Origin of the sequence: Kribbella speibonae (assembly GCF_004331375.1) — a bacterium.
Classification (GTDB): Bacteria; Actinomycetota; Actinomycetes; order Propionibacteriales; family Kribbellaceae; genus Kribbella; species Kribbella sindirgiensis.
In genome coordinates this window covers 56,218-973,131 of sequence record NZ_SJKC01000002.1, presented here as the reverse complement: position 1 = coordinate 973,131, position 916,914 = coordinate 56,218, and the positions used below count along the sequence as shown (strand labels likewise).

Genomic DNA, 916,914 nt, shown 5'->3' with positions numbered 1-916,914 from the left:
GGGCCGCCGAGGCCGTACGACCGGTTGCTGTCGAGGTGGATCGTGGCCGGCAGGTCCTTCGCGATCAGCTTGATCGCGGTGGCCGCGCCGTACCTCCGGACCGGGTTCGACCGCGGCGGGGCAAGGCTGGGCCAGGTCTCGGTCGCCGGCTGATGCACAACCGCCGGTAGGAGATCCGTCATGGTCGTCAACCTCGTGTCCTCGATCCGTCCTGGTCGCACCTTACGGCTCGACCTCCACCCCAAGACGCGACACGGAGGCACTCTCGTGCCACGTCACGACTGATCAACTGCTGAGCGGCGTAGGAGTTACCGCCATCTCACGCAGAGAGAACTACTCGTCGCCCCCCGGCAACGCCAATCCCGGCAACACCTACCGGCCGCGCATCGCCTGACGCGCGCCCTTGAGGCTCGTCGGCACCGGGCCCTTCGGCATCGGCACCTGCGGCCGGACGGCGTCCAGCGCCTTCAGCCGCTGCAGCAGGTCGGTGATCTCGCTCGGCTGCATCACGGCCGGCAGCTTCATCACGTACTTGGTCAGCTTCCGGATGTCGATCTCGCCCTCGCCCTTACCGGCCACGATCTGGGTGACCGGCGCGCCGCCCGCGACCCGGTTGTGCTTCTTGGCCTCGGCCGCGAGCAGGTTCTTCACCCGGCTCGCCTGCCCCTCGCCGACCAGGATGATGCCGGGCTTGCCGACCACCCGGTGGACGATGTCGGAGTTCTTGGTGACCGCGACCGCGGGGTCGACGCTCCAGCCGCGGCGCAGCGTCTGCAGCGCGGACGCCGCCGCACCGGCCTGGCCCTCGATCTGGCTGTACGCCGCCTTCTCGACCTTGCGGCCGAAGACGATCGTGGCGGCCAGGAAGCCGAGCGCGACGCCGAGCGGGATCCACACCAGCAGCGGACCCAGCAGGAATCCGCCGAGCACGGCGAGACCGACGATGCCGAGGAAGATCCCGGCCAGCACCAGGCCGACCAGTGGCTCGGACTTCCTGGTGAGCTGGTACGCCGACCGGATCTGCTTCAGCCGGCTGGTCTTCTCTTCGGGCGCGTCGTTCTTGGCCATCTCTACCTGTCCTGGTTGTTCATACGTGACTCAACGGCCTGACGGTACAGCCGTCCGGCGCGGTACGAGGACCGTACCAGCGGACCGGACATGACTCCGGCGAATCCGATCTCCTGCGCTTCGGCGTCCAGTTCGACGAACTCCTCGGGCTTCACCCAGCGCTCGACCGGGTGGTGCCGCACCGAGGGCCGCAGGTACTGCGTGATCGTGATGATCTCGCAGCCCGCCGCGTGCAGGTCCTTCAGCGCCAGGCTGACCTCGTCGCGGGTCTCGCCCATGCCGAGGATCAGGTTCGACTTGGTGACCAGCCCGTAGTCACGGGCCTGGGTGATGACGTCCAGCGAGCGCTCGTACCGGAATCCCGGCCGGATCCGGCGGAAGATCCTCGGCACCGTCTCGACGTTGTGCGCGAACACCTCCGGCCGCGACGAGAACACCTCGGCCAACTGCTCGGGGACGGCGTTGAAGTCCGGCGCGAGCATCTCCACACCGGTGCCCGGGTTCAGCTCGTGGATCTGGCGGATCGTCTCGGCGTACAGCCAGGCGCCGCCGTCGTCCAGGTCGTCACGGGCCACACCGGTCACGGTCGCGTACCGCAGGCCCATGGTGCGCACCGACTCGGCGACGCGGCGCGGCTCGTCGCGGTCCAGCGCCTCCGGCTTGCCGGTGTCGATCTGGCAGAAGTCACAGCGCCGGGTGCACTGGTCGCCGCCGATCAGGAAGGTCGCCTCGCGGTCCTCCCAGCACTCGAAGATGTTCGGGCAGCCGGCTTCCTGGCACACCGTGTGCAGCTGCTCGGACTTCACGAGCTTCTGCAGCGCCTGGTACTCCGGGCCCATCTTGGCGCGGGTCTTGATCCACTCGGGTTTGCGCTCGATCGGGGTCTCCGCGTTGCGCACCTCGAGCCTGAGCAGTTTCCGTCCTTCTGGGGCGATGGTCACGCCCTCAAGGGTACGCGTCCCCGGTCAGGCGTGATTCACCCGTAGGCTGATGAGCTATGTCCACCGTTGAGCTGCGTACGGATGCCGAACCCGTGATGCCATCGGCGTCCGGTACGGCGGTGCGCGGCTGGACCCGTCCCGCGCCGACGGCCCGTGAGCAGCGGTACGACGTACTTCTCGGTCTCGCGATGGCGCTCGCGGCGGTGTTCGGGACCGAACTCGCCCGCGGCGGCTCGCCGACCCCGGTGGATCTCGGGATCGGCGGTGTGGAGCCGTACGTGCTCAGCGCGGCCGTGGCGCTGCCGTTGTGTTTCCGCCGCCGCTGGCCGATCCCGGTCGTGCTGGTGGTCGCGGCGCTGTTCGTCGTGAACGGGGAGCGGGTCCTGTTCGCCTTCGGCGGCAACCTGATCACGCAGGCGACCATGTTCATGGCGATCTACGCCGCGGTGGCGTGGGCGCGCGACCGGCGGCTGATGAAAGCGGCGATCGCGGTCGTCTTCGTGGTGATGTTCGGCTGGCTGACGCTCAACTTCGTGCACGCGCTGCGGAACAACGCGATCGAGGGGCCGAACCAGGCCCTGTTCTCGCCGTACGTCTCGAACGTGATCATCGCCGTCGCGCTCAACGCTCTGTACTTCTTCGGCGCGTACTTCTGGGGCCGGACCGCGTGGGCGACCGCGCGGCAGCGGTTCGAGCTCGAGCAGCAGGCGACCGAGCTGGCGGCGCAGCAGGACGCGAACTCGCGGCGCGCGGTGCTCGACGAGCGGCTGCGGATCTCCCGCGAGCTGCACGATGTCGTCGCCCACCACATCAGCAGCATCGGGATCCAGGCCGGCGGCGCCCGGCGGGTGATGGACACCGACCCGGACGCCGCGAAGAACGCGCTGAACGTGATCGAGGAATCCAGCCGGAGCGCGGTGAACGAGATGCGCCAGCTGCTCGGCATGCTCCGCTCGGCCGATCCGGACCTCGACGTCGGGACTCCGGATCCGAAGGAGCCGCAGGCCGGTGCGGACCGGCTGCCGGCGCTGATCGCGGAGGCGAACAGCCTCGGCCTGGAGGTCGGCTTCCACCAGATCGGGTCGCCGGCCGAGCTGCCGAAGACCGTCTCGGTGTCGGTGTACCGGATCGCGCAGGAGGCGCTCGCGAACGTCCGCAAGCACTCGACGGCCCGCAGCGCCCACGTCACGCTGCGTTATCTCGGGGACGCGGTCGAGCTCGAGGTCCTCGACGACGGCCGCCCGAAACACGCCCCGGTCGGCAGCCGGCTCGGCCATGTCGGGATCCGCGAACGGGTCGGCCTGCTCGGCGGCGAGAGCGAGATCGGCCCGCGACCCGTGGGAGGATTCCGCGTCCGGGTGCGGATCCCGCTGGATCCGCAGAACCGTCCGTTGGCTGGGGGATCTTGAGATGACTGAAGCGATGCGCGTGCTCCTGGTCGACGATCAGGACCTGGTGCGGGCAGGGTTCCGGATGATCCTGTCGGTCGAGCCGGAGATCGAGGTGGTCGGCGAGGCCGCGGACGGCGAGAAGGCGATCGAACTCGCGCTGGCGTTGCGGCCGGACGTCGTACTGATGGACGTCCAGATGCCCGGGATGGACGGGATCTCCGCGACGCAGCGGATCGTCGCCGAGGACGCCGGCAAGGTCGTCATCCTCACCACCTTCGACCGTGACGACTACCTCTTCGAGTCGCTCGGCGCCGGCGCGAGCGGGTTCCTGCTCAAGAACACCGCGCCCGAGGACCTGGTGGAGGCGATCCAGGTCGTGCACTCCGGCCATGCGCTGCTCGCGCCCGAGGTGACCCGGCGGGTGATCAAACGATTCACCGGCGGCGGGGAACGCGTCTACCGCCCAGACCTGCTCGCGGACCTCACCGACCGCGAACGCGAGGTCCTCGGCCTGATCGCCCGCGGCCTGACCAACACCGAGATCGCCAGCCAGTTGTACGTCGGCGAAGCCACCGTGAAGACCCACGTCTCCCGGGTCCTTCTCAAGCTCGGCCTGCGCGACCGCGTCCAGGCCGTCGTCTTCGCCTACGAATGCGGCCTCGTCACCCCGGGCGACGACCCGACCGGGTGATGCGTCCGTCGTACGGATGACGTCGTTGATCACCCTCACGGGCGACGTGCCGGCGTACCTCGGCTGACTAGCTTTGGCAGCGTTGGAAGTTTTGGCTAGCTGATGGGAACGGTGACACATGCTCAGGGTGGCAGGCCTCACCCGGCGGTTCGGTGATCATCTGGCGCTGGACGACGTGACCTTCGACGTCGTTCCGGGACGGATGACCGGATTCGTCGGGGCCAACGGCGCCGGGAAGACGACGACGATGCGGATCATCCTCGGGGTCCTGGCCGCGACGGCCGGCGAGGTGCGGTGGCAGGACAAGCTGCTGACCGGGGATGTACGCCGGGACTTCGGCTACATGCCCGAGGAACGCGGGCTGTACCCGAAGATGAAGATCCGCGACCAGCTGGTGTTCTTCGGCCGGCTGCACGGACTCGACCCGGAGCGCGCCGGGACGCGGACCGACAAGATCCTCGGGCGGCTCGGGCTCGCCGAGCGCGCGTCCGACGTACTCGAGACGCTGTCGCTGGGCAACCAGCAGCGGGTGCAGATCGCGGCCGCGCTGGTCCACGAGCCGATCGCGCTGGTGCTGGACGAGCCGTTCAGCGGCCTCGACCCGCTCGCCGTCGACGCGATGGTTGACCTGCTCCGCGAGGAGGTGACGCCGGAGGTACCGGTGCTGTTCTCCAGCCATCAGCTCGACCTGGTCGAGCGGCTGTGCGACGACCTCGTCGTCCTATCCCGCGGCAAGGTCGTCGCGGCGGGCGCAGTGTCCGAGCTGGCGTCCAGCGCCACATCGACGTACCGCCTGGTGGTGGATGGCGACGCCGGGTGGCTGCGGGACGTGCGCGGGATCCAGGTGCGTGATGTGGCCGGCGGTACGGCGTTGTTCGACGTACTCGATGAAGCGGTGGAGCAGAAGATCCTTTCCGAGGCGATCAGTCGCGGGCCGGTGCTCGAGTTCGGGCCGGAGCGGGTGGCGCTCAGCGACGTCTTCCGGGAGGCGACCCGATGAAGACCCTGGACAAGCCGTGGGTGCTGATCGCGGAACGCGAGATCACCACGAAACTGCGGGACAAGACGTTCATCGGCTCGACGCTGGTGATGCTGCTGATCGTGATGGTCGCGGTCATCCTGCCCGCGATCCTCGCCGGCAAGGGCGGCGCGGACAAGATCGGCGTGATCGACGACGCGGGCCAGAAGGTCGTGCAGACGGCGTCGGCGACCGCGGGCGGCGACGGCTACGAAGCGACCCGCTTCGCAGACCGGCCGGCCGCTGAGAAGGCCGTCACCGACGGCAAGGTGAAGGCCGCGCTGCTGCCGGACGCGGACGGGTACGTCGTCCTCGGAAAGGACCGCGTCGACTCGGGCATCGAAGGCGCCCTGCGGGAGGCAGCCGCCGCCGTCGGGATGGAAGCGAACGCCGGGAAGGTGGGACTGAGCCCGGCGGAGTTGCACGCCGGCACCAAGGTCTCGCTGCAACTGCTCAAACCGGGCCCGTTGCCGGACATCGTCTCCGACTTCGTGAACATCGGGCTGGCGCTGGTGTTCTACATGACCGCGCTCGGCTTCGGGATGATGATCGCGCAGAGCGTCGTGCAGGAGAAGGAGAGCCGGGTCGTCGAGATCCTCGCCGCCGCGGTGCCGATCCGGTCGCTGCTGTGGGGCAAGGTGCTGGGCAACACGGTGCTGGCGCTCAGCCAGATCGTCGTGATCGCGGGTGCGTCGCTGATCGGGCTGCTCGCCACCGACCAGGCCGACATCCTCGAGGTCGTCGCGCCGGTCGCCGGGTGGTTCGTGGTGTTCTTCGTGCTCGGGTTCGTCGCCCTGGCCGGGCTCTGGGCGGTCGCCGGTTCGCTGGCGACGCGGCAGGAGGATCTCGGGTCGACCACGCTGCCGGGGCAGATGATCCTGATGATCCCGTTCTTCTTCTCGGTGTTCGCGGGATCGTCGGCCAAGACCGTGGCGTCGTTCGTCCCGATCGCGTCGTCGATGTCGATGCCGGGCCGGATGCTCACCGAGGACGTGCCGGTCTGGCAGCCGCTGGCCGCGATCGCGCTGCTGCTGGTCGCGACCGTGCTGATCGTCCGGGTGGGTGCGCGGCTGTACGAGCGCACGCTGCTGCAGACCGGCCGCCGGCTCGGTTACCGCGAGGCGCTGGCGCTCGAATCGAAGTAGCACATCGTCACGACCGGGCCCGGCGTTACAGCTCCGGGCCCGGCTGTGACGAAACCGCAATGTAGGGTCGCTGTGTGCTGTGTCCAGACCTCGACTACGGTCTCAACGCATGAACGTTGAGCTGCGCCACCTGCGGGTGGTGGTCCTGGTGGCAGAAGCGGGGTCCGTCGGACGGGCCGCCCGCTGGCTCAAGGTCAGCCAGCCGAGCCTGACCGCGCAGCTGAAACGGATCGAGGCCGCGTTCGGCGGTGAGCTGTTCGAACGCTCCCGCACCGGCGTGAAGCCGACGCCGCTCGGCCGGTACGCCGTCGATCGCGCGCGGGCCATCCTGGTCGACGTCGACCACCTGTCGGCGACCGTGTCCGCGATGACCGCGGTCGAGTCGTCGGCGGTCCGGCTCGGCGGGTTCCCGACCGCGCCGATGTCCGGGATCGCGTCCCGGCTGCGTGCCCACGGCGAGATCGAGCAGGTCAGCATCGAGGTCGAGTGGTCCACCAGCGTGCTCCTGCAGCAGCTGGAGAGCGGGCGGCTGGACTTCGCGCTGCTCCGGGAGTTCCCCGGGTTCGAGCTGCGGCTGCCGACCGGGGTCGAGTCCACCACGGTCGTCGAGTCCGAGTCGGCGTACGTCGCCTTGTCGGCGGACCACCCGGTGGCTGAGGCGTCGCGGACGCGGGGCGAGGTCGATCTCGCGTCGCTGTCGGGCGAGGAGTGGATCGGTGAGCCGCCGGACGACAGCGGGTTCCACGTACTGTTCCGGGCGGCGTGCGAGGCGGCTGGGTTCCAGCCTCGGGTGGAGCATCACTCGGTGGATACGTCGGTGCTGATGGGGTTCGTGACCAGTGGTCAGGGCGTGGCGCTGATCTCGCCCACGTCGTACCGGATGCTTTCGGCCGATGTCACCACGCGCACGCTGGTCGGTGACCCGATTCACCGGAAGCTGGTGCTCGCGTGGAGCACCGACTCACCGCGGGCCCAGATGGCGGGCGACGTGCTGCAGATGGCGAGCGCGGCGTACGACGAGGCCATCACCGAGCACGCGCGCCGGGACCAGCACCAGCAGCGCATGCACGTCGCCTGAGTCCCTCTCAGGCTAGGCGGGCTTCACCACGGGGTTCTCGAACGCGAGGTGGAACTCCCCGGTGTCCTCCGGGTCCTCCATCCGCTCCCGATACTGAGACCCCATCTTCTCCCCCCGCTCCATCTTCTTCTCCTCAACCGGCTCAGCCTTCTCACTCACCTGCGGCTTGACCTCAACCGGCTGAGTCTCCTCAACCGCTTGCGGCTTGGCCTCGACCGGCTGGGTGTCCTCGGCGGGCTCGGTTGCGTCGGGCTTGGCCTCCGTCGGCTGAGCCTCTTCCACCGCCGCGTCCATCGGCTGGGTCTCCTCAACCGGCGCGGCCGCCTGCGGCTCCGTCTTCACCGGCTGAGTTTCCTCGGCCGGGGTGACTGCCTCGGGCTTCGGCTCGACCGCTTGCTTGGTTTCCACCGGCTGGGTTTCCTCGGCCGGCTCGTTCACCTCAGCTGCGGGCGGGGTCTGCGCGACCGGCTCCTGCTGTGCGACCGGCTCCTCCGGCGCGGGGGGAGGTGCGATGACCGTGTCCTCGCCGGTGTAGTTGCTCTCGGCATCTGGCTCCGGGAACTGGCGGGTGTGCTCGAACTCCTCCGCCTCGCCGACCGGGAACTGCCGCGTCTGATCGTCGGCCTGGTTCCGCGGCTGCGCCGCCGCCGGCTCGTCGAACAGGTCGTCGTACCGCGTGTGACTCTCGTACGCCGCCGGCGCCTGATAGGTGCCCCCGGCAACCGGATACACCGCGGCGACGTCCGCCTCCTGCTGCGCTTGCGCGGCTTCCTGCTCGCGCTGCAGCCGGTCGGCCTCGACCCGCTCCCGCCGCCGGCGCTGGACGCCCTGGACGATCAGCTGGATCGCGTACACCAGCGAGATCACCCCGAGGATCGGCACCACGCCGTTCAGCGTGTACTGCTTCGATCCGTCGATCATCCCGTTGGTGACGCCCGGGACGTCGTTGAGGAAGTTCGTGGTCCGGTTCGGGATCCACAGCCAGCAGTAGATCAGGACGCCGAAGGCGATGAACGCCCCCAGCGCACCGGCCCCGGAGAAGTACGACACCACGGCCCAGAAGACCAGCGCGCCGATGCCGAAGGCAAGCGCCATCCCCTTCGCGTTCAGCTCGATACCACCCGGCGCCGCGAGGACCCCGAACACGGCCGGTCCGGCCAGAGCAACAGCTACGCCGAGCAAGAACCCAAGAAATTTGGACACACCCCCAAGGTAGCGACGAACAGCGGTTACACCCCGCAGACACTTCGGCGCACCCTTGGGCTGACCCACACAGGCAACCGCTTGCCTAGGGTAGGAGCCATGCGCCCACCGAACATCGTCGTGGTCCTGTCCGACGAACACACCGCCGCGGCGGCCGGCTGGGCGGGTCATCCGCACGTCCGGACGCCACACCTGGATCGCCTGGCCGCGCAGGGCGTCGCGTTCGACCGCGCGTACACCAACAGCCCGATGTGCGTGCCGTCCCGCCTCTCGCTCATGGCCGGCCAGTACGTGCACCAGATCGGGGCCTGGGACAACGGCGTCATCCCGGACGCGGCGTACCGCACCTGGGGCCATCACCTGCGCGAAGCCGGCTACACCTCGGTCATCGCGGGCCGAACGCACTTCAACGGACCAGACCGCGTGCTCGGCTTCGACCGCCGTCTCACCGACGACCTGGACTTCTGGCTCGACCACAGCGGCCGTCCACCCCGTCGTACGGCGGACTGGCGACGCCCGACCAACTCTCATGTCACTGAACAAGGGTCGGGCGACCACGTCCATACCCAGCACGACGTAGCCGCGACGGATGCCGCTGTGGAGTTCCTGCGCGACCCAGGCGAGGACCCGTTCCTGCTGTACGTCGGCTACATGCACCCGCACTTCCCGTTGGTTGCACCACCGGAGCACCGCGCGTTGTACGACACGGCCGACGTCGAGCTACCTGCCGTCGCAGACGAACAGCACCCGGTGATCTCTCTGCTACGGCACGGGTTCCGTAACGACGAGCCGCTGACGGAGGAGCAGATCCGGGAGGCGACAGTCTGCTACTGGGCGCTGATCAGTCACCTTGACCACCAGATCGGCCGGCTGCTGGCCGCCGTACCGGACGACACAGTGGTCCTCTACACCAGCGACCACGGCGAGATGGCCGGTCACCAGGGCATCTGGCAGAAACAGTGCTTCTACGAACCCGCCGTACGTATCCCGCTGCTCCTGCGCCACCCGTCGTTGCAGCCAGGCCGGAGCGCCGCACACGTCGGTCTGATCGATGTGCTCCCCACCCTCCGAGACGCGGCCGGTCTGGCACCCGACACCGCTTTGCCCGGTAGGACGTTGCTGGAGGCTCAGGACAGACCTGTGCTGTCGGAGTACCACGCACAGGGCATGGTCGATGGTGGCTTCATGCTGAAGTCCGGGCCGTGGAAGTACTGCTACTACGGGTCCGCACACGCGCCACAGGTCTTCAACGTCGACGACGACCCTCTGGAGCTCCACGACCTGTCCGGTGAGACGGCTCTGGTGCAGCGACTGGATGCTGAGCTGAGATTGCTGCTGGACCCTGACGCGACCGATGCCCGTGCAAAGTCAGACCAGGCTGCGCGGCTTGCGAGAGGATGAGCTGTTGCCCGCTCCGAACATTCTGCTGATCGTTTCCGACGACCACGGGTACGCCGACCGCAGCGCGCTCGGGGTGCAGCCCGACGTCCGCACTCCGGCGCTGGACCGGCTGGCCGCGGAGGGAGTGAGTTGCACGGACGCCTACGTGACGGCGCCGATCTGCAGCCCGTCGCGGGCGTCGATCATCTCCGGGCGGTACCAGCAGCGGTGGGGCGGCCAATGGTTCGACTCGGCCGCGTTCCCGCCGGACGACGTACCGACGCTCGCGGAGATCCTGCGCGACCAGGGGTACCGGACGGGGTACTTCGGCAAGGTGCACTACGGGAAAGAGGATGTGGGGGACAGGGCGTGTCCGCCGCACCACGGGTTCGAGGAGACGCTGTACGGGCTGGCAGGGCAGTCGTTCGGGCGGCTGAACTACATGCATCACTCCGACGAGTCGGTCGAGTCGTACGGTCAGCCGGCCGCACACCACATGGCCGTGCAGCCGCTGCTGTCGGGGGACGAGCCAGTTGAGCACGAGGGGTTCCTGACCGCGGAGTTCGGTCGCCGCGCGGCGGAGTTCATGGATGCGGACGACGAGCGGCCGTATTTCTGCATGGTGGCGTTCAACGCCGTCCACAATTTCTGCTGGCAGCTGCCCGACTCCGAGCTGGAGGCACGGGGTCTGCCGGCGTTCCGCGACTGGTCACCGGATGCGGACGGACCGTTCATGGAGTGGTACGACGACGTGATCGTGCCGAACCTGCCGCACGGTCGCGAGTACTACCTCGCCCAGCTGGAGCTGATGGACGCCGAGATCGGGCGGCTGCTCGACCTGGCAGGCGACGACACGATCGTCGTGTACGTGACGGACAACGGCGGATCGACCTGCAACTTCGGCGACAACGCGCCGCTGCGCGGGACGAAGTACACGCTGTGGGACGGCGGCATCCGCGTCCCGATGCTCTGGCGCTGGCCGGACCGGTTGCCGGCGGGACGCCGTACGGACGCACTCGTCAGCACGATGGACCTGGTCCCAACACTGGCCGCCGCAGCGGGCGCGACCGTGCAAGGCGCCGACGGTGTCGACCTCCTGCCCGTGCTGACCGGGACCGCTGCGGCCGCGCACGAGAATCTGCACTGGGACTGCGGGTTCCAGTGGGCGGTGCGGTCGGGGGAGTGGAAGCTCAGCTGGGTGGCGGACGACGCCAACACGCGGCACCTGCGCGACTACGAGCACGCGCCGATGGGGGAGGGCTGGTTCCTCGCGAACCTGGCCGACGACATCGGCGAGCAGACCAACCAGCTGTCAGCGCAACCCGAGATCGCCGATCGGTTGCGCTCGTTGCACGGCGACTGGCGCGCGGAGGTCGGGCTCGAGGCTCAGACTGTCAACCCGTAGGTGATCGCGGTCGGCGGCTCCTCGTGGTGGTCGATGTCCGGGCTGCGCTCGTACTCGTCCCAGGCGAGGAGCTCGTCGAGGTGCCGGCGTACCGAGGCGAGGACCTCGGTGGTCGTGACCTCACGGCCGAGTTCCTTGGAGAGCGTGGTGACGTCGGCGTCCGAGATGCCGCACGGGACGATCCGGTCGAACCAGGTGAGGTCGTTGTTGCAGTTCAGCGCGAACCCGTGCATGGTCACGCCCTGCGCGACCCGGATGCCGATCGCGGCGATCTTCCGCTCCCGGCCGCGGTCGTCGGCCGCGACCCAGACGCCGCTGCGGCCCTTGACCCGGCCGGTCTTCACCCCGAGGTCTGCGCAGACGGCGATCAGCGCCTCCTCGAGCCGCCGGACGTAGTCCACGACGTACACGTGGGAGGCGAGCTTGACGATCGGGTACCCGACCAGTTGCCCGGGGCCGTGCCAGGTGATCTTGCCGCCCCGGTCCACGTCGACCACCGGCGTACCGTCCAGCGGCCGCTCGTGCGGCTCGGTGCGCTTGCCCGCCGTGTAGACCGGCGGGTGCTCGAGCAGGATCACCGTGTCCGAGCCGGTGCCCTCGGCAACCTCCGAGTGCAGTCGTCGCTGCTCGGCCCACGCGGTCTCGTAGCCCACCGCGTCGGCGCCGAATCCGGCTTCCACGTACCTGATCGCCCTCACGCCTTCGAGTGTAGGCGGCGGCCGATCGGGCCCGGCGCCCTGGGCTGTGGATAACTTCGACGGGCGTCGTCGCGATCGGTGCATCCTCTTGGACATGGACCTCGCAGATCTCACCGGCTACAGCCTGCGCCGCGAGCTCGGGTCCGGACCGGCCGGCACCGTCTGGCAGGTCCGGGACCGCGCCTCGGGCCGCAACGCCGTGCTCAAACACCTCCCACACAGCGCCTATCCCGACCGCGGGCGGCTCCGCGAGAACCTGAGCATGCTGTCCCGCTTCCGGCACCCGCATGTCGCGCAGCTCCACGAGTTCCGCGAGACCACTACCGGCTGGATCCTGATCACCCAGCACCTGGCCGCCGGCAGCCTGGCCGCCCTGCTCACCCGCCGCGGTCCACTGTCCCGCGGCGAACTAGTCACCCTCCTGGCCCCGCTGGCCGAGGCCCTGGCCCACCTCCACGCCTCCAACCTCACTCACGGCTCCATAACCCCCGAAAACATCCTCTTCGACGCCGACGGCCGCCCAATCCTTACCGACGCCACCCTCCGCCCCACCACCCCCACCACCGACCACCACTCCCTAGCCACCCTCACCCATCAGGTCAGCGCCCACCCCACCCCCTTCCCACCCACCCTCATCACCAACACCCCCCTCCCCGCCCTCCCACACCACCTCCTAACCCAAACCCCCGCCACCCCCATAGACCTAGCCCCCCTCACAGACACCAAGCCCCCAACCCCGACCGGCTCCGCCTCGACCGCCCCCGCCCCGAGCACTCCCGCCCCGAGCACTCCCGCCCCGAGCGCGTCAGCCCCGACCGGCCCTGCCTCGACGGGCTCCGCCTCGACCGCCCCCGCCCCGAGCACTCCCGCCCCGAGCACTCCCACCCCGAGCGCGTCAGCCCCGACCGGCCCTGCCTCGACGGGCTCCGCCTCGACCGTCCCCGCCCCGACCGGCCGGTCCAGCGCTCGACCTCCTGCGTCGTCGGACGGGTCGACAGACGACGACGCGCCAGCTGCCTCCCGTACGCCGCTCGCTCCACCTCCGGCCGACCCGCCGCCCCCACCTCTGACGGAGCCAAAGCGACCTCGCCCCACCGCACCGTCGGCCAAAGCCCGCTCCAAGCGCATCCGCTCCAACCGCCGCTCCAGACCCCGCCGCACCCGATTCGCAGCGACCTTCGCAGTCAGCCGCCTCCCACACCCCGCGTACGGCGTACTCGCCGCAGCCGCCCTCGCCGCGATGATCGTGCTAGCGATCGCCATCGCCACCCTCCGCACCCTCAACACCCCAGCAACCGCCCAACCAGACCCCAGCGACGCCCAACCCGCAGCCCAACAGACCACCGCATCCCCGCAGCCACCAACCACGACTCACCAAACGACGCCCAACCGACCCGAGACGTCACCAACCCAGACCCGCACCACGACCTCGACGCAACCCCCGAAGCCCGCGTCCTCAACAGAACTGGCCACCTGGACACAAACACTGCAAGCACTAGATGCTCAACGCGCCCAAGCCTTCTGGACCCTCGACCTAACTGCCCTCGACCAGATCTACGTCCCAGGCAGCACCCCCTGGCGCGCCGACCGCGCGCTCCTATCCACCTACCGCCAACAAAACATCCGCGTCCAAGGCCTCCGAATCACGATCGAAAGCACCGAAATCACCCACCGCACCCCAACCACCGTCACCCTCAAAACCACCGACCACCTCACCGCAGGCCAAGCAATCGACCCCACCGGCACCAAAACCCAACTCCCACCCAGCCCCCCAACCACCAGACTGATCACCCTCACGACCACCCCGCACACCACCCCCCGCACCACCGCCCCCTCACGCAGCGCCCCCCGTCAACCAACCCCCACCTGGCGCATCACAACAATCACCCCGTCGAACTAGATATTCCCGGGCAATTAGGCCGACCAATTCCGGCAGACCGCAGCAGCTTTAGACCAGACCGCCTGAATGCGCCTCATAATTCCCGCATTCTGCCGTGATCTGAGCCGTAGCTTGCGCCGCGGCAAAGAAGTCGTCAGCCAGCGGCGAGGTGCGCGACGCCGCCATCGCAACGAAAACCTGCTCGGGCGGCAGATCCGGGACGGGCACGTAACTGATGTCGGGACGTGAGTAGAACACGGTCTCCGAACGCCCCACGAACGAGATACCACGGCCGGCCGCGACGTGCTCGAGTTTCTCCTCCACCCCGCGTACCCGGAGCCCGGAGTCGGGGTGCGGGCGCCTGGTGGGCTGCGTGCTCGCGTCGGCGTGCCACACGAGAGGCTCACCGATCAGGTCGGCCTCGGTGACCGCCTCCTTTCCGGCGAGCCGGTGGCCGACGGGCAGCACCACCATGAGCGGCTCGGTGTAGAGCGGAGTCAGGCGCAGGCCGGTCTCATCGATGGGCAGCCGCACATAGCCGACGTCGACGCGACCGTCGAGCAGCATCAGCGCCTGGTCGTCCCATTCCATGCGCTGCACATCCACGACCACGTCCGGATGCTGGGTCTCGAACTCCCGCGTCGCGGGGATGACGGGGATGCCGGCCCGAAAACCGACCACCAGCCGCTGGCTGCCGCGGGCGGCCACGGACAGCCGGCGGCGGACCGCGTGCGCGGAGGCGAGCAGCGGACCGGCATCGTCCAGCAGTTGCCGGCCGGCGTCGGTCAGCGCGACGCCGTGGCTGTCCCTGATGAACAGCGCGGCGCCGAGATCTTGTTCCAGAGCACGGATCTGGCGGCTGAGCACCGGTTGCGCGATGTGCAGTTCGTCGGCGGCGCGGCCGAAGTGCAGCGTGCGGGCGACCGTGGCGAAGTAGCGCAGCTTGCGCAGGTCCAGATCCATGGAGCCTCCCGGTCCGGCGATGCCTTCAAGGTATCACCACGGCCGAAAAGGGTCTTGGACAACCACTTCAAGCCGGTGACATCGTTCATCGGGCGGAACTACGAATTCGGTCCAAGAATGCAGACCTTGAGTTCCGCCTATTACTGGTCAATTCAACGGAGTGATCGTGGGAAAGCTCGATGGCAAAGTAGCGGTGATCACCGGCGGATCCACCGGCATGGCGCTGGCCGGCGCCAAACTGTTCGTCGAGGAGGGCGCGCACGTCTTCATCCAGGCCCGGCGGCAGGAAGCGCTGGACGCCGCCGTCGAGCTGATCGGCCGCAATGTCACCGCCGTCCAGGGCGACGCGGCCGAACTGGACGACCTGGACCGCTTGTACGACACCATCAAGCGGGAGAAGGGATCGATCGACGTGCTGTGGGCCAGTGCCGGGATGGGGGAGCCCGCTGCCCTCGGCGAGATCACCGAGGAGCAGTTCCACCGCGCGTTCTGGCTCAATGCGCGCGGCACCCTGTTCACCGTTCAGAAGGCACTGCCGCTGATCAACGACAACGGCTCGATCTTCATGACCGGATCCAACGCCTCCCTCGGCGCGTTCCCCGGCTGGAGCCTGTACGCGGGAAGCAAAGCCGTCCAGCAGGCCTGGGCCCGCGTCTGGCTCAACGAACTGCGCGACCGCAAGATCCGGGTCAACGTCCTGACGCCCGGCCAGGTCGCCACGGCCAAACAGGAAGAACTGTTCGACGAGGCCACCAAGGCCGCCTTCGAGTCCCTCATCCCGCGCGGATCGATGGGCCGTCCCGAGGAGATCGCCACCGTCGCCCTGTTCCTCGCCTCCGACGACTCCAGCTACGTCAACGGCCTGGAACTGGTCGCCGACGGCGGCACCACCGCCCTCTGAACCACACACCAGCAAGAGGAAGGGTCCACATCTCATGAGCAGCATCACCCTCATCGGCACGGGGAACATGGCCCGTACGATCGGCACGCTCGCAGTGGTGGGCGGCAACTCCGTCGAGGTCATGGGGCGCGATCAGTCCAAGGCCGATGACGTGGCCAAGGCCCTGGGCGGCGATACGACGACGGGCAACTGGGGCGCGGTCCCGGCCGGGAACATCGTCATCACGGCGCTCTTGTCCGACCGCATCGTTCCGGTCGTCGCCGAGTATGGAGACGCCCTCGCGGAGAAGGTCATCGTCGACATCAGCAATCCCTTCAACGCCACGCTCGACGGACTGGCCCACAGCGGCGAGACCTCGATCGCGCAGGAAGTCGCCAAGGTGGCCCCGGCCGGCGCGAGCGTGGTGAAGGCGTTCAACACCATCTTCCGCAATGTCCTGGAGAACGGCCGCCCCGACGTCTTCATCGCCGGCGACGATGCGCAGGCGAAGGCGGGCGTGGCGGAATTCATCGAGAGCCTCGGACTGCGCCCGCTGGATGCCGGGCGCCTGAAAATGGCGCACTGGCTGGAAGGAATGGGCGTGGTCACGATGGGCCTCGCCGGCAACGGGGTTGGCCACTGGGACTTCGCCCTCGGCGTCAACGAATTCACCGGTTGAGCTCCCGGGGCCGAGCAGGCGGTGAACAGGGCGCCGCGCGCGGAGTGCATTCTCACAGCCATTTCTTCCGCTACATCGCTCACAAGGAGCAGGAACTTGCGCGTTTTCGTCACTGGCGGGACCGGCCATACCGGTTCGTACATCGTCCCCGAGCTCATCGCGGCCGGGCACGAGGTCACCGGCCTGGCCCGGTCGGACACGGCCGCGGCGGCGTTGTCCGCGCTTGGCGCGAAGGTACGTCGCGGCGACCTCGAGGATCTCGATGGGCTCAAGGAGGCGGCAGCGGATTCCGACGGGGTCGTCCATGTCGCGCACAGGCAAGACCTGCTTCCGTCCGGCGGGATCGATGCCGTGGCCGCCGCGGAGCTCCCGGTCGTGCTCGCGTACGGCGAAGCGCTGGCGGGAACCGGAAAGCCGCTGGTCGCGGCGGGGAGTATCGGCTCACCCGGGAACGGACCGATCCTCGGTAGGCCGGCCACCGAGGATGACCCGGCGCTTCCCGTCGGCGATGAGCACAAAGGCACCCTCCGGGTTCGCAATGTCGTGGAAACCGCCGTCGTCGGCCTCGCCGAGCGGGGAGTGCGGTCCTCGGTCGTGCGGATCGCCAACATCGCGCACAGTACGACCGATCGCGCCGGTTTCCTCCCCACGCTGATCGCGCTCGCACAGGAGAAAGGCTTCGCCGGCTACCCCGGAGACGGCACGAACCTGTGGAACGCCGTACACGTCCGCGATGTTGCGTCCCTGTTCCGGCTGGCGCTGGAGAAGGGCCCGGCCGGCAAGTACTGGCACGCGGTTGCGGACGGGGGCATCCGGCTCCGCGAGATCGCCGAGGCGTTAGGCGGCCGTCTGCACCTGCCCGCGGTGAGCATTCCCGCTGACGAACTGATGGTGCCGGGATACTTCGGGTTCCTCGCGAACATCGTCACCCAGGACTACCCGGCGTCCAATCTCATCACCCGCCGGACGCTCGGCTGGGAACCCACTCAGCCCGGCCTGCTCGCAGGTCTGGAGAACGGCCATTACTTCCCGCGCGGCTGATGGCGTGCTCTTGGGCGAGGTGATGCGTTCGATGCTGGTTGGGTTAGTGGGGTTGGAGGCCGTCGAGGATGAGGGCCAGTATGTGGGGGGCTCGGTCTTCGGGGTGGGTGGCGGCGCGCCAGAGGGCGCCGGTGAGTTGGAGGAAGTCGCGGGGGTCGGCGTCCTCGCGGATGCTGCCGTCCTTCTTGCCGGCGTCGAGTAGGTCGGTGATCGCCGCGACGACCGGCCCGTAGGTCTGCTCGGTGATCTCCTTGTGCGCGGCCGGGCTGAGCGCGTCACCGAGGCCGTGCTTCCTGCGCATCGCCTCAACCAGTCCGGTCGTCCACTGCCGGAGGGCTTCGACCGGCGGCAGCTCGGCGAGCAGTTCCGGCACGGCGCCGGTGATGCGGTCGACCTCGTCCTGGTAGACGGCGAGTACGAGCGCCTCCCGGGTCGGGAAGTTCCGGTACAGAGTGCCGGCGCCTACCCCGGCACGCTGAGCCACCTGGTTCATCGATGTGCGGTCGTCCTCGGCGAACGCGTCGCGGGCGGCGGCGACGATGCGAGCCCGATTCTCCCGGGCGTCCGAACGAACCATGAGCTCCTCGCTTGCTAAGTGGAGAGCTCTCCACTACGGTAAGCGGAGAGTTCTCCAATTAGCTTAGAGGAGCATCATGAAGTACATCAAGCTCGGCACCACCGGCCTCGACGTGTCGCCGATCGCGATCGGCGCGATGACGTACGGCGAACCCGACCGCGGGCATCCCGTCTGGTCGAAGGGCGAGGACGCGGCGCGGCCGCTGATCCGGCACGCGCTGGATGCGGGCATCAACTTCTTCGACACCGCGAACATGTACTCGAACGGGTCCAGTGAGGAGATCCTCGGCCGCGCGCTCCGGGACTACGCCGACCGCGACGGCGTAGTGATCGCGACCAAGCTCCGGCACCCGATGCGGCTCGGTCCGAACGGCCGCGGCCTGTCGCGCAAGGCGGTGCTGACCGAGGTCGACCACTCGCTGCGCCGACTCGGCACCGACTACATCGACCTCTACCAGATCCACCGCAACGATCACGCGACGCCGTGGGAGGAGACGCTCGAGGCACTGAGCGATCTCGTCAGGGCCGGCAAAGTCCGGTACCTCGGCGCCTCGTCGATGCATGCCTGGGAGTTCGCCAAGGCGCTCAACCTGCAGAAGCAGAACGGCTGGGCGCGCTTCGTGTCGATGCAGGACCACTACAACCTGCTCGCCCGGGAGGAAGAGCGGGAGATGATCCCGCTGTGCCTGGACGAAGGTGTCGGCACGATCATCTGGTCACCACTGGCTCGCGGCAGGCTCGGTCGGAGCTGGGGCGACGCCCGGTCGACGGCTCGGTCGGAGACCGACGGCGCCTACGCGGACGTGCTGTACTCGCCGGAGCAGGAGGCTTCCAACCGCGCGATCATCGAGGCGGTCGGACAGGTCGCGCAAGAGCACGGCGTCAGCCGCGCGCAGATCGCGCTCGCCTGGCTGCGCCGCCAGCCGGTGGTCACCGCACCGTTGGTCGGCGCCGGCTCGATTCAGCAGATCGACGACGCCGTGGCCTCGCTGGAGGTCGAGCTCACCGACGACGACGTGCGTGCATTGGAGGCTCCGTACACGCCGCGGTACGACTGGCAGGGCATCTCCGACGAGGCCGAGATGGAGGCGATCCGCAAGAGAGTCCCTGGAATGGCGCTGGTGTAGTCAGGCGAGGGCCGCCGAGATCGCGGTGGTGACTGTGGGGTGGTGGAAGGTGAAGCCGGTGGATTGGAGGCGGGTTGGGAGGGCTCGTTTGCTGCCGAGGAGTTCCCAGGCGAACTCACCCAGGGCGGTCTTCATGAGGACTGCCGGCACGGGCACGGTGCAGGGGCGGTGCAGGGCGGTAGCCAGCGCTTCGGTGAGTTCGAGGTTGGTGGCCGGTGTCGGCAGGGTGATGTTGACCGGGCCGCTCACGCTGTCGTTCTCGGCGACGTGCCGGACGGCGCGGATCCAGTCGGTCAGCGAGACCACCGGGAAGTACTGGGTTCCCGGGCCGAGGCGGCCGCCGAGACCGAGGCGGAAGGGGAGGGACAGGAGCTGGAACGCCGGCGCCTTGCTGCCGAGCACGACGCCCGTGCGCAGCGCGGCCACCCGGCTGCCTGCGTCACGGGCCGGTTCGAGCGCGCCCTCCCACAGCCGGACGACGTCGGAGAGGAAGCCTTCGCCGAGGTCGGAGTCCTCGGTCAGGATGCGGTCGCCGAGGTCGGTGCCGTAGCCGCCGATCCCGCTCTGCGTGAGCAGCGCCGGCCGACGGTCGAGCTGGGTCGCCACGGCGGCCAGGGTCGCTGTGGTCGAGACGCGGCTCTCCCGGATCTTCAGGCGGTACGTCGGTGTCCACGGGCGGCCGATGTTCGCGCCGGCCAGGTTGACCAGGACATCGGGATCGTCCAGGGCGCCCGCGTCGAGATCACCTCGAGCCGGGTCCCAGCGCACCTCGTCCGGCGTCGACGGCGGACGGCGTACCAGCCGGACGACCTGGTGGCCGTTGGCAACCAAGTCGCGGGCGAGCGCCTTACCGAGAAAGCCGGACGCCCCGGCCAGTACGTACTTCATCCCGCTCTGCTCCTTGCCGGTTCACGAGAGAAAGAACGGCGCCGGTGTCCGTCTCCGGGGAGACAGGCACCGGCGCCGGGTGTCCGATCGGATCAGACGTCGAACTGAGCCTCTTCGAGGCGCTGCTTGACGGCCGTCAGGTAGCGGGCCGCGTCGGCGCCGTCGACCAGGCGGTGGTCGTAGGTCAGCGCCAGGTACACCATCTGCCGGATCGCGATCGTCTCGCCGAGCTCCGGGTGGGTGATGACCACCGGGCGCTTCACCACGGCGCCGGTCCCGAGCATGCCGACCTGCGGCTGGTTCAGGATCGGGGTGTCGAACAGCGCACCCCGGCTACCGGTGTTGGTGATGGTGAACGTGCCGCCTGCCATCTCGTCCGGCAGCACCTTGTTGTTCCGGGTGCGGTCGGCGAGGTCGGCGATCTTCTTCGCCAGGCCGGCGATGTTCAGGTCGCCGGCGTTGTGCACGACCGGGACCATCAGGCCGCGCTCCACGTCCACCGCGATGCCGAGGTGCTCGGCGGCGTGGTACGTGATCTCGCCCTTCTCCTCGTCGATCGACGCGTTCAGCTTCGGGTACTGCTTGAGCGCGTCCACCGCGGCGAGTGCGAAGAACGGGAGGAAGGACAGCTTGACGCCCTCGCGGGCCTCGAACTCCGCCTTCTTCTTGTTCCGCAGCTTGGCGATCTCGGTGACGTCGACCTCGACGACCGTGGTCAGCTGGGCCGAGACCTTCAGGCTGTTGACCATGTGGGCCGCGATCGCCTTGCGGATCCGGCTCATCTTCTCGGTGGTGCCGCGCAGCGGGCTGACCGCCGGGGCCTTCGCGGCTGCGGCGGGCGCTGCGGCCTGGGCTGCCGGAGCGGGTGCTGCGGCGGCGGCCTTCTTCGCCTCGGCGGCGGCGATCACGTCCTGCTTGCGGATGCGGCCGCCGACGCCGGTGCCCTGTACGGCGTTCAGGTCGACCTCGTGCTCCGCGGCGAGCTTGCGGACGAGCGGGGTGACGTAGTTCGCGCCGTCGGCAGCGCCGTTCGGCGACACCGCGGGAGCCGGAGCTGCCGCCGGGGCCGGCGCGGCCGCGGCCGGAGCCGCCTGCGGAGCAGGAGCCTGAGCCGCCGGAGCGGGAGCAGCCGCCGGAGCAGGAGCGGGAGCCGGAGCAGCAGCCGGGGCCGGAGCGGGAGCCGGGGCCGGGGCAGGAGCAGCAGCCGGGGCCGCGGCGGGAGCCTGCTCGGCCGGGGCGGCGGGGGCGGAGGCGGACGGAGCGGCGGCGGGGGCGCCGGAGCCGACGATGGCCAGTTCGGCGCCGACCTCGACGGTTTCGTCCTCGGCGACCTTGATCTCCAGGAGCTTGCCGGCGATCGGGCTCGGGATCTCGGTGTCGACCTTGTCGGTGGAGACCTCGAGGAGCGGCTCGTCCACGGCTACGTCGTCGCCGACCTGCTTGAGCCAGCGGGTGACGGTGCCCTCGGTCACGCTCTCACCCAGGGCCGGCAGCGTCACCGACGTACCGGCCGCCTGGGGTGCGTTTGCCTCGGCGGCCGGGGACTCTGCTTGGGTCGAGTCGGCGGCGGCCGCGGAAGGAGTGGAAGGAGCGTCGGTGGAGGGTTCGGGTGCGGCCTGGGCAGCCGGGGCGGCGGCAGGAGCCTCAGCAGCCGGGGCGGGAGCGGACTCGGCGGCCGGGGCGGGAGCGGACTCGGCGGCAGGCGCGGGCTCGGCGGCGGCGGGCTCGGCGGGGGCTGCGGGGGCGGAGCCGGCCTCGCCGGCGTCGCCGATCACGGCCAGTTCGGCGCCGACCTCGACGGTCTCGTCCTCGGCGGCCTTGATCTCCAGAAGGGTGCCGGCGACGGGGCTCGGGATTTCGGTGTCGACCTTGTCGGTCGAGACCTCCAGCAGGGGTTCGTCCACGGCAACCGTGTCACCGACCTGCTTGAGCCAGCGGGTGACGGTTCCTTCGGTGACGCTCTCCCCGAGGGCCGGCAGGGATACAGAGGTCGGCATGACGGTCGTTGCTCCTTCGTCTGATCGGTCGAGTGTCAGCCTACGGTGCCGCCGGAGCGCCCGGGATCCGGGTCACGGCCGTCCTTGACGCTCCTGCGGTTCCAACCTACTGGGGCGGTCCAGCAGGGTCAGTCATGGAAGTGCAAAGGTTTCCCGGCGAGGGCGAGGTGGGCCTCTCCGAGGGCTTCGTTCTGGGTCGGGTGCGCGTGCACCAGCGGCGCGACGTCGGCCGGGTACGCCTCCCAGTTGTAGATCAGCTGCGCCTCGCCGATCAGCTCGCCGACACGCGAACCGACCATGTGCAGCCCCACGACCGCGCCGTCCCGCGCGCGGACCAGCTTCACGAAGCCGGCCGTCTTCAGGATCTGCGACTTGCCGTTGCCGCCGAGGTTGTAGTTGAGGATCTCGACGTCGCCGTACTTCTCCCGGGCCTGCTCCTCGGTCAGCCCGACGGACGCGACCTCCGGCTCGGAGTACGTGACGCGCGGAATGCCGGCCTCGTCGATCGGCGTCGGGGCGAGGCCCGCGAGGAGCTCGGCCACGAAGATGCCCTGCTGGAACCCGCGGTGCGCGAGCTGCAGACCGGGCACGATGTCGCCGACCGCGTAGACGCCCGGCACGCTGGTCTGCAGCGTCGCGTCGACGGTCACGAACCCGCGGTCGAGCGCGACACCGACCTCTTCGTACCCGAGTCCCGTGGTGTTGGGGCCCCGGCCGACGGCGACCAGCAGGAGCTCGGCCTCGATCACCTCGCCGCCCGCGACGGTCACCCGGACGCCGGAATCGGTCACCGCGACCGACTCGAACGGCGTACCGGTCTTGAACGCGATCTTCCGCTTCCGGAAGGCGCGCTCCAAGGTCTTCGAACAGTCGGCGTCCTCGGCCGGGACCAGCCGCGGCAGTGCCTCGACGATCGTCACCTTGGTGCCGAACGACGTCCACGCGGACGCGAACTCGACGCCGATCACGCCGCCGCCGAGGATCACCGCGGACTCCGGGACCCGGTCGAGCGTCAGTGCGTGCTCACTCGCGATCACCCGGTGCCCGTCGATTTCGAGACCGGGCAGCGACTTGGAGTACGAGCCGGAGGCGAGGAGGACGTTGCGGCCGCTGTACGTCGTGTCGCCGACCTGGACCGTGGTGGGCGAGGTCAGCCGGCCCTCACCTTCGATCACCGTGATGCCGCGGGCCTTCAACTGGCCCTGCAGACCCTTGAACAGCCGGTCGACGACGCCGTCCTTGTACTTGTTCACGCCGCCCATGTCGACGCCCTCGAGCGTCGTCCGGACCCCGAACTGCTCGCCTTCGCGCGCCGAGTCCGCGACCTCGGCCGCGTGCAGCAGCGCCTTGGTCGGGATGCACCCACGGTGCAGACAGGTCCCGCCGACCTTGTCCTTCTCGACCAGCGCCACGGACAGGCCGAGCGTCGCCGCGCGCAGTCCGGCGGCGTAACCACCGCTGCCGCCGCCGAGAATCACCAGGTCGTACGTCGTGCCACTGTCAGTCACAGGTTCCTCCGTGGGGTCCAACAGGCTGTGGGTCTGGGCGGGCGGTCCCGGATCGCGGTTCCGGCCCGGCGTCATCTTGTCACCGATCAGGCCCGGATCCATCCCCGGGCCGGTCGTGGCGGGCAGGCCGCGATCGGCCGCAACCGTTATCCAGGATTTCGGCCCGGACTTGCACAGATAGTGGACACTTACTCCCATGAAGTGGTTCGGTCGCCGGCAGAAGGCCGGAACGATGCGCCGGTCGGACACTCCCGACCAGGCGCACCTGCGCGAGTTCGCCCAGACCCGTCAGGGCGTCGAGGGGTTCGTCGAGCCGCGGACGGCGGTGACGGAGTACACCCTGCTGCTGGTCGCTGTGGACGGCGAGTGGACCCGCCGCCGGGTCCCGTCGGTGAAATGGGCCCACGACTTCGCGAACCGCCTCGGCATCCCGTCGTACGACGCCGCCGTCGTGGGCTACCCGCCACGGATGCGCGAGTACAACGCCCGCATGAAGAAGAACGGCCTCGCCTAAAGAATCGGCACCCGGGCGCGGACAGCGGCGACGACGGCGGTGTCGACAGCAGCGTGCAGGGTTTCAGCTCCGGCGCCGAGTCTCGTGTGGCTCTGACCCAGGGGAGTGGTGAGGCTGCTGCGCCCGATCCCCAGCGGATCCGTGCCGACGGGCGGTACATACGCCTGATCGCAGGCCAGCAGCCAGGCCTGGGCGTCCGCGGCGCGAGCGCGTGTCAGCAGATCCCACTGCTCTTCCTTGCCCGGTCCCGCGCCCCACGACGCCGGTACGACGATCAGTTCCGCACCGAGCCGTCCGAGCGCGGTGAACTGGTCGGCGAACCGCAGGTCGTAACAGGTCGCCAGCCCGATCGTCATGTCCCGCAGGGCGAACGTCACGAGTTCTTTGCCCGGAGCAACAGTGTCCGACTCGCGCGACCCGAAGGCGTCGTACAGGTGGATCTTGCGGTACGACGCTTCGACGCCGGGTCCCGTGACGAGCAAGGTGTTGTGCACCCGTCCGTCCTCGGACGGTTCGAACATCCCGGCGACCACGACGACCCCGGCGTCCGCGGCGGCCTTCCGCAGACCGGTGGCGAACGGTCCGTCCAGCGGCTCGGCGATCGAACGCAGGTCGGTCCCGAAGCAGGCCGACGTGGCTTCGGGGAGGATGATCAGCTCGGTGCCGCCGGCGGCCGCGTTCCGGACCGCGCCGGTCGCCGTGGCCAGGTTGGCGACCGGGTCGGGTCCGCTGCTGATCTGGGCCGCGGCCACGTGCAGGACTGTCATCAGAACCTCCGAAGCTGTATACATTGAGTATGCAATTGAGTGGGGACTCCGGCCGTGATCGTGCCTATCACTACCTGCGGGGGACAGTGCTGAGCGACCCGGCCGTGTCGGGGACGTTCATCAACGAGCAGGTCGTCGCGACCGAGGTCGGCATCTCCCGTACGCCGGTCCGCGAGGCGTTGCTGATGCTCGCGGCTGAGGACCTGGTGCAGCTCGTGCCGCATCGCGGTGCGTTCGTGGCGCCGCTGCCCGGCCGCGAGATCGCCGAGCTGATGCAGGCCCGCGGTGTGATCGAGTGCTGGGCCGCGTCGACTTCTCTTGCGGCGGATGCGGCTCCTGTCGAGGCGATGAACGGCGTCCTCGAGCAACAGCGGGCGATCGTCGCGCAGGGCGACGCGAAGGCGTTCATCGAGCTGGACAGCCAGTTCCACGCGCTCCTGGTCGAGGCCGGCGGCAACTCGGTGCTCGGTCGCCTGTACGACAACCTGCGGTCCAAGCATGTGCTCCTCGGCGTCGTGGCCCTGCAGCGCAGCGCCACTCGCCGGCAGGACGTCCTCGCCGAGCACCAGGCCATCGTCGACGGCCTGGCGGCCGGCGATCCGGCGGCGGCCGAGAAGGCGATCCTCAGCCATCTCGGCACCACCGGGTCGGTTCTCATGCAGGGCTGACGGCAAGGGACTCCTCCTGCACGGCGCGGCCGAGGCGCAGGCCGACGAGGGTGATCGAGCACGCCACGATGATGTACGCCGCGATCACGTAGCCGGTGCCCGCCTTGGCGAGGAAGTACGTGAACGCCAGCGGCGCAAGCGCACCGCCGATCACGCCGGCGAACGTGTAGGCGAGTGAGCTGCCGGTGTACCGCAGCCTCGCGGTGAACTGCTCCGACACGAACGCCGCCTGCGGCCCGTACATCAGCGAGTGGAACACCAACCCGATCACCACACCCGGCAGCACGGTCGCCAGCGACGACGCCATCGCGAAGAAGACCACGCTCCACACGGCTCCTCCGACCGCACCGATCGCATAGACCGTACGACGCCCGTACCGGTCCGAAAGCCAGCCGGACCAGGGGATCATCACGACCTGCAGAGCTGAGCCGACCAGTACGGCGGTCACCGCCTCGCCGCGACTCATGCCCAACTCCTTGGTCGCGTACGTCAGAACGAAGACCGCGAACATCGCGTACAACACGTCCGGACCCACTCGGGCCAGGATCGCCGCAACCAGCGGCCGGGTCTGCGTCCGCAGTACCTCGGACACCGGAGCCGTCGGCCGATCGCCCCGCGCCTCGAGTTCGCGGAACACCGGCGTCTCCTCCAGCCTGGAACGGATCAGCAGACCGAACGCGACCAGTACGGCGGACAGCAGGAAGGCGACCCGCCAACCCCAGCTGAGGAACGCGTCCTCGGACAGCGCCCCGGCCAGGACAGCCAGTACGCCGTTGGCCAGCAACGTCCCGAGTGGCGGCCCGACCTGGGCGGCCGACGCCCAGAAGCCGCGCTGCCCAGCCTCGCTGAACTCACTGCTGAGCAGAACGGCTCCACCCCACTCGCCACCCACACCCACACCTTGTGCGAAGCGGAGTACGACCAGCAGCGTGGGCGCCAGGGCGCCGGCCTGGGCGTGTGTCGGCAGCAGTCCGATGCAGAACGTGGCGACGCCGATCAGCAGCAGAGTGGCGACCAGCACGCGTTTGCGGCCGATCACATCTCCGAGCCGGCCGAAGAAGATGCCGCCGAGCGGGCGCGCGACGTACCCGACGGCGTACGTCGCGAAGGCCTGCAGCGTCCCGGTCAGCGGCTCGCTGCCGGGGAAGAAGAGGTCGCCGAAGACGAGGGCGGCGGCGGAGCTGTAGACGGCGAAGTCGTACCACTCCAGCGAGGTGCCGGACAGGCTCGCGGCGAAGGCCTTGTGCAGACCGCGGCGATCGGGAGGGGAGGGCGGAGCGCTGGACATCGGGTGGACCTCCTTGAGGGGATGCTCCATACTCGTTGTATACGACGTGTTCACGCAAGCGCTGATTCAAGAAAATCTGGAGGAGCCCGATGACGATGCGGTTCACCTTGCCCGACGGGAGCGAGCGGGCGGTCACCGTCCGCTATGCGCTGAACGCGGGCTACGCCGGCCGTGACACCGCGCAGGTTCAGCACCACGTGGACGAGCTGGCCGAGCTCGGCGTACCGGCTCCGCGCCGCATCCCGACGCTTTACCCGCTGTCCGCGTCACTCGTCGGGCGGCCGGAGGTCGTGCAGGTCGCCCACGCCAAGACGTCCGGTGAGGCGGAGTGGGCGCTGGTGGTCGGCGAGGACGACGTCCTGCTCACGGCAGCGTGCGATCACACGGACCGGGCGCTCGAGGTCCATGGCGTTGCCTGGAGCAAGCAATCCGCGCCGGACCTGCTCGGTGACGTCGCCTGGCCGCTCAGCGAGATCGAGGACGAACTCGACCGGTTCACCTTGAAGGCGTGGGTCCGGCACGGGGATGTCGAGACGCTGATCCAGGACGGGACACTGGCGCAGTTGCTGCCGCCGTCGTACTGGATCGAGGAGCTGGGGGAGCGGATCGTTCCGGGCACCGTGCTGCTCAGCGGGACGATCCCGATGATCCCGGGCGTCGACCAGTTCGCCGACGCGTGGCGGGTGGAGCTGACCGACCCGCGCGGTCTGACCAGCCGCGTCGTGTACTCGATCGAGCAGCTCGCGCCGGCCTGGGACTGACCGATGAAGGACGAGCGGGAGTTCTTCGCCACTGGTGAGGTCCAGTGGGCCGACGCGGGCAGCGGAATCTCGGAGCGTGTGCTGAGCCGGGATCCCGACGGCACGTTGACACGGGTGGCGCGGTGGGCGCCCGGCACGGTGTCAGGGGACGCGGTGATCCGGCACGAGTACGTCGAAGAGGTCTACCTGCTCGAGGGTGAGCTGACCGATCTCACCCTCGACCAGACGTTCCGCCCCGGCGACTACGCCTGCCGGCCGCCGGGGATGCCGCACGGTCCCTATCGCACCGGGACCGGCTGCACCATGCTGGAGATTCGGTACTCAGCTCGCTGACGCGGCGAGCTCGACCAGGGTGCGGACGGCGTAGCCGGTGCCGCCGGTCGGGATGTAGCCGGAGGGGCCGCCGTCGTTGAAGGCGGGGCCGGCGACGTCCAGGTGCACCCAGTCGATGCCGTCAGCAACGAAGTCGCCGAGGAAGGCGGCCGCCGCCAGGGCGCCGCCCCAGGGCTCGCCGGTGATGTTCGCCAGGTCGGCGACCTTCGAGTGCGACTTCAGCTTGTCGAGCATCTCGGCCGGGATCGGCAGCGGCCACATCGACTCGCCCGCCGCGACCGCCGCGTCCACCACCCGGTCGCGGGCCGTGTCGGTGTTCCCGAACGCGCCCGCCACCTTGGTGCCGAGGGCAACGACACAGGCGCCGGTCAGGGTGGCCACGTCGATGATCAGGTCGGGCTGGTCCGCGGATGCCCGGACCAGGGCGTCACCGAGCACCAGGCGGCCCTCGGCGTCGGTGTTCAGCACCTCGACGGTCTTGCCGCCGTACATCGTCAGCACGTCGGACGGCCGGGCCGCCGAACCCGACGGCATGTTCTCGGCCATCGCGGCGTACGACGTCACCTGGACCGGCAGGCCGAGCCGGGCGATGGCGATCGTCGCGCCGATCACCGCGGCGGCGCCGGCCATGTCGGACTTCATGCTCACCATGCCGGTCGACGTCTTCAGCGACAGGCCGCCGGAGTCGAAAGTGATGCCCTTGCCGACGAATGCGAGGTGCGTAACCGGCTTCCGAGGGGTGTAGGTCAGCCGGACCAGCCGCGGCGGGTTGCTCGAGCCCTGGCCGACGCCGAGGATGCCGCCGTACCCGCCCTTGGCGAGTGCCTTCTCGTCGAGCACCTCGACCTTGACGCCGTACTCCTTGCCGAGCTTCACCGCGTCGGCCGCGAACTCGGCCGGGTGCAGGTCCGACGGCGGCGTGTTGACCCAGTCGCGGACCTGCGCGACGGCCTCCGCGGTCACCTGGGCGCGCTCGAGGGCGGCCTTGGCGTCCTTGTTCCGGGCCAGGTCGGTGAGCACGGTCAGGTTGCCGGGCGCGTCGTTCGCGCCGTCCGACGACTTGTACGCCGTGAACGCGTAGCGACCCATCAACGCGCCCTCGGCCACCGCGCGCACGCACTCGGCGTCCGGAGTCGGCAACGCGAACGCGACGGACTGAGAGATCTTGGCGGCCCGCACACCCGTGCCGGCCGCGGTCCGCAGGTCCTCGGTCTTCAGCTCGCCGTCCGGGGCGGCGCCGAGACCGACCGCGATCAGGGTGGCCGACTTGCCGGGGTTGGGACCGGGCACCTTCGTCACCTCGCCGGCCTTGCCGGTGGCGCCGAGACCGGACAGCACCTCCACCAGCTTCCCGCCGTACGCGGCGTTCAGCGATTCGGTGCCGGCCGGCAGGGTGACACCGCCGCCGCTCTTGACCACGCCGATGACCACGGCGTCGCTCTTGACGCCGGCGGCATCTGACTTGCTCAGGGTGATGGTGGTCACGAAATCCTCAGTCCTCCTTGACCGGCGGGCAGACAGCCGGTCGTCACGGTACGTGCGAGCTGCCTCCGCATGCTACGCGTCCGGTAGTTTGCGCTCCATGACCCCGTCATCTTCGCAGTCGCCTGTTCTGAAGAAGTCCCCGTTGCACGAGCGCCATGTCGCGCTCGGCGCCAAGTTCGCCGAGTTCGGCGGCTGGGAGATGCCCCTGGAGTATTCCGGCGTCGTGGCCGAGCACACCGCGGTGCGTACGTCGGTCGGCGTCTTCGACGTCAGCCATCTCGGCAAGGCGACCGTCAAGGGTCCGGGCGCCGCGGCGTACGTGAACGCGTGCCTGACCAACGATCTCGGCAAGATCGCTCCCGGCCAGGCGCAGTACACGCTGTGCTGCAACGAGAACGGGGGAGTGGTCGACGACCTGATCGCCTACCTGCACGCCGACGACGACGTGTTCCTGATCCCGAACGCCGCCAACACCGCCGAGGTGGTGCGCCTGCTCCAGGCCGGCGCACCCGAGGGCGTCGAGGTGACGAACGTCCACGACGACTACGCGATCCTCGCGGTGCAGGGCGCGAACAGCGACGAGGTGGTGTCCGCGATCGGCCTGCCGACGGGTCACGACTACATGTCCTTCGCGACGGCCGACTTCGGCGGTACGCCGGTGGTCGTGTGCCGCACCGGCTACACGGGTGAGCGCGGCTTCGAGCTCGTCGTACCGAACGCCGCCGCGGTGGCGGTGTTCGACGCGCTGCTGACGGCCGGCGAGCAGTACGGCATCGTCCCGGCCGGACTGGGCGCGCGGGACACGCTGCGGACCGAGATGGGGTACCCGCTGCACGGTCAGGACATCGCGCCGGACATCACGCCCGTCCAGGCACGGTCGGGCTGGGCCGTCGGCTGGAAGAAGGAGCACTTCTGGGGCGACGCGGCCCTGCGCGCCGAGAAGGAGCGCGGACCGGCCCGGATCCTGCGCGGCCTGCGGGCCGCCGGACGGGGTATTCCGCGGCCGCATATGGCGGTTCTGGATCAATCCGGTGCGGCGCTGGGTGAAGTCACCTCCGGGACGTTCTCGCCGACGCTCAAGAAAGGTATTGCGTTGGCACTGCTGGACGCGTCGGTGAAAGAAGGCGATCAGGTAACCGTCGACATCCGGGGGCGCGGGGAAACCTTCGACGTCGTCAAACCGCCCTTCGTGACGGTTCACGTGCGCTGACCCCGTTCCGCGACCGAACGTCGAGAATCGTTACCGTCCGTAATATCCTGGCACAAAATGGCCACTGTCGGTACTGTGCCGACGCGTTTCGCAAGGACTCAACTGCGGACGGTGACCAAACGGGGTAATTATCCCGTTCGAGTACCGGTTCCGGTAACGATTTGTTTACCGCTGCCGGGCACTGCTGGTTTGGTGTCACCGCGTCGGGCAGGCTAGCGCCCGGCTCGGACGGAATCGCTTGTCAAGGCGATTTGACCAGGGCCCTCAAGAGAGCAAAGGTCGGCACGCCATCCACCGATGTGTGCCGGATCCGCGGACCGAAATCCGGCCGACTGAACTGACGGAGTGCGAATGAGTATTGGGTCGCCCGACTCGACCGTAGGGGTCGAAGATCACCCGGCCTCTGCGGAGCCGGCCCGCACGGCCGCCACTCCGCACGGCAAGTCGCCGAGCCGGATCGCCTTCGACCGGCTCCGCAAGGACAGGGTCGCGGTGATCTGCGCGTCGATCGTGCTGTTCTTCGTCCTGGTCGCGATCTTCGCGCCGCTGCTGTCCAAGCTCGAGGGCCAGGACATCAGCACCTTCAACACCCAGCAGATCGACGAGTTCGGCTACCCGACGATCGGCATCACCGCGGACCACTGGTTCGGCATCGAGCCGAAGACCGGCCGGGACAACTTCGCCCGCTGGGTGTACGGCGCCCGCCCGTCGCTGATCATCGCGTTCCTGGCGACCGTGGTCGGCACCGCGATCGGCGTCGTGATGGGTCTGCTGGCCGGCTTCCTCGGCGGCTGGGTGGACCGGATCATCTCCTGGCTGATCGACTTCGTGCTCAGCCTGCCGTTCCTGCTGTTCGCGATCGCGCTGGTCCCGATCGTCGAGTCGCTGCGCGGCGGGTCGTTCAACCTGTCGCCGGAGGACCAGGCGAACATCCGGTTCTACGTGCTGATCTTCGTCCTCGCGTTCTTCGGCTGGGCGGGCCTGGCCCGGATCATCCGCGGCGAGGTGCTCTCGCTGCGCGAGCGTGAGTTCGTGCTCGCCGCGAAGGCGATCGGTGTGCCGACCTGGCAGGTCCTGTTCAAGGAGCTGCTGCCCAACCTGGTGGCCCCGATCGTGATCTCGGCCTCGCTGGCCGTCCCGGCGTACGTGACCGCGGAGGCCGGGCTCTCGTTCCTCGGCGTCGGACTGGTCGAGCCGAAGCCCTCGTGGGGCCAGACGATCGCCGTCGCCACCAACTGGTACAAGGCCGACCCGCTCTACCTGTGGCTGCCGGTCATCGGGATCACCGCTCTGGTGCTCGCGCTGGCCCTGCTCGGAGACGCGATCCGGGACGCCTTCGACCCCAAGACTCGCCGGTAGTACGGCGATTGCCCCAGCGGCAGAAAAGGAGAAACCCGACCATGCAGTGGAAACGGATAACCGCGGTCGCGGCGACGGTCATGCTGACCGCCGTGGCCTGTGGCAGCCCGTCCTCGAACAGCGGCAGCAAGGGCGGCACCGACGCGGTGGGAGGCGCCCAGGTCAAGGCGACGGACCCCACTGCGAAAGGCCCGGCCCCTGACGTCGAGGGCGCGAAGAAGGGCGGGACGATCACCGTCCTGTCCGACGTGACGCCCTCCGGCTTCGACCCGACCGACACGTACTACGTGGACGGCAACGCGATCGAGAAGCTGTACTTCCGCGCGCTGACCCAGTTCCGCCTCGACGGCCCGGACAAGAAGCCGGTGCTGGTACCGGACCTGGCCGAGGACCTCGGCACCAAGTCCGACGACGGCCTGACCTGGACCTTCAAGCTCAAGCAGGGCATCAAGTACCAGGACGGTACGCCGGTCAAGGCCGAGGACTACGCGTACGCGATCAAGCGGTCCTTCGCGCACACGCTGTACGAGAACGGCCCGACGTACCAGATGGACTACTTCCTGGACGGACAGACCTACAAGGGTCCGTACGTCGCCGGGGGCGACGTCTACAAGGGCGTCGAGACGCCGGACGACCACACCCTGGTCATCAAGCTGGCGAAGAAGTTCGACGACCTGCCGTTCTACGCGGCGTTCCCGCTCTTCGCGCCGATGCCGAAGGCGAAGGACACCCAGAAGAACTACGAGCAGCACCCGATGTCGACCGGCCCGTACATGGTCCAGTCCTACAACCCGGGCAGCGAGCTCAAGCTGGTGAAGAACCCGAGCTGGGACCCGAACACCGACCCGGTGCGGCACCAGTACGTCGACGGCTGGGACTTCAAGTTCGGTCAGGACACCATCAAGGCGCAGCGCCAGGTGCTGGTCAGCTCCGGCCCGGACGCCAACGCGGTGAACTACTCGAACCTGGACACCACGCTGCTGCCCGAGGTCAAGGACCAGGCGCAGCTGATCACCGGTCAGTCGCCGTGCACGAACATGTACACGATGGACACCCAGAAGATCCCGCTGGACGTCCGCAAGCTGATCGCCAAGGCGTACCCGTACAACTCGTGGCGCAAGGTCGCCGGTCTGAACCCGACCACCGACCCGCCCGCGTCGACGATCCTGCCGCCGGCCGTCCCGGGCTACGAGAAGTACGAGCTGCCGGGCCTGAACGGCACCGGTAACGGCGCCGAGGACGACGCGGTCGCCAAGGAGGTCAAGGACGAGCTGGCCAAGATCGGCAAGTCGAACTTCGAGCTCAGCTGGTACTACTCGATCGACGACAAGATCTCGACCCAGGCCAACCAGCTGCGCAAGCAGGTCTTCGAGAAGGCCGGCTTCAAGGTCAAGGCGATCGGTGTCCCGAAGGCCAACATCCGTAAGTTCACGGGTGCGCCGGACGCTCCGGTCAACATCGGCCGTACCCCGGCCGGCTGGTGCTCCGACTGGCCGAGCGCCACGAGCTGGTTCCCGGTGCTGTTCACGTCCGCAGCGGTCGCGGCGGGTAACAGCGTCGGTCAGCTGAAGGACCCGGAGCTGGACAAGCAGATCGAGGCGATCCAGGCCAAGACTCCGGACGAGCAGCTGAAGGAGTGGCCGAAGATCGACAAGGAGATCATGGAGAAGTACCTCCCGGTCCTGCCGCTCTACTACAGCTCGAGCAACATGCCGGTCGGCAAGAACATCGGCGGTGCGGTGAACGACCCGACCCAGGGTGTGTTCGAGTTCACCTCGATGTTCCTGAAGCAGCCCTGACCGACGTCCGTTCTGAAGCAGTACTGATCCACTGAGGGTGGCGTGGTGCCCGGACCACAAGTCCGGGCATCACGCCGATCGGTGAGGAGATAATCCCGTGCTCTATTTCGTGGCGCGCCGCTTGGTCAGCGCGCTCAGTGTGGTGCTGGCAACGTTGATCGCGACGTTCGCGCTGTTCTTCATCGCGCCGACCGATCCGGCCGCCGCCATCTGCGGTGAGCGCAACTGCACGCAGCAGCGCTATGAGGAGATCACGAAGAACCTGAACCTCGACCGGCCGAAGGTCGAGCAGTTCGCTGACTACACGATCGGGATCTTCGCCGGCCGCGACTTCACCACGTCCGGTGTCACGCAGCACTGCGCGGCGCCCTGCCTCGGCTTCTCGTTCAAGAACGACCGGCCGGTCACGGAGCTGATCGGCTCCAGGTTCCCGGTGACGCTGTCGCTGGTGCTCGGGTACGCCGTCCTGGTCCTGACGATCGGTGTGTTCGTCGGATCGATGGCCGCGAAGAGACGCGGGAGCCTCGGCGACCGGGCGTTGATGACCAGCACGCTGGTGGTCAGCTCGGTGCCCTACTACATCGTGGCGCTGATGGTCGCGCTGTACCTGACCATCGTCTACCCGATCCTGCCGCGGGGTGAGTGGACACCGCCCTCGGAGAACTTCGGGAAGTTCATCGCCGGCCTGCTGACTCCCTGGCTGGTGCTGGGCATCTACAACTGCACGTCCTACGCGCGGTACTCCCGCGGCTCCATGGTCGAGACGCTGAGCGAGGACTACATCCGGACCGCACGGGCCAAGGGCCTGTCCGACCGGGTGGTCACCTACAAGCACGCACTCCGCTCCGGGCTGATCCCGGTCGTGACGATCTTCGGTCTGGACATCGCCGGCAGCCTCGGCGGCGCGATCTTCACCGAGCGGATCTTCGACCTCCCCGGGCTCGGGCAGCTGGTGCTGGACAGCCTGAACAACTACGACCTGCCCGTGATCATGGGCACCGTGCTGGTCGCCTCGGTGATCATCGTCGCGATGAACTTCCTGGTGGACATCGGCTACAGCCTGATCGACCCGCGAGTGAGGCTGTCGTGAGCACTCCCGCCCCCGAAGACCGCGCCGAAGACCGCGCCCCCGAAGACAAGAAGGACAGCATGGCCGAGAGTGCAGCTGGTCCTGTGGACGCCAAGCGCGGCCCGTCGGTCGCCACCCGGGAACGCCGGCAGGGTTCGATCAACCCCAGCGGCGAGACGCCGTACCTGGTGGTCGAGGACCTGGCCGTGAAGTTTCCCACCGCCGACGGTCTGGTGAGCGCCGTGAACGGACTGAGCTACTCGGTCCCGCTCGGCCGCACGCTGGCCATCGTCGGCGAGTCCGGCTCCGGCAAGTCGGTGTCGAGTATGGCCGTGATGGGCCTGCACGACCGCAAGCGGACCCGGATCACCGGCTCGATCCGGCTGGGCGGCGACGAACTCGTCGGCCTGTCCGAGAACGACCTGATGAAGATCCGCGGCGACGCGATGTCGATGGTGTTCCAGGACCCGCAGTCCTCGCTGCACCCGCTGTACACGATCGGCAACCAGCTGGTCGAGGCGTACCGGGTGCACCACAAGGTCTCCAAGGACGTGGCGAAGAAGCGGGCGCTGGAGATGCTCGACCTGGTCGGGATCCCGAACCCGCCGCGCCGGTTCTCGCAGTACCCGCACGAGTTCTCCGGCGGTATGCGGCAGCGCGCGATGATCGCGATGAGCCTGATCAACGACCCGAAGCTGGTGATCGCCGACGAGCCGACCACCGCGCTGGACGTGACCGTGCAGGCGCAGATCCTGGACCTGCTGAACAACCTGCAGAAGGAGTTCGGCTCCGCGATCGTGCTGATCACCCACGACCTCGGGGTGGTCGCCGAGATGGCCGACGACGTCCTGGTGATGTACGCCGGGCGCTGTGTCGAGTACGGCACCGCCGAGGACGTCCTGGCGAACCCGCGGATGCCGTACACCTGGGGTCTGCTCGAGTCGATCCCGACCGTTTCCGCGGCCAACGAGCGGCTGCGCCCGATCAAGGGCCTGCCGCCGAGCCTGCTGAACCTGCCGGACGGCTGCTCGTTCAGCGCTCGCTGCCCGTACGTCGAGCGCGTCAAGGGTGAGCTCTGCACCACCCAGCTGCCGGACCTGCTGCCGGTGGACGGCGCCGGTGCCCATACGTCCCGTTGTCACTTGCACGACAAGGCCTCGATCTATGAGGCCGAGGTCGCGCCGAGACTGGGCTGACGAGGGGACTGAGGAGCTATGAGCGAAACCAAGAACGACACCCCGCGCGACACACTGTTGCAGGTCCGCGACCTGAAGATGCACTTCCCGATCAAGGAGGCCGCCGGTCTCGGCCGCACCAAGAAGGTCGTGCAGGCCGTCGACGGCGTCTCCTTCGAGCTGAAGGCCGGCGCCAGTCTCGGTCTGGTCGGCGAGTCCGGTTGCGGTAAGTCGACCACCGGCCGGATGATCACCCGGCTGCTGACCCCGACGTCCGGCGAGATCGTGTTCAAGGGCACGGACATCGCGCAGCTGAAGGAGCGGGACCTGCGGCCGTTCCGCCGCCAGTTGCAGATCGTCTTCCAGGACCCGTACAGCTCGCTGAACCCGCGGCAGACGGTCAGCAACATCATCAGCACGCCGCTGCGCGTGCACAACCTGGTCAAGAAGGGGCAGGAGCTCGCGCGGGTCCAGGAACTGCTGGAGCGCGTCGGCCTGAATCCGGAGCACCACAACCGGTACCCGAACGAGTTCTCCGGCGGTCAGCGGCAGCGGATCGGGATCGCCCGGGCGCTCGCGGTGGAGCCCGAGGTGATCATCGCCGACGAGCCGGTGTCCGCGCTCGACGTGTCGATCCAGGCCCAGGTGATGAACCTGCTCGAGGACCTGCGCAAGGACCTCGGGATCGCGTTCGTGTTCATCGCGCACGACCTCGGCGTGGTCCGGCACTTCTGTGACGAGGTCGCGGTGATGTACCTCGGCAAGATCGTCGAGCAGGGCAGCCGGGACCAGATCTACAACGCGCCGCAGCACCCGTACACGCAGGCGCTGCTGTCGGCGGCGCCGGACCTGGGCACCATCCGGGGCGTCCCGCCGAAGGAGCGGATCCGGCTGGTCGGCGACGTACCTTCGCCGATCGACCCGCCGAGCGGCTGCCGGTTCCGGACCCGCTGCTGGAAGGCGGAGGACATCTGCGCCACCCAGGAGCCGCTGCTGGAGATCAAGCCGCAGTCGACGCCGGGCCACACGGCCGCCTGCCACTTCGCGGAGCCGAAGGTCGACCTGATCGCCGAAACCGCGTAAGAGCCGAGAAAGCCCCCGTCAACGGCGACGGGGGCTTTCTTGCGTCTGGCAACGGTTCAGGCGCGGCCGTGGGCCTGGCGGCTGCGGCGGCTGAGCGAGTCGATCGTGACCGCGATCAGCAGCACGCCCGCGGTGACGATGTAGCGGACGTTGGAGTCCAGGCTGAGCAGCGCGAGACCGTTGGAGATCGAGGTGATCACCAATGCGCCGAGCAGCGCCGAGTACGCCGAACCGCGGCCGCCGAACAGGCTGGTGCCGCCGATCACGGCGGACGCGATCGCGTTCAGGTTGACGTCCGTGCCGCCGCTGGCCTGCCCGACCGCGACCAGCCGCGCCGCCGCGAGGATGCCGCCCACCGCGGCGAACGTGGTGCAGGCCGCGAACACCGACAGGTAGATCATCCGGACGTTGATACCGGCCCGGCGCGCCGCCTCGACGTTGCCGCCGACGGCGAAGACCGAGCGGCCCCAGCGCGTCCGGCGTACGGCGAGGTCCGTGATCACGACCAGTGCGAGGAAGAGCAGGAACATCGACGAGACGCCCCGGTCGCCGTTGAGGACCGCGACCGGGATCAGCAGCACGATCGCGAGACCGCCGGCCTTGATCGCGATCACCGAGTTCGGCGCCGCGGAGAGACCGGCCGCGGCGCGGGCGGTCCGGCCCTGCCAACGGCTCAGCGCATAGGCGGCGACGACCAGGGCGACCAGCGCGTAGGCCATCGCGGGGGAGAGGAAGCTCCGCGTGGCGAAGCCGACCAGTGCGGAATCGTACGGCAGGTTGATCGTGCCGTCCTTGCCGAGCACCAGCAGCTGCAGCCCGAGGAACCCGAGCAGACCGGCGAGCGTGATGACGAAGCTCGGTACGCCGAAGCGGGTGTAGAGCAGGCCGTAGAACAGGCCGATCAGTACGCCGAGGGCGATGGCGGCGACGAGCGACAGCACGATCGGCCAGCCCTGGTTGACGAACGTGACGCCGACGACCGCAGCCGCCACGCCGCTGACCGAGCCGACCGAGAGGTCGATCTCACCGAGCAGCAGGACCAGGACGATGCCGAGGGCAATCACTCCGACGGACGTGGTCTGCAGTGTCAGGTTCACCAGGTTGCGGCTGGACAGGAACGAGCTGTTCGCGACCTGGAAGACCGCCCAGATGATGACCAGGCCGACGACCACCGGGACCGAGCCGAGGTCGCCGGACCGGAGCCGGGCGGTGAAGGCGCCGACCGCGCCGCTGATCCCGTGCCCGGCGATCAGCCGTTCGTCCTGGAGATCGGCCGGCAGCTGGGCCGCACCGTTCTCCTCGGGCGTCGCCGTCGTACTGATGTCCTGGGGTCGGGTCCCCGATCCTTGGAGACTCATGTGGCCGGTCCCTCTTCCTTGCTCCGGCGCGCGGCGCGCTCGGAGACCGCGTTGTCGGTGGCGCCGGTGATGGCGGCGATGATGTCCTGCGTCCGGGTCTCGCTGACCACGAAGACGCCGTTGTTGCGGCCGAGACGGAGTACGGCGACCCGGTCGGCGACCGCCATCACGTCGGCCATGTTGTGGCTGATCAGGATCACCGCGAGACCGCGTTCGCGGAGCCGCTCGACCAGGTTGAGGACCTCGGCGGTCTGAGCTACGCCGAGGGCCGCGGTCGGCTCGTCCAGCATCACGACCTTGGGCCGGCCGAGCAGGCTGCGCGCGATCGCGACGGTCTGCCGCTGGCCGCCGGACAGGCTGGCGACCGGGATCCGGACCGACGGGATCTTCGCGGACAGCTGCCGGAGCAGCTCCCAGGACGAGCGTTCCATCTCGACCTCGTCGAGCGCGCCGTTCTTGTGCAGTTCGCGGCCGAGGTACAGGTTCGCGACCACGTCCAGGTTGTCGCACAGCGCCAGGTCCTGGAACACGGTGGCGATGCCGAGCTGCTGCGCCTCGGCCGGGCTGCCGACCCGGACCGGCTTGCCGTCGAACACCATCGACCCGTCGTCGGCGGTGTAGACGCCGGCGATCGTCTTGACCAGCGTCGACTTGCCGGCGCCGTTGTCGCCGACCAGGGCCAGTACCTCACCGGCGCGGACGTCCAGCTCGATGTTCTTGAGGGCCTGGACGGCCCCGAAACGCTTGGAAACCCCCTGCAGCGTCAGCACCGTACCGGCGCCGACGTCGAGGGGAGTCGGGGTAACAGTCACTCGATCAGCCTCCTGAGGCTTATTTCAGGCCATGATCCTCGCCGGGGGCGCGGTTGGGGAGGGGCCCGGCACAGCCCCCCGCACCTCACTGCGGGGGGCTGCGACGAGGGGGCGGGTCAGCGGGCGGCTAGTTGCTGCTCAGGCCTGCGGCGGTGCAGGCGGCCGCGAAGGCGGCGGTGCAGATGTCGGCGACCTTGTAGATGTTGTCCTTGACCACGGTGTCCTTGATGTTGTCCTTGGTCACCGCGACCGGGTCGAGAATCGTCGACGGGACGCCGCTCTTGTCGGTGGTGGACTCGGGCTTGCCGCCGTTCGCCAGCGCCACGGCGCCCTTGGCGGCGGCCTCGGCCTGCGGCTTGACCGCCTTGTAGATGGTCATCGCCTGGTCACCGGCGATGATCCGCTGGATCGCGGCCAGTTCCGAGTCCTGCCCGGTGACCGGCGGCAGCGGCTTCACGCCACCGCCCTTGAGTGCGGCGATCGCACCGCCGGCGGTGCCGTCGTTGGCGGCGTACACGCCGACCAGGCCGTTCTTGATCGCGCTCAGCTGGCCTTCCATCCAGCCCTGCGCCTTGTCCGGGCTCCAGTCCGGGGTGTCGAACTCGGCGGCGATCTTGAAACCGCTGGAGTCCAGCACGCTGTGCGCGCCCTTCTTGAAGTCGGCCGCGTTCGGGTCGGTCGGCGAGCCGTTGATCATCGCGATGTTGCCGGACGTCTTGCCGGCTGCCTTGAGCGCATCCACCAGGGTCTGCGCCTGCAGTTTGCCGACCGCCTCGTTCTCGAACGAGACGTAGTAGTTGGCGTTCTCGATGAACCGGTCGTACGCGACCACCGGGACGCTCTGGGCCTTGGCGGAGGCGACCACCGCGGCGGCGGCCTTGCCGTCGACCGGGTCGAGGACCAGCACGTTCGCGCCCTGGGTGAGCGCGGCCTCGGCCTGCTGCTGTTGCTTCGCGGCGTCCTGGTCGGCGTTGCTGTAGATCAGCTCGCAGTCGCCGCAGGCCGCCTTCAGCGCCTCGGTGAACAGCGGGCGGTCGAGCGCCTCGTACCGGGTGGTCTTCGACTCGGGCAGCAACAGCGCGACCTTTTTCGCGCCGCCTGAGCCGCTGCCCGAGTCGTCGTCCGAGCCACAGGCCACCAGAGAGACGGCGAGGGCCGAGACGGCGAGGCCGAGGCCGACGAGACGTAGTGCTGAGACGGACATATGGCGGCTCCTTGACGTGACGGCCCCGATTGGCCTGCCCGAAGTCAAGCCCTCCAGCGTCTTGGCGTCAAGACTTGAATTCAAGAAATGGAGATATTGGTATGACTCAGCATCGACGCACGGTGGATCGCGCCGACGATGTCGGCGTCGTCGCCGAGCTCGGCCGCCCGGAGTTCGACGGTCGCCGCGGCGCTCGGGATCGCGCACCGGTCCAGCGCCTCGCGGAGCGGGGCGGTGATCAGTTCACCGGCCTCGGCCATCAGGCCGCCGACCACGATCGCCTCCGGGTTCAGCAGGTTCACGACCCCGGCCACGGCCACGCCGACGCGGCGGCCGGCGTCCTCGATCACCCGGCGGCAGCCGAGGTCACCGGCCAGCGCACGGGTCACGATGTCCTTCAGCCGCAGCGGTCCGTGCGACGCGGCCAGGCTGTTGATCAGCGCCCGCGAACCGACGAACGTGTCCAGGCAGCCGCGGTTCCCGCAGCGGCAGATCGGGCCGTTCTCGTCGATCGTCAGGTGCCCGATCTCGCCCGCCGTACCGGTCGAGCCGCGGAACACGTCGCCGTTGATCACGATGCCCGCGCCGACGCCGTACGAGAACTTCAGGTAGCAGCCGTTCCGGACGCCGCGGAGCGCTCCGGCCCGCAGTTCGCCCAGTGCGGCCAGGTTCGCGGTGTTGTCGAGGGCGACCGGGGCGCGCAGGTACCCGGACATCGCCTCGGTCACGTTGACGCCGCGCCACCCGGGCAGGACCGCGTCGGAGCCCGCCTCGCCGCTGACGGAGTCGACCGGCATCGGCAGCCCGAACCCGATCGCGGAGATGTCCTCGACACCGGAGCTGACCGTCTCGGCCAGGTCGGCGAGCAGCCGGGCGGCGCGTTCCATACCCTCGTCGGCGACGTGGTCGGCCTGCAGCGGCATCAGTTGCTGGGCGAGGATCTCGCGGGAGTCGTTCGCGACCGCGACCCGCACGTCGCGCTCGCCGAACGCGACGCCGGCCAGCAGTCCGCCGCCGGACGCGAGCGAGACCAGTACGGCGCGCCGCCCGTTGCGGATGCTGCGGGACAGGCCGACCACGCCGGCCTGGTCGAGCTCCTTGACCATGTTGGACACGGTGGCCGCGGACAGGCCGGAGGCGGCGGCGATCTCGACCTGGGTGAGCGGGCCGTGCTGCCGGACGACGCCGAGAACGCGTGCACGGTTGGCTTCGCGCAGCGAAGCCTGCGAGCCCGGGGCTGGGCGGGTTGCGTTCATTACATAAAGATAACGGATCGCGGGGCACTCACGAGCGCGAGAGTAGACCACCGGGGCGGCGGCGTGGTGGAGGCGAGCGCTCACATGGTCAAGGCGAGAGCCAGAAGGGCGATCGGGAGGGCCAGTTCGACCGTTGCGCCGAGAACGTCGCCGGTGGTGCCGCCGAGAGCTCGGTAAGCGCGGCGGCTGGTGACGAGGCTGGTCGCGACGGCCAGGAGGACGGCGATCGCGGCGCCGATCAGGTGGCTGGCTGTGGTGCCGGTGCTGGTCGACGAGGTCGTGAACCAGGTGAGGCCTACGGCTGCGGCGAGGACGGCGGTGGTGACAGCGACGGCCGTGAGCGGGCGGACGGTGGCGGCGACGATCGTGCCCAGGCCGTCGGGGCGGGCGGCGGGGATCGACGTACGGCAGGACCAGGGGAGGGTGAGGCGGCTCGCGGTGGTGGCGATCAGGAGCGCCTGCCAGCCGAAGTCCGCTTGCAGGCAGGCGGTGAGGGCGGCGACGTCCAGGAGCAGTACGCCGACGATCGCGACGACACCGAACGGGCCGATGTCGCTCTGCTTCATGATCCGCAGCATGGTCTCGCGGTCCCGCCGGCTGCCCAGCGCGTCGGCGAAGTCGGCGAGCCCGTCCAGATGCAGCGCACCTGAAAGACCGGCCACCACCAGCACACCCAGCACCGCCGCCAACAGGTCCGCGTCCGGCTTGACCAGTTGAGCCAGCGCGATCACAGCTGCTGCGATGCCGCCTACGACCGCCCCGACCACCGGAGCGAGCACCATCGCCCGCCCGCCGACGTTTCGATCGACCCGGGACGGCATACCTGCGGGCAGCACGGTGAGAGTGCCGAAGGACAACCGGAGCCCGTCACGCCGCCCGCCCGTCATGTGAGCGGGAGGGTACGTCCGGCTACGGTCCAGAGGACCTGGTCGGAGGTCAGGGAGATGGTGGTGTTGAGGCGGCCCATCAGGTCCCGGAAGAGGCGGGAGCCGGGGTCGGCGGGCACGATGCCCGAGCCGACGTCGTTGCTGACGGCAACCACGCGGCGAGCGGTCGCGGACCAGGCGTCGGCGAGCTCGGTGATCCGCTGCTCGACGAGGCCCGCACGGCTCAGATCGGACCAGACGTCGACGCTGTCCATGGTTCGCGACAGCCACAGCGTGAGGCAGTCGATCAGGAGCGTGGGACCGGGCGACGCGAGCAGCGGTACCAGGTCGATCGTCTCCGCCAGACCCCAGGAGGCCGGCCGGCGGGCCTGGTGCTTCGCGACCCGGTCGGCCCATTCGGCGTCACCGGAGTCCTGTCCGCCGGTGGCGACGTACAGGACGTCGGGCTCCGCGGACAGCAGGCGTTCGGCGGCGACGGACTTGCCGGAGCGGGCTCCGCCGAGGATGAGGGTTCGGTCAGGCATTCGTCCTCCCGGGCTCGAAGACCACCGGCGCCTCGAACGCCGCCTTGCGCGCCGTACGCCGGAACGCGTTCAGGATCGGCCGCCCGAGCACCAGCACCAGCACCGCGCTGAGGATCCCGCGCGGGATGTCCCATCCCAGCGACGTCGCCACCACGAACAGGAAGTACCTGTGCAGGTTGGCGGCCAGCGAGTCGCCCGGGATGAACGAGAAGTCGCTGCCGAACGTCGCGTACGGCCAGAACCAGAGGTTCATGATCACGCCGTACAGCACGCCCGACACCAGGGAGTACGCCGCCAGCAGCGGCAACTCCAACCGCCCGCCGACCCGCGGCAACAGCCCGGCCAGGCACCCGACCCACGCGCACGCGAACATCTGGAACGGCATCCACGGCCCGACCCCGCCGCTGATCAACGCCCCGCCCAGTAACGACACCGCCCCGAGCACGAAGCCGAACCCGGCCCCGAACGCGCGTCCCGCGAGCACCAGCAGGAAGAACCCCGGCTCGAGTCCTGCGGTCCCTGGGCCCAATGCGCGTAGTGCCGCGCCGACCGCGGCGAGCATGCCGACCAGCGAGATCACCTTCGCGTCGATCCCGGCCTCGGACAGCTCCGCGAGGACGACGGCCACGAGCAACGGCAGCAGCAGCACGAACAGCCAGGGCGCGTCCGTGGTGTGACCGATCGCCGACTCACCTGCCTGCGAGGTCTGGAAGAACAACGGCCAGGCGAACGCGAGTACGCCGACCAAAGACGCAACCACCAACGCCACCGTGCTTCGCGGCTTGAGCCGAACTAGGCGGAGGGGCGGGGTGGGCGCCGCGCTGCGGGGCTTGAGCCGGGCGAGGTTCACGAGGCCCGGTCCAACGCCTCGGCGACCTCGCCGACGGTCAGGAACGGCAGCGGGGCCAGGATCTTCGCCACCTGCGGCGCGAACGCCGGCGACCCGGCGATCACCTCGGCCGTCTCGCCGTCACTCACCAGCTCGCCGTCGGCAAGCACCATCACCCGGGTGGCGACTTCGGCGACCATCTCCACGTCATGGGTCGACAGCACCACTGCGTGCCCAGCAGCCGCCAGCTCGCGCAGGATCGCGACCAGCCGCCGCTTGGCGCCGTAGTCGAGCCCTCGGGTCGGCTCGTCCAGCAACAGCAACGGCGGCGCGCCACACAGTACGACGGCCAACGCCAGACACAGCCGTTGTCCCTCGGACAGGTCGCGCGGATGCATGTCCAGAGCCACGTCCGGTGCCAGCCGCTCCAGGAGCGCCCGGCAGCTACCTGCGGGCACCTTGAAGTCGGAGTCCGCGCTGGCGCACTCGTCCGCGACCGTAGCGGCGTACAGCAGGTCCGCGGGCTCTTGCGGGACCAGCCCGACGGCCTTGACCAGTCGCTTCGGCTTGGTACGGCGGGGGTCGACTCCTGCGGTGCTCGCAGTACCAGAACGAGGAGCGATGATGCCGACGAGCGAGTTCAGCAAGGTCGACTTGCCCGCGCCGTTGCGGCCCATCAGCGCGACGATCTCACCGGCCTGGATGCTCAGCGACACGCCCCGGAGTGCAGTGACGGTGCCGTAGCTCACGACGAGATCCTTGCAGTGGGCAAGCTCCGCACCCAGTGGTGCTCCGGTGCGTGCAGGCTGTGGAGCGTTGAGCTGGGAGCGGAGACCTGCCGCAGCACGTCGGGCGTCGCGTACTGACAGGGGGAGCGGTGACCATCCAGCTAGCCGTCCCAGCTCCACGACCGGCGGTGCGACCGGTGCGGTCACCATGCGCTCGGCCGGCAGTCCCGTGGACACAGCGGCGGCACCACCGGGTACTTCGATCACGCGGTCGGCGTACTGGATCACACGCTCCAGCCGGTGCTCGGCCATCACCACAGTGACGCCCAGGTCGTGCACGAGCCGCTGCAGCGCGGCCAGCACCTCCTCGGCCGCCTGCGGGTCCAGCGCCGACGTGGGCTCGTCCAGCACGAGTACGGCGGGATGCGACGTGAGAGCCGCACCGATCGCGGTCCGCTGCCGCTGTCCACCAGACAGCGAAGTCAGAGCACGGTCCCGTACGTCAGCCAGCCCGAGCAGGTCCAAGGTCTCCTCGACGCGCCGCCGCATCACGTCAGGCGCCACACCGAGAGACTCCATGCTGTACGCCAGCTCGTCCTCGACCGTGTCGGTGACGAAGCCAGACATCGGGTCCTGTCCGACCATCCCGACCACGTCGGCGAGATCGCGCGGCCGGTACTCGCGAGTGTCCCGCCCGTCGACCAGCACCCGCCCCGCGAGCCTGCCTCCGGTGAAGTGCGGCACCAGACCGTTGATCGCCCGCAGCAAGGTGGATTTGCCGGACCCGGTCCGCCCGATCACCAGCGCCAACTCGCCCTCGGGCACCGTGAAGCTCACGTCCTGCAGGGCCGGCTCACGCGCCCCGTCGTACGTCACCGTCACCTGGTCGAACTCGATCATGCGACCGCCTTCTTTAACGGTGGTGCGGCGAGTGCGGGCACCAGTCCAACCAGTACGCCGACCACCGGCAGCACCGGTACTGGTGGCACGACCAACGGGCCGGCCAGCAGCAGACCGTTCACGCCACGGACCGCTGCGATCACCATGGCACCCGCGGCCACCGCACCGGCTGCTACGACGAGCCACTCGGGCAGCGCCCACGGATCGGGCCGGTAGCGCGTCCTGCTGACCCGCTGCCGTCCTACAGCCATGGCTGCGACCGCCAGGAGCACACCGGCCGCCAGCGCACCGGCAGCGAATGGGAACGCCATGGCATCGGTCAGCAACGCGTAGACACCCAGCAGGATCCCCAGCAGTCCCAGCAGCACGCAGAGCGCCGTGAGTCGACGCTGAGAACGAGGAGCCTGCGCAGTACGCCCGTAGCCACGGGAGTCCATTGCGGCTGCCAGCTCGACCGACCGGTCCAACGCGCCCTCCAGGACCGGCATGGCCGTCGTACGGAAGGAGGCGCGGGTGCGGCCGCGCAACCGTCGTGCTGCGCGCACCCGGCGGCCGTCCGTCACCAGCTGCGGCGCGAAGGTCAGTGCGACCACGCAGGCGACGCCCATCTCGTAGAGGGCTCCCGGCAACGACTTCAGGAGCCGCCGCGGACTGGCCAGTGCGTTGGCCGCGCCCACGCAGCAGAGCATGACGGCCAGCTGACCACCGTCGTACAGGGCCGTCACCAGTGCCTCCGCCGTGACGTCGCCGCCGAGCTTGACGCCCGCAGCCCAGTCAGGCAACGGGATCTGAGGCAGCGTGAACAGCAGCGTGTTGCCCTGCGAGCGAGTGGACAGCAGTGCCTGCAGGACCACGCGGACAGCGATGACCAGCAGGCCGAGTTTGAGGAACGCAGTGAAGCTGTGTGCCCACGGCGCGTCGCTCCGGCGGGCCGAAACGACGAATCCGGTCACGGCGAGGATCAGGACCAACAGGACCGGATTACGTGTCCTGCTGGCCGCGACTGCCATACAGAGCGCCCACAACCACCAGGCCCCCGGGTGAAGTGCCCGGGGGAGTGTCAGGTGGTTGACGGCGCGCATCTACTGAGCTGCGCTACGCCGGCGGTTCAGGACGAGACCGCCGCCGGCCAGCAGCACGACCACGACGACGGCGATGATGATGCCGGTCCACGGCGTACCACTGCTGTCCGAAGCGGGTGTAGAAGCGGCAGGTGTCGCTGTCGAGCCCACCGCCGCGCCGATCTGCAGCGTGACCGGGGTCTCGCTGGCCGGGACCTTGATGTTCTTCAGCTGATCGCCGCAGCTCTTCGACGGGTAGCCCGCGATACCGCAGGTCAGGCCCTTCTCGATCCGGACCGGTCCGGCCGCGGCGAGTACCTGCGCGCCGGTCGACTTCGGGTCGGTCACGACGCAGGTGCCCTTGGCCTCACCCGGCGTATCGCCGGCGACCGCGTCCTCCGGCGTCCCCGGGTCGACGACGAGCGCGACCCGCTTCTTGCCCGTCTCGGCCGGGGTCTTGCCGCAGATCGCCTCGAAGTCGCCCGCGGCCCGCGGGACCCGGGGCTTGGCGCCGCCGACGGCGAACCGCCAGCCCTCCACGGTTCCGTCGGCCGGGACGAAGGCGTCCGCGCCCTTCTGGGAGAAGGCCCACTGGCCGTTGCTCCACTGGTAGTAGCCCCAGAAGCGGTAGCCGTCTTCCGCCTGTGCGGTGGTGGCGACGGTCCCAGCCAGCAGGAGACCCGCCAGCAGGCTCAGGACCAGTCGTACGGTCCGGCGATATGCAGTCATGGTTGGTCCTCGGTCGGGCCGCAGCCCGGTTGGAGGAGGTCCCGCCTGCACTGGCAGGGTAGGGGCTCCACCCGCGGACCACGGCGGGTAGTTGAGCCTGACTGCCTGCGTCACAGTGTTCCGGCTTGTCACCAAACTGGTGACCTACGGTTGCGGGTCAGCGCCGGACTCGGACCGGCTTCCCTGTGACGCAGGCGTGTGGTTCGACCGAACTCTACTCTGCGCTCGACAAACTCATCGGGCCGTACACCTCACGGCCGTCCTCCAGCAGGTACACCTGGCCGACGCCGCGGTCGGCCAGATCGCGCCAGACCTCACCCAGCCAGCTCTCCGCGTCACCCTGCGCCGAGAACTCCGCCCCGCCGACCTCACCGGGGTCGACCAGGGCGCCGGTCGCGGTCTCGAACCGCCAGCTCCAGCTCACGAGTTCGGCCGCTTCTGCGGGGCGTTCTGCGCGGTCTTCGCCGGGTCGTTCTCGACGATGTGGCCGAGCACCTCGTCGATCCGCTTCAGCAGCCCCTCGTCCAGCGTCACGCCGGCCGCCTTCACGTTCTCGGTCACCTGCTCGGGCCGGGAGGCGCCGATGATGGCCGACGAGACGTTGCTGTTCTGCAGCACCCACGCGATCGCGAGCTGGGACAGCGAGAGGCCGGCCTCGTCGGCGAGCGGCTTCAGCTCCTGGACCCGGGTGAGTACGTCGTCGGTGAGGAACCGCTTGATGAAGTTCGACCCGTTGGCGTCGGTCGCCCGGGACCCCTCCGGCGGCTGCTGACCGGGCAGGTACTTGCCGGTGAGTACGCCCTGCGCGATCGGCGAGAACACCACCTGGCCGATACCGAGCTCCTCCGAGGCCGGCACCACCTCGGCCTCGATCACCCGCCACAGCATGCTGTACTGCGGTTGGTTCGAGACGAACGGGATGCGCAGCTCACGGGCCAGCCGATGCCCCTCCTGCAACTGCTCCGCGGTCCACTCCGACACGCCGATGTACAGCGCCTTGCCCTGCCGGACGACGTCGGCGAAGGCCTCCATCGTCTCCTCGAGCGGCGTCTCGGTGTCGAACCGGTGCGCCTGGTACAGGTCGACGTAGTCGGTCTGCAGCCGCTTCAGCGAGGCGTTGATCGACTCGTGGATGTGCTTGCGGGACAGGCCGGTGTCGTTCGGTCCGCCGGGACCGGTCGGCCAGTACACCTTGGTGAAGATCTCCAGCGACTCGCGGCGCTCGCCGGCCAGCGCCTCACCGAGCACCGACTCGGCCTTGGTGTTGGCGTAGGTGTCGGCGGTGTCGAACGTCGTGATGCCGGCCTCCAGGGCCGCCCGCACGCAGGCCTTGGCCTGCTCGTTCTCCACCTGGGAGCCGTGCGTCAGCCAGTTGCCGTACGAGATCTCGCTGACCTTGAGACCACTGTTGCCCAGATAGCGGAAGTCCATACCCCAGACCCTACTTCGCTACCGTCAGCTCGGCTTCTCGCCGCGCTTCACCATCGGCTTGGGCAGTCGCCAGCGGCGCATCTGCATGGTCCGCCGGACCGCGTAGAACCCGAGCCCCTTGGTGGACTCGTTCGGGAACTTGATCGCGACCTGCTTCTTCAGCCCGGAGGTCAGCAGGAACCAGTCCGCCGCGATCAGCAGGATCATGAACAGGAACAGCAGGTTCACCATCCCGGCCAGCCACGGGAACTGCGGCGAGAACACCACGCCGACCAGCGACACCACCAGGAGCACCGGCAGCGCGAACTCCATCACCGAGTAACGCGCGTCGACGTAGTCCCGGGCGAACCGCCGGACCGGGCCCTTGTCGGCGGCCGGAAGGTACCGGTCGTCGCCGGTCTGCATCGCCGCCTGCATCTTGGCGCGCTCGGTCCGGACCTTGTCCCGCCGGATCGCCGAGGCCTCCTTGCGGTTGCGCGGCTTCTTGAACGCGGCCTTGCGGGCCGCCTCGGCTTCCTTGCGGCTCGGGGTCGGCCGGCCCTTGCCGCCCACCTTGCCCTGGGGCTCGGCGGGTACGGTGGTATCTGTCTCAGACTTGGTACGACGGAACACGGGGTCAGAACCTCATTCGCAGGGCAGGTCGCGACTCGGGGTGGTCCCCGGACCTTCTACTACTTTATCGGGGCCAGTCCTGATGGTGTGGTGACCCGGTGGGACATAGGGTGGAAGGCACGCACGCCGGGTCGTCACTCCGGCACAGAAGGGGTACGGATATCGATGAGCATCTTCAAGCGGATGTCGACGATCTTCAAGGCCAAGGCGAACTCCGCCCTGGACAAGGCCGAGGATCCTCGCGAAACCCTTGACTACTCGTATCAGAAGCAGCTCGAGCTGCTGCAGAAGGTACGCCGGGGTGTGGCCGACGTGGCCACCAGCCGGAAGCGGGTGGAGCTGCAGGCGTCACAGCTGCAGTCCCAGTCGGCCAAGCTGCAGGAGCAGGCGCAGAAGGCGCTCTCGATGGGCCGCGAGGACCTGGCCCGCGAGGCCCTGACCCGCAAGTCCGGGCTGCAGGGCCAGATCGACGACCTGACCACCCAGCACGCCCAGCTGCAGGGTGAGGAGGAGAAGCTGACGCTCGCCTCCCAGCGGCTGCAGGCCAAGGTCGAGTCGTTCCGGACCCGCAAGGAGACCATCAAGGCCACCTACACCGCGGCCGAGGCGCAGACCCGGATCAACGAGGCCTTCTCCGGGATCTCCGAGGAGATGAGCGACGTCGGTCTCGCGGTCCAGCGGGCCGAGGACAAGACCCAGCAGATGCAGGCCCGGGCCGGTGCGATCGACGAGCTGCTCGCCTCCGGCGCGCTCGACGACGCGAGCGGCACGGTCAAGGACAACATCACCCTGGAGCTGGACCGGATGTCGTCCGGCTCCGACGTGGAGAACGAGCTGGCCGCCATGAAGGCCCAGCTGGCCGGCGGCGGTGCGCCGAAGGAGCTCTCCGGTGAGGGGGCCGCGCAGGCCCAGCCGCAGTCCGCCCAGCCAGTGCAGCAGCCGGCACAGCAACCTGCCACGGAGCCGGCGCGACCTCAGGACGGAGATGTTCGGTGATCGTTCGCATCATGGGTGAAGGCCAGTGGCGACTGGCCGACGACAAGCTCGAAGCCCTCAACGCGGTGGACGGCGACCTGGAGAAGGCGGTGTCGTCCGGCGACGAGACGGCGTACCAGAGCGCGTTCGCCGCGCTGCTGGACTTCGTCCGCTCCGGTGAGCAGGTGCCGGACACCGAGCTGCACGACTCCGACGCCATCCTGCCCCCGTCGGACAGCTCGCTGGCCGAGATGCGTGAGCTGATCAGCGGCGACGGCCTGATCGCCGGCTGACGCAGCACCCCGATCAATGCCCCGACCCGGCGATTGATCACTTGAAGTAGTCATTTGAGACCCCTGGGATCCCGTTCTGCGGGATCCCGGGGGTCTTTGATTTACGGAACCAGAGAGTCGAGTTTGCGCAGGGGTAAACACTCTCGTTCGGTGCTGTTGCCGGGTGCGTCCACGTAGTACTCTCTGGTTCACGCCGTTGTGGGGGCGGCGTTTGGACGAGGTCCGTGACGGGGTGTGGGTTGGTCACGGGTTTCGGTTTTCACCTGTGGGGGGTGACTGTGCGTGACTGATCTTGTCATGTCCGAGGGGTTGGCCGAACCGGCTGACCTACGGCCGGCGCCGTCGGGGGAACGACGTCGGCCGGTCTGGGTGGTTCCGGACGAGGTACCCGCGGTGCTGCCGCGCTCGGCCCGGTACACCGAAGCGCGCTGGGTGGCGAGATACCGGCGGGCCTCGCTGGCCGCCGATCTCGGCGCCGGGGTGATCGGCGCCTCGCTGGCGCTGGTGGCCCGCTTCGGGGCCCAGATCAACCTCGGGTACTTCGTGCTGGGCGCGCTGCTGCCGATCGCCTGGGTGGCCTGTGTGGCCTTGCAGCGCGGCTACGAGACGCGGTACTTCGGCACCGGTCCGGAGGAGTTCCGCTCCATCATCCGGGCCGCGGTCGCGCTGACCGCGGTGGTGGCGATCACGTCGTACGCGACCAAGAGCGAGGTCGCTCGAGGGTTCGTCGTACTGGCGGTGCCGATGACGTGTGTGGCGGCGATGTTCGGCCGCTGGATCCTGCACCGGCAGATTTCCTGGCGGCGGGTCGCCGGCCGCTGCATGCGCCGGGTGCTCGTTGTCGGACGCAACGACCAGGTGACGACGCTTCGGCGGCACCTGGAGGAGCGGCCGGCCGACGGGTACGTCGTGGTGGCCAGCTGCCTGCCGCGCGGTGACAGCTTCGACGAGGAAGGGCTCGAGCGGCTGGGCCGTACCGAGATGGACATCCTGGCCGGGGTCGACAAGTACGACGTCGAAGTGGTCGCGATCGTGGCCGACCCGGAGCTGGCCGGGCACTCGCTGCGCCGGCTGTCCTGGGCGCTGGAGCAGCGCGGCGTCGACCTGATCGTGTCGCCGGGCATCGTCGAGGTGGCGGGTCCGCGAATCTCCATCCGGCCGGTCGCCGGGCTGTCGCTGCTGCACCTGGAGCGGCCGTCGGTGAGCGGTGGACCGCATGTGCTGAAGAGCATCTTCGACCGGGTGGTCGGCTGCCTGCTGTTGCTGGCGGTCGCTCCGCTCCTGATGGTCACAGCGGTTCTGGTGAAGCTCACCAGCCGCGGTCCGGTGCTGTTCCGGCAGACCCGGGTGGGCCGGGGCGGCGAGCAGTTCCAGATGCTGAAGTTCCGCACGATGGTGGTCGACGCCGAGGCCCGCAAGGCCGAGCTGCACGCGTTGAACGAAGGCAACAAGGTCCTGTTCAAGCTCCGCGACGATCCGCGGGTGACCAGGATCGGCCGGTACCTGCGACGGTTCTCGATCGACGAGCTGCCGCAGCTGGTGAACGTGCTCCGGGGGGACATGTCACTGGTCGGCCCGCGTCCGCCGTTGCCCGCCGAGGTCGCGCAGTACGCGATCGACGACGCGCGGCGGATGCTGGTGAAGCCTGGTCTGACCGGCCTGTGGCAGGTCAGCGGCCGCAGCGACCTGACCTGGGAGGAGTCCATGCGGCTCGACCTGCGGTACGCCGACAACTGGTCGATCGCACTGGACCTTTTGATTCTGTGGAAGACCGCACGCGCCGTGCTGGGGAGCGACGGCGCGTACTGAGTTGTTCTGAGCGGTGTTTGTGTTCCCGAGGGGGGAATCCGTGACTGTAGTACTGGAAAGGTCGGCCGTCGCCCGGTCCGAGGCCGCGACCCTGGTGATCAGGGCCGCGGCGGGGGACCAGGGTGCCTGGAGCCAGCTGGTCGACCATTATGCGCGGCTCGTCTGGGCCGTAACCCGCAGCTTCCGGCTGGGCGACAGCGACTCCGCTGACGTCTCCCAGATGGTCTGGCTGCGGTTGCTCGAGCACATCAACCGCGTCGATCCCGAACGGGTCGGCGCCTGGCTGGTCGTCACCACGCGCCGGGAATGCCTGCGGGTGCTGGCGTTCCGCAAGCGCGTGCTGCTGACCTACGAAGCGACGGCGTTCGAGGACGTGGCCGGTGACCAGCCGGAGCTGGACTCCGACCTGATCGCCGGCGAACGTGCGGACGACGTACGGCGGGCGCTCGAGAAGCTGCCCGACCGGTGGCAGCAGCTGCTCGGCATGCTGATGTCCGATCCGCCGGCGCCGTACGCCGAGATCTCCGCGACGATCGGGATTCCGATCGGCAGCATCGGCCCGATCCGCGGCCGCTGCCTGGAGAAGCTCAGACTGCTGCTTGCCTCCTGAGGCAGCAGGCCCCGGTCCGGGCCGCCGACCGATCGTGCTCTTCTGGTCAGAGCATGATCCAGGCGGTCCGGACCGGCCGTTGTTCGGTGCCGGGCCACCGCAGCAGGAAGCTCACCAGCTGCGCGTCCCCGGGTCCCTCGCCGCCGCGGGCCTCGACCACGACCGGACCGGCCGGGGAGACCCGCAGTTCCACGGTCCGTGGGGTGCGTTCCACGTCCAGCGTCACCCCGTGCCCGGCGAACCGCAGCCGGCGTACGTCGTCGGCTCCGGGCTGGTCGACGAGGCTGTCGAAGACCAGGTCGAGCACGTCGAGGTCCCGCTCGTGCCGCCCGAACGCGGCGTACCCGACCGACCGGAGCAGCGCGATCTGCTCACCCGCGACCCGCTCCGGAGGCCCGATCATCGTCCTCAGCGCTCCCCGAGGACCTTGACGACGCTGTCTTGATCCTGACCGTACGGCGCGCCTTGCCAGGAGGCCCAGTTCACCCGGTTGCCCTGCTCGTGCACGATGAAGTTCCACGGCCCGGAGTAGGTGTTGTTGAAGAACCGGTTGCCCTGGTGGAACGTGATCGCGTCCTGCACGGTGGCCTTCTGGTACGGCGACCAGGCCGGGAACGTGCCCCAATTGGAGAACAGGCCGTTGTAGCCGCATCCGGAGCTGGACCCGCAGTTCGCGGACACCTTGGCCGGGTTGAGGTTGAACACGTTGTCGTGCACCCGCACGTTCTGGGTCTTCCACCGGCAGTCGCTCAGGTACGGCTGGTCCCGGATGGTGGTCGCGTTGCAGGTCTTGGCGGTCACCACCGACGGGTTGACCAGGGTGCCCGAGCCGGTGCTGGTGTTGGCCGCCGATCCGGCGAACCGGTCGGCGTTCTCCCACAGGATCACGCCGGCCCAGTTGTCGGTGAAGACGTTCCTGCTGATCTCGAAGGTCTGGTTGAAGACGCCCGGCGCCCGCGGGTCGCTGCCCGACTCGGAGATGTACAGCGCGGGGGTCGGGAATCCGTCGTTGGCCGGACCCTTGCCGAGCCCGTTGCGGACGAACGCGTTGCCCCGGATGCCGGCGTTGTAGCTGGTCTCGTAGACCAGCCCTTCGGCCAGGTTCCCGGAGATGTAGTTGCCCTCGATCACGAACCCGGTGTTGTTGGTGTCGGCCCACAGGCCGGCGCTGTGGTTGTCGTGGACCCAGTTGTTCCGCACGATCGCCCCGGTGACTTCCCAGAACTTGCCGCCGCCGGTGCACCCGCAGCCGCCCTTGAGCCGCTCCCAGTCGTCGGTGTTGTTCCCGGCGATCTCGTTGCCCTCGATCGTGATCCCGGACACCTTGCCCGGGTTGTAGGCGTTGAAGCCGTACTGGCCGTTGTTCTGCAGACAGTTGCTGCGGACAACGTTGTGGTCGCCGACCATGACGCCGGCGCCGGCGTTGTCCTTGATGGTGTTCCCGGTCAGGGTCCAGCGGCCGGCGGCGTCGTGGTTCACCACGCCCTCGTCGTTGTTCGTCCTGACCGGACCGAAGTTCTGGATGGTCAGGTTCTTCAGCGTCACCGCCGTGGCGTATCCGGTGAACGCGTACCGGTTCCGCCGGCCGCCGTCCAGGATCGCGCCGGGCGCGCCGACGTACGTGTTGCCGTCCTTCGGGATCACCTGGGCGAACGGGCCGCTGCCGAGCCTGTGCGTGCCGGGAGACAGCCAGAAGGTGGTGCCGGGCGGGTTCGCCTCGGTGAGCTGGTTGACGTTGTCGGTGGTCCTGACCACGACCGCGCCGGCCGGCGCGGTGGCCGGACCGAACAGGACTTTGGTGTTCCCGCAGATTCTCGCGGGCGGTGCCGTCGGCGCGGTCACCGGGGCGTTCGTGATCGCCGGGGATCCGGTCGCCGGTGGTGGAGCGTTCTTCGCCGCCGGGTCGTCGCCGAGGACGAAGACACCGACCGCCGTCAACGCGGCGAGGACCAGCACGACAACGCCGAGCAGCAGCCGCCGGCGGGACCACGCGGTCCTGGCGGAGGGCGGCGGCGGAGCGCCGGTGTCCAGGGCGTTTCCTTCGGGGGGCATCGGATCCTCGGGTTCAGCGGTCGGCGACGGCCGGATTGGCTACCGCGAAGCGGTAGATGTCGAGCAGTTGCTCGACGTTCCGGTCGATCTGGTGGTGAGTCTCGTACGTCGTGCGGGCCTGCCGGCCGAGCCGGGCGTACCGATCGGGGTCGGCGTCCACGTCGCGCAGCAGCCTGCCCAGCGCGTCCGGGTTGCCCGGCTCGAACAGGGCGCCGTCGGCGCCGTCGGTGATCAGGCTCGGGAACGATCCGTGACCCGAAGCCAGCGGCGGTACGCCGGCAGCCATCGCCTCGACCACGACGAGACCGAACGTTTCCTCCCATTCCGATGGCAGCACCACCGCGCGGGACTCGCTGATCAGCTTGAAGACATCCGGTTTGCTCATCAGCCCGCGGAGTTCGACCGAGGGCCGGTCGGCGGCCCAGGAGGTCACCTCGTCGAGCATCGGTCCGCCACCGGCGATCACGAGCCGCAGGGCGCCGTCCCCCGCGGTCGCGCGGTACGCGTCCCAGCCCTTCATCAGCAGCGGAGCGCCTTTGGCCGTGTCGAGCCGGCCGACGTACGCGACCTGACGCTGCCGGGCTCCGTCGAAGGGCCCGTCGTACGGCACGAGGTTGTGCTTGACGAACGTCCGATCCGGGTCGAAGTCCATACCTGCCATCAGCCGGCGCTGCGACTCGGAGATGAAGATGTACGCCGACACGAGGCCGCGCCAGCTGCGCCGATGACCGCGGGTGTTCAGCACCGTGGTCGCGGTCGCGAGCGCTGACCCGCGGTAGCAGCGGTGCACCACGCCGCTGACGGGGTTGCCGCCGGCGCAGTCGTGACAGACCTTGCCGTCGCGGAAGAAGTCGCCGCTGGCACAGAGCAGCTTGTAGTTGTGCAGCGTGATGACGGCCGGCACGCCGGCCCGCCGGCACGCGTACAGCACCGAAGGGCTGAGCAGCGGGAAGGTGTTGTGGATGTGGACCACGTCCGGCCGGCGCCGGAACAGGTCGCGGGCAAGGTCGTACCGGCTGCCCCGGCTCCAGATCACCCGGGCAGGCAGCGCCGCCTTCTTCAGGGCCGGCCATTCCTCGATGTCGTCGCTGTGCCGCTCGAAGTGCCGGACGGAGTGACCCGCCGCGGTGAGCGCTTCGCTCTCCTGGTCTACGACCCGGTTCTCGCCGCTGGGTGCGGTCGACCGGTATCTGTTGTGCACCATCAGGATCTTCATCGCGGTCCTTCACGTGTTGATGTGGAATACACCAGCGAGGCGGCCAGCGTCAGTTCCAGCAGGTACGGCGATGCCTCGCTGAGTCCGCTCTCGGTGAACGAGGCGACGACGCAGTAGGCAACGAGGAACAGGGCGAGAGCTCGATGCGGCCCTTGAGGCCGGAACCATGCCGCGGTCAGCACGAACACCAGCAGCAGGACTGTGATCGCGCAGCCGACCAGGCCGACGTCGTAGTAGGTACCGAGCCAGTTGCTGTCGATCGGCAGGCCGTTGAACGACTTGTTCGACAGGCCGAAGCCGAAGAAGGTTTCGAAGGTGGAGCGCGGCTGGGCCAGGATCGCGTCCCAGACCGCCTTCCGTCCGGTCAGGGCGCCGAGCTCATCCGGGTCCTGGCCGCGAGCCAGCCAGGTCGTCACCACCGAGCTGAGTGTGAGCGCGCCGAGCGTGAAGACGGCCAGGCCGATCAGGAACGCCCGGCGTACCCGCGTCCGGGCGGTGAACAGGCTGAGTCCGGCGATCGTCACACCGGCGACCACCGCGACCAGGGCGGTCCTGGTGTGGGTCAGCAGGAGGACCGGAAGACAGACCAGCACGCTGGTGAGAGCCGCGCTGCGGCGGAGCAGGCCCGACATCCACAGCACGACGGTGAGACCGATTGCCACGGCGGTGTAGTGGCCGACCTGGGTCGGCGGGATCGGCCAGAGGGCGCCGCCGAGCCGATCGTCGGTCATGGCGAGACCGGGGGCGACGATCAGACCGACGACGACCGATCCGACGATGGCCCACAGCACCATCAGGTGTGTACGGACCAGCAGCAGGTCACGACGCGTCCACCAAGGCGTCAGCAGCCACAGCACCAGCGCGAACCCACAGAGCCGGCCGGCGCGGAACAGCGCGCCCAGCAGGAACTCCGCCCGGATGCTGGCCAGCAACGCCTCGACGGCCAGTGTCATCAGCAGCGCGATGTACACGCTGGGGCGGACACGGACCGGCCGGTTCACGGACAGAACCATCATCAGAGCGCCTACCAGCGCTCCCTGGGCGATGAGCTTGCCGACCGATCCCGGGATCGGCAGCAGGTGCGGTGCACCCGGGAAGAACGTCATCACGTTCAGCACCAGCAGAGCCCAGGTCAGCTGCACCCTCCGGCGACGGCGGACGTCCGGGGCCACGACCCGCCGCGTCGGGCGACGCCCGAGGCGCGTGGTCAGCTGATGTCCGAGCCGCGTGGCGAGCATCGTCATCGGTTGAACATCTCGACGTCGACGTCGCGGGTCCGGCCGGACTCCGCCTCGGCGACGCCGACACTCTCGTCCGTGCGGTCCGGACGGAGCACGATCGCGGTGGTGACCTCCAGCCCGGCGAGCCGGAGCATCTCACCGGTGGCCTGGATCGCTGTCGTGGTCGAACGGCCGGCGGTGACCAGGACGGCGGCATGCGACGCCCACGTGGCAAGGTGGTCCGCGCCGAGCTCGGGGCTCAGATCGGCCATGCTGAGCACCACGTCGGCGACTTCCCAGGACGCGTCGAGTGCGACGTTGCCGGAGCCGGACGGCCGGCTGTTGTCTGCCAGCCGCAGGTAGGCTCCTTCTGCGGGACCGGCGGCCGGGTCGGCCAGGTGAACGTCGATCCGCCGGCCGGGCTCGGTGAACCGCGACTCGTGCGTACCGGCTGTCTTGACCCCGAGCATCCGCGCCAGCCGGCCGGAGCTGGTCAGGTCGGCGACCAGGACCCTCTTGCCGTCCTCTGCCAGCGACACCGCGAGTGAGGCCACTGCGAGCGCGCAGGTGTGGACGTCGTCGATGCCGACCACCGCGAGGGACGGGACCGGGCGCTCGCCCCAGAAGATGCGGTGATCGAGATGCTGGACGATCAACTGGTTCTCCCGGCTCTGCAGCTGCGCCCTGCGGAGGGCAGCCGGCCAGGGCAGCCGCCAGCGCGCCGGCCTGGTCACGCTCAGCCGGACCCGCGTACCGAGGGCGTGGGCGATGTCCTGCCGCTTCCACAGCCGGTCCGAGATCAGCGCTCGGACGATGATGAACCCGATGCCGAGGAACAGCCCGGCGATCAGTCCGGTCCCCCCGTTGATCACGATCGTCCGCTTGGCGGAGACCGGCACCGGGGCGGCCACGTCGAGAACCCGGCTGCTGTTCATCCGGGCGGCCTGAACCTGCTGGTCGAGCAACTGCTGTCGCACATAGGTGTTCCGGTCGCGGGCCGCGCTGAGCCGGGCGCCCTCTGCGGTGTTCGGGCGCTTCATGTCGTCCGGATCGTCTCCGGCGGCACGAACCGCCTGCTCGGCGAGGGACAGATCGTTCTGCGCGGACGTCAGGTCTCGCTGCAACGGCGCGTCCTGCAGCGCGATCTGCTCCTTGCGGTAGATCAGGAACACCTGGGCAATGACCGTTGCCAGTCTCGTCGACTCGCCGTCGGTCTTCGCCTTGGCCGTGATCTCGAGTACTCGGTCGGTCGACGCGGCCGCGGTGTACTGCTTGAGCAGATCGTCCTGGGTCACCGGCAGCTTCAGCAGCGAGATCACGCGCTGTGCGACGGTGTGCGTGGTGGCGAGGCTGACGTCGGTGGCCATCGCCTTCGTGGGGTCTTCCCCGTCGCGATGGGTCAGCAGCAGACGGGTCTGCGACGTGCTCGGTGCGGGCACGACGACAGTCGACGCCAGGCCGCCGGCCAGACCGACGAGGGCGACGACCAGCCAGATGCGCAGATGCCTGCGCAGCGCATCACGGATGAACCGGAAGGTGACCAGCGTGTCCGGTGGGAAGGCCGCCGACTTCTCGTTGTCGAACAGGCCGTCGTCATCGGCCCAGACAGGCTCGCGGACATCCGGTTCGGTGTAGGGCTGGTTGCTCATTTGGTCCTCCGCGCCGTCCCGGTGAGCAGCGTGGGAAGCCGCGAGTTCGAGCGCCGCGTCGATTGCGAGACCCGTCCGATCGTGCGGTCCGTCGGGTCCGGATCGGTCACGACGAGGCCGTCGATCTCGCGGCCGCTCGCTGCTGCCGCGACCGCCAGCCGGGCCAGCTCCTCGGCCGTCACGACGCCGGACGAGAGCGCGATGACGGTGTTCGTGGTGTGCTCGCTGCCGTCCAGATGTGGTGCGTCCCGGTCCACCACGACCAGATGGATGGTCAGTGCGGAGGAGCCGGCCGGCTCCTGATGGCTGTCGACCACGATCGAGGCGGGAAGCCCGATGGAAGTAGCCAGCGCTGCCAACTGCGGACCGAGCGGAAGCGCCTTGTCGTCACCGGCGAAGGAGAGCACCGTCAGCGTGACCGGTGGGCCGCCGCGAACGTCCAGCCCGAGGTGGTGCAAGGTCTTTCGCAGGCTCCAGGCCTCGACTGCTGTCGGCGCGTAGTGCTCGAGCAGGTAGGCCCAGTCGGACACGTCCGTGGCCTGGTACGACGAGACCGAGGCCAGCACGGGGAGACCGACGGCGTCCGCGATCTCGTCCCGCAGCCGCAGCCGCCGGTCACCGCGGGCCTTGGCCAGGACGATGACCGAGCCGACTGCGGCGCCGATGAGCGCACCGAGCAGGCCGAGGATCCCGAGATGGACGAGGACGTTGCCACCGCGTGCGGTGGTCGCTTGCTCCAGGACCCGGGCCCCTGTCTTCTTCCCCAGATCACCAGGCAGGTTCTGATCGCTTGTCACGTAGACCAAATAGATCCCGGCGACAGCGTTGGCCAGTTGCATCGACTGCCGTGCCGTCTGGCCTTTCGCGTCGATCTTGATGACGTCCTGGGTGACAGCGGTGACCTTGACCCGGCCACGGACCTGTTCGGTCGTCAGCGTCGGATCGAGGTTCTGGCCGGCGCTCTTCAGCACTGGCTCGCTCTCGGCGATGAAGACCTGGGTATCGATGCTCTGGGCGCCGCTCGCGGCGGACTTCTCGGCATCGGTCGCAGGCGGCGGTGGCAGAACGACGAGTGAAGTGGCGGTGTGCATAGCCGGCACGATGAGGCCGTACGCAATCCCGCCGAGCAGGCCGAGCGCTGCCACTGAAGCCACGATCAGCCGATGTCTGCGGATCGCGCGCCAAGATTTCTTCACGTCCAACTGCTGTGCGCTCACAGAGCCCCCTCCAAAGCGAACGTCCTTGGTACCGAGTAATAGAGGGGCGGGACGAGGTGCTGATACACCTCAGGCGCGGAAGCGGAAAGTACTCGTTGCGGGGGAGCCGGGGGCCAGGGCGCCTTCGCCGATCAGTGTGGTGCTGGGGACCTTGTGGCCGAATCGCGGTGAGTACCAGCCCAGCAACGGACTGTCGCTACCGCGGTGTGCTGTCCAGGCGAGTCCGGCCGGCAGTTCGACCACTGCTGAGCCGGTGGGCCACTCCAGGCGTCCGGTCGAGCCGTCCAGCTCCACGGACACCTCAGGGCCCAGATGCCAGGCGATCCGTACGTCGGCCGCGGCGTCAAGGTGGTCCTCCACGCGCAGCACGCCGTGGTCCAGTACGGCGGTACGTCGATGCGTCACGGGAGCGTAGCCGTCGTGTTCGGCATCCCAGCTGCTCTCGTCGTGCCGACGTACCGTGCCTGTTGCACCGCGCAGCCAGAGGAAGGAGCCGCCCCACGTGGACTGCTCGGCGCGCCCTACCTCGACGGTGTTGTGGGCGACGGTGGAGCGGAAGTAGTCCCGCCACTCCTCTTCGCCGTGATAGCAGTACGTCCCCGGGTCGGCGAGGATGTCGACGCCGTCGACGCGCACCTCGAGCGAGAGCGCGTCCGAGTGGGCGTGGGCGGCGATAGAGAGGAAACCGTGCGGACCGGCGTCCGCACGACACCAGATCTCCGGACCTGAGTCACGGCTCCTCAGGATGGTCAGACCCGCGTCCCGGAAGTGGTCCGGTCGTTTGGCCGGCCGGTCTGCCTGCTGCGCGTTGACCAGCGAGCCGACGATGACCGACGTCGCCGTCGACGGGCTGCTCGGCCACCAAGGCGCTGCGCCGACCACGGCGGCGCCGAGAGAGAGGTACGCCGACCAGTTGCTGATGTCAGGTGGGTCGAGGACGAGCGCCATGCCTTCGTCGTCGTCACCTTGGCGTGGCGGGCGCAGGCTCGTGTCGACGATCGCCGCGGCCACGTCGACCGTACGAGTCAGCAGGGCCCACGTGTGCGGGCTGAGCGGATGGCCTGCGAGGTCGGCCTCCAGAGCGGCGTACAGGCCGAGCTCGGAGACGAAGCGGTGGTAGTCGGTGGCCAGCTCACGGTTGACGCCGGAGGGGAACGTGTTGGCGTCGAGTTCCTTCTCCAGCAAGGCTGCGGCGTCGGCACGCCAGTGGGCGCTCTTGGTGAACCAGGGGAACGCGCACGCGCCGACGAGCTGGCCGGCGGCCTCCGCGATCACGTGGTTGTTGGCCGACGAGCCGTGGCTGCGAAACGCGGCCAGGTAGCGCTGGTGCCAGTAGATCTGCTGGAGCGCCAGCTCGTTGTGCTCGAACAGGTCGGTGATCTCTGGCCAGTCGTTGAGCAGCCGGCGGATCCAGGTCCAGCTGATCAGGCGCAGGCCGAGCTCGATACCGCTCGCCCAGTGCACGCCGGACAGGAACGGGTTCGACCGCCACCAGTCGTTGAGGTGCTCGGCGACGCGTTCGGCGTACCGGTCGTCGTGGGTCAGGTACCACGCCGCGGCCAGCTGGGTGAGGTGGTGGTGGCGGGACAGCTCCCACACCTGCTTGATGTTGCCGACCGCTTCTTCGTTGCGGTGGTTCAGCTTGAAGACGTACTGCGCCGGGTCGGACCGGCGGCCCGTGGCCGGGTCGCGGAACCAGTCCGGTGCGCGCAGGTCGGTGCGCTCGACGCCGAGGACCTCGAGGTTCCCGGCCAGGATGGCGTCGGCGGTCTCGATCACCGCCTTCCGTGCTTGGTCGTCCACGGCGCAGGCGGTTCTGGGCGGCAGCGTCGTACCGAAGGTCAGGTCCTTGCGGAGCGGGAGGTGGATCGCCGCGTTCTGCCCGGGCCTGACGTGCTGGTAGGCCCAGGCAGTACGGCGTCCGGCATCGCGGGTTCGCCAGATGAGTTCTGTGGGGGACATCCGGCGGAGGCGGCGGACGTACCAGCCCAAGGGCTGGCGGCTCACACTTGCTCCGGCTTGCCACTTGCGAGACTGCGGTCGACGGCGATCGTCGCACGGGTGGTGGCGACCAGCGCGTCGAACGGGATCGGCATCGGGCCACCGGACTTCACCGCGGCGACGAAGCGTTCGAGTTCGGTGCGCTGGCCCTTGTCGGTACTGCGGGACTTGCGGGTGGACGGTTTGCGTCCGGTCCACAGCGACGCGCTCTGGAAGTTGTCGAACCGGGCGTTGCGGCCGGCCCCGGTGATGTCGATCGTCTCCTTCGGGAAGCGTGAGTTGCCGCCGCCGACGTAGCTGATCGTGCCGACCGACCCGTTCGCGAACCGGAGCGTGACGACGACGTCGCCGGTGTCCGGCCCGGGTACGGCGTACACCTCGGTCGGGAGGCTGTTCAGCCACCAGGTCAGCGTGTCGATGAAGTGACCGCCCTCGCCGGCGAACCGGGTCCCTTCCTTGCCGGCGTCGAGGTACCAGCTGGTGGAGTCGAGCTTGCCGGCGTTCACCAGGTAGCGCAGCGAGAAGCTGCCGCCAGGGTCGCCGAAGCGGTTCTTCAGGTCGGTCAGCAGCGGCGCGAACCGGCGGTTGAACCCGACCATCAGCCGGTCGTTGCCGGTGGCATCCACCGTGGCGACGATCCGGTCCAGCTCCTCGTCGGTCAGCGCCAGCGGCTTCTCGACGAAGACGGCCTTCCCGCTCTCCAGCGCCCGGCAGGCCAGCTCCGCGTGCGAGCTGTGCCGGGTCACCACGAACACGGCGTCCAGACTCGCGTCGGTCAGCACCTCGTCGGCGTCGGTGGACACCGCCTCGAACCCGAACCGCCGCTGCGCGTTGGCCGCCGACAACGACTTGTTGGTCGCCACCCGCCCCAGAACAGCCTGCTCGTTCTTCTGCAGATGCGGCAGCAACATGCTCGACGCGTAGTTCCCGGCTCCGATGAATCCCAGCCGGACTCCACCACTCGTGGGTGCGGCAGGACGTGCCGCGGTGGCTGTCGCCGGCGGTGCGGCCGCCTGAGGTACGTCGGGGTACTCGAAGAGGAAGCCGACGCCTGGGTACGTGCCGCTGCTGAGCTTCTGGTAGACCTCCGTGGCGTCCGCGATCGGGAACGTGCTGGCGATCAGCGAGCCGACGTCGATCTGTTCGCGGGCGATCAGGTCGACGAAGCACTCCAGGTTGCGGCGCTCGGTCCAGCGGACGTAGCCGGCCGGGTAGTCGATGCCCTGGAGCTCGTAGCGGTCGTCGTACCGGCCGGGGCCGTAGGACCGCGAGAAGCGGACGTCGAGCTCCTTGTCGTAGTACGCGTTCCAGGGCAGGTCGAGCTTCGTCTTGCCGATGTCGACGACGCGGGCGCGGTCGCGGGCCAGACGGGCGGCCGTCTCGACCGGTCCGTTCGAGTGACCGCCGGCGGCCAGCAGGATGTGGTCGGCGCCCAGACCGTTCGACGCGTCCAGCAGCGCTCGCTCGAGTGTCGCGACCCCTGCCTCATCAGGCGACGAGCAGTGCAACGCTCCGGCCTTCTCGGCCATCCGGCACCGGTCCTCGACCGTGTCGATCCCGAACACCCGGACACCGGCGGCAACCAGCAACCGCACGACCAGCTGCCCGACGAGCCCGAGCCCGATCACCACCGCCGTGTCACCGAGCTGGACCTCGGCCTGCCGCACCCCCTGCATCGCGATCGCACCGACGGTGGAGAACGCGGCCTGCTCGGCCGGTACGCCGTCCGGCACCGGCACGCACAGGTTCAACGGCACCCAGTTGTACTCCGCGTGCAGCGCGAACTCGTTGCCCGCCGCGGCGACCAGCTGCCCGACACTGAACTCCTCCGCGCCGGCGCCCACCTCGACCACCACACCGCACAGCGAGTAGCCGAGCGGCGTGTACGAGTCGAGCTTGTTCATCACCTTCTTGTAGGTGTTGAGCGCGCCCTGCTGGGCAACGGAATCCAGCACCTTTCGCACCTGGTCCGGCCGGGCTTTCGCCTTGCCGACGAGGGACAGCTTGGCCTCGCCGACCTTCATCAGCTCGGTGCCGGTGGAGATCAGCGAATAGAGCGAACGAACCAGCACGCCGCCCGGCGCACAGGCCGGCGGCGGTACGTCGAGAACCGCCAGCTCACCGGACTTGTAGTTCTGCGCAACCTGCTTCATATCCGTCCCTTTAGAGCGAAGTGATGGTGACGCCCAGGTCACGCATGTGCCGGGTCCAGGTCTCGAGGGTCAGCAACTGCCAGATCTGCTTGGAGTAGTCCTCGCGGCCGGCGCGTTCGTCGTCGACGAGCTTCTGGACGGCGGCCCGCCGCAGGAACCCGCTCCCGACCAGCTCGCCGCGCAGCAGCGTGTCGTCGACCAGTTCGCGCAGGTCGTTCCGCACCCACGCGCGCAGTGGCGCGCTGAACGACGCCTTCGGCCGGTAGATGATCTCTTTCGGCAGCCACGCCTCGGCCGCCTTCTTCAACGCCAGCTTGCTGACCCGGCGGTGGATCTTCTCGCTGCCGGGGATCGAGAACGCGGCCCGCGCGACGATCGGGTCCACGAACGGCGTCCGTACCTCGGTCGACGCCGCCATGCTGGACCGGTCCGTGTACGCGAGGTTCAGGCCCGGCAGGAACATCCGCGAGTCCGCGAGGCACATCCGGTTCACGTGATCGGTGAGCGTCGTGTCGTGGTAGATGTCGCTGTGCTCCGCGAGCAGCTTGCCGACGTACGGGTCGAGGTCCGGACTGATCAGGCCCGCGAGCTGGTCGGCGTCGTACATCGTGTAGCTGCGCCGGAACGCCGTCTCCTCGGGCAGGTTCGCGAACGTCTCGAAGCGCTTGGCCCAGCGCGCGTAGCGGAGCCCGCGACCGCTGACGGTCACCGGCAGCCGCCGTACGGCCGGGCCGATCAGACCGTTCCGCAGTACGCCGGGGAGCCGCTGGTACTGCGCTCCCATCACGCACGCGAGGTGCTTGCGGTACCCGCCGAACAGCTCGTCGGCGCCCATCCCGGACAGCAGGACCTTGACACCCGCGTCGCGCGCGGTGTCGCACATCAGCAGTGTGTTGATCGCCGCCGGGTCGCCGATCGGCTCGTCCAGAATGTCAACAATCCGCGGCAGCAGCTCGACGACATCGGGCGCGATCTCGATCTCGTGCAGGTCGATCCCGAACTGCCGGGCCAGCTTCCGCGCGTAGATCGCGTCGTCCGGCATCGCCTCGAGCTTCTGGTCCTCGGCGCGGAACGTGATCGTGTACGAGTCGACCCCGGGATCCATCCGCTTCGCCAGCACGGTCACGAGGCTGGAGTCGAGCCCGCCGCTCAGGAACGTCGACACCGGTACGTCGGCCACGAGGTGCGCGGCGACGGACTCCTCGATCACCTGGCGCAGGTCGGCACGCGGACCGGCCGCGGCCTCGGTGGCGACGTCGGTCACCCGCCAGTACGTCTCGTGCCGGCTGCCGCCGTCCGGCCGGAACTCGGCCCACGAACCCGGCGGCAGCTTCTCGACGCCGTCGATCGCGCACCGCTGTTCGGGCAGCCAGTAATAGAGCATCGACGCGATCAGCGCGCCCGGTTCGGTGCGCAGCTCGGAACCGACCGCGGCGACCAGTGCCTTCAGCTCGGAGGCGAAGATCACGCCGCCCTCGCGGCGCAGGAAGTACAGCGGCTTGATGCCGAGCGGGTCGCGGGCCAGGTACAGGCTGCCGCTGTCCTCGTCCAGCATCGCGAACGCGAACATCCCGCGGAAGCGTTTGAGCGCGTCCGGACCCCAGCGCCGCCAGGCCTCCAGCACGACCTCGGTGTCGCCGTTGGTCCGGAAGCGCACCCCCGACTTCGAGAGCTCGGTCCGGAGCTCCTTGTAGTTGTAGAGCTCGCCGTTGTAGCAGATCGTCAGACCGTTCTTGCTGAACGGCTGGTCCGCGGCCGACGACAGGTCGATGATCGACAATCTGCGATGCGCCAGGAACGCGCGGACGTCACCTTCGTCGAACGCGTACACCCGGTCGGCGTCCGGGCCGCGGTGCGCGATCCGGTCACTCATCGTCTCCGCGAGCGCGAAGCCGTCGCGCTGCTGGTAGCAGCCGGCGATCCCGCACACCGTCAGGACCCCGTCGCGTTGCGGATGCCGGCCACCGCGCCGACGTGACTGACATGACCGGTGAGGTGGTCGTACACCTCGAGGTACGCCTTCTGCTGGTGCCTCCACGCGAGCACCCGCTCGACGCGGTCGCGGCCGAGTTTCGCCATCCGGCGGCGGCGGACCTGGTCGTCGAGCAGTTCGACGATCGCCTCGCCGTACTGCGCGACGTCGTTCGGCTCGACGTACACCGCGGCGTCGGCGGCGGAGACCTTGGTCTCGACCAGGTCGAAGGCGACGACGGGCAGCTCGAACGCCATGTACTCCATGGTCTTGTTCATCGTCGACACGTCGTTGAGCGGATTCTTCGGGTCCGGCGACAGACCGAGGTCCGCGGTCGACATCACCGCACGGACCGTCTCGTCCGGCACCCGGCCGGTGAACTCGACGTAATCGGTCAGCCCGAGTTCGTCCCGCAGCGCGACCACGTCGTCGAACGAGTCGCCGCCGCCCATCAGCGTGAACGCGATATCGGTCCGCTGCAGATTGTTGACAATGTGATCCGCGGCGCGGACGACGATGTCGACACCGTCCTGTGGGCCCATCACGCCGATGTACGTGACGAGATAGCGGTGACCGCGGCGGAGCGACTCGTCCGCTCCGCCGCGGAGCAACTTGTCCGGGTCCGGCCCGGTACGGACCACGGTGACGTCGTGATTCGCCTTGCCGCTGCGCGTGATCGCGATCCGGCGGTACGAGTCGTTCGTCGAGATGACGTGGTCAGCCTTACGATGCGTCATTCGCTCCAGGAAGCGCAATCCCTTGTACGGGAGGCTGTTCGTGCCACCGAACCGGGACTGGAACAACTCCGGGCAGAGATCGTGGTGGTCGAACACGAACCGGGTGCCGTCGAGGCGGCGCAGCAGCATCGCGATCGGCCAGAAGATGTCCGGCGGGTTGCACGCCTGCAGGACCTTGAACTTGCCGGCCTTACGGGCCCGGAAGACCAGGCGCAGCGTGGCGAGGAACGAGTACGCGTACTCCCAGACGAAGCTGATCTTGCTGCCGCCCGGCGCGTACGCCTTGTACTTGTGCACGGTCACCCCGTCGATGACCTCGTACGACGGGTCGCCCGGACCCTTCGGGCAGACCACGGTGACGTCGTACCCGGCCGCCACCAGCGCCTGGCACTCCAGCCAGACGCGGCGGTCGAACGGCACCCAGAGGTTCTGGATGATGATCAGGACACGCGGACCGCTCACCAGCCCACTCCTTCGTATCCGGGCAGCGCCTCGACATCGGCGCCGAGCCGGCCGCTCAGGTCGATGGTTCGGGCCGGCGGTGTTCTGAGCAGCGCCTCGACCGCGGGCCGGTCGGTCGCCGCGACGATCGCCAGGTCGGCGCCGGCCAGCGCCGCGTCGGGATCGTCGGTGAGAACCCGCTGGAGGTGCGGGAGCTTGGAGGTGACGTGCCGCAGGTTCGCGCCGACCAGGCGGCCCGGGTTCACGATCGCGTCGTAGATCCGCAGGTTGTAGCCCTTGCCGATCAGCCGTTCGGCGAGCTCGACGTTCGGGCTTTCACGAAGGTCGTCGGTGGCGTGCTTGAAGCTCAGGCCGAGCAGCGCGATCTCGCGGCCGGGCCCGGCGATCACGCGGTCCACGACGTCGCGGACGCTGCGCTCGTTGGTGGCCAGCGCGCCGGCCAGCAGCGGGAGCTCGGTGTCGTTGATCCGCGCGAGGTGCAGGACCGAGCGCAGATCCTTCGGCAGGCACGAGCCGCCGAACGCGAAACCGGGCTTCAGGTAGTACGGCGAGATGTTCAGGCTGGTGTCCTGCACGAAGATCTTCATCACCTCGCGCGAGTCCACGGCGAAGTGCCGGAAGATCCGGCCCATCTCGTTCGCGAACGAGACCTTGGTGGCGTGGAACGCGTTGCAGGCGTACTTGAGCGCCTCGGCTGTCCGAACGTCGACAATCTGCACGTCGACACCGAGGAACGAGAACAGGTCGGTCAGAGCGGTACCGACCTTCGGGGTGCGGGTGCCGACCACCACGAACGGCGGCTCGTAGAAGTCGGCGAGACCTGACCCTTCGCGCAGGAACTCCGGGCACATCGCCGTACCGAACGTGAGACCGTCCGGCGGCGGTACCTCGGCCAGCACCTGGGCGACCACCTCGTCGACGGTGCCCGGCGGGACCGTGCTGCGAACGACGATGCTGTGAAAACCCGACTCCGGCCGGACGACGACCCGCGCCGCCTCGGCGATGTCGCGCACCGCGCGCTTGATGTAGGTCAGATCGGTACTGCCCGCCTGGGTCGACGGCGTACCGACGCAGATCAGCGAGACATCGGCCCGCTCCAGCGCGAGCCGCGGATCGGTGGTCGCGTGCAACCGTCCCGACGTAGCGCCCGCGGCGACCAGATCGTCCAGCCCCGGCTCGACGACCGGGCTGTGACCCTGAGCGATCGGCTCGACCTTCGCCGTGTCGACATCCACCCCCCAGACCTCATGCCCGGCAGCGGCCAGACACGCTGCCGTCACCGACCCCACGTACCCCAAGCCGAATACGGCAACTTTCATAACGCCCCCCACAGGCTCATGACGCGGCATCCCCCACGTCCACAGCGCCCATGAGAGCGCCCGCCCCGCCCCCCTGATACACCCCTGCGGAAATCTCCCCCGAGAAAGTTCCACCGGAACTTGTTGTCAGCTGCTGGGTACTGATCGTGACTCGAAATTGGCTGTATCAGGCGGGGGTTCGGCGGTTCTGTATTGGGCGACAGGGGTTGCTGGGGTGAGGGGATGTCGGATGAGGGTTCTGGTCAGCGGGGATCGCGGGTATATCGGGGCGGTGATGGTGCCGTTCCTGCGGGCCGCGGGGCATCAGGTGGACGGGCTGGACACCGGGCTGTACGAGGGGTGCGACCTCTTGGGCGGGCCGGAGCCGATCGGGGGGCGTGCGCCGCGTGACATGCGGGACGTGACGGCGGGCGAGTTGACGGGGTACGACGCGGTGGTCTGTCTGGCCGCGTTGTCGAACGACCCGCTGGGGCACCTCAACCGCGACGCGACGTACTCGGTCAACCTCGAAGGGACGCTGAACCTCGCGCGCGCGGCGAAGGACGCCGGTGTCGGGCGGTTCCTGTTCGCGTCCTCCTGCAGCCTCTACGGCGCCGCGGGGTCGGAGGCGGTCGCCGAGGACGCCGAGATGTTCCCGGTCACGCCGTACGGGGAGACGAAGGCGCTGGCGGAGCAGGAACTGTCCAAGCTCGCCGACGACACGTTCAGCCCGACGTACCTGCGGAACGCGACCGCGTACGGCGCCTCGACGCGACTCCGGCTGGACATCGTCGTCAACAATCTGACAGCCATCGCGTTGACGTCCGGCCAGGTTCGGCTGGAGAGCGACGGCACGCCGTGGCGGCCGCTGGTGCACATCGAGGACATCAGCCGCGCGTTCCTGAAGGTGCTGGAGTCGCCGCGGGAGACGATCCACGACGAGGCCTTCAACGTGGGCCGCTCCGAGGACGTGGTCCAGGTCCGCGACATCGCCGAGATGGTCCGCGAGGCGGTCCCGGGATCGACCCTGTCGATCGCCGACGGCGCCGGCCCGGACCTGCGCAACTACAAGGTCGACTTCAGCAAGCTCAACGACACGTTCCCGGACCTGAGGCTCGAGTGGACGGTCCGCAAGGGCGTCGACGAGCTGTACGACGCCTACCGGCGGCACGGCCTCACGCTCGACGACTTCAACTCGGCGCAGTTCGTCCGGCTGCGCCGCATCCAGCAGCTGCTCGGCGCCGGCCTGGTCGACGACCAGCTGCGCCGGCAGACCGACGAGCAGTTCCCCGGGCCCAAGGAGATGAACTGATGCCGGAATCACCCGCCTGCCGGTTGTGCGGCGAACCGTTGACGCGGACGTTCGTCGATCTCGGCATGTCGCCGCCGTGCGAGAGCTTCCTGCGCGCCGACCAGATCGACAGCGGTGAGACGTTCTACCCGCTGAACGTGCGGATCTGCGACAACTGCCTGCTGGTCCAGCTCCCGGCGTACGTCGCCGCCGACGACGTCTTCAGCGACTACCTGTACTTCTCGTCGTACTCGACCAGCTGGGTGGAGCACGCCCGCCGGTTCGTCGTCGACATGCAGGAGCGACTGAACCTGAACGAGAACAGCCTGATCGTCGAGGCGGCCAGCAACGACGGCTATCTGCTGCAGCACGCCGTTGCCGAAGGCATCCCGGTGCTGGGGATCGAGCCGGCCGCGAACATCGCGAAGATCGCCAACGAGAAGGGCATCCGCACCGAGAGCTACTTCCTCGGGGAGGGCACCGGCAAGGACGCGGCGTCCCGGCACGGCCAGGCGGACCTTGTCGTCGGCAACAACGTGTTCGCGCACGTCCCGGACATCGTCGACTTCGCCAAGGGCCTGCGGGCGCTGGTAAAGGACGACGGTCTGGTGTCGCTGGAGTTCCCGCATCTGCTCCGGCTGATCGAGAACCGGCAGTACGACACGATCTACCACGAGCACTACTCGTACCTGAGCCTCAAGACCGCGGCCGACGCTCTCGCCCGGGCCGGCCTGAAGGTGGTCGACGTCCAGGAGCTGCAGAGCCACGGCGGCTCGCTCCGGGTCTTCAGCACGCCGGCCGAGACCGCGGGGGAGCCCACCGAGCTCGTCGGCAAGGTGCTGCAGGACGAGGAGGACGCCGGCCTGCACAGCGTCGAGGGTCACCTGGGTTTCGCGGCCGAGGTGTTCAAGATCAAGTCCGATCTGCTCGAGTTCCTGATCCAGGCGCAGCGCGACGGCAAGTTCGTCGCCGGGTACGGCGCTCCCGGGAAGGGCAACACGCTGCTGAACCACTGCGGTATCCGTGAGGACCTGCTGCCGTACACGGTCGACCGCAGCCCGCACAAGCACGGGATGTTCCTGCCCGGCACGCACATCCCGATCCACGCCCCGGAGCGCCTCGCCGAGACGCGCCCCGACTACATCGTGATCCTGCCGTGGAACCTGCGCGCGGAGATCGTCCACCAGCTCGGCTACGCACGGGAGTGGGGCGCGAAGTTCGTCGTACCGATTCCGAAGCTCGAAGTGCTCTGAACGCAGTGGGGGGAAGGAAAGTCAGATGAAGGTCGTGATCTTCTGCGGGGGGTTCGGGCTGCGGATGCGCAGCGGCGTGGACTCCGCACCGAAACCGATGATGACGATCGGCGACCGGCCGGTCCTGTGGCACGTGATGCGCTACTACGCGCACTTCGGCCACACCGAGTTCATCCTCTGCCTGGGCTTCGGGGGGTCCGCGGTCAAGGAGTACTTCCTGCGCTACGAGGAGACGGTCTCCAACGACTTCGTGATGACGAAAGGGGGGCAGCGCATCGAGCTGCTCGACTCCGACATCAGCGAGTGGAAGATCACCTTCGTCGACACCGGGATCGACACCAGCATCGGTGAGCGGCTGCGCCGGGTCCGCCCGTACCTGGAGGACGACGACGCGTTCCTGGCGAACTACGGCGACGTGCTGACCGACGCGCCGATGGACAAGATCGTCGACCACGTGATGACCAGTGACATCACGGCGAGCCTGCTCGCGGTGCCGCCGCAGGCGTCGTTCCACGTGGTCGAGTTCGACAACGAGTCGCGGATCACCGGGCTGCGCTCGGCCGCCGATCTGAACGTCTGGATCAACGGTGGGTACTTCGTGATCAAGAAGGAGATCTTCGACGTCCTGCACGAGGACGAGGACCTGGTCGGCGACGCGTTCCCGCGGCTGTCCGCGATGCGCAAGCTGGAGGCGATCCCGCACCACGGGTTCTGGGCGCCGATGGACACGCTGAAGGAACGCAGCCAGCTCGAGGAGCTGTACCGGTCCGGCAAGAAGCCGTGGGCGTTGTGGAGCCACGAGGCCCGCGGGTCCAACGGCCGGATCCTCGACAGGACGCCGGATGTGTCGGCCGACGGGCCGGTAGTGGTGGCGATCTGATGCTCCCGTTCCAGCTCGGCCTGATCGACGGGCCGGTCCACCTGGTTGCCCTCGGCGCGCATCCGGACGACATCGAGATCGGCTGCGGCGGCACGCTGCTGAAGCTGGCCGAGTCGGTGCCGGAGCTGACCGCCGAGTTCGTGATCGCGACCGGTACGCCGGTGCGCCTGGAGGAGGCCCGCCGCGCGGCGGAGCTGTTCCTGCCGGAGTGCGAGGTGACCGTGACGTCGGCCGAGCTCCCGGACGGGCGGCTGCCGGCGTACTGGAACGAGACCAAGGAGTTGCTCGAGGCAACGGCTCGGGGGAGCAGGCGCCCCGACCTGGTGCTGGCGCCGAGTAAGCACGACGCGCACCAGGACCACCGGCTGATCGCGGAACTGGCGCCGACGGTGTGGCGCAACCATCTGGTGCTGCACTACGAGATCCCCAAGTGGGACGGCGACCTCAGCCGGCCGTGGCTGTACGTCGAACTCACCGAGGAACAGCTGCGCGAGAAGGTGGCGCTGCTGCACAAGGCGTACCCGTCCCAGGTCCCGCACGACTGGTTCGACGAAGAGGTGTTCGCCGGACTGGCCCGGCTGCGCGGGATGGAGTGCCGAGCGCCGTACGCCGAGGCGTTCACGACGGCCAAGGCCACGCTGACATGGTGAATCAGGGGACTCTGTTGAATTCAAAAGCAGAAGTGAGCTTCAAGTGTCGGGGATGCGCGGCGGAGAACGTCGTACCGGTGGTCGATCTGGGGCCGCAGCCGTGCGCCGACCTGTTCCCGCTCGCGGACACACCCGGTCCGGACCCGCGTTGGCCGCTTGCGCTGTGGCTGTGCCGGGTCTGCACCTTGGTCCAGCTCGGTCCGGTCGCGGCGCAGATCGCCGAGGAGCCGTTGGCGGTCGAGTCGGCGACCAGCCGGGCGCACGCGGAGGAGTCGGTCAAGGAGATCCTCAGCGAGCATCCGGAACTGAGCAACGGAACCGTGTTCGAGTTCACGAGCCCCCATGGCGGCTCGTGGCTCGAGCACCTGTCCGCCGCGGGCTGCAGGCCCGTCGGGAACGGTGAGCGGGCGGATCTGGTGATCGATGTGCACGGGATCGTGCACGAGCCGCAGTACGGCGACTCGCTGAGGCTGCGGGCGCAACGGCTGGCACCGGGCGGCCTGCTGGTGATGGAGTTCCACCACCTGTTGCCGTTGTTCATCGGGAACCAGTTCGACACGATCCGCCACGGGCACTGGGCCTACGTCTCGCTGCGTGCACTGCGGAACCTCGTCGCCCTGCATGGTCTGGCGGTCGAGTCGGTCAAGCAGGTCGACATGTTCGGCGGCAGCCTGATGGTGATGCTCCGGCACACGGCCGATGCGAAACCGGACGCGTCGGTCGACGTGGTGCTGGAGGACGAGGACGCCGCGGGCATCGCCGACGAGGTACAGCTCGGCAGCCTGCAGGAGGCCGCGTGGCACGCGGCCGGCGCCCTGCACGACGAGCTGGCCCGGCACAAGGCGGCCGGACGCACCGTCGTCGGGTACGGCGCTCCTTCCAAGGCGCCGGTGCTCCTTGACCTCAGCAAGGTGACGACGGACCTGCTGCCGTTCACGGTCGACCTCGCGCCCGGTAAGCACGGCCGCCGGATCCCCGGTGGCTGCATGGTGCCGATCCGTCCGGTCGAGGACCTGAAGGCCGCGCGGCCGGACGTCGTCCTCGTCCTCACGTGGGACATCGCGGACGAGATCATCGCCCAGCTGGAGGCCGACGGCGGGTGGGGTACGACGTACCTCGTCCCTCTCCCGGAGCCGCACGAAAGGGGCCGCTGACCATGCGTGGCGTCCTGCGCCGGCTCACCTGGGGACTGGCTGACCAGGCAGTGACCAGCCTGGTCAGCTTTGTCGTGGGCATCGTCGTCGCCCGATCGCTGGGCGCGCTCGAGTTCGGCGCGTTCAGCCTGGCGTGGGTGACGTACGGCGTGGTGGTCAACATCTCGCGCGGCCTTGCGACCGATCCGCTCGCCGTGCGGTTCAGCGGTGTCGATCGGCCGGCCTGGCGGACGGCGGTCGCGAGTTCGTCGGGGATGGCGATCGTGGTCGGGCTCACGACCGGCGCGATCTCGGCCGGCATCGGCGCGGTAGTCGGCGGCCGGATCGGAGCCGCCTTCGTCGCTCTGGGGATCGTGCTACCCGGCCTGATGCTGCAGGACAGTTGGCGGTTCGCATTCTTCGCGGCCGGGCACGGCGGCAAGGCGTTCGTCAGTGACATGACCTGGGCACTGGCGCTCGTTCCGTTGCTGTACCTCGCGTCACAAGATGCCAGTGTGACCAGCTTCGTTCTCGCCTGGGGCGGCGCCGGAGTCTTCGCCGCGCTGGTGAGCGGCGTGCAGGCCGGTGTCCTGCCCCGGGTGACGCGGGCGCGGCACTGGCTGCGTGACCACCGCGACCTCAGCCTGCGGTATCTGACCGAGAACGTCACCTTGAGCGGCGCCTACCAGCTCCGGATGTACGGTCTCGGAGCATTCGCGGGTGTCGCCGCTGTCGGCACCGTCCGCGGTGCGGAGATGCTCCTCGGGCCGTTCTTCATCGTGTTGTCCGGAATCGGCCTGGTCGCGGTGCCGGAAGCAGCCCGTGTCCTGCGGCGAGCGGCGCCGAGACTGTGGGTCTTCTGCCTGCTGCTCGGCGGCGCGCAGGCGGTCGCCGCGCTCGCCTGGGGACTGTTGCTGCTGGTCGCGCTGCCGGACAGCTGGGGGCGCGCGCTGCTGGGTGAGGTCTGGCTGACCGCTGCGGCCTTGGTGCTTCCGGCAACCCTGTCGGTGACGTTCGCGGGCTTCAATACCGGCGCGGCAGCAGGTCTGCGCGCGCTGGGCATCGCCCGGCGCAGCCTGAAGGCCCAACTCTGCGCGTCGGCGTTCTACCTGGTCGGTGGTGTCAGCGGCGGCGCGATCGGCGGTGCGCTCGGGTCGTCCTGGGGCGCGGCCTGCGCCACTTTCTGCGCCGGGTTCGTCTGGTGGGTCACGCTGCGCGCCGGAATCCGCGAGCGCGTCCAGTTGGAATCGGAGCTCGACTCCGTGCAGGAGACACCTGAAATGAGGAACACATGAACGCGGTACCGCGGCTGACCATCGGCCTCCCGGTCTACAACGGCGAGAGATACCTGGCCGAGTCACTGAACGCGCTGCTGGGACAGAGCTACGGCGACTACCGGCTGATCATCTCCGACAACGCCTCGACCGACAGCACCGAGGAGATCTGCCGGGAGTACGTGGCCGGCGACCCGCGGATCAGCTACCACCGCCAGCCGGTGAACATCGGTGCCACGCCGAACCACAACTGGTGTTTCGAGCAGTCCGGCACCGAGCTGTTCAAGTGGGCGTCGTACGACGACCTGTACGGCAAGGATCTGCTGGGACGGTGCATCGAAGCACTCGACGACGATCCGCACCTGGTGCTCGCGCATGCCTATCAGGCGATCATCGACGGCAACGGCGACATCGTGCTCGAGGTCGACTATCCGCTCGACACCGCCAACCCGCATGCTCCGGACCGGTTCCGCAGCTTGCTGTTCGACGTCGGCGGTGACGACTTCTACGGGGTGATGCGGTCCGACATCCTCCGCCGGACGCCGCTGAACGGCAGCTACCACCACTCCGATCGCACGATCATGGCCGAGTTGGCCCTGTACGGCCGGTTCCATCAGGTGCCGGAGTTGCTGTTCTTCCGCCGGGACCATCCCGACCGTGCCGAGCGGGCGAAGCCGACGATCCGCTCCCGCTCCGCGAACATGGAGCCCCGCCGGGCGAGCCGCCTGCGGCACCCGACGGTCCGCCTGGTCGGCGAATACGTGAACGGTTTCGTCGGCGGCATCCGCCGGGCGCCGCTCTCGTCGGCCGATCGCCGCGAGTGCTACGGCCACCTGGCTCGCTGGATGGCCAGCCGTGCGGTCCGCCGTTCGACGGGCCGCATCGAGGACAGCAAGCCGGCCACACCGCCGACCAGGATCCCGGAGAGCTCGGGCGTCGTCGGGCACGGGGAGGTCTCGCAGACATGAGTTCTCCAGGCACACCGGCACGCGTTGCCTTCTTCGGCCTGCTGGGATCCGGCAACCTCGGCAACCACGGGTCGCTCGACGCGCTGCTGGCCTTTGTCGGGACCAGGCATCCGGAGGCGGAGATCAGCTGTATCTGCGCCGGACCGGATGAGTTCGAGCGGCAGTACGGCATCCCCGCGGTCGCGATGACCTGGTACCAGGAGCACGGACCCGGACGGACCAGGGCGGACGACGTCGCGCGCAAGATGTTCGGCAAGGTGGCCGACCTGGTGCGAATGCCGCGGGTGGTCCGCGGGTACGACGTGGTGATCGTGCCGGGCATGGGGGTTTTCGAGACAACGCTCGAGCTGCGCCCGTGGGGCTTCCCGTACGCGCTGTTCCTGATGTCGCTGTCGGCCAGGATGACCGGTGCGAAGACCGCGTTCGTCAACGTGGGCGCGAACATCGCCCGTGAGCGAACGCTGCGATGGTTGTTCACCGGGGCCGCGCGGCTCGCGACGTACCGCTCGTACCGGGATGTGTACTCCAGGGACGCGATGCGGCAGATGGGCGTCGACACCAGCCGCGACGAGGTCCGTCCGGACCTGGCCTTCGCACTGCCCGCGCCCGCGCCCGTTCCCGTCGAGGACCGGCATCGGACCGTGGGCCTGGGAGTGATGGCTTACCGCGGTACGAACGCGGACCGGGACCGGGCCGACGAGATCTACGCGACGTACACCGCGAGGATCGTCGAGTTCGCCCGCTGGCTCGTCGACGCCGGCTACCGGATCCGGCTCGTGACCGGCGATCCGTCCGACCTGTCGGTCGTCGAGGCAGTGTCCGACGACCTGCGGCGGACCCGGCCGGAGTCCGCCGGGAAGCAACTGATCAGCGAGCCGGCCGAATCGCTCGGCGAACTGATGACCCAGCTGGCCGGGGTCGACGTGGTCGTCGCGTCGAGGTACCACAACGTGGTGTCCGCGCTGAAACTGTCCAAGCCGACCATCTCGATCAGCTACGGGACCAAGAGCGACGCCTTGATGGAACAGATGCGGCTGGCCGAGTTCCGGCAGCCGATCCAGGATCTCGACGTACAGCGGCTGATCGACCAGTTCCGCGCGCTCGAGACTCGCGCCTCGAGCGTGGTGCCTGCCCTGCGGGCGAAGAACGCCGAGTATCTCGAGTCGCTCGGCCAGCAGTACGACGTACTGTCCGCGGCGTTGTTCGGGGCGGAGACCTCGTCCCGCGTCGCGCTTGATCAGGGGGAGTAGCGATGGATGTGATCGAAGTGCCGGCGATCTCCGGGGCCCTGCTGTTCCGGCCGACGCCCCATATCGATGAGCGCGGGTTCTTCTCGCGCACGTTCGACCGCGACGCGGTGGCAGCCGCCGGGCTCGACCCGGACGGGTTCGTGCAGGACAGTATCTCGCGCTCCCGGCGCGGGGTCGTCCGCGGGATGCACGTCCGGTCCGGAGCGGGCGAGGCCAAGCTCGTCAGGTGCTCGTACGGCGCGGTGTTCGATGTGGTCGTCGACCTGCGCCCGGGCTCACCGACGTACCGCAATCGCGAGGTCTTCGACCTGACCGGCGACAACCAGGTGACGGTCTATGTGCCGGCCGGTTGCGCGCACGGTTTCCAGGCCTTGACCGAGCCGGCCGACGTGTCGTACCGGATCGACCGCGCCCACGACCCGGCCGAGGACGTGTCGATCAGGTACGACGACCTGGACCTGGACATCCCCTGGCCGCTCCCGGTCACGCTGATGTCCGACCGGGACAAGGCCGCACCGTCACTGGCGCTGGCTACTGCGAGGTTGTCATGAGCAACCCGAAGGAGAAGTCGTTCGAGAAGTCCGTCGCGGCGAACAAGCGGCTGCACGATCTGATCCCCGGCGGCGCCCACACCTACGCCAAGGGCGACGACCAGTATCCGTTCGAGATGGCGCCGGTGATCTCGCACGGTGCGGGCGCACACGTCTGGGACGTCGACGGCAACGAGTACATCGAGTACGGCTCCGGGCTCCGGTCGGTCAGTCTCGGCCACGCTCACCCGAGGGTCGTCGAGGCGGTCCGGCGCGAGCTCGACCGCGGCAGCAACTTCGTCCGCCCGAGTATCGTCGAACTGGAGGCGGCCGAGCGTTTCCTCGCCGCGGTGCCGACCGCCGAGATGGTGAAGTTCGCCAAGAACGGCTCGGACGCGACCACTGCCGCGGTCAGGCTGGCCCGCGCGGTCACCGGCCGCCCGCTGGTCGCGATCTGCTCGGACCACGCGTTCTTCTCGGTCGACGACTGGTTCATCAGCCGCACCGCGATGTCCGCGGGCATCCCCGACCAGATCAGCGATCTGACCGTCGCGTTCCCGTACGGCGATCTGGCCGCGACCGAAGAACTGCTGATCCGCCACGAAGGCGAGATCGCGTGCCTGATCCTCGAGGCCGCGACCCAGCACGATCCGCCGGCCGGCTACCTCGAAGGCCTGCGCGACCTTGCCCACCGCTACGGCGCGCTGCTGATCTTCGACGAGATGATCACCGGCTTCCGCTTCTCGGCCTCCGGCGCGCAAGGCTTGTACGGCGTGACGCCGGACCTGTCCACCTTCGGCAAGGCACTCGGCAACGGGTTCGCCGTGTCCGCTTTGGCAGGGCGCCGCGAACTCATGGAACGCGGGGGTCTGCGGGACACCCACGAACGGGTCTTCCTGCTGTCCACGACGCACGGTGCCGAGACCCACGCGCTCGCCGCGGCCATCGCGGTGATGGATGTCTACGCGGAGGAGGGAATCGCGGGCCGGTTGCACGATCTCGGGGAGAAGCTCTCGGCCGGTGTCCGCGAGGTGGCGGCCGCGGCGGGCGTCCAGGACCATGTCGTGGTCCGCGGCCGGGCCAGCAATCTGGTGTTCGCGACGCTCGACGAGAACCTGCAGCCCTCGCAGAGCTACCGCACGTTGTTCCTGCGTGAACTGCTGCTCGGTGGAGTGATCGGACCGTCGTTCGTGGTGAGCAGCGCCCTGACCGACGAGGACATCTCGCGAACGGTCGAGGTGGTGGCCGCGGCGTGCGCGACGTACCGCAAGGCGCTCGACGACGGAGACCCGAGGGGGTGGACCGGCGGACGACCCGTCAAGCCGGTGTTCCGCCGTTACGTGTAGGCCGGACCGTTCTGAGCCTGACCAGGTGGTCGATCGCTGCGGCTGTCAGCGGTACCACGAGCAGCGCACAGCCGAAACCGCCAAGAGCGTCCGTCGGGTAGTGGGCTGTCAGCGCGATCTGCGCCCAGACCGTCAGCCCACCGCCCAGGACGACGGTGGCCAGCACGATCGCCGTTCCCGTGACCGCGCCGGCGTGCAGCAGATCGGCCAGCAGCAGACCCACGACCATCGCGGCTGCCGTGACCACCGCGGCGTGGCCGCTGGGATACGACAGGAAGCCGTCGTGAATGCGCCGATCCACGATCGGCTTGAGGACTGTGGTCAGCACGCTGATGGCGCCGATGCCCACCACGGCCGTGGCGGCCAGCGCAGGACGCTTGGCGACCAAGCAGAGTGCGGCTACTGCGAGGACCATCACTGTCCGCCCGACAGGCTCGCCGAGCCAGTCCACGCGATGGGCCAGATCCCACCCACCGGCGGCTGAACCGTCGACCAGCTGCTGCACCCAGCGGTCGATCCGGCCAGGGCCGGTGTCGCCGGCGAACACCAGTGCCGGTACGACGAGAAGCAGTGCCCCGATGGCGGCCGAAAACCGCAGAGTCGCTGTGAGTGCGGGCACTGCGGCCGTACGCGCCCGGACCGCTCGTGGATTGCCGGCCGAGAACATTCCCCACCCCCACGAGTCAGTCTATGCCGTGCGTGAGTACCCGGCGGAGATGGTCGGCGAGACGCAGAGACAGCGCCACGATCGTCAGGGTCGGATTGGACGCACCGTACGTGGGGAAGACCGACGATCCGGCGACGTAGAGGTTCGCCACGGAGTGCACGCGTGAGTCGGCGTCTACCACGCCCTTTTGCGGATCGACGTTCATCCGCGTGGTGCCCATGTGATGATGGCTGCCTTCGACAAGTGTCGCGGGAACGTCGTCGAACATGGTCTTGACGTATCCGAATCCGCTGGTCCGGAAGACGGCGTCGAGGATACCGGTCGAGGTCCGGATGGATTCCTGGTCCTGAGCCGTCGGCCGCCACGTCACCCGTGCGACCGGGACTCCCAGGTCGTCGCGGCGAGACCCGAGTGAGACTCGCGAGTCCCTGTTCGGTGCATGCTCGCCTTGAGCGCGCAGTACCAGTGTGCGGGGGCGGGACACCACCGAGCTCAGCGCCATGTCTGCGAGATCGGGAAGGCCCTCGGCGAGGTTGCGAAGGTGCGTGCCGACCCCCTCGACCCTGGGCCGCCTGCCGATCGCCTTGTACAGGGTCGAAAGCGACCGGATCGCGGGTGTCGCGGCCGCGGCCGGACGAGGGACGAGATAGAAGGCGCAGTTCAGCAGGTTCTTGTCACGCTGGATCCGTTCGGCGATCCGGAGGGCACCGGTGGCGTCGTTGCGGCGGAAGAAGAACGCCGCGTCGTCCAACGTCCTCGAACCGGACAGGACGACGTGCCCGACAGGCAGCGCCATTCGCTCGCCGAAGTAACGCCCGACAAGATCGTGCTCGTTGCCCAGCCCGTGGCCGCTGCCGGCGGTCAGCAGCAGCCTGGCGTTCTCGATCCCTCCCGTGGCGAGCACGACCAAGCGGGGCCGCACGACCACCCGGCTACGGTCTTCGCGTACGGCGGTGACCGATTCGACGCGCCGACCGGATGGATCGGTCGTGATGCCGGCGACGCGGCAACGCAGCAGTACGTGCACGTTGGGCGAGTTCGTGAGCAGTGGGAGGGCGTCCTGAAAGTCCGCTGCGCTGAACTGGAACAGCGTGCTCTCGAGTTCGATGTCCTGAACCGGCGGCGCGGGCCGGCCGTCCGCGGTGGGGTCTCCGTTGACCAGATCGTAAGGAGCCAGTCCGCAGGCATGCTGGGCGCGGACGTAGTACGGAATCAGATGATCGCGATCGAACGGCCACCCGGACTCCGGCCGCTCCGGCCGGCTCTCGAAGTCGATCGGGTCCAGCGGACGAGCTGCCCACCCGCCGTCCAGGAGGTGCGGATGCCGCAGCGTTCCGCCGAAGGCCCGCACCCTCGATTCCTCCAGCAGGTGCAGTGGATAGCCGTCGATCTCGCCTCTGCTCGGCCATTGCGCGCGGCGCTCGACGTTCGGCCCCCCGCTCTCCAGCAGGCAGACCCGGATTCCACTGCCGGCCAGTTCCCTTGCAATACTGATCCCCGCGGGTCCCGCACCGACGATGCAGAGGTCGGCGACGACCTCTTCCCCCTCTGAACTCTCCAAGGCGACAGGCCCCCCAGGTCGCACAGCACCATAAAAGACTTCAAGCGATTTCCCCTCGGCTCAGGATAGGGCAAGCCGCGTCGTTTGTGGGTCACATAAGGATCTCGTCAAGTTCTCCACCGGCGGTTGGGTGGGTCGCGCCGCGGACCTGCGCGCGTAGTAATGTTCGGTGACCCGACGTCGACGCGCGGGTTAACAAGGACACACTGCAGACTGCGGCGGACACTGTAAGTGACCGCGCCGTTGCGGGAGGGAACGAGAGGCCGCTGTGAGCGGAGCAGAAGCGCCGGACGCTGTGGACAGCCGTCGGCCGCTCTGGGTCGTCCCGCACGAGGTTCCGGCGATCGTTCCGCTGCCGTCGCGTTCGACCGAGCCGCGCTGGGTCGGCGTGTACCGCTGGGCCGCTGTCGGCGGCGACCTGCTCGCCGCGATGCTCGGTGTCTCGATCGCTCTGCTGACCCGGTTCGGTTACCACGTCGGCCCCAGCTACCTCGTGGTGAGCAGCGTGCTGCCGCTCGCCTGGGTGGCCGCGGTCGGGTTGTCGAAGGGGTACGACTCGCGGTTCTACGGGGCCGGGCCGGACGAGTTCCGGTCGCTGCTGCGGGCAGGCGTCGGACTCACCGCGGCGGTCGCGATGACGTCGTACGTGACCAAGGCCGAGATCGCCCGGGGCTTTGTGGTGCTGGCGATCCCGGTGATGGTGGTGGCCGCGCTGCTGCTGCGGTACGCGTTGCGGAAGGACCTGCACCGGCACCGGGTCAGAGGCCGCTGTATGCACAGGGTTCTCGTGGTCGGGCGCAGTGGCCCGGCCGCGACACTTTGTGAGCACTTGGAGAGCCGCCCGACCGACGGGTTCCGGGTCGTCGCGACCTGCCGCCCGCGCGAGGACGGCGACGGACCCCTGCACCCCGAAGAGCTCGACGAACCGGACATCCTGGCCGCCGCCGACCGGCACGCGGTCGAGGTGGTCGCGATCGCGACCGACCCGGAGCTGGCCGGCCAGTCGCTGCGCCGGCTGTCCTGGGCGCTGGAACAGCGCGGCATCGAGCTGATCGTCTCCCCGGGCATCATCGAGGTGGCCGGTCCGCGGATCTCGGTCCGGCCGGTGGCCGGCCTGTCCCTGCTGCATCTGGAGCGGCCGTCGGTCAGCGGCGGACCGCACCTGATGAAGGCGGTCTTCGACCGGATCGTTGCCCTCGGCATCGTTGCCGTCCTCTCGCCGGTGCTGATCGGCCTGGCGCTGGCGGTGAAGCTGTCCAGCTCCGGTCCGGTGCTGTTCCGGCAGCAGCGGGTCGGCCGCGCGGGCGCCGAGTTCCAGATGCTCAAGTTCCGCAGCATGTACGTCGACGCGGAGGAGCGGCTCAGCGACCTGTACGCGTTGAGCGACGGCAACGGCGTGATCTTCAAGATGCGCAACGACCCGCGGATGACTCCGCTCGGCCGCTGGATCCGCCGGTTCTCGCTCGACGAGCTGCCGCAACTGTTCAACGTGCTGCGCGGCGACATGTCGCTGGTCGGCCCGCGGCCGCCGCTGGCCGAGGAAGTCGCGCTGTACGCCGCCGACGACTCGCGGCGGATGCTGGTGAAGCCCGGGATGACGGGCCTGTGGCAGGTCAGCGGCCGCAGCGACCTGTCCTGGGACGAGTCGGTCCGTCTCGACCTGCGGTACGTCGACAACTGGTCGATGACCCTTGATCTGCTGATTCTCTGGAAGACCGTGCGCGCGGTGTTCTACGGCGCGGGAGCGTACTGAATGGATCTTCATGCACCGGTGTACGTCGCGGGGCACCGCGGCCTGGTCGGCTCGGCCCTGTGGCGCCGGCTGGACGCGGCCGGGTACACGCATCTGATCGGCGCCTCGTCGTCCGAGCTGGATCTGCGGGACCGCGCCGCGACGTTCGAGTTCCTGCGCGAGCACCGGCCGGCGGTCGTGATCGACGCCGCGGCGCGGGTCGGCGGCATCCTCGCGAACCGCGACCACCCGACCGAGTTCCTCAGCGACAACCTGCGCATCCAGGTGAACCTGATGGACGCGGCCCTGGAGGTGCGGACGCCGCGGCTGCTGTTCCTCGGGTCGTCGTGCATCTACCCGAAGTACGCCGAGCAGCCGATCCGCGAGTCGAGCCTGCTGACCGGCGAGCTGGAGCCGACCAACGACGCGTACGCGATCGCCAAGATCGCGGGCATCATGCAGGTGCAGGCGGTCCGCCGGCAGTACGGCCTGCGCTGGATCTCCGCGATGCCGACCAACCTGTACGGCCCGAACGACAACTTCGACCCGACGTCGTCGCATGTGCTGCCGGCGTTGATCCGGCGGTTCCACGAGGCGCGCGAGGCCCAGGCGCCGGAGGTCGTGTTGTGGGGGAGCGGTACGCCGCGCCGCGAGTTCCTGCACGTGGACGATCTCGCCGACGCGTGCCTGCACCTACTGGAGCAGTACGACGCGCCGGAGCCGATCAACGTCGGGGTCGGCGCCGACGTGACGATCCGCGAGCTGGCCGAACTGGTCGCCCGCACGGTCGGCTACACCGGTGTCCTGAGCAACGATCTGTCCAAGCCGGACGGCACTCCGCGCAAGCTGCTCGACGTGAGCAGGCTGCAGGCGCTCGGCTGGAAGCCTTCTATTTCCCTCGAAGACGGTGTGGCCGCCACCTACCGCTGGTACGTGGAGAACGCCACATGAAGAAAGCATTCATCACCGGCATCACCGGCCAGGACGGGTCGTACCTGGCCGAGTTGCTGCTGTCCAAGGGGTACGAGGTGCACGGCCTGATCCGTCGCGCCAGCACCTTCAACACCAAGCGGATCGACCATCTGTACGAGGACCCGCACGCGCAGGACAAGCGGCTGTTCCTGCACTACGGCGACCTGACCGACGGTTCGCGACTCGTCACGCTGCTCGCGTCGATCCAGCCGTCCGAGGTCTACCACCTGGCCGCGCAGTCGCATGTGCGGGTCAGTTTCGACGAGCCGGAGTACACCGGTGACACCACCGGCATGGGGACGACGCGGCTGCTCGAGGCGATCCGGATGATCGGGCTGGACTGCCGGTTCTACCAGGCGTCGTCGTCGGAGATGTTCGGCGCGACCCCGCCCCCGCAGAACGAGGACACCGCGTTCCACCCGCGATCGCCGTACGGCGCCGCGAAGCTCTACGGCTACTGGATGACCCGGAACTACCGCGAGGCGTACGACATGTTCGCGGTGAACGGGATCCTGTTCAACCACGAGTCGCCGCGGCGCGGCGAGACGTTCGTGACGCGGAAGATCACTCGGGCGGTCGCGGCGATCAAGACCGGTCGCCAGGATCGCCTGTACCTGGGCAATCTGGACGCCTGCCGGGACTGGGGTTACGCCCCGGAGTACGTCGAGGGCATGTGGCGGATGCTGCAGCACGACGCTCCCGCCGACTACGTGATCGCGACCGGTACGTCGTACTCGGTCCGCGACTTCGTCCAGCTCTCCTTCGCGCATGTCGGGCTCGATTGGGAGAAGTACGTCGATTACGACCAGCGGTACGAGCGTCCTACCGAGGTCGACTCGCTGATCGGGGACGCGTCCAAGGCCGCCGTCGAGCTCGGCTGGAAGGCGCAGGTGCATGTGCCCGAACTCGTACGCATCATGGTCGACGCCGATCTCGCCGCACTGAAGGGGGAGGACTCATGACCGACCTCCAGGCCGAACCCACCACCGCCGCCCGCGTCGATGTGCTCGGCATCCATGTCAGCGTGACGAACCTCGACCACACGGTCGGCACCTTCGCGGGCTGGATCGAGCGGGGTGCGCGGCAACTGGTGTGCGTCACGGACATGAACGCGTTGCTGCACGCGCGCGCCGACGAGCGGCTGACCGATGTGTACAACACGTCGGGTCTGACCGTTCCGGACGGGATGCCGCTGGTGTGGGCCGGTCAGCGTGCCGGGTTCGAGGAGATGGACCGGGTCGCGGGACCTGATCTGCTCGAGCGGGTGCTGGCCGAGGCGGCGGAGCGCGGCTGGACGCAGTACTTCTACGGCGGCGCCGAGGGTGTGGCGGACGAGCTGCGCGAGCGGTTCCAGGAGCGGCACCCGGCGTTGAAGGTCGTCGGCGTCGAATGCCCGCCGTACCGTGCCCTCACCGACGCCGAGGACGCGGAGACGGTCGCCCGGATGAACGAGGCGCGGCCGGACATCGTCTGGGTCGGTCTCGGTGCGCCGAAGCAGGAGCGCTGGATGGCCGACCACCGCGACCGGCTGAACGCGACGATCCTGATCGGGGTCGGAGCGGCGTTCGACTTCCATACCGGCCGGCTGGACCGCGCGCCGTACTGGATGCAGCGCGCCGGGCTGGAGTGGAGCTACCGGCTGTACAAGGAGCCGCGCCGGCTCTGGAAGCGTTACGTGCTGGGGATCCCGCGTTTCCTCCTGGGCGTCCTCCGCCATCCGCCACGCGCACTCTAGAGTGAGCTGGTGAAGTTCCGGCGGCCGAAACTACGTCGGCTGGCCGGACCGGCCGGTCGCGCGGGTTGGGGTCTTGCCGATCAGGGCTTGTCGAGCCTCAGCAACCTCGCCGTTGGAGTCGTCGTCGCGCGGTCCAGCACCGTCGCGGACTTCGGTGTGTACGCGCTCGCCTTCGGCGGCTACACGATCGCCCTCAACGTGTCGCGGGCGATCTCCACCGAGCCGCTCGCCGTCCGGTACTCCGGCGAACGCACCCCGGACTGGCAACGCGCCGTACGAGCCAGCACGGCGACCGCCCTGCTCGCCGGATTCCTCGCGCTCGCGGTCGGGTTGGCGATCGCGGCGTTCCCCGGCGTGCCGTCGAGGGGCGTGCTGATCGCGTTCGCGGTGACGATGCCCGGCCTGCTGCTGCAGGATGCGTGGCGCTGGGCGTTCTTCGTCGTCGGCGAAGGGCAGAAGGCGTTCGTCAACGACCTGATCTGGTTGCTGGCGATGCTGGCGATCTTCGGCGGCCTCTATCTCACCGGTACGACGTCCGCCTTCACGCTCACGTTCGGGTGGGGACTCGGCGCGGTGATCGCCGCGATCGCCGGCCGCTTCCAGGCGGGTGTCGCGCCACGCCGGCAGCTGATCCGCGAATGGGTCCGGCGGAACTGGGACCTGAGCCCGAAGTACGTCGGGGAGATGCTCGCGGTCTCCGGCACCATCCAGGTCTACATGCTCGGCATCACCGCGGCCGCCGGCCTGGTGGCGACCGCGGGAATCCGGGGAGCGCAGGTGCTGCTCGGCCCCGTGAACGTCCTGAACCAGGGCATCCGGATGATCTCTGTCCCCGAGGCGGCGCGTGCGTTGCGGCACTCGTACCGACGGCTGTGGCTCGTCGGACTGGCCATCTCGCTCGGCGTCGGCGCCGGGGCACTGGCGTGGGGCGCGATCTTCCTCCTGCTACCGCCGGTCGTCGGCCGCGAACTGCTCGGCCCGGGCGTCTGGAACCAGGCCCACAGCGTCCTGGTCCCCGTCATCCTGCTGCAGGCCCTGGGCGCGTCCAACGCCGGTGCCTTCGCCATCCTCCGAGCGCTCACCGCCGCCACCCGCGGCCTCCGCGTCCGCTTGATCTCGTCCGTCGTCCTCATCATCTGCGGCGTCGGCGGCGCCTTCCTCTGGGGCCCCAAAGGCGCAGCGTGGGGACTGGCCGGCGCCTCCTTCGCCACCCTGCTCCTCTGGTGGAACGAGGCGCACCGCGCCATCGCCGCCCACCGCCGGGTCAGCGCACCGTGACGGTGGCGTAGCCGCCTCGTACGGCGTGATTCCCGTCGGAGACCTCGACGCGATACGCCTGCGAGGTTCCGGACGGCGCCGTGACATCGGTCAGTGTGACGGTCGGGCGGGACCAGAACGCCGAGCTGACCCTCGTGGTCGCGACGACGGTCGACCCGCGGAGCAGGCGATAGGTAAGACGGATGTCGTCGTTGTCCAGCGAGGCCCGAACACTGGCCGCCACCTGACCTTTCGCCGGACGGGACAGGGTCGGGAGCGGGGGAGCGGTCGGCACGGCGCCGGGGCCGAGGTTGGTGAACCGGGTCAGGCCCTGCTGCCCGGCGCCGTTGACCTTGGTGAAGTCGCCGCCGACCCACAGATCGGTGCCGCCGCTGGCCGACACGAGCGGACCGACCGACGTCGGCGGCCCGGCGTTCGTGTTCGGGAACCAGGCCCCGAGTGACCCGTTCGCCGGGTTCTGCAGCAGCAGGAAGTGGTTGCCGGTGCCGTCCTGGAAGGCTCCGGGACAGCTGTGGGCGTGCGACCCCTTGAACAGCCACCCGTTCACGACGGTCACCGCCTCGGTCGCGCCCAGGCAGTTGTTCTTCCAGACCAGATTGCCGGTGGCAACATCGGCCGCCCAGGTCCCGTCGAAGCATCCCCAGCCGTCGCCGGCGTTGGCGAAGTACACCCGGTTGCCGTACGTCTCGATGTCCTTCACCCGCGACGTGCACCCATTCGACGGCAGCGGTACGGCGGACGCCGCCGCGAAGGGCAGCAGTGCGCCCGTCGAGTTGTTGACACTGGCAACCGCCCAGCGACTCGTCCCGCGGACCGTGGCGAACGTCCCGCCCAGATAGACCTTCGAGTTGTCGTCGGCGGCGTCGATCGCGTACACGTCGTTGTCCGCGTTCGGGTTCCACGGCAGCAGTGCACCGGTGACGGTGCTGATCGCGGCCGCCCGGTTCCGTGTCACGCCGTTGACGAGCCCGAAGGACCCGCCGAAGTACAGACTGCTCCCGCCGACCGCCAGCGCCTTCACCCGGTACGACACCCGCGGCGCGATGGCCGGGACCAGTGCGCCGGTCGCGGTGTCGAAGGCGGCGATCCGGTTCCGGACCTGGCCGTCGACGCGGGTGAAGTCCCCGCCGACGTACACCCTGGTGCCGTTGGGCGATGCAACGATCGCCCAGACGATCCCGTTCAGGACATGGTTGAAGCCGGTGTCGAGCGCGCCGGTGCTCTGGCTGAACGCGGCCAGATAGGTCCGGCCGGTCTGGTGGGTGCCGGCCACCGCGCCCGGCGGACGCACCTTCAGGAACCGGCCCCCGACGTACACCTTGCCCTTGGCAACCGCCAGCCCGAGCACGCTGGCGTCGGTCTGCCAGGCCGACGCGGCGACAGCGGTCAGGCCCGCCCCCGTGCCGAGCGCGGGTGGTGCCGGCGCCGTCCCCAGCAGGAGTCCGCCGATGCCCAACGCAACAAAGAATCCTCGCCCCATGATCGATCCCCCCAGTCACCAAGTTACGACTGAGGGTGTCGATCCGGAAGAGACCGTTACGGGATCTTCACGCTGGCGCTGGCGCCCTTCCTGATGTTGCGGCCGTCGTGGACCTCCACGTGGTACGTGTACGTGGAGCCGCGGGCGAGGCCGCGGTCGACCACCTGGTAGGTCTTACGGGCCTGCCAGAAGTACGACGTGTACTTGTTCGAGCCGACGTTCAGCGAGCCACGGAAAACGTTGTACGTCAGCGTCAGGTTGTCGAGGTCGTAGGTGTCGCTGTAGCTCACGTACACCCGCCCGGACGACGTCGCGGTCAGCGTCGGAGCCTTCGGCAGGCCGGGCGCCGCACCGCCCGGCGTGTTCGTGAACCGAGTGATACCCACCTGGATCGTGCCGTTCACGTGCAGGAAGTCACCGCCGACCCAGAGATCGGTCGCGGTGCCGGCCATCGCCAGCGGGCCGACCTGGGTGGTGCTCTTCGGGTTCGCGTCGGTGTTCGGGAACCACGGCCCGAGGTTGCCGTTGATCGTGCTCTCGACCAGCAGGTAGTGCGTACCGGTGCCGTCCGGGAATCCGTTCGGCGACGAGGAGCAGTTGTGCGCGTGCGAGCCCTTGTACAGCCAGTTGCCGATCGCCTTGATCGCCTCGGTCGCGCCCAGGCACTTGTTCTGCCACAGCAGCTTGCCGGTCGACACCTGTGCGGCCAGTACGCCGTCGTAGCAGCCGCCGCCGTCGCCGCCGTTGGACACGTACACGTTGTCGCCCAGGGTGTCGATGTCCTTCACCCGGGTCGTGCAGGTCGCGGTCGGCTTCGGGATCGCGGCCGCCGCCGGGAACGCGAACGCCGCGCCGGTGGTGTTGTTCAGCATCGCCAGCGAGTAGTGGTCCTTGCCGTTGATCGTGCTGAACGGTCCGCCGACGAACACCCGGGTGCCGTTGTCGGCGACGTCGACGGCGTACACGTCGTTGTTCGCGTTCGGGTTCCACGGCAGCAGGTCGCCCTGGATCAGCCGGACCGCGCCCAGCCGGTTGCGGGTCGCGCCGTCGATCGCGCGGAACGCGCCGCCGATGAACACGCTGTTGCCGTAGATCGCCAGTGCCTTCACCCGGGCCGCCACGACCGGATCCCAGGCCGCGACCAGCTTGCCGGTGGCGACCGAGAACATCGCGATCTTGCTGCGCCGGATGCCGTTCACCGTGGTGAAGTCACCGCCGATGATCACCCATTTGCCGTCGGGGCTGGTGGCGATCGCATAGACCGGACCGTTGAGGACCGGCGCGAAACCGGTCGGCTTGCCGGTGGTGCGGTCGAACGCGGCGACGTACGAGCGCTGGGCCTCCGCCGCCTGGCCGGACGCCATCCCCGGCTGCCGGAGCCGGGTGAACAGGCCGCCGGCGTACACGGTGTTCCCGGCGATCGCCAGCGCGTTCACGCTGTTGTTGGTCTGCCACGAGGTCTGCTTGATCGCTGACACCGCAGACGCGAACCCCGGGGTCGCCGCTTGCACGGGCGGTCCCGAGGGGATCAGCGCCGCGGCCAGAACAGCCGCACCGGTGACAAGGGCCAGCACTAACTTCTTCATTTATGTCCTTCGACAGGCGGGGCCTCACAAGCGCGTGCCTCATCACGCACCAGCGGCGGACACTACCGCTGTGGGAGGCCCACCGAAAGCGGGCCTCCCAACTGCGTTACAAGTTTGTGCCAGAACTTGCAGAAAGACGCCTTTTCACCTTGCGTTGTAGTGACTTTGGACCTGGAGCGGGGTGAGGGCGTAGGGGTAGACGGCTGCCTCGTCGATGCCCATTCCGGTCTGGGTCGCTCCGCCGCCGGGCCACGAGTTGGTCAGGTCGTACCCGACCCGCCACCAGCCGTAGTAGACCGACGCCGACCCCACGAGCGCGCTGCCGGACAGTACGCCGTCGACGTACAGCTTCATCGCCCCGTTGTCGTAGCTGCCGACGACGTGATGCCACAGGCCGTCGTTCTTGCCGGACGGGGAGGTCAGCGTGCGCTGCGCGCCGTCGTTGACGCCGAAGACGATCGAGCCGTTGGTCCGCATGTACAGCATCCGGTCGCCGCCACCGCCGCTGTTCCCGGTCTTCGAGTTGCCGAAGCCGATGATCCGGCCGCCGCGGTTGAAACCGCTCTGCTTGACCCAGGCCTCGACGGTGAACTGCTGCGGGAAGCTGTACGCCTTCTCGCCGACCATCCGCCCGCTGCTCGAGCTGGTCGTCAGCGCGGTGTTGCCCGCGATCGCGCCCGCGCCGCCCAGCGTCACGCCGGTGAAGGTGCCGTTGTTGCTCTGCCCGGAGGAGTCAACCGACGTCGTCGTACCGGCCGGCTCGCCGAGCCGCCAGTACGCCTGCGGCCCGTCCGCGCTGACGATCTGGTCGTACGCCGTCGACGCCGCCGAGGCGACCGTGACCTGGTCGGCGTAGTTGCCGCGGATCGTCGTACTGCCGTCGGTGACCTCGACGCGGTAGTTGGTGACCTCACCCGGCGCCGAGGACGTGTCGGTGTAGCTCAGCCAGGGGCGGTCCCACGGCGTGGACTTGGCCGTCCAGGTCGCGATGGTGGTGTTGCTGAAGCCCTTGAGCAGCCGGTAGGTCAGCGTGCTGTCGTCGTTGTCGACGACGGTCGGGAAGTGGATCTGCACGACGCCCGGCTGGACGCTGTACGGCAGCAGCTTGGCCGGTTTGGCCGGGGCCGCGCCCGGAGGGGCGTTGGTGAAGCGGGTCAGGCCCTGCTGGCCTGTGCCGTTCACGTTCAGGAAGTCGCCGCCGACCCACAGGTCGTTGCCGCCGGTCGCGAACGCCAGCGGGCCGACGTTGGTCACGCTGTTCGGGTCGGCGTCGGTGTTCGGGAACCACGGCCCGAGCGTGCCGTCTGTCAGCTTCTCGCTCAGCAGGAAGCGGTAGCCGAAGCCCTGCGGGAAGCCGCCGGCGCCCTGGTTGGCGCAGTCGTGCGCATGCGAGCCCTTGTACAGCCAGCCGTTGACGACCTTGACCGCCTCGGTCGCGCCCAGGCACTGGTTCTTCCACTTCAGCGTGTTGGTCGCGATGTCGGCCGCCCAGGTGCCGTCGAAGCACCCGCCGCCGTCACCGCCGTTGCCGAAGTACACGGTGTCGCCGCTGGCGTCGATGGTCTTCACCCGGGTCGTGCAGGACCCGTTCGGCGGCGGTACGGCGGAGGCGCCGGGGAACGGCAGTACGGCGCCGGTGACCGGGTCGAGGCTCGTCACGGTGTTCTGCGTGGTGCCGTTGACCGTGCTGAACTGGCCGCCGGCGTACACCTTGGACGCGTCGTCCGCGGCGTCCACCGCGTACACGTCGCCGTTGGTCGCGGGGGCCCACGGCAACAACGTGCCGGTGTCGGTGGTGACGGCCGCGAGCCGCAGCCGGTCCACGCCGTTGACCAGGCCGAACGAGCCGCCGAAGTACACCGTCGTACCGGAGACCGCGATGGACTTGACGCGATACGAAACGGACGGTTTCCAGTTTGCGACCAGGGCGCCGGTGGCGGTGTCGAAGGCGGCGATCCGGTTCCGGGTCTGGCCGTTGACCGTGGTGAAGTCACCGCCGACGAAGATCCGGGAGCCGTCCGCGGAGGCGGCGACCGCGTAGACCTGACCGTTCAGCACCGGGGTGAACGAGCTGACCAGCGCGCCGGTGCCCGCGTCGAAGGCCGCCAGGTACGCCTGGGCGACCTCGCCGGTCCCGGGCGCGGCGCCCGGCGGGCGGACGCTGGTGAAGCGTCCTCCGGCGTACGCCTTGCCGGCGGCCACCGCGAGGCCCTGGACGCTGGCGTTGGTCTGCCAGGTCGAGCTGCTGGTGGCCGCGAGCGACGCCTCGACGCTCTGCGCCGGTGGCGCGAGCGTCACCACCAGCGCACCGGCGAGCAGAGTGCCCACGATCCCCAGACGCGTGAACAGCCGTGTCTTGGTCATGTAGCGATGTCCCCCCTTGGACATGTTCGGCGCAGCGGCGCCGTACCCCTCACGTGAATCCCCCAGGAGAGAGAGTAGGGCACAGGGCGAGATCGCGTGAGTACCTCGTCCCCACCTGTGGATATCCTGGGTCGCTGGCGTCGACAGAGTGAGGTAGTAGATGGAACCGGGCACCGTGGTCTGGCGGGAGACCGCTCAGTCGCTGCTGCGGCAGAAATGGCTGATCATGGGCTGCATCCTGCTCGGACTGCTCGGCGCCTCCGTGTTCGCGCTCTCCCAGACCGAGCGCTGGACCGCCTCGAGCCAGCTGGTGATCGGCCCGGCAGTGCCGCCGGCGCTGGTCGGCAAGCTGTCCACCTCCGCGGACAAGAGCGGCCCGCTGGGCATGGACCTGCCGGCCGAGACCCAGGCGCGGGTGATGGCCAGCCCGACGCTGCTCAAGGCGGTGGTCAAGGCCCTCGGGATGCCGGACAACGACCAGACCATCCAGGACCTGGCCGCGGTGACACGGGTGAAGGCTGTCACCGACAACGCCTACCTGGTGACCACCGACGGCCCGACCGCGCAGAAGGCGGTCGACCGGGCGAATGCGATCGCGGCCATCTACCTGGCGCAGCGCAACACCGAGGCCAAGGCACTGCTGACCAACCTGGCCGAGCAGGCCCAGGCCCGGTCGAAGACGGCGACCACGCAGTCCCGCAGCCTGGTCAGCCAGATCGACGAGGCGGTCGGTCGCGGCGACAACCAGACCGCGGCCGCGCTGCGCGACCAGCGCGTGGGCCTGGCGACCGAGGCCAGGCAGGCCGCGGACGACGCGGCCGCGATGCTGAAGGCGCTGTCGACTGTCGGCTCCGGGAGCCAGCTCGTCACGCCGGCCACGACCGACACCGCCAGTTCCTCGCCGATGGTTGCCCGGGACATCCTCGTCGGCGGGATCCTCGGCCTGGTCCTCGGCTTCGGCCTCGCACTGCTGCGGTCGCACCTGACGCCGTACATCCTGACCCGCGACCAGGCGGCGCGGGCGTCGTCCTCGCCGGTCATCGCGGCCTCCGAGGGCTATCGGCGGCGGATGTGGAAGCGGTCCGCCCCGGAGCTCCCGCAGTACGAGATCACCGCGCTCGGCGCCGAGGCGAGTGGCGCCCTGGCGCGCCGCGAGCTGAACCCGCGCGCCTTCGCCGCCGGCGCCCCGGGTGCGCTGCTGGTCGTGTCGGCGTCCCCGACCCCGAACTCGGCGGGGATCGCCCTGGCGATGGCCGAGGCGAACGCCCGCGACGGCCGCGAGACGCTGCTGGTGCTCGCCGATATCGAAGGTACGCCGGTACTCCCGCACCTCACCGGGCACGAAGGACTCACCGACCTGGTGAACGAACCGGCCGCGACCCGCGCGATCCGGGCCCGCAAGCTGTTCCGGCCGGGGACCGTCGCGGACCTGTACGTGCTGCCGCCCGGGCTGAACCACGAGGAGACGGCCGAGGCGGTCGGCCCGTCGCTGGTTCCGGGGATCGTCGCGGACCTCCCGCCCGGGTACTCCGTGGTGATCCACGGCCCGGCCTCGGTCGGGCGGCACGGCATCACGCCGCTCGCCGCCGCCGTCGACGCGTCGGTGCTGGTGGTGCAGGTCGGCCTCGACAAGGAGATGGACGTCGCGCGGTTGACGGGCGCCCTGCAGTTCGCCGGCGCCCCGGTGCTGGGCGTCGTACTGATCGGCACGTCGACGCAGGACGAGACGCTCGGGATCCCGCTCAACTACAAGCCGCTGGACGCGGGCGCGCAACCGATGCGCTGATGGCGATGACTTCGGGGACGCGATTGGCGCCTGCGGTCCCGGGCACGGTCGAGAGCGAGGTCGAGCGGCCGGCCTGGTTCTGGCTGATGCTGTGGTGCCTGTTCGTGCTCGGCGTGCAGCCGTGGTCGTCCCGGGTGGCGGCGCCGCAGGGCACGACCGGGTCGACGAACAGCATCGCGAAGGGGCTGCTGCTCGGAGCGGTCTTCCTGGTCGCGCTGGCGGCGACCAAACCCGGGTTCCGGACCCGGGTGAATCCGGCCAGCTGGCTGTACGTGATGTACGTGCTGTTCGCGTGCGCGACGGCGTTCCTGCTGGCGGAGCCGATGGGGCCGCTGACCCGGCTGGCCCGGTTCCTGATCGGCCTGGTGCTGCTCTTCCTGCTGTGGGGGCCGTTGGTGCAGGTGCCCGAGCGGCTGGTGCGCGCGCATCTGTGGGCCCATCTGTTGCTGGGGGCAACCGTCGTCCTGAGTCTGGCCGTCGCTCCTTCGCAGGCGTGGCGGCCGCTGCGCTCGCTCGGCGCCGGGTACCGGCTGCAGGGCGTCATCATCCCGATGCTGCCGCCACGCGTCGGCGAGGTCGGCGCGATCCTGCTCGGGCTGGCGTTGATCGGCCTGATCTGCCGGAAGCTGTCGACGCTGCCCGCGATGACGCTGATCGGCCTCGGCGGCATCCTGATCGCGGCCAGCCGGACCCGTACGTCGGCCGCCGCGGTCGCGTTCGGGCTCGTGATCGCGCTGATCATCACCCGGAAGACGTGGCTCGGCCGGATCGCGTGCCTCGTCGTACCGGGGTTGCTCGGCCTCGCGTTCCTGACCATCGGGTCGCTGCACACCTGGCTGCTGCGCGGTCAGGGCACGCAGCAGATCACTTCGCTGAGCGGCCGTACGACGAGTTGGCAGGCGGTCCTGGACGAGAAGGTGTCGATCCAGACCGCGATCATCGGCCACGGACTCGGCAACAAGCGCGTGCTGCTGACCCGCGGTGAAGGCGACGTCGACGTGATGGCGATCGACAACAGCTGGCTCGGTCTCTACTGGGAGACCGGTCTGCTGGCCGTGGCGATCGTCGCGGTGGCGCTGGTCGCCGCGTGGGTGTCGGTCCTCCGCGCGCCGACGCCGTACGTCCGGGCCTGCGGCGCCCTGCTGCTCGGGTACGTCACGGCCGCGTCGCTCAACGAGAGCGGCCTGTCCGACCTGTCATCAATGACCGTCCACCTCCTGGTAGCCGCCGCAATCTGCGACGGCGACCGCCTACGCCAGCGAAGACGGCGTGCCGCACGTCGTACTCCCGACGATTCACAGACCGCCCCTCCTTCATCGAACCCAAGAGCAGGAATGCAACGCCGGCTCGCCTGACCTCAACGGCCCAGGTTAGGGAGCGCTCGACCGGCTCAACAGGTACAAACACCCATACATTTTCTGTACGGGTAACTGTCCGTGATGTCGCGCGGAATTCGCTGTCCACGCGCACTCGCGATACCAGCCCGCCACGATCCCCAACAAGACGCGGATCGCGTGCTCAGCGACACAGTTGCCCTACCTTTCAGTAGGACTTAGCCTCGCTGAGGCCTCGACGTGGAGTCGATCGTGAATGTCCTGAGAAAGCGGTGGGGGAATGCAGTTGGTGTATCTCGACAACGCGAGTACGTCCCATCCGAAATCACCGGTGGTGGTCGATGCCATGGCCGACTACCTTTTCTCGATCGGTGCGAGCCCCGGCCGCGGCGGATATGGTCAGGCGCGCAAATCCCATGAGCTCGTTGACCAGGTGAGGCACCGGACGGCGGACCTTCTCGGGGTGGCCCGTGCGAACAACGTGGCCTTTTCGGCAAATGCCACCTTTGCCCTCAATACCCTGATTCACGGAGCTCTTGTTCCCGGCGATCATGTGGTCACGACGCAAGCTGAGCACAACAGCGTCCTGCGGCCGTTGGAGCAGCGCCGGCGGGCAGGGCAGAGCACCTACGAAGTGGTGCGGGTCGGCCCCGACGGGCGGATCGACCTCGAGGCTTTCGGGCGAGCCCTCGAAGCGGGCCCCAGGCTCGTCATCGTCAACCACGCCTCGAACGTGACCGGAGCAGTCGCGCCGGTCGTCGAACTTGCCGACCGTGCGCACCAGGCCGGCGCGCTCTTCCTGCTCGATGTGTCCCAGACGCTGGGCCATTTGCCGGTGGCCGCCGACGAGTGGGGCGTCGACCTGGTCGCCTTCACGGGCCACAAGGCGATCGGAGGTCCGTCCGGGACGGGCGGTCTGTTCGTCCGCGACCCGGAAACGGTCGCGCCGCTGCTCCAGGGCGGAACCGGCTCGAACTCACAGTCCCTGACCCATCCGCACGGGATGCCGGCCAAGTTCGAGGCGGGAACCGTCAACTACCTGGGGATAGCCGGCCTCGGCGCCGCCCTGGCGGAACTGGACCAACCGGCCGAAGCGGGGCCGTCTGCGGCCGACCTGCGCGAGGAGTGCGCCGACCGGCTGCGCGGTCTGCCACGAGTCCGGGTGGTCGAGCTGGACGACCGGGTCGACCGGGTACCCGTTCTGTCGTTCACCGTTGACGGGTTCTATCCGGCCGAGGTTGCGCACCTCCTCGAGGAGCGAGTCGGCGTCCTGGTGCGCAGCGGTCTGCATTGCGCGCCGCTCATTCACGAAAGCATCGGCACTGATCCACAGGGCACCGTCCGGGTCAGCTTCGGCCGGTCGACGGACAAGACCGCCGTCGACCTGGTCTGCGCGGGCATCCAGTCGTTGTGAATCACCTCTGAGGGAGGACAGCAGTTTGAAGATCGACGAGTACTGGGCGCTGATGGCGGCCTACCGGAGCGGCTGTGTTTTCTGCGACATCTCACCCCTTCTGGTCGTGCACCGAACGGAGAACTTCGGTGTCTGCCTGGATCCGGCGCCGCTGCGGCCCGGCCACCTGATGGTCTTCTCGACCGATCATCACGGCTGCGCGGGAGAGGTTCCGCCCGAGCACCAGGCCGAACTCGCCGCGCTGCACGACGACCTGCTCAGAAGAATGGTGGCCGACCACGGAGCCGTCACCGTTTACGAGCACGGCCGGGCCGGGCATTGTCTCTCGCACGGCCCGGAAGACCGGTTCTGTCATCATTTCCACTCGCATTTCGTGCCAGGCGACCACAATGTCGAGAAAGAACTCTCGGAGCGCTTCGTCACGGTTCGGCTGGAGTCTCATCGGGATGTGGCGGACGCATTCGACAAGTACGGCGAGTATGTTTACTACGAGCGATCGGAAGGCGACCGGTTGTTCTTTGTCGCGGACTCCGGGGAAATGGAGCCGCATTTGATGCGAACGCTGATCTCGGCGGCGATCGGGCAGCCGGAGCTGGCCGACTGGAGCAAGTACTCCTCCCCGGATCTCCTGGTCGCAGGATTGGCCGGACTCCGGGAAAGCAAGGGAAATCCTGCGGAGGTGCACCTTGCCCGGAAGTGATCCGATCGGCGCGTACTGCACCTTTTGCCGGGAGAGCGCTTCCGGGGCGAGCGAGATCGCTCCCGAGCAGATCGTCCTGCGCGGGCGCTACTTCTACGTTCTGGTCCCGCTGGGACAGCTCATCCCGGGGTTTCTCATCATCGCGCCGTACAGCTGCGACTCCGGGCAGGGTGGTGCCAGGTGCCTGGCCGAGCTACCGGACGAAGCCATCGCGGAGTTGGGTGAATTGAAGGAGACAGTCCGCGCGTTTTTCGAGCACGCCTTGGGTGCGACGGCTCCGATCTTCTACGAGCAAGGCCGCGCCGGCGGTGGTGCGCAGACCGACGCGACGGGCCGGTTCTCGCATCACGCACATCTTTGTTGCCTTCCGCAACCGGTCGCGATCGACGGATGGCTCGAGGGCCGCTTCACGTCGACCCGGCTGGACGGGCTGGGGGAGCTGGCGGGCAAGCTGCGCCAGTTCGGCGCGCAACCCTATGTCTACCTGGAATCGACGGTCCGGAACGGAACTGAAGTACGCCGGCGTCTGTTCACGGGCTCTGATCCGGCCCAGCGATCAGAGCTGGAGACCCTTCGGTTGAAGGACCCCATCAGCCACCTTCTCGGTCTGCCGGAGCGGGCGAACTGGCGCGACTGGCCGGCCCGCGACGACGTCGCCGCGGTGATCGCCACCTTCGAAGAGCACCTGGCCGGCCGGCGAGCGGTCGCTCCGGGAGGTGGTCGATGATGGCGCCCTCGACAGCCCTGCGGGAAACGGCTGATCGGCCGCAGGTATGGCTGACCGGTGCCTATCGCCAGATGTTGTTCATCCGTGAGTTCGACGTCCGGCTGGCGGAACTGGTGGCGGCGAGCTACGACGTCGCGCGCTTCATTCACCTGTCCTGTGGCCAGGAGGCAGTCGCTGTCGGCGCCTGCGCGGCGGCCGATGAGAGGGACCTGCTCTGTGTGACGTATCGAGGCCACGGCACGCTGCTGGCCCGTGGAGCCGACCCGGTCAGGATGATCGTCGAGATCCTGGGTCGCCCCGGCGGGTATCAGAAGGGCCTGGGTGGTTCCATGCACCTGGCGGCGACCGAGCTCGGCATCATTGACAGTGCCGCCATCGTGGGGGGCAACCTGCCCATCGCCGTCGGCGCCGGGCTCAAGCTCAAGGCCGCGGGCGAAGGCGGTGCAGTACTGTGCTTCTTCGGCGACGGTGCCACGGCGACTGGTTCGTTCCACGAGAGCCTGAATCTGGCAGCGCTGCTGAAGCTGCCGGTCGTGTTCATCTGCGAGAACAACCGCCGGTCGTCGCGATCGGCGTTCGCCACCTATTCGCCGGTCGAGCGCGTCGCCGACCGTGCGAACGCCTATGGGATGCACAGCGTGGTGGTCGACGGATCCGATGTCGACGCGATGCGCGCCGCGGTGACCGATTCTCGCCGCCGGGCAGTGAGCGGCGCCGGTCCTGTCCTCGTCGAGGCCGAGGTGGAGCTCTTGACCGGACACTTCGCCGACTCGCAGGCGGGGCTCCAGCAGGACGTTCCGGGAGATCCGGTGCAGCTTTGCCGCGAGCACCTCCACCAGGTTCTGGGCGAGACCGCCGATGCGCAACTCGCCGCGATCGAATCCGAAGTACGCCGCAGTGTCGCCCTCGCCTTTGTCGCGGCGGGCGCGAGATGACGGGGGAGCTGTCCATGGGCAGAGACCTCCACGGCCATGAAGAACGCAGCTTCGCGGTGGACACGACGCCGCCACTCGGCGAACGGGGCTGGGACACCGCCGTCACCGAGGCCGTCGTCGCCCGGATGCGCGCCGACCGTTCGGTCGTGCTGATGGGGCTCGAGGTGTCGAGGTACCGGGCCGATCTGATCGAAGAGTTCGGTCCGTTGCGCGTCATCGACACGCCCATCTCCGAGAACGGCGTTGTCGGGATGGCGGTGGGCGCCGCCCGGGCCGGCCTGCAGCCGATCGTCGACCTGTGGCATGCCAGCTTCGTCTACATCGTCATGGACCAGCTCCTCAACGGCCTGTCGCTGAGCCAGGGCCTCTTCGGCCTGCCTGCCCCGGTGGTGCTGAAGATGCGGACCGGGATTCCCGTGCGAACCCCCGGTACGACGCACGCCAGGATGCCGCACTGGATGCTCGCGGGTGTCCCCGGAATCGACGTCATCTACCCGTCGTGCGCCGAGGACGCGGGGCCGCTGATGGCTGCTGCCCTGCGCGGCCTGCGGCCGACGATCTTCCTGGAGCACATCGACCTCTGCAAGCAGCAGCCCTCGGGTCCGGTCCCTCAGCGCCTGGAGGTCGGCGAGGCGAACACTGTCGCGACGGGTGCCGACGTGACGGTCGTGGCTCTCGGTCCGACTGTTCGGCACGCCCTGGCGGCCCGCGCCGAACTCGACGGTGTTCTCGACCTGGAGGTCCTCGACCTGCGGTCTCTCGAGCCGCTCGATCTCGACACGGTCCTTGCGTCCGTCCGAAAGACGCGACGGCTCGTGATCGTCGACGAGGCACCCAGCAAGACCTCGTTCGCCTGGTGGCTGTCCGGTGCGGTGCGGGCGCAGGTTCCGGAGCTGCTCGCCGAGCCGCGGTGCGTCACCGCGATGGAGGGGCCGATCCCGTACTCCCCCCATGGTCTGGCCCCCGGGATCGTTCCTCAACCGGCCGACATCGTGGCTGCCGCGCGCTGTACCGCCAGCCTGACCACAGGAGTAACGCCATGACGTTTCGACCGACGAACCAGCCGGCGTTCCGCGCCACCTTCATGCAGCGGCGGCTGTACGACGTGACTGAACGCCACCCGGATCAGGCGATGCGGCACGTCACGGCGGCCTTCCGGTTTCCCGCCCCGCTGGAGCTTGATCGGCTTCGGGCCGCTGTCGCCGTGTTGATGGAGCGCCACGACGCACTGCGGATGCGGTTCGCGCTGGACGACGAGAACCTGCTCCGGGCATCGGACGTGGGCTTCGAGCCGGCCGACGTCGACCGCGTGCTCAGCACGCATTCGAGTGACGGCTCCGACGACGAGGCAGCCCGTGTGGCCCTTCGGCACTTCAATCGCCGGAACGATCCGCCGTGGCGTGTCGTCGTTTCACGGCGTCCGGACGGCGACACCTTGATCGTCGCGATCGACCACCTGGTCTGCGACGCCCGGTCCCTGAGACTCATCCTCGACGAGTTCGCCGCCGTGTACGACGGGCAGTCGCCTCCGTCGGCGAGCCCCAGACCGTTCGCCGGCTTTCTGGAGGAGGAGGAGGTCGAGCAAGACGCCGCGGCCCAGGACGAGGTGGCCTACTGGCAGGCGAGATACCACGAGTTCCCGAAGGCCTACAGCATCGGGCTTCCGTTCGCGACGGAAGGCCGGGCGGACGGACTCGGTACGCCGGCCTTCGAGGAGTACGCCCTCGACGCCGGCACGACCGCCCGGATGAGGGAGCGAGCCGGCGCCTCCCGCCTTTCACCCTTCGGAGCGGCGCTCACCGCGCTCAATCTGTGCCTGGCCCCGTACGCGGATGACGGAGCGATCGCGATCACCGGCGTACTGCCCAACCGGCGAGACGGGATGTACGACCAGACCGTCGGTTCCTTCGCCCACACCACCGCGTACGTGGCCACCAAGCCGGAGGGCCACGCCGACTTCGCGAACTACGCGACGGCGTCCAGGGCTGCGATCATCGCGACTTTGCGGAACAGCCGACTTGCCCTCTTCGACCTCATCGGCCGGCTGGGCGTCGGTGGCTCGCTGGCCTCCGGATACGGGTACGGGATCTATCTCGACTACCTGTACGCGGCCCTCGACACGAGCCGGCTGACGCTGGGTGAGATGCCCGGGATCGAGTTGCGCCTCGACTCCGGAGTGAACAAGTCGTTGAGCCTCTGGGTGGTCGAACGGGGGAGCGAGGTAGTGCTGAAGGCCAACTTCGAGGCCGAACGGTTCTCCCGGTCAGGAGTACGGGGATTTCTCGAGCAGTTCGCCGGCGCGTTGTCCGGCTCCGAAGAGCGGGCAGGCCGGAAGTGATCAGCGCCGAATTCGAGCCGGTGTGGTCCAGGATCGCCGCCTGGGCCCGGGATCGCCCGGATTCACTCGCGGTCTGCGGTGACGGGGGCGACGTCACCTACGGCGAGCTGTGGTCCCGGGCCCAAGGACTGGCCAGGCTGCTCGGGAAACACGGTGTCGGCGCCGACGACCGGGTTGTGCTCGTCTGCTCGCGAGGGGTCGAGTTCGTCGTTGCTGCGTTGGCCACCTGGCTGGCCGGGTCCGCGTACGTTCCGCTCGACCCCGCTATGCCGGCGCGTCGGTTGGAAACCATCGTCGACGAAGCCCGCACTTCAGCGGTGCTCGCCTCACCGGAGCACCTCGCCACTGTTCGTAGACGCGAACTCGTGATCTCGACCGCCGACGGATCGCCAGGCGAAGACCTCTCGCCGCCGACCCTCCAACCACAGCCCGCTTACGTGGTCTTCACGTCTGGCACGACCGGTACTCCGAAGGGGGTGGTGGTGCCGCACAGTGGACTGAGCAACCTCGTGCGGTGGAGTGCTGCCCGCCACGGCCTGGACGAGAACGACCGTGTCCTGCACACCTTCGGTCTCGGGTTCGACGGAGCGATGCTGGAACTCTGGCCGACGTTGTGGGCAGGGGCGACGCTCGTCACCTGCTCGGACCTCTGCAGAGTCGTCGGGGACTTCGTAGCCGAGGAAGCCGTTGCGAACAGCTGCACCGTCGTGTGGGCCGCCACCGCGATCGCAGAACAGGTGCTGAGCAAGGGCTTGGACCTTCCCGGCGTGCGGCTCCTCTTGACCGGCGGCGATGCCCTGAAGGTCCGGCCATCAGAGTCCGCCGGCTACCAGGTGATCAACCACTACGGGCCGACCGAAGCAACCGTGGTGACGACAAGTCACGTAGTCGAACCCGGGTCCGGCCAGGGCCCGCCACCGATCGGCACACCGATCACGGGCGTCGAAATCGCGCTCTGCGGTCCGGATGATCTGGCCGTGCACGACGGTGAGGTGGGCGAGATTCTCATCGGTGGGCACGGCCTCGCCCTCGGCTACCTGGGAGATGCCGCGCGGACGGCGGAGGCCTTTCCGACCGTGGGAGGCCGACGGTGGTACCGCTCTGGCGACCTGGCTGTCCGCGACGCCGACGGCGTACTGCACTTTCGCGGCCGCAAGGACAACGAGCAGCTCAAGCTGAACGGGCAACGCATCGAGCTCGGCGAGATCGAGGCCGCGCTCCTCGAACTGCCGCAGGTGATGGCCGCCTGCGCGGTGATGACCGAGGCAGGGCTGGGGGCACTCGTCGTACCCAGCTCGGAGCAGCAGGTCGACGAGCGGAGCGTCCGCGGGGGGATCAAGGACCGGCTTCCGTGGGCGGCCTATCCGAAATGGGTCGTCACCGCCCGCGCCGTACCACTCACCCCGAACGGCAAGGTGGATCGCGCTGCGGTCGTTCAACTGGTTCTCGCCCGGCGTACAACGATTCTCGAGAGGGTTCGCCATCATGACTGAATTCCACCCCGCGGGTGCGGCGACCGGACCCGACCCGGCGACCGCGACGGCGATCGTCCGGGGGATTCTCGCCGACGTGCTGGAGGATCCGGATCTCACCGCCGACGACGACTTCTTCCAGTTCGGCGGAGACTCCCTGATCGCGACCCGGGCGGTCGCGCTGATCGAGGCCGCGTTCGGTCTGCGGATCCCGCTGGTCGCGTTCTTCGAGGCGCCGACGGCCGCGGAGCTCGCCGACCTGATCCGAGCACGGCTCGATGGCTGATCCTCGGACGGCTGCCGAGCCCGAGGCGGCCCCGAAACTGCTGAGACAGCGCGGCTTCGTCTTCGTCACCACTGGGCAAGCGGTCAGCCAACTGGGTAACACCGCGTTCAAGGTCGGCCTTGCCTTTTCGTCGCTGGCCCTGGATCGCACCGGCTCCCTGCTGCCGCAGATCTTTGTTGCTCAGGGCATCGGCCTGGTCGCGGCGCTGGCGATCGGCGGGGTGCTGAGCGACCGGCGCTCGGCCCGGTCGATCGTGCTTGCCTCCGATCTGGTCCGCCTCGCCTTCGTGACCGCGGTGACCATCCTGTTCGCCACCGACACGGCCCAGGCCTGGCATCTCCTCGCGCTCGGACTCGCGTTCGGGCTGGCAGAGGGAATCTTCCAGCCGGCCATGGCGGCCGCCACACCGGAGCTCCTGCCGACTGCGCTCATCGGTTCCGGCAACGCGTTCCGTACTGCGCTTTGGCGGGGGGTCAGCCTCGTAGGCGGCCCGTTGGGGGCGGCGCTGGTGCTCGCGAGCGTCGAGCTCGCCTTCATCGTGAACGCGCTGACGTTCGCCGTCGCCGCGGTCGCTCTCGTGCTGGGAGGTCCCTGGCCGTATCCCCATCAGGCGCGTGAGCGCCGGCGGATGCTGGACGAACTGCGAGAGGGAATCTCGTTCGTGGTCAGCGCTCCGTGGTTGTGGGGCCTCGTCGGCATCTCGTGCGCCATGGTCGTCTTCGTGTTCGCCGGGACGTTCTCGGTCCTGCCGCTGATCCTCGCGCAACGACCCGACGGCGAATTCCAGTACGGCGTTCTGCTGACGGCAACCGCGGTTGGCGGCCTGCTGGTCGGGCTGTTCATGATGAAGTCCGCCGGCCCGAAGGCCGCGGGCAGGGTCTTCCTTGCGACCAGCCTGCTGGTTGTCGCCGCCTATGCGGGGCTGGTCTGGTGGCACAACCTGCCAGTGCTGGTGGTGCTCGGAGCCCTGGCGGGTGCGGGTTCGGCTGCGGCGACCGTCGTCTACAGCAATGTCCTCCAGACCCTTGTGCCCCGGAACATGCTGGGAAGGGTCTCCAGCGTCGACATGATCGGTTCGTTCAGCGCGATCCCGATTGCGCAGGCGTTGTTCGCAGTGTGTGTCTCCAACTGGTCTCCGAGCAGCGTTTTCCTCGTCTCGCTGGCGGCTGCGGCCCTTCTGGTCGTGCTTGGATGGGCGGCCGGTCCGGTACGACGGCTGACGGTCGAGCCGGCATGACGGACACGCTGCCGACGGTCGTGATCCCGTTCGTTCCGGGGGCGGCCTCGCCGGTCCGGATCGTCCAGGCGGCGAAGGATCTCGCGCAGATCAGGTTTCTCGTTCCCCGGGGGACGAGAGGGGAGCTGCTCGAGGTTCTCCGGCAGCTGGCTCCTTGTGCCGAAGCGGAGTTGGACGGCGATCGGTTCGTAGTACCGGCTGAACTGCGCGACTTGTCTCTTGCGGCGGTGGTGACGTTCGCCGAGCAGTTGCTCGCACCGACTGCTTTTCTGGCCGAGGAGTTGTCCTTGCCGAACAACGCCGCGGCTGTGCGGGCCGGGGCACTCAGGAAGTCCGGTCAGCGCAAGCTGCTGGCAGCAGCAGGAGTCGAGCGGACGAAGGCAGCAGCGGTTCGGGACCCAGCAGCGCTCGTCGCTGCAGTGGACTACGTCGGTACTCCGTGTGTCGTGAAACCGGATGGCGGCAGCGGATCCACCCGCACGTACCTCGTGTCCGGCCCGGAAGACCTGGAGCAACTCGGCCGCGAGCTGACAGCCGCGGTCGAGGCCGGCCCGATGGTGGTCGAGGAACTGCTGTGTGGCCGAACGAGCGGCCCGTGGGGCGACTACGTGTCGGTCGAAACCGTTTCGGCCGGGGGAGTGCATCGAGTGCTCGGCATCACCGGCAAGCTCCCACTCGCACCGCCGTTCCGCGAACGCGGCCATGTGTTCCCCGCGACCGTCGACGACGACCTCGCCCAGGCATGCGAGAGTCTCGCGGTCCGCGCGCTCACCGCGATCGGTCTGCGCGAAGGTCCCGCACACCTCGAGCTGAAGCTGACCGGCACCGGGCCGCGCATCATCGAGGTCAACTCTCGCCTCGGGGGTTATGTCGACGAGGTGTGGGCGGCAGCGGGCGTGGTCAGCCCGGTCCGGACGGTGCTGGCCGCCGCGCTCGGGAGGCCCGGAGCGCTCGACCCACCACAACCTTCCAGCGTCGGGTGGTACTGGGCCAGCCATGCCCCGATGGAGGCGCGGCGCCTCCTCGAACTCGACGGCCTGAAAGAGGCCCGGCGGCTGGAGGATGTCCGGTACGTCGGCCGCAACCGTCGGCCCGGTGAGTCGGTCGACTGGCGGAACGGGTGGGCCGACCATCTTGCCCTGGTCTTCGGCTCGTCATCTGATCACGAGGCGGCGCTCGCTACCATCGACCGGCTCGAGCAACTGGTCACCGGAACGTTCGAGTTCGGCGGCTGATGCCCGGAGGGGTGTGTTACCTGGACGCCGGTCCGGCACCTTGCTCTCAGCTGCTCACTGAGTCCTGGTCGAAGCCGGACTGCTGCCATTCGGACCAGGTCATCGTCTTGCCGCGGTAGGCGAAGCGATCGGCGCCCCCGGAGAACTGGTAGCTGTTGCGGCGGAACGTGATGGCGCCCGGCTGCGCGGGGGAGCGCTTGTTCTCCACCACGCCGAGGGATGCGGCGGCGTTCGTCATCACGACCAGGTTGCCCTCGACGAGGACGTTGCGCAGGACGTACGTCCCGCGCGGACCGTCGCCGCGGGTGCGGGACTGGATGGACAGCGCGTTGCGGTTGTCCTGGATCAGGTTGCCGCGGACCTCGACGTCGGACGACGTGTTGACGTTGATGCCGCCGCCGTCCCAGAGCGAGCCGCCGGACCCGCGGCCGGTACCGAATCCGTTGTGCTGGACGACGTTCTGGTCGATGACGCCGGCGTAGCTGATCTCGTACCGGATGCCGTCCGCGGCGTTGTCGCGGATCCGGTTCCCGGTGATCCGGCGGTCGTACTCCGCGATGTCGCTCCACATCCCGATGCCCTTGTTCGCGACGATGTCGTTGCCGCTCACCTCGCCCGAGGACCGGGTCGACTTGATCCCGCCCGACTCCCAGTCGGCGATCCAGAAACCGTCGGTGTTGTTGCGGGTGACGAGGTTGGCGGTGATCTTCGCGCCGTCCGACTTGTACTGGCCGATGCCGAGCTGCCCGTTGTCGGCGACCGTGTTCCGGCTGAGCTCGGCGTTGTCGCCCTCGATCACCATGATGCCGACGGCGTGGTTCCACCGGACCTCGTTGGCGGTCACCTTCCAGCCGGTGCCGACCTGCACCGCGCCCGCCTGCGGGCGGCTCGCGAAGTGCTCGATCGTCAGGCCGGTCACGGTCACCTGCTCGGCCGACTTGTCGATCGCGGTCTGGGTGCGCGACATCTCGGTGACGTGACCGGCGGGGTCGTCGCCGAGGTACAGCACGTTGGCCCGGTAGTCGCCGAAGAACGTGCCTGCCGTCACCTGGCTCAGGCTCATGACGCGGGTCAGGTGCTTGCCGTCGACGAACAGTTGCTCGCCTAGCTGGCACGGCTTGGTCTTGTCGTCCTCGCATTGCCCCTTGAGGGGGTACGCCGCCGGCAGCACACCTCGCACTGTCCAGGCGTTCCCGGTCCGCTTCCAACCGGTCAGCCGGACGGCTCCGCTCAGCACGGCGCCGGCCTCACCCGCGAGCGTGTCGCCCTCGCGGGGACGGATCGCTCGCGTGATGCGGTGCACGCCTTTCGCGAAACAGAACGTGGTGCCCGCGGGCGCGGCGTCGATGACCGGCTGCGGGTCCACACCGACCCCGATAACGGTTCCCTTGCACGCTTTCGCCGTACTCGGGCCCGTCGGTCCGAGCACGGCGGCGGCCGCGGCCGGCGGAGCGGTGGGGACCGTCACGGTGACCGTTGGTGCGGGCTTCGACGGTTCAGGTGCGCTCGCGTCGTCCGTGCAACCCGACACCAGCAGTAGCCCCAGCACGGCACCACAGACCGCGCCACCACGACCCCTCATCAACATCCCTTGTCCAGTACCTTTCTGGCCACCCCGGCGTACAGGCTCCCCGGACCCTACTCGCCCAGAGGACCGCACCGCGACGGGCGGCCTGAACTTCGTGATCGGATAGGTTTCCGCCTATGGCTCGCACTGACAGGTCCACGCTCGAGCTGGTTGGACGGCACCACGTGCTCGCGGCCGGATTCCTGCTGGAGAACGGCGCCGACGGACTCGGGGTGCACGTCCCGCACGTGGAACTGCCCGCGGCACAGGTGGCGGCGCTGGTCGTCGCGCCCGGCCGGTACGGCGGGATGATGCTCGCCTACCGTGAGGTCGTCGCGGGGCGGGAGCCGTCCGATCGGTTCCGGACCAGCGGGAGCGCCGGCGGACTGTACGGGTCCGAGGATGCGGAGACCGTCGCGGAACTCGACGAGGTGGCCGCGAGCAACGATTCGCTCGAGCAGCAACTGACCGACTCGCACTTCGAGAGGCTGTCCGAGAACGTCTGGCGGTACAACCGCGACGACACCTCGATGACCGCCGTACTGCGCGACGGCCAGCTCTCCGTCTACTGGCCGGCCAACGGTTACGGCATGGACGATGTCGTGCGCGGGTCCGAGGTCGACCGAGTGGTGCAGCACCCGGTGTACGACGGGTCCGTCGAAGCGCTCCGGCTGGACGGCGAGTGGATGTCGTACACGCTGATCGCGCCGAGCCTGCACCCCGTCGACGCGGAGATGACGCGTGCGGCGACCTCGGCGGAACTCGGTCTGCCCGAGATCCCGCGCTCCGCGGAGCCGAGCGGGTTCGTGGTCGGCGGCGAGAACGACACCGAGACGATCCGCGGCCTGACCGAACTCAACGGCCACTCCGTCGAGCAGGTGGAGGCGTGGATGCGCCCGGCCGGCTGGGACTCGCCCCGCGACTTCGACGCCTCGCAGGCGGGGTTTCTCGGCCGCGGCGACAAGCTGCTCGCGACGTTGGCCCGGGACAACGACGTGGTCCGGAAGCTCGGCCTGACACACGCCGAACTGGGGGAGTCGGTCCGTGCGGCGGGGTTCGTCTCGACCCGCCACGGGATCACGGACTACATCGGCGCCGGCGACCATCGGTACTCGGTCCAGGCACAGACGAGCCGAGGCTTTCAGGAGTCCCCGTTCCGGGACGAGACGCGCGGGGGCGCCGACTTCCAGGTCACGAACGAGCGGACCGGTGCGACGGTCGCGCTCTCGGACCTGGGCGGCGAGATGATCAGCCGGTACGGGTTCTACCAAGGGCCCGGCTCGCCGTACCGCTCGGCGCCCGAGGACATCATCCGGACCTTCGGAGACCTGGCCGAGAAGGCCGGCGGCGAGGCCGAGATCAAGAGGATCGTGGCCGAGGTCGACGCGTATCACTCCGCTGCCGATGCCATGGGCAGAGCAGCCACAGGTTGGGCGGGGCGGCCGACGCAAGCGGGTGCGGCCGCCCCCTCCCGCCCTGCCACTGGCACCAGGCGGGCGCCGGACGTCCGGGGACGCTGACCTCAGGTGAGGTACGTGTCCCGGGCGAGGTCGTACGCGAGGGCCTTCGCGACCTGCAGCGCGTCGTCCTCGTCCAGCCGGTGCTGTACGACGAGGTCGGCCAGGTAACCGGCATCGATCCGGCGGGCCAGGTCGTGCCGTGCCGGGATCGACAGGTACGCGCGGGTGTCGTCGACGAAGCCGCTCATGTTGTAGAAGCCCGCGGTCTCGGTGACGAGCTCGCGGAACCGGCGCATGCCGTCCGGGCTGTCCAGGAACCACCACGGCGCACCGAGCCGCACCGCGGGGTAGACGCCCGCCAGCGGTGCCAACTCCCTGCTGTAGACCGTCTCGTCGACCGTGAACAGCACCAGCCGGAAGCCCTCGACGTGCCCGAACCGCTCGAGCACCGGCCGCAGTGACCGCGTGAACTCGGTCGCCACCGGGATGTCGTGCCCCTGGTCCGGGCCGTACGTCGCGAAGATCGCCGGGTCGTGGTCCCGCAGTACGCCGGGGTGCAACTGCATCACCAGACCGTCCTCGGCCGACATCACCGCCGACTGGTAGAGCATGTGCCCCGCGAACGCCTGGGCGTCCTCCGGCGTCACGTCGCCCTTCAGCGCACCGGTGTAGATCCTTTGCGCTTCCGCATCGGAAAGCGGTACGGCGGCGGCGCGCAGGTGACCGTGGTCGGTGGCGCGCGCACCCGCGGCGATGAACGCCTGTCGACGCTGCCGGATCGCCTGCAGGAACCCGTCGTACGTCGAGGTGTCGACGTCGGCCAGCGCGCCGAGCTGCGCGATCAGTGCGGGCCAGCCGTCCCGGTCGACGTGGGCGACGGCATCCGGGCGGAAGGTCGGGACCACACGGCCCGGCAGGTCCGCGGCGAGCTTCGCGTGCTGGGCGAGGTCGTCGGTCGCCGCGTCGGTGGTGGAGATCAGCTCGATGTTGAAGCGGTCGAGCAGCGCCCGCGGCCGGAAGTCGGGCTCCGCGATGCGCTGGGAGATCTGGTCGTAGAGCTCGTCGGCGGTCTCCGCGGACGGGTGCACGGTGAGGCCGAGGACCTCCGCGAACTCGTGCTCCAGCCAGTAGCGGCTCGGGGTGCCGAGGAACAGGTGCCAGTTGGCGCAGAACTCCCGCCAGATCTCGCGCGGTTCGGCGCTCTGCTTGCCGTCGCGGCGGGGGAGGCCCAGCTTGTCCGGGGAGACGCCCTGGGAGACCAGCATCCGGGTCACGTAGTGGTCCGGCACGACCAGCAGCTCGGCAGGGTTGCCGAACGGCGCGTCGGTGGCGAACAGCCCGATGTCGACGTGACCGTGCAGGCACAGCAGCGGCAGGTCCTTCGTCGAGGCGTGGATCCGGCGGGCGACGTCCCGTGCGGCGCCGGCCGGCAGGGCGCGGTCCGGATGAGGCTGCAGGGCCTTCGGCATGTGTCCTCCGATACTGGGCAGAAACGTATCTTGAAACGTGTTCTGCAAAGGATTGCAGTCGCACCTTGTCAGCACAAGTGAGTGTCCAGCGGCCAACCGCTTGACACAGACTGCAACCGATTGCAGACTCACCGGCGTGACAGCAACGATCCGGGATGTGGCGCGGCTGGCCGGCGTATCGCCGTCCACGGTGTCGCGCGCGCTCTCGCTGCCCGAGATGGTCAACGCGACCACACGGGCCCGCGTCGCCGCCGCGGTCGAGCAGCTCGGCTACGAGCCCAACCGCGCGGCCCGCGGCCTGATCACCGGGCGGACCGGCACCATCGGCCTGGTCGTGCCGGATCTGGCCAACCCGTTCTTCGCCAGCCTCACCAAAGGCGTGCAGGCCCGGGCCCGCCACCACGACGTCGCCGTGTTCGTCGCGGACACCGACGAGGACCCGGCGGCCGAGGCCGGACTCGTGCGGGCACTGTCCAAGCAGGTCGACGGCGTCGTGCTGTGCTCGCCGCGGGCGAGTGATGAAGAACTCGCGGCCATCGCCCAGAACACCACCGTTGTCCTCGTCAACCGCACCGCCGTCGGGTTGCCGGGCGTTGCCTACGACAACGAGGACGGGATGCGGCAGGCCGTCGCCCACCTCGTCGCCCTCGGCCACCGCCGGATCGCGTGGGTCGGTGGACCGGCGACCTCGTGGTCGACCCAGCACCGCGGCTTCGGGCTGCGGAACGCGGTCGAGGCGCTGCGGGCCGAGCTCGCGCCGGTCGGCAACTTCGCGCCGACGTACGAAGGCGGGATGGCGGCTGCGGACCAGGTGGTCGCGACCGGCGCCACCGCGGTCGTGGCCTACAACGACCTGGTCGCGATCGGTCTGCTGGCCCGCCTGCACAGCCGCGGGATCTCGGTCCCGGGAGACCTGAGCGTGGTCGGGGTCGACGACATCGCGATGTCCAGGATGGCCCGGCCGGCGCTGACCACGGTCCGGCTGCCGAAACAGGAGGCCGGCCGGATCGCCGTCGAGCTGCTGCTGGCGATGCTCGACGAACCGGACGGCGCGGCCGAAGGCTCGAAGCACGGGGAACTGCACGGGGAACTGATCGTCCGGGACTCGACCGGACCAGCACCACAGAAGTGATCAACCCGGCCAGTGGGGACCAACCTCGCCACTGTGCCGGGCCGCCCTTGATCCGAGGAGAGACCCGATGCATCTGCACCGGAAGTTGACCGCGGCGACCGGTCTGGTGGCCGCGCTCGCCGCGTTGATCGCCTGCGGCGCCCCGGCGCCGAACAAACCCGCCGCCGAGAGCGGTGGCGAGGTACCCGAGAAGCCGGCCAAGGCCGTGACGCTGAACATTCTCGACGTGGCCGGGAACCTGCAGCTGACCCAGGGCATGATCGACGACTTCGTCCAGCAGCACTCGGACGTGATCTCGAAGGTCACGTACTCGAAGGGACCCGCGCCCGAACTGGCCGGCAAGATCAAGGCCCAGCAGAACGCGAACCGGGTCGACATCGACCTGGTGCTGACCGGCACCGACGGTCTCGCCGCCGGCCGCGAACAGGGCCTGTGGACCGACCTGCTGACGAAGTACTCGGACCGCCTGCCCGGGATGAAGGACTACCTGCCGCCCGCGGCGAAGATGCAGGAACTGGGCGGCAAGGAAGGGGTGACGGTCACCTACTACCCGTCCGGTCCGCTGCTCGAGTACATGCCGTCGAAGGTCCCGTCGCCGCCGAAGACCGCCGACGACCTGCTCGCCTACGCCAAGGCCAACAAGGGCAAGGTCATGTACGCCCGCCCCGCGAACTCCGGCCCCGGCCGGACCTTCCTGATGGGCCTGCCGTACATCCTCGGCGACAAGGACCCGAAGGACCCGGTGAACGGCTGGGACAAGACCTGGGCGTACCTCAAGGAGCTCAACCAGTACGTCGACTTCTACCCGTCCGGTACCGCCGACACGATGAAGGCGCTCGCCAACGGGTCGGCCAATGTCATCGCGTCGACCACGGGCTGGGACATCAACCCGCGGGTCCTCGGAACGGTCCCGAAGGAGGCCGCGATCACGCCGATCCAAGGCTTCCACTGGGTCACCGACGCGCACTACGCCGTCGTACCGAAGGGTGTGTCGACCGACAAGCAGGCGGCGATCCTGCAGCTGCTGCAGTTCATGCTGACGCCCGAGCAGCAGGCCAAGGCGTACGACAAGGGGTACTTCTACCCGGGGCCGGCGATCAAGGGTGTCGAGCTGTCGCAGGCGCCGCAGGAGAGCAAGGACGCGATCACGGAGTTCGGCCGCCCGGAGTACGACAAGTTGATTGCCGACAATCCGACAGAGGTTCCGCTGGACGCGAAGGCGCTGGTGGCTGCCTTCGACAAGTGGGACCGCGAGGTCGGCGGCAGCAAGGTGAAGAAGTCGTGAGTGGATTCGACCAGCTCCGGCTCGACGGCGTGAGCCGCCGGTTCGGTACGGCGGACGCACTCGCCGGGCTCGATCTGACCATCGAGCGGGGCGAGTTCATCGCCCTGCTCGGTCCGTCCGGTTGTGGAAAGTCGACCGCGCTGAACTGCCTGGCCGGCCTGCTCCCGTTGACCGCGGGCGCGATCTGGCAGGACGACCAGCGGATCGACACGCTGCCGCCGGAGAAGCGCGGTTTCGGCATGGTGTTCCAGAACTATGCGCTGTTCCCGCACCTGACCGTCCGCGACAACATCGCGTTCGGCCTGCGAATGCGGCACCTGCCGAAGGACGACGTCCGGCGGCGGACCACCGAGGCGATCGAGATGGTGCAGCTGACCGAGCACGCGAGCAAGCTGCCCGGCCAGCTGTCCGGCGGTCAGCAGCAGCGGGTCGCGATCGCCCGTGCGACCGTCCTCGAGCCGTCGCTGGTGCTGATGGACGAGCCGCTGAGCAACCTGGATGCCAAGCTCCGGCTCGAGATGCGCACCGAGATCCGCCGGCTGCACCAGTCGCTCGGGCTGACCACCGTGTACGTCACGCACGACCAGGAAGAGGCGCTCAGCATGGCCGACCGGCTGGTCGTCATGCGGCAGGGCAAGGTGCAGCAGATCGGCACCCCCGAGGAGGTCCACACCAAGCCGTCGACCTGGCACGTCGCCGACTTCATGGGCTACCGCAACCTGCTGCCTCTCAAGATTTCCCAGCTGAACGGCGACCAGGTGACCGTGGATCTCGGCGGTACGCCGGTCCGCGGGTCGGCTCAGGGCGCTGTCGCGCTGGGGGACGACGTGATTGCCGCCGTACGGCCCGAGGACATCAAGCTCAGCGACCAAGGCGTGAAAGCACTCGTCGAGGTCGTCGAGTACCAGGGTCGTGAGCGCGCGGTCGAGGTGGTGCTGGACGATGAGGTTCGCTTGCACGTGCGGACCGAGCAGCGGGTCGAGGCGGGGGAGCAGGTGGCGCTGACCGTCACGCCCGGGCGGCTCCTGGTGTATCCGTCGTGAGCACGACCTGGCAGCACCGGCTGGCCGAGCGGGGTGTCGACCGCCGCCTCTGGTTGTTGCTCCCGGCCACGATCTTCGTCCTGCTGCTGTTCGTCTACCCGTTCCTGTACGGGCTGAGCCTCTCGTTCCAGCCCGCGAACGGCGGCGGCCTGCTGGCCAACTACGACAAGTTCTTCGGCGACGCGTACCAGCGCGACACGGTCGCGACCACGCTGAAGATCGCGCTTCCCGCGGCGCTGCTGAACGTGCTGGCCGCCGTACCGATCGCGTTCCGCCTCCGCGGCCGGTTCCGCGGCAAGCGGCTGCTGACCACGATCCTCGTCGTCCCGATCACCCTCGGGACCGTGCTCACCGCGCAGGGGCTGCTCAACTACCTCGGTCCGACCGGCTGGCTGAACCGGATCCTGCTCAGCCTGCACATTGTCGACGATCCGATCCGCCTGACGAACAACTACTGGGGCGTCTTCTTCTCGCTGGTCATCACCGGGTTCCCGTTCGCGTTCCTGCTGGTGCTGTCGTACCTGAGCGGCATCGACCCGACACTGGAGCGCGCCGCGGCGACACTCGGCGCGTCCCGGGCGCAACGCTTCCGCCGGATCACCCTCCCGTTGCTCGCACCCGGATTGGCGACAACCTTTTTGTTGACATTCGTACTCGCGTTCTCGGTCTTCCCGTCCGCGGTGCTGGTCGGTAACCCTGCCGGATCCACGCGGGTCATCTCGCTGGCGGCGTACCAGGCGGCGTACGAGCAGTACGACTACTCGTACGCGTCGGCGATCGCCATGGTGATGGGTGCGGTCGAGTTGGTGGTCGTGGCGATCGTGCTGCTGTGGCGGTCGCGGCTCTACACCGGATCGACGGGAGGCAAGGGATGAGGCAGATACGCGCCACCCCGCTGGGCTGGGTGATCTGGGCCGTTGTCGTGTTCTTCTTCGTCAACCTCGCCGGCGTCGTGTTCTCGGTGCTGGTCAGCTCGTTCGGCACGAAGTGGTTCGACACCTGGTTCCCGAGCGGTTTCACCACCCAGTGGTACGGCGACGCGTGGCGAGAGTTCACGTTGCTCCACGTCATCGTCGTCACGCTGCTCGTGTCCGCGCTGGTCGTCGTCCTGTCGGTCCTCGTCGGCGCGCCCGCGGCGTACGTGCTGGCCCGGAAGAACTTCCCCGGCAAGCGGCTGGTGTACCTGACCTTCCTGCTGCCGATCCTGATGCCGCCGATCACGTACGGCATCCCGCTCGCGACCGTGCTGTACAAGTTCGGTTTCGCGGGCCACCTGTCCGGTGTCGTGCTGGCGAACCTGGTGCCGTCGGTGCCGTTCGTGATCCTCACGATGACGCCGTTCATCGAGCAGGTCGACCCGCGGATCGAGGACGCGGCCCGGATGCTCGGCGCCGGGACCCGCTCGGTGTTCCTGAAGATTCTCGCGCCGCTGCTCGTCCCCGGTCTGCTGGCGTCGGCGATCCTGGTGCTGGTGCGGACGGTCGGAATGTTCGAGCTGACCTTCCTCACCGCCGGGCCGGACTCGCAGACGCTCGTGGTCGCGTTGTACTACTCGATGTCCGCCGCGGGTATCCGCGCGCAACAGTCCGTGGACGCGATGGCCGTGATCTACACCGCGATGATGCTGGTACTTCTGGTGGTAGCGCTGCGTTTCGTCAATCCGACCCAACTGGTCGCCCGAGTGAAGGAAGAACCCTCCGAATGAATTCGAGCAGGTTGAGTCTCACCAACCTTCCGGTCGCGCCCGCGGTCGATCCGAAGGCGTTGTCGGTCGGCATCGTCCATCTCGGGATCGGCGCGTTCCACCGCGCCCATCAGGCCGTCGTCACCGAACGGGCGGCGGTCGAGACCGGCGAGACCCGGTGGGGCATCACCGGCGTGAGCCAGCGCTCGACCACGGTCCGGGACCAGCTGGCGCCGCAGGACGGTCTGTACTCGGTCCTCGAGCGCGGTCTCGGGGACCCGTCGGTCCAGGTGATCGGCAGCATCCGTGAGGTGCTGACCGCGCCCGAGGACCCGGAGGCGGTGGTCGCGCGGATCGCGGACCCGGCGGTGTCGGTGGTGACGCTGACCGTCACGGAGAAGGGGTACCGGGCCGCCGGCGCCGGGCTGAACCTGGACGACCCGGAGATCCAGGCCGACCTGACCGGCCGTCCGCCGCGCACGGTCGTCGGCCAACTGGCGGCGGCGATCGCCCGTCGCGACGAGCCGTTGACGATCGTCTCCTGCGACAACCTGGTGGCCAACGGCCCCTTCCTGCGGACGCTGGTGACCGAGTACTTCGATGCGCTGGGCAAGGTTCCCGCGACGTTCGAGGCGACGCGGTTCCCGGCCAGCATGGTGGACCGGATCGTGCCGGCGACGACCGACGCGGACCGCGAGGAGGCGGCTCGGCTGCTCGGGGTCCGGGACGAGGCGGTGGTGGTCGCGGAACCCTTCCTGCAATGGGTGATCGAGGACGACTTCGCCGGGCCCCGGCCGGCCTGGGAGCGCGGTGGCGCCGTGCTCACCGGCGATGTCGCGCCGTGGGAGCAGGCCAAGCTCCGGATGCTCAACGCGACCCACTCGATGCTCGCCTACCTCGGCGCACTGCGCGGGTACGAGACGATCGCCGAGGCGGTCCGCGACGAGGAACTGGGCGGGCTCGCGCGGCAGTTGATGACCGACGACGTCGTGCCGACCCTGACACCGCCCGACGGGCTGGACCTGGCGGCGTACGGCGCGACCGTACTGGAGCGGTTCGAGAACCCGGCGCTGAAGCACCGAACCCGGCAGGTCGCGATGGACGGCTCGGTCAAGCTGCCGGTCCGGATGCTCGGCACGGTCCGCGACCGTCTGACCGCCGGCGCCGAGCCGCGAATGATCTCGCTCGCGGTCGCCGCCTGGATGGTCTACGTCCAGCGCACCCCGGACCTGGACGACCCGCAGGCCGATCGCCTGAAGTCTGCTGTCGCGGGCACCACCGAGCCCGCCAAACTGGTCGACGCCCTCCTGGCCGTCGAATCCATCTTCACCTCCGACCTCCGAGACTCACCGACCTTCCGGTCGCTCCTCGTGGACCACGTGAACACCCTGACCCGCTAACCTCACCCGCCACTCGCTCTGTGGCCGGGCTGATTTGGTGGAGGGTTTCAGCACGTCAGAGGAGGCTTTGTGGCGGCGTGACTGCTACCGGGTGAGGGCTCGGGCGGGTTGTATCGCGGATTTTGTGCAGCTCGACAGTACGTATACGTCCACTACTCGGCGATCCGGCCTGCCGTCCGGTGCGGACATGCGGGTAGTAGAGGTATACGTACTGTCGAGCTGACGTTTCGGCCGCACCTCTGAACCGCAGGCACCGCCGGTGCCTCGAGTCGTGGGTTTGGCGGCCAAATGCAACCTCGATCCACGACTCGCGGTTCCCGCGGCGAGGCTTGGGGTTGGGGAGTCCTTCAGGTCGTTGCAGGTACGTAGCACTCCCCAGTCCGGCACCACACCGACAAGCCGCCGGGGGCGGGAGACAGGACCTGGGAGGCGAGGACAGGAAATACCGGGTGCTAGCCCACCAGAACCTGTCCTGCGGCCTCGCAGTTCATCCCACACCGGGCAGGAGAGCCGGATAGGCCCTGCTTTGGTGTCAGCTCGTTGGGGGGAGGATCGTGAGGATGCCGGTGGCGTCCAGGACCGCCTTGCCGAGGGTGAAGGCGCTGGCGGTGTCCTGACCGGTGCCGCGCCATTCCTTGGCGGTGTACCACTGGCCGGTCTTCTGGAAGCGTTCGGCGGTCAGGCTGTCGAGGATGTAGACGTTGTCGTTCAGGGTGACCTCGCCGGCCGGGATCACGGCGCCGGCGTTCTGCACCATGCCGGTCGCGGTGGTGCCGCCGCGCATCGTCACCTGGTTGCCGGAGACAACGATGTCGCGGAGCAGGTTGGTACCCCACGGGCCGGAGCCGCGGGTCCGGGACTGGATCGCGATCCCGTTCACGTTGTTCGCCACCACGTTGTCGCGGACCTGGACGTTCGACGAGGTGTTGACGTTGATCCCACCGCCGTCCCACAGCGACGTACCGGATCCGCGGCCGGTACCGAAACCGTTGCCGGCCACCACGTTGTCCGCGATGACGCCGTTGCGGCCGATCTCGTAGCGGATCCCGTCCGCCGCGTTGCGCAGGATCTGGTTGCTGCTGAACGTGCGGCTGTCGTCGTACGCGTCGCTCCACAGCCCGATCCCGCGGTTGTACTGGATCAGGTTCCCGCTCACCTGGCCGCCACTGGACCAGGTGGTCTTGATCCCGCCGGACTCCCAGTCCGCGATCCAGAAGCCGTCGGTGTTGTTGTAGCTGACCTCATTGGACGCGATGGTTGCCTTGAGCGTGCTGTACTGGCCGATGCCGAGCTGGCCGTTGGAGTGGATGTGGTTCTTCTCGAGGACCGCGCCGTCCGCGTTCACCAGCATCGCGCCGACCCCGTGGTTCCAGCGGATGTCGTTGGCGATCACCTTCCACCCCAGGCCGAGCACCACGGCACCGCCCTGCGGCGGGGTGGCGAAGTGCTCGATGGTCAGCCCGCGCACCGTCACGCCGGTCGCGCTGGACTCGATCGCGGTCTGCGTCTTCGACATCTCGATCGAGTGCCCGGCCGGGTTGCTGCCCAGGTAGACGGCGTTCGCCGCGTAGTCGGCGTAGAAGGTGCCGGGGGCAACCTTGTCGCGGGTCGCGACCCGGGTCAGATGCTTGCTGTCCAGGAACAGCTGCTCGCCCAGGTAGCAGATGTTCGCCGTGTTGTCCTCGCACTGCCCGGTCTGCGGGTACGCCGGCGGCAGGACTCCCGTGGTGACCCAGTCGCCGTTGTTCGCCGTCCAGCGCGTCAGCCGGACGGATCCGGTGAGGACGGCGCCGGTGTTGCCGGCGAGTACCTGGTCGGCCTTCGGGTGGATCGTCTCGGTGATCCGGTGCCAGCCCGCCGTGAAGCAGAACGTCGTACCGGTCGGGGCGTCGTCGACGACCTGGGCGGCGTTGTCGGTGGTCCGGATCGGCACCCCGCTGCAGGCGGGCGCGACCGCGGGACCGGTCTGGAACGTCCCGTCAGCGGGTGGCACGGCGGCAGGCCGGTCGAGCGCAGGCTGGTCGGGGGCACCCTGCGCAGGCAGGGGGCCGACGGCAACCAGACTGGTGCCGACTGCAACGACTGCGAATACAGCTGTCCTCATAGCGGAGCCTCCGGTGGCACAGGTAGCCCTGAGCGCACCCCCCATGGCGCGGCTTCGCTACGCAGATTACCTCTACGTCACGTAGTCATGGCAATACGTAGCGCACAAACATGTTGCGAACGGCAAGCGGTCAGTTCGCGAGGAAGCTTCCGATCGTGTCCAATCCGGCCTCGCGCCAGCCGGCCGCGGTGAGCTTGGTGCCGAACCGGGCGAACCGCTGGGTGCCGAGGTCGTCGAGGACGTACTTGTTGCCGCTGAAAACCACTTCGCCGGCCGGTACCGCGGCGCCGGAGTTCTGGACCATGCCGGTCGCCTGGGTCCCGCCGGTCATCTCGATCGTGTTCCCGCTGACCTGGACGTCGCGGAGCAGGTACGTGCCCCACGGGCCGCTGCCGCGGGTCCGGGACTGGATCGTCACGCCGTTCACGTTGCCCGAGACCCGGTTGCCCTTGATGGTGACGCCGGTCGAGGTGTTCACGTTGATCCCGCCGCCGTCCCACAGCGACGTACCGGATCCGCGGCCGGTGCCGAAGCCGTTGCCGGTCACCGTGTTGCCCTCGATGGTGCCGTTGCGGCTGATCTCGTACCGGATGCCGTCCGCCGCATTGCCGACAATCTGATTGTCGCTGATCACCCGGCCGTCGTCGGCGACGTCGGCCCACATCCCGATGCCCTTGTTGGACTTGATCACGTTGCCGCTGACGGTGCCGGAGGAGCGGGTCGACTTGATGCCGCCGGACTCCCAGTCGGCGATCCAGAATCCGTCGGTGTTGTTGGAGCTGATCACGTTCCGGGTGACGGCCGCCGCGGCCGAGCTGTACTGCCCGAGGCCGAGCTGGCCGTTGTGGTGGATCAGGTTCTTGTCGACCTTGGTGCTGTTCGCCTTCACCAGCATCACGCCGACCGCGTGGTTCCAGCGGACGTCGTTCGCGGTCACCTTCCAGCCGGGGCCGGAGACGAGCGCTCCGGCCTGCGGTGCGCTGGCGAAGTGCTCGATGGTGAGACCCCGCACGGCCACGCCGGTCGCGCCGGACTCGATCGCGGTCGCGGTCTTCGACATCTCGATCGAGTGCCCGGCCGGGTTGCTGCCGAGGTAGATCGCGTTCGCCGCGTAGTCGGCGTAGAACGTGCCGGCCTTGACCGCCGCGACGCCGGCGACCCGCGTCAGGTGCGTGTCGTCGAGGAACAACTGCTCCCGCAGGTAGCAGATGTTCGACTTGTTGTCCTCGCACTCACCGCTCTTGCCGTACGCCGACGGCAGCGCGCCCCGCACCACCCAGGCGGACCCGGACCTCGCCCACCCGGTCAGCGGAACCGACCCGGTGAGTACGGCGCGCTGTGCGCTGGCCAGCACCTGGTTCGCCTTCGGGCGGATGGTGTCGCTGATCCGGTGCACACCGGCCGCGAAGCAGAACGTCGTACCGGCCGGCTTGGAGTTCACGATCGACTGCGCGTTCTGCCCGGGCTTGATGACCGTGCCGACGCAGGGTCCGGCGACGGCCGGACCGGCCTCGTCGGAGTCGACCACCGGCGGCTTCGGGATGGTGGGCTCGACCGGCTTGCTCGGTGTCGCCGACGCGGTCGGCTTGCGGGTCGGAGTCGTGGTCGTACCGGGCTTCTTCGGCGGCGCAGTGGTGGTTGTGGTCTTCGGCTGGGTCGTGCCGGGCTTCGCCGTGGTCGTCTTCCCGGGGCGGTGCGAGGGCAGCACTCGGGACGCGGTCTGCTCGGCGGCGTTCTCGGACTTCGCCGCCGTTGTCGCCTTGTTCTCATTGGCGATGACGGGCACCGCGACCGTGACGACGGCCGCGGCCGCAGCGATCAGCGCTGCGAACCACAACTTCCTCAATGCACTCTCCTGGGAGCGGGCGAGACCAGGTGTAGTTACTGCGGGACTTAAGGTGGTGCCATGCGGGTCGCCATGTTGCACAACCGTTACCGGACCGGTCAACCCAGTGGTGAGAACACGGTTGTCGCGCAAACGATTGATTTGTTGCGTAACTCAGGACATGAAATCGATCTGTACGCCCGGAACAGCGACGATATCGCCGCGATGGGCCGAAAAGATCGCGCACTGTTACCGTTCCGCTCCGTTTGGTCATTTTCGGCGGAACGCGATTTAACACAGCTATTGCAAGCGCAGCGGCCCGATGTGGTGCATGTGCACAACACGTTCCCGTTGTTCAGCCCCTCGGTGCTGCGGGCGGCGTACCGGCTGGATCTTCCGGTCGTGGCGACGTTGCACAACTTCCGGCTGCTCTGCGCGAACGCAGTCCTGCAGCGCGACGGCGGGCCGTGCGAGTCCTGTATCGGCAAGGTGCCGCTGGCGGCCGTGAAGCACAGTTGCTACCGCGACTCGCGGGTGCAGACCTTGCCGCTGGCCACGAGCATCGGCGTCCACAACGCCTTGCACACGTGGCAGCGGTACGTCGGGACGTTCGTCGTACCGTCCGAGTTCGTGCGGGACCGGTACGCCGCGGCCGGGTTCGATCCGGAGCGGTTCGTGGTGAAGCCGCACGCCGTACCGCATTCGGGCGTGGTGCGCAGTGGTGCGGGGGATGCGGTGGTTTTCCTCGGGCGGTTGAGCGAGGACAAGGGTTTCGCGGACCTCCTGCAGGCGTGGGACGCGTCGCTGGGCCGGCTGGTCGTGGTGGGTGACGGTCCGCTGCGCGCGGCGGCCGAGGAACGGGCCAGGAAAGACCTGTCGATTCAGGTGCTTGGTCAACTGCCGTGGGCCGACGGGATGGAACAGCTGCGGTCCGCGCGCGTCGCCGTCGTACCGGCGCGTTCCTATGAGAGCTTCGGACTCGTGGTCGTGGAGGCCTTCGCCCACGGGGTGCCCGTGGTCGCGTCCAGGCTCGGGGCGCTCGCGGAGCTCGTCGACGACGGTGAATCCGGTGCGCTGACCGCGCCCGGTGACCCGGAAGGATTGCGGAAGGCGATCGGGTTGGTGGCTGATCCCGGGACTTCGATAGCCTTCGGCGAACGAGCCCGTCAGGTCTACCTGGACCGCTTCACACCGGAGCGTGACCTGGAGGCCACGGAAAGGATCTACACCGATGCGATCGCCCGGCACTCCGCCAGCGGCCGGGCGCGCACGGCACGACGGGTATAAAGTCGCGGGCGACGCAGGGGGCAGCGTCGGGCCGGACGGAATTCAGGAGTTTGCGTTGGGGGTAGGGAATGTGGGCAGTGTCGGCACGGTGCCGCGGCTCGGATGTATCGCCGGGGTTTTCGACCTGTTCCACGTAGGACATGTCGACGTGCTCGAGCGGGCGCGGCGGCACTGTGACCGGCTGGTGGTCGCGGTGCTGTCCGACGACTGGGCGCTGGACGCCTGGGGCGGGCGGCCGTTCGTACCGCTGCTCGAGCGGGCGCAGATCGTCGAGCACCTGCGGTGCGTCGACGAGGTGGTTGCCGTGGACGACGTACGGTCCGAGTGGCTGACCGGCGTACTGGGGGTGCAGACCGTGTTCGCCGCCGGTGGCACGGACGGCGTGCTGGGGGTGGACGAGCTCGCCGGGATCCCGGCCGGGCTGATCACCGTCCTGCCCGCCGGACGCGGCTCCCGGAGCCCGATCCTGCGCGCGGCGATCGACCAGCGGCAGTCCCGCAGTTCGAACGTCGCATGAGCGCACTGCGAGACACGGTCGCGCAGCTGTCCCGGGCGCAGAAGCCGTCGGCCGGTACGCCGGCGTACTCGCGGTTCGTGAACCGGCGGATCGGGCGGGTGTTCGCGGCCGCGGCGTTCCTCGGGAAGAGGACGCCGAACCAGGTCAGCCTCGCGTCCGGCTTCTGCTCGCTGGTGGGGATCGTGCTGCTGGCCTGCGTGCGGCCGTCGCTCGGCCTGGCGCTGCTGGTGACGGCGCTGCTCGTGCTCGGGTACGGGCTGGACTCCGCGGACGGGCAGCTGGCCCGGCTGCGCGGCGGCGGTTCGCCGCTGGGGGAGTGGCTCGACCACATGATCGACGCGGTCAAGATCGTGCTGCTGCACAGCGCCGTGCTGATCTCGTTCTACCGTTTCGATGCCTTTGACAACGACCTCGTACTGCTGATCCCGCTCGCGTACGTGTGCCTGTCGTCGGTGCTGTTCTTCGGGCTGATCCTGATCGACCAGCTGCGCCGGCGGCACGGCGCCGCCGCGCAACCCAACGAGCGCGGCGATTCCGTCGTGAAGTCGTTGCTCATCGCACCGACCGACTACGGCGTCCTGTGCCTGGTCTTCCTGGCGTTCGGTACGCCGTCGTTGTTCGTCGTCCTGTACGGCGCTCTGCTGGCGCTGAACCTGCTCTTCCTCGCGGCCGCGATCGGGAAGTGGTACCGGGAGATGGCCGTGCTGGGGGTGCGGGCCTGATGGCGACCGTCGGCTACGCGCCCGGGGTGTACGACATGTTCCACATCGGGCACCTGAACATCCTGCGCCGCGCCCGTGAGCACTGCGACCACCTGATCGCGGGCGTCGTCGAGGACGATGTGGTGACCCGGATCAAGGGGCGTCCGCCGGTGGTGCCGCACGAGGAGCGGATGGAGGTCGTCCGGGCCCTCGACCTCGTCGACGAGGTGGTCAGCGACTGGTCCAGCGACAAGTTCGAGATGTGGCAGCAGCTGCGGTACGACGTTCTCTTCAAGGGCGATGACTGGAAGGGAACGGAAAAGGGGACCAGACTGGAAAGGCTGCTGGGTGAGGTGGGTGCGCAGGTGCACTATTTCCCGTACACCGCCTCCACCTCGAGCACCGATCTGCGCAGGCTCCTGGAGGGGATGAGCTGATGTACGGCCGGCCGAAGGTACTGCTCAGCGCGTACGCCTGCCGGCCGACGGGCGGCTCCGAGCCCGGCGCGGGCTGGGCGTGGGCGAAGGCCGCGGCGCGGGACCACGACGTCTGGCTGCTGACCCGGGGCAAGTTCGTGCAGGAGATCTTCGACGAGTTGGAGGCGCGGCCGGTGCCCGGGCTGACCGTCGTACCGCTGGAGCTGCCGCGGTGGATCCTCCAGCTGCGGCGACGGCCCTCGGACGTGTACTGGTACTACCCGTTGTGGCAGGGGCTGGCGCGACGTACGGCGCGGCGCCTGCACGCGGAGCAGTCGTTCGATGTGATCCATCATTTGACCTTCGCGGTCGACTGGATGGGCGCCGGCGTGGTCGAACCGTCGTCGGCGAAGGTGATCTGGGGACCGGTCGGCGGGTCGACGAGCGCGCCGCTGTCGATGGCGCACTGGCTCGGTGCCCGTGGCGTGCTGGGGGAGCTGGTACGCCGTGCGTACACCGGGATCCGGCGCCGCGCGACCGGCCGGCGGATGGCGCAGACCGCCGACCTGATGGTTGCCCAGAACAACGATGTGGCGGAGGCGTTCGCGCCGTACGCCCGGGAGATCGTGGTCCAGCCCAACGTGGCGATCCGGCGCTTCACCGCGTCCGGTCCTTACGAGCCCTTCGGTGCTCCCGGTGTGAAGACGGCGCTGTTCGTCGGACGCCTGATCCCGTGGAAAGGCGTGCTGCTCGCGATCAGCGCGCTGGCCCGCCCCGAGGCGGCCAACTGGGAGCTGCGCATCATCGGCGACGGCCCCGACTGGGGACGCGCGGAAAGCCTGGCCTGGCAGCTCGGCGTCCGCGACCGCGTCGAGTTCATGGGCGCCCTGCCCCGCGAGGAGGTCCTGGCCGCGATGTTCCGCGCCGACGCCCTCCTCGCCCCCGCCTTCCGCGAAGCCGCCGGCTGGGCCGTCACCGAAGCCCTGGCCTCCGGCTGCCCCGTGGTCTGCGTGGACCGCGGCGGCCCCGCCGTCATCGTCGGCCCCGACGAAGGCGCCACCGTCCCCTGGCAAGGCGACGTAGTAGGCGGCCTGGCCCACGGCCTGGCCTCCCTCCAAGGCCGCATAACCCCCGTAGACCGCTGGGGCCCCGACCGCCTCCCCGACCTCCTCGCCACCTGGTACACCCCCGCCCGAGTGTCCGCGGACTAGTCGCGGGCGGTTTTGCCTGGGAGGGCGAGCATGCGGTCGAGGGCTGTCTTGGCGTGGTGCTGGGTGTCGGGGTCGACCTTGATGGGGTTGACGACGTGGCCGGCGACCAGGTTTTCGAGGGCCCAGACGAAGTGCGGGAGGTCGATGCGGTTCATCGTGGCGCAGTAGCAGACCGTCTTGTCGAGGAAGACGATGTTCTTGTCGGTGTGCTGCTTCGCGAGACGCTGGACCAGGTTGAGTTCGGTGCCGACGGCCCACGACGTACCGGGTTCGGCGGTCTCCAGGGCGTTGATGATGTACTCCGTCGAGCCGACCTGATCCGCCTTCGTGACGACCTCGTGGCGGCACTCGGGGTGCACGATCACGTTCACGCCGGGGACGCGGGCGCGGACGTCGTCGACGGACTCGGCGGTGAAGCGGCCGTGCACCGAGCAGTGCCCGCGCCACAGGATCATCTTCGCCGCGGCGAGCTGCTCGTTCGTCAGGCCGCCGTTCGGCTTGTGCGGGTCGTAGACCACGCAGTCGTCGAGCGACAGACCCAGCTGCAGTACGGCGGTGTTGCGGCCGAGGTGCTGATCCGGCAGGAACAGGACCTTCTCGCCCTGCTCGAACGCCCAGTTCAGCGCGGTCTCCGCGTTGCTCGACGTACACACGACACCGCCGTTGCGGCCGCAGAACGCCTTGATGTCGGCGCTGGAGTTCATGTACGTGACCGGCACCGTCACGTCCGCGACGCCGGCGCCGGCGAGCGCGTCCCAGGCGGCCTCGACCTGCTGGATGCGCGCCATGTCCGCCATCGAGCAGCCGGCCGCGAGGTCCGGCAGGATCACCGTCTGCTCGTCGTTGGTGAGGATGTCCGCGGACTCCGCCATGAAGTGCACACCGCAGAACACGATGTACGGCGCGTCCGGGCGGGCGGCGGCGTCGCGGGCGAGCTTGAACGAGTCACCGGTGACGTCCGCGAACTGGATCACCTCGTCGCGCTGGTAGTGGTGCCCGAGCACGAACACCTGGTCGCCGAGCGCCGCCTTCGCCTTCAGGGCCCGCTCGACGAGGTCCGGGTCGGACGCCGGCGGGAGCGCTCCTGGGCACTCGACACCGCGCTCGGAGTGCGGGTCCGTGTTCTGCCCGAGGAACAGCAACGGAAGGGACTTCGAGCCGTCTGCGATCGTCGTCACGTCAGATATCGTCGCACGCCGATCGCGGCACACCGCTTGGCACCCGTCACTGCTCAGAGTGTGAAATCAGTACGCTGCCGCTGTGACGATCGCAGGACTGGTGCTGGCCGCGGGCGCAGGCCGTCGGATGGGTACGCCGAAGGCGCTCATCCGCGACGCTGACGGAGTCACCTGGGCCGCCCGCACCGCCCGCCTACTCACCGAGGCAGGCTGCTCACCGGTCGTGGTAGTCGTCGGAGCAGCCGCGGATCAGGTGCGTGCGGAGCTGACCGGCGAACCAGTCGAGGTTGTCGAGGCAACCGACTGGAACGAGGGGATGGGGGCATCACTTCGCGCCGGCCTTCGCTCGACGGACGCGGTGTCTGAGGCGGTGGTCGTGCTTCCGGTGGATGTGCCTGGGGTGACGGTGGATGCGGTGCGGCGGGTGGTGGATCAGGCGGGGGATGACGCGCTGGTGCGAGCGACGTACGACGGGGCACCTGGGCATCCTGTGGTGATTGGGCGTCGGCATTGGGATGGGGTGATCGCGTCGGCGCGGGGTGATGAGGGGGCCCGGGGGTACTTGCGGGAACACGAAGTCGTGCTGGTGGAGTGCTCGGATGTGGGGGATGGGGTGGACGTCGACACCGTGGGGGAGTTGCCGCCCGGGCACGGGTGAGGGTTGGCAAGGCCCGGAAGTAGGTGAATGCTGAAGGAGTGAGTGCCGTCGGCTCGGCGGGAGAACTGGCCGAGTGTCTGCGGGCGACCGGGTATCTTGCCGGAGAGGGCTTGGCCACGGTCGGGTATCTCGCGCTCGCGCTGCATCGCCCGTTGCTGCTCGAAGGCGAGCCGGGCACCGGCAAGACGTCGCTCGCGTCGGCGCTGGCCGAGGCGCTCGACCTGGACCTGATCCGGCTGCAGTGTTACGAGGGCATCGACGCGTCGCAGGCGCTGTACGACTGGGACTTTCCGCGGCAGATCCTGCATCTGCGGACCGTCGAGGCGACGAGTTCCGATGCGGCGGTCGAAGAGGTCGAGAAGAGCCTGTTCGACGAACGGTTCCTGTTGTCGCGTCCGGTGCTGCGGGCGTTGCGCGAGAGTCCCGCCGTACTGCTCGTCGACGAGATCGACCGGGCCGACGACGAGTTCGAGGCGTTCCTGCTCGAGGTGCTGTCGACGTACGAGGTGACGATTCCGGAGCTCGGGACGATCACCGCCGAGGTGCCGCCGATCGTGGTGCTGACGTCGAACCGGACCCGCGAGGTGCACGACGCGCTCAAGCGCCGGTGCCTTTACCACTGGATCGACCATCCAGGGCTGGCGCGTGAGATCGAGATCGTCCGGACGCGGCTGCCCGAGGTGTCGGCGCGGCTCGCCGAGCAGGTCACGCGGTCGGTGCAGCGGATGCGTGATCTCGACCTGCTCAAACCACCTGGCGTCGCGGAGACCCTCGACTGGGCGCGAGCCCTCGACGCGCTCGGCGCCGACGTACTCGACGTCGAGACGGCGGCCGCGACGCTCGGCGCGGTCCTGAAGTACCGCGAGGACACCGACCGCGTCCGCGAATCCCTCGACCGCCTGCTCGCGAGCTGACGCCCGATGAACCCTCCGGACCACGTTCGCCCGCCGGCTGCTCCGGATCTTGTGCCCGATCTTGCGCTGACCGGGTTCGCGTCGGCGCTCCGTCATGCCGGTCTCGCGGTGACGGCCGATCGGGTACACCTCTTCCTCCAAGCAGTCGCGGCCCTCGACCCGACCCAGACCGCCGACGTTTACTGGGCCGGCCGCGCCGCACTGTGCAGCGGCCCCGATGACACGGCCCGGTACGACGAGGTGTTCGCAGCCTGGTTCACCGGCGACCGGGCGCGCGGCGTCGTTCCCAGCCGGACCCCGCAGTCCTCCGTCCAGGCGAACCTCGGCGAAGGAGCTGAAGGAACCGACGGCGACCATACCCTGAACGTCTCCGCGAGTACGACGGAAGTCCTCCGGCACCGCGACGTCGCCGAACTGTCCGCCGCCGACCGCGCCGAACTCGCGCGCCTGTTCGGCACCCTCCGTCCGCGGACCCCGCTCCGCCGCGCGAACCGTCGGCGCCCGTCCCATCGCGGCGAGATCGACCCGCGCCGTACGCTGCGGGCCCAGCTGCGCCAGGTCGGCGAACCGGGCCGTGTCCGCTACCGCCGCCGGGGCGTTCGGCCGCGGCGCGTCGTCGTACTGATCGACGTCTCCGGCTCCATGGGCCCGTACGCCGACAGCCTGCTGCGGCTCGCGCACGTGCTGGTCCAGCAGGCGCCGCGGTCGGTCGAGGTCTTCACCATGGGCACGCGGCTCACTCGCGTCACCCCGGCGCTGCGGCATCGCGATCCCGAGTTCGCGTTGCGGCTGGCGGGTGACGTCGTACCGGACTGGTCGGGTGGGACGCGGCTGGGTGAGGTGCTGAAGGTGTTCCTGGATCGCTGGGGTCAACGCGGTACGGCGCGGCGAGCAGTCGTCGTGGTGTGCAGTGACGGGTGGGAGCGCGGTGACGCGTCGCTGCTCGGTGCGCAACTGGAACGGCTGGCAGGGCTGGCGCATCGCGTGGTGTGGCTGAATCCGCATCGCGGCAAGCGCGGGTACGAGCCGGTGCAGGCCGGGATCGTCGCCGTACTGCCGCACCTGGACGACCTCGTTGCCGGGCACAGCCTGGCCAGCTTCGCCGAACTCCTGGAGGTGGTGGCCGATGCGTGACGTACTCGACAAGTTGCTGGCGTGGTGGCGGGCCGGCGAATCGGTTGCCGTCGGCACCGTTGTCGCGACGTTCGACTCGGCGCCGCGGCCGCCGGGCGCGGTGATGCTGGTCGGTCCTGAGCTGGAGGTGGTCGGCAGCGTGTCGGGCGGCTGCGTCGAGGGCGCGGTCTATCAGCTCGGCGAGGAGATCCTTGCGTCGGGCGAGCCGGTGCTGCAGCGGTACGGCGTGAGTGACGAGTCGGCGTTCGCGGTCGGCCTCACCTGCGGCGGCATCCTCGACATCTTCGTCGAGAAGATCAACCGCACGACGTTCCCCGAACTGGCGGAGGTGGCAGCAGACATCGCCGAGGGCCGCCCGGTCGCGGTCGCCACCGTCGTCGCCCACCCCGACCTGGCACGCCTCGGTCGCCGCCTGATCGTCCGCCCGGACGCGTCGGGCGGAGGGCTCGGATCGGATCGGGCTGATGACGCGGTGCTGGACGATGCGCGTGGATTGTTGGCAAATGGACGATCGGAGACGTTGGAGTACGGGCCGGACGGGCAGCGGCGGGGGGAGGGGATGCGGGTGTTCGTGTCGTCGTACGCGCCGGTGCCGCGATTGCTGGTGTTCGGGGCGATCGACTTCGCGGCGGCGGTCGGACGGCTCGGCGCGTTCCTCGGGTACCGGGTGACGGTGTGCGATGCGCGCGCGGTGTTCGCGACCGCGTCCCGTTTTCCCTTCGCCGACGAGGTGATTGTCGACTGGCCGCACCGGTACCTGTCCGGCGAGGCGACGGCCGGCCGGATCGACGACCGGACGGTGATCTGCGTACTGACGCACGACCCGAAGTTCGACGTACCGCTGCTGGAGGTCGCGTTGCGGCTGCCGCAGGTCGCCTACATCGGCGCAATGGGATCGCGGCGCACGCACGACGACCGGCTGAAGCGGTTGCGGGAAGCGGGACTGACCGAGGCGGAAGTGGCGCGACTGTCGAGCCCGATCGGCCTCGACCTCGGCGCGCGGACGCCGGAGGAGACCGCGGTGAGTATCGCCGCCGAGATCATCGCCCAGCGCTGGGGTGGCGCCGGGCAACGACTCTCCGCGGCAGCAGGACCCATCCACCACTGAAATCTTGTGGTGCACATCACAACAGGAGCAGGATCAAACGTACGGCGATAGCTGACATCTGGAGGCGGGGCGATGACCCGGATCACGGTCAAGGTCGACGGAAGCAGCTTCACTGACGAAGTGGAGCCGCGCACGCTGCTCGTGCTGTATCTGCGCGAGCAACTGGGGAAGACGGGCACCGTGGTCGGTTGCGACACCGGCAACTGCGGCGCCTGTACGGTCCACCTGGACGGGCGGAGCGTGAAGTCCTGCTCGTTGCTCGCGGTCCAGGCCGACGGTCACGAGATCACCACCATCGAAGGTCTCGCGACGAACGGCGAGCTGCACCCGATGCAGCAGGCCTTCCACGAGAACCACGCCCTGCAGTGCGGATACTGCACACCAGGCATGATCATGCAATCCATCGATCTGATTGCCGACAATCCGAATCCGAGTGAGGACGACATCCGGCTCGGGCTGGAGGGCAACCTCTGCCGCTGCACCGGCTACCAGAACATCGTCAAGGCGGTCCACGCCGCGGCAGCGGGCCAGCAGCACAGCGCGGCCGGAGGTGCGCAATGACCGCCACCGAGGAACGCCCGGCGACCGAGATCGGCGCATCCCGCCGGCGCAAGGAGGACGCCCGGCTGATCACCGGCCGGACCCGCTGGACCGACAACATCGTGCTGCCCGGTCTGCAGCACATCGCGATGGTGCGCAGCCCGTTCGCGCACGCCCGGATCACGTCGATCGACACCGAGGCCGCGAAGGCGGCGACCGGGGTCGTCGCGGTGATCACCGGCGCCGACATCGCCGACGAGCAGGGCGCGCTGCCGAACGCGTGGGCCGTCATCCCCGACCAGAAGGCGCCCGTGCACCCGTCGATGGCGGTCGACCATGTCGCGTTCGCCGGTGAGATCGTCGCGATGGTCGTGGCCCGGACGGCGGCCGAGGCGAACGACGCCGCCGACCTCGTCGACGTCGACTACGAGGAACTCGAACCCGCCCTCGAACTGAAGGCCGCCGCCCGCGACGAGATGATCGCGCATCCGGATCTCGGGACGAACGTGTCCGCGGTGTGGTCGTACGACTCGGCCGAGTCCGGCACCGGCGGCGACGTCGAGGCGGCGATCGCGGCCGCCCGCGACGGCGGCATCGTGATCGAGCAGGAGTTCCGCCAGCAGCGGCTGATCCCGGCGTTCATGGAGCCGCGGTCGATTGTCGTCGATCCGACAACTGAACAGATGACCGTCTGGTCGTCGACGCAGGTCCCGCATTTCGTGAAGATCTTCATCGCGCTCGTGCTCGGCATCCCGGAGAGCAAGATCCGGGTGATCGCGCCGGACGTCGGCGGCGGGTTCGGCGGCAAGCTGCAGTTCACCCCGGAGGAAGTCCTCACGGTGATCGCGGCCCGGCGGACCGGAAAGCCCTGTAAGTACACCGAATCCAGGTCCGAGTCGTTGATGGCCGCGCACCACGGCCGCGACCAGTGGCAGCAGGTCACGCTGGCCGCGAACGCCGACGGCACGGTCACCGGGCTCAAGGTTGAGCTGATCGCCGACATGGGCGCGTACCTCGGCCTGGTCACGTCGGCGATCCCGCTGCTCGGCGCGTTCATGTACAACGGGATCTACAAGTTCCCGGCGTACCACCTCGGCATCACCAACGTGTTCACGAACAAGACGTGGACCGACGCGTACCGCGGCGCCGGCCGGCCCGAGGCGACGTACGCGATCGAGCGGGTGATGGACGAGCTCGCCGCCAGGGTCGGCGTCGACGCCCTCGAGATCCGCGAGCGGAACTGGATCAAGCACGAGGAGTTCCCGTTCTCGACGGTGTCCGGGCTGCGCTACGACTCCGGCAACTACGAGGCGGCGACCGCGAAGGCGCGCGAGCTGTTCGGGTACGACGACCTGCGGGCCGAGCAACGCAAGCGCCGCGAGTCCGGCGACCCGGTGCAGCTCGGGATCGGCGTCTCGACGTTCACCGAGATGTGCGGCCTGGCGCCGTCGCGGTGGCTCGGCTCGATGGGGTACGTCGGCGGTGGCTGGGAGCACGCCGCGGTCCGGATGCTGCCGACCGGAAAGGTCGAGGTCGTCACCGGGACGAGCCCGCACGGTCAGGGACACGAGACCGCGTGGAGTCAGCTGGTCGCGGACCGGCTGGGCGTGGCGTTCGAGGATGTCGAAGTACTGCACGGTGACACGCAGGTCGCGGTTCGCGGGCTGGACACATACGGGTCGCGGTCGCTGGCCGTCGGCGGTATGGCGGTGCTGGCCGCCGCGGACAAGGTGATCGAGAAGGCGAAGCCGATCGCGGCGCAGCTGCTGGAGGCGAACGCGGACGACCTCGACTTCAGCGGCGGCCGGTACGGCGTGCGCGGGACCGATGCCGGGATGACGCTGGCTGAGCTCGCGTTCGCGGTGTTCCAGGGGCACAAGCTCGACGGCTCGGCCGAAGGGTGCCTGGACGCCGACGCGACCCTCGACCCGGACGACTTCTCGTTCCCGCACGGCACGCACTTGTGCGCGGTCGAGGTCGACACCGAGACGGGCGCCTCGAAGATCCGGTCGTACGTCTGCGTCGACGATGTAGGCGTTGTCGTCAATCCGATGATCGTCGAGGGACAGGTGCACGGCGGTCTCGCGCAGGGCATCGCGCAGGCGCTGTACGAGGAAGCGGTGCACGACGACTCCGGGACGCTGGTCACCGGGTCGTTCGACCAGTACACGGTGCCCGGGGCCCCTGATCTGCCGAGCTTCGAGGCGGCGCGGACCGAGACGCCCGCGACGACGAACCAGCTGGGCGTGAAGGGCGTCGGCGAGGCCGGGACGATCGCGTCCACGCCCGCTGTCGTCAATGCGATTGTCGACGCTCTCCGGCCGCTCGGCGTCACGGACGTGCCGATGCCGTGTACGCCGTACCGCGTCTGGACCGCCATCCAGAGCAGTGCCACTCAGGACAGTGCCAGTCAAGAAGGGAGCCGGTCATGATCCCGGCGGCGTTCGAGTACTTCGCCCCCGCGACCGTCGACGAGGCGCTGGGGTTGCTGCGTGAGCACTCCGACGCGAAGGTGCTCGCGGGCGGGCAGAGCCTGATGCCGGCGCTGCGGTTGCGGCTGGCGGCGCCCGAGGTGATTGTCGACATTCAGAAGATCGACGATCTGCGGGGTGTGCGGGACGACGGCGACGCGCTGGTGATCGGCGCCATGACCCCGCACAGCACGGTCGAGTCGGATCCGCTGGTGGCCGAGCACGCGCGGCTGATCGCGTTGGCCACGGCAACGGTCGGCGATCCGCAGATCCGGCATCGCGGCACGTTCGGCGGATCGCTCGCGCACGCGGATCCGGCGGCAGACCTGCCCGCGGTCGCGGTGGCGCTGGACGCGTCGTTCGTGATCGCGGGCGCCGGCGGCCGACGGACCGTGCCCGCCGCGGAGTTCTTCGAGGGCGTGTTCAGTACGGCGCTCGGCGAGGACGAGCTCCTCGTCGAGGTACGGGTGCCGAAGTACACCGGCTGGGGCGCGCACTACGAGAAGTTCAACCGGGTCGCGCAGGGCTGGTCGATCGTGTCGGTCGCGGCGGCCGTGCGGCTGGACGGCGACTCGATCGCGGAGGCGCGGGTCGGGCTCGGCAACATGGGCCCGACGCCGGTCCGGGCTACCGCGGTCGAGGCGGCTCTCGTCGGGCAGCCCGCGACCGCTGACGCCGTACGGGAGGCCGCGGCGCGAGCGGCGGACGGGACGTCTCCGGTGACCGACATCAACGGTGACGCCGACTACCGACGGCATCTCGCGACGGTGCTCACCCGGCGGGCGGTCCTTGCTGCGGCGGGTACCGCGTGAAGCTCGAGCACAAGTTCGTCGTACCGGCGCCGGTCGAGGAGACCTGGGCCGCGTTCAACGACCTCGAACGGGTGGTGCCGTGTTTCCCCGGCGCCACCCTGACGGCGTACGAGGGTGACGACTTCACCGGCTCGTGCAAGGTGAAGCTCGGGCCGGTATCGCTGCAGTACTCCGGCACCGGCACCTTCGTCGAGCGCGACGAGGCAACTCACCACGCGGTCATCGAGGCCAAGGGCAAGGACCGCAGAGGCAACGGTACGGCGAGCGCTCGCGTCACCGCCCGCCTGGCGGGCACCACGGACGGCGCCACCGAGGTCACCGTCGACACCGACCTGACCATCACCGGCCGCCCCGCCCAGTTCGGCCGCGGCCTGATCCAAGACGTCTCCAACAAACTCCTCGACCAATTCACCACCTGCCTGAAAACCAAGCTGGACACCGAACCACCAGCGCCGCCCGAAGGACCCGAGCCGGCACGAGTGGACGCATCGTCACCTCGGCCCGAACGCACCGAAGCGACCGAGGCGGATGAGGTCGTCCTCGATCTCGGCGGCGCGGTCCTCCCAGCCCTGGCCCGCCGCGCAGCGCCGTACCTGATCGGCGCCGTCCTCGCCCTGATCCTCCGCCGCCTACTCACCCGCAGATGAGGAGAGTGGGGAGGGTTCCACCCCCGAATCGGGAAGAAATCCTCCCCAACCCGCGCGCATCGATCCCCGCGCACCCACTCGGACCGGCGTCGACGTCGTCGCCAACTCGTGCTGCCCCCCGAGGGCACGTCACGCCCTCGACAACTCTTCTCGGCAGGCGCGGTCCGCGAGCCTCGTTGTTTCCGGCAGCCGGTAGCGCGGCGCCAGTCGCAGCACCTGCGCGACCGCGGTCGGCAAAGTCACTCGGTGGCCGACGGACACGTAGATCGGCTTGATCCCGTCCTGCGTGCGCACCGCCGCGCCCACCACCTCGCCGTCGTCGACGAGCTCAGCCGTCGCCCCGCGCTCCCGCGCGAGCTCCCCGTGCGACCCGACGAACGTCGTTTTCGCGGCGCCGATCGCCGGGATGCCTGTCAGTACGCCGAGATGGCACGCCAGCCCGAACCGCCGGGGATGCGCGAGCCCCTGCCCGTCACACACCAGCAACTCCGGCGTCGTCCCGAGCTGCTCCAGCGCCGCCAGCAACGCCGGCACCTCCCGGAACGCGAACAGCCCCGGTACATACGGGAACGTCGTCTCGCCGCGCACCACCACACGGTCGACCTCCGCGAGCGTCGCCCCATCAAGCACGACAACAGCAGCCGCCAGCCGATCCCCGTCGTACGCGACATCCAGCCCGGCGACGTACTGCGGTGGCGTGCCAACATCAACGCATTCGACCAGCCCCCGCAGCTCCTCCTGCACAGCGATCGCCTGGGCGACTGTGGTCGGCTGCTCCATCAGTCGAAGGTTGGTGCGCCGGTGGGTGGCCATTCGACGAGTTCGATGCGGTAGCCGTCGGGGTCGGTGAGCCAGGACGTTTTCGGTCCGTCGTCGCCGTGTATTAGCGGCTCACCGGGTTGGAGACCGGCCCTCGTCAGCCGGGCCGTGGTGTCGGTCAGCGACTCGACCTCGATCGCGATGTGCTCGAACCCGCCGGCCGTGACCGGCCCGTCGGCGGGACGATGCACGAGCTCGAGCGACACCGACGTCTCACCCGGCAGCCGAAGCCACACCAGGCTCGACCCGTCCTCGAACGGGACCGTGTTGAGTTCGACGTACCCGACCGCGGCGTAGAAGCGAGCGATCGCTCCAGGTCACTCACCCGCAGCGCGAACAGGATGGTTTTCACCCCACGATCCAACTGATGGCACTCGGCGTCGTCAACCGCAGCGGGTGGGAGAGGATGTGCGCATGCGGATTCTGATTGCGCCGGACAAGTTCGCGGGGACGCTGACAGCCGTGGAGGCCGCGGCGGCCATCGAGGAAGGGTGGCGGCGGCGCGACCCGGGGGCTGAGGTGCTGGTCGCGCCGATGGCCGACGGCGGTCCGGGGTTCATCGACGTACTGTCCGCGGTCGTCGACGGGAAGCTGCTGTCGGTCACCGTCCGCGGACCGCTCGGTGAGGAGTCTCCCGCGACGGTCCTGCTGGCGGGCGAGACGGCGTACGTCGAGACCGCGCAGGCGTGCGGTTTGCACCTGGTGGAGCCGAAGCAGCGGCGCCCCGAGGAGGCGAGCACGTACGGCGTCGGGCAGCTGATCACCGCGGCCGTCGACGCCGGCGCGAGGCGGGTCATCCTCGGTCTCGGAGGATCCGGTACGAACGACGCCGGCGCGGGTCTGCTCGCCGCCCTGGGCGCAACGGCCGATGCTGGGAAGTTGGATGCTGGGGCTGCTGGACTGGCAGGGCTGGAGACCGTGGACCTGGGGCCGGCTCGCGAGCGGGTGGCGGGTGTCGAGTTCGTCGCCGCTAGTGATGTGGAGAACCCGATGCTCGGGTTGCGGGGTGCGACAAACGTGTTCGGGTCGCAGAAGGGGATCACGGACGAGCGGAAGCCCGAGGTCGACGGCTGGCTGACGCATTTCGCGGAGCTGGCCGACCGGAAGACCGCGGACAAGAAGGGTGCGGGTGCCGCGGGCGGGCTCGGGTACGCGCTGCTGCTGCTCGGCGCCGAGCGGGTCTCCGGCATCGATCTGGTCGCGGAACTGACCGGGCTCAAGCACAAGGCGTCACAGGTCGACCTGGTCATCAGCGGTGAAGGCGCGTTCGACTTCCAGTCCCGCGACGGCAAGGTGATCGCGGGCGTCGCGAAGGTCGCGAACGACGCGATGCGCCCGTGCGTCGTCCTCGCCGGCAAGGTCCTGATCGGCTCCCGCGAGATGCGGTCGATGGGCGTCGAGTCGGCGTACGCGCTGGTCGACGCGGTCGGCGAGGAGCAGGCGTTCGCGGACCCGCACGGCTCGCTCGCCGCGGTCGCGGAGCGTGTCGCCCGCACCTGGGCCCGCTGAATCGGCCCGCGGCGGCGCCGGCCGGGGGTGATCGATCCGTGGCCGGGGTAGTTGATCTGCGAAATTGGTGTGCGACCATGGGAATGAGCGCGGGCCGGGCGGTGTTGGCCTGTGTTGACAAGAGACTTCCGTGCCGACGGAGCTGTACTGGGCTGTACGCCGGCACTTGAGCAGATGACTGGAGTCAGGAATGACTGAAGCGCAGACCGAGCAGGCCGTCGCCACTGGTGTTCTCCTCACCGACGGGGCCGCCGCCAAGGTGAAGGCGCTGCTCGACCAGGAAGGCCGCGACGACCTCGCGCTGCGGGTCGCCGTCCAGCCGGGCGGGTGCTCCGGCCTGCGGTACCAGCTGTTCTTCGACGAGCGTCAGCTCGACGGCGACGTGGTGGCCGACTTCGGTGGTGTGAGTGTCGTCACGGACCGGATGAGCGCTCCGTACCTCAAGGGTGCGTCGATCGACTTCGTCGACAGCATCGAGAAGCAGGGCTTCACCATCGACAACCCGAACGCCACCGGGTCCTGCGCCTGCGGCGACTCGTTCAACTGATCCAACCCTTCGAAGCCCCTGGCACCTGATGGTGCCAGGGGCTTCGTCGCGTGTGAATCCAACGCTTGTTGGGTACCGGCTACCGCGTGTGGGACTACATAACTGAGCGTAATTCACAACTGCTCTACCAGAGTTATCAGCACCTGAGCCTGGTCATCCAGTGCGTGCTGCTGGCCACCGTGATCGCGGTCGGCCTGGCCGTCGTCGTGCACCGGAACCCGCGGATCGCGTCCCTGGCCGGCGCGGTCAGCGCGGTCGGTCTGACGATTCCGTCGTTCGCGCTGCTCGGTCTGATGATCCCCCTGGCCGGCATCGGTACGGCGACCTCGGTCGTCGCCGTGACGTTCTACGCCTGCCTGCCGATCCTGCGGAACGCCGTCGTCGGCCTCGCCGGCGTCGACGCGACGCTGATCGAGTCGGCGCGCGGTATGGGTATGGGCGCGATCCGGACGCTGTTGCGGATCGAGCTGCCGCTGGCGTGGCCGGTGATCCTGGCCGGCGTCCGGGTCTCGGCCCAGATGTCGATGGGGATCGCGGCGATCGCGGCGTACGTGCTCGGTCCCGGTCTGGGCAGCTTCATCTTCACCGGCCTGACCCAGATCGGCGGCAAGAACGCCCTGAACTCCGCGCTGGTCGGCACGATCGGCGTGGTCCTGCTCGCTCTGATCCTGGACGCCATGCTGCTGCTCGTCGGCCGCCTGACCACCTCGAGGGGTATCCGTGCCTGAATCCGAACCAGAAGTCAGCGGCGTCGACATCGAGTTGACCGATGTCGTGAAGCGGTACCCGGGCCAGAAGAAACCCGCGGTGGAGGGGCTGACCCTGCACATCCCGGCCGGCGAGATCGTGATGTTCGTCGGCCCGTCCGGCTGCGGCAAGACCACCTCGCTGAAGATGATCAACCGGCTGATCGAGCCGACCTCGGGCAGTATCCGGATCGGCGGCGAGGACGTCAGCCGGACCGATGACGACGACCTGCGGCGCCGGATCGGGTACGTGATCCAGGGCGGCAGCCTGTTCCCGCACATGACCGTCACGCAGAACATCGCCCTGGTCCCGGGCCTGCTCGGCTGGGACAAACGGCGTACGGCGGAACGGGTCGACGAACTGCTCGAACTCGTCGGCCTCGACCCTTCGCGCTATCGCGGGAGATACCCCCGCGAGCTGTCGGGCGGTCAGCAGCAGCGGGTCGGCGTCGCGCGCGGACTGGCCGCGGACCCGCCGGTGATCCTGATGGACGAGCCGTTCGGCGCGGTCGACCCGATCACGCGGCAGCGCCTGCAGGACGAACTGCTCAGCATCCAGGAGGAGCTGCGCAAGACGATCGTCTGCGTCACGCACGACTTCGACGAGGCGGTGAAGCTCGGCGACCGGATCCTGATCCTCACCGAGGGCGCGAACATCGCGCAGTACGACACCCCCGAGGCGATCCTGGCGAATCCGGCCGACCGGTTCGTCGCGGACTTCGTCGGTGCGGGCGCGGCGCTCAAGCAGCTCACGTTGAGCCGGGTGAGCGAGATCGAGTTGTGTCAGCCGACGGTCGCGGAGATCGGCGACCCGGCGCCCGACGTACTGCGGGCCGCGAAGGCCGCGGGTGACGACTCGGTGGTCGTCCTGGACGGCCGGCGGCGACCGGTCGACTGGATGTGGACATCCGATTTGTCGGATGTCGACAATGTGCCGGCGCCGCACGAGGACACCGACCTGGTGACGATCGACCGGCGGGCAACGCTGAACGACGCGCTCGACACGATGCTGATGTCCAGCCATGGCAGCGCGGTCGTCACCGGCCGCCGCGACGAGTACCTCGGCGTGGTCGACTTCCAGTCCGTCCTCGCCCGCATCCAGGACGGCAACGGCCAACCGGAGGCGGAGGTCGCCCCATGACCGCTGTCGATCCGGGACCGGACCTGAAATCTCCGGAGAACCGCGCCGATGCGAAGGCGGCCGCGGCCGGGCTGGCGAGCAGCCGGGCGCGGCGGCCGTCGTGGGGTCTGCTGATCGGGCAGCCGTTGTTCGTGGCCATCGTGATCGGGGTGTGGGCGATCTGGCGGTCCCGCGCCGAACTCGACTCGATCGAGCAGCGGCAGCTCGACTGGAAGCTCGTAGGATCGTTGACAATCGAGCACCTGAAGCTGACCGCCGTCGCCACGGTCATCGTGCTGCTGGTCGCCGTGCCGCTCGGCATCCTGCTGACCCGGCCGCGGGCCCGCCGGGCCGCTCCGGTCGTGGTCGCGATCGCGAACGCCGGCCAGGCGGCGCCGGTGATCGGGCTGATCGTGCTGCTCGCGATCTGGCTCGGCTTCGGCTTCTGGACCGCGATCCTTGCGCTCTGCCTGTATGCGATCCTGCCGGTCCTGCGGAACACGATCGTCGGCCTCCAAGGCGTCGACTCGACCCTCGTCGAGGCCGGCCGCGGCATGGGCATGTCGAGTGCCGCCGTCCTCGGCCGGATCGAACTGCCGCTCGCGGTGCCGGTGATCATGGCCGGCATCCGCACCGCGCTGGTCCTGGTCGTCGGTACGGCGACCCTCGCGACGTTCATCGACGCCGGGGGACTGGGCAGCCTGATCACCACCGGCATCCGCCTGCTGCGCTACCCGGTGCTGATCAGCGGCGCCGTACTGGTCGCGGCCCTCGCCCTGCTGATCGACTGGGCGGGCCGAGTACTGGAAGAAGTGACCCGACCGAGAGGGCTCGGATGAAGCGGCTCGTCGCGGCAGCGTCCGCGCTCCTCCTCGTCCTGTCGGGCGCCCTGTCCGGCTGTGGTCTCGGCACCAGCGGCGGCTTCGTGCCGACCGGCGCGCTCCAGGGACCGCTCGCCGAGGTGAAGAGCCTCGACGGACTCAAGATCGCGATCGGCTCGAAGAGCTTCCAGGAGCAGCTGATCCTCGGAAAGATCGCCGCGATCCTGATGCGTTCGGCCGGCGCGAACGTCCAGGACCTCACCAACATGCCCGGCTCCGACACGTCCCGCCAGGCGATGATCCAGGACCAGATCCAGATGGCCTGGGAGTACACGGGCACCGCGTGGATCTCGTACCTCGGCCACGACACCGGCATCCCCGACAAGCAGCAGCAGTACGACGCCGTCCGCAAGGAGGACGCGCAGAAGTACGGGCTGATCTGGCTGAAGCCCGCTCCGATGAACAACAGCTACGGCTTCGCGATGACCCGGAAGGAGTCCGAGCGGCTGCACGTCACCAAGCTGTCCCAGGTCGAGTCGCTGCCGGTGAAGGAGCGCACGTTCTGCGTCGAGTCCGAGTTCGCGAACCGCAACGACGGGTTCGAGCCGATGCTGAAGCATTACGGGATCCCATTGGGTTCCGGCGTACCGCGGGACAACATCCGGACCCTGGACACCGGCGCGGTGTACGCCGCGACGAACAAGGGCGACTGCCGGTTCGGGGAGATCTTCACGACCGACGGGCGGATCAAGTCGCTGGACCTCGTCGTACTGCAGGACGACAAGAAGTACTTCCCGGCGTACAACGTGGCTCCGGTGATCAGCAAGAAGGTGCTGGACGAGTACCCGCAGCTGCGGGAGCTGCTGCAGCCGGTGTCGGACAAGCTCACCGACGAGGTGCTGATCGAACTCAACGCGCAGGTCGACGTCGACGGTCGCGAGCCCGCCGACGTCGCCATGGACTGGTTGGTGAAGGAGGGGTTCGTCAGCCGTGACTGACGCTCTCCTCCCGGGCCCGCTTCGGGAGTAGGTACGACACGGCGAGGCTCACGACGAACAGCCCGATCGCGACCAGGACCGAGGTTTTGGTCGCGCCCAGGAACGCGTGGGTCGGCAGCAGCTGGAAGAACACGGTGCCGATCACGGCGACTCCGATCGCGCCGCCGTACTGCTGCATGGCGGTCAGTACGCCGGACGCCGATCCCGCGGCCTGGTCGTCGATCGAGGCCAGGATGATGTCGAACAGCGGCGCGAACACCATGCCGGCGCCGATCCCGGTGGCCAGCGTCGCCGGGACCAGATTCCAGACCGTGGTCGCGTCGCCGTACGTGTGCAGCGTGAACCAGACGCCGGCCATCGCGACCGTCATCGTCGCGATGCCGAGCTGCAGCGCCTTGCGGCCGAGCTTCGGGGCGAGCAGGCCCGCGGACAGCGGCGCGCCGATCGCGATCCCGAGCGAGAACGGCACCATCGCGAGGCCGGCCTTCAGCGGTCTGTAGTGCAGGCCGAGCTGGGTGAACAGGTTGAAGACCAGCATGAAGCCGTTCATCGCGAGGAAGAACGTGGTGATCACACCGAGCCCGGCGACGTACCCGCGGTTGCGGAACAGCGACGGGTCGATGACCGGGTTGCCGGACCGGCGCTCCCGCCAGCCGAACAGCGCGAAGACCACGATCGAGGCGGTCAACATCAGGATTGTCCACAACGGCCAGCCGAGCTCGCGGCCCTGCACCAGCGGGTAGATCAGCAGACCGGAGGCGAGGCTGACGAGGAGTACGCCGACGGCGTCCAGCCGGGATGCGCCGGACGTCTTGACCTCGGGCATGAAGCGCAGGGCGCCGGCCAGGGCGGCGATCCCGATCGGGACGTTGATGAAGAAGATCGTCCGCCAGCCGGCGTCGAACCAGTTCGCGTCGATCAGTACGCCGGCCAGGATCGGGCCCGCGACCGCGGACAGTCCCATCACCGGGCCGAACATCGCGAACGCCTTACCGAGTTCGTCGGGCGGGAAGATCGACTTCAGGATCGCGAAACCCTGCGGGATCATCACGGCGCCGAGCAGGCCCTGCGCGACCCGGCTGCCGATCAGCAGTTCCGGGCTGGTGGCCAGTCCGCAGACCGCGGACGCGATCGTGAACCCGACGGCCCCGATCACGAACAGCCGCCGGCGGCCGACCAGGTCGCCGAGCCGGCCGAAGGTGACCAGGCCGATCGCGAACGCCAGGGTGTAGCCGGCCAGCATCCACTGCATGGCCGATTCGGAGCCGCCGAGGTCGGCCCGGATCGAGGGAGCGGCGATGTTGACGATCGTCGCGTCGACCAGGTCCATGATCTCGGCGACCAGGATGGTGGCGACCACGAGCCAGCGCCAGCGGTACGGCGTGCCGCGCGGCGTGGTCGTGGTGTCGGGTGGGGTGTCGGGTGAGGTCTGTACGGCGGTGGCGGTCATGATGGCTCCTCGAGGTCTGATGCGAACGATGTTCGTTGACGAACACTGTTCTACGCTCGAACAGTGTTCCCGTCAAGTACGGTGTTCGCTACAGTGGTTCGCATGACCCAACCGCCGTGGCAGCCGATCAGTCCCGCCAAGCCCGTCCGTCCGGCCAAGGAGCCGCTGAACCGGGAGCGGATCGTCGACACTGCCCTGCGGGTGATGGTCGACCAGGGGTACGAGGCGGTCTCGATGCGGAAGATCGCCCAGGAACTGCACACCGGCCCCGCCTCGCTGTATGCGCATGTCGCGAACAAGAGGGAGCTCGACCAGCTCCTGGTTGACCGCGCCGCGCAGGCGATGAACCTGCCGTCGCCGCCGGATCCCGAGCGCTGGCAGGAGCAGTTGAAGGAAGCGATGCGCGAGATGCTGCGCGCGATGCGGACGATGCCCGGTGTCGCACGCGCCGCGATCGGGGCCGTGCCGCTGGGGGAGGCGGCGCTGCGCAGTTCCGAGTGTCTACTCGGCATTCTCAAGGCGGGCGGGCTGTCCGACGAGGCTGCCGCGTGGGCTGTCGACCTGATCCCGCTGTATGTGACCGCGGTGGCGTTCGAGGAGAACGTGCAGCGTGCGGACCAGTGGAGCCCGGAGGATCTCGAGCGGTTCCTCGACGGGTTGCGGTCCTACTTCGCCTCGTTGCCGGCTGACCGGTTCCCGCTCACGATGGCGCTTGCGGGCCCGTTGACGTCCGGCGCCGCCGGTGACGACCGGTTCGAGTTCGGGATCTCGGTGATCACCGCGGGTCTCGCCTCGCTCGCCGAACGTCATTGAACGTCATTGAGCGTCATTGAACGATTTGGCGTGATCCGCCGGTAGTGATCGCTTGTGGTTCACGATTGCACATGGCTAACCTTCGGATTGTCAACAAAACTACGACCTGACCCCGTGAGGCGTGTGGATTGTCTGCGGGTGGGCACACAGGTGAGGCCGTATGACGACAGGAGGAAACCGTGGACTCCGAGACCCAGCCGCCTGAGAGCGCCCAGCCCCCGCCGGGTGGACGCGCCCAGGACCGGCCGCCTGTGACCACGACCGAGCAGGAGCAACCGCCCGGCGTACTCAAGAAAGCGATCGCCGCCTCGGCGATCGGGAACGCGACCGAGTGGTTCGACTACGGCATCTACGCCTACGGCGTGACCTACATCTCGGCCGCGATCTTCCCGGGCGACACCGAGAGCCAGACCCTGCTGGCGCTGATGACGTTCGCCGTCTCGTTCCTGGTCCGCCCGCTCGGCGGCCTGGTCTGGGGCCCGCTCGGTGACCGCCTCGGCCGCAAGCACGTGCTGGCGATCACGATCCTGATGATGTCCGGCGCGACGCTGCTCGCCGGTCTGGTGCCCTCGTACGACACGATCGGGCTCTGGGCGCCGATCCTGCTGGTCCTGCTCCGGATGGTCCAGGGCTTCTCGACCGGCGGCGAGTACGGCGGTGCCGCGACCTTCATGGCCGAGTACGCCCCGAGCCGCAAGCGCGGGTTCCTCGGCAGCTTCCTGGAGTTCGGCACGCTGGCCGGCTTCTCGCTCGGTGCGCTGCTGATGCTGGGCTTCTCGCTGGTCCTCGGCGACGACGCGATGCACGCGTGGGGTTGGCGTCTTCCGTTCCTGGTCGCCGCGCCGCTCGGTCTGGTCGGCGTCTACCTCCGGTCCCGGCTGGAGGACACGCCGGTGTTCCGTGAGCTCGAGGCGAAGGGGCAGAAGGAGCAGGAGACCACGACGCAGTTCAAGGACCTGCTGGCGGGTTACTGGCAGCCGATCCTGCGGCTCGGCGGCATGGTCATCGCGTTGAATGTCGTGAACTACACGCTGCTCACGTACATGCCGACGTACCTGGAGAAGGAGATCGGGCTGAGCGCCGATCAATCGCTGATCGTGCCGATCATCGGAATGTTGACCATGATGGTCTTCGTGCCGTTCGCCGGACGCGCGTCGGACCGGCTCGGGCGCAAGCCGCTGTGGTGGGCGTCGCTGGCCGGGTTGTTCGTGTTCGGCGTCCCGATGTTCCTGCTGATGGGGACGAACCTGGCCGGCGCGATCATCGGCTTCGCGGTCCTCGGCCTGCTGTACGTACCGCAGCTGGCGACGATCTCCGCGACGTTCCCCGCGATGTTCCCGACGCACGTTCGGTACGCCGGCTTCGCGATCGCGTACAACGTGTCGACGTCGCTGTTCGGCGGTACGGCGCCCGCGGTCAACGACTGGCTGACGGCGAAGCTGGGTGACTCGCTGGTGCCGGCGTACTACATGATGGCGGCCTGTCTCGTCGGAGCGCTCGCGCTCGCCAAGGTCCCCGAGACCTCCCGGTGCCCGCTGAACGGCACCGAGATCCCGGGCACCGACGACGCCCCACCGCCGGTCGCCCTCGAACCGGCCCCCGCCAAGGCCTGACCCCGCGGATCCGCGCTTTCCGGAAACAATTCGCCAACCAGCGCGAGAAACTTTCCGAAAAGCGCGGATCCGACCCCGCCAAACCCAACAGCGGCGGCTAAGCCGCGACCCGGTCGACGCGGTCGGCTGTCCAGCCGCCGACCTAGCCGACCTAGCCGACCTAGCCGACTCAGCCGACTCAGCCGACTCAGCCGGCCCGGTCGGCCCGGTCGGCCCGGTCGGCCCGTGGCTCAGCCGGCTACTGCGGTGACTGCGTCGGACCAGAGGCCGGCGGCCTCGTCGATCTCGTCGGGGGAGACGACCAGGGCCGGGATGAAGCGCACGACCTGACCCCAGGCGCCGCACGTGAGGAGCAGCAAGCCCCGCCGCGCCGCCTCCTGCTGCACCGCGGCGGCCGTCACCGGATCCGGCTTCCCGTCCGAGTCGCGGAACTCGTTCCCGATCATCAACCCGAGCCCGCGGACGTCGGTGATCTGCTCGTGCTTGTCCGCGACCAGCTGCAGCGCCTGCTTGAGCTGAGCGCCGCGGTCCGCCGAGTTCTGCACGAGACCCTCGTCCTTGATCACGTCCAGCGTCGCCAGCGCCGCCGCGCACGCCACTGCGTTAGCGCCGTAAGTACCGCCCTGCGAGCCAGGCCACGCCTTCTCCATCAGCTCCGCCGACGCGGCGATCCCCGACAGCGGGAACCCGGACGCGAGCCCCTTCGCGGTGACGAGAACGTCCGGGTGCGAACCGAAGTGGTCACCGCCCCAGAACTTCCCGGTCCGCCCGAACCCGGTCTGTACCTCGTCCACCACAAGCAGGACCCCGTGCGCGTCTGCGCGCTCACGCAGACCCGCGAAGAACCGCTCGTTCGCCGGCACATACCCGCCCTCGCCGAGCACCGGCTCCACGAAGAACGCCGCGGTGTCGGCGGGCGCACTCAACGTCTGCAGGACGTAGTCCAACTGGCTCAACGCGAAGTCGGTCGCCTGCTCGACGGGCCAGCCGAAGTGGCCGGGGTCCGGGAACGGCGACACATGCACGCCGGCCATCAACGGGCTGAAGCCGGAGCGGAACTTGGTCCCGGACGTCGTCATCGAACCCGCGGCGACGGTCCGGCCGTGGAAGCCGCCGTGGAACACGATCACGTTCGGCCGGCCGGTTGCCTGGCGGGTGAGCCGCAGCGCCGCCTCGATCGCCTCGCTGCCGGAGTTCGCGAAGAACATCCGGTCGAGGTGCCGGGGGAGGACCTCGCCGAGCCGGTCCACCAGCTCGAGCAGCGGCCGGTGCATCACGGTCGTGTACTGCGCGTGGATGATCCGTCCGACCTGCTCCTGGGCGGCCGCGACCACCCGTGGATGGCAGTGCCCGGTCGACGTGACCCCGATGCCGGCGGTGAAGTCCAGGTACCTGCGGTCGTCCTCGTCGAACAGCTGGACGCCCACACCGCGGGCGGCGACCACGCCGGTCGCCTGTTTGAGGATCTGCGAGAGCTCGGCCACGGACTTCCCCTCCACGGGTCAGATGGTAGATTGTCGACAATCAGCGTATCTCAGCTTCCGAGGCCGGTGAAGGGGTGCAGATGGACCAGTCGAGGGTGGACGAGGCGAGGGTTGTCGAGGCCGTCGAGAAGCGGCTGTTCATCGATGGGAAGTGGACCGACGCGACCCGCGGCGCGACGTTCGACGTCATCGATCCGTCGACCGGCGAGGTGCTCTGCGCGGTCGCCGACGCGTCACCGGCGGACGGTCGCGCCGCGCTCGAGGCAGCCGTCGCCGCGCAGCCCGACTTCGCCCGTACGCCACCGCGCGAACGGTCCGACATGCTGACGACGGCGTACGAGCTCCTGATCGAGCGTGCCGACGAGCTCGCGTTGCTGATGACGCTCGAGATGGGCAAGCCGCTGGCGGAGGCGCGGGGCGAGATCGCGTACGCGGCCGAGTTCTTCCGGCACTTCGCGGGCGAGGCGGTCCGGATCGACGGCGGGTACCAGACCGCTCCGGCCGGGAACGCGCGCTTCCTGATCACCAAGCAGCCGGTCGGCCCGTGCCTGCTGATCACCCCGTGGAACTTCCCGATGGCGATGGGGACCCGCAAACTCGGCCCGGCGATCGCGGCCGGCTGCACGAGCGTCATCAAGCCCGCCCATCAGACGCCGCTGTCGATGCTGGCGTTGATGGGGATCCTGGCCGAGGCCGGCGTACCCGCGGGTGCCGTCAACTGCGTGACCGCGATGGACGCCGGCGGCGTGATGGAGCCGCTGATCCGGTCCGGGCTGGCGCGGAAGCTGTCGTTCACCGGGTCCACGCGGGTCGGCCGGATCCTGCTCGAGCAGTGCGCGGAGAAGGTGCTGCGGACGTCGCTCGAGCTCGGCGGCAACGCGCCGTTCGTGGTGTTCGAGGACGCGGACCTGGACGAGGCGGTGACCGGCGCGATCGCGGCGAAGATGCGGAACATGGGCGAGGCCTGTACGGCGGCCAACCGGATCTTCGTGCACGAGTCGGTGATCGACGAGTTCGGGCGCCGGCTCGCGGAGCGGATGGCCGCGCTGACGGTCGGGCGCGGTACCGAGCCGGGGGTGAACGTCGGCCCGCTGATCGACGAGGCCGGCCGGGAGAAGGTGCGGACGCTGGTGGCGGACGCGGTCGGACGGGGTGCGACCGTGCTCACCGGGGGAGAGGTCGCGCCCGGCAGCGGGTACTTCTACCCGCCGACGGTGCTGACCGGCGTACCGCGGGAGGCGGCGATGGCGGACCAGGAGATCTTCGGGCCGGTCGCGCCGTTGACGCCGTTCAGCACCGAGGACGAGGTCGTGCGGGCCGCGAACGACACGGAGTACGGGCTGGTGGCCTACGTGTTCACCAACGACCTGCGGCGCGCGCTCCGGGTCGCGGAGTCGATCGAGACCGGCATGGTCGGGCTGAACCAGGGCGTGGTGTCGAACCCCGCCGCGCCGTTCGGCGGCGTCAAGCAGTCCGGGCTCGGCCGGGAGGGCGGCGCGGTCGGGATCGACGAGTTCCTCGAAACCAAGTACATCGGCATCGCGGTCAGCGGCTGACCAGCCTCAGCAGGTGACGAGCCCTCAGCGGTCGACCGGGCGCAGGAACCGACGAGGTCCAGGATGTGCGTCCGGTCAGCGGCTGGTGAGGCGCTGGATGGCGTCGTCCATGTGGGCGATCAGGAGTTCGTCGGCGAGCTCGGCGTCGCCGGAGCGGATCGCGACGGCGAGGGTCTGATGTTCGACTGCGCGCGCGTCGCGGGCTGTGTACGTCCCCTCGAGGGCACGGATGCACATCCGGGTCTCGATGATGGAGGTCTGGTGCATCCGCGACAGCCTCGGGCTGCCGGCGAGCCGCACGAGCAGCTCGTGGAACTCGATGTCGAGCTCGCCGACCGCGGCCGGATCGCCGGCGGCTGCCATCCGGTCGACGATCGCGAGCAGCGCCGACCCGGCTGTCTCGTAATCGCCGTCGAGGAGGATCTCGCGGGCCGCGGCGCGCTCGATCGCCTCGCGGGCGAGGTACATGTCGCGGATGTCCGCGGGCGTCATGTCGATGACGAACAGGCCGCGGTTGCGGATCGAGACCAGCAGCCCTTCCTGGGTCAGGCGCTGCATGCCCTCCCGCAACGGGCCCCGGCTCACCCCGAGCTTGCGGGCCAGGTCGGCCTCGACGATCTGCGCGCCGGGCCGGAACTCCCCGTGGCCGATGGCCTTGCGCAGTTTGTCGGCGATGATGCTCGGCGTCGACTCCTGAGCCAGCGGCTCGATGTAACTTGTCACTCCGAATTCCCCCTTGTGGCGAACAGCGTGCCCAGATCTGGCAAAGACGGTACAGCCCCTGCCAACTCGAGCCCCTTCCAGACCGTCACCTGGTTCGCCGTCAGGACCGGTTTGCCGACCGCGGCCTCCAGATCGTCGACGATCCCCAGCGTGTGCATCGCGGTGTCCGGCACCAGGACCGCCTCGGCGTCGGGGTGGTCGGCCGCCTTCACCATCGCGACTACCTGCGCGGGCTCGAGCGTCCCGACCTCGGCGGCAGTGATGATCCCGTTGCTGCCCATCGACACCACGTCGACGCCGCCCGCGGTCAGGAACCGGACGAAGTGCTGCGCGACGTCTTCCGGGTACGACGCGGCGACGGCGACCCGCGTGACCCCGAGCGCCCGGCAGGCGTCGACGAACGCGATCGAGGTCGAGGACGCCGGTACGCCGAGCGCCTGCGCCACCCCGGCCGCCTGGATGTTCGCCCCCTCCCGCCCGAACACGAAGCTGCCCGAGGTACACGCCCACATCACGGAGTCCGGCTGCGCCGGCTTCAGCTCCGCGGCCCCTTCGGCGAGCCGTTCCGCGCGGCCGAGGTCGAGAAGCGCGTCCACCCGATGCGCGTCCTCGCCGACCGAGGTGATGACGACCGGAAGCTTCACCGATCCGTCGAGCCGGGCCTCGAGTGCCGGGTAGTCGTCTTCCGCGCTGTGTCCGGGATAAAGGAGTCCTACCGTGACCATCGGGCCTCCTGGCTGGTCCATCGTCCGAAAGGTAGATTGTCGACAATGTTAACCCCAGAGCGTCCTGGCGTCGGATCTGTCGCGTACGACGTCGCGCGGCTGGCGGGCTCGCTGCGCCGCGAACTTCGGGGTGCGGTCGGCGACGATCGGAGGACGCGGGCGCTGTACGCCGCGGACGGGTCGAACTACCGCGCGGTGCCGGACCTGGTCGTCGTACCAGCTGATGCCGAGGACCTGGCAGCGGCCGTCGCGCTGACTGCCGCCGCTGGTGCGCCGGTGGTGATGCGCGGCGGCGGTACGTCGATGGCGGGTAACGCGATCGGCGGCGTCGTCATCGACGCCTCGCGGCACGTGAATCGCATCCTCGACCTCGACACCGCGGCGAAGACGGCGGTCGTCGAGCCGGGCGTCGTACTGACCGATCTGCTGGCCGCCGCGAAACCGCACGGGCTGGCGTTCGGCGCCGACCCGTCGTCGGCCAGCCGCGCAACCCTCGGCGGCATGATCGCGAACAACGCGTGCGGCGCCCACTCGGTCGCGTGGGGCACGACCGCCGACAACCTCCGCTCCTTGGACGTGATCCTCGCCGACGCAACCCGCCTGACCCTCGACTCCGGGACTGCTACTGACCCTGAGGTGTTGGCCGCTCGGCCGGGGAGGGAGGGGGAGTTGCATCGGGCGCTCCAGGCTTTTGCCGGGCGGAACGAGTTGCTGATCCGCCGGCGGTTCGGGCAGTTCGCGCGGCAGATCTCGGGCTATGCGCTGCATCGGCTGCTGCCGGAGCACGGGTACAACATGGCCGGATTGCTGGCCGGGAGCGAAGGCGGTCTCGCCGCGACGCTGCGGGCGACGGTCCGGCTCGTCGAGTTGCCCAAGGCAAAGGTTCTGTGCGTGCTCGGGTTCGCCGACTCGATCACGTCGGCCGATTGCGTACCGGTCGTGCTGCGGCACGCGCCGCGCACGATGGAGTCCATCAACAACGAACTCGTGGACCGGCTGCCGACGGAGGTGCGGGACGCCGCGGTCCACGCCGGGCTCCCGAGCGGCAACGCCTGGCTGCTCGTCGAGATCGCCGGCGCCGACGAGGCGACCGCCGCGTCGGCTGCTCGCGCGATGCTCGAGGAACTGCGTGACTCCGGCGCGACCGCGTCCCTGGTGACCGACCCGAAGGCGCAGGCCGTCCTCTGGCGGTGCCGTACGGACGCCGCGGGCCTGGCGACGCGGCGCGCGGACGGGGCCGAGGCGTGGGGCGGTTGGGAGGATGCCGCCGTACCACCGGAGCGGTTGGGCGCTTACCTGCGCGGGCTCGACGAACTGCTCGGGCGGCACGGTCTGTCGGGTGCGTCATACGGGCATTTCGGCGAGGGCTGCATGCACATGCGGATCGACTTCGACCTGTTGAGTGCGCCCGGGATCGCGACGTACCGGGAGTTCGTTGAGCAGGCCGCGGATCTGGTGGTCGAGCTCGGCGGTTCGGTGTCCGGCGAGCATGGTGACGGTCGGGCGCGTGGCGAACTGCTGAGCAGGATGTACGGCGCCGACGGGGTGGCGCTACTCGGCGAGCTGAAGCGGATCTGGGATCCGGCGGGTGTGCTGAACCCGCGCATGATTGTCGACCCGCCGCCGCTCGATCTCGCGATCCGGCATGACGGGCCGGCGAAGGATCGCAGATTGTTGACAGTCTTCGACTATCCGGACGATGACCACGACTTCGCGCAGGCCCAGCGGCGGTGCGTCGGGATCGGGAAGTGCCGGCAGACGTCTGGCAGCGTGATGTGCCCCAGCTACCAGGTGACGCGGGACGAGCAGCATTCGACGCGTGGGCGGGCGCATCTGTTGTGGGAGATGTTGCAGGGTGACCTGATCACGGACGGGTGGCGGTCGACCGAGGTACGCGACGGGCTGGACCTTTGCCTGTCGTGCAAGGGATGCGTGTCGGACTGCCCGGTGAACGTCGACGTGGCGACGTACAAGGCCGAGTTCACCCATCACCACTACGCGCGACGCCCGTGGGCGCGCCCGTTGTCGCACTGGTCGATGGGCTGGCTGCCTCTGTGGTCGCGCCTCGCCTCCCGGGCACCGGGACTCGCGAACCGTTTCGCCGGGCTGCAACTGACCAAGCGCCTCGGTGGAATCGCTGCGGAGCGGGAGGTCCCGCCCTTCGCGCCGGAGACCTTCACCCAGTGGTTCACCCACCGCGACAACCCAGGGGCTGGAAGCGGGCGGCGCGTTGTGTTGTGGCCCGATACGTTCACCAACTACCTGGCGCCGGAGATCGGCCGGGCCGCGGTCGCCGTACTGGAGGCTGCCGGATACGAGGTCGTGCTTCCCGCCAAGCCGGTCTGCTGCGGGCTCACCTGGATCTCGACCGGCCAGCTCACCACCGCTCGCCGCGTCCTCAACCGTTCCCTCGACGTCCTCGCTCCCCACCTCGAAGCCGGTACACCGATCGTCGGCCTGGAACCCAGCTGTACGGCGGCCCTCCGCCACGACGCTCCCGCGCTGATTGCCGACAATCCGCTCGCCGCGTCGGCGGCCGCGAACACCCGCACGTTCTCCGAGCTGCTCGCCGAGTCCGGCTGGCAACCGCCGCACGTCGGCGGAACGGCGTACGTCCAGCCGCACTGCCACCAACACGCCGTCCTCGGCTTCGATGCCGACCGCAAGCTGATGGCCGCCGCGGGCATCGAGGCCGGTCTCGCGGACCCGGGCTGCTGCGGCCTCGCCGGCAACTTCGGCTTCGAACGCGACCACTACGAGATCTCCCAAGCCGTAGGGGAGCGCACGCTGCTCCCCACCGTACGGTCGTTGCCCGAGACAACCACCGTCCTGGCCGACGGCTTCAGCTGCCGCACCCAGATCGCCCAGGCCACACCCCGCCACGCCCGCCACCTGGCCCAACTCCTGGCTGAAGGCCTCCGCTAGGGGACTAGTTTGTCGGTGGCTCGGCGGAGGCGGGTGATGCCTTCGTGGATGCGGGCCGGGGGTGTTGAGGCGAAGCAGAGGCGGAAGGCGTTCTGGAAGCGGGCGGTGGGGGAGAACGCCGGGCCGGGGATGAACGCGACGCCTTCGGCCAGTGCGAGTTCGAACAGTTCCTCGGCGTTGACGCCGTTCTCCAGTGTGACCCAGAGGAAGAAGCCGCCTTCCGGATCGGTCCAGTGCGCGATGTCGCCGAAGTGCTCGGTCAGCGCGGCCCGCATCGCTTCCTTGCGCAGCTTGTACTCCGCTCGTTGCCGGACGAGATGTTCCTCGAGATGCCCGCCGGTCAGGAACCCGGTGAGCAGCCGTTGCGCGGGCAGGTTCGTGCAGGTGTCCATCGCCTGTTTCGCGTTGATCAGCAGTTGCTGCAGTTCGGGATCCGCGTCGACCCAGCCGACCCGCAGACCGGGCGCGACGATCTTCGAGAACGTCCGTACGGCGAACACCAGCGGATCGCCCGCGCCGAGCTCACGCAGCGTCGGGAGCGGTTCGCCCGCGAACCGGAGCAGGCCGTACGGATCGTCGTCGATCACCATCGAGCCCCACGACCGGGCCAGCTCCAGCAGGCGATGCCGCCGTTCGAGGGAGAGCGTCGCACCGGACGGGTTCTGGAACGTCGGGATCGTGTAGATCGCCTTCGGCCGCCGCCCGTCCAGCAGCCGTGGTAGATCGTCGACAATCATGCCGTCGTCGTCGACCGGTACCTCGAGCAGCTCGGCGCCGTACGAGAGCGCGGTCGCACTGCCGTTCGTGTACGTCGGTGACTCGACGACGACCAGGTCGCCCGGGTCGACGAAGATCTTGCAGAACAGGTCGAGGCCCTGCATACCCCCGGCCGTGATCGTGAGCCGCTCGGCCGTCGTCTCGTCGCTGGTCCCGCGCAGCATCTCCAGCAGCGCCGCGTGCAGCGGCGGGTCGCCCTCGGTCGCCGCGTAGTCGTAGCTGGAGGGCCGGCTCAGCTCGTCGGCCGCGATCGCCGACAGGATCTGCGCCGGGACCGCCTCGGCCGCGGGCGATCCCATCGCGAAACGGACGATGTCGTGCGTCTGCTTGTGCAGCAGCGACGTACTCGAGTCGATCACCGAACCCACCAGTCCGGCGGCGCGTGCGGCGTAGGGGAGTGCTGGCAAGGGACTACCTCCTGATCGTCAGTTCGTGGGAGAGGCCGGTCAGCCGTTCCACTCCGTCGGCGGTGACCACCACGGGCTCGGACAGCTCGTAGCCCCAGCCGTCCATCCACATCCCGAGGATGACGTGGAACGCCATGCCCGCGGTCAGCACGGTGGTCTCCTCGGGCCGCAGGCTGACGGTGCGTTCACCCCAGTCCGGCGGGTACCCGATACCGATCGAGTACCCGATCCGGGATTCCTTCACCAGACCCTGCGCGGCGATCACGTCGTTGAACGCGGCGTGGACGGTGCCGCCGGTGACCCCTGGCCGGATTGTTGACAATGCGGCCTGCATGCCGTCGGCAACGATCTTCGCGGTCTCGCGGAGCCGTCGCGGCGGGTCGCCGAGCATCACGGTGCGAGCCAGCGGCGCGTGGTACCGGCCGAACACACCGGCCAGTTCGATCGTGGTCGCCTCATTGTCGACAAGCGGACGATCGCTCCAGGTCAGGTGCGGCGTACCGGCGGCGGCGCCGGTCGGCAGCATCGGGACGATCGCCGGGTACTCACCGCCGTGCTCCGGCGTGCCGATCGTCTGCGCGGCGAGGATCTCCGCGGCCACGTCGCACTGCCGCCGGCCCGGCCGGAGCCGGTCGAGCGCGGTCCGCATCGCCTGCTCGGCGATCGTGCCGGCAATCCGCAGCTTGCCGATCTCGGACGGCGACTTGACCAGCCGGACCCAGTTGACCAGCTCGGCCGAGTCGACCAGCCGCCGCCCGGGCAGACCGTTGCTGAGGGCAAGGTAGCTGCGTGCGGTGAAGTAGTGCGCGTCGCTCTCGATCGCGACGTCGGCGCCGGCCGGGATCAGTTCGTGGCAGATGTTCGCGATCCAGTCGTACGGATGGACGTCCGGCCGGTGCACCAGCTGCTCGGGATACCCGTGGATCTGGTCCGCGCGCAGGTCGCAGGTGTACGACGCTCCGGCAGCGTCCATCGCCCGCGCGAACAACCGCACGTCGCCCTCGGCCGGAACCAGCAGGCACTGCGGTGTGTAGAACGACCAGGCGTCGTACCCGGTCAGGTAGAACAGGTTCGCCGGATCGCTGACCACGAGCGCGCCCAGACCACGCTCGGCCAGCACGGCTTGGACCTTCGCCAAGCGGGCGCCGTGCTCAGCCATCGGAGGCTCGGTCATGAGAGGCTCAGCAATCGTTGGCCCGGGCCGATCCCGGTATGCCCGGCGAGTTCGAGCACGGACCACATCGTGACCTGGTTCGCGGTCAGCACGGGCTTGCCGAGCGTGGCCTCCAGCCCAGCGATCACGTCGTACGTCGGCAGGTTGGTGCAGCTGATGAAGATCGCCTCGACCAGGTCGCTGTCGACGCTGCGGACCAGTTCGACGGTCGTCTCGTACGGGACCGCCCAGATCTGCGCGATCAGGCCGAGCCCGGCGGTCGCGACCACCTCGATCCCGGCCTGCGCGAGGAACGCGGTCAGCCCCGCGGTCAGGTCGTTCGTGTACGGCGTGACCGTCGCGATCCGGCTGACCCCGAGCCGGCGCAGCGCGAGCAGCAACGCGCCGCTCGTGGTCACGGCGGCCGGCGCCCCGGCACCGACCATCGCGTCCACCAGCGCGAGTTCACCGGTCAGCCCGCCGACGAAACTACCGAACGTGCACGCGTAGGCGACCGCGAGCGGGGCCACCGCCAGCACGTTGTACGTCGTCTGCGCGATCAGCTGCGGATCCGAGATGTGCACCGCCATCTCGACGGTGGCGGCCATCGGTGCGTACGGCGTCCGCGTGACGTGCAGCGTGACGTCGTCGGGCACCCAGCGCCACAGTTCGCGGTCGAGCGCGAAGTCGTACGGCGCGACGACACCGACGCCGGTCTGCAGCAGGGGAGGCACTGCCGCCGGCATCGGATGGGTGGAGGGACGCGTGCTCATGCGAGTCAGTGTGCGGCCACCAGGAGATTGTTGACAATCCTACTAGCGAGTTCCTAGCCTCGATGGCGTGCCAGCCTCCCCGCCTGCCAGTGCCGAGCGACCTGTGATCGCGGTGCTCTGCGAGCGCGCGACCGACCGGCCGCCAGGCCTCGACGGGCTGCCGGCCGACTTCCGGTACTGCGCGGCGGACGGGCTGCGCGAGGCGGTCCGGGGTGCGCGGGCCCTGATGCTGTGGGACTTCTTCTCGACCGCGGTCCGCGACGTCTGGGCGGACGCCGACACGCTGGAGTGGATCCATGTGACCGCGGCCGGTGTCGACACGCTGCTCTTCGACGAACTGCGGGACTCGCCGGTCGTGGTCACGAACGCGCACGGTGTGTTCGACCGGCCGATCGCCGAGTACGTGCTCGGCGCGGTGATCGCGAACGCCAAGGACAGCCTGCGCAGCTTCGACCTGCAACGCGGCCGGCGCTGGCAGCACCGCGAGACCCGGAGCGTGCTGGGCGCGAAGGCGCTGGTCGTCGGGACCGGTGCGATCGGAAGAGAGACTGCCCGGCTGCTCCGCGCCGCCGGGTTGGAGGTGCGGGGCGCCGGCCGGGTCGCGCGAGGGGACGACCCGGACTTCGGCGAGATCGTTGCCAGCGGCAATCTCGCCGCCGAGGTCGGGTGGGCCGACCACGTCGTGATCGCCGCACCGTTGACCACCGCGACCCGCGGGCTCGTCGACGCGGCGGTTCTCGGCGCGCTGCGGCCGGGCGCGCACCTCGTGAACGTTGCCCGCGGTCCGATTGTCGACGAAACGGCACTGCTCGCTGCAGTCCGCGACGGACGGATCGCAGCCACGCTCGATGTCTTCGCCAACGAGCCGCTGCCCCCGGACAGCCCACTCTGGGACGCGCCGAACGTGACCGTCACCGCGCACATGTCCGGTGACGTGATCGGCTGGCGCGACACCCTCGCGGACCAGTTCGCGGCCAACGTCAGGCGCTGGCTGGCCGGAGAACCGCTGCTGAACATTGTCGACAAGAAGCTTGGCTACATTCCGACAGGAGATCGATGAGACAAGCATCCGAGCTGGTCGAGGGGTACCGCACCGGCGCGCTGTCGCCGGTCGAGGCGACGCAGGAGGCACTGGACGCGATCGAGCGGTACGACGAGCAGGTCAACGCCTTCGTTCTCGTCGACGCCGAGGGTGCGCTCGCCGCGGCCAAGGAGTCGGAAGCCCGCTGGCACGCCGGCGCGCCGCTCGGACCCGGCGACGGCGTGCCGACGTCCATCAAGGACGCATTGTGGACAAAAGGATGGCCGACACTGCGCGGGAGCACCCTGATCGACCCGGCCGGACCCTGGGACGAGGACGCGCCGTCCGTCGCTCGGCTGCGAGAGACCGGCGCGGTCTTCCTCGGCAAGACGACGACGCCGGAGTACTCCTGGAAGGGCGTCACCGACTCCCACACGTACGGCGCGACGGGCAACCCGTGGGATCCGGCGAAGACGTCGGGCGGATCGAGCGGCGGTTCGGCGACAGCGGTCGGACTCGGGATGGGCGTGTGGTCGCTCGGCACGGACGGCGGCGGATCGGTCCGGATCCCGGCTGCGTTCACCGGCACGGTCGCGCTGAAACCGACGTACGGGCTGATCCCGTTGTTCCCGCCGAGCGCGTTCGGGACGCTGTCGCACGCGGGGCCGATGACGCGGACCGTGCGCGACGCTGCGGCGTTGCTCGACGTGGTCACCGGGTTCGACCCGCGGGACTGGTCGGCGATGCCGACTCCGGGCCGGTCGTTCCTGGACGGGCTCGACGACGGGGTCGCCGGGCTGCGGATCGGGTTCTCCGCGGATCTTGGTTTTGTTGACAATCATCCTGAGGTCGAGGCGCTGGTCCGGACCGCGGTCGGCGTCCTCGAGTCCTTGGGCGCCGAGGTGACGGAGGTCGATCCGGGGTTTTCGGACCCGATCGACGCGTTCAACGTGCTGTGGTGGTCCGGCGCCGCGAAGGTGCTCTCGGCGTACACGATCGACGATCGCGTCGACCCGGGACTGCGCCGGGTCGCGGAGCTCGGGGCGGCGTACTCGGCCTCGGACTTCCTCGACGCCAGCGCGGTCCGGATGGACCTCGGGACGCTGATGGGCCGCTTCCACGAGCGGTACGACGTACTCGTCACACCGACGCTGCCGATCACGGCGTTCCCGATCGGTCAGGACGTGCCGGACGGTTCGGCGTCGCCGGACTGGACCGACTGGACGCCGTACACGTATCCGTTCAACCTCACCCAGCAGCCGGCGCTCAGCGTGCCGTGCGGTTTCACCCGAGCCGGACTGCCGGTGGGACTGCAGGTGGTCGCGCCGCGGCACGCCGACGCGCTCACGCTGCGGGTCGGCCAGGCGTACCAGGCGGCCACGGACTGGCACCGGCGTACCCCGACCTTGGAGGCCAAGTGAGCAAGCACATCACCGTCAGCCTGGACAAGCGCGGCGTGAGCTGCGTCGCGAAATTGCTCGACGACGTGGCGCCGCGGACCTGTGCGGCGGTGTGGGACGCGCTGCCGCTGTCAGCGCCGGTGTTCCACGGCAAGTACGCGCGGAACGAGATCTACACGTTGCTGCCCGGGTTCGCGCCTGATCCCGGCAAGGAGAACACGACGGTCACGCCGATCCCGGGGGACCTGTGCTGGTTCTCGTTCGACTCCGACGATCTGGGCAATCCGGCGTACGGGTACGAGAACACGACCGGCACCGGGACGACGGGTGCGATTGTCGACCTTGCGGTGTTCTACGGCCGCAACAACCTGCTGATCAACGGCGATCAGGGCTGGGTCCCGGGCAACGTGTTCGGCGCGATCACCGAGAACCTCGACGAGTTCGCCGCCGCGTGCCAGGACCTCTGGATGGGCGGCGCGCGCGGGGAGACGCTGTCGTTCAGCCGGCTGTGAACGGCTGCTGCAGCTCGGTGACCCAGTGCTCCGGGTCTTCCGGGGTGTCGAGGTAGAGCTCGCGGGCCGGCTCGGCGGCGCGCCGGCCGTTGTCGTCGAGCCAGCGCGCCAACGCCTGCCAGGCCGGTAGCACCTGGTCGATCGGCCCGCGGTGCACCAGCGTCGCGGCCTGGATCGTCGGAAGGTCAACAATCTCCAGTCCGTTGAGGTTGCCTCCGGCATCGACCGCGGCCGGGACGGTCGCGCGGACAACGACCTCGTCCTCGGACTCCTGTACGTACAAGCAGGTCAGGCGACCGGACGGCCGTACGTCGGTGTCCGGCAGCCGGCGCCCGAGCTCCGCGCACAACGGATGGATCACGGGCGTGATGTCGTCGGGCGTGAAGCTCGCGGCCGTGGCGGTCAGGCCAACCAGTCGTACGGCGGGCAGTTCCTTGACCACGACGTCCGCGGCCGGGACGTCGGCTTCCAGGCCGCGCAGCCGTGACTCGACCTGGGCGAGCCGCGCGGCGCTCTCGGCGAGCATGGTCTCCAGTTGGGCGCGGCGCATCGTCAGCATCGCGCGCAGGTCGGCCGGACCGAGATTGTCGGCAATCATCGTGCCGACCTGCTCGAGTGTGAAGCCGAGCTCCTTGAGGGCGACGATCCGGTTCAGGTCGGCGAGTTGGCCGGCGGTGTAGCTGCGGTAGCCGGTGACGGGATCGACGGACGCCGGGCGCAGCAGGCCGAGCGCGTCGTAGTGCCGCAGCATCCGAATCGACACCCGGCCGTGGCGGGCGAACTCTCCGATGGCGAACATGAGGAAAGTCAACCAGCCAGGAGCTCAGCGAACGTGATCGCGGTGTCGTCCTCGTGCCAGGGACCGATCACCTGGGCGCCGACCGGCAGCCCGGCCGGTGTGTGTCCGATCGGCATGCTGAGCGCGGGGTGGCCCGTCAATGACGCGTGCGCGATCCAGAACACCTGGGTTTCATAGGGTTGCCCGTCGATCGTCGTCGACCCGTGCGGGAACGCGACGGTGAAGCTCGTCGGGCACAGGAACACGTCGACGTCCTCGAAGTACTGCTGCCAGCGTGCCCGCGCCTGCATCCGGCGCCGGTCGAGGTCACGCACGTCCGCGGCCGTCAGCCTGCCATCCGCGTCTGGGTCGCCGTGCAGCGCGAAGAACAGCTCGACCTGGCGGCCGAATTCCTCCGCCTGCTCGTTCGCGTCCACTCCGTCCGGCCAATTGTTGACAATCTTCGCGCCGCTGCGGGCGAGGCGGTCGATCGTGTCGGACAGCGCGTCACCGACCTCGCTGGAGACGGGCGCCGCGGGGTGATCGGTGACGACGCCGACGCGGTAGTCCTGGAGGCGGTCGTGCCGGGGCGGGCAGAGGGTGTACGAGTACGGCGCTTCGGGGCCGGCGGTTGCGCGCAGTGCGGTCCGGAGGTCGGCGGCCGAGCGCGCCAGTGGTCCGATTGTCGACAAGTTGGGCAGTTCGGTCGGGAGGTACGGCGTACCGGGGATCTCGAAGCCGCGCAGTGGGACGAGTCCGTTGGTGGGCTTGAGCCCGTACACACCGCAGTATGCGGCTGGGAGGCGGATCGAGCCGACGAGGTCGGAGCCGTACTCCAGGTAGGTGAGGTCGGCGGCCAGTGCTGCTGCCGCGCCGCCGCTTGATCCGCCGGGGGTGCGGTCGAGGTCGGCGGGGTTGCTGGTTCGTCCGTACACCTCGTTCGCGGTCTGGCCGAAGTCCGCGAGCATCGTGTGCACGTTGGTCTTGCCAACAACGATCGCGCCGGCGCGCTGCAGCCGCTCCACCACAACCGCGTCGCGGTCCGCGACGTACTCCGCGAACTCGGGATTGCCCCACGTTGTGCGCATCCCGGCGACGTTGAAACAGTCCTTGACCGTCACCGGCACCCCATGCAACGGCCCGACCGCACCGCCGCGCTCGGCCAGCAGCACGTCGGCTCGGTCGGCTGCCGCCAAGGCGTGTTCGGCGCGGACCTCGACGACTGCGTTGACCTGCGTGTCTTCTGCGATCCGCGCGAGCAGCGCCTCCGTCACCTCACGCGACGTGACCTGACCAGTCCGGATCCGCTCCGCAACCTCTCCCGCTGTCTCCATGCGCCAGGTCTACGGTCTGACACCGTGTCAGAGTCAACGCCCGACTTCGACCCCGTCGTGAAAGACCCGCCGGATCCGCGTCTCGAGCGAGCCGCAGTCCAGACCCTCGCCCTCCAGCAGAACCAGATCCGCCCGTTTACCCACAGCGATCTCACCACGGTCGTCCGCGAGCCCCAGCAACGTCGCAGCGTCGAGAGTGGCTGCTCGGAAAGCACCGGCATCACCCAGCCCAGCGGCAGCGAGATGCCGAAGTTCCCACAGGACCTCGGTGTGCGGCCGGACCGGATTGTCAGTACCCATCGCGATCCGCACGCCCGCGGCGATAGCAAGCCGCATGGATTCGAGATGAGCCTCGGCCGCACCGTCCGGCGTTGCAGCGGGATCCGACTGCGTGACGGAAAGGGTCGGCACATACCAGGTCCCGTGCTCGGCCATCGCCTGCACCGCGGACTCGTCGAGGTAGGTCCCATGCTCAATACTCCCCGCACCGGCACGAGCAGCGAGTTCCGCGGCCCGGGCTCCGTGCGCGTGCACCATGATCCGCCGCCCTCCACGCCGCCGCGCCTCGTCGACCAGCGCGGTCAGCTCGTCCTCGGTCAGCTCGAGATCCTCAAGCCCCTTCCCGAGCGCGAGGGATCCGGTGACGGTCACCTTGATCCAGTCCGCGCCGGCCCGGACCATCCGCCGTACGACGGCCCGCGCCTCGTCGGCGCCGTTGAAGATCGGATCGGGCAGCGAAGGATCCTCGAAGAAGTCGAGCGGCCCGGTCCGCGGCGCCCACAGGTCGCCGATGCCGCCCGTCGTACCGACCTGCCGCAGGCTGAGCAGTACCTGCGGCCCGTCGATCCAGCCCTTCTCCACCGCCATCCGCACCCCGGCGTCCGCACCCCACGCGTCGCGGACCGTCGTGACGCCGAGGCTCAGGAGGGTTCGCAGCACGGGTACGGCGGACAGCGGGCGAACCGACCGCGGTAGCCCGAACGGGTCGCGCCGCGTCTGCGCGATGCACAGATGCGTGTGGCAGTCGATGAACCCCGGGACCAGCAACCCGCCGTCGCAATCGATCGCGTCGTCGCCGTCCAGCCCGATCCCGAGCCCGACGATCCGCTCACCCTCGAGCGCAACGTCCGCTCGATGCACGGCGCCGGACCTGACGTCGAGCACCGACCCGTTGCGAAGAACCAATCGCCCGCTCATAGGAGTCGGAGGGCGGTGAGGGCGTACGCGCGGGCCGCCGTGACCAGTTCGGCGACGGCGACGGACTCGTCGGCGCGATGGGCCTGGGTGGTGACCGAACCGGGGCCGAGGACAACGACCGGTACGCCGAGATCGCGGGCGATGTACCCGCCGTCGCAGGCCGCGGTCCAGCCGGCGAGCGGCAGCGGCGGCCCGCCGGCGTCGAAGCGCGCGGCCTCGGTGATCCGGACCAGGTCGGCGTCCTCGGGGGTCTCGAAGGCGGGCATCTCCATCGGCATCGCGAGCTCGACGGTCAGGCCGCGATCCTCCAGGTGCAGCGCGGCGACGCGGCGGCCGAGGTCGGCGAGCACTTCGGCGGGGGACTCACCGGGCAGCAGCCTGCGGTCGGCGACGATCACGCAGTCGGCGGGAACGATCGAGCCGCCGGTGCCGCCGTTGATCTGGCCGACGCTCCAGGTCGCCGGGCCGAGCAGGGGATGCGGCGCGGCCGCGAGTTCCTTGTGCAGGCGTTCGATCTCGGCGACGACGGCTGCCGCGCCGTAGATCGCGTTGGCGCCGCCGTCGGGGTTGCCTGCGTGCGATGCGCGGCCGTGCACCGACACCTGGAGGTACGAGTCACCGCGCGCCGCGATGATCGTCTGCAGGTCCGTCGGCTCGGCGGTGATACAACCGGCGTACCGACGGTTCGGGTCGGCGATGTACGCGCGGATCCCTTTGCCGGTCTCTTCCTCGTCGACGACCGCGACCAGCTCGACCGGGCCGCTCAGTTCGGTGTCGCGGAGCGCAGCGAGGGCTCCCAGGGCGGCGGCCAGTCCGCCCTTCATGTCGGATGCCCCGCGGCCGTAGATCCGGCCGTCGCGCAGGAGGCCGCCGTACGGGTCGACCGTCCAGCCGTCGCCGACCGGGACGACGTCGGTGTGGCCGAGCAGCAACAGGCCCGGATCGTTGCCGCCGGCAAGGGTAATCGACACGTTGTCCCGGCCGGGCTCGACGGGAGAGGTGCGAACGTCGAGCCCGAGGTCACGACCCGCCGCGGTGAGGGCGGCCACCGTCGCGGCTTCCTCACCGGGCGGGTTCTGTCCGGGGGCGCGGACGAGATCCTGCGCGATCCGGACCAGCAGGTCCTCGTCGATCCGGTCCAGCACCTTCTGTTCGGCGGGCGTCAGGCTCATGCCCACCAACCCTAGGTGCTGTCCCCGGCCAGGTACGCGCGCCAGCCGCCGGAGGCGGTGATGTCACGCTCGGGGTCCGCGGCGTCCGCCGTACACACGAAGCCGAGCACCTGCCGACCGTCCGAGAGCTCGAGCGGCCCGATTGCCAGCGGCGGATCGATGGTCGCCGCGAATCCGCCCAGCTCGGCGGCCGGCACGCTCCACACCTCGACCTCGATCCCTGGGCCGTCGGCACCCGCCAGGGTCCGGGTCAGGCCGGGACGCGGTCCGTCGACCAGATACATCCGGTACGACGACGCGGTCCGTGCGGTGCAGGCGAGCCGGGCGCCGCGCCGTACCAGCTGATCGTTGAGTGGCTGGCCGGACAGATGAGCACCCGCGACCGCGAGCAGGACCTCGTTGTCCACAGCACCAGGTGGCACGTCCTCACCACACCAGAGGCCTGCCAGATCGATCAGCGAGAGGTCGTGACCGGCCGGCGCCAGGAGCTGGATCCCGAATGGCAGGCCATCGGCCCGATCCGGTCCCGGGAATGCGATCGCGCACAGGTCGAGCAGGTTGACCATGTTCGTGAAGCGACCGAGACGACTGTTCACGCCGATCGGATCGGCTGCGACCTCCGCCAGGGTGGGATGCCCGGGCGTCACCGGCAGCAGCAGCGCGTCGAGCTGTGTCCACAGATGTTCGCTCGCGCGCTTCAGAGTCGCCAGCCGGTCGAACCCCTCGAAGGCTGCGGCCGCCGTCAATGCCGCGCCGCCCCGCACGATCGTCCGCACGGTCGGGTCCACCGCATCGACGTCGCCGAGCTTGTCCCCGAACGCCAGCCAGCGCTCAGCGAGCCACGGTCCGGAATACAGCAGGTCGGCCGCTTCGAGCAGCGGTTGGATGTCGACCTTGACCACCTCACCGAGGCGATGCGCCTCATCGAGGGTCGCCTGCCACGCCTGTTCGTACTCGGGATCCAGACCCAGCCCGACATCCGGTGCGCCGATCACGGCCGCGGACCCCGCTACTCGGCCTGGTCGGCGATGGGGGAGTGACGACGCTCGCCGCGACCAGGCGTCCTCGGGGTCGAAGGTCACCATGACGTCGAAGACGCGTCGCGCGGTGGCGACCGATCGCGCCATCACCGTGACGCAGTCGAGCGACCGGCAGGCCGGTACGACGCCGCGCGCGGAAACCAGGCCACGGCTCGGCTTGATACCGACGAGCCGGTTGAACGCGGCCGGAACGCGACCGCTCCCCGCGGTGTCGGTGCCGAGCGCGAAGTCGACCTGCCCAGTGGCGACCGCGACCGCGCTGCCCGAGCTCGAGCCGCCCGACACATGCTCAGGCGAGAACACCGAGTGACACGCGCCGTACGGCGATCGTGTGCCGACCAGACCGGTCGCGTACTGATCCAGGTTCGTCTTCCCCAGCGGTACGGCGCCGGCGGCGATCAACTGCTCGACCACGAATGCGTTGTCCTTCGCGGGCTCCGTCGTCCGCGGGTCGCCGGCAGTCGTCGGCACACCCGCCAGGTCGATGTTGTCCTTGAGCGCCATCGTCAGCCCGTGCAACGGTCCGGGAGCCGGTTCGATCGGGTCGACCCGGGTGATCCACTCGTTGTTCATGCGCCCCACCGGGCCCGCTCGGCCTCGAACGCGGCGCGGCGTCTGGCGCGCAAGGTCGCGATGTCCACAGGTGCCTCCTGCTCGATCCGGCGTACGTCGGAGATCGAGAACGTCGCCGGTGCGGTCTTCAGATCCGCCCGCCCGGCCGCGATCTCGGCCCGCTCGTGCGCGAGTTGTTCCGCGCTCACCGGCGCGAATCTGATCAGGTCGAACTGCCTCAGCAACCAAGGCTGCTCGTCGTCGGGGGACAGCCGCCAGACCGGGACGGTGCGTCCGACGAGCTGGTACCCGCCGGGACCCTCCATCCCGTACACGCACAGATAGATGCCGCCGATCCCGACCGCGTTCTGCGGCGTCCAGGTCCGCGCCGGGTTGTACTTCGTGGTGACGAGCCGATGCCGCGGATCGATCGGTACGGCGACCGGCGCACCGAGGTACACGTCGCCGAGACCGACCACAAGGTACGTCGCGGCCTGGACGATCTCGAAGACCTCGTCCCGCGTGTCCAGATCGTTGACTCGCCGGATGAACTCGACGTTGTCCGGGCACCACGGCGCATCCGGCCGCACCGACATGGTGTAGCGGCGCATCGCCTCGTGCGCCGCCGGGTGATCGAACGCGATCGGCAGCACCACCTCGCGGGCGGGCAGCACCACGGTCTCGGGATCGCCCAGTCCGGCGGCCAGGAACGCCAGCCGCTCCGCGAGCTCGGTGAGCGCGAGCCGGGCCGAGTCGACCGCGACGAGCAGCGATCGCACGCCTTCGACGATTTCCGTGATCCCGGCAGGCCGCTCGCTCCGCAGGGCTTGGGCCAGCAGGTGGATCCAGACCCGGACCGTGAGATCGAGCTCGGCCGGACCGGCCTCGACCAGCACATGCCGCTCGCCCGCGCACCTGATCGTGTACGGCGGCGCCGTGCCGGTCTGCTCGCCGTGATGCAGGACCTTCGGGCGATCCGGCGTACGGATCGCGACAGGGGCCGCTGCCGGCGCTTGCCGGAGATCGGTCAGCCAGCGTCGCCGGGCGCGGATCGCCTCGGCGGCCGCGCCGGGTGTCACAGGGACCAGGCGCACGGAGTCGCCGGCGCGGAGCTGGCCGAGCATCCATCGATCAGCCTCGATCACCACGGCCGGTACGACGAAGCCGCCGAGCGACGGCCCGTCCTTGCCGACGATGACCGGAGTGTCGCCGGACAGCATGATGCCGCCGACCGGATAGGCGGAGTCGTGCACGTTCGACGGATGCAGCCCGGCCTCGCCACCGTCGGTCCGCGCCCAGCCGGGGTGCGGGCCGATCAGCCGGACACCGGTGCGGTCGGAGCGATGGTCGACAATCCACTCGTTGGCAAAGAACGCATCGACACCCTCGGCGGTGAGATGCTCCGGTGCTCCGTGGGGTCCCGGGATCACCCGCACCTGCCAGGAGCCGGACATCGCGGGCAACTCCACCGACAACGGGGTGAGCAGGTTCTCCTGGCGGCCCAGTGGTAGCCGATCGCCGGCCGCGAGCGGCCTGCCGTCGTGACCGCCGAAGGCACCGAGGATGAAGGTGGACCGGCTGCCCAGGACCCGCGGCAGGTCGAGCCCGCCCTGGATCGCTACGTACCCACGCATCCCGGGACCGTCGAGCGGGCCGACGTCCAGCACCGATCCGGCCGGCCACCGGACGACCATGCCCGGCCTGAACGGCAGATTGTCGACAGTCGGATTGCGGGCAGCGCCTCCGACGCAGATCAGCCGGTCCTCGTCACAGGTGAGCGCCGGTCCGGTGACCACACACTCCAGCCCGGCCGCGCTGTCCGGGTTGCCGACCGCGGCGTTGACCAGCGCGAACGTGAGTTCGTCGGCCGCGCCGGACGGCGGTACGCCGACATCCCACAGACCCGGCCGCCCGGCCAGGTCCTGCACCGTCGTTTGGATGCCTGGGGCAATAACTGAGACGACGGCCATCGTCACCACCGGCCCAGCAGCTGGATCGGCGTCGGGTCCCAGCCGTTACAAGGATTGTTGACCTGCGGACAATTGCTGATCAGCACGAACAGGTCGCGGCTCGCGGTGATCTCGACGTACTTGCCCGGTGCGGACAGTCCGTCCTCGAACGTGAGGCCGCCGCTGGACGTCACCGGCACGTTCATGAAGAAGTTGACGTTGTGGGTGAGCTGGCGCTGCCCGATGCCGGCCTGTGCTCCGTAGCGCAGGAACGTCTGCCGGCAGGCGTGTTGATGCCGCGTGAACTCGCCGTACCGGATGACGTTGCTCTCCTGCGAGCATGCGCCGCCGACGGTGTCGTGCCGGCCGCAGGTGTCGTCGGTGATCACGGCGAGTTCGTCGAGCCTGGTCGACACCAGGCGGGATCCGGTGGTGAGGAACACGGCACGCTGTTCGCGGATCGTGTCGAAGGCGGAGTACCGGTTCTCGATGTCGTGGGCGTCGTAGAACAGGGTGTCCACGGCCTGGTTGCCGTGCAGGTCGACAATCCGCAATCGCCCGCCCGACGGTACGGTCACGAGCGCGCCGTCGCCGGCTTCGACCACGATGTCGAGGGCTGCCGCCGGTGAGGTCGTCGGGGTGGTGGTTGACGTGGTGGTCATGCGATCAGCTCCCGGGTGAGGCGCAGGGCGCGGATCGCTTCGTCGCGGAGTTCGGGATCGGGTGCGGGGTCATCGGAGAGCCGTACGGCGACGCTCGCGGCGGGGCCGTCGGACAGCGCGTGGGGTGCGGTGGAGACGAAGATCAGCAGGTCTTGGTCGGCTCGGATCGTGACGGTGTCGCCTGCGTTCGCGTGGCCGGGGATGTAGGTCAGCGACGCGCGGGGGTCGTCTGCCACGGACACCTTGCTGAAGAAGTTGATGCAGGCGTGCAGGTCAGCTTCGCCGAAGCCGTGTTTGGTGAGTTCGAGTAGCAGGAGCTGGTCGGGGAGGGCACCGGTGAGGCAGTCGTGCCAGTCGAGGCTCGAAGCCATGACCGTCGCGAGCGCGAGGCCGCGATCCGACATCAGGACCATGCCCGGCTTGATGCGCGCCGACATCTGGGACTTCAGCGTGTCCGGGATGTTCAGGCGATCGAGGCGGTCGGCGCCGATGATCAGCACGGTCGCGTTCGCGCCGTCGGCGAGGGCGGTCAGGGTGATGCTGCGTCCGGCCCGTACCGGCGCCGACCACGCGGCGGCCGCCGGAATCTCGTGCTGATGAAGGGCTTTGGCGGGGGCGGTCATGCGCCGGCACCTTCGACGGCCGGCGTGGTGGTGGGCACGGGTACGCCGATCGAGGCGTAGTAGGCGGTGCGCTGGGAGCGGTAGGCGAGCAGGCCGCCGATCGCCACGACGCTGAGCGTGATCAGCGGCAGGTACTGCAGATACCAACCGTCACCTGCCGGGTCGTACACCTCGGCGCGTGGCCAGCCGAGGTTGATCGCCATCGCGAGGCCGTAGGCGACGGCAACACTGTTGACAATCAGACCGAGCCGCCCGAGCGAGAACAGCGGTTTCCCGTTCTCGTCCACGCCGCCGGCCAGTCCGCGGCCGGTGAGACGTCGTACCAGCAAAGGCGTCGTGACCATCAGATAGGCGACGTACAACAGCATGATGCAGACGCTGGCGAGGCCCAGGAACAGGCCCGCGTTTCCTACGTTCACCACCAGACAGACGCCGGCCAGCACGCCGGGTACCACCGTCGCGGCGACCGGCGTACCGGTCCTCGGGGACACCTTGCGCAGTTGCCGCGATCCCGGCAGCACGTTGTCGCGTGCCATCGAGAAGAGCATCCGGGCCGCCGCGGTCTGGATCGCCAGCGTGCACACGCACACCGCGAGTGCGACGTCGAGCAGCAGCAGCTTGCCGGTCGTCGTACCGAGCCGGCTCGTCAGCACGTAGGGGAGTCCTTGGGTGGCGAGGTCGCCGTCGGTCAGCGACGGCGCGGCCATCAGCGCCGCGACGATCAGGAACGCGCCGCCGATCCCCGAGGCGGTGACCGCGCGGATGATCGTCCGGGGCGTCGTCGCGCGCGGCTTGTGCGTCTCCTCTGACAACTCGCCCGCGCTGTCGAACCCGACCAGCACGTACGCCGCCATCAACGCCGAGATCAGCAGCGGGACTACGTACCCGGTCGTGCTGTCGAGGTTCGTGGTGTGCAGAACGACGGACGGGCCGCGCTCGGCTCGGGTTGTCAACAAAACGACGATCAAAACGACGCCGACCAGCTCACAGGTCACGCCGACCGAGTTCACGACAGCGGTGATGCGGACGCTGGTCGCGTTCAGCACAGTCGTGGCGACAAGCAGCAGGCAGCCGAGGAGTACGGCGTTCGCTGCGCCGTCCTTCGACGCGAGAGCGGGATCGGTACCGACCAGCTGGAAGCCGGGCCAGACCGCGGGCAGCACGACCTGCAGTGCGATCGCTGCCGTGGCCAGCGTGATGATCTGAGCGATCACCATGGTCCAGCCCGCGCACCACCCGACGACCGCACCGCCGAGGCGACGGGCCCACTGGTAGATGGCGCCGGACAACGGATACCGGGCGGCGAGCTCGGCGAAGCACAACGCCACCATCAGTTGACCGGTGAGGACGGCCGGCCAGGTCCAGAAGAACGCCGTACCGCCGAAGCCGAAGCCGAGACCGAACAGCTGGAAGACGGTGGTGAGGATGGAGACGAACGAGAAACCTGCCGCGAACGACGCGTAGCTGCCGACCCGGCGCGAGAGCTGCTGCGCGTAGCCGAAGTGGCCCAGGTCGCGTGCTTCGAGCTGATCGCTGCTGACGGTTTCAGGGGATGCTGTGCTGGTTCCTGGCATTTCGGGCCTCCGCTGCGTCCGGCCCGGGAACGCACACGGCAGCCCGGGGCCATCAAGGCCTCCCGGGCTTTTGTCCCGCCGTGGAGCGACGCAGTCACGAGCGACTGCGTCGCCTCCCCTCTCGGACCAGTCCTGCCGTCAGATCGACCAGCAGCGGAACCCTAGGGGCGCCCCGCCGTCTAGGCGGGTCTGTTCCAGTTCAGGACGAACCGATTTCAGCGGCCGTCCTCGTGTGTAACAGCGAAGTAAAGGAATCCTCTCACCAAGTCGGCCTCAGAGCCCGTGGCGGAAACCTTCGCGCCAGGACGCGTAGCCGGGCTGCCAGTCGAAGGTCTTCTTGGCCAGGGTGTTGTCGGCCCCGCGGATCTCGGTGAAGGCGGCCACGCCGACGTCACCGACGGCGAAGCGGGCGAGCCAGGCCGGGATGCGCATCGGTGCCTTCGCACCGAGGATGCCGGCGAACTCGGGCAGCCAGACCGCCGCCTGCGCCGGGTCGTCATCCGCGACGTGGAACACGCCGGTCACGTCGCTCTCGATCGCCTTCACCGTCGCCGCGGCCGCGTCGTCGTAGTGGATGAACGACCAGACGCCGGTGCCGTCGCCGATCAGCGGGAGCCGGCGCTTCTGGATCAGCTCGACCATCGAACCGCCCTTGCCGATATCGCCGGTCGGCCCGTAGAAGTTCGCGTACCGCAACGCGACGCCCTCGATCCCCTCGGTGTTCAGCGCCGCCGACTCGAGGTGCTTGATCCCGGCCATCGTCTGCCGCTGGGCGGGCACCGGATCCGGGTCGAGCCGGTCCGCCTCGGTCTTGGTGGCGGATCCACCGTGTTCGAGGTTCCAGCCGGCGTACGACTGGACGACGAACCGTCGTACGCCGGCCGCCTGGGAGGCCGCGAGCAGGTGGTCGGTGCCCTCGGTGCGCAGCCTGTTCGTCACCGCGAAGCTGTCGTCGAAGTGTTTGAAGTCGATACCGCTCTTGAGCGCCGTCATCTGGTGTACGACGACCTCCGGGCGGACCGAATCCACCGCGGCGTGCACCGCGGCGGCGTCGAGGCCGTCCGCGAGTACGGCGTCCGCACCGAAGGACCGCACTTCGGCCGCACCGGTCTCGGACCGGGTCATCCCGGTCACCTCATGTCCGGCCGCGAGCAGCTGCGGTACCAGTGACCGGCCCAGTCCGCCGGTCGCGCCTGCCACCAAAACCTTCATCTCATCCTCCGTCGTCGGTGTTTACGATCCGGAGGACACGCGTCGCCTCAGTTCTGTGACATCTCCTCCGAAATCACTGTGAATTCGGTCGGTCCGAAGGAGACGTTGAGCTGACCGTCGATGGTCAGCGTGTCACCCTCGGTACGGCAGGTGAGGGTCGCGACGAACGGCGTCTCGACCCAGCGGAACGTCGCGACGAACGCGTCGCCGTCACCGTACGCACTCGTCACCACCCGCTCGCTCGTCTCGGGGCCTGCGTCGTCGGTGGCCCCCCGGGCCGTCTGCTCGCGCCACGGGCCGGGCGCGCAGACGAGCTCGTGCAGCCTCCCGTCGCTGAAGTCACGAAAGCTGAACGTGCCGGTGCCGTCAGGGTCCAGCCGTACGGCGGTCAGGCCGGTCGGGTTGTCCGCCGCGAAGCGGTACGTCTGCCCATTGCCCGGGGCGGGTGCGGGACCGCTCGGCGGGGCAAGCTCGAGCCGCTCCGGACGCTGCGCTTCCGGGACCTCCTTGCCTTCGAGCGCCGGCAGCAGGTAGTCCCAGGCCGTGTTCAGGATTGCCTGCATGTCGCCGGTGGCGCTGGTGGTGATGAGCACCGCGTCGTACTCCGGGAACACCAGGATGAACTGCCCGAACGCCCCGTCACCGCGGTACGTGTTGTGGCGGCCGCGCCAGAACTGGAACCCGTAGCCCTGTTTCCAGTCCGGGTTCGTCTCGTTGTCGTTGGGGACCTGCTTCGAGGTGGCCGCCTCGAACCACTCGGCCGGGACGACCTGCTCGCCGTTCCACTCGCCGTGCTGGAGCAAGAGCTGACCGAAGCACGCCAGCGATTCGGTGTTGAGGCTCAGGCCCCAGCCGCCGACGACGATGCCTTCCTTCGACAGCTGCCACGTCGCCTCGGTCGCACCGAGCGGCTCGAACAGCCGCGGGCGCAGGTAGTCGAGCAGGTTCTCGCCGGTGAGCCGCTGCAGAATCGCCGACAGCATGTACGTCGCGCCGCTGTTGTAGACGAACACCGTGCCCGGCTCGTGCTCTACCTCGAGGCCGAGGAAGATCTTCACCATCCGGCGATCCCGGCTGAGCCGCTCGACGGTGTCCTGCGAGTGCCCGGTCGTCATGGTCAGTAGGTGCCGGACCTGCATCGCGGCGAGGTTGTCACTGACCGTCTCGGGCAGGTCATCCTCGTCGAAGAACGAGATCACCTGGTCGTCCAGCGACAACAGCCCCGCGTCGACCGCCAGTCCGATACCGGTCGACGTGAAGCTCTTCGACACCGAGAACAGCAGGTGCCGATCCTCCAGCCGGTACGGCGCCCACGTCTCCTCGAGCACCACGTGGCCATGCCGCACCAGCATCACGGTCTGGATCTCCGGCTGCCCGGCGTCCAGTGCTCCGACGAAACTGTCGAGGGCCGCGGCGGACAAGCCCTGGGCTTCTGGCGTACTCCGTGGAAGTCTGCTCATTCTCAGCACGTTATCTCCCCGAACGGACAAATATCAGGTGAGTTCTGCCAGGCGGGCAGCCGTGATCGTGAACCCGGTGAAGGTCGACGGCGACAACTTCCGCCGTACTGTCGAGAAGGCGCTCTCCGCGCGAGGGTTCGCGGATCCACTGTGGCTGGAGACCACCGAAGACGACGCCGGCGTGACGATGGCGCGGCGCGCGATCGACGACGCGGTCGGCCTGGTGCTGATCGCCGGCGGCGACGGGACCGTGCGCGTGGTGTGCGCCGAGCTCGCCGGGACTGATGTACCGGCGGCGGTCCTGCCGGCCGGGACCGGGAACCTGCTCGCTCGCAACCTCGGGATCTCGCTCGACCTCGACACCGCGCTGGCCGAGGTGCTCGACGGCTCGGACCGGCGGATCGACAGCGTGCAGGTCGAGGGCGACGACCTGCCGTCCGACCGCTTCGTGGTGATGGCGGGACTCGGGCTGGATGCCGCGATCATCGCGGATGCCCCCGACGATCTGAAGAAGCGGGCCGGCTGGGCGGCGTACGTCGTGTCCACGCTGCGAAACCTGAACCACCCGGTCGTCCGGGTCGAGATCACGGTCGACGACCGGCCCGCCGTACGCCGTCGCGCGCGGACCGTGGTGCTGGGCAACGTCGGCACGCTGCAGGCGAACATCCCGCTGCTGCCGGACGCGAGGCCCGACGACGGCCGGATCGACGCGGTGGTCCTGATGCCGCGCCGGATCAGCCACTGGCCGCGGCTGGTGCTCGGGCTCGTGGTGAAGTCCTGGCGTGAGGAGCACCTGGAGCGCTTCACCGGTCGTCGTATTCAGGTCAAGGCCGAGCGGACGGTCCAACGTCAGCTCGATGGCGATGCCGTCTCCGATGGCACGTCGTTGACCGCGGAGGTCGACGCGTCAGCTCTCGTCGTCCGCGTGCCCTGACGGCTGCAGGTGGGTCAGTTTGTCGGGGTTCACGATGCCGTGGATCGCGGTGATCCGGCCTTCTGCGATCGTGAACGACCAGACCGCGACGGTGTGGTTCGACCGGTCGTGGATCCGCAGCGCGGGCTGTCCGCCGACATGCACCGGCTCGGTGGTCAGCCCGCGGAACTTGCCGAAAGCGCCGACGAGCATCCGGGCCACGTTGGCCGCGCCGTGTACCGGCCGCGGGAAGCCGCCCTTGCCGCCACCGTCGCCGGTGAAGGTCGCGTCCGGGGTGAGTACGGCGACGAGCGCATCGAGCTCACCGTCCTCGGCGGCCGCGACGAACCGCCGGACCAGCTCGTCGCGTTCCTGTGGGGACGGGTCGAAGCGCGGTCGATTGTCGGCAATCCGACGGCGGGCGCGGACGGCCAGCTGGCGGCAGTTGGCCGGGGTCTTGCCGAGGATGCCGGCGAGATCGTCGTACGAGTAGCCGAACACGTCACCGAGCAGGAACACGGCGCGCTGGTCCGGAGTGAGTCGTTCGAGGACGACCAGGAACGCGGTGGACAGCGAGTCCGAGAGCGCGGCACGGTCCGCGAGATCGACGTACTCGTCGACGGCCGGTTCCGGCAGCCACGGTCCGAAGTACTCCTCCCGCTGCCGCCGCGCCGACCGCAGCTGGTCGATCGCCAGGCGGGTCGTCACCGTGGTCAGGAACGCCTTCGGTGACGTGACCTCAGGCTCCCGATGCAACCGCAGGTACGCCTCCTGGACGACGTCCTCCGCGTCCCCGAACGTGCCCAGCATCCGGTACGCGATCGACAGCAACAGCGGCCTGAGTTCCTCCATCACACCAATCACAGACGATCGAGGGCGCCTCCCAGTGACAGTGTCACAAGTTTGATTGTCCGATCGTCTGCAATCCACATGAATACGATCACCTGGATCTTCACCGGCGTACTGGCGGTGGTCTTCACGATCTCCGGCGCCGCCAAGTCGACGATGTCCCGCGACCGGCTGATCAGAACCGGGCAGACGGGTATCGCGCCGTTCCCGATGCCGCTGGTCCGCCTCGTAGCGGTCTGCGAGCTCCTGGCGGTGGCGGGCCTGTTCGCGCCGTGGCTGACCGATACCGCCCGCGTCCTCACACCCCTCGCGGCGGTGGGGCTGTGCGTCGTCATGATCGGCGCCGCGACATCCCACTCCTCGCTGCGCGAGCCCGGCTCGACCGCCGCCAACACCATCCTTCTGGCGCTGGCGGCGTTCGTAGCGGCAGCCCGGTTCGCCGGGCTCCAGTCGTGATGTCTAGCGCCGCAGCTGTCCGCTCCTGGCTCGTTCGAGCAGACTCCCGGCGGCCGCCGGCGTGGTCGTCGCCTGTTTGGCGGCGGCCGTCGACGTGGCGAGCACCGGCTTGGTCGTGGAGAAGAGCCAGGTCTGGAACAGGCCGTCCAGCTGCTGCCCGGAGATCCTCTCGGCGAGAGCGATGAACTGCCCGGTCGTGACGTTGCTGTTGCGGTAGTTCTTCGCCCAGGTCCGCAGGATCGTGAAGAAGTCCGCGTCCCCAACGGCGAGCCGCAGCTGGTGCAGGGTCATCGCGCCGCGGGCGTAGACCGCGAAGTCGAACAGGGCGTCCGGCCCGGGGTCGCCGATCGCCAGCGTCCAGAACGGATCGTCGGCCGGGAACAGGTTGTAGAAGAAGTCGAAGACCTCCTGCGCGGTCCCCAGCCCTTCACGGTCGCTCCAGAGCCATTCGGCGTACGTCGCGAACCCTTCGTTCAGCCAGATGTGCTGCCAGCGTTGCACCGCGAGGCTGTCGCCGAACCACTGGTGCGCGAGCTCGTGCACGATCACGTTCTGGCCGTTGATCGTGTCGGTGAAGAAGTCCTTGGCGTAGATCGGCCGCGTCTGGTTCTCCAGTGCGAATCCCAGGCCGTCGACGTCGTCGACGATGCCACCGGAGGCCGCGAACGGATACCGGCCGAACGTACTGGACAGGAACCCGACGATCTCGCTCTGCCGGGCGAAGGAGGCCTCGACGACCTCTCCGGTGGTCGGTGGCGCGTCCGCGGCCGTGCCGGCGATCCAGTCGTTCGGGTTCGGTGCGCTGCCGGCCGGCGGACCCGGTACGGACCAGCCGTCGAACGGATCGGCGTCGGCCTCGAACGACGTCGTACCCTCGCCGGTCGAGACGACGACGTCGTCCACGACGACACCCGGAAGCTGGACCAGGTCATCGCTGGCGTACGTGATCGACACCTCGACGCTCGCGCCCGCGTAGGCGGACAGGTCGACCTTCCACTGCTCGTACCCGTTGCTGCTGCCGCTGGCTCCCCACCACGAGCCGCTCGACCCGGTCGGCGTGCACGTCCCGTCAGCCTGAGCCGTCTGGTAGTGCGTGAGGAACGGATGCAGGTCGAGCCAGAACGGACAGACCGGTCCGGTGTCCTGACTGGTGTGGCCGTTCACGTCGGGCAGCGTGGTCCAGTTGTCCTGGCCGACCGTGTGCGCCTCGACGAACACGTGGTCCCAGCCCGGCTCGGTGTTGCGATTGATCCAGAACGACAGGTCCGCGCCGGCCGCCGGCACGCTGACGGTCCGGGCCAGCCGCTTGTACGACGGCTCGTCCGTGTCCACGCGCAGGGACAGGGCGTACTGCTGCCCGGTCCGCGGTACAGCCTCGGTGAACAGGTCGGGATCGAACGCGTCCCAGTAGCGGATTCCTTGACGCTGGTAGGCACGTACGTCGAACTGCCCGATCGTCGCGGTGGCCAGGTAGGACGCCATCGGTTCCTTGGCATCCCAGGTCCAGGTGGTCCAGCCGCGGCTGGTTCGTCGGCCCGTCAGGATGCCGTTCGCGATCGCTTCGAGCCCGGCCGGCACCGTGACCTTGAAGGTGTACGCCGCCTTGTCGCTCGGATGGTCGTTCACCGGGTACCAGGTGTCGGCCACATGCGGCTCGCCGATCACGTCCGCGCCGTCGTCGGTGTGGATGAACCCGCTGCCGTCACCGAGGGTCTGCGGTACGCCGTCGTACCGGATCACCGTGGTGAAGTTCTTCGCCTTGGGCAACCCGGACCGCGGCTTCACGGTGAGTTCGTCGGCGGTCCGCGACCAGTCCGCCGCCCGTCCGTTCACGCTGACGGATCGAACCGTCAGCCCCTGCAGGTCCAGGTTGAAGCGGGACAGGTTCTGGGTGGCGCGGGCGTTGATCGTGGCGACACCGGTGAGCCGGTCGGTCGCCGGGACGTACTTCACGTCCAGGAAGTAGTGCTGGACGTCGTACCCGCCGTTCCCGTCGGTGCCGAAGTACGGATCGCCGGCACCGGGCGCTCCCGGCGAGAACTGTGCGGTGTGATCGGACGCAGGTGCGGTGCCCGTCCCCAGACCGAGGCTCAGCATCGTGACGAGTGCTCCGGACAGCAGCACGCTCGCTCGTCGGAACATCATTCCCCCTCCGCTGCGCTGTGCAATTGGTCATCTTCGAACCTAGGAAGCACAACGCAGGGAGGGAAGGGCTCGGACCCCTAGGTCTGGACCAGTACGGCGACCGTCCGCGGCGGCACGGCGACCGTGCCGGTGGACGCGGTCCAGGTCGTCTGCTTGACCACCGGATCCGATCCAGCTGCCTGAACGGCGGACAGGCTCAAGTTGGCGCCGGTCAGACCGGGAACCTGCTGGGTCACGGTGGAGCCGGTGGAGTTGAAGACGACAACGAGGCCCTTCAGCGCCGGGTCGACATCCGGGCCGACGGTGTCGTCGACGCGCATCGTGATGACGCCCGGCGTCGTACCGCTCAGCGGGAAGCTCAGTTTCTGGTTGATGAGCGCGGCCGATCCGAGCCGGAACAGGGGAGTGGAGAATCGCAGCTTCAGCAGATCGGCGGCTGCCGCGGAGGCCGACGTCACATCGGTTGCCGACGGCTTGAGGGCTGGGTTGGCGAGGAGTGGTTTCATGTACGGCCACTTGGCCTCGTTGTCGGGTTTCGGTGGTAGGCCGTGGCCGAAGCCGTTGTCGGCGCCGGTCCAGTCGAGCGTGTTGAACCAGTCACCGGAGTCGTACGAGTTGCGGTCCAGCGACTTGCTCCGCAGCATGTCGGCGCCGGCGTGCCAGAACGACGGCGTCTGCGCGAGCGCGGTCGTTGCCAGTGACAACGTGTTCATCCGGATCCGGTCCGGCATCGGCCGGTTCGCCGGCAGCTTGTACGTCAGCGTGTCCCACAACGTTTCGTTGTCGTGGGCATCGACGTACGTGATCACCTCGTCCGGCTGGTCGGCGTACCCGGCCGGTGCGCCGTTGTAGTCGACCTGGTCGCCGCGGACGGCCGAACCTGACTCGGCCGAGGTGAAGGTGAACGAGCGCAGATTGCCGGCCAGCCCGAGCTGCACCAGGTCTGTGTCGTGGGCGAGCCGCTTCGCGCGCTCGGCCGGCGTACCGTTCACCGGGTCGCCGTTCGGGTCGCTCGCCGTGCCGGAACCGAAGCCCTGGATCCGCGGGTTGTCGTCGAACGGCCCGCCGCCCCGGACCGCGTCCCGCAGCCGGTCGGAGAACGTGCCGATCCCGGTCCCGCCGAGATTGCCCTGCCGGGCCTGGACGAACAGCGCGTCGTTGGCGACCTCGCCGAAGTTCCAGCCCTCGCCGTACAGGTAGATCGACTTGCCGTCGACGCCGTCCTTGCCGAGCGTGAGCTTGTCCAGCGCGGCGCGGACCTTGAGCATGTTCGCCTTGCTGTGGTGGCCCATCAGGTCGAACCGGAACCCGTCCACGTGGTAGTTGCGCGCCCAGCTCACCGTGCCGTCGACCATGATCTTCTCGGCCATCGCGTGCTCGGTCGCGATGTTGCTGCAGCAGGTCGAGGTCTCGACCTTCCCGGTGGCGTTGAGCCGCTGGTAGTACCCGGGCACGATCCGGTCCAGCACCGACGTCGGTGCCTGACCCGCGGCCGGGGTGTGGTTGAAGACCTGGTCGAGGACGACGCGCAGCCCGGACTTGTGCAGACCGCCGACCATCGTGCGGAACTCCGCGACACGGGCCAGGCCGTCCCGGGCGGTCGCGTACGACCCCTCCGGCGCGAGCCAGTGGAACGGGTCGTAGCCCCAGTTGAACCCGTCCTTCGCAGCTACTGCTGTCACGCAGGCCTGCTGCTGTTCGGAATCGGCCGGCAGCGACTTGAGATCGCAGGCAGGCGTCTGCTGCCCGGTCTCGGGGATTGATGCAATGTCGAATGTCGGCAATAGGTGCACGGTGTTGAGCCCGGCTGCCTTGAGCGTTCGCAGGTGCTTGGTCCCGTCACCTTCGTCGGCGAAGGCCAGGTAGGTACCGCGGTGCGCGGCCGGGACCGTGGTGTCGTTGATCGAGAAGTCCCGGACGTGCAGCTCGTAAATGGTCGAGTCGACGCCTCGTGCGAGCTTCGGCGATGGGGTGGTGGACCAGAGCGCCGGCTTGCCCGCCGGGTCGTTCAGGTCGGCGGCCACGGAGTAGGCCGAGTCTGTGGTCAAGGCGACCGAGTACGGGTCGGTGACGACGTTCGTCTCGACCTTGCCGGTGCTGGGCGCGTACACCGTCACCTGGAAGCGGTACGACGCGTTCTTCCACGACCGTCGTCCGCTGACCGACCACGAACCGTCGCCGTTTGTGTGCATGGGGATTGTCGACGATCCGATCATCAACCGCACGTCCTGGGCAGTCGGAGCCCAGAGCGTGAAGGTCGGTTTGCCGCCCTGCCAGGTGACGCCGTACGAGCGGTTGGCAGCGCCGCTGTAGACGTCGTCGAGTACGCCGGGGATCTGTACGCCGGTCGCGTCCAGCAGTCGTCCGGCGTCGTCGTACTGCGCGAGACCGAGCTGACCGGTGAGGATCTTGCGAACGTCCGCATGGTCGAGCCGGAGCGTCGTGTACCCCGGCTTCACCTCGGCGGAGTCGTAGCGCAGTGCGGCGGACGAGCCGCCGATGTCGTTGGCGTCGATCTTCAGCGAGCCGGTGTCCGACCAGTGCAGCCGCCACCGGTACCGCTCCGCGTGGTCGACCGCGGGTACGGCGAGGGTGGTGCGGTTGACCCAGTACGCCTTCGCCTGGCTCAGGTCCGGCTGTGCACCGGGCTTGGCCGTCGTCACCGTGAACTGGTGGGTCGCGAGCACGTACGAGAACGTGACAACCAGCCCGTCCGACGGCACCGCGACCGGGACGTTCTGAGCCGGGTAGCTCTCGTCCCAGGACAGGTTGTGCGCCACCTTCGCCTCATAGTTGCCCGCCTTCAGCTCGCTGGTGGACCACGTGTAGGTCCCGTCGCCGTCCTCGTCGGTCAACCAGGGTCGCATGCAGGAGGGATCCCAGTCGGTCGGACAGCCCAGCTCGGTCTGGAACGACCCAGGCGCCGTGATGATCGGCCCCTGCGCGCTGGACGTCACGTAGTGCCGCCCGTGCTCGTAGTAGAAGGTGACTGGTCCGCTGGGGCCGGTGTAGGAGATGTTCGCGCCGTTCGCGACACCGCCGGCGCCGTAGTTCTCGTCCCAGGTCTTGTTGATGGCGGCCTTGTAGGCGTGCTCACCGGCCAGGCCCGTGAACGTGCCCTTCCAGACCTTGTCCTTGGCGTCCAGTGTCAGCTGGGCCTGCTCACAGTCCGGCGACCAGTCCGCGGGGCAGCCCATCTCGCTGTTGTGATCGCCCGGGACAGACACGTTGGCCGGCTGTACGACGGGTCCTGTTCCGCCACCGCCGCCACCCGGTGCAGCAGCGTCGCCAACCACGCCGTACGACCCGGACACCGAGTAGTTGCCCGAGGCATCCCGCAGTACGGCGCGGTACTCGAGCAGTGTGCCCTTGGCCAGCCCCGAGACGTCGTGGAAGACGCGGTACGGCGCGTTGTCGTCGGCACCGAGCCGCTGCCACGCCGTCGTACCCACAGGTCGGTAGCCGAACGTCACGGTCACCGGTGTGTTCGCGGGGACGGCCGCAGCGATCTCAGCACGCCCACCGACCGTGGCACCGGCTTCTGGTGAGCTCATGTAGACACTGGGCGCCTTGGCGCGGGGCGGGACCTTGGTCTGCGCCTGGTACACCGTCACGGACAGAGGAGCCTGGCTCACGGCCACCCTGCCCTCACGGTCGGTCCTCAGCGTCTTGGAGCCGCCGTACACCGGTTTGAGCCACGTGTTCGGTCCGTACGTCGCCACCGTCGCAGCGGCCGCTGTCTTCGTGTTGTTCGCGACCACCAAGTACTCGACGTTGTCGCTGCCGAGTCGACTGAACGCGTACAGGCCGTTGGACTTGGACGCGTACCGGTGCACCTGTCGCCCGTCGGACAGGGCCGGGTACTTGGCGCGCAGCTTCGCCAGCTCCGCGATGTGCTTGTACATCGGCGAGTTGACGTCGTACCGGTCCTTCTTGCCGATCGTCGTCGTACCGCTGCCGTCGACGACCTCGTCGTCCGCGTACTCGTCGGTCTGGGTCGCGAACATGTCCTGCCGCGCGTCCTTGTCACCACCCGGGCCAGTGAAGCCCTGCTCGTCGCCGTAGTAGATGACGGGCTGGCCGCGGGTCAGGTACATCAGCGAGTGCGCCAGCTGGTCCCGGGCGAGCAGGTCCTGACCCGCCGCACCGCCCTGCTTCAGGAACGTGCCGACGCGCCCCATGTCGTGGTTGCCGAGGAACGTCGGCAGCTCGTACGCGTTCGAGTCCGTGTCGGTGTAGTAGTCGTCGTCGGCGTAGAAGTCCTGCAGCTTCGTACTGGGGTCGCCCTTCGCGTACGCGACCGCGCTCTGCTGGAACCCGAAGTCGAGCGTCGCCTGCAGCGCGCCCTTGGTGGTGTACGTCGACATGAACTGCGGGTTCGCGTCGAAGACCTCGCCGAACATGAAGAAGTTCTTCGTGCCGGCGTCCTTCGCCGCCGCCAGGATCGCGGGCGAGAACTTCTGCCAGAACTCGAGGTTCACGTGCTTCACGGTGTCGATCCGGAACCCGTCGATCCCGAGCTCGGCCCACGTCTTGTAGACGTCGATCATCCCGTCCCGGACCTTCGGCTGCTCGGTGAACAGGTCGTCCAGCCCGACGAAGTCGCCGTACTCCGCGCTCTCGCCGGCGAACGTCGAGTCGCCGCGGTTGTGGTACAGCGTCGGGTCGTTCAGCCAGGCCGGCACCTTCAGGTTCGCGTCGGCCGGGGTCCGGAAGACCGGGACGTTCGGGAACGACGTACTCGCGTCCAGCTGCGGGAACGTGTCGCCGCCGGCGTACTGCTTGTCGTCGAACACGTTGCCCTGGGCATCCTTGTACGGCGACGTGGACTTCGGGATGTAGCCGTACTGGCCGGACTGGTAGTCGATCACGTCCGCGGTGTGGTTGGTGATGATGTCGAAGAAGACCTTCATGCCCTTGCGGTGCGCGAGGTCGATCAGCCGCTGCATGTCGGCGTTGGTGCCCAGGTGCGGATCGATCTGGGTGAAGTCGGTGATCCAGTACCCGTGGTACCCGGCGCTCGCGTTGGCGCCCGCGCCCTGCACCGGCTGGTTCTTGAACGACGGGGTCAGCCAGATCGACGTCGTACCGAGGGACTTGATGTAGTCGAGCTTCTGGATCACTCCGGCCAGGTCGCCGCCGTGGTAGAAGCCCTTGTCCTTCGGGTCCAGCCCGGTCTGCAGCCGGTCACCGCTGAGTCCGCCGGCGTCGTTCGACGTGTCGCCGTTCGCGAACCGGTCCGCCATCAGGAAGTAGAAGCGTTCCTTGGTGAGGTCCGGGCGCAGGCTCTGCGTCGCGAGCGCCTTGTCCGCGGCCGTCACCGCCGGACCGGCGAGATCCACCGGCGTCACAGTGACAACGTGACTAGTGTCGTTGTAACTGAACTGGAGCTTCGCGGGACCTTCGATCCGCAACGGGATGTTGGTGCCGTTCAGCACACCGCCGGCACCGTAGTTCTCGTCCCAGCTCTTGTTGACCGTGACCTTGAACTCGTACGACCCCGCCGGCACGTCGAACACCTTGGTGTACGGCGCACTCGCCCCGAGACTGGTCGCGTCGCACCCCGGATCCCAGTCACCCGCGCACCCCAGCTCGCTCTGCAACGAGCCCGCGACGGTGATCACCCGATCCGCCGCCACCTGAGCCGGAGCCGGTGCCGCCGTACCCAACCCGAGTACGACCACCGCGGCCGCGGTCAATCCTGCAGTCAAACGCCTGAACCCGCGCATCACGTGCCCCTCCCCACCGACTCACCCTGCCGGGGACGCTAGCCGCCACCTTTTACCCTGAGGAGGCCTCAAAAGTCACGGTAAGGTCACGAGGTCCGGCAGCGTGGTCTCGATCGGAGTGCGCAGCACAGTGGTCGCCTGCTCGTCGTACGGCGTCGGTTGTGCGTTCAGGATGACCAGAGGCTTTCCGGCGTTCAGTGCGAGGTCGCAGAGACCAGCGGCCGGGTAGACCTGCAGGGAGGTGCCGATGGCCAGGAAGAGGTCGGCTGAGTCGGTGGCCGCAACAGCTCGGTCCAGCACAGCCCGGTCCAGGGACTGGCCGAACGAGACGGTCGCGGACTTCAGGATGCCGCCGCACACCTCGCAGGCCGGGTCCTCGTCGCCTGACTCGAGTCGGGGGAGTACGTCGGCCATGGGGATCCGGCGCTCGCACTGGAGGCAGTCGACGTACCAGACCGTGCCGTGCAGCTCGTGGACCAGCTCCGACGACGAGCCGGCCTTCTGGTGCAGTCCGTCGACGTTCTGCGTGATCAGACCGGTCAGCCGGCCCTGGCGCTCCAGCTCCACCAGGGCGAGGTGACCCGGGTTCGGCTCCAGCGTCCACGCCGGCACGGCCAGCCGGTGCTTCCAGGTCGCCACCCGTACGTCGCGACTGGCGACGTACTCGTCGATGTCGAACATCGCCTCCGCCGCCGGGTTCTTCGTCCACAACCCCTGCGGCCCCCGAAAGTCAGGGATCCCCGACGCTGTCGAGATCCCGGCTCCGGTCAGGACGGCAATGCGTTCGGCCTCGATCACACCTCAGACGGTATCCATTCCGAGGCCAGCACGGACATCATGATCTCGTCGACCCATTCGCCGTCCCACAGCAGCGCGTCCCGGAACACGCCCTCGACGACGAAGCCGGCCTTCTCATAGGCGCGCTGGGCGCGGGGGTTGAACGCGTAGACGCCGAGGCTGATGCGGTGCAGGCCGAGTTGCTCGATGCCGTAGCCGACGATCAGCCGGGTCGCCTCGGTGCCGAGGCCGCGGCCCTGGCCGGACGGGCCGATCAGGATCCGGAAGTTGCAGCACTGGTTGTCCGGGTCCCAGTCGTTCAGCACGGCCTCACCGACGACGGCACCGGACGCCTTGTCGACGATGGCGAGGTCCAGCCGGTCGGTCTGGTCCTTGCGAGTCCGGTACCACGTGCGGGCCTGCTCCTCGCCGATCTCGCCGTGGCTGCCGGTCAAGCGGGCCACGTCCGGGTCGTCCATGGCCGCGGCCAACGCCTCGTAGTCGGACTCGTCCACGGGGCGCAGGATCATCAGGTCCCCGGTCAGCGTCGGTTTGTACGCGAAATCGGTCACGCGGCGCAGTGTGTCAGGAGAGCCGCCGTACGACGTACTGGTTTTCTGCGGCCGACACCAGCTCCTGGGAGCGCATCCGGCACCACGCCGGGATGTCGGTCGCTGCAGCCGGGTCGTCTGCCAGCACCGTGACCGTGTCGCCCACGGCAACGGTCGGTAGCGTCTTGGCCAGTTTGATCACTGGGAGTGGACAGAGCAGACCGCGGCAGTCCAGGTCGACGTTCACATCCCCACCTCCGCCCGGATCCGCTGCACCAGCCCTGGGAGCACAGCACAGAACCGCTGCACCTCCTCGTGGGTCGTGTCGCGCCCGAGAGAGACGCGGACGTTGCCGTGGGTCAGTACGCCCATCGCTGCCAGCACATGCGAGGGCCGGAGCGTGCTCGACGTACAGGCAGAACCACTGGAGACGGCGAAGCCCTCAGCGTCCAGTGCGGTCACCAGCGCCTCACCGTCCACGTAGAGGCAGGAGAACGTGAGGATGTGCGGCAGCCGGTCGTCCGCGTCGCCTACGACTTCCACATCAGGGATGTCGGCAGCCACGCGGCTACGTACCTCGTCGATCCAGGCCCTGTGCTGCTTGCCGAGCTCCTCAGCCTCTGCCAGCCGCGCCTGCAACGCTGCGGCCGCTGCGAGCGCGTTGGGGACGTTCGGGAAGCCGGGGGAGAGGCCGTCCTCCCGCTCGTCCATCGGCCACGCCGGTGCGATCCGCGTGCCCTTCTTCACAGCCAGCAACCCGACACCCGCCGGTCCGCCCCACTTGTGCGCGCTGGCCGCCAGCACCGACCAGCCGGCGGGCACGACGTCGTGCCCGACCGACGCGGACGCGTCAACGAACAGCGGTACGTCGCCTGCCGCCTCAGCAGCTGCCTCGATCGGCTGACGCGTCCCCACCTCGTGGTTCGCCGACTGCAGCGCAGCCACAGCCACACCAGGTCGCCGTACGGCGTCGGTGAAGGCAGGCAGCTCTACCCGCCCCAGCCTGTCCACGCCGACCTCGGCCGCCGCCTCACCAGCCGTGTGCAGTACGGCAGAGTGCTCGACCGCGCTGTGCACGATCGTTGCCCCGACCCGGCCGCGCGCGGCCCGTACCGCCGTCAGACCGGCCTGGATCGCCGCCGTACCGGAGGTGGTCAGGTACAGCTCGTCCGCCCGCACGCCGACCGCGTCCGCGAGGACCGCGCGGGCGTTGTCCAGCAGCAGTCTCGCGGTCCGGCCCTCGTGGTGCAGACGCACCGGATCGGCCCATCCGGAATCCACTGCCGACAGCAACATCTCCCGCGCCGCGGGGTGCATCGGCTCGGCCGACGCGGCGTCCAGATACGTACGCTCGCTCACACGGGAAACGCTAAGCCCTACCTATGCGCAGAGACGCGAAAGGTGTCCAGTAGTGTTTGGTCGTCAGTCTCACTTGGGAAGGGAAAGGCGCCCCGTGGGTTCGAACGGCACGCCCGGAGTGGAGGAGCGACCGGCAGGTTCTGCCGGCGCCACACGTCCGGCGAAGCGTCGCCTGCTGGTCGGCAGTGCAGTGGTGCTCGGCACCCTGCTGCTGACCGGTTGCTCGACGGCGACCACTGAGCAGTGGAAACGACTCGGTCTGCCCGAGGGCGCCACGGACCGGACCGAGGCCATCCGCAGCCTCTGGATCGGGGCGTGGATCGCCGCCCTGATCATCGGCGTGATGGTCTGGGGCCTGATCCTGTGGGTCGTGGTGCGGTACCGCAAGCGCAACGACGACGCACCCCGGCAGGTGCGGTACAACCTGCCGCTCGAGGTGCTCTACACCCTGGCCCCGTTCGCGATCATCGGTGTGCTGTTCTTCTACACCGTCGAGCACGGCAACCAGGTCACCAGGATGGACGCCAACCCGCAGCACACCGTGAACGTGGTGGGCCAGCAGTGGCAGTGGACCTTCAACTACAAGGACACCGTCGACGGGCAGCAGGGCGTCTGGGAGACCGGCACGATGGACAAGCCGGCCACCCTGTGGCTGCCGGTGAACGAGTCGGTGCACTTCGACCTGACCTCGCCGGACGTCATCCACTCGTTCTGGGTGCCGTCGTTCTACTTCAAGCTCGACGTGATCCCGGGTAAGACGAACAAGTTCGAGCTGACCCCGACCAAGACCGGTACCTTCGCCGGCAAGTGCGCCGAGCTCTGCGGGCTCTACCACAGCCGGATGGTCTTCACCGTCAAGGTGGTCGACCGCGCCGAGTACGACGCACACCTGCGCGATCTGGCCGCCAAGGGCCAGACCGGCGCCGCAACGGGTGGCGCCGACGCCACCACCATTCCCGGTACAGGGGGCGAGAAGTGACCGACTTCGCCGAGCGCACCGGCGCCATCGGTAGCACCAGCGCGCTGCCCCGGCGGCGCAGCAAGGGCGAGTTGCTGGTCAAGTACCTGACCACGACGGACCACAAGCTGATCGGGCACATGTACCTGGTCACGTCGTTCGCGTTCTTCCTGATCGGCGGCGTGATGGCGCTGCTGATCCGCGCCGAGCTGGCCAAGCCGGGCCTGCAGATCGTGAACGAAGAGGTGTACAACCAGCTCTTCACGATGCACGGCACGATCATGCTGCTGCTGTTCGCGACTCCGCTGTTCGTCGGCTTCGCGAACGAGATCATGCCGATCCAGATCGGCGCCCCCGACGTCGCGTTCCCGCGACTCAACATGTTCAGCTTCTGGCTGTTCCTGTTCGGCGGCCTGATCACGATCAGCGGCTTCTTCACCCCGGGCGGCGCGGCCGACTTCGGCTGGTTCGCCTACGCGCCGCTGTCGAACGCGGTCCGTTCGCCGGGGATCGGCGGCGACCTGTGGATCATGGGTCTGTGGATGGCCGGTCTGGGCACGATCCTGGGTGCGGTCAACTTCATCACCACGATCATCACCATGCGCGCACCCGGTATGACGATGTTCCGGATGCCGATCTTCACCTGGAACATCCTGGTCACGTCGATCCTCGTGCTGATCGCCTTCCCGATCCTGGCGGCGGCGCTGCTGGTGCTGGAGGCGGATCGAACACTCGGGGCACACGTCTTCGACGCGGCCAACGGCGGGCCAATACTCTGGCAACACCTGTTCTGGTTCTTCGGGCATCCCGAGGTGTACATCATCGCGCTGCCGTTCTTCGGCATCGTGACCGAGATCCTGCCGGTCTTCAGCCGCAAGCCGGTCTTCGGCTACATCGGCCTGGTCAGCGCGACCCTCGGTATCGCGGTCCTCTCGGTCGCGGTGTGGGCGCACCACATGTTCGTCACCGGCGCGGTGAACCTGCCGTTCTTCTCGTTCATGACGTTCCTGATCGCGGTCCCGACCGGTGTGAAGTTCTTCAACTGGATCGGCACGATCTGGGGCGGATCGGTCTCGTTCGACACCCCGATGCTCTGGTCGGTGGGCTTCCTGACCACCTTCCTCTTCGGCGGCCTGACCGGCGTCATCCTGGCGTCGCCGGCGCTCGACTATCAGCTGTCCGACTCGTACTTCGTGGTCGCGCACTTCCACTACGTCGTCTTCGGCACCGTGGTGTTCGCGATGTTCGCCGGGTTCTACTTCTGGTGGCCGAAGTTCACCGGCCGGATGCTCGACGAGCGGTTGGGCAAGCTGCACTTCTGGCTGCTGTTCATCGGCTTCCACACCACGTTCCTGGTGCAGCACTGGCTCGGTGTCGAGGGCATGCCGCGGCGCTACGCGTCGTACGGCGCCAACGAGGGCTTCACCACGCTGAACGAGGTCTCCAGCGTCGGCGCCTTCATCCTGGGCGCGTCGATGCTGCCGTTCTTCTACAACATCTACAAGTCCCGCAAGACGCCGCTCGTGGGCGTCGACGACCCGTGGGGCTGGGGACGGTCGCTGGAGTGGGCGACCAGTTCGCCCCCGCCGCGGCACAACTTCGAGAAGCTGCCCCGGATCCGTTCGGAGTCCCCGGCGTTCGACCTGCACCACGCCGACCTGGCGCTCGCGGAGTACCCGGACAACCGGGCCGGCAAGGACAACCTGCTGGACGCGGGTGAGGACCAGGGCCGGGTCGAGCACCTCGAGGAGATCGCCGACGGCACAGTCGATGGGGAGACCGAGGGGAAGGACAAGGCGTGAAGGTCGAAGCCTGGGTCTTCGGGATCCTGAGTGTGTTCGTACTCGTCGTCACGCCGATCTACTGGCTGATGTCCGAGGACCCGACCGGTACCACCGCACTGGTGATGACGTTCTTCCTGGCGCTGCTGGTGGCGTTCTACCTGAGCGTCACCGCCCGGCGGATGGACGCCCGGCCGGAGGACCGCAAGGAAGCGGAGATCGTGGAAGGGGCCGGCGAGCTCGGCTTCTTCCCGCCGTACTCCTGGTGGCCGCTGTGGTGCGCGCTGACGCTGGCGGTGGTGGTGCTCGGCATCGTCTTCGGCTGGTGGCTGTTCATCGCCGGCTGCGGCATCGGCATCGTCACGCTGAGCGGGTTCATCTTCGAGTACTACCGCGGTGACCACGCTCACTAGTTGAGAGTCGTACGAAAAACGCCGTCCGGGAACGAACCGGGCGGCGTTTTCGTGCGTCTGTTGTAGTGCGAATCAGTACGGAGCGTTGTGGACCGTACCGGAACGACGTGTGCGGATGCAGGGAAATGTCGCTGCGGCAGGTTACCCTTACCGCGGTCTGACTAAACAGGGGAGATCTGGGGAATGGTGAGCAGTTCGGTGAGGAAGCACGGCCTTGCCGTGGCGGGGATCTGCGTCCTGCTGCTGGCCGGTACGGCCTGTAGCGACACAGAGGCCGGAGGCAGCAATAGCGGCGACGGCCAGTCGACGCCCAGCACGTCCACGTCGCAGAGCAACTCGCCAGGTGCCTCCAACACACCAGGGAACTCGACGACTCCGTCGGAGACCCCGGCAGCGGCCAGCATCGCGATCGTGCCCGCCAAGGGCGCCTCGTCGGTGCAGCCGGACAAGCCGGTGACGGTGACCACCACGGCCGGCAAGCTGACCGCGGTCACGCTCAAGGACGACGACGGCGACAAGGTCACCGGCAGCTTCAACGCCGACAAGACCCAGTGGACGTCGTCGCCGCAGCTCAAGCCCGGCGCGTCGTACACGGTGAGCGGCTCGGCCGAGGGCACCGACGGCGCCACGGTGCCGATCAGCTCGACCTTCAAGACGCTGAAGGCGTCGAAGAGCCTCAAGGCCTCGGTCGTCCCGCTGAACGGTGAGACCGTCGGCGTCGCGCTGCCGATCCAGATCTTCTGGAACAACCCGGTCAAGGACCGCGCCGCGGTCGAGAAGCGGCTCTCGGTGAAGACCTCGGTCCCGGTCGACGGCAGCTGGCACTGGGTGAACAGCAAGCAGGTCAACTACCGCCCGAAGAACTACTGGCCGGCCGGCGCCAAGGTGACGGTCGACATCGGCACCCTGGGCGTCAACGCGGGTAACAACACGTGGGGCACCGCGAGCCGGACGATCGCGTTTACCATCGGCAAGTCGGTGGTCACCAACATCAACGTCAAGAAGCACACGATGGCGGTCACGATCAACGGCAAGCTGGTGCGGACCATCCCGATCACCGCCGGCAAGGACGGCTTCACCACCCGCAGCGGGGTGAAGGTGATTATGGAGAAGTACCCGGTCAAGCGGATGGACGCCGCGACGGTCGGCCTGAAGCCCGGCGACCCGGAGTACTACAACATCCCCGACGTGCGGTGGGCCCAGCGCGTCACCAGCTCCGGCGAGTTCATCCACGGCGCCCCGTGGTCGGCCGGCAGCCAGGGCAGCTCCAACGTCAGCCACGGCTGCGTCGGCATGAGCCTCAAGGACGCCCAGTGGTACTACAACCAGACCCTCCGCGGCGACCCGGTTATCGTCACCGGCACCACGCGCAAGATGGAGCCCGGTAACGGCTGGACCGACTGGAACACCACCTGGGCCGCCTACAAGGCAGGCTCCGCCCTCTCCTGACACACCAAGACGCAACAGCCTCCTCCCCGCATGCCCGCGGGCAGGAGGCTGTTGTGCTTCACCGCACTTCGTGGGCCAACGCGGCCGACAGTTCGTCCGCGTGGAGTGATGGGAGGGAGTGGTGAGTTGCGGTTTCGAGCTGTACGACGGTTGCGTCGGGGGAGAGCGTGGTGACTCGGCGGGTGAGGCGAGACGCGTTGTGGCTCTTGCTGCGGCCTGCGACGAAGACCAGGGGAGCGAGGCCCTGCAGCTGGTCGTCCGTGGGTCGTTTGGTGCGGACGAAGGGGGTCGACGGCTGCTCCGCGGCCAGGCCGGCCAGCTCCAGGACCTGAGGGTCGATCGGGAGCCCCTGCGTCTCCCAGCGCAGGAACGAGACGTTGCGCTCCCGAGACGGCCGCAGCAGGCCAGGTAGAGCCCGGAGGATGTAGGGGAGGCGCAACCCGACGTAGCAGTCCGTCGGGTCGACCAGAGCCAGGCGCTCGATGCGGTCCGGGTGCTCGATCGCATACGTGAGCGCGATCCAGGCGCCGTACGAGTGACCGCACAGCACCGCCCGTCCGACGCCGAGCCCATCGAGCGTGTTGCTCAACCAGGTGTGCAGGTCGGCTGGCGTCTTGGGCGTCCGCCCGCTGTTCGTACTGCGGCCCGCGTCGACGATCAGGTCGATCGCGTACACGCGGTACCGCTCGGCCAGCCGCGGGGCGATCGCGAACCAGACCGGTGACGTCGCCCCATGCCCCGGAAGCAGTACGACAGGCGGTCCGTCCGCGGGACCGCACGCGTTGACGTGCGTCGTACCGAACTCGTCGCTCAGCTCGAGCTGCTCGACCGGTACGTCCCAGCGGGCGAGGAGAGCGTCGTACGCGTCCTGGAAGCTCATGCTGCCGAGAATAGCTCACTCAGTGAGGTAAATTGTCGGGTATGCGTGAAGGAGTGACACCGGCCGACCCGGAACGAGCCGCCGCACTGGACGTGGTCCACCTGCTGCGAGAGGTCACTCTGCGGTACGACCTCGCCGTCGGGGAGTTCGCCGGTACGACGGGATTGCACCGGACCGACGTACGCGCGCTGGTACGACTCCTGGACGCCGAACGCGCTGGAGTGGAGGCCACGCCCAGTTGGCTCGCTCAACAGCTCGGAATGACCTCTCAGGCGACAACAGCCGTCATCCACCGCCTAGAGGCCGCCGGACACGTCCAACGCCTCAGAAGCCACACAGACGCCCGCAGTACCCACCTTCAGGTCTCAGACACCGCAGTAGCCCTCGGATGGCAGTTCTTCGGCCCTCTCCTGGACCGCCTGATCACTGCCACCCAGACCCTCGACCCCAGCCGGCAGGCCGTCGTGAAGGACTACCTGACCGCGGTGTCTGAAGCACTGACATAACGAGAAAGGCCCCCGGCGAGATGCCGGGGGCCTTTCTGCGAGACGTCAGGAGCGGTCGGACGTGACCTCTCGGTAGGTCTCCGTGTCCTCCGTCAGCTCGTGGATCTCGTCGGCGTCGTGAGCGTGCTCGTGCGCCTCCTCGATCTCCTGAGCGGTCGGCTTCTGGACGGCGTCGGCGTAGTAGAAGCGGGAGAGCGCGGCGCGAGCCTTGTTCAGCGCCCGACGCGGGGCGCGGACGCCGTTCTCGTCGGTCTCCGGGCCGATCTCGTGCGGGACGAGCCGGTCCCGCGCGGTGATCGAGTACGCCTCGTACGTCGAGATCGGCTGGTGCTTCTCGGTGTACTTGCCCTCGGGGGAGCGCATGATCACACCGGTCTCCAGGCCGTGCATCAGCCGGTCGTGGTCGGCCCGCTGCAGCGAGATCGCCCAGCGGCGCGCGATCCAGAAGCCCAGGATCGGGCCGAGGATCACCGCGAACCGCAGGAACCAGGTCACGTGGTTCAGCGACAGGTTGAAGTGGGTGGCGATCAGGTCGTTACCGCCGCCGATCCACAGCATCGCGTAGAAGGTGATGAACGCGACGCCGATACCGGTCCGGGTCGGGACGTCCCGCGGCCGGTCCAGCAGGTGGTGCTCGCGCTTGTCACCGGTGATCCAGCCCTCGATGAACGGATAGAGCGCGACCAGCGTGACGAACGCCGGTGGCACGATCAGCGCCGGGATGATCAGGTTCCAGCTGAGGGTGATGCCCCAGAACGTCGACTCGAAGCCGGGGAATATTCGCACCGAGCCTTCCAGCCAGCCCATGTACCAGTCGGGCTGTGCGCCCGCGGTCACTTCGGCCGGGTTGTACGGCCCGTACAGCCAGACCGGGTTGATCTGCATCAGTGCGCCCATCAGCGCGGTGATGCCGAAGACCACGAAGAAGAAACCGCCGGCCTTGGCCGTGTACACCGGGAACAGCGGGTAGCCGACCACGTTCTTCTGCGTCCGGCCGGGACCGGCGTACTGCGTGTGCTTGTGGTACACGACCAGGAACAGGTGGGCCGTGACGAGCGCCAGGATGATGCCCGGGATCAGCAGCACATGGACGATGAAGAATCTGGAGACGAAGTCGTCACCCGGGAACTCACCGCCGAAGATGAAGAAGTTCATGTACGTGCCGACCACGGGTGACGCCTGGATCATGCCGTTGGTGATCCGCAGACCGGTACCGGACAGCAGGTCGTCGGGGAGGCCGTAGCCGATGAAGCCCTCGATGATGCCGAGGAACAGCATCCCGAAGCCGATCAGCCAGTTCAGCTCGCGCGGCTTGCGGAACGCGCCGGTGAAGAACATCCGCAGCAGGTGCACCATCATCGCGGCGATGAACAGCACGGCCGCCCAGTGGTGGATCTGCCGCATCAGCAGACCGCCGCGGACGTCGAACGTGATGTCCAGCGTGGAGGCGTAGGCCTCCGACATGTGCAGACCCTTGAGCAGGCTGTACGAGCCCTGGTACTCGACCTCTGCCATCGAGGGCTTGAACCAGAACGTCAGGAAGGTGCCGGTCAGGATCAGGATGATGAAGCTGTAGAGCGCGATCTCGCCCAGCATGAAGGACCAGTGGTCCGGGAAGATCTTCCGCAGGTTCTTCTTCCCGATCTTCGCGATGCCGAGGCGATCGTCGACCCACTTGACCGGTCCAGGGAACTCTGTGCTTGTTGACACTGTTGTCACCCTCGTTCGAAGAAGCTCGGGCCGACCGGCTCGTGGAAGCCGCTCTGCGCAACCAGGTAGCCCTCACTGTCCACTGCCAACGGTAGCTGAGGCAGCGGGCGGGCAGCAGGGCCGAAGACGACCTTGGCGCTGTCGGCGAGGTCGAAGGTCGACTGGTGGCACGGGCAGAGCACGTGGTGCGTGGTCTGCTCGTACAGCGAGATCGGGCAGCCGACGTGGGTGCAGATCTTCGAGTAGCACAGGATGCCGTCGACGCCCCAGTTCTCCCGGCCCGGCTTGGTGCGGATCTCGCTCGGCTTGATCCGGACCACGATCACCGCGGCCTTCGCCTTGGCGTTCTGGTACTCGACCGCGCTCTCCTCCTGCAGCGGGGCCAGGTTGGCCGGCGCCGCGTTGACCAGCTGGCCGACGACCAGGTCGGACGGCTTGATCGGGCGGTCGGTGACGTCGTTGACGACCCGGATGCCCTTCGCCCAGATCGTGTTGTAGAGCGCCCGGCCCGGCAGCGGGCCGAGGTCGCGGAGCAGGATGATCGCCGGCAGGCCGAGGACGCCGAGGGCGCCGATCAGCGAGTTGCGGATCATCTTGCGCCGGGTGAACCCGGACTCCGCGGTGCCCTGCTGGAACGCCTCGGTGATCTCGGCGATCTGCTGCGGCGAGGAGTGTGCGGCGTGCCGCTCCTCGGAGATCTCCTCGTCGACCATCAGCTTCTTGGCCCACTGGATCGCGCCCGCCCCGATCAGGAACAGCGCGAGCCCGATGCACAGGCCGATGACCATGTTGTTCGCGTTGCCGGACAGCGGGCCGAACTCGATGATCGAGTCCCGCGGAATGGCGAAGTACGCGACACACGAACCGATGACCAGCAGTGTCGCCAGGCCGAACATCCCCGACACCTGGCGCTCGACGCGGTCGGCCGCCTTCGGGTCGATGTCGGTGATCCGCGGCTCGTGCGGCTCCAGACCCGGGTCCGGGATCGGCTCCGCCACCTCGACCGCGGTGCCGTGCTCGTCCTCGGACTTCACCGGCAGCCTCTTCTCGTCACTCACTGGCCTTCGCTCCCTTGGCCTTGACGCCCTTGGCGCCGATCCAGACCGCTACCGCCACCAGCAGGCCGATGCCGACGAACCAGCCCCACAGACCCTCGGACACCGGGCCGAGCCGGCCGAGTCCGAAGCCGCCCGGGTCCTTCTGGGTCTCCAGCGCCTTCAGGTACGCGATGATGTCGCGCTTGTCCTCCGGCTGCATGACCTGGTCGGAGAAGACCGGCATCTGCTGCGGGCCGGTCAGCATGGCCTCGTAGATGTGCTTCTCGCTGACGCCCATCAGCGACGGCGCGTACTTGCCGTTCGGCAGCGCGCCACCGCGACCGGCGAAGTTGTGGCAGGCCGTGCAGTTGGTGCGGAACAGCTCGCCACCGCGGGTGACCTGCTCGTCCGTGGCCTTGCTCACGTCGTACGACTCCGAGCCCGGGACCGAGGGGCCGGGGGCGAGCGAGGCGACGTACGCGGCCAGGGCCTCGATCTCCTCCTCGGAGTACGCCGGGGCCTTGCGCGGGATCTGCGCGCCCGGCTGCATCGCCGGCATCCGGCCGGTACCGACCTGGAAGTCGACCGCGGCCGCGCCGACGCCGATCAGCGACGGGCCGGCCATCTTGCCCTCGCCGTTCCCGCCGCCCTCGGCGTTCAGGCCGTGGCAGCTGGAGCAGCCGACCGCGAAGAGCTTCTTGCCCTCCTCGATCTGCTGCGACTGGGCCGAGTTGTCCGCCACCGCGTTGTCAGGGGCGAAGGCGGCGTACGCCGACCCCACTGCCAGGAGGCCGAACAGGAGCACGACGAGGCCGGCGGACCGGTGCCGTCGTCGCGCGGAGAGAAAGCGCGCCGGTGACAAGGAAGGTCTCTTCTCACTCATTTGAGCAGGTAGATGGTCGCGAACAGGGCGATCCAGACCACGTCGACGAAGTGCCAGTAGTACGACACGACGATCGCCGAGACGGCCTGTTCGTGGGTGAACTTACGAGCCATGTACGTCCTGGCCAGGACGAACACGAAAGCGATGAGGCCGCCGGTCACGTGCAGACCGTGGAAGCCGGTGGCCAGGTAGAACACCGATCCGTACGCGTTCGACGAGATCGTGATGCCCTCGTGCACCAGCTCGGCGTACTCGGTCACCTGGCCGGCGATGAAGACCGCGCCCATCAGGTACGTGAGGATGAACCACTCACGCATACCCCAGGAGCGGATGTTCAGCACCGAGCCGGTCCGGCCGACCCGGCCGTGCTCGGCCGCGAAGACACCGAACTGGCAGGTGAAGGACGACGCCACCAGAATCGTCGTGTTCACCGCGGCGAACGGGACGTTCAGGTGGTGCGTCATGACCTCCCACAGCGTCTCCGTGCCCGGAGCGGCTGCGGCGGTCGTCACCGACCGGATCGTGAAGTACGCCGCGAACAGGGCGGCGAAGAACATCAGTTCGCTCGAGAGCCAGACGATCGTGCCGACACTGACCATGCTGGGACGGTCGTGGTGTCCGTGTTCACGAGACGCTGGGAGCGCGGTTGCAGTGGCCACGCGGTCATTATGTCGGTCCGCGGATCAACTGACACGACCACCCCCATGCATGTCGTCAAGTAATGGTTTCTACTGTGGAAGCGTGCTTCCCCTTCACGCCACGCCCGGCGACCGGATCGAGCCGCTGACGCCGCTCCGGTTGCTGACGGCATGGACCTTCGAACCGGTGTTACTCGCCGTGATCGTCGTCCTCGCCGCGGTCTACCTGTACGGCGTCCACAAGCTGCGCAAACGCGGTGACAAGTGGTCCCGCGGCCGGACGTTCGCGTTCGTCGGCGTCGGGCTCGGAAGCGCCGTGATCGCCACCCAGTCGGCGCTCGGCACCTACGACACGGTGCTGATCAGCGTGCACATGGTGCAGCACATGATCCTGTCGATGCTGACGCCGCTCGCGCTGGCGCTCGGCGCGCCGGTGACACTGGCGCTTCGGACGCTGCCGCAGCAGCCGCGGAAGTGGTTGCTCTCCGTGTTGCACTCGCGGTTCGCGAAGGTGGTCTGCTTCCCGCTGATCGGCTTCACGCTGTTCGTTCTGAGCCCCTGGGCGCTCTATTTCAGCGGCTGGTACGACGCCACGCTGCGGTCGACCGCGCTGCACGATCTGCTGCACCTGCACTTCATCCTGGTCGGCTCGCTGTTCTTCTGGCCGCTGCTCGGGCTCGACCCGGTGCCCGGCCGGGTGATCTACCCGTTCCGGCTGATCCTGACGTTCCTCACGCTGCCGTTCCACGCGTTCCTCGGCATCACGATCATGTCCGCGAACACGCTGATCGCCGAGGACTGGTACACCAGCTTCGGCCGGTCCTGGTCGCCGTCGCCGCTGCGCGACCAGTACATCGCCGGCGGTCTGCTGTGGGGCTCCGGCGACATCGTCGGCGTGGTGTTCTTCGCCGTCCTGTTCGTCCAATGGGTGCGCGAGTCCCAGCGCGAGGCGCGCCGCGAGGACCGGCGCCTGGACCGCTTGGAGGAACAGGCTCGCCGGGCTGATCAGTCGCCCCGGTAGCATTCCGGGTGTCCAGTCGTCTTTTGAACAAGCTTGGGATGGATCGATGAGTTCAGAGCGTCCGCTGAAGGTCCTGGTCTACAGCGACGACCGTACGACGCGGGAGTCCGTCCGGCTGGCCCTCGGCAAGCGGCCGGCGGCCGATCTGCCCGAGCTCGAGTACGTCGAGTGCGCCACCGAGCCGGCCGTCATCAAGGTCATGGACAAGGGCGGCATCGACCTGGCCATCCTGGACGGCGAGGCCGTACCGGCCGGCGGCATGGGGATCGCCCGGCAGTTGAAGGACGAGATCTTCCAGTGCCCGCCGGTGCTCGTCATCACCGGCCGCCCGCAGGACGCGTGGCTGGCGACCTGGTCGCGGGCCGAGGGCGCGGTCTCGCACCCGATCGACCCGATCAAGCTGGCCGAGGTCACCGCGGACCTGCTCCGCGCGCGCCTCGCCAAGCTGCCCGCCACGACCGCCTGACGTATGGGCGCCTACACGTGGCCGCAGGTCCTGAATCCGCTGCTGCGGCGTGAGGACCTGGAGGCCTCCGCCACCGCGTGGGCGATGGAGCAGATCCTGTCCGGAGCGGCCTCGCCCGCGCAGCTCGCCGGGTTCGTGATCGCGCTGCGTTCCAAGGGCGAGACGGTCACCGAGGTTGAGGGACTGGTCGCGACGATGCGCGACTTCGCCACCCGGATCACGGTGCCCGGCCGGACCCTGGACGTCGTCGGTACCGGCGGTGACCAAGCCCACACGGTGAACATCAGCACGATGTCCGCGATCGTCGCCGCGGGCGCCGGCGCGAAGGTGCTGAAGCACGGCAACCGCGCCGCGTCGTCGGCCTGCGGTGCGGCGGACGTCCTCGAGGAGCTCGGCATTCCGTTGGACCTCACCGCGGCGCAGGTCGCCGAGGTGGGGGAGCGGGCCGGCATCACGTTCTGCTTCGCCCCGGCGTTCCACCCCGCGCTGCGGCACGCCGCCGTACCGCGTCGTGAGCTCGGGGTGCCGACCACGTTCAACTTCCTCGGTCCGCTGGCGAACCCCGGGAATCCGTCCGCGCAGGCGGTCGGCGTCGGCGACGGCCGGATCGCTGGGCTGATGGCCGGCGTACTGGCGCGGCGCGGGATCGACGCGCTCGTGTTCCACGGCGACGACGGGCTGGACGAGCTGACCACGCGTACGACGTCACAGGTATGGATCGTCGGCGGTGGCAAGGTCGAGGGGCCGGTCACGCTCGACCCGCGGGAGCTGGGTATCGAGCCGGTGTCCGCGGACGCGTTGAAGGGCGCCGACGCGACGTTCAACGCGAAGGTCGTGCGCGCACTGGTCGACGGCGAGCCGGGCGCGGTGCGGGACGTCGTACTGCTGAACGCCGGCGCGGCGCTGGCGGCGTACACGCCGGAGACAGGCAGCGTGACGGAGCGGATCCGGACCGGGATGGACCGTGCGGCCGAGGCGATCGACTCCGGGGCGGCGAAGGACGTGCTGGACCGGTGGATCGCCGCCTGCGCAGAGGTGCGCGGCTGACGTTGGGTTTGGTGAAGGGCCGGCGGGGGTGTTCCCTGCCGGCCCTTCTGCTACTTCAGCTTCATCTGGGAGACCTTGTAGCGCCAGACGTTCTGCCAGGCCGGGGTGGAGCCGGCGAGGTCGGCGACCGACACCGCCGCCGTACCGTCACCGCGGTCGACCACCGCGATCATGATCGTCGAGAACGTCTCCGGCAGCTTCGCCACCTTGACGGGGACCTTGGCGACGATCTCGTGGCCCGGATGGCCGTTGACCGTGATCGCCTTGTGGACGACGCTGCCCTTGATGACCTGCGTGTCCTTGTCGTACAGGTTGACGAGCGTGCGACCGCCGACCTGGGCCGCAGCCGCCCTGCGACCGGCCGCGGTGTTCGTGTACGGGATCTCCGGCGGCAGCTGACCGAAGGCGACGTAGTTGCCCCAGCTCCTGCCCTTGACGTAGTTGCTGTGCACCGTCAGCCAGATCGCGGCGCCGCCCCACAGTCCCGTGCGCTCGACGGTGTTGCCCCAGGCCGAACTCATGATCGGCATCGAGTCGTTGTTGGAAGCAACAATCTCGGTCCCGAGCACCTTGCCGACCGGCGTCGGCGTCTTCGTAGGCTTCGCCGACGGATTGACCGTCTCCATCGGCTTCCCCACCGTCGGCAACGGCACCGGCGTCACGGCCTCGGCCTTGGTCAGGATCCACCCAGCACTCAACCCAGTAGCAGCCAACGCCGCCACCACCAAAACCACAGCCCCAATAGCCCGAGCCCGCCCACTACCCCCCACAGCAATAGCCCCAGCCCCATGCCCAGAGTGAGCCCCGGCGCCGTGTCCACCCGCACCATGCCCAGCAGAGTGCGCTCCGGCCCCACCGGGCCCACCCGAGTACGCCCCGGCCGCACCAACGCCCTGGCCGCCTGAGTGCGCACCTGCGCCGTGCCCGCCTGGGTGCGCACCTGCGCCATGTCCGCCTGACTGCGTACCTGCACCAGGCCCGGCCGAGTACGCACCTGCGCCGTGCCCGCCTGCAACCGCTCCAGCACCGGTGCCGCCCGAGTGCGCCGCCGCACCCTGCCCACCGGCCGCGCCAGGACCTTGCCCGGCGGCGCCCGCGGCATACGGCCCAGCCGCCTTCGAAATCACCTCAGTAAACGCCAACGGCGCCCCACCACGACCCCCAGCCGGCGCCCCACCCTGAGGACCCGATTGCCCCGCCTGCTGTCCGCCTCGCTGGGGACCCGGCTGACCGGCCTGCTGTCCTTGCTGCGGGCCCTGCTGACCGAACTGCGGCCGACCAGGCTGAGGCCCAGTCGCCTGCACCTGCCAACCACCCGCCTGCTGCCCCTGCTGCTGCACACCCCACATCTGCCCCGGCTGTCCGGGACCTGCCTGTCCGGGGCGGGGCTGCGGCTGGCCTGGTTGTGGTTGGCCTGTTGGTGGTTGGGACGGCTGGCCTTGCTGAGGCGCGGGAGGCCGTTGGCCGCTGTACTGCGGTGCAGCCGGAGGAGCCGCGTGTTGTGGGCGCGCTTGCTGTGGGCCTGCCTGCTGCGGACCAGGCTGCTGCTGCCCCGGCCGCGGACCACCCGTCTGCGGCCCACCCGGCTGCTGGCCGCCGGACTGCTGAGGTCCGCTGTGCTGTGGGCCAGTCGGTCGTGCACCGGCCGGCGGCTGCTGCGGGGGTTGGTTGGTCCAGTGTTGTTGTGGGGCCGAGTGTTGCGGTCTGCCCGGTGGCGGGGGAGGCGGTGCCGGAGCAGGTGACTGTCCGAACAACGCATCCGACGAACCAGCCTGCCCCGAACCCTGCACCTGTCCCGAACCCGACGGTCCCGCACCCTGCGCCGGCCCCGGACCTTGTGGTTGGCCGGGGGATGGGGGCTGTGGGGGTGCTTGGGGAGTGCCGGCCAACGGGTCGGCGGGGCGTGCGGAGTTGTCCGGCGTGCCCTCCGGGGGGTTGGGGCGCGCGGGGTTCTGGTCTTCGTTCTCAGCCAACGTTGATTCCTAGGTAGGCCTGGTCCGCGGCCTTCTTCAGGTCCGGGCGGTTGTTCGGGATGCCGCTGATGTACGCGACCGCGGTCCCGTCACCGAGGTCGAAAACGGCCACCGTCAGGGTAAGCACCCGATCGGTCACCGCGGTGGTCGTCGCGGTGGCGGTCTGCACGAAGACCCAGCCTGCCTTGTCGGTGCGCTTCACCGGGCCGTTGGCGACCGTCTTGAAGGTCACCGGGATGTTCCCGTACATGTTTTCGCGCAGCTTGATCGACAGCGACGCCGCGGTCGCCTTCGGGTCGCCGTTGAATCCGGAGGCGGTGCCCAGACCGCCGACGAAGATGTCGGCGCTCCAGTCGTCCTTCTCGACGACGTCCTCCTTCAGGACGATGCGCTGCCCGTTCGAGTTGATCAGCTGCTCGACGAGGCGCTTGCGGTCGGACCACGGCGGGTTCCGGCGCGGGAACGAGATCGCGTCCGCCGCGATCCGGTCGGCGCCCTCGTGCAGCTTCGGGTCCTTCGACTGACCGGGCTTGGTGCTGGACTGGTTCGTCGGCGAGGGCGAGCCGCTCTGCGTCGGCGTACCCGTCCCGCCGGGGTCGGCCGTTGTGTCGTCCCCCTTGGTCAGGAGGACGACCGCGGCGACGATCAGCATTACCACCGCAACTCCACCGGCGATGATCAACGGCATCTTTCCGCCGAACGGGCCGCCACCGCCGGAGCTCTTCGACTTCTTGCTCTTGCCGTCCCGCTTGCCGACACCGGAACTCAGGTCGGTCTGGCCGCCCCAAGCCCCGCTCCCGTCGTCGCCCCAGGCACGCTGCGTCTGCTGGTCGCCCCACGCCGGCTGGCCACCCTGCTGCACACCAGCACCCTGTTGGGCACCCCACTGCTGTTGACCAGCCTGTGCGGTCTGTTGGGCGTTCGGTTGCACGTTCTGCTGGTTGCTGGGCTGCTCCACCGGCCAGGACTGTCCGCCCCACGACTGGTCGCCAGTCTGCTGGCCGGTCTGAGGGCCTGCAGTTGCCTGCTGTCCCCACGGCCCTGATTCCTGTACGCCGTGCTGGTCAGCTGCACCCCAGCCGTTGTCGGCCGACGCGGACTGTTGTCCGTTCCAGTTCTGGTCCTGGGCTGGCGTCTGCTGCTGGGGCTGGTCGCCCCAGAGCTGCACTGGCGGCTCCGGAGTGGGAGCGGGGTCCGGTGTCCCAGGGACGGTCCAGAGTGGAGCGGCCTCCGCGGGCGTCTTCGAGTCGTCTTCGTCCGAGGCCTCGACACCCCAGGCGGGGATGTCGAGCGCCTGCTCGTCTTCCTCGTCTCCGGACTGGCTGCCCCAGTTCGGAGACAGCTGACCGGCGGCCTCGGCTTCATCGGCTGCCTGCTCCGCGGCCAGTTCGTCTGCGGCCCGTTCGTCGGCCACCCGTGCGGCTTGCTCGTCCACGGCCTGGGGTGCTGGTGCGTCGCTTGACTGCTGATCGTCCGCCGGAGCGGGAGTGGCGGCGGTCTGCGCGTCGGTTGGGTCGGTGGTCGGGTCCGGGGCGAGCTTGAGGGTCCAGCCGCTGGACTGTTCCTCCGGCTGTACGTCGGCGTCGGCCTCGGCCTGTGCTGCTTCGTAGTCTGAGATCTCGCGTTGCGTCCAGTGTTCGGGCGGTGCAGGGGCGAGCTCCGGCGCACCCCAGGTCGCGCGGGCACGATCCGCTGGGCTTGCTTCCTCCTCGGTCGACTCGGAGGAGGCGGGCTCGCCGGCGGGTGCCGTGGACGCAGGTTCACCGGCAGTGGGCGACGGCTCCGCGTCCGGTGCGACTGCGCGTAGGTGTGGGGTGGCGGGTGCAGGGCCGTCGTTGGTGGGGGACGGTGAGTCCCACAGCTGTGGAGTCGCGGCGGGTTGCCACCAGCCGCCTCCGCCCGCTTGGTCGGCTTGAGCCGCGTCGCCGGAGTCGGTGTGCTGCACCGCCCGCAAACCAGGTCCCTGCGGCTCATTCTGCACAGGCAGAACCGGCTCAACCGGCTGCTGCTCAACCGGCCCGCGCTGCTGTGTTGGCTGTTCGTGGTTGGTGGGCTGGTTTGTTGGCCAGGGCTGTTGCTCGGGGCCCCGGTTCTGGGGTGCCTCTTGCTGTGGGGATTGGTTGTCTGGGGTGGGGTGGTCGTACGCCGTGAACTGGTCGGCTGACCAGGGCTGGTCGTTGGCTGACCATGGCTGCTGCTGGGTCTGCTCCAGGTCAGCTGCGCCGGGGTTGCCCTGCTGGGGCGACTGCTGCGGCCAGGGGTCTGGTTGGGCAGGCCAGGGCTGTTGCTGGGTCTGTTCGGTGTCGACCTGTTCGTAGGAGCTGAACTGGTCGGCTGACCACGGCTGCTGGTTCGCGGACCACGGCTGCTGCGACGGGTCGGTGGGCTGCTCCGGCCACTGCTGCTGCGGCGGGTTGGCGGACTGCTGCTCGGGCCATTGCTGTTGCCCAGGACCCTCTGGTCCAGACGCCTGCTGCTGGGCGGACCACGGTTGTTGTTGGGTCTGCTCGTGGTCGGGGGTGGCTTGGGTGGGCCACTGCTGGGTCTGTTCGGTGTCTGGGTCGGCCTGTTCGTAGGAGCTGAACTGGTCCGCTGACCAGGGCTGTTGGTCGGCTGACCACGGCTGCTGGTTGCCTGACCACGGCTGCTGCTGAGGCTGGTCCGGCGTGGGGGAGTTGTCCTGCTGCTGCCACGCGTCCGGTTGGGCAGGCCAGGACTGTTGCTGGGTCTGCTCGGTGTCGGCCTGTTCGTAGGAGCTGAACTGGTCTGCCGACCACGGCTGCTGGTTAGCGGACCACGGCTGCTGCGAGGGCTCGGCGGACTGCTGCTCCGGCCACTGCTGCTGCGACGGGTCGGCCGACTGCTGCGACGGGTCGGTGGGCTGCTGCGCTGGCCACTGCTGTTCGCCGGACCACGGCTGCTGGGTGGGCTCAGGGTCCTGTTGCTGGGCGGGCCAGGACTGTTGCTGGGCCGGCTCCGGGTCGGGCTGGGTTGGCCAGAACTGTTGCTGGGCGGGCTCGGGGTCCTGCTGGGCTGGCTTGGGGGCAGGCTCGGCCGGCTCGGACTGTTGTTGTGTCGGCTCAGCCGGTTGGGGGGTGGACTCTTCGTCCGCGGCGGCGAGGGCTGCGGCTTTGTCCTCGTGTTCGGTTTTGTTGGTCCACTTCTCGCCGTTCCAGAAGCGGATCGTGTGCGGCTGGCCGGTGGGGTCGGGGTACCAGCCGGCGGGCGGGTTGCTCATCCGCGTCCTCGCTTCGGCGCCGGCGCGAAGGCGCGGACCTGCTCGGCAACAAACTGACCCCGGACGTTCATGTATTCACCGTAACTTCAGCTCGTGTCAGTCAGATCGGTTCGTCCAGTCCCGGAGGGCCTGGATTCAGTCGTCCTGGCCCAGGCTGAACGCCGCTTCCAGGTCGTGGCTCGAGTAGGCGCGGAATGCGATGTGCGTCTCGGTGCTCAGCACGCCCGGCACCCGGTTGACGTGCTCGGGGATCACGGTGGCCAGGTCGTCGTGCCGCGCGACCCGGACGAGGGCGATCAGGTCGAGCCCGCCGGTCACGGAGTACACCTCGCTGACGCCGTCGATCGTCGCCACCTGCTCGGCGACCTCAGGGATCCGTGCGACGTCGGCCTTGATGAACACGATCGCGGTGACCATGCCGTCCTCTCCTAACACCCGTCCAGAGCTCATACCTCAACGGGCTGAAGCATAGTGTGGCCAAGGCCCCGCAACGCCCGCCGCCCAGCCAGGGCCTAGCTCACGCGAGCAGGACCGAGCGGGCGCAGGTTGCGGCGGCGTTCGGTGGGGTGCTGGTGGCGGTCGGTGTGTGAGTTGTCGAGGCGCGTGAGGTGCCGCCCGGCGCCGCCGACCGGGCAGGTCCAGGTGCCGTCCATCTCGACCAGCCGGATGCCGGGGAGTTCGAGCCAGCGCAGGATCAGCTCGATCTCTTCCGGTGACGCCGCCGCGACCGGCCCGATCCCGGGCAGCACCGTCTCGGCCGAGGCCCGCAGCATCTCCAAGTGCGGCCGGGGGTCGGTCCCGCGCGGGCTGAACCCGGCCGCCGCGAGCCGCCCGCGGCGGATCACGTGCAACTCCCAGCCGCCGTCGTCGGTCCGCCTGGCGGCACAGATCTCGGCGCACCCGGTCACGGACGCCATCCGCTGCATCCGCGCCGAGCTCCGCACGAACGCGCTCAACCGGTCCCGGTGTACGGCGGCGTCCTCGAACCGCTCGTCGGCGGAGAGTACGTCGATCCGCCGGTCGAGCGCGTCCACGACCGGCGTCGGGTCCACGGTCAGCGCCGACCGCAGCCCGGCGACGAATTCGCCGTACGAATCCATCGAGATCCGCCCGTCGCAGGGTGCGACGCACCGCCCCATCTCGGCCAGCACGCAGGGCGACAACGAGGGGTGCTTGGACATTCGCGCGGTGCACTGCCGGATCGGGAACGCCTCGTGCAGCGCGGCCATCGCCCGCTCGGCCGTCTTCCGCGAGCTGAACGGCCCGAGGTACCCGGCGTCGTCGTCGCGCACCTGTTTGACCAGGGACAACCGCGGAAACGGTTCGACGGTGACCTTCAGCCAATGCTGCCGCTCCGGGAACTTGGACCGCCGGTTGTACCGCGGTTTGTGCTCCGCGATCAGCCGCAGCTCCCGTACTTCGGCCTCCAGCGGTGTCCCGCACTCGATCCCGCGGACGGCGGTGGCGATACCGACCATCTCGCCGATCCGGTTCCTGGTCTCGGAGGCGGTGAAGTACGAGCGCACCCGGGTCCGCAGGTCCTTGGACTTCCCGACGTACAGCACCTCGCCGCGGTCGTCGGTGAACAGGTACACACCCGGTGCGTGCGGCAACGACTCGGCCAGGTGGCGTTTGGCCCGGACCGCGGGCGCGACCCGGGACGAGAACGTCTGCAGGTCCTCCACCGTTTGCACGCCCAACGACCCGACCCGCTCGAACAGCCCGTGCAGTACGTCGACGGTGGCGCGCGCGTCGGACAGTGCGCGGTGGTTCGGCGTGGTCGTCGTACGGAACAGCTTGGCCAGTGTGCCGAGTTTGCAGTTCGGCGCTTCGTCGGGAGTGATCACGCGACGGGCCAGCAGCGCGGTGTCGACGACCGCGAAGTCGGGCCAGTCGTACCCGTGCACGAGGCTCTCGTGTTTCAGGAAGCCCATGTCGAACGGCGCGTTGTGCGCGACCATCACGCAGCCCTGCGCGAACTCCAGGAACGCGGGCAGCACCGACTCGATCCGGGGGGACGTGGCAACCATCCCGTTCGTGATGCCGGTCAGTACGGCGATGAACGGCGGGATCGACTCCGACGGGTTCACCAGCGTCTGGAACTCGCCGATCACCTCGCCCGCGCGCACCTTGACCGCGCCGATCTCGGTGATACCGCCCTCGCCCGGCGGATTGCCCGTGGTCTCCAGGTCGACGACGCAGAAGGTGATGTCCCGCAACGGCGTACCCAGGTCGTCGAAACTGTGCTGCACCCCGCGGATCGGCAGCAGCGGATGCTCTACGGATTCCTGGGCCGGCGCATGCCCTGGGCTGGTCATGTCCACGACGCTAAGAGCCGCCACCGACAATTCCGCAGGTGACACGCCTGCGAGTCGACTAGGCTCTCTGTATGCGTACACAGGCGATCACCGCGATTCGGGGCCGGATGCCCGCGCGCTGTGGTCTGCGTCACTGGCCCAGCAGCTGCTGCCGGCTCCTCGTTTCTGCCGGACTGCGGACCGGTGACTGAGGCCGGCACCGCCGCGAGCTCCGCCGCTACGACTTTGCCTGAACCGGTCCGGCAACGCGTCCTGACCCTCGCCGCGCACGCACTCGGCCAGCTGCCCGCGTCCGACATCCCGGCGCCGCTGCGGCGGTTCGCCAGCTTCGCGCCGGCGAAACGGGCGAAGCTGTCCGCCTCGGTGCTCGGGCCGATCCTGGACACCGACGACCATTTCCGCCGGCTCGCCGCCTTCGAGGTACGGCGGGAGCACCCGGAGCTCGGCGATGCGGTGGCCGACGGTGTCGCCGTACCCGCCGCGGATCCGGTGGAGGTGGCCGCGCTCGCGTACCTGCTGCGCCCGGACGACTGGGAGCAGCATGTCGCCGCGGCCGCCCAGGTCCCGGTGGAGAATCCGCGCGCCGACGAGGAAGCCGTCAACCGGCTCGCCGACCAGCTCGACCAGGCGCGCACCGAGACCCGGCAGGTCCGCGAACGGCTTCGTGAACAGGTCAACGAACTCAAGGCCGAGAACGTCACGCTGCGCCGCAAGCTCAACGAGGCGCGGCAGCGGATCACCGGTCTGCAGACCGAGAACGAGCAACGCACGAAGGAGGCCGAGAGCGCCGACGAACGCGTCGAAGCGGTTCGCGCCGAGGTCGAGCGGGAGCTGCGCAAGCTCCGCACGCGGATCACCGAGCTGGAAGCGGTCGAGCACGCGGCCCGGCGTACGGCGGGCCAGGAGCGGGAGCTGGCGTCGACCCGCACGCGGCTGCTGCTGGACACGTTGCTCGAGGCAGCGAGCGGCCTGCGCCGTGAGCTGGCGTTGCCGCCCGGGGGAGAGCTCCGCCCGGCGGACACGGTGGCCGGCTCCGAGCCCGACGCGGCACCGGTCGGACGTACGGCGCCTGAGGACGACCCGGCGTTGTTCGACGAACTGCTGGCGTTGCCGCAGGTGCATCTGATCATCGACGGCTACAACGTGACGAAGACCGCCTGGCCGAACTCGCCGCTGCACTCGCAGCGTCAGCGCCTCGTCATAGCCCTGGGCGCACTGGTCGCGCAGCGCCGGGTCGAGATCACCGTGGTGTTCGACGGCGCCGAGCTGTCGGGGCCGGTGCAGCTGAATCCGCCGCGTGGTGTGCGGGTGCGGTTCAGCCCGGCCGGGGTGATCGCCGACGAGGTGATCCGGCAACTGGTTCGCGCCGAGCCGCCGGGCCGCCCGGTCGTGGTCGTGTCCACCGACCGCGAGGTTGCCGACAGCATCATCCAGCTGGGCGCCCGTTCACTGTCCGCAAGCAGCCTGACAGCACGCATCGCACGCACCTGACAACAGAGCACAGCAAAAAACTGTCGGCGGGGTTCTCTAGCGTCCTTCTCAGCCGGATGCAAGTCCGGGTGCTTCCCCACTTGGAGGATGTTGTGCTGATCGACTGCGACGCTTGTGTGATGAAGGGTCCGGGTTGCCAGGACTGCGTCGTGACAGTGGTGCTGGGGTTCTCGGAGGAACGGTCCGGCAGCCTGCGCATCGACGACGACGAGAAAGCCGCACTGGACGCGCTTGCGGACTCCGGTCTGGTGCCGCCGCTGCGCCTCGTGCACGCCGTCAGTAGTGTCGAGCCGGACATTGCTGCCGAATCGCCTGCCGGAGAAGACGAAACGGCCGTTGGGTCGGGATGATCCTTCGTTAATTTTGGATCAAACCCGAGGGGCGAATTGCACTGGTCACGAAACGGTCACTACTGTTACGTCTCGTTGCCTCAGGGTGTCGGCCGCTCCGGCCGACCGGGCAGCGGCAAGCCGAGGGAGTGATCCGGCGGATCCCGTGGACGATGTCCGCGGAAGCCAGGTCATCGGGGACGGCGCGAGCAGAGGAAGGGACCGACCGGGCTGTGTCCACCGGACGCATCAACCGCACCAAGGGAATCGCCCTCGCCGCCATCACCAGCACGGCTGTCGCTGCGGGTGTGATCTTCATCCAGGGAGCGGCTGACGCCGACCCCAAGCCCACCCTGGAGGAGGCGAAGAAGCAGATCGCCACGCTGCAGCACGAGGCCGAGGAAGCCGGTGAGTCGGCGAACGACTTGCGCGGGCAGATCACCGCCTCGTCCGCCCGGGTGAAGGCCCTGCAGGCGGGGATCGCCAAGCAGCAGGCCCAGGTGGATGCGGTGAAGCGCCAGATCGGTTCGCTCGCGGTCGCCGGCTACCAGACCTCGGGGATCTCCACGACGGCGCAGCTGCTGCTGTCGAGCAACCCCGACCAGTTCCTCAGCCAGGCGTCGACCGCGCAGGCTTTCGCCGGCCAGCAGAACTCGGCACTGCGGCGCTTCCAGATCGCGCAGGGCAAGCTCACCGACCTGCAGGCCAGTGAGCAGGCCGAGCTGGGCGCGCTCCAGGCCGTGCAGGCGAAGCAGGACGTGTTCAAGAAGCAGATCAACACCAAGCTCGACGCCGCCCAGAAGGTGCTCGACAAGCTCAGCGAGGCCGAGCAGAAGCGGATCGAGGAAGAGAACGCCAAGGAGGCGGAGGAGGCGCGCAAGCAGCGCCCGACCCGCGACGGCGACCGGACCGGCGACGACAAGGACCTGCCGAACGTCCCGGCCAGCGGCCGCGCGAAGATCGCGATCAACGCCGCGCTGTCCCAGCTCGGCGATTCCTACGTCTGGGGCGCCGCCGGCCCGAACTCGTACGACTGCTCGGGCCTGACGATGTACGCCTGGGGCAAGGCCGGTGTCTCGCTCTCGCACTCGTCGAAGGCGCAGGCCAGCGAGGGCCGCCGGGTCAGCAAGTCCGAGCTGATGCCGGGCGACCTGGTCTTCTTCTTCAGCCCGATCAGCCACGTCGGCATCTACCTCGGCAACGGCCGGATCGTGCACGCGCCCCGTCCGGGCAAGAGTGTCGAGATCAGCCCGCTGGACGAGAACCCGTACAACACCGCGGTCCGTCCGGGCTGACCTGCCACGTTGACATACTCATCGGCTCCGGGGGTCTCCCCGGAGCCGATCCGTTTCCTGGTGCTGCCGTTCCGTGGTGATGCCGTAGTGTCGGAGGAGGCCGGGTGTCCCGCCTGACTGGGGCAGGTGAGCAGCGAGGGGCCGAGGTGATCGACGAGCACGGCGATACGGTTCCGCTGCCGGTGATCCCGTCGGCCGGTGACGCTGAGGAGCCGATCGATCACCTGGCGGAGCCGTACGCCGATGATCCGCAGCAGCGCCCGCCGTTCGCGCCGATCCTGAAGAAGGTCGCTCTCGGCGTCGCCGTCTGCCTGGTCGCCGGGGCCGGGTACGCCGGGCTTCAGCACATCGCCAACGCCCCGGCCGACCCGAACGCCGGCGGTACGCACCCGCCGTCGCAGTCGTCGCCGACCACACCCGATCAGGCCCAGGCCGGCGTCCAGCGGGCGGTCGCCGGTCAAGCGGTACTCCAGAAGATGACCGACGCGGTCGAGAACGAGGACCGCACCGAGTTCCTGAACACCGTCGACCCGAAGGCCACGGCGTTCCGGGCCAGCGCGCGGACGATCTTCAGCAACCTCAGCGCGCTCCCGCTCGGCACCTTCCAGTTACGGTACGTGAGCGACGACAGCGCGGCCCTGGCCCCGGACCGGCAGGCCGAGCTCGGCGGGACGCAGTCCTGGCTGGCGCAGGTCGAGGTCTCCTGGCAGCTCTCCGGGTACGACGTGAAGCCCGCGCGCGAGACCCTCCCGGTGACGTTCGTGACCCGCGACGGGACGACGTACGCCGCCTCGTTCTCGGAGCGATTCGTGGCGGGACAGCGCAAGCCGGTGTGGGCGCTCGGCCCGATCGACCTGGCCAAGGGCAAGCACAGCCTGGTGATCAGCCTCGACTCGGAATCCGAGGCGCGAAGCTATGTGTCGGTCGCCGACAAGGCGGTCGAGTCTGTGACGAAGGTGTGGGGGAAGGGCTGGCGGCAGAAGGTCGTCATCTACCTGCCCGCGAAACAGGCCCAGATGGAAGGTGTTCTCGGCGCGCAGCCGAACACGTACACCCAGATCGCCGCGGTCACGATGGCCGAGCTGGACACGCCGGCCGTCGGGGCGCCGGTGCGGATCGTCGCGAACCCGAAGCTGTTCGAGGAACTCGGCAAGCAGGGCCGGCGGATCGTGCTGACCCACGAGACCACGCACGTCGCGTCGACCGCGACCGCCTCACCGGTGCCGCTGTGGCTCGCCGAAGGTTTCGCGGACTACGTCGCGTTCACCGCCGTACCCGTGCAGGACGAGTCGGCGGCGAAGGAGTTGTTCAAGGCGGTGCGCGCCGGGAAGGTGCCCGCCACGTTGCCGACACCCGAGGCGTTCGCGGCGTCGGCGACCGAGTTGCCGCAGGCGTACGAGTCGGCGTGGCTGGCCTGCCGGCTGATCGCCGAGCGCGAGGGACAGGACAAGCTCGTGAAGTTCTACCGGGCCGTGCACGCGTCGAAGAGCTCGACCGGGCTCGCGGACGCGTTCAAGTCGGTGCTCGGGATGACCGAGGCCGAGTTCGTCGCCGAATGGCAGAAGTACCTCGAGAGGCTCGCCGGTGCCTAAGAAGGCCTCCGGTCCGTGGGCTCCTCGTGCCGCGGGCGGGCTGCTGGCGCTCGCCCTGGTGTTCGCGATCGCCGTCACGACCCCGTGGCACCTGATCGATCTGCCGAAGCCGGATGCCGCCCTCGATTTCACCTCCGCTGAGATCGCCCGCCAGAACGCGTTCCGGCACGAGATCCTGCGCTGGTCGACGGCGTCCTGGATCATCTCGATCGTGGTCCCGCTGGTGATCGGCTTCAGCCCGCTCGGCCGCCGGTTGTACGACGGTCTGCGGATCCGCTGGTGGTTCCTCGCCGTCCCGGTCACGGTGGCCGGGATCGCGCTGATCACCAACCTGCTCACGGTCCCGACCGACGTGCTCGCCCAGCGGGTCAGCCTGAAGTACGGGCTGGCGGTGGAGAACTGGCGATTGTGGGTCTGGGACCGCGGCGTGAACTGGGCGATCACGTCACTCGGCGTCAGTGTGCTGGCGGTCGTCCTGATCGGGTTCGCGAAACGCTGGAAGGGCTGGTGGTTGCCGGGGGCAATCGCCGCCGCGCTGCTCGTGCTGGGCGTGTCGTTCGCGTACCCGGTGCTGATCGAGCCCCGGTTCAACAACTTCACGTCGATGCCGGCCGGTGCCCTGCGCAACGACTTCCTGAGGCTCGCGGCCGACGACGGCGTACCCGTCAAGGACGTGCTGGTCGCCGACGCGTCGAAGCGGACCACAGCCCTGAACGCGTATGTGTCCGGCTTCGGTTCGACCCGTCGGCTGGTCGTCTACGACACGCTCCTGAAGGACACGCCGCCCGCGCAGGTCCGCCTCGTGGTCGCGCACGAGCTCGGTCACGCCGCCGAGGACGACGTACTGCACGGCACGTTGATCGGCGTGCTCGGTACGGCGTTCGGCATCACGTTGCTGTACTTGTTGCTCGGGGCACGGATCGCCGACCCGCGACGGGTGGCGGTGCTGGTCGCGATGATCGTGGCCGGTACGACGCTCGCGAGCCCGATCCAGAACCTGGTGAGCCGCAAGATCGAGGCGCGCGCCGACTACCACTCGCTGCGCCTGACGAACGACCCGCGGAACTTCGTCGCGATGCAGCACGACCTCGCCGTCCGGAACATCTCGGGACTCGACCCGAGCGCCTGGCGGTACTGGATGTTCGCCAGCCACCCGACCGCGCCGGAGCGGATCGCGATGGGCCGCGCGTGGGCGGCCGAGAACGGCGGTACGGTCCCACCGCTGGCCCCGCGATGACCGTCCTGGTCGTCACCAATGACTTCCCGCCACGCCAGGGCGGGATCGAGACGTTCGTCCGCTCGTTGTGCGACCAGCTGCCCGAGGTCGTCGTCTACACCTCACACGAGGTTGGCGATACGGCGTACGACGCGACGCTGCCGTTCCCCGTGATCCGCGATCGTACGTCGATGTTGTTGCCCACGGCCCGGGTCACCAAGCGCGCCGTCGGGCTGATGCGCGAGCACGGCGCCGACCGGATCCTGTTCGGCGCGGCGGCTCCGCTCGGGTTGATGGGCCCGGCGCTGCGGCGGGCCGGTGCGCGGCGGATCGTCGCGATGACGCACGGACATGAGACCTGGTGGGCCGGCGTACCCGGGGCCCGGCGGGCGCTGCGGCGGATCGGTGATGCGGCGGACACGGTGACGACGGTGTCGTCGTGGTGTGCCGATCGGATCGCTCCGGCGCTGTCGCCGGCGGCAGCGCAACGGATGCGGCGACTGACGCCCGGGGTCGACACGCGCCGGTTCGCGCCGGGGTGCGGGGGAGAGCAGATTCGCAAGGGCCTCGGGCTGGACGGCGTTCCGGTGGTCGCCTGTGTGTCGCGGCTGATTCGCCGGAAGGGGCAGGACACGCTGATCCGCGCGTGGTCGCGGGTCCAGAAGTCGGTGCCTGACGCGCGGCTCCTGCTGGTGGGCGGTGGGCCGGACCGCGAGTACCTCGAGGACCTGGCGGTGGCCGTCGGCGTGGCGGACGCGGTGGTGTTCACCGGCCCGGTTCCGTGGGCGGAGATTCCGCCGTACGTCGACGCGGCCGATGTGTTCGCGATGCCGTGCCGGACGCGGCGGTTCGGGCTGGAGCCGGAGGCGCTCGGGATCGTCACGCTGGAGGCGTCGGCCACCGGAAAGCCTGTGCTGGTAGGCGATTCCGGTGGTGCGTCCGACACGGTGGTGCACGGTACGACGGGATACCTGGTCGACCCGTACAACCCCGATGCGGTCGGTGTTCGCCTGGTCGAACTGCTGACGAACGCCGAGGACCGGGCCGCCATGGGCGCCGCCGGGCGAACTGGATCGAGGACGAGTGGACCTGGGCGAGGTCGGGCACCGTTCTGCGGGAACTGCTGGACGCGTGACGCGCCGGGCCGCGGGAACTCGGACGTATCTGGTGGACAGCGGGCGGCCGGTGTCGTGTACTCTGGCCGACATGCACCGAATGTTCCGACTTGCCGCAGCCGTACGAGCTTCATGCTCTCCGGCTGCCGCGGCCTGACATTCACACACTTCCACCGGCGACCGGAAACGGTTCGCCGGTGTTGTTGTCTCTGTAGCCCGGTGGTCTGGTTCCGGTCCTGAATTCGACAAGGACAAGAACCATGAGCATCAGCAGGACTTTCATCGACTTCTTCCTCGACCGCGAGCACGTCCCGACGACCGGGTCCACGCTCATTCCGCGGCTCGGCGATCCCGTGCTCTTCACGACCTCGGGGATGCATCCGCTCACCCCGTATCTGGAGGGCGAACCTCATCCCCTGGGACGCAGACTCGTGGGCATCCAGCGATGCCTGCGAACCACCGATCTCGACGAGGTGGGGGATCCGACCCACCTGACGGTGTTCGAGATGCTGGGCTCGTGGTCGCTGGGGGACTACGGCAGCAACGAGACCCTGCGCTGGGGGTACGAGCTGCTCACCACCCGGTTCGGTCTGGACCCGCGGCGGATGTACGTGACCGTGTTCGGCGGCGACGAGCAGGTGCCGCTCGACCAGGAGTCGCTCCGCACCTGGCAGGAGCTCGGTCTGCCGATCGAGCTGACCACCGACGACAACTGGTGGTCGAACGGCCCGACCGGTCCGTGCGGTCCGGACTCGGAGATCTTCGTCTGGACCGGTGAGGGGGAGCCGGAGGGTACGCCGACCACCGACGACCGCTGGGTCGAGGTGTGGAACCACGTGATGATGCGGTACCGCCGCCACGACGACGGCTCGCTGGAGGAGTTGAAGCAGCAGAACATCGACACCGGACTCGGCCTGGAGCGGCTGACGATGCTCCTGGAGGGCAGGCCGTCGGTGTACGAGACCTCGCTGTTCGAGCCGTGGATGCGGATCGTCCCGAAGCTGTGGTCACTGGACGAGCGGTCGCAGCGGATCGTCATCGATCACCTGCGGTCCAGCATCGTGATCGTCGGCGACGGCGTGCACCCGTCGAACACCGGTCGCGGGTACGTGCTGCGCCGGTTGATCCGCCGATTGTTGACAATCCTCTGGCAGAACGACGAGTCCCGGTCGCTGTCCGACCTGCCGATCGAGCTGTTCGAGCACACGCTGCACCACTTCCACCAGGGCGAGACGGTGACGCTGATCCGGCGGATCCTGATCGACGAGGAGATCCGGTTCAGCAACCTGCTCGACCGGGGCCGCAAGGTGCTCAGCCACGAGCGGTTCCACAAGTCCCTCGACGACACCGACTACGAGTACCTGCACGAAACCCACGGCCTGCCGCGGGAACTCGTCGACTCGTTGCGATGAGGCGCTAGATGGCTGCCCGATCCAGTACGTCGGTCGGGGGAGCGTCGGGAATCTCCGGAGACGCGACCTTCCCCACCGACGACTGGGCCACGAAGGCGCCGGCCAGCACGATCGCACCGCCGATGATCTGGTTGGTGCGGAGCGTCTCGCCGAGGAGGATCAGGGCGAAGACGCAGGCCGCGACCACCTCGACGTACGCGACCGCTCCCGCGATCGGCGCGGAGAGTCGCTGGACGGCGGCCGCGCCCGCCAAATAGGCGACGACCGTGCTCACCAGGATCAGCCACGCGGCCATCACCCAGCCCGGAGCATGCCGCTCGCCGATCGCGATCGAGTCGACCAGCACGTGCCACGGCGTACCCCACGGTGCCGCGATCAGCGTCAGTACGAAGGCGCCGACCACGCTTCCGGCCGCGGTCATCACCAGGGGATCCGCGGCGCCGGTCAGCTTGTCGATCAGGATGAAGTACGTCGCCTGGCACGCGGCCGCACCGAGACCAGCGAGCAGGCCGATCAGGTCGATCCGCAACCCGGACCAGATCTCGGCCACCGTCGCGAGACCGACGAGCGCGATGCTCACCCCGATCGCGGCGGACCGCGGTACGGCGACCTTCTGGCCGAACTTCAGCCACGCGACGACCAGCACCGGGCCGGAGAACTCGAGCATCAGCGCGACGCCGACCGGCAGCCGGCTGGCCGCGATGAAGAACAGCGTCTGGCAGCCGGCGATACCGGTCAGTCCGTAGAGCGCCAGCGATTTCCAGGAGGCCCGCGCCGAGCGCAGCCCGGCGCGGCCGCGGAGGGCCAGCACGAGCGGAACCAGCACCGCGGCGGCACCGAGGATCCGTAACCAGGCCGCCTGCTGCGGCGAGAAACCGGCGCCGATCAGCGCCTTCGCGAACGGACCCGACCCGCCGAACGTGATCGCGGAGAAGACCGCGAACCCCAACCCCACCGACTTCGTGCTGTACATGGGCATAACGCTCTCATGCCCATTACATGGCTGTCGAGTGGGATCTCAGAGGACGTTCACCGCGCGGGCCGCGATGATGGCGATTGTCAACAATGAGATCGCTGACTGGATGCCCATCAGCGTCTTGACCCGGGAGGTCAGCGGCAGCGTGTCGGTCGGGCTGAACGCCGTCGCGTTCGTGAGCGCGACGTACAGGTAGTCGGTGAAGCCGGGCAGCCAGCCCTTCCACCCCGGCAGGTCGACGGTCATCTGCGGGAACAGCAGGTCCGCGCGCTCGGTCTCACGCTCGTGCTCGGGCGCCCGGGCGAACGGGCCGCCGCGGTCGATCTCCCAGTACCAGACCGCGAACGCGACCACGTTCGTCACCCAGATCAGCAGCGCGCTCTTCACCAGGACCTTGCCGTCCCCCGCGTCGCCGTTGTTGAGGAAGAAGATCATCCCGGCCAGGTAGTACGCGTTCACCGCGACCAGAACCGCGAGCAGGACGAGTTCGACCGATCGCAGCCAGGGCTCGTCGCGACGCAGGTGGAACGGGTTCATCCACACCAGCGGCAGCAGCAGGAGTCCACCGAGTACGGGCATCAGCCACCGCGGGAGTGCGTTGATCTGCGTCGGCACCAGGACCTGCAGCACCAGGACCGCGACCACCGCCAGCGAGGCCGGCCAGCGCCGGGTGTGGCGAGTGCTCGTCGGCTTGTTCATTGCAGCATTCTCGCGCCGCGAGCCGGTTATCCGACGGATGCGTCGATGACGGCCTGTCCAACCTCGGTACGGCGGTAGTGGACCTGGTGACCGGTACGACGACGTGTCGCGAGGCCCGCGTCGTACAACGCCGACAGGTGTTCGGCGACCGTGGCGAGGGCGAGGTTGTACTGGGCGGCGAGCGCGCTGGTGGTGGCGGGCGGGTCGAGTGCGACGAGCAGGGTCGCGCGGGTGCGACCGAGGAGGCGGGCCAGCGGATCCGGGGGAGCGGGGGCGTCGGACCACAGGCGGGCGGCGCCGCGGGCCGGGTAGACGAGCGTCGGGTGGTACGCCGGGTCGACGACGATCACGAGGTACGGCCAGGCGAAGACGCCGGGTACCAGGAGCAGGCCCTGGCCGGCGAGATCGCGGTCCTCGGAGCGGTAGCGGGTGGCGATCAGGCGGTCGTCCTCCCAGGCCAGGGTCGGATGTAGATCGTCGAACAGCCCGGCCAGGCCGCCGTCGGTCAGCTGCTGGCCGCGGTACGCGATGTCGTCCTCGAGGACGCGACTGATCAGCGGCCAGTCCGGCTTGATCAGGGCCTCCCACGCGCCCTCGATCTCGTCCGCGAGCCGTTCGCGGGTGCCGGCCAGGTCTTCCAGCATCTTGTCGATCTCCGGCGCACCGGGGTTCTTCAACTCGTCCCGTGAACGGATCAGTTCGGTGCGGACCGTCTCGAGCGGCGTACTACGGACGCGGGCGATCTCGGTCGCGAACTTCGCCCGGGACGCCTTCGGCGGCGGGGTCAGGAAGTCCGGCGTGAACCCGACGCGGGGCTGCACCGCCTTCAACCCGCGCAGGCCCAGTTGCGCTGCCGATTCCCGCTGCGCGGCGATCCAGTCGCCGTACAACGGCCGGTGCTTCGATCCGTTCAGCACTCGTACGGCGGACATCGTCTCCCACAACGGCGACGCCCCGAACCGGCACCGCAGCGCGTCCGCCTGGGTGAAGCGAAGTACCGTCATCGAGAACTTTCGGCCACAACCAAAACTCTACGCCGCGTCGCCGGAACCCGTGCACGCTCGCCGCGTGAGGACCTACCGAGCTGTACTCAGCCTTCCCGGCCTGCGCGCCGTCTACGCCGCCCACACCGTCTCGATGCTGGGCACGGTGGCGGCACAGGTCGCGCTGTCCATCCTGATCTTCGAGCGGACCGGCTCGCCGTTGCTGTCGGCCCTCGTCCTGGCCTGTTCGTTCCTGCCGTACGCCGTCAGCGGCGTGCTGTTCTCGTCGATCGCGGACCGGTTCCCCGCGCGCCGGGTCCTGGTTGCGTGCGACGTGGTCAGCGCGGCGGCCATCGGACTGATGCTGATCCCGGGGATGCCGGTCGGCGGGCTACTGGGGCTGCTGGTGGTGACCGGTTTCGTGGCGCCGGTCTTCGCGGGCGCACGGGCAGCCAGCCTCGCGCACCTGTTGCCGGCGGACCTCTTCCCGGTCGGCAGGTCCTTGCTGAGGGCAATCAGTCAGGTCGCGGTGCTGACCGGGTTCGCGCTCGGCGGGATCGTGGTCGCGGTGGTCGGCGCGAACTGGCTGCTGGCCCTCGACGCGGTGACCTTCATCGCGTCGGCGGTGCTGATCGCGACGGGTACGCCGTACACGCCTCCGGGAGAACGTAAGAGCAACACAGTCCGCGACTCATGGACCGGCTTGCAGTTCCTGTTCGCGAACGCCAAGCTCCGCAACCTGATCCTGCTGACCTGGGTGGCCCCGGCGTTCTCGTCCGTCCCGGACGGACTGGCCGTCGCGTACACCGCTCAGGTCGGCACCGCAGCCGCTGCCGCCGGTGCGTTGTTCACCGGGTACGCCGTCGGCAGTGTGCTCGGCGAGCTCGTCGTCGCGCGATTCACCCCTTCCGCGCGGCGACGGCTCGTCGTCCCGTTCCTGCTACTTAGCCAGCTCCCCGCGATCGCGTTCCTGACCACACCACCGATCCCGGTCGCCGCAGTACTCCTCGCAATCTCCGGCTCCGGCTACGCCTTCAACCAGGCCATCGACCCACTGATCCTGCAGCACGCCGATCCGTCGTACCGCGGCCGCCTGTTCACCGTCCAGACCAGCGGCCTGATGGCGATCCAGGGCGTGAGCATCGCTCTAGGCGGCGTAGTCGGCTCCTTCCTCGCGCCAAACCTCACCATGGCCGCAGCCGGCATCCTCGGCACCACAACCACCCTCCTGATAGCCCGTCAGGCGCTCACCACGGGGCCACGTCGGTCAGTGACTCCGGTCCTCTGAAGACGCCGGTCGGGCCGTCGGACGGGAGTGTGGCGAGAGCGACCGGGACGGCTGCTCCGTCGGCCACGGTTCGCTCGCCGCGTGGTACGGAGGCCTGCGAGTTCAGGTCGGTCGGCACGAGGCCCGGGGTGGCGGCGTTCACCTTGATGCCGTCTGCGCGCAGGGCGCTTGCGTAGACCAGAGTCAGGGCGTTGAGAGCCGCCTTCGACGAGCTGTAGGCGAGCAGTCCTTGGGTTGCGAGGCGGCCGTCGAGTTCCGAGAGGAGGTTGACCGAGCCGAGTCCGCTCGACATGTTCACGATCCGTGCGTTCGGCGACCGTCGCAGGAGGGGTACGAAGGCGTTGATCACCCCGACCACACCGAACACGTTCACGTCGTACGCCGATCGCACCTGTTCGGCCGTGATGTCGGCGACCGCCATACCCCACTCGGACACGATGCCGGCATTGTTCACCAGCACATCGAGCCGGCCGGAGTCTGCCTCGACCTGCTTGGCGGCTGCGGCGACCGACTCCACGTCCGTCACATCCAGCTGCACGAACCGCACGTCGCCGGTCAGCTGCTCTGCGGCACGAGCGCCCAGAGCCGGACTCCGTGCGCCCAGATACACCGTGAGTCCACGTGCCGCGAGCTGGCGCACGATCTCATGGCCGATGCCTTTGTTTCCGCCCGTCACCAGGGCGACTTCGTTCTGATTCATGCCTCCAGTCCAGCGCGCACCCACCCCCGCGGACCAACACCGATCAGGTGGTCCGCCATACCCTGGAGGTATGCCGGAACCCGAGATCCGCGAACTGCGGTACTTCCGCGCCGTCGCCGAGGACCTGAACATCACCCGCGCCGCCGAGCGCCTGGGCATCGCGCAGCCGCCGCTGTCCCGCGCGATGCGCCAACTCGAGCACCGCCTCGGCGTCGACCTGTTCGACCGCTCCGGCTCGCGCCTCGGGCTGACCGAGGCTGGCGAGACACTGCTGAAGGAGTCGGGGCCGGTGCTGGATGCGCTCGACTCGGCGGTACGGCGGACGCAGCGCGCCGGCCAGTCGTCCGGAGGACTCGTGGTGACGGCGAAGCCTGGCGTCGCCACCGAGGTGCTGCACCGGATCGTGACGGAGCTCCAGGGTGAGTTGCCGGGTGTGCAGGTGGTGGTGAGCGGCTTCGGGGAGCAGGCCGACATGGTGCGGGACGGGCGGGCGGACGTTGCGCTCGTCAGCCGGCCGTTCGACGACCACGGACTGGAAACCGAGCTGCTGTACACGGAGCCGCGGGTCGCCGCGCTTCCGGTGCGGCACGAGTTGGCGGCGCGCGAGGTGCTGGCGCCCGACGACCTGGCCGGGATCCCGGCGCCGCGCTGGAGCCGGGCTAACGTTGCTGAGCGCAACTACTGGTCTGCGCGGCCGGACGATCCGGTGGACGGGCCGATCGTGCAGGACTCGTCGCAACTGCTGGAGGTGGTTGCCTTCGGGCAGGCGGTCGCGCTCGTGCCGCAGTCGATGGCCGAGCGCAACATCCGGCCGGACGTCGTCTACCGGCCGGTGACCGACGTCGAGCCGTACCAGATGCTCGTCGTCTGGCCGGCCGGCAGTCGTTCCGCCGACCTCGCCAAGTTCGTCGAGGTGGCAGTCAGACGGTCAAGTGCTCCCTAATGCTGAGGAACTTCTGTGCTGGCGGCCCAGCTGGCGAGGAGTTTGAGGCTGTCGGCGGTCGGGCTGCCGACGGGGGCGACGTACGCCAGGAGGGTGAGACCGGGGTGGGCGGGGAACTCCATCGCCTCGAAAGTGAGCTCCAGGTCGCCGACGACCGGGTGGTGGAACTTCTTCAGGCCGGTGCGGTGGAAGCGGACGTTGTGGGCGGCCCAGCGGGTGCGGAAGTCCTCGCTGCGGGTGGACAGCTCACCGATGAGTTCGATCAGGAGCTTGTCGTGCGGATTGCGCCCGGCCTCGGAGCGCAGCATGGCGGCGATGTCGTCGGCGGCGCGTTCCCAGTCCTGGAAGAAGTCGTGGGACGCCGGGTCGAGATAGACGAAGCGGGCGCTGTTCGCGGGGCGGCGCGGGTCCGCGAGCATCGGAGCGTGGAGTGCGCGGGCCATCCGGTTCGCGGCGAGCATGTCGTGGCGGGCGTTGCGAACCCAGGCCGGTGCGTCGTTCACGGCGTCGAGCACGAGCTGGACGCTGGCCGGCACGGTCGCGGGCGCTGTCTTTCGGTTGCGCGCGGGAGTCGGCTCGGCGGCGCGGGCGAGATCGAACAGGTGCGCCCGCTCGGCGTCGTCGAGCTGGAGCGCCCGGGCGAGCCCTTCGAGGACGGTGTCGGAGGCCCCGCCCAGGTGCCCGCGCTCGAGCCGCACGTAGTAGTCGATGCTCATTCCCGCCAGCATGGCGACCTCTTCGCGGCGCAGCCCCTTGACCCGGCGGTTGCCGCCGTAAGCCGGTAGTCCCGCCTGTTCCGGGGTGATCCGCGCGCGCCTCGAGGCGAGGAACTCACGGATCGCGGCTCGGTTGTCCATGCCTCCACCGTAGACGGGCACCAGGAACTGAAGGAGGTACTGGCGTTACCTGGAACGACAGTCACTCCCGCGGACGTGCGGCACCCCGTTCACTGGCCGGCATGGAGAAACTGACGAAACCCGCGACCGCGAAAGGGCCGGGCGAGTGGTTCACCGGGGACGTCTGGTTCGACCAGATCTACCGCGGTGAGGAGCCGTCGCGCACGCGGGTGAACGTGGTGCGTTTCGCACCGGGTGCCCACACCGCCTGGCACACGCACGCCGTGGGGCAGACGTTGCATGTCACCGAGGGCGTCGGCCTGGTCGGCACCCGCGACGGGCAGGTGATCGTGATGCACCCCGGCGACACCGTGCACACACCACCGGGGGAGTGGCACTGGCACGGCGCGACCGCCGACTCCTTCATGACCCACCTGGCCATCTGGGAAGGCACCGGTACCCCCGACGTACCGGAAACCACCTGGGGCGAACACGTCACCGACACCCCCTGACTCAGAAGGATTCTCATGCGAGCCACCTATATGTACGGCGCCGGCGATGTCCGTGTCGTCGACGTACCGGACCCGATCATCAAGGAGCCGACTGACGCGATCGTGCGCGTTGTCCGGGCCTGTGTCTGCGGTTCCGACCTGCACCCGTATCACTCGATGGCCGCGACCGCGGACGGTCGGTCCATGGGGCACGAGTTCGTCGGCGTCGTCGAAGAGACCGGCGACGACGTGACCACGGTCAAGGCCGGCGACTTCGTGACCGCCCCGTTCGCCTGGTCCGACGGCACCTGCGACTTCTGCCGCGAGGGCCTGCAGACCTCCTGCCGGCACGGCGGTTTCTGGAACGCGGGCGAGGTCGGCGGCGGACAGGCCGAGGCAGTCCGGGTCCCACTCGCGGACGGCACACTCGTCGCCGCACCGGTCGAAGAGACCTCACCGCTGATCCCGTCACTGCTCACGCTGTCCGACGTGTACGGGACCGGATACCACGCGGCGATCAAGGCGAACGTCGGCCCGCGCACCAGCGTGACCGTGATCGGCGACGGGGCCGTCGGGCTGCTGGCCGTCCTGTCCGCGAAGCGCCTCGGCGCCGAGCAGATCATCCTGATGGGCCGCCACACCAGCCGCACCGACCTCGGCCGTGAGTACGGCGCGACCGATGTTGTCGCCGAGCGCGGTGACGAGGGGATCGCCCGAGTCCGGGACCTCACGGGCGGCGACGGTACGCACGTCGTACTCGAAGCGGTCGGTCACCGGCCCGCGTACGACCAGGCGATCGGCGTGGTTCGGGCCGGCGGCGTCATCAGCCGCGTCGGAGTACCGCAGTACGACGATGCTCCGGTCGGGTTCCCCAGCCTCTTCGGACCCAACATCACCCTCACCGGCGGGCCCGCGCCGGCCCGCGCCTACATCGAAACCCTGCTCCCCGACGTCCTCGCCGGACACGTCGACCCCGGCAAGGTCTTCGACAGCGAGGTCGCTCTCGACAACGTGGCCGACGGCTACCGCTCAATGGACGACCGCACCGCACTCAAAGTGCTGGTCAAGCCTTAAGCGCTCGAGCGAATGACCAGTGGCGCCGTGACGAGCTTGCCCGGCTCGTCCGGCTCGCCGCTGATCTCGCGCAAGGCACGGTCGAACAGGCAGGTGGCGATGTCCCGCAACGGGATCCGGGCCGTGGTGAGCGGTGTGTCGAGCATGCTCGCGAACGGGAAGTCGTTGAACCCGGTGACCGCGACGTCCTGACCCACCACGATCCCGCGCCGTTGCAGCGCGCGCATCGCGACCACGGCGAACGCGTCGTTGTCCGCGACGAAAACGTCCGGCGGGTCCAGCTCCTCGACGTACGCCGCCAGCGCCTCGAGCGAACCGAACGATCGCGCGTGCGTCGACGGGAACTCCCGGACGAACCCGTCGCGTCGCTGATGCACCCATGGCAGCGGACTGTCCGTCGCCAGGTACACCGCCCGCTCCCGGCCGGTCGACCGCAGATGCGCCGCGACACCGGCCATCGACGACTCGTTGTCCACGTCGACCCAGCACTGCCGATGCTCCGGCCCGGTCCGCCCGAACGCCACGAACGGGAACCGCCGGCCGCTGAGGAACTTGATCCGCTCGTCGTGCGGCATCGTCTCCAGAACGACGATCGCGTCCACCTGCCGCGCCGCGATCAGCTTCTCGTAGAGCACGATCTCGGTCGCGGTGTCGGCCGGGGTCTCGACGACATGGACGCCGTACCCCGGGACCGCGGCCGCCTTGACCAGACCGCCGAGCAGGCTGTGCAGAAACCCGCCCAGGCCCGGGTTGTCGTCGTCCACCAGGTCGTCGTCGAAGGACATCGGCAGACCGATCACCTGGCTGCGACCGGACGACAACGCACGGGCAGCGTGGTTCGGGATGTACCCGAGTTCCTGGATCGCGGCGCGCACCGTCCGGACGGTCGGCGGCGCGACGCGATGCGGCGCGTTCAGCACGTTCGACACCGTCATCGCCGACACCCCGGCCAACCGGGCGACGTCCGCGACAGTCGTACGCCGCGGCTTCTCTGCAGCCAACCCTTCCCCCTTAGTCACACACGATCCGGGCTGACCCACCGACCGGAACGTCGATCGTCCACACCTCAGGCGCCGTCGTCGTCTCTCGGTGCACCTCGTGGCCCGAACAGTCCGACACTACGAGGTCCACACGCCGGTCGCACGCACCTTCGACGTACAGTCGCCGCTCGGCGCCGCCGTTCACCACGACTGTGCACGGGTCCTGGACCCGCACGACAGGATTCGTGTACACGGCCACCACGGTCTCCGTCGCACCGACCGCGCGAACCTGCGTGTACCGCGCATCCGGTCGCGACGGCAGCAGTACGCCGTGCAGCAGCGCGTCGGCGTGCTCGTGGACGAATCCGAGCCAGTACCGGACGACCTCCTGGTGCTCGGGCGGCAGTGCGTCCAGCTCCATCGACACCTGCGGCGTACTGAACAACACATTGATGAAGTGCTGCGCGACGTTCTCCGCCGACGCCGACGGGCTCCACATCAGCATGTCCGAATGCACCGCGCGGTCACCTGCCAACAGTCGGCAATCGACAGTCCGCACGCGGTTCTCGACCGGGTCGAGCGCACAGTCGCCGGCGCGCAGGAACGTGCCGAACTGCCACAGCCTCGGGTGCACGTAGTCCTGCCGAAACTCGATCAGTACGTCGTCCCGCAGCCTCCGTAGCTCGTCGGTGACGTCCTGCAGGAACCGCTCCACGCCCTCGTCGACGGAAGCGCAGTCAGCGCCCGGCGCCGCCGGAACGTCGTCCCGCGCCCAGGAATCGATGAAGTCGATCTTCAGGCCGTCGACGCCCCAGTCACGGACTGGACGAACGCAGCACTCCAGAAGGTGCTCGCGGACCTCGGGACAGCGGGGGTCGAGGACGGCGGTCACCTCAGCGTCGGCAAAGCCGAGTGTGCGGTCCTTCAGCTTGCCCCACGCCTTCGAGTGCACACCGATCAACGGAGGCGCGATCCACAGCACGTACCGCTGGCCGAGCGCGTGCACGCGACGTACATGCTCGGCCATGTCCTGGAACTTGTGGCTGGTCGGCTCCCAATCGCCGCAGTACGCGTACCCGCGCCGCGTGTCGTCGGTCTGCCAGCCGTCGTCGACGATGACTGCCTCGGTGCCGTACGCCGCTCCCGCGCGGGCGTGCCGCTCAACGGACTCGGCCGAGACGTGCTGATGGTCGCTGTACCAGGTCGAGTACATCGCCTGCCGCGCGACCGGCGGTACGTCGGCGATCCGGTCACCCAGCTCGGCCGCCCACTCCGCCGTCACGGCACCCAACGCCTCGGCGAAATGCCGCTCCCGCAGATCGATCCGCAGAACGAAGCCTTCGCCCTCGAGATCCGTCACGGTCAGCTCGATCAGCTGTTCCGCGGTCTCCTCGCTCACTCCGACGGCGAAGTCGCAGCCCCGGACGTTCGACGACAAGGAGACGGTCAGCAGGCTGCGGTCCTGCGGATCGACGAGCGTGGCGACCGGCGCGGAGCGGACGGAACGGACGTCGCGGTGCGAGCCCCAGTCGGTCGGGAGATGACGGCGTGACCCCTGGCTCGCCCGCCACAGCGTCACCGCGTCGTCGGCCGGCCACGTCCAGCGCAACGTCACCGGACCGTCGGCAGCGACGTCGGCAATCACGTCGTACCGCAGGACGCCGGGCTCGGCCGTCGCGCGCTCGGTCAGCGTGCCGGGGCCGGTCAGCTGTGCGCTGCGGACGGTTCGACCTTCGGGGGAGCGGATCTCAAATGTCGTCACGTCCTGGACTATAGCGGTAAAACCAAATGCTCCGAAGCATTGACGGAATTGCCTGGCGTCCCTATCTTTTACCGCTAATATCCGCCTTCTTCGAGGAGTTGCGTGATGCCGACCAATGAAAAGCCCTTGGGGCGACCGATCACACGTCGTGGTTTCCTGGCCAGCGCGGCCATCGCCGGAGTGGGCTCGAGCGCGTTGCTCACCGCCTGCGCCGGCGGTAGCGCGGGAGGTACGTCGAGCGCGGGCAAAGGCGGCGCCGGCGGGACGGGCGGCTCCGGCGGCGCCGTGACCTGGGCCTCGTGGGCGAACCCGGGTGAGGCCGAGCGGTTCCGGAAGATCTCGAAGGACTACGAGGCCGCGCACGGGACCAAGGTCACCTTCCAGGTGGTCGTCGGCGACTACGGCGCCAAGCTGCTCACCCAACTCGCCGGCAGCAGCGCCCCGGACGTCTTCTACGTGCAGGACTCCGGCATGCAACGGCTCATCCAGAACAAGAAGGTCGCCGATTTCACCGAGTTCACGTCGAAGGCGGACGCGCCCGTCAAGATCGACGACCTCTACCCGAACCTGATGGGCTGGTGCAAGCCCGCCGACGGCAGCCCGGGCACCTACGGACTGGTCGTCGACTGCAACCCGATCGTGTTCTGGTTCAACAAGGACATGTGCGCGGCCGCCGGCATCACCCAGAACCCCGCGCAACTGCACGAGTCCGGCGGCTGGAACCGGGACGCCCTCGACGACTTCCTGACCAAGATCAAGGCCACCGGCAAGCGGGGCATGGTGCTGGAAGGCGGCTTCGGCCCGATGCTCAGCTGGATGACCGCGTTCGGGGGCAAGGTCGTCGACGGCAACAAGATGATCTTCAACGAGGACGCGAAGTCGATGGAGACCCTCGAGTGGCTCTGGGAGGGGATGGCCAGCGGCAACATCACCTACGGCGGGTCGCTGCCGAAGGGGCAGGCCATCGACGCCTTGTTCTACAGCCAGCAGCTGGCCAGCTGCCAGGTGGGACGCTGGATCCTCCCGAACCTCAAGAAGCTGAAGTTCGGCTACGACATCGCACCGTTCGCGTCCGCCGACGGGAAGACCGTGCCCCCGGCGATCGTCTACACCGCCGCCATGGCCGTGAACGCCAAGGCCAAGGATCCCGAAGCCGCGATGTACTTCGCCACCCGGTTCGTCTCCAAGGACGGCCAGAAGGCCCGGCTCTCCGGTGGAGGCAACGCGGTGCCGGCCGTCGCGGGGCTGGACGAGGTCGTGATGGAGAACAAGCAGCCCGAACACTGTGCCTGGTTCACGGAAGCCGCCAAGAAGGGGTACGCGATCCCGTCGGCCATCGCGTCCAAGGCGGAGGTCGGAGCCAACCTCGGCACCGAGATGGACAAGTCGATCAAGGCCGGCGACAACGCGAAGGTATGGGCCGACAAGATCTGCAAGTTCATCAACAACGGGAAGTGAGCCATGGCGCTCGCAGTAGATGTGAAGCGCCGACGGCGTACCGAAGCCCTGTGGGGGTACGCCTTTCTCACCCCGCAGCTCATCGGCCTGATCGCCTTCATGGTGGGTCCCCTGGTCTTCGCCATCGTGCTGTCGTTCTCGAGCTGGGACGGTTTGGGTTCGCGCACGTTCGTCGGGCTGCAGAACTTCATCGGTGTCTGGCAGAACGCCCAGCTGCGGCAGTCCTGGCTGAACACCGCGTGGTTCACCGTCCTGCAGGTCCCCGGACTGCTGATCACCGGCTTCTTCTTCGCGTTCTTCATTCAGAAGGCGGGACGACTGACGCCGTTCTACCGGATCTTCTTCTTCGCGCCGCAGGTCACGTCGACCGTCGCGGTGGGTGCCATCTGGCTCTGGCTGCTGAACCCCGAGATCAGTCCCATCAACGCCCTGCTGAAGTCGCTGGGGGTGCCCCAACCACCCGACTGGCTGCAGGATCCGGGGACGGCGATCCCTGCGATCGTCCTGGTGTCGATCTGGCAGGGCCTCGGCTACATGATCGTGATGTTCGTCGCCGGTCTGCAGAGCATCTCGCCCACCCTGATGGAGGCCGCCGACATCGACGGCGCCTCGGAATGGCAGAAGCTGCGCAGGATCACCGTGCCGCTGCTGTCGCCGACCATCCTGTTCCTGTCGATCACCTCGATCATCGGGTCCTTCCAGGTGTTCGACTACATCTACTTCTTCTTCGACACCACAGCGCCGGCGAACGCCCACACGATCGTGTACGACATCGTGAACATCGCCTTCCGTGAGTTCAAGTTCGGGTTCGCCGCGGCCATCGCGGTGTACCTGTTCCTCGTCCTGCTGGCGCTGACCGGCCTCCAGTTTCTTGCTCAGAAGAAATGGGTGCATTACACCGAATGACTTCCTCATCAGGCGAGATCGACGCGCGAGGCCTCGAGCCGGCGCGTCGGAAGAATGCTTCTCACGGGCTGAGCGGGGGGCGGTTCAAGCCGTCCTGGATTCCGCTGCACCTGCTGCTGGTCGCGGGCTCGCTGGTGATGTTCGTGCCGTTCCTGTGGATGCTGTTCTCGGCCCTGAAGCCGCTGGACGAGATCTTCGCCCAGCCGCCGAAGCTGCTGCCGAAGATCTGGCAGCCGGAGAACTTCGTCACCGCGTGGCAGGGCGCCGACTTCGCGCGCGCGTACTTCAACAGTGTCTATATCGCCGGCCTGGTCACGGTCCTCACCCTGATCACCTGCTCGATGGCCGCCTACGCCTTCGCGCGGATCCGTTTTCCGGGGCGGAAGGTGATCTTCGGCATCTTCCTGGCCACCATGATGGTTCCGTTCCAGCTGACCGTGATCCCGCTGTACGTCATCATGGGGCAGCTCCGCTGGATCGACACCCACCTGGCGCTGATCGTCCCGCCGGCGTTGTTCAACGCGTTCGGCGTCTTCCTCCTCCGCCAGTATGTCCGCGGCATTCCGCTGGAGCTGGAGGAAGCCGCCTCGATCGACGGCGCGGGGCGGGTCCGGATCTTCACCACGATCATCCTGCCGCTGCTGCGGACGCCACTCGTGGCCCTCGGCATCTTCGTGTTCCTCGGACAGTGGAACTCGTTCTTCTCTCCGCTGATCTTCCTGAACAGTGACCGGAACTTCACGATTCCGCTCGTGGTCAACCAGTTCAAGGGCGCCTACTCCTCCGACTGGACGAGTCTGATGGCGGCCACGACCATGGCGGCGCTACCGATGCTGCTGATCTTCATCATCGCCCAGCGCCAGATCGTGCAAGGTATCGCCCTGTCCGGCTCGAAGACCTGACAGGAATCGCACGTCCGGCATCAGCCCATCGGTGATGCCGGACGTGCGATCGCCGGTCGGTAGGACGGGAGGGCGTCCGAGAGGGTGGGGTAGTGGTCGAGGGGGCGGTTGGTGCCGGTGGCCCGGATGAGGTCGGCCAGCCATTGGCCGGCTCCGGAGGCGCGTAGCCAGCCGCCGTGGTCGACGGCGAGGTCGTGGGCGTCGGCGAGGACGTCGAGGCCGGTTGCTTCCATGGCCGTGACGCGTCGCAGGTCGACGACGAGTCGCGGGAGTTTGGTCGTGATGACGTGCTGGAGTTCGTGGGCGAAGGTGGGGGCGGTACGGACGTCGACGGTGCCGGCCACCCGGACGATCGCGCAGTCACCGACAGAACTCCAGCTACAGACGAAGGGCCCACTCGCCTCTGCCGGTCGGCGGGCGGACCTGATCGCACGGGGTGTCTTCATGCGTTCCGGTACCCCGCGACTAACCTGCACCCGCTCGCGAGGTTGGGGAGGATCGTGTACCCGATTCGGCACACAATCCTCCCCAACCCGGTCGCTCACCCCTTGGTTAGTTGACGATGATCTTGTCGACCTCGATCGTGACGCCCTTGACGAGTGGCGTTGAGGTTCCGGTAGTTACCGTGCCGGTGCCCTTCTGCACACCCTTGATGTTCATCGAGTAGGTCATCGAGCCGCCGGGCGCTCCCGGCGTACTCGTGATGCGGTAGTCGGTGACCGGCGGGCCGGAGATCTGGCTGCCGGCGGTGCCTTCGAAGTTCTCGGCGCCGACCGTCAGGCCGTAGCCGGCCGGCGGGCTGCCGGGAAGGTTGCCCGGGTCGTAGGCGTAGGTGATGTCCTCGGTGCCGTTGAGGCCGATCCACTGCTGGAAGACCTTCAGGTCGGTCGTGCCGAACAGGTTCACCCGCCACTCGAGGACGAGCCAGTCGGACACCCCGTCGGTGAGTACGCCGGCGTAGATGCCTGGTGCTCCGGATCCGTCGAGATCGGTCCAGTACGACGCGAGCACGTTGTTCGGGCGCGCCGGGTCGGGCAGGGGCTGCGGCAGGAACTGGACGTCGTCGCCCGTGGTGGTGCCGCCGACGACCGTGTACCCGTTGGACGTCACGCCGACCCGGTTGTACGTCTGTCCGGCGTACTGGAACGGGGCGACGTTGAAGTTCACAGCCTGTTCGTCCCCGATCGGGACCGGGGCGATGCCGAACGCGTCGAGCGGCAGATATCCGGCCAACGATCCGGGTGCGATCCCCGGGCTGTCGGGCTGGCGGCCGGCGAGGGTGGCCGTCTTGGTGGCGATCTGCGTGCCGATCTTGGTCGCGCCCGTGACGCTGTTCAGCCGCAGCTGCGAGCTCAGCGTGCTGACCGCCGTCACGTCGGTGGTCTGCAGGCTGTTGTTCTGCACGGTCACCGTGCAGGTCGACTGACCGGTGTTCCGCGCGATGGTGGACGGCACACAGGTCTGGTCGATCGGGACGATGCCCTCCTGACGGAAGAACGCCACCGGCAGGTGCAGGGCCCGGTTGCCGCCGATCTGCTTGAGGTTGACCTGACCGAAGTACTGGCCGTCAGGTACGTCGGGTGCCGTGATCGCGATCGTCAGCTTCTGCGACTTGCCGGGCTTCACCTGGAACACCGGCGGCAGTACGGAGATGTTCGCGCCGCTGACCGTCGTACCGGTGGCCGTGAAGGTGAGGGTCTGGTTGGTGACGTTGGTGACCGTCCGCGTGGCGGTGATCAGCCCCGGCATGGTCGGTGCGTTCACCGACGGCAGGTTGAGATCGATCCGGTTCAGCGGGTCGGTGGCCGAGGCCGCGTAGTTCGCGGCGGTCTCGTCCAGGGTCAGACCGGGGTCGCCGGCCTTGGTGAGGTCGATGCGTCCGCCGCCCATGTCGAACGGGTCGGCCTGGGTGGTCCGGTCCTCCTTCTTGACGGTCGTCTTCGCGGTCGTCTCGAGCGCCGACTTGATCTGGCCCGGCGTCCAGGACGGGTGCAGGGCGAGGACGAGTGCGGCGGAACCGGCGACGTGCGGCGACGACATCGACGTACCGGCGATCACCTGGTACAGGTTGCCGGGCGGTCCTTCGGCCGGGGACTCCGGTGTCGGCGTCTGTCCGGCCAGGATGTGCAGGCCGGGTGCGGTGACATCGGGTTTGAGGAAGTCGCCACCGGGGCCGCGCGACGAGAAGTACGTCATCACGTCGCCCTGCCAGGTGGTCTTCGCGCCCTGCGTGAACGTCGCCGACGTCGCGCCGGGGTGCGCCGCGAGGAACGCCAGCAACGCGTCGCCGTCCGGCTTCTCGAGGGCCACGGTCGGCAGCCAGTGGTTGTCGGTGAACACGTCGAACGGGAACGAGTTGTACAGGAGCATGCCGACGGCGCCGCCCTGCAGGACGTTGAAGCCCTTCAGGACACGGCCCGGGCCGCGCTCACAGACGACGATCTTGCCCGTGAAGAGACCCGGCGGGGCCGGAGAGGTGCACAGCGCGTTGTTGTACGGCGGTGCGGACGCGAGCACGACCGGGGCCGGGGTCGAGACGCCCGCGGTGATGGACGCGCCGGAAACGGTGGCGTTCGCGCCGCCGCCGGACAAGCTGATCGTCGACCGGAAGGTACGGCTCTGGGTCGAGGCCGCGACGGTGGTGACCCACGGGCCACGGTGGTCGGTGGTGGCCGCGCCCGGACCCGAGTTGCCGGCCGAGGCGGCGACGAACACGCCCGCGGCGTACGCGTCCAGGAACGCGAGTTCGACCGGGTCGCTGTACGGGTCGCTGCCGCCGGAGATCGAGAAGTTGATCACCCGGACGCCGTCCAGGATCGCCCGTGCGACGGCCTGGACCGAGTCGCTCGGGAAGCAGCCCTCGGCACCGCAGACCTTGTAGACCGACACGGCTGCTGCCGGTGCGATCCCGGCGATCGCGCCGCGGTCGATACCCAGCGGGTTGGCGTGCGCGACCGCACCGCCGGCCGAGGTCGAGGCGGTGTGCGTGCCGTGACCGTTGGAGTCACGGGCGCTGTCCGGGTAGACGTCGCCGCCGATCACCGCGTTGTAGGTGTCGAGGAACGGCCGTCCGCCGATCAGCTTGTTCGTGCAGGCGAACACGTCGCTCGCCGGTGTCAGTGGGTTGTCGCCGAAGTCGCAGACACGCGGTGTCCCGTCGGCGGTCGGTGGTGGTGCGGGCAGGCCGCCCGGGTCGGCGAAGGACGGGTGCTCCGGCCAGGCGCCGCTGTCGAGGATGCCGACGATGATGCCCTTACCGGAGTTGGCCGATCCGCCGAGCTTGTTGTAGATCGTCGGAGCTCCGATGAAGGCGCCGCTGGAGTCGGTGAGGAGTTCCTGCAGGTTGTCCTGCTGGACCGCGGCCACACCGGGCAGCTTCAGCAGGTCGCGGGCCTGGTTCGCCGGCACGCTGAGCGCGATACCGCCGTACACCGTGCGCAGCCGCTGGCCTGCTCGCGCGCTCGGGACCTTCGACTGCATCGCGGCCAGGAAGTCGTTCTCCACGGTGGCCACGTGCTTCAGGTACTTCGTGGCGTTCGCGCCCTTCACGTCGAGGCGCTTGCCGGTGACGGCCGGGCTGGTGCCGGGCAGGCCCTTGATCCCGCCGCGGTACGCCGCCAGCGAGTCGTAATCGAGTTTCACGACCACCCGGACCTGCTTGGCGGACGTGCTGTTCACGAGCGCGGGATCGCTCTTCGCGAGCTGACCGCTGGGTGACTTGGCGCCGTTGACCGTACTGGCGACGGTCAGGGGCGTCGCGGTCCAGGGCCGGCCGTTCGGCGCGGTGGGGGACGGATCTGCGGCCGACGCGGTCATCGCGGGCAACAGCGCGGCGACCAGCAGACCGGCGGACACACCGGCCGTGGCACTTCGAGTGGCGGTTCTTTGAGTGACGGTACGACGATGACCTCGTCGGTGATGCGGTGACCTCATGCGCGGGCCTCCAGAGAGACGGAACGCCGTCGCGGAAGGAGGCAGCATGAGACGTCGGGAGACCCCCCAGGTCGAAACGCAGTGAACCCCTCAGTCCTGTGACCGAATCCCCCCGGATACCGGCGTCGCGGCCGGCACCCCCGCGGCGCCTGCCTGAGCCGAGATTAAGCCCAGAACCCGCGCCCGGCCAGACCTCGGAGTCGGTCAGTCGCGCCCGAGAATGCCCTGCTCGTAGCCCTTGGCAACCGCTGCGGCACGGTCGGTGACGCCGAGTTTGGTGAAGACATGGCTGAGATGCGTCTTCACAGTGGCCTCGCTGATGAACAGCTCGCGGGCGATGTCGCGGTTCGACGTACCCTTCGCGACCAGCTCCAGGACCTGCCGTTCGCGCGCGGCCAACGGGCTCGGTGCGGGCGAGCGGACTGCCGACACCAGCCGCGAGGCGACGGCGGGGGAGAGGACCGTACGGCCGGCCGCGGCCTGGCGTACGGCGTTGAACAGCTCGTCCTGCGGCGCGTCCTTGAGCAGGTAGCCGGTGGCGCCCGCCTCGATCGCCGGCAGCGTGTCGGTGTCGGTGTCCCAGGTCGTCAGGACGAGCACCTTCGAGCGGATGCCGCGGCGGGTCAGCTCGGTGATCGCGTCGAGTCCGCCGCCGCCCGGCATCCGCAGGTCCATCAGGATCACGTCCGGGTCCAGGTCCGCGGCGAGCTCGACCGCCTCGACGCCGTTCGACGCCTCCGCGAGCACGGTGAAGCCGGGTGTGGACTCGAACATGCCGCGTAGACCGTTGCGGACCACGGGGTGGTCGTCGACCAGGAGCAATGAGATCTCAGCCATGGAGCACCAACGGTAGACGAGCGGAGACCGCCGTACCGAACCCTGGCTCGGACTCGACGGTCAGGGAGCCGGCGATGCGTTCGGCGCGGGCGCGCATACCGTCGAGACCGAAGCCGCCGGTGCCGGTCCGGGCGGACAGGGCCAGCGGATCGAACCCCTTGCCGTCGTCGCGAATGTCCACCGTCACCTCGTCGTCCATGAAGCTCAGCGTCACGCCGGCGCGGGTCGCGGCGGCGTGTTTCGACACGTTCGCCAGCGCCTCCTGCGTGATCCGCAGGACGGTCGCCGAGAACTCGCCGTGCAGGTGCTGCGCCGTACCGGTCAGGGTGAACTCGGCGGGTACGCCGGTCCGCTCGGACCACTGGTCGACGGTCTTGCGCAGCGCCTCGGGGAGACCGTCGTACGACAGGCCCGCCGGGGCCAGGTTCTGCACCGAGCGGCGCGCCTCGCCCAGGCTGTGCCGGGCCAGATCGGTCGCGCGGCCGACGTGCTCCTTGACGGTCGCCGGATCCGACGCGTTGGAGACGACCTGCAGTTGCGCGATGATGCCGGTCAGCCCCTGCGCGATGGTGTCATGGATCTCCGCGGCCAGCCGGCGCCGCTCGTCCGCGATCCCCGCTTCCCTCGCTTGCACCAGGAGTTGCGCCTGCAACGCGGCGTTCTCCTCGTGCGCCTGTTCGAGCTCGGTGATGGTCGCGGCCCGGGCCTGCGACCGCGCCTCCTGCTGCTCCGCGAAGTGCTTCACGATGGTCAGCAGGATGTTGTTCGCGACCAGCAGGCCGCCGAACACCAGCCAGCGCGCCCCGTCGTCCACCGGGATGCCGCTGGCCTGCGCGGCCGAGATCGGGACGGAGGACGCGAACAAGGCGACCTGCCGAGCACGCCGCCCGGGGATGCGCTCGTCGGTGTCGTAGTACCCCGCCGCGGCGTAGAACGCGAAGAAGCCGTTCAGCAGTACGAGTGCGAACGAGATCGCCCAGCGGATCACGTAGTACACGACCGGCAGCGCGCCCGGTTCTGGGTACTTCCGCCCGATCCAGCTCCACGACAGCTCCAGGAGGAGAGCGGCTCCTACCAGCGCGAAGGCAATGATCCGGAGACGGTCCGCCGGCATGCCCAGGCCGGCGGTCGCGAGCGCGAGGAAGCTGCTCAGGCCGAGCAGGAAGTACGGCGCCCAGCGGCGAAACATCGCCTCGCGCTGCTCCAAGTCGACCGTCGTCACCTGTTCAGTCTGCACCGACTTGCTACTCCCACCGGAACCAGCGCGCGGCGGCCACCGACAGGACTACCGCCCACGCGGCCAGTACGCCGAGGTGGGACCACGCCGGCCAGTGCCCGGCCGCGGCCTGCTGGAGCGCCTGGGAGGCGGCACCGAACGGCAGGAGTACGACGATCTCCCGCAGCGTGTGCGGCATCGACTGCACGGGAGCCCACAGACCGGCGGAGAACAGGCTCGGGAAGAACGCCACCATGCCGACGCCGGTCGCGAGCCGCGCGGTCGGAGCGAGCGCCGAGATCAGAGCACCGAGGGCCAGCGCGGCCGTGACCGTGAGCACGAACGCCAGCGTGTAGCCGAGGGCCTGCTTGGGCAGCTGGACGTCGAACGCCAGCCGTCCGATCGCCAGGCACACCAGCGCCGACAGCACTCCCGCGGCGCCGTTCAGTCCCATCTGCGCGGTGAGCAACGCGGACGGCCGGACCGGGGTCAGCGACATCCGGCGCAGGATGCCGCGTTCGCGATAACCGGTGATCACCGGCGGCATCGCCTGCAGGCCGGTCACGATCAGCGCGACCAGGACCAGGGTCGGCACGTACACGTCGATGATCCGCATTCCGAGCCCCGGGTCGAACTTCCGGAAGCTCTTGATCGACCCGAGGATCACCAGCAGCAGCGGCGGAAAGCCCAGCGTCCAGAACAGGGTGCCGGCCTCCCGGCGGAACAGCCGCGCCTCGGCCCGCAGTACGGCGGTTCTCGGTGAAGTACGGCGTACTGGGACAGCGATCGTGCTCATTTGGTGGCTCCTGTGAGGTCGAGGAAGGCGTCGTCGAGGGTGGCGTCGGTGACGCGGAGCTGGTGGGCCGTGATGCGGCGCCGGGCGAGCAGCGACAGCAGCGCGGTCACGGTCTCGTCGGACCCGCCGAGGGTGATCCGGCCGTCCTTGAGTTCCACGGACGCGAGCGCCGGCAACGCCGCCAGTTCGTCGTTGTCGAGCGGCGCCGACGGTGTGAACGAGATGACGGTCGATCCGGACGACGCACTGATCAGTCCCTGCGGGGTGTCCAGTGCGGTGATCCGGCCCTGGTCGATCACGGCGATCCGGTCGCACAGCCGCTGCGCTTCCTCCATGAAGTGCGTGACCAGCAGGACGGTCACGCCGCGGGCGCGGACGTCCTCGACGACCTCCCAGGTGTCGCGCCGGGCGCGCGGGTCGAGACCGGTGGTCAGCTCGTCCAGTACGACGACGCGCGGGTTGCCGATCAGCGCGAGCGCGATGAACAGTCGTTGCTTCTGGCCACCACTGAGGACACCGAACCTGGTGTCCAGCCGGCCCGTCAGACCGAGCCGTTCGGCGAGTGGGCGCCAGTCGGCCGGGTTCGGGTACAGGGCGGCGTACAACTCGAGGGCCTCGCGGACCGTGAGCTTGGCCTGCAGCTCACTTTCCTGCAACTGCGCACCGAGCACCTGCGTGACGGCCGCATGATCGGCGACCGGGTCCAGCCCGGCGACCCGGATCCGCCCGCCGTCCGGGACACGGAGCCCTTCGACGCATTCGACGGTGGTCGTCTTCCCGGCCCCGTTCGGCCCGAGGATCCCGAAGATCTCACCCTCATCAACACCGAACGACACGTCGTCGACCACAACCCGCCCGCCATACACCTTCCGCAGCCCAGAAACCTCAACAATCGGAGAAGCACTTGTCATACAACGACTCTCGCCGACCGCCCCCCACCCCCACATCACCCAACAAGCTCATCCCCCATCACCCAATCGGCTGATCGCAGTACTACCGGTGGGGTCAGAGAAGGACGGCGGTGAACTTGTCGTGGTGGGCGCTCCACCAGCGGCGCCGGCGGTCGAACTTCTCGAGGCCTCCCGCCCGGTTCATCCTCGCGACAGCGTTCGGGCCACCCGCGTCGATGGTGCGCCGCGCGGCTGCTTCGATGCGGGCGAGGGCATCGTCGATGGCGGTGAGCAGCTCCACCCGGCCGTCCCGGTCCAGTCCGTAGGCGTCGGCAACGAGTCGTAATCGCGCCGGACGGTCGGCGGGCAGCCAGCCGATCCGATCCTGGTCGAAGTCGTCCTCGATCGGTACACACAGCCGGGCCAGCTGGGCGAGATCGTAGACGGGACGGCCAGGGGCGGCGAACTCGAAGTCGAGCAGCGCGACGGCGATCCCGTCACGGAAGACGACGTTCGAAAGCTCCACGTCGTTGTGGCACACCACCGTCCCGCCCGCAGGGTCAGCCAGGCCGTCGTTCCAGCTCAGGCCCTGAGGGTCGAACTCGCGAGCGACGTCGTGCAGCCCGCGCAGAAGCCTGGCGACGGAAGCCAGCGCGGTGTCGGACTGGCTCCAGTCCGGATAGGGCGCGACGGGAACCTCGCCCTCTATGAACACGAGACGCTCGCGTCCGTCCTCGTCGATGCCGACCGGTGTCGGGGCACCCTCGAATCCGGCGTCTCGCACCGCCCGCAGGAAGGCGTGAATCGAAGCCGAGTACGGACTCGAAGGACGAAGCACATGTGGACCGACACGGACAACCTGGCCCGCGTTCGCGATCCCACCGTCCAACTGCTGCTCGGCCACACCGGAAGCTTGGCAGACGGAGTGCGCCTACGGGTGGGTGTCTGTGATGGCGATGACCTCGTCGAGGCGGTTCAGGGCTGTTTGTAGGTCGTCGAGTTTGGCTTGGACGCGGTCGCGTTCGGCGCGGAGCATGGCTCGTTGGGCGGCGTCGGTGTGGCCGGAGTCCCAGCAGGGGAGGAGTTCCGTGATTCTTCGGCTGGTCAGGCCGGCGGCGAACATCTGCTGGAAGAAACGGATCCGGTCGACGGCATCTTGCCGGTAGAGGCGTTGGCCGGAGGGGCTGCGTTCCGCGATGAGCAGGCCCTGCTGTTCGTAGTAGCGGACGGCGCGTACTGAGACGCCGGCGCCGCGTGCCACCTCGCCGATGCGGATCGGGCGGTCGGCCACGGTGATTCCTCTCCTTGCGGGACTTGCCTCTGACGTCAACGTCAGGTTTTAGCGTAGCGGGCATGGACATCAACAACTCAGTTGCCCTGGTCACCGGAGCGAACCGCGGGCTGGGGCGTGCCTTCGCTCAGCGTCTGCTCGAACGGGGCGCCCGCAAGGTCTACGCGACGGCTCGCCGGCCCGAGACGGTGGACCTGCCCGGGGTCGACGTACTGCCCCTCGACATCACCGATCCCGCCTCCGTGCGAGCCGCGGCCGAGGCCGCCCCGGATGTCTCGCTGCTCATCAACAATGCGGGGATTCAGACGGGGACCGATCTGGTGAACGGTTCGCTGGACGCGGTACGGCGCGAGCTGGAGACGAACATGTTCGGGCACTTGGGGATGATCCGGGAGTTCGCGCCGGCGCTCGCCAGGAACGGCGGGGGCGCAATCGTCAACGTGCTGTCCGCCATGTCGTGGTTCGGGGGCAAGGGCGCCAACGCCTACCACGTGACCAAGGCGGCGGCCTGGGCCATGACCAACGGCGTACGCCTGGAACTCGCCGAGCAGGGCACGCTCGTGACCGCGGTACACCTCGGCCTCGCCGACACCGACATGGCCGCGGGTTGGCCCGTCGCCAAGCTCGCCCCGCCCGCCCTGGCCGACGCAGCCCTCAACGGCGTCGAGGAGAACTCCGCCGAGGTCCTAGCCGACCAGTGGAGCCGCGACGTCAAGTCCCGCCTACCGCTAACCCCAGAAGAATTCACCACCACGATGAACCAAGCCCTGGCATCCCTAACGACGACCTGAGGAACGACCGGACCTGGGGAGGATTGTGTGCCGAATCGGGTAGAAGATCCTCCCCAACCCGGCACCGCCGTTCCGTCTACTTCGTGTAGAGGGCCTCGACATCGCCGCCGTGTTTTTCCATGACTATGTGGCGGCGGAGGGAGAGTTTCAGGGAGAGTTCGCCGGACTCTTGGGTCCAGTCGGTGGGGAGGATGGAGAACTTCTTGATGGCCTCGGCGTGGGAGACGGTGGCGTTGGCCTCGTCGACGGCCTTCTGGATTTCGGCGATCAGGTCGGCGTCCTGGGTCAGCGACGCGACGTCGGTCGGCTTGTCGCGGGCGGTGGCCCACGGGACGATGTTTTCCGGGTCGATCGTGATCAGTGCCGCGATGAACGGTTTGCCGTCGCCGACGACCATGCACTGGCTGACCAGGGGGTGCAGCCGGATCTGGTCCTCGAGCATCGTCGGCGCGACGTTCTTCCCGCCGGCCGTCACCAGGATCTCCTTCTTCCGGCCGGTGATCTTGATGAACCCGTCGACGTCGAACTCGCCCAGGTCGCCGGTGTGGAACCAGCCGTCGGCGTCGATCGCGTTCGCGGTCGCCTCGTCGTTCTTCCAGTAGCCCTGCATCACCTGGCCGCCCTTGAAGAGCAGCTCGCCGTCGTCCGCGACACCGACCGTCACACCAGGAAGCGGCCGGCCGACGGTGCCGATGCGGATGTCGTCGGGCAGGTTCACCGACACCGCGGCGGTGGTCTCGGTCAGGCCGTACCCCTCCAGGACCGGTACGCCGATCCCGCGGAAGAAGTGACCGAGCTTGTCACCGAGGGGCGCGCCGCCGGAGACGGCGTACTGCACCTGGCCGCCGAGCACCGCCCGGAGCTTGCCGAACACGAGCCGGTCGAACAGCATGTGCTTGGCCTTCAGCCCGAACGACGCGCCGCCCTTGTCCTGCGCCTGCGAGTACGCGATCGCGGTCTCCGCGGCGGCGTCGAAGATCTTGCCCTTGCCGTCGGCGTGCGCCTTCTGGCTGGCCGAGTTGAACACCTTCTCGAACACCCGTGGCACGCTCAGGATGAACGTCGGCTTGAACGCGCCGAGGTCCTCGACCAGGTTCTTCACGTCGGCGCTGTGCCCGACCTTGACCATCTTCATCACGCAGCCGACCTGGATGATCCGGGCGAACACGTGCGCGAGCGGCAGGAACAGCAACGTGCTCGCACCGGTGGTGTCGAACAGGTCGTCGAGGATCTTCACCGCGGGACCGAGCTCGTCGAGGAAGTTCGAGTGGCTGATCTTGCAGCCCTTCGGGCGTCCAGTCGTACCGGAGGTGTAGATCAGGGTCGCGAGGTCCGAGGACGAGACCGCGGAGCGGCGCTTGTCGAACTCGGCGTCGGTGACGTCCTGGCCGAGCGCGGTGAGCTGGTCGACGGCGCCGGCCTCGATCTGCCAGACCTCTTGCAGCGCGGGCGCCTCGGCCCGGGAGGACTCGACGACCGCGCCGTGGGTCGCGTTCTCGACGACGGCGACAACTGCCTCGGAGTCGGTCAGGATCCACTGGATCTGCGACGTCGACGAGGTCTCGTAGATCGGCACGGTGACCGCGCCGATGGACCAGATCGCGTAGTCGATCAGGGTCCACTCGTACCGCGTCGGGCTGAGCAGGGCGACCCGCTCGCCGTGCTTCACCCCGGCCGCGATCAGGCCCTTGGCGACCGCCGTCACCTGCTGCGCGAACTCGGCAGCCGTGACGTCGGTCCAGCTTGCGCCGGTGCGGCGGCTGAACACGGCGGTGTCAGGATGAGAGGACGCGTTCGCCCACACCGGGTCGCTCAGGCTCCCGGTTGCCGGGTCTGTCACAGCAGGAACGGTGTACTCACGCATCCGCGTCGTCTCCTCAGTCGGTCACGAATTGTCGACTTCCGGCGCACGCTACAGTCACCTACCCACAAGTAGCCAGGTTTATGTGACCCACGGAACTAGGTTCTAGCTATGCCATTGCTCGACATCAGTTGCGACGACCTGGTCGTTGCTGATCCAGCCTACGTCGCCGAGCGGCTCGGTTCGGACACCCTGTGGCGTGAGTGGTGGCCGGACCTCACGCTGACGCCGTCCGAGCGCCGCGGCCTCGAGGGGGTCCGGTGGGCCGTCACCGGCGCCGCGATCGGTACGGCGGAATGGTGGCTGGAAGCGGTCCGGGACGGGGTCGTCGTGCACTGGTACCTGCGGGCCGACCCCGCGAAACCGGTTCGTGGACGCGCGGTCGAGCGCTTGAAGGAGCGGTACGTCGCGGCGTACCGGGACCGGTTGTGGGCGTTCAAGGACGAGATCGAACAGGGTCGCGCGGCGGGCGAACGCCGTACCGGATCCGATCCCGCGATAGTCTCCGGGGAGGACGCGGATCCATCGGGGGGTCCAGCGGTCCCGCAGCACCCGGCCCAGGCAAGCGAAGAGGTGAATCGATGGCGGAACAGACCACCTCGACCATCCAGGTGAACGCGACCCCCAAAGAGATCATGGCGGTGATCGCGGACTTCGCGGCGTACCCGGAATGGGCCGACTCGATGCGGGAGACCGAGGTGCTGTCCACCGACGAGGCCGGGCGGCCGAACAAGGTGCGGTTCAAGGTGGACGCCGGCGCGATCTCCGACGAGTACACGCTGGCCTACGTCTGGTCCCGCAACGAGGTGACCTGGACGCTGGTCGAGGCGAAGATGGTCAAGGGCATGGACGGCGCGTACGTGCTGAGGGATCTGGGAGCTGAGGGGACCGAGGTGACGTACCGGCTGGCCGTGGACGTGGCGATCCCGATGATCGGGATGCTCAAGCGCAAGGCCGAGAAGGTCATCATCGACACGGCTCTCAAGGGCCTCAAGAAGCGCGTCGAGTCCTGATCCAGTGACTCGGGTACTGCTCTACACAGGTAAGGGCGGCGTAGGCAAGACGACCTCCGCTGCCGGGACGGCCACGCTCGCGGCACTACGCGGGCTGCGGACGCTGGTGCTGTCGACGGACGCCGCGCACTCGCTGTCGGACGCGTTCGACTCCGAGGTCGGACCGGAGCCGACCGAGATCGACGACCTGCTGTTCGTCCAGCAGATCGACGCGCAGCGCAAGTTCGAGCGGTCCTGGGGTGATATCCAGTCGTACCTGCGGTCGGTGCTGCACATGGTCGGCGTCGATCCGATCGAGGCCGAGGAGCTGACCGTGCTGCCCGGGGCCGCGGAGGTCCTGGCGTTGCTCGAGGTACGTGACCACGTCCGGTCGGGGCGCTGGGACGTGATCGTCGTCGACTGCGCGCCGACCGCAGAGACGCTCCGGCTGCTCGGGCTGCCCGAGGCACTGAACTGGTACCTGGACCGGATCTTCAACGCCGAGCGGAAGATGATGCGGACGTTCCGGCCGTTCCTCAGCGGGTCGACGCTCCCGATGCCGGACGACAACGTCTTCGACGCGCTGCGCCGGCTGCAGGCCGACCTGTCCGACATCCGCACGCTGCTGGCCGGCCCGGACGCCTCGGTGCGGCTGGTGCTGACGCCGGAGGCCGTCGTGGTCGCCGAGGCCCGGCGCTCGCTCACCAGGCTTTCTCTGTACGGGTACCGCGTGGACGGCGTCGTGGCGAACCGGGTGTTCCCGGCGGCCGGGGCCGACACGTGGCGCCGGCAGTGGGTCGCCGCGCAGCGGGGGATCCTCGAGGAGGTCGCGGACTCTTTCCGGCCGTTGCCGATCTGGGAGTCGCCGTACCGCGTCTGTGAGCCGGTCGGCGTCGAGGAGCTGGCCGCGTTCGCGGTGGAGATGTACGGCGGGGACGACCCGTTCGCGCGGGCCACCGACGACACGTCGCTGTGGGTGGATCGGCACATCGACACCGACGGGCGCACGTACACGCTGACGATGCCGTTGCCGTTGGCATCCGCCGACGAGCTGGAGCTCGCGCGGCACGGGGACGAACTGATCATCACCGTCGGGTCGTACCGCCGGGTGCTGCCGCTGCCGGCCGCCCTGGCGCGGGGCGTTGTCGCGGGCGCACGGCTGGACGAAGGCCGGTTGCAGGTGCGGTTCTCGCCGCGGGAGGCCGCGCGGCCGGTTGCGCCCGAAGTGCCGAGCGGATCAGGTCCGCTGGAGTCGGCGCAGGAACTGGCGCAGGGCCTGACGGCGGAGTACCACGAGCAGCTCACCCGCCGCGAGGCGGCGCGGTGAGCAAGGAACCCATCGGTTCGGTCGCAGAAGAGGCCGCGAAGCTGTTCGCCGTACTGCAGAACGCTGCTCATGACGCGCCGCCTGCCGACGAGGCCGCCCATGAGACTGCCGATGAGCACAAGTTGGGGCCCGACTGTGTCTGGTGCCCGGTCTGTCAGCTGATCCACCGGGTGCGGAGCACCAGCCCGGAGACGATCGAGCAGCTGTCGACGGCGGCCGCGCACGTGCTCGGCTCAGTGAGATCTCTGCTGGAGGCCGCCGCGGACGCGGCCCGGCAGACGCGGGAGGACGCAGCGTCGCGCTCCTCGCCATCCGAGGAGGCACCGGCCCAGCAACCGGCCCAGGAACCGACCCGGTCCCGGGTGGACCGGATCGACGTGAGTGAGGACCCCGAACCATGGGACTGACGATCGGCATCGACGTCGGCGGTACGAAGATCGCGGCCGGCGTGGTCGACGAGCACGGCGCGATCATCGCGCGGACGCATCGCGACACCCCGGCCGACTCGGTCGACGCCACCGCGGCGGCGATCTGCGACGCGGCCGCCGAACTGATCGCGAACCACGCCGTGGAAGCGGTCGGGATCGGCGCGGCCGGGTTCGTCTCCTCGGACCGGTCGACGGTGCTGTTCGCGCCGAACCTGGCCTGGCGGGACGAGCCGCTCGGCGCGCGGGTCGCGAAGGAGCTGAAGATCCCGGTCGTGGTCGAGAACGACGCGAACGCGGCGGCCTGGGGCGAGTTCGCGTTCGGCGCGGCCAAGGACGTCGAGCACATGGTCTGCATCACGGTCGGCACGGGGATCGGCGGCGGCGTGGTGATCGACGGTGAGCTGCTCCGCGGCGCCCACGGTGTCGCGGCCGAGCTCGGCCACATGCGCGTCGTACCCGGTGGGCATCGGTGCGGGTGCGGATCTCGTGGCTGCTTCGAGCAGTACGCCTCCGGTAAGGCGCTGGTCCGTGAGGGCAGGGCGCAGGCCGAGTCGGGATCGCTGGCGGCGGTGCAGATGCTGAGCGTCTGCGGGATCACCGACGCGGCCGAGCTGACCGGCCCGATGATCACCGACGCGGCGGTGCAGGGTGACCCGTGCGCGGTCGAGCTGCTCGACGACCTGGGCCGCTGGCTCGGCGAAGGGGTGGCCAGCCTGGCGACGATCTTCGACCCGACGCTGGTCGTGATCGGCGGCGGGGTGAGCGCCGCGAAGGACCTGATCATGAAGTCCGCCGTACAGGCGTTCGAGAAGGTGCTGCCCGCCAAGGCCAACCGCCCGCACGCGCCGTTCACGCTCGCCGAGCTGGGCAACGACGCCGGCCTGATCGGCGCCGCCGACCTGGCGCGTCGGCCTGCCGAGTCTTCATGATTGTCCTGACCTGGGATACTGGAGGCAGTCCGGCGGGGGTCGCGAGGAAGGTCGAACCTTGGCTTTGACGCAGGCTTTGACGATCGGGATCGACATCGGCGGGACCAAGGTCGCTGCCGGGGTGGTCGACCCCGAGGCCAACATCCTGGACCGGGTACGGCGGGACACGCCGACGACCGACCCGAAGGAGACCGAGGACGCGATCGCGGAGATCGTCCACGACCTGGAGTCGCGGCACGACGTGATCGCGGTCGGCATCGGCGCCGCCGGGTTCGTCGACGGCACCCGGTCGTCGGTGCTGTTCGCGCCGCATCTCGCCTGGCGGCACGAGCCGCTGCGGGACGCGGTCGAGCGCCGGCTCGGCCTGCCGGTCGTGGTCGAGAACGACGCGAACGCGGCCGCCTGGTCCGAGTGGCGGTTCGGCGGCGGCCAGGGCGAGAGCCATCTGGTGTGCGTCACCCTCGGCACCGGCATCGGCGGCGCGATCCTCAACGACGGCGCGTTGCAGCGCGGGAAGTTCGGGATCGCGGGCGAGTTCGGGCACATGCAGGTCGTGCCGGGCGGTCACCGCTGCGAGTGCGGCAACCGCGGCTGCTGGGAGCAGTACGCCTCCGGCAACGCGCTCACCCGGGAGGCCCGGGAGCTCGCGCTGTCCGGCTCGCCGGTCGCGCACAACCTGCTGCGGGCGGCCGAAGGCGATCCGCGCAAGATCAACGGCCCGATGGTGACAGAGCTGGCCAAGGACGGCGACCCGGTCGCGGTCGAGCTGCTCGAGGACGTCGGCCGCTGGCTCGGCATCGGCCTCGCGAACCTGGCCGCCGCGCTGGATCCGGGCACGTTCGTGATCGGCGGCGGCGTGTCCGACGCGGGCGAGCTGCTGCTGGCTCCCGCGCGCGAGTCGTTCAAGCGGACCCTGACCGGTCGCGGGTTCCGCCCGGAAGCGCGGATCGTCCGCGCGGTGCTCGGGCCGGAGGCGGGCCTGGTCGGTGCGGCCGACCTCGCGCGCGAGGAGGCGACGTGGCTGCGCCGGGTCCGGGTGAAGACCACTGCCGTGACCGCGAAGACGGCTGCGGCGCGTGGACGGTCGACCCGTCTGGAGCGGGCGGCCCGGAAGACCGCGGGACGGCGTACCGGAATGCGCGCCGACCCCGACCTGCACCACGCCGACCTGAACGGCGACCCTGACGCATGAGTGACGGCGCCCTGCGGGTGCTGTCGTACAACGTTCACCGCTGGGGAGACGACCGTACGGCGCTTGCTCGGGTCGTGAAGGCGTGCGCGCCGGACGTGATGCTCGTGCAGGAGGCGCCGACGTGGTGGGGCACGCGACGCAAGCGCCGGGCGATGGCGGCCTCCTTCGGACTGCGGTACGTCGCGGCGTCCGCCCGGAACGCGATCCTCGTTGCCGACGGCATCGAGCTGACCGAACCGCTGCACTGGCGGATCCGGCGCCCGTTCGTCCGCCGGCGCCTGAACTTCGTCGCCACCCAGCTGCCCGGCGGAGCCGTCGGCGGCCAGGTCCTCGTCGGCACGACACCGGTCACTGTCGTCTGCTGCCACCTCGGCCTGCACATCCTCGGCCGTCAGTTCGAACTCGAGCAGATCCTCAAGCGGTGCCGCACCTTCGGCACGCCGTACCTCCTCACCGGCGACCTCAACGAAGAACCCGACGGCCCCGTCTGGAAACGCCTGACCGAGGAAGGCCTGACCGACCTGGGCGCCGACGCAGGCCCAACCTTCAGCTCCACCAACCCCCACAAGCGCATTGACGGCGCCCACCTGTCACCACCGCTCCAGGGCCGCATCCTCCCGACCCCCGCCACACCGGACGACCTCGCCGCCGCCTCCGACCACCTCCCGATGCTGATCGAGGTCAGCGTCTGAACTCGACCAGCGGATCCCGTACGACGTCACGCCAGCGATCGCGGTGCCCCTGCGCATCCAGCCGGTAGTAGATCGTCTCCCGGCGCTCCGGGCCGGTGTTGCCGCCGATGTTGTGTCCCAGCAGGTAATGGGCGAACAGCACGCTCCCGGCGGGCCCGGTGGCCTGGACCTGCTCACCGAGTTCGATCTTCGGGTACGGTGCCCCGCTCGTGTCCTCGCTCAGCGCGGCAAGTGCGTCGGCGCCCCGCTCAGCGAGGTACTCCCCGAATCGCAGATGCGTCCCTGGCCAGACATGCAGGTTCCCGAGGTAGAGGTCCTGCTGGTCGGTCAGCCAGACCCCGGCGAGCATCGAGAACGTACCCGGCGTGCCGTCCGGCAAAGGCGGGCTCACTCCGTCGACGTGCGGTGAACCCGGCCGGTGCGACCACGGCGGAATCGTCGTGGCGATCTGCGCGAAACCGGGCTGGTCGACTCCGAGCTCCGGCCGGATCAGCTCGGCCGCCAGTCCGGCGACGGTGTCCCGGTAGAAATCGAGCAGCGGATCCGCCCCGTCCTCGAACCTGGGCCAGGCGAAGTGGTGTCCCACGTGCCCGTCCGCGGGCGGCTCCTTCTCCAGCGCCGCCGCGACCAGTTCCCGCCCGGTCGCGATCTGCGCGTCGGTCAGTACGCCGGGTACGACGACGTACCCCTGATCGCGGAATGTGCTGAGTTGCGCGTCACTGATGTGCGGCATGCGGCCAGTCCACCAGCGCGGAGCAGCGCCTGCAAACGGATTAGTTCTTCTTGCGATTGAGGAAGGCGCGCATGGCTTCCTGGGCGGCGGGGGAGCTGAAGAGGCTGGCTGAGAGTTCAGCGAGGTCTTTGCCGCGGGCATCTATGTCTGCGAGGAGGGTGCGGTTGAGGAGTTTCTTGGTTTCGCGCAGGCCTTGCGGGGCGCCCTTGAGGAGTGACGTGAGGACCGTGTCGACGGCGGCGTCCAGGTCGGGGTCGGGGACCGTGAGGGTGAGCAGGCCGAGGCGGGCCGCTTCGAGGGCGTCGAAGGCGTTGCCGGTCAGGAACGTGTACGCCGCCGCGCGGTCCGTGAGCCGGGGGAGGACCGTCAGCGAGATCGTCGCCGCCGCGAGCCCCAGCCGGACCTCGGTCAGCGCGAACGTCGCGCTCTCCCCGGCGACGCTCAGATCGGCCGCCGCCACGATCCCGATCCCGCCCGCGCGCACCGGGCCGGCCACCCGGGCGACGACCGGCTTCGGGTTCGCCACGATCGCCCGCTGGACGTCGACCATCCGCTGCGCGCCGACGCCCATGCCGACGGTCGTGGCCTCGGACAAATCGGCCCCCGAGCAGAACACGTCCAGCGCCGACCGAACCACGATCGCCCGCACCGCGTCGTCCGCCCCCGCGGTCTCGAGCCGCGCCAGCAACTCGCCGGTCAACTGCTGCGACAACGCGTTCTTGTTGTGCGGCGAGTCCAAGGTGACAGTGGCCACACCGTCGGCCACGTCCAGATGCACGAGTTCGGTCATGGGGTCATCAAACACCCAATGCCGTCCCGTCCGCTGTGGGCCGGGTTACGTCACGGACCCGACGGGGCCGAGGTGGGGTTGAGTGGGTCGGCGTGGCGGTGGGTGATCTTCCAGGCGCCGTCCTCGGCGCGGAACACCATCGTCGTACGGAGCAGGTGCGGCACCGGGTCCGGCTGGGTGACGTGCTGGACGGTGCCGCGCTCGATCGCGACCGTGTACGCCGTGTCCGCGCCGACGTGCTTGACGAGGTACTCGAACTCGATCTTCGCGCCGCTGGGGACGAACTGCGAGGACGCCCACCCGTACCGCGGCCCGATCTCGGACCAGCCGACCTCCTGCCCGCCGAACCCGCCGAAGATCGAGGTCTGCTCACTGTGCGACACCAACGGCAACCACAACGACGGGTCGCCGTTGACGAACGCGGTGTTGGCCTCCTCGAAGCGCCGCAGAAACGATTCGAAGTCCTGGTTCATACGACCAGCCTGTACGCCGACAGGGTCACTTACTCTCGGCGTACGACGGGGAGAGTTCGCGCGCGAGGTGTTCGATGAAGAGGCCGACGTCCGTGACGATGCCGCGGGCCTGGGACGAGCCGCGGTCTGCGAGTTTCGTCACTGTCGCCGGGTTGATGTCCACGCAGGTCAGTGGGATCGACGCCGGCAGAATGTTGCCGGTGGCAACTGAGTGCAGCATGGTCGCGGCCATCAGGCAGTACCCGACGCCGTCCAGTTCGGCCCGCATCGCCCGCTGGCCCTCGAGGACGTCGGTGTAGACGTCCGGCAGCGGCCCGTCGTCGCGCACCGAACCGACCAGGACGAACGTCTTGCCCTGCCGGACCAGTGCGTGCATGACACCCGACGTGAGCACGCCCTGCTCGACCGCGCCCGCGATCGACCCGGCCTTGCGGATCGTGTTGATCGCCCGGATGTGGTGCTCGTGCCCGTGCTCGACACCGCGGCCGCGGGCCAGGTCCACGCCGAGCGACGTCCCGTACAGCGACGACTCGATGTCGTGCGTCGCGAGCGCATTGCCGGCGAACAGTACGTCGACGTACCCGGCCTCCACGATCGCGACCATCGCGGGCGCGGCGCCGGTGTGCACGATGCCGGGCCCGCCGACCCAGAGCACCTTCTGCCCGTTCGCCTTCGCCTCACGCATCCCGTCCGCGACCTGCTTGACCAGCACCCGTTGCGGCTTCTCCGACGACACGTCCGACTCCATGAACCCGAAGCCCTCTTCGGTGTTCACCGCGATCGGCGGAACGACCCGCACGCCCTGGGCGCTGGTGATGATCTTCATCCCGGCGCGGACGTCCGACATCGGAATCGTCCTCACCGTGTCGCCGTCGACGAGCAGCCCGCAGTCCATCTCCGGGTTCTGCACCAGGACCCAGTGGCCGCCGAGCCGCACGCTCGTCGGCAGGTTCGTGGTCGAGTAGAACCCGTCCGGGAACACCCCGTCCTGGGTCACCTCGGTGATCTCCGGCGTCCCGGGGTCGACCAGGTTCGCGCCCTTGGTCTGGATCCGCATCAGCAACCGCTGCAGCGACTCCTCGTCCTCCGCGCCGACCGTCATCCGGACCGTGGACGGGTCGTCCTTGTCGTAGCCGAGGTCGAACTTGTCCAGCGTGTACTCGCCGCCGTACCCGCGAATGTCGTCGAGCACCCGGGACAGCAACCCGGAGTCCATCAGGTGGCCGGTGATCTCGACGGTCTCGGTGACCTGCACGGGTGCCCTCCCAAACGAGTGATGTCGTCAGATTGTCCGACGATCCGCACTCTAACCCAGAACGTCAGACGACTGCGCCGTCGTCGCCGCCGTCACCCGGAGGCAGCCGGTCCTTCATCCGGAACACCAGCGTCAGGAAGCCGCCGATGAACCCGGTGACCGCGAGCGTCGTGATCCGGCCGGTGCCGAAGTCGAGCAGGGCGGCCAGGATCAGCAGCAGCGGGCCGCCGAGCAGCCCGAGCCAGGCGAGCCGGCTGATCCAGTCCAGCCGCGGACCGCGCGGCGGCTCCGGCGGGACGTAGTGGTCGTGCGCGTCGTCGGCCTTCCTGACCGGCGGCTCCGCGTCCTCGGTCTTCTTCTCCTCGACGGTGAGCCCGGCCGGTACGTCGATCAGCGGCTCGTACTTCTCGTCGACGTCCTCGCTCGCCGGCCAGCGCGCGACCGGCTCGTCGCCGCCGTCGTGCCCCGGCGCGGACGGCTGGTTGAACTGTTCCACCAGCGACTGCCACTCGGCGTCCTCGGTACTGCGGTCGATCACCGGACGGGCCCGCTCCACCGCCTCGGCGTCGACGAAGATCTCGTCGTACCCGACCGGAATCCGGACCGGTTCCTCGGCCTCTTCGGGCGTCCGGGCCTCGCTCTGGTTCTCGCAGTACGCCGCGATACCGGCCGCCTTGAGCGCGTCCAGCACCGGCTCCGCGACCAGCGGGTCGATACCCCCGAGCGACGTGTACGACGTCGCGGTCAGGCCGTTGTCACGCATCGCCGTACTCACTCTTGGTCCCGCTCAGCCGGCTGATGAAGGCGGTCGAGTCCGCGAAGATCCGCGGGGCGTCGTTGTCCAGGGTTGCCACGTGATAGCTGTCCTCGAGCAGGGTCTCGGTCACGTCGCGGGACGAGATCGAGGACAGCACCGTCCGCCCCGAACTCGGCTCCACCACATGATCGACAGTACTGCGGAACAACAGCACCGGCTGCGTGATCTTCGCCAGATCGTCCCGGGTGACCTTCCACAGCTGCGACAGCGACTGCAGCGCCCGTAGCGGCATCCGGTCGTACGCGCCCTCCTCGACGCCCGGCTTCTTGATGTCGTTCGAGATGCCCGGGAACGACGGAACCAGCTTGGCCAGCACCGGCAGCAGCGCGAGCCGCTTGTCGTCGGTGCGCACCGACGGGTTGATCAGGACCAGACCGGAAACGTCCGCTCCGTGCTGCTCGGCGAGCCGCAGCACCAGGCAGCCGCCCATCGACAGGCCCACCAGGAACACCCGGTCGTGCTCCTTGCGCAACCGCTCGAGCTCGTTGTCGAGTACGGCGTACCACTCCGGCCAGCCGGTCTTGTTCATCTCCTGCCAGCTGGTCCCGTGACCGGGCAGCCGCGGTACTGCGACGCCGTACCCCTCGGCGGCCAGATGCTCGCCGAACGGCCGCATCGACCGCGGCGAGCCGGTGAATCCGTGGCTCAGCAGTACGCCGACGGCGGCGTTCTCCCCGGTGCCGGGACTGCGAAACTCCTCCGCGTGGGCTTGCACTGGCACGCTCGACTCCTCGCCGTTCACGGTCCTCACAACCGCGCCCGCAGCCGGTGTGCTGGCGCGTGACAATCGTCGCACCTGGGCTGCATCTGCGCTGCATCCAGTCTGCATCCAGGTGACAACACGGTGAGCAACACCCGCATTCCTGGCGGTGACATTGCCTGAGGGGGAAGCTGGAACGTAGTGTCCGCACCGGAAGGTGGCGCGCCGGAGTTGTCGCGTGACCGCCACCGGCGGGCACTGGTGCCGGAAGTGGGTACGGACCGACCATGGAGTGGGTGGGTCCTGGTGAGTGCTGTCGGGCGAATGACGGAGGTCGAGGCGGATGCTGTACCTGTTCCTCAGACGGTTCTTGGTCGCACCACTGGTCAAGCTGCTGTTCCGGCCCAAGGTGACCGGGGCCGAGCACGTGCCGACCGACGGTCCGGCGCTGCTCGTCAGCAACCACCTGGCGTTCTGTGACTCGATCTTCCTGCCGGTCTCGATTCCGCGGCAGATCGTCTTCCCGGCCAAATCGGAGTACTTCACCGGTCCCGGCCTCAAGGGGAAGCTGGTCGCCACGTTCTTCCGGTCCGTGGGCCAGATCCCGATCGACCGCTCCGGCGGCCGCGCCTCGCTGGCCGCGCTGAACACCGGCCTGGGCATCCTCGAGAAGGGCGGCCTGTTCGGGATCTACCCCGAAGGCACCCGCTCGCCCGACGGCCGGCTGTACAAGGGCAAGACCGGCGTCGCCCGGATGGCGATCGTGGCCGGCGTCCCGGTGATCCCGGTCGCGATGATCGACACCCACAAGCTGCAGCCCGCGGGCCGGATGAAGCCGACCCTGTTCTACCGCGAGAAGGGCCGGCTACTGCCGCGCCTGGTCCGTCCGGGCGTCGCGTTCGGCGAGCCGCTGGACTTCTCCCGGTACGAGGGCATGGAGCGCGACCGCTTCGTCCTGCGCTCGGTCACCGACGAGATCATGTACGCCCTGATGGACCTGTCCGGTCAGGAGTACGTCGACATGTACGCCGACAAGGCCAAGGAGCTGCTCAAGGCGGGCGAGTCGATCGACGAGCACGTCCGCCTCGGCGACACCAAGGCCAGCTGACCGCTTTCTCCTCGCCGTACGGCGAGGATGCAGTCATGGACAACGACCTGAACGTGCTCGGTGAGCCGCTCGAGGAGTGCGGCACCGATCCGGTGACCGGGTTCTACCGTGACGGCTGCTGCACGAGCGGGCCCGAGGACCTCGGCAACCACACCGTCTGTGCGGTGATGACGGCCGAGTTCCTGGCCCACCAGGCCTCGATCGGGAACGACCTGATCACCCCGCGACCCGAGTGGCAGTTCCCCGGCCTGAACCCGGGCGACCGCTGGTGCGTCGTCGCGGCCCGCTGGCTCCAGTCGTACCGCGCCGGCGCCCCGGCCCCCGTCGTACTCGCCTCGACGCACGTCCGCGCCCTCGAAACCATCCCCCTGGACGCCCTCCGCACCCACGCCGTCGACGTCCCTCACGACCCCAGCTCACTCACCTGAGACGCGCACACGAGGTTCGAAGGGGGTCAACTAGGCTGAGGGCATGCAATTTGCGACGTTGACGGCGGGTCAGGTTCCCGGAGTTCCCACGTTGGACGAGCTGCGGGGGCTGAAGCCGCTGCAGCAGCCGGAGTGGCCGGACCAGGGTGTCCTGGAGCAGGTGATCGCGGAGCTCCGGACGCTGCCGCCGCTGGTGTTCGCCGGTGAGTGCGACGACCTGACCACGAAGATCGGTGCGGTCGCCCGCGGTGAGGCGTTCATCCTTCAGGGCGGCGACTGCGCGGAGACGTTCGCGGGTGTGACCGCGGAGAACATCCGGGCCAAGCTGCGGGTGCTCCTGCAGATGTCCGTCGTCCTGCAGTACGCCGCCAGCGTGCCGGTCGTGAAGATCGGCCGGATCGCGGGGCAGTACGCCAAGCCGCGCTCGTCCGGGGAGGAGACTCGGGAGGGCGTGACGCTCCCGTCGTACCGCGGTGACGCCGTGAACGGCTTCGAGTTCACCCCTGAGTCGCGGATCCCGGACCCGCAGCGCCTGCGCGGCGTCTACAACGCGGCGGCCGCGACGCTGAACCTGACCCGCGCGTTCACCACCGGCGGGTACGCCGACCTGCACCAGGTGCACGCCTGGAACACGGACTTCGTGAAGTCGTCGCCGGTCGGCATGCGCTACGAGCAGCTGGCGTCCGAGATCGAGCGGGCGCTCGCCTTCATGCGGGCCTGCGGCGCCACCTCGGACGAGTTCCGGACCGTCGACTTCTACGCGTCGCACGAGGCGCTCATCCTCGAGTACGAGCACGCCCTGACCCGGATCGACTCGCGGACCGAGCAGCCGTACGACGTCTCCGGCCACCTGCTCTGGGTGGGGGAGCGGACCCGGCAGCTGGACGGCGCGCACGTCGAGTTCCTCGCCTCGCTGTCGAACCCGCTCGGCGTCAAGATCGGCCCGACCACGACCCCGGAGTACATCCGGGCGCTGATCGACAAGCTGAACCCGAAGGGCATCGAGGGCCGGCTCACGTTCATCACCCGGATGGGCGCGGGCAAGATCCGAACGGCGCTGCCGCCGCTGCTGGAGGCGGTCCGCGACCACGGTTCGCCGATCGCGTGGGTGTGCGACCCGATGCACGGGAACACCTACGAGACGCCGAACGGGTACAAGACCCGCAACTTCGACGACGTGATGGACGAGGTCCAGGGCTTCTTCGACGCCCACGAGCAGGTCGGGACCTGGCCGGGCGGCGTTCACATGGAGCTCACCGGCGACGACGTCACCGAGTGCCTCGGCGGCGGTGAGGAACTGGTCGCAGAGGACCTCGTGAACCGGTACGAGACCGCCTGCGACCCGCGCCTGAACCGCCACCAGTCGCTCGAGCTGGCGTTCCTCGTCGCCGAGCGCCTGCGCGGCGCACAGAGCTGAGAGGGCCCCGGGATGAGTGAGGCGACCGGTGTGATCGACCTGCGGTCGGACACGGTCACGCGTCCGTCGGCGGAGATGCTGGCCGCGATGACGTCGGCTCCGCTGGGCGATGACGTGTACGGCGAGGATCCGACCGTCAATGCCCTGGAGGAGCGGGTCGCCGGGCTGCTCGGGCACGAGGCCGGGTTGTTCACCGTCACGGGATCGCTCGCGAACGTCCTCGGCGTACGGGCGCTGGTCCCGCGCGGCGGCGAGGTGCTGTGCGAGGCTTCGGCGCACATCGTGCGCGCGGAGCTCGGCTCGCACGCGGTGTCCGGCGGTGTCACCACGCGGACGTGGAACGCGCCGTCCGGGCAGATCGACCTGGAGCAGATCCGGGCGCTGATCGCCCCCGACCTGGGTCCGTACTTCGTGCAGACGTCGGCGGTCTCCGTCGAGAACACCCACAACTTCGGCGGCGGCGCGGTCCAGCACAGGTTCGACGCGCTCGCCGACGAGCTCGACGCCCGCGGTCTCCCGCTCCACCTGGACGGCGCCCGTCTGTGGAACGCGGCGGTCGCCACCGGTCGCTCGGTCGCGTCGTACGCCTCGCGGGCCGCCGCCGCGAGCGTGTGCCTCTCGAAGGGCCTCGGCGCGCCGGTCGGGTCGGTACTGGTCGGGTCGGCCGAGCTGATCCGCGAGGCACGGGTCTGGCGGAAGCGGCTCGGCGGCGGCTGGCGGCAGGCCGGCGTACTGGCGGCGGCCGGTCTGTACGCCGTGGAGCACAACGTCGAGCGGCTGGCCGAGGACCACGCGAACGCGCGCGTTGTTGCCGAGGTTCTGGCAGATGCGGCGCCCGGCTCGGTGAAGCCCGACCAGGTGGAGACGAACATCGTCGTCGTCGATCTCGCGGGCACCGGTCGCACCGTTCCCGAGGTGGTGGCCGGGGCGCGCGAGGCCGGCGTACTCGTCGGCGGTGTCGGGGCCACGCAGCTCCGGATCGTCACGCACCTGGACGCGTCGGCCGCCGATTGTCACAGCGCGGCCGCAACTCTGGCTCGAATCATCGCCGGATGACCCGTCGTCCACAGCCGTGCGCGCGAGCGTTCGGCCGGGCGAGATAGGGTGCAGCTGTCGGGGTCGCAGCGTTCGGGGAGAGCCGTGCGAGAGATCGTCGTGTTCAGCGGAAGTGCCCACACCGAGTTGGCGGAGCAGATCTGCAAAGATCTCGGCGTACCGCTTTCACCGGTCGAGATCCATCGTTTCAGCAACGACTGCCTGCAGGTCCAACTGCAGGCGAACTGCCGGCAACGAGACGTGTACATCGTGCAACCACTCGTTCCGCCGACGCAGGATCATCTGATGGAGCTCCTGCTGATGATCGACGCCGCCCGCGGCGCGTCGGCGCAGCAGATCACCGCGGTCATCCCGCACTACGCGTACGCGCGGTCCGACAAGAAGGACGCGTCCCGGATCTCGATCGGCGGCCGGCTCGTCGCCGACATGCTGACGACGGCCGGCGCCAATCGGGTGCTGACGATGTCGCTGCACGCGCCGCAGGTCCACGGGTTCTTCTCGGTCCCGGTCGACCACCTGACCGCGATCGGCATCCTCGCCGACCACTTCCGCGGCCGCGACCTGTCCGACACCGTCGTGGTCAGCCCCGACCTCGGCAACGCGAAGACCGCGACCCAGTTCGCCCGGCTGCTCGGCCTGCCGGTCGCGGCCGGCAGCAAGCAACGCCTCGCCGACGACCGCGTGGTCATCGACACCATCGTCGGCGACGTCTCCGGCAAGCGAGCCATCGTGCTCGACGACGAGATCGCCACCGGCGGCTCCATCATCGAACTCCTGGACCGCCTGAAGGACCGCGGCTGCACCTCGGCCGCCGTCGCCTGCACCCACGGCCTGTTCGCCGGCCCCGCCGTCGACCGCTTGCGGTCGCACCCCTCCATCACCGAAGTCATCAGCACCGACACCGTCCCCCGCCCCACCGGTTTCCCCGACCTCCAAGTCACGTCCGTAGCCGGCCTCTTCGCCGAAGCCATCAACCGAATCCACGACGGCGAATCCGTCAGCAGCCTCTTCGACGGCGTAGACCCCACCCACGCCCCACCCCAACCCAAACTCCCGTTCTGAGTCAGGAGCCGGGGCTGGAGTAGTGCCGGGACTGGCGGGTGAAGAAGGCGATGCTCGCTGCCATGCAGGCCACTCCAACCGCTGGACTGAGCCATCCCAGCCACGCTGGAAACCACAGCGAGTCCACCCGCCCGGTGACCATGGCGGCTGGAATCCACGCCACGAAGGCCAGCGGCAAGGGGGCCGTGAACAGGACAGCTCCGACCGGCCCGAAGATCTGCAGTGGGAAGTTGCCGTAGGTGCCGAAGACGGCGTCGATCAGACCCGTCAGCGACTGCGTGTTCCGCAACCGGAACGCCAGGGCGCCGCGTGCCAGTTGGAGCCCGCCCTCCAGCATCCCACCCGCGGCGATCGCCAGGGCAAGCCACAGCACCAGGAGCGGATGCCAGGTGATCGAGGCCCGAGGCAGGACCAGCGCGAGGATCACACCGGCAATGATCACGTCGCCGATCTGCTGCAGGTTGAAGCGTCGCATCAGCAATTGCAGGAACGGACTCGTCGGACGCAGGAGATAGCGGTCGAACTCTCCCGTGTGAACGACCAGGTCGACATCGATCGTCCTGCGGAAGAAGAAGGCGTATACGCTGTGACTGGCCATTCGGATGCCGAACAGCACGATCACCTCGGCCGGAGTCCAGCCACCGATGGATCCGAAGGCGTGCAGCAGCACGCCGATGAAGAGCAGCTGTCCGGCGTTGAACGCCAGCGCGCCGATGACCGAGATGAAGAGATTGGCCTTGTGCTCGAGCTCGGTCAGCCACGCCACGCGCAGCAGGATGCGGAAGTCCCGGATCAGGTCAGCCACCGTTGATCACCACCTTGCGCAGGGCACGCCAGGTCACCAGGGCGACGATCGCTGTGGCACCCGCCAGCCAACCGAGCTGGGCCGCGAGGACGCCCCCGAGCCCGCCGAACGGATCCTGCCCCTGCCAGAGCTGCAGCGGCGCGAAGACCTGCAGTCCGAACGGCAGCGCGTCGAGAAACGGGTGCAGCCACGCAGGGATGAACCACAACGGGACTAGAGCGCCGGAGGCAAAGCTGGCGATGGCTCGGTAGACGTAGAACGGTCCGCGCGTATCGGTGGTCCAGAACGCCACCATCGAGACGGCGAGATTCAGCAACGCGGCGAGCAACCAGCCGAGCGTCGCAGTGAGGAGAAATCCCAAGAGCGCAGCCCCGCTCGCCGGCGGCGTCAGCCCTCCCAGCGCGAGGGCGATGGCCAGGCCGACCAGTACTCCGGGGATGGCGCCGACAGTTCCTCCGACGGATTGCAGGAGGCTCTGGCCCACCACGCCGACGGGACGGATGAGGTCGGTCGCGACGGTCCCCTCACGCACCCGTTCGGGGATCGACGACAGTTGCCAAGGCAGCGCGACATGCCACAGCAGCATCGCGATCACCGCATAGCTCACCGCATCGGATTCGCTGATTCCTGCGACCGCGGTCCGATTGGTGTAGACAGCACGCCAAACCGTCACGAGCAGGACTGTTTGCAGGGCGACCGAGACCATGGAAAGTGCGACATTCGCTCGGAAGAACAACGCGCTCCGCGAACCGAGCCGAATCATCGACCACGGCGTGACCCAGGCAGGTCGTTCGGATCGCGGGGCGCGGGACGCCCCGGTCACCGCTCGGCCTCGGCGTAGATCAGCCGTACGACGTCCTCTAACTGGGGCTCGTTGACGTGTAGATCGGCGATCTCGGCGACCGATGTGGCCTGAGCGATCACGGCCGCGGCACTGGTCCGTTCCGGATCGAAGCGAAGGGAGATCGTGCCGTCGGAGTTCTCCGTCCGATCGGCGTGCTCCGCTCGGACGGATGTCGGGTCCGCGCCCTCTGCCGGAGTGATCACCACCTCGCGGAAGGGTAGGTAACGGCGTTTCAGGGTCTTGAGATCGCCGTCGTAGACCACACGCCCACTGTCGATCATCACGATGCGCCGGCACAGCTGCTCGATGTCGTCCATGTCGTGCGTGGTGATCATCACGGTGGTGGCGTGAACCCGGTTCTGCTCCGCTATGAAGTCCCGGAGGGCTTGCTTCGCGACCACATCCAGACCGACCGTGGGTTCGTCCAGGTACAGCACCTGAGGGCGGTGCAGCATGGCTCCCGCCAGATCGCCACGCATCCGCTGTCCCAGTGACAGGGACCGGATCGGCGTGTCCAGGAAGTCCTTGATCTGCAGGACCTCGTCGAACTCGTCGATCCGGGCGGCGTACTCGGCCGGGCCGACCCGATAGAGATCTCGAATGGTTTCCAGCGAGACGCGAAGCGGCAGGTCAAACCAGAGCTGGGTCTTCTGCCCGAAGACGACCCCGATGTTGTGAGCGTGCTTCCGGCGATGAGCCCAGGGCACCACACCGTCGACCCGCACCGTACCCGAGGTGGGCACCACAATCCCGGTGAGCATCTTGATGGTCGTGGACTTGCCGGCGCCGTTGGCGCCCAGATAGCCGACCATCTCCCCGCGATCGACGGAGAAACTGACCTGGTCGACCGCACGCACGACGCGCCGCGGAGCCCACAGTTGCCGGACACCGGCGAGTCGGCCAGCCGTCACCTGAGGCTTCCGAAACTCCTTGACCAGCCCAGACACCTCAATCATCGGCACCCCGCCCAACCTAGAGCAACGACAGCTCAGCGGGACAACCGTCCGGACCCGAACCCACGAGCACGATCGCACCAGAACGCTGCCTCTGAAGCAGGTCCCTCGCGGGTCGCCTTGGCCCTCAACACCCTGACACCGACGTAGCCGCACTAGGCAACCGGCTTCTCCGCATTTGCCTGGTTGACCCACCAATTCAGGGGTTCTACACCCACGTCCAAGGTGCAGAACCCCCAATTTCCCTGGCAGACCAGCCAAGTTCGCGGGCCAGCCAGGCAAATATGGGTGACCACGGACGGCTGTGCTTCTGTTCGGACAGCGGAGGAGCAGGTGCTGATCAGGGGCGGGGATCTGATGTGCGCGGTCTGACGGCTCGGGTGGTGTGGTTGGACGGTACGTCGGCTGGGGGTTGGCTGTGTCGCTGTACACCGAGCGCGGCCGTTGGCTGCTGGCGTCGTTGGAGCTGACCATCACGCCGTAAATGGATTGCCTCGGTGTGCGTGGGCGCGCACACTCGCGACGCATGGATGATGCTGAGCTTGAGGTGCGGTTGCGGAACGGGCGGTACCCGCGGGCGGCGGGGTATTCGGCTCGGTGGATGGTTGATGGGTCTATGGGGCCTAATCCGGTGTGGCAGGCGGAGGCGCTGGTTGGGTTGATGCCGCTCGAGCCCGGGATGCGGGTGCTCGACATGGGGTGTGGGACGGCGCGGAGTTCGGTCTTTCTGGCCAAGGAGTTCGGGGTCGAGGTGTGGGCTACCGATCTGTGGGTCAAGCCTGAGGAGAACCTGCGGCACGTGGCCGACGCGGGCCTGGAGGGCCGGGTGCATCCGGTCTACTCCGAGGCGCACGCGCTGCCGTTCGCGGAGGGGTTCTTCGATGCGGCAGTCAGCATCGGCGCCTATCACTACTTCGGCACCGACGACCTGTACATCGGCTACTTCTCACGGTTCATGAAGCCTGGCGGCCGGATCGGCATCGTTCAGCCCGGTCCGGTGGACGAGTACGAGGTGCTCCCGCCGCCGCACCTCACGGAGTACTGGAAATGGGACTTCTGCGCCTGGCACAGCCCCGCCTGGTGGCGCCGGCACTGGGAGAAGACCGGCCTGGTGACCGTCGAGGTCGCCGACCAGCTTCCGAACGGCTGGCAGGACTGGCTGCAGTGGAACGAGGCGTGCGACGAAGACGGCGGTACGCCGGGACGCGAAGAAGCTCGCATGCTCCACACCGACGGCGGCCGAACCCTCGGCCTGACCCGAGTCATCGCCCATCGCAACTGATAGCTTCAGCGCCGTGCGGGATGTGGTGGAGGGGGCGGTTGAGCGCACCGGGTTCTCCGGTGTGGTTCGTGTCGATCGGGCCGGCGCGACGGAGTTCTGCGCGGCCTACGGGTACGCCGACCGGGCGCATCGGATCCTCAACACGGTCGAGACCCAGTTCGCGACCGCAAGCGGGACGAAGAGCCTGACGGCGCTGACGGTGATGCGTCTGGTCGAGCAAGGGACCTTGGAGCTCGACACAACTGCCCGCTCACTGCTCGGCAAGGATCTGCCCCTGATCGCCGACGACGTGACGATCGAGCATCTGCTCGCCCACCGCTCCGGGATCGGCGACTACTTTCCCGAGGAAGGCGACATCACCGACTACGTGATGCCGGTACCGGTACACGAGCTCGCGACGACCGAGCAGTTCCTCCAGGTGCTGGACGGGCACCAGACCGTGTCCCCGGCCGGCGAACGGTTCACCTACAACAACGGCGGGTACGTCGTCCTCGCCCTGCTCGCCGAACGCGCGAGCGGCACCGACTTCCATCAGCTGGTACGCACACTCGTCTGCGAACCGGCGGGCATGTCCGACACCGAATTCCTCCGCTCCGACGAACTCCCGGGCCGCGCCGCCCGGGGCTACCTCTCCGTCGACGGCCTGCGAACGAACGTGTTCCATCTCCCCGTGCTCGGCAGCGGCGACGGCGGCATCTATTCGACAGCCGCCGATCTCAGCACCTTCTGGGACGCGCTCTTCGCCGGACGCATCGTCTCGCCGGAGCACGTCGCCGAGATGGTGCGACCGCACAGCGACTGGCCGGAGGAGTCCAGGCGCTACGGCCTCGGCTTCCACCTCCGCGCGACCGGCGACGGTGTCTGGCTGGAGGGGTACGACGCGGGCGTGTCGTTCGCCAGCCTGCACAAGCCGTCGTCGTCGATCACCTACACAGTCATCTCGAACTGGTCCGACGGCGCCTGGCCGATCATCAAGGTCCTCAACGACCAGCTCGGCGTCTGAGGCAGAAACGCGCGCCGCCGCAGGGTTCGGCGATCGCCAATAGCATTGCCGGTATGGCGGATTCTGTGCGGATCGGTGTTGTCGGCGCGGGGAGCATTTCGGTTCGCGGGCTGCTTCCGCATCTGGGCCAGCCGGATCTGGCCGGGCGCGTGGCCTTGGCCGCGGTCTGTGACCCAGTACCGGGGCGGGCGGAGGCGGCGGCGGACAAGTTCGGAGTCGGCCAGGCGTTCACGCAGTACGAGGACCTGCTGGCGCGCGGCGACGTCGACGCCGTGACGATCGCTTCGCCGATCGGGTTGCACTACGAGCAGGGCAAGCTCGCGTTGCAGGCCGGGAAGCACGTGCACTTCAACAAGACCATGACGGTAACCGTCGCCGAGGCGACCGAGCTGATCGAGCTCGCGGCGGAGAACGATCTGCGCATCGTCGCGTCGCCGGGGGAGATGCTGCGGCCGCATCATGTGCGGACGCGGGAGCTGATCGCCGAGGGTGCGATCGGGACGTTGTCGTGGGTGAGCTGCGGCGCGGCGTTCGGCACGTACCACGAGGACGAGTCCGTGCGCGGCGGCAACGACGTACTGTCGAACATCGATCCGTCGTGGTACTTCCGCAAGCCCGGCGGCGGGCCGCTGTACGACATGACGGTGTACGCGCTGCATTCCGTGACCGGGATCCTCGGGCCCGCGCGGCGCGTGACCGCGATGTCCGGCGTACGGATCCCGGTGCGCGGCGACGTACGGACCGATGCCGACGACAACACCGTCATCCTGATCGACTTCGGCGACAACCTGTTCTGCGTCGCGACCGGGACGGCCGCGGGCGGGATGCGCGGCGGGTTCGGCGGCGCCTACTACGGTACGGCGGGGACGATCGACGGGCTGCTGCTCAACGGCGAACCTTTCGACTTCCCCCGCCGCGACCCGTCCGAGCAGGCGCCCCGCGGACCGGGGAACCAGGCGCTGCTTCCGCACGTGACCGGCGTACACCGGGAGATCGAGGAGCAGCACGTGTACGAGGACGTCATGCAGCTCGTCGACTGGGTCCGCGACGGCAAGCCCTCGATCGTCACCGCCGAACACGCGCGCCACGTCATCGACATCATCGAGTCCGCCTACCGCGCGTCCGCGACCGGCCAGATCCAGGACCTCACCACCACCTTCTGACTCTCAGCTGTACTCCGACAGTCCGACGATGATGCCCGCGGGCCCGCGGAAGTAGCAGAGCCGGACGCTGTCGCCGTACTGCGCGACCTCGCCGACGAGCTCCCCGCCGTGCCGTCGCAGGCGGGTGATGGTGTCGTCGAGGTCGTCCACGGCGTACATGACGCGGTGCGTGCCGAGGACGTTGTGCGGCTGATTCCGCGGGCCGGGGATCAGCGCGGGGCTGTGATACTGCGACAGCTCGAGCCGCCCGTGGCCGTCCGGCGTCACCATCATCGCGACATCACACCGAACGCCGTCCAGTCCAACGGCCTGGTCCGCCCACAGCCCCTCGATCGCGCCTTCACCCTCGAGCTCCATACCGAGTTCCTTGAAGAACGCGACCGCTCCGGCCAGGTCGTCGACAACGATGCCGACGTTGTGCATCTGCTGAATCGTCATGGGAGTCCCCTTCTTCGTCTGATACCCGTAGGACGAAGTCGACAGCAGATCCTCGACACCGAAACCGCCCAATCTTCTAGCCCTCGCAGCAGGCTCGGTGGAGCCATTCGGGTTCGTGCCACCAGTACTGGGTGTTGTGTGCGTGGGCTTGGGTGCGGGTCAAGGGCTGTGGGGCGTTGGCGGTGTGGACGGCGGGCCGGCGGCGGGTGCTGTCGGCGTACGGCTGGAGTAGATCGTCGACGGTGTGGAGGTTGCCGGCGATCATCACCTGTTGGACGGCGGCGGCTGCGCGGATGTCGGCGAGTGGGTCTCCGGTGACGAAGGACAGGTCGGCCTGGGCTCCCGGTTTGATGACGCCGAGCTTGTCGTCCAGGGCGAGCCATTTCGCGGGGTTGTGCGTGGCGGTGGTGAGGGCCTCGTACGGCGTGAAGCCGCCCGCGACCATCGACCGGAGGTTGGCGTGCAGCGACACGGCCATGTTGTCGAGCGGAGTGTCGGTGCCCGAGATCACCAGCCCGCCGCCGCGGTGGATGCGCAGCACCATGTCGACGTTGCCGCGCAGCAGTTCGCGCGTGGTCACGCCGGCCGGGCCCTTCGCGGTGTTCACCTCGGTGACCAGCGCGTTGTACTCCCAGGACGGATACAGCGTCGTCGTACGGCGGTCCGTGAGCAGGGACGGATCGTCGACGTGGGCCATCGTCGAGTTGAAGAGCGTCGGTGTCACGGACAGTCCGGCCCGCGTGAACAGCGTGACCACGTCGGCGTACGCGCGTCCCAGCCGGCTGACCGTGTGCGAGTACCCGAGCCGGTTGGTCGCGCCGGTGTGCTCCATACCGTCCATCCCGAGATGCTCCGCGGGATAGAGGTAGTGCGACGACAGCTGCAGCCCGAGCCGGTGCACGTGGGCAATCGCCCGCCGCTGGTACTCGATCGGTAGCCGCACGTACGTCTTCACCAGGTCGTACGCCAGTCCTTCGACCCGATCGAGCTCCAGACCGAGCTGCCGCACCGACAACGTCGGCCGCATGAAGTTGTAGTACACCCGCGATCCGTCGATCGCCTCACCCGTGGCGAAGTACCGCGGTCCGCGCAAGGACCCGTTGGCGAGCGCCTCTCGCGTCTCCTGCATCTGGTACGCCGGATCTCCCGGAGAGCGCGTAGTGGTGATCCCGTACGCCAGCCACAGGTTGCCCTGCCGCGCGCCCCACGCTCGCCCGCGCAGATGCCAGTGGTTGTGCGCGTCGATCAACCCGGGCATCACGGTCAGGTCCGACGCGTCGATGTCGGCGCGGCCGGTGTGCGGGCGTACGGCTGCGATGCGCGCACCGTCGACGACCACGTCGACGTTCTTGCGCAGCGTGGCTGCCCGCCCGTCCCACAACGCGCCGGCGTGGATCGTGACGTGCTGGTTGACGGTCGCCCGCCGGTACTGAAGGTCGAGCTTGATCGTCCGGCCGGTTGTCGTGCGCAACCGTCCGTTGTTGAGGTAGAGCAACGTGTCGTTGTCCAGCCACACGGGGGAGTCCGTCACTTCGTTCGTGACCGCACGCGGCTCCCCGGTGAAGCGGCCGCGCGCGTCGACCGGTGCGACGTACAGCAGGCTCTCCACCACGAACGCCAGGTGCTTGCCGTCAGGTGAGAACACGGGGCCGTCGTCGCCGCGGGTGGCCAGCGAGCGGAACGGCATCGGCTCGACGTACTCGAGCGCTGTCGACGCGACATCGACGTACAGCAGTTGACTGGTGCCCTCGCGGAAGCGCTTGGAGAACGGCTTCACCGCAGCGATGACGATTGTCTTGCCGTCGCGCGACCAGCTGACCCGGCCGGGCTGGAACAGCGTCGGCGTGAGCTGGCGGACCTCGCCCGACGCGAGGTCGAGAACCCAGGCGATACCGTCCTGGTCCTGGTAGGCGATCCGCTGCCCGTCGGGCGCGAACCGTGGCGCGGTCTGGGCGCCCGGGAGACCCGACAGCTTGGTGCCCGTACCAGTGGCCAGGTCGTGCAGCCACAGGTCCGCCGTACCGTCGCGATCGCTTGCGTAGAGCAACTTCTTGCCGTCGGGCGAGAAGTCCGGGTCGGAATTGAAGTAGCCGTCGGCAACCACTTTGCGGGGTTGGGTTCTGCCGTCGGTCGGTGCCAGCCAGAGCGCGTTCAACGCGCGGAACGCGATCCATTTCCCGTCCGGCGACGCGGTCGGGCTCGCGATCCCGTGGACCGCTCGCTTACCCGTCGACTCCAGATCAGGAGCCTTCGGTCGCGGGCGCCGCGACGTCACGGGAACCGTCGCCGCGAACGGTACGACGCTGTGCCCGCCGTCGGCCCGGTAGCGGTGGACCTTGCCGTCGGCCGTGTAGAAGAGGTCCGTCGACGCCCAGGACGACGGGACCGCGAAGACGTCCTGTCCATTGGTGACTTGATGATTGTCGACAATCAGATCGCAGGACGGGCCGGTCAGGCGAACGTAGGCGAGTCTTCCGTCGGGGGAGTACGACGGGCCGAACAGCGTGATACCGGTCTGATTGTTGACAATCGTCGTGCGGACACCGGAGGCGAGATCGAGTTCGACGATCGAGCCGGTGTCGACGGTGAAGGCGATCTTCCGGCCGTCGGCGGAAACGGTCGGCTCGGCTTCCTCGCTGGTTTCGTCGGTGAGCGCGACGATCGCTCCGCTTGCGAGATCGAGGCGGTGGATGCCGTAGCTGCCGGCGGTGTTACCGCCGTCGCCGAAGCCGCCGCGGTCGGACGAGAAGACGATCGAGCGGCCGTCGGGCGTGAAGTGCGGCTCGCGGTGGTCGTACCGGCCGCTGGTCAACTGCCGCAGGCCGGTTCCGTCGGGCCGGATCGACCAGAGGTGGAAGTTTCCGTCGCGGTACGACTGGAACACGATCGACCGCCCGTCCGGGGACCAGCGCGGACGGGTCGCATCCTGCAGGTCGTCGGTGAGCCGGCGCGACGTACCGCCCGCGGCCGGCGTCACCCAGATCGCCGTCACCAGATCGGACGCCAGCCACTTCCCGTCCGGCGACACCGACACCATCAGGTTCGTGCCCTCGGTGAGCACAGCCTGCCGGGCAGTCGAGGCCTCCGCGGCATCAGCAGGCGCTGCCGGAAGTTGTACGGCGCCGACGGCGGCAGCACCTCCGCCGAGTTGCAGCGCGCGCCGCCGCGAAATGCTCCAGGAACCAGGGTTCTCGGTCACGTCAGTGGATCCAATCCCTAGGGGGCGGTGGGACCCCTCCGAATCTGCCAGCACCGTCCGAGTCACACGAACCTGACCGGCGAGTCCCGCGCCCAACGGCCACTACCGTGCGACGAACGGCTCAGCGTCTATCGTCTGCGGCATGCAATCTCTGTCTCCGCGGGCTCGGGCGCTGGGTGCGGCCGGGCTCTGTTTGGTGATCGCCGCCGCGGCCGGGCTCGCGGTCGACAGCCGGCTCGATCGGCACTGGTTCCTCCGTGGCCTCACCGCCCTGCTCGCGGTGTGCTGCGCCGCGCTCCTGGCCACCGACCAGACCCGGCGGCTGCGGCAGATCGTGACGGGGGTCGGGCTGGGGATGTTCGGGCTGATCATCCCGGTGTCGCAGACGACGTGGTCGAAGCCGCCGGAGATCGACTTCGCGCTCCAGGTCGCGACCGACGCGAAGAACGCGGCGCAGAAGAAGGCCCAGAGTGCGGTGTCGGTCGCGGACGTCCAAGCCGCGGCCGAGGCACGCGGGGGAGCGGTCGGAACCTTGCCGACGGAGAAGAACCCGCAGGTACGCGGCGCGGACGCCTTCCCCCTCGTCATCCGCGCCAAGCGCGACCAGGGCCGCCCCTGGGCCTGCCTCTCCTTCACCCACGGCCTGGACGCCAAGATCCGCCCCTGCTGAACCCTGCTATTCGTAGGCCGCGGCCAACTCCTCGGCCCGTGCGAGCGGGTCCCAGGTGACAGGCGTGCCGTCGAGCTGAGCCTCGACGACCTCCAGCCCTGCCTCCCAGCCCGCCGCCGCAGGTCCAGCGGCCTCAGGATCGGACAGGACGTTGGTGAACACCAGCCGGCTGCCCGCCGGGCTGGGAGAGATCTCCCAGGTGAGGATCTCGCCGGCCCATTCGTACTCCAGCACAGTCGGCGGCTCGCTCCGCAGCAGGCGCCCGTTCGGCTTGCGGTCCGGGTCGTCCGCCATCCCGTACCTCCGCTGCTGTTCCGCTGTCACCGCGAAGTACAGCTCACTCCCGACCGGACGATCCAGGTCCACCACGGCGGGGAACCACGCGGACAGCCGCCCAGGATCGGTGATCGCCTTCCACACCTGCTCCGGCGGATAGCGCAGCAGCCGCTCGAACCTGATCGCCGTCCGTCCGTCGCCGGTCGTGAAGACCGTCCCGCGCCGACTGTCCATCCCAGCAATATAACCCACGCTGAATATAAGCGCCCACATAACGCGGGCAGTCGTGGTGAGGGCGGCGGGTCCAGTTGATGGGCAATCGATTTCTCAGCGGACCGAGTGGGGCCTAAGGTCGCGGGTATGACTCTTGGGAACCTCACCGGCATCAGTGCGCTCGCCGACGTCGAGTCGCGCTCCATCAGTGCGGAGAACCCGACCGGCGAGCCCGGTCAGGGTGGGCGGCGGACCGAGGGGACCGGCGCGCACGCGGCCCGCGACCTCGGCCAGGGCTGGAAGGTCTCGCCGTCGATCGAGATCGCGCCGGGGGAGACCGTGACACTCGCCGACATCGCCGGGTCCGGCTGCATCACGCACATCTGGCTGACCACGCACGTCGACCACTGGCGCCGGCTGGTACTGCGGGCGTTCTGGGACGGCGACGCCGCGCCCGCGATCGAGACGCCGGTCGGCGACTTCTTCTGCTCCGGCTGGGGCAAGTTCGCCCAGGTGAGCTCGCTGCCGGTCGCGGTGAACCCCAACGGCGGGTTCAACTGCTACTGGGAGATGCCGTTCCAGTCCCAGGCGCAGCTGACCATTGAGAACACGCACGACGAGCCGGTGGTCGTGTACTTCCAGGTGGACTACTGGCTGGGTGCTGTGCCGGACAAGTCGGCGTACCTGCACGCGCAGTGGCGTCGCAGTAACCCGCTGCCTTCCAAGACCGTGCACACGCTGCTGGACGGCGTGGAGGGCCCGGGGCATTACGTCGGCACCTACCTGGCCTGGGGCGTCAACAGCACCGGTTGGTGGGGTGAGGGCGAGGTGAAGTTCTACCTGGACGGTGACGACGAGTTCCCGACCATCTGCGGCACAGGGACCGAGGACTACTTCGGTGGCGCGTGGAACTTCGACGTACCCCATCTGGGCGGGTACACCGAGTTCAGTACGCCGTACCTCGGTATGCCGCAGGTGATCCGGCCGGACGGGCAGTACCAGAGCCAGCAGCGCTTCGGCATGTACCGCTTCCACCTGCCAGATCCGATCCGCTTCAAGGAGCGGCTGCGCGTCGACGTACAGGCGCTCGGCTGGCGCTCCGGCGGACGCTACCTGCCGCTACAGGACGACATCTCGTCCACGGCGTTCTTCTACTCGAGTAAGACGAGTACGGCGCGACCGGACGCGCCCACGCACGATGTGATGGAGATCTGCTAGCTACGGGACTGGTAGCGGGTTCCGGAGAGCGGTGTCGGCGAGAATCACCAATGCGGCAGTCCACGCGAGTGGTGCCTCGCCGGCCGGCTCCAGGTCCCGGTTGACCTTCTCGGGCAGCGCACCGGTACGGGTCCGGTGCTGGTCCAGCCAGGTGAGGAGGGTCTCGGCCGTGGAGCGGTCTCCCCGGGCTGCAGCGCTCAGTGCGAACAACGCGGTCTGAGGCGTCCAGGACACCCCGTCCGCACGCCAGGACTCTCCAGGCGTCACACCGCCGTTGGGCTGTGTGAGTACGCCGTGTGCGCGGTCGATCGCCGCCGATACCTCAGGACTGCCCGGCGCGAACGGTGGACCCAGCACCGTGACGATTGCGTCGGCGCCGCCGCCGATGCTGATCGGTTCGACACCTGGTTCGACGAAGCTGGTGGCGCGCGCCGGCGTCCGGGGGTAGTCGGGCGCGAAGGCGCGGTCGGTTGCCGCCGACAGTCGGTCGAGCGCCGTGCGCCAGCGGTCGGCGTCGGTTGTGTGGCGCAGGTCGGTGGCGACGCGGATCGCGCTGCGGAGGCCGGTCAGCAGGGGAGCGACCGTGCCCAGTGTGACCTCTTTCTCGGGCCTTTCCCAATAGTCGGATGAGCTCGCCGGGAGGCCGTCCGGACCGAGCTCGCCGACGATCTGGTCCGCGGACTCGCGGACGAGATCCCAGTACCGGTTGCCCGCGCGGCAGAACCAGGTCGCCCAGATGACCCAGCCCGCGCCGTCCACTTGGGGTGCCCGGGCGTCTTCGAGGTGGCCGCCCGTGCCGGTGTAGCGGGCCTCCCAGCGGCCGGTCGACGGGCGGATGCTGTTCAGGAACGACAGCACCTGGTACGCCTTGTCGTACTGGCCGACGGCGCAGCGGGCGACCGCGACGAACGACACGTCGCGTGGCCAGACGAACCGCCAAGGACCGTTCCAGCCCGCCAGGGTCACACCGCTCGGTACGGCGGCGCCCGGCAGCGTGGTGGTGTCCGGCGGCGTGGCAGCACCCGGCAGCGTCGTGTCGTCCGGGAGCTTGGTGTCGTCCGGGACGGTTTGCCGGTCAGGCGGTGGGTCGTTCTGGACGGTGAGTGCGTCGAGGTCGGCCAGGGCGTGCCGGACCAGGTCGTCGTACTTCCCGCTGCCCGCCGAGGCGCCGCCGGGCGGGGCCAAGCGACCCGGAACGCCTTCGGCGACCAGCCGGGGCTGCGGATTGCGCACCAGGTTGCTGACGGTCCCGCCGGCCAGCGCCAGCAGCACCAGCGCGATCACGACGTTAGGGAACCACCGATCGCGCCGTCGGCTCGGCCGCATGGTCCCCCCTCCTGAGCAAAAACTACTGGGCCAGGTGCTGCACTTCCGCCTCGAACTTTCGCCGTGGCGCCAGCTCGACCAGGTACATGGCCGACACCACCAGTGCGCCGCCGACCAGCATCCGCCAGGTGAGGCTGTCGGAGCCGAACAGCACCGCGAACCCCGACGCGAACACTGGCTCCATTGTCATGGCAATCGCCGCCCGAGTGGGAGTCAGGTGTGCCTGCGCCCACGTTTGGACGATCAGCGCGAGGGCCCCCGCGACCAGTGCCATGTAGACCACGGCCACCCAGTCACGGCCCGTGGAAGGCGCCGAGAACCCGCCGGGCAGGGCGCCGATCGCGCAGACGCAGGTGATCACGATCATCTGCAGTGACGACAGGCCGAACGCGTTCCTCGAGGTCGACCAGGCGCCCAGGCCGATGATGTGCAGCGCGTAGAGGCCGGCGGACGCCAGCGTCAGCAGCTCGCCGTGGCCGAGGCTGAGGCCCCGCAACGACAGTACGCCGAGACCGGTCGTGGCGAGGATCACGGCGATCCAGGCCCAGCGGCCGATCTTGTGCCGCAGGATCACGGCGCCGAGCAGCGGGGTGAAGACGACGTACATGCCGGTGACGAAGCCGGACACGCTGGCCGAGGTGTGCCGCAGGCCCTCGGTCTGGAGGAGCTGGGCGATGCCGTACGTGATGCCGAGGGCAACGGCGCGGCCGCGGTCGAGGCGACTGAGCCGCGCGATCGCGGGCGGGTGCACCAGGATCAACGCGACCGAAGCGATCAGGAACCGCAACGCCAGGTAGTCGGCGACGTCCATCCTGGTGAGCAGGTCCTTGGTCAGGAAGAACGTCGACCCCCAGGCCGCCGCAACCGACAGCAGGGCCAGCACGGCAAGACGCGGGTGGTTCACGCCGGACATCAGATCAGATCGCCTGCGGGTAAGCGAAATCAGAGCACGGTGATCACGATCGTGCTGCCGGGTTTGACCTTCCGTCCGCCGCCGGGGCTCTGGGCGGCGACGATGTTGAGGCCGAGGTTGAACGGCGCCTTCTGCACGGTCACCTTGAAGCCGGCGTCGCCGAGGATCTTCTGCGCCTCGGCGGTGGTCTTCTTCTTCACGTCCGGTACCTCGACCAGCGGCGGGCCGAGCGACACGACCAGCGAGACCTTGTCCTTGGCGAAGAGCGTGCCGTTGTTCGGGCTCTGGCTGATCACCTTGCCCTCGGCCACCTTCTCGTCGTACTGCGTGCTGCGCCCGACGACGAACCCGAGGTTGCGCAAGGTCTTGTTCGCCTCGCGGTAGGACTTGCCGGTCAGATCCGGGACGGTGATCGGCCGTTTGCCCTTGCTGACCGCGAAGTTCACCGAGGTGCCTGGTTTCACGACCGTGTTGAACTTCGGGCTGATCGCGATCACCTTGCCCTGCGGCACGGTCTCGTTGTACTGCTCGATGATCTGCCCGGTGATCAGCTTGATCGGCGACAGCGCCTGCTGTGCCGCGTCCAGTTGCAGACCGACGAGCTGCGGCACGCGGTACCGCTCCGGGCCCTTGGAGACGGTGAGACCGATCTCACCGTCCTTCCGGATCCGGTCGCCCGCCTTCGGGTCGGTGCGGATGATCAGACCCGCCTTCACGTCCTCCGAGTAGTCCTGGTTGTCCAGGGTGGTGTGCAGACCGGACTCCTGCGCCCTGGCCGTCGCGGCGGCGGGCTCCAGGCCCACCAGGCTGGGTGTGGTGGTGTAGCGCTGAATCCCGTAGTACCAGGCTCCGGTGCCGATCGCGATCGCGGCGGCGACGATCGCGATCAGTGCGATCGGGCCACGCGACCTGCGCTGCCTCTGTGGCGGTGCCTTCGTCGGAGGCGGTGTCTTGGCCGGAGCGCCGGTGGGCCGGCCGTGCTCCACCGGTACGACGATGGTGTCGTGCCTGATCTCACCTGAGGCCTCGCCGCGCGTGTAGCCGTCGTCGTACCCGCTGTCCTGCCGGATCTGGTGAATCGGCACCGTCAGGTCACCGGTCAGCTCAGGGTCGTCCGGCAACCCTTCGTCGAGTGCGCTGCGCACCCGGTGCACCTGCCGGCTGAACACTCGCGCGTCGGTCGGCCGCAGGTCCCGGTCCCGCGCGGTCGCGCGCTGCACGAGCGCATCGACGTACGGCGGGATGCTCGGCTGCTCCAGCGACGGCGGGGGTACGTCGGCGTGGACGTGGGCGTAGGCGACCTGGATCGGGGTGTCGCCGGAGTGCGGCTTGTTGCCGGTGAGCATCTCGTACAGGACGATGCCGGCCGAGTACACGTCCGAGCGGGCGTCCGCACTGCCGTCCGTGACCAGCTCCGGCGCCAGGTACGACACGGTGCCCATCAGGAGTCCCTGGGTGGCCGTGTTGCCGCTCGCGCTCACCGCACGCGCCAGACCGAAGTCGGCGACCTTCACCGCGCCCTTGTCGGAGATCAGGACGTTCTCCGGCTTGATGTCGCGGTGCACGATGCCGGCGTCGTGTGCTGCCGACAGCGCGGACAGGACCGGCGTCAGCAGGTCGAGCGCGCGGGCGGGGGACAGTGGTGCTTCCTCGCGGATGACGTCCCGCAGTGTGCGGCCGCGGACGTACTCCATCGCCAGGAACAGCGTGCCGTCGTCGTCGCCCTGGTCGAAGACAGCCACCACGTTCGGGTTCGAGAGGCGGGCGGCGGCGCGGGCCTCGGCCACGAACCGGCGGGTGAACTGGGCGTCGTCGCCGAGCCCGTCGTGCATCACCTTGAGCGCGACGGTCCGGTCCAGCCGCATGTCCAGCGCCTCGTAGACAGTGGCCATACCGCCCTTGGCGACGCGCGCGCCCACGCGGTACCGACCGTCGAGCACGCGCCCGACGAGGCGGTCGCTGACCTGCGTGTCCACGTCGTCCGTCACTTGCGGTGAGCCGCCTCTCCCCAAACCGTTCTGCAGAGAGTGTAGATAACCGCTCAGCGTGACTGGCTCAGGCTCACCGCAGGGGGTCCCACCCGCGTTCCAGCTGCGCCTGGATCCGCAGGACGTTCTTCACGTAGAGCTTGGTGTCGGCGTACATGCCGTTCTTCTTCACGCCGCCGAGGCCCTGGTAGTAGCCGGCCACCGCGATGTCGAGCTTGGCGGCGCCGGTCAGGCGGCTCAGCAGGACGACGCCGGCGGTGACGTTGTCGCGGGGTTTCAGCAGGTCCAGGTCGCGGCCGACGAGCTTGGAGGCGAACCGGCCGGTCGACGGGATCACCTGCATCGCGCCGATCGCGTTCGCGGGGGAGACGACCCGCTGCTTCCAGCCGGACTCCTGCCAGCTGACCGCGAGCGCCAGCTCCGGGTCGACGCCGTACCGTTTCGCGGTGCTGACGATCAGGGCGCGCATCTGGGTCCGGGTCGGCAGCTTGCGCTTCTTCAGCGTGGCCCGGTTCCGGTTGGCCGCGGCGACGATGTGGTCGGCGTACGTGCGCCCCGCGAACGTGTTGTCCTTCCTGGCCTTGGAGCGCACCTTCACCGGCACCTGCAGCGGCTTGCCGGCGTAGATCCGGGCGCCGGACTTCAGCCCGTTCGCGGCGAGCAGGTTGGCCTGCGAGCACTTGAAGCGCTTCGCGATCCCGGAAACGGTGTCGCCGGGCTTCACGACGTACGTCACCCGGCCGAGCTGGGAGCGTTTCGCCGGCGTCTTGGCGGTGGTCTTCGACGACCCCTTGCCTGCTCCCTTGCCTGGGACCTTGAGCACCTCGCCGGCGTAGATCGCGTTGCCGTTGCCGGGCAGCTTGTTCAGCGCGACCAGGGTCGACACCGTCGTGCCGTACCGGCCGGCGATGTGACTGAGGGTGTCACCCTCCTTGACCTTGTACGCGCCGAAGCCGGGCGCACCGGCGGTGATCACCGCCGCGGTCAGCACCGGCACGGCCAGGCCGCTCAAAATCCGTACGACGTTGCGCATCGCAACCAACTCCCCGTGTGAACGTCACCTGACCGTATGTGCTGGTACGGATGTGACAACAGTGGCGAATGGGGTTGGTGTTACGCCTGTAACGCAAAGGTTACAATTCAAGGCTGAACTACATTGTTGTCGTTCACAATCTTTCCGGTTGCTGCGGGCAACGGTGAGTCAGTGCCCGAACCGGCTGGCGAGGAAGGGCTTCCCGAGGTCCGGCAACGTCCCTGTCCGCACGGTGTCAGCCAGGATCTGCGCGGTGACCGGTGTCAGCAGCACGCCGTTGCGGTAGTGGCCGGTTGCCCACAGCAACCGATCCAGACCGGAGGGGCCGAGTATCGGCGCGTTGTCCGGGGTCGCCGGGCGGAGGCCGGCGAGTGCCTCCACCAGCTCGAGCTCGTCCGTAATGGGCAGCACGGTCCGCGCGTCACGCAGCAGGGCGAACACGCCACCCGCCAGCACCCGCGTGTCGTACCCGAGCTCGCTGGTGGTGGCTCCGACCACCAGCTCGCCACCCGGTCGCGGTACGAGGTAGACCGAGAAGCCACGGGCTGTGGCGCGTACGGTGTGCTGGAGTGCCGGGCGGTACGCCTCCGGGACCCGCAAGCGCAGTACCTCACCCTTCACCGGACGCACCGGCGGACGAAGCTCCTCGGGTACGCCGTCCAGCTGCGACGACCACGGCCCCGTTGCCGCGATCACGTGACCTGCGTGCACCGTGTCACCGTTCTCGAGCTGTACGCCGAGTGCCGTCGTACCGGACGTGATGACCTGGGTGACGCGCTGGCGGATGACCTGTACGCCGGAGAGCTCGACGGCGCGGAGCAGCGTGGCCACGGCCTGCCTGTTGTCGACGGAGTGGTCTCCGGGGACCCAGACGCCACCGGAAACACCTGTGGCGAGCAGAGGCTCGCGACGGCGGGCGTCACGACCGGACAGCTCCTCTACCTCGAGCCCGAGACGCCGCTGGTAGTCGGCGAGCCTCCGGAGCGCTGCTGCGTCGTCCACGTCGTAAGCGACGGACAGCGTGCCGGTCTGGTGCAGGCCCGCGGGCTGTCCCGTCAGGTCCTCGAGCTCGGCGGCGAACGTCGGCCAGGCGTTCACCGACGCGAGGTTGAGGGCCAGGAGGTCGTCCTCGCCGTACTCCACCTCGGTGACCGGGGCGAGCATGCCGGCGGCGACGTTCGAGGTCTGCGCGCCCGGTGTGGGGTCACAGACCGTCACCTGGATACCGTCTGCGGCCAGTCGCCACGCGGTCGCCAAACCGATCAATCCGCCGCCGACAACCACCACATCAGGCATGCCCTCAACCCTACTTCTGGGGGGACATGGCAGGCTTTGGGGTGTGACCGACCACACCGATCGTCTCGCGGATGCCCGGCTCTACCTGTGCACGGATGCGCGCGAGAAGCAGGGTGACCTCGAACAGTTCCTGGACGCCGCGCTGGCCGGTGGCGTGGACATCGTGCAGCTCCGGCAGAAGGACATGGAGGCTGCCGACGAGCTGGCCGCGCTGGAGGTGTTCGCGGACGCGTGCCGGCGGCACGGCAAGCTGCTGGCCGTCAACGACCGTGCTGACATCGCCTTCGCGGCGGGCGCCGACGTACTGCATCTGGGGCAGCGTGACCTGCCGGTGCACGCCGCCCGCGCGATCGTCGGGCCTGCTCCGGTCGTGGGGCGCTCGACGCACACGTTCAGCCAGGTGAACGCCGCGGTCGACGAGGTGGGGTCGGACTACTTCTGCGTCGGGCCGACCTGGGCGACGCCGACCAAGCCGGGGCGTCAGGCCGCCGGTCTGGACCTGGTGTCGTACGCGGCCGGTCGCAAGCAGCCGAAGCCGTGGTTCGCGATCGGCGGCATCGACCTGGAGCGGCTGGACGAGGTACTGGAAGCGGGGGCCACGCGCGTGGTCGTCGTACGGGCGATCACCGAGGCGGACGACCCGGGGGAGGCGGCCGCCGCGTTCAGCCGGAGACTGCGGGTGGCCGGGTGATCAACAACCCGAAGGCCGCGCGGATCGTCGCGGTCGTGGTGATCGCCATGCTGGTGATCACCCTGGCGGCCTCGCTGTTCGGCTGCGCTGCGGACACGAAAGCGGCCGACCAGAAGGCAGACGTCGACCCGACGAGCGGTCTCGCGTACGTCGCCGTGGCGGACCTGCCGAAGGAGGGCCAGGACACGCTGAAGCTGATCGACCAGGGCGGGCCGTACCCGTACGGCCGGGACGGTGTGGTGTTCGGCAACCTGGAGAAGATCCTGCCGAAGCACGACCGCGGCTACTACCACGAGTACACCGTGAAGACGCCGGGGGAGAAGGACCGCGGGGCCCGCCGCATCGTGACCGGCAACGCCGGCGAGCGTTATTACACGGACGACCACTACAAGTCCTTCCGCCGGATCGCGGAAGACGGGGGAACTTCATGAGCCTGCTGCGGGCGCTGCTGGAGGAGGGGTTGCGGCCTGGTGTCTATCGCTGGCCGGCCGCTCCAGGTGCCGACGCCGTACGCCGGGACGCGCTGGACGAAGGCTTCGGGTTCGTGCTGCTCGACACCGGCGAGATCCACGACAAGACCGGGTTTCTCGACCTGTGCGCGACCGCGTTCGACCTGCCGCGCTGGTTCGGCCGGAACTGGGACGCGCTGGCCGACTCGCTCAGCGACCGGTCGACGGGTGCACCCGAGGTCGTGCTGTGGACCGGGCTGCGGCACCTGCTCGACCACGACCACGACACGGTCGACGTCGCGCTACAGATTTTCGCCGAGGACACCACGAACTCCGGTCAGCTCCGGGTTCTCATCGCCGAGACGGAAACGCCTGACCTGCTGAGCTCACTGCCGGTCCTCTAGCTGCTCGTTCAAAGCGTCGAGATCCGCGGCGAACAGCAGGTTGCGGCCGCGGTTGCTCTCCCGCACCCAATCCGCCAGCGGCTTGCTCGCCGCGACCCGCTCCGAGATGTCGCCGACGACGGCCAGGCCCATCCGGTACATCACGAACTTCTGCGTGATCGCGCCGGCCCGTCCGCTGCTCAGCTCGAAGAACGCGTCCCCCAACTGCTCCGGCGTGAACACGATCCACTCGGCCTCGTGTGCGTAGTGCGCGTCGACGATCAGCTGTACGGCGTCGCTCTCGTCGCCGAGTGGTGTGTCGCTGATGTGTACCCGTGGCATGTGCTCAAATTACCCTAAGTACCCTAATTCGACTATTTATAGGGAATTCTAAGGAACTGCCGTACGCTGATGGGATGGCCCAGGAGCTGTACTCGGTGGAGCAGGTCGCGAACCGCCTGGGGCTGCACGTTCGCACCATCCGCAACTACGTCCGCGACGGCCGGCTGAAGGCGGTGCGGATCGGCAAGCAGTACCGGATCACCCGCGAGGACCTCGAGGAATTCACCGGTACGCCGACTGCCGTCGTCGACGTCGACCGCTCCGCACGGCACGTCGAGGCGTCCAGCATCGTCCACATCGACGCGGTCGACCGCGCCACCGCCGACCGCCTCAGCACCCACATCCACGGCGCGCTGAACGCGCCCGAGGCGGTCCACCTCAAGGCCGAGACGATCTACGACGAGGAGCGAGCCGTCCTCAAGGTCATCATCCTCGGCAACCTCCCCGCTACCGCGGATCTCCTCCGCCTGATCAATCTGCTGGCGGACCAGTAGCTACACGACCCGCGACGTCGCCGCGACGGCCAGGTCGGTGAGTGCCTTGCGTGCCTGGTCGTCGGCCAGCGGGGCCTGGTCGAGGGCGTCGAGTGCGTCCTCGGTGCGGTCGGTGATGAGCTCCTCGCAGGCCTGGACGGCGCGGGAGTCCTGAAGGATCTCGCGGAGCAGCTGGATCTCGTCGTCGTCGAGGTCCGGGCGCCCGAAGAGCCGGTCGAACTCGGCCAGCTGGATCTCTGACGCGTGGTCGACGGCGTACGCGATCAGGACCGTCCGCTTGCCTTCGCGCAGATCGTCCCCGGCCGGCTTACCCGTCACCGCCGGATCCCCGAACACCCCGAGCAGGTCGTCCCGCAACTGGAACGCCTCGCCCAGCGGCAGCCCGTACCCGGACAGCGACGAGATCAACTCCGCGCTCCCGCCGCCCAACGCCGCACCGACGTGCAGCGGCCGCTCGATCGTGTACGTCGCCGACTTGTACCGCAGCACCCGCAACGCCAGATCCATGTCCGACTCGCCGCTCGCCTGGGCCAGCAGGTCGAGGTACTGCCCGGCCGTCACCTCGACCCGTACGGCGTCGAAGTACTGCTCCGCCCGGGCCAGCGCCGCCGCGTCGAAGCCCGACGTGTGCAGCAGCTCGTCGGCCCAGATCAGACAGAGGTCCCCGAGCAGGATCGCGGCGCCGACTCCGAACCCGACCGGATCCGCGCCGTGCCCGGACTTCGCGGACCGTTCCCGCTGCAGCGCCTCGAACCGGCGATGCGCGGACGGCGCGCCCCGCCGTACGTCCGAGGAATCCATCACGTCGTCGTGCACCAGTGCGCTGACGTGCAGCATCTCCAGGCTCGCCGCGGCGGTCAGGATCGGCTGCTCCGGGTCGCCACCCGCGGCCCGGAAACCCCAGTAGCAGAAGGACGGACGCAGTCGCTTGCCGCCGCTGGTCGCGTCCCGCGCGGCCTGCACCTGCTCGGCCAGTTCCGGCCCGATGGCGGTCAGCCGCTGTTCCTGCCGGTCGAGGAAGCCGCTCAGTGCACGCTGGATCTCGGCCGGGATGTCCACATCGCCATACACGTCTCGGAGCGTAGTCGGTGGGCAGACGGAGGAGGCCACCGCGGGTAACCTGACGTCATGGCGAACGGTCTTCCTTCGACGCTTCCCGGCGGTGCGCCGACCATCCGCGAGCTGCTGGCATCCGGAGACCGGTCCTTCTCGTTCGAGTTCTTCCCACCGAAGACCCCCGAGGCGGAGGAGGTGCTGTGGCGGTCGATCCGCGAGATCGAGCAGCTGCGGCCGACCTTCGTCTCGATCACGTACGGCGCCGGCGGGACGACGCGGGACGGCACGATCCGGGTCACCGAGCGGGTCGCGCAGGACACGTCGCTGACACCGCTCGGGCACCTGACCTGCGTCGCGCACTCCCGCGACGAGCTGCGTTCCGTGATCGGCGCGTACGCCGGATCCGGCGTCCGGAACATGCTCGCGCTCCGCGGCGACCCGCCGGGCGGGCCGAACCAGCCCTGGGTCGCGCACCCCGAGGGCCTCAACCACGCCATCGAGCTGGTCGAGTTGATCCGGTCGCTGGGTGACTTCTGCGTCGGTGTCGCCGCGTTCCCGGACAAGCACCCGGAAGCGACCTCGCTCGAGGCGGACGCGCAGGTGCTCGCCGCGAAGGCCCAGGCCGGCGCCGACTACGCCATCACGCAGATGTTCTTCGGCGCCGACGACTACTTCCGGCTCGTCGACCGGGCCGCCGCGCTCGGCTGCGACATCCCGGTACTGCCCGGCATCATGCCGGTCACGAACATCAAGCAGATCCAGCGGATGGCCGACCTCACCGGTATGGCGCTGCCGGCCGCGGTCACCGACCGGCTGCACGCCGTCGAAGACGACCCGGCCGCCGTCCGCGAGGTCGGCGTCGAGATCGCGACCGAGCTGTGCGAGCGCCTGCTGGCCGGCGGCGCACCCGGCATCCACTTCATCACCCTGAACAGATCCACCGCGACCCGGCAGGTGTTCCGCAACCTCAAGGCGTCCGTCGTATCCTGACGCAATGGCTGACCCGTCGGACCTGTTGATCGACCGTACGCTCGTCCTGCTTCGGCACGCCAAGGCGGTGCCGCCCGAGACGATGCCTGATCTCGAGCGGCCGCTGGCCGAGCGCGGGCGGGCCGACGCGGGCGCCGCCGGGCGGCACCTCGTTGCCCAGGGCATCGAAGCGGACCTGGTCCTGTGCTCGCCGTCGAAGCGCACCCGCGAGACCTGGAAGTACGTCGCCGAGGCCGGTGTCGGCGCCAAGGACGTCTGGTACGACAAGCGCATCTACAACGCCGACACCGACGGCATCCTGGACGTCATCCACGAGGCCCCGGCGGAGGCCCGCACCGTGGTCGTCGTCGGCCACGCGCCGGGCATCCCGTGGCTCGCCGACGAGCTCGCCCTGGACGGCACCAGTCCGGAGCGCGTCGAGCTCACCCAGAAGTACCCGACCACGGGTCTCGCGATCCTGCACCTCACCACCCGCTGGGCCGACCTCTCGGCCAACGACGCCGACTTGGTGTCGTACGTCGTACCACGCGCCTGAGCAGCGTTAAGAGGGCAGCCAGCGGGTCGTGCTGTTGACGGTGATCATGCGCTGGGTGGCGCGGGTGAGGACCACGTAGAGCGCCCGTACGCCGCCCAGTGTGTCGCTGACGATCCGGTCCGGTTCGACGACGACCACGGCGTCGTACTCGAGGCCCTTCGAGTCGAGCGGGCTGACCGCGATCACCCGTGGGTCGTTCAGCTCGGCGAGGACCGGGTCGACGACCGGACGGAGCGCCGGCGGCACGATGACGCCGACGGTGCCCTCGACCAGCTGCAGCAACTCGACGGCCGCGTCACCGGCCGCCTCTGAGACCTTGCCCGCGTCGAAGACCCGGTGCTCCGGCTCCACCCCGGTACTGCGGACCGCGTTCGGCAGGTCCGCGTCCGGGATGGACTGCCGGATCACCTCTCCGGCGAACGAGTAGATCTCGGCCGAGTTCCGGTAGTTGGTGGACAGCCGGAACGCGTGCCGCTGCAGGTGAGACAGCATCGAGTCCATCGCGGCGCGTGCCTCGTCCGGGTCGGGCCAGGAGCTCTGCGCCGGGTCGCCGACGATCGTCCAGCTGGCCTGCGGTCCGCGCCGCGTCACCATCCGCCACTGCATGGGGGAGAGGTCCTGCGCCTCGTCCACCAGGACGTGCGCGTACTCCTCCGGCTCCTCCGCCTCCCGTGCGGCTGCGGCCCGGGCCCGGCGCTCGGAGCTGGTCAGTACTTCGTTGACGCCGTCCGACAGCCCTTCGAGCCAGTCGAACTCCTCGTCGTTGTTCTCCACGATCGGAGGACGGCCCAGAAACGAGCTGAGCTCGTCCAGCAACGCCACGTCGGCAATGGTGAACTCGTCGGTCGTCCGGATCGCGGTCGCGAGTGCGTCGATCTCGGCGGGAGTCAGGTCGTTGCGGGCCCAGCGCTGGAGACGGCGTGCGTCACCGAGCCAACGCAGTACCGCTTCGGGGGTCAGCACCGGCCACCACTGGCTGAAGAACGTGCGGAATGCCGGAGTGTCGGAGACGCGGTCGCCGAACGCCTCACGGTCACCGAGCGGCCCGTTGCGCAGGTCCTCAGGGAACCGCTGCCACAGCGCGGCGATCAGGCCCTTCCGCGCCTCTGCGGCGGCCCGGTTGCGGGCGGTGCGGCGCAGAGCGTTCCGGCGTACGTTGTCGAGCTGGTTGGCGTCGAGCTCGACCGTGGCGCCGCCGAGGAACACCCGCAGGTTCGTCGGCGCATTCGGCACCCGGTCGCGGGCGGCCCGTGACAGCACCGCACGCATCCGCAGCGAACCCTTGACGGCAGCCGCGGCGGCGTCGTCGACCGCGGTCGCCTTCACCCCGTCGACCAGCTCGCCGACAGCACGCAGCGACACCGTGTTCTCACCGAGGCTGGGCAGCACCCGCTCGATGTAGGCCATGAACGCGGCAGACGGGCCGACGACCAGTACGCCGCCACGCTCGAAGCGCCTGCGGTCGCTGTACAGCAGGTACGCCGCACGGTGCAGGGCCACCACGGTCTTGCCGGTACCGGGACCACCGCCGATGACGGTGACGCCCCGGGCGGGCGCCCGGATCGCTTTGTCCTGCTCGGCCTGGATGGTGGCGACGATGTCGCGCATCGTGTGCCCACGGGCCCGCGACAGCGACGCCATCAGCGCGCCCTCGCCCATCACCGGCAGGTCCTCCGGCGCCCGCTCCGGCGCCAGCAGGTCGTCCTCGAGACCGACGATCCGGGACCCCTTGTTCCGCAGCACGCGGCGCCGGACGACCTTCTGCCGGTCCGTCGCGGTGGCGCGGTAGAACGGCTCGGCCGCGGGCGCGCGCCAGTCGATCACCAGCGGTTCGTACTCGGCGTCGCGGACACCGATCCGCCCGACGTACAGCTTCTCGAGCTCGGTCGCGGTCGTGGCCGCCGGCTCGTCGTCACCGTGGTCGGAGTCGAGCCGGCCGAACACCAGGCCCTCGTGCTCGGCGTCCAGTTCGGCGATCCGGCGCGCGGCGGCGAACACCAGTACGTCGCGCTCGTACAGACCGGTCTGCTCCTCGTCGCGGACACGCCCGACGTTCTGCGCCTGGCCGCGCTGGTGGCCTTCGACCGCGATCCGGGACGCGGACCGCGCAGCCTCCTCGACCCGGCCGTAGACCCGGTCGACATGTTGTTGCTCCGCCGCCAGCTCAGCCCGCTCAGCTCTCTCAGCGTTGTCGTGATCGGCCGATGTGGGGGTTTGATCCACCGAGGTCCTCTCTACGGCCGGGACCCGCCCCGACTCAGAACACAGGAACAACCAATCTTAGTTGGCTTCACTGTCCAACCCCACAGGGGTCTCAGGCCTTCCCGATGGCGTCCGCCACGATGGCCGCGCCGAGTGTGGTGGCCGGCACACCGGAGCCCGGGTGCGCGCCCGCGCCGACGCAGTACAGCCCCTTGACCGGTGACACGTTGGTGGCGCGGCGGCGGGCGGTCTTGTAGCCCTCCCAGGCCACACCTGCCCACCAGGACGGCGACGTCTGCCGCGACACCACGTGCTCGCGAACAGGCAGGCCACGGGCGACCAAGAGGTCCAGTACGTCGTCAGTGGGGTAGCCGTGGACCAGTACTGACCAGGCCTGATGCCCGGGAGGAGCTGTGCCGCCGGTGCGAACGACTACGGTCGGTGTCCCGTGCAGGACGGTCTCGAACGGCAGCTGCGGCACCGGGTCCTTCAGACCGAGATGTACGACGTACGCCGCCTGCGCCTGGTGTGTGGACAGGATCCGCTTGCGTGCCTTCTTGGCGACCGGATCGTCGACGAAGGACTCGTAGAGGATCCGTGGGTCGACGTCACTGACGACGATGTCTGCGAGCAGTTCCTCACCGTCAGCGAGTCGTACGCCGGTCACTGCGCCACCTGACGTCGAGACGGCGACCACCTCGGCGCTGGTGCGCACAGTGATCCTCCGCTCGCTGGCGCGCTGTACAAGGGCGTCAGCGAGTGCGCCGAAGCCACCCGCGATCGTCCAGCGCCCGAAGGTGCGCTCCAGGTAGGACCAGACGCCGACGTACCCCGGTGTGAGGGCGGCGTCCGATCCGCCCTGGGCTGCGAAGTGCCGCAGGACCGCACGGGAACGGTCGTCGGTCAGCTCGCGTTGCGCGACCTTCTCCAGCGACTGCCAGGGCTTGAGAGCGCGGATGGTCTTGAGCGGCAGTTTGTCCTCGAGCGGTGGCTCCAGGGACGTCTTGCGAAGGATCTGCCAGGTCTCGCCGTAGGCGTCGACCAGGGCGGTCCACTGCGCTGCTGCAGGTGCACCGGCCAGGTCGGTCCACGCCGCTTCCTGTGCGCCGCGGTCGCTGACGGGCAGGTCGAGCACGGAGCCGTCAACGAACATGTGGCGACGCGGCTCGGACACCGGGTCCAGCTGCACCAGGCTCTCGATCGGACGGCCGCTCTTGCGGAACAGGTCGCGTAGCGCGGCCGGGAGCGTCGTACTGGCGGCTCCGGCGTCCCACGTGAACCCGTCCGCCTCCACACGGCCGAGCGCGCCGCCCAGGCGCTCGTCACGTTCGCAGACGGTCACCTGGTGGCCGAGCTTGGCCAGCCGCACAGCACTCGCGAGACCGGCCAGACCGGCCCCAACGACAATCACATTCGCCATTCCTATTCCTTCCCCACCCCACCACCCCGGTCAGGCAAAGCAGCACTTTTCTCTCGCCAAGCCTTGAATCTGACATACCCGCGCCGGATGAACCTGAACGCGAAGTACACCCCGAGCAGTCCGAGGATCAGCAGCACGCCCGCGATGACGAGCGCGACCTCCGGGTGGAACGCGGCCAACGACATCACACCGGCGACCGCGACGTCCTCACCCGACGACGCGGCGATGTTGGTGACCGGCTCGGGGGAGGTGTTGATCGCGAGCCGCAGACTCGCCTTCACCGCGTGCGACAGCAACGCCACCAGGCCGCCGGTGGTCGCGATCAGGGCCTGCTCCAGCGTGCTCGCCTGACCGGACATCAGCGCGGCCAGGACCGCGCCGATCACCGGCCGGACGACGGTCGAGATCGCGTCCCACGCCGAGTCGACGTACGGGATCTTGTCGGCGACGAACTCGACCGCGAACAGCGCACCGGCAATGATCAGGACCGGCGTCGTGGTCAGCGAGTGCGGTACGTCGTCGGCGCCCGCGAACCGGCCGAGCAGACCGAGAATCAGCACGCAGGCGTAGGCGTTCACCCCACTGGCCCAGCCCGTCGTCACCGCCAGCGGCAGCGCTTCCATCGTCGTACTCCGTAACCCTCGGCACCGGCATGATTTCGTCAGTATCGAACTCGACGACGTGAGTTTTGGTTAACCGTTGACATCCGCGTCGCCCCGACCCACAGTGACTAGGCTGCCTGTCTGTGTGACCGGCACCCCGCCCTACGGGTTCAGGAGAACATCATGCTGCGTCGTCCGAAGATTCTTGCCGCAATGGGAGTGGTAGCGCTGTCGGTCGCTCTGACCGGCGTGTCGTTGGGAGGTCCACCGGCCGATGCCGCGCCGCCTGATGCCGCGCCGCCGAGTGCCGCGGCGGCGTTCCGCGAGGCCGCCGCGAAGTACGGCGTACCGGAGCCTGTCCTGCTGGCCGTCTCGTACGCCGAGTCCCGCTGGGACGACCACGCCGGGGCGCAGAGCACGTCCGGTGGCTTCGGCCCGATGCACCTGACCGCGCCGGGCGCGGCGTCGGCCGCCGACCTGTCCGACAAGCGGAAGGTCGGCGCGGCCGACTCCCCGCGCACGCTCTACAAGGCCGCCGAGCTGACCGGACTGGACCCGGTCGCGCTGCGGAAGGACGCCGCGTCCAACATCAACGGCGGCGCCGCGGTCCTGGCGTCGTACCAGAAGTCGCTCGGCCTGCCGGTCGGCGCGAACACCTCACCGGCCGAGTGGTACGGCGCGATCGCGACGTACGCCGAGGCTCCGGACAAGGTCGGCGCCGGCGGATTCGCCGACGACGTCTACTCGATCATGGCCAAGGGCGCGGCCCGTACGACGAACACGGGCCAGCAGATCGTGATGCCGGCGCTCGCCGTGACGCCGGACAAGTCGCAGATCGGCAAGCTGTCGCTGCCGGCCGGTGTGCAGCCGTCGAAATCCGATGTGGAGTGCCCGCCGTCGCTCGGCTGCGAGTGGCTGCCCGCGCCGTACTCGGAGTTCGGTGACGGCGACTACGGCAACCACGACCTCGCCAACCGGCCCAAGACCGGCAAGATCGACTACATCGTCATCCACGACACCGAGGGCGGCTGGCAGGGCGTGCTGAACCTGGTGCAGGACCCGACGTACGTGAGCTGGCAGTACACGATGCGCTCGTCGGACGGCCACGTCTGGCAGCACGTGAAGGCCAACGACGTCGCCTGGCACGCCGGCAACTGGTACGTGAACATGCACAGCATCGGCATCGAGCACGAGGGCTTCGCGGCCCAGGGCGCGACCTGGTACACCGAGTCGCTGTACCGCAACTCGGCCAAGCTGGTGCGCTACCTGGCCGTCAAGAACAACATTCCGCTCGACCGCGCGCACATCATCGGCCACGACCAGGTGCCGGGCACGATCCCGTCCACGGTCCGCGGCATGCACTGGGACCCGGGACCGTACTGGGACTGGGAGCACTACATGGACCTGATCGGCGCGCCGATCTGGGGCAAGTCCGTGCTGCCGGTACGCACCGGGTCGATCGTCTCGATCAAGCCGGGCTTCGCGGGCAACGTCCAGGTCATCAACAGCTGCGACACACCCGGTACGCCGTGCAAGCCGCAGAGCACCAACTTCATCTACCTGCGCCAGGCGCCGAACGACAGCGCCCCGCTGGTCAAGGACCTCGGTCTGCACCCGGACGGGTCGGACGGCACCACTGAGGTCTCCGACATGGGCTCCCGGGCCGCTGCGGGTTCGCAGTACGTCGTGGCCGAGCGTCAGGGCGACTGGGTCGCCGTCTGGTACTTGGGCGCGAAGGGCTGGTTCAAGAGCCCTGCGTCCGCTCCGGACGCGTTTGCCAAGCCGGGTCTGGTCGTGAAGCCGAAGGCCGGTCTCAAGACGGTGCCGGTGTACGGGCGTGCCTACCCGGAGCAGTCGGCGTACCCGGCCGGGATTCCGTACCAGACGGTGACGCCGCTGCAGTACTCGATCGGCGAGGGGCAGGCCTACCCGGTGGGTGACCTGAACATCGAGACCGACTACTACCGCGCGGTGACGTTCGCCGGAGAGCCGCCGACGGACCACGTCCAGGTGCTCGGGAAGGACAAGTACTACCAGATCTGGTTCGGCCACCGGATGGCCTACGTACGGGCCGCCGACGTGGACGTGCGACCAGCCATCTAGTCTGTCCTGCGTGATCGACGAAGCCGTCCAGCCTGTGCTGGACGGCTTTGTCACGTCCGTGCGTGAAGTCGCCGACGTCAAGGCGGTCTGGCTGCACGGTTCACTTGCCCTGGGCGACTACCAGCTCGGGCGGAGCGACCTCGACGTGATCGTGGCCGTCAAGAGCCCGCCACCGGCGGCCGTGGAGGAAGTGCATCGCCGGCTGATCCGGCAGTACCCGCTGGCCGAGAAGCTGCACTGCTCCTACATGACGGACCTCGCCGACCTGTCCGTCCGGCATCCCACGTTCGCGCACCAGGAGTACTTCGATCGCCCGGTGACACCGGTGACGCGCCGAGAGCTTGCCATCGGCAACTGCACGCTCTACGGCCCGCCGCCGGCCGAGCTGCTGCCCGCGGTCAGCGACGACGAGCTGTTCGACTTCGTCCGTCGCGATCTGCGCGAGTTCTGGCTGCCGGCCACCCGCAAGCGCGGGAACTGGTACGCCGACATCTGGGTCGACCTCAGCCTGCTGACGATCGCTCGCGCGCATGTGACGCTGGCGACCGGTGACCTGATCACCAAGCGCGCCGCCTTCGACGTCCTGCCCCGGCTCGGGGCGCCCGCGGACGTCGTCGAGGACATCCGCCGGCGCCGCTACCACCCGGAGCAGGTCCGGACCGGTCCCTGGTGGCGGCACACCCGCGCCGCGCTCACCCGGCGGTTCGTCCGGACCGCGATTCCCGCCGTACTCAGTTGACGGTGATCGGCGTACCGGCGGTCAGATTGAAGAGTTCGGCGTACGTCGTCGGGAAGACCGAGTGCGGGATACCCGCGGCGGCCCAGACCACCGGGTACTGCTCGAGCGCGGTGTCGACGTACGTCGGGACGCGGCCCGGGTGCCCGACCGGGGCGACGCCGCCGATCGACTGACCGGTGTGCTCCTTGACGAACTCCGGCGTGGCCCGCTTCAGCTTCGCGATGCCGAGCTCGGCCGCGACCTTGGCGGTGTCCACCCGGTGCGCGCCCGAGGTGAGGATCAGCACCGGGGCGCCGTCGCCGTTGAAGATCAGGCTGTTCGCGATCGCTCCGACCTCGCACCCGAGCTCGGCCGCCGCGGCCGCCGCGGTCGGCACCGCCTCGTCCAGGATCACGATCTCGCCGGTGGCACCGGCCGCCGCCAGGGCATCCGCCACCTTCTGCACATTGGGATGACTGCTCACATCCCGAGCTTATGCGAGCGTGGCCGCACCGAACGAAACGTTGAACCGGTCGCACCAGATCGCGACGCTGCGGAAGCTGTCCAGCGTCAGGTCGTGGGGGATCGCGTAGTTCTGGTTGCCGTGGTTGCCCTTCAGGCTGCCCAGGTTGCGGTACTTGCCGTCGTCGAAGACGTGCCAGCCCGCCCGTCCCGGCGTGACCTGCGCGTCGCTCAGCCAGACCTTCAGGTCGGGGCCGTCGGAGGTGTCGAGGTTCTCGATCCGGAGGATGCGGCTGCCGTCGGGGAGGGCTAGCACGGCGACCGTGCCGGACGTCTTGTGTTCGTGCGTGATCAGCTTTCCGGTCAGCAGAACCTTCGGCTGCGGCCTCGGTGCTGGCGTCGTTGACGGCGCAGGCTGTTTCGGGCCGCCGGAAATTGTCGGTGGCGTCGTCGACGATGAAGTCGTGGAGATCGGAACAGCGCCGGGCAACGCCTCGTCGACGACCTTGTCGGTGACGAGCCGCCACGGCTGGAAGAGCGGCAGCGCGACCGCTGCCACCACGACGGCGACCGCCGCCGCGGCGATTCCGGCTGTCCGTTTCCGCATGGTCCGTCCCTCCGCTTGTCTGCCTCCAGTGTGGCGGCCGGACGGGGTGCGTGGCGGCGCGCCGGCCTTACGGACCGTTGACGACTGTCGGCGGGCGACGCTACGCTTTCCTTGTTCGAACAGATGTTCGATTGCCTCGGCTCCGGTTTCGTCGGGAGGTCGGAGCGAGGTGAGCCGGACAACTGAACGGCTCCGGTGCGGAGTTGCGGCCGCATCGGAATCCGGTGGTCCCGGTGGGCCGGGCACCGGGGTGGTCCTCGACCCCCACCCCGTGCCCACCCGCCGGGCCGCCGGCTCGGGGCTCGTTCCTGGCTCAGAGACGGGTGGAATCAACAGGAGGCGATGGAGCATGTGGGAGTTCGACGACGCCGTCGAGGTGCATTCGGTGTCCGTGGACGGTGTCCAGACGCCTGACCAGTTCCTCTGGCGTGGCCGGCTCTGGCGGGTCCGCGCGATCCGGTCCCAGTGGACCGAGACCGCCGCCTGGTGGGAGCGCGGCGTGATCGGCACCGGTCAGACCCACGACTCGCACGCCCAGGTCCCGCACGCCGACTTCAGCGGCACCACCTATGCGTACGACGCCCGCGCCGACCGGCGCGGTGCCGGGGCGGGTTCGCTCGCCCGGATCGACGCGGCCGCGGTCGCCGAGGTCTGCTCGGCGGCCCGGACCGCGACCCGTCCCAGCAGGACCCACACAGCCGGCGTGGCAGCGGCGGCCAACCCCCGTTCGCGCCCCGCTGCCTCGCTCCCCGCCCTGGACGACAGGACCCCGGCGGCGGTCGGAGTGCTGGACGCCGACTGGGGACCGGAGCGTGCGGTCTTCCGCGTCGAAGCCGGCTGCGGAAGGCACGGCCGGCAGGAGATGTTCGATCTCGCCCACGACCCGGATTCGGGCCGTTGGCAACTGGAGAGGGTGACCGACCGATGACTGTTTCACCGGTATCGCCGGCCGCGGCCGGCGCGGCCAGCCGAGAGCTGTCCCGTGCCCGCGCTGCCCTGGCCGAGGCCATGGAGACCAGCGACCACCTGATCCGCTACTCGAGCGCGCATGTCGCGGCGCTCCGGGTTGCGGCCGCGGTGCTCTCCGTCCGCGCCCGCCCGGTCCGCTCGAGCAGCCGCCGCCGGATCCAGCGCAACGCCTGGGTGCTGCTCGCCGAGGTCGCGCCGGAGTTCGGCGAGTGGGCCACGTTCTTCGCCGCCGGCGCCGCCCAGCGCGCCGCCGCCGAGGCAGGTCTGGAGCGCGCCGTCAGCACCCGCGAGGCGGACGACCTGGTGCGCGCCGTCGACACGTTCTACACCCAGGTGGAAGCCAGCCTGCGGATCTCCACCACCCCGGTGCTCACCGCGACCACCGACCCCCAGTCCGTCCTCACCCAGTCCTGGATGCAAGCCAGCTAGGTTCACCCGCGCGCTTTTGAGGAGATCCCGACCGTGAGCGAACCATCGAGAGGTCTCGGCAAGGACCTGTGTGGTCGCGTCCATGCCGTCACCGGCCTCGAGTGCTACCTGCCGGACACGCACTATCCGCAGCCGCACCAGGCCTTGTTCGGCGACTCCTGGCACGACGGCCTGTGCACGCGCTGTGCGGGCTCCGGCGTGCAATCCAAGGTGCAGTCCGGCGTCCGATCCGACTTCCTGTGCGCTGCCTGCAACGGCACCGCGTTCGAACCCCTGACACTCCCGGACACCTACCAACCCGGCTGAGTCGCCACGACATGTCCGGAAAGGTGGCCGGAAAGGTGTTCAAAGGTCGGCCGGACAGCGTCTAAGGTCGGCGGGGTGAGCGGACTTCCGGTGTTGGATGTCGAGGAGCAGCGGGTTCTCGGGAGCTTGCTGGAGAAGCAGAGCACGGTGCCGGCGTCGTACCCGTTGACGGCGAACGCGTTGCGGACGGCGTGCAATCAGACCAGCAACCGGGATCCGGTCGTCGACTACGACCAGGGCACCGTGGAGCGGACCGCACGGGCGCTGCGCGATCGGGAGCTGTTGCGGATCGTCTGGGCCGACGTCGGCCGGCGCACCCTGAAGTACCACCAGATCCTCGACGAGAAGCTCGAACTCGAGGAGGACGAGCGGGCGCTCATCACGGTCTTGCTGCTGCGCGGCGCCCAGGCGCCCGGCGAGCTGCGGACCCGGACCGAGCGGCTGCACAAGTTCGAGGACCGGAGCGACGTCGAGGCGTGCCTGCGGCGGATGGCCGCCCGCCCGGAGCCGCTGGTACGCGAGCTGGAACGTCGCGTCGGGCAGCACGACCGCCGCTGGATCCACCTCCTCGGCCCCGTGCCCGAGGCGGAAGCGGCCGCAGTCGTCGAGAGCGTCGACCGGGACACGGTCATCGCCGACGGTGCGGACGAGCGTGATGCGCGCGTGCGTTCGGCGTACGACGCGGTCGCGACGACATACGCGGACGAGTTGCTGGACGAACTCGACGCGCTGCCGTTCGAACGCTGGCTGCTCGACCGGGTGATTGCCCACGCCAACGGTCGCCCGGTGGTGGAGGTCGGCTCGGGTCCGGGGCACGTCACGGCGTACCTCGCCGACCGCGACGCGGATGCCACCGGCGTCGACCTGTCGCCGGAGATGGTGGCCGAGGCTCGTCGGCGCTTCCCGCACCTGAGATTCGAGGTCGGCGACCTGCGCCGTCTCGGCCGTCCTCCCGCGAGTTCCGGCTGGGCTGCGGTTCTTGGTTGGTACTCGCTCATCCACCTGGCCGCGTCGGAGCTCCCCGACGCGATCTCGGCGCTGACGCGGCCGCTCGACCCGGGCGGCTGGCTGGTGCTCGCGCTACATGCCGGCGAGGAGATCAGCCACGTCGACGAGTTGCTCGGTCACGAGGTCAACCTCGACTACGTCCTGCACGACCCCGCGTACATCGTGAGCGTCGTCGAAGCCGCCGGCCTCACCGACACCGAGTGGTACCTACGCGGCCCGATCGTCACCCGCGCCGAAACCACCCGCCGCCTCTACGTCATCGCCCGCACACCGGCCTGAGCGCGCATGCCGGCCTGAGGCAGCAGCTCCCTCCGATTGCTGCCTCCGGCCGGTCGGTGCGTCAGGCCTTGGCGTACGTCTCCGCCGCAAGCGACTCGAACTCCAGGCTGACCGCTGGATCGTTGCCGACGACCCAGGCGTCGTGCCCGGGTTCGATGACGTAGGCGATGCCTGGCACCAGGTTCGCCTTGCTGCCGTCGTCGTGGACGATCTCCATCTCGCCGGACAGCAGGGTTCCGACGTGGCGGACCTGGCAGGAGTCGCCGCCGATGACCGGACGGATGCACTCGGACCAGCGCCAGCCGGGCTGGAAGGTGACCCGGGCGACACTCGCCCCTGGCAGTTTGACGACGTCGACGCGGGTCTTGTCCGGTGTACGCCGTTCGTCCGGCTCGTCGAAGGACTTGCTGAAGATGGCCATGATCCCTCCCTGGTGATCGGCTCTCCCCTTGAGTCCGAGGGTCGTCCTCTGGTGCGTCCGGCGATAGATCCCGGGACTTATGGACTGCTTACGACGCTCTGCGGGACGGCCGTGGCCGGGAGGAGGTTCGGGTGGAAGTAGGGTGTGGCGCGGTGGGGTGGTGATGGGGGACCGGCTGGAGGGTTGATGGTGGAGCGGCGGCGGCGCAGCGTGCGGACGGCGTTGGTGGGAGAGGCGCTGCGGGCCGCACTGGCGGGCCGTGCGGGGCTGGACATCGTTGACCTGGGTGGTGGGACCGGTGGGTTTGCGGTTCCGCTGGCGGTTGAGGGGCATCGGGTGACGGTGGTCGACCCGAGCCCGGACGCGCTGGCCTCGCTGGAGCGCCGCGCCCGGGACGAAGGCGTGAGTGAGCTGATCCGCGGCGTCCAGGGCGACGCCGCCGAGCTCCCCGGCCTGGCGGGCGAGTCGAGCGCCGACGCCGTGCTGTGCCACGGGGTCCTCGAGGTCGTCGACGACCCGGTCCAGGCACTGCAGGCGATGGCGTCGGTCCTGCGCGAAGGCGGCGTACTGAGTCTGCTGGTTGCCCAGCGCAACGCGGTCGTGCTGGCCCGGGCGCTGGCCGGGCACCTGGCCGAGGCGCGGATCGCGCTGCAGGATCCGGACGGGCGCTGGGGTGCGACCGATCCGATGCCGCGGCGGTTCGACGAGGCCGGGATCACGGGACAGTTGGCGGATGCCGGATTCAAGGTGCAGACCGTGCACGGCGTCCGGACGTTCGCCGATCTGGTGCCGTCCGCGTTCGTCGACTCCGAGCCGGGCGCCGCCGATTCGCTCGCCGAACTCGAGCGCGCGGCCAGCCGCCACCCGGCGTTCCGCGCACTGGCGACCCAGCTGCACATCCTTGCGACCCACTGAGCCGCGGCTGTTCCAACAACTGCGGTTTCGCGACGGAGGGTGACGAGCACGCTACCTCCGGCACGGTCGGCGGGTGGTTGCCCTCCACCGGCTGTGAGCGACACGCCGAAGGAAACACGTTTGGGACCGCCCTGGCCGGGGCAGTTGCCGGACCGTGACGCGCTGGACAGCCGGTCAGGGTTTCGTGTGACGCGGGCGCGGCCTAGACTGGAGGCGGCCTATCGAGATCGCGCTCATCATGGAGGGATCGACGGTGCCCCTCTCGGAAGAAGAGCAGCGCCAGTTCGAGCAGCTCGAACGTGCCCTTGCTGCGGAAGACCCGAAGTTCGTTTCCGCCATGCGTGGGACCAATGTGCGCTTGTACTACAAGCGCCGGGCAGTGCTTGCCGGCGTCGGATTCGTGCTGGGCATCGTGGTGCTGATGACCGGTGCGATCATCCCCAACACCATCATCGGAGTCATCGGCTTCGTGATGATGGTGGCTTGCCTGTACATCGCGGCGCTGAGCATGAAGCGGATCAGCAACGCGGGGGAGTCCGACGACGACATCCCGCCGCCTCCGCCGACCAAACGGCACCGGACGAAACACGACTCGTCCGGCAGCTTCATGGAGCGGATGGAAGACCGCTGGCGCCGCCGCCGCGACGAGGACCTCTGACCGCACGCGCGACCTGATCTTCGACCACACCCGTGCCCTGGTGGGACGGGTGTGGTTCTTTTATCCACCCGCCGTTCGGACCGTGACCATGGCACTGTTCACCCATGCTCACCATCGGACGCCTCGAGCCGGCTGACCGCGACGCCTGGCAGCGCTTGTTCGCCGGCTACAACGAGTTCTACGGCCGCACGATGCCGGACGAGTTCTTCGATCACGCGTGGACCAGGTTCGAGCGCGACGAGGAGGTCCACGCGCTCGGGGCACGCCTGGACGGCAACCTGGTCGGCATCGTGCATTTCCTGACACACGCGAGTACGACGGCGCCCGACTCCTGCTATCTGCAAGACCTGTTCACAGCGCCCGAGGCCCGCGGGCGCGGTGCCGCGCGGGCGCTCATCGAAGCTGTCACCGGCTGGGCCCGCGAGCGGGCGTGCGGCCGCGTCTATTGGTCGACGCACGAGTCCAACGCCACAGCCCGCCGGCTCTACGACCAGGTGGCCGAGAACCGCGGTTTCATCCTCTACCAGGTGCCGCTCTAACTAGTTTGTGCGTGCCCGCTTCGGAAGGATCAAGGAGCGGAGACGGGCCAGGAGCAGGTCGAACTCGTCCAGGAGATCGGACGCCTCGGTGGTGCCTCGGCTGAGGTACCAGCGCCACGACGGCGGCAGCAGTCGCGCCCGCCAGCGGCGACGAGCCCGAGCCCGCGACCAGAGCGCTTGCCGTACGGCGGTTGCGTCGTCGCGAAGGTCCAGCTCGAGCTCGGCGTCCCCGGCGTACCGCAATGCCTCGATCCCGCGGGCCAGCCGGCGCGCGGCCGGATGGGTGTCCTCGGGCAGCTTGGACGTCAGCCATTGGCCGGCCTGCCGTGGCGTCGAGATATCGGACCAGTCGAGGCCCAGATCCCGTGACGTGTCCCGGATCTCCGCCCACAACCCCTCGGCGCCGGCCCTCCCCGGCGGTCGCAGGAAGCGCCGTCGCCGCGTCAACGTCCGGACCATCCAGGGGATGCACAGCAGCAGCACGGCGCCGAGCCCGCCGGCGATCGCCTTGCCGCCGCCGTTGGTGAACCAGTTGCCGGAGTCAACGATCGCGGTCCCGCTGTCGTTCGGCAGGTTCGGGTCCTGGCGCGGCTTGTCGATCCCGGGGGTCTCCTTGTCGCCTGGCGTCGTCGGCACGTTGGTCGGCGCGGTCGTCGGGCTGGTCGGGTTCTGGGTCGAGGCGACCGTCCAGTTCGGCGTGGCCGCGACCCGGGCGGACGGCGTCGGCTCGAACCGGACCCAGCCGATGCCCTGGAAGTACAGCTCCGGCCAGGCGTGCATGTCGTGCATCTTGACCGTGAACTCGCCGTCCTTGCCGGCCGTTCCGGGCAGGAAGCCGATGCCGACCCGGGACGGGATCCCGATGATCCGCGCCATCAGCGCCATCCCGGTGGCGAACTGCTCGCAGTACCCTTCCTTGTTGTTCAGCAGGAAGTCCTCGAGCGCGGCCATCCCGCTGCCCTTGGCGTTCTGCGTGCTGTAGGTGAAGCCGCCGCCGCTGCGGAACCAGTTCTGGATCAGGACGGCCGCCTCGAACTTGTTGTCCATGGCCGCCGCGGTGATCTCGGCAGTCTTCGCCTTGATGGCCGGCGGCGTCTTCTGCGGCACGACCATCGTGTACTGGTCCGGGGCGCCGGTGGTGATCGCGTCGTGCAGCTGGTCCGGGGTCGGCTGCAGGTCGTACGACGTCAGCTTGTACTTCTTGCCGCCGACGATCGACCCGTTGGACGAGACCACGTCCAGCGAGCCGGCGTCGTACCGCCAGTCGCGCTTCAGCGAGATCGAGTGCAGCGGGTACGGGACCGGGACGAACTGGGAGCGGAAGGTCCGGGTGACGTCGATCTCCATCGAGGACTGCTGGACCTTCGACAGGTCACCGGTGTAGCCCGGCGGCGGGGTCAGGTCGCCGCCGTTCAGCTTGTGCCCGGGGGAGCGCGGCGCGATCCGCCAGGTGTTGCCGTCGAACAGGTCGAGCGCGGTCAGTCGCAGGTACGTGCCGCCCGTCGGGCCGCCCTTGTACGTGAGCGCGACGACGTTGTCGCCGCGTTTCAGGTTCTTGCCCATGTCGAGCATCGGGTCGGTCGACGAGATGCTCGCCCCGATCCCGCTGCCGGTTCCGCCGCCGGCCAGGCCGTTGCCGATGACACCTTCCGGCAGCGTCGGCAGCAACGCGGGCAGCAGCGCGGCGATCGCGACCACGGTCAAGCCGATCCGCCGGCCGGCCTGACCCAGCGCCGACGCCTCGACGGGCTCGGCCGCGTCGAGGTGCGAGACGCCCGAGATCCGGCGGCCCCAGCGGCTGAGCCGGCTGCGGCCTTCTGCGGACAGCAGCACGATGTAGCCGATCGCCGGCGGGATGAACAGCAGCCACGGCAGTCCGCCGTGCACGGTCGCGGCCGGCACCGTGTACATGATCAGCAGCAGCAAGCCGGACCAGGCGGCCTGCCGCAGCTGGACGGCGATGACGTGGATCAGGAAGCCGGTCGCCGAGATCACGGACACCGCGAACAGCGTGAGGTGCGGGTCCTGGGGCAGCGGCGCGCTGAACCGGTTGATCGAGTCCATCGCGTCGACGAGCTGGGAGTTGAACTCGAGCGCGGTCGCCTTCAGCGGCAGCAGCCCGAACTTCATCGTGCTGTGCAGGAAGAACAGCGACAGCAGCTCGATCAGCACGAGCAGCTGGACGATCGGTACGACGATGCGCGGGGTCCGCAGGTTCTGCAACAGGACGCCGACACCGGTCACCAGCGCGCACAGGAACGCGCTGATGAACAGGAACGGCCCGGAGAACACCGGCGTGAGCACGAGCGCCCCGAGCACGGTCGCTCCCCAAGCAGCAATAGAAATCCGCGCGTGACCGGTCATCGGGCCTCCCGGCCTGGACTGAGGAGCGGAGGGAGCGAAGCGACCGGAGCGACGAGGGAAGGCCGGGAGTCACAGCCCGATGACCCGCCGCGCCGGAGGCGTGGCATATGTACTGTCATGCGATCCTTCCGCTCCTCAGTCCGAGGCCGGACCAAACCGTCGGTAGGTGGTCGCCGCGGCGGACTCTGGCGACTCGCCAGCCGTTCCGGCGCAGCTCGTTCTCGGTGGCGTCCGTCGCGGCGGTCAGGCGGGCCGCCTTCTCGGTCGCTTCGGCGCCGACGGCCCAGCTGGCGGCGTCCAGAACCAGTGCGACCCCGGTCGCCTGGCTGGTGCGCCACCGGTTCAGGGCGGTGACGTCCTCGGTCCCGCAGGCGCCGAGGATCGCGATCACGAGGCTCGGTTCCTGCGCGTGCCGGTCGACGGTCAGCAGCGGACCGAGCTCGGCGTACTTGTGTTCCTCGACGGTCGCGCACTCGGTCAGCAGTTGCTGCTGCGTGAGCGGCTGATGCACCGCCGCGGAAGTCCGGTGGGTGATGGCGGACAGCGTCGTCGGCCCGCCGAGCATCGTGGTGACGTAGCCGCGCCGCATCCGGTCGATACCGATCGAGGCGGCCGCGCTGACCGCCCACTCCAGGCTGGACGACGGACCGTGCCCGTGGTGCGAGATCGTCCGCGCGTCCAGGAACAACGCGCACCGGCTCTGCCAGGGCTGCTCCTCGCGGCGGACCATCAGCTCGCCGCGCCGCGCGGTCGACCGCCAGTGCACCCGGCGCAAGTCGTCGCCGTCGCGGTACTCGCGGACCGTCGCGTCTTCCTCGCCCGCGGCCGCGATCGCCCGCGGCCGGTTCTCACCCGACCCGGCGCGATCGGCGCCCAGCCGGATCTCGGGAAGCTTGTACACCCGCGGCGTGACCAGCAGGTGCTGGCTCCGCGTGAACGTCCGGCTCGTCTCCACCAGCCCGAACGGGTCGGCCACCGTCAGCATCAACGGCCCGACCTGGAACAGTCCTCGGACGTCGGACTTGACCGGGTAGGTGACCGTACGACGCCAGTTCGGGCTGACCCGGTCGACGACGAACCGCGGCCGGTGACCCAGTACATAAGGAATGCGGTCCTCGAGCAGCAGCAGCCCCGCGGGCATCCGGCCCTGGTTGCTCAGGGTCAGCTCCACGGTCGCCTGCGTCCCGACCGGCACCTGGTCAGGCGCGAGGCTGCGCCGTACCTGGAGCCGCAGCCGGGTCCGGCCGACGACGAGTGCCGCCACGACCGGCAGTGCGGCCAGGAGGATGCCGACGCGCAGCAGGTCCTTTTGGCCGAGCAGCAGCGCGCACAGTGAAGCAGTGAGTCCGGCCGCGACGAACGCCCGCCCTCTGGTGGTCAGTCCGCGCAGTGCCTGCCGCATGTCTCAGTCCCGGCGGGTGCGGGGGAGCGGCACGCTCGCCACGAGTCCGGAGATGATGTCGGCCGCACCGCGCCCACCGAGATGCGCTTCGGCCGCGGGCAGCACGCGGTGCGCGAGCACCGGTACCGCGAGCTCCTGGATGTCGTCCGGCAGCACGAACTCCCGTGCGTCGAGCGCCGCGGCCGCACGGGCCGCCCGGATCAGGTGCAACGTCGACCGCGGGCTGGCGCCCAGCCGCAGCTCCTGCGAGCGGCGGGTCGCGCCGACCAGCGCAACGGCGTACTCCTTCACCGACTCCGACACGTGCACCGACTGCACGGTCTTCACCAGGCGGAGGATCTGCTGGCCGTCGGTGACCGGCTGGAGATTCGCCAGGGGGTCGTCGGCCGCGTGCCCGTCCAGCATCCGCAGCTCGGCGGCCGGCTCCGGGTAGCCCATCGAGACCCGGGCCATGAAGCGGTCGCGCTGCGCCTCGGGCAGCGGGTACGTGCCTTCCATCTCGATCGGGTTCTGGGTCGCGATCACCATGAACGGCGACTCGAGGTGGTACGTCGTGGTGTCGACGGTGACCTGGCGCTCCTCCATGGACTCCAGCAGCGCGGCCTGGGTCTTCGGCGAGGCACGGTTGATCTCGTCACCGACGACGATGTTCGCGAAGACGGCGCCGGGCTTGAACTCGAAGTCGCGGATCTCCTGGTTGAAGACCGAGACGCCGGTGATGTCCGACGGCAGCAGGTCCGGCGTGAACTGGATCCGGCGCACGGTGCAGTCGATCGACTTCGCCAGCGCCTTGGCCAGCATCGTCTTGCCGACGCCCGGCACGTCCTCGATCAGCAGATGTCCCTCGGCCAGCAGGACCGTGATGGCGACCTCGACGACGTCGGGTTTGCCCTCGATCACCTGCTCCATGGCCCGGCGGACACGGCCCGCCACCTCGGACAGCTCGTCGAAGTCCCCGGCTCCTGCCAGCGGCGAGCTGGTCGCGGTGGTGCTCACTCTGTGTCCTCCCCATTCGTTGACTGCCGACACATTCTCACCCGCTGTAGGGGTCGGGCCTAGAGCCGCGGGAGTTTCGTTACCTGGCGTTTCGGTGTTCACATCGGGGTTCATCGGCACACGCCCTCACGGCGGGGTCGGAAAGTGTTCCCCCCAAGCGTACGGGCGGCAAAAGCAGCATGCGGGGCGTACGACGCCGCGAATCCGTACCTGGTTCACGGTTCGGGGCCACAAAGAGTTCATCTCTTCCGTACGCACCTTCCTCCACTTTCCTCCACCGGCTCCTCCATTCCGCTCCACCAGCACCCTCCACACCGCTCCACACACCGGGATCCACACCGGAATACACCGCCCGGGGCCGGCGGGTTCGCCGGAGGTTGAGCCGGCAGCGACACGCGGGTGCTGAGCGTGGATTCAGGCGGCGCGGGGGCGCAATGGGGCGGAAGTTGGTTGACGGTGGTGGAAAGTGGAGTAAGGTGGAGCGCAGTGGAACTGAAGTGGTGGAAACACCCGCCTGAGTCGGAGAGTCCGCAACGGGGAGGTGGAGCGTGTTCCTCGGAACGCACTTCCCCAAGCTCGACGACAAGGGACGGCTGTTCCTGCCGGCGAAGTTCCGGGACGAGCTGGCCGACGGCCTGGTGATCACCCGTGGACAGGAGCGATCGCTGTCCGTGTGGCCGGAGCGTGAGTTCGTCCAGCTGACCGAGCAGTTGAAGCAGGCTCCGATCACCAACAAGGGTGCCCGGGACTACCTACGGATGTTGTTCGCCGGCGCCTCGAACGAGATGCCGGACAAGCAGGGCCGGGTCACCATCCCACCGATGCTGCGCGACTACGCGTCACTGGATCGCGACTGCGTCGTCATCGGGGCGATGAACCGGGTGGAGATCTGGAACACGGAGAACTGGAACCGGTACTCGGCCGAGCAGGAGCAGGCGTTCGCCGACCTGTCCGAGGAAGTACTGCCAGGCATCTTCTAGAACACAGCTGAACAGAGTGCGAGGACACACCGACCGTCCGGTGAGATCACGGGTCCGACTTCCGACCTGGGGTGTTGACGCCACTTCCCCGGCGCCAAGGCCATCAGGTACTTCCCCGGGAGACGTACCCGCGATCTGACCGGACGGTGCTGTCTACGCACCACACAGGACCTGCGGGGGCAGGGTCGCTCCCGCGGCGACGGGAAGGGTCGAGATGGACGCTGCGGAGCGGCATGTGCCGGTGATGCTGGAGCGCGTGGTCGCGCTGCTGGCACCGGCACTCGCGCATCCCGGCGCGGTCCTCGTCGACGCGACCCTCGGCCTCGGCGGTCATTCCGAGGCGTTCCTGCGGCAGTTCCCCGAGGTCCGGCTGATCGGTCTCGACCGGGACCCGGCCGCCCTCCGGCTGGCCGGCGAACGACTCGCGCCGTACGCCGAGCGGATCACTCTCGTGCACGCGGTGTACGACGAGTTGCCGCGGGTGCTCGAGGATCTCGACGTACCGGCCATCGACGGCATCCTGTTCGACCTGGGCGTCTCGTCGATGCAGCTGGACGAGGCCGACCGCGGTTTCGCGTACGCGCAGGACGCGCCGCTGGACATGCGGATGGACTCGACCGGCCCGACCACGGCGGCCGACATCCTCAACACCTACAGCGCGGCCGACCTGGCCCGGGTCCTGTTCCAGTACGGCGAGGAGAAGTTCGCCCGCCGGATCGCGGACCGGATCGTGCGGGAGCGGGAGACCGAACCGTTCACGAACAGCGCGCGGCTGTCCGAGCTGGTCCGGAACGCGATCCCGCAGGCGGCCCGGCGGACCGGGGGACACCCCGCGAAGCGGACCTTCCAGGCGTTGCGGATCGAGGTGAACGGCGAGCTCGACGTACTGCGTCGCGCGCTGCCGGCCGCACTCGATGCGCTCGCGCTGCACGGCCGGATCGTGGTGATGAGTTACCACTCGCTCGAGGACCGGATCACCAAGCAGGCGTTCGCGCCGGGCACCAAGTCCGACGTACCGGACGACCTCCCGGTGATCCCGGCCGGGCACGAACCGTATCTGAAGCTACTGACCCGGGGCGCCGAACGGCCCACCGAGGAGGAGGTCGCGGTGAACCCGCGCGCCACCTCAGCTCGCGTGCGGGCCGCCGAGCGGATCCGGGAGAGGGGACTGGTCGCGTGATGAGTACTGTCTTCAGCCCGCAGAAAGCGCGGGTGACGCCGGTCGCCGGTAACACAGCGAAGAAGGCCCAGCCGCGGCTGCGGGTGGTGTACGGCGCCCCGTTCCGGCCGCCCCGGATGCCGTTCGTCATCTTCGTGGTGTCGCTGCTGGCCGCCGGACTGGTCGGTCTGCTGCTGCTGAACACGGAGCTGCAGAGCGGCACGTTCAACATCACCAAGCTGAGCTCGCAGGCCGGCCAGCTGCGGGATCAGCAGGAGCAGCTGGAGAAGCAGGTCCGGACGCTGGAGTCGCCGCAGAACCTGTCCGATCGCGCGCTGCGGATGGGCATGGTGCCGAACCCGAACCCGGTGTTCCTGCGGTTGTCCGACGGCCGGGTGCTCGGCGTACCGGCGGAGGGCAAGGCCGGGGCCGGTACGGCGATGTTCGGCCCGGGCACGGTGACCACCAAGCCGGTCACGCCGGTGAAGCCCGTGAAACCGGTGAAGCCGGTGACACCGGTCAAGCCCACCACCAGAGCCACCACCAAGCCGCCCACGAGTACGACCAAGCCACCGACCGGCACCGTGAAGCCGCCGGTCACGACGAAGAAGCCCGCCACGACCACACGGGGATGATCGGATGACGGACCGACGGGGAAACGAGCCGCCGCCACGCAAGCGCGGTGCCGCACCGGGCCGGGGGAACCCGCCCAGCAAGGCTCAGCCCCGTCGTCCATCCGCTACGGACAGTGCTCGCACCACCCCGCAACGCCCCGAATCCACCCGCGAACGGCTCCTCCGCAAAGCCCGTGAGGAGCAGGAGCGCGCCGCACCGCGCCCGGTGAAGAAGGCCGCCGCGAAACGGCCGGCTCCTCGCAAGCAGGCTCCGTCGAAGACCGCGGCACAGAAGCCCGCGGCGAAGAAGACGGTCGCCAAGAAGACAGCTGCCAAGAAGGCCGGTGAGCGACCGGTCAAGAAGAGCGCGGTGAAGAAGAGTGCGGTGAAGAAGGGCTCCGGGCGGAAGCGGCCGCCGCAGAATCGGCCGGCGCCGCGGCCGAAGAAGCGGAAGGTGAAGAAGGCGCCGCGGATGCTGCGGCTCGGGAGGCCGGCGCTGCGGCTGCGGATGACGTTCGGGGTGATGGCGTTCGTGCTGTCGCTGTTCGCCGGGCGGCTGGTGCTGCTCCAGGGCGTGGACCCGGACAGCTACGCGCAGGCGGCGGCCACCGAGAACGCCCAGAGGTACGTTCTGCACGCGAACCGCGGCACCATCGAGGACCGCAACGGCGTCGAGCTGGCGGTCACCGAGGACGCGGTCGCGATCACCGCGGACCCGCAGCAGACCAAGCCCGTGGCGCAGCAGCTGGCCGCGATCCTGGCCCCGAAGCTGCCCGGCACGACCACCGCGAAGCTGGTCGCCGCGATGTCCCGCTCCGGCCGCTTCGAGTACCTCGCGCGCCAGGTGAGCCCGACGATCTGGACCACCATCCAGGCCGAGATCAAGGCCGCGAACGTGCCGATCGCCGAGCAGAACAAGGGCAAGCCGAAGGAGCAGCAGGCCCCGCTGCTGGCCGGGCTGTACACCGAGGAAGACCCGATCCGCAGCCACCCCAACGGCAGCATCGCCGCCACGGTGGTCGGTGTGACGGGGGCCGACGGCAAGGGTCTGTCCGGGCTCGAGTACGGCCTGAACGACAAGCTGTCCGGCAAGGACGGTCAGGCGATGTACGAAGTCGATGCCAAGGGCAACAAGATCCCGAACGCGAATCACACCGTGCAGGAGCCGAAGCCGGGTCTCGGCGTCCAGCTGACCCTGGACACCGACCTGCAGTACGTCGCGCAACGGCGGATCGAGCAGGCGGTGAAGCAGTACAAGGCCAGCTCCGGCACGGTGATCGTGATGGACGTGGCGTCCGGCGAGCTGATGGCGATGGCGAACTACCCGACGTTCGACCCGAACAAGAAGTACACGTCGGCCGACCTGAACAACCCGGCGCTGGAGCGCAGCTACGAGCCGGGCTCGGTGCAGAAGGTGGTCACGATGGCCGCCCTGGCCGACGCCGGGATCATCGACCTGAACACCAAGCTGCAGGTCCCCGGCAGCATCGACGTGCAGCGCCGGATCATCAAGGACCACTGGTCGCACGCCACGATGAACCTGACCATCTCCGGGGTGATCGCGAAGTCGTCGAACGTCGGCACGATCATGGCCGCGCAGCGGATGCCGATCCCGCAGTTCGTGAAGTACCTGCACGACTTCGGCTTCGGCGAGCCGACCGGGCTGAACTTCCCGGGTGAGACCAGGGGTCTGCTGACCCCTGGTGACGAGTGGCCCGAGCTGACCCGGTCGAACGTCGCGTTCGGCCAGGGCCTGTCGGTGAACGCCGTCCAGGAGGCCGCCGCGGTGAACGCGGTCGCCAACGGTGGTGTCTACGTGCCTCCGAAGCTGGTCCGCAACTACATCGAGGCGAACGGCGCCACGGTCCCGAACCAGACCGCGCCGGCCCGCCGGGTGGTCAGCGAGAAGGCCGCCAAGGAGGTCACGACCATGATGGAGGCGGTGACCGCGAAGAAGGGCACCGCGCCGCAGGCCGCGATCGACGGCTACCTGGTGGCCGGCAAGACCGGGACCGCGCAGCAGGTCGACCCGAAGACCGGTAAGTACGGCAAGTGGGCGACTTCTTTCGCCGGATTCGCTCCCGCGGACAACCCACGGTTCGTGACGTACGTCGTACTGCACGATCCCCAGGGTGCCCGGGGTGGTGGTCTCCAAGGAGGACCGGTGTTCCGAGACGTGATGAGCTACGCGCTGCAGAAGTACGTCGTCCCGCCGACCGGGGCCCAGCAGCCGAACATCCCGCTGACCTGGTCCTCAGCGAAGCGGTGACGGCCAGCCTGGTGACGCAGGGTCAGGTAGGAGTCACGGGGTCCGGAGCGGTAGCCTCAGGGCCCGTGTCCACCCCTACCGCCGCCGGCGGCGCGGTCGCAGCGATCAGGCCCCGGCACGTCGTGCCGGTCAGCCTCGCCGACCTCGCGAGCGTCGCCCACACCACTGCACCGGCAACGCCGCCGGTGCAGGTGACCGGCGTCTCCCTCGACTCGCGGTCCATCCTTCCCGGCGACCTGTACGCCGCTCTGCCCGGAGCGGTCACGCACGGCGCGGAGTTCGTGGCGAAAGCCCAGCAGGCGGGCGCGGTCGCCGTACTGACCGACCCGGCCGGCGCGGACCGCGCGGCGGCCACCGGGCTCCCGGTTCTGGTCGCCGACCGGCCGCGGAGCGTTCTCGGCGCGATCGCGTCCCGGATCTACGGCGAGCCGACCAGTGAGCTGCGGCTGCTCGGCGTGACCGGCACCAACGGGAAGACCACCACCAGCTTCCTGCTGGATTCAGTACTGCGGGAGCTCGGTCCGACGGCGCTCATCGGGACGATTCAGACGCGCATCGGCGACGAGGTCGTGAAGAGCGTCCGGACCACGCCGGAGGCCACCGACTTGCAGGCGCTGTTCGCGGTGATGCGGGAGCAGGCTGTCGGGTGGTGCTCGATGGAGGTGTCCAGCCACGCGCTGGCGATGGGCCGCGTCGACGGGGCGCGGTTCGCGGTCGCCGGGTTCCTGAATCTGACGCAGGACCATCTGGATTTCCACAAGACGTTCGAGGAGTACTTCCAGGCGAAGGCCTCGTTGTTCACCCCGGAGCGGTGTGATGTCGCGGTGGTGACGATCGACGACGAGTACGGGCGCCGGCTCGCCGCGCAGACCGTCGTACCGCTGGTCACCGTGTCGACGAAGGGTGACGCGGACTGGACGGTCGCCAGCCGGCACCGGTCCGAGCGACCGGGGCGGTGGGGTGGGGAAGGAATTCCAGAGAGTACGACGGTGCTGGACATTCAAGGGCCTGGCGAGACGCTGACCGTGGAGATCGGGCTGCCGGGTGACTTCAACGTCGCCAACGCGCTGCTCGCGACGGCGATGCTGCGGCAGGTCGGCGTACCCGCCGAGGCGATCGCGGCCGGGTTGCGGACCGCGGCCGTGCCGGGGCGGATGGAGACGTTCACCCGGGCGGACGGGCTGGCGGTGATCGTGGACTACGCGCACACGCCGGACGCGGTCGCGCTGGCGCTGCGGGCCGCGCGGACGGCGACCAAGGGCCGGTTGTTCGCGGTCGTCGGTTGCGGCGGTGACCGGGACCCGTGGAAGCGGCCCGCGATGGGCGCCGAGGCGGCCAGGGCGGCGGACGTCGTGATCGTCACCGACGACAACCCGCGCAGCGAGGACCCGGCCGCGATCCGCGCCGCCGCGCTCGCGGGAGCCCGGGAGGCCGTTCCGGGCGCCGACCTGCACGAGATCGGCGACCGCCGGCAGGCGATCGCGTCGGCGATCGAGCTGGCCGGGCCGGGCGACACCGTCGTCGTCCTCGGCAAGGGTCATGAGACGGGCCAGGACGTCGGCGGTGTGATCCACCCGTTCGACGACCGCGAAACTGTGCGTGAGCTGTTGGAGGCAGACCGGTGATCCCTGTCAGTTGCGGCGAGATCGCCGACGCCGTCCGCGGTGAGCTCGTGGGCGTCGAGCCCACGGCAGTCGTGGACGGCGCGGTGGTGATCGACTCCCGGGCCGCTGGACCAGGTGGACTGTTCGTCGCCCTGCCCGGCGAACGCGTCGACGGCCACGACTTCGTCGGTACGGCGACCGCGGCCGGCGTCACCGTCTCGCTCACCACGCGACCGATCGAGGGCAGCCCGTGCATCGTCGTCGACGACGACGCGCAGCGGGCGCTCGGCGACCTGGCGCGGTTCGTCATCGGCAAGCTGCCCGAGCTGACCGTGATCGCGCTGACCGGTTCGTCCGGCAAGACCAGCACCAAGGACCTGATCGGCCAGCTGATCAGCCCGTACGGCGAGACTGTGGTCCCGGAAGGCTCGTTCAACAACGAGATCGGGCACCCGCTGACCGCGCTGCGGGCCACGGCGTCGACGAAGTACCTGATCGCCGAGATGGGGGTGCGGAGCCTCGGCGACATCACCTACCTGACCGGGATCACACCGCCGCGGGTCGGCCTGGTGCTGAACGTCGGTACGTCGCACATCGGCAAGCTCGGGTCCCAGGACAACATCGCGCTGGCCAAGGGCGAGATGATCGAGGCCGTCGCGCCGGGCGGCACCGCGATCGTGAACGCCGACGACCATCGGGTCGCCGCGATGCGCAGCCGGACAGCGCAGAAGGTGCTGACGTTCGGCGAGGCGCCGGAGGCCGAGGTCCGCGCCACGGACGTGAAGATCGACGGCGAGGGCCGGCCCGCGTTCACGCTGCAGATCGGCGATTTCGGCGCGCCGGTCCAGCTGCAGTTCATCGGCGAGCACTACGTCTCGAACGCGCTGGCCGCCGCCGCGGTCGCCACCGCGATCGGCCTGACCCCTGAGCAGATCTCCGACGGCCTGAACGTCGCCGTACCGGTGTCCGCGGCGCGGATGCAGCTGACCGAGCGGCCGGACGGCGTGACGATCATCAACGACGCGTTCAACGCGAACCCGGAGTCGACCCGCGCGGCCCTGAAGTCCTTGGCCGCCATCGGCCGGTCGCGCGGTGCGCGGACCTGGGCGGTGCTCGGCGAGATGCTGGAGCTGGGCGACACCTCCGCCGACGAGCACGACGCGATCGGCCGGCTGGCCGTCCGGCTGGACGTGAACCGGCTGCTCGTGGTCGGCGCGGGCGCGAAACCGATCCACCTCGGCGCCTCCCTGGAAGGTTCGTGGGGCAACGAGTCGGCGTTCGTCGAGACCATCCCCGAGGCGCTGGAGCTGCTGCGCGACGAGCTGCGCGCGGGTGACGTCGTCCTGGTGAAGTCGTCGAAGGCGGCGAAACTGCGCAGCCTCGCCGACGCACTGGTGGAGGACGCCCAGTGATTTCGATCCTGTTCGGCGGCGCCGTCGCGATGGTGCTCACGCTGCTCGGCACCCGGTACGCGATCAAGTGGCTGGCCAAACGCGGCTACGGCCAGGAGATCCGCGACGACGGCGTGAAGTCGCACCAGATCAAGCGCGGTACGCCGACCATGGGCGGCTTCGTGTTCATCCTCGCGACCATCGTCGGGTACTTCGCGGCGAAGCTGTTCACGATGACGCCGCCGAGCGCCTCGGCGATCCTGGTGCTGTTCCTGTTCGCCGGCATGGGCGCGGTCGGCTTCCTGGACGACTTCATCAAGATCTTCCGGCAGCGCAGCCTCGGCCTGCGCAGCAAGGCGAAACTGGCCGGCCAGACGCTGGTCGCGGTGATCTTCGCGGTGCTCGCGCTGCAGTTCCCGGACGAGCGCGGGCAGCGGCCGGCGTCGCCGTTCATCTCGTTCATCCGCGACATCGGCTGGCTCGAGCTGCCGCTCATCCTGGTGATCATCTGGATCCTGCTGCTGATTGCCGGCATGTCGAACGGCGTGAACCTCGCCGACGGCCTGGACGGTCTGGCCACCGGCGCGTCGATGATGGTGTTCGGCGCCTACACGCTGATCTGCATCTGGCAGTTCAACCAGAGCTGCGCGACCAGCGCGGGCGTCGGCGCGAAGTGCTACGAGGTCCGGGATCCGCACGATCTGGCGGTGGTCGCGGCCTCGCTGACCGGCGCGCTGTTCGGGTTCCTGTGGTGGAACGCGTCGCCGGCGAAGATCTTCATGGGCGACACCGGGTCGCTGGGACTCGGCGGTGCGCTGGCCGGGATGGCCGTGATGACCCGGACCGAGCTGCTGGTGCTGCTGCTCGGCGGTCTGTTCGTCGTCATCACCGCGTCGGTCATCCTGCAGGTCGGCTACTTCAAGATCACCAAACAGGCCACCGGTGTGGGCAAACGATTGTTCCTGATCGCGCCGTTGCACCACCACTTCGAGATGCTCGGCTGGGAACAGGTGAACGTGGTGATCCGCTTCTGGATCATCCAGGGCCTGTTCGTGGTGATCGGACTCGGGGTCTTCTACGCGGAATGGGTGACCGGATGAGTCTCGAAACCCGCACCGATGACGTCTGGGCGACGACCCGGTTCGTCGTGCTCGGCTTCGGTACGGCGGGCTACGCCTGTGCCGACTCCCTGATCCAGGCCGGCGCCGAGCACCTCGTCGTCCTCGACGACCGGGACACCGAGGCGCTCCGCGAGAAGGCGCAGATCCTCGAAACACTCGGCGCCACGATCACCCTCGGCCCGGGCAGTACGACGGAACTCCCGAAGGACGTCGACGTCGTCGTCACGTCACCCGGCGTACCGCCGCACGCGCCGCTGCTCGCGCAGGCCGCCGAGCGGGACGTGCCGATCTGGAGCGAGATCGAACTGGCCTGGCGGCTGCGCGACCCGGCGAACGCCGCGCCGTGGCTGTGCATCACCGGCACCAACGGCAAGACCACGACCGTGCAGATGCTGACCGCGATCCTGCAGGCGGCCGGCCACCGGGCCGTTGCCGCGGGCAACGTCGGCCTGCCGCTGCTCGAGGCCGTGATGGACCCCGAACCGTACGACGTGATCGCGGTCGAGCTCTCGTCGTACCAGCTGCACTTCACGCACTCGATGTCGGCGCACTCGGCCGCCGTCCTGAACATCGCGCCGGACCACGTCGACTGGCACGGTTCGCTCGAGGCGTACGCGCAGGACAAGGGCCGGATCTTCGAGAACTGCCAGGTCGCGTGCGTGTACAACGTCGCGGACCCGGCCACCGAGCACCTGGTCGAGGAAGCCGACGTGATCGAGGGCTGCCGCGCGATCGGGTTCACCCTCGGTACGCCGGGACTCTCGATGCTCGGCCTCGTGGACGACCTGCTCGTCGACCGCGCGTTCGTCGAGCAGCGCCAGACCTCGGCGCTGGAGTTGGCGTCGATCGACGACGTCACACCGCCCGCACCGCACAACGTGGCGAACGCCTTGGCGGCCGCGGCGCTGGCCCGCGCGTTCGGCGTACCGGCGACCGCGGTCCGCGCCGGGCTGCGCGGGTTCCGGCCCGACAAGCACCGGATCGCGCATGTCGCGGAGGTTGCCGGAGTCAACTATGTCGACGACTCGAAGGCCACCAACCCGCATGCCGCCCAGGCGTCGTTGCTGGCCTACGAGCACGTGGTGTGGATCGCCGGCGGGCAGGCCAAGGGCGCGACGTTCGACGAGCTGGTGATCGCGGCCCGCAAGCGTTTGCGTGCGGTCGTCCTGCTGGGGCAGGACAAGGACGTGATCGCGCAAGCTCTGGAGCGACACGCACCGGATGTCCCGAGGATCGTCGTCGAGTCAACGGACACTGGAGCCATGGAGATCGTGGTGGGGGAGGCAGCGAAGCTCGCACAGGTGGGTGACACCGTGCTGCTCGCGCCTGGCTGCGCATCTTGGGACATGTTCGCCAACTACGGAGCCCGCGGCGACGCCTTCGCCGAAGCCGTACGCCGACTGGGGTGATCGCGTGACGTCGATCGCCGATCAGCCGGAGAAGAAGCAGAGCAGCGAACGCGCCTGGATCGCCGCGATCAAGGACGTGCTCGACCGGCCGCTGACGTCGTACCACATCGTGCTCGGCGCGACCGGTCTGCTGCTGGTGCTCGGCCTGATGATGGTGCTGTCGGCCTCCAGCGTGCTGTCGCTGCGCGTCAACGGGAACAGCTACACGATCTTCGTCCGGCAGCTGATCTGGGTCGGCGTCGGGCTGCCGATGGCGTACGTCGCCTCGCGGATGACGCCGCGGCACTTCCGGATGCTCGCGTACGTCGCGCTGCTCGGATCGATGTTCCTGCTGGTCCTGACCTACATCCCAGGTCTCGGCGTCGGCGTCAACGGCAACACCAACTGGCTGAACCTCGGCGGCCCGCTGCAGATCCAGCCGAGTGAGTTCGCCAAGCTGGCGATGGTGATGTGGTGCGCGGACCTCTATGCGCGCAAGGAGAAACTGCTCACCCAGTGGAAGCATCTGCTGGTCCCGATGGTGCCGGTCTGCGGTCTGGTGATCGCACTGGTGGTCGGGCAGCACGACCTCGGTACGGCGCTGGTGCTGATGGCCGTGATGATCGGCATGATCTGGATCGTCGGCGCGCCGACCCGGTTGTTCGTCGGGACCGTCGTCGTGGTCGGCAGCGTCGCGTCGTACTTCGTGAACGCGGAGTCGTACCGGATGGAGCGGGTGACGTCGTTCCTGGACCCGTTCGCGAACCCGACCACGGTCGGCTGGCAGGCGTACCACTCGTTCTACGCGCTCTCGACCGGCGGCTGGTGGGGCGTCGGGATCGGCAACAGCCGGCAGAAGTGGAGCAACCTGCCGGAGGCGCACACCGACTTCATCTTCTCGGTGATCGGTGAGGAGCTCGGCCTGGTCGGGTCGCTCACCGTGCTCGCTCTGTTCCTCACCCTGGCCTACGCCGGGGTGCGGATCGCGACCCGGAACACCGAGCCGTTCGTCCGCTATGCGGCGGCCGGGATCACCATCTGGATCATGGCGCAGACGCTGGTCAACCTCGGCGCCGTGATCGGACTGCTACCCATCGTGGGTATCCCGCTCCCGCTTTTGTCGTACGGTGGTTCCGCACTGCTGCCGACGCTGATCGCGATCGGCATGCTGCTGTCCTTCGCGAAGGCCGAGCCCGGCGCGCAGGCCGCCCTGAAAGAGACCCGGCGACCTCGTTTCGGCTGGTTGCCTTCGCGGCGTATGTCGTACAAATAAGTACAAATGAAACCGCGGGAGCGTTGAAAGCTGTGCCCAGCATCGTTCTGGCCGGTGGCGGTAGCGCCGGCCACACCTCACCCCTGATCGCCACCGCAGACGCCCTGCGCCGGATCGACCCGACGATCGAGATCATCGCCCTCGGCACCGAGCGCGGCCTCGAGACGCGCGTGATCCCCGAGGCCGGGTACCGGCTGGAGCTGATCCCGCCGGTACCGCTGCCGCGCAAGCCCACGCCGGCGTTGTTCGCCGTACCGGGGAAGATGCTGTCCTCGGTGAGCGCGGCCCGGAAGATCCTCGACGAGGCCAAGGCCGACGTGCTGGTCGGCTTCGGCGGCTACGTGTCCACCCCGGCGTACGTCGCCGCCTGGCGGCGGAAGACCCCGATCGTGGTGCACGAGGGCAACGCGGTCCCGGGGATCGCCAACAAGTTCGCCGCCCGGTACTGCACCGAGCACGTGAAGACGTCGTTCCCCGGCAGCGACCTGCCGCACGCCGAGTACGTCGGCCTGCCGATCCGGCGGGCGATCTCGACGCTGGACCGGGCCGCGCTGCGCGCCGAGGCCCGGCGGTTCTTCGGCCTCGACCCGGATGCGCCGACGCTGTTCGTGACCGGCGGCTCGCAGGGCGCCCAGCGGATCAACGAGTCGGTGTCGGGCGCCGCAGCGGACCTGCAGGCGGCCGGTATCCAGGTGCTGCACGCGATCGGCCCGAAGAACACCCTCGAGGTGCCGCCGACCGGTCCGCTCCCGTACGTCGTCCTGAACTACGTCGACCGGATGGACCTCGCGTACGCCGCCGCGGACCTCGTGGTCTGCCGCTCGGGCGCGAACACGGTCACCGAGGTGTCCGGTGTCGGCCTGCCCGCGATCTACGTTCCGCTGCCGATCGGTAACGGTGAGCAAAGACTGAACGCGAAGCCCGTGGTCGACGTGGGTGGAGGTGTGCTGATCGACAACGCCGAGCTGACCGTCGACTGGGTGCGCGCGAACGTCCCGCAACTTCTGCTCGACCGCGCGCGTCTGACAGCCATGTCCACAGCTGCGACCGGTGTGATCCGGACCGACGCCGACGACCGATTGGCGCGGATCATCCTCGATGTGGTGAGGTCTGCGTCGTGATCGTCACCGCACCTGACACGCTGCTACCGGCCGAGAAGCTGGGCAGGGTGCACTTCGTAGGCATCGGCGGCGCCGGGATGTCCGGGATCGCCCGGATCATGGCGTCGCGCGGGATCGAGGTGTCCGGCTCGGACGCCAAGGACGGCAAGGTGCTCGCCGCGCTCCGCGCGCTCGGCGCGACCTGCTGGGTCGGCCACGCCGCCGAGCACGTGAAGGACGCCGACACCGTGGTGGTGTCGACCGCGATCCGCGAGACCAACCCCGAGGTGGTCGCCGCCCGCGCGGCCGGGATCCCGATCCTGCCGCGAGCCGCCGCGCTCGCCTCGGTGATGGTCGGCCGCCGCACGCTCGCGGTCGCCGGCACCCACGGCAAGACCACGACCACGTCGATGCTCACGGTCGCGCTGCAGCACTGCGGCGCGGACCCGTCGTACGCGATCGGCGGCAACCTGAACGAGTCCGGGTCGAACGCCCACGACGGCACCGGCGACCTGTTCGTCGCCGAGGCGGACGAGTCGGACAAGTCGTTCCTGACCTACGCGCCCGAGGTGTCGATCGTCACATCGGTCGAGCCGGACCACCTCGACAACTACGGCGACGAGGCCAGCTACCGGAAGGCGTTCGAGGAGTTCTGCGGTCGGGTCCTGCCCGGCGGGTTCATGGTGATCTGCCAGGACGACGCGGGTGCCCGGGCGCTTGCGTCGTACGCGCGGGACCGCGGGATCGACGTCCGGACGTACGGCGAGGCCGAGGACGCGGACCTGCACGTCACCGAGATCACCGCGACCGGGGCGACGCAGTCGTTCGTTCCGGTGTACCGCGGCCGCAAGCTGCCGGTCGTGCAGCTGCAGCAGGCCGGGAAGCACAACGCGCTGAACGCGTCGGCAGCACTGACCGTCGGGCTCGGGCTCGGGTTCTCCGCGGCCGACCTGGCCGAGGGGCTGGCGTCGTTCACCGGCACCGGCCGGCGGTTCGAGTTCAAGGGTCTGGAGGACGGCGTGCGGGTGTTCGACTCGTACGCGCACCACCCGACCGAGCTCGCCGTCGACCTGACCGCGGCGCGCCAGGTGGCGGGGGAGGGGCGCGTGATCGCGTGCTTCCAGCCGCACCTGTTCAGCCGCACCCGGATCTTCGCCACCGAGTTCTCCGAGGCGCTGGCCCTGGCCGACGAGGTCGTGGTGATGGACGTGTTCGCGGCCCGCGAGGACCCGGAGCCCGGTGTCACCGGCGCCCTGATCGCGAACCACGTGCCGCTGAAACCCGAGCAGGTGCGGTTCGAGCCGTCGTGGTCCGCCGTACCGCAGCTGGTCGCGGATCTCGCGCAGGCGGGCGACCTGGTGGTGACGCTGGGCGCGGGCGACGTGACGCTGATCGGGCCGGAAGTCGTTGGTTTGCTGGCCGAACGCAGCCTCACCCGCGAGCCTGCGCCGGAGGCCCTCGCTCCTGTGGTGGAGTAATTGCGTGGGGTTTGTTGAATGAGCCAGAGCGTCGATCTGGCGCGGGCACAGCAGAAGTTCGCGCGCCGGCAGCGGCTGGTGCGGTGGCGGAGCTGGTTGCCCTGGGCCATCGGCGGCGGACTGGTCGTGCTGGCCGGTCTGGTCGTCTGGCTGTTCTACTTCTCCTCCGCGTTCGCGGTCTCCGGGGTCCGGATCAGCGGTGCCGACACGGTGCCGGTGGCAACGATCGAGCAGACCGCGGCGGCGCCGACAGGGACGCCGCTGGCCAAGGTCGACCTGCGGTCGATCGCGGACCGGGTGCGGACGATCCCGGCGGTCGCGGACGCGCAGGTGACGCGGGCATGGCCGCGCAAGATCGTGATCGTGGTCACCGAACGGGTTCCGGTCGTGGTGGTCACCGACGGCTCGCGGTACGAGCTGGTGGACGCGACCGGTACGTCGTACCGCACGGTGCCGAACCGGCCGGCCGGGCTTCCGGAGGCGAGGGTGACCGGGGTCCGGCGCGACGTCACCGTGCACTCGGTGGTGACGGTGTCGGCGGCCCTTCCGGACTCGCTGCGGGCGCAGGTGGGATCGATCTCGGCAGCGTCGCCGGACTCGATCACCCTCAACCTGAGCTCCGGCGTCAAGGTCGTTTGGGGTAGTTCCGATGACAGCGAGCGCAAGGCCGGGGTACTGAGCGTGCTGATGAAGCGGCAGGCGAAGGTGTACGACGTCTCGGCGCCCGATCTCCCTGTCACCAAAGGCGAAAAGCGGTAACAGGTCACATCTGAGACGTGCGGCGAGGCGCGTGGATTTTGGCTCGAAGCGTCCCGTATCGTGCGGCGTAATCTAAAGTTGACATAAGTCTAAGCATGTACTTGAGGTTCAGTCTTTTCGCTGGACAACGGGAAAGCAACGAGGCGAGAGGCGCGGACGTGGCGGCACCGCAGAACTACCTGGCACTCATCAAGGTCGTCGGCATCGGCGGAGGCGGCGTGAACGCCGTCAACCGGATGATCGAGCACGGTCTGAAGGGCGTTGAGTTCATCGCCATCAACACCGACGCGCAGGCGTTGCTGATGAGCGACGCGGACGTCAAGCTCGACATCGGCCGCGAGGAGACCCGCGGCCTGGGCGCCGGGGCGAACCCGGCGATCGGCCAGAAGGCCGCGGAGGACCACGCCGAGGAGATCGAGGAGGCGCTGAAGGGCGCCGACATGGTCTTCGTCACCGCCGGCGAGGGCGGCGGCACCGGTACCGGCGGCGCGCCCGTGGTGGCGCGGATCGCCCGGTCGCTGGGCGCGCTGACCATCGGTGTCGTGACCCGGCCGTTCTCGTTCGAGGGCAAGCGCCGCGCCACCCAGGCCGAGGACGGGATCGCCACCCTCCGCGAGGAGGTGGACACGCTGATCGTCATCCCGAACGACCGGCTGTTGACCATCTCCGACCGCGCCGTGTCCGTGCTGGACGCGTTCAAGCAGGCCGACCAGGTGCTGCTGCAGGGTGTCTCCGGTATCACCGACCTGATCACCACTCCCGGCCTGATCAACGTGGACTTCGCCGACGTCAAGGCGGTCATGTCGAACGCCGGCTCGGCGCTGATGGGCATCGGCTCGTCGCGCGGCGAGGACCGCGCGGTCGCGGCCGCCGAGGCCGCCATCTCCTCGCCGTTGCTGGAGGCAAGTATCGAGGGCGCGCACGGCGTCCTGCTCTCGATCGCCGGCGGATCGGATCTGGGCCTGTTCGAGATCAACGAGGCGGCCCAGCTGGTCTCGGAGTCCGCGCACTCGGACGCGAACATCATCTTCGGCGCGGTCATCGACGACGCCCTGGGCGACGAGGTCCGGGTCACCGTGATCGCGGCCGGGTTCGACGGCGGGATGCCGAAGCGCCGCGAACAGGCGATGAACCAGGCCAGGCCGCAGTCGTCCCGCCCGGCGCCCCAGAGCTACTCGTCGCCGATGTCCGGTGGCACGACCCCGCCGCCGGCCCAGCAGTCCGGCCAGCCAGGCGTGGCCCAGCCGCCCGCGCAGCCTGCTCCCCAGCAGCCCGCGCCAGCCCCTCAGACGTCTGCGCAGCCGCCGGTCGCAAACCAGCCTGCCCAGTCCGCTCCTGCGGCTCCGGCCCAGCAGCCCGCACCGTCGTCCCCCCAGGGCACCCCGACCGACAACACGGTCCCGGTGCCCGCTCCGACCGAGCCGCGGCCCGGAGCAGGGACGACGAACTCCGCACGTCCGCAGGCAGGTGACGGCGTCCGCACGGTGCAGTCCGGTCAGCAGTCGGCCCAGCCGGCTCCGCACACCCCGGCGTCCCCGTCGACCGGGCACTCCTGGCCGACCCACGGCCCGAGCAGCGCCGGCGGTCAGAGCACCCAGCCGAGCCAGCCGGCCAAGCCGAAGAAGCCGGAGCCCGAGGAAGACCTCGACATCCCGGACTTCCTGAAGTAGCTCAAGACGTAGGAGACTGGCGCGGGCGGTAGACCGTCACCACGACGCCGTAGCGGGACTCGGTTGGGCCGGCGTCGGTCAGGTCGTCGACCATCCGCTCGAGGGTGGCGGCGAGTTCTTCGGCCTGCGCCGCGGTCAGCCGGAGGTTCCGCACCGTGAACATCGGGTCCGCGTCGGAGGTCTCCAAATCGGCCGCGACCGCCTGCAGCGCGATGGTGTTGTTCGCCCGCGCGCCTTCACCGGTGAAGCCGAACCGCCGTACCGACCGCCGGTAGTACTGCTCGGTCCCGCCGCGCACCTGCCGCGTCTCGGCCACGTGCACCATTCCTGCGTCGCGGAGCACGCCCAGGTGATGGGCGACGTTGCCTTTCGCCGTCCCGAGCGTGGCGGCCAGCTGGCTGATCGTCGCCGCCTCCTGCCCGAGTGCGAACAGCAAGCGGTGCCGCAGCGGGTGCCCGAGCGCCTTGAACTGCGCAGCGCTCGACACGTCCAGGTGATCGATGATCTCGCCCATGAGTAAAGCGTCGAGATTTCTTGACACTTTGTCAATCCGCCTGCTGTACTCCCGGTCATGCACACCGAAGAGATCAGGACCGTCATCGGACGGCTGGGCGCGTTGGTCGCCGAGCACTACGTCTTTCCCGAGATCGGCGCCGAGGTCGCGCACCGGCTCGCCGCAGCGACCGCCGAGGGCCGGTACGACGACCTCCAGGCGCCGGAGCGGCTGGCCGAGCGGGTCACGATCGACCTGCAGCTCGGCAACGGCGACAAGCACCTGCGACTCAAGTTCCACCCCGACGGGCCCCCGGACGAGACCGACCCGGTGGCGGAGGAAGCGCACTGGCGCCGGCTGGCCGAGCGTGACGCCGGCGGGATGGCGCGGGTCGAACGACTGGACGGGAACGTCGGCCTGCTCGAGATCCGGCCGTTGCTGTACGACCCGACCCAGGCGGGTGCGGCCCTGACCGCCGCGATGACGCTGCTCGTGTCGGCGGACTCGCTGCTCATCGACCTGCGCCGCTGCGTGGGCGGGTCGCCCGATCAGGTCGCCTTCTTCTGTAGCTACCTGTTCGACGCCGGCGAACCGATCCATCTGCAGGACCTGGTCAAGCCGTCCGAGGGGACGCTGCGACAGTTCTGGACCGTGCCGTACGTGCCGGGGTCGCGATTCGGCGGCACCAAGCCGATCTGGGTGCTGACCAGTTCGGTGACCTTCTCCGGCGGCGAGGAGCTGGCGTACGACCTGCAGCAACTCAAGCGCGCGGTGATCGTCGGCGAGCGGACCGGCGGAGGCGCGCACCCGCGCCAGGGCTTCAAACTGCACGATCAGCTGGAGGCGACCGTTCCGGTGGCGCGTTCTGTCAATCAGATCACCGGGACCAACTGGGAAGGCGTCGGCGTCGTTCCCGACATCGATGTCCCCGCGGCCGACGCCTTCACCGAGGCCTACCGCCGCGCGACGGTTGCCGCTGGGTAATCTTCAGTCGTGTTCGGCTATGACGAGGTCCTTTCCGCCGCCCGGGTCGCCTTCACCGATCGGTTCGGCGGCGCCAGCAAAGCGCCGTACGGCGAGTTGAATCTGGGCAGCGCCTCGGGGCCGGACGTCGACGGGGTGATCGCGAACTTCGGGCTGATCGCGGGCGAGTTCGGGGTTCCCGTGGAGAACGTGGTGCGGGTCAGCCAGGTGCACGGCCGCGACGTGCACGTCGTCCGGCCCGGCGACGAACTTCCCACTCAGCCGATGCCGAAGGCCGACGGTCTGGTGACGACGCGATCCGATGTCGTGCTGGCCGTTCGCGCGGCCGACTGCCTGCCGGTGCTGCTGGCCGGCGACGGCGTGATCGGCGCCGCGCACTCCGGCCGCAAGGGCATGTACGTCGGCATCGTCCCGGCGACCGTCGACGCGATGCGGGAACTCGGCGCCTCGACGATCACCGCCGTCCTCGGACCGTATGCCTGCGGGAACTGCTACGAGGTCCCCGACGAGATGCGGGCCGAGGTCGCGGAGCGGGTCCCGGCGTCGTACTCCGAGACGAGTTGGGGGACGCCCGCGCTCGACGTGGCCGCCGGGGTGAAGGCGCAGCTGGCCGAGCTCGGTGTCGACGTGGTCGCCGCGACCGCCTGCACGATCGAGTCCGAGAACCTGTACTCGTACCGCCGCGAAGGCCCCGAGAGCGGGCGGATGGCCGGGCTGATCAAGCTGGTCGCACCGTGAGTACACGGACCGACGAACTCCGCGCCAATCTGGAGCAGGTGCAGGAGCGGATCGAGAAGGCCTGTCAGGCGGCCGGGAGGGCTCGGGACGAGGTGACCCTCGTGGCGATCACCAAAACCTTCCCAGTCAGCGACGTACGGGCGCTCGCGGGCCTCGGGATCCACGACGTCGGGGAGAACCGCGAGCAGGAGCTCAAGTCGAAGGCACCGGAGTGCCCGGAGCTCAGCTGGCACTTCGTCGGTCAGCTGCAGTCGAAGAAGTCCCGCTCGATCGCGCGGTACGCATCGGTCGTGCATTCGGTCGACCGGTCGTCGCTCGTCGAGGCGCTGTCGAAGGCCGCGATCGCCGAGGAGAAGACGCTGCGGTGCCTGATCCAGGTGAGCCTCGCGGCGTACGGATCCGCGGACGCGGCGACCGGCGCGAGCCGGGGCGGTGTCGCGCCCGCCGACGTACCGGAACTGGCCGCGGAGATCGCGGTCGCCGACGGGCTCGAGATCGGGGGCGTGATGGCCGTCGCACCCCTCGGAGCGGACCCCGAGAAAGCCTTCGCCGGGCTGCGTGAAGTAGCGTCGCGACTACGCTCCGAACACACCGGTGCGGACTGGATCTCGGCCGGGATGACCGGCGATCTGGAGGCCGCGATCAAGCACGGTGCGACACACGTGCGGCTCGGGCGTGCATTACTCGGTACGCGCTCCCCGCTGGGTTAGTGTCGACATCGAGCGGGTTTTGCTTCCGGCTCACTGTTGTCGTCGAACCGGATCGAGGTGCTGGAGGGCCATGAGCGGCGCACTGCGCAAGATGGGTGTGTACCTCGGCTTGGTCGAGGACGGGGAGCGCTACAACGCGCGGTACGACGACGAGTACGACGACTACGACGAGTACGAGGACGAAGCCGTCGACGGGGACTCCCACGAGACCGAGCCGGTACCCGCCGGCCGGGAGAGCCGCGAGCCTCGCACCGAGCCCCAGTTCCAGGGCCGCGAGGACCGTCAGGACCAGAGCGGCGCCACGGTCAGCAAGTTCCCAGACCGGCGCGGTGTCGCGTCGTCCCCGGAGGTTACCGAGTTGGCCCGCATCACCACCGTGCACCCGCGCAGCTACAACGAGGCGCGCGTCATCGGTGAGCACTTCCGCGACGGTACGCCCGTCATCATGAACCTGACCGAGATGGACCACTCCGACGCCAAGCGGCTGGTGGACTTCGCGGCCGGCCTGATCTTCTGCTGCCGGGGCTCGATCGAGCGGATCACCACCAAGGTGTTCCTGGTCTGCCCACCGAACGTGACGGTGGCCGCCGAGGAGAAGGAAAAGATCGCTGCGGACGGGTTCTACAACCAGAGCTGAGGCCGGCCCTTCCGCCGTCTTCTACACTCGTTGTCGACATGGATGCTCTAGCGCTCGTCCTCATCGTTCTGTACTGGGTACTGCTCGCCTTCTTCTTGGTGCTGGTGGCGCGGTTCGTACTCAGTCTGATCGTCATGTTCGCTCCGCAGTGGCACCCCAAGGGGCCGCTGCTGCTGTTCTTCGAGCTGATCTACTCGATCACGGACCCGTTCCTGAAGCCGCTGCGGCGGATTCTGCCCCCGATCGGGGCCGGCGGGATCCGGATCGACCTGTCGATGCTGATGCTGTTCGTGATGGTGTCGGTGGCGATGGCGATCAACTCGACGGCCCTTCGATCGTTGTAAGGGTGAGGACCGCGAAGACTGGGTAGGTAGAGCCCGGATTCCGTCATAAGACAACGAAGCGATAACGTGATCTACTGAGTCGCCAAGGCGAGGGCCACGGGGACTCCGCCAAGACACAGACAAACGAGGTGAAAGATGCCGCTGACGCCGGATGACGTCCGCTCGAAGCAGTTCACGCCCGTCCGACTACGGGAGGGCTACGACGTCACAGAGGTCGACTCCTTCCTCGACGAGGTGGAAGCCGAGCTCGAGCGACTTCTCGCCGAGAACGAGGAGCTGCGGGCCAAGCTCGCGGCGGCTCAGCGCGCTGGTGCTGACCAGCAGCGCCCGGTCGACCAGACCGCCGCGCTGCCGCCAGTCGTGCAGCAGCCGAAGCCCCCGGTCGTGGTCGAGAAGCCCGAGGAGAAGCCGCCGGTGGTGGCGCCTCCGACCGCGGCTGCGGCGGCAGGCACCGTCGGTGACGCCTCCAGCTCCGCGGTGCGGCTGCTGGAGATGGCCACCAAGCACTCCGACGACCTGGTCCAGGAGGCGAAGGACACCGCCGACAAGATCATCGGCGAGGCCCGCGCCAAGGCGGAGCGCCTGGAGAACGAGGCCCGCGGCAAGGCCGACCGGATGACCGGTGAGGCCCGCGCCCGCGCCGAGAAGCTCGACGGCGAGATCGCCGAGCGGCGCGCGCAGATGCTCGGCACGCTGGAGAAGCAGAAGGGTCAGCTCGAGCGTACGATCGACGACCTGCACGCTTACGAGCGTGAGTACCGCAGCCGCCTGAAGACGTACTTCACCGAGCAGCTGAAGGCGCTCGGCAACGGCGACGACACGCTCAGCCCGCGCAACGGCTTCCGGCCGGAGGCGCGTGCGCAGGCGCACGGTCACGGCGTCTAAAAACCTCTGCTGAAGGGGCGGTGCTTTCCGGCAGCACCGCCTCTTCGGCATGTCTGGCCACGTTTGACTGAGGGTCCTGTCCTGGTGACAGGCTGTCAGCGCCAGACCGAAGGAACTTTGCGGCCGCTGAGAGTTTCGACATCGGCCAGCCGCAGCCGGTACGGCGTCAGCCGTAGGAGCGAGGGTGATTCCCCGGCAGGACCATCGGGGAACACACTCCAGAAGTCGTAGCCGAGTGGTGCGGGAGCGTCCCGGTACAGCCCCCACACTCGTTGCCGGGTCGCGGCATCCGCGACCCACTCCGCCTCGCGGTCCGCGACGGCCACCTCCTGACCGGGCTCCCAGCAGCTGCTAGCACATACCCCCTCGCGCGTTTCCCTGGTCCACCAGGGAGATGAGGGGTTCCTGACCCTGGTTACGGGTCAGAAACCCCTCATTTGGTGGGTCTGCCAGGCAAATTGCTGGGTCTGCCAGGCAAATGAGTGTGTCAGGCCTTGGACAGCCAGTAGGTGAGTTGCAGGTCCTCTTCGGTGCCTTCGGCAACGTCGGTGGACTCCGACGGGGCCGATTGGGTGAGTTCGACGGCGAGGACCTCGCGGGCGATCTCGTCGGCGTGCTTGCCGAGGGCATCGGTCAGCTCGGCGTCGGTCGAGGTGAGCCAGACCCTGATCCGGTCCGACACCTCGAGGCCGGCGTTCTTCCGGGCCTCCTGCAGGGTGCGGACGACCTCGCGGGCCAGCCCGGCCTGCTTGAGCTCCGGCGTGACCTCGAGGTCGAGGGCAACGGTTTCGCCCTGCTCATTGACCACCGACCAGCCTTCCTTCGGCCGCTCGGACACCAGCACCTCGGCCGCGCTCACCTCGACGTCGGAGCCGTCGACCACAACGGTCGCCGTCCCCGACTCCTTCAGCGCGGCAGCCAGCGCACCCGCGTCGGCAGCGGCGATCGCCGCCGCAACCACCGGGGTCTGCTTGGCGAACCGCTTGCCGAGCTCCCGGAAGTTGCCCTTGGCAGAGAACTCGACCAGGTCCGCCCCCGCCGAGGACAGCGGCGCGACCGTGCCCACGTTGAGCTCGTCGGCGATCTCCTGCAGCAGTTCGGCCGACAGGTCCGCGATCGCGGCCGACCCGACCAGCGCGCGGGCCAGCGGCTGCCGGGTCTTCACCTTCGCCTCGGCCCGGGCCGACCGGCCGAGCTCGACGACCCGGCGCGCCATCGACACGTGCTGCGCCAGTACGTCGTCGATCAGCGTCTCGTCGTACGTCGGGAAGCTCGTCAGGTGTACCGATTCGGGCAGGCCGGACGTGACCGGACGGAACACGTCCTGCCAGACGCGCTCGGTGACGAACGGCGTCAGCGGCGCCATCACCCGGGTGAGGACCTCGAGCGTCTCGTGCAGGGTGGCCAGCGCGCTCGCGTCACCGGACCAGAACCGGCGGCGCGAACGGCGGACGTACCAGTTCGAGAGCACGTCGACGAACGAGTTGATCAGGTTTCCGAGCCGCTGGGTGTCGAAGTCCGCGTACGCCGCGTCGGTGTCGCGGACCAGCCGGTGTGTCTCGCTGACCAGCCAGCGGTCCAGCACACTGCGCTCCGACACGGCCGGCGCGTCGGCAGGCGACCAGTCGGCCAGCCGGGCGTAGAGCGCGTGGAACGCGACCGTGTTCCAGTAGGTGAGCAGCACCTTCCGGACGATCTCGTTGAGCACGTTCGGCCCGATGCCGCGCGCCTTCCACGGCGACCCGGACGCGGCCATGAACCAGCGCACCGCGTCCGCGCTGTGGTCGTCCATCAGCGGGATCGGCTCCAGGATGTTGCCCAGGTGCTTGGACATCTTCCGGCCGTCCTCGGCGAGGATGTGCCCGAGGCAGACGACGTTGCGGTACGACGACTCGTCGAAGACCAGCGTGCCGATCGCCATCAGCGTGTAGAACCAGCCGCGGGTCTGGTCGATCGCCTCGGAGATGAAGTCCGCCGGGTAGGTCTCCGCGAACTTCTCCTTCGACCCCTCCGCCCACGGGTAGCCCCACTGCGCGAACGGCATCGAGCCCGAGTCGTACCAGGCGTCGATCACCTCGGGTACGCGGCGCGCCTCGGCGCCACAGGTCGGGCAGTCGAAGGTGATGTCGTCGACGTACGGCCGGTGCGGGTCGGTCGCGCTCAGGTCGCGGCCGGCCAGTTCACCGAGCTCCGCCAGCGACCCGACGCACACCTGGTGGTCCTCACCGCAGCGCCAGATCGGCAGCGGCGTACCCCAGTAGCGGGAGCGGGAGACGGCCCAGTCGATGTTGTTGCGCAGCCAGTCGCCGTACCGGCCCCACTTGACCGAGTCCGGGTACCAGTTGGTCTTCTCGTTCTCGCGGAGCAGGGCGTCCTTCACCTGGGTGGTGCGGATGTACCAGGAGGGGAGCGCGTAGTACATGACCGGCGTGTGGCAGCGCCAGCAGTGCGGGTACGGGTGCTCGTACGGCACGTGCTTGAACAGCAGACCGCGGTCCTTCAGGTCCCTGACCAGCGCCTCGTCGGACTTCTTGAAGAACTGCCCGCCGACCAGCGGTACGTCGGCGTTGAAGTGACCGGTCGTGTCGACCGGGTTCACCACCGGCAGGTTGTACGCACGGCCCACCGCGAGGTCGTCCGCGCCGAACGCGGGGGACTGGTGCACCAGACCGGTGCCGTCCTCGGTGGTGACGTAGTCCGCAAGTACGACGTAGTGCGCCGGCTCGTCGAACGGTACGAGCTCGAACGGCCGCTGGTAGGTCCACCGCTCCATCTCGCGACCGCCGTACTCACCGGTGACCGTCCAGCCCTCGCCGAGCCGGTCCAGCAGCGGCTTGGCGACCACCAGCGACTCGGTGCCGTCGGTGGCGACGACGTACTCGACCTCCGGGTGGACGGCGACCGCGGTGTTCGACACGAGGGTCCACGGGGTCGTCGTCCAGACCAGGAGCGACGCCTGGCCGGCCAGCGGGCCCGAGGTGAGCGGGAAACGGACGTAGACCGACGGGTCGACGACGGTCTCGTACCCCTGGGCGAGCTCGTGGTCGGACAGGCCGGTGCCGCAGCGCGGGCAGTACGGCGTGATCCGGTAGTCCTCGACCAGCAGGCCCTTGTCGTGGATCTGCTTGAGCGACCACCAGACCGACTGGACGTACTCCGGGTCCATCGTCTTGTACGGGTGCTCGAGGTCCACCCAGTAACCCATCCGGGTGGTGAGCTCGTTGAACGCGTCGACATGCCGCAGGACGGACTGACGGCACCTGGCGTTGAACTCGGCGATGCCGTACGCCTCGATGTCGTTCTTGCCGTTGAAGCCGAGCTCCTTCTCGACCGCGACCTCGACCGGGAGTCCGTGGCAGTCCCAGCCGGCCTTGCGCTCGACCCAGAAACCCTTCATGGTCCGGTAGCGCGGGAACACGTCCTTGAAGACGCGGGCCTCGATGTGGTGGGTGCCGGGCATGCCGTTCGCGGTCGGCGGACCCTCGTAGAACGTCCACGGCTGACCGCCGGCGGACTGCTCGAGGCTCTTGGCGAAGGTGTCGTGCTCGTCCCAGAGGGTGAGCACCTCGCGCTCGAGCGCGGGGAAGTCGACCTGGGCGGGAACCTGCCGCCACGGGGTATTTGCCGCCATCTTTCTGCGTCCTTCGTCCGTCCCTGCTTCCTGGACGAGGGACGAAGTGCCGGACGTGTCGCCCAGCTACCGCGCGGTACCACCCTCCTTGGCGACCCAGAGTGCGGTCACCCACTTCCTTAACGAGACGCTGCCGGTTCTAATAGGTCCCTGACGGAACTGTTCTTCCGGCGACTCCGGGGTGATGGCCCCATCACTGCCTTGCGGTTCGCGGTCCTCAGTGTACGGCGTCGTACCTGGTGACTACGAATCGTTAATGGCTGGTGTGGCGGGAAATCCGGGTGGACAATTCTGCTGCGAGAGAGTCGGGGGACGGAGATTATTACGGACAGTGATGTCCGCAATGCGGTTGTGACGCGCAGAACATCGAGCGGACTTGAAGAACCGACTACCGTATGTCCACGGTCTGCGCGTCGGGCTGGCACGCGGTGTTCGCGTGGCCTACTGTCTTGCGACCAGTCCGCTTCAGTCTCCGACGGAAGGCAGGGGGTAGCTCACCATGGCTACATCGGCACGCAAGAAGTCCGCCGCCCCAAGCTCTGCCGCGGCCAAGAAGAGCGCCGCCGGCAAGAAGTCCGAACCGGCCAAGAAGAACTCCGCGGTGAAGAAGTCGTCTGCGACCACCGCGGCCAAGAAAACAGCGGCTAAGACCCCTGCCAAGAAAGCTCCGACGAAGAGGGTGGCCATGAAGACGAACGAGAACAGGACCCCGGCGACGGCGCCGGCGAAGTCCGCTGCACACACGGCCGAGACCTTCAAGGTGAAGCCGGGTGAGGACCCGTGGACCGCTGCCGAGCTGGCCGAGCTGCGCACGGAGCTGGAGGGTGAGGTCGAGCACCTCAAGCAGGAGATCAAGGACGCCGAGCAGGAGATCGCGGGCCTGTTCCGCGACGGCAGCGACGGCGCCGGCAACGACCAGGCGGACGTCGGCTCCACGACCCTCGAGCGGTACCACGAGCTGACGCTGGCCAACAACGCCCGCGACATGCTCAACCAGATCGAGTTCGCGCTGACCCGGATCGACGACGGCACGTACGGCGTCTGCGACAACTGCGGCAACGCGATCGGCAAGGGTCGGCTGCAGGCGTTCCCGCGTGCGACACTGTGCGTCTCATGCAAAGAACGCCAGGAACGCCGCTGAACGACCCCACCTCGTCCGACCAGGTGGAGGACGAAGCCACACCGGAACCGGCCGACGACCCGTCGGCCGGTTCTCCGTCGTCCACCGGGGAAGATGCGGTGGCCTCCACCACCTCTTCCTCTGCGGCCGATGTCGCCGCCCGCGGCGGCGAGGCCGGCGGCAGGCCGTGGAAGTGGACTGTGCTGTTCGGTGGGGTCGGGTTGGTGGTTTTGTTCTTGGATCAGTTGACGAAGGCGCTGGCTTTGGCGCATCTCACGCCGGGCGAACCGGTGGATGTGATCGGGTCGCTGCTCAAGTTCAACCTGATCCGGAACTCGGGCGCCGCGTTCAGCCTGGGTGCGGGCTACACGCCGTACATCAGCGCGATCCAGATCGCCGTGGCGCTCGGGGTGGTGTACCTGTCCCGCAAGCTCCGGTCGGTGGGCTGGGCGGTCGCGTTCGGCCTGCTGTTCGGCGGTGCGGTCGGGAACATCCTGGACCGCATCTTTCGCGAGCCGTCGCCGTTCCACGGGCACGTGGTCGACTTCCTGCAGACCCCGCACTGGGCGATCTTCAACGTCGCGGACATGGCCGTGACGTCGGCCGCCGTACTGCTGGTGATCCAGACCCTGCGCGGCATCCGGCTCGACGGCACCCGGGAGCACCGCAAGTGAGCTCCCGAACTGTGATGGTGCCCGACGGTCTCGCGGGCGAGCGGCTGGACGCGGCGTTGTCCCGCCTGTTCGGCGTCTCCCGGACGAAGGCGGCCGAGCTGATCGAGTCCGGCCTGGTCCAGGTCGACGGGGCCGCGGCGCCGAAGTCGTCCCGGGTCGCGGCCGGTGTCCTGCTCGACGTCGAACTGCCGGCGCCGCCGTCCGAGGTGACCGTCGTACCGGAGACCGTCGACAACCTGCGGATCGTGTACGACGACGACGAGATCGTGGTCGTGGACAAGCCGGTCGGCGTCGCCGCGCACCCGTCGCCGGGATGGACCGGCCCGACCGTGATCGGGCACCTGGCCGGCGCGGGCTTCGCCATCTCCACGAGCGGCGCGGCCGAGCGCAAGGGCATCGTGCACCGGCTGGACGTGGGGACGTCCGGGCTGATGGTCGTCGCGAAGACGGAGTACGCGTACACCGTCCTGAAGCGCGCCTTCAAGGAGCGCACGGTCAAGAAGATCTACCACGCTCTGGTGCAGGGCCATCCCGACCCGTTCACCGGTACGGTCGACGCGCCGATCGACCGGCACCCGCACCACGACTACAAGTTCGGCGTGGTGGCCGGCGGCAAGCCGAGCATCACGCACTACGAGACCCTGGAGGCGTTCCGGTACGGGACTCTCCTGGAGATCACCCTCGAGACCGGGCGCACCCACCAGATCCGCGTCCACATGTCCGCGATCGGCCACCCGTGCTGCGGCGACCTGACGTACGGCGCCGACCCGGTCCTCGCGGAACGCCTCGGCCTGCCCCGCCAGTGGCTGCACGCGATGCGCCTGGGCTTCACGCACCCGGGCACGGGCGAGTACGTCGAGTTCACCTCGAAGTACCCCGACGACCTGGAACACGCTCTCGACCTGCTCGTCGACGCCCAGTGAAGCTGTACCTCTCCTCCTTCCGCCTCGGCGACCACCCGGAACACCTGGTCGCCCTGCTGCCACGCAACCCAAGCGTCGCGGTCGTCTGCAACTCCATCGACGCCGAGGCCCCCGACGTACGCCGGGAGAAGGTCGCCGAGGAGATCACCTGGCTGACCGGGTTGGGTCTGCGCGCCGAGGAACTCGACCTGCGCGAGGTCGCCGGCGACGACCTCCGCGCCAGGCTGTCGGCGTACGACGGGATCTGGATGCGAGGCGGCAACGTGTTCGTGCTCCGCATCGCCATGGCACGCTCAGGCGCCGACCAGATCCTGCCGGACCTGATCCGCGCAGAGGAACTGGTGTACGCCGGTTACAGCGCAGGACCGTGTGTCCTGGCGCCCAGCCTGCGTGGTCTGGAGCTGTGTGACGACACGACCGCCCTCGACGGTGAGGTTATCTGGCAGGGCCTCGGGGTCCTCGACCACGCGATCGTCCCCCACCTCGACTCACCCGGTCATCCGGAGACGGAGCTCCTGGCGAAGGTCGCAGAGCTCTACGACCGCACCGGCGTACCCAACGTCAAGCTGACTGATGGCCAGGCCCTCGTCATCGACGGGGACCGTCGCGAGCTGGTCTAGAGCCGCTCGACCAGCGCTGTGGGCTCTGAGCCGGTCTCAAGCGCTCGAATCCGGCCTACGCTGAGGCATGGCGGGGTCGAAGCCGGCAGCGCCGGCTCGTGGGCGGTTGCCGGCTGAGCTGACGAGTTTCGTCGGGCGGCGTCGCGAGCTGGCGGACACGAGGCGGTTGCTGTCGAGCAGCCGTCTGCTGACGCTGACCGGAACCGGGGGAGTCGGCAAGACCCGCCTGGCGCTGCGGATGGCTGCCGACGTACGGCGTATCTTCTCCGACGGAGTGTGGTTCGTCGAACTGGCCGCGCTGCACGACCCCGCGCTGCTCGGACACACGCTGGCGGGAGCGCTGGAGCTGAGCCAGGTATCGGCCGACCCGACCGCGGATCTCGCCGAGTATCTGGAAGACAAGCACCTGCTGCTGGTGCTGGACAACTGTGAACAGGTGGCCGACGCCTGCGCCGTACTGGCGAGCAAGCTGCTGGCTGCCGCGCCACAGCTCCGGATCCTCGCGACCAGCCGGCACGTGCTGGGCGTAGAAGGTGAGCAGGTGCTCGCGGTGCCACCGTTGGCGACACCGCCGGCGGACGCCCCGGACGGCGACGTGGCTCAGTACGAGTCATTGGTTCTCTTCGCCGACCGGGTGCGCGCTGTGGTGCCGGAGTTCGAGATCGACGCGAGCAACCGGGCTCAGGTGATCGAGGTCTGCCGGCAACTGGATGGCGTACCGCTCGCGCTGGAGCTCGCGGCGGTATGGATGCGGACGCTGTCCTTGTCGCAGATTCTGGAGCGGCTCGAGGACCGCTTCCGGCTGCTGTCCGGTGGAAGGCCTGCCGGACCGGTCCGGCAGCAAGCGCTGGACGCCGCCGTGACCTGGAGCTACGACCTGTGCTCACCTGCCGAGCGGCTGCTGTGGGAGCGGCTGTCGGTCTTCTCCGGCGGCTTCGATCTCGAGGGCGCGGAGGAGGTCTGTTCCGGCGACGGAATCTCACAGCACGAGGTGCTCGACCTGGTCGCGGGTCTGGTGAACAAGTCGATCATCACCCGCACCATGGCCACCGCTCACACAGTCGCCTGGTACGACCTGCTCACCACGATCAGCCAGTACGGCGGCCTGCGGCTGGCCGAGGCCGGCCGGACCCGCGAGTTCAAGCTCCGGCATCGTGACTACTACCGGGCGCTGACGGCGGCGTGGGCGGAGGACAGCTTCGGTCCGGGGCAGGCCGACTGGTTCATCCGGATGCGCCGTGAGCACGACAATCTGCGGGCCGCGCTGGACTTCTGCCTGGCTGAGCCTGGCGAGGGTCCGGTCGCCGTCGAGATCGCCGCACCGCTGTGGAACTTCTGGTTCGCCGGCTTCCTCCGAGAAGGTCACCGATACCTCACGCTGGCGATCGGTGCGGCGCCGGAGCCGACGCCCGCGCGGGCCCTGGGGCTCTGGGCGGGTGGCTATCTGGCGATGTTCCTCGGCGAGACGGACCAACTGGCCCTGCTGCTGGCCGAGTGCGCAGAGCTCGCCGAGCGGTACGACGACGATCCGCTGCGCGCCCGGATCGCGGAGGTCGCCGGACATGCGCTTCTGTACCAGGGTGACCTGCCCGGCGCGATCGCCCTGCTGGAGGAAGGTCTGGCCGGGTATCGTGCGGCCGGCGACAAGCTCGGCGAGTTCGACTCGCTGATCCTGCTGGCCGCGACCACCTTCTTCCTCGGCGATCCGCGGGCGGACGGGTTCAGCCAGGCGGCGTACGACCTGGCCGCATCCCGGGGAGCGGACTCGTCGAAGGCCTATGCGCTGTGGAGTGTCGGGATCGTGCGGTGGCGCGACCACGATCAGTTCGACGAGGCGAGCCGGTCGTTCCGGGAGGCGATCCGGTTGTGGCAGCCGCTGAACGACCGGACCGGGATCGGGTTCTGCGTGCAGGCGCTCTCGTGGTGTGCCGGCTCGGCCGCACCGGACGAGCGGGCCGCCCGGTTGATGGGTGCGTCGCGGGCGGTGTGGCGGTCCAGCGGTGCGCATGTCAACGAGACGACGCCGTACAGCCAGTTCGACGACCGGACCGAGCAGGGGATCCGGGCAGCGGTCGGCGACGTGGTCTTCGACGCGGCGTTCGCGCAGGGGGCGGCGTACTCGTTCGAACAGGCGGTCGCCCTGGCGCTGGGGGAGGAGCGGGAGAGCGCGGCGAAGCCTGGGCTGGCCGGGCGGCTGACGCGGCGGGAGCACGAGATCGCCGTACTGCTCGGTGACGGCCTCAGCAATCGGGAGATCGCCGCCCGTCTGGTGATCTCGCAGCGCACTGCCGAGACCCATGTCGAGCACATCCTGAGCAAGCTGGGCTTCGCCTCCCGGGCGCAGGTCGGCCGCTGGGTGGCCGAGCACCCCGATCGGTAACGGTGCCAGCGGTACCTAGGTACCGAAATACGTAGGTGTCCCGATGTCTTTGCCGGCTGGTCTGCGCATCCTTGCTGACAACGTTGTCCCCTCTCACACGTTGCCGAGGTTCCCGATGGCTGCCGAGACGAGTTGCCCACCGCTCCGCGGCAGCACGCCCGGCTGGTGGCGGAACGCGGTGATCTACCAGGTCTACGTGCGCAGCTTCGCGGACTCCGACGGTGACGGTATCGGCGACCTGGACGGCGTCCGGGCCCGGTTGCCGTACCTGCGCAGCCTCGGCGTCGACGGGCTGTGGCTGAACCCGTTCTACCCGTCGCCGTTGCGCGACCACGGGTACGACGTCTCGGACTATCGCGGCGTCCATCCGGACTACGGAACGCTGGACTCGTTCGACCGGCTGGTCCGCGACGCCCATCGCCTCGACCTCAAGGTGATCGTCGACGTCGTACCGAACCACTGCTCCATCGAGCACCGCTGGTTCCTGGCGGCGCTCGCGGCCGGACCCGGGAGCCCGGAGCGGGACCGGTTTCATTTCGCGGACGGTCAGGGCGACGAACCGCCGAACAACTGGCGGTCGATCTTCGGTGGCTCCGCCTGGCAGCGGGTGCCTGACGGCCAGTGGTACCTGCACACCTTCGCGGCCGAGCAGCCCGACTTCAACTGGCGGCACCCGGACGTCGAGGCGGCCTTCGAGGAGGTACTGCGGTTCTGGTTCGACCGTGGCGCCGACGGACTGCGGGTCGACGTCGCGCACGGGCTGCACAAGGCCGAAAGGCTCCCGGACCATGAGCTCGCCGGTCACGACGAGCTGACCGGCGACCCGATCAACCCGCACGCCTGGAACCAACCCGAGGTGCACGACGTGTGGCGCAGTTGGCGAGCCGTCGCGGAGGAATACACCCAGCGGACCGGCCGGGAGCGGGTCCTGGTCGGCGAGGTCGGACTGCTCGACACCGAGCAGCTCGCGGAGTACCAGCGCCCGGACGAGCTGCACCAGACTTTCTTCTTCGAGTTCCTCCGCGCCGGCTGGGACGCGGCGGAGCTGTACGACGTGATCGACCGGGGGCTCGAGACGATCGCCGGGTCCGGATCCTCCGTCGCCTGGGTGCTGAACAACCACGACATGCCACGGTCCCTCACCCGGTATGCCGGAGGTGCACCAGGCGCCGGACCCGGCGATCTCGACCTCGGCCTGGCCCGGGCGCGAGCGGCCGCACTGCTCATGCTCGCGCTGCCGGGATCGTCGTACCTCTATCAAGGTGAGGAACTCGGTCTGCCGGAGGTCACCGACCTGCCGGAGCACCTCCTCACCGATCCGATGTTCCACCGCACCGGCGGGGTCCGCCGAGGACGAGACGGGTGCCGCGTCCCACTGCCGTGGACGGCGGAGCATGACGTGTTCGGCTTCTCACCGGACGGCTCCGCCGGTACGACGTGGTTGCCGCAGCCGGACTGGTTCGCGGAGCACGCGGTCGACCGGATGCTCGACCGCGGTGACTCGATGCTGCACCTGTATCGGGAGGCGCTCGCTCTGCGCCACCGCCTCCCCGCACTCGGGTCGGAGGACTTCCGCTGGCTGCCGACCGAGCCCGGCGTCCTGGCGTTCACCCGTGGCGGCGGCTTCGCCTGCGCCGTCAACTGCTCGCCCAAGCCGGTCTGCAACCCGGTCGACGGGCCCCTGCTCCTCGCCAGCAACCTCGAGGCCGGCGAGAAGCTTCCCCCGAACAGTGCCGTCTGGACCCTCCTGCCGGACGGCGCCTGATCCGGCTGACCTGGCGTCCCTGAGACCCCTGCTCGACGCCAGGTCGGCCGCTCCACCCTTGCCGCACCTCCGGGGTGCGAACTGGTGTGAATCTGGTTCGGTCCACGCCCGGATAGCGGGCGGTGGGCGGTGTGTCGGTGAGCCGGTTCAGAACTGTCCACGGGCCCGCATAGGCTGTAGCGGTTCATCTGAATCGCGCCCTGGGAGGTCTGCGTCGATATGGCGTCCAGCGACAGTTTTGTGCATCTCCACGTGCACACGGAGTACTCGATGCTGGACGGCGCCGCGCGGATCGACGAGTTGTTCAAGACCGCCCAGGAAATGGGCATGCCGGCGATCGCGACCACCGACCACGGGTACGTGTTCGGCGCCTACGAGTTCTGGCGGACCGCGAAGAAGTACGACGTCAAGCCGATCATCGGCGTCGAGGCGTACCTGACGCCGCACACCCACCGCTCGGAGCGGAAGCGGGTCAAGTGGGGTGACGCGAACTCCGGCCGCGACGACGTCTCCGGCTCGGGTGCCTACACCCACATGACGCTGCTGGCGAAGAACACCTCCGGTATGCACAACCTGTTCAAGATGAGCTCGCTGGCCAGCCTCGAGGGCTACTACTTCAAGCCCCGGATGGACCGCGAGCTGCTGAACACCTACGGCCAGGGCCTGATCGCGACCACCGGCTGCCCGTCCGGCGAGGTGCAGACCCGGCTCCGCCTGGGGCAGTACAAGGAGGCCGTGGAGGCCGCCGCGGAGTTCCGCGACATCTTCGGCCGGGAGAACTACTACTGCGAGCTGATGGACCACGGCCTCGGCATCGAGCGGAACATCCAGGGCGACCTGCTGAAGCTGGCCAAGGAGCTCGGTCTGCCGCTGGTCGCGACCAACGACCTGCACTACACCAAGCCCGAGGACTCGACCGCGCACGCCGCGCTGCTGTGCGTCCAGTCCGGCTCGACGCTGTCCGACCCGAACCGGTTCAAGTTCGACGCGAACGAGTTCTACGTCAAGACCGCGGCCGAGATGCGCGAGGTCTGGAAGGACTTCCCGGAGGCGTGTGACAACACGCTGCTGATCGCCGAGCAGTGCGAGGTGAGCTTCACCGAGGGCGAGGGCCGGTTCATGCCGCGGTTCCCGTGCCCCGAGGGCCACAACGAGGAGTCGTGGTTCGTCGCCGAGGTCGAGACCGGTCTGCACTTCCGGTATCCCGACGGCATCCCGGACGACGTCCGGAAGCGCACCGACTACGAGATCGAGGTCATCGTCTCGAAGGGGTACGCCGGGTACTTCCTGGTCGTCGCCGACTTCATCAACTGGGCCAAGGCGAACGGCATCCGGGTCGGCCCGGGCCGTGGCTCCGGCGCCGGGTCGATGTGCGCGTACGCGATGAAGATCACCGACCTCGACCCGCTGCTGCACGGTCTGTTCTTCGAGCGCTTCCTGAACCCGGAACGCATGTCGATGCCCGACTTCGACATCGACTTCGACGACCGTCGCCGCCCCGAGGTGATCCGGTACGTCACCGAGAAGTACGGCGACGACCGGGTCGCGATGATCGTCACCTACGGCACCATCAAGGCCAAGCAGGCGATCAAGGACGCCGGCCGGGTGCTGGACTACCCGTTCGCGATGGGCGACCGGATCACCAAGGCGATGCCGCCCGCGGTGATGGGCAAGGACGTCCCGCTGTCCGGCATCTTCGACCCGCAGCACAAGCGGTACTCCGAGGCCGGCGAGTTCCGCACGCTGTACGAGGGCGACCAGGACGTCCGCAAGATCGTCGACACCGCCCGCGGCCTGGAGAACCTGAAGCGCCAGTGGGGTGTGCACGCGGCCGGCGTGATCATGTCCAGCGAGCCGCTGATCGAGCTGATCCCGATCATGCGCCGCGAGCAGGACGGCCAGGTCATCACCCAGTTCGACTACCCGAGCTGCGAGACGCTCGGGCTGGTCAAGATGGACTTCCTGGGTCTGCGGAACCTGACGATCATGGACGACGCGGTCAAGAACATCGAGGCCGCGCACGGCATCACGGTCGACCTGGACAAGCTGAGCAAGGACCTCGACGACAAACCGACGTACGACCTGCTGGCGCGCGGTGACACGCTCGGCGTCTTCCAGTTCGACGGCGGGCCGATGCGGGCGCTGCTGCGGCTGATGAAGCCGGACAACTTCGAGGACATCTCCGCGAGTACGGCGCTCTACCGGCCGGGCCCGATGGGCGCGAACAGCCACACCAACTACGCGCTCCGCAAGAACGGGCAGCAGGAGATCAGCTACCCGCACGACGAGCTCGCGGTCGCGCTGGAGCCCGTTCTCGGCGTCACCTACGGCCTGATCGTGTACCAGGAGCAGGTGATGGAGATCGCCCAGCGCCTGGCCGGCTACACGCTCGGCAAGGCGGACCTGCTGCGCCGGGCGATGGGCAAGAAGAAGCGCGAGGTGCTGGACGCGGAGTACGTCGGCTTCGAGCAGGGCATGAAGTCCAACGGGTTCTCCGACGCGTCGATCAAGGCGCTGTGGGACGTTCTGCTGCCGTTCTCCGACTACGCGTTCAACAAGGCGCACTCCGCGGCGTACGGTCTGGTCTCGTACTGGACCGCATACATGAAGGCCAACTACCCGGCGGAGTACATGGCCGCCGTCCTGACGTCCGTGAAGGACGACAAGGACAAGATGGCCATCTACCTGAACGAGTGCCGCCGGATGGGTATCAAGGTGCTGCCGCCGGACGTCAACGAGTCCGACTCGAACTTCACCCCGGTCGGCACCGACATCCGGTTCGGCCTGTCCGCGATCCGCAACGTCGGCGTGAACGTGGTCGCCGAGATCGTCGCGGCCCGCGAGGAGAAGGGCCGGTTCACCGACTTCGTCGACTTCATCGACAAGGTGCCGCTGCCGGTCTGCAACAAGCGCGTGATCGAGTCGCTGGCCAAGGCCGGCTCGTTCGACTCGATGAGCCACGCCCGGCGGGCGATCGTCGCGGTGCACGAGCAGGCCGTCGACGAGGCCATCGACCTCAAGCGGAACGAGGCGCACGGGCAGTTCGACCTGTTCTCGATGGGTGACGACGACGCGGACGAGGGCGAGGGCAACAGCCGCCTGACCGTGACCGTCCCGGAGATCGAGGAGTGGGACAAGGCCACCAAGCTGGCGCACGAGCGCGACATGCTGGGGCTGTACGTGTCCGACCACCCGCTGTTCGGCGTCGAGCACGTGCTCACCAACGGCAGCGACTGCACGATCGGTCAGCTGCTCGCCGACGAGGAGCGGCCGGACGGCAGCCGGGTGACGATCGGCGGCCTGGTGACCGCGGTCCAGCGGAAGGTGAACAAGCGCGGCGACATCTACGCGATCGTCACCATCGAGGACCTCGAAGGTTCGATCGAGGTGATGATGTTCTCCTCGGCGTACCAGCTGCACGCGCACCTGCTCACCAACGACGCGATCATCCTGATGAAGGGCCGGGTACGCCGCCGCGAGGACCGGCTCGAGCTGAGCGGTGACGAGGTCGTCGTCCCCGACCTCACCGAGGGCCCGAGCGGCCCGGTGGTGCTCACGATGCCGGTCAACCGCTGCACCCCGCCGGTCGTCGACCAGCTGAAGGACATCCTGACGTCGCACCCCGGGATGACCGAGGTCCACCTCCGCCTCCAGGCCCGCCAGAAAACGACGGTCATGCGGATCGGCGACCGCTTCCGCGTGACACCGACCTCATCCCTCATGGCCGACCTGAAAGCCCTCCTGGGCCCGTCCTGCCTGGCCAGCTGATCGATGGTGGAACCCATGCGTCACACTGGCGTCGTGAGTCAACCGGAGCCGTCGCAGTCGTCGCCGTACCTGGCACCGCCGTCGTTCACCCCGTTCGGGGCGCCGGTGGTGGAGGAGGCCCGGTTGCCGTGGGCGAAGGCGGTTCTGGTGACCGTGGTGGTGTTCCTGGTCGCCGGAGTGGTGGCCGGGTGGGGATGGCAGCAATTCTCGCCGTTGGCGCAGTACACCGTGGACGAGCAGGGTGGCGCGCTGGGCGAGGAGCAGATGACCCGGATCTTCGGGCCGGACGGGACGTTCACCGCGATCGGGTTCGTGACGGCGGTGGTGCTCGGCGCCGCGTTGTTCTGGTGGCTGCGGAACTACGGCCCGTGGTCGGTCGCGATCGTCACGCTCGGTGCGTGTCTCGGTGCCGGAGTGTCGTGGGGTGTTGGCATGCTCCTCGGGCACGACCCGCTCGAGCCGCGGCTGCGGGCCGCTCACCCGGGTGACCTCGTCTCGGCCCCGCTGGAACTGCACACCTGGACTCCGGCGGCCTCCTGGCTGGTCGGTGCCGCCCTGGCCTGCGCGATCATCGCGGCCACCACCTGGCGCGCCGACCCGGTTGCAACCACTTCGCAACCTGCTGCGTCGGACCCTGGACCGCCGCTCCACTAGCCTTTGTAGGTCCGGCGGTGAGGCCACCGGAGCCAGCGAGGGAGCATATGTCCGACCAGAACCAACCACCCACGTACCCAGGTGCCGGCGGTCAGCAGCCGCAGTACGGTCCGCCGCAGGGTCAGAACCCGCAGGGGCAGAACCTCTGGCCCCAGCAGGGCGGTCCCCAGGGCCCGCACCAGGGCCAGCAGGGTTACCCGCAGCAGGGCCAGCAGTACGGCGGCCCGCAGCACGGTGCTCCGCAGCAGGGCCAGCAGTACGGCGGCCCACAGCAGGGCGCTCCGCAGCAGGGCCAGCAGTACGGTGCCCCGCAGCAGGGCGGCCCGCAGTACGGCGGTCCCCAGGGTCCGCAAGGCCCACAGCCCGGCGCGCCGTACGGTCAGCCGGGTCAGGCGTCGTACGAGCAGATGCACGTCGGTGGGCAGCCGCCGCAGGGCCCCGGGTACGGCGGTCCGCAGCAGTGGCAGCCGGAGCCGAAGAAGAAGCGCGGCAAGCTGATCCCGATCATCGCCGCCCTGGCGATGGTGCTGGTGGTCGCGGGCGGCGGCATCTTTGCCTACGGCAAGCTCGGTGGCGGCGGTAAGCAGCCGGCCGACGTCCTGCCGGGCACCGCGGTCGGGTACGTCCGCGTGGACCTGAACCCGTCCGCCGGCCAGAAGGTCGCGGCGATCCGGTTCATGATGAAGTTCCCGTCCGTGAAGGACAACCTCGGCCTCACCGGTGAGCAGGACGACCTGAAGCAGAAGCTGTTCGAGCAGATCAAGAAGTCCGCCGGCGACGACCTCGCCCAGGTCGACTACGACAAGGACATCAAGCCGTGGCTCGGTGACCGCGCCGGATTCGCCGCGCTGCCGCCGGCCGAGGGCAAGGACGAGCCGGTCCCGGTGGTCGCGGTCCAGATCAAGGACGAGGACGCCGCGACCAAGGGTATGGACAAGTTGCTGGCGAACGAGGACGAGAAGCCCGGTCGCGCGTTCAGCAACGGCTACATGCTGCTGGCCGAGGACCAGGCGACCGTCGACTCGGCGATCGCGACGGCGAAGGACAACCCGCTGAGCAAGAACGCCAAGTTCAGCGCGGACATGGACAAGCTCGGCGAGCAGGGCTTCATCTCGGGCTGGGCGGACGCGAAGGGCCTGGCCTCGATCAGCGGCAAGGTCGACTCCGGACAGATCGCCGGTCTCGGTGACGCGACTGCCGCGGTGGCGCTGCGGTTCGACGCGTCGTACGTCGAGCTCAAGGGCATCGCGCACGGCGACAAGAGCGTCAAGGTGGGTGCCGCCGACGCCGGCGACCTGGTCACGAAGCTGCCGGACAGCACCGCCGGCGCGATCGCGATCTCCGGTGGCGAGAGCCTGATCGACACCGCCTGGGCGCAGGTGCAGAAGGCGGGCGGCGACAAGCTCCAGCCGATGATCGACGAGATCGCGCAGGAGACCGGCCTGAAGCTGCCGGACGACCTGAAGAGCCTCGCGGGCAAGAACCTGTCGGTCTCGATCGACAAGGACACCGCGGATGGCCCGAAGATCGCGGCCCGGATGGAGACCGACCCGGCGAAGGCCGAGCCGGTCGTGCAGAAGCTGACCTCGCTGCTCCGGCAGCGGTCGTCGGCGAACATCCCGATCGAGACCGCGAAGGACGACGACACGCTCGTCGTCTCGACCAGCAAGGACTACGCGGACACGGTGCTGAAGGGCGGCAACCTCGGCGGCACCGAGAACTTCAAGCAGGCCCTGCCCGACACCAAGGGCGCCGTGATGATCGGGTACGTCGACTTCGAGGCGGCCGGCGCGCTCAGCGACCGGTTCTCCGAGGACAAGGACCTGGCCGCGCTCCGCTCGGCCGGCATCGTCACCCGCTCCACCGGCGACGGCGAGGCAGAAATCACCCTGCGAGTCGTCGCGAAGTAGTACGTCACGCAGCAGTCAGACGCTGCTGAAGAAGCCCCGGACCGCCTGAACGCAGGCGTCCGGGGCTTCTCGCTGCCTCCACCGTCGGCCGCGCGCGGAGGCTGGGGAGGATTTCCTACCCGATCCGGCAAGCAATCCTCCCCAACCCCCACCCGACTCTGAGCCACCGCGGTGGGTCGGTCGGGGGCGTCGGACGTGCTCGACTTGTCACGAGGGCCGCGAGAATTCTTTCCGTGGCGATGTCGAAAACCGCGGATCGGGTTCTACCTCCTGGTGAAAGCACCTCTTCACGAAGGAGAACCACCATGAGCCACATCAGCGAGATCATGACCGTCGGCGTACCGGTGACCGATCAGGACCGGGCGGTGGCGTTCTACACCGAGACTCTTGGCTTCAGCCTGGTGATGGATGCCCCGCTGCCGCAGCTCGGCGGGCGGTGGATCGTGGTCGCGCCGTCCGGGGCGGCGTCGACCATCGCGCTCGTCCCGGCGAGTGAAGGCAACCCGGCCGGCGTCGACACCGGCATCCGGATGGCCAGCCCGGACGCGAAGGCGGCCCACGAGTACTTCCTCGGCGCCGGCGTCGACACCGACGAACTGCTCGAGTGGCCGGGCGTCCCGCCGATGTTCAGCCTCCGCGACCCGGACGGAAACCGCCTCTACATCTCCCAGGCCTGACCCGTCGAACACTGCCCGATCGGGAAGGGGGTCGTGGGCTGCTCCGCTGTCATCATCGACAGATGGTGCGAACTGGGGTGGCAGTACTGCTGGTGCTGGGGCTGGTGGGCTGTTCGGGCGGGGGCGGGCAGCCCGCGGGCCCACCAAGCACTCCGGCCGCCGTGAGCTTCCCCGACCCGGGAACGGGTGCGCTCGATCCGGCGAAGGCGAAGGTGCTGCAGGACGTGCTCGCGAAGGTGGTGTCGATGCCGGACATCGAGTCCGGCGCGCGGGGCGTGACCGCGGCGGTGGTCACCGATCAGTGGAGCTGGTCGGGTGCCGCCGGGGTCGACGCGCGCGGGACGAAGCTCGTGCCGACATCGAGCATGGCGGTCGCGAGTATCACCAAGACGTTCGTCGCGTCCGAGGTGATGCTGCTCGCGAAGGCGAAGAAGGTCGATCTCGATGCACCGCTGTCGACGTACGTGAAGCACAAGCTGACCGCGAACAACGCGACCGTTCGCCAGCACCTCTCGATGACGTCCGGCGTACCGAACTATTCGCCGGAGGACTACGGCCGGATGGACAAGGCGATCGCGGCAGCGCCCGGCAAACACTGGACCCCGGAACAGGCGCTGTCCTACGACAGCGCGCCCGTTGGGCCGCCCAACAGCCCCTACAACTACAGCAACCCGAGCTACGTTCTGCTCGGTCTGCTGATCGAGAAGGTGACCGGGCAACCGCTCGCCGCCGTACTCCGCCGGGACCTCGCGACGCCGGCCGGTCTGCAGCACGCGGCCTTCCAGGACACCGAGAAGCCACAGGCTCCGGTGGTCGCCGACGCCAACCCGGCGTGTGGCGCACCGGACGGATACCTTCCCTGCCGGGCGATCGCCAGCCTGTCCGCGGCGAACGCGGGGCTGGCCGCCGACGCGCCGACGGTCGCGCGCTGGGGCTACGAGCTGTACGGCGGCCGCGTGCTGCCGACCGAGCTGGTCGCGGACATGACCAGCGGCGACGGCGAGTACGGACTGGGCACGATGCTGTTCTCGCAGCAGTTCGGGACGGACCCGGCGTACGGTCATCGCGGTGACATGCCCGATCACTCGAGTCTGCTGATCGTGATCCCGGCCAAGAAGCTCGCGATCGCGCTACTCCTTGCGGACGGCAACAAACACGTCGACACCACGATGACCGGACTGCTGACCGCGGTGCAGCCGCTACTGGGCTGATCGCTGATCCGGTGGCATCATCGAAGGATGCGGTGGAGCGCGGCCGCCCTCCTGGTGATCGCGTTGGTGGGGTGCTCTGGTGGGGGAGACGTGCCGGTACCTTCGCCGCAGACGCCTGCGCAGACGGGCTTTCCGGCCGAGGGGACGCAGACACTCGACCCGGCACGGGCCAAGACGCTGCAGGACGTGCTGGCGAAGACCGTCGCGTTCCCGGACAGCCCGTCCGGCTCGCGCGGCATCACGGCGGCCGTGGTCACCGATCACTGGACGTGGTCGGGCGCGGCCGGCGCGGACATCCGCGGTACGCCGCTGCGCGCCGATACGAGCATGGCCGTCGCCAGTATCACCAAAACGTTTGTTGCAGCCGAGGTGATGCTGCTCGCGAGCCAAGGAAAGCTCAACCTCGACCTCCCGCTGGCGCACTACGTGCAGCACAAGCTGACCGCCAACGGCGCGACGGTCCGGCAGCACCTGTCGATGACAGCGGGTGTTCCGGACTTCTCGCCGTACGACATCAGCCAACTGGACCAGGCCGTCGCCGCGGCGCCCAGCCGGCATTGGACGCTCGCGGAGACCCTGAACTACTACGCACCGACCATCAAGGAGCCGGACGGCACGTTCAGCTACAGCAGTCCGAGCTACGCCTTGCTCGGCCTGCTGATCGAGAAGGTCGCCGGGCAGCCGCTGGCCACCGTGCTTCGCCGCGATCTGGCGACACCGGCCGGTCTGCGGCGCGCCGCGTTCCAGGACGCGGAGAAGCCGCAGCCGCCGGTTGCCAACGACGACAACGAGGTCTGCGGCGCGCCCGACGGGTATGTGCCGTGCCGGGCGTTCGCCAGCTCCGTCGCGGCCTTCGGCGGGCTGGCCGCCGACGCTCCGACGGTCGCGCGTTGGGGCTACGAGCTGTACGGCGGCCGCCTGCTCCCCGCGGACCTGGTTCGCCAGATGACCGCGGGGGACGGCGAGTACGGGCTCGGGACCATGCGCTTCACGCGGCTGTTCGGTCTCGGGGACGCCTACGGCCACGGAGGTGACATGCCCGATCACACCAGCCTGCTGGTCGTGGTCCCCGAGAAGAAGATCTCGATCGCCGTGATCCTCGCCGACGGCGGGCGGCACATCGACCGGACGATGAGCGACCTGACCAAGGCGCTGGAACCGCTGCTCAGCTGATCAGCGGCGGACCCGGTAGCGCAGGTGGGTCGCTCGTGGCGTGTCGATCACGCGGACGATCTCGAGTTCGACGCGGTCGGGGAGTACGTCGAACAGGCGCAGGCCGCTGCCGAACAGGACCGGGACCTGGCTGATCTGCAGCTCGTCGAGGACACCGGCCGCCAGTGCCAGTTGTGCGGTGACCGCGCCGTGGACCAGCACGTCCTTGTCGCCGGCCGCCGCCTTGGCCTGCGCCATCGCGGTCTCGATATCGCCGACGACGTGGACGTTCTCGTAGTCGACCGGTGACGGGTCGCGGCTGAGGACGTAGATCGGTACGCCGTGGTGGTCGCCGCCGTAGTAGTCGACCTGCTCCGCCGTACGACGGCCGACGAGGACCGCGCCGGTCGCGTTCAACTCGTCCCAGATCTCGCCCGGCTCGCCGTCCGGGCGGCCCACCTCGCCGTCCGCGTCCAGGTACCACTCGTGCAACCGCATGAAGTCGTCGCCGCCCGGGTTACCGGGCCGGTCGTCCGGCCCGGCGATGTAGCCGTCGGCGGACATCGACATCAACAGCACCGATGAGGACATGAGCGTTCTCCAGTCTCTGCGGGTCCGGCCGCTCCGCACCCTTGCCCAGGCGTCGAAGACCGCGAACACGATTCGACATCACTCCGCGGCCAATGTCTCCAGGACGCCGTCGCCGTACTTGGTCAGCTTGTTCTCGCCGATGCCGCTGATCGTGCCCAGCTCGGCCAGCGACGACGGCTGGTCGGTGGCGATCTGCCGCAGCGTCGCGTCGTGGAAGATGACGTACGCCGGCACGCCCTGCTCCTTGGCCGTGGCTGCCCGCCACGCGCGCAACCGCTCGAACACCGGCGCCGCCTCCGGTGGCAGATCGACCGCGGGTTTCTTCCCGCCCGACGACCTGCTCGAAGACCGGGTGCGTTCGGGCTCGCGGCGCATCATCACCTCGCGCCGTTTGCCGAGCACCTCGCCGCTCTCCTCGGTCAGCACGAGCGTGCCGTAGTCGCCCTCGACGGCGAGCAGCCGCAGCGCGAGCAGCTGCCGGATGACGCCACGCCACTCGGGGTCCTTCAGCTCGGTGCCGATCCCGAACACTGTCAGCTGGTCGTGCCGGAACTGCTTGACCTTCTCGGTCTCCTTGCCGAGCAGGATGTCGATCAGCTGTCCCGCACCGAACTTCTGCCCGCGCTCACGCTGCAGCCGATACACCGTCGACAGCAGTTTCTGCGCCGCGATCGTCCCGTCCCACGACTCGGGCGGTGTCAGGCACGTGTCGCAGTTCCCACAGGCGTCGCCGTGCTGGCCGAAGTACGCCAGGAGTTGCGACCGCCGGCACTGCACGGTCTCGCAGAGGGCGAGCATCGCGTCGAGATGCGAACTCAGCCGCCGTCGATGCGCGAGGTCGCCCTCGGACGTGTCGATCATCTTGCGCTGCTGTACGACGTCCTGCAGCCCGTACGCCAGCCAGGCGGTCGAGGGCAGCCCGTCCCGCCCCGCGCGGCCGGTCTCCTGGTAGTACCCCTCGACGGACTTCGGCAGGTCGAGATGCGCGACGAACCGGACGTCCGGCTTGTCGATGCCCATCCCGAACGCGATCGTCGCCACCACGACCAGCCCGTCCTCGCGCAGGAACCGCGCCTGGTTCGTCGCGCGGGTCCGGCTGTCCAGGCCCGCGTGGTACGGCACGGCCTCGATGCCGTTCTGGGTGAGGAAGGCCGCGGTCTTCTCGACGCTGTTGCGGGACAGGCAGTACACGATGCCGGCGTCGCCGGCGTGCTCGGTGCGGAGCAGGTCGAGCAACTGGCGCTGCGGGTTGTCCTTCGGGGCGATCCGGTACTGGATGTTGGGCCGGTCGAAGCTCGCGACGAAATGCTTCGCCTCGTCCAGCTTCAGCCGGGTCGCGATCTCCTGATGGGTCGCCTCGGTCGCCGTCGCCGTCAACGCGATCCGCGGGACGTCGGGCCAGCGCTCGTGCAGCTCGGACAGCATCAGGTAGTCGGGCCGGAAGTCGTGGCCCCATTGCGACACACAGTGCGCCTCGTCGATCGCGAACAGCGCGATCTTGCCCTGGTCGAGCAGCCGCACGGTCGACTCCACCCGCAGCCGCTCGGGCGCCAGGTACAGCAGGTCGAGCTCGCCGGCCAGGAACGCCTGCTCGACCTCACGCCGCTGCTCGAAGTCCTGCGTGGAGTTCAGGAATCCCGCCCGTACGCCGAGCGCGGTCAGCGCGTCCACCTGGTCCTGCATCAACGCGATCAGCGGCGAGATCACCACGCCGACGCCGGACCGGACCAGCGACGGTATCTGGTAGCACAGCGACTTGCCGCCACCGGTCGGCATCAGCACCAGCGCGTCACCGCCCGCGACGACGGTGTCGATGATGTCGGCCTGCTCACCGCGGAAGGATTCGTACCCGAACACCCGCCGGAGAACCTGAAGCGCTTCGGAATCGGGCAACTCGGTCGTCTCACTCACCCCGGCGAGTTTAGTGAGATCCGGCCGACGATGCTGGCGCGATCGCCGCAACCTGTGGATTACTCGGCAGACTCGGCAGTTCCTCGGTCATCCACTGCCTCGGCGAGCAGCCGGCGATCGACCGGAACTCGCGGGTCAGGTGCGACTGGTCGGCGTAGCCGGCGGCGGCCGAGAGGTCCGACAGCCGGGTGTGGGGGTGGCCGCGCAGGTAGCTGGTGACGCGCTCGAAGCGCAGGACCCGGGACGCGACCTTGGGCGGCAGGCCGAACTCGGACGTGAACCGGTCGGTGAGGTGCCGCCTGCTCCAGCCGACCTCGGTCGCCAGCTCCTGTACGCCGATGGCGCCGCTCGACGCGCACAGCCGCTGCCACGCCCAGTCGAGCTCCGGACGGGCCGCACTGGGCCGGCGCGCACCGAGCCACCGCAGCAACATGTCCTCGAGCACATCGAAGCGGGCCGACCACTTCGTCTCAGCACGCACGTGCTCGGTCAGCTCGCGGGCCGGTCGTCCGAGCACGTCGTCGAGGCCGACGACCGCCGACGCGAGCTCACCCGGCGGCAGCCCGAACAGGCCGCGCGCGGCCGCGGGAGTCAGCGAGAGCTGCACACCGGCCCGGCTCGGCGTCTGACCGATCTGCACGGCCGTGGAGTGCAGCCCGCCGACCAGCGCGTCGTACTTCTCCACAGGACCGCCCGGCCACGCGAACCCGAGGGGGTCGTCGAGCGTGACGACCAGGGTCAGGGAGCGGGAGGGCAGGCCGCGGTGCAGGTCCGGGGGATCGGCGTCGTACGCGTAGCCGATGACGTCACCGACGTACGGCCGCAGGGCAGGGTGCACCGGACGGGTCGCGTAGCCCGTCGTCGCGTGCGCACTCCCGGTCATGAGATCAGGCTAGAGGTGTCCACGGACAGAATCAGTGCTCCAGGATCCGGGACCCGCGTACCGGCATCCGGACGAGCGTGGCAGTATCGATAGGTACGTACTAGCTGCAAGGAGATGTCGTCGTGCCTGCTCTCAGGTCCCGCACTGTCACCCACGGCCGCAACATGGCGGGCGCCCGCGCGCTCATGCAGGCCTCGGGGGTAGCCCGGGAGGACTTCGGGAAGCCGATCATCGCGGTGGCGAACAGCTTCACCGAGTTCGTCCCCGGCCACACGCACCTGGCCCCGGTCGGCCGGATCGTGTCCGAGGCGATCCACGCGGCCGGCGGCATCGCCCGCGAGTTCAACACGATCGCCGTCGACGACGGGATCGCGATGGGTCACGGCGGCATGCTCTACAGCCTGCCGTCCCGCGACCTGATCGCCGACTCGGTCGAGTACATGGTCGAGGCGCACTGCGCGGACGCGCTGGTCTGCATCTCGAACTGCGACAAGATCACCCCCGGCATGCTGATGGCGGCGCTCCGGCTGAACATCCCGACCGTGTTCGTCTCCGGCGGCCCGATGGAGGCCGGCCGCGCGACGCTCGTCGACGGCACGGTCCGCAAGCTCGACCTGATCGACGCGATGTCCGAGGCCGTCAACGAGAACGTCTCCGACGCCGACATCCTGCGGATCGAGGAGAACGCCTGCCCGACCTGCGGTTCCTGTTCCGGCATGTTCACCGCGAACTCGATGAACTGCCTGACCGAGGCGATCGGCCTCTCGCTGCCCGGCAACGGCTCGGTGCTGGCCACGCACACCGCCCGCCGCGCGCTGTACGAGAAGGCCGGCGAGACCGTCGTACGGATCACCCAGCGGTACTACGACAACGACGACGCCACCGTGCTGCCGCGCAACGTCGCTTCCAAGGAGGCGTTCGGGAACGCGATGGCGCTGGACATCGCGATGGGCGGATCGACGAACACGATCCTGCACCTGCTCGCTGCCGCGCAGGAGGCGGAGGTCGACTTCGACCTCGACGACATCAATGCGGTCTCGCGCCGCGTCCCGTGCCTGGCGAAGGTCGCGCCGAACGTCGCGCCGCAGGGCACCTACTACATGGAGGACGTGCACCGCGCCGGCGGCATCCCGGCCATCCTCGGTGAGCTGCACCGCGCCGGCCTGCTGAACCAGAACATCCACACCGTGCACAGCGACTCGATCGACGAGTGGCTGAAGACGTGGGACCTGCGCGGCGGGTCGCCGTCGCCGGAGGCCGTCGAGCTGTGGCACGCGGCGCCGGGCTGCAAGCGGTCGGCGACCGCGTTCTCGCAGTCGGAGCGGTGGGAGACGCTGGACGACGACGCGGCGAACGGCTGCATCCGGGACCGCGAGCACGCGTACTCGAAGGACGGCGGTCTCGCCGTACTGAAGGGCAACCTGGCCGTCGACGGCTGTGTGGTGAAGACGGCCGGCGTGGACGAGTCGATCTGGACGTTCGAGGGCCCCGCGGTGGTGTGCGAGTCGCAGGAGCAGGCCGTCGAGAAGATCCTCGCCAAGCAGATCCAGCCCGGCGACGTCATCGTGATCCGGTACGAGGGCCCGAAGGGCGGACCGGGGATGCAGGAGATGCTGTACCCGACCTCGTACCTGAAGGGCCGCGGCCTGGGCAAGGTGTGCGCGCTGATCACCGACGGTCGCTTCTCCGGCGGTACGTCGGGACTCTCGATCGGTCACGTGTCGCCCGAGGCGGCGTCCGGCGGGACGATCGCGCTGGTCCAGGACGGCGACCGGATCAAGATCGACATCCCGAACCGCTCGATCGAGCTGCTGGTCGGCGACGAGGAACTGGCAGCCCGCGAGGCGGCGCTCGGCGGCGTCTACGCCCCGAGGAACCGCGACCGCAAGGTCACCACGGCGCTGCGCGCCTACGCCGCGATGGCCACCAGCGCCGACAAGGGCGCGGTCCGCGACATCAGCAAGCTCGGCTGACCGCAGTCGATGGACGAGGCTCTCCCCGGCGGCCGGTTCTCCGAGCCGGTCCGTCGGGGCGACACCGTCCAGCGCCGCCGCAGTACGGCGAACACTCACGCGTTGCTCCGGCATTTCGAGGCGGTCGGATTCGATCTGGCGCCACGCCTCGTCGACGTCGACACCGCGTCCGAGACGCTGACCTACCTTCCAGGGACCACGGGATACCCGCCGCTGAGTGCGGACCTGCGGTCGGACGAGGCTTTGGTGAGCGTTGCCCGCGCGATCCGCCGCCTGCACGACGCGACCGAGGGTTTCGTCCCGGCCGAGCAGGACAGCTGGAACGCACTGGAGGTCGCGGCGCCGGTCACCATCGACTGCATCGGGCACCACGACCTGGCGCCCTGGAACCTCGTGTTCGAGGGACGCCAGGTCACCGGGATCATCGACTGGGACACAATCCGGCCGTCCAATCGCCGGTGGGACCTCGCCTACACCGCGCACCAGTTCGTACCGTTCCATCCGCCGGCCTCGCTGGAGTCGTTCGGCTGGCCGAGTGAGCCGGAGCGTGCCCGACGGCTTCGGCTGTTCTGCGATTCGTACGACGCCGGGGTCGAGCCGGCCGAACTGGTGGATCTGGCGGCGATCAGACTGCTGTCGTTCGGTGCGCACATCGAGGAGCGGGTACGGGCGCGCGACCCGGCGTTCGCGGTGCATGCCGACGAGGACCACGCGGGCGGCTACCGAGCGGCTGCGGCGTACGTGCTGGCACACCGGGCACAGTTGCTCGGGGTGTGATGGTGTCCGCGCTCAGAACTCGAGGTCGAACGCGAGGTTGATTGCCTCGGCCAGGGCCGGTTCCTGGTCGGGGTGGAGGTAGCCGATCAGGCGGCCGAGTTGTGCCTTCGGGATGGTTTGGATGTTGTCGCAGGAGATCGCGCTGGGGTGGTCGAGGCCGTTGTCGGGCCCGACCAGGACCTCGGTGGACAGGCCGCGGATCGTGCTGGTGATCGGGGCGACCGTCACGTTGGTGAGGCGCGGGCGGATCAGTTCACGGGTCAGCACGACGACCGGCCGGGGCTTGTCGAGCCGGGCGATGTGCAGTGGACGCACGACGTCGTACTCAGTCGAGGTCGCTGAGCACGGTGCCGGCCGCGGCGGTGGCCAGTCCGTCGAGGTCGTCGTACCCGCCGCGCTCACTCAGGATGTCGAGGTCGCGGGCCGCCAGTTCGCGCCGTCGCTCACGCACCATCGCCCGGGCGACCACGGAGGCGCGGCTCGTCGCCTTGTCGGTCGCGACGAGCTCGTCCATGAAGTCGACCAGGTCATCCGGCAGCCGGACGGTGATCTGCTTGCTCATACCAACACCATACCGCTGTGGGATTCATTTCGGTAGCGCCGTCTGCTCGGCCAGGGTCGTCCACAGCCGCTCGGCCGCCGCCGGGTCCTGGCCCGCGGGCGAGGGATCGGTCCGTCGTTCGCGCGAGTAGTAGTACCCCGACTCCTCCGCGACGTCCGGTGAGGTCGCCAGCCAGAGCAGCGTCTCGGCGCCCTGCTCCGGGGTCCGCGCGAACGGCTTGGTCATTGCCATCATCAGCTTCATCAGCCGGCCGTTGTTGGTGTTGAACCCGGTCGCGACCAGCCCCGGCTCGAATGTGTAGGTGTGAATCGCGGGCATCCGCCGCGCCAGCTCCGCACTCATCAGGATCAGCGCCAGCTTGGTCTCGCCGTACCGGCGCAGCGAACCGCCGGCCAGCCGCGACGGCCCCGAGAAGAACCGCTCCCCGCCGAGGTCGTCGAAGTCGATCCCCTTCGCCTTCTCGTGCTCGTCCGACGCGGTGCCGATCACCCGGGCGCCGACGGCCAGCCGATCCGCGAGCAGCCGCGTGATCAGGTACGGCGCGACCACGTTCAAGGCCCACGTCAGCTCGATCCCTTCGGCGGACACCTGGTGGGTGCCGTAGATCGCGCCGGCGTTGTTCACCAGGACGTCGATCACCGGCGCCCGCTCCGCGACGTCCGCCGTCATCTCCCGGATCGACGCCTGCGACGTCAGATCCGCCTGGAACACGTCCGCGTCACCGAGCTCCCCGGCGACCCGCGCCGCCTTCTCCCGATCCCGGGCCACCAGTCCGATCCGAGCGCCCCGCCCGGCCAGGCCACGTGCCCCCGCCAGCCCGATTCCGTTGGTGCCGCCCGTGATCAGCACATACATACGGGCAATCTTCGCTCGCGGCTAACGAGGCTGACGAGTCTCTTAGTTGGGGGAGAGGGCCGACCAGGCGATGAGGTCGGTGGCGGGCAGCGACGGGAGGGCGGTGATCGCGGAGAGCTCGGTGTCGATGAGGGCGACGAGCTGGACGAGGCGGGTGGTGACGTCCTCGGCCTCGAGGAGTTTCTGCCGGTCGGGGGTCATGAGTTTCATCGCGGCCGACATCAGGTACGACAACGTGCCCGGGTCGTCGGGGAGGTCGCCGAGGTGCAGGCCGGGGCGGCTGATCTCGCTGATCGCCTCGGCGTACTTCCGGAACCGCTCGAGCGCGACCGTCGCCGTCCCCAGCGGGTCGTCGCCGAGGTCGTCGGGCAGCCATTCGACATCCGCGACCAGGTAGTCGCCGGCGCCGTCCAGCTCGCTCACCTTGAACCGCCGGTTCCCGGTCAGCGTCACCTCGATCGGCCCGTCGTCGTCCGCGTCCAGCGCGATCTCGGAGATCGTCGCCGCGCAGCCCGTCCCGTACAGCGACCGGAACACCCGCTCGCCCAGCTCGTACCCGTCGCGGACCGCGAGCGCGCCGCAGACCAGCTCGCCGCCGTTCTCGACCAGGTCGCGGACCACCGCGCGGCCCTGGACGTCGGTCACCGGGATGGAGACCACCAGGCCGGGAAAGATCACCGTGTCGACAGTGAGCAACGGCAGGCGGGAGTCCATGCCGATGAGCCTAGGGCATGGCTGACGCTTCCCCGCCTACTGCGCGGAAGCGTCAGCCATGCCCTAGTGGACACCGCCCCCGATCACGGCCGGTGACAGTGCCGGTACGGCGTTGCCGGCGGCCGACCTGTGGATACTGGGCGAAGCGGCCCGGGCCGCGCCACTAGACTGGCGCCATGATTCGCCGCGTCGACCTGCGGGGCCGAGTGGCGGCCGGAGAGGTCTCCGACCTCCAAGCCGAAGTGAATGCCCTCGTTCCCCGAGCCGTGTTCGACGTCGAGAAGGCTCTCGACGTCGTCCGACCCATCTGCCTGGACGTCCGCCATCGCGGCCTCGAGGCGATCCGGGAGTACGGCGAGAAGTTCGACCATGTGCGCGTCGAGGACATCCGGGTCCCGGCCGCGGCGCTGAAGACCGCGCTCGAGGAGCTCGACCCGGAGGTGCGCAGCGCCTTCGAGGAGTCGATCCGCCGGGTCCGCGAGGTCAGCCAGGACGAGCTCATCGCCGACATCGCCTCCGAGCCCGCGCCGGGCGGGCGGGTCACCCAGCGGTTCGTCCCCGTCCAGCGCGTCGGCCTGTACGTGCCGGGCGGCCGGGCGCCGCTCGCGTCGAGTGTCCTGATGAACGTCGTTCCGGCGCAGGTGGCCGGCGTACCGTCGCTTGCCGTTGCCTCACCGCCGCAGAAGGAGTTCGGCGGCCTGCCGCACCCGACGGTGCTCGCGGTGTGTGCGCTGCTCGGGATCGAAGAGGTGTACGCGATGGGCGGCGCGCAGGCGATCGCCGGTTTCGCCTACGGCTTCGACGGCTGCAAAAAGGTCAACCTGATCACGGGTCCGGGCAACATCTACGTGGTCGCCGCCAAGCGGTTCCTGCTGGGTGAGGTCGGTATCGACTCCGAGGCCGGCCCGACCGAGATCGCGGTGCTCGCCGATGACACGGCCGACCCGAAGCACGTCGCCGCCGACCTGATCAGCCAGGCTGAGCACGACCCGATGGCCGCCAGCGTGCTCGTGACACCGTCCGAAGCCTTGGCCGCCGCGGTCGAAGCCGAGCTGCCGGGTCAGGTCGCGCAGACCAAGCACCGGGATCGCGTGACCGAGGCACTGCAGGGTCAGCAGTCGGCCGTCGTACTGGTCGACGACCTCGAGCAGGGCACCGCGGTGGTGGACGCGTACGCCGCCGAGCACCTGGAGATCCAGACCGCGGACGCCGAGGAGCGCGCCGGGCTGATCACCAACGCCGGCGCGATCTTCGTCGGCAGCTGGTCGCCGGTATCGCTCGGCGACTACTGCGCCGGGTCCAACCACGTCCTCCCGACGGCCGGGTGCGCCTGTCACTCGTCCGGCCTGTCCGTGCGCAGCTTCCTGAAGGCGGTCCACGTCATCAACTACTCGCGCGACGCGCTGCAGGACGTCGCTGGTCACGTGGTCACGCTGGCGCACGCCGAGGACCTGCCTGCCCACGGCGCCGCGGTATCCCTTCGCTTCGGCGGAGCCGATCAAGTGCAGAGCCCAGGGGAGAAGTGATGGGGCGCTTCGACGGGCTGCCGATCCGCGAGGAGCTGAAGAGCTTCGAGCCGTACGGCGCCCCGCAGCTCGACGTCCCGGTGCTCCTGAACGTCAACGAGAACCCGTACCCGGCGAGCGAGGCGACCGTCGCCGACATCGCCGCGGCGGTCACCGAGGCCGCCCGTGGCATGAACCGGTACCCGGACCGCGAGTTCATCGGCCTCCGCGCGGACCTCGCGGCGTACCTGGCCCGTGAGTCCGGTGCTCAGCTCGAGCCGGAGCAGCTCTGGGCGGCGAACGGGTCCAACGAGGTGATGCTGCACATCCTGCAGGCCTTCGGCGGCCCTGGTCGTACGGCGCTCTCGTTCGCGCCGACGTACTCGATGTATCCGGAGTACGCGCGGGACACGAACACCGCGTGGGTGGCCGGCCGTCGCGCCGAGGACTTCACGCTGGACAAGAGCAAGGCGCTCGCGGCGATCTCCCGGCACCGCCCGTCGGTGGTGCTGCTCGCCTCGCCGAACAACCCGACCGGGACGGCGCTGCCGATCGACGTGACCGAGGCGATCGTCGCGCAGGCCGGCGCCCAGGGCGCGGTGGTCGTGGTCGACGAGGCGTACGCCGAGTTCCGTCGCACCGGGACGCCCAGTGCGGTCAGCTTGTTGCCGTCGTACCCGAATCTCGCGGTCGCGCGGACGATGTCGAAGGCGTTCGCGATGGCCGGCGGCCGGGTCGGGTACCTTGCCGCGAGCAAGCAGTTCGTGGACGCGCTGCGGATCGTCCGGCTGCCGTACCACCTGTCCGCGGTGACCCAGGCGGTCGCGCGGGCGGCGCTGCAGCACTCCGACGAACTGCTCGGCCGGGTCGAGCAGCTCCGCGTCGAGCGCGACGAGACGGTCGACTGGCTGCGGTCGCTGGGGCTGCGGGCGGTCGACTCGGACGCGAACTTCGTCCTGTTCGGCACGTTCGCGGACCGGCACGCGGTCTGGCAGGCGTTGCTGGACGACGGCGTCCTGATCCGGGAGACCGGTCCGGACGGCTGGCTGCGGGTCTCGATCGGCACCGGCGACGAGATGGCCGCGTTCCGCGCTTCACTGGAGCGCGTTCTCAAGACTGATGCAGGAAGGCTGACATGACGCGCACTGCCCGGATCGATCGGGAAACGAGTGAGTCGAAGGTTCTCGTCGAGCTGAACATCGACGGCGAGGGCCGGGCGGACATCTCCACGGGGGTCGGGTTCTACGACCACATGCTGAACGCGCTCGCCAAGCACGCGCTGCTCGACCTGCACGTGAACACGGTCGGCGACCTGGAGATCGACGCGCACCACACGGTCGAGGACACCGCGATCGGTATCGGTCAGGCGCTGAAGGAAGCGCTGGGTGACAAGCGCGGGATCCGGCGGTTCGGCGACGCGACCGTGCCGCTCGACGAGGCGCTCGTGCACTGCACGGTCGACCTGTCCGGGCGTCCGTACTGCGTGCACACCGGCGAGCCGGACGGTCAGGTGTACGCGATCATCGGCGGGGACTACGCCGGTTCGCTGACCCAGCACGTGTTCGAGACGCTCGCGTTCAACGCTGCGATCTGCGTCCACATCCGGGTGCTGTCCGGCCGCGACCCGCACCACATCGTGGAGGCGCAGTTCAAGGCGTTCGCCCGTGCGCTCCGGGCCGCCGCCGAGCTGGACCCACGGCAGCCGGGCATCCCGTCCACCAAGGGCGCCCTGTGAGCAAGAAGGTCGTGCTCCTGGACTACGGCTCCGGCAACATCCGGTCGGGGGAGCGCGCCCTGCAACGCGTCGGCGCCGACGTCACAGTGACCTCCGACTTCGACGCGGCCTGCAACGCGGACGGTCTGCTGGTGCCGGGCGTCGGCGCCTTCGAGGCCTGTATGACCGGGCTGAAGGCGGTCCGCGGCGATGTCGCGGTCGACCGCCGGCTGACCGGCGGGCGTCCGGTGCTCGGGATCTGCGTGGGCATGCAGATCCTGTTCGCGCGCGGTATCGAGCACGGCGTCGAGACCGAGGGCTGCGAGCAGTGGCCCGGCACTGTCGAGCGGCTGCAGCCGAAGGACGACCAGCCGGTCCCGCACATGGGCTGGAACACGGTCGACGTTCCCGGCGGTACGACGCTGTTCGACGGCATCGAGAAGGAACGCTTCTACTTCGTGCACTCGTACGGCGTTCGCGAGTGGCAGCTGCAGGACACCCGCGCGTCGGTCACCCCGTTGGTGACGTGGACGACGTACGGCGCGGACCGCTTCGTTGCTGCCGTCGAGAACGGTCCGCTCACCGCCACCCAGTTCCACCCGGAGAAGTCCGGTGACGCCGGCGCCGCGCTGCTCGCGAACTGGGTGCGATCGTTGTAATACCAGTTGCATAACTGGTTTCACTGCTGACGATCGGTCACGGTTGCGCAGCGGTGTCCGATTTCCGGGCTGCGAGGACTTCAAAGTCGCCACCGGTGCTGTCACACTCACTCGCCAAGATGCTGGTTGGGGAACCTCCACCAAGGGGGCCGGGTGCTGGCGGCGAAGAATCTCGAGGTCGTCTACGACGATGTGATGCTGGTGCTGCGGGGCGTCGGCCTCGAGGTTCCGCAGGGGCGCATCGTCGCGCTGCTGGGGGCGAACGGCGCCGGTAAGTCCACCTTGCTGCGGGCGTTCTCGGGGCTGCTCGACGTCCATGACGGCGCGGTCCGGCGGGGGTCGGTCACCCTTGACGGCGAGCCGATCCACTCCTACGGCGCCAGCCGGATCGCTGCCCTGGGCATCAAACAGGTGATGGAGGGCCGGCGCATCCTGGCCGACCTGACGGTCGAGGAGAACCTGCGGATCGGCGGGCACGTCAGCCCTCGTTCGATCAAGGCCAACCTGGACCGGACGTACCAGTTGTTCCCGGTGTTGGCCGACCGCCGCCGCCAGCTCGCGGGTTACCTGTCCGGCGGCGAGCAGCAGATGCTCGCGATCGGACGGGCGCTGATGTCGGATCCGAAGTACCTGCTGCTGGACGAGCCGAGTCTCGGCCTGGCGCCGATGATCGTGCAGCAGATCCGGGACGTGATCGTGCAGATCAACCAGGACGGTACGACGGTTCTGCTGGTCGAGCAGAACGCGGCGATGGCGTTGTCGATCGCCGAACACGGTTACGTGCTGGAGAACGGCACGATGGTGATGGACAAACCCGCCGCGGAGTTGCTTGCCGACGGCGACGTTCGCGAGTTCTATCTCGGTCTCGGCGCCGAAGGCTCGGCGAAGTCCTTCCGGGACGTCAAGCATTACCGCCGCCGGAAGCGTTGGCTCTCATGACGGCGACCGAGGCGCGGCAGAGTGAGGGCACGGCGGAAGCGACGCCGGTGCTCACCTTCGAGGACGTCGTCCTCGGGTTCGACGGGGTGACTGCCCTCAACGGTGTGAGCTTCACGGTGAACGCCGGTGAGCTGTTCGCGGTGATCGGGCCGAACGGCGCCGGCAAGACCTCGATCTTCAACGTCCTGTCCGGCGTCTACCGGCCGCAACAGGGCACCGTCCGGTTCGGCGCCGAGGACCTGATCGGCCGCCGGCCGCACGCGATCGCCCGCCTGGGCGTCGCCCGGACCTTCCAGAACATCGAGCTGTTCTCCAACCTGACAGTGCTCGACAACCTGATGCTCGGCCGGCATCTCCATCACCCGTACGGCGTCCTGGCCGCGTTCGCGTGGCTCGGCAAGGCCCGGCGGAACGAGCTCGCGAACCGCCTCGCCGTCGAGGAGATCGTCGACTTCCTCGAGCTCGCCCCGTGGCGGCGGCTCCCGGTCGGCCTGCTGCCGTACGGCATCCAGAAGCGGGTCGAACTGGGCCGCGCCCTCGCGTCCGAGCCGAAGCTGTTGCTGCTGGACGAACCGGTTGCCGGGATGAACCTGGAGGAGACCGAGGACATGGCCCGGTTCATCCTCGACATCCGCGACGAGCTGGGGCTGCCGATGGTGATGGTCGAGCACGACATGGGCCTGGTGATGGATCTGGCCGACCGGATCATGGTGATCGACTTCGGCAGGCCGATCCGCACCGGCACGCCGCGGCAAGTGGCAACCGATCCCGACGTGGTGCGCGCCTACCTGGGCGAGGAACACCGGGTGACGCCATGAGCACGATCGCCACCCGGGTCCGGGAGCGTGCCAGGGCGACTCCTGGCGGGATCGCCTTGCGGGAAAAGGATCTGGGCATCTGGCAGCAGGTCAGCTGGCTGCAGTACTGGGACACCGCGGCGCTGGTCGGGCACGCGCTGCTTGCCCTCGGCATCGAACCGGGCGACCGGGTCGCGATCCACTCGGAGAACCGGCGCGAGTGGCTCTACACCGATGTCGGGACGGTCGCCGTCCGCGCCGCCACCGTCGGCCTCTACCCGACCAACCCCGTCGCCGAGGTCGGCTACCTGCTGCGGCACTCGGGAGCGAAGGTGCTGATCGCCGAGGATCAGGAGCAGGTCGACAAGGCGCTCGCGGTCGACGACCTGCCCGAGCTGCGGCACATCGTGTACGTCGAGCCGCGCGGCATCCGCTACCGGTACGAGGACCCGCGGCTGATCGCCTGGCCCGACTTCCTTGCCCTCGGCACCGAGCACCGTGCGGCCCACCCGAACGCCGTGGCGCAACGGATGATCGACGCCCGCCCGGACGACGTGGTGACGCTGATCTACACCTCCGGGACCACCGGACCGCCGAAGGGCGTGATGCTGACCGGCGCGAACGTCGACTTCGCGATCCAGGAGCTGGTGGAGCGCGGCGGCTTCACCGCGCCGCCGCCGTCCCCGCGCGACAGCGTGCTGTCCTACCTGCCGTTGTGCCATGTCGCCGAGCGGATCTTCAGCGGCTGGTTCGGCGCCGGGGCCGGCGTCTGCGTGCATTTTGCCGAGTCGATCGAGACGGTCGCGACCAACCTCCACGAGGTACAGCCGACCGTCCTGTTCGGCGTACCCCGGATCTGGGAGAAGATCGCGGCCGGTGTGCAGATCCGGATCGAGTCCGCGGATCCGGTCAAGCGCCTGGTCGGCGGCTACTGGCTGCGCCGCGCCGACTGGATCGGCGGCGTCCTCGCTGCGAACGGCGGACGGCATACGGCGGCCTCGCGAGCGGTCTACGCGATCGGCTGGTTGTTCTGCTACCGCGCGCTGAAGGATCGCGTCGGCCTGCGCAAGGTCCGGTACGCCGCCTGTGGAGCGGCCCCGATCGCGCCCGAGGTACTGCGGTTCTTCATGGGACTCGGCCTTCCGATGCACGAGGTGTACGGGATGACCGAGAACACCGCGGTGGCCACCGCCAACCGTCCGGGCCGGGTCAAGGTCGGCACCGTCGGCGAACCGCATGAGGGCGTCGAGGTGCGGATCGACGAGAGCACCGGCGAGATCCTCACCCGGCATCCGGGGACGTTCGCGGGCTACTGGCAGGACCCGGAGGCGACCGCGAAGGTGCTCGGCCCGGACGGCTGGCTGCACACCGGCGACGTGGGGGAGTGGGTGGACGGTACGCACCTGCGCATCACCGACCGGATGAAGGACATCATCATCACCGCGGGCGGCAAGAACGTCGCCCCGTCCGAGCTCGAGAACGCCCTGAAAGCCTCGCCGTACATCAAGGAAGCCGTGGTGATCGGCGACCGGCGCAAGTTCCTCACCGCGCTGATCGGCATCGAGCCGGACACGGTCGGGCACTGGGCGCAGGTCCGTCGCCTGCCGTACTCGACGTACGGCGACCTGTCCGCGAAGCCGGAGGTGATCGGGCTCGTGCAGGGCGTCGTCGACGAGGTCAACGAACGGTTCGCCACCGTCGAGCAGGTGCGGTCGTTCCGGCTGCTGCCGAAGGTGCTGGACCACGAGGACGGCGAGCTGACCGCGACCCAGAAGGTCAAACGCACCGCGGTCGCGACGGCGTTCGCGGGCCTGGTCGAGTCCATGTACGGCGGGGGTGCCCGATGAACGAGTTCGTCGCCACGGTGGTCCGCGGTCTCGGCAACGGGTCCATCTACGCCCTGCTGGCGCTGGGGTTCGTGATCGTCTACAAGTCCATGCGGGTGATCAGTTTCGCCCAGCCGGCGTTCATGATGGCCGGCGCGCTCCTGGTCGGCTATCTGGTGCTGTCGATGAACTTCTTCGTCGCCGTCCTGGTCGCGCTGCTGCTGACCGGACTGCTCGGCGCCGGGGTCGAACGGCTGGCGTTGCGGCCGATGATCGGCAAACCGGTGTTCGTCATCGCGATCATCACGCTCGGCGTCGACATCGTGATCCGGACGGTGGTGAACTCGTTCATCGGCCTGGACATCCGGCAGATGGGTGATCCGTGGGGTTTGCGGCAGGTCGACGTACTGGGCGCCAAGATCGACCAGCGGCATCTCGCGACACTCGTGACGACCCTGATCGTGGTGGCCGCGCTGTTCGCCTTCTACCGCTGGTCGCGCACCGGCCTGGCGATGCGCGCGGCCTCGTCGGACCAGGAGGTCGCCCTCGCGCAGGGTGTGTCGGTCGGGCGGGTGTTCTCGTTGTCCTGGGCGCTCGCGGCCGCCCTCGCCGGGCTGGCCGGGGTGTTCCTGTCGACCGGCATCGGACTCGAGCAGAACCTCTGGCTGACCGCGCTCAAGGCGCTGCCGGTGATCATCCTCGGCGGCCTGGATTCACTCGGCGGCGCAGTGGTCGCAGGGCTGACAGTCGGCGTGATCGAGGCGCTGGTCGGCAGCTACGGCGACAACCTGCATCCGGTGTTCGGTGGCGACTTCTTCCTCGTCGTCCCGTACCTGCTGATGCTCCTCGTCCTCCTCGTCAGACCGTACGGCCTGTTCGGCACCCGAGAGGTGGAGAGGATATGAGTCGGCCATTGCTCTACCTGTCCTACAAGCAGGACATGGCTTTGCTGAACACCTCGGGCAAGCGGTTCTGGACGGCGGTCCTCGCGATCATGGCGGTCTCGTTGCCGTTCCTGCTGACCGACGACCTGCTGGTGGTCCTGGCGACCGCGTGTGTGGCGTCGATCGGGGCGATCGGGCTGAACCTCGTCACCGGGTACGCCGGGCAGGTGTCGCTCGGGCACGCGTTCTTCCTTGCCATCGGCGCCTATACGGCGGCGGCGTTGTCCGGGGACCCGGACAGCACCCGGCTGATCGGATTCGGGATCACCTCGGTACCGGTCTGGCTGCTCGCGGCCGGTCTGGTCGCGGGACTGGCCGGGTTGATCGTCGCGCCGCTGGCAGCCCGGCTGCGCGGGTTGTACCTGGCGGTCGTGACGCTGGGTCTGGTGTTCATCGGCGAGCACGTGTTCAAGCACTGGCGCGATCTCACCGGGGGCGTCGGGGTCGGCCGCCCGGCGGCGGTACCGGAGCTGTTCGGGATCCAGTTCGCGGTGGACGGGTCGCTGTTCACCAAGGCGCAGAAGCTGTACCTGCTGATGCTCGTGCTGCTGGTGATCTTCGGCGTCCTGGCCCGGAACCTGGTTCGCTCCCGGATCGGCCGGGCGCTGGCCGCGGTCCGGGACCGGGACCTGGCCGCCGAGGTGATCGGGGTCGACGTGACCCGCTACAAGATGATCGCGTTCGCGGTGTCGTCGTTCTACGCCGGCGTCGCGGGCGCGCTGCTGTACGTGATGATCGGCTTCGTCGAACCGGGGTCGTTCAACCTCGGCATGTCGGTGCAGTACATCGCGATGGTGCTGATCGGAGGGGTCGCCACCATCTCGGGTTCGGTACTCGGCGCGCTGTTCATCACGCTGTTGCCGCGGGTCACCCGCGAGCTCCCGGCCGTGCTGCCGTTCATCAGCAGCAGTTCCGCGGCCGGCGGCATCACGGTCTTCCAGGTCGAGACGATTCTCTACGGCCTGCTGATCATCGCCTTCCTGATCTTCGAACCGCGCGGGCTGTTCGGGATCTGGATCCGGCTCCGCACCTATTGGAAATCCTGGCCGTTCTCGCACTAAGGAGTTTCGATGAGCATTCGGAGGGGAATCGCTGTCGCGCTGGTCGCGGCGATGGCCGTGCTGGTGGGGTGCCGGAACGACGCCCCGGAGACGCAGCAGGGCGGGTCGGGCGTCAAGTTCGACGTCGGTGTCACCGCCGAGCCGTGCCCGGCCGCGGTCGACAAGACCAAGGGCTGCATCTACCTCGGTTCGATCTCGGACCTGACCGAGGGCCCGTTCAAGGCGCTCGGCGTCCCGATCACCGAGAGCCAGAAGGCGTTCTGGCAGCGGGTCAACAAGGCCGGCGGGATCGGGGCGTACGAGGTCGACGTGACGAAGTACGTCAAGGACAACAAGTACAACCCGCAGATCCACAACGAGGTGTACTCCGAGATCAAGCCCGACGTCCTGGGGCTTGCCCAGACCCTCGGCTCGCCGACCACGGCCGCGATCCTCGGCGACCTCAAGGCCGGCGGGATGATCGGCGTACCGGCGTCCTGGACGTCGGCGTGGGCGTTCGAGGACGTGATCCTGGAGTCGGGCACGAACTACTGCTTCGAGTCGATGAACTCGGTCGACTTCGCGGTCGAGACGCTGAAACCGAAGAGCGTCGCCGCGGTGCACTTCCCGGGTGACTACGGCGACGACGCCGCGGCCGGGACGAAGATCGCGGCCGAGGCCAACGGGCTGAAGTTCACCGACATCCCGACCGCGCCTGGGCAGGAGAACCAGGGCGCGGCGATCCAGAAGCTGCTCGCGGCCAAACCCGATCTGGTCATCCTGACCACCGGCCCGACCGAGGCGGCCACCATCGTCGGCGGCGCCGCGCAGAACGGTTTCAAGAGCCCGTTCATCGGCACCAGCCCGACCTGGAACCCGGCCCTGCTGAAGAGCCCGGCCGCGCCGGCCCTGACCGCGCTCTACCGGCAGTCCGGACCGTGGGCGCCGTACGGCGCCGACACCCCGGGGCACAAGGCGCTCGCGGAGTCGATCAACCAAGAGACCTTCAAGGCCGCACCGAACGACGGCTACACGGCCGGCTGGGTGTGGTCGTACCCGCTGAAGGCCGCGCTGCAGAAGGCGGTCGACTCCAAGGACCTCACCCGGGCCGGGCTGCTGGCCGCGGTGAAGTCACTGGAGACCGTGGACTACGAAGGGATGCTGCCGGCCGAGGCGGGCCGCTTCTCCGGCGAGCCGAACGAGCGGGTGTTCCGCGGCAGCATCATCTCGAAGGTGGACCCGACGGCGCCGACCGGCGTCAAGGTCGAACGCGACTTCTTCACCGGCAAGACGGCGAAGGCGTACGACTTCACCAAGCCCTGCTACCAGTAACGGGCTCTGCTGCTCTCAAGACACGGGTTCATCTTGTAGGCGTCTGCCGTTCACCGTATGTTCACCGGTGACCGGCAGATCCTTACGCCCACGAGGAGGCCCTACCCGTGTCCGTTCACGAGAATCCCCTGTCCCGGCGGCAGTTCGTCACCCGAGCTGCCGCGGCCGGTGTCGCGGTCAGTGTCGCGGGCTCGGTGGAGGCGCTGTACACCGCCCAGCCCGCGCTCGGCACGTCCGGCCCGAAGATCGGCTACGGACCGCTGATCGAGGACCCCGACGGCATGCTCGACCTGCCGCGCGGTTTCAGCTACAAGATCCTGTCCCGCGAGGGCACCGTCCGTCCCGACGGTCTGAAGACGCCGAGCCGGTTCGACGGTATGGGCGCCTTCGCGGACCGGCACGGCGGCGCCCGCCTGGTCCGCAACCACGAGTGCAGCCCGACCGCCACGATCAAGGTGGTCGCCCCGCCGGAGCGCACGTACGATCCAGGTGGCGCCGGCGGCACCAGCACGCTGGTGGTGGACCGGCACAACAACGCCACCCAGGAGTTCGTCAGCCTCGGCGGTACGGCGATCAACTGCTCCGGCGGCATCACGCCGTGGCGCACCTGGCTGACCTGTGAGGAGACCGAGGCGAAGGCCGGGACCACCGGCTACACCAAGGACCACGGCTTCATCTTCGAGGTCGACCCGTACGACGACCGCCGCAACAACAACCCGGCCCCGCTGACCGCGATGGGCCGGTTCCAGCACGAGGCGGTCGCGGTCGATCCGGCCACCGGGATCGTCTACGAGACCGAGGACGCGTTCGTCGCGCCGCTCGGCGGGTTCTACCGGTTCCTCCCGAACCGTCCGCGCGGTGGATGGGGTTCGCTCCGGGCCGGTGGGGAACTTCAGGCCATGTACATCCCGGGGCTGCCCGACCTGTCCGTCGTCCAGGAGGCGGGCACCCAGTTCGGCGGAGTGCAGTGGATCAAGGTGCCCGACCCGCTGGCGACGACGGAGTCCGTCCGCGCGCAGGACTACGGCAAGCCGATCACCGGCGGTTACAAGCTCGAGGGCTGCTGGTGGGGGACACAGGACCGCTGCGTGTACTTCGTCTCGTCGTTCGCCCGGACCGAACTCGGCCCGAAGGTCAACCACGACGGTCAGGTCTGGCGGTTCGACCCGCGGAAGAAGACCCTGCGCCTCGAGGTGATCTTCACCCGGCCGACGCCCGGCTCGGACGACCCCGAGTTCGACGCCCCGGACAACATCACGATGTCGCCGTACGGCGGGCTGATGATGTGCGAGGACGGCCTCGGCGAGCAGCACATCCTCGGCACCACGGAGGACGGCGAGGTCTTCAAGTTCGCCCGCAACCGGGTGAACAACGGCACCCCGGAGGACCCGGAGTACGGCGAGCTGGCCGGGGCCGGCTTCTCCGCCGACGGCCGCACGATGTTCTTCAACGTCTACACCCCCGGCATCACCTACGCGATCACCGGGCCCTGGCGCCGGCGCCGCTGAGGCAGCGTCAGGCGACGGCGCCGGGGAACGCCACTGGTGCGCCGCCCCAGCTGAGCTGGCTGGTCGCGGCGCCCAGCAGGCTCTCGATCGCGAACGCCCGGACGGCCGGTTGTTCGGCGGCCTCGACGAGGTCGCCGTACACCGCCGCGATCCGGCGCTCGATCACCAGGATCAGCGCGGTCGCCGTCGCCGTGTTGGTGACCGGCCGGGGGAGGTCGTACGCCGGTTCGGCCGCAACCGGGGTCTCGCCGGCGGCGACCAGCAACGCGCTCAGGTGGTCGCGGTTGTCGCGGTGACTCTCGAACGTGTCCGTCGCGGACCGGTACCGCGCCCCGCTGAGCTTGCCCCCGGCCACACCCACGCCGTACATCGCGGCATGCTCACCCGCGAGCGCCGCCTGCAGGGCTTCTACCTCGGTCATGGGGCCTCCCGGTCTGGACTGAGGAGTGGAGGGAGCGAAGCGACCGGAACGACGAGGGAAGACCGGGAGTTCCAGCCCCATGACCCGCCGCGCCGGAGGCGTGGCATCAGTACTGTCACGAGGCGTCCTTCTTCTTCGGCGTGAGGGTCGCCGAGAGCTGGGTCTCGGCGGCGGCGATCTCGGCGAGCAGGCGGGCCGGGGCGCCGGACAGCTTGACCGCGGCCGCGGCATGCGTGACGGCGGCGGCCTTCTCCTGCTGGGCGATCGCGGCCAGCGCGGCCTGAGAGCTTGAGGCCGCGGCGACGGCCTTGGCTGCCTGCGCTGTCACGCCCTGGGTCTCCTTGAGCTTCGCCAGGTGGCTCACGTGGTACTTGGCGCCTGCGGCGAGCTGGGCCCGCAAGGCCGGGAACTTGCGGCTCGCGGTTGCGTAGAGCTGTGACAATTGAGTCACCTGGGTCGCCACGGTGCTGAGCGCCGCGACGACGGCCGGGTCGACGGTCGGTGTCTCCTCGGTCGGCCCCGGTGCCGTCGGCGTGCCGTTCACGGCGCCCTTCGTGCCCGGCGTACCGGCTCCGGATGCGGCGTCGTCCTTGCAACCGGCCAGCGCGGCAGCGCCCGGAACCAGGGCGGCGGTGACGAAGACGGTCCGTCGACTCAGCGGATGGCGCGTGTGGCGGCGTTCAGGCACGGCGGAACGATACCCGGTGACCCGTCCGCGACCGGCCAGGGCGGAGCCGATGACCGGGATCGGGGCGCCGGGCGGATAGGGTGGGCTACTGCTCTCGGCCGGACCGCCGGGATCAGAACGGGTGCACAACTGGAGAGAGGCAGGTCAACCTGTGAGCCGAAAGCCGGGCCCCACGAGCCACACGGACACCACGAGCCTCGAGAACTTCCTGCGGCCGATCGTCGAACAGTTCGGCTGCGACCTGGAGGCCGCGGACGTCACGCCGGCCGGACGCCGCCGCCTGCTGCGCGTCCTGGTCGACCGCGACCGCGGCATCAGCCTGGACGACGTCGCCGAGGTGACCCGGGCCATCTCCAAGGCGCTCGACGCCGACGACATCATGGGCGAGGGCGCCTACACGCTGGAGGTCTCCAGCCCCGGCGTCGACCGCCCGCTCACCCTGCCCCGGCACTGGCGCCGCAACACCGGCCGGCTGGTCGCGGTCACGCTGACCGCCGGCGGGAAGCTGACCGGCAGGATCAAGTCCGTCTCCGAGGAGGCGGCCGAACTGGATGTCGACGGCAAACGGCAGAGCGTCGCCTACGCCGACGTGGCCAAGGCCAAGATCCAGATCGAGTTCAACCGGACCGCCGGCAACGACGACAAAGAAACACCTGCCGACGGCACGGTGGAGGAGAACTGACATGGACATCGACATGGCCGTGCTGCGGTCGCTGGAACGGGAGAAGGACATCTCCCTGGACGTGGTCGTCGAGGCGATCGAGCAGGCGCTGCTGGTCGCGTACCACCGCACCGAGGGCGCCCAGCAGCACGCCCGCGCCGAGCTGGACCGCAAGACCGGGCACGTGACCGTCTTCGCCCGCGAGCTGGCCGAGGACGGCACGCTGGCCCGCGAGTACGACGACACCCCGCACGACTTCGGCCGGATCGCGGCGACCACGGCCAAGCAGATCATCCTGCAGCGGCTGCGCGACGCCGAGGACGAGGTGCGCTACGGCGAGTTCTCCGGGAAGGAGGGCGACATCGTGTCCGGTGTCGTCCAGCAGGGCCGCGACCCGCGGTCGGTGATGGTCGACCTCGGCAAGATCGAGGCCGTGCTGCCGGCGCCCGAGCAGGTCCCGGGGGAGAAGTACGAGCACGGCTCCCGCCTGCGGGTGTACGTCGTCGGCGTCCGGAAGGGCTTCAAGGGCCCGCAGATCACCGTCAGCCGGACGCACCCGAACCTGGTGAAGAAGCTGTTCGCGCTGGAGGTCCCGGAGATCGCCGACGGCACCGTCGAGATCACCGCGATCGCCCGCGAGGCCGGGCACCGGACCAAGATCGCCGTCCGCACGCTGAACCCGTCCGTGAACGGCAAGGGCGCCTGCATCGGGCCGATGGGTCAGCGGGTGCGCAACATCATGCACGAGCTGCACGGCGAGAAGATCGACATCATCGACCACAGCGACGATCCGGCCACCTTCGTCGGGAATGCGCTGTCCCCGGCGCAGGTTACGTCTGTCGAGGTCGTTGACGCCGCGGCCCGTGCGGCGCGCGTCGTCGTACCGGACTACCAGCTCTCGCTCGCGATCGGCAAGGAGGGGCAGAACGCCCGCCTCGCCGCCCGGCTCACCGGCTGGCGGATCGACATCCGGCCGGATACCGATGTGACTCGGGATAGCGAGAAGGTAGACTGATCTCTCGGTCGGTCGACTGAGTCGCAACCACACCCAGAGGAATCAGTGACAGACGCGCGTCCTGGCAAGGTTCGGGAGCGCACCTGCATAGGGTGCCGGAAGCGGTGCAGTCCGACTGACCTGCTGCGGATGACGGTGTCCGGAGGACCAGGAAATCTCACGGTCCTCCCGGATCCCGGGCGTCGGGCACCTGGTCGTGGAGCGCATCTGCACCCCACGGCGGAGTGCTTCGAGCTGGCTGTCCGGCGCAAGGCGTTCCCACGGGCCTTCCGGGTCCTGGGGCCGCTCGACGTCACCGGGCTGCACGACTACCTCGCGCAGCGTGATAATCAAGATGTACACACGGTCTGACCGGACCGTGTGACCGACATGAAGGCGGGTCATCGACTCATGACCACTCGATGAGTGTCTACCGATGAGTGCAAAGCGATGAGCACGTACGTCAACTAACGGTCCGCGCCCAGGCTCGGACCAGAGGGAGAGTAGTGGCAAAGGTCCGGGTCTACGAGCTCGCGAAAGAGCTCGGAGTTACCAGCAAGGTCGTTCTGACCAGACTGAACGACATGGGCGAGTTCGTCCGATCGGCATCCTCGACGATCGAGGCACCAGTAGTCCGCAGGTTGGCGGAGGAGTTCGAGAAGAACCCGCCGAAGAAGCGCGCGGCCAAGAAGGCCGCCGCCAGCACGTCTGCCGCGCCGCAGGCGACCGCACCGGTCGCACCGGCGCCGAAGCCGGTTCAGCCGGCGGCCCCGAAGGCTCCGGCCGAGCGCACCGCGCCGGCCGCTGAGGTGCGCACCGAGGCGGCTCCGGTCGCCGAGGCACCGGCCGCGTCCGCCGCGTCGGCTACGGCCCCCGCGGCCGAGTCGGCGCCGGTGAAGTCGGCCCCGGGGATCAAGCCGGGACCGCGTCCGGGCCCGAAGCCGGGTCCGCGCCAGGAGTCCGCTCCGGCCGAGCCGGCCGCGCCTGCCCCGGTGGAGTCGGCTCCGGTCGAGTCCGCTCCGGCGGCGAAGGCGGAGAGCCCGGCGGCCCCGTCGTTCGAGGCTCCGGCCGCGAAGGCAGCCCCGTCGTCGGCCCCCGCGCCGGCGCCGCGTCGTACCGGTGGCGACTCCGCGGCCCGTCCGGGTCCGCGTCCGGCTCCGGGTGCGAGCCCGCGTCCGGGCGGCCAGGGCGGCAGCCAGGGCTCCGGACCGCGTCCGGGTGGCCAGGGTGGTCCCGGTTCCGGTCCGCGTCCGGGTGCGCCCCGTCCGGGTGCCCCGCGTCCCGGTGCGCCCCGTCAGGGCGGCCAGGGTGGCGGCGGCCCGCGTCCGGGTGCACCGCGTCCGGGCAACAACCCGTTCAGCTCGACCCAGGGCATGCAGCGCGGTGGACCGCGCCCCGGCCCGGGTGGTGGCGGCGGTGGCGACCGGCAGGGCGCTCCGAGCCCGGCCGGGATGGCTCCGCGTCCGCCGCAGGGTCGCGGTGGCGAGCGGAGCGGCGAGCGCGGCGGTAGCGACCGTCCGCGTTCCGGTGGTGTGCCGGGCGCCCCGCGTCCGAACCCGGCGATGATGCCGAAGTCCTCGGCCGGTACGTTCACCGGCCGTCCGGGCGGCGGCTCCGGCGGTCCCGGTGGCGGTGGCGGCGGTGGCCGCGGTCGTCCCGGCGGCGGTCCGGGTGCCGGTCCGCGTGGCGGTGGCGGTGGCGGCGCCGGTGGCGGCTTCCGTCCCGGTGGCGGCGGCCCGAGCGGCCCGCCGGGTGGCGGCGGTGGCCGTCCGGGTCCGGGCAACCGCGGTCGTGGCGGGACGCAGGGCGCCTTCGGGCGTCCGGGCGGTCCGGCGCGTCGCGGCCGCAAGTCGAAGCGGGCCAAGCGCCAGGAATTCGACAACATGCAGGCTCCGGCCGTCGGCGGCGTGCGCGTCAAGCACGGTGACGGCGAGGTCGTGAAGCTGCCGCGTGGCGCGTCGCTGACGGACTTCGCCGAGAAGGTCGGAGTCGACCCGGCGTCGCTGGTCCAGGTGCTGTTCCACCTCGGTGAGATGGTGACCGCGACCCAGTCGGTGAACGAGGAGACGCTCGAGCTGCTCGGGACCGAGCTGAACTACGACGTCCAGATCGTCTCGCCGGAGGACGAGGACCGCGAGCTGCTGCAGTCGTTCGACATCGACTTCGGTGCCGACGAGGGCGACGAGAGCGACCTGGCTCCGCGGCCGCCGGTGGTGACCGTCATGGGTCACGTCGACCACGGTAAGACGAAGCTGCTGGACGCGATCCGGATGGCGAACGTCCAGGCCAAGGAAGCCGGCGGTATCACCCAGCACATCGGTGCGTACCAGGTGACCACCGAGGTCGACGGCCAGGAGCGGGCGATCACCTTCGTCGACACCCCGGGTCACGAGGCGTTCACCGCCATGCGTGCCCGTGGTGCGCAGGCCACCGACATCGTCATCCTGGTGGTCGCGGCCGACGACGGCGTGATGCCGCAGACCATCGAGGCGCTGAACCACGCCCGGGCGGCGGGTGTCCCGATCGTGGTCGCGGTGAACAAGATCGACGTCCCGGCGGCGGACCCGACCAAGGTGCGCGGTCAGCTGACCGAGTACGGCCTGGTGCCCGAGGAGTACGGCGGCGACACGATGTTCGTCGACGTCTCGGCCAAGTCCCGGATCAACATCGACGGCCTGCTCGAGGGCGTCGTACTGACCGCGGACGCGGCACTGGATCTGCGGGCGAACCCGAAGATGCACGCCGAGGGCATCGCCATCGAGGCGAACCTCGACAAGGGCCGTGGTCCGGTCGCGACCGTGCTGGTGCAGCGCGGAACGCTCCGGGTCGGCGACTCGATGGTGGTCGGTCCGGCGTACGGCCGGGTGCGGGCCATGCTCGACGAGCACGGCGACCCGGTCGAGGAGGCGACTCCGTCGCGTCCGGTCCTGGTGCTCGGTCTGACCGCCGTACCAGGTGCCGGTGACAAGTTCCTGGTCGTCGAGGACGACCGCCGCGCCCGGCAGATCGCCGAGAAGCGGGAAGCCCGCGCTCGTGCGGCGGCCAACGCGAAGCGTCGCGCCCGTCGTACCCTCGAGGACTTCATGGCCTCGATGGAGAAGGGCGAGAGCCAGGAGCTGCTGCTGATCCTCAAGGGCGACGTGTCCGGTTCGGTCGAGGCGCTGGAAGACGCCCTGGTCCGGATCGAGGTCGGCGACGAGGTCAACCTGCGGATCATCGACCGCGGTGTCGGTGCGATCAACGAGAACGACGTCAACCTGGCCATCGCGTCGAACGCCGTCATCATCGGCTTCAACGTGCGGCCGGCGGGCAAGGCCGGGGACCTGGCCGAGCGCGAGGGCGTGGATGTCCGGTACTACTCGGTCATCTACTCGGCGATCGACGACATCGAGGCCGCCCTGAAGGGCATGCTCAAGCCGATCTACGAGGAGGTCACCCTCGGCCAGGCCGAGATCCGGGAGATCTTCCGCTCCTCGAAGGTGGGCAACATCGCCGGTTGCTGGGTGACCAGCGGCCTGCTCAAGCGGAACGCGAAGGTCCGGTTGATCCGGGACGGCGCCGTGGTCGTCGACAACACCGAGCTGTCGTCGCTGAAGAGGTTCAAGGACGACGCGTCCGAGGTCCGCGAGGGCTTCGAGTGCGGTCTGACCATCAACAACTTCAACGACATCAAGATCGGCGACGTCGTCGAGGCGTTCGAGCTGCGCGAGAAGCCGCGGAGCTGACACGTAGGCGGTGACCCGGTGCGGGTCACCGAGGAGTAGCGTCCGGAGAGACTGCGGTCTCTCCGGACGTTGTTCATGATGAGGGAGTGAGCCCTGATGGGTGAAGCAAGGGCGAAGCAGCTGGCCGACCGGATCCAGGTGCTCGTCGCCGAACTGCTGGAGCGCCGGGTCAAGGACCCGCGGCTCGGGTTCGTCACGGTCACCGACGCGCGACTGACCGGCGATCTGCGCGAGGCGAGCGTCTTCTACACGGTGTACGGCGACGAGCAGGCGCGCGCGAACACGGCGGCCGCGCTCGAGTCGTCCAAGGGCTTGATCCGTAGCGAGGTCGGGAAGGCGCTCGGGTTGCGTCACAGCCCGAGCGTGGCGTTCTTCCTGGACGCCGTGCCGGAGAATGCCGGCCAGATCGAGGAGCTGCTCGAGAAGGCCCGGATGGCCGACGCCGAGGTGGCCAAGGCCGCCGCGGGCGCGAAGCCGGCCGGCGACGCGGACCCGTACAAGCACAAGGACGACGACGAGGACGAGCAGGACTGAGCAGGACTGAGTACTGCGTTGAGCTTTGACTTCACGCCGACGTCCGACGGGATCGTGGTCGTCGACAAGCCTGCCGGGCTGACGTCGCACACCGTCGTCGCCCGGATCCGCCGGCTGGCGGGGACCCGGAAGGTCGGCCATGCCGGCACCCTGGACCCGATGGCGACCGGTGTGCTGGTCGTCGGCCTGAACCGGGCGACCCGGCTGCTCGGCCATTTGCAGCTGGCCGACAAGTCGTACGACGCGACGATCCGGCTCGGCGCCACGACGACGACCGACGATGCCGAGGGTGAGATCCTCACCACCGCGGCGGTCGACGGCGTGACCGCCGAGGCGATCTCGACGGCCGTCGCGGCGTACCGCGGGGAGATATCGCAAGTGCCGTCGAAGGTGTCCGCGATCAAGGTCGACGGCAAGCGGGCGTACGAGCGAGTGCGCGCGGGCGAGGAGGTCGCCCTCAAGGCGCGCACCGTGACCGTCTCGCGGTACGACGTGCTGGATGTGCGGGTCGGCCCGGACGGGGTCGACGTCGACGTGTCGGTGGACTGCTCCAGCGGGACGTACATCCGCGCGCTCGCGCGTGACCTCGGCGCGGACCTCGGCGTAGGCGGTCACCTGACCGCGCTGCGCCGTACCAGGGTCGGATCCTTCGGTCTCGAGACCGCCCACACACTGGAGTCCCTGGCCGAGTCCTTCGACTGGCTCCCGATCGCGGACGTTGCCGCCGGCACCTTCCCGCGGTACGACGTCGACGACGCCCAGGCAGCCGCGATCCGCACCGGCCGCCAGCTCCCGGGCCTCGAGCTGCCTGCCGGACAAACCGCGATGTTCGCCCCCGACGGCACCTTCCTGGCCCTCTACGAGCCACACGGCCCGCTCGCCAAACCCACCGCAGTCTTCGTCAGCTGACTGCGGTGGGCGTCGGCGGGTCTCAGCCGGCGCAGCCGGACCAGAGGACGGCCCGGGCGAAGCCGTAGTCGCGGTCGCCCGCTGCGTCGTACGCCTGGCCGCGCTCGAACAGGTACTCGACCGTGTTGTAGCCGGCCGCGTTGATCTCGTACTGCGTCCCGTCCGGCCGCGCGACGACCGTCCTCCCGTCGTCGGTGAGGTACGCGACGTCGCCGGAGCCGTTCACCGCGTCGAGAATCTTCGGGAAGCTGACGCCCTGCGGAGTCCCCAGCTGCCAGCGACCACCGATCAGGCTGCCGTCGCTGAGGGTCTGGATACCGATCATCCAGTTGCCGCGGATGCCGGTCAGCGAGACGTCCGCTCCGGCCTCGCCGCTGACCGGCACCGGGGTGGCGTCCCAGTGCTTCCAGACGATGCCGGTCTCGCCCGCGTCGTTCCAGGTGCTGCCGACGATCACACCGTTCTCGTTGATGTCGACGGCGTACGCCGATGCACTGGCGCGCAGCAGTACCGGCTTCCCGCCGGCGGGCCACACGATCGGGACGGTCCGGTCCGCGACGCTGTCGAAGCCGTACCCGACCACGTCGCCGCGATCGTTCAGCGCCCTGGCGGTGAGCCCGGCCGTGTGCGCCGGAGCCTTGAGTTTCCGGACCGTGCCCTGGGAGTACAGCCAGAGTTGTCCGGCGCCGGCGGCGTCCCAGGTCTCGCCGAGGACGGTGCCGTGCTTGTTCACGTCGAACACGGTGGTGCGGTCGCCTGCGAGGGGCTCGAGGACCTGCGGTTCGCCCCCGTCGGTCCAGAACAGCGGGCGCTGGGTCCCGACATCGTCGATCTGGACCGAGCCGACCTGGTAGCGGCCGGTGGAGTCGGACGCGTTGAGACTCGCGAAAACGTTGCTCGGCATCCCGGCCGGCAGGCGGAGTTCGGTCGCTACGCAACTGGACGACTGCGCGGCGGCCGGGGAGATCCCGGTGATCACAGAACCGGCCAGCACGGCGGAAATCGCCACCGCGGCAGACCGGAGGACGGACATCTGCACAACAACCCCCTGGACAGAAGATCTGGGCCCGGGCCGGCGTGACCGCACCCGGAGGACAGGTGTTCGTCTACCTCGATGCAGCGCTCAGGTGATTGGTTGTCCGTGATTGGTTGTCCGGGCGGCGGTTGTTGTCGGTGGCGCCGCGTAGCGTGCTGGACCATGAGATACGGGTTTGTGATGGCGTACGGCGATGCGCGGGACGCGGCCGAGCTGGCGGTGATCGCCGAGCAGCACGGATGGGACGGGTTCTTCGTGTGGGAGTCGATCTGGGGGATCGACGCCTGGGTCATGCTCGGGGCGGCGGCGATGACGACCGAGCGGATCCGGCTCGGGACGATGCTCACGCCGCTGCCGCGCCGAAAACCGTGGGACGTGGCGGGACAGGTCTCGACCGTCGACAACCTGAGCGGCGGCCGGGTGACGCTGGCGGTCGGCCTGGGGGTGACGGGCGACGACCGGTTCTGGCTGTTCGAGGACGATCCGGGGCGGAAGGTTCGGGCCGAGCTGATGGACGAGTCGCTCGCGATGCTCCAGCAACTGTGGCGGGACGAGCCGTTCGACTTCGCCGGCAAGCATTACCGGTCCCGGAAGGTCGCCGAGCTGATGCCGCCCGCGCCACCGCCGCCGGTGCAGCAACCGCGGGTCCCGACCTGGGTGGTCGGCGGCTGGCCGCGGCCGAAGTCGATGCGTCGTGCGGCGCTCCAGGACGGCTGGCTGCCGAACTACGCGCCGATCCTCGCGCCCGGTGAGCGGCCGGGTGAACTGACCCCCGACCTCCTCGCCGAGGGCGTCGCCTGGATCCGGAAGGAACGCGCGGCGCACGGCCTCACCATGGACGGGTACGACGTGGTCGCCGAAGGCACGACCCGCGCCGACGACACCAACGCCGCCGACACGGTCCGCCCGTGGGCCGAAGCCGGCGCCACCTGGTGGATCGACGCAGACTGGTCCTCGATGGACCGGGACGTAGTCCGCGAAGCCGCCGAACGCCGCCTCAAAGCCGGCCCACCCCGCGTCGACTGAACCGCCACGGAGCACTCAGCGGGCACGTACCCTGGAGGGGTGCGTTCTCGTCCGACGTTGGAGTGGGCCCCCGGGCCTGAGGTGCTGGCGTTGGCGCCGGGGGCGACGGATGTCGGGCCGGTTGCGCGGACCGTGGCTGCCGGGCGGGTCGTCGTACTGAGTGGGGCAGGGATCTCGACCGAATCGGGGATCCCGGACTACCGCGGCGAGACCGGCAGTCTGCGGACGCACACGCCGATGACGTACGGCGACTTCACCGGGAGCGAGGCCGCGCGGCAGCGGTACTGGGCGCGCAGCCATCTCGGCTGGCGCACGATCGCCCGCGCCGCCCCGAACGACGGCCACCGCGCCGTCGCGGCCCTCCAGGCGCGCGGCCACCTGAGCGGCCTCATCACGCAGAACGTCGACGGCCTGCACCAGGCGGCCGGTGCCCGCGACGTGATCGAACTGCACGGCAATCTCGACCGGGTGATCTGCCTCGGCTGCGGTACGACGTCCGCCCGCGAGGTCCTCGACCGTCGGCTCCGCGCCGCCAACCAGGCGTTCACGGCCGAGGCGACCCGGATCAACCCGGACGGCGACGTCGAACTCCCCGAGGACGTCGTACGGACGTTCACCGTGGTCTCCTGCACGGTCTGCGGCGGCGTCCTCAAACCCGATGTGGTGTTCTTCGGCGAGAACGTCCCGAAGGCCCGCGTCGAGCGCTGCTACCGGCTGATCGACGAGGCGAACGCCGTCCTCGTCCTCGGCTCGTCCCTGACCGTGATGTCCGGGTTCCGCTTCGTCCGGCACGCCGCCAAGGCCGGTACGCCGGTCCTGATCGTCAACCAGGGGCTGACCCGCGGCGACCCGTACGCGACGTACCGCGTGGATCTCCCACTGGGGCAGGCACTCACGGACCTACTGGAAGAAGCCAGCGGGCCGAGCCACGCGTGAGGTGGCCCGGCCCGTGGTCCGCGATACGGATTGGAAAGGGTCAGCGTTGCGCGCTGGTCCGTACGCGGTTCAGGGAGGCCTCGAGGGCCTTGGGGGAGAGTGCCGTTCGGGGTGACGCGGCGGCCTGCTTCGCCAGCTTGCGCGCCTGCGCGGCCCACGAAGCCTGCTCGGCGGCGGTGACGACCGGCTGCGCGCCGGTGAGGGTCTTGTAGGTGAGCGCGGCCATACCGGCCTCGCCCTCGAAGCGCGGGTGGTAGTTGAGCGCCCGCAGCAGGTTGATGTCCTTGCCCTGGATCCACGCCTGGCCGTCCGGGGCGCAGGCGTCGTGCCCGGTGGACGGCCCGAAGGTGTCGACGTACGTCGCTCCGCCGGCCGCCGCTGCTCCGGAGACGGCCGCGTTCAGCGCCTGCTCGATCGAGTACAGGTACGCGTAGTCGCCGTCGGCGAACGGGAGGATCGACGGGCAGGTCCCGCGCTCCGGCGCGATCTTCGGGTACCCGACCAGCACGATGGTGGCCTGCGGAGACCGCGCCCGGATGCCCTGGACGACGACCGCGATCCGGGTCTGGGTCTGGGCGATCTTGGCCTTCAGCGTGTCCACGCCGTCGACCGTGAAGTGCGCCTTGCAGGGCGCGCCCGTCGGATCGGAGGCGCGCAGGCCCGGGCAGGTGCCGATGATGTCGCCGAAGACGCCGAAATCGTTCCCGCCGATCCCGAGCGTCACCAGGTCCGTGTCCGGCGTCAGCGCGTTGAACTGCGGGGCTGCGGTACCGAGGATCGTGCCCTGCGGCTGGGTCATGTTCGTGGTGTCGGCGCCGCCGCAGCTCACGTCGGTGAACCGGTACACGCCGAGCGCCCCGGCCAGCAGCTTCGGGTAGTTGCTGTACGAGCGAGCGCACCCGAGGGACAACACGTCGGCCAGCGGGACGAACGGCGCGGACGTGTACGAGTCGCCGAGCGCGACGTACTTCGAGAAGCCGGTGGACGTCGTGGAGTTCGGCGCGGCGGTGGCGCCAGTGGCGGCAGCGGCAGGTAGACCGGTCACCAGCGCGAGTGCCGCGCAGACCGCAACCAGACGGCGTAGCTTCACAAGACCTCCCCAGGCTCATCCAGTGCGCGGCCCACCCTAAGTTGAGTCACTGCACGATTACAAGGGGTGATCGTGGACCTGATGGAAGCAATCGGGCGGGGGCATGGAATCCTGCTCTCATGCGTGTCTGGCATGGATTGGACGAGGTGAGCCCGGGCTTCGGGCCGACCGTCGTCACCATCGGCAACTTCGACGGCGTGCACCGGGGTCACCAGGAGGTGCTCGCGCACGCCCGCGCGCGAGCGGCCGAGCTGGGGGGACTGCCGGTCGTGGCGATGACCTTCGACCCGCACCCGATGCGGGTCCTGCGGCCCGACCACGCGCCGCTGCAGCTCACTGATCCCGCCCGGCGCGCCGAGCTGCTCGGCGAGGCCGGCGCTGACGCGGTGCTGATCCTCCCGTTCACCAAGGAGGTGTCGCACTGGTCGCCGGAGGAGTTCATCGAGCGCACGCTGGTGAACGCGCTGCACGCGAAGGCGATCGTGGTCGGTGAGAACTTCCGCTTCGGCCACAAGGCGGCGGGGCACGTGGACACGCTCGTCGAGGCGGGAACGCAGTACGGCTTCCAGGTCGAGGGGCTGAGCCTCGCGGGGGACGAGCAGCCCTGGTCGTCGACGTACGTGCGGGAGCGGCTCGCCGACGGTGACGTCGAGGCTGCCGCGGAGGCGCTCGGCCGTCCGCTGCGGGTCACCGGCGTGGTCGTCGAGGGCGACAAGCGCGGCCGCGAGCTCGGCTACCCGACCGCGAACATCCCCGCCGACCCGGGCGCGGCGGTCCCGCAGGACGGTGTGTACGCCGGGTGGCTCACCGTGCTGACGGCGGCGCCGGGCGCTCCGGCGTACCCGAATCCGCTGCCCGCGGCGATCAGCGTCGGCAGCAACCCGACCTTCGACGGCGTGGACCGCCGGGTGGAGTCGTACGTGCTGGACCGCGACGACCTCGAGCTGTACGGCGCGACGGTGGCGATCGATTTCGTCGCCCGGCTGCGCGGGACGCAGATCCGGTTCGACAGCATCGACGAGCTGCTGGTGCAGATGAAGGCCGACGTCGACGGGGCGCGCGGCCTGCTGACCGGTGATTAGGGTGACGCGTCCACGGACTGATACGCTGGCTGCTGCCGTCTGAACGGCCGCGGATCGAGAGTGCTCGGGTGAAGAATGCCCCGGTGCGCCGCGCAACGGAAATCGAGAGGAATCCTGTGTCATCTGTTGATGCCGCAACGAAGAAGAAGATCATGGGCGAGTACGCCCTGACCGAGGGCGACACCGGGTCCCCCGAGGTCCAGGTCGCGCTGCTGACCTACCGGATCAGCCACCTGACCGAGCACCTGAAGGAGCACAAGCACGACCACCACAGCCGTCGTGGCCTGTTGCTCCTGGTCGGCCAGCGCCGCCGGCTGCTGAACTACCTGGCGAAGAAGGACATCAACCGCTACCGGTCCCTGATCGAGCGGCTCGGCCTTCGCCGATGACTTCGCGAGGAGCGGCCCCCGAAACTCGGGTGGCCGCTCCTGGCGTATCCACGCCCTGTCGTGGAACAACTGAAGACAAAACTGAATACAGAAGCACGTAAGACGTACGAGGCGACGCGAAGCGCGTGGCGGGACCACGACCGGTCCTCGGTAGTGGCTTTCGGGACTGTGCCAGATTTTCTGGAAAGACCCGCGGGCCTCGATCGAAGACCGGCATCCCGGAAGCTCGCGCCTCGCAGTCGTCACACTGTGAGAGAGGGGTATCCCGTGTCGGGATCCACACGTGCGCCCATGGAGGGCGCCGAATTCGCTGAGGCCGTCATCGACAACGGCAGCTTCGGCACCCGCACCATCCGCTTCGAGACGGGCCGTCTGGCCCAGCAGGCCGCCGGCTCCGCCGCCGCCTACCTCGACGGCGACACGATGGTGCTGTCGGCCACCACGGCCAGCAAGAAGCCCAAGGACCAGTTCGACTTCTTCCCGTTGACGGTGGACGTCGAGGAGCGGATGTACGCCGCGGGCCGCATCCCGGGCTCGTTCTTCCGCCGGGAGGGCCGTCCTTCCGAGGAGGCCATCCTGACCTGCCGGCTGATCGACCGCCCGCTGCGGCCGTCGTTCGTGTCGGGCCTGCGCAACGAGATCCAGGTCGTCATCACGGTCCTGGCGCTGAACCCGGACAAGCTGTACGACGTGCTCGCGATCAACGCGGCCTCGATGTCGACCCAGCTGGCCGGCCTGCCGTTCTCCGGCCCGATCGGCGGCGTCCGCGTCGCGCTGATCAACGGCCAGTGGGTGGCGTTCCCGACCCACACCGAGCTCGAGGACGCGGTCTTCGACATGGTGGTGGCCGGTCGCGTGACCGAGACCGGTGACGTCGCGATCATGATGGTCGAGGCCGAGTCGACCCCGGGCACCTTCGAGAAGGTCGCCGCCGGCACCCAGGCGCCGACCGAGGAGATCGTCGCCGAGGGCCTCGAGGCCTCCAAGGCGTTCATCAAGGCGCTGGTCGAGGCGCAGGCCGACCTGGCCGCGCGGGCCGCGAAGCCGACCGGTGAGTTCCCGGTCTTCCCGGACTACGCCGACGACGCGTTCGCCGCGGTCGAGGCCTCGGCGAGCGAGGAGCTCGCCCAGGCGCTGACCATCGCCGGCAAGCACGAGCGCGAGGACGCCACCGACGCGGTCAAGGCCGCCACGGTGGACAAGCTGGCCGCCGACTTCGAGGGTCGCGAGAAGGAGCTGTCCGCGGCCTTCCGCTCGCTGACCAAGAAGCTGGTCCGGCAGCGGGTGCTGAAGGACAAGGTCCGCATCGACGGCCGCGGGCTGGCCGACATCCGGCCGCTGAAGGCCCAGATCGGCGTGCTCCCGCGGGTGCACGGTTCGGCGCTGTTCGAGCGCGGCGAGACCCAGATCATGGGTGTCACCACGCTGAACATGCTCCGGATGGAGCAGCAGCTGGACACGCTCTCCCCGGAGACCCGCAAGCGCTACATGCACAACTACAACTTCCCGCCGTACTCGACCGGTGAGACCGGCCGGGTCGGGTCGCCGAAGCGCCGCGAGATCGGTCACGGCGCACTGGCCGAGCGGGCCCTGGTGCCGGTGCTGCCGTCGCGCGAGGACTTCCCGTACGCGCTGCGTCAGGTGTCCGAGGCGCTCGGTTCGAACGGTTCCACCTCGATGGGTTCGGTCTGCGCCTCGACGCTGTCGCTGCTGAACGCCGGTGTGCCGCTGAAGGCCCCGGTCGCCGGTATCGCGATGGGCCTGATCTCGGGCGAGGTCGACGGCGAGACGCAGTACGTCGCGCTGACCGACATCCTGGGCGCCGAGGATGCGTTCGGCGACATGGACTTCAAGGTCGCCGGAACGAAGGACTTCGTCACCGCCCTGCAGCTGGACACCAAGCTGGACGGCATCCCGGCCAGCGTGCTGGCCGGCGCGCTGACCCAGGCCAAGGACGCCCGCCTGACGATCCTGGACGTGATGGCCAAGGCCATCGACGCGCCGGGTGAGATGAGCGAGTTCGCGCCGCGGGTCATCTCGGTGAAGGTCCCGGTCGACAAGATCGGCGAGGTCATCGGGCCGAAGGGCAAGATGATCAACCAGATCACCGAGGACACCGGCGCCGACATCTCGATCGAGGACGACGGCACCGTGTACATCGGCGCGACCGACGGCCCGTCGGCCGAGGCGGCCCGGGCCGCGATCAACGCGATCGCGAACCCGACCATGCCGGAGAAGGGCGAGCGCTACCTGGGCACGGTCGTGAAGACGACCAACTTCGGTGCGTTCATCAGCCTGCTGCCGGGCAAGGACGGGCTGCTGCACATCAGCAAGCTGCGTCCGCTGGCCGGCGGCAAGCGCGTCGAGGCCGTCGAGGACGTGCTCTCGGTGGGTCAGAAGCTGCAGGTCGAGATCGCCGAGATCGACGACCGCGGCAAGCTCTCGCTGATCCCGGTCATCGAGGGTGACGAGAAGTCCGAAGAGAAGTCTGCAGAGAAGGCTGCCGAGTCCGCCGAGTGATTCGAGCAACCACCAGCACGCTGCTGAGCCCGGAGGCGGGCGGTCCGGTGAAACGGACCGTCCTGCCCTCCGGGCTTCGTGTGCTCACCCAATCCGTCCCGGGCTTCCGATCCGTCACGTTCGGAGTCTGGGTCGGCGTCGGCTCCCGGGACGAACCGGAGCAGCTGGCCGGCGCCACGCACTTCCTCGAGCACCTGCTGTTCAAGGGCACCGAGCGCCGCGACGCGCTGGAGATCTCCGCCGCGATCGACGCGGTCGGCGGCGAGATGAACGCGTTCACCGGCAAGGAGTACACGTGCTACTACGCACGGGTACTGGACACCGACCTGCCGCTCGCGGTCGATGTCGTCTGCGACATGATCACCTCCGCCACGCTCACGAACGCGGACGTGGAGAGTGAGCGCGACGTCATCGACGAAGAGATCGCGATGCACGCCGACGAGACGTCGGACCACATTCATGACCTGTTCGCGGAGCAGCTGTGGGGCAGGTCCCCGCTCGGGCGTTCGATCACCGGTACGCCGGAGTCGGTCGCCGGGCTGTCCCGCCAGCAGGTCGTGGGCTGGTACCGGCGCCGCTACAAGCCGTCCAACATCGTCGTGTCGGTGGCCGGCAACGTCGACCACGCCGACGTGGTCCGCCTGGTCCGCAAGGCGTTCGAGCGGCACTGGGTGACGGCCGAGGCCGAGCCCGCCGCTGTACGACGTGGTGCGGGCAAGACTGTTCCGACGTACGGCGGGGTGCAGGTGCACCACCGTGACGTCGAGCAGGCGCATCTGGTGCTCGGGATGCCGGGGCTGGTCCGGAGCGACGAGCGCCGGTACACCGCCGGCGTACTGCACGGGATCGTCGGCGGCGGGATGTCGTCGCGGCTGTTCCAGGAGGTCCGGGAGAAGCGCGGGCTGGCGTACTCGGTGTTCACGTTCGGTTCGGCGTACGCCGATGCGGGCATGGTCGGCGTGTACGCGGGCTGCCTGCCGAAGAAGGCCCCCGAGGTCCTGGACGTGATCCGCGGCGAGCTCGAGGCGATTGCCCGCGGCAACATCACGCCCGACGAACTGCTCCGCGGCAAGGGGCAGATGCGCGGCTCGGTCGTGATGGGCCTGGAGGACACCGGCGCCAAGATGACCCGGATCGCGAAGGCCGAACTCGTGTACGGCCAGCTCCAGACGGTCGACGAGATCCTGCACCGCATCGACTCCGTCACGCTCGATGACGTCACCGCGCTGGCCGCCGACCTGTACGCCGGCACTCCCGCCCTGACCGTGATGGGCCCGTTCGACGAGGGCAGCACGGCCTTCACGCTCTGACGTGCCGGGCGCATACTGGCGCCAAGGGGGCGGTTATGAGCACCATCGCGGCGGATGTCCATGCACTCAACGAGTTGGCCACGGACTTTCGTGGCGACCTGATCCGGCCGGGCGATCCGGCGTACGACGATCAGCGGAGGGTCTGGAACGGGTCGATCGACCGCCGGCCCGGGCTGATCGCGCGGTGCACCGGGGTCGCCGACATCCGGTCGGCGCTCGCGTACGCGCGGCGTACCGGCGGGCCGGTCGCCGTGCGGGGCGGCGGTCACAGCTTCCCTGGCCACTCCACGTGTGACGGCGGAACGCTGATCGATCTCGGCCTGTTGAAGGGCATCCGGGTCGATCCGGTACGGCGTACCGCGCGGGCGCAGGCGGGTGTGCTGCTCGGGGAGCTCGACCGGGAGACCCAGGCGTTCGGCCTGGCCACGCCGTCCGGGATCGTCACGCACACCGGTCTGGCCGGGCTCACGCTGGGCGGCGGGATCGGCTGGCTGATGCGCAAGTACGGGCTGAGCATCGACAACCTGCTCTCGGCCGACGTGGTCACGGCCGACGGCGAGCTGGTCACAGCCTCCCCGGACGAGAACGCCGACCTGTTCTGGGGGATCCGCGGCGGTGGCGGGAACTTCGGCGTCGTGACCGAGTTCGAGTTCCAGCTGCACCCGGTCGGGCCGATCGTGTACGGCGGCCTGGTCGCGTGGCCGATGGACCTGTCGCCGGAGCTGATGCGCTTCTACCGGGACTGGATCACTGGTATCCCCGACGAGCTCACCACCGCGGTGATCCACCGCCGGCTGCCGTCCACGCCGTCGATCCCGCCCGAGCTGCACGGCCGGTCCGTGGTGGCGGTCGTCGCCTGCTACGCCGGGCCGGTCGAGGACGGCGAGCGGGTAGTGGCCCCGCTGAAGGCGTTCGCGCCGCCACTGCTGGATCTGGTGAAGCCGCAGCCGTACCTGGACCTGCAGGCGATGCTCGACCCCGGATTCCCGCACGGCCGCTGGTACTACATCCGCGCCGGCGACGTGGCCGAGCTGTCCGACGAGGTGATCGACGTGGCCGTGGCCCGCGGTCACGCCATCGATTCGCCGTACACCGCGTACCCGATCTTCCACCTCGGCGGCGCGATCTCCCGGGTACCGGCCGACAGTACGCCGTTCGGCGGCCGGGCGAGCGGGCATACCTTCAACTTCGTCGGCGCGACCGATGGGCCGGAAGGTTTCGAGGCGCAGCGCGAGTGGGTCCGCGATTCCTGGCGCGCCCTCGAGCCGCACCTGACCGGCGTCTACCTCAACTTCCTGAGCAACGAGGGCACCGACCGGATCCGCTCCGCGTACGGCGCCGCGACGTACGACCGGTTGCAGACGCTCAAACGCAAGTACGACCCCGGCAACCTGTTCCACCTGAACCAGAACATCCCACCGCACTGACCGTCTTGCGGTAGGTTGAAGCGAAGACGTCATACGTGATCTGCCACTGGATCCCTGGATGCACGGGCTGGGCCTGCTTGCTGGGATGACACGCAATTTGCGGCCGACGCGATCCGCGCTGGAACACCGGCGCGGCTCCGGCCTGCCTTGCGAGGATCCTCGTGCTCGACGCGTTCCGTACTGCCCGTGAATCACTGATCGACGCCCTCCGGGCCACCCCGGGATGGCTCGCGACGTACTCCGTTCTCCAACTACTGCTGGCTGTTCTGCCCGGCGCCCAGGTGGTGCTGATCCGCGACCTGGTCGACAGCGGTGACCTCTGGCGTCCGCTGCTCGGGCTGACCGTGGTGGTCGGGGCGATGTTTCCGCTGACCCAGGTGTCGAACGGCGTCGGCCAGCGGATGATGCTGCGTCTCCGGCTCGAACTGCGGATCGAGCTGGCCCGCGTCGCCGCCCGGCTGAGCCCGAGCCGGCTGGCCGATCCCAGTACGGTCCGCGACCTGGAGGCGAGTCAGACCGCGACGCACCCGATGAGTGACGTGGCCGGCAAGCCTGTGCAGCTGCTCAGCGCGGCGGCGACGTCCGGGGTCCTGTGCGCGGCGATCGCGTCGATCAACCTGGTCTCGGGGCTGCTGGTGCTCGCGGCGCTGGCTCCGACCGTTCTCGCGTTCACGGTGATTTCGCGGATGGAGGCGAAGGGCTGGCCGCGGGTCGCCGAACATGACCGCAAGGCGGCGTACGCGACCGAGCAACTGATCCAGCAGCGTCCCGGGACCGAGTTGGCGGTGCTGGGATCGGGGTGGAAAGTGGCCGGCCTGGTCGCGGGCAGCCGGGCGTCGGCGACCTGGGTCCTCGATCGGATGATCCGTACGGCGGTGTTGTGCGAACTGGGTGCCGCGCTGGTCACTGTGGTGCTGTTCGGCGGTGCACTGGTGGCGTTGGTCCGCGGCGGTGCGACCGGGGGAGCGGCGGCTGCGGCGGTGGCCGGGACGATCACCGGGCTGAACGCGATTCGGCAGTGTGGCTACGCGTTCGGCAGTATCGTCACCGCGGCTCCGCAGGCCGCGATCTACCGCCGGTTCGTGCGGAGTACGTCCGTCGGCCCGCGTCGCGCGGTGGTCCGCCGCGTCGATTCCGTTGCCTTGGACAACGTCACGTTCTGGTACCCGGGCGCTGCTGAGCCGACCCTTCGCGACGTGTCGATCGAGGCCCGCCGCGGCGAAATGATCGCGTTGGTCGGCGTGAACGGGGCCGGCAAGTCGACGGCGATCAACGTGCTGGTCGGTGCCTTGAGCCCTGACGGCGGGCGGGTGCTGATCGACGGCACCGACGCCGACGGGCTCGCCGAGGACGAGCGGCTCGCGCACTTCGGCCTGCTGGTGCAGGAGTTCGGGCGCTTCGAGTTCACGCTCCGGGACGCCGTCGGCCTGGGTGCGCCGGAGGCTGTCACGGATCAGGAGCTCCGCGACGCGCTGACCGGGACCTTCGCCGCCGGCCTCCCGCTCGACACGCAACTCGGTCAGCAATGGGGCGGCACGGGAATCTCCGGCGGGCAGTGGCAGCGGCTCGCACTGGCGCGGATCCGGCTCCGCGACGCTGGCGTCTGGATCCTCGACGAGCCGACCTCCGCGATCGACGCCGAGGCGGAGCACGAGATCTTCACCGACTTACGCCGTACCAGCGCCGACCGCATCACGATCGTGGTCTCGCACCGCGCCTGGACCCTGCGCGCGATGGACCGCATCTACGTCATCGACGACGGCACCGTCGCCCAGCAAGGAACATACGACGAACTGATGGCCGACCCCACGAGCCGCTTCGCCCGCCTCTTCGCCACCCAAAACCTCACCCATACTGGGTAGGTCCGGGCGCGGGGTTGGCCATGGTGTGCCTGGGCCGTGTGTCCGGGAGCGGGTGACGTCAGAAAGTCGGACGGTGTGCCGAGGCCGGCCGGTGGTTATGGCGGAGGTGCCGGCCTCCCAGGTGTGAACTGGGCGGGTCCGGCTCTCAGCGTGGTATGGGCCGTGTTGCCTAGGCCGTGTGGGCATGGCGGAGGGCCGGGCCGCCCAGGGGATGTGGGAGGATCCCGGCTCTCGGCCGTGGGACAGGCCGTGTCGCCTAAGCCGTGTCGCCTAAGCCGTGTCGCTGAGGGGGTGGGTCGGGGTCGGACCAGGTGGGGCGGGTGATGGTGGGGTGGCCGTTGGTGAAGGTGATGGTGAGTCGGCCTTGGTGGACGTTGATGTGGTCGCGTTTGCAGAGCAGGGCGAGGTTGTGGAGGGAGGTGGGGCCGCCGTCGGCCCAGTGGGTGATGTGGTGGGCTTCGCAGATGGCGGGTGGTGCGCCGCAGGCGATGCAGCCTTTGTCGCGGGCGTTGAGGGCTTGGCGGATGGCGCGGGTGACGAAGCGGTGTTCGGCTCCGACGTCGAGGGGTTCGGAGTTGGAGCCGAGGACGAGGGGGGATGATGCCGGCGTCGCAGGCGAGTCGCCGTACAGCCGCAGCGGAGAGCGTGCCGCCGTGGACGAGGTCTCCGCGACCGCGGATCCCGAGGACTCCGAGGCCGGAGCCGCCCAAGCCGACTGAGTTGCCGGGGTTGCCGGGGTTGCCGGGGCCTTCTTGGCCGGCTGGGGCGCCGGGGGTGTTGGTGGCGGCTTGGAGGTCTTTGAGGTCGATGGTGACGGTGATGTGGGGTTTGATGTCGCCGTGGCCGGGGACGGCGGTTCCGGCGCCGGCGGCGGTGGTGAGGATGCCGGTGAGGGCGTCGGCTTGTCGTTTGCTGCGGGGGCGCGGGTCGCGTTCACCGTCAGGGGTTTTGTGCGGTTTGGCGCCGGCGAAGACCAGCGTCTGGAAGAGTTCGGCGTTCTCGTTGGCGAGGTAGCCGCCGAACGTGACGCCGCGGTCGGCGGGCTTGAGCCAGAGTGCCTCGCGCGAGGACGCGTCGTCCTCGTTGTCTGGGTCGTGTGAGGGTTGGGGGCCGTCGGTGTCGAGGCGTGCGCGTACTTCTTGGCCGAGGGTGCGTAGGTCGGGCGGCGCGAGGAGGTCGGCGGCTTCGACCATGGACTCCTCCGCCACGCGGAGGTCCTCGACGGGTACGCGGGCCGAGACCGGGACTTTCTCAAGTGCGGTGACGATCGCGGCGGCTTGTTCGAGGGTGATCGTCGGCTGGGCGCGGTCGGCCTCGGTCGGGCGTCCGGTGCCGAGAGCCGCGGACACGGCTGGGTACTTGTGCAACGCGCGGGCGAGGCGCAGGTCCCGGCGTACGTCGGCGGGATCCTGGCGGTAGCGGACGGAGAGGAGCTGGACGGTGTCGCGGGCGCCGAGTTCTTGGGCGTGACCGTCGGTGTCGAGGCCGGCGGTCAGGTGCAGGCAGCGGACTTGGAGACGGGCGATTTCGGCGCGTGCTGCGTCGAGAGCGGTCAGCTTTTCGCTGCTGCTCATCGACCAGACCGGCCGTTCGTCCAGAATCGCCATACCCAAGATCCTAGACATACCCACCGACGGTTTTCGACCCGCACATCCCTTATCTGCAAGGGATTTCGCTGATCCACAGAAACAAGAATCACATCGCTCGATTGCCGGAAACGGATATACACGCTCGCCTCGGCGCCGTGGTTCGACGACCGGCAAGTACGGGCGCTCGGCCGCGCGAACCGGCGGGTGTTGTTGACTTAGGGGGTGGCCGGACTTTGGCGGTTTGCATCTGTTGCCTGGGGCGCGGGTCGAGGGCTGTCGGTTCTTGTGGTGGGCATGGTTGTGGTGGCGGCTGCGGCGCCGTTGGGGAGTGTGGTGGCGCTTGGGCAGGCTGTTGCCGGGGTCGCTCGGGGGGACAGGGGGTATGCGGTCGGGTGGGCTGTCGTGGCCGGGGCGTGTTTGTTGTTGCAGTGGCTTGGTGGTGCGTTGCAGCGGGCGGCGGCGACTGCCTTGGGGGAGCGGGTCGACGCGCTGCTGCAGCATGAGTTGATGAGGGCTGTGGCCGCGCCCAGCGGCGTCCGGCACTTGGAGGATCCGGCGACGGCCGCGCTGGTGGAGGTCGGGCGGGACACCTTGCGGGCGGACTGGGCGCGTCCTGGCCGGCTCGCGAGCACGATCGGCGGGCTGGCCACCGGGCGGATCATTCTGCTGGCCTCGGGCATCATCCTCGCCGGATTCCATTGGTGGCTCGGCGCGGGTCTGCTCGTGGCCGGTGTCTGGGCGGCGTACGAGGACCGGGTCGCGTCCCGTACCGAGGCAGGGCACCACTACGGCGCGTCGGAGTCGGCCCGCCGGATGCGGTACTTCAACGACCTGGGAACCACCCCGCCGGCCGCCAAGGAGATCCGCCTGTTCGGGCTGCCGGAGTTCGTCGTCAACAGGCACGGGGAGACCTGGGCCGCGACGATGCAGCGGGTCCTGACCCCGGCGGGCCGTCGTCCGCTGATCGCGACCGCGTTCCTGGGCGTTGTCGTGCTGGGCGGCATCGTGCTCGTGGTTCGCGAGGCGGTCGCCGGCCGCCTCGCCGCCGGGCCGACGGCGACGTACGTCCAGACGTTCCTGGTCGCGTTGGGCGGCATCCAGCAGTCGTCCTGGTCCGGCCTGCAGACCGAACTCGCCCTCGCAACCCTCGACCGGTACGACGAGGCGATGCGAGCGATCGCCCCGGCAGCCGCGCCCGCTGGCCGTGGATCGAAGCCCGCCACTGGGATGCCGCAGCGGGAGATTGCCCTTCGCGGGGTGTCGTTCAGCTACCCGGGCACCAGCCGAGAGGTACTGCGTGATCTCGACCTGGTGATTCCGGCGGGGCAGTCGCTCGCGGTCGTCGGCGCGAACGGTGCCGGAAAAACCAGCCTCGTCAAGCTGCTCTGCGGACTGTACGAGCCGACGCAAGGATCCGTAGCGATCGACGGACTCGACCTGCGGGAGCTCGACCTCGACGACTGGCGGCGCAGACTGGCGGTTGTCTTCCAGCAGCCCGTGCGGTTGCCGATGTCGGCGTACAGCAACATCCGCTTCGGCCGTGCTGATGCCTCGCCGGACAGGGCAGTTGATCGGGCAGGTGCGAAGACCATCGTCGAGGCACTGCCGAACGGCTGGGACACAGTCCTCTCGGCGGAGTTCGACGGCGGTGTCGAACTGTCCGGCGGCGAGTGGCAACGGCTGGGCCTGGCAAGAGCGCTGTACGCCGTCCAGCAGGGCGCATCCGTACTGGTACTGGACGAGCCCGCCGCGCACCTGGACGCCCGATCCGAGGCCGAGCTGTACCGGCGGTTCCTCGACCTCACCGCAGGGCTCACGACGATCCTGATCTCGCATCGTTTCTCCACCGTGCGCCAGGCATCCTCGATCGTCGTCCTCGACGAAGGCAGGGTGATCGAGCAGGGATCGCACGACGAGTTGCTCGCGCGCGACGGAACCTACGCGCACCTCTTCCGCCTGCAGGCGGCTCGCTTCGACGGAGGCCCGGCATGAAGTCATGGGTCGCCACGGCGCGTTTGCTGATCGGGCTCGGCTGGGAGATCGGCCCGGGCCTGTTCACCCTCTACACCGTCGTCACGATGTCGAGTTTCGTCAGCCCGCTGCTCGTCGCGCTCGGCGTACGGCCGTTGGTCGACGGCGTGGTGTCCGGCGAATCCCGACAGGTAGTTGCCGGAGGCATCGCGGTTGCCGTCGGACTGACCTTCGTGCTGGTGGCGCCGATCGGCTATCGCTGGGCGACGATCCGGATGCGCGAGCGCTCCAGCTTCGTCGCCGAGCGCCGGGTACTGAGGCTGGCCGCGGGCGCCCCGCAGATCCAGCACTTCGAGCGGCCCGAGTTCCTGGACCGGCTGCAGACGCTGCGACGGGAGGCGCCGGACCTCGCGGACAGTGTCACGATGCCGTTCATCGGCCTGTTCGTCGTGGCCCAGCTGGTGATCAGCACCGTTCTGCTCGCGGACCTCAAGCCGGTGCTGGCGGTGCTCCCTCTGGTCGCGATTCCCTCGCTGTGGTTGAGCCGCCGGGCCGAACGGATCCGTCGCCGGTCGGAGCTGGACGCGGCACCGCACCGCCGGCTCGCGCAGCAACTGTTCATGCTGTCGGTCGCGCCCTCGTCCGCACAGGAGTTGCACGTCGCGTCGATGGGCGACGAGCTCTTGAGACACCACCGCGAAGCAGCGGACAAAGCCAACACCATCGCTCACCGGGCGCTCCTACGATCGGTCCTGATCGGGTCCGTCGGCTGGTCCGTGTTCCCCCTCGCGTACGTCGGCGCGCTGGTGCTGATCCTCAACGAGTCAAACGTGACCCCGGGCGACGTGGCCTTGGCGCTCGCCCTGGCCGGCGCCGTGGTGAGTGCGGCGAACCGAGTTCTCGACCTGGCCGGCACCGTACTGCGGGTGCGCACCACGGCCGAGCACTACTTCTGGCTCGCTCACCAGGCCCACCCGGAACCAGGCACCGCGCCGACGCCGGATCGCCTCCTGCACGGCATCGAACTCAAACACGTCACCTTCGGGTACGGCGCGGACGATCGCCTCGCGCTGCCCGGTACCGACCTGTTCCTCCCCGCCGGGCAGACGGTTGCGATCGTCGGCGAGAACGGCGCGGGCAAGTCGACCCTGGTCAAGCTCCTCACCGGCATGTACCGGCCCGCCACCGGTGCGGTGCTGATCGACGGAGTCGACCTCGCCACCATGGACCTCGACCAGTACCGGCAGAAGGTCAGCGCCGGTTTCCAGGACTTCGTCAGGTACCAGCTCACCGTCGGCGAGGCCGTCGCGGTGGGCGGACTGTCCGAACCGCCGGACCAGGTGCGGACGGCCCTGAGCAAAGCGGACGCAGGCTTCGTGGACACCCTGCCGCAGGGCGTCGACACCCAGCTGGGTACGTCGTGGACCGACGGCGTCGAACTGTCCGGCGGGCAATGGCAGAAGCTGGCTATCGCCCGCGCACTCGTCCGTCCGGCGCCGTTGCTGGTCGTCATGGACGAGCCGAGCGCCTCGCTGGACCCGCAGACCGAGGCGGCCGTGTTCGACCGTTTGGCCGCCGAAGCGCGGGCCGGACGGGCCGACGGGCGGATCACGTTGCTCATCTCACATCGCTTCTCAACAGTGCGCTCCGCGGACCTCATCGTGGTACTGGACAACGGCCGGGTGACCGAGCGCGGTACGCACGACGAGTTGATGGCGGGCAACGGAACGTATGCCGAGCTCTACCGTCTGCAAGCAGCCGGCTACCGGTAAGTGCGCAACTGTGCGCAGAGGCGAGTTTTGCCCAGATCTGACCTGTCATCAGATGACTCTGAGGAACTGATCTGATTAAGTGGGGGCTCGCGCCGTCGGCGCGTGCTGGTCATCTGAGGTCTTGGCAAAGTAACGCCTGAGTTACGCGCCGCCGCTTTGCGCCTGACAACGTTGACATGTGCAGTTTCGACCAGCCACCATGACGCTTGATCCGCCCGCCTAGCGGCCCTCCCGCCGAGGAAGTTGGTTTGACCGTGCGACGTCTGACTGGGGTAGTGGGGGTGGCACTCGGACTAGCTCTGGTGCTCGCCTCGTGTGGAGACGGCAAGAGCAGCGGCTCCGGCAGCGGCTCCGGCAGCAAGAGCGAGGTCATCGCGATCGCTGCCGACCCGCTGGAGTACATCAACCCGCTGAACGAGAACGGCAGTCCGGGCATCCAGGTCGCGATGGCGATGTTCGCCCCGCTGGTGACCACGGACCCGGAGACCGGCAAGCTGCAGAACGTGATGGCCGACTCGGTCACGCCGGACAAGACCAGCCAGACCTGGACGATCAAGCTGAAGGCCGGCAACACCTTCCAGAACGGCCAGCCGCTGACCGCGAAGGACTACGTGGACAGCTGGAACATGACCGCGATGGGCTCGAACGCCTGGAAGAACAACGGTTTCTTCTCCAAGGTCGACGGGTACGACGCCCTGAACCCGCCGACCCCGGACGGCGCCACGCCGAAGCCGACCGCGGTGAAGACGCTCAGCGGACTCAAGCAGATCGACGACCTGACCTTCTCGGTGAAGCTCAAGGTCCCGTTCTCGCAGTTCGGCCTGACCCTGCAGTACCTCGGTCTCGCGCCGCTGCCCGAAGAGGTGCGGAAGAACCCGGACGCGTACAAGCGCAAGCCGATCGGGAACGGCCCGTTCAAGCTCGCCGCCGACTGGAATGCCGGTGACGACATCAAGCTGGCCAAGTGGGACGGCTACAAGGGCTCGCCGGTACCGCAGGCCGACGAGATCACGTACCGGTTCATTCCGAACGCGGACACGGCGTACAACGAGTTCCTGGCCGGCAACGTGGACTTCGTCGACGTACCGTCGACCAAGGTGAAGAGCTTCAAGACCGATGCCCCGGACCAGTGGGTGACGAGCATCAGCTCCGGTGCGAACTACCTGGTGATCCCGGCCTGGGACCCGCGGTTCAAGAACCCGAAGCTGCGGCACGCGTTCTCGGAGGCGATCGACCGGAAGGCGTTCGCAGACCTCGTCGGGCTGTCCGAGCCCGCCAAGGGCCTGGTCGCGCCGGATATGGCCGGGTACCGCGACAACGCCTGCAAGTATTGCGATTTCGACGCGACCAAGGCCAAGCAACTGCTGCAGGAGGCCGGCGGTTTCTCCGGGACGTTGAACATCAACTACAACACCACGTCGGCGACCGGCCAGATCTTCGCCGAGGCGATCGGCAACATGCTCCGCCAGAACCTCGGCCTGCAGGTGAAGTACACCGGCAAGCAGGGTTCGGAGATCACCGAGCTCGCGGACTCCCACAAGCTGGACGGGCTGCGCTTCAGCGGCTGGGGTCACGACTACCCGTCGATCGAGGACTACCTGACGCCGATGTTCAAGTCCAACGGTGACGCCAACTTCGCCCAGTACTCCAACCCGGCGCTGGACGCCGTACTGGCCAAGGGCGACGCCGAGCCGGACCCGGAGAAGGCGATCAAGCTGTACCAGCAGGCCGAGGACATCGCGCTCGAGGACATGCCGCTGATCCCGCTGTACACGAAGTCGAACGCGTACCTGCACTCGGCCAAGATCGAGCCGCGCGTCTCGAAGTACGTCGGCGTATCGGCCCTCTGGGCCACGTTCAAGTGATCCGTTTCGTCCTGCGCCGCGCACTGGCGGCGGTACCGATCGGTGTGCTGGTGACGCTGGGGGTCTTCGCGCTCGTCTTCGCGATGCCCGGGGACCCCCTGCGGGAGCTGGCCGGTGACAAGCCGATCCCGGCCGCGGTGCTGGCCGCCAAGCGCGCGCAGTACCACCTGGACGATCCGTTCATCGTCCAGTACCTGCTGAGCATGAAGGACATCCTCACCGGCCACTTCGGTACGACGTTCGCGGGCGCGGACATCGCCGACCAGCTCCGGCTGCGGATCCCGGTGACGCTGAAGCTGACGCTGCTGGCGAACGCCGTCCAGTGGACGCTGGGACTGTTCTTCGGTATCTACGCCGGTTTCAAGCGCAACGGCTGGGTCGACCGGTCGCTGCTGCTGGTCACGCTCGTGCTGCTCGCGGTCCCCGGACTGGTGGCGTACTTCGCCGCGCAGTACCTGTTCGGGGTCGAGCTGAAGTGGTTCCCGGTGTCCGGTGTGCTGGAAGGGTTCCCGCGCTCGTACGTACTGCCCGCGCTGGTGATCGGCGTACTGGGTTTCGCCGGCCTGGCCCGGCTGCTGCGGACGTCGATCGTGGAGACGGTGAACGCCGACTTCGTGAAGACCGCGCGGGCCAAGGGGCTCGGCGAGCAGCGGGTGCTCTGGCGGCACATCCTGCCGAACGCGCTGCTGCCGGTGGTCACGTTCATCGGGCTCGACCTGGCCGGCATGTTCGGCGGCGCGATCATCACCGAGAGCATCTTCAACCTGCCGGGGCTCGGCCAGTTCATGTTCCAGGCGATCAAGCTGAAGGAGGGTGGTGTCGTGGTGCTGCTGTCCACGCTCGCGTTCATCTCGTTCATCCTGATCAACCTGCTGATCGACCTCCTGTACGGCGTCCTGGATCCGAGGGTGCGCAATGTCTGATGTCCAAGCAGTGGTCGGTGCCGAAGCACAGGAGCTCGGCGACGGTCGTACCTTGTCCAACCGCGAACTGCTCCGGGCGCTGCTGCGCAAACCGCAGTTCGTCCTGTGCAGCCTGCTGTTGCTGGTGTTCTTCGCGATGGCGGCGGTGCCGAAGCTGTTCACGTCCGCCGATCCGCGGTTCTGCGAGCTGGCCAAGAGCCGCCAGGGACGCGGTCCGGGACACCCGTTCGGGTTCGACATCCAGGGCTGCGACTACTTCGCGAACGTCATCTACGGCGCGCGGCCGTCGGTGCTGGTCAGTATCTGCGCGAGTTTCGGAGTGTTCGTGCTGGCGGGCTCGCTCGGCCTGCTGGCCGGGTACTTCCCGGGCTTCGTGGACGGCCTGATCTCGCGGACCGCCGACGTGCTGTTCTCGATCCCCGGCATCGTGGTGCTGATCGTGATCCTGAACTCGGTCGCGAACCGGAGCATCTGGATCATCGTCGGCGTCATCCTGCTGATCGGCTGGCCGGGCGGGATGCGGCTGATGCGGGCCACGGTCTTCTCGGTCCGTAACCGCGAGTACGTGCTCGCGGCCCGGTCGATCGGCGTACCGCCGGTGCGGATCCTGCGCAAACACGTGTTCCCGAACGCGATGGCGCCGCTGCTGGCGATGACCACGCTCGGCATCGGCGGCATGGTCGGGCTCGAGGCCGCGCTGACGTTCCTCGGGGTCGGGCTGCAACCGCCGTCGATCTCCTGGGGCTCGCAGTTCGGCGTCGCGGCGTCGTACCGGGACACCCCGCACCTGTTCATCTGGCCGGCGTTGTTCATCTCCACGATGACGATCTCGTTCATGATCATCGGCGACTCCATCCGGGACGCCCTCGACCCGAAACTCATGCGATGACTGCTACTGGCGAAGTACTGCTCAAGGTCGACGATCTGACCGTGGAGTTCGACACGCCGCGGGGTCCGGTGCGGGCCGTGGACGGGGTGTCCTGGCAGGTGCGGGCGGGGGAGATGCTGGCGATCCTCGGCGAGTCCGGGTCCGGGAAGAGCGTCTCGACGCAGGCGCTGACCGGGATCCTGGAGATGCCGCCGGGCCGGATCGTGTCCGGTACGGCGGAGTACCGCGGCGCGGACCTGATCCAGATGACCACCAGGGAGCGGCGCCGGATCGTCGGCGACCGGATCACGATGGTGTTCCAGGACTCGCTGTCGGCGCTGAACCCGGTGCAGTCGGTCGGGACCCAGATCGCCGAGTGCTTCCGGGTGCACCGCGGGATGTCGAAGCGGGACGCTCTGAAGAAGGCCGCGGAGATGCTCGACCAGGTACGGATCCCGGCCGCGGCGAAACGCGTCGGCGACTACCCGCACGAGTTCTCCGGCGGGATGCGGCAGCGCGTGATGCTGGCGATGGCGCTCGCGCTCGATCCCGACGTACTGATCGCCGACGAGCCGACCACGGCGCTCGACGTGACTGTGCAGGCGCAGATCCTGGAACTGATCGCCGAACTGCAGGCCGAGCGGGACATGGGCGTGGTGCTGATCACGCACGACCTCGGCGTGGTGTCGGACGTCGCCGACAACGTCGTGGTGATGTACGCCGGTCACGTGGTCGAGCGGGCCGCGACCGCGGAGGCCCTCGAACGTCCCGTCCATCCTTACACCGAAGGCCTGCTGGGCTCGATGCCGTCGGCCGAACTCAAGGGCCGCGAGCTGCCGACCATCCCCGGTACGCCGCCGTCGCTGCGGGCGATCCCGTCCGGCTGCGCGTTCCGGACCCGGTGCCCGATCGCGATCGACGACTGCGCGGCCGAGGTGCCGCCGTTGCTCACCGTCGCGCCGGGGCGGGATGCCGCGTGCATCCGGCGGACGTCGCTGGCCGCGAAGGAGGCCGTATGAACGAGTTGCTGACGGCAACGAACGTGGTGAAGCACTACGACATCAGCCCGGCGCTGAACTTTGGCGCCAAGACCATCGTCCGCGCGGTCGACGGCGTCGACCTGACGTTGCGCAAGGGCGAGTCGCTCGGCATCGTCGGGGAGTCCGGTTGCGGAAAGTCGACGCTCGTGCGGCTGCTCGCCGCGCTGGAGAAGCCGACGTCGGGCCGGATCGAGTACGGCGGTGTGGACGTCAGCAAGCTCCGCGGCCGCGAGCTGCGGCGCTGGCGGCGCAACGTCCAGGTGGTGTTCCAGGACCCGTACTCCAGCCTGAACCCGCGGATGCGGGTCGGCGAGATCGTCGCTGAGCCGTTCCAGGTGCACCCGGACGTCGGCAAGAAGGTCGAGATCCGGTCCCGGGTGCGCGAACTGCTCGAGCTGGTCGGTCTGCGCCCCGAGGACGAGACGAAGTTCCCGCACCAGTTCTCCGGCGGCCAGCGGCAGCGGATCGGGATCGCGCGGGCGATCGCGCTGAACCCCGACGTACTGCTCTGCGACGAACCGGTCTCGGCACTCGACCTGTCGGTGCAGGCGCAGGTGGTGAACCTGTTGATGCGGCTGCAGCGCGAGCTCGGCCTGAGCATCATCTTCGTCGCCCACGACCTGTCCGTGGTCCGGCATGTCTCCGACCGGGTCGCGGTCATGTACCTGGGCAAGGTCGCCGAGCTGGGCGAGCACCAGCACGTGTACGACGTACCCGCGCATCCGTACACGCAGGCGCTGCTGTCCGCCGAGCCGGGTCTGGCCCGGCAGGGCCGGCAGCGGATCGTGCTGGCCGGAGACCCGCCGTCGCCGGTGCTGCCGCCCTCAGGTTGTCGATTCCACACAAGGTGTCTGCGGGCGGAGGCCAAGTGCAGTACCGACGTACCGGAGCTCCGGGAGATCAAGTCCGGCCAGACCGTCTCGTGCCACTTCGCGGAGGATGCGCAAACCGCCTACGCAACATAGCTTTTCGGTGATGGCCTAGGGTTGCGGCCGTGATCAAGATTTCCTCGGCGGGCAGACGATTCGTGCTGCTCGCCGGGGTGATCGCCGTCGCCGGCGGGCTGGCGGCGTGGTGGATTCTGACCGCGGGACGGGCCGCGAACGAAGGTTTCGACATCACCGACGAGGGCTACTACCTGCTCTCGTACCGGTGGTGGGACAGCAATCCGCTGGCGCTGACCGGTGTGCAGTATCTGTACGGCCCGGTGTTCGAGTGGTTCGGGTACGACATCGTGAAGCTCCGGTTCTTCCGGCTGTTCACGGTGGTCGTCGTCCACGTCCTGTTCGGGTACAGCTTCATGCGGTGGCTGCGCGGGCGGCGACCTGGGCTGCCGCCGACCCGCCTGTGGGAGGCCGCGGGCACGATGGTCGTGCTCGCCGCGGGCGGGATGTGTTACAGCTGGCTGCCGCAATCGCCCGGCTACAACGATGTGGTACTGCTCGGTGCGCTCACGCTGGTGTCCTGCGTGTTGTGGATGGCGACCGCGGTCGACCGCGGTACGCCGGTTCCGTTCTGGATCCTCGTCGCCGCCGGCCTGGTGATCGGCGTGATGGTGCTGGCCAAGTGGACCTCGGTCGTGGTGATCGGGCTGATCGTGATCACCGCGGTGGTCGTCCTGGCCGGTCAGGGCGGCCGAGCCGTTGCCCGCGGCATCCTTTTCGCGCTCGGCGGCCTGGCCGTCGTCGCGCTCGTCGTACAGCTCTTCGTGGTGCGGCTGAACGTCGCGGTGCCGGGGATCCTCGACGTCAACAGGTTCATCGCCGGTACGTCGTACTCGCCCGCCGAGCTCCTCCAGCTGTACTGGTCGAGCACGATGAAGCTGATCGGTCAGACACTGATCGCGCACGGCCTGCTGCTCCTCGCAACGGCCGTCGCGGTCATCGCCCGCTGGCGCCGGATCCGGATCGCCGCCGCGATCTTCGCGCTGGCGGCGCTGGCCCTGTCCGTCCGGCGGGTCGTCGTCGACGACGGCGCGGTCGGAGGCTCGCAGCACATCCCGATGTACGCCGAGACGCTGCTGGCCGCCGTACTGGTCGCAGTCGTGGCCGCGGCCGGCGCCGTGATCGCGGGTCGCGCCGGCGTCACGCCCCGCTCGCGGTTGAGCCGCGAGAACACGCGGACCTGGGTGATTCTGGCGCTGCTCGTGCTGCTGCCGCTCGTGCAGGCGTTCGGTACGAACACTCCGCTCTTCACGATCGGCTTCAACGCGTTCGCCGCGTGGGCAGCGGTCATGATCGCCGTACTGACCGGGATCTGGGCGGCCCCGATCGTCGCGCGGGTGACGGTCGGACTGGTGCTGACCGGCTCCCTGGTCGCGACCGCGACGATCGCGTACACCGGCCTGTTCCGGTACCCGTACCGCTCCGTCGGCCACTCGCAACTGACCGCGGCCGCGACGATCCCCGCGCTGGAGGGTATGTACCTGTCGCAGCCGGCCGAGGAGAACTTCAGCCGCCTGGCCGCCGACCTCCGTCCGTACACCGAGCCGCCCGGGCGGCCGATGCTCGCCTACGACAAGATGGCCGGCCTGGTCCTGATGCTCGGCGGCCGCCCGCTCGGCGAGGCCTGGATCGCCCCGAAGGAACGTGAGCGGACCGCGGCCGGTGTCGAGGAGGTCTGCCGGCACGAGCACCCGTCGAGGCCGCCGCTGGTCATCCTGAACCGGGAGATCTCCGACCTGGAGATCAACGCCCTGCACAGCTGCGGGCTGGACTTCCGCGCCGACTACGAGCAGCTGGCGCCCGCCCGCGAGACGATCGGCCTGGAGATCTGGATCCCCAAGGCCGAGCGACCCGCCCCAGCCACCGGATGAGATCCTGTTCTCCACGTTCGAACGGGAAGGTGTCGCATGATCAAGGTCGGTGTCCTGGGGGCCAAGGGCAGGATGGGCGCTCAGACGTGCCTCGCGGTCGAGGAGGCCGCCGACTGTGAGCTGGTCGCGCAGCTCGACCAGGGCGACACGCTCGACGCGCTGACCGAGGCCGGTGCCGAGGTCGTCGTCGACTTCACCCGGCCCGAGGTCGTGATGGACAACCTGGCCTGGTGCGTCGAGCACGGTATCCACGCGGTGGTCGGCACCACCGGCTTCGACGACGAGCGGCTCGCGGCGCTGCGCGGGTTCCTGGAGAAGTCGCCGGAGACCGGCGTACTGATCGCGCCGAACTTCTCGATCGGCGCCGTGCTGATGATGCAGTTCGCCGCGAAGGCCGCGCCGTACTACGAGTCGGTCGAGATCGTCGAGCTGCACCACCCGGACAAGGTGGACGCTCCGTCCGGCACGGCGCGTCGTACGGCGGAGCTGATCGCGGACGCGCGCCGCGAGGCGGGGTCCGCGCCGATCCCGGACGCCACCACGACGGCGCTAGACGGCGCCCGGGGAGCGGACGTCGACGGGATCCGGGTGCACGGCGTCCGGCTGCGCGGCCTGATCGCGCACCAGGAGGTGCTGTTCGGCGACGAGGGCGAGACGCTGACGATCCGGCACGACTCGATGGCCCGGGTCTCGTTCATGGCCGGCGTCCTGCTCGGCGTCCGGCGGATCGGCGGCGCACCCGGCCTGACGGTCGGACTCGAGCACTTCATGGACCTCAGCTGACATGAAAGCCAAGCAGACCGCCTTCGTGCTGGCGGTCGTGTTCGTCGCGTACGCCGTGCTGATCGGCTGGCGGGGCGTGCTGCTGGTCAAGGTCGGTACGCCGGTCGCGGTCGGGCTCGGCCTCGCGGTCCTGGTCATCCCGGTGATCGGCGCGTACCTGGTCTGGCGCGAGATCCAGTTCGGGCGCCGGACCGAGGCGCTGGCCCGCGAACTGGAGGCGGCCGGCGGTCTGCCGGTCGACGATCTGCCGCGCCGGCCGTCCGGCCGGGTGGACCGGGCCGCCGCGGACGAGGCCTTCGGGCGGTACCGGTCGGAGGCGGAAGCGGCCCCCGACGACTGGCGGGTGTGGTTCCGGCTGTCGACGGCGTACGACGCCGCGGGGGACCGGAAACGGGCCCGGGAGGCGATGCGCACCGCCATCGCGCACCACGATCGGACCGCATGAGTTCCGCGGCAGTTCGCCGGGATAACTGACAAGCGGGTGTGGAACGCGATATTTTCGCTGGTACGTGGCAGCCGCCACGTAAAGGTCGGAGACTGGGTGGGGCCGTCCTGTGCCATCAGACGGATCTCGCCGCGGCACGGGCGACGGACAAGGAGCTGGGTTCGGCGGACTACTGCGCCGGCACCGACGGGAGGCGGGGCTGTCGCAGGAAGCGTTGGCCGAACGCGCCGGTCTCAGCGTCGACGCGATCGCGGCGTTGGAGCGAGGACGCCGGCGCGCGCCGCGGGCGCAGACGTTGCGGCTGCTCGCGGACGCCCTGCGGCTCGGTGAGCCGGAGCGGTCCCTGCTGTCCGCGGAGGCGCGCAAGGAGGCGGGAGCTGCACGCCTGCCGATGCGGCAGCCGCCGGTTCCGGCCAACGAGCTGATCGGGCGGACGACCGAGCTGACCGCGACGACGCGCGTGCTGGGGCAGCATCTGACGCGGCTGCTGACCTTGACCGGTCCGGGCGGGGTCGGCAAGACCCGGCTCACCCTGGCCCTCGCGGCCGATGTGGCGGACAACTTTCGCGACGGCGTCTGCTGGGTGCCACTCGCGTCGGTGACCGACCCCGCGGCCGTCGCGCCCCTGGTCGCCACGTCGATCGGCATGCATCTGCTGGAGAGCACGCGGCTGCTCGAGGAGATCGCCGAGCAGATCGGCCGGAGCACGATGCTGCTGGTGTTCGACAACTGCTCACACCTGGTCGCGACGGTCGGACAGGTCTGTTCGACCCTGCTCGAGTACTGCCCGAACCTGTCGATCCTCGCGTCCAGCCGCGAACTGCTGCGGCTGCCGGGCGAGAGTGTGTACGTCGTTCCCGCGCTGGCCCTGCCGCACGACGAGGACCGGGTGGCGTCGTCGGAAGCGGTGCGGCTGTTCGTCGAACGCGCCACCGCGCGCGGCTACGACCCGACCGGCGAACTCGATCAGGTCGCGCGCGTGGTCCGCCGCCTGGAGGGTATGCCGCTCGCGATCGAGCTGGCCGCGGCGCGGACGAACGTGATGACGATCGAGGAACTGGCGGACGAGCTCGAGACGTCGTTCACCATCCTGGCCGGCGGCCCGCGCACCGCGTCACCTCGCCAGCAGTCGATGTACGGCGCGATCGAGTGGAGCCACGCACTGCTCAGCGAGGCCGAGCGGGAGGTGTTCGCCCGGCTGTCGGTGTTCGCGGGCGGCTGGACCCTGGGCGCCGCCGCTGCGGTGATGCCCGGTGGCGCGAGCCGGGTCGAGGCCTTGGACCTCATCGGGCGGCTGGCCGACAAGTCGCTGATCCGGGTGGTCAGGCGAGACGGCGTCGCACGGTACTACATGCTCGCCGTGATCCGGGAGTTCGCAGCCGATCGCCTGCGGGCCACCGGACAGACGGAGGAGGCAGCCGAGCGGCACGCGCAGTACTTCGTCGGCTTGGCCGAGGACTCGCAGAGCCACCTGCGCGGACCGGAGCAGGGGGAGTGGCTCGACCGGTTGGACCGTGAACTGCCGAACCTGCGAGCCGCGATGGCGTGGGCACTGCGGACCAGCTCGGTCGACGAGGCACTGCGTCTGGCCGGTGGGCTGTGGCTGTTCTGCTACCTCCGCGGGCACTACGCCGAGGGAGGTCAGTGGCTCGAACGGGCCTTGCAACTCGGCGACTCGGTGCCGCCCGAACGGATCGCGGAGCTCGCGCCGGTGTGCGCCCAGGCGAACCTTGGCGCCGGCACGCTGGCCTTCCTCCAGTGCGAGTACGACGCCGCGACCGAGCGCCTGCAGACGGCCCTGCGGCAGTACAAGGAACTCGGCGACAAGGCCGGTACCGCGTTGGTGCTGCAGCGGCTCGGCGGCGTCGCCCGCGAACGCGGCGACTACGGGGCGGCCGAGGACCTGCACTGCGAGAGCTTCGACCTGTACGAGAGCGTCGGCGACCGGTCCGGGATGGCCTGGGCGCAGAACCATCTCGGCTTCGTGGCCTGGCTCCGCGGCGATCTCGAGGTCGGCGCGCGCCGGTGCCGGCGGGCCCGGGACAGCTTCCGGGCCGTCGGTGACGGCGAGGGACTCGCCTGGTCACTGATCAGCCTCGGCGCGATCGCGCAGTACGGCGGTGAGCTGGTCGAGGCCGAGGACCTGTTGCAGGAGAGTCTCGCGCTGTCGCAACGGCTCGGTTACCGCGAGGGCGTCGCCTGGTCGCTGAACCAGCTCGGCATCGTCGAACGCCGGCGTGGCCTGACCGACCGCGCCGTCCACCTGCTCGACGAAAGCCTGGCCGAGCATCGTGATCTGGGGGACCGGTGGCGGTCGGCGAGTGTGCTCGAGGAGCTGGCCGCCGTCGCACAGCAACGCGAACGCAGCGAGTACGCCGCGTTCCTGCTCGGTGCGGCCGACGGGGTTCGTGAGGTGATCCGCGCGCCGGTGCCGGAGATCGAGAAGGCCGGTTGCGCGGCCACGCGAGCCGCGGTCGAAGCGTCACTCGAGCGCCGGGCCTTCCGGGCCGCCTGGTCGGCCGGGCTCGCGGCGCCGCTGGCCGCGGTCGCGGACGGTTACCCGCCGCGCGAACCGGCGGCGGACCCGGGCTCGGCGGCTGCCGAGCGGAGCCGGGACTGGTTCTGAGCGGGCGTGCCTCGCGGAGCACCACGACCTGGGGGATCGACGATGCCCCGCGAGGGATCTGAGGGCGCGGATCCAGATTCGTGGCCCGGCCGGCTGTGTCCTCTGTCTGACCCCCCAGGCAGTCCCCCCACCTCACAGCCGGCCGAAGCCACGTCGGCGATGGTCACCGTCGTCGAGCCCTCCCAGTCGACGTCCGGGTCCTCCGCGCTTCCTCAAGGTTGCCGTGATCACGCTGCGTCGCACAGGGACGGAACCCTGACATCGCCCTGACAAATTTGTCCTGACAACGAAATCCCCGGCCGGATTTCGCCGACCGTGACCGCGAACTGCCGGTCCGTAGGTGAATTCCGGCCGGATTTCAAACGCTCGTTACGGCAGATATCCGGAAACGGCTTTGGTGAATCCGGCGATCTTCCGTAACGGGGCACCCTCGGTCTCGTCGAAGTCCGGCTCCACGGCCTCCGGAGCCGGAATGCCCTCGCCGGCACAGCTGACGTCCTTGGCCGGCGCGACCCCGGTGGTGAGGAACGTGTTGACGATCCGGTCGGCGCAGTGGTTCACGCCGCCGTACACGCCGTGGTCGCCCTCGCCCGTGACGGTCAGCAGCCGCGAACCGGCGTACCGGCTGTGAGCTGCCGCGGCGAGGCTGTAGCTGGTCGCCGGGTCGTGCACGGACTGCACCATCAGCGTTGTGGGCAAGCCTTTGCCGGTCGGTGTCGGCATCGTCAGGTTCGGGCGGTCCCAGTAGAAGCAGGGGTTCTCGGTCATCGTCCAGCCGACGAGCGGGAAGTGCGGACCGAGGCGCGCGGCGAGCTGTTCGCCGTACTCGCGGCCTTGCGGCCAGGCCGTGTCGTTGCAGGTGACAGCGGTGAACGTCGCGTCCTCGGCGTCGTCCTCGCCGAGCGTCCGGAGCCCGACGGGCGAGCGGCCGGCGCGTTCCACGAGTTGCTGCTGGCGAGTTTTCGAGAGCGTGTCGACGTGGCGTTGTGCGGCCCGCGGACCGCCCTTTACCTGGGCCGCGGAAAGGTCATGGAGAAAGAGCAGGTCGGCCGCGAGAGAATGGAAATCGCGCTTCGAGTACATATCCCCGGTCACCATCAGGTCGAGGGTGTTCTCGTCGTACCTGACGTTGACCGCGCCGTCCAGGAACTCCTCGGTCGCGGGGCGCTCCTTGAGGCTCCGTCGTAACCGTTCGTACAGGCGGATGACCGCACCCGGTGACGAGCCGAGCCGCAGCTGGTCGTCGTACTTGGCCGCCCACGGCGCGAAGTCCTCGCGGAACCGCCGCTCGAACGCCTGCGGCTGGCTGACGAACGTGTCCAGCCAGCCTTTGGTGAAGTCCGTGTTCGAGTCCAGCACGAAGCGGCCGACGTGCTCGGGGAAGTAGGTCTGGTAGTACGCCCCGAGCCAGGTGCCGCCGGAGTACCCGATGTAGTCGATCGTGTCGAAGCCGAGCAGCCGGCGGATCAGGTCCATGTCCTGCACCGTCTGCGCGGTGGTGATGTAGGGGAGGAGGCCGCGGGACTGCTGGTCGCAGTACGTCTGCGTCATCTCCGAGGCCTCGGAGATCAGGTCGCGGGTCGCGGGATCGCGGTCGCGCGCGTCCATCGTGTAGCCGGGGGCGCCGTCGCAGCTCACGTTCGAGCTGCCGCCGGTGCCGCGTGGGTCGAAGCCGACGGCGAGGTGGTCCTTGGCGAGCGGCGCCTGGCTCGCGAGGTACGGCGCCATCCCGAGCCCGGCGCCGCCGGGCCCGCCGGGGTTGCCGAACACGACCCGGGTCGGCTTGCCTTTGGCCGGTGCAACCTTGCTGACCGCGATCTGCAGGTCGTTCCCTGTGTACTGATTGGCCCAGTCCCGCGGAACGGTGATCTTCGCGCAGTACGTGCGGAGCTCGGCGTCACCACACTCGACCCACTGCGGTTTCTGCTTCAGGTACTTCTTCGCCACCTGATGCGGCTTGTCGACGACGGTCGCTGCTTGCATCGACGCGGTCGCCCCTGAGCCGGGCACGACGAGAACAGCGGCAACGGACAGCCCAAGCCCGACGGCGAGGGGAAGGTACTTCATGCAAACTCCAGGCGAGTCGCCACGCGTGATCGGTCCGTGACAATCTGTCATGTACGCCGCGAGGCGTCGAACACCACCCCCGGCTTGTCGCCGATCCGCCGTGTGCTATTCGGTGAGCGCGGCCTGGAGCAGTCGGTGGATGCGGACGCCGGCGCCGAACGTCGGCGCGTTGCCGGTGGCGATCTGCTGGTAGAGCCGCGCCACGCTCGCGGGCTCCGGGAGCAGGTCCGCCGTGGTGCGGTACCGGTCCGGGATCCGGAGCGGCTCGCCGTCACGCCGTACGGCGTACTCGGAGATCTGGAGCTGGGTGGCCGAGGGGTCGGCGGCCGGAATCGAGTCGACGACCAGCGATCCCTCGGTGCCGCTGATCTCCAGGCGGCTCGCGGGGACGCCGGCCTCGCCGTCGTGCAGATGAGCGGAGACCGCGGCACCGCTCCCGAGCTCGCCGATCAGGTCGAAGGTGTCGGGCGCGGTGACGTCGATCGGTTCACCGGTCTCCGCGACGACATGCCGTGGATGCTGGATGGTCGCATGCCCCGTGAGCCGGCCGATCGGCCCGGCCATGTACTCGACGAGATCGAGCGCGTGGCCACCGAGGACCTGGACGAGTCCGGCGCCTGCTGCCTGGTCGTAGGTGTAGGCCGTCCAGCCCGGGACCGCCTCGGTGGAACCCTTGGATCGGGTGCTGCTCAGTCGCACCGAGGTGATCCGGCCGATCGCGCCGGCCCGGATCTCGTCCCGGGCGAACGCCATACCGGGCGAGTAGCGAGCCTGCAGGCCGACGAAGGCGCTGACGCCGCCCGCGATCCGCTCGAGCTCGATCGCCTCGTCGGCGGACAGCGCCAGCGGCCATTCGCAGTACACCTGCTTGCCGGCCGCAGCCGCCTGCCGCACGAGTTCGGCATGTGCGGACACCTTGACCGTGACGACGACCAGTTCGACCTCCGGATGCCGGACGAGCTCGCTCGCGTCCGCGAACGCCAGCGGTACGCCGAAGACCTCGCCGGCCTGCCGTGCGGACTCGGGCCGGCTGGTGCCGACCGCGACCAACTCGAAGTCGTCGAGGGCCCGCAGCGCCGGGATGTGGGCCCGCATCGCCCAGCCCCGGTCCGGGCTCGCTCCGATGATTCCGACGCGCACGCTCGTCCTCCAGTCTAAGCGGACTCCTTCCGTCCGCTTTCACCATGATGCTAACCGGACGCCTCAAGTCCGGTTAGGCTGGGGGCATGGAGAGCGTGGTGGACCGGTTGCTCGACGGCCTTGCGCCGCGAGCGGACGCCCGGCGGAACGTCGAGCGGCTGGTGGCGGCGGCCCGGACCGCGGTCGACGAGGTCGGGACCGCGGTGACCGCGCACGAGATCGCCCGGCGGGCAGGGGTCGGTATCGGCACGTTCTACCGCCGCGTCCCGTCCCGCGAGGCGCTGCTCGAGGCTGTCCTCGCGGGCGCGATCGACGAGATGACCGAGCTCGCCCGGGTCGCGCGCGCCGCCGACGAGCCGTGGCCGGCTTTCAGTGCCTTCGCCGCGGACTACGTTCGGCTGCGCGCGACCAGTTGCGGGCTGAACGAGGCCCTCGGGGGTGCGGGCGGGCTTGCGCTGTCCGGCCGCATCGACGAGTTCCGCAAGGAGTTCCGCGCGCTGGTCCGGCGCCTGCAGGTGGCCGGCGTACTCCGGCAGGGTCTGACGTACCGCGATGTGGCGTTCGCACTGGCCGGTGTCGTCCCGCAGACGCGGACGCTGGGGATGACTGCCGGTCAGGCGCAGTGGCGTACGACGCTGCGGATCGTGCTGGACGGGATCCGCGCGTCCTGACCTACGCTGACCGCCCCGGACCTACTCTGTGCCGGGGTCGGTGTGCAGGCGGATCTGCTTGATGCGGACGGACTCGTCGCCGTAGAGGTCGAGTTCGCGGTGGGCGCCGTCGGGGCCCCAGCCGGATTCGGTGTAGAAGGCGCGGAGCACGTCGTCGGTCGAGTTGACCCAGACGGTGACCCGGCGGAAACCGTCGGCGCGGATCGTGTCGACGACGGCGTTCAGCAGACGCGAGCCGTGGCCGGCGCGGGTCGCCTCGGGGCTGACGGCCAGCTCGGCGATCAGGGCGTCGCGTTGCGGGTCGGCGTCCGGGTCGTCGGACGGTGTGATGGCCGCGAAGCCGACCAGCGTCCGGCCGGCCAGTGCGACCATCACCCGGTTCCGCGCCTCGCCCGGAGCGACCAGCGCGGCCCGCCACTGCGCCGCGAACTGCGCGGGGTTCAGATCGGCGAGGACATCGGCCGGCAGCAGCCCGGCGTACGACGTACGCCAGGCCGCGACCTGGATCTCGCCGATCTCGTTGGCCTCTGCGGGCAGTGCGAGGCGAACACTCGTCTCGGCCACCGGGGTATCGCCTGACAGATCCGAGAGGTTGGCGGGTTCCGGTACGCCGAAGTCACTCATGACCGCCATCCTCCCAAGTCAGTAGACGAGCTTGCGCAGCAGGGTCTCGGCCGGGCCGCGGTACGAACGCCGGCTCATCGCGTACGCCCCGGCGACCGAGACGACCCAGACGCCGATCGCGACCAGCGCCGCGGTGTACGCCGTACTTCCGAACCGCAGGTCCAGCGCGAACGGGGCCAGCAGGATCATCCACGAGACCGACTGGAACAGGTACCCGGACAGCGACCGCTGACCCAGCGCGGAGATCGCGCGGACCGGCAGCGACAGCGTGCGGATCCGCAGGACGAGCAGGCCGAACAGAGCGACGTACCCAGGGCCGCCGAACATGCCGGACACGTGGGACAGCAGGCTCAACGCGTCCACCGCGCTCTTGTCGACGTGCATCCAGCCGGCTCCGACCAGTGCCAGCGGCAGGCCGCCCACAACGGTGATGCCGAGACCGCCGACGGCCACTCGCGTGAGGAGGGTCTTGTGGGCGCCCGGGTTCTCCAGGATCTGCTTGCGGGCGGCCCAGATACCGAGCCAGACGATCATGATGAAGGGGATGACGCTCGCGGTGTGCAGTGGGTACTCGTGCAGCCGGTCGACCATGCTGCCCAGGTACGACGATGCGGCCAGCGATGGGTTCGGGGAGTTCGTCAGCGCGTGCGCCGGGCCGGAGCTGTTGACGACGGCGAGCGCGGCGCGGGCTCCGATGAAGAGGACCTCGACGGCCATCAACGCCCAGATCGCGAGCACGATCCGGTGGAACTTGTCGCCGCGGTTCAGTAGGAACAGCGTGCAGATGATGCCGACGACGCCGTACGCACCGAGGAAGTCGCCGAAGTACAGCAGCGTCGCGTGGACGAGACCGAAGCCGATCAGCCAGGCGTTGCGCTTGAGCAGGATCCGCCGGACGGCGCCGGGGGTGGCGCCCGAGGAGCGCTGCCGCCGGAACAGCTGCACGAGGCCGTAGCCGAACATCACCGCGAACACCGGATAGGCCCGGGCGTCGACGAAGGTGAGTTTGAGGAGGTTCAGGATGCGTTCGAAGCCGTGCGGCGCGCTCTCCACGCCGGGCTGGCCGGCGAACGCGAAGTTGGCGCTGTTCGCCAGGCCGATCAGCAGCAGCATCGCGCCGCGGATCAGGTCGGGTGCGAGCGCACGTTCCTTACCGGTGACCGGTCCGCGATGGTCGACGGCCGGGGCGACAGTTGTAGTCACGGGAGGATCTCCAAAACTGTTTAGGTCTTGAACTGTTGCTTCGATCCTCCCGGCCGCGGGCCGCCGCACCCAGCGTCCTGAACCCACTCCCGGGGTAGGGCTACGACCACCTTTGTGACACCTGTTGTTGATTCTGAGAAAAAGTGTCACATATGCTGTCGGTATGGACTTCCAGGCGACCATCGACGCCGACGGCCGGATCGAGCCGCGGGACGCGATGCCGGACGGGTACCGCAAGACCCTGATCCGGCAGATCGCGCAGCACGCGCACTCCGAGATCATCGGCATGCAGCCCGAGGGCAACTGGATCAGCCGCGCGCCGTCGCTGCGCCGCAAGGCGATCCTGATGGCGAAGGTGCAGGACGAGGCCGGCCACGGTCTGTACCTGTACGCCGCCGCGGAGACGCTCGGCGTGGACCGCGCGGACCTGCTCGACCTGCTGCACAGCGGGAAGCAGAAGTACTCCAGCATCTTCAACTACCCGACGCTGACCTGGGCCGACATCGGCGCGATCGGCTGGCTGGTCGACGGCGCCGCGATCGTCAACCAGGTCCCGCTCTGCCGCTGCTCGTACGGGCCGTACGCGCGGGCCATGGTCCGGGTCTGCAAGGAGGAGTCGTTCCACCAGCGGCAGGGGTTCGAGATCCTGCACACGCTGTCGCAGGGCACTCTCGAGCAGAAGGCCATGGCTCAGGATGCGCTGGATCGCTGGTGGTGGCCGTCGCTGATGATGTTCGGCCCGCCGGACGCGGCGTCGACGCATTCGGAGCAGTCGATGGCGTGGGGGATCAAGCGGCACAGCAACGACGAGCTGCGGCAGCGGTTCGTGGACATGACCGTGCCGCAGGCCGACGTACTCGGGCTGCGGGTCCCTGACGATGGCCTGGTCTACGAGGACGGGCACTACCGGTTCACCGAGCCCGACTACACCGAGCTTTACGACGTGGTGAAGGGCAACGGCCCGTGCAACCAGCAGCGGCTGTCCCATCGCGTGAAGGCGCACGAGGACGGCGCCTGGGTGCGCGAGGCGGCGGCCGCCTATGCCGCGAAGAAGGAGGCTCGCGCCGCATGATCGAGCCACTGTGGGAGGTCTTCGTCCGATCGCGCCGCGGGCTGTCGCACACGCATGTCGGCAGTCTGCATGCGCCCGACGCGACGATGGCGTTGCGGAACGCGCGGGACGTCTACACGCGCCGGCAGGAGGGCGTGTCGATCTGGGTGGTGCGGGCGTCCGACATCACCGCGTCCTCGCCGGACGAGAAAGACGAGTTCTTCGACCCGGCCGGCGACAAGGTGTACCGGCACCCGACGTTCTACGAGGTCCCGGAAGGTGTCGAGCACCTGTGAGCGACCTCTTCGCCGCGGATTTGTCCAAGTACGTACTCCGCCTTGGTGACGACGCGCTGGTCTCCGCGCAGCGCACCGGCGAGTGGATCGCGGCCGCGCCGCAGCTCGAGGAAGACGTTGCGCTCGGCAACATTGCGCTCGACCAGCTCGGACAGGCGCGCTCCCTGCTGCAGTACGCCGGCTCGCTCGACGGCCGCACCGAGGACGACCTCGCGTACTTCCGGGACGAGCGCGAGTTCCTGAACGTGCAGCTGTGCGAGCTGCCGAACGGCGACTTCGGTTTCGCGATGGCACGGTTGCTGTACTTCGCGACGTACCAGCATCTGCTGTACGACGAGCTCCGGTCGTGTGCCGACGAGACGCTCGCGGGCGTGGCGGGGAAGGCGGTCAAGGAGGTCGCGTACCACGTCGACCATGCGACGCAGTGGGTGCTGCGGCTGGGCGACGGGACCGAGGAGAGCCATCGGCGGATGCAGGCCGGGCTGGACGCGCTGTGGCCCTACACCGCGGAGCTCTTCGAGTCCGACGCGTTGGTGCAGCGGCTGGATGCCGCGGTCGACCCGTCGACCTTGCACGACGCGTGGAGCGACCGCGTGCTGGCCGTGATCGACGAGTCAACGTGTGAGCGGCCTTCGTCCTCGTACCAGCACTCCGGTGGTCGGTCGGGTCGTCATACCGAACACATGGGTTATCTGCTGGCCGAGCTGCAGCACGTCGCGAGATCCCACCCGGGTGCGACATGGTGACCGACGAAGCGATCTTCGAGGCCGTCGGCGAGGTCGCGGATCCGGAGGTGCCGGTCCTCACGATCGCGGACCTCGGCGTACTGCGCGGCGTCCGGCACGAGGGTGACGAGGTCGTCGTGACGATCACCCCGACGTACTCCGGCTGTCCCGCCATGGACCTGATCCGCCACGAGGTCGAACTGACCCTGCAGTCGCTGCACGTCCACGGACGGGTCGAGACGGTCCTGTCGCCGGCCTGGACAACCGACTGGATGACCGACGCGGGCAAGACCAAGCTGACCGAGTACGGCATCGCCCCGCCATCCAGCACCGGACCGGTCCTGCTGCAGTTGAGCGTTCGCTGCCCGTTGTGCGGCTCGCCCAACACGTCCGAACTCAGCCGCTTCGGCTCCACGTCCTGCAAATCCCTGTGGCGCTGCAATTCCTGCCGCGAACCCTTCGATCACTTCAAGGCGATCTAGATGACGACGACAATCGCCCCCCGCCGCCGCGCGACCTTCCACTCGTTGAAGGTCGCCGCGATCGAGTCCGTCACCGACGACTCGGTCGCGATCACCTTCGCCGTACCACCGGACCTCGCGGACGCGTACGAGTTCACCGCTGGCCAGCACCTGACGATCCGCCGCGCCGGAGAAGAGGTACGTCGCAGCTACTCGATCTGCTCGCCCGCGGGATCGGGCGTGCTGCGGATCGGCGTGAAGCGGCTCCCCGGCGGCGAGTTCTCGTCGTACGCCGCCAAGGACCTGAAGGTCGGCGACGAACTCGAGGTGATGACCCCGCTCGGCCGCTTCGGTACGACGTTCGACGCCGCGAACGCGAAGCACTACGCGTTCGTTGCCGCGGGCAGCGGAATCACGCCCGTGCTGTCGCTCGTCGCGACGGTGCTCGCGATCGAACCGTCCAGCCGGGTGACGTTGCTGTACGGCAACCGGACCGCGGGTTCGGTGATGTTCGCCGACGAGCTGGCAGACCTGAAGGACCGGTACGCCGAGCGCCTGCACCTCGTGCACGTGTTGTCGCGCGAGACGACCGAGGTGGAGCTCTTCAGCGGCCGCATCGACGCGGACCGGCTGCGGCGGATGTTCGCGACGATCCTCCCGCTGGACTCCGTCGACGAGTGGTTCCTGTGCGGCCCGTACGCGATGGTCGTCGGCGCGCAGGAACTGCTGCTGTCCGAGGGCGTGGCGCGCGAGCATGTGCACGCCGAGCTCTTCCACGTCGGCGACGAGGCTCCGAAGACGCCGGTCGAGGAGACGGCCATCGACGAGGACGCGGCCCAGGTGACGGTGATCCTCGACGGCCGCCGGTCGACGTTCCCGCTGGGGGAGCACTCGAAGGCGGTGCTGGACGCGACCCTCGCCGTACGGTCCGACGCACCGTTCGCCTGCAAGGGCGGCGTGTGCGGCACCTGCCGGGCCAAGGTCCTCGACGGCACCGTCCGAATGGACACGAACTGGGCGCTCGAGCCCGACGAAATCCGCGCCGGCTACGTCCTCACCTGCCAGTCCCACCCGACCACGCCCACAGTGACGCTCGACTTCGACGCCTGACCCCGCGAGCTGGTTCACTCCCGCGCATGACCGAACGCTTCCCTGTGCCACGTCCGATCACGACCGAGGAACGGGAGTTCGTCGCGACCGTCGAGGAGTCGATGCGGCCCGCGTTTCTCGAGGCGGTCGGCCGCGAATTCGGTCCCTACGGCCGGCCGACGGACGAGGTCGTGGAGCAGATGTCAGCCGCGGCTCCCGGGCACCGTCTGCAGACGGCCGTCGAGGCGAACATGAGCAGGAGCACTCACTTCGACGCGTTACCCGCCGAGGAGCGGTCGGCGGTCGCCGAGCAGGCCGCTCTCGTCACCGCCAAGAGGATCGACGCAAGACTGACGGTGCAGGCCGCCGACAGCCGGCTCGGCGAGCTGGTCGGCAAGGGCGCGGACCGGCTGCTCCGCGGAGAGTACGAGAAGGTGGCTCAGGAGGCCGGCGGCGAGGTCGGCCTGGTGCTCGGCGGCGCCATCAACCGAGCCCGCTTCGTCCACCAGCTCGCGGAAACCCAGCGCCATGCCGCCGCCGGCGTCACCCCACCCGGCCGCCGCCCCGAGTCCCGAACTGCCACGAGCACCCCCGACACCCCCACCACAAAACCAGCCGACCGCACCAGACCCAACCGCCCCCAACCCCACACACGCGGCTGACCTCCGCCCCTCCACCGCCCCGGCCGCCCCAGCCCGAACACCCCCGCCCCTCGCCCCAACCCCATTTGCCTGGCTGACCCACGAATTTGCCTGGCTGACCCATGACATCGGGGGTTCCTCACCCTCAATCAGGGTGCGGAACCCCCGATATCGCTGGTGAGCCAGCCAAATGGGGATGGGCGAGCGCCGAGCGGTGGGCGCCGAGTGGTGGGGCGGGGTGCGGGTCAGTCGGTGCCGGATTCCATCGCGGCGCGGTCGAGGAGTTCGTCTTCCTCGGTGGCCTCGCCGCGGGAGGCGATGGCTTCGGCGCCGCCCTTGGGGAGTTCGCCGATCAGTTCCGTGGACGACGCGAGCGCGGGGTTGGACGAGCCGAACATCCCGAGTCCGGCGTACTGCTCCAGCTTCGCGCGGGAGTCCGCAATGTCCAGGTTCCGCATGGTCAGCTGGCCGATCCGGTCGACCGGGCCGAACGCCGAGTCCTCGATCCGCTCCATCGACAGCTTGTCCGGGTGGTAGCTCAGCGCGGGCCCGGTGGTGTCGATGATCGAGTAGTCCTCGCCGCGCCGGAGCCGGAGCGTGACCTCACCGGTCACCGCCGTACCGACCCACCGCTGCAGCGACTCCCGGATCATCAGCGCTTGTGGGTCGAGCCAACGACCTTCGTACATCAGCCGTCCGAGCTTCCGGCCCTCGGTGTGGTAGCTCGCGAGGGTGTCCTCGTTGTGGATTGCGTTCACCAGCCGCTCGTACGCCGCGTGCAGCAGCGCCATCCCGGGCGCCTCGTAGATCCCGCGGGACTTGGCCTCGATGACCCGGTTCTCGATCTGGTCCGACATGCCGAGCCCGTGCCGGCCGCCGATCGCGTTCGCCTCCAGGACGAGGTCGACCGCCGTACCGAACTCCTTGCCGTTGATCGTCACCGGCCGGCCCTGCACGAACCCGATGGTGACGTCCTCGGCGGCGATCTCCACGGACGGGTCCCAGTGCGCGACGCCCATGATCGGATCGACCGTCTCCACCCCGGTGTCGAGGTGCTCGAGGGTCTTCGCCTCGTGGGTGGCGCCCCAGATGTTCGCGTCGGTGGAGTACGCCTTCTCGGTGCTGTCCCGGTACGGCAGGCCGTGCGTGACCAGCCACTCGGACATCTCCTTCCGGCCGCCGAGCTCGTGCACGAACTGCGCGTCCAGCCACGGCTTGTAGATCCGCAGCTGCGGGTTCGCGAGCAGGCCGTAGCGGTAGAACCGCTCGATGTCGTTGCCCTTGAAGGTCGAGCCGTCGCCCCAGATCTGGACGTCGTCGTCGAGCATCGCCTTGACCAGCAGGGTGCCGGTCACCGCCCGCCCGATCGGGGTGGTGTTGAAGTACGTCCGCCCGCCGGACCGGATGTGGAACGCGCCGCAGGCCAGCGCCGCGAGCCCTTCCTCGACGAGCGCGGCGCGGCAGTCCACGAGCCGGGTGATCTCGGCCCCGTACGCCGTCGCGCGGCCGGGGACCGACCCGATGTCGGGCTCGTCGTACTGCCCGAGATCAGCGGTGTACGTGCACGGGATCGCACCCTTGTCCCGCATCCACGCAACCGCAACCGACGTGTCGAGACCACCCGAGAAGGCAATCCCGACCCGCTCACCGACCGGCAAAGAAGTAAGCACCTTGGACACAGGAAAAGTATGCACCCTCCTGCATGATTATGCAAAGCGACCGGATCCCGGTGTGGTGTGTGTGACTGATGGTGCCGGTGGGGGAGGATGTACGGCGACTGGGAGGGGTGAGGCTCCGGATGATGGGGCGGTCGCATGCTTTGTCGGGGTGGTGTGCCGGGTTGGCGGTGGCGCCGCTGGTCGGGCTGACCTCGGTGGCGGAGGTGGTGCCGTTCGCGGCGGCCACGGCCGGGTACGCGCTGGTGCCGGACCTGGATCACCCGGGCGCGAGCGCATCGCGCCTGCTCGGACCGGTGACCCGGCTGGTGTCTGCCGCGGTCAGGGCGTTCTCCGGTGTGCTCTACAGCGTGACGAAGGGCCCACGCGACGAGGACAGCACCGGCAAACACCGGCACGCGACCCACACTCTCGCCGCCGCGATCCTTCTCGGCATGCTCGCCGCGAGCCTCGGCGACCGCGGCAAATGGGCGGTACTGGCAGTCGCGGTCACCGGCCTCGTCCTGGCAGCCGACGCACTGGGCGACTGGATCGTCATGGCCGTGCTGGCGGCGGTCGGCTGGTCGATCGTCAGCACGACGGGTCCAGGAACCGTCCTCCCCGGCACAGCGGCCGCCGACGCGCTACAGACGGGTCTGAGTCAGATCGGCGGCTGGATCGGCGCGGCCGTCGCCGTCGGCATGTTCGTTCACTGCCTGGGCGACAGCCTGACCCGCTCCGGCTGCCCGTGGCTCTGGCCCCTGCCGATCCGCGGCGAGACCTGGTACGAACTCCGGCTGCCGAAACCGCTCCGCTTCAGCACCGGCCACTGGTTCGAGCACGCGATCATCGTCCCGGTGCTGACCGTCGCCGCCGTACTGCTGCTGCCCGGCGGCCTGCAGGTGGTGGAGCGCCTGTTCGACGCGACCTCGGTCTGGCTTGCGGGTCAGTCCTGAGGCCGGCCGGTCAGGTACGACGGAATTCCGCCGGACTCGAGCGCGGCGGCGAACCGGCGCTGGTTGCGCTCGCCCGGCCACGCCTCCCAGAAGAACAGCGGGAGCGCGATCACCGCACCGAGCAGAACGACCCAGAAGCTGTCGGCGACGAACGCGAGCGCGACGGAGATCAGGAACACGGACTCACAGACCGCGAACCGGGTGAACGTCGACGCGGTGAAGCGGCGCCAGGATTCCGTCTGCACTTCGGCGGCCGGGCGGCTGGAGTACTCGAGCGGGGGAGTGCGGAAGCCGATCAGTTCGCAGAAGGAATACGCGCTGACCGCGGCGGCGAGCACCACCAGCAGCGGCCAGCTCGCCGGGAGTTCGCCGAGCCCGTGGGTGCCGAGCACGAACCACAGGACCAGAGTCATCATCGGGATCGCGGCGGCCATCGTGGCGCAGACCGTGGTCAGGCGCTGTTGGGCCGTGGGGGCGGTGAAGGGTGTCGACACGCCGATGACCCTAAAGCATCGGAAGCGCACCGAAATTCCAACACACTGCAGTCATTTGCTCACGGAGAGTATTTGCAGAAGTTTTTCCGGACTTTTTTGCCGGAAGCTGTAACGACTACCGGGTGGGCCCCGATAGGACGAGTGAGCCTGGTGGCTGCCCGGACCCCCGAGCGGACAGCCACCAGGCCTACCCATTTCTTCAGGGTTCGGGAGCGGTAATCTGAGGCCCATGTCCTCGCCAGCATCCACGCCCTCGCAGGCGCTGCCCTTCGGCCGTCTGACGACCGCGATGATCACCCCGTTCCGGCCCGACGGCTCCCTCGATCTGGACGCTGCCCAGAAGGTCGCGACGTACCTCGTCGACGCCGGCAACGACGCCCTGGTGCTGAACGGGACCACCGGCGAAGCGCCGACCACGTCGGACCAGGAGAAGGTCCAGATCCTCCAGGCGGTCCGCGAGGCCGTCGGCGACCGGGCCAAGCTCGTGGCCGGCGTCGGGACCAACGACACCGCGCACACGATCGAGTGCGCCAAGCAGGCCGAGGCCGCCGGCGCGGACGGTCTGCTCGTCGTCACGCCGTACTACAACAAGCCTCCGCAGGACGGGCTGCGCGCGCACTTCACCGCGGTCGCCGACGCCACCGGCCTGCCGAACATGCTGTACGACATCCCCGGCCGGGCCGGCGTCGAGATCAAGAGTGAGACGCTGATCACGCTCGCCGAGCACCCGCGGATCGTCGCCGTGAAGGACGCCAAGGGCGACATCGCCGGGACCACCAAGGTGCTGGCGAACACCGATCTGTTCTACTACTGCGGTGCCGACGAGCTGAATCTCGCCTCCCTGGCGATCGGCGCGGTCGGTATCGCGAGCGTGGTGGCCCATGTCGCGAGCCGGGAGTACCGGCAACTGATCGACGCCGTGGTGGCCGGCGACCTCGCCACCGCACAGGAAATTGATCGACGGCTGGTGCCCGCCGTCGAGACGATCATGACCAGGACCCAGGGCGCCATCATGGTGAAGGCCGCGCTCAGGCTGGCCGGCGTCATCGAGCACGCGACCCTTCGGTTGCCGCTGGTTGAGGCGACGGCCGAGCAAGTGGACCGGCTCACCACCGACTTGAAACAGGCAGGACTGATTGCATGAGCCATCCCCATCCAGATCTCTCCGCGCCCGGACCTCTCGCTCCGGGCGCTTTGCGGGTCATCCCGCTCGGCGGCCTCGGCGAGGTCGGCCGGAACATGACCGTGTTCGAGTACGACGGCAAGCTGCTGATCGTGGACTGCGGCGTACTCTTCCCGGACGAGAACCAGCCCGGCGTGGACCTGATCCTGCCGGACTTCGAGCCGATCCGGGACCGTCTCGACGACGTCGTCGCGGTCGTCCTGACACACGGCCACGAGGACCACATCGGCGGGTTGCCCTACCTGCTGCGTGAGCGGGGCGACATCCCGGTGGTGGGATCGCAGCTCACGCTCGCGCTGCTCGAGGGCAAGCTGAAGGAGCACCGGCACCGCAACGTGCCGCAGCAGACCGTGGTCGAGGGCGAGAAGCTCCAGATCGGGCCGTTCGTCTGCGAGTTCGTCGCGGTCAACCACTCGATCCCGGACGCGCTCGCGGTCGCGATCAAGACGCCGGCCGGCGTGGTGCTGCACACCGGTGACTTCAAGATGGACCAGCTGCCGCTGGACAACCGGATCACCGACCTGCGCGCGTTCGCGCGGCTCGGCGAGGAAGGCGTCGACCTGTTCATGGTCGACTCCACGAACTCCGAGGTGCCCGGCTTCACCACCCACGAGCGCGATATCGCGCCGGTGCTGGACCGGGTGTTCACCAAGGCGAAGAACCAGCGCATCATCGTCGCCTGTTTCGCCTCGCACGTGCACCGCGTCCAGCAGGTGATGGACGCCGCGGTGAAGCATCACCGCAAGGTCGCGTACGTCGGCCGCTCGATGGTCCGCAACATGGGCGTGGCCCGGGACCTCGGCTTCCTGAACGTGCCCGGCGACACGCTGATCGACATGCGCGACCTGGACAACTACCCGCCGGAGCAGGTGGTGCTGGTGTCCACCGGTTCGCAGGGCGAGCCGATGTCGGCGCTGTCCCGGATCGCCGCGAACGACCACAACGTCGTACATCTCCAGCGGGGTGACACCGTCGTACTGGCGTCCTCGCTGATCCCCGGCAACGAGAACTCGGTGTATCGGGTGATCAACGGCCTGATCCGGCACGGCGCGAACGTGATCCACAAGGGCAACGCGCTGGTGCACGTGTCCGGTCACGCGAGCGCGGGCGAGCTGTTGTACTGCTACAACATCGTGAAGCCGCGCAACGTCATGCCGGTGCACGGCGAGGTCCGGCACCTGCACGCGAACGCGGACCTGGCGGTGCAGACCGGCGTACCGCGGGAGAACGTGGTCGTCGTCGAGGACGGTGTGGTGGTCGACCTGATCGACCGCAAGGCCGTGGTGGCCGGCAAGGTGGACTGCGGGTATGTGTTCGTGGACGGCTCGACCGTCGGCGACATCACCGAGACCTCGCTGAAGGACCGCCGGATCCTCGGGGACGAGGGCTTCATCTCGGTGATCGCGGTGATGGACTCGGTGACCGGCAAGCTGACCGCCGGCCCGGAGATCCAGGCCCGCGGGTTCGCCGAGGACGACACCGTGTTCGACGACCTGAAGCCGAAGATCGAGGCGGAGATCGAGAAGGCGATCGGCAGCGGGCTGGACGACATGTACCAGCTGCAGCAGGTGATCCGCCGGGTTGTCGGCAAATGGGTCAGCGACACCCACCGCCGCCGCCCGATGATCATTCCGGTCGTGGTCGAAAGCTAGTCACCCGGTGTAACCTCTGCGCGACGACGAAAGGGTGGGCCGGCGATGAGTGTCAGCGGGGTGAACGGGACGGGTCAGCGCCGGCCCACGATGAAGGAGGTCGCCGCCCGGGCCGGGGTCGCGTTGAAGACCGTGTCCCGGGTGGTGAACGAGGAACCGAACGTGAGCCCGGAGCTGACCGCCAAGGTCCAGGCCGCGATCAAGGAGCTCAACTACACCCCGAACGAGTCCGCCCGGATGCTGCGCCGCGGCAAGACCGGGACGATCGCGGTGGTGATCCGTGACATCGGCGACCCGTTCTTCGCGTCGCTGGGGCGCGCGGTCGAGCTCTGGGCCCGTTCGTCGGGATCGGTCGTGATGATCGGCCTGACCGACGAGGACCCCGAGCGGGAGCGGGACGTCTGCCTGGAGTTCGTCGCCCGGCGGCCGGACGCGCTGATCATGGCGCCGATCGGGGAGACCCAGGAGTACCTCGCGCCGCATGTCGACGCCGGGATGGCGGTCGTCACGATCGACCGTCCCGCGCACGGGATCGAGGCGGACGCCGTTCTCGCGGACAACGCCGGCGGGATCGACCAGGCGATCGACCACCTGGTCCGCCAGGGTCACCGCCGGATCGCGTACCTCGGTGACGACGAGCGGATCTTCACCGCCCGCGAGCGGGTGGTGGCCTACCGGGCGGCGATGGCCAGGCACGGGATCGTCGTTGACGAGGACCTCGTGCACCTGTCCGAGCCGACCACCGAGGGCATCGGCATCACGCTCTCGGCCGTCCTCGACCGCTCCGAGCCGGCCACGGCGTTGCTCTCGGCGAACAACATGACCACGGCGGAGGTGCTGCGCGGTCTCGCGGGCCGACGGGATCAGGTCGCGCTGGTGTCCTTCGACGACCTGGCGCTCGGCGACCTGCTCAGCCCTGGCCTGACCGCGGTCGCGCAGTCTGCCGACGTGATGGCCCGGACGGCGATCCAGTTGATGACCGAGCGTCTCCCGGAGCCGCACCGCCCCGGCCGCACCGTCCGCGTCCCGGTGAAACTGACCATCCGCGGCTCAGGCGAGATCCCGCCCGCCCGCTGACGGCACCGTTCGCAGTTCGGCGGCGAGGGGGCAGTCGAACGGGTCGCGGGCGCGGAGGCCGACGTTGTTGAGGTAGTCGACGACGATCTTGTACGACGTGAACAGGCCAACCTCGGCGTACGCGATGCCGTGGAGCTGGCAGTACTCGCGGACGATCGGTTGCACCTTCCGCAGCGTCGGCCGAGGCATGCTCGGGAACAGGTGGTGCTCGATCTGGTAGTTGAGTCCGCCCATCGCGATGTCGGTGAACACACCGCCGCGGATGTTGCGCGACATCAGCACCTGGCGCCGCAGGAAGTCCAGCTTCATCGTCTTCGGCACGATCGGCATGCCCTTGTGGTTCGGGGCGAACGCGGCGCCGAGGCAGACCCCGAACACGGCGAGTTGCAGCCCGAGGAACGCGCTGGCCTTCCCGGGCGGCAGCAGGAAGTAGAGCGCGGCGACGTACAGCGAGATCCGCGACGCGACGACCGCGGCGTCGATCCGGTCCGCGCGGGTCGCGCCGCGGCGCAGCAGGTGCGTGAGGCTGGAGGCGTGCAGGCCGACGCCCTCGAGCGTGAGGAGCGGGAAGAACAGCCAGCCCTGCCGCGCGGCGAACCAGCGGCCGATCGGCCCGCGTTCGGTGACGGCGTCGGGGGTGAACGCGAGCACCTTGAGCTGTACGTCGGGATCGCGGTCCGCCTGGTTCGGGGCGGCGTGATGCTTGTTGTGCTTGGCGCGCCACCAGCTGACGCTCATGCCGAGGACGCCGCCGGCGAGGATCCGCGCGGTCCAGTCGTTGCGCGCGTTCGAGTGGAACATCTGCCGATGGGCGCTGTCGTGGCTCAGGAACGCCACCTGCACCAGCACGAGCGCCAGGGCGCCGGCGAGCCAGAGCTGGTGCCAGGAGTTGCCGAGCAGGATCATGCACGCGACGACCGCGAGCAAGGCACCCAGGACGATGCTCATCCGGGTGACGTAGTAGCCCTGCCGCCGCCTCAGCAGACCGAGGTCGCGGACGGTCTGCAGGAGATCGGTGTAGAGGCTGACGTACTGCTGCTGGGCGCTCACGCCGGTCAGCCTAGTGACCTCACGCAACGTCGGACATGCGGACACGTGACCCGACGAGGTCGGGTTGGCAAAGTGCTATCGCCCGTACTGCGAGGCCAGCGGGCAGTCGAACGGGTCCCGGGCGCGGAGACCGACGTTGTTCAGGTAGCCGACGACGATCTTGTACGACGTGAACAGGCCGACCTCGGTGTACTTGATGCCGTGCAGTTCGCAGTACTCGCGGACGATCGGCTGGACCTTGCGCAGCGTCGGCCGCGGCATGCTCGGGAACAGGTGGTGCTCGATCTGGTAGTTCAGGCCGCCCATCGCGAAGTCGGTGAACACGCCGCCGCGGATGTTGCGCGACATCAGCACCTGGCGGCGCAGGAAGTCCAGCTTCATCGTCTTCGGGACCAGCGGCATGCCCTTGTGGTTCGGGGCGAACGAGCCGCCGAGGCAGACGCCGAACACGGCGAGTTGCAGCCCGAGGAACGCTCCGGCCTTGCCGATCGGCAGGACGAGGAACAGCACGGTGAGATATCCGGCGAGCCGGGTCACCACGATCGCGGCCTCGACGCGCTCAACGGTGCTCGTTCCGCGGCGGAAGAGGTGCTGGATGCTCGCGACGTACAGGCTCAGGCCTTCGAGGGTCAGCAGCGGGAAGAACAGCCAGCCCTGGCGGCGGGTCAGCCACGCCCGGAAGCCCTTGCGCCGGCCGACGTGCTCAGGGGTGAACGCGACGACGCCGATGGCGATGTCGGGGTCCTTCCCCAGCTGGTTCGGCGCACCGTGGTGGCGGCTGTGCTTCGACTTCCACCACGCTGCGCTGATGCCGACGAGGCCACCGGCCAGCAGGCGCGCGGTCCAGTCGTTCCAGGCGGCCGAGTCGAAGACCTGGCGATGCGCGCTGTCGTGGCTGAGGAAGGCGACCTGCGTAAGGACCAGCGCCAGTGCACCTGCCATCAGCAGCTGGAACCAGGAGTTGCCGAGCAGCCCGACGCCGACCCAGACCCCGGCGAAGGCAGCCAGCACCAGGCCGATCCGGGTGAAGTAGTACCCGCGACGCCGCCGGAGGAGTCCGAGTTCGCGGACGGTCCGGAGCAGGTCGGTGTAGAGGTTCGTGTACTTGTGCTGAGCCCGCAACGGGTCGTGCTCTTCGGCGAGAAGCTGTGACATGAGAACGCCCCGGTTCCAATAGTGCATCGGCTGATGCGCTACCAGGTCTGGGGCAGCGTCACGAGAAGGTGCTGAGTACTTCAACGGAACCACGCCAGGTAGCCGCACGCAAGGCGGTGGCCGAGGCCCGCAGGTGATTTGAGGCTCAGTTCGCCCGGCTGTCACCTGGCCGTCATCAGCGGGGAGCACCTTCGGGTCATGAAACTGAGTCGCCGCCAACTCCTTGCCGCGTCCACCGTCGCCGGTGCGTCCCTCGCCGTACCGGGGGTGGCCGTTGGGGCACCCAATCTCGTCCGCCGTGACCGGGCCGCGCTGCCGTCCGGTGTCGCGAGCGCCGACGTGACGCCGAACTCGGGCGTCGTCTGGTCGCGCGCCGACCGGCCCGGCCGGCTGGTCGTCCAGCTGACCAGCCACGGCCGTTTCGACCGGGCGATCTGCCTGCGCGGCCCGAAGACGGACGGCGCGGACGACTTCACCGCGCGACTGCCGCTGCGCGGTCTGCGCCCGGGGCAGCGCTACGACTACCGGCTCGGCTTCGAGGACTCCAGCGGCCGGATCGGCGAGACGCTGGACGGTTCGTTCAGTACGCCTGGGCGCAACCGGCCGGTGTCCTTCGTGTTCACGGGTGACACCGCGGGCCAGGGGTACGGCATCAACCCAGAGCTCGGCGGGATGATCGCCTACAAGGCCATGCACGAGACCCGGCCGGACTTCTTCCTGCACTCCGGCGACAACATCTACGCCGACGGCCCGATCCAGGCCGAGCTGAAAGTTGCCGACGGCACCGTGTGGAAGAACGTGGTGACCGAGGAGGTCTCGAAGGTCGCCGAGACGCTGGCCGAGTACCGCGGCAGGTACAAGTACAACCTGCTCGACGACAACGTGCGCGCGCTGTACGCCGACGTACCGCTGGTCGCGCAGTGGGACGACCACGAGACGCTGAACAACTGGTACCCGGGGGAGATCATCACCGACGCGCGGTACACCGAGCGGCGGGTCGACGTTCTCGCGGCGCGGGCGAAGAAGGCGTTTCTCGAGTACCTGCCGATGGAGCACGTGGGTGGGCGGGACCGGATCTACCGAAAGGTGAGCCACGGCCCGCTGCTCGACGTGTTCTGCCTGGACATGCGTACCTTCCGCGGCGCGAACCCGGTGCCGTCGACCGTCGGCCCGGTGGCGATGCTCGGCGCCGAGCAGGCCGCCTGGCTGGTGCGTGAGGTCGCGGCGTCGCGGGCGACCTGGAAGGTGATCGCCAGCGACATGCCGCTCGGCCTGCTGGTCCCGGACGGTGACCTGATCGAGGCGGTCGCGAACGGTCTTCCGGGGGCGCCCGGCGGTCGCGAGCACGAGATCGCCTGGGTGCTCAGCCAGTTCAAGAAGCGCAAGGTCCGCAACGCGATCTGGCTGACCGCCGACGTGCACTACGCCGCGGCGCACCACTACGACCCGTCGCGGGCGGCGTTCACCGACTTCGACCCGTTCTGGGAGATCGTGGCCGGGCCGATCAACGCGGGTGTGTTCGGCCCGAACGCGCTCGACAGCACCTTCGGCCCCGAGGTCGTGTTCTCGAAGGCGGCGGACTTCCCGAGCCAGTCGCCGGCCAGCGGCAACCAGTTCTTCGGGCACACCCGGATCGACCCGCGGACCGGCGTGTTCACGGTCTCGCTGCGGAACCTGTTCGGCGACGTGCTCTGGACCAAGGACATCACCCCGGCCCGTTCGTGAGGGCCAGTCGTGCTCACCGGCTCCAGCGCCTGCGCGGGATGCCGCCCACTGGAGCCGGTGGGTACGACGTCATACCCGTTGCAGTGCTGCGGCGCCGGGACCGTCCAGCTGCGGCAGGACAACCCGGCGGCCGGTGAGCAGCAGGAGCAGCGACAGGACCGGGCCGCGGAGCTCCGGTCCGTCGCCCACACTCCAGTCGACGTCGTCGGCGACCAGTTTCAGGCCGTCGTACGGCACCGGCTTGAAGACCTTGGACAGCCGCGTGCCCCGGCACTCCCAGACACGTTCGGCGGCCGTCGCAGCCACCTCCGGCGGCACCGGGAGCGTCCGGCCGATGGGGATCGCGATGTCCTGCCCGTGAACGACGATGTCGATCAGGGTCTCGCGCGGAGTGACGCCGAGGTTGTGCCTCCGGGAGCCGACCATGCCGCGGATCGCTCCGATGATTTGTTCGGTCGGCAGGGCGGCCTGGTCGCGGGCGGAGGTCTGGATCATCCAGTTGAGGCTGTGGAGGCCCGGATGCTTCAGTGCGAGGCGGAGGCCGTCACCCAGGGTCATCTGCTGGAGGGTGAGGTGGCCGGCGACGTCGCGCACGGTCCAGCCGTCGCACAGCGACCGATGCGACCAGTCGGCCGGCGCCAGCGTTGCCAGCAGGTCGGCGGTACGCAGGCGCTGGGCATCGATCGCGGCCCAGAGTTCGTCGTCGTTCATCGTGATGCCTTCCCCTCCATCGGACGGTAGCTCACATCGGGCGGTGTGGTGCGCGTGCGCTTGAGTTCGTAGAAGTCGGCACAGCCCGCAAGCAGCCGTACGCCGTCGAACAGACGCACTGCGTCGTCGCCGCGGGGGACCGCGTTCAGAACCGGTCCGAAGAACGCGGCGCCGTCGATGTGCACAACCGGCGTACCGCCGTCGATCCCCACCGGACGGGTTCCTGCGTTGTGGCTGCGGCGCAGTGCGTCGTCGTACTCCGTGGTGTCGGCCGCGTCCACGAGTGCGGCGGGCAGTCCGGCCTCGCTCAGAGCTGCTGCCGAGGCGTCGCGGTACTCCGTTGGCGTCGGATACCGCCAGTGGTCGAAGATCAGGTCGCCGAACGCACCGTGCCAGGTCCGGAACGCTTCACTGCCGTGGTGCGTGACGACTGCGGTCGCCACCCTCGACGGGCCCGTCGACGCGCCGAGCTGCCGGCTGTAGCTGTCGTCGCGGCCTTCGTTGAGCAGGAGCAGGCTCATCACGTGGTACCGGAGGTCGAGGTCGCGGTACTGGGCGACCTCCCGTAGCCAGCAGGCCACCACCCACGTGTACGGGCAGATGGGGTCGATGTACAGGTCCACGCCTGGTGCTGTGCTGCGGTGCTCTGTGCTGCGGTGCTCTGTGCTGCGGTGCTCTGTGCTGAGGTGCAGGCGCTCAGTGAAGTAGGCGCTGGTGACCTGGTCCCACAGGTCGAGGTCGGCGCCGGTCTGGTCGTGTCGCGTCATGGTCCTCAGCGTCCGCCGCACGGTGACGTGGCGCATCGTCCGAAATGCTCATCCCTTACTCACCCAGGCAGCGACCTGGGCACGGTTCGCGAAGCCGAGCTTGGTGAGGATGTGCTGGACGTGGTTCTGGGCGGTTCGTTCGGAGATGACCAGTGCGGCGGCGATCTCACGGTTGCTGAGGCCCTTGGCGACCAGATCGGCGACCTCGCGCTCCCGCTGGCTCAACGGGCCGGTAGGCGTTGTCAGTCTCTGGACCCACGGAGTCATCCCTAGCGTCTTCGCGAGCGGCAGTGTCTCGGCGGTCAGTGCACGGGCCTGTGCCACATCACCGGACTGCTCGTAGACCTCGGCCAGCAGGCAGGCGGCCTCGACCGCGAAGCCAGGCACACCGATAGACCGACACAGCGCACCGGCCTTCTGGAGGTCCGCAACGGCCGCATCGCATTCATTTAGCGCGGCAGCACATGCACCGAGCACCAGCTCGACCGGACCGAGGAAGTTGGTCGCACCAGCACCGGCGACGACGTACCGGCCACGGTGTGGTTCCAGCCAGTCGCGGAAGCGGCGTACGTCGGCGGTCGCGCCGACCGCGGCTGCCACGCGGGCGCCGATGGTGTGCAGCAGTAGTTCGCCGGCGCGCCAGCTCGGCCAGGACTCTGGATCACCGCAGCGTTGGTACAGGGCGGCCGCCTCTTCGAGACGGCCGGCATCGACGAGGACGAAGGCGCGGTTGAGACGGGCGGCGAGATCCCAGCGGGCATCGGTCCCGAACTGCCAGATCGCACTGCCCAGCAACTCGGCGGAGTGGCCTCGGTGGTGGCCGAGCAGCATCCGGAACGCGACTTCGGCGCCATGCGTTGCCGGGTGGCCGATGCTGCGGAACACCGCGAGTGCTTCGTCGAGCAGAGCCTCTGCGTCCTCGAACTCGGCTCTGGCCAGTGCGAGCGACGCCTGCGTGAGCAGTACGTGCCAGCGCCCGTGTGGCCCGTTGACGCGGCCGGCACAGCTCGCCAGTCGTCCTGTCTCGCCTCCGATCGCGGCCAGGTCGCCGGAGTACCACAGCGCGTCCACCTGCCACAGGCGTCCGCGGAGCTCGATCTCGGCGCGGCCGGTCGACGTACCGAGCTCGATCATGCGGCGTGCTGCGGCGGTCAGTTCCTCCACGTCGTCCGGTCCGCTGGTGGCCAGTTGGCGTGCGGTGAGCGCCTCGACCAGGAGGTCGTCGTCTGGGATGTCCACTGCCTCGCTAAGGGCCGCTCTGCTCGCGGTCAAGGCCTCTGACCAGCGGCCGAGGTAGACGGCCGCCTGCGCCTGCCGGGCAAGCAGCCGGACCCTGGTCTCTGTTGAGTGGCTGGACGCTGCGAGCGCCTCGGTGCACCACTGGTGGATGTCGCCGTCCCACACGGACTGGCCGATCGGCTCCAACGCAACCGCCGCGTCTGCGAGCAGGTCGAGGTCCTGCTCGTTGCGGGCCGCCCTGACTGCGGCCTGCGCGGCCACATGCGCTGCCGATAGGTCGCCAGCTTTGACAGCTGCCTGTGCCAGCTCGAGCTGCAGCCGTGCTCGTTCTCGTGCATCCGGTGTCACTGCGACGGCCGCGGACCAGTGCCGCTGCGCCTCGGTCGGTGCGTCAACAGCCTCAGCCGTACGGCGGTGCAGGTCGGAGCGCGCTGTGAGGGGCAGTCGTGCCTCGGCGTCCCGGCGTACGGACTCGTCGGCGAACCAGGCCTCGCCCGCTGTGACGACCAGAGCGCCGGCACGGACCAGTGCGTCCAGGGCGTCCAGGAAGTCGTTCGGCGGCAGGCCGGCGACCTGCCGGAGTACGTCGAGGCGCACCCGCTCACCGGCCACCGCAGCGGCCCTCAGGAGCAGGTCGTTATTCACGCTCGCAGTCTGACCGTCACCAGCTAGGTTTGTCAGCATGACCTATCCGGAGAGCCGCCGCGACGATGTGGTCGAGACGTTGCACGGGCACCAGATCGCCGACCCGTACCGCTGGCTGGAAGACCCTGACTCCGCCGACACCCAGGACTGGGTCAGCCGGCAGAACTCGTTCACGCAGGCCGAGCTCTCGGGCTATCCGGAGCGAGCCTGGTTCCAGACGACCATGGCCGCGATCCTCGCGCGCCCACGCGCCGGCGTACCGGTCAAGAAGGCGGGCTGGTACTTCGTCGGGCGCAACGACGGCACGCAGGCACAGGACGTGATCTACGTTGCCGACTCGCTCGACGAGCTGCTGTCCCGCGGCCGCGTGCTGATCGACCCGAACACCCTCTCCGAGGACGGCACCGACTCGCTCGGGTCGTTCACCGTCTCGCCGGACGGGAAGTACTTCGCGTACGGCATCAACGAGAGCGGCAGCGACTGGACGACGTTCCGGCTGCTCGACATCGCCACCGGCTCGCCGGTCGAGGACGTGGTGTCGGAAGCCAAGTTCAGCGAGGCGACGTGGCTCCCGGACAGTTCGGCGTACCTGTACCTGCACTACCCGGCGAGCGGGCGCAGTGAGGGGACCGAGACGAAGTCGCTCAGCGGCGGGCGGCTGATGCTGCACCGGGTCGGCACGCCGCAGTCCGAGGACGAGCTGGTGCTGAGCTTCCCGGACAACGACCAGTACTTCATCACGCCCGAGGTGTCCGACGACGACCGCTACCTGGTCGTCCACATCTTCGAAGGCACCGACCCGAGCACGCGGCTCTGGGTGTACTCGATCAGCTCGGACGGGCTGGGCGAGCCGGTGAAGGTCGTCGACGAGTTCGTGGACGAGATCGCGTTCGTCCGGATGTCCGGCGACCAGCTCGTCCTGCGGACCGACCGGGACGCGTCGCGCGGGCGTGTGGTGCTCTCGACGCTGGACGGGGAGTTCACCGACCTCATCCCGGAGGGAGAGTCGACACTGCAGGCAGTCCGCGGTACGGCGGACGGTCTGGCCACGCTGACGCTGGTCGACGCGCAGCCGGTGCTGACGCTCTACGCGCTCGATGGGTCCGGCCAGCGCGTCGTCGACGTACCTGGCGGGGGAGTGGTCGGCCTGAACGCCGGAGCGGAGTACGACGAGCTGTTCGTCGGGCTGTCGACGACGACCGACCCCACGCTGTCGTACGCCGTTTCGACCGGGTCAGGCGACGTACGCGCGTTGCCGGAGCTGGTCCGTGGCTCTGGGGGCTTCACGCCGCCACAGGTCACTGTCACGCGCCGCATTGCTCCTGGCCGCAACGTGCCGTACTTCCTGATCACCCGGTCCGACCTGGACTTCGAGGCGCCGCGTCCGACGCTCATGTGGGGGTACGGCGGGTTCCGCATCCCGGTCGAGGCCGACTACCGGCCCGGGTGGCCGGCCTGGCTTGCGGCAGGCGGCGTACTGGTCATCACGAACCTGCGTGGTGGTGGTGAGTACGGGTCCGAGTGGCACGACGCCGGGCGGCTCAAGAACAAGCAGAACGTGTTCGACGACTTCATCGCCGTCGCCGAACACCTGCGGGACACCGGCGTGACAACTCCGGAGCAGCTGGCCATCCACGGCCGCAGCAACGGCGGACTGCTCGTCGGCGCGGTCATGACGCAGCGGCCGGACCTCTTCGCAGTCGCGCTGCCCGGTGTGGGCGTCCTGGACATGCTGCGGTTCCACCTGTTCACCGTGGGAGCGGCGTGGGCGTCCGACTTCGGTCTGCCGGACGATCCGGAGCAGTTCGAGGACCTGCTGGCGTACTCGCCACTGCATCGCGTCAGCGACGGTACGGCGTACCCGGCAACTCTCGTGACCACAGGCGACCATGACGACCGCGTGGTTCCGTTGCACAGCCACAAGTTCATCGCGGCGCTGCAGCATGCCCAGACCGGTCCGCAGCCCGTCTTGACTCGGGTCGAGGTCAACACCGGCCATGGCTTCGGAAAGCCCGCCGCGATGATCGCGGCGGAGTGGGCGGACCTACTGGCGTTCGCTGCTCACCACGTAGGTCTCGTACCTCCTGAGCAGTAGGAGGGCTGCTTGTGGCTACCAGATCCGCGGGGCCTGAAGGTCCCGCGGGTCGTCGGCCGGCTGACAGCCGTGGGCGCTCTCCGTGTACTCCGTGCGCGGGCCGGTCGTGGCGAGCGTGCGTACGGCGCCGACGAGCCGGTCCACGTGCTCACGGGTCGTCCCGAGGCCGAGGCTGGCGCGGACCGCCGTACCGTGCTCGGGGGAGCCGGCGAGGAGGTGGCCGACCAGCGGGTGCGCGCAGAACTTGCCGTCCCGGACGCCGATGCCGTACTCGGCGCTCAGCGCCGCCGACACCAGCGTCGAGGTCAGACCGGCGACCGTGAAACAGACGGTGCCGACCCGGTCCGCGTCCTCACCGAAGATCGAGTACGTCGTGACGCCCGGGATCTGGGCGAGGCCGGTGCGCAGACGCGCCAGCACGCTGCGCTCGTGCTGCTCGATCGCGTCCCGGTGCTTGCTGATCGCGGCACAGGCACTCGCCAGCGCGATGGCGCCGATGACGTTCGGGGAGCCGCCCTCGTGCCGGGCCGGACCGGTCGTCCACACCACGGTGTCGCTGGTGACGGCGTGGGTCGCGCCGCCGCCGTGCAAGTACGGGTCGGCGGCGTCGAGCCAGTCGGCGCGGCCGATCAGCGCACCCGCGCCGTACGGCGCGTAGAGCTTGTGACCGGACAGCGCCACCCAGTCGACATCCAGGAGGGTGATGTCGACCGGGCGGTGCGGGGCGAGCTGCGCGGCGTCCAGGCAGACGCGCGCGCCGTGCGCCTTGGCCACCTTGGCGATGTCGGCGATCGGGAAGATCTCACCGGTGACGTTGGACGCGCCGGTGATCACCACGAGCCGCGGGCCCTCGGGCGCCTGGCGGAGCGCGTCGGCGACGCGGGTCACAGCCTCGGCCGGGCTCGCGGGTGCGGCGAGGCGTACGGTCCGCTCGGCCGGCCAGGGCAGCAGCGCCGCGTGGTGCTCGGACTCGAACACGATCACGGTCGCGTCCGCCGGCACTGCGCGGGCCAGCAGGTTCAAGGCGTCGGTGGTCTGCCGGGTGAAGACCACCTGGTCGTCCGCCCGGGCTCCGACGAAGGCGTGCACCTCGGCGCGCGCCCGCTCGTACCACTGGGTGGTGATCCGCGAGGCGTACCCGTTGCCGCGGTGCACCGACGCGTACGACGGCAGCGCGGCCTCGACACTGGCCCGGACGGACTCCAGACACGGCGCGCTCGCACCGTGGTCGAAGTTCGCGTAGTCGGTGACCCGCCCGTCGGCGAGCGGGACCAGGAGGTCCGAACCGACCGTGGCGGGAATGCTGCCGGTCGCGAGCCGGGCGATCGCCGGCCGCGGAGACGTCGTACTGGCCGGCTCGAGAATGGACAGGATCGACATGATGCTGCTCCCAGGGAAGTCCGCACTTGCCGAGCGGGGTATCCGCACGGCCTGGTCTTCACCCGGGGCACCCCACCGCGGAGGAGGGTTGCCGGCCAGCTAGCCGGGGCTTGTCGCTGACACTCATGACCTGCCGAGAACGGTAACGAACGGGCTACGGGCACCGCCAGTGCGTATCTCATGTGATGAGATGGCTGCACACATCGTGGGACGAGACAAGGAATTCGATGACCTGGAGAGCACCTGCCGTCGAGCGACCGGACGGCTCGCTGACCGCACCCGAAGCGGAACTGCTGCACGGCTATCTGCAGTTCTACCGCACCACACTGCTCTTCAAGTGCGCAGGGCTGACCGCTGAGCAGCTGGCCGAGCGGCCGTCGCCGCCGTCCAACCTGTCGCTGGTGGGCCTGATCAGGCATCTGACCAAGGTCGAGCGGATCTGGTTCCGCATCCACTTCGCCGACGAGCCCGCCGAGCCGCTCTTCGCGCCGGAGCTCGGCAAGGACGCGGACTTCGAGTTGATCGACCCTGCTGAGGCGCAGGCGGCGTACGACGGGCTGATCGCCGAGTGGAAGCTCTCCGACGACGCTGCGGCGGGTCACTCGCTCGACGAACGCTTCACGTTCAAGGACACGGAGTCGACGCTGCGGATGATCTACATCCACCTGATCGGGGAGTACGGCCGCCACTGCGGCCACGCCGATCTCTTACGGGAGCAACTCGACGGGACCACGGGCGCGTAACGAGACCTGCTTCGCTTCTAGGCTGCCGCCGTGCCGTTCACCCTCGCCCATCCTGCGGCCGTCCTCCCACTGGTCCGCCGGCCTCTCGTGGCGTCGGCCCTGGTCGCCGGTGCGGTGGCGCCTGACCTGCTGTACGTCGGCCCGATCTACCGGATCGCCACACAGCAGATCAACGGGAACTTCACCCTGACGCTCACCCACACGTTCACCTCAGCCTTCTGGCTCGACCCGCTGCTGGCGCTCCTGCTCCTCGCCGTCTTCGAGTTGGTCCTGAGGCGACCCCTGACGGCTCTCGCGCCACCCGCGCTCGCCGCGCGCCTACCTGCACCTGGCAGACCCCGCCTCCCCAGCGCCACGCTCCTGTTCTGGACCTTCTTGTCAGCCGTCCTGGGCGCATTGACTCACGTGGTCTGGGATTCCTTCACCCACGGCGACGGGTACTTCGTCCGCCAGTTCCCGGACGTCTTCCGTGCACAGGTCACGGGAGCCTGGGACGTGAACCGCATCCTCCAGTACGTCAGCACGGTCGGCGGCTGCCTCGTCCTCGCGATCTGGCTCTACCGCTGGTACCGCCGTACGTCGCCATCGGCAGTCACACCTGGTGTGCCCGCTTGGGTGAGATACCTCGTGCTCGGCGCCCTGGTCGTCTTCGGGGTGGTCGGTGCGGTCGTGGAACTCGGCCGGGTGGATGGTGAGCTCGCGGGCGAGACCGCCGTACGGCTGGTGCTGTCCGGCCTCGTGTCCGGCGGTCTGGCCGCGCTCGCGTGGTACGTCGTTCTGTGGCACCTGGAGCGGCTGCGACGGCGAACGCACGTGTCGTGACGCTACGGATGGGGCAGCGTGATCGGCGTGTGACACATGGGACTCAAGGGGTAGTCGGGGTAGCCTGATCAATATGGCGACCCGCACGTCTTCCCCGGCGCGGGCGCAGAAGTCGGCAGCTAAACGGCCGAGCACGGCCCGTTCGGCTGCCGGTGGACGCTCCCGTCCGTCAGGCGCCCAGAAGCGTGGGCAGAGCACGAAGCGCGGTGGAACCACCGCCGCGCGGACCAGCACGCCCAAAAACAGCGGACCGGGCCCGTTCGCGGCCGCCATGCTCGCACTCTGTCGCGGGGTGGTGAAGGTCTGGATCGGCATCGCGCACCTGCTCGGCAGCATGGTGCGGGGGATCGGTCACAGCGCCCGCGACCTGGAGCCGGAGCATCGCCGTGACGGCGCCGGCCTGTTCCTGATCGGCCTCGCGGTCGTCGTGGCCGCCGCTATCTGGTGGGACCTGCCGGGTTCGGTCGGCGACGGCGTACGAACCGTGGTCGGCGGCAGTATCGGCATGCTCGGCTGGGCCCTGCCGCTGATGCTGGTCGTCATCGCGATCCGCACGCTGCGGCACCCCGACCGCAACGGCCCGGCCGGCCGTCAGGTCATCGGATGGACCGCGGTGTGCCTCGGCGTACTGGGCCTGATCCACATCGCCAACGGCCTGCCCCGGCCGAGCAACCCGGCCGACGGACCGCTGCGTGACGCCGGCGGCGCGATCGGGTACTTCGTCTCGTCGTTCCTCTCCGACCTGCTCACGCAGTACGTCGCGGCGCCCCTGCTGGTGCTGCTGTCGATCTTCGGCGCCCTGGTGATCACCGGGACGCCGGTGTACGCGATCCCGCTGCGGTTCCGGGCGGCGTTCGACGTACTGATGGGACGCACAGAACTGCCCGAGGACGCTCCGTCCGTGATCGCGGCTCCGACCGACGACACGGTCCGGCTGACCCGCAAGCAGCGGCGCGCCAAGGCCGAGCTCGAAGAGGAGAGCGAGCCGACTCTCAAGCCGTACGACTCGCCGGTGCTCGGGGAGACCCCGAAGCGCGGCCGCAAGGCCAAGGCGAAGCCGGCGGCCGAGGAGGAGGCGTACGACGTCGACGGCTCCGATGACGCAGCTGCTGCCGCTGCCGTCGAGCCTGCCTTCGAGGCGCCCGCTCCGAGCAAGCAACCGGCGCCGGAGCCGCCGCCTCACACGCCGCTGCCGCAGCGTGTCGAGCAGCTCAGCCTGTCCGGCGACATCACGTACACCCTGCCCGACGGGCAGATGCTCAAGCCCGGCTCGGTGCACAAGGCGCGGACCAAGGCGTCCGACGCGGTGGTCGACCGGCTGACCGAGGTGTTCGAGCAGTTCGGCATCGACGCGCAGGTCACCGGCTACACGCGTGGCCCGACAGTCACCCGGTACGAGGTCGAGCTCGGCTCCGCGGTGAAGGTCGAAAAGGTCACCGCGCTCTCCAAGAACATCGCGTACGCCGTCGCCTCGGCCGACGTCCGGATCCTGTCGCCGATCCCTGGCAAGTCCGCGATCGGCATCGAGATCCCGAACACCGACAAGGAAACCGTCAGCCTCGGTGACGTGGTCCGGTCGGCGACCGCACGCAACGACCACCACCCGATGGTGGCCGGCCTGGGCAAGGACGTCGAGGGCGGGTTCGTGGTCGCCAACATGGCGAAGATGCCGCACCTGCTGGTCGCCGGCGCCACCGGCTCGGGTAAGTCCTCGTTCGTCAACTCGCTGATCACGTCGATCCTGATGCGCGCCACACCCGACGAGGTGCGGATGATCCTGGTCGACCCGAAGCGGGTCGAGTTGAACAACTACGAGGGCATCCCGCACCTGATCACGCCGATCATCACCAACGCCAAGAAGGCGGCCGAGGCGCTGCAGTGGGTCGTCCGCGAGATGGACATGCGGTACGACGACCTCGCGGCGTTCGGGTTCCGGCACGTCGACGACTTCAACAAGGCGGTCCGCGGCGGCAAGGTGAAGCCGCCACCGGGATCCGAGCGGGTGCTGACGCCGTACCCGTATCTGCTGGTGATCGTCGACGAGCTCGCCGACCTGATGATGGTCGCGCCGCGCGACGTCGAGGACTCGATCGTCCGGATCACCCAGCTGGCCCGGGCCGCCGGCATCCACCTGGTGCTCGCCACGCAGCGGCCGTCGGTGGACGTCGTCACCGGTCTGATCAAGGCCAACGTGCCGTCCCGGCTCGCGTTCGCGACCTCGTCGCTGGCCGACAGCCGGGTCATCCTCGACCAGCCCGGCGCCGAGAAGCTGGTCGGTCAGGGTGACGGCCTGTTCCTGCCGATGGGCGCGAGCAAGCCGATGCGGATCCAGGGGTCGTGGGTCGACGAGGCCGAGATCCGCGCCGTGGTCGAGCACTGCAAGGAGCAGTTGCAGCCGACGTACCGCGAGGACGTCACCGCGGCGCCCGGCCCGAGCAAGGACCTCGACGACGAGATCGGCGACGACCTCGACCTGGTGGTGCAGGCGGCGGAGCTGATTGTTTCCACCCAGTTCGGCTCGACGTCGATGCTGCAGCGTAAGCTCCGCGTCGGCTTCGCCAAGGCCGGCCGGCTGATGGACATCCTGGAGAGCCGCGGCGTCGTCGGTCCCAGTGAGGGCTCCAAGGCCCGGGACGTGCTGGTCAAGCCCGACGACCTAGAGGACTTCATCACCACCCTCCGAGGAGAGTGAGACCCGTGACCGCCGCGAGTGCACTGCCCAGGCAGGACAGATTCGGCGTCGACCCCGAGCCGGTGCCGTTCACCGTTCGCGCCTCCCAGCGGGTGCACGGCGGACTGGCCGCCGGTGCGGCGCTGGTCGCGATCGGCTTCGCGGCGTCGGCGTCCACGAGTCCGGCCGGCATCCTGCGCTGGATCGTGGCGGCCGCGTTCGCCGTACTCGCCGTGGTCTGCGCCCGCGCGCTGACCGTGGGGGACATGCTGGTCGCCGACGACGTCGGCATCCGGCTGCGCATCGGCAGCGAATGGGTGGGTACCCGGTGGGAGGACATCGAAGAGGTGACGGTGCTGCAGCGCCGGCATCCGCTCGACGACGGGCGGATCGCCGTACACCTGCAGGATCCTGGGCCCGTCCTCGGTGCGATGCCGAGTTCGACCCGCAAGACAACCGATGCGAACCGCCGCCTGACCGGATCCTCACTCGCGATACCGTTCGGGTTGACGGCGCGGCCGTCCAACGGGGAAGTGGTGCAGGCACTGCACATGCTGGCCGATGCCAGATGTCCGGTCAGGGAACAGCTCTGACTCGTCCGTGACCCCGTCGAACCCAGGCCGTTGAGTTGATGTCGTGGTGTTGATATCGATGCACCGGCTGTCGATTGTGCGCGAGAACAGGTCGGACGAGGAGAGGACGGTGGGGACGTGAGCATCGGCAGCGAGCTCACGGCGGCCCGCGAACGGGCCGACATGACGATCGAGCAGCTGAGCGCCGCCACCCGGATCAGATCCGGGCTGCTGATCGCCATGGAGGCCGACGATTTCTCCCGCTGCGGTGGGAACTTCTACGCCCGTGGACACATCCGGTCGATCGCTCGCGTGGTCAAGGCCGACCCCGCACCGCTGCTCGCCAGCTTCGACGCCGAACACGCCGTCGAGGAGGAGAAGTCCCGGCGCGAGGAACGCGCCGCGGCGAAGGCCCCGACCCTGCGACCGGCCCGCCCGCGCTGGGCCCTCGTGGTCGGCGCGATCCTGGTCATCCTGATGGGCTGGGGCATGGTGCGGCTCTTCACCCTGCCCAGCGACATCGAGGCGAACGCGTCCAAGACCGCGACCACGACGGCGACGGTCACGACGCCGACCCCGAAGGCGCCGCCGCAGCCGACGGTGAAGCCCACCAAGAAACCGACGTCGGCCAAACCGCCCGCTCTGCAGACCGCGCTGCGGCTGACGGCGACGGGCGACGGTACGTACCTGACGATCCGGGACCGGAAGAACCGCCGCCTCTTCCAGGGTCGGCTCAGCCCGGGAATCGCGCAGTCCGTCACCAGCGCCGGCGACATCCGCGTGACGGTCGGCAACCCCGGCAACCTCGTCGTCGTCCTCAACGGCAAGCGGATCCCCACCAAGCTGTACAAGTTCACCGCGCACCCGAACGGCACCCTCAGCAAGACCACCGCCAACCAGTGAGCGCGCTTCTGAGTTAGGTGCGGACGTGCACAGCGCGTCATACTCGTGGGGATGACTACGCCACCCACCACCGTCGCCCTGGTCACGCTGGGCTGTGCCCGCAACGATGTCGACTCCGAGGAGCTGGCCGGCCGGCTCGAAGCCGGCGGATTCCGGCTGGTCGACGACGCCGCTGAGGCGGACACGGTGGTGGTGAACACCTGCGGCTTCGTCGAGGCCGCGAAGAAGGACTCCGTCGACACGCTGCTCGCGGCCGCCGACTACAAGGAGTCCGGCCGCACACAGGCAGTCGTCGCGGTCGGCTGCCTCGCCGAGCGGTACGGCGAGCAACTCGCCGACGCGCTGCCGGAAACGGACGCCGTCCTCAGCTTCGACGACTACACCGACATCTCGGACCGCCTCCGCTCGATCCTGGCCGGCACGAAGCACCAAGCCCACGTACCGAGGGACCGCCGCAAACTCCTCCCACTGGCCCCCGCCGACCGCCACACCACCCCCGGCATCGCAATCCCCGGCCACGGCGACTCAACCGCCCCCACCACCGCGACCGCCGCCGCTGGGCGGACTCCTGTGCTTGGTGATCACATCCCCGAGGCGTTGCGGCCGGTTGGTACCACCTCGGACGCGCCTGGTGAGCTCAAGGGACGCTTCGTCACCGGTGCACCGGAAGAGCTGAAGATCGACGCTCCCGACCTCACGACCGCCCCCGCCAGCGGCCCTCGCGTCATGCGCCGTCGCCTCGACGGCGGCCCGATGGCCCCGCTGAAACTCGCCTCCGGCTGCGACCGCCGTTGCGCGTTCTGCGCGATCCCGATGTTCCGCGGCGCCTTCATGTCCCGTCGGCCCGCCGAGGTCCTCCGCGAAGCCGAGTGGCTCGCCGAGAACGGCGTACGGGAACTCTTCCTGGTCTCCGAGAACTCCACCTCCTACGGCAAGGACCTCGGCGACCTCCGCCTGCTCGAGACCCTGGTCGGCGAGATCGCCCAGGTCCCCGGCATCACCCGCGTCCGCGTCTCGTACCTGCAGCCCGCCGAGATGCGCCCCACCCTGATCACCGCGATGACCGCCACCCCCGGCGTCGTCCCGTACTTCGATCTGTCCTTCCAGCACGCCTCCGGCCCACTCTTGCGCCGCATGCGCCGCTTCGGCGACTCCGAACGCTTCCTCGAACTCATCGCCCAGGTCCGCGCGGCCGCCCCGACCGCCGGCATCCGCAGCAACGTCATCGTCGGCTTCCCCGGCGAGACCGAAGAGGACGTCGACATCCTCTGCGACTTCCTCTCCCGCGCAGGCCTGGACGCGATCGGCGTCTTCGGCTACTCCGACGAGGACGGCACCGAGGCCGAGACGTACGACGGCAAACTCGACGAGGACACCATCGCCGACCGCCTGGACCGCGTCACCCGCCTCGCCGAGGACCTGACCTCCTCCCGAGCCGAATCCCGCATCGGCGAACTCCTGGAAGTCCTCATCGAGTCCCTCGACTCGGCTGACTCTGTCGACTCGGGCGTCGGCAGCGGGGCGGCCGGGTCCGTCGCGGGGGAACGGACGGCTGAGGGCCGGGCCGCGCACCAGGGTCCCGAGGTGGACGGAATCACGACGGTGACCGGCCTCCCGGAGGGGGTCCGGGTGGGGGATCTGGTGTCCGCGAAGGTGGTGTCGAACGACGGCGTCGACCTGATCGCCGAGTTCGCGGCACTCGTGAACGCCCCAGACGCCCGCCCGGCCGCTAACCTGACCGCGTGACCAACCCGGAGACGAACCCGGCGCCGCATGCAGCCGGCGGCCATCTCCACGCGCCCAGCGCCTGGAACGTGCCGAACGCGCTCACGGTCCTGCGCCTGGTCCTGGTGCCGCTGTTCGTCTGGCTCCTGCTCCGTGACGGCGGCCACACCACCGGCGACCGCCTCCTCGCCACGGCCGCGTTCGTGGTCGCCATCGTCACCGACCGCTTCGACGGCGACATCGCCCGCCGCTGGAACCTGGTCACGAACTTCGGCAAGATCGCCGACCCGATCGCCGACAAGGCCCTCACCGGCGCCGCCTTCCTCGGCCTCTCCTACCTCGGCGAACTCCCGTGGTGGGTCACCATCGTCGTCATGGTTCGCGAGTGGGGCGTGACAGCCCTCCGCTTCTGGGTCATCCGCCACGGCGTCATGCCGGCCAGCCGCGGCGGCAAACTGAAGACGGTCCTCCAAGCCGTAGCCCTGGGTCTCTACCTCCTCCCATGGCAACACCTGGCAGTCGTCCACTGGCCCGCGGTGGCGATCATGGCCGCCGCCGTCCTGGTAACCCTCGCGACCGGCCTCGACTACCTCTTCCGGGCGCTCCGCCTGAGAGCCGCCGCCAAACGCCCCCTCCCATAACCCGCACTCGCTGCTTGATCAGCGGCAGCGAGCCGGTGCATGGATCTACTGGTCGGCCAGCCAGGCGAGCATCTCGCCCCGGAGCCAGCAGCGGCCGACCCCCGTGGCGTGCAGTGACGCGTGATCGAACACGCCCAAACCCACAATGCTGTGCCCCGATGCCCGCCGGTCGCCAAAGGTCGGCATCCCCGGCGCGACCCCGACCCCCTCGACCGACACCCACGCCACCGGCCGCTTGGTCGCCGCCTCGTCGAGCCGCTGCAGGAACCGCAACCGCCCCTCGAGATCCAGTCCCGACAACGCCCAGGTCGTGATCACGACCGGAAGTACGTCGTCAGGCACCGAAGCGATCGCCTCAGGCAGAACCTCGACGACACCGCCCCGCACCAGCACCGGCGGCGCCGCCTCCGCCAACGCCAGCTCCGCCTCGAGTCTCGCCAACCGCTCGACGTGATCCGGCGGAACACACGCCCGCAGCCACCGCGCCTCGTCCACCTCAGTGACATCAACCGGATCGACATCAACCACAACCCGAGCCGCAACCTCCGGCATCGCGCGCAGCGGCACGAGTCCTTCACCCACCACCGAGGCAGACACCTGCACCGCTGAACCCGCGTCACCCAACGTCTGCTCGTTGGAGTACGAGATCCCCACCCGATCAACCGTCAGATTCAGCCCGGCCGGCCGCCCCACATCAATCAGCCCAACCGAACCCGCCCCAACCCGCCGCGCCACCTCGGCAATCGCCGGATACAGCACCGCATGCCGCCCACCCTCATCCCCCCGAACCTTCCGCCGCCCACCAACGTCCAAAACCAACTCCCCATCCCGCAGAATCACCCCAACCCCCACCGCCCCAACCAACTCGAGCCCACCCACGTCTCGCGCGACAGGACCAGAGGACGCCGAGGTGGCGGTGGCCGCGGAGGTGGCCGTGGTGGTTGAGGTGGCCGTGGCGGCGGTTGCTGCGGTGATGGCTGCGGCTAGGTCGGGGGCTTGGCCGGAGAGGGCGAGGTCGTGGAGTGCGGCGAGGACTACCGTTGGATGCCGGCGGCGTGACGGCGCGTTCTCGATCACCCGCAGCGCTTCAGGTGACTCGCTCAGCGCAATCGCCATCCGCGCGTACAGCGGCGAAGTCTTCAGCGCGTCGCCCTCACCGAACCGCCGATAAACCTGCGCGAGACCACCTGCACGCACCCCGCTCTTCGCGCTACCACCAGTCACATCCGGCATTCCAGCGAGTCTAGCCACGGCCACCGGCAACGGACCGGTCCGCCGTCGGCTACTGACCGACTCCCACCGCGCGTCGTGGGTGCCATGTCATGGGTTGGGTTGCGGGGGTGGTGTTGGGTGGTGGGTGTCGGGTTGGCGCGTGCTGGGAGTCGGAGGTGGCCGTGGACGGTGGGGTCGAGGTAGCGGTTGAGCGGCTGGTGGGGTTGTTGCTGGAACGTCGCGTGACGCTGGCGACCGCTGAGTCGTTGACTGGTGGGATGGTCGGGGCGGTTCTGACGGATGTGCCGGGGGTGTCGGCTGTGTATCGGGGTGGCGTGGTGGTCTACGCGACTGACCTGAAGGCGACGCTTGCGGGCGTCCCGGAAGACCTGCTGGCTGCTGTCGGTCCGGTGCACCCGGATACGGCTGCTGCCTTGGCGAGCGGTGTGCGGGCGCGTCTGGGGGCGGACTACGGGCTCGCGACGACCGGTGTGGCCGGGCCGGACCCGCAGGCGGGTGTCGAGGCCGGCACGGTGTACGTCGCCGCCGCCGGACCGGGCTCGGTGCAGGTCCGGAAACTGCAGCTGAGCGGTGATCGGGCAGCTGTACGCCGGGGGAGTGTGCAGGCCGTCCTGGAACTTGGTGCAGAAGTTGTGGCGGAAGAACTCGACTGATCGGGGTGTTGGGACCAGCATGGGGACAGGTAAGGCAGACTGGCACGGCGCACCGAAGGTGGACATTGCGAGAAGTAGTGACCCAGCAACAGGTACCGTTGGTTCCTACGGTCGAGCTACCGTGCGAGTAGACGCGACCGGACAGGCGGAAGGGAGAAACCTCATGGTGCTGGTTCGTGGCCTGCTGGGCGACGTGCTGCGGCGTAAGCGGCTGCGCCAGGGGCGCACTCTGCGCGAGGTATCTGCCGACGCACGCGTCAGCCTCGGCTATCTGTCCGAGGTCGAGCGCGGTCAGAAGGAAGCTTCGAGCGAGTTGCTGGCCGCCATCTGCATGGCGCTGGACGTGCCGTTGTCGATGGTGTTCGCCGAGGTGAGCGAAGATCTGGCGCGCGAAGAGGCCCTGGTGCTGGCGCACCCGACTATCGAGGCCGAGGTCGTGGCCGCGGCCTGAGCCGCGGGTCATCATCGGACGCCTCCGTCGGGAGTCGAACCACTGCTGGACGGCTGGATCAGTGCCGTCCGGGTCGGCCAGACGAGTTGCAGTGCGGGCAGCGGCGGCTGACCGGGCTGCCGGAACATCGTGTTGGCCGTGTACAGGTGGTGTGCCGAGTCGGGGAATCGCAGGAGCTCGGCGGTATACGGAGGCGGGAAGAAGCCGGACAGATCGTCGCCCTCGTCGAACACCGAGCCTTCCAGTACCGCCCAGGCGAGGGGCTTGAGCCCGAAATAGGCACAACACGGCTCCGGATCGAACACGATGATCTCCGGATGCCCGTACAGGCTGAGGCCGAGCGTGTACCCGAAGGAAGGGTTCCGGCTGCCGTCGCCCTCGATGAACTGCATCGTCCAGCCGTAGGTCTGGATATTTCGCTCGAGCTGTCGCGAGTACCCCTCGTCGTCCAGGCCGCCGCACTTGTCGCACATCACCCTCTCCTCTCGCTCGAACAGTTGTTCGATGCGCCAGAGAAGGTATCCGTGTTCGCTCCCTCCGGAGGCGTTGTCCACAGGGCAATTTCGGAGGGCGCCGATAGGAATCAGGCTTCGGGCTGGCAGGCGGGGCACCAGTAGGTGACCCGCTCGCGGGTCGGCTCGCCGAGGGTGGACGTGAGGATCGTCGTACCGCAGCGGCGGCAAGGCTTGCCGGCGCGTTCGAACACCCAGGAGCGTTGCCCCGGCCTGTCGATACCCGTGCTGACCTGGGCTCCGTTGCGAACGTTGGCCTTCATCAGCTTGCGGCTCAGGTCGATCGCGGCGGGGACATCGACAGCCTCGACCGGGCGCCACGGGTGCAATCCGAGCAGGAAGCAGACCTCGGTGCGATAGAAGTTTCCGATCCCGGCGAGGTTGCGTTGGTCGAGGAGCGCCTCGCTGACGGTGCGTCCCGGATCGGCCTCGACGTTCGCGATCGCGAGTGCGCGATCGAACGTAGGCGACAGGAGATCCGGTCCGAGGTGCCCGACGACGGTGTCTTCCTTGCCGGTGGCGACGAGGTCGAGCACTGGGAGCCGGTACCCGACGGCCGTCCATGGCGCGGTTTCGAGGACCACCCGGATCTCGTGGTCGGGTCCGCCGCGCCAACGCTCGCCGGGGCGGTACAGGTGCCAACTGCCGTCCATCCGGAAGTGGCTGTGCAGCGTGAGCTCACCGGACAGCCGCATCAGGATGTGCTTGCCGCGCGCAACGACTTCCTGCACCGTCCGTCCGCTCAGGTCGGTGGTCGCCAATGACGGCACCCGGAAGTCCGTGCGGACGAGTTCCTGCCCGGCAAGAGCCTGATTCAGCCGCTTGCAGGCTCGCCAGACGGTGTCTCCTTCGGGCATGACCGACTACTTCAGGCCCGGAGCCGCAGACCGCGTGGCGTGGCGTGGAAGCCGGCCTTGGCCAATGCGTCCCCGAACGCGGTATGGCGAACCTGCTCTCCGTCGGCCGTCTCCACACTGAGCTTGCCGAGCTGACCGTCCCGGATCGACAGCGCCAACGCGTCAACGGCCGGCTGCAGCAGATCTGGATCCTCCGTGAAACTCAGCACGGTCCGCCCGCCACGTTCGACGTACACGATCAGCTGTCCGTCGACCATCACGACCAAAGCGCCCGCCTTCCGGCCAGGACGATGACCGCCGGCGCTTTCCCGCTCGGGCCAGGGCAACGCAGCGCCATACGGGTTGGCCGGATCGGACGCTGCCAGTACGACGGCGCGCGCGTTGAGCTCCTCGTCCTTCCGGCCGCGCGCTGCACCGCCGGTCCGTGCGCCACCCGGCCCGAACCGTCCCGGAGGACCGAACGGTCCGTCGGGCTTCGTCGACGTCGGTAGCTCGGCGAGTGCCCGCAGCCGATCGACTGCGCCCGGCAGTGCGAACTGCGCTGCTCCGAGCCCTGCGACGAAGTACCCACGGCGGCACCGGCCGGACTCCTCGAAGGCACTCAGCACCTTGTAGACGGCCGCGAATCCACCTGGCGTCCGCTCGGTGATCACTGAACCCCGCGTCACGATGCCGTAGCGATCGAGCAGGGTCTCGGCCGCGGCATGCGCGCGCCTGGTCGCGTCCGAGCTTCGGTCCGGCAGCAACGACCACCGCCCACCGGCCGTCGGCGGACCGCTGCGTGACGGCATCGCGGGCCGTCCTGGCCGGACCGGGCGTCCCGGACGGGCGCGTGGGGTCGCACGGCGGGTCCGGTGACTGCCGCGACCGCCGCCGACGAGCGATCTGACCGGCGTCAACGTGTCGTTCGTCAGGAACCCTGCCCAGACGAGGTCCCAGAGAACGCCGACCAGCGTCTCGTCGTCGATCGCACCGGAACTGGATCCGACGACGTCACTCAACTGCCGGAAGAAGAAGGCACCGCCGCCGGACAGCGCGTCCAGCACCGCCTGATGCGTCTCGCCGATTTCGAACGCCGGATCCGGGTCGGGCAGTGTCAGGTCGCAGTTGTCCGCCAGATGCAGCGACACCCATCCGTCCGTCCCGGGCAGTGAACCCGAGCCGGCCCACACCACTTCACCGGTCGCGGTCAGCTCGTCCAGCATCGACGGCTGATACCCGGGCACTCGCGACGGCAGCACGATCGATTCCAGCGCCGACGCCGGCACCGCGCATCCCGCGAGTTGTTCGACCGCGCCGAGAAGTACGTCGTACCCGCGGCCGCGGCTGCTCGTGATGCCTTGCCAGGCCGGGAGGAACCGCGCCAACGCGGAGGGATCGACCGGCTCGACCTCTTTTCGCAACGCGGCGAGCGAGCGCCGGCGCAGCAGCCGGAGGACTTCGCTGTCACACCACTCGAGCGCGATCCCGCCGGGCAGGAACTCGCCTTCGACGACTCGGCCGGCCGCGCTCAGCCGTCGCAGTGCGTCGGTGACGACCGCGACTCCGATCCCGAGATGGGTCGCGAGGTCGATCGCGCGGAACGGTCCGTGTGTCCGCGCGTACCGGGACACGAGGTCGCCGAGCGGATCGGCGACCGGCTCGGCGTGCGCCTCCGCGACGCCAGGTGGCAGCGGCACGCCGAGGGCGTCGCGCAACCGGGCCACGTCCTCGACGACCGCCCAGCGGTGCTCGCCCGCGATCCGCACCCGGACGACGCGCCGTGCGGCCGCGAGCGACGTCAGCCAGGACTCCGCATCCGAACCGTCGACGCAGCGCTGGGTTGCCTCCGGCAACGACAGTGGACCGACGATCCGCAGGACGTCGAACAGGCCTTCCGCGTCCCGCGCACGGCGGTCCTCGGCGAGGCGTTGCAGCTCGGCCTCGGTCCGCAGCACGACCTCGGCGTCGAGCAACTCCCGGAGCTCGGTCCGCCCGAGCAGCTCCGCGAGCAAGCTCTGGTCGAGCGCCAGCGCGGCGGCACGCTTCTCGGCGAGTGGACTGTCGCCCTCGTACATGAAGGCGCCCACATAGCCGAACAGCAACGACTTCGCGAACGGCGATGCCTCGGACGTCTCGACCTCGACGACCGAGATCCGGCGCTCACTGATCCCGGTCAGCAGGTCCTTCAACGCCGGCAGGTCGTAGACATCCTGCAGGACCTCGCGCAGCGTCTCGAGCACGATCGGGAACGACCCGAACTTGCTCGCGACACTCAGCAACTGCGAGGCGCGCTGCCGCTGCTGCCACAGCGGTGACCGTCGTCCCGGGTTGCGCCGTGGCAGCAGCAAGGCCCGCGCCGCGCACTCCCGGAACCGCGCCGCGAACAACGCCGACCCACCGACCTCGGTGGTCACCAGATCCTCGATGTCCGCCGGATCGAACAACACCAGCTCCGCGCCCGGCGGCGCCTCGTCCGTCTCCGGCAGTCGCAGCACGATCCCGTCGTCGCCGGACACCGACTGCGCGTCCATCCCGTAGCGATCCCGCAGCCGGGCGGCGATCGCCAGCGCCCACGGGCCGTGCACCTGACCGCCGTACGGCGAGTGCACGCACACCCGCCAGTCGCCGAGCTCGTCGCGGAACCGCTCGACCACGATCGTCACGTCGTCAGGCACCCGGCTGGTCGCGTCGCGCTGCTCGGCGAGATACGAGACGAGGTTGTTCGCGGCGTACTCGTCCAGGCCTGCGGTCCGTGCGCGCTGGATCGCCTTGCCCGCGGGCAGCGACGCCATCGTGCGTACGAACGCGCCGGTTGCCGCGCCGAGCTCCGCCGGCCGCCCGACCGCATCGCCCTTCCAGAACGGCAACCTGCCCGGCTGCCCGGGCGCGGGGGAGACGAGCACCCGGTCGTGCGTGATGTCCTCGATCCGCCAGCTCGACGCGCCGAGCGTGAACACATCGCCGACCCGCGACTCGTACACCATCTCCTCGTCGAGCTCACCGACCCGATGGTTCGTCGACTCGCCGACCAGGAACACCCCGAACAGCCCGCGATCCGGAATCGTCCCGCCGCTCGTCACCGCGAGCCGCTGTGCGCCCGGCCGGCCCGAGATCTCACCGCTGACCCGGTCGAACACGATCCGCGGCCGCAGCTCCGCGAACTCGTCCGACGGGTACCGGCCCGAGAGCATGTCGAGCACCCCGTCGTACGCCGATCTCGGCAGGGTCGCGAACGGCGCGCAGCGTCGTACCAGCGAGAAGAGCTCGTCGACGTCGATGGAATCCAGCGACACGATCGACACGATCTGCTGCGCGAGAACATCCAGCGGGTTGGCCGGGATGTGCAAGCTCTCGATCAGGCCGTCGCGCATCCGCTGCACGACGACGGCGGTGTCGATCAGGTCGCCGCGGAACTTCGGGAACAGCACCCCGCGCGATATCGCTCCCACCTGGTGACCCGCACGACCGACGCGCTGCAGTCCGCTGGCCACCGACGGCGGCGCCTCGACCTGGATGACGAGATCCACGGCGCCCATGTCGATGCCGAGCTCGAGACTGCTCGTGGCCACGACGCAGGGCAGCCGCCCGGACTTCAGATCCGCTTCGATCAGTGCCCGCTGCTCTTTGCTGACCGAGCCGTGGTGCGCCCGCGCGATCAACGGCGGGGCCGCGAGCGACCCACCGGACTGTGCCATCAGCTGCGCGGGCGATCCGAGCTCCGGGAGCTCGAGCTCGGCGCGCTCGGCGGCGATCTCGTTCAGCCGGGCGGTCAGTCGCTCGGCCAGGCGGCGTGAGTTCGAGAAGACGATTGTCGAACTGTGCTGACTGATCAGGTCGAAGACGTGTTCCTCGACATGCGGCCAGATCGACGCATGCTGCTGCGGACCGGCCGCGGATCCTGACGTCTCCACTTCGGTCGCGGCCAGCTCGGCCATGTCCTCGACCGGGACGACGACGCTCAGATCCCACTGCTTCGTGAACTTGGGCTGCACGACAGTCACCGGGCGCTCACCGCCGAGGAACCGCGCGACCTCCTCCACCGGTCGCACCGTCGCCGACAGGCCGATCCGCTGTGCCGGCTGCGGCAGCAGCGTGTCGAGCCGCTCGAGGGTCAGCGCGAGATGCGCGCCCCGCTTGGTCCCGGCGACCGCGTGCACCTCGTCGACGATGACGGTCTCGACGCCGCGCAGCGACTCCCGGCCTTGCGAGGTCAGCAACAGGAACAAGGACTCGGGAGTAGTGATGAGTACGTCGGACGGCCGCGTCGCGAACCGTCGCCGCTCATTGGCCGGCGTGTCGCCCGAGCGCACCGCGACCTCGACGTCGATCGGCGCCTCACCGAGCCGGCGGGCGGTCTCCCGGATACCGATCAGCGGCGCGCGAAGGTTCCGCTCGACGTCGACGGCCAGCGCCTTCAGCGGTGACACGTAGAGCACGCGGCAGCGCAGCTTGGGATCGTCCGGCGGCGGTGTCGTGGCCAGCCGGTCCAGCGCCCACAGGAAGGCCGCCAGCGTCTTCCCGGAGCCGGTCGGGGCGACCACCAGCGCGTCCCGGCCCGCGGTGATGGCGTCCCACGCCTCGAGCTGGGCCGGGGTGGCCGCCTCGAAGACGTCGCCGAACCACGCCCGGGTCGCGGGCGAGAACCGGCTCAACGCGCTGGTTTTCTTCACGCCGACCATCTTGCCGGGTCCCGCCGACAGTTTTCACGAGCCGCCCGATCGCCCACCGTGAGCACGCGCTTTCCGTCCGGTGCGCCGGTTGTCCCCTTCGTCTGGAATGATCGGCGCCATGATGAACCGCGTACGTGCAGCCCTCGTCGTCGTGGCCTGCCTGGTCGGGCTGACCGGGTGCGTCAAGCTCGACGCCGACCTGAAGGTCGGGTCGAACGAGACGGTCTCGGGGACCATGAAGCTCGGGGTGGACAAGCAGCTGCTGCAGTCCAGCGGCCAGTCCCTCGACAAGATCCGGCAGCAGATCGAGACCGGCGTCAAATCGACGGCCACCAAGGGCGTCGAGTGCAAGTCGTACGAGGACGACAAGTACGTCGGCTCCAACTGCACCTTCCAGAACGTGCCGTTCTCCGACATGGGCGGCTCCAGTGGTGACGGGATCGCCCTCACCAAGGACGGCGACAAGGTCACGCTGAAGGTCGAGGCCGACAGCCTGGGCAGCAACCTGCCGTCCGGCAGTCAGCCGGAGGTGAACTTCAAGATCACCATGCCGGGCAAGATCCTCGAGCACGACAGCGGCGCCAAGATCAGCGGCCGGACGGCGACGTACGACAGTGTCGACAAGCTCGGGAAGATCTCGCTGACCTCCGAGGCCGGTGGCGGGTTCCCGATGTGGGCGCTGATCCTGATCATCGTGCTCGTGCTGCTGGCGATCGGTGCGGCGGTGTTCTTCATTCTGCGCAGCCGCAAGGCGCAGGGGCAGCAGGGCTACGGCCAGCAGTTCCCGGGGCAGTACCCGGGCCAGCCGGGTCAGTACGGCGGCCAGGGGCAGTACCCGGGGCAGCCTGGGTTCGGTCAGCAGCAGTACGGCCAGCAGGGTCCCGGTGGGCAGTACCCGGGCCAGCCCGGTCAGTACGGCGGCCAGCCCGGGCAGCCTGGTCAGTACGGCGGTCAGCAGGGACAGCCAGGGCAGTACGGCGGTCAGCCGGGGCAGTACCCGGGTCAGCCGCCGCAGGGGCAGCAGCCTGGTCAGCCTGGTCAGCCTGGTCAGCCTGGTCAGCCTGGTCAGCAGCAGTACCCTGGGCAGCCTCAGCAGGGACAAGGGGAGTGGGGCTCGCAGCAGCCGCCTCAGCAAGGCCCCGGTGGTTGGGGACAGCAGCCCGGCCAAGGGCAGCAGCCAGGTCAGCAGCCTGGTCAGCCGCCGCAGGGTTACGGTCAGCAGCCGCCGCAGCAGCAGGGTGGTTGGGGCCAGCAAGGTGGTCCGTCGGCGCCTCAGCAGGGGCAGCAGGGCGGTTGGGGACCGCCGCCGAAGGACGATGACGGGCAGGCATGAGACTGACGGAATTCTGGGCTCGGATGGATCACCATCTCGGGCCCGCGTATGCACGGACCTGGGCAGAGACCCAGGTGGTTCAGGAGCTCGGCGGCCGCACGGTCGTCGAGGCCCTGGCCGACGGTGAGGCCGCCAAGTTCGTCTGGCGGGCCGTGTGGAAGCACCTCAACCTCCCCGCCAGCGAACGCTGAACAGCCGACCCACTCGATCAGGTTCTGGTGAGCGTGGACTCACCCTCAGGCAGGCTGTCGGCCGGCTCGGGATCGCGCTGACGGGCCAGTCGGCTCGGCCACCACAGGTGCCGGCCGATGTCCAGGTTCAGCGCCGTGACCAGCACGGCGCGGACGACGATGGTGTCGAGCAGTACGCCGAGCGCGACCGCGATGCCGATCTCCGCGAAAGCCACCACCGGCAGCGTCGCCAGCACCGCGAACGTCCCGGCCAGTACCAGTCCGGCCGACGTGATGACCCCACCGGTCGCGGCCACCCCGATCAGCGCTCCGCGCCGGGTGCCGTGGGTCTTCGCCTCCTCGTGCACGCGCGTCATCAGGAAGATGTTGTAGTCGATGCCCAAGGCGACCAGGAAGACGAAGACGAACAGCGGCAACGAGGTGTCCGCACCTCCGAAGCCGAGTGCCTTGAACACGAGTGAGCTGATCCCGAGCGCCGCGCCGAACGACAGTACGACGGTTGCCACCAGCATCACCGGCGCGACCAGTGCCCGCAGCAACAGTGCGAGGATCGCCAGCACCACCGCGAGCACCACCGGGATGATCAGCTTGTTGTCCTGATTGGACGCCCGCTGCGTGTCCAGCAGGATCGCGGCGCCACCGCCGGCGAGCGCGCCGGCGTCCGGCACTGCGTGGACGGACACCCGTACGCGATCGACGGTGTCTTTCGCGGCCTGCGTGTCCACCGCGTCGGTCATGGTCCCCTCGAGGTACGCCAGTCCGCCGGCCACCCGGGGCTCCGCCACCGCCGCAATGCCTTGCGTCGAGGACATCGCCGTACGGACCTCCGCGGCCTTGTCAGCCTTGCTCACGACGACCAGTGGGTTGCCCGCGCCGGCCGGGAAGTGGGCGGCCACGATCTTCTCTCCGGCCACGGAGTCCGGCGTACCGACGAAGGACTCCTCGTTGGACAGCCCGTTGGCGTCGAGTGTCAGGACGCCGAGGGCGGCGATGCCCAGGAGTACGGACGTGGTGATCCAGGTCAGCCGCGGCCGTACGGCGATCCGTCGGCCGATGCGACCCCACACGCTCCTCTCGGTGTGGTCATCCGATCCGTACGTCGGACGGAGCGGCCAGAACACCCAACGACCACAGATGACGAGCAGTGCGGGCAGCAAGGTCAGCATGGCGAGCAGTGCGATCACAATGCCGACTGCTGCGACCGGACCGAGCCCGCGGGTCGAGTTCATCGAGGCGAACAGCAGACAGAGCATGCCTGCCACCACTGTGGATCCTGATGCGAAGATCGCCGGGCCGGACCGGTGCAGAGCGACTGCCATCGCCTCATGCCTGTCCCGGTGTCTCCTGAGTTCCTCGCGGTAGCGGGCTACCAGTAGCAGGGCATAGTCCGTCCCCGCGCCGAACACAAGGACTGTCAGGATGCCTGCGCTCTGGGCGTTGACGGTCAGGTCCGCTCGGGTCGCCAAGAGGTAAATGACGGCCTGTGCCGCGAAGAGGGCGGCACCTGCGGACAGGAGTGGCAGGAGCCACAACACAGGGCTCCGGTAGGTGAGCAGGAGGATGACGATCACTACGGCTGCAGCGGAGTACAGGAGTTTGCCGTCGATCCCTGCGAAGGCCTCTTGCGAGTCGGCGGCGAATCCGCCCGGTCCGGTCACGTGGAAGGACAGCCCGTCGGGCCGGTCCGCCGCGATCCGCCTGATGTCATCGGCACGCGCGCCGATGGTCTCCCAGCCTCCAGAGCCGGCGTTGATCGGTACGAGCACCTGGAGTGCCTTGCGATCCTCCGACGGGATCGGCCCGACGACGTCACGGTCGACGTCCTGCAGGTCGCCGTACTGCGCCACCTGTCGGGCGACCGCTTGCTGGTCAGCGGGAGTGATGCCGGACGAGCGTTCGTACACCAGCACAGCCGGAATCTCGTCCGGGGACGAGAACTGCTCGGTCGCCTTCAAGACCTCGGTGGACTCGGCCTTACCGGGCAGCCACGAGACAGCGTCGTTCTCCTGCGCACCGGTCAGCTTGCCCGCTGGACTGAAGGAAACGCCTATTGCGACGATCCACAGTGCCAGCACGATCCACTTGGACACCTTGCCGCACGGCAACGCCGCCAGCCGCCCCACTCCGCCCACCCGAACCACGCCCCCTGGAGAGACGTCTGTCCGCACGCCGGACCGATCACGACGTCCTCCGAACCAGCGTGGAGGCTGCGTCAGACAGGGTCAACGACCACTCGGTAGTACTGCGCTCACCGTGCGTCCTCCTGCCCGCACGGGAACTGGTTCAGTCCTCAGATTGTCCAGCCGGTGCGGGCGGCCCACTCCTCGGCCGGTAGGTAGATGAGATCGCAGACCGGGTCCTTGAGATCGGTGTAGTCGCCGATCCCGAGCCGGAGCGCGGCGGCCTGCTCCTTGAAGACGGCGTACGCCCGCGCCGTTTCCGGATGACCACGCAGGTAGTCGCGGAACAGCAGGGCGTAGCGCTGGTTGGCGCGCCCTGCCACGCGGATGTGCAGGTTCACCCGGCGCCGGTACATCGGCTCGACCAGCATGCGCTTCACCCACTGGATGTCGTCCGCGGGCAGGCCTGGCACCGGGTGGTCACGCCGCGGCGGGCGGAGCTCCCAGTCCGCGGCGGCCATCCGCTCGGCGACGTCGTCCAGATCCGGTTCGGTGCCTACCGTCACCTGGATGTCGAGGATGTCCTTGGCGGGCAGACCCGGCACCGAGGTGGAGCCGACATGGTCGATCCGCTGGGCCAGCTCACCGAGCAGCCCGCTGATGACCTGTGCGGTCTTCTGGTACTGCGCAGGCCAGGTGTCGTCCGGCCGCGCAATGACGATCTCAGTCATGGGGAGATCATCCCAGTACCGCGATGGCAGGTCCCAGCCCTTTACACCGGTTTGACCCGAAATGCGCTGGTGGTCAGCAGATCCGCTGCTTCGTACGCCGCCTTCTTGATGCCCTTGCGCTCGTCGAAGAAGCCGCCGACCACGCCGACGCCCGGAAGCTTCCCGACGAACCGGGCGCCCAGGCTGCCGCGCGGGCGCTCTTCGAACACCTCGCTGAGTCCGCCGAACAGCTTGCTCAGTCGCCAGACCAGCCGGACGCCCTTGCGCAACCCCATGTCCTTGGAGACCTCGTCGAGGCCCAGCTGCTCGGAGACGTCCTTGCCGGCGACCTCGGGGTCGTCGTACTTCAGGACCTCGTCCGGCGTGATCGGGCGGTCGGTGAGGACGCGGATGATGATCGACGTACGGTCGGCGTGCGCTTCCACGCCGTACTCGCGGCAGACCGCGCCGATCACCATCGCCTGCACGGCCGCGCCGAGGGTGTCCTTCATCGGCAGCCGGTCGGCGGCCGCACCGCTGAGCCGGGGGAGACCGGCGACGACCGCGGCGAACCCGCCGAGGCGCTCGACCCACCAGTCGCAGCGCTTGGCCAGCGGGAGCGTCGGCCACTCCTCGTGGCCGGGCACCTTCATCTGCAGCAGCCGGTCGATCGCGAGGATCAGGCCCTTCTCGGCCAGGTTGGGCTTCTCCTGGTCGGAGTACTCGGTCAGGTAGCTGCGGATGCCGAACGGGTCCTGCGAGCGGAGCGCGTCGAGCACGATGTCGATACCGAATTCGACCCGGCTGATCGCGAGGACCACGGCGGAATCGGGGATGTCGGGACGGTCGGTCACGTCCGCAAGAGTAAGGATCGGCTGGGTCAGGATGGTTGCCGGAACAGCCTTCGGCGTGTCAGTTGTGATTCGAACACGTGTTCGGGATACTTTGGTGCTCGGAAGGTGTCTGGACGGCCGAGTTGTCCACAGATTCGAAGTCGCGGCGAAAACTGTCGGAGGCAACGAATACCTTCTCTGGCGACAACAAAGTTCCTTCGGGCGGCCGGTGGCGGCCCCGGATTATCAGATGGGTCAGGTGGCAGTCACATGGCGGGTGTAGCGAGTGCGGAGCGCGCGGCGGCCGATCGCGAGAAGGCGCTTGCGACCGCGCTGACGCAGATCGAGCGGCAGTGCGGCAAGGGTTCGGTGATGCGCCTGGGCGAGCAGAACAGGCCGCCGATCGAGGTCATCCCGACCGGTTCGATCTCACTCGACATCGCGCTCGGGATCGGCGGTCTGCCGCGCGGCCGGGTGGTGGAGATCTACGGCCCGGAGTCCTCCGGTAAGACGACGGTCGCCCTGCACGCGGTGGCGAACGCGCAGCGCGCCGGCGGGATCGCTGCCTTCATCGACGCCGAGCACGCGCTCGACCCGGAGTACGCGCGGAAGCTGGGCGTCGACACCGACGCGCTGCTGGTCTCGCAGCCCGACTCCGGTGAGCAGGCGCTGGAGATCGCCGACATGCTGGTGCGCTCCGGCGCGATCGACATCGTCGTGATCGACTCGGTGGCCGCGCTGGTGCCCCGGGCCGAGATCGAGGGCGAGATGGGCGACAGCCACGTCGGTCTGCAGGCCCGCCTGATGAGCCAGGCGCTGCGCAAGATGACCGGCGCGGTCAGCGGGACCAACACGACCGCGATCTTCATCAACCAGCTGCGCGAGAAGATCGGCGTCATGTTCGGCTCCCCGGAGACGACGACCGGTGGTAAGGCGCTGAAGTTCTACGCCTCGGTGCGGCTGGACGTGCGCCGGATCGAGTCGCTCAAGGACGGCACGGACGTGGTCGGCAACCGGACCCGCGTCAAGGTCGTGAAGAACAAGGTGGCCCCGCCGTTCAAGCAGGCCGAGTTCGACATCATCTACGGCCAGGGCATCAGCCGCGAGGGCAGCCTGCTCGACCTCGGTGTGGACCAGGGCTTCGTCCGCAAGGCCGGCGCCTGGTTCACGTACGAGAGCGACCAGCTCGGCCAGGGCCGGGAGAACGCGCGGAACTTCCTGCGCGACAACCCCGATCTGGCCAACGAGCTGGAGAAGAAGATCAAGGAGAAGATGGGCATCGGCCCGACCCTTGACCAGCCGGCCGGCGAGGCCGCGGCCGAGGTCGATGTCGACTTCTGACCGACCCTCCGCGGGCGGCAGCGTCTCCCGGCAGCCATCAGCTGCCGACGACGCTGCCCCCGCGGCGCTGTCTCTCCCTCACGACGAACGCCTCGCCCTGGCCCGCAAACTCCTGGCCGAAGGCGCGAACGCATCCGCGACCACCGCGGAGCCGCTCACCGGCGAACCCGCGGACCCGCCTGCCACCGAGCGCACGTCATACCGACGGAGCTCAGCGCGGCAGGTAGCTGCGGAGCGCGATACCTCGCGCTCCGCGCCCTCGTCGAGTGGCGCTCGGCGGGGCCGTGCGGGCAGCGCAGCAAGTGCGTTTGGTGAGAGCGACGGTTCCTCTCGCAGCTCGTTTGCTGACGGCGACGGGTCGTCCGGCAGTTCGCTTGGTGAGGGCGAACGGTCATCCGGTGGTTCGAGGCGAGGAAGTCGTGGCGGTCGGAGTCGCGGCTCGAGCGCAGTCGACCCGTGGGACGACCCCGGTGACTTCCTGGACAGCGGGGAGTCGGAGCGGAGCACAACGCGACGCACCAGCTCCATCAGACGAACCGCCGACCCCATAGACCCCTGGGGCGACGAGGACCAGCAGACCGTCCGGACCTCCAAGGACCAAGCCGCCGCACGCCGAGCCGCAGCCCAAGCCTTCGCGGACGACGTCCCCGCACCTGCGTCGTCAGCTCAGCCGACAACATCGGCTTCGCGCGACGACCTCGGCACGGTCGACGCCTTCGACCCGTGGGCAGACCCGGTTGGTCCCTCTGCCGACGACTCGTCGCCTGCCGCCCCGGGCACCACATCGCGCCCGTCCGCCCGCCATACGAACCAACCTCGCCCCAGTACGTCAACCGCAGCATCCGACGAGGCACCTGCCTCCGAGGTCAGCGACCTGCCCGCCGGCACTCGTGCTGGTGGACCCACGGACGCGCCCGCAGATGCTCGCGCCGGCGCATCCACAGACGCACGCTTCCATGCGCCCTCCGACGCTGGTGCTGACGGATCCACGGATGCACTCGCGGAGGCGCTTGCGGATGCTCCCGTGGACAGACGCGCCGACGCACCCACGGACGCACTCACGGACGCGTCGACAGATGCGCCCGTGGACGCACGTGCTGATGCGTCCCTCGGGGGATCGGGTGACGGTGCGTTCGGTGGAGAGGCTGCCTCGGGGCGTGGTGCATCCGCGGAGGCGGTGGTCGGTGGGTTTGGGGCTGGGGGCTCGCGGTCGGAGGCGGGGGCGCGGGATGGGTCGGCGCGGGGGCGGCGGAGTGGTGGGGGAATTGGGCGGCGGGGGAAGCGGCCGGTGGGGGAGGAGCCTCGGGGGACGGGGGATCCGGAGGTCGATGGGGCGGCGGGGGATCCGTATTCGGTCGCTCGGACGATTTTGCTGGACAAGTTGACGGGGCAACCGCGGACGCGGGCCGAGTTGGCTGATCTGCTGGCTGAGCGGGAGATCCCGGACGATGTGGCCGATGCGGTGCTGGATCGGTTTACCGACGTCGGGCTGATCGACGATGCCGCGTTCGCGAACGCCTGGGTGGAGTCGCGGCACCGCGGACGGGGTCTGGGGAAGCGTGCGCTGGCGCAGGAGCTGCGGCGGCGTGGAGTGGACGACCAGTTGGCGCGGGACGCGCTGGACGAGCTGCAGCCTGAGCAGGAGGAGGAGCGGGCTCGCGAGCTGGTACGGCGGAAGTTGCGGTCGATGCGTTCGCTGGAGCGCCAGGTGGCGATGCGGCGGCTGCTCGGGATGCTCGCTCGGAAGGGGTATCCGGGTGGGATGGCGATGAGCATCGTGAAGGAGGAGTTGGACGCTTCGCACGACGAGTTCCCGCTCCTTGATCCGTCCGGATTAGAACCTGAATGACGAACGGGTCGCCAGCGGTTCGTGAGGCCACGGTCGAGGATCGGGCCGGGATCCGGCGGCTGTTGCGCGAGCTGCACGGCAACGGAGCAGACTCCACAACCTTGCCGAAGATTCGTCAGCGGGCGCAGACCTTCGTTGCGGGCGATGACGACGAAATTCTCGGGCTCCTCGTGGCGACCTTCGTCGACTACGGACACGAGCCGTACGGCGTTGTTGAGGAGCTCGTAGTAGATCCAGCCAGCCGTGGCTTCGGAACGGGAGCGGCCTTGCTTGCACGGTGCAGAGCTTGGCTAGGAGAGTTGGGCGCCGAAGTCGTCTTTGTCTCGGCCGTCGACGAAGCGGCAGCTGAGTTCTACCTGCACGCCGGATTCACCCGCTGCGCCGGCCCTTGGCTCTGGGCGGCGCCAGGTCGACCTGCTTAGGTCGTCTGCGGTCCAGTCCTCGAGAGGTTCATTGGGGTCCGGGGTCGACGGTCGGTGGGCGTGGAATGCCCGGCCGTCCCGTGACGGCGGGAGTAGCGTCGGCGGCATGGTGAGCTTCGAGTACGTTGAGCGGTCGGTTGGTGGGTTGCCGGGGACCGAGGAGGCCACTCGGTATGGGACGCGGACGTGGAAGGTTGGGGGGAAGGCGTATGCGTGGGAGCGGCCGTTCAGTAAGGCGGATCTGAAGCGGTTTGGGGACGAGACGCCGCCGAGCGGGCCGATTCTCGCGCTGGTGGTTGAGGACCTCGCGGAGAAGGAGGCTGTGCTGCAGGCGCGGGCCGGGGACGGGTTCTTTACGATCCCGCATTTCGACGGGTACGCCGCCGTACTCGTTCAGCTGGACGAGGTATCCGAGACCGTCCTGAAGGACGCCCTGCTCGACGCTTGGCTGGTGCACGCGCCGGCGGATGTGGCCAAGGCGCACCTCGGAAACAGCTAGCCCGCGACCCCGCTCGCCACCCGGTGACCTCCGGATATTACGGAGGGTGACGTGGGTTCGGAGGGCGGGCTGCGGCGAGGGGCGTTGACGGGTGCGGCGTGACGGTGTGTTATCCGAGGTAGGACCGGTATTTGCTCCGGTCCGTAGGCTGGGATTTTCCGTCGATCCGCCCCAGACACCGCGGAGGGTGCAATGAACGATTTCCAGGAACAGGCGAAGAACTGGCTCCGGAATGTCGTCAAGCAGAACCCGGACAAGATCAAGGCCGGCGTCGAGAAGGCAGGCGACCTGATCGACAAGCAGACCGGCGGGAAGTACGCGGAGAAGGTCGACGCAGTCCAGCAGAAGGTCGGCGGCTTCGTCGACAAGCAGAACGCCGAAGACGCCCCGGGCCGCTCCGAAGAGACCCCGAGCCCGGCGGGAGCGGAATCCTCCACGGCGCCCGAGCGCCCCGAAGCAGCATCCGAGTCCACGGGGACTGTTTCCGGGACGGGCGCGTCGGCAGGTACACCCGAAGCGGCCCCCGGTGAGTCGGCGGAGACGGCCGGCACGTCGGACGGGCGAACCGGGACCCAGGGCAGCTAGTCGACCCAGGTCCACGGACGGTCAGCTCGACCGCTGAAGTTGGTCTGGTCGAGCTGACGGCACACGGCTGGGGAATCCGGAGTAGACCACCTCGCGAGGTGGTCTTGTGGAGGTGTGGCGCGAGATCGGCGGTGCCGTCGACGAGTGTCCGTCTTGACCGGGTGGTGGGGCGCGCTTAGCCTCGGCATCAGGAAGGGATGAATCCACCGGTACGGTGGCGGATATGAGGAACGGCGGGTTGGTGAAACTACCGGCCGGCCGGGAAAACGCAACCACGCTCGACCGAGCTGAAGGAAGGACGACGGCGTCGTACAAACGCTGTCGGATAGACGGCGCCGCACGTAATACCTGAACGGCAGCAGCCAGACAGGACACGAGCGGGGCCATCGTGGTCTCCGAGGGTTCGACCGGCGACGCACGGTGAGCAAGCAACGCGGGGCGGCTGCGGATGCGGCGTCCCTGCAGTCGGCGGACGGGGGTTCGCGGACCGCGAGCACGCTGGCAGCACATCGGCAGCGAGTGCGCAGCAGCACCGTCGGCATCGCCGGAAGTGGCAGCACCGGTACCGCCTCAGCAGGGGTGGCGCCGGCACCGCCGTACCCCGGTGACGCCTTACCGAACGGCCGGGTGGCTGATCCCTTCGACCGATGGCCACAGTTCCCGCGTGGGACTCGAAGGAGAGGGGAGACGCCGATGACCGCTATGTCCGTTGGCCTGGCCCTGATCGGATTGCTGATCGCCGGACTACTGGCGTGGATCGGCCTCACTCTCTCCCGCCGGAAGGCTGTGGACGCCACGAGTTCGCAGCAGCAGGCGACCCAGCGCGAGACCGCCCAGCTCGAGGCTGCCCAACTCGAAGCTGCCCACCTCGAGGCAGCTCAACGGGAGGCGGCTCAGCTCCAGGCGGGCGCGAAGTCCGCGGCGGAGCTGGTCCGTCGGCAGGCCGAGGAGGATGCCGCCGTACTGCGGACGCGTGCCGAGGCGGCCGAGCAGCGCGCCGAGGAGATCCGTCGCGGCGCGGAGGACCGGGCGTCCGAGGTACGGCGCGACGCGGAGCAGCGGGCGTCCGACGTACGCCGGGAGGCCGAAGCGGAGGCGCAGTCGATCCGGGACGACCTGCGGGAGCAGCGGCTGGAGATGGAGCGTCGCGACCACCGGCTGACCGAACGCGAGGAGCGGCTCGACGAGCAGCACCGCGGGATCGAGGAACGCCACACCGAGCTGACCGCGCGGCTGGCCGAGCTGGACCTGCGCAAGCAGGAGATCAAGGATCTCGAGGACGAGCGCCGCCGGATTCTCGAGGGTGTCGCGAACCTGACGACCGAGCAGGCGAAGGCTGAGCTGGTCGCGGCGATCGAGGACGAGGCGAAGCGGCACGCGCACACGATCGTCCGCGACATCGAGCGGCAGGCGCTCGACGAGGGCGAGACGAAGGCGCGCAAGATCATCACCGGCGCGGTGCAGCGGCTGGCGTCCGAGCAGACGAGCGAGTCGGTGGTGTCGGTCGTCCATCTGCCGAGCGACGACATGAAGGGCCGGATCATCGGTCGCGAGGGCCGCAACATCCGGTCGTTCGAGCAGACCACCGGCGTGAACCTGATCATCGACGACACCCCGGAAGCGGTGCTTCTCTCCTGCTTCGATCCGGTACGCCGGGAGACCGCGCGGCTGACCCTGGACTCGCTGGTGCTCGACGGCCGGATCCACCCGAGCCGGATCGAGGAGATCTACGAGCGTAGTAAGGGCGAGGTCGCCGAGCTGTGCCAGCGGGCCGCCGAGGATGCGATGGCCGATGTCGGGATCACCGACCTGCATCCGGAGCTGATCCGGACGATGGGGCTGCTGCGCTACCGGACGTCGTACGGGCAGAACGTGCTGAAGCATCTGGTCGAGTCGGCGCACATCGCCTCGATGATGGCGGCCGAGCTCGGGCTGGATCCGAAACTGTGCAAGCGCGGCGCGTTCCTGCACGACATCGGGAAGGCGCTCACGCACGAGTCCGAGGGCAGTCACGCGATCGTCGGCGCCGAGCTGGCCCGCAAGTACGGCGAGAACGACGACGTCGTGCACTGTATCGAGGCGCACCACAACGAGGTCGAGGTCCGGACCGTCGAGGCCGTGCTGACGCAGGCGGCGGATGCGGTGAGCGGTGGCCGGCCGGGTGCGCGGCGCGAGTCGCTGGAGGCGTACGTGCAGCGGCTCGAACGGCTCGAGGAGATCGCGATGCACCACGACGGTGTGGAGAAGGTGTTCGCGATGCAGGCCGGCCGGGAGATCCGCGTGATGGTGCTGCCGGACGCGGTCGACGACATCGCGGCGCAGGTGATGGCCCGCGACATCGCCAAGCAGGTCGAGGAGGAGCTCACCTATCCCGGTCAGATCCGGGTGACCGTCGTCCGGGAGTCCCGGGCGACGGAGGTCGCGAAATAGTTGTCGAGCCCGCAACCCGCGCCGACGTCGACAAGATGGTCGGCGCGCTGGAGGGCGAACCGTGGGCGCAGCACCACATCCGGGCTCGTTGGGACATCCAACAGTCCGACGGCGGCGTGTACCTGCTCGCGCGGCGCGACGGCGAGATCGTCGGGCAGACGATCCTGCTCCGGCGGTCGAAGTACGACGAGGTGCGCGCCGACGCGGATCCGGCCGAGATCAACGCGCTGCACGCGGAAGTCCCGGGACAAGGCGTCGGTACGGCGATCATTCGCGCCGCGGAGGCGATCGCGGCGGGGGAGTGGAACCGGTCGGCGATCGGGCTGGCCGTGGAACCGGACAACCACCGGGCGTGGGCGTTGTACGAGCGGCTCGGGTACGAACCGTGGGCAGGGCCCCGGGTGCTCGACCACTGGACGGAGCAGGCGGCGGACGGGACCGTCGTACGCACGCACAACGATCCGTGTGAGTACCTGCTGAAGACCTTCTAGGCGACGCTGGCGGCCGATGCGGTGAAGGTGTTGCAGGCGGCCGGCGTACCTGTGTCGAAGCCGCGGCGCGTCCAGCGGCTGTGGCTCTTGCTGCTGCCGTGGTCGCGCTGCGTGCCCCACTCGTCGCCACGGTGGCTGATGGTCCAGAGCCAGCGCTGCCGCCACGAGCCGGCGACAGGGAAGTAGTTCCGGTCGGCGCCGAGGTAGACGCCGCTGAGGCACGACGCCTGGAGTTCGATGCGCCGGCTCTCCAGCAGCGGAGCGTCGACGCCTTTCAGGTAGCTCGTCCGGGTTGCGGAGGCGTCGCTGATGCCGATCAGATGCTGAATGTGGTGGCCGTACTCGTGGGCGACCAGGTGCGCCATCGTCGTGCGTGCCCAGAGCTTGTTGTACCTGCGGTAGTTGTCGATGTCGAACGTGGCGTTCATCGAGATCGTGCCGCTGCCGCAGTACGCGGCGGAGTCCTGGACGTCGCAGAGGGTGCGGGTCTTGCCGGTGAAGACGTCCAGACGCGGCGGCAGGAACGTGAAGCCGGCTTTCTCGATGACAGGCTTCCAGACCTTGTCGAGGCAGCGGATGTACTCCGTGTAGTACCTCCGCACGTTCGCGACCGAGGTCGGCCGGACCGACGGCTCCTTGCAGCGCGAGGCGGGCAGCCGGCCGACGCGGTAGAGCGGGTTCTGGGCGACGACCCGCTGCTTCGCGGCGAGCAGCTGAGCGACCGGGTCGACAGTCCGCGTCGCGCTCGCTTTCGAAGGCGTGGGCGGTGGCGTGGGCGTTGGCGTAGGTGTGGGAGTGAGGGCCGCCAGCGTCCCACCAGCAGTGGGTACGTCGTCACTCCCGCCGGCCTGGCGTACGACGACGAACCCGACGGCCGCGAGGACGACGACAACAGCAGTGACCAACCCAGCCCGCGCATTCACCCGCGGCAGCCTAGCCCCGCGCGGGCCGAGCGGATACAGCCGTCAGCGGAACGCGGACTGCCCGGTCAGCGCCTGACCGATCACGAGCTGGTGCACCTCGGACGTCCCCTCGTAGGTGAGGACGGACTCGAGGTTGTTGGCGTGCCGCATGATCGGGTACTCGCCGCTGATGCCGTTCGCCGCGAGGATCGTGCGGCATTCGCGGGCGATCGCGATTGCCTCACGCACGTTGTTCAGCTTGCCGACCGACACCTGCTCGGGCCGCAGTGTGCCCTTCTCCTTCAGCCGGCCGAGGTGGACGGCGAGCAGGATGCCCTTGTTCAGCTCGACCGCCATGTCGGCCAGTTTCGCCTGCGTCAGCTGGTACGCCGTCAGCGGCTTGTCGAACACGATCCGCTCGCCGGCGTACGCGATCGCGGTCTCCAGGCAGTCCCGCGCCGCGCCCATCGCGCCGAAGATGATGCCGAACCGGGCCTCGTTCAGGCAGCCGAGCGGGCCGGACAGGCCGCGCGCCTCGGGCAGCATCGCGGACTCCGGCAGCCGTACGTCGTCGAGCACCAGCTCGGACGTGACGGATGCGCGCAGCGACATCTTCTGCTTGATCTCCGGCGCCGAGAACCCGGGCGTCGACGTCGGTACGACGAAGCCGCGCACACCGTCGTCGGTCCGGGCCCAGACCACCGCGACGTCGGCGATCGAGCCGTTGGTGATCCACATCTTCGAACCGTTCAGAATCCAGTCGGCGCCGTCGCGGCGCGCGTTCGTGCGCATGCCGGCCGGGTTCGAGCCGAAATCAGGTTCGGTCAGCCCGAAGCAGCCGATCGCCTCACCCGCGGACATCCGGGGCAGCCACTCGGACTTCTGCTCCTCGCTGCCGTACTTCCAGATCGCGTACATGGCCAGTGAGCCCTGCACGGACACCAGCGACCGCATCCCCGAGTCGGCCGCCTCGATCTCGAGACAGGCCAGCCCGTACGCGACCGGGCCCAGGCCGGCGCACCCGTACCCGGTCAGGTGCATCCCGAGGAACCCGAGCGCGCCGAGCTCCTTTGCCAGCTCCCGCGCCGGAATCGCCCCCGCCTCGAACCACTCCGGCAAGGACGGCCGCAACCGCTCATCCGCAAACCGCCGCGCAGCCCCCCGAACATCAACCTCCTCCGCACTCAGCAAGGAGTCGACATCCACCAGATCCAACGAAGCACCCATGTGCTCACGCTAACTGGTGGAGGCCGCGACGCGGTGGTGTGGAAGGCCACACCACTATTTCAGGATCAGCGTCCCGTCGAACGCGTCCAGATCAGCCAGCGTCTCCTGGTACACCGGACGAAGCTCAGGCAGCTCGTCGCGCGCGAAGAACCGGGCGGCACTTGTCTCGTCGGTCCGAGCGACCAGGGAGCCACTCCAGCGATCGACCCGGAACACCACTGCGAACATCTGGTGCTCGCCCCCGAACGCGTTCGTGAACCAGTACCGCGGACCGGTGTAGAGAGCGATCGGGGTCGCCGCCTCGACGACCAGGCCGGTCTCCTCGTGCACCTCGCGAACCAGCGCGTCCCAGATCGACTCGCCCAGTTCGAGCCCGCCGGCCGGCATGACCCAGGTGCTGTCGTCGGAGCGGCGGACGAGGAGTACGTCGCCTGCGTCGTTGACGATCACGGCCCGCGGGCCGGGGGTGATGAGGCGCTGTGTGCCGACGTGCCGGCGGAGGTTTCCGACGTACGACTGCTCGAACGGGAGCGACCTCACTTGCGGTACCAGGGCCACCACCAGTGGCGTTTGCGGGGGTGGCGGACTACGACGCTGGCGTGGTGGGCCTTGCCGGTGACGTGGAGGCGGACTCCGCCGGGGCGGGGGGCTACGGCTTTGTTCTTGGCGCTGCTGTGGTTGGCCTCGACCTGGTCGATGTCGACACTCCAGCCTTCGGGGATGACCATCACCACCGAGCTGTGGATGGCCTGGGCGTCGACGTAGATGTCGGTCCACTGCACCAGCGCGTCGGTGAAGTCGAGCTTCACGGAGGAGTGTTCCGCGATCGCGGTCAGCCGTTCGGGGACAGTCCAGGCGCCTTCGCGCTTCTGCGCGCTGTGCCGGGCCCGCAGCGTCAGCTCCTGGGAATTGCCATGGGCGACCGGCACCAGGTCCGCGGTGGCGTTGCGGAGCTCGAGCTGGGTCTTGGCCGAATAGATCTGCGTCAGCCGCTCGTCGAGTTCCTCGAAGTCCAGCCGCCCGTCGGTGTGCGCCTCCTGGACCACGGCGGCGGCACGCTCACGGTCGTTGTCGGATGCCCGGTGGTTGGGCGGCGGCTGCTCCAGACTCATGCCCCATAAGGTAACGCCGCATCAGCCGACGAGAGACAGGAACCGCCCCACCACTGTCGACCACGTCTTCTCCAGTTCGACGGCGTACCGCTCCGCGTCCGCCACCACGGTGTCCCGGTCGAACCCGAGAGCCTGCAGTCGGTCCGGCGACCATCGCCGTACCCGCTCCGCTTCCACCTCCGGGTGGAACTGCACACCCCAGCTCTGGTGCCCCAGTCGCAGCATCTGGTTCGTGCACCGCTCGCTGGACATCAGCAGCACAGCATCGGATGGCAGCCGCGTGATCTGGTCCTGGTGACTCTCCACGGCCCGCACCGTCGACGGCAGTCCAGCCAGCAGTACGTCGTCCGCAGCGGCCGGGAGCACCGTCAGCGAGGTCACACCCTTCTCAGGCTGCCCGTACTTTCCCTGCACCTCCCCGCCGAACGTGTGCGCCAGTAACTGCGCCCCGAGACAGATGCCGAGCACAGGTACCTGTCCGTGCGCCTGACGCAGCAGTGCACGCTCTGCCGGCAGCCACGGCGACCGCTCGTCCTCGTCCGGCAGCATGCCGCCGCCGAGCAGGATGAGCCCCGCATGACCGTCCACGCTCCCGGGTACGGGTTCACCGTCCCAGGCCCGGACGACGACCGGAGAGATGCTCCGGGCGCCCAGCCAGTCCAGCAACCGGCCGGGGCCGCTGTCACGGTCGTTCTCGATGATCAGCACAGAAGTCACTCGGCCACGGTACGGCGGCACACCGAGCTGCGGCGTACCGGAGCAGGGATTCCGGGATACTGATGCACTGGGGGTGTCGATGGGACCTGTCAGCGGATTCGTGCGGGCTGTTGTCGGAGATGTGGCCTTCATCTTCAGCAAGGGCATGGTCAGCGCGTACCTGCTCGCCCGCCGCAACGGGTGGCCGCGGCCGCAGCTCGACGTACTGGTGCGGTCACACGGTCAGTACGTCCCGCTGGCCATTCCGACCGGCACAGTGCCCGCCGTGGACCGCCTGGTCGGGCTGGACGAGTTCCGGCCGGCTCCGCTGATCACAGTCGAGTTCACGCCGGGTGACACCGGCGCCGAGGCCCATCTCACGGCCAACAGCCCCGTCCTGATCACGATCACCGACGTGACCCACCGCGAGTACGACGCCGTAGTACTGACCACGTCGCTCGGCGCAGCGGCGTACGCACAGCTGCCGCCGGGGTACTACCACGTCTCCGCCGTCGTCATCGACGAGTACGGCGACCTATTGCAGGGGTACGGCGCTCAGCACAACCTGCATGTGGACAAGGGCGACGACCTGATCGTCTCGCTGTCGATTCGGACCGCCGGCGTGACGGAGATCGCAGAAGCCCTGGAGACCGGTCCACAGCCCGCACTGGTCGGGCTGGACGGTGACGTCGTACCGCTGCTCGACCTGGCCCGGATCGGCCGCGCATCGGACTGTGACCTGATCCTCGACCGCCCGGAGGTCAGTCGGCACCACGCGGAGCTGCTGCGGATCGACGCGACCAGCTACGAGCTGCGGGACCTGGGGTCCACCAACGGGACGCAGGTGAACGGCGTACCGATCGAGACCGCGATGGTCACCCACGGGGACGAGATCCGGCTCGGAGCGCTCCCGTTCCGACTACTGCTCGCCTGACCTGGAACAATGGCGCCGTGAACCCGCGTAGCGTCGTCATCCTCGGCTCCACCGGCTCGATCGGTACCACGGCGCTCGAGCTGATCGGACGGAACCGGGACCGCTTCCGCGTCCTGGCCCTGTCCGCCGGCGGCGACAACGTCGCGCTGCTCGCGGAGCAGGCGCTCGAGTTCGGGGTCGAGGTCGTGGCGGTGGCCAAGGCGACGGTCGCGCAGGACCTGCAGCTGGCGTTCTACGCCGAGGCGCAGCGGAAGGGGTACGCGCAGGGCGAGTTCCGGATCCCGAAGATCGTCACCGGGCCGGACGCCGCCGGCGAGCTCGCGGCGCTGCCGTGTGACGTAGTCCTCAACGGCATCAACGGGTCGGTAGGTCTGCACGCGACGCTGGCCGCGCTGGACGCCGGGAACACGCTGGCGCTGGCCAACAAGGAGTCGCTGGTGATCGGCGGGCCGATCGTGACCCGGCGGGCGAAACCAGGCCAGATCGTCGCGGTCGACTCCGAGCACAGCGCGATCGCCCAGTGCCTGCGCGGCGGTACGCCGGACGAGGTCCGCAAGCTGCTGCTGACCGCGAGCGGGGGCCCGTTCCTCGGCCGGCCGCGGAGCGAGCTGGAGACTGTGACCGTCGAGCAGGCCCTGGACCACCCGAACTTCGCGATGGGGCCGGTGGTCACGATCAACTCGGCCACGCTGGTCAACAAGGGGCTCGAGCTGATCGAGGCGCACCTCCTGTTCGGGATCCCGATGGACCGGATCGACGTGGTCATCCACCGGCAGCAGGCGATCCACTCGATGGTCGAGTTCTTCGACGGCTCCACGATCGCGCAGGTCGGCGTACCGACGATGACGGTGCCGATCGCGCTCGCGCTGGGCTGGCCTGACCGGATACCGGACGCTTCGCCGCCGTGGAACTGGGCCGAGGCGAGCACCTGGACGTTCCAGCCGGTCGACGACGCGGCGTTCCCGGCGGTCCAGCTGGCCCGGGAGGCGGGGACCCGCGGCGGGACCGCTCCGGCCGTCTTCAACGCGGCGAACGAGGTCTGTGTGCAGGCCTTCCGGGACGGCCGGCTGCCGTTCACGGGGATCGTCGACACGGTGGCCCGGGTGGTGACCGATCACGACGTACCCTCGTATGAGGAACTGTCCGTCGACGACGTGCTCGCCGCGGACGCGTGGGCCCGACAGCGGGCTCGTGAGATCACAGGCGTACAGGAGACCCAGCAGGCATGAGTGTGCTTCTCACCATCCTCGGCATCGTGGTGTTCGTGCTCGGGGTGCTGATCTCCGTGGGGCTGCACGAGATGGGCCACATGCTCCCGGCGAAGGCCTTCGGGATGAAGGTCACGCAGTTCTTCGTCGGCTTCGGGCGGACCGTGTGGTCGTTCAAACGCGGCGAGACCGAGTACGGCATCAAGGCGATCCCGGCCGGCGGTTTCGTCCGGATCATCGGGATGATGCCGCCCGCCAAGGGCCAGGACCCGACGAAGGTGCGCAAGGCCAACACCGGCCCGATCCAGTCGATGGTCGAGAACGCGCGCACCGCGGAGTACGAGACGATCTCGCCCGAGGACAATGGCCGGCTCTTCTACCAGAAGGTGTGGTGGAAGAAGCTGATCGTGATGGCGTCCGGGCCGCTGGTCAACGTGCTGATCGCGGTCGTGCTGTTCACCGGGCTGTTCACGATCTACGGCGACAGCGTGGCGCAGACCACGATCTCCACCGTCACCGACTGCGTGATCCCGGCCGACCAGGCGTCCGCGAACCGCAAGTGCCAGGACGGCGACAAGGTCTCGCCGGCCAAGCAGGCCGGGTTCCAGGTCGGCGACAAGATCGTCGCGTTCAACGGCACCACGATCACCAGCTGGGACCAGCTCACCCCGCTGATCCGCGCGAACACCGACAAGCCCGCCACGATCGTTGTCGAGCGCAACGGTCAGCAGCTGACGCTGAAGACCAGCACGATCATCAACCAGGTCCTGGACAAGCCCGGGTCGGACAAGTACGTGTCGGTCGGGTTCCTCGGGGTCTCGCCGGAGAGCAAGGTCGAGCGGCAGAGCGTCGGCTACGCGCTCGACAAGATGGGCGGCTACACAGTCAGCACCATCCAGGCCCTCGGCCGGTTCCCGGAGAAGCTGGTCGGCGTCGCCAAGTCGATCGTCGGCGGCGAGCGCGACCAGGACAGCCCGATGAGCGTCGTCGGCGCCAGCCGCGTGGCGGGCGAGATCGCGTCCAGCGACCTGAACGTCGGCGCGAAGGCGGCCACCCTGATCCTGCTGCTCGCCTCGCTGAACCTGTTCCTCGCCCTGTTCAACTTCATCCCGCTGCTGCCGCTGGACGGCGGCCACATGATCGGCGCGATCTGGGAAGGCATCCGGCGCGGCCTCGCCAAGCTGTTCGGCCGGCCGGACCCCGGGTACGTCGACGTGGCCCAACTGCTCCCGATCGCGTACGTCGCGGCGAGTGTGATCGTGGTGATGGGCGTACTGCTCGTCATCGCCGACATCGTGAACCCCATCAAGCTGTTCAACGGATAAGGAAACATGAGCATCAACCTCGGCATGCCTGCCTTGCCGCCCCCAACCCTCGCGCCGCGCCGCAAGACCCGCCAGATCAAGGTGGGCAAGGTGCTCGTCGGCGGCGACGCGCCGGTCTCGGTGCAGTCGATGACGACGACCAAGACGCACGACGTGAACACGACGCTGCAGCAGATCGCCGAGCTGACAGCGGCCGGGTGCGACATCGTCCGGGTCGCGTGCCCGCGGCAGGAGGACGCCGACGCGCTCGCGGAGATCGCGCAGCACTCGCAGATCCCGGTGATCGCGGACATCCACTTCCAGCCGGGCTACGTGTTCGCCGCGATCGAGGCCGGGTGCGCCGCCGTACGGGTGAACCCGGGCAACATCCGCAAGTTCGACGACCAGGTCAAGGAGATCGCGCAGGCCGCGAAGGACCACGGTACGTCGCTGCGGATCGGGGTGAACGCGGGATCGCTGGACAAGCGGCTGCTGGAGAAGTACGGCAAGGCGACGCCCGAGGCGCTCGTCGAGTCGGCCGTCTGGGAGGCGTCGCTGTTCGAGGAGCACGACTTCCACGACTTCAAGATCTCGGTCAAGCACAACGACCCGGTCGTGATGGTGCAGGCCTACGAGATGCTCGCCGAGCGCGGCGACTGGCCGCTGCACCTCGGCGTCACCGAGGCCGGGCCGGCGTTCCAGGGCACGATCAAGTCGTCGGTCGCGTTCGGCGCGCTGCTGTCCAAGGGTATCGGCGACACGATCCGGGTCTCGCTGTCCGCGCCGCCGGTCGAGGAGGTCAAGGTCGGCCTGCAGATCCTGCAGTCGCTGAACCTGCGTGAGCGCAAGCTCGAGATCGTCTCCTGCCCGTCCTGCGGCCGCGCCCAGGTGGACGTCTACACCCTGGCCGAGCAGGTCACCGCCGGCCTCGAGGGCATGGAGGTCCCGCTCCGCGTCGCCGTCATGGGCTGCGTCGTCAACGGCCCCGGCGAGGCCCGCGAAGCCGACCTCGGCGTCGCCTCCGGCAACGGCAAGGGCCAGATCTTCGTCAAGGGCGAGGTCATCAAGACCGTCCCGGAATCCGCCATCGTCGAGACCCTGATCGAGGAAGCGATGCGCATCGCCGAAACCATGGAGACGACAGAACCCGGCGAGCCCACCGTCAGCGTCAGCTGACCAGGAGCAGCCCGTGAAGGTGCGCGAAGACCTCGACTGGGTGCAGGCAGCGGGTATGCGGCAGGGCTTCTCGCGGCCGAAGGAACTGCAGCTCGACAGGTAGTGCACCGATGAGACGCTGTACGCGTGGACACGTTCACGCTCAGGTGCACTACCCCGCCGCCTCGCACATCCTGTCCAGCTGCAGACCACGCACACGCGTCACACGAGCCAGATAACCTTCGCGGGTGACTGAGTATCTGGTTGTCAGTGCTGTTGCTGGTGAAGCGCGGTATGTGCCTCAGACGATTCCCGTGGTGATCACGGGCGTCGGTAAGACCGCCGCGGCGGTCGCGGTCAGCCGGGCTCTCGCGGCGCGGGACACTGCGGATCTCGTGGTCCTGAACATTGGCACCACAGGTGCGTTGCGTGATGGGCTGTCGGGGTTGTTTCTCCCCAGCACAGTCATCAACCACGACGTGAACGCGGAGGCGGTTCGGGCGATCGGGCTGGATCCGCGGGACGAGCTGCAGGTTGCCGGTGGGGACGGGACGGTCCTGGCGTCGGGGGACGTGTTCGTGACGGATCCCGTCGTACGGGCGCGGTTGGCGGAGCGGGCGCACCTGGTGGACATGGAGGCGTACGGCGTCGTCTACGCGTGCCAGGAGTACGGCGTACCCGTCCGCGTCGTGAAGCACGTATCGGACTCGGCCGACGAGGCAGCGTTGGACTGGCCGGCCCTCGTAGACGCCAGCGCGAAGGTGCTGGGCGAGTGGGTCAGCGAGAACGCTCGCTGAGCCACTCGAGTACGGCGATCTCGCGGGCCAGCCAGCGCATCACTCCCACGCCGCTGTCCCGCACGGATCGCCGGGGAACTTGTAGGCGCCGTGCCGTGAGGTGAGCAGGAGCAGCTCGGGGTCGCGGAACAGCGCTCCGCGGACGGCGGTTCGTTCGATGACTCGGCCGCCTGGCGAGAGGTTGGGTGCGCGGAAGATCCCCAGTTGCATACGGGTCATTCTGGACGGGGTCTGGGGTGGCGGCCTAGCGTCAGGGGTTCGTGAGGGAGTCGGCTGGAGGTTTGTATGTCGGTTTTGTCGGGGCTGGTTGCTGCGCTGGCCGATGGGTCGGTTGAGGTGGTGGATCTGACGTCGCCGTTGTCGGCTTCGACTCCGGTGATTCAGTTGCCGCCGGAGTTCGGGCAGACGGCGTCGTTCGCGCTGGACGAGATCAGCAGGTACGACGAGCGCGGGCCGGGGTGGTACTGGAACAACTTCACCAGTGGCGAGCACACCGGTACTCACTTCGACGCACCGAACCACTGGGTGACCGGCAAGGACCTCGCCGACATCGCCTCGGTGCCGGCGCGGAAGCTGATCGCGCCGGCGGTCGTGCTGGACTTCACCGCAGAGGTCGCGGAGGATCCGGACTTCCTGGTCGAGGTCGATGACATCAAGGCGAAGGACGTCCCGCTGCCAGCCGGTGGCTGGTTGTTCGTCCGTACGGGATGGGACGCGCGGTCGCGTTCGCAGGAGGCGTTCCTGAACGCCGACGAGAACGGACCGCACACGCCGGGCCTGTCGCCCGAGTGCGCGCGGTGGGTCGCGGAGGAGTCGCCCGTACTCGGTCTGGGCGTCGAGACCGTCGGGACCGACGCGGGGAAGGCGCACTCGTTCGATCCGCCGTTCCCGTGCCACTCGTACCTGATGGGCAGCGACAAGTACGGCCTGACCCAGTTGCAGAACCTCGCCGAGCTGCCGCCGACCGGCGCCGTGGTGATCGCCGGGCCGCTGCCGATCGTGGGTGGTTCCGGCTCGCCCGCCCGGGTGCTCGCGCTGGTCGAACGCGGATGAACGTCGCGGTCGCCGTCGGCCGGGCGTTGACGGCGGCGGGCGTCCGCCAGGTGTTCGGCGTGGTCGGGTCCGGAAACTTCCACCTGACGAACGCGATGGTGGCCGCCGGTGCGCGGTTCGTCGCCGCGCGGCACGAGGGCGGCGCGGCGACGATGGCGGACGCGTACTCACGGATGAGCGGCACGGTCGCCGCGCTGTCGGTCCACCAGGGATGCGGTCTCACCAATGCGATGACCGGGATCGCCGAGGCGGCGAAGAGCCGTACGCCGATGCTCGTGGTCGCGGCCGAGGTCACCGAGCCGCGGTCGAACTTCTACGTCGACCAGTACGCGCTCGCCCGTTCGGTCGGTGCGGTGCCGGCGCGGATCACCTCGGCGGAGACAGCGGTCGCGGAGGCCCACGCAGCGGTGGCGACCGCGGTACGCGAACGCCGAACGGTAGTGCTGAATGTTCCGCTTTCCCTGCAGGCGTTGGAGTCTGCGGAGCCAGCGACGCAGCCGATGCCCTCACGCGATCCCGTCGTACCGGACGCGGCCGAGGTCGCCGCGCTGACCAACCTCCTGCGGCGGGCGGAGCGGCCGGTGTTCGTCGCGGGGCGCGGCTCTCGTGGCTGCCGGCATGTCCTGGAGCAGCTGGCGGAACGGTGCGGCGCGCTGCTCGCGACGTCGGCCGTCGCGCACGGCCTGTTCCGCGGCAACCCATGGGATCTCGGCATCTCCGGCGGCTTCGCCTCGCCCCGTACCGCCGAACTGATCCGCGGCGCCGACCTCGTCGTCGGCTGGGGCTGCGCGCTGAACATGTGGACGATGCGGCACGGTCAGCTGATCGGACCCGACGCGACCGTGGTGCAGGTCGACGACGACGCGTCCGCGCTCGGTACGCACCGCGAGATCCAATTGGGTGTCACGGGCGACGTCGAGCTCACCGCCACGCGAGCGCTTGCGTCGTACGGCGCACAGCACGTGGGTTATCGCACCGCTGAACTTGGAAGCGTGTGGTGGAGGGATGTCGCGTTCGACGACGAGAGCACGGGGGAGCGGATCGACCCCCGGACGTTGAGCATCGCGCTCGACGACATCCTCCCCGCCGAACGAGTGATCGCGGTCGACTCCGGCAACTTCATGGGCTACCCGAGCGCGTGCCTGTCGGTGCCGGACGAGAACGGGTTCTGCTTCACCCAGGCGTTCCAGTCGATCGGGCTCGGGCTTGCCACCGCGATCGGTGCCGCGCTGGCGCAGCCGGACCGGTTGCCGGTCGCCGTACTCGGTGACGGCGGTGCGCTGATGAGCGCCGCGGAGCTCGACACCGTACGCCGGCTCGGCCTGCCGATGCTGGTGGTCGTGTACAACGACGAGGCGTACGGCGCCGAGGTGCACCACTTCGGTCCGGGCGGGCATCCGCTGGAGACTGTGACGTTCCCGCCGACGGATGTCGCCGCGATCGGGCGGGGGTACGGCTTCGAGGCCGCGACCGTGCGCACCGCCCAAGATCTGACCGCGGTCGAGGACTGGCTGAACGGGCCGCGGTCGGCGCCGATGCTGGTGGACGCCAAGGTGGTCGCGGAGCATCCGTCGTGGTGGCTCGAGGAGGCGTTCCGCGGACATTGACTATCCTGGCTTGACCTTGACCCTGGGGGCAAGGTTTAGCGTCGGGGTGAAGGAGGCGGGATGCGGATCAGCGATCTGGCGGCCGAGGCCGGTGTGACGGTCAAGGCGGTGCGGTACTACGAGTCGCAGGGACTGCTCAAGCCGCGCCGGGAGGCCAACGGGTACCGGTCGTACGAGCCGGACGACGTGGTCGTGGTGCGTGAGGTGAAGGCGTTGCTGAGCCTCGGGCTGACCGCGGAGCAGACGTATCCGTTCATCGAGTGCCTGCGGGCCGGGAACGCACGCGCGGACGTGTGCCCGGCGTCGCTGACGGCGTACCGGAGCCGGATCGAGGAAGTGGACCGGCGGATCGCCGAACTGACCGATCTGCGGGTGCGGCTGACCGACCTCCTGACCGATGCCGAATCCTGGAGGACGAACGATGGCCGACCTGCTGACTGTGGATGAGAACACCTTCGACGAGCTGGTACTGCGCTCGGAGAAGCCCGTACTGGTGGACTTCTGGGCGCAGTGGTGCCCGCCGTGCCACCAGATCGCCCCGGTCCTCGCCCAGATCGGTGCCGAGCGCAACGATCAGCTGACCGTGCTGAAGCTGAACTCCGACGAGAACCCGGCGATCTCCGCCCGCTACCGGGTGATGGCGCTGCCCACCCTGATCCTCTTCCATCGCGGCGAGATGATCTGGTCCGTCGTCGGCGCCCGCCCGAAGGCCAAACTCCTGAAGGACATCGACGAGGCTCTGCTGACCGCGGTCGGCTAGTTCGCCGTGCAGAGCTCGACGAGTACGCCGTGCGGGCCGGCGATGTAGGCGATCGTGCCCCAGTCGGCTTCGGTGGGTTCGAGCGCGATCTTGCCGCCGCGGCCGCGGATCTCCTCGACGTCGGCGCGTACGTCGTCGCTGCTGAAGTGCAGCAGCGTCCCGCCGTGCGCGCCGAAGTCGTCGACCATCGCGCCGGTGTGCAGCGCGATCGTCATCGCGCCGGCCTTCACCTCGGCGTACCCGTCGCCGGCGTCGCCGGAGACTTCCAGACCGAGGACTCCGGTGAAGAAGTCGGCGATCTCCTGGTTCTTCTCGCGGCTGTCCGTCAGTAGGCCGAGGTGGTCGAGGCGGAGGTTCATCGTCGGGCTCCCTGAAGATTGACGGCTGGCTGTCTAGGATGCTAGCAATATAGCCATGGCGGACGCTAGCGGCAAGAAGGTGCAGTTCAACGTGTATCTGCCGCCGGAGCTGGTGCGGCGGGTGAAGCACAAGGCGATCGACGACGGGGCGAGTCTGTCCGCGCTCGTCGAGCAGGCGCTGGGGGAGTATCTCGACAAGCATGGGGAGGCCCGGGGATGAGCACAGTGATCAGGCCGTTGCGGTTCACACCGGACGTCGAGGCGATGCGGGCGTTCCTGGAGAGATTGGGGCTGCGATCGCGGATCGAGTCCGAGCGCGGGGGATGGGTCGACATGGTGGCCGGGCGCGGGATGGTCGCGTTGCACGACGCGGCGTCGAGTTCGACGGGCGGGCAGCCTGGTCAGACGACCTTGTCGTTCGAGGCGGACAAGCTCGACGAGTTGAAGGATCGGTTGGAGCAGGTGGGGTTCGTGGACGCGACGGTGTTCGACGAGGCATATGGCCGGGTGTTGTCGGTCAGTGGTCCTGAGGGCGTTGTGATCTGGGTCGACGAGCGCAACGACGACCTGTACGGGTACAAGCTGCACAACGCCAGCCCGGACGAGCGCTGGTCGGTCACGCCGTACCTGACCGGAGCGGACGAGGCGCCCTGGCAACGGTTCCTCGGCGCGATCGGTGTGCAGGAGGCGGTCCGCTTCGGGCCGGCGGACGGAGACTTCACCGTACGGCTCGACCTGACCACGACCGAGGACCTGGACGACGTGCAGGCCCGCGTCGGGGGATCGCGGACCGAGTCCGGTCTGGAGATCCAGGACCCGGACGGCCGGCTCGTGGTGGTGCACGGATGATCGTCGTACGTCGTGCCGCGCCGGACGATGTCGACGCGATCAGACACATCGGCCTCACGACCTGGCCGGTGGCGTACGCCGGGCTGGTGTCCGACGAGTTCATCGCCGACGGCCTCGCTCAATGGTGGTCGACGCAGGTCGTCGAGTACGGCATCAAGAACGGCATCACGCTGGTCGCGGTCGACGGCGACGAACTCGTCGGCATGACCGGGCTCGGCCGCGAGGACGACTTCTGGGTGATGTGGAAGCTCTACGTGCTGCCCGACCATCATGGCAAAGGCGTCGGCAAGGCCCTCCTGGACGCGGCGATCGCGGCCTTGCCGGAAGGTACGCCGGAACTCCTGCTGGACGTGCTCGTCGCGAACGAGCAGGCGATCGGCTTCTACCGCTCACAAGGATTCACCGAGTCGGAGCGGACGCCCGACCGGGACCTCGGCGTCGAATTGATGTGGATGAGTCTTGACCTCGACCGGACCTGAACTTGCAGGATGCGCCACATGACAACAGGGCGTCTGCGGGACGATCCGGATTTCCGGCGGTACTGGCTGGCGCGTGCGCTGTCGATCACCGGGTCGATGGTGACGGCGATCGCGTTGCCGGTGCTCGTCTACCGGCTGAGCGGGTCGACGGTGCTGACCGCGGTGGTGACCGCGCTGGAGTCCGCGCCGTACCTGCTGACTGGTCTGTTCGCGGGCGCGCTGGCGGACCGCTGGAACCGGCGGCGCACGATGGTGACCGCGGACGCCGTCAATGCGGTGCTGGTCGGCTCGGTGCCGGTCGCGCATCTGCTCGGTGTGCTCACCGTCGTCCAGGTGCTGATCGTCGCGTTCACCGTGCAGGCCGTCTACACGTTCTTCGACGGCGCGAACTTCGGCGCGCTGCCTGTCCTCGTCGGCCGCGCCCGGGTGGCGCAGGCGAACTCCGCGGTGTGGACGGCGTCGAGCCTGATCGAGTTGCTCGTCCCGCCGGCGACCGGTCTGCTCCTCGCCGTCCTCGATCCGGCCAGTCTGCTCACGCTCGACGCGCTCAGCTTCGCGGCGTCCGCGTTCGCCGTCCGCGGGATCGTGCGGGCGATGTCGGAGTCCCGTGACGGGCAGCCGCCATTGCGGCCGAAGGTGATCCTGAACGACATCGGTGACGGTCTGCGCTTCCTGGTCCGGCATGCGGGCGTGCGCACGATGACGATCATCGGCAGCGTGCAGTCGTTCGCCGGCGGCGGGTTCATGGCGCTGATCGTGGTGTGGTGCGACCGCGTCCTGGACATCGGTACGTCGGGAGTCCGCTTCGGGCTGGTCTGGGGTGTGTGGGGGATCGGCGGGCTGATCGCCGCGCTCAGCCTCCCGCGGTTGCTGAAGCGGATGCCGCCGGCGGCGATCACGCTGTACGCACTGCCGGTGTCGGCGTTGCTCGGTGTGCTCTCGCCGTTGTCGCCGAACTGGATCGTGGCCTCGCTGGCGTTGCTGGTCTGGGGATCGGCGTACGTGCTGGTGATCGTGAACGCGGTGTCGTACCGGCAGCAGGTCACGCCGGAGAACCTGCTCGGCCGGGTCAACACAGCGGGCCGGATGCTGTCCTGGGGTGTCGGGTGGACGTTCGGGTCGGTCGTCGGCGGGCTGCTCGGCAACGCGTTGGGGCCGCGGACCGGGATGGTGCTGATGGGGTTGTTCGGTTGCGCCGGCGTGGTCGTCGCCTGGACGTCGCCGCTGCGCCGAATCGCCGCGGAGCACGAGCCGCAGGTCGCCTGACGCGGCCCCGTTGCATACGGAGTCGTCGATCATCCGCTAGGTTCTGCGCGTGGGCGTACGGGTTCTCGGTCCTCGTGACCTCGCGGCGGCGCGTGCGGTCATCGCCCGTGATCCGGTGGTGAACGTGTTCGTGGACAGCCTGGTGCAGGCGTCCGGACTCGACCCGCGACGCGGTGCGGAGGTCTGGGGGTACGTCGAGAAGGGCGCGCTCGAGGCCCTGTGTCACGCGGGCGGGAACATGGTGCCGGTCGGCGCCGGCGACGCGGCGCTCCGGGCGTTCGCGGCGTACGCGATGCGCCGGGGGCGGAACTGTTTCCAGATCCTCGGGCCGGCTGGCGCGGTCGACCAGCTGTGGCGCATTCTCGAGCCGCACTGGGGACCGGCCCGTGAGGTGCGTGACGACCAGCCGTTCATGGTGATCGAAGGGCCGCCGAGGACCGCACCGGATCCGCTCGTCCGCGCGGTCGAGCCGGTCGAGCTGCCGATCCTGTACCCGGCCTGCGTGGCGATGTACACCGAGGAGGTCGGCGTACCGCCGCAGACCGGGCCGGACGGGACGTTCTACCGGTCGCGGGTCGCGGAGCTGATTCGGGCCGGGCGTGCGTTCGCGCGGATCGAGGACGGGCGGGTGGTGTTCAAGGCCGAGGTCGGTTCGGTCGGATCGGGTGTGTGCCAGATCCAGGGCGTGTGGGTCGATCCGGAGTACCGCGGCCGCGGGCTCGCCGCGCCGGGGATGGCGGCGGTGGTCGAGCTGGCCCGGCAGATCGCCCCGGTCGTGACCCTTTATGTGAACGCCTTCAATCTGCCGGCGCGGGCGGCGTACGAGCGCGTCGGGTTCCGGACGATCGAGACGTTCGCGACGATTCTGTTCTGATACTGCGTGCTCTCCGTGATGGAGGCGTGACCCGCGGTCGGGTTGGCTGGACGTTCTGCGCCGCGCCGCCCCAGCGGAAGGAACCTCCTCAGCATGCGAAAGCTTGCCGTTTTTCTGTGCAGCTTTGCCCTCGTCCTCACCTCGTCGACAGCGTCCGCCGCTCCACCGGACATCGCGTACTACACACTGCACGTGCCTGCCGGTATGACGGTCGACGACCTGATCCGGGACGGGTACGACATCGACCACGCGCACGGCGACACCGCCACGGTCGTGGCCACGCCGACCGACGTACGCCGGTTGCGCGCGCGAGGCGTCGTACTGGACAAGACCGGCGACGTGTACCACCCGGTGCCGCGGACCGAGCCTGGCGAGGCGACGTACTACGGCGGGTACCACACGACCACGGGACACGAGGAGCACAACGCGGCCGTCGCCGCGGCGCACCCGGACCTGGTGAAGCTCTACGACATCGGCGACTCGTGGAAGAAGGCGCAGGGACAGGGCGGGCACGACATCCAGGCCCTGTGCATCACCAAGCTCGCGACCGGCGACTGCGCCCTGAACAGCACCGGGAAGAAGCCCAAGTTCGTTCTGCACACGCAGATCCACGCGCGCGAGATCGTGACCGGCGAGATCGCTTACCGGTGGATCGACCTGCTCGTCTCGTCGTACGGCGTCGACCCCGAGCTCACCGCGCTGCTCGACACCCGCGAGCTCTGGGTGGTGCCGATCGCGAACCCGGACGGTGTGGACGTGGTCGCGTCGAGTCCGACCCGTCCGGTGCTGCAGCGGAAGAACGTCGACGACAGCGCGGGCGGGTGCCCGGCGTCCGACGCGGGAGTGGACCTGAACCGCAACTCGTCGTTCCAGTGGGACGTTGACCAGGGCGGTCCGTGCGATGAGACGTACCCCGGCGCTAAGGCGTTGTCGGAGCCGGAGACCGAAGCGATCCAGGGCCTGCTGGACACGGTCTTTCCCGACACCAAGGGCGATGTGGACGACCCCGCCGCCGCGACCACGACCGGGGTCTTCCTGACGTTGCACAGCTTCGGCAACGACATCCTGGCGCCGTGGGGCTACACCAACACGGACGCGCCGAACAAGGCCGCCTTGGTGGCTCTGGGCAAGAAGATGGGCGAGTTCACGGGCTATCCGGTGTCGACCGGGGACGGCGGGGTCGGGTACTTCGCCCCGGGAGCGACCGACGACTGGTTGTACGGGACGCGCGGCGTGCCGTCGTACACGTTCGAGATCGGACCGGATTCGGGGACGTGTGCGGGATTCCTGCCGGAGTATTCGTGCGTTTCCTCCACGTTCTGGCCGTTGCTGAAACCAGCGTTGGTTTATGCGGCCAAGGCTGCTGCTGCGCCGTACGGGCAACTGCCGTGATTACTGTCGGGTAAGCTCCGGCGCATGTCGCGGAGCAAGAGCACCACCGGCTTGGCCGTTCTGTTCGGCGTTCTCGGCACTTTGCATTTCGTGAAGCCGGAGCCGTTCGAGCAGATCGTGCCGAAACCGCTGCCCCGGAAGAAAGAACTCGTGTACCTGTCCGGGGCGGCGGAGCTGGCCTGCGCGGCCGGACTGCTGCACCCGCGGACCAGGCGGTTGGCAGGGCTGGCCAGCGCCGGGCTGCTGGTCGCGGTCTTCCCGGCGAATGTCCAGATGGCCGCCGACCTGCGGAAGAAGGGGTCCCGGACGGCGCTGACGATCGCGTACGCGCGGTTGCCGCTGCAGATCCCGTTGATCCGCTGGGCGCTGAAGGCCGCCCGCGAGTCGCGCTGACCCTGTGGATAACGTGGTGAGAGCAGGTCCGGCGGGCAGATATCCTCTGTGACGTCCTGTTTTTCGATTTTGCACGCTTGGAGACTCCCGTGATTTTGCGTATGTCGTCGTTGTTCCTCCGCACCCTTCGCGAGGACCCGGCGGACGCGGAGGTCCCGAGCCACAAGCTGCTCGTCCGCGCCGGCTACATCCGGCGGGCCGCGCCCGGTATCTACACCTGGCTGCCGCTCGGCCTGCGGGTGCTGCGGAACGTCGAGCGGATCGTCCGTGAGGAGATGGACGCGATCGGCGCGCAGGAGCTGGTGTTCCCGGCGCTGCTGCCCCGCGAGCCCTACGAGGCCACCGGCCGCTGGACGGAGTACGGTCCGAACATCTTCCGGCTGAAGGACCGCAAGGGCGCCGACATGCTGCTCGGCCCCACGCACGAGGAGATGTTCACCCTGGTCGTGAAGGACCTGTACTCGTCGTACAAGGACCTTCCGCTGTCGATCTACCAGATCCAGAACAAGTACCGCGACGAGGCGCGGCCGCGGGCCGGCGTGCTGCGCGGGCGCGAGTTCGTGATGAAGGACTCGTACTCCTTCGACGTCGACGACGACGGCCTCGCCGCGTCGTACGAGAAGCACCGCGAGGCATACATCAACATCTTCGATCGCCTCGGCTTCGACTACGTGATCGTCAAGGCGATGTCCGGCGCGATGGGCGGCTCGCGGTCCGAGGAGTTCCTGGCGATCGCGGAGAACGGCGAGGACACCTTCGTCCGTTCCCCGGGCGGGTACGCCGCGAACGTCGAGGCGGTCGTGGTGCCGCAGTCGGCGGCGCTCGACGCGTCCGGCGTACCGGCCGCCGAGGTCGTGGACACCCCGGACACGCCGACCATCGACACGCTCGTGGAGGCGATGAACGCCAAGCACGCGCGCACCGACGGCCGCGAGTGGACCGCCGCGGACACGTTGAAGAACGTGCTCGTGATGCTGGTGCACCCGGACGGCGCCCGCGAGCCGCTCGCGATCGGCGTCCCCGGGGACCGCGCGATCGACGAGAAGCGGCTCGGCGCGCAGGTGGAGCCGGCCGAGGTGGTCGCCTTCGAGGAGGCCGACTTCGAGAAGTACCCGTCGCTGGCGAAGGGCTACATCGGCCCGGGCGTGCTCGGCAAGGACAACACCTCCGGCATCCGGTACCTGCTCGACCCGCGCGTGGCCGAAGGGTCCGCGTGGGTGACCGGTGCGGACAAGTCCGGGTTCCACGTCGTCAACCTGGTGCACGGCCGGGACTTCACGGCGGACGGGACGATCCAGGCCGCCGAGGTCCGTGACGGCGACCAGGCGCCCGACGGTTCGGGTGTGCTGGCGACGGCGCGCGGGATCGAGATGGGCCACATCTTCCAGCTCGGCCGCAAGTACGCCGACGCGCTCGACCTCAAGGTCCTCGACCAAAACGGCAAGCTCGTCACGGTCACCATGGGTTCGTACGGCGTCGGCGTGACCCGCGCGGTGGCCGCGATCGCCGAGGGCAACCACGACGAGCTCGGCCTGGTCTGGCCGCGGGAGATCGCGCCGGCCGACGTGCACCTGGTGGCCACCGGCAAGGACAAGGAACTGTTCGCGAAGGCTGCCGAGCTGGCCGCCGAGCTGGAGTCCCGGGGCCTGTCGGTGATCTACGACGACCGCGAGAAGGTGTCGCCCGGCGTGAAGTTCAAGGACGCCGAGCTGATCGGCGTACCGACCATCGCCGTGGTCGGCAAGGGCCTCGCCGACGGCACGATCGAGGTCAAGGACCGCCGTACCGGCGACCGCGCCGACGTCCCGGTCGCCGACGTCGTCGACCACCTGGTCGCAGCCGTCCGCGGCTGACGGATCGGCTCATCCGGCCCCGTTCCCCTCGCAGGGAGCGGGGCCGGACTATTTTCTTCGGCACTTGATGTCGAGGACCGTCGATCGGCTCCGATCCCGGGATGTGACGCCTGAGGGGGCGTCCGGGAGTGAGGGAGTTGGCGATGACGGAATCGGTAGTGGCCCAGGGCGGGCTTGACGAGTTGCGTGCGGCTGTCGTGGGGGAGGTGCTCGCGGACGGGGACCCGGGCTACCCGGAGGCCGGGCGGGTGATGACGGCCGTGGGGCGGCCGCGGGTGGTGGTGCGGTGTGCGGGCGCGAACGATGTGGTGACGGCGTTGAAGTACGCCGAGACGCACGACCTCCCGATCGCGGTCCGCAGCGGTGGGCACCACTCGGCCGGGTTCGGCACGAACGACGGCGGCGTCGTGATCGACGTACGGCCGATGGACGAGGTCAGGGTGCTGCCGGACGACGTGGTGCGGATCGGTACCGGCGCCACCTGGGGGCGGGTCGCCGAGCGGCTCGGCAAGGTCGGTCTGGCGATCTCGTCCGGCGACACCGCGAGCGTCGGGGTCGGCGGGCTGATGGCGGGCGGCGGCATCGGCTGGATGGTCCGCAAGCACGGGCTGGCGATCGACAACGTGGTCTCCGCAGAGGTGGTCACCGCGGACGGTTCGGTACGCCGGGTCGACGCGGCCACGGAACCAGAGTTGTTCTGGGGCCTCCGCGGCGCCGCGGGCAGCCTCGGCGTGGTCACGTCGTACGACATCACCGCCGTACGGCAGCCGACGGTGCACTTCGGCACGCTGCTGTACCCGTGGATGCACGCGGCGCAGGTGCTCCAGGGCTGGGCGGAGTACATGACGACCGCGCCCGAGGAGCTCACGTCGTCGTTGCAGTTGGCGCCGACCATGATGGCCGACGGGCAGGTCCCGGTCGCGATCGCGGTGTGCGTCACCGGAGACGTCGCGACGCGTGACGCGGTCCTGGAGCCGCTGCGGCAGCTCGGGTCCTTGCTCACCGACAACGTGACCGAGGTCCCGTACGCCGACGTGTTCACCGCGATGGAGATGCCCGCGGACTGGCGGCCCCGGATCCGCAACGGCTTCTTCAACGAACTGCCGGCCGATCAGTTGCTCGCCGCGCGCCGGCGGATCCCGGGGATGGCGATGGAGATCCGGGCGCTCGGCGGTGCGTACGGCGCGATGCCGGCGGAGGCGACCGCGTTCGCGCACCGGGACGCGCTGTTCATGGTCAACTCGGTGCTGATGGGAACGCCCGAACAACAAGGCCCTCAGCAGCCCAAGGACTTCGACGGGCTGTGGAAGACGCTCAAGCCGAACGGCGCCTACCTGAACTTCCTGTCGAACCCGACCGACGCCGACCTGGACAGCTGCTTCCCGGAGCAGCACCGGACCAGGCTGGCCGCGCTGAAGCAGTCGGTCGATCCCGGGCACGTGTTCCGCGGACCGCTGAGCGTGCCGCCGCGCCCGGAGTGGACCGGCGGCCGCCGTCACCTGATGAGGTGGGCGATGCGGTCGCGGAGATAGTTCTGTTCGGCCGTGTTCCGGGTCCGCTCCAGTGCCGCGAGGTAGTTGGAGCGGGCCAGGTCCGCGCGGCCGGCGAGCTCGTGGAGATGGGCGAGGACGGACAGCCGGCGGTGGTGGTCGCCGAGGTACCGGTCGCCGGCGAGACCCTCGACGATCGCGATCCCGGCGTCCGGGCCCTCGGTCATCGCGACGGCGACCGCGGATCCGAGCGTCACCATCGGGCTCGGGTCGATCTTCTCGAGGATCCGGTAGAGCCCGGCGATCTGTTCCCAGTCGGTGGTCTCGACGGAGTCGGCCTCGCTGTGCACGGCCGCGATCGCCGCCTCCAGCTGGTACGGGCCGACGGCGCCGGAGCGCAACGTCTCCTCGACCAGGCGGGTGCCTTCGGCGATCTCCCCGGCGTACCAGCGGGAGCGGTCCTGCCGGTCGGCGGGGACGAGGTTGCCGCCCGGCCCGGTGCGTGCGTCGCGGCGGGCGTGCGTGAGGATCATCAACGCCAGCAGCCCGGTCACCTCACCCGGTCCGCTGACGGCCTGGTGGAGCAGTCGCGTGATCCGCAACGCTTCCTCGGCCAGATCCACACGCTGCAACGAGTCGCCGGCGCTGGCCGTGTGCCCCTCGTTGAAGATCAGGTAGAGCACTTGCAGTACGGCGCGCATCCGTACGTCGTACTCGTCGGCCGTCGGCAGCTCGAACCGGGCGTCCTTGAGTTGTCGCTTCGCGCGGCTGATGCGTTGCGCCACGGTGGTCTCGCTGACGAGCAGAGCGGCCGCGACCTCGGCCGTCGTCAGGCCGCCCACCGACCGCAACGTCAGCGCGATCTGCGACGCGGGCGTCAGTTCCGGGTGACAGCACAGCACCAGGAGCCGGACTGTGTCGTCGGCGTCCTCGTGGTAGTCCTCGGGGTCGTACTGATCGGCGGGCGCGCGCAGATAGTCGTTCAGCTCGCGCTGCCGGCGCGCGTTGTCCCGCCGCCAGCCGTCCATCATCCGCCGCGCCGCGACACTGATCAGCCACCCGATCGGCTGCTCCGGTACGCCGTTCGCGCGCCACTGCACGAACGCTTCGAGCAGAGCCTCCTGCACCGCGTCCTCGCACTGGTCGAACACGCCGTACCGCCGAACCAGCGCGGCCAGCGCACGCGGCGCCGCCGCCCGGATCGCAGCCTCGAGTTCACTCACTACTCGGCGAGCTCCGCCAGGAAGTCGTCCTGGTCGAGCCGGATCTCCCGCAGCTGGACGCGCCGGAACTGCGCCAGCGGGATCAGCGCCGCGATCTCCAGCGCCCGCTCCACCGACGCGCAGTTCAGCACCATCGCGCCGGCCAGGTACTCCTTCGTCTCCAGGAACGGCCGGTCGGAGATCACCGGCGTACCGGCGACCAGCTGGACGTCCTTCTCCTCGCCGGGCTCGTTGAGCCCGAGGACCGACACCAGCTCACCACTCTTCAGCAAATCGCGCGCGAGCGTCGCGACGTGCTCCCGCCCACCGGACATCTCCACCAGTTGATGTTCGGTGAATCCCTTGAGCGCCTCGAGGTTGTTGTGGATCAGCAGTAGAAACTTCACCCCGCCATTCTCCCGGACGAGGTGTCAGGGGCGCACCCAGACGGTCCACCGCTCCACGCGCAGGTAGCCCAGGCGTTGGTAGACGGGCTGGCCGTCGTCGGATGCGATCAGGACCGACGGCTGGTCCGGGTGCGCCGTGGTGGCTGCCCACGTGACGGCCGCGCCGGCGCCGCGGCCTCGGGCGGCGGGCATGACGGCGACGTTCTCGACGACGGTGAGGCCGGCCGCGCTGTGCGCTGTCGCGGTGGCCAGCGGTACGTCGCCGTCGTACCCGACCCAGACTGCCGAGCCGTCGAGGAAGGACGGCACGTAGACGGCGCCGGCCCGGAACGGCTGCAGCTCCGGCAGCGGATAGCCCTCGACCAGCACCCGCTCGGCGTCGGCCAGTCCGGCGGCGTCCGTGACCTGGCGGACTGTGAGATCGGTCGTCGGGGGCGTGGTCGTGATCTGCGGGAGCCGGAGCATCAGCGGCGGGTGCCCGGCGAGCGCGAGCCCGGACCCGCGGAGGTCGCCGGTCGGCCAGGCGCTGACGAACAGGTACGGCGCGTCGCCGGGCAGCTCCCGCGCGACCTCGGCGACGATCCCGGCCGGGTCGACGGGTTGTTTCGGCACGACCCAGTTCGTCAGCGCACCGCGCTCACCGAGGATCCCGCCGGCCCACGTGTCGCTCTCGTACCAGGGTTTGCCGGCCCGGCGGGCGGCATCGACCGCCCAGGACGCGTGCACGAGCACGGCCTGGCGGATCAGCGAATCGGCCGGCGCGAGGTCCGGCTCCCAGCCGGTGGCGAGGGTCTCACCCTCCGGCGGCAGGATCGAGGACGCCATGGCCTCACTGTCGCACCGCGAACGTGGTTTGTCTCTCACTCGCCGGTGTAAGGGTTGAGCCGTAATACGCCCTTACCGGATCATCGGGGCGTGAGGACTTGCCGCTGTGCCTGATGTTTCGTTGCTGACGTTGCTGTTCCTGGTGATCGCCGCCTTCGCGGCCGGCTGGATCGATGCGGTGGTCGGCGGTGGCGGGTTGCTGCAACTGCCCGCGATGCTGCTCGGACTGCCGAACGCGTCGCCGGCGCAGATCCTGTCCACCAACAAGATCTCGTCGTTGTTCGGTACCGCGACCAGTGCGGTCACGTTCGGTGTGAAGGTGCGTCCGGACCGTAAGACCGTGCTGCCGATGGCGATCCTGGCCGGGCTCGGAGCCGCCGCCGGCGCACTCGTGGCGACCAGGATCCCGATGTCGTGGTTCAAGCCGATCGTGCTCGTATTGCTCGTCGCGGTCGCGATCTACACCGCAATGAAGCCGTCCCTCGGTGCCCGAACCGCGCTGCGGTTCGACGGTCGCGACCACTACCTCGCGGCCAGCGGCGTCGGCGTACTGATCGGGTTCTACGACGGCGCAGTCGGACCGGGGACGGGGTCGTTCCTGATCTTCGCGCTGGTCGGTCTGCTCGGGTACAACTTCCTGCAGGCGAGCGCGAAGGCGAAGATCGCCAACGTGGCCACGAATCTGGGCGCGATCGCGGTGTTCGCGCTCAGCGGCGCCCCGCTGTGGAGGCTCGGTCTGATCATGGGGGCCGCCAACATGCTCGGCGGTCTGCTGGGTGCCCGGACGGCGGTCGCGCGCGGCAGCAAGTTCGTACGGGTGATCTTCCTGGTCGTGGTCTCGGCGCTGATCCTGCGCCTCGCGTACGACGTCTTCTTCGCCTGAGCCTGCCTCGGTACCGTAGGCGGTGGGGGAAGTGGGGGGACCATGCAACGGGACAACGTCGCTCTGTGGTCGTTCATCGGGTTGGTCGCGTTCGGGCTGGCGGCCGTGCTCGCGGCGAGCCGTCGCCGCGGTGGGGCGTGGGTGAATCCTTCGAACGCCGACGGCCCGCTCTGGGTGCCGGCCGCCCCGGCGGCCGTGCTGCTCGCGTTGTCGACGCCGCTGGTGATCTGGGCCGGCTTCACGACGATGTACGACCTGGCGTACTCGGACCCGTGGTTCGACGCGCCCGGCTTCCTGCTCCAACCGATCCCGGGCCTGCTGGTCGGCATCGCGGCGGTTCGGTGCGCGCATGCGGTCCGCAAGGAAGCACGTGGCCGCACCATTGCGCGGTCCACGACCATCCTGGCGTACGCGGCCGCAGTCCTAGCAGTGCTAGCGGCGCTCCTGTCTCTCGCTGTCATGCTCGGCCAAGACGGATAACCTCTGACCATGGTCGACTACAACGGTCGGATGGGCAGTGTGTACGTCGCGGGCCGGGGCATCTCGCCCGCTGAGGTAGAGCGTTGGACCAGCGCGTTCGCGACGTACCTCCCGGAGCGGCGTCCGTTGGACGTCCTCGATCTGGGCAGCGGGACGGGCCGGCTCACGCCGGGTCTGGCCGCGCGGTTCCAGGGGCAGGTGTACGGCGTGGAGCCGTCGGACGTGATGCGTACGGCAGCGGAGCAGGCCCCGCATCCGGGCGTGACGTACCTGAAGGGCGCGGCCGAGGACATTCCGTTGCCTGAGGCATCGGTTGACGCGGTGCTGATGTTCCTGTCGTTCCATCACTTCCCGGACCCGTTGCAGGGACTCCGTGAGGTACGCCGGGTGCTGCGGCCCGGGGGAGTGGCGTTGCTGCGCACCCAGTTCACGGACCTGATGCCGGACCTGTTCTGGTACGAGTACTTCCCGTCCGCGCGGGAGGTCGACGCCGCGATGTACATCTCGCTGTCGGATGCGCGGGTGCTCGCGGTCGAGGCCGGGCTGACGCCGGCCGATGACGTCGTCGAGATCACCGCCGAAGAGCCACGCACGCTGGGGGAGCGGTACGAGCGGCTCAGGCATCGCGCGCTGTCGACGTTCGAGCACCTGCCGGCGGACGAGATCGAGGCCGGGTTCGCCAGGTTCGCCGCGGACGCGGAGCGGGACCCGGATCGGGCGATGCCGGTCTACCCCGCGACGACGCTCGTCCTCACGCGTCCCAGCTGACCCGCAACGCCGACGGCTTCCGGAAGACCAGGCCGCGCGGCGGAGGCGAGTCCGCGGCCAGCCGGAGACCGGGGAGTTTCAGGATCGCTTCCAGTGCGACGAGCGTTTCGAGGCGGGTCAGGTGCATGCCGAGACAGATGTGCGGTCCGCTGGCGAAGGCGAGGTGGCGACGGGCGTTGGCCCGCCGTACGTCGAAATCGTCCGGCGACTCGAACACCTCGGGATCGCGACCCGCGCCCGCGAGTGACACGGTGACCATGTCGCCGCGACGGATCGGCCGGCCCGCGAGTTCGATGTCGCGGGTCGCGTAGCGGTCGACGACGGCCGCGGCCGGTTCGAGGCGGAGCGACTCCTCCATCGCGTTCGGCAGCAGCGACGGGTCGGCCAGCACCAGATCGAGCTGGTCGCGATGCGTCAGGAGGTGCCAGAGTGCGTTGGTGATCATGCCCTCGGTGGTCTCGATCCCGCCGAACATCAGGACGGCGGCGTTCGCGACGACCTCGTCCACACCGAGCCCCGCGTGCGCGGCCGCGGCGACCAGGGAGTCCGAGGAGTCGATGCCTGCGGCAACATGTTTGTGGAGCTCGGCGAAGGCGGCCGCACCCTCGACGGTCACCGGACGCCCGGCCGAGACACCGGACACGGACTCGGAGATTGCCGTGTACCACTCGAGCACCGTCGACGCCGACGCCGGCGGAAGCCCGAGCGAGAGCGCGACGACCGCCACGGACAACGGCCCCGCCAGCCCCGTGCGGAGATCAGCAGGTTGTTCGAGAGCAGCCATCAGTCCGTCGACGGTTTGCTGGACCGGATCGGTGAAGCGGCGGCGGGTCTCGGCCAGGCCGAACGGTGACTCGAAGGGATCGCGATGCGCCTTGTGCGGGTTCCCGTCCAGGGACAGCATCGACGGGCCGACCACCTGCGCGGTGGAGAACCGCGGATCGTCGACCGTGAACGTCTCGGGGTCGCGCAGCACGGTGATCGCGAGCGCGCGCGAGCTGACGACCCAGCTGTTCAGCGCCTCCACCCACCCGATCGGCCGGAGCGCCGCGAGCGCGGGATGCGGGTCGGTTTCGAGCTCTTCGACAGTCGCCACCCGGCCAGCATAACTATGGGACCAGTAGATATACTGGTATTGCTGAGACAGATCGGAATTAAACGACTCAGGAGCCGTCCGGGTTACGGATCTCTCAGCAACGCCCTCTAGGGTGTGGGCCATGTCAGAGAACCTGGTGCTGCTGCCTGCCGTCGATGTGGCGGACGGGCAGGCGGTCCGTCTGGTGCAGGGCGAGGCCGGCAGCGAGACGTCGTACGGCGATCCGCTGGCGGCAGCGATGGCGTGGCAGGACGCCGGGGCGGAGTGGATCCACCTGGTCGACCTCGACGCCGCGTTCGGTCGCGGCAGCAACCGTGAACTGCTCGCCGAGGTGACCGGCAAGCTCGACGTCCAGGTCGAACTGTCCGGCGGCATCCGCGACGACGACTCCCTCGAAGCCGCGCTGGCCACCGGCGCGCGCCGGGTGAACATCGGCACCGCCGCGCTCGAGGACCCGGAGTGGTGCGACCGGATCATCCAGCAGTACGGCGACCGCGTCGCGATCGGGCTCGACGTCCGCGGCCGCACGCTGGCCGCCCGCGGCTGGACCAAGGAAGGCGGCGACCTGTACGAGGTGCTCGCCCGGCTGGAGACCGCCGGCTGCGAGCGCTACGTGGTCACCGACGTCACCAAGGACGGCATGCTCCAGGGCCCGAACCTGGACCTGTACCGCGACCTGTGCGCACGCACCGACAAGCCGGTCGTCGCGTCTGGCGGCGTCTCGAGCCTCGACGACCTGCGCGCACTCAGCACGCTGGTCGCGGACGGCGTCGAAGGCGTCATCGTCGGCAAGGCGCTGTACGCCGGCGCGTTCACCCTGACCGAGGCACTCGAGCTCACGCGTGGAGGCGACAAGTGAGTCTGGCCGAAAAGCTCAAGGACAAGAAGGTCCTGGTCACCGGCGTCACCGGCTTCGTCGGTGAGGCGCTGCTGCACCGGATCATCGGCGAGCTCCCCGGCACCACCGTGGCCGCGATCATCCGCCCGAAGGGCTCGCTGACCGGCGCCGACCGGATGGCGCAACTGCTCCGCAAGGACATCTTCAAGCCGTTCTACGGCGAGGGCACGGAGTACGCCGACGCCGAGGCACTGTCCGCGGCCCGGATCCATGTCATCGACGGCGACCTGGCCGACGTACCGGAACTGCCGAAGGATCTCGACATCGTCGTGCACTGCGCCGGCGACGTCAGCTTCGACCCGCCGATCCACGAGGCGTTCACGACCAACGTCCTCGGCACCAAGAGCCTGCTGGAGCGGATCGTCGAGACCGGGCAGCCGGTCCACTACGTGCACATCTCCACCGCCTACACCGCCGGCCGCCGGCGCGGCGCGATCCCCGAGGCCCCGGTCGACCACTTCGTCGACTGGCGGACCGAGGCCGAGGCCGGGATGGCGATGAAGTCCCGGATCGAGGAGCAGTCCCGGTCCGCGCCGATGCTGGCCAAGTTCCGCAAGGAGGCCGAGAAGCTGCACCGGCGCGCCGGTCACCTGACCGCCGCGGCGGACACCGAGCGGCGGCGTACCGAATGGGTCGCGAAGCGGCTCGTCGAGACCGGCACCGAGCGCGCCCGCAGCCTCGGCTGGACCGACTGCTACACGTTCACCAAGGCGCTCGGCGAGCGCGTCGTCGAGGAGTTCTCGGGCAAGCTGCCGACCTCGATCGTCCGGCCGGCCATCATCGAGTCCGCGGTGCAGAGCCCGCACCCGGGCTGGATCGAGGGCTTCAAGATGGCCGAGCCGCTGATCCTGGCCTACGGCCGCGGCGAGCTGCCCGAGTTCCCGGCGTCGCCGGACTCGGTGATCGAGATCATCCCGGTCGACCACGTCGTCGGCGCGATCTGCGCGGTGATGGCGACCGAGCCCGAGCTGAGCAAGCCGGAGTACTACCACATCGGGTCCGGCGCCCGGAACCCGCTGACGTTCGAGCAGCTGTACGCCGGCGTCCGCGCGTACTTCTCCAAGCACCCGTTCGACCTCGGCGAGCGCGGCGCCGTACGGCTCCCGGTCTGGAAGTTCCCCGGCGGCGACTCGGTCGAGACGATGCTCAGGTACGGCGAGCGCGCGCACAAGATCGCCGACAAGATCATCACCACCATCCCGCGCGGTGAGCGGACCCGGAAGTACGCCCGCGAGCTCGACGTCCAGAAGCGCCGCCTCGACTTCCTGCGCCGCTACATGGACCTGTACTCCGAGTACGCGCAGGCAGAGCTGCAGTTCATCGACGACAACGTGCTTGCGCTGCACAACGCGCTCGAAGGCGACGACAAGGAGAAGTTCGCCTGCGACACCGCTGTCGTCGACTGGCAGTACTACCTGCAGGAGCTGCACTGCCCGAGCGTCACCGAGTCGATGCGCCGGCTCGACGTCGTCCGCAAGAAGCGGAACAAGGCGCTCGCCGAGTCCGCCGGCGTCCTGAAGAAGGTCGAGCCGAGCGAGGCGAAGGTGGTCGCCGCGTTCGACATGGACGGCACGCTGCTGTCGTCGAACGTGATCGAGACCTACCTGTGGATGCGGCTGCCCGAGCTGGACGGCCCGCAGCGCGCCAACGAGATCGGCGCGATGCTGCGCAAGCTCCCGAAGCTGATCGCCGCCGAGCGCAAGGACCGCGGCACGTTCCTCCGCACGATCTACCGCCGGTACGCCGGCGCGGATCTGGAGGAGCTGAACCAGATCGTCGACGAGATCCTCGCCGAGCACGTGCTGGAACGTTTGAGCGGCGCCGCCGTACGGCGGATTCGCGAGCACCGCGCCGCCGGGCACAAGACGATCCTGATCACCGGCGCCGTCCGGCCGCTGACCCGTCCGCTGGAGCCGCTGTTCGACGAGATCGTCGCCGCCGAGCTGGCCGTCGACGACCGCGGTCGCTGCACCGGATTCCTGTCCGGCCCGCCGCTCGTCGGTGAATCGCGCGCCGCGTGGCTCAAGCACCACGCGCGGCAGACCAACATCGACCTGTCCAAGTCGTACGCCTACGCCGACAGCCACTCGGACCTCCCGATGCTGTCGGTGGTCGGCAACCCGGTCGCGGTCTCGCCGGACGTGTCGCTGTTCCGGGCCGCCCGGGCCGCGCGCTGGCAGATCGTCGACTGGAAGACCTCCTCTACTCCGTCCCGTCTGGAGCTCCCTGGGGTGAACGCCCGATGATGCTCGCTCTCGAGATGTACCGGTCGCCGGCGAAGTACCTGGCGGCCAAGGCGGTCGGCGGCCGCATCCCCGGCATCCTGACCGGACCGGCCGCGCCGCTGCGCCTCGTCACCATCAACGAGCCGAAGGCCGAGCGGGAGGGCTGGGCGCGGATCCGGCCGATCCTGTCCGGTATCTGCGGCTCGGACCTCGGCATGGTCACCGGCGCCACGAAGCTGTACTTCTCCGCGATCGTGTCGATGCCGTTCGTCCCCGGCCACGAGATCGTCGGCGAACTGCTCGACGACTGCGAAGACCTGCCCAAGGGCACCCGCGTTGTCATGGACAGCGTCCTGACCTGCGCGGCCCGCGGCGTCGAGCCGTGCGAGGGCTGCGTGACCGGCAACACCAACCGCTGCGACCGGATCACGGTCGGCCATGTCGCGCCGGGTCTGCAGACCGGGTTCTGCCGGGACACCGGCGGCGGCTGGGGCAACCTGATGGTCGCGCACCGCAGCCAGCTGTACGCCGTACCGGACGGGATGTCCGACGAGCGCGCCGTACTGGTCGAGCCGCTGGCGGGCGCAGTGCACGCCGCCCTGCGCGCCAAGGTCCAGCCTGGACAGTCCGTGCTCGTCAGCGGCGCCGGCGCGGTCGGGCTGTTCGCGACACTCGCGCTGCGCGAGCTGACGCAAGCCGGGCGGATCACCGTGGTCGCCAAGCACGCGAAGCAGCGGGAACTGGCCCGCGCGTTCGGCGCGAGCGACGTCGTGGCGCCCGACGAGGTGTTCCGCGGCGTCCGGCGGGCGACCGGAGCGTTCCGGCTGAAGCAGGACTTCAGCGGCGGCGAGTTCCTTCTCGGCGGCGTCGACGTTGCCGTCGACGCGGTCGGCAGCAAGGACTCCATCGACACCGTGCTGCGCGTCACCAAGGCCGGCGGCCGCGTCGTACTGTCCGGGATGCCGGCCAGTGGCGCCGACCTGTCGCCGGTGTGGTTCCGCGAACTCGAAGTCACCGGCACGTACGCCTCCGCGCGGGAAGAGCCCAACGGCCGCCCCGCGTTCGAGACCGCGCTGGAACTCGCCGGCCGCGCCCCGCTCGACGGGATCGTCGGCGCCCGCTACCCGTTGTACCGCTGGCGCGAAGCGCTCGACCATGCGCACTCCGCCGGCCGACTGGGAACAGTCAAGGTTGCTTTCGATGTGAGGGCCTCATGAGGGCCGTGACTATGCCAGTAACAGGGCAGTACGTACGACGAGAGAGGTTCTGACATGTCTCGGCCAGGATTCGTGCTTGAGGTGGACGACCGCACGCCGCCGCTGCTCGTACACAACGGTGAGGGCTTCCTGCTGGAGCGGTTCCCGCAAGGCACCCGGGTGGTGTACCCGCCCGAGGCGCTGCCGCCGGTCCGGGACGTCGACGAGGCGATCCAGAACGCGCTGCTGAACCCGATCGACTCCGAGCCGCTGCCGGAGCTGCTGCGCGCCGGCATGCGGCTCACGATCGCGTTCGACGACATCTCGCTGCCGCTGCCCCCGATGAAGAAGCCGGACATCCGGCAGCGCGTCATCGAGGCCGTCCTCGAGCTCGCCGCGCAGGCCGGCGTCGACGACGTCGAGCTGATCTCCGCCAACGCGCTGCACCGCCGGCTCACCCCTAACGAGCTGCGCGAGATCGTCGGCGAACGCGTGTTCCGCTCGTTCTTCCCCGACGGCAAGCTCTACAACTTCGACGCCGAGGACCGCGACAACCTCACCCACCTGGGCCAGACCCGGCACGGTGAGGACGTCGAGATCTCCAAGCGGGCCGCCGAGTCCGACCTGCTGGTCTACGTGAACGTGAACCTGGTCGCGATGGACGGCGGCCACAAGTCCACGTCGATCGGGCTGGCGTCGTACAAGTCGCTCAAGCACCACCACAACAGCCACACGATGATCCACTCGAGGTCCTTCATGGACCACAAGGCATCGAAGATGCACCACTCCGCCTGGCGGATGGGTGAAGTGCTGACCAGCCACGTCAAGGTCTTCCAGATCGAGACCACGCTGAACAACGACATCTTCGGCGGGCCGCTCGAATTCCTGCAGAAGCGCGAATGGGAATGGTCCATCAAGGACCAGGCGTCCTTCCTCGCCACCAAGCGCGGGCTGGACGTCGCGCCGGCCAAGCTGCGGCACAAGATCTTCACCGACACCCGGTCGAACTACGGCCTCACCGGGATCAACGCCGGCGCGATCGAGCCGGTCCACGAAAAGACCATCGAGGCCGTGCACCGCCAGCACCTGGTCGAGGTCCAGGGCCAGTCCGACGTCGCGATCATGGGCGTGCCGTTCGTCGGCCCCTACAACGTCAACTCGGTGATGAACCCGATCCTCGCCGCCTGCATGGGCCTCGGGTACTACTTCAACTCGTACCGCGGCAACCCCGTCGTCCGCAAGGACGGCGCCGTCATCCTGTACCACCCGGTCGACTACGAGTTCAGCCAGCTGCACCACCCGTCGTACGTCGACTTCTTCGAAGAAGTGCTGTCCGAGTCGACCGACCCGGCCACCATCGAAGCCAAGTTCGAGAAGCAGTACGCCGAAGACCCGTGGTACATCCACCTGTACCGGACGTCGTACGCCTACCACGGCGTACACCCGTTCTACATGTGGTACTGGATCTCCCACGCCCTCGACCACTGCGGCGACATCGTCTGGGTCGGCGCCAACCGCAAAACCGTCGAGCGGATGGGCTTCCGTTCCGCGTCGACCCTGTCCGACGCGCTCGAGATGGTCAGCCACTCCGTCGGCCGGTCGCCGTCGATCACGTACCTGCACAACCCGCCGCACCTGCTCGCGGACGTGCGCTGATGGGCACCAGTCTGGTCAAGTTCGGCAAAGACACCGCGCGCGACGTCAAGCAGGTCGCGCGCGGCTGGCGCTGGGGCCGGCGGCCGCAGGTACCGCGATCCGCCGAACCGTACGTCATCCCCAAGGAGACCACGGTCTTCCCGACGAAATGGGCCCGGACGCCCGCCGCGATCGCGGTCCGCGACCTGATCCAGAAAGGCCCGCTCAACGCGGTCCTCAACTTCGAAGTCAGCCCGCAGGTCAGCGGACTCGACTCGCTGCTCAAGCTCGACGGCCCCGCGATCATCGTCGCCAACCACTCGTCGCACCTCGACACCCCGCTGCTGCTGCTGTCGCTGCCCGACGCGATGCGCCGCCGTACTGCGTTCGCCGCCGCGGCTGACTACTTCTTCGACACCTGGTGGCGCGCGGCCGGGTCGGCGATCGTGTTCAACACGTTCCCGATCGAACGCCGCGGCGGCAAAATGAGCGCCACCCCCGGCGACCTCCTCGCCGACGGCTGGAACGTCGTCGTCTTCCCCGAAGGCACCCGCTCACCCGACGGCTGGGTCCAGCGGTTCCGGATGGGCGCGGCGTACCTCGCCGTCGAACACGACGTACCGATCATCCCCGTCGGCATCAAAGGCTCCTTCGCCGCCATGCCCCGCGGCCGCGGCTGGCCCATCCCCGGCCGCCCCGCCGTCCACGTCCGGTACGGCGACCCGCTGAAGGCTGCCGAGGGTGAGAGCGCCCGCGACTTCGCGCCCCGGATCGCCGCCGCCGTATCAGCCCTCCTCGACGAAGAATCCACCACCTGGTACGAATCCCGCCGCCGAGCCGCCATCGGAGCCTCCCCCTCCCAAACCGGCCCCGAAGCAGCCCGCTGGCGCCGAGTCTGGGAATCCACCCGCCCCATGAGAGCCACCGACAACCGCCGCCGCGCCTGGAAGTAACACCACCCCCGTACGACGGGACAGCCGCAGGTGCTGTCCCGCCGTACACCCACCCCCGGGCGTCGCTCGCAGGGAGTGATGTGGGAGGCGGAGGTTGGTGTCCCGCCCACCCACCCCGAGGTGGTGCGCACGGAGCTGGTGACGGGTCGTGCGGTGGTGTCCCCGCCCACCCACCTCGATGGTCGTGGCGGGAAGGGCTCGGTGGGGTGCGGAGCTAGCGTGCCTGACGGTGTGGCGCGAGTGTGCGGCGCGAGTGTGCGGCGCGACTGTGCGGCGCGAGTGTGCGGCGCGACTGTGCGGCGCGACTGTCTGGCGTGGGAGTGCGGCGCGGGTGTGCGCCTGACGGTGCATTGGGGTGTGGGGCCGAGGGCGTGGTGCGGGTGGGTGCTGGGCGTGCCGCATCCCCTTCAGCCGTTGGCTCCATGGATCGCCGGCGCCAGCGCACCCTCAGCCAACCCGACGACCGGCCCCGCGCTTGGCCGCCGCGTACACTGCCTGCAGGGAAGTGCATTCTCTAGGAGGAACTTCATGGGACTCACCCTGCTGCTGATCGCGCTCATCGGCGCCGCCCTGATCCACCTCCTCCGCCCACGCCCGACTCCGGTCCTGGTAGCCGTCCGGCGCGACGGCAAGCTCGTTCAACTCCCCAGCGACCAGCTCACCAACGACGCGTAGACAGCAGCCAGCCGCACAACTGCCGTCCCCTTCCCTGCGTCGTGCGTCCTCGCCCACCATCCGCCCCGGTACGCTTGGCCCCGTGAGTCTTGCCGTGCGGGTGATCCCTTGTCTGGACGTCGACGCCGGCCGGGTGGTGAAGGGCGTCAACTTCGCCGACCTCCGCGACGCGGGTGATCCGGTCGAGATGGCGCAGGTGTACGACGCGGAGGGCGCCGACGAGCTGACCTTCCTCGACATCACCGCCTCCTCGGGGTCCCGCGAGACGACGTACGACGTAGTTCGCCGTACCGCCGAGCAGGTGTTCATCCCGCTGACCGTCGGCGGCGGCGTCCGCGAGGTGGGCGACGTGGACCGGCTGCTCCGGGCCGGTGCCGACAAGGTCGGAATCAACACCGGCGCGATCGCGCGCCCCGACGTGATCCGCGAGATCGCGCACCGCTTCGGCAACCAGGTCCTGGTGCTGTCCCTCGACGTACGCCGGGCCGCCGACCAGCCGAGTGGGTTCGAGGTCACGACCCACGGCGGCCGGAAGTCGGCGGGGCTGGATGCGATCGAGTGGGCGCAGCGCGGTTGTGAGCTCGGCGCGGGGGAGATCCTGCTGAACTCGATGGACGCCGACGGGACCAAGCAGGGCTTCGACCTCGAGCTGATCAAGGCGGTCCGCGCGGTGGTCGACGTACCGCTGATCGCCAGCGGGGGAGCGGGCGCGCCGGAACACTTCCCGCCCGCGGTCGAGGCCGGTGCGGACGCCGTACTCGCCGCCAGCGTCTTCCACTTCGGCGACTTCCGCATCGCCGACGTGAAGAAGGCCCTCCGCGACGCCGGAATTGTGGTCCGATGAGCACACCCGCCGAGGTCGAGCCGAACCAGCAATCCACGCCGACCGAGCACTCGGGGCAGCAAATCGCGCCGACCGAGCGGTCGGAGCGGATGGTTGCGGCGATCGAGCAGGAGCTGTCGGCGCTGTTCCGCCGGTCACGGTCAGCCTCGCTGCGGCTCGCGCGGCGCGTGCACCCGGAGATGGACGCGGCCGGGTACGCGCTGATCTCCCAGATCGAGATGGGCACCGGCAACAGCGCCGGCGTACGGGCGTCGGATGTCGCGCAGGTGCTGGGCCTCGACAAGTCCACCGTCAGCCGCGGTATCACCCAGCTCGAGAACCTCGGCCTGATCGAACGCGTCGGCGACCCCGACGACGGCCGCGCCCGCCTGCTCCGGCTCACCACCACCGGCGCCGAACGCTACGAAGCGATGCGCACCCAACGCCAAACCGAGTTCCGCGCCATCCTGGACCGCTGGAACCCCACCGACCTCGCCGACCTCGGCCGCCTCCTGGCCCGCCTCAACACCGACCTCGGCTAACCACCTCACCCACCCACCCGCGCGCCCGGCTCGGCGGCGCCGGGTCGGGGAGGTTTTCTGTCCAATCCGGGGAGGTAATCCTCCCCAGCCTCAACGCAGCGGGCCTCCCGCCTGCGTAATCGGTTGTCCACAGGGTGTGCATATGGTTGTGGAAACCAACTATCCGGGTATATAGTTGGGTTATGCAACTAGCTCAGCAACCCCTCGTCCCGGGGGTAGAGCGGGATGCGGCCGCGCAGGAGCTGCTCGAAGGGGTCAGTTCGCTGGTGCGGGCCGTGCGGTGTATCGAGCATCGGCACCTGGCCGGTGACGGCGGGCTGCGCCGTTCCGACGCGAGTGTGCTCAAGGTGCTGATGAAGGACGGCGAGCAGCGCGGCGGCGAGATCGCCGGGAAGCTCGGCGTCGACGCGTCGGTGGTGAGCCGGCAACTGACCGCGCTGGAGGCCGACGGACTGGTGAGCCGTCGGCCGGACCCGGCCGATGCCCGCGTGGGGCTGGTCAGCCTCTCGTCCCAGGGCAAGGCCCAGCTCGAGGCTCTCTATTCGTCCTACACCCGGCAACTGAGAACCGCCTTGGCGGACCTCGACGACGACGCGCTGACCGCGGCCGCTGCCACCATGCAGCGCGTCGCCGTCGCCATCACCGAGGCCAACAAGGTCGTGAGGCAACACCCCAAGACTGGAGACTGATGACTGTCACCGAGACCCGGCGCCAACTGCCCAGCGCGCCGGAACTCACCCACCGCGAGATCCTCGAGATCCTGATCGGCCTGCTCGCCGCGCTGTTCACGGCGATGCTGAGCTCGACCATCGTCAGCAATGCGTTGCCGACGATCATCGCCGACCTCGAGGGCTCCCAGACGCAGTACACCTGGGTCCTCACCGCGAGCCTGCTGGCCACCACGGTGTCCACCCCGATCTGGGGCAAGCTCTCGGACCTGATGAGCAAGAAACTGCTCGTCCAGCTCGCGATCTCGATCTTCGTGATCGGGTCGGCGCTGGCCGGCCTGTCCCACAACGTGCCGTTCCTGATCGGCGCCCGCGTACTGCAGGGCCTCGCGATGGGCGGTCTGATGGCGCTCGCCCAGGCCATCATCGGCGCCGCGATCCCACCCCGTTCGCGAGGCCGGTACTCCGGTTACATGGGCGCCGTGATGGCGGTCGCGACCGTCAGCGGCCCGCTCATCGGCGGCGTCATCGTCGACACCTCGTGGCTCGGCTGGCGCTGGTGCTTCTACGTCTGCGTCCCGCTGGCCGTGGTCAGCCTGGTGATCCTGCAGAAGTACCTGCACCTGCCGGTACTGAAGCGCGAGGTCCGGATCGACTACCTCGGCGCGGTGCTGATCAGCATCACGGCGAGCCTGCCGCTGCTCTGGGTCACCTTCGCCGGCTCGGACTTCGCCTGGATGTCCTGGCAGTCCGCACTGTTCGTCGGCGGCACGTTGCTGTTCGGTCTTCTCGCCGTTCTGGTGGAGAACCGCGTCGCCGAGCCGCTCGTCCCGCTCAAGGTCGTCCGGGAACGGACCACCGCGCTGGCCATCGTCGCCAGCCTCGCGGTCGGCGTCGCGATGTTCGGCAGCGCGCTGTTCCTCGGCCAGTACTTCCAGATCGCCCGCGGCTACAGCCCCACCGAGGCCGGCCTGCTGACGATCCCGATGATGCTCGGCTCGTTCGTCGGCTCCGCGGGCTCCGGTCAGCTGATCACCCGCTACGGCAAGTGGAAGCGGTACCTGGTGTCCGGCGGCGTACTGCTGCTCGTCGGACTCCTCATCCTCGGCACGATCGACCACACCTCGCCGTACTGGTTCGTCGGGCTCGGCATGCTCGCGATGGGCCTCGGCATGGGTATGACGATGCAGAACCTGGTGCTCGCCGTCCAGAACACCGTCGACGTCACCCAGATCGGCGCCTCCTCCGCGACCGTCGCGTTCTTCCGCAGCCTCGGCGGTGCGGTCGGCGTCTCGGCCCTCGGCGCGGTGCTCGCCGCCCGGGTCAAGGACCTGATCGTCGCCGGTGTCCTCGCCGGCCCGAACGGACCCGAAGCGGCCCGCAAACTGCAGCAGGGCGGCGGTACGAGCCTGCTCGACGTCAACCACCTGCCGCCGCAGCTCGCCGAACTCGTCCGGCACGCGTACGGCGACGCGACCGGCCGGATCTTCCTGATCGCCGCCGCCTGTGCCGTGGTCAGCCTGATCGCGGTCGTGTTCATCAAGGAGGTCCCGCTCCGCACCACCGTCGCCAAGGTCGACGTCGCGGACGACCTCTAAAGCTCGGGCGGCTCCAGGCCGGTCAGTTCGCGGGTGCGGATGATCGGCGAGCCGACCAGCCACAGTACGGCGAGCAGGCCGCCGGCGGCGGAAACGAGGAGGGTCTCGCGGACACCGATCCAGGTGCCGAGGAACCCTCCGACGACCGCGCCGAGCGGCCTGATCCCGTAGTTGATACTGCTGAACGCGCCCGCGACCCGGCTGCGCATGTGGTCGTGGGTGACCGCGGCCTGCAACGAGTTCAGCGGTACGTCGAAACACATCACCGCGAACGCCCCGACAAACTCAGCCACCGCGAGCGCCAACGCCTTCACCCAGGTCGGCCCGTCCGCGAGCGCGGCGATCGCGATCGAGCACGGGAACACGACAGCGCCGAACGCGATCACCGGACCCGCGCCGAACCGGCGGCTGAGAGGAGAGGCGCTGACCGCGCCGAGCAGACCGCCGGACGCGCCGATGCCGAACGCCAGGCCGATCATCCCGGCCGACAGCCCGAGGATGCGACTCGCGAACAGCACGAGCAGCGCCATGCTCATCAGGTTGAAGAAGTTCACAGTGGTCGCACAGCCGAGGCTGCGGCTGATGTACGGATGCTTCAGCACGTAACGCATCCCGGCCGCCGCCCGGCGCAGGATCGGCTCGGCGGACTCCTCAGCCGGGCCCGGCTGGATCTTCAGCCGGCTGAGCTGCACCGCCGAGAACGCGAACGTGAGCGCGTCGACCACGATCGCGATCGGCGCCGTCAGCCACTGCACCAGAAGACCGGCGACCGCCGGCCCGCCCATGAACGAGATCGAGCGGGTCGCGGACAGCTTGCTGTTCGCCTCCAGGTACTGCTCACGATCCACCAGCCGGACGAAGAACGACGCGTTCGCCATGTTGAACGAGACATGCGCCGTCCCGGCGAGGATCGCGATCGCGTACAAGTGGCCGAGGGCAAGGAAACCGGACCAGTAGGCGACCGGCAGCGTGAGCAGCACCACTGTCCGGATGAGATCGGCGGCGATCATCAACGGGCGCTTGTCGCGACGGTGATCGATCCAGGTGCCGATGAACAGCGACGCGAGGTTCGGGAGCCAGACCGCCGCGGTCAGGAAGCCGACCTGGCTGGGGGAGGCGTCCAGCATCGTGACCGCGATCAGCGGCAGCGCGAGCTCGGTGATCCGGTCCCCGAACTCCGACACACCCTGCGCGGACCAGAACGTACGGAACCGTCGGTCCCGCCAAAGGCTCGTGGCGGCGAGCGTCTTCATGATCACTCCGTTGCTTCAGGCAAGGAAAGCCGGATGTGCCGTACCGGGCGGGCATCGTCCGGTACGTCGTCGGTGCCGTAGCGCTGGATGTACGGGGCGAGCAGTTGCTCGATCGCCGACTCGATCGCCTCGGCTTCGGCCGTGGTGACCACCAGCAGGGTGTTCGCGGACCCGGCCCGGCGACTCCACTCGGGCGCGAGGTTCGGCTCGATGTCGGCGAGCCAGCTCTGGGCAGTCTCGAGAGCCTGGTTCATGACCTCGGCGCGCAGCAGCCGGCCGGCCTCGGCGCCTTCCGGGGTCTCCGGCATCTCGTACCGGAACCCCTTCGCGACCGCGTACCACCAGCGCTGCCGGCGGTCGGACCCGCTCGGCGGCGGACCGTCGTTCACCAGCCCGAAGCCCGCCAGGTGCCTCAGATGCCAACTGGTCACCGAAGGGGAAGCGCCGACATGTTCGGACAGCTGCGTGGCCGTCGCGGGACCGTGGCGCTGCAGGTAGCTGAGGGCGGCGAGGCGGACCGGATGGGCCAGGGCGCGCATCGCCTGGGGGTCCGTGATCTCGAAATCGCCGTACGGATTTCTGAGAGACATGTTTCGAGAGTAATCTCTCAGATCTCCGGAAGGCAAGATGTCGGCAGCTCGACAGGAGGTGTCCGGTGATCGGCGGGAAACGCGCGCAGGCTGAGGCGGGCGGGCGCAGGCAGTGGGCGTATACGTACTGTCGAGCTGCCGACTGATCAGCGGCTGACGGTTTTGGTCCAGATGTCGCTGGTCAGGTCCGGGTGCATGCCGGCTCCTGTGTAGAGGGCGACGGCGGGTGTCGGGTTGCCGGCGTCGACGTGCAGGATCGTGCCGGTGCGGCCGGCGGCGGCGTCGGTCGCGAACGCGTCCCGGAGCAGGAACTTGGCCAGCCCGCGGCCGCGCGCGGCAGGTACGACGCCGAGCCGCCCGACGTACCCGCAGTTGTCGGTGCTGACGAAGTTGTGGTTGCACTCGGTCATCCCGACCGCCCGGCCGTCGGTCTCGACGACCGTCACCTGCGACCAGTCGAACGTCGACCGGCTCTCCCGCGACGCGGCCCAGTCCTCGAACGGCCGGGGCAGCGTCCCGGGCTGATCCGCGAAAGCCTCCATCAGTACGCCGTGCGCCGCCCGACGGCTCGCCTCGTCCGGAGTGCCGCGCCGTACGACGATGCCCTTCGGCACAGCGGGCGGAGGCACCGGGCCGTCGAAGGTGATCCGCATCCGGTGCGTCGACGTACCGATGGCGAACCCGCGCGCGGCGGCGACCGCAGCCAACCGCTCGTCCTGCCGGATCACGCCCAGTTTCAGGATCACCTCGTCCCGGCCGATCTCGCGGGCGCGCCGCTCCGACCGGTCGAGCAGCCAGTCGAGGACGGCCGGTTCAGCGCTGAGGACATCGAGGCCCAGGTGCGTGCCGCCGGTGATCGGGACGGCGGTCGCGGAGCCGGCGAAGTCACCGTTCGGATCGAACACGATCCAGGCGTCCGTCGCGAGGTCGGTGCCTGGGTCACGGAGGTAGTTGGCGACATCCTCCGGGCTGTGCTTCGGGAAACCGAGTAGCGCCGACGTGTAGCGCCCGGACCGCTCCGCGATCAGCTCCGCGTCAGAAAGCGTCGTCGGCCGAACGGTGTAACGCGCCGGCAGGCTCACGCGGCGGTCACCTCGCGCCGCCAGACTTCCATCACCAGCGTGGCTTCCATGCCGACCGACAGATACACGCCGAGCGCCGGCGTCGGGTTGTTGGTGTCGACGTGCAGGATCGTGCCGCTCCGCCCGGCCGCCGCGTCGAGCGCGAACTGGTCGCGCAGCAGGAACTTCGCGAGCCCCTTCCCGCGAGCCCTCTCGAGAACGCCGAGGTGACCGATGTAGCCGCAGTTCTCGTCCTCGACGAACTGGTTCGTGGACGTCCGCATCGCGACCGCCTCGCCATCGATCTCCAGCAACGTCAGCTGCGACCAGTCGAACGCGGAGAAGCTCTCGTGCGCGTCCTGCCACTCCTCGAACGAACGCGGCGAGAACCCGAACTGCCCCGCAAAACTCGCATTCAGTACGTCGTGCGCCGCCCGCCGACTCGCCTCGTCCGGAGCGCCACGCCGTACCGTGACTCCGGCCGGAACCTCCGGCGCAGGAACCGCCCCGTCGTGATCGATCCGCATCCGGTGGAAGACCGTGCCGCGCTCGAACCCGTAGCCGGCCAGCCGTTCCTCACGCGCCTTGTCGGCCTGGTAGTTGACGATGTCGACCTGCACCGCCGAGTGCCCGTGCTGCGTGGCGAGCTCGGCCGCGCGGCGATCGATCCGGTCGAGCAGGAAACGTTCCACGACGGGATCCATGGTGACGACATCGAGGTCCAGTTGGCGGTGATCGCCTTTGCCGAAGACCGAGCCGTATCCGACCAGCCGACCGTCGTCGAACACCAGCCAGCCGTCGGTCTCGGGCTCGAAACCGGGCTCGGACAGCTCGTCCTGGGCGTCGTCCAGCGTGTAGTCGGCGAAACCGACTACCGAGGTGTTGTAGGCGGACACCAACTCGAGGACTGCCTGCGCGTCCTCCAGCCTCGGCGGACGGACGGTGAAGGTGTCTGGCAGTACGGCGGTCATTCCCACATGGTGATGAACGACCGCCGTACTGTCCAAGGCATTAACAGGCCTTGTCCCACTCCAGCTCACACGTGGCCTGGGCGGTCTTCAAGGTGGACACGGCCGCAGGAGGCGCCGTGTCGGACCACGAGGCGAGGGTGACGCCGACGGCGTCCTCAATGGAGCGCGGGCTGACCAGGTAGTTGTTGCTGATCATCGAGAACACCAGCTTCCGGCCGTCCTTGTTCGTCACGTACCCGGACAGCGAGGTGACGCCCGTGAGCGAGCCGGTCTTGCCGTGCAGGTTATTGGCGGCCGGGGTGTTCTGCATCCGGCTGCGCAGCGTTCCTCCCACGAACCGGTCCGGATTGCCGGCGATCGGCAGGGCGTCGTACCACTGCTTCCACCAGGACTCTTTCTGCGCCCCGATCAGTACGTCGGTGATCGAGTCAGCGGTCACGTTCACCTTGCGCGAGAGGCCGGAGCCGTCGGAAAGCCGGATCCGGCTGGTGTCGACGCCGATGCTCTGCGCGTAGTCGGTGACCACGCCCAGCCCGGCCGGCCAGCTGCCGTCCGCGTCGACGACCGCGCCCATGGCCTTCACCAGCGTCTCGGCATGCATGTTGTTCGAGAGCTTGAGGAACGGCGTCATCAGCTCGCCGACCGTCATCGACTCGTCCCGCGCCAGGCGGGTCGCGCTCGCCGGGGTCGCCGCGTTCTTGATCCGGCCGCTGACCGCGATGCCCTGCGCTGTCAACGCACGCCGGAACACGTCGGCGGCGTACAACTCGGGCTCCCAGACGGTCACCCACTCCTGACCCGTCGCAGCGCCCAGCGGTACCGAGCCGGTCACCCGGACGATGTTCGTGCCGTGGTCACGCTCGATGTTCAGCGTGTTCGAGGAGCCCGCCGCGCCGGTCGTCGCGGTGTTGACCAGCTTGATCACCCCGTTCGCGGGGACCAGGTCGAGCTTGACCGGTGCGCCGGCGGCCGTGCCGGGGCGGCTCTCGACGATCGCCGTACCGGAGTCGTAGTCCGTGTTCGGGGCGAGTGTGAGCGCGGAGATCTGGGCGTTGTAGTAGAACGGCTCGTCGTCCCAGGCCCAGCTGTCGCCGAGGCGGACGTGGTCGAAGTACGTGTCGTCCGCGATCAGGTCGCCGTGCACCCGCCGGACGCCGGCCGCCTTGAGCTGCTTCGCCAGCGCGGCGTAGTCCGACTCGAGCGCGGTCGGGTCGCCGTACCCCTTGAGGTAGAGGTTGCCGAGCAGCTGTCCGCCGCGGACAGGAGCGGCGGCGAGGACGTCGGTGTGGAAGCGGTACGACGGGCCGAGGACATGCATCGCGGCGGTCGAGCTGAACAGCTTGGTGTTCGACGCGGGCAGCATCCGCTGGGCGCCGTTGCGGTCGTACAGCGTCTCGCCGGTGGTCGCGTCGCGGACCACGAGCGCCACCTGCGAACCGTCGTACCGGCTGTCGTTCAGCAGCCCGTCGAGCCGCTGCTGAAGTGCGGTTGCCTGTACGGCGGTGGGCGCCGCGACGGACTGTGTGACGACGCCACCCACGGCGGCGGCGACCGCGGCCACTGCGGCGATCATCCCTCTCGGTAAACGACTCACGAGGCACTCCCTTGATCCAGGCGGAAATCAACTAGCGGGAGTCAACACCTCGCGTTCCCCAAGGTCCAGGGATTGAGCTCTAGGTGAATCGATGTAAAAGTGAGACTCCACAGGTATCCGCCCCACCTGAGGAGTCACCCATGAAACGACTTCTGGCGGCCGTTCTGGCCGTCTTCAGCCTGTCCGTCGTCCTTTCGCCGGCAGTGCACGCCGCCACGACAGCGGCGGTCTTCCCGAGCGAGATCATCGGCGAGAACTTCCCCGACCCGGACGTCTTCGAGCAGAACGGCACCTGGTACGCGTACGCGACCAACGGCAGCCGCGGCACCCTCCCGGTCGCGACCGCCCCGAGCGCGAACGGGCCGTGGACTGTCCGCGGCGACGCGATGCCCGGCGGCCCGTCCAGCGCCTGGGCGCAGCCCGGCCGCACCTGGGCGCCGGACGTCTACCCGAACTCCGACGGCACCTACACCCTCACCTACACCGCCTGGCACAAGGCCTCCGGCCGCCAGTGCATCGGCGTGGCCACCGCCACGAACCCGCTCGGCCCGTTCCAGCCGGTCGGTACGGCGCCGCTGATCTGCCCGCTCGAGCTGGGCGGCGCGATCGACGCGAACACGTTCGTGGCCAACGACGGCACCCGGTACCTGGTCTGGAAGAACGACGGCAACGCCATCAGTCAGCCGTCGACGCTCTGGCTGACCCGGACCGCGAACAACGGCCAGACCCTGGTCGGCGGCAACACCGCGATGCTCACGTCGAGCGGGGTGATCGAGGCGCCGGATCTCGTTCAGCGCGGCAGCCAGTACGTCCTGTTCTTCTCCGGCGGCGGGTACAACGACTGCAACTACCTGACGTCGTACGCCACCTCGACGAGTCTGAGCGGGCCGTGGACCACGGCGTACCGGCCGTTGATGACGACGGCGACGTTCGACAGCCACGTCTGCGGGCCGGGTGGCGCGGACGTGGTCGGCGGCAAGGTGTTCGTCCATGGCTGGGTGAACGGCGGACGGCATCTGTACGTCGCTGACATCGGATACGCCAACGACTATCCGGTGGTGCGCGGGAGCCGGGTCCGGTACGAGGCGGAGCGCGGCACGCTGAACCACTGCGTCGTACGGTCCAACGCGGCCGGCGCGTCCGACGGGAAGGTGGTCGCGTACATCGACTACGCCGACTCGTGGGTGGAGAACACGGTGTTCGCCCCGGTCGCGGGCGGCTACACGCTGCACGTCGGGTACGCCAACGGTTCGGCGTCCACCGCGAGTCACGGGCTCGTTGTCAACGGCAACAACGCCGGTTCGGTCAGCTATCCGGTCACGGGCTGGGACAACTGGCAGCAGAGTTCGGTGTCCGTCACGCTCAATGCCGGCTGGAACACGATCCGGCTGACGAAGGGCACTCTGTACACGGAGGTCGACTACCTCGAGGTGCAGTAAAGCCGTCGGTGGGACCCCGTACTCTCGTACTGCACACGAGTACTACGGGGAGCACGAACCAGGCGATGGCGAAACCACCAGAACAGGTGTCGAAGAACCGGCGTGGACGTCCGGTGTGGCTCGACCTGCGCCGCACCGGACGCGGCCTGCAGGCGATGCTCGTCGGCGGCCTGCTGTCGCTGGTCTCGCTGGCGATCACGTTCTGGACACTGCCGCAGATCAGCAGCGACGGCCGGCTCCCGATCCTCCGGTTGGTCGTCCTGCTGGCGGTCTTCTCGGTGCTGATGCGCTGGATCCTGGCCGGGATCGCGGTCCTGATCGGGTCGCTCGGCGTCCTGGTCGGCGGCCTGCTCTCACAGTTCGGCGTCGTCTACCTGGCGATCACCGTGGACCCCGGCGTGAACCTGCACGGCGGCGTCGAGGCGCCGCTGCTGGTCTCGATCGTGATGTCGTCGGTGAGCGCGTTCGTCGGCTGGATCGCGTACGCGGGCAGTGACGACGCGTACGTCGCGGAGGTGATGCGGGTCGTGCACCGCCGCGCCCGGCGGATCCAGCCGGCGCCGAAGACCGGGATGCTGATCATCCAGATCGACGGCCTGTCCGCCCCGCTGCTGAACTGGATGGTCCTGGCCGGCAACCTGCCGAACCTCGGCGGCTGGATCCGGGACGGCAAGCACTCGATGCTCGCCTGGCACACCGGCGTACCGGCCACCACCCCGGCCAGTCAGGCCGGCATCCTGCACGGCGGCTCCCGTCACATCCCGGCGTTCCGGTGGTACGAGAAGGAGACCGGCCGGGTGATGGTCACCAACCGCAGCCGGGACGCGGCGGAGATCGAGGCCCGGATGTCCACCGGGCGCGGCCTGCTGGCGGACGGCGGCGTCAGCATCAGCAACAACTGGTCCGGCGACGCGGACAAGTGCGAGCTGGTGTTCAGCCGGGCCGCCCTGCCGAACAGCCGCAGCCGCGGATACGTCCGGTTCTTCTCCAGTCCGCAGGGCGCCACCCGCGGTCTGGTGCTGTGTGTTGCCGAGATGGTGAAGGAGCTGCACCAGGCCCGGCGACAGCGAGCCCGGCACCTGGTTCCGCGGGTCAAGCGCGGCGGGTCGTACATCTTCCTGCGGGCGATCAGCAACGTCCTGCTCCGCGACCTGAACGTCTCGCTGATCACCGACGAACTGGTGAGGGGTACGCCGGTCATCTACTGCGACTTCGTCGACTACGACGAGGTCGCGCACCACGCGGGCCCGACCCGCCCCGAGTCGCTGCAGACCCTCGAAGGTCTCGACCGGGTGCTCGGCGCGCTGCAGCGGATCATCGAGATCCTCCCGCACTCGTACGAGATCGTCGTACTGTCCGACCACGGCCAGAGCCAGGGCGCGACGTTCCTGCAGCGCTACGGCCGGACCCTCGCCGAGGTGGTCGACGACCTCGTCGACACCACCAAGGAGCCGGTCGCGGCGGTCGGCAGGTCCGAGGGCTGGGGCCCGGTGAACGCGTTCCTCACCGAGCTGAGCATGCGCCGCAGTGTGGCCGGCACCGTCACCCGGAAGGCCCTGCACGGCAAGGCCCGCGGCGGTGAGGTGGAGCTCGGACCGAAGGACTGCGAGCCGCCGGTCGCGGCGGACGAGCAGATGGTCGTCACCGCGTCCGGCAACCTGGCGCTGATCTACCTCGCGACGACGCCCGGCCGGGTGCCACTGGAGGAGATCGAACTGCTGCACCCGAAGCTGATTCCGGGCCTAGCGACCCATCCCGGGATCGGGTTCGTCGTGGTCGACTCGCTCGCCGAGGGACCGGTCGCGATCGGACGCGCCGGGGTCCGGGTGCTTCGGTCCGGACGGGTGGAGGGTGAGGACCCGTTGACGCCGTACGGCGAACTCGCGGCGCCCTCGTTGCTGCGCCAGGCGGAGATGCCGCACAACGGCGACCTGGTGGTGGTCAGCCGGCTGGACGAGTACACCCACGAGGTGGCCGCGTTCGAGGAGCTGGTGGGATGCCACGGCGGCATCGGCGGCTGGCAGACCGAGGCGGTTCTGGTGCACCCGAGTCGCTGGGTGCTGAACGAGCCTCCCGTAGGCTCCGACGCGGTCCACCAAGTGCTGATCGATTGGCTGGAGAAGCTGGGGCAGCGCAAGGACCTGCCGGTCGAGTCCGAGCGGGCGTCTGAGGCCCCTGCGTCTACTGCGCGGCACTCGGCGGGCACCTCGCCGAACGGGAGCGAAGGGAACGATGAAACCACATCGACCCCTCCGCTCCCGCTCGCCGAGGCACTCCGCCGAGCACCTGCTCGCGACGACGCAGGGGCCTCAGACGCCCGCAAGATGGAGGCCTGAAGCGTGCAAGTCACCTGGTGGGGGCACGCAACGACCACGATCGAGGCGAACGGTACGCGGCTCCTGACCGACCCGGTGCTGACGTCGCGGATCGCGCACCTGCGCCGTCGTCGCGGCCCGACGCCGGCGCCGGAGGCGGGGCAGTGTGACGCGGTTCTGATCTCGCACCTGCACGCCGACCACCTGCACCTCACGTCGCTGCCGTTCGTCGCGCCGGACGCCGCGCTGATCGTGCCGCGCGGTGCGGCCCGGCTCATTCACAACGACAGCGGACCGGCGTACTCGGACCGCTGCATCGAGGTCGCCCCCGGCCACCAGGTCCGGATCGGGTCGCTCGAGATCACCGCCGTCACGGCGCACCACGACAAGCGCCGGCTGCCCTGGTCGTCGTACGCCGCCCAACCGCTCGGGTACCGGGTCGACGGATCCCGGAGCGTCTGGTTCGCGGGTGACACCGATCTGTACGACGACCTCGCGGCCGAGACCGGTGCGATCGATCTCGCGCTCGTGCCCGTGGGCGGGTGGGGGCCGTCACTCGGGCCGGGGCACCTGGATCCGGTCCGCGCCGCCGAGGCGGTGCGGCGGGTCGGCGCGTCGACGGCGGTGCCGGTACATTTCGGGACGTTCTGGCCGATCGGCCTCGACTGGGTCAAGCCGGAGTTGTTCCTGCCACCGGGGGACAGGTTCAAAGCCGCGATGACCGAGGTGGATCCCGCGGTGAAGGTGGAGGTTCTGGTGCCGGGCGAGTCGATCGAGGTGCCGTCGTGAGAGAGCGAAGCGAGCTCACCATCAAGCACAGCACAGGCCGCCTGTCATGCTCGCCCGCAGCGAAGCGAGGACGTGTATGACAGGCGATACCAAGTTCGATCTCTGGTATCTGTTCGCGTTGGCCGGGGCGGTGTTGATCGGGGCGGTGCTGCCCGTGCTGCCGACGGGGGCCGCGGTGTCGGCAGGCGCCGTACTGGCGTCGCACAGCAATCCGATCGGCCTGGTCGGGGTCCTGATCGCGGGCGCGGCCGGGGCGTACGCCGGGGACCTGATCGTGTACGCCGGATGCCGCTTCGGTGGTGAACGCCTGGCGAAACGGATCGGGTGGTTGCGCGACAACGCCTCGCTGGACGCGCTCCGGGAGCGACTGGCCGAGCACGAGATCAGCGTGCTGCTCACGTCCCGGCTGATCCCCGGCGGCCGGGTCCCTGTACTGCTAGCGGCCGGGCTCGCCGGCTACAAATGGGAGCGATTCGCGCTCGTCGACCTGTTCGCGTCGTCGATGTGGGCAGCGGTCTACATGGCGATCGGACTGCTCGGCTACGCGCTCTTCGACGAACCCTGGCAGGGCGTCGTCGCCGCGATCGTGCTGGTCATCCTCACGACTGTCGTGAGCAGCCTCATCCAGCGCGCGCGACGCAAGCGGTCAAACACCAAATGACGCATTGCGGAGCCGCTCGACCGTCTCCGCATCGCCTTCCAGTTGTACGTCGGCCACCTGCTGCCGCCCGAAACAGAACAGCACCAGCTCGCCGGGCTCGCCCGTCACGGTCACGGAGCCGTGCTCGTTCGGCCGCTTCGCGACGGACGTCGTACCGTCGGGCCGCTGGAGCACCAGACCGGTCGGCGACTTCCGGGTCATCCCCTTCGCCGCGAGCCGCACCGCCTTCCACAGACCGTCCTGCTGGGCGTCGGGCAGTTCGCGCACGTCGTACGACGCCTGCGCCCGGCGGACGTCCTCGTGGTGCACGAAGTACTCGGTCGTGTTGAGCTGGTGCCCGAGCTTCGGCAGCGCGTAGATCGACACCGGCGGCGGACCGTTGCGGACCTTGCCGACGACCTCGGCGAAGCCGTAGCGCTCCTTGACCCGCTGCATCCGTCTCTCGGTGGTGTCCGCGAGCGCCGGGATCATGATCCCGGGGCCCGCCATCGGGTCCGCCTCCCGGACGTACAGATGGACCGCGAGGTCGTAGGCGTCCCAGCCGTCACACAGCGTCGGAGCGGCGGGGCCGACCTCCTCGAACAGGTCACACAGAGCGAGTCGTTCTACCCGGCTGTAGTCGGTCACAACTCGATCGTAGTTGTCGGACGGGAGTGGCAGAATGTCAATCGTTGTCATGCCTGTGTCCCACGTATGCACCTGACTGCCCTGGAGTGTCCTTTGCCTGTCCCGAAAGTCCCAGACAAAGGCGGCGTCACCCGGAGAGGTTTCGGGGTGTTGAGGGTCGCGATCTGGGAGGAGCCGGGCATCTTCGCGCTGTCTGTGCTCGCCGCCATGCTGTACGGCGCGATGACCGTGGCGGGCGGCTGGGCGCTCGGCTGGTCCACGGACCACCTGATCCGCCCGTCGTTCGAGCGCGGCGACACCACCGGCGGGACGATCGCGGCGCTGATCTCGCTGTTCATGGGGATCGCGATCCTGAACGCGATCGGCGTCGTCGGCCGGCGGCTCGGGGCCGGCGTCATGCAGTTCCGCCTGCAGGCGACGTACCGCCGCCGGGTCACCCGGCAGTACCTGAAGCTCCCGCTGGAGTGGCACCACCAGCACTCGACCGGCATGTTGCTGTCGAACGCCAACGCCGACGTGGAGTCGACCTGGTTCGTGATCGCGCCGCTGCCGATGGCGATCGGCGTGATCGCGATGCTGGTGTTCGCGACGATCGCGATGTTCGCGGCCGACGTCTGGCTCGCGCTGGTGGGGTGCCTGGTGTTCCCGCTGGTCTTCGTCGCGAACGTGATCTTCCAGCGCTACCTGCAGCCGCTCGCGACCCGCGCGCAGCAGCTCCGCGCGGACGTCTCCGAGGTCGCGCACGAGTCGTTCGACGGCGCGCTGGTGGTGAAGACGCTGGGCCGCGAGGCCGCCGAGACGGAGCGGTTCCGCGCGCCGACGTACGCGCTCCGGGACGCCAACATCGCGGTGAACAAGGCCCGCGGCATGTTCGACCCGGTGATCGACGGCCTGCCCCGGCTCGGCGTGCTCGCGGTGCTGCTGGTCGGCGTCGGGCGGGTGCGGTCCGGCGGCGCGGACGCGGGCGACGTGGTCCAGGTGGCGTTCCTGTTCACCTTGATCGGCTTCCCGATCCGGGCCCTCGGCTGGGTGCTCGGTGAGCTTCCGCGGTCGGTTGTCGGATGGGATCGCGTGCAGCGGGTGCTGACGGCCGAGGGCGGGACGGAGTACGGCGAGGCGCGGCTGACGTCGACGAAGGCGGCCCGGCTGCAGGTCGCCGGCGTCCGGTTCGGGTACCTGCCGGAGCGCGACGTACTGGCCGGTGTCGACTTCACGATCGAGCCCGGCCGGACCGTCGCGGTCGTCGGGCCGACGGGCGCCGGGAAGTCGACTCTCACCACGCTGCTGACGCGACTTGTCGACCCGGAGACAGGCGCGGTGAAGGTCGACGGGATCGACCTGCGGGACCTGGCGCGCGACGAGCTCGCTGGATCGGTCGCGCTGGTGGCGCAGACCGCGTTCCTGTTCGACGACACGATCCGCGGCAACATCACCCTCGGTGGGGACTACAGCGACGACGACGTGTGGGACGCGCTCCGGATCGCGCAGGGCGATGGATTCGTGAAGGCGATGCCGGACGGGCTGGACACCAAGGTCGGTGAGCGCGGTACGACGCTGTCCGGCGGGCAACGGCAGCGGATCGCGCTGGCGCGGGCCCTGGTACGGCGGCCGCGGCTGCTGATCCTGGACGACGCGACGAGCGCGGTGGACCCGCAGGTCGAGGCCCGGATCCTCGCGGGCCTGCGCACCGCGGTCCAGGAGGACGCCGGTGCGGCGACGACGGTGCTGGTGATCGCGTACCGGAAGGCGACGATCTCGCTCGCCGACGAGGTGCTGTTCCTGGACGAGGGCCGCATCCAGGCGCACGGCACGCACACCGAACTGCAGGCGTCGACGCCCGCCTACCGGGACCTGGTCGACGCGTACGAGAAGGACGCCGAACGCCGTCAGGAAGAAGCAGAGGCAGGACAGGACGAGACAGAGCTTGACGAGGAGGGGGTGTCGGCGTGAGTGCGGCGGAAGCGTCTCGTCTGGACCACGGTGACAACGCGGGTGGGCTGCAGACGCTCAAGGACGGTCTGAAGGTCTCGCCCGAGCTCGCGCGCGGGTGGTGGCTGACCGGGCTGCTCGCGCTGACGATGACGGCCGGGCGGATCGTCGTACCGATCGCGGTGCAGCAGACGATCGACAAGGGCCTGTCCGGCGCGGGCGGCCCCGACATGTCGTACGTCGCCTGGATGTGCCTGGTGTGCGCGCTGGGCGTGATCCTCACCGCCGGAGCGTCGTACCTGACGACCGTGCGGCTCGCGGTCAACTCCGAGCACGGGCTCGCGACGATGCGGATCAAGGCGTTCCGGCACGTACACGACCTGCCGGTGCTGACCCAGAGCACCGAGCGCCGCGGGGCGCTGGTCAGCCGGGTCACGTCGGACGTGGACACGGTGTCGCAGTTCCTGCAGTTCGGCGGGTTCATCTTCCTGGTCAGCATCGGGCAGATGGTGCTCGCGACGGTCGTCATGTTCTTCTACTCGTGGCAGCTCGCGCTGGTCGTGCTGCTGTGCTTCATCCCGCTGTTCGCCAGCCTGAAGTACCTGCAGCGCGCGATGTCGGCGGCGTACGGCGTGGTGCGGGCCAAGGTCGGCGAGATGCTGTCCGCGATCGCGGAGCCGGTGGTGGGCGCGCAGGTGGTGCGTTCGTACGCGATCCAGCAGCGCACGCAGAACCGGATCGACGCCTCGATCGAGGACTACCGGAAGACCGCGACGAGGGCGCAGGCGCTGACCGGGCTGACGTTCTCGATCGGTGGTCTGGCCGCCGGTCTCGCGAACGCCGGCGTACTGACCGTCGGCGTACTGCTCGGCATCGACGGGAAGGCGACGCTGGGGGAGCTGCTCGCGTTCATGTTCCTGGTGGCGCTGTTCTCGGACCCGGTGCAGATCGCCACCCAGGTGCTGACCGACGCGCAGAGTGCGTTCGCCGGCTGGCGGCGGGTGCTCGGCGTGATCGCCACACCGGCCGATGTCGCGGACCCGGGCGACGACGGCGTGAAGCAGGCGCGCGGGCCGATCACGGTCGAGTTCGACGACGTCGATTTCGCTTATCCGGAAGGCGAACTGGTGCTGCGCGACGTCGGCGTCCGGATCGAACCGCACCGACGGGTCGCGGTGGTCGGGGAGACCGGGTCCGGCAAGACGACGTTCGCGAAGTTGCTGACCCGGCTGATGGATCCGACGTCCGGAGCGGTGCGGCTGGACGGCGTGGACGCGCGGGAGATCTCGTTCGAGTCGCTGCGGGAGCGGGTCGTGATGGTGCCCCAGGACGGGTACCTGTTCGACGCGTCGCTGGCGGAGAACGTACGGTTCGGGCGGCCCGAGGTGACGGACGCGGAGCTGGTCACGGCGTTCGAGTCGCTCGGGCTGACGGAGTGGCTGGAGTCGTTGCCGGACGGGTTGCAGTCGCCGGTCGGTCAGCGTGGTGAGTCGTTGTCGGCGGGGGAGCGGCAGCTGGTGGCCCTGGTCCGCGCGAACATCGCCGACCCGGACCTGCTCGTGCTCGACGAGGCGACGTCAGCGGTCGACCCCGGTACGGAGGTACGCGTGAACGCGGCGCTGGAGCGGCTGATGTCCGGCCGTACGTCGGTCACCATCGCCCACCGCCTGTCGACCGCCGAGGCCGCCGACGAGGTCCTGGTCTTCGACGAAGGCGAGATCGTGGAACGCGGCCCGCACGCCGATCTGGTCGGCGCGGGCGGCGTCTACACCCGCCTCCACGACAGCTGGATCGCGCAGCGCAGCGCCCTCTAGACCCAAAAATGCACGCCGGCCGGGGCTCATGGTTCCCGGCCGACGTGCAGCTTGGTTGAATCAGGGGGTCGGGACCGCGCCGTTGCCCGGGCCCGGCTGCGGTACCAGCAGGAACTCGACACCGCCCTTGTCGTCGACCGCCGCGTCCAGGATCTTGTCGTCGAGGGCGTTCGCGGCGTTCTGCTCGAGGAAGACCCGGGCACCCGCCTCCTCGACGACCTGGTCACCCGGTTGCGGAGCCTCGGTCGTGGTCACCGCGAGCGCCGGATCCGCCGGGTTCTCCTGCGAGATCCGCACCCCGGCCCCGTCCGGCGCACCCTCGACCCCGGTGATGCTCTTGATCACCAGCGTCGCGTTCTCAGTCAGGGTCAGCACAGCCACTCCATCCGTCGATTGTCACTAGCCCCCGCCCCGTGCCCGACCACCAAAACCCCAAACCCACCCCCTGCCCAACCTTGAGCACCCACCAGCCACTGACCCGCACCTTGAGCACGCATCAACCACGGATCCGCCTCGAAAATGGTTGGTCCGTGCTCAAGGTCACGCGGCGTCGGCGCGCGGCGGCGGTACGGCGCGCCAGCGGGGTGGCTCCGCGGTGCGGGACTCGCCGCGGGCGAACGCCGCCCGCAGGCGCGCGATCAGGTCCGAGCGTGGATCGACCACGTCCTCCCACCCGAAATGAACCAGCTCGACCCCACGGTCGCTGAGGCGCTGGTCACGGCGATGGCTCCTGCGGAGCAGCAGCCTCCGCTCTGCTGGGCTGTTCGCTTCGTACTTCGCGAGCCCGTCCGCCTCGCCGACGGTTCGAAACCATGGCCACCAGAAGTCGACGCGCTCGGGCATCCAGCCGAAACCGTCGAAGAACTGCACCTGCAGCAGCGGGGTGGGCAGGCCGGCAGCCGCGAACACCGCCCTGGCGATCGACTCCATCACGGACTCCGCCGACGGGTCACCGAAGGCGATAGCCTCCTGAGCTCGCCGGATGCCCGGCCAGTGCTGCTGGCGTTCGGCAACCGCGTGCAGCTCCGCCGGCGTCGTGCCGGCTCGCAATGCGCCGTCGACGGTGACGATCGACTCACGGAGCGGCAACTCCCGGGCCAGGTCGACAACGGTCCTCGCGACGCGGGTGACAGGCAACCACCCATGACCTGCGAGATCAGCAGCCGTCAGGCCGGCCCGCCGTACGACGATGTCTGCGCGTCGCTGATTGCGCGGGGCCTCCGGCGGGCGGGTCAGCCACGCGGCATCGAGCGGTGCGCTGTCCGGGCGGCCACGGTCGATCCACACCGGGAGGTCGGCCAGCCGGGCTGCGCTGAAATGACTCACGACCGAGCTCGGGTACGCCGCATGTGCACAGGCGATCGTTGCGAGTTGCTCGTCGAGACGCCCGTCGACGTAACGGCCATGGTGGTGTCGCAGAGCGCCACGCCGTACCAGCCGCCGGAGGTCGGCGTCGCCGATCCCGAGTTCACGCAGGGCCGCGCGCCGTTGGGGAGTCCGCGCAAGCACAACCAGTCGTTCCCGCACGCCGTTCCCAAGCCGATCCATCGCCCCACTCTGACGCCTCTCCCATCCCCTTCGCATCCCACCGCCACCAACTTGTGGAAAACCTCTTTGGGCCCGGGCCAACCAAATTTCGCCGCGGATTTTGGTTGGTGGAGGCTCAAAGTGGCGGTGGAGTGGTTGATGGGGACTCAAAGTGGGCCTGGGGTGCGGCGGGATGGGGGATGGTGTGGGATTGGGGGATGGGTCTTGAGATGGGTGTGGCGGGGGTTGGGGAGTTGGGCGCGGTTGTGGGTGTGTTGCGGGGGTGGCAGCGGGAGGGGGTGGCGTTGCAGTTGCATCCGGGGGATCTGGGGTGGTTCTGGCGGTTTGGGGAGGAGCGGACGGCGGCGGCTACGCGGATCTGGCGGCGGGGTGGGGAGATTGTTGCGATCGGGATGCTCGACGAGCCCGACTGGTTGCGGACGGCGATCGCGCCGGAGCTTCTGCGGGACGAGGAGTTGGCGCGGCGGATCGTCGAGGACGTGCCCGGTGTGCTGGTCGAGGGCAAGGTGTACGTCGAGACGCCGACCGGGGCGCTCGTCCAGGACCTGCTGTTCAAGGACGGGTGGAAGGCGGACGCGCCGTGGGTCCCGGTGTGGCGCGACCTGACCGATCCGGTGCCGGATCCGGGCGTCCGGATCGATGTGATCGGCGCGGAGGAGGCCCACGAGCGGACCGGCGTCCAGCGGGCGTCGTTCGACGGGTCGACGTTCACCGACGACCGCTGGTTCGCGATGGCCGACGGCCTGCCGTACGCCGACGCGCGCTGCCTGGTGCTCCGCAACGAGATCGGCGAGTCCGTGGCCGCCGCCACCGTCTGGTCGGCCGGCGAGGGACGCCCCGGCTACATCGAGCCGATGGGCGTCCACCGCCTGCACCGCGGCCGCGGGTACGGCACCGCGATGGTCCTCGGCTGTGCGCGCACGCTCCGGGAGATGGGTTCGTCCAGCATCTACACGGTCACCCCGGCGACGAACGTCGGTGCCGTCGCCACGTACCAGGCCGCCGGGCTCGAGCCGCTGGACGAGATCCGCTCGCAGTACCGGGAGGCCTAGGAAGCGACGTCGTCCGCGGCCCGGAGCACGCGCAGGATGTTGCCGCCGGCAAGTTTGCCGAGTTCCTCGTCGCTCCAGCCGCGGTCGGCCAGCGCGCTGAACAGCACCGGGTACGACGCCACGTCCGGCAGCTCGACCGGGAACTCCGGGCAGCCGTCGTAGTCGCCGCCCAGACCGATGTGGTCGACGCCCGCGACCTCGCGGACGTGCTCGACATGCTCGACCACGTCCGCGAGCCTGATCTCCGGCCGCGGTACGCCGTACATCGCCTCGACCTGTTCGCGGTGCTGGGGATCCTCCAGGCCGTGCTCGACGGCCAGTGCGCGCATCCCGTCCAGCCAGTCGACGTACGCCTGCGACGTGAAGTACGGCACGAACGTCACCATGCAGACGCCGTCGTTGCCGGTCAGCGTCTCGAGGACGTCGTCCGGCGCGTTCCGCGGTACGTCGCAGACCGCGCGCGCCGACGAGTGGCTGAAGATCACCGGCGCGCTCGTCACCCGCAGCGCGTGCCGCATCGTGTCCGCGGAGACGTGTGAGAGGTCGACCAGCATGCCGATCCGGTTCATCTCCCGGACGACGTCCTCGCCGAACTCGTTCAGCCCGCCGAGCACCGGTTCGTCGGTGGCCGAGTCCGCCCAGGACACGTTGTTGTTGTGGGTCAGCGTCATGTACCGCACGCCGAGCGCCCGCATCACCCGCAACACGCCGAGCGACTCACCGATCGAGTGGCCGCCCTCCATCCCCATCAGCGACGCGACCCGGCCCGCCTTGATCGCCGCCTCGACCTCGTCGGCGGAGTCGGTGAGCTCCAGGTCCGCGGGGAAGCGCGCGACGAGACGCCGGACGAAATCGAGCTGCTCGAACGTACGTCGTACCGCGTGCTCGTCCTGCGGGACCCACAAGGACCAGAACTGCCCGCCGACCTGACCGGCCCGCAGCCGGGGGAGGTCCGTGTGCAGCGACGGCACCGAGCCGCTCAGGTCGTGGGCGTCCAGGTCGTAGCCGCACAGTTCGTAGAAAGCGATGGGCAGGTCGTTGTGCCCGTCGATCACCCGATATTCGCTCAACGTCATCTCGCCATCCTCGCAGTTCGGGACCGTGGTCAGCAGGCAACCCCGGATCGGGGACAATGGGTGGGTGACTATCGACGAGTTGACCTTCGACGCGGCCGGTCTGATCCCGGCAGTGGTGCAGCAGTACGACACGCGCGAGGTCCTGATGGTGGGCTGGATGAACGCCGAGGCGGTGCGCCGTACCGCGGAGAGCGGCCGGAGCACGTTCTGGTCGCGCAGCCGGCAGGAGTACTGGGTGAAGGGCGAGACCAGCGGCCACCGTCAGCACGTGAAGCAGTTGCTCGTCGACTGCGACGCCGACACCCTGCTCGTCCTCGTCGACCAGGAAGGCCCGGCGTGTCACACCGGGACGCGCAGCTGCTTCGAGCACGGCGAGATCGAGGTGAAGGCAGCGTGACGGCGCCGGCGCTCGAGACGTTCCGGGAGTACGCGAAGGACCGCCGGGTCATCCCGGTGACGCGGCGGCTGCTCGCCGACGCGGAGACCCCGATCGGTGTCTACGGCAAGCTCGCGGCCGAACGGGAAGGCACGTTCCTGCTGGAGTCGGCCGAGAACGGCGGCGTCTGGTCGCGCTACTCGTTCATCGGCGTGCGAAGTGCCGCCACCTTGACCGAACGCAACGGCGAGGCCGTCTGGACCGGCAACCCGCCGGTCGGCCTGCCGCAGACCGGCGACCCGTTGCAGGCGCTCCGCGAGACGCTCGAGATCCTGCACACGCCGCGGCTGCCGGACCTGCCGCCGCTGACCGGAGGCATGGTCGGCTTCCTCGGGTACGACGCCGTCCGCCGGCTCGAGCGGTTGCCGGACACCACCACCGACGACCTGGGCCTGCCCGAGCTGACGTTCCTGTTCGCCACCGACCTGGCCGCCCTCGACCACGAGACCGGCGAGATCTGGCTGATCGCCAACGCGGTCAACTGGGACGACTCCGACGACCGCGTCGACGAGGCGTACGCCGACGCGGTACGCCGCCTGGACGCCATGGAGCGCGACCTCGCCCGGCCCACCCCGTCGTACGTCGTCCGCGCGGACCGGCAGGCCCAGCCGGACCCGCACCGGCAGCGCTCCAGCGCCGAGTACCGGCAAGCGGTCGAGGACGCGAAGGAGGAGATCCGCGCGGGCGAGGCGTTCCAGATCGTCGTCTCGCAGCGGTTCGAGCTGCAGAGCAGCGCCTCCGCGCTCGACATCTACCGGGTGCTGCGGCGCTCGAACCCGAGCCCGTACATGTACCTGGTCCGCCTGGACGGCTTCGACATCGTCGGCTCCAGCCCGGAGGCACTGGTCAAGGTCACCGAGAACAAGGTGATCCTGCACCCGATCGCCGGCACCCGCCGCCGCGGCGCGACGCCGGAGGAGGACCACGCGCTGGAGGAGGAGCTGCGCGCGGACGTGAAGGAACGCGCCGAGCACCTGATGCTCGTGGACCTCGGCCGCAACGACGTCGGCAAGGTCTGCGCGCCCGGCACGGTCGAGGTCGTCGACTTCATGGACGTCCGCCGCTACAGCCACGTCATGCACCTGGAATCGACCGTCACCGGGCAGCTGAAGGCCGGGATGACCGCGTTCGACGCGCTCACCGCCGCGTTCCCCGCGGGGACGTTGTCGGGGGCACCGAAACCGCGCGCGATGGAGATCATCGACAAGCTCGAGGTCACCCGGCGCGGCGTGTACGGCGGTGTCGTCGGCTACCTCGACTTCGCCGGCGACGCCGACACCGCGATCGCGATCCGCACCGCGGTGCTGCGCGGCGGTACGGCGTACGTCCAGGCCGGGGCCGGGATCGTCGCGGACTCGGATCCGGCCTCGGAGGACGCCGAGTGCCGGACGAAGGCGGCCGCCGTACTCAACGCGATCGCGGTCGCGGGAACGTTCAGTGACGTATGAGGGACGTATGAGACCCCAACGCGTAGTCGACCTCCTCGCCCTCGTGGCGTTGGTCCTGCTCGGCCTCTCGGCGTACTTGACCTGGGTTTCGGTCAACCCCGGTACCGGCCGCGTGGACGAGGTCTTCAACGGCTACTCGATCACCAAGGCCCCGGTCGCGCTGGCGCTCGCGGCGCTGGTGGCGGTGATCGTCACCAAACTCGCCGGTACGGCGCTGCGCCGGCTGCTCGGCGCACTGGTCGTCGTGCTGGGCGCGATCGCGGTCGCCGTCGCGCTGCTGGTGCGGCCCGACGGCCCCGAGCTGAGCCGGATCCGGCCGGTGCTCAGCGCCGTACTGGCCGACCAGGTCATCGAGACCGGCGGCCCGGCGCCGTGGTTCGCCCTGGGCGGCGGACTCGCCCTGGTCGCGGCCGGTCTGCTGACCGTGCTGACAGCGCATCGCTGGCGCACTGCGACCCAGCGTTACGAGCGTGATCCGGCCGCCTCAGGAGCGGATCAAGGGGCCGATCAGTGGAAGGCGATCGACGCCGGGGAGGACCCGACTCTCTGATCGCGGCGGGCTACCGCCACAATAGGACGGGACGACGAGGAGGAGTGGCGCCAACTATGGACAATACGGTGGCCGATCAAGGGGCGAGTTCGATCGAGGAAGCTCCGCACGATCTGCACGGCAACAGCCCGGCTGCGTGGACGGCGGTGGCGATCGTGCTGGTCGCGTTCACGGTCGGCGCCATCGCCATGGTGCTGGGGCCGAACTGGGTGCTGTTCTGGATCTCCGTCGGAATCGCGGTGCTGGGGGCGCTGGCCGGCAAGGTGCTGCAGCTGCTGGGCTTCGGGGTCCCGACCGACGGCGACCACTGAAGGGCGGACGGACATGACTGTGCTTGACGACATTCTCGCTGGGGTCCGCGAGGACCTTGCGGAGCGCCAGGCCCGGGTCAGCCTGGACGACCTGAAGCAGGAGGCCCAGCGCAAGCCCGACGCCAAGGACCCGATGCCGGTGTTCCGCGGCGACGGGATCGCGGTGATCGCCGAGGTGAAGCGCTCCAGCCCGTCCAAGGGCGAGCTGGCCGAGATCACCGACCCGGCCGCGCTGGCCGGTGAGTACGAGCTGGGCGGCGCCGCGGCGATCTCGGTGCTGACCGAGGAGCGCCGGTTCAACGGCAGCCTCGACGACCTGCGGGCAGTCCGCGGCCGGGTCGACGTACCCGTGCTGCGCAAGGACTTCATCGTCTCGTCGTACCAGCTCTGGGAGGCCCGGGCGGCCGGTGCCGACATGGTGCTGCTGATCGCGGCGGCGCTGGAGCAGGAGGCGCTGGTCTCGCTGATCGAGCGGGCCCAGTCGATCGGCCTGTGCCCGCTGGTCGAGGTGCACGACGAGGAGGAGACGCGGCGTGCGGTGGACGCCGGCGCCCAGCTCATCGGCGTGAACAACCGGAACCTGAAGACCCTCGAGGTCGACCGGGACACCTTCGCCCGGGTCGCGCCGACGATCCCGACCGAGCTCGTCCGGGTGGCCGAGTCCGGGGTCCGCGGTCCGCATGATGTAATCGAGTTCGCGCGCGCCGGGGCCGATGTCGTCCTCGTCGGTGAAACCCTGGTGACCGGCCGCGATCCTCGCGCCTCGGTCGCCGACCTCGTCGCCGCCGGATCGCATCCCGCCATCCAGCAGCGGCACTGACCTCCCCGACCGGTCCAAACGGCCAGGGGCAGTAACTCTCCCGAGCCGTCTGGGCCGGGTTTGGAAGGTTTTTCGGATGAGTACTGTGCTGCCCGACCAGTTCGGGCACTTCGGCCGTTTCGGCGGCAGGTTCATGCCGGAGGCGCTGATCGCGCCGCTCGACGAACTCACCCAGGCCTGGCGCGACGCCATGGCCGACCGGGAGTTCACCGACGAGTTCGAGCGGATGCTGCGCGAGTACATCGGCGCCCCGAGCCTGCTGTACGACGCGACCCGGCTGTCGGATGTCGCGGGTGCGCGGATCCTGCTGAAGCGCGAGGACCTGAACCACACCGGCGCGCACAAGATCCGGAACGCGATCGGCCAGGCGCTGCTGACCAAGCGGATGGGCAAGCCGCGGGTGATCGCGGAGACCGGCGCCGGGCAGCACGGCGTCGCGACCGCGACCGCGTGCGCGTACCTCGGCCTGGAGTGCGTGGTCTACATGGGCGAGGTCGACACCGAGCGCCAGGCGCTGAACGTGGCCCGGATGAAACTGCTCGGCGCCGAGGTGATCTCGGTGAAGACCGGCAGCCGGACGCTGAAGGACGCGATCAACGAGGCCCTGCGCGACTGGGTCGCCAGCGTCGACAAGACCCACTACATCCTCGGTACGGCGGCCGGTTCGCACCCGTTCCCGGCGATGGTCCGCGACTTCGTGCGCGGGATCGGCGACGAGGCGCGCGAGCAGTCGCTCGCCCTGCTGGGCAAGCTGCCGGACGCAGCGGTCGCGTCGGTCGGCGGCGGGTCGAACGCGATCGGCCTGTTCACCGCGTTCATCGGCGACGACGTGAAGCTGTACGGCGTCGAGCCGGGCGGCGACGGGTTCGAGACCGGGCGGCACGCGGCGACGATCAGCGCCGGGCAGGTCGGCGTACTGCACGGTGCGCGGTCGTTCCTGCTGCAGGACGAGGACGGGCAGACGATCGAGTCGCACTCGATCTCCGCGGGACTGGACTACCCGGGCGTCGGTCCGGAGCACGCGTGGCTGGCGGAGACCGGGCGGGCGACGTACCGGCCGATCACCGACGCCGAGGCGATGGAGGCGTTCAAGCTGCTGTCGAGGACCGAGGGCATCATCCCGGCGATCGAGTCCGCGCACGCGGTCGCCGGCGCGCTCGACATCGCGAAGGAACTGGGGCCGGAGGCAACCATTCTGGTGAACCTGTCCGGTCGCGGCGACAAGGACATGGACACGGCCGCGACGTGGTTCGGTTTGGGGGGTTCCGATGAATGACGTAGTTGCCCTGGGCAACGCCGGGGTCGCGATCCGGACGGCGAACGACGCGGGCCGCGGCGCCCTGATCGGGTACCTGCCGGCCGGTTTCCCGACGTACGACGGTGCCGTGGACGGCGTCAAGGCGATGATCGACGGCGGCGCCGACGTGATCGAGCTCGGCCTGCCGTACAGCGATCCGGTGATGGACGGTGTCACGATCCAGCGCGCCACCGAGATCGCGCGGGCCGGCGGGCTGCGGACCCGGGACGTGCTCAGCACGGTCGAAAAGATCACGGCGTACTCCGACGTGCCGGTGCTCGTGATGACGTACTGGAACCCGATCGAGCGGTACGGCGTGGACCGGTTCGCGGCCGATTTCGCCGGCGTCGGGGGAGCGGGGCTGATCACGCCCGACCTGATCCCGGACGAGGGCGCGGAGTGGATCGCGGCCGCCGACAAGCACGAGCTGGACAAGGTGTTCCTGGTCTCTCCGTCGTCGACCGACGAGCGGATCGCGATGACCACGGCCAACTGCCGCGGTTTCGTGTACGCGACCGCTGTAATGGGTGTCACCGGGGCGCGGGACAAGCCGTCGGAGCTGGCGGCGCCGCTGGTCGCCCGGGTGAAGGCGGCGACCGGCCTGCCGGTCGGTGTCGGCCTCGGCATCTCCAACGGCGACCAGGCGGCCGGTGTGGCGGCGTTCGCGGACGCCGCGATCGTCGGCGCGGCACTCGTCAAGGCACTCCAGGACGGCGGCCCGGCCGGTGTGCGGAAGCTCACCGAAGGCCTGGCCGAAGGCGTCCGCCGGGAACCCCGCGCGACCGCCGGACGTTAGAACCGCCGTGAGTCGATCGAGGAACGCTGTCCTGTTCTTGGCGGCGGTGGCTCTGCTCGCCCTCGCGGGCTGCAGTGGCAAGGAAGAGAAGCCGGACAACCCGGGCGGTGCGATCATTCGCAGCAGCCAGGACCCGAACGGGTTGCGCGGCGCCACTCTCGACGCGCCGTACTCGATGCCCGCGGCCACCTTGACCGACACGTCCGGGAACCCGTTCAACCTGGTCACGTCCACGAAGAAGCCGGTCACGCTGGTGTTCTTCGGGTACACCAACTGTCCCGATGTGTGCCCGACCGTGATGGCCGACGTGGCGTCCGCGCTGACGAAGCTCGACGACCAGGTGCAGGACCAGATCCAGATGCTGTTCATCACCACCGACCCGGCGCGGGACACCGGGCCGGTGATCCGTAAGTACCTGGACCGGTTCGACCCGGCGTTCGTCGGGCTGACCGGGTCGCTGACGTCGATCAAGGACATCGCGAAGGCCGTCGGCGTACCGGTGGAAGGGATGCAGAAGCTGCCTTCCGGTGGGTACGAGGTCGGTCACGGAGCGCAGGTGATCGGCTTCGGGAAGAACGACAAGGCGAACGTGCTCTGGTTGTCGAACGCCGCGATCGGCGACCTGGCGCACGACTTCGGGAAGCTGGTGGAGGACAACCGGTGAAGCCGTGGATTCCCTGGGTCTCCCTGGTGGCGCGGCTGGTGCTCGGCGGGGTGATGCTGGTCGCCGGGGCGCTGAAGGTGACCGATCCGGAGACCGCCGCGCAGGCGGTCCGCGCGTACGAGCTGCTCCCGTCGGCGCTGGTGGAGCCGGTCGGCTGGGGGCTGCCGTTCCTGGAGATCGCGATCGGGTTGCTGTTGATCATCGGCTTCGGTGTCCGCGCGTCCGCGGCGGCCGCGGGTGTTTTCATGATCGTCTTCATCGCCGCGGTGTCGTCGGCCTGGGCCCGCGGGCTGTCGATCGACTGCGGCTGTTTCGGCGGCGGCGGTCAGGTCGCACCGGGACAAACGAAGTACCTGCAGGAGATTCTGCGCGATCTCGGACTGCTGGTGCTGGCCGGCTGGCTGTGGCTGAAGCCCGCCAGTAAGTTCGCTGTCGTATCAGAACCGGACACAGAACCGGAAACAGGACCGCAAGGAGTCTCCGCGTCGTGAGCAAGCCCCAAACCCCGTCGAATCCGCTGTTGCAGCAGCCGAAGCGCCGGATCACCCCCGGAATCATCGTGGTGATCGTCCTCGTGCTGGCCCTCGGCGCGGGCGTCGGTGTGCAGTACTACCGCGGCCACTCCAAGGTCGAGGTGAGCTCCAACGGGCGCCCGGAGCCGACGGTCGTCACCGGTCCGGGCACGTCCGGCAAGGGCGTCACGGTCGGCAAGTCCGGCGCGAAGGTGAACATCGACCTGTACCTGGACTTCCGCTGCCCGCACTGCGCGGAGTTCGAAGAGGCGAGCGGTGCCACGGTCGACAAGCTCGTCCAGGACGGTACGGCGACGCTCACGTACTGGCCGTTGCAGTTCGTGAACCCGGACGCCTCGCCGCGGCTCGCGAACGCGTTCGCCGCCGCGGCCGCGAACGGCAAGGCGCTGAGCTTCGTCGACGAGCTGTACGGCGACTTCTCGAAGTCCTGGACCACCGACCAGTTGCTGGAGCTCGGCAAGCAGCTCGGGGTCGGCGACGCGAAGTTCCAGCAGGCCGTGCAGGACAACACGTACGCGAGCTGGCTGGAGTCCGTGGGCACGGCCGCCGACGACCGGGGTGTGACCGGAACGCCGACCGTCTTCGTCAACGGCAAGCAGCTGGAGGCCAACGAGCTCACCGCCGAGGGCCTGCAGAAGGCCGTCGACGCGATCGCATCGTGACCCTGCGTTTGTGGCCGCGCCCTGCCGGGTCGAGTAGCGTCTCTGTTTGCCATGTCTAGTCTGATTCCCGCCGTGATGGTTCCGGCGTTCATTCCCAGCCCGAGCCAGGGTGTCTGGCACGTCCTCGGCCTGCCGATCCGCGCGTACGCGTTGTGCATCCTGGCCGGCATCTTCGTCGGGTACTGGCTCGGCCGCCGGCGCTGGGTGGCGCGCGGCGGCTCGGCGCCGGTGCTCGCCGACATCATGTTCTGGGCGATCCCGTTCGGGCTGATCGGTGCGCGGATCTACCACGTGATCACCGACGCCGAGCTGTACTTCGGCGAGGGCAAGCACCCGATCGACGCGCTGAAGATCTGGCACGGCGGACTCGGGATCTGGGGTGCGGTCGGCTTCGGCGCGCTCGGCGCGTGGATCGCCTGCCGGCGGGCCAAGGTGCCGTTCCTGGCGGTCGCGGACGCGATGGCGCCCGGGATCGCGCTGGCGCAGATCTTCGGGCGGTTCGGGAACTACTTCAACCAGGAACTGTTCGGCGGCCCGACGACCAAGCCGTGGGGCCTGGAGATCGCACCGGACCACCGGCCGGCCGGGTACGCCGACTTCGCGACGTTCCACCCGACGTTCCTGTACGAAGCGGTCTGGAACCTCGGCGTCGTCGCGCTGATCCTGCTCGCCGACCGCCGCTTCAAGCTCGGTCACGGACGGGCGTTCTTCTTGTACGTCGCGGCGTACACCGCCGGCCGCGCGTGGATCGAGCACATGCGCATCGACACCGTGAACCACATCCTCGGCCTGCGCCTGAACGTCTGGACCGCGATCATCCTGTTCGTCCTGGCCGTCGCGGCGTTCATCGTCAGCGCCCGCAAACGCCCAGGCCAGGAAGACATCAGCACCGGCGCCGCCGCCGGCAAGCCGACCGACGAGGCACCTGCCGCCGCCGAGCCGAGCGAAGCGACGACGGACACGACCACCGCGAAAGCCAACGACGGGTCAAGTGACTGAGACGCCTGAGGTTTCTGCCGAGCATCACGGGGACCACACGCACCGTGATGTGAACGGCGGCTGGCTGCGTCCGGCGGTGTTCGGGGCGATGGACGGCCTGGTGTCGAACTTCGCGCTGATCGCCGGCATGGACGGCGGCACCAGCTCCGGCTCGAAGTTCATCGTCCTGGCCGGCCTCGCGGGCCTCGCCGCGGGCGCGTTCTCGATGGCGGCGGGGGAGTACACCTCGGTCGCCTCCCAGCGCGAACTCGCCCGCGCCGAGATCGAGGTCGAGCGCACCGAGATCAAGAAGCACCCGATCGACGAGGAGATCGAGCTCGCCGAGACCTACCGGGCGAAGGGCCTCGACCCGGACCTGGCCAGCAAGGTCGCGAAGCAGTTCCACGCCGACCCGGAGCAGGCCCTCGAGGAGCACGTCCGCGAGGAACTCGGCATCGACCCCACGGACCTCCCGAACCCGGTGATCGCGGCCGCCTCGTCGTTCATCTGCTTCGCCATCGGCGCGTTCGTCCCGCTGGCGCCGTACCTGGTCGGCGCCGGCAGCGTCGTACCGTCCCTGATCCTCGCCCTGACGGCCCTTTTCGTCTGCGGCGCCGTGGTCTCCCGCGTCACCAGCCGCTCCTGGTGGTACTCCGGCCTCCGCCAGCTCCTCCTCGGCGCCGCGGCCGCCGCCCTCACCTACTTCGTCGGCACGCTCGTCGGCCCCGGAATCGGTTGAGTGTGCGTGAACAGGCTGCTGTAGGCGTTCAGCGCGGGCTGGCCGCCGAGGTGGGCGTACAGAACGGTTGAGTCCGCGGGGATGTCGCCGGTGCGGATCAGATCGATCAGGCCGGCCATCGATTTCCCTTCGTACACCGGGTCGATGATCATCCCCTCGAGCTGACCGGTCAGCCGGATCGCGTCGAGGGTCGACTGGACGGGTACGCCGTACTCGTCGCCGGCCCAGCCCTCCAGGACGGTGATCTCGTCGGCGCGGAGGTCGCGGCCGAGGCCGATCAGTTCCGCGGTGGCGCGGGCGATCCGCTCGACCTGGTCGCGGGTCTCCTGGAGCTTGGCGCTGGCGTCGATCCCGATCACCCGCCGCGGGCGGTCCTGGCCCGCGAACCCGGCGATCATCCCGGCGTGCGTGGACCCGGTCACCGAGCAGACCACGATCGTGTCGAAGAAGACCCCGAGCTCGCGCTCCTGCTGTTCCACCTCGGCGGCCCACTGCGCGAACCCGAGCCCGCCGAGCCGATGGTCCGAGGCGCCGGCCGGGATCGCGTACGGCGTACCGCCGCGTGCCTCGACGTCCGCGAGGGCCTGCTTCCAGCTGTCCTTGAACCCGATCCCGAACCCGGCCGGGTCGAGCCGCACCTCGGCGCCCATGATCCGGCTGAGCAGGATGTTCCCGACCCGGTCGTTGAGGGCGTCCGGCCAGTTCACCCAGTTCTCCTGGACCAGCACCGCCTTCAGCCCGACCTTCGCGGCGACCGCGGCGACCTGGCGGGTGTGGTTCGACTGGTACCCGCCGATCGACACCAGCGTGTCGGCGCCCTGCGCGAGCGCGTCCGGGATCAGGTACTCCAGCTTCCGGGTCTTGTTCCCGCCGTACGCGAGCCCGGCGTTGCAGTCCTCCCGCTTCGCCCAGATCTTCGCCCCGCCCAGGTACGCGCTCAGCCGGTCGAGCGGGTGCACCGGACTCGGACCGAACAACAGCGGGTACCGCGGAAAATCACTCAGCGCCATCAGCTTCCTCCACTAGGGTCAGCGGGATGTTCCCCGGCGAGATCGACGTCCTTCCGGCCACCTACCTCGACCAGCTAGGCACCATCTTCGCCCGCTTCGCCCCACGAGACTCCGGAAACGTCTCGTACGGCGTGGAGTTCGGGGGCACCAGGTACTTCGTCAAGACCGCAGGCGACCCCGCCGCGACCGAGCCCTACCTCGGCTTCGACGATCGGGTAGACCTGCTCCGCAACGCGGTCGAGCTCGCCCGCTCGGTCAACCATCCCGTGCTGCCGACCCTGCACGCCGTGATCGAGTCCCCGGCCGGGCCGCTCCTCGTCTACGACTGGCGCGACGGCGACCTCCTCGGCGACCCGGTCACCCGCGAGCGGTTCCAGGCGCTTCCGACGGCGGAGATCCTCGCCGCACTCGCCACCATCTACGACCTGCACGCCGCGCTGGATGCGCTGGGCTGGGTCGAGTGCGACTTCTACGACTCCGCGCTGCTGTACGACTTCCAGACCCGCGGGCTCACGGTCTTCGACCTGGACACCTACCACCGCGGCCCGCACCACAACACGATGGGCGAGATGTTCGGCTCCAGCCGCTTCATGGCTCCCGAACAACACGTCCTGGGTGCTCCCTTGGACACGCGCACCAACGCCTACGTCATGGCCCGCGTCGCGCTGGTGTTTCTCCCCGAGCCGCCGCCCGCGTTGCACGCCGTACTGCTCGAGGCGACGACCACACGCTTCCCGAGCTACCAAGCGTTCTACGACGCGTGGTTGACCGCTTCGTCCACGATCGCCGAGTGAGTGATCAACCGCTCCAGGTGCTCTCCGGGGTCGGGTTGGTTCACCGCCCACGCCGCCCGGGCAACGAGAGTGACGGCAGCGGTCAGCACGGCACCTCGTCGTACTGACTCGGCCGGCCACGTCGCCGTACTGCCTGCTTGGTAGGCGGCGACGAGTTCGTCGACCGGTGCTCGGGTCGACTGCAGCAGGTAGCCGAGATCGAAGCCCAGGGGCCCGAGGCCGAACTGGTCGAAGTCCACCGCGATTACGTCGTCGCCGTCGCGCCGGACCAGGTTCGGCAGGTGGATGTCGCCGTGCACGACCACCTGCGGAAGCTGGTCGAGTTCCTCCATCAGCGCCATCCGCTGGGCCCAGAGGCTTTCGCACATGCGCCGTACGTCGGCCGGCAGTACGTCGGCGGTGGCGCAACCCGACCAGCCGCCGTGGACCGCGTCGTCGTCCAGCCGGTCCCGCAGAATGCGCCGCGCGAACCACGGCTCCGGCCGCAGCCGGTTCAACCCGAACCGGCCGAGCGCCGCGGCCGCCTCCACCACCCCGACCGGCCCCGGCTCGACCGCTTCGGTCCACACCAGGATCCCGCCCGGATCCGCCTCGGTCTTCACGTACTTCGGCGCCCGCAGCCCCTTGGTCCACTCGAGCACGCCACTACTCGCCACCTCGTCCTGCCGACGCCAGTACGCGTACCGCCCCGGCCGCTCGTCCCCAGGCACCAGCCGCTTGACCACCATCCCCTCCGGCGTCCACCACACGCCCCCATGCGCCAACTCCTTAGGCGCGGCCAGCAGCGTCCAGTCGTCCCCAGGCTCCCATCGCATCCGCGATCATTTACCAGCCTTGAGGTTCACGCGAGGTAACCGACCGCCTCCTCCACAACACCGGCCAACCCCACAAGATGATCTCCGGGGTGCGGCTGTGTGAGCGCCCAAGCAGCCCGCGACACCCCGGTGTACGCCGCCACAAGCGCCGCCCCGCACCGCACAGCTTCCTCGCCCCCATGTGCCGCCACGAGGTCGTCGAGCGGCACATCCACCGCAAGCAGCAGGTAGCCGAGGTCGAAGCCTGCCGGGCCCAGCCCGAACTGCTCCCAGTCGATCGCGATCACGTCGTCGCCCTCACGCCCGAGCAGGTTGACTGGATGCGCATCCCCATGCGTCGGCACCCGAGGCAGCCCGTCGAGGATGTCCAACGCCGACTCCCGCCGAGCCCACAGCTCCTCGATCGCCGGTGTCGCGAGCCCCGCGCGGCTCAACGCCCGCCACCCACCACGCCGCTCCACAGTCCTCAGACGGTCCCGCAGAACGTCCCGGGCACCCCAGTCAGGCTCTGCCACGGAACACCCCGCGAACCGCCCCAGAGCCCCAGCCAGCCCTTCCGCAGACCACGCGACGGCGGGCGTGTACGCCATCCGCAGCGTGATGCCGTCCGCGTCCCGTTCGACGCCCAAGCAGGCCGGCGCGCGCAAGCCCGGCGTACCGGCCACCACACCCGATTCGGCCACCAGCGCCTGCCGCTCCCAAAAGGCGTGATGGCGGGGATCGGTGACCCCGCGGACCAGCCGCTTCACCACCTGGTCGTCAGGTGTCCGCCAGACCCCTCCGGTCGCCTGTCCGGTGCCGGGGGTGAGTGGTTTCCAGTTGGATGCGGGGTGCCATGGCATAGGGACGATCTATCAGTCTCAGCAAGTGGATTTCACCGGGTGTGGGTGGTTGGGGGCGCGGTGGGCTGGGAAGATGGGGAGTCGAGTAGTGAGCGCTTGCTTACGGAGGGTCATCAAGGCGTTGCGCGGTGGACAGGAAGTCCATTTGGCGGGCGTCATGAGGTAGTCTCGGGACTCCCGGCTTGGGCCAGTGTTGTCCCGCGGCCAGTTGTTTTTGACCGTAGGACGACGGGAGCTCCTGAATGTATGGTCGCCCCCCATTCCCGAGCGAGGGTCTCTACGACGGACGGCACGAGCACGACGCGTGCGGTGTTGCCTTCGTCGCGACTCTGACCGGTGAACCGAGCCACGACATCGTGGCCAAGGCTTTGACCGCCCTGCGGAACCTGGAACACCGCGGTGCCTCCGGCGCCGAGCCCGACTCCGGCGACGGCGCCGGCATCCTGATCCAGGTACCGGACGCCTTCTACCGCAAGGTGTGCGAGTTCGAGCTGCCCGCGCCGCACAGCTACGCGACCGGTATCGCGTTCCTGCCGGCCGACGCCGACGACGCCGCGAAGGCGATCGACCGGATCGAGGAGCTCGCGGCCGAGGAGCAGCTGACGGTGGTCGGCTGGCGGGACGTCCCGACCACGCCCGGCCTGCTCGGCGCGACCGCGCGTTCGGTGATGCCGACCTTCAAGCAGCTGTTCGTGACCGCGAAGGCGGGCCGCGTGCTCGGCCTGGCGCTGGAGCGGATGGCCTACAGGCTGCGCAAGCGGGCCGAGAAGGAGACCGAGACCTACTTCCCGTCGCTGTCCGGCCGGACCATCACCTACAAGGGGATGCTGACCACCGACCAGCTGGACAAGTTCTTCCCCGAGCTGACCGACCCCGACCTCGCCTCGGCGATCGGTATCGTGCACAGCCGATTCTCCACGAACACGTTCCCGTCCTGGCCGCTGGCCCACCCGTACCGGTACATCGCCCACAACGGTGAGATCAACACCGTCCAGGGCAACCGGAACTGGATGCGGGCCCGCGAGGCGCTGCTGTCCAGCGACCTGATCCCGGGTGACCTGGAGCAGCTCTACCCGATCTGTACGCCGGGTGCGTCCGACTCCGCGTCCTTCGACGAGGTCCTCGAGCTCCTGCACCTCGGCGGCCGCTCGCTCCCGCACGCGATGCTGATGATGATTCCGGAGGCGTGGGAGAACGCCGCCACCATGGACCCGCAGCGGCGGGCGTTCTACGAGTTCCACTCGACGCTGATGGAGCCGTGGGACGGCCCGGCGTCGGTGGTCTTCTCCGACGGCACCAAGGTCGGCGCGGTCCTGGACCGCAACGGCCTGCGCCCGTCGCGGTACTGGGTGACCGACGACGGTCTCGTCGTACTGGCCTCCGAGGCCGGCGTCCTGGACATCGACCCGGCGACCGTGACCGAGAAGGGCCGGCTCGAGCCGGGCCGGATCTTCCTGGTCGACGTCGACGCGCACCGGATCATCACCGACGCCGAGGTGAAGAACGCCCTCGCCGCCGAGCACCCGTACGACGAGTGGCTGCACGCCGGCCTGATCCGGTTCGAGGACCTGCACGAGCGGGAGCACGTCGTCCACAGCCACGCGTCGGTGACCCGGCGCCAGCAGGTCTTCGGGTACACCGAGGAGGAGCTGCGCGTCATCCTCACCCCGATGGCGAAGTCCGGCGCCGAGCCGATCGGCTCGATGGGCACCGACACGCCGATCGCGGTCCTGAGCGATCGTCCGCGGTTGCTGTTCGACTACTTCGCGCAGCTGTTCGCGCAGGTCACGAACCCGCCGCTGGACGCGATCCGCGAAGAGCTGGTGACCTCGCTGTCGTCCAGCCTCGGCCCAGAGTCGAACCTGCTCAACCCGAGCCCGGCCTCCTGCCGCCAGGTCGTGATCCCGTTCCCGGTGATCACCAACGACGAGCTGGCCAAGCTCCGGCACATCAACCTCGACGGCGACATGCCCGGCCTGGCCACCACGGTCCTGCGCGGCGTGTACGACGTCGAGGGCGGCGGCGAGGCGCTCCGGACCCGGCTCGACGAGCTGTGCGCCGAGGCGAGCGCCGCGATCAACGAGGGCGCCCGCATCCTGGTGCTGTCCGACCGGCACTCGAACGCCGACAGCGCGCCGATCCCGTCGCTGCTGCTCACCTCCGCGATCCACCACCACCTGGTCCGGGAGAAGACCCGCACCCAGGTCGGTCTGGTCGTCGAGGCCGGTGACGTCCGCGAGGTCCACCACGTCGCGCTCCTGATGGGGTACGGCGCGGCCGCGATCAACCCGTACCTGGCGCTGGAGTCCGTCGAGGACCTGTGCCGGCGCGGGACGTACCTGCCCGGCATCGAGCCCGAGCAGGCGATCCGCAACGTGGTGAAGTCGCTCGGCAAGGGCGTCCTCAAGGTCATGTCGAAGATGGGTGTCTCGACGGTCGCGTCGTACACCGGCGCCCAGATCTTCGAGGCGAACGGCCTGTCCCCGTTCCTGGTCGACATCTACTTCACCGGTACGTCGTCCCGGATCGGCGGCGTCGGCCTGGAAGCGATCGCCGAGGAGGTACGGCGTCGCCACCTGCGCGCGTACCCGGCCGACGGGATCCTGCCGGCGCACCGCAATCTGGAGATCGGCGGCGAGTACCAGTGGCGCCGCGAGGGCGAGCCGCACCTGTTCGACCCGGACACGGTCTTCCGGCTGCAGCACAGCACCCGGACCGGGCGGTACGACATCTTCAAGCAGTACACGTCGAAGGTCGACGAGCAGTCCGAGCGGCTGATGACGCTGCGCGGTCTGTTCGGCTTCAAGTCCGACCGCGGCCCGATCCCGCTCGACGAGGTCGAGCCGGTGAGCGCGATCGTCAAGCGGTTCTCCACCGGTGCGATGAGCTACGGCTCGATCAGCGCCGAGGCGCACACCACGCTGGCGATCGCGATGAACCAGCTCGGCGGCAAGTCGAACACCGGCGAGGGCGGCGAGGACGCCGAGCGGCTGTACGACCCGGCCCGGCGGAGCTCGATCAAGCAGGTGGCGTCCGGCCGCTTCGGCGTCACGGCGGAGTACCTGACGAACTCCGACGACATCCAGATCAAGATGGCGCAGGGCGCGAAGCCCGGTGAGGGCGGGCAGCTGCCCGGCCCGAAGGTGTACCCGTGGGTCGCGAACACCCGGCACTCGACGCCGGGCGTCGGCCTGATCTCGCCGCCGCCGCACCACGACATCTACTCGATCGAGGACCTGGCGCAGCTGATCCACGACCTGAAGAACGCGAACCCGTCGGCGCGGATTCACGTGAAGCTGGTCTCGGAGGTCGGCGTCGGCACGATCGCGGCGGGCGTCAGCAAGGCGCACGCGGACGTCGTACTGATCTCCGGCCACGACGGCGGCACCGGTGCGGCGCCGCTGACCTCGCTGAAGCACGCGGGCGGTCCGTGGGAGCTGGGTCTCGCCGAGACGCAGCAAACCCTGCTGCTGAACGGTTTGCGCGACCGCATCGTCGTCCAGACCGACGGCCAGCTTAAGACCGGCCGGGACGTGATCATCGCGGCCCTGCTCGGCGCGGAGGAGTACGGTTTCGCGACCGCGCCGCTGGTAGTGTCGGGCTGCATCATGATGCGGGTCTGCCACCTGGACACCTGCCCGGTGGGCGTCGCGACGCAGAACCCGGTGCTGCGGGAGCGGTTCTCCGGCAAGCCCGAGTTCGTCGTCAACTTCTTCGAGTTCATCGCCGAGGAGGTCCGCGAGTACCTGGCGGAGCTCGGGTTCCGGACGCTGGACGAGGCGATCGGGCACGCCGAGGTCCTCGACATCCAGCGGGCCGTCGACCACTGGAAGGCCGACGGGCTCGACCTGTCGCCGATCCTGCACGTGCCGGCGCTGCCCGAGGGCACGTCGCTGCACCAGACCATCGAGCAGAACCACGGTCTGGACAAGGCCCTCGACAACGAGCTGATCCGGATCTGCCAGCCGGCGCTGGAGAACGGCGAACCGGTCCGGGCGCAGCTCGCGATCCGGAACGTCAACCGGACCGTCGGTACGATGCTCGGCCACGAGATCACCAAGCGGTACCGCGCGGCCGGGCTGGCCGACGGCACCATCGACCTGACCTTCACCGGGTCGGCCGGCAACTCGTTCGCCGCGTTCGTCCCGCGCGGGGTCACGCTGCGACTCGAGGGCGACGCCAACGACTACGTCGGCAAGGGCCTGTCCGGCGGCCGGGTCGTGATCCGGCCCGACCGGCACGCGCGGTTCGACGCCGCCGACCAGATCATCGCCGGCAACGTGATCGCGTACGGCGCCACGTCCGGCGAACTGTTCATCAGCGGCGGCGCCGGGCAGCGGTTCTGCGTCCGGAACTCCGGCGCGACCGCGATCGTCGAGGCGGTCGGCGACCACGCGTGCGAGTACATGACCGGCGGGCGCGTCGTCGTACTCGGCGCCGTCGGCCGGAACTTCGCGGCCGGCATGTCGGGCGGCGTGGCCCACGTGATCGACCTGGACCCGGCGTTGGTGAACCCGGAGCTGGTGGATCTGCACCCGGTCACCACCGACGAGTCCGAACTGCTGCACGACCTGGTCCGCAGGCACTTCGAGGAGACCGGTTCGGAACGGGCGGCCAAGCTGCTCGCCGACTGGCCGGCCGCGGCTGCCAGGTTCACCACGGTGATGCCCCGCGACTACGCCCGGGTGCTGGCGGCCAAGGCGGCCGCCGAGCGCGACGGGCTGGACGAGGACGCCACCACGCGAGCGATGATGGAGGCCATCTGATGGCTGATCCCAAGGGATTCCTGACCACCCCGCGCGAGGTCGCCGACCGGCGGCCGGTGGAGGAACGCAAGCAGGACTGGAAAGAGGTCTACCCCGGCGGACCCGGCAAGGCGCTGCTGCCGATCATCACCAAGCAGGCCGGCCGCTGCATGGACTGCGGCATCCCGTTCTGCCACAACGGCTGCCCGCTCGGCAACCTGATCCCGGAGTGGAACGACCTGGTCTGGCGCGACGACTGGTCGAGCGCGATCGAGCGGCTGCACGCGACCAACAACTTCCCGGAGTTCACCGGGCGGCTGTGCCCGGCGCCGTGCGAGACCTCCTGCGTGCTCGGCATCAACCAGGACCCGGTGACGATCAAGAACGTCGAGGTCGCGATCATCGACAAGGCCTGGGAAACCGGTGACGTCAAGCCGCAGCCGCCGGAGTGGCTGACCGGCAAGACGATCGCGGTCGTCGGCTCGGGCCCGGCCGGCCTGGCCGCCGCGCAGCAGCTGACCCGCGCGGGGCACACGGTCGCGGTGTACGAGCGCGCCGACGCCCCGGGCGGCCTGCTGCGGTACGGCATTCCCGAGTTCAAGATGGAGAAGGAACAGGTCGACCGCCGCATCCAGCAGATGAAGGAAGAGGGCACGGTCTTCCGTTCCGGCGTCAACGTCGGCGTGGACGTCACCGGCACCCAGCTCAAGCAGCGGTACGACGCGGTAGTCATCGCGACCGGCTCCACGGCCGCCCGCGACCTGCCGGTGCCGGGCCGTGAGTACGGCGGCATCCACCAGGCGATGGAGTACCTGCCGCAGGCCAACCGGGTGGCGCTCGGACAGACCGTCGACGGCCAGATCGTTGCTACCGGCAAGGACGTGGTGATCATCGGCGGCGGCGACACCGGCGCCGACTGCCTGGGAACCGCGCACCGGCAGGGCGCGCGGACGGTCACCCAGCTGGAGATCATGCCGCGGCCCGGCGACGACCGCCCGGGCAGCCAGCCGTGGCCGACGTACCCGATGATCTACCGGGTGGCCTCCGCGCACGAGGAGGGCGGCGAGCGGGTGTACGCCGTCTCCACGGTGAACTTCGAGGCCGATGCCGCCGGCAACGTGTCCGGGCTGAACCTGGTGGAGGTCGAGTTCAAGGAGGGCCGCTTCGCGCCGATCGAGGGCACCGAGCGGCACATCCCGGCGCAGCTCGTGCTGCTGGCGATGGGCTTCGTCGGCCCGGAGCGTGAGGGTTTCCTCGAGCAGCTCGGCGTCGAGCTCGACGAGCGCGGCAACGTGAAGCGGGACAACCGGTACCAGACGTCGGTCGACGGGGTCTTCGCCTGCGGTGACGCCGGCCGCGGCCAGTCGCTGATCGTCTGGGCGATCGCCGAAGGCCGTTCCTGCGCCGGCGGCGTCGACGCCCACCTCACCGGATCGTCGACGCTCCCCACCCCGATCCCGCCGACTGCCCGCCCCCTCGCAGTCTGACCGCAGCCCCACTTTGGGCCCCAGGCAACCAAAACCCGGCATGGGAAACGGTTGGTCGGTGCTCGAGGTGGGGCTTCTCGGTAGGTTGGTGAGTGTGGTGGTACGGCTGGTGACGAAAGAGCGGCTGCGGGCGGTGGCGCCGTGGGCCGGGTTGAGCCTGCTTTTCGTGCTGACCTCGGTCGTGGTGGGACTGTTCGGGTTCGTGAACGACTCCGAGCGGGTCACGATCGGCGCGCACGCGGCGACCGTGTCGCCGACGTTCGACGGGCACGCCACGCTCGACCTCGGCGCCGTCCTGCCGCGGCTGCGGATCCCGACGAACACGCCCGGCGGGATCGGCGTCAACGTCGACGTCCAGGAGACCGACGCCGACAACCTCACCGAGCTGCTCACCCGCGACACCCTGATCGCCTCCCAGCCCGACGGTGAGATCGGGCGGATCCAGCAGGTCATCCAGGAGATGGCGGTCGACAACGCGGTCGCCGGCGCCGGGTCGGGCCTGCTCGTGGTCGTGGTCGCCGCGACCCTGTGGACAGCCCTCGGCGTACGGCGACGTAGCGAGCTGTGGCACCTCGTGCACCGGCACGAACGGCGGACCGAGCACCGGATGATCGTCATCCTGGTCGCGATGCTGATCACGATCGCGTCCATCTTCGGACCGGGACGGATGCGGACCGCCGAGGTGCCGCCGACGCAGTGGCAGCCGTTGTTCAAGTTGCTGCCGGAGATGTCCTTCGACGACCGGCTGAAGTCGGTCGAGGTCGCGTCCGGGTTCTCCACCACCGGCGGGGTCGGGATCATCCGGACGCTGGTGGAGACGTACCGCAAGTCCACCGAGCTGTACGGCAAGCTCAAGGACCGGGTCGCGGACGTCGCCCCGCAGTTGCACCAGCCGAACGAGAACGAGACGGTCGCGCTGCTGGTCTCGGACCGGCACGACAACATCGGCATCGACGGGTTCGCGGCCGAGGTCGCCAAGCGCGGTGGCGCCAAGCTGCTCATCGACGCCGGTGACGACACCTCGTCCGGGCAGAGCTGGGAAGCGTTCAGCATCAACTCGCTGCGGCAGCACTTCAAGGACTTCAAAGTGGTCGCGGTGGCCGGCAACCACGACGCCGGCGGCCACGTCGAGGAGTTCATGCGCAAGTCCGGGTTCACCGTCCTCGACAGCAAGCCGGTCGAGGTCGAGGGGATCCGGTTCCTCGGCGACAGCGACCCGACCCGCACCGGGCTCGGCAGCGCGGACAGCCCCGGCGACGAGACGATCGAGCACCAGTCGGAGCGGCTCGCGGACATCGCCTGCGACCAGCCGGACGACAAGCGGATCTCGACCATGGTGGTGCACGACCCCTCGTCGTACGCCGACACGGCCGCCCGCGGGTGCGCGACGCTGCTGCTGTCCGGTCATTTGCACCGCCAGGTCGGCCCCGAACATCGGGTGGTCGACGGCCGCGCGGTCACGACGTACACGAACGGGACGACCGGGGGAGCGGCGTACGCCTTCGCGCTGGGCTACACCTTGCGCAAACCGGGTGAGGTCACCCTCATCACGTACCAGAAAGGGCTGCCGGTCGGTCTGCAGACCGTCACCGCCCAGCCCAGCGGCGACGTGACCGTGGGGCCCTACACCCCCTTCGGTTCTTGACGATTCAGGCGATGCGGTCAGTCGTCTTCAACTGTTAACTGTCCAGTAACGGGGGCGGACCAGCGGGCCCAGTGGTTTGCAGGAGTAGGGTTTTGTGACGTGCGTCGCGCAAAGATCGTTTGTACGCTCGGCCCGGCTACGGCCGCCCCGGAGCGCATCACAGAACTCGTCCAAGCAGGTATGGACGTCGCAAGGCTCAATCTGAGCCACGGCGCCCACGCCGAGCATGAGCGCATCTATCAGCGGATCCGCACCGCTGCGGCGGAGACCGGGGCCAACGTCGGCATCCTGGTCGACCTGCAGGGCCCGAAGATCCGGCTGGCCGAGTTCGCCGAGGGCAAGGCAACGCTGACCTACGGCGAGCGCTTCACGATCACCACCCGGGAGGTGCCCGGTGACCAGACCATCTGCGGTACGACGTACGACGGTCTGCCGGGCGACGTGAACCCGGGTGACCAGCTGCTGATCGACGACGGCCGGATCGCGCTCGTCGCCGAGGAGGTCACCGAGACCGACGTGGTCTGCCGCGTCACCGTCGGCGGCCCGGTCTCCAACCACAAGGGCATCAACCTGCCCGGCGTCTCGGTCAGCGTGCCCGCGCTGTCCGAGAAGGACGCCGAGGACCTGCGCTGGGCGCTGCACCTGCCGGCCGACATGATCGCGCTGTCGTTCGTCCGGGACGCCGCCGACATCCAGCTCGTGCACAAGATCATGGACGAGGAGGGTCTGCGGATCCCGGTCGTCGCCAAGATCGAGAAGCCGCAGGCGGTCGCCAACCTGGACGAGATCATCGAGGCGTTCGACGGGTTCATGGTGGCCCGCGGCGACCTCGGCGTGGAACTCCCGCTCGAGGAGGTCCCGCTGGTCCAGAAGCTGATCATCGACCAGGCCCGGCTGAACGCGAAGCCGGTGATCGTCGCCACCCAGATGCTGGAGTCGATGATCTCCGCGCCGCGGCCGACCCGGGCCGAGGCCTCCGACGTCGCGAACGCCGTACTCGACGGCGCCGACGCGGTCATGCTGTCCGGCGAGACCAGCGTCGGCCGGTTCCCGATCGAGACCGTCAAGACGATGGCCCGGATCGTGGAGTCGACCGAGGAACACGGCCTCAGCCGCGTCCAGGAGATCGAGTGGGAGCCGAAGACCAAGGGCGGCGTCATCGCCCGCGCGGCCGCGGACGTCGCGGAGCGGCTCGAGGCGAAGTACCTGATCGCGTTCACCCAGTCCGGTGACACCGCGCTGCGGCTGGCCCGCTACCGGACCGAGGTCCCGCTGCTCGCGTTCACCCCGGTGCCGTCGGTCAGCTCCTGGCTGAGCGTGGTCTGGGGCATCACCACCCACATCGTCCCCACCGTCGACCACACCGACGAAATGGTCCGCCAGGTCGACCAGCGCCTCCTCGAACTCGGCATCCTCAACAAGGGCGACCTGGTAGTAATCGTCGCCGGCTCCCCACCCAGCATCCCCGGCTCCACCAACGCCCTCCGAGTCCACCGCATGGGCGACGCCATAGAAGGCAACGCCCCCGCCTACCGAAGCCCCAACCCGTAAGACCCGGTCGAGGCGGGTCACTGATTGCCAGCCCGCCTCAAGAAGGGTTCTCCCCTCGTGTTGGGGGTTCTCTGCTGGTATGCGAGCGGAGAACCCCCAACACGAGGGGATATCCAGTCCCGTGGCCCCTCCAGGAGCCTCACCCGGATCGCCGATTCCGATGGTGCCCGTCACGGCGGGGCCGATAGGCGGAATCGACCGGCTTGCGGCTAGAGTTGCTCCAGCAACTCGCCGGGTTGGTGGAATGGCAGACACGACGGACTCAAAATCCGTTGCTCGCAAGGGCGTGTGGGTTCGAATCCCACACCCGGCACAAATTGTCGGTGGCGACGATGACCATGAGGCATGGGGCACATCAGATCGCAGGAGACAGTCGACTCCGCGTTGCGGATGTCCGACAACGGGGTCAGTGACAAGACGAACGCTGAGATCCACGGGGTCGCGATCAAGACGATTCGGCGGTGGCGGCGGCTGTATCAGCGGCGTGGGTTGCCGCGGGGGACCGGGTTTCGGCCGACGCCGTGTCCGCGGTGTGACGGGGCTGAGTTGGATGAGGCGGCGTACGCGCTGCTGCTCGGGTGGTATCTCGGTGACGGGTCGATCGCGAAGGCGCGGCGGGGTGTGTTCACGTTGCAGATCATCAATGACGCCAGGTACGAGCGGCTCAACCAGGAGATCGCCGAGACGGTCAAGCGCGTGAAGCCGACGGCGAGTCCGTGTCTGCGGGGTGGGCATGGCGCGATTCGGGTGGAGGCTCGGTGGAAGCATTGGCCTTGTCTGTTTCCGCAGCACGGGCCTGGGCGGAAGCATCTGCGGAAGATCGAGCTGGTCGACTGGCAGCGGGAGATTGTTGCCAAGTACCCCGAACAGTTGCTCCGGGGACTGTTCCACTCGGACGGGTGCCGGTTTGTGAACTGGGCCAGTAAGCCGGACGGGAAGCGGTACTACTACGTGCGGTACATGTTCTCGAACGAGTCCGAAGACATCCGGAACATACTGACGGAGACTCTCGATCTGTTGGGGATCAAGTGGCGGCAGCCGCGGCTGAATGCGATCGCGGTGAGTCGCAAGGAAGCGGTTGCCGTGCTCGATACGTTCGTGGGGGCCAAGTCTTGAGGGTGGATCGATAAGGTGTCGGGTGTGACTGCTAAGCGTGTGGTGATTGCTGAGGACGAGGCTCTGATTCGGATGGATCTGGCTGAGATGCTCGCAGAAGAGGGGTATGACGTCGTCGGGCAGGCGGGGGACGGCGAGGAGGCGATTCGGCTGGCGGTGGAGCAGCGGCCGGATCTGGTGATTCTCGACGTGAAGATGCCGAAGCTGGACGGGCTGAGTGCGGCCGAGAAGATCGCGGGGGAGCGGATCGCTCCGGTGCTGATGCTGACCGCGTTCTCGCAGCGGGAGCTGGTCGAGCGGGCCCGGGACGCCGGCGCGATGGCGTACCTGGTGAAGCCGTTCTCGAAGGCCGATCTGCTGCCCGCGATCGAGATCGCCGCGTCCCGGTACGTCGAGCTCGCCGAGCTGGAGCGGGAGGTCGCCGACCTGGCCGAGCGGCTGGAGACCCGCAAGCTGGTCGACCGGGCGAAGTCGATTCTGCAGACCAAGTTCGGGCTGTCCGAGCCGGACTCGTTCCGGTGGATCCAGAAGACCGCGATGGACAAGCGGGTGTCGATGCGCCAGGTGGCCGAGCTGGTCGTCAATGAAGCCGGCGATTCCTGATCGGGCACGCCCGTCTGCCTGTCCATGCCCTCTCGATGCCCTCTCCATGCGCACTCTGCCGTCATCCGCTCGCAATACCGGCGTGTCGTAACCGTGAGGTGAACCCGGGCCGGACTTGGTGACGAACCGTGGCGGTCGCCCCCGGGCGGGTCCGCCGAATCTCACCGAGCCAACCCGCCCGCTGACCGTACGTCACCAGATTGCCCCACCGGACAGTAATCAGGTCATAGGACGATGCTTACCGGGGTAACGACCTCACAACACAGCCGATGCGCTGTTCGCTTGGAACCACCGCTGGGTCTAACCTGCGGGTGCTCGTGGCAAATGCGCGAGAGTCCCGGATTCACTGGGACTATCCAGACATGGGAGGAACAGTGCACCAGCGTTCCGTAGTACGGGTCGGCGCGTCGCTGATCGTTGCGTCGTTGGCCCTGACTGCCTGCGGTTCACGCAGTGGCGACGACTCTGGCGGGGGCTCCGAAGAAGCGACCAAGACCGCGAAGATCGGCGTCATCGCGCCGCTGTCCGGAGACTTGTCGGCCCTGGGTCTGGGTATCCAGCACTCCGTCGAACTCGCTGTGAAGCAGGCCAACGAGGCGAAGGCGATCCCGGGCTGGAAGCTCGAGGTCGTTCCGAAGGACGACGAGGGCAAGACCGAGCCGGGTAAGAACGCGGCGACCGCCCTGGCCAGCGACAAGGACGTGATCGGCGTCGTCGGCACGCTGAACACCAGCGTCAGCCAGCAGGTCCAGCCGGTGCTCGCGCCGAAGAACATCGTCCAGGTCTCGCCGGCCAACACCGGCCCCGGCCTGACCCAGGGCGCCAAGTGGCAGACCGAGCCGAAGCGTCCGTACCCGACGTACTTCCGGACCTGCACGACGGACGCCGTCCAGGGTCCGTTCGCGGCGCGGTACCTGTACGAGACCGCGAAGATCACCAAGGTCGCGACGATCCACGACAAGAAGGCGTACGGCCAGGGCCTGGTCGGCACCTTCACCGAGGAGTTCAAGAAGCTCGGCGGTCAGGTCGTGTCGGCGCAGACGATCAACCCGGACGAGTCGAACTACCAGGCCGTGATCTCCGCGGTGAAGCCGTCCAACCCGCAGGCGGTCTACTACGGCGGTGAGTACCCGAACGCCGGTCCGCTCTCGCAGCAGATGAAGGCCGCTGGCCTGAACGTCCCGCTGATGGGCGGCGACGGCATCTTCGACCCGAAGTACATCACGCTGGCCGGTAAGACGGCCGACAACGACCTGGCCACCTCGGTCGGCGCCCCGGTCGACAGCCTGGAGTCGGCGAAGAAGTTCGTCGCGGACTACACGGCCGAGAAGTACAAGGAGCCGTACGCCGCGTACGGCGGCTACTCCTACGACGCCGCCAACGCGATCATCGCGGCGCTGAAGGAGTCCCTGAAGGGCGCCACGGACGTCGAGTCCGCGCGGAAGGCGACTGTCGACGCGATGGCCAAGGTCAGCTTCGACGGCGTCACCGGCAAGGTCGCGTTCGACCAGTACGGCGACACCACCTCGAAGGTCCTGACCGTCTACAAGGTTGCCGGTGGCAAGTGGGCGACCGTGGAGACCAAGGACTTCGAAACCAAGTAAGCAGAGTCGACCTCATGTCTCGGGGGTGGGAGCGATCCTCCCACCCCCGTGGCATGTCACAACCGAGGCAGATGGGAGGTCGACGTGGACCAGTTCTTCCAGCAACTCGTCAACGGGTTGACCTTGGGCTCGCTGTACGCCCTGATCGCGGTCGGCTACACGGTGGTGTACGGCATCGTGCAGCTCATCAACTTCGCCCACGGCGAGGTGTTCATGATCGGCGCGTTCGGCGCGCTGACGACGTACCTGTTGTTCTTCGACGGCAAGACCGCCGTGTGGATCCTGCCGATCATGATCCTCGGCGCGATGATCGCGTCGGTCGGCACCGCGGTGCTGATGGAACGTGTCGCGTACCGTCCCCTGCGGAACGCGCCACGACTCGCACCGCTGATCACGGCGATCGGTATCTCCGTGTTCCTGCAAGAGTTCATCCGCCTCTTCTACGAGGAGCCCGCCTGGACGGTCGTGGTGTTCGCCGGTCTGGCGATCGCCGTCGGCTACGTGGCCGGCGGACGGGTGGCCAAGATCGACCTGAACCACCCGGTGTCCCGGTGGTTCGACCGCGCCCCGCTGCTCGGCGGCGCAAGTGGCGCCGTCGGCCTGTGGATCGTTGTACGGCTGCTCAACCGTGACCTGAACCCGCTGCTGATCATCGGCGTGATCGTCGGTGGAGCGATCGTCGGTACCGCGCTCGGCATGCTGGCCGGTCTGCTGGTACGGCGGAACGCCCGCGCCGAGGCTCCGCTTCCGGCGATCGCTGCCGCCGCTGTCGGCGGCGCTGTCGTCGCCGAAGTCGGCTGGGTGCTGTTCAAGAAGCTGATCACCACCGTCGAGTGGCCGAGTGCCAAGCTGCGGATCCCGTTCCCGCAGATCGACGTGGTGACGGGCAAGGCGCTGCAGGTCGGCGGCGTGACGATCCAGCGGTCCGCGCTGTTCACGGTCGGTGCGCTGGTGATCTGCGCCGTGCTGCTCTGGTTCTTCATCAACCGGACCCGGATCGGCCGCGGCATGCAGGCGGTCTCGCAGGACCCGGACACCGCACGGCTGATGGGTATCAACGTCGACCGGATCATCGTGGTCGCGTTCGCCCTGGGTGCGGTCCTGGCTGCGATCGCCGGTGTCTCGCAGGGTCTGCAGAACACGAACATCGACTTCCGGATGGGCTTCCTGGCCGGCCTGAAGGCGTTCACCGCCGCGGTGCTCGGCGGTATCGGCAACATCTACGGCGCCGTCGCCGGTGGACTGGTCCTCGGCGTCGTCGAGGCGATGGCCACCCAGTACATTCCCGGCCAGTTCGGCGGTAGTACCTGGAAGGACGTCTGGGCGTTCGTGATCCTGATCCTGGTTCTGGTGTTCAGGCCGCAGGGCCTGCTGGGCGCAAGGGTGGTGGACCGCGCATGACCGATATCCAGACTCCTGTCGACGATATTTCTGAGGCTCCGCCGGCGAAGCCGGGCAAGCCGATCGCCTGGCCGCTGGGCCTGGCCGGCGTGGCGCTGGTGATCGTCGGCGCGTTCCTGTCCTGGAGCTACGACGGGCAGATCCTGAACGATCTGTCGGTCAACTTCTACCCGAACGGCCTGCAGAACCTGGCGATCATCCTCGCCGTGCTGTCCCTGGTGCTGCTGCTCGCCGAGAAGGGCCCGCTGGTCAAGCTGGGCTCGTGGGTGGACGCCACCCTCGGGTTGCGGGCCCTCGGTCTCGGACTCGTGCTGTACATGGTGCTGGTCCTGATCGCGATCTCGGTCGAGTCCGACGGCCTGATCAACGTCAACCCGGGCGGGTACGTCACGCTCGTCGGCGCCGCGCTGATCGCGGCGTCCGCGTGGATGCTGCCGTTGCACCAGCTGCGGGACATGAGCGAGGCGCGGATGCCGGACTGGTTCGAGATCGCCTCGATCGCGTTCCTGATGGCGGCCCTGCTGTTCACCGCGGCGTACACGCTCGCTCAGGACGAGGCCTGGCCGCTGATCCTGTGCCTGGTGTTCGCCGGCGCGGCCGCGGCCGCGCTGTTCCGGTCCGGGGTGATGTCGTTCGTCGGCCACGCCGGGCAGCGGCACCGCAAGGTGCTGACGCTGGCGGCGTTCGCGGCGGCGTTCCTGTTCCCGTTCACCCAGAACGGCGACGACACGAACATGTCGATCGCGGGCGCGGTGCTGGTCTTCAGCGCCACCGCGATGGGCCTGAACATCGTGGTCGGCCTGGCCGGCCTGCTGGACCTCGGGTACATCGCGTTCCTCGGATCGGGTGCGTACGTCGCGGCGACGCTGTCGACGTCGGCGTTCGCGACCATCGGCTGGAAGCCGCCGTTCCTGGTCGTGGTGCTGCTCGGCGCCTGTGTGGCGGCGATCCTCGGTCTGATCATCGGTTCGCCGACACTGCGGGTGTCCGGTGACTACCTGGCTATCGTGACGCTCGGCTTCGGTGAGATCTTCCGGTTCTCGATGTTCAACCTGGACGGCAACAACGGCCCGAACCTGACCAACGGGCCGAACGGTATCCCCGGCATCCCGGACCTGGAGCTGTTCGGCTTCAACTTCGGGACCGACCACACGATCGCGGGGATCGACCTCACCCGGAACTCGAACTACTACTTCCTGCTGCTGGTGCTGATCGGTGGCGTCATCCTGGCGTTCTCGCGGCTGAACAACAGCCGGATCGGGCGCGGCTGGGTGGCGATCCGGGAGGACGAGAAGGCCGCCGAGGCGATGGGCGTGAACGTGTTCGGGCTGAAGCTGCTCGCGTTCGCGATCGGCGCCTTCCTGGCCGGTATGGCGGGCACGGTCAAGGCCCACCAGGACGGCGCGGTCAGTCCGGACCAGTACATCTTCCTGGAGTCGGCGTTCCTGCTGGCCGCGATCGTGCTCGGCGGTATGGGCACCATCGTCGGCGTGCTGCTGGGTGCGACGATCCTGAAGGTGCTGCCGGAGAAGCTGCGGTTCTTCCTCGAGTACCGGCTGCTGCTGTTCGGCCTGCTGCTGGTGCTGATGATGCGGTTCCGGCCCGAGGGGCTGGTCGCGAGCAGACGCCGGAAGCTGGAGTTCCACGAGGAGGACGAGCAGCTGGCCGTCGCCGTCGAAGAGGAACGGCTGATCGCGGCGGAGGAGGCGAAATGACGGTAACCGAAACGCAGGACGTGGCCGCACGGCCGATCGGCGACCCGGTGCTGGAAGCCTCCGGTGTGACCATGCGGTTCGGCGGTCTGCTGGCGGTCAACGACGTCAACCTGACCGTCCGCGAGGGCGAGATCGTCGGTCTGATCGGCCCGAACGGCGCCGGCAAGACGACGTTCTTCAACTGCCTGACCGGCCTCTACAAGCCGACCAGCGGGCAGGTCCGGTTCTCCGGTACGCCGTTGCCGCCCAAGCCGCGGGCCGTGGTCCGGGCCGGGATGGCGCGGACGTTCCAGAACATCCGGCTGTTCGCGAACATGACCGCGCTGGAGAACGTGATGGTCGGGCGCTACTGCCGGACCAGCGCGGGCGCGCTCACGTCGGTGCTGCACGGCCCGAAGTTCCGCCGCGAGGAGGCGGCCACCCGGGCCCGGGCGCAGGAACTGCTGGAGTTCGTCGGGCTCGGCCGGTCGGCCGAGCACCTGGCCCGGAACATGCCGTACGGCGACCAGCGCCGGCTTGAGATCGCGCGGGCGCTGGCCACCGACCCGAAGCTCATCCTGCTGGATGAGCCGACCGCCGGTATGAACCCGCAGGAGACCCGGCAGGCCAGTGACCTGATCTTCAAGATCCGGGACTCCGGGCTGTCGGTCGTGGTGATCGAGCACGACATGCGGTTCATCTTCAACCTGTGCGACCGGGTGCTCTGCCTGGTCCAGGGGTCGGCCCTGATCGAGGGCACGCCCGAGGAGGTGCAGTCCGATCCGCGCGTGATCGAGGCCTACATCGGCACCGGCGAGGACGACGAGGACGAGGACCCGCAGGACGACGTACCGGGAGGTGAGGTCTGATGACCGCGATGCTCGAGGTCAAGGACCTGGAAGTTGCCTACGGCAAGATCCTTGCGGTGAAGAAGATCAGCTTCAGCGTGGAGCAGGGGCAGGTGGTGTCGCTGATCGGCACCAACGGCGCCGGCAAGACCACCACGCTGAAGACGATCTCGGGTCTGCTCCGGCCGACCGGCGGCGAGATCTGGTTCCAGGGCGAGCGGATCGACCACGTGGCGGCGCACGACATCGTCACCCGCGGTCTGGCGCACTCGCCCGAGGGCCGGCGGATCTTCCCGCGGCTGTCGGTCGAGGAGAACCTGATGCTCGGCGCGTTCTCCCGCCGCGATCCCGCGGGCGTGCGCACCGACCTGCAGGCGGCGTACGACCTGTTCCCGATCCTGGGGGAGCGGCGCAAGCAGCCGGCCGGTACGTTCTCCGGCGGTGAGCAGCAGATGCTGGCGATGGGCCGGGCGATGATGAGCCGGCCGAAGCTGCTGATGCTGGACGAGCCCTCGATGGGGCTGTCACCGATCATGATGAAGCGGATCATGACCACGGTGAGCGAGTTGCAGCGGCAGGGTACGACGATCCTGCTGGTCGAGCAGAACGCCCAGGCCGCGCTGAAGCGGGCCGACTACGGGTACGTGCTCGAGGTCGGGAAGGTCGTGCTCTCGGGCAGCGGCCGCGACCTGCTGGTGAACGACTCGGTCCGCAAGGCCTACCTGGGCGAGGACTGAAAGACCGCGGTTGCTGCTGGTTCAGTTGCGGATGACAACGAGCAACTGAACCAGCAGCGGCGCGACGATCAACGCGGGCAGGAGATCGGCCACGGCGACCTGCTTCAGTTTGAGCAGCCTGAGCGCCACACCGATCAGCATGACGCCTCCGGTCGCGCCGAGCGCGGTGACATGAGCGTCAGGCAGTACGTCGCCCAGTAATGCTCCGACGAGCGTCATCGATCCCTGGATCACCAGGACGACCAGGGCAGAAGCCGCGACGCCCCAGCCGAACGAGGCCGCGAAGGCGATCGACGCGAAGCCGTCCAGCACCGCCTTCAGGAACAGCTGATCGGCGCCGCGCCCGAGGCCGTCGGACAAGGATCCGAGGAAGGTCAGCGGCCCGACGCAGAACACCATCGAGGCGGACACGAACCCCTCGACGAAGCTGCCCCGGCCCTCGCCGCGATCGAACCGGCGCTGCATCCAGCCGCCGAAGTCCTCCAGCCGCTGCTCGATCCGCAGGATCGATCCGACGATCCCGCCGATCAGCATCGCGCCGAGCACGATCAGGATCGGGGCGCTGTCGCCGACCGCGTCGCTGAGCGCGGCATCCCCTACCGTGAGTGCCGAGCTGATCGCGATCAGGAGCGTGACCAGTCCCAACGCGTCGGTGACGAGATCCCTGGTGCGGTGACTGAGCCGGTGCCCGACGAGTACGCCGAGTACCGAACCGACGAGCACAGTCGCGACGTTCACGACGGTCCCGATTCCGATGAACAAACTGGTCTCCCACTCGACTTTGCAGGTGACCCCCGAGGGCCTACTGTTGCGCGAGGACGAGCGTATCGGCCCGTCTGTTCACCTCGGGGGTGGACCGGACCGGGAGGTCGCTGTGGTGGCAGCCATCGGGGTGAGGGACGCCCGGCCGAGCGACGCCGACGCGCTGGTGGCGTTGTGGCGTGAGCTCAGCACCGCCGCCGGTCTGCCGTCCCGGCTGCCGGCACCGCCGTCCGTGGCCGCCGCCGAGGTTGCCGTCAGCAAGCATCTGGACGACCCGTTCGGCCGGCTGCTGGTGGTCGAGCTGGACGGTCAGGTGCACGGTATGGCGTATTTGCGCCGGACCGCGATCAGTCCGCTGCACGACGACACCACGGTCACGGTCGAGTACCTGCATGTCAGCGACACGTCCCGCCGACACGGCCTCGGGAAGGCGCTGATCGCGGAAGCGGTCACCTGGGCCGAGCACGAGAGCTGCGTCCACCTGGCAGTGGTCGCGCCCGCGATCGCCCGCGAGGCGAACCGCTTCCTCGCCCGCCTCGGCCTCGGGCAGGCCGGCGTACTGCGGTTCGCGAACACGCACACCGTGCGTCGCCGGCTCACCGCCGAGCACGCGCCGAACCTGCTCGCCCTGCTGTCGTCGCGCCGCTCGGCGGTCGCCCGGCGCGCGGTCAGCTCCCGGGCGGAGCCGGAATCAGCTGGCAAGTGATCCGGGCGGTGCACACCCGCTTGTCGCGGTCGTCGGTGACGACCACCTCGTACGACGTCGTGGTCCGGCCGAGGTAGATCGGTGTCGCGACGCCGGTGACGACCCCGTCGCGGACCGCGCGGTGGTGGGTCGCGTTGATGTCGACGCCGACCGCGACCTTCCCGGACGTCGCCGCGTGCAGGGCCGACCCGATCGAGCCGAGGCTCTCGGCCAGCACACAGGACGCGCCGCCGTGCAGCAGACCGTACGGCTGCGTGTTGCCCTTGACGGGCATCGTGGCGACCACCCGCTCGGGGCTTGCTTCGCTGACAACGATTCCCATCAGCTGGAGGAGCGTGCCCTCCATGCCCATGCCCGGGCCGAGGTTCGTTTCATCTGTCACGGAAGCAGTGTGTCAGAACTGTCCGTGGGACCCACTAGAGTCGGTACGTGGCTCCAGAAACTCAGACTTCGACGTTGACCAAGGACACCGCGACCCCGGGCACCGGGCGACCGCGAGTCCTGCTGCTGGACGGGCACTCGCTGGCGTACCGGGCGTTCTACGCGCTCCCGGTGGAGAACTTCTCCACGACCACCGGGCAGCACACCAACGCGGTGTACGGGTTCACCTCGATGCTGATCAACATGCTGCGCGACGAGCAGCCCACGCATGTCTGCGTCGCGTTCGACGTGTCCCGCAAGACCTTCCGCTCCGAGCAGTACACGGAGTACAAGGCGGGCCGGTCGAAGTCGCCGGACGAGTTCAAGGGGCAGATCTCGCTGGTCAAGGAGGTGCTGGAGGCGCTCCGGATCCCGACTACGGAGATCGACGGCTGGGAGGCCGACGACATCATCGCGACGCTCGCCACGCAGGCGTCCGAGCAGGGCTTCGAGGTGCTGATCAGCAGCGGTGACCGGGACTCGTTCCAGCTGGTCAGCGAGGACATCACGGTGCTGTACCCGAAGCGCGGCGTGTCCGAGATCGCCCGGATGGACCCGGCCGCGATCGAGGAGAAGTACGGCGTCGGTCCGCGGCTGTACCCGGATCTCGCCGCGCTGGTGGGGGAGCAGAGCGACAACCTCCCGGGGGTGCCCGGGGTCGGCCCGAAGACGGCGGCCAAGTGGCTGAACCAGTTCGGTTCGCTGAACGACGTCGTCGACCGGGTGAACGAGATCAAGGGCAAGGCCGGTGAGTCGCTGCGGGAGCACCTCGCCGACGTGATCCGGAACCGGCAGATCAACGAGCTGGTCCGCGACCTGACGCTGGACGTCTCGGTCGACGACCTGGCGCGGGTGGCGTGGGACCGGGAGAAGGTGCACACGCTGTTCGACAGCCTGGAGTTCCGGGTGCTGCGCGAGCGGCTGGTCGCCGAGCACGAGGAGGTCGACGCGGCCGTCGACCACGGGTTCGAGCTGGACGGTGTGCAGCTGAAGCCGGGTGAGGTCGGGGCCTGGCTCAAAGAGCAGGTGAGCGGCGGTGACCGCGTCGGTGTCGCGGTGCAGGGCAGCTGGGGCGGCGGCACCGGTCAGATCACCGGTCTGGCGCTGGCGAACACGTCCGGTGCGGCGGCCTGGTTCGATCCGACCACCATGACTCCGGACGACGAGTCCGCCTGGCAGGCCTGGCTCGCGGACGAGAAGCAGCCCAAGGCGCTGCACGACGTGAACGGCCCGCTGCTCGGCTTCCTGGAGCGCGGCTGGACCCTGGCCGGTCTGAGCTCGGACACCCAGCTCAGCGCGTATCTCGTCCGCCCCGACCAGCGGGCGTACGACCTCGCCGACCTCACCGTTCGGTACCTCAAGCGCGAGCTGCGCAACGAGGAGGCCGAGAACGGCCAGCTCAGCTTCGACGACGTCGAGGGCGGGCCGGCCGCGGACCACACGATGCTGCGCGCCCGCGCGATCGCGGACCTCGCCGACACCCTCGACGCCGAGCTCGAGAAGCAGGCCGGTACGGCGCTGCTCGCGGACGTCGAGCTGCCGCTGATCCAGGTGATCGCCGCGATGGAGCGGGACGGTATCGCGGTCGACCGGGCGTATCTGGAGGAGCTCGAGGAGCGGTTCGCCACCGGCGTACGGGAAGCGGCCACGGCGGCGTACGAGGTGATCGGCAAGGAGATCAACCTCGGGTCGCCGAAGCAGCTGCAGGTGGTGCTGTTCGACGAGCTGCAGATGCCGAAGACCAAGCGGACCAAGACCGGGTACACCACGGACGCGGACTCGCTGCAGGCGCTGTTCGAGAAGACCGAGCACCCGTTCCTGGCGTACCTGCTGGCGCACCGGGACGCGACCCGGCTGCGGCAGACGGTCGAGGGGCTGCTGAAGACGATCAGCCCGCGCGACGGCCGGATCCACACGACGTTCAACCAGACCATCGCGGCGACCGGACGGCTGAGCTCCACCGACCCGAACCTGCAGAACATCCCGATCCGCACCGAGGAGGGCCGCCGGATCCGGCAGGCGTTCGTGGTCGGCGAGGGCAACGAGTCGCTGATGTCGGCGGACTACAGCCAGATCGAGATGCGGATCATGGCGCACGTGTCGCAGGACCAGGGCCTGATCGACGCGTTCAACTCCGGGATGGACTTCCACTCGGTGACGGCGTCGCGGGTGTTCTCGGTCGAGCCTGGTGATGTCACGCAGGAGCAGCGCGCGAAGATCAAGGCGATGAACTACGGGCTCGCGTACGGCCTGTCGGCGTACGGGCTGAGCCAGCAGCTGAAGATCGGCGTCGACGAGGCCAAGGGCCTGATGGACGAGTACTTCGAGGGCTTCGGCGGGGTCCGGGACTACCTGCGGTCGATCGTGATCGACGCCGGCAAGACCGGGTACACCGAGACGATCCTGGGCCGCCGGCGGTACCTGCCGGACCTGACCAGCGACAACCGGCAGCGCCGCGAGATGGCCGAGCGGATGGCGCTGAACGCGCCGATCCAGGGGTCGGCGGCGGATGTCATCAAGATGGCGATGCTGAAGGTCGAGCGGTCGCTGCGCGAGTCCGGCCTGAAGTCACGGATGCTGCTCCAGGTCCACGACGAACTCGTCTTCGAGATCGCCCCCGGCGAGCGCGAGGCCCTCGAGCAGCTGGTCCGCCACGACATGGGCCACGCCGTCGAGATGGCCGTACCGCTCGACGTCTCCGTCGGCGTCGGCCGCACCTGGCACGAAGCCGCCCACTAGGCAGATGGACCCGATCCGGCCGTTCCGCTGGGACCTGATCCGGCCGGACCAGCTCGGCTCGATGCTCGACGACGTCGAGGTCTGGGAGCTGTTCTTCCTGGACGACCTGATCCGCTGCGCGGCCCGGGTGCTGGGACAGTGTGGGGACGGGGACCTGTACTTCGTCGGGCGGTCCGTGGACAGCCTGTTCGATGTGCTGAGTGGGGCGCTGGCCGACACCGGGTGGAGTTCGCGACTCCATCCGCTGCCGTTGTCGCTGTTCGGCGTTGACGGCCAGAGCGTCACCGCCGGCGAACTGCGCCAGCTGCGCACGAACCTGGCTGCGGAGGGGCTGACTCCGGGGGAGCTGATGCGGGGACGGCCGACGGTCTTCGTCGACCTGGTCTACCAGGGCTCGACGTTCGAGAACCTGTACGGCGTACTTCGACGGTGGATCGACGACGAGCACGCGCAGTGGGACGTCATCCGGCGGCAGCTCCGGTTCGTCGGGATCACGTCCCGGACGAAGACCAGCCCGAACACCTGGCGCTGGCACCAGCACGCCGAGTTCGCGACCGATCTGCCGGCGTCGGCGATCCGGAATGTGTCGCTCGACCCCCGGCTCTGGTCGTACTTCGGCGACTACCAGCACAAGACGGCTGCCTCGTTCCGTCGTACCAGGTGGGCGGATCCGGAGGTCGCGGACCCGCGGCGTGACGAGCGCACCCGGATGGCGCTGGCCGAGGCCGTGAAGATCGTCGCGGCCGCGCGGACACCGAAGGTCCGGCGGAAGCTTGCGGAGCTGCTGACGCGGGAGCCTGCGATCAGTGAGCGGTGGTTGCGGGAACTGCAGGTCAGTCTGCGGCGGTGACGTACACCGGGGCCGGGTTGGGGGAGAGGGCGTTCTGAATGCAGACCTGCTCCCGGTCCGTGAGGTCCGGAAGGTCGTTCAGCGGCCACCAGCGGACGTCGAGGGACTCGTCGTCGTTGACCCTGGGTTCACCGCGGACGGGTCGGCAGCGGAAGCAGAGGTCGAGGAACTGGACCTGATCGCCGTTCGGGTAGCTGCCGGGCGGGAGTGACTCGACGCTGACCAGACGCTCGACGACCGCCTCGACCGCGGTCTCCTCCTGGATCTCGCGGACCAGCCCGACGGCCGGCTGCTCACCTGGCTCGAGGATGCCGGCGACCAGGCTCCACCGCCCGTTGTCGGCGCGCCGGACGAGAAGCACCTCGTCGGTGTCGTTGAGCACGACCGCGGTCAGGCCGCTCAGCCAGAGCAGGTCGTGCCCGATCTTCGCGCGCAGGTCAAGGACGAACTTCGGCGTCGGCATGCCCAGAACCCTACCCAGAGCGGTGCGCGGGACTTTCTTCGCCGCAAGAAATTTGGGTGCGGCCACGTAAGCGGTAAGCGTTTGCCACGCAAGATACGGACAGTGATTGATCGATCCCGATCGGTATCGGGTGAGGCCTTCCGCCGGGTCGCTTTCTATGTCATTCTCCCGGGCAAAAGATCCGAGATCCTATCGGATATCGCTCTCGGATATTTCGTCTTTGTTCCGACCAGCCGCCAGGAGGACCAATGCCGAACGATCACGCGCGCCCAGGAGTCACCCGTCGATCACTGATCGCGGGCGCGCTCGGGCTGACGGCCGCAACCGCCGGTGGCGGCCTGCTCAGTGCGTGCAGCGGCAAGAGCAGTGCGACCGGAGCGGCCGCCGGCGCCGGTGAGGCCGCCCCCAGCGTCACCCTCGGCCCGAAGTTGGCGACGGTGCAGTACCCGGAGGGGTACGTCGGCCCGATCGCCCGCACGCTCAAGCCGATCACGACCGAGAAGACGACGTTCAAGATCGTGGTCAAGCAGGACGTCACGATCGGCGACTGGAAGACCAACGCGTTCACCAAGTGGCTGGAGCAGAAGACCGGGGTCCACATCGAGTGGATGCAGGTCGGCGGCACCGACGACGACGTGATGACCAAGGTGAACGCGATGATCGCCGCCGGCGACATCCCGGACGCCTTCCTCGGCATCGCGTTCACCCGGTCGCAGTTGTTCCTGTACGGCCAGCAGGGCCTGTTCACCGACGTCGGCCAGTACATCGACGGGTACGCGCTGAACCTGCAGCAGGCCATGAAGGACTACCCCGACACCCGCAAGCTGATCCAGGCGCCGGACAAGAAGATCTACTCGTTCCCCGGTATCAACGACTGCTACCACTGCCGGGCCGGCCGGGTCCGGTCGTTCCTGAACACCGACTGGCTGAAGAAGGTCGGTCTGGGGATGCCGCAGACCACCGACGAGTTCCGCGAGGTGCTGCGCGCGTTCAAGAAGGCGGACCCGGCCGGTAAGGGCCGGACGATCCCGTTCACCGGCTACAAGGACGCGCCGTTCGAGCCGTTCATCATGAACGCGTTCCTCTACACGCCGACCGAGCCGTGGCTGGTGGTGAAGGACGGCAAGGTCGACGTGTCGTTCGACAAGGACGAGTGGCGCGAGGGCCTGAAGTACGTGAACGGCCTGTACCGCGAGGGCCTGATCGGCCGGGACGTGTTCACCGCCGACGAGGACCAGCTGAAGCGGTACGGCAACGCGCCCGGTACCCCGCTGATCGGGGGTGCGCGGGTGAATTACTGGGGCAACTTCGTCGAGATCGACCAGAAGGATCCGAATGCCCGCTGGCGCCAGTACGAAGTGATGCCGGCGCTGGAGGGTCCGAACAAGGTCCGGTACTCGGCCTGGGACTACCTCGGGGTCGGTATCGAGGTGGCGCACCTGGTCATCACGAAGAAGTGCGCCAAGCCGGAGCAACTGGTCCAGTGGGCCGACGCCCAGTACGAGCTGGAGGCGATCCTGCGCGGGTACGGCGGTCCGGGATTCGCGTGGGCGAAGAAGGGCGAGCTCGGCATCAACGGCAAGCAGGCGGTGTACGGGTTCGACGCGACCTGGAACTCCCAGAAGAACATCAACTGGAGCCAGGACAACCCGATGTACCGCTCCCAGGACTTCCGGCTGGGCGAGCGGGTGAACCCGAAGGACCTGACGTTCGAGGAGCCGCTGTACGCGCAGACCAAGGACAAGCTCTTCCCGTACAAGCAGCCGCAGGAGCTGCAGTTCCCGCCGGTCACGCTGGACCAGGACCAGGCCGCGCAGGAGGCGGAGCTGCGGACCAACCTCAAGGGTGAGGTGAACGGGTCCTTCGCCAAGTTCATGACCGGGCAGCTCGACCCGAACGACGACGGCGCCTGGAACGACTACAAGGACCGGGTCGCGAAGATCGGCGTGAAGCCGTATCTGGAACTCGAGCAGGCCGCCTACGAGACGTACAACGGATGAGTGCCGGGACGCTGGCGCCGGACGAGCAGCGGCTCGGGGCCGGGGCGCCGATCCAGGACACCAAGAGCGACAAGATCGCACTGGCCTGTATCTACACCGCGCTCGGGCTCTTCTGCCTGGCGGTGCTGTACCCGATCGTCTACGTCCTGAGCGCCTCGGTCAGCGACACCAAGCGAGTGTCCGCGGGCGAGGTGTGGCTGTGGCCGGTCGGGCTCACGCTGGACGCGTACAAGGCGATCTTCGACTACAAGTCGATCGTCAGCGGCTTCGGCAACTCGGTGTTCTACGCGGTCACCGGTGCTGTGCTCGCCACGGTCCTCACGCTGCTCGCGGCGTACCCGTTGTCGCGGAAGGGGCTGCCGGGCAAGGGGATCATCATGGCCGCGTTCGTGTTCACGATGATGTTCAGCGGCGGGCTGATCCCGACGTACCTGGTCGTGCACGAGCTCGGGCTGCTGAACACCCGGTGGGCGATGATCCTGCCCACCGCGCTGGCGGTCTGGAACGTGATCATCACCCGGACCTACTTCATGGTGACGATCCCGGAGGAGTTGGTGGAGGCCGGGAAGGTGGACGGCTGCAGCGACTTCGGCTTCTTCTGGCGCGTCGTGCTGCCGTTGAGCAAGCCGATCATCGCCGTGAACCTGTTGTTCTACGCGGTCGGTTCGTGGAACTCGTTCTTCAACGCGCTGATCTACCTCACCAACGAGCACCTGTTCCCGTTGCAGGTGGTGCTGCGGCAGATCCTGCTGCAGACCAAGGTCGACCCGTCGCAGATGCCCGACACCAGCAAGCTGGCGCAGATGCAGGAGCTGCAGCAGCAGCTCAAGTACTCGCTGATCGTGATCGGCATGATTCCGCCGCTGCTGGTCTACCCCTTCGTCCAGAAGCACTTCGTCAAGGGAGCCATGATCGGCTCCCTGAAGGGATGAGGCCCATGACCACAACGGAAACAGACACCAGGTCGTCGGTCCGGTCGGCGTCCCGCAAGCGCACCCAGGTGGCGAAGTCCCGCGTCGGCCTCGGGTTGCGGATCCGCCGCAACTGGCAGTTGTACGCGATGCTCGCGCTGCCGCTGATCTGGCTGGCGATCTTCGCCTACTGGCCGATGTACGGCGTGATCATCGCGTTCAAGGACTACAACGTGGTGTCCGGGATCCTGGGCAGCCCCTGGGTCGGGATGAAGTACTTCGAGCGCTTCGTGGAGTCGTACCAGTTCTGGCGGCTGATCAAGAACACCGTGTTCCTGCACGTCTACGAACTGGTCGCGACGTTCCCGTTGCCGATCATCCTCGCGCTCTGCCTGAACACGGTCCGGAAGAAGTGGTTCAGCCGGACGACGCAGCTGATCACCTACGCGCCGCACTTCATCTCCACCGTGGTCGTGGTCGGTCTGCTCGTCGTGCTGACCAGCCCGAACACCGGCGTGACCAACAAGCTGATCGGGTTGTTCGGGTTCGGTCCGACCGACGTGATGGGCGATTCGGGGATGTTCCGGCATCTCTACGTCTGGTCGGGGGCGTGGCAGACGATGGGGTTCGCCGCGATCATCTACCTGGCCGCCCTGACCAGTGTCCCGCCGGAGCTGCACGAGGCGGCGATCGTGGACGGGGCGTCGCGGTTACGGCGGATGTGGCACATCGACCTGCCCGCGATCGTGCCGGTCGCGGTGATCCTGCTGATCCTGGACATCGGCCGGATCCTGTCCGTCGGCTTCGAGAAGGTGCTGCTGATGCAGAACAGCCTGAACCTCGATGTCGCGGAGGTGATCGACACCTACGTGTACAAGATCGGCCTGGCGTCGGCGGTACCCCAGTTCAGCTACGCGACCGCGATCGGGTTGTTCAGATCGGTGATCGGGCTGGTGTTGCTGGTGCTGGCCAACACGTTCGCCAGGCGTTTCGCCAAATCAAGCCTGTGGTGAGTCGGTGGCCTGGCGGTGCAGTCCGGCCGCCAGGCCCGCCGACAGCAGGAGGGCGCAGGCGCTGGTCATCGCGGCCAGCACCTTCACGCCGTCCAGGCCGGTCGCGGTCCCGGTGCCGAGGATGATCGCGGCGGCCAGCGCGAGGACCACGAGACCGAGCCAGATCCCCAGCGCGGCGCGTTTCTCCTGCTGCGCGATCGCGGCGTACACGACCAGTTGCAGTACGGCGTACGCGGAGCCGGCGACCGCGAACAGCCAGGTGTAGGGGCCGAGGGGCGCGTACTTGTCCTTGCCGCCGATGATCGCGACGACGAGATCGGGAAGGATCAGGGTGCCGATGACCGTGCACACACCGAGCCCCCCGACGGCCGCGATCGCCTTGCGCAGCCGCAGGGTGTCACCCGGCGACTGTGCGAGGGTCGGGAACACCAGGACGATGACGAACTGCGGGAGGAACAGGCAGGCCTTCGCGATGATCACGCCGGCCGCGTAGTACCCGCTGTCCGTGCCGTCGAGCAACGCGCGGGCGAACAGCACGTCGGCGTTCGCGAGCGCGAAGAACGCCAGCAGTGTGTGCGTGCCGTGCACGGTCTCCCGCAGTACTTCCTTGATCTGGTCCTTGGTCGCACCGGTCGATCCGCGGAGCGCCATACGGCCGATGACGACCGGTATGGCGGCGCCGAGCGCGAGACCGATCATCGCCGCGTCGAGCGACGGACGCACGAGCAGCGCTCCGCCGCCCAGGACGAGGCGGCCGACACCGGTCGACAGGTAGACGGCGGCCAGCTCGGTCCAGCGTTTGCTGCCCTGGAGGACGCCGAGCTGCGACCCCATCACCGTCAGGCAGCCGAGCGTCGGGGCGAGCAGCAGGATCGAGACCACCGAGTCGATGTGCAGCAGCCACATGAACACCGGCGTGAGTACCAGGCAGACCGCGGTCAGTCCGAGTGCCGCGCGGTTGCCCGCCTTCAACATCGCGTCGGCCAGTGCGCCGGCGCCGGCACCCGAGTGTGTCGCGAGCTGACGGGCGCCCGCTGCCTGCAGGCCGAGTGAGGCGACGTTGCCGATGAGCAGCAGCCCCAGCAACGCCGTGAGGGCGCCGAACTGTTCCGGCACGAGCCGGTGCGTGCCGATCAGCGTGAAGCCGTAGGCGGCCACGTTCATGATCGCCATGGCGACGGCGACCACAGTGGCCCGCCGAAGGAACGCCAGGCGCTTGGCCTTCGGTGCACTGGCCGGAGTGGTGCCAGACGTCATTCGCTGCCTCGGATCGTGTGAGATTTGCCGGACCTCACGGTACGGCAACGAAGCCGCCGAGGAGCCGCGGGATCCGTTAGTGTCCCGCCGGTGAGGAGGCTGAAGGCAGGGAGTTCGGAGCAGGTCGTCTGGCGGGCACGGCTCGTCCTGGGGTGCCTTGCTCTCATCGCTCTGTGCTTTCAGCATGCTCCTGGCCAGATCGTTCCGGATCGCCGGCTCGAGTTGACGGCCGGGCCGGGCGGGTTCCTCTCGCGTGCACTGCACCTGTGGGATCCGCACACGTCGTTCGGCCAGCTGCAGAGCGACGCCTACGGCTACCTGTTTCCGATCGGGCCTTTCCACTGGTTGCTGGACGCGCTGTCGGTGCCGGACTGGGTCACGCAGCGGCTGTGGTGGTCGCTGGTCCTGTGCGTCGCGTTCCTCGGTATCTGGAAGCTCTGCAACGTCCTGCAGTACGGCGTGCCTTGGACACGGCTCGCCGTCGCACTGCTGTACGCCGTGGTGCCACTGGCCTTCGGCGGGCTCCCGATCGAGGTGTGGCCGCTGGCCCTGGCTCCGTGGGTACTACTGCCACTCGTCTCACCGGGCTCCCGCTCCGGCTGGTGGCGGGTCAGCTGGTCGGCTGTCGCGTTCGCGCTGATCGGTGGCGCCAACCCGATCGCCGGGGTCGCGACTCTCGTCGTACCGGCCATCTGGCTCGTGGCGCGCGCGAGGCTGAAGCTGACTGCCGCCTGGCTGGGCTTCGTCGTCGCGGCGTCGATCTGGTGGCTGGTCCCACTGCTGATGCTGCTCCGGTACGGCGTAGCGCCGCAAAGCGTGCGGTGGGTACCAGTCGCCGGTGCGGTGGTCGGAGTGCCGCTCGCACTCGCCGCGGCGCACTACTTGCGTCGCCTGACCAACCTGTCCGTGTCACGAGGCGTCCACCGCCGCGTCGTACCTGTTCTGGTCACCTGCCTGGCGATGGCCGCTGCCGTGCCTGTGGTGCTCACCCGACCGGACGGGGCGTTCGCTGCGATCCCGCAGCACTGGGAGGACGCGGCCAACTGGTTGGACCAACAGACCACGCCTGGCAGCGTGCTGGTCCTGTCCAGCTCCAGTGAACCGCTCGCCGCTCTGGTGAGCCGCCCGCTGGCCGCGCTCACCAACGACATGCGCAGCCGTATCGACTCCGGCGTCGGTGACCCGGCGCTGCGTCAGGAGCTGACCCGCGACGGCGTCCGGTACGTCGTCGTGCGCAACGACGTACCCGAGGACACTCCGTCGCTGGCGATCCACGAGAGCCTGGCCGACTCGGGCATCGGACGTGTGGCGTACTTCGGCCCGCCCGGAGAGTCCGTCCTGCCGTACCCGAGCGTCGAGATCTACGACGTCGGAGCGACCACACCGGGCCGGCTGATCCCGCGGTCCCGGCTCGTGGCGGTCGGTGGCACCGCTGACGACGTACCGACCGTGGTGGCAGCTCTCGGTGGCGAGGGCGCTGCGGTACTGCGAGCAGACGCCAACGGGAAGCTCGACGGCATGCCGCTGATCGCTACCGACAATCAGCAGACTGATGGACAGCCGAGTGCTGTGGTGTTGCGGAACGCGCAGATCGGCCGGTCCGCGTGTCTGCACGTTGGCGCCCGGGCCCTGTGCAGCCAGGACCAGGAGAAGGACTCCGCCGAACCGAACGGCCTGTCCCGCAGCGTGCAGCTCCCGCAGGCTGCGACGTACCAGCTGCGCGGGACGGCCCTGCCGCAGGACGGCGAAGCTCTTGAACGGCTGCTGTCGGTGCCGGGGGCGATCGCTGCCACGGCGTCGTCGCGGGCCGTTGCCGCGCCGGAGGGACGGCCGGACGCCGCGGTCGACCGCGATCTCGGTACCGGCTGGCTGGCGGCGCCGGACGACCCGGTGCCGAGCCTGACCCTGAAGTTGCCTGTAGCAAAGGACGTGCACGGGCTCCGGTTCCAGGCGTATCTGAACGGTTCCCGGCCGGCAGAGGTCGTGCTGCACTTCGACGGCGGCGCGCCGCTGCCGGCGACAGTCGACGCCGGCGGATACGTCCGGTTCGCGCCACGGCACGCGCAGACCGTCAGGATCGATTTCACCGCGACGAAGCCGCTGCAGGACGCGCGGACCAGTCCGGTCGGCGTGACCGAGATCGAGGTGCTCGGCGCGGACGAGCTGCGCAAGGCGGTCGCTCCGCAGCGCCGCGTTCCGGCGTACTGCGGCAACGGGCCGACGGTCCGCGTCGACGGCGTACCGGCCCGGACACAGGTCGCGGCGACCATGCGGGACCTGCTGCAGCGGCGCCACGTCACGTTCAGCCTGTGCGGCCAGATGTCGGCCTTCCCGCTGCGGTCCGGGCTCCACCGGGTGGAAGTGCAGACGAACGGCGGGCTGGTGCCGATCGAGGCCACGCTGGCGAAGGCGGGCTTCGGGGACGTGTCGGTGACACCGGTGCAGGGCGTGGACGTCTGGCGTCCGAACCCGACCGAGCTGACGGTCGAGGTGCCGGGTGCGGACGAGCAGTCAGTGCTGGCGGTCGCGCAGAACTACAACGAGGGCTGGGAAGCGTACGACGGCAGCGGGCAGAAGCTCACGCCGATCCGCATCGGCGGCTGGCAGCAGGGCTGGGTCCTGCCCGCCGGGCCGGAGCAGGTGGTCACGGCAAGCTTCCTGCCGGACAGGACCTACCGCGCCGGGCTGCTGCTCGGGCTGGTCGCGTTGCTCTCGGTCCTGGCCACCGCCGCGTTCTTCAGCACGGGACGTTCGACCAGGCGGTAGCTGGCGGCGGCCAGGACGACAGAGGCCAGCAGCGTCACGGGCAGTTGTACAGCGAACGGACCGTCGATGAGTCCTAGTACGACGAACTGGTACGCCACGACGCCGTACGACAGCTGTGCGGCGAGCTGTGCCGGTCGACCACCCAGTACACGGACAGTCCCGGCTGTGGGTGTCAGGACCGGGAAGAGCACGCAGGCGACGACCACTGTGTAGAGCAGGCTCTTGATGAGGGCCTGCGCCGCAGTGGGCATGGTGTGGTCGTACGGTCCGGCGATTGGGGTTGCGGTGATCAGCAGAAGCGCTGCGGCGATTCCCCAGAGTGTGCCGGGGACCCTGGTCAGCGTGTCGAGCGTTGACGGGCCGAGCCGACCTGTGGCGCGGGCGACCTGCCAGAGCGCCATGCCCATGCCCACGGCGAACCAGCCGAGGTACCCGGGCAGCCAGAGCCCTGCGCTGGGGTGACCGGTTGCCATGACCGCGGCCATCCACACCGGTCCGAGTGCGGTCAGCGCGACCAGAACCAGGAGGCGCCACCGGACACTGCGGCGAGTAGGACGCTCGTACCCGGTGAGCAGCCGTCCCAGACCGGGCAGCAGCAGGTAGAACGGGAGGGGCGTCAGGACCGCCCAGCGGAGGTAGGTGGTCGCCGGGTGCGGGACGAGGACGATCGACAGCACGACGACGACCAGCAGCGCCGGGAGGATGCGTAGTGCGCGGTTACGCAGGTACGGGAGGGTGAGCGGCGGCAGGGTGCCGGAGAACCACGCCAATACGTGCGGCCGGTAGAGCAGGAATCCGGACACCGCGCAGAAGATCGCCCAGCCGACGTCCAGCCGGGACACCACCCCGGCGAACGGCGCCTGCGTATGCAGGCCGACCTGTGACACCACGACTGCGAGTGCGGCGATCACTCGCAGTCCGTCCACCGCGGGGAATCGGGTCATGCGGGCTGTCCTTCGTGGCCTTGGTGGGCTGTCCAGATGGCGGTTCCGGGGACGAGAGGACCGCGCTCGGGTCCCCAGCCGCCCCAGACGAGCTGGTGCCCGGCCGGCCATTCCGGTTCGAGCAGGTCGTCGACGACGAACCCGGCGCCGGTCAGCTCCCGGATCCAGTCCCCGGTCGTGCGGTGGTGCTCGGCGTAGACCGGCGTACCGGACGCATCGACCTCGACGTACGGCGTCCGGTCGAAGTAGGAGTGGGTGATCCGCAGACCGGCGGCCGACGGGTCGTCGGGCATCGTCCAGCGGAACGGGTGCGTCACCGAGAACACCAGCAGGCCCCCGGGTTTCAGGACGCGCGCGATCTCGCGGAACGCCGTACCCGCGTCGGCCACGAACGGGAGCGCTCCGAAGGCCGAGCAGGCGATGTCGAAGGTGCTGTCGCGGTAGGGGAGTGCGACAGCGTCCGCGGCCACTGTGCGGACGGCCGTGCCGGTGCGTACGTCGAGCTCGTGAGCGATCCGGAGCTGCTCGATCGAGATGTCGAAGGCAACCACCTCCGCGCCCTGCCCGGCGAGCCAGCGCGAGCACTGGGCCGCACCGCAGCCGACCTCGAGGATCCGCTTGCCGCGCACCGGCCCGAGCAGCTGGGCCGCCTCCTCGTCGACACCCTCAGGACACCAGACGAACCGGTCGTCGCCGAGAAAGTCACCGTGCTCAGCCATGTACTCCGCAGCGGCCCCGTCCCAGTACGTACGGCTCGCACGTGACGTCTGAGCCTCCGTCAGCTCAACCCTCCGCGGTTCAACCACCGGCCAAGACTAGGGGACCCCGGAGTCTGCAGCCTCCGAGGTCCTGGGTCAGCTGTCCAGCTTGGTGTCGGCGTAGACGGTCATGGCGTCGCGCAGGTACTCGACCAGTGCGTCGTCGCCGCTGCCGATGTTCTGCCGGAACCGCTCGTCGTCGACGTACATCTGCCCGAGTCCCTTGTACGCCTCACGTGTCGGCGTCCAGAACAGACAGGTGACCTCGTAGTGCAGCTGGATCAGCTCCTGCACGCTCAGCTCGGTCACTGCGACCCCTTCTGCCTTCAGTGCGGCCAGTCCTTCGTGGACCCGCGGGTAGGCGGTCCTGGCCTTCTCGGCGTCCGCCTCGGTCCAGCTGCGCATCCGCTGGTAGCTGGCGTCCACTGCTTCGTCGCCCCAGCGCTCGCGCGCCTCGGCCTCGTACAGGTTGTGCTCGAACCCTTCGAAGACCTTCTCCGGTGACATCTCTCCTCCTCTCTTCAGGTTGTCGATGGTTGCGTCGACGGTCCGCACCAGCCGGCCGAGGCGCAGCTGCTCCTTGACCAGCCACTCCTTGTGCTTGGCGAGCACCTCGATCGCGTCCTGCTCGTCGCGGTGCGCGATCACCTCGCCCACCACGTCCAGACTCAGCCCGAGGTCCCGGAGCAGGAGGATCTGCTGCAACCGCAACAGCTGCTCCTGCTCGTAGTACCGCCGGCCGTTGGGCGCGACCCTGGCCGGCACCAGCAGGCCGATGGAGTGGTAGTGCCGGAGCGTGCGTGAGGTGACACCGGAGGACCGGGCCACCTGCGCGATCGACCACGCCATCGAACTGCTCCTTTCCGTCATCCTTTTCGGCGACGTCCCCGACGGTAGATGTTGCCGCTACGTCAACTTCAAGCCGATTTGTCGACGGGATGCGGCAGGATCGGGCCATGAGTGATTTCGCGGCCAGTGCCGTCCCGCTGACCGGCGGGTACGGCGGGCAGACCTTCGCGGTGAGCGCCGGCGACGAGGACGCGGTGATCAAGTTCTACGCGCGGGACCCGGAGCGGGCCGCCGTCGACGCCGCGCTGCTCGAGCTGGTGCGCGGACTGCTGCCGGTGCCGCGGGTGCTGGATCTCAAGCGCGACGGCTCCTACGACGACCCGCCGTACCTGCTGACCGAGCGGCTGCCGGGGATCAATCTGCAGGTCTTCCTCGAGTCGGCGACCGACGAGCAGCGGCGCCGGGTCGGGACACAGCTGGGGGAGTTGCTGGCGCGGCTGAGCGGGATGCCGTTCCTGAAGGCCGGCATGTTCCGGGACGGGGAGCTGACGGTCGAGCCGTTCGGTTCGGGTGACCTGGCGGAGTACGTCGCCGGGCTGAAGCTGGACCTGGGTGCGGGGTTCGCCGCCGTCATCGACGAGGCGGAGGACCTGCTGGCGGACGGCGTGTCCCGGTTCTGCCTCGTGCACAGCGACTTCAACCCGAAGAACCTGCTGGTCGACCCGGAGACGGCGCGGATCACCGGGCTGATCGACTGGGAGTTCGCCCACGTGGGATCGCCGTACGCCGATCTGGGCAACCTGCTGCGCTTCTCGGAGGACCAGGTCCTGGCCGGGGCCGTCCTGGACGCGCTCCGCGGAATGGGCCTGGGGGAGCGGCTGGTGGACCTGGGCCGGGCGGCCGATCTCTGGGCGTTGCTGGACCTCGCGGAGCGTGCCGCCGAGCACGAGGTCGCGGCGGCCGCGTTCGTCCTGGTCTCCCGAATGGCGGACACGGGCACGCTCGCTGGGGGCCGTCCGGCGCTGGACGTCGTACATTGAGATCAATGGCACGTCGGGAGACCTCGGCGGGCGCCCGGTGACGCCGGGTGCCCCAGGTTGTGCTGTCTCCGTCAAGACCGGTATTCTGTGAGATGCGCTATGGGCCCGCGCGACCTCGGACGGAGCAGGCTCGTGACTCGCAGCAGCTCGGTGGTGAATCTGTCGTCTTCTGGCAATCCCGCGGTTTGGTGCGATCCAACGGTTCATGACGCGACCGCACAACACCACCAGTCCACGGAGCAACCCACCACATGACGGCCAGCATCGAGGCTCCCCTCGACCCCGCAGTGCGCAACACCCCGCAGGTAGCGGTCAATGACATCGGGTCGGAGGAAGACTTCCTCGCGGCGATCGATCAGACCATCAAGTACTTCAACGACGGCGACATCGTCGAGGGCACCATCGTCAAGGTCGACCGGGACGAGGTCCTGCTCGACATCGGTTACAAGACCGAAGGCGTGATTCCGTCCCGCGAGCTGTCGATCAAGCACGACGTCGACCCGAACGAGGTCGTCAACGTCGGCGATCACGTCGAGGCCCTGGTTCTCCAGAAGGAGGACAAGGAAGGCCGCCTGATCCTGTCCAAGAAGCGCGCTCAGTACGAGAAGGCGTGGGGCACGATCGAGAAGATCAAGGAAGAGGACGGCGTCGTCACCGGCACCGTCATCGAGGTCGTCAAGGGTGGACTCATCCTGGACATCGGCCTCCGTGGCTTCCTGCCGGCCTCGCTCGTCGAGATGCGCCGGGTCCGCGACCTCCAGCCGTACGTCGGCCAGGAGATCGAGGCCAAGATCATCGAGCTGGACAAGAACCGCAACAACGTGGTCCTGTCCCGCCGGGCGTGGCTGGAGCAGACGCAGTCCGAGGTGCGGATGAACTTCCTCACCCAGCTGCAGAAGGGCCAGATCCGCAAGGGTGTCGTCTCCTCGATCGTCAACTTCGGTGCGTTCGTGGACCTCGGCGGCGTCGACGGTCTGGTGCACGTCTCGGAGCTGTCCTGGAAGCACATCGACCACCCGACCGAGGTCGTCGAGGTCGGCCAGGAGGTCACCGTCGAGGTGCTGGACGTCGACATGGACCGCGAGCGCGTCTCGCTGTCGCTGAAGGCGACCCAGGAAGACCCGTGGCAGCAGTTCGCCCGGACCCACCAGATGGGCCAGATCGTGCCCGGCAAGGTCACCAAGCTGGTTCCGTTCGGTGCGTTCGTCCGCGTGGAGGAGGGCATCGAGGGTCTGGTGCACATCTCCGAGCTGGCCGAGCGGCACGTCGAGATCCCGGAGCAGGTCGTCCAGGTCAACGACGACGTCATGGTCAAGATCATCGACATCGACCTGGAGCGGCGCCGGATCTCGCTGTCCCTCAAGCAGGCCAACGAGGGCGTGGACCCGGTCTCGGACGACTTCGACCCGACGCTCTACGGCATGACGGCGACGTACGACGACCAGGGCAACTACATCTACCCGGAGGGCTTCGACCCGGAGACGGGCGAGTGGCTCGAGGGCTTCGACGCTCAGCGCGAGGAGTGGGAGCGGCAGTACGCCGAGGCCCACACGCGCTGGGAGGCCCACAAGAAGCAGATCGAGGACGCCAAGACGGCGGACGTCGAGGCCGGCGAGGCGTCGACGTACTCCTCGGCCTCCGGCGGCTCGGCCCCGAAGGACGACGCGCCCGTCGAGGGTGCGCTCGCTTCCGACGAGGCACTGCAGGCGCTCCGCGAGAAGCTGACCGGCCAGGGCTGATCCTGACCCGGTAGGCAGCAGCAACCGAGACCCCCGCACTCCGGTGCGGGGGTCTCGTGCGTTCAGGCGAGCAGTTCGGTCAGCGTCGCGCGGTTCAGCGTGTCCGAGCCGGGCATTCCGGTCTCGTCGAGGACCTCGAGGGCGAGTTGCCAGTGCCGGCGAGCACCCGCCGCGTCGTCGCGAAGGTCCAAGGCCTCGCCCAGGTGGGTCAGTGCGCAGACCTCCGACCAGCGGTCGCCGAGATCCCGGCTGAGCTCGAGCGCTTCCGTCGCGATCCGGACGGCGTCGTGATCGCGGCTCCCGATCAAGGCGGTGGCCAGGGTGTTGAGGGCGAAAGCCTCGGCGCGGCGCTCGCCTGCGACTCGGTTGAGCTCGACCGACTCGCGTGCTGCGTCGACGGCTTCCTGGTAGCGGCCGCCGAGGAGGAAGGTCTCGGCGACGTTCGCGTGGTTGCGCGCGACACCGGCTGTGTCGTTCAACGGCTCGAGAACTTCGACTGCAGCGCGGTGGTGGCGGACGGACGCATCGGTGTCACCCCAGCGGCGGTACAGCCGGCCCAGATCGGTCAGTGCCGAACCCCGGCCGTGGTCGTTGCCGAGCAACTCGAACAACCGGAGCGCCTCGTCCAGGTGCTTGCACGCCCGGTCCAGGTCGGACCGGAACAGGTACGCGCGACCGACAGCATGCGCCGTCACCGCCTCGGCATCGCCGTCACCAGTACGGCGAGCGGCGTCGAGCGCCAGGCACTGGATCTCGAACAGGTCGTCGAGAGCGCGCAGGTACATGAGGTACGGCCAGAGTGCATGCGCGAGCCGGTACGCCGCCCGGTCGTGCCCCTGCTCGACCGCGGTGCGCACCGCGGCAACCAGTCCCTGCCGCTCGTCGGTGAACCAGTCAACGGCCTGCCGAGCAGTGTCGAAGACCATCGGCTCGACACCCGCCGCCGGTCGACCGAAGTCCAGGAGCGGTTCCGACTTCTCCAGCGCGACCTTGCCGTTCAGCGCCGAGTGCGCATACCAGTCCAGCAACCGCGTCTGCGCCGCATCGCTCTCCGACTCGTCCTCGAGCTCCTGCACCAGCCGGACGGAGTACTCAGCCAGCAGATCGTGCAGCTGGTACCTGTCTCCGGGCTGCTCGAGCAGATGCGCGCCGACGAGCTGACCGAGCGACCGGCGCGTCTCCTGAGGCGGTACGGCGAGCAGCGCGCTGACCGCCTCCAGACTCGTGTCCGGACCCGGGTGCAGTCCGAGCAGACGAAATGCGCGGGCCGGTTGCGCGTCGAGTACGTCGTACGACCAGCCGAAGACTGCCCGTAGAGCGCCGTCGGCGTCTTCACCGACGTCCAGCAGCGCCAGCCGGTCCGGATGCTGTTCGAGCTCGGCGGACAACGCCCGTACGCTCCCAGTCGGCGCCCGGGTCAGGCGCTCCGCGGCGATCGCCAGTGCCAACGGCAGGTGGCCGCACAGTCGCGTGAGCTCGGCCAGCTCCGCCGTGTCATGGCTGACGTCGTGGGCGGCGAGGATCCGCGTGAGGTACGCCGCCGCGTCGTCCGCACTGAACGGCTCCAGCGGCACGCGGTGTGCACCTTCCCGGGCTGCGAGCGACCTCAGCTGACTGCGGCTGGTGACCAGCACCAGACCGGCCGACCCTGGGATCAGCGGCCGCACCTGGTCGGCGTCCCGGGCGTTGTCCAGTACGAGGAGCACCTCTCGTCGGGCCAGGACGCTCCGTAGCAGGGCTGCCCGCGTCTGTCGGCCGTCCGGGATCTGAGCACCAGACAGGCCCAGACCGCGCAGCAGCAGGTCCAGCGCGGTGTCCGGGTCCAGAGGGCGGTCAGGCCCGTAGCCCTGCAGGTTCAGGTACAGCTGGCCGTCCGGGAACCGGTCCGCTGCCCGGTGCGCCCAGTGCAGAGCTAGCGCGGTCTTACCCACTCCGCCCGGGCCGTGCACGGCGATGATCGCCGGAGCACCAGACGCCCGCGGCGCCGAGCTCAGACGGTCGAGTTCAGCCAGAGTCGCCGCCCGGCCGGTGAAGCCGCCTGGAGCTGGCGGGAGCTGGCGAGGCGTCATCGGGCTCTGCGCAGGCGCCAGCGGCCGGGACTGTGTCGCCGCCAGCAGCTGAGCGTGCAGGGCTTGCAGCTGCTCATCTGGATCGGTCCCCAGCTCGTCAGCGAGCCGGCGGCGCAGTTCTTCGTACTGCGTCAACGCGTCCGCCGGACGGCCGCACCTGGCGAGCACGGTCAGCAGCCGCAGCCAGAGGGACTCCCGGAGCGGATGGGCCGCTGCAAGCTCCCGAAGCTCCGGCAATGCCTGCTCGTGTTTCCCTGCGGCGAGATCGAGGTCGAGCCGCCGCTCGATGGCGGACAGGTACGTCTCGGTCAGTCGAGGCGCCTGGACCTGGTCGAGCCATTCCGAGTCGACCCCACCGAACGGCTCGCCGCGCCACAGCGCGAGAGCTGCCGTGAGCCGGTCCCGCTGGTCGCCGGGGTCGTCCAAGCGGCCGGCAGCCTCAGTCAACTGCCCGAACCGGGACGCGTCGACCTGTCCGGGGGCGACTCGCAGCGCATAACTGCTGCCGATGCACTCGATGGTTGCCTCCGAGCCGAGGAGCCGGCGCAGCCGGAACACCAGCGACTGCACGCTCGGGCGCAGGTTCGCCGGTGGGTCGGCGCCCCAGACCCGGCGGCCGATGGCGTCCACGGTGACCGGCTCCGGCGCCGCGAGCGCGAGCACCGCCAGCAGGGTCCGCGGCCGCCCGGTCAGGCGCGCGACGGGCTCGCCGTCACGAATCACCTCAACCGGTCCCAGCAGCCGGATCTCCACGCCGTGCCCTCTCAGTAGCCTGCCCTTCGATTGTCCGGCCCGGACGGCTCAACCGCCGCCCGAACCGGGTCGGTAGGCTGCGACGGTGCTGAGAGTGGGACTGACCGGCGGGATCGGTGCGGGGAAGAGTGCGGTGTCTTCGCGACTGGCCGCGCGGGGCGCCGTGGTGATCGACTCCGACGTACTCGCGCGGGAGGTGGTCGCGCGGGGGACCGACGGTCTCGCCGAGGTGGTCGCGGCGTTCGGCCCCGGCGTACTGACCGCCGACGGCGAGCTGGACCGGCCGGCGCTCGGGAAGATCGTGTTCGGCGACGAGACCGCCCGGAAGAAGCTGGAGGCGATCATCCACCCCCGGGTCCGGGCGCGGGCGGCCGAGATCGAGGCCGGTGCGGCGGCGGACGCGATCGTGGTGCACGACATCCCGCTGCTGGTCGAGACCGGTCAGGCGGACAAGTTCGACCTGGTGCTGGTGGTTGACGTACCGGTCGAGGTCCAGGTCGAGCGGCTGACCACACAGCGCGGAATGCCTGACCAGGAAGCGAAACAGCGGATCGCGAGCCAGGCGTCCCGGGACGAGCGGCTCGCCGTCGCGGACGTTGTGGTCGGCAACGCGGGCAGCCTGGCCGACCTGGACCGCCGAGTGGACGAGGTGTGGGCCACACTCGGAGACCGCCAAGGCCACGGTCCGGACACGAAAAGGTGACCCTTGCGCGGGAAATGATGCATCCGGGACCGGCTGTACGAGAATCTGTCCCGGTTCGGCCCGCCTGTACAGGGCCGGACACGGTCGGCGCACCCCCGTGCCGGTCCGGACGTCCGACGTTGGGAGGATGGCGTGGTTTGCCCGCGCTGCAGCTCTGACGTCCCCGAGGTATCGCACTTTTGCCATCACTGTGGCAACGACATGCGGACCGGGGACTCCGAGCGGAAGAACGCGTACGCCGCCAGGCCGGACGAGGCCGTGGCCTCGTTCAAGCTGGTCTCGACGATCATGCCGCAGGGGTCCGGCAAGCAGCCGTACACCTACAAGGTCGCGCTCGGCATCGCCCTGCTGCTGACCGTGGTGACGGCCGCGCTCGGCGCGCTGCCGGTGGCGATCATGATCGCGGCCTTCGCGATCCCGATCGTCTACATCATCTACTTGTACGACGTGAACCTCTGGGAGGACGAGCCGATCCCGGTGGTCGCCGCGGCCTTCGTGCTGACCGGCGTACTCGCGGCGGTCTTCACCTGGATCTGGTCGGACAAGATCGGGCTGTCGATCGCCACGATCGGCGAGGACCGCTCCGGACCGTCGCTGCGGGACCTGCTGATCGTGCTGCTGCTGGTGCCGGTCGTGTCGGAGCTGATCCGGCAGATCGGCCCGCTCTACCTCGCGTCGCGGCCGCGGTACGACGACCTGATGGACGGCTTCACGTTCGGTGTGGTGGCCGGTGTCGGCTACGCGTGCTTCGAGACGCTGGTGCTGCACTGGGGCTGGATCAGCGGCGGCTTCGCCGGTCCGGGCAGCAGCGCCGGGACCTGGATCTCGATCGTCGTGCTGCACGGCTTCATCAAGCCGCTGGTGTACGGCTCGGCGACCGGTCTCGCGGGTGCGGAGTTCTCCGGCCTCGGCGAGAAGTACGACGGTTTCACGCCGCGCTGGGTCGGCGCCCTGCTGCAGGCGATGGTGGTGAACGCGCTGTTCCAGGGCGGGATCTACCTGCTCGGCTTCGTCGGCGGCCGCGGCTCGACGATCGGCGCGATCCTCGGTGTCGTCTGGGGTCTGGTGCTGCTCGGCGCGCTGATCATCCGGGTCCGGACCGTGCTCCACAAGGGCCTCCTGGAGGCCGCGCTGGAGTCGGCGGCCCGGGGCGGTTCCAACCACGCGTCCGGCGATCTGGCGTTCTGCTCGCGTTGCGAGATGCCGCTGCTCCCGCACTCCGACTTCTGCTCGGCCTGCGGTAACTCGGTGCGATCCGTACCGAAGTCCGCCCGCGGGGTGACAGCGGCCACGGGTGCCAGTGGGTACGAAGCGACGACTGGGGAGACGCAGGCATGAGCAACCAGCAGCCGCCGTACGGCGGTCAGGGTGGCCAGGGCGGTCAAGGCGGACAGCCGCCGTACGGCGGTCAGCCGGGCCAGCAGCCGGGCTACGGCCAGCAGCCGGGACAGCCCGGTCAGCCGGGTCAGCAGCCGGGCTATGGGCAGCAGCCGGGTCAGCAGCCTGGATACGGCCAGCCGCAGCAGCCTGGATACGGCCAGCAGGCGCCGTACCCGCAGCAGCAGCCGCAGCAGGGCTACCCGGGTCAGCAGCAGGGATACCCCGGCCAGCAGCAGCAGGGCTTCCCCGGGCAGCAGCCGCAGTACGGCGGCCAGCAGTGGAGCCAGCCGCCGCGCAGTGGCGGTGGCGGCAGCAGCAAGACCCTGCTGATCGCCGGCGGTGCGTTCGCGGTCGTGGCGATCATCGGTGTCGTCCTCGCCCTGGTCTTCAAGGGCGGCGACGACGACCAGGCCGACCCGACCCCGACGCCGACGTCCGCGCCGACCTCGCAGCCGACCGAAGAACCCACCGGTGAGCCCACCGAAGAGCCCACCACCTCGCCGACCGAAGAGCCGACCACCTCGCCGACCAACGAGCCGACCACGGAGCCGAACGGCGGCGACGAGGGCATCGAGGTCGCCGAGGGCGTCTACGTGAAGCCGCAGACGGGGTACATCCGCAAGAGCGTCGACGGGTTCAAGGGCGTCGTCCTGGTCAAGCAGGGCGAGGGTGTCTTCATGGTCCAGGCCGCGAAGGTGTCCGGTACCAGTGCGGCGGCGCTGCTGCCGCAGGTCCTCAAGACCGACACCAAGAGCCTGTCCTCGGTCAAGACCGGCCAGGTCAAGACGACGACCCCAGGGCCGGACGACAAGACCCCGGTCAAGGTCCTGCTCACCCAGTCGTACTCCGGCATGCAGAGCAGCCAGAGCGGCAGCCTCGCGGTCGTCGGGTTCGTCGCCGTGGTGGAGCGGGAGGACGGCGTGTTCACCGTCGCCAGAGCGTACGGACGCAAGGACAAGCTCTCGACGCTCGATCCGGACACCACGGCCATGCTGAAGTCGGTGCTGCAGAGTCAGTGAGCGGAAAGCGCGACAAGGGGACCGGCGGTAATCCTTGGGTCAACAAGACCGGACCGGACCCGGACGAGACCGACGAGCCGGAGGAGCAACTCCCGCCGTCGCCGTGGAACCTCGAGGTGACGCCACCGTCGCCCTGGGGTGACAGCGGCACGCCCGGGCCGGGTCCTGGACCTGGCCCGGGCGCCGGCTCCGGCCCGTCGACGCAGACGTCGTCGGCGTGGGGTGACAAGGTCGGTCCGCCGTCCCTGCGGCGCCCGCCGCCGGAGAAGAAGCGGTTCTCCGTTCCGCCGCTGCTGATCCCGATCGGCGCCGGCCTGCTCGTGGTCGCGCTGGTCGCGGTCGTGCTGGTGGCGCTGTCCGGCGGTGACAAGAAGGCCGACCCGGGCCAGTCGCCGAGTCCGCCGCCCGGTACGCCGACCGCGCCGGTCTCGTCGTACCAGCCGCCGCCGAACGCGCTCGCTGTCGGGTTCGGCGTCACGCTGGTGCCGGCCCAGGGGTGGGCCACGGTCACCTGGGAGAAGAGCGGCAAGCAGGTCGCGGTCTACCCGCCGGGCGTGACGCCGGCCCCGAACGCCGAGGCGAGGACGTTCTTCTGGGTCCGGCAGAAGCAGAACGTGACCGCGAACGCCTACCTGCTCGGGATCGTCGAGGGCGAGGTCGAGAACGAGGTCGCGCAGCTCGGCAACGTACGGAACCTGCCGTGCCCGAAGGACGTCTTGGTGGAGTGCGTGGCGATCGACTACACCTCGACGGCGAAGGTGAACGGCGAGGACGTCAAGGTCAAGGGCTTCGTCGAGGCGTACCGGCGCAAGGACAACGTGGTCACCGCGCTGGACTTCCGGACCCGGGTCGACTTCGCCCCGAAGGCCGAGGCGGACGCCGCGATCATGAAGAAGTCCGTGATCGACAGTCTGTGACGGATCCCCAGAACTATCACGAGGAACAACTATGAGTCAGCAGTACGGTCCACCGCCGGGCCCGCCGCCGGCACCCGCTCCCGGCGGTTGGGGCACCGGGCCGCAGGGTCAGCAAGGACCGCCCGCGCAGCAGGGTGGCGCCGGCGCCTGGGGCCCGGGGCCGGGGCGGCCGAGCCGTCCGCCGAAGCCGAACCGGACGCCGTGGATCATCATGGCCGGCGCGGTCGTCGCGGTGCTGCTGGTCGCGGTCGGCGTCGTGCTGCTGGTGAACGGCAAGGACAAGGACACGCCGACCGCCACGGAGCAGACGCCGGGCATCGGCCGCACCATGTACACGCCGTCGCCGACGCCGACCCCGAACGACTCCAAGGGGCCGAACGACGTCGGCGTCGAGGTCGGCTGGGGTATCTGGTTCACGCCGTCCAAGGGCTGGCTGCCGGACTGGGACAAGTCCCGGAGCGGGAAGAACTACATCCTGCAGCAGTTCAACGCGCGCGGGCTGATCGACGGGTACTACTGGGTCCGTCAGACCGAGCTGTACGACGCGAAGGGCTTCGCCGAGCACCTGGTCGACGTCGAGTCGAACGGCATGGAGGGCGTCCGGATCGGCAAGGGCACCACCTGCAAGCCCGCGAACCCGAACATCAAGGCCTGCTACGCGGTGTCCTACACCGGTGCCTGGGTCGCGAAGAACGGCAAGAAGGTCGCGATGCAGGGCTTCGTCACCGCCTACCAGGACCAGTTCGACCGCACCACGGCGACCGACGCGGCCCTCGAGACCCGCGTCTACGCGCGCCGCGTGAACGAGCTGATCTACATGAACAACAGCGTCGTGAAGAGCTTCTGACCTGCGGTTTTAGAAAGTGTCGGCGGGCGGCCGTACGGTGGAGGGCATGAGACAGGTCTCGGATCTCCAGCGTATGGTCGCCCCGCTGAAGGTGACATCGGACTTCGAGCCGGCGGGTGACCAGCCGGCCGCGATCGCGGACCTGGAACGGCGCATCAACGCCGGCGAGCAGGACGTCGTACTGCTGGGCGCGACCGGTACGGGTAAGACCGCGACCGTCGCCTGGCTGGCCGAGCGCGTGCAGCGCCCGATGCTGATCCTGCAGCCGAACAAGACGCTCGCCGCCCAGTTCGCGAACGAGCTGCGGCAGTTCTTCCCGCACAACGCCGTCGAGTACTTCGTGTCGTACTACGACTACTACCAGCCCGAGGCGTACGTCCCGCAAACGGACACCTATATCGAGAAGGACTCCTCGATCAACGAGGAGGTCGAGCGGCTGCGGCACTCGGCGACCTGGTCGCTGCTCACCCGCCGCGACGTGATCGTGGTCGCGACCGTCTCCTGCATCTACGGCCTGGGCTCCGCCGACGAGTACCTGAACCGCATGATCCATGTGAAGGTCGGCACCGAGATGGACCGCGACGGCCTGCTCCGGAAGCTGGTCGGCGTGCAGTACGCGCGCAACGACCTGGCCGGGACCCGCGGCACGTTCCGGGTCCGCGGCGACACGCTCGAGGTCTTCCCGGTGTACCAGGAGCTCGCCGTCCGGGTGGAGTTCTTCGGCGACGAGATCGAGCGCGTGATGACGCTGCACCCGCTGACCGGCGAGGTGCTCAGCGAGGAGGACGAGGTCTACATCGGCGCGGCCACGCACTACGTGACCGCTCCGGAGCGGATGGAGCGCGCGATCACCTCGATCGAGGCCGAGCTGGAGGAGCGGCTGGCCGAGCTCGAGCGCGGCGGGCAGTTGCTGGAGGCACAGCGGCTGCGGATGCGGACGACGTACGACATCGAGATGATGCGGCAGATCGGCACGTGCTCCGGGATCGAGAACTACTCCCGGCACACCGACGGCCGCGAGCCCGGTACGGCGCCGCACTGCCTGCTGGACTACTTCCCCGAGGACTTCGTGCTGGTCATCGACGAGTCGCATGTGACCGTCCCGCAGATCGGCGGGATGTACGAGGGCGACATGTCCCGGAAGCGGACCCTGGTCGAGCACGGGTTCCGGCTGCCGTCGGCGATGGACAACCGGCCGCTGCGCTGGGAGGAGTTCCTGGAGCGGATCGGCCAGACCGTGTACCTGTCCGCGACCCCGGGGCAGTACGAGCAGGACAAGTCCGACGGGTACGTCGAGCAGCTCATCCGGCCGACCGGTCTGGTCGACCCCGAGGTGATCGTGAAGCCGACCAAGGGCCAGATCGACGACCTGATCCACGAGATCCGGCTCCGGGTCGAGCGCGACGAACGGGTCCTGGTCACGACCCTCACCAAGAAGATGTCCGAGGACCTGACCGACTACCTGCTCGAGATGGGGATCCGGACCAGGTACCTGCACAGCGAGGTCGACACGCTCCGCCGGGTCGAGCTGCTCCGCGAGCTGCGGATGGGGGAGTACGACGTTCTCGTCGGCATCAACCTGCTCCGTGAGGGTCTGGACCTGCCCGAGGTGTCGCTGGTCGCGATCCTGGACGCCGACAAGGAAGGCTTCCTGCGCTCGGGCCGGTCGCTGATCCAGACCATCGGCCGCGCCGCGCGGAACGTGTCCGGCCAGGTGTTCATGTACGCCGACAAGATCACCCCGTCGATGGAGCAGGCGATCGACGAGACCAACCGGCGGCGCGCGAAACAGATCGCGTACAACGAGGCGAACGGGGTCGACCCGCAGCCGCTGCGGAAGAAGATCGCCGACATCACCGACATGCTGGCCCGCGAGGACGCCGACACCGCCGAGCTGCTCGGCTCCGGCCGCACCCAGTCGCGCGGCAAGGCGCCGGTCCCCGGCGGGGGCAAGGCGAAGGCCGGCGAGAAGGCGAAGGAACTGGCCGGCGGGCTGCCGTCGTCCGATCTGGCCGACCTGATCCAGCAGCTGACCGACCAGATGCACAACGCCGCCGCCGAGCTCCAGTTCGAGGTCGCCGCCCGCTACCGCGACGAGATCTCCGAACTGAAGAAGGAACTCCGCCAGATGACCAACGCGGGCGCGAAGTAGCTGCTCAGTACGCCGTGGCGCCTCAGCTCCGGCGTACGACGGTCTCGTGGGGTGACTCGTCCACGGTCAGGGTGAAGATGTCCGGCCGGGCGTAGTGCCCGACCGAGTCGAAGTCGAAGTACCCGCGATCGAGGTCGGCGAGGTCGAGCTCCGCGAGCAGGACGCCCTCGCCGGCCCGCAGCGGTCCGGCGAGGATCTCGCCCAGCGGGGAGACGATCGTGCTGCCGCCGTTGATCAGCACGGTGTCTTCCTGGACGAGGTACTGGTTCGCGCTGATCACGAAGCAGCGGCCTTCGAGCGCGATGTGCCGCATCGTCGCCTGCCACTGCTCCCGGTCGTCGACCGTCGGCGCGCACCAGATCTGCACGCCCTTGGCGTACATGGACTGCCGGAAGAGCGGCATGTAGTTCTCCCAGCAGATCGCGGCGCCCAGTACCCCGAGGTCCGTCCGGACCGCGGGCATCGTCGACCCGTCGCCCTGGCCCCAGAGGTACCGTTCGGCGGCGGTCGGCATCAGCTTGCGGTGGTGGGCGATCAGCCCGTCGCGCGGGTCGACGAACACCGCCGTGCAGTACAGCGTCCCGCCGTCCCGTTCGATCACGCCGGCGACGAGGTGGACGTCGAGCTCCGTCGCGAGCTCGGCCAGCCGCGCGATCTCCGGCCCGTCCAGCTCGACGGCCGCCTCCCGGTACCGGCGGAACAGCTCGCGGCCTTCCGGTGAGCGCGATCCGACGGTGATCCCGAAGTCGTACCCCTTTGGATAGCCACCGAGCAACGCCTCCGGCAACACGACCAGCCGCGCTCCGCCCGCCGCCGCCTCCCGAATCCACCGCTCCGCCTTCACGACGGTCGCAGCCGTGTCGAACAGCTCGGCCCCAACCTGCACAGCAGCCACCACAACAGAACCCATGCCGAGCAGCGTAGTTCTGTCCGCCCCGCGGTCTAGTCTGCTGAGATGGGACGGCTGAGTGACGCCGACGTGCTCGGGTACTGCTTGGGGAAGGCCGGGGCTTGGCAGGATGAGCCGTGGGACGGGGATGTGGTGGCGAAGGTGGGGCCGAAGATCTTCGCGTTCCTCGGCGGGGGCACGGTGGGGCTGAAGTGCGGGGCGAACCGCGAGGAGGCCGACGAACTGGTGGACACGTACCCGGACGACGTCGGCAAGATGGCCTACATCGGGCGCGCCGGGTGGAACACCGTACGGCTCGGGGGAGCGGTCCCGGACGACGAGGTGCTGGAGCTGATCGACGCGTCGTACGACACCGTGGTCGCCAAGCTGCCGAGGCGGCAACGACCCACGGCCGGTGATTGATCGGTCGTGAATAGGTCACGGGCTGCAACTATTCCCTGACGGGGCTGTGACGATTTCGACAGGCGGACACGGCGTCCTGGATTTGGAGACTTGGACATCCAGCCGTCAGAATGGTCCTTGAGAAGGGGAGTATTCCTTTTGCGGCGGCATCGTCATCACGGTCAGGGCTCGTCCCGGACCCGGTGCCCTCGGCGTCACACCGATCATCGAGATCACCCACTGTGACGCGGAAGAGACCTTCGGAGTCGATTTTTCGTCTGAGCTCCGGAGGATTCTGTGCACGTAGCTGACTATGTCTGGTACATCACCGTCGGCATCCTGCTGGCGCTGCTGGCCTTCGACGTCTTCGTCATCGGCCGCCGCCCGCACGAGCCGAGCACCCGCGAATCGGCCACCGCGATCGCGTTCTATGTCGGACTCGCGGTCGTCTTCGGCCTCGGGGTCTGGTGGTTCTCCGGCGGGCAGTACGCCGGGGAGTTCTTCGCCGGCTGGCTCACCGAGTACAGCCTGAGCGTCGACAACCTGTTCATCTTCTTGATCATCATGTCCAGATTCGGCGTACCGAGGAAGTACCAGCAGACCGCGCTGCTGGTCGGTATCATCCTGGCGCTGGTGTTCCGCGGCATCTTCATCGCGGTCGGCGCGGCCGCGATCAACCAGTTCTCGTGGGTCTTCTACATCTTCGGCGCGTTCCTGGTCTACACCGCGATCCACCTCGCGAAGCAGGGTGAGAACGACGACGAGGACTTCAAGGAGAACGCGGTCATCCGGTTCGCGAAGCGCCGGCTGAACGCCACCGACGAGTACAACGGCGTGAAGCTGACGCTGAAGAAGAACGGCCGGCGGTTCGTCACCCCGATGGCGATCGTGATCATCGCGCTCGGTACCACCGACCTGCTGTTCGCGCTCGACTCGATCCCGGCGATCTACGGTCTGACGCAGGAGCCGTTCCTGGTCTTCACCGCGAACGTGTTCGCGCTGATGGGTCTGCGGCAGCTGTACTTCCTGCTCGGTGACCTGCTCCGCCGCCTGGTGTACCTGTCGCTCGGCCTGTCGGTCGTGCTCGCGTTCATCGGCGTGAAGCTCGTGCTGCACGCGATGCACGTGAACGAGCTGCCGTTCATCAACGGTGGTCACCACATCGAGTGGGCGCCGGAGATCCCGATCTGGTTCTCGCTCGGCTTCATCATCGTGACGCTCGGCATCACGACGATCCTCAGCCTGCACAAGTCCCGCACGATGAAGACCGACCGACCGGTCGACGAGGTCCAGACCCCGGAGCCGGAGCTGCACCACAAGGAGTCCTGAACAAGTAGATCGCCCTGGACCGCACAGTTGCGGTCCGGGGCGATTCTTGTGCGTTCAGAAGCGGGCTGCGGTGAGCAGGGTTGCTCGGCGGTCGTCGGTGAGGGGTTCGTTTTCCAGGCGTTTGCCGGTTTCGGAGGCGTGCAGCATTCCGGCGGGAGAGACGAAGCCGACGTGGTGCACCGGCTTGCCGGGGCGGGCGAAGAAGTACAGGTCACCTGGCCGGGCGTCGTCGATCGGGATGTTCGGCAGCGTGTCCGCCTGGTCGTGGGCGTCCCGCGGTGTCCGCAGCCCGAGCACCCGGCTGACGGTGTGGATCAGCCCGGAGCAGTCCAGCCCGTACGCCGACGTACCGCCCCACAGGTACTCCAACCCGAGGAACTGCTCGCCGAGACGCAACCGCTCCTCGGCATCGGACGGCTCGGACACGGACCGCAGTACGGCGTCCGCCAGCCAGCCCGACCCGCCGTCGGGCGTCGCCACCCGCGTGTACCCATCGGCGTGCTCGTCAGAGGCCAGCACCGTCCCGAACGACAGCTCCAGCACCGCCCGGCCACCAGGCTCGGCGAGCAACGAGGCCGTCGGTACGGCGATGGCGACCGGATCAGACGCGCTTTGCGGCAACTCACCGAGGTGGCTCGACGGAACCCAGCCCGGGTACCCGAGCTCGTCCTGAGACGACGGTTGCCACGGAGCGAGGACCTCGGACCAGCCGTCCCGCTCCGAGCGCACCAGGACGGGCTCGGCGAACAGAAGCTGGGTCAGGGTCCGGCCGTGCAGGCCGAGCCGGGTCTCGGTGTCCATCGACTTGGCCCACGCGGCCACGTCGGGTTGGGCGGCGGTGGCCGGCGCGTCGATGTCACGCGGCGCGTCCGGGGAAGTCCAGACCGTACTGGTCGGGACCTTGGCGGCGGCTAACTTCATACCGTCAAGCCTGTCACGCCGAGTCCCGGAGCAGAAGGCAGGTGGATCAGCGAGCCGTCGTACCGGATCCCGCCGGTCACGGGCGCCTCGCGGAGCCACCAGGCGGCGTCCAGGTCGTTGACCGCCGTCGTCGGGTACGCCGAGACCAGGGCGGCGGCTGCGCCGACGCCGACGTGGCTCTCCATCATGCAGCCGACGATCGCGCCGAGCCCGTGCTCGCGGGCGAGTTCGAGAAGCGTCCGCGCCGTCGCCAGCCCGCCGCATTTCGCGAGCTTCACGTTCACCAGGTCGGCCGCGCCGTGCCGGATCACTGCCACCAGGTCGCGGACGCCGTACACGGACTCGTCGGCGAGGATCGGCGTGTTGACCCGGTCCGTCACCCAGGCCATCCCCTCGAGGTCGGCCGCCGCGACCGGCTGCTCCACGAGCTCGATGTCGCAGTCCTCGATCGCCCGGATCACCGTCACGGCGTCGCGACGCGTCCAGCCCTGGTTGGCGTCCAGGCGCAGCCGCGGCCCGGGCCCGATCGCGTCCCGGACCCGGCGGACCCGCTCGATGTCGCCGGCCGCGTCGGTGCCGACCTTGATCTTGAGTACGTCGAACCCGTCCGCGACGCGTGCCTTTCCGGCGTCGGCCAGCGCGTCCGCATCACCGACCGACAGCGTCACGTCCGTCCGGACCACGTCCGTTGTCGACCCGAGGAACCCGTGCAGCGTCTGGCCGAGCCGCCGCGCCGCGAGGTCGTGCAGCGCCACGTCGACCGCGTCCTTCGCCCCGAAGTTGCCGACCGCCGCGCTCTGCACGCGTCGCAGCGCCTCGGTGAGGTCGTCCGGGCCGAGGCCGTCGAGCGCCGCGGTGATGGGGCCTTCGATGCAGGCCTGCGAACCGGCGAGGGAGTCGCCGGTCACCTTCCAGACCTGCGGCGCCTCGCCCCAGCCGCTGTGCTCGCCGTCGCTGACCTCGACCAGGAGCGACTCGACGTGGGTCGCGGTACGCAGCGCGGTGACGAACGGGGTGTGCAGCGGTGCCGAGACGCGATGGGTGGTGAGCTTCACCGCACTGCCTCCAGGTTGTGCCGGTGGTTCCAGGCCTCGAGCGCGATCGACGCGATCAGATGCTGCGCGTCGGGGTCCGGCAGGTCGGACGTCGTACACACGACGAGCACGAACGGGTCGGCGTCCTTCGGGCGAACTATGCCGCCGTCGTGCCGGATCCGGGTGTCCCAGCCGTTCTTGTGCTCGACGCGCGTCCGCTTCGGCAGCAGTGCGGGGATCTCGCCGTTCCACTGGTTGCCGGCCAGCAGTTCGCGCAGGTACTCGCCGGACTCGCCCTGCTGGTTGCCGACCGCAACGAGCACACCGGCCATCCCGGCCGGGCTCATCAGGTTGCTGATCCCCGCGCGGGCGGCGGGAACGTCGTCGATGCCGCGCTGGATCTTGGACTCGGGGGCCGGCGAGCTGGGCAGAGTCGCCGCGGCCAGGGCGGCGTGGGCCGCCGGGATCCCGACCTGTTCGAGCACGAGGTCGGTCGCCAGGTTGCTGGAGCGGGCGATCATCTCGGTGGCCAGCCAGTTGAGCGGCACCTTCTTGCCCAGCTGCTTCCAGGTCTTCGGCGCCTCGTCCTCCTCGGGGTTCACGCCGAACCGGCCGCCGGCCGCGGACGCGAAGTCGTTGTGCACGGCCACCTGCTGGAAGATCGACAGCTCACCCGCGTCGATCTTGCGCATCATCGCCATCGCCACCGGCAGCTTCATCGTGCTCGCGGAGTAGTGCGCCCGCTCCGCCTCATGCACGAACACCGGCGTACCGTCCACGCGGCCCAGCCAGACCCCGAACTCCCCGGCCCCGTCGACCTGCCGCAGCAGCTCCGCGATTCCCATGCCGCTCACCCAATCACAGCCCAGGACCTGGCAGACTGCCGAGGGTGTCGCGGGCAATAGGTCTCCTTCTCGGCTTCGCCGCCGATCGGCTCGTCGGCGATCCCCGCCGTTTCCACCCGGTCGCCGGCTTCGGTCGGACTGCCGTCCGCCTTGAGAAACACCTGTACGCCGACTCGCGCCCGGCCGGCGCTGCGTACACGGCAATCCTCGTAGGTACCACTGCAGGCCTGGGGCTCGCGGTCGAGCAGCTCACCCGCAGGCATCCGATCGTGCACACCGCCGCGACCGCCGCCGCCACCTGGACCGTGCTCGGTGCGCGGAGCCTCGAGCGAGAGGCCGAGACAATGGCCGGGCTGCTGGAGGAGAAGGACATTCCGGCGGCGCGTGACCGGCTCAGCCATCTGTGCGCCCGCGATGCGACGGACCTCGAGGCCGACGAGCTGGCGCGCGCGACGGTGGAGTCGATCGCCGAGAACACGTCGGACGCGTGCGTGGCGCCGCTGCTCTGGGGTGGCGTCCTCGGCGTCCCGGGCCTGCTCGGGTATCGCGCGGCGAACACGCTGGACGCGATGGTCGGGTACAAGTCGCCGAAGTACCTGAACTTCGGCTGGGCGTCGGCGCGATTGGACGACGTACTCAATCTGCTGCCGGCGCGGGTGTGCGCGTTGCTGACCGGCCTCGCGGCGGGTCGGGTGCAGGAGACAGTGCGCGTGTGGCGGCGGGATGCGGTCAAGCATCCGAGTCCGAACGCCGGGCCGGTCGAGGCCGCGTTCGCCGGGGCGCTCGGGCTGACGCTCGGCGGGCGGAACAGCTACGGGACCTACGCGGAGGATCGCGGCACGCTGGGCGACGGTCCGGCGCCGACGGTCGCCGACGTCCGGCGTACGGCGGCACTCGCGCGACGGGTCGGGATGGCCGCTGCCGGCGTCGCAGCGATACTCGCGCTCGGGAAGGGGAAGCGATGGGGTTGAGTCATCGGCCGTTGCGGATCGCGTTGATTCGGCATGGGGAGTCCGAGGCGAATCTGGACAAGACGGTCTACGAGCGCACCCCGGACCACGCGGTCCCGTTGACGGCGCTGGGGCACGAGCAGGCGGTCAAGGCGGGGCGGGAGCTGCGGGAGCTGTTCGAGAACGAGCCGGTCCGCGTGTACGTGTCGCCGTACCTGCGGGCCCGGCAGACGCTGGACTCGCTCGGCCTGGACGACCTGATCGGCGTACCGCGGGAGGAGCCGCGGCTGCGGGAGCAGGACTGGGCCAACCTCCAGGACACCGCGGACATCGAGCGGCAGGAGGAGCTGCGCGACTCGTTCGGGCACTTCTTCTACCGGTTCACGCACGGTGAGTCGGGGTCGGACGTGTACGACCGGGTGTCGACGTTCCTGGAGACGATGCACCGCGACTTCGAGAAACCGGATGCCGCACGCAACGTGCTGCTGGTGTCGCACGGGCTCACGATGCGGCTGTTCTGCATGCGCTGGTTCCACTGGTCGGTCCGGTTCTTCGAGTCGCTCCGCAACCCGGCCAACGCGGAAACCCGCGTCCTGCTCCGGCAGCCGGACTTCCGCTACAAACTCGACCGCCCGTTCGACCAGTGGACACCCTACGAGCCAACAGAACCTGAGCGCTCAGCCTGGTTGTAGGGTCCTGTGGTGAGGGCTACTCGACGGGAGTGATCGCATGGTGGTGGACCAGATCCGCGCGGCAACCCAGGACCTGCTGGCCGCGCTGACGCCGGAGCAGTTGAAGCAGATCTCGGCACCGTTCGACACACCCGATCACCAGACCTGGACCTACCTGCCCGGTGCCGTGCCGGGCCTTGCGCTGACCGATCTGTCGGCGGCGCAGGAGGCTCTCGTCGTCCGCCTTCTCGAGCTCGTCTACAGCAAGCGGGGTCTGGCCGATTTCCGCGCCGTGATGGCGGCCGAGATCATCGTCCGCGGCCTCGGCGACCCGATGGAGGTCGCGGAGACCGGGGGCTGGACGGGTTCGACGGTCGGCGATCGCTACTACCTCCGCGTACTCGGCGACCCGGCCGGGACCGAGCCGTGGGCCTGGCGGCTCAATGGTCACCATCTGGCGCTGCACGTGACGCTGGTGGACGGAGCGATCTCGTTCACCCCGCAGTTCTTCGGGTCGAACCCGGCGGAGGTCCTGTCCGGGCCGCACGCGGGCCGGCGGTTCCTGGTCGCCGAGCAGGACCTGGGCTTCCAGCTGCTGCACGCACTGGAGCCGGCACAGCTGGAGGTCGCACTGGTCTCACCCGAGGCGCCCGACGACATCCTGACCCGCCACGACCCGGTCGCCGACGCGTCGCTGCTGCACCGCGGCCTGGCGTACGGCGACATGAACGAGGACCAGCGGCAGCTCCTCAGCCTCCTCATCGGCCAGTACGTCGGCCGCGCCGCCGGCCCGATCGGCTTGCAGACCTGGCAGGACATCACCGAGCAGGGCGTCGAGCGCCTGACGTTCGCCTGGGCCGGCGAGACCCAGCCGGGCCTCGGTCACCGCCATTACTACTCGATCGCGGGCCCGACCTTCCTCGCCGAGTACGACAACACCCAGGACAACGCCAACCACATCCACTCGGTCTGGCGCGACCTCCGCAACGACTGGGGCACCGACCTCCTGGCCAACCACTACGCCATGCACCGCTGACGCCATGCACCGCTGAGCCAGGACGGCCTCCACCGGCAGTGGAGGCCGTCCCGGTTCTCAGAGTTGTGCCCAGAACGAGCACTGGTGGTTGGAGGTCATGTCGTCGGTGATCCGTGGACCGTCGGGGTCGAAGGCGACGATGCGTTGATTCGTCTGCTGGAAGCGCGGGACGGGCGGAAGCCCCTTCGGATCAAGTGATCCCGTTCGGGCGAACTGCGCCCAGTACGCGATCATCGCGCTCGACAGCTTCTGCTGCTGCTTGGTGAGCGGGGTCATCGTGTTCGAGCCCCACAGGTACGGCAGCTCCGCCGAGTGCTGAGTCGCCAGCGAGAACGACGACGGCACCAGCTCGTACGGCCGCAGCGGCGCGGTCTCGTCGCGGAACTCGTACACGTACGCCGGAACCGTCGACGTCAGCGCGGACGCGTTGACCGGCGCCGCGCACGCGTTCCCGCTGTCCGTTGCGACCGCCGCCAGCGCGGCGCCCGGCGACTCGTACTTGTCGACCGGATAGCGGGCGAGTACGTCGGCAGCCTTCGCGCCGTACTGCGCTGTGATCGAGGCGACGTAGCTGGCAGCGGTGACCGGCTGATTGATCAGGTCGTTCTGCTCGTACACCGCTGCGCGACCCTCGTTCTGTACGGCGCCGAGCAGCACAGGCACGCGGTTGAACGCACCTGTCGCGAAAGCCTCCCGTGGCGCGATCGGCAGTACGCCGGGCTGGATCACCCGACCCCAGGTGCCGGCCTTCTGCTGCGCGTTGATGATCTCGGCCGGGCTCTTGGACCGCAGACAGGCGACCACGTCGGCGGAGCATCCGAGCGCTGTCACGAACCCGGCGTTCCGCTCCTGCGCGCTCGCACGGGTGTTGACGGCACATGAGCTGCTCTCGATGACCGCCGTACTGAACAGCCCGGCTGCCTTCGGTGAGGCGAGCAGTCCGCACACGCCGCTCGCGCCGGCCGACTGTCCGGCGATCATCACCCGCGAAGGGTCGCCGCCGAAGCGGGCGATGTTGTCGTGCACCCAACGCAACGCCTGGACCTGGTCGAGCAGACCGTAGTTGCCCGAGGCACCTTCGGCGTCGAGCTGCGGGATCGTCAAGTATCCGAGCGCACCGAGCCGGTAGTTGACGGTCACGACGAGCAGGTCGCCCTTGGTGACCATGTCGACGGGCTCGAAGTCACGGCCGGCGCCGTTGATCGAGCCGCCGCCGTGGAACCAGACCGCGACCGGCTTGGCCTTACCGGACTTCGGTGCCCACACGTTGAGGTTGAGACAGTCCTCGTTCGTGCTGGCCGCGGCCGGACGCCACGCCACCGCTGTCTGCACACAGTCGGCTCCGGGCTTCGACGCGTCCCGCGTGCCTTGCCACGATGCGGCGGGTTGTGGGTTCTTCCACCGCAACGTGCCGACGGGAGGAGCGGCGTACGGGATCCCGTTGAAGACCCGGTAGTTGCTCTTGACAACACCTTGGACGGTGCCGGACGCGGTCTGGACGATCCGTCCGGACGCGCCGTTCGCGGTGGACGCTCCCAGGCCGACGACAGCCAGGCCCAAGGCTGTTGCGACTGCCAGATAGCGCCTCATGCCGGGCTCACCGCGTCCCACAGCGCGCAGTTGTGCTCGGCGTCGATCTGGGCGTGCGTGACGCGCTCGGCCGAGGGCGCCTTCAGCTGGAGGAGGCTGCCCTGCACCTTGTACCGCGGCCAGGCCGGGGCCAGCGAGGTGTTCGGGTCGCCGTTCTTGGCGAAGCTGCCCCAGTAGCTGATCATCTGGTTCGACAGGTCGACCTGCTGCGTGCTGAACGGCAGGGCGGTTCCGAGGTAGTCCCACAGGTAGCCGAGGTCGTTCACGTGGGTCGCACCGAACGGGTAGTCGGTGTTCAGCCGCCAGATCGAGGTGAACGCCGGCGGGTTCTTCTCCGCGAACTCGTACACGTAGACCTTGGTGTTGGCCGCGAGTCGGTCCCGCAGCGTCTGGTCCCGGCAGGCCCGCTGATCGCTCTGGATCGCACCCCACGTCACGGTCGGCGACTTGTAGTTCGAGATCGGGTACGCCGCTTTCACGCGATCCGCGCCGTCTGGGTACGTCGTACTGATCAGGCCGTCCAGCTGCTGCGGTGTGATCGGGTTGCCCTTGTAGTCGTACGCACCGAAGACGCTCTGCTGCGACTCGTCCGATGTGCCGCCCGAGATCACCGGTAGGTTGGTGAGCTTGCCGGCCTTCATGAGGTCGACCGGGTCGATCGGCAGGACCGCGGTACCAGCGACAGCGCCGGACGTGGACACCTTCTGCTGCGTCGCCAGCACGTCCGCCGGACTCTTCGACCGGAGGCAACCGACCTGACCAGTGCCCGGTGCGCAGCCGAGCTCTGCCGCGAAGCGCTCACCGCTGGTGCGAGCGGCGGTCAGTGTCCGTGCCGGGTTCCCGCCGCCGCTCTGCAGGATCGCGCGGTCGAACAGACCGCGGGCGCCGGGTGAGGCGAGCTGGACAACGCTGTTGCTCGCACCGGCCGACTGCCCGGCGAGCGTCACGTTGTCCGGGTTGCCGCCGAACGAACGGATGTTCTTCTGGACCCAGCGCAGTGCGGCCTGCTGGTCGAGGATGCCGAAGTTGCCGGCGGCACCGTCCGAGTTGTCCTGCTCGAGCGCGGGCGTCAGCAGATAGCCCATCGCGCCGAGGCGGTAGTTGATCGTGACGTAGACGACGTCCTCACGGGTGACGAACTTGTCGGGGTTGGTGTCGCGCCCGGCGCCGCCGGTGTTGCCGCCGCCGTGGTTCCAGACGAGCACCGGCAGGTTCTTCTTCTGGGCGTTCGACGGGACGTAGACGTTGAGGTACAGGCAGTCCTCGGTCAGCGTCGGCTTGTCGTAGCCGGGATCCCAGCCGGTGCCCTGGACACAGGAGCCGCCGAACTGGGTCGCGTCCCGGACACCCTGCCAGCCGGCCGCGGGCTGCGGTGCTTTCCACCGCAAGTTGCCGACCGGGGGAGCGGCGTACGGGATGCCCTTGTACGACGTGACCATCGACTTGGCCTCACCGCGGACGAGCCCCTTGTCGGTGCGCACTACCGGGTTCTGCCCGGGGTAGTCCGTTCCGCCGCCGAGCGTCGCGACGGCCGTCAAGGTCGTCGCCACGGCCGCCACGGCTGATACCGCGGCGACAAGTACTGTCTTTCGCATCCGAATCCTCCTACTGGAAGAAGTGCGGTTGGATTACTGGGAGATGAGGTGCTGGATGCCGTCGGCGATGCCGTCCTCGGCGCAGCCGGGCTTCAGGCGGGAGCCGAGGACCTGGAAGGTCTGGTGGCCGTACGACTCGTCGTCGGGGATGTAGCCGGATGCGGCCTTGCCGTTGGCGAGGGTGACGAGCATCGTCTTGGACAGCGGCGACTGCTGCTTCACCCGCAGGCCGATCTTCGTGTACAGCTCGGCGTCGGTGCTGGCCAGCGCGATGTCGCCGATCTCCAGCGCGCCGAACCGGATCGCGACGTCCGGCCCGTCTTCGTACTCACCGGGAACGCCCTCACGCGCGTTGTCGAGCCTGGTCCGGCCAGGGCAGCTGATGAGGTGCTGGCGGCCGTGGATCGCCGGGTCGCTGACCTTGTCGCCGGTGTGCGACATGACCCGGATCACTTCCTCACCGAGCACGATGCCGAGGGCGTTCATGTAGTCGAAGAGCTGCCGCATGACCTTCGGATCGACATCGCCGTACGGAACCTTGCCGTCCCGGACCGGGGCCTCGACGGTTTCGCGGACCAGCTCGTACCCGGTGATCGGTACGTCGCTGCGGGACGCGAGCACGTTCGTCCCGGTGCGCAGCCACCGTGGGTTGACGTCACCGGACGCGCCCTGGGTGAAGACCGCGACCATCTTGTCGCCGAACGCCTGTTCGACGTACCGGCTGGTGGCTCCCGCGAAGTCGGCGCTGGTCAGACCGTTGAGGTAGCCGTTGACCGGATGCATCGCATAGTTGACGTACGTCGCCAGCGGGCTGCCGTTCGTCCGGTAGAACGTCAGCGCGCCGACCGTCTTGTCGACCGGGGCGTCGAAGTTGGCGGCCTGGGTCCACTTGTGGGTGTCCGGGTTGATCGCGTCGCGGTTGACGTTCAGTGCCGCCTCACCGGTCGAGTACCCGACCTGCGCCGGTTCGAGCCGGGCCTTCGCCTGCTTCACCGCCTGCAGCGCGACGCGGGCCATGAACTCGGTGCCGTACCGCGGACCGGTGGTCGCCGGACCGGCGGGTACGCCGCTGTGGGTGTGCGTCGACGAGATGATGATGTTCTCGGCCGGTGTCTTCAGTTCGGCCGCGACCCCCTTGACCGCGTCGACCCACACCGCCTCGTCGATGCCGCCCAGGTCCGCGCCGATCAGCGCACCGCGGACCCCCTTGTTCTCGAACACGATCGCCCGCACGTACAGCTTCTCGTGCTCGTACTCGTTCAGCGGCGGGTACTTCGGGTTGACCGGCGGTGTCACGTCGATCCGGGCAGCACCGGCCCGCAACTGTCCCTTGCTCTGGGCAACCGGTGTCACCGCACTCGTCACCATCGGCGCCGAACCGACCGACACCGCGAGTACGGCGGCGGCCACCAAAGCCCTTGTTCTACGGAAGTTCATCGGTCACCCCTCCAGCCAGAAGGCACAGTTGTGGTCGGCCTCGTAGGTGTTGATCACCTTGCTGGCGCCCGCCGTGCGCAGTTGCATGACGTTGTGGTTCGCGCCGTACAGCGGCCAGGCCGGCGCGTTGCGGACGTTCGGATCGCCGCTGCGCGCGAAGGCCGCCCAGTAGCGCATCATCTGGTCGGAGAGCTTCTCCTGCTGCGCGGTCAGCGGGCGCTCGCCGAGGGTGAAGTCGAACAGGTACGCCAGCTCGGCGCTGTGCCCGTTGGACATGTCCTCACCAGGGACACGAAATCCGTACAGCGTCGGCGAGGTCGGGTCGTTGAACTCGTACCGGTACGTCGGTGTCTTGGTCGCGAGCACCTGTGCGGACTGGTCGTTCGGACAGGCACGCTGGGAGTCCGTCTGGACCTGGGTGATCGCGTCCCACGGGCTCTTGAACTTGCTGAGCGGGTAGAGCTTCAGCACGGCGTCGGCCTTGGCGCCGTACGTGCTGCGAACCAGGTCGTAGTACCCCTGCTCGGTGATGCCGGCGAGGGCGGTCGAGGTGAGGCGGTTCTCCGATCTGGTGCTGCCGGTCAGGACCGGGACCTTGTTCCAGCTGCCGTCGGCGAAGGCCTGCTGGAAGGTCTTCGGCAACAGCGCGCCGCCGACCTTGGCGCCGCCGAGGTAGTTGGCCTGGTTGGAGACCAGCGTGCCGGGCCAAGCCTTGCGGAGGCACGCCACGACGGTTGCCGGATCGGTGCAGCCGACGGACTGGGCGAACTTCACACCGCTCTGCTCACCGGCGGCCAGCGTGGTCCGCGACGCTCCGCAGACCGAGCTCTCCACGATCGCCTTGTCGAACAGGCCTTTCGCGGACGGCATCACCATCAGGTCGCAGACCGACCCGCCGCCGGCCGACTGGCCGTAGATGGTGACGTTGCCCGCATCGCCGCCGAAGTTGGCGATGTTGTCGTGGACCCATTGCAGGGACGCCAACTGGTCCATCCGGGCGTAGTTGCCGGAGCCGCCGGGTGTGACCGCGCTGAGGGCCGGGTGGGCGAGGAACCCGAGTGCGCCGAGCCGGTAGTTGATCGAGATGACGATGCTGTTCGTCTTCGCCGCCGGCGTACCGCCGCCGTAGATCACGCCGGTGCCCTGGGTGCTGCCGCCGCCGTGGAACCACACCATGACCGGCAGCTTCTGGCTCTTCGCGACGTGGGACGGCCGGTAGACGTCGAGGTACAGGCAGTCCTCGCTGACCGCCTGCTCCTCCCGGATCCCGGTCGGTTCGAACTGGATGCACGCCGGTGACTGGCGGTCCGCCGTCCGGACGCCCTTCCAGGACGCGGGCGCGGCCGGGGGAGCGAACCGCAGCTCGCGCAGCGGCGGGGCGGCGTACGGCAGTCCGAGGAACGCGTCGTACGACGGCTCCGACACACCGCGGACGAGTCCGCCGGTGGTTCTGACGACGGGATCGCCGGGGGACGGGGAGTGGGTGGTCAGGCCCACTGTGAGGCCGGTACTGAGAACTGAGACGACGGCTGCTGCCGCCGCCAGGTGACGCTTCGAAGGAAACCTCACGCGCATCTCCTTGGGCTATTCAGGCAGGCGTGACTGACCCGCGCCGCGGGCGCCGGATGCCTGAGAAGGGAGGGAGGGGTGCTGATTGCGTTCAGAGCTTAGAGAGATGATTTCTGGAGTGTCAATGGCGCAACCCGGCACCCAGACCTGCCATTACGTCAATAAAGCCAGTATTAATGGGCGATCAGATCGAACGCCAAGGCTGCTCCGCCGAGCACCTCGGCATGCTCGCCGCAGGTGGCCACGGAGACCGCGAGATTCCGCACCGCGGCCGGCTGGCAGTACCGGTCGAGCGCCTCCCGGAGACCGTGTACCAGCGGGCCGCCGAGCGCTCCGAGCGATCCGCCGACCACGACCGCTTCCGGGTTGAGCGTGGTCACGGCCGGAGCGAGCGCTCGGCCGATGGTGCGTCCGGCGTCGCCGAGCAACGCCTGGGTGCCGCGGTCGCCCGAGTCGGCGAGGCGCACCAGGTCGGCGAACCCGAGCGGCACGTCGTGGGCAGGTTGCAGCGCCTTCAGGAGCGCGCCGCTCGAGGCGACCGTCTCCAGGCAGCCGCGGTTGCCGCACAGGCACACCTCGCCCTCGTCGACCACGCGGATGTGCCCGATGTCCCCGGCGTACCCCTGGCCCTGGAACAGCCGGCCGCCGAGGATCAGGCCGGCGCCCACGCCGTACGAGATCTTGACGTAGACGAACGTGCCGAACCGCGCGCCGGCGCCGAACGCGGCCTCACCGGCGGCGCCCAGGTCGGCGTCGTTCACCACGCTGACCCGGCCGGCGTACGAGGACAGGCCGAGGGCTTCGACGAGGCGTACGTCGCGGTAGCGGGCGGCGGCCGGACGCTGCGCGGCCAGGTCGATCGGCGAGGGCAGGCCGATCACGACGCCGATCAGATCGGCCAGGTCGCCGGTGCCGCCGGTGCCGATGTTCGCGGCGGCGGTGACCTCGGCGATCAGGCGGCGGGCGTGCTTGAGGGTGTCCGGGATCGGGGACCGCCGGTCGAATCCGACGACGCGCTCCTGGATGATGTGGCCGGCCGCGTCGGCGACGATCGCGCGGGCGTGGGCGTGGCCGATGTCGACGCTGAGCGCCCGGCCGCTGGGCGGGGTGAGAGCGAGTAGCTGTGAGGGCCGTCCCCTGGTGGTGCCCGCGGTGTGTTTGCCCACCTCGCGGATCGCGCCGGAGCCGATCAGTTCGGCGACGATCGCCGAGATGGTCGGGCGGGAGAGCCCGGTGGCGCGCATGAGGTCCGTGCGGCTGGCCGAACCGTGGTCGCGCAGGACGCCGAGCACATGCGTCCGGTGCAGCTCGCGGACCGCGTCCCGTCGTCCCGTCACGCCCGAGATGCTAACAGTTCTGTCTCTCGGCTTGACGGAAATCGGATGACAAATCCACCGGCTCGGATCAATCTCTTGAATTCAACTTGTGATGCCAACGCCTGCGCAGGCGGTGTCGACGGTCGGCTAGAGTCGGCCCGTCATCGACGGCATCAGCAGGAACCCGGTGTGAGTCCGGGGCGGTCCCGCCACTGTGACCCCGTGCAGGGGGAGTCAGGAACTGCCGCCGTCGTACCTGGAGCTGGGGCGTGGACACCCCGGGAAGGACTGCCGCATGGCCGCGAATCTTCTGCTGTTGTCGACCGCTGATACGGACCTGCTGGCCGCTGCCGAGGCGGGTGCGGGCTGGGCGGTGGCGAACCCGGCCCGGCTCGAGCTCGATCAGCTCGGCGACCTGCTCGACGCCGCCGAGGTGGTGGTCGTCCGCCTGCTCGGTGGGCGCCGCGCGTGGGAGGACGGGCTCGACGCGGTCCTCGCCGCGGGGAAGCCCGCGGTGGTGGTGAGCGGTGAGGCGGCGCCGGACGCCGAGCTGATGTCGTTGTCGACCGTCCCGGCCGGTGCGGTCACCGAGGCACTCGCCTACCTGCGCGAGGGCGGCGCGGACAACCTTCGCAATCTCGCCGGCTTCCTGCGGGACACGCTGCTGCTGACCGGCGACGAGTTCGATCCGCCGCGCGCGCTCCCGGCGTACGGCGTGCGCGGGACCTTTGTCGAGGACGAGCGGCCGGTGGTCGGCATCGTCTACTACCGCGCGCACGAGATCTCCGGCAACACCGCCTTCGTCGACGCCCTCGCGGCGGCGGTCGCCGAGGCCGGCGCGCAGCCGCTTCCGGTGTACTGCGGGACTCTGCGCGGGCTCGACCCGGCCGAGAACGTCGGGCTCTTCGATCTGCTGCGGAGGTGCGACGTCCTGGTCACCACGCTGCTCGCCGCGGGCGGTGCGGTGGCGGCGAACGCGAGCGCGGGCGGTGCGGACGACGCGTGGGACGCGGGCGCGCTGGCGTCGCTCGACATCCCGTTGATCCAGGGCCTCGCGCTGACCTCGACCCGCGAGCAGTGGGTGGACAGCGACGCGGCGATCAGCCCGCTGGACGCGGCGACGCAGGTGGCGATCCCGGAGTTCGACGGGCGGCTGATCACGATCCCGTTCTCGTTCAAGTCGTACGACGCCGACGGTCTGGCCCGGTACGCGCCGGACGCGGAGCGGTGCGCGCGGCTGGCCGGGATCGCGGTCGCGCATGCCCGGCTGCGGCACGTACCGCCGGCCGAGAAGCGGATCGCGCTGGTGCTGTCGTCGTACCCGACGAAGCACGCGCGGATCGGGAACGCGGTCGGGCTGGACACTCCGGCGTCGGCGGTCGTGCTGCTCGGGAAGCTGAAGGACGCCGGGTACGACCTGGGCGACCTCGATCTGAGCGAGCTGCAGGGCGCGGACGGAGCGGACGGGCTGATTCACCGGTTGATCGCGGCGGGCGGGCACGACGTCGACTGGCTGACGGACGAGCAGCTGGCCACCGCGGTCGCCAAGATCCCGCTGTCCACGTACGCCACCTGGTTCGGCCGGGTGCCCGAGTCGTTGCAAGAGGCAATGATCGAGGCGTGGGGCGAGGCGCCGGGGGAGCTGTACGTCGACCGGTCCGGTGACGAGCCGGCGATCGCACTCGCCGCGCTGCGATTCGGGAACGTCGTGCTGATGATCCAGCCGCCGCGTGGTTTCGGTGAGAACCCGGTCGCGATCTACCACGACCCGGACATGGCGCCGTCGCACCACTACCTGGCGGCGTACCGCTGGCTGGAGGCGTCGCCCGCCGAGGGTGGGTTCGGCGCGCAGGCCGTCGTACACCTCGGGAAGCACGGCACGCTGGAATGGCTGCCGGGCAAGGGGATCGGGATGGCGGCCGACTGCGCGCCGGACGCCGTCCTCGGGAACCTGCCGATGGTGTACCCGTTCATCGTCAACGACCCCGGCGAGGGGACGCAGGCGAAGCGGCGGGCGCACGCGACCGTCGTCGACCACCTGGTGCCGCCGATGGCGCGGGCCGAGACGTACGGCGACATGGCGAAGCTGGAGTACCTGCTCGACGAGTACGCGACGGTGTCCGCCCTGGACCCGGAGAAGGTGCCGACGCTGCGCGCCCAGATCTGGACGCTGATCCAGGCCGCACAACTGCACCATGACCTGCACACGGACGAGAAGCCGGAGGACGACGACTTCGACGAGTTCGTGCTGCATCTGGACGGGTATCTGTGCGAGATCAAGGACGTGCAGATCCGCGACGGGCTGCACGTGCTGGGCGGGGCGCCGGCTGGTGAGGCACGGATCAACCTGGTCCTTGCCGTGCTGCGAGCGAAGCAGCTGTGGGGCGGGTCGTACTCGATCCCGGGTCTGCGGTCCGCTCTTGGCGACACGTTCGGTGTCGACGAAGCAGCTCTCCTCGCGGACCCGGGTCGTGTGGTGCCGGAGCTGGCCGATCTCGCGACGCTCGCCGATCTACCGGCGGTGAGTGGTGCCGACGGTGTCGATCTGCTGGAGGCCGTGGCGCGGAAGCTGGTCGTCGGGATGGAGACGATGGGGTGGGACGCGGCGAAGGTTCCAGTCGTCATCGGTGAGGTCCTGGGCCGGGACTCCGACGAGGTAGAAGCGTCGCTGACCTTTGCGGCCACTGAGGTCGTTCCGCGCCTCGCGCGCACGGATGACGAGTTGACGAACGTCGTACGGGCGCTGGACGGGCGCTTCGTCGAGGCGGGACCGTCCGGATCGCCGACCCGGGGGCTGGTGAACGTACTGCCGACCGGGCGGAACTTCTACGCCGTGGACCCGAAGGCGATTCCGAGCCGCAACGCCTGGGACGTCGGCGTCGCCCTCGCAGACTCGCTGCTCCAGCGGCATCAGGCGGAGACGGGGGAGTGGCCGAAGTCTGTCGGCCTCACCGTCTGGGGTACGTCGGCGATGCGCACCCAGGGCGACGACCTGGCCGAAGTGCTCTGGCTGCTCGGCTGCCGTCCGGTCTGGGACGAGGCCTCGCGACGCGTCACCAGCTTCGAGGTGGTCGGTCTGGAGGAGCTCGGCCGGCCGCGGATCGACGTGACGATCCGGATCTCCGGCTTCTTCCGGGACGCGTTCCCGCACGTCGTCGCGCTGCTCGACGAAGCGGTGCGGACGGTCGCGGAGCTCGACGAGTCACCCGACGACAACTACCTGCGCGCGCACGTCCAGCAGGACGTTGCGGCGGGCAACGACGTACGGCAGGCGACGGCGCGCGTATTCGGCTCCAAGCCCGGTTCGTACGGCGCCGGTCTGCTGCCGCTCGTCGACGCGCGGAACTGGCGGACCGACGCCGAGCTGGCGGAGGTGTACGCCGTGTGGGGCGGGTACGCGTACGGCAAGGACCTCGACGGCGCCGAGGCCCGCGGCTCGATGGAACGCGCGTACGCCCGGATCCAGGTCGCGGCGAAGAACGCGGACACCCGCGAGCACGACATCATGGACTCCGACGACTACTTCCAGTACCACGGCGGCATGATCGCGATGGTGCGGCACCTCACCGGCGCCAACCCGAAGGCGTACGTCGGTGACTCCGCCGTACCCGCGCAGGTGAAGACCCGGACGCTGGAGGAGGAGGCGAAGCGGGTCTTCCGGACTCGTGTGGTGAACCCGCGGTGGATGGCGGCGATGCGGCGGCACGGGTACAAGGGCGCGTTCGAGATGGCCGCGACCGTGGACTACCTGTTCGGGTACGACGCGACCGCGGGCGTCGTCGACGACTGGATGTACGAGTCGCTGACCACCGAGTACGTCGCCGATCCGGAGATGGCCGAGTTCTTCCGCAAGTCGAACCCGTGGGCCCGGCACGGGATCGCGGAACGCCTGCTCGAGGCGGCGCAACGCGGCCTCTGGGCCGAACCGTCGCCCGAGGCGCTGGAGACGCTGCGGAACGCAGTCCTTGAGACGGAGGGTGACATCGAGGACCGCGGCTGATTGGGTAGAGGCATGCCCAGGGTCTTGATCACGAACGACGACGGTTACCGTGCACCTGGGATCCGGGCGCTCGCGCCGGCGATCGCCGCCCTCGGGTACGACGTACTCGTGGTCGCGCCGCTGCTCGACGAGAGCGGTGTCGGTTCGGCGCGCGCCGGCCTCGTCAACCGGCCGGTCCGGACCGCGACCGAGGTCGAGAACGGCGTGACGTACGTCGGCATCGAGGGGACGCCCGCGGGTGCGGTGACCCTGGCTCAGGCGGGCGCGTTCGGCCCGCCGCCGGACCTCGTGCTGTCAGGGATCAACCGCGGGCTGAACATCGGCGTGTCGATCTTCCACTCGGGCACCGTCGCGGCGGCCCTGACGGCGGCCGAGACCGGTACGTCGGCGGTTGCCGTCAGCCTCGACGCGGAAGACCCGCAGCACTGGCCGACCGCGGCGACGATCGCCGGCGAAGCGCTCGGCTGGATCGCAGACGAGCCGGCCGGGACGGTCCTGACCATCAACGTGCCGGACCGCCCACTGGAGCAGCTGGCCGGCGTACGGCACGCCTCACTGGCCGTGAACCGGCGCACCCGCCTCGTCGCCGCGACCGGTCCTGCCGGTGAGCCGATGGTCGTCGTCGAACGCACGCCGCATGCCCCCGCCGTTCCAGGCACCGACGAGGCCCTCCTCGCCGACGGCTTCGTGACCGTCACCCCGATCGTCGGCATCCGCGAGGTCCGCGACGACGCAGCCGCCACAGCCCTCGCCAAACGCCTGACCCGATGAAGCTGTTCGTCGCTGAGTACGGCGCGGCGGACGCGCCACCGCTGTTGTTCATCCACGGTCATGGCGGCGGCTATCACTGGCAGCGGTGCCAGGGCGAGGTACTGGGACGCTCCCTGCGGGTGATCGCGCCGGACCAACGCGGCGTACTGCGGTCCGGTCCGCTCCCGCCCGGCGAGCCCGTGAACCTCGACGTACTGCTCGCGGACTTCGAGGAGTTGCGTGAGCAGCTCGGGATCGAGCGCTGGGCGATCCTCGGTCACTCGGCCGGTGGGAACTACGCGGTCGAGTACGCGATCAGGTACCCGGATGCGGTCAGCGCCGTGGTCTTCGACTGCCCGTGCTGGGACTTCGACGCGAACGACCGCCACCGGCTGCCGATCTTCGCCCGCCTGTACGACGACCTCGGCGACCCCGAGCGCGCCGCCCGGTGTCGTGACCTGGCCGCCGTGGACCGCCGACTGACCGCGGACGACAAGACCTACGAGCTCGCCTTCGGCCTCGGCGACCGGTTCCAGGACCTGTCCTTCCACGACCCGTCGAGCCGCGCCGACTTTCTCCGCCTCGGTGAGGCGGCCGGCTTGACCGACGAGATGTGGGCGTACGGCAACAGCCACCTGTCGACGCTCGCCGATCTGTACGACTCGAAGCTCGACCGCCTCCGCCTGATGCCGCAACCGAGTCTGCTGATCGAGGGCGTCGACGACCTGGCCACCGACCCCGTGTCCGTCCGGACCTACCGCGACACCGTGCCGGACGGCCGGGTCGTCACCTTCGAACGATCTGGCCACTTCCCGCACTTCGAAGAGCCCGAGCGGTACGCCGACACCGTCCGCTCTTTCCTCCTCAGGTCAGAGTAGGCCGGCCGCTACCAAATACTTCTCGACCTGGGCGATCTCGTCGGTGTTCAAGGGGATCTGGGGTGGGGCCATCAGCCCGCTGGCGATGATGCCGCGCAGTTGTAGGGCGGCCTTGAAGGCACCTAGGGCCGACGAGCTCATGCCCATGCGGGACGGGTCGCCGACGCCGATCAGGTCGAAGAGGCGGACCAGGCGTTCCTGCTCGGCGCGGGCCGCCTCCCATTCGCCGGCGGCTGCGTGGTCGAAGAGCTTGACGTAGCCGTGGGGATCCACGTTGCCCAGGCCCGGGACCACTCCGTCGGCTCCCATCCAGAGCGCGTTGTCGACGGTCAGTTCCGAGCCGGTGAGCACGCTGAAGTCGGTGATGTCGCCCCTGTCGCGCGCCCGCAGGATGACATTGCGCAGACCGCCTTCGTCACCGCTGGAATCCTTCAGGCCGGCCAGTACGCCGTCCGCCGCGAGCCGCAGCAGCAAGTCGGCGCCGAGCTTCGAATGCACCGCGACTGGCAGGTCGTAGGCGAACACCGGGAGCCCCGCGGCGGCCGCGACCATCCGGAAGTGTTTCTCGATCTCCGCCGGATGGGTGCGGGTGTAGAAGGGCGCGGTGACGACGATCCCGTCGACGCCGGCTGCGACCGCCGTCCGGACGTGGTCGATCACCCGCAAGGTCGCCATGTCGATGACACCAGCCAGCACCGGTACGCGACCCGCCGCGTGGCCCACCACCGTGTCGAGCACCACTTGGCGGTGCCCGTCCGGCAGGTACGCCACCTCGGAGGTGGAGCCGAGGACGAACAGTCCGCTCACGCCGCCGTCGATCAGGTGGTCGACCAGCCGGACCAGGGAGGCGGTGTCCACCTGGTGATCCGGCGTGAACGGCGTACAGACAGGCGGGATGACGCCGGTCAGGCGGGCGGGCAAGGTCATGAACGCTCCAATGCTTGGGTGATCAGGTCATCGGTGGACTCGCCGGCGACGACGGGGTGATAGCAGCGGAACTGATGCGCGGGATCGGCGGCCTCGAACCCGGGCATCGAGCCGGAGCAGTCGTCGTCGGCCTTCCAGCAGCGGGTCCGGAACGGGCAGCCGCTCGGCGGCCGGGTGGCCGACGGCACCGGCCCGACCAGCGGGATCGGGTCGATCGGCGAGATCAGGCCGGGGGTCGCCGAGAACAGCGCGCGGGTGTACGGATGCCGCGCCTGCCGGGCGATGCCTGCGGCCGGCGCCTGCTCGACGATCCGGCCGAGGTACATGGTGACCACCCGGTCGCTCATCCGGCGGACCGTCTGGATGTCGTGCGAGACGAACACCATCGCCAGGCCGAGACGTTCCTTCAGGTCCAGCAGCAGGTTCAGGATCTGCGCCCGGACGGAGACGTCGAGCGCGCTGGTCGGCTCGTCGGCGACCAGGAGCGACGGCTCGAGAGCCAGCGCCCGGGCGATCGCGACCCGTTGCCGCTGGCCGCCGGACAACTGACCGGGCAGGGCGTCGGCGACGCTGCGGGGGAGACCCACCAGCGCCATCAGCTCCCGCACCCGCTCGTTGCGCTGGGCAACGGTACCGCGGTGGTGCACGTCCAGCGGATCACGCAGGACGCGATGAACGGGCAGCCGGCGGTTCAGGGCGGTCGACGGGTCCTGGAAGATCATCCCGGTCCCGGCGCCGATGGCCTCGCGGCGCTCGGCCGGTTTCATCGCCCAGATGTCGCGGCCCCGGAATGCCGCCGTACCCTCGGTCGGTTTCTGGACGCCGACCAGGACCTTGGCCAGCGTTGACTTTCCGCAGCCGGATTCGCCGACCACGCCGACGGTCTCACCGGCGGCGACGGTCAGATCGGCCCCGGTCAGCGCGTAGACGCGGTCCCGGCTGAAGACACCACCGGACCTGGCCCGGTGGACGACGTGTACGTCGGACAGCTCGAGCACCGTCTCGGTCATAGCATCACCTCCTTCTCCACCAGGACAACGGCCGGGTGATGACAAGCCACCAGGTGCTGCGCGGGCTTGCCGGTCAGCTCGGGAGCGGTGGTACGGCACAGGTCGGTGACCATCGGGCACCGGTCCGCGAACCGGCAGCCGGCCGGGAAGTCGGCCGGAGAGGGCACCACGCCACGAATCTGGGTCAGCCGGGCCGCGCCGGACTCCAGCGACAGAACCGAACCGAGCAGGCCGCGGGCGTAATGGTGTGCGGGCTCGCCGACCAGGTCGGCGGTCACACCGGTCTCGACGATCTGACCGCCGTACATCACCACCACCCGATCGGTGACGTCGGCGACCAGCGCAAGGTCGTGCGACACCAGGATCAGGGCGAAGCCGAGTTCGGCGCGCAGCCGCAGCAGCAGTTGGATCACCTGCGCCTGCACGGTGACGTCGAGTGCCGTGGTCGGCTCGTCGGCGACGATCAGCTTAGGTTCCCGCGACAGCGCCATCGCGATCAGCACCCGCTGGCGCTGACCACCGGACAGCTCATGCGGGTAGCTGGTGAGAGTCCGCTCGGGATCGAGTCCGACCAGTTCCAGGAGTTCGGCCGGAGTACGCCGTCCGCCGCGGCGAACCACCTGCTTCAACTGCGCCTTGATGGTCATCGCCGGGTTCAGCGAGGACAGTGCGTCCTGGTAGATCATGGCCATGTCGTGACCGAGCAGCCGGCGCCGCTCGGAGCGCCGCAGACTCAGCAGGTCCTTGCCGTCGAACCTGACCCGGCCACGGATCCGAGCGCCCCGAGGCTCCAGCCCCATCACGGTGAGCGCGGTCAGCGACTTGCCGCACCCGGACTCGCCGACCAGCCCGAGCACCTCGCCGGGTCGTACGTCGAAGCTGATCCCGTCGACGACGTCGACCCCGTCGTGCCGGCCTTCGAAGCCGATCGCCAACTGCTGCACGGACAGTACGGGTTCACCGTCCGGCAGCGGCCGCGCGCGTTCCCGCAGCCGCGTCGCCGCCAGGTCCAGACCGGGAAGCTCGACCAGTTCGCCGGAGCCCGGCTGCGCGGTCTCCAGCGCGTCCTTCTCCTGCTTCTTGGTCTCCGCACGCCTCCCACCGGGCGCTGCCCAGGCGTCGGACACCGCCTCGGACAGGATGTTCAGCGACAGTACGGTGATCAGGATCAGCAGGCCGGGGAACACCGTCGCCCACCAGCCGCCCAGCAGCACCATGTTCTTGCCATCGGCAATCACCGAGCCCCAGGACGGCTCCGGCGGCCGGACCCCGGCCCCGATGAAGGACAGCGACGCCTCGAAGACGATCGCGTCGGCGACCATCACGGTGCAGAACACCAGCACCGGAGCGGCACAGTTGATCGCCACGTGCCGGAGCAGGATGTGCGGCGTACGGGCCCCGATGATCTTCTCCGCGATCACGTAGTCCTCGCCGTACTGCGCGAGCACGTTGGCGCGCACCACCCGGGCCATGGGCGGCGTGTAGAGGAAGGCGATCGCGATCACGAGCACCGGGATGGATCCACCGAACACCGCCACCAGGACGGCGGCCAGCGCGATGCCGGGGAACGCCATCACGACGTCGAGGATCCGCATCACGGTCTCGTCGACGGCCTTGCGGGAGGTGGCCGCGACGGCTCCGACGATCGCGCCCGCGGTCAGTGCGAGCGCAGTCGCGCCGAGTCCGATCATCAGCGACCAGCGAGCGCCGTACACGAGCCGGGTGAAGATGTCCCGGTTCGCGCTGTCCAGCCCGAACCAGTGGGCCCCGGACGGCCCGCCGCCGGTGTCCTCCTGGGTCAGGATGTCGTACGGCGTCAGCAACGGCGCCAGGATCGCGGCGATGATCACCACCGCGAGGACCGCAACCGCGATCCACGCCGTCGGTGGCAGCCGCTTGAAGTTGATCCCCGGGCGGGAGAGTTGCCGGGCCAGTCGTGCACGCATCAGGCAGCGCTCCTCAGTCGCGGGTTCACCAGCAGATACAGGACGTCGACGACCAGGTTGACCACCACGAAGCCGACCGCGATCGTCAGGACGACGCCTTGCACCACAGCCGGATCGCCGTCGCGGACCGCGTTGATCATCAGCGTGCCCATCCCCGGCAGGGTGAAGATCTGCTCGATCACGACCGCTCCGCCGAGCAGGTACCCGATCCGCAGGCCGAGCACGGTGAGCGGGTTGATCAGCGCGTTCCGCAGCACGTTGCGCCCGACCACCACCACCGGCGGCAGGCCGCTGCCGATGGCGGTCCGGACGTAGTCCTTGTCGAGTTCCTCGACGACCGACGTCCGAATGATCCGGGTCAGTTGCGCGGCCACCGGCAACGACAGCGCCAGCGCGGGCAGCGCCATTGTCCGCAACCAGGGGACGGTGCCGTCGGCCGGATTCACATAGCCGCTCGGCGGAAACCAGCCGCGGTCGACGGCGAGGTACTGGATCATCAGCAGCGCCAGCCAGAACGATGGCGCGGCCACGCCGATCAGCGAGACCAGCCGGATCGCCTGGTCCGGCCAGCGGTCGCGGAAGATCGCGGCGGTGACACCGAGCAGCAACGCCAGTACCAGCGCGATCAGCAGTCCCAGCAAGGTGAGCTGGAACGTCAGCGGCATCGCGGTGGTGACTGACTGCAGCACCGGCGCCTTCGTCAGCACGCTGGTGCCCAAGTCGCCGTGCAGCAGGTCACCGACGAAGTGCAGATAGCGCAGCGGCAGCGGATCCAGCAGGCCGTTCTCCTGCCGGAACATGTGCAACTGTTCCTCGGTCGGGTTGGCACCCTGGAAGTACGCGACCGCGGGATCGTTGTTGGAGAACCGCATCACCAGGAAGACGAACGCGATGATGCCGAGCAGCAACGGAACCAGCAGTAACAGCCGGCGAACCAGCATTCGGACGATGACGGCCACAGTCGGCTACCTCAGGCCCGCTTCGCCTGCAGCACGTTGATCCCCGGATAGGGCAGCGCCTTGATCCCGCTCAGCTTCTTCCCGTCCCACGCCGTCATCAGTTCGGTGTGTACGACGGGGTACAGCACCGCCTGCTCCGCGACGAGGTCGAGGTACTCGTGGGTGAGCTTGAGCCTGGCGTCCGCGTCGGTGGCCCGGACCGCCTCGTCCATCTTCGCGAAGATCACCTTGGCGCCGGCGCTGTTCTCCCAGCGCGTGTACTTCATCCAGGACCCGCCCTGCGTGTAGTTGTAGCGCAGGATCAAGTCCGCATCGGCGCCGAACTGGTTCGGGTTCGACGCCGCCGCGACCACCTGGTAGTCGGCGTTCTGGTCCATCTTGGTGAACACCGCGGCGGTGTCCTGCGGCTCCAGCGTCGTCTTCACGCCGATCGCGTTCCAGGACGCGGCGATGGTCGGCAGGCAGTCGACGATCCAGCTCACGTTCACCGCGAGCAGGTTGATCGACAGGTTCGTCACGCCGGCCTCCGCCAGCAGCGCCTTGGCCTTCGCCGGGTCGTACGCGTAGACGGTCTTGGCCTTGGCGTACGCCGGGTTCTCCTCGTTCAGGAACGACGTACTCGCCTTGCCGCGGCCCTTGAGCGCGACCTCGATCATCTTCTGGGTGTCGATCGCGGTGAACAGCGCCTGCCGGACCCGGACGTCGTCGAACGGTTTCGTGGCGGTGTTGAACATCAGGAACAGGTGGTTCATCCCCTTGCCGCCCTCGACCGTGAGGCCCGAGCTCTTCAGCTGCTCGATGTTGGCGTACGGGATGTTGTCGGAGATCTGTGCCTCGGCGCTGCCGCCGGAGATCTTCGCGACCCGGGCGGACGAGTCGACGATGCTCAGCCAGTTCATCTTCTTGAACGCCGCCGGACGCGGACCGTTGTAGTCGGCGAACGCCTCGAACGTGGTGTTCGACTTCGGCTGGTGCGACACCTGCTTGTACGGTCCGGACCCGACCGCCTTGCCGTTCTTGGCCAGGTCCCAGGCGCCGGTCTGGGAGAAGACGTGCTTGGGCATGATCTTTGCGATCGTCAGCCGGGGCGCGCCGTCGGGGAACGGGAAGTTCAGCACCAGTTCGACGGACTTGTCGTCGACCTTCTTGACCTCCTTCAGCCAGGCGGCGAAGAAGTTGTAGGTGAGCACCTTCAGCTTCGGGTCGAGGATCCGCTGGAAGGTGAAGACGACGTCGTCGGCGATGACCGGCTGGCCGTCGTGCCACTTCGCCCCGTCCCGCAGGGTGAACTTCCAGGACGTGGCGTTCAGGTCGGCCGGCACCTCCGTGCCCAGGGCGGCGTACGGCTGCCGGGTGATCGGGTCGGTGTCGAGCAGTCCTTCGTACACGTGCTGCATCGCCGCCATCGTGAAGGCGGAGGCGGTCATGGTCGGGTCCCAGCTCTGGTTGTTCCCGTAGCCGATCACCGCGGTGACCAGGCCGGTGTCCGCGCCGGCGCCGACGGCTCCGGTCGAGGCCGGGCCGCTGCTGCAGGCCGACAATCCACCAGTGATCGTCGCGGCTGCGCCCAGCGCACCGGAGTACTTCAGGAACGAGCGGCGGTCGAACCCTGTTTGCTTCACGATGCCTCCAGCGGCAGGGGATGTGGTGAGGTGGTTTAGGAGGTAGGTTGTAGGACGTACTACGTCCTATGAGTGCCGACCTTAGGAGTCCGGCTCCAGTCGGTCAAGCCCGAGGAGACGTCGTGACAGTGATCCGGCCGAAACGGTCGAAACGCAGTGACGAGCTGGCCAACGCGATCGCCGATCTGATCATCGAGCGCAACCTGGATCCCGGCGCCCCGCTGCCTCCCGAGAGCGTGCTGATGGCCGACTTCAGCGTCAGCCGCAACTCGGTCCGGGAGTCGCTCAAAGCCCTGCAGGCGCTGGGGATCGTCGAGATCCGGCACGGGTACGGAACGTTCGTCGGCTCGGCCAGCTCGTCGGCGTTGCAGCCGTGGCTGCTGTTCCGTACTCGATCCGGCAGCAGCACCGAGCGGCTCCGGGAACTGCTCGAGATCCGGGAGATCCTCGAGACCGAGCTGACCCGCCGCGCCGCGGGGATCGGCAACGGCGAGCTCCAGCAGAAGCTGTCCGGGTGTGTCGCGCGGATGCGGGACGACGGCCTGGACGCGGCGACCGCGGACCGTGAGTTCCACGAACACATCTGCGACTCCGCCGGGGTCCCGCTGGCCCGGGAGCTGGTCGGCCTGTTCTGGGACGTGTACCGGGCCGTCGAGACCGACCTGGAGACCTTCGCGGCGTCACCTGCTGAAACCGCGGCGCGCCATCAGCGGGTGGTCGACGCGATCGACTCCGGCGACGCCGACCTGGCCGAGGAGGCCGTCCACCTGCACTTCGCCGAGGTCCGCACCCGCCTGGGCACCGGCCCGTACCGCAGCCGGGGGGATGTGCCATGATCGGGCCGACGAGTCGTGGAGGAACACCGGTGACCAGCGTGCTGGGAGTCCGGGGCGGTCCCGCCACTGTGACCAGAGCCGAGCATCACCTCGGCCTGGAAGCCAGGACATCCGCGGTCGTCCGCCGGCCCGCGGGGACGGCGTACCGGCCGTAGCGGGCGTGGACACCCGCTCGACGAAAGGGACCACCGCCGATGCGGGCTGCACCACTCAGTGGACCGTCGAACTCGTTCCCGTTCACCGCGATCGTCGGGATGGACGATCTCCAGCTCGCGCTGATCCTGGCGGCGATCTCGCCGGCCATCGGCGGCGTGCTGATCCGCGGCGAGAAGGGTACGGCGAAGTCGACCGCCGTCCGCGCCCTCACCGAGATCCTCCCGCCGGTGGACGTCGTACCCGGCTGCCGCTTCTCCTGTGACCCCGACCACCCCGACCCGTCCTGTCCTGACAGCCCGCACGCGGGGGAGCGGTCGGTGCGGGCGGCGCGGTTGGTGGAGTTGCCGGTGGGCGCTACCGAGGACCGGGTGCTCGGGTCGTTGCATCTGGAGAAGGCGCTCGCGGAGGGCGTGACGGCGTACGAGCCCGGTCTGCTCGCCGCGGCGCATCGCGGGTTGCTGTACGTCGACGAGGTCAACCTGCTCCACGACCACCTGGTCGACGTGCTCCTCGACGCCGCCGCGATGGGGCGTGCAACGGTCGAGCGGGACGGCGTCTCGGTGACCCACCCGGCGCGGTTCGTGCTCGTCGGCACGATGAACCCCGAGGAGGGCGAGCTCCGGCCGCAGCTGCTCGACCGGTTCGGGCTGACCGTCGACGTGGTCGCCAGCCGCGATCCCGCCGTCCGCGTGGAGGTGATGCGCGCGCGCCTCACGTACGAGGCGGATCCGGCAGCCTTCGTCACCCGGTACGACGGCGCGCAGCGGGAGCTCGCCGAACGCATCGTGAAGGCGCGCGACCTGCTGACCGAGGTGATCCTGACCGACTCGGCCCTGCGCCAGATCGCGGAGATCTGCGCGTCGTTCGACGTCGACGGCATGCGCGCGGACCTGGTCACGGCCCGGACCGCGGTCGCCCACGCCGCGTGGTCCGGCCGGACCGTCGTCGAGGTCGACGACGTCCGGGCCGCCGCGAAGCTCGCGCTCCCGCACCGCCGTCGCCGGAACCCGTTCGACGCACCCGGCCTGGACGACGAGCAGCTCGAAGAAGCCATCAACAACAGCACCCCACCGGAAGACCCGGACGACGACGGACCGGACGATCCGAGCGGTGGACCCGGCGGGGGAGCGGACACCTCGGCTTCTTCTTCCGATTCCGAAGGCGAAGAGCAGTCCGTTGGTCAGGCGCCGGCCGGTCCGGCCCCGAGCGGTGACGTTGCCGGCAGTTCCACGCCGTACAAGGCTCGCCTGTTGAGTGTTCAGGTGGCCGGCGCCGGTGTCGCGGGGCGCCGGTCGCGGGCGATCACCGAGGTGGGACGCGTGGTGGGCGATCGCGGCCGGGTCGGGCGCGAGGCCGGGCGACCGCATCTGCTGGGGACGATGCGCACCGCGGCGCCGCACCAGAAGGTGCGCGGGCGGAGCGGTCCGGGCCTGGTGGTGCGAGCGGACGACGTGCGGCTCGCGGTGCGGGAAGGGCGGGAGGGGAACCTCGTGCTGTTCTGCGTCGACGCCTCCGGTTCGATGGGGACGAAGAAGCGGATGGGTGAGGTGAAGACGGCGATCGTCTCGCTCCTCCTCGACGCGTACCAGCGCCGCGACACAGTCGGTCTGGTCACGTTCGCCGGCGCTGCCGCGACGGTCGCGCTACCGCCGACGGGCAGCGTCGAGACCGCCGTACGACGGCTCGAATCGCTCCCGACCGGTGGACGTACGCCGCTCGCCGAAGGGTTGCTGCAAGCGGCCGAGGTACTGCGGATCGCCGCGATCCGCGACCCGCGCCGCCGTCCGCTCCTGGTCCTCGTGACCGACGGCCGCGCCACCCACGGCGACAACGCGTTCGCGCGCGCCCGCCAGGCAGCCGGATGGCTCGCGCAGCGCGGCATGGCCACCGTCGTGGTGGACTGCGAACCGCGGCGCGGCGTCCGGCTCGGGCTGGCGGCGGAGCTCGCGGGGGATCTCGGCGCGGAGTACCTCGACCTCGGAGACGTTGCCGCCGGCAACCTGATCCGTACGGTCACCGAACGGAAGGCGGCCTGAGATGCCGAAGGGGCAACCGGTCGCCGTACCGCAGGACGGGCTGACCACCCGGCAGCGCCGCAACCGTCCGCTGCTGATGGTGCACACCGGCGAGATGAAGGGGAAGTCGACGGCGGCGTTCGGGATGGCGCTGCGGGCCTGGAACCAGGGCTGGAACCTCGGGGTCTTCCAGTTCGTGAAGAGCGCCAAGTGGAAGGTCGGCGAGGAGAGCGCGTTCAAGGCGCTCGGCCGGCTGCACGCGGCGACCGGTGAGGGCGGGCCGGTCGAGTGGCACAAGATGGGCGAGGGCTGGAGCTGGTCGCGGAAGGCGGGCACCGAGGAGGACCACGCCGCCGACGCGGTCGAGGGCTGGCGCGAGATCCAGCGCCGGCTGGCCGCCGAGACCCACGACCTGTACGTGCTCGACGAGTTCACGTATCCGATGAAGTGGGGCTGGATCGACGTGGACGAGGTCGTCGACACGCTCGTCAACCGGCCCGGTCACCAGTACGTCGTGATCACCGGACGCGATGCGCATCCCAAGCTTCTCGAGGCCGCTGACCTCGCGACCGAGATGACGAAGCTCAAGCACCCGATGGACACCGGGCAGAAGGGCCAGAAGGGCATCGAGTGGTAGCGGGGATGATTCCGCGGATCGTGGTTGCGGCGCCGGCTTCGGGGGCCGGCAAGACGACGGTCGCTGTCGGATTGATGGCGGCGTTGCGGCGGGCCGGGCAGGTGGTGGCCGGGTTCAAGGTGGGGCCGGACTACATCGATCCCGGGTTCCACGCGGTCGCGACCGGGCGGCCGGGGCGGAACCTCGATCCGATGCTGTCGGGGGAGGAGCTCGTCGGGCCGCTGTTCGCGCACGGTTCCGACGGTGCGGACCTGGCTGTCGTCGAGGGCGTGATGGGGCTGTACGACGGTGCGCTCGGGACGGAAGGTTTCTCGTCCACGGCGCATGTCGCGAAGTTGCTGAAGGCACCTGTGGTGCTGGTCGTCGACGCGTCGGCGGCGGGGCGGAGCGTCGGGGCGGTCGTACAGGGTTTCGTTGCCTTCGACACCGAGATCCGGATCGTCGGGGTGATCCTGAACAAGGTGGGGTCGGATCGTCATGAGGCCGAAGTACGCGCCGGTGTCGCGCCGACCGGCGTACCGGTCCTGGGCGTCCTCCGCCGCGACACCCGCCTGACGGTTCCCAGCCGCCACCTGGGCCTGATCCCCGCCAACGAACAACGCACCCAAGCCGAACAAGCCGTGGACGCCGCCGCAGAACTGGTCCGCCAAGGCGTCGACCTCCAAGCAGTATTAGCCGCCGCCCACTCCGCGCCAACTCACACAGCCATCCCTTGGACCCCACCCGCTGTGGTTGTGGAGGCGCGGCCGGTGGTTGCTGTGGCTGGGGGGCCGGTGTTCTCTTTCCACTACACCGAGACGACCGAGCTGCTGAAGGCCGCCGGTGCGGACGTGGTCACCTTCGACCCGCTCACCGACCAGTTGCCTGAGGCAACCGCAGCGCTCTACCTCGGCGGCGGCTTCCCCGAGCTGCACGCCGAGGCGCTCTCCGCGAACGTCGAGCTCCGCAAACAAGTTGCTGCCGCGGTCGCCGACGGCCTCCCGGTGGTCGCCGAATGCGCCGGCCTGCTCTACCTCTGCCGCGAACTCGACGGCCACCCCATGACCGGCGTACTCCCCGCGACCGCCCGCATGACCAGCCGCCTCACCCTCGGCTACCGTACGGCGGTCGCCGCGTCGAGCACCGCGTTCTTCGACGAAGGACGCCGGGTCCGCGGCCACGAATTCCACCGCACCACGATCGACCTCGAGGCCGACGTACAACCCGCCTGGCATCTCCCCGGCGGCGTCGAGGGCATCACCCTCCCGCACATCCACGCGTCGTACCTCCACCTGCACTGGACCGCCACCCCGGACGTCCCCGCGCGCCTGGTCGCAGCCGCCCGAGAGCGTGCCCGATGAGCCTGGTCGTCGGCGTCGGCCTCCGCGCCGGTACGCCGTTCGCGGAACTGCAGGACCTCGTGACAACAGCCCTGCGCGAACTCGCGGGCGACGTGCAACTGGTCGTCACGATCACCGGCAAAGAACACGATCCCGCGCTGCAAGAGCTCGTAGCGCAGCTGGGTGCCGAGCTACGCACGTTCTCGAACGAAGAGCTCGCCCAACAGCAGGTACCAACCCCGAGCGAGCGAGTCGACCAACTCAAAGGAACCTCCAGCGTCGCCGAAGCAGCCGTCCTGGCAACCGGCGCCCACCTCGTGATCCCCAAACGCCGAACCCCTAACACCACCATCGCAATAGGCGTGCAGCGGGCGGCTGGGTACGACCTGCGGGATCGGGAGGTTGTGCAGCGGGTTATTGCTGAGCGGCGGGATGTGCGGCGGGGGTTTTTGGACGTGCCGGTCGACGATGTGACGCTCGGGCGGGTGCTGGAGGCGGCGCATCGGGCGCCGAGTGTCGGGTTGAGTCAGCCGTGGGACTTCCTGGTGATCCGCGACCTCGCGACCCGCCGGAAGGTGCACGATCTCGCGACCGCGCAACGGGACGCGTTCGCGGCGTCCCTCCCGGAGGACCGTCGCGCGGCGTTCGACGGACTGAAGATCGAGGCGATCCTCGACACCCCGCTGAACCTCGCGGTGACCTGCGACCCCGGCCGCGGCGGACGGCACGTCCTCGGCCGGCACGCGGATCCGCGAACGACGACGTTCTCCGCCGCGATCGCGATCCAGAACCTCTGGCTCGCCGCCCGCGCCGAGGGGATCGGCGTCGGCTGGGTCTCGTTCTTCGAACCCGGTGAGATCGCCGCGATCCTCGACCTCCCCGCGCATATCGAACTGGTCGGCTACCTCTGCGTCGGGTACGTCGACGAGTTCGCCCCGGCCCCCGAACTCGTGCGATCCGGATGGGCCAAGCGCCGCCCGCTCTCCTGGGCGATCCACCACGAGGAATGGGGCCGGCGCGACACGTCCATCGTCGACGACGCCCGCCAGGCCACGCAGAACGCCGTACCGGCTGGTGGCCAGCGGGTCCGGGTGGTTGTCGGAGGTCACGTCGATCTGCAGGAAGCGGACGTGCTTGCTGTTGATCTCGGAGCGGAACGCCCGCCCGCCGACTTCGGCGTGTTGTGGCGGCCGGCGCGGACCCCCGTCGAAGCGGTGGAGTTCGGGGTCGAGATCGCCCGCGACCTCGCGCTGCAGGGCGTCGGCCAACTCGTCGTACAGCTCGCAGAGAACTCGGAGCGTGCCGAAGCTCTCGCCCGCGGTCTGCAGGTCGGTGCGTCGGCCTGTGGTCTGACACACTCCTCCGCATGACTGAACCTGCACCGATGTACGTCCCCGCGTTCTCGATGAAGCAGCGTGTGACGCTGATGGCGAACAAGTACGAGTTGATCGCCACGAACCCGGACGGGACCGACGGGGCGCTGCTCGCGTTCGCGCAGCAGAAGCGGATGGCGTTCAAGGAGCAGGTGACGTTCTACAGCGACGACGCCAAGACCCAGCCGGTGTTCTCGTTCAAGGCCCGCAAGGCCATCGACCTCGGGTCCGGGTACGACGTGTACGACGCCGACGGGCAGGCGATCGGCTGGTTCAAGAAGGAGTTCGGCAAGAGCCTGCTCCGGTCCAGCTGGCAGCTCAGCGCGCCGGGTGTCGAGGCGGACGGCACCGAGCGCAACCAGACGGTCGCGATCGTCCGGCGGGTCTGGGACTTCGTGCCGTTCATCGGCGAGATCCCGCTGCCGTTCATCTTCCACTTCGACTTCACCGACCGGTCCAACGGGCAGCCGGTGCTGTCGGTGGAGCGGAAGATGTCGGTCCGGGACCGCTACCGGATCACCGTCCAGGACGAGCGCCTCGACTTCCGCGTCGCGGCCGCGATGACAGTGGCCCTGGACGCGCTGCAGTCCCGGTGAGTTCCCGGCGTACGACCACGGTCGTACGCCGCCCTCACTCTTTCGGGTGAACCTACCCTGAGTGGGCTTGGTTCCGGCCTGCGCCGGTGCGAGGCTGTACTCATGGGCGTAGCACAGCGCAGTCGACGGTGGTTGGTTCCGGTCACGGCAGTCGCGGTGGTGGCGGGGGTGGGGGCACTCGGACCGGTGGTCGCGGATGCCTCGCCGAAGCTCCCCGGGATCTCCGCGCAGGATCTGCTGGCCAAGGTGCAGACGGCGAAGGTCGACGGCCTGAGCGGCACGGTCCGCTCGGACGCGGACCTGGGTCTGCCGGTCATCCCCGGCGCGCCGGCCGGTAGCCAGCAGCTGACCGAGATGCTGAGCGGTCAGCACACCGCGCGGGTCGCATTCGCGACCCCGGACAAGGCCCGGGTCTCGGTGCTCGACGCCCAGGCCGAGCGGGTGTGGACCACCGACGGCAAGTCCGCGTGGGCGTACGACTCGTCCAGGCGCGAGGCCGTGAAGCTGACCGTCCCCGAGCACAAGGCGGCGAAGCCGGAGAAGGCAGTGCCGTCGTACGACCCGCAGGCGGTCGCCAAGCAGTTCCTCGACGCGATCGACCCGAGCACCAAGGTCGACGTCAGCGGCACCGAGAAGGTCGCCGGCCGGGACGCGTACAAGCTGCGCCTGATTCCGAAGACCGACAAGACCACCGTGGGTTCCGTGACGCTGGCGATCGACTCCAAGACCTGGGTCCCGCTGGACGTGACCGTGATGCCGCGGACCGGCAACGACCCGGCGCTCGAGGTGGGCTTCAGTTCGGTGTCGTTCGACGTACCGGCAGCGAGCACGTTCACCTTCACTCCGCCGAAGGGCGTGAAGGTCACGGACAAGAAGGTTCCGTCGCAGGAGCGGCCGCAGCGGATCGAGCCGAAGCAGGTCGAGCCGAAGCAGGTTGAGCCGAAACAGACCAAGCCGGGTACGGCGAAGGCCGACGGGCCGACCGTGATCGGTGAGGGCTGGGAGAGTGTCGCGATGATCCGCGGTGCGCAGACCGGCCAGCTGACCGGGAACGGGCCGCTCGCGCAGCTGCTCGCGAAGGCGCCGACCGTGTCGGGCACGTGGGGCAAGGGCAAGGTGCTGACCAGCAAGATGGTGAGCGCGCTGATCACCGACGACGGCCGGGTCTTCGTCGGCCTGGTCACCTCGGACACCCTGCAGGCCGCCGCGGCGAAGGCCCCCCGCTGAACAGCCAGATGACGAGCGCGCCGGTCGTCACCCACGGGCTGACCAAACGGTTCCACGGCGGACAGGTCGCGGTGGACGCGGTCGACCTGGAGGTGCCGGCCGGCAGTGTGTTCGGCTTCCTCGGCCCGAACGGGTCGGGGAAGACCACGACGATCCGGATGCTGCTCGGCCTGATCGCGCCGACGTCCGGTGCGGTCGAGCTGCTCGGCGAGCCGATGCCGAAGGCGCACCTGCGGGTGCTGCCCCGGGTCGGCGCGCTGGTCGAAGGGCCGGCGTTCTATCCGTTCTGGACCGGCCAGGCGAACCTGCTGCGGTTCGACGCCGCCGACCGCACCGCCGATCCGAAGACCCGGAAGGCGCGCGCCGGCGAGGCGCTCGAACGGGTCGGCCTGTCGAACGCCGCCGGTAAGAAGGTGCGCGCGTACTCGCTCGGTATGCGTCAGCGGCTCGCGATCGCGGTCGCGCTGATGCAGCGCCGGGAGCTGCTCGTGCTGGACGAGCCGACGAACGGCCTCGATCCGCAGGGCACCCGCGAGGTCCGGCACCTGATCAAGGAGCTGGCGAGTGACGGTACGACGGTGTTCACGTCGACCCATCTGCTCGCCGAGGTCGAGCAGGTCTGCACGCACGCTGCCGTGATGAGCCGCGGGAAGCTGCTCCGGCAGTCGACCGTGGAGGACCTGCGCGCCGAGCTCCGGCCGCGACTGGTCGTGCGGACACCGGATGCGGGGACGGCGGCCGAGACGTTACAAGGGTTGGGTGTGACGGATCTGAAGACGAGCGGTGACACCGTCGAGGGCGATCCGGGCGAGCTGCCGGTCGAGAAGTTCGCCGCCGCGCTGGTCGCCGCCGACGTCCGCATCCACGGCTTCGGCCTCGAACGCCCCAGCCTGGAAGACGCCTTCGTAGCACTCACCGGGGAGGGCTTCGATGTCGCCGAATGAAGCAACAGCAGAACCAACCGAGAACATGGTGGTTGCTGGGCGAGGGCCGGGCGCGGGGCGGCATACGTTGGCGTTGTTCTTGTCCGAGCTGCGGTTGGTGTTTGCGCGGGCTCGGACTCAGGTGGGGCTCGGGGTGCTGGCCGCCGTACCGCTGCTGATCGGGATCGCGGTCCGGATCGCCGGCGAGGACAGCGGCGCCGGAGGGTTCATCGGGCAGATCGCCGGCAACGGGCTGTTCCTGATCGTCGCCAGCCTCGGCCTCTCGCTGCCGTTCTTCCTCCCGACCGCGGTGACCGTGATCTCGGGGGAGTCGCTGGCCGGTGAGACCAGCCTCGGCACCCTGCGCAACCTGCTCACCGCACCCGCCGGCCGCTCGCGGCTCCTCGCCGCGAAGATGGTCGCACTCATCGTGTTCTGCTTCGCCGCGACGATGACGATCTGGCTCTCCGGCCTGATCGTCGGCTTCATCCTGTTCCCGGTCGGCGACGTCCTGCTGCTCTCCGGCTCGACCGTCTCGCTCGGCGAAGGCCTGCTCCGCGCACTCGGGATCGCCGTCGTGATCTCCCTGTCGCTGCTCGGTCTGGCCGGTATCGGCCTGTTCATCTCGTCACTGACCTCGACGCCGCTGGCGGCGATGGCCGCGACGTTCGGCACGTTCATCGTGCTCGGCATCCTGACCGCGATCCCGCAGCTGCACGCGATCCACCCGTGGCTGCTGATCTACCGCTGGCAGTCGTTCGCCGACCTGCTCCGCGACCCGCCGTACTGGCACGAGATAGGCCGCAACCTGCTCCTCCAGGGCGGCTACCTGGTCGTCTTCTACGCCGCCGCCTGGGCGAGGATCACCAGCCGCGACATAACCTAGTGACCCGTGACCAGCTCTCTGGATGGCGACCTCGTGGCCGTCCTGCGTTGTCCGGTGTGTGCTGACCGGCTGGCGCTGGACGACCGTACGGCGCGCTGCCCGCGCGGCCATGCCTACGACCTGGCCAAACAGGGCTACCTGAACTTGTTGCCTTCGGCGTCGAACGGGATCGAGGGCGATTCAGCCGCGATGGTCGGCGCCCGTACCGTGTTCCTCGGCACCGGCCACTACGGACCGATCCGGGACGCGCTGATCCTGCAGGCCGGGCTGGGCGAGGACGACCTGGTCGTCGAGGTCGGCGCCGGCACCGCCTACTACCTGTCCGGTGTCCTGGGCGTGTCTCCGCACCGCCGCGGGATCGCGCTGGATGTGTCGAAGTACGCCGCCCGTCGCGCGGCCCGGGTGGACCCGCGGATCGCGTCCGTGGTGTGCGACGCGTGGCGTGAGCTGCCGTTGATGGACGGCTCGGCGAGCGTGCTGCTGAACGTGTTCGCCCCGCGCAACGCCGCCGAGATGGCCCGTGTCCTGGCCCCGGGCGGCCGGCTGCTCGTGGTCACGCCGAATCAGCAGCACCTCGGCGAGCTGGTCGACGTACTGGGGATGGTCAGCGTCGACGAGCAGAAGGAACGCCGGCTGGAGGAGTCGCTCGCGGGGGAGTTCGAACGCGTCGGTACCGAGGTGGTCGAGGAGACGATGCGGCTCGACCGGTCGGCCGTGGAGCAGTTGGTGCTGATGACGCCGAGCGCCCGCCACCTGAACTACCGCGAGCTGCTGCAGCGGATCGCCGTACTGCCGGAGCCGGCGATCGTCACGCTGTCTGTAAACCTCTCGACCTGGCGGCGGCTCGGCGACTGACCGGACGCCCACCACTCACCAACCACTCGTCAGCCGAGCGAGGCACGCTCAACCTCGGGCGGTGCCGGGTGGCGAGTGACAGTTGGTGAGTGGTGGAGCTCCGGTCTGTCAGGCTGCCTTGCCGACGAGTTCGCGGGCGACGACGGTGCCGTGGGTCTCGGCCTCCACGTGTGCCTCGGACTCCGAGACCTTGGAAGCGTCGATCAGCTCCTCCATGCCCGGGGTGACCGGGGCCAGGGTGAGCTCGGCGGCGGCGGTCCTCAGCGTCATCCCGAAGACGTCGCCGAAGATGCGCTCGAGGTACGGAGTGGCGTGGTCCCAGCCGTGCTTGGGCGAACCCGGCCCGTAGCCGCCGCCACGGGCGAGGGCGAAGATCGCGGGCCGCCCGGCGAGCGGCCGCGAGCCGAACCCGAAGTCCCTCTCCATCAGCAGCAGGTCGATCCAGGTCTTCGCGTTCTGGGCGATGCCGTAGTTGTACAGCGGTACGGCGAGCAGGACCGCGTCGGCGTTCCGGATCTCGGCCGCGAGGTCGGCGGCGATGGCCTGAGCCTCCGCGAGCGGCATCCGGTCGGAGTCGGCGACCGGCTCCTGGCCCACCTGGGCCGCGGCGAGGGTCGGCCACACGGTCGCGGGCAGCGGGTGCTGACCGAGGTCACGCCGTACCACGACACCGTCCGGGTGCTCAGCCTTCCAGGCGGCTTCTGCGCTGTCCGCGAGGGCGCGGGACACCGAGCCGTCCAGCCGGATGCTGGCGTCGACGCGTAGCAGGGTGCTCATTCGTTGTGTCTCCATCGAGTTGAGGGGGCGTGCTCGTATTGAGCTGCTCCGAAGATAATCTGTGAAGCAGAACATATTCAAGTCAGATCGTATTCCGGGTGGCGTACACCACGTACGATGGGGACATGTCCAGTACTCCGCCCGACGTCGCGACCCGAGGCACGCGGGGGGTCGAGCCCGCGGTCGCCAGTGGCGCGCCGGTCGAGGCCGACCTCGGCTGGGCGCTGGGCGTCGTCTTCCGGCAGTACGCGAAGGCGGCCGCGGTGACGCTGGAGGGCGTGCCCGGTGGCCCGCGCGGCTACCAGGTGCTCGCGACGACGACGGCCGAGGGCCCGAAACGGCAGCTCGACCTGGCCGCTCAGCTCGGCGTCGACCGGACCGTGATGACCTACCTGCTGGACGACCTGGAGAAGGCAGGCCTGGTCCAGCGCCGGCCCGACCCGGCCGACCGCCGGGCGCGGCTGATCGCCCCGACCGACGAAGGCCGCGAGACCCTCTGTGACCTCGAGCGGCGGCTACGGGCCACCGAGGACCACATGCTCGGCATCCTCGACGAGTCCGAGCGAACCAGCTTCCGGATGCTCCTGCAGCGGCTGGCGATGAAGGCCAACGCCGTCGACCCGCTCCACAACGCCTGCACGCTGGCCGAGGCAGACGACCCCGCGCAGACCTAATGCAGCGGCACGAACCCTGACTCGTAGGCGCGGATCACCGCTTGCGTGCGGTCCCGGGCGTTCAGCTTGGCGAGCACGTTGGCGACGTGCGTCTTGACCGTCTGGAGACCAAGGATCAGCTCCGCGGCGATTTCCGCGTTCGACAGTCCGCGCGCCATCAGCCGGAGCACCTCCTGCTCGCGCTCGGTCAGCTGGTACCGGTCGAGTCCGCTCGCCGCCGGGGCTCCGACGTGGGCGAGGGCAAGGGCGCGGATCGCCTCCGGGAACAGCAAGGACTCGCTCTTCGCGACCGTCCGGATCGCCGCGATGATGTCGTCCGGCGGGGTCCGCTTGAGCAGGAACCCGGACGCTCCGGCCCGCAACGCGTCGTACACGTAGTCGTCGTTCTCGAACGTCGTCACGACCAGGACGCGCGGCGCCGGGTCGAGGCTGTCCAGCAGCAGCCGCGTCGCCTGGATCCCGTCCACCGCGGGCATCCGAACGTCCATCAGTACGACGTCCGCGCCGGTACGCCGTACCAGCGGAAGCACCTCCGCCCCGTCACCGGCCTCACCGACGACCGTGAGGTCCTCCTCGGCGTTGATGATGGCCCGCAACCCACTACGGATCAGCGGCTCGTCATCAACCACGACCACAGACAGGTTCATATCAACCCTTCGTCACGCTGACGGGTAACCGCACTGCCAGTTGCCATCCCGGGGCGTCCTGCCAGGTGACCGGGCCGGCGTCGACGGTTCCTCGCAGTACAGCGACTCTTTCACGGATCCCGGCCAGCCCGCGGCCGCCTCCGGAGTGATCGGACTTGCCGCTGACGGGGTTGGTCACGGCGAGCCGCAGGCCGGAGGCGTCGAGGCAGATCGACAGGTGCACGGCCAGTTCGCCGGCTGGGCGGCCGGCGTGCCGGATCGCGTTGGTCAGGCCTTCCTGGACGATCCGGTACGCCTCCCGGGACACCGCGGCCGGTAGTTGCTCGAGCGCACCGGAGCGTTCGACCTCGATCGTGATCCCGCCGGCCCGGGTGGCATCGACGAGCCGGTCCAGACCCCCGAGCGTGGCCTGCGGCGTGGTCCGGGACCCTGGTCGCCGGTCGTCGCGGAGCAGGCCGAGTACATGGTCGAGATCTGCCAGCGCCGCCCGGGCGGAGGTCTCCATGGCGGCCAGTGCGGTCTCGGCGAACTCCGGATCGCTGGCCAGGACGCGGCGGGCGGCCGCCGCCTGGATCGTGACCAGGCTCAACGCGTGCCCGACGCTGTCGTGCAGTTCGCGGGCGAGACGGTTGCGCTCGGCAAGGGTCGCGGTCTGCTGCTCGAGCAGCTCGATGCGCTCCGCCGCGGTCGGGCCGAGGACGCGGGGCGCCAGGTACGCCAGCAGCGCGCCGACGGCGGCCGACAGCAGGAAGAGCCCGGCGAGTCCGCCGATCGCCGCGGCCGGCATCCACAGGTCGGTCCAGTCGCCGTGGATGTCGTACGACCAGCCGGGGACGACGTCGCGCGCACCGGGGGAGCGGAACGGGGCGGCCAGCCAGATCGCGCCGAGACCGAACACGATCGTGCTGAGAATGCCGACGACCCCGCCGGCCAGCAGGTGCAGGCAGAACCACAGCGTCGTACGCCGTCGCTGGGCCCAGGTCCGCGCCGGACCGAGCGGCCGCTCCTCGAACCGCACCGCGAGCAGCGACTCGACCGCGATGCCCTCGACCTCGCGGACGGCGGGCAGCAGACCGAGCACGATCGGCGGCACCAGACCGAGCACGACCCAGATGGTGCCGGTGGCAACTTTCGGCAGGCCGAGACCGTTGACCACCGCGCCGAGCGCGCTGTCGACCAGGATGAACGCGAGGACCAGCGCCGCGCCGAGCAGCAGGTACACCCAGCGCAGGTACGTCGACGGACGCCACAGGCAACCGATCGCCTGCCACACCCGTCGGGTCACCTCGCGCACGTCCATATCCTGTCAAACCCGGGGGAGTGGCACCTCCCTCCCCGGAGTGAACGGAGGGAAACCCGTGATTCCGGCGGCCCGGCGTGGGCTGGGTCACCAACAAGTTGAGCTTTACGCAAATTTGACGGTGCGCGACCGAGTTCGGCCCTCGCGGGCGTCGCGATCTGCTGCTCCGGCAGGTACGGTCTGTGGTCGGGGCGGGTGCCCGTCTGGTTACAGGATGTATACCGGCAGGTATGGGGAACGGCTCCAGGACGGGTGACAGGTAGGCACTGCGAGGACGTGGCGGATGTTAAGTCACCGTGAAGACCCCGCGGAGAAATTGCTCACCCTTCTGTATTTGATGTTTGATCAAATATCGGGACGAGAGAGGTCGATATGAGGTTGAGGCGTTCCGTCATCGCCCTGATGGCGGTCCTGGGGCTCGCCCTGGTGAGTGCGTGCAACGGTGACGACAACAAGGACGGCGCGGCAGCCGGTGACGGACTGCAGAAGGTGAGCTACCTGACGTCGTTCAACACCTTCGGCCGGGAGGCGTACGCGTACGTCGCGCTGGAGAAGGGCTACTTCAAGGACGCCGGCTTCGACGTCAAGATCACGCCTGGTTCCGGCACCGTCGACGTGATGAAGTTGGTGGCCGGCGGTCAGGCCGACTACGGCATCGGCGACTTCACCGCCATCGCGATCACACTCGCCAAGCAGAAGCTCCCGGTCACCACCGTCGGCATGATCCACCAGCGCTCGATGGCCGGGATCATGTCCCTGGAGGGCCTGGGCATCAACGGTCCGAAGGACCTGCCCGGCAAGACGATCGGCGACCAGCCGGGGTCCACCAACACGGTGATGTTCCCGGTCTACGCCAAGGCGGTCGGGATCGACCCGAAGACCGTCACCTTCCTGCCGTCGCCGCCGCCGGGGCTGCCGGCCCTGCTGGCGTCCGGCAAGGTGCAGGGCATCGGCCAGTTCATGGTCGGCGAGCCGCTGATCGCGAACGCCGACAAGGAGAAGCACCGCAAGGTCATCACGCTGCCGTACGGCAAGGTGCTGCCGGACCTGTACGGGAACGCGATCATCACCCGGTCGGACCTCGCGAAGGACCACCCGGACCAGGTGAAGAAGTTCTCCAACGCCCTGCTCAAGGGTCTGCAGGACACCTACGCCGACCCGGCCGCGGCGGCCGCGACGCTGAAGAAGTACGTGCCCAACACGGATCTCGCGGTGGCCACCAAGGAACTCGAGATCATGAAGGAGTACATCAAGCCGGAGGACTTCAAGGGTCCGCTGGGCGAGGTCACGCAGGAGCGGGTGCAGAAGGTCATCTCGCTGCTCGAGGAGTCGCAGGCGATCGGCAAGGGCGCGATCAAGCCCGAGGACGTCGTGACGCTGAACCTGGCTCCGAAGAGCTGACGGTAGGAGTACAGGAACCGGATGATTCGCCTGGACGGCGTGGGGCAGGTCTTCGACGGACGCGAGGGCCAGGTGACCGCCCTGGAGAAGATCGACCTGCACGTCCGTGGCGGTGAGTTCGTCACGCTGATCGGCCGGTCCGGCTGTGGCAAGTCCACGCTGCTCCGGCTGATCGCGGGCCTGTTGCCTCCGACGTCCGGTGCGGTTCAGGTGGCGGGGAAACCCGTCACCGGACCGCGCCGGGACGTCTCGTTCATGTTCCAGCGGCCGGCGCTGCTGCCGTGGCGTTCGGTGCTCTCGAACGTGCTCCTGCCGGTCGAGATCGACAAGGGCGACCGGAACAAGGCGGAGTACAGGGAAAGGGCCCATCAGCTGCTCGAGCTGGTCGGGTTGCAGGGGTTCGAGCGGCGGCTGCCGCACGAGCTGTCCGGCGGTATGCAGCAGCGGGTCTCGCTGTGCCGGTCGCTGATCCGCGACCCGCAGGTGATGCTGATGGACGAGCCGTTCTCCGCGCTCGACGCACTGACCCGGACCGAGCTGTCCGAGGAGCTGCAGCGGATCAAGATGGAGCTGTCCACCACGATCGTGTTCGTCACGCACTCGATCGAGGAGGCCGTCGTCCTGGCCGACCGGGTGGTCGTGCTGACCCCGCGGCCGGGCCGGATGCGGGAGGTCGTGGACATCGACATCCCGCGGCCGCGCAGCCTCGGCCAGAACGCGCACCTCACCGAGGTCGCCGCGATCAGCGGCCGGCTGCACGCGCTGCTGTCCGAAAAAGAACCGGTCGACGAGGTGCGGCCGGGATGAGCCGACGGACGATGCCGAAGCGGACCTGGCTGACCGATTCCCCGGTCGCCGCCGTGCTCCTCCCGATCGTCGGCCTGGCGGTCGCGATCGGGTTGTGGTGGGGCGCGACGATCGCGTTCTCGATCGAGCCGTACCTGTTGCCGAGTCCGTGGGACGTGGTGGTCAAGTTCTTCGACCAGCCCGGCTACCTGCTGCAGGAGACCGGTACGTCGATGCTCGAGACGATCGAGGGCTTCGGTCTCGCGATCGTGATCGGCGTACCGATCGCGCTGGTGATCGTCCGCTCGGTGGTGCTGGAGCGGCTGGTGTACCCGCTGCTGCTGATGGTGAACTCGATCCCGAAGGTGGCGATCGCGCCGCTGCTGGTGATCTGGATGGGCTTCGGGCAGTGGCCGAAGGTCGTGATGGTGCTGCTGATGTGCTTCTTCCCGATCGTCATCTCGACGGCGCAGGGGATGAAGTCGACGCCGACCGAGCTGGTCGAGCTGATGCGGTCGCTGAACGCGAGCCGGGCGCAGGAGTTCTTCAAGCTCCGGCTGCGGTACGCGATGCCGCAGATCTTCACCGGGTTCAAGGTGGCGATCTCGCTGGCGGTGATCGGTTCGGTGATCTCCGAGTTCGTTGGCGCCACCAAGGGACTCGGGTACGTCATCCAGCAGTCCGGCGCGAGCGCCGACACCACACTGGCGTTCGCCGCGATCACCCTGCTGAGCGTGATGAGCATCGTCTTGTTCTACGCCCTGGTCCTGCTGGAGCACTGGCTCCTGCCCTGGGCCCAGGAGAAGCGATGACCGCACAAGCTTCTGATGCGGATCGGCGGGTGCTGGTTCGGCCCGAGTGGCTGGAGGCGACCGTGGCGGGGGTGTTCACGGCGCTCGGGTTCGAGTCCGCGGACGCGACCGAGATCGCGACCGCGCTCGTCGAGGCGGACCTGCGCGGCGTCAGCTCGCACGGCGTGATGCTGGTCCCGATGTACGTCGAACGCCTGAACGCCGGTGGAGTGACCCGGGAACGCGAGCTCGACGTCCTGTTCGACGCCGGTGCCGCGATGGTGGTGGACGCCCGCGGCGGGATGGGCCAGCTGTCCAGCCCGCAGGCGATGCGGCACGCGATCGAGCGCGCCGGCCGGTACGGGATCGGCATCGTCTCGGTGCGCAACGCCCACCACTTCGGCGCGGCCAGCCGCTGGGCGATGCAGGCCGGCCAGGCGGGGTGTATCGGTATCGCGATGTCCAACACCACGCCGCTGATGCCCGCCCCGGGCGGCGCGGAACGGCTGGTCGGCAACAACCCGCTCGCCATCGCGGTGCCGACCACGGCGGGCGTCGAGATCGTTCTGGACATGGCGTTGTCGGCTGTTGCCCTGGGCAAGATCCGGCTCGCGGCCTCGGCCGGGCGGCCGATCCCGGACACGTGGGCCACCGACCCCTCGGGGACGCCGACCACTGATCCGGACGAGGCGGTGCTCGGCATGCTGCTGCCGGCCGCGGGTCACAAGGGCTTCGGGCTGGCATTGATGATCGACGTGCTCACCGGCGTTCTGAGCGGTGGCGGGTGGGGCGACCAGGTACGCCCGCTGTACCGCGAGCCGGACCGGCCGAACGACTGCGCACACCTGTTCCTGGCGATCGACCCGGAGCTGATGGGCGGCGTGGAGGACTTCAAACGCCGCTCGTCGGGACTGGCCGCTCGCGTGCGGGGGAGTGCGACGGCGCCGGGCGTGAACCGGTTGTACCTGCCGGGGGAGATCGAGGCCGAGCGTGCGGCGCAGCAGCGGCGTAACGGCGTACGGATCGAGAGGTCGGGACTGGACGGGCTGCTGGCGGCCGCACGCGCGGTCGGCGCTGTCATCCCGTCGGGAGGGGTGTTGAGCTGATGCCGAAGACACAGGTGTCCACGGACGCGCTGCGGAGCCCGAACGGGGTGTTCTCGCAGGCGACCACGATCGAGGCGACCGGGCGGCTGGTGTTCGTGTCCGGCATGACCGCTCGCCGGCCGGACGGCGGCATCGCCGGCGTCGGTGACGTCCGGGAGCAGACCCGGCAGGTCTGCGAGAACGTGAAGTCGGCGGTCGAGGCGGCCGGCGGCACGCTCGCGGACGTCTGCCGGGTGGACGTGTACGTGCGCAACATGGAGGACTTCGCCAAGATCCACGAGATCCGCGCGCAGTACTTCACCGAGCCGCTCCCGGCCTCGACGATGGTCGAGGTCAGCAAGCTCGCGCACCCGGACTACCTGATCGAGATCAACGCGATCGCCGTGATCGCCTAGCCAGGGGGTGACCGTGATGCGTGGCGTTGAGTGGACCTGAGATGAAGTACGTGATGGTGGAGGACGCCGGGAGCGAGCGGCCCGGCGTACTCGACGGCGATTCGGTGTTGTTGCTCGACGCAACGGACCTGACCGAGGTGATCGAGTCCGGCGCGGCGCCGACGGGGGTGAAGGTGCCGTTCGCCGAGGAGCTGCTGCGTGCACCCCTGCGGCGGTTCCGGCGCGACATCCTGTGCACCGGGTGGAACTACTGGGACCACTTCGAGGAGAGCAAGGGTAAGCGCGAGGGCCAGGACGTGGACCGGCCCGAGCACCCGACGTTCTTCACCAAGGGTCCGGACGTGGTGATCGGCCCGTACGACGACATCGCCTGGGACCCGGCGATCTCGGCCAAGTGGGACTACGAGGCCGAGGTCGCGCTGGTGATCGGGAGGACCGGCAAGAACATCGCGGTCGACGAGGCGCTCGACCATGTCTGGGGCTACACGCTGGCCAACGACGTGTCGCAGCGGGACCTGCAGCGTGCGCACGGCGGGCAGTGGCTGAAGGGCAAGAGCGTCGACGACACCATGCCGCTGGGTCCGTGGATCGTCACCGCCGACGAGGTGGGCGACCCGCAGGACATCCACCTGCAGTGCCTGGTGAACGACGACGTACGCCAAGACGCGTCGACCCGGCAGATGGCGTTCGACGTCGCCACGCTGATCAGTGAGCTGTCGTTCGGTATGACGTTGCGCCCGGGCGACCTGCTGCTCACCGGTACGCCGGCCGGCATCGGGAACGCCCGTGAGCCCCAGGTGTTCCTGCAGGAGGGCGACGTGGTCGTCACCCGGTCCGACAAGCTCGGCACCTTGCGCAACCGGGTGGTCCGCGCATGAGCGGGCCACTGGAGCTGCTGCCAGGGGGCGGCAAGGGCGGTCGCCGTACTCTCGCCGAGCACGCGGCCGCGGAGCTGCATCAGCTGATCCTTTCGGGTGAGTTACCCAGTGGTACGCCTCTTCGCCTTGTGGAGCTGGCCAGCCGGCTCGAGATGAGCCAGATGCCCGTACGGGAAGGACTCCGGCGGCTGGAGGCCCTGGGGCTGGTCGAGATCATCCCGCACCGTGGCGCCTGGGTACGCGACCTGTCGTTGTCGGACCTGCGAGACACGCACGAGACGCGGCTGGCGTTGGAGAGCCTCGCAGTACGCGCGGCTGCGGCCCACTTCACCGAAGAGGACCTGACGAAGGCAGCGGCCGCACTGGCCGAGCACCTCCGGTTGTCACGCGCGGAGGACTCCACGGGTGCCCGTGAGGCCCATGCGGACTTCCACTTCGCGATCTACCGGGCCAGTGGTTCGCAGTGGTTGCCGCGGGCAATCGAGCCGGTCTGGCAGAACAGCGAGCGGTACCGGTTCGGCAGTCGTCCGACCGCGTTCCTGATCGAGCGGAGCCGGCAGGAGCACCAGGCGATCCTGGACGCGTGCGTGGCCCGGGACCCGGACGCGGCCGAGCAGGCGTTGCGCAGTCACCTGGCCGGCGCGTTCCAGCGAATCACCGAGACGATGACCTCGAAGCAGGCGTCCGAGCAGTCGTCGGGGCCGAAGGAGACGTCATGAAGGTGCGCTTCGACGCGACCGGTGAGGTCGTGGTGATCACCGGTGGCGCTCAGGGCATCGGTGCGGCGCTGGCTGCCGCTGTGAACGCTGCCGGCGGTACGGCGGTGGTCTTCGACGTCACGAAGCCGGCTGGTGCTCTTGAGTACGTCGAGGTCGACGTGGCGGACCGTGCGTCCGTGGAGCGCGCTGTTGCGGGTGTCCTGGAGCGGTACGGGCGTATCGACGGTCTGGTCGCCGGTGCGGCGGTGCAACCGCGGTCGCCGGTGCTGGAGATGGATGCGGCCGAGTGGACCCGCACGTTGCAGGTGAACCTGGACGGTGTGGTCTGGGCGTGTCAGGCCGTCGTACCGCACATGGTGGCGCGGCAGTCCGGTTCGGTGGTGGTGTTCACGTCCGGGATGGCGTCGACCGGGTTCGCGGGCGCTGCGGCGTACGCGGCGAGCAAGGCGGCGCTGGTGGCGTTCGCCAAGACGCTGGCGGTGGAGGTGGCCGGCGACCGGGTCAGGGTGAACGTCGTCGCGCCAGGCGTCATCGACACCGAGCAGTTCCGCAGTGCGAACGCCGGTGCGGACCGGGAGCACTGGCAGGACACCATAGGTATCGGCGACCCCGAGGACGTGGTCGGCCCGTTGCTGTTCCTGCTGTCCGACGCGGCGGCGATGACCGCGTCTGTGCTGACCCGGGAACGTGCTTTTGCCAAGCTCACGAGCTTTGTGGAGTAGTAAGTGACTGAACAGCTGCCTGTTGCCGTGGTGGGTGCCGGACCGATCGGTCTGACCACCGCGCTCGGTCTCGCGCACTACGGCATCCCGTACGTGCTGCTGGAGGAGGACGCGGTCCTGTCGTCCGACACGAAGGCCGGTACGACGCTCAGCCGGACGCTGGAGATCTGGAACCGGTATGGCGCGGTGGACGGCATCCTCGGCGCCGCGCTGCGGATCGACGAGATCGGCGACATCGACCGGGCCACCAACACTCCGCGGGCTTCGGTGCAGCTGGCCGAGCTGGTCAACGACACCCAGTTCCCGTTCGTCATCAACCTGCCGCAGCAGAAGATGGAGCCGCTGCTGGCGGCTGCTCTTCCGGAGCCGGTGCGTACGCAGCACCGGATGACGTCGTTCGAGGTCCGCGACGATCGCGTCGTACTGCAACTGGAGACCCCTGACGGTCCGCAGGAGCTGGAAGCCTCGTACCTGCTGGCCTGTGACGGCGGGCGTTCGCGGATCCGCGACGCGCTCGGTGTGAAGGTGGTGGGGGAGACCCTGCCCGAGCGGTACATGCTGATCGATGTCGTGGTGGACCTGGACGTCGACAACGTCAGGGACTACCCGTACCTCGCCTACTTCGCGGACAAGTCCGAGTGGATGGTGCTGATCCGGCAGCCGGACAACTGGCGGTTCCTGTTCCCGCTGGCGCCCGGCGCCGACGCACCGGGTGACGAGGACCTCCTGGTGAAGGTGAAGCAGTTCATCGGCGAGGTGGACCGGATCGAGCTGATGGGTTCGGTCGTCTACAACGTGCACCACCGTGTGGCCGAGCAGTGGAGTGCCGATCGCAAGGTCTTCCTGATGGGCGACGCGGCGCACCTCATCACGCCGATGTGGGCGCTCGGTCTGAACACGGGTGCGCTGGACGCGTCCAACCTCCCGTGGCGGCTGGCCTGGGTGCTGCGTGGCTGGGCCTCTGAGGGGCTGCTGGACGGCTACGAGCAGGAGCAGCGGCCGGTAGCGATCGAGGGCTCGGGCGAGATGGCGGAGGCGGCCCGCAAGTACATGTCCTTCCAGCGCGGTGCTGTCACCGAGGACACCGGCGCGTGGGCCACGGCGTACAACCGGACGCTGCTGAGTGTGCGGCTGGACGTCGACGGTGTGGGCGACTGGTCGATGGTGGCGACGTCCGCCGCGCCGCCTGCCGTCCGAGCGGGTGACCGGGCGCCGGACCTCGTACTGCAGAGCCCGACAGGTCGTACGACGATCCACGACCTGTGCCGTGACGCGTTCGTGGCGCTGTACTTCACCGACGTACGGCGCCGGCCGGAGATCCCGGTGAACGAGTCGCCGGCGTTGCGGCACTACGCGGTGTCCCGGTGGGACGCGCCGCACGACTCCGGTCTGCGGGACAGGGCCCTGTTCGATCCGGGCAGTGTCGCCACCAAGAGGTACGGCGTACCGGCGGACAGCGTCGTACTGATCCGGCCGGACGGCCATATCGCTGCGGTGGCTCCGATGGGTACTGGTGTGGCCGAGGAGCTGTACACGCGGGTCACCGGTCGGGAGGTGCCATGAGTTTCGACGAGCCGCTGCGGGAGATCCTGCTGCAGACGGACGACCTGGAGTGGGTGGAGAAGTCACTGGACGGCCTGTCCCACAAGATGCTGTGGCGGGACCCGGTGACCGAGGCGTCGATCGCCCTGGTGCGGTTCGAGAAGGGCGCCGGCATCCCGTCGGAGCACAAGCACGCCTCGAACCAGTTCATGTTCTGCCTGTCCGGCCGGTACGTGTACCTGCCGACCGGGACGACGCTGACCAAGGGCAGCTTCTACTGGAATCCGAAGGGCGCCGTCCACGGGCCCACGCGGGCAGAGGAGACCTCTGTCCTGCTGGAGGTGTACGACGGTCCGCACTACCCGGAGCGTCCGGACTTCTACGACAACGACGAGGACGCCCGCTGACATGGCCGGCTGGGACGTCCACACGCACCTGATCCCGCCGACCGTACTGGCGGCGGCGCACCGGGGTGAGTTCGGGTTGTCCGTCGACAACGGTTCGCTGGTCGTCGACGGGGAGCGGCTGCCGCTGCGGCGGCTCGCCGACCCGGCCGCACTGCTGCACTGGGTCTCGTCACAGGACCTGGACGGTGCCGTGGTGTCAGTGCCGCCGGCCCTCTTCCGGTACGACGCCAGCCTCGAGTGGACGGAGCTGGTGAACCAGGGACTCCGGGAGCTCGCCACACCGCAGCTGCGCGTACTGGCGCACCTGCCGCTGCTCGACCCGGCCGCACCCTCCGTAGCCGCCGCACTGGCCAGTGAGGGTGTCTTCAGCGGTTTTGCCTTCGGTACGCCGAGCTACGCCGGTCTGGATCCGGTGTGGCGGGTGCTGGACGCTCTGGAGGCGTTCACGCTGATTCACCCGGGACACAGTGACGACAAGCGGCTTGATTCGTTTTACCTGTCGAACCTGTTGGGGAATCCGTACGAGACCGGACTGGCGGCGGCTTCGCTCGTCTTCGCGGACGTGCCGGGGCGGTTCCCGGGAATCCGGTTCTGTTTGTGCCATGGGGGTGGTGTGACGGCGGCCGTCGCCGGACGGTGGCAGCGCGGGATCGACCAGGAACGCCCCGGGATCGAGCCGGTGTCCCTGCCGGTGGCCGAGGCCCTGCGTCGCTTCTACGTCGACGATCTGGTCCACGACGACGCCGTACTGGAGTTGCTGACCAAGACGTTCGGGCCCGAGCGGGTACTGGCCGGGAGTGACTGGCCGTTCCCGATGGGCAGCGACGAGGTGTCCGCCGCACGGTCCGCTGCTGCCGAGGTGCTGACCCGGCCGCTGGCGAAGGAGGTCGCCGAGTGGTGAGACGTGTTTTCGGTCTGATCGAGGTTGTGATCAGATATCAAATCGTGGGGAACGGGGTAGAGGCGTGAGTACACGGGGGACTGTCCTGCGCAGTCATGGACCAGGGGAGCAACTGAAGGCCGAAGAGGTCGAGCTGACCGCCGGTCCCGGTGAGACGTTGGTGGAGATGCGGCTGGCCGCGGTGACTCCGCTGGACCGGTCGACCCTGGCCGGAAAGCAGCCGGCCGGGCCGTTCGTGCCTGGCACCGAAGGCGCCGGCGTCGTGGTGAGTTCGGACGTCGCCGAGGCGGGTACGCCGGTGGTGGTCCGTGGCGAGGGCCTTGGCGTGACCCGGGACGGAGTCTGGGGCCGGTACGCCGTCGTCCCGAATGCCGCCGTACATCGGCTGCCGTCGTCGCTGGAGCCGGCTACGGCGCTCGCGCTGATGACACCGGCGTTGACGGCGCACACCGCCGTGCGACGAGTGGCCGACGTACAGGAGGGCGAGACGGTCGTGGTCACCGGCGTCACCGGTCTGGTCGGGCACCTGTGTGCTGCGATCGCACGGTCGGCCGGTGCGTCCCGGGTGATCGGTCTGGTGTCGCTGGACGACCGCGCCGACGGTGCGGCCGGGCTGGTGGATCAGGTCGTCCGCGTGGACGGTCTGGGACAGGTGGGTCGGGAGCTGCCGTGGTGCGACGCGGTCATCGACACCATGGGTGGTCCGGTGGCCGGTGGGGTGCTCGGACACATCTCTCCGGGCGGACGGATCGCCGTACTGGGCTACAAGGCCGGTGAGTTCACCACGATCGATCTGCACCAGTTGATCGGCCGGGACCTGCGGGTGCTGCCGGTGAACCTGCAGCGGACCACGCTGGCACCGGATGCGGTCGGTCAGGCGCTGGCCGATATCGCCTCGATGACCTGGCGAGCTGACTACGACGTCGTACCGGCGGACCGGATCGGCGAGGTGCTGGACCGGCCGGCGGGCCGCGTTCTGCTGGACCTGACGGCTCTCTGAGCGAACGGCCGGTGGCCTAGACCACTTGTATTTACTGGGCAATCTGTGGTCGAAGGCCGCCAGATACCCGGTCGGCGGCTACGGTACCTCCAGAGCCGAAGAGGGCATCTAGAGGAGAGAGGCAGCCCGCTACTGATGATCCGACGACTCGAGCTCACGCCTGGGGGACCGACAGGGCGTCGTACGCTCGCCGAGGAAGCTGCCGCCGAGCTGCACGAGCTCATCCTGTCCGGCGAACTTCCCAGCGGTACGGCGCTCCGGCTGGAGGAGCTCGCCAAGCGACTGGACATGAGCCAGATGCCGATCCGGGAGGGGCTCCGGCGGATGGCGGCGCTCGGACTGGTCGAGATCGTCCCGCACAAGGGCGCCTGGGTGCGGGAGCTGTCGATGGAGGACCTGCGCGACACCCACGAGACCCGGCTGGCCCTGGAGTCGCTGGCCGTTCGTGCGGCCGCGACACGGTTCTCGGACTCGGACGCGGCGGCCGCCCGGACCGCACTGGCCGAGCATGTCCGGCTGTCGAAGCTGGGCGACAACATCGCGTCCCGGCAGGCGCACACCGAGTTCCACTTCGCGATCTACCGCTCCGGCGGCTCGCGGTGGCTGCCGCGGGCGATCGAGCCCGTCTGGCAGAACAGCGAGCGCTACCGGTTCGGTTCGCGGCAGACCAAGGCCCGGATCGAGCAGACCCGGCGCGAGCACCAGGCGATTCTCGACGCGTGCCTGGCGCACGACGAGGAGGGCGCGGAGGCAGCGCTGCGCGAGCACCTGGAGGGCGCCATGCAGCGCATCACCGAGACGATGGAGCGCCGCTCCAAGCAGTAAGTTCTTCGAACCGGTCCTGCTGCCAGCCCGTCGCGTCGAACACCGCACGCAGCAGCAGACCGTCACTGCTCGACCGGTGCACTCCCAGGAGTTCGTCGAGCGGCTTACTGCCCAGGCCGTCGTAGTACTCGTCCAGTGCCTGCCGCCGTCGCTGCTCGGATGCTCCGCCGATCACTTCCAGCGGCGTATCGCACCCTTTGACGTGGCCCGACCCGACCTGCTCACCTGGGGCGAGCTGCTGGATCAGCTGCTGGCCCGCACGCACGTCCTGCGCTCTGACACGTGCACCCAGGACACGGCAGTTGACGCGTGCCCGCTGGACCCCTTGTGAGATGGCGATGTGGTCCGGGTGACCAGTCAGTCCGTCACTGCCGACGGTGAGGATGAGCTCCGGCTCGACCACAGCAGCCGCGACCTCGATCGCTTCCGCCAGGTCGTCCGGCGACGCTGTGGCCAACGAGCGTGGTCCACTGCGACCGCCGTCGTCGATCCACTGGTCCACGGCTCCCAGCCAGTCCCATTCCTTGATTCCGAGCAGCGAGCAGGAGGCGCTGAGGTGATCGAGGGCTCCGTGCATGCCGGCGGTAGCGACTCGCAGTACGACGTGCCAGCCCTGCTCGCTCAGCACAGACGTGGCGGCGCCTGTGGCGAAGACCTCGTCGTCCGGATGCGCGTGGACGACCAGTGCCGTCCGCATCAGTCAGCTAGGTGGGCCGGGAAGCCGCCGGTGGCGATCGGGCTCCAGCGCTCCGGGGTGATGCGGATGAGGCACTTGCCCTGCTTCACCATCGCCTCGCGGTACTCGTCCCAGTCCGGGTGCTCACCGGAGATGGAGCGGTAGTAGTCGACCAGCGCGTCCACTGCGTCCGGTAGCTCGATCACTTCACCGCTGCCGTCTACCTGCACCCATGCGCCGTTCCACTCGTCCGACAGCACGACCACGCTGGCCTTGCCGGCCCGCTTGACGTTCGTGCTCTTCGCCCGCTCCGGGTACGACGAGATGACAATCCGCCCCTCGGTGTCCACCCCACCCGACACCGGCGACGCCTGTACTGTCCCGTCGGCCCGGGTGGTCATCAGCAGCATGTGATGACGCGGCCGCACAAACTCCAGCAACCCGTCCAGCTCGACCTTGGTGTTGGTGGCAATAGTCCTTGGCATGACACTCACCCTATGTCTGCCGGGGTGATGAGGCGCTCCAGTTCGTCGTCCGTGAGCTGGTTGATGAGGTGTTTGGCGCGTTGGGCCTGCGCTGTGGTGGGCAAGGCGCCCTCGAGCAGGTCTGGAAGGAAGAGCTCGTAGCCCGCGCGGGCGCGGGGGGAGTAGCGGTGGCGGGTGCGGGCGACTGCCGAGGACACGCGGATCGCGTGCTCGTTGCCGGGAGGTACGCCGGGGCGGTCGGTCTCCTGTGCCGCGAACCGGAAGCCGTTCGCCTTGTCGCAGCTCGGGCACCCGGAGTCGCCGGCGCCGAGCGTGGCACCGCAGTCCGGGCAGATCAGCTGGTTCAGCGCGCCGTCCACGACCCGCCAGTCGAACTCGGAGGTGTCCTGCAGCACGACCTCGGCCAGCTCGCGCGCTTCCGCCGTACCTCCGGACTCTGTGCAGAAACTGTCCCAGGCGGCGTCGATACTGTCCTCGACCTGCCGCAACGCGCTGGTGAACCGAGGGTGATCGACGCGTCGCATGCCCCGGACTCTAGCCAGCCCCGGGCCTGTGGACGACCGGATTGACTTGTTCGAACAGGTGTTCGAACATGGAGTCATGACGGGGAGCGAGGCAGTGGGAGGTCGGGTCACGGCGCTCGATCACGCTCGCCTGCTCCTCGCCAGGGCGAAGGCGCAGAAGGGCGCCGCCGAAGCCGATCCGGGGCCTGAGGCGAGGACGACCCGGGTGCCCTCGGCGGCCCGGGTGCAGCAGGCTTTGGACACGGCGGGGGTGGATCGGGAGCTGCCGACGCATCCGGCGGTGGGTGAGTTGCTGGCGGGAGCAAGCCTGCGCGGCGGTTCGGTGTACTCGGTGCGCGGGAGTGCCGCGCTGGTGATGGCGCTGATGGCCGGGCCGTCCGCGGAAGGGGCCTGGTGCGGCGTGGTCGGCGTGCCGTCGTTCGGGGCCGAAGCGGCGCGCGGGCTCGGGGTGGACCTGGAGCGTCTCGTGCTCGTTCCGGACCCGGGGCCGGAGTGGCTGAGCGTCGTCGCCGCGCTGGTCGACGCGCTGACCGTGGTGGTCGTCCGCCCGCCCGGCGAGGTGACACCGGGTGAGGCGTCCCGGCTCGCCGCGCGGCTCCGGACCCGCGGCGCGATGCTGATCGCGTACGGGTCCTGGCCCGGCAGCGAGGCCCGGTTCGAGATCGAGAGCAACACCTGGACCGGTCTCGGCGACGGCGAAGGACTGCTCGCCGCCCGCCGCGCGACCGTCGCGGTGACCGGACGGCGCGCCGCCGTAAGGGCTCGCCACGAGCTCTGGCTACCTGCCACCGACGGCACGATCCGCTCCACCGGGACCGCTGAAGGCCGGTCGCGAGAGTGGGCCGAGCAGATCGAGGCGGTGGGCTGATGGGCGGGCTGACCCGGACGATGGTGATCTGGGTGCCGGACTGGCCGGTGGCGGCGGCCGCGGTGGCGACCGGGCGATCACCGGACGAGCCGATCGCCGTCCTGGAGAAGGGAAAGGTGCTCGCCACCTCCGCCACCGCCCGCGCCGAAGGGGTACGGCGCGGGCAGCGGGCCCGGGACGCGCAGTCGCGGTGCCCGGAGCTGGTCGTGCTGAAGTACGACCCGGTGATCGACGCGCGGGCGTTCGACCCGGTGCTCTCGTGCCTGGAGGCGATCACGCCGGGGGTGCAGGTGATCCGTCCGGGGATGTGCGCGTTGAAGGCACGCGGCCCGGCGCGGTTCTACGGCACTGAGGAGGCGGCCGCGGAGAAGCTGCTCGACCGGCTCGAGACGTTCGACGTGCACGGCAGCCGGATCGGGATCGCCGACGGCCCGTTCGCCGCGGAGCAGGCGGCCCGGGTGAGTTCCGCGCGGACCCGGGTGCACGTGGTGCCGCCGGACGGTTCACCGGAGTTCCTCGCGCCGCTGTCGGTCGACGTCCTCGAGCAGCCGGCGCTCACCGATCTGCTGCGGCGGCTGGGGTTGCGGTCGCTGGGGGCGTTCGCGCAGTTGCCCCGGACCGAGGTGCTGACCCGGTTCGGCCCGGACGGCGCCTTCGCCCATCGGCTCGCCCGGGGGTCCGACGATCGCCCGGTGACCGGCCGGGAGATCCCGCCGGAGCTCACCCGGACGCTCGACTTCGAGCCGCCGGTGGACCGGGTCGACCAGGTCGCGTTCGCGGTCCGGGCGATCGCCGACGAACTGATCGCCCGGCTGACCGAGCTCGGACTGGTGTGTACGACGCTGCGGGTCGAGGTCGGCACCGAGTCCGGGCGGATCCACGAGCGGGAGTGGCTGCACCCGCGCTGGTTCACTGCGGCGGACGTGGTGGACCGGGTGCGCTGGCAACTGCAGGGGAGCGGTACGGCGACCAGCGAGCTGACGTCACCGGTCGTCCGGATCCGGCTGATCCCGGACCAGGCGGATCCGGTCGGCGCGCATGTCGACGGGTTGTGGGGCGGCGGCCCCGACGAGCGGATCCACCGGGCGTTGTCGCGGGTGCAGAGCATGCTCGGTCACGGCGCGGTGGTGTCGGTGGTGATCGGCGGCGGTCGCGGCTTCGCGGAGCGGCAGACGCTGGTCCCGTGGGGCGATCCGCCGGTGCCGGCCCGCCCACCGGACCAGCCGTGGCCGGGCGCGATCACCGGCGCGGACCCGAAGCGCTGGCCGGCCCTGGCACCGACCACGGTCTTCCCGGAGCCGATCCCCGCGAAGGTGTTCGCCGCCGACGGCACCCAGGTCGCGGTCACCGCCCGCGGCGAACTGTCCGCCACCCCCACCGGCCTTCAACTTGCCGACAGCAACAAGATCCACCCGATCACCGCCTGGGCCGGCCCCTGGCTCACCACGGAACGCTGGTGGGACCCCACCACCGAGTCCCGCCAGGCCCGCTTCCAGTTCCAAACCGCCGACACCCGAGCCTGGCTCCTCACCCTCCACCAAACCACCTGGCAGGCCCAAGCCACCTATGACTAAGTTGGTCGGCATGCATCGGAGTCGAGTGTCCACGTTTCTGATCGACGTTCGGCGGGACGAGGTGGATGACGCCACGGCGTTCTGGTCCGCCGCGCTCGGGGTGCGGACTTCGTCGCCGGAGGGGGAGCCGCAGTTTGTCAGCTTGCATGATGCTGTTCCCGGGTACGTGACTGCGATTCAGTCCGTTGACGACGAGCCGCGGTATCACCTGGACATCGAGACCGACGACGTACCCGCGGAGGTCGCGCGTCTGACCGGGATCGGTGCGGTCGAGGTTGCCAGTTGGCAAGGCTGCCACACGCTGCGGGCGCCGGGTGGTCACCTGCTCTGTGTCATCCCGGTTCACAGCGATCCGGCGTACTTCGAGCAGCGCGCGACCGTCTGGGAGTAAGCCGTCAGGCGAGTTGGACGGCAGGCGGTTCGGTGAGTGCGAAGAGGCGGTCGAACACCGCAACCCGGTCGAACTGCAGTGCGTGCGCCCGCGCGCGCCGCTCGGCGTCCGCCCGCTGCTCGTGGGTCCAGTCGCACACGACCTCGTCCAGCACGGTCCGCAGCGTGGCCGGGTCTCGCTGCGGCACCAGCAGGGCCGTGTCACCGACCGCCTCGGGTACGCCGCCGGTCGCGCAGGTGATGATCGGCCCGCCGCCGGCGAGCGCCTTCTCGACCAGCGCGATCCCGAACGTCTCCACGAACTCCGGCTGTTCGCGGGTCGGCAGCACGAACGCCGCACTCCCGGCCATCAGCGCCGGCTTCTCCGCGTCGTCCACATCGGTCAGCACGCGCACCCGTTCGCCCAGGCCCGCTGCCGCCACCCGTGCCACCACCTCGGCTTCCTGCGGCCCGCGCCCAGCGAGCACCAACTCGACCTGCGAGGCCGACCGCGACCCGGCGTACGCGTCGATCAGGTCGTCGACGCCCTTCGCGGACGCGATCCGGGACAGGAACAACACGTACCCATCTCGCGCAAGGCCGCGCCGGGCAAGAGTTTCGACGATCCTGTCATCGGTGAGCGACAGGTACGGCCAGGAGTCGACGGCCGGGTAGGAAATGGCGATCCGCTCCCGGCACCGCTGCGCGAACGTCGTACCGGCCATGCCGTCGAGGGTCGCCGCCGAGGCCACGATCAGGTCCCTGGTGTACTCCGACACCGCCACGCAGTGGTCGGCCGCCAGGTAGACCGACAGGATGTGCGCGGCCGCCCCGAACCGGCCGGTGTTCACGCACTCACGCACCACGTTGGTGATGTCCGAGCCCACCGCCTCGGCCACCGTGGTGATCCGTGCGGGCCCGAGCTGGCGCGCCACCTGGACGGCCTCCTGTACGGCGATCGCGTGCGGGCTCAGGTACAGCGACATCGCCACCGTCGGCACGCCGTCGCTGAACAGCTCGACCAGCCGCCCGATCAGCCCCGACAGGTAGCGCCCGTCCGGAACCCGGTAGTCGCCGACGGGATCGGGCCGCTCCACGGTGATGCCAGGGCTGTACGGCAGCACGCGATCGAGCGGTTTCATCGGCAGCCCGGCCGCCTCCAGCGCGTCCAGCGGCCACGTCACGATCCGTACGTCGTCGAACCCACGGGTGAGCGCCACCTCTGCCAGGCAGCGTGCCTCACCGGAATGCCCGCAGATCACCGGGTCGGCGCGGACGACAAGGACCAGGCGGCGGGTGGGTGCGGAGTCGGCGATGCTCATGCGTCACCTCCAATGGGATCGGATGTGGACGGCGGCCTGATTCGGGTGCCCCAGCCGGAGGGCCGCGGGCCGAGCTCGATGTGCAGGGTGCGGAGGCGCCGCAGTTCCCGGCCGGAGATCCAAGGACGTTCGAGGGTCTTGCCGTCCACCGCGATGGATTGGACGTAGGAGACCGGTCCGCCGGCCTCGACCGGCTCGAATCCCCTGGTGGTGATGGACAGTTCGCTCTCCGGCAGCCGGATCGTGGACTCCGCCACGGCCGGCGCGCTCACCAGGAACAGGTTCTGCCCAGCCACCGGGAACAGCCCGAGCGTCGCCCACACGTACCACGCGGACAGCCCACCGGAGTCGTCGTTACCGGGCAGCCCGCCCCGGCCGGTGCCGAACTGGTTGGCGATCGCGGCATGCACCACCTCGGCCGTCCGATCCGGCCGTCCGGCGTAGTGGTAGGACCACGGCGCCTCGTAGTCCGGCTCGTTGTTCAGTCCCTCGAACCGGCACAGGTCGTATCCGGCGTCCATCTCGGCCACGCTCGGTGCCACTCCCGGCTGGGTGACCGGTACGGCGTCGTACCCGAAGAACCGGTCGAGCAGTCCGACGAACGCCTCGTCGCCGCCGGCGAGCGCGATCCGGGTGCGCATGTCGTGCAGCAGCCGGAAGGAGTAGTTCCACCGGCCGCCCTCGTAGAACGTCGAGTCGCGCAGCAGGCCCGTGTTCGGGTCGTACGCCGCCCGCCAGCGTTGGGCGAGGTCGCGCATCTGCTGGGCCAGCGGCCGGTCGCGCACCTTGCCGGCGATCGCCGCGGTGCAGTGGTACGCGTACGCCAGGTCGAGGGTGTGGCTGATCGGATGCGCCACACCGTGCACCAGATAGTCCTCGCCGTACGTCCGGCGCAGGTCCATCTCCAGGTGGACCATGGCCCAGTCCCAGTCGATACCGGGCAGATCCAGTTGGCACAGGTCGGCCAGGAAGGTGTGCGCGAGCGCGCTGCCCTGCCGGGAGAACCGGTCGGCGCCCTTGGCCATCCGGTAGCCGATCGGCAGGTTGCCCTCCTGCTCGCAGATCGACAGCATCGCGCCGGCCAGCGCGACCGAATGCTGCGGGAACAGCGTGGTCATCAGCGGCAGCTGGGTGCGGTAGATGTCCCACATGGTGCAGATGTCGAACGCGTACGGGCCGTCGGTCGTCCACGACGGGCTCTCGTCCGGGGCGAAGCACGGCTTGACCAGCGAGTGGTACAGCGCGGTGCCGAAAACCGTCGCCTGGTCACCGGACTCGGCGTCGATCGTGACCTTGCCGAGGTGGTCGCGCCAGGTGGCCGCCGTACGGTCGCGCCGCCCGGCGAACGTGATCTGCTCGCGGCCGACGTCCGTGTGCAGGTTGTCGCGGGCCGTGTCACATCCGCGCAGGGAGAATCCGAGCCGCACCTCGACGGTCTGCTCGGCGCGCGAGGGGCCCATGAACATCAGCCCGAACGGCCGCAGTGTGGTCGGCCGGATGTAGTCGAAGTCGAGGCGGGTGCCGCCGGGCATCAGGCGCCGGTCGTACCACAGCAGCTGCCGCCAGCCCGGGGCGTCGACCTCCAGGTGTACGGCCAGCGGCACCCCCTCGACGTGGATCTCTCCCTGCGCCACTCCGGGTTCCAGCATCGCCAGATGCGCCTTCAGCGGCACCGTCTGGCTGTGCGGGATGGCGAGGCCGCCGGTCGAGGCGTCGATGACGATCCGGGCGGCGTCATGCGCCGGGAAGGTGTAGCGGTGGACGGCCGACTTGGGGCCGACCGTCATCTCACAGCGCACGCCAGAGCTCAGCGTCGCCGCGTAGTAGCCGGGCTCGGCCACCTCGTCCAGCAGGTCCCACGTGGTGCCCAGGTCGTCGAGCGGGCCGAGCATCGGCGTGACCCGGAAGTAGTTGTAGTACTTGCGGATCGCGCCGGTACCGGACTGCTGGAAATGGGTGAAGCCGGACGCGACCGGGCGGTCGTACAACAGGTTGGGCACACCCTCGGTGTTGAAGTCGTACAGCCCGTAGCCGGTCGGGTAGGCCCCGGAGTACGGGCAGGCCGACACCATCCCGAATGGGTGCACGGCGCCCGGGTGGGTGTTGCCGACCTGCGGCTTGGGCCACCACCAGGTCGCGGCCAGGCCCTTGGGCGTGGGCAGGTCGGTGGCGCCGGTCCCGATGAACGGGTCGACGTACTCGTACATGAGGGCCCACCCCCTCGCGCGGCTGACGTGGATCCTCAAGGTAAGAAGCAGATGTTTCCGTTGAATGACCGAAGGAAACGCGCAGGTTACGACCGGGAGCATGTTGGCCGGCAGCAGAATTCGGTGAGCCGCCGCAGGCCCCGGTCTACGCTCCGAGACATGACTGAGCTCGCGGTGACGTTCCAGCAGCCGGCGGTGGCGGAGGCCTATCAGCATCGGCCGCCGTACCCGGACGAGGTGTTCGATCGGCTCCTGGAGCTGATCGTCGACGAGCCGCGGCGGGTACTCGACATCGGCGCCGGGGAAGGGGCGCTCGCGCGACCGCTCGCACCGCGGGTCGAGCACGTCGACGCGATCGACTTCTCCGAGCCGATGGTCGCGGCGGGCAAACAGCGCCCGGGCGGCGATCACCCGAACCTCAGCTGGCAGGTCAACCCGATCGAGGCCGCCGACCTCGACGGCCCGTACGCACTGGTGACGGCCGGCGCCAGCATCCACTGGATGCCGTGGGAAGAGACGTTCGCGCGGATCGTCCCGCACCTGACCCCGAACGCCCAGCTCGTCGTGATCGAGCACGGCCCGGTGGACATGCCCTGGTGGGACGGCGTCGTCCAGGCCATCAAGAAGCACTCACGCAAGAAGAACCACGACACGAACTACAACGTCGTCGACGCGATCCGGGACCGCGGACTGCTGGATCCAACAGGTACGGCGCGGACCGCGCCCGTCACCTACCACCAGAAGATCGCGGACTACGTCGAACAGTTCCACTCGACGTCGAGCCTGGCACGCGACCTGATGACGCCCGAGGAGGCCGCAGACTTCGACACGATCGTCGAAGAAGCAGTGCGGCCGTACGCGAATGACGGCCTGCTCGAGCTGACGATCCAGGCCGAACTCAGCTGGGGCAGACCACTCGCTGCCTAGCGTTCAGCTACTCGACGCCCACCTGCTGTTGACCAACCCCGACGATGCGGCAAAGGTTCGTGACCGGACAGCCATCGTGGGAGGGTAGGGATGAGCGAACAGGTGGTAGGGCGGCGGACGTTGCTGGGTGCCGCGGGTGCGGCAGTCGCGCTGGGTGGAGTCGTCGACGTACGGCGGGCACACGCGAACCCGATCCGCAGCGACCCGTTCGGCCTCGGTATCGCCAGCGGCGACCCGCTGCCGGACCGCGTGATCCTGTGGACCCGCCTGCTGGGCGATCTGCTGGGCGATCGCGCCGTACAGGTCGGCTGGCAGGTCGCAACCGATGAGCGCTTCCGGCACGTCGTCCGGGCCGGGTCGGCGACAGCCCGCCCGAACCTGGCGCACTCGGTCCATGTGGATGCCGCCGGGCTGCGGCCGGGCCGTGACTACTTCTACAGATTCCGTACCGGCAGATTCGTCAGCCCCGTCGGACACACCCGGACGGCGCCGGCTCCAGGAAATGCAGCCGCGCGATTGCGGTTCGCCGTCGCGAACTGCCAGGACTGGCAGAACGGGTACTTCGGGGCGTACCGGGACATCGCCGCGTCCGATCTCGATCTGGTGCTGCACGTCGGCGACTACATCTACGAGTACGACCCGCAGCAGGACGCCGTACGGCAGCACAACCCGTCGTCCGGGACCGCGCAGGGCGCCGATCAGCTGATCACGCTCGCCGACTACCGGAACCGGCACGCGCTGTACAAGTCCGACCCGGCGTTGCAGGCGGCTCATGCCGCACTGCCGTTCATCTCGACGTGGGACGACCACGAGACCGAGAACAACTACGCGGGTCTCGTCGACGAGCAGGACGACCCGCCGTGGCACCAGACCCGCGAGCAGTTCAAGCTCCAACGCGCCGCGGCGTACCAGGCCTGGTACGAGCACACCCCCGTACGGGCGACCAACCGGAGCGGATGGTCCGACCTGCGGATCTACCGCCGCTTCGACTTCGGCACGCTGCTGCGGTTGAACGTGCTCGACACCCGGCAGTACCGCACTGATCAGCCCGGTGGCGGTGTGCCGACCGGGGGTCTGCCGTCCGACTTCGGGTCGCAGGTACTCGGCGACACGAACGTGACGGGCACGCTGACCGGTCCGGTGCAGGAGAAGTGGCTGCTGGAGGGTCTGCGGACGTCGCGCAGCCGGTGGAACGTGCTCGGGCAGCAGGTGATGATGGCGCCGACCCGGTTCGTCACCCCGCCACCGGCGTCGGTGGTCAACCTGGACCAGTGGGACGGGTACACGCCGCAGCGCCGCCGGTTGCTGGCTGCGATCGCCGCGAGCAAGGCCGCGAACCCGGTGGTGATCGCCGGTGACATCCATTCGACCTGGATCAACGACCTGCGGCTCACGGTGGACGACCCGTCGGCGCCGGTGGTCGCCAGCGAGTTCGTCTCGACATCGATCACCTCGGACTTCCCGGCCGCGTTCGTACCGATCGCCGAGCAGTCCAACGCCGCCTTCAACCCCTGGGTGCGTTACTTCAACGGCCGTACCCACGGCTGGCTGCGGATGGACGTCGACCGGGACCGCTGGCTGACCGAGGAGCGTTCGGTGGCGTCCGTCGCCGTCCCCGATGCTCCGTCGTCGACCACTGCTCGCTGGGCCGTGGAGGCCGGCAAACCGGGAGTCGTCCCGGCCTAGAGCGCGTCGGCGCGGGACTGCAGGTACCGCTGCTCGGGTGTGCTCTGGGTCAGCCGGGCCGCGAGCTGATAAGCGTCCCGGGCCCCCGCGCCGTCTCCGGACAGCTCGAGGAGATGTGCGCGGACGGCGGCCAGTCGGTGATGGTCGCGCAGTGCCGGGTCGACGTCGTCGAGTAGCTTCAGTCCGGCGGCGGGGCCGTGGACCATCGCGACCGCGACGATCCGGTTCAGTGTCACCATCGGGCCCGGGGCGGTCGTCTCGAGGAGTTCGTACAGCATCAGGATCTCGCGCCAGTCGGTCTCGTCGGCGTCGGCCGCCGAGTCGTGGACCGCGGCGATCGCCGCCTGCAGCTGGTACGGCCCGACCGGCGCGGACCGCAACGTTGCCTCGATCAACGACGTACCCTCGGCAATCGCCGTCGCGTCCCACAACGACCTGTCCTGCTCGGGCAACGGCACCAGCGCGCCGTCGGCGGTCGTCCGGGCGGGCCGGCGCGCGTCGGTCAGCAGCATCAACGCGAGCAGCCCGGCCACCTCGCCCTCGGCCGGCAGCGAAGCGTGCAGCTGGCGCGTCAACCGGATCGCCTCCGCACTCAGCTCGACCCGGTGCAGCGACGTACCGGACGAGGCCGTGTAGCCCTCGTTGAAGACGAGATAGAGCACATGCAGTACGGCGGCCAGGCGCTCGGGCTGCTCGGCCGCCGGCGGCATCGCGAACCGTGCTCCCTGGAGCTTCGCCTTCGCCCGGCTGATCCGCTGCCCGATCGTTGCCTCCGGCACCAGAAACGCGCGGGCGATCTCACCGGTCGTCAATCCGCCGACGGCGCGGAGCGTCAGCGCCACCTGGGACTGCGGCGTCAGCGCCGGATGGCAGCACAGCATCAGCAGCGTCAGCGAGTCGTCCTCCGACGACACGGGCTCCGGGGGACTCCACGACGCGACGGTCTCCTCCCGCCGGGTCCGGGCCGCCTCGTTCCGCAGTACTTCGATCCGCCGCCGCGAGGCGACCGTGATCAGCCAGCTGCGCGGGTTCGCCGGAACACCCTCACCAGGCCACTGCAGCGACGCGGCCAGCAGAGCCTCTTGTACGGCGTCCTCGCACGCGTCGAAGTCGCCGTACCGCCGGACCAGCGCGCCGAGCACCTGCGGCGCCTGCTCCCGGAGCAGCTCCTCGAGCATCAGCTGAACGCGCTGAGGTCACGTACGGGACGGACTTCCACGACGCTGAACGGCGCCTCGGGGATCTGCGCGACGATCTCCACCGCACGGTCCATCGAGTCGCAGTCCAGCAGGTAGAAGCCGGCCAACTGCTCCTTCACCTCGGCGAACGGACCGTCCGTCGTCATCGGCTTGCCGTCGCGGACCAGGACCTGTTTGGTCAGCTCCGGGGCGTCGAGCGATTCCGACGCGATCAGCTCGTTCTGGACGGCGAGCGCTTCGTGCAGAGCGGCGTACCCCGCCATGCCTTCCTTCTTCTGCTCGTCCGTCATCGAGTCCCAGACCGCACGGGACTCCGGGTTGCCGTAGATCAGTACCAGGAACCTCATCTGCACAGGGTAAGCATCACCGGGGGGTCTCGATCGGGTCACCGGTTCGCAGCAGGCGTAGCGGCCGGCGAGCGGGCGCGTTCTGGTATCAGGGGAAAGTCGGGGCCTGCCCCGGGACGCCGGGCGTAAACCTGTCGGGCCTCCCCAGTACAGTTACGGACGGGAATCCAGGGTGGAGAGAGGGAGGGGTCGCGTGCCGGACTTGGAAGTGTCCGACCGGGTGTGGACGATCCCGAACGCACTCAGCTTCCTGAGGTTGCTGGGGGTGCCGCTGTTCCTGTGGCTGGTCCTCGGACCCAAGGAAGACGGCTGGGCGCTGCTCGTGCTGGCGGTGTCCGGGTTCACCGACTGGGCCGACGGCCAGATCGCCCGGCGGATGAACCAGACCAGTCGCCTGGGTCAGATGCTCGACCCGGTCGCCGACCGGCTGTACATCTTCGCGACCGTCATCGGCCTGGCGTTGCGCGACATCATCCCGTGGTGGCTGGCGATCGCGCTGCCGCTGCGCGACCTGCTGCTGACCTTCACGCTGCCGGCGCTGCACCGCCGCGGGTTCAACGCGCTGCCGGTGCATTTCCTCGGCAAGTCCGCCACGTTCTGCCTGCTGTACGCGTTCCCGCTGCTCCTGCTCGGCGACGGCGACAGCACCCTCAACCTGCTCGCCCGGGTCTTCGGCTGGGCGTTCGCGATCTGGGGGACCGGTCTGTACTACTGGGCCGGCGCGCTGTACTTCGCCCAGCTCCGGCACCTGATCCAGACGGTCAAACCGATCAAGGACACGGCCGGGTGACCCAGCAAGCCCCGCAGCAAGCACCTCCTCGGCGCGTCGACGCGTCGATGTCACTCCTGAACAACCTGATGGCGCATCCGCTCGACGAGGGGTACGCCGTCGCCGCCCGGACCGGCTCCGCCAGCAAGCAGACCCGGTCCCGGCACCGGGTGATGCTGGTGGTGGCCGCCGCGGTCCTCGGCTTCCTGCTCGCGGTCGCCGCCGCGCAGAACTACCGCAGCGCACCGGAGGCGGAGAAGCAGCGCAAGGAGCTGATCACCCGCATCAACCAGGCCGACAACCGGCTGACCGAGCTGCGCAACAACCAGTCCCGGCTCGCCGACGAGGTACGCCGGTTGCAGGCGAGCGGACTGAGCAACGACAGTACGGGCGCCGCGCTGCAGCAGAAGCTCGACGACCTGGAGTTGCAGACCGGAGTGATCGCGGCCACCGGCCCGGGGCTCAAAGCGGTGATCGACGACGCCAAGGACGCCGACGCGAAGGAAGGCCGGCTGCTCGACGTGGACCTGCAGCAGCTGGTCAACGGCCTGTGGACGTCCGGCGCGGAGGCGATCTCGGTGAACGGTCACCGGATCACGTCACTGACCGCGATCCGCGGCGCGGGCAGTGCGATCACCGTTGACTACAGTTCGCTGACCCCGCCGTACACGGTGCTCGCGATCGGGGACACCGCGACCATGCCGGCCCGGTTCGCGCAGAGCTCGGGCGGCCAGTGGGTGCAGTACCTGGTGAGCAACTTCGATGTCCGGATGACGATCACGACGGAGGACTCCTTGCTGGTCCCGGCCGATGCGACCATCGCGTTGCGCTACGCGAAGGTGAGAACGAGATGATCGCCGTACTCGGGCTGGTGATCGGTGTCGTCGTCGGTCTGCTGGTGGCGCCCGACGTCCCGGACTGGGCGCAGCCGTACCTGCCGATCGCGGTGGTGGCCGCGCTGGACGCGGTCTTCGGGGCGCTGCGGGCGTTCCTGGACGGGATCTTCGACGACAAGGTGTTCGTCGTGTCGTTCGTGTCCAACGTGCTGATCGCGGCCCTGATCGTGTACCTGGGCGACCAGCTCGGCGTCGGCTCGCAACTGTCCACCGGTGTGGTCGTCGTCCTCGGCATCCGCATCTTCACCAACATGGCCGCGATCCGCCGGCACATCTTCCGGGCCTGACCATGAGCGACGAGAAGCCGGTGACGCCGGCCAAACCGGAGCCGCCGGAGCCGCAGACCCCGACGCCGATGCCGAAGCCGCGGACGCCGAACCTGGCGCTGCGCCGGTTGCGGGCCGGGTTCAAGCCGTCCCGCGGTCAGGCGATCGTCGCCGTCGTCCTCGCCCTGGTGGCCTGTGTCGCGGTCGTGCAGGTCCGGGTGAACCGGGCCGACGACGGCTACCAGAACGCCCGCCGCGAGGACCTGATCGCGATCCTCGACGGACTCGGGCAGAACACCCGGCGGCTGGAGAGCGAGATCGCCGACCTGGAGGAGCGGAAGAACTCGCTGTCCTCCAGCGCGGACAAGGCGCAGACCGCCCGCGATCAGGCCGAGGCCCAGGTCCGCACCCTCGGCATCCTGGCCGGCACGCTGCCGGCGCAGGGACCGGGGGTCCGGATCACGCTGAACGACCCGCAGGGCAAGATGACGTCGAGCAACCTGCTGGACGCGATCGAGGAACTGCGGGACGCCGGCGCGGAGGCCATCCAGATCAACGGACAGGTCCGGGTGGTGGCCAGCACCGACTTCGTGGACGACGCCCCGGGGATCGGGATCGACGGCCAGAAGGTGAACTCGCCGTACGTCATCGAGGCGATCGGCGAGTCCCACAACCTGGCCGAGGCGGCCAACTTCCCCGGCGGTCTGGTCAGCGAGGTGACCGGTCCGCAGGTGGGCGGAACCGCCGAGGTCAACGAGCTCGAGACTGTCGCGATCACTGCCTTGCACGCGCCGGAGGAGCATCGTTACGCTCGCCCGGCGCCCAGCCCTACGAAGTAGAAACGAGGACAAGGTGTACCCCGAAGACCTGAAGTACACGGCCGAGCACGAGTGGCTGAAGGCCGGCGAGGAAGGCCCCGTGCGGGTCGGCATCACCGACTTCGCGCAGGACCAGCTCGGTGACATCGTGTACGTGCAGCTGCCGGACGTCGGCAGTGTGGTGCGGGCCGGCGACGCCTGCGGCGAGCTGGAGTCGACCAAGAGCGTGAGCGACCTGTACGCCCCGGTGAACGGCACGGTGACCGCCGTCAACGAGGCGCTCGCCGACCAGCCGGACCTGGTGAACAGCGACCCGTACGGCGAGGGCTGGCTGCTCGACATCGAGGTCGAGGACACCGCCGAGGTGGCGGCCCTGATGGACGCCGAGGCCTACAAAGGTCAGCTCGACCAGGGCTGATAAGTTACGGACCTCAACCGCCGGTCGAGGGTTGAGGTCCATTCTGTTTGTTCCGGAAAGTCACACTGTTACCACGGGGTCTATCGAAAACGTCGCCGGACCACCGGCGATCGGGAGGATCACAGCATGCCGTTCTGCAACCAGTGCGGGCACGAGAACTCCGAGGGCAGCAGGTTCTGCTCGCAGTGCGGAGCGATGCTGCCTGGCGCGGACCGCCCGGCGGCAGCCCCGGCGACGCCCCAGACGCAGCAGCCGACACCGGGTGTCACCGACACGGCGATGCTGACCCCGATCGGCGCCGAGCCGGAGCCGGAGCGCACCGGTGAGCCGCTGTCCGCGGACGACGCGGCCGCCGTCGGCGCGCTGCCGGCCGGGTCCGCTCTGCTGATCGTCCAGCGCGGGCCGAACGCGGGCAGCCGCTTCCTGCTCGACGTCGACGTGGTCACCGCCGGCCGGCACCCGGACAGCGACATCTTCCTCGACGACGTGACCGTGTCGCGCCGGCACGCCGAGTTCCGCCGGGACGCGTACGGCGTCAAGGTCCGCGACGTCGGCAGCCTGAACGGCACCTACGTCAACCGCGACCGGATCGACGAGGTCCAGCTGACCAACGGCGACGAGGTCCAGATCGGCAAGTACCGGCTGGTGTACTACGCCAGTGGCCAAGCCTGAGCCCAGCGAGGAGGGGCCTGTTGGCGGCCGCGGCATCGGAGAGGTGCTGCAGCTCCTGCAGGCCGAGTTCGCCGACGTCACGATCTCCAAGATCCGCTTCCTGGAGGCCGAGGGGCTGGTGACGCCTGCCCGGACGCCGTCCGGTTATCGCAAGTTCAGCGCCGCCGACCTCGACCGGCTGCGGTACGTGCTGACCGCGCAACGCGACCAGTACCTGCCGCTGAAGGTGATCAAGGAACACCTCGGTGCGATCGACCGCGGCCTGCAACCCGCCGCGGCCGGTCCGCCGGTCGCACCGAGTTCGTTGCCGCAGACACCAGGTCAGCCCGTCGCCGAGGACTTCGGTGCCGCGAGCACCGAGCTACGACTGACCCGGGACGAGTTGCTGGCCGCTGCCGGCGTACCGCCCGAACTGCTCGCCGAGCTGGAGAACCACGGCCTGGTCGTGGCCGGCGGCAACCACTACGGCGGGGACGCGATCGTGATCGCGCAGGTCGCGGCCGAGTTGGCGGCGTACGGCCTCGAGCCGCGGCACCTGCGCGCGTTCCGTACGGCGGCGGACCGCGAGGTCGGCCTGATCGAACAGGTCACCGGCCCGCGCCGTACCGAACAGACCGGTGAGCTGGCCGCCCTCACCGTCCGTCTGCACACCGCGCTGGTCCGCTCCCGCCTCCCGCGTCCGTAGGGCTGTCCACAGCGAACCCCCGCGGGCCTACCCGGGGCTTCGGCTCGGAGTAGGCTGAACGTGTGCGCGAAGTCGACGTGGTCGGAGTCCGGGTGGAGATGCCCTCGAGTCAGCCGATCGTGCTGCTGAAAGAGGTCGGAGGTGAGCGATACCTGCCGATCTGGATCGGTGCTGCCGAGGCGAGCGCGATCGCCTTCGCCCAGCAGGGCATGGAGCCGCCCCGGCCGCTGACCCACGACCTGTTCGCGGAAACCATCCGCGTCCTCGGGCACACCCTCAGCCAGGTCCGGATCGTGAACCTGACCGACGGCATCTTCGAGGCGATCCTGGTGTTCGACGACAAGACCGAGATCTCGGCCCGGCCGTCGGACTCGATCGCGATCGCGCTGCGGACCGGTACGCCGGTGTTCTGCGCCGAGGAGATCCTCGCCGAGGCCGGGATCCCGGTCCCGGAGAGTGAGACGAACGGCGCCGACGAGGTGCAGGAGGAAGAGGAGGTCGAGCGGTTCCGGGAGTTCCTCGACCAGGTCACCCCGGAGGACTTCGACAAGAGCTGAGAACCTAGGTAACGATTCGCACGACGGTCGCGACACGCTCTCGGCTCGACGCGGTTGTCGTTGACCCGGTTCGGGCGGCGGCTTACCGTGAAGAAGTCGTGGGGTGCTGTCACTCCACGGAGATGGCTCGTTCCAGTCGGTATCCAGGGAGGCTCAGGCGTGACACGCACCGGGGACACGGATCTGACGGCGCAGTCGACGTCCGACGCGCACGCAGAGGCTGTGGCAGCCGCTACTGCCACCGCCGGCGTTCAGGGTCTGCTGTTCGACGACGACCTGCGGCCGATGCCGGAGGACGTCGGGTTCCGGGGTCCGACGGCCTGCGCCGCGGCCGGGATCACCTACCGGCAGCTCGACTACTGGGCCCGGACCGGCCTGGTCTCCCCGTCCGTCCGCCCGGCGACCGGCTCGGGGACGCAACGGCTGTACGGTTTCCGTGACGTTCTGTTGCTGAAAGTGATCAAGCGGCTGCTCGACGCCGGGATCTCGCTGCAGCAGATCCGGACCGCGATCGCGCACCTCAGCAAGCGCGGTTTCGACGACCTGACCCAGATCACGCTGATGAGCGACGGCGCGTCGGTCTACATGTGCACGTCGCCCGACGAGGTCATCGACCTGCTGGCCGGCGGCCAGGGTGTGTTCGGGATCGCGCTCGGCGGTGTCTGGCGCGAGGTCGAGGGTTCGCTGTCCGAGCTGCCGACCGAGCGCGCCGACGGCCACGACGACGGCGACTCCGAGGGTCACTCCGGCGACGAACTCGCCGCCCGCCGCCGCGCCCGCATGACTGGCTGATCTAGTTTCTCCTCTGTGCGCCCACTCACTGCAGACTCGCTCCGCGGTGTGTGGGCGACTTTGTTGTTACCCCTGAACGCCGACGACTCGATCGATTTCAACCGGCTCGAGGCGCAGGTCGACACGCTGCGCCGGACGTCCGTCGACGGGCTCTACGCCCACGGGACGGCGGGGGAGTTCCAGACCCTGACCGAGGACGAGTTCGACCGCGTCAACGAGCTGCTGGCTGCCGCGGGTAAACCGTTCCAGATCGGCGCCAGCCACCCCTCCGCCCAGCTCCAACTGTCCCGCGTCCGGCGCGCGGCCGCCCTGGAACCTGGCGCGATCCAGGTGATCGTCCCGGACTGGCTTCCGCTGAATCCTCACGAGGTACTCGACTTCCTCCGCCAGGCCGCCGACGCGGCCGGTGACGTGCCGCTGGTGCTCTACAACCCGCCACATGCCAAGACGCAAGTCAGTGCTCGCCAGCTCACCGAACTGGCCGCAGCTGTGCCGAGCCTGATCGGGTTGAAGACCGCCGGCGGTGACAAGGCCTGGTTCGACGAGGCCACGCGGTCGGGGCTGGCGATCTTCGTCCCCGGGCACTTCCTGGCGAGTATGTCGTTACTCGGTGCGCACGGCAGCTACTCGAACGTGGCGGCGCTCTCGCCGAACGGCGCCGTACGGACGGCACACGATCTGGACGTCGAACGGCGGATCGCCGAGTTCTTCGCGGCCCACGTCGTACCGCTGCAAAAGGCCGGTCTGTCGAACCCGGCGCTGGACAAGTTCCTGGCCGCGGTCGGGGGCTGGGCCGACGTCGGCACCCGCGTGCGCCGGCCGATGCAGTCGGCGACGGCGGAGCAGGTCGAGGCGGCGCGGCCGGCCGCGCGGAGCCTGCTGCCCGAACTGTTCCAGGATTCCTGGTAGCCTCAAGGCAGCCGTTCACAGCACTCGGGAGAGACCCGTGTCATCGGGCGCCGAAGGGGCAATTCCTCCCCGGAACCTCTCAGGCCCATGGACCGAGTGTCGCAGGCGACTCTGGAGCGCAGCGCGCGTGACAGAGGGGGAGGCCACCGGCAGCGACAGTCAGCATCGGAGCCTCTAGTGAACGACACCCCGCAGCTTTCGGCGACCTTCGCCGACCGGCACATCGGTCCGCGCCCGGACGAGATCGCCCGGATGGTCCAGCTCCTCGGGTACGACGACGTCGACGCGCTGGTCGACGACGCGGTCCCGGCGTCGATCCGGTCCGCCGAGGCGCTGCGACTGCCCGAGCCGGCCTCCGAGGTCGACGCGCTGACCGAGCTCCGTCAGCTCGCGGCCCGCAACACCGTCGCGACCTCGATGATCGGCCAGGGGTACTACGGCACGTTCACCCCGTCGGTGATCGTCCGCCGCCTGGTCGAGAACCCGGCGTGGTACACGGCCTACACGCCGTACCAGCCGGAGATCTCCCAGGGCCGGCTCGAGGCGCTGCTCAACTTCCAGACCGTGGTCTCCGATCTGACCGGCCTGCCGACTGCCAACGCGTCGCTGCTCGACGAAGGCACCGCCGCCGCCGAGGCGATGACGCTGGCGCACCGCTCGAACAAGAAGAGCAAGTCCGACCGCTTCCTGGTCGACGCGGACACGTTCGCTCAGACGATCGCGGTCGTGCAGACCCGCGCAGAGGCGCTCGGTATCGAGGTTGTCGTCGCGGACACCACCGACGGTCTGCCCGAGGGCGACTTCTTCGGCCTTCTCGTGCAGTACCCGGGCTCCAACGGCGTCGTCCGCGACCTGAAGCCGCTGATCGAGGCGGCGCACGGGCGGGACACGCTGGTTGCCGTGGCCTCCGATCTGCTCGCGCTGACGGTGCTCGAGGCGCCGGGGGAGGCGGGCGCCGATATCGTCATCGGTTCCTCGCAGCGCTTCGGCGTACCGCTGTTCTACGGCGGCCCGCACGCCGGCTTCATGTCGGTCCGCTCCGGCCTGGAGCGGTCGTTGCCCGGTCGCCTCGTCGGCGTATCGGTCGACGCGGACGGCGCCCCGGCGTACCGGCTGGCGCTGCAGACCCGTGAGCAGCACATCCGTCGCGAGAAGGCGACGTCGAACATCTGTACGGCGCAGGTCCTGCTCGCGGTCGTCGCGTCGATGTACGCCGTCTACCACGGCCCGGACGGCCTGAAAGCGATCGCCGAACGGGTCCACGACCACGCCGGCAAGCTGGCCGCCTCGCTGCGTGCCGGCGGTGTCGAGGTCGTGCACGACGACTTCTTCGACACCGTCCTTGCCCGGGTCCCGGGCCGCGCCGCCGACGTCGTGGACGCCGCCCGGCAGAACGGGATCTGGCTGCGGCTCGTCGACGCGGACCACGTAGGCATCTCCTGCGACGAGAAGACCGACGTCGCGACGCTGACCCGGGTCTGCCAGTCCTTCGGCGTCCAGTACGACGACACGCTCGCGGCGGCCGGGGTCGCCGTACCGCGGACCACCGAGTACCTGACGCACCCGGTGTTCAACACGCACCGCTCCGAGACGGCGATGCTGCGGTACCTGCGCAAGCTGTCCGACAAGGACTACGCGCTGGACCGCGGCATGATCCCGCTCGGGTCCTGCACGATGAAGCTGAACGCGACCACCGAGATGGAGCCGGTCACCTGGCCGGAGTTCTCCGACCTGCACCCGCTCGCGCCGATCGAGGACGCGGCCGGCTACGTGAAGCTGATCGGTCAGCTGGAGCGCTGGCTGGCCGAGGTCACCGGGTACGCGAAGGTCTCGATCCAGCCGAACGCGGGCTCCCAGGGTGAGCTCGCCGGTCTGCTCGCGATCCGCGGGTACCACCGCGCGCAGGGCTCCGTGGACCGCAACGTCTGCCTGATCCCGGCGTCGGCGCACGGCACGAACGCCGCGTCCGCGGTGATGGCCGGGATGAAGGTCGTCGTTGTCAAGGGCAACGACGACGGCACGATCGACCTCGACGACCTGCGCGCGAAGGCCTCCGAGCACGCGGAGAAGCTCGCGGCGATCATGATCACGTACCCGTCCACGCACGGTGTGTACGAGGAGAGCGTCCGCGAGGTCTGCCAGATCGTCCACGACCACGGCGGTCAGGTGTACGTCGACGGCGCGAACCTGAACGCCCTGCTCGGGCTCGCGCAGCCGGGCGAGTTCGGCGGCGACGTCAGCCACCTGAACCTGCACAAGACGTTCTGCATCCCGCACGGCGGCGGTGGCCCGGGTGTCGGCCCGGTGGCGGTCGCCGCGCACCTGGCGCCGTACCTGCCGAACCACCCGCTGCTCGACCAGGCCGGTCCGGAGTCCGGCGTCGGCCCGATCAGCGCCGCGCCGTTCGGGTCGGCAGGCGTGCTGGCGATCTCGTGGGCCTACATCCGGATGATGGGCGCCGAGGGGCTGACCGCGGCGACGAAGGCCGCCGTCCTGACCGCGAACTACGTGGCGAAGCGGCTCGAGGACGCCTTCCCGGTGCTCTACACCGGCGAGAACGGCCTGGTCGCGCACGAGTGCATCCTGGACCTGCGGCCGATGACCAAGGAGACCGGGATCAGCGTCGACGACGTCGCGAAGCGGCTGATCGACTACGGCTTCCACGCGCCGACCATGTCGTTCCCGGTGGCCGGCACGCTGATGGTCGAGCCGACCGAGTCCGAGGACCTCGGGGAACTCGACCGCTTCTGCGACGCGATGATCGCGATCCGGCACGAGATCGACCGGGTCGCCGCGGGCGAGTGGCCGGCCGCCGACAACCCCCTCGTCAACGCGCCGCACACCGCGGAGTCGGTGATCAACGACAAGTGGGAGCACGCGTACACCCGCGAGGAGGCCGCCTTCCCACGCTCGGTCGACCGCGCCTCGAAGTACTGGCCCCCGGTCCGCCGGATCGACGGCGCGTACGGCGACCGCAACCTGATCTGCTCCTGCCCTGCACCGGAGGCCTTCGAGTAAGGCAGGCATACTGGTCCGTCCCCGACCTGCCTGGAGCCTCAGTTGACTGACGTACGCCCGGACACCGCCGCTGCTCTGTTCGCCGAGATCGCGACAGCGCAGGGGGAGTGGAAGTTGCCGTCGGTGAATGCCGGGGTGCTGCGGGACGGGGAGCTGGTGTGGACCGGGGCGCGCGGGCGGTTCGCGACGGCCGGAGGGGCGTTGCCGGGGCCCGATGTGCAGTACCGGATCGGGTCGATCACGAAGACGATGACGGCGGTCCTGATCATGCAGTGCCGCGACGACGGGCTGCTGTCGCTGAACGATGCCGTCGGCAAGCATCTGCCGGGGATCGCGTTCGGGGACCTGACGATCCGGCACCTGCTCGCGCACAGCGGCGGGATGAACGCGGAGCCCGAAGGCCCTTGGTGGGAACGGAATCCGGGCGTCACGTTCGACGAGCTGACCGCGGCGATGAACGACGCGCAGGCGGCCGGCCCGGCGGACCGGCGACACCACTACTCCAACCTCGGGTACGGCCTGCTCGGCGAGATCGTCGCGCGCCTGCGGGACCAGCCGTGGATGGAGCTCGTCCAGGCCCGGATCCTGGACCCGCTCGAGATGCGGCGTACGACGTACTTCCCGGCCGCCCCGGCCGCCGACGGTTTCTCGGTGCACCCGTTCAGCGGGCAGCTGGACCCGGAGCCGACGCACGACTCGGGCGCGATGTCGCCGGCGGGGCAGCTGTGGAGCACGATCGAAGACCTGGCGCGGTACGCGGCGTTCTGGATCGACCCGGTGCACGAGGTGCTGAGCCGGGACTCGGTCGACGAGATGGCGGCGCCGGTGGCGTCGGATCCGGGTGAGGGGCTGAACGCGTCGTACGGGCTCGGTCTGCGGCTGATCGCGGACGATCCGCACCTGCTGATCGGTCACACCGGTTCGATGCCGGGGTTCCTGGCGGGGCTGTTCGTCGACCGGGTCCGCCGGGTCGGTGCGGTGACGCTGGGCAACGCGACGTACGGCCGGGTTGCCTCGCTGGCTCCTGACCTGGTCCGCGTTCTGGTCCGGTACGAGCCGCCCATTACGCAGGAGTGGGTGCCGGAGCCGCCGCTGGCCCAGGGCGCCGACCTGCTCGGCCACTGGTACTGGGGCAACACGCCGCTGACGATCTCCGTCCGCGCCGGAATCCTGCAGCTCTCCGGCGGTCTCACGACCCGGCTGTCACCCCTCGCCCCCGACCTCTACCAGGGCCGCGACGGTTACCTGGCCGGCGAGAAGCTCCATGTGATCCGCAACGGCGAAACCATCACCCACCTGAATGTCGCGACGTTTGTCCTCACAAGAACGCCGTATGGTCGTTAGGCTGTAACGAAGTTGCCTAGACCACATGGAGTAGATCAGGGGTAGATCGCCCGGCTCTTCACCGGGAGGGCGCAGGTTCGAGTCCTGCCTCCATGTCGAAGCGCTGTTCCATCCAGAGAACGGGGGTTCCGGATGTACGCGACGGGCCGGCTCCAGCACGCGCTCGAACGGGCGCTGGTGGCGGACGATCCAGCGGTACGCCGGCGCGCCGCGGTCCGCGTCGATGCGTGGCGCAACGTTCTCGAGGGGATGGCGTCCGGCCGGCTGACGATCGGGTCGCGAACGCCGGTCGCCGACACGCCGGTGTGGGTCACGCTCGAAGTGGTGACCGGAGGGTTCGCGACCGGCCGGTACGTGGCGGAGTCGCCGCCGAGCGCCGACGAGCTCGCCCGGCTGCCGGAGAACGCGCCGGGGGAGACGGACCGGGAGCGGGTCAATCTCTGGTACCTCGGTGACGAAGGGCTCGCGGACCTCGGGCAGGCCATGCGCGCCGGGCGTTGCCGCGTCGACGTACCGGAGGAGTCGGCGCTGCTGGTGGTCGCCTGGCTGCTCGAACACGGGCACTTCGCCGCGGCACTTGACCTGGTGGCCGAACTGCGCCCGTTGATGCACCGGCTCCGTCTCACTCCGACGTTCGGTCCGTCGTCGGCTCCGGTCGGCGCAGTGGTACGGCGGCAGTCGGTGGATCAGGCCCGTGCTCAGTTGCGGCAGGCGAAGGTACCGCCGCGGATCGCCGCGATGCGGGAGACCCTTAAGGTCTGGAACCCGCTCTACGACCGGCTGGTCGCGCTGTGGTGCGACACGGTCGACGGTGACCTCCCTGAGCTGGTTTCAGGCGCGGTGAGCGGTGGCTGGCCGTGCCGGGTCTGGCCGGACGACTGGGTGGAGCGGCGTTGCCAGTGGCTGGATGACTACGCCACCGCAGCCGAGCTGCACCACGCACGGCACCCGAAGAGCAACTTCGCCCGGCTGCAGTCGGCGCTGGAGCGCTGTCCCGTCGACAGCTCGGCCCTGACCGGCCGCGAGGTCGGGTGGATCCGGCGCGCGCTGGCCAACACGGTCACCGCCCACGGCGCGCCCGGGTCCGAGGCCCGCGCGGTCTTGCGTACGGCACAGTACGGCGTGGCGGCGCGCCCGACGTACGCCACGTTGGCGCACGTACTGAGTACGCGGCTCGACCGTTTCCCGCGGGACGGAGGACTGCCTGCGCTCGACCCGATCGCGGGGGACGTCGACGGCGCGGAGCTCCCGTCGGCGGCGGGCGTGGCGATGCCGCCGCACCTGCTGGCGAAGGCCGCCCGGGCGCTCGAGGCGCCGATCGGGGAGTTGGTGGATCGCGGCGTCATCGGCTCGGGCGAGGTGCTCGCCGAGGTGCTGCCGCAGGTCACGTCACAGTTGCTGGCGGCAAATATCGCGGACCCGGCACTCGCCTCGGTGTACGCGCAGACGTACGCGGCCTTCCGGCGGCGGCGCAGTCTGCTGCTGCAGAACCTCGAACACCAGGTGCGGTTCGACGAGCTCCCGTGGATCTCCGCGGTCGCGCCGTACCGCGACCGCTCGCAGAAGGCGACGCGCGCCGCCGCGCAGACGCTTCGGGAGACCGCCGCCGTCGCGCTCGGCGCGTTCCCGCAGACGATCCTGCCGAACCCGCTGGTCCGCGAGTTCCGCGCGCTGGTCAGCCAGGCCGGTCTCGGACTGCCGCTCGTCGAGGAGGTCGCCGCGGACATCTTCATGGGCACGTTCACGGCGAAGTGGCGGGAGGCGGCGTCGGTCGCGAGCCGGGTACTGTCCGGGACGCTGTACGCGCGCTACTACGACCTCCCCGCCGCCTGGCCGGCCGCGGAGCAACGTTCGCGGATCCGCTGGCGCAAGCTGACGTCCGACGACTTCGCGGACCTGTGCCGCAGCCGTGCGCAGGAGGCTCACACTGCACAGACACCCGGGTACGTCGCCCAGAACGGCACCGTACTGGAGCAGAGCCAGATCCTGACCTCGCACAACCTCGCCGTACTCGTCGAGGCACTGGACCTGACCGACTGGCTCCGAGAGGTCGGCCCCGAACTCGCGGACCGCTCGTTCACCTGGGCGATCCAGCGCCAGACCCAACCGGTCTCACTCGCCGGCCTGAAGAACACGGCGTACGCGTGGCGTCAGGGGATCTTCTTCCTCAGCTACACCGACCCCACAGCCGTCCTGGCCAAGCTGCGAGAGCAGGCCGCCGTCCTCGGCCCACGCTTCGCCCCAGCCGTCACAGGCCTCATGGACATAGCCGCAGGCCACCACTTCGACACCAACGGCCGCACCCCCCGAGGCGGCCGCCGCCTCCTCGGCTGGACCACCGGCCCCCACTGGTGCTCAGCTTCGGCGGGCTGACAGCTCGTCGGCCTCCGCGGTGAAGCCCGCGTCCCGGAGCCGCTCCGAGGCGCTGGCGAGCGTGTGCGCGGTCAGGGCATCGGTGTGGTCGCGGACGACGGCGACAGCCTCGGCTGCGAACTCCAACGCGTGTGAGGTCTCCGTTGCGCGTCCGAGGTCGTCCAGCAGGTCGTCGTACTGCCGCGAATCGAGTGCCGCCAGCATCCGCCGTACGTCGAGACCGGTCCGGAGGACTGTCAGCGATTCTGTGGACTCGCCGACGACGCCCAGGCCGTGTCCGATCAGGTTGCACGCGTCCGCGTAGGCGGAGCGATGCTCGTCGCCTTGCGATGCCAGCTGCCGCCAGAGATCGAGGGCCTCGTGCCAAGACGTGATGCCGTCATCGACGTGGTCCAGGTTGGCCGAGCGGCTGCCGAGCACCCGAAGCGCCTCTGCGAGCTGGGGCCGGCGGTCCGGGCGCCGTGCGGCGAGCGTGCGCTCGTACTCGACCCACTCGCGTGTCGTCTGAAGCGAGTCCAGCGGACGGTCCAGGCGGCGCAGAGTCGTCGCCAGCCCTTCTGCGGTGTCTGCCGCCTGTTCGAGCTGGTCCGGATCTACTGGCACCAGGCGCCGGTAGAGCGTCGCCGCCTCCTCGGCTGCCGGGAGTGCTGCTTCCCACTGGCGCTTGTTCTGCAGACCGACCGCCAGGTTCGACAGGTGCAGCGCAAGCAGCTTCTCCTGCTCGGCGACCAGTGAGCGCTGGACGACGGTGGCCTCTTCGGTGAGCGGGACCAGTTCGTCCGCGCGCTTCAGGGCGCTGAGGGTGACGGTCAGCTTGTTGAGTGCTCTGGACAGCTCTTCGGCGCGGCTCGGGTCGATGGTGACGACGTCCCGCCAGGTCTCCACGGCCTCACGGGCGACCGGCTCTGCCTCCGCGTGCCTGTCCAGCCCGCGCAGCAGGTCCCGTTGCCAGTCCAGTGTCAGCGCGAAGCGCCAGGCCTGCTCAGGATGCTTGGCCGCGAACTTCCGGTAGTGGTACGCCGCGGACTGACCTTTCAGGCTCTGACCGAGCCTGACATAGGCGCCGGCCAAGGACCGGCGGACCCGGAAGCCCACGGGCCACAGCCCGACGACCATGAGCAGCAGGCCGAGGGTGATCAGCCAATGGCCGTACCGCCAGCCCACGATCCAGCCGGCCACGCCACCGACGATCGCGACCTCACCGGCCGACAGCAGGCCGGACCGAACGTAGAACCCGCGCAGACTCCCCGACTCCGCCGCCATGGTCGCCCCCTTCGCCTCTTGCGGGGTTTGATGTATCGAGGGGCTCGGTGGTTGCGTCGATCGTGAGGATCGCCACTCCGGACGTGGTCGAGTTGACACCGTGGGTGCGTGGGACAAAGGTTAGGTCTGCCTTAGTAAGGGTTGCCTTACTCGACAACTTCCCGGGAGATCTGGATGTCGCAGCCCGCGCGTCTCACCGCGCTGCCCGCACCTGTTCGCGATCCGTTCGCCGCTCGCTGGCCGCTGGCCTCGACGGTCTCGGACCGTGAGCGCGGACCGTTGCCGCACGGTTCGCCGGGAGCGGTACTGCGGCGCGCCGCCGAGGTCCTGGGGGAGCCGCGGATCCCGTCGACCGGGGTGGGGGAGTCGGCCGCGCTCGACCTGATCGCTGGTCTGCTCGACGAGCACGGGATCGACCTGAGCCACCCGCACGCCGCGGCGCACCTGCAGCCGCCGGTCCTGCAGGTCGCGGTCGACGCGGACGCGCTGGCGTCGGCCTCGAACGCCTCGATGGACACCTACGATTCCGGTCCCGCGACGCTCGCGATCGAGCAGTGGGTCGTCCGCGCGCTGGCGTCGCTGGCCGGGTTCGGTCCGCAGGCGGACGGCGTACTCACCCCCGGCGGCTCGATCTCGAACCTGCTCGCGATCCTGATCGCCCGCGACAGCGCGGCCGCCGCCGCGGGGATCGACGTCCGGCGGAACGGCCTGCAGGGCTTCGACCGGCCGGTCGTGTTCTGCTCCGAGCTCGCCCACTTCTCGGTCCAGCGAGCCTGCGCCGCCCTCGGGCTCGGTGAGCAGGCCGCGATCACGATCCCCTCGGACGACAACTTCCGGATGCGGACCGATGTCCTGGCCGAGGAGCTGGCGATGCCCGGACGGACGCCGGTGGCGGTGATCGCTACCGCCGGTACGACGGACTTCGGATCGGTGGACCCGATCGCGCCGATCGCCGCGTTGGCCCGGCAGTACGGCGCCTGGCTGCACGTCGACGCGGCGTACGGGTTCGGGGCGCTGTTCTCGGACCGGCTGGCGCCGCTGCTCGCCGACGTACCGCTCGCGGACTCGGTGACGCTGGACCTGCACAAGATCGGCTGGCAGCCGGCCGCGACCAGCGTGCTGCTGGTGGCGGACCGGAGCCGGTTCGCGGCGTTCGACCGCTCGGTGGACTACCTGAACCCGGCCGACGACATCGACTCCGGGCTGGACGGGCTGCTCGGCCGCAGCCTGCAGACCACGCGCCGGCCGGACGCGGTGAAGGTTGCCACCACGCTGACGGCATACGGACGGGCCGGACTGGGAACGATGGTCGACACCTGTCACGAGCTCGCGCACGCCGCCGCGGCCCGGGTCGTTGCCGACAGCAACCTCGAGTTGCTGGCGCCGGTGACCCTGACCACGGTGCTGTTCCGGGTCGCGGGGCAGGGCCTGGACGCGTCCGGACTGGACGCGGTCCAGGGCGAGGTCCGGCGCCGGTTGCTGACCTCCGGGCGGGTGCTGATCGGCCGGACCAAGCTGCCGGCCCGCGGCGGCCGCCCGGCGGCGGTCGCGTTGAAGCTGACGCTGCTGAACCCGAACGCCACCGCGACGGACATCGAGGACCTGCTCGACCAGGTCGTGGCCACCGGCCTCGACGTCCTGACCGGCGAAGGAGCGGCGTGACTAGTGCGGCTGATAGTGCGGCTGATACTGCGGCAGACGCGCATCTGAACGCGATCCTGCGGTGCTACACCCGGGAGTCGTCCGTGCCGGTCGCGGTCGGGCCGCTGACCCTGGAGGCCGGCGGCTCGACGGTGACGGCGCGGGTGGAGCATGCGTCGCGGACCGGGCTGCACCAGTTCACCGACGTCCAGGTGGACGGCGTACCCGCCGAACCCGAGGAGCTCGTGCGGTTGCTGTCCGCGGACGCGGATCCGGCCGAGATCGACGACCTCGCGGCGCGGACGGCGGAGTCGGTGCGCAACGTCGCGCTCTTCGTCGAGCTGGCCGACGGGCAGCGCGGCCCGGGGCGTTTCCTCGAACTCGAACAGGCGCTGCTGTTCGGGCACCTGAACCACCCGGCGCCGAAGAGCCGGGACGGACTGAGCGGTGACGAGCTGGCGGCGTACTCGCCGGAGCTCGGTGGCCGTTTCGCAGTGCACTGGTTCGAAGCCGACGCCGAACTGGTGTCGTCGGACCAGGTGGCCGGCGCGCCCTCGCTGCAGGGACTGGACGCTGTGCAGCTGATGGGCGCGCTGGCCGGTATCACCCCGTCGCCGGGCCGGGTGCTGATCCCGGCCCATCCGTGGCAGGCGGCAGCGGTGGCGCAGCGTCCGCGCGTCGCCTCGCTGATCTCGGCCGGTCGTGTGAAGGCACTGGGACCCGGCGGTGCCCAGTGGTACCCGACGTCCAGCTTGCGGACCGTGTTTCACCCGGACCTGCCGGTGATGCTGAAACTCTCGCTCGGTCTGCGGATCACGAACTCGCGGCGGGAGTCGACACCGACCGAGCTGCGGCGCGGGCTGGAGATCAATCGATTGCTCGACGCGGCGTACAACGCGGGGACGGCGACCGCGCACCCGCGCTTCACCATCGTTCGCGACCCGGCCTGGGTGGCTCTTGACGAGGGTGGGCCTTTGTTGACCGGCCTGGACGTCGCCGTTCGAGAGGTTCCGGCGGACGTCAACAGCTACGCCTGCTTGGCAGGGCTCGTCGCGCCACGTCCTGGCGGTGTGAGCCGGTTGAGTGCTTTTGCCGCCGAGGATCCGTTGGGCTGGACGGCGGCGTACATCGACAACGTGCTGATCCCGATGCTGCACCTGTACGCCGAGACGGGCATCGGGCTCGAGGCGCATCAGCAGAACACGCTGGTGCGGCTGGACGGCGCGGGGCGGATCAAGGGTGGTGCGTACCGGGACAACCAGGGGTACTACCTCGCCTCGTCGTACCTGCGTGGATTGTTGACAATCACCGGCCTGCGCGACTCGACGTTGGCGGTTGTCGACGACCCGATTGTCGACGATCGACTGACCTACTACCTGCTGCACAACCAGGCGCTGGCCGTGGTGGGCTGTCTGGCGGCGGACGGGATCGCGGACGAGGGTGAGCTGCTCGGTGTGGTGCGCGAGCGGCTGACACTCGCTCTGCCGCTGCTCAAGGCTGCTGGACCTTCTGGGGATCGGCTGGCGCGGCGCTGGCTCGAAGCGAAGACGCTGCCGTGCAAGGCGAACATGCTGACCCGGCTGCGGGGCATTGACGAGGTAGTGGCGCCACTGGACGCACAGTCCGTCTACCTCGACATCCCTAACCCGCTGTTGTGACCTCATTCGACCTGCGGCCGGCAGGCCCGTCCGACGCCCCGCGGATCGCCCTGTGGATGGCGCAGCCGCACATCCGGCGCTGGTGGCATCAGGGCTGGTCGGTGGAGCGCTGGGCGCAGGAGATCGAGCAACAGGCGGCGGGGGAGCACTCCACGCCGTACCTGGTCGCGGCGGACGCGGAGGAGTTCGCGTACGTCGAGTTGTACCGGGTCCGGCACGACCGCCTTGCGGAGTACTACGCGTACGGCGAGGAGGACAGGGGCGTGCACGTGGCGATCGGTGACATCGCGCGCGTCGGCCAGGGCCTCGGGCGGCGGCTCCTGCGATGGCTCGTCGACGAGGTGCTGCGCGCGGAGCCGGCCTGTGCCCAGGTGGTCGCCGAACCGGATATCGAGAACACCCCTTCGGTCCGCGCGTTCGCCGCGGCCGGATTCGTCCAGCACGGGCAGCTACAGCTACCCGAGAAGACAGCACTACTGATGGTCCGTACCCGGGCCGTGCAGGGAGGCATGACATGTACGACGTGATTGCGATCGGCTGCGGGCCGTTCAACCTCGGACTGGCCGCACTGGCGGACGGCGTGGACGACGTACAGCTGGCTGTGCTCGACAGCCGGCCTGAGTTCACCTGGCATCGCGGGCTGATGTTCGAGGACGCGATGCTGCAGGTGTCGTTCCTGGCGGATCTGGTGTCGTTGGTCGAGCCGGCGCACCACCTGTCGTTTCTGTCGTACTTGAAGGACAACGACCGGCTGTATCAGTTCTACGTGCGGGAGAAGTTCCATCCGACGCGGCGGGAGTACGAAACGTACCTGCGGTGGTGTGCGGCACAGCTGGACTCACTGCACTTCGGTCACCACGTGCGGGAAGCGGTGTGGAACGGTACATCGTTTGAGCTGACCGTGGAGCGCGGTGACAGCGTCGAGCAGTTCGAGGCTCGGCACCTGGTGGTCGGCGTCGGCACCGAGCCGTTCGTACCTGCCGCGCTGGCAGGGCTCCCTACGGAACGATTCGCACACTCTGCCGACTACCTGTTCCGCAGGGACGATCTGCTGCGCACAGGTCGGGTGACGGTGGTCGGCTCGGGACAGTCGGGCGCTGAGTGCTTCTTGGACCTGCTCCGCTCCGATGCTCCGGCAGTCTCCTGGCTGACACGCACGGCGGCGTTCACACCCCTGGACTACTCGAAGCTTGTGCTGGAGATGACGACACCGTCGTACGTCGACTACTTCCACGCTCTGGACGAGCCCGTGCGTGACCAACTGGTGAAGGACCAGTGGCGGCACTACAAGGGCATTTCGTCGGAGACCCTGGAGGACATCCACGACATCCTTTACTCGCGGGACCTGAGCGCCGCTCCGGTCGAGCTGCAGGTAGGAGTCGGCGTCGTGTCCGCAGTCGCTCGTGCCGACGGTCTCGAGTTGACGATGCTCCACGCCGACAGCGGCAAGACCTTCCAGCACATGACCAGCGCCGTCGTCGCGGCAACCGGCTATCGGAACCGTCCGCTGCCGTTCCTGGAGTCGCTGCAGTCGCAGATCGATCACGACGCTGCCGGGCGCTGGATCATCAACCGCGACCACAGCGTGCGAGGGGCCTTGGAGGGGCGGATCTTCGTCGCGAACGCCGACCTGCACAGCCACGGCGTCGCGGCACCGGACCTCGGCATCGGAGCGATCCGCAACGCGACCATCCTGAACAGCGTGGCCGGCCGAGAGGTGTTCCGGCTGCCCAAGTCCACCGCGTACACGACGTTTGCGATCCCTGGATGAGTGTCTGGACCCAGTGCTCGTCGGAGTTGCTGGCGAAGCTGATCTCCCAGTTCTGCACGGAAGGGCTGCTGGAGCCCGTCGACAACCGTCTGGAGCTCGGGGCGGTCTCCTACGTGTTCGAGGCGACGCGTGGTGGCTTCGGCAGTTGGCGGGTCGATCCGACGTCGATCCGACGTACGACGGCCGGCATTCTCGGCAACGACGAGAGTGAGATCGCCACCGACCCGATCCGGTTCTTCGTCGACGCTGCCGACGTACTAGGGGTCGACGGGTCCACTGTGGCCGGGTACGTCGCCGAGCTGACGAGCACGCTCGCGGCCGACGTACGGATGGCCTCTACGGCGCTGCCCGCTGCTGAGTTGCTTGAGCTGCACCACACGCGGCTGGAAGGACACCTGACCGGGCACCCGCTCCTGGTCGCCAATAAGGGTCGCCTGGGCTTCTCAGCCGCCGACAGCGAGCAGTACGCCCCAGAAGCCCGTACGCCGCTGCACCTCGTCTGGCTCGCCGTACGACGAGGTCTCGCCGAGTTCCGCGGTACGCCGGACCTCTCGGAACACTCGGTCATCGCGAGGGAGCTGGACCCGGAGACCATAGCGGCGTTCCGCGCGCAGCTGGACGACCCGGACGCGTACGTCTGGCTCCCGTGCCACCCGTGGCAGCTGGACCACGTCATCCGCACCCAGTGGGCCCGCGAACTCGCCACCGGGGAGATCGTGGTGCTGGGGGAGAGCCCCGACGAGTACCTCCCGACCCAGTCGATCCGCACGATGGTCAACATCTCGAACCCTTCGCGCTACCAGGTCAAGCTCCCCCTGAAAATCCTGAACACCTCGGTCTACCGCGGCATCCCCGAACACTGCACACTCGCCGCCCCGATGATCACCCAATGGCTCCGCGGCCTGTGGTCCCGCGACGAAACCTTCCAGCAACTAGGCACCGAACTCCTCGGCGAGGTCGCCTCCGTCACCGTCCCCCACCCCGAACTCTCCACCCACCCCGGCATCCCCTACCAGTGGACCGAAACCCTGGGCGTCATCTGGCGCGACCCCGTCGACCCCCGCCTCCAAGCCGGCGAGACGGTGTGGCCGTTGGCCGCCGTACTCCATCCTGGCTTCGCATCAGCCGCGATCGCTCGCTCCGGCACCAACGCCGAAACCTGGCTCGCCCACCTCCTCTCCACCCTCCTACGCCCCCTCCTCCACCTACTTCACCACTACGGCATCACGGTCAACCCACACGGTGAAAACCTCGCCGTCATCTGCTCACCCACCGGCCTCCCCACCCGCCTCGTCATCAAGGACCTGGTCGACGACATCAACCTCTCCACCGACCCCATAGTTGCCCGAGGCCCCGAACCCGACTCCCACACGAGAGTCCTCCCCAGAAAACCCTGGCCCATCCTCCGCCAGTACGTCGTAGACGCCCTCCTCCTAGGCGTCCTCAACCCCCTCGCCGCCCACCACCTGATCCCGGAAGAAACCTTCTGGGGTGTAGTTCGCGGCGAAGTACACCGCTACACCGAAAAACACCCCGAATACACCGCCCGACTGGCGGCGACCGCGCTGACCGCTGAGTCGTTCCTGCGTTATCCCTTGAACGGATACCGCCTGACACTCGGTTACACCGACCTGGACACCCGTCCACCGATACCGGTAACCGGCACCATTCCAAACCCCTTGCACACCGTTCAGTCGGTGTATTTAGAAATGATCTTGCCAACGGAATAAGTCAGCGCCCACAATCTCCAGTGAACTCGTTGCCGTCGCGCAGGGGGCGCGGCGGAAGAGCAGATGGGGAGGGCGATCGTGCCTCAGTCCGCCACGCAGGCCGGCCAGAATTTCTGCGGCCGGCAATTCATGAAATGCCGTCAGGCTGCCCGCTGGAAATTCTCGCAAGAAATCATCTCTACGGTCGGCAGTCGATCATGCTGACGACTGCCGTCGTCGCGAAAGCCGATAACGCCTACCTGAATCCCGAGTTGCCGCGCACATTTCGTACGGAGGATTCCCGCACGCAATTCACGGACCGGCTGCTCGATCTCGCGCCGCCGCTGTGGGGCGTGAGCCGGCGCGAACTCGTCGTACGGACCCGGCTGCACCTGCCCTGCTACGCGGACTCCGCGGGTCGCGTGGGTTACCTGGGTGCGCTGGCCGTTGTCACCAGCAACGCGGCCCGGCTGCGCAGGGATCAGCATGCAGTTCGTCACCTGATTCCTCGGCGGGAGTATTCCCTGTCGGACCTCGAGTTCCGGAAGGTCGGCGAGGACGCCGATCGGGTCCTGGGCAGCCTGCACTACCTGCGGAACGCCAGACGCGGTTCTCTCAACTTCGCCCTGGTCGACAAGATCAGCGGTACGCCGGTGACCCTGTGCAGCGTCTCGCCACTGGAGTGGAAGCGGGTGGCGGACCAGCTCGCTCTGCAGTTCGGCTTGCCGCAGGAGTCGGTCTGGGATCTGTCCCGGGTGTACTCGTTCGACGCGGCGCCTCCGAACGCGGTGTCGTACCTTCTCGCGCAGGTGCGCAAGTACTTCCAGAAGCGCGGCGACGTCAAACTGTTGACGACAGTCGTGGACCCGAACCTGGGGTTCACCGGATCCAGCTACTTGGCGTCGAATTGGCAGCGTTGGATAACTGTCCGAGCCCGGCCGTACCTGTATTACCGCGGCAGCTATATGAGCCTGCGCCAGATGCGAGTGGCCTTTCCGGCGATCCGGAGTATCGACGAACTCTGCGCGGCGGATCGGCGGGCCAGGAGAAGCGTGGTCGACCTCGACGACTCCTGGATCTTCTGCTGCCGGATCCGCGGCGCGACGGAACGTTTGGCGCCGGAGGAGCAGCACCGCATCCTCCGCTGAGCCGAGCCTGCTAGCATCGCGCGGGTGACTCTGTGTGGTTGCCCTGCTACTGCGGCCTGCTCGTGCTGGGCAGCGCGGCTGCCGGCGTACCGAGCCCTCATCTCGACGGCGTGGGGCGAGAAGACGGTCCATTGGCGCTTCGCCGATCACAGAGATCGACCCTCGACGGGTCAGTGCGGCGTGACCTCCGCCTGGCTGCTGGCGGTGCTGACCGAAGTTCACCACCTACCGGCGGTCTATTGCTACGGCGATGTGTGGGCCGTGCGTGAGTCATCGGAGAGCCTTCCGGATCATTGCTGGCTGGAGATCGGGCCTCCGGAGAACCCTGACCGGCGAATCGTCGACCTGACGTGCGACCAGTCCCTGACCTTCGCCGGCGAAGGTGTCCTGTGCTCGTCCCACAGCAGCATCCGCACGACCTACGGGGTCTCCTACGAGGCAAGTCTCCGGCTCGGTCCCGAGGAGCTCGACCAGGACGAGGTCCAGGATCGGCTGGGACAACTTGTCACGGCCCTCGGTCCCGACCATCTTCCGGTCCTGCCCGAGCGGCTGAAGAGATTCTTCTGAGGTCAGTGCCGGCTCACCTCGAGCAGATCGTTGATGCGTCGGCGGGTCGGCAGCGAGTTCCGGCGTGGGAAATCGGAGGCCGCGCACGACATGGCAGCCGTCGCCCAGCGGGCTACGTCCTCGGAGAACTTGCTCTCGTTGTCGATCAGCTGGGCCGCCAGTGCGGCACAGAAGGCGTCGCGAGCGACCGACGACTCCTTGTAGATCGCCGGGGGCGCGGCGATCTGGAGGACGTCGCGCATCGGACGTGAGTACGCGTTGCAGCCGCCGGTGACGAGCAGGCACAGAGTCTTGACGCCGAAGGCAAGCAGCGTGCGTGCCGCGGAGTCGGGGTCGAACGCGGAGTGGCGCGCGAACGGTTCCAACTCCCACGCGTGTGCGACGAGGTAGTCGATCTGCGCGAGCGTGTCGGCCGAGACCTCGTCGTCGGTGTACGGCTGGCCGGGGGTGACGATCACGATCGGACGGTCGTCGGACCGATCGTGCGCCAGCGCGACCGTGTCCTCCAAGGTGTCGCGGGGCACCTCGAACGTGACCAGGAGTACGTCGCTTCCCGTGAGCTCCTCGCGGCGGTCGAACACGTCGCTGGACTCCAGGCGGATCTGTTTCTCGTTGCGCCAGTTGACGGCGATGCTGTCGCCGAGCTGTTGCTGGAACACCCCGGTGAAGGGCGTGTCGGCGTTCGGGACCCGCTTGAGGAGCGACGTGTCCACGTGCTCCCTCTCGAGGTAGTCGACGATCGCGTCACCGAACCGGTCGGTGGCTACCGCGGCCACGAGCGAGGTGTGCAGGCCGAGCCGCGCTGAGGCAACTGCTTGCATCAGGCCTTTGCCACCAGGGGAGAGGCTGAAGCCGAGCGCCTCGGTCGATGTCTCGGGAGCCGGAAGCTGCTTGGTCCGGAAGGTGGCGTCCATCACCGCGCCGCCGACAACCACAACCCGGCCACGCGACGAGTTGTCCGAGGTGGGTCCGGTGTCCGTCCGTACGACGTTCTTCGCCCCGACCGAGTAGATGTCCCGGCGAGCCAGTTGGTACGCGAGCTCACGCAGTACGGCCAACTCCGTCGTACCGCGCAGATAGCGGTCGCTCGGCGCTGGGATCGGAGCTGCGGACAGGGCTGCGTGCAATGGATGCCAGTGGCTCAGGAGCGTCTCCCGGCGGCGGCCGAGGGCGAGCTCGTACAGAGCCCGGGTGACATGCGTGTCGATGCCGGCTTCCGTGAGCGGCTGCCCGAGAACACCGAGCCCGAGCACCGCGTCCGCGACGATCCGTTGGGAATCGTAGAGATCGTCGCGGACACAGTCGCAGACCAAGGCAACTGCCGCGTCAGGAAGATCGAGTTCGTGGACGTTCGCGTAGCGGCGGGTCGCGGCGAGGCCCAGCAGTGGCTCGGCTACCGTGCGGTCCGCGCGGAGACGCTCGGCGGTGAGGCCATCATGCGTCCGAAGTTTCTCGAGGGCGTTGGCGAGCACCCGCACCTTCTCCGACTGGTCTTCGCTGCTGTCGAGCATTGGGCCTCACCATCTCTGTGATAGGCGCCGTGGCCCGCCGGCCACGGCGCCAAGTGTGTCAGCGTCCTAGAGGTGCGGCCGACTGTGCAGTGGTGTCCGGGTGCCCGGCCTGCACGCCGGCGGGGTCCACGTCGCTGTGGATCGTGTCGATGTCGCGGACCGCCTCGACGATGGAGTAGACGCCGAAGAGCGCCGCGGTCATGGCCAGTGCGCCGAGGAAGACGAGTACCTTCCTCCAGTTCTTGGCGATCGCGAACGAAAAGCCGAAGATGAGCATCAATGCGAGTGCCTGGTTGGTCGCCATGGCGTCCCTCGATCCTCGATCTCGCGCGGCCGGCGGGCTCCGGGCTCGGACTCCCTGCCGACTCCGCTGAAGGCGCTGTGGTGCCTCTGCTTCGAGCGTGACAGGAGCAGTTGTGGCCGCCAGAGTCGGATTTGTGGCGCCGCAGTCCGACTTTGGCGCCGTCGGACCGGCCTGTCGGGCGGTGGGCTTTGCCAATTCGGTGGCCGGCTTGCCAGTTGGCAGATTCAGCTGGCCGCGTCGCGTGGCAGTTGGGCGGCGTAGTGTTCTTCGACGGTCGCACGGGACGGTCGGGTGGTGGGGGCCCGGTGGTAGGTGTCGGCGAAGCTTGCCATTGCGGCGGCTGCCCAGAGGAAGGTGTTGTCCGTGCGGGATCGGTCCTCGATCAGGCGGGCGGCCAGCGCGGCGCAGAAGGCATCCCGGGTGATCGACGCTTCCTGGATGTTCCGGTGCGGTCTGGGCAGTGCTGTCGCCCTACCTTGCTCGTAGACGCTGCCGCCATCGGGAACGCTCAGCAGGCACAGGGATCTCAGGCCCCGGCTCAGGAGGTCGTCGCTGAGCAGTTCAGGGTCGTACTTCGCTTCGTCGGAGAAGGCGAACCCCTCGAGCTCCCACAGGTGTGCGACGAGGTAGTCGATCTGCTGGAGCAGCGGGCTGACCAGGTGCCCGTCCGAATACGGTTGCCCCGGTGTGACGATCACGACGGGCGGAGCCGCCGCGTCAGCGACCACGTCGAGAACCCGTTTCAAGACCGACTGCGGGAGCTCGAAGGTCAGTAGCAGTACGTCGCAGGCGGACAGTGCGTCGGCATGCCGATCGATGGTGGCGACGCCCAGCTCGATGTCGCGGAACACCGCGGCTGAGCTGTTGCCGTACGGCAGCTCGTAGATTCCGGTAGCCGGCGTTCTGGCGCCGGGTCGCTCGACTCGGTGGAGCAGCGAGATGTCGACGCCTTCGCGTTCGAGGTGGGCCTCGATCTCGCGGCCGTCGTCGTCGCCCGCCACCGCGGCGATCAGGGACACGTCGAGGTCCAGGTGGGCGGCCGCGACGGCCTGACTGACGCCTTTGCCGCCGGGGGTACGGGCGAACGCCATCGCCATGGTGGAGGTTCCTACGGGCGGCACCGAACCGATGCGCCAGGTGTGGTCGAAGGCGGCCCCGCCGACCACGATGACCTTCCCGGCCGCGGTGGCGTCGACGGTCTGCGCCGTCGAGATCGCGAGCGGTTCGCCAGGTGCGGAGACCTCGAACGTCGACCTCGGATTGACGAGCAAGGTACTCAGTCGTTCGAAGACTTCTCGTTCGAGGCGGCTGCGGAGTGTGTGTTCGCCGGGTGCCGGCCCGGCCGGAGGTGCTGCGTCGAGCGCGCGGTGGAGCGCATGCCATTGATTCACGAGGGCGAGTCGCCGATCGCCCACACCGCCGCCGGCCAGGCGGTGCAGATCCCGGAGGGAGATGTCTTTCCGGGACTTGTAGGTCTCGAGATAGATGCCCAGGTTGAGAATCGCGTCGGCGATGATGCGGTCGGTCGGCGACTCGAGTTCCGCGACCTGTTCAGCGATCACACTGATCGCCGCCTGGGCAGGCTTCCGACCGGTCTGGACAGCCTTGTTCTGGACGATCGGAAGGCGCAGGAGGTTCTGGGCGGTACCCGGCGCGGCCAGACGTTTGACGGTCAGTCCCTCATGCCCTCGGAGCGCGAGAAGCACCGGCGCCAGGTAGGAGCCGTCGGGCGTTCCTTGGTGTAGAGGATCGGACATGCGTCCCCCAACGCAGTAGCCAACAGTCTCATTATGCGTTGGGGCGGTCGGCGGAGGGTGCCGTGCCAGCGCGTCGCGGCAAACGTTTGTGTCAGCGGAGGTTTGATATCCAGCGGGTGGCTTGTTTGGCTTGGGTTAGGCGGCGTTCGTAGGTGGCTCCTGTGGTTAGGAGGATTAGGCCGGCGGTGGCGAGGGTGATCCAGCGGGGGATTAGGGGGGCTACTTCCAGGAATTGGGCGATGCCGATTTTGGCTACTGCTGCGGCGCCGATGATGAAGGGGGACTGGAGGGAGCGGCGGACGCCCAGCAGGATCAGGAGGACGGCGGCGGCTACTACGAGGGTTGCGCGGAGCCAGTTGTCGGTGGTGTCGGCGGCGAGGGCGGAGGGGGCCAGGCCCAGCATCAGGCCGGGGCCTAGGAAGACCCAGCTGGGTTGGTTGCGCCAGGCAACGATTCCGACGGCGAGGAGAATGAGAGCGGGCGGGATGGTGTACCACTCGAGGGTGTGCTTGTCGGCGCCGAGCATGAAGGTGGTGTTGGCGATGACGAGCAGGAGCGCGGCCAGGAGCAGGGCAGGGCGGCGGCGCGGGTTCATGCCGTAGGCAATCAGTGGGGCGGCGACGATGGTGAGGACCACACCGGTTGCTGTGAAGGGTGATGCCGAGACAGCGGCGATTTCGGCCAGTACGGCGGCGCAGGTGGCGGTGGTGAGTAGTACGGGTTCGAGCGGCTTGGCGACGTACCCGCAGGTGACCGCGATGCCGATGGCGGCGACAGCGGCGAGCGCGACGGCGGCCGGCCACGTTCCGACGTACCCGTCGAAGGCGAACAGGACGATCGCGAGTTGGGCGCTCAGGCTGGCGACGGCGGCGCTGGGGACCGGGTCGGTGAGTTTGCGGACGGCGGCGAGGACGGCCAGTACGGCGAGGATCGCGGCCAGGTAGCCGAGTTGGCGGATGTCGTCCGTGGCCAGGCAGTACGTGAGGTCGACGGCGGCGACCGTGATGGTGGCTGTGTGCAGGATGATCGCGAGTTTGCCGGTACGGCGAGCCGCGACGAGTTCTGTGATGGCGAGGGCCGTGGCGAGGGCGGTGGTGAACCAGCGGCTCGGGCCGGGGAGCTGAGGGAGCGTGGTGGCGACCGCGAAGGCGGCGGCTGCGGCGCAGACGAATTCGCCGAAACCGGAGGGGAACGCCGCGGGGAGCGGGCGCTTGTGGAGGATCGCGATGCCGGTCGCGGCGGCGAGGCAGACGACTGCGGCGGTGGCGATCGTGATCGAGAGGGTGGTCGTGGTCAGGAGGCCCGCGAGGGTGCGGGTCATGCCGGCTCCGAGGATGCCGCAGAAGACGACGGTCGCGGTGACGGAGCCGGTACGGCGGACGATCGCGGTGCCCTTCGCGGACAGGATCAGCGTGCCGACGACCTGGACCAGGAGTGCGCCGAGGAGGACCGGGAGGCTGGTCCGGTCGATCAGGACCAGCGGGATCGGCAATTGGGCGGCGATGACGGTGGTGACGCCGTACGTGACGACCTTGGGGGCGAGGCGGGTCATCAGGAGGGCGAGTACGGCGATGGTTGCGAAGACGATCGCGCTGTACGTGACGCCGTCGACGGCTGTGGGCGGGATCAGGCCGAGGGCGCGGGCGCCGTACAGGTCGACGGTGAGCAGGCCGGTGCCGAGGATGCCGAGGGCCTCGGCGGTGCCGGCCAGGGCGCGGCGGCTTGCGGGGATGGAGGCGGCGAAGGAGAGGGCGGCGAGGGTGCCGATGATCGCGGCCTGGGCGGCGACGGGGAGGCTGTCCCAGTTGACGGCGAGGAAGGTGACGCCGGCTGCCAGGAGGAGGAGCACGCCGAGGGTGAGGAGGGTGGCCTGGGGGCTGAGGCGGCGGATCCGGGAAGGTCGCGGGGGTTGGTTGCTCGGGGGTTGGGGGAGCGGGCGGGGGTCGCCGAAGGTGGTCGGGTACGGCGGGCGGGTTCCGGATGCAGGCCTGCCAGCACGGGCCGCAACAGGCGCAGAGGCAGGCGGTGCGGCAGGCGGTGCGGCAGGCGGTGCGGCAGGCGGTGCGGCAGGAGGTGCAGCAGGGGGTGCTGGGGGAGGGGGTGGGTGGATGCCGAGGTGGGGTGGGGGTGTGGGGAGGCGGAGTTCGGGTTGTGGGTAAGGCTGTGGATAAGGGGCGGGCTCGAGCGTCAGGTGGAGCTGGGTGCGGCAGGTGGGGCAGGTGATGGCGGCGGTCGGCATCGAGTCCTCCTCGGGTCTTGTCCACTGTCCCGAGAAGGAACGGTCCGCCGCTTGAGTACGTCTACTCAAAGTTCTGACGTAGGCTGGCGCGGTCTGCCGATCGTCCAGACCGGCGTGACGAACACGGGGAGCACCATGCATACAGGGCAATCAGGGCATGTCGAGCTCGCGAGAGCTCAGCAGGAACGTTGGGACTCGGCGTACGCGAAACGCCCGCAACTGCACGGACTCGAGCCATCGGCCGCCGCGCGGCAGGCTGTGGAGAGGTTCGGTGCCGCAGGCATCGATGACGTGCTGGAGCTCGGCGCCGGCCACGGCCGGGACGCGCTTTTCCTGGCCAGACAGGGATTCAGCGTGCACGCCACCGACTTCAGTGAGACGGCGCTCGACCAGTTGCGGCACGAGGCGCAGCGTGAAGGGCTCGACGACCGCGTCACCGCCGCGTTGCACGATGTCCGCGACCCGCTGCCGCCGGCCGACGGCGCGGTGAACGCGGTGTTCGCGAATCTCCTGCTGAACATGGCGTTCTCGCCGTCCGAGCTGCGATCACTCGTCGCCGAGATCCGCCGGGTGCTCAGCCCGGGCGGGGTCTTCGTGTACGCCGTGTGGTCGACCGGCGACCCGTGCGCCCGGGACTGGCGGCAGCTCGGTGACGGACTGTCGGTGCACGACGGCTTCGTCGGCCGTTTCTTCGACGAGGACCTGGTGCGTGAGCTCGCCGAGCACTGGCAGCTCGACGAGCTCACGCCGTACCACGAAGGCGACCGCGTGCTGTGGCGAGTAGGACTCACCAAGCAGTAGGTCAGTTCGCCTGGCTGACGCTCGACATGTTGAAGTCGGGGACCAGCAGCGGCGGGGTCGCGGTGCGGGAGAAGTAGTCGCCCCATTCCCGCGAGTACGACGGAACGGTCGCGCCGGCCGTGGTGAAGCGGGCCAGCAGGTCGACCGGGCTTTCGTTGAAGCGGAAGTTGTTGACGGCCCCGGTGACCTCGCCGTTCTCGACCAGGTAGACGCCGTCGCGGGTGAGGCCGGTGAGCAGCAGTGTCTGCGGGTCGACCATCCGGATGTACCACAGGCAGGTCACGAGCAGTCCGTTGTCGAGTCCGGCGACCAGGTCGTCGGTCGAGCCAGTTGCCCCGTCGACCGAGACCACGTAGTTCTCGATGTCCGGGGTGGCCGTGGGCGCGCCGATCAGGCCGGCGGTGTGCCGGCTGGTCATCAGGTGCTCGAGTTTGCCGCCGCGGATCCAGTCCGTGGCCGCGAGCGTGAGCCCGTTGTCGAAGACGCTAGACGAGCCGCCGGACGAACGCGCCACCGCGAACGCGAAGGCCTCCAGGCCGGGCAGCGCCGGGTCGGAGTGCAGTGAAACCGGCTGTGACGACAGCGTGTCACCGAGCCGCGTGCCGCCGCCGGCCTTGGAGAACACGGTCCGGCCCTCGAAGGCGTCCCGGCCGTCGAGCTGCCAGAACAGGTACGTCATCAGGTCCGCGACCGCTGCCGGCGGGAGGATCGTCGGGTGCCGGCCGGCGTCGACCGGCACGGTCCGCTGCGCCCAGCCGAGCCGGCGGGTGAGCTCGGCGTCGAGCGCGAGCGCGTCGACGTCGGTGAAGTCGCGGGTGGCGGTGCCGACCCAGGCCGAGTGGCTCAGGTCGGTGTTCTTGCCGGTCGACGACACGTACCCGCGGGGGAGCGCCTGGCGCAGCCGCAGTCCCGTTGACGAACCGACGTACAGCGTCACGACCTCGTGGTTGGCGAACCCGTACAGCCTGCGCTTCTCGTCGGTGGCCCGCTTGAGCGATTCGCCCAGTGACGGCGCGAACTTCTCGTACACGCCGACGGACGTCTCCTCCGGCTCGAGATCCCAGTCCGCACCCACTGCACCGTCGACGAGCGGGCGGGCGTCCTCGGCCGGGCCCGCGGCGCGGGCGGTCGCGATCGCGGCGGACACGATCTCGCGCAACGAGTCGTCGGTGACCGAGGAGCGGCCGACGATGCCGGCCGCCGTACCCTCGCCGGCGCCGACCGTGGCGATCACGGTCACGCTCGAGCCGCGCATCGCGCCGTTCGTGGTCAGGGTGTTGTTCGCCCAGCGCAGGTTGGTGCTGGACGTCTCGGCGACGAGTACGACGCAACCGTCGGCGCCCTCGGCCGCGGCCAGGGCGAGGCCCCGCTCGATCGTGTCCTGCGGGGTCAGTTGAATGCCCGTCACCGGCCGGCCTCCTGAGTGGTGTTGAGAATGCGGACGCCGCGGAACAGTGCGGACGGGCAACCGTGGCTGACCGCGCCGGACTGTCCGGGCTCGGCCTTGCCGCAGTTGAGGGCGCCGCCGAGAACGTACGTCTGCGGGCCGCCGACGGCTTCCATCGATCCCCAGAAGTCGGTGGTCGTGGCCTGGTACGCGACGTCGCGGAGCTGGCCCTCGAGCTTGCCGTCGGTGATCTTGTAGAACCGCTGGCCGGTGAACTGGAAGTTGTACCGCTGCATGTCGATCGACCAGGACTTGTCGCCGACGATGTAGATCCCGTTCTGCACCCGGCTGATCAGTTCCTCGGTGGACGGGCCGTCCGCGGCGGGCTGCAGCGAGACGTTGGCCATCCGCTGGATCGGGATGTGGCCGGACGAGTCGGCGTACGCGCACCCGTTGGAGCGCGGTGTGCCGAGCACGTCCTCGTTCTTCTTCGCCATCCGGCGGTCGACCTGGTACCCGACCAGGATGCCGTCCTTGACCAGGTCCCACTGCTGGCCCGCGACGCCCTCGTCGTCGTACCCGACCGTGGACAGGCCGTTCTCCGCGGTGCGGTCGCCGGTGACGTGCATGACGGGCGAGCCGTACTTCAGGGTGCCGAGCTGGTCGAGGGTGGCGAAGCTGGTGCCCGCGTAGTTCGCCTCGTAGCCGAGCGCGCGGTCGAGCTCGGTGGCGTGACCGATGGACTCGTGGATCGTGAGCCACAGGTTGGACGGGTCGATGACGACGTCGTACGTGCCGGCCTCGACGGTCGGCGCGGCCATCTTCTCGGCCAGCCAGCCGGGGATCTGGGCGAGTTCCTCGTCCCAGTTCCAGCCGGTGCCGGTCATGTACTCCCAGCCGCGACCGGCCGGCGGGGCGGTGGAGGACATCGAGTCGAACCGGTCCTCGGCGACGGCGTGCGCGGTGATGTCGGGGCCGATGCGGACGCGTTGCTGCGTGTACGACGTACCGGCGGTGTTCGCGTAGTACTTGCACTCGTGGATGGTGGCGACGTGGACGCTCACGTGGGCGACGCCCTCGGCCTTGAGCAGCCGGTCGCTGTAGTCGGTGAGCAGCGCGACCTTCTCGGCCCGCGGGACGCTGAACGGGTCGATCTCGTACGACGAGATCCAGGTGACGTCGTCGTACGTGGGCTCGTCGGCGAGCTCGATCGTCTCGGCGTTGATCGGCCGGGACACCTGGGCCATGTTCACGGCCTGCTCGGCCAGGCCGACCGCTTCGTCGGTGGTGAGCGCGACGCCGGCGGCGAACCCCCAGGTGCCGTCGTGGATCACGCGGACGGCGAGACCGAGGTCCTCGTCGTCCTTCGCGCTCTCCAGCACACTGTCGCGCAGGGAGATGGACTCGGACCGGATCCGCTCCAGCCGGAACTCGGCGAACGTGGCCCCGAGGTCACGGGCCCGCTGCAGAGCGGCCGCCGCCAACTCCTGCCGGGGGAGAGCGAGAAAGCTTGCGTCGATATCAGGCACGACCCCGACCCTATACACGGGAACCTGGAGATGATCGGCGGTGTAGTGCCAGTGTCTGGAAGTAGACAGGAGGCTCTGGATCAGTCTGGGTGACGAAGCTGCGATCTTGGCTCGGGTGCGTGGTGGGGAGTCTACTGCGTACGGCGAGTTGGTGGATCGGCATGCCTCCGTGGCGAAGCGGACCGCGGTGTTCCTGGGCGCTGGAGCGGATGCGGACGACGTGGTGCAGGAGGCGTTCGTCAAGGCGTACCGGGCGCTCGGTGGGTTCCGGGAGGGTGCGGCGTTCCGGCCCTGGTTGTTGCGGATCGTGGCGAACGAGACCCGGAACGTTCTGCGTGCTCGTGGACGCCGGGCGCGCCGGGAGGAGCTTGCGGCGCCGCTGGACGTCGTACTGGATCCAGCTGACGTGGCTGTGTCGTTGGAGCGTCGTACCGAGTTGCTGACCGCCGTACGCGCGCTGCCCGAGCAGATGCGGCTGGTGGTGACCTGCAGGTACCTGTTGGACCTGGACGAGCAGGAGACCGCGGTAGTACTCGGCTGGCCGCGCGGAACCGTCAAGTCACGACTGCACCGCGCACTGGGCCGGCTGCGTGACGCTCTACCCGACAAGGAGGTGCAGCGATGAGTCTCGAAGACGAACTGCGGTCCGTCGGACGCTCAGCCGTCGTACCTCCCGCAGACGACGGCCTGACCGCTGCAGTGCTGTCACGGGTCGCAGGCATCCCGGTGCGGAAGCGGCTGCGGGACCGGTGGCGGACGTTCCTGGCCGGCTTTCTCATCCTGATCGCGGGCGCCGCGCTCACCCCTCCGGTACGCGCGACGGTTGCGGAGTGGCTGCACATCGGGGGAGTCCAGGCGGAGCCAGTGGGCACCGGGCCGAGCACTGCACCACCACCTCCGACGGTGGGCGGTCACATGTCACTGGAGGCCGCTGCACGCGTCGCTGGCTTCACGCCACAGCTCCCCAGGGCACTGGGTACGCCGACGGGTGTAGAGGCCTCAAAAGGCTTCCTGGCGATCAGCTGGGGCGGTGTGCGATTGGAGCAGTTCCAGTCCGGGATCGAGCCCAGGTACATCAAGCAGTACTACGGCGGACTCGACTACGTCCCCGAGATCCCGGGCTTCTGGTTCCGTACGCCGCACCAGCTGATCCTGGTCGACGAACGCGTCGTACGGATCGCCGGACCGACACTGGTCTGGGAGCGCAACGGTGTCACGTTCCGTCTCGAAGGGGTGGTCGACAAGGCCCGTGCAGTGGAGCTGGCGACCGGAACCTCCTGACCACCGGCGGTGTACCAGCAGCAAAGGGAACCCGTAGGGAGAGCTGCCATGGTCCGTCGCATCCTCGTGCTTGTCGTCCTGCTCTTCGCGTTCGGTGCCACGCCCGCCCACGCCGGCGGCCCGACCAGCGTCCTTCTCAGCGCACCCCCGTCGGTCGTCGCGTTCGGCTACAACGACCCGCGGTACGACGAACTGGTCGAGCTGACCGCGCCGACATCGGACAAGCCGACTGGCGAGCACCGGTCCGGCCGGTTCGTCCGCGCTACCTGGCTGATCCACGACATGTCGGTCTGGCGCATCGACATCATCTACCCGGACGCGCCGGGTGGCCCGTGGATCGCCACCGAGGACCTGATGTCCGGCACCCAACCCGCGAAGCCCACGTGGCACCGCGCCACCGATCCGGCAAGGCTCTTGAAGCTCCTCAACGAACTCAAGCTGCTCAGCGGAGAGTTCTACGGCGGCCCGAGCCTGGACGGCGGCTACACGGCCCAGGAGTCCACCCCAGAGCCCGCACCGGCAGCTGACCCGCCAGCGCAGGCCCAGGCGTCCACCTCCACCAACGTCTTCACCGGATGGCGCTGGATCATCCCCGGCGTACTCCTGGGCGCAGCAGCCGCTGTCCTCGCCGTACGCCTCTTCCCGAAGCGCCGCTGGGAGCTGATCGACTAGATGTCGGCAGCCAGCTCAAACCCGCTGAACAACCGTCCGCCATAGCCGGCAAGGATGTCGTCCACGGCGACCACCAGGCGGTCGTCCGACGCCCGCACGCCGTCGAGCAACTTCACAGCGTGGTCAGTGCCGTGAGCAACGTCGTACGTCGTGACCTCGCGCAGCAGACCCTTGCCGGTGCCGGACCAGTGCCCGGCCCCGGTCAGCAGCAGCCGCGCCGCCTCCTGCCACAGCACTGACGTGATCGCCAGCCGCACATCACCTTCTGCGGCTGCCAGGTCCTCCAGCAGGTCGGTGACCGTGTAGCGCAGCAGGTCCAGCTCATCGGAAGTCAGCGGCTTAGGCCCGGCAGCCACCTCAGCCACGAACTCCTGCTGCAGCCGCGCACCGGACCCGTCGGTGTCCACCAGTACGACGGATTCGCCGACCAGCCGCATCATGGTCGGCTGACGCCGCAGCTGGTCCTTGTCGGCGAAGTAGCGCAGTGACTTCTCGGTGTGCACGAACAGCTCGACCGGCCAGCCGCCGTACTCCAGCGACTTCCTCCGTGGTGCCGGTGGTCCGTCCAGCAGCACCGTGATGTCCAGGTCGGACGTCGGGCTGGCGTCACCGCGTGCCACGCTCCCGCCGAGCCAGGCAGCCCGGGCCTCCGGATACAGCTCCAGAACGAGTTGACGTGCTAGGTCCATCAGGACAGTGTCAGCCACCGCAGCAGTTCGCGGTACGCATTTGCCGGCGGGATGTGGCCGCCCACGTAGTACCTGCGTTCGGCGTGCGGGATCGCTGCGGCCAGGTGGTCGGCGTACTTGCCGGCGCGCTCGTCCGCAGAGCCGTGCCACAGACTGACCGGGACCCGAAGGTCGCCGAGCTCGAAGCCCCAGGGCCGAGCGAACGCGAGATGGTCGTCGATCCAGCCGTCATGACTGGTGACGAATGTCGCGGTCAGCCGGGCGATCGCCGACGGGTCCTCACGCGCCGGGGGCCCTGGCGGCGAACCGGGGTCAGGCGGGAACTCGGGTCCGCCTTCCTCGACGGCGGCCATGATCGTGCGAGCTGTTTCCTCGAGCCCTGGTCGCAGGTCTCCGTGGACCGCCCGCCAGGAGGTGCGGTTGCGCCGTGGGTCCGCCTGTTCCTCTGCCTCGGTCGGTTCGGGACCGTCGACGAGCGACGGCGCGTTGCTCCCGGTCACCGCGCAGCGGGTCACGCGATCCGGCAGCAGCGCCGCGCAGGCCAAGGCGTGCGGCCCGCCGCCGGAGCCTCCGGTGACCGCGAACCGTTCCCACCCGAGCGAGTCAGCCAAAGCCGCCGCGTCAGAAGCCACCGACGCCACGGTCCGGCCCGGCTGCCGGGTCGATCCGCCGTACCCGGGCCGGTCCGGCATCACCATCCGCACCCCGGACGACTCGATCGTCGCGACCACCTCGGGCCGCTTCCAGCGCGTCGACGGCGTACCTCCGAACGACATCACCGGTACGCCGTCGTCCGCGCCGTACACGGCGTACATGAGCATCCGGTCACCGATCTGCACCATGCTGTCCACACGCGGAGCGTAACCACCCGGCAGCACCTAACCGAATCCACAGTTACCGACCCGACATTCTCGGGATTCGAGATGCGAACCCCGTGGTGGGAGGATGCGGCCTAGGTTTTGTCGGCTGTGTGATTCGAACCCTGTCGGGAGTGCTTGTGAGTTCCTCGGTCGCCGGGACCGTATCGCCCACCCGGCAAGCGATGCGCCGGCTACGGCGTGACCGCAGCGCGCGGGTCGGTCTGGTCGTGGTCGCGCTGCTGATCGTGATCGCCGCCGCCGCGCCGTTGCTGGTGCGGCTGGCCGGCCAGGACGCGACGACGTACCACATCGATCTGCTCGATCCGGCCCGCGGGAACGCGCCCCGTGGTGCGGTCGGCGGCGCGAGCGGTACCCACTGGTTCGGGGTGGAGCCGCTGACCGGCCGGGACCTGTTCTCGATCGTCGTTCTCGGTCTGCGGACGTCGCTGTTCATCGCGGTCGTCGTCACGCTGATCACCACCGTTGTCGGCACCCTCGCCGGGATCAGCGCGGCGTACTTCGGCGGCTGGTACGACGCGGTGCTGTCGCGGCTGCTCGACTTCCTCTTCGGCTTCCCGCAGTTGGTCTTCATGATTGCCTTGGGCATCGTCGTACCGGCCGGGTTCCCGCGCTGGCTGCTGCTGATCCTGGTGCTCAGCTTCTTCGGGTGGGCCGGTCTGGCCCGCCTGATCCGCAACCAGGCCCGCTCGCTGGTCGCCCGCGAGTTCGTGGAGGCGGCCCGCAGCGTCGGGTCGAGCGGCTGGATGGTGATCACCCGCGAACTGCTGCCGAACCTGCTCGGTCCGGTGCTGGTGATCGCCACGCTCGCGATCCCGGGCTACATCGGCGCAGAGGCCGCGCTGTCCTTCCTCGGCGTCGGGGTCCCGCCGCCGACCCCGAGTCTCGGCCGGTCGATCTCGGACTCGATCGCCTGGGTCTACACCGGCGCGGATCCGTGGTTCCTGCTGTTCCCCGGCGCGATGCTGTTCCTGGCCGTGCTCGGCTTCACGTTGCTGGGCGACGGCGTCCGGGACGCGTTCGACGTCCGGCTGCGGAGGACGAACTGATGCCCGACCTCGTCTGGTTCCTGATCCGGCGGCTGTTCGCCGCGCTGCTCGTGATGCTCGCGCTGAGCCTCGCCGTCTACCTGATCTTCTACGCGATCCCGGCCGACCCGGCCCACCTCGCGTGCGGCAAGCCCTGTACGCCGGACCGCCTGGAGCAGGCGCGGCACTTCATGCAACTCGACCAGAGCACCCTGCAGCAGTACCTGAACTTCCTGAAGGGCATCTTCGCCGGACGTACGTTCGGCGACGGCGCGGCGGCGGTGCACTGCAACGCTCCGTGCTTCGGGTACTCGTTCCCGCTCGCTCGCCCGGTCACCACGCTGATCACGGACCGGCTGCCGATCACCGCCTCCATCGCGCTCGGCGCGGCCGTCCTCTGGCTGCTGATCGGCGTGTCGCTCGGGGTGATCGCCGCGCTGAACCGGGGCCGCATCCTCGACCGGTTGGCCGTCGGCGTCGCGCTGATCGGCGTCTCGACCCCGTCGTTCCTGCTCGGGCTGCTGGCGATCCTGGTGTTCGGGTTCTGGCTGAACATGGTCCCGGTCAACGGCTACGTCCCGCTGACCGAGAGCCCGGTCGACTGGGCCTGGCACCTGGTCACGCCCTGGATCGTGCTGGCCGTCCTGCAAGCGGCGTCGTACATCCGGCTGACCCGGTCGCAGATGCTCGAGGAACTCAACCTCGACTACATCACCACGGCCCGGGCGAAGGGTGCCGGCGAGGCGCGGGTGGTCCTGACCCACGGGCTGCGGGGTGTGCTGGTCCCGGTCATCACGCTGTTCGGTCTCGACCTGGGCGGCCTGCTCGGCGGTGCGATCCTGACCGAGAAGGTGTTCAGCATGCAGGGTCTCGGCGATCTGCTGATCAGCGCGGTCGGCCAGCTCGACGTGGCCGTGGTCGTCGGCGTGACGTTGTTCTCGGCGTTCCTGATCATCCTGGCGAACCTGGTGGTGGACATAGTGCACGGTGTGCTCGACCCGAGGGTGAGCCATGGCTGATCCGGTGCTCGAGGTTCACGACCTGAAGGTCACGTTCCGGACCGAGAACGGCGCGGTGCCGGCCGTCGACGGTATCGATTTCGCGGTCGCGCCCGGGCAGACGCTCGCGATCGTCGGCGAGTCCGGTTCCGGGAAGAGCGTCAGCTCGTCCGCGGTGATGGGCCTGCTGCCGTCGAACGCCGACGTCACCGGCGAGGTGCTGCTCGACGGCCGTGAGCTGAACGGCTTGCCGGCCGACGAGCTCCGCAAGATCCGCGGCAACGACATCGCGATGGTCTTCCAGGACGCCCTGTCCGCGCTGAATCCGTACTACTCGGTCGGCTGGCAGGTCGCCGAGGCGTACCGGCTGCACCACGACGTCTCGAAGAAGGTCGCGCGTCGCCGGGCGGTCGAGATGCTCGACAAGGTCGGCATCCCGGACGCGACCCGTCGCGCCGACAGTTACCCGCACGAATTCTCCGGGGGAATGCGGCAGCGGGTCGTGATTGCTATGGCTCTGGTGAACGACCCGAGAGTGCTGATCGCGGACGAGCCGACGACCGCACTCGATGTCACCGTGCAGGCGCAGATCATGCGCCTGCTGGACGACGTCCAGGACGAGTTCGGTACGGCGCTGATCCTGATCTCGCACGACCTCGGTGTGGTCGCCGAGGTCGCGGACGACGTCCTGGTGATGTACGCCGGGCGCGCGGCGGAGCGCGGTACCGTGCGGGACCTGTTCTTCCGGGCGGCGCACCCGTACAGCCTCGGGTTGCTGGGTGCGATGCCGCGGGTCGACGTACCGCCGAAGCCGCGATTGACCACGATCCCGGGCACCCCGCCGACGCCGGGGTCGATCACCACCGGATGCCCGTTCCAGCCGCGGTGCGCGTACACGCATCTCGTGGGGGAGCGGTGCGTCACCGAGCGACCCGAGCTGACGCCGCGTCCCGGCGAAGGCGATCACGAGGCGGCTTGCCACCTGGGACGGAGGCCGGCGGATGCCTGACGAGCTGCTGAACCTCAAGGACGTGCGCAAGTACTTCGGGTTGCGCGGTGTGCCGTGGCAGAAGGCGCAGGCCGTGCGCGCGGTCGACGGCGTCAACCTCGTCGTACGCAAGGGCGAAACCGTAGGTCTCGTGGGTGAGTCGGGTTCCGGCAAGTCCACGCTGGCCCGGGTCGCGACCCGGCTGCTCGACCCGACGCAGGGCCGGGTCGAGATCGGCGGCAAGGACGTCACCAAGGTCAAAGGCCGGCGGTTGCGCCCGATCCGCCGCCGGATCCAGATGGTCTTCCAGGACCCGCAGGCGTCGCTGAACCCACGGCAGTCGGTGGCCACGATCCTGAGTACGCCGTTCCGCGCGCAAGGACTCCGCCCGACCCGGGCCCAGCTCGTCGAACTGCTCGAACAGGTCGGGCTGGCCGAGGAGCACCTGGTGCGGTACCCGCACGAGTTCTCCGGCGGGCAGCGGCAGCGGATCGGGATCGCCCGGGCCCTGTCGGTCAAACCCGATCTGCTGGTCTGCGACGAGCCGGTGTCCGCGCTGGACGTGTCGGTGCAGGCCCAGGTGCTGAACCTACTCGCCGACCTGCGCGACGAGCTCGGCCTGTCCTACGTGCTGGTCGCCCACGACCTGGCCGTCGTCCGTCAGGTCGCCGACCGGATCGCCGTGATGTACCTCGGCACGATCGTCGAAGAAGGCCCGGCGGCAAAGGTGTACGAGTCGCCGGCGCACCCGTACACGAAGGCGCTGCTGTCCGCCGTGCCGGTGCCGGAACCGGGTGTCACCCGCGACCGGATCGTGCTGACCGGCGACGTACCGACCCCGATCGACCCGCCGTCCGGCTGTCCGTTCCGGACCCGCTGTTACAAGGCCGAGGACGTCTGCGCGACGAAACGACCAGTGCTCGAGCCCGTCGCCGGGAACTCCGAACACCGGGCCGCCTGCTACTTCCCTGAGCCCCCACCCCTTGAGAGGACCCCATCCAGTGCTTAATTTTCAGGGCATATCCCGAGCGGTCGCGTTAGCGGCCGTGCTCGCGCTCGCGGCGGCCGCGTGCAACGCCAACGACAAGTCCGGCACGACCGGCGGCAGCACCGCGGCCGCCGAGCAGGGCGGCACCTGGCACATCCTGAGCACCAGCAAGGAGATCAGCTACGACCCGGCCAAGAGCCAGAACCTGGGGATCAGCGGGATCCACCTGGTGCTGCGCGGCCTGACGTCGTGGAAGACCGACCCGAACAAGCCGACCGAGCTGGTCCCGGACCTGGCCACCGACACCGGCCAGGTCAGCGACGGCGGCAAGACCTGGACCTACAAGCTCAAGGCCGGTCTCAAGTACGCCGACGGGTCGCCGATCGTTGCCGCCGACATCAAGTACGGCGTCGAGCGGTCGTTCGCGCCGGAGCTGTCCGGCGGTCTGGGCTACCACAAGTCGCTGCTGACCGGCGGTGACAAGTACACCGGCCCGTACAAGGGCGGCGAGCTGGCCTCGATCGAGACGCCGGACGAGACCACGATCGTCTTCAAGCTGAACAAGCCGTACGGCGACTGGCCGTGGATCGTCAGCATGCCGGCGTTCTCGCCGGTGCCGAAGAAGGCCGACACCGACCCGGCGCACTACGGCGAGAAGCCGATGGCCAGCGGACCGTACCAGGTGCAGTCGTACACGCCGGGCTCGAAGCTCGTGCTGACGAGGAACCCGAACTGGGACAAGTCGACCGACCCGGCCCGGACCGGCCTGCCGGACTCGATCGTGACCGACATGGGCCTGCAGCCCGACGTCGTCAACCAGCGCCTGATCGCCGACGCCGGCGACGACAAGTTCGCCGCCACCACCGGTACGTCGGTCCCGGCGGCGCTGATCCCGACGATCACCGGCAACCCGGCCGTCAAGGCCCGCGTGGCGACGTCGCCGTCCGGCGCGCTGCAGTACCTGGCGATGAACACGAAGCGGCCGGCGCTGGCCAACCCCGCGGTCCGCAAGGCGATCGAGTACGCCGTCGACAAGCAGGCCGTCCAGGTGGCCGAGGGCGGTCCGGAGTACGGCGGTGAGATCGCCAGCACCCTGATCACGCCGGGGATCGACGGGTACAACAAGTACGACCTGTACGAGGCGCCGCCCGCCGGTGACCCGGCGAAGGCCAAGCAGATGCTGGCCGCGGCCGGCGTCAGCAACCTGAACCTGGTGCTGGCCGCCGACAACACGACCGGTCTCGGCGTGGCGCAGGCGATTCAGCAGGGCCTGAAGCGGGCCGGGATCACGGTCACCATCAAGCCGCTGGACAGTGAGCCGCTGACCGACCTCATCACCGGCAACAAGCCCGACTTCGACCTGACCGTGTCGAGCTGGCTGCCGGACTTCCCGAGCGCGATCGGCAACATCCAGCCGCTCTTCGGAACGTCGGAGATCGGCAACGGCGGGTACAACATCTCCCGCTACTCCAACCCCGCCGTGGACACCGCCATCGCCGCGGCCACCGCCGAACCGGACCGCACGAAGGCAGCGGGCCTGTGGGCCGCACTGGACAAGCAGATCATGGCCGATGCCCCGATCGTGCCGCTGATCTACGCGCGCAACGCGTTCCTGCACGGGTCGAAGGTCCAGAACTTCTACCTGTCGTCGTACCCGCCGTACGCCAACACCCTGATCGTCGGCCTGAGCAAGTAACGGCTCAGGTCCGGCCTTCGGACTCCTGGGCTTCGAAGAGGGTCGGCTGGGACTCGGCATCGAGTCCCCAGTCGGCCCTCATCACCGTGTAGCCGGCCTTTGCGGCGGCCTTGATGACGGAGGCGTCGTCGTCGACGAGGACGGCGACGGGACGCTGTTCGGCGAGGCGTTTGAGGCGGCCCAGTTTCATCAGCATCGACGGGCGGCGGTCGGTGTTGCCGCGCATGTAGACCTTGCCGTCCGGGAAGCCGTTGTCCTTCAGCCACCGCTCGGTGTCCCGCCGGATCCGTTCGGGGCGGCCGGTCAGGTAGACGATCTCGTGGTCCGCGGCCAGCGTCGTCGCGATCGCGAGGCCTTCCTCGAGGACGGCGTCGTCCTTGGAGTGCGCGAAGAACGAGTCCCAGTCCTTCGGCTTCCGCTCGATGAAGTGCAGCCGCTTGCTGGTGTCGGACAGGGTCGCGTCGATGTCCAGTACGGCGTACGGTCGCTCGTCACTCATGCGACCCAGCTTCCCAGGTCGCGCGGTCGACGGCGTACAGCACCTCGCCGAACTCGGTTCCGGGCAGCGGATCGTCGAAGTGCTCGTGGTACACCTTCTCGAACCGCAGCCCCGACCGCCTCATCACCGCCCGCGACCGGTGGTTGACCGCCATCGTGTCCGCCTCCACCCGCTCCATCCCGAGCTCGAACGCGTGCGCGATCAGCGCCTTCGTCCCCTCGGTCGCATACCCCTTACCCCACGCGGTCCGCAACAGCCGGTACCCGACGTCCACCGTGCCCGCCGCGTCCGTCGGCTGCAGCCCGAACCACCCCACGAACCCGTCGCGCGTCTCGGCCTTGAACGTTCCCAGCCCCGGGTGCTCGTCGTACACCTTCAGGATCCCCGGCAGGACGACATCCTCGATCTCCTCCCGCGGCGTCGCCTGCCCGGTCAGGAACCGCATCACCTCGGGATCGGAATCCAGCTCCAGCAGCAGCGCGGCGTCGTCCGGTCCGAACCGCCCCAACCGCAATCGCTTCGTCGTGAGATACACATCCGGACTCTCTCATCGTCCTTGGGCCCCCACCAGTCATTTCGGGGGCAGCGAAACGGTTGGTAGGGGCTCAAAGTGCGTCCGGAGTGTGGGCGGTGTGCGGGTTTGGGGGTGTTGGGTTGGGTGGTTGTCGGCGGTGGGGGTTAGCGTTCTGTTCGCTATGGACGAGTCGATCACGTTTCTGCACAGCTCGGACTGGCAGCTGGGCATGATGCGCCGGTTCCTGGGGCCGGACGGGCAGGCCCGGTGGGGTCAGTCGCGGCTGGACGCTGTCGCGCGGATCGGCGAGGTCGCGGAGCGCACCGGGGCGGCGTTCGTGGTCGTCACCGGGGACGTGTTCGAGCACAACCAGGTCGAGCGGCAGACGATCCTGCGGGCGTGCGAGGCGCTGAAGCGCATCCCGGTCCCGGTCGTGCTGCTCCCGGGCAACCACGACGCGCTGGAGCCGGGGTCGCTGTGGACCTCGAGCCAGTGGCTGGCGCATGCGCCGGAACACGTGACGGTGCTGACCGAAACGACACCTTTCCAGATCGTGCCGGGTGTCGAGATCGTCGGAGCGCCGTGGCGTTCGCGGCGTCCGCTCTCGGATCCGGCCGCGCCCGGGTACGCCGACCTGACCGCCGACCCGAAGACGACGCGGATCCTGCTCGCCCACGGTCAGCTGACGAGTCTGTCCGGCGGCATGTCCGACGTACCGACCATCGATCAAAAAGCTTTGGAGGCCGCGGTCGCGGACGGCCGGCTGCAGTACGTCGGCCTCGGCGACCGGCACTCGACGACCCGGGTCACCGACCGGATCTGGTTCTCCGGGACGCAGGAGGTCACATCACCGGAGGAGGACGACCCCGGCAACGTCCTGAAGGTGACCATCGGCGCCGGGATCGAGGTCGAGCCGATCCGCGTCGGCGCGTGGCACATGGTGGATCATCGCGCCGACCTGTTCGACGAGGAGTCGATCACGGCGCTCGAGGACTGGTTCGCCGAACTGCCGGACAAGGAGCGGACGTACGTGCGTCTCGCCGGTGACGGCTCGCTTTCGCTGCCGCTGCTGGCCCGGCTGGACTCGATCATCGACGCGCAGGGCGAGGTCTTCGCCAGTGTTGAGCGCTGGGTGAAGTTCTGGACCGTGAGGCCGGCGCCCGACGCCGCGGACCTGGAGTCCCTGCAGCTGAGCGGTCCGGCGCGGGCCGCGATGGAGGAGCTGCGGCAAGCCCTGGCCGGCGGCGACGAGGGCGCGGGTGCGGCGCTGTCGTTGATGCACCGATTGGCGCGGGACGCGGGATGAGATTACACAGCTTGGCGCTACGGGACTTCCGTGGCGTCAAGGACCGCATTGTCCGGTTCCGCGCGCTCGGCACCACCGTGGTGGTCGGCGACAACGAGGTCGGGAAGTCCAGCCTGGTCGAGGCGTTCGGGCTGATCTTCGACCTGCCCGACGACTCGAAGTCGACGCGGATCCGCGACATCCAGCCGGTCGGCCAGGACGTCGGCCCGGAGGTGACCGTCGAGCTCAGCCTCGCCGGCCGCGAGCTGACGTACGCGAAGCGCTGGCTGAAGAACCGTTCCACGGAACTGACGATCGTCGAGTCCGACGGCCGTCGGCGGTCGTGGACCGGCCGCGAGGCACATGACGAGGCCAAGCGGCTGTTCGACGAGAACGTCGACCCAGTGCTCTGGCAGACGCTGATGGTCAGTCAGGGCCAGTCGTTGGTGCTGCCAACGCCGGCCGACGCGGAGCCGCTGATCACCGCGGTGACCGCGGAGTCGGGCACTCCGGTCGACGGTGCGTCGATGCCGCTGGTGACGGCCGTCGAGCACGAGTACCTGCGGTACTGGACGCCTCGCGGCAAGCCGACCGGCGACTTCGCCCGGTCGGCGAAGACGGTCGACGCCGCCGAACTGGCCTTCAAACAGGCGTTGCAGGCGATGGACGAGGTCCAGTCCGACATCCGTCGCGCCGAGCGGCTGAACCTCGACCTGAGCGACGTCTCCACCCGCCTGACCGATCACCTCACCGGCGTCGAAGCCCTGCGCGAACGCAAGCAGGCGACCGACGAGATCCTGCTCCGCCGGGACTCGATCCGATCCCGCGCGGAGACCGCACGCGCCCGGCTCGAGAACCACACCCGCACGCGGCTCGACCGGGAACGCCTGCTCGACGAGGTCGAACGGTTCACCAAGTTCGAGGCCGAACTGACCGCGCGACGGGCCGACGCCGACCTGGTCGCGAAGACGGCAGCCGAGACCGTCCAGGCGGCGGAGGCCGCGCTCGCGGAGGTCGTGGAGCTCAAGGACCTGCGGCGTACCGACGTACAGACCGCGGAACGTCGTGTCTCCGACCTGATGGATCGCGCCGAGCTGGACCGCCTGGTCGGGCAGCAGACCGAGCTGGTCGACGTCCGGGCGCGGATCGCGGCGGCCGGGACGATCCTCGACCGGATCAAGGTCGACGACGCCGTGGTGGCGGCGTTGGAGGACGCCCGCGCGGCGGTGGTCGAGGCCCGCGCGGCCCTCGCGGCCGGCGTACCCGAGGTGTTGGTACGGCGACTTGGCGCGGAGCCTGTCGAACTGTCCGGGACCGGTCTGGAAGGCAACGTGCCGTCGGAGCTCGGCTTCGACGAGTCGACCGAGGTGCTCGTCTCCGGTGAGCTGGTGGTCGGTGTGCCGGGGCAGGTCGAGGTGACCGTTCGCGCCGGTGGCGAGGCGGCGACGCTGCGCTCGCGTGTCGATGACGCCGTACGGCGGGAGACTGATCTGCTGAAGAAGGCGGGTGTCAAGGATGTCGCGGCGGCGCGGGAGCTGCTGCGGAAGGCCGACACCGCGACCGCCGAGCTGAACGAGGCGCGGCGGACCGAGAAGTCGCTGACGGCCGGAGGCGATCCGGGCGAGCGGATCGCCGTACTGACCGCGCGTCTCCAAGTCGGTGAGACGGCGGAGGACAGCGGGAAGCAGCCGGCCGTCGAGAGTGTTCCGGGGCAGATGTCGCTGTTCGCGGAGTTCACCGAGTTCGAGTCCTCGCACGACACGTTGTTCGACGACGTCGACGAGCCCGGGCTGAAGCCTGGGGATCTCGCGGGCGCGCAGCGGGTCCTTGAGGAGGCCCGGAGCGGGCTGGCCGATGTGGAGCGGTTGCTGACGGATGCGGAGTTCGCGGCGGCGCAGGCGCGGAAGGCGGCGGACGAGGACCGGTCCGAGGCTCAGAACGCACGGGCCCGGTCAGAGCTCGCAGGGGAGCGGCTGGCCGCGGCGGTCGAGTCGCTGGAGTCAGCGCGGTCGGTGCTCGACGACGAGGCCGTGGCGGTGGCCGAGAGCGAGGCGACGGCTGAGGTCGAGGCGGTGCTCGAGGAGCTCACCGCCGTACAGGAGCAGGCGGACGAGGCCGGCGCGGACCAGGTCGCGGGCGAGCTGACGCACGCGCTGGCCGTCGCGACACGTTTGCAGGGCGAGCGGGACACCTTGCGCGACGCATTGCGTACGACGGAAGGCCGCCTGGAGCAGTCCGGGCGGGACGGACTCGCGACCCGGCGGGACGTGGCGGAGCTGGAGCTGGCCGCCGTACGCACGGAGCACGAGAGCCTCCTGCGGCGGGCCGAGGCGGCGCGACGGGTGTACGAGACGCTGAGCCGGCACCGGGCCGAGGCGCAGACGAAGTACTCGGAGCCGTTGCAGAGCCGGATCGAGGCACTCGGCCGCAGTGTGTACGGGCCGTCGTTCCGGGTCTGGCTGGACGACGATCTCGCGGTCGCCGAGCGCGAACTGGACGGCGTCCGGTTGCCGGTCGAGGCGTTGTCGACAGGCGCTCAGGAGCAGCTCGCCATCATCACGCGGCTCGCGATCAGCCACCTCGTCAGCACCGGCGAGGGCAGCGTCCCGGTCATCTTCGACGACGCCCTCGGCTGGTCCGACAAGGCCCGCCTCCGCGACATGGGCGCCCTCCTCGGCCGCGCCGGCGACCACGGCCAGGTCATCATCCTCACCTGCATGCCAGACCGCTACGAGTACGTCCCCAAGGCAACGTTCATCAAGCTGGACGGATGACGACTCCGCGGTAGCGGGTGGAGACTGGAGCAGTGAGGGGCCGGGCGAGGCCTGAGCATCAGCTGGTCGGGCGGGGCGTCGAGCAGGACCAGCTCAGGCAGCTACTCGCCGGCGGTGCGGAGGGGCATCCGGCGGCGGCGGTCCTGCACGGCGAGGCGGGGGTCGGCAAGACGCGGCTGCTGCGCGAGGTGTGCGGTGATCCGGATCTCCTGGTGCTGTGGGGCTCTTGCGTGCATTTCGGCGGGGCATCCGTGCCGTATGCGCCGATCATCGGCGTACTGCAGGACTGGCTCGCATCCGCTGACGCTGCCGAGCGGGCCGACGTACTCGCGGATGCCGACGAACTGGGCAGCCTGTTACCTGGGCTGGGTGGATCGCGCAGCTTTCTGCCCGGGCGGCTCGTGCCCGTGGTCGATCTGGTGATCAACCGGATCGCCGACCGGCATCGCGTTGTCGTGGTCGTCGACGACCTGCACTGGGCGGACGTGGCCTCGCTGGACGTGCTCGCGTACCTGATCACCGGGTTGCGGGGGCAACGGCTGACGGTGCTCGGCACCTGCCGCGACGAGGATCGCGTTGCGGGACATCCAGTGCACAACTGGCTCGCCGACATGCGGCGGATGCCGTCGTTCGAGGAGATCCACCTTGAACGGCTCGGTCCGGCCGACACCGGGGCGCAGCTGGCGGACCTGCTCGGCCGGCCGCCGGACGTCGACCTCGTCGCCCAGGTTCAGGCCCGGTCGGGCGGCAACCCGTACCTCACCGAGCTGCTGGTCGCAGACCTGTCCGGTACCGAAGCCGACCTCCCGACGAGTGTGCCCGAGGGGCTGCGCGATGCCCTGCTCGGCGCTTGGCACCGGCTGTCGGATCCGGCTCGTCAACTCGTCCGCGTGCTCGCCGTCGGTGGTCGCCCGACGAGTCTCGACGTACTCGCCGCCGTCGCCTCGCGTCATGGGGTCCCGTCGGCCGAGCTGCCGAGCTGTGTGACTGAGGCGCAGCAGCGCGGCGTGCTGGCGGCGGGTCCCGCCGACCCGTGCTGGTTCCGGCATCCGCTGCTCGCCGAGGTTCTGTACGACGGCTTGCCGTATGGCGAAGGTCCGCGGATCCACGCCGGCTATGTCGACGTACTCGAAGCACGATCGACGGACGCTGCAGCGGCAGATCTGGCCGTACACAGTCAGCGGGCCGGGCGGATCGATGACGCGTACAGGTGGTCCCAAGTGGCTGCCGAGTATGCCGAGGACCTGCGCGCGCCGGCGGAACAGGCGATCCAGTTGGTGCGGATGTGCGATCTGTGGGAGCAGGCATCGTCGGAGCTCCGCGGTGTTGCGGCAGACCGCACGGCCCTGCATCGCCGGGCGGCCGCCGTCTGCTTGAGGGTTGGCCGGATCGACAAGGCCGTCGAACTGGTCAGTGAGGTGCTCGGCCGAACGCACGAACCGCTCGTAGCGGCTGGTCTCCTCGTCGACCGCAGCATGATGCGCTGGCTACGGACCGAACCGATTGCCACGGTCGCGGTGGACATCCAGGAGGCGTTCGAGCTCTCCAGCGGATTTCCCGAGAGCGCAGAGCACGCCCGCGTACTCGGAGCTCTCGCCTGGGCGGAGCACAAGCGCGATCTCCCCATCGCGATTGTCCATGCGGACGAAGCGGTCCGGATCGCGCGCGCCGCCGGCTCCGATCGGGCGCTCGCGGCCGCGCTCGGCGATCGGTGCACCGTGGTGGCCGTCACCGCCCCCGAGCAGGCGCTGGCCGACGGACAGGAAGCCGAGCAGTTGGCGCTCCCGATCGGCGCGATGGTGGAGTGGCTGATGGCCGTGGTGTGGCAGGTCCACGCGTTGAAGAGCCTCGGGCAGCGGGCGGTAGCCACCGATGTGGCGCTGCGCGCCCACGCCGAGGTGGTGGCGCCTGGGAGGGACCTGTTCGGGTACTTCCTCGCCTATCTGGGAGCAGGCGGCCTGCTGGAGGCGGGACGGTGGCGGGAGTGTGACGAGATACTGCGGGCCGGCCTCGCCGTCCGGTGCTCGAACATCGCCGGCGCCGGGATCAGACTCACCGCAGCGCGACTGGCGGTGCGGCGCGGGCGGCCAGTGGAAGGCAGGCAGCATCTCGATCGGGCATTGGAGTTGATCGCCGAGGACTTCGACGGGATCCGCGACAGCCTCGCCGCGGGAGGCGCCGACGTACTGCTCGCCGAAGGGAAACCTCAGGAGGCTGTCGACTGGTTGCGCATCCGGTTGACCGGGACCGATGCCGCGCCTGATCCGGAGGACGACGACGGACTGGCGCTCTATGCCAATGCGGCCGCGGAGCTCGCGCAAGCTGCGCGCGACGCCGGCGACCCGGGTGGCGCTGCCCAGGCCGTCAAGGGCTTGGACGACGTCCTCGACGGCTGGCCGTGGAAGCCGTTCACGCGTCACCAGACGGAGTCCGCGGCGCACTCGATGTGGCGGGCATTGTTCTACGCCGAGGTGGCCCGCTGTCGTGGTGACGCGGATCAGGCCGCCCGGTGGGAGGAGGCGATCGACGCCTGCGCTGCGGCCGAGGCGCCGTGGCATCGGGCAGTATGTCAATGGCGGTACGCCGAGGCGGCGATCGCTGCGGGTCAGCCGCCGGTCATTGTCGCCGGGGTGCTCCGGGACGCGCGGCGCTGCGCCGACGAACTGGGCGCGCAGCCGCTGCTGGGGAGTATCGAGTCATTGGCCCGGCGAGCGCGGATCACGTTGCGGGAGCCGGCGAAGATCGTCGTACCCGATCAGGAACAAACGGTCCTGTCGGCGTTGACGCCGCGGGAGCGGGAGATCCTGGCGTTCCTCGTGACCGGTCGCTCGAACGGCGAGATCGCGAAGGACCTCGTGATCAGCGACAAGACCGTGAGCGTCCATGTCTCCAGCATCCTGCGGAAGACCGGTACGGCGACCCGGTTCGAGGCGGCGGCACTGGCAGAACGGCTCGGTGGTCCAGGCTGATGGCCAGGACCACCTCGCGTCAGTGAGCCGCGAGCGGCTGGCGGCGGCGGTACATCCACAGGCCTCCGATGGCCAGCCCGGCTCCTCCGAGCACGCCCGCGGCCGTCTGCAGCCCCTCGGCGACGGAGTCGTCCACCGGGACCTCGACGACCGGACCCGGGATGACCACAGGCGGAGTGCCGTCGCGCTCAGGCTCGATGTCGCGCGCCGACGCGTTGGTCGCGCCGGCCACGGCCGCGCCGCAGACGATGATCGGCAACGCGATCGCGGTGTAGCGGTGCTTCATGATTCCCTCCCTTCCACCTCTCCACGATGTGGCAGTGGAAGGGGATCGCACATCAGGCACACCCCCTTAGATGTCGCGGATGATCCGCTCTGGGGCGGAGTAGACGACGCAGCGGTCGCCTCGGGTGAAGCCGGCCAGGGTGATGTTGAACTGGCGGGCGAGGTCGACGGCGAGGCTGGAGGGGGCGCCGACCGCGACGATCATGCCGAGGCCGGCGGCGACTGCTTTCTGGACGATCTCGTAGCCGGCGCGGCCGCTGACGGCGAGTAGCAGGCCCTTGCGGCTGTGCTGGTTGAGTAGGGTCCAGCCGACGACCTTGTCGACCGCGTTGTGGCGGCCGATGTCCTCCTTCACCACGACCTTGCGGCCGTCGGCGGTGAACAGGCCCGCGGCATGCAGACCGCCAGTACGGCTGAACATCGGCTGCGCATCCCGGAGCAGATCAGGCAGGCGGCGTACGACGTCCAGCGGGGCCTCCACCGGGTCCACCGGGTCGTACTCGCGCTCGGCGAGTTCGTCGAGGCTCTGTTGCCCGCAGACACCACAGGCGGCCGACGTCACGCCGTACCGCTGGGGTGGTTCGCGGTCCGGGGGACCGTCGAAGGTGACCGTGACGGTGTTGAACTGCTGTTCGGGGGTCAGGGTGACGTCGGTGCAGTAGGCAACGGTCCGGATAGCGTCGTTGCGTACCGCAAAGCCCTCGCCGAGGCAGAACCCCGCGGCCAGTTCGAAGTCGGAGCCGGGGGTGCGCATCGTGACGACCAGCGGCTCGGGTGGCCGGCCCGGCCATTCGAGGCGCAGCTCCAGCGGCTCCTCGGTGCTGACGACGTCCTCGCGCCGCGACGTCCGGTCGCCGTCGAGCACCTCGACCTTGAACCTGCTGGTGGGAGCCTTCGTCATACCTCCACGGTAGGCCAGCCTCGTCGTACGGCGAGCCAGTCGAGGAATGTCCACGCGTGCAGCCGCTGGTGCTGGCGCAGCGCCGGGGTGCAGCCGGGTGGGGGCGGGGCCTCGGTGTTCTTCATCATGTACGCCGCGACCACGGCCACGAGACAGTCGAGGTGATCCTTCGGTACGTCGGCGGTCAGCGGACTGCGCGCGATCGCCGTGAACGTGTCGATGCCTTGGTGCTGCGTGATCGGGAGCAGGCCGACCCAGTCGATCCAGCGTGGGCCGAGGGTCAGCCAGTTCCAGTCGATCGTCCAGCAGACGCCGGCGTTGTCGATCAGCATGTTGTCCGGGCGCAGGTCGGAGTGCGCGGCGGAGTCGCCGGCGAGCGCTTCGGGCACCAGCTCGACCAGCTCCGCGAGCTCCGGCAGCACCCGCGGCAGCCAGCCCTGCAGACCGACCGGCATCTCCCGCTCACCCGCCAGAATCTGCGCAGGCACGGCGATGTCGTCCCCGACCAGTTCCGCGAACGGCCGCAACCCATCCAACGGACTCGGCCGTAGCACCTCAGCCATACCCTCACAAGCGGCAGTCACCACCCCGAAGTCCTCAGCAGTCCAGGGCGCACCCGGCATCCGCCCCTCAACCCACTCAGAAACAACCGCAAACCACCGCCCGCCGGTCGGGCCCTCCCCTCTGTCCTTCCCGTAGGACGTGACGTCCAGGTGGGGCGTGTGGGCGGTGGTGATGATTGCTGGTGCGCGGATTGCCTCCGGGAGCTGTGGGACAACTTCAGCTTCACGCTGGTACGCCTGGTAGGCGTGCAGACCCTCCTGTGCGGCCTTGATGAACACGCGGCGGCCGTCCGCCAGCTCCGCCCGTGCGGCGAAGCCTCCGGTGAAGCCGGTGCTGACCGGTGTTGCGACCGAGGTGACCTGAGTGCCGAGGGCAACGGCGAGCGCTTCGTGCAGGGACGGTGGGAGCGACTCCCAGCCGGGTCGCGACGAGGTGGCGAAGTAGTCGACTTCCGGGGCGCGGGTCATGACCAGAACGATAGCGTCGGGCTGTGAGTGGATCCGTGGTGTTGCAGGTGCTCGATCTGGTCGGGATCTTCGTGTTCGGGATCACCGGTGCGCTGGTCGGCGTACGGAAGAAGCTGGACGTGTTCGGGATCCAGGTGCTGGCGCTGGTCACCGGGCTCGGCGGTGGGTTCATCCGGGACGTGCTGATCGGCCAGACCCCGCCGGCCGCGTTGCGCGACTGGCGCTACCTGGCGGTCCCTATCGCGGCCGGTCTGCTGACGTTCTTCCTGCATCCGGGCATCGGCCGCGTCGAGCGGCTGGTGAACATCTTCGACGCGGCCGGGCTCGCTCTGTTCTGCGTGACAGGTGCCCTGAAGGCGATCGAGTTCGGGCTGTCGCCGATCTCGGCCGCGCTCCTGGGCACGCTGTCGGGGATCGGTGGGGGAGTACTGCGGGACGTGCTCAGCGGCCGCGTCCCGGTCGTACTCCGCTCCGAGATCTACGCCACCCCCGCATTGCTCGGCGCCGCGATCGTGGTGATCGCATCGGCCTTGGAGTACCACGCGCTCTGGGTCCCGATCGCGGCCGCGGTGGTGTGCTTCGCGATCCGGCTGCTCGCGATCCGGCGCGGGTGGAACGCGCCGCTACCGTCGCCGGGGAAAAGATGATGGTGCTCATCCCACCGGCGCCCCATCTCGGGGTTGGTCCCTAGCCTTGCGCTTGGGTTCCTTCCGCGCTTCATTGCCACCCGCCGAGCGAGGCTCGGTCTTGCGGTCGGCTCCACGCTTGACGGCGGCCCTGACTGGGCCGACGGCGCTATCAGCCGCGGTGGGCGTCTCGTAGCGCGCGAGATTGATGGCTGCGTTCTCGTCTCGCTGATGGTCGGCGTGGCACTGCCCGCAGGTCCAGTGCTCCGCCCACCCGACATCTTGGACGTGCCTGCAGGCGTGGCAGGTTTTGGAGGACGGGAACCAGCGATCCGCGATCACGAGGTTCGAGCCGTACCAGCCCGTCTTGTAACCGAGTTGGCGACGAGGCTCACCAAGGGCGGAGTCCGACAGACCACGCCTGCGGGCACGGGCACCCGTCAGCCCCTTCTGCCGCAGCATCCCAGCCGTATCCAGTCCTTCGACCACGATGGTGCCGTGGGTCTTGGCAAGCCTCGTGGTCAAGCGATGGATGTGGCGGGCACGAATGTCCGCGACCCGGCACTGCAACCGGGTAATCCTGGTTTGGGTCTCGATGTAGCCGCGCGAGCCCGGTGTCCGGCGCGACCGCTCGCGGCCCAGGCGGCGCAGATCCTTCAACGCAGCCTCCAACGGCCGCGGGTTCGACACACGTTCGATCACCTCTCCGCGACCGTTGGCAACAGTGGCCAAGACCCGCACCCCAACGTCGACACCTACCCGCGAAGCCAGGTCCTTGACCGTGGGTTGTTGAGGCCGCTGGATCAGCACCCGGAACGAGACCACCAGGCGCGTGCCTTTTCGGGACACCGTCGCCGCGAGTATCCGTGCCTTTCCCTTGGCGATCAGACGTTCCAGGCGGCGCGTGTTCTCGTGAACCCGCACGGTGCCGATCCTCGGCAACGTGACGTGGCGCCGATCTGGCTCAACTCGGATAGCGCCGGTGGTAAAGGTGACCCGGTCTCGGTCACGGCCCTTCTTCGCGAATCGCGGGAACCCGACGCGTCGACCTGCTCTCTTCCCGGCTCGGGAGGTCTGCCAGTTCCAGTAGGCATCCACCGCCGCGCGGATGCCGTCAGCGAACGCCTCCTTGGAGATCTCGGGCCACCACACCTGACCGGTCTCGGTGTCGATGCACTCGCTGTCCTTGACCCGGTTCCACCGTTTCCGCAACCCAGCCAATGACGGCTTCTCTGTGTCCTCACCGGTCTCGCGGTAGCGCGCCAGGTCGGCCATCAACGTACCCACCGCCCAGTTCCGGGCCCTGCGGCGACCGCCGAACTGACGCCGTAGACACGCGGCCTGATCCGGGGTGCAATCCAAGGCGAACTGGAACGCCTGCACGTTCCAGCCCTCGGGGATCTCGAACCTAGCCATACAACCAGTCCTCGTCATCTTCCCCGCAGCCGGGGCAATCCCCCTCGTTGCACGCCTCGCAGAGGCCACCGGAGTTGATGGTGAAAGCGAACTTCGCCTTACAGCAGAAACACGAGAAGTCCGCCTTGCGAGCGTCCAGAGCCTGCCGTTGCCGCGCCGCTTCCTCGTCCTTCCGGCGGGCGTACTCTCGCCGGGCAAGGGTCAGCCATTCGGGCCGCTCTGCACGCAGTTCGCGCACCTGCTGACGCGTCCACGGACCGCGTCTTGGCAGATCCTTAAGGGCGACGCTGAGCCGTGCTGCTGCCTGTTTGGCCGAAAGCGGCTTGCTGCTGCCCATATTCCGCATTCTGCTGGTCGCCACCGACAGTTTCTGTAAGCGCCGCACTGCAGGCCGACGTCACCCGCGCGCACGGCTGGCTGCTACGCCGATTCCGGGTGGACCACTGCCCATCCGTTGACCACGGCAACCAGTTCCTGGTAGCGGTACCACTGCGGTCCCGCCTCGGTACGCCGGAGTTCGATCAGGCGGCTGCGGTACGCCGGGTCCGCCCGGAGCGGGTCGTCTCCGGCCAGCGCCCGATACCCGACCGCAAGCCGACGTACGGACGCACGGAAATCCTCCGAGGCCGTCAACGCGGTCAACTCGGCCCACGCCGCGAGCTGCGCGGCGTCGGCGTCCTCGGGCAGCACAGGCGTCAGGTTCTGACGCACCGCGGGGTCGGCGTCGCCGAGCGTCGTACTGAGGAATTCGTCGATCAGCGCGCGCCGGTCCTGCTCTGCGTGTTCGGCGTGTTCGGTCATCAGGTGTAGGTCCTCCAGTTCGGGATGGTTGGTGAGGACCGTGAGCAGTGCGTGCTGGCGGCGCAGCGTGCGGATCTGGATCGCCAGCGCGTCGGCGTGGGTCGCCGCGACCTCGGCGAGCGAGCGTTCCTCCCGCAGTACGGCGTGGATCGTCGGCAGATCGAGGTCCAGCGCCCGCAACGTCCGGATCAACCGCAGCCGTACGACGGCAGTGTCGTCGTACCGTCGATGGCCGGCAGCGGTACGCCGTGCCGTCAGCAGCCCGAGGTCGGAGTAGTGCCGCACGGCCTTCACCGACACCCCGGCGAGCCGCGCCACCGCACCGATCGAGTGGTCCATGCCCACTACCCTCACACCTCCCGTAACAGGAGATACAAGCCTAGTTGTGAGCGAACCGTTCCTTCGGGCGGGCGAAGGTGATGGAGGCCGCGGCGACGATCGCGCAGGCGATGCCGACGCCGAAGGGGACCCAGTAGGCGTCGGACGGGCCCCAGACGTCGACCGCGTGACCGGCGGCCGCGTTACCCGGTGCGACGCCGAGCAGGATGCCCGTGACGGTCCAGGTGATCGCCTCGGTCAGCCGCTCCGGCGGCACCCACTCCTCGACACAGGCGGTGACCGCGACCATCGTCGGTGCGATCGTCATACCGCAGCAGAAGAGCACGACGCCGAGCAGCCAGATGCTGTCGACCCAGGGGAGCGGTGCGAGTGTGATCGCGAGGGCGATGGTGCCGAGCAGCAGCCGGCGCTCGACCGGAGCCCGCCAGTGCACAGAGCCGTACCAGAGGCCGGCCAGCAGGCTCCCGAACGCCCACACCGCCAGTACGACGCCAGACAGCCCTGCCTGTCCCTTCTCGGTGGTGAACGCCACGGTGATCACCTCGGCGCCACCAAGGGTCGCACCGAGGCCGAGACCGATCAGACTGAGCAAGAGGATCGAAAGCCAGGGGAGTGGTGCCTGCTCGGCGCCGTCCGACTTGCCACGCCCTGGCGGGTCGGATGCGCGCAGCAACGCCAGCCAGATGCCACCGGCCAGTCCTAGTACGCCGGCCGCGGACAGAGCGGCGTACGGACTCGCCTGGGTTGCCAGCGCGGTGACGAGCACCGGACCGACGATGAAGACCACCTCGTCGCCGACTGCCTCCAGCGCGAACGCCGTCTGCAGTGCTCGGCCACGGCCCAGCAGGTGCGTCCAGCGCGCCCGGACGAACGAGCCGACCTGAGGACGGGTGCCACCGGCAATGAACGACAGCAGGTACAGGACCCACGTGGGCGCGTCAGCACGCACAGCGACGAGCAGGGCCGCAAGACCGACCGTGCAGGCCACTGAGCCGATCAGGATCAGCCCGCGCTGACCGAACCGGTCGACCAGCCGGCCCTGGACCGGACCGGTCAGCGCACCGGCGATCACGGCCACACCGGAGACCGCGCCGGCGAGACCGTACGAACCGCTCTCCTGGGCGATCAGGATGACGATGCCGAGGCCGATCATCGAGATCGGCATCCGCCCGAGAATCCCGGCAGCGAAGAACGAGGCCGCACCGCGGCGGCGCATGAGATGGTAGTAAGGCTTGAGCATGAGAGACCGGGAGCAGCTTAGCGTTCGGCCGTCTGAGAAGCTTGGAATATGTCGCCTGCTGCGCCTCCCTACGACGCTGTGTTGTTGCTCTCCTTCGGCGGGCCCGAGAAGCCCGATGACGTGCTGCCGTTCCTGCAGAACGTGACGCGCGGCCGCGGGATCCCGGACGAGCGGTTGAAGGAGGTCGGCGAGCACTACTACTCGTTCGGCGGCCGGAGCCCGATCAACGACCAGAACCGGGCGCTGCTGAAGGCCCTGCGGGCGTCGTTCGACGAGATCGGGCTGGACCTGCCGATCTACTGGGGCAACCGCAACTGGGCGCCGTACCTGACCGACACGATGCGCGAGATGGCCGCTGACGGTGTCCGCCGGGCCGTCGTGATCGTCACGTCCGCGTACCCGTCGTACTCCGGCTGCCGGCAGTACCGGGAGAACCTCGAGGACGCCGCCCGGGAGATCCCGGACGCGCCGCGGATCGACAAGCTCCGGCACTACGCGAACCACCCCGGCTTCGTCGGGTCGTTCGTGGAGTCGACGGCCGACGCGCTGAGCAAGCTCCCGGACGGCGCCGCGATCGCGTACGTCACGCACTCGATCCCGACCGCGATGAACGCGACCAGCGGCCCGGACGGCAACGGGTACGTCGACTGGCACCTGGACGTCGCCGCGTCGATCACGGCGGAGCTCGAGCGCCGGACGGGGCAGACCCGGCGTACCGATCTCGTCTACTGCTCGCGGTCCGGGCCGCCGCAGGTGCCGTGGCTCGAGCCGGACGTGAACGACCACCTGGAGGCGCTGGCCGCCGACGGGGCGCCCGGTGTGGCCGTCGTACCGATCGGGTTCGTGAGCGACCACATGGAGGTCATCTACGACCTCGACACCGAGGCCGCCGAGACCGCCGAGAAGCTGCGGCTGCCGATGGCGCGCGCCGCGACGCCGGGCACGGACGAGAAGTTCGTCACCATGCTCCGCGACCTCGTGGTCGAGCGGGCCGCGGCCGAGCGCGGGGAGCAGCCGGACCGGCCGTGCGTCGGCAAGCTCGGCCCGGCCTGGGACGACTGCCGTCACGACTGCTGCCCACCGCTGCGCCGACCCACCCGAGCTAAGGAAGCCGTATGACCTCCCCTGAAGAGCTGTTGAAGCTTGCGGTCGACGTGGCGGAGGAGGCGGCGCAGCTGATCGTCGAGCGCCGCCGCGGCACGATCACGGTCGCCGACACCAAGAGCACCGTCACCGACGTGGTCACGGCCGTCGACCGCGAGTCCGAGGAGCTGATCCGGGCCCGGGTCCTGCGCGCCCGGCCGGACGACTCGTTCCTCGGCGAGGAGGGCGACGACGTGATCGGCACCAGCGGCGTGCGCTGGGTCGTCGACCCGATCGACGGCACGGTCAACTACCTGTACGACCTCCCGACGTACGCCGTCTCGATCGCGGTGGAGTACGGCGGGGAGACCGTCGCCGGTGTGGTGGTCGACGCGCCCAAGGGCGAGGTGTTCACCGCGACCCTGGGCGGCGGGGCGTTCGCGGACGGCAAGCCGATCCAGGTGTCGGGGGAGACCGACCTGGCCAAGGCACTGGTCGGGACCGGGTTCGGATACGACCCGGCGCGCCGCCAGGTGCAGGCCGAGGTGATCCAGCACCTGATCACCAAGGTCCGAGACATCCGCCGGATCGGGGTCGGCGCGATCGACCTGTGCTACGTGGCCTGCGGCCGGCTGGACGCGGTGTACGAACGCGGGCTGAATCCGTGGGACTACGGTGCGGGCGCCCTGATCGCGGCCGAGGCTGGTGCCCGGATCGGCGGGCTGAACGGCGCTCCGGTGTCACCGGAGATGTCGATCGCGGCCACTCCGGCGCTGTTCGAGCCGTTCCATGCGCTGCTGGCCGCGGCGGACCCGTTGCGCGCGTAAGTGCCGGTGAGTGCTCGTTTCTGCGCGGTAGTGCGCACTAACGAGCATTCTGCTGTTCGGTACTGACATTTGTGGCGACACGCGGGTCACAGCATGGACCCAGTCGTGCATTGCGGGCCTTTATAGGGCACAATCCCGTCCTCGGGAACGGTGTTTGCCGATCCCGGCCTGGCTGTCAAGGGTTTCGGGGGACGAAAGTTCAGCGCGGTGCTCCGACGCGGAATTTCTCGGCCGCTCCACCCGTTCAAGGGCTCAGCAGGCAACACCACGGGTACGAAGAGGGCAGGGAAACACCATGGCGACTGATTACGACGCCCCGCGCAAGACGGACGAAGACGCTTCCGAAGAGTCGATCGAGGAGCTCAAGACTCGCCGTCACGACAAGAACTCCGGCAAGGTCGACGAGGACGAGGCCGAGGCCGCGGAGAGCTTCGAGCTGCCCGGCGCGGACCTGAGCCACGAGGAGCTCGCGGTCCGGGTCCTCCCGCGTCAGGCCGACGAGTTCACCTGTTCGAGCTGCTTCCTGGTTCACCACCGCAGCCAGCTCGCCGAAACGAAGAACGGGCAGCTGATCTGCCGCGACTGCGCAGCCTGAGCGGAAGCCCTACTTCGTCTGCAAACACCAGCGGGACCGTTCCACGATCGTGGAACGGTCCCGCTGTGCTGCAAACCAACCCGCCGAGCGTAGCGAGGCGGTTCTTTTGTTCTTGGTCTTTCAGTCCTTCTTGGTCAGCCCGGTATCCGTGCCCTTGACCAGTCGCGCGGTGGCGTCCGCCTCATAGCCGGGCGGCGCGTAGCCGGTGGACTTGAGCCAGTAAGCGGCCGCACGGCGCTCCGCGAACAGCCGCGCAGCGGCAGCAGCCCCAGCGCTCACAGCGGCCCACACCGCGACCTCGGCGTACCCGCCCTGGCCGTTCTTCGGCGGCTTCCCGCCCGACCCCAGCTTCCAGGCCGTGCTGACCGCCTTGCTCGCGGCCAGGCCCACCACGATCGTGAAGGCGGCCTGTACCAGCTTCCAGCCGATCTTCGCTCCGACCACAACACCCTCCTCGTACGACTGCTGACAGTCAGGATCTTCCCACGCTGTGCCCGCTCAGGGCGGCAGCCAATCGGTCCGGGTGCCGCGTGGCGATCACCCAGTACGGCGCGGGATCGGCCGGATCGGTGATCTGCACCCGCACGGCCCCCCTGATGTAGCTCCGCAGTACCAGGAACGCCTGCGGGTCGCAGTCGCGTCCGAACGCGTGCCGCGCGTCATCACCGGTCAGCGCCTCGACCGTGCCCAGATACGTCCGGTCGATCTCCGCCCGCCCGGCGTGCAGGCGCGCATCGTCGACCTCGACGCGCGCACCGCCGTACCGCAAGAAGAGCGCCAGGAGCAGCACCGCGGCCAGCCCGCCGACCACGAGGCCGGCCGTCGTCCCGACCGGTACGGCGACGATGCCGAACAGCGTGACCACGAGGGCGGCGGCGATGATCCACCACGAGACCGGCACCCGCAGACTTTCCCGATAACTACTTTGCTCCAGGCCCACAGGACCAGCCTGGCATGTGGTCCGTCGGCGCCGCTCGATAGGGTCGCCTCTCGTGACCGAGGTACTGATCCAGCGACTCGACCCCGACCTGCCGATCCCGTCGTACGCGCACCCCGGCGATGCCGGCGCGGACCTGGTGGCGGCCGCCGACCTGACCCTGAAACCGGGCGAACGCGGCCTGGTCGGGACCGGGATCGCGATCGCCCTGCAGAACGGGTACGCCGCGTTCGTGCACCCGCGCTCCGGGCTGGCCGCGAAGCACGGCGTCTCGATCGTGAACGCCCCCGGAACCGTCGACGCCGGGTACCGCGGCGAGATCAAGATCAACCTGATCAACCTCGACCCGCACGCCGAGGTGACCGTGCGGCGCGGCGACCGGATCGCGCAGCTGATCATCCAGCAGGTCGAGAAGGCCCGGTTCGTCGAAGTGACCTCGCTGCCCGGTTCCGCACGCGGTGACCAGGGGCATGGGTCGACCGGCGGTTTCGGCGATGTGACACGCTGACCAGGTGCACCCGTTGACCTGCCGGATGCGCGAGACTACGGCGCTGTATCAGCGCCGGCACCAAGACCAAGGAAGTAGGCAACAGCTGTGATCTTCCGCCGTAAGGGCAAGAACGACGAGCCCGAGACGGGCGAGACCCTCGACGAGACCGGTACGGCGGACGTCCGCGCCGAGGGCCCGTTCGACTCGACCGAGGTCGACGCCGCCGACCTGGAGGCGGAGGACCGGATCGATCTGGGCGCGCTGGTCGTCACCGGCATGCCCGGTATGGAGCTGGGCCTGCAGGTCGACGAGGGCAGCGGCGTGGTGCAGGCGGTGCTGCTGATGCTCGACGACTCCGCGCTGGAGTTGCGGGCGTTCGCGGCCCCGAAGACCAGCGGCATCTGGGACGAGGTCCGCCAGGAGATCGCCGGCGAGGCCGCCCGGATGGGTGGTACGGCGACGGAGTCCGAGGGACCGTTCGGCACCGAACTGGTGCTGGTCGTCCCGGTCGAGGACCCGGAGGGACAGGTCTTCAGCCAGACCTCCCGCGTCATCGGTGTGGACGGTCCGCGCTGGCTGCTGCGAGGCACCATCCTCGGCCGCGCCGCCGTCGAGGAGGACGCCGCCGAGCCGATGGAAGCGACGCTGCGCAACGTCGTCGTGGTCCGCGGTAACGAGCCGATGGCGGTCCGTGAGTCGCTGCCGCTGCAGATGCCGCCGGGCGCCCAGCCGAATGAACCCGAAGAGGCCTGAGCGGACTACACTCGACGCCATGGGCAGCAACAAACCCGCGGGGCTGTGGAAGCGTGCGTTCCGCGGCCTGGCCGGGGACCGCGACGAGGAAGACGCGGAGGTCCTCAAGGACTTCGCGCAGGACTGTGGCGCGCGGTCCATCACCGGCTGCCACGACCGGGAGCTCGTCACGCTCTACGGCACGCTGCGCACCATCACGTTCAGCCCACGCGGCGGCGTACCGGCACTGGAGGGTGAGTTGTACGACGGCACCGGCACGGTGAAGCTGATCTGGCTCGGCCGCCGCAAGATCGGCGGTATCCACGCCGGCTCGGAGCTGATCGCCTCCGGGCGGATCGGCGTCGTGGAAGGCGACCGGGTGATGTTCAACCCGCGCTACGAGCTGCGACCCCAGGCAGCCCATGGCTGAGCCGCACACGGAGCCGACGGTGGAAGAGCCGCAGAAGCCGGCCAAGTCGACGGACAAGGACTTCTTCCACGCGCTCGGTGGATGGGGCGCACTGCTCGACATCGGGCTGCCCTGGATCGCGTTCCTGGTCGCGTACGCCGTCACCGACCACAAGCTGCAGTTGTCGCTCATCATCGCGGTCGGACTCGCCGCGGTACTCGCCGTAGTACGTCTCATCCGCCGGCAGCCGCTGCGGAACGTGTTCGGCGGCTTCATCGGCGTACTGATCTCGGCCTGGGTCGCGAACCGCACCGGTAACGCCAAGGACTTCTACGTCCCCGGCCTGCTCACCAACCTCGGCTACGGCCTCCTGTACCTGATCACGGTCCTGATCCGCTGGCCGCTGTTCGGCGTCCTGTACGGCGTCATCACCCAGACCGGCACCGCCTGGCGCCGCGATCCGGTTCTCCTTCGAGGCTTCTCCCGCGCGACGCTGGTCTTCGTAGGCCTCTTCGCGATCCGGCTGATCGTCCAGGTCCCCCTCTACTTCACCGGCAGCCTCAACGCCCTCGGCATCGCCAAGATCGGCCTCGGCCTGCCGTTCTATGCGCTTGCGATCTGGCTCGCGTACGCCGTACTCCGCGGCTCCATGCCCCCCGAAAAATGGGACGAAGCCCGAGACAGCATCACCCACCTCCTCCGCGGCAACAAGAAATAACCCCCGCCCCGATAGGTCACCGCTCCACGGCGGCTGTCTCCGGCGACGCGCGGACTGTGGTGTGGCCGGGCTGTTGTTGGCGGAGCACCGTCCCGCGTGACGGGGGAGGGCACCGCTGCCCGACGGTTGTGTTGTCGACCGCCTTCGGCGGCGTGGGGCCCGTCGGATGTTCGGACCGCTGGGGCACCGAGTGATGTCTCGCGTTCGCTCGCCGGTTAGCGGCCCGGTCGACGGGCATCGTGGCGGGTTCAGCCGGCCGGTCGAGCGGCTTTGGACATCCTGCGCCGTTACACCTCATCGGCCATCGTGCACAGTATTCCCTTGTAAACAAGGGACTCTGGGCTTGCCTCGATTTGACCGAGATCCGATCGTGACATAAACTAGAACACATGTTCGAAGAAGATCTGGAGGCGCTCGACACCGCGGACCTGCTGGCCGCGGCGTCGGAGTACGACCAGATCCAGACCCGCGCCGCGGTCCGCGTCCTGGAGATCGCGCTGGCCTACGCCGACCGGCACGCGGTCGTCGAGGGCTACCAGTGGCTGCCGGGCTACGAACAGCTCCGGGTGTACGGCGGCGACGGCTGCCCCGGGGTGGCAGAGTTCGCGCCGATCGAGTTCGGCGCCGTCCTGGGTATGTCCTCGGGTGCCGCCGCGGCGCTGATCGGTGAAGCGCTCGCGCTGCGACACCGGCTGCCCAGGATCTGGGCCGCAGTGCTGGCCGGGAACGCGGTCCCGTGGCGGGCCCGCAAGGTCGCCCACGCCTGTTTAGGGTTGTCGCAGGAGGCGGCCGCGATCGTGGACCGGCGGGTGGCCGGGATCGTGAACACCGTGACGCCGGGCGCGCTGGAGCGGATTGTCAAGGCGGCGGTCTGGGAGGCCGACCCCGACGCCGCGAAAGCCCAGGCCGAAGCTGCCGCCCGCACCCGCGGCGTGTTCGTCGCCCCGTCGGACGACCATGGCACCAAGCAGATCTGGGTCCGCGCCGCCGCCGGCGACGTGATCCGCTTCGACGCCACCATCGACGACCTCGCCCGCGCGCTGAAAACCCTCGGCGACCCCGACGACCTCAACCAACGCCGAGCCAAAGCCCTCGGCTGGATCGCCGACCCCACCGCCGCCCACCACCTCCTCGAAGTAGCCCGCCACCTCGCCCGCACCCAACCCACCCACCCCGAGCAGGCCAGCAGCGAGCAGGCCAGCACCGAGCCAGCAGACCCTCAGTCCACCGACTCCCAGCCCGTCGATCGCCAGCCAACAGACCCCCAGCCGCCGCACACCCGGACGCCTGTCACCTCAGAGGCTGCTGACGCTGCACCTCAGTGGGCGGAGGCAGAAGACAGGACCGTCCAGGCCGAGCACGACTCGCCAGCGGCCGATGACACCGGCCAGGCTGAGCAGGACACGCCGGCAGCTGACGACACGGTTCAGGCTGAGCCGGACGTACCGGCAGCTGACGACACCGCGCCGTTCGAGGTTGATGAGGCGGCGGAGGAGCAGGTGTCCGGCTGGGACAGCGGTGCCTACGACAGCGCGCGCGACGGTTGGGATGACGCTGCCTATGACGGTGGGGGCGACGGTGCGGATCGCGTTGCCGGGGATGGTGGGGATGGTGGGGATGCGTTCACGCGGCTGGCTTTGGCGGGGTCGCTGGCGGAGCGGCTTGCGGCGATTAAGCGGGATGCTTGCAAGAGCGGGCTTGGGGCGGGGAGTCGGCGGGAGCGGCATACGTTGTATGTGCATCTGACTGATCGGACGCTGGCTACCGGCGACGGTGTGCTGCGGGTCGAAGAGCTTGGACCGTTGCTGGCTAGTCAGTTGGGTGAGTTGCTGGGGCATGGCCAGGTGGTCGTGAAGCCGGTGATTGATCTGCAGGATCAGATCAGCGTGCATGGTTACGAGATCCCGGAGCGGATTCGTGAGCGGGTGCGGCTGAGGCATCCGGTCGACATGTTCCCGTACGGCGGGGCCGAGGCCACCAACCGGATGGATCAAGACCACATCACGCCGTACGACCGCACCGGACCACCCAGACAGGCAGGCCAAACCGGGCAGACCGGCACGGACAACCTCATACCGCTGACCCGGATCCATCACCGTGCCAAGACGTTCGGTGGGTGGCGAAGCCGACGCCTGCCCTCTGGAGCAGTCGACTGGGTCAGCCCGCACGGGTTCCGGTTCGTTGTCGACCACACCGGCACGCACCAACGGCCACTCGCCCACGACGCGGGAGGACTCGGCGCGGGAGGACTCGGCGCGGGAGGACTCGACACGGCCGAGGAGGTGGCGCAGGAGGTGCCTGTGAGTAGGTGGGCCTCGGAGTACGCGTTCTCGGTGGTGGCGGTCGGCGGTGGGGGCTGGCGCGTTGGTCTGCAGTGAGTGGTCGCTAGGGCCCAGCCCCCGGGGCGTTGAGCCGGCTACCTGCGGTTCTGGACGAACTTGAGTTGGTGGGCGTCGGGGTCGCGGACCCAGGCGTAGTGCAAGCGGCTGTCCGGGGAATCGGTTGGTGCGACGACGGCGGTGGCGCCCGCAGCTAGGGCTGCGTAGTACATGGCGTCCACGTCGTCGCACCAGAACACGATCTCCGTCGCGGGGTGATCGGCCGGCTCTACGCCGAGGTCGACGAGTTCGTTGGCGACGCGCGCTGACGTCAACCCGATCCGAACCCCGGCCGCCTCGACCTCCACGTGGGCGATGGGACCAGAGGCGGGTGCCCGGAACTTCTCCGTCAGCCCGAGGGCTTGGTAGAACGCGAGGCACCCGTCCACGTCGTCGCAGAACAGGTTGACCTGGAACTGCTGGATCCCCGGCACGCTAAGAACGCTATTCCGACTTACGGTGGTGCGGAGACAGCATGTCCTCGAGCTGCTCCTCGGTCTCGTCGGCGGCGACGAAGAGGAGCTCGTCGTTCAGTTCGAGGGTGCCTTCCGGGTCCGGGCGGAGGACGCGGCCCTCGCGGAGGATGACGACCAGGGCGGTGTCCAGCGGCCAGTCGATGTCGCCGACCCGCAGACCGATCATCGGGGAGTCCTCGGGCAGCGTCAGCTCGACCAGGTTCGCGTCGCCCTGGCGGAAGGTGAAAAGCCGGACCAGGTCGCCGACCGACACCGCTTCCTCGACCAGCGCGGACATGATCCGCGGCGTCGACACCGAGACGTCTACGCCCCAGGCTTCGTTGAACATCCACTCGTTGCGCGGGTGGTTGACCCGGGCAACGGTCCGGGGTACGCCGAACTCGGTCTTGGCGAGCAGGGACACGACCAGGTTGACCTTGTCGTCACCGGTGCTGGCGATGGCGACCTGGCACCGCTGCAGCGCGGCCTCCTCGAGTGAGGACAGCTCGCAGGCGTCGGCGAGCAGCCACTCGGCGCGCGGCACCGACTCGGCCTTGATCGCCCGGGGGTCCTTGTCGATCAGCAGGACCTCGTGGCCGTTCTCCAGCAGCTCGCCGGCGATCGAACGACCCACGTTGCCGGCTCCCGCGATGGCTACCCGCATCACAGCTCCTCAGGCCTCTTCAGGTTTGGTACCGAGCTGGGCCTCGATCGCGGCGGCGTCGCGCTCCAGCATCACGACGTGGACCAGGTCACCCTCTTGAATGACCGTGTCGGCCCGGGGCAGGACGCCCTCGCCGAGCCGGGTCAGGAACGCGACCCGGGCGCCGGTCGCCTTCTCGATGTCGAACGCGGGCCGGCCGATCCAGTCCGCGTGCACATGCACCTCGGCGAGCCGGACGGTGGCGGACGGGTCGCGCCACTCCGGCTCGGAGCCCTCGGGGAGCAGCCGGCGCATCATCTGGTCGACGGTCCAGCGGACGGTGCCGACCGTGGGGATACCGAGCCGCTGGTACACCTCGGCGCGTCCCGGGTCGTAGATCCGGGCCACCACGTTGTTGATCCCGAACGTCTCGCGGGCCACCCGGGCGGCCAGGATGTTCGAGTTGTCGCCGTTGGAGACCGCCGCGAACGCCTCGGCGTCCTCGATCCCGGCCTCGATCAGCACCTCGCGGTCGAAACCCATCCCGACGATGGTCCGCCCGGTGTACGCGGGGCTCAGCCGGCGGAACGCGTCGGCCGACTGGTCGATGATCGCGACCGTGTGGCCGCGTTTCTCCAGACCGCGGGCGAGCATCGACCCGACGCGGCCGCAGCCCATGATGACGACGTGCACTCGCTGATCACTCCCTGCCCCGTGGCGGGCCGCTGGCTCGGTTCGGCAGGGATAGACGCTACACCGACCTGAGGGTGCCTCTAACATCACCGGTGTGACTCCCGCTCTAGGCGATATCGGCAAACGGCTGCTGCTCGGACGCAAACTGCGCAGCACTCAGCTGGGTGAGACCTTGCTGCCGAAGCGCATCGCCCTCCCGGTGTTCGCGAGCGACGCGCTGTCGTCGGTCGCTTACGCTCCCGACGAGATCTTCCTGACGCTGTCGATCGCCGGGCTCGCGGCGCTGACGATCTCCTGGAAGATCTCGCTCGCGGTCGCCGTGGTGCTGGTCGTCGTCGTGCTGTCGTACCGGCAGAACGTGCACGCCTACCCGTCCGGCGGCGGCGACTACGAGGTCGCCAATGTGAACCTCGGCCCGACCGCAGGCCTGACCGTCGCCAGCGCCCTGATGGTCGATTACGTCCTGACCGTCGCGGTGTCGATCTCGTCGGCTGCGCAGTACGCAGCCTCGGCGATCCCGGCGATGGAAGGGCACCAGGCGACGGCGGCCGTGATCGCGGTGCTCTTCCTGACCACGATGAACCTGCGGGGCGTGCGCGAGTCCGGGGCGGCGTTCGCGATCCCGACGTACATCTTCATGTTCACGATCCTCGGCATGGCGGCCTGGGGCTTCGGGCGGTTGCTGTTCGGGCATCTGCCGGACGCGTCGAGTTCCGGGCTCGACATCGCGGCCGAGGACCAGTTCGCGCACGGTGCGAGCGGGCTCGCGATGGCGTTCCTGATCCTGCGGGCGTTCTCGTCCGGGTGCGCCGCGCTGACCGGGGTGGAGGCGATCAGCAACGGCGTACCGGCGTTCAAGAAGCCGAAGAGCCGGAACGCCGCGACCACGCTGGCGCTGCTCGGCACCATCTCGATCGCGATGGTGGTCAGCGTCGTGACGCTGGCGAACGTGATGAAGGTCCGGTTCGCCGAGGACCCCGGGACCCAGCTGCTGCGCGATGGGGTGCCGGTCGGCGAGGGGTACCACCAGGACCCGGTGATCGGCCAGCTCGCCAAGGGCATCTTCGACCACTTCTCGCCCGGCTTCTACCTGGTCGCCGCCGCCACCGGCGTGATCCTGGTACTGGCCGCGAACACCGCGTTCAACGGGTTCCCGGTACTGGGGTCGATCCTGGCCCGCGACGGGTACCTGCCGCGGCAGCTGCACACCCGCGGCGACCGGCTGGCGTTCAGCAACGGCATCGTGATCCTGGCCGGTTTCGCGATCGTGCTGATCGTCTCGTTCAACGCCGAGGTGACCCGGCTGATCCAGCTGTACATCGTCGGCGTGTTCGTCTCGTTCACGATCAGCCAGATCGGCATGGTCCGGCACTGGACCCGGCTGCTGCGCGACGAGCAGGAGCCGGGCAAACGGGCCCGGATGATCCGGTCCCGGGTGATCAACGCGATCGGCCTGACGCTGACCGGCGTGGTGCTGGTGATCGTGCTGATCACCAAGTTCCTGCTCGGCGCGTACATCGCGATCATCGCGATGGCCTGCCTGTTCCTGCTGATGAAAGGCATCCGCCGGCACTACGAGACGGTGCGCAAGCAGATGGCCGCCGAAGGTGACGAGCCGCTGATGCTGCCGTCCCGGGTGCACTCGATCGTGCTGGTCTCCAAGCTGCACAAGCCGACGCTGCGGGCGCTGGCGTTCGCCAAGGCGGCCCGTCCGTACCAGCTCGAGGCCGTCACCGTCGACGTAGACCGGGACGAGTCGGACGCGCTGCAGGCCGAATGGGAGACCCGCGGTATCCCGATCCCGCTCAAGCGGCTCGCGTCGCCGTACCGGGAAATCACCCGGCCGATCCTGCAGTACGTGCGCGACATCCGCCGGCAGTCGCCGCGGGACGTGGTGATGGTCTACATCCCCGAGTACGTCGTCGGGCACTGGTGGGAGCACATCCTGCACAACCAGAGTGCCCTGCGGCTCAAGGGGCGCCTCTTGTTCACACCTGGTGTCATGGTTACGTCCGTTCCTTACCAGCTGCTCTCGTCGCAGGGGGCCGAGGAACGGCAGGACCGGGTGGAACGGGTGGCCGGCCAGGTACGGCGCGGTGCCCGCAAGGCGTCAGGAGATCGGTGACAGACGAGAACAGTCTGGTTGGGGCGGTAGTCGAGCTGGAGGTAGGTCCAGTCGCGCACGGGGGACACTGTGTCGCCCGCCACGAGGGGCAGGTGGTCTTCGTCCGGCATGCGCTGCCGGGGGAGCTGGTGCACGCCCGGATCACGGAACAGACAGCGAAGTACCTGCGGGCCGACGCGGTCCAGGTGCTCACACCGTCCCCGCAGCGGATCGAGCCGCCGTGCCCGTATGCCGGACCGGGCCGGTGCGGTGGCTGTGACTTCCAGCACGCCAACATCGTCGAACAGCGGCGACTGAAGGCGACCGTCGTGTCGGACACGCTCCGGCGGATCGGCGGGATCGAACGGACCATCGTGATGGAGTCGCCCGGTGACGACGGGCTCGGCTGGCGGACACGGATGCGGTACGCCGTCGTGGACGAGCGGCCCGGTATGTATGCGCACCGCTCCCACGACCTGATCCAGATCGACCAGTGTCTGCTCGCGCACCCGGGGACACCGGACGTGCTGAGCTCACGCTGGCCGGGCGTGTCGTCGGTGCAGGCCGTGGTGTCGTCCGAGGGGAAGACCGCCGTACTGACCGACCAGGACCCGGGGGAGCGGCTGGTCGAGGTGGTGCGCGACCGGCGGTTCCTGGTGGAGGCCGGTGGGTTCTGGCAGGTCCACCCGGCGGCGCCGGAGACGCTGGTGGACGCCGTACTGAGCGGGCTGGAGCCTGCTGCCGGTGAGACCGCGCTCGACCTGTACTCGGGGGTGGGGCTGTTCGCGGCGTTCCTGGCGGAGGCAGGCTGCCCCGTGCTGGCGATCGAGGGCGACAAGGACGCGGTCCGGAACGCCCGGCGCAACCTGCACGACCTGGACGGCGTAACGCTGGAGAACGGCGACGTCGACCGAGTACTCAACGCGGCGGCCGGCCAGGGCCTTGAGCATGTGGACCTCGTCGTACTGGACCCGCCACGGACCGGGGCCGGGAAGGACGTCGTACGGCGAATCGCTGCGCTCGGACCCCGGCGGGTCGCGTACGTCGCGTGCGACCCGGCGGCGCTGGCGCGGGACCTGAAGACGTTCGGACGCCTCGGGTACGGGATCGCGTCCCTGCGCGCCTTCGACCTGTTCGGGATGACCCACCACATCGAATGCGTCGCCATCCTCGAGCCTGTGGACAGCGAAGTGGCCAGTCCTGGAGGGCTCGGGTAGCGTCTGGGCCTGGATCCAAATGCGCTTGGAGACCTGATGCCGCTCGTTGACCTGGACGACCCGGAGGAGTTGCGCGCCCGCTGGAGCGCACTCGCCGCGGTCGCGCACGCCACGGGCTTCGACCGGCGCTGGTACGCCGACGCGGACGGGTACCACCACCAGGACGAGACCGCGTCCGTGCTGCGGATGGCCCGCCTGCAGGACGGGCGGGCGGTGCTGTGGGGATTCCACACACAGCACAGTCAGACCGCCGGCGAGGACCTGCTGGCCGGGTCGCCGGACTGGATCGGGCAGCCGGAAGTGCGGCAGCGCCAGACGGCGGGCGAGCTCGGGTTCGTGTACGGCGCGTTCAACGGGAGTTGGGCGCGCGCGTCGTACCCGGGCGACCCGTGGCAGCCCGTCGACGACGGGTTCGCGGCGATCGGGGAGTGGATCGCGTCCGACGAGGCGACCGCCGACGAGATGGTCGAATGGGTCGCCGAATGGTGCGACTATCTCGGCGGCCTCGACGAACTCCGCCCGTACGGCGTGCAGCTGATCCGGACCGCGGCCGGGGGCGGGATCACGGCTGCGGCGCTCGACGCCTTCTTCGGGCAGTTCGGGATCGACCCGCGGTCACCGGTGCAACCGGACCTGCCCGCCGGCGTCGCCGCAGGCGAGGACTTCACCCGAAACGTTGCAGAACCGGCAAATTTCGCCACAGACCCTGACACAGCCGAGGTCTCGGTCGTTGAAGATCCCGTGATCGGAGACAACCTGCCAGGCGACGACGAGGAGTCGTACGTCGTCCCACCCGGCATCAGCCCCTTCACCGGCCAGCCGATCGCCGACCCACCGCCCCGGCCGTACGCCGATCCCGCCGCGCCCGGGACGTACCTGCCGGAGAACCTGTCGAGTCCTGGGTTGCCGACGTCGCACGCGTACGACCCGACGCTGCCGTCGTCCGAACCGCCGCGGGTCGGCGGCGGGGTGTACGAGGGCGACGACTTCTACAACAGCCTCTTCGCCGACGCCCCCGCCAGCGCCACCCCCACGGCCGACCAGGACTGGGAAACCGCAGAACAGTCGTCCTGGCCCGACCAGGACGCCACCAGCGCCTACAACCCGTTCCCCGACCCCACCCCCGATCCAGCCTGGACAGGCCCCGCCTGGATCAACGGCCAATGGGTAGAAGACCCCACCGCAGCCGCACCTGGTGCGTCGGCGGATGCGGCACCGGTGGACTCGCCGGCCGCCCCGGTCGCCTCGGTGGCCGACCTCGAGGACGACGACGCCCCCACCGCCGAGATCGAGGCGGTCCTGGACCCACCCCCCACCGACGAAGAAGACCTCTCAACCTTCACCGGCCCATCCCCCTTCGCCCCCGCCCCCACCACCGCCCCCACTCCCGCGCCCACCACCCCCGCGCCCACCACCCCCGCGCCCACTACGCCCGCCTCCGCTCCCGCCTCCGCCTCAGTCGCGCCCCCCACATCCGCGCCAGCGCCCGCTTCCGCCCCCGCGGCCACGTCCACCCCCACGCCGGCTCCCACCTACGGCCCCGCTTCCACCTCGACGCCGGGTCACACCTACGAGCCCGCCCCCACCTCCACGCCGGCCCCCAGTTACGGACCCGCTGCCGCCTCCGCGCCGCCCTCCGGTCCCGCTCCCGCGCCTGTCGCGCCGCCCGCCTCCGGGCCCGCTTCCGCGCCTGTGGCGCCGGCCGGCTCCGCGTTTGCTTCCGACTCCGCGACGCCCGCCTCCGACTCCGCTCCGGAACCCGCGCGTGCCGCCGGTTCCGCGTTTGCTTCCGACTCCGCGACGCCCGCCTCCGACTCCGCTCCGGAACCCGCGCGTGCCGCCGGTTCCGCTTCGGCTGTCGCTCGCGAGTCGGCGGATCTCGACTCCGCGGGCGCTGCGGATCCCGCCTGGGCTGTTGCTGACGAGCCGGCGCTCCAGGCGGGCGAGTATGCCGGTGCAGACGACGACCAAACTGCTGAGATCCCCGCCGTCACCGAGGTTCAAGCTCAAGTAGAGCCTCACCCTCAACCTCAGCCCTGGCCGCAACCCCAGCCGCAGCCTGAACCGTGGCCGCAACCAGAGCCCCACCCAGCACCCTGGCCGCAGCCCACCCCACCAACCCCCGAGCCAACCCCAGCACCCGAGCCAACCCCAGGACCTGCACCGACCCCAGGACCTGAGCCGACCCCCGCGCCCGGACCGTTCCCCGGCCCGACGCCGACACCGGTTCCTGCGCCCTTCCCGGAGCCCGAGCCGATCCCCGGGCCTGTCCCGGACCCCGAGCCCGAGCCGCACCCGTTCCCGGATCCCGAGCCGGCGCCGTTCCCCGAGCCCGAGCCGGAGCCCACGCCGGAACCGATGCCGGAACCCGAACCACAGCCGACCCCCGAACCGGAGCCGGAACCGTGGTCCGAGCCACACGCCGATCCCGACCAGATCTCGCCCTCCGAACGGCAGCCGGCGAGTGCCTCATACAGCGAGCCGCTGTCTGGCACCGAGCCGCAGCTGGCTCCTGAGCCGGAGCCTTGGTCCGAGCCGCAGCCGGCACCCGAGCACGGGCCCTGGTCGGAGTCGCGCCCGGCGGCCGAGTCGGCGTCGTGGTCCGAGTCGCGTCAGGTAGTTGAGTCGGAGTCCTGGGCTGAGGCGCAGGCCGAGCCTGAGCAGACCTCGGCGTACCGCGAGGCGCCGGCTGCGGGCGGGCTGGAGCCGGCTGTGGCGCGGCTGGCGGGGGACTGGGAGATGCTTCCCGGTGATGGGTTCGGGGGTGACCCGGAGGATGACATGCCTACCGGGTTTGTGCCTGTGGTGGATGAGGACGAGTCGGTTGGAGCTGGTGGCGAGGCGGACCAGCCGAACGGCCGTGTGGCGCCGGGCGCTGGTGGGGCTGATGGGGCGGCTCTGGGTGGGATGTTGGTGGCTGGGTTGGGGCTCTCGGGGAGTGGGGGGCCTCGGGTGGTGCCGCCGGTTGGGTCGCTTGAGGAGGCTATGCGGGCTGAGGTGGAGCGGCCGCGGCCTCGGCCTGAGGAGTCGGGGGCGGTGCGGGCGTTGCATGACTGGTGCCGGGCGCGGACGGCGATCGTGCCGTCGGGGTTCACGATCCAGGTGCAGGTGCTCGACCCGAGTGCCCCGTCGTACCGATTCGACCTCGAGCCGCCGGACGTGGACGATCCCGAGTTCGCCGCCGACAAGCTCAGCGGGCTGCTCGGTGATCTCTGGCTGACCGAGGCGCAGGGTGAGCAGGGCGGGTGGCTGTTCGCGCGGATCGACGCGGCCGGCCGGACCTTGCGGATCGACCGGTGGTACGACCAGGTGCCCGACTGGTGGGACAACCCGGTCGAGGAGCGTTTCAACCCGAACGAACTGGTCCGCAGGCTGTACAGCCGCGGCGCCGAGTGGCAGCCGTCGTACCTGGAGAAGCTGTACACCAGCGCGAGATAGCGTTGGCGCCATGCTTCTCAGGATCTTCACCGAACCTCAGCAGGGCGCGTCGTACGACGACCTTCTCGCGGTCGCCCGCAAGACGGAGGAGAACGGGTTCGACGCGTTCTTCCGCTCCGACCACTACCTCGTCATGGGCGAGAACGACGGCCTCCCGGGCCCGACCGACTCGTGGATCACGCTGGCCGGCCTGGCGCGTGAGACCAAGCGGATCAAGCTCGGCACACTGGTCAGCTCGGCCACCTTCCGCAATCCCGGCGTACTGGCGATCTCGGTCGCGCAGGTCGACCAGATGAGCGGCGGCCGCGCCGAACTCGGCCTCGGCGCCGGCTGGTACGAAGCCGAGCACAAGGCGTACGGCCTCGACTTCCCCGACACCCCGGGCCGCTTCGACCTCCTCACCGAGCAGCTCGAACTGATCACCGGCCTCTGGGACACGCCGGTGGGGGAGAAGTACGACTTCCAGGGCGAGCACTACCAGATCAGCGACTCGCCGGCGCTGCCGAAGCCGGTCCAGCAGCCGCACCCGCCGATCATCGTCGGCGGCGCGGGCAAGAAGCGTACGCCGGAGCTCGCCGCGAAGTACGCCGCCGAGTTCAACGCCGGCTTCCGGAGCGTCGAGCTCACCGAGACGCTCTTCAAGCGCGTCCAGGCAGCCTGCGCGACCGAAGGCCGCGACCCGAAGACGCTCGCGCTCTCCACCGCGCACACTGTGGTGGTCGGCAAGGACGACGCCGAGGTGAAGCAGCGCGCCGAGGCGATCGGGCGCGACGTCGAGGACCTCAAGGCGAACGCGATCGCCGGTACGCCGGCCGAGGTGGTGGACCGGCTGGGCCGGTTCGCCGCGGTGGGATCGCAGCGGCAGTACGTCCAGATCATGGATCTGCAGGACCTCGACCACCTCGACCTGATCGCGGCCGAAGTTCTTCCACAGGTTTCCTGATCGCGGGAAAAGTTGGCTCGATGTCGTGTATCTTGATGTCGAGAGAGTTTCCGGCGCGAGGTTAGGGGAACCTGACCTCGCGACCGGTCAACGCGCTCGGCAGGATGGGCGCAGCGGACACGGGACTGGACAGAGGAGCAGGTTGATGGCGAGCGTCGACAGCTTCGGTGCCAAGGGGGCACTCGAGGTCAACGGACAGTCGTACGAGATCTTCAGGTTGGCGGGCATCGAGGGTGCGGACACGCTGCCGTACTCGCTGAAGGTCCTGCTGGAGAACCTGCTGCGCACCGAGGACGGCGCGAACATCACCGCCGAGCACATCACCAAGCTCGGCAACTGGGACCAGAACGCGGCCCCGGACACCGAGATCCAGTTCACGCCGGCCCGGGTGATCATGCAGGACTTCACCGGCGTCCCGTGCGTGGTCGACCTGGCCACGATGCGCGAGGCGGTCGGCGAGCTCGGCGGTGACCCGACCAAGATCAACCCGCTCGCGCCGGCCGAGCTGGTCATCGACCACTCGGTCATCATCGACGTGTTCGGTACGCCGGACGCGTTCGAGCGCAACGTGGAGTTCGAGTACGGGCGGAACCGCGAGCGGTACCAGTTCCTGCGCTGGGGCCAGACCGCGTTCGACGAGTTCAAGGTCGTCCCGCCGGGTACCGGCATCGTGCACCAGGTGAACATCGAGCACCTGGCCCGCACCGTGATGGTCCGCAACGGCCAGGCGTACCCGGACACCTGCGTCGGCACCGACAGCCACACCACGATGGTCAACGGCCTCGGCGTGCTCGGCTGGGGCGTCGGCGGTATCGAGGCCGAGGCGGCGATGCTCGGCCAGCCGGTGTCGATGCTGATCCCGAAGGTCGTCGGCTTCAAGCTGACCGGGTCGGTCCCGGCCGGCGCGACCGCGACCGACGTCGTGCTGACGATCACCCAGATGCTGCGCAAGCACGGCGTGGTCGGCAAGTTCGTCGAGTTCTACGGCGACGGCGTCGCGGCGGTTCCGCTGGCGAACCGCGCCACGATCGGCAACATGAGCCCGGAGTTCGGCTCCACCTGCGCGATCTTCCCGATCGACGACGTCACCCTGGACTACCTGCGCCTGACCGGCCGCGGCGACGACGAGGTCGCGCTCGTCGAGGCGTACGCCAAGGAGCAGGGCCTGTGGCACAACCCCGACGTCGAGCCGCGCTTCTCCGAGTACCTCGAGCTCGACCTGTCGACCGTCGTACCGTCGATCGCGGGCCCGAAGCGTCCGCAGGACCGGATCGAGCTGAGCAAGGCCAAGGAGTCCTTCCGCGGCGTGCTGCCGGACTACGCGGCCGAGGAGAAGGACGTCGACCCGTCGGAGACCGGGAGCTTCCCGGCCAGCGACGCGCCGAACGGCCACGGCCATGTCGACGACAACCCGCACGAGGTTGCCGGCGGCAAGGACCGGGTCTCCAAGAAGACCACGGTGAGCCTGAACGGCCAGGACGTCGAGCTCGACCACGGCCACGTCGTGATCGCCTCGATCACCTCCTGCACCAACACCTCGAACCCGTCCGTCATGCTCGCGGCCGCGCTGCTCGCGAAGAACGCTGTGGACAAGGGCCTGGCGTCGAAGCCGTGGGTGAAGACGTCGCTCGCGCCCGGGTCGAAGGTCGTCACCGACTACTACGAGAAGGCCGGCGTCACGCCGTACCTGGAGAAGCTCGGCTTCCACCTGGTCGGATACGGCTGCACCACCTGCATCGGCAACTCCGGCCCACTGCCGGAGGCCGTCTCCGCCGGGGTGCAGGAAGCCGACCTCGCGGTCGTGAGTGTGCTGTCCGGCAACCGGAACTTCGAGGGCCGGATCAACCCGGACGTGAAGATGAACTACCTCGCGTCGCCGCCGCTGGTGATCGCGTATGCGCTGGCCGGCACCATGGACTTCGACTTCGAGACCGATGCCCTGGGCAAGGACACCGACGGCAACGACGTGTTCCTGAAGGACATCTGGCCGAGCGCCGAGGAGGTCGAGCGGACCATCGCGAGCTCGATCAACAAGGAGATGTTCACGAAGGACTACGCCGACGTGTTCGCCGGTGACGAGCGCTGGCAGTCGCTGCCGACGCCGGAGGGCAAGACGTTCGCGTGGGACGCCGAGTCGACGTACGTCCGGAAGCCTCCGTACTTCGACGGTATGGCGAAGGACCCGTCGCCGGTGACCGACATCGCCGGCGCCCGCGTGCTGGCCAAGCTGGGCGACTCGGTCACCACCGACCACATCTCGCCGGCCGGTTCGATCAAGGCCGACAGCCCGGCCGGCAAGTACCTGGCCGAGCACGGGGTGGACCGCAAGGACTTCAACTCGTACGGTTCCCGCCGCGGCAACCACGAGGTGATGATCCGCGGCACGTTCGCGAACATCCGGCTGCGCAACCAGATCGCGCCGGGGACCGAGGGCGGGTTCACTCGTGACTTCACCCAGGATGACGCGCCCGTGACGACGATCTACGACGCGGCCCAGGCGTACGCCGCCGCTGAGACGCCGCTGGTGATCTTGGCGGGTAAGGAGTACGGCTCCGGCTCGTCGCGGGACTGGGCCGCGAAGGGTACGGCGCTGCTCGGCGCGAAGGCCGTCATCACCGAGTCCTTCGAGCGGATCCACCGGTCGAACCTGATCGGCATGGGTGTGCTGCCGCTGCAGTACCCGGACGGTGAGAACGCGGAGTCGCTCGGCCTGACCGGCGAGGAGACCTTCGACATCACCGGCGTGACCGCGCTGAACGACGGCTCGATCCCGCGCACGGTGCACGTCAAGGTGACCGCGGCCGACGGCGGCGTGAAGGAGTTCGACGCGGTCGTCCGCATCGACACCCCGGGCGAGGCCGACTACTACCGCAACGGCGGCATCCTGCAGTACGTGCTCCGCTCGCTGATCGCGGGCTGACCCAGGACTGACCCAGGACTGGCGCAGCATCCAGTAGCCGCGGGTCACCGGAACTGTCGGTGGCCCGCGGTTTACTGATGTCATGGCCGACCGGGAGTCACCGCGCGACGTCGTGCGGGCCGCGTGCGCGACGTACGGCGAGGACGTCGTCGTCGACTGGTGCGTGGCGTTCTTGACCGGGGAGATCTCGGGGGAGGCGGCGTACGGCGCTGAGCTGCCGAAGCTGGTGGCGATCACCGGGTCGGAGAATCCGGGTGGGTGGAAGGCGCCTGTTGATCCGGTCAACTATTACTGGATCCGGGTCTGGGCGGCGCGGGTGTTCCTGTACGTGTGGCGGGACGACGTGGTGGACGCTCTTCAGCAGGTCGCGGACGATCCGGCGTGGCGGGTCCGGGAGCATGTCGCGCGGATCACCGCGCAGCGAGAGCTCGGGCAACTCGTCGACGCGCTGCTGCCGATGCTCGATCACGAGTTGCCGAGAGTCCGTACGGCGGCCGTTCGCGCGGTCGGCGCCGCGGGGGAGTACGAGCACGCTGCCGCGATCCAGGCCCTCGCCGACGATCCCGATCACACCGTCCGTGCCGCCGTCGAGCGTGCCCTCGCCAACCTGGAGACTCGCCTTGACCGACCCGTCCGCTGACCAGGACGTCAAATCCATCTCCGCGCGCGTCGCGACGGTGGCCGATGGGGCTGCTGTTGGGGAGGTGCATGCCGCGTCGTGGGGTGCTGCCTATGCGCCGCTCTTTGCTGCGGACGTTGCGCGGGAGGGGATTGCGAGCCGGCGGACCAGATGGCATGCGCGGCTCGAGGCCGGCGAGGGGCTCGTGATGCTCGGGTTCGTCGGTGGTCGGCCGCTCGCGATGTCCTGGTGTGAGCCGTCGGATACCCGCACCGGGTTCGCGGAGATCCACAGCTTCTACACGCATCCCGACGGCTGGGGGAGCGGTGTGTCCGCCGCGCTCATGACAGCCACCCTGGAACAGCTCCAAGCCGACGGATACGACCGCGTCCACCTCTGGACCCTGCGCGACACCCCACAGTCCCGCCGCTTCTACGCCAAGTGCGGCTTCGTCGAGACCGGCGCCACCCAGACCCGCGACTTCGGCGACGGCAACCCGCTGCCCCAGGTCGAGTACGAACGAGACCTATCCGCCGGCGATGCTCATGTCACCGATTGGCCATCCAGGCGTTAGCGTCCGCACATCGTTGGCGGGAACGGTCGGCGTATGCAGACCTCCCGTAGATCCGTCCTGAAGGCCGGCCTGGCTTCCACTGCGGCTGTGACCGGACTGACCGCGCCGCTGACCACGCCGACGACCGCGGCGGCGACGCCTGTCCGCCACGACCCGTTCACGCTCGGCGTCGCCAGCGGTGACCCGTGGCCCGACGGCTTCGTGCTGTGGACCCGGCTGGCCGTCGACCCGGTCGCCGAGAACGGCCTCGGTGGCATGCCGAACCGCCCGTACGCCGTCCAGTGGCAGGTCGCGACCGACGAGCGCTTCCGCCACGTCGTCAAGGCCGGCGTCGCCGTCGCCCGCCCGGAGCATGCCCACGCGGTCCACGTCACGATCCAGGGCCTGCGCCCCAGCAGCGAGTACTACTACCGCTTCCGCGCCGAGGGCTACGTGTCGCGCACCGGCCGGACGTTGACGGCACCGGCCCGCGGGACGACGCCGCAGGACCTCAACATGTCGTTCGTGTCCTGTTCGCAGTTCGAGCACGGATGGTTCACGGCGTACCGGCGACTGGCGGAGGACCGGCCGGACCTGGTCCTGCACCTCGGCGACTACCAGTACGAGTACACGAAGAACACGTACGTCGCGCCGGGTGGGAACGTCCGTGATCATGACGGGCCGGAGACGACCGACCTGGCGTCGTACCGGCAGCGGCACGCACAGTACAAGAGCGACCTGGACCTCCAGGCCGCGCACGCGGTCGCGCCGTGGCTGGTGGTCTGGGACGACCACGAGCTCGACAACAACTGGGCCGACGAGATCCCGGAGAAGCCCGAGGACGGCTTCCTCGACCGTCGCGCGGCGGCGTTCCAGGCGTACTACGAGAACATGCCGCTGCGCGCGACGTCCAAGCCGCGCGGGATTGACATGCAGCTGTACCGGCGCGCGCACTGGGGTGAGCTGGCGACGTTCCACATGCTCGACACCCGGCAGTACCGCGACGACCAGGGCTGCGGTGACGGGTACAAGGACTGCCCGGCCGCGGTCGACCCGAAGCGGTCGATCACCGGTGCGCGGCAGGAGGAGTGGCTGCTCGACGGCTTCCGCCGCTCGCGGGCGCGGTGGGACGTCCTCGGTCAGCAGGTGTTCTTCGCGCAGCGCGACAACAACCAGGGTCCGCTGAAGGTGACTTCGATGGACTCCTGGGACGGGTACGTCGCCTCGCGCGAGCGGATCACCCGTGGCTGGGTCGACGCCGGCGTCCGCAACGCCGTCGTACTGACCGGCGACGTGCACGCCCACTGGGCGTCGGACCTGAAGCTGGACTACGACGACCCGACGTCGGCCACGGTCGGCTCCGAGCTCGTCTGCTCGTCGATCAGCACCGGCGGCGACGGCGCGGACTCACCGACGACGGCGCACCCCTGGCTGACGTGGAACCCGCACCTGCGCTTCCAGAACAACCTGCGCGGGTACGTCAACACCACCATCACCCGCGAGTCGATGGTCGCCGACTTCCGCACCGTCCGTGCGGTGAAGACCAAGGACGCCGAGGTCTTCACCCGCGCACAGTTCACCATCGAGGACGGCAAGCCCGGCCTGCACCTGACCGGCGACACCCCTCCCGCGGCCGCACGCACCCTCAGCGCGACCGAGGACACGGTGGCGTGGGAGACCGCCCGCCCGTAGATCACTCAGTCACCAAGGGCGGCGCGTAGCTTCCCCGCGTACTCCTCGGCTTCGGCGGTGTCGGCGTACTTGGTGCGCGGCCAGAAGAAGCCGCGGAGGCCGTCGCCCTTGGTGCGGGGTACGACGTGGACGTGCAGGTGCGGCACCGACTGGGACACGACGTTGTTGACGGCAACGAACGAGCCCTGCGCGTCGAACGCGGTCCGTACGGCGCTCGCGACCGAGCGGGCCGCTCCGAACAGCGGGGCCATCACCTCGTCGGTCATCTCCACCATCGTCGGCACGTGCGTGCGCGGCACGAGCAGCGTGTGGCCCTTGAACACCGGCCGGATGTCGAGGAACCCGACGACGTCCGGTGTGTCCAGGACGATCTGCGCCGGCGTCGTACCGGCGACGATGGAACAGAACAAGCAATCCGCCATTAGCCCAGTTTCTCGTCCACGAAGCACCAGCGCCAAGTCTCGCCCGGTTCGAAGCTCCGCATCACCGGATGCCGGGTCTCGGCGTTGTGCTTGCTGGCGTGCTTCATCACCGACGAGTCGCAGCACCCGACGTGACCGCACCCCAGGCACAGCCGCAGGTGGACCCACGAACCGCCCTCGGCCAGGCACTCCTCGCAGCCGTCCGGGGTATTCGGCGTGACCACCACCGGCGCCTGCTCCAGGTGCTCGCACGCGCCGGCCTGCGTCTTCGGCCGAAGGTCCTCGGAGCGCCCGCCGACGTCGTCGTCCTCGTCGCGGTCCAGGATCGACTCCTCGATGTCGAGCGCGTTCTGCGCCCGCTGCAGCACCTCGTCTGCGACCAGGCCGGCGTCGCGGACCTTCAGGATGTGGGCGCGTTCGGCCTCGAGCATCGCGATCCGCAGCCGCCGGTACGCCTCGCTCGGCGTCTCGTACTCGGTCTCCGGCCGCCCCAGCCGCTCCCACGCGGCCTGTGCCCGCGCCTCACCCCGCTGGCGCAGTACGTCGAGGACCGCGGGCGGGTCGGTCGGCATGGAGATCTCGTCGAGCTTCGCGATCGCGGCCCGATGAGCTCCCTGCAGTACGGCGGCCTCCTGCAGCGCGTCCTCCGCGGGATCAGGTCCCGGCAGGCGCAGGCGACGTACCAGCCAGGGCAGCGTCGAGCCCTGGACGAGCAGCGTGCCCGCGGTGACTGCCAGGGCGATGAACACGAGGACTTCGCGATGCGGTGTGTTCTCGGGCAGCGTGAAGACCGCGGCCAGCGTGACCACGCCGCGCATCCCGGCCCACGACACCACGATCAGGGCGCGGCGCGACACCGGACCGGGGCGCGAGGGGCCGAGGAAGCGCCGGGACAGCAGCGTCGTCGGGATCACCCAGATCGGCCGCAGCAGCACCACCGCGACGAACACCGCCACCGTCGTGGTCGCGATCAGCCAGGTCGGCAGCGGGCTCTCGGTCAGGTCGTCGAGGATCCACCGGGTCTGCAGCCCGATCAGCAGGAAGACCGTGTTCTCCAGCAGGAACTGGAACGTCCGCCAGTTGGTCCGCTCCGACATCCGCGACTTCGCCGACTGGATGATCGGGGCCTTGTGGCCGAGGAACAGACCGGTGACGACCACCGCGAGTACGCCGGACGCGTGGATGTAGTGGTTCTCGGCCGCGATGTACGCGATGAACGGCGCGGTCAGGCTCAGGGTGGTGTCCAGCACCGGATCGGTGAACCGGCGGCGGATCTTGGCCAGCACGAACGTCACGACGATGCCGACCAGAACCCCGCCGCCGGCCGCTCGCAGGAAGTCCGCGCCGACGTCCCACACGGTCGGCGCGACCACGGCGGCGCCGATCGCGGTCCGCAGGCAGACCAGCGCGGTCGCGTCGTTCATCAGGCTCTCGCCCTCGAGGATCGTGACCACGCGGCGAGGCAGGCCGACCCGTTTGGCGATCGCGGTCGCGGCGACCGCGTCCGGCGGCGCGACGACCGCGCCGATCGCGAACGCGGCCCAGAACGGCAGCGGCTCCTGGCCGATCGACTCCGCCATCTGACCGAGCAGCCACCACGCGACGACGCCGACGCCGAGCGCGGTGAACGCGACCAGGCCGACGGACAGCAGCCCGATGGACCGCCGGTGCTTGGTGAAGTCGACCAGGCTGGTCTTGATCGCGGCCGAGTAGAGCAGCGGCGGCAGGAACCCGACCAGGACGACCTCGGGCTCGAGCTCGACGCGCGGGATGAACGGCAGGTACGACGCGGCGACCCCGATGACCACCAGCAGCAGAGGGGCCGAGATCCCTATCCGTCGCGCCAGCGCGGCGACCGCCGCTACGACGGCGACGAGGGCCACGACCTCGATCGCGATATGCACGGGCACAGTGTCGCAGTGCTGAGGCCGGATTCGCCCATCGGTTCGCGCACGGCTGAGCCTCGGCTCTGGCCAGCCGCAGACCTGTCCTCTAGCGTGTGCGAAGCGAGATCCGTCGATCACCTGGAGTGACAGATGCGTCGTGTGCTGGCTCTGCTCGGTGTCGTGGCACTGCTCATATCGCCGGTCGTTCCGGCCGCCGCCGCGAGCACGGTGACGAACGGATGTGTCGCGTCGGTCCCGGAGCCTGGTACGACGACGCCCGTACGGATCTGCTACTCGCTGTTCAAACCCGCGACCGCCTCGGCCCAGCACACCGTGCCGCTGATCTTCCACAGCCACGGCTGGGGCGGCAGCCGGACCACGGACCCGGCCGCCTTCAAGGCCTGGTTCGACGCGGGCTTCGGCGTCCTCAGCTTCGACCAGCGCAGCTTCGGCCAGAGCACCGGCGTCGCGCATGTGATGAACCCGGACTACGAGGGCCGCGACGTGGTGAAACTCGTCGACCTGGTCGCGGGCCTGGACTGGGTGACTAAGCAGGGCCCCGGCGATCCGCTGATCGGAGCCATCGGCGGGTCCTACGGCGGCGGGTACCAGTTCGCGGGCGCCTTCACCGAGCTCCGGGACAGCGGGCGGACCCGGTTCGACGCGCTCGCCCCGGAGATCACCTGGTGGGACCTCAAGCAGAGCCTCGCGCCGATGGAGGCCGCCCGGACGCTGTGGCTGACCAGCCTGTTCGCGGTCGGCGGCACGCACCTACCGCCGGCGGTGTCGGCGGCGTTCGTCCAGCTGATCGCGACCGGCGGGTGGCCGACCGGGAAGGCCGGGCGCGACCTCGACGCGTTCTTTGCGCACAACGGCCCCGCCTGGCACGTGCGGCAGGGGCGCAAGCTCGACATCCCGGTGCTGTTCGGCCAAGGCATCACCGACAACCTGTTCAACCTCAACCAGGGCCTCGCGAACTTCGACCGGGCGCTCACGGCCCGCGCCCGGGCCAAGTCGATCTTCGTCGGATACAACGGCGGCCACACGCTGCCCAGCGTCGTACCGCCGGGCTACGGGACGGCCGGCGACCCGTGCTCGATCACGCTCGGATCACCCAGTTTCTCGGGCCTGGCGCTCCGGTTCATGAGGCTGCGCCTTCTGCACCAGGAGACCGGGCTGAGCGGCTTCGGCGCGTACCACCTGTCGACCGCGGATGGCCGTTGCCTCACGCAACGGAATCTGACGCCGAACAAGCGGTACCAGCTCGGCAAGATCGTCACACCGACCGGCGTCGGTCTGCCCGTCAACCTGCCGATCGCGAAGGGCCCGATCACGATCGCCGGCACGCCCACGCTGACCGCCGACGTCTACACGGTCGTTCCGCGGTCGGCGGCGTACTTCGCGCTGAGTGTCGGCACAAACCCGCTCACCGCGAAGGTCGTGCAGAACAACACGATGCCGCTGCGCGAGAAGTCCACGGCCCGCGGCGTCCGGCGCACGATCGAGCTGCCCGCGATCGCGGTCGACGTCCCGGCCGGCCAGAACCTGTACCTGACGGTCGCGCCGGTCGCCGACATGTACGCCGGTCAGCGCGGCCCGCTCCCGGGCGTCATGATGCTCAAGAACGGCACCCTCAGGGTCCACGTGGCCGGGTAGGTCCCGTGTCAGAGCTGTGGCGGGTTCGTGTCAGGCCGGGCCGCGAACCTTCTGGACATGAACGAATCCACGCTCACCAAGCCCCGTCCGAAGTTCGTCGAGGTCCTCCTCGCCGACCAGCACTCGATCCCGCTGTCCATCGCGCTGCACCTGGTCCCCGGCGCACTGATCGTCGCCGTCTACGCCTTCGTCGCGGCGCCGCTCGTCCGGGCGATCGACTACCCGCCGTTCCTGGCCTGGGCGATCGCTCTGGCAGCGGTGCTCTTCCCGCTCCTGCTGGGCCTGGCCTGGCTGGGTAAGCAGGTCACCGGCCGCTACTGCCTTCGCGGCGGCGCCCTGAAGTACCTGGACCGCCCGGTCCCGCGCGGCAAGGTCACCGCGCTGATCATCTTCTGCCTGCTGTGGATGACCGTCCTCTCGCTCTCGCTGCTGCCGGTCGACAACTTCATGTACGACCACGTGTTCTCGTGGATCACCTACGAGGGCACCGGCGACAGCGCGACGTCGTACCTGAACGGCTACTCGCAGCAGAAGCTCCTGACCACCCTGCTGATCTGCGGCCCGTTCACCGGCTGGTTCCTGCCGCTCATCGAGGAGTACTACTTCCGCGGGTTCCTGCTGCCCCGGCTGGCGCGGCTGCGCGGATGGGCGCCGTTCTTCAACGTGTTCTTCTTCTCGGTGTACCACTTCTGGGCGCCGTGGACGGTCCTGTCCAAGCTCGTCTTCCTGTACCCGGGCGTGCACCTGGCCTGGAAGAAGCGCGACATCCGGATCTCGATCGGCATGCACCCCGGCTCGGCGCTGCTGATGACCGTCGTCGGTGTCATCGCCGTGGCGATGGGGCGGACCTCGCTCTAACTCGGGAGGACGACGACAACGGTGAACCAGGCGAGGCCGCCCAACCAGACCAGTCCGGCGGCGGCCGACCACCAGGAGCGTGCTTTGGTCCACCACGGCAGGGTGGCGACGAGCAGTACGCCGGTCCACGGGGCGAGGTGCGGTACGCCGAGGAGCAGGCGCGCCGGGAGTACGTCGTACTCGGACCAGAGCAACGCACCGAACGAACCGAGGAACAGCAGCCCTGCCAGCGCCGGCAGCACGTTCCACAGCCGCACCCGTCGGCGGACGACAGCGTGGACGATCCACCCGAGGATCCAGCCCACCACGAGAACCACGAAGAGCGCGGCCGGCACCATCGGCAGGTAGCCACCGGTCGCAGTCGCGGCGAGCCGGCTGGTCAGGTGCAGGTCACTCGGCCCCACAACCTGGTACGGCGGTTCGCCCTGGCACTGCTCCAGGGAGCGACCGTCGAGCCAGGCCGTGACGACAGTGCGGCCGCACCGACTCGACAGCACGACCGCGTGACCGATCCCGGCGAACTCGACGAACTGCCGGTGCGGAAGACCTGCCGACGCACTGTCCGCGGTCGCGGCCGGGGTGATCGGGTCCTGGACACCTGCAAGAACCAGTGTGGGTTGTGTGAAGCGGACCGGCGCGCGGGTGGTCGCGGGGGAGCGGGGGAGTCCGAGGCGACCGCACACCACGTCGTCCGCGGCGAGCCAGGCGATCACCGGGCGGGCGTGGCGAGCTCCCGCCGTACGGTAGGGGACCTCGTCCTGGCACTGCATGAGCCAGTACTGGCCGAGGTTGTGGCTGACCAGTTCACCGATGCCGACGGCAACCAACGTGTTCAGGGCGCCGTACTTGCCGGCAGCGAGTTGGTGGAGCAGCAGCGGGAGGATCGGGAGCAGGTCGACTTCGTACGCTGCGGAGTGCACGAGTGTCACGAGGTCGTCGCCCGTGAGGCGGTACGTGCGGGGCTCGTTCGTCACGGGGTTGTGGCCGGGGACAGCCTGCGGGTGCGCGTCGAGTTGGGCGGCGGCCTTGGTCAGGTCGGCGTACGCAGCGGGGCCCAGGCTGGTGCGGAGGCCGTCGTACCCGTTCTGGGCGAAATCGACGGACGGCGGGCTGAACGAGTCGAGGACGACGGCGTCGACGCCGGCCGGGTCGAGGGCGGCGAGCTGCGCCATCACTCCGGTGGACCAGGACAGGCCGTACAGCGACCAGTGCTCGTAGCCGAGTGCCACGCGGAGGTCCCGAAGGTCGAGCGCCGCGTTGCGCGCCGTGTAGCCCCGCGGGTCGCCGGGGAAGTTCTTGAGGCAGGTCTGCATCGCATCGGCGACGGTGTCCGCCTCGGCGTACGGGTCCTCGGTGTGCGTGAACATGTCCGCGAACCGCTTGTCCGCCTCGGGGCAGTCCAGGTCAGGGTCCGACCGGTCTCCGCCGCGTTGCTCCAGCAGTACGACGTTCCGGTCGCGGACCAGGTCGGCGAAGAAGAACGCGAGCTGGATCGTGCCGGAGCCGGGGCCGCCGCCCATGAAGACCAGTGGCGGCTTCTTGACAGCGTCGCGCGCCGGTACGACGACGTACGGGATCTTGATCGTGCGCGTGGTCGGGACGTCCCGGTTCTCGGGGACCTCGAGACGGCCGCAGCGAGCACCTGACGGCACCTGGACCAGACAGTCCTCCGATGGCACTGCTGCCGGCGTCGGTGGTGTGAGAAGTGCAAGGAGTGTCGCGACCGCCCCCAGTCCGCGCACCCGAGTTATCTGATCTTGTCGAGGTGGGTCTTGTACACGGTCAGGAACGGCTCCTCGGTGGCGACGGCCTGCACGAGCCAGTCACAGGTCTGTCGCGCGGTGGCGATCACGTCCGGCGGGTAGCCGTACTTCACCTGGTGCTCGGCGAACTCGTCCTCGTCGTCGATGAACACGGTCCCGTCGCGGCGCTTGATCACGTCCAGGTCGAGGTCGATCATCGTCAGCACGTCCTCGGAGAACTCGACCGGCGTGGTGATGTCCGCGTAGATCTCGGTGTACCGCGGCTCGTCGTTGAAGATCGCCGTGAACCACTTGTCCCGCGGGAACAGCTGCACATGCGCCTGCTCCTGGGTCACCACCGGCTCGTCCCCGCGCTGCGACACGGACCCCGCCGGGGCGCCCAGCCAGACGCCGTACTCGTCCTCGCCCAGATAGCGCATCCACTGATGCCAGTGCAGCTTCTCGTCGAACTTGCGATAGACCACCCGCACATCACGCATGACCCCCAACCTATCGGCCGCCGGGTCAGCGGCGGTTGATCTGGGCGGTGATCGTGGGGTCCTTGATCGTGGTGTCGTTCGCGAGCAGGAACGCCTTGCTGAGCACCATGCTGAGGACGGGGTCGTCGTCGAAGGGCAGGAACAGTTTCTGCGCCTGGCCGCCGGGAGCGGCGACGATGCACAGGTACTGGTCGTTCGGCGACATCAGGATGTTGCCGCTGCCCAGATGGATCCGGTACGTCCGCAGGTCGCCGCGCACCGTGAGGTACCGGTCCTCGAACGCGCACCGGTCGGCGATGGCCAGCCGCGGGACGAGCTGTTCGAGCACCTCGCGGCGGATCTCGCCGGCCGCCGACAGCTCGCCGAAACCGAACGTGTGCCAGTACGTCTCGAACCGGCGCTCGGTCCCGCGGTCGAGCCACTCCGGATCAGCCCCGATCGACGTGACGCCGACGAACAGGTCGACGTCCCGCAGCGCCTCGGTCAGAACGAGCGGCGGTACGTCGGTGAGCGGGATCGAGTCCTCGGTCCGGGCATCGGCGAACCGCACCTGATCGCTGGTGCAGTACGTGTAGAGCTCGGTCGCTCCCACCTGCAGGTCGCGGACCGGGTCGAAGTGGAACTCGGCCCGGATCCCGGCTGCCTCGAACGTACGCCGGGCGACGCCGTTCTCGATCCCGTCGTCCCACCACGCGACCGCGACGGGCGCCCAGCCCCGGCCCTTCATCAACGCACGGGCCTGGACCTGCCCGAACACGTGACCGGCAAACCGGTTCGAGTACAGGCGGGTTTCCTCCTCGGCCGGCGTCAGCGCGTAGAGCTCGCGGAACGCCTGCTTGAACGGCTGAACGACCTGCTGCCCGAGCAGGTACTGGCGCCAGGCGCGTACGTCGTCGGCGGAGGCGTGGATCGGGTGCCAGAGCCGCACCTCGGCACCCGGTGGGATCTCGGCCTGCTGGCTCGAACTCGTGACCAGCGTCGTGGCATCGAGCGGGATTCCGACGACGTCTGGTCCGTCTGGAGCGCTGAAGACCCAGACCAGCGTGCGGGTCATCCGGCCGGTGACCGGATGGTCCAGATACCAGGAGCGCCAGTCCTCTAGCGGCCAGCGGCGGTCCGTTGACATCAGGCCGTCCAGCCGTACCCGCTCGCCGGCGATCGTCTTGCGGATCGCCTTGAGCCGGTCGCGGATCGCCGCGAGCGCTTCGGCGTCGGCCCGCTTGATGTCCGGCGGTACCGACTTCCGTGGCTTCCGGTTCTCGTCGACGTACACGAGTGAGGCCGTTCGACCGTCCACGACGATCTCGACTGCTCCGCGCGACAGCTTCGTCAGACGGTTGGCGTCGAGGTCGTGGGTCTCGACGGCGCGTTCCAGCAGTTGGTCGCGGGTCAGTCCCTGCGCGGCGGCCAGCGCGTCGATGGCCTTGCGGACCTGCCGCAGCAGCGTCCCGTGCCGCACGGACCGTTCGAGTGCGAGCAGTTCGGTGATCGACGGCGGCCCGCCGATGTCGGCCATCGCCTGCGCCGACGAGTTCGCGAGCCGGAGGGTTCGAGGATTGCCGTACTGACCTCCGATCACGGTCACCGACTTGACCGCGAGCCGCCGAAGCCGCGACAGGAGCGCCGGGTCCTGCAGTACACCGGCGACCGCGACGACTCCGCACAGGAAGGACTCGTTACCGTCGTTGGCATAGGTGTACGTCGAGGCGTCGGCCGCGTCGAGCGCCGCATCCAGGAGTGCGCCGATCAGACTCACGGACAACTGGCTGGTCGCGCGCTCGGCCTCGGTCAGCCACTTCTTCGACGGCCGGCCGGTACCGGGAAACGCCGCGAGGACGTCCAAGGCCGTGGCCAGCACCTCGGCCGGTTCGGCGGCCGACTCGAACGCGCTGCGCAGCCGCGGGCCGACGTCGTCGGTCGCGTCGATCAGGTCGAGGCGGAGCCCGTCGTCAGGCCCGACCAGCTTTCTCAGCCTGGTCGCCGCCGCAGCGTCCTGCAGCTCATCGGCCGCCCGCCCGATGAGTGGCTTCAACCGCTGCTGCTCCGCGCCGGGCAGGGCTGTGTACGCATGCTCGATCTGGCGACTCACCGCACGGAGGGCCTCGCTGCCCCACCAGGCCTGGGGGTTCTCGGGTTCGCGGAGCCGCGGCGTCAGCAACCGCTCGATGTGCTCCGCCGACAGTGGGAGCCTTTTGCGCGCAACCACCGACAGCAGTTGGCTGCAGTCGTAGCCGTCGACGTTCTCGGAAACGATCAGAACGCACTCTCGCCGCAGTCCGTCCGGGGCGTTCTGGATCGCTTGGATCTCCGGCATCGCCCGGACCTCCGCGTCGAGCGGTACCGAACGACTGCGAAGGGCGCGGAACGCGTCCGCGACCAGTGATGCAGCGTCCACGCTCAGCCACCGGCCAGCTGGACCAGGCGGACGAAGCGGATGTCGGAGTCCGCGGTCAGCTCGAGCTCCTCGTCGAGCTCGGTCACCTGCCGGTCGTCGACCAGCACGAAGAACCCGTTCCGCCCGAACGCCTCGACGGCCCGATCGGCCTGCCGCTCCCAGTCGCGCTGACGCTCCTTCGCGACCTCCTCCCGGACCCGAGTCCGGATCAGGTCGCGCAGCGTGATGCTGCTCGAGATCCCTTCCAGCCAGGTCGTCGTACCGACCTGCCCCGCCCCCGACACCTCAACGATCTTCACCGTGATCCCCACCGCCGCAGCATAGTCAGCCGCCGGGCTCAGCGCGCCTGCAACTTCCTGCAACTTTGCTCTGGGGAGTGGACCGATCGCGGAATGCGACGGAGCATGGTGGGGTGCCGGCCCAGAGGTCGTCATCGGGACCGGCTCTCGTTGGTTCAGGGGGGCTCCTAGCCGACGGGAGCCGGTCACCGCCCCAGCGTGCGGATCTGTTCGAGGTACGGCTTGTACGCCGTCACGAACGGTTCCTCGGTGCTGATGGTGGCGGCGAGGTGGTCACAGGTCGCCCGGGCGGTCGCGATCACCTGCGGCGGGTAGTTGTAGCGGACCTGGTGCTCGTGGAACTCGTCCTCGTCCATCACGCGCACGGTGCCGTCCCGGAGCAGCCGGATGTCGAGGTCGAGGTCGACGGTGGTGACCGAGTCGACGCCGAACTCGGCCGGCATCGTGATGTCGCAGTAGATCGCGGTCTGGTGCGGCTCGTCGTTGAACAGCGCGCTCCACCACTGACCGTGCGGGAACAGCCGGACCCGGTGGTGGTCGATCGTGGTCCAGCTGCCGTCGGCGCGCTGCCCGCGGGTCCCCGGGGCGGAGCCGACCCAGAGGCCGTGCTCGTCCTCGCCGAGCCGGACCGCCTCGACCAGGCGATGCGGCTGCCCGTCGTACTTCCGGAACAGGGTCCTCACCATCTCCACCCGATCACCCTAAGTGAGACCTGCCACACCTCCGAACAAGCCACACCCGGTCAGCGTCTTGAAGTCCGAGATATAGACTCAAGCCTTCGAGGACGACCCGCGGGAGGAGCTCGATGCGCGTGCTGGAGACGGTGGAGGGTCCGGCCGACCTCAAGAAGCTGACCGATCAGCAGCTGACCGATCTGGCGACCGAGATCCGGGACGTGCTGGTCGAGACCGTCACGCGGACCGGGGGCCACCTCGGCCCGAACCTCGGCATGGTCGAGATCACCCTGGCGATGCACCGGGTGTTCGACTCCCCGCGGGACCGGCTCCTGTTCGACATCGGCCACCAGGCGTACGTGCACAAACTCGTCACCGGCCGGACGGGGGAGTTCGGCACGCTCCGTCAGCAGGGCGGCCTGTCCGGGTACCCGAGCCAGGCCGAGTCCGAGCACGACGTGATCGAGAACTGCCACGCCTCGACCGCCCTCTCGTACGCCGACGGTCTGGCCAAGGCGTACCGGGTCCGCGGCGAGGACCGGCACGTGGTCGCGGTGATCGGCGACGGCGCGCTGACCGGCGGGATGGCCTGGGAGGCGCTGAACAACATCGCCGCCGCCAAGGACCTGAACCTCGTCATCATCGTCAACGACAACGGCCGGTCGTACAGCCCGACCGTCGGCGGTCTCGCGACCCACCTGACCAGCCTGCGGACCAACCCGCGGTACGAGAAGGTCCTCGACCTGATCAAGAAGAACCTCGGCCGGACGCCGTACGTCGGTCCGCCGATGTACGAGGTGCTGCACGGCGTCAAGAAGGGCCTGAAGGACATGCTCGCCCCGCAGGGCATGTTCGAGGACCTCGGCCTCAAGTACGTCGGCCCGGTCGACGGTCACGACCGGCACGCGCTCGAGGACGCGCTGCGCAGCGCGAAGGCGTTCGGCGGCCCGGTGATCGTCCACGCGGTGACCAAGAAGGGCTTCGGGTACGCCGCCGCCGAGCAGGACGAGGAGGACAACCTCCACCAGATCCGCCCGGTCAACAAGCCGCGCGGCTGGACGGACGTGTTCTCCGACGAGCTGGTGAAGATCGGCCACCGGCGGCCGGACGTGGTGGCGATCACCGCGGCGATGCTGCACCCGACCGGTCTCGCGCCGTTCGCGGAGGAGTTCCCGGACCGGATCTTCGACGTCGGTATCGCCGAGCAGCACGCGGTGACCAGCGCCGCGGGCCTCGCGCTGGGCGGCCTGCACCCGGTCGTCGGGCTCTACTCGACCTTCCTGAACCGGGCCTTCGACCAGCTGCTGCTGGACGTCGCACTGCACAAGTGCGGCGTGACGTTCGTCCTCGACCGTGCGGGTGTCACTGGTGATGACGGCCCGACCCACAACGGCATCTACGACATGTCGCTGGCCAACCTCGTCCCCGGGCTGCGCCTTGCCGCGCCGCGGGACGGCAAGCGGGTCCAGGAGCTGCTGAACGAGGCCATCGAGATCGAGGACGGCCCGACGGCGCTGCGGTACGCGAAGGGCGAGGTGTTCCCGGACATCGAGGCGATCGACCGCGTCGGGCAGATCGACGTACTGCACCGCTCCGGTCAGGACGTGCTGCTGGTCGGCATCGGTTCGATGGCGGCGACCGCGATGGACGTCGCGCAGCGCTTGGACGCGCACGGCTTCGGCGTCACCGTGGTCGACCCGCGCTGGGTGAAGCCGGTGGACCCGCAGCTGGTCGAGCTGGCCAAGGACTTCGCGCTGGTCGCGACCATCGAGGACAACGGCCGCGCGGGCGGCTGCGGTACGACGATCGCGCAGGCCCTGCGCGATGCCGGCGTCGAGACCCCGTTCCGCGACTTCGGCGTACCGCAGGAGTTCCTCGAGCACGCCAAGCGCGCCGCCGTACTGCAGGCGATCGGGCTCACCGGCCAAGAGGTGGCGCGGGAGATCACCGAGCAGCTCACGCAGCACGCAGCAGCAGCTCTCCCGGGTACGTAGCAGGGGACCGTGGCTGAGGCAGGGCGGCACAGCCGGCACGCGGCCACGCGCCGGCGATCACGAGTCTGGCCCGTCCTGCTGTCGCTTGTCCTGGTAGCGGCCGCGGTGGCCGGCGGCCTCGCCCTGCATCGTTCGAGCCAGACCGACGGCCGCGCTGCCGATGCCGCTACCAGCACGCCGACGGTTGACCAGGCCGCGCGGTCTGCGGCCGTGGACCAGGTGCTGCAGCGCCGGTCGCAGGCCGTCCTGGCCGGTAACGAGCAGGCGTTCCTCGCCGACGTCGACCCCGGCAACAAGCGGCTCGTCGCGAGCCAGCGCACGCTGTTCACGAACCTCCGCCAGTTCGGTTTCGCGAAGCTGACCTACCAGCAGCTGGCCCAGCAGTACGACGACACGATCGCCCAGAAGTACGGCCCGTCGACGTACCTGGTGGCCGTCGCGATGACCTACCAGATCCGCAGCATCGACCTGGTCCCGGTGCGCGCCATGCTCGGCTACACGTTCACGCAGCGGCCCAACGGCACCTGGATGCTGGTCTCCGACTCCGATCTCGACAAGCGCCTGCCGCGCGGTTCGCACCAGGAAGCGTGGGACATGGACGCGGTCCTCGTGAAGCGTGCCGCCCGCGTTCTCGTGGTCGTGGAGAAGGGCCAGGACGCGCTTGCGGACAAGCTGGTCACGATGTCGCTCAGTGCGGTGCAGGCGGTCTCGAAGCGCTGGCCCGGCGGCTGGAACGGCTCCGGCGTGGTGATCGCGCTCGACGACAAGGTCGTCCGCGGCGCCGACTACTCGCAGCCGAAGAACGCCGAGGACGCGCTCGCGATGGCGACCTGGGTGTATCGCACGCTGCCCGGCGAGGTCACCGGCGAAGGACAGCGCGCCGACTCGTACGTCGTCGTGAACCCGCACAACCGGAACAAGGTCGACGCCCGCACGCTGGCCCACGAGTTCACCCACGTCGCCACCGCGCCGTACGGCCCGTACGCACCACGCTGGCTGGTCGAGGGCGCCGCGACGTACCTCGAGTTCCTGCCGATGGACGGGCAGAAGGATCTCGCGATCCCGCAGTACCGGCTGGACGTGCGGACGAAGTACCTCGCGAAGGCGAAGAGCCTGCCTGCCGACGCCACGTTCTTCGACCAGGCCGACAGCTCGTACCCGCTGTCCTGGCTGGCGCTCGACTACCTGTTCACGCGGTTCGGCGGCGTCGAGGTCGGCACGCTGTACCGCGAGCTGGCCGCGCTCGGCACGACCCAGAAGGAACGCGACCGGATCATGCTCGAGCATCTCGGGATGACCGAGGCGGGACTTTTCCGCGCGCTCAAGGCCGCAGCGGCAGCGTAAAGCGCGAGGGTCGAGTAGGGTAGCCCGGCTGCGACCACCCGGGTACTCGGAGGGAACGACCCGAAGTGAGTGCGACGACGCCCAATTCCGGTCCGCCGGGACCCCGCCGCTGGCTGGGTCTGCTGGTGGCGGTTGCCCTCGTGTCGGGCGGTGTCGTCTACACCGTTGAACAGCGCGAACAGGACGCCGACGAACGGGCCACCGCCACGCAGACGGTGTCGCCCGCCCCGCCGAAGTCCACGAAACCGTCCCGGATCGCGGCCGCGGTCGCCGCCCGGCGGGTCGCGATCGACACCATCCTGATCCGCCGCGCCCAGGCCGTGCAGACCGGCAACGAGGCGCTGTTCCTGGCCGACGTCGACCCGGCGAACAAGAAGCTCCGCGCCGCGCAGAAGATCCTGTTCGCGAACCTCGTCGAGATCGGCTTCACCGAACTCGGCTACAGCCAGGCCGAGGAGCGTTTCAACCCGTCCGTCCTCAAGGCCCACGGCAGTACGACGTACCTGGTCCGGATCCTGATGCGGTACCAGATCCCGAAGGTCGACTTCACGCCGGTGACGACCGAACTCGGCTACACGTTCATCGCCCGCGGCGGCCGCTGGCTGCTCACCGCCGACGACGAACTCGACGACGACCTCGGGCCGGGTGCGCATCGCGAGGCCTGGGATCTCGGCCGGATCGAGGTACAGCGCGGACCGCGCGTCCTCGTCGTCGTCGAGAAGGGCGACACGACCCGCGGCCGGGCGATCGCCACCGAAGCGGCCGAGGGGCTGCACGAGGTCGCGACGTACTGGCCGCTGAAGTGGACCGGCTCGGTGTTCGTGATCGCGCTCGACGAGACCGAGGTTCGCGACGCCAAGTTCGCCGACGAGGACATCGAATCCGCGGCGAGCACCGGGACGACGTTCTCCTCGCTGCCCGGCCAGGACACCGCGGACGGCACGGTCGCCGGCGGGTACGTCGTGATCAACCCGAACGAGCGCGACCGCGTCGACGAGATCCTGCTGTCGCACGAGATCACCCATGTCGCGACCGCGGATCTCGGCGGGTACGAACCGCTGTGGCTGGCCGAGGGCGCCGCGGAGTACGTGTCCTGGCGCGGGATCGAGGCCGTGAGCGGGCCGGGCGAGGTTGCCAAGTGGGAGCAGGAGGTCGTCGACGACGCCGTACCGCAGCTGACCTCGCTGCCGAGTGACGCGGGCTTCTACCAGAACTCCGCCGATGTGTACGGCGTCAGCTGGCTCGCGGTCCGCTTCCTCGTCCAGCGGATCGGGCTCGGCCAGGTCGAGGAGCTGTACGAGGACATGGCGCGCAACGGCACCGACCAGGCGTCCCGCGACCGCATCCTGCTGAGCCGGACCGGGCTCACCGAAGCGACCCTCTGGACGTCACTGACAACATACCGTCCACAACGCTGAGTGGCGGTTTGACCTCGCGCTGTCAGAGGAGCAATCTCGATTGGGTCCGTCCACATCGAGGAGGCGCAGATGAGTCTTGTGCGGAAGAAGACGATCGAGCAGTCGATCGCCGACACCGACGAGCCGGAGTACCAGCTGAAGAAACGCCTCACAGCGGTCGATCTGACCGTCTTCGGCATCGGCGTCATCATCGGCGCCGGCATCTTCACCCTGACCGGCCGCGCGGCCAAGCTGTACGCCGGACCGGGTATCGCACTGTCCTTCGTGCTGGCCGCGATCTGCTGCGCGCTGGCCGCCCTGTGCTACGCCGAGTTCTCCTCCACCGTGCCGGTGTCGGGTTCGGCGTACACGTTCTCGTACTTCTCGCTCGGTGAGATCTTCGCCTGGATCATCGGCTGGGACCTGCTGCTCGAGCTGATGCTCGGGGCAAGCGTCGTGGCCCAGGGCTGGTCGACGTACGCCGCCTTGTTCCTCGACCAGATCGGGTTGGGCTGGCCGTCGTCGATCGGCCCGGACAGCAACGTCAACGTGCTGGCGATGCTGCTCGTCGTGGTGCTCGCGACCCTCGCCACGATCGGCATCAAGGAGTCCCTGCGGGTCAACCTGGTGCTGGTCGCGATCAAGCTGTTCGTGGTGCTGTTCGTGATCGTCGCCGGCCTGTTCTACATCAAGGGCTCGAACCTGACGCCGTTCATCCCGCCGAGTGTTCCGGCTCCCGACGGCGGCTCCGATATCACGACACCGCTGATCCAGTGGATCTTCGGTGCTCCGTCGACGTTCGGCGTGATGGGCCTCATCTCGGGCGCGTCGCTGGTGTTCTTCGCGTTCATCGGGTTCGACGTGGTCGCGACCACGGCCGAGGAAGCGAAGAACCCGCAGCGCGACCTGCCGCGCGGCATCATCGGCTCGCTGGCCATCTGCACGGTTCTCTACGTGCTGGTCTGCATCGTCATCACCGGCATGGTGAAGTACACCGACATCAGCGGTGAGGCCGCGCTCGCGGAGGCGTTCCGGTCGGTCGGCCGCGGCGGCTTCGCGACCCTGATCTCGGCCGGCGCCGTCGCCGGTCTGACCACCGTCGTGCTGACGCTGATGATCGGCGCCGCGCGCGTCGTGTTCGCGATGAGCCGCGACCACCTGATGCCCCGGCAGCTCGGCAAGACGCACGCGAAGTGGGGTACGCCGTACCGCCTGACGATCGGTATCGGCGTCGTCGTGGCGATCGTGGCCGGGGTGACGCCGATCGGCAAGCTGGAGGAGATGGTGAACATCGGCACGCTGGCCGCGTTCACCCTGGTGTCGATCGCGGTGCCGCTGCTGCGCAAGAGCCGCCCGGACATCAAGCGCTCGTTCCGGGTGCCGGGCAACCCGGTGATCCCGATCCTGGCGGCGCTGATCTGCCTGTACCTGATGCTGAACCTGTCGCTGGAGACCTGGCTGCGGTTCGGGATCTGGATGGTGCTCGGCTTCGTCATCTACGCCGTGTACGGCTACCGGCGCAGCCGCGTCGGGCTGCAGGAGCGCACCGGCGAGGAGCAGCGAGCCTGATCCGGTCCCCGGGGACGGTCGGCTGCGGTTAGGATCAGCCGACCGTCCGAGGGGGACACCAATGAATCACCAGAAACGCCTGTTCGCAGGCGTTGCCGCGCTGGCGCTGACCGCGTCCGGCGCGGTTGTCGCTGTCCGGGCCCTGCACGGCGACGGACCGGCCGGCGGCAGCGCTGTCGCGGCGACGCCGAGCACAGCCGGAAGGACGCCGGGGGAGTTGCGCGCGGCCGAGAAGGCGGCGCGGAAGAAGGCTGTGGACGCGGTGCTCGCGCGTCGGGCCGTGGCTGTCCAGAAGGGCGACCTCAAAGGGTTCCTGGGCACCGTCGACCCGAAGCAGACCGCGCTGGTGGCGCGGCAGCGGCTGCTCTTCACCAACCTGCGGAAGTTCGGTTTCAGCACGCTGCAGTACTTCACCGTCGACACGTTCGAGCAGGTGCCGACGATGGTCGAGAGGTTCGGCGCGGCGGCGTACTCGACGCGCGTCATGATGCGGTACCAGATCGCCGGGCTCGACCCGCGGCCGGTGCAGACCGATCTCGGGTACACGTTCGTGCGGCGGACCGGGGCCTGGGTGCTCGTCGACGACACCGCGACCGACGAGTTCCTGTCCGAGGCCGGGCATCGCCAGGCGTGGGACTTCGACGAGGTCCAGGTGGTCCGGCGGGACAAGGTCGTCGTGGTCGTCGACAAGCGCGAGGCGAGCCTCGGCGTCAAGGTCGCGAAGGTCGCGGACCAGGCCGTGACGTCGGTCCGCAGGCACTGGAAGCGGCCGTGGAACGGCGCGGTGCTGGTCGTGGCGATGCCGCAGGAGCGCGTGATGTCGACGCTCTGGACGGCCGGCAGCGGCGACGGCTGGACGATCGCGGCGAAGGCCGTGACGCTGTTCGAGGGGGAGCAGCTGGGCAAACCGATCGGCCGCCCGATCGGGAGCCGCATCGTCGTCAACCCGGCCCTGCGGAAGAAGCTCGAGAAGGACCTGCTCGTCCACGAGATGACGCACGTGGCCACTGCGACGCTGGGCCTCAACGCCCCCATCTGGGCCGTCGAAGGCCTCGCCGAGTACGTCCGCTGCCGCTCGATCGAGGACGACCCGCACTGGTCCGTCGACCCGTACCGCAAACGCGTCCGCACCAAGTACCTGCCGAAGCTGACCGCACTCCCCAGCGAAAGAGTCTTCGCCGACGACGCCGACCAGGCCTACGGAACCAGCTGGTGGATCGTCGAATACCTCGCCGACAAACTAGGCGAAAAGAAACTGGCCACCCTCTACACCGACCTCTCCCAACACGGCGAAACAGTCCTGAAGAAGGACACCGGCCTCACCGCAGCCCAAATCGTCACCGGCGCCAAGAAGTTCAAGGGCTGAAGCTGCTGGGGGCCGGACCGGGCTTCCGGCTCCGGACCGACCCCCAGCGGATCAGGCGAGGCTTGCGATGCCCTTGGGGAGGAATCGGGTGCCGTTGACCTTTTCGGCGATGCCTGAGCGGTCGAGGTACGGGGTGATGCCGCCGAGGTGGAAGGGCCAGCCGGCGCCGAGGAGGAGGCAGAGGTCGATGTCCTGGGCCTCGGCCACGACGCCTTCGTCGAGCATGATCTTGATTTCCTCGGCGAGCGCGGTGAGGACGCGGGTGCGGAGTTCGTCGGCGGTGGACGGCTTGTCGCCGACCGTCACCAGCGCCTCGACCTCCGGGTCCACGACCGGCTTGCCCTCGGGCCAGATGTAGAACGAGCTCTTGCCCGCGGCGACGACCTTCGCCAGGTTCTCCGACACGGCGAACCGCTCCGGGTACGCCCGGTTCATCGTCTCCGCGACGTGCAGCGCGACCGGCAACCCGACCAGCTGCAGCAGCACGAACGGCGGCATCGGCAGACCGAGGGCGGACAGCGCGCGATCCGCCTCGAGGATCGGCGTACCTTCGTCCACGGCCGCGCTGACCTCACCGAGGAAGCGGGTCAGCAGCCGGTTCACCACGAACGCCGGCGCGTCCTTCACGAGCACGCAGGACTTCTTCAGCTTCTTGCCGACCGCGAACGCCGTCGCGAGCGACGCGTCGTCGGTGCGGTCCGCGCGGATGATTTCCAGCAGCGGCAGCACCGCGACCGGGTTGAAGAAGTGGAACCCGACGACCCGCTCCGGGTGCTCCAGGTCCGCGGCCATCTCGGTCACCGACAACGACGACGTGTTGGTGGCCAGGATCGCGTCCGGCCGGATGATCTTCTCCAGGTCGGCGAAGATCGTCTTCTTCAGTTGCAGTTCCTCGAACACGGCCTCGATCACGAAGTCGGCGTCCGCGAACGCGCCCTTGTCCACCGACCCGGTGACGAGCGCCTTGAGCTGGTTCGCCTTGTCCGCACGGATCCGGCCCTTCCCGAGCAGCTTGTCGATCTCACCGTGCACGTACCCGACGCCGCGGTCCACGCGCTCCTGATCCAGATCGGTCAGTACGACGGGAACCTCGAGCCGCCGCGCGAACAGCAGCGCCAATTGACCCGCCATCAGCCCGGCGCCGACGACGCCGACCTTCGAGACCGGCCGCGCCAGCGACTTGTCCGGCGCACCGGCCGGCCGCTTGGCCCGCTTGTTCACCAGGTCGAACGCGTAGAGGCCGCTGCGCAGCTCCTCGCTCATGATCAGGTCGGCGAGCGCCTCGTCCTCGGCCGCGAACCCACGATCGCGGTCGTTGTCCTTCGCCGCCGCGATCAGGTCGAGCGCCCGGTACGGCGCCGGGGCGGCACCGCTGACCTTGACGTCGGCAAATCCCTTGCCTCGGGCAACAGCCGCGTCCCACGCGTCGCCGCGGTCGATCTCCGCCCGCTGCACCGTGACCTCACCGGTCAGCACCTTCGAGGCCCAGATCAGCGACTGCTCGAGGAAGTCCGCCGACTCCAGCAGGACGTCGCCGATGCCGAGCTTCACCGCCTCCGGACCGCTGAGCATCTTGTTCTGGTTGAGGGCGTTCTCGACGACGACCTTCACGGCGTTGTCCGCGCCGATCAGGTTCGGCAGCAGGAAGTTACCGCCCCAGCCCGGGATCAGGCCGAGGAAGACCTCCGGCGTCGACAGCATGCCCGCGGCGACTGACACCGTCCGGTAGGTGGCGTGCAGCGCGACCTCGAGCCCGCCGCCGAGCGCGACGCCGTTCACGAACGCGAACGACGGCTTGCCACCGTCCACGAGCTTCCGCATCACGCCGTGCCCGATCTTGCCGAGCGCCAGCGCCTGCTCCCGGTCGGTCAGCTTCGGTACGCCGGTCAGGTCGGCGCCCGCGGCCAGGATGAACGGCTTACCGGTGACGCCGATCGCCACGATCTCGTCGCGGGCCAGGGCCGCGTCGATGGCCGCGTTCAGCGAGCCCAGGCCCTTCGGCCCGAAGGTGTTCGGCTTGGTGTGGTCGTGCCCGTTGTCCAGCGTGATCAGCGCCATCGTGCCGGCCTTGTTCGGCAGCACGACGTCGCGCGAGTGGGCCAGCGTGACAACCTCGTCGGTCGACAGAGCAGAAGCGCTGTCGATCAGTTCCTGCAGGCTCATGCGTTGGCACCTTCCCAGTTCGGGTTCTCCCAGATGACGGTCCCGCCCATGCCGAGGCCGACGCACATGGTGGTGAGGCCGTAGCGGACCTCGGGGCGCTGCTCGAACTGCTTGGCCAGCTGGTTCATCAGCCGGACCCCGGACGACGCCAGCGGGTGGCCGAAGGCGATCGCGCCGCCGTACGGGTTGACCCGCGGGTCGTCGTCGGCGATGCCGTAGTGCTCCAGGAACGCCAGCACCTGGACCGCGAACGCCTCGTTGACCTCGAAGGCCTGGATGTCGTCGATGGTCAGGCCGGCCAGCTTCAGCGCCTTCTCGGTCGCGGGGACCGGCCCGAAGCCCATCACCTCGGGCTCGACGCCGACGAAGCCGTACGAGACCAGCTTCATCTTCGGCTTCAGGCCGAGCTCCTCGGCGGCCTCGGCCGACGTGATCAGCGCGGCGGTCGCACCGTCGTTGATACCCGCGGAGTTGCCGGCCGTGACCCGGCCGTGCGGACGGAACGGGGTCTTGAGCTTCGCCAGGTCCTCCATGGTGGTACCCGGGCGCATCGGCTCGTCGGTCGTCGCGTAGCCCCAGCCCAGCTCGGCCGACCGCGTGGCGATCGGCACCAGGTCGGGCTGGATCAGGTCGTTCGCGTACGCCTTCGCCGCGCGCTCCTGGGAGGAGACCGCGAACGCGTCGGCGCGCTCCTTGGTGATCGAAGGGAACCGGTCGTGCAGGTTCTCCGCGGTCGACCCCATCACCAGCGCCGACGTGTCGACCAGCTTCTCGGAGATGATCCGCGGGTTCGGGTCCACGCCCTCGCCCATCGGGTGGCGGCCCATGTGCTCGACGCCGCCGGCCACGACCACGTCGTACGCGCCGAAGGCGATCCCGGCGGCGGTGGTGGTGACGGCGGTCATCGCGCCGGCGCACATCCGGTCGATCGAGTAGCCGGGCGTCGTGTTCGGCAGGCCGGCCAGCAGCGCGGCGGTCCGGCCGATGGTCAGGCCCTGGTCGCCGATCTGGGTGGTGGCCGCGATCGCGACCTCGTCCACCCGCTCCGGGGGGAGACCCGGGTTGCGCCGCAGCAGCTCCCGGATGCACTTGATCACCAGGTCGTCGGCGCGCGTCTCGGCGTACTGGCCCCTGGCCTTGCCGAACGGGGTGCGAACGCCGTCGACGTACACGACGTCGCGGATCTCACGGGGCACGAGCGCTCCTCTAAAGGGTCGGGAAAGCTACCCCGATGCTACCCATGAGTAACAGAACTGCCAAAGTCCCCGCGCCTGTGGGTCGGCTCACAAATCCGTGACCCGTGGCAAAGCGGGCCGAATGAGCGCATGCTGGTGGTCAAGGTCCGCGTTACTGGAGTTGTTCCATGAACAATCTTGATCTGTCCGTGCCGGTCCTGAGCCGGGGGAAACATCGCAGTCCGCGTAAAGGCGCCTGCTTCATGGAGTTCGCGTCCTACCTGGCCGGGGAGCCGTGGTCGGACCACCCGTCGTGTACGCATGCGCTGCTGGCCGGCGTCGCGCGCGACGTGAACGACTGCACGACGGATTCCGGCCGGTCCCGGCTGGCTCCGTTGATCCCGTCGGTGATCGGCCTGACCCCGGACGACCCGCACGTCGTACCGCGGGTGACCGCGCGCTGCATCCAGCACGCGCTGCCGGTCGTCTCGCAGGAACGCCAGTACATCCTGGCCGTCGCCTTGCTGGTGGGGGAGAAGCAGCTCGCGTCGCTCGACGGCCGCCCGCCCGACGACATCGAGCCGGAGTCGCTCGCAGTGCTGGAGTCGGTCCCGTCGGCCGCCAAGTGGGCGCGGTCCTTCACGTCCCGCGCGCGCCGTGCGACCCCGGACTTCGCCCGCCGTACGGCGCCTCGCGCAGTGTCGTGTGCGGTCGAGGGCATCTCGCAGGCCTGCGTACCGGATCCGGACGATCGGCTGTACCAGCTCCTCCTCGACGCCATCGCCGAGACCAAGGCGTGGGTGCCCGCACCCGCCCCCGAGCCAGAACCGATGACGCCCGAGGTCGTACGCTTCACCGTGTGACTCCGGAGATCGAGACAGGTTCAGGTCTGCTGCCGGTCCACGAGTGGGGATCTGCCGACGCCGAGGCACCGGGAGTGCTGCTGCTGCAGGAGATCTTCGGGGTCTCCGACTACATCAAGCAGCGTGCGGCGGACCTGCACGCCCTCGGGTACTACGTGATCGCGCCGGAGATCTACTGGCGGCTGGACGACACGGAACTGGACGAGTCCTCCCCGGAGTTGCTGCCGCGCGCGATGGGCATCGTCGGACGCCTCGACTGGGATCAGGCGGTCAAGGACTCCGTCGCCGCGCTGGAGTACCTGCGGGCGCGAGGTCAGGGCACCGCGGTCGTCGGCTTCTGCTTCGGCGGCGGTCTCGGCTTCAACGTGGCCGCCGTGTCGTCGCCGGATGTTCTCGTCAGCTACTACGGTTCGGCGCTGCCCGGTCTGCTCGAGCTCGCACCGAAGGTTCGCGCGAGCAGCCTGCACCACTTCGGCAACACCGACGCCTACCTGGACGTCGACGCGATCGTCCCCGGGCTGGGCAGTGACGATCAGGTCGAGATCCACCGGTACGACGGTGCCGGTCACGCGTTCGACAACCCGCTCCCGATGTTCCACCACGCAGAGGCGTCCGCGCTGGCGTGGCGACGTACCGAAGACTTTCTTGCCCGTCACCTCCCAACCTCCCAAGGATGAGCATGAGCCTGTACGACATTCCGCTGACCACTTTGTCCGGTGCGCCCACCTCGCTGGGTGAGTACAAGGGCAAGGCCGTGCTGGTCGTGAACGTGGCGTCGAAGTGCGGTCTGACGCCGCAGTACGAGGGCCTGGAGAACCTGCAGAAGAAGTACGCGTCGCGTGGCTTCACCGTGCTCGGCGCCCCGTGCAACCAGTTCGGCGGCCAGGAGCCCGGCACGGCCGAGGAGATCGACACCTTCTGCTCGACGACGTACGGCGTGACGTTCCCGATGCTCGACAAGCTCGAGGTGAACGGCGACGGCCGGCACCCGCTCTACGCCGAGCTCACGCAGACCCCGGACGCCGAAGGCGAGTCCGGCGACATCCAGTGGAACTTCGAGAAGTTCCTGCTCACCCCCGAGGGCGCGGTCGCGGCCCGGTTCCGCCCCCGCACCGAGCCGGAGTCCGACGAGGTCGTCGCCGCCATCGAGTCCCAGCTCCCGGCCTAGCCGCCACCCTGGATCCCCGTCGCGGGTCTGCGGCGGGGATTCTTTGTGCACGGCATTGCAACAACTCTTTCGAAAGAGTACTTTCGATGCATGCCGAACCCCCATCGCCGCTTGAGCGACCCTCGCGAGCTGAATGCCCTGGCCCATCCCGTGCGGATGGCGATCATCGAGCTGCTGTCGGTCAGCGGGCCGCTGACCGCGACCGAGCTGGCCGACCGGCTCGACGAGACACCTGCCAACTGTTCGTGGCACCTGCGCAAGCTCGCACAGCACGGTTTCGTCGAGGAGGCCGCGGGCGGGAAGGGCCGGCAGCGGCCGTGGCAGGTGCCGGGGCTCGGATTCCGGTGGGACGACGAGCACGCGTCGGCCTCGATGGACGAGCGGCGGGCCGCGGAGGCGTTGTCCGAGGTGGCGATGGGCCGCGCGATGGACCGGCTGCGGGAGGCACAGCAGCGCGCGTCTGAGGAGCCCGAGGAGTGGCGCGCGGCGCAGCGCAACACCGAGATGGTGGCCTGGCTGACGGCGGACGAGCTCAAGGAGATGAACGACGCGATCGTCGCGGTGCTCGATCGCCATGCCGGGCGGCTCACCGATCCGGCGCAGCGGCCGGCCGGATCCCGGCTGTGCGAGTTCGTCGCCTGGGGCATGCCGACGTACTTCCCGGGGGTCGAGCCGGCATGAGGAAGCTGTTCGCGCAGCCCGGGTTCCCGCGCCTGTTCGCCGGGCTGAGTACGTCGATGCTCGGCGACTCGGTGATGCTGCTGGTGCTGAGCATGTGGGTGAAGACCCTCACCGGCTCCAACGCGCTCGCCGGTCTGACGTTCTTCTTCATGGTGCTGCCGGCGCTCGGGGCTCCGGTGCTGGGCGTCTGGGTGGACCGGCTGCCTCGCAAGGGGATCCTGGTCTGGGGCAACTTCGCCAGCGCGGCCGCGGTCCTCCCGCTCGTGCTCGTGCGGGACGCGGGCGACGTGTGGCTGATCTGGGTCGTCGCGTTCCTGTACGGCGTCTCGTTCGTCGTCCTGCCCGCCGCGCTCAACGGGCTGCTCAAGGAACTGCTGCCGGACGAACTGCTCGTCGACGCGAACTCCAGCCTCGCCACGATCAAGGAGGGGTATCGGCTGTTCGGGCCGCTGGTCGGGGCCGCGATCTTCGCCACCGCGGGCGGCTGGCTGGTGGCTGTCGTCGACGCGGCCTCGTTCGTGGTCGCCGGGCTGCTGATCGCGACGATCAAGGTCACCGAGACCCCGGCTCCCGTCCAGAGCACGTTCCGGGCGGACCTGCTCGGCGGTGTCCGTTTCCTGTACGGCGACCGGGTGCTGCGGCACGTCCTCGCCGGTCTCGCCATCTCGATCCTCGTGATCGGCTTCTTCGAGTCGTCGATCTACGCGCTGATGGATGCCTTCGGCAAGCCGGCGACCTTCTCGGGTGTCTTCGTGACGTGCCAGGGCGTCGGCGCCGTGATCGGCGGTCTCACCGCGAGCCGCGCCGTACGCCGCCTCGGCGAGATCGCCACCTGCACTCTCGGACTGATCGCCCTGGCCGCCGCCACCGTCGTCTGCGCGGTCGCGCCGAGTATCGCGGTGGTGCTGGTGGGCGCGGGCATCTGTGGTCTCGGGCTGCCGTGGACGTTCGTGGCGTTCACAACCCTGATGCAGCGGCGCTCACCGAACCACCTGATCGGCCGCGTGTCGACCGCGGTCGAAGTCCTCGTGTCCACGCCCCAGGCGATCTCGCTCGCCGTCGGCAGCCTCCTGGTCAGCCTGCTCAGCTACCGCCAGATCTTCGCCATCATCGCCACCGTGATCCTCCTCGGCGCCCTCCAGATCGCCCTGACTCTCCGCACCGAGATCCGCCAGCACGCCACCGCCGAGGAGTCGGTGGTTTAGTCGAGGGACTTGGCCTCGGAGGTCATCGCGTCGGTGAGGACTTCCGCGGTGAGGGCGATCTGCCAGGCGCGGGCGTGGTGGTCACGGAGGAAGGTGCTGACCACCTCGAGGTTCACGTCCGGCGGCGGCGACCAGGCCAGGCGGCGGATTGTGTCCGGGGCGAGCAGGTTCTCGGTGGGGAGGCGGTGCGCCTCGGCGATCTCGGCGACGGCGGTCCGGGCGGCCGACAGGCGCGCTGCGGCATCCGGGTCGCGGTCGGCCCAGGCGCGGGCCGGCGGCGGGCCGTCGTACCTCGGGCCCTGCTTGGGGAGCTCGGAGTCGGGGAGCTTGCGGGCGTGGTCGATCGCCTCCCACCAGGTCCGCATGTGGCGGTGCGCGCCGCGGCCCTTGAAGGCGGTGAGCTTCTGCAGCGTGTCGCGCTCGGCCGGCATCGCGGACGCCGCCTCGACGATCGCGGCGTCCGGCAGCACCCGGCCGGGGGAGATGTCGGCGGACTCGGCGATCTGGTCCCGGGCCTCCCACAGCGCCCGGACGACGGCCAGACTGCGGCGGTTCCGGACCCGGTGCATCCCCGACGTACGGCGCCACGGGTCCGGTTTCGGCTCCCGCGGGGGAGCGTCCAGGATCGCCGCGAACTCCTGCTGCGCCCAGTCCCACTTGCCTTCGCGGCGCAACTCCTGCTCGATCGCGTTCCGCAGCTCGATCAGCATCTCGACGTCCAGCGCGGCGTACACCAGCCACGGCGCCGGGAGCGGACGGGTCGACCAGTCGGCCGCGGAGTGCTCCTTGCGCATCCGGTAGCCGAGTACTTCGCTGACGAGCGAGGCGAGCCCGACCTTCGGGTACCCGAGCAGGCGGCCGGCCAGTTCGGTGTCGAACACCTGCCGCGGCACCATCCCGACCTCGGCCAGGCAGGCCAGATCCTGATTCGCGGCGTGGATGATCCACTCGGTGTCGACGATCGCGTCGCCGAGCGCGGACAGGTCGCCGAACGGGATCGGGTCGACCAGCGCGGAGCCGGAGCCCTCACGGCGCAGCTGGACGAGGTACGCGCGGTGCGAGTAGCGGTAACCCGAGGCACGCTCGGCGTCGACCGCCACCGGACCGGTGCCGGAGCGGAACGCCTCGACCGCCTCGGACAGCACGCTGTCGGTGTCGATCACCTCGGACAGCCCGTCCCTGAGCTCGAGCAGGGGCAGTTGGGCGGCCGGGTCGGCCGATTCGGAGGGCTGGGTGTCAGCTGGGCTCATCGGCCCCGCTGTCCACGCCGGGTCGGCATCGCGACCACCCCCGGCGGCACCGGTGGCAGACCCGCCGCCGTACAGAGCACTTCGCCCCAGGCCTCGGCGTGGCGTGTCACGTCGACCAGCCCACCTGCGCCCGGCACGGGACTCCAGGACGCGCGGATCTCGATCTCCGCCGTCGCGTCGTCGTCGGCCATCCCGCCGAAGCTTTCCGATACCACCCTGGTGACGGTACCGCTCGGGGCCAGGAAGTCCGCACCGCGGTCCGCCAGGGCCTCCATCAGCCAGGTCCAGCCCACGCCGCCGAGCAGCGCGTCGGTCACCATCTCCGGTTCGACGGCGGCGCGCACGTATGCGACACAGCGGAAGGTCGACTGCCAGGCGTCGTTCCCGGCCGGGTCGTAGAGGACGACCAGACGGCCGGTGGCGATATCGTCACCGTCGACCGTCACGTCGGCGCTGACCGCCGCCGCATGCGGTGCGATCCGCTGCGGTGCGGGCATCTCCTCGACGAAAACCTCGGGCCGGAACCGGGCACCTCGTAACTGCGAGACTGCCTCGGCGAACTCCGCGGGTGGCGCGTCGACCTGCTTGCGGGCACCCATGTCGGCAGCCTACGACTGATTACTCACCGCCGCCTGCTAAGACGCGCCGGTAACAGCACGCGACCGGGTCACCCGGGTGCCGATCGCGCCGTGATCACAGCGTGGGATCATCGCTGTGTGCCAGTGACGCCACTCTCCACTCCGGACCGTTCCGCCTATCTGCTCGCCGCCCGGGGTGAGCCGGTGCCGCACACTCCGGTGTGGTTCATGCGGCAGGCCGGGCGGGCGCTGCCCGAGTACCGTGCCGCCCGCGAGGGCATCACGATGCTCGAGTCCTGTACGCGGCCCGACCTCGTCGTCGAGATAACGCTGCAGCCGGTCCGCCGTTACGGCGTGGACGCGGCCATCTTCTTCTCCGACATCGTCACCCCACTCCAGTTCGCCGGTTACGACATCGAGATCAAGCCTGGTATCGGCCCGGTGTCGGCGGACCCGATCCGGGACGCTGCCGGGGTAGCGGCAGTCCGCCCGGTCACCGCGGCCGACGTGCCGTTCACCACCGAGGCCATCCAGCAGCTCGTCTCCGAGCTCGGCGGTACGCCGTTGATCGGGTTCGCGGGTGCGCCGTTCACGCTCGCGTCGTACCTGGTCGAGGGTGGGCCGAGCAAGGACTTCGCGAAGACCAAGGCGATGATGCACGGTCAGCCGGACCTGTGGCACGCGCTGGCGGACCGGCTGGCCGATGTCGCGATCGCGTTCCTGTCGGTCCAGGTCGAGGCGGGGGCGTCGGCGATCCAGCTGTTCGACTCGTGGGCCGGCGGGCTGTCGCCGCGGGACTACGAGCGGTTCGTGCAGCCGCACTCCGCGAAGGTGTTCGAGGCCATGAAGGAGTACGGCGTACCGCGGGTGCACTTCGGCGTGAACACCGGCGAGCTGCTCGGCCTGATGAGCGAGGCCGGGGCCGATGTCGTCGGCGTCGACTGGCGCGTCCCGCTGGACGAGGCGGTCCGCCGGGTCACTGCCGCCGGGGGCGCCCCGAAGCCGGTCCAGGGCAACCTCGACCCGGCTCTGCTGTTCACCGGCTGGGAGACGATCGAGCCGGAGATCGACCGGATCCTCGCCGAGGGCAAGGCGGCGCCCGGTCACATCTTCAACCTCGGCCACGGCGTCCCGCCGAACGCCGATCCCGAGGTGCTGCGCCGGATCACGGAGTACGTCCAGGTGAAGTCGGCCCATGTACCTGCCTGACCACGCCGTCACCCTGGAGCCGATGCGGGCCGACCACGAGGACGCCGTACTCGCGTTCGAGCGGGCGAACCGGCAGTACTTCGCTCAGTGGATCTGGGACCGTGGCGACGAGTACTTCGCCGACTTCGGCACGCGCCACGCGGCGCTGCTGGCGGAGCAGGAGGCCGGGATCTGCCGCTTCCACGTGCTCGTCGACGACACCGGCGCTGTCATCGGCCGGGTGAATCTCATCGACCTGGAGAACGGTGCCGCCGAGCTGGGCTACCGGATCGCGGAGCACTGGGCCGGCAAAGGGCTCGCGACGGCGGCTGTCCGGGCGGTGATCGAGCTCGCTCCGACGTACGGACTGACCGCGCTCCGGGCCGGGGCCTCGGACCACAACCCTGCCTCGCAGGCGGTACTGACCCGCGTCGGGTTCCGGGCCGTCGGGCCCAGCAGCACCGACCTGGGACCGGGGAAGAAGTACGAAATGAGCTTGGTATGAACCGGGTGGTCGTGGTCGGTGGCGGGATCAGCGGGCTGGCGGCGGCGTACGCGCTCGCGACCGGGCCGAACCCGCCGCGGATCACGGTCCTCGAAGGGTCGCCGCGGCTCGGCGGGAAGCTCGCCGGGGACGCGATCGAGGGGGTGCCGGTCGACCTGGGCGCCGAGTCGGTGCTGGCGCGGCGGCCGGAGGCCGTCGAGCTGATCCGGGCCGTCGGGCTCGGGGACGAGCTGGTGCATCCGGCGACGACGTCGGCCGGTTTGTGGGTCGGCGACCGGATCCGGGCGATCCCGCCGACCGTGATGGGCGTCCCGGTCGATCCGGCCGCGACCGCCGACGTCCTCGGGGACGCGGCCGCGGAGCAGGTCGCGCACGAGGCCGAGCTGGCGGCGCCCGCGCTGACGGAGGACGTGGCGATCGGGCGGTTCGTTGCCGAGCGCATGGGGTCCGCCGTGACCGACAAGCTGATCGATCCGCTGCTCGGCGGGGTGTACGCCGGGAAGGCCGAGGAGATCTCGCTCGCCGCCGCCGTCCCCGACCTGTACGCGAAGCTGCGGACCGCGCCGAGCCTGCTCGCCGCCACAGCCGAGCTGCGCGAACTAGGACAGAAGCGCGCCGGCCAACCCGTGTTCGCCGGCATCGTGGGCGGCATCAACCGCCTGATCGGCGCCCTCGAGCAGGACCTGACCGCCCGCGGCGTCGAGATCCGCACCAAGCTCGCCGTACGCCGGATCTCGCGGACCGCCGACGGGTTCGAGCTGGAGGCGGGGCCGGTGCCCGCGCCGACGTACCTCACCGCTGATGCGGTCGTGGTCGCCGTACCGGCTGCTCCGGCCGGGCGGATGCTGGGGGAGTTGGTGCCCGCGGCATCGACCGAGCTGGCCGCGGTGGAGTACGCGAGCATGGCGATCGTCACGCTCGCCGTCCGGAAGCGCGACTGGCCGTCGGAGGCCGCCGGGTCCGGGTTCCTGGTGCCGTCCGTCGAGGGCCGGACGATCAAGGCGTCGACGTACTCGCACGCCAAGTGGGCGTGGTCCGCGGAGGCCGGGGGCGAGCTCGCCGTCCTGCGAGCCTCGGTCGGGCGGCTCGGCGAGGAGTACGTGCTGCAGCGGTCCGACGATGAGCTCGTACGGCTTGCGATGTCCGATCTGCAGCAGGCGATCGGACTTCAGGCGCCTCCAGTCGGTTCGTTGGTGACGCGTTGGGGCGGTGGTCTTCCGCAGTACGCCGTCGGGCACCTGGACCGCGTCGACCGGGTGGAGGCCGCGGTCGCCGGCGTACCCGGGCTGGCGGTGTGCGGGGCGGCGTACCGGGGTGTCGGGATCGCCGCGTGTGTGGCCTCGGGCGGCAAGGCGGCCACCCGGGTTCGGGAGCATCTGAACGCATTGGAGACAATGAAGTCGTGACTGGTAAGCCGAAGGCCCGTGAGCTCAACGATGTCATCCGCTACACGCTGTGGTCGGTGTTCAAGGTTGAAACGCCGCTCGGTGACGTCGACCGGGACGAGCTGACCGCCGAGCTGAACGACCTGGTCGGGAAGCTCGCCGCCGACGATGTCGTGATCCGCGGGTTCTACGACGTCGAAGGCTTCCGGGCGGACGCCGACTTCATGATCTGGTGGCACGCGCCGACCTCGGACGCGCTGCAGGAGGCGTACCACCAGCTGCGCCGTTCGCGGCTCGGGCGGCACCTGGCGCCGGTCTGGTCCCAGTTCGCGCTGCACCGGCCGGCCGAGTTCAACAAGAGCCACATCCCGGCGTTCCTGGCCGACGAGGAGCCGCGGCCGTACATCTGCGTGTACCCGTTCGTCCGGTCGTACGAGTGGTACCTGCTGCCGGACGAGGAGCGCCGGTTCATGCTCGCCGAGCACGGCAAGATGGCGCGCACCTACCCGGACGTGCGGGCGAACACGGTGGCGTCGTTCGCGCTCGGCGACTACGAGTGGATCCTCGCCTTCGAGGCCGACGAGCTGCACCGGATGGTCGACCTGATGCGTGACCTGCGCGCCTCGACGGCCCGCCGGCACGTCCGCGAGGAGATCCCGTTCTACACCGGCAAGCGGACCGAGGTGTCCGACCTGATCGCGAATCTGGTCTGATGCACCGCAAGGCGTTTCCGGTGCTGTACGTCTCCGACGTACGCCGGTCCGTCGAGTTCTACACGCTCCTCGGCTACGAACCGACGTACCAGTTCCCGCTGGAGGGCGACCCGCACTACGTTGGCCTGGAGCGCGGCGAGTCGTCCCTCGGACTGTCCGACGCGAACTGGCCCGAGGCCCAGCTCGGCATCACGGTCGGTACGGCGCCGCGCTTCGAGCTGTTCGTGTACGTCGACGACGTCGACGCGGAGGTGGAACGCTTCCGCGCGGCCGGCCACCCGGTCCTGCAGGAGCCGGCCACGATGCCGTGGGGCGAGCGCCAGGCGTACCTCGCCGACCCCGAGGGCAACCCCGTGGCGCTCGCGACCCCGGTCTAGGTCCCGGGCTTCTGCAGCAGGTAGTCCTCGGCACGCATCGACGTCGGGGGCCGGACGTCGGACGGGATCAGCTCGCGCAGGTCCCGCTCGGTGAGCTTGTCCGGGTCGCTGGCCGACAGCCGGGTGGCCTGGTTGGAGACAGCCTCCTCGAGCACGTTCCGGATGAAACGGCCGTTACCGAAGCTGTGGCCTCGCGGCGCGGGCGGGATCACGGCGCGGACCTTGTCCAGCACTTCCTCGCCGTAGATCATGCCCTTCTGCCGGGCCTGCAGCTCGAAGATCGCGACCAGCTGGTCGGTGTCGTACTCGCTGAACGACAGCAGCTTCGGGAACCGGGACTGCAGACCGGTGTTGGACTCCATGAACCGCTGCATCTCGCGGTGGTACCCGGCGACGATCACGATGCAGTCGTTGCGGTGGTCCTCCATCAGCTTCAGCACCGTCGCGACCGCTTCCAGGCCGTAGTCGCCGGGCGTGTTCTCCGGCGTCAGGCTGTACGCCTCGTCGATGAACAGGACGCCGCCGAGCGCCTCGCGGAACTTGGCCGCGGTCATCGGCGCGGTCGAACCGACACCGGCGCCGACCAGGTCGGAGCGGTCGACCTCGACCACGTGACCCTTCTCCAGGACGCCGAGCTGGTGGTAGATCCGGCTGAGCAGCCGGGCGATCGTGGTCTTCGCCGTACCGGGCTTGCCGACGAACACCATGTGCCGCGCCCGCTCGTGACTCGGCAGCCCGAGCTCGGCGCGGCGGAGGTTCGTCTTCACCTCGGCGACCATCCGGCGGACCGCGTCCTTCACCGACTCCAGGCCGATCAGCGAGTCGAGCTCGGCCAGCGGGTTGTCGCTGAAGTCGAGCGGCTTCGGTAGCGGCTCGTCGAGCGTGCCGCCCTCGGCGTCGCCCGCGTTCTCCGCTTCGTCCTGCTTGACGTCCTTCCAGGCGGCCGAGAGCGAGGCCTCCTGGCTGGCCGCGGCCTGGTTCTCCAGCGCGCTCCAGCGTTCCCGGTCGAGCATCCGGAACAGCGTGGTCAGGTCCGGCACCTCCGGCTCCGGCCACGGCGCCCGGTTGAGCACACCGGACAGGTGTACGCCGACCCGCGCGGCGGCGGCGCCCCACGCCCGGGCGAGCGGCGCCTGACCGTTGCGGATCGCGCGGGACATCCACTGGTTGACGTGGCCGTGCCACGTCTGCAGCGTGAACGTCGGGTCGATCTCCTGCAGTGCCTTGTGCACGTCGATTGCGGAGTCGCCGAGGATCTTCGCCACCGGCTGCGGGATTCCGCGCAGCCCGGTCGCCAGGATCAGCTCGGCCAGCACCTGGGCGAAGTCGCCGGCGTACTCGTCCGGGCTCAGCATCAGCATCCGCGCGTGCGTGTCCCGGACCGCGTTCAGCGAGTAGCGCAGGGCGGCGGTGGGGCCGGCGAGCTCGGGGAGTACGGCGCGCTCGGCGTCGGTGAGTGCCTCGGTACGCCAGTACTTCGCGATGTCGTCGTACTCGCCGGTGACGTGCAGTTCGGTCACGTCGCGGTTGGCCAGGACGCGGTCGAACGCGGCGGTCAGGGCCGTGGCGCGGGCGGCCATCGGGGGAGCGTCGACGAACAGCGCGGCGACGTTCCGGGACAGCTGGAGAGCGTGCTTGCGCCCGTTCTCGCGGAAGCCGCGGGCGCCGGCGATGGCCTGCAGGTGCCAGTCGGTCGGCGCCGCGTAGATCACGTGGCCGCTGCCGCCCAGGCGGGAGGACGGCCGGTAGAACTCGTGGGTCAGCTCGGTGGACAGGTCCGCGTACTCACCGTGCAGGACCGGGATCCACCCGGTCAGCAGCGGAGCGACCTGGTGGGTGTACCAGACGGCGGCGGGCGTGCCCTTGATGAAGTCCGGGAACGCCTCGGGGCGCAACGGCCGCAATGCTTCGGGATCGTCGGCCCAGGCCTTGAGCTGCGCCCGGACACGGGTCAGCCACGCGCCCGGCACCTCCCACGGCTCCTCCGCCGCCAGCACATCGAGAACCCGCGGACTACGGACGTCGTCAGCCACCAATTTCCTTCCCCAGGATCCACCAGCCGACCCAGTCTAGAACCCCACCGGGCGACGCGCGGGTCAGGCAGGCGTGAGGGTGAGGCTGATGCTGTTGATGCAGTAACGGAGGTCGGTCGGGGTGCCGTAACCCTCGCCCTCGAAGACGTGGCCGAGGTGCGAACCGCAGTTGGCGCAGCGGACCTCGACGCGCTTCATACCGAGCGTGGAGTCCTCGATGTACTCGACCCGGTCCTCGGCGAGCGGCGCGAAGAACGACGGCCAGCCGCAGTGCGAGTCGAACTTGGTCTCGCTCCGGAACAGCTCCGCGTCACAGGCCCGGCACTTGTACACGCCGACCGTCTTGGTGTCGGTGTACTCACCGACGAACGGCCGCTCGGTGCCGGCCTGGCGCAGCACGTGGAACTCGGCGGGGGAGAGCTCGGCCTTCCACTCCGCGTCGGACTTCTGAACGGCGTACTGCCTGGTGTCATCTGTCACGACCCCAGTATCGGCGACCGGGCAAGGAAAACCCCGCCCGGCCGCCGTACGTAAGACTCCCGAAATCCGCTGGGTTACCGCACCCAGGACGGTAGCGGGATCAGTTTCACCACCTGCGGGTCGTGGTCGGAGATCTGGTCCGGGAACTCCGCGTTCATGTGCACCACGTCGTACGCCGACGCCGGGCGCAGGTTCTGCGAGATCAGGATCTGGTCCAGGATCTGGCTGTTGCCCTCGAACACGTAGCTGTACCGCTCCTTCAGCGGCAGTGTCCGCGGCAGGTCGATCAGCGCGGTCTTGCCGGAGCCGACCAGGATGTCCGCGGTCTCGGACCAGTCGAAGTCGTTCAGGTCACCCAGTACGACGACGTTCGCGCCCTTGTCCTTGGCGAGGATCTGGTCCACGAATCCGCGCACCGAGGCGGCCTGCTGGTGCCGCTTCGCCGCGGTCACCTGCACCGGCGGCTGGAAGCGGCCCCACAGCGGGTTGTCGCCGCCCTTCGAGCTGAAGTGGTTCACGACCACGAACACGGTCTGCCCGTGCCACTTGAACTCGCCCGCGAGCGGTACCCGGGTCGCCGCCCATGCCGGGTTGGCCGGGTCGATCCGGCCCGGCGAGGCGCTCAGGTGCGGCTTGCCGCGGCGATCCGTGACGATCGTGGTCGGCGTCGTCGAGGTCCCGCCGGGCGTGTCGACGAACTTCACCGCCTTGTCGGTCCGGTACAGGAACGCGACCCGGATGTTGCCGCCCGGCTCACCGCCCTCGGCATTGTTCACCGGGTCGATCTGCTTCCACGCGTACTGCGGCCCGCCCGCCTTCACGATCGCCGCGGTCAGCAGACCGAGCGTCTTCTCCGCACTCGTCGTACCGGAGTTGACCGCACCGTCGTCGTCCTGGACCTCCTCGAGACCGAGGATGTCCGGCGACGCGAGGTTGTGCACGACCGCCTGCGCCAGCCCGTCGAACTTGGCGTCACCGTCGGACGGGTCCAGGTTCTCCACGTTGAACGTCGCGACCGACAGTTGGACCGGCGACGAGGCCTTGGTCGTCTCGCGCTTGACCCCGCCGTCGACCACGGTCGGCGTCGTGGTCGGCAGCAACTTGAAGTTGCCGAACGAGTAGTCGAGGACACCCGTCACGACACCTGCCAGCTTGTCGCCGGTCTTCGCGTCCGGGATCGCGGTCAGGACGTCGTCCAGCAGCACCCGCTCCGGGTTGCTGTCGGTCTTCTGCAGCAGGATCCCGCCGCGTACGGTCCGCACTCCCGCACCGGCGGGTACGACGGACAGCTCGCGGAACGAACTCGTCGGGCCGGTGACCTGCGGCTGGTCGATGCCCAGCCACATGCCCTCCAGCGACTCCCAGAAGTCGAGGCCGTCACTGGCGGGGTCGAACGCGGTGCTGGTCGTCTCCACATCGCCGGAGGCGTCGTCCTCGATCACGGTCGACGGCGGAACCCGCCCACCCGGTCCGACGATCGTCGGTGAAGGTACGGCGGCAGTCCCGGTGACGGTGATCTTCGCGTTGGTCAGTTCGGTGGTCGTGAGGTTCGTCGTACCGCCCGAGCCGCCCGGGCGGAACTCCGCGACCGAGCCCGCGACCGTCACGGCGTCGCCCACGGCGACCGTCGGCGCGGCGCTGGTGAACACGAACAGGCCCTCGCTGGTGGCCGGGTCGGCGTCCGGCTGCGGGTCCTGGAACCAGAATCCGTTGCTGCCCTTCACCGTCACCACACCGGTGACGTTCGCGACCAGCTTGCCCTCCAGCGGCGACCGGTGCGCGGCGCCCTGGATGTCGTGGATCTTCGCGTCCACCGGCGGCTCGGCCGGACCGCCGGTCAGGGTGCCCGGCGACGGGTTGCCCGCGGCGAAGTCGACGCTGTTGTTGTCGGTGTCCAGCGCCGGGTCGGTCCGCGCGGCGGAGGTCGTGTTCGACAGGCCCGGCGCGGGCGCGGTCTCGGAGTCGCCCGCGGTGCCGTAGCCGACGTAGTCCTTGACGGCTGTGTCCGCGTGGCAGGTGGCGCCGCAGGCGAGCGCGGTCTGGTTGGTGACCAGGGCAACCTTGCCGGCGGTTGCGGACATCGGGATCGTCCCGGTCACGGCCGGCGTCGGCATCGGCTGGCCGTTGGCGCCGCCGCTCTCCTGAACGAGGTACGCGGTCCCGGGCGCGATACTGCCGGTCAGCTTCGTGACCTGCCACGTCGAGCCTGCCGCCGAGGCGTACTGGATCGACCAGCCGCTCACGTCGATCGGGGCCGAGCTGTTGTTGGTCAGCTCCACGAAATCGTTGGTGTACGGCGCGCCGCTGTTGCCGCCACCGCCGTACACCTCGGTGATGACCACGTCGGTGGACGCGGCGTCGGCAGGCCGTGCGATCAGGACGGCGGTGCCGGCTAAGACGAGACTCGAAGTGACCACGAGTGCGCCCAGGCGGCGCCGTGATCGGTACAGGGCAGACATTCCCGGATTCTCACACCGGCGCGCGGTCCTTCCAAGGTCCAACACATGAACACGGGCCGAAGGCAGGGGTGATCATTCGCCGTGCAACGCCAGCAGCTGGTACACCTCGACCGGCTCGGCCTTTCCCTTCAAGCTGATCAGCCCGAGAAAATCGGTGCTGGCCTCCGGCAGCAGCGCCTTCGTCGCCGGACCGATCGCGACCGCCCCACCCGGCGCCTTCCCCTCGATCCGCGACGCGACGTTCACGGTGTCCCCGATGACGGTATGCGTTCTCCCGCCTTCCGTCCCGAGCAGCGTCACGGACGCGATCCCGCTGTTGATCCCGACCCGGAACCGCGGCCAGCCCGGATGCGCCTCCTGGACGACGGCGGCCGCCTCCTGCAGGGCCAGTCCGGCCTCGGCCGCCCGTTGCGCGTGGTCCGGCTGGTCGCCGCGCTTGTTGAACGTCACCATCAAGGCGTCGCCGATGATCCGGTCCACGTCGCCACCGTGCCGCTGGACGACCTCCGGTACGACGACCTGGAAGTAGGTGTTGAGCATCGCCGTGACCTCGGACGGGTCGTGCTGCTCCGAGAACGCCGTGAAGCCCTGCAGGTCCGCGAACAGCACGCTCAGTTCGCGCCGCCCCGACACCGTGTCCTCCTGGTACAGGTCCGCGAACCGCTCCTCGTACCACTGGATCCGCACCCCTGCGACGACCAGCACGAATGCGCTGAGCATCAGGACGTGCCACTCCCACCACGACAGCGCCCAGTTCCGGGCGAACACCAGCGCGACCATCGCCTCGCCGAGCAGGACGAACGCGGCGATCATCGACAGCAGCATCAGCGACGGCCGGGCCCACCACGTCCGCAGGTACCGCGCGGCGGCGATGCCGTACAGCAGCACCGTGGGTACGGCGAGCGCCGTGAGGATGCCGTCGGCAACTTCCGGGACGGACGTCGCGTGCAGCGGCCACAACCGCAGTACGGAAGCCGCCGCCCACAAGGCCATCAGGACGAGCAGACCGACCCGGAGCCTTCGCCCCCATGCGATACCGGAGATGTTCAGACTCGAGAGGAACGCGAACACCGACGCCAGCGCGACACCCACCGGCGTCGCGAGCGTGAAGCCGGCGTTCGGCGTGTCCAGCAGCACCTTCGGCGTCGCCAGTGCATGCAGCCCGAGAAAGCCCGCCGCGGACAGGAACGCCAGCGATACGAACAGAACCCGCGCATCCCCGCGCCGTAGTGCCGCGGCGCCGGTCATGTAGGCGAGGACGGCGCTCAGCGCGGCAGTCAGCAGCACCAGCCAGAAGTGCGCGGGATGGTGCTCCCAATGCACGTCGAGCCGTGGTTGCTGCAGCACCAGGGCGAGGCCGACGAGCGGCAGCAGCAGCACCAGCGCGGTCAGTCCGACCATGGCCGGCGTGTAGACGAACTTCCGCTCAGGCATCCGAGCGGACCTTGAGGTGGGTGTGGATCTGCGAGACCACGACCGACCCCTCGCCGACGGCCGACGCCACCCGCTTCACCGACCCGCACCGTACGTCGCCGACCGCGAACAGCCCCGGCACCGTCGTCTCGTACGGCTGCGGCGGCCGATCCTCGGGCCACTGCGGATCCGCCGCGGCGTCCGATCCGGTCAGCACGAAACCGTGCGCGTCCCGTCCCACCCCGGCCGGCAGCCAGTCGGTCCCGGGCACCGCCCCGATCATCACGAAGAGCCCGTCGAGCGGGATCGTCTCCTCGTCGCCGGTCCGCCGATCCCGTACGACGACGTACTGCAGCCGCCCGTCGCCGTCGCCGCCGGCCACCTCGCTCGACGCCCGCACGGTGACGTTGTCGGCGGCAACGATCGCGTCGATGAGGTACTGCGACATGCTCGCCGCCAGGTCCTCGCCGCGAATCACCAGCAGCACGCGGCGGCAGTACCGGGCGAGGTGCAGAACCGCCTGCCCGGCCGAGTTCCCGCCGCCGACCACGCACGCATCCCGATCCTGCAGCCCGTGCGCCTCGGACACGCTCGCGCCGTAGTACACCCCGGCGCCGACGAGCCTCTCCAGCGACGGTACGTCGAGCCGCCGATACGAAACGCCGCTCGCCAGCACGACCGCCCGCGCCGTGACCTCCCCGACCGACTCGATCGCGGCGACGAACTCGTCGCCCCGCTTCTCCAGCCGTTCCACCGTCCGCATCAGCACGAAATGCGCCCCGAAGACCCACGCCTGCTGGTAACCGCGCTGGGCCAGCTCCGACCCGCGAATGCCGCGCGAGAACCCGAGGTAGTTGCGGATCAGCGAACTCGTCCCGGCCTGCCCGCCGATCGACTCCCGCTCCACGACGAGCGTGCGCAACCCCTCGGACGACCCGTACACGGCCGCGGCCAGCCCACCGGGCCCGGCGCCGACGACCAGCAGGTCGAACGACCGTTCCGCGTCGGGGGCCAGCGTGGTCGGGACGCCCCACGCCTCGGCGATCTCCGCGTCCGTCGGATCGTGCAGGACCGTGCCGCCGACCGCCGGCATCCAGACCAGTACCCCGTCGCCGGGATCCGGCTCCCCGACGAACTCGAGTACGTCGTTCGCGAGCGCCGAACCGCTGTCCCGGAACGCGCTCGGGATCCCGTTGCGGGCCAGCAGACTGCGGACGGCCTTGCCGCGCACCGACGTACTGGCCGCGATCACGACCACCTCGCGCAGGTTGGCGACCTCGTACCGCGACCACTCCTGGACGAACTCCGCCACCGTCCGGTGGAACAGCTCGTCGTGCGCGATCCACGGCTTCAGCACGTAGTAGTTGATGTCGCCGACCGACATCGCGGTCAGGATCGCCGACGCCGTCGTACGCTCCGCCCACGCGCCCCACTCGATCAGCAGCGCCCGTCGCGCGTCGGGGTGCAGCGTCCGCGACGCCGCGAGGATCTCGGCCCGGTCGTCGTCGGGGAGCAGATGGTCGACCAGCACCACGGCGACACGCTGTTCCCACTCGTGCGCGCGCCGCAGGCAGTCGAGCGCGGCCGCCGCCGTCAGTTCGCCGCGGACACGGAAGTCCGCGCCGAAGCCGCGATCCAGCTCGGTCTCGCACCGTTCCAGACGCTCCGGGTCAGCGTCGACGACGAGAAGAACCGGCCGCGCCGAACGCAGCCGCGGCCCACCCCCGGGTACCCCACCCATGCCAGTGACGGTAGGTCCGCACAAACACCGTGGCAATGGTCAAAACGTTTGAACACGCCGGTCCTGTCCGCCCCAGTGGGACAGGACCGGCTGCTCAGTCGGTCACATCAGTTGACGCTGACAGCCGACCAGGTGGCGGCGACGGCGGCCCGCTCGGGGCTGCTGGCGCCGTACAGGTCGGTGGCCGCGTTCAGCGTCGCGGTCCGGGCCTGCGCGTACGTCGTACCGCTGGTCATGTACGTCGACAGCGCGCGGAACCAGATCTTGCCGAGCTTGTCGCGCCCGATGCCGTTCAGCGTCGTGCCGTTGCAGGTCGATCCGTTGTGCGGCAGACCGCCGATCGTCTTCGCGCCGGTGCCCTCGGCCAGCAGGTAGGCGAAGTGGTTCGCCACACCGGAGGAGTAGTGCACGTCGAGGTTGCCGACCCCGGAGGACCAGCAGTCGGCGGAGTTGCCGTCCTTGCTCGGCTTGTCCATGAACCGCAGCGCTGGGCGGTCCTTCATGATCTCCTCGCCGATGTAGTAGTCACCTGGGTCGGAGGCGTTGTTGGAGTAGAACTCGACGAGGGTGCCGAAGATGTCGCTGGTCGCCTCGTTCAGGCCGCCGGACTCACCCGAGTATGTGAGGTTCGCGGTGTGCTCGGTGACGCCGTGGGACATCTCGTGGCCGGCCACGTCGATCGAGACCAGCGGACCCGCCACGACGTTGTCGCCGTCGCCGTACGTCATCTGCTTGCCGTCCCAGAACGCGTTCACGTAGTTGGAGCCGTAGTGCACGCGGCTCGGGACGCCCTTGCCGTCGCCGAAGATCCCGTTCCGGCCGTGAACCGTCTTGTAGTAGTCGTACGTCGTCGCGGCGCCGTAGTGCGCGTCGACGGCGGCCGAGGCGCGGTCCGTGTTGACGCCGGTGCCCCAGTGGTTGTCCGCGTCGGTGAACCGGGTCGGGACCGGGCAGCCGAACCCGAACAGCTGGCAGAGGATCGAGTCGGTCTTGTTGTTGGCGTCGGCGGTGTAGCCGCCGCCCCGGGTGGCGTCGGTCAGCGTGTAGCCGCCGGTCGCCGTGGAGGTCTGCAGCGGCACGGTCCCGCTGTACAGGCTCTTGCCGTCACCGGTCGCGGTCTCGATGTGCTGCTCGCTGACCAGCTTCGCGCCGGTCAGGGCGTCCACGGTCGTCGTGATGCGGCTCGGCGTACCGTCGGCCTGGGTGCCGACCGCCGTGACCAGGTAGGCCAGCCGCGGTGCGCCCTTGCGGGCCTCGATCACCAGACTGGGCTTGCCGTCGGCCTTGAGGCCCTTGGCGAGCGCCTTGGTGGCGGCGGTCGCGCTGCTGACCTTCGGCGTACGGGCGACGTTCGCGCTCTTGCCCAGCGACAGGCTGGCGCCCTTGAAGGCGCCGTCCTTCGACTGGTGTACGACGACGTCGCCGCCGAGGACCGGGAGGCCCCCGATCGTGCGGTCCATCCGGACGTGGCTGGAGCCGTCGTTGTCGACGATCACGTCCTTGACCACGAACGCGTCGGCCGTGGTGGCGCGGAGCGCGGTCAGGTTGCTGCTGATCGCCTCCTTGGCCTTGGCGACGGCCGCGGCGGGTGTGGGGACAGGGGAAGCTGTTGGCGCACCGGTTGCTGTGGTGGCACTGGTCAGTCCGAGGGCGGTAGTGGTCACCACTGCGGTGGCAGCGGCGATCAGGGCGGATCTATTCATCCTCGCGCTCCTTGTCAGGTGTCCCGGGGGCCTCACGCCCCAGGAACGAGGTGCAGGAACGTTACCGCCCAGTCACCTACCGTGGCCAGAGGTCGAGAAAAGTTGCCTTTCCCGTGTACCGCACGGAATTTCCGATATTTCCGATACGGTCGCGGCATGGCGAAGAGCACGGCGGTGATGCTCACGGTGGGGGAGCGGGAGGTCCGGGTCTCCAGCCCCGACCGAGTGGTCTACGAGGCGACCGAGTGGGCGCCGGAGATCACGAAACTGCAGGTCTGCGAGTACTTCGCCGGCGTCGCGCCGGCCTTCATGCACGCGTCCGGCGACCGCCCGGTCGCGCTGGAGCGCTGGCCCGGTGGGTGGCGCGAGGGGATGACGCTGTCGGTGAACAACACCGGCCGCCAGACGGGGGACGGCTTCTACTCGAAGCGGCTGCCGAAAGGCGCGCCTGACTGGCTCGAAACCTGCCGTGTGCTCACGCCGAACGGACGCCCGATCGACGAGCTCTGCCTCAGCGAGCCCGCTGCCGCGGTGTGGGCGGCGCACATGGGCACACTGACCTTCCACCCGTGGGCCGTCCGCAAAGGCGATCTCGACCGCCCCGACGAGCTGCGCATCGACCTCGATCCACAGCCCGGAGCGACCTTCGCCGACGCCCGGCGGGTGGCCGGCGTCGCCCGGGAACTCCTCGAGGAACTGGGCCTGCGGGGCTATCCGAAGACCAGCGGCAACCGGGGGATCCACATCTACGTGCGGATCCGGCCGGACTGGAGCTTCGACGAGGTCCGGCACGCCGCGATCGGCCTCGGCCGCGAGCTCGAACGCCGCGACGACGGCGTCACCACCGCCTGGTGGAAGGAGGAGCGCGGCGAGGCGTCGATCTTCCTGGACTTCAACCAGAACCTCCGGGACCGCACCGTCGCGGGCGCCTGGTCGCTCCGCCCGCGCCCGGGAGCGCCGGTGAGTACGCCGATGACCTGGGAGCGGCTCGCCGAGGTCGACGATCCGCGGGCGTTCAACCTGCACACGGTTCCGGAGTACCTCGCCGACGGCGACCCGTGGGCGGACATGGACGACACGGCGTACCCGCTGGAGCCGCTGCTGCGGCTGTGGGAGGAACTGCCCGGCGGTGAGCTGAACTTCCCGCCGGACTACCCGAAGATGCCGGGGGAGCCGCCACGGGTCCAGCCGAGCAAGAAGGTCGCCGAGCACTGGGATGAGCAGGGCAACCGAATCGCCCCGGACTGACACTTTCCTGGGCTGTCTCGTCGGATGGGTGTCAACGAACTCATTCGCTAGGAGACACCTCTTATGAACGCTCGTCTGGACCTGTTCACCAACCCGGTCCTCGGCAAGTTCATCAAGCACCTCAACTCCGCGGCGCGGGTCGCGCTGGACGCCGGCGTACCGCTGGCCACCCTCGAGCTGGTCGAGCTCCGGGTCAGCCAGATCAACGGCTGCGCGTACTGCGTCGACATGCACTCGAAGGATCTCGCGCACCACGGCGAGACCACGGTCCGGATCAACCTGGTCGCGACCTGGCGCGAAGCCACCGTGTACACCGAGGAGGAGCGGGCCGCGCTCGCGCTGGCGGAAGCCAGCACCCGGATCGCCGACTCCGCCGGAGTGCCCGACGACGTGTGGCTGAACGCCGCCAAGCACTACGACGAGGAGCAGCTGGGTGCGCTGATCGCGGCCATCGCCGGGATCAACACCTGGAACCGCATCAACGTCATCACCCAGCAGCCGGCCGGCGACTACGTCCCCGGTCAGTGGGGGTGACGCGGCCCGTCAGAAGGTACGGAGGGCGCCGCCGTCGATCGGGATGATGGCGCCCGTGAGGTACGACGCCGCGGGAGAGAGGACGAACGCCGCGACCCGGCCGAACTCGTCGGGGGAGCCGTAGCGGCGCAACGGGATCGTCTTCTCCGCGGCCCGCCGGGACGCGTCGGGGTCGCCGCCGCGAGCATCGAGCTCCTTCAGGCGGTCGGTCGCGATGCGGCCCGGCATCAGGCCGTTCACCCGCATCCCGTTCGGTCCGAGCTCGTCGGCGAGCGTCTTCGCCACCATCGCGAGACCGGGCCGCAGACCGTTCGAGATCGCCAGGCCGGCGATCGGGGACTTCACCGACGACGAGAGCACGAACGCGATCGAGGTGTCCTCGGCGCCGGCCCGGGCGACCGCGCGAGCGATCCGCAGCCCGCCGAGGAACACGCTGTCGAACGCCGACCGCCAGTCCTCCTCGTCGGTGTCCAGCGCGGTCCCGGCCCGCGGCCCGCCGACGCTGATCAGCGCGCCGTGCAGCTCGCCCCATTTGGCGATCGCGGTCGCCGCCAGCCGCTCCGCGCTGTCCGGGTCGGCGTTGTCGACGGGGATCCCGACGACGCTCCCGCCGGCTCCCGGCAGCGCGTTCAGCTCCGCCGCGGCCCGTGCGATCGACTCCTCGTTGCGGCTGGAGATCACCAGCCGGGCGCCTTCGGCGGCCAGCGCCTTGGCCGTTGCGAAGCCGAGTCCGGCGCTCGCGCCGGTGACGATGTAGGTGCGATCACGCAGTCCGAGGTCCACACCACCATCCTGCCCCACCACACCCGGCCGCGCATCTCGTGCCGACGGCAAGCACCGTCGGTTGCGCAAGGCAACGAGACTCAGTCGGGGGCGCCGGCGTGGGCCTCGGACCGTTCGACGGCCTCGGGCTGCTGCTCCGCGGGCTTTTCTGCGGTCACCTGCTGCCGGGAGAAGTAGACCAGTCCGCCGAGCGCCAGCAGCGCGAAGAAGAACCACTGCAGCGCGTAGAAGAAGTGCGGCCCGTCGTCGATCTCCGGACCGGGGAACGAGCCGAACGCCGAATCGTTCGCCGGCTCCTGCTTGGTCACGGTGACGTAGCCGTCGTACAGGTTCAGCCCGAGCACCTTTGCGTAGTCCGGGCCGTTGATGAGTCGCGCCGTACCGTCGTCGGGCGTACCGCCGTTCGTGTGGCCGCCGCGTTCGCTGCGCTGTAGGCGGCCGGTGACGGTCACCTCACCAGTCGGTACGGCGGGGACGTGCAGCGGCATCAGCTCCGAGCTCTGCCGGGCCAGGAACCCGCGGTCGACCAGCACCGCCTTCCCGTCCGCGAGGACCAGCGGCGTGACGATCTCGAAGCCGGGCTTGTCCGAGACGTTGCGGTACTTCAGGACCACCTGCTTGGACGCGTCGTACCGTCCGGAGAGGACGACGGTGCGCCAGGCGTGCTGGTCGCCGACGACGCCCGGCGGACCCAGGATCTGGTCGATCGGGGCCGCCGGTGCGGCCAGGTTGGTTCGGGTCACCGTGTTCCGCGCCTTGCGTTCGTCGAGGCGATGCAGCTGCCAACGACCGAGTTGCACGCACACGCCGGCGAGCGCGATGACGGCCAGCGCGGCGACGATCCAGCGGATGTTCAGCAAGCGACGCACGTCTCGAACTTAAGCCATGCCCTGAAACGGCCGACGCCCGGCACGTACGCTGGGGACGTGACGACGATCCAAGAAGCGACTCACACCGGTCTGGCGGACCGCTACGGCCGGACCGCGACCGACCTGCGGGTGTCGCTCACGGACCGTTGCAACCTGCGCTGCACGTACTGCATGCCCGAAGAGGGCCTGGACTGGCTCGCGAAGCCGGAACTGCTCACCGACGACGAGATCGTCCGCCTGGTGTCGGTCGCGGTCACGCACCTGGGTGTGCACGAGATCCGCTTTACCGGAGGCGAACCGCTGCTCCGCCGCGGCCTGGTCGACATCGTCGCCCGTACGACGCAACTCACGCCACGTCCCGAGGTGTCGCTGACCACCAACGGGATCGGTCTCGCCCGGCAGGCCGTCGCACTGAAGGCGGCCGGTCTGGACCGGGTGAATGTGAGCCTCGACACCGTCGACCAGGAAATGTTCAAGAAGCTCACCCGGCGGGACCGTCTGCACGACGTGATCGCCGGGCTCGAGGCCGCGCACGACGCGGGTCTGACACCCGTGAAGGTCAATGCGGTCCTCATGCGCGGCGTGAATGACTCGAATGCGCCGCAATTGCTGGAGTTCTGCCTCGAGCGCGGGTACGAGCTGCGGTTCATCGAGCAGATGCCGCTGGACGCGCAGCACGGCTGGGACCGGTCGACGATGATCACCGCCGACGAGATTCTCGGGATGCTCACCGAGCGGTTCCACCTGACGCCCGACGACGCGTCGAAGCGGGGCAGTGCGCCGGCCGAGTCGTTCCTGGTCGACGGCGGACCGCAGACGGTCGGGATCATCGCGTCCGTCACGCGTCCGTTCTGCGGCGACTGCGACCGGGTGCGGCTGACCGCCGACGGTCAGGTCCGGGACTGCCTGTTCGCGCGCACCGAGTCCGATCTGCGGACCGCGCTCCGGGCCGGCGCCGACGACGCCGAACTGGCCGACCGCTGGCGTCGCGCGATGCTCAACAAACTTCCGGGTCACGGCATCAACGACCCGAGCTTCCTGCAACCGTCCCGCCCGATGTCCGCGATCGGCGGCTGAGAACATACCGGGGCCATACCGGCCCAATCCGGAAATGTAGTTTTTCGCTACGTCCACACATTCACTCGGTGAATGGCTCGACCTCGCGCAGGAATGACCGGCGGTCGAGGAAGTCGGACAAGCTGTCCTTGTGTTCGTCGCACGCCAGCCAGGTCTTGCGCCGGTCGGGCGTGTGGATCTTCGGGTTGTTCCACAGCAGTGCCCAGGTGGCCGCCCGGCCGCAGCCCTTGGCGGAGCAGACCGCGGGCATACCTTCTTCAGTCATCCGCGGGTGTCATTCCTCTGCATTCCTGATGGCTCAATAATCAATAGCGTGGGCAAAATGAAGCGACGTCGGACAGCCACGGGGGGAGCCGTCCGACGCCGCATCAAGTCCCTGAATTCCACTCATGAACTTCAGAGCACGCGGGAGATTCTGACACGGATCAGTCCAAGTTTTCCAGTCCCGGCCCAGATCACTTTTCGGTGTCGGCCGGACGGTCCTCAGAAGTGTCCCGGGAAGTGTCGTCTTCAGCCGGTACGACGACCGTCGGACGCTCCCCGATCGCGGGCCTCGCGGGCGCCAGATACGGGTCCGCGGCGGGTGTCGTCGCGGACCGATGGGCGTTCGCCAGCACGACCGCGAAGTACGGCAGCGCGATCGCTCCGACGACGAACAGCCAGCGCCACGGCGACGGCGTGACGACGGCGAGCACGAAGCAGACGATCCGGATCGACATCATCCAGGCGTAGCGCGCGATCCGGCTGTCCAGATCCTCGGACCGGCCCGGCTGCGCACTCGTCACCGAGACGACCGTCGCGTCGCTCCGCTCATGGCGTTTCGACATCTATCCTCCTCACAAACAACGGTACGCCGCGCCGCCCGCCCTGGCGCAGCCGGATGGAGAGAGGTTTGTCATGACCGATCGCACCTACCGGGTCACGGAGATCGTCGGCACCTCGAAAGAGGGCCTCAACCAGGCGATCACCAACGGGATCACCCGCGCCGGGGAGACGCTGCGGCACCTCGACTGGTTCGAGGTCACCGATATCCGCGGGCACCTGGCCGACAACCAGATCGATCACTACCAGGTGACGATGAAGGTCGGCTTCCGGCTCGAAGACTCCTGAGTCGTCCTGGGTCGGGAGCACCCGCGCCGGTGGGATAGCGTTCCTCCGTCCGACGATGTGAGGAGCGCTTGTGGGTAGGTCTGTGTTGGTGACCGGCGGTAGCCGGGGGATCGGGCTGGCGATCGCGACCGCGTTCAAGGAGGCGGGCGACCAGGTCGCCGTCACGTACAACACCAGCCCGCCGCCGGAGGGCTTCCTCGGCGTGAAGTGCGACATCACCGACCAGGCACAGGTCGATGCCGCCTTCGACACGATCGCGGAGCAGCACGGGCCGGTCGAGGTGCTGGTGGCGAACGCCGGCATCACCCGCGACACGCTGCTGCTGCGGATGTCCGACGACGACTGGGACGCGGTCGTCGAGACCAACCTGACCGGGTCGTTCCGGGTCGCGCGGCGGGCCGCGAAGGGCATGCTGCGGCTGCGCAAGGGCCGGATCGTGTTCATCTCCTCCGTGGTCGGCCTGCTCGGCTCGCCCGGCCAGGTGAACTACGCGGCCAGCAAGTCCGGCCTGATCGGTATGGCCCGCTCGATCGCCCGCGAGCTGGGCAGCCGCGGCATCACCGCGAACGTGGTCGCGCCCGGTTTCGTCGAGACCGACATGACCGCGGTGCTGCCGGAGGAGACCCAGAAGCAGTACCTGAGCCAGATCCCGCTCGGCCGCTTCGGTCTGACCGAGGAGATCGCGAACGCGGTCCGCTGGCTGTCGTCGGAGGAGGCCGGCTACATCACCGGCGCGGTGATCCCGGTCGACGGCGGCATCGGCATGGGCAACTAACTCGTCTCGTAGAAAGGGCGTGCCGGTGGGCATCCTCGACGGCAAGCGGATCCTGGTCGCCGGAGTCACCCTCGACTCGTCGATCGGCTTCGCCACGGCCAAGGTGGCGCAGGAACAAGGCGCCACCGTGCTGATCTCGAACTTCGGCCGCGCGCTGAGCATCACCAAGCGGATCGCGAAGCGGCTGCCGACCGAGCCTCCGGTCCTGGAGCTCGACGTCACGAACGCGGAGCACCTGGCCGCGCTGCCGGACGCCGTCCGTGAGCACGTCGACGGGCTCGACGGGGTCGTGCACTCGATCGCGTACGGCAACCCGGAGACGATCCTCGGCGGCAAGTTCCTGGACGGCCCGTGGGACGACGTGGCGCAGGCCGTCCACGTCTCGGCGTACAGCCTGAAGGCGCTGGCCGTGACCTGCGCGCCGCTGATGAGCCGTGGCGGCAGTGTCGTCGGGATGACGTTCGACGCGACCGTGGCCTGGCCCGGGTACGACTGGATGGGGGTGGCCAAGGCCGCTCTCGAGTCCACCAACCGTTACCTGGCGCGCGACCTCGGTGCGCAGGGCATCCGGTGCAACCTGGTCTCGGCCGGTCCGCTGAAGACCCTGGCCGCGAAGGCGATTCCGGGCTTCGAGAAGTTCGAGGAGCCGTGGCTGGACCGCGCCCCGCTGGGCTGGGACCCGTCCGACCTGGAGCCGACCGGGCGCACCATCGTGGCCCTGCTCAGTGACTTCTTCCCCTCGACCACCGGCGAGATCATCCACGTCGACGGCGGCTATCACGCGATGGGAGCGTAGTGGCGACTTCCCTGGTCGAGCTCCGCGTGCTCGACGGCGCCAACCTCTACTTCAGCCGCGCCGCGATCAAGCTGACGCTGGACGTGTCGGCGATCGCGGACGCGCCCGCGCCGGCGGCGAAGGCGTACGGACAGGCGATCGGTCTCGGCGCCACCCGTCCCGGCCGGATCGGCTCCGGTTTCCGGCAGCGGTTCGCGATCCGGGTCGCCGGTCACGTCGTCCGGCGGATCGCCCGGGAGGCCGGGATCGGGCGGATCGGCGTCCGGGTCCGCCCGGAGTCCGACGTACGGCGGCTCGTGGTGGCGTTCCCGTGGGCGCACGAAGGACGCGCGCGGGCCCTCGGAGCGGCGATCGTCGAGGTACTGGATGCCTTCGGCGCCGATGATCTGACCGAACTCATCCACACCGTCGGCGAGCGCGTGCGGGACGAGCCGCCGGGCAACCCGCCGCCGACGCTGCGGCCGAAGGTGCCGGTGGTCGCGGTCACCGGGACGAACGGCAAGACCACGACGTCGCGGATGATCGCGCACATCGGGCGCGCCGCCGGGCTGCACGTCGGCTGGTCGAGCACCGACGGCGTGTACTTCGACGGCGAACTGGTGAAGTACGGCGACTTCTCCGGCCCGAGCGGCGCCGGGCAGGTGCTGTCCCAGCCGGGGATCCAGCTCGCGGTGACCGAGACCGCCCGCGGCGGGATCCTGCGCCGCGGCATCGGCGTCGCGTTCAACGACGTGTCGGTGGTCACCAACGTGAGCGCGGATCATCTCGGCCTGGGCGGGATCGACACCGTCGACCAGCTCGCCGAGGTGAAGGCGGTGATCACGCATATCACCCGGCCGCGCGGCTGGTGCGTGGTGAACGGCGACGACCCGCGGACGTTCGCGATGCGGCTCGGCTCGCCGGCCAAGTGCTGGGTGTTCTCCCGCGACCCCGACTCGCCGTCGATCCGGACCGTGCTCGACGAGGGCGGCCGGGCGACGACCGTGCTCGACGGGTTCGTCACGGTGCTCGACGCCGCCCGCGACCCGGAGCCGTTGCTCAAGGTCGTCGACGTACCGATGACGCTGTCCGGGCTGTCGCACTACAACGTCGAGAACACCCTCGCCGCTGCGTCGGCGGCGCTCGGTCTCGGGCTGCCGCGGGCGGCGGTGGTCGAGGGCCTGAGCACGTTCGCGCCGAACGAGAACAACCCCGGCCGGATGAACATGTACTCGCTGCGCGACTTCACCGTCGTCATCGACCTCGCGCACAACGAGGCCGGGCTGGAAGCGCTGCTCGAGATCATGAACGGCGTCCGGCCGGAGGGCGGCCGGCTGATGCTGGCGCTCGGATCGCCGGGCGACCGGGCCGACGACATGGTCTCGGCGCTCGGGGCGATGGGTGCGCGGGCGGCCGACCGGGTGGCGATCGGCCACAAGAGCGACTACCTGCGCGGCCGGCCGCCGGAGGAGCTCGAGGCCGTGTTCCGGGAGGGCGCGGCGTCGGTCGGTGTCACCGACGTACCGGCGTTCCCGACCGAGCTCGCGGCGACGCAGGCGCTGGTCGCGGAGGCACGCCCGGGCGATGTGGTGGCGGTCATGTCTCTGCAGCATCGGGCGAGTCTTGACGAGTGGTTGCGGTCCGAGGGAGCTACTGTCGACACACCGGAGACCTTGAAGAGCAAGGTCGAGAGAGCCCAGCACTAGCCCCTTCCGCCCTTGGTTGGGGTGGGAACGGGGTTTGTGATGCGGTACCTCTGGTCGATTCCGGCCGCGGTCGTGGCCTGGTTCGTGGGCGGCTTCTCCGCGACGTATCTGAAGGGGCTGCCGGAGGGTACGACGTACTTCGTGCCGCCGCGGATCGATCTGGTGGTGCTCGGCGGGTTCGCCGGCGGCGTACTGGCCGGGCTGCTGATCGGGCGGATCCGGATCGCCCTACCCGTGGTGCTGGTCGTTGCCGCGGGCATGTGGTGGCTGACCGGGAACTCGTTCGGGCAGCGCGATCTGCTGATCACGTTGCTGGTGGCAAGCGCTGTCGGCGGGTTCTTCGGTGCCCTGGGCACCAGGAGCACGGTCGTCGCGGCGTTCGCGCTGGCCCTGCCTGTGGCCTGGACCGCGCTCCGGCCGGCCGAGCAACTGGCCAACTGGCAGTGGCTGTGGCAGCTGAACGGCCTGCTGGTCGGCGCCGGCCTCGCGATCCTGCTCTACATCGCCTGCTGGAAGCGCGGCTGGCGGTCGGTGGGGTCGTGGATCCCGCTGACCGGGTTCTACCTGGCGTGCTTCGGTATCGTCGCGTCCGTCCGCCTGGTCAGCCAGTCGACCGGGAAGCCGATGGACGCGGTCGGTGACGCGTCGACCGAGGCGTTCTTCCAGTCCTTCGAGCCGCTGCTGCGCGAGTACTGGCCGTGGATGGTCGTCGGCGTCCTGCTCGCGATCCCAATGGTGGCCCTCAAGCTCCGCGCCCTCCCGCCGCCACCGCCGCCCCCGGACCCGTACGCCGACAGGTCCAACGACGCCGTACTGTCCGACGACCTCGACTGGATCGACCAGCAAGAACCCCGCCGGCGTCTCCTCTCGCGGCGTCCGAGCGTGCAGTCAGCTCAGGAGTGACTGGCCGATCCATTCGCCGGGCTGGAAGCCGGGTGGGAGGGCGAAGACCGCCGAGCCGATCGTGGTGGTCCACTCGTTGAGGGCGTCGACCGCGTCCAGGCGGGTCAGTAGGGGGAGGAACTGACCTGCGACGTCGGCCTGGTGGCTGAGGAAGATCAGCCCGGACTCGCGGGCCGCTCCTGTGTCGTGGACGTAGTTCAAGCCTTTGCGGAAGATGCGGCGGCCGTCGTTCTCGGAGTGGTGCGAGAGGCGGGCGTGGGCGTTCTGGGCGATGACGAGGCGGCCGTCGGCGTCGCGGGCCTCGAGGTCGAGTTCGTCGTGTTCAGCGGTGCCGGTGAGCGGTGCGCCGGTGGAGAGTTTGCGGCCGACGGCGCGTTCCTGCTCGGAGCGGGTGAGTTCGTCCCAGGTGTCGAGGTTCAGGCGGATCCGGCGTACGACGAGCGTCGTGCCGCCGCGGAACCCGTCTTCGGTGGACCAGACGGTGTCGTCGAACTCCGGCGTACCGAACGCCGGGTTGCCGGTGCCGTCGACCTGGCCGAAGAGGTTGCGGCCGGTGACTGGTTCCCCGTTCGCGCCGGTGCTGTCCCAGAAGCCGATCTGGCGCCACAGCGGGGTGGCGAAGGGCTTGGCGTCCGCGATCAGTCGTCGTACGGCGTGCACCACGCTCACCGCGTCGTCTGCGCCGACCATCAGAAGGAGGTCTCCGCCTGACCAGGTGGGTTGCAGCCGGTCGTGCTTCATGACGGGGAGATCGTCCAGTCCGCGGGGCTTATGTCCGGTCAGGTCGAAGACCCGCGGCCCGAACCCGACCGTCACCGTCACGCTCTTGTTCGCGACCGCCAGCTCCGGCGCCGTGTCCCCAGGCGCCGGTCGTCCGTCGGCCAGCGCGACGATGTCACTCGTCCACAACCGCATCAACCGCCCGAGCCCCGCCCGATCCGTCGCCAGCCTGAACGCCACCAACTCAGCCGCAGCCGGCGCCCCACGAGCAATCCCCACCTGATGCTCCCCGTACGGCGAGATCGTCCGGGAGACGGGTTCAGGTGTGGTGCTGTCCTTGGCCAGGGCAACGACAGCACCACCGGTCGCCGCGGCGCCGGCTGCGGCCGCACCGGCGTACCCGAAGAACTGTCGTCTGGTAGTCACTTGGTGCTGGGGGTGGGGTGGTAGTGCTCTTCTTCCTCGGTGAACGCCTTCACCGGGACCTTCAGGTCGTGGGTGGTGTTGTCGGAGAACTTGAGCGTCAGCGGGACCTCGTCGCCGGGCTTGAGCGGCTGCTTCAGGGACATCAGCATGATGTGGTCTCCGCCGGGGGAGAGGTGGGCGTGGGAGCCGGCGGGGACGGTGATGCCGCCGGGCTTCTCGCGCATCACCATCTTGCCGTCCTGCATCGCCATCTCGTGCAACTGCACCGTTCCGGCGATCGGTGACGTTGCCGAGGTCAACTTCACGTCGGTGTCACCGGGATTGGTCAGCGACAGGAACGCGGCCGTCATCGTGGTGTCCTTCGCGCCGGTCGTCGCCCGCACCCATGCGTCCTCGACCAGGATGCCGGGCGTGCTGACCGCAGCCTCCTGGGTCGCATTCGATCCGCACGCGCCCAGCAGGAACGGCACCAGCAGCAACAGCAGCTTCGTCTTCACGCAACGGCCAACGAGACTTGCCCTAGGCAAGTTCCCGCGGCGACTCGTCTGTGATCTCTTCGTCGGGTTGCACGAAGTCGGGGTCGCCGCCCTCGTCACCGGACCGCGCCCCGGCCTGCGCGAGGTGCGACACCGATTCGAGTTCCGCGAGTACCGACTGGTGCTGGTCGACGCACAGCACGACGAGGTCACCCGGGTTCGACCGCCCCAGCGCGAACCGGACCGCTTCGAGCTCGTCGAGTACGACGTCCACTCGCCGGCACCGCGCACCGCTGTCCATCGCGGCCTGGACGCCGGACTGCACGAGACCCGCCGACTCGCCGCGCTTGCGCCCGCGCAGCCGGGCGTCCTCGCGGACGATGACCACGTCGAAGTGCTGCGCCGCGACCTCACCGAGTTCGCGGATGTCGTCGTCGCGCCGGTCGCCCGCGGTCGCGATCACACCGATCCGCGACGGCCGCCCGACCTCGGACGACGCGCTCAGGCTCTCCCCGAGCCGATCGACGAAGTCGCCGAGCATCCGCATCGCCGGCGCGTTGTGGCAGTAGTCGACGATCACGCTGCGGCCGTCGACGTCGATCTCGTTCAGCCGGCCCGGCGACAGGTAGTACGACGTGTTGAACGTCCGCAGGCCCTGCCGGATGTCGTGCAACGGCGCACCCGCCGCGAACGCCGCCGCGGCCGCCGCCATCGCGTTCTGCACGTTCATCATCGCCCGCCCGCCGAACGTTGCCGGCAGCAAATGGGTCCACGCGAGCTGCATCGAGCGGCGCCCGTGCTTGACCACGATCATGTCGCCCAGGTCCGAGCGCTCCAGCACCACGGCCCGCCCGCCGCGGCGGCAGTGCCCCTCGATGTAGTCGCGGACCTCGCTGCCCGGCTCGGCCATGCTGAACCACACGACCTGCCCGGAGCATTTCCGGCGCATCTTGCGCACCAACGGGTCGTCGGCGTTCAGTACGGCGTACCCGGTCCGCGGCACCGCCTCGACCAGCACGGCCTTCACATCGGCCAGCTGTTCGAGGGTGTCGATCCCGCGCAGGCCGAGGTGATCCGGCTGCACGTTCAGGACGACAGCCACGTCGTTGCGCTCGTACCCGAGCCCTTCCCGCAGGATCCCGCCGCGCGCCACCTCGAACACCGCGAAGTCGACGCGCGGGTTCTGCAGCACCATCCGCGCCGACTTCGGGCCGGACGCGTCCTGCCGGATCACCAGCCGCTCGTCGATCACGATGCCGTCGGTCGACGTCATTCCGACCTTGCGGCCCATGCCCTTGAAGACGTGGCTGATCATCCGCGACGTGGTGGTCTTCCCGTTCGTCCCGGTGACCGCGACGATCGGGATCCGGCTGACCGCACCGGGCGGGAACAGCATGTCCACCACCGGCTTCGCGATGTACTGCGGTTCGCCGATCGTCGGGTTGGTGTGCATCCGGAACCCGGGCGCCGCGTTCACCTCGCAGATCGCGCCGCCGGTCTCCCGCACCGGCTGGGTGATGTCCGGGCAGATGAAGTCGATCCCGGCGATGTCCAGCCCGATCATCCGGGCCGCCTCCTCGGCGATCTCGACGTTCTCCGGGTGCGCCTCCCAGGTCCGGTCGATCGAGATCCCGCCGGTGGACATGTTGCCGGTCAGCGTGAGCTTCACCATCACGTCCTCCGGCGGTACGTCGTCCAGGTCGAAACCCTGGTCGCGCACCAGCTGGCGGGCCGCGTTGTTGATCGTGATCCGGGTCAGGATCTTCTCGTGCCCGACACCGCGCCGCGGGTCTGCGTTGGTGATGTCGACGAGCTCGGCCACGGTGTGCACGCCGTCGCCGACGACGTGCGCCGGCACGCGTTCGGCGATCGCCTCCATCCGGCCGTTGATGATCAGGCACCGGTAGTCCTTGCCGGTGACGAAGTTCTCCACGATCACGTACCCGCGCCGGGACTGCTCGGCCGCGATCGGGAACGCCTCCCGGACCGCGTCGGCGTCCTGCAGGTTCAGGCAGACGCCGCGGCCGTGGTTGCCGTCGAGCGGCTTGCACACGACCGGGTAGCCGATCTTGCCGGCCACCGCCACGGCGTCCTCGACCGCGCGCACCGACTCCGACCGCGGCACCGGCAGACCGGCCGACGCGAGCAGCCGGGTGGTCAGGTCCTTGTCGCTGGCGACGTCGACGGCGATCGAGCCGGTCTCGGACGTCATCGTGGCCCGGATCCGCTTCGCGTGCACGCCCTGCCCGAGCTGAACCAGACTCGCCTTGTTGAGCCGGATCCACGGGATGTCCCGGGACACCGCCTCGTCCACGATCGCCTGCGTCGAGGGGCCGAACGCGGTCCGCTCGGCCTGCTTGATGAACTTCTCCAGCTCGGTGGTGAAGTCGAACGCGGGATCCGGCTGGACGAGATTGTTGACGAACCGTACGGCGAGCTCGCCCGCCGCGAGCCCGACGGGTTCGTCGGCGTACGCGTAGGTGATGTTGTAGACGCCGGGCGAGCCTTTGACCTGGCGCGTCTTGCCGCGGCGCATGTCGTGGCCGGCCTCCTGCTGAAGCTGCAGCGAGACGTGTTCGGCGATGTGGCCGAGCCAGGTGCCTTCGTACAGGCGCTCGATGAACCCGCCCTTGCGGCCGCGCGAGCAGTGGTGCTGGTCGAGCCGGGGGAGGTCCGCGAGCAGCCGCTCGGTGAAGCCGGGGATCGTGTTCGACGGGAAGTTCTCCAGCGAGCCGAGGTCGACGACCAGGTGGATCGCGGGGTCGTAGCTCCAGATGTTCGGGCCGCGGTAGACGCGGGTCTCGATGATCTTCAGATCCGGAGCCGGGGTGCCGTGCGTTTCGGTCATGGGTTTTCGCTGTCTGCTCGCGTCGGGTCGGGGGAGACGGGGTCGGCGCCGGCCGCCTGTGTTGATCTGCTCAGGGGCTCGGTCGCCCCCGGTCTGGACTCCCCGGCCCCGATCGCTGACTTGGCTGACGTGGCCGACTTCGCCGTACGGCGTCCTGCCCGGCGCTTCCGCTCCTCGTAGTACCTCGGCGACACGCCCTCGGCCGCGATCTCCTTGGCGAGCTTGCGCAGATCGGCCTCGGCGGCGGCCATCTCGGCGATCTCCTCCGCCGGCGGCTGCGGGCCGTACGACAGCAGCACCCGGTTCTGCAGGTCGAACGTCGCGGTGGCGGGCAGCACATGCAGCACGACGCCGGACGCGAGAATCGGCTCGGACCGCTTGGCGTTGTGGGCGTTCGACGTGATCCGGGTGCCGTCGAAGATCGTCACCGCGCCCCGGCCGACGACCTCCAGGTGGGTGCCGCGAACGACCGCGGCGGTGTCCTCGTCGACGCCGATCCCGAGCAGGCCGGGGGACTGGGCGACGAGCGACAGCAGCCGGCCGTACCGGTTGCGCTGCGCGAAGTGCTGGTCGACGATCGCGCCCTGTACCAGGCCGAGTCCGCCGGACAGCTGGCTCATCCGCTGCCGCGGGGTGGCGCCGGAGCGGCCGAAAGCGATCATGTGTTCCGCGAGGATGCTCGCGCCGGCCGACGTACCGCCGACGGCCGCGCCCCGCGCGTGCGCGGCGGTGACCGCGCGACCGAACGCCGTACCGGTCACGACGCCTGCGAGCTTCAACTGGTTGCCCCCGGTCATGAACACCCCGGTGGCGTCGTTGAGCGGCGAGATGAACGCCGGGTCGTCCGCGTCCTCCCGGTTCTCCGGGCGCACGCCGACGACGCTCTCGGCGCCGAGCGCCGCGAACAGCGCCCGGTACACGTCGACGACGTCAGGCCCGAGCGCGGACGCGGTCGGAACCACCACGATCCGCGCCTTGGACCCACCCGCCGCATCAACGAACTCCTGCAGCACCGTCCGCTTCTTCAGCTTGTCCTCGGCCCCACCAATAGCAAACAGGGCCCCCGGCCCACCCTGCAGTTCAGACATAAGCCGAAGGATAGGTGCTCAGCCCCGCTCGGACCGCATTTGCACCCTCAGCACCGCACGCCCCCGAACCCGCCGCTCCCGCACCGCGTCAAGCACCTCCGCCGCCTCCTGCCACGGCCGCTCCACCGCGACACCGACATCCAGCTTGGTCTCCGAGACCAGCCGCACGAGCCGCACCAGCTCCGCATGCAGCGTGTCGTGTGCCGTCACCTCGTCCAGGTCGTCGAGGAACACGATCCGCGCACCCGCGGAGCGATCCCGTCGCCAGGTCCGGAAACTCACCTGTTCGTCCCGGGTCGGCGTGGCGACCGACACGAGCAGACTGCCGGGCTCGAGTGACTCGATCGCCTCGCCGAGGACCTCACCCCCGACGGTGTCGATGATGAGATCTGGCCGGCTGCCCAGGTGATCACTCACGATCTCCGCACCAGGAACGGCGGCGAGCGGGTGTCGCGCCCGCTCGCCGGCTCGCACGAACGCTCGTACGTGCGCACCTCCGAGATTGGCGAGCTGGCAGGTGAGCCGGCCCACGGCACCGCGCGCCCCGGTGACCAGTACCTCCTTGCCCAACAGAAATCCGCCGAGTTCAAGAGCACGTAGTGCGGCCAGACCGGGCGTGGGCAGGGTCGAGCCGAAGACGTCGCCGACGTTGTCCGGCAGCCCGGCGAGCCGGGTGTACGGAACGGCGACGAGCTCGGCCCACGCCTCACGCGACACGGTGCCGACGACCCGGGCGCCGAGAACGGCCCTCATTGTGGCCGTCGGATTGATGGCGGCGGGGTATTCCACCAGCATGCCGGCGAAGTCGCGGCCGGGGACCGTGGCTTCGGGGACGTTCTGCTCCCCGAAGCCGGCGGTCGGCCAGGCGCCTGTGAGGTCCAGTAGGTCGCGGTGCGTGATGGCGAATGTGTTCACTCGGACGATCGCCTCGTGCGAGAGCGGGACGGGATCCGGGACCTCCCGGAGCACGACCGACGATCCGCTCCTGGTGAGCGCCAGCATCTTCCGACGGTACGGCGGTTAGTGGGTGAACGTGAACCAGTTGAGGTTGACGAAGTCGGATGGTTGGCCGCTGGTGAAGGTTAGGTAGAGGTCGTGGGTGCCGGTGACTGCGGTGATGTTGGCGGGGACTGAGCGCCAGGACTGCCAGCCGCCGGTGTTGGCTATGGCGAAGCTGCCGATTGGTGGGTTGGTGCGGCTGTCCAGGCGTACTTCGACCAGCCCGCTGACTCCGCCTGCGGCGCCGGACGCTACGCGGGCGACGAACTGGGTTGCAGGCGTGCTGCCGAAGTCGATGCTGCGGTAGAGGGCCCAGTCGCCGTTACCGACCTGCATCAGGTTCTGGCCGCCACCGGTGTCGGAGGTCGTCTCGACACCCGTCCCGCCCTGCTGCTGGAACGCCTCGGCTTGCAGCGTGCTGTACGCGCTGCCGCCGCCACCCGGCGGCGGTGTGGTCGGCGGGGTGGTCCCGCCGCCCTTCGACGACACGGCCACGTAGTCCACGATCATCGGCTTGTCGGGCACCGTCGAGGCCCGCGGGGTCGGGCCGTTGAGCGCATCCGGGAACGCTCCGCCGATCGCGACGTTCAGCAGCACGAAGTACCCGGCGTGCGAGGTCATGTTCGTCCACGTGTCCGCGGGCAGCTGGCCCTGACTGATGGAGTGGAACTGCTGCCCGTCGACGTACCAGCGCAACTGGTTCGGCGAGATGCTCGTGTCCCATTCGAAGCGGTACGTGTGGAACCCGGCCTGGCAGGTCGCGCCCGGGCAGGCCCGGCTGTTGGCGATCCCACTGGTCTCGTTGCACGGGCCGCCGGGGTTCACGCCGCAGTGCAGCACGCCCCAGACCGAGTTGATCCCGTTGACGTTCTCCATGATGTCGAACTCGCCGATCCCCGGCCAGTTCCAGTAGTTCCCGCGGTACGGCGCACCGAGCGCCCAGAACGCCGGCCAGTACCCGAGCGCGGCGTCGCCGGTGACGTTCGGCATCTGGATGCGGCTCTCGATCGCCAGCACCCCGCCGGCGGGCGGTTTGAAGTCGCTCCGTTGCGTCTCGACCCGGGCGGAGGTCCAGTTGCCGGCGCCGTCGCGGCGCGGCGTGATGCGCAGGTTTCCGGTGCCGTCGAGGGACAGGTTGTTCGGGCTGTTCGTGTAGTTCTGGATCTCGCCCGTACCCCAGTTCCCGGGACCGCCCGGGTAGCCGTGGCCGGTGTCGATGATCCAGTTGGCAGCGGACGGCAGTGCACCGCTGGCGCCGTCGAAGTCGTCGCTCCAGACGGTCGACCAGCCGGCGGGTGGTGGTGGGACGTTGGCCTCCGCCGACCCGCCGATCGCCACGACGGCGATCAGCGGGGCGAGCAGCGGGAGGGCCAGGGCGAGTGCGATGGGGCGGATACGCATGTCGACCTCCAGGGGCGGTGGATGAGTCCATGGGAGCGCTCTCACGGCGGTGTGTCAACAGTTCGCGACACGCTGGTGTTCAGAGCGCGGTGCGGTAGACGGTCGTGCTGCGGCGTACCGACATCCCCAGCCGCTGGTACATCGCCAGCGCGCCGGTGCCCGAGTGGGTCCAGAGCGTCAGCGTTTCCTTACCCCGGCGGCCGGCTCCCAGGGCCGCGTAGGTGAGGAGTGCGCGGGCCAGGCCGCGGCCGCGGAAGTCCCGCCGTACGGCGACCTGGTCGACGTACCCGTCGGGGGAGTCCGCGAGATCCAGACTGATCGCGGCGCCGACGATCTCGTCGCCGGCGACTGCCACCGGTGACAGCTCGGGATCGAAGCTCGAGCGCTCGATGGTCATCCCGGCCCACTCGTCGTACTCGTGCCGCCGCGGCTGCCACTCGTCGAACGCGTCCTGCAGAACCTGGTGCACGGCCCGCTCGTCACCGGGCGCGCACGGCCGCAGCGTGACGCCGTCGGGCAGTGTGGGTGCAGCACCCGAGACCGGCCGCTCGAGCAACCAGTTCGTCGCGAGTACGTCGTACCCGCGGGCCCGCAGCAACGCCGTACCGGCCTCGTCCGCGTCGTCGACCGTCTGCGCGAGCCAGTCACTGCCGTGTTCGCGCGCCCGGGCCTCCGCCCAGTCGAGCAACTGAGTCCCCAGACCGAGACCGACGTACGACGGACGTACGTCGACCTGCGCGCGCCGCCCGCCGTGAACCCAGGCCCACGCGACGATCTCGCCGTTCGCTTCGACCACCCTCGTGTCGAGGTCGAGCGTGATGAGCGGCCGTTGGAGGTCGGCGGCCACCTGGTCCGGGGCGCGCTCGGTCTCTCCGTGCCAGAGCTGTTCGGCCGCGGCGATCAGCTGATGGATCGCGGGTGCGTCGTCGAGGGTGGCGGGGCGGGTCGAGAAGTCCATGGCCCCGATCGTGCCGTATCAGGCTGTATCAGGCCGGGGTTTCCGCGTCGGCGGCTTCGACTTCCTCGCGGGTGATGCCGAGCAGGTAGAGGATCGTGTCCAGGTACGGAACGCTCAGGTGGGTGTCGGCGGCCGCGCGGACCACCGGCTTGGCGTTGAACGCGACGCCGAGGCCGGCGGCGGCCAGCATGTCGAGGTCATTGGCGCCGTCGCCGATCGCGACCGTCTGGGACAGCGGCGTACCGGACCGCTGGGCGAACTGGCGGAGCGCGGTCGCCTTGCCGGGGCGGTCGACGATCTCGCCGACGACGCGGCCGGTGAGGACGCCGTCGACGATCTCCAGCTCGTTGGCCTTGGCGTAGTCGATACCGAGCTCGGCGGCCAGCTTGTCGGTGATCTGGCTGAACCCGCCGCTGACGATCGCGAACTGGTACCCGAGCCGCTTGAGCGTGCGGACCAGCGTGCGCGCACCGGGCGCCAGCTCGATCGCGGCGTACACCTCGTCGAGGGCCGACGCGGGCAGTCCTTCGAGGGCCTCGACCCGGTTCCGCAGCGAGTCGGCGAAGTCCAGTTCGCCGCGCATCGCCTGTTCGGTGACGGCGGCGACCTCGGCCAGCCGGCCGGCGTGGTGGGCGAGCATCTCGATCACCTCGCCCTGGATGAGCGTCGAGTCGACGTCCATCACGATCAGCCGCTTCGCCCGCCGGTACAGCCCGCCGTCCTGGACGGCGATGTCGAGACCCTGCCGGACGCCTTCCAGCGCGAGCACGGTGCGGAGGACTTCGGGATCGGCGCCGGAGACGGCGAACTCCATCGCGGTCACCGGGTACCGCGCCATCCGGCTGATCCGGTCGATGTTGGCGCCGGTGTCGGCGATCCGTCCGGCGACCGCCGCGAGTCCGGCCGCGGACAACGGGCGGCCGATCACGGTCACCTGGCTGCGGCCCTTGCGCCGCGGCTCGTTGTCGCCGACACCTTTCTTCACCGAGATGTCGACGTCGATGATGTCGGCGAGCGCCTTCAGCTCTTCCTTGAGTTTCTTGTGGTCGCGCGGCGCGGACAGCAGCACGCCGAGGATCAGCCGGCCCCGAAGCACCACCTGCTCGGCGTCGATCACCTCGAGCCCACGGGTCGCGAGCGTCGACAGTACGGCGGACGTCAGTCCCGGCCGGTCGCTGCCCGTCAACGTCACCAGCACCGTCGGCCGGTCCGCCGACCCGCTCTCAACCTCACTGAGCTCTGTCATCGAACCCAAACGCTACCTAAATGAGATGACGGTCCGGTGTCCGGTCCAAATCCCAGGCATGAATCGGGCGCGCATCAGGCGTGGAGCGGCGGCGCGCAGGCGGCGACCAGAGCCCGGCGGGCGGCCGACGCGAGGCCGAGCAGCGCGCGCCGCCGGGCATCGGCCTCCGCTCCGGTCACCGCCGCGCCATCGTCCTCGAGCGCGGCATCCGCGATCGCCAAGCAGCGCCGGGCGGTTGCCGCGGCCTTCACAGCGCGTGGCTCGTACCCCGGCGCCAGATCGTCACCGCGGCCCTGGCCGATCCGCCGAATGTCGATCAGCGCGTCCGCGACCTCCGGCTTCCACCGCGCGACATCCAGAGCGGCCAACGACTCCGCAGCGTCGATCAGCGCCAACCGCAACCCGCGGTCCGCCTCACCGAGGTCGGCAGGCAGCGGCGAAGCGGCCGGCAGCGCAGTCCACTGCACCGCGGGACCGACGTACGCCGGAACGAGTCCGAGCTCCGGCCCTGTGAGGACAACGGCTTCGCCGGTCTCCAGTGCGGCCTCGTTGAACGGCGGCGGTCCGGCCAGACCGATCGGGTCACCCGGCACCGGCAGCGCGAGGTGCGCCTGTGTCGTGCCCGCGGCGCGCAGCAGATTCAGTGCGACCGGCAGAGTGGCCGGTTCGGGATGCCCGGCGAGGCCGGCGACGTGGTGACCGACGTCGTCACCGAGGATCTTCTGCGCGGCGGTGTCGGGGTCGCAGGCACCGGTCAGCATCGCGTTGGTCCACACCGTGAACCGAACCGAGGCGGAGGTCGTCAGCACGCCCGCAAGTCTCGCACCACCCGGCCGCCGATCGGCAACGGCGACCCCTTAGGTTTTGACCATGACTGCAGTGGTGGAGCTGGCGGGGGTGACGATCGTCCGCGGTGACGCGCGGCTGCTCGACGGGATCGACTGGGCGGTCGACGAGGCCGACCGGTGGGTCGTGATCGGGCCGAACGGCGCCGGCAAGACGACGCTGCTGCAGATCCTTGCCGCCCAGCTGCACCCGACCGCCGGGGTCGCCGGACTGCTCGGTGAAGTTCTCGGTGCGGTCGACGTGTTCGAGCTGCGTCCGCGGATCGGGTTGACCAGCGCCGCGCTCGCCGACCGGTTGCCGAGAAGCGAGCGGGTGTCCGACGTGGTGATGTCGGCGTCGTACGCCGTCCTCGGCCGCTGGATCGAGGAGTACGACGAACTGGACCACGAACGCGCCAACGCATTGCTGGCCGAACTCGGGATCGCGCACCTGGCCGACCGGACGTTCGGCACGCTGTCCGAGGGGGAGCGCAAGCGCGTCCAGATCGCCCGCGCGCTGATGACCGACCCCGAGCTGATGCTGATGGACGAGCCCGCGGCCGGTCTCGACCTGACCGGACGCGAGCAACTGGTCCGCTCGCTCAGCTCGATCGCGACCGCGGTCGGTGCGCCCGCGATGGTGCTGGTCACCCACCACGTCGAGGAGATCCCGCCCGGTTTCACCCACGCCCTGCTGCTCAAGCAGGGCCGTATCGTCGCCGCCGGTCCGATGGACGAGGCACTGACCGCCGAGACCCTCAGCGAGACGTTCGATCTGGCCCTCACCCTCAAGCAGGAGGACGGCCGCTACACCGCCCGCGCCCTCTGACCGGATCCCGCAGCGCCCTCGACGCGTCCAACATCTGCTTGAAAGCCCCCGAGGTAGATAGGCTTGGGAAATGATGGACTGGCTGCGGGACAATCTGTGGGCGGCGTGGCTGACGATCGCGGCCGTCCTCGGCCTGGCCGAACTGGCCTCGCTGGACTTCACGTTGCTGATGCTGGCCGCCGGTGCGCTCACCGCCGCCGGTGTCGCGGCGTTCCTTCCCGGGCTGCTGTGGCTGCAGATCGTCGTCGGGTTGATCACCGCCGCCGCGATGCTCGCCGCGATCCGGCCGATGATCGTCCGGAAGATCCATCACGGCCAGGAGCTGAAGACCGGCTCGGCCCACGTGATCGGCAAGTCCGGCGTCGTGGTCAAGGAGATCCACCCCGACGGCGGCGGTTCGATCCGGCTCGGCGGCGAGCTGTGGACGGCCCGCCCGTACGACGAGGTGTCGACGATCGCGCCGGGGACGCGCGTCGAGGTGATGTCGATCGACGGCGCGACCGCGGTCGTGTACCCGGTCAGCGATCCGCTGCACCATCAGCTCGGCACCAGCGAACCGCCGAAACCGCAGGACCCGCCGCAGTCCTGACCGTTGAGTGGTCCCCTACTCGCAGTAGTGTCGGAGGTAGGGCGGCAGACTGCCGGTCCGAGGGTTCGAGTGGAGGGTCGAGTGACCGCGTTCCTCATAGTCCTGGCACTGGTCGCCCTGGTGGTGATCGTGACCTTGGTCAAGTCCGTCCGGGTGGTTCAGCAGCAGACCGTCGGCATCGTCGAACGGTTCGGTAAGTTCAAGACCGGCCTGCAGCCGGGCCTGAACCTGCTGACCCCGTTCGTCGACAAGGTCCGCTACACCATCGACATGCGCGAGCAGGTGGTCGCGTTCCCGCCGCAGGGTGTCATCACCGAGGACAACCTGATGGTGTCGATCGACTCCGTCATCTACTTCCAGGTCAACGACCCGGTGCGCGCGACGTACGAGATCTCCAACTACATCCAGGCCATCGAGCAGCTGACCATGACGACGCTGCGAAACATCATCGGTGGTATGGACCTGGAGCAGACGCTGACCTCGCGTGAGGAGATCAACGAGAAGCTCCGGTACGTGCTGGACGAGGCGACCGGCAAGTGGGGGATCCGCGTCAACCGCGTCGAGCTGCGCTCGATCGACCCGCCGCCGTCGATCCAGGACTCGATGGAGAAGCAGATGCGCGCCGACCGTGACAAGCGCGCCGCGATCCTCACCGCGGAAGGTATGCGGCAGTCGGCCGTCCTGTCCGCCGAGGGCCAGAAGCAGTCCGCGATCCTCACCGCCGAAGGTGACAAGCAGTCCCGCATCCTCCGTGCCGAGGCCGAGCGGCAGGCCCGGATCCTGAAGGCGCAGGGTGAGGCGCAGGCCATCACCACGGTCTTCAACGCGATCCACGCCGGCAAGCCGGACCAGGGTCTGCTCGCGTACCAGTACCTGCAGATGCTGCCGTCGATCGCCCAGGGCGACGCGAACAAGCTGTGGATCGTGCCCAGCGAGATCGGCGACGCGCTCAAGGGTCTCGGCAGCGCGGTCGGCCAGGTGGCCGGGATCGCCCAGCAGGCCGAGGGCAACTGGGAGGCGCCGCAGCTCGACAACGGCCAGGTGCCGGAGATCGACAGCGCCGCACCGGCCGCCGTGGCCGAGGCCGACAACGCGGTCCGCGAGGCGATCGCCGCCGCCGAGTCCGCGGCCGTGAGCACCCGCGGTCAGGCCGCGCCGAGCATGCCCGCGGTCCCGCCGCCGGCCCCCTCCCAGGAGCCGCCGGCGCAGGAACCGCCGCAGCGCTGACATCCCGCACAAGGACCCTCCTGGACACGTTCCAGGAGGGTTCTTGTCTGCTCAATCTCCGGACAGATCTGCAGGGCGGGGGACAGGTGCGTAAAGTCTCTGAGCGATGACATGGTTCGAGGCGGTGTTCGTCCTGCTGGCGGGGATGGGCGCGGGAACGATCAACGCCGTGGTGGGGTCGGGCACGCTGCTCACCTTCCCCGCGTTACTTGCCGTCGGCATCCCTCCGGTGCTGGCGAACGTCAGCAACACGGTCGGTCTGGCTCCCGGTACGGCGGCCGGCGCGATCGGGTACCGCCGCGAGCTCGAAGGGCAGCGCGGCCGGCTGTTCCGTCTGGTGCCGGCGTCACTGGCCGGCGGCATCCTCGGGGGAGTGCTGCTGCTGACGCTGCCCGACTCCGCGTTCCACGCCGTCGTACCGGTTCTGATCCTGCTCGGTTGTGTGCTGGTCGCTTTCCAGCCGTGGCTGTCGAAGTGGATCAGCGTGCCGGCGCATCAGCATCGCGGCGCCTGGTGGGTGATCCCGGCCGTCTTCGCCACCGGTGTGTACGGCGGGTACTTCGGAGCCGCGCAGGGCGTGCTGCTGATGGCGATCCTCGGCCTCGGCCTGGACTCGAACCTGCAGCGGATGAACGGCCTGAAGAACGTTCTCGCCACGGTGGTGAACACCGCCTCCGCGATCCTGTTCGTGATCGTGCACGACATCGACTGGCTCGCGGCCGGCCTGATCGCGGTCGGCTCGACCATCGGCGGTTTCATCGGCGCCCGCTACGGCCGCAAACTCCCGCCGATCGCCCTCCGCGCGCTCATCGTCTGCATAGGCGTGCTGGCCATCGTCACGATGGTGTTCTGAGGAAAGAAGAGATCCAGACCGGCGGCCGGCCCCGGCGCCCGGCCGGAGGCCACGCGTGCTCGGTCGCGGCGAGATCAAGCGGCGCGCAGCCTCATGCGACGGGTGGAGCGGCGAAGCGAGGTTGGGGAGGATTTTCTACCGGATTTGGCACACGATCCTCCCCAAGTCCGGCCGTCCACCCCAGGGCTGGGCCCGACGGCAGGCTTGCACCGCAAACCGCCGGTGCCAAGCAGACTCCAGCCCTGCCGAAACCGCGTCCAAATCCTTTCTTTCCTTCTTTCCTTCCTGTGGACTCATCCGAGACTTCTGAACAGCCCTCAAAGAAGAAAGAAAGAGAAAGAAGAGGGTTACGAGGGTGTTCTGAGGCCCGCGAGCAGCAGGTCGAGGCCGTAGTCGAACTGTTCGTCACCGCCGGTCGTTCGCGCGAGCTCCGGTGCGAGCTCGACGACCGTCGGGAACTCCCGCGCCGACAGCGACTCCATCGTCGTCCGCAGTCGTCGCCACGCCTCCGGGTCCCGCCGCTCGGCCGCCATCTGGATCTCCCACGTCACGGCCCCGAGCACGTAGGTGAACAGGGTGGTGTGCGTCCGCGCCGCCGTCTCCGGGTCGAACCCGGCCGAACGCAGGACGCCGAGCAGGCCCTCGGCGACCCGCGCGGTCTCGTGCCCGGCCAGCGGCCGGCTCGCCAGTAGTTGCGCGAGGCAAGGATGTTGCAGCATCAGGATCCGCAGCGAACCGCACACCGCGCGCACCTGGTCCGGCCACGGCACGTCCCGCGGTACGTCCGGCAGCAGACCCATCAGGTGGTCGCGGACCGCGTCGTACAGCTCGTCCTTGTTGCGGAAGTAGGTGTAGAGCGCCATCGGGCCCACGCCGAGCTCGGCGGCCACGCCGCGCAGGCTGAACTGCTCGGTGCCCTTGGCCTCCATCAGGTCGAGCGCGGTGCGCACGATCAGCTCCGCGCTCAGGGTGTTGCGCGGTGTCCGCCCCATGTGACCCATCTCCCTTCGATGCTCCTAACGTACAGTGTATAGTACGGTGTATGCGAGCCATTCAGATCACCGAGTTCGGTGGACCCGAGGTCCTGAAGATCAGCGATGTTCCGGAGCCGGTGGCCGGCGACGGACAGGTCCTGATCGCGGTCGACCGCGCGGGGATCAACTACGCCGACACCCACCAGGTCGAGAACAGTTACCTGTCCAAGACCGAGCTCCCGCTGATCCCCGGCGGCGAGGTCGTCGGGCGCACCCAGGACGGCCGCCGCGTGGTCGCGCTGGTGGGTTCCGGTGGGTACGCCGAGCAGACCGTCGCGCATGCGCCGTACGCCTGGGATGTTCCGGAAGGCGTCACCGACGGCCAGGCGCTCGCTCTCGTCCTGCAGGGCACTACCGCGTGGCACCTGCTCAAGACGTCGACGCATCTGCAGCCGGGGGAGTCCGTCCTGGTGCACGCCGGTGCCGGCGGTGTCGGTTCGCTCGCGGTCCAGCTCGCGAAGCTCTGGGGCGCCGGCCGCGTGATCGCGACCGCCTCCACGGAGGAGAAGCGCAAGCAGGTCCTCGACCTGGGCGCCGATGCCGCGATCGACGGTACGCCGGAAGGTCTGAAGGACCGCATCCTCGAGGCCAACGGCGGCAAGCCCGTCGACATCGTGCTCGAGATGGTCGGCGGCCAGACGTTCGACGAGTCGTTCGCGGCGCTCGGCCGCTTCGGCCGCCTGGTCACGTTCGGCGCCGCGTCCCGGCAGGCGGCCGCGCCGATCGACTCGAGCCGGTTGATGAAGGGTTCGAAGACGATCGCCGGCTTCTGGCTGGCCGACTGCTTCGCGAACCCGCAGCTGCTCGGCGGTCCGCTGGCCGAGCTGTTCGACCTGACCGCGAGCGGCAAGCTCCGCCCGGTCGTCGGCGGCGAGTACGCGCTGTCCGACGTCGCCTCCGCCCACGAAGACCTGCGAGCCCGCCGGACCGTCGGCAAGCTCGTCCTCGATCCCTCCCACTAGGAAGAAGTCACGATGACTGTCGCAGTAGAGAAGGTTCTGTACACCGCCCACGCGACCGCGCACGGCGGCCGGGACGGCAAGGTGGCCAGCAACGACGGCAAGCTGGACGTCGTCGTCGCGCCGCCGGCCGAGATGGGTGGCACCGGCAACGGCACCAACCCCGAGCAGCTGTTCGCGGCCGGGTACGCGGCCTGCTTCCAGAGCGCGCTCCAGGTGGTGGCCCGCCGGGCCCGCGCCGACGTGAGCGGCTCGACCGTCACCGCCGAGGTCGGCATCGGCCCGATCAACGGCGGCGCCGGCTACGGCCTCGAGGTCGCCCTGGTGGTCAGCCTGCCCGGCCTGGACAATGCTGTCGCCGAGGACCTCGTCGCCAAGGCGCATCAGGTCTGCCCGTACTCCAACGCCACCCGCGGCAACATCAAGGTCGACCTGAAGGTCGCCTGACTCACATCCGCGCGAGGGCCTCTTCCAGGAGGCCCTCGGTGGCGGACACCGGGGCCGCGGAGATCGTCAGCCCTTCCATGATCGCGACGTACTCGTCGACCTCTTCGAGCTTGTCCAGGTAGACCGCGCTCGCCGCGTGCTCGATGTACACGATGTCCGGCAGGTCGCCGTCCGGGAACCGCAGCAGGCTGAACGCGCCGCCGGCGCCCGGGTACCCGACGCTGCTGAACGGCATCACCTGCAGCGTGATGTTCGGCTGCGCCGACCACTTCAGCAGGTGCTCGATCTGCGCCCGCATCACGTCCTCGCCGCCGACCGGCCGGTGCAGCACCGACTCGTCGATGACGACCCACAGCCGGGCCGGGTTCGGCCGGGTGAGGATCTGCTGCCGGGTCACGCGCAGCTCCACCCGCTGGTCGACCTCCTGATGCGGCAGGAACGACTTGCCCATCTGTACGACGGCGCGCGCGTACTCCTCGGTCTGCAGCAGGCCCGGGACGAACATCACCTCGTAGGTCCGGATCAGCGTCGCGGCAACCTCGAGACCGACGTAGTTCGCGAACCAGCTCGGCATCACGTCGCCGTATCGGGACCACCAGCCCGGGTTGTTCGCCGCCCGGGACAGCTCCATCAACCGGTAGCGCTCGTCCTCGTCGGCCATCCCGTACAGCTCGAGCAGGTCGCTGACGTCGCGTTCCTTGAACCCGACCCGGCCGAGCTCCATCCGGCTGACCTTGGACTCCGACGCCCGGATCTGCCAGCCCGCGTCGGCACGACTGATCCCGGCGGATTCACGCATCCGCCGCAACTGCCCACCGAGCATGATCCGCAGCGCCGTAGGCCCACCGTCGCCGCCGCTCACCGTCTGCTCACTCACTCCGACCCACGCCCAGCCACGCACCCATTCCAGCGGGTGATGCTACCGCCTGTCCACAGGTATCGCCCGATGAGTCGTCCGCCGCGCGAGATGTCTGACGAGGAAACGAGCGTCGCGGTCCACCCCCTTGGATGCTCGCGGACGCGATCGCGTACTGGAAATCGAGCCCGAGGAAGTAGAGGCCCGGTACGTCGGCCGACACGCCCCGCACGTGCCGCGGCCGGCCGTCGTCACCGAACACGGGCAGGTCGATCCACCCGTGATCCGGGTCCGACCCGGTCGACCACACCACGGTCCGGACGTCGTCGAGTACGTCGCCGTCCGCGGTCACCGGCCGGCCGTCGCGGACCCCTGCGATCCGCCCGATCCGCCGGATCCCGGCCGCGTCGAGATGCTCGAGCTTGTTGCGGGTGAGCGGCAACCCGGCCTTCTCCGCGTTCGCGATCGCCTTACGGCCCATCGGCGTACGGCGGGTCAGCACGTACTTGAACAGGAACATGACCACCGGCGTGAAGACGTGTCCGGCGGTCGAGTCGATGTCGATCGGCACCTGCCCCGGGTGGCGTCCGGCGAGCAGCGTGCGGTGGGTCTTCACGGCCTCCAGCGCGATATCGGTCCCAGAGTTGGCCGCACCAACGACCAGCACGGTCCCGTCCGCGAACTGCTCCGGATTCCGGTACTCCAGTGAGTGCAGTTGCCGGATCGACGGGTCGAGCTCGCCCGCGAACGACGGCCACCGCGGCACACTGTGCATCCCCGCCGCCACCACGACCTGATCGGCCCGCCAGTCGCCGCCGGTCGTCTCCACCAGGAACCCGTCGTCGTCCCGCGACAACCGGGTCACCCGTACGCCGGTCCGCACCGGCAGCTCGTGATGGACGGCGTACCGCTCCAGGTAGTCGGCCATCTCGTCGCGGTTCGGGCAGTCCCGCGTGCCGATCCGCAACCCCGGGAGGCTCGCGTACCGCGGCCGGCTGAACAGCCTCAGCGAGTCGTACCGCTCGCGCCAGCAGTCGCCGACGCGCTCGTGCCCGTCGAGGATGACGAAGTCCTCGCGCAGGTAGTACCCGATCGCCAGCCCGGCCTGCCCCGCCCCGATCACCACAGTCCCAACCCTGTCCATAACCCTCAAGTTAGGTCGTCAGGGCCCGTCCGCACATCAACCGACCACGCCAACTCCGGTCGACGCGTGTGGTCATTTCTGTCTATTGACGCCGTGCTCCAGCGCCCACACGGTGGCCGCCGATCGGCTCCCCACCCGGAGCTTCCCGAAGATGTTGCTGACGTGCCGCGCGACGGTCCGCTCGCTGAGGAACAGTTCGTTGGCGATCGCGCGGTTGGTCGCGCCGGTCGCGAGTACACGCAGTACTTCCATCTCGCGCGGCGTGAGGCCCGTGCCGTCGAAGGGGCGGGCCAGTTGGTCGAGCGCGGTCAGCTGCTCGACCGCTCCGAGCCGCTCGAAGACGGTCCGGGCACCGTCGAGTTCCATCTGTTCCGCGTCGACGTCACCGAGCTCCCGGCAGGCCCGCGCGACGAGCAGCCGGGTCTGCGCGCCTTCGTACGGCATCTCGAGCCGCTGCCACAGCGTCCAGGCCCGCCGCAGCAACGGGATCGCCCCTTGTGGGTCGTGGCAAGTCACCCGCACGGCGCCTTCGCAGTACGCCGCCAGCGCCTGCAGGTACGGCGAGTCCGCGCGCGCCAACTCGTTCAACTGGGACGCGGCCTTTCGCGCGGCCTCGTGGTCGTTCCAGGTGATCCCGATCTCGACCCGCGCGGCCAGCAGCATCGGCCGGTTGGGTGCGAACGCGTCCTCGGCGAGCGCGCGTTCCAGTCCGGCGACCGCGGCGCCCACCTGCCCCTGGTAGGCGCGGAGCAGCGCCAGACCGGGCTGGACGTCCACCCCGTCGGCCGCGGCCGCGACGTACGCGCGTTCCGCGGAGTCGTACCGCCCGCGCTGCCGCTCGACTTCCGCGAGCCGGTACCACGCCGTCCCGACGGTGCCGGCCGGCAGCCTGCGGCACGCGTCCTCGGCCGCATCGGCCGCGTCGGACCAGGCGCCGCGGAACTGCAGGATCTGGGCGCGGTGCACCAGACAGGCGCCGCGGTACGGGACGAGGCCGGACTGCTCGTCGCACCAGCCGGTCAGCGCCTGCGTCCACTCCTGCGCGCGGCGGATGTCGTACTGGTCCAGGCAGCGCGCGATCACCGAGCAGTACGCCATCCCGGTGACCTCCGGGCCGACGCGGCTCGCGGTCACGTGCACCATCGCCTCGTCGAGCGCCGTGAGTGCCTCGGCGCCGCGGCCGAGCATCGCGAGGCAGTTGCCGCGACCGAGCGCGCCGAGCACGATCGCGTCGGGCTCGGTGGCCCGCCCCATGTTCTGCTCGAACAGGGGCAGCGCGGCGGCAGCGTCACCGGAGTTCATCAGCAACGCCGCGTCGGCCATCGCGACCAGCCCGGCGAGCTCCGGGACGCCGTCCGGCACCAGCCGCCCGATCCGCGCCTGCCAGCCCGCGGCCCGCCCGAGCTCGCCCTGCTTCTGCAGGTGGAACCCGAGCCAGAAGCCGCTCCGGATCGCGGCCACCACGTCGCCGGCCGCGACGTGGCCCGCGTACGCCCGCTCGCGGTACGCCGCGACCTCGTCGTCGTGCCCGAGGACGAAGGCGGCGACCGCGAGCCGGTCGAGGTCCGCTGGCGGCAACGGGGCGCGCCGGTCGGCCGCCGTCAGTTCGGCGTACTCGGCGGGCCAGTCGTGCTGCTCCATCGGGGACTCAGGGCTGCTCAGGGCTGCTCAGGGCTGCTCAGTGCTGGGCGAGATCCAGCACGGTTGCGGTCGGCAACTTCGCCAGCTCGGTGCCGTCGATCAGGATCTTCGAGCCGCGGATCCTGCTGCCGATCACCACCGGCCCGGCCGCAACGACCGCCTCGTCGACCAGCACCGGCCAGTCCGCGGGCAGTCCGATCGGCGTGATCCCGCCGTACTCCATGCCGGTCGAGCCGACCGCGTCTCCCTGCGCGGCGAACGAGATCTTCCGGACGCCGAGGTGCTTGCGGATCACGCCGTTCACGTCGGCGCGGTCGGTGGCCAGCACGAGCACCGCGGCGTACGACGCTTCGCCGCCGCGCTTGCCGAGCACGACGACACAGTTCGCCGAGGCGGCCATCGGTACGTCGTACACCGCGCAGAAGGCCGCGGTGTCGGCCAGCTCCGCGTCGATCCCGGCCGCGTACGCCGGCAGCGCACCGAGCGCGTCCCGAACCGGCGCCGCGAGCAGCTCGGGCACCTCGGCGGCGGGCTTCCATTCGAGCTTGCCCAGCACCGGCCCGGTCACGACTGCGGCGCCTTCACGAGGTCGGCGTATTCGGTGTGCTCCTCGAGGAACGACTGGTAGAACGGGCAGGCCGGGCGCACCTTGAGCCCGGCGTCGCGGGCGTCCTCGAGCGACTTGACGGCGATCGTCCCGGCGACGCCGCGGCCGCGGAAGTCCGGCAGCGTCTCGGCGTGCAGGAAGATGATGACGCCCTCGTGCAGGCGGTAGTCCACGAACCCCATCAGCGTGCCGTCGGCGTCGTGCGCCTCGTACCGGCTGTGCTCCTTCGCGTCCACGACCTCGATCTCGTTCTCCATGCCCGCAACTCTAGGCCCTGCTCACCCAGGGTTTGGAGACCGTCACTCCTGGGGTACCGGCCCCAAGGCTTTCGACAAACCACGGGCCGGGAGGAGCGAGGATGAGCAGCGAGCACGCGTTGGAGCACGGCAAGGCGATACCGAGTCTCGTGCCGGCCCGGATGGACCGGCTGCCCTGGACCAAGTTCCACTGGATGATCGTCGTCGGTCTGGGCGTCTCCTGGATCCTGGACGGTCTGGAGATCCAGCTCGTCTCGCTGGTCGGGAACGTGCTGAAGGAGCCCGGGACCCTGCATCTGACCACCGCCGAGGTCGGTCTGATGGCGTCGGTCTACCTGGGCGGTGAGGTGGTCGGCGCCCTGCTGTTCGGCCGGCTGACCGACCGGCTCGGGCGACGCAGCCTGTTCATCGTCACGCTGCTCGTCTACCTGATCGCCTCCGGCGCGGCCGGCCTGTCCTGGGACCTCGGATCGCTCCTGGTCTTCCGGTTCATCGCCGGGATGGGGATCGGCGGTGAGTACGCCGCGATCAACTCCGCGATCGACGAGCTGATCCCGTCGCGATACCGCGGTCGCGTCGACATCGGCGTCAACGGCACCTACTGGGGCGGCGCGCTGATCGGTTCCGCGGTCGGCCTGGTGTTCCTGAACACCGACATCATCCCGGTCGAGTGGGGCTGGCGGCTGTGCTTCCTGATCGGACCCGTGATGGGCCTGATCATCATCTACCTGCGCCGGCACATCCCGGAGAGCCCGCGCTGGCTGATGACGCACGGCCGGGTCGCGGAGGCCGAGCGGACCGTCGACCGGATCGAGGAGACGGTCCGGCGGCAGGGCGGCGAGCTGCGCGAGGTGCGCGACGACGAGGCGATCGAGGTGGTCGACTACCCGCCGGTGACGTACCGCGAGATCGCCCGGGTGATGCTCCGCGACTACCGCAGCCGGTCGTTCCTCGGCTTCTCGATGATGGTCACCCAGGCGTTCCTCTACAACGCGATCTTCTTCACCTACGCGCTGGTGCTGAAGTCGTACTTCGGCCTGAACGACTCCAGCGTCGCGCTGTACTTCTTCCCGTTCGCGATCGGCAATCTCGCCGGTCCGCTGCTCCTCGGGCACCTGTTCGACACCATCGGCCGCCGGAAGATGATCCTCGGTACGTACACGCTGTCGGCGGTCGTGCTGTTCATCACGGCGTTGCTGTTCAACGCCGGCGCCCTGAACGCCGCGTCGCTGACCGGGCTGTGGTGCGTGGTGTTCTTCTTCGCGTCGGCCGGTGCGTCGTCGGCGTACCTGACGGTGAGCGAGATCTTCCCGATCGAGCTCCGCGGGCAGGCGATCTCGTTCTTCTTCGCGATCTCCCAGCTGACCGGCGGCGTGATCGCGCCGTTCCTGTTCGCCTCGCTGATCGGTGAGGGCGACAACCCGGCGCGCGGGCCGCTGACGGTCGGCTACATCATCGGCGCGGTCGTGATGCTGGCCGGCGGGCTGATCGCGTGGTTCTTCGGTGTGGACGCGGAAGGAAAGTCGCTGGAGGACATCGCGACGCCGCTGTCGTCCCGTAAGGGCGCCACCAGATTCCAGGGCGCCACTCCCGTCGTCCCGAGCACCGATGCCCAGACGCGCAGTACCCGTGACGAACGGGAGTCCGAGCAGCGGCCACCCGACTGATCAGCCGAGTGCCCGGCGGAGGGCGTCCATCCGATCGGAGGCCATCCGCCGGCTGATCGCCGCGTCCTTGACGAGCTCGGAGCCGTGGAAGATCCCGGGGTAGAGGTGGACCTCGGTCCGGACGCCGGCGGCCAGCAGCCCCTGTGCGTAGATCAGCCCCTCGTCGCGCAGCGGGTCGAACTCACAGGTCTGGACGAAGGCGGGCGGCAGCCCGGACAGATCCTCGGCGCGCGCGGGGGCGGCGTACTGCAGCCCCAGGACCTCGGGTGTTCCGGACAGGTAGTACTTCCAGCTCAGCTCGCCCGCCGGACGGTTCCACAGGGGCGTGTCGACGAAGGCCCGCATCGACGCGGTGTCCAGGCGGTCGTCGAGTTCGGGGATCTCGAGCAGCTGGAAACACAGCGGCGGCCCCTGCCGATCCCGGGCGAGCAGAGCCACGGCGGCCGCCAGTCCGCCGCCGGCGCTCTCACCGCCGACCGCGATCCGCGCCGGGTCGACGCCGAGCTCGGCCGCGTTCGCCGCGAGCCAGGTCAGTGCCGCGTAGCAGTCCTCGAGGCCGGCCGGGAACGGGTGCTCCGGCGCCAGCCGGTAGTCGGGAGCCACGACGATCGCATCGCACTCGGCCGCGACGTCCACCGGCGCCTGCTCGAACGTGTCGAGATCGCCCAGCACGAACCCGCCGCCGTGGATGCTGACGTACCCCGCCCGGAGCCCGTCCGGTGTCCCGGGTGGCGTGTAGACCCGGGCGTAGATCTCCGTCCCGTCAGGCCGGGCGATGGTGATCTCGCGGATCTCGAGGCCGTCGGGGACCTGCAGGGGCGGCAGGGCCTTGATCAACTCGCCGGATCGCTCGCGAGTGGCGACGATGTCGGCCAGGTCGATCTCCGGGAGCATCGCCACCCAGGGGAGCAAGTCGGGGTCGATCGGGTAGTGGGTCATGTCGGTGCCTTTCTGCTCGCCGATCGTCCGAGCATGCGTGTCCACCATGGCACGGCACAGCCGCCGGTTGGCGGGTCTCCGGCGGCCGGATTTCCGCCGTACGGCGGACGACGCGGGCGCAACTGCCGGTAGCCTCGATTCATGAAGGGCCTGTTGCTGCGGCTGTCCGGCCTGGACACCGACGCCGAGAGCGCCGTCCGGGTGATCGGGTTCTTCGACGCGCTCGTGACCGGCAAGGCGGATCTCAACACACTCCTTCGGAGTACGGCCGCGCTGGCGGAGTGTCCGGTCGGCATCGACGCGGCGGGTCGGGGACTGGTCCTGCGGGCGGATCCGTCCGGGGCGATCGACGTCGCCGGCCGGCCCCCGGGCGCGCAGACCCGCGCCGCGGGTGACGCCTGCTTCTGGGTGCAGCGTCCGGCCGGTGGACTGGCTCTGGACGAGATGGTGCTCGAGCGCTTCGCCCTGGCCGGGTCGATCCTGCTCGACCGCACGGTCGATGCGCTCCCGGCGGTCGGTGATCCGGCACTGATCGAGCTGGTCGTCTCCGCGTCCGCGGGCATCGCCGAGCGGTCCAGAGCTCTGCATCTCCTGGGCCTCGCCCCGAGCGCTCCGCTTCAGGTCGCGGTCACCACCCACCGCCCGGACGGGCCGTCTGCTCAGGTGGGCGACCAGGTCGTCGTCCTCCTGCCCGCGGGCGGCATGCTGGAGCCGGCGTCCGGCGCTCGTACCGGAGTAGGTCCTGCGGTGCCGGCGATCCACGCGGCGGACTCCTGGCGCGCGGCCCGTACTGCCCTGCGGCTGGCCTCACCGGAGGACCCGATTGTGCACGCCGACGACCTCGGCGGCTTGCTAATTCTGGCAGAGCGTCTGCGCGCGGAGGACATCGAAGCCTCGAGCGACGTGCTCGCCCTGGACCGGATCGCCGCCGAGCCAGGGGGTGACGACCTGCTCGCGATCCTGCGCGCGTACTGCGTCACCGACTCGGTCCGCAAGGCGGCCGCGCTGGTCTACCGGCACCACAGCACCGTCGCGTACCGGCTGGAGCACGCGGCGAGCGTCCTGGGCTTCCGGATCGACAACCCGAACGGCCGGTTCCGCCTCTCGCTGGCGTTGGTGATGCGCGCACTAAGGTAGGCGCGTGGGTTCGCTGCTGATCGCCGGGACGACGTCCGACGCCGGGAAGACGACTGTCGTCACCGGGCTGTGCCGCTGGCTGGCGCGGCAGGGCGTGCGCGTCGCGCCGTACAAGGCGCAGAACATGTCGAACAACTCGATGGTCTGCGCGGACGGCACCGAGATCGGCCGCGCGCAGTGGATCCAGGCCGTTGCCGCCGGCGCCGAGCCCGAGGCCGCGATGAACCCGGTGCTGCTCAAACCGGGCAGCGACCGGCGCAGCCACGTCGTCCTGATGGGCGCGCCGTGGGGCGAGCTGTCCGCCCGCGGTTTCCTGACCGAGCGGGCGGAGCTGGCGAAGGCGGCGTTCGCGGCGTACGACGATCTTGCGTCCAGGTACGACGTGGTGATCAGTGAGGGCGCGGGCAGTCCCGCGGAGATCAACCTGCGGCAGTCGGACTACGTGAACATGGGGCTCGCGCAGCACACCCGAGCCCCGGTCGTCGTGGTCGGCGACATCGACCGCGGGGGAGTGTTCGCGTCGATGTTCGGGACGGTCGCGCTGCTCGACGCCGCCGACCAGGCCCTGATCAGCGGGTTCCTGGTGAACAAGTTCCGCGGTGACGTCTCGCTGCTGCAGCCCGGGATCGACATGCTCGCGTCGGTGACCGGCCGCCCGACGTACGGCGTACTGCCGTGGCTGCCCGAGCTGTGGCTGGACTCCGAGGACGCGCTGGACATCCCGGTACGGCGGACCTCGCCGGACGACCTGCTGACAATCGCGGTGGTGCGCTTCCCGCGGATCAGCAACTTCACCGACCTCGACGCGCTCGCGGTGGAGCCGACGAACAGCGTGTTCTTCACCACGAGCCCGGGAGAGGTCCGCGACGCCGACCTGGTCGTCCTGCCGGGCTCGCGCGCGACCAGTGCCGACCTGGAGTGGCTGCGGTCGCTCGGCCTCGCCGACGCGGTGGCGGCACGGGTCGCGGCGGGGCGTCCGGTGCTCGGCATCTGCGGGGGATACCAGATGCTCGGCGCGACGATCTCCGACCCGCACGGCGTCGAGTCGGGCGGCTCATCGACCGGTCTCGGGCTGTTGCCGGTAGCAACCACGTTCGCCCGGGAGAAGACGCTGGCGCGGCCGGCGGCAACGGCGTACGAGATTCACCACGGCGTCGTCGACATCACCGGTGCCGCCGAGGTGTTCCCGGGCGGCTGCCGCAGCGGCACCACGTGGGGCACGATCTGGCACGGGCTGCTCGACGACGATGCCGCGCGGCACGCGTTCCTCACCGAGGTCGCCGCGCTCACCGGCAAGCCCGCGCCCGACGGCTCGGTCTCGTTCGCGGGCCTGCGCGAGGAACGGCTGGACCGCCTGGCCGACATGATCGACGAGTACGCCGACACCGCCGCGCTCCTGCACCTGATCGAGCACGGCGCACCACCGGTTCCGTTCATCCCACCAGGAGCGCCGTGAAGTCCCACCTGCAGCAGTACCTCCAGGACACCCGTGCGTTGATGCTGGCCAAGCTCGACGGGATCAGTGAGTACGACCGGCGGCGTCCGCTCGTACCGTCCGGGACCAACCTGCTCGGGCTGGTGAAGCATCTGGTCGGCATCGAGTACGTGTACCTCGGGACGAGTGTGGGCCGCCCGCCGGCCGACGTACTGCCGTGGGAAGCGGACGGGTCGGTGTGGCAGGGCGCCGACATGTGGGCGAAGCCGGAGGAGTCGACGGAGTACATCACCGGCCTCTATCGCGAGGCCTGCGCCCACAGCGACCGCTCCATCGCCGAACTCGACCTGGACCACCCGGCCGAGGTGCCGCACTGGGCCGAGGGCCAGCGCGGTACGACGTTCGGCGCGCTACTGGTCCGCGTCGTCGACGAGACCGCGCACCACGCCGGTCACGCGGACATCATCCGCGAACTGATCGACGGCCAGGGCGGCCGGGACGCGGACATGCTCGACGAGGCGGCGTGGACGGAGTTCTACGCGACGATCCAGCGGGCCGCGGAGACGTTCCGGGATGGATGATTTCGAGCGGTTGCGGGGGCGGTTGTTCGGGATCGCGTACCGGATGACGGGCACGGCCACGGATGCCGAGGAGATTCTGCAGGACGCGTGGCTGCGCTGGCAGGACGTCGACGTTTCCTCGGTGCAGAACCCGGACGCGTATCTGGCGAAGGTCGTCACCAACCTGTCGATCAGGCAGCTGACTTCGGCACGGGCGCGGCGGGAGCTGTACGTCGGTCAGTGGCTGCCGGAACCTGTGCTGACCGGGCGGGCCGAGTTCGACGCGCTCGGGCCGTTGGAGGTCGTGGCCGAGCGGGAGTCGGTGTCGTTCGCGTTGTTGCTTCTGCTCGAACGCCTGACGCCGGCCGAGCGCGCGGCGTACGTGCTGCACGAAGCGTTCGCCTACGGGCACCGCGAGGTCGCGGAGCTGATCGGGACCTCGGAGGCGAACGCGCGGCAGCTCGCGTCGCGGGCTCGGAAGCGGATCGCCGACGAGCCGCGCCGGGAGCGCCCGGTCGACCGGGCCGAATGGCGGAAGCTGGTCGAGCGATTTCTGGCGGCAGCCCGGTCCGGGGAGATCGAGGCGCTCGAGCGCGTGCTGGCCGAGGACGTCGTCACCACGGCCGACGGTGGCGGCGAGGTGACCGCCGCGCGGAAGCAGGTCGTCGGCCGCGAGCGGGTGGCCCGCTACGTGATCGGCACCCTGCAGCGGTTCGGCGCCGGGATCGAGCCGTACCTGATCGAGGCGAACGGCGGTCCCGCGCTGGCGGCTGCCCTGCCCGACGGCGTGGTCGCCATCTGCTTCATCGAGACCGGACCCGACGGCCTGACCGACCTCCGGTTCGTGATGAATCCGCACAAGCTCAGCTACGCGATCGGGCAGCTGTCACGAATCGAAGGGCTACCTGATCTGAGCTGGTGACCGAAAGGAAAACCAGCACATGAGCTCCCTACTCGTCACCGGTGGGACCGGCGCACTCGGCCGGCCGACCGTGGCTCGACTCCGCGACGCGGATCACCAGGTCCGCGTGCTCAGCCGGAAGCCCGGACCCGGCCGCGTCGTCGGCGACCTGACCACCGGCGCGGGACTGTCCGCGGCCGTCGACGGTGCGGACGTGGTCGTGCACCTGGCCACGAGCCAGGGACGGCGCGATATCGCGCAGACCCGCAACCTGCTCGAGGCGGCCGCCGGCGTGCGGCACCTGGTGGTGATGTCGATCGCGGGCATCGACCGGATCCCGCTCCCGTACTACCGGCACAAGCTCGAGGTCGAGCGCCTGGTCGCCGAGTCCGGGGTGCCGTACACGATCCAGCGGGCGACCCAGTTCCACACCCTGCTCGACCGGATCTTCAGCCTGAAGCTGCCGGCGCTCTTCGCGCCGGCGGTCGAGCTGCAGCCGATCGCGGTCGAGGAGGTCGCGGTCCGCCTCACCGAGCTCGTCGCCGCGCCCGTCAACGGCCGCGCACCCGACATCGGCGGGCCCGAACGCCGCCCGGTGCCCGAACTCGCCCGCGTCTGGCGAGCGGTCCGCGGGTCACGGCGACCGGTGGTGCCGGTGCGCGTCCCCGGCAAGGTCTTCCGGGCCTTCGCCGACGGTGCGGCGATGGTGGACGGCCCGGCGTACGGGCGGATCACGTTCGCGGACTACCTCCGATGAGGGGCTATGTCCGCGGGGTGCTGATCGCGTTCGCCGCGTTCGAACTGGTGCTGGGCGTGTGGCTGACGTTCACGCCCAGGACGTTCTACGACCACGTCCCGACCGTCGACTGGGATCCGCCGTACAACGACCATCTGTTCCACGACCTCGGCGGCACGTCGCTCGGGCTCGGGATCGTCCTGGTCGCTGCCGCGGTGCGCTTCGACCGCTTCCTCGTGCGCGTGGCGCTGCTGGCGTATCTGGCGTTCACGGTGTCGCACCTGGTGTTCCACCTCGGCCATCTGCACGGCGACGAGCCCGGTTGGTCGGTGGTGCTGAGCGGGTTCGTGGTTCTGATGGTGGTGCTGCCGCTGACCGCGCTGGCGGGGACGCGCAGAATGACTTGACGACTGTGACAGTAGAACTGTCACAATAGCGCCCATGGGTCCACTGGAGGGCGTGAAGGTCGTCGAGCTGGCCGGCCTCGGTCCGGCGCCGTTCGCGTGCATGATGCTCGCCGAGCTCGGTGCCGAGGTGCTGCGGATCGATCGTCCCGGCGGCGGGATGTCGATGGGCCCGCCCGAGCTCGATCTGGTCAACCGCGGTCGTCGGAGCGCGGCCCTGGACCTGAAGCAGCCGGCCGCGATCGACGTCGTACGGCGGCTGGTCGCGCAGGCCGACGTACTGGTCGAAGGGTTCCGGCCCGGGGTGGCCGAGCGGCTCGGGCTGGGGCCTGCGGACTGTCACGGGATCAACCCGCGGCTGGTGTACGGGCGGATGACCGGGTGGGGGCAGGACGGGCCGCTCGCGCAAGCGGCCGGGCACGACATCGACTACCTCGCGGTGTCCGGCGCGCTGCATCTCATCGGGCGCGCCGGCGGGCCGCCGCAGGTACCGGCGAACCTGCTCGGTGACTTCGCGGGCGGATCGCTGTACCTCGTCATCGGTGTACTCGCTGCGCTGCACGAGGCGCAGCGCAGCGGACAGGGACAGGTCGTGGACGCGGCGATCGTGGACGGCTCGGCGCACCTGACCACGATGCTGCTCGGTGCGCTCGCTGCCGGGTCCTGGCGGCAGGAGCGGGGGACGAACCTGCTCGACACCGGCGCGCCGTTCTACGACGTGTACGAGACCGCGGACGGCAAGCATGTGGCGGTCGGGGCGCTGGAGCCGCAGTTCTACGCCGAGCTGATCGGCAAACTCGGCCTGGACGCGCCGGACCGCAACGATCCTGCGAACTGGCCGACCCTCCGCAAGCAGCTCGCCGAGACCTTCCGGCAGCGGACCCAAGAGGAGTGGACCGAACTCTTCGACGGCTCCGATGCGTGTGTGGCGCCCGTGCTGCCGCTCGCCGGTGACCACCCGCATCTTGTTGCCCGAGGCATCTTTGTGGACCGTGACGGCGTCCGGCAGGCGGCCCCCGCGCCGCGCTTCGACCGGACGCCGACCAGCCTGGACCGGCCGCCCGCGCGGCCGGGGGAGCACACCCGGGAAGCTCTGGCCGACTGGGGAATCACCGCTATCGACGACCTGCTGCAGTCCGGCGCAGCCGTGCAGAACTGAGAGGAACCCGCCTGTGGAACGTCAGTTGTTCGACGCCGATCACGACGCCTTCCGGGAGACCGTCCGGTCGTTCTGCGACAAGGAGATCGTCCCGCACCACGACAGTTGGGAGGACGCCGGGATCGTCCCGCGCGAGCTCTGGACCGCGGCCGGCCAGACGGGTCTGCTCGGCTTCATGATGCCGGAGCAGTACGGCGGGGGCGGCGCGCGCGACTTCCGGTTCAACACCGTGCTGATCGAGGAGCTGACCCGGGTACGCGCGAGCGGGGTCGGTTTCACCATCCATACCGACATCAATTCGGCGTATCTGCTGGACTACGCGACCGAGGAGCAGAAGGCGCGCTGGCTGCCGGCGTTCTGTTCGGGGGAGACGATCACCGCGATCGCGATGACCGAGCCCGGGGCGGGCAGCGACCTGCAGGGGATCCAGACCACCGCGCGGCGCGACGGCGACCACTACGTGCTGAACGGGCAGAAGACGTTCATCTCGAACGGAATCCTCGCCGACCTGGTGATTGTCGTGGCGAAGACCGATCCGGATGCGGGTGCGCAGGGGATCTCGCTGATCGTGGTCGAGCGCGGCATGCCCGGGTTCGAGCGCGGCCGGAACCTGGACAAGATCGGCCTCAAGGCGCAGGACACCGCGGAGCTGTTCTTCGACGACGTCCGGGTCCCTGTGGACAACCTGCTCGGCGAAGAGGGCAAGGGCTTCGTTTACCTGATGGAGAAGCTGCCGCAGGAGCGGCTGACGATCGCGGTGGTCGCGGCCGCCGCGTGCGAGAACATCCTCGACGACACGCTGCGGTACGTGAAGGACCGCAAGGCGTTCGGCCGCCCGATCGGTTCGTTCCAGAACAGCCGCTTCGTCCTCGCGGAGCTCGCCACCGAGACCCAGATCGCCCGGGTGTTCGTCGACCGCTGCATCCAGGAGTTGAACGCCGGCACCCTGACCGTCGCGGAGGCCGCGATGGCGAAGTGGTGGACCACCGAGCTGCAGAAGAAGGTCGTCGACCGGTGCCTGCAACTGCACGGCGGCTACGGCTTCATGACCGAGTACCCGATCGCCAAGGCCTACCTGGACACCCGCATCCAGACCATCTACGGCGGCACCACCGAGATCATGAAGGAAATCATCGGACGAACGATGGGCATCTAGACGCAGGGGAACCGTCGCTCGGTGCGCACGCGGGTGGCGCCGTTGCGACGGGTCCTGCGCCTGATCACCAGCCGGGGCGGTGCGAGCGACCTTTGCTGGGTATCACCGTGTGCCGTGCACAACCCCTCCCAGCGGCGCGGCACACCGGGCGCCGGGATCTGGGGCGTGCCCGAACAGGCTCGATCAGCCTAGCCCGTCAGGCCGCAGGGCACCACGGCTCGTGAGATCTACTCCGCGGGACGGGTGAGCGTGAGCCTACCCTGGATGACGTCGTCGGCGACGTCGGTGAGACGGCGGTTGTGGGCACGGGCATACGAACGCATCAAGGCGAACGCCGCGTCGACGGTGAGGTCGAGGCTGTGGCTGAGGAATCCCTTCGCCTGCTCGATCAGGATCCGGCTGTTCAGCGCGTTCTGGAGCTGCTCCGTCACGATCTCCTGACGGACCAGCGCTCGCTGGTGCACGATGCCGATCGTCGCCGCGTCGGCCAGTGCCTGCCCCAGGACCACAGTGTCGGCGTCGAGTTCTCCGGTGGTTCGGCTCAACAGGTTCACCGCCCCGAGCACGGAGTCGCGCAGCCGCATCGGCAGCGCCTGGACCGAGAGGTAGCCGGCGCCGAGGGCGGTCGCGGTGAAGCGCGGCCAGCGGGCGCGGGCGGTCCGCAGGTCCGGATGCTGCACCGCGTGGCCGATCCTGAACGCGTCGAGGCACGGCCCTTCGAGATTCTGCAGCTGGGTCAGTTCGACCAGTCGTGCCTGCTCGCTGGAGGCCGCGACCAGGTTCAGGACGCCGTGGTGATCGGCGAGCAGGATGCCGCACGCGGACACCCCCAGCAACTCGCTGCAGCGGTCGGCGAGCCGGTCCAGGAACTCGATGATGTCGAAGTCGTCGACGAGCGTGTCCGACAGTTCGATGAACACCTCGCGCACTCTACGGTCAGACGCGGTCATCAGTCCTCCTCCTGTTCCTTCTCGAAATCTTCGGGGTCTGTCGCGGCCGGGCCACCGCCCGGCGGGTCGCCCCCGGGAGCGACATCCTGGTCCAGTTGCAGACGGCCCTCCATGACGTCGGTGGCGACATGGTGCAGCGAGACTCCGTCGGTGTAGGCGTGGGCCCGCAGGCGGGCGAGCGCGTCGGTGACACTGATGCCGTGCTGGGAGGCGAGGCGGCCGGCGGCCTGGTGGACCTCGGCCCGCCGGGCCGTGAACGCGATCTCGATCACCTCGTCCAGATCCGCGCTGACGCCCTGGCGATGATCCAGGGCGAGCACGAAGATGGCGTCCGCGAACACCAGTGCGTCCAGCACCTGACTGTCGCGCAGCGAACCGGGCTCTTTCCGGTATACGGTCAGGATCCCGATCTTGGCGGCGCCGGCGGCGACCGGGAAAGCGAAGGCGCCGCGCACACCGCGATCGGCCCCGGCCGCAGCGAAGGCCGGCCATCGCCGTCCCGCCTCGACACCGGCGAGGTCTGCCTCGAACACCGGCGTACCGGCAGCGACCGCGTCACCGCTCGGACCTTCGCCCAGCTCGAACTGCAGCTCGTCCAGCTCACCCATCTCCGGGGCCGTGGACAGCAGCGGTTCGAGCAGATCGCCGTTGCGCGTCATCGCGAGACCGGCACCCGTCGCGGACAGCGCCTGCACGCAAGCCGACACGGCATGTTGCAGCGACGGAGCAGTTCCATCGCCATCAGCAACAGCCCTGATCGCTCCCCACACTCTGGCGCTGCGGTCGTGGTCCACCCAGTCCGTCCATTGTCGAACCGCCGCTGGGCGGATAGTCCACTCTAGCGGCCGGATCGTCGCTGTGTTGCTCATTGCGTCGCGCCACCAACAGTCGTCTGCTCACTGCCCGGCACACTCCCGTTGCCCAGGTCAGGCGTGATTGACTGCCTCGAGGAGTCGAGGGAGGTCGTTATGGGCATCGTATCGCCCGGCTTCGCCGGTCGTCGGCGGGGCGGAACGGATCTGCCGCCCGGGCAGTACCTGACGCACGAGTTTCCGGTGCTGTCGGCGGGACCGACGCCGCACATCCTGACTGACCACTGGGAGTTCACGGTCACCACGGAGAGCGGCGAGAAGTACAAGTGGGACTGGGCGGCGCTGATGGCGCTGCCGTCCGAGGAGATCACCAAGGACATCCATTGTGTGACCCGGTGGTCCAAACTGCAGACGACGTGGAAGGGCGTCTCGCTCGACACGCTGCTCGCGGACGTCGAGACCGGGGCGGACTTCGCGATGGCGCACAGTTACGGCGGTTACACCACCAACGTGCCGCTCGACGACCTCCTCGACGGGCAGTCGTGGATCGCCTACGAGTACGACGGCGAGCCGCTGGATCCCGAGCACGGCGGACCGGCCCGGCTGCTCGTCCCGCACCTGTACTTCTGGAAGAGCGCCAAGTGGGTCCGCGGCCTGGTGCTGTCCGACACCGAGGACCTCGGCTTCTGGGAGACCGCCGGCTATCACGAGTACGGAGACCCATGGAAAGAACAGCGATACGCCGGCGACTGATGTGGCAGGTCGCCACAGTGGCCGACGTACGGCGTGAGACCGAGACGGCTCGCACGATCGTGCTCGACGTACCGGACTGGCCGGGGCATCTCGCGGGGCAGCATCTCGACGTACGGCTGACCGCGGAGGACGGGTACCGGGCGTCGCGGTCCTACTCGATCGCGTCCGCCTGGTCGGAGTCGTCTGCGAACACGATCGAGCTCACGGTCGAGCAGGTGCCGGGCGGTGAGGTGTCGCCGTACCTCGTCGACGTGCTGAAGGCCGGGGATCCGCTGGAGATCCGCGGGCCGGTCGGCGGGTGGTTCGTGTGGAAGCCCGAGCAGGAAGGGCCGGTGCAGCTGATCGGCGGGGGATCGGGGGTCGTGCCGTTGCGGGCGATGCTGCGCGCGCACGCCGACGCCGGTACGACGCCGGTTCGGTTGCTGTACTCCGTACGGCGGCCGGAGTCGGTGATCTACGTCAGCGATCTGAAGGAACTGGCCGCGTCGGACGATGTCGACGTACGGCTCGTGTACACGCGGGAGGCCCCGGCCGGGGAGCCGCGGGTCGGGCGGATCGACGCGGACCTGATCGAGCAGTACGTGTTCAAGCCCGAGGACGGCGCGACGACGTACGTGTGCGGACCGACGCCGTTCGTGGAGACGGTGGCGGACCTGCTGGTCGCGGCCGGCCATGACCCGGCCCGTGTCAGAACGGAGCGTTTCGGATGACTCAAGCCAACTACCTCGACGGCAATGCGGCGGCAGGCGCGTTGAGCGAGTTCTTCGCCGTCGACATCACTGCCGCGGTCGGGCAGTGCAACGGCTGCGGCCGGACCGGCGTGTTCGCCGAGGCACGTCTGTACGTCGACGCGCCAGGTCTTGTCGCCCGCTGCGCCGGTTGCGACGACGTGCTGCTGCGCGTCGTCACCACGCCGAGCGACACGTACCTGGATCTCCGCGGTCTGACCTACCTCCGCGTCTCCAACTCCCCGGGCTAGCGGGGTTTGTGCTGGGTCCGGCGGATGGTGTCGCGCTGGGTTTCGCCCACGGCTCGTTCGTACGCCAGGACGAGGCCTTGGATGGTGACCGGCTTGAAGCGTTCGACCAGTTGCTGGATGTGTTCCGGAGGGCCGCCCGAGTCGCGGTAGTGCGGCCAGACCTTGGTGCGGAAGACCTCGGTCAGCTCCTCCGCGATCGCGCGGCCGTGCTCGGTGAAGATCCGGCCGGCGTCCAGGACCGCCTCGACCGGGAGGTCCAGGTCGAGCAGTTCGACGCCGAGACTCAGATGCGCGGTCGCGACCTGGAACACGTCCTCGTCCGGCGTCGGCTCGACCACCCCGAGCGCCACCAGCATCTCGATGTCGTCGTCGCTCAGCTCCCGGCCGGTACGCCGTACCAGCGCCGCCCGATCGAGTGTTTCCGGGAGATCGCGCATCCACGGCGTCAGCAGCGTCCGGTGCAGCGCGATGTCCTGCGGTGTCGCGTCGGTGGGGATCCGGTCGAGGTACCCCTCGATCGCCTGCAGGGTGAACCCGTGCGCCTGCAGCTCCCGCACCAGATCGAGGCGCGCGATGTGCTCCGGCCCGTAGTACCCGACCCGCCCGCGCCGGATCGGCGGTGGTATCAACCCGCGCCCCGCATAGAACCGCAACGTGCGCACCGTCATCCCGACCCGGGTCGACAGCTCGTCGACCGTCAATGTCGCGTCCCCCGCCACTTCCGACATGGCGGAGATCATAACGAGTCGCCCTGGCCATCGTGACAGCACTACTGTCACAATCAGCCGTATGACCAGCGAAGCCTTTCTGTACGACGCGATTCGGACACCGCGCGGCAAGGGCAAGCCCACCGGTGCGCTCCACGAGGTCAAGCCGATCCAGCTGATCACGGGCCTGCTGCAGGAGCTGCGGACCCGGCACCCCGCACTCGATCCGGCCGCGATCGACGACGTGGTGCTCGGTGTGGTGACGCCGATCGGCGATCAGGGCATGGACATCGCGCGGACCGCCGTACTGATGGCCGGCTACCCCGATACGACCGGTGGCGTGCAGCTGAACCGCTTCTGCGCCTCGGGTCTCGAGGCCGTCAACCAGGCGGCGCAACGGGTGCGGTCCGGGTGGGAGGACTTCATCCTGGCCGGCGGTGTCGAGTCGATGTCTCGCGTGAAGATGGGCTCCGACGGCGGCGCGTGGGCGATGGACCCGGAGACCGCTCTCGAGACCGGCTTCATCCCGCAGGGCATCAGCGCCGACCTGATCGCGACGCTCGACGGCTTCTCCCGCACCGACGTCGACGCGTACGCGGCCGAGTCGCACGCGCGCGCCGCGAAAGCCTGGGCGAACGGGTACTTCGCGCGGTCCGTCGTACCGGTCGTGGATCGGAACGGGCTGCGGATCCTGGACCACGACCAGCTCGTCCGGCCCGGGACGTCGGTCGAGACGCTGGCCGGTCTGCCGTTGTCGTTCGCGGCGATCGGGGAGCACGGCGGGTTCGACTCGGTCGCGCTGGAGAAGTACCTGACCGTCGAGCGGATCTCGCACGTGCACCACGCGGGCAACTCGTCCGGCATCGTCGACGGCGCCGCTCTGGTTGCTGTCGGCAACGAGAAGGCCGGCGAGGCGCTCGGGCAGGCGCCGCGCGGGCGGGTGGTGTCCGTCGGCGTCAGCGGTGCGGATCCGACGATCATGCTGACCGGTCCGGCGCCGGCCGCCCGCAAGGCGCTCGCCCGTGCCGGTCTGGACGCGTCGGATATCGATCTCTTCGAGATGAACGAGGCGTTCGCGGCCGCGGTCATGCACTTCATGAAGGATCTCGGCGTACCGCACGAGAAGGTGAACGTGAACGGCGGCGCGATCGCCCTCGGGCACCCGCTCGGCGCCACCGGCGCGATGCTGATCGGAACCTTGCTGGACGAGCTGGAGCGACGCGAACTCCGCTACGGACTGGCCACCCTGTGCGTCGGCGGCGGGATGGGCGTCGCGACGATCATCGAGAGGATCGCCGCATGATCGAGTGGAGCAACAACGCCGGGGTTGTGACGCTGACGCTCAACGATCCTTCGGCCTCCGCCAACACGATGAACGACGTCTATGTCGAGTCGATGGGCCGCACGGTCGATCGCCTGGTGGCCGAGAAAGCTCTGCTCAAGGGTGTGATCGTCACCTCCGCGAAGTCCACGTTCTTCGCCGGTGGCAACCTGCAGATGCTCTCGCGGATCCAGCCGTCGGACGCCGCGCAGGTGTTCTCGACGATCGAGGAGGTCAAGAAGCAGCTGCGTACTCTGGAGTCTCTCGGCGTACCGGTCGTTGCCGCGATCAACGGGTCCGCGCTCGGCGGCGGGCTGGAGATCGCGCTCGCCTGCCACCACCGGATCGTTGCCGACGACAACAGGATCGAGCTCGGCGTCCCCGAGGTGACGCTCGGGCTACTCCCCGGCGGCGGGGGAGTGACCCGCACCGTCCGGATGCTCGGACTCCAGGACGCGCTGATGAAGGTGCTGCTGCAGGGGCAGCGGATGAAGCCCGCGCACGCGCTGTCGGTCGGCATCGTCGACGAGGTCGTGCCGGCAGACTCCCTCCTCGACGCGGCGCGCCGGTGGATCTCGACGTACGCCGGTGACGCCAAACAGCCGTGGGACCGGGACGGCTACAAGATCCCGGGCGGTACGCCGTCCTCGCCGAAGCTGGCCGCCTTCCTGCCCGCGTTCCCGGCGAACCTGCGCAAGCAGCTCAAGGGCGCGCCGTACCCGGCGCCGCGGGCGATCATGAGCGCCGCGGTCGAGGGCAGCCAGGTCGACTTCGAGACCGCCTCGCGGATCGAGTCGCGGTACTTCGTGTCGCTGGCGACCGGGCAGATCGCGAAGAACATGATCCAGGCGTTCTTCTTCGACCTGCAGTCGATCAACGCCGGCGGGTCGCGGCCCTCCGGCGTACCGAAGTACTCCGCGCGGAAGGTCGGGGTACTCGGGGCGGGGATGATGGGCGCCGGGATCGCGTACGTGTGCGCGAAAGCCGGGATATCCGTGGTGCTCAAAGATGTTTCGTTGGAGGCCGCTGCGCGCGGAAAGGAATATTCCGAGAAGCTGCTGGCGAAACAGGTCGCCAAGGGACGTCTCGGCGCGCCCGAGGTCGAGGAATTCCTGAGCCGGATCACGCCGACCGGGGACCCGAACGACCTGGCCGGGTGCGACCTGGTGATCGAGGCCGTCTTCGAGGACGGCGGGCTCAAGCAGAAGGTGTTCGCGGAGATCGCCGACGTGGTCGAGCCGGACGCGCTGCTCTGCTCGAACACCTCCACGCTGCCGATCACCACGCTCGCCGACGGCATCGACCGGCCCGACGACTTCATCGGCATGCACTTCTTCTCGCCGGTCGACCGGATGCCGCTGGTCGAGCTGATCGTGGGTTCGAAGACGTCCGACGCGACGATCGCTCGCGCGTACGACGTCGTACGGCAGATCAAGAAGACGCCGATCGTGGTCAACGACAGCCGGGGGTTCTTCACCTCGCGGGTGTTCGGCACGCTCGTGATGGAAGGCGCCGCGATGGTCGCCGAGGGCGTCGACCCGGTGATGATCGAACGCGCCGCGACCCAGGCCGGGTTCCCGGCGCCGCCGCTGGCGATGCTGGACGAGGTGACGCTGACGCTGCCGCAGAAGATCCGCGACGCGGCGCGCGCGGCGGGTGACAGTGCGGGTGCGTTCGACGACCACCCCGGGATGGCGGTGACCGACCGGCTCGTCAACGAGTTCGCCCGGCGCGGCAAGGCGGCCGGTGCGGGGTTCTACGACTACCCGGCCGACGGCCCGAAGCAGTTGTGGCCCGGGCTGCGGGAACACTTCGCTCAGCGGGGCGACGTACCGCTGATCGATCTGCAGGAGCGGATGCTGTTCGCGATGGCGCTCGAGACGGTGAAGTGCCTGGACGAGGGCGTGTTGCGCTCGGTACCGGACGCCAACATCGGCTCGATCTTCGGCATCGGTTTCCCGCCGCTGCACGGCGGCGCGTTGCAGTACGTGAACGCGTACGGACTCCCGGCTTTCGTCGCGCGGTCGCGCGAGTTGGCCGCTGTCTACGGTGGACGCTTCGAACCGCCGGAACCGCTGGTTCGCAGGTCGGCTGCTGGTCAGATGTTTACGTGATCACGGCCTGACAACATTCCACACTTTCGAACAAAGAAGGTCGCATTCCGGTCTTGCGCACGGCGCACTTTTGAGTCATCGTGCTAGGCACTTCTACAACGATTGACCTGTAGTACCGTGTGCCAACATCAGAGATGCTTAACACAGTTAAGTAACTCGGAACCGTGCGTCGTACCCCTGCGGCGTTCCCTCTCGCGGGAAGGTGGAATTCATGCCTGCTCATGTTCCGAACGCCGGTCTGACCCGGCGCGATCTGCTCAAGCGGACCGGAGGACTGGCCGCCCTCGCGGCCTTCACCGCGGCCTGTGGCGGCAATACCGGCCGACCGTCCTCCGGCGGCGGAGGCGGCGGCGGTACGAAGGTCAACCTGTCGCAGTGGTACCACCAGTACGGCGAGACCGGGACCCAGCAGGCGGCGCTGAAGTACGCCAAGGCCTACACCGACGCGAACGTCGCCGTGCAGTGGACCCCGGGCGACTACGCCGCGAAGTTGTCGTCCGGACTGCTGTCCAGCAAGGGCCCGGACGTGTTCGAGAGCCAGTTCAACATCGGCATGGTGAAGAGCAACCAGGTGGTGCCGCTCGACGACATCATGGCCGACGTCAAGGACGACTTCCTGCCCGGTGACCTGGCCACGAACACCATCGACGGCAAGATCTACGGCGTCCGGATGATCATCGACCCGCAGGTCATCTACTACCGCAAGTCGATGCTCGACAAGGCCGGGATCAAACCGCCGGAGACCGTCGACGACCTGATCGCGGCGTCCAAGGAACTCACCACGAACAAGGTCAAGGGCATGTTCGTCGGCAACGACGGCGGCAACGGCATGGGCGGACCGGCGCTGTGGTCGTCCGGCGGGAGCTATCTGACCGAGGACAACAAGCCCGGCTTCACCGGCGACCGGGCGGCGAAGGCGTTCGGCAAGCTGCACGAGCTCTACGCCAGCAAGAGCATCCTGCTCGGCGCGCCCACGGACTGGTGGGATCCGACCGCGATCAACCAGGGCCTGGTGGCGATGCAGTGGATCGGCATGTGGGCGGTGCCGGGCATGCAGAAGGTGCTCGGAGACGACATCGGCGTGATCCCGTTCCCGAAGCTCGACGCGGAGGGCAAGCCGGCCGTGTACTCCGGCGGGTGGACGCAGTTCGTGTCCGCCAAGAGCGCCAACGTCGACGCGGCGAAGAAGTTCGTCAAGTGGCTGTGGATCGACCAGGAGGAGTACCAGGAGGACTGGTCGCTGAGCTACGGCTTCCACATCCCGCCGCGCAAGAGCCTGGCGGCCAAGGCGTCCAAGCTGCAGAGCGGTGTCGCGGCCGACACGGTCAAGCTGAACCAGGACTACGGGCACACCGACAACCCGGCGTGGACCCCGAAGATGGGTACGGCGTTCACCGATCTGCTCACCAACTGCATCAAGAAGGGAGCCGACCCCGCTGCTGAGATCGCCAAAGCCGAGAAGACCGTCAACGCCGAGCTGTCGCGGTTGTTCGGATGAGCGCTCCGGCCAAGACGTCCGCGGTCCCCGCTACAGCTGGTGAGCGGCGGGGTTCGCGGCGTCGGAAGGGGATCGCCGGGAACGCGCTGTGGTTCTGGATCTTCGTCGGGCCGTTCGTGGCCGGGCTGCTGATCTTCTCCTACCTGCCGATCATCTGGAGCCTGGTCCTCAGCTTCTTCGAGGCGTACAACACCGCGACACCGTCGAAGTTCGTCGGGTTGCGCAACTACGTCGACATGCTCACCGACCACAACTTCCTGTCCAGCCTGGGCACCTTCACGATCTTCGCGGTGTTCATCGTGCCGCTGACGTTCGTGCTCGCGCTCGCGCTGGCGTTGCTGGTCAACCAGGTGAAGATCGCGCGGGCGTTCTTCCGGTCGGTCTTCTTCCTGCCGACCGCGTGCTCGTACGTCGTCGCGTCGCTGATCTGGAAGCTGTCGATCTTCAACGGCGTCCGGTTCGGGCTCGCGAACACCGTGCTCGGCTGGTTCGGGATCGAGAACATCGCCTGGCTGTCGACCGTGGACCCGCCCTGGTACTGGATCCCGCTGGTCACGGTACGGCTGTGGCTGCAGCTCGGGTTCTACATGATCCTGTTCATCGCGGGGCTGCAGCGCATCTCGCCGACGCTGTACGAGGCGGCGTACGTAGACGGGGCCAAACCCGGGTGGCAGGTGTTCCGGTACATCACGCTGCCCCAGTTGCGGGCGACGTCGGTCGCCGTACTGATCCTGAACCTGATCGCGGCGTACCAGGCGTTCGACGAGTTCTACAACCTGGTCGGCAACGTCAACTACGCGCGGCCGCCGCTGGTCTACCTGTACGGCATCTCGCTCGGCTCGATCCAGGACCTCGGCCACGGCTCGGCCGGCGCGCTGATCCTCGCGGTGATCATCATGCTCGTGACGCTGCTGCAGAACCGGATCTTCGGCTTCGGAAAGGCGGGCGACTGATGGCGGTCTCCGAACGTACGACGGGAACTCCGCAGCCGATCGGGTTCAGCCGGAGCGGTCTCGGCATCGCCGGTATGGTGCTGCGCTGGATCGCGCTGCTGATCGCGGTGGTGCTGTTCCTGATCCCGTTCTATCTGATCCTGCGCAACGCGTTGTCCACCGAACAGGACATCACCGCGCCCGACTGGACGTTGTTCCCCTCGCACCTGCAGTGGAGCAACATCAGCGAGCTGTTCAACGACACCACGGTGCCGATGGCGCGGGCGATGTACAACTCGGCCGTCGTCGCGATCCTCGGGACCGCCGGACAGTTGCTGCTGGCATCGATGGCCGGGTACGGGCTGGCCCGCATTCCCTATCGGCACGCGGACAAGATCTTCTACGCGATCGTCGCGACGCTGATGATCCCGGGCGCGGTCACGTTCATCCCGTCGTTCATCGTGGTGTCGTCGCTCGGCTGGGTGTCGTCGCTGCGCGGGCTCATCATCCCGACGTTGTTCAGCGGGTTCGCGGCGTTCCTTTTCCGGCAGTATTTCCTCGGATTTCCGCGGGAGCTGGAGGAGGCGGCGCGGGTCGACGGCGCCGGGTACTTCGGGGTGTTCTGGCGGATCGTCGTACCGAACTCGCTGCCGTTCTTCGCGGCGCTCGCGGCGATCACGTTCATCGGCAACTGGAACTCGTTCCTGTGGCCACTCGTGATCGGTCAGGACTCGTCCTCGTGGACCATCCAGGTCGCGATGTCGACCTTCATCACCGCCCAAACCATCAACATCCACGAGCTGTTCATGGCGGTCGCCGTCTCGATCCTCCCCCTCGTCCTGATCTTCGCCTTCCTCCAGCGCTACCTGATCCAGGGCGTAACCCAGTCCGGCATCAAGGACTGACCCCAAACCGGCGGGGAGTCCACCAGGCTCCCCGCCACCCACCCAACAAACACCTGCGGGTTTGCTGGGGTCAGGTGGGTTGTTTGTCGGCGAGTTTTAGGTAGATGACTCCGGTGATGGTGATGGTTAGCCAGAGGGCTTTGGTGGGGGTTAGGGGTTCGTTGAAGAAGAGTGGGCCCAGGAGGGCGGCGCCGGCTGAGCCTAGGCCTGCCCAGGTGGCGTAGCCGATGCTTACCTCGATGGTGCGTAGGGCTTGGCTGAGGGCCCAGAGGGTTAGCAGGAAGAAGACGGCGGCTGCTACGGACCACTGCCAGACGGTGAAGGCGTGGCTGCCTCCGACCGAGAGTGCGTAGCCGACTTCGAAGGCGCCGGCCAGTAGCAGCGTGAGCCAGGCAGTACGGGACGACTGAGGCTTGGTGTTCATGCGATCACGACCCGCTCGAGAGCTGAAGTCCGACGACGCCGCCGATGACCAAGGCGATGCCGATGGCCTTGTGCAACGTGAGTTTCTGACCGAAGAGGAGTGCGCCGAGCAGGGTGATGCCGACTCCGGCGAGTGACGTCCACAGGGCGTACCCGACGCCGACGTCGAAGGTGAGAAGGGCGCGACTCAGGAAGTACGTGCCGAGGCCGCCGGTGACGAGGGTCGCCGCGGTCCAGCCGCGGTGTTTGAAGCCTTGCGCCTTGCCGGCCGAGATCGCCACGGCGATCTCGAACACGACGGCGATCGCGAGGTAAAGCCAGTGCATGAGGTTCCTTCCGGGGACGGTGCGACCTCCCCAGGGTGGAACTTCACATTGGTGTCAGGTGCAACACTGGACCCCATGCGGATCGGAGAAGTCGCCGAAGCCACCGGCGTGAGCACACGCTCACTGCGGTACTACGAGGAACAGGACCTGATCCGCTCGAACCGCACCTCGGGCGGCTGGCGCGACTTCGACGAGTCGATGGTCGAACGGGTCGTGATGATCCAGCACCTGTTCGCGGCCGGGCTGGGCAGCGCCGTCATCGGCGAACTGTTGCCGTGCCTCGACGCCCCACCCGAAGAACGCACCGGCGTGCTGGAGACGCTCCTCGCCCAGGAGGTTCAGCGCCTGGAAGCGAAGCGCCGCGAGATCGACCGCGAACTCGACGTACTCCAAGGTCTCCGTCGCGACGTCACCGCTCCCGCTCAGTCATAAACGTCAGCTGGCGGTTGCTGCGATGGTTCATCACGGACGCACGCCGGTCGGCTGACTGGGCCAGGACCTGCGCGCGGGCGGCGGGGGAGAAGTGGTCGACGTAGACGATGCCGCCGAGGTGCTGGGTCTCGTGGATCAGGCAGCGGGCCAAGTAGCCGGTGGACTCGACCGTGAACGGCCGGCCATCGACGTCGTACGCGTGCAGGATCGCGCGGGCGGGACGGTCCAGCGGTGCGTTGGCACCGGGTACTGACAGGCAGCCTTCGGTAGCTCGCTGGGTGCCGACCAGCGGGCGCGGTCTCGATCCGCGGGTTGAACGCGTGCCCGACGTGCCGATCGCCGTACTCGTCGGTGAGGTCGTAGACGAAGAGCTGCGCGTCGACGTCGACCTGGTTCGCCGCCAGCCCGCACCCCTCGGCGACCCACATCGTCGCGAAGAGGTCGTCGATCAGCTCGCCCCAGCGCGCGACGCCGTACTCGGTCACGGGCCGGCACGGGCGGTGCAGGATCTCCTCGCCGTACTCCGTGATGCGCCGCGGCGTGCCCCGCCGTACCTCGTCGGTCAGCATACAAAGACCGTACTATGCAAAGTCTGACCTTTGCAAAGCCCGGGATAGGATGCGCGGCATGGAGAGCAGTACGCCGAACCGCCGTGATGTCGTCCGCGCGCACCCGCTGCGGGAAGCGCTGCTGACGCTGATCGACCGGGACGGTACGACGACTTCGACGATCGCCGCCCGTGAGCTGGGGGAGAGCACCGGCTCGTGCTCGTTCCATCTGCGCCGGCTGGAGGCGCTCGGGGTGATCGAGCCGGAGCCGGGCGCGGCCGGCCGGGTGAAACCGTGGCGCCGGGCGCGGACCGAGCAGTCGACGCTCAACCGCGAGCTCGAGGACACCGCGTATGCGAGCTGGCTGGCCGCGAAGACCTCCGACGACGAGGACTTCGCCTTCAGCGAGGTCGTCACCCTGACGGACGGCGAACTCGCCGAACTCCGCGCCCGCCTCCACCGAGTCCTCCGCGACTTCACCACCACAGAACCGACGAACGGCACCCCCACCGCGGTGATCATCCGCGCCTTCCCACTCAGCGAGGATTAACAGGCCCAGAGATCGTCAGCCGGTGTCCCTCGGGCAGGACGAGGGTGAAGGTACGGCGGTACCACGGGGTGTCTTCGGGCGGTGTGGAGTCGACGAGGCCGGCGGCGCGAGCGGCGGCGTACAGCGGGTCCACCAGTACGCCGATGTCGACAGTGACCGTGGCGGGGGAGATGGCGCCCGTCGCGCGCCGTACCTCGAGCCCACTCTGGCCGTTCCACTCGGTGAAGCCGAGGAGGGCGAGGTCGTCGAGCTGGAAGCGGACATGGAGTCCGAGGACGTCGCACAGGAGCCGCGCGGTGCCGTCCACGTCCTGGACGTGCAGGGCGGGCGAGACGCCGAGCGTCACCGGGTCGTGCGGTTCGGCGGCGCGGCCCATGACGACGGACTGGGCGATCTCGCCGTAATGCGTGCGCGGCAATCGGCCGACGAGGTCCAGACCCGCGTGCCGCGCGACCGCGATCGACCGTCCGTTGCGCGAGTCGATCCACGCCTCGACCCCGGTGATCGACGGCTGCAGCAGCAAATGATCGCTCACCGCCCGCGCCGCCTCGCTCATCAGCCCCGCACCCCAGCGCTCACGCCTGAGGTACCACCCCATGCCGCGGATCGAGCTGCCCTGATCCGAGAACACGCCGATCACGCCCGCCGCGTCCTCGTCCGGGCGCACGCGCAGTACCCACGTCCACCCGCCGTTGTCCCCGAACTCCCGCGCCAATCGCTCCCGCGACTCGTCAACGGACGTGGTCGGCGTCATGTATCCGCCCCGCGCCCACTCCGGGTCCGAGAACATCGCGTGCAGCGCCGCGAGGTCGCGCTCGAGGTCGAACGCCACCAGGTCCAGGCGATTGGTTTTCAGCATGGCGCTCCTGACAAATAGGTCACTCGGTGGCGTGTTTTCTGGCTACGGTCGCTGTCATGCGGATTGTGACGCGGGAGCGGGCCATCGCCTACCGCCTGCACGTGAACCGCCTGGTTGAGCGGCTACAGGCCGGGTCGCACGAGGAGGCGGCGTACGTCGGGTTGCAGGACACCGCGCCGCGGGACGCGTTGCTCGGACTGCACGCGCGGATGGCGGGTTGTACGCCGGGCGACTGGGAGCATCCGTCGCTGATCCAGACGTACAGTCCGCGGGCGGCCGTGTACGTGGTGCCGGTGCGGGACTTCGGGGTGTTGACGCTGGGCCGGATGCCGCTGGACTCGCGCCGGGTCGACAGACTCGCGGAGCAGGTCTGCCAGACGCTCAACGGGCAGGAGAGGCGCGGCGCCGGGATCGACGGGCTGCGTGAGGCGTGCGCGAGCGGGCGGATCGCGGTGCGGTGGGATACGACGTCGCTGTGGGCGCGTGAGGTGCCGCGACCCGACATCGACGTGGCCGACGCGCGGCGGGAGCTGTGCCGGCGCCATGTTCACTACTTCGGGCCGACGACGCCGAAGGTGTTCGCGTGGTGGTCCGGGTTGTCGCCGGCCGATGCGCGCGTGGTGTGGGACCAGGTGGCCGACGAGCTGGCCGAGGTCGACTTCGACGGCGTACCGGGGTGGATACTTCGGGACGACGCGGATCGTGTGTGGTCGGCGGAGGCGCCGCGTGGGATGCGGTTGCTGCCGGCGCCGGACCTGCGGCTGTTCGGTCGGGACCGCGACGGCCGGTTCATCGCGCCCGGTCTGCGGGCGCTGACGCCGGCGGCCGACTCCTTCCACCCGAACGGGCTGATGGTCGACGGGCGGATCGTCGGCGCGTGGGGCCGGAAGGGCGGCCGCGTCGACGTCGTGCTGTCGGACGAGCTCAGCCGGGAGCAGTCCGACGACCTGTGCGCGGAGGTGGCAAGTCTGCCGTTGTCCGATCCACAGCTGTCAGTCCAGCGGTTTCCGGTCGCTGCGAAAGGTGGCGCGTAGGGCGGCGACGTCGACCTCGGGTAGGTGCCGTTCGACGAGGTCGAAGGTTTCCTCGATCAGGTCGTGCAGAGTCTGGGCGCCTTCGGGCGCGGGCCGGTCGAAGACCGCACGGAGGCGGGTGGGGAGTGACGGCGGCGCGAGTGGGAGGGCGAGCGCATCGAGGCGTTTGAAGGCCAGCACGTGACCGCTGTAGCGGCCGTTGAGGGCGTAGAGGACGGAGAGCAGCTGGTTGGTCATGCGCACGAACTCGCGCGCGACGAGAAGCGGGTTGTCGCGCTCGTAGAACATCTGCCAGCGCCAGAACTTCTCGATGTTCCCGTTGTACCGGACGACGGCGAGTGCCAGGTCGCGTGGGTACGTCGCCACACGCTCCTGCCAGCGCGCGACGAGCTCCGCCCGCGGCCCGATCACCTCGCGGCCGTCGATGATCCCTTGCGCCAGCTGCATGACCTGGCCGTCGGGCTTGCCGCTGAGCAGCTCGTCCAGGGAGTTCTCGACCGTCTGCGTCAACGTATGGGCGACCTCGACCAGCAGCCCCTCCGGCCGCGGTTCGCCCAGGTACAGGTGGTCGTCCCAGGGCGGCCCGCCGACGTTCACCAACCGAACGTCGGCAGCGCCTGCCACCGCGAGACGCTCCGCCTCTGTGGGCGGTCGCTGCCAGAACACGCCGACCTCGATGTCTGACCAGCGATCCGCGTCCCCGCGGGCGGTCGACCCACCCAGCATCACCGCGTCGACGCCGTCCACAGCGGCGTACCAGTCCATCACCGGCCGCACCATGACCCGCCGCCGCCGTGCCGCCTCGGTCACCATCACGGCAGTAGATCACGGCGGATGGGCAACAATCGGGGCATGTCAGTTCCCACCTGCCCCTGCGGACAAGACCTGCCGTACGCCGCCTGCTGCGGCCGCCTGCACCGTGGCGAAGCGACCGCCACGACGGCGGAGCAGCTGATGCGGTCCAGGTACGCCGCCTTCGCGATGCGCGACGCGGCGTACCTGCGCCGGACCTGGTCCCTCACCACCCGCCCCGCCGCCATCGACTTCACCCCAGGCCAGAAATGGACCGGCCTGGACATCGTCAACACCACCGGCGGCAGCCCCTTCCACACCGAAGGCACCGTCGAATTCCACGCCCACTACACCAAGAACGGCGTACCAGGCACCCAATCCGAAAACAGCACCTTCACCCGCGAAGCCGGCGAATGGGTCTACGTCGCCGCGCTCTGAGGACTACTCGGCGAGCTGGTAGGTCGGGGTGAGGATCGCTCGGGCGAGGGTGTGGAAGGCCAGGTTGAAGCCGACTACGGCGGGGGTCGCATCGGCGTCGACATCCAGGGCTTCGACGTCGATGGCGTGGACGACGAAGTAGTAGCGGTGGATCTGGTCGCCTGCGGGTGGGGCCGCGCCGCCGAAGGACTTGGTGCCGAAGTCGTTGCGGACGTGGAAGGCGCCGTTGTCGAGGCGTTCGGTGGTGCCGGCGCCGGTGGGGAGTTCGGTGACGGTGATAGGGAGGTTCACCAGGACCCAGTGCCAGAAGCCGGAGACGATCGGGGCATCCGGGTCGTAGCAGGTCACGACGAAGGCCTTGGTCTCGGCCGGGAACCCGGACCAGCTGAGCTGCGGCGACGTGTTGCCGCCCGCGAACGCGTGGTCGTCGGCCAGCGGCTCGCCGTCGGCGACGTCGGTGCTGGTGACGGTGAACGCACCGACCTCCGGGAGGAGTTTGTACGGGTCCGGTGCGACGGGACGATCGAGCGACATCTGTGAGCCCTCCGGGAGATCGCGGGATGTGGTGATTCCGACACTACTGTCCACATCCCGCCGGTCCGTCCCAGGGCACACACTCGGGGATGCGAAGATCGGACCGGAACAGGCGGGAACGGATGGAGGACGCGATGAACGGCGCGCTGGAGGAATACCTGGAGCGGATCGCACCGGGGGATTCCGGAGCGATGCGGGCGGCGGCGGAGCGGCACGCGCAACTGACGAAGCCGGCCGGGTCGCTCGGTGTTCTCGAGGAGCTGTCCGTGAAGGTGGCCGGGATGACCGGAACGTACGCCGTGCCGGCCCCGGCCGTGGTGGCGGTGTTCGCGGCCGATCACGGTGTTCACGCGCAGAACGTGTCGCCGTGGCCGCAGGAAGTGACCGCCGCGATGCTGGCGAACTTCGCCGGCGGCGGCGCGGCCGTGAACGCGTTCGCCAAGAACAACGGCGTCGACGTCCGCGTGGTCGATGTCGGCGTCGCCACCCCGGTCGAGCAGCTGGACATCGTGCACGCGAAGGTCCGCCCGGGCACCCGCGACCTCTCGCAGACCGACGCGCTGACCGACGAGGAGGCGCGCAAGGCGATCGCGGTCGGGTTCGACCTCGCTGACCAGCTGGTGAAGGACGGGTACCGCTGCCTGCTCACCGGCGACATGGGGATCGCCAACACCACCGCCTCGGCAGCGCTGATCGCGACCTTCACGGGCGCGACCGCCGACGCCGTCACCGGTCGCGGGACGGGGATCGACGACGCCGCGCTGGCGCACAAGACGGCCGTCGTACGGGATGCTCTCGCGCTGCACGGCGTACCGGCGACCGAGCCGCTCAAGGCTCTGCAGGCGTACGGCGGCCTGGAGCACGCCGCGCTCGCCGGGTACATCCTCGGGGCGGCGGCCAACCGCACACCGGTGATCCTCGACGGCGTGATCGCCGGGGCGGCCGCGCTGGTGGCGCAGGCGTTCCACCCGGCCGTCGTCGACTACTGCGTCGCCGGTCACCGGTCCGCCGAGCCCGGGCACGCGGTCGCGCTCAAGCAGCTCGGCCTGCAGCCGCTGGTCGACCTGGACCTGCGGCTCGGTGAGGGGACCGGCGCGGTGCTCGCGTACCCGATCCTGACCTGCGCGGTCCGGGCGCTCGCCGAGATGGCCACGTTCGAGGACGCGGGGATCACTTCGTGACGAACCAGTACCTGTCCGGCCTCGTCCTCGAAGGGCGGCGCGTGGTCGTCGTCGGCGGTGGAGGCGTCGCCCAACGGCGCCTGCCGCGGCTGCTCGAGTCCGGGGCGCGGATCGACCTCGTCTCGCCGTCCATCACGCCGACGATCGAAGGGCTGCTCGGCAACCCGTCGCTGACCTGGATCGAGCGCGGGTACGCCGCCGGCGACCTCGACGGCGCCTGGTACGTCGTGGTCGCGACGGACGACGCCGCGGTCAACGACCAGGTGTCGGCGGAGGCGGAGGAGCGGCGGATCTTCTGCGTGCGATCCGACGACCGGTCCCGGGCGACCGCGTGGACGCCGGCGTCCGGGCAGCACGACAACGTGACGATCGGTGTCCTCGGCGGCGGCGATCACCGCCGGTCGGCCGCCGTACGGGACGCGATCCTCGAAGGACTGCGCACCGGGGAGCTGGCGGCGCGGGACGTGGATCGGCGGCCAGGGGTGTACCTGGTCGGTGGGGGGCCGGGCGATCCGGATCTGATCACGGTGCGCGGACGGCGGTTGCTCGCCGAGGCCGATGTGGTGGTCGCGGACCGGCTGGCGCCGCAGCAGTTGCTGGACGAGCTGCATCCTGATGTGGAGCTGTTCGACGCGGCGAAGTTGCCGCGCGGGCGGGCCGCCCAGCAGGAGGAGATCAACCGGATCCTGGTGGAGAGCGGGCAGCAGGGGAAGGTCGTCGTACGGCTCAAGGGCGGGGATCCGTACGTGTTCGGCCGCGGGTTCGAGGAGGCGCTGGCGTGTGCGGCGGCCGGGGTGCCGTGGACCGTGGTGCCGGGGATCACCAGCTCGATCTCGGTGCCGGCGGTGTCGGGGATCCCGGTGACGCATCGTGGGGTGACGCACGAGTTCACGGTGGTGTCGGGGCATATTCCGCCGTCGCATCCGGATTCGCTGGTGAACTGGGATGCGTTGGCTCAGTTGCGCGGGACGCTGGTGCTGCTGATGGCGGTGGAGAACTTGCCGGCGATCGCGTCGCGGCTGATTGAGGCGGGCCGGCCGGCGGAGACTCCTGCGGCCGCGATTGCCGATGGCACCCTTCCGGGGCAGCGGATGGTGACGTCGGATCTGGGCGGGATCGCGCAGGCGATGGCGGACGAGGGCGTCGGCGCACCGGCGATCGTTGTCATCGGCAACGTGGTGGAGGTAGCAGAGCAGGCACGGGACGGCGAGGGCTCCGGAGCGGGGTCTGCGTGACGCTGGTACCGGTTGAGGACGCGGAGGACTCGCGGCTTTCCGACTACGTTCGGTTGCGGGAGGTCAGTCTTCGGCGGTTGCTCGAGGAAGAACACGGGCTGTTCATCGCCGAGGGGGACAAGGTGATTCGGCGGGCAGCGGACGCCGGGTACGAGCCGCGGTCGTTCCTGCTCGCGCCGCGGTGGCTCGACTCGCTGCGGGACGTGCTGGAGAAATGGCCGGACAAGCCGGTGTACGTCGTCTCGGAGGAGCTGGCCGAGCAGGTCACCGGGTTCCACGTGCACCGCGGCGCGCTGGCGTCGTACAAGCGGCAGCCCGCCGTACCGCTGCCGGAGCTGCTCACGGACGACGTACGGCGGATCGCGATCTTCGACGAGATCGTTGATCACACCAACGTCGGCGCCGGGTTCCGCGCCGCGGCCGCGCTCGGCGTCGGGCTGGTCCTGGTGACGCCGACGTGCGCCGACCCGCTGTACCGGCGCTCGATCAAGGTGTCGATGGGGACCGTTTTCCAGGTCCCCTGGACCCGCCTGCGGGACTGGCCCGGCGACCTGCGGCACCTGCAGGACAACGGGTACGTCGCCGCCGCGATGGCGCTCGCCGACGACTCGATCACGCTCGACGAACTCGCCGACCGCAAGGACCCCAAGCTCGCGCTGATCTTCGGCACCGAAGGGCACGGCCTCAAACCGCACGTGCTCGAACAGGCAGACCTGACCGTGCGCATCCCGATGGCCGGCGGCGTCGACTCCCTCAACGTGGCATCCTCAGCAGCAGTAGCGTTCTACGCCACTCGCTGAGGGGGAAGCATGCGTACGACGGAACGCCTGGTACTGCGCCCGTTCCGCGAGTCCGACCTGGAACCGTGGGCCGCGCTGAACGCCGATCCCGACGTCACACAGTACCTCGGCCCGCCGCTGGACCGCGAGGACTCGGACCGGACCGCGTGGGCGATCAACGCGTTCTACGAAGCACACGGGTTCGGCTTCCTGGCGGTCGAACGGCGCTCCGACGGCGTCTTCCTCGGCGCTTGCGGACTCAGCAAGGAGCAGTGGTACCCGGACGACCTCGAGATCGGGTGGCGGCTGGCGCGGGAGTACTGGGGGCACGGGTACGCGACCGAGGCGGCCGCGTCGTGGCTCGACCACGCGTTCGGCGAGGCCGGCCTGTCACGGGTAATTGCGGTGACCGACACTCCGAACGTCCGTAGCATCGCGGTCATGCGCCGGCTCGGGATGAGCTTCGACCACGAGGCGGTACTGGAGGACGACGGCGTACCGTTCGACGCCACGATCTACTCACTCAAGGCGGAGGAATGGCGAAAGTAGTCCTGGTCACCGGGATGCAGGCCGCGGGGAAGTCCACGATCGCACCGCTCCTCGCCGCCCGGATGGGGCCGCCGGCCGCAACGCTCGACGGAGACGTGTTCTACCGCGGCGTGGTCGCGGGCGCCGAGGTCATGACGCCCGACCCGTCGGCCGAGGCCGTGCGCCAGCTGCAGCTCCGGTACGACGCCAGCGCCTTGGTCGCACAGCATTACGCCGACGCCGGGTTCGACTTCGTCTGCAGCGACATCGTCCTGGGCGAGCACGTCGAGCGCTGGTTCTCCCGGTTGCACGATGTCGACCCGTACCTGATCGTCCTCGTCCCGGCGGTCGAGTCGATCGTCGAGCGGGAGATCGGCCGCGGCGGCGCGAACTCTTACCGCGACTGGGGCCCCTCGCTAGAAGACGGCGTACGGGCGCTCCAGGCCGGCCTCGACGACATCCCGCGCCGAGGCCTGTGGATCGACACCACCGGTCAGACTGCCGCCGAAACCGTCGACGGGATCGACCTGGAGAAGGCCCGCTGGTAGCTCAGGTGGCGGGGGTGTCCTCGTGCTCGTCCTCGTGCTCGACCATCGGGGTGACGGGCCAGTCGGTCGGGTAGTCGGGGGCGAACTCCTCGGCCTCCGCGAACAGCCGCTTCTTGTATTTGCGGGAGAGGCGGTCGCCGAAGACCATGCCCTGGGTGTGGTCGGTCTCGTGCTGCAGGCAGCGGGCCAGCAGGCCGTCGCCCTCGAAGCTGACCGGCTTGCCGTGCTGGTCGACGCCGGTGACCTTGGCGAAGTCGGGGCGGGCGCACTTGGTGAATGCGCCGGGCAGCGACAGGCAGCCCTCGTCACCCTCGTCGAGGTTGCGGTCCTTGCCCTCCGGGAGTTCGAGCGTCGGATTGCACACGACGCCCTGGACCCGCTTGCCCTCCTTGTCGGGGCAGTCGAACACGAACAGCTGCAGGTCCACGCCGACCTGGTTCGCGGCCAGGCCGACGCCCTCGGCCGCGTTCATCGTCGCGACCATGTCGGCGACAAGCGTCTGCAGTTCGTCCCCGAAGTCGGTGACAGGCTGATTGACCCGATGCATGACGTCCTCACCCCACCGAGTGATAGGCCGCACCGAACCATTCCCAGGCAACGTAGACATGCCGGAAATCCTATCCGCCGCCCCCGCGGCGTCTTTGAGCACCCACCAACCGTTTTCGGGCCGCGCGGATGGTTGGCGGGTGCTCAAAAGTACAGCGAGTACTACTTCGCGTTGACCTCGTCGCGCCACGAGACCCACTCGCGGAGCAGGCCGAGGTCGTAGTCGGGGCCGGAGGAGTGCACGGTGAACAGCCGGGTGCCGACGTCGAGCAGCGACTTGCCGACCTGCTCGGGCGTCTTGTCGCCGACGGCGACCGAACGCTCGATCTCGCCGGGGTCGCGGCCGATCGTCGCGCAGTGCTCGTCGAGTACGGCGTGCTTGTGCGCGATCGTCTCGGCGTCGCCGAACCCGTGCCAGATGTTCGCGTGCTTGGCGACGAGCTTCAGCGTCTTCTTCTCACCGCCGCCGCCGATCAGCACCGGGATGTCCCGGGTCGGCTTCGGGTTGAGCTTGGTCCAGCGCTGCTCGATCCGCGGCAGCGCCTCGCCCAGTGCGTCCAGCCGGCCGCCCGCCGTACCGAACTCGTAGCCGTACTCGTCGTAGTCCTTCTCGAACCAGCCGGAGCCGATACCGAAGATCAGCCGGCCGTCGCTGATGTGGTCGACCGTCCGCGCCATGTCGGCGAGCAGGTCGGGGTTGCGGTAGGAGTTACAGGTGACCAGGGCGCCGAACTCGACCCGCTCGGTCGCCTCGGCCCAGGCGGCCAGCATGGTCCAGCACTCGAAGTGCAGACCCTCGGGCTCACCGCTGAGCGGGTAGAAGTGGTCCCAGTTGAAAACAACGTCAACGCCGATCTCTTCGGCCGCCGCCACGGTCCGCCGGATGTCGGCGTACTGGGCGTGCTGGGGCTGGACCTGCAGACCGATCCGGACGGGGAACGCGCCGTACGGACGGTCGGTGGAATCGGAAGCTGTCATACCCGGAATCCTATCTCGCTTTGCGGAGGACCCTCCGGATAGGTCAGTGGGTGGCGGTCGGGAGCTGGTCGGCGTACACGGCGGCCCAGTCGCCGAGGGCGCGGATCGGGACCAGGAGATCCTTGCCGGCGACGGTCAGCGAGTACTCGACCCGGGGCGGCGCTTCGGCGTACCGGGTGCGTTCGACGAGGCCGTTGTGCTCGAGGCGGCGTAGCGTCTCGGTGAGGACCTTCTGGCTGATTCCGCCGATCTGTTTGCGGAGCTCGCCGGGACGCGCGGGGCCGTTCGAGAGCGAGTACAGCACGACCATCGGCCAGCGCCCGCTGATCAGGTCGGCCGCGACGCGTGCTTGGCAGTCGGCGAAGAATCTCACCTGTCCATTGTGCGTCGGCCGATGGACACCAAGAGGTGCGCATCGAACTGTCTACGGTCGACGCATGCGAATAGGAACACTGGGCAACGGGTTGATGGCCGAGGCGCTGGCCTCGCAATGGGTCAAGGCGGGCCACGACGTGATGGTGGGCGGACGCTCGGCGGACAAGGCCGCCGAGGTGGCCAAACGGGCCGGTGCCACGGCCGGGACGTTGCAGGAGGCAGCGGCGTACGGCGACGTCGTACTGCTGGCCGTGCCTGCCGACGTGGCGGTGTCGGTCGCGGGGGCGGTGCCTGCTGGTACGACGTTGATCGACTGCACGAATGCGCTGGATCACCGGGACTTCACGCTGGCGCAGCCGGCAACGGCCGAGGCGATCAGTCGGGCTGTGCCGGAGGTGCGGGTCGTGAAGGCGTTCAACCTGGCGGCCGACGCGGTGTGGCGGAATCCGCCCGCCGGCCTCGGCGTACCGATCTGCGGCGACAGCGGCGTGGACCAGGTCGCGGAGCTGGTGCGGGATCTGGGATGTACGCCGGTGCTCGCGGGCGGACTGCGGCGGGCGAAGTTGCTGGAGGCAACCGCCGCGCTGGCGATCGGGATCTGGGTGGGCGGGGGAGACGTGCGCGAGATGTTCCCGCCGCTAGCTGCCGCGTTCGGCGACGTTCCGCCCGGCCAGCCGTAGGCTCCAGGCGGGGAACAGCAGGTACGTCCCGGCCCAGCCGAATCCGGCGACGAAGGTCCACGCCGGGGCGGTTTCCATGACGTCGATACCCATCGCGATCCCGGGCACTCCGATCAGACCGAGCATCATCACCGCGCCGGCGATCAGCCCCGCCCGCCGCAACCGCCCGATGCTCCCGGCCCACACCAGCCAGACTCCGATGAGCGCGAACCCGAAGCCCGACCAGAGGCCCGCGAGGTAGAAGCCGGTGGTCTCGCTCATCACCAGCACGGTGCCCACGATCGTGAGCACGGTTCCGAGCCCTGCCACCCACAGCAGTCGCCACGGCGGGCGGGTGAGCCAGGCGAGGCAGAAGCTCAGGACGCCGAACACCGCGTTCCCGACGTCGTTGACGGCGCCGAGCGAGTCGGCGCCGGCGTAGAAGACGAGCAGGCACAGGCAGGTGGCCAGCCCGACGATCCCGTGGGCCAGCGCCACGGACCGCAATCTCGGCTCAGCGCTCACCTTTGGATGATCGCGCAAAGAGCTCGTTCAAGTCAGCCTGTGGGATCTGGTCGGCCGCGAACGTGATGGTGCCCTTTGTCGCCAGCTCCTCCGCGCTGCGGCGGACGAAGCCGAGGGCCGCGCGGGCGATGCTGCCGCCGAGGCTGATCCGCACGACGCCGGCCGCCTGCAGATCGGCGACCGTCAGCGTGGAGATGCCGAGACCGATGACCACGTTCAAGGGCCCGTCGATCTCGGCAACCAGCGTGCGGATCGTGTCGAGGTCGTTGACGCCGGGGACGTAGAGACAGTCCGCACCCGCCGCGCGGAAACGGTTCGCCCGGTCGATCGAGTCGCGCACCGAGGTCGGCGTACGGAGCAGCTGCCCGTCGGTCCGCGCGGTCAGCACGAACTCGTCGCCGGCCGCCTCGCGCGCCGCCACGATGCGCTCGACCGCGAGTGCCGCGTCGTACAGCTCCCGCCCGTCGTAGTCCTCGATGTTGCCGCCGGCCAGCCCGGCCTCGCGGGCCAGCCTGATCGTGTCCGCGACCCGCTCCGGCTCGGCGCCGTACCCGTCCTCGAGATCCCCGTTCACCGGTACGGCGCTCGCCGCGGTGATCTCGCGGACCCGCTCGAACATCTGCTCCCGCGACACCGCCGGCGCGCCGTCCGGCAGCGTGTGATCGCCCTTCGCCAGCGAGAACGCGATCCCCGCGCTGGTCGTCGCGATCGCCGGGAACCCGGCGGCCGCGAGGATCACCGCACTCCCGGCGTCCCAGGCATTCGGCATCACGAACCGGTCGGCATGCAACTCGCGGAACGTCGTCATACGCCCGAGTCTGTCACCCGCACAGTTCGGCCTTGACCGAACTCAGCCGAGCTTCCCGACCATCCGGGCCACCGCGGCCCGCGCCTTCGGGCCGTTCACCAGATCGGGATCGCCCTCGGTGCCCTTCGTGTTCCAGTACAGGTAGAACGCCGGCCGCGCGCCCGCCGGCAGCTGGTCGAGGTACGCCGTCTCGCGGTCGATCTCGCCCGCGCGCGCCTGATCGCTCTTCGTCCGTTTGAACCCGCGCTCGGTCAGCCCCCACTTCGCTGCCGCACCGGGTGTCTTCTGCACCACCTCGCGGTACCAGCGCATGTGCCCCGCGTGCTCGCTGACGATCGCGGTCGCGGGCTGCGTGCCGCCGCTGTAGGTGTCGGCGCCGTAGAAGTCCGCCTCGACCCGCCACGGCTTCGGGTCCTTCGTCCGCGGCTGGCCGTCCCACTGGAACGCCATCGCCGAGTACCCGACCTTGACGTGCGGGTTCGCCGCCTTCATCACGTCCCGGACGCGCTTGAACGCCTTCGCGAACGTCGGCCCGTCCATGTCGTTCTCGGGCTCGTGATACCAGATGAAGTACGTGTCCGGCCGCTCCTTCAACCACACCGCGAGCTCCCGGAGCCGTACGTCGTACTTCCCGGCGCCGGTCGCCGCCGGGGCGGTCTTGATGCTGACGAACGGGATCAGCCCCGCGTCCCAGGACGCCTGCGCGACCCCGGCGTACTTCTTCCGCAGATCGGTCTTCACCGGCTGGACCCCGTTGACGAACTCGCGGGTCGCCCGTACGCCGGGATACCGCTTCGCCAGGTCCTTCGGCGCGACGTCGTCGTGGACGCCCATCAGCACCGGCGCGGCCGCCTCGACGGGATTGTCTGAGGTGGCAACGAAAACAGTGGCGGCGAGCGTGATGCTCGCCGCCACCGCGATGGTCTTCTTCAGCATGCCTAGCTCCCGGTCAGTCGCCGTGCAGGCCCCCTCGGCGACCAACCATAGGGTGCGTTCAGGCCACCTCAGCTCAGCTTCGAGGCGGCAGCCTGGTCGAGGAGCCAGAGCGTGCGGTCCTGTCCGTGCGGGCGGGCCGCCGGGATATCGCCACCGGTCAGCGCCTGGGAGACCGCGTGGGCCTTGTCCTCGCCCGACACCACGAACCAGACCTCCCGCGCCCGGTCCAGCCGCGGGAACGTCAACGAGACCCGGGTCGGCGGCGGCTTCGGGGAGTCGTGGACGGCGACCGCCGCGGCCTCGGTCACCGCGAGCTGCGGATAGCCGGGGAACAGCGAGGCCACATGCCCGTCAGGGCCGACGCCGAGCATCAGTACGTCGAACTTCGGCGAACCCGCGGCAACCAGCTCCTCCGCGTACGCCGCAGCCGCGGCCTCGGCGCCCTGCCCGGTGTCGGCCGGCATCGGGTGCACCCGCGCCGGGTCGACGTCCAGGTGGGACAGCAGCGCGTCCCGGGCCTGCGTCTCGTTCCGGTCCGGGTCGCCGTCGGGCAGGAAACGCTCGTCACCCCACCAGAACTCGACCCGCTGCCAGTCGATCTGGTTCCGGGCCGGCGACTCCGCGACAGCCCGGTAGACGACGGCAGCGACCCGGCCGCCGGTCAGCACCACGTGGGCGACACCACCGGTGCTCTGCGCATCGACGACCCGGGTGATGAAGCGGGACGCGACGGCGTACGCCAGATCGTCGGCATCGGCGTGGATCAGCAGCTCGGCCTGGTTCATCGCTTCGCCGCCTTCTTGCCCCCAGCAACCTTCTTCGCAGCAGCCTTCTTAGCGGGAGCCTTCTTGGCAGCGGCCGGCTTCTTGGCCACGACCTTCTTCCCGGCCGCGGTCACCTTGGCCGCCGTGGACTTCCGCGCCGTCTCCGCGACCTTCTTGGCGTCCGCCGGCATCGCGTCCCGCTCGACCATGCACGCGAGCGTCTTCGCGTACACGTCGTCCGGGTCGAGCCGCCGCAGTTCCTCGCTCAACAGCTCGGACGTCGTACGCCGCTTCAACGCCACCGGCCGATCCGGCTGCCCCGGCACACTGAACGTCGCCACAGCACCGTCCGGACGCGTCAACGCGATCGGGCCCGACGGCGTGAACAACCGTACGGCGGTCACGCCCGGACCCCGCGAGTTCCGCTGCTCCACCGGCACCTTGAGCCGCGACTGCAACCACGCCGACATCAGATCCGCACTCGGGTTGCCCCGAGCGGCCGTGACCTCGGCGCCGGTCACCTTCGTCGGGTACTGATCCAGCGCGGCCGCCATCAGCGCACGCCACGGCGTCAACCGCGTCCACGCGAAGTCGGTGTCACCAGGCGCGTACCCCTCGGCCCGCGCGGTGTAGTCCACCGACGCACGCCGCGTAGCAGCCGCATCGGTCACCCGGCGCCGCCCCAGCCGGCCCAACGGGTCCTCGGCGGGAACGCGAGGCCCGCCGCCCGGCCACCAGACGATGACGGGGGAGTCTGGCAGCAGCAGCGGCGTGACGACGGACTCCGGCACCTTCGCCAGCTCACCGTGCAGCCGCAGCAGCACCGCTTCGCCGGGAATGCCTTCGCCGACGCGTACTTCGGCGTCGAGCCCGGACGCGCCGCGCCCCGGCCGCAGGATCGCGACCAGGACCCGGGACGGGTGTTCGCGGCCGGCCTCGTTCGCGGCCTTCATCGCGTCGTGGTGGGACGCCTCGTCGACGACGACCACGATCGTGCCGACCATGCCCATGGCCGGCGAGCCCGCGTTCCGCCGGGCCTTCAGCAGCGCCGACGCGATCTCGCTCGACGTGGTGTCGGTCAGGTCGATGATCATGGCCGCCTCCAGGCACGTCCGTCGCGGGCGAGCATCTCGTGCGCCGACTCCGGTCCCCAGTCGCCGGACGCGTACTGCTCCGGCTTGCCGTGCCGCGCCCAGTAGTCGAGCACCGGGTCGAGGATCTTCCAGCCCAGCTCGACCTCGGTGTGCTGCGGGAACAGCGGCGGATCACCGAGCAGTACGTCGAGGATCAGCCGCTCGTACGCCTCGGGGGAGGACTCCGTGAACGAGCCGCCGTACGCGAAGTCCATGTTCACGTCGCGGATCTCCATCGACGTACCGGGCACCTTGGCGCCGAAGCGCAGCGTGATGCCCTCGTCCGGCTGGATCCGCAGCACCAGGGCGTTCTGGCCGAGCTCTTCGGTCTCGGTCTTGTTGAACGGCAGGTGCGGCGCGCGCTTGAACATCACCGCGACCTCGGTGACGCGGCGCCCGAGCCGCTTGCCGGTGCGCAGGTAGAACGGGACGCCCGCCCAGCGCCGGGTGTCGACATCGACCCGCAACGCCGCGAACGTCTCCGTCGCCGACGACGCCGGGATGCCGTCCTCCTGCAGGTACCCCTTCACCTTCACACCGCCGGCCCAGCCCGCCGCGTACTGCCCGCGGGCGCTGTGCAGGTCGAGCCGCTCCGGCAGCTGGACGGCGTTCAGCACCTTCTTCTTCTCCTGGCGCAGCGACCAGGCGTCGAAGCTGACCGGCTCCTCCATCGCGATCAGCGCGAGCAGCTGGAGCAAGTGGTTCTGGATCACGTCGCGGGCGGCGCCGATACCGTCGTAGTACCCGGCGCGGCCGCCGATGCCGATGTCCTCGGCCATCGTGATCTGCACGTGGTCGACGTAGTTGCTGTTCCAGATCGGCTCGAACATCGCGTTCGCGAACCGCAGCGCGAGGATGTTCTGGACCGTCTCCTTGCCCAGGTAGTGGTCGATCCGGAAGACCGCCTCGGGCGGGAACACCGACTCGACCACCTGGTTGAGCTCACGGGCGCTCTTCAGGTCGTGACCGAACGGCTTCTCGATCACCACCCGCCGCCACGAGCCCGGGATCTCGTCGGTCAGCCCGTGCTCCGACAGCTGCCGCACGACCTCCGGGAACAGCCCCGGCGGGATCGACAGGTAGAACGCGTGGTTGCCGCCGGTGCCGCGGGTGATGTCGAGCTCGTCGACGGTCTCCCGGAGCCGCTTGAACGCCTCGTCGTCGGTCAGGTCACCCGGCACGAACCGGAACCCCTCGGCGAGCTGCTGCCAGACCTCCTCGCGGAACGGCGTCCGCGCGTGCTCCTTCACCGAGTCGTGCACGATCTGGGCGAAGTCCTGGTTGGTGTAGTCCCGGCGCGCGAACCCGACCAGGGCGAAACCCGGGGGCAGCAGCCCCCGGTTCGCCAGGTCGTAGACCGCCGGCATCAGCTTCTTGCGGGCCAGGTCGCCGGTGACCCCGAAGATCACCAGGCCGCACGGCCCGGCGATCCTCGGCAGCCGCCGATCCTGCGGATCGCGCAGCGGGTTCACCGGATCTGTCGGATCTTCGCCGAGCTCAGCGGTCATCAGCCGCTTCCCTCCGAGTGTGTCGAACTTACCTGAACAGGGACAGGAGCTGCTGTACGCCGGCCGCGACGTCCGTCAAGTGCAACCGCAGCACCGGACGGCCACGCTCCGCCAGTACGTTCGCGTCACCGGCGGCCTGCGCCGAGATCAGCGTGCCGAACGTGAACGGACGGTCGGGGATCTCCACGTCGGTGGTGTGCGCCCCGGTGATCTGCAGATACACGCCCTCCGGGTGGCCGCCCTTGTGGTACTGACCGGTCGAGTGCAGGAACCGCGGGCCCCACCCGAACGTCGTCGGACGGTCCGTCTTGGTCGTGATCGCCGGGCGGATCGCGATCAGGTCGGCATCGCGCTCCGAGTCGAGATACGCCATCACCGCGACGTACCCCTTCGGCTCGAGCTTGCCCAGCAGCGCGTCGACCGCGCCCTGCAGCGAGTCCACACCGTCGAGCAGGCCCTCGGAACCACGGACCTCGACGACGCCGTCGGTGAAGGCGGCCGCCTCCGGCTCGGGCTGCGCGTCGAGCAGACCACGCGCGGCCTTCTTCGCGCTCTCCACGTCCGGCTGGTCGAACGGGTCGATGCCGAGCAGGTAGCCCGCCACCGCCGTCGCGACCTCCCACAGGAGGAACTGGCCGCCGAGCGAACCCGAGGTCAGCGCCGTCGGGACACCGCTCGTCGCCTTCTCCGCCAGCAGGGCGTTGGTCAGGTCAGCAGCCTCGCTGCGCAGCTCCGGCGCGCCGACCTCGACCGCGACCGGCAGTACGCCGGTGCCGTTCTTGCCGGTGCTCTCCGCGATCAGCTGCTCGGCCCAGTCCGGGAACCCGACGATGTCAGAACCGTCCGCGGTGATGATCGCCTTGTCCCGGCCCGCGCTCGCCGCGAGCACCGCGCCCAGCCAGAGCGCCGGGTTGTCGGTCGAGTCGGCCTGCAGTGCCGGCGCTGCCTCGGCCGCCTGGTCGAGCAGTTCGGCGATGTCGGCGCCGGCCAGACCGGACGGCACCAGGCCGAATGCCGTCAGCGCGCTGTACCGCCCGCCGACGTTCGGGTCCGCGAGGAACGTCTTGCGGTAGCCCTCGTCCGCCGACAGCTTCTCGAACGGCGAACCCGGGTCCGTCACCACGACGATCCGCGTGGCGGCGTCGATCCCGGCGTCGGTGAACGCCTTGGCGAAGGTACGGCGGTGGCTGTCGGTCTCGACCGTGCCGCCCGACTTGCTGGACACCACGATCACGGTCCTCGACAGGTCACCGTCCAGCGCGCGCTTCACGACGCTCGGGTCGGTCGAGTCGAGGACGACGAGCTCCACGCCCGCCGTCCGGGTGATGACCTCCGGCGCCAGCGACGAGCCGCCCATACCGGACAGCACGATCCGGTCCAGGCCCTCGGACCGCAGGTCGGCCTGCAGCGCCTCGATCTCGGCCAGCAGCGGCCGCGAGGTGTCGTGCAGATCGACCCAACCGAGCCGGATCGAGGCCTCGGCCTCGGCGTCCGGGCCCCAGATCGTCGCGTCCTTCGCGGCGATCCGGGACGCGATCTTCTCCGCGACCAGCTTGTCGACGACCTCGGTCCAGTCGCCGTTCTGCGTGCTTACGTTGGTCACTTCGCGGCCGCCTTCAGGGCAGCAGCCACGGTGTCCTGCAGCTCGGACCAGGACGCGTCGAACTTCGCGACACCCTCGTCCTCGAGCAGCTGCACGACCTCGTCGTACGAGATGCCCAGCCGCTCCAGGTCCTCGATCACCTTGCGGTCGCCCGCGTAGTCGCCGCGGACCGTGTCGCCAGTGATCTCGCTGTGCTCCTCGACCGCCTTGATGGTTGCCTCCGGCATCGTGTTCACGACACCGCGGGTGACCAGGTTGTCGACGTACAGCGTGGGGGAGTACGACGGGTCCTTGGTGCCGGTGGACGCCCACAGCGGGCGCTGCGGCTTGGCCCCGGCGGTCTCCAGTTCGCGCCAGCGGTCGGAGGCGAAGATCTCCTCGTACGCCTCGAACGCGAGCCGGGCGTTCGCGATCGCCGCCTTGCCCTTCAGCGCCTTGGCCTCGTCGGTGCCGATCGCCTCGAGGCGCTTGTCCACCTCGGAGTCGACCCGGCTGACGAAGAACGACGCGACGCTGGCCATCTTGGTGACGTCGTGACCGTTCTCGACGGCCTGCTCGAGGCCGGTCAGGAACGCGTCGGCGACCGCCTTGTAACGCTCCAGCGAGAAGATCAGCGTCACGTTCACGCTGATCCCGGCGGCCAGCGTCTGGGTGATCGCCGGGAGCCCCGCCTTGGTGGCGGGGATCTTGATGAAGACGTTCTCCCGGCCGACGATGTCCCACAGCTGCTTGGCCTGCTCGACCGTCTTCGCGGTGTCGTGCGCCAGCGTCGGCTCGACCTCGATCGACACCCGGCCGTCCTGGCCCTCGGTGTCGTCGTACGTCGGCTTGAACACGTCGGCGCCGTCACGGACGTCGCTGGTGGTGATCACCCGGATCGCCTCGTCGGTCGAGACGCCCTGCGCGGCCAGCTTGCCGATCGTCTCGGCGTATGCGTCGGCGTCCGAGATGGCCTTGGCGAAGATGGTCGGGTTGGTGGTCACGCCGGTGACGTGCTTGTCCTCGATCAGCGCCTGCAGGCTGCCGCTGGTCAGCCGCTCACGGGACAGGTCGTCCAGCCAGATGGAGACACCCGCGTCGGCGAGTGCTTTCAAGCGATCGTTCATTTCTCCGATGCCTTCTTCCAAGAATCTTGGTGTTGTTTGATTCAGTTGGCGTCGGCCGGTCCGACCGGCCCGGCGGCGGCGCGACCGGGCGGGACACCCGGACCGCTGATCTGCGCGGCGGCGGCGATGCTGTCCTTCGCGGCCTGCACGACCGCGTCGGTCGTGATGCCGAACTCGTCGTACAGCGTCTGGTACGCCGCGGACGCGCCGTAGTGCTCCAGGCTCACCGAGCGGCCGGAGTCGCCGACGATGTCGTGCCAGCTCTGCGCGATCCCCGCCTCGACCGAGACCCGGGCCCGGACGCCGGCCGGGATGACCGACTCGCGGTACGCGTCGTCCTGCTCGTCGAACCACTCACGCGACGGCATCGACACGACGCGGGCGTTGACGCCTTCCTCGGCCAGCTTGGCGCGCGCCTCGACGGCCAGCTGCACCTCGGAGCCGGTGCCGATCAGGACGACGTCCGGTGTGCCCTCGGTGTCGAGCAGCACGTAGGCGCCCTTGTGCACGTTCTCCGTGGTCGCGTACCCGTCGGTGCCGCGCGGGAACGTCGGCACGTTCTGCCGGGTCAGCACCAGGCCCGCCGGGCGGTCGGTGTGCTCGAGGATGGTGGCCCACGCGGCCGCCGTCTCGTTCGCGTCACCGGGCCGGACGACGTCCAGGCCCGGGATCGCCCGCAGCGCCGAGAGGTGCTCGATCGGCTGGTGCGTCGGGCCGTCCTCGCCGAGGCCGATCGAGTCGTGCGTCCACACGTACGTCACCGGCAGCTGCATCAGCGCGGCCAGCCGGACGGACGGGCGCATGTAGTCGGAGAAGACCAGGAACGTACCGCCGTACGGGCGGGTCAGGCCGTGCAGCGCGATGCCGTTCAGCACCGAGCCCATGGCGTGCTCGCGGATCCCGAAGTGCAGGACCCGGCCGTACTCGTCGCCGGAGAACTCCTTGGTCGAGTACTCCGCCGGGATGAACGACGGCTGCCCCTTCGGGGTGGTGTTGTTGGAGCCGGCCAGGTCGGCCGAACCGCCCCAGAGCTCGGGCAGCTCGGGCGCGAGGTTGGTCAGCACGTCGCCGGACGCCGCGCGGGTCGCGACACCCTTGGCGTCCGCCTCCCAGCTCGGCAGCTTGTCCTTCCAGCCGTCCGGAAGCTCACGCTTCGAGAGCCGGTCCAGCAGCGCGGCCCGCTCCGGGTTCGCCGCCTTCCACGCGTCGAACTTCGCGGTCCACTCGACCTCCAGGGCCTTACCGCGGTCCAGCGCCTCGCGGGTGTGCGCGATCACGTCGTCGGCGACCTGGAACGTCTGCTCCGGGTCCCAGCCGAGGACCTTCTTGGTCGCGGCGACCTCGTCCCCGCCGAGCGCCGAGCCGTGGATCTTGCCCGTGTTCTGCTTGTTCGGGGCCGGCCAGCCGATGATCGTGTGCAGCCGGATGAAGCTCGGCTTGTCCGTCACGGCGCGGGCCGCCTCGAGCGCGTCGTACAGCGCCTGGACGTCCTCCTCGTAGCCGGTGCCGCCCTGGGTCCAGTCGACGTCCTGCACGTGCCAGCCGTACGCCGCGTAGCGCGCCGCCACGTCCTCGGACAGCGCGATGTCGGTGTTGTCCTCGATCGAGATCTTGTTCGCGTCGTAGATGACGGTCAGGTTCCCGAGCTTCTGCGTGCCGGCCAGCGACGAGGCCTCGGACGCGACGCCTTCCTCGATGTCACCGTCGGACGCGATCACGTACACCTGGTGGTCGAACAGGCCCTCGCCCTTCGGCGCGTCCGGCTCGAGCAGGCCGCGCTCGCGGCGGGCCGCCATCGCCATACCGACCGCGTTGCCGACACCCTGGCCGAGCGGACCGGTGGTGGTCTCGACGCCGGGGGTGTGCCGGTACTCGGGGTGGCCCGGGGTCTTGCTGCCCCAGGTCCGCAGCGCCTTCAGGTCGTCCAGCTCGAGGCCGAAGCCGGCCAGGTAGAGCTGGATGTAGAGGGTCAGGCTGGAGTGTCCCGCGGACAGCACGAACCGGTCGCGGCCGGCCCAGTGCGGGTCCGCCGGGTTGTGCCGCATCACCTTCTGGAACAGCAGGTACGCCGCCGGTGCGAGGCTCATCGCCGTCCCGGGATGTCCGTTGCCGACCTTCTCGACCGCGTCCATCGCGAGCACCCGGACGGTGTCGACCGCGCGCTGGTCCAGTTCGGTCCATTCAAGCTTTGGGCTGGTCTTCTCCGTCACGCCGGCGGCGCTCCTCTCGATGGTGATCTCTTCGCTCAGGATGAGCCTACTGTGGCCCGCTCATCTCTTTGTGCACCCTTCGACTGTTTGTCAACCGTTCAGCCGATCCGGCTGTTCCCGAGGGATCGGAGGGGGGTGCGAGAACTCTCCTACGGGGCGTCGTAGACTGCTGAATCGTCAGCGCCGCTCATCCGGCGTCAACCCACTCTGTTCGAGGTGTTCGTGACCGCCGTCGACCCGCGTTCTGCCGCGACGACGTCGTACCCGACGCCGCTGCCGGACGCTGCCGCTGTATCAGCCGCAACAGTGAGTCCGTCGGTGCGCGACGTGGTGAAGGCGTACGTCGGGCTGACCAAGCCGCGCATCATCGAGCTGCTCCTGATCACCACCGTGCCGGTGATGTTCCTGGCGGCCGGCGGTGTGCCCGGTCTGGAAGTCGTGGTGGCCACGCTGATCGGCGGCATCCTCGCCTCCGGCAGCGCCAACACGATCAACTGCGTCCTCGACCGCGACATCGACGAGCAGATGCGCCGCACCCGGCGCCGCCCGCTGCCGCGGCACGCGGTCAGCCCGCGCTCCGCGACGATCTTCGGCGTCGTCCTCGGCGTGCTGGCGACCCTCGAGCTCGGCTTCTACGTCAACTGGCTGTCGTCCGGTCTCGCGCTGGCCGCGAACCTGTTCTACGTCTTCGGCTACACGATGGTGCTCAAGCGCCGGACCGTGCAGAACATCGTCTGGGGCGGGATCGCGGGCTGCTTCCCGACCCTGATCGGCTGGACCGCGGTCACCGGCGAGCTGGCCTGGACGCCGGTCGTGCTGTTCCTGGTGGTCTTCTTCTGGACGCCGCCGCACACCTGGTCGCTCGCGATGCGGTACCGCGAGGACTACGCGTCGGTGGACGTGCCGATGCTCCCCGTGGTCGCCACCCCGGTCGCGACCGCGCGGCAGATCATGGCGTACTCCGTGGTCATGGTGATCACGTCGCTCGCGCTCTGGCCGATCGGCGACACCGGCTTCGTGTACCCGCTGGCCGCGGTCGTGCTCGGTTTCGTGTTCCTCCGCGAGGCGCGCCGGTTGTTGCTCCGGGCCCACACCGGCGCGGACGGCGCGGCGCTGCGGCCGATGCGGCTCTTCCACTTCTCGAATATCTACCTGGCGCTGCTGTTCATTGCCGCGGCCATCGATCCGCTGCTGCGCTGAGCGTCTGCGGGTTGACCTGCTCGTGATCTGATGTTGCGATGGATCCTGCCTGTGGAGGGGGTTCCACGCCTGGGGAGGCCTGAGGCATCACAGCAGCAGGGGGATTCATGGGGGTACGAACACGCATCGCCGCGATCGCGGCACTCGCACTGACCGGTTCACTCCTGGTCGCGGGCCAGGCCGACGCCGGTAACCACAGCAGTTTGAAGCCGGTGGCAACGGGTCTGAACGGCCCGCGCGGCGTCTCGACGTACAAGAACCTGGTCATCTACAGCGTGACCGACGGTTCGGTGTACGTCACGGACGGCCGCAAGTCCGTGAAGCTCGGCACGGTGCCGGGCACCGGCGGGTTCCCGCCGGCCATCGACACCAACAAGTGGGGTACGACGTACGCGCTGACCGGCGCGGGCGGTGAGCCGGGGCAGCCTCCGGTACCGGGGAGCACGACGCTGTACCGGATGCGGTACGGGAAGGCGCCGGTCAAGATCGCCGACATCGGCGCGTACCAGAAGAAGGACCCGGACCCGTACGACCTGGAGCAGAACCCGACCGACTCCAACCCGTTCGGTGTCGCCGCGCTGAGTGACGGCACGGTCCTGGTCTCGGACGCCGCGGGCAACGACCTGCTCCGGGTCTGGCCGAACGGCCACATCAAGACGGTCGCCAAGCTCAAGCCACGCGTCGTGAAGGTCCCGCCGGGCATCCCGGCCGAGGTGGGTCTGCCGCCGGCCGGAACGCCGATCCCGGCCGAGGCCGTCGCCACGTCCGTCACCGTCGGGTCGGACGGCTACTGGTACGTCGGCGAACTTCGCGGCGTCCCGGCGACTCCGGGGACGTCGCAGATCTGGCGGATCAAACCGGGCTCGGTGGGCGCGGTGTGCGATCCGGCGAAGCCGTACAAGGGCAACTGCCAGCGGTACGCCGACGGATATACGTCGATCGTCGACCTGGCGGGTGGACCGCGCGGCACGCTGGCGGTCGTCGAACTCGACAAGGCGAGCTGGTTCAAGTTCGAGCTGAGCGGGCCGACGCACGGCGGCCTGTTCCTGCAGTACCCGGGCAAGAACCACAAGGCCGGCTACAAGCGTGAGCTGGTGAAGGACCAGCTGACGTTGCCGGGCGGTGCGGGCTTCAACCGGGCGGGACAGTTGTTCGTCTCCGGTCCGGTCTTCGGGCCCGGCGCGGTCTACCGAGTGAAGTACTGAGAGAGACGCGCGGGACGTTCGTCAGGTGGCGGGCGTCCCGCGTTCGCCGTACACGGCGGTGACCAGGGCGATCAGCAGCCCGGCCAGGAACATGTGGACCAGGACGAGACCCCACGGCAGGCCGGTGAAGTACTGCGTGAAGCCGACCACACCCTGCAGGAGTTCGACGGCGAGCAGCCAGGCGGCGAGCTTGCGCAGCGTCCGTGACGTCGCGGTCACGCGGGTCGCGATCACCAGGGCGATCGTGATCCCGAGCAGGCCGAAGACGACATCGGAGTGCAGCTGGCTGACCAGCTCGGGGTCGAAGCCGTTGCGGCCTGTCTCCGGATCGCCCGAGTGCGGACCGGCGCCGGTGACAACGGTGCCGAGGGCAACGGTCAGCCAGACGGCCACCACCGAGGCGGTGGCGAGGGCGCGGACCACCGGGGGAGTGTGCGGGTACGGGCTGGTGCGCGACCGGCGCATCATCGAGACCGTCAGCGTGATGATGATCGGCGAGACCAGGAAGTGCGCCGAGACGATCCACGGGTTCAGGCCGGTGAGCACGCTGATGCCGCCGATCACGCCCTGCAGCGGGACGCCGAGAGCGGCCGCGGTCGCCAGCCGGCGCAGGTCCCGCCGGACCGGGCGGTAGCGCATGACCACCAGCCAGGTGAGGATCGCGACGATCGCGACGACGAAGCCGAGCATCCGGTTGGTGAACTCGATCGCGCCGTGGATCCCGAGGGCGGCGTGCGGGACGTAGGAGTCGTCGGTGCAGGACGGCCAGGTCGGGCAGCCGAGGCCCGAGCCGGTCAGCCGGACCAGACCGCCGGTGACCACGATGCCGATGTTCACCACGATCGACGCCCAGCCCCAGCGCCGGACGACGTCCAGGCTCGGCTCGGGCACCAGTCGCCAGAATCCGCTGACTGGCGCAGTCTCTTGGGGCGGGGTCTCCGTCGTCATCACCGGCACACTCTAGGGGATGGCTCCCGACCCCACGCCGTCGCGAGCAGGTGCTCGGCGGAGCGCCTCGGCGTGCTGGAGGGAAGGGCACGATGCGGATCCATCATGTCCTTTCCTCCAGTGCGGCGAGGTGCCCGCCGAGTGCCGCGCAGTAGGCGTGGGGTCGGGAGGCATCCCCTCGAGGTCAGTCCCATTTGAAGGTCCGCGAGACCAGGTAGCCCAGCACACCGGCCCAGAGGGCGAGCGAGAGCGCGGCGGCCCACGGGATCACTCCTGCGACGGTCGAGTTCGCGATCCCGTTGGCGAGCGCGGCGCTCGGCAGCAGGCGGACGACGCCCTGCATGCCGGCCGGGTACTCGTCGACGGGTGTCATGATCGCGCCGCCCACGAGCAGCAGCAGGTACAGCAGGTTCGCCGCGGCCAGGGTCGCCTCGGCGCGCAGTACGCCGGCCATCAGCAGACCGAGCGACGCGAACGCCGCCGTACCGCACAGGACCGTGAGGACGACGCCGAAGACGGCCTCGAACCCGCCGACCGGCTTCCATCCGAGCGCGAACCCGGTGCCGATCAGGACGATCAGCTGGATGACCTCGACGATCAGGACCGCGCCGATCTTTCCCGCGAGCAGCCCGGTGCGGGACAGCGGTGAGGCGCCGAGGCGCTTGATGACGCCGTACCGGCGCTCGAAGCCGGTCGCGATCGCCAGCGAGGTGAACGACGAGGACAGGATCGCGAGCGCGAGCACGCGGGGGACCGCTTCGTCGATCGGCCGGCCGCTCCCGAGCGGCAACCGCTCGCCGAGGCCGGTCCCGCCGAGGAGCAGTAGCAGACCGAGCGGAATCACCAGGGCGAGCAGCAGTTGCTCGCCGTTACGGACGAGCAGCTTGAACTCCATCCGGGTGTGCGCGAGCACCTTCCGCGGCCAGGGCGCGCTGCCCGGGCTCGGGGCGTAGGTCGCAGCGCTGCTCATCGCGTCTCCCGCTTCGGCGCGGTCAGTTCGAGGAAGACGTCCTCGAGGGACTTGGTGTGGTGTTCGGTGAGGGAGTCAGGGGTGCCGGAGGCGATCACCTTGCCGGACGACACCACATGCACCTGGTCGGACAGCTGCTCCGCCTCGTCCATCGCGTGCGTCGTCAGCACGACCGTCACACCGTCGTCGCGCAGATCGCGGATCAGCTGCCAGATCTCGCGGCGGCCGTGCGGGTCCAGACCGGTGGTCGGCTCGTCCAGGAACGCGATCTCCGGCCGTCCCACGATCGCCAGCGCGAACGACAACCGCTGCTTCTGCCCACCCGAGAGCCGCCGGTACGGCGTGCGCCCGCAGCTGCCTAGGTCGAGGCGCTCCACCAGGGCGGGCACGTCGAGCGGGTGGGTGTGCAGCGCGGCGACGTACCGGAGCATCTCGACCGCGCGGACGCCCGACCAGGCGCCGCCCTCCTGGAGCATCACGCCGATTTTCGGCATCAGCTCGTCGTGATCGGCGAGCGGGTCCAGGCCGAGGACCCGGACGGTGCCCGAGTCCGGCCGGCGGAAGCCCTCACAGGTCTCCACGGTCGTGGTCTTGCCGGCGCCGTTCGGGCCGAGCACGGCCGTCACCGTTCCGGCGGCTACGGTGAGACTGAGACCGTCGACCGCGGTCTTCTCGCCGTACCGCACGACGAGGTTGTCGATCTCCACCGCGACTGGCACAAACGGCAGCATAGAGAACGGGTCCGAGTGACCTCGCTCACGGTCGGGTCCGAGGCCCCGCGTGAGCGTGCTAACCGGTTAGGGGACCCTTATTTGAAGGGTCCGGGGAATTACGCGACACTGATGTTGTGAAAACTCCTGCGACCGACCGAGCCGTGCCCCACGGCGCTGCCGGCGCGCGGGACGAGTCCACCCGGGACCGGGTCGCACGCTCGATCCTGACCAATGGCCCGTCCAGCGCCGCGGTGCTGGCGGAGCGGCTCGAACTCACCCCGGCGGCGGTTCGCCGGCACCTCGACCACCTGCTCGACGAGGGCCTGGTGGAGTCCCGCGAGGAGCGCGTCTACGGCCCTCGCGGCCGCGGCCGCCCGGCGAAGGTGTTCGTGCTGACCGACTCCGGCCGGCACGCCTTCCACCAGGCGTACGACGACCTCGCGGCGACCGCGATGCGGTTCATCGCCGAGGCCGGCGGTGACGACGCCGTGGCGGAGTTCGCCCGGCGCCGGTCCGCCGAGGTGGAGCGGCGCTACCGGGAACTGCTCGACGCGGCTCCCGATCGCGAGAAGGCGGAGGTGCTCGCCCAGGCGCTCACCGCGGACGGCTACGCGGCCTCCACGGCGAAAGCGGCGCACGGAGAGCAGCTCTGCCAGCACCACTGCCCGGTCGCGCATGTGGCCGAGCAGTTCCCCCAGCTGTGCGAGGCCGAGACCGAGGTGTTCTCGAGACTCCTCGGCAAGCACGTGCAGCGACTGGCCACCATCGCCCACGGCGACGGTGTGTGTACGACGCACATCCCGGGCCCTGCCCCTGCGGCCCCTGTATCCGATAGCGAATCTGCGAGGACGACGCGATGACGCAAACCGCTCACCCCGAACTGGAAGGCCTCGGCAACTACCAGTACGGCTGGGCCGACTCCGACGCCGCCGGCGCGGTCGCCCAGCGCGGCCTCAGCACCGACGTGGTGCGGGGTATCTCCGCGCTCAAGAACGAGCCGGAGTGGATGCTCGACCTGCGGCTGAAGGGCCTGAAGCTCTTCGACCGCAAGCCGATGCCGTCCTGGGGTGCCGACCTGTCCGGGATCGACTTCGACAACATCAAGTACTTCGTCCGGTCGACCGAGAAGCAGGCCACCTCCTGGGAGGACCTGCCGCCGGACATCAAGAACACCTACGACAAGCTCGGCATCCCGGAGGCGGAGAAGCAGCGCCTGGTCGCCGGCGTCGCCGCGCAGTACGAGTCCGAGGTCGTCTACCACCAGATCCGTGAGGACCTGGAGGCCCAGGGCGTCATCTTCCTGGACACCGACACCGGCCTGAAGGAGCACCCGGAGCTGTTCAAGGAGTACTTCGGCTCCGTCATCCCGGTCGGCGACAACAAGTTCGCCTCGCTGAACACCGCGGTCTGGTCCGGCGGCTCGTTCATCTACGTCCCCAAGGGCGTCAAGGTGGACATCCCGCTGCAGGCGTACTTCCGGATCAACACCGAGAACATGGGCCAGTTCGAGCGGACCCTGATCATCGTCGACGAGGGCGCTTATGTGCACTACGTCGAGGGCTGCACCGCGCCGATCTACAAGTCGGACTCGCTGCACTCGGCGGTCGTCGAGATCATCGTGAAGAAGGGCGCCCGCTGCCGCTACACGACGATCCAGAACTGGTCGAACAACGTCTACAACCTGGTCACCAAGCGCGCCACCTGCGAAGAGGCCGCGACCATGGAGTGGATCGACGGCAACATCGGCTCCAAGGTGACGATGAAGTACCCGGCCGTCTACCTGATGGGCGAGCACGCCAAGGGCGAGACCCTGTCGGTCGCGTTCGCGGGCGAGGGCCAGCACCAGGACGCCGGCTCGAAGATGGTGCACAACGCGCCGTACACCTCCAGCTCGATCGTCTCGAAGTCGGTGGCCCGCGGCGGCGGCCGGACGTCGTACCGCGGTCTGGTCGAGGTGGCGCCGGGCTCGCACCACAGCAAGTCCACGGTGCGCTGTGACGCGCTGCTGGTCGACACCATCAGCCGTTCGGACACCTACCCGTACGTCGACGTCCGCGAGGACGACGTGGCGATGGGGCACGAGGCGACCGTGTCCAAGGTCAGCGACGACCAGCTCTTCTACCTGATGAGCCGGGGGATGGCCGAGGACGAGGCGATGGCGATGATCGTCCGCGGCTTCATCGAGCCGATCGCCCGCGAGCTCCCGATGGAGTACGCGCTGGAACTGAACCGTTTGATCGAGCTGCAGATGGAAGGGGCCGTCGGCTGATGTCCGCCGCTGAAACCCTTGTTGCGACGGGCAACAAGGCGCACTCCCACGGGCCGGGTTCGCCCGTTCCGCTCCAGGCCCGTAGCGAGCGGCCGACGTCGTACGACGTGGCCGACTTCGCGGTGCCGAACGGACGCGAGGAGGAGTGGCGCTTCACGCCGGTCAAGCAGCTCAAGGCCCTGTTCGACGACGCGGCCGGCACGGAGACCCCGAAGGTCGACGCGTCCGGTCCGGAGGGTGTCGTCTTCGAGACCGTCGCCGCGGACTCGCTCAAGGTCGGCACGCCCCAGGACCGGTCCGCCGCCATCGCCTGGACGCACGCCGGCGAGGCGCTCGCGGTGCGGATCCCGGTCGAGGCCGAGCTGACCGAGCCGGTGCATGTGAACGTCGCGAGCCTCGGCGGCCGCGGCTTCAGCCACCTCATCGTCGAGGCCGGCCGGCACAGCCGCGCGATCGTGATCATCGATCACACCGGCGCGGGCGAGCTGAGCAGCAACGTCGAGGTCGTCGTCGGCGACGGCGCCGAGCTCCGCGTGGTCAGCGTCCAGCAGGGCGACCACGAGTCGATCCACCTGGCCCAGCACGACGCGCTGGTCGGGCGGGACGCGAAGCTCCACCACGTGGTCGTCACCCTGGGCGGCAAGATCGTCCGGATCGGTACCAACGTCCGGTACGCCGGCCCCGGCGGTGACGCGGAACTCCTCGGGGTCTACTTCGCCGAGGGCGGGCAGCACCACGAGAACCGGCTCTTCGTCGACCACGAGGCCACCAACTGCAAGAGCAACGTGCTCTACAAGGGTGCGCTCGCCGGTGACCACGCCCGTTCGGTGTGGATCGGCGACGTGCTGATCCGGGCCGCGGCCGAGGGCACCAACACGTTCGAGCTGAACCGCAACCTGGTGCTCACCGACGGCGCCCGCGCCGACTCGGTGCCGAACCTGGAGATCGAGACCGGCGAGATCGAGGGCGCCGGCCACGCGTCCGCGACCGGCCGCTTCGACGACGAACAGCTGTTCTACCTGCAGGCCCGCGGCATCCCCGAGGACGCGGCCCGGCGGCTGGTGGTGTCCGGCTTCTTCAACGACATCATCGGCAAGATCGGCGTACCCGAGGTGGCCGAGCACCTGCACGAGGTGATCGAAACCAAGCTCGCGCGCACCGCTGAGCTCAGCGCGTCCGCGAAGGCGGTCATCGGGCAGTGAGTGACACGTTCGAGCGCGCCTGCGCCGCCGCCGACGTCCCCGACGAGGGAGTGATCCCGGTCGAGGTCGGCGGTGTGGAGGTCGCGGTCGTGAAGAGCGAAGGACAGTACTTCGCGGTGCGGGACGAGTGCTCGCACGCGCAGATCCAGCTGTCCGAGGGTGACGTCGGCGAGTGCGAGATCGAGTGCTGGCTGCACGGGTCCCGTTTCGACCTGCGCACCGGCGAGCCGACCAGCCTGCCGGCGTACGACCCGGTGCCGATCTACCCCGTGCGCCTCGACGGCGGCGACGTACTCGTCGACGTGAAGAACCCCCTGAACCAAGCATCCCTGTAAACCAGACGGAGATAGAAGAACCTCATGGCGACACTCGAGATCCGCGACCTGCACGTGTCGGTCGACACCGAGAACGGCCCCAAGGAGATCCTGCGCGGCGTCGACCTGACCATCGCGGCCGGTCAGACGCACGCGATCATGGGCCCGAACGGCTCCGGCAAGTCGACGCTGGCGTACTCGATCGCCGGGCACCCGAAGTACAACATCACCAGCGGCACGGTGACGCTCGACGGCGAGGACGTGCTCGACATGGCCGTCGACGAGCGCGCCCGGGCCGGCCTGTTCCTGGCGATGCAGTACCCGGTCGAGGTACCGGGGGTGTCGGTGGCGAACTTCCTGCGGACCGCGAAGACCGCGATCGACGGCGAGGCGCCGAAGCTGCGCACCTGGGTCAAGGACGTGAACAAGGCGCTGTCCGACCTGGACATGGACCCGAGCTTCGGTCAGCGCAACGTGAACGAGGGCTTCTCCGGCGGTGAGAAGAAGCGGCACGAGATCGTCCAGCTGGAGCTGCTGAACCCGAAGATCGCGATCCTCGACGAGACCGACTCCGGCCTCGACATCGACGCGCTGAAGATCGTCTCCGAGGGCGTCAACCGGTTCGCCGGCCAGGGCGACAAGGGCGTCCTGCTGATCACCCACTACACGCGGATCCTGCGCTACATCAAGCCGGACTTCGTGCACGTCTTCGTCGACGGCCGCGTCGCCGAGGAGGGTGGCCCGGAGCTCGCCGAGGAGCTGGAGGCCAACGGCTACGAGCGCTTCCTCAAGGCAGGCGCCAAGTGACCGACGCCCGGACGTTCAGCAGTCCCTTGGACCTGCAGTCGGTCCGGGCGGACTTCCCGATCCTGGCCCGCGAGCTCGCGGGCGGGTTCCCGCTGGTCTACCTGGACTCGGCGAATTCCTCGCAGAAGCCGCGCCAGGTGGTCCAGGCGATCGAGGACCACTACCTGAAGCACAACGCCAACGTGGCCCGCGCCATGCACCAGCTCGGTGCCGAGGCGACCGCGGCGTACGAGGGCGGCCGGGACAAGGTGGCCGCGTTCATCGGCGCGCCGTCGCGTGACGAGATCGTCTTCACCAAGAACGCGTCCGAGGCGCTCAACCTGGCCGCGCACACACTCGGCGCGTCGCTGAAGCCGGGCGATGTCGTGGTGGTGTCCGAGATGGAGCACCACAGCAACATCGTCCCGTGGCAGCTCGCGTGTGAGCGGACCGGCGCGACCCTGAAGTGGTTCGGCGTCACCGAGGAGGGCCGGCTCGACCTGAGCAACATCGACGAGCTGCTCACCTCGCAGACCAAGGTGGTTGCCCTCACCTGGGTGTCGAACGCGCTCGGCACGATCAACCCGATCACCGAGATCGCCGCCAAGGCGCACGCGGTCGGCGCGACCGTCGTCGTCGACGCCTCGCAGGCGGTTCCGCAGTTCCCGGTCGACGTGTCCACGCTGGGCGCCGACCTGCTGGTCTTCACCGGCCACAAGGTCGTCGGCCCGACCGGTATCGGCGTCCTCTGGGGCCGGTACGAGCTGCTCGCGTCGCTGCCGCCGTTCCTGGGTGGCGGCGAGATGATCGAGATCGTCCGGATGACCGGTTCGACGTACGCCGCCCCGCCGGCCCGGTTCGAGGCCGGTACGCCGCCGATCGCGCAGGCGGTCGGACTCGGTGCGGCCGTGGACTACCTGTCCGGGATCGGCATGGACAAGATCGCCGCGCACGAGCACGCGATCGTCGAGTACGCGCTTGAGGGGCTGAAGACGGTCCCCGGCCTGAAGCTGCTCGGACCGACCGATGCGACGGATCACGGCGGCGCGATCAGCTTCGCGCTGGACGGCGTCCACCCGCACGACGTGTCGACCGTGCTGGACACCCGGGGTATCGCGGTGCGCGCCGGGCACCACTGCGCACGGCCGGTGCACGAGCGGTTCGGAATGCAATCGTCGACCAGAGCGTCTTTCTATCTGTACACGACACCCCAGGAGATCGAGGCGCTCGTGGACGGTTTGGGATTCGTGCGCAAGTACTTCAAGGTGGATTGATATGCAGCTCGACAGCCTCTACCAGGAGATCATCCTGGACCACTACCGCACCCCGCACCACGCGGGCCTCGCGGAGCCGTACGACGTGGAGGTGCACCACGTGAACCCGTCCTGCGGGGACGAGGTCACGCTCCGGGTCGAGCTCGACGGCGACACCGTGAAGGGCGTCACGCACGACAGCGTCGGCTGCTCGATCAGCCAGGCGGCCACGTCGGTGATGTCGGACCTGGTGATCGGCAAGCCGGTGGCCGAGGGGATGGCGACGTACGAGAAGTTCCTCGAACTGATGCAGGGCCGGGGGAATGTCGAACCGGACGAAGAGGTTCTGGAGGACGGCGTCGCGTTCGCGGGCGTCGCGCAGTTCCCGGCCCGGGTGAAGTGTGCACTGCTGGGCTGGTCCGCGTGGCGCGATGCCACCGCCCAGGCCATTGCCAGTCAAGGGGCCGCCAACCAAGGAGTGAGCAATGCCTGACCAGACCGACGAGAAGATCGAGCTGCCCGAGGTCGACCTCGAGGCTGCCCAGGCGGCACAGACCGGCACGAGCCCGGCGAAGGTCGAGGACGTGAACGAGGCCCTGAAGGATGTCGTGGACCCCGAGCTCGGGATCAACGTCGTGGACCTGGGCCTGATCTACGGCATCACCGTCGACGACACCAGTACGGCGATCATCGACATGACGCTGACGTCCGCGGCCTGCCCGCTGACCGACGTGATCGAGGACCAGACCCGGATGGCGCTCGACGGCCTCGTCAACGACTTCCGGATCAACTGGGTCTGGATGCCGCCGTGGGGCCCGGAGAAGATCACCGACGACGGCCGCGACCAGCTGCGCGCCCTCGGCTTCAACGTGTGACGCGCACCGTTCACGTATCACCGGGCCGACTGGACAGGTGGCTGGACGGCTTCGGTGAGCGCCATGGTGCGGTGCGGTACGACGTGACGCCGACCAGTGTCACGCTGACCGCTGAGGACGGCTCCACCGCCGTCGTCACCGTGCCCTTCGAGCCCCTCGACGTGGTGACACGCGAGGGGCTCGTGGCGCATGTGCTCACCGAACGGCGCCTCGGCGTGCTGCTCGTCCGGCGCGGCGGCTACGGCGCGGGAGTGTTTGCCGGCGGCAAGCTTCTCGACTCGAAGGTCGGGTCGCGGCATGTGCAGGGGACGACCAAGGCGGGCGGCTGGTCGCAGCAGCGGTACGCGCGCCGGCGGGACAACCAGGCGCGCGAGGCGTTCGCGGCGGCCACTGAGGTCGCGGTGCGGATCCTCGCGCCGGCGAAGCTCGACGTACTGGTGTGCGGGGGAGACCGGCGCGCCGTCGACACGGTCCTCGACGATCCCCGCCTGAAGGAGCTCGCCGGGTTGGTGCGCCCGCCGTTCCTCGGTGTACCGGACCCGAAGCAGAAGGTGCTCGAGCAGGCTGGCGCCGATGCGCGGGCGATCCGGATCGACCTGACTCAGTCGGAGTAGCTGTCCCGGACGGCGAGCAGGCGGTCCAGCCGGAAGCGTCCGGGGTCGCGCTCGCGCTCGGTCCGCCCGGCGTCCGTCCAGAACGCTTCGTCGGGCACGGCATCACCGCCCGGCAGGACGAACTTCAGGACCTCCTGCACTGCCTGGCGTGCATAGGCCATCACGGCACGTGCCGCCTCGGACCGGTCGTCGGCCGGCACCTCGCTGGCGATCCAGTCGGCGATCGCCAGCCACTGCCCGGCGTCGACCAGCTCCGACGGCTCCGGTCCGCCGAAGGTCGCACGGTCGTCGAGAAATCCCTGGTACGGCGGTGAAAACAGATACTCCCGCTCGGACCTGCAGCGCGCGCACGCGCCGACGTACCGCATCGCTCCGTCGTGGAGATCGTGTTGCCACTCCGCTTCGTCCGAGCCGCAGTCCGGGCACGCGGTGAGGTCGAGGTAGAGCATCACCTCGGTCGTGGTCCGCGCGATGGCGTACGGCGGGTCGTAGTCGCTCAATCGATCGTCATCCCGGTCGCGGGGTTGGCGGTGTGGCTTCGTCGCATCGGCGCACTCGTAGTGCGGGTGCGACTCATCCGGGAGTCCGTTTCGGCGAATGCGGCCGCCGGGATGCCGTGCTGTTGCAGTGCCTCGACGACAGCACTGGTGAACCGCCGCTCCGGAGCGTCCCGTGTGTGCAGGGCCCTGAGATCGACCCGGCCCTCGGCGAGGAGCGCGAGCCGCGGGTGCAACGTGGCGAACGCCGCCGCGAAACCATGGTCACCCCGGCCGGTCATGGTGCCGTCCGGATGGGCGACGTAGACGGTTCGCCGGCCGTTCGCCTCGCGGACCGCCAGCCGGACGTTGACGTCCTCGCGCCGGGCCTGGTCGAGGGCGTCGACCAGCGGCTGGTACGGGTGCTGCTCATCGGCGTCGACGTTCACCTGGACGGTCCGGACCCGGGCACTCTCGGTACCGGCGGTCTGACCGGACTCCATCCGGGCCCGCATCGCGTCGTACTCGTGCCGGTACATCGTCAGATAGGCCTCGCCGGACGCCGCCCGCCGCAGCGTGTCGGCGCGCTCGACCTTCGGCTGCTTGCGCCGGCCGAGGCGGAGCCGCTCGAAGTCCAGGTGGTAGTCCACCCGCACCCTGACCGTGACGACCTGACCGGACTGGTACACCCCGGTCTCATGGCGAGCGCCGACGGTACCGGTGTCCTGCTCGCTGACCCTCCGGCTGCTCGTGGCGCTGACGCTGAGCTCGCCGCCCGGCGTACCGGTTCCGATCGTCCGGGAACCGGGCAGCAGCCGGTTGCTGCGTGCGGTCAGCTGGCTGACCCGGAGCGCGCGGGAGTTCTCACCGAGCTGGGTGGTCGATTCCTCGTCCGGATCCGAGACCAGCTCCAGACCCGAGACCTCGGCGCGAACCCGAATCGCGACCACTCGCGCGCTGTCCCCGGGAACGGCGAGTGGGACGAGTTCGTACCCCGACGCGCCGGCCATCTCCTGGAACGCGACCATCCGGTTCGCGCCGCCGAGCCGCGACTCCAGCGTCGTGGTATGCATCCGGACCCCTTCGGGCCTGAGCAGATCCAACTCGCCGAGACGAGCACAGGCAGCCTCGAACAAGGTGTTGTCCTCGGTAGCACCGCTCAGGTAGGGCTGGGTGCCCTCGGGGAGGTAGTGCTCGGGCAGGACGACCGGCCGGTGATCTGACACCTCCAGGTCATGCTGCGGGGGAGCCGAGTCGAGCACGGATTCCGGAACCGCCAGGCTCATGCGCCCGCTGGCCTGCCGGCGGGTCGTGGATGCGGACTTCCCACCGGGTTCCGCCGAGTCCTCGACCTCGATGAACAGCTCGTAGTCCCGTTCGACCCGAGCCGTCGCGATCGCCAGCCCGGTCCTGATCTCGGTGGTGGAGTCGCTGCTCGCCGCGGTCGTGGAGGTGCTGAGCTCCGCGCCTACTCCCGCCGTCGCCGGGATCGCATCGGAACCCGAGAGGTCGAGCGTGCTGCCGTACGACGTGCCCTCGGTCCGGCTGCGGCTGCGGTCGCGCAGGTTCCACAGCTGGACGAGCCCGTAGCCGTTCCCGCTCTGGCCTTGTGTCCCACCGACCTCGGTGCTCGGTTCGCCGACGAACCTCAGGCGTACCCGGACCCGGAGATTGCGGGTGTTCGAACCGACGCGGACCGGGAGCTCGCGGACGAAGCCCCGTGGGTCAAGCATGTCGTCCAGCTGGTTCCGCCAGCGGGTGCCGGCGAGATCGCCGCGCAGCGCGTTGACCAGGACGGGATCGTCCAGCGCCTGCGGGGAGTGCTCCGCGACGGCCGCGCAGACCTCCCGGAACGTGTCGGTGTCGTTGCCGTCCCGGTCCTGCAGCGAAGCGCGCTCGACCTGCGCGGCGCCCATCATCCGGTCGTAGTGGCGGGGGAGTTGCGGCACGACCCGCTGCCGGGCGAGGTCTTCGGCCCGGATCAGTACGGCGTCGAGCCGCTCGTCGGCGTGCGCCGGCAGCCCGGCCGCCTTCCGTAGCGTGTCGGCGAGCACTTGGTCGGTGTGGCCGGCCGCGAGCCCCTCGGTGGCGCCCCGCCGGTCGATCCGGTAGCGCCGCAGCAGCGCGGCCGTCGTACGGCGTGGGAGAACGAGGTTGCCGTTGATCACTCGCTCGACGGCGTCGGAGACCTGCGAGAGCGGGAGGTCCAGGTCGCGCCGCCCGTACGACTGCAACGCGTCGCGCTCAGGCAGGGTCAGGAGTACGGCGCCCGTCTCGAGCGGGACCCGCCGCGGCGCGGCACCGCCCGACCGGAGCTGCGCCTCCAGGACGAGGTCGCCCCAGAACTGGTAGTGCTGTCCGTCCCGCATCAGCGTTCGCTCGACGCCGCTGGTGGCTGACTCGGCGGCGCTCGACGAGACCGTGGTCGTGCGGGTCAGCCCTACCGAGCCGCCGACCGACTGCCCGTCGGCAGCCACGACGCCGCTGCCGCCGTTGATCCCCGCGGTCGCCGCGGCGGATACGCCCGAGGCACTGCCGGTGGTCGCGAGCGTGACGTTGAGTTCGGCGACGATCGGCTGCCCGCTGCCGACGTACCTGAGGTTCTCGACCCGGGTGGTGATGCTCAGCGCGGACGGCCGCGGCGTGAGACCACGTTGCCGGATCGCCTCGAGCGCGTCGGACGGTACCGAACCGACGGCCAGGCCGGTGCGGTACTCGGAGGTGAGCAGCTCGGGCCGGGCGATGAGGTTTCGCGGGGCGAGGAACCCGCTGAGGTGGTGCAGGGCGGAGCTGTTCTCGCGGCCGAGGCTGGGTACGGCGGCGGTCAGCCGGGCGATCGGGTCCCGCGCGTCGAGGTGGTGGATGGTTGCCGTCTGCAACAGGTTGGGTTCCACCCGGCCCGGTACGGCGAGCGTGGTCTGCTCGGCTCCGCGGCAGAACTCGCTGTCGAGCCAGACGCGGGCACTGCCCTCGGAAGAGGCCACCTCCACCGACGTACCGGTGGAGGTGATCTCGCTGACCGTGATCGTGTGCGGAACGTCGAACACCGCCACCTGCGAACCCGACTCGGCCACGGTCATCCGGTACGAGCCTCGGCTGGACGACCAGCCGAGCGAACGGCCTCGTGACGTGCGGCCGACCGATGCGCTCACCTTCGGCGTGGCCCCGGCCTCCCCGGGAGCCGGTGCGTTGCTCAGACCCATCCGTGCCGACCACGGCACACTCTGCGCCCGGCTGCCGGTGCGTCCCGACGTACTGACGCCGATGTCGACGTTGACGACCATGTCGTTGTCCGCGACACCGATCGGCGTCACGCGGTCGAAATGCTGCTCGAGGGCGATCTGGTACGACCGGACCCGCGGCGGGTGGCCGGTGCGGTGCTCGGTGAGCTGAAAGACCAGGCGGTCCTGCGCCGCGTGGTCGTACCCGGTCTCCAGCCGGTGCTTCGCGATCTGCTGGCACGCGCGTTCCCAGTTCTCTGCCTGGCTCAGGACGACGGCGGGGTCCTGATCGGCGAGGGCCGTAGGTAGCGGGCGACCGCGGTCGTCGAGCGGCGGGATCATGCCCTGCCGCGACAGGTGCCTGAGGAAGTCGTGCAGAGCGTCGTCCGCGCCGGTCAGGTCCCGGATCATCGCCGGTCCGGCACCGCGGAGTTGCCCCGGCCCGTTGCCGAGCCATGTCGGCAGTTGCAGGGGAGCATCGGTCGGCTGCGGGTCCCCGCGCAGGAGGAGCTTGCCGTCCGTGCCACGTCGTACGGTGCCGTCCGGCTCCCGGAGCAGGGCCGCGGCGGGGACCGGGAGTCCGTAGCGGAACGCGTCGCGCTCCGCCATCCGCAGACAGGCCTCGCCGGCACCCTCGGTCGTGAACGATTCGCCGCCATCGAGGCGGTGGATCGTGACCTTGTGCCGCAGTTGCAGCTTCAGACCGACGGTCGGCGCCACCCGCTGAGTGCTCCAGCGACTGCCCAGGTCGGCGGTCGACGCGGTGTCGTCGTGGCTGGTGTTCCGGCCCGCGTGCGCTGCCGGAGCGAGGTCCGCGGTCGTCGAGCCCAGGTCGAAGATCGGCATACTCGCCGTGACGCCGTTGGTGCGCGACGAGCTGACCGACTGGCTACCGGACGCGCCCGAGTTGCCGACGCGCCACAGCTCGAGTTTGTGGTCCGGCGAGCTGTCGCTGGTCAGCTCGGCGGACTCCAGGTCGGCGACCGTCTCCAGCTGGGCCCAGGCGACAGGCCGACCGCCCTCGGTGATCAGGCGCCAGACACCGCCCGGGCGGGTGGTCTCGTCCAGCCGGGTCATCCCGTCCTCGGCGATCAGACCGCGGACCCGGTCGTGTCCGACCCGGTCGAGGGAGCCGAGTCGCTCCCGCAGCTCGACCATGGTCAGGTCGCACAGGTCGTTGAGGCCGTCGACGCGCGTGGCCATGTGCTCCGGCATCGCCGTACGGCGTTCCGCGGCCAGACCGAGCGTCTCCAGGTCGGTCGTCTCGGCCGGCGGCGGAACCGTGTAGGTGTGGATGTATCCGAGGTCGAGGGTCGTCGCGTCACGGTCCTTGCCGGCGTCGACGACGTTGGGCGGTGACCAGTCGGCGGTGGCCGACTCGCGGATCCGCCAGATCCAGCGGGGCCGGTCCGAGCGGTACCGCAGGAACTCACCACGCAGCGCCTCGACCGCGCCCGTCTGGGCGAACTCGGTCGCCCCGCCGCTGACCGTCCGGCCGCGGCCGCGGCTCAGCTCGACACCGGGAGCTACCAGCGTGGCGGCCGCCTTGAGCTTGCTCGTGTCCGGCAGCAGTTCCGTTACGGTCCGGAGGTTCGCGGTGGCCGTCGCGCCGGAGTTCTGGGCGGCGGCGGTCGCGACGCTGAAGCCGCCCTGGACCACCTGCCCCACCTGCGCCTCGTCGATGGTGAGCGGGCTGTCCAGCACCTCGTGGAGCTCGCCGGGATCGAGCTGGAGGTGGATTTGCAGCAGTTCGTCCGCGTCCGCGCGCGACTCGTTCTCGATCGTCAGCACGAAGCCGTCCGGCGAGAGGATCCGGCGACTCTCACCCCGCAGCGTCCGGTGCAGCACGTCCGGCGTGAAGACATACCGCCCCGCCACCGCCTCGTTCAGCTCCCGGCACAGCGCACTCAGATGCGGAAGCCGCCCAACCGGAAGCCCGTTGTGCTGCACGCCCTTGGCCGGAAGAGTGGCCGCACTCGCCACCTCATACGCCCGCACGGCGGCCTCCACATTCCCACCTGCCGCGTACATCTCTGCGGCGGTGCGGGCCTGAGCTGCTGCGGTCGTGCAGAGGGTTGCGATTTCGGTGTGGCGGTCGGCGACGCGGAGGCGGGCGACGGCTCGGACACGGAGGCGGCGGGCTCGTTCGTTCGCGGATGCGTCCTTGGCCTCGGACTCGTCGTCGGCCGCGGCGAACAGCTCGGCTGCCTGGTCGCGGGCGGCTGCCGCACTCGTGGTGCGTACGTCGGCGCGCTTGGCATGATCTGCTGCCGCGGACTCGAGGTCCGCGATCTGCCGACGTACGCGCGCTTGGAAGCGTTCCTGCGGAGTGGTCGGCGGCGTCTGCTGTGTGTCAGGTGCGACGACCTGTACGCCGGCCCACGGCATGCTGGGAGCGGGGTGTCCGCCGTGGCGGATGGCTCCGGACAGGTTCGTCAGATCGGTCTCGACCTCGGCGAGCGGGCGGACGCCCAGACCGGCCCGCGTGTCCCGCCATTCCACGCTCAGCCGACGAAACTCCTCGTACTGCGCCTCCGCCCGACGATCCCGCAGTACCCGATGCGCCCGGCCCTTCGCCCGAACCTCACCCACGAGCCGCCGGATCGGCCCGAAGAACCCACCCGCCGCCGCACGCCCGGCGCCACCATCCGCCTCATGCCGGCCACCAACCGCCCGCCGCACCCGCCCGACCGGCTGCGGTGAGGACAGGCGGTTGGCGTCGTGGGACAGGGCGCGGGCGTTGGCGAGTAGGTCTGCTGCGAAGGGGCGGTTCGAGTTCTCGGCGCGGGCGCGGGCGCTGGTCAGCCGTCGCAGGTCGGTCTCGGTCTCGAGGCGGTTGCCGTCCAGCAGGTCGTGCAGCAGAGCCTGCGCCTCACGCTGTTGCGCCGCTGGCAGCCCCGGCAGATCGAGCAGCGCATCGAGGCCCCCAGTCGCACCGTCCGCCGCACGTCCGCCACGCGCCAGCTCCAGCTCAGCCCCGGCGAACGCCACCGCCTCGGCGACCAGCCGATCATCGCCGACCGCAGCCGCCCGACGGGTGAGCCGGCGTTCGAGCCGGTTGAGCGCCTTACGAGCCAGCCGCTCACGAGAGTGCCGCAACCGCAGCGTGCCGTCGCGCAGCGCGAGCGCCTCGGGCGCCACCACGCCGACCGCGAGCCCGAGCGCCTGACGCGCGCGAACCCGTGGATCGGCCTCCGTGCTCGCAGCAGACGTCAACGAAAATCTCCCCGTTCGGATCACCGGACGGGGAGATTAGCAACCAGTTGTTCGTTTTCTCGCCACAAATCCCACCAGAAGGGTTAACAATCACCGGTGGGGTTTGTCACATCATGAATCGCTGTACAACGCCCGAAAGTCCGCCAGCGTGCCGGTGTAGTACTCGAGGTCGTCGTCCAGCCGCGCGCGGCTGACCAGGTACGGGTCGCGCGCCTTGGCGTCGGCGCCGAAGCTGGTCCAGATCTCCGAGTCGGGCACCGTGTCGCCGCCGTTGGTGCCTTCCGGCAGCGACTTCATCGCCTCCCGGATCGCCTCGGCGGCGAGTTCCCAGCCGAGCTCGACGTGATAGCGCGCCTGGCCGGGCTGACCGTCGTACGCCATGTCGGCCGCGATCGTGCGATCGGCGTACAAGTGCCCGACGACCGCCCACTCCGCCGCGTCGACCAGCTGCGACCGGCCCAGTCCCCAGTGTGCTCCGAGCCGCGTGGACGAGTGCTGGGACGAGTACGGGATGGTGATCTCGCCGATCGGCGACCGGTAGGTCCAGGCGTCCGGGCCCTCGACGAGGTTGTCGCCCAGCTCGAAATCGGGGGCGGGCGCCAGCACCTCACCCGGTTGCGGTCCGGCCTGCGCCGTCTCCAGCGCGACGTAGATCTGGGCCTCCCACAGGGTCCGTGCGATCGGCATCGGTTATCTCGCTCCTGTCTGGCTGATCTCTCTACCCAGCTCGGCGTACGCGTCCCGGGTCACCAGCAATCGGTCCAGCCGGAAGCGCCCCGGCTCCGCGGCGCGCACCGCCTGACCTTCCGGCGTCCAGAACTCGTCGTCCGGTACGACGTCCGCGCCGGCCGGGACGAACTTGATCACCTCGGCGACGGCGGCCTGCGCAATGGCCAGCACCCTACCGGCCTCGACAGGATCCGTGGGGACGGCCGCCGCGGCGGTGTCGGCGACGTCCAGCCACTGGCCCGCGTCCAGGATCTCGGACGGCTCCGGACCGCCGAACGTCGGCCAGCCGCGCACCGGTGTTTCGTGCGCGGGCACCCCGAACAGGTACTCGCGTTCGGCCGAACACACCGGGCAGATCGCGGCGTAACGGGACGCCAGGTCACCGTCGACCTGGACCAGGGCCTGCTCCCACGGCGCGTCCGCCGTTCCGCAGTCCGGGCACGGATGCAGCTCCAGGTACAGCTGTGCTTCGTCCCAGGTGCGTGCTACCGCGAATGCCATCAAGCCCCTCTCGTCCACCAGATTCCGGCCTCACCATGATCGGCTCACGGCCCGGACAGCGACGGCCCGTGGCCGGTTTGTGCAATGGTGCGTCCGGCCGCGCCGCCCTGCGACGTCCGCGCGCCTTGGTTGGACGCCTCCGGCAGCGTCCGCGCGGCCGTCGTGTAGTCGAGGGCCTTGAGCACGTCCCGCGGCACGTCGGTCTTCTCCAGCGCGGCGGCCACCTTCGCGCTGAAGCTGCCGTCCGGTGACGACGTGTTGTAGAGCTCCCGCAGGTCGACCCGGCCCTCGGCCATCAGCGCCAGGTTCGGGTGCAGGGTCGCGAACGCGGACGCGAAACCGCCGTCCCGGTCGCCGAGCATGGTTCCGTTCGGCAGCGCCTGGTACTTCCGCTCGGTGCCGTCGCCCTGCTGGACCAGCAGCACGATCGGCTTGCGCTCGGCCTTCGCGCGCTCGAGGGCGTTCAGCAGCGGCCGGTACGGCTGGAAGGCCGCGCCCGACTCGCCCTGCCCGTACTCGGTCGCCGTGATGTCCGGCGTTCCGAGTTCCTCCGGCACCGCCTGCAGCCGCGCGTTCGCCAGGACGGCGTCGAGGGACGCGCCGGTCTCCATCTGCCGCAGCCCGTCGAGGTACTGATGCCGGAGCATCCGGACGAACATCTCGCCGCGAGCCAGGTCCGGCAGGTTGACGGACTTCTTCACGACCGGCTCGCCCCGGCCGTTGTCGGTGGTGGTCCGGACCGTGGCGTCGTACACCACCGGGATCCGGACCGTGACCATCTGACCCTCGAGGAACCGGCTGCCCTCGAGCCGGGTGCCGCTGGCATCCGACGACTGCTCCTTGACCTGTTCGCCGATCGAGCCGCTGACCGAGACGAGTCCGCCGTCGACGCCGCCGGACGCGGTGAGCGGGGTCAGCCGGTTGCTGCTGCTGGACGAGCGGTACACCTCCTGCCGGCGCCAGACCCGGCCCGCCTGACCCTCGAGCGACGGTCCGTGGAGTTCCCAGCCGACCGCGGTCGCGTTGATCTGGACGCTCACCATCGTCCGCCCGTTGCCCGGCCGGGCCATCGGCTGCAGCGCGATGCCGTCGCCGAGCAGCCGTCCGGCCTTCGCCTTCAGCGCGCTCGGCTTGAGGTTCGACCGGATCAGATGCCGGTACTCCGCCGTGCCGCGCCGGCCGAGGACGCCGGGCTGCTCGAGATGGGCGGTCAGGTTCTCGGCCAGTTCGTTGCGTCGGCCGGCGCCCTTCGCGTGCAGCGCCACCCGCATCGGGACGGCGCCTTCCGGCAGCCGGATCGGGCGGTGCTCGACGCGTTCCTCGAGTTCCGGCCCGGTCTCGATCCGCGGGCCGTCCATCAGGTCGCCGCGGGGGACCCACTGGACCAGGTCCGCGCGGAGCTCACGAGGTTCGGAGACGCTGGTGACGTCGGCCGGGTTGATCCGGCCGAGCTTCCAGCGGGCACTGGCCATCGCAGCCGCGCCGGCATTGCGGACCCGGACGACCCGGGTCGTGAACACGACCGTCTGATGCGTCTTGACCTCGTCGAAATGGCCCAGCCGGTCGATCCCGGCGTTCTGTATGCCGTCGCCGCCCGTGTGGGACGTCGTCTGGTCCGTGGACACCCCGCCGGAGCCGTCGCCGAGGGCAGTGGGGGTCTTGCCGTCGACACCGGCGGAGACCGTCACCGTGTGGGCGGCCGACCGGTCGATTTGCTCGTAGTCGTAGTTCTGGTCGACGCTGCCGGCCTCCTCCTTCGGGATGTCGGGGGTGCCGTCCGGCTTGTCCGGGACGTCCTCGATGGTGCGTTCGCCCTCGGTCCGGAGCTCCACCTGGACGAAGAAGACGTCCGGCCGTTCCTGCCCCTGGATCGGCACCTCGATCGGGACCTCGAAGCCGTCGGCGCCGAGCATGTCCTCGAGGTGGCCGTGGAAGTTCCCCGGCTTCAGGTCGATGTCGAGGGCGCTCTGCAGCAGCCGGCTCGCGTTCCGCAGCCCGGGCGCGAGGGCGTCGAACTGCGGCTCGACCAGGGTCCGCAGGTCGACCCGCTGGTCGGTGCCTTCGACGGTGAGCGACTCGATCTTGGCCGCTCCCTGGCTGTCCTCGTACGCCTGGGAGGTGCTCATGACACGGCGGACGCGCGCCTTTTCTTCGACACTCTTGGCGGTCGCTTCCAGTTCCGCGTCGGCGGTCGAGGCCTTCACAGCCGGGGACTGGGTGTTGTCCTGCAGCTTCGCCGTCAGGCTCTCGACCGTGTGCTCGGCGGCCAGGCCCGTGGTCACGCCGGCCTTCTCCTGCTGGTAACGACGCAGGAAGCCGCCCGCGACGCGGTGACTGATCGGCAGCCTGTCGTTCAGGTACCGCTCGGCGGCGTCGGACACCACCCAGAGCGGCAGATCGAGCTTGCGGGCGGCGTACAGATCCAGCGCTCGCCGCTCGGCCATCGCCTTCTGCGCCAGCGCGTCCGGCAACGGGACCGACTTGATCACCTGACCGTTGTGCACGATGTCGGCGGTCATCTTGTAGCGCTCGATGAACTCGTGGTGCGTGCCCGGATTGATGAGCAGCCGCTCGTCGCCGGAGGTCTCGCTGGTCGTGGTGGACTGCGACCGGCCGCCGGTGCGTCCGACCGACAGGTTCCCGGAGGTTGCGGCGCCGCTGGCCTCGACCAGTCCGCCCCCGACGTCGCCGCTGACGCCGCCCGAGGCCGACGTACCCGATGTGGAGCCGACGTCGGTCATCGTGAAGTTGATGTCGACCGAGTTCTCTTGGCTCATCGCGACGTGGGTCTGGCTGACCGCCTCGCCGCGGATCACGATCTCGTACTCCTGCGGCAGGATCGTCCCGTCCGCCATCACATGCGCCGGGCTGCCCGGGGCAGGGACCACCACGAACGGCAGCCGGTAGCTGCCGTTCATCCACTCGCGGTTCGCGACCAGGCTGGTCGGTGACAGGGCCGCATGCAGCGCGGGCAGCGCTGTGGAGTCGGACCGGATCGCGGGGATCGCCTTGCACAGTTCGTCGGCCGCGTTACCGGCGTCCACCGCGACCGGGAACCCCTGCTCGACCGCCAGGTGGTGCGGCGGCTTCGGGTTCTTCTCGTACACCGGGGTGTCGGCGCGGGTCATCGAGCTGTCGTACGCGACCTCCATGGTGCCGTCGACGTCGGCGATCGGCTTGGCGTCGCCCTTGTCGGTGATCTCGGCGAACGTGATCTTGATGCCCTGCTCGAGCCGGTCGAGCGGTTCGGTGCTCTCGCTCAGCGTGACGTTGTTGACCCGCCGTCCCGCGGTCCAGCTCAGCGTGCGGCCGAGCGCGTTCCGGCTGAACTTCACGCCGATCTTGCCCATCCACCCGCGGACGCCTTCCGCCGGCGGGTTGGAGGCGCCGACCCCTGCGGACAGCGGCACGCCCCGGGACCGGCTCGACGTACGGCCGGTGGCCGCCGAGCTGATGCCGAGGATGACGACGTTCTCGTTCGTGCTGGTCCCGGCGCCTTTGGCCTCGAACTCCTTGGTCGCCTCGTCGTAGTCCTGCGTGACCTGCAGCCGGAACGGCCGCCAGCGCGGCGTCCCCGCGAAGCCGGTGTCCTCGAGCATCACGATCAGGCCGCCCTGACAGGCCTGGTTGATACCGGCCTCGAGCCGCGGTGCGCTGATCTGCTGCCGGACCCGCTCGCGGTTGGCCAGCTGCTGCGCGGTGGCCGGCTGTCCCGGCCGCGCCACCAGGCCCATCTTGGCGAGCCGGTCCAGCGCCTGGCGCTGCGCTCGCTCGGCGCCCTTGAGGTTCTGCGGCAGGGCCTTGCCGACACCGCGCAGCTGGTTCTCGCCGCGGCCCATCCACGGCGGCATCTTCTGCGGCTCGGTCGACGGCACGGCATCGCCGCGCAGCAGCACATGCCCGTGCTTGTCCACCTTGATGGTGCCGTCGTCTTCCCGCAGTACGGCGTCCTTGTCCGCCCGCCCGCCCGCGCGCAGCAGGTCGTTCTCGGCGGCCCGCAGCAGCGCGCGGGACTCGCCGGTCTCGATGATCGGCGCAGCCGTGGAGTCGCCGACCTTGCGCAACGTGGCACGCACCCTGAGACCAACCAGCACGCCCTGCGTCGGGCCCTGGTTGCGGTGCACGGCCGGGGTGATCGTGGTCATGCTGACGCTCTGGCCGCCGGACCGGGACACGTTGCGCCCGGCGGACGCGTTCGGTCCCACGTTCACGCCGGAACCGCCGACGTTGTTGAGCGCGGCCGCCGCGGCCACCGGGTTCACGTCGGAGGGCTTGCCCGGGAACCCGACCGATCCAGTACCGGTGACCGACGCCGTGTAGGTCTGGCTCGCGTTCAGGCCGGCGAAGTCGACGAGGACCTCTTCCTGCCACATCTCCGAACTGGACTCACCGACGAGCTGCGCGTCGGCCCAGACCGGCTCGACCTCCCAGGTCAGGTCGTACGCCGTGTCGCCGCGGCCCGGGATCCGCCGGGTGACACCGCCGGGCTGACTGAACTCGCGCAGCAAGCGGTACGAGTCGTTGACCATCAGGCCGGCGATGTGGTTGTACGAGGCCCGGTCCAGGTCGCCGTACTCGTGCTGCGCCCTGCGGACCAGGCGATCGGTCACGTCGTGCAGTCCGGTGATGCTCGTGACCGCGTGCCGCGGGAACTCGCCCGTGACCTCGTGCCCGTGCCCGATCTCCGCCAGCGTGACGGTCTCGGTCGGCGGCTTCACCGTGTACGCGCTGGAGACCCACGTCTGCTGGCGGCCGGCGTCGACCGTCTCGACCGCCGACCAGGGCTCGGTGGGGGAGGCCCGGACCTCGATCTGCCACTTGCCGGACCACTCGTAGAGGATCGACTCACCGCGGTTGTCGTCGACCCAGCCGGACTGGTGGTGGGCCGTGGCCCCGCTGCTCTCGGCGAGCGAGCGGCCGCGCGCCACCTCGACCTTCGGCGAGACGAGCTGCGCGGCGGCGTGGACCGGCGTACCGGGTGCGGCCAGCGCGAGGATCGGCCCGAGGTTGACGCCGATGTTGACGTTCGTCGAGTGGGTGTCGGTCGTGCCGACGCTCGTACCGCCCTCGCCGAGCGAGCCCGACATCTGCTCGGCCATCCTGAAGTCGATGTCGTCGCGCTCGGTGAGGTCGTCCGGGATCAGCCGCAGCCGCACCTGACGCACCGCGGAGACGTCCGCGGTGCCGCCCTCGTCGTCGACGTTGAACACCATCCCGTCGCGGGACAGCAGCCGCCGGTACTGCGCGGCGGGATCCGGGAGCGGGCCGCGGGTCGGCATCTGCTCGTTGAACTTGGCTCGCAGCATCCGGTTGATGTCGGCGACCGGCAGCTTGAGCTGGTCGCCTTCCGGCATACCGGTCATCAGCAGTTCCTTGGCCGGCATCGCCTGGCCGAGGCTGCGTTCGTACACCGCCACCTGTTGCTGGGCGGCAGCAGCCAGATCGGCGATCCGGCTCTGCGAACCGTCCGCGTCGATCTCGGTGAGGAGCGTCTGGTAGCCGTCCAAGGCCTGCTGCGCGTCGGCGGCCGCCTGCTCGTAGGCACCGGCGATCTCGGAGTGCCGGCCTGCCTTGTTGCGGGCTGTCTGGGCCGAGACGCGCAGCTTGCGCGCCCGCTCGGGTGCGCCGCGGTCGCGTTGCTGGTCCTCCTCGCCGGCGTCCTCGTCGGCCTTGTCGGCCTCCTTGTCCGCGTCCCGGGAGGTGTCCCGCTTCTTCGTCGCCTTCTTGTCGAGATCCGTGACCGCGGCTTGCAGCGCCTCGATCTGGGTGACGACCTGCCCGCGCAGGTGCGCGGGCGTGTTCCGGGCGGGCTTCGCTGCGGCGTCCGCGCGCGCGGCAGCCCGGCCCGCGGCGGTTGCGTCGGGAGTTGCGACCGCCCCGGCGGTCCAGGGGAGTGCGGGCTCGGAACCGCCGTGCCGCCGAATCGTCCGGGCCAGACCCTCCAGGTCGCGCTCGAGCTCGGCGAGGCTGCGCGGCCCGCTCGGACGACCGGTGGCGAGCGTCTCCGCGCGGGCCTCGTGCCAGTCCCCGAGCAGGCTCTGGAACGCGGCGTGGTCCGCGTGCAGCCGCCGATCGCGGCGCTCATGGCCGAAGACGGACTTCAACCGGCCGAAGACGCCGCGGGACCGGCCTGCCTCGGCGGCGGCGATCTCCTGCGACATCAGCGTCAGCTGGTGCGTCCAGACGTAGCGGACCTGTTCGTCGCTGAGTCCGGCCGGAATCCGCAGTACGTGCGGGTCGTTCGCCGTACCGGCGCGGATGATGCCCTGCCCCAGCGCGCCCAGCGTGGTGTCGCCGATCTCGACCCGCAGCTGCTGCGGAACGGCGGAACCTGTCATCTGCAGGACGGTCTGCCGCGCGTCCGGGTCGACGTCCGGACGGTCGGTCACCGCGGCATCCAGGGACTGGCGATCCATCCCGGCGAGGAGGTTCAGTGCGTGCAGGTCGGTCAGCTGCCCCTGCGCGCTCGGACGAGTGCCGACGGTCAGTCCGGTGCCGCGGATCTGCGACGTCCAGACCCGGCGTCCTTCCGCGCTCCGATGCCTGCTGCCGACCCGTGCACGGTGGCGTCCGCGGCGCGGTTCGGGCGGCGTACCCAGACCCAAGAGCTCCGCGTCGCGGTTGATCGCCGCCGAGGCGGACACGAGCGCGGACGTCGCCAGGGCGTTCCGTGGCGCTGTCAGCCGGGTGAGCCGGGCTGCCGACTCGGGGTCGTCCGGCGCCGCGCCGCTGAGGGCGACCCGGAGCATCGCGTCGGCCTCGGTACGACGTGTCTCGTCCAGCCCCGGCACCCGGAGGTACCGGTCGAGGGCGTCGACCGCACCGCGCGCGGGCAGCTCACCGCGGGCCCGGGCGACTTCGGAGCCGATCACGCTGACGGACTCCGCAAGCAGCCGGTCGTCGCTGACCCGGTCCGCGGCCCGGCGGGCGAGCAACTCCTCGATCGCGCGCAGCACGCGCGCCGCGAGTACGTCGTCGCGGGTGGTCAGCCGGATCCGGCCGTCACGCAGCGGTACTGCCGAGGGGTGCAGGATCCCCAGCGCGTTTCCGACCGCCCAGCGAGCGCGAGCCGTCGGCTCCGTGGCGGACAACGTCGTTGTGGTCAGCCGAATCACCCCTCCCGTTAAGTGCCCGGGTGATCACCAGTTGTCACCCGGACCCTCTGGTCCGGAATTTAGCAAACAATCGGTTACTTGCCAGCAACTCAATTCACCCGAACCGTTAACGATTTACGCCCACCGGCCCGCCTAGGATCAAGACCATGTGGGAGAAGTTCGGTGACTCGGAGTGGAACATCCCCCAAGCCCGCAGCACAGTGGCCCAGTTACGGCACCACGCCGGGGACGGCCGGGAGTACGACGGCATCGAACTGTTCCTGGCGCTCTGCGAGTACCTCGACCGGCTGCACGGGCAGCACGGATTCGACTACTTCTTCACCGGCTCCGAGCAGGCAGCGCTGGCGGCCGTTGTCCAGGAGGTCCGCGGCCCGGAGATCGAGCCGGACCCCGAGACCGACCGGCTGGTGCAGCCGGTGAACGCCGCCGTCACGCTGGTCGAGGGGCGGGAGCTCGTGATCTGGCTGGAGGGACAGCCCGACTGGCAGCGTCAGATCGGCCTGTGCCTGCGCGCGATGTATGCCTATCTAGACCAGTTGTACGGCGGACCGGGCGCCTTCAACCAGCTGCTCAAGCCGGCCGAACTGAAGCGGGTCGCGGCGCGGTAACGGCAGTGGCCTCCTGGCACGAGTGGCACCTCGCTGCCATTACGGTATGCGGGTGAGTCTCTCGTCCTCCACGCGTAGCTCTTCCCAAGGCGCCCGGGCAGCGGGCCGATCCACGGGCGGCGGTTCGACCCGTCTCCCGAGCGGCCGGGAACGGCGTCCTGCCCTGGCCGCGCTCGCGGTCATCCTGATCCTGCTCGGCGCCGCCGGATCGGCGCTGATCGCGCTGAACAGCGGCAACCGCTCCGACTTCGTGGCGATCTCCGCCGATGCGCTGGCGCCGGGCCACAAGCTCGAGCCGGAGGACCTGTCCCGGGGCGACCTGGCCGGGGCCACCGGAGGACTGATCCCGTGGTCGGAGGCGAACAAGTACCTCGGCCGCTACACGAAGACCTGGCTGTACAAGGACCAGTTCCTCACCCCGCAGAACCTGACCGGTGAGGGCGAGCAGCCGATCCCGGCCGGCGGCGCCCTCGTCGGCGTCAGCCTGGAGGCCGGCCGCGCACCGTCGGACGGGCTCCTGGTCGGCGACATCGTCAAGGTCATCCGGGTCCCTTCGGCCAACGCGGAGGGTGGCGCGGTCCCGCTGGTCAGCGCAGCTGAGGTCACGTCGACGGCCGGCGCGATCACCGACAGCAAGACGAGTTCGAACAGCTCACTCAACGTGACGATCCTGATCCCGGCCGACGACATCACCACGGTCGCGGCAGCGGCCGCGGCCAAGACCCTCGTGCTGGTGAAGCTGGCGCCGGGCACCAAGCCGGACGTCGCACGCAACGGGGCCAACTGATGGCGCTGGTGGCGCTCGCGAGCGCGAAGGGCTCGCCCGGCGTGACCACGGCCAGCCTGGTCTTCGGTGCGCTCTGGCCGCGGCAGGTGCTGCTGGCCGAGTGCGACCCGGCCGGCAGCGACGTGGCGATCCGCATGACCGGACCGGGTGGTGCAGGACTCAACTCCGACCGCGGCCTGGTCAGCCTCGCCGCCGCGAGCCGGAAGGGGCTGGGGGACGAGGTCATCCTCGCGCACAGCCAGCAGCTCGACGGCGGCCTCGACGTACTGCTCGGTGTGCGCTCGCCGGAGCAGGTCGGCGGTATGGGCGGTCTGTGGCATCCGCTCGGCATCTCGTTCAACCAGATGCAGAACGGCGACGTACTCGCCGACTGCGGGCGGATCGGTGCGTCGTCGCCGCAGCTGCCGGTCATCCAGTCCGCGCGTCTCGTCGTACTGGTGTGTTCGGCGACCGGCTCGTCGGTGGCGCACCTCCGGGAGCGGCTGTCGACGCTGGTGCACCACGTCGACGCCCAGCTCGGTGTGGTCGTCGTGGCCGACCCGAAGCAGCGGGACGGTGTGAAGCAGGTGTGGTCCGTCCTGGACGCCATGTCGCTGCCGGTGCGGCACCGCTGGCACCTGGCGTACGACCCGGTCGGTGCGGCCTTCTTCGACGGGCGTGGTCACGGCCGGCTCGACAAGACCCAGCTGATCCGGTCCGCGAGCGCCATCACCGCGGAGATGGCCGCCCTGGTCTCCGCTCCGCCGCCGCAGGACTTCGACATGGCGAACGCGGCCTTTCCGCCGGGTGATTACCGGTGAGCGCTGACCAGGAGCTCGTCCGGAAGCTGCGGGTGCAGGTTGCGGAGCGGCTGAACGAGCAGCGCCGGCGTGACCAGGTGAACGGCGTACCTCCGATGAGTGCGGAGGACGAGCGGGAGTACGCGCGGTCGCTGATCGTGCAGGTGCTCGAGGACCACGCGCGGTACGAGCTGGCCGAGGGCCGGACGCCGCCGACGCCGGACGACGACGCGCAGATCGCCGGCGCGATCCACTCCGCGCTGTTCGGGGTCGGCCGGCTGCAGCCGCTGATCGACGACCCCGAGGTCGAGAACATCGACATCAACGGCTGCGACCAGGTCTTCGTGCAGTACGGCGACGGTCGCGAAGAGACCCCGGGACCGGTCGCCGAGAGCGACGAGGAACTGATCGAGCTGATCCAGGTACTGGCGGCGCACGCCGGTCTGACCAGCCGCCCGTTCGACTCGGCGAACCCGCAGCTGGACCTCCGGCTGCCGGACGGGTCCCGGCTGTCCGCGGTGATGGGCGTGACGTCCCGTCCCGCGGTGTCGATCCGGCGCGCCCGGCTCGGCAAGGTGTTCCTCAAGGACCTGGTGGGCAATGGAACCATCTCCGACGACGTCGGCTCGTTCCTGCGGGCCGCGGTCGCGGCGCGCAAGAACGTCATGATCGCCGGCGCCACGAACTCGGGGAAGACGACCCTGCTGCGGGCGCTGGCCAACGAGATCCAGCCGCATGAGCGGCTGATCACTGTCGAGCGCTCGCTCGAACTCGGTCTCGGCGAGTTCAAGGACCTGCACCCGAACGTGGTCGCGTTCGAGGAGCGGCTGCCGAACTCCGAAGGCGTCGGCGAGGTCAGCATGGCCGACCTGGTCCGGCGTTCACTGCGGATGAACCCGAGCCGGGTGATCGTCGGTGAGGTGCTCGGCGACGAGATCGTCACGATGCTGAACGCGATGAGCCAGGGCAACGACGGCTCGCTGTCGACGATCCACTCGAACAGCTCGATGGAGGTGTTCAACCGGATCAGCACCTACGCGATCCAGGCCCGTGAGCGGCTGCCGATGGACGCCACCCAGATGCTGATCGCCGGTGCGCTCGACTTCGTCGTCTTCGTCCGCAAGCACAACGATTACTCCCGCGGCGGCGGCCTCAGCCGGTACGTCGAGAGCATCCGGGAGGTCACGGGATGGGACGGCCGGGTGCTGTCCGGCGAGGTGTTCGCGCCGGGACCGGACGGCCACGCCGCGGCGCACGCCCCGATCGCGTGCATGGACGAGCTCGAGCACTTCGGGTACCAGCCGCTCGTCCACGGAACGTGGGCGTGACGCGATGAACGACAGGACTCTGGGAGCGCTGCTCTGCGGCGCGTTGGTCGGCGGCGCCGTGATGCTGCTGATCGTCGCGATCCGCGGCACCGAGCCGAAGGACGAGACTCCCTCGCTCTTCCGCAACCGCACCGTCGAGGCCCGCAAGAACATGGTCCGGATGGGCGCCGGCGTCGCCATCGGCCTGCTCGTGCTGGTGGTGACCCGCTGGCTGGTGCTCGCGGTCGCCCTCGGCCTGCTCGCCGCGATGGCCGACCGGTTCTTCGGCGGCACCGGTGAGGAACGCCGGGCGATCGACCGCCTGGACGCGCTGGCCACCTGGACCGAGGCGCTGCGCGACACGATCGCCGGCGCGGTCGGCCTGGAGCAGGCGATCCCGGCCACGGCCGTGAACGCGGCGCCCGCGATCAAACCCAGCCTGAACCTGCTGGTCGACCGGCTGCGGATCCGCGAACCGTTGCCGTCGGCCCTGATGCGGTTCGCCGACGACCTCGACGACCCGTCCGCGGACCTGATCGTCGCCGCCCTGGTGCTGAACGCCCGGCTGCGCGGTCCCGGTCTGCGCGAGGTGCTGAGCGCCCTGGCCGACTCGGCCCGCGAGGAACTCGACGTACGCCGGAAGGTCGCGGCGGAACGTCGTTCGACCCGGCGCAGCGTGCAGGTCGTGGTGGCGATCACGCTGCTGATGGCCGCCGGTCTGGTGCTGTTCAACTCGACGTACATGGCGCCGTACACGAGCTTCGTCGGGCAGGTCGTGCTGGCCGTGGTGATCGGGCTCTACGCGGTCGGACTGCTGTGGCTGCGGCGGCTGGCCAAGATCGAGGTACCGGACCGGTTCCTGATCGGCATGACCGACGACCAGCGGCACAACCGGTCGGGCGACGACCGGATGGAGGTGGTGAGCGGATGACCTGGGCCTTCATCACCGGCGGGATCGCCGGACTCGGCGTGTACGTGCTGGTCAGGATGTTCATCAAGCCGCGGGCCAACGTGCTCTCGACGATCGCGCGGATCGACGCGGGCCGCGGCGGCTACACCAGCGGCGCCACCACCAGCGCGGCCGGCGAGCGGGTGCTGGGCGGCGTCGACCGGGCCCGGGAGACGCTCGGCCGCCGGCTCGAGCTGGAGGCGAACGCGCGCGGCTGGGCGTTCGGCAAGCTGCGCCGCGACCTCGCGGTGATGAACCAGCCGTTCGCCGCGATGCTCGCGACCAAGGTCCTGTTCGCGCTCGGGGCGATGGTCTTCATCCCGATCGTGCTGTTCCTGGCCGCCGAGATCGGGATCAGCGCGCCCGGGGTGGCCCCGGCGATCGTCACGCTCGCCTTCATGGCGCTGGCGTTCTTCCTGCCCGACCTGACGCTCCGGCAGCAGGCGGAGGCGCGGCGGCGCGACTTCCGGCACGTGGTCGGCAGCTTCCTCGACCTGGTCGCGATGAACCTCGCGGGCGGCCGCGGTCTGCCCGAGGCGCTGATGACGGCCTCGACGATCGGCGAGCACTGGGCGATGGCCCGGATCCGGCAGGCGCTGGCGAACGCGCGGCTGATCGGCATCACGCCGTGGGACGCGATGGCGCGGCTCGGCGAGGACCTCGGCGTCGAGGAACTGCGGGACCTGGCGTCGGCGCTCGCACTGGCCGGTGACGAGGGCGCGAAGATCCGGTCGTCGCTGCTCGCCCGGGCCGCGTCGCTGCGGCGCAAGGAACTGGCCGACGTGGAAGGCAAGGCGGGTGAGCGGTCGCAGTCGATGCTGGTCGCGCAACTGGTGATGATCTCGGCGTTCTTCCTGTTCCTGGCCTTCCCGGCCGGCGCGGCGATCCTCGGAAGTTAGTCCGAACAGTGATTGGACAAGGGATGAGGCCAAGGGATCCGTTGGGCGGAATGGTCCGTCGAACACGGCATACTGAGGCCTGCTTCGGCCTCACGAACTGGAAGGCATGCGGATGACCTCGGAGTTGATGTTCTGGCGGGCCATGACCGGCTACGCGGTGGCACGGGCGCAGGCCCAGCGGGCCCGCGCGAAGCAGGGGAACACCGAGCTGGGCGCCTCCGCGCTCGAGTGGGCGATCATCTCGGGGATTCTGGTCATCGCCGCGCTCGCGATCGGCGTCGTGGTGAAGCGCGTGATCACCAAGCACACCGCCGATATCGACAAGGGCTGACGGAAGCACCATGCGGCTGGGGAGACGAGGAGGCCGGCGCAGACGGTCCGAGCGGGGGGTCAGCACACTTGAGCTGTCCATCCTCGCGCCGGCGATCATCGCGCTGATCTTCGTCTCCATCCAGACCGCTCTGTGGCTGTACGGGCGTTCCGTCGCGCTGAACGCCGCGGAGGAAGGCGTATCGCGGCTACGGCTGGTCCAGCCGCTCGTCTACACCCCGGCGGTGGGGGAGAAGGTGCGGGCGGACGTCCAGTCCTACGCCCAGCAGCTCGGCGGTACGACGCTGCAGAACGCCACCGTCCCGTTCCCGGCGTACAACGACCCTGAAGGTGTGGTCTCGTTCACGGTGACCGGCAAGACCGTGTCGCTGGTGCCCGGCCTGGAGCTGAAGGTGTCCCGGACCGCCACCGGACGGATCGAACAGTTCGAAGCCGACAAGTGAGCGAGCAGATGACGAGCAGACCGTGGTCCCGCGGGCGGCACCGCCGTACTCGCGAGCGCGGCACGATGGCGCTGGAGATGGTGATCCTCGCGCCCGTGCTGCTGGCCCTGTTCATGTTCCTGCTGGCCTGCGGACGGTACTTCCAGACGTCCTCGCTGCTGGAGAGCGCGGCCCGTGACGGCGCGCGGGGCGCCAGCCAGGCGCGGTCGCTGCAGGACGCGCAGGCCCGCGTCGACACCGCCGTCAGTACGACGATGAGCCAGGCGGTGGCCTCCTGCAAGGAATCCGCGGCGGGCTCGATCACCACCGGGTTCGCGGCCGGCTCGCCGTTGTCGGTCGAGGTCTCGTGCACGATCAACTACCGCGACCTCGGACTGCTCGGCCTGGGCGGCGACACCAAGATCACCAAGCGGTTCACCTCCTCGATCGATCCGTACCGGGGGGTGCGCGGCAATGGCTCCTAGGAACGGCTCTGGGAACGGCCCTGAGCGCTCCCGCTCGCGGGTCGTCGAGTTCTTCCGGATCGATGCGCAACGCAACCATCGGCTGTTCGCGCGCGGCGCGCTGAGCCCCGCGGTCGCGATCCTCGCGGTGATGATCTTCACGCTGGCCGGCCTGGTGATCGACGGCGGCCGGCAGCTGGGCGCCCGCTCCCGCGCGGTCGGCTACGCGCAGGAGGCCGCGCGCGTCGGCGCCGCGGCCATCCAGCTGAACGTCGCCGAAGCCAAGATCGACACCGCCAAGGCGGCGGCCGCGATCACCGAGTTCTGCGGGCAGGTGCGGTCCAACGACCCGGCGGTCACCGCTTGCGGGCCGACCACGCTGACCGACAAAGAGGTCGACATCCAGGTCGACATCGCCAACAAGACGACGTTCCTCGGACTGATCGGAAAGACCTCCCTGAAGGCCAGCGGCACCGGACAGGCGCATGCCGAACAGGGCGTCGAGAAGGCGGACGACAGCCCGACCATCCCGCCGATCGTCGTGAACCCGACCACCGACGGCCCCGGCGGGACGATCGACACCCCGCGGCCGCCGACGATCGACCTGCCCTGCCCGACCTGGACCCTCGGATCGCCGACCCCGATCTGGACCCTGTCGCCGTTCCCGTTCCCGGCCTCCTGCTCGCCGAACGTGACGCCGACGCCGACCCCGTCCGACACTCCGCCGACCGGCGAACCGTCAGGCCCCACCAGCAGCGCGCCGTCGAGCGGGCGCTAGACACCGGAGGAATCAGTCCGTGCGTAGGTTTGCCCTCCCGGCCGTTGCCGTCGCCGGTGTCCTGCTGCTGAGTGCCTGCAGCAAGGACACCAACGACGGCGGCCGCCCCGTCCCGGTCGGCGGCGAGTCCGGTACGACGACGTCCAGCACACCGTCGGCACCGTCCACCGCACCGTCCTCGGAACCTCCCGCGACGACCGCGCCGGCCACCACCGCCAAGCCGACCGCCCCGACCGCGAAACAAGTCATCGTCCAACCAGGGAACTTCGCGTCCAACCCCGCCGTCCAAGGCCTCGTGACCAGCTACCCGCTCTACTTCCAGGCCCTGGTCACCAAGGACGACACGATCCTGAAGAAGCAGTTCCCGTCGTTCTTCTACGCCGACGTGTCGCAGGGCATCCAAGATGCCAAGCGCAACGGCTGGGTGATGAAGCCACCGGGCAGCGTGGTCGTGGTCGGCGCCAAGAGCACGCCGGACAACACCGTCGCGGTGCAGACCTGCCGCTCGCAGACCACGCAGTACTGGGACCCGAAGGCGCGGAACTGGACCGTCGTGACGCCCAAGGGCTCACCCGAGGTCATCGAGATGATCAAGACGGGGATCGGCTGGATGCCGTACCGCCTGGCCACCAGCAAGGGCGTGAACTGCGCCTCGGTACGCTATCCGGCCTAGACCAGAACCGCGAATCCGAGGTTGCGAAGAGGTGACGGGGTACTGGGTACCGGGCATGATGCCCCTGGTCGAAGATAATCTGCCGGAAGACGAGTCTGGGGAGTGAGGATGCACAACCGGGTAGGCCGCACACTGCTCGCCTTAGGTGCTGTACTCGCGTTGCTCACGGCCGTCCCGGCCACCACCGCATCCGCGGACACGATCCAGACCGGTAACTCCGTCTGCAGCATGTACGTGAATGCGGTCGGTTTCGGCGCCTACTGCAGTTCCGGCAAGGCGTACATGGGCGGCGAACCGCCGCCCACGTGGCGCGAACGCCTGAACGGCCGGCCGTTCGTGCCGTGCCGTGACTTCGAGATCCCCAAGGGCATTCGGTTGCCGCAGGCGCCGGAGGGTAAGACCTGGGTACTGCGGATCACGATCACCGACTACAACCTGAACTCGTACAACGGCGGTCCGGACGCGCACCTCGAGCGGGCCTACATGCCGGTCGACGAGCAGGAGCGCGCCCAGTGCCCGTTCCCGGACTACATGGAGCAGTTCTGGTGGCGGTTCGAGAGCAGCTACCCGGATCCGGCGCTGCAGATCATGCCGACGTACACGCCGCGAGTGAACATTCCGGCGTTCTTCACGCTGACGCCCGACAGTTCGATGGTACTGAAGCAGTCGGGTGACCTGAGCGGGTACTACGACCCGACGCACAACCTCACGATGCGCGGCATGGTGGTGGAACTGAAGATCGATCCCGGTGACGGCACCGGTCCGTTCATCTGCCCGGTGGGAGTTACGCCGGTGGACGACCCGGACGGATACGACCAGACGAAGGATCCGGATCATCAACTGAACCCGTGCAAGCACGTGTACAAGAAGTCGAGTGCGAGTCAGCCGGACGGCATGTACACGGTGAAGCTGACGATCACGTGGGAAGTCTCGTACTGGATCGGCAAGGGTACGGGCTGGAAGCCGATCGGTCAGGCGAATGTGACTGCTGTGCAGCGGTTGCCGGTGCAGGAAGTTCAGGCCATTGGTGGCTGATGGTGGGGGTATGGAGGAGCGATGGTAAGGACGAATGAGCCGGCGCAGGCTGCGCGGTTGCCGCAGCGGCGGTCGGGGAGTCCGGGCGCGGACCGGCTGAAGGGCTTCGTCGCGCTGCTCGCGATCCTGGCGATCGTCGGCGGTGTGCCGTACGTGCTGCTGCGGTTCTTCGGTACGCCGTGGCCGGACACGATGCCCACCAAGAGCATGCTGTTCAGCGAGCTGAGCGTCGAGACGGTGCTCGGCATCATCGCGTTCTTCATCTGGCTCGCCTGGCTGCACTTCGTCGTCTGCCTGATCGCGGAGGCGGTCGCCGAGGTCCGCGGCCACGGGCTCTCACCCCGCGTCCCGCTCGGCGGCGGCTCCCAGGCCTTGGCCCGCCGGCTGATCGGCACCGTCGTTCTGATCGCGGCGGGTGCGGGTGTCAGCCTGCCGGTCGCGAGCGCGGTCACGACGGGCGGTCCGGCCGCTCCGACCTCTGTGAGCGTGCAGCACGAGTCCTCGACGTCGTCGTTCCGCCAGACCGAAAAAGCCAGCTCGGTGCTCAGCGGCAGCCACCAGCAGTCGAAGACGAGTGTCGGCGTACGGACGAACAACGACCACAAGGGTCAGGTCGTCAAGTACACCGAGGTGCGTCCGCCGTCGGGCCGGAACTACGACTGCCTGTGGGACATCGCGGAGCGGTACCTCGGTGAGGGTCGCCGGTACAAGGAGATCTACGACCTCAACAAGAACAAGCTGCAGCCCGACGGGCGCCGGCTGACCAACCCGGACCTGATCCTGCCGGGCTGGCAGGTGCGGCTGCCAGCTGACGCGAAGGGCCCGGGTGTGCACACGGTCCGCGTCAGCATCGGCGACCCCACGACCACGAAGAAGACCACCGCCAAGCCGGTCAGCACGAAGACGCTTCCGGCCAAGCCGAAGACCCAGGTCGAGAACAAGACCGAGACCCGGACGACGCCCGAGCAGAAGCCGGTCGGCCCGGGGCGCTACTCGGAGCAGGGCATCGAGAAGCCTTCGTCGGTCGGGATCGGTACCTCGAAGAGCGACCCGGGCGCGAAGAACGTCAAGCCGGGGCAGCCGAACGTCACCGTCGAGCCGCACGAGCCGGGGACCGGTCACGAGCACGGCGAGCCGGCCGGCGGCGGTACCCAGGTGCCGGAGGTGACTCCGGTCGCGGCCGACGACGGCGGTATCAGCCTGAAGGACGCCGGAATCTTCGGGTTCGGTGCGACGCTGCTCGCGGCCGGTCTGGCGCTGGCGCTGAAGCGCCGCCGCGGCTGGGCGCAGGGCCCGGGCCCGAAGGCTGCCGGCCACCGGCAGACCGAGATCGGTCTGCGGCTGGCGTCGGACGTTCCGACCGCGCAGTTCGTGGACAACTCGCTGCGCAAGCTCGGCGCCGACATGACGCAACTGCAGCGACCGATGCCGAAGGTCGTCGCCGCGCTGGTGACCGACCGGTCGCTGACGCTGGTTCTCGACCCGTACGGCGCGCAGCCCGAGCCTCCTGGCCCGTGGCAGGCGATTGCCGAGGGCACCCGGTGGACGCTGCGCCGCGGGTACGGACCGAGCACTGAGGTCAACGCGCCGGCGCCGTACCCGACGCTGGTGACGGTCGGCCAGAACGCCGACGGTGCGACGGTGCTGATCGACCTCGACACGGCGAACGGGATCGTCGCGTTCGGCGGCGTGAACAACGCGTCCCGCGACGTGGTGGGTTCGCTCGCGGTCGAGCTGGCGACGAACCTTTGGTCCGAGGGCGCGCACATCAGCATGGTTGGGTTCGGCGACGACCTGTCGTCGCTCGCGCCGGCGCGGCTGAGCTACTGGATCCGCCTCGACGACGCGATCGCCGGGGTCGAACACCGGACCGAGGCGCAGCTGCAGGGCTGCCAGCGGCGGAACGCCGGATCGGTGGCGGAGGCCCGGATGACCCATCCGGACGCGGCGCTGTGGGGTCCGGAGATCATCTTCGTGTCCGCGCCGCCGTCGCCGGAGGAGCAGGACCAGCTGAACCGGCTGGCCGCGGACACCAAGCGCAGCATCTCGGTGGTCGTGGTCGGCGACGTGATGAACTCGCCGTGGCGTTTCGTGGTGGACGAGAAGCGCCAGGCCGTCTGCCGGCTGCTCGGCCTCGAGGTGGACGCGCACAGCGTCAACCCGGAGCAGTTCGCCGATCTGGTCGCGCTGTTCGACGCGGCCGAGACGGACGCCCGCGACAAGCGCCGGTCGGAGCAGGACATGCCGGCGTACGAGTTCTCCACCACCGACCTGAGCCAGCCGGCGCCGGTCGAGGTCGACCTGCTCGGGCCGGTCGAGGTGGACGCCCGCGGGGTCATCGACGACGGCCGGGTCACGCTGTCGACGGAGATCATCGCGTTCCTGGCCAGCCAGGACTACGGCGTACACCCGAACGTGCTCGCCGGGGCGATCTGGCCGCGCGGCATCAGCGAGGAGCTGCGCGACGCGGCGCTGGAGCACACCCGGCGCTGGGTCGGCGTGGACGCCATGTACGCCGACGAGTCGGGCCGCTGGATGCTGAACCGCAGCGTCGTGCGGGTCGACTGGGACGTGTTCCGCACGCTGGCCAAGCAGGCGACAATGATCGACGACCCGCGCGGCCCGCTGTCGACGGCGCTCAGCCTGGTACACGGTCCCGCCTGGTCGAACCTGCCCGGCGGCCGCTACTCGTGGCTCGCCGCGTCCGGGATCGAGCGCCGGATGGCGGAGGCCGTCGTCGACGCCGCGCTGCGGCTCGCCGAGGCGTCCCTCAGCCACAACGACGGCAATCTCGCCCGCACCGCCCTCCAGACCGGCCTCACCTTCTCGCCGGCCTCGGAGGAACTGTGGCGCGCCACGCTCCGCCTGGCCGCCCACTTCGGCACCACCGCGGACGTCACCAACGTGGCCGGCCAGATGTACGCCGCCCTCACCAAACACGGCGCCCCCCGAGGCCCCGAAGCCGAAACCGACGCCCTCGTCGACGAACTCCTCCCCGGCTACCACCGCCCCGCCCAGGTCGCCTGACCCACGCAAAGAACCGCCCCGCACGTACTGTGCGGGGCGGTTTCCGTTGGCGGGTCAGAGGGTTTGGGCGGACCAGGTGTCGCAGGTGGTCATGTCGCCGGAGTCCATGCCTTTGGTGAACCAGCGCATGCGTTGTTCGGCGGTGCCGTGGCTGAAGTTTTCCGGGGTGACCTGGCCCTGGGTCTTCGACTGGATGCGGTCGTCGCCGACCGAGGCGGCAGCGTCCAGGCCGCGGGCGATGTCGTCCTCGCTGAGTTCGGTGATCAGCGGCTGGCCGCTCGAGTTCGGGACGGTGGTCGCGTGGTTGGTCCAGATCCCGGCCAGGCAGTCGGCCTGGAGTTCGGAGCGGACCGAGTCCGACGCCGGGCCGCTGCGGGTCTTGATCCGGTCGAGGATGCCGTACAGGTTCTGGATGTGGTGGCCGTACTCGTGCGCCACGACGTACGCCTCGGCGAACTCGCCGCCGCGGGCGCCCAGGTCGTTCTGCAGGGTCTGGAAGAACCCGATGTCCAGGTACACCCGCTTGTCCGGCGGGCAGTAGAACGGGCCGACCGCGCTGGTCGCCGGGCCGCAGCCGGTGTTCACCGAGCCCTCGAACACCCGCATCGGCGCCCGGGTGTACTTCTTGCCGCGCCGGGGGAGCTCGGCAGCCCAGAAGCTCTCGATCGAGTTCTGGTAGAACACGAACCGGCAGTCCGAGTTCGACTGCAGGTCGGTGCCCTTCTTGCACGAGTCGAGATTGCCCGCCGCCGTGTTCCGCACCGCCGGTTCCTCGCTGCCACCTCCGCCTGGCAGGCCACCGGTCAGGAGCAGGATCACGACGAGCAGGATGATGCCGCCGATGCCGCCGCCGACCGGGATCATCCCGCCGGGGAGGCCACCGCCGCGTCCGCCACCACTACCGCGGGTGTCCTCGACACCGCTGGTGTCGAGATCCGCATCCGGATTGAATTTCATGCCACATACACTAGGTCAGCACACTCGGCTGAAGCTCTAGCGAAAAGGACCCCTACGAACCCCGATGATCACTGTCTCCAATCTCGAGGTTCGTGTTGGTGCCCGTCAGCTGCTCGCGCCCGCCTCGTTCCGGGTAGGCCCCGGCGACAAGGTCGGGCTGGTCGGCCGCAACGGCGCCGGCAAGACGACGCTGACCAAGATCCTCGCCGGTGAGGGGCTGCCGGCGAGCGGTTCCGTGACGTCCTCGGGCGAGATCGGCTACCTGCCGCAGGACCCGCGCACGGGCGATCTCGACGTACTGGCCCGGGACCGGATCCTGTCCGCGCGCGGCCTGGACGACGTCGTACGCCGGTTGCGCTCCGCCGAGAAGTCGATGGCCAGCGCGGACGACAAGACCCGCGCGAAGGGCATGCGGCGCTACGAGCGGGCCGAGGCGGACCTGCACGCCGCCGGTGGATACGCCGCCGAGGCCGAGGCGGCCCGCATCGCCGCGAACCTGGGCCTCCCGGACCGTGTCCTCGGCCAGCCGCTGTCGACCTTGTCCGGTGGTCAGCGCCGCCGGGTCGAGCTGGCCCGGATCCTGTTCGCGCAGGCCGAGACGCTGCTGCTCGACGAACCGACGAACCACCTGGACGCCGACTCGATCATCTGGCTGCGCGACTTCCTGAAGTCGTACGCCGGTGGCGTGATCATGATCAGCCACGACGTGAACCTGCTGCAGGACACCGTCACCCGGGTCTTCCACCTGGATGCGAACCGGGCCGAGATCGACGTCTACAACGTCGGCTGGAAGGCGTACCTGCTGCAGCGGGAGACCGACGAGCGCCGTCGCAAGCGCGAGCGGGCGAACGCGGAGAAGAAGGCGACCCAGCTGGTCGACCAGGCGAACAAGATGCGCGCCAAGGCGACCAAGGCGGCCGCGGCGCAGCAGATGCTGCGGCGGGCCGAGCGGTTGATGTCGTCGCTCGAGGACGAGCGCAAGCAGGACCGCGTCGCGAAGATCTCCTTCCCGACGCCGGCGGCCTGCGGCAAGACGCCGCTGATGGCCCGGGAGCTGTCGAAGTCGTACGGCTCGCTGGAGATCTTCACCGACGTCGACCTGGCGATCGACAAGGGCTCGCGGGTCGTCGTCCTCGGCCTCAACGGCGCCGGGAAGACCACGCTGCTGCGGATCCTCGGCGGGATCGAGAAGGCCGACACCGGTGAGGTGGTCGACGGCCACGGCCTCAAGCTCGGGTACTACGCCCAGGAGCACGAGACCCTGGACGTCAACCGGACGGTCCTGGAGAACATGAAGACTGCGGCTCCGGACCTGAACGAGACGCAGGCCCGCAGCGTGCTCGGCTCGTTCCTGTTCACCGGCGACGACGCGGACAAGCCGGCCAAGGTGCTGTCCGGCGGCGAGAAGACCCGCCTCGCGCTGGCGACGCTGGTCGTGTCGGCGGCGAACGTCCTGCTCCTCGACGAGCCGACCAACAACCTGGACCCCGCGTCCCGCGCCGAGGTGCTGAACGCGATCCGCTCGTACACCGGCGCGATCGTCCTGGTCACCCACGACGAGGGCGCCGTCGAAGCCCTCGAGCCCGAACGCGTCGTCCTCCTCCCCGACGGCGTCGAAGACCTCTGGACCAACGAGTACGCCGACCTGATCTCGCTCGCCTGATTACTTCCGGGTAATATCCGCGCCATGACAGGTCTGCGGTTGACGGTGGACGGGCCGGTGGCCCGGGTTGTGCTGGATCGTCCCGAGGTGCGCAACGCGCAGACTCCGGCGATGTGGAGTGCGCTGGCCGACTTCGGTACGGCGCTGCCGTCCGACGTCCGCGTGGTGGTCGTGTCGGGGGAGGGCCCGTCGTTCTCGGCCGGCCTCGATCGCCGGCTGATGGTCGGCGATCCCGTCGACGGTCAGGAGCCGTTGCTGACGCTGGGCGCCAAGCCGGAGCCGGAACTGCTGGAGCTGATCGCCGCGTTCCAGTCCGGGTTCTCCTGGCTGCGCCGTCCGGAGATCATCAGCATCGCGGCGGTCCAGGGGCACGCTGTCGGTGCCGGGTTCCAGCTGGCGCTCGCCTGTGATCTGCGGGTCGTGACCCCGGACGCCCGCTTCAGCATGCGCGAGCCGGCCCTCGGTCTGGTTCCCGACCTCGGTGGCACCCAGCCGCTGGTACAGCTGGTCGGCTATTCGCGGGCGCTCGAGCTGTGTACGACGACCCGGTGGGTGGAGGCGGCCGAGGCGAAGGAGATCGGGCTGGCCAACATCGTCGTACCCGCCGACGAACTGGCGGCGACGGTGAAGGACCTGACCGACGCCGTCCTCGGCCCGCTCCCGGGTGCGATCCGCGAGACCAAGGCGTTGCTGCTCGGCGCCGCGGACCGCACCTACGAGGACCAGTTGGCGGCAGAGCGCGAGGCTCAATCCCGCCGCCTCAAGGAACTCATCGCCGCACTGGGTTAGGGGCAACGCCGTTCGGTTGAGCGAGGGCAGAGTGTCGTCAAGCTGCTGAGACAAGACGTGGTGGGTGGGGGCGTTTGGTGGGTGGGCGTCTGAGATGGTGGGTTTGTGCCTGGTATCTGGGCTGCCAACCCGGCATCTCGGACGTCCACCCACCAAACGAGGCTCTTGTGTGCCACGTGTGGGTGGCTCGGCCGCACCGCCGGTGCCGCCGGTACCTCGAGTCGTGGATTTCGGTGACCAAACGCAACCGCGATCCACGACTCGCGGTTCCCGGGGTCAGCCAATCGCCACGACTCGGCGTGTGTCCCCCCGGACAAGGCAGTCGAGTTGCACAGACACCGGCCAGCCGCGCCGGCGCCTTGACCGTGTAGCCGTCCTGTACAACCGAGACAGCGACGCCCAGCCGGTTATCCCCTCGTGTGCAGGGTTCTCTACTCGTGTATCAGTAGAGAACCCCCGACGCGAAGGGATAACCCGTCGTCTGTTCCCCGCGCGGGCGGCGGGGCCACGGGCGGTGGTTGGGAGTGGGGATCATCACCCGCACACCGGACAGAAGAGCCTCAAATGAGGCGGCCGGCAGCCCGGTGCAGAGCGCGGTTCTTGACACGGCCGCCCTTTCCCTAACCGAACGGCGTTGGGGTTAGTGCCAGTTGCTGACCAGTACGTCGTGCGGCGCGGGCTCGCCCTTGCCGGTTTCGACGTACTGCTTGAGGCTCATCAGGAACGTGGCCCACTTGGTGCTGCAGTGGTACATGAACTCGACCGGCTCCCGCCAGCCGGCCTGCTTGAACAGGACGATCGTGTACTCGTCGGTCTGGGACAGCTCGAAGGTGACGTGGGTGCCGATCCACTCGTCCGGCCCGCCGACGACCTCCCAGTGGACCAGTTCGCCGGGCTTCGTCTCGACGACCTTCATGTCGAAGCCGTCGCCGCCCGCGGTCGCGAACCGGAACTGGATCACCCCGTCGGGGTCGCCAACCGTGTCCTCGGTCCACCAGCCGGCCAGGCCGTCGATCGTGGTGAGTGCGGCGTACACGTCCTTCGGGTCCGCGATGACGCCGACCCGGTGCAAGATATCGCTCATGGCTGTTTCCTCTCGTGCTGTTCGATTGCCTCGGAGATGCGCTTGATGCGCTGCAGCCGCCGGTCCCAGGCGTCGGTGACGTCGGTCAGCTGACTGATCGCGCGGGCGAGGCGGTCCTCGTCCACGGTGTAGCGGCGTTCCCGTCCGGACGGCGTGGAGTGCACCAGGCCGGCCCGGTCGAGTACGCCGAGATGCTTCGCGACCGCTTGCCGCGTGACGGGCAGTTGCTCGCTGAGACCGGTCGCCGTACCGCCGCCGCCCGCGAGCAGCAGGTCGAGCATCCGCCGCCGGGTCGGGTCGCCGATCGCCGACCAGAGCTCGTCGTCGATCACGGCCGCTGCGCCAGCTTCCCGGCGTACGGCGCGATGCGGGGGAGGAAGTAGTCCCAGCCGGTGGTGTGGTCGGCGAGCATCTCGTCGGGCTTCGACGCCGCGTCGTACCCGGTCTCGGCGAAGCGAAGGAGCGTGCCGCCGTCGGCCGGGATGACGTCGAAGGTGACGAGCAGCGAGTTCTCCGGGGTGGCGGTGTCGCCGGTGTAGGCCCAGCGGAAGGCGAAGCGCCGCGGCGGGTCAGCCTCGACGACCGTCAGCGGCTCGACCTTGTCCCCCTCCGGCCGCCGGAAGGTGATCCGCCCACTCGCCCCGGGCACCGGGTCGAGGTCAACCTCTTCAGGCCACCACTCGCGCAGGTGCTCGGGCGAGCTGATCACCTCGTAGACCACCTCGGGGCTGGCCTGCACCCGGATCTCCCGCTCGATGCTCCTGGTCATTGCTTCCGTCCTTTCGCAACCTTTGGTTGCATGTGACTCTAGACCAGGCCGCACCGATGCGCAACCAAAAGTTGCGGGAAGCGTCGACGGGCTCCGGATGTTGAGAAGATGCAGGTGAGAGGGAGGGAGCCGGATGTCGGGAATGATGCGCCCAGGGATGGGCGCGATGGGCTGGCGGCGCCAGGACTCGTCGGTCCTCGAGCAGAAGCTCGCCAAGGGCACGCTGCGGCGGATCGTCCGGTTCGCCCGGCCGTTCCGCTGGCACATCACGGCGTTCCTGCTGCTGGTGATCGTCTCGGCGGTGCTGGTGATCGCGTCGCCGCTGCTGTTCAAGAAGATCGTCGACGACGGGATCTCCAAGGGGAACGCCGGCCTGGTGACCGCGCTCGCCCTGGTGGTCGCGTTGCTCGCGGTCGTGGAGGCGGCGCTGGGGCTGGTGCAGCGCTGGTTCTCGGCGCGGATCGGTGAAGGGCTGATCTTCGACCTGCGCACTAAGGTGTTCGCGCACGTCCAGCGGATGCCGGTCGCGTTCTTCACCCGGACCCAGACCGGCGCGCTGGTCTCCAGGCTCAACAACGACGTGATCGGTGCCCAGCAGGCGTTCACCTCGACCCTGTCCGGCGTCGTCTCGAACGTCATCAGCCTGATCCTGGTCATCGGTGCGATGCTCGTGCTGAGCTGGCAGCTGACGGTGGTCGCGATCCTGATGCTGCCGATCTTCCTGATCCCCGCGCGGGTCCTCGGCCGCCGGCTGGCCGCGATGACGCGCGAACAGATGAACCTCAACGCCGAGATGTCCACCTCGATGACCGAGCGCTTCAGTGTCGGCGGCGCACTCCTGGTCACCCTGTTCGGCCAGCCCCGCCTCGAGAACGCGGACTTCGGCGAGCGCGCCGGGCGGGTCCGCGACCTGGGTATCCGGATCGCGATGCTCGGCCGCGTGTTCTTCACCGCGCTGACCCTGGTGGCGGCGCTGGCCACCGCTCTGGTGTACGGCGTGGGCGGCAACCTGGCCGTCCGCGAGACGTTGACCATCGGCACGCTGCTCGCGCTCGTCGCCCTACTCGGCCGGCTGTACGGTCCGCTGACCGCGCTGTCGAACGTCCGCGTCGACGTGATGACCGCGCTGGTGTCGTTCGAGCGGGTCTTCGAGGTGCTCGACCTCGAACCGATGATCACCGACGCCCCGGACGCGACGGATCTGCCGGCCGACGCGGCGAGTGTCGAGTTCGAGCATGTCGCGTTCGCGTACCCGACGGCGGAGCAGGTCTCGCTGGCCAGCCTCGAGTCGGTCGCCGTCCTGGACAAGCGGGTCTCGGCCCAGGTGCTGGAGGACGTGAGTTTCGTCGTACGGTCCGGGCAGATGGTCGCGTTGGTAGGTCCATCCGGGGCCGGTAAGACGACCATCACGAACCTGGTGGCCCGGCTGTACGACGTGAGCGGGGGAGCGGTGCGGGTCGGCGGTCAGGACGTTCGCGACGTCACCTTGCAGTCCCTGCACGACACGATCGGGTACGTCACGCAGGACGCGCACATGTTCCACGACACGATCCGCGCCAACCTGGCCTACGCGAAACCCGGCGCGGCCGAGGAGGAGATGGTCGCGGCGCTGCGGGCCGCGCAGATCTGGGAGCTGGTGTCGGCGTTGCCGGACGGCCTGGACACTGTGGTCGGCGATCGCGGTCACCGGCTGTCCGGTGGCGAGCGGCAACGACTCGCCATCGCCCGGTTGTTGCTGAAGGCTCCGAAGATCGTCGTCCTCGACGAGGCGACCGCGCACCTGGACTCCGAGTCCGAGGTCGCCGTTCAGCGGGCGCTCGACACCGCGCTCGAAGGCCGTACGTCGCTGGTGATCGCGCACCGGCTGTCGACGGTGCGGAACGCGGACCTGATCCTGGTGGTTGACCACGGCAACATCGTGGAGCGCGGCACGCACGAGCAGCTGCTGGCCGCCGGCGGCGAGTACGCTGATCTGTACCACACGCAGTTCAACGAATCCGGCACAGCGGCAGGTGTCTGATGATCAAACTGGGACTCGTCCTGGCGGCCGGGTACGCCGGGTTCAAGGTCGCGTACCATTCCGAGGACGGCCGCCACTACGGCCGCACCGGTGACCGCGCGATCCGCACGACCCTCTCCCTCCTGATCGCCAGCCTGGCCGGAGGCATCACCTACGCGGCACTCCTCCCGCACTAAGAGCGGAGGCCGACCGAGTCGTGCCGCCAGAACGGCTCCGCATAGACCAGCGTGCCCGTCATCCACGGCTCGTGTCCCGGGAGCCTGACGACCTGGAAGGCGCCGTCCGGGATCCGCAGCGACGGCTTCCGGAAGCCCAGTCCACCGGCGGGCTCGAAGCCGAAGCGCGAGTAGTAGCCCGGATCGCCCTCCAGGAAGACGAGCGGAACAGCCCGCTCGGCGAGGGCCGTCAATCCGTGCTGGACCAGTGCGGAGCCGATTCCGCGTCGATGGAATTCAGGGAGCACGCCTAACGGGCTGAGGACCTGCACGTCGACCAGGCGGCGATCGGCGTCGAGAAGGCTGCGTGTGAACATCACATGGCCGACGACCAGCCCGTCCTGCTCGGCAACCAGCGAAAGGCCGCCGTCGGGTGCGATCGTGTCCCGCAGGCTGTCGACCAGGTCGGCCACGACCGGCCCGTGGTCGCCAAAAGCCTGCAGGTGCGTGTCCCGCACGGCCTGCCGGTCGCTGGGGCGCTCTTCGCGAAGATCCATGCCCGGAGGGTAAAGCGGCTCCGGGTGCCGTGCACCCGGTTTACTTGGTCGCGGCTGGGCGTGAGTCGTGTTCCAGAAGATGCAGGACCGGTACGCCGAGGTGTCGGCGGGCCGAGTTGGTCCAGTCGAGGTGGAAGAACTCCGCCACGATGTGCGGTCGCGTCAGGATGATGACCTCCTGGCCGTGGACGTGCTGCACGGTCGCGACCAGGGCGTCGATCGGCCGGTCGTGCGAGATCCCGCCCTCGGCGGTCTGTCCGAGGTCGCGCAACCGCTGGACGCTGCGGCCGCTGCAGCCCTTGGCCTCGGTGTCGATCGCCTTCTGCGCCTCCGCTAGGTCCTGGCGCTGACCGGCCAGGCCCGGCCCGTAGAGGTCCGCGGTCCCGAGCGCGCTGATCGACGCCTCGACACCCGCCTCCGCGTTGTGGCAGGGCACCAGTACGTGGTACCTGACCGGATCGGGCATGTCCTGATGGAGTTCGACGACGCGTTTCGCGTCGGGCTCGGACAGTTCCTGTTCGACGAGCAGTACGACGTCGTACATCGTGCCACCTCCGTGCTTACCAGTCGGTATACCCCCATAGTGCCCCCTCAGCGGGTGGAAGTATTCAACTGGATCGTTCCAGTCTCCGTCGTCCGTACGTTCGGAGCGCGCGGAGCAGGTCCACCTCGCGGAACGCGGGCCAATAGAGGTCGCAGAACTCGATCTCCGAGCCGGTCGTCTGCCACAGCAGGAAGTCCGACATCCGCAGCTCGCCGCTGGTCCGGATCACCAGTTCGGGGTCCGGCAGGCCCGGAACGTACAGGTGCCGGCTGATGTCGTCCTCGCTCAACGCGTCCGCGACGTCCTCGATCGACCGCCCGTCCGCGGCCGCATCGTCGAGCACCGACCGGACTGCGTCCAGCACCTCGAGCCGGCCGCTGTAGGCGATCGCGATGGTCAGATCGCCCGCGTCCGGACGGTCGCGCGTCTCCTCCACGGCCTCCTTCAGCGCACGAGCTGTTGAATCCGGCAACAGATCCAGCTGGCCGGCGACGTGCAGCCGCCAGCGACGGTCGCGCCGGACGTGCTCCGCGAGCACCGTCTCGGTGAGGTTCATCAGGTAGTCGACCTGGTCCGCGTCGCGCTTGCGCAGGTTGCTCGGCGACGCGACCCAGGCCGTGACACACGGGATCCCGGCGTCGCCGCACCACTGCAGGAACAGCTCCAGGTGTTCGGCGCCGAAGCGATGGCCGATGCGTACGTCGTCGTACCCGGCGCGCTTCGCCCAGCGCCGGTTGCCGTCCATCGCGATCGCGATGTGCTGCGGCTTCGGAAGGCCGACAAGCTGGCGCCTGAGACGGCGCGTGTAGAGGCTGTAGAGCATCAGCGTTGGGCGCTCGACAGGACGTCGGCCAGGTCGAACTTGATCGGTTCCTCCAACTGCTCGTACGTGCACGACTCGGGCGTGCGATCCGGGCGCCAGCGGACGAACTGTGCGGTGTGCCGGAAGCGGATACCTTCCATGTGGTCGTACCGAACCTCGACGACCCGCTCGGGGCGCAGCGGAACGAAGGACAGGTCCTTGCCCGCCTGCCACCGGCTGCCCTCCGCGTTGCGCGGCGTACGGACGCCTTCCTCCTGCTTCGCCCACGCCCACGGGTGCTCGTCGAACGTCGTGACGAGCGGCTGCATCTCCTCGAAGAGCTCCTTGCGGCGCTCCATCGGGAAGGCGCCGATCACGCCGACGCTCGCGAGGGTGCCGTCGTCGTTGTACAGCCCGAGAAGCAGCGAGCCGATCCGGTCCGGGCCGCTCTTGTGCAGACGGTAGCCCGCCACCACGCAGTCCGCCGTACGCTCCGGCTTGATCTTGAACATCACCCGCTTGTCCGGCTGGTACGTCCCGTCCAGCGGCTTGGCGATCAGCCCGTCCAGGCCGGCGCCCTCGAACTGCTCGAACCACTGCGCGGCCGTGTCGTGATCGGCGGTCGCGGGGGTGACGTGGATCGGTTCCTTCACGTTCGCCAGCGCGTCGATCAGCGCCGTACGGCGTTCGCTGAACGGGCGCTCGGTGTAGTCGTCGTCACCGAGCGCCAGCAGGTCGAACGCGACGAACCGCGCCGGCGTCTTCTCGGACAGCATGTTCACGCGGCTCGCGGCCGGGTGGATCCGCTGCTGCAGCACCTCGAAGTCGAGCCGGTCGCCGGACTCGCCGATCACGATGATCTCGCCGTCGATCGCGCAGCGCTCCGGGAGATTCGCCTTCACCGCCTCGACCAGCTCGGGGAAGTACCGGGTCATCGGCTTCTCGTTCCGGCTGCCGATCTCCACCTCGTCGCCGTCGCGGAAGATGATCGAGCGGAAGCCGTCCCACTTCGGCTCGTAGGACAGCGCCCCGCGCGGGATCTCCTTGACCGGCTTGGCGAGCATCGGCTTGACCGGCGGCATCACAGGCAGTCGCATCCCGTCATTCTGTCCCACGGCGCGGACAGTCACCAGGAACGTACCGTCACAGTCTCGTGGTGGACAGTGAACCGGACTGCCCCGGACAATGCCCTCATGAGTACGGTCGGGGTGCAGTGGGGGCGTCCGTCGGACGCCGAACGCGACCGTGCGCTCGCCGTACTCCGCGACGGCGCCGGCTCCGGCCGCCTGTCGCACGACACCTTCATCCGCCGGATGAACTTCGTCCTCCGCGCTCAGAGCCGCGGCGAACTGGCTGACGTACTCCGCGACCTGCCGCGGGCCGAACCGCGTCGTACCAGTTGGCTGCAGGATCTGCGCGCCAGACTCCCACGCCTCGTGAGTGGCCGAACCACCTCGTCGCGGCGTCTCCCGCCCCCGCCGACCCCAGCGGCGTTGGCGCTGCCGGAACCCGGTTCTCCCACCGTTCGTATCGGGCGCTTCCCCGGCGCGACGCTCCGGCTCGGGGACGTCACCGTGTCGCGCTTCCACGCCGAGCTGCGGCACCTGGGCGACGGCTGGATGCTCCGCGACCTGGGCTCGATGAACGGCACCTGCGTCAACGACCTCCGCATCACCACCACGGTCCGGGTCCGTCCCGGCGACCGGGTGAGCTTCGGGGCGGTCACCTTCACCCTGACCTCTGGGCAGTAGTTGCATCCGGTACGCCGGTACAGGTCTACCGTCGAACCATGGACGAGACCTGGGCCCCGGAAGCCTGCACCCTGCCCACCGCGGAGCGGCCGTTCCGCGTCGCCGAGTTCGACGACCTGTTCGCCACCCATCTGCGGGACGCCGAGCGCGTGGACCCGCAGACCCTCGACCTCACCCTGAACCCGGAATCCCGCGCGACGGTCGAAGACCTCACCGCCCGCGAGACCGAGTGCTGCTCCTTCTTCACCTTCACCCTGACCGGCACAACCGAACTCCACCTGCGCATCACAGTCCCACCGACCCAAACCGCCGTACTCGACGGCTTGCTGGCGTGAGCGTGCTGAAATCGGTCGTGCTCTTCCTGCTGGCGGCACTCGCCGAGATCGGAGGAGCGTGGCTGATCTGGCAAGGCTGGCGCGAGCACCGCGGTCTGTTGTGGATCGCCGGCGGGATAGTTGCCCTAGGCGCCTACGGCTTCGTCGCCACCTTCCAGCCCGACCCCAACTTCGGCCGCATCCTCGCCGCGTACGGCGGCATCTTCGTCGCCGGCTCCCTCGCCTGGGGAATGCTCGTCGACCACTTCAAACCCGACCGCTACGACCTCATCGGCGCCACCATCTGCCTGTTCGGTGTCCTGGTCATCATGTACGCCCCCCGCAATACCTGAGCCTCACGGGATGAGGACGACCTTGCCGGTGGTGTTGCGGGTTTCGAGGGCTTGGTGGGCGGAGGCGGCGTCGGACAGGGGGAACGTTGTGGTCAGCGCCTTCCAACGGGCTGACGTGACTTCTTCCAGGGCGGCTGCTTCGAGGGCTCGGAGGTGGCGGGTTAGTTTGGGGCCGATGGCCCAGGCGGCGGTTAGGCCGCGGGACATGAGGTCTTCGTGGGTGAACTCGATGGGGCCGCCGCCGGACCAGCCGAACATGAGGGCTCGGCCGCCGGTGGCCAGGAGGTCGAAGGCCTGCTGTCCGTTGGTGCCGCCGACGCCGTCGAACAGGATGGAGATCTCCCGGTCGCCCAGCTCCTCCTTCAACGCCTGCGGCCAGTCGGGGTCGCGGTAGTCGATCGCGTGCTGCGCGCCGAGCGAGCGCACGAGTTCGACCTTCTCCGGACCGCCCGCCAGGCCGATTGCCAGCGCGCCGACGTTCCGCGCCGCCTGGATCAGGTAGCTGCCGATCCCGCCCGCGGCCGCGGTCACCAGGACGACGTCGTCCGCGGTGAGGTGCGCCTGCCGGAGGATCCCGGCCGTCGTGCGGCCGGTGCCGATCGCCGCGACCGCCTGGCCTGCGTCGACGTGATCGGCCAACTCGTACAGCGACTCGACCTTCGCCACCGCGCGTTCGGCGTACCCGCCTGGCACCATGCCCAGATGGACCACGACCCGTTTGCCGATCCAGGTCGGGTCGACGTCGGGGCCGACCGCGCTGACCCGGCCCGCGACCTCGCGCCCGGGGATCGTCGGCAGTTCCGGGACCGGGATCGGGCCGCCGCCGGTGGTGCCCGCGCGGATCATCGTGTCGACGAGGTGGACACCGGCGGCCTCGACCTCGACCAGCACCATGCCGCTGCCGGGAGTGGGGTCCGGTGCGTCTTCGTACGTCAGGTTCTCGGCCGGACCGAACGCGTGCAATCTGATCGCTTTCACACCGCAGACGCTAGAACCTCAACAAAGATTGAGGTCAACCTCTGCCACTTCCTTACGTTGTGTACTAAAGTGCGCTCCAAGGGAGGGGCGACGTGGCGAAGATGCTGAGAGGTGCGACCGCGCAGGAGACGCACAGCGCGATCCTCGACCTGATCCGTTCCAGCGGCACGGTGACCCGCGTCGACCTCGCCGACCGCTCCGGCCTGACCGGCGCGTCGATCTCCCGGGTGGTCAAGAGACTGCTCGCCGACGGCCTGATCATCGAGACCGGGTACGGCGACCCGACCGGCGGGAAACGCGCCACGCTGCTGCAGTTCAACCCGCGCGCCCGGCACGCGGTCGGAATCGCGGTCGACACCCCGAGTACGACGTACGTCGTCACCGACATGAGCGGCCGGGTGATCGAGCAGCTGTCGTCGCGGGGGATCGGGAAGGACGCACCGGCGACCGCTGTGCGGCGGATCACCGCCGAGCTCGAGGATCTGATCGTGAAGGCGGAGATCGAGCCGTCCACGCTGGTCGGGGTCGGCGTCGCGCTGGCCGGCCGGCAGGGCCGCGGCGGGACGCGGCTGCTGCGGACGGACTCGGAGAAGTACGCGTGGGAGCCGTTCGCGGTGCGGGACACGCTGAAGGCGGCGATCGACCACCCGATCGTGGTGGAGAACGACTCGACCTGCGCGGCGATCGGCGAGTTCTGGGCCGGGAAGATCCCGTCGGTGAACGACTTCGCCACCGTGTACCTGGCGGCCGGTTTCGGGCTCGGCCTGATGACGAACGGCGATGTGTACCGCGGCTCCTCGTCGAACGTCGGCGAGATCGGCCACATGGTGCTCGACGTGAACGGGCCGATGTGCTGGTGCGGCGGGCAGGGCTGCCTGGAAAGCCTGGCCGCCCCGGCCGCCGTGGTCGCCCGCGCCGAGCAGGACGCGGCGCTCGCCGACAAGCTCGGTCTGCGCGGCCGTCAGACGTCGGTACGGGCGGACTTCGCCAAGATCGCGCGCCTCGCCGCCGGCGGTGATCCGCGGTGCGTGGAGCTGATCGAGGAGTCGGCGACGTACCTGGCGAAGGCGCTGCTCTCGATCACGAACCTGCTCGACCTCGACCAGATCATCCTCGCCGGCCCCGGCTTCAGCGAGGCCGGCGACATCTACGTGCGACTCGCGGCGCAGGAGCTCAACCGCCTGTCCTTCGTCCGCGCCATGCACCCGACCCGCGTCGAGCTCTCGAAGCTCGGCCCGAGTGCGGCGGCTCTTGGCGCCGCCTCACTCGTCCTTCACAGCCAGCTCACTCCCCACCAGAACCGCTCGTGAGGTAGTTCTTCAGCCAGGCGCCGCTCTTCTTCACGATGCGGGCCTGTGTCGCGTAGTCGACGTACACGATGCCGAAGCGGCGGCTGTAGCCCCAGGCCCACTCGAAGTTGTCGAGCAGCGACCAGGCGAAGTACCCCTTCAGCGGGAAGCCCTCGGTGACCAGCTCCTGGCAGACGGCGACGTGCTTCTGCAGGTAGTCGAGTCGCTCGTCGTCCTCGACCGTCCCGTCCGCGGTCACGAAGTCGGGGTACGCCGAACCGTTCTCGGTCACGTACAACGGCAACTCGGGCGCGAGCTTGTTGATCGTGACCAGGATGTCGCGCAGGCCGGTCGCCTGGATCGGCCAGCCCATCTGGGTCCGCGGGAGGCCGGTGTCGACGGCGACGACGTTCTCGCTGCCCGGCTGGGTGGAGGCGACCGGCGACGAGATCGGCCCGTCGGGCGCCGCGACCGTGGTCGGGCAGTAGTAGTTGACGCCGATGAAGTCGAGCGGCGCCCCGATCAGCGGGAGGTCGGCCTCCTGCGCCGCGAACCACTCCGACATCCCGGTGTCCTCGAGGACGTCCGCCGGGTACTGCCCGGACAGCAACGGCTCCAGGAAGAGCCGGTTCCGCAGGCCGTCGATCCGGCGGGCGGCGTCGCGGTCGGCGGGGGAGTCGGACGCGGCGTGGATCGGCGCCGGGTTGAGCGCGATACCGTACGTGCCGCTCTCGGACCGGATCGCGTCGAGCGCCAGACCGTGCCCGAGCAGCAGGTGGTGCACCGCCTTCAAGGCGTCGGCGCCTTCGGTCCGGCCCGGCGCGTGCTCACCGTTGCCGTACCCGAGGAACGCCGAGCACCACGGCTCGTTCAGCGTCATCCAGTGCTTGATCACGTCCGACAGCGCGTCGTGGGTGACGGCGGCGTAGTCGCGGAATCGCTCGGCCGTATCGCGCACCAGCCAGCCGCCGGCGTCCTCGAGCGGCTGCGGCAGGTCCCAGTGATACAGCGTCGCGTACGGCGTGACGCCGTTCTCCAGGCACGTCTCGGCGAGTCGCCGGTAGAAGTCGAGCCCAGCCGTGTTGACGGCACCGTCGGGCATGATCCGCGGCCAGGCGATCGAGAACCGGTACGCGTTCAGCCCAAGGTCCGCGAGCAGCCGGACGTCGTCGGCGAACCGGACGTAGTGCTCGTCGGCCACGTCGCCGGTGGTGCCGTCCGCGATCCGGCCCGGGGTGTGGGCGAACGTGTCCCAGATACTCGGGCCGCGGCCGTCCGCGGAGACCGCACCCTCGACCTGGTACGACGCGGTCGCCGCGCCCCAGGTGAACCCGCTCGGGAAGCCGTTCGTCACGTCGTCTCCTTCTCGACCCAGTACTGCCTGTCCGGCAGCAGGCTACCTAACCGGTTAAGCAGTTCCTCGGGCAGGTCCGCATCCCGGGCAGCGAGCAACGCGTCGACACGAGCCGGCTTGCTGATGCCGACGACAGTGCCCGCGATGCCCGGGTCGTCGATCGAGTGCCGGAGCGCGGCCGTCGCGAGGTCGGTGCCGTACTCCTGGCACGCCTTGTCCATCTCCGCCACGGCCTGCAGGACCGCGGCCGGCGCCTCGCGGTAGGCGTACTTCGTCGCGCCCGAGGGGTTGGCGAGGATCCCGCCGCCGTAGACCGCGGCGTTCACCACCGCGATGCCCTCCGCGCGGGCCCGCTGGAAGATGCCGTCGGCCGAGTGGTCGACCAGGCTCCAGCGGTTGTGCACGAGCAGTACTTCGAACCCGCCGAGATCCAGGTACCGGGACAGCTCCCGCGTGTCGCCGCCTGCCAGGCCGACGTGCCCGATCTCCCCGTCGGCGCGCAGCTGCATCAGTGTGTCGACGGCGTCGCGCATCGACTCGAAGTCGTGGGCCTCGGGGTCGTGCAGGTGGACCAGCGGCAGTTCGTCCAGCCCGAGACGCTCCTTGCTCTCGGCGACGCTCGCCCGCACGCGCGCGCCGGAGTAGTCGCCGTCCTTCGCGTCGACCTTCGTCACCACCAGGAATCCTTCGGGCAGTCCGCCGTACTCGCGGATCGCCTGCCCGATCCGGGTCTCGCTGGAGCCGTCGCCGTACCCGTTGGAGGTGTCGATCCAGGTGAGGGGGCTGTCGAACACGCGCAGGACCAGGTCGACCGCTTCCTGGGCCGTGACGTCGTACCCGAAGACCGCGGGCATGCCGGCGATCCCGCTGCCGCCGGCGCCGACGGCGGAGACGGTCAGACCGGTGGAACCCAGCGGACGGAGCCAGTTGTGAGTCATGCGCCGGAGCCTACGGCGTACGTGAACCCGTCGGGGTCGACGTAGACCTTCGTCCCGTCCGGCGAGATCGCGACCGGCAGGCCGAGCAGGTCAGTCGGGTCGCCCGCGAGTTCGGCGTACGCGAACCCCGCGACGTCGAGCTGCGGGTCCCGCGAGGTCTTGGGGACGTCGTAGGTGAAGACCTCGAGCACGGTGTCGCCGCCCTTGAGGTAGCCGATGTGGAAACCGCGGGCGTCGTGCGGCTGCTCGATGGTTCCGATGAAGTCGAAGCCGTGACGCTCGTGGTAGTGGGCGGCGGTGGCGTCGCGGTCCTCGATCGTGACGGCGACGTGGTCGAACCGCGGGCGCGCCGGTACGCCGAGCGCGCGCTCCCGCGCCACCCCGTCCGCGTCCAGGATCTCGGCGTACTGCAGGTCGCCCTGGATCATCTCCAGCAGCGTCCCGTCCGGGTCGTAGAAGAAGCAGATCCGGACGTTGCCCTCGGCGTCCAGCGGGTCGAGCTTGAACTCGACGCCTCCGGCCTTCAACGTGCCGGCCCGCTCGTCGAGACGGTCCACCTTGAAGCCGATGTGCCGGAAACCCTTCTGCAGATCGTCGGGTGACCAGGTGCTCTGCTCACGGCCGTTGCCGACGGCCCGCAGTTCGACGGTCGCGGTCACCGCGTCCAGGACGGCTCGCTCGGCGGTCGGTTCGCCGACGACGCGGAGTTCGAGGAAGGTGGTGTAGAACTCGACGGAGCGCTGCACGTCGGTGCAGTTGACCACGACGTTCTTGATCGGCATCCAAGCTCCTAATTCTTGACGGCGCCGAGCATCATCCCGGCGACGAACTGCCGCTGCATCCGGACGTAGACGATCACGACCGGTACGACGGACAACGTGAGGCCGGCGGTGAGCGCCGGCCAGTTCGTGGAGTACTGGCCCATCAGCGTGAACAGCACCGGCTGCAGCGGAAGTGAGTCGGTGTTCCGCAGCACGGTGTTGGCGATCAGGAACTCGTTCCAAGTGGAAAGAAATTGGAAGATGACAACGGTCGCGATGCCGGGCCGGGTGAGCGGCAGGATCACGCGGCGGAAGATGGTCAGCTCGCTGCCGCCGTCCACCCGCGCGGCCTCGATCAATTCATCTGGAAGGGTCTGGAAGAACGCCCGCATCAGGAACATCGCGAACGGCGCCGATCCGGAGATGTACAGCACCAGCAGACCGGCCTGACTGTCGAGCAGACCGAACGACTTGAGCTCGAGGTAGAGCGGGATGATCAGCGCCGTCGACGGCATCATCAGCGTCGTCAGCAGGAGGACGAAAAGCGTGTTCCGGAAGGCGAAATCCAGCTTGGCGAACGCGTACCCGCTGAGCGTCGCGAAGACGAGTACGCCGATGACCGTCACCGACGTGATCCACACGCTGTTCCAGAAGTGCAGCGGGAACTCGATCGACGTCCAGGCGTCCGGGTACGCCGTCCCGGTGAGCTTCCGCGGGATGATCGGCCCGTTGAAGATCGTGTTCTGCTCGCGCAGCGAGGTCAGCAGCATCCACACGAACGGAAACGCCATCAGGACGCAGAACGGAAACAGTACGAAAGTCGCGAAGGATTTTCCGGCCCACGGTTTCCTCATCGGTCCGCCCTCCGGGTCAGCCAGAGCTGCGCGATCACCGCGAGCGTGCAGAGCACCATCGTCACGACGCTGAACGCGCTGGCGTACCCCAGTTGCGGGATCGAGCCGGACGTCGTACCGAAGGCCAGTGAGTAGAGATAGGTGCCGAGTACTTCGCTGGCGTGGTTCGGCCCGCCGCCGGTCATCACGAAGATCACGTCGAACGCCTTGAACCCGTTGAGCAACCCGAGGCTGACGATCAGGCCGGTCACGATCCGCAGACTCGGGACCGTGATGTGGCGGAACTGCTGGACCGTGTTGGCCCCGTCCATGGCCGCGGCCTCGTACAGGTTCGGATCGATGCTCTGCAGCCCGGCGAAGTAGATCAGCATGGTGAAGCCGAGTCCGCCCCAGACCGTCACCACGACGATCGCGGGCAGCACGGTCTTGTGGTCGGCCAGCCACGGGTGCTGCAGGCCGTCCAGACCGATTGCCCCGAGCAACCGGTTCAGTGTGCCGATGTTCGGGTCGTAGATGAGTTTCCAGAGCACCGCCGACACGACGAACGACACGATCCCGGGAATGAACAGGATGGTCCGGACGACGACACCGACCTTCGGCCAGATCACGTTCACCAGCACCGCCGTGACGAGGCCGAGGAAGGTCAGGACCGCCGTCGTCACGCCGGTCAGCACCAGGGTCACGATCAGCGCCCGGCGGGCCACCGGGTCGTGCAGCATCCGGCTGTAGTTGTCGAACTGCACGAACCGCGGCGCCCCGAACCCGCCCCACGAGGTCAGGCTCAGGTACGCCGTGTAGAGGATCGGCCACAGCACGAACGCCAGGAACAGCACGAACGTCGGCAGGATGAAGGCGTAGCCCGCGATCCGCTGTGATTTTCTGAGGGGTGTTCCGAGGAGGTGGCCGGCGCGCATCCAGTCAGCCGCCCTTGGCGTTCTGCACCGCCTGCTGCATCGCCTTCGCGACCGCCGCCGGCTCGCCGCTGCCGTCGAAGATCTTCGCCAGCGGGTCGCCGGCCGCCACCGACCCGGGACCGAACGGGATGTGCGGGCAGCCGTCGCCGTCGAGCAGCCACGACGTCATCTGCTTCATGATCGGCAACTCGATCCGCTGCGCGGCGCTCTTGGTGGCCGGCATCGAGTTCGAGCCGTTCATCGTGGGGGAGTACTGCTCGGCCGAGTACATGAACTTCAGGAACTCCAGCGCGGCGTCCTTGTTCTTGCTGGTCGCCGACACCGCCCACCCGGCGCCGGCCTGGTTCGCCGTCCAGTGCCGCTTGCCGGGCGCGATCGCCGGCGTCTTCATCACCTTGTACAACTTGTTGAACGCCGGTGTCGCGTCCTTGGTCAGCCCCTGCGGCGTCCAGCTGCCGTTGAACAGCATCGCGGACTTCCCGGTGTAGAAGATCTGCGGCGCCTGGTCGCCGCTGGTGCCGGTCGTCCCGGGCTGGAACACGCCGGCCTTGACGATCTTCTGCTGCAGCTCGATCGCCTGGACCACCTTCGGGTCCTCGTACGTCGCGCCGTCCTTCAGCTGATCGAGTTTCAGGTAGTACGTCGGGTCGTCGGCGACCTGGGTGATCAGCGGCAAGAAGAAGTCCAGCGAGCTGGTGGTGGGATTGCAGCTGAGCGCCACCGGGAACTTGCCGGTCGCCTTGATCTTCGCGGCCGCCGCGATCAGGTCGTCCCAGGTCTCGATACCGTCCTCCGCGACGCCGGCGTTCCTGAGCAGGTCCGGGTTGTAGAAGAGCCCGAACGTCTGCGCCATCCAGCCGACGGCGTACTGCTTGCCGTCCAGCGTGTACTCCTGGTTGGCCGAGTCGAAGAAGTCCTTCAGGAAGTCGTCGCCGAGCTCCTGCTTCAGGTCGGCCGACACCCCGCCGGTGCCGTACGTCAGCGCCCGCGTGTGCGGCGCGAAGATCTCCGGTACGTCGCCGCCCGCGACCGCCGCCTGCAACGCGGGCAGGTACTGGTCCGGGGTGCCGAAGATCCGGTTCTCGATCTTGATGTTGCCGTGCGCGGCCTCGAACGCGCTGATCAGCTTCGGGAACTGGTCTTCCTGGTCGTTGTACCAGGACCACATCCGGACCACGGCCTTCCCGCCGCTCGTGGTGCCGCCCCCGCTGTCACTACCCCCGCAAGCGGCCAGCGCCGCCCCGAGCCCAACCGCCCCCACCGCGCTTTTCAGAACCGTCCGCCGCCGCACGTGCTGTTCGCCCATCGGAGACTCCTCACGATCGCCTACCCAACTTCCTAACTGAAAGTAAGAAAGTGGTCAAGGCCACAGCCGCATCTTTGTGCACGCACCAACCGTTTCGGCGGGCGATTCCTGGTTGGTGGGTGCTCAAAGTGGGGTGGTTAGGGTTGGGCGCATGGTGGTGCGGTTGAGCGAGGTGTGGCCGGAGGTGGGGGCGGATCGGCTGTTGTCCGAGTGCGTGCCGCCGCCGCGGTTCGCCGATGTCCGGTTCGGCACGTACCGCCCGGATCCGGACGAGCCATCGCAGGCGGAGGCGCTCGCGGTGCTGTCGGCGCGCGCCGACAAGCTGGCCGGGCCGCGGCCGGCGCCGTCGCTGTGGTCGCGGTTGCGCGGACGGAGCCAGTCCCCGGACAAACCGGGCATCTATCTCGACGGCGGATTCGGAGTAGGCAAGACACATCTCCTCGCCTCGCTCTGGCACGAGTCCTCGGGCCCGAAGATGTACTGCACGTTCGTCGAGCTGACCAACCTGGTCGGTGCTCTCGGGCTGCGCACCGCGGTCGAGGCGCTGTCGTCGTACCGGCTGATCTGCGTCGACGAGTTCGAGCTGGACGATCCCGGCGACACGATGCTGATCTCGCGGCTGCTCGGCCAGCTCGTCGAGGCCGGTGTCGAGTTCGCGGCGACCTCGAACACGCTGCCCGACAAGCTCGGCGAGGGCCGCTTCCAGGCGGTCGACTTCCTCCGCGAGATCCAGGGGCTCGCCGCGCGGTTCGACGTACGGCGGGTGGACGGGCCCGACTACCGCCATCGCGGGCTTCCGGTGGCGCCCGGCCCGTGGCCCGACGAGAAGGTCGAGCAGGAGGCCGCGGCCCGGGCGGACGCGTCCTGCGACCACTTCGTCGACCTGCACCGCCACCTGGCCGAGCTGCATCCGAGCAAGTACGGCGCTCTGCTCGACGGGATCGAGGCGGTGGCGATCACCGACGTACGGCCGCTGACCGACGAGAACGTGGCGTTGCGGATGGTGGTGTTCGCGGACCGCATGTACGACCGCAACCTGCCGCTCCTCGCGAGCGGTGTCCCGCTCGACCGGCTGTTCTCGCCCGAGATGCTGAAGGGCGGCTACCGAAAGAAGTACCTGCGGGCCCTGTCGCGCTTGATCGCGTTGGCCCGCGCCGCATGATTCCCTGAAGCGATGAGGGTCGAAGGAGGGCGACGTACGGTCTCGCTGGCGCTGTTCGCCGTCGGGCTCGGGTTGCTGGTCGTCGGGGGATTCGTGCAGTTCAACGACACGTCCGGATTCGGCAGCGATCGCTGGATCTACCCGCTCGGGCTGCTCGCGGTGGTGCCGGCGGTAGCGGCGGTGGTGGTCGCGTGGCCGGAGCCGCGGGCTCGGTTGTCGCTGGGGATCGTGCTCGGTGTGCTGACCGTGGCGATGATCTGGCAGGACATCGCGAACGACGGCTTCCGGTTCGTCTGGAACCAGAACGAGGGCGAGCTGCAACAGCTCGAGCTTGTGCTCTTCGTGCTGGCGTTCGTACTGCTCACGACGGCCGGAGCGCGGCTCGGCGGCGGGCGGTGGCTGGTGCGAGCCGCGGCGTACCTGGTCGGCACCGTCGTGGTGACGCTCGTCGTCACCGTGATCGGGATGGTCTATTACGGCGAGACTGCGTGTGCCGACGACGCGGAGGAGTGCCTGGCTCCGCTCGCGGGCATCTTCTGGGGCGCGGCCGCGGTCGTGGCCTGCCTGGTGGCGGTGCTCGTGATCGAGTTGATCTTGTGGACCAGACGGCGGCGCAAAGCCGCTGAAGTCACGGGCCGATGAGGCAGGATGACCCCATGGCGAAGCAGAAGAAGGGCCAGAAGGCAGCCGGTGGGGGACTGCGGGAGCAGCTGCGGGTGCCGGCCGGCGAGGTGGACCTGACGACGTACGACACGCGTGCGACGGCGGGTTTCAGCGGGACCAAGGACGACGGCAAGCTCGCACTGGACGCCCTCGGCGCCGAGGTCTCGGACTGGCAGGAGCGACTGTTCGCCGAGGGCCGGACCGGTGGCGAGCGAAGCATTCTGCTGGTGCTGCAGGGGATGGACACCTCCGGCAAGGGCGGCGTGATCCGGCACGGTGCGGGGCTCATGGACCCGCAGGGGCTGAAGATCACGTCGTTCAAGGCGCCGACGCCGTCCGAGAAGCGCCGCGGGTTCCTGTGGCGGATCCGGCAGGCCGTGCCGGGGCACGGGATGATCGGGGTCTTCGACCGGTCGCACTACGAGGACGTGCTGATCGCCCGGGTGCGCGAACTGGTCACGCCGAACGTGTGGACCCGGCGGTACGACCAGATCAACGACTTCGAGGCCGAGCTGACCGCGAGCGGCGTGACGATCGTGAAGTGCTACCTGCACATCTCGCCCGAGGAACAGCGCGCCCGGCTCGAGGCGCGGCTCGACGACCCGACCAAGCACTGGAAGTACAACCCGGGCGACGTCGACGAACGACAGCTGTGGCCCGACTACATGGAGGCGTACCACGCCGCGATCGAGCGCTGCAACACGCCTGACGCGCCCTGGTACGTGATCCCGAGCGACCGCAAGTGGTACCGCAACTGGGCCGTCACCACGATCCTGCTGGAGACGCTCAAGGAGCTGAACCCGCAGTGGCCCACGGCCGACTTCGACGTGGAGAAGGAGAAGAAGCGCCTCGCGGCGACGTGAGCCTCAGCTGTCCGGATCGATGTCGTGGCGGCGGAGGAGATCACGGAGTTTCGCGACCTGCTCGTGCAGGCGCTCGTTCTCCTCGAGGACGGCGTTGAGTTCGGCGAGCAGGTGATGCCGGCGGCCGTACGTCGTCCACGTGTTGGCGGGATCCTCGGCCAGCATGCCCGTGACGAGGTCCTCCGACCGGCGGCGCCAGTTCAGCCGCTTCTCGAGCTTCCGGCGTACCTCGTCGGTGCTCTCGGCGAGCTTGGTGATGATCTGACCGCCGACCCCGTCGCCGTCGTGCAGTACGCCGAGGAGCAGGTGCTCCGGGCCGACATCCGCATCACGCGCCCGCGCCTCACCCCACGCGAACTCGAAGGTGCTCTTCGCGCGCGGCGTGAACGGGATCGCGCCCGCCGCCGCGCCGCTCCGGCCGCGGCCGATGATCTCCACGACCAGGTCCCGCACCGCCGGAGCCGTGATACCGAAGTCGGCGAGCACCCGAGTCGCGACGCCCTGCCCCAAGGTCACCAGCCCGAGCAGGAGATGCTCGGTGCCGACATACACGTGGTCGAGCCGGCGGGCCTCCTCCTGTGCCAGCACGATGACCTGGCGCGCCGGCTCGGTGAACTTCTCGTACATCGGATCTCCCCTCCACCAGTCCTGCAATAGGTCGCCGAGGCCGTCGAGCAGGTCGATCTCCAGATGCTCCTGCAGGTCCTCGGCCGTCACCGGGTGATGCTCGAGCCGGCTCCGGATGAAGGCAGCCGCTTCGGTGTGCCCGGCATCGCCGGCCGCGATCCGGTCGAGCAGGTCGTCCACGTCGGTCACCGGCTCGAGTTGCAGCTCGGCGCGGTTCAGCGAGACGAACTGCAGCACGACCGCGACCGCCACCACCCGGTTCGCTCCGCCGAACGGCCGCGCCCGCACGAGACCCGCGAGGAGCACCCCGGCCGATTCCGCGAGCCCGCCGGTCAGCCGGACGCCGTCCAGTACGCGATCGATCGCGTCGAGGTTCGACCGGCGGACGACGTCGTCGGAGTCGCACCGCAGCACGCGCGCCGCGATCGCGAGAACGTCGTACCGACCGAGGTAGCGCATCAGTCGTCTCCACGCAGCCGGCGCAACGACTCCTCGTGCCGGACGAGGTTCTGCTCGAGCAGGTCGCTGAACTGCGCGTCCTGCCGGCGCTGATCCACCAAGGCCGCGATCGCCTCGCGCGCCACGTCCGACACCGACCGCCCCTCCACCGACGCCACGGTCTGCAGCCGCTCGGCCAGGTCCGGGTCGAGCCGCAGCAGGATGTTCTTGGTCGCGTCCTTCGCCATGGATATCAAGATATCACGCTAGCTGTGAAAGAGTCGGAGCATGCAGACGGATGTGGTGGTGGTCGGGCTGGGCGCGTTCGGGTCGGCGGCGTTGTGGCGGCTGGCGGCGCGCGGGGTGAACGTCGTCGGGATCGAACGGCAGGGGATCGGGCATCCGTTCGGCTCGTCGCACGGGACGACGCGACTGTTCCGGGTGGCGTGCATGGAGCATCCGGGGCTGACCGAGATCGCACGGAAGTCGCTGGCGTTGTGGACCGAGCTCGGGGAGCGGACCGGCGAGACGTACGTCCGCCAGACCGGCTCGCTGAACGTCGGTGGGCCGAACAGCCGGCCGGTGCAGGGCGCGCGGCAGGCCGCGGCCGATGCGGGCGCGCCGACCACTGATCTGACCCACGACGAGCTGCACAGCCGGTTCCCGCAGTACAACCTGGCGTCCGATGACGAGGCGGTCTGGGATCCGGGCGCGGGGATCTGCTACGCCGAACCGACCGTGCGCGCGCAGGTCGCCGACGCGCAGCGGTTGGGGGCAAAGGTCTACGAGCACACGATGGTGACGGCCGTCGAGGTCGGTCGCGACGCGGTGACGATCCGGACGCCGACGCTCGACATCACCGCCGACCAGGTCGTCATCAGTACCGGCGCGTGGCTGAGCAAGCTCGCGCCGACCGTCACGTTGTCACCGCGACGTACGCCGTTGTTCTGGTTCCAGCCGAAGGACCCGGCGTCGGACGCGTTCCAGTTGCGGAACTTCCCGTCGTTCATCTGGGAGTTCGCCGACGGCAAGGGTCTGTGGGGACACGGGTCCGACGAGGACTTCCTGGTGAAGGTCGGTCTCGACGGCGCCGAGCGGGACCGGGACGTCGACCCGGACGAACTCGACCGCTACATCCACCCGCGCAAGGACATCACCGAGCTGTCCGCGGCGATCGCGGATCACTTTCCGGAGCTCGATCCCGAGCCGGTGAAGCTGATGCCGTGCATGGTGACGGACTCGCTCGACGGGCAGTTCCTGGTGGGACGGACCGACGAGCGCGTGGTGATCGCCGGCGGCGACAGCGGGCACGGGTTCAAGCACTGCGCCGGTGTCGGCGAGCTGCTGGCTCAGATCACGACGAAGGAGACGCCGTACACCGACGTCTCCTTCGTTGATCCACTGCGGTTCTAGGCGGCTCTAGGCGGTACGCACCAGCTCCGGGCGGGCGATGACCGGACGCGGCGCCGGCTCCAGAGTGAGCAGGTCGAGGCCCGCGACGCCGTACCGGAGGAGGACCAGGCGGGCCACCTCCGCGCTGACGCCGAGCGGGGCCGACACCGCGACCGCGCCGGCGCGACGGGACGTGGTCTCGGCTCGGTCAGGGAGTACGCCGGGCGCGAGGAACAGCGAGCCGACCGCGACGTGGCGGCGGCCCTCCAGACGCCACTGGAGCACGGCCTCGGCCGGTGACGGCGAGGCGGCGCAGACGAAGGCGGCGGTCACCGGGAGGCGGTGACGCTGGCCCCACAGCCGCGCGAGGCGGGTGACGCTCGCGTTCGCGTGCGAGTCGCTCGAACCGGCCGCCGCGAGCACCAGTGCGTCCAGCTCACGGACCCGGCCGCCCTTCAGCTCGGCGCGCATCCGGCGGTCGAGGACGTCGAGCAGCGTGTCGTCGTACCCGAGCACGTCGGACGCGATGATCCGCAGGTTCGGGAACCGGCTCCGCGCCTCGTCGAGGACGGCCGGTACGTCGATCCGCGCGTGGTACGCGGCCGACAGCAGCAACGGCAGGACGACGACCTCTTCGACGCCTTCGGCGGCGAGCTTGCCGAGCACCTGGTACGGCGTGGGCGGGCAGTGGTCGAGGAAGGAGGCTTCGATCCGCAGGTCGTCACGCATGTCGCGCAGGCACTTGACGAGGGCGTGGACGGTGGCGGCCGAACGCGGATCGCGGCTGCCGTGGGCGAGGACTACGAGAGCTGGCGCAGTCATAGCAGTTCCCCTTCTTCGTCGTCGATCATTCCGGCCGCGAGGGTCCACCCGTCGTGGGCGTCGATCAGCAGGAACGATCCGGTGATGGCGTTGCTGGAGTACGGGTCGGCGGCGAGCGGTGCGGCGATCTTGAGTTGCACCTTGCCGATGTCGTTCAGGTCGAGCTCGGCGGCGTCGATGACACCGAGCGTGTCGAGGTCCAGCGCGCCGGTGATCTTGGTGACGATCGCCTGTGCGGTGGTGGTGGTGTGCTTGATCAGCACCCGGGCCCCGACGGTGAGCGGCCGGTCGGACAGCCAGCTGATGGTGGCGGCGAGTTCCCGGCGGGTGCCGGGGGAGTGCTCCGCGGCGACGATCACCGAGCCGCGGGCGACGTCGATGTCGTCGGCCAGCCGGACCGTGACGGCTTCACCGGCGATCGCGGACGGCCGCTCGACGACCGCTGTGCTGGTCGCGGTGACGACCGGGCGGTCGATCCCGGCGATCGACGTACGGCGTCCCGCGGGCAGCACGATCACGGGGTCGCCGACCGTGACGGTGCCGGAGGCAACGGTTCCGGTGTAGCCGCGGTAGTCGCGGTACTCCTCGGTCTGCGGGCGGATCACGTACTGAACCGGGAACCGCAGCGGCTGGTTCGAGGTGTCGGTGCGTCCGTTCGCGTTCTCCAGGACCTCGAGCAGCGTCGGCCCGTCGTACCAGGAGGTGTCCGCCGAGTGCTCGACCACGTTGTCGCCGACGAGCGCGGAGACCGGGATCGCCTGCAGGTCGGCGATGCCGAGCTGGTCGGCGACCTCGCCGACGTCCTTGGCGATCTTGGTGAACACGGCCTCGTCGTAGCCGACCAGGTCGATCTTGTTCACCGCGAGGACGACGTGCGGCACCCGCAGCAGGCCCGCGACGGCCAGATGCCGGCGGGTCTGCTCGAGGACGCCGTGGCGGGCGTCGACCAGGATGATCACCACATCCGCCGTCGACGCACCCGTCACGGTGTTCCGGGTGTACTGCACGTGCCCGGGGCAGTCGGCCAGGATGAACGAGCGCTTCTCGGTCGCGAAGTACCGGTAGGCGACGTCGATCGTGATGCCCTGCTCGCGTTCGGCGCGCAGGCCGTCGGTGAGCAGTGCGAAGTCGAAGTCGCCGCCGCGGGCCTCGGAGACCGTCTTCACATGCGCGATCTGGTCGGCGAGGATCGCCTTGCAGTCGTGCAGCAACCGCCCGACCAGCGTCGACTTGCCGTCGTCCACCGATCCTGCCGTTGCCAGACGCAACAGGGTGCTCATCAGAAGTACCCCTCTCGCTTGCGGTCTTCCATCGCGGCCTCGCTGGCCCGGTCGTCGGCGCGGGTGGCGCCGCGCTCGGTGATCTCGCTGGCCGCGACCTCGATCACCACGTCGGCAGCGGTCGTCGCTGCGCTCGCCACCGCTCCGGTGCAGGACATATCGCCGACGGTGCGGTATCTCACCAGACGCTGCGTGACCGTCTCGTCGGATCGCGGCTGCGAGTAGGGGCCGACGGCAAGCAGCATGCCGTCGCGCTCGAACACGTCCCGCTCGTGCGCGTAGTAGATCGACGGCAGCGGGATCTGCTCGCGCTCGATGTAGTTCCAGATGTCCAGCTCGGTCCAGTTGGACAGCGGGAACACCCGCACGTGCTCACCCGGCCGGTGCCGCCCGTTGTACAGCGACCACAGCTCGGGGCGCTGGTTGCGCGGGTCCCACTGACCGAACTCGTCGCGCAGGCTGAAGATCCGCTCCTTCGCCCGGGCCCGCTCCTCGTCGCGCCGGCCGCCGCCGAAGACAGCGTCGAACCGGTGCGCGTTGATCGCGTCGAGCAGCGGAACGGTCTGCAGCTGGTTCCGGGTCCCGTCGGTGCGCTCACGCAGCCGGCCGTCCGCGATGTAGTCCTCGACCTTGGCGACCTCGAGCCGCAGCCCGAGTTGCTCGACGACCGCGTCACGATAGGCGAGTACTTCGGGGAAGTTGTGGCCGGTGTCGACGTGCAGCAGCGTGAACGGCACCCCGGCCGGCGAGAACGCCTTCCGGGCGAGGTGCAGCATCACGATCGAGTCCTTGCCGCCCGAGAACAGGATCACCGGCCGCTCGAACTCCGCCGCCACCTCACGGAACACGAAGATGGATTCGCTTTCGAGAGCATCGAGCTCTGTCACTGTGATGCTCATGTGTGCAGCCCGCATTCCACCTTGCCGGTGCCCGCCCAGCGGCCGCTGCGTGGGTCCTCACCGGGCGCGACCTGCTGCGTGCACGGCTCGCAGCCGATCGACGGGTAGCCGTCGTACTGCAGCAGGTTCACCAGTACGCCGTTGTCCTGGATGTAGCTGTCCAGGTCCTCCTGCGTCCACGGCGCGATCGGGTTGAGCTTCACCATGTCGCGCTTCTCGTCGTACTCGACGACGGGCGTGTTCGCGCGGGTCGGCGCCTCCTCGCGGCGGATCCCGGTGACCCAGGCCTTGTAGCCGGACAGGTACCGGTTCAGCGGCTCGACCTTGCGCAGCGCGCAGCACTTGTTCGGGTCGCGGTCGTGGAGTTTCTCACCGTACTCCGCGTCCTGCTCCGCGACCGTCTGCTTCGGGGTCGCGTTGATCAGGTGGATCGGCAGGGTCGCTGCCACCGCGTCGCGGGTCCCGATCGTCTCGGCGAAGTGGTAGCCGGTGTCGAGGAACAGTACGTCGACGCCCGGCGCCGCCTGCGCCGCCAGGTGGGGGAGTGCGCCGTCGGCCATCGAGGCGGTGACGACGAGCTCGTCGCCGAACGTCTCACGTGCCCACGCGAGCACCTCGACCGCCGTCGCGTCGGCGAGCCGTTCGTTCGCCTCCTCGGCGATCGTCTTCAAGTCCGTACTCATTCCACTGTCACCCGCAACCCGATCATCTTCAGCTGGAACACCCGTGCACACGGCCGGCACTCCCACGCGCCATGGCCTTCCTCAGAGGGCCTGAGGTCCTCGTCCCCGCAGTACGGGCAGTAAAGAGGTGCAGCTCGTTCGCTCACTGAAGTGCCTCCTGGTCCGCTCGGGTAACCCACTGGGCGAAGCGCTCGCCTTCGTTGCGCTCCTTCAGGAAGTTCTGGGTGACGCGTTCCACGTAGTCGGTGAGGCCGTCCGCGGTGACCTTGTGACCGCGGAGCTTCCGGCCGAAGCCGGCATCCAGGCCGAGGCCGCCGCCGAGGTGCACCTGGTAGCCCGGCACCTGGTTGCCGTCGGCATCCAGGACCAGCTGGCCCTTCAGGCCGATGTCCGCGACCTGGATCCGGGCGCACGAGTTCGGGCAGCCGTTGACGTTCACCGTGATCGGTACGTCGAGTTCGGGGATCCGCTCCTCGAGCTCGTTGATCAGCTGCGCCGCCTTCGCCTTCGTCTCGACGATCGCCAGCTTGCAGAACTCGATCCCGGTGCAGGCCATCGTGTTCCGCCGCCACGCCGACGGCTTCGCCTGGTACCCGAGCGCGTCCAGCTCGGCGACCAGCGAGTCGACCTGGTCGGCCTCGACGTCGAGCACGAGCAGCTTCTGCTGCGCGGTCGTCCGGATCCGGTCCGAACCGTGCCGCGCCACCACGTCCGCGACCTGCGCGAGCGACGTACCGGAGACCCGGCCGACGACCGGCGCGACGCCGACGAAGTACTTGCCGTCCTTCTGCTGGTGGACGCCGATGTGGTCACCCTGGATCGCGGGGACCTCGGGCGCCGGACCGTCGATCAGCTTCCGCTTGAGGTACTTGTCCTCCAGCACCTCGCGGAACTTCTCGACGCCCCAGTCCGCGAGCAGGAACTTCAGCCGGGCCCGCGTCCGCAGCCGGCGGTAGCCGTAGTCGCGGAAGATGCTGGTGACGCCCCACCAGGCTTCGGCGACCTCGTCCAGCGGGATCCAGGTGCCGAGGCGCTGCGCGAGCATCGGGTTCGTCGACAGGCCGCCGCCGACCCACAGATCGAAACCCGGGCCGTGCTCGGGGTGCACGACGCCGACGAAGGCGATGTCGTTGACCTCCGGTACGACGTCGTGCGACGGGTGCCCGGTGAGCGCGGTCTTGAACTTCCGCGGCAGGTTCGAGAACTCGGCGCTGCCGATGTACTTCGAGACGATCTCGTCGATGGCCGGCGTCGGGTCGATGATCTCGTCGGCCGCGATCCCCGCGACCGGGCTCGCGATGACGACCCGCGGTACGTCGCCGCACGCCTCGGTCGTGTACAGGCCGACCGACTCCAGCTGCTCCCAGATCGCGGGTACGTCCTCGATCGCGATCCAGTGCAGCTGGATGTTCTGCCGGTCGGTGATGTCGGCGGTGTCGCGCGCGTACTTGGTGGAGATCTCGGCGATCACCCGGAGCTGCTCGGTGGTCAGCTGGCCGCCCTCGACCCGGACCCGCATCATGAAGTAGCGGTCGTCCAGCTCCTCCGGCTCGAGCGTCGCGGTCTTGCCGCCGTCGATCCCGGGCTTGCGCTGCGTGTACAGACCCCACCAACGGAACCGGCCGCGCAGGTCGGCCGGGTCGATCGAGTCGAACCCGCGGTGCGCGTAGACGTTCTCGATCCGGGCCCGGACGTTCAGGCCGTCGTCGTTCTTCTTGTTCTCTTCGTTCTTGTTCAGCGGCTCGCGGTATCCGAGCGCCCACTGGCCTTCGCCCTTGCCCTTGCGGGGGCGGGCCGGTTTGCGGGCGGGGGAGGTGACGCCGGCAGTCATCGGGGGCGTGTCCTTGTCCTCGTGACAGGTGCTCACCGAGAGCGGGCTGATCGAAGCGTCGTCGGTTCGATACGTTCCGCGCGGTGCGCACCCAGCGGTGATCGGGGGTGATCAGGGGGCCGTCATTGGCCCTGGCAGGGTGGCTGTCAGAACATCGAAGGACAACAGATGGCGCTGCGCATCCGCCCGAGGTCGACATGAATGCGACCTACGAGGTGGGTGGAGAGGGCAGCGAGCATGTCCACAAGCGTCAGCGCCAACCGCTGACAAATCAACTCCCATTCCTACATCCTGAGACGCAATCTCACGATGCGGCTATCTCTACCAGTCTGGTGTTGATTGAATCGGGTATGGAGCGCGTCGTACAAGAACTCTTGTGCAAGAGTTCTTGTGGAAGCTACGGTGCTGTTCATGACGCCTCCGAACCGCCGGACGGTGACACCGTCCGTCCTCGCCGCCATGCACCATCCGCTGCGCCGCCGGCTCCTCGACCTGATCTACGTCGACGGGCCCGCGACCGCGTCCCGGCTGGCCGACTCCACCGGAGAACTTGTCGGCAATATCAGTCATCACCTGAAGGTTCTCGCGTCCGCGGGCGTGATCGTCGAAGCTCCGGAGCTGGCCAGGAACCGCCGCGAACGGTGGTGGAAGCTCGGCGACACCTCGGAGTACTCGTGGTCGATCGCGGACGCCGCCGGTGATCCGGCGGCCGAGTTGGTGGCGGCCACGGCCGAGGACGCGAACCTGGCCCATCACGTCGGCAAGGTGCGCCAGTGGTTCGACATGCGGTACGAGTTCGAGGAGCCCTGGGTGCGGGCGGCGTACGCCACCGAGAGATGGCTCACATTGACGCCCGATCAGCTCACTGAGCTGAGTGAACGGATCGAGGATCTGGTCCGGTCGTACTACGACAACCCGGCTTCCGGTGACGACGCGCAGCGGGTGTTCTTCTTCGCCCACGCGGTGCCGGCCCGCCCATGAGTACGACGGTCTTCCCGCCGCTCCGGAGAGACCGTCGGGTGCACGGATGGATCGCGTCGGCCGCGGTGTCACAGGCCGGCGACATGGCCTGGTACGTCGGGCTGGCGTGGAGTGCCGCACAGGTGACGAGCCCGGCCGGTGCGGGTCTGGTGATGGGGATCGGGGCGCTGCCGAAGGCGCTCATCCTGCTGTACGGCGGGGCGCTCGCGGACCGTTTCGACGGCCGGCGGACGATGATCCTCGCCAACCTGGCGCGGATCGTGGTCCTGGTGCTGGCCGCGACGGCGGTGGCGGTCTGGGGGCTTTCGCTAGCACTGCTAGTGGTCGTGGCGGTCGTGTTCGGCGCCGTCGACGCGCTCTACACGCCGGCGTCCGGGACGCTGCCGCGGCGCATGGTCCGCTCGGAGGACCTGGTCAAGCTGTCGGCGGGGACCCAGTTGGCGCACCGGCTCGCGGTCTTCGCGGGCGCCCCGCTCGGTGGCCTGCTGGTCGCGCACGGCGGGCTCATCACCGTGATGATCGTCGACGCGGCGTCGTTCGTGGTGATCGCGGTGGTGCTGGCGTTCCTGGTGAAGCCGCGCCTCCCGCAGCCGGTCTCCGCCGGCCGCTCGATCCGTGCCGACCTGCGCGACGGGTTCGCCTACCTCCAGCGGGACGCCCGGGCGCGGACGCTGGTGATCGCGTTCTCCGGCCTGAATCTGTGCGTCGGCCCGATCCTCGCGGTCGGTCTGGTCCAGCGCACCCACTCCGCCGGCTGGGGCTCGGCCTGGTACGGGTGGTTCGAGGCGTGCTCGGGGGTCGCGGCCGCGGTGGGCGCACTGGTCGCGATGCGCTGGAAGCCGGCCGACCTGGCGCGGTCCGGTCTGCTCGCGCTGGTCGTCCAGGCGGCCGGGTGCGCGATGATCGGGCTGATGCCGAAGCTCGGTGTCTTCGTTGCGATGGCGATGATCGGCTGTACGGCGGGGATCGCGTCGGCGCAGCTGTCCGCGGCGTTCCAGCAGAGCGTGGACCCGACGTACCTGGGGCGCAGCTTCAGCATCGTGAACCTGTCCGACGAGGCGATGATGCCGCTCGCGATGGTCGGCTTCGGGGCGCTGATCAGCCTGTCGGGGATCGCGGTGGCGTGCGTGCTGGTCGCCGCCGGTTTCGCGGCGATGATGCTCTGGGCCGCGGTCCGGGTCGATCGCTGAGGTCTGTACTCCGGGAGTCCGGTGCGCTACCGTCCGTCCGAGTAATAGGAAACTTTCCTAACGATTGGTCGGAGGGAGACAATCGTGAGGTCCTGGCGTCGGGTCGGAGCGGTGGTTCTGGCAGCGGGTCTGGTCGTGGGGTCGGTGGGTCCGGTGAGTGCGGCAGATGGTGTGGCCGGGGCGGTTCGCGTGAATCAGCTCGGGTACGGCGCCTTCGACGGCAAGGCGGCGTACGTGCTGAGCCGGTCGGCCGTGAGTCGCTACGAGGTGGTGGACCGGCATGGGCGCCGGGTGCTGAGCGGCCGGGTCGGCAAGGACGTGGGGGAGTGGAATGCGGCGTACCCGCACGTCTATCAGCTGGATCTGTCGGCGGTGAGGGTGCCGGGGAGCTATCGGGTCGAGGTGCCGGGCCTGCCGTCGGCGACCTTCGAGGTGCGGGCGTCGTCGGACCGGCTGCTGACGGGCGCCAAGGACAAGGCCGTCTCCTTCTTCACGGCTCAGCGCGACACGGCTCATCGGAATGACGCGAAGGCGCTCGTCTACGAGACGCCCGAGTTCGTGGATCCGGACACCGACCAGACCGTCGGCGAGCTGCAGCGGATCGGTGGGCCGGTCGACGTCTCCGGCGGGTGGTACGACGCGGGTGACTACCTCAAGTTCACGCATATCGCGGCGTACTCGGAATCGTTGCTGTGGGCATCGGCTCGGGAGAAGTGCGATCCGAAGGTGCTGGCGGAGGCGCGGCACGGGCTGGACTGGCTCGGCAAGATGTGGGACGAGCGGACGCGGACGCTCTACATCCAGGTCGGCGTCGGGACCGGCAACGCCGAGGAGACGTTCATCGGTGACCACGACATCTGGCGGCTGCCCGGTGTCGACGACAACCTGACCGATCCGTCGGAGCGCTTCCTGCGGAACCGGCCGGTGTTCCGGGCCGCGGCGCCAGGTCAGCCGATCAGCCCGAACCTGGCCGGTCGTACGGCGGCGGCGTTCGCACTCGCCGCGCAGGTCGAGCCGGACCGTGCGTCGGCCCGCCGGCATCTCGAAACGGCCGCCCAGATCCTCGCGCAGGCTAAGACGACCGATGTCGGGCAGCTGGTGACTTCGCTGCCGTTCGCGTTCTACCCGGAGACTGCTTGGCGGGACGATCTCGAGCTGGGTGCGACCGAACTCGCCCTGGCTGCTCGGCGGTTGGGTGACCCGCGGGGCGGGACCTGGCTGAAGCAGGCGGCGTACTGGGCGACGCAGTACATCGAGCACGAGGCGGGCGGCGACACGCTCAACCTGTACGACGTGAGCGCGTTGGCGCATGCCGATCTGATCCGGGCGGCGCGCACCGATCGGCCGCTGGTGCCCAAGCTGGTCGGCGATCTGCGGGCGCAGCTGGAGATCGGGGCGTCGCGGGCCGCGGTGGATCCGTTCCGGGCCGGAGCGCAGTACGACAACTTCGACGCCGTACCGCATGCCTTCGGGCTCGCGGCGACCGCGCGGCTGTACCGGACCGCGACGGGCGAGCGCCGGTACGACGCCTTCGGGCAGCAGCAGCTCGACTGGAACTTCGGGGCGAACGCGTGGGGTGTGTCGTTCATGGTGGGCGTCGGCCGGAACGCGGAGCGCTGCCCGCACCACCAGATCGCGAACATCACCGGCCGCACGCTGACCGGGGCCGTGGTCAACGGGCCCAACTCCGCGTCCCTGTTCGACGAAGGGCTCGGGGATCACCTGGACGGGATGAACCCGTGTCCCGCCGACGGCGTCGACCGGTACGCCGAGTTCACCGGCCACGGCTCGCGGTACGTCGACGACGTGCGCTCCTGGCAGGCCTCGGAACCGGCCGACGACTTCGCCGCGATCGCCGTGTACGCGCTGACTCGGTGACAGCTCAGGTTGTCCGCTGCTGCCGCACGCGCCGCGTCATGACCACACCGGGGATGCCGAGCCCGAGCAAGAACGGGATCGCGGCGAAGATCCCGAACCAGAGAAAGATCGCGAGGTAACCATAGGCGGCGTTGTCAACGTCCGCGTCCGCCACTGCGAGGAGGACAAAGCTCGCCACGAGTGCGACCACCATGAGGACCGCGAGGGCGATTGCCAGCCCGATGAGAATCCTGGCCCACCGCCGGTAGCCGGCGCTGATCACCCGGACTTGCGGCGGTGCGTACGCCGCAGGCCCACCAGGCATCTGAGGCGGGTAAGGGGGCGGCTGCTGTTCGGACATGGACCATTTCTAGTGTGTGCGGCCCCGAAACACCATTTACGCTCTGGTCCGGTGACCACTCACAGGAGGCGTGGATGGCGTTCGGCCCTCGTCGCCCGATGACCGCTCGGGCTGTTGCTGAGCAGGTGCGGTCGGGGGCTGTGTCTGCCCGGGAAATCGTAGAGAGCGCTCTCCAAGCGGCGCGGGAGCTCGATCCGGTGCTGCATTTCCTGGACGAACTGGACGCCGACGGGGCGCGGCGTGCTGCTGAGCGGCTGGAGCCGGGCGGGCCGTTGGCCGGCGTACCGTTCCTGATCAAGGCGCGTACGCCGCCTGAGTCGCCGATCCTGACCCGGTTGGTCGCCGGCGGCGCGATTCCGATCGGGTGGGCGACGCGAGCCCGGCCGGGTGCGGTCTCGCTGACGTTCGGGTGGAACGGGACCGAGTACACCCGCAATCCGTGGGATCTCACGCGGTCGCCGGGCGGATCGACCGCGGGTGGAGCGGCGGCCGTCGCGGCGGGCGTCGTACCGCTGGCTACCGGTGGTGACAGCGGCGGGTCGTTGCGGATCCCGGCATCGTTCTGCGGGATCGCGGGATTCAAGGGAACGTACGGTCGCGTCCCGCGCCCAGGCGGCCGCGCGCTCGGCGGACTGACCACCGCCGGCGTGATCGGCGCCGACCTCGACGACGTCATCCTCGCCACCAGCATCGCCAGCGGCCCGCACCGCCTGGACCCGACTGCCTTGCCCCACTGGCCGGTTCCCGTCTTTGAGAACCCACCAACCAAATCTGATGCCGATTCTTGGTTGGTGGGTTCTCAAAGACGGTGGCGGGTGGCGTATCGGTCGACGTTGGGGGCCTCGGCTGCTGATCCGGGCGTGGATCGGGTGGTGCGGGAGCGGTTGTCGAGGGCTGACGTGGAGTTGGTCGACGTACCGCTGGAGCTGGAGTCCACGGAGGAGGCTTGGCCGGTCCTGTCGGACCTCGACAACGGGCGCGGCGCGGAGGCAGCCGCCGCGAATCGGGCCCGCTTCATCAGGGATCACAACAACACCGCACTGGCGGACGTGTTCACCGCGGTGGATGTGCTGGTCACCCCGACCACCCTGACCGTTGCCCACGGCTACGATCAGCACGAGCAGAACATCATCACCGCTGACCCGTGCTGGATCTTCAACGTCACCGGCCATCCCGCGGTGAGCGTTCCGGCCGGTCTGTCGGACGGGCTCCCGGTGGGGATGCAGGTTGTTGCGCCGCACGGGGCGGATGAGATTGCGCTGGCGGTGGCCCGCCGGCTCCAGATCGAGCTGCCTCCACCGCCTGTCCGCTGACCGCCGGCGGCAGCGCCTTGGCCACGACGTCGATCGCCGACGCCAGCCGCTGGTCGGTTCGGGTCTCACCGCGAGCAGTCGGGGAGCGGAGCGGCTCGGGTTTCACGAAGTCGGCGACGGCCGCCACGACCTCCGGCGTGTAGACGTCGTCGTACGTCGCGGCGGTCGGTGCGGCGGACCCGGTCGGCGGCCGGAAGACCTCTTTGAGCTCGATCCGAAGGAACTTGACCAGTTCCTTCGCCCGGAGAAAGCGGCTCCGACGGAGAATCGCTCGTTCGCCGGTGAGGGTCGCGGTGTCGCGCCAATGGACGTCGCACATGATCCGCCCGAGCTGGAAACCCGGATTCGTCTCGCCTCCGGGGTAGCCGCGCGCATTGCCGTGCGTGAAGAACTCGCTGTAGAACGCGCCTTCGTCCTCGTACTTCAGCACGTTCCAGGCCCGGAACGGATCCGTCGGCAGGTCGCCTCGCACCCACGCCTCGTCCATCAGCGCGTGCGACGTCGCGTTCAGCGGCCGATGGCCGACATAGCGGTACTGCGGTTGCTCACCACGCCGGCGCCGGTCGTACTCGGCGATGATCTGCGGCCACTCGTCGGCGGACACCGCACGCGCCAGGCGCGACGCGAACGACGTCCGCGCACGCAGCTCGGCCCGCGACATGACCGGGTGGTCGGTGCGCCCGGTCATCGTCTCGAGTTTGTCCATCACGAAGGTCCCGCCGTGCGGCCCGACCCGCTCCCAGCGGGTGACTTTCAGCGACGGGCGGTTCGGTCCGCCGGTGACGGCGTTCAACGCGCGCAGGGCCGCGATCCCGATACGGTAGAGCGGGACCCGGCGGCGCATGATGCGCGTCTCCCAGGCGGTGCGGTACGCGCTGTTCAGCCACGCCGTACCGACGAGCTGCTTGGCTTCGCGGCGGTTCATCGCGGGTGTTTCGCCCGCCACTCCTTGATCATTTGGTCCATGTCGGCGTGGATGAACGCGAAGAAGTCGGCGGCCTCGGTCAGGCGCCGGCCGACGGGGGTGTCTTCGCCGAACAGTGACGCGCCGGAGCGGCTGGTCGACTCCCACTCGGTGAGTGCGAGGTTGCGGCGGTCCAGGATCGCGGCGAAGACGTCCTCGCGGATCCGGTAGTGGTCCTTGCGCGAGCCCGGCAGCCGCTCGCGGGAGATGAACGAGACCTGGAGCAGCTGGCGGACGGCACCGGACACGGCCGGCTGGCTGATCTGCAGCAACTCGGCGAGTTCGGCCGCCGTCATCGTCCCGGTCGGGCTGACCAGCATCGCGCCCATCACCCGGGCCGACATCGTGGGTACGCCGCTGTTCGCCAGCACGCCCGCGAAGCGCTCGACGAACTGGCTGACGGCCTCCCGGCTCGGTTCCTCGCCCATGGTTGAAGCTTACAGTAATTTGATCTATCGCAACTATCACAGACTTCTGATATTTTGAATTTCATGACCTCGACCACCGACACCGTTGGGCCGACGCTGACCGGCGCCCGCCGCTTCGGTGTGCTCATCGCTCTGTGTCTCGCCGTGCTCGTGCTCGGCCTGGACACCACCGTGCTGAACGTCGCGCTGCCGACGCTGGCCAAGGACCTGGAGGCGTCCACCAGCCAGCTGCAATGGATGGCGAACAGCTACAACCTGGTGCTCGCCGCGCTGCTGTTGCCCGCCGGTCTGCTCGGCGACCGCTACGGGCGCCGCAAGATCATCGCGATAGCGCTCACCCTGTTCGGCCTCGCGTCACTGGCCTGCGCGCTCGCGGACTCGGCCGGCCAGTTGATCGCCGCCCGCGCGTTCCTCGGGATCGGCGCGGCGATGATCGTCCCGGTCGCGCTGTCGCTGATCACCGTGCTGTTCCGCACCGCGGAGGAGCGGAAGAAGGCGATCGGGTTCTTCGTCGTCGCCAACAGCATCGGGATGCCGCTCGGCCCGATCGTCGGCGGCCTGCTGCTCGACCACGCCGGCTGGCAGTGGATCTTCGTGATCAACATCCCGATCGCGTTCCTGGCCGCGCTGGCGGTCACGCTGCTCGTCCCGGAGAGCCGGAGCGCGAACCGCCCGGCGATCGACTGGCTCGGCATGATCCTGTCCAGTGCCGGTCTCGCGGCGCTCGTGTACGGCGTGACCAAGGCGGGGGAGACGTCGTGGGGTGACGCCGCAACGATCGTGTTCCTCGGGCTGGCCGTCGTCCTGATCGCCGGGTTCCTCGGGTGGCAGCGGCGCAACAGCGATCCGTTGATCGAGCTGCGGCTGTTCCGCGAGCGGGTGTTCACCGGTGGCGCCGTACTGCTGACCGTGTCGGTGTTCGCGATCTTCGGGCTGCTGTTCACGATGCCGCAGTACTTCCAGGGCATCAACGGGTCGGATGCGCTGCACACCGGGCTCAAGCTGCTGCCGTTCATCGGCGGTATGACGGTCGGCGCGAAACTGGCCGAGCCGGTCGAGGCGAAGGCGGGTACGCGGCTCGTGGTGATGACCGGCTTCGTGGTGATGGCGGCCGGGTTCGTGCTCGGTGCCTTCACCGACCTCGGGACCGGGTACGGCTACACCGCGATCTGGTTCGCGGTGGTCGGTTTCGGCCTCGGGTGCTCGATGCCGCAGGCAATGAACGCGGCGCTCGGCGTGCTCGACCCGGAGCGGGCCGGGACCGGATCAGCCCTATTGCAAGCGTTCCGGCAGGTCGGCGGCACGGTCGGCGTCGCCGTACTCGGCACGGTCCTGAACTCGGTCTACCGAGACGACGTCAACACCACCGGATTGCCCGCACAGGCAGCCGACGCGGTCGAGAAGAGCCTGGCCGGCGGCCTCGCGGTCGCCGAGAAGGCCGGTTCCCCAGCCCTGCTCGCGAACGTCCGCGACGCCTTCATCAACAGCCTCAACACCACGATGTGGGTCTCGGCCGGAATCGCCGTCGCCGGCGCGATCCTCGCCGCCGTCCTGATGCCCGCGCGGGCCGAAAAGCCCTCGCAGGAGGCCCTGATGGGGGTCAAGCAAGACAGCACAACGCCCGCCCCCTGAATGCGGAGCGGGCGCTGTGACGAGGAGTCAGCTGAGCTCGAGGCCCGGGTACAGCGGGAACTTGTCGAGCATTTCGGCCGAGGCGGCCTTGGTCTTGTCGGCGACGCCGTCGGCCAGCACGTACTTCGCCTTCGACGGGGCACCGGCGGACGTGGTCGTCGGTGTGGTGGAGGACAGGACGTCGACGATCAGCTCGGCGACGCGGTCGAACTCGTCGGCGCCGAAGCCGCGCGTGGTGAGTGCCGGCGTACCGATCCGGACGCCGGAGGTGTACCAGGCGCCGTTCGGGTCGCGCGGTACGGCGTTCCGGTTGGTGACGATGCCCGCGTCGAGCAGCGCCGACTCGGCCTGCCGGCCGGTGATGCCGTACGACGAGACGTCCAGCAGCACCAGGTGGTTCTCGGTGCCGTCCGTCACGAGCTTCACGCCGCGCTTCATCAGGCCCTCGGCCAGCGTCACCGCGTTGTCCGCGACGGACTGCGCGTAGTCCTGGAACGACGGCTGCCGCGCCTCGGCCAGCGCGACCGCCTTGGCGGCCATCGTCTGGCTGAGCGGACCGCCGAGCACCATCGGGCAGCCGCGGTCGACGGAGTCGGCGTACTCCGGCTGGCAGAGCACCATGCCGCCGCGCGGGCCGCGCAGCGACTTGTGGGTCGTGGTCGTGGTGACGTGCGCGTGCGGGACCGGGTCGAAGTCGCCGGTGAAGACCTTGCCCGCGACCAGACCGGCGAAGTGCGCCATGTCGACCATCAGGGTGGCGCCGACCTCGTCGGCGATCTCGCGCATCTTGGCGAAGTTCACCTTGCGCGGGTACGCCGAGTAGCCGGCGATCAGGATCAGCGGCTTGAACTCGCGGGCGGCCTCGGCGACCTTGTCGTAGTCGAGCAGACCGGTCGACGGGTCGGTGCCGTAGGAGTGCTGGTTGAACATCTTGCCGGAGATGTTCGGCCGGAAGCCGTGCGTCAGGTGACCGCCCGCGTCCAGCGACATGCCGAGCATCTTCTGGTCGCCGAGCGCCTTGCGGAGCTTGGTCCAGTCCTCGTCGGTCAGGTCGTTGACGTGCTTGGCGCCCGCCTCGGCCAGCGCCGGGGACTCGATCCGCTGCGCCAGGATCGCCCAGAACGCGACCAGGTTCGCGTCGATCCCGGAGTGCGGCTGAACGTAGGCGTGCGGGGCGCCGAACAGCTCGCGGGCGTGGTCGGCGGCGGTCTGCTCGACGGTGTCGACGTTCTGGCAGCCCGCGTAGAAGCGGTGCCCGATGGTGCCCTCGGCGTACTTGTCCGACAGCCAGTTGCCCATCGTGAGCAGGGTGGCGGGGGAGGCGTAGTTCTCGCTCGCGATCAGCTTCAGCGAGGACCGCTGGTCGGCGAGTTCGGACCTGATCGCGCCGGCGATGGTGGGCTCCACCGCGGCGATCACCTGCAGCGCGTTGTTGTACGCGGCCGACGCGGCGGCCGCGTCGAAGGACTGAGTCATCGTTGTCTCTCCTGCGGTTGCAGTGGGTCGAAGGCACCCAGGCGCACGGTGCCGACGGGTTTCGCTCCCCGGTGGTTCTCCACCTTCAGCGCGCCAGTCGCGACGAGGCTCACCCTATCGTGCGCTCGACGATTTGCTCGAAGGGTGTCGTCCGCGGCAACGTCCCGAACACACCACCCCAGTCGCCGGCCAGCCGCGACGCCACGAACGCATCTGCGACCGCGGGCGTCGAGTGCCGGATCAGCAACGAAGCCTGCAGGCACAGGGCCATCCGGGCGGCCAGCCTGCGGGCCCCGGCTTCGGCGTTCTCGATGTCAGCAAGCGCTTGCAGTACGTCGTTCACCGCCGCATCCAGCCGCGCATCCGCCCCCTGCACGGCGGCCATCTCGGTCAGCCATGCCTCGAGCGACTCGGGTCGGCGCAGGGCCCGCAGTACGTCGAGCGCGTTGACGTTCCCCGACCCTTCCCAGATCGAGTTGAGTGGCGACTCGCGGTAGAGCAGCGGCAGCCCGGACTCTTCGACGTACCCGTTGCCGCCGAGGCATTCCAGCGCCTCCGCGACCATGAACGGCGTCCGCTTGCACACCCAGAACTTCGCGAGGGGCAGGGCTATCCGCCGGAACGCCGCTTCCTTCGGGTCTGAGGAGTCGACTGCCGCGGCGAGGCGCATGCCGAGGGCTGTTGCCGCCTCGCTCTCGATCGCCAGGTCCGCCAGCACGTTCTGCATCGCGGGCTTGTCCGCCAGCAACCCTCCGAAGGCCGACCGGTGCCGGGTGTGCCAGATCGCTTCCACCAGCGCCCGCCGCTGGAGCGCCGCCGAGCCGAGCACGCAGTCGAGCCGGGTCGCGGCCACCATCTCGATGATCGTGCGCACCCCGGCGCCCTCGTCACCGAGGCGGTACCCGATCGTGCCGTGGAACTCGACCTCGCTGGACGCGTTCGAGCGGTTGCCGACCTTGTCCTTCAGGCGCTGCAGCGCGAATGGGTTCCGGTTGCCGTCGGCAAGAACCCGCGGTACGACGAAGCAGCTCAGCCCGTCCGGCGCCTGCGCGAGGACCAGGAACAGGTCCACCTGCGGCGCCGAGCAGAACCACTTGTGCCCGTTCAGCTGGTACACATCGCCGGCGGGCGTCGCCGTCGTGAGGTTCGCCCGTACGTCGGAACCGCCCTGCTTCTCGGTCATCCCCATCCCGGCCAGTACGCCGTTCTTCGCCGCGGCCGGCAGCCGGCGTACGTCGTACTGCGTGGACGCCAACTGCGGGATCCACTCCTTCGCCAACTGCTCGTCCGCCCTCAAAGCGGGCACGGCGGCGTACGTCATCGAGATCGGGCAGCCGTGGCCCGGCTCGACCTGCGACCACAGGTAGAACCCGGCCGCGCGGGTGAGATGCGGCGACGGGCGCTCGCTGGTCCACGGCGCCGCCTGGAGCCCGAAGCCGACGGCCTGCTCCATCAGCCAGTGCCACGACGGGTGGAACTCGACCTCGTCGATCCGGTTCCCGTAGCGGTCGTGGGTGCGCAGGATCGGCGGGTTCTGGTTCGCCGGGAGAGCGTGGGAGAGCGCCTCCTCGGACCCCGCGAGCTCGCCGATCCGGTGCAGATCGGGATCGCCGGTGAGGTCGGCGTACGGACGCAGAGCGTCACCGAGGGCCGCGTCCCGGGTGAAGAAGTTCACGCCCCGCAGTGGGGGAGCCTGATTCGTTACCGCGAATGGGTCCGCCATGTCAGTACGGTAAGCGGTATGGCACGTTCTGGGGCAGGACCCACTGGTGGGAGCTCCCTCTCATTGGCATGGGTTCGCAGGGTCCCCGCGACGACCTGGAAGCTGCTCACCCAGACGATCGGCGTCTGTCTGCGCTACCGGGTCACCGGACTCGCGGCCGAGGGGGCGTTCTTCGCGATCCTCTCGCTGCCGCCGCTGATCTTCGGGCTGGCCGGCTCGCTCGGTTACATCGCGAGCAAGTGGTTCGAGGTCGAGACGATCAACGACATCAAGCAGCAGATCGTCGACCTGGCCGCCCGGGCGCTGACCGACGACTCGATCAAGAACGTCATCGCCCCGACGCTGGACCAGGTGCTCAACGGCGGCCGGCCGGACGTCATCTCGATCGGTTTCGTGCTGGCGCTGTGGTCCGGCAGCCGCGCGCTGAACGTGTTCGTCGACACCATCACGATCATGTACGGGATGGGCGGCAAGCGCGGCATCGTCCGCACCCGCGCGCTGTCGTTCTCGCTGTACTGCGCGGCGCTGGTCATCGGTGTGATCGTCCTGCCGCTGGTGCTGGCCGGACCGGACGCGGTCGACGCCCTGCTGCCGCACCGGCTGGACTTCCTGAACCAGCTGTACTGGCCCGTGGTCACGATCCTGTCCGCGGGCTTCTTGAACACCCTGTACCACCTCTCGGTCCCGATCCGGACGCCGTGGGTCTCGGACCTGCCCGGGTCGTTCCTGGCGCTGTCGATCTGGATCCTCGGCAGCTTCGTGCTCCGGTGGATCCTGCAGAGCACGGTCGGCGGTACGTCGATCTACGGCCCGCTGGCGGCGCCGATCGCCGTACTGATGTGGCTCTACATGACAGCCATCGCCGTACTGATCGGTGCGGCGCTGAACGCGGTCGTGGACCGGCTGTGGCCGCACAAGGCGCACGTCACCGAGGTGAAGCAGGCGGAGGCCGTCGAGGAGCCCGACGCGGCCGAAGAGATCGAGCCGGTGATGAAGGCGGAGCCGGACCCGCACCACGAGGAAGGCTACGTACCGACGCCCGCGGAGTCGGAGGAGCGTCCGGAGGCGGCTGTCGGGCGGAAGGTGGAGAAGCTGGGCCAGCGACCCCGGAAGGTCGCTCCCTCGGCTGCGCCTCGACCTGAGCGTGAGCCTGAAGCTCAAGTTGAGCCTGAGGCCGCGCGGAAGCCCGCGTCGGTCGGAAAATCCGGTGCGCAGAGTGACACCGACGACCTAGGCTGACGGCATCGCGACACACGGTTCCGGCTCGGGACCGCTGGGATTCGGAAGGGAGGCACCCGCCATGAGCTTGCAACAGGCCCGGTGGGCCGTTGTCTCCCGCACCGTCCGTCCGCTGAGCTGATCTCGCGGCCGGACCCTCTGAAAGGTTCGCCGCATGTCAGCCACGCTTGAGGCCCTGGGACTCGACAGTTCCACGGCCGAGTTTCTGCAATCCGTCCCCGACGACCTCGTCGCGGGACGCGTCGCCCGGGTCGACAAGGGCCTGGCGACGGTCTTCACCGAGGACGGCCCGGTCCGCGCCAGCTGGTCCGGGGCGCTGCTCGCCGAAATCGCCGCCGACGCGCAGGCCGGCCCCTGCACAGGGGACTGGGTCGTCCTGCGGTTCTGGCCCGACGACCGGATCACGCTCGAGTCGGTGCT

The 916,914-nt window shown here is 69.2% G+C and carries 839 protein-coding genes, 2 tRNA genes, 3 pseudogenes and 6 riboswitches (2 of these 850 cut by a window edge); of the genes and pseudogenes, 510 read left to right on the top strand and 334 right to left on the bottom strand.

All coding sequences use genetic code 11. The features are described from left to right. From E0H92_RS17895 to lipA, 3 genes are all read right to left on the bottom strand, one after another. On the bottom strand, nt 1-182 hold the 5' end (the start) of the coding sequence (locus tag E0H92_RS17895; RefSeq protein WP_131496987.1) for an SAM-dependent methyltransferase. The gene continues 1,102 nt to the left of window position 1, outside the view; the window shows 182 of its 1,284 coding nt (coding positions 1-182); it begins with the start codon at nt 180-182; its stop codon lies off the left edge, out of view. 190 nt (nt 183-372) lie between these two features. Continuing rightward, on the bottom strand, nt 373-1,068 hold the full coding sequence (locus E0H92_RS17890; protein WP_131462522.1) for a DUF4191 domain-containing protein: 696 nt from the start codon (nt 1,066-1,068) through the stop codon (nt 373-375). Between the two features lie 2 nt (nt 1,069-1,070). After that, nucleotides 1,071-2,009: a lipoyl synthase gene (lipA, locus tag E0H92_RS17885; RefSeq protein WP_131462523.1), complete on the bottom strand. Its 939-nt coding sequence runs from the start codon at nt 2,007-2,009 to the stop codon at nt 1,071-1,073. Nucleotides 2,010-2,065: 56 nt separating this feature from the next. Between lipA and E0H92_RS17880 the strand changes: the two genes are divergently transcribed. From E0H92_RS17880 to E0H92_RS17860, 5 genes are all read left to right on the top strand, one after another. Continuing rightward, a complete protein-coding gene (locus E0H92_RS17880; protein WP_238173477.1) occupies nt 2,066-3,418 on the top strand; it encodes a sensor histidine kinase in 1,353 nt (450 codons plus the stop codon). 1 nt (nt 3,419) lies between these two features. After that, nucleotides 3,420-4,091: a response regulator gene (locus tag E0H92_RS17875; protein ID WP_131496986.1), complete on the top strand. Its 672-nt coding sequence runs from the start codon at nt 3,420-3,422 to the stop codon at nt 4,089-4,091. 118 nt (nt 4,092-4,209) lie between these two features. Next, nucleotides 4,210-5,091: an ABC transporter ATP-binding protein gene (locus E0H92_RS17870; protein ID WP_131462525.1), complete on the top strand. Its 882-nt coding sequence runs from the start codon at nt 4,210-4,212 to the stop codon at nt 5,089-5,091. Then, the gene (locus E0H92_RS17865) at nt 5,088-6,254 is read left to right on the top strand and encodes an ABC transporter permease (RefSeq protein WP_131496985.1); all 1,167 of its coding nucleotides are present in this window, start codon (nt 5,088-5,090) and stop codon (nt 6,252-6,254) included. Before E0H92_RS17870 ends, E0H92_RS17865 begins: the two co-directional genes overlap by 4 nt. Before the next feature lie 109 nt (nt 6,255-6,363). Continuing rightward, nucleotides 6,364-7,332: a LysR family transcriptional regulator gene (locus E0H92_RS17860; RefSeq protein WP_131496984.1), complete on the top strand. Its 969-nt coding sequence runs from the start codon at nt 6,364-6,366 to the stop codon at nt 7,330-7,332. A gap of 12 nt (nt 7,333-7,344) precedes the next feature. Here the strand turns inward: E0H92_RS17860 and E0H92_RS17855 are convergent, their stop codons facing one another. Further along, entirely contained in the window at nt 7,345-8,535 is a 1,191-nt protein-coding gene (locus E0H92_RS17855; RefSeq protein ID WP_131496983.1) for an MFS transporter, read from the bottom strand. Between the two features lie 99 nt (nt 8,536-8,634). Between E0H92_RS17855 and E0H92_RS17850 the strand changes: the two genes are divergently transcribed. Both E0H92_RS17850 and E0H92_RS17845 read left to right on the top strand, forming a co-directional pair. Then, the gene (locus E0H92_RS17850; RefSeq protein WP_131496982.1) at nt 8,635-9,936 is read left to right on the top strand and encodes a sulfatase-like hydrolase/transferase; all 1,302 of its coding nucleotides are present in this window, start codon (nt 8,635-8,637) and stop codon (nt 9,934-9,936) included. A gap of 4 nt (nt 9,937-9,940) precedes the next feature. Continuing rightward, the gene (locus E0H92_RS17845) at nt 9,941-11,320 is read left to right on the top strand and encodes a sulfatase family protein (RefSeq protein WP_238173476.1); all 1,380 of its coding nucleotides are present in this window, start codon (nt 9,941-9,943) and stop codon (nt 11,318-11,320) included. Here the strand turns inward: E0H92_RS17845 and lipB are convergent. Then, the gene (gene lipB, locus E0H92_RS17840; protein WP_238152745.1) at nt 11,302-12,018 is read right to left on the bottom strand and encodes a lipoyl(octanoyl) transferase LipB; all 717 of its coding nucleotides are present in this window, start codon (nt 12,016-12,018) and stop codon (nt 11,302-11,304) included. The genes E0H92_RS17845 and lipB overlap by 19 nt on opposite strands. 94 nt (nt 12,019-12,112) lie before the next feature. Between lipB and E0H92_RS45505 the strand changes: the two genes are divergently transcribed. Then, the gene (locus tag E0H92_RS45505; protein ID WP_165549821.1) at nt 12,113-13,918 is read left to right on the top strand and encodes a protein kinase domain-containing protein; all 1,806 of its coding nucleotides are present in this window, start codon (nt 12,113-12,115) and stop codon (nt 13,916-13,918) included. Between the two features lie 48 nt (nt 13,919-13,966). Here the strand turns inward: E0H92_RS45505 and E0H92_RS17825 are convergent, their stop codons facing one another. After that, on the bottom strand, nt 13,967-14,860 hold the full coding sequence (locus E0H92_RS17825) for a LysR family transcriptional regulator (RefSeq protein WP_131462531.1): 894 nt from the start codon (nt 14,858-14,860) through the stop codon (nt 13,967-13,969). 166 nt (nt 14,861-15,026) lie between these two features. Here E0H92_RS17825 and E0H92_RS17820 point away from each other — a divergent pair, with 166 nt between their 5' ends. The 3 genes from E0H92_RS17820 to E0H92_RS17810 all read left to right on the top strand — a co-directional run bounded on the left by E0H92_RS17820 (nt 15,027) and on the right by E0H92_RS17810 (nt 17,460). Continuing rightward, nucleotides 15,027-15,761, top strand: coding sequence for an SDR family NAD(P)-dependent oxidoreductase (locus E0H92_RS17820; protein ID WP_131462532.1), 735 nt, complete (start codon nt 15,027-15,029; stop codon nt 15,759-15,761). Nucleotides 15,762-15,795: 34 nt separating this feature from the next. Beyond that, entirely contained in the window at nt 15,796-16,419 is a 624-nt protein-coding gene (locus E0H92_RS17815; protein ID WP_131496980.1) for an NADPH-dependent F420 reductase, read from the top strand. Between the two features lie 96 nt (nt 16,420-16,515). After that, nucleotides 16,516-17,460, top strand: a complete 945-nt coding sequence (locus E0H92_RS17810) for an SDR family oxidoreductase (protein WP_131462534.1) — start codon at nt 16,516-16,518, stop codon at nt 17,458-17,460. A gap of 43 nt (nt 17,461-17,503) precedes the next feature. Here the strand turns inward: E0H92_RS17810 and E0H92_RS17805 are convergent, their stop codons facing one another. After that, complete coding sequence (locus E0H92_RS17805; protein ID WP_131496979.1) at nt 17,504-18,037, bottom strand: TetR/AcrR family transcriptional regulator; 534 nt, start codon at nt 18,035-18,037, stop codon at nt 17,504-17,506. Between the two features lie 76 nt (nt 18,038-18,113). Between E0H92_RS17805 and E0H92_RS17800 the strand changes: the two genes are divergently transcribed. Continuing rightward, entirely contained in the window at nt 18,114-19,163 is a 1,050-nt protein-coding gene (locus E0H92_RS17800) for an aldo/keto reductase (RefSeq protein ID WP_131462536.1), read from the top strand. Here the strand turns inward: E0H92_RS17800 and E0H92_RS17795 are convergent, their stop codons facing one another. From E0H92_RS17795 to lpdA, 3 genes are all read right to left on the bottom strand, one after another. Beyond that, complete coding sequence (locus E0H92_RS17795) at nt 19,164-20,051, bottom strand: TIGR01777 family oxidoreductase (RefSeq protein ID WP_131462537.1); 888 nt, start codon at nt 20,049-20,051, stop codon at nt 19,164-19,166. A gap of 92 nt (nt 20,052-20,143) precedes the next feature. After that, nucleotides 20,144-22,048: a 2-oxoglutarate dehydrogenase, E2 component, dihydrolipoamide succinyltransferase gene (gene sucB, locus E0H92_RS17790; RefSeq protein WP_131462538.1), complete on the bottom strand. Its 1,905-nt coding sequence runs from the start codon at nt 22,046-22,048 to the stop codon at nt 20,144-20,146. A 128-nt stretch (nt 22,049-22,176) separates the two neighbouring features. Further along, nucleotides 22,177-23,556 carry a dihydrolipoyl dehydrogenase gene (gene lpdA, locus E0H92_RS17785; protein ID WP_131496978.1) on the bottom strand — a complete coding sequence of 460 codons (1,380 nt, stop codon included), beginning with the start codon at nt 23,554-23,556 and terminating at the stop codon, nt 22,177-22,179. Between the two features lie 196 nt (nt 23,557-23,752). Here lpdA and E0H92_RS17780 point away from each other — a divergent pair, with 196 nt between their 5' ends. Then, the gene (locus tag E0H92_RS17780; protein ID WP_130380319.1) at nt 23,753-24,070 is read left to right on the top strand and encodes a hypothetical protein; all 318 of its coding nucleotides are present in this window, start codon (nt 23,753-23,755) and stop codon (nt 24,068-24,070) included. Here the strand turns inward: E0H92_RS17780 and E0H92_RS17775 are convergent. Next, nucleotides 24,067-24,837: a nitrilase-related carbon-nitrogen hydrolase gene (locus E0H92_RS17775; protein WP_131496977.1), complete on the bottom strand. Its 771-nt coding sequence runs from the start codon at nt 24,835-24,837 to the stop codon at nt 24,067-24,069. The genes E0H92_RS17780 and E0H92_RS17775 overlap by 4 nt on opposite strands. Before the next feature lie 29 nt (nt 24,838-24,866). On the opposite strand from E0H92_RS17775, the gene E0H92_RS17770 reads away from it, so the two are divergent. Next, a complete protein-coding gene (locus E0H92_RS17770) occupies nt 24,867-25,505 on the top strand; it encodes a GntR family transcriptional regulator (RefSeq protein WP_131496976.1) in 639 nt (212 codons plus the stop codon). Here the strand turns inward: E0H92_RS17770 and E0H92_RS17765 are convergent. Beyond that, nucleotides 25,492-26,823: an MFS transporter gene (locus tag E0H92_RS17765; protein ID WP_238173475.1), complete on the bottom strand. Its 1,332-nt coding sequence runs from the start codon at nt 26,821-26,823 to the stop codon at nt 25,492-25,494. The two genes, E0H92_RS17770 and E0H92_RS17765, sit on opposite strands and share 14 nt — an antisense overlap. Before the next feature lie 59 nt (nt 26,824-26,882). Here E0H92_RS17765 and E0H92_RS17760 point away from each other — a divergent pair, with 59 nt between their 5' ends. Both E0H92_RS17760 and E0H92_RS17755 read left to right on the top strand, forming a co-directional pair. After that, nucleotides 26,883-27,554, top strand: a complete 672-nt coding sequence (locus tag E0H92_RS17760; protein ID WP_131462542.1) for a DUF2848 domain-containing protein — start codon at nt 26,883-26,885, stop codon at nt 27,552-27,554. Between the two features lie 3 nt (nt 27,555-27,557). After that, entirely contained in the window at nt 27,558-27,887 is a 330-nt protein-coding gene (locus tag E0H92_RS17755; protein ID WP_131462543.1) for a cupin domain-containing protein, read from the top strand. Here E0H92_RS17755 and E0H92_RS17750 read toward each other — a convergent pair. After that, the gene (locus tag E0H92_RS17750) at nt 27,876-29,372 is read right to left on the bottom strand and encodes a leucyl aminopeptidase (protein WP_131462544.1); all 1,497 of its coding nucleotides are present in this window, start codon (nt 29,370-29,372) and stop codon (nt 27,876-27,878) included. The two genes, E0H92_RS17755 and E0H92_RS17750, sit on opposite strands and share 12 nt — an antisense overlap. A gap of 97 nt (nt 29,373-29,469) precedes the next feature. On the opposite strand from E0H92_RS17750, the gene gcvT reads away from it, so the two are divergent. The 6 genes from gcvT to E0H92_RS17720 all read left to right on the top strand — a co-directional run bounded on the left by gcvT (nt 29,470) and on the right by E0H92_RS17720 (nt 37,067). Next, nucleotides 29,470-30,582 carry a glycine cleavage system aminomethyltransferase GcvT gene (gcvT, locus tag E0H92_RS17745; RefSeq protein ID WP_131496975.1) on the top strand — a complete coding sequence of 371 codons (1,113 nt, stop codon included), beginning with the start codon at nt 29,470-29,472 and terminating at the stop codon, nt 30,580-30,582. A gap of 351 nt (nt 30,583-30,933) precedes the next feature. Continuing rightward, nucleotides 30,934-31,941 carry an ABC transporter permease gene (locus E0H92_RS17740; RefSeq protein ID WP_131289131.1) on the top strand — a complete coding sequence of 336 codons (1,008 nt, stop codon included), beginning with the start codon at nt 30,934-30,936 and terminating at the stop codon, nt 31,939-31,941. A gap of 41 nt (nt 31,942-31,982) precedes the next feature. After that, entirely contained in the window at nt 31,983-33,740 is a 1,758-nt protein-coding gene (locus E0H92_RS17735; RefSeq protein WP_131462546.1) for an ABC transporter substrate-binding protein, read from the top strand. 97 nt (nt 33,741-33,837) lie between these two features. Then, nucleotides 33,838-34,830 (top strand): ABC transporter permease, encoded by a 993-nt coding sequence (locus E0H92_RS17730; protein WP_131289127.1) that lies wholly within the window; start codon nt 33,838-33,840, stop codon nt 34,828-34,830. After that, nucleotides 34,827-36,005 carry an ABC transporter ATP-binding protein gene (locus E0H92_RS17725; RefSeq protein ID WP_131462547.1) on the top strand — a complete coding sequence of 393 codons (1,179 nt, stop codon included), beginning with the start codon at nt 34,827-34,829 and terminating at the stop codon, nt 36,003-36,005. Before E0H92_RS17730 ends, E0H92_RS17725 begins: the two co-directional genes overlap by 4 nt. An 18-nt stretch (nt 36,006-36,023) precedes the next feature. After that, complete coding sequence (locus E0H92_RS17720) at nt 36,024-37,067, top strand: ABC transporter ATP-binding protein (RefSeq protein WP_131462548.1); 1,044 nt, start codon at nt 36,024-36,026, stop codon at nt 37,065-37,067. 56 nt (nt 37,068-37,123) lie between these two features. Here the strand turns inward: E0H92_RS17720 and E0H92_RS17715 are convergent, their stop codons facing one another. The 13 genes from E0H92_RS17715 to E0H92_RS17655 all read right to left on the bottom strand — a co-directional run bounded on the left by E0H92_RS17715 (nt 37,124) and on the right by E0H92_RS17655 (nt 49,398). After that, a complete protein-coding gene (locus E0H92_RS17715; protein WP_131462549.1) occupies nt 37,124-38,425 on the bottom strand; it encodes a sugar ABC transporter permease in 1,302 nt (433 codons plus the stop codon). Continuing rightward, nucleotides 38,422-39,237: an ATP-binding cassette domain-containing protein gene (locus E0H92_RS17710; RefSeq protein WP_131462550.1), complete on the bottom strand. Its 816-nt coding sequence runs from the start codon at nt 39,235-39,237 to the stop codon at nt 38,422-38,424. Before E0H92_RS17710 ends, E0H92_RS17715 begins: the two co-directional genes overlap by 4 nt. A 127-nt stretch (nt 39,238-39,364) precedes the next feature. Continuing rightward, on the bottom strand, nt 39,365-40,441 hold the full coding sequence (locus tag E0H92_RS17705) for a substrate-binding domain-containing protein (protein ID WP_131462551.1): 1,077 nt from the start codon (nt 40,439-40,441) through the stop codon (nt 39,365-39,367). A gap of 80 nt (nt 40,442-40,521) precedes the next feature. Then, the gene (locus E0H92_RS17700; RefSeq protein WP_131496974.1) at nt 40,522-41,697 is read right to left on the bottom strand and encodes an ROK family transcriptional regulator; all 1,176 of its coding nucleotides are present in this window, start codon (nt 41,695-41,697) and stop codon (nt 40,522-40,524) included. A gap of 80 nt (nt 41,698-41,777) precedes the next feature. Further along, on the bottom strand, nt 41,778-42,584 hold the full coding sequence (locus E0H92_RS17695; protein ID WP_131496973.1) for an adenosylcobinamide-GDP ribazoletransferase: 807 nt from the start codon (nt 42,582-42,584) through the stop codon (nt 41,778-41,780). Further along, nucleotides 42,581-43,108, bottom strand: a complete 528-nt coding sequence (locus E0H92_RS17690; protein WP_131462554.1) for a bifunctional adenosylcobinamide kinase/adenosylcobinamide-phosphate guanylyltransferase — start codon at nt 43,106-43,108, stop codon at nt 42,581-42,583. The genes E0H92_RS17695 and E0H92_RS17690 overlap by 4 nt, the downstream gene beginning before the upstream one ends. Next, nucleotides 43,101-43,868 (bottom strand): ECF transporter S component family protein, encoded by a 768-nt coding sequence (locus E0H92_RS17685; protein WP_238173474.1) that lies wholly within the window; start codon nt 43,866-43,868, stop codon nt 43,101-43,103. The genes E0H92_RS17690 and E0H92_RS17685 overlap by 8 nt, the downstream gene beginning before the upstream one ends. 86 nt (nt 43,869-43,954) lie before the next feature. Beyond that, nucleotides 43,955-45,565 (bottom strand): ABC transporter ATP-binding protein, encoded by a 1,611-nt coding sequence (locus E0H92_RS17680; protein ID WP_131496971.1) that lies wholly within the window; start codon nt 45,563-45,565, stop codon nt 43,955-43,957. Continuing rightward, complete coding sequence (locus E0H92_RS17675) at nt 45,562-46,647, bottom strand: energy-coupling factor transporter transmembrane component T (protein WP_131496970.1); 1,086 nt, start codon at nt 46,645-46,647, stop codon at nt 45,562-45,564. Before E0H92_RS17675 ends, E0H92_RS17680 begins: the two co-directional genes overlap by 4 nt. After that, complete coding sequence (locus tag E0H92_RS17670; protein ID WP_131496969.1) at nt 46,648-47,355, bottom strand: SCO2322 family protein; 708 nt, start codon at nt 47,353-47,355, stop codon at nt 46,648-46,650. Between the two features lie 214 nt (nt 47,356-47,569). After that, entirely contained in the window at nt 47,570-47,779 is a 210-nt protein-coding gene (locus tag E0H92_RS17665) for a hypothetical protein (protein WP_131462559.1), read from the bottom strand. Then, nucleotides 47,776-48,786, bottom strand: coding sequence for an aldo/keto reductase family protein (locus tag E0H92_RS17660; protein ID WP_131462560.1), 1,011 nt, complete (start codon nt 48,784-48,786; stop codon nt 47,776-47,778). The genes E0H92_RS17665 and E0H92_RS17660 overlap by 4 nt, the downstream gene beginning before the upstream one ends. A 24-nt stretch (nt 48,787-48,810) precedes the next feature. Beyond that, on the bottom strand, nt 48,811-49,398 hold the full coding sequence (locus tag E0H92_RS17655) for a DUF3043 domain-containing protein (protein WP_131496968.1): 588 nt from the start codon (nt 49,396-49,398) through the stop codon (nt 48,811-48,813). 165 nt (nt 49,399-49,563) lie between these two features. Here E0H92_RS17655 and E0H92_RS17650 point away from each other — a divergent pair, with 165 nt between their 5' ends. The 4 genes from E0H92_RS17650 to E0H92_RS17635 all read left to right on the top strand — a co-directional run bounded on the left by E0H92_RS17650 (nt 49,564) and on the right by E0H92_RS17635 (nt 53,085). Continuing rightward, nucleotides 49,564-50,394, top strand: coding sequence for a PspA/IM30 family protein (locus E0H92_RS17650; protein ID WP_131496967.1), 831 nt, complete (start codon nt 49,564-49,566; stop codon nt 50,392-50,394). Further along, the gene (pspAA, locus tag E0H92_RS17645) at nt 50,391-50,666 is read left to right on the top strand and encodes a PspA-associated protein PspAA (RefSeq protein WP_131289096.1); all 276 of its coding nucleotides are present in this window, start codon (nt 50,391-50,393) and stop codon (nt 50,664-50,666) included. The genes E0H92_RS17650 and pspAA overlap by 4 nt, the downstream gene beginning before the upstream one ends. Nucleotides 50,667-50,948: 282 nt before the next feature. Further along, entirely contained in the window at nt 50,949-52,475 is a 1,527-nt protein-coding gene (locus E0H92_RS17640; RefSeq protein ID WP_238152748.1) for a sugar transferase, read from the top strand. Between the two features lie 40 nt (nt 52,476-52,515). Continuing rightward, a complete protein-coding gene (locus tag E0H92_RS17635; protein ID WP_165547161.1) occupies nt 52,516-53,085 on the top strand; it encodes an RNA polymerase sigma factor in 570 nt (189 codons plus the stop codon). A gap of 46 nt (nt 53,086-53,131) precedes the next feature. Here the strand turns inward: E0H92_RS17635 and E0H92_RS17630 are convergent, their stop codons facing one another. The 11 genes from E0H92_RS17630 to E0H92_RS17580 all read right to left on the bottom strand — a co-directional run bounded on the left by E0H92_RS17630 (nt 53,132) and on the right by E0H92_RS17580 (nt 69,083). Then, a complete protein-coding gene (locus E0H92_RS17630) occupies nt 53,132-53,488 on the bottom strand; it encodes a hypothetical protein (protein WP_131462563.1) in 357 nt (118 codons plus the stop codon). A gap of 5 nt (nt 53,489-53,493) precedes the next feature. Further along, nucleotides 53,494-55,137 (bottom strand): right-handed parallel beta-helix repeat-containing protein, encoded by a 1,644-nt coding sequence (locus E0H92_RS17625; RefSeq protein WP_131462564.1) that lies wholly within the window; start codon nt 55,135-55,137, stop codon nt 53,494-53,496. 13 nt (nt 55,138-55,150) lie between these two features. Next, nucleotides 55,151-56,353 carry a glycosyltransferase gene (locus tag E0H92_RS17620; RefSeq protein ID WP_131496966.1) on the bottom strand — a complete coding sequence of 401 codons (1,203 nt, stop codon included), beginning with the start codon at nt 56,351-56,353 and terminating at the stop codon, nt 55,151-55,153. Continuing rightward, nucleotides 56,350-57,597 carry an O-antigen ligase family protein gene (locus tag E0H92_RS17615; RefSeq protein WP_131462566.1) on the bottom strand — a complete coding sequence of 416 codons (1,248 nt, stop codon included), beginning with the start codon at nt 57,595-57,597 and terminating at the stop codon, nt 56,350-56,352. Before E0H92_RS17615 ends, E0H92_RS17620 begins: the two co-directional genes overlap by 4 nt. Beyond that, the gene (locus E0H92_RS17610) at nt 57,594-59,222 is read right to left on the bottom strand and encodes a YveK family protein (RefSeq protein ID WP_131496965.1); all 1,629 of its coding nucleotides are present in this window, start codon (nt 59,220-59,222) and stop codon (nt 57,594-57,596) included. The genes E0H92_RS17615 and E0H92_RS17610 overlap by 4 nt, the downstream gene beginning before the upstream one ends. Further along, nucleotides 59,219-60,439: a Wzz/FepE/Etk N-terminal domain-containing protein gene (locus tag E0H92_RS17605; protein ID WP_131496964.1), complete on the bottom strand. Its 1,221-nt coding sequence runs from the start codon at nt 60,437-60,439 to the stop codon at nt 59,219-59,221. The genes E0H92_RS17610 and E0H92_RS17605 overlap by 4 nt, the downstream gene beginning before the upstream one ends. A 69-nt stretch (nt 60,440-60,508) precedes the next feature. Further along, nucleotides 60,509-62,446: a heparinase II/III family protein gene (locus E0H92_RS17600; protein WP_202873674.1), complete on the bottom strand. Its 1,938-nt coding sequence runs from the start codon at nt 62,444-62,446 to the stop codon at nt 60,509-60,511. Beyond that, nucleotides 62,443-64,593: a bi-domain-containing oxidoreductase gene (locus tag E0H92_RS17595; protein ID WP_131496963.1), complete on the bottom strand. Its 2,151-nt coding sequence runs from the start codon at nt 64,591-64,593 to the stop codon at nt 62,443-62,445. Before E0H92_RS17595 ends, E0H92_RS17600 begins: the two co-directional genes overlap by 4 nt. Nucleotides 64,594-64,603: 10 nt before the next feature. Further along, a complete protein-coding gene (asnB, locus tag E0H92_RS17590; protein ID WP_131289078.1) occupies nt 64,604-66,523 on the bottom strand; it encodes an asparagine synthase (glutamine-hydrolyzing) in 1,920 nt (639 codons plus the stop codon). 2 nt (nt 66,524-66,525) lie between these two features. Then, the gene (locus tag E0H92_RS17585) at nt 66,526-67,764 is read right to left on the bottom strand and encodes a glycosyltransferase family 4 protein (RefSeq protein WP_202873673.1); all 1,239 of its coding nucleotides are present in this window, start codon (nt 67,762-67,764) and stop codon (nt 66,526-66,528) included. Next, nucleotides 67,761-69,083, bottom strand: a complete 1,323-nt coding sequence (locus E0H92_RS17580; RefSeq protein ID WP_165549819.1) for a nucleotide sugar dehydrogenase — start codon at nt 69,081-69,083, stop codon at nt 67,761-67,763. Before E0H92_RS17580 ends, E0H92_RS17585 begins: the two co-directional genes overlap by 4 nt. 229 nt (nt 69,084-69,312) lie before the next feature. Here E0H92_RS17580 and E0H92_RS17575 point away from each other — a divergent pair, with 229 nt between their 5' ends. The 10 genes from E0H92_RS17575 to E0H92_RS17530 are packed head-to-tail and all read left to right on the top strand — an operon-like array spanning nt 69,313 to nt 79,637. Then, on the top strand, nt 69,313-70,374 hold the full coding sequence (locus E0H92_RS17575; protein ID WP_131462572.1) for an NAD-dependent epimerase/dehydratase family protein: 1,062 nt from the start codon (nt 69,313-69,315) through the stop codon (nt 70,372-70,374). After that, entirely contained in the window at nt 70,374-71,606 is a 1,233-nt protein-coding gene (locus tag E0H92_RS17570; RefSeq protein ID WP_131496962.1) for a class I SAM-dependent methyltransferase, read from the top strand. The genes E0H92_RS17575 and E0H92_RS17570 overlap by 1 nt, the downstream gene beginning before the upstream one ends. A gap of 25 nt (nt 71,607-71,631) precedes the next feature. Next, nucleotides 71,632-72,486: a sugar phosphate nucleotidyltransferase gene (locus E0H92_RS17565; protein ID WP_202873672.1), complete on the top strand. Its 855-nt coding sequence runs from the start codon at nt 71,632-71,634 to the stop codon at nt 72,484-72,486. After that, nucleotides 72,486-73,136, top strand: a complete 651-nt coding sequence (locus E0H92_RS17560) for a PIG-L deacetylase family protein (protein ID WP_131462574.1) — start codon at nt 72,486-72,488, stop codon at nt 73,134-73,136. Before E0H92_RS17565 ends, E0H92_RS17560 begins: the two co-directional genes overlap by 1 nt. 32 nt (nt 73,137-73,168) lie before the next feature. Continuing rightward, nucleotides 73,169-74,290, top strand: a complete 1,122-nt coding sequence (locus tag E0H92_RS17555) for a class I SAM-dependent methyltransferase (RefSeq protein WP_165549818.1) — start codon at nt 73,169-73,171, stop codon at nt 74,288-74,290. Between the two features lie 2 nt (nt 74,291-74,292). Then, nucleotides 74,293-75,564 carry an MATE family efflux transporter gene (locus tag E0H92_RS17550; RefSeq protein WP_131496960.1) on the top strand — a complete coding sequence of 424 codons (1,272 nt, stop codon included), beginning with the start codon at nt 74,293-74,295 and terminating at the stop codon, nt 75,562-75,564. Further along, nucleotides 75,561-76,511: a glycosyltransferase family 2 protein gene (locus E0H92_RS17545; RefSeq protein WP_131462577.1), complete on the top strand. Its 951-nt coding sequence runs from the start codon at nt 75,561-75,563 to the stop codon at nt 76,509-76,511. The genes E0H92_RS17550 and E0H92_RS17545 overlap by 4 nt, the downstream gene beginning before the upstream one ends. Then, the gene (locus E0H92_RS17540) at nt 76,508-77,761 is read left to right on the top strand and encodes a polysaccharide pyruvyl transferase family protein (protein ID WP_131496959.1); all 1,254 of its coding nucleotides are present in this window, start codon (nt 76,508-76,510) and stop codon (nt 77,759-77,761) included. The genes E0H92_RS17545 and E0H92_RS17540 overlap by 4 nt, the downstream gene beginning before the upstream one ends. Nucleotides 77,762-77,763: 2 nt before the next feature. Then, nucleotides 77,764-78,312, top strand: coding sequence for a dTDP-4-dehydrorhamnose 3,5-epimerase family protein (locus E0H92_RS17535; RefSeq protein ID WP_131496958.1), 549 nt, complete (start codon nt 77,764-77,766; stop codon nt 78,310-78,312). Then, entirely contained in the window at nt 78,309-79,637 is a 1,329-nt protein-coding gene (locus E0H92_RS17530; protein ID WP_131496957.1) for a glutamate-1-semialdehyde 2,1-aminomutase, read from the top strand. Before E0H92_RS17535 ends, E0H92_RS17530 begins: the two co-directional genes overlap by 4 nt. Here the strand turns inward: E0H92_RS17530 and E0H92_RS17525 are convergent. Then, entirely contained in the window at nt 79,609-80,304 is a 696-nt protein-coding gene (locus tag E0H92_RS17525; RefSeq protein WP_131496956.1) for a phosphatase PAP2 family protein, read from the bottom strand. The two genes, E0H92_RS17530 and E0H92_RS17525, sit on opposite strands and share 29 nt — an antisense overlap. A gap of 16 nt (nt 80,305-80,320) precedes the next feature. Continuing rightward, nucleotides 80,321-81,865, bottom strand: a complete 1,545-nt coding sequence (locus E0H92_RS17520; RefSeq protein WP_165549817.1) for a GMC oxidoreductase — start codon at nt 81,863-81,865, stop codon at nt 80,321-80,323. 268 nt (nt 81,866-82,133) lie between these two features. Here E0H92_RS17520 and E0H92_RS17515 point away from each other — a divergent pair, with 268 nt between their 5' ends. Genes E0H92_RS17515 through E0H92_RS17495 form a run of 5 tightly spaced genes read left to right on the top strand, consistent with a single transcriptional unit; the run spans nt 82,134 to nt 87,582 of the window. Continuing rightward, nucleotides 82,134-83,618, top strand: coding sequence for a sugar transferase (locus E0H92_RS17515; RefSeq protein ID WP_131496954.1), 1,485 nt, complete (start codon nt 82,134-82,136; stop codon nt 83,616-83,618). Beyond that, the gene (locus tag E0H92_RS17510) at nt 83,619-84,548 is read left to right on the top strand and encodes a GDP-L-fucose synthase family protein (RefSeq protein ID WP_131462584.1); all 930 of its coding nucleotides are present in this window, start codon (nt 83,619-83,621) and stop codon (nt 84,546-84,548) included. Further along, entirely contained in the window at nt 84,545-85,531 is a 987-nt protein-coding gene (gene gmd, locus E0H92_RS17505) for a GDP-mannose 4,6-dehydratase (protein ID WP_131462585.1), read from the top strand. The genes E0H92_RS17510 and gmd overlap by 4 nt, the downstream gene beginning before the upstream one ends. Beyond that, nucleotides 85,528-86,304 carry a WecB/TagA/CpsF family glycosyltransferase gene (locus E0H92_RS17500; RefSeq protein ID WP_131496953.1) on the top strand — a complete coding sequence of 259 codons (777 nt, stop codon included), beginning with the start codon at nt 85,528-85,530 and terminating at the stop codon, nt 86,302-86,304. The genes gmd and E0H92_RS17500 overlap by 4 nt, the downstream gene beginning before the upstream one ends. Nucleotides 86,305-86,313: 9 nt before the next feature. Continuing rightward, nucleotides 86,314-87,582, top strand: coding sequence for an MATE family efflux transporter (locus E0H92_RS17495; RefSeq protein ID WP_131496952.1), 1,269 nt, complete (start codon nt 86,314-86,316; stop codon nt 87,580-87,582). Here the strand turns inward: E0H92_RS17495 and E0H92_RS17490 are convergent. From E0H92_RS17490 to E0H92_RS17480, 3 genes are all read right to left on the bottom strand, one after another. After that, on the bottom strand, nt 87,569-89,062 hold the full coding sequence (locus E0H92_RS17490; protein WP_131496951.1) for a fibronectin type III domain-containing protein: 1,494 nt from the start codon (nt 89,060-89,062) through the stop codon (nt 87,569-87,571). The two genes, E0H92_RS17495 and E0H92_RS17490, sit on opposite strands and share 14 nt — an antisense overlap. Nucleotides 89,063-89,118: 56 nt before the next feature. Continuing rightward, nucleotides 89,119-90,648 (bottom strand): WD40 repeat domain-containing protein, encoded by a 1,530-nt coding sequence (locus E0H92_RS17485; protein ID WP_131462588.1) that lies wholly within the window; start codon nt 90,646-90,648, stop codon nt 89,119-89,121. 144 nt (nt 90,649-90,792) lie between these two features. Next, the gene (locus tag E0H92_RS17480) at nt 90,793-93,012 is read right to left on the bottom strand and encodes a LamG-like jellyroll fold domain-containing protein (RefSeq protein ID WP_131462589.1); all 2,220 of its coding nucleotides are present in this window, start codon (nt 93,010-93,012) and stop codon (nt 90,793-90,795) included. 160 nt (nt 93,013-93,172) lie between these two features. Here E0H92_RS17480 and E0H92_RS17475 point away from each other — a divergent pair, with 160 nt between their 5' ends. From E0H92_RS17475 to E0H92_RS17420, 12 genes are all read left to right on the top strand, one after another. Beyond that, nucleotides 93,173-94,798, top strand: a complete 1,626-nt coding sequence (locus E0H92_RS17475) for a Wzz/FepE/Etk N-terminal domain-containing protein (protein ID WP_131462590.1) — start codon at nt 93,173-93,175, stop codon at nt 94,796-94,798. A 5-nt stretch (nt 94,799-94,803) separates the two neighbouring features. Further along, a complete protein-coding gene (locus E0H92_RS17470) occupies nt 94,804-96,153 on the top strand; it encodes an O-antigen ligase family protein (RefSeq protein ID WP_238173472.1) in 1,350 nt (449 codons plus the stop codon). Nucleotides 96,154-96,412: 259 nt separating this feature from the next. Continuing rightward, nucleotides 96,413-97,546: an aminotransferase class V-fold PLP-dependent enzyme gene (locus tag E0H92_RS17465; RefSeq protein WP_131496950.1), complete on the top strand. Its 1,134-nt coding sequence runs from the start codon at nt 96,413-96,415 to the stop codon at nt 97,544-97,546. A 25-nt stretch (nt 97,547-97,571) separates the two neighbouring features. Continuing rightward, nucleotides 97,572-98,246, top strand: a complete 675-nt coding sequence (locus tag E0H92_RS17460) for an HIT family protein (RefSeq protein WP_131462592.1) — start codon at nt 97,572-97,574, stop codon at nt 98,244-98,246. Continuing rightward, a complete protein-coding gene (locus E0H92_RS17455; RefSeq protein WP_131462593.1) occupies nt 98,233-98,973 on the top strand; it encodes a hypothetical protein in 741 nt (246 codons plus the stop codon). Before E0H92_RS17460 ends, E0H92_RS17455 begins: the two co-directional genes overlap by 14 nt. Beyond that, entirely contained in the window at nt 98,970-99,908 is a 939-nt protein-coding gene (locus tag E0H92_RS17450) for a thiamine pyrophosphate-dependent dehydrogenase E1 component subunit alpha (protein ID WP_131496949.1), read from the top strand. The genes E0H92_RS17455 and E0H92_RS17450 overlap by 4 nt, the downstream gene beginning before the upstream one ends. A gap of 14 nt (nt 99,909-99,922) precedes the next feature. After that, the gene (locus E0H92_RS17445; protein WP_165549816.1) at nt 99,923-100,951 is read left to right on the top strand and encodes an alpha-ketoacid dehydrogenase subunit beta; all 1,029 of its coding nucleotides are present in this window, start codon (nt 99,923-99,925) and stop codon (nt 100,949-100,951) included. Continuing rightward, nucleotides 100,948-102,246: a condensation domain-containing protein gene (locus E0H92_RS17440; RefSeq protein WP_131496947.1), complete on the top strand. Its 1,299-nt coding sequence runs from the start codon at nt 100,948-100,950 to the stop codon at nt 102,244-102,246. The genes E0H92_RS17445 and E0H92_RS17440 overlap by 4 nt, the downstream gene beginning before the upstream one ends. Continuing rightward, on the top strand, nt 102,243-103,739 hold the full coding sequence (locus E0H92_RS17435) for an amino acid adenylation domain-containing protein (protein WP_165549815.1): 1,497 nt from the start codon (nt 102,243-102,245) through the stop codon (nt 103,737-103,739). Before E0H92_RS17440 ends, E0H92_RS17435 begins: the two co-directional genes overlap by 4 nt. Further along, nucleotides 103,732-104,004, top strand: coding sequence for an acyl carrier protein (locus E0H92_RS17430; RefSeq protein ID WP_131462598.1), 273 nt, complete (start codon nt 103,732-103,734; stop codon nt 104,002-104,004). Before E0H92_RS17435 ends, E0H92_RS17430 begins: the two co-directional genes overlap by 8 nt. Beyond that, a complete protein-coding gene (locus tag E0H92_RS17425) occupies nt 103,997-105,241 on the top strand; it encodes an MFS transporter (protein ID WP_131462599.1) in 1,245 nt (414 codons plus the stop codon). Before E0H92_RS17430 ends, E0H92_RS17425 begins: the two co-directional genes overlap by 8 nt. After that, nucleotides 105,238-106,476 carry an ATP-grasp domain-containing protein gene (locus E0H92_RS17420; RefSeq protein WP_165549814.1) on the top strand — a complete coding sequence of 413 codons (1,239 nt, stop codon included), beginning with the start codon at nt 105,238-105,240 and terminating at the stop codon, nt 106,474-106,476. Before E0H92_RS17425 ends, E0H92_RS17420 begins: the two co-directional genes overlap by 4 nt. A gap of 46 nt (nt 106,477-106,522) precedes the next feature. Here the strand turns inward: E0H92_RS17420 and E0H92_RS17415 are convergent, their stop codons facing one another. Continuing rightward, nucleotides 106,523-108,058 (bottom strand): right-handed parallel beta-helix repeat-containing protein, encoded by a 1,536-nt coding sequence (locus E0H92_RS17415; protein ID WP_131496944.1) that lies wholly within the window; start codon nt 108,056-108,058, stop codon nt 106,523-106,525. Between the two features lie 122 nt (nt 108,059-108,180). Between E0H92_RS17415 and E0H92_RS17410 the strand changes: the two genes are divergently transcribed. Further along, the gene (locus tag E0H92_RS17410; protein WP_131496943.1) at nt 108,181-109,563 is read left to right on the top strand and encodes a hypothetical protein; all 1,383 of its coding nucleotides are present in this window, start codon (nt 108,181-108,183) and stop codon (nt 109,561-109,563) included. Between the two features lie 2 nt (nt 109,564-109,565). Here the strand turns inward: E0H92_RS17410 and uxaC are convergent, their stop codons facing one another. Beyond that, nucleotides 109,566-110,972 carry a glucuronate isomerase gene (uxaC, locus tag E0H92_RS17405; protein ID WP_131496942.1) on the bottom strand — a complete coding sequence of 469 codons (1,407 nt, stop codon included), beginning with the start codon at nt 110,970-110,972 and terminating at the stop codon, nt 109,566-109,568. A gap of 136 nt (nt 110,973-111,108) precedes the next feature. Here uxaC and E0H92_RS17400 point away from each other — a divergent pair, with 136 nt between their 5' ends. The 6 genes from E0H92_RS17400 (at nt 111,109) to E0H92_RS17375 (ending at nt 117,516) form a co-directional block, all read left to right on the top strand. Continuing rightward, nucleotides 111,109-112,104, top strand: coding sequence for a LacI family DNA-binding transcriptional regulator (locus E0H92_RS17400; protein ID WP_131462605.1), 996 nt, complete (start codon nt 111,109-111,111; stop codon nt 112,102-112,104). A 67-nt stretch (nt 112,105-112,171) separates the two neighbouring features. Next, nucleotides 112,172-113,389 (top strand): ABC transporter substrate-binding protein, encoded by a 1,218-nt coding sequence (locus E0H92_RS17395; protein ID WP_131462606.1) that lies wholly within the window; start codon nt 112,172-112,174, stop codon nt 113,387-113,389. Next, complete coding sequence (locus tag E0H92_RS17390; RefSeq protein ID WP_131462607.1) at nt 113,386-114,432, top strand: ABC transporter ATP-binding protein; 1,047 nt, start codon at nt 113,386-113,388, stop codon at nt 114,430-114,432. Before E0H92_RS17395 ends, E0H92_RS17390 begins: the two co-directional genes overlap by 4 nt. Continuing rightward, entirely contained in the window at nt 114,429-115,307 is an 879-nt protein-coding gene (locus E0H92_RS17385; protein WP_131496941.1) for an ABC transporter permease, read from the top strand. The genes E0H92_RS17390 and E0H92_RS17385 overlap by 4 nt, the downstream gene beginning before the upstream one ends. Then, nucleotides 115,304-116,137 (top strand): ABC transporter permease, encoded by an 834-nt coding sequence (locus tag E0H92_RS17380; RefSeq protein WP_131462609.1) that lies wholly within the window; start codon nt 115,304-115,306, stop codon nt 116,135-116,137. Before E0H92_RS17385 ends, E0H92_RS17380 begins: the two co-directional genes overlap by 4 nt. After that, nucleotides 116,134-117,516 carry a mannitol dehydrogenase family protein gene (locus tag E0H92_RS17375; protein WP_131496940.1) on the top strand — a complete coding sequence of 461 codons (1,383 nt, stop codon included), beginning with the start codon at nt 116,134-116,136 and terminating at the stop codon, nt 117,514-117,516. Before E0H92_RS17380 ends, E0H92_RS17375 begins: the two co-directional genes overlap by 4 nt. A gap of 532 nt (nt 117,517-118,048) precedes the next feature. Here E0H92_RS17375 and E0H92_RS17370 read toward each other — a convergent pair. Then, the gene (locus E0H92_RS17370) at nt 118,049-119,620 is read right to left on the bottom strand and encodes a right-handed parallel beta-helix repeat-containing protein (protein WP_238152752.1); all 1,572 of its coding nucleotides are present in this window, start codon (nt 119,618-119,620) and stop codon (nt 118,049-118,051) included. A gap of 130 nt (nt 119,621-119,750) precedes the next feature. Next, on the bottom strand, nt 119,751-121,466 hold the full coding sequence (locus tag E0H92_RS17365; RefSeq protein WP_238173471.1) for a right-handed parallel beta-helix repeat-containing protein: 1,716 nt from the start codon (nt 121,464-121,466) through the stop codon (nt 119,751-119,753). A gap of 60 nt (nt 121,467-121,526) precedes the next feature. On the opposite strand from E0H92_RS17365, the gene E0H92_RS17360 reads away from it, so the two are divergent. From E0H92_RS17360 to E0H92_RS17340, 5 genes are all read left to right on the top strand, one after another. After that, on the top strand, nt 121,527-122,732 hold the full coding sequence (locus E0H92_RS17360) for a glycosyltransferase family 4 protein (RefSeq protein WP_131496939.1): 1,206 nt from the start codon (nt 121,527-121,529) through the stop codon (nt 122,730-122,732). Nucleotides 122,733-122,802: 70 nt separating this feature from the next. Beyond that, nucleotides 122,803-123,249 carry an adenylyltransferase/cytidyltransferase family protein gene (locus tag E0H92_RS17355; RefSeq protein WP_238152754.1) on the top strand — a complete coding sequence of 149 codons (447 nt, stop codon included), beginning with the start codon at nt 122,803-122,805 and terminating at the stop codon, nt 123,247-123,249. Then, entirely contained in the window at nt 123,246-123,971 is a 726-nt protein-coding gene (locus tag E0H92_RS17350; RefSeq protein ID WP_131462613.1) for a CDP-alcohol phosphatidyltransferase family protein, read from the top strand. Before E0H92_RS17355 ends, E0H92_RS17350 begins: the two co-directional genes overlap by 4 nt. Further along, nucleotides 123,971-124,387, top strand: a complete 417-nt coding sequence (locus E0H92_RS17345) for an FAD synthase family protein (protein WP_131462614.1) — start codon at nt 123,971-123,973, stop codon at nt 124,385-124,387. Before E0H92_RS17350 ends, E0H92_RS17345 begins: the two co-directional genes overlap by 1 nt. Beyond that, nucleotides 124,387-125,577 carry a glycosyltransferase family 4 protein gene (locus E0H92_RS17340; protein WP_131496938.1) on the top strand — a complete coding sequence of 397 codons (1,191 nt, stop codon included), beginning with the start codon at nt 124,387-124,389 and terminating at the stop codon, nt 125,575-125,577. Before E0H92_RS17345 ends, E0H92_RS17340 begins: the two co-directional genes overlap by 1 nt. Here the strand turns inward: E0H92_RS17340 and nadA are convergent. Beyond that, nucleotides 125,574-126,755: a quinolinate synthase NadA gene (gene nadA / locus E0H92_RS17335; protein WP_131496937.1), complete on the bottom strand. Its 1,182-nt coding sequence runs from the start codon at nt 126,753-126,755 to the stop codon at nt 125,574-125,576. The two genes, E0H92_RS17340 and nadA, sit on opposite strands and share 4 nt — an antisense overlap. An 82-nt stretch (nt 126,756-126,837) precedes the next feature. Between nadA and E0H92_RS17330 the strand changes: the two genes are divergently transcribed. From E0H92_RS17330 to E0H92_RS17295, 8 genes are all read left to right on the top strand, one after another. Beyond that, nucleotides 126,838-127,413, top strand: coding sequence for a nucleotidyltransferase family protein (locus E0H92_RS17330; protein WP_131496936.1), 576 nt, complete (start codon nt 126,838-126,840; stop codon nt 127,411-127,413). Between the two features lie 38 nt (nt 127,414-127,451). Beyond that, nucleotides 127,452-128,327, top strand: a complete 876-nt coding sequence (locus E0H92_RS17325) for an AAA family ATPase (RefSeq protein WP_131288985.1) — start codon at nt 127,452-127,454, stop codon at nt 128,325-128,327. Nucleotides 128,328-128,333: 6 nt separating this feature from the next. Next, complete coding sequence (locus E0H92_RS17320) at nt 128,334-129,461, top strand: vWA domain-containing protein (protein ID WP_131462618.1); 1,128 nt, start codon at nt 128,334-128,336, stop codon at nt 129,459-129,461. Continuing rightward, nucleotides 129,454-130,569 (top strand): XdhC family protein, encoded by a 1,116-nt coding sequence (locus E0H92_RS17315; RefSeq protein WP_131496935.1) that lies wholly within the window; start codon nt 129,454-129,456, stop codon nt 130,567-130,569. The genes E0H92_RS17320 and E0H92_RS17315 overlap by 8 nt, the downstream gene beginning before the upstream one ends. 72 nt (nt 130,570-130,641) lie before the next feature. After that, nucleotides 130,642-131,130 (top strand): (2Fe-2S)-binding protein, encoded by a 489-nt coding sequence (locus tag E0H92_RS17310; protein WP_131496934.1) that lies wholly within the window; start codon nt 130,642-130,644, stop codon nt 131,128-131,130. Beyond that, nucleotides 131,127-133,541: a xanthine dehydrogenase family protein molybdopterin-binding subunit gene (locus E0H92_RS17305; protein WP_131496933.1), complete on the top strand. Its 2,415-nt coding sequence runs from the start codon at nt 131,127-131,129 to the stop codon at nt 133,539-133,541. The genes E0H92_RS17310 and E0H92_RS17305 overlap by 4 nt, the downstream gene beginning before the upstream one ends. Then, the gene (locus E0H92_RS17300) at nt 133,538-134,392 is read left to right on the top strand and encodes an FAD binding domain-containing protein (RefSeq protein WP_131462621.1); all 855 of its coding nucleotides are present in this window, start codon (nt 133,538-133,540) and stop codon (nt 134,390-134,392) included. The genes E0H92_RS17305 and E0H92_RS17300 overlap by 4 nt, the downstream gene beginning before the upstream one ends. Further along, entirely contained in the window at nt 134,389-135,039 is a 651-nt protein-coding gene (locus E0H92_RS17295) for an SRPBCC family protein (RefSeq protein WP_131496932.1), read from the top strand. Before E0H92_RS17300 ends, E0H92_RS17295 begins: the two co-directional genes overlap by 4 nt. 129 nt (nt 135,040-135,168) lie before the next feature. Here the strand turns inward: E0H92_RS17295 and nfi are convergent, their stop codons facing one another. Both nfi and E0H92_RS17285 read right to left on the bottom strand, forming a co-directional pair. After that, the gene (nfi, locus tag E0H92_RS17290) at nt 135,169-135,819 is read right to left on the bottom strand and encodes a deoxyribonuclease V (RefSeq protein ID WP_131496931.1); all 651 of its coding nucleotides are present in this window, start codon (nt 135,817-135,819) and stop codon (nt 135,169-135,171) included. Next, nucleotides 135,819-136,094: a VOC family protein gene (locus E0H92_RS17285; protein ID WP_202873670.1), complete on the bottom strand. Its 276-nt coding sequence runs from the start codon at nt 136,092-136,094 to the stop codon at nt 135,819-135,821. Before E0H92_RS17285 ends, nfi begins: the two co-directional genes overlap by 1 nt. 178 nt (nt 136,095-136,272) lie before the next feature. Here E0H92_RS17285 and E0H92_RS17280 point away from each other — a divergent pair, with 178 nt between their 5' ends. The 6 genes from E0H92_RS17280 (at nt 136,273) to E0H92_RS17255 (ending at nt 141,599) form a co-directional block, all read left to right on the top strand. Further along, the gene (locus E0H92_RS17280; RefSeq protein ID WP_131496930.1) at nt 136,273-137,367 is read left to right on the top strand and encodes a glycerate kinase family protein; all 1,095 of its coding nucleotides are present in this window, start codon (nt 136,273-136,275) and stop codon (nt 137,365-137,367) included. 190 nt (nt 137,368-137,557) lie between these two features. Next, complete coding sequence (locus tag E0H92_RS17275; protein ID WP_130380162.1) at nt 137,558-137,914, top strand: HesB/IscA family protein; 357 nt, start codon at nt 137,558-137,560, stop codon at nt 137,912-137,914. A gap of 86 nt (nt 137,915-138,000) precedes the next feature. Then, complete coding sequence (locus tag E0H92_RS17270; protein ID WP_131462626.1) at nt 138,001-138,642, top strand: ABC transporter permease; 642 nt, start codon at nt 138,001-138,003, stop codon at nt 138,640-138,642. Beyond that, complete coding sequence (locus tag E0H92_RS17265) at nt 138,635-139,801, top strand: ABC transporter ATP-binding protein (protein WP_131496929.1); 1,167 nt, start codon at nt 138,635-138,637, stop codon at nt 139,799-139,801. Before E0H92_RS17270 ends, E0H92_RS17265 begins: the two co-directional genes overlap by 8 nt. After that, complete coding sequence (locus E0H92_RS17260; protein WP_131496928.1) at nt 139,798-140,619, top strand: ABC transporter permease; 822 nt, start codon at nt 139,798-139,800, stop codon at nt 140,617-140,619. The genes E0H92_RS17265 and E0H92_RS17260 overlap by 4 nt, the downstream gene beginning before the upstream one ends. Continuing rightward, nucleotides 140,616-141,599, top strand: coding sequence for a glycine betaine ABC transporter substrate-binding protein (locus tag E0H92_RS17255; protein WP_131496927.1), 984 nt, complete (start codon nt 140,616-140,618; stop codon nt 141,597-141,599). Before E0H92_RS17260 ends, E0H92_RS17255 begins: the two co-directional genes overlap by 4 nt. On the opposite strand, the gene E0H92_RS17250 is transcribed toward E0H92_RS17255, so the two are convergent. Then, on the bottom strand, nt 141,586-143,049 hold the full coding sequence (locus E0H92_RS17250) for a DHA2 family efflux MFS transporter permease subunit (RefSeq protein ID WP_131496926.1): 1,464 nt from the start codon (nt 143,047-143,049) through the stop codon (nt 141,586-141,588). The genes E0H92_RS17255 and E0H92_RS17250 overlap by 14 nt on opposite strands. 102 nt (nt 143,050-143,151) lie before the next feature. Between E0H92_RS17250 and E0H92_RS17245 the strand changes: the two genes are divergently transcribed. Beyond that, entirely contained in the window at nt 143,152-143,862 is a 711-nt protein-coding gene (locus E0H92_RS17245; RefSeq protein ID WP_131496925.1) for a TetR/AcrR family transcriptional regulator, read from the top strand. A 179-nt stretch (nt 143,863-144,041) separates the two neighbouring features. Beyond that, nucleotides 144,042-145,475, top strand: coding sequence for an MFS transporter (locus E0H92_RS17240; RefSeq protein ID WP_238173470.1), 1,434 nt, complete (start codon nt 144,042-144,044; stop codon nt 145,473-145,475). 230 nt (nt 145,476-145,705) lie between these two features. On the opposite strand, the gene E0H92_RS17235 is transcribed toward E0H92_RS17240, so the two are convergent. Beyond that, nucleotides 145,706-146,974 carry an aspartate aminotransferase family protein gene (locus tag E0H92_RS17235; RefSeq protein ID WP_238173469.1) on the bottom strand — a complete coding sequence of 423 codons (1,269 nt, stop codon included), beginning with the start codon at nt 146,972-146,974 and terminating at the stop codon, nt 145,706-145,708. Nucleotides 146,975-147,039: 65 nt separating this feature from the next. Here E0H92_RS17235 and E0H92_RS17230 point away from each other — a divergent pair, with 65 nt between their 5' ends. After that, complete coding sequence (locus E0H92_RS17230; RefSeq protein ID WP_131496924.1) at nt 147,040-148,515, top strand: NAD-dependent succinate-semialdehyde dehydrogenase; 1,476 nt, start codon at nt 147,040-147,042, stop codon at nt 148,513-148,515. A gap of 75 nt (nt 148,516-148,590) precedes the next feature. Here E0H92_RS17230 and E0H92_RS17225 read toward each other — a convergent pair whose 3' ends face one another. Beyond that, nucleotides 148,591-149,238 (bottom strand): GntR family transcriptional regulator, encoded by a 648-nt coding sequence (locus E0H92_RS17225; RefSeq protein ID WP_131496923.1) that lies wholly within the window; start codon nt 149,236-149,238, stop codon nt 148,591-148,593. Next, on the bottom strand, nt 149,235-149,984 hold the full coding sequence (locus tag E0H92_RS17220; RefSeq protein ID WP_238152757.1) for a maleate cis-trans isomerase family protein: 750 nt from the start codon (nt 149,982-149,984) through the stop codon (nt 149,235-149,237). The genes E0H92_RS17225 and E0H92_RS17220 overlap by 4 nt, the downstream gene beginning before the upstream one ends. A 24-nt stretch (nt 149,985-150,008) precedes the next feature. On the opposite strand from E0H92_RS17220, the gene E0H92_RS17215 reads away from it, so the two are divergent. Further along, the gene (locus E0H92_RS17215; protein WP_131496922.1) at nt 150,009-152,888 is read left to right on the top strand and encodes an FAD-binding and (Fe-S)-binding domain-containing protein; all 2,880 of its coding nucleotides are present in this window, start codon (nt 150,009-150,011) and stop codon (nt 152,886-152,888) included. On the opposite strand, the gene E0H92_RS17210 is transcribed toward E0H92_RS17215, so the two are convergent. Genes E0H92_RS17210 through E0H92_RS17200 form a run of 3 tightly spaced genes read right to left on the bottom strand, consistent with a single transcriptional unit; the run spans nt 152,885 to nt 155,998 of the window. Continuing rightward, nucleotides 152,885-154,072, bottom strand: a complete 1,188-nt coding sequence (locus E0H92_RS17210) for an aminotransferase-like domain-containing protein (protein ID WP_131496921.1) — start codon at nt 154,070-154,072, stop codon at nt 152,885-152,887. The genes E0H92_RS17215 and E0H92_RS17210 overlap by 4 nt on opposite strands. Nucleotides 154,073-154,076: 4 nt before the next feature. Continuing rightward, nucleotides 154,077-155,246, bottom strand: coding sequence for a M24 family metallopeptidase (locus E0H92_RS17205; protein WP_131496920.1), 1,170 nt, complete (start codon nt 155,244-155,246; stop codon nt 154,077-154,079). After that, nucleotides 155,243-155,998: a maleate cis-trans isomerase family protein gene (locus E0H92_RS17200; protein WP_238152759.1), complete on the bottom strand. Its 756-nt coding sequence runs from the start codon at nt 155,996-155,998 to the stop codon at nt 155,243-155,245. The genes E0H92_RS17205 and E0H92_RS17200 overlap by 4 nt, the downstream gene beginning before the upstream one ends. Before the next feature lie 67 nt (nt 155,999-156,065). Here E0H92_RS17200 and E0H92_RS17195 point away from each other — a divergent pair, with 67 nt between their 5' ends. From E0H92_RS17195 to E0H92_RS17185, 3 genes are read left to right on the top strand one after another with little or no spacing between them, the layout of a single operon-like run. After that, entirely contained in the window at nt 156,066-157,058 is a 993-nt protein-coding gene (locus E0H92_RS17195) for a D-2-hydroxyacid dehydrogenase (protein ID WP_238173468.1), read from the top strand. Next, nucleotides 157,055-158,440, top strand: coding sequence for an amidase (locus E0H92_RS17190; protein ID WP_131496919.1), 1,386 nt, complete (start codon nt 157,055-157,057; stop codon nt 158,438-158,440). The genes E0H92_RS17195 and E0H92_RS17190 overlap by 4 nt, the downstream gene beginning before the upstream one ends. Then, entirely contained in the window at nt 158,437-158,931 is a 495-nt protein-coding gene (locus E0H92_RS17185; protein ID WP_131462638.1) for a DUF3830 family protein, read from the top strand. The genes E0H92_RS17190 and E0H92_RS17185 overlap by 4 nt, the downstream gene beginning before the upstream one ends. Here the strand turns inward: E0H92_RS17185 and E0H92_RS17180 are convergent. The 11 genes from E0H92_RS17180 to E0H92_RS17130 form a co-directional block, all read right to left on the bottom strand. Next, nucleotides 158,918-159,730 (bottom strand): MerR family transcriptional regulator, encoded by an 813-nt coding sequence (locus E0H92_RS17180; protein WP_131496918.1) that lies wholly within the window; start codon nt 159,728-159,730, stop codon nt 158,918-158,920. The two genes, E0H92_RS17185 and E0H92_RS17180, sit on opposite strands and share 14 nt — an antisense overlap. A gap of 8 nt (nt 159,731-159,738) precedes the next feature. Further along, nucleotides 159,739-161,043 (bottom strand): amidase family protein, encoded by a 1,305-nt coding sequence (locus E0H92_RS17175; protein WP_131496917.1) that lies wholly within the window; start codon nt 161,041-161,043, stop codon nt 159,739-159,741. A 33-nt stretch (nt 161,044-161,076) separates the two neighbouring features. After that, nucleotides 161,077-162,228 carry an amidohydrolase family protein gene (locus E0H92_RS17170; RefSeq protein WP_165549813.1) on the bottom strand — a complete coding sequence of 384 codons (1,152 nt, stop codon included), beginning with the start codon at nt 162,226-162,228 and terminating at the stop codon, nt 161,077-161,079. 8 nt (nt 162,229-162,236) lie between these two features. Then, nucleotides 162,237-163,412: a M20 family metallopeptidase gene (locus E0H92_RS17165; RefSeq protein ID WP_131462642.1), complete on the bottom strand. Its 1,176-nt coding sequence runs from the start codon at nt 163,410-163,412 to the stop codon at nt 162,237-162,239. An 11-nt stretch (nt 163,413-163,423) separates the two neighbouring features. Then, nucleotides 163,424-165,025, bottom strand: coding sequence for an allophanate hydrolase (gene atzF, locus E0H92_RS17160; RefSeq protein ID WP_131462643.1), 1,602 nt, complete (start codon nt 165,023-165,025; stop codon nt 163,424-163,426). Next, nucleotides 165,022-166,974: a 5-oxoprolinase/urea amidolyase family protein gene (locus E0H92_RS17155; RefSeq protein WP_131462644.1), complete on the bottom strand. Its 1,953-nt coding sequence runs from the start codon at nt 166,972-166,974 to the stop codon at nt 165,022-165,024. Before E0H92_RS17155 ends, atzF begins: the two co-directional genes overlap by 4 nt. Before the next feature lie 2 nt (nt 166,975-166,976). Continuing rightward, on the bottom strand, nt 166,977-167,615 hold the full coding sequence (locus E0H92_RS17150) for an urea amidolyase associated protein UAAP2 (protein ID WP_131462645.1): 639 nt from the start codon (nt 167,613-167,615) through the stop codon (nt 166,977-166,979). After that, nucleotides 167,612-168,238 (bottom strand): DUF1989 domain-containing protein, encoded by a 627-nt coding sequence (locus E0H92_RS17145; protein ID WP_131462646.1) that lies wholly within the window; start codon nt 168,236-168,238, stop codon nt 167,612-167,614. The genes E0H92_RS17150 and E0H92_RS17145 overlap by 4 nt, the downstream gene beginning before the upstream one ends. Then, nucleotides 168,235-169,812, bottom strand: a complete 1,578-nt coding sequence (locus tag E0H92_RS17140; protein ID WP_131462647.1) for an amino acid permease — start codon at nt 169,810-169,812, stop codon at nt 168,235-168,237. Before E0H92_RS17140 ends, E0H92_RS17145 begins: the two co-directional genes overlap by 4 nt. 57 nt (nt 169,813-169,869) lie before the next feature. Beyond that, nucleotides 169,870-169,988: riboswitch (guanidine-I (ykkC/yxkD leader) on the bottom strand. A gap of 97 nt (nt 169,989-170,085) precedes the next feature. Beyond that, entirely contained in the window at nt 170,086-171,024 is a 939-nt protein-coding gene (locus E0H92_RS17135) for an NAD-dependent epimerase/dehydratase family protein (protein ID WP_131462648.1), read from the bottom strand. 47 nt (nt 171,025-171,071) lie between these two features. Further along, a complete protein-coding gene (locus E0H92_RS17130; RefSeq protein WP_238152761.1) occupies nt 171,072-172,484 on the bottom strand; it encodes a serine hydrolase domain-containing protein in 1,413 nt (470 codons plus the stop codon). 37 nt (nt 172,485-172,521) lie between these two features. On the opposite strand from E0H92_RS17130, the gene E0H92_RS17125 reads away from it, so the two are divergent. Next, entirely contained in the window at nt 172,522-173,418 is an 897-nt protein-coding gene (locus E0H92_RS17125; protein ID WP_238152762.1) for a diacylglycerol/lipid kinase family protein, read from the top strand. On the opposite strand, the gene sigJ (E0H92_RS17120) is transcribed toward E0H92_RS17125, so the two are convergent. Beyond that, nucleotides 173,392-174,249, bottom strand: a complete 858-nt coding sequence (sigJ, locus tag E0H92_RS17120) for an RNA polymerase sigma factor SigJ (protein WP_131462651.1) — start codon at nt 174,247-174,249, stop codon at nt 173,392-173,394. The genes E0H92_RS17125 and sigJ (E0H92_RS17120) overlap by 27 nt on opposite strands. A 78-nt stretch (nt 174,250-174,327) precedes the next feature. Between sigJ (E0H92_RS17120) and E0H92_RS17115 the strand changes: the two genes are divergently transcribed. Beyond that, nucleotides 174,328-174,702, top strand: coding sequence for a DoxX family protein (locus E0H92_RS17115; protein WP_131462652.1), 375 nt, complete (start codon nt 174,328-174,330; stop codon nt 174,700-174,702). Nucleotides 174,703-174,705: 3 nt separating this feature from the next. Here the strand turns inward: E0H92_RS17115 and E0H92_RS17110 are convergent, their stop codons facing one another. The 6 genes from E0H92_RS17110 to E0H92_RS17085 form a co-directional block, all read right to left on the bottom strand. After that, nucleotides 174,706-176,847, bottom strand: a complete 2,142-nt coding sequence (locus E0H92_RS17110; RefSeq protein ID WP_131496915.1) for a M1 family aminopeptidase — start codon at nt 176,845-176,847, stop codon at nt 174,706-174,708. Between the two features lie 77 nt (nt 176,848-176,924). After that, nucleotides 176,925-182,558 (bottom strand): pullulanase-type alpha-1,6-glucosidase, encoded by a 5,634-nt coding sequence (pulA, locus tag E0H92_RS17105; RefSeq protein WP_238173467.1) that lies wholly within the window; start codon nt 182,556-182,558, stop codon nt 176,925-176,927. 93 nt (nt 182,559-182,651) lie between these two features. Further along, nucleotides 182,652-183,374 carry an SIR2 family NAD-dependent protein deacylase gene (locus E0H92_RS17100; protein WP_131496913.1) on the bottom strand — a complete coding sequence of 241 codons (723 nt, stop codon included), beginning with the start codon at nt 183,372-183,374 and terminating at the stop codon, nt 182,652-182,654. Continuing rightward, the gene (locus E0H92_RS17095) at nt 183,371-183,925 is read right to left on the bottom strand and encodes a GNAT family N-acetyltransferase (RefSeq protein WP_131496912.1); all 555 of its coding nucleotides are present in this window, start codon (nt 183,923-183,925) and stop codon (nt 183,371-183,373) included. The genes E0H92_RS17100 and E0H92_RS17095 overlap by 4 nt, the downstream gene beginning before the upstream one ends. A 13-nt stretch (nt 183,926-183,938) precedes the next feature. Then, nucleotides 183,939-184,151 (bottom strand): sulfurtransferase TusA family protein, encoded by a 213-nt coding sequence (locus E0H92_RS17090; protein WP_131288911.1) that lies wholly within the window; start codon nt 184,149-184,151, stop codon nt 183,939-183,941. Next, nucleotides 184,148-185,263 carry a cysteine desulfurase family protein gene (locus tag E0H92_RS17085; protein ID WP_202873669.1) on the bottom strand — a complete coding sequence of 372 codons (1,116 nt, stop codon included), beginning with the start codon at nt 185,261-185,263 and terminating at the stop codon, nt 184,148-184,150. The genes E0H92_RS17090 and E0H92_RS17085 overlap by 4 nt, the downstream gene beginning before the upstream one ends. Nucleotides 185,264-185,357: 94 nt before the next feature. On the opposite strand from E0H92_RS17085, the gene ctaC reads away from it, so the two are divergent. The 4 genes from ctaC to E0H92_RS17065 all read left to right on the top strand — a co-directional run bounded on the left by ctaC (nt 185,358) and on the right by E0H92_RS17065 (nt 189,864). Further along, a complete protein-coding gene (ctaC, locus tag E0H92_RS17080) occupies nt 185,358-186,242 on the top strand; it encodes an aa3-type cytochrome oxidase subunit II (RefSeq protein ID WP_131496911.1) in 885 nt (294 codons plus the stop codon). Between the two features lie 26 nt (nt 186,243-186,268). Beyond that, nucleotides 186,269-188,023: an aa3-type cytochrome oxidase subunit I gene (gene ctaD, locus E0H92_RS17075; protein WP_476737463.1), complete on the top strand. Its 1,755-nt coding sequence runs from the start codon at nt 186,269-186,271 to the stop codon at nt 188,021-188,023. Then, entirely contained in the window at nt 188,020-188,415 is a 396-nt protein-coding gene (locus E0H92_RS17070; RefSeq protein WP_131288905.1) for a cytochrome c oxidase subunit 4, read from the top strand. The genes ctaD and E0H92_RS17070 overlap by 4 nt, the downstream gene beginning before the upstream one ends. Nucleotides 188,416-188,613: 198 nt before the next feature. Further along, nucleotides 188,614-189,864 carry a L,D-transpeptidase gene (locus E0H92_RS17065; RefSeq protein ID WP_238173466.1) on the top strand — a complete coding sequence of 417 codons (1,251 nt, stop codon included), beginning with the start codon at nt 188,614-188,616 and terminating at the stop codon, nt 189,862-189,864. A gap of 58 nt (nt 189,865-189,922) precedes the next feature. Here the strand turns inward: E0H92_RS17065 and E0H92_RS17060 are convergent, their stop codons facing one another. Further along, entirely contained in the window at nt 189,923-190,744 is an 822-nt protein-coding gene (locus E0H92_RS17060; protein WP_131496908.1) for an alpha/beta fold hydrolase, read from the bottom strand. Between the two features lie 41 nt (nt 190,745-190,785). Here E0H92_RS17060 and E0H92_RS17055 point away from each other — a divergent pair, with 41 nt between their 5' ends. Beyond that, nucleotides 190,786-191,250 (top strand): MarR family winged helix-turn-helix transcriptional regulator, encoded by a 465-nt coding sequence (locus E0H92_RS17055; protein WP_131496907.1) that lies wholly within the window; start codon nt 190,786-190,788, stop codon nt 191,248-191,250. Between the two features lie 45 nt (nt 191,251-191,295). Here the strand turns inward: E0H92_RS17055 and qcrB are convergent, their stop codons facing one another. Genes qcrB through ctaE form a run of 4 tightly spaced genes read right to left on the bottom strand, consistent with a single transcriptional unit; the run spans nt 191,296 to nt 195,539 of the window. Then, entirely contained in the window at nt 191,296-192,969 is a 1,674-nt protein-coding gene (gene qcrB, locus E0H92_RS17050) for a cytochrome bc1 complex cytochrome b subunit (RefSeq protein WP_131496906.1), read from the bottom strand. Continuing rightward, nucleotides 192,966-193,958 (bottom strand): cytochrome bc1 complex Rieske iron-sulfur subunit, encoded by a 993-nt coding sequence (qcrA, locus tag E0H92_RS17045; RefSeq protein ID WP_420323486.1) that lies wholly within the window; start codon nt 193,956-193,958, stop codon nt 192,966-192,968. Before qcrA ends, qcrB begins: the two co-directional genes overlap by 4 nt. Nucleotides 193,959-194,010: 52 nt before the next feature. After that, nucleotides 194,011-194,880, bottom strand: a complete 870-nt coding sequence (qcrC, locus tag E0H92_RS17040) for a cytochrome bc1 complex diheme cytochrome c subunit (protein ID WP_131462665.1) — start codon at nt 194,878-194,880, stop codon at nt 194,011-194,013. Further along, nucleotides 194,877-195,539, bottom strand: coding sequence for an aa3-type cytochrome oxidase subunit III (gene ctaE / locus E0H92_RS17035; RefSeq protein ID WP_131288893.1), 663 nt, complete (start codon nt 195,537-195,539; stop codon nt 194,877-194,879). The genes qcrC and ctaE overlap by 4 nt, the downstream gene beginning before the upstream one ends. Before the next feature lie 82 nt (nt 195,540-195,621). Here ctaE and E0H92_RS17030 point away from each other — a divergent pair, with 82 nt between their 5' ends. The 3 genes from E0H92_RS17030 to trpD are packed head-to-tail and all read left to right on the top strand — an operon-like array spanning nt 195,622 to nt 198,052. Then, nucleotides 195,622-196,539 carry a cytochrome c oxidase assembly protein gene (locus E0H92_RS17030; RefSeq protein ID WP_131462666.1) on the top strand — a complete coding sequence of 306 codons (918 nt, stop codon included), beginning with the start codon at nt 195,622-195,624 and terminating at the stop codon, nt 196,537-196,539. A gap of 46 nt (nt 196,540-196,585) precedes the next feature. Continuing rightward, nucleotides 196,586-197,005 (top strand): Rv3143 family two-component system response regulator, encoded by a 420-nt coding sequence (locus tag E0H92_RS17025; RefSeq protein ID WP_131462667.1) that lies wholly within the window; start codon nt 196,586-196,588, stop codon nt 197,003-197,005. A 3-nt stretch (nt 197,006-197,008) separates the two neighbouring features. Next, nucleotides 197,009-198,052 (top strand): anthranilate phosphoribosyltransferase, encoded by a 1,044-nt coding sequence (gene trpD / locus E0H92_RS17020; RefSeq protein ID WP_131496905.1) that lies wholly within the window; start codon nt 197,009-197,011, stop codon nt 198,050-198,052. Between the two features lie 50 nt (nt 198,053-198,102). On the opposite strand, the gene E0H92_RS17015 is transcribed toward trpD, so the two are convergent. From E0H92_RS17015 to E0H92_RS17000, 4 genes are all read right to left on the bottom strand, one after another. Next, nucleotides 198,103-198,774: a hypothetical protein gene (locus E0H92_RS17015; RefSeq protein ID WP_238173465.1), complete on the bottom strand. Its 672-nt coding sequence runs from the start codon at nt 198,772-198,774 to the stop codon at nt 198,103-198,105. A gap of 1,243 nt (nt 198,775-200,017) precedes the next feature. Further along, on the bottom strand, nt 200,018-203,263 hold the full coding sequence (locus E0H92_RS17010; RefSeq protein ID WP_131496904.1) for a hypothetical protein: 3,246 nt from the start codon (nt 203,261-203,263) through the stop codon (nt 200,018-200,020). Between the two features lie 135 nt (nt 203,264-203,398). After that, entirely contained in the window at nt 203,399-203,680 is a 282-nt protein-coding gene (locus E0H92_RS17005) for an Lrp/AsnC family transcriptional regulator (RefSeq protein ID WP_131288878.1), read from the bottom strand. 95 nt (nt 203,681-203,775) lie between these two features. Next, nucleotides 203,776-205,581 carry a DEDD exonuclease domain-containing protein gene (locus tag E0H92_RS17000; RefSeq protein WP_131462672.1) on the bottom strand — a complete coding sequence of 602 codons (1,806 nt, stop codon included), beginning with the start codon at nt 205,579-205,581 and terminating at the stop codon, nt 203,776-203,778. A gap of 183 nt (nt 205,582-205,764) precedes the next feature. Here E0H92_RS17000 and E0H92_RS16995 point away from each other — a divergent pair, with 183 nt between their 5' ends. From E0H92_RS16995 to E0H92_RS16965, 7 genes are all read left to right on the top strand, one after another. Further along, on the top strand, nt 205,765-207,072 hold the full coding sequence (locus E0H92_RS16995) for an NYN domain-containing protein (protein ID WP_131496903.1): 1,308 nt from the start codon (nt 205,765-205,767) through the stop codon (nt 207,070-207,072). A 92-nt stretch (nt 207,073-207,164) separates the two neighbouring features. Then, on the top strand, nt 207,165-207,422 hold the full coding sequence (locus E0H92_RS16990; RefSeq protein ID WP_198682272.1) for a hypothetical protein: 258 nt from the start codon (nt 207,165-207,167) through the stop codon (nt 207,420-207,422). Nucleotides 207,423-207,634: 212 nt separating this feature from the next. Continuing rightward, entirely contained in the window at nt 207,635-208,696 is a 1,062-nt protein-coding gene (locus tag E0H92_RS16985) for a C40 family peptidase (RefSeq protein ID WP_131496902.1), read from the top strand. 104 nt (nt 208,697-208,800) lie between these two features. Then, nucleotides 208,801-210,288 (top strand): hypothetical protein, encoded by a 1,488-nt coding sequence (locus E0H92_RS16980; RefSeq protein ID WP_131496901.1) that lies wholly within the window; start codon nt 208,801-208,803, stop codon nt 210,286-210,288. Beyond that, a complete protein-coding gene (locus tag E0H92_RS16975; RefSeq protein WP_131496900.1) occupies nt 210,281-211,525 on the top strand; it encodes a M48 family metallopeptidase in 1,245 nt (414 codons plus the stop codon). The genes E0H92_RS16980 and E0H92_RS16975 overlap by 8 nt, the downstream gene beginning before the upstream one ends. Next, a complete protein-coding gene (locus E0H92_RS16970; RefSeq protein ID WP_238173464.1) occupies nt 211,522-212,859 on the top strand; it encodes a glycosyltransferase family 4 protein in 1,338 nt (445 codons plus the stop codon). Before E0H92_RS16975 ends, E0H92_RS16970 begins: the two co-directional genes overlap by 4 nt. A 20-nt stretch (nt 212,860-212,879) precedes the next feature. Continuing rightward, nucleotides 212,880-214,031, top strand: coding sequence for an alanine--tRNA ligase-related protein (locus E0H92_RS16965; RefSeq protein WP_131462678.1), 1,152 nt, complete (start codon nt 212,880-212,882; stop codon nt 214,029-214,031). 4 nt (nt 214,032-214,035) lie between these two features. Here E0H92_RS16965 and E0H92_RS16960 read toward each other — a convergent pair whose 3' ends face one another. The 3 genes from E0H92_RS16960 to E0H92_RS45070 are packed head-to-tail and all read right to left on the bottom strand — an operon-like array spanning nt 214,036 to nt 216,710. Beyond that, nucleotides 214,036-215,004: an EamA family transporter gene (locus E0H92_RS16960; RefSeq protein WP_238152766.1), complete on the bottom strand. Its 969-nt coding sequence runs from the start codon at nt 215,002-215,004 to the stop codon at nt 214,036-214,038. 45 nt (nt 215,005-215,049) lie between these two features. After that, the gene (locus E0H92_RS16955) at nt 215,050-215,706 is read right to left on the bottom strand and encodes a DUF1345 domain-containing protein (protein WP_131288859.1); all 657 of its coding nucleotides are present in this window, start codon (nt 215,704-215,706) and stop codon (nt 215,050-215,052) included. A gap of 26 nt (nt 215,707-215,732) precedes the next feature. Beyond that, the gene (locus E0H92_RS45070) at nt 215,733-216,710 is read right to left on the bottom strand and encodes a DUF5937 family protein (protein ID WP_238173463.1); all 978 of its coding nucleotides are present in this window, start codon (nt 216,708-216,710) and stop codon (nt 215,733-215,735) included. Between the two features lie 64 nt (nt 216,711-216,774). Between E0H92_RS45070 and E0H92_RS16945 the strand changes: the two genes are divergently transcribed. Beyond that, the gene (locus E0H92_RS16945; protein ID WP_238173462.1) at nt 216,775-217,977 is read left to right on the top strand and encodes an MFS transporter; all 1,203 of its coding nucleotides are present in this window, start codon (nt 216,775-216,777) and stop codon (nt 217,975-217,977) included. On the opposite strand, the gene E0H92_RS16940 is transcribed toward E0H92_RS16945, so the two are convergent. Next, nucleotides 217,937-218,677 (bottom strand): SDR family oxidoreductase, encoded by a 741-nt coding sequence (locus tag E0H92_RS16940; RefSeq protein WP_131496897.1) that lies wholly within the window; start codon nt 218,675-218,677, stop codon nt 217,937-217,939. The two genes, E0H92_RS16945 and E0H92_RS16940, sit on opposite strands and share 41 nt — an antisense overlap. Nucleotides 218,678-218,747: 70 nt before the next feature. Between E0H92_RS16940 and E0H92_RS16935 the strand changes: the two genes are divergently transcribed. Continuing rightward, the gene (locus tag E0H92_RS16935; RefSeq protein ID WP_131462683.1) at nt 218,748-219,620 is read left to right on the top strand and encodes a LysR family transcriptional regulator; all 873 of its coding nucleotides are present in this window, start codon (nt 218,748-218,750) and stop codon (nt 219,618-219,620) included. On the opposite strand, the gene E0H92_RS16930 is transcribed toward E0H92_RS16935, so the two are convergent. Continuing rightward, complete coding sequence (locus tag E0H92_RS16930; RefSeq protein ID WP_131462684.1) at nt 219,617-220,477, bottom strand: helix-turn-helix transcriptional regulator; 861 nt, start codon at nt 220,475-220,477, stop codon at nt 219,617-219,619. The genes E0H92_RS16935 and E0H92_RS16930 overlap by 4 nt on opposite strands. A 101-nt stretch (nt 220,478-220,578) precedes the next feature. Here E0H92_RS16930 and E0H92_RS16925 point away from each other — a divergent pair, with 101 nt between their 5' ends. Both E0H92_RS16925 and E0H92_RS16920 read left to right on the top strand, forming a co-directional pair. Continuing rightward, entirely contained in the window at nt 220,579-220,968 is a 390-nt protein-coding gene (locus E0H92_RS16925) for a (R)-mandelonitrile lyase (protein WP_131462685.1), read from the top strand. Nucleotides 220,969-220,983: 15 nt separating this feature from the next. After that, nucleotides 220,984-222,021 carry a zinc-binding dehydrogenase gene (locus tag E0H92_RS16920; protein WP_131462686.1) on the top strand — a complete coding sequence of 346 codons (1,038 nt, stop codon included), beginning with the start codon at nt 220,984-220,986 and terminating at the stop codon, nt 222,019-222,021. Here E0H92_RS16920 and E0H92_RS16915 read toward each other — a convergent pair. Together E0H92_RS16915 and E0H92_RS16910 are read right to left on the bottom strand one after the other, a co-directional pair. Further along, the gene (locus tag E0H92_RS16915) at nt 222,018-223,022 is read right to left on the bottom strand and encodes a LacI family DNA-binding transcriptional regulator (protein WP_131462687.1); all 1,005 of its coding nucleotides are present in this window, start codon (nt 223,020-223,022) and stop codon (nt 222,018-222,020) included. The two genes, E0H92_RS16920 and E0H92_RS16915, sit on opposite strands and share 4 nt — an antisense overlap. Nucleotides 223,023-223,032: 10 nt before the next feature. Then, nucleotides 223,033-224,763, bottom strand: a complete 1,731-nt coding sequence (locus E0H92_RS16910) for a glycoside hydrolase family 36 protein (protein ID WP_131496896.1) — start codon at nt 224,761-224,763, stop codon at nt 223,033-223,035. A gap of 105 nt (nt 224,764-224,868) precedes the next feature. Here E0H92_RS16910 and E0H92_RS16905 point away from each other — a divergent pair, with 105 nt between their 5' ends. Genes E0H92_RS16905 through E0H92_RS16895 form a run of 3 tightly spaced genes read left to right on the top strand, consistent with a single transcriptional unit; the run spans nt 224,869 to nt 228,029 of the window. Further along, nucleotides 224,869-226,221, top strand: coding sequence for an extracellular solute-binding protein (locus E0H92_RS16905; RefSeq protein ID WP_131462689.1), 1,353 nt, complete (start codon nt 224,869-224,871; stop codon nt 226,219-226,221). A 3-nt stretch (nt 226,222-226,224) separates the two neighbouring features. Continuing rightward, nucleotides 226,225-227,127 (top strand): carbohydrate ABC transporter permease, encoded by a 903-nt coding sequence (locus tag E0H92_RS16900; protein WP_131462690.1) that lies wholly within the window; start codon nt 226,225-226,227, stop codon nt 227,125-227,127. Then, nucleotides 227,124-228,029, top strand: coding sequence for a carbohydrate ABC transporter permease (locus tag E0H92_RS16895; protein WP_131496895.1), 906 nt, complete (start codon nt 227,124-227,126; stop codon nt 228,027-228,029). Before E0H92_RS16900 ends, E0H92_RS16895 begins: the two co-directional genes overlap by 4 nt. 20 nt (nt 228,030-228,049) lie before the next feature. Here E0H92_RS16895 and E0H92_RS16890 read toward each other — a convergent pair whose 3' ends face one another. The 8 genes from E0H92_RS16890 to E0H92_RS16855 all read right to left on the bottom strand — a co-directional run bounded on the left by E0H92_RS16890 (nt 228,050) and on the right by E0H92_RS16855 (nt 236,992). Then, nucleotides 228,050-228,475: an STAS domain-containing protein gene (locus E0H92_RS16890; RefSeq protein ID WP_131462692.1), complete on the bottom strand. Its 426-nt coding sequence runs from the start codon at nt 228,473-228,475 to the stop codon at nt 228,050-228,052. A gap of 106 nt (nt 228,476-228,581) precedes the next feature. Beyond that, on the bottom strand, nt 228,582-231,884 hold the full coding sequence (locus tag E0H92_RS45500) for a S8 family serine peptidase (RefSeq protein ID WP_275670092.1): 3,303 nt from the start codon (nt 231,882-231,884) through the stop codon (nt 228,582-228,584). Nucleotides 231,885-232,166: 282 nt separating this feature from the next. Then, complete coding sequence (locus E0H92_RS16880) at nt 232,167-232,799, bottom strand: response regulator (RefSeq protein ID WP_131496893.1); 633 nt, start codon at nt 232,797-232,799, stop codon at nt 232,167-232,169. Continuing rightward, complete coding sequence (locus tag E0H92_RS16875) at nt 232,792-234,021, bottom strand: sensor histidine kinase (RefSeq protein WP_238152769.1); 1,230 nt, start codon at nt 234,019-234,021, stop codon at nt 232,792-232,794. The genes E0H92_RS16880 and E0H92_RS16875 overlap by 8 nt, the downstream gene beginning before the upstream one ends. A gap of 22 nt (nt 234,022-234,043) precedes the next feature. Continuing rightward, entirely contained in the window at nt 234,044-234,811 is a 768-nt protein-coding gene (locus tag E0H92_RS16870; protein ID WP_131496892.1) for an ABC transporter permease, read from the bottom strand. Further along, a complete protein-coding gene (locus E0H92_RS16865; RefSeq protein WP_202873668.1) occupies nt 234,808-235,722 on the bottom strand; it encodes an ABC transporter ATP-binding protein in 915 nt (304 codons plus the stop codon). Before E0H92_RS16865 ends, E0H92_RS16870 begins: the two co-directional genes overlap by 4 nt. 94 nt (nt 235,723-235,816) lie before the next feature. Continuing rightward, complete coding sequence (locus E0H92_RS16860; RefSeq protein WP_131462696.1) at nt 235,817-236,605, bottom strand: phosphotransferase; 789 nt, start codon at nt 236,603-236,605, stop codon at nt 235,817-235,819. 27 nt (nt 236,606-236,632) lie between these two features. Then, a complete protein-coding gene (locus E0H92_RS16855) occupies nt 236,633-236,992 on the bottom strand; it encodes a MerR family transcriptional regulator (protein WP_165549812.1) in 360 nt (119 codons plus the stop codon). A gap of 62 nt (nt 236,993-237,054) precedes the next feature. Here E0H92_RS16855 and E0H92_RS16850 point away from each other — a divergent pair, with 62 nt between their 5' ends. Continuing rightward, nucleotides 237,055-237,783 (top strand): SDR family oxidoreductase, encoded by a 729-nt coding sequence (locus E0H92_RS16850; RefSeq protein WP_131496890.1) that lies wholly within the window; start codon nt 237,055-237,057, stop codon nt 237,781-237,783. 76 nt (nt 237,784-237,859) lie between these two features. Here E0H92_RS16850 and E0H92_RS16845 read toward each other — a convergent pair whose 3' ends face one another. Then, complete coding sequence (locus tag E0H92_RS16845) at nt 237,860-239,647, bottom strand: AMP-dependent synthetase/ligase (RefSeq protein ID WP_131496889.1); 1,788 nt, start codon at nt 239,645-239,647, stop codon at nt 237,860-237,862. A gap of 108 nt (nt 239,648-239,755) precedes the next feature. Between E0H92_RS16845 and E0H92_RS16840 the strand changes: the two genes are divergently transcribed. From E0H92_RS16840 to E0H92_RS16810, 7 genes are read left to right on the top strand one after another with little or no spacing between them, the layout of a single operon-like run. Beyond that, nucleotides 239,756-240,259 carry a polyketide cyclase / dehydrase and lipid transport gene (locus tag E0H92_RS16840; protein WP_131496888.1) on the top strand — a complete coding sequence of 168 codons (504 nt, stop codon included), beginning with the start codon at nt 239,756-239,758 and terminating at the stop codon, nt 240,257-240,259. Then, nucleotides 240,226-240,657: an SRPBCC family protein gene (locus E0H92_RS16835; protein WP_131462701.1), complete on the top strand. Its 432-nt coding sequence runs from the start codon at nt 240,226-240,228 to the stop codon at nt 240,655-240,657. The genes E0H92_RS16840 and E0H92_RS16835 overlap by 34 nt, the downstream gene beginning before the upstream one ends. Before the next feature lie 4 nt (nt 240,658-240,661). Continuing rightward, a complete protein-coding gene (locus tag E0H92_RS16830; RefSeq protein WP_131496887.1) occupies nt 240,662-241,963 on the top strand; it encodes an ArsA family ATPase in 1,302 nt (433 codons plus the stop codon). Then, a complete protein-coding gene (locus E0H92_RS16825; protein WP_131496886.1) occupies nt 241,960-242,370 on the top strand; it encodes a hypothetical protein in 411 nt (136 codons plus the stop codon). The genes E0H92_RS16830 and E0H92_RS16825 overlap by 4 nt, the downstream gene beginning before the upstream one ends. Then, on the top strand, nt 242,361-243,320 hold the full coding sequence (locus E0H92_RS16820) for an ROK family glucokinase (RefSeq protein ID WP_131462704.1): 960 nt from the start codon (nt 242,361-242,363) through the stop codon (nt 243,318-243,320). The genes E0H92_RS16825 and E0H92_RS16820 overlap by 10 nt, the downstream gene beginning before the upstream one ends. A 58-nt stretch (nt 243,321-243,378) precedes the next feature. After that, nucleotides 243,379-244,512: an ROK family glucokinase gene (locus tag E0H92_RS16815; RefSeq protein WP_131496885.1), complete on the top strand. Its 1,134-nt coding sequence runs from the start codon at nt 243,379-243,381 to the stop codon at nt 244,510-244,512. Further along, on the top strand, nt 244,509-245,204 hold the full coding sequence (locus E0H92_RS16810) for an endonuclease/exonuclease/phosphatase family protein (protein WP_131496884.1): 696 nt from the start codon (nt 244,509-244,511) through the stop codon (nt 245,202-245,204). The genes E0H92_RS16815 and E0H92_RS16810 overlap by 4 nt, the downstream gene beginning before the upstream one ends. On the opposite strand, the gene E0H92_RS16805 is transcribed toward E0H92_RS16810, so the two are convergent. The 6 genes from E0H92_RS16805 to E0H92_RS16780 all read right to left on the bottom strand — a co-directional run bounded on the left by E0H92_RS16805 (nt 245,194) and on the right by E0H92_RS16780 (nt 249,993). Then, entirely contained in the window at nt 245,194-245,937 is a 744-nt protein-coding gene (locus E0H92_RS16805) for a phytanoyl-CoA dioxygenase family protein (protein WP_165549811.1), read from the bottom strand. The two genes, E0H92_RS16810 and E0H92_RS16805, sit on opposite strands and share 11 nt — an antisense overlap. 40 nt (nt 245,938-245,977) lie before the next feature. Beyond that, entirely contained in the window at nt 245,978-246,727 is a 750-nt protein-coding gene (locus E0H92_RS16800; protein ID WP_131496882.1) for an enoyl-CoA hydratase-related protein, read from the bottom strand. A 50-nt stretch (nt 246,728-246,777) separates the two neighbouring features. Continuing rightward, nucleotides 246,778-247,200, bottom strand: a complete 423-nt coding sequence (locus tag E0H92_RS16795; RefSeq protein WP_131462709.1) for a YybH family protein — start codon at nt 247,198-247,200, stop codon at nt 246,778-246,780. 25 nt (nt 247,201-247,225) lie between these two features. Continuing rightward, nucleotides 247,226-248,455, bottom strand: coding sequence for an ornithine cyclodeaminase, nickel-pincer nucleotide-dependent (locus E0H92_RS16790; protein WP_131496881.1), 1,230 nt, complete (start codon nt 248,453-248,455; stop codon nt 247,226-247,228). A gap of 64 nt (nt 248,456-248,519) precedes the next feature. After that, nucleotides 248,520-249,218 (bottom strand): hypothetical protein, encoded by a 699-nt coding sequence (locus E0H92_RS16785; protein ID WP_131462711.1) that lies wholly within the window; start codon nt 249,216-249,218, stop codon nt 248,520-248,522. Next, nucleotides 249,211-249,993, bottom strand: a complete 783-nt coding sequence (locus E0H92_RS16780) for an alpha/beta hydrolase (protein ID WP_165549810.1) — start codon at nt 249,991-249,993, stop codon at nt 249,211-249,213. The genes E0H92_RS16785 and E0H92_RS16780 overlap by 8 nt, the downstream gene beginning before the upstream one ends. Before the next feature lie 322 nt (nt 249,994-250,315). Between E0H92_RS16780 and E0H92_RS16775 the strand changes: the two genes are divergently transcribed. From E0H92_RS16775 to E0H92_RS16755, 5 genes are all read left to right on the top strand, one after another. Further along, nucleotides 250,316-251,080 (top strand): lysophospholipid acyltransferase family protein, encoded by a 765-nt coding sequence (locus E0H92_RS16775; RefSeq protein WP_131288791.1) that lies wholly within the window; start codon nt 250,316-250,318, stop codon nt 251,078-251,080. Between the two features lie 35 nt (nt 251,081-251,115). Then, nucleotides 251,116-251,508 (top strand): DUF2237 family protein, encoded by a 393-nt coding sequence (locus E0H92_RS16770; RefSeq protein ID WP_131462712.1) that lies wholly within the window; start codon nt 251,116-251,118, stop codon nt 251,506-251,508. A 43-nt stretch (nt 251,509-251,551) separates the two neighbouring features. After that, nucleotides 251,552-252,925, top strand: coding sequence for a class II 3-deoxy-7-phosphoheptulonate synthase (locus E0H92_RS16765; RefSeq protein WP_238152771.1), 1,374 nt, complete (start codon nt 251,552-251,554; stop codon nt 252,923-252,925). 12 nt (nt 252,926-252,937) lie between these two features. Continuing rightward, nucleotides 252,938-253,981 carry a threonine aldolase family protein gene (locus E0H92_RS16760; protein WP_338068864.1) on the top strand — a complete coding sequence of 348 codons (1,044 nt, stop codon included), beginning with the start codon at nt 252,938-252,940 and terminating at the stop codon, nt 253,979-253,981. An 84-nt stretch (nt 253,982-254,065) separates the two neighbouring features. Continuing rightward, on the top strand, nt 254,066-255,043 hold the full coding sequence (locus E0H92_RS16755; protein ID WP_131496880.1) for a ribose-phosphate diphosphokinase: 978 nt from the start codon (nt 254,066-254,068) through the stop codon (nt 255,041-255,043). A gap of 1 nt (nt 255,044) precedes the next feature. On the opposite strand, the gene E0H92_RS16750 is transcribed toward E0H92_RS16755, so the two are convergent. From E0H92_RS16750 to E0H92_RS16740, 3 genes are all read right to left on the bottom strand, one after another. After that, nucleotides 255,045-255,848: an ABC transporter permease gene (locus tag E0H92_RS16750; protein WP_131462714.1), complete on the bottom strand. Its 804-nt coding sequence runs from the start codon at nt 255,846-255,848 to the stop codon at nt 255,045-255,047. Then, nucleotides 255,841-256,521, bottom strand: coding sequence for an ABC transporter permease (locus E0H92_RS16745; RefSeq protein WP_165549809.1), 681 nt, complete (start codon nt 256,519-256,521; stop codon nt 255,841-255,843). The genes E0H92_RS16750 and E0H92_RS16745 overlap by 8 nt, the downstream gene beginning before the upstream one ends. Before the next feature lie 146 nt (nt 256,522-256,667). Next, nucleotides 256,668-257,603 (bottom strand): ABC transporter ATP-binding protein, encoded by a 936-nt coding sequence (locus tag E0H92_RS16740; RefSeq protein WP_238152772.1) that lies wholly within the window; start codon nt 257,601-257,603, stop codon nt 256,668-256,670. A gap of 568 nt (nt 257,604-258,171) precedes the next feature. On the opposite strand from E0H92_RS16740, the gene E0H92_RS16735 reads away from it, so the two are divergent. Genes E0H92_RS16735 through E0H92_RS16725 form a run of 3 tightly spaced genes read left to right on the top strand, consistent with a single transcriptional unit; the run spans nt 258,172 to nt 261,093 of the window. Then, nucleotides 258,172-258,927, top strand: a complete 756-nt coding sequence (locus tag E0H92_RS16735; RefSeq protein ID WP_131496879.1) for an SAM-dependent methyltransferase — start codon at nt 258,172-258,174, stop codon at nt 258,925-258,927. 13 nt (nt 258,928-258,940) lie between these two features. Beyond that, a complete protein-coding gene (locus E0H92_RS16730) occupies nt 258,941-259,930 on the top strand; it encodes a serine hydrolase domain-containing protein (protein ID WP_202873666.1) in 990 nt (329 codons plus the stop codon). 53 nt (nt 259,931-259,983) lie between these two features. Further along, nucleotides 259,984-261,093 (top strand): Gfo/Idh/MocA family protein, encoded by a 1,110-nt coding sequence (locus E0H92_RS16725; RefSeq protein ID WP_131496878.1) that lies wholly within the window; start codon nt 259,984-259,986, stop codon nt 261,091-261,093. A gap of 3 nt (nt 261,094-261,096) precedes the next feature. Here E0H92_RS16725 and E0H92_RS16720 read toward each other — a convergent pair whose 3' ends face one another. Together E0H92_RS16720 and E0H92_RS16715 are read right to left on the bottom strand one after the other, a co-directional pair. Next, entirely contained in the window at nt 261,097-261,531 is a 435-nt protein-coding gene (locus E0H92_RS16720; protein WP_131462719.1) for a VOC family protein, read from the bottom strand. Nucleotides 261,532-261,607: 76 nt separating this feature from the next. Continuing rightward, complete coding sequence (locus tag E0H92_RS16715; RefSeq protein WP_238173461.1) at nt 261,608-264,730, bottom strand: amidohydrolase family protein; 3,123 nt, start codon at nt 264,728-264,730, stop codon at nt 261,608-261,610. 142 nt (nt 264,731-264,872) lie between these two features. Here E0H92_RS16715 and E0H92_RS16710 point away from each other — a divergent pair, with 142 nt between their 5' ends. After that, nucleotides 264,873-265,400 (top strand): hypothetical protein, encoded by a 528-nt coding sequence (locus tag E0H92_RS16710; protein ID WP_131496877.1) that lies wholly within the window; start codon nt 264,873-264,875, stop codon nt 265,398-265,400. Between the two features lie 6 nt (nt 265,401-265,406). On the opposite strand, the gene E0H92_RS16705 is transcribed toward E0H92_RS16710, so the two are convergent. Further along, nucleotides 265,407-265,910, bottom strand: coding sequence for an SRPBCC domain-containing protein (locus E0H92_RS16705; RefSeq protein WP_165549808.1), 504 nt, complete (start codon nt 265,908-265,910; stop codon nt 265,407-265,409). 126 nt (nt 265,911-266,036) lie between these two features. Between E0H92_RS16705 and E0H92_RS16700 the strand changes: the two genes are divergently transcribed. Then, complete coding sequence (locus E0H92_RS16700) at nt 266,037-267,107, top strand: glycoside hydrolase family 172 protein (protein ID WP_131496875.1); 1,071 nt, start codon at nt 266,037-266,039, stop codon at nt 267,105-267,107. On the opposite strand, the gene E0H92_RS16695 is transcribed toward E0H92_RS16700, so the two are convergent. The 5 genes from E0H92_RS16695 to thiO form a co-directional block, all read right to left on the bottom strand. Further along, nucleotides 267,108-268,391 (bottom strand): glycoside hydrolase family 15 protein, encoded by a 1,284-nt coding sequence (locus tag E0H92_RS16695; protein ID WP_238173460.1) that lies wholly within the window; start codon nt 268,389-268,391, stop codon nt 267,108-267,110. Nucleotides 268,392-268,455: 64 nt separating this feature from the next. Next, nucleotides 268,456-269,346, bottom strand: coding sequence for a DMT family transporter (locus E0H92_RS16690; protein ID WP_131462724.1), 891 nt, complete (start codon nt 269,344-269,346; stop codon nt 268,456-268,458). Between the two features lie 29 nt (nt 269,347-269,375). Beyond that, nucleotides 269,376-271,334, bottom strand: coding sequence for a Stk1 family PASTA domain-containing Ser/Thr kinase (gene pknB / locus E0H92_RS16685; protein WP_131496873.1), 1,959 nt, complete (start codon nt 271,332-271,334; stop codon nt 269,376-269,378). A 73-nt stretch (nt 271,335-271,407) separates the two neighbouring features. Further along, entirely contained in the window at nt 271,408-272,367 is a 960-nt protein-coding gene (locus tag E0H92_RS16680) for a LysM peptidoglycan-binding domain-containing protein (protein WP_131496872.1), read from the bottom strand. 168 nt (nt 272,368-272,535) lie between these two features. Then, nucleotides 272,536-273,663, bottom strand: coding sequence for a glycine oxidase ThiO (gene thiO / locus E0H92_RS16675; protein ID WP_131496871.1), 1,128 nt, complete (start codon nt 273,661-273,663; stop codon nt 272,536-272,538). Nucleotides 273,664-273,706: 43 nt separating this feature from the next. Between thiO and thiE the strand changes: the two genes are divergently transcribed. The 3 genes from thiE to E0H92_RS16660 are packed head-to-tail and all read left to right on the top strand — an operon-like array spanning nt 273,707 to nt 275,207. Next, a complete protein-coding gene (gene thiE, locus E0H92_RS16670; RefSeq protein WP_238173459.1) occupies nt 273,707-274,354 on the top strand; it encodes a thiamine phosphate synthase in 648 nt (215 codons plus the stop codon). Beyond that, a complete protein-coding gene (locus E0H92_RS16665; protein ID WP_202873665.1) occupies nt 274,351-274,785 on the top strand; it encodes a guanyl-specific ribonuclease in 435 nt (144 codons plus the stop codon). Before thiE ends, E0H92_RS16665 begins: the two co-directional genes overlap by 4 nt. Beyond that, nucleotides 274,782-275,207 carry a barstar family protein gene (locus tag E0H92_RS16660; protein WP_131496869.1) on the top strand — a complete coding sequence of 142 codons (426 nt, stop codon included), beginning with the start codon at nt 274,782-274,784 and terminating at the stop codon, nt 275,205-275,207. The genes E0H92_RS16665 and E0H92_RS16660 overlap by 4 nt, the downstream gene beginning before the upstream one ends. On the opposite strand, the gene E0H92_RS16655 is transcribed toward E0H92_RS16660, so the two are convergent. After that, entirely contained in the window at nt 275,190-275,528 is a 339-nt protein-coding gene (locus tag E0H92_RS16655) for a DUF4180 domain-containing protein (protein ID WP_131496868.1), read from the bottom strand. The two genes, E0H92_RS16660 and E0H92_RS16655, sit on opposite strands and share 18 nt — an antisense overlap. A gap of 74 nt (nt 275,529-275,602) precedes the next feature. Between E0H92_RS16655 and E0H92_RS16650 the strand changes: the two genes are divergently transcribed. Then, on the top strand, nt 275,603-276,022 hold the full coding sequence (locus E0H92_RS16650) for a helix-turn-helix domain-containing protein (protein ID WP_131462731.1): 420 nt from the start codon (nt 275,603-275,605) through the stop codon (nt 276,020-276,022). Here E0H92_RS16650 and E0H92_RS16645 read toward each other — a convergent pair whose 3' ends face one another. Beyond that, on the bottom strand, nt 276,023-277,093 hold the full coding sequence (locus tag E0H92_RS16645) for a polyprenyl synthetase family protein (protein WP_131496867.1): 1,071 nt from the start codon (nt 277,091-277,093) through the stop codon (nt 276,023-276,025). It abuts the gene before it with no gap. Between the two features lie 57 nt (nt 277,094-277,150). Here E0H92_RS16645 and metF point away from each other — a divergent pair, with 57 nt between their 5' ends. Both metF and E0H92_RS16635 read left to right on the top strand, forming a co-directional pair. Continuing rightward, nucleotides 277,151-278,068, top strand: coding sequence for a methylenetetrahydrofolate reductase [NAD(P)H] (metF, locus tag E0H92_RS16640; protein ID WP_131462733.1), 918 nt, complete (start codon nt 277,151-277,153; stop codon nt 278,066-278,068). Nucleotides 278,069-278,072: 4 nt separating this feature from the next. Then, complete coding sequence (locus E0H92_RS16635) at nt 278,073-278,603, top strand: SixA phosphatase family protein (RefSeq protein WP_131462734.1); 531 nt, start codon at nt 278,073-278,075, stop codon at nt 278,601-278,603. Nucleotides 278,604-278,609: 6 nt separating this feature from the next. Here the strand turns inward: E0H92_RS16635 and E0H92_RS16630 are convergent, their stop codons facing one another. The 3 genes from E0H92_RS16630 to E0H92_RS16620 all read right to left on the bottom strand — a co-directional run bounded on the left by E0H92_RS16630 (nt 278,610) and on the right by E0H92_RS16620 (nt 282,848). Further along, on the bottom strand, nt 278,610-280,826 hold the full coding sequence (locus tag E0H92_RS16630) for a HelD family protein (RefSeq protein ID WP_131496866.1): 2,217 nt from the start codon (nt 280,824-280,826) through the stop codon (nt 278,610-278,612). A 91-nt stretch (nt 280,827-280,917) separates the two neighbouring features. Next, entirely contained in the window at nt 280,918-282,225 is a 1,308-nt protein-coding gene (locus E0H92_RS16625) for a phytoene desaturase family protein (protein ID WP_131496865.1), read from the bottom strand. A gap of 2 nt (nt 282,226-282,227) precedes the next feature. Beyond that, nucleotides 282,228-282,848 (bottom strand): DUF4126 domain-containing protein, encoded by a 621-nt coding sequence (locus tag E0H92_RS16620; RefSeq protein ID WP_131496864.1) that lies wholly within the window; start codon nt 282,846-282,848, stop codon nt 282,228-282,230. 162 nt (nt 282,849-283,010) lie between these two features. Between E0H92_RS16620 and E0H92_RS16615 the strand changes: the two genes are divergently transcribed. Together E0H92_RS16615 and E0H92_RS16610 are read left to right on the top strand one after the other, a co-directional pair. After that, nucleotides 283,011-284,930, top strand: a complete 1,920-nt coding sequence (locus E0H92_RS16615) for an N-acetylmuramoyl-L-alanine amidase (protein WP_131496863.1) — start codon at nt 283,011-283,013, stop codon at nt 284,928-284,930. A gap of 10 nt (nt 284,931-284,940) precedes the next feature. Beyond that, nucleotides 284,941-285,669: a nucleotidyltransferase domain-containing protein gene (locus E0H92_RS16610; protein ID WP_131496862.1), complete on the top strand. Its 729-nt coding sequence runs from the start codon at nt 284,941-284,943 to the stop codon at nt 285,667-285,669. Here the strand turns inward: E0H92_RS16610 and E0H92_RS16605 are convergent. Together E0H92_RS16605 and E0H92_RS16600 are read right to left on the bottom strand one after the other, a co-directional pair. Next, the gene (locus tag E0H92_RS16605; RefSeq protein ID WP_131496861.1) at nt 285,662-286,132 is read right to left on the bottom strand and encodes a YbaK/EbsC family protein; all 471 of its coding nucleotides are present in this window, start codon (nt 286,130-286,132) and stop codon (nt 285,662-285,664) included. The genes E0H92_RS16610 and E0H92_RS16605 overlap by 8 nt on opposite strands. A 9-nt stretch (nt 286,133-286,141) precedes the next feature. Further along, nucleotides 286,142-286,717 carry a DM13 domain-containing protein gene (locus E0H92_RS16600; RefSeq protein ID WP_131496860.1) on the bottom strand — a complete coding sequence of 192 codons (576 nt, stop codon included), beginning with the start codon at nt 286,715-286,717 and terminating at the stop codon, nt 286,142-286,144. A 349-nt stretch (nt 286,718-287,066) separates the two neighbouring features. On the opposite strand from E0H92_RS16600, the gene E0H92_RS16595 reads away from it, so the two are divergent. From E0H92_RS16595 to E0H92_RS16580, 4 genes are all read left to right on the top strand, one after another. Beyond that, nucleotides 287,067-287,645 (top strand): DUF6504 family protein, encoded by a 579-nt coding sequence (locus E0H92_RS16595; protein WP_131496859.1) that lies wholly within the window; start codon nt 287,067-287,069, stop codon nt 287,643-287,645. Further along, nucleotides 287,642-288,115, top strand: a complete 474-nt coding sequence (locus E0H92_RS16590) for an SAV_6107 family HEPN domain-containing protein (RefSeq protein ID WP_131496858.1) — start codon at nt 287,642-287,644, stop codon at nt 288,113-288,115. The genes E0H92_RS16595 and E0H92_RS16590 overlap by 4 nt, the downstream gene beginning before the upstream one ends. A 33-nt stretch (nt 288,116-288,148) precedes the next feature. Beyond that, complete coding sequence (locus tag E0H92_RS16585; RefSeq protein WP_131462743.1) at nt 288,149-288,421, top strand: hypothetical protein; 273 nt, start codon at nt 288,149-288,151, stop codon at nt 288,419-288,421. A gap of 75 nt (nt 288,422-288,496) precedes the next feature. Continuing rightward, nucleotides 288,497-289,708: a DUF480 domain-containing protein gene (locus E0H92_RS16580; protein ID WP_202873664.1), complete on the top strand. Its 1,212-nt coding sequence runs from the start codon at nt 288,497-288,499 to the stop codon at nt 289,706-289,708. A 61-nt stretch (nt 289,709-289,769) separates the two neighbouring features. Here the strand turns inward: E0H92_RS16580 and E0H92_RS16575 are convergent, their stop codons facing one another. Beyond that, on the bottom strand, nt 289,770-290,129 hold the full coding sequence (locus tag E0H92_RS16575; RefSeq protein ID WP_131462744.1) for a cupin domain-containing protein: 360 nt from the start codon (nt 290,127-290,129) through the stop codon (nt 289,770-289,772). Nucleotides 290,130-290,315: 186 nt separating this feature from the next. Here E0H92_RS16575 and E0H92_RS16570 point away from each other — a divergent pair, with 186 nt between their 5' ends. From E0H92_RS16570 to E0H92_RS16560, 3 genes are all read left to right on the top strand, one after another. Beyond that, nucleotides 290,316-291,044 carry a methyltransferase domain-containing protein gene (locus tag E0H92_RS16570; RefSeq protein ID WP_131496857.1) on the top strand — a complete coding sequence of 243 codons (729 nt, stop codon included), beginning with the start codon at nt 290,316-290,318 and terminating at the stop codon, nt 291,042-291,044. Nucleotides 291,045-291,282: 238 nt separating this feature from the next. Then, nucleotides 291,283-291,702 carry a DUF3040 domain-containing protein gene (locus tag E0H92_RS16565; protein ID WP_238152777.1) on the top strand — a complete coding sequence of 140 codons (420 nt, stop codon included), beginning with the start codon at nt 291,283-291,285 and terminating at the stop codon, nt 291,700-291,702. Between the two features lie 104 nt (nt 291,703-291,806). After that, the gene (locus tag E0H92_RS16560; RefSeq protein WP_131496856.1) at nt 291,807-292,241 is read left to right on the top strand and encodes a GNAT family N-acetyltransferase; all 435 of its coding nucleotides are present in this window, start codon (nt 291,807-291,809) and stop codon (nt 292,239-292,241) included. On the opposite strand, the gene E0H92_RS16555 is transcribed toward E0H92_RS16560, so the two are convergent. The 3 genes from E0H92_RS16555 to E0H92_RS16545 all read right to left on the bottom strand — a co-directional run bounded on the left by E0H92_RS16555 (nt 292,242) and on the right by E0H92_RS16545 (nt 296,916). Further along, nucleotides 292,242-294,605 (bottom strand): transglutaminase TgpA family protein, encoded by a 2,364-nt coding sequence (locus E0H92_RS16555; protein ID WP_131496855.1) that lies wholly within the window; start codon nt 294,603-294,605, stop codon nt 292,242-292,244. Between the two features lie 115 nt (nt 294,606-294,720). Then, a complete protein-coding gene (locus E0H92_RS16550; protein ID WP_131288723.1) occupies nt 294,721-296,007 on the bottom strand; it encodes a DUF58 domain-containing protein in 1,287 nt (428 codons plus the stop codon). Nucleotides 296,008-296,010: 3 nt separating this feature from the next. Then, nucleotides 296,011-296,916 carry an AAA family ATPase gene (locus E0H92_RS16545; RefSeq protein WP_238151032.1) on the bottom strand — a complete coding sequence of 302 codons (906 nt, stop codon included), beginning with the start codon at nt 296,914-296,916 and terminating at the stop codon, nt 296,011-296,013. Between the two features lie 635 nt (nt 296,917-297,551). Here E0H92_RS16545 and mraZ point away from each other — a divergent pair. The 13 genes and pseudogenes from mraZ to ftsZ form a co-directional block, all read left to right on the top strand. Further along, nucleotides 297,552-297,983 carry a division/cell wall cluster transcriptional repressor MraZ gene (gene mraZ, locus E0H92_RS16540; protein ID WP_130446673.1) on the top strand — a complete coding sequence of 144 codons (432 nt, stop codon included), beginning with the start codon at nt 297,552-297,554 and terminating at the stop codon, nt 297,981-297,983. 214 nt (nt 297,984-298,197) lie between these two features. Next, on the top strand, nt 298,198-299,163 hold the full coding sequence (gene rsmH, locus E0H92_RS16535; protein ID WP_131496854.1) for a 16S rRNA (cytosine(1402)-N(4))-methyltransferase RsmH: 966 nt from the start codon (nt 298,198-298,200) through the stop codon (nt 299,161-299,163). Next, nucleotides 299,163-299,777: a cell division protein FtsL gene (ftsL, locus tag E0H92_RS16530; RefSeq protein WP_238173458.1), complete on the top strand. Its 615-nt coding sequence runs from the start codon at nt 299,163-299,165 to the stop codon at nt 299,775-299,777. Before rsmH ends, ftsL begins: the two co-directional genes overlap by 1 nt. Nucleotides 299,778-299,781: 4 nt before the next feature. After that, nucleotides 299,782-302,025: a peptidoglycan D,D-transpeptidase FtsI family protein gene (locus tag E0H92_RS16525; RefSeq protein WP_238173457.1), complete on the top strand. Its 2,244-nt coding sequence runs from the start codon at nt 299,782-299,784 to the stop codon at nt 302,023-302,025. Between the two features lie 65 nt (nt 302,026-302,090). Further along, the gene (locus tag E0H92_RS16520; protein ID WP_238173456.1) at nt 302,091-303,650 is read left to right on the top strand and encodes a UDP-N-acetylmuramoyl-L-alanyl-D-glutamate--2,6-diaminopimelate ligase; all 1,560 of its coding nucleotides are present in this window, start codon (nt 302,091-302,093) and stop codon (nt 303,648-303,650) included. Further along, complete coding sequence (locus E0H92_RS16515; protein ID WP_131496852.1) at nt 303,647-305,041, top strand: UDP-N-acetylmuramoyl-tripeptide--D-alanyl-D-alanine ligase; 1,395 nt, start codon at nt 303,647-303,649, stop codon at nt 305,039-305,041. The genes E0H92_RS16520 and E0H92_RS16515 overlap by 4 nt, the downstream gene beginning before the upstream one ends. Further along, nucleotides 305,038-306,120, top strand: a complete 1,083-nt coding sequence (mraY, locus tag E0H92_RS16510) for a phospho-N-acetylmuramoyl-pentapeptide-transferase (protein WP_131462751.1) — start codon at nt 305,038-305,040, stop codon at nt 306,118-306,120. The genes E0H92_RS16515 and mraY overlap by 4 nt, the downstream gene beginning before the upstream one ends. Further along, complete coding sequence (gene murD, locus E0H92_RS16505; protein ID WP_131496851.1) at nt 306,117-307,550, top strand: UDP-N-acetylmuramoyl-L-alanine--D-glutamate ligase; 1,434 nt, start codon at nt 306,117-306,119, stop codon at nt 307,548-307,550. The genes mraY and murD overlap by 4 nt, the downstream gene beginning before the upstream one ends. A 4-nt stretch (nt 307,551-307,554) precedes the next feature. After that, on the top strand, nt 307,555-308,802 hold the full coding sequence (ftsW, locus tag E0H92_RS16500) for a putative lipid II flippase FtsW (RefSeq protein ID WP_131462753.1): 1,248 nt from the start codon (nt 307,555-307,557) through the stop codon (nt 308,800-308,802). A 32-nt stretch (nt 308,803-308,834) separates the two neighbouring features. Further along, nucleotides 308,835-309,923, top strand: a complete 1,089-nt coding sequence (gene murG / locus E0H92_RS16495; protein WP_131462754.1) for an undecaprenyldiphospho-muramoylpentapeptide beta-N-acetylglucosaminyltransferase — start codon at nt 308,835-308,837, stop codon at nt 309,921-309,923. After that, nucleotides 309,920-311,380 (top strand): UDP-N-acetylmuramate--L-alanine ligase, encoded by a 1,461-nt coding sequence (murC, locus tag E0H92_RS16490; RefSeq protein WP_131462755.1) that lies wholly within the window; start codon nt 309,920-309,922, stop codon nt 311,378-311,380. The genes murG and murC overlap by 4 nt, the downstream gene beginning before the upstream one ends. Nucleotides 311,381-311,398: 18 nt before the next feature. Beyond that, the gene (locus E0H92_RS16485) at nt 311,399-312,139 is read left to right on the top strand and encodes a cell division protein FtsQ/DivIB (protein ID WP_131462756.1); all 741 of its coding nucleotides are present in this window, start codon (nt 311,399-311,401) and stop codon (nt 312,137-312,139) included. 158 nt (nt 312,140-312,297) lie between these two features. Beyond that, nucleotides 312,298-313,497, top strand: a pseudogene (ftsZ, locus tag E0H92_RS16480) (cell division protein FtsZ); the annotation flags it as partial. Between the two features lie 313 nt (nt 313,498-313,810). On the opposite strand, the gene E0H92_RS16475 reads toward ftsZ, so the two are convergent. Continuing rightward, nucleotides 313,811-314,323 (bottom strand): ArsR/SmtB family transcription factor, encoded by a 513-nt coding sequence (locus E0H92_RS16475; RefSeq protein ID WP_131496849.1) that lies wholly within the window; start codon nt 314,321-314,323, stop codon nt 313,811-313,813. 57 nt (nt 314,324-314,380) lie between these two features. Here E0H92_RS16475 and E0H92_RS16470 point away from each other — a divergent pair, with 57 nt between their 5' ends. From E0H92_RS16470 to E0H92_RS16445, 6 genes are all read left to right on the top strand, one after another. Then, nucleotides 314,381-315,286, top strand: a complete 906-nt coding sequence (locus E0H92_RS16470) for a S41 family peptidase (protein WP_131496848.1) — start codon at nt 314,381-314,383, stop codon at nt 315,284-315,286. Between the two features lie 9 nt (nt 315,287-315,295). Then, nucleotides 315,296-316,024 (top strand): peptidoglycan editing factor PgeF, encoded by a 729-nt coding sequence (gene pgeF / locus E0H92_RS16465; protein ID WP_131496847.1) that lies wholly within the window; start codon nt 315,296-315,298, stop codon nt 316,022-316,024. Further along, nucleotides 316,021-316,734, top strand: a complete 714-nt coding sequence (locus E0H92_RS16460; protein ID WP_131496846.1) for a YggS family pyridoxal phosphate-dependent enzyme — start codon at nt 316,021-316,023, stop codon at nt 316,732-316,734. Before pgeF ends, E0H92_RS16460 begins: the two co-directional genes overlap by 4 nt. Nucleotides 316,735-316,804: 70 nt before the next feature. Beyond that, nucleotides 316,805-317,371, top strand: coding sequence for a cell division protein SepF (locus E0H92_RS16455; RefSeq protein WP_131288692.1), 567 nt, complete (start codon nt 316,805-316,807; stop codon nt 317,369-317,371). A gap of 38 nt (nt 317,372-317,409) precedes the next feature. Beyond that, nucleotides 317,410-317,715, top strand: a complete 306-nt coding sequence (locus E0H92_RS16450; protein WP_130379857.1) for a YggT family protein — start codon at nt 317,410-317,412, stop codon at nt 317,713-317,715. Between the two features lie 135 nt (nt 317,716-317,850). Then, nucleotides 317,851-318,600, top strand: coding sequence for a DivIVA domain-containing protein (locus E0H92_RS16445; RefSeq protein WP_131288690.1), 750 nt, complete (start codon nt 317,851-317,853; stop codon nt 318,598-318,600). Between the two features lie 95 nt (nt 318,601-318,695). On the opposite strand, the gene E0H92_RS16440 is transcribed toward E0H92_RS16445, so the two are convergent. Together E0H92_RS16440 and ileS are read right to left on the bottom strand one after the other, a co-directional pair. Beyond that, nucleotides 318,696-318,926, bottom strand: coding sequence for a hypothetical protein (locus tag E0H92_RS16440; RefSeq protein WP_131496845.1), 231 nt, complete (start codon nt 318,924-318,926; stop codon nt 318,696-318,698). A 161-nt stretch (nt 318,927-319,087) separates the two neighbouring features. Next, a complete protein-coding gene (gene ileS, locus E0H92_RS16435) occupies nt 319,088-322,231 on the bottom strand; it encodes an isoleucine--tRNA ligase (protein WP_131496844.1) in 3,144 nt (1,047 codons plus the stop codon). 499 nt (nt 322,232-322,730) lie between these two features. Between ileS and E0H92_RS16430 the strand changes: the two genes are divergently transcribed. From E0H92_RS16430 to E0H92_RS16395, 8 genes are all read left to right on the top strand, one after another. Next, nucleotides 322,731-323,372, top strand: coding sequence for a TraR/DksA family transcriptional regulator (locus E0H92_RS16430; protein WP_131462764.1), 642 nt, complete (start codon nt 322,731-322,733; stop codon nt 323,370-323,372). Next, nucleotides 323,345-324,025, top strand: coding sequence for a signal peptidase II (gene lspA / locus E0H92_RS16425; RefSeq protein WP_131496843.1), 681 nt, complete (start codon nt 323,345-323,347; stop codon nt 324,023-324,025). The genes E0H92_RS16430 and lspA overlap by 28 nt, the downstream gene beginning before the upstream one ends. 14 nt (nt 324,026-324,039) lie before the next feature. Continuing rightward, entirely contained in the window at nt 324,040-324,948 is a 909-nt protein-coding gene (locus tag E0H92_RS16420) for an RluA family pseudouridine synthase (protein ID WP_131497443.1), read from the top strand. Next, a complete protein-coding gene (locus tag E0H92_RS16415) occupies nt 324,945-325,568 on the top strand; it encodes a Type 1 glutamine amidotransferase-like domain-containing protein (protein ID WP_131462766.1) in 624 nt (207 codons plus the stop codon). Before E0H92_RS16420 ends, E0H92_RS16415 begins: the two co-directional genes overlap by 4 nt. A 67-nt stretch (nt 325,569-325,635) precedes the next feature. Continuing rightward, entirely contained in the window at nt 325,636-327,948 is a 2,313-nt protein-coding gene (locus E0H92_RS16410; protein ID WP_131462767.1) for an ATP-binding protein, read from the top strand. A gap of 115 nt (nt 327,949-328,063) precedes the next feature. Further along, nucleotides 328,064-329,713, top strand: coding sequence for a glycoside hydrolase family 13 protein (locus E0H92_RS16405; protein ID WP_131496842.1), 1,650 nt, complete (start codon nt 328,064-328,066; stop codon nt 329,711-329,713). 219 nt (nt 329,714-329,932) lie between these two features. Further along, a complete protein-coding gene (gene dnaE / locus E0H92_RS16400; protein ID WP_131496841.1) occupies nt 329,933-333,481 on the top strand; it encodes a DNA polymerase III subunit alpha in 3,549 nt (1,182 codons plus the stop codon). 33 nt (nt 333,482-333,514) lie between these two features. Continuing rightward, entirely contained in the window at nt 333,515-334,135 is a 621-nt protein-coding gene (locus E0H92_RS16395; RefSeq protein ID WP_238152782.1) for a hypothetical protein, read from the top strand. Here the strand turns inward: E0H92_RS16395 and E0H92_RS45055 are convergent. Next, nucleotides 334,132-334,548 carry a hypothetical protein gene (locus tag E0H92_RS45055; RefSeq protein ID WP_238173455.1) on the bottom strand — a complete coding sequence of 139 codons (417 nt, stop codon included), beginning with the start codon at nt 334,546-334,548 and terminating at the stop codon, nt 334,132-334,134. The two genes, E0H92_RS16395 and E0H92_RS45055, sit on opposite strands and share 4 nt — an antisense overlap. Here E0H92_RS45055 and E0H92_RS16390 point away from each other — a divergent pair. From E0H92_RS16390 to E0H92_RS16375, 4 genes are all read left to right on the top strand, one after another. Then, nucleotides 334,543-336,045 (top strand): DUF3352 domain-containing protein, encoded by a 1,503-nt coding sequence (locus tag E0H92_RS16390; RefSeq protein WP_238173454.1) that lies wholly within the window; start codon nt 334,543-334,545, stop codon nt 336,043-336,045. The two genes, E0H92_RS45055 and E0H92_RS16390, sit on opposite strands and share 6 nt — an antisense overlap. 305 nt (nt 336,046-336,350) lie before the next feature. Then, entirely contained in the window at nt 336,351-336,722 is a 372-nt protein-coding gene (locus E0H92_RS16385; protein ID WP_131462772.1) for a VOC family protein, read from the top strand. Nucleotides 336,723-336,784: 62 nt separating this feature from the next. Beyond that, a complete protein-coding gene (locus E0H92_RS16380; protein ID WP_131462773.1) occupies nt 336,785-337,933 on the top strand; it encodes a serine hydrolase domain-containing protein in 1,149 nt (382 codons plus the stop codon). 27 nt (nt 337,934-337,960) lie between these two features. After that, the gene (locus E0H92_RS16375; protein WP_131496839.1) at nt 337,961-339,106 is read left to right on the top strand and encodes a serine hydrolase domain-containing protein; all 1,146 of its coding nucleotides are present in this window, start codon (nt 337,961-337,963) and stop codon (nt 339,104-339,106) included. Here the strand turns inward: E0H92_RS16375 and E0H92_RS16370 are convergent, their stop codons facing one another. The 3 genes from E0H92_RS16370 to E0H92_RS16360 all read right to left on the bottom strand — a co-directional run bounded on the left by E0H92_RS16370 (nt 339,107) and on the right by E0H92_RS16360 (nt 342,470). Next, on the bottom strand, nt 339,107-339,676 hold the full coding sequence (locus E0H92_RS16370; RefSeq protein ID WP_131496838.1) for a dihydrofolate reductase family protein: 570 nt from the start codon (nt 339,674-339,676) through the stop codon (nt 339,107-339,109). 78 nt (nt 339,677-339,754) lie between these two features. Beyond that, nucleotides 339,755-341,587, bottom strand: coding sequence for a DNA helicase RecQ (gene recQ, locus E0H92_RS16365; protein ID WP_131462776.1), 1,833 nt, complete (start codon nt 341,585-341,587; stop codon nt 339,755-339,757). A 10-nt stretch (nt 341,588-341,597) separates the two neighbouring features. Beyond that, nucleotides 341,598-342,470, bottom strand: a complete 873-nt coding sequence (locus E0H92_RS16360) for a helix-turn-helix domain-containing protein (RefSeq protein WP_131496837.1) — start codon at nt 342,468-342,470, stop codon at nt 341,598-341,600. Nucleotides 342,471-342,592: 122 nt separating this feature from the next. Here E0H92_RS16360 and ilvD point away from each other — a divergent pair, with 122 nt between their 5' ends. Both ilvD and E0H92_RS16350 read left to right on the top strand, forming a co-directional pair. Further along, the gene (gene ilvD / locus E0H92_RS16355; RefSeq protein ID WP_131462778.1) at nt 342,593-344,443 is read left to right on the top strand and encodes a dihydroxy-acid dehydratase; all 1,851 of its coding nucleotides are present in this window, start codon (nt 342,593-342,595) and stop codon (nt 344,441-344,443) included. A gap of 9 nt (nt 344,444-344,452) precedes the next feature. Beyond that, nucleotides 344,453-345,220 (top strand): phosphotransferase, encoded by a 768-nt coding sequence (locus tag E0H92_RS16350; RefSeq protein ID WP_131496836.1) that lies wholly within the window; start codon nt 344,453-344,455, stop codon nt 345,218-345,220. A gap of 12 nt (nt 345,221-345,232) precedes the next feature. Here the strand turns inward: E0H92_RS16350 and E0H92_RS16345 are convergent, their stop codons facing one another. Genes E0H92_RS16345 through E0H92_RS16330 form a run of 4 tightly spaced genes read right to left on the bottom strand, consistent with a single transcriptional unit; the run spans nt 345,233 to nt 347,351 of the window. Next, complete coding sequence (locus E0H92_RS16345; protein ID WP_131288663.1) at nt 345,233-345,535, bottom strand: type II toxin-antitoxin system PemK/MazF family toxin; 303 nt, start codon at nt 345,533-345,535, stop codon at nt 345,233-345,235. A 10-nt stretch (nt 345,536-345,545) separates the two neighbouring features. Next, nucleotides 345,546-345,782, bottom strand: coding sequence for a ribbon-helix-helix domain-containing protein (locus E0H92_RS16340; protein WP_131462781.1), 237 nt, complete (start codon nt 345,780-345,782; stop codon nt 345,546-345,548). A 24-nt stretch (nt 345,783-345,806) separates the two neighbouring features. Continuing rightward, entirely contained in the window at nt 345,807-346,637 is an 831-nt protein-coding gene (locus E0H92_RS16335; RefSeq protein WP_131496835.1) for an SDR family NAD(P)-dependent oxidoreductase, read from the bottom strand. Between the two features lie 42 nt (nt 346,638-346,679). Next, nucleotides 346,680-347,351, bottom strand: a complete 672-nt coding sequence (locus E0H92_RS16330; protein WP_131496834.1) for an LON peptidase substrate-binding domain-containing protein — start codon at nt 347,349-347,351, stop codon at nt 346,680-346,682. A gap of 176 nt (nt 347,352-347,527) precedes the next feature. Here E0H92_RS16330 and hisD point away from each other — a divergent pair, with 176 nt between their 5' ends. The 11 genes from hisD (at nt 347,528) to E0H92_RS16275 (ending at nt 359,615) form a co-directional block, all read left to right on the top strand. Then, nucleotides 347,528-348,877: a histidinol dehydrogenase gene (gene hisD, locus E0H92_RS16325; protein WP_131496833.1), complete on the top strand. Its 1,350-nt coding sequence runs from the start codon at nt 347,528-347,530 to the stop codon at nt 348,875-348,877. After that, nucleotides 348,877-349,995 (top strand): histidinol-phosphate transaminase, encoded by a 1,119-nt coding sequence (locus E0H92_RS16320; RefSeq protein WP_131496832.1) that lies wholly within the window; start codon nt 348,877-348,879, stop codon nt 349,993-349,995. The genes hisD and E0H92_RS16320 overlap by 1 nt, the downstream gene beginning before the upstream one ends. Continuing rightward, complete coding sequence (hisB, locus tag E0H92_RS16315) at nt 349,992-350,591, top strand: imidazoleglycerol-phosphate dehydratase HisB (RefSeq protein ID WP_131462784.1); 600 nt, start codon at nt 349,992-349,994, stop codon at nt 350,589-350,591. Before E0H92_RS16320 ends, hisB begins: the two co-directional genes overlap by 4 nt. Then, nucleotides 350,588-351,229: an imidazole glycerol phosphate synthase subunit HisH gene (hisH, locus tag E0H92_RS16310; protein WP_131462785.1), complete on the top strand. Its 642-nt coding sequence runs from the start codon at nt 350,588-350,590 to the stop codon at nt 351,227-351,229. The genes hisB and hisH overlap by 4 nt, the downstream gene beginning before the upstream one ends. Nucleotides 351,230-351,382: 153 nt before the next feature. Next, complete coding sequence (locus E0H92_RS16305; protein WP_131462786.1) at nt 351,383-352,168, top strand: ABC transporter ATP-binding protein; 786 nt, start codon at nt 351,383-351,385, stop codon at nt 352,166-352,168. Beyond that, nucleotides 352,165-352,986 (top strand): ABC transporter ATP-binding protein, encoded by an 822-nt coding sequence (locus E0H92_RS16300; protein ID WP_131462787.1) that lies wholly within the window; start codon nt 352,165-352,167, stop codon nt 352,984-352,986. The genes E0H92_RS16305 and E0H92_RS16300 overlap by 4 nt, the downstream gene beginning before the upstream one ends. Next, a complete protein-coding gene (locus tag E0H92_RS16295; protein WP_131496831.1) occupies nt 352,983-354,812 on the top strand; it encodes an AMP-dependent synthetase/ligase in 1,830 nt (609 codons plus the stop codon). The genes E0H92_RS16300 and E0H92_RS16295 overlap by 4 nt, the downstream gene beginning before the upstream one ends. Further along, complete coding sequence (locus tag E0H92_RS16290) at nt 354,809-355,696, top strand: branched-chain amino acid ABC transporter permease (protein ID WP_131496830.1); 888 nt, start codon at nt 354,809-354,811, stop codon at nt 355,694-355,696. Before E0H92_RS16295 ends, E0H92_RS16290 begins: the two co-directional genes overlap by 4 nt. Next, a complete protein-coding gene (locus E0H92_RS16285; RefSeq protein WP_131496829.1) occupies nt 355,693-356,796 on the top strand; it encodes a branched-chain amino acid ABC transporter permease in 1,104 nt (367 codons plus the stop codon). The genes E0H92_RS16290 and E0H92_RS16285 overlap by 4 nt, the downstream gene beginning before the upstream one ends. 9 nt (nt 356,797-356,805) lie before the next feature. Continuing rightward, nucleotides 356,806-358,107: an ABC transporter substrate-binding protein gene (locus E0H92_RS16280; protein ID WP_131496828.1), complete on the top strand. Its 1,302-nt coding sequence runs from the start codon at nt 356,806-356,808 to the stop codon at nt 358,105-358,107. A gap of 107 nt (nt 358,108-358,214) precedes the next feature. Then, the gene (locus tag E0H92_RS16275) at nt 358,215-359,615 is read left to right on the top strand and encodes an alkaline phosphatase PhoX (protein WP_131462792.1); all 1,401 of its coding nucleotides are present in this window, start codon (nt 358,215-358,217) and stop codon (nt 359,613-359,615) included. 7 nt (nt 359,616-359,622) lie between these two features. Here the strand turns inward: E0H92_RS16275 and E0H92_RS16270 are convergent, their stop codons facing one another. Further along, the gene (locus E0H92_RS16270) at nt 359,623-360,036 is read right to left on the bottom strand and encodes a ferritin-like domain-containing protein (RefSeq protein ID WP_131496827.1); all 414 of its coding nucleotides are present in this window, start codon (nt 360,034-360,036) and stop codon (nt 359,623-359,625) included. A gap of 115 nt (nt 360,037-360,151) precedes the next feature. After that, nucleotides 360,152-360,724 carry a cell division protein FtsK gene (locus tag E0H92_RS16265; RefSeq protein ID WP_131496826.1) on the bottom strand — a complete coding sequence of 191 codons (573 nt, stop codon included), beginning with the start codon at nt 360,722-360,724 and terminating at the stop codon, nt 360,152-360,154. Nucleotides 360,725-360,875: 151 nt separating this feature from the next. Here E0H92_RS16265 and rimP point away from each other — a divergent pair, with 151 nt between their 5' ends. The 6 genes from rimP (at nt 360,876) to truB (ending at nt 367,547) form a co-directional block, all read left to right on the top strand. Then, nucleotides 360,876-361,406 carry a ribosome maturation factor RimP gene (gene rimP / locus E0H92_RS16260; protein WP_131496825.1) on the top strand — a complete coding sequence of 177 codons (531 nt, stop codon included), beginning with the start codon at nt 360,876-360,878 and terminating at the stop codon, nt 361,404-361,406. 1 nt (nt 361,407) lies between these two features. Beyond that, on the top strand, nt 361,408-362,400 hold the full coding sequence (gene nusA, locus E0H92_RS16255; protein ID WP_131288631.1) for a transcription termination factor NusA: 993 nt from the start codon (nt 361,408-361,410) through the stop codon (nt 362,398-362,400). Nucleotides 362,401-362,445: 45 nt separating this feature from the next. Further along, nucleotides 362,446-362,751: a YlxR family protein gene (locus E0H92_RS16250; protein ID WP_131462795.1), complete on the top strand. Its 306-nt coding sequence runs from the start codon at nt 362,446-362,448 to the stop codon at nt 362,749-362,751. A gap of 134 nt (nt 362,752-362,885) precedes the next feature. Next, nucleotides 362,886-366,104, top strand: coding sequence for a translation initiation factor IF-2 (gene infB / locus E0H92_RS16245; protein ID WP_131496824.1), 3,219 nt, complete (start codon nt 362,886-362,888; stop codon nt 366,102-366,104). A gap of 96 nt (nt 366,105-366,200) precedes the next feature. Next, nucleotides 366,201-366,638: a 30S ribosome-binding factor RbfA gene (gene rbfA, locus E0H92_RS16240; protein WP_202873662.1), complete on the top strand. Its 438-nt coding sequence runs from the start codon at nt 366,201-366,203 to the stop codon at nt 366,636-366,638. An 18-nt stretch (nt 366,639-366,656) separates the two neighbouring features. Continuing rightward, a complete protein-coding gene (gene truB, locus E0H92_RS16235) occupies nt 366,657-367,547 on the top strand; it encodes a tRNA pseudouridine(55) synthase TruB (protein ID WP_202873661.1) in 891 nt (296 codons plus the stop codon). Nucleotides 367,548-367,569: 22 nt separating this feature from the next. Here truB and E0H92_RS16230 read toward each other — a convergent pair whose 3' ends face one another. Next, nucleotides 367,570-368,580 carry a hypothetical protein gene (locus E0H92_RS16230; RefSeq protein ID WP_131496822.1) on the bottom strand — a complete coding sequence of 337 codons (1,011 nt, stop codon included), beginning with the start codon at nt 368,578-368,580 and terminating at the stop codon, nt 367,570-367,572. A gap of 165 nt (nt 368,581-368,745) precedes the next feature. On the opposite strand from E0H92_RS16230, the gene E0H92_RS16225 reads away from it, so the two are divergent. Both E0H92_RS16225 and E0H92_RS16220 read left to right on the top strand, forming a co-directional pair. Then, nucleotides 368,746-369,609, top strand: coding sequence for an LLM class flavin-dependent oxidoreductase (locus E0H92_RS16225; protein WP_131496821.1), 864 nt, complete (start codon nt 368,746-368,748; stop codon nt 369,607-369,609). 39 nt (nt 369,610-369,648) lie between these two features. Next, nucleotides 369,649-370,545 carry an NAD-dependent protein deacetylase gene (locus E0H92_RS16220; RefSeq protein WP_202873660.1) on the top strand — a complete coding sequence of 299 codons (897 nt, stop codon included), beginning with the start codon at nt 369,649-369,651 and terminating at the stop codon, nt 370,543-370,545. A gap of 40 nt (nt 370,546-370,585) precedes the next feature. Here the strand turns inward: E0H92_RS16220 and E0H92_RS16215 are convergent, their stop codons facing one another. Further along, nucleotides 370,586-371,635, bottom strand: coding sequence for an SGNH/GDSL hydrolase family protein (locus E0H92_RS16215; protein ID WP_131496820.1), 1,050 nt, complete (start codon nt 371,633-371,635; stop codon nt 370,586-370,588). Between the two features lie 119 nt (nt 371,636-371,754). On the opposite strand from E0H92_RS16215, the gene E0H92_RS16210 reads away from it, so the two are divergent. The 6 genes from E0H92_RS16210 to E0H92_RS16185 all read left to right on the top strand — a co-directional run bounded on the left by E0H92_RS16210 (nt 371,755) and on the right by E0H92_RS16185 (nt 380,225). After that, nucleotides 371,755-372,717, top strand: coding sequence for a bifunctional riboflavin kinase/FAD synthetase (locus E0H92_RS16210; RefSeq protein WP_131496819.1), 963 nt, complete (start codon nt 371,755-371,757; stop codon nt 372,715-372,717). 116 nt (nt 372,718-372,833) lie between these two features. Continuing rightward, nucleotides 372,834-373,106, top strand: coding sequence for a 30S ribosomal protein S15 (gene rpsO / locus E0H92_RS16205; protein WP_131293203.1), 273 nt, complete (start codon nt 372,834-372,836; stop codon nt 373,104-373,106). Nucleotides 373,107-373,397: 291 nt separating this feature from the next. Beyond that, nucleotides 373,398-375,626, top strand: coding sequence for a polyribonucleotide nucleotidyltransferase (locus tag E0H92_RS16200; RefSeq protein WP_131496818.1), 2,229 nt, complete (start codon nt 373,398-373,400; stop codon nt 375,624-375,626). Continuing rightward, nucleotides 375,623-376,936, top strand: a complete 1,314-nt coding sequence (locus tag E0H92_RS16195; RefSeq protein ID WP_131496817.1) for a M16 family metallopeptidase — start codon at nt 375,623-375,625, stop codon at nt 376,934-376,936. The genes E0H92_RS16200 and E0H92_RS16195 overlap by 4 nt, the downstream gene beginning before the upstream one ends. A gap of 35 nt (nt 376,937-376,971) precedes the next feature. Next, entirely contained in the window at nt 376,972-378,363 is a 1,392-nt protein-coding gene (locus E0H92_RS16190; protein ID WP_131496816.1) for an FAD-binding oxidoreductase, read from the top strand. Between the two features lie 161 nt (nt 378,364-378,524). Continuing rightward, the gene (locus E0H92_RS16185) at nt 378,525-380,225 is read left to right on the top strand and encodes an ATP-binding cassette domain-containing protein (protein WP_238173453.1); all 1,701 of its coding nucleotides are present in this window, start codon (nt 378,525-378,527) and stop codon (nt 380,223-380,225) included. Nucleotides 380,226-380,481: 256 nt separating this feature from the next. Here the strand turns inward: E0H92_RS16185 and E0H92_RS45050 are convergent, their stop codons facing one another. Further along, nucleotides 380,482-380,673: an HNH endonuclease signature motif containing protein gene (locus tag E0H92_RS45050; RefSeq protein ID WP_238173520.1), complete on the bottom strand. Its 192-nt coding sequence runs from the start codon at nt 380,671-380,673 to the stop codon at nt 380,482-380,484. Between E0H92_RS45050 and E0H92_RS45045 the strand changes: the two genes are divergently transcribed. Further along, nucleotides 380,593-380,826: a hypothetical protein gene (locus E0H92_RS45045; protein ID WP_238173531.1), complete on the top strand. Its 234-nt coding sequence runs from the start codon at nt 380,593-380,595 to the stop codon at nt 380,824-380,826. The genes E0H92_RS45050 and E0H92_RS45045 overlap by 81 nt on opposite strands. 61 nt (nt 380,827-380,887) lie before the next feature. On the opposite strand, the pseudogene E0H92_RS45040 reads toward E0H92_RS45045, so the two are convergent. Beyond that, a pseudogene (locus tag E0H92_RS45040) lies at nt 380,888-381,799 on the bottom strand (DUF222 domain-containing protein); the annotation flags it as partial. Between the two features lie 522 nt (nt 381,800-382,321). Here E0H92_RS45040 and E0H92_RS16175 point away from each other — a divergent pair. From E0H92_RS16175 to E0H92_RS16125, 11 genes are all read left to right on the top strand, one after another. Then, complete coding sequence (locus tag E0H92_RS16175) at nt 382,322-383,806, top strand: ABC transporter ATP-binding protein (RefSeq protein WP_131496813.1); 1,485 nt, start codon at nt 382,322-382,324, stop codon at nt 383,804-383,806. Further along, nucleotides 383,803-385,557 carry an ABC transporter ATP-binding protein gene (locus E0H92_RS16170; RefSeq protein WP_131496812.1) on the top strand — a complete coding sequence of 585 codons (1,755 nt, stop codon included), beginning with the start codon at nt 383,803-383,805 and terminating at the stop codon, nt 385,555-385,557. Before E0H92_RS16175 ends, E0H92_RS16170 begins: the two co-directional genes overlap by 4 nt. A 281-nt stretch (nt 385,558-385,838) precedes the next feature. Further along, nucleotides 385,839-387,422: a peptide ABC transporter substrate-binding protein gene (locus tag E0H92_RS16165; protein WP_238153452.1), complete on the top strand. Its 1,584-nt coding sequence runs from the start codon at nt 385,839-385,841 to the stop codon at nt 387,420-387,422. Further along, the gene (locus E0H92_RS16160; RefSeq protein WP_131467758.1) at nt 387,419-388,345 is read left to right on the top strand and encodes an ABC transporter permease; all 927 of its coding nucleotides are present in this window, start codon (nt 387,419-387,421) and stop codon (nt 388,343-388,345) included. Before E0H92_RS16165 ends, E0H92_RS16160 begins: the two co-directional genes overlap by 4 nt. Beyond that, nucleotides 388,338-389,234 (top strand): ABC transporter permease, encoded by an 897-nt coding sequence (locus E0H92_RS16155; RefSeq protein WP_131467760.1) that lies wholly within the window; start codon nt 388,338-388,340, stop codon nt 389,232-389,234. The genes E0H92_RS16160 and E0H92_RS16155 overlap by 8 nt, the downstream gene beginning before the upstream one ends. After that, nucleotides 389,231-390,232 carry an ABC transporter ATP-binding protein gene (locus E0H92_RS16150; protein WP_131467762.1) on the top strand — a complete coding sequence of 334 codons (1,002 nt, stop codon included), beginning with the start codon at nt 389,231-389,233 and terminating at the stop codon, nt 390,230-390,232. The genes E0H92_RS16155 and E0H92_RS16150 overlap by 4 nt, the downstream gene beginning before the upstream one ends. Further along, the gene (locus E0H92_RS16145) at nt 390,229-391,218 is read left to right on the top strand and encodes an ABC transporter ATP-binding protein (RefSeq protein WP_131496811.1); all 990 of its coding nucleotides are present in this window, start codon (nt 390,229-390,231) and stop codon (nt 391,216-391,218) included. The genes E0H92_RS16150 and E0H92_RS16145 overlap by 4 nt, the downstream gene beginning before the upstream one ends. A gap of 29 nt (nt 391,219-391,247) precedes the next feature. Next, a complete protein-coding gene (locus tag E0H92_RS16140) occupies nt 391,248-393,068 on the top strand; it encodes a hypothetical protein (protein ID WP_131496810.1) in 1,821 nt (606 codons plus the stop codon). A gap of 36 nt (nt 393,069-393,104) precedes the next feature. Further along, entirely contained in the window at nt 393,105-393,851 is a 747-nt protein-coding gene (dapB, locus tag E0H92_RS16135) for a 4-hydroxy-tetrahydrodipicolinate reductase (protein WP_131496809.1), read from the top strand. Between the two features lies 1 nt (nt 393,852). Continuing rightward, on the top strand, nt 393,853-394,296 hold the full coding sequence (locus E0H92_RS16130) for a hypothetical protein (protein WP_131496808.1): 444 nt from the start codon (nt 393,853-393,855) through the stop codon (nt 394,294-394,296). Nucleotides 394,297-394,405: 109 nt separating this feature from the next. Beyond that, nucleotides 394,406-396,922 (top strand): ATP-binding protein, encoded by a 2,517-nt coding sequence (locus E0H92_RS16125; protein WP_131496807.1) that lies wholly within the window; start codon nt 394,406-394,408, stop codon nt 396,920-396,922. Between the two features lie 369 nt (nt 396,923-397,291). Here E0H92_RS16125 and E0H92_RS16120 read toward each other — a convergent pair whose 3' ends face one another. Beyond that, entirely contained in the window at nt 397,292-398,989 is a 1,698-nt protein-coding gene (locus E0H92_RS16120) for an alpha/beta hydrolase (protein WP_131496806.1), read from the bottom strand. A gap of 105 nt (nt 398,990-399,094) precedes the next feature. Beyond that, nucleotides 399,095-400,129, bottom strand: a complete 1,035-nt coding sequence (locus E0H92_RS16115; protein ID WP_131496805.1) for a Gfo/Idh/MocA family protein — start codon at nt 400,127-400,129, stop codon at nt 399,095-399,097. 86 nt (nt 400,130-400,215) lie between these two features. Between E0H92_RS16115 and E0H92_RS16110 the strand changes: the two genes are divergently transcribed. Then, nucleotides 400,216-400,800, top strand: a complete 585-nt coding sequence (locus tag E0H92_RS16110) for a TetR/AcrR family transcriptional regulator (RefSeq protein WP_131467777.1) — start codon at nt 400,216-400,218, stop codon at nt 400,798-400,800. Between the two features lie 21 nt (nt 400,801-400,821). On the opposite strand, the gene E0H92_RS16105 is transcribed toward E0H92_RS16110, so the two are convergent. Then, a complete protein-coding gene (locus tag E0H92_RS16105; RefSeq protein ID WP_238173452.1) occupies nt 400,822-401,424 on the bottom strand; it encodes a GNAT family N-acetyltransferase in 603 nt (200 codons plus the stop codon). Between the two features lie 18 nt (nt 401,425-401,442). Next, nucleotides 401,443-402,627 carry a DUF418 domain-containing protein gene (locus E0H92_RS16100; protein WP_238173451.1) on the bottom strand — a complete coding sequence of 395 codons (1,185 nt, stop codon included), beginning with the start codon at nt 402,625-402,627 and terminating at the stop codon, nt 401,443-401,445. A 163-nt stretch (nt 402,628-402,790) separates the two neighbouring features. Between E0H92_RS16100 and paaA the strand changes: the two genes are divergently transcribed. Genes paaA through E0H92_RS45495 form a run of 6 tightly spaced genes read left to right on the top strand, consistent with a single transcriptional unit; the run spans nt 402,791 to nt 406,911 of the window. Continuing rightward, the gene (gene paaA, locus E0H92_RS16095) at nt 402,791-403,699 is read left to right on the top strand and encodes a 1,2-phenylacetyl-CoA epoxidase subunit PaaA (RefSeq protein WP_131467781.1); all 909 of its coding nucleotides are present in this window, start codon (nt 402,791-402,793) and stop codon (nt 403,697-403,699) included. Beyond that, nucleotides 403,696-403,974 carry a 1,2-phenylacetyl-CoA epoxidase subunit PaaB gene (paaB, locus tag E0H92_RS16090; protein ID WP_130379720.1) on the top strand — a complete coding sequence of 93 codons (279 nt, stop codon included), beginning with the start codon at nt 403,696-403,698 and terminating at the stop codon, nt 403,972-403,974. The genes paaA and paaB overlap by 4 nt, the downstream gene beginning before the upstream one ends. Beyond that, entirely contained in the window at nt 403,971-404,720 is a 750-nt protein-coding gene (gene paaC, locus E0H92_RS16085; RefSeq protein ID WP_131496803.1) for a 1,2-phenylacetyl-CoA epoxidase subunit PaaC, read from the top strand. The genes paaB and paaC overlap by 4 nt, the downstream gene beginning before the upstream one ends. Beyond that, a complete protein-coding gene (paaD, locus tag E0H92_RS16080) occupies nt 404,714-405,181 on the top strand; it encodes a 1,2-phenylacetyl-CoA epoxidase subunit PaaD (RefSeq protein WP_131496802.1) in 468 nt (155 codons plus the stop codon). The genes paaC and paaD overlap by 7 nt, the downstream gene beginning before the upstream one ends. Next, entirely contained in the window at nt 405,182-406,270 is a 1,089-nt protein-coding gene (paaE, locus tag E0H92_RS16075; RefSeq protein WP_131496801.1) for a 1,2-phenylacetyl-CoA epoxidase subunit PaaE, read from the top strand. It begins immediately after the preceding gene. Between the two features lie 26 nt (nt 406,271-406,296). Then, a complete protein-coding gene (locus E0H92_RS45495; protein ID WP_131496800.1) occupies nt 406,297-406,911 on the top strand; it encodes a hypothetical protein in 615 nt (204 codons plus the stop codon). A gap of 224 nt (nt 406,912-407,135) precedes the next feature. On the opposite strand, the gene argG is transcribed toward E0H92_RS45495, so the two are convergent. Next, nucleotides 407,136-408,569, bottom strand: coding sequence for an argininosuccinate synthase (gene argG / locus E0H92_RS16065; protein WP_131467791.1), 1,434 nt, complete (start codon nt 408,567-408,569; stop codon nt 407,136-407,138). Nucleotides 408,570-408,637: 68 nt separating this feature from the next. Here argG and E0H92_RS16060 point away from each other — a divergent pair, with 68 nt between their 5' ends. Continuing rightward, nucleotides 408,638-409,501, top strand: a complete 864-nt coding sequence (locus E0H92_RS16060) for a metal-dependent hydrolase (protein WP_338068862.1) — start codon at nt 408,638-408,640, stop codon at nt 409,499-409,501. Here E0H92_RS16060 and E0H92_RS16055 read toward each other — a convergent pair. Next, nucleotides 409,492-409,995 carry a hypothetical protein gene (locus E0H92_RS16055; RefSeq protein ID WP_131496798.1) on the bottom strand — a complete coding sequence of 168 codons (504 nt, stop codon included), beginning with the start codon at nt 409,993-409,995 and terminating at the stop codon, nt 409,492-409,494. The genes E0H92_RS16060 and E0H92_RS16055 overlap by 10 nt on opposite strands. Before the next feature lie 229 nt (nt 409,996-410,224). Here E0H92_RS16055 and dapA point away from each other — a divergent pair, with 229 nt between their 5' ends. From dapA to E0H92_RS16040, 3 genes are read left to right on the top strand one after another with little or no spacing between them, the layout of a single operon-like run. Then, nucleotides 410,225-411,139 (top strand): 4-hydroxy-tetrahydrodipicolinate synthase, encoded by a 915-nt coding sequence (gene dapA, locus E0H92_RS16050; protein WP_131496797.1) that lies wholly within the window; start codon nt 410,225-410,227, stop codon nt 411,137-411,139. Then, nucleotides 411,136-412,830 carry a ribonuclease J gene (locus E0H92_RS16045; protein WP_131496796.1) on the top strand — a complete coding sequence of 565 codons (1,695 nt, stop codon included), beginning with the start codon at nt 411,136-411,138 and terminating at the stop codon, nt 412,828-412,830. Before dapA ends, E0H92_RS16045 begins: the two co-directional genes overlap by 4 nt. Before the next feature lie 45 nt (nt 412,831-412,875). Further along, nucleotides 412,876-413,907 carry a LacI family DNA-binding transcriptional regulator gene (locus E0H92_RS16040; protein ID WP_131467799.1) on the top strand — a complete coding sequence of 344 codons (1,032 nt, stop codon included), beginning with the start codon at nt 412,876-412,878 and terminating at the stop codon, nt 413,905-413,907. On the opposite strand, the gene E0H92_RS16035 is transcribed toward E0H92_RS16040, so the two are convergent. Next, nucleotides 413,881-414,957, bottom strand: a complete 1,077-nt coding sequence (locus tag E0H92_RS16035) for a fatty acid desaturase family protein (RefSeq protein WP_238173450.1) — start codon at nt 414,955-414,957, stop codon at nt 413,881-413,883. The genes E0H92_RS16040 and E0H92_RS16035 overlap by 27 nt on opposite strands. Nucleotides 414,958-415,032: 75 nt before the next feature. After that, the gene (locus E0H92_RS16030) at nt 415,033-416,112 is read right to left on the bottom strand and encodes a fatty acid desaturase family protein (RefSeq protein ID WP_131496795.1); all 1,080 of its coding nucleotides are present in this window, start codon (nt 416,110-416,112) and stop codon (nt 415,033-415,035) included. Between the two features lie 198 nt (nt 416,113-416,310). On the opposite strand from E0H92_RS16030, the gene E0H92_RS16025 reads away from it, so the two are divergent. Beyond that, the gene (locus E0H92_RS16025) at nt 416,311-417,837 is read left to right on the top strand and encodes an alkaline phosphatase D family protein (RefSeq protein WP_131496794.1); all 1,527 of its coding nucleotides are present in this window, start codon (nt 416,311-416,313) and stop codon (nt 417,835-417,837) included. Nucleotides 417,838-417,906: 69 nt separating this feature from the next. Here E0H92_RS16025 and E0H92_RS16020 read toward each other — a convergent pair whose 3' ends face one another. Genes E0H92_RS16020 through E0H92_RS45030 form a run of 3 tightly spaced genes read right to left on the bottom strand, consistent with a single transcriptional unit; the run spans nt 417,907 to nt 421,199 of the window. Continuing rightward, complete coding sequence (locus tag E0H92_RS16020) at nt 417,907-418,548, bottom strand: maleylpyruvate isomerase family mycothiol-dependent enzyme (protein WP_131496793.1); 642 nt, start codon at nt 418,546-418,548, stop codon at nt 417,907-417,909. Continuing rightward, on the bottom strand, nt 418,545-419,315 hold the full coding sequence (locus E0H92_RS16015) for a mycothiol-dependent nitroreductase Rv2466c family protein (protein ID WP_238173449.1): 771 nt from the start codon (nt 419,313-419,315) through the stop codon (nt 418,545-418,547). The genes E0H92_RS16020 and E0H92_RS16015 overlap by 4 nt, the downstream gene beginning before the upstream one ends. Before the next feature lie 48 nt (nt 419,316-419,363). Then, nucleotides 419,364-421,199, bottom strand: coding sequence for a helix-turn-helix transcriptional regulator (locus E0H92_RS45030; RefSeq protein WP_131496792.1), 1,836 nt, complete (start codon nt 421,197-421,199; stop codon nt 419,364-419,366). A gap of 37 nt (nt 421,200-421,236) precedes the next feature. Between E0H92_RS45030 and E0H92_RS16005 the strand changes: the two genes are divergently transcribed. Beyond that, nucleotides 421,237-423,294 carry a prolyl oligopeptidase family serine peptidase gene (locus E0H92_RS16005; protein ID WP_131467809.1) on the top strand — a complete coding sequence of 686 codons (2,058 nt, stop codon included), beginning with the start codon at nt 421,237-421,239 and terminating at the stop codon, nt 423,292-423,294. A 15-nt stretch (nt 423,295-423,309) separates the two neighbouring features. On the opposite strand, the gene E0H92_RS16000 is transcribed toward E0H92_RS16005, so the two are convergent. After that, the gene (locus tag E0H92_RS16000) at nt 423,310-424,674 is read right to left on the bottom strand and encodes an aminotransferase class V-fold PLP-dependent enzyme (RefSeq protein ID WP_131496791.1); all 1,365 of its coding nucleotides are present in this window, start codon (nt 424,672-424,674) and stop codon (nt 423,310-423,312) included. Between the two features lie 17 nt (nt 424,675-424,691). Then, a riboswitch (SAM riboswitch) is annotated at nt 424,692-424,805 on the bottom strand. 96 nt (nt 424,806-424,901) lie between these two features. On the opposite strand from E0H92_RS16000, the gene E0H92_RS15995 reads away from it, so the two are divergent. The 7 genes from E0H92_RS15995 to pgsA all read left to right on the top strand — a co-directional run bounded on the left by E0H92_RS15995 (nt 424,902) and on the right by pgsA (nt 432,751). Next, the gene (locus E0H92_RS15995; protein ID WP_131496790.1) at nt 424,902-425,417 is read left to right on the top strand and encodes a DinB family protein; all 516 of its coding nucleotides are present in this window, start codon (nt 424,902-424,904) and stop codon (nt 425,415-425,417) included. Nucleotides 425,418-425,447: 30 nt separating this feature from the next. Then, a complete protein-coding gene (locus E0H92_RS15990) occupies nt 425,448-426,239 on the top strand; it encodes a DUF4184 family protein (protein WP_131496789.1) in 792 nt (263 codons plus the stop codon). Between the two features lie 271 nt (nt 426,240-426,510). Continuing rightward, complete coding sequence (locus E0H92_RS15985; protein ID WP_131497439.1) at nt 426,511-428,931, top strand: FtsK/SpoIIIE family DNA translocase; 2,421 nt, start codon at nt 426,511-426,513, stop codon at nt 428,929-428,931. 5 nt (nt 428,932-428,936) lie between these two features. Then, nucleotides 428,937-429,503 (top strand): hypothetical protein, encoded by a 567-nt coding sequence (locus tag E0H92_RS15980; protein WP_131467816.1) that lies wholly within the window; start codon nt 428,937-428,939, stop codon nt 429,501-429,503. A 117-nt stretch (nt 429,504-429,620) separates the two neighbouring features. Then, nucleotides 429,621-430,385 (top strand): helix-turn-helix domain-containing protein, encoded by a 765-nt coding sequence (locus E0H92_RS15975; RefSeq protein ID WP_238151226.1) that lies wholly within the window; start codon nt 429,621-429,623, stop codon nt 430,383-430,385. 51 nt (nt 430,386-430,436) lie between these two features. Beyond that, nucleotides 430,437-432,131, top strand: coding sequence for a 30S ribosomal protein S12 methylthiotransferase RimO (gene rimO / locus E0H92_RS15970; protein ID WP_131496788.1), 1,695 nt, complete (start codon nt 430,437-430,439; stop codon nt 432,129-432,131). Continuing rightward, the gene (gene pgsA, locus E0H92_RS15965) at nt 432,128-432,751 is read left to right on the top strand and encodes a CDP-diacylglycerol--glycerol-3-phosphate 3-phosphatidyltransferase (protein ID WP_131467820.1); all 624 of its coding nucleotides are present in this window, start codon (nt 432,128-432,130) and stop codon (nt 432,749-432,751) included. The genes rimO and pgsA overlap by 4 nt, the downstream gene beginning before the upstream one ends. Nucleotides 432,752-432,796: 45 nt before the next feature. Here pgsA and E0H92_RS15960 read toward each other — a convergent pair whose 3' ends face one another. Then, nucleotides 432,797-433,984: a DUF2332 domain-containing protein gene (locus E0H92_RS15960; protein WP_131496787.1), complete on the bottom strand. Its 1,188-nt coding sequence runs from the start codon at nt 433,982-433,984 to the stop codon at nt 432,797-432,799. 155 nt (nt 433,985-434,139) lie between these two features. Here E0H92_RS15960 and E0H92_RS15955 point away from each other — a divergent pair, with 155 nt between their 5' ends. Together E0H92_RS15955 and E0H92_RS15950 are read left to right on the top strand one after the other, a co-directional pair. Beyond that, on the top strand, nt 434,140-434,637 hold the full coding sequence (locus E0H92_RS15955) for a CinA family protein (protein ID WP_238173448.1): 498 nt from the start codon (nt 434,140-434,142) through the stop codon (nt 434,635-434,637). A gap of 163 nt (nt 434,638-434,800) precedes the next feature. Next, complete coding sequence (locus tag E0H92_RS15950; protein ID WP_131293244.1) at nt 434,801-435,088, top strand: helix-turn-helix domain-containing protein; 288 nt, start codon at nt 434,801-434,803, stop codon at nt 435,086-435,088. A gap of 11 nt (nt 435,089-435,099) precedes the next feature. Here E0H92_RS15950 and E0H92_RS15945 read toward each other — a convergent pair whose 3' ends face one another. The 3 genes from E0H92_RS15945 to E0H92_RS15935 form a co-directional block, all read right to left on the bottom strand. After that, nucleotides 435,100-435,561 (bottom strand): DUF4262 domain-containing protein, encoded by a 462-nt coding sequence (locus E0H92_RS15945; protein WP_131467826.1) that lies wholly within the window; start codon nt 435,559-435,561, stop codon nt 435,100-435,102. A gap of 110 nt (nt 435,562-435,671) precedes the next feature. Further along, a complete protein-coding gene (locus E0H92_RS15940; protein ID WP_131496785.1) occupies nt 435,672-436,457 on the bottom strand; it encodes an Fpg/Nei family DNA glycosylase in 786 nt (261 codons plus the stop codon). Between the two features lie 11 nt (nt 436,458-436,468). Further along, the gene (locus E0H92_RS15935; RefSeq protein WP_131496784.1) at nt 436,469-441,118 is read right to left on the bottom strand and encodes an ATP-dependent helicase; all 4,650 of its coding nucleotides are present in this window, start codon (nt 441,116-441,118) and stop codon (nt 436,469-436,471) included. A 109-nt stretch (nt 441,119-441,227) separates the two neighbouring features. Here E0H92_RS15935 and E0H92_RS15930 point away from each other — a divergent pair, with 109 nt between their 5' ends. Together E0H92_RS15930 and E0H92_RS15925 are read left to right on the top strand one after the other, a co-directional pair. Then, nucleotides 441,228-442,442, top strand: a complete 1,215-nt coding sequence (locus tag E0H92_RS15930; RefSeq protein ID WP_131496783.1) for an LppM family (lipo)protein — start codon at nt 441,228-441,230, stop codon at nt 442,440-442,442. Next, nucleotides 442,439-442,633, top strand: coding sequence for a DUF3046 domain-containing protein (locus tag E0H92_RS15925; protein WP_131293249.1), 195 nt, complete (start codon nt 442,439-442,441; stop codon nt 442,631-442,633). Before E0H92_RS15930 ends, E0H92_RS15925 begins: the two co-directional genes overlap by 4 nt. A gap of 17 nt (nt 442,634-442,650) precedes the next feature. Here E0H92_RS15925 and E0H92_RS15920 read toward each other — a convergent pair whose 3' ends face one another. The 3 genes from E0H92_RS15920 to E0H92_RS15910 form a co-directional block, all read right to left on the bottom strand. Continuing rightward, nucleotides 442,651-444,765, bottom strand: coding sequence for an MMPL family transporter (locus E0H92_RS15920; RefSeq protein WP_131496782.1), 2,115 nt, complete (start codon nt 444,763-444,765; stop codon nt 442,651-442,653). Between the two features lie 158 nt (nt 444,766-444,923). After that, nucleotides 444,924-445,484, bottom strand: a complete 561-nt coding sequence (locus E0H92_RS15915) for a GrpB family protein (RefSeq protein WP_131496781.1) — start codon at nt 445,482-445,484, stop codon at nt 444,924-444,926. A 41-nt stretch (nt 445,485-445,525) separates the two neighbouring features. Next, complete coding sequence (locus E0H92_RS15910) at nt 445,526-446,317, bottom strand: hypothetical protein (protein WP_131467838.1); 792 nt, start codon at nt 446,315-446,317, stop codon at nt 445,526-445,528. Nucleotides 446,318-446,566: 249 nt separating this feature from the next. Here E0H92_RS15910 and recA point away from each other — a divergent pair, with 249 nt between their 5' ends. From recA to E0H92_RS15875, 7 genes are all read left to right on the top strand, one after another. Beyond that, nucleotides 446,567-447,637, top strand: a complete 1,071-nt coding sequence (gene recA, locus E0H92_RS15905; RefSeq protein ID WP_131467840.1) for a recombinase RecA — start codon at nt 446,567-446,569, stop codon at nt 447,635-447,637. Nucleotides 447,638-449,018: 1,381 nt separating this feature from the next. Then, nucleotides 449,019-449,486, top strand: coding sequence for a regulatory protein RecX (locus tag E0H92_RS15900; protein ID WP_238173447.1), 468 nt, complete (start codon nt 449,019-449,021; stop codon nt 449,484-449,486). Next, a complete protein-coding gene (locus tag E0H92_RS15895) occupies nt 449,483-449,908 on the top strand; it encodes a GNAT family N-acetyltransferase (protein WP_131496780.1) in 426 nt (141 codons plus the stop codon). Before E0H92_RS15900 ends, E0H92_RS15895 begins: the two co-directional genes overlap by 4 nt. Nucleotides 449,909-450,014: 106 nt before the next feature. Then, nucleotides 450,015-450,407 carry an MmcQ/YjbR family DNA-binding protein gene (locus E0H92_RS15890; protein WP_131496779.1) on the top strand — a complete coding sequence of 131 codons (393 nt, stop codon included), beginning with the start codon at nt 450,015-450,017 and terminating at the stop codon, nt 450,405-450,407. A gap of 192 nt (nt 450,408-450,599) precedes the next feature. Next, nucleotides 450,600-450,992 (top strand): antitoxin, encoded by a 393-nt coding sequence (locus E0H92_RS15885; RefSeq protein WP_131496778.1) that lies wholly within the window; start codon nt 450,600-450,602, stop codon nt 450,990-450,992. Between the two features lie 693 nt (nt 450,993-451,685). Beyond that, nucleotides 451,686-453,422, top strand: coding sequence for a ribonuclease Y (gene rny / locus E0H92_RS15880; RefSeq protein ID WP_131496777.1), 1,737 nt, complete (start codon nt 451,686-451,688; stop codon nt 453,420-453,422). A gap of 35 nt (nt 453,423-453,457) precedes the next feature. After that, nucleotides 453,458-453,913 (top strand): GNAT family N-acetyltransferase, encoded by a 456-nt coding sequence (locus E0H92_RS15875; protein WP_131496776.1) that lies wholly within the window; start codon nt 453,458-453,460, stop codon nt 453,911-453,913. Here E0H92_RS15875 and E0H92_RS15870 read toward each other — a convergent pair. Genes E0H92_RS15870 through E0H92_RS15850 form a run of 5 tightly spaced genes read right to left on the bottom strand, consistent with a single transcriptional unit; the run spans nt 453,910 to nt 457,871 of the window. Then, nucleotides 453,910-454,836, bottom strand: coding sequence for a neutral zinc metallopeptidase (locus tag E0H92_RS15870; RefSeq protein WP_165549806.1), 927 nt, complete (start codon nt 454,834-454,836; stop codon nt 453,910-453,912). The two genes, E0H92_RS15875 and E0H92_RS15870, sit on opposite strands and share 4 nt — an antisense overlap. 42 nt (nt 454,837-454,878) lie before the next feature. Further along, nucleotides 454,879-456,042, bottom strand: a complete 1,164-nt coding sequence (locus E0H92_RS15865; protein WP_131496774.1) for an acyl-CoA dehydrogenase family protein — start codon at nt 456,040-456,042, stop codon at nt 454,879-454,881. 54 nt (nt 456,043-456,096) lie between these two features. Then, nucleotides 456,097-456,582, bottom strand: coding sequence for an NUDIX domain-containing protein (locus E0H92_RS15860; RefSeq protein WP_202873657.1), 486 nt, complete (start codon nt 456,580-456,582; stop codon nt 456,097-456,099). Further along, nucleotides 456,579-457,154 (bottom strand): DUF1707 SHOCT-like domain-containing protein, encoded by a 576-nt coding sequence (locus E0H92_RS15855; protein WP_131496773.1) that lies wholly within the window; start codon nt 457,152-457,154, stop codon nt 456,579-456,581. The genes E0H92_RS15860 and E0H92_RS15855 overlap by 4 nt, the downstream gene beginning before the upstream one ends. A gap of 21 nt (nt 457,155-457,175) precedes the next feature. Beyond that, nucleotides 457,176-457,871 carry a type 1 glutamine amidotransferase gene (locus tag E0H92_RS15850; RefSeq protein ID WP_165549805.1) on the bottom strand — a complete coding sequence of 232 codons (696 nt, stop codon included), beginning with the start codon at nt 457,869-457,871 and terminating at the stop codon, nt 457,176-457,178. 79 nt (nt 457,872-457,950) lie between these two features. Between E0H92_RS15850 and E0H92_RS15845 the strand changes: the two genes are divergently transcribed. The 5 genes from E0H92_RS15845 (at nt 457,951) to E0H92_RS15825 (ending at nt 463,248) form a co-directional block, all read left to right on the top strand. Next, a complete protein-coding gene (locus E0H92_RS15845; protein ID WP_165549804.1) occupies nt 457,951-458,784 on the top strand; it encodes an FHA domain-containing protein in 834 nt (277 codons plus the stop codon). A 17-nt stretch (nt 458,785-458,801) separates the two neighbouring features. Next, nucleotides 458,802-460,013 (top strand): 1-deoxy-D-xylulose-5-phosphate reductoisomerase, encoded by a 1,212-nt coding sequence (gene dxr / locus E0H92_RS15840; protein WP_131467859.1) that lies wholly within the window; start codon nt 458,802-458,804, stop codon nt 460,011-460,013. Further along, complete coding sequence (locus tag E0H92_RS15835; RefSeq protein WP_131496770.1) at nt 460,010-461,317, top strand: M50 family metallopeptidase; 1,308 nt, start codon at nt 460,010-460,012, stop codon at nt 461,315-461,317. Before dxr ends, E0H92_RS15835 begins: the two co-directional genes overlap by 4 nt. Before the next feature lie 6 nt (nt 461,318-461,323). Beyond that, a complete protein-coding gene (gene ispG, locus E0H92_RS15830; protein WP_131467863.1) occupies nt 461,324-462,472 on the top strand; it encodes a flavodoxin-dependent (E)-4-hydroxy-3-methylbut-2-enyl-diphosphate synthase in 1,149 nt (382 codons plus the stop codon). Between the two features lie 227 nt (nt 462,473-462,699). Further along, nucleotides 462,700-463,248: a nucleosidase gene (locus E0H92_RS15825; protein WP_131496769.1), complete on the top strand. Its 549-nt coding sequence runs from the start codon at nt 462,700-462,702 to the stop codon at nt 463,246-463,248. A 39-nt stretch (nt 463,249-463,287) separates the two neighbouring features. Here E0H92_RS15825 and E0H92_RS44170 read toward each other — a convergent pair whose 3' ends face one another. Continuing rightward, entirely contained in the window at nt 463,288-463,458 is a 171-nt protein-coding gene (locus tag E0H92_RS44170) for a hypothetical protein (protein ID WP_165549803.1), read from the bottom strand. Nucleotides 463,459-463,533: 75 nt separating this feature from the next. Here E0H92_RS44170 and E0H92_RS15820 point away from each other — a divergent pair, with 75 nt between their 5' ends. The 4 genes from E0H92_RS15820 to trxA are packed head-to-tail and all read left to right on the top strand — an operon-like array spanning nt 463,534 to nt 466,668. After that, nucleotides 463,534-464,301 carry a cyclase family protein gene (locus tag E0H92_RS15820; protein ID WP_131496768.1) on the top strand — a complete coding sequence of 256 codons (768 nt, stop codon included), beginning with the start codon at nt 463,534-463,536 and terminating at the stop codon, nt 464,299-464,301. Beyond that, complete coding sequence (locus tag E0H92_RS15815) at nt 464,298-465,908, top strand: thiamine pyrophosphate-binding protein (RefSeq protein ID WP_131496767.1); 1,611 nt, start codon at nt 464,298-464,300, stop codon at nt 465,906-465,908. The genes E0H92_RS15820 and E0H92_RS15815 overlap by 4 nt, the downstream gene beginning before the upstream one ends. Nucleotides 465,909-465,968: 60 nt before the next feature. After that, complete coding sequence (locus E0H92_RS15810) at nt 465,969-466,355, top strand: MerR family transcriptional regulator (RefSeq protein ID WP_131496766.1); 387 nt, start codon at nt 465,969-465,971, stop codon at nt 466,353-466,355. Then, complete coding sequence (gene trxA / locus E0H92_RS15805) at nt 466,330-466,668, top strand: thioredoxin (RefSeq protein ID WP_131496765.1); 339 nt, start codon at nt 466,330-466,332, stop codon at nt 466,666-466,668. Before E0H92_RS15810 ends, trxA begins: the two co-directional genes overlap by 26 nt. Here the strand turns inward: trxA and E0H92_RS15800 are convergent. Then, nucleotides 466,665-467,027, bottom strand: a complete 363-nt coding sequence (locus tag E0H92_RS15800; protein WP_131496764.1) for a VOC family protein — start codon at nt 467,025-467,027, stop codon at nt 466,665-466,667. The two genes, trxA and E0H92_RS15800, sit on opposite strands and share 4 nt — an antisense overlap. Before the next feature lie 55 nt (nt 467,028-467,082). Here E0H92_RS15800 and E0H92_RS15795 point away from each other — a divergent pair, with 55 nt between their 5' ends. From E0H92_RS15795 to E0H92_RS15755, 9 genes are all read left to right on the top strand, one after another. Then, nucleotides 467,083-467,247 carry a ribbon-helix-helix domain-containing protein gene (locus E0H92_RS15795; RefSeq protein WP_131496763.1) on the top strand — a complete coding sequence of 55 codons (165 nt, stop codon included), beginning with the start codon at nt 467,083-467,085 and terminating at the stop codon, nt 467,245-467,247. Further along, a complete protein-coding gene (locus tag E0H92_RS15790) occupies nt 467,244-467,876 on the top strand; it encodes a VOC family protein (protein WP_131496762.1) in 633 nt (210 codons plus the stop codon). Before E0H92_RS15795 ends, E0H92_RS15790 begins: the two co-directional genes overlap by 4 nt. Continuing rightward, nucleotides 467,873-468,355, top strand: coding sequence for a GNAT family N-acetyltransferase (locus E0H92_RS15785; RefSeq protein ID WP_131496761.1), 483 nt, complete (start codon nt 467,873-467,875; stop codon nt 468,353-468,355). The genes E0H92_RS15790 and E0H92_RS15785 overlap by 4 nt, the downstream gene beginning before the upstream one ends. Before the next feature lie 18 nt (nt 468,356-468,373). Further along, entirely contained in the window at nt 468,374-469,621 is a 1,248-nt protein-coding gene (locus tag E0H92_RS15780) for an MFS transporter (RefSeq protein ID WP_165549802.1), read from the top strand. A 49-nt stretch (nt 469,622-469,670) separates the two neighbouring features. Further along, nucleotides 469,671-470,495 carry a GNAT family N-acetyltransferase gene (locus E0H92_RS15775; RefSeq protein WP_131496759.1) on the top strand — a complete coding sequence of 275 codons (825 nt, stop codon included), beginning with the start codon at nt 469,671-469,673 and terminating at the stop codon, nt 470,493-470,495. Between the two features lie 93 nt (nt 470,496-470,588). Continuing rightward, nucleotides 470,589-471,887, top strand: a complete 1,299-nt coding sequence (locus E0H92_RS15770; RefSeq protein WP_131496758.1) for a M14 family zinc carboxypeptidase — start codon at nt 470,589-470,591, stop codon at nt 471,885-471,887. A 24-nt stretch (nt 471,888-471,911) separates the two neighbouring features. Then, entirely contained in the window at nt 471,912-472,280 is a 369-nt protein-coding gene (locus E0H92_RS15765; protein WP_131496757.1) for a DoxX family protein, read from the top strand. A gap of 89 nt (nt 472,281-472,369) precedes the next feature. Next, nucleotides 472,370-474,133 (top strand): proline--tRNA ligase, encoded by a 1,764-nt coding sequence (locus E0H92_RS15760; RefSeq protein WP_131496756.1) that lies wholly within the window; start codon nt 472,370-472,372, stop codon nt 474,131-474,133. A 143-nt stretch (nt 474,134-474,276) separates the two neighbouring features. Further along, nucleotides 474,277-475,665 (top strand): FAD-binding oxidoreductase, encoded by a 1,389-nt coding sequence (locus E0H92_RS15755; RefSeq protein WP_131496755.1) that lies wholly within the window; start codon nt 474,277-474,279, stop codon nt 475,663-475,665. On the opposite strand, the gene E0H92_RS15750 is transcribed toward E0H92_RS15755, so the two are convergent. The 3 genes from E0H92_RS15750 to E0H92_RS15740 are packed head-to-tail and all read right to left on the bottom strand — an operon-like array spanning nt 475,629 to nt 478,057. Next, entirely contained in the window at nt 475,629-476,846 is a 1,218-nt protein-coding gene (locus E0H92_RS15750; RefSeq protein ID WP_131496754.1) for an RNA polymerase sigma factor, read from the bottom strand. The genes E0H92_RS15755 and E0H92_RS15750 overlap by 37 nt on opposite strands. Beyond that, a complete protein-coding gene (locus tag E0H92_RS15745; RefSeq protein WP_131293281.1) occupies nt 476,846-477,232 on the bottom strand; it encodes a YciI family protein in 387 nt (128 codons plus the stop codon). Before E0H92_RS15745 ends, E0H92_RS15750 begins: the two co-directional genes overlap by 1 nt. Nucleotides 477,233-477,256: 24 nt before the next feature. Then, nucleotides 477,257-478,057, bottom strand: coding sequence for a hypothetical protein (locus E0H92_RS15740; RefSeq protein WP_131496753.1), 801 nt, complete (start codon nt 478,055-478,057; stop codon nt 477,257-477,259). Nucleotides 478,058-478,163: 106 nt separating this feature from the next. On the opposite strand from E0H92_RS15740, the gene E0H92_RS15735 reads away from it, so the two are divergent. Genes E0H92_RS15735 through E0H92_RS15725 form a run of 3 tightly spaced genes read left to right on the top strand, consistent with a single transcriptional unit; the run spans nt 478,164 to nt 480,188 of the window. Further along, nucleotides 478,164-478,940, top strand: a complete 777-nt coding sequence (locus E0H92_RS15735) for a sulfite exporter TauE/SafE family protein (RefSeq protein ID WP_131467900.1) — start codon at nt 478,164-478,166, stop codon at nt 478,938-478,940. A 42-nt stretch (nt 478,941-478,982) separates the two neighbouring features. Further along, complete coding sequence (locus tag E0H92_RS15730) at nt 478,983-479,420, top strand: hypothetical protein (RefSeq protein ID WP_131496752.1); 438 nt, start codon at nt 478,983-478,985, stop codon at nt 479,418-479,420. Between the two features lie 9 nt (nt 479,421-479,429). After that, nucleotides 479,430-480,188 (top strand): class I SAM-dependent methyltransferase, encoded by a 759-nt coding sequence (locus E0H92_RS15725; protein ID WP_131496751.1) that lies wholly within the window; start codon nt 479,430-479,432, stop codon nt 480,186-480,188. Here E0H92_RS15725 and E0H92_RS15720 read toward each other — a convergent pair. After that, nucleotides 480,172-481,284 (bottom strand): cytochrome P450, encoded by a 1,113-nt coding sequence (locus E0H92_RS15720; protein WP_202873656.1) that lies wholly within the window; start codon nt 481,282-481,284, stop codon nt 480,172-480,174. The genes E0H92_RS15725 and E0H92_RS15720 overlap by 17 nt on opposite strands. Nucleotides 481,285-481,405: 121 nt before the next feature. On the opposite strand from E0H92_RS15720, the gene priA reads away from it, so the two are divergent. From priA to E0H92_RS15675, 10 genes are all read left to right on the top strand, one after another. Next, nucleotides 481,406-482,143, top strand: a complete 738-nt coding sequence (priA, locus tag E0H92_RS15715; protein WP_131496749.1) for a bifunctional 1-(5-phosphoribosyl)-5-((5-phosphoribosylamino)methylideneamino)imidazole-4-carboxamide isomerase/phosphoribosylanthranilate isomerase PriA — start codon at nt 481,406-481,408, stop codon at nt 482,141-482,143. After that, a complete protein-coding gene (locus tag E0H92_RS15710) occupies nt 482,140-484,428 on the top strand; it encodes an HAD-IB family hydrolase (RefSeq protein WP_131496748.1) in 2,289 nt (762 codons plus the stop codon). Before priA ends, E0H92_RS15710 begins: the two co-directional genes overlap by 4 nt. Continuing rightward, nucleotides 484,425-485,624, top strand: coding sequence for a zinc-dependent alcohol dehydrogenase (locus tag E0H92_RS15705; RefSeq protein WP_131496747.1), 1,200 nt, complete (start codon nt 484,425-484,427; stop codon nt 485,622-485,624). Before E0H92_RS15710 ends, E0H92_RS15705 begins: the two co-directional genes overlap by 4 nt. Nucleotides 485,625-485,678: 54 nt before the next feature. After that, complete coding sequence (larAH, locus tag E0H92_RS15700; protein ID WP_131293289.1) at nt 485,679-487,259, top strand: NPN-dependent hydroxyacid isomerase, LarAH14/15/16 family; 1,581 nt, start codon at nt 485,679-485,681, stop codon at nt 487,257-487,259. Next, nucleotides 487,259-488,191 (top strand): lysophospholipid acyltransferase family protein, encoded by a 933-nt coding sequence (locus E0H92_RS15695; protein WP_131467911.1) that lies wholly within the window; start codon nt 487,259-487,261, stop codon nt 488,189-488,191. The genes larAH and E0H92_RS15695 overlap by 1 nt, the downstream gene beginning before the upstream one ends. 528 nt (nt 488,192-488,719) lie before the next feature. Continuing rightward, entirely contained in the window at nt 488,720-488,866 is a 147-nt protein-coding gene (locus tag E0H92_RS44165; RefSeq protein ID WP_165549801.1) for a hypothetical protein, read from the top strand. An 82-nt stretch (nt 488,867-488,948) separates the two neighbouring features. Further along, on the top strand, nt 488,949-489,710 hold the full coding sequence (gene hisF, locus E0H92_RS15690) for an imidazole glycerol phosphate synthase subunit HisF (protein WP_131467913.1): 762 nt from the start codon (nt 488,949-488,951) through the stop codon (nt 489,708-489,710). Further along, nucleotides 489,707-490,231, top strand: a complete 525-nt coding sequence (locus tag E0H92_RS15685) for a MarR family winged helix-turn-helix transcriptional regulator (protein WP_131496746.1) — start codon at nt 489,707-489,709, stop codon at nt 490,229-490,231. The genes hisF and E0H92_RS15685 overlap by 4 nt, the downstream gene beginning before the upstream one ends. Nucleotides 490,232-490,413: 182 nt before the next feature. After that, the gene (locus E0H92_RS15680; RefSeq protein ID WP_131293293.1) at nt 490,414-490,920 is read left to right on the top strand and encodes a MarR family winged helix-turn-helix transcriptional regulator; all 507 of its coding nucleotides are present in this window, start codon (nt 490,414-490,416) and stop codon (nt 490,918-490,920) included. Then, the gene (locus tag E0H92_RS15675; protein ID WP_131496745.1) at nt 490,920-492,497 is read left to right on the top strand and encodes an MDR family MFS transporter; all 1,578 of its coding nucleotides are present in this window, start codon (nt 490,920-490,922) and stop codon (nt 492,495-492,497) included. The genes E0H92_RS15680 and E0H92_RS15675 overlap by 1 nt, the downstream gene beginning before the upstream one ends. On the opposite strand, the gene E0H92_RS15670 is transcribed toward E0H92_RS15675, so the two are convergent. The 5 genes from E0H92_RS15670 to dacB all read right to left on the bottom strand — a co-directional run bounded on the left by E0H92_RS15670 (nt 492,494) and on the right by dacB (nt 497,966). Then, nucleotides 492,494-493,750: an MFS transporter gene (locus E0H92_RS15670; RefSeq protein WP_131496744.1), complete on the bottom strand. Its 1,257-nt coding sequence runs from the start codon at nt 493,748-493,750 to the stop codon at nt 492,494-492,496. The genes E0H92_RS15675 and E0H92_RS15670 overlap by 4 nt on opposite strands. A 2-nt stretch (nt 493,751-493,752) precedes the next feature. Continuing rightward, on the bottom strand, nt 493,753-494,340 hold the full coding sequence (locus E0H92_RS15665; RefSeq protein ID WP_131496743.1) for an ArsR/SmtB family transcription factor: 588 nt from the start codon (nt 494,338-494,340) through the stop codon (nt 493,753-493,755). A gap of 146 nt (nt 494,341-494,486) precedes the next feature. Next, the gene (locus E0H92_RS15660; protein WP_131496742.1) at nt 494,487-495,422 is read right to left on the bottom strand and encodes a GNAT family N-acetyltransferase; all 936 of its coding nucleotides are present in this window, start codon (nt 495,420-495,422) and stop codon (nt 494,487-494,489) included. Next, nucleotides 495,419-496,372 carry a GNAT family N-acetyltransferase gene (locus E0H92_RS15655; protein ID WP_131496741.1) on the bottom strand — a complete coding sequence of 318 codons (954 nt, stop codon included), beginning with the start codon at nt 496,370-496,372 and terminating at the stop codon, nt 495,419-495,421. The genes E0H92_RS15660 and E0H92_RS15655 overlap by 4 nt, the downstream gene beginning before the upstream one ends. A 40-nt stretch (nt 496,373-496,412) precedes the next feature. Continuing rightward, entirely contained in the window at nt 496,413-497,966 is a 1,554-nt protein-coding gene (gene dacB, locus E0H92_RS15650) for a D-alanyl-D-alanine carboxypeptidase/D-alanyl-D-alanine endopeptidase (protein ID WP_238173446.1), read from the bottom strand. Between the two features lie 140 nt (nt 497,967-498,106). Between dacB and E0H92_RS15645 the strand changes: the two genes are divergently transcribed. The 4 genes from E0H92_RS15645 (at nt 498,107) to E0H92_RS15630 (ending at nt 503,170) form a co-directional block, all read left to right on the top strand. Beyond that, nucleotides 498,107-499,405, top strand: coding sequence for a family 43 glycosylhydrolase (locus E0H92_RS15645; protein ID WP_131496740.1), 1,299 nt, complete (start codon nt 498,107-498,109; stop codon nt 499,403-499,405). Between the two features lie 65 nt (nt 499,406-499,470). Beyond that, nucleotides 499,471-501,741 carry an alkaline phosphatase family protein gene (locus E0H92_RS15640; RefSeq protein ID WP_238173445.1) on the top strand — a complete coding sequence of 757 codons (2,271 nt, stop codon included), beginning with the start codon at nt 499,471-499,473 and terminating at the stop codon, nt 501,739-501,741. Between the two features lie 3 nt (nt 501,742-501,744). After that, nucleotides 501,745-502,509, top strand: a complete 765-nt coding sequence (locus tag E0H92_RS15635; protein WP_131496739.1) for an MBL fold metallo-hydrolase — start codon at nt 501,745-501,747, stop codon at nt 502,507-502,509. A 76-nt stretch (nt 502,510-502,585) separates the two neighbouring features. Continuing rightward, nucleotides 502,586-503,170 carry a DedA family protein gene (locus E0H92_RS15630; protein ID WP_131467931.1) on the top strand — a complete coding sequence of 195 codons (585 nt, stop codon included), beginning with the start codon at nt 502,586-502,588 and terminating at the stop codon, nt 503,168-503,170. Here E0H92_RS15630 and E0H92_RS15625 read toward each other — a convergent pair. After that, nucleotides 503,156-503,797, bottom strand: coding sequence for a TIGR03085 family metal-binding protein (locus E0H92_RS15625; RefSeq protein WP_131496738.1), 642 nt, complete (start codon nt 503,795-503,797; stop codon nt 503,156-503,158). The two genes, E0H92_RS15630 and E0H92_RS15625, sit on opposite strands and share 15 nt — an antisense overlap. A gap of 147 nt (nt 503,798-503,944) precedes the next feature. Between E0H92_RS15625 and E0H92_RS15620 the strand changes: the two genes are divergently transcribed. Together E0H92_RS15620 and E0H92_RS15615 are read left to right on the top strand one after the other, a co-directional pair. Further along, nucleotides 503,945-505,747, top strand: a complete 1,803-nt coding sequence (locus E0H92_RS15620) for an ABC transporter ATP-binding protein (protein WP_338068860.1) — start codon at nt 503,945-503,947, stop codon at nt 505,745-505,747. Next, the gene (locus E0H92_RS15615; RefSeq protein WP_131496736.1) at nt 505,744-507,540 is read left to right on the top strand and encodes an ABC transporter ATP-binding protein; all 1,797 of its coding nucleotides are present in this window, start codon (nt 505,744-505,746) and stop codon (nt 507,538-507,540) included. The genes E0H92_RS15620 and E0H92_RS15615 overlap by 4 nt, the downstream gene beginning before the upstream one ends. A gap of 60 nt (nt 507,541-507,600) precedes the next feature. Here E0H92_RS15615 and E0H92_RS15610 read toward each other — a convergent pair whose 3' ends face one another. Both E0H92_RS15610 and E0H92_RS15605 read right to left on the bottom strand, forming a co-directional pair. Beyond that, a complete protein-coding gene (locus E0H92_RS15610; protein ID WP_131467938.1) occupies nt 507,601-507,915 on the bottom strand; it encodes a Fe-S cluster assembly protein HesB in 315 nt (104 codons plus the stop codon). A gap of 165 nt (nt 507,916-508,080) precedes the next feature. Next, a complete protein-coding gene (locus E0H92_RS15605) occupies nt 508,081-509,088 on the bottom strand; it encodes a hypothetical protein (protein WP_131467940.1) in 1,008 nt (335 codons plus the stop codon). 197 nt (nt 509,089-509,285) lie between these two features. On the opposite strand from E0H92_RS15605, the gene E0H92_RS15600 reads away from it, so the two are divergent. Beyond that, on the top strand, nt 509,286-510,140 hold the full coding sequence (locus E0H92_RS15600) for a GNAT family N-acetyltransferase (protein ID WP_131496735.1): 855 nt from the start codon (nt 509,286-509,288) through the stop codon (nt 510,138-510,140). Here the strand turns inward: E0H92_RS15600 and E0H92_RS15595 are convergent. Beyond that, complete coding sequence (locus E0H92_RS15595; RefSeq protein ID WP_131467944.1) at nt 510,137-511,216, bottom strand: dipeptidase; 1,080 nt, start codon at nt 511,214-511,216, stop codon at nt 510,137-510,139. The two genes, E0H92_RS15600 and E0H92_RS15595, sit on opposite strands and share 4 nt — an antisense overlap. A 64-nt stretch (nt 511,217-511,280) precedes the next feature. Here E0H92_RS15595 and hisI point away from each other — a divergent pair, with 64 nt between their 5' ends. The 12 genes from hisI (at nt 511,281) to E0H92_RS15535 (ending at nt 520,450) form a co-directional block, all read left to right on the top strand. Next, on the top strand, nt 511,281-511,613 hold the full coding sequence (gene hisI / locus E0H92_RS15590) for a phosphoribosyl-AMP cyclohydrolase (protein ID WP_131293310.1): 333 nt from the start codon (nt 511,281-511,283) through the stop codon (nt 511,611-511,613). After that, nucleotides 511,610-513,100 (top strand): anthranilate synthase component I, encoded by a 1,491-nt coding sequence (locus tag E0H92_RS15585; protein ID WP_131496734.1) that lies wholly within the window; start codon nt 511,610-511,612, stop codon nt 513,098-513,100. Before hisI ends, E0H92_RS15585 begins: the two co-directional genes overlap by 4 nt. Before the next feature lie 7 nt (nt 513,101-513,107). After that, nucleotides 513,108-513,650, top strand: a complete 543-nt coding sequence (locus tag E0H92_RS15580; RefSeq protein ID WP_131467947.1) for a Trp biosynthesis-associated membrane protein — start codon at nt 513,108-513,110, stop codon at nt 513,648-513,650. A gap of 56 nt (nt 513,651-513,706) precedes the next feature. Then, on the top strand, nt 513,707-513,961 hold the full coding sequence (locus tag E0H92_RS15575) for an HGxxPAAW family protein (protein ID WP_131467949.1): 255 nt from the start codon (nt 513,707-513,709) through the stop codon (nt 513,959-513,961). 13 nt (nt 513,962-513,974) lie between these two features. Then, nucleotides 513,975-514,781, top strand: a complete 807-nt coding sequence (gene trpC / locus E0H92_RS15570; protein ID WP_131293313.1) for an indole-3-glycerol phosphate synthase TrpC — start codon at nt 513,975-513,977, stop codon at nt 514,779-514,781. 76 nt (nt 514,782-514,857) lie between these two features. Beyond that, the gene (gene trpB, locus E0H92_RS15565) at nt 514,858-516,057 is read left to right on the top strand and encodes a tryptophan synthase subunit beta (protein WP_131467951.1); all 1,200 of its coding nucleotides are present in this window, start codon (nt 514,858-514,860) and stop codon (nt 516,055-516,057) included. Continuing rightward, complete coding sequence (trpA, locus tag E0H92_RS15560) at nt 516,050-516,874, top strand: tryptophan synthase subunit alpha (protein ID WP_131496733.1); 825 nt, start codon at nt 516,050-516,052, stop codon at nt 516,872-516,874. Before trpB ends, trpA begins: the two co-directional genes overlap by 8 nt. A 7-nt stretch (nt 516,875-516,881) precedes the next feature. Beyond that, nucleotides 516,882-517,538 (top strand): SCO family protein, encoded by a 657-nt coding sequence (locus E0H92_RS15555; protein WP_131467955.1) that lies wholly within the window; start codon nt 516,882-516,884, stop codon nt 517,536-517,538. Beyond that, nucleotides 517,535-518,029 carry a DoxX family protein gene (locus tag E0H92_RS15550; protein WP_131496732.1) on the top strand — a complete coding sequence of 165 codons (495 nt, stop codon included), beginning with the start codon at nt 517,535-517,537 and terminating at the stop codon, nt 518,027-518,029. Before E0H92_RS15555 ends, E0H92_RS15550 begins: the two co-directional genes overlap by 4 nt. Further along, nucleotides 518,026-518,733 carry a DsbA family protein gene (locus tag E0H92_RS15545; protein ID WP_131467959.1) on the top strand — a complete coding sequence of 236 codons (708 nt, stop codon included), beginning with the start codon at nt 518,026-518,028 and terminating at the stop codon, nt 518,731-518,733. Before E0H92_RS15550 ends, E0H92_RS15545 begins: the two co-directional genes overlap by 4 nt. Nucleotides 518,734-518,784: 51 nt before the next feature. Beyond that, the gene (gene lgt / locus E0H92_RS15540; protein WP_202873654.1) at nt 518,785-519,732 is read left to right on the top strand and encodes a prolipoprotein diacylglyceryl transferase; all 948 of its coding nucleotides are present in this window, start codon (nt 518,785-518,787) and stop codon (nt 519,730-519,732) included. Continuing rightward, entirely contained in the window at nt 519,725-520,450 is a 726-nt protein-coding gene (locus E0H92_RS15535; protein WP_238153463.1) for a VIT1/CCC1 transporter family protein, read from the top strand. Before lgt ends, E0H92_RS15535 begins: the two co-directional genes overlap by 8 nt. Here E0H92_RS15535 and E0H92_RS15530 read toward each other — a convergent pair. Further along, complete coding sequence (locus E0H92_RS15530) at nt 520,411-521,460, bottom strand: 1-aminocyclopropane-1-carboxylate deaminase (protein ID WP_131496731.1); 1,050 nt, start codon at nt 521,458-521,460, stop codon at nt 520,411-520,413. The two genes, E0H92_RS15535 and E0H92_RS15530, sit on opposite strands and share 40 nt — an antisense overlap. 26 nt (nt 521,461-521,486) lie before the next feature. On the opposite strand from E0H92_RS15530, the gene E0H92_RS15525 reads away from it, so the two are divergent. Beyond that, nucleotides 521,487-522,254 carry a protein kinase family protein gene (locus E0H92_RS15525; RefSeq protein WP_131467964.1) on the top strand — a complete coding sequence of 256 codons (768 nt, stop codon included), beginning with the start codon at nt 521,487-521,489 and terminating at the stop codon, nt 522,252-522,254. Here E0H92_RS15525 and E0H92_RS15520 read toward each other — a convergent pair. Together E0H92_RS15520 and E0H92_RS15515 are read right to left on the bottom strand one after the other, a co-directional pair. Continuing rightward, nucleotides 522,212-523,069 carry a phosphotransferase family protein gene (locus E0H92_RS15520; RefSeq protein ID WP_131496730.1) on the bottom strand — a complete coding sequence of 286 codons (858 nt, stop codon included), beginning with the start codon at nt 523,067-523,069 and terminating at the stop codon, nt 522,212-522,214. The genes E0H92_RS15525 and E0H92_RS15520 overlap by 43 nt on opposite strands. A 26-nt stretch (nt 523,070-523,095) precedes the next feature. Next, a complete protein-coding gene (locus tag E0H92_RS15515) occupies nt 523,096-523,911 on the bottom strand; it encodes an aminoglycoside phosphotransferase family protein (RefSeq protein WP_131496729.1) in 816 nt (271 codons plus the stop codon). Nucleotides 523,912-524,153: 242 nt separating this feature from the next. Here E0H92_RS15515 and gltB point away from each other — a divergent pair, with 242 nt between their 5' ends. The 12 genes from gltB to E0H92_RS15450 all read left to right on the top strand — a co-directional run bounded on the left by gltB (nt 524,154) and on the right by E0H92_RS15450 (nt 541,342). Next, a complete protein-coding gene (gltB, locus tag E0H92_RS15510; RefSeq protein WP_131496728.1) occupies nt 524,154-528,677 on the top strand; it encodes a glutamate synthase large subunit in 4,524 nt (1,507 codons plus the stop codon). Continuing rightward, the gene (locus E0H92_RS15505) at nt 528,677-530,143 is read left to right on the top strand and encodes a glutamate synthase subunit beta (protein ID WP_131496727.1); all 1,467 of its coding nucleotides are present in this window, start codon (nt 528,677-528,679) and stop codon (nt 530,141-530,143) included. The genes gltB and E0H92_RS15505 overlap by 1 nt, the downstream gene beginning before the upstream one ends. Before the next feature lie 94 nt (nt 530,144-530,237). Next, complete coding sequence (locus E0H92_RS15500) at nt 530,238-531,788, top strand: metallophosphoesterase family protein (RefSeq protein WP_238153464.1); 1,551 nt, start codon at nt 530,238-530,240, stop codon at nt 531,786-531,788. A 99-nt stretch (nt 531,789-531,887) separates the two neighbouring features. Then, complete coding sequence (gene pyk / locus E0H92_RS15495; protein ID WP_131293325.1) at nt 531,888-533,339, top strand: pyruvate kinase; 1,452 nt, start codon at nt 531,888-531,890, stop codon at nt 533,337-533,339. 230 nt (nt 533,340-533,569) lie between these two features. Continuing rightward, a tRNA-Leu gene (locus E0H92_RS15490) sits at nt 533,570-533,652 on the top strand. A 32-nt stretch (nt 533,653-533,684) separates the two neighbouring features. Further along, nucleotides 533,685-534,455 (top strand): transcriptional regulator, encoded by a 771-nt coding sequence (locus tag E0H92_RS15485; RefSeq protein WP_131496726.1) that lies wholly within the window; start codon nt 533,685-533,687, stop codon nt 534,453-534,455. Between the two features lie 15 nt (nt 534,456-534,470). Continuing rightward, the gene (locus tag E0H92_RS15480; protein WP_131496725.1) at nt 534,471-535,058 is read left to right on the top strand and encodes an ANTAR domain-containing response regulator; all 588 of its coding nucleotides are present in this window, start codon (nt 534,471-534,473) and stop codon (nt 535,056-535,058) included. A gap of 362 nt (nt 535,059-535,420) precedes the next feature. Further along, nucleotides 535,421-536,662, top strand: coding sequence for a branched-chain amino acid ABC transporter substrate-binding protein (locus E0H92_RS15475; RefSeq protein WP_238173444.1), 1,242 nt, complete (start codon nt 535,421-535,423; stop codon nt 536,660-536,662). An 84-nt stretch (nt 536,663-536,746) separates the two neighbouring features. Next, on the top strand, nt 536,747-538,063 hold the full coding sequence (locus tag E0H92_RS15465; protein WP_238153466.1) for a branched-chain amino acid ABC transporter permease: 1,317 nt from the start codon (nt 536,747-536,749) through the stop codon (nt 538,061-538,063). Further along, nucleotides 538,060-539,778 carry a branched-chain amino acid ABC transporter permease gene (locus E0H92_RS15460; RefSeq protein WP_131496724.1) on the top strand — a complete coding sequence of 573 codons (1,719 nt, stop codon included), beginning with the start codon at nt 538,060-538,062 and terminating at the stop codon, nt 539,776-539,778. Before E0H92_RS15465 ends, E0H92_RS15460 begins: the two co-directional genes overlap by 4 nt. After that, nucleotides 539,775-540,626 carry an ABC transporter ATP-binding protein gene (locus tag E0H92_RS15455; protein ID WP_131496723.1) on the top strand — a complete coding sequence of 284 codons (852 nt, stop codon included), beginning with the start codon at nt 539,775-539,777 and terminating at the stop codon, nt 540,624-540,626. Before E0H92_RS15460 ends, E0H92_RS15455 begins: the two co-directional genes overlap by 4 nt. Then, nucleotides 540,626-541,342, top strand: coding sequence for an ABC transporter ATP-binding protein (locus E0H92_RS15450; RefSeq protein WP_131467982.1), 717 nt, complete (start codon nt 540,626-540,628; stop codon nt 541,340-541,342). The genes E0H92_RS15455 and E0H92_RS15450 overlap by 1 nt, the downstream gene beginning before the upstream one ends. Before the next feature lie 21 nt (nt 541,343-541,363). Here the strand turns inward: E0H92_RS15450 and E0H92_RS15445 are convergent, their stop codons facing one another. After that, nucleotides 541,364-542,104: a DUF554 domain-containing protein gene (locus E0H92_RS15445; RefSeq protein ID WP_131467984.1), complete on the bottom strand. Its 741-nt coding sequence runs from the start codon at nt 542,102-542,104 to the stop codon at nt 541,364-541,366. Between the two features lie 115 nt (nt 542,105-542,219). Here E0H92_RS15445 and E0H92_RS15440 point away from each other — a divergent pair, with 115 nt between their 5' ends. After that, a complete protein-coding gene (locus E0H92_RS15440; RefSeq protein ID WP_238173443.1) occupies nt 542,220-542,810 on the top strand; it encodes a GNAT family N-acetyltransferase in 591 nt (196 codons plus the stop codon). Here the strand turns inward: E0H92_RS15440 and E0H92_RS15435 are convergent. Beyond that, a complete protein-coding gene (locus E0H92_RS15435) occupies nt 542,773-543,162 on the bottom strand; it encodes a hotdog fold thioesterase (RefSeq protein WP_131468120.1) in 390 nt (129 codons plus the stop codon). The genes E0H92_RS15440 and E0H92_RS15435 overlap by 38 nt on opposite strands. 104 nt (nt 543,163-543,266) lie before the next feature. Here E0H92_RS15435 and polA point away from each other — a divergent pair, with 104 nt between their 5' ends. Together polA and E0H92_RS44685 are read left to right on the top strand one after the other, a co-directional pair. Further along, the gene (gene polA, locus E0H92_RS15430) at nt 543,267-545,969 is read left to right on the top strand and encodes a DNA polymerase I (protein ID WP_131496721.1); all 2,703 of its coding nucleotides are present in this window, start codon (nt 543,267-543,269) and stop codon (nt 545,967-545,969) included. Between the two features lie 4 nt (nt 545,970-545,973). Continuing rightward, on the top strand, nt 545,974-546,819 hold the full coding sequence (locus E0H92_RS44685) for a hypothetical protein (protein ID WP_131496720.1): 846 nt from the start codon (nt 545,974-545,976) through the stop codon (nt 546,817-546,819). Here E0H92_RS44685 and E0H92_RS15420 read toward each other — a convergent pair. Next, entirely contained in the window at nt 546,803-547,282 is a 480-nt protein-coding gene (locus E0H92_RS15420; RefSeq protein ID WP_131496719.1) for an NUDIX hydrolase, read from the bottom strand. The two genes, E0H92_RS44685 and E0H92_RS15420, sit on opposite strands and share 17 nt — an antisense overlap. 248 nt (nt 547,283-547,530) lie before the next feature. On the opposite strand from E0H92_RS15420, the gene E0H92_RS15415 reads away from it, so the two are divergent. The 3 genes from E0H92_RS15415 to E0H92_RS15405 are packed head-to-tail and all read left to right on the top strand — an operon-like array spanning nt 547,531 to nt 551,206. Further along, nucleotides 547,531-549,282, top strand: a complete 1,752-nt coding sequence (locus E0H92_RS15415; protein ID WP_131467989.1) for an extracellular solute-binding protein — start codon at nt 547,531-547,533, stop codon at nt 549,280-549,282. Further along, nucleotides 549,279-550,214 (top strand): carbohydrate ABC transporter permease, encoded by a 936-nt coding sequence (locus E0H92_RS15410; protein ID WP_131496718.1) that lies wholly within the window; start codon nt 549,279-549,281, stop codon nt 550,212-550,214. Before E0H92_RS15415 ends, E0H92_RS15410 begins: the two co-directional genes overlap by 4 nt. A 5-nt stretch (nt 550,215-550,219) precedes the next feature. Continuing rightward, on the top strand, nt 550,220-551,206 hold the full coding sequence (locus E0H92_RS15405; protein WP_131496717.1) for an ABC transporter permease: 987 nt from the start codon (nt 550,220-550,222) through the stop codon (nt 551,204-551,206). On the opposite strand, the gene E0H92_RS15400 is transcribed toward E0H92_RS15405, so the two are convergent. Next, a complete protein-coding gene (locus E0H92_RS15400; RefSeq protein WP_131467995.1) occupies nt 551,192-552,463 on the bottom strand; it encodes an MATE family efflux transporter in 1,272 nt (423 codons plus the stop codon). The two genes, E0H92_RS15405 and E0H92_RS15400, sit on opposite strands and share 15 nt — an antisense overlap. A 90-nt stretch (nt 552,464-552,553) precedes the next feature. Here E0H92_RS15400 and E0H92_RS15395 point away from each other — a divergent pair, with 90 nt between their 5' ends. Continuing rightward, a complete protein-coding gene (locus tag E0H92_RS15395; protein ID WP_165549799.1) occupies nt 552,554-555,229 on the top strand; it encodes an alpha-(1->3)-arabinofuranosyltransferase domain-containing protein in 2,676 nt (891 codons plus the stop codon). Here E0H92_RS15395 and E0H92_RS15390 read toward each other — a convergent pair. The 3 genes from E0H92_RS15390 to E0H92_RS15380 are packed head-to-tail and all read right to left on the bottom strand — an operon-like array spanning nt 555,136 to nt 557,780. Then, nucleotides 555,136-556,173 carry an acyltransferase family protein gene (locus E0H92_RS15390; RefSeq protein ID WP_131496715.1) on the bottom strand — a complete coding sequence of 346 codons (1,038 nt, stop codon included), beginning with the start codon at nt 556,171-556,173 and terminating at the stop codon, nt 555,136-555,138. The genes E0H92_RS15395 and E0H92_RS15390 overlap by 94 nt on opposite strands. Next, entirely contained in the window at nt 556,170-556,979 is an 810-nt protein-coding gene (locus E0H92_RS15385; RefSeq protein ID WP_202873653.1) for a class I SAM-dependent methyltransferase, read from the bottom strand. Before E0H92_RS15385 ends, E0H92_RS15390 begins: the two co-directional genes overlap by 4 nt. A 48-nt stretch (nt 556,980-557,027) precedes the next feature. Continuing rightward, a complete protein-coding gene (locus E0H92_RS15380) occupies nt 557,028-557,780 on the bottom strand; it encodes a MerR family transcriptional regulator (protein ID WP_131496714.1) in 753 nt (250 codons plus the stop codon). Nucleotides 557,781-557,887: 107 nt separating this feature from the next. Between E0H92_RS15380 and E0H92_RS15375 the strand changes: the two genes are divergently transcribed. Continuing rightward, complete coding sequence (locus E0H92_RS15375; RefSeq protein WP_131496713.1) at nt 557,888-558,760, top strand: phosphotransferase family protein; 873 nt, start codon at nt 557,888-557,890, stop codon at nt 558,758-558,760. A 251-nt stretch (nt 558,761-559,011) separates the two neighbouring features. Beyond that, complete coding sequence (gene rpsA, locus E0H92_RS15370; RefSeq protein ID WP_131468007.1) at nt 559,012-560,499, top strand: 30S ribosomal protein S1; 1,488 nt, start codon at nt 559,012-559,014, stop codon at nt 560,497-560,499. A 62-nt stretch (nt 560,500-560,561) separates the two neighbouring features. On the opposite strand, the gene E0H92_RS15365 is transcribed toward rpsA, so the two are convergent. Continuing rightward, nucleotides 560,562-563,321, bottom strand: a complete 2,760-nt coding sequence (locus E0H92_RS15365) for an AfsR/SARP family transcriptional regulator (RefSeq protein ID WP_131496712.1) — start codon at nt 563,319-563,321, stop codon at nt 560,562-560,564. Nucleotides 563,322-563,406: 85 nt separating this feature from the next. Here E0H92_RS15365 and coaE point away from each other — a divergent pair, with 85 nt between their 5' ends. The 6 genes from coaE to uvrB all read left to right on the top strand — a co-directional run bounded on the left by coaE (nt 563,407) and on the right by uvrB (nt 570,339). After that, the gene (coaE, locus tag E0H92_RS15360; protein WP_131496711.1) at nt 563,407-564,024 is read left to right on the top strand and encodes a dephospho-CoA kinase; all 618 of its coding nucleotides are present in this window, start codon (nt 563,407-563,409) and stop codon (nt 564,022-564,024) included. A 201-nt stretch (nt 564,025-564,225) separates the two neighbouring features. Further along, nucleotides 564,226-565,362, top strand: a complete 1,137-nt coding sequence (locus E0H92_RS15355; RefSeq protein WP_238153469.1) for a PrsW family glutamic-type intramembrane protease — start codon at nt 564,226-564,228, stop codon at nt 565,360-565,362. Next, the gene (locus E0H92_RS44680) at nt 565,359-566,423 is read left to right on the top strand and encodes a hypothetical protein (protein ID WP_131496710.1); all 1,065 of its coding nucleotides are present in this window, start codon (nt 565,359-565,361) and stop codon (nt 566,421-566,423) included. Before E0H92_RS15355 ends, E0H92_RS44680 begins: the two co-directional genes overlap by 4 nt. Then, on the top strand, nt 566,420-567,340 hold the full coding sequence (locus E0H92_RS15345; RefSeq protein ID WP_131496709.1) for a hypothetical protein: 921 nt from the start codon (nt 566,420-566,422) through the stop codon (nt 567,338-567,340). The genes E0H92_RS44680 and E0H92_RS15345 overlap by 4 nt, the downstream gene beginning before the upstream one ends. Nucleotides 567,341-567,371: 31 nt before the next feature. After that, nucleotides 567,372-568,187 carry a hypothetical protein gene (locus tag E0H92_RS15340; protein ID WP_131496708.1) on the top strand — a complete coding sequence of 272 codons (816 nt, stop codon included), beginning with the start codon at nt 567,372-567,374 and terminating at the stop codon, nt 568,185-568,187. Nucleotides 568,188-568,233: 46 nt separating this feature from the next. Next, the gene (gene uvrB, locus E0H92_RS15335; protein ID WP_131468021.1) at nt 568,234-570,339 is read left to right on the top strand and encodes an excinuclease ABC subunit UvrB; all 2,106 of its coding nucleotides are present in this window, start codon (nt 568,234-568,236) and stop codon (nt 570,337-570,339) included. Between the two features lie 22 nt (nt 570,340-570,361). Here uvrB and E0H92_RS15330 read toward each other — a convergent pair whose 3' ends face one another. After that, nucleotides 570,362-571,249, bottom strand: a complete 888-nt coding sequence (locus tag E0H92_RS15330; protein ID WP_131496707.1) for a nitrilase-related carbon-nitrogen hydrolase — start codon at nt 571,247-571,249, stop codon at nt 570,362-570,364. A gap of 45 nt (nt 571,250-571,294) precedes the next feature. On the opposite strand from E0H92_RS15330, the gene E0H92_RS15325 reads away from it, so the two are divergent. Together E0H92_RS15325 and E0H92_RS15320 are read left to right on the top strand one after the other, a co-directional pair. Then, nucleotides 571,295-571,651: an MmcQ/YjbR family DNA-binding protein gene (locus tag E0H92_RS15325; RefSeq protein WP_202873652.1), complete on the top strand. Its 357-nt coding sequence runs from the start codon at nt 571,295-571,297 to the stop codon at nt 571,649-571,651. 276 nt (nt 571,652-571,927) lie between these two features. After that, nucleotides 571,928-572,959 (top strand): TerC family protein, encoded by a 1,032-nt coding sequence (locus E0H92_RS15320; protein ID WP_131496706.1) that lies wholly within the window; start codon nt 571,928-571,930, stop codon nt 572,957-572,959. Between the two features lie 54 nt (nt 572,960-573,013). Here the strand turns inward: E0H92_RS15320 and E0H92_RS15315 are convergent, their stop codons facing one another. From E0H92_RS15315 to E0H92_RS15305, 3 genes are read right to left on the bottom strand one after another with little or no spacing between them, the layout of a single operon-like run. Continuing rightward, nucleotides 573,014-573,880, bottom strand: a complete 867-nt coding sequence (locus tag E0H92_RS15315) for a C40 family peptidase (RefSeq protein ID WP_131496705.1) — start codon at nt 573,878-573,880, stop codon at nt 573,014-573,016. Continuing rightward, nucleotides 573,877-574,935: a mandelate racemase/muconate lactonizing enzyme family protein gene (locus tag E0H92_RS15310; protein ID WP_131496704.1), complete on the bottom strand. Its 1,059-nt coding sequence runs from the start codon at nt 574,933-574,935 to the stop codon at nt 573,877-573,879. Before E0H92_RS15310 ends, E0H92_RS15315 begins: the two co-directional genes overlap by 4 nt. Beyond that, nucleotides 574,932-575,759, bottom strand: coding sequence for a serine hydrolase (locus tag E0H92_RS15305; protein ID WP_131496703.1), 828 nt, complete (start codon nt 575,757-575,759; stop codon nt 574,932-574,934). The genes E0H92_RS15310 and E0H92_RS15305 overlap by 4 nt, the downstream gene beginning before the upstream one ends. 44 nt (nt 575,760-575,803) lie before the next feature. On the opposite strand from E0H92_RS15305, the gene E0H92_RS15300 reads away from it, so the two are divergent. Genes E0H92_RS15300 through E0H92_RS15290 form a run of 3 tightly spaced genes read left to right on the top strand, consistent with a single transcriptional unit; the run spans nt 575,804 to nt 578,416 of the window. Then, nucleotides 575,804-576,730: a cobalamin biosynthesis protein gene (locus E0H92_RS15300; RefSeq protein WP_202873651.1), complete on the top strand. Its 927-nt coding sequence runs from the start codon at nt 575,804-575,806 to the stop codon at nt 576,728-576,730. Further along, on the top strand, nt 576,721-577,401 hold the full coding sequence (locus E0H92_RS15295) for a phosphoglycerate mutase family protein (protein WP_131496701.1): 681 nt from the start codon (nt 576,721-576,723) through the stop codon (nt 577,399-577,401). The genes E0H92_RS15300 and E0H92_RS15295 overlap by 10 nt, the downstream gene beginning before the upstream one ends. A gap of 37 nt (nt 577,402-577,438) precedes the next feature. After that, complete coding sequence (locus E0H92_RS15290) at nt 577,439-578,416, top strand: DUF3500 domain-containing protein (protein ID WP_131468038.1); 978 nt, start codon at nt 577,439-577,441, stop codon at nt 578,414-578,416. A gap of 57 nt (nt 578,417-578,473) precedes the next feature. On the opposite strand, the gene E0H92_RS15285 is transcribed toward E0H92_RS15290, so the two are convergent. The 5 genes from E0H92_RS15285 to E0H92_RS15265 form a co-directional block, all read right to left on the bottom strand. Further along, the gene (locus tag E0H92_RS15285) at nt 578,474-580,006 is read right to left on the bottom strand and encodes a carboxylesterase/lipase family protein (RefSeq protein ID WP_131496700.1); all 1,533 of its coding nucleotides are present in this window, start codon (nt 580,004-580,006) and stop codon (nt 578,474-578,476) included. Next, nucleotides 580,003-581,601: a carboxylesterase/lipase family protein gene (locus E0H92_RS15280; protein ID WP_131496699.1), complete on the bottom strand. Its 1,599-nt coding sequence runs from the start codon at nt 581,599-581,601 to the stop codon at nt 580,003-580,005. The genes E0H92_RS15285 and E0H92_RS15280 overlap by 4 nt, the downstream gene beginning before the upstream one ends. A 33-nt stretch (nt 581,602-581,634) precedes the next feature. Next, complete coding sequence (locus E0H92_RS15275; protein ID WP_131496698.1) at nt 581,635-583,038, bottom strand: neutral/alkaline non-lysosomal ceramidase N-terminal domain-containing protein; 1,404 nt, start codon at nt 583,036-583,038, stop codon at nt 581,635-581,637. Between the two features lie 3 nt (nt 583,039-583,041). Next, nucleotides 583,042-584,607, bottom strand: coding sequence for a carboxylesterase/lipase family protein (locus E0H92_RS15270; RefSeq protein WP_165549798.1), 1,566 nt, complete (start codon nt 584,605-584,607; stop codon nt 583,042-583,044). 173 nt (nt 584,608-584,780) lie between these two features. Beyond that, nucleotides 584,781-585,944 carry an ROK family transcriptional regulator gene (locus E0H92_RS15265; protein WP_131468050.1) on the bottom strand — a complete coding sequence of 388 codons (1,164 nt, stop codon included), beginning with the start codon at nt 585,942-585,944 and terminating at the stop codon, nt 584,781-584,783. Nucleotides 585,945-586,046: 102 nt separating this feature from the next. Next, nucleotides 586,047-586,189: riboswitch (cobalamin riboswitch) on the top strand. A gap of 29 nt (nt 586,190-586,218) precedes the next feature. Between E0H92_RS15265 and cobN the strand changes: the two genes are divergently transcribed. The 3 genes from cobN to E0H92_RS15250 are packed head-to-tail and all read left to right on the top strand — an operon-like array spanning nt 586,219 to nt 591,551. Then, nucleotides 586,219-589,923, top strand: a complete 3,705-nt coding sequence (cobN, locus tag E0H92_RS15260) for a cobaltochelatase subunit CobN (protein ID WP_131496696.1) — start codon at nt 586,219-586,221, stop codon at nt 589,921-589,923. 12 nt (nt 589,924-589,935) lie between these two features. Beyond that, nucleotides 589,936-590,694: a 5'/3'-nucleotidase SurE gene (surE, locus tag E0H92_RS15255; RefSeq protein WP_131496695.1), complete on the top strand. Its 759-nt coding sequence runs from the start codon at nt 589,936-589,938 to the stop codon at nt 590,692-590,694. Further along, nucleotides 590,691-591,551, top strand: a complete 861-nt coding sequence (locus E0H92_RS15250; RefSeq protein WP_131496694.1) for an alpha/beta fold hydrolase — start codon at nt 590,691-590,693, stop codon at nt 591,549-591,551. The genes surE and E0H92_RS15250 overlap by 4 nt, the downstream gene beginning before the upstream one ends. Here E0H92_RS15250 and E0H92_RS15245 read toward each other — a convergent pair. Genes E0H92_RS15245 through E0H92_RS15225 form a run of 5 tightly spaced genes read right to left on the bottom strand, consistent with a single transcriptional unit; the run spans nt 591,543 to nt 598,015 of the window. Continuing rightward, a complete protein-coding gene (locus E0H92_RS15245; RefSeq protein ID WP_131496693.1) occupies nt 591,543-592,478 on the bottom strand; it encodes a dihydrodipicolinate synthase family protein in 936 nt (311 codons plus the stop codon). The two genes, E0H92_RS15250 and E0H92_RS15245, sit on opposite strands and share 9 nt — an antisense overlap. Further along, the gene (locus tag E0H92_RS15240; protein ID WP_131496692.1) at nt 592,475-593,488 is read right to left on the bottom strand and encodes an oligopeptide/dipeptide ABC transporter ATP-binding protein; all 1,014 of its coding nucleotides are present in this window, start codon (nt 593,486-593,488) and stop codon (nt 592,475-592,477) included. Before E0H92_RS15240 ends, E0H92_RS15245 begins: the two co-directional genes overlap by 4 nt. After that, nucleotides 593,485-595,434 (bottom strand): dipeptide/oligopeptide/nickel ABC transporter permease/ATP-binding protein, encoded by a 1,950-nt coding sequence (locus tag E0H92_RS15235; RefSeq protein WP_131496691.1) that lies wholly within the window; start codon nt 595,432-595,434, stop codon nt 593,485-593,487. Before E0H92_RS15235 ends, E0H92_RS15240 begins: the two co-directional genes overlap by 4 nt. Further along, nucleotides 595,434-596,393, bottom strand: a complete 960-nt coding sequence (locus tag E0H92_RS15230) for an ABC transporter permease (protein ID WP_131293362.1) — start codon at nt 596,391-596,393, stop codon at nt 595,434-595,436. The genes E0H92_RS15235 and E0H92_RS15230 overlap by 1 nt, the downstream gene beginning before the upstream one ends. An 11-nt stretch (nt 596,394-596,404) precedes the next feature. Beyond that, a complete protein-coding gene (locus E0H92_RS15225; RefSeq protein WP_238173442.1) occupies nt 596,405-598,015 on the bottom strand; it encodes an ABC transporter substrate-binding protein in 1,611 nt (536 codons plus the stop codon). A gap of 122 nt (nt 598,016-598,137) precedes the next feature. Here E0H92_RS15225 and E0H92_RS15220 point away from each other — a divergent pair, with 122 nt between their 5' ends. The 10 genes from E0H92_RS15220 to E0H92_RS15175 all read left to right on the top strand — a co-directional run bounded on the left by E0H92_RS15220 (nt 598,138) and on the right by E0H92_RS15175 (nt 608,838). Continuing rightward, nucleotides 598,138-598,851, top strand: coding sequence for a FadR/GntR family transcriptional regulator (locus E0H92_RS15220; RefSeq protein WP_202873650.1), 714 nt, complete (start codon nt 598,138-598,140; stop codon nt 598,849-598,851). Further along, nucleotides 598,847-598,984, top strand: a riboswitch (cobalamin riboswitch). Its footprint overlaps the gene before it by 5 nt. A gap of 61 nt (nt 598,985-599,045) precedes the next feature. Next, nucleotides 599,046-601,043, top strand: coding sequence for a putative cobaltochelatase (locus tag E0H92_RS15215; RefSeq protein ID WP_131468070.1), 1,998 nt, complete (start codon nt 599,046-599,048; stop codon nt 601,041-601,043). A gap of 1 nt (nt 601,044) precedes the next feature. Further along, nucleotides 601,045-601,659 carry a cob(I)yrinic acid a,c-diamide adenosyltransferase gene (cobO, locus tag E0H92_RS15210; RefSeq protein ID WP_131468072.1) on the top strand — a complete coding sequence of 205 codons (615 nt, stop codon included), beginning with the start codon at nt 601,045-601,047 and terminating at the stop codon, nt 601,657-601,659. A 5-nt stretch (nt 601,660-601,664) separates the two neighbouring features. Then, nucleotides 601,665-602,999 (top strand): cobyrinic acid a,c-diamide synthase CobB, encoded by a 1,335-nt coding sequence (locus E0H92_RS15205; protein WP_131496689.1) that lies wholly within the window; start codon nt 601,665-601,667, stop codon nt 602,997-602,999. After that, nucleotides 602,996-604,348 (top strand): 5,6-dimethylbenzimidazole synthase, encoded by a 1,353-nt coding sequence (gene bluB / locus E0H92_RS15200; protein WP_131496688.1) that lies wholly within the window; start codon nt 602,996-602,998, stop codon nt 604,346-604,348. Before E0H92_RS15205 ends, bluB begins: the two co-directional genes overlap by 4 nt. Next, the gene (locus E0H92_RS15195) at nt 604,345-604,947 is read left to right on the top strand and encodes an LURP-one-related family protein (protein WP_238153471.1); all 603 of its coding nucleotides are present in this window, start codon (nt 604,345-604,347) and stop codon (nt 604,945-604,947) included. Before bluB ends, E0H92_RS15195 begins: the two co-directional genes overlap by 4 nt. A gap of 102 nt (nt 604,948-605,049) precedes the next feature. Further along, complete coding sequence (locus tag E0H92_RS15190; RefSeq protein ID WP_131496687.1) at nt 605,050-606,174, top strand: LolA family protein; 1,125 nt, start codon at nt 605,050-605,052, stop codon at nt 606,172-606,174. 8 nt (nt 606,175-606,182) lie between these two features. Further along, the gene (locus tag E0H92_RS15185; protein ID WP_131293369.1) at nt 606,183-607,118 is read left to right on the top strand and encodes an ABC transporter ATP-binding protein; all 936 of its coding nucleotides are present in this window, start codon (nt 606,183-606,185) and stop codon (nt 607,116-607,118) included. After that, nucleotides 607,105-607,983: an ABC transporter permease gene (locus E0H92_RS15180; protein WP_131468082.1), complete on the top strand. Its 879-nt coding sequence runs from the start codon at nt 607,105-607,107 to the stop codon at nt 607,981-607,983. Before E0H92_RS15185 ends, E0H92_RS15180 begins: the two co-directional genes overlap by 14 nt. Nucleotides 607,984-607,989: 6 nt before the next feature. Further along, on the top strand, nt 607,990-608,838 hold the full coding sequence (locus tag E0H92_RS15175; protein WP_238173441.1) for a putative RNA methyltransferase: 849 nt from the start codon (nt 607,990-607,992) through the stop codon (nt 608,836-608,838). A gap of 108 nt (nt 608,839-608,946) precedes the next feature. On the opposite strand, the gene E0H92_RS15170 is transcribed toward E0H92_RS15175, so the two are convergent. Next, nucleotides 608,947-609,615, bottom strand: a complete 669-nt coding sequence (locus E0H92_RS15170) for an FMN-dependent NADH-azoreductase (RefSeq protein WP_131462140.1) — start codon at nt 609,613-609,615, stop codon at nt 608,947-608,949. Between the two features lie 125 nt (nt 609,616-609,740). Here E0H92_RS15170 and E0H92_RS15165 point away from each other — a divergent pair, with 125 nt between their 5' ends. Further along, the gene (locus tag E0H92_RS15165) at nt 609,741-610,289 is read left to right on the top strand and encodes a MarR family winged helix-turn-helix transcriptional regulator (RefSeq protein WP_131496686.1); all 549 of its coding nucleotides are present in this window, start codon (nt 609,741-609,743) and stop codon (nt 610,287-610,289) included. Here the strand turns inward: E0H92_RS15165 and E0H92_RS15160 are convergent. Beyond that, nucleotides 610,286-610,936 (bottom strand): response regulator transcription factor, encoded by a 651-nt coding sequence (locus tag E0H92_RS15160; RefSeq protein WP_131462138.1) that lies wholly within the window; start codon nt 610,934-610,936, stop codon nt 610,286-610,288. The two genes, E0H92_RS15165 and E0H92_RS15160, sit on opposite strands and share 4 nt — an antisense overlap. Nucleotide 610,937: 1 nt before the next feature. Continuing rightward, nucleotides 610,938-612,230: a sensor histidine kinase gene (locus E0H92_RS15155; RefSeq protein ID WP_238173440.1), complete on the bottom strand. Its 1,293-nt coding sequence runs from the start codon at nt 612,228-612,230 to the stop codon at nt 610,938-610,940. A gap of 378 nt (nt 612,231-612,608) precedes the next feature. Between E0H92_RS15155 and E0H92_RS15150 the strand changes: the two genes are divergently transcribed. From E0H92_RS15150 to E0H92_RS15090, 13 genes are all read left to right on the top strand, one after another. Next, the gene (locus tag E0H92_RS15150; protein ID WP_131496684.1) at nt 612,609-613,637 is read left to right on the top strand and encodes an ABC transporter substrate-binding protein; all 1,029 of its coding nucleotides are present in this window, start codon (nt 612,609-612,611) and stop codon (nt 613,635-613,637) included. A 21-nt stretch (nt 613,638-613,658) separates the two neighbouring features. After that, the gene (locus E0H92_RS15145) at nt 613,659-614,444 is read left to right on the top strand and encodes an ABC transporter ATP-binding protein (protein WP_131496683.1); all 786 of its coding nucleotides are present in this window, start codon (nt 613,659-613,661) and stop codon (nt 614,442-614,444) included. Beyond that, on the top strand, nt 614,441-615,235 hold the full coding sequence (locus E0H92_RS15140) for an ABC transporter permease (protein ID WP_238152703.1): 795 nt from the start codon (nt 614,441-614,443) through the stop codon (nt 615,233-615,235). The genes E0H92_RS15145 and E0H92_RS15140 overlap by 4 nt, the downstream gene beginning before the upstream one ends. Next, on the top strand, nt 615,232-616,320 hold the full coding sequence (locus E0H92_RS15135; RefSeq protein ID WP_131293379.1) for an Ldh family oxidoreductase: 1,089 nt from the start codon (nt 615,232-615,234) through the stop codon (nt 616,318-616,320). The genes E0H92_RS15140 and E0H92_RS15135 overlap by 4 nt, the downstream gene beginning before the upstream one ends. After that, complete coding sequence (locus E0H92_RS15130; RefSeq protein ID WP_131462134.1) at nt 616,320-616,715, top strand: RidA family protein; 396 nt, start codon at nt 616,320-616,322, stop codon at nt 616,713-616,715. Before E0H92_RS15135 ends, E0H92_RS15130 begins: the two co-directional genes overlap by 1 nt. Nucleotides 616,716-616,756: 41 nt before the next feature. Continuing rightward, the gene (locus E0H92_RS15125) at nt 616,757-617,593 is read left to right on the top strand and encodes a fumarylacetoacetate hydrolase family protein (RefSeq protein WP_131462133.1); all 837 of its coding nucleotides are present in this window, start codon (nt 616,757-616,759) and stop codon (nt 617,591-617,593) included. Next, the gene (locus E0H92_RS15120) at nt 617,590-618,312 is read left to right on the top strand and encodes a GntR family transcriptional regulator (RefSeq protein ID WP_131462132.1); all 723 of its coding nucleotides are present in this window, start codon (nt 617,590-617,592) and stop codon (nt 618,310-618,312) included. The genes E0H92_RS15125 and E0H92_RS15120 overlap by 4 nt, the downstream gene beginning before the upstream one ends. Further along, nucleotides 618,309-619,034 carry an SDR family NAD(P)-dependent oxidoreductase gene (locus E0H92_RS15115; RefSeq protein WP_131496682.1) on the top strand — a complete coding sequence of 242 codons (726 nt, stop codon included), beginning with the start codon at nt 618,309-618,311 and terminating at the stop codon, nt 619,032-619,034. Before E0H92_RS15120 ends, E0H92_RS15115 begins: the two co-directional genes overlap by 4 nt. Before the next feature lie 3 nt (nt 619,035-619,037). Next, a complete protein-coding gene (locus E0H92_RS15110; RefSeq protein ID WP_131496681.1) occupies nt 619,038-620,597 on the top strand; it encodes an FAD-dependent monooxygenase in 1,560 nt (519 codons plus the stop codon). Beyond that, nucleotides 620,594-620,983: a cupin domain-containing protein gene (locus E0H92_RS15105; RefSeq protein ID WP_131462129.1), complete on the top strand. Its 390-nt coding sequence runs from the start codon at nt 620,594-620,596 to the stop codon at nt 620,981-620,983. Before E0H92_RS15110 ends, E0H92_RS15105 begins: the two co-directional genes overlap by 4 nt. A 1-nt stretch (nt 620,984) precedes the next feature. After that, complete coding sequence (locus E0H92_RS15100) at nt 620,985-621,884, top strand: amidohydrolase family protein (protein WP_131496680.1); 900 nt, start codon at nt 620,985-620,987, stop codon at nt 621,882-621,884. 64 nt (nt 621,885-621,948) lie between these two features. Then, complete coding sequence (locus E0H92_RS15095) at nt 621,949-622,884, top strand: quinone oxidoreductase family protein (protein ID WP_131462127.1); 936 nt, start codon at nt 621,949-621,951, stop codon at nt 622,882-622,884. Nucleotides 622,885-623,019: 135 nt separating this feature from the next. Then, complete coding sequence (locus E0H92_RS15090) at nt 623,020-623,709, top strand: GntR family transcriptional regulator (RefSeq protein WP_130379386.1); 690 nt, start codon at nt 623,020-623,022, stop codon at nt 623,707-623,709. On the opposite strand, the gene E0H92_RS15085 is transcribed toward E0H92_RS15090, so the two are convergent. The 3 genes from E0H92_RS15085 to E0H92_RS15075 are packed head-to-tail and all read right to left on the bottom strand — an operon-like array spanning nt 623,675 to nt 625,394. Then, on the bottom strand, nt 623,675-624,406 hold the full coding sequence (locus E0H92_RS15085) for a PIG-L family deacetylase (protein ID WP_131462126.1): 732 nt from the start codon (nt 624,404-624,406) through the stop codon (nt 623,675-623,677). The genes E0H92_RS15090 and E0H92_RS15085 overlap by 35 nt on opposite strands. Beyond that, nucleotides 624,406-624,870, bottom strand: coding sequence for a PPOX class F420-dependent oxidoreductase (locus E0H92_RS15080; protein WP_131462125.1), 465 nt, complete (start codon nt 624,868-624,870; stop codon nt 624,406-624,408). Before E0H92_RS15080 ends, E0H92_RS15085 begins: the two co-directional genes overlap by 1 nt. A gap of 5 nt (nt 624,871-624,875) precedes the next feature. Continuing rightward, nucleotides 624,876-625,394, bottom strand: coding sequence for a hypothetical protein (locus tag E0H92_RS15075; protein WP_131462124.1), 519 nt, complete (start codon nt 625,392-625,394; stop codon nt 624,876-624,878). 76 nt (nt 625,395-625,470) lie between these two features. Here E0H92_RS15075 and E0H92_RS15070 point away from each other — a divergent pair, with 76 nt between their 5' ends. From E0H92_RS15070 to E0H92_RS15060, 3 genes are read left to right on the top strand one after another with little or no spacing between them, the layout of a single operon-like run. Continuing rightward, nucleotides 625,471-626,262: a hypothetical protein gene (locus E0H92_RS15070; protein WP_238152702.1), complete on the top strand. Its 792-nt coding sequence runs from the start codon at nt 625,471-625,473 to the stop codon at nt 626,260-626,262. Continuing rightward, nucleotides 626,262-627,836 carry a DNA polymerase Y family protein gene (locus tag E0H92_RS45490; protein ID WP_131496679.1) on the top strand — a complete coding sequence of 525 codons (1,575 nt, stop codon included), beginning with the start codon at nt 626,262-626,264 and terminating at the stop codon, nt 627,834-627,836. The genes E0H92_RS15070 and E0H92_RS45490 overlap by 1 nt, the downstream gene beginning before the upstream one ends. A gap of 10 nt (nt 627,837-627,846) precedes the next feature. Continuing rightward, entirely contained in the window at nt 627,847-628,227 is a 381-nt protein-coding gene (locus tag E0H92_RS15060) for a VOC family protein (RefSeq protein WP_131496678.1), read from the top strand. 4 nt (nt 628,228-628,231) lie between these two features. On the opposite strand, the gene E0H92_RS15055 is transcribed toward E0H92_RS15060, so the two are convergent. Both E0H92_RS15055 and E0H92_RS15050 read right to left on the bottom strand, forming a co-directional pair. Beyond that, nucleotides 628,232-629,527, bottom strand: coding sequence for a glycosyltransferase (locus tag E0H92_RS15055; protein WP_131496677.1), 1,296 nt, complete (start codon nt 629,525-629,527; stop codon nt 628,232-628,234). Further along, nucleotides 629,524-631,734 (bottom strand): glycoside hydrolase domain-containing protein, encoded by a 2,211-nt coding sequence (locus E0H92_RS15050; RefSeq protein ID WP_131496676.1) that lies wholly within the window; start codon nt 631,732-631,734, stop codon nt 629,524-629,526. Before E0H92_RS15050 ends, E0H92_RS15055 begins: the two co-directional genes overlap by 4 nt. A gap of 159 nt (nt 631,735-631,893) precedes the next feature. Between E0H92_RS15050 and E0H92_RS15045 the strand changes: the two genes are divergently transcribed. Both E0H92_RS15045 and E0H92_RS15040 read left to right on the top strand, forming a co-directional pair. Beyond that, nucleotides 631,894-632,661: a class I SAM-dependent methyltransferase gene (locus E0H92_RS15045; RefSeq protein WP_165549797.1), complete on the top strand. Its 768-nt coding sequence runs from the start codon at nt 631,894-631,896 to the stop codon at nt 632,659-632,661. 90 nt (nt 632,662-632,751) lie between these two features. Continuing rightward, nucleotides 632,752-634,347: an alkaline phosphatase D family protein gene (locus tag E0H92_RS15040; protein ID WP_131496674.1), complete on the top strand. Its 1,596-nt coding sequence runs from the start codon at nt 632,752-632,754 to the stop codon at nt 634,345-634,347. Here the strand turns inward: E0H92_RS15040 and E0H92_RS15035 are convergent. Both E0H92_RS15035 and E0H92_RS15030 read right to left on the bottom strand, forming a co-directional pair. Continuing rightward, nucleotides 634,344-635,525, bottom strand: coding sequence for an RNA polymerase sigma factor (locus tag E0H92_RS15035; protein WP_131496673.1), 1,182 nt, complete (start codon nt 635,523-635,525; stop codon nt 634,344-634,346). The genes E0H92_RS15040 and E0H92_RS15035 overlap by 4 nt on opposite strands. Next, nucleotides 635,525-635,893, bottom strand: coding sequence for a YciI family protein (locus E0H92_RS15030; RefSeq protein WP_131293399.1), 369 nt, complete (start codon nt 635,891-635,893; stop codon nt 635,525-635,527). Before E0H92_RS15030 ends, E0H92_RS15035 begins: the two co-directional genes overlap by 1 nt. Nucleotides 635,894-636,086: 193 nt before the next feature. Between E0H92_RS15030 and clsA the strand changes: the two genes are divergently transcribed. The 14 genes from clsA to E0H92_RS14960 all read left to right on the top strand — a co-directional run bounded on the left by clsA (nt 636,087) and on the right by E0H92_RS14960 (nt 649,410). After that, the gene (gene clsA, locus E0H92_RS15025; protein WP_131462115.1) at nt 636,087-636,683 is read left to right on the top strand and encodes a cardiolipin synthase ClsA; all 597 of its coding nucleotides are present in this window, start codon (nt 636,087-636,089) and stop codon (nt 636,681-636,683) included. Continuing rightward, nucleotides 636,680-637,516, top strand: a complete 837-nt coding sequence (locus E0H92_RS15020) for a DUF881 domain-containing protein (RefSeq protein WP_238152701.1) — start codon at nt 636,680-636,682, stop codon at nt 637,514-637,516. The genes clsA and E0H92_RS15020 overlap by 4 nt, the downstream gene beginning before the upstream one ends. Then, nucleotides 637,513-637,845: a small basic family protein gene (locus E0H92_RS15015; RefSeq protein ID WP_130379362.1), complete on the top strand. Its 333-nt coding sequence runs from the start codon at nt 637,513-637,515 to the stop codon at nt 637,843-637,845. The genes E0H92_RS15020 and E0H92_RS15015 overlap by 4 nt, the downstream gene beginning before the upstream one ends. A 2-nt stretch (nt 637,846-637,847) precedes the next feature. Beyond that, complete coding sequence (locus tag E0H92_RS15010; RefSeq protein ID WP_238173439.1) at nt 637,848-638,663, top strand: DUF881 domain-containing protein; 816 nt, start codon at nt 637,848-637,850, stop codon at nt 638,661-638,663. 13 nt (nt 638,664-638,676) lie between these two features. Beyond that, nucleotides 638,677-639,060 carry a glycine cleavage system protein GcvH gene (gene gcvH, locus E0H92_RS15005; RefSeq protein ID WP_131462114.1) on the top strand — a complete coding sequence of 128 codons (384 nt, stop codon included), beginning with the start codon at nt 638,677-638,679 and terminating at the stop codon, nt 639,058-639,060. A gap of 126 nt (nt 639,061-639,186) precedes the next feature. Beyond that, nucleotides 639,187-639,732 carry an FHA domain-containing protein gene (locus tag E0H92_RS15000; RefSeq protein WP_131293402.1) on the top strand — a complete coding sequence of 182 codons (546 nt, stop codon included), beginning with the start codon at nt 639,187-639,189 and terminating at the stop codon, nt 639,730-639,732. After that, complete coding sequence (ftsR, locus tag E0H92_RS14995) at nt 639,719-640,417, top strand: transcriptional regulator FtsR (RefSeq protein WP_131496672.1); 699 nt, start codon at nt 639,719-639,721, stop codon at nt 640,415-640,417. Before E0H92_RS15000 ends, ftsR begins: the two co-directional genes overlap by 14 nt. 62 nt (nt 640,418-640,479) lie before the next feature. Beyond that, a complete protein-coding gene (locus E0H92_RS14990) occupies nt 640,480-640,974 on the top strand; it encodes a bifunctional nuclease family protein (protein WP_131462112.1) in 495 nt (164 codons plus the stop codon). Between the two features lie 285 nt (nt 640,975-641,259). Then, a complete protein-coding gene (locus E0H92_RS14985; protein WP_238173517.1) occupies nt 641,260-641,766 on the top strand; it encodes a MerR family transcriptional regulator in 507 nt (168 codons plus the stop codon). Between the two features lie 15 nt (nt 641,767-641,781). After that, complete coding sequence (locus E0H92_RS14980; protein ID WP_131496670.1) at nt 641,782-642,675, top strand: dihydrodipicolinate synthase family protein; 894 nt, start codon at nt 641,782-641,784, stop codon at nt 642,673-642,675. 15 nt (nt 642,676-642,690) lie between these two features. Further along, nucleotides 642,691-642,780: riboswitch (glycine riboswitch) on the top strand. Nucleotides 642,781-642,852: 72 nt separating this feature from the next. Then, nucleotides 642,853-645,693 carry an aminomethyl-transferring glycine dehydrogenase gene (gcvP, locus tag E0H92_RS14975; RefSeq protein WP_131496669.1) on the top strand — a complete coding sequence of 947 codons (2,841 nt, stop codon included), beginning with the start codon at nt 642,853-642,855 and terminating at the stop codon, nt 645,691-645,693. Between the two features lie 42 nt (nt 645,694-645,735). After that, nucleotides 645,736-647,037, top strand: a complete 1,302-nt coding sequence (locus E0H92_RS14970) for a serine hydrolase domain-containing protein (RefSeq protein ID WP_131496668.1) — start codon at nt 645,736-645,738, stop codon at nt 647,035-647,037. Nucleotides 647,038-647,061: 24 nt separating this feature from the next. Continuing rightward, nucleotides 647,062-647,133 (top strand) — tRNA-Lys (locus tag E0H92_RS14965). 36 nt (nt 647,134-647,169) lie between these two features. Next, entirely contained in the window at nt 647,170-649,410 is a 2,241-nt protein-coding gene (locus E0H92_RS14960; RefSeq protein WP_131496667.1) for a hypothetical protein, read from the top strand. Here the strand turns inward: E0H92_RS14960 and E0H92_RS14955 are convergent. After that, a complete protein-coding gene (locus tag E0H92_RS14955) occupies nt 649,393-650,673 on the bottom strand; it encodes a tetratricopeptide repeat protein (RefSeq protein WP_131496666.1) in 1,281 nt (426 codons plus the stop codon). The genes E0H92_RS14960 and E0H92_RS14955 overlap by 18 nt on opposite strands. Before the next feature lie 174 nt (nt 650,674-650,847). On the opposite strand from E0H92_RS14955, the gene E0H92_RS14950 reads away from it, so the two are divergent. The 7 genes from E0H92_RS14950 to E0H92_RS14920 all read left to right on the top strand — a co-directional run bounded on the left by E0H92_RS14950 (nt 650,848) and on the right by E0H92_RS14920 (nt 659,167). Continuing rightward, nucleotides 650,848-652,335, top strand: coding sequence for a pyridoxal phosphate-dependent decarboxylase family protein (locus E0H92_RS14950; protein ID WP_131496665.1), 1,488 nt, complete (start codon nt 650,848-650,850; stop codon nt 652,333-652,335). After that, nucleotides 652,332-653,972, top strand: coding sequence for an IucA/IucC family protein (locus E0H92_RS14945; protein WP_131462104.1), 1,641 nt, complete (start codon nt 652,332-652,334; stop codon nt 653,970-653,972). Before E0H92_RS14950 ends, E0H92_RS14945 begins: the two co-directional genes overlap by 4 nt. Continuing rightward, entirely contained in the window at nt 653,969-654,499 is a 531-nt protein-coding gene (locus E0H92_RS14940) for a GNAT family N-acetyltransferase (RefSeq protein WP_238152699.1), read from the top strand. The genes E0H92_RS14945 and E0H92_RS14940 overlap by 4 nt, the downstream gene beginning before the upstream one ends. After that, nucleotides 654,487-655,743: a lysine N(6)-hydroxylase/L-ornithine N(5)-oxygenase family protein gene (locus E0H92_RS14935; protein ID WP_131496664.1), complete on the top strand. Its 1,257-nt coding sequence runs from the start codon at nt 654,487-654,489 to the stop codon at nt 655,741-655,743. Before E0H92_RS14940 ends, E0H92_RS14935 begins: the two co-directional genes overlap by 13 nt. Then, a complete protein-coding gene (locus E0H92_RS14930) occupies nt 655,740-657,473 on the top strand; it encodes an IucA/IucC family protein (protein ID WP_131496663.1) in 1,734 nt (577 codons plus the stop codon). Before E0H92_RS14935 ends, E0H92_RS14930 begins: the two co-directional genes overlap by 4 nt. 197 nt (nt 657,474-657,670) lie before the next feature. Further along, nucleotides 657,671-658,600: a Mom family adenine methylcarbamoylation protein gene (locus E0H92_RS14925; RefSeq protein ID WP_131462101.1), complete on the top strand. Its 930-nt coding sequence runs from the start codon at nt 657,671-657,673 to the stop codon at nt 658,598-658,600. Nucleotides 658,601-658,861: 261 nt separating this feature from the next. After that, complete coding sequence (locus tag E0H92_RS14920) at nt 658,862-659,167, top strand: hypothetical protein (RefSeq protein ID WP_131462100.1); 306 nt, start codon at nt 658,862-658,864, stop codon at nt 659,165-659,167. Nucleotides 659,168-659,169: 2 nt separating this feature from the next. Here the strand turns inward: E0H92_RS14920 and E0H92_RS14915 are convergent, their stop codons facing one another. From E0H92_RS14915 to E0H92_RS14900, 4 genes are all read right to left on the bottom strand, one after another. Next, the gene (locus tag E0H92_RS14915; RefSeq protein ID WP_131496662.1) at nt 659,170-660,678 is read right to left on the bottom strand and encodes a PfkB family carbohydrate kinase; all 1,509 of its coding nucleotides are present in this window, start codon (nt 660,676-660,678) and stop codon (nt 659,170-659,172) included. Between the two features lie 58 nt (nt 660,679-660,736). After that, on the bottom strand, nt 660,737-660,982 hold the full coding sequence (locus E0H92_RS14910; RefSeq protein ID WP_131462098.1) for a hypothetical protein: 246 nt from the start codon (nt 660,980-660,982) through the stop codon (nt 660,737-660,739). A gap of 224 nt (nt 660,983-661,206) precedes the next feature. Then, on the bottom strand, nt 661,207-662,739 hold the full coding sequence (locus E0H92_RS14905) for a PfkB family carbohydrate kinase (protein WP_131462097.1): 1,533 nt from the start codon (nt 662,737-662,739) through the stop codon (nt 661,207-661,209). Between the two features lie 91 nt (nt 662,740-662,830). Continuing rightward, on the bottom strand, nt 662,831-664,588 hold the full coding sequence (locus E0H92_RS14900) for an SCO7613 C-terminal domain-containing membrane protein (RefSeq protein ID WP_165549796.1): 1,758 nt from the start codon (nt 664,586-664,588) through the stop codon (nt 662,831-662,833). Between the two features lie 525 nt (nt 664,589-665,113). On the opposite strand from E0H92_RS14900, the gene E0H92_RS14895 reads away from it, so the two are divergent. Further along, nucleotides 665,114-665,779, top strand: coding sequence for a class I SAM-dependent methyltransferase (locus E0H92_RS14895; RefSeq protein ID WP_131496660.1), 666 nt, complete (start codon nt 665,114-665,116; stop codon nt 665,777-665,779). Nucleotide 665,780: 1 nt separating this feature from the next. Here the strand turns inward: E0H92_RS14895 and E0H92_RS14890 are convergent, their stop codons facing one another. Both E0H92_RS14890 and E0H92_RS14885 read right to left on the bottom strand, forming a co-directional pair. Then, nucleotides 665,781-667,187, bottom strand: coding sequence for a metallopeptidase TldD-related protein (locus tag E0H92_RS14890; RefSeq protein ID WP_131496659.1), 1,407 nt, complete (start codon nt 667,185-667,187; stop codon nt 665,781-665,783). Continuing rightward, nucleotides 667,184-668,695: a TldD/PmbA family protein gene (locus E0H92_RS14885; RefSeq protein WP_238173438.1), complete on the bottom strand. Its 1,512-nt coding sequence runs from the start codon at nt 668,693-668,695 to the stop codon at nt 667,184-667,186. Before E0H92_RS14885 ends, E0H92_RS14890 begins: the two co-directional genes overlap by 4 nt. A 115-nt stretch (nt 668,696-668,810) precedes the next feature. Between E0H92_RS14885 and E0H92_RS14880 the strand changes: the two genes are divergently transcribed. From E0H92_RS14880 to E0H92_RS14870, 3 genes are read left to right on the top strand one after another with little or no spacing between them, the layout of a single operon-like run. Next, entirely contained in the window at nt 668,811-669,320 is a 510-nt protein-coding gene (locus E0H92_RS14880; RefSeq protein ID WP_238173437.1) for an RNA polymerase sigma factor, read from the top strand. Beyond that, nucleotides 669,317-669,976, top strand: a complete 660-nt coding sequence (locus E0H92_RS14875; RefSeq protein ID WP_131496656.1) for a hypothetical protein — start codon at nt 669,317-669,319, stop codon at nt 669,974-669,976. The genes E0H92_RS14880 and E0H92_RS14875 overlap by 4 nt, the downstream gene beginning before the upstream one ends. A gap of 48 nt (nt 669,977-670,024) precedes the next feature. Further along, nucleotides 670,025-670,648 carry a hypothetical protein gene (locus E0H92_RS14870; RefSeq protein WP_131462091.1) on the top strand — a complete coding sequence of 208 codons (624 nt, stop codon included), beginning with the start codon at nt 670,025-670,027 and terminating at the stop codon, nt 670,646-670,648. On the opposite strand, the gene E0H92_RS14865 is transcribed toward E0H92_RS14870, so the two are convergent. Continuing rightward, a complete protein-coding gene (locus E0H92_RS14865) occupies nt 670,645-671,337 on the bottom strand; it encodes a nucleotidyltransferase domain-containing protein (RefSeq protein ID WP_131496655.1) in 693 nt (230 codons plus the stop codon). The two genes, E0H92_RS14870 and E0H92_RS14865, sit on opposite strands and share 4 nt — an antisense overlap. Further along, a complete protein-coding gene (locus E0H92_RS14860; protein WP_131497431.1) occupies nt 671,337-672,179 on the bottom strand; it encodes an alpha/beta fold hydrolase in 843 nt (280 codons plus the stop codon). Before E0H92_RS14860 ends, E0H92_RS14865 begins: the two co-directional genes overlap by 1 nt. Before the next feature lie 155 nt (nt 672,180-672,334). Here E0H92_RS14860 and E0H92_RS14855 point away from each other — a divergent pair, with 155 nt between their 5' ends. From E0H92_RS14855 to E0H92_RS14835, 5 genes are read left to right on the top strand one after another with little or no spacing between them, the layout of a single operon-like run. After that, a complete protein-coding gene (locus tag E0H92_RS14855; RefSeq protein ID WP_131462089.1) occupies nt 672,335-673,264 on the top strand; it encodes an ABC transporter permease in 930 nt (309 codons plus the stop codon). Next, complete coding sequence (locus tag E0H92_RS14850) at nt 673,264-674,262, top strand: ABC transporter permease (RefSeq protein WP_131496654.1); 999 nt, start codon at nt 673,264-673,266, stop codon at nt 674,260-674,262. Before E0H92_RS14855 ends, E0H92_RS14850 begins: the two co-directional genes overlap by 1 nt. Further along, complete coding sequence (locus tag E0H92_RS14845; RefSeq protein ID WP_131496653.1) at nt 674,255-675,250, top strand: ABC transporter ATP-binding protein; 996 nt, start codon at nt 674,255-674,257, stop codon at nt 675,248-675,250. Before E0H92_RS14850 ends, E0H92_RS14845 begins: the two co-directional genes overlap by 8 nt. After that, nucleotides 675,243-676,238 carry an ABC transporter ATP-binding protein gene (locus tag E0H92_RS14840; protein WP_131496652.1) on the top strand — a complete coding sequence of 332 codons (996 nt, stop codon included), beginning with the start codon at nt 675,243-675,245 and terminating at the stop codon, nt 676,236-676,238. Before E0H92_RS14845 ends, E0H92_RS14840 begins: the two co-directional genes overlap by 8 nt. A gap of 37 nt (nt 676,239-676,275) precedes the next feature. Further along, entirely contained in the window at nt 676,276-677,913 is a 1,638-nt protein-coding gene (locus E0H92_RS14835) for an ABC transporter substrate-binding protein (protein WP_238173436.1), read from the top strand. A gap of 4 nt (nt 677,914-677,917) precedes the next feature. Here the strand turns inward: E0H92_RS14835 and E0H92_RS14830 are convergent, their stop codons facing one another. Together E0H92_RS14830 and E0H92_RS14825 are read right to left on the bottom strand one after the other, a co-directional pair. Then, nucleotides 677,918-678,412, bottom strand: a complete 495-nt coding sequence (locus E0H92_RS14830; protein WP_131496651.1) for a phosphatase domain-containing protein — start codon at nt 678,410-678,412, stop codon at nt 677,918-677,920. Continuing rightward, complete coding sequence (locus E0H92_RS14825; RefSeq protein WP_131496650.1) at nt 678,405-678,947, bottom strand: GNAT family N-acetyltransferase; 543 nt, start codon at nt 678,945-678,947, stop codon at nt 678,405-678,407. The genes E0H92_RS14830 and E0H92_RS14825 overlap by 8 nt, the downstream gene beginning before the upstream one ends. Before the next feature lie 160 nt (nt 678,948-679,107). Between E0H92_RS14825 and E0H92_RS14820 the strand changes: the two genes are divergently transcribed. The 3 genes from E0H92_RS14820 to E0H92_RS14810 are packed head-to-tail and all read left to right on the top strand — an operon-like array spanning nt 679,108 to nt 685,954. Further along, nucleotides 679,108-680,232: a metallophosphoesterase family protein gene (locus E0H92_RS14820; RefSeq protein WP_131296936.1), complete on the top strand. Its 1,125-nt coding sequence runs from the start codon at nt 679,108-679,110 to the stop codon at nt 680,230-680,232. Then, nucleotides 680,229-682,985, top strand: coding sequence for an AAA family ATPase (locus E0H92_RS14815; RefSeq protein ID WP_131496649.1), 2,757 nt, complete (start codon nt 680,229-680,231; stop codon nt 682,983-682,985). Before E0H92_RS14820 ends, E0H92_RS14815 begins: the two co-directional genes overlap by 4 nt. 32 nt (nt 682,986-683,017) lie before the next feature. Beyond that, nucleotides 683,018-685,954, top strand: a complete 2,937-nt coding sequence (locus E0H92_RS14810) for a helix-turn-helix transcriptional regulator (protein ID WP_165549795.1) — start codon at nt 683,018-683,020, stop codon at nt 685,952-685,954. 19 nt (nt 685,955-685,973) lie between these two features. On the opposite strand, the gene E0H92_RS14805 is transcribed toward E0H92_RS14810, so the two are convergent. The 3 genes from E0H92_RS14805 to E0H92_RS14795 form a co-directional block, all read right to left on the bottom strand. Continuing rightward, entirely contained in the window at nt 685,974-686,240 is a 267-nt protein-coding gene (locus E0H92_RS14805) for a hypothetical protein (protein WP_131496647.1), read from the bottom strand. 66 nt (nt 686,241-686,306) lie between these two features. Next, a complete protein-coding gene (fdhD, locus tag E0H92_RS14800; RefSeq protein ID WP_131496646.1) occupies nt 686,307-687,140 on the bottom strand; it encodes a formate dehydrogenase accessory sulfurtransferase FdhD in 834 nt (277 codons plus the stop codon). Next, nucleotides 687,137-688,171: a phosphotransferase family protein gene (locus tag E0H92_RS14795; RefSeq protein WP_131496645.1), complete on the bottom strand. Its 1,035-nt coding sequence runs from the start codon at nt 688,169-688,171 to the stop codon at nt 687,137-687,139. Before E0H92_RS14795 ends, fdhD begins: the two co-directional genes overlap by 4 nt. Before the next feature lie 23 nt (nt 688,172-688,194). Between E0H92_RS14795 and E0H92_RS14790 the strand changes: the two genes are divergently transcribed. Then, entirely contained in the window at nt 688,195-688,818 is a 624-nt protein-coding gene (locus tag E0H92_RS14790) for a trimeric intracellular cation channel family protein (RefSeq protein ID WP_238173435.1), read from the top strand. A gap of 6 nt (nt 688,819-688,824) precedes the next feature. Here the strand turns inward: E0H92_RS14790 and tnpB are convergent, their stop codons facing one another. The 4 genes from tnpB to E0H92_RS14770 form a co-directional block, all read right to left on the bottom strand. Further along, the gene (gene tnpB, locus E0H92_RS14785; protein ID WP_131496644.1) at nt 688,825-690,213 is read right to left on the bottom strand and encodes an IS607 family element RNA-guided endonuclease TnpB; all 1,389 of its coding nucleotides are present in this window, start codon (nt 690,211-690,213) and stop codon (nt 688,825-688,827) included. After that, nucleotides 690,206-690,550: a hypothetical protein gene (locus E0H92_RS14780; protein ID WP_131296946.1), complete on the bottom strand. Its 345-nt coding sequence runs from the start codon at nt 690,548-690,550 to the stop codon at nt 690,206-690,208. The genes tnpB and E0H92_RS14780 overlap by 8 nt, the downstream gene beginning before the upstream one ends. Nucleotides 690,551-690,633: 83 nt before the next feature. Continuing rightward, a complete protein-coding gene (locus E0H92_RS14775; protein ID WP_131496643.1) occupies nt 690,634-691,353 on the bottom strand; it encodes a MerR family transcriptional regulator in 720 nt (239 codons plus the stop codon). A 40-nt stretch (nt 691,354-691,393) separates the two neighbouring features. Then, entirely contained in the window at nt 691,394-692,569 is a 1,176-nt protein-coding gene (locus E0H92_RS14770) for an MFS transporter (RefSeq protein ID WP_238173434.1), read from the bottom strand. Between the two features lie 72 nt (nt 692,570-692,641). Between E0H92_RS14770 and E0H92_RS14765 the strand changes: the two genes are divergently transcribed. From E0H92_RS14765 to E0H92_RS14755, 3 genes are all read left to right on the top strand, one after another. Next, entirely contained in the window at nt 692,642-693,712 is a 1,071-nt protein-coding gene (locus E0H92_RS14765) for a ferrochelatase (protein ID WP_131496641.1), read from the top strand. After that, nucleotides 693,709-694,503, top strand: coding sequence for an inositol monophosphatase family protein (locus tag E0H92_RS14760; protein ID WP_131462075.1), 795 nt, complete (start codon nt 693,709-693,711; stop codon nt 694,501-694,503). The genes E0H92_RS14765 and E0H92_RS14760 overlap by 4 nt, the downstream gene beginning before the upstream one ends. Nucleotides 694,504-694,798: 295 nt before the next feature. After that, nucleotides 694,799-695,098: a DUF4193 domain-containing protein gene (locus E0H92_RS14755; protein WP_130379292.1), complete on the top strand. Its 300-nt coding sequence runs from the start codon at nt 694,799-694,801 to the stop codon at nt 695,096-695,098. A gap of 120 nt (nt 695,099-695,218) precedes the next feature. Here the strand turns inward: E0H92_RS14755 and E0H92_RS14750 are convergent, their stop codons facing one another. Further along, the gene (locus E0H92_RS14750) at nt 695,219-695,542 is read right to left on the bottom strand and encodes a DUF4235 domain-containing protein (RefSeq protein WP_131462074.1); all 324 of its coding nucleotides are present in this window, start codon (nt 695,540-695,542) and stop codon (nt 695,219-695,221) included. 28 nt (nt 695,543-695,570) lie between these two features. Beyond that, the gene (locus E0H92_RS14745) at nt 695,571-696,038 is read right to left on the bottom strand and encodes a DUF3093 domain-containing protein (protein ID WP_238173433.1); all 468 of its coding nucleotides are present in this window, start codon (nt 696,036-696,038) and stop codon (nt 695,571-695,573) included. A 52-nt stretch (nt 696,039-696,090) separates the two neighbouring features. Between E0H92_RS14745 and dut the strand changes: the two genes are divergently transcribed. From dut to E0H92_RS14720, 5 genes are all read left to right on the top strand, one after another. After that, entirely contained in the window at nt 696,091-696,543 is a 453-nt protein-coding gene (dut, locus tag E0H92_RS14740) for a dUTP diphosphatase (RefSeq protein WP_131496640.1), read from the top strand. An 87-nt stretch (nt 696,544-696,630) separates the two neighbouring features. Then, nucleotides 696,631-697,278, top strand: a complete 648-nt coding sequence (locus E0H92_RS14735) for a DUF3710 domain-containing protein (protein WP_131296963.1) — start codon at nt 696,631-696,633, stop codon at nt 697,276-697,278. A gap of 19 nt (nt 697,279-697,297) precedes the next feature. After that, nucleotides 697,298-697,687, top strand: a complete 390-nt coding sequence (locus E0H92_RS14730; RefSeq protein ID WP_131462072.1) for an OB-fold nucleic acid binding domain-containing protein — start codon at nt 697,298-697,300, stop codon at nt 697,685-697,687. 19 nt (nt 697,688-697,706) lie between these two features. Then, a complete protein-coding gene (locus E0H92_RS14725; protein WP_165549794.1) occupies nt 697,707-698,384 on the top strand; it encodes a DUF3159 domain-containing protein in 678 nt (225 codons plus the stop codon). Between the two features lie 389 nt (nt 698,385-698,773). Next, nucleotides 698,774-700,762, top strand: coding sequence for an HNH endonuclease signature motif containing protein (locus E0H92_RS14720; protein ID WP_131496639.1), 1,989 nt, complete (start codon nt 698,774-698,776; stop codon nt 700,760-700,762). A gap of 38 nt (nt 700,763-700,800) precedes the next feature. Here the strand turns inward: E0H92_RS14720 and E0H92_RS14715 are convergent, their stop codons facing one another. From E0H92_RS14715 to E0H92_RS14705, 3 genes are read right to left on the bottom strand one after another with little or no spacing between them, the layout of a single operon-like run. Then, complete coding sequence (locus tag E0H92_RS14715) at nt 700,801-701,196, bottom strand: VOC family protein (protein WP_131496638.1); 396 nt, start codon at nt 701,194-701,196, stop codon at nt 700,801-700,803. A gap of 10 nt (nt 701,197-701,206) precedes the next feature. Continuing rightward, nucleotides 701,207-701,881: a potassium channel family protein gene (locus E0H92_RS14710; RefSeq protein ID WP_131295591.1), complete on the bottom strand. Its 675-nt coding sequence runs from the start codon at nt 701,879-701,881 to the stop codon at nt 701,207-701,209. Between the two features lie 9 nt (nt 701,882-701,890). After that, the gene (locus tag E0H92_RS14705; protein ID WP_131462068.1) at nt 701,891-702,553 is read right to left on the bottom strand and encodes a potassium channel family protein; all 663 of its coding nucleotides are present in this window, start codon (nt 702,551-702,553) and stop codon (nt 701,891-701,893) included. A gap of 94 nt (nt 702,554-702,647) precedes the next feature. On the opposite strand from E0H92_RS14705, the gene E0H92_RS14700 reads away from it, so the two are divergent. The 8 genes from E0H92_RS14700 to E0H92_RS14665 all read left to right on the top strand — a co-directional run bounded on the left by E0H92_RS14700 (nt 702,648) and on the right by E0H92_RS14665 (nt 716,039). Beyond that, nucleotides 702,648-704,678 (top strand): APC family permease, encoded by a 2,031-nt coding sequence (locus tag E0H92_RS14700; protein WP_131496637.1) that lies wholly within the window; start codon nt 702,648-702,650, stop codon nt 704,676-704,678. Next, the gene (locus tag E0H92_RS14695) at nt 704,675-705,874 is read left to right on the top strand and encodes a class I SAM-dependent RNA methyltransferase (RefSeq protein WP_131462066.1); all 1,200 of its coding nucleotides are present in this window, start codon (nt 704,675-704,677) and stop codon (nt 705,872-705,874) included. Before E0H92_RS14700 ends, E0H92_RS14695 begins: the two co-directional genes overlap by 4 nt. A gap of 36 nt (nt 705,875-705,910) precedes the next feature. Then, nucleotides 705,911-709,312, top strand: a complete 3,402-nt coding sequence (locus E0H92_RS44150; RefSeq protein WP_165549793.1) for a hypothetical protein — start codon at nt 705,911-705,913, stop codon at nt 709,310-709,312. A gap of 10 nt (nt 709,313-709,322) precedes the next feature. Next, nucleotides 709,323-710,255: an LLM class F420-dependent oxidoreductase gene (locus tag E0H92_RS14685; protein WP_131462065.1), complete on the top strand. Its 933-nt coding sequence runs from the start codon at nt 709,323-709,325 to the stop codon at nt 710,253-710,255. Nucleotides 710,256-710,400: 145 nt separating this feature from the next. Continuing rightward, nucleotides 710,401-713,175 (top strand): aconitate hydratase AcnA, encoded by a 2,775-nt coding sequence (gene acnA / locus E0H92_RS14680; protein ID WP_131496636.1) that lies wholly within the window; start codon nt 710,401-710,403, stop codon nt 713,173-713,175. An 82-nt stretch (nt 713,176-713,257) separates the two neighbouring features. Further along, nucleotides 713,258-713,815, top strand: a complete 558-nt coding sequence (locus tag E0H92_RS14675) for a HEAT repeat domain-containing protein (RefSeq protein WP_131496635.1) — start codon at nt 713,258-713,260, stop codon at nt 713,813-713,815. Next, nucleotides 713,796-714,368 carry a GNAT family N-acetyltransferase gene (locus tag E0H92_RS14670; protein WP_238152694.1) on the top strand — a complete coding sequence of 191 codons (573 nt, stop codon included), beginning with the start codon at nt 713,796-713,798 and terminating at the stop codon, nt 714,366-714,368. Before E0H92_RS14675 ends, E0H92_RS14670 begins: the two co-directional genes overlap by 20 nt. A 33-nt stretch (nt 714,369-714,401) precedes the next feature. Next, nucleotides 714,402-716,039 carry an alkaline phosphatase D family protein gene (locus E0H92_RS14665; protein WP_131462062.1) on the top strand — a complete coding sequence of 546 codons (1,638 nt, stop codon included), beginning with the start codon at nt 714,402-714,404 and terminating at the stop codon, nt 716,037-716,039. 5 nt (nt 716,040-716,044) lie between these two features. On the opposite strand, the gene E0H92_RS14660 is transcribed toward E0H92_RS14665, so the two are convergent. Both E0H92_RS14660 and E0H92_RS14655 read right to left on the bottom strand, forming a co-directional pair. Next, entirely contained in the window at nt 716,045-716,461 is a 417-nt protein-coding gene (locus tag E0H92_RS14660; RefSeq protein WP_131462061.1) for an HIT family protein, read from the bottom strand. Further along, nucleotides 716,461-718,365 (bottom strand): Na+/H+ antiporter, encoded by a 1,905-nt coding sequence (locus E0H92_RS14655; RefSeq protein WP_131462060.1) that lies wholly within the window; start codon nt 718,363-718,365, stop codon nt 716,461-716,463. Before E0H92_RS14655 ends, E0H92_RS14660 begins: the two co-directional genes overlap by 1 nt. Nucleotides 718,366-718,497: 132 nt before the next feature. On the opposite strand from E0H92_RS14655, the gene E0H92_RS14650 reads away from it, so the two are divergent. Continuing rightward, nucleotides 718,498-720,003: a CocE/NonD family hydrolase gene (locus tag E0H92_RS14650; RefSeq protein ID WP_131496634.1), complete on the top strand. Its 1,506-nt coding sequence runs from the start codon at nt 718,498-718,500 to the stop codon at nt 720,001-720,003. A 57-nt stretch (nt 720,004-720,060) separates the two neighbouring features. Beyond that, the gene (locus E0H92_RS14645; protein WP_131462058.1) at nt 720,061-720,861 is read left to right on the top strand and encodes a CPBP family intramembrane glutamic endopeptidase; all 801 of its coding nucleotides are present in this window, start codon (nt 720,061-720,063) and stop codon (nt 720,859-720,861) included. Here E0H92_RS14645 and E0H92_RS14640 read toward each other — a convergent pair. The 5 genes from E0H92_RS14640 to E0H92_RS14620 all read right to left on the bottom strand — a co-directional run bounded on the left by E0H92_RS14640 (nt 720,858) and on the right by E0H92_RS14620 (nt 726,483). Continuing rightward, nucleotides 720,858-722,513 (bottom strand): alpha/beta fold hydrolase, encoded by a 1,656-nt coding sequence (locus E0H92_RS14640; RefSeq protein WP_131496633.1) that lies wholly within the window; start codon nt 722,511-722,513, stop codon nt 720,858-720,860. The genes E0H92_RS14645 and E0H92_RS14640 overlap by 4 nt on opposite strands. A 95-nt stretch (nt 722,514-722,608) precedes the next feature. Next, a complete protein-coding gene (locus E0H92_RS14635; RefSeq protein WP_131462056.1) occupies nt 722,609-723,103 on the bottom strand; it encodes a ribonuclease FAU-1 family protein in 495 nt (164 codons plus the stop codon). A 25-nt stretch (nt 723,104-723,128) separates the two neighbouring features. Then, entirely contained in the window at nt 723,129-725,498 is a 2,370-nt protein-coding gene (locus tag E0H92_RS14630; protein ID WP_131496632.1) for a DUF4132 domain-containing protein, read from the bottom strand. Between the two features lie 2 nt (nt 725,499-725,500). After that, the gene (locus tag E0H92_RS14625) at nt 725,501-725,809 is read right to left on the bottom strand and encodes a hypothetical protein (RefSeq protein WP_202873649.1); all 309 of its coding nucleotides are present in this window, start codon (nt 725,807-725,809) and stop codon (nt 725,501-725,503) included. 173 nt (nt 725,810-725,982) lie between these two features. Then, nucleotides 725,983-726,483 carry a DUF402 domain-containing protein gene (locus tag E0H92_RS14620; RefSeq protein WP_131295606.1) on the bottom strand — a complete coding sequence of 167 codons (501 nt, stop codon included), beginning with the start codon at nt 726,481-726,483 and terminating at the stop codon, nt 725,983-725,985. A 119-nt stretch (nt 726,484-726,602) separates the two neighbouring features. Here E0H92_RS14620 and dxs point away from each other — a divergent pair, with 119 nt between their 5' ends. The 5 genes from dxs (at nt 726,603) to E0H92_RS14595 (ending at nt 734,141) form a co-directional block, all read left to right on the top strand. Continuing rightward, on the top strand, nt 726,603-728,465 hold the full coding sequence (dxs, locus tag E0H92_RS14615; protein WP_131496631.1) for a 1-deoxy-D-xylulose-5-phosphate synthase: 1,863 nt from the start codon (nt 726,603-726,605) through the stop codon (nt 728,463-728,465). A 9-nt stretch (nt 728,466-728,474) separates the two neighbouring features. Then, nucleotides 728,475-729,809 carry a hypothetical protein gene (locus tag E0H92_RS14610; RefSeq protein WP_131496630.1) on the top strand — a complete coding sequence of 445 codons (1,335 nt, stop codon included), beginning with the start codon at nt 728,475-728,477 and terminating at the stop codon, nt 729,807-729,809. Nucleotides 729,810-729,874: 65 nt separating this feature from the next. Then, a complete protein-coding gene (locus tag E0H92_RS14605; protein WP_131496629.1) occupies nt 729,875-731,227 on the top strand; it encodes a hypothetical protein in 1,353 nt (450 codons plus the stop codon). 69 nt (nt 731,228-731,296) lie between these two features. Then, nucleotides 731,297-732,775, top strand: a complete 1,479-nt coding sequence (locus E0H92_RS14600; RefSeq protein ID WP_131462051.1) for an amino acid permease — start codon at nt 731,297-731,299, stop codon at nt 732,773-732,775. 61 nt (nt 732,776-732,836) lie between these two features. After that, entirely contained in the window at nt 732,837-734,141 is a 1,305-nt protein-coding gene (locus E0H92_RS14595) for a hypothetical protein (protein WP_131496628.1), read from the top strand. A gap of 51 nt (nt 734,142-734,192) precedes the next feature. On the opposite strand, the gene E0H92_RS14590 is transcribed toward E0H92_RS14595, so the two are convergent. Together E0H92_RS14590 and E0H92_RS14585 are read right to left on the bottom strand one after the other, a co-directional pair. Next, nucleotides 734,193-736,304, bottom strand: a complete 2,112-nt coding sequence (locus E0H92_RS14590) for a 3-hydroxyacyl-CoA dehydrogenase NAD-binding domain-containing protein (protein ID WP_131496627.1) — start codon at nt 736,302-736,304, stop codon at nt 734,193-734,195. Further along, nucleotides 736,301-737,500 carry a thiolase family protein gene (locus tag E0H92_RS14585; protein WP_131496626.1) on the bottom strand — a complete coding sequence of 400 codons (1,200 nt, stop codon included), beginning with the start codon at nt 737,498-737,500 and terminating at the stop codon, nt 736,301-736,303. The genes E0H92_RS14590 and E0H92_RS14585 overlap by 4 nt, the downstream gene beginning before the upstream one ends. A 167-nt stretch (nt 737,501-737,667) precedes the next feature. Here E0H92_RS14585 and E0H92_RS14580 point away from each other — a divergent pair, with 167 nt between their 5' ends. The 5 genes from E0H92_RS14580 (at nt 737,668) to E0H92_RS14560 (ending at nt 741,396) form a co-directional block, all read left to right on the top strand. Further along, nucleotides 737,668-738,342, top strand: a complete 675-nt coding sequence (locus E0H92_RS14580; protein WP_131496625.1) for a hypothetical protein — start codon at nt 737,668-737,670, stop codon at nt 738,340-738,342. Continuing rightward, entirely contained in the window at nt 738,339-739,019 is a 681-nt protein-coding gene (locus tag E0H92_RS14575) for a dienelactone hydrolase family protein (protein ID WP_131496624.1), read from the top strand. Before E0H92_RS14580 ends, E0H92_RS14575 begins: the two co-directional genes overlap by 4 nt. A gap of 2 nt (nt 739,020-739,021) precedes the next feature. Next, nucleotides 739,022-739,510: a glutathione peroxidase gene (locus E0H92_RS14570; protein WP_131497426.1), complete on the top strand. Its 489-nt coding sequence runs from the start codon at nt 739,022-739,024 to the stop codon at nt 739,508-739,510. Nucleotides 739,511-739,600: 90 nt separating this feature from the next. Next, nucleotides 739,601-740,191, top strand: a complete 591-nt coding sequence (locus E0H92_RS14565; protein ID WP_131496623.1) for a helix-turn-helix domain-containing protein — start codon at nt 739,601-739,603, stop codon at nt 740,189-740,191. Beyond that, entirely contained in the window at nt 740,188-741,396 is a 1,209-nt protein-coding gene (locus E0H92_RS14560) for an MFS transporter (protein WP_131496622.1), read from the top strand. Before E0H92_RS14565 ends, E0H92_RS14560 begins: the two co-directional genes overlap by 4 nt. Here E0H92_RS14560 and E0H92_RS14555 read toward each other — a convergent pair. Then, nucleotides 741,393-742,646 (bottom strand): ribonuclease D, encoded by a 1,254-nt coding sequence (locus tag E0H92_RS14555; RefSeq protein ID WP_131462043.1) that lies wholly within the window; start codon nt 742,644-742,646, stop codon nt 741,393-741,395. The genes E0H92_RS14560 and E0H92_RS14555 overlap by 4 nt on opposite strands. Next, nucleotides 742,643-743,245 carry a DUF3000 domain-containing protein gene (locus tag E0H92_RS14550; RefSeq protein WP_131496621.1) on the bottom strand — a complete coding sequence of 201 codons (603 nt, stop codon included), beginning with the start codon at nt 743,243-743,245 and terminating at the stop codon, nt 742,643-742,645. Before E0H92_RS14550 ends, E0H92_RS14555 begins: the two co-directional genes overlap by 4 nt. 117 nt (nt 743,246-743,362) lie before the next feature. Here E0H92_RS14550 and hemE point away from each other — a divergent pair, with 117 nt between their 5' ends. Genes hemE through E0H92_RS14525 form a run of 5 tightly spaced genes read left to right on the top strand, consistent with a single transcriptional unit; the run spans nt 743,363 to nt 747,392 of the window. Then, complete coding sequence (hemE, locus tag E0H92_RS14545) at nt 743,363-744,433, top strand: uroporphyrinogen decarboxylase (protein ID WP_238152692.1); 1,071 nt, start codon at nt 743,363-743,365, stop codon at nt 744,431-744,433. Beyond that, nucleotides 744,420-744,917, top strand: a complete 498-nt coding sequence (locus E0H92_RS14540; RefSeq protein ID WP_131496620.1) for a GNAT family N-acetyltransferase — start codon at nt 744,420-744,422, stop codon at nt 744,915-744,917. Before hemE ends, E0H92_RS14540 begins: the two co-directional genes overlap by 14 nt. Beyond that, nucleotides 744,914-746,323: a protoporphyrinogen oxidase gene (gene hemG / locus E0H92_RS14535; protein WP_131496619.1), complete on the top strand. Its 1,410-nt coding sequence runs from the start codon at nt 744,914-744,916 to the stop codon at nt 746,321-746,323. The genes E0H92_RS14540 and hemG overlap by 4 nt, the downstream gene beginning before the upstream one ends. Then, entirely contained in the window at nt 746,320-747,015 is a 696-nt protein-coding gene (gene hemQ, locus E0H92_RS14530) for a hydrogen peroxide-dependent heme synthase (protein ID WP_238173432.1), read from the top strand. Before hemG ends, hemQ begins: the two co-directional genes overlap by 4 nt. Continuing rightward, on the top strand, nt 747,015-747,392 hold the full coding sequence (locus tag E0H92_RS14525) for a VOC family protein (RefSeq protein WP_131496618.1): 378 nt from the start codon (nt 747,015-747,017) through the stop codon (nt 747,390-747,392). The genes hemQ and E0H92_RS14525 overlap by 1 nt, the downstream gene beginning before the upstream one ends. On the opposite strand, the gene E0H92_RS14520 is transcribed toward E0H92_RS14525, so the two are convergent. From E0H92_RS14520 to E0H92_RS14495, 6 genes are all read right to left on the bottom strand, one after another. Next, entirely contained in the window at nt 747,389-749,425 is a 2,037-nt protein-coding gene (locus tag E0H92_RS14520) for an AAA family ATPase (RefSeq protein WP_131462038.1), read from the bottom strand. The genes E0H92_RS14525 and E0H92_RS14520 overlap by 4 nt on opposite strands. 63 nt (nt 749,426-749,488) lie before the next feature. Continuing rightward, nucleotides 749,489-749,905 carry a peptide-methionine (R)-S-oxide reductase MsrB gene (gene msrB, locus E0H92_RS14515; RefSeq protein WP_131295559.1) on the bottom strand — a complete coding sequence of 139 codons (417 nt, stop codon included), beginning with the start codon at nt 749,903-749,905 and terminating at the stop codon, nt 749,489-749,491. 74 nt (nt 749,906-749,979) lie between these two features. After that, the gene (locus tag E0H92_RS14510) at nt 749,980-752,364 is read right to left on the bottom strand and encodes a lamin tail domain-containing protein (protein ID WP_131496617.1); all 2,385 of its coding nucleotides are present in this window, start codon (nt 752,362-752,364) and stop codon (nt 749,980-749,982) included. Nucleotides 752,365-752,436: 72 nt separating this feature from the next. Next, nucleotides 752,437-753,798: an adenylate/guanylate cyclase domain-containing protein gene (locus E0H92_RS14505; RefSeq protein WP_131496616.1), complete on the bottom strand. Its 1,362-nt coding sequence runs from the start codon at nt 753,796-753,798 to the stop codon at nt 752,437-752,439. After that, nucleotides 753,791-755,518, bottom strand: a complete 1,728-nt coding sequence (locus E0H92_RS14500; RefSeq protein ID WP_131462034.1) for an NAD(P)/FAD-dependent oxidoreductase — start codon at nt 755,516-755,518, stop codon at nt 753,791-753,793. The genes E0H92_RS14505 and E0H92_RS14500 overlap by 8 nt, the downstream gene beginning before the upstream one ends. A 107-nt stretch (nt 755,519-755,625) precedes the next feature. After that, entirely contained in the window at nt 755,626-757,221 is a 1,596-nt protein-coding gene (locus tag E0H92_RS14495; RefSeq protein ID WP_131462033.1) for a M4 family metallopeptidase, read from the bottom strand. A 156-nt stretch (nt 757,222-757,377) separates the two neighbouring features. Between E0H92_RS14495 and E0H92_RS14490 the strand changes: the two genes are divergently transcribed. Together E0H92_RS14490 and E0H92_RS14485 are read left to right on the top strand one after the other, a co-directional pair. Further along, on the top strand, nt 757,378-758,469 hold the full coding sequence (locus E0H92_RS14490) for a DNA polymerase domain-containing protein (RefSeq protein ID WP_131496615.1): 1,092 nt from the start codon (nt 757,378-757,380) through the stop codon (nt 758,467-758,469). A 63-nt stretch (nt 758,470-758,532) separates the two neighbouring features. Then, nucleotides 758,533-759,003 (top strand): carboxymuconolactone decarboxylase family protein, encoded by a 471-nt coding sequence (locus E0H92_RS14485; RefSeq protein WP_131462031.1) that lies wholly within the window; start codon nt 758,533-758,535, stop codon nt 759,001-759,003. A 9-nt stretch (nt 759,004-759,012) separates the two neighbouring features. On the opposite strand, the gene E0H92_RS14480 is transcribed toward E0H92_RS14485, so the two are convergent. Further along, a complete protein-coding gene (locus E0H92_RS14480; protein ID WP_131496614.1) occupies nt 759,013-759,786 on the bottom strand; it encodes an SDR family oxidoreductase in 774 nt (257 codons plus the stop codon). Between the two features lie 80 nt (nt 759,787-759,866). Next, entirely contained in the window at nt 759,867-760,655 is a 789-nt protein-coding gene (locus E0H92_RS14475; RefSeq protein WP_238173431.1) for an SURF1 family cytochrome oxidase biogenesis protein, read from the bottom strand. Between the two features lie 57 nt (nt 760,656-760,712). Between E0H92_RS14475 and moaA the strand changes: the two genes are divergently transcribed. After that, nucleotides 760,713-761,732 carry a GTP 3',8-cyclase MoaA gene (gene moaA / locus E0H92_RS14470; RefSeq protein ID WP_238173430.1) on the top strand — a complete coding sequence of 340 codons (1,020 nt, stop codon included), beginning with the start codon at nt 760,713-760,715 and terminating at the stop codon, nt 761,730-761,732. Nucleotides 761,733-761,793: 61 nt separating this feature from the next. Here the strand turns inward: moaA and E0H92_RS14465 are convergent, their stop codons facing one another. Both E0H92_RS14465 and E0H92_RS14460 read right to left on the bottom strand, forming a co-directional pair. Beyond that, nucleotides 761,794-761,997, bottom strand: a complete 204-nt coding sequence (locus E0H92_RS14465) for a hypothetical protein (RefSeq protein WP_131462029.1) — start codon at nt 761,995-761,997, stop codon at nt 761,794-761,796. Nucleotides 761,998-762,187: 190 nt separating this feature from the next. Then, nucleotides 762,188-762,559 (bottom strand): DUF3099 domain-containing protein, encoded by a 372-nt coding sequence (locus tag E0H92_RS14460; RefSeq protein ID WP_131462028.1) that lies wholly within the window; start codon nt 762,557-762,559, stop codon nt 762,188-762,190. 70 nt (nt 762,560-762,629) lie between these two features. Here E0H92_RS14460 and E0H92_RS14455 point away from each other — a divergent pair, with 70 nt between their 5' ends. The 5 genes from E0H92_RS14455 (at nt 762,630) to E0H92_RS14435 (ending at nt 767,001) form a co-directional block, all read left to right on the top strand. Next, a complete protein-coding gene (locus E0H92_RS14455) occupies nt 762,630-762,842 on the top strand; it encodes a dodecin (RefSeq protein WP_131462027.1) in 213 nt (70 codons plus the stop codon). Between the two features lie 70 nt (nt 762,843-762,912). Further along, nucleotides 762,913-763,617 carry a 3-oxoacyl-[acyl-carrier-protein] reductase gene (gene fabG / locus E0H92_RS14450; RefSeq protein ID WP_131462026.1) on the top strand — a complete coding sequence of 235 codons (705 nt, stop codon included), beginning with the start codon at nt 762,913-762,915 and terminating at the stop codon, nt 763,615-763,617. A 25-nt stretch (nt 763,618-763,642) separates the two neighbouring features. Further along, a complete protein-coding gene (gene fabI / locus E0H92_RS14445) occupies nt 763,643-764,413 on the top strand; it encodes an enoyl-ACP reductase FabI (protein WP_131462025.1) in 771 nt (256 codons plus the stop codon). Next, entirely contained in the window at nt 764,413-766,098 is a 1,686-nt protein-coding gene (locus E0H92_RS14440; protein WP_131496613.1) for a Mur ligase family protein, read from the top strand. The genes fabI and E0H92_RS14440 overlap by 1 nt, the downstream gene beginning before the upstream one ends. 39 nt (nt 766,099-766,137) lie before the next feature. Further along, complete coding sequence (locus E0H92_RS14435) at nt 766,138-767,001, top strand: hypothetical protein (protein WP_131496612.1); 864 nt, start codon at nt 766,138-766,140, stop codon at nt 766,999-767,001. Here the strand turns inward: E0H92_RS14435 and E0H92_RS14430 are convergent. The 9 genes from E0H92_RS14430 to E0H92_RS14390 form a co-directional block, all read right to left on the bottom strand. After that, a complete protein-coding gene (locus tag E0H92_RS14430; RefSeq protein ID WP_131496611.1) occupies nt 766,987-768,147 on the bottom strand; it encodes a Dyp-type peroxidase in 1,161 nt (386 codons plus the stop codon). The two genes, E0H92_RS14435 and E0H92_RS14430, sit on opposite strands and share 15 nt — an antisense overlap. Continuing rightward, on the bottom strand, nt 768,144-768,644 hold the full coding sequence (locus E0H92_RS14425; RefSeq protein WP_238173429.1) for a copper chaperone PCu(A)C: 501 nt from the start codon (nt 768,642-768,644) through the stop codon (nt 768,144-768,146). Before E0H92_RS14425 ends, E0H92_RS14430 begins: the two co-directional genes overlap by 4 nt. Before the next feature lie 22 nt (nt 768,645-768,666). Next, nucleotides 768,667-771,471 carry a cyanophycin synthetase gene (gene cphA, locus E0H92_RS14420; RefSeq protein WP_131496610.1) on the bottom strand — a complete coding sequence of 935 codons (2,805 nt, stop codon included), beginning with the start codon at nt 771,469-771,471 and terminating at the stop codon, nt 768,667-768,669. Beyond that, nucleotides 771,468-772,559 (bottom strand): cyanophycinase, encoded by a 1,092-nt coding sequence (locus tag E0H92_RS14415; protein ID WP_238173428.1) that lies wholly within the window; start codon nt 772,557-772,559, stop codon nt 771,468-771,470. The genes cphA and E0H92_RS14415 overlap by 4 nt, the downstream gene beginning before the upstream one ends. Nucleotides 772,560-772,577: 18 nt before the next feature. Next, nucleotides 772,578-773,561, bottom strand: coding sequence for a zinc-binding dehydrogenase (locus E0H92_RS14410; protein ID WP_131496609.1), 984 nt, complete (start codon nt 773,559-773,561; stop codon nt 772,578-772,580). A gap of 18 nt (nt 773,562-773,579) precedes the next feature. Then, nucleotides 773,580-774,959: a glycoside hydrolase family 16 protein gene (locus tag E0H92_RS14405; RefSeq protein ID WP_131496608.1), complete on the bottom strand. Its 1,380-nt coding sequence runs from the start codon at nt 774,957-774,959 to the stop codon at nt 773,580-773,582. A gap of 79 nt (nt 774,960-775,038) precedes the next feature. Continuing rightward, complete coding sequence (locus E0H92_RS14400; protein WP_131462018.1) at nt 775,039-775,917, bottom strand: GNAT family N-acetyltransferase; 879 nt, start codon at nt 775,915-775,917, stop codon at nt 775,039-775,041. A gap of 28 nt (nt 775,918-775,945) precedes the next feature. Then, on the bottom strand, nt 775,946-777,163 hold the full coding sequence (serB, locus tag E0H92_RS14395) for a phosphoserine phosphatase SerB (protein WP_131496607.1): 1,218 nt from the start codon (nt 777,161-777,163) through the stop codon (nt 775,946-775,948). Nucleotides 777,164-777,237: 74 nt separating this feature from the next. Continuing rightward, complete coding sequence (locus tag E0H92_RS14390) at nt 777,238-777,972, bottom strand: hypothetical protein (protein WP_238152686.1); 735 nt, start codon at nt 777,970-777,972, stop codon at nt 777,238-777,240. Nucleotides 777,973-778,033: 61 nt separating this feature from the next. Between E0H92_RS14390 and E0H92_RS14385 the strand changes: the two genes are divergently transcribed. From E0H92_RS14385 to E0H92_RS14370, 4 genes are all read left to right on the top strand, one after another. Beyond that, nucleotides 778,034-778,816: an ABC transporter ATP-binding protein gene (locus E0H92_RS14385; protein ID WP_131462016.1), complete on the top strand. Its 783-nt coding sequence runs from the start codon at nt 778,034-778,036 to the stop codon at nt 778,814-778,816. 70 nt (nt 778,817-778,886) lie between these two features. Further along, entirely contained in the window at nt 778,887-779,405 is a 519-nt protein-coding gene (locus E0H92_RS14380; RefSeq protein ID WP_131462015.1) for an NfeD family protein, read from the top strand. Between the two features lie 81 nt (nt 779,406-779,486). Beyond that, nucleotides 779,487-780,632: an SPFH domain-containing protein gene (locus tag E0H92_RS14375; protein WP_131496606.1), complete on the top strand. Its 1,146-nt coding sequence runs from the start codon at nt 779,487-779,489 to the stop codon at nt 780,630-780,632. A gap of 106 nt (nt 780,633-780,738) precedes the next feature. Further along, entirely contained in the window at nt 780,739-781,485 is a 747-nt protein-coding gene (locus E0H92_RS14370) for a sulfite exporter TauE/SafE family protein (protein ID WP_131295536.1), read from the top strand. A 347-nt stretch (nt 781,486-781,832) separates the two neighbouring features. Here the strand turns inward: E0H92_RS14370 and E0H92_RS14365 are convergent, their stop codons facing one another. Further along, nucleotides 781,833-782,477, bottom strand: coding sequence for a TetR/AcrR family transcriptional regulator (locus E0H92_RS14365; protein WP_131496605.1), 645 nt, complete (start codon nt 782,475-782,477; stop codon nt 781,833-781,835). Nucleotides 782,478-782,527: 50 nt separating this feature from the next. Here E0H92_RS14365 and E0H92_RS14360 point away from each other — a divergent pair, with 50 nt between their 5' ends. Both E0H92_RS14360 and E0H92_RS14355 read left to right on the top strand, forming a co-directional pair. Continuing rightward, nucleotides 782,528-783,481, top strand: coding sequence for a quinone oxidoreductase family protein (locus E0H92_RS14360; protein ID WP_131496604.1), 954 nt, complete (start codon nt 782,528-782,530; stop codon nt 783,479-783,481). A 12-nt stretch (nt 783,482-783,493) separates the two neighbouring features. Next, nucleotides 783,494-783,925: an organic hydroperoxide resistance protein gene (locus tag E0H92_RS14355; protein ID WP_131462012.1), complete on the top strand. Its 432-nt coding sequence runs from the start codon at nt 783,494-783,496 to the stop codon at nt 783,923-783,925. A 1-nt stretch (nt 783,926) separates the two neighbouring features. On the opposite strand, the gene E0H92_RS14350 is transcribed toward E0H92_RS14355, so the two are convergent. From E0H92_RS14350 to E0H92_RS14330, 5 genes are all read right to left on the bottom strand, one after another. After that, nucleotides 783,927-784,748: a helix-turn-helix domain-containing protein gene (locus tag E0H92_RS14350; protein ID WP_131295596.1), complete on the bottom strand. Its 822-nt coding sequence runs from the start codon at nt 784,746-784,748 to the stop codon at nt 783,927-783,929. Nucleotides 784,749-784,794: 46 nt separating this feature from the next. Continuing rightward, on the bottom strand, nt 784,795-785,925 hold the full coding sequence (locus E0H92_RS14345) for a flavin-containing monooxygenase (RefSeq protein WP_202873647.1): 1,131 nt from the start codon (nt 785,923-785,925) through the stop codon (nt 784,795-784,797). Nucleotides 785,926-785,997: 72 nt separating this feature from the next. Continuing rightward, a complete protein-coding gene (locus tag E0H92_RS14340) occupies nt 785,998-787,566 on the bottom strand; it encodes a helix-turn-helix transcriptional regulator (protein ID WP_131496603.1) in 1,569 nt (522 codons plus the stop codon). A 37-nt stretch (nt 787,567-787,603) separates the two neighbouring features. Further along, nucleotides 787,604-788,134, bottom strand: coding sequence for a YbaK/EbsC family protein (locus tag E0H92_RS14335; protein WP_131496602.1), 531 nt, complete (start codon nt 788,132-788,134; stop codon nt 787,604-787,606). Then, nucleotides 788,131-788,430 carry a GNAT family N-acetyltransferase gene (locus E0H92_RS14330; RefSeq protein WP_131462008.1) on the bottom strand — a complete coding sequence of 100 codons (300 nt, stop codon included), beginning with the start codon at nt 788,428-788,430 and terminating at the stop codon, nt 788,131-788,133. The genes E0H92_RS14335 and E0H92_RS14330 overlap by 4 nt, the downstream gene beginning before the upstream one ends. Before the next feature lie 101 nt (nt 788,431-788,531). Here E0H92_RS14330 and E0H92_RS14325 point away from each other — a divergent pair, with 101 nt between their 5' ends. Further along, nucleotides 788,532-790,097, top strand: coding sequence for an MFS transporter (locus tag E0H92_RS14325; RefSeq protein WP_165549792.1), 1,566 nt, complete (start codon nt 788,532-788,534; stop codon nt 790,095-790,097). On the opposite strand, the gene E0H92_RS14320 is transcribed toward E0H92_RS14325, so the two are convergent. Beyond that, entirely contained in the window at nt 790,098-791,081 is a 984-nt protein-coding gene (locus tag E0H92_RS14320) for an alpha/beta hydrolase (protein ID WP_238173427.1), read from the bottom strand. 96 nt (nt 791,082-791,177) lie between these two features. On the opposite strand from E0H92_RS14320, the gene E0H92_RS14315 reads away from it, so the two are divergent. From E0H92_RS14315 to E0H92_RS14280, 8 genes are read left to right on the top strand one after another with little or no spacing between them, the layout of a single operon-like run. After that, entirely contained in the window at nt 791,178-792,173 is a 996-nt protein-coding gene (locus E0H92_RS14315) for a PucR family transcriptional regulator (RefSeq protein ID WP_131496601.1), read from the top strand. 4 nt (nt 792,174-792,177) lie between these two features. After that, nucleotides 792,178-793,629, top strand: a complete 1,452-nt coding sequence (locus tag E0H92_RS14310; protein ID WP_131496600.1) for a cobyric acid synthase — start codon at nt 792,178-792,180, stop codon at nt 793,627-793,629. Beyond that, the gene (locus E0H92_RS14305; protein WP_238173426.1) at nt 793,626-794,189 is read left to right on the top strand and encodes a DinB family protein; all 564 of its coding nucleotides are present in this window, start codon (nt 793,626-793,628) and stop codon (nt 794,187-794,189) included. Before E0H92_RS14310 ends, E0H92_RS14305 begins: the two co-directional genes overlap by 4 nt. Beyond that, entirely contained in the window at nt 794,182-795,090 is a 909-nt protein-coding gene (gene sigJ / locus E0H92_RS14300; RefSeq protein WP_131496599.1) for an RNA polymerase sigma factor SigJ, read from the top strand. The genes E0H92_RS14305 and sigJ (E0H92_RS14300) overlap by 8 nt, the downstream gene beginning before the upstream one ends. A 19-nt stretch (nt 795,091-795,109) precedes the next feature. Continuing rightward, nucleotides 795,110-795,826, top strand: coding sequence for an SDR family oxidoreductase (locus E0H92_RS14295; protein ID WP_131462005.1), 717 nt, complete (start codon nt 795,110-795,112; stop codon nt 795,824-795,826). Beyond that, nucleotides 795,823-796,212 carry a hypothetical protein gene (locus tag E0H92_RS14290; protein ID WP_131496598.1) on the top strand — a complete coding sequence of 130 codons (390 nt, stop codon included), beginning with the start codon at nt 795,823-795,825 and terminating at the stop codon, nt 796,210-796,212. The genes E0H92_RS14295 and E0H92_RS14290 overlap by 4 nt, the downstream gene beginning before the upstream one ends. Nucleotides 796,213-796,246: 34 nt before the next feature. After that, nucleotides 796,247-797,368, top strand: a complete 1,122-nt coding sequence (locus tag E0H92_RS14285) for a CaiB/BaiF CoA transferase family protein (protein WP_131496597.1) — start codon at nt 796,247-796,249, stop codon at nt 797,366-797,368. A gap of 13 nt (nt 797,369-797,381) precedes the next feature. Further along, the gene (locus E0H92_RS14280) at nt 797,382-798,524 is read left to right on the top strand and encodes an acyl-CoA dehydrogenase family protein (protein WP_131496596.1); all 1,143 of its coding nucleotides are present in this window, start codon (nt 797,382-797,384) and stop codon (nt 798,522-798,524) included. Nucleotides 798,525-798,751: 227 nt separating this feature from the next. Here the strand turns inward: E0H92_RS14280 and E0H92_RS14275 are convergent, their stop codons facing one another. After that, nucleotides 798,752-799,474 carry a GAF and ANTAR domain-containing protein gene (locus E0H92_RS14275; RefSeq protein WP_131462001.1) on the bottom strand — a complete coding sequence of 241 codons (723 nt, stop codon included), beginning with the start codon at nt 799,472-799,474 and terminating at the stop codon, nt 798,752-798,754. Next, nucleotides 799,474-800,181 carry a GAF and ANTAR domain-containing protein gene (locus E0H92_RS14270; protein WP_165549791.1) on the bottom strand — a complete coding sequence of 236 codons (708 nt, stop codon included), beginning with the start codon at nt 800,179-800,181 and terminating at the stop codon, nt 799,474-799,476. Before E0H92_RS14270 ends, E0H92_RS14275 begins: the two co-directional genes overlap by 1 nt. A 261-nt stretch (nt 800,182-800,442) precedes the next feature. Between E0H92_RS14270 and E0H92_RS14265 the strand changes: the two genes are divergently transcribed. From E0H92_RS14265 to E0H92_RS14255, 3 genes are read left to right on the top strand one after another with little or no spacing between them, the layout of a single operon-like run. Beyond that, nucleotides 800,443-801,039, top strand: coding sequence for a sulfite oxidase-like oxidoreductase (locus E0H92_RS14265; RefSeq protein ID WP_131461999.1), 597 nt, complete (start codon nt 800,443-800,445; stop codon nt 801,037-801,039). Beyond that, nucleotides 801,009-801,749, top strand: coding sequence for a ferredoxin reductase (locus E0H92_RS14260; protein WP_131496594.1), 741 nt, complete (start codon nt 801,009-801,011; stop codon nt 801,747-801,749). The genes E0H92_RS14265 and E0H92_RS14260 overlap by 31 nt, the downstream gene beginning before the upstream one ends. Continuing rightward, a complete protein-coding gene (locus E0H92_RS14255) occupies nt 801,746-802,018 on the top strand; it encodes a DUF6510 family protein (RefSeq protein WP_131496593.1) in 273 nt (90 codons plus the stop codon). The genes E0H92_RS14260 and E0H92_RS14255 overlap by 4 nt, the downstream gene beginning before the upstream one ends. Here E0H92_RS14255 and E0H92_RS14250 read toward each other — a convergent pair. Continuing rightward, the gene (locus tag E0H92_RS14250) at nt 802,015-802,746 is read right to left on the bottom strand and encodes a MerR family transcriptional regulator (protein ID WP_165549790.1); all 732 of its coding nucleotides are present in this window, start codon (nt 802,744-802,746) and stop codon (nt 802,015-802,017) included. The genes E0H92_RS14255 and E0H92_RS14250 overlap by 4 nt on opposite strands. A gap of 61 nt (nt 802,747-802,807) precedes the next feature. Between E0H92_RS14250 and E0H92_RS14245 the strand changes: the two genes are divergently transcribed. From E0H92_RS14245 to E0H92_RS14225, 5 genes are all read left to right on the top strand, one after another. Then, on the top strand, nt 802,808-804,028 hold the full coding sequence (locus tag E0H92_RS14245) for an acetyl-CoA C-acetyltransferase (protein WP_131461995.1): 1,221 nt from the start codon (nt 802,808-802,810) through the stop codon (nt 804,026-804,028). Beyond that, entirely contained in the window at nt 804,025-806,160 is a 2,136-nt protein-coding gene (locus E0H92_RS14240; protein WP_131496592.1) for a 3-hydroxyacyl-CoA dehydrogenase NAD-binding domain-containing protein, read from the top strand. The genes E0H92_RS14245 and E0H92_RS14240 overlap by 4 nt, the downstream gene beginning before the upstream one ends. Before the next feature lie 211 nt (nt 806,161-806,371). After that, on the top strand, nt 806,372-807,658 hold the full coding sequence (locus E0H92_RS14235; protein ID WP_131461993.1) for an ABC transporter substrate-binding protein: 1,287 nt from the start codon (nt 806,372-806,374) through the stop codon (nt 807,656-807,658). After that, the gene (locus E0H92_RS14230) at nt 807,655-808,611 is read left to right on the top strand and encodes a carbohydrate ABC transporter permease (protein ID WP_131461992.1); all 957 of its coding nucleotides are present in this window, start codon (nt 807,655-807,657) and stop codon (nt 808,609-808,611) included. The genes E0H92_RS14235 and E0H92_RS14230 overlap by 4 nt, the downstream gene beginning before the upstream one ends. Continuing rightward, a complete protein-coding gene (locus tag E0H92_RS14225) occupies nt 808,611-809,495 on the top strand; it encodes a carbohydrate ABC transporter permease (protein ID WP_131496591.1) in 885 nt (294 codons plus the stop codon). The genes E0H92_RS14230 and E0H92_RS14225 overlap by 1 nt, the downstream gene beginning before the upstream one ends. A 70-nt stretch (nt 809,496-809,565) precedes the next feature. On the opposite strand, the gene E0H92_RS14220 is transcribed toward E0H92_RS14225, so the two are convergent. After that, nucleotides 809,566-809,919 carry a DMT family transporter gene (locus tag E0H92_RS14220; protein WP_131496590.1) on the bottom strand — a complete coding sequence of 118 codons (354 nt, stop codon included), beginning with the start codon at nt 809,917-809,919 and terminating at the stop codon, nt 809,566-809,568. Between the two features lie 4 nt (nt 809,920-809,923). Next, nucleotides 809,924-810,244, bottom strand: coding sequence for a DMT family transporter (locus tag E0H92_RS14215; protein WP_131461989.1), 321 nt, complete (start codon nt 810,242-810,244; stop codon nt 809,924-809,926). Nucleotides 810,245-810,319: 75 nt separating this feature from the next. On the opposite strand from E0H92_RS14215, the gene E0H92_RS14210 reads away from it, so the two are divergent. Further along, on the top strand, nt 810,320-810,676 hold the full coding sequence (locus E0H92_RS14210; RefSeq protein ID WP_131496589.1) for a MerR family transcriptional regulator: 357 nt from the start codon (nt 810,320-810,322) through the stop codon (nt 810,674-810,676). Here the strand turns inward: E0H92_RS14210 and E0H92_RS45485 are convergent. Beyond that, nucleotides 810,654-810,965: a peptide deformylase gene (locus tag E0H92_RS45485; protein WP_275670096.1), complete on the bottom strand. Its 312-nt coding sequence runs from the start codon at nt 810,963-810,965 to the stop codon at nt 810,654-810,656. The two genes, E0H92_RS14210 and E0H92_RS45485, sit on opposite strands and share 23 nt — an antisense overlap. A gap of 67 nt (nt 810,966-811,032) precedes the next feature. Continuing rightward, nucleotides 811,033-811,245 (bottom strand): annotated as a pseudogene (locus E0H92_RS45755) (peptide deformylase); the annotation flags it as partial. Nucleotides 811,246-811,303: 58 nt separating this feature from the next. On the opposite strand from E0H92_RS45755, the gene E0H92_RS14200 reads away from it, so the two are divergent. Then, on the top strand, nt 811,304-811,774 hold the full coding sequence (locus E0H92_RS14200) for a winged helix-turn-helix domain-containing protein (protein WP_165549789.1): 471 nt from the start codon (nt 811,304-811,306) through the stop codon (nt 811,772-811,774). On the opposite strand, the gene E0H92_RS14195 is transcribed toward E0H92_RS14200, so the two are convergent. Beyond that, nucleotides 811,761-812,633: a GNAT family N-acetyltransferase gene (locus E0H92_RS14195; protein WP_131496587.1), complete on the bottom strand. Its 873-nt coding sequence runs from the start codon at nt 812,631-812,633 to the stop codon at nt 811,761-811,763. The genes E0H92_RS14200 and E0H92_RS14195 overlap by 14 nt on opposite strands. 56 nt (nt 812,634-812,689) lie before the next feature. Here E0H92_RS14195 and E0H92_RS14190 point away from each other — a divergent pair, with 56 nt between their 5' ends. Beyond that, nucleotides 812,690-813,667: a DNA glycosylase AlkZ-like family protein gene (locus tag E0H92_RS14190; protein ID WP_131496586.1), complete on the top strand. Its 978-nt coding sequence runs from the start codon at nt 812,690-812,692 to the stop codon at nt 813,665-813,667. Here E0H92_RS14190 and E0H92_RS14185 read toward each other — a convergent pair. Beyond that, complete coding sequence (locus E0H92_RS14185; RefSeq protein ID WP_131496585.1) at nt 813,626-814,480, bottom strand: nucleotidyltransferase domain-containing protein; 855 nt, start codon at nt 814,478-814,480, stop codon at nt 813,626-813,628. The genes E0H92_RS14190 and E0H92_RS14185 overlap by 42 nt on opposite strands. A 39-nt stretch (nt 814,481-814,519) precedes the next feature. Between E0H92_RS14185 and E0H92_RS14180 the strand changes: the two genes are divergently transcribed. Then, the gene (locus tag E0H92_RS14180; RefSeq protein WP_202873646.1) at nt 814,520-814,897 is read left to right on the top strand and encodes a YchJ family protein; all 378 of its coding nucleotides are present in this window, start codon (nt 814,520-814,522) and stop codon (nt 814,895-814,897) included. A gap of 3 nt (nt 814,898-814,900) precedes the next feature. Here the strand turns inward: E0H92_RS14180 and E0H92_RS14175 are convergent, their stop codons facing one another. Further along, nucleotides 814,901-815,431, bottom strand: a complete 531-nt coding sequence (locus E0H92_RS14175; RefSeq protein WP_131496583.1) for a YbhB/YbcL family Raf kinase inhibitor-like protein — start codon at nt 815,429-815,431, stop codon at nt 814,901-814,903. Between the two features lie 134 nt (nt 815,432-815,565). Here E0H92_RS14175 and cobT point away from each other — a divergent pair, with 134 nt between their 5' ends. Genes cobT through E0H92_RS14150 form a run of 5 tightly spaced genes read left to right on the top strand, consistent with a single transcriptional unit; the run spans nt 815,566 to nt 819,702 of the window. Next, nucleotides 815,566-816,612: a nicotinate-nucleotide--dimethylbenzimidazole phosphoribosyltransferase gene (cobT, locus tag E0H92_RS14170; RefSeq protein WP_131462255.1), complete on the top strand. Its 1,047-nt coding sequence runs from the start codon at nt 815,566-815,568 to the stop codon at nt 816,610-816,612. After that, nucleotides 816,609-817,847 (top strand): uroporphyrinogen-III C-methyltransferase, encoded by a 1,239-nt coding sequence (gene cobA / locus E0H92_RS14165; protein ID WP_131496582.1) that lies wholly within the window; start codon nt 816,609-816,611, stop codon nt 817,845-817,847. Before cobT ends, cobA begins: the two co-directional genes overlap by 4 nt. Continuing rightward, nucleotides 817,844-818,647 carry a TrmH family RNA methyltransferase gene (locus E0H92_RS14160; RefSeq protein WP_131496581.1) on the top strand — a complete coding sequence of 268 codons (804 nt, stop codon included), beginning with the start codon at nt 817,844-817,846 and terminating at the stop codon, nt 818,645-818,647. The genes cobA and E0H92_RS14160 overlap by 4 nt, the downstream gene beginning before the upstream one ends. A gap of 9 nt (nt 818,648-818,656) precedes the next feature. Further along, nucleotides 818,657-819,175 carry a GNAT family N-acetyltransferase gene (locus tag E0H92_RS14155; RefSeq protein ID WP_131461978.1) on the top strand — a complete coding sequence of 173 codons (519 nt, stop codon included), beginning with the start codon at nt 818,657-818,659 and terminating at the stop codon, nt 819,173-819,175. Next, nucleotides 819,163-819,702 (top strand): phosphotransferase-like protein, encoded by a 540-nt coding sequence (locus E0H92_RS14150; RefSeq protein ID WP_131461977.1) that lies wholly within the window; start codon nt 819,163-819,165, stop codon nt 819,700-819,702. The genes E0H92_RS14155 and E0H92_RS14150 overlap by 13 nt, the downstream gene beginning before the upstream one ends. A 1-nt stretch (nt 819,703) precedes the next feature. On the opposite strand, the gene def is transcribed toward E0H92_RS14150, so the two are convergent. From def to E0H92_RS14135, 3 genes are all read right to left on the bottom strand, one after another. After that, nucleotides 819,704-820,309: a peptide deformylase gene (def, locus tag E0H92_RS14145; protein WP_131461976.1), complete on the bottom strand. Its 606-nt coding sequence runs from the start codon at nt 820,307-820,309 to the stop codon at nt 819,704-819,706. A gap of 101 nt (nt 820,310-820,410) precedes the next feature. Next, nucleotides 820,411-821,226 (bottom strand): LLM class F420-dependent oxidoreductase, encoded by an 816-nt coding sequence (locus tag E0H92_RS14140; protein ID WP_131461975.1) that lies wholly within the window; start codon nt 821,224-821,226, stop codon nt 820,411-820,413. A gap of 43 nt (nt 821,227-821,269) precedes the next feature. After that, the gene (locus E0H92_RS14135) at nt 821,270-821,599 is read right to left on the bottom strand and encodes a winged helix-turn-helix transcriptional regulator (RefSeq protein WP_131461974.1); all 330 of its coding nucleotides are present in this window, start codon (nt 821,597-821,599) and stop codon (nt 821,270-821,272) included. 64 nt (nt 821,600-821,663) lie between these two features. Between E0H92_RS14135 and E0H92_RS14130 the strand changes: the two genes are divergently transcribed. Next, the gene (locus tag E0H92_RS14130; protein ID WP_131461973.1) at nt 821,664-822,281 is read left to right on the top strand and encodes an NADPH-dependent F420 reductase; all 618 of its coding nucleotides are present in this window, start codon (nt 821,664-821,666) and stop codon (nt 822,279-822,281) included. Here E0H92_RS14130 and E0H92_RS14125 read toward each other — a convergent pair. The 9 genes from E0H92_RS14125 to tkt form a co-directional block, all read right to left on the bottom strand. Then, entirely contained in the window at nt 822,240-822,785 is a 546-nt protein-coding gene (locus E0H92_RS14125; RefSeq protein WP_131461972.1) for a hypothetical protein, read from the bottom strand. The genes E0H92_RS14130 and E0H92_RS14125 overlap by 42 nt on opposite strands. Continuing rightward, nucleotides 822,775-823,593 carry an isocitrate lyase/PEP mutase family protein gene (locus E0H92_RS14120; RefSeq protein ID WP_131461971.1) on the bottom strand — a complete coding sequence of 273 codons (819 nt, stop codon included), beginning with the start codon at nt 823,591-823,593 and terminating at the stop codon, nt 822,775-822,777. Before E0H92_RS14120 ends, E0H92_RS14125 begins: the two co-directional genes overlap by 11 nt. A gap of 42 nt (nt 823,594-823,635) precedes the next feature. Further along, on the bottom strand, nt 823,636-824,529 hold the full coding sequence (locus tag E0H92_RS14115) for a hypothetical protein (RefSeq protein ID WP_131461970.1): 894 nt from the start codon (nt 824,527-824,529) through the stop codon (nt 823,636-823,638). Between the two features lie 68 nt (nt 824,530-824,597). After that, complete coding sequence (pgl, locus tag E0H92_RS14110; RefSeq protein ID WP_131461969.1) at nt 824,598-825,314, bottom strand: 6-phosphogluconolactonase; 717 nt, start codon at nt 825,312-825,314, stop codon at nt 824,598-824,600. Beyond that, on the bottom strand, nt 825,311-826,387 hold the full coding sequence (locus E0H92_RS14105) for a glucose-6-phosphate dehydrogenase assembly protein OpcA (RefSeq protein WP_131461968.1): 1,077 nt from the start codon (nt 826,385-826,387) through the stop codon (nt 825,311-825,313). The genes pgl and E0H92_RS14105 overlap by 4 nt, the downstream gene beginning before the upstream one ends. Further along, a complete protein-coding gene (gene zwf / locus E0H92_RS14100; RefSeq protein WP_131461967.1) occupies nt 826,384-827,934 on the bottom strand; it encodes a glucose-6-phosphate dehydrogenase in 1,551 nt (516 codons plus the stop codon). Before zwf ends, E0H92_RS14105 begins: the two co-directional genes overlap by 4 nt. Before the next feature lie 28 nt (nt 827,935-827,962). After that, nucleotides 827,963-829,537, bottom strand: a complete 1,575-nt coding sequence (locus E0H92_RS14095; RefSeq protein ID WP_131461966.1) for a glucose-6-phosphate isomerase — start codon at nt 829,535-829,537, stop codon at nt 827,963-827,965. Then, entirely contained in the window at nt 829,534-830,643 is a 1,110-nt protein-coding gene (gene tal / locus E0H92_RS14090; RefSeq protein WP_131461965.1) for a transaldolase, read from the bottom strand. The genes E0H92_RS14095 and tal overlap by 4 nt, the downstream gene beginning before the upstream one ends. Before the next feature lie 41 nt (nt 830,644-830,684). Then, nucleotides 830,685-832,853 (bottom strand): transketolase, encoded by a 2,169-nt coding sequence (gene tkt, locus E0H92_RS14085; RefSeq protein WP_131461964.1) that lies wholly within the window; start codon nt 832,851-832,853, stop codon nt 830,685-830,687. A 222-nt stretch (nt 832,854-833,075) separates the two neighbouring features. Here tkt and E0H92_RS14080 point away from each other — a divergent pair, with 222 nt between their 5' ends. Both E0H92_RS14080 and E0H92_RS14075 read left to right on the top strand, forming a co-directional pair. Beyond that, the gene (locus tag E0H92_RS14080; RefSeq protein ID WP_131295593.1) at nt 833,076-834,053 is read left to right on the top strand and encodes a heme o synthase; all 978 of its coding nucleotides are present in this window, start codon (nt 833,076-833,078) and stop codon (nt 834,051-834,053) included. A 107-nt stretch (nt 834,054-834,160) separates the two neighbouring features. Further along, a complete protein-coding gene (locus tag E0H92_RS14075) occupies nt 834,161-835,258 on the top strand; it encodes a ScyD/ScyE family protein (RefSeq protein WP_131496580.1) in 1,098 nt (365 codons plus the stop codon). 21 nt (nt 835,259-835,279) lie between these two features. On the opposite strand, the gene E0H92_RS14070 is transcribed toward E0H92_RS14075, so the two are convergent. From E0H92_RS14070 to E0H92_RS14060, 3 genes are all read right to left on the bottom strand, one after another. Then, the gene (locus E0H92_RS14070) at nt 835,280-836,206 is read right to left on the bottom strand and encodes a COX15/CtaA family protein (protein ID WP_131292731.1); all 927 of its coding nucleotides are present in this window, start codon (nt 836,204-836,206) and stop codon (nt 835,280-835,282) included. Between the two features lie 184 nt (nt 836,207-836,390). Beyond that, nucleotides 836,391-837,176: an ABC transporter permease gene (locus E0H92_RS14065; protein WP_131496579.1), complete on the bottom strand. Its 786-nt coding sequence runs from the start codon at nt 837,174-837,176 to the stop codon at nt 836,391-836,393. Continuing rightward, entirely contained in the window at nt 837,173-837,883 is a 711-nt protein-coding gene (locus tag E0H92_RS14060) for an ABC transporter ATP-binding protein (protein ID WP_131497418.1), read from the bottom strand. Before E0H92_RS14060 ends, E0H92_RS14065 begins: the two co-directional genes overlap by 4 nt. 140 nt (nt 837,884-838,023) lie before the next feature. Between E0H92_RS14060 and E0H92_RS14055 the strand changes: the two genes are divergently transcribed. From E0H92_RS14055 to E0H92_RS14015, 9 genes are read left to right on the top strand one after another with little or no spacing between them, the layout of a single operon-like run. After that, nucleotides 838,024-838,749, top strand: a complete 726-nt coding sequence (locus E0H92_RS14055; RefSeq protein WP_420323481.1) for a helix-turn-helix transcriptional regulator — start codon at nt 838,024-838,026, stop codon at nt 838,747-838,749. Next, a complete protein-coding gene (sufB, locus tag E0H92_RS14050) occupies nt 838,746-840,158 on the top strand; it encodes a Fe-S cluster assembly protein SufB (RefSeq protein WP_131496578.1) in 1,413 nt (470 codons plus the stop codon). Before E0H92_RS14055 ends, sufB begins: the two co-directional genes overlap by 4 nt. Beyond that, nucleotides 840,158-841,360 carry a Fe-S cluster assembly protein SufD gene (gene sufD, locus E0H92_RS14045; RefSeq protein ID WP_131496577.1) on the top strand — a complete coding sequence of 401 codons (1,203 nt, stop codon included), beginning with the start codon at nt 840,158-840,160 and terminating at the stop codon, nt 841,358-841,360. The genes sufB and sufD overlap by 1 nt, the downstream gene beginning before the upstream one ends. Next, a complete protein-coding gene (locus E0H92_RS14040; protein ID WP_131496576.1) occupies nt 841,357-841,695 on the top strand; it encodes a non-heme iron oxygenase ferredoxin subunit in 339 nt (112 codons plus the stop codon). Before sufD ends, E0H92_RS14040 begins: the two co-directional genes overlap by 4 nt. A gap of 24 nt (nt 841,696-841,719) precedes the next feature. Then, nucleotides 841,720-842,481: a Fe-S cluster assembly ATPase SufC gene (sufC, locus tag E0H92_RS14035; protein WP_131461957.1), complete on the top strand. Its 762-nt coding sequence runs from the start codon at nt 841,720-841,722 to the stop codon at nt 842,479-842,481. After that, nucleotides 842,478-843,734 (top strand): cysteine desulfurase, encoded by a 1,257-nt coding sequence (locus E0H92_RS14030; protein ID WP_131496575.1) that lies wholly within the window; start codon nt 842,478-842,480, stop codon nt 843,732-843,734. The genes sufC and E0H92_RS14030 overlap by 4 nt, the downstream gene beginning before the upstream one ends. Nucleotide 843,735: 1 nt before the next feature. Continuing rightward, nucleotides 843,736-844,206 carry a Fe-S cluster assembly sulfur transfer protein SufU gene (sufU, locus tag E0H92_RS14025; RefSeq protein WP_131461955.1) on the top strand — a complete coding sequence of 157 codons (471 nt, stop codon included), beginning with the start codon at nt 843,736-843,738 and terminating at the stop codon, nt 844,204-844,206. Further along, the gene (locus E0H92_RS14020) at nt 844,199-844,588 is read left to right on the top strand and encodes a metal-sulfur cluster assembly factor (protein WP_131461954.1); all 390 of its coding nucleotides are present in this window, start codon (nt 844,199-844,201) and stop codon (nt 844,586-844,588) included. The genes sufU and E0H92_RS14020 overlap by 8 nt, the downstream gene beginning before the upstream one ends. After that, nucleotides 844,585-845,202, top strand: a complete 618-nt coding sequence (locus E0H92_RS14015) for an acVLRF1 family peptidyl-tRNA hydrolase (protein WP_238173425.1) — start codon at nt 844,585-844,587, stop codon at nt 845,200-845,202. The genes E0H92_RS14020 and E0H92_RS14015 overlap by 4 nt, the downstream gene beginning before the upstream one ends. On the opposite strand, the gene E0H92_RS14010 is transcribed toward E0H92_RS14015, so the two are convergent. The 5 genes from E0H92_RS14010 to E0H92_RS13990 form a co-directional block, all read right to left on the bottom strand. Then, complete coding sequence (locus tag E0H92_RS14010) at nt 845,190-845,702, bottom strand: hypothetical protein (RefSeq protein WP_131496574.1); 513 nt, start codon at nt 845,700-845,702, stop codon at nt 845,190-845,192. The genes E0H92_RS14015 and E0H92_RS14010 overlap by 13 nt on opposite strands. After that, on the bottom strand, nt 845,699-852,115 hold the full coding sequence (locus E0H92_RS14005) for a hypothetical protein (RefSeq protein ID WP_131496573.1): 6,417 nt from the start codon (nt 852,113-852,115) through the stop codon (nt 845,699-845,701). The genes E0H92_RS14010 and E0H92_RS14005 overlap by 4 nt, the downstream gene beginning before the upstream one ends. A 111-nt stretch (nt 852,116-852,226) precedes the next feature. Further along, nucleotides 852,227-852,802 (bottom strand): hypothetical protein, encoded by a 576-nt coding sequence (locus E0H92_RS14000; protein WP_131461951.1) that lies wholly within the window; start codon nt 852,800-852,802, stop codon nt 852,227-852,229. A gap of 3 nt (nt 852,803-852,805) precedes the next feature. Next, nucleotides 852,806-853,345 (bottom strand): hypothetical protein, encoded by a 540-nt coding sequence (locus E0H92_RS13995; protein ID WP_131496572.1) that lies wholly within the window; start codon nt 853,343-853,345, stop codon nt 852,806-852,808. A gap of 44 nt (nt 853,346-853,389) precedes the next feature. Beyond that, nucleotides 853,390-860,460, bottom strand: a complete 7,071-nt coding sequence (locus tag E0H92_RS13990) for a serine/threonine-protein kinase (RefSeq protein WP_131496571.1) — start codon at nt 860,458-860,460, stop codon at nt 853,390-853,392. A gap of 146 nt (nt 860,461-860,606) precedes the next feature. Between E0H92_RS13990 and E0H92_RS13985 the strand changes: the two genes are divergently transcribed. The 13 genes from E0H92_RS13985 (at nt 860,607) to E0H92_RS13925 (ending at nt 872,518) form a co-directional block, all read left to right on the top strand. Beyond that, entirely contained in the window at nt 860,607-861,068 is a 462-nt protein-coding gene (locus E0H92_RS13985) for a hypothetical protein (RefSeq protein ID WP_131496570.1), read from the top strand. A 52-nt stretch (nt 861,069-861,120) separates the two neighbouring features. Further along, entirely contained in the window at nt 861,121-861,855 is a 735-nt protein-coding gene (locus E0H92_RS13980; protein ID WP_131496569.1) for a hypothetical protein, read from the top strand. Next, a complete protein-coding gene (locus E0H92_RS13975) occupies nt 861,855-862,655 on the top strand; it encodes a CpaE/TadZ family protein (RefSeq protein WP_131461947.1) in 801 nt (266 codons plus the stop codon). Before E0H92_RS13980 ends, E0H92_RS13975 begins: the two co-directional genes overlap by 1 nt. Beyond that, nucleotides 862,652-863,962, top strand: coding sequence for a TadA family conjugal transfer-associated ATPase (locus E0H92_RS13970; RefSeq protein ID WP_131461946.1), 1,311 nt, complete (start codon nt 862,652-862,654; stop codon nt 863,960-863,962). The genes E0H92_RS13975 and E0H92_RS13970 overlap by 4 nt, the downstream gene beginning before the upstream one ends. 4 nt (nt 863,963-863,966) lie before the next feature. After that, nucleotides 863,967-864,872 (top strand): type II secretion system F family protein, encoded by a 906-nt coding sequence (locus E0H92_RS13965; RefSeq protein WP_131496568.1) that lies wholly within the window; start codon nt 863,967-863,969, stop codon nt 864,870-864,872. Next, nucleotides 864,869-865,789, top strand: coding sequence for a type II secretion system F family protein (locus E0H92_RS13960; RefSeq protein ID WP_131461944.1), 921 nt, complete (start codon nt 864,869-864,871; stop codon nt 865,787-865,789). The genes E0H92_RS13965 and E0H92_RS13960 overlap by 4 nt, the downstream gene beginning before the upstream one ends. 112 nt (nt 865,790-865,901) lie before the next feature. Next, nucleotides 865,902-866,120, top strand: coding sequence for a hypothetical protein (locus E0H92_RS13955; RefSeq protein ID WP_131461943.1), 219 nt, complete (start codon nt 865,902-865,904; stop codon nt 866,118-866,120). A 10-nt stretch (nt 866,121-866,130) separates the two neighbouring features. Further along, nucleotides 866,131-866,562: a TadE family protein gene (locus E0H92_RS13950; RefSeq protein WP_131461942.1), complete on the top strand. Its 432-nt coding sequence runs from the start codon at nt 866,131-866,133 to the stop codon at nt 866,560-866,562. A gap of 8 nt (nt 866,563-866,570) precedes the next feature. Next, nucleotides 866,571-867,026: a TadE/TadG family type IV pilus assembly protein gene (locus E0H92_RS13945; protein ID WP_131496567.1), complete on the top strand. Its 456-nt coding sequence runs from the start codon at nt 866,571-866,573 to the stop codon at nt 867,024-867,026. Continuing rightward, nucleotides 867,016-867,783 (top strand): TadE/TadG family type IV pilus assembly protein, encoded by a 768-nt coding sequence (locus E0H92_RS13940; RefSeq protein WP_202873645.1) that lies wholly within the window; start codon nt 867,016-867,018, stop codon nt 867,781-867,783. Before E0H92_RS13945 ends, E0H92_RS13940 begins: the two co-directional genes overlap by 11 nt. Before the next feature lie 19 nt (nt 867,784-867,802). Then, nucleotides 867,803-868,456, top strand: coding sequence for a hypothetical protein (locus tag E0H92_RS13935; RefSeq protein WP_238173424.1), 654 nt, complete (start codon nt 867,803-867,805; stop codon nt 868,454-868,456). 108 nt (nt 868,457-868,564) lie between these two features. Then, nucleotides 868,565-869,491 carry a hypothetical protein gene (locus tag E0H92_RS13930; protein ID WP_131461940.1) on the top strand — a complete coding sequence of 309 codons (927 nt, stop codon included), beginning with the start codon at nt 868,565-868,567 and terminating at the stop codon, nt 869,489-869,491. Nucleotides 869,492-869,512: 21 nt separating this feature from the next. Further along, nucleotides 869,513-872,518 carry an AfsR/SARP family transcriptional regulator gene (locus E0H92_RS13925; protein ID WP_131461939.1) on the top strand — a complete coding sequence of 1,002 codons (3,006 nt, stop codon included), beginning with the start codon at nt 869,513-869,515 and terminating at the stop codon, nt 872,516-872,518. 54 nt (nt 872,519-872,572) lie between these two features. Here the strand turns inward: E0H92_RS13925 and ypfJ are convergent, their stop codons facing one another. Next, nucleotides 872,573-873,475, bottom strand: coding sequence for a KPN_02809 family neutral zinc metallopeptidase (gene ypfJ, locus E0H92_RS13920; RefSeq protein ID WP_131461938.1), 903 nt, complete (start codon nt 873,473-873,475; stop codon nt 872,573-872,575). Between the two features lie 64 nt (nt 873,476-873,539). On the opposite strand from ypfJ, the gene E0H92_RS13915 reads away from it, so the two are divergent. Together E0H92_RS13915 and E0H92_RS13910 are read left to right on the top strand one after the other, a co-directional pair. Next, nucleotides 873,540-875,138: an ABC-F family ATP-binding cassette domain-containing protein gene (locus E0H92_RS13915; protein ID WP_131496566.1), complete on the top strand. Its 1,599-nt coding sequence runs from the start codon at nt 873,540-873,542 to the stop codon at nt 875,136-875,138. A 24-nt stretch (nt 875,139-875,162) separates the two neighbouring features. Then, nucleotides 875,163-875,927 (top strand): enoyl-CoA hydratase/isomerase family protein, encoded by a 765-nt coding sequence (locus tag E0H92_RS13910; RefSeq protein ID WP_131496565.1) that lies wholly within the window; start codon nt 875,163-875,165, stop codon nt 875,925-875,927. Nucleotides 875,928-876,567: 640 nt separating this feature from the next. On the opposite strand, the gene E0H92_RS13905 is transcribed toward E0H92_RS13910, so the two are convergent. Genes E0H92_RS13905 through E0H92_RS13895 form a run of 3 tightly spaced genes read right to left on the bottom strand, consistent with a single transcriptional unit; the run spans nt 876,568 to nt 877,780 of the window. Then, nucleotides 876,568-877,011, bottom strand: a complete 444-nt coding sequence (locus tag E0H92_RS13905; protein ID WP_131461935.1) for an SRPBCC family protein — start codon at nt 877,009-877,011, stop codon at nt 876,568-876,570. Then, on the bottom strand, nt 877,008-877,343 hold the full coding sequence (locus E0H92_RS13900; RefSeq protein WP_238152680.1) for an ArsR/SmtB family transcription factor: 336 nt from the start codon (nt 877,341-877,343) through the stop codon (nt 877,008-877,010). The genes E0H92_RS13905 and E0H92_RS13900 overlap by 4 nt, the downstream gene beginning before the upstream one ends. Beyond that, a complete protein-coding gene (locus E0H92_RS13895) occupies nt 877,340-877,780 on the bottom strand; it encodes an SRPBCC domain-containing protein (protein ID WP_131496564.1) in 441 nt (146 codons plus the stop codon). The genes E0H92_RS13900 and E0H92_RS13895 overlap by 4 nt, the downstream gene beginning before the upstream one ends. 133 nt (nt 877,781-877,913) lie before the next feature. On the opposite strand from E0H92_RS13895, the gene E0H92_RS13890 reads away from it, so the two are divergent. Beyond that, nucleotides 877,914-879,800, top strand: a complete 1,887-nt coding sequence (locus E0H92_RS13890; protein WP_420843816.1) for an ABC transporter ATP-binding protein — start codon at nt 877,914-877,916, stop codon at nt 879,798-879,800. Next, complete coding sequence (locus E0H92_RS44145) at nt 879,800-879,976, top strand: hypothetical protein (protein WP_165547285.1); 177 nt, start codon at nt 879,800-879,802, stop codon at nt 879,974-879,976. Before E0H92_RS13890 ends, E0H92_RS44145 begins: the two co-directional genes overlap by 1 nt. On the opposite strand, the gene E0H92_RS13885 is transcribed toward E0H92_RS44145, so the two are convergent. The 4 genes from E0H92_RS13885 to E0H92_RS13870 form a co-directional block, all read right to left on the bottom strand. Then, nucleotides 879,973-880,512 carry a GNAT family N-acetyltransferase gene (locus E0H92_RS13885; protein ID WP_131496563.1) on the bottom strand — a complete coding sequence of 180 codons (540 nt, stop codon included), beginning with the start codon at nt 880,510-880,512 and terminating at the stop codon, nt 879,973-879,975. The two genes, E0H92_RS44145 and E0H92_RS13885, sit on opposite strands and share 4 nt — an antisense overlap. Before the next feature lie 40 nt (nt 880,513-880,552). Continuing rightward, nucleotides 880,553-881,056: a hypothetical protein gene (locus E0H92_RS13880; protein WP_131292634.1), complete on the bottom strand. Its 504-nt coding sequence runs from the start codon at nt 881,054-881,056 to the stop codon at nt 880,553-880,555. A 64-nt stretch (nt 881,057-881,120) separates the two neighbouring features. Further along, nucleotides 881,121-881,879, bottom strand: coding sequence for a polyprenyl diphosphate synthase (gene uppS, locus E0H92_RS13875; protein ID WP_131496562.1), 759 nt, complete (start codon nt 881,877-881,879; stop codon nt 881,121-881,123). Further along, entirely contained in the window at nt 881,879-882,955 is a 1,077-nt protein-coding gene (locus E0H92_RS13870) for an ATP-dependent DNA ligase (RefSeq protein ID WP_131496561.1), read from the bottom strand. The genes uppS and E0H92_RS13870 overlap by 1 nt, the downstream gene beginning before the upstream one ends. A 96-nt stretch (nt 882,956-883,051) precedes the next feature. On the opposite strand from E0H92_RS13870, the gene E0H92_RS13865 reads away from it, so the two are divergent. Genes E0H92_RS13865 through E0H92_RS13855 form a run of 3 tightly spaced genes read left to right on the top strand, consistent with a single transcriptional unit; the run spans nt 883,052 to nt 884,276 of the window. Then, on the top strand, nt 883,052-883,609 hold the full coding sequence (locus tag E0H92_RS13865) for a DUF1707 and FHA domain-containing protein (protein WP_131496560.1): 558 nt from the start codon (nt 883,052-883,054) through the stop codon (nt 883,607-883,609). 38 nt (nt 883,610-883,647) lie between these two features. Continuing rightward, nucleotides 883,648-883,944, top strand: a complete 297-nt coding sequence (locus E0H92_RS13860; protein ID WP_131496559.1) for a hypothetical protein — start codon at nt 883,648-883,650, stop codon at nt 883,942-883,944. Then, on the top strand, nt 883,941-884,276 hold the full coding sequence (locus E0H92_RS13855) for a YnfA family protein (protein WP_131496558.1): 336 nt from the start codon (nt 883,941-883,943) through the stop codon (nt 884,274-884,276). The genes E0H92_RS13860 and E0H92_RS13855 overlap by 4 nt, the downstream gene beginning before the upstream one ends. A gap of 3 nt (nt 884,277-884,279) precedes the next feature. Here the strand turns inward: E0H92_RS13855 and E0H92_RS13850 are convergent, their stop codons facing one another. Continuing rightward, a complete protein-coding gene (locus tag E0H92_RS13850) occupies nt 884,280-885,254 on the bottom strand; it encodes a zinc-binding dehydrogenase (protein ID WP_131496557.1) in 975 nt (324 codons plus the stop codon). A 101-nt stretch (nt 885,255-885,355) separates the two neighbouring features. Between E0H92_RS13850 and E0H92_RS13845 the strand changes: the two genes are divergently transcribed. Further along, a complete protein-coding gene (locus tag E0H92_RS13845) occupies nt 885,356-886,564 on the top strand; it encodes an ROK family transcriptional regulator (RefSeq protein ID WP_131497414.1) in 1,209 nt (402 codons plus the stop codon). On the opposite strand, the gene E0H92_RS13840 is transcribed toward E0H92_RS13845, so the two are convergent. Genes E0H92_RS13840 through E0H92_RS13815 form a run of 6 tightly spaced genes read right to left on the bottom strand, consistent with a single transcriptional unit; the run spans nt 886,539 to nt 892,670 of the window. Further along, on the bottom strand, nt 886,539-887,897 hold the full coding sequence (locus E0H92_RS13840; protein ID WP_131496556.1) for a GH1 family beta-glucosidase: 1,359 nt from the start codon (nt 887,895-887,897) through the stop codon (nt 886,539-886,541). The genes E0H92_RS13845 and E0H92_RS13840 overlap by 26 nt on opposite strands. Further along, entirely contained in the window at nt 887,894-888,835 is a 942-nt protein-coding gene (locus tag E0H92_RS13835; protein WP_131461927.1) for an aldo/keto reductase, read from the bottom strand. Before E0H92_RS13835 ends, E0H92_RS13840 begins: the two co-directional genes overlap by 4 nt. Next, on the bottom strand, nt 888,832-889,617 hold the full coding sequence (locus E0H92_RS13830) for a VOC family protein (RefSeq protein WP_131496555.1): 786 nt from the start codon (nt 889,615-889,617) through the stop codon (nt 888,832-888,834). Before E0H92_RS13830 ends, E0H92_RS13835 begins: the two co-directional genes overlap by 4 nt. A gap of 8 nt (nt 889,618-889,625) precedes the next feature. Continuing rightward, a complete protein-coding gene (locus E0H92_RS13825; RefSeq protein WP_131496554.1) occupies nt 889,626-890,450 on the bottom strand; it encodes a carbohydrate ABC transporter permease in 825 nt (274 codons plus the stop codon). Beyond that, nucleotides 890,447-891,364, bottom strand: a complete 918-nt coding sequence (locus E0H92_RS13820) for a carbohydrate ABC transporter permease (RefSeq protein WP_131461924.1) — start codon at nt 891,362-891,364, stop codon at nt 890,447-890,449. The genes E0H92_RS13825 and E0H92_RS13820 overlap by 4 nt, the downstream gene beginning before the upstream one ends. Nucleotides 891,365-891,368: 4 nt before the next feature. Continuing rightward, nucleotides 891,369-892,670, bottom strand: coding sequence for an ABC transporter substrate-binding protein (locus E0H92_RS13815; RefSeq protein WP_131461923.1), 1,302 nt, complete (start codon nt 892,668-892,670; stop codon nt 891,369-891,371). 151 nt (nt 892,671-892,821) lie between these two features. Here E0H92_RS13815 and zapE point away from each other — a divergent pair, with 151 nt between their 5' ends. The 3 genes from zapE to E0H92_RS13800 are packed head-to-tail and all read left to right on the top strand — an operon-like array spanning nt 892,822 to nt 895,358. Continuing rightward, nucleotides 892,822-893,832 carry a cell division protein ZapE gene (zapE, locus tag E0H92_RS13810; RefSeq protein ID WP_131496553.1) on the top strand — a complete coding sequence of 337 codons (1,011 nt, stop codon included), beginning with the start codon at nt 892,822-892,824 and terminating at the stop codon, nt 893,830-893,832. Between the two features lie 12 nt (nt 893,833-893,844). Further along, a complete protein-coding gene (locus tag E0H92_RS13805; RefSeq protein WP_131496552.1) occupies nt 893,845-894,474 on the top strand; it encodes a hypothetical protein in 630 nt (209 codons plus the stop codon). Nucleotides 894,475-894,488: 14 nt separating this feature from the next. Further along, nucleotides 894,489-895,358: a polyphosphate kinase 2 family protein gene (locus E0H92_RS13800; protein WP_131496551.1), complete on the top strand. Its 870-nt coding sequence runs from the start codon at nt 894,489-894,491 to the stop codon at nt 895,356-895,358. Nucleotides 895,359-895,361: 3 nt separating this feature from the next. Here E0H92_RS13800 and E0H92_RS13795 read toward each other — a convergent pair whose 3' ends face one another. Together E0H92_RS13795 and E0H92_RS13790 are read right to left on the bottom strand one after the other, a co-directional pair. Further along, nucleotides 895,362-896,444, bottom strand: coding sequence for a Clp protease N-terminal domain-containing protein (locus E0H92_RS13795; RefSeq protein WP_131496550.1), 1,083 nt, complete (start codon nt 896,442-896,444; stop codon nt 895,362-895,364). After that, nucleotides 896,444-896,671 (bottom strand): ribbon-helix-helix protein, CopG family, encoded by a 228-nt coding sequence (locus tag E0H92_RS13790; RefSeq protein ID WP_131292604.1) that lies wholly within the window; start codon nt 896,669-896,671, stop codon nt 896,444-896,446. The genes E0H92_RS13795 and E0H92_RS13790 overlap by 1 nt, the downstream gene beginning before the upstream one ends. A 40-nt stretch (nt 896,672-896,711) precedes the next feature. On the opposite strand from E0H92_RS13790, the gene solA reads away from it, so the two are divergent. Continuing rightward, nucleotides 896,712-897,836 (top strand): N-methyl-L-tryptophan oxidase, encoded by a 1,125-nt coding sequence (solA, locus tag E0H92_RS13785; protein ID WP_131461918.1) that lies wholly within the window; start codon nt 896,712-896,714, stop codon nt 897,834-897,836. Nucleotides 897,837-897,842: 6 nt separating this feature from the next. Here solA and E0H92_RS13780 read toward each other — a convergent pair whose 3' ends face one another. The 5 genes from E0H92_RS13780 to E0H92_RS13760 all read right to left on the bottom strand — a co-directional run bounded on the left by E0H92_RS13780 (nt 897,843) and on the right by E0H92_RS13760 (nt 903,330). Continuing rightward, the gene (locus E0H92_RS13780; RefSeq protein ID WP_131496549.1) at nt 897,843-898,637 is read right to left on the bottom strand and encodes a sirohydrochlorin chelatase; all 795 of its coding nucleotides are present in this window, start codon (nt 898,635-898,637) and stop codon (nt 897,843-897,845) included. After that, nucleotides 898,634-899,917, bottom strand: a complete 1,284-nt coding sequence (locus tag E0H92_RS13775; RefSeq protein ID WP_131292598.1) for a sulfate adenylyltransferase subunit 1 — start codon at nt 899,915-899,917, stop codon at nt 898,634-898,636. The genes E0H92_RS13780 and E0H92_RS13775 overlap by 4 nt, the downstream gene beginning before the upstream one ends. Then, entirely contained in the window at nt 899,917-900,816 is a 900-nt protein-coding gene (gene cysD, locus E0H92_RS13770) for a sulfate adenylyltransferase subunit CysD (protein WP_202873643.1), read from the bottom strand. The genes E0H92_RS13775 and cysD overlap by 1 nt, the downstream gene beginning before the upstream one ends. Continuing rightward, complete coding sequence (locus E0H92_RS13765; protein WP_131461915.1) at nt 900,813-901,499, bottom strand: phosphoadenylyl-sulfate reductase; 687 nt, start codon at nt 901,497-901,499, stop codon at nt 900,813-900,815. The genes cysD and E0H92_RS13765 overlap by 4 nt, the downstream gene beginning before the upstream one ends. Nucleotides 901,500-901,641: 142 nt before the next feature. Further along, nucleotides 901,642-903,330: a nitrite/sulfite reductase gene (locus E0H92_RS13760; RefSeq protein WP_131461914.1), complete on the bottom strand. Its 1,689-nt coding sequence runs from the start codon at nt 903,328-903,330 to the stop codon at nt 901,642-901,644. Between the two features lie 411 nt (nt 903,331-903,741). On the opposite strand from E0H92_RS13760, the gene E0H92_RS13755 reads away from it, so the two are divergent. From E0H92_RS13755 to E0H92_RS13745, 3 genes are all read left to right on the top strand, one after another. Beyond that, the gene (locus E0H92_RS13755) at nt 903,742-904,311 is read left to right on the top strand and encodes an ArsR/SmtB family transcription factor (RefSeq protein WP_131461913.1); all 570 of its coding nucleotides are present in this window, start codon (nt 903,742-903,744) and stop codon (nt 904,309-904,311) included. After that, nucleotides 904,308-905,501: an MFS transporter gene (locus E0H92_RS13750; RefSeq protein ID WP_131496547.1), complete on the top strand. Its 1,194-nt coding sequence runs from the start codon at nt 904,308-904,310 to the stop codon at nt 905,499-905,501. Before E0H92_RS13755 ends, E0H92_RS13750 begins: the two co-directional genes overlap by 4 nt. 84 nt (nt 905,502-905,585) lie before the next feature. Further along, nucleotides 905,586-907,379, top strand: coding sequence for a glycoside hydrolase family 9 protein (locus E0H92_RS13745; protein WP_131496546.1), 1,794 nt, complete (start codon nt 905,586-905,588; stop codon nt 907,377-907,379). Nucleotides 907,380-907,383: 4 nt separating this feature from the next. Here E0H92_RS13745 and E0H92_RS44140 read toward each other — a convergent pair whose 3' ends face one another. Beyond that, entirely contained in the window at nt 907,384-907,683 is a 300-nt protein-coding gene (locus E0H92_RS44140) for a hypothetical protein (protein ID WP_202873642.1), read from the bottom strand. 110 nt (nt 907,684-907,793) lie between these two features. Between E0H92_RS44140 and E0H92_RS13735 the strand changes: the two genes are divergently transcribed. Then, on the top strand, nt 907,794-909,032 hold the full coding sequence (locus tag E0H92_RS13735; protein ID WP_131496545.1) for an amidase: 1,239 nt from the start codon (nt 907,794-907,796) through the stop codon (nt 909,030-909,032). A gap of 921 nt (nt 909,033-909,953) precedes the next feature. Here the strand turns inward: E0H92_RS13735 and E0H92_RS13730 are convergent. Next, the gene (locus E0H92_RS13730) at nt 909,954-910,424 is read right to left on the bottom strand and encodes a GbsR/MarR family transcriptional regulator (protein WP_131461909.1); all 471 of its coding nucleotides are present in this window, start codon (nt 910,422-910,424) and stop codon (nt 909,954-909,956) included. Nucleotides 910,425-910,487: 63 nt separating this feature from the next. On the opposite strand from E0H92_RS13730, the gene E0H92_RS13725 reads away from it, so the two are divergent. Further along, nucleotides 910,488-912,056 carry a DHA2 family efflux MFS transporter permease subunit gene (locus E0H92_RS13725; RefSeq protein ID WP_131496544.1) on the top strand — a complete coding sequence of 523 codons (1,569 nt, stop codon included), beginning with the start codon at nt 910,488-910,490 and terminating at the stop codon, nt 912,054-912,056. 27 nt (nt 912,057-912,083) lie between these two features. Here the strand turns inward: E0H92_RS13725 and E0H92_RS13720 are convergent, their stop codons facing one another. Continuing rightward, entirely contained in the window at nt 912,084-913,532 is a 1,449-nt protein-coding gene (locus tag E0H92_RS13720; protein ID WP_131461907.1) for a glycine hydroxymethyltransferase, read from the bottom strand. 28 nt (nt 913,533-913,560) lie between these two features. Then, a riboswitch (ZMP/ZTP riboswitch) is annotated at nt 913,561-913,643 on the bottom strand. Next, nucleotides 913,642-915,255, bottom strand: a complete 1,614-nt coding sequence (locus tag E0H92_RS13715; RefSeq protein ID WP_131496543.1) for an acyl-CoA dehydrogenase family protein — start codon at nt 915,253-915,255, stop codon at nt 913,642-913,644. (Overlaps the previous riboswitch by 2 nt.) 63 nt (nt 915,256-915,318) lie before the next feature. On the opposite strand from E0H92_RS13715, the gene E0H92_RS13710 reads away from it, so the two are divergent. Continuing rightward, nucleotides 915,319-916,494, top strand: a complete 1,176-nt coding sequence (locus E0H92_RS13710) for a YihY/virulence factor BrkB family protein (protein ID WP_238152679.1) — start codon at nt 915,319-915,321, stop codon at nt 916,492-916,494. Nucleotides 916,495-916,648: 154 nt separating this feature from the next. After that, nucleotides 916,649-916,914, top strand: the beginning of a protein-coding gene (rsgA, locus tag E0H92_RS13705) for a ribosome small subunit-dependent GTPase A (RefSeq protein ID WP_131496542.1). 802 nt of this gene lie beyond the right edge of the window; 266 of the gene's 1,068 nt are visible here — the first part of the coding sequence; it begins with the start codon at nt 916,649-916,651; the stop codon falls past the right edge of the window.

Coding starts and splice junctions, on each gene's coding strand:
- E0H92_RS14830 (WP_131496651.1), bottom strand. CDS start 678,412: ATGAGTGACGAGCGACCGTACGCCGTACTGGACATCGACGCGACCCTG.
- E0H92_RS15895 (WP_131496780.1), top strand. CDS start 449,483: ATGACGAACGGGTCGCCAGCGGTTCGTGAGGCCACGGTCGAGGATCGG.
- E0H92_RS14465 (WP_131462029.1), bottom strand. CDS start 761,997: ATGACTGAAGAAGGTATGCCCGCGGTCTGCTCCGCCAAGGGCTGCGGC.
- E0H92_RS15755 (WP_131496755.1), top strand. CDS start 474,277: ATGACGGAATCGGTAGTGGCCCAGGGCGGGCTTGACGAGTTGCGTGCG.
- E0H92_RS16650 (WP_131462731.1), top strand. CDS start 275,603: ATGGCCCAGGAGCTGTACTCGGTGGAGCAGGTCGCGAACCGCCTGGGG.
- E0H92_RS15985 (WP_131497439.1), top strand. CDS start 426,511: ATGCTCGCACTCTGTCGCGGGGTGGTGAAGGTCTGGATCGGCATCGCG.
- E0H92_RS17690 (WP_131462554.1), bottom strand. CDS start 43,108: ATGCCTGACCGAACCCTCATCCTCGGCGGAGCCCGCTCCGGCAAGTCC.
- E0H92_RS14400 (WP_131462018.1), bottom strand. CDS start 775,917: ATGGACTTCTCGACCCGCCCCGCCACCCTCGACGACGCACCCGCGATC.
- E0H92_RS14195 (WP_131496587.1), bottom strand. CDS start 812,633: ATGCTGAAAACCAATCGCCTGGACCTGGTGGCGTTCGACCTCGAGCGC.
- E0H92_RS16820 (WP_131462704.1), top strand. CDS start 242,361: ATGGGACTGACGATCGGCATCGACGTCGGCGGTACGAAGATCGCGGCC.
- sufC (WP_131461957.1), top strand. CDS start 841,720: ATGGCGACACTCGAGATCCGCGACCTGCACGTGTCGGTCGACACCGAG.
- E0H92_RS17650 (WP_131496967.1), top strand. CDS start 49,564: ATGAGCATCTTCAAGCGGATGTCGACGATCTTCAAGGCCAAGGCGAAC.
- E0H92_RS17625 (WP_131462564.1), bottom strand. CDS start 55,137: ATGCCCCCCGAAGGAAACGCCCTGGACACCGGCGCTCCGCCGCCGCCC.
- E0H92_RS17025 (WP_131462667.1), top strand. CDS start 196,586: ATGAGTTCAGAGCGTCCGCTGAAGGTCCTGGTCTACAGCGACGACCGT.
- E0H92_RS16890 (WP_131462692.1), bottom strand. CDS start 228,475: ATGAAGACACCCCGTGCGATCAGGTCCGCCCGCCGACCGGCAGAGGCG.
- E0H92_RS17320 (WP_131462618.1), top strand. CDS start 128,334: ATGAACCCTCCGGACCACGTTCGCCCGCCGGCTGCTCCGGATCTTGTG.
- E0H92_RS16690 (WP_131462724.1), bottom strand. CDS start 269,346: ATGTCCGGCGTGAACCACCCGCGTCTTGCCGTGCTGGCCCTGCTGTCG.
- E0H92_RS16795 (WP_131462709.1), bottom strand. CDS start 247,200: ATGAACCAGGACTTCGAATCGTTTCTGCGGCGCTTCGAGGAGGCCAAC.
- priA (WP_131496749.1), top strand. CDS start 481,406: ATGTCAGAGAACCTGGTGCTGCTGCCTGCCGTCGATGTGGCGGACGGG.
- E0H92_RS13860 (WP_131496559.1), top strand. CDS start 883,648: ATGGACGAGACCTGGGCCCCGGAAGCCTGCACCCTGCCCACCGCGGAG.
- E0H92_RS14380 (WP_131462015.1), top strand. CDS start 778,887: ATGATGGACTGGCTGCGGGACAATCTGTGGGCGGCGTGGCTGACGATC.
- E0H92_RS17200 (WP_238152759.1), bottom strand. CDS start 155,998: ATGAGCACGCGTCCCTCCACCCATCCGATGCCGGCGGCAGTGCCTCCC.
- E0H92_RS14265 (WP_131461999.1), top strand. CDS start 800,443: ATGGGCATCGTATCGCCCGGCTTCGCCGGTCGTCGGCGGGGCGGAACG.
- cysD (WP_202873643.1), bottom strand. CDS start 900,816: ATGAGCATCACAGTGACAGAGCTCGATGCTCTCGAAAGCGAATCCATC.
- E0H92_RS14815 (WP_131496649.1), top strand. CDS start 680,229: ATGAGATTACACAGCTTGGCGCTACGGGACTTCCGTGGCGTCAAGGAC.
- E0H92_RS15420 (WP_131496719.1), bottom strand. CDS start 547,282: ATGCCGACGCCGAAGTTCGTCCTTGACCTGCGCGCGAAGATCGGGCAC.
- E0H92_RS15940 (WP_131496785.1), bottom strand. CDS start 436,457: ATGCCCGAAGGAGACACCGTCTGGCGAGCCTGCAAGCGGCTGAATCAG.
- E0H92_RS13880 (WP_131292634.1), bottom strand. CDS start 881,056: ATGTACGACGTCGTACTGCTCGTCGAACAGGAACTGTCCGAGCCCGAC.
- E0H92_RS14850 (WP_131496654.1), top strand. CDS start 673,264: ATGCCCGACCTCGTCTGGTTCCTGATCCGGCGGCTGTTCGCCGCGCTG.
- cphA (WP_131496610.1), bottom strand. CDS start 771,471: ATGACCGAAACGCACGGCACCCCGGCTCCGGATCTGAAGATCATCGAG.
- E0H92_RS15600 (WP_131496735.1), top strand. CDS start 509,286: ATGGGTCTTGAGATGGGTGTGGCGGGGGTTGGGGAGTTGGGCGCGGTT.
- E0H92_RS13960 (WP_131461944.1), top strand. CDS start 864,869: ATGACCTGGGCCTTCATCACCGGCGGGATCGCCGGACTCGGCGTGTAC.
- E0H92_RS17155 (WP_131462644.1), bottom strand. CDS start 166,974: ATGGCCGTCGTCTCAGTTATTGCCCCAGGCATCCAAACGACGGTGCAG.
- E0H92_RS13985 (WP_131496570.1), top strand. CDS start 860,607: ATGTGGGAGAAGTTCGGTGACTCGGAGTGGAACATCCCCCAAGCCCGC.
- rbfA (WP_202873662.1), top strand. CDS start 366,201: ATGGGTGAAGCAAGGGCGAAGCAGCTGGCCGACCGGATCCAGGTGCTC.
- E0H92_RS14240 (WP_131496592.1), top strand. CDS start 804,025: ATGATCGAGTGGAGCAACAACGCCGGGGTTGTGACGCTGACGCTCAAC.
- E0H92_RS16390 (WP_238173454.1), top strand. CDS start 334,543: ATGCACGTCGGTGGGCAGCCGCCGCAGGGCCCCGGGTACGGCGGTCCG.
- E0H92_RS17770 (WP_131496976.1), top strand. CDS start 24,867: ATGCAATTGAGTGGGGACTCCGGCCGTGATCGTGCCTATCACTACCTG.
- paaB (WP_130379720.1), top strand. CDS start 403,696: ATGATCGAGCCACTGTGGGAGGTCTTCGTCCGATCGCGCCGCGGGCTG.
- E0H92_RS14765 (WP_131496641.1), top strand. CDS start 692,642: ATGTCGCCTGCTGCGCCTCCCTACGACGCTGTGTTGTTGCTCTCCTTC.
- hisB (WP_131462784.1), top strand. CDS start 349,992: ATGACGCGCACTGCCCGGATCGATCGGGAAACGAGTGAGTCGAAGGTT.
- E0H92_RS14115 (WP_131461970.1), bottom strand. CDS start 824,529: ATGCTGAAGAAGACCATCGCGGTGGCGGCGAGCATCACGCTCGCCGCC.
- E0H92_RS15765 (WP_131496757.1), top strand. CDS start 471,912: ATGTCGCGGAGCAAGAGCACCACCGGCTTGGCCGTTCTGTTCGGCGTT.
- E0H92_RS14435 (WP_131496612.1), top strand. CDS start 766,138: ATGCGGTACCTCTGGTCGATTCCGGCCGCGGTCGTGGCCTGGTTCGTG.
- E0H92_RS14760 (WP_131462075.1), top strand. CDS start 693,709: ATGACCTCCCCTGAAGAGCTGTTGAAGCTTGCGGTCGACGTGGCGGAG.
- E0H92_RS15215 (WP_131468070.1), top strand. CDS start 599,046: ATGCGGGCTGCACCACTCAGTGGACCGTCGAACTCGTTCCCGTTCACC.
- E0H92_RS17350 (WP_131462613.1), top strand. CDS start 123,246: ATGAGCGCACTGCGAGACACGGTCGCGCAGCTGTCCCGGGCGCAGAAG.
- E0H92_RS14285 (WP_131496597.1), top strand. CDS start 796,247: ATGGGTCCACTGGAGGGCGTGAAGGTCGTCGAGCTGGCCGGCCTCGGT.
- E0H92_RS16805 (WP_165549811.1), bottom strand. CDS start 245,937: ATGCCGCACATCAGTGACGCGCAACTCAGCACATTCCGCGATCAGGGG.
- E0H92_RS14260 (WP_131496594.1), top strand. CDS start 801,009: ATGGAAAGAACAGCGATACGCCGGCGACTGATGTGGCAGGTCGCCACA.
- E0H92_RS17815 (WP_131496980.1), top strand. CDS start 15,796: ATGAGCAGCATCACCCTCATCGGCACGGGGAACATGGCCCGTACGATC.
- E0H92_RS17480 (WP_131462589.1), bottom strand. CDS start 93,012: ATGACCAAGACACGGCTGTTCACGCGTCTGGGGATCGTGGGCACTCTG.
- E0H92_RS17300 (WP_131462621.1), top strand. CDS start 133,538: ATGATCCCGGCGGCGTTCGAGTACTTCGCCCCCGCGACCGTCGACGAG.
- E0H92_RS13890 (WP_420843816.1), top strand. CDS start 877,914: ATGTCGGGAATGATGCGCCCAGGGATGGGCGCGATGGGCTGGCGGCGC.
- E0H92_RS15995 (WP_131496790.1), top strand. CDS start 424,902: ATGACCTGGAGAGCACCTGCCGTCGAGCGACCGGACGGCTCGCTGACC.
- E0H92_RS14580 (WP_131496625.1), top strand. CDS start 737,668: ATGAACAATCTTGATCTGTCCGTGCCGGTCCTGAGCCGGGGGAAACAT.
- E0H92_RS13885 (WP_131496563.1), bottom strand. CDS start 880,512: ATGGATCTTCGCGAAGAGCGCCCCAGCGACCGGCAGGCCGTGCGGGAC.
- E0H92_RS15455 (WP_131496723.1), top strand. CDS start 539,775: ATGACGGTAACCGAAACGCAGGACGTGGCCGCACGGCCGATCGGCGAC.
- E0H92_RS13950 (WP_131461942.1), top strand. CDS start 866,131: ATGCGGCTGGGGAGACGAGGAGGCCGGCGCAGACGGTCCGAGCGGGGG.
- E0H92_RS15400 (WP_131467995.1), bottom strand. CDS start 552,463: ATGACGTCTGGCACCACTCCGGCCAGTGCACCGAAGGCCAAGCGCCTG.
- E0H92_RS14490 (WP_131496615.1), top strand. CDS start 757,378: ATGGCGAAGAGCACGGCGGTGATGCTCACGGTGGGGGAGCGGGAGGTC.
- ypfJ (WP_131461938.1), bottom strand. CDS start 873,475: ATGAAATTCAATCCGGATGCGGATCTCGACACCAGCGGTGTCGAGGAC.
- E0H92_RS14155 (WP_131461978.1), top strand. CDS start 818,657: ATGCGTACGACGGAACGCCTGGTACTGCGCCCGTTCCGCGAGTCCGAC.
- E0H92_RS16410 (WP_131462767.1), top strand. CDS start 325,636: ATGGCGGGGTCGAAGCCGGCAGCGCCGGCTCGTGGGCGGTTGCCGGCT.
- E0H92_RS16320 (WP_131496832.1), top strand. CDS start 348,877: ATGGGGCGCTTCGACGGGCTGCCGATCCGCGAGGAGCTGAAGAGCTTC.
- E0H92_RS17540 (WP_131496959.1), top strand. CDS start 76,508: ATGAGTTCTCCAGGCACACCGGCACGCGTTGCCTTCTTCGGCCTGCTG.
- E0H92_RS15100 (WP_131496680.1), top strand. CDS start 620,985: ATGGCCGGCTGGGACGTCCACACGCACCTGATCCCGCCGACCGTACTG.
- E0H92_RS17530 (WP_131496957.1), top strand. CDS start 78,309: ATGAGCAACCCGAAGGAGAAGTCGTTCGAGAAGTCCGTCGCGGCGAAC.
- E0H92_RS16905 (WP_131462689.1), top strand. CDS start 224,869: ATGCCGACCAATGAAAAGCCCTTGGGGCGACCGATCACACGTCGTGGT.
- E0H92_RS44150 (WP_165549793.1), top strand. CDS start 705,911: ATGCCGCTCGTTGACCTGGACGACCCGGAGGAGTTGCGCGCCCGCTGG.
- E0H92_RS45495 (WP_131496800.1), top strand. CDS start 406,297: ATGACCGAACGCTTCCCTGTGCCACGTCCGATCACGACCGAGGAACGG.
- E0H92_RS15165 (WP_131496686.1), top strand. CDS start 609,741: ATGTCCAGTACTCCGCCCGACGTCGCGACCCGAGGCACGCGGGGGGTC.
- E0H92_RS16340 (WP_131462781.1), bottom strand. CDS start 345,782: ATGAGCAAGCAGATCACCGTCCGGCTGCCGGATGACCTGGTCGACTTC.
- E0H92_RS13835 (WP_131461927.1), bottom strand. CDS start 888,835: ATGACTCACAACTGGCTCCGTCCGCTGGGTTCCACCGGTCTGACCGTC.
- E0H92_RS14805 (WP_131496647.1), bottom strand. CDS start 686,240: ATGAAGCACCGCTACACCGCGATCGCGTTGCCGATCATCGTCTGCGGC.
- E0H92_RS15070 (WP_238152702.1), top strand. CDS start 625,471: ATGACGGGGAGCGAGGCAGTGGGAGGTCGGGTCACGGCGCTCGATCAC.
- E0H92_RS17165 (WP_131462642.1), bottom strand. CDS start 163,412: ATGAGCCTGACGCCCGCCGAACAGAAGGTGCTGGACCGGATCGACGAG.
- E0H92_RS13720 (WP_131461907.1), bottom strand. CDS start 913,532: ATGACTCAGTCCTTCGACGCGGCCGCCGCGTCGGCCGCGTACAACAAC.
- E0H92_RS16970 (WP_238173464.1), top strand. CDS start 211,522: ATGACCGTCCTGGTCGTCACCAATGACTTCCCGCCACGCCAGGGCGGG.
- E0H92_RS15640 (WP_238173445.1), top strand. CDS start 499,471: ATGGCGAAACCACCAGAACAGGTGTCGAAGAACCGGCGTGGACGTCCG.
- E0H92_RS17450 (WP_131496949.1), top strand. CDS start 98,970: ATGATGGCGCCCTCGACAGCCCTGCGGGAAACGGCTGATCGGCCGCAG.
- E0H92_RS14385 (WP_131462016.1), top strand. CDS start 778,034: ATGACTGCAGTGGTGGAGCTGGCGGGGGTGACGATCGTCCGCGGTGAC.
- E0H92_RS15520 (WP_131496730.1), bottom strand. CDS start 523,069: ATGCGATGGGAGCCTGGGGACGACTGGACGCTGCTGGCCGCGCCTAAG.
- E0H92_RS16120 (WP_131496806.1), bottom strand. CDS start 398,989: ATGAAGTACCTTCCCCTCGCCGTCGGGCTTGGGCTGTCCGTTGCCGCT.
- E0H92_RS14000 (WP_131461951.1), bottom strand. CDS start 852,802: ATGCCGATCGCACGGACCCTGTGGGAGGCCCAGATCTACGTCGCGCTG.
- E0H92_RS17340 (WP_131496938.1), top strand. CDS start 124,387: ATGTACGGCCGGCCGAAGGTACTGCTCAGCGCGTACGCCTGCCGGCCG.
- E0H92_RS15680 (WP_131293293.1), top strand. CDS start 490,414: ATGCAACTAGCTCAGCAACCCCTCGTCCCGGGGGTAGAGCGGGATGCG.
- E0H92_RS15915 (WP_131496781.1), bottom strand. CDS start 445,484: ATGACTGAGATCGTCATTGCGCGGCCGGACGACACCTGGCCTGCGCAG.
- E0H92_RS16200 (WP_131496818.1), top strand. CDS start 373,398: ATGGAGGGCGCCGAATTCGCTGAGGCCGTCATCGACAACGGCAGCTTC.
- E0H92_RS14325 (WP_165549792.1), top strand. CDS start 788,532: ATGAGCAGCGAGCACGCGTTGGAGCACGGCAAGGCGATACCGAGTCTC.
- E0H92_RS17175 (WP_131496917.1), bottom strand. CDS start 161,043: ATGGAGACAGCGGGAGAGGTTGCGGAGCGGATCCGGACTGGTCAGGTC.
- E0H92_RS17245 (WP_131496925.1), top strand. CDS start 143,152: ATGACCCAACCGCCGTGGCAGCCGATCAGTCCCGCCAAGCCCGTCCGT.
- E0H92_RS14415 (WP_238173428.1), bottom strand. CDS start 772,559: ATGTCTGAACTGCAGGGTGGGCCGGGGGCCCTGTTTGCTATTGGTGGG.
- E0H92_RS17230 (WP_131496924.1), top strand. CDS start 147,040: ATGGACCAGTCGAGGGTGGACGAGGCGAGGGTTGTCGAGGCCGTCGAG.
- E0H92_RS17215 (WP_131496922.1), top strand. CDS start 150,009: ATGTTAACCCCAGAGCGTCCTGGCGTCGGATCTGTCGCGTACGACGTC.
- E0H92_RS16335 (WP_131496835.1), bottom strand. CDS start 346,637: ATGTATGTGCTGATCACGGGCGGCACCAACGGAATCGGGCTGGCGGGG.
- E0H92_RS15575 (WP_131467949.1), top strand. CDS start 513,707: ATGGACAATACGGTGGCCGATCAAGGGGCGAGTTCGATCGAGGAAGCT.
- E0H92_RS17475 (WP_131462590.1), top strand. CDS start 93,173: ATGGAACCGGGCACCGTGGTCTGGCGGGAGACCGCTCAGTCGCTGCTG.
- E0H92_RS16230 (WP_131496822.1), bottom strand. CDS start 368,580: ATGTCCGTCCTCCGGTCTGCCGCGGTGGCGATTTCCGCCGTGCTGGCC.
- E0H92_RS16870 (WP_131496892.1), bottom strand. CDS start 234,811: ATGAGCACGATCGCTGTCCCAGTACGCCGTACTTCACCGAGAACCGCC.
- E0H92_RS16775 (WP_131288791.1), top strand. CDS start 250,316: ATGCTGTACCTGTTCCTCAGACGGTTCTTGGTCGCACCACTGGTCAAG.
- qcrC (WP_131462665.1), bottom strand. CDS start 194,880: ATGAGTGAGAAGAGACCTTCCTTGTCACCGGCGCGCTTTCTCTCCGCG.
- rpsA (WP_131468007.1), top strand. CDS start 559,012: ATGACGGCCAGCATCGAGGCTCCCCTCGACCCCGCAGTGCGCAACACC.
- uppS (WP_131496562.1), bottom strand. CDS start 881,879: ATGCTCTACAGCCTCTACACGCGCCGTCTCAGGCGCCAGCTTGTCGGC.
- E0H92_RS14405 (WP_131496608.1), bottom strand. CDS start 774,959: ATGCGTATCCGCCCCATCGCACTCGCCCTGGCCCTCCCGCTGCTCGCC.
- E0H92_RS14915 (WP_131496662.1), bottom strand. CDS start 660,678: ATGCTCGACAGCAGCGAAGACCAGTCGGAGAAGGTGCGGGTGCTCGCC.
- E0H92_RS15015 (WP_130379362.1), top strand. CDS start 637,513: ATGATCGCCGTACTCGGGCTGGTGATCGGTGTCGTCGTCGGTCTGCTG.
- E0H92_RS14565 (WP_131496623.1), top strand. CDS start 739,601: ATGCCGAACCCCCATCGCCGCTTGAGCGACCCTCGCGAGCTGAATGCC.
- E0H92_RS14235 (WP_131461993.1), top strand. CDS start 806,372: ATGCCTGCTCATGTTCCGAACGCCGGTCTGACCCGGCGCGATCTGCTC.
- E0H92_RS16450 (WP_130379857.1), top strand. CDS start 317,410: ATGGATGCTCTAGCGCTCGTCCTCATCGTTCTGTACTGGGTACTGCTC.
- recA (WP_131467840.1), top strand. CDS start 446,567: ATGGCGGGTGTAGCGAGTGCGGAGCGCGCGGCGGCCGATCGCGAGAAG.
- E0H92_RS15380 (WP_131496714.1), bottom strand. CDS start 557,780: ATGGCGTGGTCGATCGCGCAGGTGGCCCGGTCCTCCGGTGTCACCTCA.
- E0H92_RS14180 (WP_202873646.1), top strand. CDS start 814,520: ATGTCAGTTCCCACCTGCCCCTGCGGACAAGACCTGCCGTACGCCGCC.
- E0H92_RS16845 (WP_131496889.1), bottom strand. CDS start 239,647: ATGCGTGAGTACACCGTTCCTGCTGTGACAGACCCGGCAACCGGGAGC.
- E0H92_RS17775 (WP_131496977.1), bottom strand. CDS start 24,837: ATGACAGTCCTGCACGTGGCCGCGGCCCAGATCAGCAGCGGACCCGAC.
- E0H92_RS17010 (WP_131496904.1), bottom strand. CDS start 203,263: ATGAGCAACCCGCCCGCCGGCTGGTACCCCGACCCCACCGGCCAGCCG.
- E0H92_RS16025 (WP_131496794.1), top strand. CDS start 416,311: ATGAAACTGAGTCGCCGCCAACTCCTTGCCGCGTCCACCGTCGCCGGT.
- E0H92_RS16955 (WP_131288859.1), bottom strand. CDS start 215,706: ATGAACAAGCCGACGAGCACTCGCCACACCCGGCGCTGGCCGGCCTCG.
- E0H92_RS17880 (WP_238173477.1), top strand. CDS start 2,066: ATGTCCACCGTTGAGCTGCGTACGGATGCCGAACCCGTGATGCCATCG.
- E0H92_RS17800 (WP_131462536.1), top strand. CDS start 18,114: ATGAAGTACATCAAGCTCGGCACCACCGGCCTCGACGTGTCGCCGATC.
- E0H92_RS16470 (WP_131496848.1), top strand. CDS start 314,381: ATGCACACCGAAGAGATCAGGACCGTCATCGGACGGCTGGGCGCGTTG.
- E0H92_RS15315 (WP_131496705.1), bottom strand. CDS start 573,880: ATGAAGTTAGCCGCCGCCAAGGTCCCGACCAGTACGGTCTGGACTTCC.
- E0H92_RS15875 (WP_131496776.1), top strand. CDS start 453,458: ATGGTCGGCGCGCTGGAGGGCGAACCGTGGGCGCAGCACCACATCCGG.
- E0H92_RS16210 (WP_131496819.1), top strand. CDS start 371,755: ATGCGTGTCTGGCATGGATTGGACGAGGTGAGCCCGGGCTTCGGGCCG.
- E0H92_RS45505 (WP_165549821.1), top strand. CDS start 12,113: ATGGACCTCGCAGATCTCACCGGCTACAGCCTGCGCCGCGAGCTCGGG.
- paaE (WP_131496801.1), top strand. CDS start 405,182: ATGACGACGACAATCGCCCCCCGCCGCCGCGCGACCTTCCACTCGTTG.
- ileS (WP_131496844.1), bottom strand. CDS start 322,231: ATGGCGGCAAATACCCCGTGGCGGCAGGTTCCCGCCCAGGTCGACTTC.
- E0H92_RS14065 (WP_131496579.1), bottom strand. CDS start 837,176: ATGAGCAGCGCTGCGACCTACGCCCCGAGCCCGGGCAGCGCGCCCTGG.
- E0H92_RS17560 (WP_131462574.1), top strand. CDS start 72,486: ATGCTCCCGTTCCAGCTCGGCCTGATCGACGGGCCGGTCCACCTGGTT.
- E0H92_RS14190 (WP_131496586.1), top strand. CDS start 812,690: ATGCGGATTGTGACGCGGGAGCGGGCCATCGCCTACCGCCTGCACGTG.
- trpB (WP_131467951.1), top strand. CDS start 514,858: ATGAGTACTGTGCTGCCCGACCAGTTCGGGCACTTCGGCCGTTTCGGC.
- E0H92_RS15890 (WP_131496779.1), top strand. CDS start 450,015: ATGGTGAGCTTCGAGTACGTTGAGCGGTCGGTTGGTGGGTTGCCGGGG.
- E0H92_RS17275 (WP_130380162.1), top strand. CDS start 137,558: ATGACTGAAGCGCAGACCGAGCAGGCCGTCGCCACTGGTGTTCTCCTC.
- E0H92_RS44680 (WP_131496710.1), top strand. CDS start 565,359: ATGAGCAACCAGCAGCCGCCGTACGGCGGTCAGGGTGGCCAGGGCGGT.
- E0H92_RS17420 (WP_165549814.1), top strand. CDS start 105,238: ATGACGGACACGCTGCCGACGGTCGTGATCCCGTTCGTTCCGGGGGCG.
- E0H92_RS13845 (WP_131497414.1), top strand. CDS start 885,356: ATGCTGAGAGGTGCGACCGCGCAGGAGACGCACAGCGCGATCCTCGAC.
- E0H92_RS16060 (WP_338068862.1), top strand. CDS start 408,638: ATGGTGCCGGTGGGGGAGGATGTACGGCGACTGGGAGGGGTGAGGCTC.
- E0H92_RS14665 (WP_131462062.1), top strand. CDS start 714,402: ATGCAGACCTCCCGTAGATCCGTCCTGAAGGCCGGCCTGGCTTCCACT.
- E0H92_RS15410 (WP_131496718.1), top strand. CDS start 549,279: ATGAGTGCCGGGACGCTGGCGCCGGACGAGCAGCGGCTCGGGGCCGGG.
- E0H92_RS16130 (WP_131496808.1), top strand. CDS start 393,853: ATGAAAGCCAAGCAGACCGCCTTCGTGCTGGCGGTCGTGTTCGTCGCG.
- pgl (WP_131461969.1), bottom strand. CDS start 825,314: ATGAACCAGGCCGAGCTGCTGATCCACGCCGATGCCGACGATCTGGCG.
- E0H92_RS13940 (WP_202873645.1), top strand. CDS start 867,016: ATGGCTCCTAGGAACGGCTCTGGGAACGGCCCTGAGCGCTCCCGCTCG.
- E0H92_RS16020 (WP_131496793.1), bottom strand. CDS start 418,548: ATGAACGACGACGAACTCTGGGCCGCGATCGATGCCCAGCGCCTGCGT.
- E0H92_RS16705 (WP_165549808.1), bottom strand. CDS start 265,910: ATGGACAGTCGGCGCGGGACGGTCTTCACGACCGGCGACGGACGGACG.
- E0H92_RS16960 (WP_238152766.1), bottom strand. CDS start 215,004: ATGTACAGCACGAAGTCGGTGGGGTTGGGGTTCGCGGTCTTCTCCGCG.
- E0H92_RS14360 (WP_131496604.1), top strand. CDS start 782,528: ATGCGAGCCATTCAGATCACCGAGTTCGGTGGACCCGAGGTCCTGAAG.
- E0H92_RS14185 (WP_131496585.1), bottom strand. CDS start 814,480: ATGGTGACCGAGGCGGCACGGCGGCGGCGGGTCATGGTGCGGCCGGTG.
- E0H92_RS14645 (WP_131462058.1), top strand. CDS start 720,061: ATGAACGAATCCACGCTCACCAAGCCCCGTCCGAAGTTCGTCGAGGTC.
- E0H92_RS14925 (WP_131462101.1), top strand. CDS start 657,671: ATGCTGACGACTGCCGTCGTCGCGAAAGCCGATAACGCCTACCTGAAT.
- E0H92_RS13790 (WP_131292604.1), bottom strand. CDS start 896,671: ATGGCGAAGGACGCGACCAAGAACATCCTGCTGCGGCTCGACCCGGAC.
- E0H92_RS16175 (WP_131496813.1), top strand. CDS start 382,322: ATGAGGGCTGTGGCCGCGCCCAGCGGCGTCCGGCACTTGGAGGATCCG.
- E0H92_RS14840 (WP_131496652.1), top strand. CDS start 675,243: ATGCCTGACGAGCTGCTGAACCTCAAGGACGTGCGCAAGTACTTCGGG.
- E0H92_RS16045 (WP_131496796.1), top strand. CDS start 411,136: ATGAGCCATCCCCATCCAGATCTCTCCGCGCCCGGACCTCTCGCTCCG.
- gcvT (WP_131496975.1), top strand. CDS start 29,470: ATGACCCCGTCATCTTCGCAGTCGCCTGTTCTGAAGAAGTCCCCGTTG.
- E0H92_RS15085 (WP_131462126.1), bottom strand. CDS start 624,406: ATGCGGACGGCACTGGTCGTCCACGCGCATCCGGACGACGAGGTCTTC.
- E0H92_RS16765 (WP_238152771.1), top strand. CDS start 251,552: ATGCAATTTGCGACGTTGACGGCGGGTCAGGTTCCCGGAGTTCCCACG.
- dapA (WP_131496797.1), top strand. CDS start 410,225: ATGTCCTCGCCAGCATCCACGCCCTCGCAGGCGCTGCCCTTCGGCCGT.
- E0H92_RS16420 (WP_131497443.1), top strand. CDS start 324,040: ATGGTGCCCGACGGTCTCGCGGGCGAGCGGCTGGACGCGGCGTTGTCC.
- E0H92_RS17860 (WP_131496984.1), top strand. CDS start 6,364: ATGAACGTTGAGCTGCGCCACCTGCGGGTGGTGGTCCTGGTGGCAGAA.
- E0H92_RS16270 (WP_131496827.1), bottom strand. CDS start 360,036: ATGACCGAGGTAGAAGCCCTGCAGGCGGCGCTCGCGGGTGAGCATGCC.
- E0H92_RS16285 (WP_131496829.1), top strand. CDS start 355,693: ATGAGTCGGCCATTGCTCTACCTGTCCTACAAGCAGGACATGGCTTTG.
- E0H92_RS15055 (WP_131496677.1), bottom strand. CDS start 629,527: ATGAGCATCGCCGACTCCGCACCCACCCGCCGCCTGGTCCTTGTCGTC.
- E0H92_RS14730 (WP_131462072.1), top strand. CDS start 697,298: ATGGGCAGCAACAAACCCGCGGGGCTGTGGAAGCGTGCGTTCCGCGGC.
- E0H92_RS17060 (WP_131496908.1), bottom strand. CDS start 190,744: ATGAGCTTCCAGGACGCGTACGACGCTCTCCTCGCCCGCTGGGACGTA.
- ispG (WP_131467863.1), top strand. CDS start 461,324: ATGAGCATCAACCTCGGCATGCCTGCCTTGCCGCCCCCAACCCTCGCG.
- E0H92_RS15330 (WP_131496707.1), bottom strand. CDS start 571,249: ATGGGTTCTGTTGTGGTGGCTGCTGTGCAGGTTGGGGCCGAGCTGTTC.
- E0H92_RS15810 (WP_131496766.1), top strand. CDS start 465,969: ATGCGGATCAGCGATCTGGCGGCCGAGGCCGGTGTGACGGTCAAGGCG.
- E0H92_RS44140 (WP_202873642.1), bottom strand. CDS start 907,683: ATGCCTGGTGGGCCTGCGGCGTACGCACCGCCGCAAGTCCGGGTGATC.
- E0H92_RS16015 (WP_238173449.1), bottom strand. CDS start 419,315: ATGACGCGACACGACCAGACCGGCGCCGACCTCGACCTGTGGGACCAG.
- ftsL (WP_238173458.1), top strand. CDS start 299,163: ATGAGTACTGTCTTCAGCCCGCAGAAAGCGCGGGTGACGCCGGTCGCC.
- E0H92_RS15530 (WP_131496731.1), bottom strand. CDS start 521,460: ATGGCGCTGAGTGATTTTCCGCGGTACCCGCTGTTGTTCGGTCCGAGT.
- dxs (WP_131496631.1), top strand. CDS start 726,603: ATGCGCGTGCTGGAGACGGTGGAGGGTCCGGCCGACCTCAAGAAGCTG.
- E0H92_RS15865 (WP_131496774.1), bottom strand. CDS start 456,042: ATGGGTGCTTCGTTGGATCTGGTGGATGTCGACTCCTTGCTGAGTGCG.
- E0H92_RS17310 (WP_131496934.1), top strand. CDS start 130,642: ATGACCCGGATCACGGTCAAGGTCGACGGAAGCAGCTTCACTGACGAA.
- E0H92_RS13725 (WP_131496544.1), top strand. CDS start 910,488: ATGACCTCGACCACCGACACCGTTGGGCCGACGCTGACCGGCGCCCGC.
- E0H92_RS16710 (WP_131496877.1), top strand. CDS start 264,873: ATGCAATCTCTGTCTCCGCGGGCTCGGGCGCTGGGTGCGGCCGGGCTC.
- E0H92_RS15460 (WP_131496724.1), top strand. CDS start 538,060: ATGACCGATATCCAGACTCCTGTCGACGATATTTCTGAGGCTCCGCCG.
- E0H92_RS16835 (WP_131462701.1), top strand. CDS start 240,226: ATGGCGGAACAGACCACCTCGACCATCCAGGTGAACGCGACCCCCAAA.
- E0H92_RS17430 (WP_131462598.1), top strand. CDS start 103,732: ATGACTGAATTCCACCCCGCGGGTGCGGCGACCGGACCCGACCCGGCG.
- E0H92_RS15855 (WP_131496773.1), bottom strand. CDS start 457,154: ATGAGTCTGGAGCAGCCGCCGCCCAACCACCGGGCATCCGACAACGAC.
- gltB (WP_131496728.1), top strand. CDS start 524,154: ATGTATGGTCGCCCCCCATTCCCGAGCGAGGGTCTCTACGACGGACGG.
- E0H92_RS16405 (WP_131496842.1), top strand. CDS start 328,064: ATGGCTGCCGAGACGAGTTGCCCACCGCTCCGCGGCAGCACGCCCGGC.
- E0H92_RS16430 (WP_131462764.1), top strand. CDS start 322,731: ATGGCTACATCGGCACGCAAGAAGTCCGCCGCCCCAAGCTCTGCCGCG.
- E0H92_RS15730 (WP_131496752.1), top strand. CDS start 478,983: ATGCAACGGGACAACGTCGCTCTGTGGTCGTTCATCGGGTTGGTCGCG.
- E0H92_RS17490 (WP_131496951.1), bottom strand. CDS start 89,062: ATGGGGCGAGGATTCTTTGTTGCGTTGGGCATCGGCGGACTCCTGCTG.
- E0H92_RS15820 (WP_131496768.1), top strand. CDS start 463,534: ATGTCGGTTTTGTCGGGGCTGGTTGCTGCGCTGGCCGATGGGTCGGTT.
- E0H92_RS16000 (WP_131496791.1), bottom strand. CDS start 424,674: ATGTCGATCCTGTCCATTCTCGAGCCGGCCAGTACGACGTCTCCGCGG.
- atzF (WP_131462643.1), bottom strand. CDS start 165,025: ATGAACAACGAGTGGATCACCCGGGTCGACCCGATCGAACCGGCTCCC.
- E0H92_RS13815 (WP_131461923.1), bottom strand. CDS start 892,670: ATGGGCGAACAGCACGTGCGGCGGCGGACGGTTCTGAAAAGCGCGGTG.
- E0H92_RS17700 (WP_131496974.1), bottom strand. CDS start 41,697: ATGAACGCAACCCGCCCAGCCCCGGGCTCGCAGGCTTCGCTGCGCGAA.
- E0H92_RS45070 (WP_238173463.1), bottom strand. CDS start 216,710: ATGACGGTACTTCGCTTCACCCAGGCGGACGCGCTGCGGTGCCGGTTC.
- E0H92_RS17630 (WP_131462563.1), bottom strand. CDS start 53,488: ATGATCGGGCCTCCGGAGCGGGTCGCGGGTGAGCAGATCGCGCTGCTC.
- def (WP_131461976.1), bottom strand. CDS start 820,309: ATGTCTACGTTGCCTGGGAATGGTTCGGTGCGGCCTATCACTCGGTGG.
- E0H92_RS16635 (WP_131462734.1), top strand. CDS start 278,073: ATGGCTGACCCGTCGGACCTGTTGATCGACCGTACGCTCGTCCTGCTT.
- E0H92_RS14020 (WP_131461954.1), top strand. CDS start 844,199: ATGCCTGACCAGACCGACGAGAAGATCGAGCTGCCCGAGGTCGACCTC.
- E0H92_RS15060 (WP_131496678.1), top strand. CDS start 627,847: ATGCATCGGAGTCGAGTGTCCACGTTTCTGATCGACGTTCGGCGGGAC.
- hisD (WP_131496833.1), top strand. CDS start 347,528: ATGATTCGCCGCGTCGACCTGCGGGGCCGAGTGGCGGCCGGAGAGGTC.
- E0H92_RS14250 (WP_165549790.1), bottom strand. CDS start 802,746: ATGTCGGAAGTGGCGGGGGACGCGACATTGACGGTCGACGAGCTGTCG.
- E0H92_RS16225 (WP_131496821.1), top strand. CDS start 368,746: ATGAGATACGGGTTTGTGATGGCGTACGGCGATGCGCGGGACGCGGCC.
- E0H92_RS17660 (WP_131462560.1), bottom strand. CDS start 48,786: ATGGACTTCCGCTATCTGGGCAACAGTGGTCTCAAGGTCAGCGAGATC.
- E0H92_RS16550 (WP_131288723.1), bottom strand. CDS start 296,007: ATGCGGCAGGCACTGCGCGGACTGACCACCAGAGGGCGGGCGTTCGTC.
- E0H92_RS13780 (WP_131496549.1), bottom strand. CDS start 898,637: ATGACTGCGCCAGCTCTCGTAGTCCTCGCCCACGGCAGCCGCGATCCG.
- solA (WP_131461918.1), top strand. CDS start 896,712: ATGCAGACGGATGTGGTGGTGGTCGGGCTGGGCGCGTTCGGGTCGGCG.
- E0H92_RS14550 (WP_131496621.1), bottom strand. CDS start 743,245: ATGGGTGCCCGCAAGCAGGTCGACGCGCCACCCGCGGAGTTCGCCGAG.
- E0H92_RS15040 (WP_131496674.1), top strand. CDS start 632,752: ATGAGCGAACAGGTGGTAGGGCGGCGGACGTTGCTGGGTGCCGCGGGT.
- uxaC (WP_131496942.1), bottom strand. CDS start 110,972: ATGCCGAAGGCCCTGCAGCCTCATCCGGACCGCGCCCTGCCGGCCGGC.
- E0H92_RS15655 (WP_131496741.1), bottom strand. CDS start 496,372: ATGACCGCCGTACTGCCAGACACCTTCACCGTCCGTCCGCCGAGGCTG.
- E0H92_RS14365 (WP_131496605.1), bottom strand. CDS start 782,477: ATGGGGCGGACACCGCGCAACACCCTGAGCGCGGAGCTGATCGTGCGC.
- E0H92_RS15935 (WP_131496784.1), bottom strand. CDS start 441,118: ATGGTCGGCGTGAAGAAAACCAGCGCGTTGAGCCGGTTCTCGCCCGCG.
- E0H92_RS15645 (WP_131496740.1), top strand. CDS start 498,107: ATGAAACGACTTCTGGCGGCCGTTCTGGCCGTCTTCAGCCTGTCCGTC.
- E0H92_RS16475 (WP_131496849.1), bottom strand. CDS start 314,323: ATGGGCGAGATCATCGATCACCTGGACGTGTCGAGCGCTGCGCAGTTC.
- E0H92_RS17465 (WP_131496950.1), top strand. CDS start 96,413: ATGCAGTTGGTGTATCTCGACAACGCGAGTACGTCCCATCCGAAATCA.
- E0H92_RS15245 (WP_131496693.1), bottom strand. CDS start 592,478: ATGACCTTGCCCGCCCGCCTGACCGGCGTCATCCCGCCTGTCTGTACG.
- E0H92_RS17220 (WP_238152757.1), bottom strand. CDS start 149,984: ATGGACCAGCCAGGAGGCCCGATGGTCACGGTAGGACTCCTTTATCCC.
- E0H92_RS17670 (WP_131496969.1), bottom strand. CDS start 47,355: ATGACTGCATATCGCCGGACCGTACGACTGGTCCTGAGCCTGCTGGCG.
- E0H92_RS44170 (WP_165549803.1), bottom strand. CDS start 463,458: ATGCAACTGGGGATCTTCCGCGCACCCAACCTCTCGCCAGGCGGCCGA.
- E0H92_RS13910 (WP_131496565.1), top strand. CDS start 875,163: ATGACAGGTCTGCGGTTGACGGTGGACGGGCCGGTGGCCCGGGTTGTG.
- E0H92_RS14775 (WP_131496643.1), bottom strand. CDS start 691,353: ATGGACCACTCGATCGGTGCGGTGGCGCGGCTCGCCGGGGTGTCGGTG.
- paaA (WP_131467781.1), top strand. CDS start 402,791: ATGGACTTCCAGGCGACCATCGACGCCGACGGCCGGATCGAGCCGCGG.
- E0H92_RS16040 (WP_131467799.1), top strand. CDS start 412,876: ATGAGTGTCAGCGGGGTGAACGGGACGGGTCAGCGCCGGCCCACGATG.
- E0H92_RS13750 (WP_131496547.1), top strand. CDS start 904,308: ATGAGTACGACGGTCTTCCCGCCGCTCCGGAGAGACCGTCGGGTGCAC.
- E0H92_RS15305 (WP_131496703.1), bottom strand. CDS start 575,759: ATGGGAATCGCGGAGCTGCTGCGGCAGGTCGACGGGGCCGGGGAGTTC.
- E0H92_RS15250 (WP_131496694.1), top strand. CDS start 590,691: ATGAAGCTGTTCGTCGCTGAGTACGGCGCGGCGGACGCGCCACCGCTG.
- E0H92_RS14150 (WP_131461977.1), top strand. CDS start 819,163: ATGGCGAAAGTAGTCCTGGTCACCGGGATGCAGGCCGCGGGGAAGTCC.
- E0H92_RS14950 (WP_131496665.1), top strand. CDS start 650,848: ATGTCGCAGCCCGCGCGTCTCACCGCGCTGCCCGCACCTGTTCGCGAT.
- E0H92_RS16620 (WP_131496864.1), bottom strand. CDS start 282,848: ATGGAAGCGCTGCCGCTGGCGGTGACGACGGGCTGGGCCAGTGGGGTG.
- E0H92_RS17315 (WP_131496935.1), top strand. CDS start 129,454: ATGCGTGACGTACTCGACAAGTTGCTGGCGTGGTGGCGGGCCGGCGAA.
- E0H92_RS15280 (WP_131496699.1), bottom strand. CDS start 581,601: ATGCGAAAGACAGTACTTGTCGCCGCGGTATCAGCCGTGGCGGCCGTG.
- dapB (WP_131496809.1), top strand. CDS start 393,105: ATGATCAAGGTCGGTGTCCTGGGGGCCAAGGGCAGGATGGGCGCTCAG.
- E0H92_RS17445 (WP_165549816.1), top strand. CDS start 99,923: ATGGGCAGAGACCTCCACGGCCATGAAGAACGCAGCTTCGCGGTGGAC.
- E0H92_RS17870 (WP_131462525.1), top strand. CDS start 4,210: ATGCTCAGGGTGGCAGGCCTCACCCGGCGGTTCGGTGATCATCTGGCG.
- E0H92_RS17140 (WP_131462647.1), bottom strand. CDS start 169,812: ATGCCAGGAACCAGCACAGCATCCCCTGAAACCGTCAGCAGCGATCAG.
- lgt (WP_202873654.1), top strand. CDS start 518,785: ATGTCTAGTCTGATTCCCGCCGTGATGGTTCCGGCGTTCATTCCCAGC.
- E0H92_RS15800 (WP_131496764.1), bottom strand. CDS start 467,027: ATGAACCTCCGCCTCGACCACCTCGGCCTACTGACGGACAGCCGCGAG.
- E0H92_RS16005 (WP_131467809.1), top strand. CDS start 421,237: ATGACCTATCCGGAGAGCCGCCGCGACGATGTGGTCGAGACGTTGCAC.
- E0H92_RS15505 (WP_131496727.1), top strand. CDS start 528,677: ATGGCTGATCCCAAGGGATTCCTGACCACCCCGCGCGAGGTCGCCGAC.
- E0H92_RS13825 (WP_131496554.1), bottom strand. CDS start 890,450: ATGAGGAAACCGTGGGCCGGAAAATCCTTCGCGACTTTCGTACTGTTT.
- E0H92_RS14960 (WP_131496667.1), top strand. CDS start 647,170: ATGTACGCGACGGGCCGGCTCCAGCACGCGCTCGAACGGGCGCTGGTG.
- E0H92_RS17415 (WP_131496944.1), bottom strand. CDS start 108,058: ATGAGGGGTCGTGGTGGCGCGGTCTGTGGTGCCGTGCTGGGGCTACTG.
- serB (WP_131496607.1), bottom strand. CDS start 777,163: ATGACAGAGCTCAGTGAGGTTGAGAGCGGGTCGGCGGACCGGCCGACG.
- E0H92_RS14120 (WP_131461971.1), bottom strand. CDS start 823,593: ATGACGACGTTCCGCGAGTTGCATGCCGACCGGTTCGTGATGCCGAAT.
- E0H92_RS14540 (WP_131496620.1), top strand. CDS start 744,420: ATGTACCTGCCTGACCACGCCGTCACCCTGGAGCCGATGCGGGCCGAC.
- E0H92_RS17470 (WP_238173472.1), top strand. CDS start 94,804: ATGACTTCGGGGACGCGATTGGCGCCTGCGGTCCCGGGCACGGTCGAG.
- E0H92_RS13730 (WP_131461909.1), bottom strand. CDS start 910,424: ATGGGCGAGGAACCGAGCCGGGAGGCCGTCAGCCAGTTCGTCGAGCGC.
- E0H92_RS13775 (WP_131292598.1), bottom strand. CDS start 899,917: ATGAGCACCCTGTTGCGTCTGGCAACGGCAGGATCGGTGGACGACGGC.
- E0H92_RS16300 (WP_131462787.1), top strand. CDS start 352,165: ATGACGGCGACCGAGGCGCGGCAGAGTGAGGGCACGGCGGAAGCGACG.
- E0H92_RS14500 (WP_131462034.1), bottom strand. CDS start 755,518: ATGGGTGGGGTACCCGGGGGTGGGCCGCGGCTGCGTTCGGCGCGGCCG.
- E0H92_RS16545 (WP_238151032.1), bottom strand. CDS start 296,916: ATGGAGCAGGTGATCGAGGGCAAACCCGACGTCGTCGAGGTCGCCATC.
- E0H92_RS14795 (WP_131496645.1), bottom strand. CDS start 688,171: ATGACCCGCGCCCCGGAAGTCGACTACTTCGCCACCTCGTCGCGACCC.
- E0H92_RS14905 (WP_131462097.1), bottom strand. CDS start 662,739: ATGTCCGATCCTCTACACCAAGGAACGCCCGACGGCTCCTACCTGGCG.
- E0H92_RS15785 (WP_131496761.1), top strand. CDS start 467,873: ATGATCGTCGTACGTCGTGCCGCGCCGGACGATGTCGACGCGATCAGA.
- E0H92_RS16350 (WP_131496836.1), top strand. CDS start 344,453: ATGGACGAGGCTCTCCCCGGCGGCCGGTTCTCCGAGCCGGTCCGTCGG.
- E0H92_RS17500 (WP_131496953.1), top strand. CDS start 85,528: ATGACCGACCTCCAGGCCGAACCCACCACCGCCGCCCGCGTCGATGTG.
- nusA (WP_131288631.1), top strand. CDS start 361,408: ATGGACATCGACATGGCCGTGCTGCGGTCGCTGGAACGGGAGAAGGAC.
- E0H92_RS14635 (WP_131462056.1), bottom strand. CDS start 723,103: ATGCGTGATGTGCGGGTGGTCTATCGCAAGTTCGACGAGAAGCTGCAC.
- E0H92_RS14140 (WP_131461975.1), bottom strand. CDS start 821,226: ATGACAGCTTCCGATTCCACCGACCGTCCGTACGGCGCGTTCCCCGTC.
- E0H92_RS16625 (WP_131496865.1), bottom strand. CDS start 282,225: ATGGCGAATGTGATTGTCGTTGGGGCCGGTCTGGCCGGTCTCGCGAGT.
- trpD (WP_131496905.1), top strand. CDS start 197,009: ATGGGCGCCTACACGTGGCCGCAGGTCCTGAATCCGCTGCTGCGGCGT.
- E0H92_RS15525 (WP_131467964.1), top strand. CDS start 521,487: ATGTTCCCCGGCGAGATCGACGTCCTTCCGGCCACCTACCTCGACCAG.
- E0H92_RS17535 (WP_131496958.1), top strand. CDS start 77,764: ATGGATGTGATCGAAGTGCCGGCGATCTCCGGGGCCCTGCTGTTCCGG.
- E0H92_RS15030 (WP_131293399.1), bottom strand. CDS start 635,893: ATGAGGTTCCTGGTACTGATCTACGGCAACCCGGAGTCCCGTGCGGTC.
- bluB (WP_131496688.1), top strand. CDS start 602,996: ATGAGCCTGGTCGTCGGCGTCGGCCTCCGCGCCGGTACGCCGTTCGCG.
- E0H92_RS16375 (WP_131496839.1), top strand. CDS start 337,961: ATGCGGTGGAGCGCGGCCGCCCTCCTGGTGATCGCGTTGGTGGGGTGC.
- E0H92_RS15630 (WP_131467931.1), top strand. CDS start 502,586: ATGACAGGCGATACCAAGTTCGATCTCTGGTATCTGTTCGCGTTGGCC.
- E0H92_RS16155 (WP_131467760.1), top strand. CDS start 388,338: ATGTCTGATGTCCAAGCAGTGGTCGGTGCCGAAGCACAGGAGCTCGGC.
- E0H92_RS14295 (WP_131462005.1), top strand. CDS start 795,110: ATGAGCTCCCTACTCGTCACCGGTGGGACCGGCGCACTCGGCCGGCCG.
- E0H92_RS13925 (WP_131461939.1), top strand. CDS start 869,513: ATGGTAAGGACGAATGAGCCGGCGCAGGCTGCGCGGTTGCCGCAGCGG.
- E0H92_RS16725 (WP_131496878.1), top strand. CDS start 259,984: ATGGCGGATTCTGTGCGGATCGGTGTTGTCGGCGCGGGGAGCATTTCG.
- trpA (WP_131496733.1), top strand. CDS start 516,050: ATGAATGACGTAGTTGCCCTGGGCAACGCCGGGGTCGCGATCCGGACG.
- uvrB (WP_131468021.1), top strand. CDS start 568,234: ATGAGACAGGTCTCGGATCTCCAGCGTATGGTCGCCCCGCTGAAGGTG.
- E0H92_RS15195 (WP_238153471.1), top strand. CDS start 604,345: ATGACTGAACCTGCACCGATGTACGTCCCCGCGTTCTCGATGAAGCAG.
- E0H92_RS14370 (WP_131295536.1), top strand. CDS start 780,739: ATGACATGGTTCGAGGCGGTGTTCGTCCTGCTGGCGGGGATGGGCGCG.
- E0H92_RS14330 (WP_131462008.1), bottom strand. CDS start 788,430: ATGGAGAACGAGATCGAGGTCGTGGACGCGAAGGAGCACAGCCGGTAC.
- E0H92_RS14720 (WP_131496639.1), top strand. CDS start 698,774: ATGTTCGAAGAAGATCTGGAGGCGCTCGACACCGCGGACCTGCTGGCC.
- E0H92_RS16380 (WP_131462773.1), top strand. CDS start 336,785: ATGGTGCGAACTGGGGTGGCAGTACTGCTGGTGCTGGGGCTGGTGGGC.
- E0H92_RS15675 (WP_131496745.1), top strand. CDS start 490,920: ATGACTGTCACCGAGACCCGGCGCCAACTGCCCAGCGCGCCGGAACTC.
- E0H92_RS17595 (WP_131496963.1), bottom strand. CDS start 64,593: ATGAAGCAGGTTGCGCAGAACTACAAGTCCGGTGAGCTGGCGGTTCTC.
- E0H92_RS14220 (WP_131496590.1), bottom strand. CDS start 809,919: ATGAACACCAAGCCTCAGTCGTCCCGTACTGCCTGGCTCACGCTGCTA.
- E0H92_RS15130 (WP_131462134.1), top strand. CDS start 616,320: ATGCCGAAGACACAGGTGTCCACGGACGCGCTGCGGAGCCCGAACGGG.
- E0H92_RS13805 (WP_131496552.1), top strand. CDS start 893,845: ATGAGGGTCGAAGGAGGGCGACGTACGGTCTCGCTGGCGCTGTTCGCC.
- sufB (WP_131496578.1), top strand. CDS start 838,746: ATGACGCAAACCGCTCACCCCGAACTGGAAGGCCTCGGCAACTACCAG.
- E0H92_RS13735 (WP_131496545.1), top strand. CDS start 907,794: ATGGCGTTCGGCCCTCGTCGCCCGATGACCGCTCGGGCTGTTGCTGAG.
- E0H92_RS15340 (WP_131496708.1), top strand. CDS start 567,372: ATGAGTCAGCAGTACGGTCCACCGCCGGGCCCGCCGCCGGCACCCGCT.
- E0H92_RS14870 (WP_131462091.1), top strand. CDS start 670,025: ATGGTCCGTCGCATCCTCGTGCTTGTCGTCCTGCTCTTCGCGTTCGGT.
- E0H92_RS17755 (WP_131462543.1), top strand. CDS start 27,558: ATGAAGGACGAGCGGGAGTTCTTCGCCACTGGTGAGGTCCAGTGGGCC.
- E0H92_RS16655 (WP_131496868.1), bottom strand. CDS start 275,528: ATGCCACGGGTACACATCAGCGACACACCACTCGGCGACGAGAGCGAC.
- E0H92_RS14345 (WP_202873647.1), bottom strand. CDS start 785,925: ATGGACAGGGTTGGGACTGTGGTGATCGGGGCGGGGCAGGCCGGGCTG.
- E0H92_RS15115 (WP_131496682.1), top strand. CDS start 618,309: ATGAAGGTGCGCTTCGACGCGACCGGTGAGGTCGTGGTGATCACCGGT.
- E0H92_RS15415 (WP_131467989.1), top strand. CDS start 547,531: ATGCCGAACGATCACGCGCGCCCAGGAGTCACCCGTCGATCACTGATC.
- E0H92_RS13895 (WP_131496564.1), bottom strand. CDS start 877,780: ATGACCAGGAGCATCGAGCGGGAGATCCGGGTGCAGGCCAGCCCCGAG.
- E0H92_RS14075 (WP_131496580.1), top strand. CDS start 834,161: ATGGGGGTACGAACACGCATCGCCGCGATCGCGGCACTCGCACTGACC.
- E0H92_RS16575 (WP_131462744.1), bottom strand. CDS start 290,129: ATGGCCATCTTCAGCAAGTCCTTCGACGAGCCGGACGAACGGCGTACA.
- E0H92_RS15695 (WP_131467911.1), top strand. CDS start 487,259: ATGGGCACCAGTCTGGTCAAGTTCGGCAAAGACACCGCGCGCGACGTC.
- E0H92_RS14600 (WP_131462051.1), top strand. CDS start 731,297: ATGAGTCTTGTGCGGAAGAAGACGATCGAGCAGTCGATCGCCGACACC.
- rimO (WP_131496788.1), top strand. CDS start 430,437: ATGACTACGCCACCCACCACCGTCGCCCTGGTCACGCTGGGCTGTGCC.
- E0H92_RS16370 (WP_131496838.1), bottom strand. CDS start 339,676: ATGTCCTCATCGGTGCTGTTGATGTCGATGTCCGCCGACGGCTACATC.
- E0H92_RS16785 (WP_131462711.1), bottom strand. CDS start 249,218: ATGCGTGACAACGGCCTGACCGCGACGTCGTACACGTCGCTCGGGGGT.
- E0H92_RS16680 (WP_131496872.1), bottom strand. CDS start 272,367: ATGCGCAACGTCGTACGGATTTTGAGCGGCCTGGCCGTGCCGGTGCTG.
- E0H92_RS13945 (WP_131496567.1), top strand. CDS start 866,571: ATGACGAGCAGACCGTGGTCCCGCGGGCGGCACCGCCGTACTCGCGAG.
- E0H92_RS14510 (WP_131496617.1), bottom strand. CDS start 752,364: ATGTCTGCCCTGTACCGATCACGGCGCCGCCTGGGCGCACTCGTGGTC.
- E0H92_RS17680 (WP_131496971.1), bottom strand. CDS start 45,565: ATGATCGAGTTCGACCAGGTGACGGTGACGTACGACGGGGCGCGTGAG.
- E0H92_RS14215 (WP_131461989.1), bottom strand. CDS start 810,244: ATGCACTGGCTTTACCTCGCGATCGCCGTCGTGTTCGAGATCGCCGTG.
- E0H92_RS15740 (WP_131496753.1), bottom strand. CDS start 478,057: ATGGCGTCCTCGATCCTGCCGCCGGAGGGTGAGACCCTCGCCACCGGC.
- E0H92_RS15295 (WP_131496701.1), top strand. CDS start 576,721: ATGGGGTTGAGTCATCGGCCGTTGCGGATCGCGTTGATTCGGCATGGG.
- E0H92_RS17890 (WP_131462522.1), bottom strand. CDS start 1,068: ATGGCCAAGAACGACGCGCCCGAAGAGAAGACCAGCCGGCTGAAGCAG.
- E0H92_RS16920 (WP_131462686.1), top strand. CDS start 220,984: ATGCGAGCCACCTATATGTACGGCGCCGGCGATGTCCGTGTCGTCGAC.
- E0H92_RS14590 (WP_131496627.1), bottom strand. CDS start 736,304: ATGAGCCTGCAGGAACTGATCGACAGCGCTTCTGCTCTGTCGACCGAC.
- E0H92_RS15325 (WP_202873652.1), top strand. CDS start 571,295: ATGGGACGGCTGAGTGACGCCGACGTGCTCGGGTACTGCTTGGGGAAG.
- paaD (WP_131496802.1), top strand. CDS start 404,714: ATGGTGACCGACGAAGCGATCTTCGAGGCCGTCGGCGAGGTCGCGGAT.
- E0H92_RS14620 (WP_131295606.1), bottom strand. CDS start 726,483: ATGGTGAGGACCCTGTTCCGGAAGTACGACGGGCAGCCGCATCGCCTG.
- tal (WP_131461965.1), bottom strand. CDS start 830,643: ATGAACGATCGCTTGAAAGCACTCGCCGACGCGGGTGTCTCCATCTGG.
- E0H92_RS16485 (WP_131462756.1), top strand. CDS start 311,399: ATGAGCCAGAGCGTCGATCTGGCGCGGGCACAGCAGAAGTTCGCGCGC.
- E0H92_RS17510 (WP_131462584.1), top strand. CDS start 83,619: ATGGATCTTCATGCACCGGTGTACGTCGCGGGGCACCGCGGCCTGGTC.
- E0H92_RS16150 (WP_131467762.1), top strand. CDS start 389,231: ATGACTGCTACTGGCGAAGTACTGCTCAAGGTCGACGATCTGACCGTG.
- E0H92_RS15595 (WP_131467944.1), bottom strand. CDS start 511,216: ATGACGTTGAGCGAATATCGGGTGATCGACGGGCACAACGACCTGCCC.
- E0H92_RS15390 (WP_131496715.1), bottom strand. CDS start 556,173: ATGACCCGATTCCCCGCGGTGGACGGACTGCGAGTGATCGCCGCACTC.
- E0H92_RS17150 (WP_131462645.1), bottom strand. CDS start 167,615: ATGACCACCACGTCAACCACCACCCCGACGACCTCACCGGCGGCAGCC.
- E0H92_RS13760 (WP_131461914.1), bottom strand. CDS start 903,330: ATGACTGCCGGCGTCACCTCCCCCGCCCGCAAACCGGCCCGCCCCCGC.
- E0H92_RS17765 (WP_238173475.1), bottom strand. CDS start 26,823: ATGGAGCATCCCCTCAAGGAGGTCCACCCGATGTCCAGCGCTCCGCCC.
- E0H92_RS16110 (WP_131467777.1), top strand. CDS start 400,216: ATGGAGAGCGTGGTGGACCGGTTGCTCGACGGCCTTGCGCCGCGAGCG.
- E0H92_RS15090 (WP_130379386.1), top strand. CDS start 623,020: ATGATCCGACGACTCGAGCTCACGCCTGGGGGACCGACAGGGCGTCGT.
- E0H92_RS17110 (WP_131496915.1), bottom strand. CDS start 176,847: ATGATGTTCCGACGAGCGAGCGTGCTGCTGTCCGGAGCACTCGTCACG.
- E0H92_RS17260 (WP_131496928.1), top strand. CDS start 139,798: ATGACCGCTGTCGATCCGGGACCGGACCTGAAATCTCCGGAGAACCGC.
- E0H92_RS14650 (WP_131496634.1), top strand. CDS start 718,498: ATGCGTCGTGTGCTGGCTCTGCTCGGTGTCGTGGCACTGCTCATATCG.
- zapE (WP_131496553.1), top strand. CDS start 892,822: ATGGTGGTGCGGTTGAGCGAGGTGTGGCCGGAGGTGGGGGCGGATCGG.
- E0H92_RS14485 (WP_131462031.1), top strand. CDS start 758,533: ATGAACGCTCGTCTGGACCTGTTCACCAACCCGGTCCTCGGCAAGTTC.
- E0H92_RS16600 (WP_131496860.1), bottom strand. CDS start 286,717: ATGCGGAAACGGACAGCCGGAATCGCCGCGGCGGCGGTCGCCGTCGTG.
- E0H92_RS17250 (WP_131496926.1), bottom strand. CDS start 143,049: ATGACCGCCACCGCCGTACAGACCTCACCCGACACCCCACCCGACACC.
- E0H92_RS13975 (WP_131461947.1), top strand. CDS start 861,855: ATGGCGCTGGTGGCGCTCGCGAGCGCGAAGGGCTCGCCCGGCGTGACC.
- rny (WP_131496777.1), top strand. CDS start 451,686: ATGACCGCTATGTCCGTTGGCCTGGCCCTGATCGGATTGCTGATCGCC.
- E0H92_RS13905 (WP_131461935.1), bottom strand. CDS start 877,011: ATGAGCGATATCTTGCACCGGGTCGGCGTCATCGCGGACCCGAAGGAC.
- E0H92_RS17410 (WP_131496943.1), top strand. CDS start 108,181: ATGGCTCGCACTGACAGGTCCACGCTCGAGCTGGTTGGACGGCACCAC.
- E0H92_RS13830 (WP_131496555.1), bottom strand. CDS start 889,617: ATGCCGATCAAGAACGTCGTGGTCAACTGCACCGACGTGCAGCGCTCC.
- lspA (WP_131496843.1), top strand. CDS start 323,345: ATGCAAAGAACGCCAGGAACGCCGCTGAACGACCCCACCTCGTCCGAC.
- E0H92_RS13870 (WP_131496561.1), bottom strand. CDS start 882,955: ATGCGACTGCCTGTGATGCCGCCGGTCAAGCCGATGCTCGCCAAGCCG.
- E0H92_RS15160 (WP_131462138.1), bottom strand. CDS start 610,936: ATGAACCTGTCTGTGGTCGTGGTTGATGACGAGCCGCTGATCCGTAGT.
- E0H92_RS16925 (WP_131462685.1), top strand. CDS start 220,579: ATGGAGAAACTGACGAAACCCGCGACCGCGAAAGGGCCGGGCGAGTGG.
- E0H92_RS15930 (WP_131496783.1), top strand. CDS start 441,228: ATGATGAACCGCGTACGTGCAGCCCTCGTCGTCGTGGCCTGCCTGGTC.
- E0H92_RS15240 (WP_131496692.1), bottom strand. CDS start 593,488: ATGACCGAGACGGTGCTCGAGCTGTCCGACGTACACGTCGTCCACCGG.
- E0H92_RS15010 (WP_238173439.1), top strand. CDS start 637,848: ATGAGCGACGAGAAGCCGGTGACGCCGGCCAAACCGGAGCCGCCGGAG.
- E0H92_RS15705 (WP_131496747.1), top strand. CDS start 484,425: ATGATGCTCGCTCTCGAGATGTACCGGTCGCCGGCGAAGTACCTGGCG.
- E0H92_RS15035 (WP_131496673.1), bottom strand. CDS start 635,525: ATGCTCGAGGAGCTGCTCCGGGAGCAGGCGCCGCAGGTGCTCGGCGCG.
- E0H92_RS14755 (WP_130379292.1), top strand. CDS start 694,799: ATGGCGACTGATTACGACGCCCCGCGCAAGACGGACGAAGACGCTTCC.
- E0H92_RS14595 (WP_131496628.1), top strand. CDS start 732,837: ATGAATCACCAGAAACGCCTGTTCGCAGGCGTTGCCGCGCTGGCGCTG.
- E0H92_RS14955 (WP_131496666.1), bottom strand. CDS start 650,673: ATGGCGGCGGAGTCGGGGAGTCTGCGCGGGTTCTACGTTCGGTCCGGC.
- E0H92_RS16565 (WP_238152777.1), top strand. CDS start 291,283: ATGGAGGGATCGACGGTGCCCCTCTCGGAAGAAGAGCAGCGCCAGTTC.
- E0H92_RS16360 (WP_131496837.1), bottom strand. CDS start 342,470: ATGACCGGGAGTGCGCACGCGACGACGGGCTACGCGACCCGTCCGGTG.
- E0H92_RS15475 (WP_238173444.1), top strand. CDS start 535,421: ATGGGAGGAACAGTGCACCAGCGTTCCGTAGTACGGGTCGGCGCGTCG.
- E0H92_RS14355 (WP_131462012.1), top strand. CDS start 783,494: ATGACTGTCGCAGTAGAGAAGGTTCTGTACACCGCCCACGCGACCGCG.
- E0H92_RS16295 (WP_131496831.1), top strand. CDS start 352,983: ATGAGCACGATCGCCACCCGGGTCCGGGAGCGTGCCAGGGCGACTCCT.
- nfi (WP_131496931.1), bottom strand. CDS start 135,819: ATGGAGCAGCCGACCACAGTCGCCCAGGCGATCGCTGTGCAGGAGGAG.
- E0H92_RS17525 (WP_131496956.1), bottom strand. CDS start 80,304: ATGTTCTCGGCCGGCAATCCACGAGCGGTCCGGGCGCGTACGGCCGCA.
- E0H92_RS16190 (WP_131496816.1), top strand. CDS start 376,972: ATGAGCACCATCGCGGCGGATGTCCATGCACTCAACGAGTTGGCCACG.
- E0H92_RS16590 (WP_131496858.1), top strand. CDS start 287,642: ATGACTGTTTCACCGGTATCGCCGGCCGCGGCCGGCGCGGCCAGCCGA.
- E0H92_RS14175 (WP_131496583.1), bottom strand. CDS start 815,431: ATGTCGCTCGATCGTCCCGTCGCACCGGACCCGTACAAACTCCTCCCG.
- E0H92_RS14495 (WP_131462033.1), bottom strand. CDS start 757,221: ATGAATAGATCCGCCCTGATCGCCGCTGCCACCGCAGTGGTGACCACT.
- E0H92_RS15485 (WP_131496726.1), top strand. CDS start 533,685: ATGGGGCACATCAGATCGCAGGAGACAGTCGACTCCGCGTTGCGGATG.
- thiO (WP_131496871.1), bottom strand. CDS start 273,663: ATGCCTGATGTGGTGGTTGTCGGCGGCGGATTGATCGGTTTGGCGACC.
- E0H92_RS16145 (WP_131496811.1), top strand. CDS start 390,229: ATGAACGAGTTGCTGACGGCAACGAACGTGGTGAAGCACTACGACATC.
- E0H92_RS15125 (WP_131462133.1), top strand. CDS start 616,757: ATGAAGTACGTGATGGTGGAGGACGCCGGGAGCGAGCGGCCCGGCGTA.
- E0H92_RS14275 (WP_131462001.1), bottom strand. CDS start 799,474: ATGACCGCGTCTGACCGTAGAGTGCGCGAGGTGTTCATCGAACTGTCG.
- E0H92_RS16865 (WP_202873668.1), bottom strand. CDS start 235,722: ATGACAAGTGCTTCTCCGATTGTTGAGGTTTCTGGGCTGCGGAAGGTG.
- E0H92_RS17695 (WP_131496973.1), bottom strand. CDS start 42,584: ATGACGGGCGGGCGGCGTGACGGGCTCCGGTTGTCCTTCGGCACTCTC.
- E0H92_RS16570 (WP_131496857.1), top strand. CDS start 290,316: ATGGTGGAGCGGCGGCGGCGCAGCGTGCGGACGGCGTTGGTGGGAGAG.
- E0H92_RS15275 (WP_131496698.1), bottom strand. CDS start 583,038: ATGAACTTCCGTAGAACAAGGGCTTTGGTGGCCGCCGCCGTACTCGCG.
- E0H92_RS14200 (WP_165549789.1), top strand. CDS start 811,304: ATGGAGAGCAGTACGCCGAACCGCCGTGATGTCGTCCGCGCGCACCCG.
- E0H92_RS17055 (WP_131496907.1), top strand. CDS start 190,786: ATGCGTGAAGGAGTGACACCGGCCGACCCGGAACGAGCCGCCGCACTG.
- hemG (WP_131496619.1), top strand. CDS start 744,914: ATGAACCGGGTGGTCGTGGTCGGTGGCGGGATCAGCGGGCTGGCGGCG.
- E0H92_RS17440 (WP_131496947.1), top strand. CDS start 100,948: ATGACGTTTCGACCGACGAACCAGCCGGCGTTCCGCGCCACCTTCATG.
- E0H92_RS16840 (WP_131496888.1), top strand. CDS start 239,756: ATGCCATTGCTCGACATCAGTTGCGACGACCTGGTCGTTGCTGATCCA.
- E0H92_RS15725 (WP_131496751.1), top strand. CDS start 479,430: ATGGTCGACTACAACGGTCGGATGGGCAGTGTGTACGTCGCGGGCCGG.
- E0H92_RS15290 (WP_131468038.1), top strand. CDS start 577,439: ATGGTGGTGGACCAGATCCGCGCGGCAACCCAGGACCTGCTGGCCGCG.
- E0H92_RS17760 (WP_131462542.1), top strand. CDS start 26,883: ATGACGATGCGGTTCACCTTGCCCGACGGGAGCGAGCGGGCGGTCACC.
- E0H92_RS15105 (WP_131462129.1), top strand. CDS start 620,594: ATGAGTTTCGACGAGCCGCTGCGGGAGATCCTGCTGCAGACGGACGAC.
- E0H92_RS17620 (WP_131496966.1), bottom strand. CDS start 56,353: ATGAAGATCCTGATGGTGCACAACAGATACCGGTCGACCGCACCCAGC.
- E0H92_RS17825 (WP_131462531.1), bottom strand. CDS start 14,860: ATGGATCTGGACCTGCGCAAGCTGCGCTACTTCGCCACGGTCGCCCGC.
- E0H92_RS17005 (WP_131288878.1), bottom strand. CDS start 203,680: ATGGTCACCGCGATCGTGTTCATCAAGGCCGACGTCGCACGGATCCCT.
- E0H92_RS13715 (WP_131496543.1), bottom strand. CDS start 915,255: ATGGCGGACCCATTCGCGGTAACGAATCAGGCTCCCCCACTGCGGGGC.
- E0H92_RS15685 (WP_131496746.1), top strand. CDS start 489,707: ATGAGCACACCCGCCGAGGTCGAGCCGAACCAGCAATCCACGCCGACC.
- E0H92_RS14675 (WP_131496635.1), top strand. CDS start 713,258: ATGGCCGACCGGGAGTCACCGCGCGACGTCGTGCGGGCCGCGTGCGCG.
- E0H92_RS14505 (WP_131496616.1), bottom strand. CDS start 753,798: ATGCCTGAGCGGAAGTTCGTCTACACGCCGGCCATGGTCGGACTGACC.
- E0H92_RS16330 (WP_131496834.1), bottom strand. CDS start 347,351: ATGGACTCCCGCCTGCCGTTGCTCACTGTCGACACGGTGATCTTTCCC.
- E0H92_RS16720 (WP_131462719.1), bottom strand. CDS start 261,531: ATGACGATTCAGCAGATGCACAACGTCGGCATCGTTGTCGACGACCTG.
- E0H92_RS15185 (WP_131293369.1), top strand. CDS start 606,183: ATGACGAGCGCGCCGGTCGTCACCCACGGGCTGACCAAACGGTTCCAC.
- E0H92_RS17115 (WP_131462652.1), top strand. CDS start 174,328: ATGAATACGATCACCTGGATCTTCACCGGCGTACTGGCGGTGGTCTTC.
- metF (WP_131462733.1), top strand. CDS start 277,151: ATGGCGAACGGTCTTCCTTCGACGCTTCCCGGCGGTGCGCCGACCATC.
- E0H92_RS15815 (WP_131496767.1), top strand. CDS start 464,298: ATGAACGTCGCGGTCGCCGTCGGCCGGGCGTTGACGGCGGCGGGCGTC.
- E0H92_RS15285 (WP_131496700.1), bottom strand. CDS start 580,006: ATGAGGCGCTATCTGGCAGTCGCAACAGCCTTGGGCCTGGCTGTCGTC.
- E0H92_RS16105 (WP_238173452.1), bottom strand. CDS start 401,424: ATGAGTGACTTCGGCGTACCGGAACCCGCCAACCTCTCGGATCTGTCA.
- E0H92_RS17705 (WP_131462551.1), bottom strand. CDS start 40,441: ATGTCCGTCTCAGCACTACGTCTCGTCGGCCTCGGCCTCGCCGTCTCG.
- E0H92_RS14460 (WP_131462028.1), bottom strand. CDS start 762,559: ATGTCGAAACGCCATGAGCGGAGCGACGCGACGGTCGTCTCGGTGACG.
- E0H92_RS14570 (WP_131497426.1), top strand. CDS start 739,022: ATGAGCCTGTACGACATTCCGCTGACCACTTTGTCCGGTGCGCCCACC.
- E0H92_RS14685 (WP_131462065.1), top strand. CDS start 709,323: ATGCTTCTCAGGATCTTCACCGAACCTCAGCAGGGCGCGTCGTACGAC.
- E0H92_RS14350 (WP_131295596.1), bottom strand. CDS start 784,748: ATGCTCGGTGGGCAGTTGCGGCGGATGCGTGAATCCGCCGGGATCAGT.
- E0H92_RS13820 (WP_131461924.1), bottom strand. CDS start 891,364: ATGCGCGCCGGCCACCTCCTCGGAACACCCCTCAGAAAATCACAGCGG.
- E0H92_RS16615 (WP_131496863.1), top strand. CDS start 283,011: ATGCTGCGTCGTCCGAAGATTCTTGCCGCAATGGGAGTGGTAGCGCTG.
- E0H92_RS17190 (WP_131496919.1), top strand. CDS start 157,055: ATGAGACAAGCATCCGAGCTGGTCGAGGGGTACCGCACCGGCGCGCTG.
- E0H92_RS15140 (WP_238152703.1), top strand. CDS start 614,441: ATGAGCCGACGGACGATGCCGAAGCGGACCTGGCTGACCGATTCCCCG.
- E0H92_RS16560 (WP_131496856.1), top strand. CDS start 291,807: ATGCTCACCATCGGACGCCTCGAGCCGGCTGACCGCGACGCCTGGCAG.
- E0H92_RS17795 (WP_131462537.1), bottom strand. CDS start 20,051: ATGAAGTACGTACTGGCCGGGGCGTCCGGCTTTCTCGGTAAGGCGCTC.
- E0H92_RS17735 (WP_131462546.1), top strand. CDS start 31,983: ATGCAGTGGAAACGGATAACCGCGGTCGCGGCGACGGTCATGCTGACC.
- E0H92_RS13955 (WP_131461943.1), top strand. CDS start 865,902: ATGACCTCGGAGTTGATGTTCTGGCGGGCCATGACCGGCTACGCGGTG.
- E0H92_RS17850 (WP_131496982.1), top strand. CDS start 8,635: ATGCGCCCACCGAACATCGTCGTGGTCCTGTCCGACGAACACACCGCC.
- acnA (WP_131496636.1), top strand. CDS start 710,401: ATGGCGAGCGTCGACAGCTTCGGTGCCAAGGGGGCACTCGAGGTCAAC.
- E0H92_RS14230 (WP_131461992.1), top strand. CDS start 807,655: ATGAGCGCTCCGGCCAAGACGTCCGCGGTCCCCGCTACAGCTGGTGAG.
- dnaE (WP_131496841.1), top strand. CDS start 329,933: ATGGCGTCCAGCGACAGTTTTGTGCATCTCCACGTGCACACGGAGTAC.
- E0H92_RS15960 (WP_131496787.1), bottom strand. CDS start 433,984: ATGCCGGATGTGACTGGTGGTAGCGCGAAGAGCGGGGTGCGTGCAGGT.
- E0H92_RS15050 (WP_131496676.1), bottom strand. CDS start 631,734: ATGTACGAGTACGTCGACCCGTTCATCGGGACCGGCGCCACCGACCTG.
- E0H92_RS15835 (WP_131496770.1), top strand. CDS start 460,010: ATGAGTGTGCTTCTCACCATCCTCGGCATCGTGGTGTTCGTGCTCGGG.
- E0H92_RS13755 (WP_131461913.1), top strand. CDS start 903,742: ATGACGCCTCCGAACCGCCGGACGGTGACACCGTCCGTCCTCGCCGCC.
- E0H92_RS17380 (WP_131462609.1), top strand. CDS start 115,304: ATGAGGCAGATACGCGCCACCCCGCTGGGCTGGGTGATCTGGGCCGTT.
- E0H92_RS14910 (WP_131462098.1), bottom strand. CDS start 660,982: ATGGCGACCAACCAGGCACTCGCATTGATGCTCATCTTCGGCTTTTCG.
- E0H92_RS13930 (WP_131461940.1), top strand. CDS start 868,565: ATGCACAACCGGGTAGGCCGCACACTGCTCGCCTTAGGTGCTGTACTC.
- E0H92_RS15605 (WP_131467940.1), bottom strand. CDS start 509,088: ATGGATCGGCTTGGGAACGGCGTGCGGGAACGACTGGTTGTGCTTGCG.
- rsmH (WP_131496854.1), top strand. CDS start 298,198: ATGGACGCTGCGGAGCGGCATGTGCCGGTGATGCTGGAGCGCGTGGTC.
- E0H92_RS14770 (WP_238173434.1), bottom strand. CDS start 692,569: ATGCGCCGCCGCGGTGCGGCCTCGTTCTTCGCTGCCGGGATTCTCGGG.
- E0H92_RS14845 (WP_131496653.1), top strand. CDS start 674,255: ATGGCTGATCCGGTGCTCGAGGTTCACGACCTGAAGGTCACGTTCCGG.
- E0H92_RS15180 (WP_131468082.1), top strand. CDS start 607,105: ATGTCGCCGAATGAAGCAACAGCAGAACCAACCGAGAACATGGTGGTT.
- E0H92_RS14895 (WP_131496660.1), top strand. CDS start 665,114: ATGCATACAGGGCAATCAGGGCATGTCGAGCTCGCGAGAGCTCAGCAG.
- E0H92_RS17280 (WP_131496930.1), top strand. CDS start 136,273: ATGCGGATTCTGATTGCGCCGGACAAGTTCGCGGGGACGCTGACAGCC.
- E0H92_RS16595 (WP_131496859.1), top strand. CDS start 287,067: ATGTGGGAGTTCGACGACGCCGTCGAGGTGCATTCGGTGTCCGTGGAC.
- E0H92_RS14660 (WP_131462061.1), bottom strand. CDS start 716,461: ATGGCGGATTGCTTGTTCTGTTCCATCGTCGCCGGTACGACGCCGGCG.
- E0H92_RS14525 (WP_131496618.1), top strand. CDS start 747,015: ATGCACCGCAAGGCGTTTCCGGTGCTGTACGTCTCCGACGTACGCCGG.
- E0H92_RS15845 (WP_165549804.1), top strand. CDS start 457,951: ATGGGACCTGTCAGCGGATTCGTGCGGGCTGTTGTCGGAGATGTGGCC.
- E0H92_RS14455 (WP_131462027.1), top strand. CDS start 762,630: ATGACCGATCGCACCTACCGGGTCACGGAGATCGTCGGCACCTCGAAA.
- E0H92_RS17135 (WP_131462648.1), bottom strand. CDS start 171,024: ATGAAGGTTTTGGTGGCAGGCGCGACCGGCGGACTGGGCCGGTCACTG.
- E0H92_RS14130 (WP_131461973.1), top strand. CDS start 821,664: ATGCGAATAGGAACACTGGGCAACGGGTTGATGGCCGAGGCGCTGGCC.
- E0H92_RS17715 (WP_131462549.1), bottom strand. CDS start 38,425: ATGAGTCTCCAAGGATCGGGGACCCGACCCCAGGACATCAGTACGACG.
- E0H92_RS14780 (WP_131296946.1), bottom strand. CDS start 690,550: ATGGGCAGCAGCAAGCCGCTTTCGGCCAAACAGGCAGCAGCACGGCTC.
- zwf (WP_131461967.1), bottom strand. CDS start 827,934: ATGACCGCTGAGCTCGGCGAAGATCCGACAGATCCGGTGAACCCGCTG.
- E0H92_RS15170 (WP_131462140.1), bottom strand. CDS start 609,615: ATGAGCACCCTGCTACGCGTCGACGCCAGCATCCGGCTGGACGGCTCG.
- E0H92_RS17485 (WP_131462588.1), bottom strand. CDS start 90,648: ATGAAGAAGTTAGTGCTGGCCCTTGTCACCGGTGCGGCTGTTCTGGCC.
- tnpB (WP_131496644.1), bottom strand. CDS start 690,213: ATGGCTAGGTTCGAGATCCCCGAGGGCTGGAACGTGCAGGCGTTCCAG.
- larAH (WP_131293289.1), top strand. CDS start 485,679: ATGTCTCGGCCAGGATTCGTGCTTGAGGTGGACGACCGCACGCCGCCG.
- E0H92_RS17615 (WP_131462566.1), bottom strand. CDS start 57,597: ATGACGATGCTCGCCACGCGGCTCGGACATCAGCTGACCACGCGCCTC.
- E0H92_RS15145 (WP_131496683.1), top strand. CDS start 613,659: ATGATTCGCCTGGACGGCGTGGGGCAGGTCTTCGACGGACGCGAGGGC.
- E0H92_RS15080 (WP_131462125.1), bottom strand. CDS start 624,870: ATGCCAAGGACTATTGCCACCAACACCAAGGTCGAGCTGGACGGGTTG.
- E0H92_RS16170 (WP_131496812.1), top strand. CDS start 383,803: ATGAAGTCATGGGTCGCCACGGCGCGTTTGCTGATCGGGCTCGGCTGG.
- sigJ (WP_131496599.1), top strand. CDS start 794,182: ATGGATGATTTCGAGCGGTTGCGGGGGCGGTTGTTCGGGATCGCGTAC.
- E0H92_RS16030 (WP_131496795.1), bottom strand. CDS start 416,112: ATGTCACAGCTTCTCGCCGAAGAGCACGACCCGTTGCGGGCTCAGCAC.
- murD (WP_131496851.1), top strand. CDS start 306,117: ATGAGTCTCGAAACCCGCACCGATGACGTCTGGGCGACGACCCGGTTC.
- E0H92_RS16940 (WP_131496897.1), bottom strand. CDS start 218,677: ATGAATCAGAACGAAGTCGCCCTGGTGACGGGCGGAAACAAAGGCATC.
- E0H92_RS15450 (WP_131467982.1), top strand. CDS start 540,626: ATGACCGCGATGCTCGAGGTCAAGGACCTGGAAGTTGCCTACGGCAAG.
- E0H92_RS15150 (WP_131496684.1), top strand. CDS start 612,609: ATGAGGTTGAGGCGTTCCGTCATCGCCCTGATGGCGGTCCTGGGGCTC.
- E0H92_RS15770 (WP_131496758.1), top strand. CDS start 470,589: ATGCGAAAGCTTGCCGTTTTTCTGTGCAGCTTTGCCCTCGTCCTCACC.
- E0H92_RS14930 (WP_131496663.1), top strand. CDS start 655,740: ATGAGTGTCTGGACCCAGTGCTCGTCGGAGTTGCTGGCGAAGCTGATC.
- sufD (WP_131496577.1), top strand. CDS start 840,158: ATGTCCGCCGCTGAAACCCTTGTTGCGACGGGCAACAAGGCGCACTCC.
- cobN (WP_131496696.1), top strand. CDS start 586,219: ATGGCCGCGAATCTTCTGCTGTTGTCGACCGCTGATACGGACCTGCTG.
- E0H92_RS16700 (WP_131496875.1), top strand. CDS start 266,037: ATGACTCTTGGGAACCTCACCGGCATCAGTGCGCTCGCCGACGTCGAG.
- E0H92_RS14340 (WP_131496603.1), bottom strand. CDS start 787,566: ATGGAGCAGCACGACTGGCCCGCCGAGTACGCCGAACTGACGGCGGCC.
- E0H92_RS17675 (WP_131496970.1), bottom strand. CDS start 46,647: ATGCGCGCCGTCAACCACCTGACACTCCCCCGGGCACTTCACCCGGGG.
- E0H92_RS15950 (WP_131293244.1), top strand. CDS start 434,801: ATGGTGCTGGTTCGTGGCCTGCTGGGCGACGTGCTGCGGCGTAAGCGG.
- E0H92_RS16555 (WP_131496855.1), bottom strand. CDS start 294,605: ATGACCGGTCACGCGCGGATTTCTATTGCTGCTTGGGGAGCGACCGTG.
- E0H92_RS44145 (WP_165547285.1), top strand. CDS start 879,800: ATGATCAAACTGGGACTCGTCCTGGCGGCCGGGTACGCCGGGTTCAAG.
- E0H92_RS15580 (WP_131467947.1), top strand. CDS start 513,108: ATGAGACCCCAACGCGTAGTCGACCTCCTCGCCCTCGTGGCGTTGGTC.
- E0H92_RS15045 (WP_165549797.1), top strand. CDS start 631,894: ATGACTGAGCTCGCGGTGACGTTCCAGCAGCCGGCGGTGGCGGAGGCC.
- cobO (WP_131468072.1), top strand. CDS start 601,045: ATGCCGAAGGGGCAACCGGTCGCCGTACCGCAGGACGGGCTGACCACC.
- E0H92_RS14225 (WP_131496591.1), top strand. CDS start 808,611: ATGGCGGTCTCCGAACGTACGACGGGAACTCCGCAGCCGATCGGGTTC.
- cobT (WP_131462255.1), top strand. CDS start 815,566: ATGAACGGCGCGCTGGAGGAATACCTGGAGCGGATCGCACCGGGGGAT.
- E0H92_RS15795 (WP_131496763.1), top strand. CDS start 467,083: ATGGCGGACGCTAGCGGCAAGAAGGTGCAGTTCAACGTGTATCTGCCG.
- E0H92_RS17000 (WP_131462672.1), bottom strand. CDS start 205,581: ATGACCAGCCCAGGGCATGCGCCGGCCCAGGAATCCGTAGAGCATCCG.
- E0H92_RS17370 (WP_238152752.1), bottom strand. CDS start 119,620: ATGAGGACAGCTGTATTCGCAGTCGTTGCAGTCGGCACCAGTCTGGTT.
- E0H92_RS15135 (WP_131293379.1), top strand. CDS start 615,232: ATGACCGCACAAGCTTCTGATGCGGATCGGCGGGTGCTGGTTCGGCCC.
- E0H92_RS15945 (WP_131467826.1), bottom strand. CDS start 435,561: ATGTGCGACAAGTGCGGCGGCCTGGACGACGAGGGGTACTCGCGACAG.
- E0H92_RS14860 (WP_131497431.1), bottom strand. CDS start 672,179: ATGGTGCAGATCGGTGACCGGATGCTCATGTACGCCGTGTACGGCGCG.
- gmd (WP_131462585.1), top strand. CDS start 84,545: ATGAAGAAAGCATTCATCACCGGCATCACCGGCCAGGACGGGTCGTAC.
- E0H92_RS17255 (WP_131496927.1), top strand. CDS start 140,616: ATGAAGCGGCTCGTCGCGGCAGCGTCCGCGCTCCTCCTCGTCCTGTCG.
- E0H92_RS14985 (WP_238173517.1), top strand. CDS start 641,260: ATGCCGGAGGACGTCGGGTTCCGGGGTCCGACGGCCTGCGCCGCGGCC.
- E0H92_RS16895 (WP_131496895.1), top strand. CDS start 227,124: ATGACTTCCTCATCAGGCGAGATCGACGCGCGAGGCCTCGAGCCGGCG.
- E0H92_RS15790 (WP_131496762.1), top strand. CDS start 467,244: ATGAGCACAGTGATCAGGCCGTTGCGGTTCACACCGGACGTCGAGGCG.
- E0H92_RS13915 (WP_131496566.1), top strand. CDS start 873,540: ATGATCACTGTCTCCAATCTCGAGGTTCGTGTTGGTGCCCGTCAGCTG.
- E0H92_RS17550 (WP_131496960.1), top strand. CDS start 74,293: ATGCGTGGCGTCCTGCGCCGGCTCACCTGGGGACTGGCTGACCAGGCA.
- E0H92_RS13965 (WP_131496568.1), top strand. CDS start 863,967: ATGAACGACAGGACTCTGGGAGCGCTGCTCTGCGGCGCGTTGGTCGGC.
- E0H92_RS14560 (WP_131496622.1), top strand. CDS start 740,188: ATGAGGAAGCTGTTCGCGCAGCCCGGGTTCCCGCGCCTGTTCGCCGGG.
- E0H92_RS13865 (WP_131496560.1), top strand. CDS start 883,052: ATGAGTACGGTCGGGGTGCAGTGGGGGCGTCCGTCGGACGCCGAACGC.
- E0H92_RS17375 (WP_131496940.1), top strand. CDS start 116,134: ATGAATTCGAGCAGGTTGAGTCTCACCAACCTTCCGGTCGCGCCCGCG.
- E0H92_RS14210 (WP_131496589.1), top strand. CDS start 810,320: ATGCGGATCGGAGAAGTCGCCGAAGCCACCGGCGTGAGCACACGCTCA.
- E0H92_RS16445 (WP_131288690.1), top strand. CDS start 317,851: ATGCCGCTGACGCCGGATGACGTCCGCTCGAAGCAGTTCACGCCCGTC.
- sigJ (WP_131462651.1), bottom strand. CDS start 174,249: ATGGAGGAACTCAGGCCGCTGTTGCTGTCGATCGCGTACCGGATGCTG.
- E0H92_RS13800 (WP_131496551.1), top strand. CDS start 894,489: ATGGCGAAGCAGAAGAAGGGCCAGAAGGCAGCCGGTGGGGGACTGCGG.
- E0H92_RS15670 (WP_131496744.1), bottom strand. CDS start 493,750: ATGAAGACGCTCGCCGCCACGAGCCTTTGGCGGGACCGACGGTTCCGT.
- E0H92_RS17720 (WP_131462548.1), top strand. CDS start 36,024: ATGAGCGAAACCAAGAACGACACCCCGCGCGACACACTGTTGCAGGTC.
- E0H92_RS15925 (WP_131293249.1), top strand. CDS start 442,439: ATGAGACTGACGGAATTCTGGGCTCGGATGGATCACCATCTCGGGCCC.
- E0H92_RS45490 (WP_131496679.1), top strand. CDS start 626,262: ATGGGCGGGCTGACCCGGACGATGGTGATCTGGGTGCCGGACTGGCCG.
- E0H92_RS17865 (WP_131496985.1), top strand. CDS start 5,088: ATGAAGACCCTGGACAAGCCGTGGGTGCTGATCGCGGAACGCGAGATC.
- E0H92_RS16280 (WP_131496828.1), top strand. CDS start 356,806: ATGAGCATTCGGAGGGGAATCGCTGTCGCGCTGGTCGCGGCGATGGCC.
- E0H92_RS15435 (WP_131468120.1), bottom strand. CDS start 543,162: ATGGGCATGGAGGGCACGCTCCTCCAGCTGATGGGAATCGTTGTCAGC.
- surE (WP_131496695.1), top strand. CDS start 589,936: ATGCCCAGGGTCTTGATCACGAACGACGACGGTTACCGTGCACCTGGG.
- E0H92_RS16455 (WP_131288692.1), top strand. CDS start 316,805: ATGAGCGGCGCACTGCGCAAGATGGGTGTGTACCTCGGCTTGGTCGAG.
- E0H92_RS44685 (WP_131496720.1), top strand. CDS start 545,974: ATGGACCCGATCCGGCCGTTCCGCTGGGACCTGATCCGGCCGGACCAG.
- E0H92_RS15405 (WP_131496717.1), top strand. CDS start 550,220: ATGACCACAACGGAAACAGACACCAGGTCGTCGGTCCGGTCGGCGTCC.
- E0H92_RS16770 (WP_131462712.1), top strand. CDS start 251,116: ATGGACAACGACCTGAACGTGCTCGGTGAGCCGCTCGAGGAGTGCGGC.
- E0H92_RS17425 (WP_131462599.1), top strand. CDS start 103,997: ATGGCTGATCCTCGGACGGCTGCCGAGCCCGAGGCGGCCCCGAAACTG.
- E0H92_RS17205 (WP_131496920.1), bottom strand. CDS start 155,246: ATGACCGAGCCTCCGATGGCTGAGCACGGCGCCCGCTTGGCGAAGGTC.
- E0H92_RS44165 (WP_165549801.1), top strand. CDS start 488,720: ATGGGACTCACCCTGCTGCTGATCGCGCTCATCGGCGCCGCCCTGATC.
- E0H92_RS17345 (WP_131462614.1), top strand. CDS start 123,971: ATGGCGACCGTCGGCTACGCGCCCGGGGTGTACGACATGTTCCACATC.
- E0H92_RS16735 (WP_131496879.1), top strand. CDS start 258,172: ATGGATGATGCTGAGCTTGAGGTGCGGTTGCGGAACGGGCGGTACCCG.
- E0H92_RS17305 (WP_131496933.1), top strand. CDS start 131,127: ATGACCGCCACCGAGGAACGCCCGGCGACCGAGATCGGCGCATCCCGC.
- E0H92_RS17805 (WP_131496979.1), bottom strand. CDS start 18,037: ATGGTTCGTTCGGACGCCCGGGAGAATCGGGCTCGCATCGTCGCCGCC.
- E0H92_RS16930 (WP_131462684.1), bottom strand. CDS start 220,477: ATGGACAACCGAGCCGCGATCCGTGAGTTCCTCGCCTCGAGGCGCGCG.
- E0H92_RS17360 (WP_131496939.1), top strand. CDS start 121,527: ATGCGGGTCGCCATGTTGCACAACCGTTACCGGACCGGTCAACCCAGT.
- trpC (WP_131293313.1), top strand. CDS start 513,975: ATGACTGTGCTTGACGACATTCTCGCTGGGGTCCGCGAGGACCTTGCG.
- trxA (WP_131496765.1), top strand. CDS start 466,330: ATGGCCGACCTGCTGACTGTGGATGAGAACACCTTCGACGAGCTGGTA.
- E0H92_RS14245 (WP_131461995.1), top strand. CDS start 802,808: ATGACCAGCGAAGCCTTTCTGTACGACGCGATTCGGACACCGCGCGGC.
- E0H92_RS15235 (WP_131496691.1), bottom strand. CDS start 595,434: ATGCGTGCACGACTGGCCCGGCAACTCTCCCGCCCGGGGATCAACTTC.
- E0H92_RS16385 (WP_131462772.1), top strand. CDS start 336,351: ATGAGCCACATCAGCGAGATCATGACCGTCGGCGTACCGGTGACCGAT.
- E0H92_RS17130 (WP_238152761.1), bottom strand. CDS start 172,484: ATGAGCAGACTTCCACGGAGTACGCCAGAAGCCCAGGGCTTGTCCGCC.
- E0H92_RS16810 (WP_131496884.1), top strand. CDS start 244,509: ATGAGTGACGGCGCCCTGCGGGTGCTGTCGTACAACGTTCACCGCTGG.
- E0H92_RS17610 (WP_131496965.1), bottom strand. CDS start 59,222: ATGAGCAACCAGCCCTACACCGAACCGGATGTCCGCGAGCCTGTCTGG.
- E0H92_RS17545 (WP_131462577.1), top strand. CDS start 75,561: ATGAACGCGGTACCGCGGCTGACCATCGGCCTCCCGGTCTACAACGGC.
- E0H92_RS17180 (WP_131496918.1), bottom strand. CDS start 159,730: ATGTTCGCCATCGGAGAGTTCGCCCGCCACGGCCGGGTGTCGATTCGG.
- E0H92_RS14315 (WP_131496601.1), top strand. CDS start 791,178: ATGAAGGGCCTGTTGCTGCGGCTGTCCGGCCTGGACACCGACGCCGAG.
- E0H92_RS13795 (WP_131496550.1), bottom strand. CDS start 896,444: ATGCGCTACCTCGGTCGGTACGACGTTCTCGCGATCGCGGCGCGCGTG.
- E0H92_RS17570 (WP_131496962.1), top strand. CDS start 70,374: ATGCCGGAATCACCCGCCTGCCGGTTGTGCGGCGAACCGTTGACGCGG.
- E0H92_RS17780 (WP_130380319.1), top strand. CDS start 23,753: ATGAAGTGGTTCGGTCGCCGGCAGAAGGCCGGAACGATGCGCCGGTCG.
- E0H92_RS14410 (WP_131496609.1), bottom strand. CDS start 773,561: ATGCTGGCGCTCACCAGGAGCGGATCGTCGGTCGTGCTCCGGGAGGTC.
- E0H92_RS15885 (WP_131496778.1), top strand. CDS start 450,600: ATGAACGATTTCCAGGAACAGGCGAAGAACTGGCTCCGGAATGTCGTC.
- E0H92_RS14865 (WP_131496655.1), bottom strand. CDS start 671,337: ATGGACCTAGCACGTCAACTCGTTCTGGAGCTGTATCCGGAGGCCCGG.
- E0H92_RS17565 (WP_202873672.1), top strand. CDS start 71,632: ATGAAGGTCGTGATCTTCTGCGGGGGGTTCGGGCTGCGGATGCGCAGC.
- E0H92_RS14290 (WP_131496598.1), top strand. CDS start 795,823: ATGAGGGGCTATGTCCGCGGGGTGCTGATCGCGTTCGCCGCGTTCGAA.
- E0H92_RS14070 (WP_131292731.1), bottom strand. CDS start 836,206: ATGACGACGGAGACCCCGCCCCAAGAGACTGCGCCAGTCAGCGGATTC.
- E0H92_RS16525 (WP_238173457.1), top strand. CDS start 299,782: ATGACGGACCGACGGGGAAACGAGCCGCCGCCACGCAAGCGCGGTGCC.
- E0H92_RS16850 (WP_131496890.1), top strand. CDS start 237,055: ATGGACATCAACAACTCAGTTGCCCTGGTCACCGGAGCGAACCGCGGG.
- E0H92_RS17575 (WP_131462572.1), top strand. CDS start 69,313: ATGAGGGTTCTGGTCAGCGGGGATCGCGGGTATATCGGGGCGGTGATG.
- fdhD (WP_131496646.1), bottom strand. CDS start 687,140: ATGACGAAGGCTCCCACCAGCAGGTTCAAGGTCGAGGTGCTCGACGGC.
- E0H92_RS16660 (WP_131496869.1), top strand. CDS start 274,782: ATGAGCCTGCTGCGGGCGCTGCTGGAGGAGGGGTTGCGGCCTGGTGTC.
- E0H92_RS14255 (WP_131496593.1), top strand. CDS start 801,746: ATGACTCAAGCCAACTACCTCGACGGCAATGCGGCGGCAGGCGCGTTG.
- E0H92_RS15355 (WP_238153469.1), top strand. CDS start 564,226: ATGCGGACCGGGGACTCCGAGCGGAAGAACGCGTACGCCGCCAGGCCG.
- E0H92_RS16935 (WP_131462683.1), top strand. CDS start 218,748: ATGCCGGAACCCGAGATCCGCGAACTGCGGTACTTCCGCGCCGTCGCC.
- E0H92_RS16965 (WP_131462678.1), top strand. CDS start 212,880: ATGAGCATCAGCAGGACTTTCATCGACTTCTTCCTCGACCGCGAGCAC.
- E0H92_RS15000 (WP_131293402.1), top strand. CDS start 639,187: ATGCCGTTCTGCAACCAGTGCGGGCACGAGAACTCCGAGGGCAGCAGG.
- E0H92_RS16900 (WP_131462690.1), top strand. CDS start 226,225: ATGGCGCTCGCAGTAGATGTGAAGCGCCGACGGCGTACCGAAGCCCTG.
- E0H92_RS16760 (WP_338068864.1), top strand. CDS start 252,938: ATGAGTGAGGCGACCGGTGTGATCGACCTGCGGTCGGACACGGTCACG.
- E0H92_RS14555 (WP_131462043.1), bottom strand. CDS start 742,646: ATGAGCCCAGCTGACACCCAGCCCTCCGAATCGGCCGACCCGGCCGCC.
- E0H92_RS15205 (WP_131496689.1), top strand. CDS start 601,665: ATGATTCCGCGGATCGTGGTTGCGGCGCCGGCTTCGGGGGCCGGCAAG.
- E0H92_RS17875 (WP_131496986.1), top strand. CDS start 3,420: ATGACTGAAGCGATGCGCGTGCTCCTGGTCGACGATCAGGACCTGGTG.
- E0H92_RS14875 (WP_131496656.1), top strand. CDS start 669,317: ATGAGTCTCGAAGACGAACTGCGGTCCGTCGGACGCTCAGCCGTCGTA.
- E0H92_RS17395 (WP_131462606.1), top strand. CDS start 112,172: ATGCATCTGCACCGGAAGTTGACCGCGGCGACCGGTCTGGTGGCCGCG.
- E0H92_RS16290 (WP_131496830.1), top strand. CDS start 354,809: ATGAACGAGTTCGTCGCCACGGTGGTCCGCGGTCTCGGCAACGGGTCC.
- E0H92_RS16880 (WP_131496893.1), bottom strand. CDS start 232,799: ATGGCTGAGATCTCATTGCTCCTGGTCGACGACCACCCCGTGGTCCGC.
- E0H92_RS15515 (WP_131496729.1), bottom strand. CDS start 523,911: ATGCCATGGCACCCCGCATCCAACTGGAAACCACTCACCCCCGGCACC.
- E0H92_RS14105 (WP_131461968.1), bottom strand. CDS start 826,387: ATGATCATCGACCTGACCGACACCACGTCGAGCGAGATCGCGTCGGCG.
- E0H92_RS15665 (WP_131496743.1), bottom strand. CDS start 494,340: ATGTCTCTCAGAAATCCGTACGGCGATTTCGAGATCACGGACCCCCAG.
- E0H92_RS15075 (WP_131462124.1), bottom strand. CDS start 625,394: ATGCGACGCGTCGATCACCCTCGGTTCACCAGCGCGTTGCGGCAGGTC.
- E0H92_RS14935 (WP_131496664.1), top strand. CDS start 654,487: ATGTACGACGTGATTGCGATCGGCTGCGGGCCGTTCAACCTCGGACTG.
- E0H92_RS13765 (WP_131461915.1), bottom strand. CDS start 901,499: ATGAGTACGGACTTGAAGACGATCGCCGAGGAGGCGAACGAACGGCTC.
- E0H92_RS17740 (WP_131289131.1), top strand. CDS start 30,934: ATGAGTATTGGGTCGCCCGACTCGACCGTAGGGGTCGAAGATCACCCG.
- E0H92_RS15190 (WP_131496687.1), top strand. CDS start 605,050: ATGGGCGTAGCACAGCGCAGTCGACGGTGGTTGGTTCCGGTCACGGCA.
- sufU (WP_131461955.1), top strand. CDS start 843,736: ATGCAGCTCGACAGCCTCTACCAGGAGATCATCCTGGACCACTACCGC.
- E0H92_RS17145 (WP_131462646.1), bottom strand. CDS start 168,238: ATGACCGCCCCCGCCAAAGCCCTTCATCAGCACGAGATTCCGGCGGCC.
- E0H92_RS15120 (WP_131462132.1), top strand. CDS start 617,590: ATGAGCGGGCCACTGGAGCTGCTGCCAGGGGGCGGCAAGGGCGGTCGC.
- sucB (WP_131462538.1), bottom strand. CDS start 22,048: ATGCCGACCTCTGTATCCCTGCCGGCCCTCGGGGAGAGCGTCACCGAA.
- E0H92_RS15375 (WP_131496713.1), top strand. CDS start 557,888: ATGAGTGATTTCGCGGCCAGTGCCGTCCCGCTGACCGGCGGGTACGGC.
- E0H92_RS14820 (WP_131296936.1), top strand. CDS start 679,108: ATGGACGAGTCGATCACGTTTCTGCACAGCTCGGACTGGCAGCTGGGC.
- E0H92_RS17580 (WP_165549819.1), bottom strand. CDS start 69,083: ATGAAAGTTGCCGTATTCGGCTTGGGGTACGTGGGGTCGGTGACGGCA.
- E0H92_RS15780 (WP_165549802.1), top strand. CDS start 468,374: ATGACAACAGGGCGTCTGCGGGACGATCCGGATTTCCGGCGGTACTGG.
- E0H92_RS14710 (WP_131295591.1), bottom strand. CDS start 701,881: ATGCGGGTAGCCATCGCGGGAGCCGGCAACGTGGGTCGTTCGATCGCC.
- E0H92_RS13995 (WP_131496572.1), bottom strand. CDS start 853,345: ATGGCATTCGCGGTAGCACGCACCTGGGACGAAGCACAGCTGTACCTG.
- E0H92_RS16800 (WP_131496882.1), bottom strand. CDS start 246,727: ATGACCGAACTCGTGCATCTGGACGTGGCCGACGGTGTGGCCACTGTC.